The sequence below is a fragment of the Actinomadura sp. WMMA1423 genome (assembly GCF_006547145.1).
GTDB lineage: Bacteria > Actinomycetota > Actinomycetes > Streptosporangiales > Streptosporangiaceae > Spirillospora.
In genome coordinates this window covers 6,763,859-7,673,626 of sequence record NZ_CP041244.1, presented here as the reverse complement: position 1 = coordinate 7,673,626, position 909,768 = coordinate 6,763,859, and the positions used below count along the sequence as shown (strand labels likewise).

831 protein-coding genes, 9 tRNA genes, 3 rRNA genes, 6 pseudogenes and 4 riboswitches (2 of these 853 only partly in view) are annotated in these 909,768 nt (G+C 72.0%); of the genes and pseudogenes, 376 read left to right on the top strand and 473 right to left on the bottom strand.

Features of this window, described 5'->3' with window-relative positions; genetic code table 11:
- The 3 genes from FKD65_RS35580 to FKD65_RS35570 form a co-directional block, all read right to left on the bottom strand.
- On the bottom strand, positions 1-643 hold the 5' portion of the coding sequence (locus tag FKD65_RS35580) for a histidine phosphatase family protein (protein ID WP_141583121.1). Its footprint begins 53 nt before the window's first position; only the first 643 of its 696 coding nucleotides appear in the window; its start codon is at positions 641-643; its stop codon lies off the left edge, out of view.
- A gap of 74 nt (positions 644-717) precedes the next feature.
- Positions 718-1,803, bottom strand: coding sequence for a winged helix DNA-binding domain-containing protein (locus tag FKD65_RS35575; protein WP_141583119.1), 1,086 nt, complete (start codon positions 1,801-1,803; stop codon positions 718-720).
- A 54-nt stretch (positions 1,804-1,857) separates the two neighbouring features.
- Positions 1,858-4,413: an AAA family ATPase gene (locus tag FKD65_RS35570; protein WP_141583117.1), complete on the bottom strand. Its 2,556-nt coding sequence runs from the start codon at positions 4,411-4,413 to the stop codon at positions 1,858-1,860.
- A 270-nt stretch (positions 4,414-4,683) separates the two neighbouring features.
- Here FKD65_RS35570 and FKD65_RS35565 point away from each other — a divergent pair, with 270 nt between their 5' ends.
- Together FKD65_RS35565 and FKD65_RS35560 are read left to right on the top strand one after the other, a co-directional pair.
- Entirely contained in the window at positions 4,684-5,433 is a 750-nt protein-coding gene (locus tag FKD65_RS35565) for a ribonuclease HII (RefSeq protein WP_168221455.1), read from the top strand.
- 61 nt (positions 5,434-5,494) lie between these two features.
- Positions 5,495-6,127 carry an endonuclease gene (locus FKD65_RS35560; protein WP_141583114.1) on the top strand — a complete coding sequence of 211 codons (633 nt, stop codon included), beginning with the start codon at positions 5,495-5,497 and terminating at the stop codon, positions 6,125-6,127.
- Positions 6,128-6,253: 126 nt separating this feature from the next.
- Here FKD65_RS35560 and FKD65_RS35555 read toward each other — a convergent pair whose 3' ends face one another.
- A complete protein-coding gene (locus tag FKD65_RS35555; RefSeq protein WP_141583112.1) occupies positions 6,254-7,777 on the bottom strand; it encodes a TerD family protein in 1,524 nt (507 codons plus the stop codon).
- A gap of 118 nt (positions 7,778-7,895) precedes the next feature.
- On the bottom strand, positions 7,896-8,531 hold the full coding sequence (locus FKD65_RS35550) for a TetR/AcrR family transcriptional regulator (protein WP_141583110.1): 636 nt from the start codon (positions 8,529-8,531) through the stop codon (positions 7,896-7,898).
- Positions 8,532-8,650: 119 nt separating this feature from the next.
- Between FKD65_RS35550 and FKD65_RS35545 the strand changes: the two genes are divergently transcribed.
- Positions 8,651-10,075, top strand: coding sequence for an MFS transporter (locus tag FKD65_RS35545; protein ID WP_141583107.1), 1,425 nt, complete (start codon positions 8,651-8,653; stop codon positions 10,073-10,075).
- 151 nt (positions 10,076-10,226) lie between these two features.
- Here the strand turns inward: FKD65_RS35545 and FKD65_RS35540 are convergent, their stop codons facing one another.
- Positions 10,227-11,276 carry a biotin/lipoate A/B protein ligase family protein gene (locus tag FKD65_RS35540; protein ID WP_141583105.1) on the bottom strand — a complete coding sequence of 350 codons (1,050 nt, stop codon included), beginning with the start codon at positions 11,274-11,276 and terminating at the stop codon, positions 10,227-10,229.
- Positions 11,277-12,029: 753 nt separating this feature from the next.
- Between FKD65_RS35540 and FKD65_RS35535 the strand changes: the two genes are divergently transcribed.
- From FKD65_RS35535 to FKD65_RS35525, 3 genes are all read left to right on the top strand, one after another.
- Positions 12,030-12,365 carry a helix-turn-helix domain-containing protein gene (locus FKD65_RS35535; RefSeq protein WP_240809758.1) on the top strand — a complete coding sequence of 112 codons (336 nt, stop codon included), beginning with the start codon at positions 12,030-12,032 and terminating at the stop codon, positions 12,363-12,365.
- A 57-nt stretch (positions 12,366-12,422) separates the two neighbouring features.
- The gene (locus FKD65_RS35530; protein ID WP_240809757.1) at positions 12,423-12,986 is read left to right on the top strand and encodes a carboxymuconolactone decarboxylase family protein; all 564 of its coding nucleotides are present in this window, start codon (positions 12,423-12,425) and stop codon (positions 12,984-12,986) included.
- An 863-nt stretch (positions 12,987-13,849) separates the two neighbouring features.
- On the top strand, positions 13,850-14,815 hold the full coding sequence (locus tag FKD65_RS35525) for a pirin family protein (protein ID WP_141583103.1): 966 nt from the start codon (positions 13,850-13,852) through the stop codon (positions 14,813-14,815).
- Positions 14,816-14,821: 6 nt separating this feature from the next.
- Here FKD65_RS35525 and FKD65_RS35520 read toward each other — a convergent pair whose 3' ends face one another.
- The 3 genes from FKD65_RS35520 to FKD65_RS35510 form a co-directional block, all read right to left on the bottom strand.
- A complete protein-coding gene (locus FKD65_RS35520) occupies positions 14,822-15,781 on the bottom strand; it encodes a hypothetical protein (protein ID WP_141583101.1) in 960 nt (319 codons plus the stop codon).
- 80 nt (positions 15,782-15,861) lie between these two features.
- Complete coding sequence (locus FKD65_RS35515) at positions 15,862-17,025, bottom strand: alpha/beta fold hydrolase (RefSeq protein ID WP_141583099.1); 1,164 nt, start codon at positions 17,023-17,025, stop codon at positions 15,862-15,864.
- A gap of 268 nt (positions 17,026-17,293) precedes the next feature.
- Positions 17,294-18,196, bottom strand: coding sequence for a LysR family transcriptional regulator (locus tag FKD65_RS35510; RefSeq protein ID WP_141583097.1), 903 nt, complete (start codon positions 18,194-18,196; stop codon positions 17,294-17,296).
- A gap of 115 nt (positions 18,197-18,311) precedes the next feature.
- Here FKD65_RS35510 and FKD65_RS35505 point away from each other — a divergent pair, with 115 nt between their 5' ends.
- On the top strand, positions 18,312-19,226 hold the full coding sequence (locus FKD65_RS35505) for a serine hydrolase (RefSeq protein WP_141583095.1): 915 nt from the start codon (positions 18,312-18,314) through the stop codon (positions 19,224-19,226).
- 98 nt (positions 19,227-19,324) lie between these two features.
- Positions 19,325-20,035 carry a DoxX family protein gene (locus tag FKD65_RS35500; RefSeq protein ID WP_141583093.1) on the top strand — a complete coding sequence of 237 codons (711 nt, stop codon included), beginning with the start codon at positions 19,325-19,327 and terminating at the stop codon, positions 20,033-20,035.
- A gap of 60 nt (positions 20,036-20,095) precedes the next feature.
- On the opposite strand, the gene FKD65_RS35495 is transcribed toward FKD65_RS35500, so the two are convergent.
- Both FKD65_RS35495 and FKD65_RS35490 read right to left on the bottom strand, forming a co-directional pair.
- Positions 20,096-20,605: a hypothetical protein gene (locus FKD65_RS35495; protein ID WP_141583091.1), complete on the bottom strand. Its 510-nt coding sequence runs from the start codon at positions 20,603-20,605 to the stop codon at positions 20,096-20,098.
- Positions 20,606-20,829: 224 nt separating this feature from the next.
- The gene (locus FKD65_RS35490; RefSeq protein ID WP_368367157.1) at positions 20,830-21,771 is read right to left on the bottom strand and encodes an NADP-dependent oxidoreductase; all 942 of its coding nucleotides are present in this window, start codon (positions 21,769-21,771) and stop codon (positions 20,830-20,832) included.
- 101 nt (positions 21,772-21,872) lie between these two features.
- Between FKD65_RS35490 and FKD65_RS35485 the strand changes: the two genes are divergently transcribed.
- Entirely contained in the window at positions 21,873-22,289 is a 417-nt protein-coding gene (locus FKD65_RS35485) for a helix-turn-helix domain-containing protein (RefSeq protein WP_302931567.1), read from the top strand.
- Positions 22,290-22,332: 43 nt separating this feature from the next.
- Here the strand turns inward: FKD65_RS35485 and FKD65_RS35480 are convergent, their stop codons facing one another.
- Positions 22,333-23,145 carry a TIGR03564 family F420-dependent LLM class oxidoreductase gene (locus FKD65_RS35480; protein WP_205718358.1) on the bottom strand — a complete coding sequence of 271 codons (813 nt, stop codon included), beginning with the start codon at positions 23,143-23,145 and terminating at the stop codon, positions 22,333-22,335.
- 104 nt (positions 23,146-23,249) lie between these two features.
- Positions 23,250-23,384 (bottom strand): hypothetical protein, encoded by a 135-nt coding sequence (locus tag FKD65_RS46400; protein WP_302931566.1) that lies wholly within the window; start codon positions 23,382-23,384, stop codon positions 23,250-23,252.
- A gap of 103 nt (positions 23,385-23,487) precedes the next feature.
- On the opposite strand from FKD65_RS46400, the gene FKD65_RS35470 reads away from it, so the two are divergent.
- Positions 23,488-23,868: a helix-turn-helix domain-containing protein gene (locus FKD65_RS35470; protein ID WP_205718357.1), complete on the top strand. Its 381-nt coding sequence runs from the start codon at positions 23,488-23,490 to the stop codon at positions 23,866-23,868.
- A gap of 148 nt (positions 23,869-24,016) precedes the next feature.
- Here FKD65_RS35470 and FKD65_RS35465 read toward each other — a convergent pair whose 3' ends face one another.
- From FKD65_RS35465 to FKD65_RS35455, 3 genes are all read right to left on the bottom strand, one after another.
- Complete coding sequence (locus tag FKD65_RS35465) at positions 24,017-26,839, bottom strand: vitamin B12-dependent ribonucleotide reductase (protein ID WP_141583088.1); 2,823 nt, start codon at positions 26,837-26,839, stop codon at positions 24,017-24,019.
- A 118-nt stretch (positions 26,840-26,957) separates the two neighbouring features.
- Positions 26,958-27,431 carry a transcriptional regulator NrdR gene (gene nrdR / locus FKD65_RS35460; protein ID WP_141583086.1) on the bottom strand — a complete coding sequence of 158 codons (474 nt, stop codon included), beginning with the start codon at positions 27,429-27,431 and terminating at the stop codon, positions 26,958-26,960.
- A 471-nt stretch (positions 27,432-27,902) separates the two neighbouring features.
- Positions 27,903-28,238, bottom strand: coding sequence for a LysM domain-containing protein (locus tag FKD65_RS35455; protein ID WP_205718356.1), 336 nt, complete (start codon positions 28,236-28,238; stop codon positions 27,903-27,905).
- A 175-nt stretch (positions 28,239-28,413) separates the two neighbouring features.
- On the opposite strand from FKD65_RS35455, the gene lexA reads away from it, so the two are divergent.
- Entirely contained in the window at positions 28,414-29,100 is a 687-nt protein-coding gene (gene lexA / locus FKD65_RS35450; RefSeq protein ID WP_141583081.1) for a transcriptional repressor LexA, read from the top strand.
- Between the two features lie 223 nt (positions 29,101-29,323).
- On the opposite strand, the gene leuS is transcribed toward lexA, so the two are convergent.
- Both leuS and FKD65_RS35440 read right to left on the bottom strand, forming a co-directional pair.
- Positions 29,324-31,786 (bottom strand): leucine--tRNA ligase, encoded by a 2,463-nt coding sequence (gene leuS, locus FKD65_RS35445; protein ID WP_240810392.1) that lies wholly within the window; start codon positions 31,784-31,786, stop codon positions 29,324-29,326.
- 228 nt (positions 31,787-32,014) lie between these two features.
- Entirely contained in the window at positions 32,015-32,629 is a 615-nt protein-coding gene (locus FKD65_RS35440) for a hypothetical protein (protein ID WP_141583070.1), read from the bottom strand.
- Between the two features lie 254 nt (positions 32,630-32,883).
- On the opposite strand from FKD65_RS35440, the gene FKD65_RS35435 reads away from it, so the two are divergent.
- Positions 32,884-34,428: a long-chain fatty acid--CoA ligase gene (locus FKD65_RS35435; RefSeq protein WP_141583068.1), complete on the top strand. Its 1,545-nt coding sequence runs from the start codon at positions 32,884-32,886 to the stop codon at positions 34,426-34,428.
- Positions 34,429-34,453: 25 nt separating this feature from the next.
- On the opposite strand, the gene FKD65_RS35430 is transcribed toward FKD65_RS35435, so the two are convergent.
- Positions 34,454-35,296, bottom strand: coding sequence for a helix-turn-helix transcriptional regulator (locus tag FKD65_RS35430; protein ID WP_141583066.1), 843 nt, complete (start codon positions 35,294-35,296; stop codon positions 34,454-34,456).
- A 114-nt stretch (positions 35,297-35,410) separates the two neighbouring features.
- On the opposite strand from FKD65_RS35430, the gene FKD65_RS35425 reads away from it, so the two are divergent.
- Positions 35,411-36,154 (top strand): SDR family oxidoreductase, encoded by a 744-nt coding sequence (locus FKD65_RS35425; protein ID WP_141583064.1) that lies wholly within the window; start codon positions 35,411-35,413, stop codon positions 36,152-36,154.
- Between the two features lie 58 nt (positions 36,155-36,212).
- Here FKD65_RS35425 and FKD65_RS35420 read toward each other — a convergent pair whose 3' ends face one another.
- Both FKD65_RS35420 and FKD65_RS35415 read right to left on the bottom strand, forming a co-directional pair.
- On the bottom strand, positions 36,213-37,460 hold the full coding sequence (locus FKD65_RS35420; RefSeq protein WP_141583062.1) for a cytochrome P450: 1,248 nt from the start codon (positions 37,458-37,460) through the stop codon (positions 36,213-36,215).
- 145 nt (positions 37,461-37,605) lie between these two features.
- Complete coding sequence (locus FKD65_RS35415; RefSeq protein ID WP_205718355.1) at positions 37,606-38,997, bottom strand: aspartate aminotransferase family protein; 1,392 nt, start codon at positions 38,995-38,997, stop codon at positions 37,606-37,608.
- Between the two features lie 162 nt (positions 38,998-39,159).
- Here FKD65_RS35415 and FKD65_RS35410 point away from each other — a divergent pair, with 162 nt between their 5' ends.
- The gene (locus tag FKD65_RS35410; protein WP_141583060.1) at positions 39,160-40,047 is read left to right on the top strand and encodes an alpha/beta fold hydrolase; all 888 of its coding nucleotides are present in this window, start codon (positions 39,160-39,162) and stop codon (positions 40,045-40,047) included.
- Here the strand turns inward: FKD65_RS35410 and FKD65_RS35405 are convergent.
- Positions 40,022-41,584 carry a GMC family oxidoreductase gene (locus FKD65_RS35405; protein ID WP_141583058.1) on the bottom strand — a complete coding sequence of 521 codons (1,563 nt, stop codon included), beginning with the start codon at positions 41,582-41,584 and terminating at the stop codon, positions 40,022-40,024. The genes FKD65_RS35410 and FKD65_RS35405 overlap by 26 nt on opposite strands.
- Before the next feature lie 174 nt (positions 41,585-41,758).
- On the opposite strand from FKD65_RS35405, the gene FKD65_RS35400 reads away from it, so the two are divergent.
- Entirely contained in the window at positions 41,759-43,249 is a 1,491-nt protein-coding gene (locus FKD65_RS35400; protein WP_141583056.1) for a tetratricopeptide repeat protein, read from the top strand.
- Between the two features lie 134 nt (positions 43,250-43,383).
- Here FKD65_RS35400 and FKD65_RS35395 read toward each other — a convergent pair whose 3' ends face one another.
- On the bottom strand, positions 43,384-43,956 hold the full coding sequence (locus tag FKD65_RS35395; protein WP_141583054.1) for a TetR/AcrR family transcriptional regulator: 573 nt from the start codon (positions 43,954-43,956) through the stop codon (positions 43,384-43,386).
- Between the two features lie 89 nt (positions 43,957-44,045).
- On the opposite strand from FKD65_RS35395, the gene FKD65_RS35390 reads away from it, so the two are divergent.
- The gene (locus FKD65_RS35390) at positions 44,046-44,417 is read left to right on the top strand and encodes a DUF4267 domain-containing protein (RefSeq protein WP_141583052.1); all 372 of its coding nucleotides are present in this window, start codon (positions 44,046-44,048) and stop codon (positions 44,415-44,417) included.
- A 30-nt stretch (positions 44,418-44,447) separates the two neighbouring features.
- Complete coding sequence (locus tag FKD65_RS35385) at positions 44,448-44,942, top strand: cupin domain-containing protein (protein WP_141583049.1); 495 nt, start codon at positions 44,448-44,450, stop codon at positions 44,940-44,942.
- 70 nt (positions 44,943-45,012) lie between these two features.
- Here FKD65_RS35385 and FKD65_RS35380 read toward each other — a convergent pair whose 3' ends face one another.
- From FKD65_RS35380 to FKD65_RS35365, 4 genes are all read right to left on the bottom strand, one after another.
- Positions 45,013-46,278 carry a cyclopropane-fatty-acyl-phospholipid synthase family protein gene (locus FKD65_RS35380; RefSeq protein WP_141583047.1) on the bottom strand — a complete coding sequence of 422 codons (1,266 nt, stop codon included), beginning with the start codon at positions 46,276-46,278 and terminating at the stop codon, positions 45,013-45,015.
- An 86-nt stretch (positions 46,279-46,364) separates the two neighbouring features.
- Entirely contained in the window at positions 46,365-47,732 is a 1,368-nt protein-coding gene (locus FKD65_RS35375) for an FAD-binding oxidoreductase (protein WP_141583044.1), read from the bottom strand.
- A 219-nt stretch (positions 47,733-47,951) separates the two neighbouring features.
- Positions 47,952-48,473, bottom strand: a complete 522-nt coding sequence (locus tag FKD65_RS35370) for a DUF1707 and DUF4870 domain-containing protein (protein ID WP_240809755.1) — start codon at positions 48,471-48,473, stop codon at positions 47,952-47,954.
- A gap of 36 nt (positions 48,474-48,509) precedes the next feature.
- Positions 48,510-49,319, bottom strand: coding sequence for a polysaccharide deacetylase family protein (locus FKD65_RS35365; RefSeq protein WP_205718354.1), 810 nt, complete (start codon positions 49,317-49,319; stop codon positions 48,510-48,512).
- 163 nt (positions 49,320-49,482) lie between these two features.
- Here FKD65_RS35365 and FKD65_RS35360 point away from each other — a divergent pair, with 163 nt between their 5' ends.
- Complete coding sequence (locus FKD65_RS35360) at positions 49,483-49,854, top strand: hypothetical protein (protein ID WP_141583040.1); 372 nt, start codon at positions 49,483-49,485, stop codon at positions 49,852-49,854.
- A 327-nt stretch (positions 49,855-50,181) separates the two neighbouring features.
- On the opposite strand, the gene FKD65_RS35355 is transcribed toward FKD65_RS35360, so the two are convergent.
- Entirely contained in the window at positions 50,182-50,583 is a 402-nt protein-coding gene (locus FKD65_RS35355; RefSeq protein ID WP_141583037.1) for an arsenate reductase ArsC, read from the bottom strand.
- 205 nt (positions 50,584-50,788) lie between these two features.
- On the bottom strand, positions 50,789-52,426 hold the full coding sequence (locus tag FKD65_RS35350; protein ID WP_141583035.1) for an FAD-dependent oxidoreductase: 1,638 nt from the start codon (positions 52,424-52,426) through the stop codon (positions 50,789-50,791).
- A gap of 81 nt (positions 52,427-52,507) precedes the next feature.
- Between FKD65_RS35350 and FKD65_RS35345 the strand changes: the two genes are divergently transcribed.
- Both FKD65_RS35345 and FKD65_RS35340 read left to right on the top strand, forming a co-directional pair.
- On the top strand, positions 52,508-52,897 hold the full coding sequence (locus FKD65_RS35345; RefSeq protein ID WP_141583033.1) for a helix-turn-helix transcriptional regulator: 390 nt from the start codon (positions 52,508-52,510) through the stop codon (positions 52,895-52,897).
- Positions 52,898-52,915: 18 nt separating this feature from the next.
- Positions 52,916-53,368 carry a TipAS antibiotic-recognition domain-containing protein gene (locus tag FKD65_RS35340; protein WP_205718353.1) on the top strand — a complete coding sequence of 151 codons (453 nt, stop codon included), beginning with the start codon at positions 52,916-52,918 and terminating at the stop codon, positions 53,366-53,368.
- Positions 53,369-53,893: 525 nt separating this feature from the next.
- On the opposite strand, the gene FKD65_RS35335 is transcribed toward FKD65_RS35340, so the two are convergent.
- Positions 53,894-55,447, bottom strand: a complete 1,554-nt coding sequence (locus FKD65_RS35335) for a DUF4192 domain-containing protein (RefSeq protein ID WP_141583031.1) — start codon at positions 55,445-55,447, stop codon at positions 53,894-53,896.
- A 177-nt stretch (positions 55,448-55,624) separates the two neighbouring features.
- Here FKD65_RS35335 and FKD65_RS35330 point away from each other — a divergent pair, with 177 nt between their 5' ends.
- Entirely contained in the window at positions 55,625-57,694 is a 2,070-nt protein-coding gene (locus FKD65_RS35330) for an ATP-dependent DNA helicase (RefSeq protein ID WP_205718956.1), read from the top strand.
- A gap of 14 nt (positions 57,695-57,708) precedes the next feature.
- On the opposite strand, the gene FKD65_RS35325 is transcribed toward FKD65_RS35330, so the two are convergent.
- From FKD65_RS35325 to FKD65_RS35305, 5 genes and pseudogenes are all read right to left on the bottom strand, one after another.
- Positions 57,709-58,920: a pyridoxal phosphate-dependent aminotransferase gene (locus tag FKD65_RS35325; RefSeq protein ID WP_141583029.1), complete on the bottom strand. Its 1,212-nt coding sequence runs from the start codon at positions 58,918-58,920 to the stop codon at positions 57,709-57,711.
- A 102-nt stretch (positions 58,921-59,022) separates the two neighbouring features.
- Positions 59,023-60,834, bottom strand: coding sequence for an ABC transporter permease (locus FKD65_RS35320; RefSeq protein WP_141583026.1), 1,812 nt, complete (start codon positions 60,832-60,834; stop codon positions 59,023-59,025).
- A gap of 169 nt (positions 60,835-61,003) precedes the next feature.
- Positions 61,004-61,489: pseudogene (locus FKD65_RS46725) on the bottom strand (ABC transporter permease); the annotation flags it as partial.
- Positions 61,490-61,530: 41 nt separating this feature from the next.
- Positions 61,531-62,277 (bottom strand): ABC transporter ATP-binding protein, encoded by a 747-nt coding sequence (locus tag FKD65_RS35310; RefSeq protein WP_141587280.1) that lies wholly within the window; start codon positions 62,275-62,277, stop codon positions 61,531-61,533.
- Between the two features lie 185 nt (positions 62,278-62,462).
- On the bottom strand, positions 62,463-62,966 hold the full coding sequence (locus tag FKD65_RS35305) for a GNAT family N-acetyltransferase (protein ID WP_141583024.1): 504 nt from the start codon (positions 62,964-62,966) through the stop codon (positions 62,463-62,465).
- A 168-nt stretch (positions 62,967-63,134) separates the two neighbouring features.
- On the opposite strand from FKD65_RS35305, the gene FKD65_RS35300 reads away from it, so the two are divergent.
- The 4 genes from FKD65_RS35300 (at position 63,135) to FKD65_RS35285 (ending at position 66,412) form a co-directional block, all read left to right on the top strand.
- Positions 63,135-63,809 carry a TetR/AcrR family transcriptional regulator gene (locus FKD65_RS35300; protein ID WP_141583022.1) on the top strand — a complete coding sequence of 225 codons (675 nt, stop codon included), beginning with the start codon at positions 63,135-63,137 and terminating at the stop codon, positions 63,807-63,809.
- Positions 63,810-63,867: 58 nt separating this feature from the next.
- Positions 63,868-64,869, top strand: a complete 1,002-nt coding sequence (locus FKD65_RS35295) for a diiron oxygenase (RefSeq protein WP_141583019.1) — start codon at positions 63,868-63,870, stop codon at positions 64,867-64,869.
- 194 nt (positions 64,870-65,063) lie between these two features.
- Positions 65,064-65,882, top strand: coding sequence for an SDR family oxidoreductase (locus FKD65_RS35290; protein WP_141583017.1), 819 nt, complete (start codon positions 65,064-65,066; stop codon positions 65,880-65,882).
- 38 nt (positions 65,883-65,920) lie between these two features.
- A complete protein-coding gene (locus tag FKD65_RS35285) occupies positions 65,921-66,412 on the top strand; it encodes a DUF523 domain-containing protein (protein ID WP_141583015.1) in 492 nt (163 codons plus the stop codon).
- A gap of 21 nt (positions 66,413-66,433) precedes the next feature.
- Here FKD65_RS35285 and FKD65_RS35280 read toward each other — a convergent pair whose 3' ends face one another.
- Complete coding sequence (locus tag FKD65_RS35280; protein ID WP_141583012.1) at positions 66,434-67,063, bottom strand: TetR/AcrR family transcriptional regulator; 630 nt, start codon at positions 67,061-67,063, stop codon at positions 66,434-66,436.
- Between the two features lie 78 nt (positions 67,064-67,141).
- On the opposite strand from FKD65_RS35280, the gene FKD65_RS35275 reads away from it, so the two are divergent.
- On the top strand, positions 67,142-67,849 hold the full coding sequence (locus FKD65_RS35275) for an SDR family oxidoreductase (protein ID WP_141583010.1): 708 nt from the start codon (positions 67,142-67,144) through the stop codon (positions 67,847-67,849).
- Here FKD65_RS35275 and FKD65_RS35270 read toward each other — a convergent pair.
- Positions 67,833-68,714 carry a helix-turn-helix transcriptional regulator gene (locus tag FKD65_RS35270; RefSeq protein WP_141583008.1) on the bottom strand — a complete coding sequence of 294 codons (882 nt, stop codon included), beginning with the start codon at positions 68,712-68,714 and terminating at the stop codon, positions 67,833-67,835. The two genes, FKD65_RS35275 and FKD65_RS35270, sit on opposite strands and share 17 nt — an antisense overlap.
- A 166-nt stretch (positions 68,715-68,880) precedes the next feature.
- Here FKD65_RS35270 and FKD65_RS35265 point away from each other — a divergent pair, with 166 nt between their 5' ends.
- Both FKD65_RS35265 and FKD65_RS35260 read left to right on the top strand, forming a co-directional pair.
- Positions 68,881-70,377: an MFS transporter gene (locus tag FKD65_RS35265; protein ID WP_141583006.1), complete on the top strand. Its 1,497-nt coding sequence runs from the start codon at positions 68,881-68,883 to the stop codon at positions 70,375-70,377.
- Between the two features lie 80 nt (positions 70,378-70,457).
- Positions 70,458-70,781 carry a helix-turn-helix transcriptional regulator gene (locus FKD65_RS35260; RefSeq protein WP_141583004.1) on the top strand — a complete coding sequence of 108 codons (324 nt, stop codon included), beginning with the start codon at positions 70,458-70,460 and terminating at the stop codon, positions 70,779-70,781.
- A 78-nt stretch (positions 70,782-70,859) separates the two neighbouring features.
- Here the strand turns inward: FKD65_RS35260 and FKD65_RS35255 are convergent, their stop codons facing one another.
- The 5 genes from FKD65_RS35255 to FKD65_RS35235 all read right to left on the bottom strand — a co-directional run bounded on the left by FKD65_RS35255 (position 70,860) and on the right by FKD65_RS35235 (position 77,960).
- Positions 70,860-71,444 carry a GNAT family N-acetyltransferase gene (locus tag FKD65_RS35255; protein ID WP_141583002.1) on the bottom strand — a complete coding sequence of 195 codons (585 nt, stop codon included), beginning with the start codon at positions 71,442-71,444 and terminating at the stop codon, positions 70,860-70,862.
- A gap of 106 nt (positions 71,445-71,550) precedes the next feature.
- A complete protein-coding gene (locus FKD65_RS35250) occupies positions 71,551-71,763 on the bottom strand; it encodes a DUF397 domain-containing protein (RefSeq protein WP_141582999.1) in 213 nt (70 codons plus the stop codon).
- An 839-nt stretch (positions 71,764-72,602) separates the two neighbouring features.
- A 5S ribosomal RNA gene (gene rrf / locus FKD65_RS35245) occupies positions 72,603-72,719 on the bottom strand.
- A 160-nt stretch (positions 72,720-72,879) separates the two neighbouring features.
- Positions 72,880-75,995 (bottom strand): 23S ribosomal RNA (locus FKD65_RS35240).
- Positions 75,996-76,439: 444 nt separating this feature from the next.
- A 16S ribosomal RNA gene (locus FKD65_RS35235) occupies positions 76,440-77,960 on the bottom strand.
- The 16S, 23S and 5S rRNA genes sit together here, the layout of an rRNA operon.
- 762 nt (positions 77,961-78,722) lie before the next feature.
- On the opposite strand from FKD65_RS35235, the gene FKD65_RS35230 reads away from it, so the two are divergent.
- A complete protein-coding gene (locus FKD65_RS35230; RefSeq protein ID WP_141582997.1) occupies positions 78,723-79,700 on the top strand; it encodes an ATP-binding cassette domain-containing protein in 978 nt (325 codons plus the stop codon).
- On the top strand, positions 79,697-80,518 hold the full coding sequence (locus tag FKD65_RS35225; RefSeq protein ID WP_141582995.1) for an ABC transporter permease: 822 nt from the start codon (positions 79,697-79,699) through the stop codon (positions 80,516-80,518). The genes FKD65_RS35230 and FKD65_RS35225 overlap by 4 nt, the downstream gene beginning before the upstream one ends.
- A gap of 100 nt (positions 80,519-80,618) precedes the next feature.
- Here the strand turns inward: FKD65_RS35225 and FKD65_RS35220 are convergent, their stop codons facing one another.
- On the bottom strand, positions 80,619-83,852 hold the full coding sequence (locus tag FKD65_RS35220; RefSeq protein ID WP_168221289.1) for a BTAD domain-containing putative transcriptional regulator: 3,234 nt from the start codon (positions 83,850-83,852) through the stop codon (positions 80,619-80,621).
- 67 nt (positions 83,853-83,919) lie between these two features.
- Here FKD65_RS35220 and FKD65_RS35215 point away from each other — a divergent pair, with 67 nt between their 5' ends.
- From FKD65_RS35215 to FKD65_RS35205, 3 genes are all read left to right on the top strand, one after another.
- Entirely contained in the window at positions 83,920-84,177 is a 258-nt protein-coding gene (locus tag FKD65_RS35215) for a Rho termination factor N-terminal domain-containing protein (RefSeq protein WP_141582991.1), read from the top strand.
- A gap of 92 nt (positions 84,178-84,269) precedes the next feature.
- Positions 84,270-84,779: a DUF1360 domain-containing protein gene (locus tag FKD65_RS35210; protein ID WP_141582988.1), complete on the top strand. Its 510-nt coding sequence runs from the start codon at positions 84,270-84,272 to the stop codon at positions 84,777-84,779.
- 55 nt (positions 84,780-84,834) lie between these two features.
- The gene (locus FKD65_RS35205) at positions 84,835-85,935 is read left to right on the top strand and encodes a Vms1/Ankzf1 family peptidyl-tRNA hydrolase (protein ID WP_141582986.1); all 1,101 of its coding nucleotides are present in this window, start codon (positions 84,835-84,837) and stop codon (positions 85,933-85,935) included.
- A gap of 60 nt (positions 85,936-85,995) precedes the next feature.
- Here the strand turns inward: FKD65_RS35205 and FKD65_RS35200 are convergent.
- The 8 genes from FKD65_RS35200 to FKD65_RS35165 form a co-directional block, all read right to left on the bottom strand.
- Positions 85,996-86,068, bottom strand: a tRNA-Ala gene (locus tag FKD65_RS35200).
- A gap of 81 nt (positions 86,069-86,149) precedes the next feature.
- A complete protein-coding gene (locus tag FKD65_RS35195; RefSeq protein ID WP_141582984.1) occupies positions 86,150-86,539 on the bottom strand; it encodes a hypothetical protein in 390 nt (129 codons plus the stop codon).
- Positions 86,540-86,653: 114 nt separating this feature from the next.
- On the bottom strand, positions 86,654-86,884 hold the full coding sequence (locus FKD65_RS35190) for a hypothetical protein (RefSeq protein ID WP_141582982.1): 231 nt from the start codon (positions 86,882-86,884) through the stop codon (positions 86,654-86,656).
- Positions 86,885-87,349: 465 nt separating this feature from the next.
- Positions 87,350-87,422 (bottom strand) — tRNA-Ala (locus FKD65_RS35185).
- A 78-nt stretch (positions 87,423-87,500) separates the two neighbouring features.
- Positions 87,501-88,163: a histidine phosphatase family protein gene (locus FKD65_RS35180; RefSeq protein ID WP_141582979.1), complete on the bottom strand. Its 663-nt coding sequence runs from the start codon at positions 88,161-88,163 to the stop codon at positions 87,501-87,503.
- Positions 88,156-88,569: a ribosome silencing factor gene (rsfS, locus tag FKD65_RS35175; RefSeq protein WP_141582977.1), complete on the bottom strand. Its 414-nt coding sequence runs from the start codon at positions 88,567-88,569 to the stop codon at positions 88,156-88,158. Before rsfS ends, FKD65_RS35180 begins: the two co-directional genes overlap by 8 nt.
- Before the next feature lie 144 nt (positions 88,570-88,713).
- Positions 88,714-89,313 carry a nicotinate-nucleotide adenylyltransferase gene (nadD, locus tag FKD65_RS35170; protein WP_141582974.1) on the bottom strand — a complete coding sequence of 200 codons (600 nt, stop codon included), beginning with the start codon at positions 89,311-89,313 and terminating at the stop codon, positions 88,714-88,716.
- A gap of 52 nt (positions 89,314-89,365) precedes the next feature.
- Positions 89,366-90,652: a phenylacetate--CoA ligase family protein gene (locus FKD65_RS35165; RefSeq protein WP_205718351.1), complete on the bottom strand. Its 1,287-nt coding sequence runs from the start codon at positions 90,650-90,652 to the stop codon at positions 89,366-89,368.
- 90 nt (positions 90,653-90,742) lie between these two features.
- Here FKD65_RS35165 and FKD65_RS35160 point away from each other — a divergent pair, with 90 nt between their 5' ends.
- Complete coding sequence (locus tag FKD65_RS35160; RefSeq protein WP_141582972.1) at positions 90,743-91,777, top strand: M48 family metallopeptidase; 1,035 nt, start codon at positions 90,743-90,745, stop codon at positions 91,775-91,777.
- A gap of 57 nt (positions 91,778-91,834) precedes the next feature.
- Here FKD65_RS35160 and FKD65_RS35155 read toward each other — a convergent pair whose 3' ends face one another.
- The 18 genes from FKD65_RS35155 to FKD65_RS35070 all read right to left on the bottom strand — a co-directional run bounded on the left by FKD65_RS35155 (position 91,835) and on the right by FKD65_RS35070 (position 115,524).
- Entirely contained in the window at positions 91,835-93,592 is a 1,758-nt protein-coding gene (locus FKD65_RS35155; RefSeq protein ID WP_141582969.1) for a TIGR03767 family metallophosphoesterase, read from the bottom strand.
- A 64-nt stretch (positions 93,593-93,656) separates the two neighbouring features.
- A complete protein-coding gene (locus FKD65_RS35150) occupies positions 93,657-94,916 on the bottom strand; it encodes a glutamate-5-semialdehyde dehydrogenase (protein ID WP_141582967.1) in 1,260 nt (419 codons plus the stop codon).
- Positions 94,917-94,935: 19 nt separating this feature from the next.
- Positions 94,936-96,039 carry a glutamate 5-kinase gene (gene proB, locus FKD65_RS35145; protein ID WP_141582965.1) on the bottom strand — a complete coding sequence of 368 codons (1,104 nt, stop codon included), beginning with the start codon at positions 96,037-96,039 and terminating at the stop codon, positions 94,936-94,938.
- Positions 96,040-96,167: 128 nt separating this feature from the next.
- A complete protein-coding gene (gene obgE / locus FKD65_RS35140; protein WP_141582963.1) occupies positions 96,168-97,565 on the bottom strand; it encodes a GTPase ObgE in 1,398 nt (465 codons plus the stop codon).
- A gap of 90 nt (positions 97,566-97,655) precedes the next feature.
- Positions 97,656-97,913: a 50S ribosomal protein L27 gene (rpmA, locus tag FKD65_RS35135; RefSeq protein WP_067640985.1), complete on the bottom strand. Its 258-nt coding sequence runs from the start codon at positions 97,911-97,913 to the stop codon at positions 97,656-97,658.
- Between the two features lie 14 nt (positions 97,914-97,927).
- Complete coding sequence (rplU, locus tag FKD65_RS35130; protein WP_141582961.1) at positions 97,928-98,245, bottom strand: 50S ribosomal protein L21; 318 nt, start codon at positions 98,243-98,245, stop codon at positions 97,928-97,930.
- A 288-nt stretch (positions 98,246-98,533) separates the two neighbouring features.
- Positions 98,534-101,728 carry an Rne/Rng family ribonuclease gene (locus FKD65_RS35125; RefSeq protein ID WP_141582959.1) on the bottom strand — a complete coding sequence of 1,065 codons (3,195 nt, stop codon included), beginning with the start codon at positions 101,726-101,728 and terminating at the stop codon, positions 98,534-98,536.
- A 202-nt stretch (positions 101,729-101,930) separates the two neighbouring features.
- Positions 101,931-102,788 carry a TIGR03936 family radical SAM-associated protein gene (locus FKD65_RS35120; RefSeq protein WP_141582956.1) on the bottom strand — a complete coding sequence of 286 codons (858 nt, stop codon included), beginning with the start codon at positions 102,786-102,788 and terminating at the stop codon, positions 101,931-101,933.
- Between the two features lie 149 nt (positions 102,789-102,937).
- Positions 102,938-104,860: a TIGR03960 family B12-binding radical SAM protein gene (locus FKD65_RS35115; protein ID WP_141582954.1), complete on the bottom strand. Its 1,923-nt coding sequence runs from the start codon at positions 104,858-104,860 to the stop codon at positions 102,938-102,940.
- 60 nt (positions 104,861-104,920) lie between these two features.
- Positions 104,921-106,105, bottom strand: coding sequence for a rod shape-determining protein RodA (rodA, locus tag FKD65_RS35110; RefSeq protein ID WP_240809754.1), 1,185 nt, complete (start codon positions 106,103-106,105; stop codon positions 104,921-104,923).
- The gene (mrdA, locus tag FKD65_RS35105; RefSeq protein WP_141582951.1) at positions 106,102-108,174 is read right to left on the bottom strand and encodes a penicillin-binding protein 2; all 2,073 of its coding nucleotides are present in this window, start codon (positions 108,172-108,174) and stop codon (positions 106,102-106,104) included. The genes rodA and mrdA overlap by 4 nt, the downstream gene beginning before the upstream one ends.
- A complete protein-coding gene (mreD, locus tag FKD65_RS35100; protein WP_141582949.1) occupies positions 108,171-108,770 on the bottom strand; it encodes a rod shape-determining protein MreD in 600 nt (199 codons plus the stop codon). The genes mrdA and mreD overlap by 4 nt, the downstream gene beginning before the upstream one ends.
- Before the next feature lies 1 nt (position 108,771).
- Complete coding sequence (gene mreC / locus FKD65_RS35095; RefSeq protein ID WP_141582947.1) at positions 108,772-109,761, bottom strand: rod shape-determining protein MreC; 990 nt, start codon at positions 109,759-109,761, stop codon at positions 108,772-108,774.
- A gap of 142 nt (positions 109,762-109,903) precedes the next feature.
- Entirely contained in the window at positions 109,904-110,938 is a 1,035-nt protein-coding gene (locus tag FKD65_RS35090) for a rod shape-determining protein (RefSeq protein WP_067794123.1), read from the bottom strand.
- A gap of 779 nt (positions 110,939-111,717) precedes the next feature.
- Positions 111,718-112,125, bottom strand: a complete 408-nt coding sequence (ndk, locus tag FKD65_RS35085; protein WP_141582945.1) for a nucleoside-diphosphate kinase — start codon at positions 112,123-112,125, stop codon at positions 111,718-111,720.
- Between the two features lie 45 nt (positions 112,126-112,170).
- Entirely contained in the window at positions 112,171-113,679 is a 1,509-nt protein-coding gene (locus tag FKD65_RS35080) for a hypothetical protein (RefSeq protein ID WP_141582943.1), read from the bottom strand.
- 124 nt (positions 113,680-113,803) lie between these two features.
- Positions 113,804-114,148: a DUF4233 domain-containing protein gene (locus tag FKD65_RS35075; protein ID WP_141582941.1), complete on the bottom strand. Its 345-nt coding sequence runs from the start codon at positions 114,146-114,148 to the stop codon at positions 113,804-113,806.
- Positions 114,149-114,153: 5 nt separating this feature from the next.
- Positions 114,154-115,524 carry a folylpolyglutamate synthase/dihydrofolate synthase family protein gene (locus tag FKD65_RS35070; RefSeq protein WP_141587277.1) on the bottom strand — a complete coding sequence of 457 codons (1,371 nt, stop codon included), beginning with the start codon at positions 115,522-115,524 and terminating at the stop codon, positions 114,154-114,156.
- A gap of 122 nt (positions 115,525-115,646) precedes the next feature.
- Here FKD65_RS35070 and FKD65_RS35065 point away from each other — a divergent pair, with 122 nt between their 5' ends.
- Positions 115,647-116,870 carry a hypothetical protein gene (locus tag FKD65_RS35065; protein WP_141582939.1) on the top strand — a complete coding sequence of 408 codons (1,224 nt, stop codon included), beginning with the start codon at positions 115,647-115,649 and terminating at the stop codon, positions 116,868-116,870.
- On the opposite strand, the gene FKD65_RS35060 is transcribed toward FKD65_RS35065, so the two are convergent.
- Together FKD65_RS35060 and FKD65_RS35055 are read right to left on the bottom strand one after the other, a co-directional pair.
- Positions 116,818-117,795 (bottom strand): hypothetical protein, encoded by a 978-nt coding sequence (locus FKD65_RS35060; protein ID WP_141582937.1) that lies wholly within the window; start codon positions 117,793-117,795, stop codon positions 116,818-116,820. The genes FKD65_RS35065 and FKD65_RS35060 overlap by 53 nt on opposite strands.
- 130 nt (positions 117,796-117,925) lie before the next feature.
- Positions 117,926-120,547: a valine--tRNA ligase gene (locus FKD65_RS35055; protein WP_141582935.1), complete on the bottom strand. Its 2,622-nt coding sequence runs from the start codon at positions 120,545-120,547 to the stop codon at positions 117,926-117,928.
- 184 nt (positions 120,548-120,731) lie between these two features.
- On the opposite strand from FKD65_RS35055, the gene FKD65_RS35050 reads away from it, so the two are divergent.
- The gene (locus FKD65_RS35050; RefSeq protein WP_141582933.1) at positions 120,732-121,532 is read left to right on the top strand and encodes a sensor histidine kinase; all 801 of its coding nucleotides are present in this window, start codon (positions 120,732-120,734) and stop codon (positions 121,530-121,532) included.
- The gene (locus FKD65_RS35045; protein WP_141582931.1) at positions 121,529-122,182 is read left to right on the top strand and encodes a response regulator transcription factor; all 654 of its coding nucleotides are present in this window, start codon (positions 121,529-121,531) and stop codon (positions 122,180-122,182) included. The genes FKD65_RS35050 and FKD65_RS35045 overlap by 4 nt, the downstream gene beginning before the upstream one ends.
- A 53-nt stretch (positions 122,183-122,235) precedes the next feature.
- Here the strand turns inward: FKD65_RS35045 and FKD65_RS35040 are convergent, their stop codons facing one another.
- Positions 122,236-123,264: a LuxR C-terminal-related transcriptional regulator gene (locus FKD65_RS35040; RefSeq protein ID WP_141582929.1), complete on the bottom strand. Its 1,029-nt coding sequence runs from the start codon at positions 123,262-123,264 to the stop codon at positions 122,236-122,238.
- A gap of 292 nt (positions 123,265-123,556) precedes the next feature.
- Between FKD65_RS35040 and FKD65_RS35035 the strand changes: the two genes are divergently transcribed.
- Positions 123,557-124,681, top strand: coding sequence for a class II histone deacetylase (locus FKD65_RS35035; RefSeq protein ID WP_141582926.1), 1,125 nt, complete (start codon positions 123,557-123,559; stop codon positions 124,679-124,681).
- A gap of 31 nt (positions 124,682-124,712) precedes the next feature.
- Here FKD65_RS35035 and FKD65_RS35030 read toward each other — a convergent pair whose 3' ends face one another.
- The gene (locus tag FKD65_RS35030) at positions 124,713-125,876 is read right to left on the bottom strand and encodes a GDSL-type esterase/lipase family protein (RefSeq protein WP_141582923.1); all 1,164 of its coding nucleotides are present in this window, start codon (positions 125,874-125,876) and stop codon (positions 124,713-124,715) included.
- 111 nt (positions 125,877-125,987) lie between these two features.
- On the opposite strand from FKD65_RS35030, the gene FKD65_RS35025 reads away from it, so the two are divergent.
- On the top strand, positions 125,988-126,584 hold the full coding sequence (locus FKD65_RS35025) for a TetR/AcrR family transcriptional regulator (protein WP_141582921.1): 597 nt from the start codon (positions 125,988-125,990) through the stop codon (positions 126,582-126,584).
- 261 nt (positions 126,585-126,845) lie between these two features.
- On the opposite strand, the gene clpX is transcribed toward FKD65_RS35025, so the two are convergent.
- The 4 genes from clpX to tig all read right to left on the bottom strand — a co-directional run bounded on the left by clpX (position 126,846) and on the right by tig (position 131,399).
- Positions 126,846-128,120, bottom strand: coding sequence for an ATP-dependent Clp protease ATP-binding subunit ClpX (gene clpX, locus FKD65_RS35020; protein WP_141582919.1), 1,275 nt, complete (start codon positions 128,118-128,120; stop codon positions 126,846-126,848).
- 173 nt (positions 128,121-128,293) lie between these two features.
- Positions 128,294-128,899: an ATP-dependent Clp protease proteolytic subunit gene (locus FKD65_RS35015; protein ID WP_173395106.1), complete on the bottom strand. Its 606-nt coding sequence runs from the start codon at positions 128,897-128,899 to the stop codon at positions 128,294-128,296.
- Positions 128,900-129,017: 118 nt separating this feature from the next.
- Positions 129,018-129,650 (bottom strand): ClpP family protease, encoded by a 633-nt coding sequence (locus FKD65_RS35010; RefSeq protein WP_141587275.1) that lies wholly within the window; start codon positions 129,648-129,650, stop codon positions 129,018-129,020.
- A gap of 246 nt (positions 129,651-129,896) precedes the next feature.
- Positions 129,897-131,399, bottom strand: a complete 1,503-nt coding sequence (gene tig / locus FKD65_RS35005) for a trigger factor (RefSeq protein WP_141582917.1) — start codon at positions 131,397-131,399, stop codon at positions 129,897-129,899.
- A gap of 305 nt (positions 131,400-131,704) precedes the next feature.
- Between tig and FKD65_RS35000 the strand changes: the two genes are divergently transcribed.
- A complete protein-coding gene (locus FKD65_RS35000; RefSeq protein WP_141582915.1) occupies positions 131,705-132,862 on the top strand; it encodes a hypothetical protein in 1,158 nt (385 codons plus the stop codon).
- Between the two features lie 51 nt (positions 132,863-132,913).
- Here the strand turns inward: FKD65_RS35000 and FKD65_RS34995 are convergent, their stop codons facing one another.
- Positions 132,914-135,583 carry a Tex family protein gene (locus FKD65_RS34995; protein WP_302931565.1) on the bottom strand — a complete coding sequence of 890 codons (2,670 nt, stop codon included), beginning with the start codon at positions 135,581-135,583 and terminating at the stop codon, positions 132,914-132,916.
- Positions 135,584-135,778: 195 nt separating this feature from the next.
- Here FKD65_RS34995 and FKD65_RS34990 point away from each other — a divergent pair, with 195 nt between their 5' ends.
- Positions 135,779-137,065, top strand: coding sequence for a sensor histidine kinase (locus FKD65_RS34990; RefSeq protein ID WP_240809753.1), 1,287 nt, complete (start codon positions 135,779-135,781; stop codon positions 137,063-137,065).
- The gene (locus tag FKD65_RS34985; RefSeq protein ID WP_141582910.1) at positions 137,017-137,661 is read left to right on the top strand and encodes a response regulator transcription factor; all 645 of its coding nucleotides are present in this window, start codon (positions 137,017-137,019) and stop codon (positions 137,659-137,661) included. Before FKD65_RS34990 ends, FKD65_RS34985 begins: the two co-directional genes overlap by 49 nt.
- Positions 137,662-137,674: 13 nt before the next feature.
- Here the strand turns inward: FKD65_RS34985 and FKD65_RS34980 are convergent, their stop codons facing one another.
- On the bottom strand, positions 137,675-138,091 hold the full coding sequence (locus tag FKD65_RS34980; protein WP_141582908.1) for a cupin domain-containing protein: 417 nt from the start codon (positions 138,089-138,091) through the stop codon (positions 137,675-137,677).
- A gap of 61 nt (positions 138,092-138,152) precedes the next feature.
- Here FKD65_RS34980 and FKD65_RS34975 point away from each other — a divergent pair, with 61 nt between their 5' ends.
- The 4 genes from FKD65_RS34975 (at position 138,153) to FKD65_RS34960 (ending at position 142,391) form a co-directional block, all read left to right on the top strand.
- A complete protein-coding gene (locus FKD65_RS34975; protein WP_141582906.1) occupies positions 138,153-138,638 on the top strand; it encodes a MarR family winged helix-turn-helix transcriptional regulator in 486 nt (161 codons plus the stop codon).
- A 191-nt stretch (positions 138,639-138,829) separates the two neighbouring features.
- Entirely contained in the window at positions 138,830-140,659 is a 1,830-nt protein-coding gene (locus FKD65_RS34970; protein WP_141582904.1) for a glycosyl hydrolase family 18 protein, read from the top strand.
- 242 nt (positions 140,660-140,901) lie between these two features.
- Positions 140,902-141,711 carry an alpha/beta fold hydrolase gene (locus tag FKD65_RS34965; protein WP_240810390.1) on the top strand — a complete coding sequence of 270 codons (810 nt, stop codon included), beginning with the start codon at positions 140,902-140,904 and terminating at the stop codon, positions 141,709-141,711.
- Positions 141,708-142,391 (top strand): HAD family hydrolase, encoded by a 684-nt coding sequence (locus FKD65_RS34960; protein WP_141582900.1) that lies wholly within the window; start codon positions 141,708-141,710, stop codon positions 142,389-142,391. Before FKD65_RS34965 ends, FKD65_RS34960 begins: the two co-directional genes overlap by 4 nt.
- A gap of 64 nt (positions 142,392-142,455) precedes the next feature.
- Here FKD65_RS34960 and FKD65_RS34955 read toward each other — a convergent pair whose 3' ends face one another.
- Positions 142,456-143,034, bottom strand: coding sequence for a YceI family protein (locus tag FKD65_RS34955; protein ID WP_141582897.1), 579 nt, complete (start codon positions 143,032-143,034; stop codon positions 142,456-142,458).
- 123 nt (positions 143,035-143,157) lie between these two features.
- Between FKD65_RS34955 and FKD65_RS34950 the strand changes: the two genes are divergently transcribed.
- The 3 genes from FKD65_RS34950 (at position 143,158) to FKD65_RS34940 (ending at position 147,623) form a co-directional block, all read left to right on the top strand.
- A complete protein-coding gene (locus tag FKD65_RS34950; RefSeq protein ID WP_141582895.1) occupies positions 143,158-143,538 on the top strand; it encodes a helix-turn-helix domain-containing protein in 381 nt (126 codons plus the stop codon).
- Between the two features lie 129 nt (positions 143,539-143,667).
- Positions 143,668-146,298 (top strand): alanine--tRNA ligase, encoded by a 2,631-nt coding sequence (gene alaS / locus FKD65_RS34945; protein ID WP_141582893.1) that lies wholly within the window; start codon positions 143,668-143,670, stop codon positions 146,296-146,298.
- Positions 146,299-146,444: 146 nt separating this feature from the next.
- The gene (locus FKD65_RS34940) at positions 146,445-147,623 is read left to right on the top strand and encodes an IS481 family transposase (protein ID WP_141582891.1); all 1,179 of its coding nucleotides are present in this window, start codon (positions 146,445-146,447) and stop codon (positions 147,621-147,623) included.
- A 35-nt stretch (positions 147,624-147,658) separates the two neighbouring features.
- Here FKD65_RS34940 and FKD65_RS34935 read toward each other — a convergent pair.
- A tRNA-Pro gene (locus FKD65_RS34935) sits at positions 147,659-147,735 on the bottom strand.
- A gap of 134 nt (positions 147,736-147,869) precedes the next feature.
- Between FKD65_RS34935 and FKD65_RS34930 the strand changes: the two genes are divergently transcribed.
- Positions 147,870-147,940, top strand: a tRNA-Gly gene (locus tag FKD65_RS34930).
- Between the two features lie 393 nt (positions 147,941-148,333).
- On the opposite strand, the gene FKD65_RS34920 is transcribed toward FKD65_RS34930, so the two are convergent.
- The 4 genes from FKD65_RS34920 to FKD65_RS34905 all read right to left on the bottom strand — a co-directional run bounded on the left by FKD65_RS34920 (position 148,334) and on the right by FKD65_RS34905 (position 151,596).
- Entirely contained in the window at positions 148,334-148,819 is a 486-nt protein-coding gene (locus FKD65_RS34920; RefSeq protein WP_141582889.1) for a MerR family transcriptional regulator, read from the bottom strand.
- Positions 148,820-148,828: 9 nt separating this feature from the next.
- Positions 148,829-149,704, bottom strand: coding sequence for an SDR family NAD(P)-dependent oxidoreductase (locus FKD65_RS34915; protein ID WP_141582887.1), 876 nt, complete (start codon positions 149,702-149,704; stop codon positions 148,829-148,831).
- A 134-nt stretch (positions 149,705-149,838) separates the two neighbouring features.
- Positions 149,839-150,738 (bottom strand): hypothetical protein, encoded by a 900-nt coding sequence (locus FKD65_RS34910; protein ID WP_141582885.1) that lies wholly within the window; start codon positions 150,736-150,738, stop codon positions 149,839-149,841.
- Positions 150,739-150,816: 78 nt separating this feature from the next.
- On the bottom strand, positions 150,817-151,596 hold the full coding sequence (locus FKD65_RS34905; protein WP_141582883.1) for a GNAT family N-acetyltransferase: 780 nt from the start codon (positions 151,594-151,596) through the stop codon (positions 150,817-150,819).
- Positions 151,597-151,662: 66 nt separating this feature from the next.
- Between FKD65_RS34905 and FKD65_RS34900 the strand changes: the two genes are divergently transcribed.
- Genes FKD65_RS34900 through FKD65_RS34880 form a run of 5 tightly spaced genes read left to right on the top strand, consistent with a single transcriptional unit; the run spans position 151,663 to position 157,158 of the window.
- On the top strand, positions 151,663-152,481 hold the full coding sequence (locus FKD65_RS34900) for an SCO2525 family SAM-dependent methyltransferase (RefSeq protein WP_302931564.1): 819 nt from the start codon (positions 151,663-151,665) through the stop codon (positions 152,479-152,481).
- A 5-nt stretch (positions 152,482-152,486) separates the two neighbouring features.
- The gene (locus FKD65_RS34895) at positions 152,487-154,334 is read left to right on the top strand and encodes an SCO2524 family protein (protein ID WP_141582879.1); all 1,848 of its coding nucleotides are present in this window, start codon (positions 152,487-152,489) and stop codon (positions 154,332-154,334) included.
- Between the two features lies 1 nt (position 154,335).
- On the top strand, positions 154,336-155,256 hold the full coding sequence (locus FKD65_RS34890; protein ID WP_141582877.1) for an SCO2523 family variant P-loop protein: 921 nt from the start codon (positions 154,336-154,338) through the stop codon (positions 155,254-155,256).
- Entirely contained in the window at positions 155,253-156,203 is a 951-nt protein-coding gene (locus tag FKD65_RS34885; RefSeq protein ID WP_141582875.1) for an SCO2522 family protein, read from the top strand. The genes FKD65_RS34890 and FKD65_RS34885 overlap by 4 nt, the downstream gene beginning before the upstream one ends.
- Positions 156,181-157,158: an SCO2521 family protein gene (locus FKD65_RS34880; protein ID WP_141582872.1), complete on the top strand. Its 978-nt coding sequence runs from the start codon at positions 156,181-156,183 to the stop codon at positions 157,156-157,158. The genes FKD65_RS34885 and FKD65_RS34880 overlap by 23 nt, the downstream gene beginning before the upstream one ends.
- A 1-nt stretch (position 157,159) precedes the next feature.
- On the opposite strand, the gene FKD65_RS34875 is transcribed toward FKD65_RS34880, so the two are convergent.
- Complete coding sequence (locus FKD65_RS34875) at positions 157,160-158,350, bottom strand: FAD-binding oxidoreductase (protein ID WP_168221288.1); 1,191 nt, start codon at positions 158,348-158,350, stop codon at positions 157,160-157,162.
- A 1,258-nt stretch (positions 158,351-159,608) separates the two neighbouring features.
- On the opposite strand from FKD65_RS34875, the gene menC reads away from it, so the two are divergent.
- Positions 159,609-160,721: an o-succinylbenzoate synthase gene (menC, locus tag FKD65_RS34870; RefSeq protein WP_141582868.1), complete on the top strand. Its 1,113-nt coding sequence runs from the start codon at positions 159,609-159,611 to the stop codon at positions 160,719-160,721.
- A 321-nt stretch (positions 160,722-161,042) separates the two neighbouring features.
- Here the strand turns inward: menC and FKD65_RS34865 are convergent, their stop codons facing one another.
- The gene (locus FKD65_RS34865; protein ID WP_205718350.1) at positions 161,043-161,315 is read right to left on the bottom strand and encodes an SHOCT domain-containing protein; all 273 of its coding nucleotides are present in this window, start codon (positions 161,313-161,315) and stop codon (positions 161,043-161,045) included.
- 219 nt (positions 161,316-161,534) lie between these two features.
- Here FKD65_RS34865 and FKD65_RS34860 point away from each other — a divergent pair, with 219 nt between their 5' ends.
- Positions 161,535-162,518 carry a hypothetical protein gene (locus FKD65_RS34860; protein ID WP_141582866.1) on the top strand — a complete coding sequence of 328 codons (984 nt, stop codon included), beginning with the start codon at positions 161,535-161,537 and terminating at the stop codon, positions 162,516-162,518.
- A 29-nt stretch (positions 162,519-162,547) separates the two neighbouring features.
- Here FKD65_RS34860 and FKD65_RS34855 read toward each other — a convergent pair whose 3' ends face one another.
- Together FKD65_RS34855 and FKD65_RS34850 are read right to left on the bottom strand one after the other, a co-directional pair.
- Complete coding sequence (locus tag FKD65_RS34855; protein ID WP_141582863.1) at positions 162,548-163,810, bottom strand: hypothetical protein; 1,263 nt, start codon at positions 163,808-163,810, stop codon at positions 162,548-162,550.
- Between the two features lie 120 nt (positions 163,811-163,930).
- Positions 163,931-164,776, bottom strand: coding sequence for an LLM class F420-dependent oxidoreductase (locus FKD65_RS34850; RefSeq protein ID WP_141582861.1), 846 nt, complete (start codon positions 164,774-164,776; stop codon positions 163,931-163,933).
- 361 nt (positions 164,777-165,137) lie between these two features.
- Between FKD65_RS34850 and FKD65_RS34845 the strand changes: the two genes are divergently transcribed.
- The 7 genes from FKD65_RS34845 (at position 165,138) to FKD65_RS34815 (ending at position 171,572) form a co-directional block, all read left to right on the top strand.
- Positions 165,138-166,523, top strand: coding sequence for a cytochrome P450 (locus FKD65_RS34845; RefSeq protein ID WP_302931563.1), 1,386 nt, complete (start codon positions 165,138-165,140; stop codon positions 166,521-166,523).
- A gap of 5 nt (positions 166,524-166,528) precedes the next feature.
- Positions 166,529-166,726: a ferredoxin gene (locus FKD65_RS34840; RefSeq protein ID WP_141582859.1), complete on the top strand. Its 198-nt coding sequence runs from the start codon at positions 166,529-166,531 to the stop codon at positions 166,724-166,726.
- A 9-nt stretch (positions 166,727-166,735) separates the two neighbouring features.
- Positions 166,736-167,383 carry a nuclear transport factor 2 family protein gene (locus tag FKD65_RS34835; protein WP_205718349.1) on the top strand — a complete coding sequence of 216 codons (648 nt, stop codon included), beginning with the start codon at positions 166,736-166,738 and terminating at the stop codon, positions 167,381-167,383.
- Positions 167,380-168,477 (top strand): diacylglycerol kinase, encoded by a 1,098-nt coding sequence (locus FKD65_RS34830; RefSeq protein WP_141582857.1) that lies wholly within the window; start codon positions 167,380-167,382, stop codon positions 168,475-168,477. Before FKD65_RS34835 ends, FKD65_RS34830 begins: the two co-directional genes overlap by 4 nt.
- Before the next feature lie 26 nt (positions 168,478-168,503).
- Positions 168,504-169,241, top strand: coding sequence for a glucose 1-dehydrogenase (locus FKD65_RS34825; protein WP_141582855.1), 738 nt, complete (start codon positions 168,504-168,506; stop codon positions 169,239-169,241).
- Positions 169,242-169,320: 79 nt separating this feature from the next.
- Complete coding sequence (locus FKD65_RS34820) at positions 169,321-170,808, top strand: FAD-binding protein (protein WP_141582853.1); 1,488 nt, start codon at positions 169,321-169,323, stop codon at positions 170,806-170,808.
- 71 nt (positions 170,809-170,879) lie between these two features.
- Positions 170,880-171,572, top strand: coding sequence for an alpha/beta hydrolase (locus FKD65_RS34815; protein ID WP_141582851.1), 693 nt, complete (start codon positions 170,880-170,882; stop codon positions 171,570-171,572).
- A 68-nt stretch (positions 171,573-171,640) separates the two neighbouring features.
- Here the strand turns inward: FKD65_RS34815 and FKD65_RS34810 are convergent, their stop codons facing one another.
- Positions 171,641-172,372 carry a peptidoglycan-binding protein gene (locus FKD65_RS34810; protein WP_141582849.1) on the bottom strand — a complete coding sequence of 244 codons (732 nt, stop codon included), beginning with the start codon at positions 172,370-172,372 and terminating at the stop codon, positions 171,641-171,643.
- A complete protein-coding gene (locus tag FKD65_RS34805; RefSeq protein ID WP_240809752.1) occupies positions 172,369-172,533 on the bottom strand; it encodes a hypothetical protein in 165 nt (54 codons plus the stop codon). Before FKD65_RS34805 ends, FKD65_RS34810 begins: the two co-directional genes overlap by 4 nt.
- A gap of 309 nt (positions 172,534-172,842) precedes the next feature.
- Between FKD65_RS34805 and FKD65_RS34800 the strand changes: the two genes are divergently transcribed.
- Positions 172,843-173,697 carry an SAM-dependent methyltransferase gene (locus FKD65_RS34800; RefSeq protein ID WP_141582845.1) on the top strand — a complete coding sequence of 285 codons (855 nt, stop codon included), beginning with the start codon at positions 172,843-172,845 and terminating at the stop codon, positions 173,695-173,697.
- Between the two features lie 118 nt (positions 173,698-173,815).
- Here the strand turns inward: FKD65_RS34800 and FKD65_RS34795 are convergent, their stop codons facing one another.
- From FKD65_RS34795 to FKD65_RS34780, 4 genes are all read right to left on the bottom strand, one after another.
- The gene (locus tag FKD65_RS34795) at positions 173,816-174,616 is read right to left on the bottom strand and encodes a DeoR/GlpR family DNA-binding transcription regulator (RefSeq protein ID WP_141582843.1); all 801 of its coding nucleotides are present in this window, start codon (positions 174,614-174,616) and stop codon (positions 173,816-173,818) included.
- A gap of 167 nt (positions 174,617-174,783) precedes the next feature.
- Entirely contained in the window at positions 174,784-175,512 is a 729-nt protein-coding gene (locus FKD65_RS34790; protein WP_240810389.1) for a cytochrome c oxidase assembly protein, read from the bottom strand.
- Between the two features lie 116 nt (positions 175,513-175,628).
- On the bottom strand, positions 175,629-176,198 hold the full coding sequence (locus tag FKD65_RS34785) for a DUF2243 domain-containing protein (protein WP_141582841.1): 570 nt from the start codon (positions 176,196-176,198) through the stop codon (positions 175,629-175,631).
- A 27-nt stretch (positions 176,199-176,225) separates the two neighbouring features.
- On the bottom strand, positions 176,226-177,350 hold the full coding sequence (locus tag FKD65_RS34780) for an enolase C-terminal domain-like protein (RefSeq protein WP_141582839.1): 1,125 nt from the start codon (positions 177,348-177,350) through the stop codon (positions 176,226-176,228).
- Positions 177,351-177,457: 107 nt separating this feature from the next.
- On the opposite strand from FKD65_RS34780, the gene FKD65_RS34775 reads away from it, so the two are divergent.
- A complete protein-coding gene (locus tag FKD65_RS34775) occupies positions 177,458-178,621 on the top strand; it encodes an acyl-CoA dehydrogenase family protein (protein ID WP_141582837.1) in 1,164 nt (387 codons plus the stop codon).
- 29 nt (positions 178,622-178,650) lie between these two features.
- Complete coding sequence (locus tag FKD65_RS46395; protein WP_205718347.1) at positions 178,651-179,211, top strand: TetR/AcrR family transcriptional regulator; 561 nt, start codon at positions 178,651-178,653, stop codon at positions 179,209-179,211.
- 19 nt (positions 179,212-179,230) lie between these two features.
- On the opposite strand, the gene FKD65_RS34765 is transcribed toward FKD65_RS46395, so the two are convergent.
- Positions 179,231-179,659, bottom strand: a complete 429-nt coding sequence (locus tag FKD65_RS34765) for a hypothetical protein (RefSeq protein ID WP_141582834.1) — start codon at positions 179,657-179,659, stop codon at positions 179,231-179,233.
- A gap of 358 nt (positions 179,660-180,017) precedes the next feature.
- Between FKD65_RS34765 and FKD65_RS34760 the strand changes: the two genes are divergently transcribed.
- Together FKD65_RS34760 and FKD65_RS34755 are read left to right on the top strand one after the other, a co-directional pair.
- A complete protein-coding gene (locus FKD65_RS34760; protein WP_168221287.1) occupies positions 180,018-180,539 on the top strand; it encodes a MarR family winged helix-turn-helix transcriptional regulator in 522 nt (173 codons plus the stop codon).
- A 269-nt stretch (positions 180,540-180,808) separates the two neighbouring features.
- Complete coding sequence (locus FKD65_RS34755; protein ID WP_141582830.1) at positions 180,809-182,200, top strand: PP2C family protein-serine/threonine phosphatase; 1,392 nt, start codon at positions 180,809-180,811, stop codon at positions 182,198-182,200.
- Between the two features lie 44 nt (positions 182,201-182,244).
- Here FKD65_RS34755 and FKD65_RS34750 read toward each other — a convergent pair whose 3' ends face one another.
- The gene (locus tag FKD65_RS34750; protein ID WP_141582828.1) at positions 182,245-182,820 is read right to left on the bottom strand and encodes a TetR/AcrR family transcriptional regulator; all 576 of its coding nucleotides are present in this window, start codon (positions 182,818-182,820) and stop codon (positions 182,245-182,247) included.
- Between the two features lie 108 nt (positions 182,821-182,928).
- Between FKD65_RS34750 and FKD65_RS34745 the strand changes: the two genes are divergently transcribed.
- The 4 genes from FKD65_RS34745 to fdh all read left to right on the top strand — a co-directional run bounded on the left by FKD65_RS34745 (position 182,929) and on the right by fdh (position 190,655).
- The gene (locus FKD65_RS34745; protein WP_141582825.1) at positions 182,929-184,509 is read left to right on the top strand and encodes an MDR family MFS transporter; all 1,581 of its coding nucleotides are present in this window, start codon (positions 182,929-182,931) and stop codon (positions 184,507-184,509) included.
- 140 nt (positions 184,510-184,649) lie between these two features.
- The gene (locus FKD65_RS34740; RefSeq protein WP_141582823.1) at positions 184,650-185,387 is read left to right on the top strand and encodes an evbL; all 738 of its coding nucleotides are present in this window, start codon (positions 184,650-184,652) and stop codon (positions 185,385-185,387) included.
- Between the two features lie 142 nt (positions 185,388-185,529).
- On the top strand, positions 185,530-187,314 hold the full coding sequence (locus tag FKD65_RS34735; RefSeq protein ID WP_240809751.1) for a hypothetical protein: 1,785 nt from the start codon (positions 185,530-185,532) through the stop codon (positions 187,312-187,314).
- A gap of 89 nt (positions 187,315-187,403) precedes the next feature.
- On the top strand, positions 187,404-190,655 hold the full coding sequence (fdh, locus tag FKD65_RS34730) for a formate dehydrogenase (protein WP_141582821.1): 3,252 nt from the start codon (positions 187,404-187,406) through the stop codon (positions 190,653-190,655).
- On the opposite strand, the gene selD is transcribed toward fdh, so the two are convergent.
- Genes selD through selA form a run of 3 tightly spaced genes read right to left on the bottom strand, consistent with a single transcriptional unit; the run spans position 190,652 to position 194,732 of the window.
- A complete protein-coding gene (gene selD / locus FKD65_RS34725; protein WP_141582819.1) occupies positions 190,652-191,653 on the bottom strand; it encodes a selenide, water dikinase SelD in 1,002 nt (333 codons plus the stop codon). The genes fdh and selD overlap by 4 nt on opposite strands.
- Positions 191,626-193,416, bottom strand: a complete 1,791-nt coding sequence (locus FKD65_RS34720; protein WP_141582817.1) for a selenocysteine-specific translation elongation factor — start codon at positions 193,414-193,416, stop codon at positions 191,626-191,628. The genes selD and FKD65_RS34720 overlap by 28 nt, the downstream gene beginning before the upstream one ends.
- Complete coding sequence (gene selA, locus FKD65_RS34715; protein WP_141582815.1) at positions 193,413-194,732, bottom strand: L-seryl-tRNA(Sec) selenium transferase; 1,320 nt, start codon at positions 194,730-194,732, stop codon at positions 193,413-193,415. The genes FKD65_RS34720 and selA overlap by 4 nt, the downstream gene beginning before the upstream one ends.
- A gap of 100 nt (positions 194,733-194,832) precedes the next feature.
- Here selA and FKD65_RS34710 point away from each other — a divergent pair, with 100 nt between their 5' ends.
- The 3 genes from FKD65_RS34710 (at position 194,833) to FKD65_RS34700 (ending at position 197,581) form a co-directional block, all read left to right on the top strand.
- A complete protein-coding gene (locus FKD65_RS34710) occupies positions 194,833-195,351 on the top strand; it encodes a MarR family winged helix-turn-helix transcriptional regulator (protein WP_141582813.1) in 519 nt (172 codons plus the stop codon).
- The gene (locus tag FKD65_RS34705) at positions 195,348-196,190 is read left to right on the top strand and encodes an EamA family transporter (protein WP_205718346.1); all 843 of its coding nucleotides are present in this window, start codon (positions 195,348-195,350) and stop codon (positions 196,188-196,190) included. Before FKD65_RS34710 ends, FKD65_RS34705 begins: the two co-directional genes overlap by 4 nt.
- Before the next feature lie 137 nt (positions 196,191-196,327).
- Positions 196,328-197,581, top strand: a complete 1,254-nt coding sequence (locus FKD65_RS34700; protein WP_240809750.1) for a CdaR family transcriptional regulator — start codon at positions 196,328-196,330, stop codon at positions 197,579-197,581.
- A gap of 16 nt (positions 197,582-197,597) precedes the next feature.
- On the opposite strand, the gene FKD65_RS34695 is transcribed toward FKD65_RS34700, so the two are convergent.
- The 4 genes from FKD65_RS34695 to FKD65_RS34680 all read right to left on the bottom strand — a co-directional run bounded on the left by FKD65_RS34695 (position 197,598) and on the right by FKD65_RS34680 (position 203,148).
- Positions 197,598-199,355, bottom strand: a complete 1,758-nt coding sequence (locus tag FKD65_RS34695) for a fatty acyl-AMP ligase (RefSeq protein ID WP_141582809.1) — start codon at positions 199,353-199,355, stop codon at positions 197,598-197,600.
- Positions 199,352-200,320 (bottom strand): acyl-CoA desaturase, encoded by a 969-nt coding sequence (locus FKD65_RS34690; protein WP_141582807.1) that lies wholly within the window; start codon positions 200,318-200,320, stop codon positions 199,352-199,354. Before FKD65_RS34690 ends, FKD65_RS34695 begins: the two co-directional genes overlap by 4 nt.
- Before the next feature lie 29 nt (positions 200,321-200,349).
- Positions 200,350-201,627 (bottom strand): lipase family protein, encoded by a 1,278-nt coding sequence (locus FKD65_RS34685; protein ID WP_141582804.1) that lies wholly within the window; start codon positions 201,625-201,627, stop codon positions 200,350-200,352.
- Between the two features lie 111 nt (positions 201,628-201,738).
- A complete protein-coding gene (locus FKD65_RS34680; RefSeq protein WP_141582802.1) occupies positions 201,739-203,148 on the bottom strand; it encodes a PLP-dependent aminotransferase family protein in 1,410 nt (469 codons plus the stop codon).
- A gap of 47 nt (positions 203,149-203,195) precedes the next feature.
- Between FKD65_RS34680 and FKD65_RS34675 the strand changes: the two genes are divergently transcribed.
- Positions 203,196-204,386, top strand: a complete 1,191-nt coding sequence (locus tag FKD65_RS34675) for an MFS transporter (RefSeq protein WP_141582800.1) — start codon at positions 203,196-203,198, stop codon at positions 204,384-204,386.
- Here FKD65_RS34675 and FKD65_RS34670 read toward each other — a convergent pair.
- The gene (locus tag FKD65_RS34670) at positions 204,383-207,358 is read right to left on the bottom strand and encodes a BTAD domain-containing putative transcriptional regulator (protein WP_141582798.1); all 2,976 of its coding nucleotides are present in this window, start codon (positions 207,356-207,358) and stop codon (positions 204,383-204,385) included. The genes FKD65_RS34675 and FKD65_RS34670 overlap by 4 nt on opposite strands.
- 81 nt (positions 207,359-207,439) lie before the next feature.
- Here FKD65_RS34670 and FKD65_RS34665 point away from each other — a divergent pair, with 81 nt between their 5' ends.
- Both FKD65_RS34665 and FKD65_RS34660 read left to right on the top strand, forming a co-directional pair.
- Entirely contained in the window at positions 207,440-208,300 is an 861-nt protein-coding gene (locus FKD65_RS34665; protein WP_141582796.1) for an NAD(P)-dependent oxidoreductase, read from the top strand.
- Positions 208,301-208,534: 234 nt separating this feature from the next.
- Positions 208,535-210,040, top strand: coding sequence for an ExeM/NucH family extracellular endonuclease (locus FKD65_RS34660; protein WP_240809749.1), 1,506 nt, complete (start codon positions 208,535-208,537; stop codon positions 210,038-210,040).
- A gap of 101 nt (positions 210,041-210,141) precedes the next feature.
- On the opposite strand, the gene FKD65_RS34655 is transcribed toward FKD65_RS34660, so the two are convergent.
- The gene (locus FKD65_RS34655) at positions 210,142-211,362 is read right to left on the bottom strand and encodes an RNA-guided endonuclease TnpB family protein (protein WP_141582792.1); all 1,221 of its coding nucleotides are present in this window, start codon (positions 211,360-211,362) and stop codon (positions 210,142-210,144) included.
- Between the two features lie 131 nt (positions 211,363-211,493).
- Between FKD65_RS34655 and FKD65_RS34650 the strand changes: the two genes are divergently transcribed.
- Both FKD65_RS34650 and FKD65_RS34645 read left to right on the top strand, forming a co-directional pair.
- Positions 211,494-211,802: a hypothetical protein gene (locus FKD65_RS34650; protein ID WP_141582790.1), complete on the top strand. Its 309-nt coding sequence runs from the start codon at positions 211,494-211,496 to the stop codon at positions 211,800-211,802.
- A gap of 37 nt (positions 211,803-211,839) precedes the next feature.
- Positions 211,840-212,829: an LLM class flavin-dependent oxidoreductase gene (locus FKD65_RS34645; protein ID WP_141582788.1), complete on the top strand. Its 990-nt coding sequence runs from the start codon at positions 211,840-211,842 to the stop codon at positions 212,827-212,829.
- Positions 212,830-212,886: 57 nt separating this feature from the next.
- On the opposite strand, the gene gabT is transcribed toward FKD65_RS34645, so the two are convergent.
- The gene (gene gabT / locus FKD65_RS34640) at positions 212,887-214,221 is read right to left on the bottom strand and encodes a 4-aminobutyrate--2-oxoglutarate transaminase (RefSeq protein ID WP_141587267.1); all 1,335 of its coding nucleotides are present in this window, start codon (positions 214,219-214,221) and stop codon (positions 212,887-212,889) included.
- Between the two features lie 118 nt (positions 214,222-214,339).
- On the opposite strand from gabT, the gene FKD65_RS34635 reads away from it, so the two are divergent.
- Together FKD65_RS34635 and FKD65_RS34630 are read left to right on the top strand one after the other, a co-directional pair.
- Complete coding sequence (locus tag FKD65_RS34635) at positions 214,340-215,818, top strand: PucR family transcriptional regulator (protein ID WP_141582786.1); 1,479 nt, start codon at positions 214,340-214,342, stop codon at positions 215,816-215,818.
- Positions 215,819-215,823: 5 nt separating this feature from the next.
- The gene (locus FKD65_RS34630; protein ID WP_141582784.1) at positions 215,824-217,251 is read left to right on the top strand and encodes an aldehyde dehydrogenase family protein; all 1,428 of its coding nucleotides are present in this window, start codon (positions 215,824-215,826) and stop codon (positions 217,249-217,251) included.
- Here FKD65_RS34630 and FKD65_RS34625 read toward each other — a convergent pair.
- Positions 217,248-218,309 carry an alpha/beta hydrolase gene (locus FKD65_RS34625; RefSeq protein WP_141582773.1) on the bottom strand — a complete coding sequence of 354 codons (1,062 nt, stop codon included), beginning with the start codon at positions 218,307-218,309 and terminating at the stop codon, positions 217,248-217,250. The two genes, FKD65_RS34630 and FKD65_RS34625, sit on opposite strands and share 4 nt — an antisense overlap.
- A gap of 182 nt (positions 218,310-218,491) precedes the next feature.
- Between FKD65_RS34625 and FKD65_RS34620 the strand changes: the two genes are divergently transcribed.
- On the top strand, positions 218,492-219,415 hold the full coding sequence (locus tag FKD65_RS34620) for a hypothetical protein (RefSeq protein WP_141582771.1): 924 nt from the start codon (positions 218,492-218,494) through the stop codon (positions 219,413-219,415).
- Positions 219,416-219,444: 29 nt separating this feature from the next.
- On the opposite strand, the gene FKD65_RS34615 is transcribed toward FKD65_RS34620, so the two are convergent.
- Positions 219,445-220,065, bottom strand: a complete 621-nt coding sequence (locus tag FKD65_RS34615) for a hypothetical protein (RefSeq protein ID WP_141582768.1) — start codon at positions 220,063-220,065, stop codon at positions 219,445-219,447.
- A gap of 220 nt (positions 220,066-220,285) precedes the next feature.
- Between FKD65_RS34615 and FKD65_RS34610 the strand changes: the two genes are divergently transcribed.
- Positions 220,286-220,858 carry a MarR family winged helix-turn-helix transcriptional regulator gene (locus FKD65_RS34610; RefSeq protein WP_141582765.1) on the top strand — a complete coding sequence of 191 codons (573 nt, stop codon included), beginning with the start codon at positions 220,286-220,288 and terminating at the stop codon, positions 220,856-220,858.
- A 51-nt stretch (positions 220,859-220,909) separates the two neighbouring features.
- Here the strand turns inward: FKD65_RS34610 and FKD65_RS34605 are convergent, their stop codons facing one another.
- Positions 220,910-221,524 carry a class I SAM-dependent methyltransferase gene (locus FKD65_RS34605; protein ID WP_141582763.1) on the bottom strand — a complete coding sequence of 205 codons (615 nt, stop codon included), beginning with the start codon at positions 221,522-221,524 and terminating at the stop codon, positions 220,910-220,912.
- Positions 221,521-222,993 (bottom strand): carboxyl transferase domain-containing protein, encoded by a 1,473-nt coding sequence (locus FKD65_RS34600; RefSeq protein ID WP_141582760.1) that lies wholly within the window; start codon positions 222,991-222,993, stop codon positions 221,521-221,523. The genes FKD65_RS34605 and FKD65_RS34600 overlap by 4 nt, the downstream gene beginning before the upstream one ends.
- A 100-nt stretch (positions 222,994-223,093) precedes the next feature.
- Between FKD65_RS34600 and FKD65_RS34595 the strand changes: the two genes are divergently transcribed.
- Positions 223,094-224,515, top strand: a complete 1,422-nt coding sequence (locus tag FKD65_RS34595; protein WP_240809748.1) for an amidase — start codon at positions 223,094-223,096, stop codon at positions 224,513-224,515.
- A gap of 19 nt (positions 224,516-224,534) precedes the next feature.
- Here FKD65_RS34595 and FKD65_RS34590 read toward each other — a convergent pair whose 3' ends face one another.
- Positions 224,535-225,896, bottom strand: a complete 1,362-nt coding sequence (locus FKD65_RS34590) for a cell wall metabolism sensor histidine kinase WalK (RefSeq protein WP_168221284.1) — start codon at positions 225,894-225,896, stop codon at positions 224,535-224,537.
- 359 nt (positions 225,897-226,255) lie between these two features.
- Here FKD65_RS34590 and FKD65_RS34585 point away from each other — a divergent pair, with 359 nt between their 5' ends.
- Positions 226,256-227,605 (top strand): serine/threonine-protein kinase, encoded by a 1,350-nt coding sequence (locus FKD65_RS34585; protein ID WP_141582754.1) that lies wholly within the window; start codon positions 226,256-226,258, stop codon positions 227,603-227,605.
- A gap of 57 nt (positions 227,606-227,662) precedes the next feature.
- Here FKD65_RS34585 and FKD65_RS34580 read toward each other — a convergent pair whose 3' ends face one another.
- A complete protein-coding gene (locus tag FKD65_RS34580) occupies positions 227,663-228,781 on the bottom strand; it encodes a PP2C family protein-serine/threonine phosphatase (protein ID WP_141582751.1) in 1,119 nt (372 codons plus the stop codon).
- A gap of 132 nt (positions 228,782-228,913) precedes the next feature.
- On the opposite strand from FKD65_RS34580, the gene FKD65_RS34575 reads away from it, so the two are divergent.
- Positions 228,914-229,144 (top strand): hypothetical protein, encoded by a 231-nt coding sequence (locus FKD65_RS34575; protein WP_141582749.1) that lies wholly within the window; start codon positions 228,914-228,916, stop codon positions 229,142-229,144.
- A gap of 10 nt (positions 229,145-229,154) precedes the next feature.
- On the opposite strand, the gene FKD65_RS34570 is transcribed toward FKD65_RS34575, so the two are convergent.
- The 8 genes from FKD65_RS34570 to FKD65_RS34540 all read right to left on the bottom strand — a co-directional run bounded on the left by FKD65_RS34570 (position 229,155) and on the right by FKD65_RS34540 (position 235,295).
- Complete coding sequence (locus FKD65_RS34570; protein WP_141582746.1) at positions 229,155-229,631, bottom strand: ribose-5-phosphate isomerase; 477 nt, start codon at positions 229,629-229,631, stop codon at positions 229,155-229,157.
- A gap of 43 nt (positions 229,632-229,674) precedes the next feature.
- The gene (locus FKD65_RS34565) at positions 229,675-230,694 is read right to left on the bottom strand and encodes a hypothetical protein (protein ID WP_141582744.1); all 1,020 of its coding nucleotides are present in this window, start codon (positions 230,692-230,694) and stop codon (positions 229,675-229,677) included.
- A gap of 45 nt (positions 230,695-230,739) precedes the next feature.
- The gene (locus tag FKD65_RS34560; RefSeq protein ID WP_205718345.1) at positions 230,740-231,699 is read right to left on the bottom strand and encodes an ATP-binding protein; all 960 of its coding nucleotides are present in this window, start codon (positions 231,697-231,699) and stop codon (positions 230,740-230,742) included.
- Between the two features lie 140 nt (positions 231,700-231,839).
- The gene (locus tag FKD65_RS34555) at positions 231,840-232,592 is read right to left on the bottom strand and encodes an energy-coupling factor ABC transporter ATP-binding protein (RefSeq protein ID WP_141582740.1); all 753 of its coding nucleotides are present in this window, start codon (positions 232,590-232,592) and stop codon (positions 231,840-231,842) included.
- Complete coding sequence (cbiQ, locus tag FKD65_RS34550; protein WP_141582738.1) at positions 232,589-233,353, bottom strand: cobalt ECF transporter T component CbiQ; 765 nt, start codon at positions 233,351-233,353, stop codon at positions 232,589-232,591. The genes FKD65_RS34555 and cbiQ overlap by 4 nt, the downstream gene beginning before the upstream one ends.
- Positions 233,353-233,739, bottom strand: coding sequence for a PDGLE domain-containing protein (locus FKD65_RS45115; RefSeq protein WP_205718344.1), 387 nt, complete (start codon positions 233,737-233,739; stop codon positions 233,353-233,355). The genes cbiQ and FKD65_RS45115 overlap by 1 nt, the downstream gene beginning before the upstream one ends.
- Positions 233,740-233,750: 11 nt before the next feature.
- A complete protein-coding gene (locus tag FKD65_RS45110) occupies positions 233,751-234,461 on the bottom strand; it encodes an energy-coupling factor ABC transporter permease (protein ID WP_205718343.1) in 711 nt (236 codons plus the stop codon).
- A gap of 219 nt (positions 234,462-234,680) precedes the next feature.
- A complete protein-coding gene (locus FKD65_RS34540) occupies positions 234,681-235,295 on the bottom strand; it encodes a DsbA family protein (RefSeq protein WP_141582736.1) in 615 nt (204 codons plus the stop codon).
- 165 nt (positions 235,296-235,460) lie between these two features.
- Between FKD65_RS34540 and pepN the strand changes: the two genes are divergently transcribed.
- Both pepN and FKD65_RS34530 read left to right on the top strand, forming a co-directional pair.
- Positions 235,461-237,995 carry an aminopeptidase N gene (gene pepN / locus FKD65_RS34535; protein ID WP_141582733.1) on the top strand — a complete coding sequence of 845 codons (2,535 nt, stop codon included), beginning with the start codon at positions 235,461-235,463 and terminating at the stop codon, positions 237,993-237,995.
- Between the two features lie 58 nt (positions 237,996-238,053).
- Positions 238,054-239,049, top strand: a complete 996-nt coding sequence (locus FKD65_RS34530; protein WP_141582731.1) for a hypothetical protein — start codon at positions 238,054-238,056, stop codon at positions 239,047-239,049.
- Here FKD65_RS34530 and malQ read toward each other — a convergent pair.
- Both malQ and FKD65_RS34520 read right to left on the bottom strand, forming a co-directional pair.
- Positions 239,030-241,132 carry a 4-alpha-glucanotransferase gene (gene malQ / locus FKD65_RS34525; RefSeq protein WP_141582729.1) on the bottom strand — a complete coding sequence of 701 codons (2,103 nt, stop codon included), beginning with the start codon at positions 241,130-241,132 and terminating at the stop codon, positions 239,030-239,032. The two genes, FKD65_RS34530 and malQ, sit on opposite strands and share 20 nt — an antisense overlap.
- Before the next feature lie 28 nt (positions 241,133-241,160).
- Positions 241,161-242,585 carry an amidase gene (locus FKD65_RS34520; RefSeq protein WP_205718342.1) on the bottom strand — a complete coding sequence of 475 codons (1,425 nt, stop codon included), beginning with the start codon at positions 242,583-242,585 and terminating at the stop codon, positions 241,161-241,163.
- A gap of 221 nt (positions 242,586-242,806) precedes the next feature.
- On the opposite strand from FKD65_RS34520, the gene FKD65_RS34515 reads away from it, so the two are divergent.
- The 3 genes from FKD65_RS34515 (at position 242,807) to FKD65_RS34505 (ending at position 246,174) form a co-directional block, all read left to right on the top strand.
- Positions 242,807-243,619, top strand: coding sequence for a nuclease-related domain-containing protein (locus FKD65_RS34515; RefSeq protein WP_141582727.1), 813 nt, complete (start codon positions 242,807-242,809; stop codon positions 243,617-243,619).
- 246 nt (positions 243,620-243,865) lie between these two features.
- On the top strand, positions 243,866-245,728 hold the full coding sequence (gene ilvD / locus FKD65_RS34510; protein WP_141582725.1) for a dihydroxy-acid dehydratase: 1,863 nt from the start codon (positions 243,866-243,868) through the stop codon (positions 245,726-245,728).
- A gap of 98 nt (positions 245,729-245,826) precedes the next feature.
- Positions 245,827-246,174 (top strand): DUF1330 domain-containing protein, encoded by a 348-nt coding sequence (locus tag FKD65_RS34505; protein WP_141582722.1) that lies wholly within the window; start codon positions 245,827-245,829, stop codon positions 246,172-246,174.
- A gap of 22 nt (positions 246,175-246,196) precedes the next feature.
- On the opposite strand, the gene FKD65_RS34500 is transcribed toward FKD65_RS34505, so the two are convergent.
- Together FKD65_RS34500 and FKD65_RS34495 are read right to left on the bottom strand one after the other, a co-directional pair.
- Complete coding sequence (locus tag FKD65_RS34500) at positions 246,197-246,415, bottom strand: zinc ribbon domain-containing protein (RefSeq protein ID WP_089309617.1); 219 nt, start codon at positions 246,413-246,415, stop codon at positions 246,197-246,199.
- Positions 246,416-246,446: 31 nt separating this feature from the next.
- Positions 246,447-246,956, bottom strand: coding sequence for an HNH endonuclease (locus FKD65_RS34495; RefSeq protein WP_141582719.1), 510 nt, complete (start codon positions 246,954-246,956; stop codon positions 246,447-246,449).
- A 265-nt stretch (positions 246,957-247,221) separates the two neighbouring features.
- Between FKD65_RS34495 and FKD65_RS34490 the strand changes: the two genes are divergently transcribed.
- Complete coding sequence (locus tag FKD65_RS34490; protein WP_141582716.1) at positions 247,222-249,363, top strand: prolyl oligopeptidase family protein; 2,142 nt, start codon at positions 247,222-247,224, stop codon at positions 249,361-249,363.
- A 163-nt stretch (positions 249,364-249,526) separates the two neighbouring features.
- Entirely contained in the window at positions 249,527-250,198 is a 672-nt protein-coding gene (locus FKD65_RS34485) for a class I SAM-dependent methyltransferase (RefSeq protein ID WP_141582714.1), read from the top strand.
- A gap of 775 nt (positions 250,199-250,973) precedes the next feature.
- Here the strand turns inward: FKD65_RS34485 and FKD65_RS34480 are convergent.
- Together FKD65_RS34480 and FKD65_RS34475 are read right to left on the bottom strand one after the other, a co-directional pair.
- Positions 250,974-251,579: a GNAT family N-acetyltransferase gene (locus FKD65_RS34480; RefSeq protein WP_141582712.1), complete on the bottom strand. Its 606-nt coding sequence runs from the start codon at positions 251,577-251,579 to the stop codon at positions 250,974-250,976.
- 5 nt (positions 251,580-251,584) lie between these two features.
- On the bottom strand, positions 251,585-253,204 hold the full coding sequence (locus FKD65_RS34475) for an XRE family transcriptional regulator (RefSeq protein WP_240809747.1): 1,620 nt from the start codon (positions 253,202-253,204) through the stop codon (positions 251,585-251,587).
- A gap of 424 nt (positions 253,205-253,628) precedes the next feature.
- On the opposite strand from FKD65_RS34475, the gene FKD65_RS34470 reads away from it, so the two are divergent.
- The 4 genes from FKD65_RS34470 (at position 253,629) to FKD65_RS34455 (ending at position 257,285) form a co-directional block, all read left to right on the top strand.
- Complete coding sequence (locus FKD65_RS34470; RefSeq protein WP_141582710.1) at positions 253,629-253,913, top strand: hypothetical protein; 285 nt, start codon at positions 253,629-253,631, stop codon at positions 253,911-253,913.
- Between the two features lie 298 nt (positions 253,914-254,211).
- Positions 254,212-255,255 (top strand): mechanosensitive ion channel family protein, encoded by a 1,044-nt coding sequence (locus FKD65_RS34465; RefSeq protein ID WP_141582707.1) that lies wholly within the window; start codon positions 254,212-254,214, stop codon positions 255,253-255,255.
- 60 nt (positions 255,256-255,315) lie between these two features.
- Positions 255,316-255,699, top strand: a complete 384-nt coding sequence (locus tag FKD65_RS34460) for a globin (RefSeq protein WP_141582704.1) — start codon at positions 255,316-255,318, stop codon at positions 255,697-255,699.
- 17 nt (positions 255,700-255,716) lie between these two features.
- Positions 255,717-257,285, top strand: coding sequence for a glycoside hydrolase family 13 protein (locus tag FKD65_RS34455; RefSeq protein ID WP_141582702.1), 1,569 nt, complete (start codon positions 255,717-255,719; stop codon positions 257,283-257,285).
- 110 nt (positions 257,286-257,395) lie between these two features.
- On the opposite strand, the gene FKD65_RS34450 is transcribed toward FKD65_RS34455, so the two are convergent.
- The 16 genes from FKD65_RS34450 to FKD65_RS34375 form a co-directional block, all read right to left on the bottom strand.
- Positions 257,396-258,808, bottom strand: a complete 1,413-nt coding sequence (locus FKD65_RS34450; protein ID WP_240809746.1) for a S28 family serine protease — start codon at positions 258,806-258,808, stop codon at positions 257,396-257,398.
- Between the two features lie 354 nt (positions 258,809-259,162).
- Positions 259,163-259,756 (bottom strand): GNAT family N-acetyltransferase, encoded by a 594-nt coding sequence (locus FKD65_RS34445; RefSeq protein WP_141582698.1) that lies wholly within the window; start codon positions 259,754-259,756, stop codon positions 259,163-259,165.
- On the bottom strand, positions 259,753-260,184 hold the full coding sequence (locus FKD65_RS34440) for a thioesterase family protein (protein WP_141582696.1): 432 nt from the start codon (positions 260,182-260,184) through the stop codon (positions 259,753-259,755). The genes FKD65_RS34445 and FKD65_RS34440 overlap by 4 nt, the downstream gene beginning before the upstream one ends.
- A gap of 40 nt (positions 260,185-260,224) precedes the next feature.
- Positions 260,225-261,568: an enolase C-terminal domain-like protein gene (locus tag FKD65_RS34435; protein WP_240809745.1), complete on the bottom strand. Its 1,344-nt coding sequence runs from the start codon at positions 261,566-261,568 to the stop codon at positions 260,225-260,227.
- On the bottom strand, positions 261,565-263,097 hold the full coding sequence (locus tag FKD65_RS34430; protein ID WP_240809744.1) for an aldehyde dehydrogenase (NADP(+)): 1,533 nt from the start codon (positions 263,095-263,097) through the stop codon (positions 261,565-261,567). Before FKD65_RS34430 ends, FKD65_RS34435 begins: the two co-directional genes overlap by 4 nt.
- Before the next feature lie 162 nt (positions 263,098-263,259).
- The gene (gene ettA / locus FKD65_RS34425; RefSeq protein ID WP_141582694.1) at positions 263,260-264,924 is read right to left on the bottom strand and encodes an energy-dependent translational throttle protein EttA; all 1,665 of its coding nucleotides are present in this window, start codon (positions 264,922-264,924) and stop codon (positions 263,260-263,262) included.
- Between the two features lie 882 nt (positions 264,925-265,806).
- Positions 265,807-267,096 (bottom strand): GGDEF domain-containing protein, encoded by a 1,290-nt coding sequence (locus tag FKD65_RS34420; protein ID WP_141582692.1) that lies wholly within the window; start codon positions 267,094-267,096, stop codon positions 265,807-265,809.
- A gap of 969 nt (positions 267,097-268,065) precedes the next feature.
- Positions 268,066-268,533: a single-stranded DNA-binding protein gene (locus FKD65_RS34415; protein WP_141582690.1), complete on the bottom strand. Its 468-nt coding sequence runs from the start codon at positions 268,531-268,533 to the stop codon at positions 268,066-268,068.
- 84 nt (positions 268,534-268,617) lie between these two features.
- Positions 268,618-270,327 (bottom strand): GTPase family protein, encoded by a 1,710-nt coding sequence (locus FKD65_RS34410; RefSeq protein WP_141582687.1) that lies wholly within the window; start codon positions 270,325-270,327, stop codon positions 268,618-268,620.
- Positions 270,324-272,474 (bottom strand): dynamin family protein, encoded by a 2,151-nt coding sequence (locus FKD65_RS34405; RefSeq protein ID WP_240809743.1) that lies wholly within the window; start codon positions 272,472-272,474, stop codon positions 270,324-270,326. Before FKD65_RS34405 ends, FKD65_RS34410 begins: the two co-directional genes overlap by 4 nt.
- Positions 272,471-273,709: a uroporphyrinogen-III C-methyltransferase gene (cobA, locus tag FKD65_RS34400; RefSeq protein WP_240809742.1), complete on the bottom strand. Its 1,239-nt coding sequence runs from the start codon at positions 273,707-273,709 to the stop codon at positions 272,471-272,473. The genes FKD65_RS34405 and cobA overlap by 4 nt, the downstream gene beginning before the upstream one ends.
- Positions 273,710-273,835: 126 nt before the next feature.
- Positions 273,836-274,948 carry a nicotinate-nucleotide--dimethylbenzimidazole phosphoribosyltransferase gene (gene cobT / locus FKD65_RS34395; RefSeq protein ID WP_240809741.1) on the bottom strand — a complete coding sequence of 371 codons (1,113 nt, stop codon included), beginning with the start codon at positions 274,946-274,948 and terminating at the stop codon, positions 273,836-273,838.
- A complete protein-coding gene (gene cobC / locus FKD65_RS34390) occupies positions 274,932-275,957 on the bottom strand; it encodes an Rv2231c family pyridoxal phosphate-dependent protein CobC (RefSeq protein ID WP_141582683.1) in 1,026 nt (341 codons plus the stop codon). Before cobC ends, cobT begins: the two co-directional genes overlap by 17 nt.
- Positions 275,954-276,550 carry a precorrin-8X methylmutase gene (locus FKD65_RS34385; RefSeq protein ID WP_141582681.1) on the bottom strand — a complete coding sequence of 199 codons (597 nt, stop codon included), beginning with the start codon at positions 276,548-276,550 and terminating at the stop codon, positions 275,954-275,956. Before FKD65_RS34385 ends, cobC begins: the two co-directional genes overlap by 4 nt.
- Positions 276,547-277,794 (bottom strand): bifunctional cobalt-precorrin-7 (C(5))-methyltransferase CbiE/decarboxylating cobalt-precorrin-6B (C(15))-methyltransferase CbiT, encoded by a 1,248-nt coding sequence (locus FKD65_RS34380; protein WP_141582679.1) that lies wholly within the window; start codon positions 277,792-277,794, stop codon positions 276,547-276,549. The genes FKD65_RS34385 and FKD65_RS34380 overlap by 4 nt, the downstream gene beginning before the upstream one ends.
- A 2-nt stretch (positions 277,795-277,796) precedes the next feature.
- Positions 277,797-278,276, bottom strand: a complete 480-nt coding sequence (locus FKD65_RS34375) for a hypothetical protein (RefSeq protein WP_141582677.1) — start codon at positions 278,274-278,276, stop codon at positions 277,797-277,799.
- A gap of 169 nt (positions 278,277-278,445) precedes the next feature.
- Between FKD65_RS34375 and FKD65_RS34370 the strand changes: the two genes are divergently transcribed.
- Entirely contained in the window at positions 278,446-279,060 is a 615-nt protein-coding gene (locus FKD65_RS34370) for a TetR/AcrR family transcriptional regulator (RefSeq protein ID WP_141582675.1), read from the top strand.
- On the opposite strand, the gene FKD65_RS34365 is transcribed toward FKD65_RS34370, so the two are convergent.
- Positions 279,057-279,581 (bottom strand): ATP-binding protein, encoded by a 525-nt coding sequence (locus tag FKD65_RS34365; RefSeq protein WP_141582673.1) that lies wholly within the window; start codon positions 279,579-279,581, stop codon positions 279,057-279,059. The two genes, FKD65_RS34370 and FKD65_RS34365, sit on opposite strands and share 4 nt — an antisense overlap.
- Before the next feature lie 203 nt (positions 279,582-279,784).
- Between FKD65_RS34365 and FKD65_RS34360 the strand changes: the two genes are divergently transcribed.
- The 4 genes from FKD65_RS34360 (at position 279,785) to FKD65_RS34345 (ending at position 283,813) form a co-directional block, all read left to right on the top strand.
- Entirely contained in the window at positions 279,785-280,630 is an 846-nt protein-coding gene (locus FKD65_RS34360; RefSeq protein WP_141582671.1) for a helix-turn-helix transcriptional regulator, read from the top strand.
- Positions 280,627-280,827, top strand: coding sequence for a DUF397 domain-containing protein (locus FKD65_RS34355; RefSeq protein ID WP_141582669.1), 201 nt, complete (start codon positions 280,627-280,629; stop codon positions 280,825-280,827). Before FKD65_RS34360 ends, FKD65_RS34355 begins: the two co-directional genes overlap by 4 nt.
- Before the next feature lie 141 nt (positions 280,828-280,968).
- On the top strand, positions 280,969-281,988 hold the full coding sequence (locus tag FKD65_RS34350) for an LLM class F420-dependent oxidoreductase (RefSeq protein ID WP_141582666.1): 1,020 nt from the start codon (positions 280,969-280,971) through the stop codon (positions 281,986-281,988).
- A gap of 115 nt (positions 281,989-282,103) precedes the next feature.
- Complete coding sequence (locus FKD65_RS34345) at positions 282,104-283,813, top strand: acetolactate synthase large subunit (protein WP_141582664.1); 1,710 nt, start codon at positions 282,104-282,106, stop codon at positions 283,811-283,813.
- Between the two features lie 39 nt (positions 283,814-283,852).
- On the opposite strand, the gene FKD65_RS34340 is transcribed toward FKD65_RS34345, so the two are convergent.
- From FKD65_RS34340 to FKD65_RS45870, 5 genes are all read right to left on the bottom strand, one after another.
- The gene (locus FKD65_RS34340) at positions 283,853-284,653 is read right to left on the bottom strand and encodes a methyltransferase domain-containing protein (protein WP_141582662.1); all 801 of its coding nucleotides are present in this window, start codon (positions 284,651-284,653) and stop codon (positions 283,853-283,855) included.
- 156 nt (positions 284,654-284,809) lie between these two features.
- Positions 284,810-285,019 (bottom strand): hypothetical protein, encoded by a 210-nt coding sequence (locus FKD65_RS34335; RefSeq protein WP_141582660.1) that lies wholly within the window; start codon positions 285,017-285,019, stop codon positions 284,810-284,812.
- Positions 285,020-285,156: 137 nt separating this feature from the next.
- Entirely contained in the window at positions 285,157-287,193 is a 2,037-nt protein-coding gene (locus FKD65_RS34330; protein ID WP_141582657.1) for an FtsX-like permease family protein, read from the bottom strand.
- Positions 287,193-287,876 (bottom strand): ABC transporter ATP-binding protein, encoded by a 684-nt coding sequence (locus FKD65_RS34325; protein ID WP_141582655.1) that lies wholly within the window; start codon positions 287,874-287,876, stop codon positions 287,193-287,195. The genes FKD65_RS34330 and FKD65_RS34325 overlap by 1 nt, the downstream gene beginning before the upstream one ends.
- Positions 287,873-288,061 (bottom strand): hypothetical protein, encoded by a 189-nt coding sequence (locus FKD65_RS45870; protein WP_240809740.1) that lies wholly within the window; start codon positions 288,059-288,061, stop codon positions 287,873-287,875. Before FKD65_RS45870 ends, FKD65_RS34325 begins: the two co-directional genes overlap by 4 nt.
- Before the next feature lie 119 nt (positions 288,062-288,180).
- On the opposite strand from FKD65_RS45870, the gene FKD65_RS34320 reads away from it, so the two are divergent.
- From FKD65_RS34320 to FKD65_RS34305, 4 genes are all read left to right on the top strand, one after another.
- On the top strand, positions 288,181-289,374 hold the full coding sequence (locus tag FKD65_RS34320; protein WP_240809739.1) for a sensor histidine kinase: 1,194 nt from the start codon (positions 288,181-288,183) through the stop codon (positions 289,372-289,374).
- Positions 289,375-289,449: 75 nt separating this feature from the next.
- Positions 289,450-290,097, top strand: coding sequence for a response regulator transcription factor (locus FKD65_RS34315; RefSeq protein ID WP_205718341.1), 648 nt, complete (start codon positions 289,450-289,452; stop codon positions 290,095-290,097).
- A gap of 71 nt (positions 290,098-290,168) precedes the next feature.
- Positions 290,169-290,516: a hypothetical protein gene (locus FKD65_RS34310; protein WP_240809738.1), complete on the top strand. Its 348-nt coding sequence runs from the start codon at positions 290,169-290,171 to the stop codon at positions 290,514-290,516.
- Positions 290,517-290,612: 96 nt separating this feature from the next.
- A complete protein-coding gene (locus FKD65_RS34305; protein ID WP_141582649.1) occupies positions 290,613-291,287 on the top strand; it encodes a DUF4328 domain-containing protein in 675 nt (224 codons plus the stop codon).
- Between the two features lie 24 nt (positions 291,288-291,311).
- Here FKD65_RS34305 and FKD65_RS34300 read toward each other — a convergent pair whose 3' ends face one another.
- The 3 genes from FKD65_RS34300 to FKD65_RS34290 all read right to left on the bottom strand — a co-directional run bounded on the left by FKD65_RS34300 (position 291,312) and on the right by FKD65_RS34290 (position 295,329).
- Positions 291,312-294,674 carry a DNA polymerase III subunit alpha gene (locus tag FKD65_RS34300; protein WP_240809737.1) on the bottom strand — a complete coding sequence of 1,121 codons (3,363 nt, stop codon included), beginning with the start codon at positions 294,672-294,674 and terminating at the stop codon, positions 291,312-291,314.
- A gap of 1 nt (position 294,675) precedes the next feature.
- Positions 294,676-294,951 carry a DUF6504 family protein gene (locus tag FKD65_RS34295; RefSeq protein ID WP_141582644.1) on the bottom strand — a complete coding sequence of 92 codons (276 nt, stop codon included), beginning with the start codon at positions 294,949-294,951 and terminating at the stop codon, positions 294,676-294,678.
- A 105-nt stretch (positions 294,952-295,056) separates the two neighbouring features.
- Positions 295,057-295,329 (bottom strand): hypothetical protein, encoded by a 273-nt coding sequence (locus FKD65_RS34290; protein WP_240809736.1) that lies wholly within the window; start codon positions 295,327-295,329, stop codon positions 295,057-295,059.
- A 314-nt stretch (positions 295,330-295,643) separates the two neighbouring features.
- Between FKD65_RS34290 and FKD65_RS34285 the strand changes: the two genes are divergently transcribed.
- From FKD65_RS34285 to FKD65_RS34270, 4 genes are all read left to right on the top strand, one after another.
- Positions 295,644-296,336, top strand: a complete 693-nt coding sequence (locus FKD65_RS34285) for a TetR family transcriptional regulator (RefSeq protein WP_141582642.1) — start codon at positions 295,644-295,646, stop codon at positions 296,334-296,336.
- Between the two features lie 189 nt (positions 296,337-296,525).
- Complete coding sequence (locus tag FKD65_RS34280) at positions 296,526-297,488, top strand: quinone oxidoreductase (protein ID WP_141582639.1); 963 nt, start codon at positions 296,526-296,528, stop codon at positions 297,486-297,488.
- Between the two features lie 71 nt (positions 297,489-297,559).
- On the top strand, positions 297,560-298,876 hold the full coding sequence (locus FKD65_RS34275) for a DUF4389 domain-containing protein (RefSeq protein WP_141582637.1): 1,317 nt from the start codon (positions 297,560-297,562) through the stop codon (positions 298,874-298,876).
- Between the two features lie 75 nt (positions 298,877-298,951).
- Positions 298,952-300,661: a serine/threonine-protein kinase gene (locus tag FKD65_RS34270; RefSeq protein WP_141582635.1), complete on the top strand. Its 1,710-nt coding sequence runs from the start codon at positions 298,952-298,954 to the stop codon at positions 300,659-300,661.
- On the opposite strand, the gene FKD65_RS34265 is transcribed toward FKD65_RS34270, so the two are convergent.
- Complete coding sequence (locus FKD65_RS34265; protein WP_240809735.1) at positions 300,654-301,640, bottom strand: alpha/beta hydrolase; 987 nt, start codon at positions 301,638-301,640, stop codon at positions 300,654-300,656. The two genes, FKD65_RS34270 and FKD65_RS34265, sit on opposite strands and share 8 nt — an antisense overlap.
- 106 nt (positions 301,641-301,746) lie before the next feature.
- On the opposite strand from FKD65_RS34265, the gene FKD65_RS45865 reads away from it, so the two are divergent.
- Positions 301,747-303,666 carry a serine/threonine-protein kinase gene (locus FKD65_RS45865; RefSeq protein WP_240809734.1) on the top strand — a complete coding sequence of 640 codons (1,920 nt, stop codon included), beginning with the start codon at positions 301,747-301,749 and terminating at the stop codon, positions 303,664-303,666.
- A 13-nt stretch (positions 303,667-303,679) separates the two neighbouring features.
- Here FKD65_RS45865 and FKD65_RS34255 read toward each other — a convergent pair whose 3' ends face one another.
- The 5 genes from FKD65_RS34255 to FKD65_RS34235 form a co-directional block, all read right to left on the bottom strand.
- A complete protein-coding gene (locus tag FKD65_RS34255) occupies positions 303,680-304,318 on the bottom strand; it encodes a LysE family translocator (RefSeq protein WP_141582633.1) in 639 nt (212 codons plus the stop codon).
- Positions 304,319-304,383: 65 nt separating this feature from the next.
- Positions 304,384-305,016, bottom strand: a complete 633-nt coding sequence (locus FKD65_RS34250) for a DUF1444 domain-containing protein (RefSeq protein ID WP_240809733.1) — start codon at positions 305,014-305,016, stop codon at positions 304,384-304,386.
- A 37-nt stretch (positions 305,017-305,053) separates the two neighbouring features.
- On the bottom strand, positions 305,054-306,565 hold the full coding sequence (locus tag FKD65_RS34245) for a cobyric acid synthase (RefSeq protein ID WP_141582631.1): 1,512 nt from the start codon (positions 306,563-306,565) through the stop codon (positions 305,054-305,056).
- A complete protein-coding gene (locus tag FKD65_RS34240; protein ID WP_240809732.1) occupies positions 306,562-307,467 on the bottom strand; it encodes a cobalamin biosynthesis protein in 906 nt (301 codons plus the stop codon). The genes FKD65_RS34245 and FKD65_RS34240 overlap by 4 nt, the downstream gene beginning before the upstream one ends.
- On the bottom strand, positions 307,442-308,233 hold the full coding sequence (locus FKD65_RS34235) for a phosphotransferase enzyme family protein (RefSeq protein WP_141582629.1): 792 nt from the start codon (positions 308,231-308,233) through the stop codon (positions 307,442-307,444). The genes FKD65_RS34240 and FKD65_RS34235 overlap by 26 nt, the downstream gene beginning before the upstream one ends.
- Before the next feature lie 105 nt (positions 308,234-308,338).
- Here FKD65_RS34235 and FKD65_RS34230 point away from each other — a divergent pair.
- Positions 308,339-308,415 (top strand) — tRNA-Arg (locus FKD65_RS34230).
- Positions 308,416-308,678: 263 nt separating this feature from the next.
- Here the strand turns inward: FKD65_RS34230 and FKD65_RS34225 are convergent.
- From FKD65_RS34225 to FKD65_RS34205, 5 genes are all read right to left on the bottom strand, one after another.
- Entirely contained in the window at positions 308,679-309,230 is a 552-nt protein-coding gene (locus FKD65_RS34225; protein ID WP_302931624.1) for a tyrosine-type recombinase/integrase, read from the bottom strand.
- Between the two features lie 403 nt (positions 309,231-309,633).
- On the bottom strand, positions 309,634-309,891 hold the full coding sequence (locus tag FKD65_RS34220; protein ID WP_141582627.1) for a hypothetical protein: 258 nt from the start codon (positions 309,889-309,891) through the stop codon (positions 309,634-309,636).
- The gene (locus FKD65_RS34215; RefSeq protein WP_141582625.1) at positions 309,888-310,187 is read right to left on the bottom strand and encodes a DUF6247 family protein; all 300 of its coding nucleotides are present in this window, start codon (positions 310,185-310,187) and stop codon (positions 309,888-309,890) included. The genes FKD65_RS34220 and FKD65_RS34215 overlap by 4 nt, the downstream gene beginning before the upstream one ends.
- 614 nt (positions 310,188-310,801) lie before the next feature.
- The gene (locus tag FKD65_RS34210; protein WP_141582623.1) at positions 310,802-311,458 is read right to left on the bottom strand and encodes a hypothetical protein; all 657 of its coding nucleotides are present in this window, start codon (positions 311,456-311,458) and stop codon (positions 310,802-310,804) included.
- Between the two features lie 842 nt (positions 311,459-312,300).
- Positions 312,301-313,425 carry a TRM11 family methyltransferase gene (locus FKD65_RS34205; protein WP_141582621.1) on the bottom strand — a complete coding sequence of 375 codons (1,125 nt, stop codon included), beginning with the start codon at positions 313,423-313,425 and terminating at the stop codon, positions 312,301-312,303.
- 344 nt (positions 313,426-313,769) lie between these two features.
- On the opposite strand from FKD65_RS34205, the pseudogene FKD65_RS45860 reads away from it, so the two are divergent.
- A pseudogene (locus tag FKD65_RS45860) lies at positions 313,770-314,120 on the top strand (transposase family protein); the annotation flags it as partial.
- 190 nt (positions 314,121-314,310) lie between these two features.
- Here the strand turns inward: FKD65_RS45860 and FKD65_RS34200 are convergent.
- Both FKD65_RS34200 and FKD65_RS34195 read right to left on the bottom strand, forming a co-directional pair.
- On the bottom strand, positions 314,311-314,757 hold the full coding sequence (locus FKD65_RS34200; protein ID WP_141582619.1) for a nucleoside deaminase: 447 nt from the start codon (positions 314,755-314,757) through the stop codon (positions 314,311-314,313).
- A complete protein-coding gene (locus tag FKD65_RS34195) occupies positions 314,754-315,569 on the bottom strand; it encodes an LLM class flavin-dependent oxidoreductase (protein WP_141582616.1) in 816 nt (271 codons plus the stop codon). The genes FKD65_RS34200 and FKD65_RS34195 overlap by 4 nt, the downstream gene beginning before the upstream one ends.
- 93 nt (positions 315,570-315,662) lie before the next feature.
- Between FKD65_RS34195 and FKD65_RS34190 the strand changes: the two genes are divergently transcribed.
- Entirely contained in the window at positions 315,663-316,109 is a 447-nt protein-coding gene (locus FKD65_RS34190; protein ID WP_141582614.1) for an Lrp/AsnC family transcriptional regulator, read from the top strand.
- A 146-nt stretch (positions 316,110-316,255) separates the two neighbouring features.
- On the opposite strand, the gene FKD65_RS34185 is transcribed toward FKD65_RS34190, so the two are convergent.
- Both FKD65_RS34185 and FKD65_RS34180 read right to left on the bottom strand, forming a co-directional pair.
- Positions 316,256-316,771 (bottom strand): NUDIX hydrolase, encoded by a 516-nt coding sequence (locus tag FKD65_RS34185; RefSeq protein ID WP_141582611.1) that lies wholly within the window; start codon positions 316,769-316,771, stop codon positions 316,256-316,258.
- Positions 316,768-317,208, bottom strand: a complete 441-nt coding sequence (locus tag FKD65_RS34180) for an SRPBCC family protein (RefSeq protein ID WP_141582609.1) — start codon at positions 317,206-317,208, stop codon at positions 316,768-316,770. Before FKD65_RS34180 ends, FKD65_RS34185 begins: the two co-directional genes overlap by 4 nt.
- 221 nt (positions 317,209-317,429) lie before the next feature.
- On the opposite strand from FKD65_RS34180, the gene FKD65_RS34175 reads away from it, so the two are divergent.
- The 3 genes from FKD65_RS34175 (at position 317,430) to FKD65_RS34165 (ending at position 319,439) form a co-directional block, all read left to right on the top strand.
- Positions 317,430-318,182, top strand: a complete 753-nt coding sequence (locus FKD65_RS34175; RefSeq protein ID WP_205718339.1) for a DUF4386 domain-containing protein — start codon at positions 317,430-317,432, stop codon at positions 318,180-318,182.
- 119 nt (positions 318,183-318,301) lie between these two features.
- Positions 318,302-318,571, top strand: coding sequence for a metal-sensitive transcriptional regulator (locus tag FKD65_RS34170; protein WP_141582607.1), 270 nt, complete (start codon positions 318,302-318,304; stop codon positions 318,569-318,571).
- A 223-nt stretch (positions 318,572-318,794) separates the two neighbouring features.
- A complete protein-coding gene (locus FKD65_RS34165) occupies positions 318,795-319,439 on the top strand; it encodes a hypothetical protein (RefSeq protein ID WP_141582605.1) in 645 nt (214 codons plus the stop codon).
- Positions 319,440-319,460: 21 nt separating this feature from the next.
- Here FKD65_RS34165 and FKD65_RS34160 read toward each other — a convergent pair whose 3' ends face one another.
- From FKD65_RS34160 to FKD65_RS34150, 3 genes are all read right to left on the bottom strand, one after another.
- Positions 319,461-320,675, bottom strand: a complete 1,215-nt coding sequence (locus tag FKD65_RS34160) for a CapA family protein (protein WP_141582603.1) — start codon at positions 320,673-320,675, stop codon at positions 319,461-319,463.
- Positions 320,676-320,792: 117 nt separating this feature from the next.
- Positions 320,793-321,338 carry a hypothetical protein gene (locus FKD65_RS44550; protein WP_168221282.1) on the bottom strand — a complete coding sequence of 182 codons (546 nt, stop codon included), beginning with the start codon at positions 321,336-321,338 and terminating at the stop codon, positions 320,793-320,795.
- A 58-nt stretch (positions 321,339-321,396) separates the two neighbouring features.
- The gene (locus tag FKD65_RS34150; RefSeq protein WP_141582601.1) at positions 321,397-322,542 is read right to left on the bottom strand and encodes an FAD-dependent monooxygenase; all 1,146 of its coding nucleotides are present in this window, start codon (positions 322,540-322,542) and stop codon (positions 321,397-321,399) included.
- A gap of 99 nt (positions 322,543-322,641) precedes the next feature.
- Here FKD65_RS34150 and FKD65_RS34145 point away from each other — a divergent pair, with 99 nt between their 5' ends.
- On the top strand, positions 322,642-323,208 hold the full coding sequence (locus FKD65_RS34145; RefSeq protein ID WP_205718338.1) for a TetR/AcrR family transcriptional regulator: 567 nt from the start codon (positions 322,642-322,644) through the stop codon (positions 323,206-323,208).
- On the opposite strand, the gene FKD65_RS34140 is transcribed toward FKD65_RS34145, so the two are convergent.
- Positions 323,197-324,111 (bottom strand): NAD(P)-dependent oxidoreductase, encoded by a 915-nt coding sequence (locus FKD65_RS34140; RefSeq protein WP_141582598.1) that lies wholly within the window; start codon positions 324,109-324,111, stop codon positions 323,197-323,199. The two genes, FKD65_RS34145 and FKD65_RS34140, sit on opposite strands and share 12 nt — an antisense overlap.
- Positions 324,112-324,240: 129 nt before the next feature.
- Here FKD65_RS34140 and FKD65_RS34135 point away from each other — a divergent pair, with 129 nt between their 5' ends.
- The 4 genes from FKD65_RS34135 (at position 324,241) to FKD65_RS34120 (ending at position 328,070) form a co-directional block, all read left to right on the top strand.
- A complete protein-coding gene (locus tag FKD65_RS34135) occupies positions 324,241-325,680 on the top strand; it encodes a PLP-dependent aminotransferase family protein (protein WP_141582596.1) in 1,440 nt (479 codons plus the stop codon).
- A gap of 100 nt (positions 325,681-325,780) precedes the next feature.
- On the top strand, positions 325,781-326,191 hold the full coding sequence (locus FKD65_RS34130; RefSeq protein ID WP_141582594.1) for a cupin domain-containing protein: 411 nt from the start codon (positions 325,781-325,783) through the stop codon (positions 326,189-326,191).
- Positions 326,192-326,377: 186 nt separating this feature from the next.
- Positions 326,378-327,187 carry an alpha/beta fold hydrolase gene (locus FKD65_RS34125; RefSeq protein WP_240809730.1) on the top strand — a complete coding sequence of 270 codons (810 nt, stop codon included), beginning with the start codon at positions 326,378-326,380 and terminating at the stop codon, positions 327,185-327,187.
- 37 nt (positions 327,188-327,224) lie between these two features.
- Positions 327,225-328,070 carry an AraC family transcriptional regulator gene (locus tag FKD65_RS34120; RefSeq protein ID WP_240809729.1) on the top strand — a complete coding sequence of 282 codons (846 nt, stop codon included), beginning with the start codon at positions 327,225-327,227 and terminating at the stop codon, positions 328,068-328,070.
- A gap of 24 nt (positions 328,071-328,094) precedes the next feature.
- Here FKD65_RS34120 and FKD65_RS34115 read toward each other — a convergent pair whose 3' ends face one another.
- Positions 328,095-328,871 carry an aldo/keto reductase gene (locus tag FKD65_RS34115; RefSeq protein WP_205718337.1) on the bottom strand — a complete coding sequence of 259 codons (777 nt, stop codon included), beginning with the start codon at positions 328,869-328,871 and terminating at the stop codon, positions 328,095-328,097.
- Between the two features lie 250 nt (positions 328,872-329,121).
- Here FKD65_RS34115 and FKD65_RS34110 point away from each other — a divergent pair, with 250 nt between their 5' ends.
- The 3 genes from FKD65_RS34110 to FKD65_RS34100 are packed head-to-tail and all read left to right on the top strand — an operon-like array spanning position 329,122 to position 331,886.
- Complete coding sequence (locus FKD65_RS34110; RefSeq protein ID WP_141582590.1) at positions 329,122-329,967, top strand: peptidoglycan-binding protein; 846 nt, start codon at positions 329,122-329,124, stop codon at positions 329,965-329,967.
- A 41-nt stretch (positions 329,968-330,008) separates the two neighbouring features.
- On the top strand, positions 330,009-330,899 hold the full coding sequence (locus tag FKD65_RS34105) for a peptidase inhibitor family I36 protein (RefSeq protein ID WP_141582588.1): 891 nt from the start codon (positions 330,009-330,011) through the stop codon (positions 330,897-330,899).
- Between the two features lie 36 nt (positions 330,900-330,935).
- Positions 330,936-331,886 (top strand): SpoIID/LytB domain-containing protein, encoded by a 951-nt coding sequence (locus FKD65_RS34100; RefSeq protein WP_141582586.1) that lies wholly within the window; start codon positions 330,936-330,938, stop codon positions 331,884-331,886.
- Between the two features lie 53 nt (positions 331,887-331,939).
- Here FKD65_RS34100 and FKD65_RS34095 read toward each other — a convergent pair whose 3' ends face one another.
- The 3 genes from FKD65_RS34095 to FKD65_RS34085 form a co-directional block, all read right to left on the bottom strand.
- Complete coding sequence (locus FKD65_RS34095; RefSeq protein WP_240810388.1) at positions 331,940-332,881, bottom strand: NBR1-Ig-like domain-containing protein; 942 nt, start codon at positions 332,879-332,881, stop codon at positions 331,940-331,942.
- A gap of 167 nt (positions 332,882-333,048) precedes the next feature.
- Positions 333,049-333,876: an SAM-dependent methyltransferase gene (locus tag FKD65_RS34090; protein ID WP_205718336.1), complete on the bottom strand. Its 828-nt coding sequence runs from the start codon at positions 333,874-333,876 to the stop codon at positions 333,049-333,051.
- A gap of 101 nt (positions 333,877-333,977) precedes the next feature.
- A complete protein-coding gene (locus tag FKD65_RS34085) occupies positions 333,978-335,144 on the bottom strand; it encodes a DUF5753 domain-containing protein (RefSeq protein ID WP_141582582.1) in 1,167 nt (388 codons plus the stop codon).
- Between the two features lie 544 nt (positions 335,145-335,688).
- Here FKD65_RS34085 and FKD65_RS34080 point away from each other — a divergent pair.
- From FKD65_RS34080 to FKD65_RS34070, 3 genes are all read left to right on the top strand, one after another.
- On the top strand, positions 335,689-336,255 hold the full coding sequence (locus FKD65_RS34080) for a hypothetical protein (protein WP_141582580.1): 567 nt from the start codon (positions 335,689-335,691) through the stop codon (positions 336,253-336,255).
- A gap of 129 nt (positions 336,256-336,384) precedes the next feature.
- The gene (locus FKD65_RS34075; RefSeq protein ID WP_141582578.1) at positions 336,385-337,167 is read left to right on the top strand and encodes a peptidoglycan recognition family protein; all 783 of its coding nucleotides are present in this window, start codon (positions 336,385-336,387) and stop codon (positions 337,165-337,167) included.
- 276 nt (positions 337,168-337,443) lie between these two features.
- Positions 337,444-338,658, top strand: a complete 1,215-nt coding sequence (locus FKD65_RS34070) for an ammonium transporter (protein WP_141582576.1) — start codon at positions 337,444-337,446, stop codon at positions 338,656-338,658.
- Between the two features lie 36 nt (positions 338,659-338,694).
- Here FKD65_RS34070 and FKD65_RS34065 read toward each other — a convergent pair whose 3' ends face one another.
- The 11 genes and pseudogenes from FKD65_RS34065 to FKD65_RS34015 form a co-directional block, all read right to left on the bottom strand.
- Positions 338,695-340,614 carry an FUSC family protein gene (locus FKD65_RS34065; protein WP_141582574.1) on the bottom strand — a complete coding sequence of 640 codons (1,920 nt, stop codon included), beginning with the start codon at positions 340,612-340,614 and terminating at the stop codon, positions 338,695-338,697.
- Between the two features lie 15 nt (positions 340,615-340,629).
- Positions 340,630-340,986, bottom strand: coding sequence for a fluoride efflux transporter CrcB (gene crcB, locus FKD65_RS34060; protein ID WP_141582572.1), 357 nt, complete (start codon positions 340,984-340,986; stop codon positions 340,630-340,632).
- The gene (locus FKD65_RS34055) at positions 340,983-341,498 is read right to left on the bottom strand and encodes a CrcB family protein (protein WP_141582570.1); all 516 of its coding nucleotides are present in this window, start codon (positions 341,496-341,498) and stop codon (positions 340,983-340,985) included. The genes crcB and FKD65_RS34055 overlap by 4 nt, the downstream gene beginning before the upstream one ends.
- An 8-nt stretch (positions 341,499-341,506) precedes the next feature.
- Positions 341,507-342,451, bottom strand: coding sequence for an urease accessory protein UreD (locus FKD65_RS34050; protein WP_240809728.1), 945 nt, complete (start codon positions 342,449-342,451; stop codon positions 341,507-341,509).
- A gap of 5 nt (positions 342,452-342,456) precedes the next feature.
- Positions 342,457-343,092: an urease accessory protein UreG gene (gene ureG, locus FKD65_RS34045; protein ID WP_141582568.1), complete on the bottom strand. Its 636-nt coding sequence runs from the start codon at positions 343,090-343,092 to the stop codon at positions 342,457-342,459.
- 23 nt (positions 343,093-343,115) lie between these two features.
- Positions 343,116-343,826, bottom strand: coding sequence for an urease accessory protein UreF (locus FKD65_RS34040; protein WP_141582566.1), 711 nt, complete (start codon positions 343,824-343,826; stop codon positions 343,116-343,118).
- Positions 343,823-345,544 (bottom strand): urease subunit alpha, encoded by a 1,722-nt coding sequence (gene ureC / locus FKD65_RS34035; protein WP_141582564.1) that lies wholly within the window; start codon positions 345,542-345,544, stop codon positions 343,823-343,825. Before ureC ends, FKD65_RS34040 begins: the two co-directional genes overlap by 4 nt.
- A 153-nt stretch (positions 345,545-345,697) precedes the next feature.
- Positions 345,698-346,000, bottom strand: a pseudogene (ureB, locus tag FKD65_RS34030) (urease subunit beta); the annotation flags it as partial.
- Positions 345,990-346,874 (bottom strand): sirohydrochlorin chelatase, encoded by an 885-nt coding sequence (locus FKD65_RS34025; protein ID WP_141582560.1) that lies wholly within the window; start codon positions 346,872-346,874, stop codon positions 345,990-345,992. The gene FKD65_RS34025 and the pseudogene ureB, both read right to left, overlap by 11 nt.
- Positions 346,874-347,182: an urease subunit gamma gene (locus tag FKD65_RS34020; RefSeq protein WP_141582558.1), complete on the bottom strand. Its 309-nt coding sequence runs from the start codon at positions 347,180-347,182 to the stop codon at positions 346,874-346,876. Before FKD65_RS34020 ends, FKD65_RS34025 begins: the two co-directional genes overlap by 1 nt.
- A gap of 35 nt (positions 347,183-347,217) precedes the next feature.
- On the bottom strand, positions 347,218-348,219 hold the full coding sequence (locus tag FKD65_RS34015) for an urea transporter (RefSeq protein ID WP_240809727.1): 1,002 nt from the start codon (positions 348,217-348,219) through the stop codon (positions 347,218-347,220).
- A 209-nt stretch (positions 348,220-348,428) separates the two neighbouring features.
- On the opposite strand from FKD65_RS34015, the gene FKD65_RS34010 reads away from it, so the two are divergent.
- Positions 348,429-349,766 carry an amidohydrolase family protein gene (locus tag FKD65_RS34010; RefSeq protein ID WP_240809726.1) on the top strand — a complete coding sequence of 446 codons (1,338 nt, stop codon included), beginning with the start codon at positions 348,429-348,431 and terminating at the stop codon, positions 349,764-349,766.
- On the opposite strand, the gene FKD65_RS34005 is transcribed toward FKD65_RS34010, so the two are convergent.
- The 6 genes from FKD65_RS34005 to FKD65_RS33980 are packed head-to-tail and all read right to left on the bottom strand — an operon-like array spanning position 349,767 to position 355,742.
- Positions 349,767-351,347 (bottom strand): fused response regulator/phosphatase, encoded by a 1,581-nt coding sequence (locus tag FKD65_RS34005; protein ID WP_141582556.1) that lies wholly within the window; start codon positions 351,345-351,347, stop codon positions 349,767-349,769.
- Positions 351,344-353,068: an ATP-binding protein gene (locus FKD65_RS34000; RefSeq protein ID WP_141582554.1), complete on the bottom strand. Its 1,725-nt coding sequence runs from the start codon at positions 353,066-353,068 to the stop codon at positions 351,344-351,346. Before FKD65_RS34000 ends, FKD65_RS34005 begins: the two co-directional genes overlap by 4 nt.
- Before the next feature lie 4 nt (positions 353,069-353,072).
- Positions 353,073-354,128, bottom strand: a complete 1,056-nt coding sequence (locus FKD65_RS33995) for an ATP-binding SpoIIE family protein phosphatase (protein WP_240809725.1) — start codon at positions 354,126-354,128, stop codon at positions 353,073-353,075.
- The gene (locus FKD65_RS33990; protein ID WP_141582552.1) at positions 354,116-354,526 is read right to left on the bottom strand and encodes an anti-sigma regulatory factor; all 411 of its coding nucleotides are present in this window, start codon (positions 354,524-354,526) and stop codon (positions 354,116-354,118) included. Before FKD65_RS33990 ends, FKD65_RS33995 begins: the two co-directional genes overlap by 13 nt.
- Positions 354,523-354,909 carry an STAS domain-containing protein gene (locus tag FKD65_RS33985; protein ID WP_205718335.1) on the bottom strand — a complete coding sequence of 129 codons (387 nt, stop codon included), beginning with the start codon at positions 354,907-354,909 and terminating at the stop codon, positions 354,523-354,525. Before FKD65_RS33985 ends, FKD65_RS33990 begins: the two co-directional genes overlap by 4 nt.
- The gene (locus FKD65_RS33980; RefSeq protein ID WP_240809724.1) at positions 354,909-355,742 is read right to left on the bottom strand and encodes an STAS domain-containing protein; all 834 of its coding nucleotides are present in this window, start codon (positions 355,740-355,742) and stop codon (positions 354,909-354,911) included. The genes FKD65_RS33985 and FKD65_RS33980 overlap by 1 nt, the downstream gene beginning before the upstream one ends.
- Before the next feature lie 392 nt (positions 355,743-356,134).
- On the opposite strand from FKD65_RS33980, the gene FKD65_RS33975 reads away from it, so the two are divergent.
- From FKD65_RS33975 to FKD65_RS33965, 3 genes are all read left to right on the top strand, one after another.
- Complete coding sequence (locus FKD65_RS33975; RefSeq protein ID WP_240809723.1) at positions 356,135-356,743, top strand: DUF1989 domain-containing protein; 609 nt, start codon at positions 356,135-356,137, stop codon at positions 356,741-356,743.
- A 65-nt stretch (positions 356,744-356,808) separates the two neighbouring features.
- Positions 356,809-357,939, top strand: a complete 1,131-nt coding sequence (locus FKD65_RS33970) for a tRNA-dihydrouridine synthase (RefSeq protein WP_141582550.1) — start codon at positions 356,809-356,811, stop codon at positions 357,937-357,939.
- Between the two features lie 30 nt (positions 357,940-357,969).
- Positions 357,970-358,836 (top strand): polysaccharide deacetylase, encoded by an 867-nt coding sequence (locus tag FKD65_RS33965; protein WP_141582548.1) that lies wholly within the window; start codon positions 357,970-357,972, stop codon positions 358,834-358,836.
- A gap of 48 nt (positions 358,837-358,884) precedes the next feature.
- Here the strand turns inward: FKD65_RS33965 and FKD65_RS33960 are convergent, their stop codons facing one another.
- Positions 358,885-360,441 carry a PucR family transcriptional regulator gene (locus FKD65_RS33960; protein ID WP_141582546.1) on the bottom strand — a complete coding sequence of 519 codons (1,557 nt, stop codon included), beginning with the start codon at positions 360,439-360,441 and terminating at the stop codon, positions 358,885-358,887.
- Between the two features lie 156 nt (positions 360,442-360,597).
- Here FKD65_RS33960 and FKD65_RS33955 point away from each other — a divergent pair, with 156 nt between their 5' ends.
- A complete protein-coding gene (locus FKD65_RS33955) occupies positions 360,598-361,992 on the top strand; it encodes a cytosine permease (RefSeq protein WP_205718334.1) in 1,395 nt (464 codons plus the stop codon).
- Positions 361,993-362,314: 322 nt separating this feature from the next.
- Positions 362,315-362,872 carry a hypothetical protein gene (locus tag FKD65_RS33950; protein ID WP_141582542.1) on the top strand — a complete coding sequence of 186 codons (558 nt, stop codon included), beginning with the start codon at positions 362,315-362,317 and terminating at the stop codon, positions 362,870-362,872.
- A 29-nt stretch (positions 362,873-362,901) separates the two neighbouring features.
- Here the strand turns inward: FKD65_RS33950 and FKD65_RS33945 are convergent, their stop codons facing one another.
- Positions 362,902-364,446, bottom strand: coding sequence for an AMP-binding protein (locus FKD65_RS33945; protein WP_141582539.1), 1,545 nt, complete (start codon positions 364,444-364,446; stop codon positions 362,902-362,904).
- Between the two features lie 25 nt (positions 364,447-364,471).
- Positions 364,472-365,401: an oxygenase MpaB family protein gene (locus FKD65_RS33940; protein ID WP_141582537.1), complete on the bottom strand. Its 930-nt coding sequence runs from the start codon at positions 365,399-365,401 to the stop codon at positions 364,472-364,474.
- A 166-nt stretch (positions 365,402-365,567) separates the two neighbouring features.
- Here FKD65_RS33940 and FKD65_RS33935 point away from each other — a divergent pair, with 166 nt between their 5' ends.
- Both FKD65_RS33935 and FKD65_RS33930 read left to right on the top strand, forming a co-directional pair.
- Complete coding sequence (locus tag FKD65_RS33935; RefSeq protein ID WP_168221281.1) at positions 365,568-366,185, top strand: TetR/AcrR family transcriptional regulator; 618 nt, start codon at positions 365,568-365,570, stop codon at positions 366,183-366,185.
- Positions 366,186-366,251: 66 nt separating this feature from the next.
- Positions 366,252-366,788 carry a cysteine hydrolase family protein gene (locus FKD65_RS33930; RefSeq protein WP_141582533.1) on the top strand — a complete coding sequence of 179 codons (537 nt, stop codon included), beginning with the start codon at positions 366,252-366,254 and terminating at the stop codon, positions 366,786-366,788.
- A gap of 81 nt (positions 366,789-366,869) precedes the next feature.
- Here FKD65_RS33930 and FKD65_RS33925 read toward each other — a convergent pair whose 3' ends face one another.
- A complete protein-coding gene (locus FKD65_RS33925; protein WP_141582531.1) occupies positions 366,870-367,595 on the bottom strand; it encodes a hypothetical protein in 726 nt (241 codons plus the stop codon).
- A 146-nt stretch (positions 367,596-367,741) separates the two neighbouring features.
- On the opposite strand from FKD65_RS33925, the gene FKD65_RS33920 reads away from it, so the two are divergent.
- Entirely contained in the window at positions 367,742-368,176 is a 435-nt protein-coding gene (locus tag FKD65_RS33920; protein WP_141582528.1) for a Fur family transcriptional regulator, read from the top strand.
- A 103-nt stretch (positions 368,177-368,279) separates the two neighbouring features.
- Here the strand turns inward: FKD65_RS33920 and katG are convergent, their stop codons facing one another.
- The 12 genes from katG to FKD65_RS33860 all read right to left on the bottom strand — a co-directional run bounded on the left by katG (position 368,280) and on the right by FKD65_RS33860 (position 380,994).
- Positions 368,280-370,490 (bottom strand): catalase/peroxidase HPI, encoded by a 2,211-nt coding sequence (katG, locus tag FKD65_RS33915; RefSeq protein WP_141582526.1) that lies wholly within the window; start codon positions 370,488-370,490, stop codon positions 368,280-368,282.
- Between the two features lie 30 nt (positions 370,491-370,520).
- Positions 370,521-370,952: a Fur family transcriptional regulator gene (locus FKD65_RS33910; protein ID WP_302931562.1), complete on the bottom strand. Its 432-nt coding sequence runs from the start codon at positions 370,950-370,952 to the stop codon at positions 370,521-370,523.
- Between the two features lie 189 nt (positions 370,953-371,141).
- On the bottom strand, positions 371,142-371,849 hold the full coding sequence (locus tag FKD65_RS33905; RefSeq protein ID WP_141582524.1) for a hypothetical protein: 708 nt from the start codon (positions 371,847-371,849) through the stop codon (positions 371,142-371,144).
- 16 nt (positions 371,850-371,865) lie between these two features.
- Positions 371,866-373,143 (bottom strand): MCE family protein, encoded by a 1,278-nt coding sequence (locus FKD65_RS33900; RefSeq protein WP_168221280.1) that lies wholly within the window; start codon positions 373,141-373,143, stop codon positions 371,866-371,868.
- Positions 373,144-373,169: 26 nt separating this feature from the next.
- Complete coding sequence (locus tag FKD65_RS33895) at positions 373,170-374,186, bottom strand: MlaD family protein (RefSeq protein ID WP_141582519.1); 1,017 nt, start codon at positions 374,184-374,186, stop codon at positions 373,170-373,172.
- On the bottom strand, positions 374,183-375,247 hold the full coding sequence (locus tag FKD65_RS33890; RefSeq protein WP_168221279.1) for an MCE family protein: 1,065 nt from the start codon (positions 375,245-375,247) through the stop codon (positions 374,183-374,185). Before FKD65_RS33890 ends, FKD65_RS33895 begins: the two co-directional genes overlap by 4 nt.
- Positions 375,244-376,275: an MlaD family protein gene (locus FKD65_RS33885; RefSeq protein WP_141582515.1), complete on the bottom strand. Its 1,032-nt coding sequence runs from the start codon at positions 376,273-376,275 to the stop codon at positions 375,244-375,246. Before FKD65_RS33885 ends, FKD65_RS33890 begins: the two co-directional genes overlap by 4 nt.
- On the bottom strand, positions 376,266-377,330 hold the full coding sequence (locus tag FKD65_RS33880) for an MCE family protein (RefSeq protein WP_141582513.1): 1,065 nt from the start codon (positions 377,328-377,330) through the stop codon (positions 376,266-376,268). The genes FKD65_RS33885 and FKD65_RS33880 overlap by 10 nt, the downstream gene beginning before the upstream one ends.
- A 1-nt stretch (position 377,331) precedes the next feature.
- On the bottom strand, positions 377,332-378,357 hold the full coding sequence (locus FKD65_RS33875; protein ID WP_141582511.1) for an MCE family protein: 1,026 nt from the start codon (positions 378,355-378,357) through the stop codon (positions 377,332-377,334).
- On the bottom strand, positions 378,354-379,220 hold the full coding sequence (locus FKD65_RS33870; RefSeq protein ID WP_141582508.1) for an ABC transporter permease: 867 nt from the start codon (positions 379,218-379,220) through the stop codon (positions 378,354-378,356). The genes FKD65_RS33875 and FKD65_RS33870 overlap by 4 nt, the downstream gene beginning before the upstream one ends.
- A complete protein-coding gene (locus tag FKD65_RS33865) occupies positions 379,220-380,005 on the bottom strand; it encodes an ABC transporter permease (RefSeq protein WP_141582506.1) in 786 nt (261 codons plus the stop codon). The genes FKD65_RS33870 and FKD65_RS33865 overlap by 1 nt, the downstream gene beginning before the upstream one ends.
- A gap of 320 nt (positions 380,006-380,325) precedes the next feature.
- Positions 380,326-380,994: a nitroreductase family protein gene (locus FKD65_RS33860; RefSeq protein WP_141582504.1), complete on the bottom strand. Its 669-nt coding sequence runs from the start codon at positions 380,992-380,994 to the stop codon at positions 380,326-380,328.
- Between the two features lie 407 nt (positions 380,995-381,401).
- Between FKD65_RS33860 and FKD65_RS33855 the strand changes: the two genes are divergently transcribed.
- The 3 genes from FKD65_RS33855 to FKD65_RS33845 all read left to right on the top strand — a co-directional run bounded on the left by FKD65_RS33855 (position 381,402) and on the right by FKD65_RS33845 (position 386,008).
- Positions 381,402-382,673: an acyltransferase gene (locus tag FKD65_RS33855; protein ID WP_141582502.1), complete on the top strand. Its 1,272-nt coding sequence runs from the start codon at positions 381,402-381,404 to the stop codon at positions 382,671-382,673.
- Positions 382,674-382,739: 66 nt separating this feature from the next.
- The gene (locus FKD65_RS33850; RefSeq protein WP_141582500.1) at positions 382,740-384,896 is read left to right on the top strand and encodes a TerD family protein; all 2,157 of its coding nucleotides are present in this window, start codon (positions 382,740-382,742) and stop codon (positions 384,894-384,896) included.
- A gap of 239 nt (positions 384,897-385,135) precedes the next feature.
- Positions 385,136-386,008 (top strand): alpha/beta hydrolase, encoded by an 873-nt coding sequence (locus FKD65_RS33845; protein WP_141582498.1) that lies wholly within the window; start codon positions 385,136-385,138, stop codon positions 386,006-386,008.
- A 19-nt stretch (positions 386,009-386,027) separates the two neighbouring features.
- Here the strand turns inward: FKD65_RS33845 and FKD65_RS33840 are convergent, their stop codons facing one another.
- Positions 386,028-387,455 carry an MFS transporter gene (locus FKD65_RS33840; protein WP_141582496.1) on the bottom strand — a complete coding sequence of 476 codons (1,428 nt, stop codon included), beginning with the start codon at positions 387,453-387,455 and terminating at the stop codon, positions 386,028-386,030.
- Positions 387,456-387,891: 436 nt separating this feature from the next.
- Between FKD65_RS33840 and FKD65_RS33835 the strand changes: the two genes are divergently transcribed.
- Positions 387,892-389,853 (top strand): SpoIIE family protein phosphatase, encoded by a 1,962-nt coding sequence (locus FKD65_RS33835; RefSeq protein ID WP_141582494.1) that lies wholly within the window; start codon positions 387,892-387,894, stop codon positions 389,851-389,853.
- Positions 389,854-389,856: 3 nt separating this feature from the next.
- Here FKD65_RS33835 and FKD65_RS33830 read toward each other — a convergent pair whose 3' ends face one another.
- Together FKD65_RS33830 and FKD65_RS33825 are read right to left on the bottom strand one after the other, a co-directional pair.
- Positions 389,857-390,129: a hypothetical protein gene (locus FKD65_RS33830; protein WP_141582492.1), complete on the bottom strand. Its 273-nt coding sequence runs from the start codon at positions 390,127-390,129 to the stop codon at positions 389,857-389,859.
- A gap of 570 nt (positions 390,130-390,699) precedes the next feature.
- On the bottom strand, positions 390,700-391,353 hold the full coding sequence (locus FKD65_RS33825) for a TetR/AcrR family transcriptional regulator (protein ID WP_141582490.1): 654 nt from the start codon (positions 391,351-391,353) through the stop codon (positions 390,700-390,702).
- A 106-nt stretch (positions 391,354-391,459) separates the two neighbouring features.
- Between FKD65_RS33825 and FKD65_RS33820 the strand changes: the two genes are divergently transcribed.
- The 4 genes from FKD65_RS33820 (at position 391,460) to FKD65_RS33805 (ending at position 397,455) form a co-directional block, all read left to right on the top strand.
- Entirely contained in the window at positions 391,460-391,843 is a 384-nt protein-coding gene (locus tag FKD65_RS33820; protein ID WP_141582488.1) for a nuclear transport factor 2 family protein, read from the top strand.
- 247 nt (positions 391,844-392,090) lie between these two features.
- Positions 392,091-392,603 carry a GNAT family N-acetyltransferase gene (locus tag FKD65_RS33815; protein WP_141582486.1) on the top strand — a complete coding sequence of 171 codons (513 nt, stop codon included), beginning with the start codon at positions 392,091-392,093 and terminating at the stop codon, positions 392,601-392,603.
- A gap of 40 nt (positions 392,604-392,643) precedes the next feature.
- A complete protein-coding gene (locus FKD65_RS33810; RefSeq protein WP_141582482.1) occupies positions 392,644-396,201 on the top strand; it encodes an NACHT domain-containing NTPase in 3,558 nt (1,185 codons plus the stop codon).
- 114 nt (positions 396,202-396,315) lie between these two features.
- Positions 396,316-397,455 (top strand): serine hydrolase, encoded by a 1,140-nt coding sequence (locus tag FKD65_RS33805; protein ID WP_141582480.1) that lies wholly within the window; start codon positions 396,316-396,318, stop codon positions 397,453-397,455.
- A 33-nt stretch (positions 397,456-397,488) separates the two neighbouring features.
- Here the strand turns inward: FKD65_RS33805 and FKD65_RS33800 are convergent, their stop codons facing one another.
- Positions 397,489-397,782, bottom strand: coding sequence for a DUF1330 domain-containing protein (locus FKD65_RS33800; protein WP_141582478.1), 294 nt, complete (start codon positions 397,780-397,782; stop codon positions 397,489-397,491).
- Positions 397,783-397,978: 196 nt separating this feature from the next.
- Here FKD65_RS33800 and FKD65_RS33795 point away from each other — a divergent pair, with 196 nt between their 5' ends.
- Together FKD65_RS33795 and FKD65_RS45105 are read left to right on the top strand one after the other, a co-directional pair.
- Complete coding sequence (locus FKD65_RS33795; protein ID WP_141582476.1) at positions 397,979-398,314, top strand: hypothetical protein; 336 nt, start codon at positions 397,979-397,981, stop codon at positions 398,312-398,314.
- Positions 398,315-398,332: 18 nt separating this feature from the next.
- A complete protein-coding gene (locus FKD65_RS45105) occupies positions 398,333-398,659 on the top strand; it encodes a hypothetical protein (protein ID WP_205718333.1) in 327 nt (108 codons plus the stop codon).
- A 129-nt stretch (positions 398,660-398,788) separates the two neighbouring features.
- Here the strand turns inward: FKD65_RS45105 and FKD65_RS33785 are convergent, their stop codons facing one another.
- Entirely contained in the window at positions 398,789-399,991 is a 1,203-nt protein-coding gene (locus FKD65_RS33785) for an amidase (protein WP_141582474.1), read from the bottom strand.
- Between the two features lie 423 nt (positions 399,992-400,414).
- On the bottom strand, positions 400,415-401,197 hold the full coding sequence (gene map, locus FKD65_RS33780; protein ID WP_141582472.1) for a type I methionyl aminopeptidase: 783 nt from the start codon (positions 401,195-401,197) through the stop codon (positions 400,415-400,417).
- A 66-nt stretch (positions 401,198-401,263) separates the two neighbouring features.
- Here map and FKD65_RS33775 point away from each other — a divergent pair, with 66 nt between their 5' ends.
- Positions 401,264-401,551, top strand: a complete 288-nt coding sequence (locus tag FKD65_RS33775; RefSeq protein ID WP_141582470.1) for a helix-turn-helix domain-containing protein — start codon at positions 401,264-401,266, stop codon at positions 401,549-401,551.
- 181 nt (positions 401,552-401,732) lie between these two features.
- On the opposite strand, the gene FKD65_RS33770 is transcribed toward FKD65_RS33775, so the two are convergent.
- From FKD65_RS33770 to FKD65_RS33760, 3 genes are all read right to left on the bottom strand, one after another.
- Positions 401,733-402,314: a hypothetical protein gene (locus FKD65_RS33770; RefSeq protein WP_141582468.1), complete on the bottom strand. Its 582-nt coding sequence runs from the start codon at positions 402,312-402,314 to the stop codon at positions 401,733-401,735.
- Positions 402,315-402,835: 521 nt separating this feature from the next.
- Complete coding sequence (locus FKD65_RS33765) at positions 402,836-403,027, bottom strand: DUF397 domain-containing protein (RefSeq protein WP_141587240.1); 192 nt, start codon at positions 403,025-403,027, stop codon at positions 402,836-402,838.
- Complete coding sequence (locus FKD65_RS33760; RefSeq protein WP_302931623.1) at positions 403,027-403,803, bottom strand: helix-turn-helix transcriptional regulator; 777 nt, start codon at positions 403,801-403,803, stop codon at positions 403,027-403,029. The genes FKD65_RS33765 and FKD65_RS33760 overlap by 1 nt, the downstream gene beginning before the upstream one ends.
- 137 nt (positions 403,804-403,940) lie before the next feature.
- Between FKD65_RS33760 and FKD65_RS33755 the strand changes: the two genes are divergently transcribed.
- Entirely contained in the window at positions 403,941-404,369 is a 429-nt protein-coding gene (locus tag FKD65_RS33755) for an ATP-binding protein (RefSeq protein WP_141582464.1), read from the top strand.
- A gap of 100 nt (positions 404,370-404,469) precedes the next feature.
- On the opposite strand, the gene FKD65_RS33750 is transcribed toward FKD65_RS33755, so the two are convergent.
- From FKD65_RS33750 to FKD65_RS33740, 3 genes are all read right to left on the bottom strand, one after another.
- Entirely contained in the window at positions 404,470-404,970 is a 501-nt protein-coding gene (locus FKD65_RS33750; RefSeq protein WP_141582462.1) for an SRPBCC family protein, read from the bottom strand.
- Positions 404,967-405,329, bottom strand: coding sequence for a metalloregulator ArsR/SmtB family transcription factor (locus FKD65_RS33745; protein WP_141582460.1), 363 nt, complete (start codon positions 405,327-405,329; stop codon positions 404,967-404,969). The genes FKD65_RS33750 and FKD65_RS33745 overlap by 4 nt, the downstream gene beginning before the upstream one ends.
- An 85-nt stretch (positions 405,330-405,414) precedes the next feature.
- Positions 405,415-406,638 carry an epoxide hydrolase family protein gene (locus FKD65_RS33740; protein WP_141582458.1) on the bottom strand — a complete coding sequence of 408 codons (1,224 nt, stop codon included), beginning with the start codon at positions 406,636-406,638 and terminating at the stop codon, positions 405,415-405,417.
- Between the two features lie 103 nt (positions 406,639-406,741).
- Between FKD65_RS33740 and FKD65_RS33735 the strand changes: the two genes are divergently transcribed.
- Positions 406,742-407,317, top strand: a complete 576-nt coding sequence (locus FKD65_RS33735) for an ABATE domain-containing protein (protein WP_141582456.1) — start codon at positions 406,742-406,744, stop codon at positions 407,315-407,317.
- Between the two features lie 230 nt (positions 407,318-407,547).
- On the opposite strand, the gene FKD65_RS33730 is transcribed toward FKD65_RS33735, so the two are convergent.
- The gene (locus FKD65_RS33730) at positions 407,548-408,348 is read right to left on the bottom strand and encodes an NUDIX domain-containing protein (RefSeq protein ID WP_141582454.1); all 801 of its coding nucleotides are present in this window, start codon (positions 408,346-408,348) and stop codon (positions 407,548-407,550) included.
- 550 nt (positions 408,349-408,898) lie between these two features.
- Here FKD65_RS33730 and FKD65_RS33720 point away from each other — a divergent pair.
- Positions 408,899-409,543 carry a hypothetical protein gene (locus tag FKD65_RS33720; RefSeq protein ID WP_168220890.1) on the top strand — a complete coding sequence of 215 codons (645 nt, stop codon included), beginning with the start codon at positions 408,899-408,901 and terminating at the stop codon, positions 409,541-409,543.
- Between the two features lie 122 nt (positions 409,544-409,665).
- Here the strand turns inward: FKD65_RS33720 and FKD65_RS33715 are convergent, their stop codons facing one another.
- The 8 genes from FKD65_RS33715 to FKD65_RS33680 all read right to left on the bottom strand — a co-directional run bounded on the left by FKD65_RS33715 (position 409,666) and on the right by FKD65_RS33680 (position 418,824).
- The gene (locus FKD65_RS33715; protein WP_141582447.1) at positions 409,666-410,076 is read right to left on the bottom strand and encodes an HIT family protein; all 411 of its coding nucleotides are present in this window, start codon (positions 410,074-410,076) and stop codon (positions 409,666-409,668) included.
- A gap of 123 nt (positions 410,077-410,199) precedes the next feature.
- Positions 410,200-410,454, bottom strand: coding sequence for a hypothetical protein (locus FKD65_RS33710; RefSeq protein ID WP_141582445.1), 255 nt, complete (start codon positions 410,452-410,454; stop codon positions 410,200-410,202).
- Positions 410,451-411,842, bottom strand: coding sequence for a hypothetical protein (locus FKD65_RS44545; RefSeq protein WP_168221276.1), 1,392 nt, complete (start codon positions 411,840-411,842; stop codon positions 410,451-410,453). Before FKD65_RS44545 ends, FKD65_RS33710 begins: the two co-directional genes overlap by 4 nt.
- A 75-nt stretch (positions 411,843-411,917) precedes the next feature.
- Positions 411,918-412,973, bottom strand: a complete 1,056-nt coding sequence (locus FKD65_RS33700; protein WP_141582443.1) for an SRPBCC family protein — start codon at positions 412,971-412,973, stop codon at positions 411,918-411,920.
- A gap of 159 nt (positions 412,974-413,132) precedes the next feature.
- Positions 413,133-413,783 carry an SUMF1/EgtB/PvdO family nonheme iron enzyme gene (locus tag FKD65_RS33695; protein ID WP_205718948.1) on the bottom strand — a complete coding sequence of 217 codons (651 nt, stop codon included), beginning with the start codon at positions 413,781-413,783 and terminating at the stop codon, positions 413,133-413,135.
- 65 nt (positions 413,784-413,848) lie between these two features.
- On the bottom strand, positions 413,849-415,162 hold the full coding sequence (locus FKD65_RS33690; protein WP_141582438.1) for a HEAT repeat domain-containing protein: 1,314 nt from the start codon (positions 415,160-415,162) through the stop codon (positions 413,849-413,851).
- A 15-nt stretch (positions 415,163-415,177) separates the two neighbouring features.
- On the bottom strand, positions 415,178-417,679 hold the full coding sequence (locus FKD65_RS33685) for a multicopper oxidase domain-containing protein (RefSeq protein WP_141582436.1): 2,502 nt from the start codon (positions 417,677-417,679) through the stop codon (positions 415,178-415,180).
- Positions 417,676-418,824 (bottom strand): hypothetical protein, encoded by a 1,149-nt coding sequence (locus FKD65_RS33680; protein WP_205718332.1) that lies wholly within the window; start codon positions 418,822-418,824, stop codon positions 417,676-417,678. Before FKD65_RS33680 ends, FKD65_RS33685 begins: the two co-directional genes overlap by 4 nt.
- 55 nt (positions 418,825-418,879) lie before the next feature.
- Between FKD65_RS33680 and FKD65_RS33675 the strand changes: the two genes are divergently transcribed.
- On the top strand, positions 418,880-419,662 hold the full coding sequence (locus tag FKD65_RS33675; RefSeq protein WP_141582434.1) for a DUF2249 domain-containing protein: 783 nt from the start codon (positions 418,880-418,882) through the stop codon (positions 419,660-419,662).
- A 72-nt stretch (positions 419,663-419,734) separates the two neighbouring features.
- Here FKD65_RS33675 and FKD65_RS33670 read toward each other — a convergent pair whose 3' ends face one another.
- Together FKD65_RS33670 and metH are read right to left on the bottom strand one after the other, a co-directional pair.
- The gene (locus FKD65_RS33670; RefSeq protein WP_141582432.1) at positions 419,735-420,430 is read right to left on the bottom strand and encodes a metalloregulator ArsR/SmtB family transcription factor; all 696 of its coding nucleotides are present in this window, start codon (positions 420,428-420,430) and stop codon (positions 419,735-419,737) included.
- Between the two features lie 35 nt (positions 420,431-420,465).
- Positions 420,466-424,071, bottom strand: a complete 3,606-nt coding sequence (gene metH / locus FKD65_RS33665) for a methionine synthase (protein WP_141582430.1) — start codon at positions 424,069-424,071, stop codon at positions 420,466-420,468.
- 22 nt (positions 424,072-424,093) lie between these two features.
- Positions 424,094-424,174, bottom strand: a riboswitch (S-adenosyl-L-homocysteine riboswitch).
- Between the two features lie 67 nt (positions 424,175-424,241).
- On the opposite strand from metH, the gene FKD65_RS33660 reads away from it, so the two are divergent.
- Positions 424,242-424,874 (top strand): uridine kinase, encoded by a 633-nt coding sequence (locus FKD65_RS33660; protein WP_141582428.1) that lies wholly within the window; start codon positions 424,242-424,244, stop codon positions 424,872-424,874.
- A 10-nt stretch (positions 424,875-424,884) separates the two neighbouring features.
- On the opposite strand, the gene FKD65_RS33655 is transcribed toward FKD65_RS33660, so the two are convergent.
- The 3 genes from FKD65_RS33655 to FKD65_RS33645 form a co-directional block, all read right to left on the bottom strand.
- Entirely contained in the window at positions 424,885-425,274 is a 390-nt protein-coding gene (locus tag FKD65_RS33655; protein ID WP_141582426.1) for a DUF6221 family protein, read from the bottom strand.
- 72 nt (positions 425,275-425,346) lie between these two features.
- Positions 425,347-426,600 carry a lipase family protein gene (locus tag FKD65_RS33650; RefSeq protein ID WP_141582424.1) on the bottom strand — a complete coding sequence of 418 codons (1,254 nt, stop codon included), beginning with the start codon at positions 426,598-426,600 and terminating at the stop codon, positions 425,347-425,349.
- Between the two features lie 83 nt (positions 426,601-426,683).
- Positions 426,684-427,898, bottom strand: a complete 1,215-nt coding sequence (locus FKD65_RS33645; protein WP_141587238.1) for a glycosyltransferase — start codon at positions 427,896-427,898, stop codon at positions 426,684-426,686.
- Positions 427,899-427,985: 87 nt separating this feature from the next.
- Between FKD65_RS33645 and FKD65_RS33640 the strand changes: the two genes are divergently transcribed.
- From FKD65_RS33640 to FKD65_RS33615, 7 genes are all read left to right on the top strand, one after another.
- Entirely contained in the window at positions 427,986-429,389 is a 1,404-nt protein-coding gene (locus FKD65_RS33640) for a class I SAM-dependent DNA methyltransferase (protein ID WP_141582422.1), read from the top strand.
- On the top strand, positions 429,382-430,437 hold the full coding sequence (locus FKD65_RS33635) for a restriction endonuclease subunit S (protein ID WP_141582420.1): 1,056 nt from the start codon (positions 429,382-429,384) through the stop codon (positions 430,435-430,437). Before FKD65_RS33640 ends, FKD65_RS33635 begins: the two co-directional genes overlap by 8 nt.
- Positions 430,438-430,818: 381 nt before the next feature.
- The gene (locus tag FKD65_RS33630; protein ID WP_168221275.1) at positions 430,819-431,313 is read left to right on the top strand and encodes an ATP-binding protein; all 495 of its coding nucleotides are present in this window, start codon (positions 430,819-430,821) and stop codon (positions 431,311-431,313) included.
- Positions 431,298-432,134: an SAM-dependent methyltransferase gene (locus FKD65_RS33625; protein WP_141582415.1), complete on the top strand. Its 837-nt coding sequence runs from the start codon at positions 431,298-431,300 to the stop codon at positions 432,132-432,134. Before FKD65_RS33630 ends, FKD65_RS33625 begins: the two co-directional genes overlap by 16 nt.
- A 164-nt stretch (positions 432,135-432,298) precedes the next feature.
- Entirely contained in the window at positions 432,299-433,348 is a 1,050-nt protein-coding gene (locus FKD65_RS44540; RefSeq protein ID WP_168221274.1) for a hypothetical protein, read from the top strand.
- 26 nt (positions 433,349-433,374) lie between these two features.
- Entirely contained in the window at positions 433,375-434,136 is a 762-nt protein-coding gene (locus FKD65_RS44535) for a class I SAM-dependent methyltransferase (RefSeq protein ID WP_168221273.1), read from the top strand.
- 10 nt (positions 434,137-434,146) lie between these two features.
- Positions 434,147-434,755 (top strand): class I SAM-dependent methyltransferase, encoded by a 609-nt coding sequence (locus FKD65_RS33615; RefSeq protein WP_141582413.1) that lies wholly within the window; start codon positions 434,147-434,149, stop codon positions 434,753-434,755.
- Here FKD65_RS33615 and FKD65_RS33610 read toward each other — a convergent pair.
- Positions 434,725-434,910 carry a hypothetical protein gene (locus tag FKD65_RS33610; RefSeq protein ID WP_205718331.1) on the bottom strand — a complete coding sequence of 62 codons (186 nt, stop codon included), beginning with the start codon at positions 434,908-434,910 and terminating at the stop codon, positions 434,725-434,727. The two genes, FKD65_RS33615 and FKD65_RS33610, sit on opposite strands and share 31 nt — an antisense overlap.
- 22 nt (positions 434,911-434,932) lie before the next feature.
- Here FKD65_RS33610 and FKD65_RS33605 point away from each other — a divergent pair, with 22 nt between their 5' ends.
- From FKD65_RS33605 to FKD65_RS33600, 3 genes are all read left to right on the top strand, one after another.
- The gene (locus tag FKD65_RS33605) at positions 434,933-436,435 is read left to right on the top strand and encodes a recombinase family protein (protein WP_240810386.1); all 1,503 of its coding nucleotides are present in this window, start codon (positions 434,933-434,935) and stop codon (positions 436,433-436,435) included.
- Between the two features lie 561 nt (positions 436,436-436,996).
- The gene (locus FKD65_RS44530; protein WP_168221272.1) at positions 436,997-437,173 is read left to right on the top strand and encodes a hypothetical protein; all 177 of its coding nucleotides are present in this window, start codon (positions 436,997-436,999) and stop codon (positions 437,171-437,173) included.
- Positions 437,170-438,606 carry a replication initiator gene (locus tag FKD65_RS33600; protein ID WP_205718330.1) on the top strand — a complete coding sequence of 479 codons (1,437 nt, stop codon included), beginning with the start codon at positions 437,170-437,172 and terminating at the stop codon, positions 438,604-438,606. The genes FKD65_RS44530 and FKD65_RS33600 overlap by 4 nt, the downstream gene beginning before the upstream one ends.
- 124 nt (positions 438,607-438,730) lie before the next feature.
- Here FKD65_RS33600 and FKD65_RS33595 read toward each other — a convergent pair whose 3' ends face one another.
- Together FKD65_RS33595 and FKD65_RS33590 are read right to left on the bottom strand one after the other, a co-directional pair.
- Positions 438,731-439,606 (bottom strand): hypothetical protein, encoded by an 876-nt coding sequence (locus tag FKD65_RS33595; protein WP_141582409.1) that lies wholly within the window; start codon positions 439,604-439,606, stop codon positions 438,731-438,733.
- A gap of 1,048 nt (positions 439,607-440,654) precedes the next feature.
- Entirely contained in the window at positions 440,655-440,951 is a 297-nt protein-coding gene (locus tag FKD65_RS33590) for a hypothetical protein (protein ID WP_141582407.1), read from the bottom strand.
- A 184-nt stretch (positions 440,952-441,135) separates the two neighbouring features.
- Here FKD65_RS33590 and FKD65_RS33585 point away from each other — a divergent pair, with 184 nt between their 5' ends.
- Entirely contained in the window at positions 441,136-442,371 is a 1,236-nt protein-coding gene (locus FKD65_RS33585) for a helix-turn-helix transcriptional regulator (protein ID WP_141582405.1), read from the top strand.
- Positions 442,372-442,440: 69 nt separating this feature from the next.
- Here FKD65_RS33585 and FKD65_RS33580 read toward each other — a convergent pair whose 3' ends face one another.
- A complete protein-coding gene (locus FKD65_RS33580; RefSeq protein WP_141582403.1) occupies positions 442,441-443,121 on the bottom strand; it encodes an exodeoxyribonuclease III in 681 nt (226 codons plus the stop codon).
- 223 nt (positions 443,122-443,344) lie between these two features.
- Between FKD65_RS33580 and FKD65_RS33575 the strand changes: the two genes are divergently transcribed.
- Together FKD65_RS33575 and FKD65_RS33565 are read left to right on the top strand one after the other, a co-directional pair.
- Entirely contained in the window at positions 443,345-444,493 is a 1,149-nt protein-coding gene (locus FKD65_RS33575) for an FKBP-type peptidyl-prolyl cis-trans isomerase (protein WP_141582401.1), read from the top strand.
- A gap of 218 nt (positions 444,494-444,711) precedes the next feature.
- Positions 444,712-447,390, top strand: a complete 2,679-nt coding sequence (locus FKD65_RS33565; protein WP_205718329.1) for a transglycosylase domain-containing protein — start codon at positions 444,712-444,714, stop codon at positions 447,388-447,390.
- Between the two features lie 51 nt (positions 447,391-447,441).
- On the opposite strand, the gene FKD65_RS33560 is transcribed toward FKD65_RS33565, so the two are convergent.
- Positions 447,442-447,813, bottom strand: coding sequence for a hypothetical protein (locus FKD65_RS33560; protein WP_141582396.1), 372 nt, complete (start codon positions 447,811-447,813; stop codon positions 447,442-447,444).
- 49 nt (positions 447,814-447,862) lie between these two features.
- Positions 447,863-447,979, top strand: a riboswitch (SAM riboswitch).
- 60 nt (positions 447,980-448,039) lie between these two features.
- Here FKD65_RS33560 and FKD65_RS33555 point away from each other — a divergent pair.
- The 5 genes from FKD65_RS33555 to FKD65_RS33535 all read left to right on the top strand — a co-directional run bounded on the left by FKD65_RS33555 (position 448,040) and on the right by FKD65_RS33535 (position 456,034).
- A complete protein-coding gene (locus tag FKD65_RS33555; RefSeq protein ID WP_141582394.1) occupies positions 448,040-449,296 on the top strand; it encodes an aminotransferase class V-fold PLP-dependent enzyme in 1,257 nt (418 codons plus the stop codon).
- Between the two features lie 101 nt (positions 449,297-449,397).
- The gene (locus FKD65_RS33550) at positions 449,398-453,567 is read left to right on the top strand and encodes an SseB family protein (protein WP_141582390.1); all 4,170 of its coding nucleotides are present in this window, start codon (positions 449,398-449,400) and stop codon (positions 453,565-453,567) included.
- Entirely contained in the window at positions 453,564-453,932 is a 369-nt protein-coding gene (locus FKD65_RS33545) for a hypothetical protein (RefSeq protein ID WP_141587235.1), read from the top strand. Before FKD65_RS33550 ends, FKD65_RS33545 begins: the two co-directional genes overlap by 4 nt.
- A gap of 186 nt (positions 453,933-454,118) precedes the next feature.
- The gene (locus tag FKD65_RS33540) at positions 454,119-455,054 is read left to right on the top strand and encodes a hypothetical protein (protein ID WP_141582388.1); all 936 of its coding nucleotides are present in this window, start codon (positions 454,119-454,121) and stop codon (positions 455,052-455,054) included.
- A gap of 560 nt (positions 455,055-455,614) precedes the next feature.
- The gene (locus FKD65_RS33535) at positions 455,615-456,034 is read left to right on the top strand and encodes a hypothetical protein (protein WP_141582386.1); all 420 of its coding nucleotides are present in this window, start codon (positions 455,615-455,617) and stop codon (positions 456,032-456,034) included.
- A 53-nt stretch (positions 456,035-456,087) separates the two neighbouring features.
- Here FKD65_RS33535 and FKD65_RS33530 read toward each other — a convergent pair whose 3' ends face one another.
- Entirely contained in the window at positions 456,088-456,627 is a 540-nt protein-coding gene (locus FKD65_RS33530; protein WP_205718328.1) for a CGNR zinc finger domain-containing protein, read from the bottom strand.
- Between the two features lie 746 nt (positions 456,628-457,373).
- Here FKD65_RS33530 and FKD65_RS33525 point away from each other — a divergent pair.
- From FKD65_RS33525 to FKD65_RS33505, 5 genes are all read left to right on the top strand, one after another.
- The gene (locus FKD65_RS33525; RefSeq protein ID WP_141582384.1) at positions 457,374-458,618 is read left to right on the top strand and encodes a patatin-like phospholipase family protein; all 1,245 of its coding nucleotides are present in this window, start codon (positions 457,374-457,376) and stop codon (positions 458,616-458,618) included.
- A 65-nt stretch (positions 458,619-458,683) separates the two neighbouring features.
- Positions 458,684-459,700 (top strand): beta-ketoacyl-ACP synthase 3, encoded by a 1,017-nt coding sequence (locus FKD65_RS33520; protein WP_141587233.1) that lies wholly within the window; start codon positions 458,684-458,686, stop codon positions 459,698-459,700.
- A gap of 137 nt (positions 459,701-459,837) precedes the next feature.
- On the top strand, positions 459,838-460,959 hold the full coding sequence (gene pdhA, locus FKD65_RS33515) for a pyruvate dehydrogenase (acetyl-transferring) E1 component subunit alpha (RefSeq protein WP_141582382.1): 1,122 nt from the start codon (positions 459,838-459,840) through the stop codon (positions 460,957-460,959).
- Positions 460,956-461,933 carry an alpha-ketoacid dehydrogenase subunit beta gene (locus FKD65_RS33510; protein ID WP_141579261.1) on the top strand — a complete coding sequence of 326 codons (978 nt, stop codon included), beginning with the start codon at positions 460,956-460,958 and terminating at the stop codon, positions 461,931-461,933. Before pdhA ends, FKD65_RS33510 begins: the two co-directional genes overlap by 4 nt.
- A gap of 5 nt (positions 461,934-461,938) precedes the next feature.
- A complete protein-coding gene (locus FKD65_RS33505) occupies positions 461,939-463,357 on the top strand; it encodes a dihydrolipoamide acetyltransferase family protein (RefSeq protein WP_240809720.1) in 1,419 nt (472 codons plus the stop codon).
- Positions 463,358-463,554: 197 nt separating this feature from the next.
- On the opposite strand, the gene FKD65_RS33500 is transcribed toward FKD65_RS33505, so the two are convergent.
- Positions 463,555-464,457, bottom strand: a complete 903-nt coding sequence (locus FKD65_RS33500) for an RNA methyltransferase (protein WP_141582378.1) — start codon at positions 464,455-464,457, stop codon at positions 463,555-463,557.
- A gap of 306 nt (positions 464,458-464,763) precedes the next feature.
- Here FKD65_RS33500 and FKD65_RS33495 point away from each other — a divergent pair, with 306 nt between their 5' ends.
- From FKD65_RS33495 to FKD65_RS33485, 3 genes are all read left to right on the top strand, one after another.
- Positions 464,764-467,007, top strand: coding sequence for a substrate-binding domain-containing protein (locus FKD65_RS33495; protein ID WP_141582376.1), 2,244 nt, complete (start codon positions 464,764-464,766; stop codon positions 467,005-467,007).
- A 291-nt stretch (positions 467,008-467,298) separates the two neighbouring features.
- Entirely contained in the window at positions 467,299-468,816 is a 1,518-nt protein-coding gene (locus FKD65_RS33490; protein ID WP_141582373.1) for an RNA polymerase sigma factor, read from the top strand.
- 210 nt (positions 468,817-469,026) lie between these two features.
- Positions 469,027-470,520, top strand: a complete 1,494-nt coding sequence (locus FKD65_RS33485; protein WP_141582371.1) for an RNA polymerase sigma factor — start codon at positions 469,027-469,029, stop codon at positions 470,518-470,520.
- Between the two features lie 34 nt (positions 470,521-470,554).
- On the opposite strand, the gene FKD65_RS33480 is transcribed toward FKD65_RS33485, so the two are convergent.
- Positions 470,555-471,640 (bottom strand): phosphotransferase family protein, encoded by a 1,086-nt coding sequence (locus FKD65_RS33480; protein WP_141582369.1) that lies wholly within the window; start codon positions 471,638-471,640, stop codon positions 470,555-470,557.
- 438 nt (positions 471,641-472,078) lie between these two features.
- On the opposite strand from FKD65_RS33480, the gene FKD65_RS33475 reads away from it, so the two are divergent.
- Positions 472,079-472,810: a hypothetical protein gene (locus FKD65_RS33475; protein WP_205718327.1), complete on the top strand. Its 732-nt coding sequence runs from the start codon at positions 472,079-472,081 to the stop codon at positions 472,808-472,810.
- 3 nt (positions 472,811-472,813) lie between these two features.
- Here the strand turns inward: FKD65_RS33475 and FKD65_RS33470 are convergent, their stop codons facing one another.
- The gene (locus FKD65_RS33470) at positions 472,814-474,130 is read right to left on the bottom strand and encodes a PLP-dependent aminotransferase family protein (RefSeq protein WP_141582367.1); all 1,317 of its coding nucleotides are present in this window, start codon (positions 474,128-474,130) and stop codon (positions 472,814-472,816) included.
- 117 nt (positions 474,131-474,247) lie between these two features.
- Between FKD65_RS33470 and FKD65_RS33465 the strand changes: the two genes are divergently transcribed.
- The 4 genes from FKD65_RS33465 to FKD65_RS33450 all read left to right on the top strand — a co-directional run bounded on the left by FKD65_RS33465 (position 474,248) and on the right by FKD65_RS33450 (position 477,036).
- Entirely contained in the window at positions 474,248-474,898 is a 651-nt protein-coding gene (locus tag FKD65_RS33465) for a pyridoxamine 5'-phosphate oxidase family protein (protein ID WP_141582365.1), read from the top strand.
- A gap of 52 nt (positions 474,899-474,950) precedes the next feature.
- Entirely contained in the window at positions 474,951-475,547 is a 597-nt protein-coding gene (gene orn, locus FKD65_RS33460) for an oligoribonuclease (RefSeq protein WP_141582363.1), read from the top strand.
- Between the two features lie 54 nt (positions 475,548-475,601).
- A tRNA-His gene (locus FKD65_RS33455) sits at positions 475,602-475,677 on the top strand.
- Positions 475,678-476,028: 351 nt separating this feature from the next.
- The gene (locus FKD65_RS33450; RefSeq protein WP_168221271.1) at positions 476,029-477,036 is read left to right on the top strand and encodes a hypothetical protein; all 1,008 of its coding nucleotides are present in this window, start codon (positions 476,029-476,031) and stop codon (positions 477,034-477,036) included.
- Between the two features lie 3 nt (positions 477,037-477,039).
- On the opposite strand, the gene FKD65_RS33445 is transcribed toward FKD65_RS33450, so the two are convergent.
- The 3 genes from FKD65_RS33445 to FKD65_RS33435 all read right to left on the bottom strand — a co-directional run bounded on the left by FKD65_RS33445 (position 477,040) and on the right by FKD65_RS33435 (position 480,163).
- A complete protein-coding gene (locus FKD65_RS33445) occupies positions 477,040-478,080 on the bottom strand; it encodes an IS3 family transposase (protein ID WP_141578760.1) in 1,041 nt (346 codons plus the stop codon).
- Positions 478,077-478,496 (bottom strand): transposase, encoded by a 420-nt coding sequence (locus FKD65_RS45100; protein WP_205718326.1) that lies wholly within the window; start codon positions 478,494-478,496, stop codon positions 478,077-478,079. The genes FKD65_RS33445 and FKD65_RS45100 overlap by 4 nt, the downstream gene beginning before the upstream one ends.
- A gap of 491 nt (positions 478,497-478,987) precedes the next feature.
- A complete protein-coding gene (locus FKD65_RS33435; RefSeq protein WP_168220889.1) occupies positions 478,988-480,163 on the bottom strand; it encodes a hypothetical protein in 1,176 nt (391 codons plus the stop codon).
- On the opposite strand from FKD65_RS33435, the gene FKD65_RS46720 reads away from it, so the two are divergent.
- Together FKD65_RS46720 and FKD65_RS33425 are read left to right on the top strand one after the other, a co-directional pair.
- Entirely contained in the window at positions 480,087-480,317 is a 231-nt protein-coding gene (locus tag FKD65_RS46720) for a hypothetical protein (RefSeq protein ID WP_141582357.1), read from the top strand. The two genes, FKD65_RS33435 and FKD65_RS46720, sit on opposite strands and share 77 nt — an antisense overlap.
- A 6-nt stretch (positions 480,318-480,323) precedes the next feature.
- Positions 480,324-480,788 (top strand): PP2C family serine/threonine-protein phosphatase, encoded by a 465-nt coding sequence (locus FKD65_RS33425; protein WP_205718325.1) that lies wholly within the window; start codon positions 480,324-480,326, stop codon positions 480,786-480,788.
- Between the two features lie 114 nt (positions 480,789-480,902).
- On the opposite strand, the gene FKD65_RS33420 is transcribed toward FKD65_RS33425, so the two are convergent.
- Positions 480,903-481,689, bottom strand: a protein-coding gene (locus FKD65_RS33420; protein ID WP_168221452.1) for an IS5 family transposase whose coding sequence is annotated in 2 segments (ribosomal slippage) — positions 480,903-481,356 and positions 481,355-481,689 — 789 coding nt in all. Because the reading frame shifts where the segments join, the coding sequence is not laid out codon by codon here.
- A gap of 253 nt (positions 481,690-481,942) precedes the next feature.
- On the opposite strand from FKD65_RS33420, the gene FKD65_RS33415 reads away from it, so the two are divergent.
- Complete coding sequence (locus FKD65_RS33415; RefSeq protein ID WP_141582353.1) at positions 481,943-483,310, top strand: IS1380 family transposase; 1,368 nt, start codon at positions 481,943-481,945, stop codon at positions 483,308-483,310.
- 980 nt (positions 483,311-484,290) lie between these two features.
- The gene (locus tag FKD65_RS33410; protein WP_141582351.1) at positions 484,291-488,412 is read left to right on the top strand and encodes an NACHT domain-containing NTPase; all 4,122 of its coding nucleotides are present in this window, start codon (positions 484,291-484,293) and stop codon (positions 488,410-488,412) included.
- A 129-nt stretch (positions 488,413-488,541) separates the two neighbouring features.
- Here the strand turns inward: FKD65_RS33410 and FKD65_RS33405 are convergent.
- The 4 genes from FKD65_RS33405 to FKD65_RS33385 all read right to left on the bottom strand — a co-directional run bounded on the left by FKD65_RS33405 (position 488,542) and on the right by FKD65_RS33385 (position 492,172).
- Positions 488,542-489,785 (bottom strand): IS3 family transposase gene (locus FKD65_RS33405; RefSeq protein WP_141582349.1). Its coding sequence is split into 2 segments (ribosomal slippage): positions 488,542-489,497 and positions 489,497-489,785, totalling 1,245 coding nucleotides; the frame shifts between segments, so codons are not numbered across the junction.
- 47 nt (positions 489,786-489,832) lie between these two features.
- Positions 489,833-490,138 (bottom strand): hypothetical protein, encoded by a 306-nt coding sequence (locus FKD65_RS33400; RefSeq protein ID WP_141582347.1) that lies wholly within the window; start codon positions 490,136-490,138, stop codon positions 489,833-489,835.
- A 137-nt stretch (positions 490,139-490,275) separates the two neighbouring features.
- Positions 490,276-491,235 carry a restriction endonuclease gene (locus FKD65_RS33395; RefSeq protein WP_205718324.1) on the bottom strand — a complete coding sequence of 320 codons (960 nt, stop codon included), beginning with the start codon at positions 491,233-491,235 and terminating at the stop codon, positions 490,276-490,278.
- Between the two features lie 457 nt (positions 491,236-491,692).
- Entirely contained in the window at positions 491,693-492,172 is a 480-nt protein-coding gene (locus FKD65_RS33385; protein ID WP_141582345.1) for a helix-turn-helix domain-containing protein, read from the bottom strand.
- A 96-nt stretch (positions 492,173-492,268) separates the two neighbouring features.
- Here FKD65_RS33385 and FKD65_RS33380 point away from each other — a divergent pair, with 96 nt between their 5' ends.
- The gene (locus tag FKD65_RS33380) at positions 492,269-492,799 is read left to right on the top strand and encodes a pyridoxamine 5'-phosphate oxidase family protein (RefSeq protein ID WP_141582342.1); all 531 of its coding nucleotides are present in this window, start codon (positions 492,269-492,271) and stop codon (positions 492,797-492,799) included.
- A 144-nt stretch (positions 492,800-492,943) separates the two neighbouring features.
- Here FKD65_RS33380 and FKD65_RS33375 read toward each other — a convergent pair whose 3' ends face one another.
- Complete coding sequence (locus tag FKD65_RS33375) at positions 492,944-493,846, bottom strand: IS5 family transposase (RefSeq protein WP_141582340.1); 903 nt, start codon at positions 493,844-493,846, stop codon at positions 492,944-492,946.
- Between the two features lie 342 nt (positions 493,847-494,188).
- Here FKD65_RS33375 and FKD65_RS33370 point away from each other — a divergent pair, with 342 nt between their 5' ends.
- Both FKD65_RS33370 and FKD65_RS33365 read left to right on the top strand, forming a co-directional pair.
- On the top strand, positions 494,189-494,758 hold the full coding sequence (locus tag FKD65_RS33370) for a response regulator transcription factor (RefSeq protein ID WP_141582338.1): 570 nt from the start codon (positions 494,189-494,191) through the stop codon (positions 494,756-494,758).
- Positions 494,759-494,842: 84 nt separating this feature from the next.
- Positions 494,843-494,915 (top strand) — tRNA-Lys (locus FKD65_RS33365).
- A 719-nt stretch (positions 494,916-495,634) separates the two neighbouring features.
- Here the strand turns inward: FKD65_RS33365 and FKD65_RS33360 are convergent.
- Positions 495,635-495,985 (bottom strand): ATP-binding protein, encoded by a 351-nt coding sequence (locus tag FKD65_RS33360; RefSeq protein ID WP_168221270.1) that lies wholly within the window; start codon positions 495,983-495,985, stop codon positions 495,635-495,637.
- A gap of 299 nt (positions 495,986-496,284) precedes the next feature.
- On the opposite strand from FKD65_RS33360, the gene FKD65_RS33355 reads away from it, so the two are divergent.
- A complete protein-coding gene (locus FKD65_RS33355; RefSeq protein WP_141582334.1) occupies positions 496,285-496,977 on the top strand; it encodes a DUF5753 domain-containing protein in 693 nt (230 codons plus the stop codon).
- Positions 496,974-497,168: a DUF397 domain-containing protein gene (locus FKD65_RS33350; RefSeq protein WP_168221269.1), complete on the top strand. Its 195-nt coding sequence runs from the start codon at positions 496,974-496,976 to the stop codon at positions 497,166-497,168. The genes FKD65_RS33355 and FKD65_RS33350 overlap by 4 nt, the downstream gene beginning before the upstream one ends.
- Positions 497,169-497,282: 114 nt before the next feature.
- Here FKD65_RS33350 and FKD65_RS33345 read toward each other — a convergent pair whose 3' ends face one another.
- The gene (locus FKD65_RS33345; protein WP_205718323.1) at positions 497,283-499,085 is read right to left on the bottom strand and encodes an ATP-dependent DNA helicase RecQ; all 1,803 of its coding nucleotides are present in this window, start codon (positions 499,083-499,085) and stop codon (positions 497,283-497,285) included.
- A 443-nt stretch (positions 499,086-499,528) separates the two neighbouring features.
- Positions 499,529-500,014, bottom strand: a complete 486-nt coding sequence (locus tag FKD65_RS33340) for a hypothetical protein (protein ID WP_141582332.1) — start codon at positions 500,012-500,014, stop codon at positions 499,529-499,531.
- Between the two features lie 206 nt (positions 500,015-500,220).
- Between FKD65_RS33340 and FKD65_RS33335 the strand changes: the two genes are divergently transcribed.
- Positions 500,221-500,835 carry a bifunctional 2-polyprenyl-6-hydroxyphenol methylase/3-demethylubiquinol 3-O-methyltransferase UbiG gene (locus tag FKD65_RS33335; protein ID WP_141582330.1) on the top strand — a complete coding sequence of 205 codons (615 nt, stop codon included), beginning with the start codon at positions 500,221-500,223 and terminating at the stop codon, positions 500,833-500,835.
- 54 nt (positions 500,836-500,889) lie between these two features.
- Here FKD65_RS33335 and FKD65_RS33330 read toward each other — a convergent pair whose 3' ends face one another.
- Positions 500,890-501,834 carry a TIGR01777 family oxidoreductase gene (locus FKD65_RS33330; RefSeq protein ID WP_141582328.1) on the bottom strand — a complete coding sequence of 315 codons (945 nt, stop codon included), beginning with the start codon at positions 501,832-501,834 and terminating at the stop codon, positions 500,890-500,892.
- Positions 501,835-502,429: 595 nt separating this feature from the next.
- On the opposite strand from FKD65_RS33330, the gene FKD65_RS33325 reads away from it, so the two are divergent.
- Complete coding sequence (locus FKD65_RS33325; protein WP_368367156.1) at positions 502,430-502,663, top strand: DUF397 domain-containing protein; 234 nt, start codon at positions 502,430-502,432, stop codon at positions 502,661-502,663.
- Positions 502,664-502,698: 35 nt separating this feature from the next.
- On the opposite strand, the gene FKD65_RS33320 is transcribed toward FKD65_RS33325, so the two are convergent.
- Together FKD65_RS33320 and FKD65_RS33315 are read right to left on the bottom strand one after the other, a co-directional pair.
- Positions 502,699-502,926, bottom strand: a complete 228-nt coding sequence (locus FKD65_RS33320; RefSeq protein WP_141582326.1) for a DUF397 domain-containing protein — start codon at positions 502,924-502,926, stop codon at positions 502,699-502,701.
- 17 nt (positions 502,927-502,943) lie between these two features.
- Positions 502,944-503,888 (bottom strand): helix-turn-helix transcriptional regulator, encoded by a 945-nt coding sequence (locus FKD65_RS33315; protein ID WP_141582324.1) that lies wholly within the window; start codon positions 503,886-503,888, stop codon positions 502,944-502,946.
- 158 nt (positions 503,889-504,046) lie between these two features.
- Here FKD65_RS33315 and FKD65_RS33310 point away from each other — a divergent pair, with 158 nt between their 5' ends.
- Positions 504,047-504,643 carry a hypothetical protein gene (locus FKD65_RS33310; RefSeq protein ID WP_141582322.1) on the top strand — a complete coding sequence of 199 codons (597 nt, stop codon included), beginning with the start codon at positions 504,047-504,049 and terminating at the stop codon, positions 504,641-504,643.
- A gap of 223 nt (positions 504,644-504,866) precedes the next feature.
- On the opposite strand, the gene FKD65_RS33305 is transcribed toward FKD65_RS33310, so the two are convergent.
- Positions 504,867-506,162, bottom strand: coding sequence for a hypothetical protein (locus FKD65_RS33305; RefSeq protein WP_141582320.1), 1,296 nt, complete (start codon positions 506,160-506,162; stop codon positions 504,867-504,869).
- Positions 506,163-506,496: 334 nt separating this feature from the next.
- On the opposite strand from FKD65_RS33305, the gene FKD65_RS33300 reads away from it, so the two are divergent.
- Both FKD65_RS33300 and FKD65_RS33295 read left to right on the top strand, forming a co-directional pair.
- A complete protein-coding gene (locus FKD65_RS33300) occupies positions 506,497-507,081 on the top strand; it encodes a dihydrofolate reductase family protein (protein WP_141582318.1) in 585 nt (194 codons plus the stop codon).
- 64 nt (positions 507,082-507,145) lie between these two features.
- Positions 507,146-508,564, top strand: coding sequence for an MFS transporter (locus tag FKD65_RS33295; RefSeq protein WP_141582316.1), 1,419 nt, complete (start codon positions 507,146-507,148; stop codon positions 508,562-508,564).
- Positions 508,565-508,681: 117 nt separating this feature from the next.
- Here FKD65_RS33295 and FKD65_RS33290 read toward each other — a convergent pair whose 3' ends face one another.
- The 3 genes from FKD65_RS33290 to FKD65_RS33280 all read right to left on the bottom strand — a co-directional run bounded on the left by FKD65_RS33290 (position 508,682) and on the right by FKD65_RS33280 (position 512,711).
- Positions 508,682-509,626, bottom strand: a complete 945-nt coding sequence (locus tag FKD65_RS33290) for an NADP-dependent oxidoreductase (protein ID WP_141582314.1) — start codon at positions 509,624-509,626, stop codon at positions 508,682-508,684.
- 263 nt (positions 509,627-509,889) lie between these two features.
- The gene (locus FKD65_RS33285) at positions 509,890-510,393 is read right to left on the bottom strand and encodes a MarR family winged helix-turn-helix transcriptional regulator (protein WP_141582312.1); all 504 of its coding nucleotides are present in this window, start codon (positions 510,391-510,393) and stop codon (positions 509,890-509,892) included.
- Between the two features lie 44 nt (positions 510,394-510,437).
- Positions 510,438-512,711, bottom strand: a complete 2,274-nt coding sequence (locus FKD65_RS33280; protein ID WP_240809718.1) for a lantibiotic dehydratase — start codon at positions 512,709-512,711, stop codon at positions 510,438-510,440.
- Positions 512,712-512,808: 97 nt separating this feature from the next.
- On the opposite strand from FKD65_RS33280, the gene FKD65_RS33275 reads away from it, so the two are divergent.
- Positions 512,809-513,846, top strand: a complete 1,038-nt coding sequence (locus FKD65_RS33275) for a ketoacyl-ACP synthase III family protein (protein ID WP_141582308.1) — start codon at positions 512,809-512,811, stop codon at positions 513,844-513,846.
- Positions 513,847-513,882: 36 nt separating this feature from the next.
- Here FKD65_RS33275 and FKD65_RS33270 read toward each other — a convergent pair whose 3' ends face one another.
- On the bottom strand, positions 513,883-515,502 hold the full coding sequence (locus FKD65_RS33270) for an AMP-binding protein (RefSeq protein ID WP_141582306.1): 1,620 nt from the start codon (positions 515,500-515,502) through the stop codon (positions 513,883-513,885).
- Between the two features lie 145 nt (positions 515,503-515,647).
- Here FKD65_RS33270 and FKD65_RS33265 point away from each other — a divergent pair, with 145 nt between their 5' ends.
- From FKD65_RS33265 to FKD65_RS33220, 10 genes are read left to right on the top strand one after another with little or no spacing between them, the layout of a single operon-like run.
- Positions 515,648-516,547, top strand: coding sequence for a sulfotransferase (locus FKD65_RS33265; RefSeq protein WP_205718321.1), 900 nt, complete (start codon positions 515,648-515,650; stop codon positions 516,545-516,547).
- Position 516,548: 1 nt separating this feature from the next.
- Entirely contained in the window at positions 516,549-517,322 is a 774-nt protein-coding gene (locus FKD65_RS33260; protein WP_141582304.1) for an SDR family NAD(P)-dependent oxidoreductase, read from the top strand.
- A 2-nt stretch (positions 517,323-517,324) separates the two neighbouring features.
- A complete protein-coding gene (locus FKD65_RS33255) occupies positions 517,325-518,194 on the top strand; it encodes a family 3 encapsulin nanocompartment shell protein (protein WP_141582302.1) in 870 nt (289 codons plus the stop codon).
- On the top strand, positions 518,194-519,036 hold the full coding sequence (locus FKD65_RS33250) for a transketolase (protein WP_141582299.1): 843 nt from the start codon (positions 518,194-518,196) through the stop codon (positions 519,034-519,036). Before FKD65_RS33255 ends, FKD65_RS33250 begins: the two co-directional genes overlap by 1 nt.
- Complete coding sequence (locus FKD65_RS33245; protein WP_141582297.1) at positions 519,033-520,034, top strand: transketolase family protein; 1,002 nt, start codon at positions 519,033-519,035, stop codon at positions 520,032-520,034. Before FKD65_RS33250 ends, FKD65_RS33245 begins: the two co-directional genes overlap by 4 nt.
- Positions 520,009-520,176 (top strand): lysine biosynthesis protein LysW, encoded by a 168-nt coding sequence (gene lysW / locus FKD65_RS33240; RefSeq protein ID WP_141582295.1) that lies wholly within the window; start codon positions 520,009-520,011, stop codon positions 520,174-520,176. The genes FKD65_RS33245 and lysW overlap by 26 nt, the downstream gene beginning before the upstream one ends.
- Positions 520,173-521,027, top strand: a complete 855-nt coding sequence (gene lysX / locus FKD65_RS33235) for a lysine biosynthesis protein LysX (RefSeq protein WP_240809717.1) — start codon at positions 520,173-520,175, stop codon at positions 521,025-521,027. The genes lysW and lysX overlap by 4 nt, the downstream gene beginning before the upstream one ends.
- Positions 521,024-522,037, top strand: coding sequence for an N-acetyl-gamma-glutamyl-phosphate reductase (gene argC, locus FKD65_RS33230; RefSeq protein ID WP_141582293.1), 1,014 nt, complete (start codon positions 521,024-521,026; stop codon positions 522,035-522,037). Before lysX ends, argC begins: the two co-directional genes overlap by 4 nt.
- 14 nt (positions 522,038-522,051) lie before the next feature.
- The gene (locus tag FKD65_RS33225) at positions 522,052-522,867 is read left to right on the top strand and encodes a [LysW]-aminoadipate kinase (protein WP_141582292.1); all 816 of its coding nucleotides are present in this window, start codon (positions 522,052-522,054) and stop codon (positions 522,865-522,867) included.
- The gene (locus FKD65_RS33220; protein ID WP_205718319.1) at positions 522,864-523,895 is read left to right on the top strand and encodes a M20/M25/M40 family metallo-hydrolase; all 1,032 of its coding nucleotides are present in this window, start codon (positions 522,864-522,866) and stop codon (positions 523,893-523,895) included. Before FKD65_RS33225 ends, FKD65_RS33220 begins: the two co-directional genes overlap by 4 nt.
- Positions 523,896-523,970: 75 nt before the next feature.
- Here the strand turns inward: FKD65_RS33220 and FKD65_RS33215 are convergent, their stop codons facing one another.
- The 3 genes from FKD65_RS33215 to FKD65_RS33205 form a co-directional block, all read right to left on the bottom strand.
- Positions 523,971-524,804, bottom strand: a complete 834-nt coding sequence (locus FKD65_RS33215) for a M23 family metallopeptidase (RefSeq protein WP_141582290.1) — start codon at positions 524,802-524,804, stop codon at positions 523,971-523,973.
- Between the two features lie 28 nt (positions 524,805-524,832).
- Entirely contained in the window at positions 524,833-525,333 is a 501-nt protein-coding gene (locus FKD65_RS33210; RefSeq protein WP_141582288.1) for a helix-turn-helix transcriptional regulator, read from the bottom strand.
- A gap of 83 nt (positions 525,334-525,416) precedes the next feature.
- Positions 525,417-526,418, bottom strand: coding sequence for a patatin-like phospholipase family protein (locus tag FKD65_RS33205; RefSeq protein WP_141582286.1), 1,002 nt, complete (start codon positions 526,416-526,418; stop codon positions 525,417-525,419).
- A 465-nt stretch (positions 526,419-526,883) separates the two neighbouring features.
- Here FKD65_RS33205 and FKD65_RS33200 point away from each other — a divergent pair, with 465 nt between their 5' ends.
- The 5 genes from FKD65_RS33200 (at position 526,884) to FKD65_RS33180 (ending at position 533,369) form a co-directional block, all read left to right on the top strand.
- A complete protein-coding gene (locus tag FKD65_RS33200) occupies positions 526,884-528,257 on the top strand; it encodes an endo-1,4-beta-xylanase (RefSeq protein ID WP_141582283.1) in 1,374 nt (457 codons plus the stop codon).
- Between the two features lie 205 nt (positions 528,258-528,462).
- The gene (locus FKD65_RS33195; protein WP_141582281.1) at positions 528,463-529,515 is read left to right on the top strand and encodes a glucose 1-dehydrogenase; all 1,053 of its coding nucleotides are present in this window, start codon (positions 528,463-528,465) and stop codon (positions 529,513-529,515) included.
- A gap of 103 nt (positions 529,516-529,618) precedes the next feature.
- Positions 529,619-530,575 carry a DUF5954 family protein gene (locus FKD65_RS33190; RefSeq protein ID WP_141582279.1) on the top strand — a complete coding sequence of 319 codons (957 nt, stop codon included), beginning with the start codon at positions 529,619-529,621 and terminating at the stop codon, positions 530,573-530,575.
- A 119-nt stretch (positions 530,576-530,694) separates the two neighbouring features.
- Positions 530,695-531,987 (top strand): phosphodiester glycosidase family protein, encoded by a 1,293-nt coding sequence (locus FKD65_RS33185; RefSeq protein ID WP_205718318.1) that lies wholly within the window; start codon positions 530,695-530,697, stop codon positions 531,985-531,987.
- Positions 531,988-532,094: 107 nt separating this feature from the next.
- On the top strand, positions 532,095-533,369 hold the full coding sequence (locus FKD65_RS33180; protein ID WP_141582277.1) for a PQQ-binding-like beta-propeller repeat protein: 1,275 nt from the start codon (positions 532,095-532,097) through the stop codon (positions 533,367-533,369).
- Between the two features lie 4 nt (positions 533,370-533,373).
- On the opposite strand, the gene FKD65_RS33175 is transcribed toward FKD65_RS33180, so the two are convergent.
- Positions 533,374-534,147 (bottom strand): NYN domain-containing protein, encoded by a 774-nt coding sequence (locus tag FKD65_RS33175; RefSeq protein ID WP_141582274.1) that lies wholly within the window; start codon positions 534,145-534,147, stop codon positions 533,374-533,376.
- 215 nt (positions 534,148-534,362) lie between these two features.
- On the opposite strand from FKD65_RS33175, the gene FKD65_RS33170 reads away from it, so the two are divergent.
- Positions 534,363-535,283 carry an SEC-C domain-containing protein gene (locus tag FKD65_RS33170; protein ID WP_141582272.1) on the top strand — a complete coding sequence of 307 codons (921 nt, stop codon included), beginning with the start codon at positions 534,363-534,365 and terminating at the stop codon, positions 535,281-535,283.
- A 75-nt stretch (positions 535,284-535,358) separates the two neighbouring features.
- Here FKD65_RS33170 and FKD65_RS33165 read toward each other — a convergent pair whose 3' ends face one another.
- Together FKD65_RS33165 and FKD65_RS33160 are read right to left on the bottom strand one after the other, a co-directional pair.
- Positions 535,359-535,550, bottom strand: a complete 192-nt coding sequence (locus tag FKD65_RS33165; RefSeq protein ID WP_141582270.1) for a DUF397 domain-containing protein — start codon at positions 535,548-535,550, stop codon at positions 535,359-535,361.
- Between the two features lie 31 nt (positions 535,551-535,581).
- Positions 535,582-536,415 carry a helix-turn-helix transcriptional regulator gene (locus FKD65_RS33160; protein WP_302931622.1) on the bottom strand — a complete coding sequence of 278 codons (834 nt, stop codon included), beginning with the start codon at positions 536,413-536,415 and terminating at the stop codon, positions 535,582-535,584.
- A 211-nt stretch (positions 536,416-536,626) separates the two neighbouring features.
- Between FKD65_RS33160 and FKD65_RS33155 the strand changes: the two genes are divergently transcribed.
- Together FKD65_RS33155 and FKD65_RS33150 are read left to right on the top strand one after the other, a co-directional pair.
- Positions 536,627-537,385, top strand: a complete 759-nt coding sequence (locus tag FKD65_RS33155) for an anti-sigma regulatory factor (RefSeq protein ID WP_141582266.1) — start codon at positions 536,627-536,629, stop codon at positions 537,383-537,385.
- A 62-nt stretch (positions 537,386-537,447) separates the two neighbouring features.
- On the top strand, positions 537,448-537,729 hold the full coding sequence (locus FKD65_RS33150) for a hypothetical protein (protein ID WP_141582264.1): 282 nt from the start codon (positions 537,448-537,450) through the stop codon (positions 537,727-537,729).
- A 375-nt stretch (positions 537,730-538,104) separates the two neighbouring features.
- Here FKD65_RS33150 and FKD65_RS33140 read toward each other — a convergent pair whose 3' ends face one another.
- Entirely contained in the window at positions 538,105-538,578 is a 474-nt protein-coding gene (locus FKD65_RS33140) for a hypothetical protein (RefSeq protein ID WP_141582260.1), read from the bottom strand.
- Between the two features lie 163 nt (positions 538,579-538,741).
- Here FKD65_RS33140 and FKD65_RS33135 point away from each other — a divergent pair, with 163 nt between their 5' ends.
- A complete protein-coding gene (locus FKD65_RS33135; RefSeq protein ID WP_368367155.1) occupies positions 538,742-539,587 on the top strand; it encodes an SAM-dependent methyltransferase in 846 nt (281 codons plus the stop codon).
- Positions 539,588-539,606: 19 nt separating this feature from the next.
- Here FKD65_RS33135 and FKD65_RS33130 read toward each other — a convergent pair whose 3' ends face one another.
- The gene (locus tag FKD65_RS33130) at positions 539,607-540,647 is read right to left on the bottom strand and encodes a phosphotransferase (protein ID WP_168221267.1); all 1,041 of its coding nucleotides are present in this window, start codon (positions 540,645-540,647) and stop codon (positions 539,607-539,609) included.
- Positions 540,644-541,618 carry a hypothetical protein gene (locus FKD65_RS33125; RefSeq protein ID WP_141582253.1) on the bottom strand — a complete coding sequence of 325 codons (975 nt, stop codon included), beginning with the start codon at positions 541,616-541,618 and terminating at the stop codon, positions 540,644-540,646. Before FKD65_RS33125 ends, FKD65_RS33130 begins: the two co-directional genes overlap by 4 nt.
- Before the next feature lie 162 nt (positions 541,619-541,780).
- Here FKD65_RS33125 and FKD65_RS33120 point away from each other — a divergent pair, with 162 nt between their 5' ends.
- Both FKD65_RS33120 and FKD65_RS33115 read left to right on the top strand, forming a co-directional pair.
- Positions 541,781-542,911, top strand: a complete 1,131-nt coding sequence (locus FKD65_RS33120) for an acyl-CoA dehydrogenase family protein (RefSeq protein WP_141582251.1) — start codon at positions 541,781-541,783, stop codon at positions 542,909-542,911.
- Complete coding sequence (locus FKD65_RS33115) at positions 542,908-543,804, top strand: acyl-CoA dehydrogenase family protein (RefSeq protein ID WP_141582249.1); 897 nt, start codon at positions 542,908-542,910, stop codon at positions 543,802-543,804. Before FKD65_RS33120 ends, FKD65_RS33115 begins: the two co-directional genes overlap by 4 nt.
- Here the strand turns inward: FKD65_RS33115 and FKD65_RS33110 are convergent.
- The gene (locus FKD65_RS33110) at positions 543,801-545,360 is read right to left on the bottom strand and encodes a FadD3 family acyl-CoA ligase (protein ID WP_141582246.1); all 1,560 of its coding nucleotides are present in this window, start codon (positions 545,358-545,360) and stop codon (positions 543,801-543,803) included. The two genes, FKD65_RS33115 and FKD65_RS33110, sit on opposite strands and share 4 nt — an antisense overlap.
- Before the next feature lie 179 nt (positions 545,361-545,539).
- On the opposite strand from FKD65_RS33110, the gene FKD65_RS33105 reads away from it, so the two are divergent.
- The 3 genes from FKD65_RS33105 (at position 545,540) to FKD65_RS33095 (ending at position 550,021) form a co-directional block, all read left to right on the top strand.
- On the top strand, positions 545,540-547,339 hold the full coding sequence (locus FKD65_RS33105; RefSeq protein WP_141582244.1) for a serine/threonine-protein kinase: 1,800 nt from the start codon (positions 545,540-545,542) through the stop codon (positions 547,337-547,339).
- A gap of 156 nt (positions 547,340-547,495) precedes the next feature.
- Positions 547,496-549,088, top strand: coding sequence for a Coagulation factor 5/8 type domain-containing protein (locus FKD65_RS33100; protein ID WP_141582242.1), 1,593 nt, complete (start codon positions 547,496-547,498; stop codon positions 549,086-549,088).
- 282 nt (positions 549,089-549,370) lie between these two features.
- On the top strand, positions 549,371-550,021 hold the full coding sequence (locus tag FKD65_RS33095; protein ID WP_141582239.1) for a helix-turn-helix domain-containing protein: 651 nt from the start codon (positions 549,371-549,373) through the stop codon (positions 550,019-550,021).
- On the opposite strand, the gene FKD65_RS33090 is transcribed toward FKD65_RS33095, so the two are convergent.
- A complete protein-coding gene (locus FKD65_RS33090) occupies positions 550,002-550,850 on the bottom strand; it encodes a DUF1028 domain-containing protein (RefSeq protein WP_168221266.1) in 849 nt (282 codons plus the stop codon). The genes FKD65_RS33095 and FKD65_RS33090 overlap by 20 nt on opposite strands.
- Positions 550,851-551,037: 187 nt before the next feature.
- On the opposite strand from FKD65_RS33090, the gene FKD65_RS33085 reads away from it, so the two are divergent.
- The 6 genes from FKD65_RS33085 (at position 551,038) to FKD65_RS33060 (ending at position 557,495) form a co-directional block, all read left to right on the top strand.
- Positions 551,038-552,552 carry an ABC transporter substrate-binding protein gene (locus FKD65_RS33085; protein WP_141582237.1) on the top strand — a complete coding sequence of 505 codons (1,515 nt, stop codon included), beginning with the start codon at positions 551,038-551,040 and terminating at the stop codon, positions 552,550-552,552.
- Positions 552,552-553,496, top strand: a complete 945-nt coding sequence (locus FKD65_RS33080) for an ABC transporter permease (RefSeq protein ID WP_141582236.1) — start codon at positions 552,552-552,554, stop codon at positions 553,494-553,496. The genes FKD65_RS33085 and FKD65_RS33080 overlap by 1 nt, the downstream gene beginning before the upstream one ends.
- Positions 553,493-554,353, top strand: a complete 861-nt coding sequence (locus FKD65_RS33075) for an ABC transporter permease (RefSeq protein WP_141582234.1) — start codon at positions 553,493-553,495, stop codon at positions 554,351-554,353. The genes FKD65_RS33080 and FKD65_RS33075 overlap by 4 nt, the downstream gene beginning before the upstream one ends.
- Entirely contained in the window at positions 554,350-555,321 is a 972-nt protein-coding gene (locus tag FKD65_RS33070) for an ABC transporter ATP-binding protein (RefSeq protein ID WP_141582232.1), read from the top strand. The genes FKD65_RS33075 and FKD65_RS33070 overlap by 4 nt, the downstream gene beginning before the upstream one ends.
- A complete protein-coding gene (locus FKD65_RS33065) occupies positions 555,318-556,343 on the top strand; it encodes an ABC transporter ATP-binding protein (RefSeq protein WP_141582230.1) in 1,026 nt (341 codons plus the stop codon). The genes FKD65_RS33070 and FKD65_RS33065 overlap by 4 nt, the downstream gene beginning before the upstream one ends.
- A gap of 315 nt (positions 556,344-556,658) precedes the next feature.
- Positions 556,659-557,495: a hypothetical protein gene (locus tag FKD65_RS33060; RefSeq protein ID WP_141582228.1), complete on the top strand. Its 837-nt coding sequence runs from the start codon at positions 556,659-556,661 to the stop codon at positions 557,493-557,495.
- Positions 557,496-557,566: 71 nt separating this feature from the next.
- On the opposite strand, the gene FKD65_RS33055 is transcribed toward FKD65_RS33060, so the two are convergent.
- The 12 genes from FKD65_RS33055 to FKD65_RS33000 all read right to left on the bottom strand — a co-directional run bounded on the left by FKD65_RS33055 (position 557,567) and on the right by FKD65_RS33000 (position 569,540).
- A complete protein-coding gene (locus tag FKD65_RS33055) occupies positions 557,567-558,136 on the bottom strand; it encodes a putative glycolipid-binding domain-containing protein (RefSeq protein ID WP_141582226.1) in 570 nt (189 codons plus the stop codon).
- 103 nt (positions 558,137-558,239) lie between these two features.
- On the bottom strand, positions 558,240-558,869 hold the full coding sequence (locus tag FKD65_RS33050) for an HNH endonuclease family protein (RefSeq protein ID WP_141582224.1): 630 nt from the start codon (positions 558,867-558,869) through the stop codon (positions 558,240-558,242).
- Positions 558,870-559,152: 283 nt separating this feature from the next.
- The gene (locus FKD65_RS33045) at positions 559,153-559,944 is read right to left on the bottom strand and encodes an SDR family NAD(P)-dependent oxidoreductase (protein WP_141582223.1); all 792 of its coding nucleotides are present in this window, start codon (positions 559,942-559,944) and stop codon (positions 559,153-559,155) included.
- Positions 559,945-559,955: 11 nt separating this feature from the next.
- A complete protein-coding gene (locus tag FKD65_RS33040; protein WP_141582222.1) occupies positions 559,956-560,774 on the bottom strand; it encodes a MaoC/PaaZ C-terminal domain-containing protein in 819 nt (272 codons plus the stop codon).
- Complete coding sequence (locus FKD65_RS33035; RefSeq protein WP_141582221.1) at positions 560,771-561,946, bottom strand: lipid-transfer protein; 1,176 nt, start codon at positions 561,944-561,946, stop codon at positions 560,771-560,773. The genes FKD65_RS33040 and FKD65_RS33035 overlap by 4 nt, the downstream gene beginning before the upstream one ends.
- The gene (locus tag FKD65_RS33030) at positions 561,943-562,389 is read right to left on the bottom strand and encodes a MaoC family dehydratase (RefSeq protein WP_141582220.1); all 447 of its coding nucleotides are present in this window, start codon (positions 562,387-562,389) and stop codon (positions 561,943-561,945) included. The genes FKD65_RS33035 and FKD65_RS33030 overlap by 4 nt, the downstream gene beginning before the upstream one ends.
- 26 nt (positions 562,390-562,415) lie before the next feature.
- On the bottom strand, positions 562,416-563,480 hold the full coding sequence (locus FKD65_RS33025) for an acyl-CoA dehydrogenase family protein (RefSeq protein WP_141582219.1): 1,065 nt from the start codon (positions 563,478-563,480) through the stop codon (positions 562,416-562,418).
- Positions 563,480-564,472: a bifunctional MaoC family dehydratase N-terminal/OB-fold nucleic acid binding domain-containing protein gene (locus FKD65_RS33020; protein WP_141582218.1), complete on the bottom strand. Its 993-nt coding sequence runs from the start codon at positions 564,470-564,472 to the stop codon at positions 563,480-563,482. The genes FKD65_RS33025 and FKD65_RS33020 overlap by 1 nt, the downstream gene beginning before the upstream one ends.
- A complete protein-coding gene (locus tag FKD65_RS33015) occupies positions 564,469-565,632 on the bottom strand; it encodes an acyl-CoA dehydrogenase family protein (protein ID WP_141582217.1) in 1,164 nt (387 codons plus the stop codon). Before FKD65_RS33015 ends, FKD65_RS33020 begins: the two co-directional genes overlap by 4 nt.
- A gap of 46 nt (positions 565,633-565,678) precedes the next feature.
- Positions 565,679-567,379 (bottom strand): AMP-binding protein, encoded by a 1,701-nt coding sequence (locus FKD65_RS33010; RefSeq protein WP_141582216.1) that lies wholly within the window; start codon positions 567,377-567,379, stop codon positions 565,679-565,681.
- Positions 567,372-568,604 carry an NADH:flavin oxidoreductase gene (locus tag FKD65_RS33005; RefSeq protein ID WP_141582215.1) on the bottom strand — a complete coding sequence of 411 codons (1,233 nt, stop codon included), beginning with the start codon at positions 568,602-568,604 and terminating at the stop codon, positions 567,372-567,374. Before FKD65_RS33005 ends, FKD65_RS33010 begins: the two co-directional genes overlap by 8 nt.
- Positions 568,605-568,778: 174 nt before the next feature.
- Entirely contained in the window at positions 568,779-569,540 is a 762-nt protein-coding gene (locus FKD65_RS33000; protein WP_141582214.1) for an SDR family NAD(P)-dependent oxidoreductase, read from the bottom strand.
- A 354-nt stretch (positions 569,541-569,894) separates the two neighbouring features.
- Between FKD65_RS33000 and FKD65_RS32995 the strand changes: the two genes are divergently transcribed.
- From FKD65_RS32995 to FKD65_RS45095, 4 genes are all read left to right on the top strand, one after another.
- On the top strand, positions 569,895-570,407 hold the full coding sequence (locus tag FKD65_RS32995; protein ID WP_141582213.1) for a hypothetical protein: 513 nt from the start codon (positions 569,895-569,897) through the stop codon (positions 570,405-570,407).
- Positions 570,408-570,584: 177 nt separating this feature from the next.
- Positions 570,585-572,192 carry a class I adenylate-forming enzyme family protein gene (locus FKD65_RS32990; RefSeq protein WP_141582210.1) on the top strand — a complete coding sequence of 536 codons (1,608 nt, stop codon included), beginning with the start codon at positions 570,585-570,587 and terminating at the stop codon, positions 572,190-572,192.
- Positions 572,193-572,223: 31 nt separating this feature from the next.
- Positions 572,224-572,736: a DUF6624 domain-containing protein gene (locus tag FKD65_RS32985; RefSeq protein ID WP_141582208.1), complete on the top strand. Its 513-nt coding sequence runs from the start codon at positions 572,224-572,226 to the stop codon at positions 572,734-572,736.
- A gap of 84 nt (positions 572,737-572,820) precedes the next feature.
- Positions 572,821-574,356, top strand: a complete 1,536-nt coding sequence (locus FKD65_RS45095; RefSeq protein ID WP_205718317.1) for a DUF3592 domain-containing protein — start codon at positions 572,821-572,823, stop codon at positions 574,354-574,356.
- A 152-nt stretch (positions 574,357-574,508) separates the two neighbouring features.
- Here FKD65_RS45095 and FKD65_RS32975 read toward each other — a convergent pair whose 3' ends face one another.
- Both FKD65_RS32975 and FKD65_RS32970 read right to left on the bottom strand, forming a co-directional pair.
- Positions 574,509-575,300, bottom strand: a complete 792-nt coding sequence (locus FKD65_RS32975) for an SDR family oxidoreductase (protein WP_141582206.1) — start codon at positions 575,298-575,300, stop codon at positions 574,509-574,511.
- 82 nt (positions 575,301-575,382) lie between these two features.
- Positions 575,383-576,804 carry an ATP-binding protein gene (locus FKD65_RS32970; RefSeq protein WP_141582204.1) on the bottom strand — a complete coding sequence of 474 codons (1,422 nt, stop codon included), beginning with the start codon at positions 576,802-576,804 and terminating at the stop codon, positions 575,383-575,385.
- Positions 576,805-576,916: 112 nt separating this feature from the next.
- On the opposite strand from FKD65_RS32970, the gene FKD65_RS32965 reads away from it, so the two are divergent.
- Complete coding sequence (locus FKD65_RS32965; protein WP_141582202.1) at positions 576,917-577,423, top strand: DUF4240 domain-containing protein; 507 nt, start codon at positions 576,917-576,919, stop codon at positions 577,421-577,423.
- 20 nt (positions 577,424-577,443) lie between these two features.
- Here the strand turns inward: FKD65_RS32965 and FKD65_RS32960 are convergent, their stop codons facing one another.
- The 3 genes from FKD65_RS32960 to FKD65_RS32950 form a co-directional block, all read right to left on the bottom strand.
- Positions 577,444-578,061, bottom strand: coding sequence for a Type 1 glutamine amidotransferase-like domain-containing protein (locus FKD65_RS32960; RefSeq protein ID WP_141582200.1), 618 nt, complete (start codon positions 578,059-578,061; stop codon positions 577,444-577,446).
- 69 nt (positions 578,062-578,130) lie between these two features.
- Positions 578,131-578,319 (bottom strand): DUF397 domain-containing protein, encoded by a 189-nt coding sequence (locus tag FKD65_RS32955; protein WP_141582198.1) that lies wholly within the window; start codon positions 578,317-578,319, stop codon positions 578,131-578,133.
- A complete protein-coding gene (locus FKD65_RS32950; RefSeq protein ID WP_168221265.1) occupies positions 578,316-579,155 on the bottom strand; it encodes a helix-turn-helix transcriptional regulator in 840 nt (279 codons plus the stop codon). The genes FKD65_RS32955 and FKD65_RS32950 overlap by 4 nt, the downstream gene beginning before the upstream one ends.
- Here FKD65_RS32950 and FKD65_RS46715 point away from each other — a divergent pair.
- The 3 genes from FKD65_RS46715 to FKD65_RS32935 all read left to right on the top strand — a co-directional run bounded on the left by FKD65_RS46715 (position 579,115) and on the right by FKD65_RS32935 (position 581,058).
- Positions 579,115-579,675, top strand: a complete 561-nt coding sequence (locus FKD65_RS46715; RefSeq protein ID WP_368367154.1) for an ATP-binding protein — start codon at positions 579,115-579,117, stop codon at positions 579,673-579,675. The two genes, FKD65_RS32950 and FKD65_RS46715, sit on opposite strands and share 41 nt — an antisense overlap.
- A gap of 140 nt (positions 579,676-579,815) precedes the next feature.
- Positions 579,816-580,019, top strand: coding sequence for a hypothetical protein (locus tag FKD65_RS32940; protein ID WP_141582192.1), 204 nt, complete (start codon positions 579,816-579,818; stop codon positions 580,017-580,019).
- Between the two features lie 118 nt (positions 580,020-580,137).
- Positions 580,138-581,058 (top strand): 3-oxoacyl-ACP reductase, encoded by a 921-nt coding sequence (locus FKD65_RS32935; protein ID WP_141582190.1) that lies wholly within the window; start codon positions 580,138-580,140, stop codon positions 581,056-581,058.
- An 83-nt stretch (positions 581,059-581,141) separates the two neighbouring features.
- Here FKD65_RS32935 and FKD65_RS32930 read toward each other — a convergent pair whose 3' ends face one another.
- Together FKD65_RS32930 and FKD65_RS32925 are read right to left on the bottom strand one after the other, a co-directional pair.
- Positions 581,142-581,918 (bottom strand): SDR family oxidoreductase, encoded by a 777-nt coding sequence (locus FKD65_RS32930; protein WP_141582187.1) that lies wholly within the window; start codon positions 581,916-581,918, stop codon positions 581,142-581,144.
- Positions 581,919-581,934: 16 nt separating this feature from the next.
- Entirely contained in the window at positions 581,935-582,567 is a 633-nt protein-coding gene (locus tag FKD65_RS32925) for a TetR family transcriptional regulator (RefSeq protein ID WP_240809714.1), read from the bottom strand.
- 190 nt (positions 582,568-582,757) lie between these two features.
- Here FKD65_RS32925 and FKD65_RS32920 point away from each other — a divergent pair, with 190 nt between their 5' ends.
- The 3 genes from FKD65_RS32920 to FKD65_RS32910 all read left to right on the top strand — a co-directional run bounded on the left by FKD65_RS32920 (position 582,758) and on the right by FKD65_RS32910 (position 586,732).
- Complete coding sequence (locus FKD65_RS32920; protein WP_141582183.1) at positions 582,758-584,278, top strand: FAD-binding protein; 1,521 nt, start codon at positions 582,758-582,760, stop codon at positions 584,276-584,278.
- 122 nt (positions 584,279-584,400) lie between these two features.
- The gene (locus FKD65_RS32915; protein WP_205718316.1) at positions 584,401-585,363 is read left to right on the top strand and encodes a ferritin family protein; all 963 of its coding nucleotides are present in this window, start codon (positions 584,401-584,403) and stop codon (positions 585,361-585,363) included.
- 187 nt (positions 585,364-585,550) lie between these two features.
- Complete coding sequence (locus FKD65_RS32910) at positions 585,551-586,732, top strand: alpha/beta hydrolase (protein WP_141582181.1); 1,182 nt, start codon at positions 585,551-585,553, stop codon at positions 586,730-586,732.
- A 12-nt stretch (positions 586,733-586,744) separates the two neighbouring features.
- Here the strand turns inward: FKD65_RS32910 and hsaA are convergent, their stop codons facing one another.
- On the bottom strand, positions 586,745-587,911 hold the full coding sequence (gene hsaA / locus FKD65_RS32905; protein ID WP_141582179.1) for a 3-hydroxy-9,10-secoandrosta-1,3,5(10)-triene-9,17-dione monooxygenase oxygenase subunit: 1,167 nt from the start codon (positions 587,909-587,911) through the stop codon (positions 586,745-586,747).
- Between the two features lie 143 nt (positions 587,912-588,054).
- Between hsaA and FKD65_RS32900 the strand changes: the two genes are divergently transcribed.
- Genes FKD65_RS32900 through FKD65_RS32885 form a run of 4 tightly spaced genes read left to right on the top strand, consistent with a single transcriptional unit; the run spans position 588,055 to position 591,185 of the window.
- The gene (locus FKD65_RS32900) at positions 588,055-589,215 is read left to right on the top strand and encodes a Rieske 2Fe-2S domain-containing protein (protein ID WP_141582177.1); all 1,161 of its coding nucleotides are present in this window, start codon (positions 588,055-588,057) and stop codon (positions 589,213-589,215) included.
- Positions 589,212-589,454 carry a ferredoxin gene (locus FKD65_RS32895; protein WP_141582174.1) on the top strand — a complete coding sequence of 81 codons (243 nt, stop codon included), beginning with the start codon at positions 589,212-589,214 and terminating at the stop codon, positions 589,452-589,454. Before FKD65_RS32900 ends, FKD65_RS32895 begins: the two co-directional genes overlap by 4 nt.
- 40 nt (positions 589,455-589,494) lie before the next feature.
- Positions 589,495-590,283 (top strand): SDR family oxidoreductase, encoded by a 789-nt coding sequence (locus FKD65_RS32890; RefSeq protein WP_141582172.1) that lies wholly within the window; start codon positions 589,495-589,497, stop codon positions 590,281-590,283.
- A gap of 35 nt (positions 590,284-590,318) precedes the next feature.
- Positions 590,319-591,185, top strand: coding sequence for an alpha/beta fold hydrolase (locus FKD65_RS32885; protein WP_141582170.1), 867 nt, complete (start codon positions 590,319-590,321; stop codon positions 591,183-591,185).
- On the opposite strand, the gene FKD65_RS32880 is transcribed toward FKD65_RS32885, so the two are convergent.
- The 7 genes from FKD65_RS32880 to FKD65_RS32850 all read right to left on the bottom strand — a co-directional run bounded on the left by FKD65_RS32880 (position 591,177) and on the right by FKD65_RS32850 (position 600,072).
- Positions 591,177-592,775, bottom strand: a complete 1,599-nt coding sequence (locus FKD65_RS32880; protein ID WP_141582167.1) for an AMP-binding protein — start codon at positions 592,773-592,775, stop codon at positions 591,177-591,179. The two genes, FKD65_RS32885 and FKD65_RS32880, sit on opposite strands and share 9 nt — an antisense overlap.
- A 13-nt stretch (positions 592,776-592,788) precedes the next feature.
- On the bottom strand, positions 592,789-594,255 hold the full coding sequence (locus FKD65_RS32875) for an FAD-dependent oxidoreductase (RefSeq protein ID WP_141582165.1): 1,467 nt from the start codon (positions 594,253-594,255) through the stop codon (positions 592,789-592,791).
- Positions 594,256-594,260: 5 nt separating this feature from the next.
- Complete coding sequence (locus FKD65_RS32870; protein WP_141582163.1) at positions 594,261-595,172, bottom strand: VOC family protein; 912 nt, start codon at positions 595,170-595,172, stop codon at positions 594,261-594,263.
- A gap of 111 nt (positions 595,173-595,283) precedes the next feature.
- The gene (locus FKD65_RS32865) at positions 595,284-596,468 is read right to left on the bottom strand and encodes an acyl-CoA dehydrogenase family protein (RefSeq protein ID WP_141582161.1); all 1,185 of its coding nucleotides are present in this window, start codon (positions 596,466-596,468) and stop codon (positions 595,284-595,286) included.
- 21 nt (positions 596,469-596,489) lie between these two features.
- Entirely contained in the window at positions 596,490-597,518 is a 1,029-nt protein-coding gene (locus tag FKD65_RS32860) for a ferredoxin--NADP reductase (protein WP_141582159.1), read from the bottom strand.
- On the bottom strand, positions 597,515-599,206 hold the full coding sequence (locus tag FKD65_RS32855; RefSeq protein WP_141582157.1) for an FAD-binding protein: 1,692 nt from the start codon (positions 599,204-599,206) through the stop codon (positions 597,515-597,517). Before FKD65_RS32855 ends, FKD65_RS32860 begins: the two co-directional genes overlap by 4 nt.
- On the bottom strand, positions 599,203-600,072 hold the full coding sequence (locus tag FKD65_RS32850; RefSeq protein ID WP_141582155.1) for an alpha/beta fold hydrolase: 870 nt from the start codon (positions 600,070-600,072) through the stop codon (positions 599,203-599,205). Before FKD65_RS32850 ends, FKD65_RS32855 begins: the two co-directional genes overlap by 4 nt.
- A 284-nt stretch (positions 600,073-600,356) precedes the next feature.
- Between FKD65_RS32850 and FKD65_RS32845 the strand changes: the two genes are divergently transcribed.
- Positions 600,357-600,956 carry a flavin reductase family protein gene (locus FKD65_RS32845; RefSeq protein ID WP_141582153.1) on the top strand — a complete coding sequence of 200 codons (600 nt, stop codon included), beginning with the start codon at positions 600,357-600,359 and terminating at the stop codon, positions 600,954-600,956.
- A gap of 74 nt (positions 600,957-601,030) precedes the next feature.
- On the opposite strand, the gene FKD65_RS32840 is transcribed toward FKD65_RS32845, so the two are convergent.
- Positions 601,031-602,071 (bottom strand): IclR family transcriptional regulator, encoded by a 1,041-nt coding sequence (locus FKD65_RS32840; protein WP_240809713.1) that lies wholly within the window; start codon positions 602,069-602,071, stop codon positions 601,031-601,033.
- Between the two features lie 178 nt (positions 602,072-602,249).
- On the opposite strand from FKD65_RS32840, the gene FKD65_RS32835 reads away from it, so the two are divergent.
- The 4 genes from FKD65_RS32835 to FKD65_RS32820 all read left to right on the top strand — a co-directional run bounded on the left by FKD65_RS32835 (position 602,250) and on the right by FKD65_RS32820 (position 604,805).
- A complete protein-coding gene (locus tag FKD65_RS32835; protein ID WP_141582151.1) occupies positions 602,250-603,122 on the top strand; it encodes a TIGR03619 family F420-dependent LLM class oxidoreductase in 873 nt (290 codons plus the stop codon).
- A complete protein-coding gene (locus FKD65_RS32830) occupies positions 603,119-603,610 on the top strand; it encodes a nuclear transport factor 2 family protein (protein WP_141582149.1) in 492 nt (163 codons plus the stop codon). Before FKD65_RS32835 ends, FKD65_RS32830 begins: the two co-directional genes overlap by 4 nt.
- Positions 603,611-603,786: 176 nt before the next feature.
- The gene (locus FKD65_RS32825; protein WP_141582147.1) at positions 603,787-604,431 is read left to right on the top strand and encodes a type II toxin-antitoxin system antitoxin SocA domain-containing protein; all 645 of its coding nucleotides are present in this window, start codon (positions 603,787-603,789) and stop codon (positions 604,429-604,431) included.
- On the top strand, positions 604,431-604,805 hold the full coding sequence (locus FKD65_RS32820) for a type II toxin-antitoxin system PemK/MazF family toxin (RefSeq protein WP_141582145.1): 375 nt from the start codon (positions 604,431-604,433) through the stop codon (positions 604,803-604,805). The genes FKD65_RS32825 and FKD65_RS32820 overlap by 1 nt, the downstream gene beginning before the upstream one ends.
- 12 nt (positions 604,806-604,817) lie before the next feature.
- On the opposite strand, the gene FKD65_RS32815 is transcribed toward FKD65_RS32820, so the two are convergent.
- Positions 604,818-605,618 (bottom strand): maleylpyruvate isomerase family mycothiol-dependent enzyme, encoded by an 801-nt coding sequence (locus FKD65_RS32815; protein WP_141582143.1) that lies wholly within the window; start codon positions 605,616-605,618, stop codon positions 604,818-604,820.
- 83 nt (positions 605,619-605,701) lie between these two features.
- Positions 605,702-606,613, bottom strand: a complete 912-nt coding sequence (locus tag FKD65_RS32810; RefSeq protein WP_141582140.1) for an SGNH/GDSL hydrolase family protein — start codon at positions 606,611-606,613, stop codon at positions 605,702-605,704.
- Between the two features lie 98 nt (positions 606,614-606,711).
- Here FKD65_RS32810 and FKD65_RS32805 point away from each other — a divergent pair, with 98 nt between their 5' ends.
- From FKD65_RS32805 to FKD65_RS32795, 3 genes are all read left to right on the top strand, one after another.
- Entirely contained in the window at positions 606,712-607,926 is a 1,215-nt protein-coding gene (locus tag FKD65_RS32805) for a CdaR family transcriptional regulator (RefSeq protein ID WP_205718315.1), read from the top strand.
- Positions 607,927-608,021: 95 nt separating this feature from the next.
- Entirely contained in the window at positions 608,022-609,269 is a 1,248-nt protein-coding gene (locus tag FKD65_RS32800) for an FxsB family cyclophane-forming radical SAM/SPASM peptide maturase (RefSeq protein ID WP_240809712.1), read from the top strand.
- Entirely contained in the window at positions 609,266-610,576 is a 1,311-nt protein-coding gene (locus FKD65_RS32795; protein WP_141582138.1) for an HEXXH motif domain-containing protein, read from the top strand. Before FKD65_RS32800 ends, FKD65_RS32795 begins: the two co-directional genes overlap by 4 nt.
- Before the next feature lie 31 nt (positions 610,577-610,607).
- Here FKD65_RS32795 and fxsT (FKD65_RS32790) read toward each other — a convergent pair whose 3' ends face one another.
- The gene (gene fxsT, locus FKD65_RS32790) at positions 610,608-613,106 is read right to left on the bottom strand and encodes an FxSxx-COOH system tetratricopeptide repeat protein (protein WP_141582136.1); all 2,499 of its coding nucleotides are present in this window, start codon (positions 613,104-613,106) and stop codon (positions 610,608-610,610) included.
- A 342-nt stretch (positions 613,107-613,448) separates the two neighbouring features.
- Here fxsT (FKD65_RS32790) and fxsA point away from each other — a divergent pair, with 342 nt between their 5' ends.
- The 6 genes from fxsA (at position 613,449) to FKD65_RS32760 (ending at position 623,385) form a co-directional block, all read left to right on the top strand.
- A complete protein-coding gene (fxsA, locus tag FKD65_RS32785) occupies positions 613,449-613,643 on the top strand; it encodes an FxSxx-COOH cyclophane-containing RiPP peptide (protein WP_141582134.1) in 195 nt (64 codons plus the stop codon).
- 391 nt (positions 613,644-614,034) lie between these two features.
- Positions 614,035-615,519, top strand: a complete 1,485-nt coding sequence (locus tag FKD65_RS32780; RefSeq protein WP_141582132.1) for an MFS transporter — start codon at positions 614,035-614,037, stop codon at positions 615,517-615,519.
- Between the two features lie 59 nt (positions 615,520-615,578).
- The gene (locus FKD65_RS32775) at positions 615,579-617,081 is read left to right on the top strand and encodes a hypothetical protein (protein WP_141582130.1); all 1,503 of its coding nucleotides are present in this window, start codon (positions 615,579-615,581) and stop codon (positions 617,079-617,081) included.
- Positions 617,082-617,100: 19 nt separating this feature from the next.
- Entirely contained in the window at positions 617,101-618,126 is a 1,026-nt protein-coding gene (locus tag FKD65_RS32770) for a MoxR family ATPase (protein ID WP_141582127.1), read from the top strand.
- The gene (gene fxsT, locus FKD65_RS32765) at positions 618,123-622,343 is read left to right on the top strand and encodes an FxSxx-COOH system tetratricopeptide repeat protein (protein ID WP_141582125.1); all 4,221 of its coding nucleotides are present in this window, start codon (positions 618,123-618,125) and stop codon (positions 622,341-622,343) included. The genes FKD65_RS32770 and fxsT (FKD65_RS32765) overlap by 4 nt, the downstream gene beginning before the upstream one ends.
- Positions 622,344-622,398: 55 nt before the next feature.
- A complete protein-coding gene (locus tag FKD65_RS32760; RefSeq protein ID WP_141582123.1) occupies positions 622,399-623,385 on the top strand; it encodes a hypothetical protein in 987 nt (328 codons plus the stop codon).
- 35 nt (positions 623,386-623,420) lie between these two features.
- On the opposite strand, the gene FKD65_RS32755 is transcribed toward FKD65_RS32760, so the two are convergent.
- The 3 genes from FKD65_RS32755 to FKD65_RS32745 form a co-directional block, all read right to left on the bottom strand.
- Entirely contained in the window at positions 623,421-623,606 is a 186-nt protein-coding gene (locus FKD65_RS32755; RefSeq protein WP_141582121.1) for a hypothetical protein, read from the bottom strand.
- A 79-nt stretch (positions 623,607-623,685) separates the two neighbouring features.
- Entirely contained in the window at positions 623,686-624,510 is an 825-nt protein-coding gene (locus FKD65_RS32750; RefSeq protein WP_168221264.1) for an acetate uptake transporter family protein, read from the bottom strand.
- A gap of 227 nt (positions 624,511-624,737) precedes the next feature.
- Positions 624,738-625,265 (bottom strand): STAS domain-containing protein, encoded by a 528-nt coding sequence (locus tag FKD65_RS32745; protein ID WP_141582117.1) that lies wholly within the window; start codon positions 625,263-625,265, stop codon positions 624,738-624,740.
- 122 nt (positions 625,266-625,387) lie between these two features.
- On the opposite strand from FKD65_RS32745, the gene FKD65_RS32740 reads away from it, so the two are divergent.
- On the top strand, positions 625,388-625,633 hold the full coding sequence (locus FKD65_RS32740; protein WP_141582114.1) for a DUF2630 family protein: 246 nt from the start codon (positions 625,388-625,390) through the stop codon (positions 625,631-625,633).
- 36 nt (positions 625,634-625,669) lie between these two features.
- Here the strand turns inward: FKD65_RS32740 and FKD65_RS32735 are convergent, their stop codons facing one another.
- The 6 genes from FKD65_RS32735 to FKD65_RS32710 all read right to left on the bottom strand — a co-directional run bounded on the left by FKD65_RS32735 (position 625,670) and on the right by FKD65_RS32710 (position 632,422).
- Positions 625,670-627,343, bottom strand: coding sequence for an L-lactate permease (locus FKD65_RS32735; RefSeq protein ID WP_141582111.1), 1,674 nt, complete (start codon positions 627,341-627,343; stop codon positions 625,670-625,672).
- Between the two features lie 151 nt (positions 627,344-627,494).
- Positions 627,495-629,552 (bottom strand): xanthine dehydrogenase family protein molybdopterin-binding subunit, encoded by a 2,058-nt coding sequence (locus FKD65_RS32730; protein WP_141582109.1) that lies wholly within the window; start codon positions 629,550-629,552, stop codon positions 627,495-627,497.
- Entirely contained in the window at positions 629,549-630,523 is a 975-nt protein-coding gene (locus FKD65_RS32725; protein ID WP_141582107.1) for a xanthine dehydrogenase family protein subunit M, read from the bottom strand. Before FKD65_RS32725 ends, FKD65_RS32730 begins: the two co-directional genes overlap by 4 nt.
- The gene (locus FKD65_RS32720; RefSeq protein ID WP_240809711.1) at positions 630,520-631,065 is read right to left on the bottom strand and encodes a (2Fe-2S)-binding protein; all 546 of its coding nucleotides are present in this window, start codon (positions 631,063-631,065) and stop codon (positions 630,520-630,522) included. The genes FKD65_RS32725 and FKD65_RS32720 overlap by 4 nt, the downstream gene beginning before the upstream one ends.
- A gap of 66 nt (positions 631,066-631,131) precedes the next feature.
- Positions 631,132-632,022 carry an aldolase gene (locus FKD65_RS32715; protein WP_141582105.1) on the bottom strand — a complete coding sequence of 297 codons (891 nt, stop codon included), beginning with the start codon at positions 632,020-632,022 and terminating at the stop codon, positions 631,132-631,134.
- Between the two features lie 28 nt (positions 632,023-632,050).
- Positions 632,051-632,422, bottom strand: coding sequence for a phage holin family protein (locus FKD65_RS32710; RefSeq protein ID WP_141582103.1), 372 nt, complete (start codon positions 632,420-632,422; stop codon positions 632,051-632,053).
- Positions 632,423-632,553: 131 nt separating this feature from the next.
- Between FKD65_RS32710 and FKD65_RS32705 the strand changes: the two genes are divergently transcribed.
- The 3 genes from FKD65_RS32705 to FKD65_RS45855 all read left to right on the top strand — a co-directional run bounded on the left by FKD65_RS32705 (position 632,554) and on the right by FKD65_RS45855 (position 636,347).
- Positions 632,554-634,701, top strand: a complete 2,148-nt coding sequence (locus FKD65_RS32705) for a germacradienol/geosmin synthase (RefSeq protein ID WP_141582100.1) — start codon at positions 632,554-632,556, stop codon at positions 634,699-634,701.
- 96 nt (positions 634,702-634,797) lie between these two features.
- Positions 634,798-635,400: an RNA polymerase sigma factor gene (locus FKD65_RS32700; RefSeq protein ID WP_240809710.1), complete on the top strand. Its 603-nt coding sequence runs from the start codon at positions 634,798-634,800 to the stop codon at positions 635,398-635,400.
- Positions 635,397-636,347: a hypothetical protein gene (locus FKD65_RS45855; protein ID WP_240809709.1), complete on the top strand. Its 951-nt coding sequence runs from the start codon at positions 635,397-635,399 to the stop codon at positions 636,345-636,347. Before FKD65_RS32700 ends, FKD65_RS45855 begins: the two co-directional genes overlap by 4 nt.
- Before the next feature lie 173 nt (positions 636,348-636,520).
- Here the strand turns inward: FKD65_RS45855 and FKD65_RS46390 are convergent.
- Positions 636,521-637,024, bottom strand: a pseudogene (locus FKD65_RS46390) (MFS transporter); the annotation flags it as partial.
- 79 nt (positions 637,025-637,103) lie between these two features.
- Positions 637,104-638,159, bottom strand: a complete 1,056-nt coding sequence (locus FKD65_RS32690; protein ID WP_141582094.1) for an NAD(P)/FAD-dependent oxidoreductase — start codon at positions 638,157-638,159, stop codon at positions 637,104-637,106.
- A gap of 92 nt (positions 638,160-638,251) precedes the next feature.
- Between FKD65_RS32690 and FKD65_RS32685 the strand changes: the two genes are divergently transcribed.
- Positions 638,252-638,851: a helix-turn-helix domain-containing protein gene (locus tag FKD65_RS32685; protein ID WP_141582092.1), complete on the top strand. Its 600-nt coding sequence runs from the start codon at positions 638,252-638,254 to the stop codon at positions 638,849-638,851.
- Positions 638,852-638,980: 129 nt separating this feature from the next.
- Complete coding sequence (locus tag FKD65_RS32680) at positions 638,981-639,256, top strand: hypothetical protein (RefSeq protein WP_141582090.1); 276 nt, start codon at positions 638,981-638,983, stop codon at positions 639,254-639,256.
- Between the two features lie 659 nt (positions 639,257-639,915).
- Here the strand turns inward: FKD65_RS32680 and FKD65_RS32670 are convergent.
- Entirely contained in the window at positions 639,916-641,208 is a 1,293-nt protein-coding gene (locus FKD65_RS32670; protein WP_205718314.1) for an HNH endonuclease signature motif containing protein, read from the bottom strand.
- A 1,085-nt stretch (positions 641,209-642,293) separates the two neighbouring features.
- Between FKD65_RS32670 and FKD65_RS32665 the strand changes: the two genes are divergently transcribed.
- Positions 642,294-643,385 carry a DUF6461 domain-containing protein gene (locus tag FKD65_RS32665; RefSeq protein WP_205718313.1) on the top strand — a complete coding sequence of 364 codons (1,092 nt, stop codon included), beginning with the start codon at positions 642,294-642,296 and terminating at the stop codon, positions 643,383-643,385.
- Positions 643,386-643,448: 63 nt separating this feature from the next.
- On the opposite strand, the gene FKD65_RS32660 is transcribed toward FKD65_RS32665, so the two are convergent.
- Positions 643,449-643,976: an NADAR family protein gene (locus FKD65_RS32660; protein WP_141582085.1), complete on the bottom strand. Its 528-nt coding sequence runs from the start codon at positions 643,974-643,976 to the stop codon at positions 643,449-643,451.
- Between the two features lie 195 nt (positions 643,977-644,171).
- On the opposite strand from FKD65_RS32660, the gene FKD65_RS46385 reads away from it, so the two are divergent.
- Entirely contained in the window at positions 644,172-644,300 is a 129-nt protein-coding gene (locus FKD65_RS46385) for a hypothetical protein (protein ID WP_302931560.1), read from the top strand.
- A 257-nt stretch (positions 644,301-644,557) separates the two neighbouring features.
- Here the strand turns inward: FKD65_RS46385 and FKD65_RS32655 are convergent, their stop codons facing one another.
- Positions 644,558-645,187 (bottom strand): TetR/AcrR family transcriptional regulator, encoded by a 630-nt coding sequence (locus tag FKD65_RS32655; RefSeq protein WP_141582083.1) that lies wholly within the window; start codon positions 645,185-645,187, stop codon positions 644,558-644,560.
- 103 nt (positions 645,188-645,290) lie between these two features.
- Here FKD65_RS32655 and FKD65_RS32650 point away from each other — a divergent pair, with 103 nt between their 5' ends.
- Positions 645,291-645,773, top strand: a complete 483-nt coding sequence (locus FKD65_RS32650; protein WP_205718312.1) for an ester cyclase — start codon at positions 645,291-645,293, stop codon at positions 645,771-645,773.
- Between the two features lie 11 nt (positions 645,774-645,784).
- The gene (locus FKD65_RS32645) at positions 645,785-646,261 is read left to right on the top strand and encodes a DUF3237 domain-containing protein (protein ID WP_205718311.1); all 477 of its coding nucleotides are present in this window, start codon (positions 645,785-645,787) and stop codon (positions 646,259-646,261) included.
- A 48-nt stretch (positions 646,262-646,309) separates the two neighbouring features.
- On the opposite strand, the gene FKD65_RS32640 is transcribed toward FKD65_RS32645, so the two are convergent.
- Together FKD65_RS32640 and FKD65_RS32635 are read right to left on the bottom strand one after the other, a co-directional pair.
- The gene (locus tag FKD65_RS32640) at positions 646,310-647,434 is read right to left on the bottom strand and encodes a mandelate racemase/muconate lactonizing enzyme family protein (protein WP_141582079.1); all 1,125 of its coding nucleotides are present in this window, start codon (positions 647,432-647,434) and stop codon (positions 646,310-646,312) included.
- 122 nt (positions 647,435-647,556) lie between these two features.
- Positions 647,557-648,615 (bottom strand): LacI family DNA-binding transcriptional regulator, encoded by a 1,059-nt coding sequence (locus FKD65_RS32635; protein ID WP_141582077.1) that lies wholly within the window; start codon positions 648,613-648,615, stop codon positions 647,557-647,559.
- Positions 648,616-648,756: 141 nt separating this feature from the next.
- Here FKD65_RS32635 and FKD65_RS32630 point away from each other — a divergent pair, with 141 nt between their 5' ends.
- The 9 genes from FKD65_RS32630 (at position 648,757) to FKD65_RS32590 (ending at position 659,509) form a co-directional block, all read left to right on the top strand.
- Entirely contained in the window at positions 648,757-649,626 is an 870-nt protein-coding gene (locus FKD65_RS32630) for an ABC transporter permease (protein ID WP_141582075.1), read from the top strand.
- Between the two features lie 155 nt (positions 649,627-649,781).
- Positions 649,782-650,804: an ABC transporter substrate-binding protein gene (locus FKD65_RS32625; RefSeq protein WP_141582074.1), complete on the top strand. Its 1,023-nt coding sequence runs from the start codon at positions 649,782-649,784 to the stop codon at positions 650,802-650,804.
- A gap of 20 nt (positions 650,805-650,824) precedes the next feature.
- Positions 650,825-651,646 (top strand): ABC transporter ATP-binding protein, encoded by an 822-nt coding sequence (locus tag FKD65_RS32620; protein ID WP_205718310.1) that lies wholly within the window; start codon positions 650,825-650,827, stop codon positions 651,644-651,646.
- A gap of 106 nt (positions 651,647-651,752) precedes the next feature.
- On the top strand, positions 651,753-652,904 hold the full coding sequence (locus FKD65_RS32615) for a Gfo/Idh/MocA family protein (protein WP_141582069.1): 1,152 nt from the start codon (positions 651,753-651,755) through the stop codon (positions 652,902-652,904).
- Positions 652,901-654,097, top strand: a complete 1,197-nt coding sequence (locus FKD65_RS32610; RefSeq protein WP_141582067.1) for a dihydrodipicolinate synthase family protein — start codon at positions 652,901-652,903, stop codon at positions 654,095-654,097. Before FKD65_RS32615 ends, FKD65_RS32610 begins: the two co-directional genes overlap by 4 nt.
- Positions 654,098-654,125: 28 nt before the next feature.
- The gene (locus FKD65_RS32605; protein ID WP_141582065.1) at positions 654,126-654,959 is read left to right on the top strand and encodes a sugar phosphate isomerase/epimerase; all 834 of its coding nucleotides are present in this window, start codon (positions 654,126-654,128) and stop codon (positions 654,957-654,959) included.
- A complete protein-coding gene (locus tag FKD65_RS32600; RefSeq protein ID WP_141582063.1) occupies positions 654,956-656,305 on the top strand; it encodes a hypothetical protein in 1,350 nt (449 codons plus the stop codon). The genes FKD65_RS32605 and FKD65_RS32600 overlap by 4 nt, the downstream gene beginning before the upstream one ends.
- An 86-nt stretch (positions 656,306-656,391) precedes the next feature.
- Positions 656,392-658,485 (top strand): sorbosone dehydrogenase family protein, encoded by a 2,094-nt coding sequence (locus tag FKD65_RS32595; RefSeq protein ID WP_141582061.1) that lies wholly within the window; start codon positions 656,392-656,394, stop codon positions 658,483-658,485.
- 88 nt (positions 658,486-658,573) lie between these two features.
- Positions 658,574-659,509: a LamG domain-containing protein gene (locus FKD65_RS32590; RefSeq protein WP_141582059.1), complete on the top strand. Its 936-nt coding sequence runs from the start codon at positions 658,574-658,576 to the stop codon at positions 659,507-659,509.
- A 97-nt stretch (positions 659,510-659,606) separates the two neighbouring features.
- Here the strand turns inward: FKD65_RS32590 and FKD65_RS32585 are convergent, their stop codons facing one another.
- From FKD65_RS32585 to FKD65_RS32565, 5 genes are all read right to left on the bottom strand, one after another.
- Complete coding sequence (locus FKD65_RS32585) at positions 659,607-660,515, bottom strand: hypothetical protein (protein ID WP_141582057.1); 909 nt, start codon at positions 660,513-660,515, stop codon at positions 659,607-659,609.
- A 104-nt stretch (positions 660,516-660,619) separates the two neighbouring features.
- On the bottom strand, positions 660,620-661,669 hold the full coding sequence (gene galT / locus FKD65_RS32580; protein WP_141582055.1) for a galactose-1-phosphate uridylyltransferase: 1,050 nt from the start codon (positions 661,667-661,669) through the stop codon (positions 660,620-660,622).
- Positions 661,670-661,682: 13 nt separating this feature from the next.
- On the bottom strand, positions 661,683-662,339 hold the full coding sequence (locus tag FKD65_RS32575) for an ATP/GTP-binding protein (RefSeq protein WP_141582053.1): 657 nt from the start codon (positions 662,337-662,339) through the stop codon (positions 661,683-661,685).
- Complete coding sequence (locus FKD65_RS32570; RefSeq protein ID WP_141582051.1) at positions 662,320-662,697, bottom strand: DUF742 domain-containing protein; 378 nt, start codon at positions 662,695-662,697, stop codon at positions 662,320-662,322. The genes FKD65_RS32575 and FKD65_RS32570 overlap by 20 nt, the downstream gene beginning before the upstream one ends.
- 6 nt (positions 662,698-662,703) lie before the next feature.
- The gene (locus tag FKD65_RS32565; RefSeq protein ID WP_168221261.1) at positions 662,704-665,319 is read right to left on the bottom strand and encodes a nitrate- and nitrite sensing domain-containing protein; all 2,616 of its coding nucleotides are present in this window, start codon (positions 665,317-665,319) and stop codon (positions 662,704-662,706) included.
- Between the two features lie 333 nt (positions 665,320-665,652).
- Between FKD65_RS32565 and FKD65_RS32560 the strand changes: the two genes are divergently transcribed.
- A complete protein-coding gene (locus FKD65_RS32560) occupies positions 665,653-666,870 on the top strand; it encodes an ABC transporter substrate-binding protein (protein WP_141582047.1) in 1,218 nt (405 codons plus the stop codon).
- A gap of 42 nt (positions 666,871-666,912) precedes the next feature.
- Here the strand turns inward: FKD65_RS32560 and FKD65_RS32555 are convergent, their stop codons facing one another.
- The 4 genes from FKD65_RS32555 to FKD65_RS32540 form a co-directional block, all read right to left on the bottom strand.
- Positions 666,913-667,146 carry a hypothetical protein gene (locus tag FKD65_RS32555; RefSeq protein ID WP_141582045.1) on the bottom strand — a complete coding sequence of 78 codons (234 nt, stop codon included), beginning with the start codon at positions 667,144-667,146 and terminating at the stop codon, positions 666,913-666,915.
- Between the two features lie 70 nt (positions 667,147-667,216).
- Positions 667,217-668,296, bottom strand: a complete 1,080-nt coding sequence (locus tag FKD65_RS32550) for a family 2 encapsulin nanocompartment cargo protein polyprenyl transferase (protein WP_141582043.1) — start codon at positions 668,294-668,296, stop codon at positions 667,217-667,219.
- 20 nt (positions 668,297-668,316) lie between these two features.
- Positions 668,317-669,687: a family 2B encapsulin nanocompartment shell protein gene (locus tag FKD65_RS32545; RefSeq protein WP_141582041.1), complete on the bottom strand. Its 1,371-nt coding sequence runs from the start codon at positions 669,685-669,687 to the stop codon at positions 668,317-668,319.
- Positions 669,684-671,117, bottom strand: a complete 1,434-nt coding sequence (locus FKD65_RS32540) for a family 2B encapsulin nanocompartment shell protein (RefSeq protein WP_240809707.1) — start codon at positions 671,115-671,117, stop codon at positions 669,684-669,686. Before FKD65_RS32540 ends, FKD65_RS32545 begins: the two co-directional genes overlap by 4 nt.
- A gap of 202 nt (positions 671,118-671,319) precedes the next feature.
- Between FKD65_RS32540 and FKD65_RS32535 the strand changes: the two genes are divergently transcribed.
- Complete coding sequence (locus tag FKD65_RS32535) at positions 671,320-671,625, top strand: helix-turn-helix transcriptional regulator (RefSeq protein ID WP_141582036.1); 306 nt, start codon at positions 671,320-671,322, stop codon at positions 671,623-671,625.
- 1 nt (position 671,626) lies between these two features.
- Complete coding sequence (locus FKD65_RS32530; protein ID WP_141582034.1) at positions 671,627-672,016, top strand: hypothetical protein; 390 nt, start codon at positions 671,627-671,629, stop codon at positions 672,014-672,016.
- Between the two features lie 28 nt (positions 672,017-672,044).
- Here the strand turns inward: FKD65_RS32530 and FKD65_RS32525 are convergent, their stop codons facing one another.
- Complete coding sequence (locus FKD65_RS32525) at positions 672,045-673,454, bottom strand: MFS transporter (RefSeq protein WP_240809706.1); 1,410 nt, start codon at positions 673,452-673,454, stop codon at positions 672,045-672,047.
- A gap of 77 nt (positions 673,455-673,531) precedes the next feature.
- Positions 673,532-674,272 carry a hypothetical protein gene (locus tag FKD65_RS32520; RefSeq protein ID WP_141582032.1) on the bottom strand — a complete coding sequence of 247 codons (741 nt, stop codon included), beginning with the start codon at positions 674,270-674,272 and terminating at the stop codon, positions 673,532-673,534.
- Between the two features lie 369 nt (positions 674,273-674,641).
- On the opposite strand from FKD65_RS32520, the gene lpdA reads away from it, so the two are divergent.
- A complete protein-coding gene (lpdA, locus tag FKD65_RS32515; protein ID WP_141582030.1) occupies positions 674,642-676,045 on the top strand; it encodes a dihydrolipoyl dehydrogenase in 1,404 nt (467 codons plus the stop codon).
- A gap of 90 nt (positions 676,046-676,135) precedes the next feature.
- Here the strand turns inward: lpdA and FKD65_RS32510 are convergent, their stop codons facing one another.
- Together FKD65_RS32510 and FKD65_RS32505 are read right to left on the bottom strand one after the other, a co-directional pair.
- Positions 676,136-676,744 carry a hemerythrin domain-containing protein gene (locus tag FKD65_RS32510; protein ID WP_141582028.1) on the bottom strand — a complete coding sequence of 203 codons (609 nt, stop codon included), beginning with the start codon at positions 676,742-676,744 and terminating at the stop codon, positions 676,136-676,138.
- A 103-nt stretch (positions 676,745-676,847) separates the two neighbouring features.
- Positions 676,848-678,131: an NAD(P)/FAD-dependent oxidoreductase gene (locus tag FKD65_RS32505; RefSeq protein WP_368367151.1), complete on the bottom strand. Its 1,284-nt coding sequence runs from the start codon at positions 678,129-678,131 to the stop codon at positions 676,848-676,850.
- Positions 678,132-678,235: 104 nt separating this feature from the next.
- On the opposite strand from FKD65_RS32505, the gene FKD65_RS32500 reads away from it, so the two are divergent.
- Both FKD65_RS32500 and ddaH read left to right on the top strand, forming a co-directional pair.
- Positions 678,236-679,759 (top strand): CdaR family transcriptional regulator, encoded by a 1,524-nt coding sequence (locus tag FKD65_RS32500; protein WP_141582024.1) that lies wholly within the window; start codon positions 678,236-678,238, stop codon positions 679,757-679,759.
- A gap of 261 nt (positions 679,760-680,020) precedes the next feature.
- Positions 680,021-680,860, top strand: a complete 840-nt coding sequence (ddaH, locus tag FKD65_RS32495; protein WP_141582022.1) for a dimethylargininase — start codon at positions 680,021-680,023, stop codon at positions 680,858-680,860.
- Positions 680,861-680,878: 18 nt separating this feature from the next.
- Here ddaH and FKD65_RS32490 read toward each other — a convergent pair whose 3' ends face one another.
- Positions 680,879-681,787, bottom strand: a complete 909-nt coding sequence (locus tag FKD65_RS32490) for a LysR family transcriptional regulator (protein WP_141582019.1) — start codon at positions 681,785-681,787, stop codon at positions 680,879-680,881.
- Positions 681,788-681,865: 78 nt separating this feature from the next.
- Here FKD65_RS32490 and FKD65_RS32485 point away from each other — a divergent pair, with 78 nt between their 5' ends.
- Both FKD65_RS32485 and FKD65_RS32480 read left to right on the top strand, forming a co-directional pair.
- The gene (locus FKD65_RS32485; RefSeq protein ID WP_240809705.1) at positions 681,866-682,558 is read left to right on the top strand and encodes an aspartate/glutamate racemase family protein; all 693 of its coding nucleotides are present in this window, start codon (positions 681,866-681,868) and stop codon (positions 682,556-682,558) included.
- A 48-nt stretch (positions 682,559-682,606) separates the two neighbouring features.
- Positions 682,607-683,449 carry a PhzF family phenazine biosynthesis protein gene (locus tag FKD65_RS32480; protein ID WP_141582017.1) on the top strand — a complete coding sequence of 281 codons (843 nt, stop codon included), beginning with the start codon at positions 682,607-682,609 and terminating at the stop codon, positions 683,447-683,449.
- A gap of 54 nt (positions 683,450-683,503) precedes the next feature.
- Here FKD65_RS32480 and FKD65_RS32475 read toward each other — a convergent pair whose 3' ends face one another.
- A complete protein-coding gene (locus FKD65_RS32475) occupies positions 683,504-684,112 on the bottom strand; it encodes a TetR/AcrR family transcriptional regulator (RefSeq protein ID WP_141582015.1) in 609 nt (202 codons plus the stop codon).
- Here FKD65_RS32475 and FKD65_RS32470 point away from each other — a divergent pair.
- On the top strand, positions 684,102-684,857 hold the full coding sequence (locus FKD65_RS32470) for a zinc-binding dehydrogenase (RefSeq protein ID WP_205718309.1): 756 nt from the start codon (positions 684,102-684,104) through the stop codon (positions 684,855-684,857). The two genes, FKD65_RS32475 and FKD65_RS32470, sit on opposite strands and share 11 nt — an antisense overlap.
- Before the next feature lie 35 nt (positions 684,858-684,892).
- Here FKD65_RS32470 and FKD65_RS32465 read toward each other — a convergent pair whose 3' ends face one another.
- Positions 684,893-686,176, bottom strand: coding sequence for a nitrate/nitrite transporter (locus tag FKD65_RS32465; protein WP_240809704.1), 1,284 nt, complete (start codon positions 686,174-686,176; stop codon positions 684,893-684,895).
- Between the two features lie 31 nt (positions 686,177-686,207).
- Positions 686,208-686,780, bottom strand: a complete 573-nt coding sequence (locus tag FKD65_RS32460) for a helix-turn-helix domain-containing protein (protein WP_141582011.1) — start codon at positions 686,778-686,780, stop codon at positions 686,208-686,210.
- 64 nt (positions 686,781-686,844) lie between these two features.
- On the opposite strand from FKD65_RS32460, the gene FKD65_RS32455 reads away from it, so the two are divergent.
- The gene (locus tag FKD65_RS32455) at positions 686,845-687,759 is read left to right on the top strand and encodes an NAD(P)/FAD-dependent oxidoreductase (RefSeq protein WP_141582009.1); all 915 of its coding nucleotides are present in this window, start codon (positions 686,845-686,847) and stop codon (positions 687,757-687,759) included.
- Between the two features lie 90 nt (positions 687,760-687,849).
- A complete protein-coding gene (locus FKD65_RS32450; RefSeq protein WP_141582007.1) occupies positions 687,850-688,845 on the top strand; it encodes a transcriptional regulator in 996 nt (331 codons plus the stop codon).
- Positions 688,846-688,858: 13 nt separating this feature from the next.
- Here FKD65_RS32450 and FKD65_RS32445 read toward each other — a convergent pair whose 3' ends face one another.
- Positions 688,859-690,307 (bottom strand): wax ester/triacylglycerol synthase family O-acyltransferase, encoded by a 1,449-nt coding sequence (locus tag FKD65_RS32445; protein WP_141582004.1) that lies wholly within the window; start codon positions 690,305-690,307, stop codon positions 688,859-688,861.
- Positions 690,308-690,564: 257 nt separating this feature from the next.
- Between FKD65_RS32445 and FKD65_RS32440 the strand changes: the two genes are divergently transcribed.
- The gene (locus FKD65_RS32440; RefSeq protein ID WP_141582002.1) at positions 690,565-691,242 is read left to right on the top strand and encodes a uracil-DNA glycosylase; all 678 of its coding nucleotides are present in this window, start codon (positions 690,565-690,567) and stop codon (positions 691,240-691,242) included.
- A 1-nt stretch (position 691,243) separates the two neighbouring features.
- On the opposite strand, the gene FKD65_RS32435 is transcribed toward FKD65_RS32440, so the two are convergent.
- Complete coding sequence (locus FKD65_RS32435) at positions 691,244-692,101, bottom strand: hypothetical protein (protein WP_141582000.1); 858 nt, start codon at positions 692,099-692,101, stop codon at positions 691,244-691,246.
- Between the two features lie 133 nt (positions 692,102-692,234).
- Here FKD65_RS32435 and FKD65_RS32430 point away from each other — a divergent pair, with 133 nt between their 5' ends.
- Together FKD65_RS32430 and FKD65_RS32425 are read left to right on the top strand one after the other, a co-directional pair.
- On the top strand, positions 692,235-693,017 hold the full coding sequence (locus FKD65_RS32430) for a 1-acyl-sn-glycerol-3-phosphate acyltransferase (RefSeq protein WP_141581998.1): 783 nt from the start codon (positions 692,235-692,237) through the stop codon (positions 693,015-693,017).
- Positions 693,018-693,127: 110 nt separating this feature from the next.
- Positions 693,128-694,285, top strand: coding sequence for a DUF5925 domain-containing protein (locus FKD65_RS32425; RefSeq protein WP_368367150.1), 1,158 nt, complete (start codon positions 693,128-693,130; stop codon positions 694,283-694,285).
- A 25-nt stretch (positions 694,286-694,310) separates the two neighbouring features.
- Here FKD65_RS32425 and FKD65_RS32420 read toward each other — a convergent pair whose 3' ends face one another.
- Positions 694,311-695,492: a PLP-dependent aspartate aminotransferase family protein gene (locus tag FKD65_RS32420; RefSeq protein ID WP_141581996.1), complete on the bottom strand. Its 1,182-nt coding sequence runs from the start codon at positions 695,490-695,492 to the stop codon at positions 694,311-694,313.
- 293 nt (positions 695,493-695,785) lie between these two features.
- Positions 695,786-696,586 (bottom strand): DUF2470 domain-containing protein, encoded by an 801-nt coding sequence (locus FKD65_RS32415; RefSeq protein ID WP_141581993.1) that lies wholly within the window; start codon positions 696,584-696,586, stop codon positions 695,786-695,788.
- Positions 696,587-696,652: 66 nt separating this feature from the next.
- Between FKD65_RS32415 and rpsD the strand changes: the two genes are divergently transcribed.
- Positions 696,653-697,258, top strand: coding sequence for a 30S ribosomal protein S4 (rpsD, locus tag FKD65_RS32410; RefSeq protein ID WP_141581991.1), 606 nt, complete (start codon positions 696,653-696,655; stop codon positions 697,256-697,258).
- A gap of 286 nt (positions 697,259-697,544) precedes the next feature.
- Here the strand turns inward: rpsD and FKD65_RS32405 are convergent, their stop codons facing one another.
- From FKD65_RS32405 to FKD65_RS32365, 9 genes are all read right to left on the bottom strand, one after another.
- Positions 697,545-698,585, bottom strand: coding sequence for a hypothetical protein (locus tag FKD65_RS32405; protein ID WP_141581989.1), 1,041 nt, complete (start codon positions 698,583-698,585; stop codon positions 697,545-697,547).
- A 24-nt stretch (positions 698,586-698,609) separates the two neighbouring features.
- On the bottom strand, positions 698,610-699,905 hold the full coding sequence (locus tag FKD65_RS32400; protein WP_141581987.1) for an MCE family protein: 1,296 nt from the start codon (positions 699,903-699,905) through the stop codon (positions 698,610-698,612).
- Positions 699,902-701,056 carry an MlaD family protein gene (locus tag FKD65_RS32395; RefSeq protein WP_141581985.1) on the bottom strand — a complete coding sequence of 385 codons (1,155 nt, stop codon included), beginning with the start codon at positions 701,054-701,056 and terminating at the stop codon, positions 699,902-699,904. The genes FKD65_RS32400 and FKD65_RS32395 overlap by 4 nt, the downstream gene beginning before the upstream one ends.
- Positions 701,056-702,075 carry an MCE family protein gene (locus FKD65_RS32390; protein WP_240809703.1) on the bottom strand — a complete coding sequence of 340 codons (1,020 nt, stop codon included), beginning with the start codon at positions 702,073-702,075 and terminating at the stop codon, positions 701,056-701,058. Before FKD65_RS32390 ends, FKD65_RS32395 begins: the two co-directional genes overlap by 1 nt.
- A gap of 74 nt (positions 702,076-702,149) precedes the next feature.
- The gene (locus FKD65_RS32385; RefSeq protein WP_141581981.1) at positions 702,150-703,172 is read right to left on the bottom strand and encodes an MCE family protein; all 1,023 of its coding nucleotides are present in this window, start codon (positions 703,170-703,172) and stop codon (positions 702,150-702,152) included.
- The gene (locus FKD65_RS32380) at positions 703,172-704,251 is read right to left on the bottom strand and encodes an MlaD family protein (protein WP_240809702.1); all 1,080 of its coding nucleotides are present in this window, start codon (positions 704,249-704,251) and stop codon (positions 703,172-703,174) included. The genes FKD65_RS32385 and FKD65_RS32380 overlap by 1 nt, the downstream gene beginning before the upstream one ends.
- Complete coding sequence (locus FKD65_RS32375) at positions 704,248-705,312, bottom strand: MlaD family protein (protein ID WP_141581979.1); 1,065 nt, start codon at positions 705,310-705,312, stop codon at positions 704,248-704,250. Before FKD65_RS32375 ends, FKD65_RS32380 begins: the two co-directional genes overlap by 4 nt.
- Positions 705,309-706,163 (bottom strand): ABC transporter permease, encoded by an 855-nt coding sequence (locus tag FKD65_RS32370; RefSeq protein ID WP_141581977.1) that lies wholly within the window; start codon positions 706,161-706,163, stop codon positions 705,309-705,311. The genes FKD65_RS32375 and FKD65_RS32370 overlap by 4 nt, the downstream gene beginning before the upstream one ends.
- Complete coding sequence (locus FKD65_RS32365) at positions 706,163-706,966, bottom strand: ABC transporter permease (RefSeq protein ID WP_141581975.1); 804 nt, start codon at positions 706,964-706,966, stop codon at positions 706,163-706,165. Before FKD65_RS32365 ends, FKD65_RS32370 begins: the two co-directional genes overlap by 1 nt.
- Before the next feature lie 327 nt (positions 706,967-707,293).
- Between FKD65_RS32365 and FKD65_RS32360 the strand changes: the two genes are divergently transcribed.
- The 5 genes from FKD65_RS32360 (at position 707,294) to FKD65_RS32340 (ending at position 711,333) form a co-directional block, all read left to right on the top strand.
- Positions 707,294-707,836: a MarR family winged helix-turn-helix transcriptional regulator gene (locus FKD65_RS32360; RefSeq protein WP_141581973.1), complete on the top strand. Its 543-nt coding sequence runs from the start codon at positions 707,294-707,296 to the stop codon at positions 707,834-707,836.
- A 114-nt stretch (positions 707,837-707,950) separates the two neighbouring features.
- The gene (locus FKD65_RS32355; RefSeq protein WP_141581971.1) at positions 707,951-708,847 is read left to right on the top strand and encodes a lytic transglycosylase domain-containing protein; all 897 of its coding nucleotides are present in this window, start codon (positions 707,951-707,953) and stop codon (positions 708,845-708,847) included.
- A gap of 254 nt (positions 708,848-709,101) precedes the next feature.
- Positions 709,102-709,773: a TetR/AcrR family transcriptional regulator gene (locus FKD65_RS32350; RefSeq protein WP_141581969.1), complete on the top strand. Its 672-nt coding sequence runs from the start codon at positions 709,102-709,104 to the stop codon at positions 709,771-709,773.
- A 46-nt stretch (positions 709,774-709,819) separates the two neighbouring features.
- Positions 709,820-710,608, top strand: a complete 789-nt coding sequence (locus tag FKD65_RS32345) for an NAD(P)-dependent oxidoreductase (RefSeq protein WP_205718308.1) — start codon at positions 709,820-709,822, stop codon at positions 710,606-710,608.
- Between the two features lie 80 nt (positions 710,609-710,688).
- Positions 710,689-711,333 (top strand): TetR/AcrR family transcriptional regulator, encoded by a 645-nt coding sequence (locus FKD65_RS32340; RefSeq protein ID WP_141581966.1) that lies wholly within the window; start codon positions 710,689-710,691, stop codon positions 711,331-711,333.
- 217 nt (positions 711,334-711,550) lie between these two features.
- Here the strand turns inward: FKD65_RS32340 and FKD65_RS32335 are convergent, their stop codons facing one another.
- Together FKD65_RS32335 and FKD65_RS32330 are read right to left on the bottom strand one after the other, a co-directional pair.
- The gene (locus tag FKD65_RS32335) at positions 711,551-711,931 is read right to left on the bottom strand and encodes a nitroreductase family deazaflavin-dependent oxidoreductase (protein ID WP_141581964.1); all 381 of its coding nucleotides are present in this window, start codon (positions 711,929-711,931) and stop codon (positions 711,551-711,553) included.
- Positions 711,932-711,980: 49 nt separating this feature from the next.
- Entirely contained in the window at positions 711,981-713,444 is a 1,464-nt protein-coding gene (locus tag FKD65_RS32330; protein WP_141581962.1) for an NAD(P)/FAD-dependent oxidoreductase, read from the bottom strand.
- Between the two features lie 119 nt (positions 713,445-713,563).
- On the opposite strand from FKD65_RS32330, the gene FKD65_RS32325 reads away from it, so the two are divergent.
- The gene (locus FKD65_RS32325) at positions 713,564-714,211 is read left to right on the top strand and encodes a TetR/AcrR family transcriptional regulator (RefSeq protein ID WP_141581960.1); all 648 of its coding nucleotides are present in this window, start codon (positions 713,564-713,566) and stop codon (positions 714,209-714,211) included.
- Here the strand turns inward: FKD65_RS32325 and FKD65_RS32320 are convergent.
- A complete protein-coding gene (locus FKD65_RS32320; RefSeq protein WP_141581958.1) occupies positions 714,120-714,836 on the bottom strand; it encodes a TetR/AcrR family transcriptional regulator in 717 nt (238 codons plus the stop codon). The genes FKD65_RS32325 and FKD65_RS32320 overlap by 92 nt on opposite strands.
- 143 nt (positions 714,837-714,979) lie before the next feature.
- Here FKD65_RS32320 and FKD65_RS32315 point away from each other — a divergent pair, with 143 nt between their 5' ends.
- From FKD65_RS32315 to FKD65_RS32305, 3 genes are read left to right on the top strand one after another with little or no spacing between them, the layout of a single operon-like run.
- The gene (locus FKD65_RS32315) at positions 714,980-716,086 is read left to right on the top strand and encodes a ferritin-like domain-containing protein (protein ID WP_141581956.1); all 1,107 of its coding nucleotides are present in this window, start codon (positions 714,980-714,982) and stop codon (positions 716,084-716,086) included.
- A 44-nt stretch (positions 716,087-716,130) separates the two neighbouring features.
- The gene (locus FKD65_RS32310) at positions 716,131-716,988 is read left to right on the top strand and encodes an SDR family NAD(P)-dependent oxidoreductase (protein WP_141581954.1); all 858 of its coding nucleotides are present in this window, start codon (positions 716,131-716,133) and stop codon (positions 716,986-716,988) included.
- Positions 716,989-717,044: 56 nt separating this feature from the next.
- Complete coding sequence (locus FKD65_RS32305; protein WP_141581952.1) at positions 717,045-718,016, top strand: diiron oxygenase; 972 nt, start codon at positions 717,045-717,047, stop codon at positions 718,014-718,016.
- A gap of 338 nt (positions 718,017-718,354) precedes the next feature.
- Here FKD65_RS32305 and FKD65_RS32300 read toward each other — a convergent pair whose 3' ends face one another.
- Positions 718,355-719,122, bottom strand: coding sequence for a hypothetical protein (locus FKD65_RS32300; RefSeq protein WP_141581950.1), 768 nt, complete (start codon positions 719,120-719,122; stop codon positions 718,355-718,357).
- A 120-nt stretch (positions 719,123-719,242) separates the two neighbouring features.
- Between FKD65_RS32300 and FKD65_RS32295 the strand changes: the two genes are divergently transcribed.
- Entirely contained in the window at positions 719,243-720,790 is a 1,548-nt protein-coding gene (locus FKD65_RS32295; RefSeq protein ID WP_141581948.1) for an ATP-dependent DNA ligase, read from the top strand.
- A 48-nt stretch (positions 720,791-720,838) separates the two neighbouring features.
- Here the strand turns inward: FKD65_RS32295 and FKD65_RS46710 are convergent, their stop codons facing one another.
- The gene (locus FKD65_RS46710) at positions 720,839-722,065 is read right to left on the bottom strand and encodes a hypothetical protein (protein WP_368367149.1); all 1,227 of its coding nucleotides are present in this window, start codon (positions 722,063-722,065) and stop codon (positions 720,839-720,841) included.
- An 81-nt stretch (positions 722,066-722,146) separates the two neighbouring features.
- On the opposite strand from FKD65_RS46710, the gene FKD65_RS32285 reads away from it, so the two are divergent.
- Entirely contained in the window at positions 722,147-723,235 is a 1,089-nt protein-coding gene (locus FKD65_RS32285; RefSeq protein WP_240809701.1) for a PLP-dependent cysteine synthase family protein, read from the top strand.
- 117 nt (positions 723,236-723,352) lie between these two features.
- On the opposite strand, the gene FKD65_RS32280 is transcribed toward FKD65_RS32285, so the two are convergent.
- Positions 723,353-724,651 carry an RIP metalloprotease gene (locus FKD65_RS32280; RefSeq protein WP_141581946.1) on the bottom strand — a complete coding sequence of 433 codons (1,299 nt, stop codon included), beginning with the start codon at positions 724,649-724,651 and terminating at the stop codon, positions 723,353-723,355.
- Between the two features lie 863 nt (positions 724,652-725,514).
- Positions 725,515-725,610: riboswitch (glycine riboswitch) on the top strand.
- Between the two features lie 164 nt (positions 725,611-725,774).
- Between FKD65_RS32280 and gcvT the strand changes: the two genes are divergently transcribed.
- From gcvT to FKD65_RS32260, 4 genes are all read left to right on the top strand, one after another.
- Positions 725,775-726,869 (top strand): glycine cleavage system aminomethyltransferase GcvT, encoded by a 1,095-nt coding sequence (gcvT, locus tag FKD65_RS32275; RefSeq protein WP_141581944.1) that lies wholly within the window; start codon positions 725,775-725,777, stop codon positions 726,867-726,869.
- Positions 726,870-726,941: 72 nt separating this feature from the next.
- Entirely contained in the window at positions 726,942-727,331 is a 390-nt protein-coding gene (gene gcvH, locus FKD65_RS32270) for a glycine cleavage system protein GcvH (RefSeq protein ID WP_141581942.1), read from the top strand.
- Between the two features lie 28 nt (positions 727,332-727,359).
- Positions 727,360-728,616: a serine hydroxymethyltransferase gene (gene glyA / locus FKD65_RS32265; protein ID WP_141581937.1), complete on the top strand. Its 1,257-nt coding sequence runs from the start codon at positions 727,360-727,362 to the stop codon at positions 728,614-728,616.
- Between the two features lie 68 nt (positions 728,617-728,684).
- Complete coding sequence (locus tag FKD65_RS32260; RefSeq protein WP_141581935.1) at positions 728,685-730,058, top strand: L-serine ammonia-lyase; 1,374 nt, start codon at positions 728,685-728,687, stop codon at positions 730,056-730,058.
- A 36-nt stretch (positions 730,059-730,094) separates the two neighbouring features.
- On the opposite strand, the gene FKD65_RS32255 is transcribed toward FKD65_RS32260, so the two are convergent.
- Positions 730,095-730,556 (bottom strand): nuclear transport factor 2 family protein, encoded by a 462-nt coding sequence (locus tag FKD65_RS32255; RefSeq protein ID WP_141587212.1) that lies wholly within the window; start codon positions 730,554-730,556, stop codon positions 730,095-730,097.
- A 106-nt stretch (positions 730,557-730,662) separates the two neighbouring features.
- On the opposite strand from FKD65_RS32255, the gene FKD65_RS32250 reads away from it, so the two are divergent.
- The 4 genes from FKD65_RS32250 to FKD65_RS32235 all read left to right on the top strand — a co-directional run bounded on the left by FKD65_RS32250 (position 730,663) and on the right by FKD65_RS32235 (position 733,214).
- Entirely contained in the window at positions 730,663-731,232 is a 570-nt protein-coding gene (locus tag FKD65_RS32250; protein WP_141581933.1) for a TetR/AcrR family transcriptional regulator, read from the top strand.
- A gap of 68 nt (positions 731,233-731,300) precedes the next feature.
- The gene (locus tag FKD65_RS32245) at positions 731,301-732,050 is read left to right on the top strand and encodes an SDR family NAD(P)-dependent oxidoreductase (RefSeq protein ID WP_141581931.1); all 750 of its coding nucleotides are present in this window, start codon (positions 731,301-731,303) and stop codon (positions 732,048-732,050) included.
- 98 nt (positions 732,051-732,148) lie between these two features.
- On the top strand, positions 732,149-732,520 hold the full coding sequence (locus FKD65_RS32240; RefSeq protein ID WP_141581929.1) for a MerR family transcriptional regulator: 372 nt from the start codon (positions 732,149-732,151) through the stop codon (positions 732,518-732,520).
- Between the two features lie 73 nt (positions 732,521-732,593).
- Complete coding sequence (locus tag FKD65_RS32235; protein ID WP_141581927.1) at positions 732,594-733,214, top strand: LysE family translocator; 621 nt, start codon at positions 732,594-732,596, stop codon at positions 733,212-733,214.
- A 27-nt stretch (positions 733,215-733,241) separates the two neighbouring features.
- Here FKD65_RS32235 and FKD65_RS32230 read toward each other — a convergent pair whose 3' ends face one another.
- The 5 genes from FKD65_RS32230 to FKD65_RS32215 form a co-directional block, all read right to left on the bottom strand.
- Positions 733,242-733,685 (bottom strand): helix-turn-helix domain-containing protein, encoded by a 444-nt coding sequence (locus FKD65_RS32230; protein ID WP_141581925.1) that lies wholly within the window; start codon positions 733,683-733,685, stop codon positions 733,242-733,244.
- Positions 733,686-733,725: 40 nt separating this feature from the next.
- Entirely contained in the window at positions 733,726-734,889 is a 1,164-nt protein-coding gene (locus FKD65_RS32225) for a thiolase family protein (protein WP_141581923.1), read from the bottom strand.
- A 555-nt stretch (positions 734,890-735,444) separates the two neighbouring features.
- Complete coding sequence (locus FKD65_RS44525; protein WP_168221260.1) at positions 735,445-735,609, bottom strand: hypothetical protein; 165 nt, start codon at positions 735,607-735,609, stop codon at positions 735,445-735,447.
- A gap of 48 nt (positions 735,610-735,657) precedes the next feature.
- Complete coding sequence (locus FKD65_RS32220; RefSeq protein WP_240810383.1) at positions 735,658-736,320, bottom strand: response regulator; 663 nt, start codon at positions 736,318-736,320, stop codon at positions 735,658-735,660.
- A 5-nt stretch (positions 736,321-736,325) separates the two neighbouring features.
- Complete coding sequence (locus tag FKD65_RS32215) at positions 736,326-737,984, bottom strand: sensor histidine kinase (RefSeq protein ID WP_240809700.1); 1,659 nt, start codon at positions 737,982-737,984, stop codon at positions 736,326-736,328.
- 418 nt (positions 737,985-738,402) lie between these two features.
- On the opposite strand from FKD65_RS32215, the gene FKD65_RS32210 reads away from it, so the two are divergent.
- Positions 738,403-739,797 (top strand): cation:dicarboxylase symporter family transporter, encoded by a 1,395-nt coding sequence (locus FKD65_RS32210; protein ID WP_141581919.1) that lies wholly within the window; start codon positions 738,403-738,405, stop codon positions 739,795-739,797.
- A 10-nt stretch (positions 739,798-739,807) separates the two neighbouring features.
- Here the strand turns inward: FKD65_RS32210 and FKD65_RS32205 are convergent, their stop codons facing one another.
- From FKD65_RS32205 to purU, 3 genes are all read right to left on the bottom strand, one after another.
- Complete coding sequence (locus tag FKD65_RS32205) at positions 739,808-740,383, bottom strand: hypothetical protein (RefSeq protein ID WP_141581916.1); 576 nt, start codon at positions 740,381-740,383, stop codon at positions 739,808-739,810.
- 2 nt (positions 740,384-740,385) lie between these two features.
- Positions 740,386-741,000, bottom strand: a complete 615-nt coding sequence (locus tag FKD65_RS32200) for a DUF6286 domain-containing protein (RefSeq protein WP_141581914.1) — start codon at positions 740,998-741,000, stop codon at positions 740,386-740,388.
- 118 nt (positions 741,001-741,118) lie between these two features.
- A complete protein-coding gene (gene purU, locus FKD65_RS32195; protein ID WP_141587210.1) occupies positions 741,119-741,970 on the bottom strand; it encodes a formyltetrahydrofolate deformylase in 852 nt (283 codons plus the stop codon).
- 254 nt (positions 741,971-742,224) lie between these two features.
- Between purU and FKD65_RS32190 the strand changes: the two genes are divergently transcribed.
- From FKD65_RS32190 to FKD65_RS32175, 4 genes are all read left to right on the top strand, one after another.
- The gene (locus FKD65_RS32190; protein ID WP_141581912.1) at positions 742,225-743,166 is read left to right on the top strand and encodes a PHB depolymerase family esterase; all 942 of its coding nucleotides are present in this window, start codon (positions 742,225-742,227) and stop codon (positions 743,164-743,166) included.
- 113 nt (positions 743,167-743,279) lie between these two features.
- Positions 743,280-744,464: an amino acid deaminase/aldolase gene (locus tag FKD65_RS32185; protein WP_141587209.1), complete on the top strand. Its 1,185-nt coding sequence runs from the start codon at positions 743,280-743,282 to the stop codon at positions 744,462-744,464.
- A 29-nt stretch (positions 744,465-744,493) separates the two neighbouring features.
- Entirely contained in the window at positions 744,494-745,165 is a 672-nt protein-coding gene (locus FKD65_RS32180) for an SIMPL domain-containing protein (protein ID WP_141581910.1), read from the top strand.
- A gap of 87 nt (positions 745,166-745,252) precedes the next feature.
- Positions 745,253-745,591, top strand: coding sequence for an anti-sigma factor (locus FKD65_RS32175; RefSeq protein ID WP_141581908.1), 339 nt, complete (start codon positions 745,253-745,255; stop codon positions 745,589-745,591).
- On the opposite strand, the gene FKD65_RS32170 is transcribed toward FKD65_RS32175, so the two are convergent.
- Positions 745,542-745,850, bottom strand: coding sequence for a DUF3618 domain-containing protein (locus tag FKD65_RS32170; protein WP_141581906.1), 309 nt, complete (start codon positions 745,848-745,850; stop codon positions 745,542-745,544). The genes FKD65_RS32175 and FKD65_RS32170 overlap by 50 nt on opposite strands.
- Before the next feature lie 317 nt (positions 745,851-746,167).
- On the opposite strand from FKD65_RS32170, the gene bcp reads away from it, so the two are divergent.
- Positions 746,168-746,635: a thioredoxin-dependent thiol peroxidase gene (bcp, locus tag FKD65_RS32165; RefSeq protein ID WP_141581903.1), complete on the top strand. Its 468-nt coding sequence runs from the start codon at positions 746,168-746,170 to the stop codon at positions 746,633-746,635.
- 178 nt (positions 746,636-746,813) lie between these two features.
- Here the strand turns inward: bcp and FKD65_RS32160 are convergent.
- Both FKD65_RS32160 and FKD65_RS32155 read right to left on the bottom strand, forming a co-directional pair.
- Positions 746,814-746,898: transfer RNA gene (locus tag FKD65_RS32160), tRNA-Leu, on the bottom strand.
- Positions 746,861-748,486: an MFS transporter gene (locus tag FKD65_RS32155; protein ID WP_141581901.1), complete on the bottom strand. Its 1,626-nt coding sequence runs from the start codon at positions 748,484-748,486 to the stop codon at positions 746,861-746,863. Before FKD65_RS32155 ends, FKD65_RS32160 begins: the two co-directional genes overlap by 38 nt.
- A 41-nt stretch (positions 748,487-748,527) precedes the next feature.
- Between FKD65_RS32155 and FKD65_RS32150 the strand changes: the two genes are divergently transcribed.
- The 4 genes from FKD65_RS32150 to FKD65_RS32135 all read left to right on the top strand — a co-directional run bounded on the left by FKD65_RS32150 (position 748,528) and on the right by FKD65_RS32135 (position 752,229).
- Complete coding sequence (locus tag FKD65_RS32150; RefSeq protein WP_141581899.1) at positions 748,528-749,136, top strand: TetR family transcriptional regulator; 609 nt, start codon at positions 748,528-748,530, stop codon at positions 749,134-749,136.
- Between the two features lie 171 nt (positions 749,137-749,307).
- A complete protein-coding gene (locus FKD65_RS32145; RefSeq protein ID WP_141581897.1) occupies positions 749,308-750,324 on the top strand; it encodes a sensor histidine kinase in 1,017 nt (338 codons plus the stop codon).
- A gap of 79 nt (positions 750,325-750,403) precedes the next feature.
- On the top strand, positions 750,404-751,309 hold the full coding sequence (locus tag FKD65_RS32140) for an MEDS domain-containing protein (RefSeq protein ID WP_141581895.1): 906 nt from the start codon (positions 750,404-750,406) through the stop codon (positions 751,307-751,309).
- Positions 751,309-752,229, top strand: a complete 921-nt coding sequence (locus tag FKD65_RS32135) for a sensor histidine kinase (protein WP_141581893.1) — start codon at positions 751,309-751,311, stop codon at positions 752,227-752,229. The genes FKD65_RS32140 and FKD65_RS32135 overlap by 1 nt, the downstream gene beginning before the upstream one ends.
- A 54-nt stretch (positions 752,230-752,283) precedes the next feature.
- Here FKD65_RS32135 and rdgB read toward each other — a convergent pair whose 3' ends face one another.
- Both rdgB and rph read right to left on the bottom strand, forming a co-directional pair.
- Positions 752,284-752,901, bottom strand: a complete 618-nt coding sequence (gene rdgB, locus FKD65_RS32130; RefSeq protein ID WP_141581890.1) for an RdgB/HAM1 family non-canonical purine NTP pyrophosphatase — start codon at positions 752,899-752,901, stop codon at positions 752,284-752,286.
- Positions 752,898-753,617 (bottom strand): ribonuclease PH, encoded by a 720-nt coding sequence (gene rph / locus FKD65_RS32125; protein WP_141581888.1) that lies wholly within the window; start codon positions 753,615-753,617, stop codon positions 752,898-752,900. The genes rdgB and rph overlap by 4 nt, the downstream gene beginning before the upstream one ends.
- Positions 753,618-753,762: 145 nt before the next feature.
- Between rph and FKD65_RS32120 the strand changes: the two genes are divergently transcribed.
- Together FKD65_RS32120 and FKD65_RS32115 are read left to right on the top strand one after the other, a co-directional pair.
- Positions 753,763-754,284 carry a hypothetical protein gene (locus FKD65_RS32120; RefSeq protein ID WP_141581886.1) on the top strand — a complete coding sequence of 174 codons (522 nt, stop codon included), beginning with the start codon at positions 753,763-753,765 and terminating at the stop codon, positions 754,282-754,284.
- Positions 754,281-754,997 carry a hypothetical protein gene (locus FKD65_RS32115; RefSeq protein WP_141581883.1) on the top strand — a complete coding sequence of 239 codons (717 nt, stop codon included), beginning with the start codon at positions 754,281-754,283 and terminating at the stop codon, positions 754,995-754,997. Before FKD65_RS32120 ends, FKD65_RS32115 begins: the two co-directional genes overlap by 4 nt.
- A gap of 65 nt (positions 754,998-755,062) precedes the next feature.
- Here FKD65_RS32115 and FKD65_RS32110 read toward each other — a convergent pair whose 3' ends face one another.
- From FKD65_RS32110 to clpS, 10 genes are all read right to left on the bottom strand, one after another.
- Positions 755,063-756,109 (bottom strand): inositol monophosphatase family protein, encoded by a 1,047-nt coding sequence (locus tag FKD65_RS32110; RefSeq protein WP_168221259.1) that lies wholly within the window; start codon positions 756,107-756,109, stop codon positions 755,063-755,065.
- A gap of 182 nt (positions 756,110-756,291) precedes the next feature.
- Positions 756,292-757,041 (bottom strand): MBL fold metallo-hydrolase, encoded by a 750-nt coding sequence (locus tag FKD65_RS32105; protein WP_141581879.1) that lies wholly within the window; start codon positions 757,039-757,041, stop codon positions 756,292-756,294.
- Positions 757,042-757,071: 30 nt separating this feature from the next.
- Positions 757,072-757,911, bottom strand: a complete 840-nt coding sequence (gene murI, locus FKD65_RS32100) for a glutamate racemase (RefSeq protein ID WP_141581877.1) — start codon at positions 757,909-757,911, stop codon at positions 757,072-757,074.
- Positions 757,912-758,057: 146 nt separating this feature from the next.
- Positions 758,058-758,855, bottom strand: coding sequence for a thioesterase family protein (locus FKD65_RS32095; RefSeq protein ID WP_141581875.1), 798 nt, complete (start codon positions 758,853-758,855; stop codon positions 758,058-758,060).
- 108 nt (positions 758,856-758,963) lie between these two features.
- Positions 758,964-759,911 carry a PLP-dependent cysteine synthase family protein gene (locus FKD65_RS32090; RefSeq protein WP_141581873.1) on the bottom strand — a complete coding sequence of 316 codons (948 nt, stop codon included), beginning with the start codon at positions 759,909-759,911 and terminating at the stop codon, positions 758,964-758,966.
- A 21-nt stretch (positions 759,912-759,932) separates the two neighbouring features.
- On the bottom strand, positions 759,933-760,205 hold the full coding sequence (locus tag FKD65_RS32085) for a MoaD/ThiS family protein (protein ID WP_141581871.1): 273 nt from the start codon (positions 760,203-760,205) through the stop codon (positions 759,933-759,935).
- 92 nt (positions 760,206-760,297) lie between these two features.
- Positions 760,298-760,420 carry a hypothetical protein gene (locus FKD65_RS46380; protein ID WP_302931559.1) on the bottom strand — a complete coding sequence of 41 codons (123 nt, stop codon included), beginning with the start codon at positions 760,418-760,420 and terminating at the stop codon, positions 760,298-760,300.
- A 70-nt stretch (positions 760,421-760,490) separates the two neighbouring features.
- Positions 760,491-760,904 carry a Mov34/MPN/PAD-1 family protein gene (locus tag FKD65_RS32080; protein ID WP_141581869.1) on the bottom strand — a complete coding sequence of 138 codons (414 nt, stop codon included), beginning with the start codon at positions 760,902-760,904 and terminating at the stop codon, positions 760,491-760,493.
- 21 nt (positions 760,905-760,925) lie between these two features.
- Entirely contained in the window at positions 760,926-761,453 is a 528-nt protein-coding gene (locus FKD65_RS32075) for a DUF2017 domain-containing protein (RefSeq protein WP_141581867.1), read from the bottom strand.
- A gap of 4 nt (positions 761,454-761,457) precedes the next feature.
- Positions 761,458-761,754: an ATP-dependent Clp protease adapter ClpS gene (gene clpS, locus FKD65_RS32070; RefSeq protein WP_067797156.1), complete on the bottom strand. Its 297-nt coding sequence runs from the start codon at positions 761,752-761,754 to the stop codon at positions 761,458-761,460.
- Between the two features lie 137 nt (positions 761,755-761,891).
- Between clpS and FKD65_RS32065 the strand changes: the two genes are divergently transcribed.
- From FKD65_RS32065 to FKD65_RS32055, 3 genes are all read left to right on the top strand, one after another.
- Positions 761,892-763,259 carry a nicotinate phosphoribosyltransferase gene (locus tag FKD65_RS32065; protein WP_141581864.1) on the top strand — a complete coding sequence of 456 codons (1,368 nt, stop codon included), beginning with the start codon at positions 761,892-761,894 and terminating at the stop codon, positions 763,257-763,259.
- A 76-nt stretch (positions 763,260-763,335) separates the two neighbouring features.
- A complete protein-coding gene (locus FKD65_RS32060; protein ID WP_141581862.1) occupies positions 763,336-763,917 on the top strand; it encodes an isochorismatase family protein in 582 nt (193 codons plus the stop codon).
- A gap of 2 nt (positions 763,918-763,919) precedes the next feature.
- Positions 763,920-764,531, top strand: coding sequence for a gluconokinase (locus FKD65_RS32055; protein WP_141581860.1), 612 nt, complete (start codon positions 763,920-763,922; stop codon positions 764,529-764,531).
- Positions 764,532-764,599: 68 nt separating this feature from the next.
- Here the strand turns inward: FKD65_RS32055 and FKD65_RS45845 are convergent, their stop codons facing one another.
- On the bottom strand, positions 764,600-765,442 hold the full coding sequence (locus FKD65_RS45845; protein WP_240809699.1) for a hypothetical protein: 843 nt from the start codon (positions 765,440-765,442) through the stop codon (positions 764,600-764,602).
- 161 nt (positions 765,443-765,603) lie between these two features.
- On the opposite strand from FKD65_RS45845, the gene FKD65_RS32045 reads away from it, so the two are divergent.
- On the top strand, positions 765,604-766,359 hold the full coding sequence (locus tag FKD65_RS32045; protein ID WP_205718306.1) for an ABC transporter ATP-binding protein: 756 nt from the start codon (positions 765,604-765,606) through the stop codon (positions 766,357-766,359).
- Positions 766,360-766,361: 2 nt separating this feature from the next.
- Positions 766,362-768,959, top strand: a complete 2,598-nt coding sequence (locus FKD65_RS32040) for an FtsX-like permease family protein (protein ID WP_141581858.1) — start codon at positions 766,362-766,364, stop codon at positions 768,957-768,959.
- A gap of 192 nt (positions 768,960-769,151) precedes the next feature.
- Here the strand turns inward: FKD65_RS32040 and FKD65_RS32035 are convergent, their stop codons facing one another.
- Positions 769,152-769,838 (bottom strand): TetR/AcrR family transcriptional regulator, encoded by a 687-nt coding sequence (locus tag FKD65_RS32035; RefSeq protein ID WP_141581856.1) that lies wholly within the window; start codon positions 769,836-769,838, stop codon positions 769,152-769,154.
- A 53-nt stretch (positions 769,839-769,891) separates the two neighbouring features.
- Between FKD65_RS32035 and FKD65_RS32030 the strand changes: the two genes are divergently transcribed.
- Positions 769,892-771,010, top strand: coding sequence for an NAD(P)/FAD-dependent oxidoreductase (locus FKD65_RS32030; RefSeq protein ID WP_141581854.1), 1,119 nt, complete (start codon positions 769,892-769,894; stop codon positions 771,008-771,010).
- 105 nt (positions 771,011-771,115) lie between these two features.
- Here the strand turns inward: FKD65_RS32030 and FKD65_RS32025 are convergent, their stop codons facing one another.
- The 4 genes from FKD65_RS32025 to FKD65_RS32010 form a co-directional block, all read right to left on the bottom strand.
- Positions 771,116-772,858, bottom strand: a complete 1,743-nt coding sequence (locus tag FKD65_RS32025; protein ID WP_141587207.1) for a DEAD/DEAH box helicase — start codon at positions 772,856-772,858, stop codon at positions 771,116-771,118.
- 36 nt (positions 772,859-772,894) lie between these two features.
- Positions 772,895-773,866 carry a zinc metalloprotease gene (locus FKD65_RS32020; protein ID WP_240809698.1) on the bottom strand — a complete coding sequence of 324 codons (972 nt, stop codon included), beginning with the start codon at positions 773,864-773,866 and terminating at the stop codon, positions 772,895-772,897.
- A 432-nt stretch (positions 773,867-774,298) separates the two neighbouring features.
- A complete protein-coding gene (locus tag FKD65_RS32015; RefSeq protein ID WP_205718305.1) occupies positions 774,299-774,559 on the bottom strand; it encodes a DUF3039 domain-containing protein in 261 nt (86 codons plus the stop codon).
- Positions 774,560-774,569: 10 nt separating this feature from the next.
- Positions 774,570-775,145, bottom strand: coding sequence for a YqgE/AlgH family protein (locus FKD65_RS32010; protein WP_141581850.1), 576 nt, complete (start codon positions 775,143-775,145; stop codon positions 774,570-774,572).
- Positions 775,146-775,305: 160 nt separating this feature from the next.
- On the opposite strand from FKD65_RS32010, the gene FKD65_RS32005 reads away from it, so the two are divergent.
- Positions 775,306-776,007, top strand: coding sequence for a hypothetical protein (locus FKD65_RS32005; protein WP_141581847.1), 702 nt, complete (start codon positions 775,306-775,308; stop codon positions 776,005-776,007).
- A gap of 72 nt (positions 776,008-776,079) precedes the next feature.
- Here FKD65_RS32005 and FKD65_RS32000 read toward each other — a convergent pair whose 3' ends face one another.
- Together FKD65_RS32000 and FKD65_RS31995 are read right to left on the bottom strand one after the other, a co-directional pair.
- Complete coding sequence (locus FKD65_RS32000) at positions 776,080-777,483, bottom strand: NAD-dependent malic enzyme (protein WP_141581845.1); 1,404 nt, start codon at positions 777,481-777,483, stop codon at positions 776,080-776,082.
- A gap of 477 nt (positions 777,484-777,960) precedes the next feature.
- Positions 777,961-778,929 (bottom strand): tetratricopeptide repeat protein, encoded by a 969-nt coding sequence (locus FKD65_RS31995; protein WP_168221258.1) that lies wholly within the window; start codon positions 778,927-778,929, stop codon positions 777,961-777,963.
- Positions 778,930-779,315: 386 nt separating this feature from the next.
- On the opposite strand from FKD65_RS31995, the gene FKD65_RS45090 reads away from it, so the two are divergent.
- On the top strand, positions 779,316-780,404 hold the full coding sequence (locus tag FKD65_RS45090; protein WP_368367148.1) for an ATP-binding cassette domain-containing protein: 1,089 nt from the start codon (positions 779,316-779,318) through the stop codon (positions 780,402-780,404).
- On the top strand, positions 780,397-781,698 hold the full coding sequence (locus FKD65_RS31985; protein WP_141581843.1) for a hypothetical protein: 1,302 nt from the start codon (positions 780,397-780,399) through the stop codon (positions 781,696-781,698). Before FKD65_RS45090 ends, FKD65_RS31985 begins: the two co-directional genes overlap by 8 nt.
- Before the next feature lie 40 nt (positions 781,699-781,738).
- Here the strand turns inward: FKD65_RS31985 and FKD65_RS31980 are convergent, their stop codons facing one another.
- Positions 781,739-782,047, bottom strand: a complete 309-nt coding sequence (locus FKD65_RS31980; protein WP_141581840.1) for a DUF3817 domain-containing protein — start codon at positions 782,045-782,047, stop codon at positions 781,739-781,741.
- Between the two features lie 178 nt (positions 782,048-782,225).
- On the opposite strand from FKD65_RS31980, the gene FKD65_RS31975 reads away from it, so the two are divergent.
- Together FKD65_RS31975 and FKD65_RS31970 are read left to right on the top strand one after the other, a co-directional pair.
- The gene (locus FKD65_RS31975; RefSeq protein WP_141581838.1) at positions 782,226-783,023 is read left to right on the top strand and encodes a DUF2127 domain-containing protein; all 798 of its coding nucleotides are present in this window, start codon (positions 782,226-782,228) and stop codon (positions 783,021-783,023) included.
- A 34-nt stretch (positions 783,024-783,057) separates the two neighbouring features.
- On the top strand, positions 783,058-783,771 hold the full coding sequence (locus FKD65_RS31970; RefSeq protein ID WP_141581836.1) for a DUF4230 domain-containing protein: 714 nt from the start codon (positions 783,058-783,060) through the stop codon (positions 783,769-783,771).
- 395 nt (positions 783,772-784,166) lie between these two features.
- Here FKD65_RS31970 and FKD65_RS31965 read toward each other — a convergent pair whose 3' ends face one another.
- The gene (locus FKD65_RS31965) at positions 784,167-785,366 is read right to left on the bottom strand and encodes an acetyl-CoA C-acetyltransferase (RefSeq protein ID WP_141581834.1); all 1,200 of its coding nucleotides are present in this window, start codon (positions 785,364-785,366) and stop codon (positions 784,167-784,169) included.
- Between the two features lie 107 nt (positions 785,367-785,473).
- On the opposite strand from FKD65_RS31965, the gene mce reads away from it, so the two are divergent.
- From mce to FKD65_RS31945, 3 genes are all read left to right on the top strand, one after another.
- Positions 785,474-785,908 carry a methylmalonyl-CoA epimerase gene (gene mce / locus FKD65_RS31960; RefSeq protein WP_141581831.1) on the top strand — a complete coding sequence of 145 codons (435 nt, stop codon included), beginning with the start codon at positions 785,474-785,476 and terminating at the stop codon, positions 785,906-785,908.
- Between the two features lie 346 nt (positions 785,909-786,254).
- The gene (locus FKD65_RS31955) at positions 786,255-787,580 is read left to right on the top strand and encodes a DivIVA domain-containing protein (RefSeq protein ID WP_141581829.1); all 1,326 of its coding nucleotides are present in this window, start codon (positions 786,255-786,257) and stop codon (positions 787,578-787,580) included.
- 101 nt (positions 787,581-787,681) lie between these two features.
- Positions 787,682-789,274 (top strand): AI-2E family transporter, encoded by a 1,593-nt coding sequence (locus FKD65_RS31945; protein ID WP_240809697.1) that lies wholly within the window; start codon positions 787,682-787,684, stop codon positions 789,272-789,274.
- A gap of 33 nt (positions 789,275-789,307) precedes the next feature.
- On the opposite strand, the gene FKD65_RS31940 is transcribed toward FKD65_RS31945, so the two are convergent.
- The 4 genes from FKD65_RS31940 to FKD65_RS31925 all read right to left on the bottom strand — a co-directional run bounded on the left by FKD65_RS31940 (position 789,308) and on the right by FKD65_RS31925 (position 793,188).
- A complete protein-coding gene (locus tag FKD65_RS31940) occupies positions 789,308-790,099 on the bottom strand; it encodes an alpha/beta fold hydrolase (RefSeq protein WP_141581823.1) in 792 nt (263 codons plus the stop codon).
- Between the two features lie 173 nt (positions 790,100-790,272).
- Entirely contained in the window at positions 790,273-790,983 is a 711-nt protein-coding gene (locus FKD65_RS31935) for an alpha/beta hydrolase (protein WP_141581821.1), read from the bottom strand.
- Between the two features lie 157 nt (positions 790,984-791,140).
- Positions 791,141-791,452: an ATP/GTP-binding protein gene (locus FKD65_RS31930; protein ID WP_141581820.1), complete on the bottom strand. Its 312-nt coding sequence runs from the start codon at positions 791,450-791,452 to the stop codon at positions 791,141-791,143.
- Between the two features lie 119 nt (positions 791,453-791,571).
- Complete coding sequence (locus tag FKD65_RS31925) at positions 791,572-793,188, bottom strand: 3-hydroxyacyl-CoA dehydrogenase family protein (RefSeq protein ID WP_141581818.1); 1,617 nt, start codon at positions 793,186-793,188, stop codon at positions 791,572-791,574.
- Positions 793,189-793,243: 55 nt separating this feature from the next.
- Here FKD65_RS31925 and FKD65_RS31920 point away from each other — a divergent pair, with 55 nt between their 5' ends.
- Positions 793,244-794,230: an LLM class flavin-dependent oxidoreductase gene (locus tag FKD65_RS31920; protein WP_141581816.1), complete on the top strand. Its 987-nt coding sequence runs from the start codon at positions 793,244-793,246 to the stop codon at positions 794,228-794,230.
- Positions 794,231-794,290: 60 nt separating this feature from the next.
- Here the strand turns inward: FKD65_RS31920 and FKD65_RS31915 are convergent, their stop codons facing one another.
- Together FKD65_RS31915 and FKD65_RS44520 are read right to left on the bottom strand one after the other, a co-directional pair.
- Entirely contained in the window at positions 794,291-794,677 is a 387-nt protein-coding gene (locus tag FKD65_RS31915; protein ID WP_141581813.1) for an SCO5389 family protein, read from the bottom strand.
- 280 nt (positions 794,678-794,957) lie between these two features.
- Entirely contained in the window at positions 794,958-795,146 is a 189-nt protein-coding gene (locus FKD65_RS44520) for a hypothetical protein (RefSeq protein ID WP_168221257.1), read from the bottom strand.
- A 173-nt stretch (positions 795,147-795,319) separates the two neighbouring features.
- Here FKD65_RS44520 and FKD65_RS31910 point away from each other — a divergent pair, with 173 nt between their 5' ends.
- The 3 genes from FKD65_RS31910 to FKD65_RS31900 all read left to right on the top strand — a co-directional run bounded on the left by FKD65_RS31910 (position 795,320) and on the right by FKD65_RS31900 (position 797,830).
- The gene (locus FKD65_RS31910) at positions 795,320-796,522 is read left to right on the top strand and encodes a HEAT repeat domain-containing protein (RefSeq protein ID WP_141581810.1); all 1,203 of its coding nucleotides are present in this window, start codon (positions 795,320-795,322) and stop codon (positions 796,520-796,522) included.
- Positions 796,523-796,555: 33 nt separating this feature from the next.
- Positions 796,556-797,236, top strand: coding sequence for an endonuclease NucS (nucS, locus tag FKD65_RS31905; protein WP_141581808.1), 681 nt, complete (start codon positions 796,556-796,558; stop codon positions 797,234-797,236).
- 153 nt (positions 797,237-797,389) lie between these two features.
- The gene (locus FKD65_RS31900; protein ID WP_141581806.1) at positions 797,390-797,830 is read left to right on the top strand and encodes a nuclear transport factor 2 family protein; all 441 of its coding nucleotides are present in this window, start codon (positions 797,390-797,392) and stop codon (positions 797,828-797,830) included.
- A gap of 51 nt (positions 797,831-797,881) precedes the next feature.
- Here FKD65_RS31900 and FKD65_RS31895 read toward each other — a convergent pair whose 3' ends face one another.
- Genes FKD65_RS31895 through FKD65_RS31875 form a run of 5 tightly spaced genes read right to left on the bottom strand, consistent with a single transcriptional unit; the run spans position 797,882 to position 803,322 of the window.
- Positions 797,882-799,357 carry an NADH-quinone oxidoreductase subunit NuoF family protein gene (locus tag FKD65_RS31895; RefSeq protein ID WP_141581803.1) on the bottom strand — a complete coding sequence of 492 codons (1,476 nt, stop codon included), beginning with the start codon at positions 799,355-799,357 and terminating at the stop codon, positions 797,882-797,884.
- Positions 799,354-800,157, bottom strand: coding sequence for a hypothetical protein (locus FKD65_RS31890; RefSeq protein WP_141581801.1), 804 nt, complete (start codon positions 800,155-800,157; stop codon positions 799,354-799,356). The genes FKD65_RS31895 and FKD65_RS31890 overlap by 4 nt, the downstream gene beginning before the upstream one ends.
- Before the next feature lie 13 nt (positions 800,158-800,170).
- On the bottom strand, positions 800,171-801,298 hold the full coding sequence (locus FKD65_RS31885) for a peptidoglycan DD-metalloendopeptidase family protein (RefSeq protein WP_141581798.1): 1,128 nt from the start codon (positions 801,296-801,298) through the stop codon (positions 800,171-800,173).
- 60 nt (positions 801,299-801,358) lie between these two features.
- Complete coding sequence (locus FKD65_RS31880; RefSeq protein ID WP_141581796.1) at positions 801,359-802,642, bottom strand: HAMP domain-containing sensor histidine kinase; 1,284 nt, start codon at positions 802,640-802,642, stop codon at positions 801,359-801,361.
- Positions 802,639-803,322: a response regulator transcription factor gene (locus FKD65_RS31875; protein WP_141581794.1), complete on the bottom strand. Its 684-nt coding sequence runs from the start codon at positions 803,320-803,322 to the stop codon at positions 802,639-802,641. The genes FKD65_RS31880 and FKD65_RS31875 overlap by 4 nt, the downstream gene beginning before the upstream one ends.
- A 109-nt stretch (positions 803,323-803,431) precedes the next feature.
- On the opposite strand from FKD65_RS31875, the gene FKD65_RS31870 reads away from it, so the two are divergent.
- Positions 803,432-803,977 carry a hypothetical protein gene (locus tag FKD65_RS31870; RefSeq protein ID WP_141581792.1) on the top strand — a complete coding sequence of 182 codons (546 nt, stop codon included), beginning with the start codon at positions 803,432-803,434 and terminating at the stop codon, positions 803,975-803,977.
- Between the two features lie 16 nt (positions 803,978-803,993).
- On the opposite strand, the gene FKD65_RS31865 is transcribed toward FKD65_RS31870, so the two are convergent.
- The 3 genes from FKD65_RS31865 to FKD65_RS31855 form a co-directional block, all read right to left on the bottom strand.
- Positions 803,994-804,452 carry a MarR family transcriptional regulator gene (locus FKD65_RS31865; protein WP_141581790.1) on the bottom strand — a complete coding sequence of 153 codons (459 nt, stop codon included), beginning with the start codon at positions 804,450-804,452 and terminating at the stop codon, positions 803,994-803,996.
- 70 nt (positions 804,453-804,522) lie between these two features.
- A complete protein-coding gene (locus FKD65_RS31860; protein WP_368367147.1) occupies positions 804,523-804,696 on the bottom strand; it encodes a DUF397 domain-containing protein in 174 nt (57 codons plus the stop codon).
- Positions 804,687-805,466, bottom strand: a complete 780-nt coding sequence (locus FKD65_RS31855) for a helix-turn-helix transcriptional regulator (RefSeq protein WP_141581788.1) — start codon at positions 805,464-805,466, stop codon at positions 804,687-804,689. The genes FKD65_RS31860 and FKD65_RS31855 overlap by 10 nt, the downstream gene beginning before the upstream one ends.
- A gap of 123 nt (positions 805,467-805,589) precedes the next feature.
- Here FKD65_RS31855 and FKD65_RS31850 point away from each other — a divergent pair, with 123 nt between their 5' ends.
- Complete coding sequence (locus tag FKD65_RS31850; protein WP_141581785.1) at positions 805,590-805,979, top strand: ATP-binding protein; 390 nt, start codon at positions 805,590-805,592, stop codon at positions 805,977-805,979.
- A 14-nt stretch (positions 805,980-805,993) separates the two neighbouring features.
- Positions 805,994-806,125, top strand: a complete 132-nt coding sequence (locus FKD65_RS46375; RefSeq protein ID WP_302931558.1) for a hypothetical protein — start codon at positions 805,994-805,996, stop codon at positions 806,123-806,125.
- Positions 806,126-806,138: 13 nt separating this feature from the next.
- Here the strand turns inward: FKD65_RS46375 and FKD65_RS31845 are convergent, their stop codons facing one another.
- Positions 806,139-807,644 (bottom strand): ISL3 family transposase, encoded by a 1,506-nt coding sequence (locus tag FKD65_RS31845; RefSeq protein WP_168221451.1) that lies wholly within the window; start codon positions 807,642-807,644, stop codon positions 806,139-806,141.
- Between the two features lie 240 nt (positions 807,645-807,884).
- On the opposite strand from FKD65_RS31845, the gene FKD65_RS31840 reads away from it, so the two are divergent.
- The 3 genes from FKD65_RS31840 to FKD65_RS31830 are packed head-to-tail and all read left to right on the top strand — an operon-like array spanning position 807,885 to position 809,806.
- The gene (locus FKD65_RS31840) at positions 807,885-808,292 is read left to right on the top strand and encodes a DUF3224 domain-containing protein (RefSeq protein WP_168221256.1); all 408 of its coding nucleotides are present in this window, start codon (positions 807,885-807,887) and stop codon (positions 808,290-808,292) included.
- A gap of 31 nt (positions 808,293-808,323) precedes the next feature.
- A complete protein-coding gene (locus FKD65_RS31835) occupies positions 808,324-808,932 on the top strand; it encodes a TetR/AcrR family transcriptional regulator (protein ID WP_141581778.1) in 609 nt (202 codons plus the stop codon).
- A 52-nt stretch (positions 808,933-808,984) separates the two neighbouring features.
- The gene (locus tag FKD65_RS31830; RefSeq protein WP_240809696.1) at positions 808,985-809,806 is read left to right on the top strand and encodes a site-2 protease family protein; all 822 of its coding nucleotides are present in this window, start codon (positions 808,985-808,987) and stop codon (positions 809,804-809,806) included.
- A gap of 289 nt (positions 809,807-810,095) precedes the next feature.
- On the opposite strand, the gene FKD65_RS31825 is transcribed toward FKD65_RS31830, so the two are convergent.
- A complete protein-coding gene (locus FKD65_RS31825) occupies positions 810,096-810,374 on the bottom strand; it encodes a hypothetical protein (RefSeq protein ID WP_141581775.1) in 279 nt (92 codons plus the stop codon).
- Positions 810,375-810,402: 28 nt separating this feature from the next.
- Positions 810,403-811,056 carry a TetR/AcrR family transcriptional regulator gene (locus tag FKD65_RS31820; RefSeq protein WP_240809695.1) on the bottom strand — a complete coding sequence of 218 codons (654 nt, stop codon included), beginning with the start codon at positions 811,054-811,056 and terminating at the stop codon, positions 810,403-810,405.
- Positions 811,057-811,138: 82 nt separating this feature from the next.
- Between FKD65_RS31820 and FKD65_RS31815 the strand changes: the two genes are divergently transcribed.
- Positions 811,139-811,960 (top strand): SDR family oxidoreductase, encoded by an 822-nt coding sequence (locus FKD65_RS31815; RefSeq protein ID WP_141581771.1) that lies wholly within the window; start codon positions 811,139-811,141, stop codon positions 811,958-811,960.
- A 148-nt stretch (positions 811,961-812,108) separates the two neighbouring features.
- Here the strand turns inward: FKD65_RS31815 and FKD65_RS31810 are convergent, their stop codons facing one another.
- Positions 812,109-812,696: a PadR family transcriptional regulator gene (locus tag FKD65_RS31810; protein WP_141581768.1), complete on the bottom strand. Its 588-nt coding sequence runs from the start codon at positions 812,694-812,696 to the stop codon at positions 812,109-812,111.
- 145 nt (positions 812,697-812,841) lie between these two features.
- Here FKD65_RS31810 and FKD65_RS31805 point away from each other — a divergent pair, with 145 nt between their 5' ends.
- From FKD65_RS31805 to FKD65_RS31790, 4 genes are all read left to right on the top strand, one after another.
- The gene (locus FKD65_RS31805) at positions 812,842-813,459 is read left to right on the top strand and encodes a hypothetical protein (protein WP_141581766.1); all 618 of its coding nucleotides are present in this window, start codon (positions 812,842-812,844) and stop codon (positions 813,457-813,459) included.
- A gap of 36 nt (positions 813,460-813,495) precedes the next feature.
- The gene (locus tag FKD65_RS31800) at positions 813,496-814,908 is read left to right on the top strand and encodes a carotenoid oxygenase family protein (protein WP_141581764.1); all 1,413 of its coding nucleotides are present in this window, start codon (positions 813,496-813,498) and stop codon (positions 814,906-814,908) included.
- A 67-nt stretch (positions 814,909-814,975) separates the two neighbouring features.
- Complete coding sequence (locus FKD65_RS31795) at positions 814,976-816,475, top strand: aldehyde dehydrogenase family protein (RefSeq protein WP_141581762.1); 1,500 nt, start codon at positions 814,976-814,978, stop codon at positions 816,473-816,475.
- A 52-nt stretch (positions 816,476-816,527) separates the two neighbouring features.
- Positions 816,528-817,007, top strand: coding sequence for a GNAT family N-acetyltransferase (locus FKD65_RS31790; protein WP_141581759.1), 480 nt, complete (start codon positions 816,528-816,530; stop codon positions 817,005-817,007).
- Positions 817,008-817,035: 28 nt separating this feature from the next.
- On the opposite strand, the gene FKD65_RS31785 is transcribed toward FKD65_RS31790, so the two are convergent.
- The 3 genes from FKD65_RS31785 to FKD65_RS31775 form a co-directional block, all read right to left on the bottom strand.
- Positions 817,036-817,512: a hypothetical protein gene (locus tag FKD65_RS31785; protein WP_240809694.1), complete on the bottom strand. Its 477-nt coding sequence runs from the start codon at positions 817,510-817,512 to the stop codon at positions 817,036-817,038.
- Positions 817,513-817,523: 11 nt separating this feature from the next.
- Entirely contained in the window at positions 817,524-818,603 is a 1,080-nt protein-coding gene (locus tag FKD65_RS31780) for a DUF6745 domain-containing protein (RefSeq protein ID WP_141581758.1), read from the bottom strand.
- Positions 818,604-819,032: 429 nt separating this feature from the next.
- Positions 819,033-820,625, bottom strand: a complete 1,593-nt coding sequence (locus FKD65_RS31775; RefSeq protein ID WP_141581755.1) for a GMC family oxidoreductase — start codon at positions 820,623-820,625, stop codon at positions 819,033-819,035.
- A gap of 71 nt (positions 820,626-820,696) precedes the next feature.
- On the opposite strand from FKD65_RS31775, the gene FKD65_RS31770 reads away from it, so the two are divergent.
- A complete protein-coding gene (locus FKD65_RS31770; protein WP_141581753.1) occupies positions 820,697-821,311 on the top strand; it encodes a cob(I)yrinic acid a,c-diamide adenosyltransferase in 615 nt (204 codons plus the stop codon).
- Positions 821,312-821,472: 161 nt separating this feature from the next.
- Positions 821,473-822,405 carry a DUF4097 family beta strand repeat-containing protein gene (locus FKD65_RS31765; RefSeq protein ID WP_168221255.1) on the top strand — a complete coding sequence of 311 codons (933 nt, stop codon included), beginning with the start codon at positions 821,473-821,475 and terminating at the stop codon, positions 822,403-822,405.
- A gap of 25 nt (positions 822,406-822,430) precedes the next feature.
- On the opposite strand, the gene FKD65_RS31760 is transcribed toward FKD65_RS31765, so the two are convergent.
- From FKD65_RS31760 to FKD65_RS31695, 14 genes are all read right to left on the bottom strand, one after another.
- Complete coding sequence (locus tag FKD65_RS31760; RefSeq protein WP_240809693.1) at positions 822,431-824,080, bottom strand: M28 family peptidase; 1,650 nt, start codon at positions 824,078-824,080, stop codon at positions 822,431-822,433.
- Positions 824,081-824,209: 129 nt separating this feature from the next.
- Positions 824,210-824,674, bottom strand: coding sequence for a DUF2550 domain-containing protein (locus tag FKD65_RS31755; RefSeq protein ID WP_141581749.1), 465 nt, complete (start codon positions 824,672-824,674; stop codon positions 824,210-824,212).
- Positions 824,675-824,696: 22 nt separating this feature from the next.
- On the bottom strand, positions 824,697-825,083 hold the full coding sequence (locus FKD65_RS31750; RefSeq protein WP_141581745.1) for a F0F1 ATP synthase subunit epsilon: 387 nt from the start codon (positions 825,081-825,083) through the stop codon (positions 824,697-824,699).
- 78 nt (positions 825,084-825,161) lie between these two features.
- Positions 825,162-826,592, bottom strand: coding sequence for a F0F1 ATP synthase subunit beta (atpD, locus tag FKD65_RS31745; protein ID WP_141581743.1), 1,431 nt, complete (start codon positions 826,590-826,592; stop codon positions 825,162-825,164).
- Between the two features lie 7 nt (positions 826,593-826,599).
- On the bottom strand, positions 826,600-827,496 hold the full coding sequence (locus FKD65_RS31740) for a F0F1 ATP synthase subunit gamma (protein WP_141581741.1): 897 nt from the start codon (positions 827,494-827,496) through the stop codon (positions 826,600-826,602).
- Between the two features lie 5 nt (positions 827,497-827,501).
- Positions 827,502-829,136, bottom strand: a complete 1,635-nt coding sequence (gene atpA / locus FKD65_RS31735; RefSeq protein WP_141581739.1) for a F0F1 ATP synthase subunit alpha — start codon at positions 829,134-829,136, stop codon at positions 827,502-827,504.
- A gap of 41 nt (positions 829,137-829,177) precedes the next feature.
- On the bottom strand, positions 829,178-829,999 hold the full coding sequence (locus FKD65_RS31730) for a F0F1 ATP synthase subunit delta (RefSeq protein WP_141581737.1): 822 nt from the start codon (positions 829,997-829,999) through the stop codon (positions 829,178-829,180).
- Positions 829,996-830,550, bottom strand: coding sequence for a F0F1 ATP synthase subunit B (locus FKD65_RS31725; protein ID WP_141581735.1), 555 nt, complete (start codon positions 830,548-830,550; stop codon positions 829,996-829,998). Before FKD65_RS31725 ends, FKD65_RS31730 begins: the two co-directional genes overlap by 4 nt.
- 35 nt (positions 830,551-830,585) lie before the next feature.
- A complete protein-coding gene (gene atpE, locus FKD65_RS31720) occupies positions 830,586-830,819 on the bottom strand; it encodes an ATP synthase F0 subunit C (protein ID WP_089310093.1) in 234 nt (77 codons plus the stop codon).
- A gap of 103 nt (positions 830,820-830,922) precedes the next feature.
- Complete coding sequence (gene atpB, locus FKD65_RS31715; protein WP_141581733.1) at positions 830,923-831,714, bottom strand: F0F1 ATP synthase subunit A; 792 nt, start codon at positions 831,712-831,714, stop codon at positions 830,923-830,925.
- A gap of 61 nt (positions 831,715-831,775) precedes the next feature.
- The gene (locus tag FKD65_RS31710; RefSeq protein WP_141581731.1) at positions 831,776-832,000 is read right to left on the bottom strand and encodes an AtpZ/AtpI family protein; all 225 of its coding nucleotides are present in this window, start codon (positions 831,998-832,000) and stop codon (positions 831,776-831,778) included.
- 87 nt (positions 832,001-832,087) lie between these two features.
- Entirely contained in the window at positions 832,088-832,558 is a 471-nt protein-coding gene (locus tag FKD65_RS31705) for a hypothetical protein (protein ID WP_141581729.1), read from the bottom strand.
- Between the two features lie 389 nt (positions 832,559-832,947).
- Positions 832,948-834,108, bottom strand: coding sequence for an MraY family glycosyltransferase (locus FKD65_RS31700; protein ID WP_141581727.1), 1,161 nt, complete (start codon positions 834,106-834,108; stop codon positions 832,948-832,950).
- Positions 834,109-834,141: 33 nt separating this feature from the next.
- Positions 834,142-835,284: a DUF2207 domain-containing protein gene (locus tag FKD65_RS31695; protein ID WP_141581725.1), complete on the bottom strand. Its 1,143-nt coding sequence runs from the start codon at positions 835,282-835,284 to the stop codon at positions 834,142-834,144.
- A gap of 269 nt (positions 835,285-835,553) precedes the next feature.
- Between FKD65_RS31695 and FKD65_RS31690 the strand changes: the two genes are divergently transcribed.
- The gene (locus tag FKD65_RS31690; protein ID WP_141581723.1) at positions 835,554-835,982 is read left to right on the top strand and encodes a hypothetical protein; all 429 of its coding nucleotides are present in this window, start codon (positions 835,554-835,556) and stop codon (positions 835,980-835,982) included.
- A gap of 84 nt (positions 835,983-836,066) precedes the next feature.
- Here FKD65_RS31690 and FKD65_RS31685 read toward each other — a convergent pair whose 3' ends face one another.
- The 3 genes from FKD65_RS31685 to FKD65_RS31675 form a co-directional block, all read right to left on the bottom strand.
- On the bottom strand, positions 836,067-837,275 hold the full coding sequence (locus FKD65_RS31685) for a hypothetical protein (protein WP_141581721.1): 1,209 nt from the start codon (positions 837,273-837,275) through the stop codon (positions 836,067-836,069).
- A complete protein-coding gene (locus tag FKD65_RS31680; protein WP_240809692.1) occupies positions 837,272-837,772 on the bottom strand; it encodes a sigma-70 family RNA polymerase sigma factor in 501 nt (166 codons plus the stop codon). Before FKD65_RS31680 ends, FKD65_RS31685 begins: the two co-directional genes overlap by 4 nt.
- A 135-nt stretch (positions 837,773-837,907) precedes the next feature.
- Complete coding sequence (locus FKD65_RS31675) at positions 837,908-838,645, bottom strand: BTAD domain-containing putative transcriptional regulator (protein WP_141581719.1); 738 nt, start codon at positions 838,643-838,645, stop codon at positions 837,908-837,910.
- Between the two features lie 283 nt (positions 838,646-838,928).
- Here FKD65_RS31675 and FKD65_RS44515 point away from each other — a divergent pair, with 283 nt between their 5' ends.
- On the top strand, positions 838,929-839,090 hold the full coding sequence (locus FKD65_RS44515; protein WP_168221254.1) for a hypothetical protein: 162 nt from the start codon (positions 838,929-838,931) through the stop codon (positions 839,088-839,090).
- Between the two features lie 31 nt (positions 839,091-839,121).
- On the opposite strand, the gene FKD65_RS31670 is transcribed toward FKD65_RS44515, so the two are convergent.
- From FKD65_RS31670 to FKD65_RS31610, 13 genes are all read right to left on the bottom strand, one after another.
- The gene (locus FKD65_RS31670; RefSeq protein WP_141581717.1) at positions 839,122-839,937 is read right to left on the bottom strand and encodes an L-threonylcarbamoyladenylate synthase; all 816 of its coding nucleotides are present in this window, start codon (positions 839,935-839,937) and stop codon (positions 839,122-839,124) included.
- A gap of 97 nt (positions 839,938-840,034) precedes the next feature.
- A complete protein-coding gene (prmC, locus tag FKD65_RS31665) occupies positions 840,035-840,895 on the bottom strand; it encodes a peptide chain release factor N(5)-glutamine methyltransferase (RefSeq protein ID WP_141581715.1) in 861 nt (286 codons plus the stop codon).
- A 169-nt stretch (positions 840,896-841,064) separates the two neighbouring features.
- Positions 841,065-842,129, bottom strand: coding sequence for a peptide chain release factor 1 (gene prfA, locus FKD65_RS31660; protein WP_141581712.1), 1,065 nt, complete (start codon positions 842,127-842,129; stop codon positions 841,065-841,067).
- Between the two features lie 114 nt (positions 842,130-842,243).
- Positions 842,244-842,462 (bottom strand): 50S ribosomal protein L31, encoded by a 219-nt coding sequence (gene rpmE, locus FKD65_RS31655; RefSeq protein ID WP_141581710.1) that lies wholly within the window; start codon positions 842,460-842,462, stop codon positions 842,244-842,246.
- Positions 842,463-842,866: 404 nt separating this feature from the next.
- Positions 842,867-843,514, bottom strand: coding sequence for a response regulator transcription factor (locus tag FKD65_RS31650; RefSeq protein ID WP_141581708.1), 648 nt, complete (start codon positions 843,512-843,514; stop codon positions 842,867-842,869).
- Between the two features lie 60 nt (positions 843,515-843,574).
- On the bottom strand, positions 843,575-844,957 hold the full coding sequence (locus tag FKD65_RS31645) for a sensor domain-containing protein (protein WP_240809691.1): 1,383 nt from the start codon (positions 844,955-844,957) through the stop codon (positions 843,575-843,577).
- A gap of 222 nt (positions 844,958-845,179) precedes the next feature.
- Complete coding sequence (rho, locus tag FKD65_RS31640) at positions 845,180-847,276, bottom strand: transcription termination factor Rho (protein ID WP_141581706.1); 2,097 nt, start codon at positions 847,274-847,276, stop codon at positions 845,180-845,182.
- A 454-nt stretch (positions 847,277-847,730) separates the two neighbouring features.
- Positions 847,731-848,672: a homoserine kinase gene (gene thrB, locus FKD65_RS31635; protein WP_141581704.1), complete on the bottom strand. Its 942-nt coding sequence runs from the start codon at positions 848,670-848,672 to the stop codon at positions 847,731-847,733.
- 1 nt (position 848,673) lies between these two features.
- Positions 848,674-849,741 (bottom strand): threonine synthase, encoded by a 1,068-nt coding sequence (gene thrC, locus FKD65_RS31630; protein WP_141581702.1) that lies wholly within the window; start codon positions 849,739-849,741, stop codon positions 848,674-848,676.
- 69 nt (positions 849,742-849,810) lie between these two features.
- The gene (locus FKD65_RS31625) at positions 849,811-851,115 is read right to left on the bottom strand and encodes a homoserine dehydrogenase (RefSeq protein ID WP_141581699.1); all 1,305 of its coding nucleotides are present in this window, start codon (positions 851,113-851,115) and stop codon (positions 849,811-849,813) included.
- A complete protein-coding gene (gene lysA, locus FKD65_RS31620; RefSeq protein WP_141581697.1) occupies positions 851,112-852,503 on the bottom strand; it encodes a diaminopimelate decarboxylase in 1,392 nt (463 codons plus the stop codon). The genes FKD65_RS31625 and lysA overlap by 4 nt, the downstream gene beginning before the upstream one ends.
- On the bottom strand, positions 852,500-853,174 hold the full coding sequence (locus FKD65_RS31615) for a DALR anticodon-binding domain-containing protein (protein WP_141581695.1): 675 nt from the start codon (positions 853,172-853,174) through the stop codon (positions 852,500-852,502). Before FKD65_RS31615 ends, lysA begins: the two co-directional genes overlap by 4 nt.
- A 21-nt stretch (positions 853,175-853,195) precedes the next feature.
- Entirely contained in the window at positions 853,196-853,558 is a 363-nt protein-coding gene (locus FKD65_RS31610) for a response regulator transcription factor (RefSeq protein WP_141587199.1), read from the bottom strand.
- A gap of 115 nt (positions 853,559-853,673) precedes the next feature.
- On the opposite strand from FKD65_RS31610, the gene FKD65_RS31605 reads away from it, so the two are divergent.
- Positions 853,674-853,745: transfer RNA gene (locus FKD65_RS31605), tRNA-Arg, on the top strand.
- Positions 853,746-854,102: 357 nt separating this feature from the next.
- Here the strand turns inward: FKD65_RS31605 and FKD65_RS31600 are convergent.
- From FKD65_RS31600 to FKD65_RS31550, 10 genes and pseudogenes are all read right to left on the bottom strand, one after another.
- Positions 854,103-855,309, bottom strand: a pseudogene (locus FKD65_RS31600) (IS110 family transposase).
- Positions 855,310-856,164: 855 nt separating this feature from the next.
- The gene (locus tag FKD65_RS31590; RefSeq protein WP_141581690.1) at positions 856,165-858,459 is read right to left on the bottom strand and encodes a hypothetical protein; all 2,295 of its coding nucleotides are present in this window, start codon (positions 858,457-858,459) and stop codon (positions 856,165-856,167) included.
- Between the two features lie 248 nt (positions 858,460-858,707).
- Positions 858,708-859,121 carry a VOC family protein gene (locus FKD65_RS31585; RefSeq protein ID WP_141581688.1) on the bottom strand — a complete coding sequence of 138 codons (414 nt, stop codon included), beginning with the start codon at positions 859,119-859,121 and terminating at the stop codon, positions 858,708-858,710.
- 188 nt (positions 859,122-859,309) lie between these two features.
- The gene (locus FKD65_RS31580; protein WP_141581686.1) at positions 859,310-861,604 is read right to left on the bottom strand and encodes a pyruvate dehydrogenase; all 2,295 of its coding nucleotides are present in this window, start codon (positions 861,602-861,604) and stop codon (positions 859,310-859,312) included.
- 211 nt (positions 861,605-861,815) lie between these two features.
- Positions 861,816-862,658: a nuclear transport factor 2 family protein gene (locus FKD65_RS31575; protein ID WP_141581684.1), complete on the bottom strand. Its 843-nt coding sequence runs from the start codon at positions 862,656-862,658 to the stop codon at positions 861,816-861,818.
- Positions 862,659-862,693: 35 nt separating this feature from the next.
- Entirely contained in the window at positions 862,694-863,692 is a 999-nt protein-coding gene (locus FKD65_RS31570) for a sigma-70 family RNA polymerase sigma factor (RefSeq protein WP_141581682.1), read from the bottom strand.
- Positions 863,693-863,814: 122 nt separating this feature from the next.
- A complete protein-coding gene (locus FKD65_RS31565) occupies positions 863,815-864,987 on the bottom strand; it encodes a hypothetical protein (protein ID WP_141581680.1) in 1,173 nt (390 codons plus the stop codon).
- On the bottom strand, positions 864,984-865,502 hold the full coding sequence (locus FKD65_RS31560; protein ID WP_141581678.1) for a SigE family RNA polymerase sigma factor: 519 nt from the start codon (positions 865,500-865,502) through the stop codon (positions 864,984-864,986). The genes FKD65_RS31565 and FKD65_RS31560 overlap by 4 nt, the downstream gene beginning before the upstream one ends.
- Positions 865,503-865,676: 174 nt before the next feature.
- Positions 865,677-867,266, bottom strand: a complete 1,590-nt coding sequence (locus FKD65_RS31555) for a bis-aminopropyl spermidine synthase family protein (protein ID WP_240809690.1) — start codon at positions 867,264-867,266, stop codon at positions 865,677-865,679.
- Positions 867,267-867,275: 9 nt separating this feature from the next.
- Positions 867,276-868,832, bottom strand: coding sequence for an MFS transporter (locus FKD65_RS31550; RefSeq protein ID WP_141581676.1), 1,557 nt, complete (start codon positions 868,830-868,832; stop codon positions 867,276-867,278).
- A 343-nt stretch (positions 868,833-869,175) separates the two neighbouring features.
- A riboswitch (cyclic di-AMP (ydaO/yuaA leader) is annotated at positions 869,176-869,314 on the top strand.
- A 9-nt stretch (positions 869,315-869,323) separates the two neighbouring features.
- Between FKD65_RS31550 and FKD65_RS31545 the strand changes: the two genes are divergently transcribed.
- On the top strand, positions 869,324-870,115 hold the full coding sequence (locus FKD65_RS31545; RefSeq protein WP_141581674.1) for a C40 family peptidase: 792 nt from the start codon (positions 869,324-869,326) through the stop codon (positions 870,113-870,115).
- A gap of 82 nt (positions 870,116-870,197) precedes the next feature.
- On the opposite strand, the gene hpnH is transcribed toward FKD65_RS31545, so the two are convergent.
- From hpnH to FKD65_RS31505, 9 genes are all read right to left on the bottom strand, one after another.
- Positions 870,198-871,202 carry an adenosyl-hopene transferase HpnH gene (gene hpnH, locus FKD65_RS31540; RefSeq protein ID WP_141581672.1) on the bottom strand — a complete coding sequence of 335 codons (1,005 nt, stop codon included), beginning with the start codon at positions 871,200-871,202 and terminating at the stop codon, positions 870,198-870,200.
- 94 nt (positions 871,203-871,296) lie between these two features.
- A complete protein-coding gene (gene shc / locus FKD65_RS31535) occupies positions 871,297-873,162 on the bottom strand; it encodes a squalene--hopene cyclase (RefSeq protein ID WP_141581670.1) in 1,866 nt (621 codons plus the stop codon).
- A gap of 44 nt (positions 873,163-873,206) precedes the next feature.
- Positions 873,207-874,217: a polyprenyl synthetase family protein gene (locus FKD65_RS31530; protein WP_141581668.1), complete on the bottom strand. Its 1,011-nt coding sequence runs from the start codon at positions 874,215-874,217 to the stop codon at positions 873,207-873,209.
- Entirely contained in the window at positions 874,214-875,716 is a 1,503-nt protein-coding gene (hpnE, locus tag FKD65_RS31525; RefSeq protein ID WP_240809689.1) for a hydroxysqualene dehydroxylase HpnE, read from the bottom strand. The genes FKD65_RS31530 and hpnE overlap by 4 nt, the downstream gene beginning before the upstream one ends.
- The gene (gene hpnD, locus FKD65_RS45840) at positions 875,713-876,573 is read right to left on the bottom strand and encodes a presqualene diphosphate synthase HpnD (protein ID WP_240809688.1); all 861 of its coding nucleotides are present in this window, start codon (positions 876,571-876,573) and stop codon (positions 875,713-875,715) included. Before hpnD ends, hpnE begins: the two co-directional genes overlap by 4 nt.
- Positions 876,574-877,440: a squalene synthase HpnC gene (gene hpnC / locus FKD65_RS31520; RefSeq protein WP_141581664.1), complete on the bottom strand. Its 867-nt coding sequence runs from the start codon at positions 877,438-877,440 to the stop codon at positions 876,574-876,576.
- Between the two features lie 290 nt (positions 877,441-877,730).
- The gene (locus FKD65_RS31515) at positions 877,731-878,663 is read right to left on the bottom strand and encodes a helix-turn-helix transcriptional regulator (protein ID WP_240809687.1); all 933 of its coding nucleotides are present in this window, start codon (positions 878,661-878,663) and stop codon (positions 877,731-877,733) included.
- A gap of 137 nt (positions 878,664-878,800) precedes the next feature.
- Positions 878,801-879,604, bottom strand: a complete 804-nt coding sequence (locus tag FKD65_RS31510; RefSeq protein WP_141581662.1) for an SAM-dependent methyltransferase — start codon at positions 879,602-879,604, stop codon at positions 878,801-878,803.
- A gap of 501 nt (positions 879,605-880,105) precedes the next feature.
- Positions 880,106-881,149 (bottom strand): PucR family transcriptional regulator, encoded by a 1,044-nt coding sequence (locus FKD65_RS31505; protein ID WP_141581660.1) that lies wholly within the window; start codon positions 881,147-881,149, stop codon positions 880,106-880,108.
- A 226-nt stretch (positions 881,150-881,375) separates the two neighbouring features.
- Here FKD65_RS31505 and FKD65_RS31500 point away from each other — a divergent pair, with 226 nt between their 5' ends.
- The 4 genes and pseudogenes from FKD65_RS31500 (at position 881,376) to FKD65_RS31485 (ending at position 884,463) form a co-directional block, all read left to right on the top strand.
- Positions 881,376-882,071 carry an SDR family NAD(P)-dependent oxidoreductase gene (locus tag FKD65_RS31500; protein ID WP_141581658.1) on the top strand — a complete coding sequence of 232 codons (696 nt, stop codon included), beginning with the start codon at positions 881,376-881,378 and terminating at the stop codon, positions 882,069-882,071.
- On the top strand, positions 882,071-882,820 hold the full coding sequence (locus tag FKD65_RS31495) for an SDR family NAD(P)-dependent oxidoreductase (protein ID WP_141581656.1): 750 nt from the start codon (positions 882,071-882,073) through the stop codon (positions 882,818-882,820). Before FKD65_RS31500 ends, FKD65_RS31495 begins: the two co-directional genes overlap by 1 nt.
- Positions 882,821-882,889: 69 nt before the next feature.
- A pseudogene (locus FKD65_RS31490) lies at positions 882,890-883,306 on the top strand (class I SAM-dependent methyltransferase); the annotation flags it as partial.
- A 329-nt stretch (positions 883,307-883,635) separates the two neighbouring features.
- Positions 883,636-884,463, top strand: coding sequence for a dienelactone hydrolase family protein (locus FKD65_RS31485; protein ID WP_240810381.1), 828 nt, complete (start codon positions 883,636-883,638; stop codon positions 884,461-884,463).
- Between the two features lie 47 nt (positions 884,464-884,510).
- Here FKD65_RS31485 and FKD65_RS31480 read toward each other — a convergent pair whose 3' ends face one another.
- Positions 884,511-885,770 carry a CdaR family transcriptional regulator gene (locus tag FKD65_RS31480; protein ID WP_141581654.1) on the bottom strand — a complete coding sequence of 420 codons (1,260 nt, stop codon included), beginning with the start codon at positions 885,768-885,770 and terminating at the stop codon, positions 884,511-884,513.
- Between the two features lie 274 nt (positions 885,771-886,044).
- Here FKD65_RS31480 and FKD65_RS31475 point away from each other — a divergent pair, with 274 nt between their 5' ends.
- Positions 886,045-888,795 carry an AAA family ATPase gene (locus FKD65_RS31475; RefSeq protein WP_141581651.1) on the top strand — a complete coding sequence of 917 codons (2,751 nt, stop codon included), beginning with the start codon at positions 886,045-886,047 and terminating at the stop codon, positions 888,793-888,795.
- A 49-nt stretch (positions 888,796-888,844) separates the two neighbouring features.
- Here the strand turns inward: FKD65_RS31475 and FKD65_RS31470 are convergent, their stop codons facing one another.
- From FKD65_RS31470 to FKD65_RS31455, 4 genes are all read right to left on the bottom strand, one after another.
- The gene (locus FKD65_RS31470) at positions 888,845-890,026 is read right to left on the bottom strand and encodes an SRPBCC family protein (RefSeq protein ID WP_141581649.1); all 1,182 of its coding nucleotides are present in this window, start codon (positions 890,024-890,026) and stop codon (positions 888,845-888,847) included.
- A gap of 11 nt (positions 890,027-890,037) precedes the next feature.
- A complete protein-coding gene (locus tag FKD65_RS31465) occupies positions 890,038-890,841 on the bottom strand; it encodes an SRPBCC family protein (RefSeq protein ID WP_141581647.1) in 804 nt (267 codons plus the stop codon).
- 522 nt (positions 890,842-891,363) lie between these two features.
- A complete protein-coding gene (locus tag FKD65_RS31460; RefSeq protein ID WP_141581645.1) occupies positions 891,364-891,822 on the bottom strand; it encodes an SRPBCC family protein in 459 nt (152 codons plus the stop codon).
- 58 nt (positions 891,823-891,880) lie between these two features.
- Complete coding sequence (locus FKD65_RS31455; protein WP_141581642.1) at positions 891,881-892,852, bottom strand: GlxA family transcriptional regulator; 972 nt, start codon at positions 892,850-892,852, stop codon at positions 891,881-891,883.
- 116 nt (positions 892,853-892,968) lie between these two features.
- Between FKD65_RS31455 and FKD65_RS31450 the strand changes: the two genes are divergently transcribed.
- From FKD65_RS31450 to FKD65_RS31440, 3 genes are all read left to right on the top strand, one after another.
- Complete coding sequence (locus FKD65_RS31450; RefSeq protein ID WP_141581640.1) at positions 892,969-893,733, top strand: NIPSNAP family protein; 765 nt, start codon at positions 892,969-892,971, stop codon at positions 893,731-893,733.
- Positions 893,734-893,803: 70 nt separating this feature from the next.
- On the top strand, positions 893,804-896,485 hold the full coding sequence (locus FKD65_RS31445; RefSeq protein ID WP_141587195.1) for an AAA family ATPase: 2,682 nt from the start codon (positions 893,804-893,806) through the stop codon (positions 896,483-896,485).
- 163 nt (positions 896,486-896,648) lie between these two features.
- Complete coding sequence (locus FKD65_RS31440) at positions 896,649-897,398, top strand: SDR family NAD(P)-dependent oxidoreductase (protein WP_141581638.1); 750 nt, start codon at positions 896,649-896,651, stop codon at positions 897,396-897,398.
- 145 nt (positions 897,399-897,543) lie between these two features.
- On the opposite strand, the gene FKD65_RS31435 is transcribed toward FKD65_RS31440, so the two are convergent.
- From FKD65_RS31435 to FKD65_RS31420, 4 genes are all read right to left on the bottom strand, one after another.
- A complete protein-coding gene (locus tag FKD65_RS31435; RefSeq protein ID WP_141581636.1) occupies positions 897,544-898,590 on the bottom strand; it encodes a CU044_5270 family protein in 1,047 nt (348 codons plus the stop codon).
- Positions 898,587-899,195 (bottom strand): RNA polymerase sigma factor, encoded by a 609-nt coding sequence (locus FKD65_RS31430; protein ID WP_141581634.1) that lies wholly within the window; start codon positions 899,193-899,195, stop codon positions 898,587-898,589. The genes FKD65_RS31435 and FKD65_RS31430 overlap by 4 nt, the downstream gene beginning before the upstream one ends.
- Before the next feature lie 149 nt (positions 899,196-899,344).
- Positions 899,345-899,818, bottom strand: coding sequence for an SRPBCC family protein (locus tag FKD65_RS31425; RefSeq protein WP_141581632.1), 474 nt, complete (start codon positions 899,816-899,818; stop codon positions 899,345-899,347).
- Positions 899,815-900,060 (bottom strand): hypothetical protein, encoded by a 246-nt coding sequence (locus FKD65_RS31420; RefSeq protein WP_141581630.1) that lies wholly within the window; start codon positions 900,058-900,060, stop codon positions 899,815-899,817. Before FKD65_RS31420 ends, FKD65_RS31425 begins: the two co-directional genes overlap by 4 nt.
- Before the next feature lie 167 nt (positions 900,061-900,227).
- Here FKD65_RS31420 and FKD65_RS31415 point away from each other — a divergent pair, with 167 nt between their 5' ends.
- A complete protein-coding gene (locus FKD65_RS31415) occupies positions 900,228-901,043 on the top strand; it encodes a hypothetical protein (protein WP_141581628.1) in 816 nt (271 codons plus the stop codon).
- Between the two features lie 76 nt (positions 901,044-901,119).
- Positions 901,120-901,953, top strand: a complete 834-nt coding sequence (locus tag FKD65_RS31410; protein ID WP_141581626.1) for a hypothetical protein — start codon at positions 901,120-901,122, stop codon at positions 901,951-901,953.
- A 33-nt stretch (positions 901,954-901,986) separates the two neighbouring features.
- Here the strand turns inward: FKD65_RS31410 and FKD65_RS31405 are convergent, their stop codons facing one another.
- Positions 901,987-902,907 carry an NADP-dependent oxidoreductase gene (locus FKD65_RS31405; RefSeq protein ID WP_141581623.1) on the bottom strand — a complete coding sequence of 307 codons (921 nt, stop codon included), beginning with the start codon at positions 902,905-902,907 and terminating at the stop codon, positions 901,987-901,989.
- A 103-nt stretch (positions 902,908-903,010) separates the two neighbouring features.
- Between FKD65_RS31405 and FKD65_RS31400 the strand changes: the two genes are divergently transcribed.
- The 5 genes from FKD65_RS31400 to FKD65_RS31380 all read left to right on the top strand — a co-directional run bounded on the left by FKD65_RS31400 (position 903,011) and on the right by FKD65_RS31380 (position 906,134).
- A complete protein-coding gene (locus FKD65_RS31400) occupies positions 903,011-903,370 on the top strand; it encodes a VOC family protein (protein WP_141581621.1) in 360 nt (119 codons plus the stop codon).
- Positions 903,367-903,678, top strand: coding sequence for a helix-turn-helix transcriptional regulator (locus tag FKD65_RS31395; protein ID WP_141581619.1), 312 nt, complete (start codon positions 903,367-903,369; stop codon positions 903,676-903,678). The genes FKD65_RS31400 and FKD65_RS31395 overlap by 4 nt, the downstream gene beginning before the upstream one ends.
- Positions 903,675-904,619, top strand: coding sequence for an ATP-binding cassette domain-containing protein (locus FKD65_RS31390; RefSeq protein ID WP_141581617.1), 945 nt, complete (start codon positions 903,675-903,677; stop codon positions 904,617-904,619). The genes FKD65_RS31395 and FKD65_RS31390 overlap by 4 nt, the downstream gene beginning before the upstream one ends.
- Positions 904,620-904,838: 219 nt before the next feature.
- Positions 904,839-905,630: an ABC transporter permease gene (locus FKD65_RS31385; protein ID WP_141581615.1), complete on the top strand. Its 792-nt coding sequence runs from the start codon at positions 904,839-904,841 to the stop codon at positions 905,628-905,630.
- A gap of 69 nt (positions 905,631-905,699) precedes the next feature.
- Complete coding sequence (locus FKD65_RS31380) at positions 905,700-906,134, top strand: SRPBCC domain-containing protein (protein WP_141581613.1); 435 nt, start codon at positions 905,700-905,702, stop codon at positions 906,132-906,134.
- 29 nt (positions 906,135-906,163) lie between these two features.
- Here FKD65_RS31380 and FKD65_RS31375 read toward each other — a convergent pair whose 3' ends face one another.
- Complete coding sequence (locus FKD65_RS31375) at positions 906,164-908,044, bottom strand: ABC transporter ATP-binding protein (protein ID WP_141581611.1); 1,881 nt, start codon at positions 908,042-908,044, stop codon at positions 906,164-906,166.
- Positions 908,045-908,168: 124 nt separating this feature from the next.
- Here FKD65_RS31375 and FKD65_RS31370 point away from each other — a divergent pair, with 124 nt between their 5' ends.
- Complete coding sequence (locus FKD65_RS31370) at positions 908,169-909,326, top strand: aminotransferase class V-fold PLP-dependent enzyme (protein WP_368367146.1); 1,158 nt, start codon at positions 908,169-908,171, stop codon at positions 909,324-909,326.
- 58 nt (positions 909,327-909,384) lie between these two features.
- On the opposite strand, the gene FKD65_RS31365 is transcribed toward FKD65_RS31370, so the two are convergent.
- Positions 909,385-909,768, bottom strand: the 3' portion of a protein-coding gene (locus FKD65_RS31365) for a CBS domain-containing protein (RefSeq protein ID WP_141581606.1). 36 nt of this gene lie beyond the right edge of the window; 384 of the gene's 420 nt are visible here — the last part of the coding sequence; its start codon lies beyond the right edge, outside the window; its stop codon occupies positions 909,385-909,387.

The window sequence follows — 909,768 nt, the reverse complement described above, 5'->3', positions numbered from 1 at the left end:
CGCGGACCGACGCCATGCCTCCGAGCCTGACCAGGCGTGAGATCGAGCCGTTGTCCGCGCCGAGGAACGCGAACGGCCGCGCGCCGGTGGCGGCCGCGAGAGCCTGCGCGATCACCCCGCCGTGGGTGAACACGGCGATCCGGCCTCCCGCGTGCGCCGCCGCGAGCCGGGCGAGGCCCTCCTCGACGCGCGCCGCGAACACCTCGTTCCCCTCCGCCCCCGGGATGACGTCCCATCGCTCTTCGGCGAACATCCGCTGTGCCACCGGATCGTTCTCGGCGACCATCCTGCGGAACAGCCCGCCCTCCCACTCGCCGAGGTGGACCTCGCGCAGGTCGCGCTCGACCCGCGGCTCCAGCCCGAGCCGACGGGCGAGCGGCGCCGCCGTCTGCGAAGTGCGGCGCAGAGGCGTCACGTAGATGGCGTCCAGGCGCTCCCCGGCGAGCCGCTCGCCCACCCGTTCGGCCTGCTGCCGTCCCTCTGGCGCGAGCTCGGGGTCGCCGTGGCCGTCCAGGAGGGGGAACGGCCGGTCCGGGCGCGCGGGCGCGGAGGCGCCGTGCCTGACCAGCAGCAGTTCGGTGGCGCCGTCCGGCGCCCTGTACGGCGTCTGCCGATACTCCGCCGGCTCATCCCGCTCGTCCACGCTGGGCACCCTAGACGACCGATTCATACAGCTATTAGTGGGGTGCGGTCATCGCGCCCCAGGCGAGGCGTGGGTCAGCCCAGCAGCGGGGCCACGCGGTTCACCTCCTCCTTGAGGGGCGTGGCGGGGATGTCCTCGAACGGGGTCACGGCCACCTCGCCACCCGCCGGGTCCCAGACTCCGGCGACGCGTCCCCCATACAGGACGACCGGGGAGATCCACCCTGCCGCCCGGCTCACCCTGCCCCTGTGTTCGGCCGGTACCAGGTAGGTCGCGCCCGTGCCCGCGCCCAGGATGTACTGGTCGAACCCGCCGAGCAGCCGGACGGACGTGCTGGGCTCGGTGTCGAGGAGTTCGTCCACGTGCTCGCCCAAGACGTGCATGGGGGCGCCCTCGACCTCGACGGTGGCCAACCCCTCCTCGGCGGCGGCGAACCACGCCCTGACGTCCTTCTTCCGGCTCTGCTTGCGCATCAGCCAGTTGTCGAACATGTCAGGGGTCGCGGGCCCGTGGGCGCCCAGGTAGGCGTGGATCACGCTACGGGCGGCGTCGTCCATGGAAGGCAGGCCCGCCCAGCCTGGCAGCCATCGCGCCGGAGACGTGAACGTCACCTTGGTGCCCTGGGGCGGTCCGTAGCAGAGCACCCCCCACCACGCCAGCGGCTTGAGCAGCGTGCCCCAGCCGGAGCCGAGCACCTCCGCGAGGTGCCGCGAACCCGTCTCGTCGACGACGGCGCGCGTGAGTTCCTCGCGGGTGAGCGCCGCCCCACCCGACAGGGCGTCGGCGGCGGCCGCGGCGATCGCCTCCAGGTCGGCCGGCGTGGTGCCGAAGGTCCGCTGCCAGGCCCCCTTCTCCCAGTTGCGGATGGACGAGCACAGCTTCAGATGGGCGCCGGCCTCGTCCGCCGGCAGGAGGTGGAGGGTGCCGCGCGCCGCCCACGTCTTGACGAGCGTCCGCTCCTCCAGAAGGGCCCGCGGCACCTCGCCGGCGACGGGCATCCGCTGACGGACGGCGATGGCCAACTCGGCGGCGGACGCCACCTGTGCCTGCACGCCCGCCAGCCGCCGGGCGACCTCCACCGCGGACGCGTCCTCCGCCCGTTCGACGAACTGCCGCCGCATGCGCCAGGCGAGGACCTGCTCCCACGTCACCGAGGCCATGCCCCGATTAAAGCGCGGCCCACCGACACCGCGCCGGGCAGAGGGTGCGGCCGGTCAGGCGAGACGGTGGGTCAGCTCGCTGAAAGCGTCCCGGACGTCGTCGGTGGTGAGGAGCGTCAGGTCGGCGGCGGTCGCCGCGGAGCCGAGGCGCGCCGCCCGGAGCGCCCTGCACGCGCACGCCTTCTCGTACATGGAGCGGGCGAAGCGTCCGTTGCCGAGCTCGTCGATCCGGCCCGTGCCACATGCGCGCTGGAACACGAGGGCCAGGTCGTCCAGGGCGCGCTCCTCCCACTCGTCACCGCCTTGCTCGGCCATGAGCTGGGCTATGCGGAGCAGTTCGTCCGGTCCGTAGGAGGGGAAGTCCACGCGCAGGTCGAAGCGGGAGGCGAGCCCGGGGTTGGAGGCCAGGAACCGGGTCATGTCGGCGTCGTATCCGGCCAGGATGACGACAAGCCGGTCGCGGTCGTCCTCGGCCCGCTTGAGCAGGGTCTGCACGGCCTCGGCGCCGAACGCGTCGCCGCCCGAGTACCCCGGGTTGCTCAGCGAGTACGCCTCGTCGACGAACAGGACGCCCCCGAGGGCCGAGTCGATGACCTTGTTCGTCTTCAGCGCGGTCGCGCCGAGGTGCTCGCCGACCAGGTCGGCGCGCTGGGCCTCGACCACCTCCGGGCGGGCGAGCAGCCCGAACGCGGCGAAGATGCGGCCGAGGACCCGCGCGACCGTGGTCTTGCCGGTGCCCGGCGGGCCCGTGAAGACGAAGTGGCGGGTCGGGGGGCGGGTGACCAGGCCCTGCTCCTGCCGCATCCGGGCCACCTGCAACTGGGCGGCGATCTCGCGGACCTGCCGCTTCACCGGTTCCAGCCCGATCATCGCGTCGAGGGAGCCGAGCGCCTCGTCCAGCGTCGGGGTCTCGGCGTAGCCGCGGAACCGCTCGGTGACCTCCGCGAAGGCGGCCTCCACGTCCTCGGCGCGCACGGTGACCAGGTCGTCGGCGGTGGGGCGGGCCGGTTCACCCGACGACGAGACGGCCTCGACCACGCGCACGTCCCGCGCGCGCGCCGCCGCCTCGGCCAGCGACCGGACGAACCTGCCGTTGCCCAGGGCGTCGATGATGCCGCGCCGCTCGACCTCCTCGAACCGGGCGGCGAGCCGTCCGCGGGCCTCCGCGTCGAGCCGGTCTTCGCGCAGGACTGTGTGGTAGTCGGCGATCTGCAGCAGTTCGGAGGGTCGGTAGGACGGGAAGTGGACCCGCGTGCCGAACCTGGAGGCCAGCCCAGGATTGGAGTCGAGGAACTCCTCCATCTGGGTCTCGTACCCCGCCAGGATGATGACGAGGTTGTCGCGGTCGTCCTCGGCGCGCTTGAGCAAGGTCTGGACCGCCTCGTCGCCGAACCGGTCGGGCTGCCCTTCGGCTGAGTTGACCAGGCTGTACGCCTCGTCGATGAACAGCACCCCGCCCAGGGCCGAGTCGACGAGCCGGTTGGTCTTGAGGGCCGTCGCGCCGAGGAACTCACCGACGAGGTCCGCGCGGTGGGCCTCGACCAGGGCGGGTTCGGGCAGGAGCCCGAACGCGTAGAAGATCTTGGCCAGCACCCGGGCGACGGTGGTCTTGCCCGTGCCGGACGGTCCGACGAAGACGAAGTGCCGCATCGGCTTCTCGGTGGGGACCCCCGCCGCGGCGCGCATGTGCGCGGCCTCGATGGACGCGGCGATGGACCGGACCTGCCGCTTGACCGGCTCCAGCCCGATCATGTTCTCCAGTTCGGCGAGCGCGTCCGCCACGGAGATGTCGGGGCGGTCCGTGCGGCGCTCGGGAGGCGCCTGGCGATCGGGGACGGCACCGGACTCGGCGGCCTGCGCCGCGGCGCGCTGGTGCTGGAGCCCCTGCGCGGCGGTGGCGGCGGCGTCCTCGCCGGAGCCGCGCCGGTCGGGCCTGCTCTGCTTGTCAGGGCGTTCACGCTTCTCCGGGCCGGAGGGGTTCTTGCGCGGCGCCATGGCGTCCCCCTTCAGGCTCGCCTGCTCCTGGACCCAGCCCGTCTCGTAGGCCTCCGCGGGAACGGTGCGTCTCGCCCGGTCCCAGCGATATGCGAGGACGGCCAGGGCCGCCAGCCAGCCCGGCGTGACGCTCGCCTCCGGCAGCGGGTGGGCGCACGCCGCCGTCGCCACGCCCGCGGCGGCGAGCCCGAGGAGCGTCGTGCGCCACGGCGCGTACCCGCGCAGGCGGAAGGCGACGAACGCGACGGGGACGGCGAGCAGGCCGAGCAGCAGCATCGGGCTCAGGTACGGCGGATTTCCTTCGTCCGGGTAGAGCCCGCCCAGAGGCACCGATAGGGCGAGCCAGGCCAGGATGACCGCGCCGACGGCCATGCCCGTGGGCGAGCGGAGCGTCAGGTGGACGACGAGCAGCAGGATCACCGTAAACGCCGCCGCGCCGAGGATCGGCCCGTCCAGGAAGACCGTGGCCACCAGCACGAGCGCGACGAGCAGCACGGCCCCCAGGAACCTCAGCCCCGGAGTGATCTGGAAGTAGCGCCACCTCAGGCGCTCGAAAAGATCCCGCGCCGCGGCGTTCTTCGCCGGGCGGGAGCGCGACCTGCCGAACAAAGCCATCAAAGCGAGTAAAGCGCAGGACCGCCCGGAACGGGACTCCCCGTGCCTTGTTCGTTGTCTCGCATCGAGCCTGCCTGCTGCGTCGCGGTGCCCGGGCCGCAAATGGGAGTCGGACAATTGTCCTGTCCAGAAGTGGAAGTCTCACTCTGCCGCGGCTCCGCTCCCCCGGTCTCCGGGCACGGGGAGTGGCGCGGCTCTACGATCGGTGACGCAGGTCGTCCGCCGTCTAAGGAGACCCCTTTGACCGACTCCACCGGTGCCCTCCCGGGCCTGGTCCCCTCCCCTGCCGCCGCCACGGGCGCCGCTCGTGCCGCCTGCTACGAGATCGAGGAGGAGCTGCTGGCGGCGCCGTCCGGAAGCGGCCGTCCGGTCGTGATCGCGGGGGTGGACGAGGTGGGGCGCGGCGCATGGGCGGGCCCCGTGGTGGTGTGCGCGGCGGTCACCGACCTGAGCCCGCCTCCGGTCCTGCCCGGGCGCGGGAAGAGGACGATCGCGCTGACCGACTCCAAGCTCCTCACGGAGGCCCATCGCGAGTCGTTCGCCGCGATCCTTCCGGGGTGGCTCTCGGGGCACGCCATAGGCGCGTCCAGTCCTGAGGAGATCGACGAACTCGGCATGACCGCCGCGCTGAGGCGCGCCGCCATCCGCGCGTTGGACGCGCTTCCCGTCCGGCCCGATGTGGTCATCCTCGACGGCAAGCACGATTTCCTCAGCCGCCCCTGGCGCGTCCGGTGCGAGGTCAAGGCGGACCAGAGGTCGGTCACCGTCGCGGCCGCGTCCGTGTTGGCGAAGGTCCACCGCGACCGGCTCATGGCGGAGTTGGACGGCGAGTTCCCCGGTTACGGGTTCGCCGACAGCGCCGGGTACCCCTCACCCGTCCATCAGGAGGCCCTGGAGGAGCACGGGCCCACGCCGCACCACCGGTTGTCGTGGTCTTACCTGGACGACCTCCCACGCTGGCGCCACATGAAGAAGCACCGCGACCCGGCCGCCGGGGAAGGACAGCTCAGCCTCCTGTGAGCCGGTGCAGGAGTCATCTCCGGCGGCTCGGGTACAGCGGCGGACACGGGAGGTGGATGCCATGGATGCCGTCGTCAAGAAGCTGCTGCGGGAGTCCGGCGGGACGTTCGCCGAGGAGGCCGGCATAACCCTGAAGGACCAGCCCGCGGCACTGTTCAAGCTGCTCGTACTGGCCAACCTGCTGAGCGCCCGGATCTCCTCCGACATCGCCGTCGCCGCCGCCCGCGAGCTGTTCGGGGCCGGGGGCGGCACGTCGCGCGGCATGGGCAGGCTGACCTGGCAGGAACGCGTCGACGCGCTCGGCCGGGGCCACTACGTCCGCTACGACGAGAGCACCGCGTCACGCCTGGGCGACACGGCGGAAATGGTCGAGGACAAGTACAAGGGCGACCTGCGGCGCCTCGCCATCGAGGCCGGGCGCGACCCCCGCAAGGCGGCGGAGTTGCTGCGGGAGTTCCCCGGCATCGGCCCGACCGGGGTGGACATCTTCTGCCGGGAGGCGCAGGCCATCTGGCCGTGGCTCCGCCCTTACGTCGACGGCCAGGTGAGGAAGGGCGCCGAGCGGCTCGGCCTGCCCACCGACCCCGAGAAGCTCGCCTCCGAGGTGCCGGAGAAGGACATGGCGCGGCTCAGCGCGGCCCTGGTCAGGGTGGCCCGGGACAAGAAGCTCGCCGAGCACCTGAAGGCCGCGTAAGCGTCACCGGGCGGCGCGGCTGGGTGATCACACGGTCGTTCGTACGACCTGTGGCGGGCCCGGGACGGGCGGCAGGAATCAGCCGAGTCTCCGGGCCCGCTCAGGACACCTCACGTTCCGGGTCGCTCAGTCCTTGCCGCGCGCGGCGACCCACTCCAGGTTCCAGCCGTACGCCTGGTCGACCGACATCTTGCCCCAGCGCGGACGGCCGGGCGGCGGCAGGATGAACCGGCCCTCGCGGCGGACGACCAGTTCCCCGTTGACGTTCTCGATGAGCGCCAGGACCGCGTCGCGGGAGGCGTCCATGCAGTCGTCCATCCGCATGTCGATCGGCGGCGCGCCCACCGGGAACAGCGTGGCGACCGCGTCCAGGCCGCGGAAGTCGTCCGCGCCCTCGTAGATCTCGGCGAACACCAGGATCCGCTTGAAATCGGCCGTGTGGTCGAGGTTGATGTGGAGGTTCTCCCCCGACTCGATCGCGCCGGTGCGGTCGTCCTTGTCGAGTTGGATGTAGGGCGGGCGGTCGAGGGCGCCCATGTCGCCGAGCGCGTGGATGATGCCCTTGCGGCCGTCCTTCAGCTCCCACAGGCAGCACAGGTCGAGGTCGAGGTCGACGCCGCGGCGGCGCTTGCCCAGACGTCCCTTCGCGGCACCCTCGCGCGCCGTCCAGTTGAGGTTGACGCGCATGTGGCCGCCCCGTGCGCCGTGCTTGGTGAGCGACACCGACGGCGCGTTCTTCGTCAGGGAGATCTTGCCGCCCTGCTGCTGCGGCGGCGCGGCCCCCTGGGGAGGCGGCGGCGCGTACTGCCCGGGCTGCGGCGCGTACTGGCCGGGCTGGGGCGCGTACTGGCCTGGAGGCGGGGCGTACTGGCCGGGCGGCGGCGGGGGCGTGTACTGCCCGGGCGGGGGCGGAGGCGTGTACTGCCCGGGCGGAGGCGGATACTGGCCGGGCTGCGGGGTGTACTGCCCGCCCACAGGGGGCGGCGGCGCGTACTGGCCGGGGGGCGGCGGGGGCGTGTACTGCCCGGGCGGAGGCGGAGGCGTGTACTGCTCCTGCGGGGCGGGCGGCGCCGGCGGGGGCGGGGCCTGCGGCTGCGGCGGCGCGGGCGGCGGCGTGGCCTGGCCGGGCTCGTCGACGCTGATACCGAAGTCGGTGGCCAGCCCGGCGAGCCCGGTGTCGTAGCCCTGGCCGATCGCGCGGAACTTCCACGCGCCCTGCCTGCGGTAGAGCTCACCGAGCACGAACGCCGTCTCGGTGGTGGCGCCCTGGCTCTCGAAGCGGGCGACCTCCGTCCCGGCCGCGGCGTCCACGACCCGCACGTACAGCCCCTGGAACTGGGAGAACGTCCCGCCGTCCGAGGACGCCGCGATGACGATCTTGTCGATGGCGGGCTCGACCCGGTTCAGGTCGACCGCCAGGACGTCGAGGACGGTGGGCCCCTGCCGCTTGCCCTCGTGCCTGACCGCGCCCGACCCGTGCACCGGCTGGTTGTAGAAGACGAAGTCGTCGTCCGACCGCACCCGGCCCGTCTCCGCCACCAGGAGCGCCGAGGCGTCCGCGTCGGGCACGCCGGGCCCGCTCTGCCACCCGAGCTCGACCCGCACCGAGGGAACCGGAACCGCCGTGTTGGCGCCCTTCTGCATCGACATAACGCTCCTCGTCATCGACCGTTGCCACCAACCTAGAGGCAGTCGCCCGGCCCCGCGACTGCCACGAGAGGAGGACGCACGGCGGCACCGCGGAGTTCCGCTCCCGGGCGGCGCGGCCTCACCCGGACGAGTCGGTGGGCGGCGCGCCTGGAAGCGGCACGGGTTCGGGGGTGCGAAGGCCGTCCAGGACGATCCGGAGGTTGCGGTCCCACTGCTGCTCACCCGCCTGCAGGCCCACCGTGTGCTCGCCTGTGGAGACCGAGACGAGCAGGAACGCGACGTCCTGCCATGTGACGTCCGCGCGCATGGCACCGGCGCCCTGGGCCCGCTCCACGAGGAGGCGGATGCGTTCGCGCAACTCCGCGCGCGCGTGGTCGACTCCCCCGCCCAGCGTGTGGTTGATGTCGCAGAGTTCGTTGCGCAGCCGCGTGTAGGAGGCCGCGAAGTCGCAGAAGCCCTCCCAGGGATCGGGGGCGGCGAGCCCCTCGTCGCCCTTGGCGGCGATCTCGCCGAGCACCTCCGCCAGGACCGCTTCGAGCAGCGTCTCCAGCGTGCTGACGCGGCGGTAGAACGTCCCGACGCCCACCCCCGCCCGGCGCGCGATGTCGTGGGCGGTGACCTCCCCGCCGACCTCGACGGCCGCCTCGCGCGCCGCCGCGACGAGACGCTCCACGTTGCGCCGGGCGTCGGCCCGCGGGCGGCGGCCCGTGCCGTCGTCCAGCAGCCGGTCGACGGCGCTCCTGGTACCGCTCATGAACCGGATTCTAGCCACAACCGGACGACTCTCGTCCGATTTAAATGGACAACCGGCGTCCGCTTGCGCTAGCTTCACCGAAGCGGACGCGACCGGTCCGCTTGACGAAGGGACCGATCATGGCATCCGGACACGGAGGCTCCCCCGCCATGAAGATCACCGCGCTCGCCGCGGGCTTCGTGCTGGCGAGTGTGGACGCCACGGTCATGCAGATCGCCGGGGCGACCGTCCAGGACCGCCTGCACGCCCCGCTGAGCCGCCTCACCTGGGCCGTCGACGGCTACGTGCTGACTTTCGCGGCCCTGCTGATGCTCGCGGGCGGGCTCGCGGGGCGGCTCGGGGCCCGGCGCGTCTACCTGTGGGGCATGGCGGTGTTCCTCGCCGCCTCGCTGGCCGCTGCGCTCGCCCCGACGATCGAGGTCCTCATCGCGGCCCGGCTCGTCCAGGGCGCCGGCGCCGCGCTGTTCATGCCGAGTTCGCTGGCACTGCTGGTCGAGGCGTTCCCCGACCCGCGGCGCCGGGCCCGCGTGCTGGGCCTCTGGTCGGCGACCGTGTCGTCGTCCATCGCACTCGGGCCGACCGCCGGCGGCGTCGTGGTCGGCGCGCTCGGCTGGCGCGCCATCTTCCTGATCAACGTGCCGCTCGCGGTCGCGGGCATGGCGCTGGCCCGCCGCTACATCGCCCCCGTCCCCGGCCGCCCCGCCCCGCTCGCCGTCCCGGGCCACGCCGCGCTGGTCGCCGGGCTCGGCGCGCTCAGCTTCGCCCTGATCGAGGGGCCGCACCGCGGCTGGACCTCCCACCCGGTCCTCGCCGCGATCGCCATGGTGCTGGTCACCGCCGTCCTGCTGCCCCTCCGGGAGCGCCGCGCCCGGACCACCGTGATGCCGTGGCGGCTGTTCCGGGGCCCGCGCTTCACCGGCGCCAACACCGTGGGCTTCCTGTTCAACGCCGCCTTCTTCGGGACGCTGTTCCTGGTCGGCCTGTACTTCCAGCACGGCGAGGGCGCCGGTCCGCTCAGGGCGGGCCTGATGGTCCTCCCGCTGACCGTCTTCCTCCCGCTCAGCAACCTGGCCTTCGCGCACCTCTCCGCACGCGTCCCGACCGGCCGCCTGCTGATCGCCTCCCTGACGCTGGCCGCGGCGTCCTCCTTCGCCCTGACCACGATCGGCCCGGCCAGCCCCTACTGGACGACCGCGGCCGCCCTCGCGGCGACCGGCATCGCGGGCGGCATCACGTCCCCCGCCATGACGGCCGTCATGGTCGACGCGGCGGGCCCCGGCAACGGCGGCGTGGCCGGCTCCGTCCTCAACACCGGCCGCCAGACGGGCACCCTCATCGGCATCGCGGCCGTCGGCGCCGTCCTCGGCGCGTCCACCGACTGGACGACCGGCGCCGCAGTGTCGTTCTCCCTGGTCGGCGCCGCCTATCTCGCCGCCGCACTGGCCGCCTGGCGCCTCATCGCCCGTCCCGAGCGAACCGGAGGGCGAGAACGCCGCGCCGTCCCGGAACCGGCCCCCCCCTGCTCCCACCCCCAGACCGCCTGAGGATCCGACCACCGCGAAGGCAGGCGCAGAACGCGACCGGCACAACCATCCCGGCGGAGACGTCCACGCGAAAGCAGAACAAACCGCCACACACCTAGCCCAGGGAGAACGCGGCATGTCGAAGAAGGAACCCGAGCGGACCGCGACGGAATCAGGGGACTCGAGCCGTCCAGGCGGTGGTGGAGAACTTGTCGGCCACGTACTTGAGAGCGAGGCGCCGCTCGTCATCGGTGACCCGGTCGTCGGACAGGCCGTAGCGGTTGCGGAAGTGGGCGATCATGCGGTCGATGACCTGTTCGCGGGGCAGGCCCGTCTGGCGGCGGAGCGGGTCCACGCGCTTGACGGCACTGGCGATGCCCTTGTCGGAGATCTTCTCCCGGCCTATGCGCAGCACCTTCAGCATCTTGTCCGCGTCGATGTCGTACGCCATGGTCACGTGGTGCAGCACGGCGCCCGCGGCGAGCCTCTTCTGGGCGGCGCCGGCGATCTTGCCGTGGTCGGAGGTGATGTCGTTCAGCGGCTGGTACCAGGCCCTGACCCCGAGTTCGCCCAGCGCGCCCAGCACCCAGTCGTCGAGGAACGCGTAGCTCTCCGCGAAGGACATCCCCGCCACCAGGCTCTCCGGCGCGTAGAGCGAGTAGGTGATGGTGTTGCCGGGCTCGATGAACATCGCGCCGCCGCCGCTGATCCGGCGGACCACCTCCACGCCGTGCCGCTCGGCCTCACCGGCGTCGACCTCGTTGCGCAGCGACTGGAAGCTGCCGATGACCACCGCCGGCGACGCCCACTCCCACACCCGCAGCGTGGGCGGGCGCCGTCCCGCGCCCACCTCCTCGGCGAGGACCTGGTCGAGGGCCATGTGCAGGGCCGGCTCCTGCGGCGGCTCGTGGATCAGCCGCCAGTCGTGCTCGCGCCAGTCGGACGCGCGCGCGACGGCCCGCCGCACCGCGATCCCCACGGCCTCGGCGGTGATGCCGAGCATCACCGTGTCCCGCGGCAGCCCCGCCTGCACACGCGCGCCGATCGCCTTGGCATCCAGCCCGGCCGGCAGCCCGTCCAGCGCGGCGTTGATCGCCTCGAGGGCACCGTCCGGTTCCAGGAAGAAGTCACCACTGACCCGCGGCCCCCGCAGCAGCCCGTCCACGACCTCGACATCGGCGACGACCAACTTGCCACCGGGCACCTTGTACTCACCGTGCATCACGTAGAACTGAACCCCACCCCCCCGCCCCCGATTCCACCACCCCCGGACACACAGCCCCCCGGCCAGCACGGCAACCACCAGACCCGCGACAAACAGCACAACAACGACCGACGCAAAGGCGCGCGCCCGTGCAGCAACAACCGCTACGGCCGCAGGCGCCCCTGGTGGGGCAGTCAGCACGTCCGCGGCAGGCACGGGTGACGGAACCGGTACATCACCAGGCGGCGCAGGGAGGGCGGTGCTGCGGCACGCGACGAACGGTTCACCGGCAGGCACCCTGCCGGTGAACAACAGACGGGGCTACCACGGCCGCCAGCGGCCCGGCGGCCCCCGAAGCTGCGGGCCCGAAGCTGCGGGCGGCACGGCGGCGAGCGGCCGGCACCAGGGATGTAACGAACGGTGCAGCGGCCGGCAACACGACGGCGAACGGCAGACCGGGCACCCGCAGGCGCCGGTGAGGCGGCGGGCACCGGGACTGCGGACACCAGGACTGCGGGCGATGCGGAAACGGGCCCGCCGCCAACCCGCAAGCGGACGCCGGTAGCGCGGCGGCGGGCGATGCGGCGGCGGGCTGGGCGACCGCGGGTGGGGGCCACCGGTGGGGGGCGGCTGCGGGTGGGGTGGCGGGCGCCTGGTGGGCGGTGAGGCAGGGGGATCGGGCGTGCTCGGCCGCAGCGGTTGTGCGGCGGGTGGGGCGGCGGGGGGTTGTCGCTGGCGTTAGTGTTCCGGGGACCGACCAGTGGAGGGGGCATGCCGAGACCGGGAAGGCCTGTGCGCGGCTCGACCGGCGGCCGCCCGCTGATGGCCGCCCTCGACCTCTTCGGTCGCCGCTGGACGCTGCGCATCGTCTGGGAGTTGCAGGACGCGCCCCTCGGCTTCCGCACCCTCCAGCAGCGCTGCGACGACATGTCGTCCAGCGTCCTGCGGCAGCGGCTCCTAGAACTGATCGACGCGGGCCTCGTCCACCAGACGCCCGAGAACCTGTACGCCCTGACCGGGCTGGGCCGTGACGCCCGCGAGGCGCTCCGCCCGCTGTCGCAGTGGTCCGATCGCTGGGCGGCGGCGCTCGACGAGACCAGCGGCTGACACATCCCTCCTTGCGCTTCGGTTTTAGAAGCATCACACTGCTTCTAAAATCGAAGCATGCTGGAGGCCGCCATGCCACGCATCGCCCCGCTCGATCCCCCGTACGCCCCCGACATCGCGACCGCCCTCGCCAAGTGGATGCCGCCGGGCGCCGCACACGACCCGCTGGTCCTGTTCCGCATCCTGCACCGAAACCCCGAACTGGCGTCCCGCATGCGTGTGCTCGGTGCCGGACTGCTCGCCCACGGCCGCCTCCCCGTCCGGGACCGCGAGATCGTCATCGACCGGACCTGCGCCCGCGCCGGCTGCGAGTACGAGTGGGGCGTCCACGCCGCGGCGTTCGGCGAGACCGCGGGGCTCGACCCGGAGCAGATCCGCGCGACCGTGTCCGGCGACGGCGCCCCCTGGCCGCCGAAGGAGCGCCTGCTACTGAGCGCCGTCGACGAACTCCACGACTCGGCCCGCGTATCCCCCCGGACATGGGACGCTCTCGCCGAGCACTACGACGAGCCGCAACTGCTCGAACTTCTGGTGCTCGCCGGCTGGTACCGCGCCATCAGCCAGCTGATCAACTCACTGGAGATCGCCAACGAGCCCTGGGCCCCCGCCTTCCCCACCTGACGGCGGCGACGAGCCAGCGGACACGCCCGGTCCCAACCACGTAAGCCCGTCCCCCACCTACGCCGTCCCGACCACACACGCCCGGTCCCGACCAGGCACGCCCAGGCCAAGACTGGACACGACGGGTCGGGCAGGGACGGCGAACCACCGGCACCGCAGGCCGGGTGGACACAGCAGACCAAGCGGACATGGCGTGCCCGGGCGGACCCGACAGGCTGAACGGACACCGCGAGCTGAGCGGGTACCGAGAGGCACGGCGGGCACGACGGACTGGACGGACTCCGCGAGCCGGGCGCACAGCGGGCCGGGTGGCCGTGGACGCAGCAGGGCCAGCAAGCACCGCGAGCCAGGCGCACAACGAGCCCGACGAGCCGGACGGACACCAGGGGCCGGGCGGACACGCCAGGCCAAGCGGACACGGCCCGCCCGGGAGGCAGCGCGAGCCGGACGGGCGCGACGGGTCGGGCAGGGACAGCGGGCCAAGCGGCACTGCGGGCCGGGTGGAAACAGCAGGCCAGACGGATAAGGCGGACGCGGCCGAGGCGGGCCCGGCTGGTCGGTCGGACACGACGAACTGCACGGGCGCCGTGGGCCGGGTGGCACGACGCGCGAGGCGGGCTGGGCGGGCGCTGCGGGGCGGGGGGCACGGCTGGGCAAGTGGGCACGTGGAGTTGAACGGCACTCGGGGCCGGGCGGACAGAGTAGGGGCAAGAGGGCACGCACGGCGCGGCGGGGTGGTGCGCCGGGGCGTGTGGCAACGGCGCGTACGTGAGGCGGGGCGGGCGCTGTCAGGCGGGGCGGGCCGGTCAGGGGCGGGGGTGGAAGTGGCATCGTGTAGGGGTGCGTTGCAGGAGGGGGCTGGGGTGAGCAATCTGGATGTCAAGCCGAAGCCGGTCGAGTGTGGGGGGCGGGAGCAGGTTCCGGGCGGGCCGGTCCATGAGTTGCTGCCGCCCCGGCGGGTGCCGCTCGGGGAGAGCACGGTCGTCCGGCGGCTGCTGCCCAGCCTGGGGCGGCGGATGGTCGGTGCCTGGTGCTTCGTCGACCACTACGGGCCGGACGACATCACCGACGAGCCCGGCATGCAGGTGCCGCCGCACCCGCACATCGGGCTGCAGACGGTGAGCTGGCTGCACGGCGGCGAGGTGCTGCACCGCGACAGCCTGGGCAGCCTGCAGACCGTCCGGCCGAAGGAACTCGGGTTGATGACGTCCGGACGGGCCATCGCGCATTCGGAGGAGTCGCCGCGCGGGCACGGTCCCGTCTTGCACGGGGCCCAGCTCTGGGTGGCGCTGCCCGATTCGGACAGGTACACCGACCCGGCGTTCGAGCATCACGCCGAGCTGCCCGTCGTGGACGGCCCCGGGTTCAGCGCCACCGTCATCCTCGGGGAACTGGACGGGGCCGCGTCGCCCGGCACGGTCTTCACGCCCATCGTCGGAGCGGACGTCGCCCTGGCCGACGGGGCCGACGTGCGCCTGCCGGTCGAACCGGACTTCGAGTACGCCGCGCTCACGATGTCCGGCGTGACGGAGATCGACGGGATGCCCGTGGAGCCCGGGTCGATGCTGTACCTCGGGTCCGGCCGCCGCGAACTGCCGCTCAGGGCCGACGGCGCGAGCGGTCTGGTGCTGCTGGGCGGCGAGCCGTTCGAGGAGAAGCTCGTCATGTGGTGGAACTTCGTCGCCCGGACCGGGGAGGAGATCGCCCAGGCCCGGGAGGACTGGATGGGCGGCGACCGTTTCGGCACCGTGCGCGGCTACGACGGCGCCCCCGTCCCGGCGCCCGCCATGCCCGCGACGCCCCTGAAGCCGCGGGGCCGGACGCGCTGAGCGGCCTCACCGGTGTTGACGGTGCGGCGCGCCCGGAGGGCGGAGGGAGCTCAGGAGGGTGCTCAGCATCAGCGCGCCGCCCGTGACGGCGAGCGCGTTGAGGGCGATCGCGACGGCCGGGTATTCGGCGGTCGCATAGCCGCCGGGACGCAGGACCGCCACCGCCAGCTTCCAGCCGCCCCAGGCGAAGAGCGAGCCCGACGCGGTGAAGCCCAGAGCCGTCGGAAGCCAGGCGGGCAGGTTCCGGCGCGCGGAGCCGACGGCCAGGGCGCTCCAGACGCCGAGGAGCGCCCAGACCGCGGAATCGCCCAGGAGGAGGCGGGAGTTCAGGTCGAGGAGGTCGCGATGCGCGGGGTCGAGGCCCAGTTCCCCGCCCGCGGCCCATATGGTCCAGAAGGCGATCGGGGCGGCGGTGGCGGCGGCCGCCGCGCGTGCACGCCGGACGGCGCCCCCGCCACGGTCGGTGAGGCGTCCCAGGAAGGCGGCCGGCCACCTTTCCCGCATGTAGACGGGAAGGGCGACGGCGAGGCCGATGGCCATGCCGGCGAACCCGATGCCGATGAGGGTCAGTTCCCACGACGGTGCCGCGTCGCCGCCGGTGTCCTCGTCACCGCCGCCTAGGACGGCACTGACCAGCATGTAGGGCATGAGCGGGATCAGGAAGCCGCTGCCCACCCAGGTGCAGAAGACCAGGGGCGCGGCCGGAATCCGCCACTTCGCGCCCCGGGCCAGGACGAGCCCCAGCATGATCCCGGTCGCGGACATGCCGACGGTCACCGCGTTGAGCGCGATCCAGTCCGCGCCGCCGAAGTCCGCCGGGACACGGCCCAGCGCCGCGGCCGCTATCCACACGATCTTGACCGCCAGGTACAGCGAGAGTGACGTGGCGGCCCCGTACCCGCCGAGACGGCGCGCCGCGTCCCACCTCGCGCCGATCGATCCGGCGGCGTCAGGCGTTCCGATCATGGTCGGAGCCTGCCGTGCGCCACCTGGGGGCCGACTCCCCCATGCGGGCGGTCCGCCTCCCCCTCCCGGCGGAGAAGGTGCTAGCGGTCGGCCGGGAGGAACTCGTCGAGGGCCGCGGCGACCAGATCGGGACGTTCGAGAGTCTGCATATGCGGAGTGCCGGGGAGCTCCCGGTAGGTGGAGCCCGGGATGCGCTCGGCGATCCCGGACATGATCTCAGGGGTCGTCGAGGCGTCCAGCTCGCCCGCGAGCACCAGGGTGGGGAAATCCTGCCCGGCGAGGCGGCCCTGAACGTCCACACCCCTGAAGGCGCGCCAGGCCGCGGCCCAGTCGGCCGAGTCGAAGCGCCGGATGCGCTCCCGCGCGTACCGGACGCCCCAGGGGTCGGCGGCGAGCGCGGCGGGCGTGAACCAGCGCGTCAGGGTGGGGACGATCTGCGCCTCCATGCCGTCGGCCTCACCGGAGCGGGCGCGGTCCTCGAAGGCGTCGAAGGCGTGGTCGGTGGTGGCGAGCAGGGCCAGCGAGGCGACGCGTCCGGGCACGCGGACGGCGGCGGTCTGGGCGATCCCCCCGCCCATCGACAGGCCGACGACGTGCGCCCGGTCGACGCCGACCGCGTCGAGGACGCCGAGCAGGTCCCCGGCGAGGTCGTCCATGCCGAACGGGCGGGGCGCCCCGGCGGCTCCGCCGTGTCCGCGGAAGTCGTAGGCGAAGACCCGCCTGCCCTGAGCCAGCCGCTCCATGACGGGCTCCCACATGCGCCAGTCCACGCCCAGCGAATGCGAGAGGATCACGGCCGGTCCGCGGTCGCCCTTCTGCGCGACGATGGTCTCGTGGCCGGCCAGCGCGACCCGGTGCATCCGCGGCGGCTTCGGAACGCCCTGCTCCTCCAGCACCTCGCTGACGACGGCGAGCGCGTCCAGGGCGCGCGGGAAGCCCGCGTAGACCGAGACGTGCTCGCAAAGGGCCAGCAGTTCGGACGGCTCGACGCCCTGCCGCAGGGCTCCCCGCACATGGCTCGCCAGCCGGCGCTCGGCCCCTCCCGCGGCAGCGATGATGGCCACGGAGGCCAGCTCGCGCGCTCGGCGGCTCAGTTCGGGACGCGCCAGGGCACCGCCGAACGCGCCGTCCACCACCGCTTCGAACATCTGCGGTGACTTCCGGAGCACATCACCGAGCGCCTCCTCGGGCCGGCTCCCCATCAATGCCTCGTACTCGCGGCGCCCGCGCTCACCACGGTCCATGTCGTGCTCCTCTGAGAGATAGTCCGCGTTCTGTGGAACACCCCCATCGTCGTTGCCTCATTCGTAAGACGTCCAAGACCTGATAAAGCTAGTGGTCATATCTATCCCCTATCACCACTACAGGGAATCAGAATGGCCCGACTGAACCGGATACCTAGCGAGGCGGGCCACTTCCTCCTGCCGGTCGGCGAGGCGTCCGTGCTGGCGTTGTGGAGGCCGCAAATTCCGGAAGTCGGCCCGAGGAGCCGCCGAGGAGGCGCGGCCGGGGTCACGGGCCGACCGAGATGAGGTCCGGGCGGCGGGCGACGAAGTCGATGAACGCGGCCAGCGCGGGGCCCGGGCGGCGGCCGGCGGGCCAGGCGAGGGACGGCGCCCACGTCGGCTCGGGTTCGAGGCGGACGATGCCCACCGGCCGCCCCGGCTCCTCCGCCACCGACCGGGGGACGACGGCCGCGGCCAGGCCCACACTGGCCATCGCCCGGGCGGTGCTGTACTCCCGCGTCTCGTACCGGATGCGCGCGGACGCCCCGGCGGCGGCCAGGGCGGACAGGACGATCTCGCGGATCACCGACCCCGGGGAGTAGCAGACCAGGTCGACGCCGTCGAGGGCGGCGACGGGAACCCGGTACCTGCGCGCGAGCGGCGCGGAGGCCGAGGTGATGAGGACGAGCGGCTCCTCGCCGAGCGGGAGGGAGTCGAGCCGCCGCCCCTCCCGCTGCGGCGGCAGCCGGACGAGGGTCGCGGCGTCGAGGCGGCCTCCGGCGAGGCCCGCGACCATCTCCTCGGTGTTCATCTCGCGCAGCTCCACCTCGACCGCCGGGAACTCCTTCGCGAACTCCGCCAGCAGGCGCGCGAGCCGGGTCGTCAGGCCGCGCGCTCCGCCGAGGCGGATGCGGCCCCGCGTCCCCTCCGCCCAGCCGCGCATCTCGTCCTCGACCGCCGCGATGTCGGACAGGATCCGCTCGGCGTGCTCGAGCAGCGCCGTCCCGGCCGGCGTCAACTCCACCCGGTGGTTGTTGCGCTCGAACAGCGTGACGCCGAGCTGCCGCTCCAGCTTGCGGATCTGCTGGGAGAGCGCCGGCTGCGCGATCTGCAGCGCCTCCGCCGCACGCGTGAAGTGCAGCTCGCGCGCCACCGCCCTGAAGTACTCCAGCTGCCGAGAACCGATCATGCCGCGATCCTCTCACCAGAAAGTTGGCGATGTGGCGAAACTCTTACGGCCGGTCGCTCCACGCCGCGCGAGGGGTTAACAGCGGGGTAACGGCCGGCGCACAACACTCCCGATCATGGGATTCCGACGCAGGACGGCGTCGATGGGACGGGCGGCGCTCCTCGCCGGCGCGACGCTCGCCGCGACCGCGATACTGGTGGCCGGTTCCACGGCGTTCGTCTACGAGCCCCCCGCCGTCCCCACGATGACCGCGACGCCCCCGGCTCCGAGGCGGCAACCGACGACGCCCACCTTCACCCGATCCCAGCGCGACGACCTCACCCGCGCGCTCCGCCGGTACCTGGGCGGCAGGGCCGGCGACCTGGCGATCTCGGTGCGCGACCTGTCCACCGGCCTCTCCTATTCCTACGGCGGCGGCCTGCGGACGGCGACGGCCAGCATCGTCAAGGTCGACATCGTGATGGCACTGCTCCTCCAGGCGCAGCACGAGGGACGCGCCCTCACGTCCACCGAGAAGGCGCTCGCCGAACGCGCCATCGAGGTCAGCGACAACGACGCCGCCAGCGCCCTGTGGCATGCCATCGGCGGCGCGGACGGCCTGGCGTCCGCCAACGGGAAGCTGGGACTGCGCGACACCGAGCCGGGCACCGGCGGCTCCTGGGGCTCGACGACGACGAGCGCCGCCGACCAGATCCGCCTGCTGACCGCCCTGACGTCCGCCGACAGTCCGCTCGCCTCCGCGAACCGCCGCTACCTCCGCCGGCTGATGGGGGACGTGACGCAGGAACAGGCATGGGGCGTCAGCGCCGCCGGAACCGGCGCCGAGCTGAAGAACGGCTGGCTCCCCCGCGAGCGGCACGGCGGCGCCTGGACGGTCAACAGCATCGGCATCGTCCGCGCCGGGAGCCGCACCTATCTCCTCGCGGTCCTCTCCGAACGCGGCGCCACCCTGCGGGACGGAGTCGAGGCCGTCGAGCACGCCTGCAAAACCGTCGCCACGGCCCTCGCCCGCGCCTCCATCGAAACCTGAACGTCCCGCTCACCTGCGATGTTCGCGAGATCCGCGCCGGGGCCGTCATACTCTCCGTCGAACCAGGGCTCGTCCCCCGTGATGAAGGAGCCGCCGGCATGCGCACTCGGCCGCTGTACGACGTCGCCGCCGTGCTGGCGCGGCTCGGCGTGGGCGTCGTCTTCATGGCGCACGGCTGGCAGAAGATCGAGGCGGGCGTCACCGCGACCGGCCGCTCGTTCGACGCCCTGGGCGTGCCGCTGCCGACCGCCGCCGCCGTCTACTCCGCGTTCGTCGAGCTCCTGGGCGGAGCCGCGCTGATCGTCGGGCTCGGCCTCCCGATCACCGGGGTCCTGCTCTTCGTCGACATGGCGGGGGCGTTCATCTTCGTCCACGCCGAGCACGGCCTGTTCCTGGTCGACGGCAAGAGCATCCAGAACGGCTACGAACTCGTCGTCGCGCTCGGCATGGCCAGCCTGCTGTTCGCCGCGGGCGGCGGCGGGCGCCTGACCCTCGACCAGTGGATCCTCGCGAAGCGCTTCCACCGCCCCGGCGACGGCGAGGAGGACGAGGACGACGCGGCGAGCTTCGTGGAGTCGCTCCGCCAGGCCGAACTGAAGCCGGCGAAGAAGCCCCGCCGCTCCCCGAAGCCGCCCGCGACGCCCGCGATCCCCGCCCCGGACCCGTCCGACGCGCCGGCCAAGCCCGCCGAGACGACCGACGACGTGCTGGTGGCCGGACGCCGCAAGCAGCCCCAGCGCCGCCGCGGCTCGACCACCCAGCCGACCAAGCGTCCCACCGCCGACGACGACGCCGACACTCAGACCTGACGGCAGGGCGGCCGACCGGAGCACCGGTTCAGGAAACGCGGCGTTCCAAACGTGACACGCTCATGCCGGTTCGTCTTCCTCGGAGAGTGCCGCTGCCAGCGCGGACCGGTCGTTTTCGATGACCGCACCATGACGGTCGAGGACCGTGGTCTCGAACTGCGACGGCTGCGCCTCCGAGGGCCAGGGCAGCAGGTCCAGAAAGTAGCCGTTGGGCTGCACGGCGACCTCGTGGCTCCGCCCGTCCTCGAAGGCGAAACGGACCGCCGCCGCCTCCGGTCGGTAGACGTGCCCTGCCACGAACCAGCGACCACGCCGCAACGTCTCCTCGACCATGAGGACCATGGGGAGCACACCGGACGGGCGCCCCTCGGCGCTGTCTCCCTGGGTGCTTCCGGTCTCGTCGCCGCCATCGGCAGTGATCTGCCGCAGGTAGACGAAGGTCCCACCGGCCTCGTTCGGTGCTTCCCACCACTCAGCGACCTCCCCGTCGGGCGTCTCGAGCCGCGCCATCATGGCGGCCTGGTCGATGCTGACCCGGAACATCGGTGAGACGAGGTCCACCTCGTCCATGACGAGCCCATCGCGGAACTTGCGCACCACACCGTCGGGAATCCGGCCTGCCGGCTCTGAAGTGCTCATGACCTCAAGCCTGAGCCCGGCCGTCGTCCGGGGCCATCGGGGAGATCCCTGAAACCACCCTGAAAACGGCGCCCCACCGTCAAGGACCCGGATCACCTCCCTGTCCCCCGACCACCGCCGCGATCGCTCCGCGGTTCCGGCACCGGCGGCGCGGGCTATGCCGCGGTCAGGACGATCTTGCCCTTCACGCGTCCCGTCTCGCTCAACCGGTGGGCCTCGGCCGCCTCTTCCAACGGCAGGACATGCTCCACCGCGCCTCGCACCTGACCCCGTTCGACCAGGGCCGCGAGCTCGCCCAGATCGGCGCCGGAGGGGGTGAATCCGAACTCCACGTAGCGAAGGCCGCGTTCGCGGGACCGCTCGCGGACGGCGGTCCGGTCGGGTCCGGTGCCGCGCACGTCCAGCAGCACCCCGTCCGGGGCCAGCGTCTCCAGCGATCGCGGTGCGTAGTCGCCGCTGATCGGGTCCAGGACGATGTCGACGTCGCGCACCACGGCGGCGAAGTCGGTGGCGGTGTAGTCGATGAGCTCATCGGCGCCCAGCCCTTTCAGGAAGCCGTGCTTCTCCTCGCGGGCCGTGCCGATGACATGCGCGCCGCGGGCCTTGGCGATCTGCACGGCGAGGTGGCCGACGCCGCCGGCCGCCGCGTGGACGAGCACCCGGTGCCCCGCCCGGACCCCGGCCACCCGCACGAGCGCCTGCCAGGCGGTGAGCCCCGCAGTGGGCAGCGCCGCCGCGAGCACGGGGTCCAGGCCCTGCGGGGCGGGTGCCAGGGCTTCCTCCGGCACGGCCACGAACTGAGCGTACGAACCACGCGGGGGCAGCATGGCCCCGTAGACCGCGTCGTCCTCCCGGAACCGCCCGGCCCCGTCACCGGCCGCCGCCACGGTCCCGGCCAGGTCCAGGCCGAGAGTGAACGGCGGTTCGCCCAGCCGGCGCAGGAGCCCGGAGCGCCGCTTCCAGTCGGCCGGGTTGACCCCGGCGGCCTGGACCCGCACCAGTACCTCGCCGGGTCCGGGCACCGGCAGGTCGATCTCGACGACTTCGAGTACCTCCGGGCCGCCGAACTCCCGCTGGCTGATCGCGCGCATGCGCATGCCTGTCCGCTCCTTCGACGAGGGCCGATTCACTTCCGACCATCTTCGAGGGACATGGTTTCTCTTGTGAAGTAGGCACCTGATTGATATCTAGGTACCTCATGGAGACCGAGAAGTGCGCGGGCGGCCCGGACGAGATGGCGCGCTACAGCCGCGACTGCCCGTCCCGCACGGTGATCGAAGTGCTCGCCAACAAGTGGGCGCTGTTCGTCCTGGCCGTCCTGCGCCGCAATGAGCGGCCGATGCGGTTCAACGAGTTGCGGCGGGTCCTGGACGGCATCACCCAGAAGATGCTGACCCAGACACTGCGCGCCCTGGAACGCGACGGTCTCGTCCGGCGCACCGTCTACCCGACGGTCCCGCCCCGCGTGGAGTACGACCTGACCCCGCTCGGCGTCAAGGCGGGCCACCTGACCGGCGCGATCGCGGACTGGTCGATCGACCACGCGCGCCAGATCCTCGCGGCCCGCCGCGACTTCGACGAGCGCGGCGCCATGGAGCCCGCTCCCATCCGCTGACACCCCGCAGGCGACCGCCGCGCCGGGCACGGCAGCGCCCGGGTCAGCCGGGCTCGTTGAGACCTCCGAGGACGGTGAGGGTCCTCGCGATCTGCTCCGGTGGCCCGAACGGCACGGCGATGAACTCCGTGGCGCCGGCATCCGCGAATCGGCGGAGCTCGCCGCTGACATGGCGTTCGTCGCCGGCGATCACGACGTCCCCGGCTCCGCTGACGCCTTCCCGTTCGAACAACGCCCGGTAGCTCGGCACCTGGCGGGACCCCCCGAAGTGCTCCGCGATCCAGGCACGCGCACCGCCCGGATCATCGGTGACCGCGATCGGCAGGTTGACGACGACCCGCGGCGCGGGTCGCCCGGCGGCATCGGCCGCCGCGGTGACCAGCGGAGCGATGTGCGTCGCGACGGTGCGGACACCGGTCCAGACGGTGACGGTCCCGTCGGCGAGTTCGCCCGCGGTGCGGAGCATCACGGGCCCCAGCGCGGCCAGGAGCACCGACGGCGGCCGCGCCCCCGGCGTACGGATATGTCCGGCGACGTGGTGGATCTCGCCGTCGAACCGCACCGGCTCGCCGCGGAGCAGGGGCATCAGCGCGCTCAGATACTCGCGGGTGTGCCGGGCCGGGCGCTCGTAGCTCATCCCGAGCGCGGTCTCGACCTGGTGCTTGTGCCCCGGGCCGATGCCGAGGGTGAGCCGGTTGCCGGTGGCCGCCTGAACCGTGAGGGCCTGGCCGGCCAGCGCCAAGGGGTGGCGCGGGTAGGTCGTGACGACGGCCGTTCCGAGCCGGAGCCCGGTACCGCGAGTCCCGCGACGGTGGCGGCGGTGAGCGCGTCGGCGGTATGCCGCTCCGCCAACCACGCCCCGGCCAGCCCGAGTCCGGCGGCGCGCCGCGCCTCCTCGACGATCTCGGCGATCGTCCGTGGACGGTCGATCCCGATACCGACGTTCGTGCCGATGCGCATTCAGGCCCCGTCCGGGCGCCGGGGTGCGGCCGGGTCTCGCATGACGGCCGTGATCCGGTGGTCGCGGGTCACCACCCCGGCGACGGGGCGCCTGCGCGCACCCCCGCCCGCACCGAAAGAAACGATCTTGCTCATGCGGCAGTCCGTTCGCCAGGGCCGTCCGGTCGACGGCCACCGCCTCGGACGCTACGGGCCGCCCCCTTGGTTACCGCAACGGTAGCTACGTAGGCTCCGCCCCATGAAACAGCCACTGGATCCCGACATGTTCTCGGAATGCCGCGCCGCGGAAAGCCCGTTGATCCGGATAGGCGACAAGTGGACCGGGCGGATAGTCCGGTGCCTGGAATCCGGGCCCCGGCGCTTCTCCGAACTGCGGGAACCGCTGCGCGGCATAACACCGAAGGTGCTGACCGAGACGCTTCGGGCGATGGAGCGCGACGGGTTGGTCGAACGTACCGTCCACAGGGAGATGCCGCCGCGCGTCGAGTACGAGCTGACCTCGCTCGGTCGTACGCTCCGTGAGCCGATGGCCGCGTGTTGTGCCTGGTCTGACGCGCACCAGACGCAGGTGTGGGAAGCACGCGACGCCCACGAACGCTCCACTCTCGACCTGGAATAGTCCGGGCGGCGCGCACCCCGGAATGACCGGCACCCGGGAAAAGCCCGGAGGCAGGGCCGGAATCGATTCCGGCCCTGCCTCCGTCTCCACCAGTCCGAGCGGTCTCCCCTCGGCCTGGCCATCGCTTCTCTGAAAGTGCGCCCGCCGTTCAGCTGCAGCCGCTGGTGGAGCCGCAGCCCTCGCAGACGTAGCAGCTGCCCGCCGGGCGCATCTTCGTCCCGCAGGTGAGGCAGAGCGGCGCGTCGGCCGTGCGGCCCTGGCGGCTCTCGATCACCTCGATGGACGAGCCCGCCTCGTCGCCGCGTGCCTGGGCGGGCGCCGCGGGCCGGGCGATCTCGGCGGACTGCGCCAGCGACTCGCGGTCGACCTCCTCCTCGACGTGCAGGGCGGCGGGGTCCTCGCCGTTGGCCTGCATCGCGCGCTCCTCGGCGGTGAAGATGCCGAGGCCGGCGCGCTCCTCGAACGGGAGGTGGTCGAGCGCCAGGCGGCGGAAGATGTAGTCCATCACCGAGGTCGCCATGCGGATGTCGGGGTCGTCGGTCATGCCCGCCGGCTCGAACCGCATGTTGGTGAACTTCTCCACCCACGTCTCCAGCGGGACGCCGTACTGGAGGCTGATGGAGATCGCCATGGAGAAGGCGTCCATCACGCCGGCGAGCGTGGAGCCCTGCTTGCCGAGCTTGAGGAAGACCTCGCCGACGCCGTCGTCCGGGTAGGAGGAGGCGGTCATGTAGCCCTCGGCGCCCGCCACGGAGAAGCGGGTCACGGTCGCGGGCCGCTGCTTCGGCAGCCGCCTGCGGACCGGGCGCGGCGCCGTCTCCGCGGGCGCGGGCGCGGCCGCCTTCGGCTCCTCCTTCTTGCCCGCCGCCGACAGCGGCTGGCCGACCTTGCAGTTGTCGCGGTAGATCGCCAGGGCCTTCAGCCCGAGCCGCCAGCCCTCGAAGTACACCTTCTCGATGTCCTCGATGGTGGCCTGCTCCGGCATGTTGACGGTCTTGGAGATCGCGCCGGACAGGAACGGCTGGACGGCCGCCATCATCCGGACGTGCCCCATCGGGCTGATCGCCCGCTCGCCCATCGCGCAGTCGAACACCTCGTAGTGCTCGGGGCGCAGGCCCGGCGCGTCCACGACGTGGCCGTGCTCGGAGATGTACTCGACGATCGCCTCGATCTGCTCCTGCTGGTAGCCGAGCTGCTTCAGGGCGCGCGGCACCGTGTGGTTGACGATCTGCATGGACCCGCCGCCGACGAGCTTCTTGAACTTCATCAGCGCGAGGTCCGGCTCGATGCCGGTGGTGTCGCAGTCCATCATCAGGCCGATCGTCCCGGTCGGGGCGAGCAGGCTGGCCTGCGCGTTGCGGTACCCGTTCTTCTCGCCGGCCTTGAGGCAGTCGGACCACTGCTTGGCCGCGGCGGCGTGGATCGCCTTGCCCATCGCGTCGAGCGTGCGGACGTCGTCGTTGGCGGCGGCGTGCTTGCGCATGACGCGCTTGTGGCCCTCGGCGTTGCGCGCGTATCCGGCGTACGGGCCGACGACGCCCGCGATCTCGGCGGAGCGGCGGTAGGCGACGCCCGTCATCAGCGACGTGATCGCCGCGGCGAGCGACCGGCCGCCCTCGGAGTCGTAGGCGTGCCCGGTCGCCATCAGCAGCGCGCCGAGGTTGGCGTAGCCGATGCCGAGCTGCCGGTAGTCGCGGGTGGTCTCGGCGATCTTCTCGGTGGGGAAGTCGGCGAAGGTGATGGAGATGTCCATCGCCGTGATGATCAGCTCGGTGAGCTTGACGAACCGCGCGACGTCGAAGGCGTCCTCGGGGGTGAGGAACTTCAGCAGGTTGATGCTCGCGAGGTTGCAGGACGAGTTGTCCAGGCTCATGTACTCCGAGCACGGGTTGGACGCGGTGATCCGGCCGGTCTCGGGGTTGGTGTGCCAGTCGTTGATCGTGTCGTCGTACTGGATGCCGGGGTCGGCGCACTCCCACGCCGCCTTGGCCATCGCGCGGAACAGGTCCTTGGCCTTGATCGTCTCGATGACCTCGCCGGTCATCCGCGCGCGCAGCCCGAACCGGCCGTCCGACTCCACGGCGTGCATGAACTCGTCGGAGACGCGGACCGAGTTGTTGGCGTTCTGGTACTGGACGCTGCCGATGTCCTTGCCGCCGAGGTCCATGTCGAACCCGGCGTCCCGCAGCGCGCGGATCTTGTCCTCCTCGCGCGCCTTGGTCTCGATGAACTCCCCGATGTCGGGGTGGTCGACGTCCAGCACGACCATCTTGGCGGCGCGGCGGGTCGCGCCGCCCGACTTGATCGTCCCGGCGGACGCGTCGGCGCCGCGCATGAACGACACCGGGCCGCTGGCCGTCCCGCCCGAGGACAGCAGCTCCCGGCTGGAGCGGATGCGGGAGAGGTTCAGGCCGGCGCCCGAGCCGCCCTTGAAGATGACGCCCTCTTCCTTGTACCAGTCGAGGATCGACTCCATCGTGTCGTCCACGGACAGGATGAAGCACGCCGAGACCTGCTGCGGGGACCTGGTGCCGACGTTGAACCAGACGGGGGAGTTGAAGCTGAACAGCTGGTGCACCAGCGCGTACTTCAGCTCGTGGTCGAAGATCTCGGCGTCCTGCTCGGAGGCGAAGTAGCCCTCCCTGAGCCCGGTGTCCACGTACATCCGGACGACGCGGTCGACGAGCTGCTTCAGGCTCCATTCCCGCTGCGGCGTGCCGACCGCCCCGCGGAAGTACTTGGACGTGACGATGTTGACGGCGTTCAGCGACCAGAAGTCGGGGAACTCGACGCCGCGCTGCTCGAAGTTCACCGAGCCGTCGCGCCAGTTGGTCATGACGACGTCACGACGTTCCCAGCGCATCTCGTCGTACGGGTGCACGCCGGGCGTGGTGAAGATGCGCTCCATCTTCAGCCCTTTGCGGCCCCCCTTGCCGCGCCGCGCCGCCGAGCCGCTCACCGTCTCCGTCATGACCTTCCCCCTCTCGGACCCTCCCGCCGGGCCCTGCTCAGGAACAACCCCGCCGCCGCCCGGGCCATGCCCGCGCGGAGACGCCTTTACTTGTGCTGATGTGTTTCCGGAACCGTCCCTACCGGGACGGGCCGGGCTCCCCCGAGGAACCGGCCTTCCGCAGTGCTTCGATCTCCTTGGCGAAGTCGTCCAGCGACTCGAAGCTCCGGTAGACCGAGGCGAATCGCAGATAGGCGACCTCGTCGAGTTCGCCGAGCGGCCCCAGGATCGCGAGGCCGATCTCGTGCGAGGGGATTTCCGCGGACCCGGACGACCTGATCGCCTCTTCGACCCGCTGCCCCAGCTTCGCGAGCGCATCCTCGTCGACCGGGCGGCCCTGGCAGGCCCTGCGCACCCCGGCGATGATCTTTTCCCGGGAGAACGGCTCGGTGACCCCGCTGCGCTTGGCCACCATCACGAGCACATTCTCCTGCGTCGTGAATCGCTTGCCGCATTCCGAGCACGAGCGGCGGCGCCGAATGGCGCCCCCGTCATCGGTCGAACGGCTGTCGATCACTTTGGTGTCAGGGTTGCGGCAGAACGGGCAGTGCACGTTTGCTCTCCTCCCCTGACGTAAACGAGTTACACCGATGACAGCGCCATATATAGGGAACTACATCGATGTGACTACTAGATGTTGTGGTCAACCGTACGGCTCGCCGGACCCGTTCGCAACCTGCCCGAGGGCCCCGTCCGTCACATCCGCCACGTCCACGCAGGTCATCTCCGACGCTCGGATTTTCCCTCCGGGCGTGTCGTCACCCACCGCCCCCGGCGGACCCCTCCCGGTGACCGTCCACGGCGCAAAGCCCCAGGCAGGCGCCCTCGACGCACATCTGCCGCCGCCTGCGCGGCCCGGCCGGTCGCGCTCGGTGACCGCCTCGCCGGGCCCCCTCTCCACGGCCCGTCGCGGCCGGCGGCCATACGCCGCCGCGCCTCTCGGGGAGCGTCAGGGGCCACCGACAGCCGGTCGCTGCCGTCATCTAGCGTGAGCCGCGACGGCGACGCGGCGCCGCGGCCGGGGTCAACTCGCGGGGACGCGGAGTTCTTGACCGGGATGGACGGTGGGGTCGCCACCGAGACCGTTGAGGTCGATGATGCGCTGCACGACCACGCGGGGGTCGCCACCCGGGTCGGCCGAGGAGGCGATCTCCCAGAGCGTCTCACCGGGCTCCACCACGACCGTCCCGGCGTGCCGGGTCGGGCCGGCGGGGCCTTCCCGGGAACCGGCGAAGGCGCCCGGGCCCACGGTGAGCCAGAGCAGTATGAGCGTCACGGTGGCGGCGAAGGCGACCAGGACGGCGCGGCCGCGGCGGGTCAGGCGGATCGGGGGGCGGTCACTACGGGGTGAACCCGGCATCTCTCCCCTCCTCGACTTCGAATGCATTTTCGATCGAACGCCTGTACGATGTTCTACCAGGGGAGGTCCGCAAAAAGCGAGCACATCTTCGAACAATTGTTTGATCATCGGGCCTGGACGCGATAGCGTTCATGACAAGGAGTGACGGATCGAGGCGCCCGGGAGGCGACGAGCGATGAGCAAGGTCCGGGAGCTGCCCGACGGGCCGATGGACGAGACGGGCCTGACCCAGCGACAGCGCATGGTGCTGGAGGTGATCCGTGACTCGGTCCAGCGCCGGGGGTACCCGCCCTCGATGCGCGAGATCGGCGAGGCCGTGGGGCTGACCAGCACCTCCAGCGTGTCGCACCAGCTCCGGGCCCTGCAGCGCAAGGGCTTCCTGCGGCGCGACCCCAACCGCCCGCGCGCGGTCGAGGTGCGGGTGCCGGGGGCGACGCCGGTGCGCACGCACGAGGAGGCCTTCGAGTCGGGCTCGGCGCAGCCCGCGCCCGCGTACGTGCCGCTCGTCGGGCGCATCGCGGCCGGTGGCCCGATCCTGGCCGAGGAGGCCGTCGAGGACGTGTTCACGCTGCCGAAGCAGCTCGTCGGCGAGGGCACCCACTTCCTGCTGAAGGTCACCGGCGACTCGATGATCGACGCCGCGATCGCGGACGGCGACTGGGTGGTCGTGCGGCAGCAGCCGGTGGCCGAGCAGGGCGACATCGTGGCCGCCATGATCGACGGCGAGGCCACGGTCAAGACGTTCAAGCGCCGCGACGACGGCCACATCTGGCTGATGCCCCAGAACCCCGCCTACGAGCCGATCCCCGGCGACGAGGCCTCGGTGCTCGGCCGGGTCGTGGCGGTCCTCCGCAAGATGTGACGCCACCCCTCAGCGGCCGCCGGACCCGTCCGGCGGCCGCTGACGCATGCCCGGCCCTCACCCGCGCGTCGCTCACCGGCTCCCCGCTGCGCCGCTCGGCTCGGGCAGCGCGGCGGGGACAGGGAGCTACGGCCCCTGGCGGGGCCGGTCGGCGGCTCTTGGTTTCGTCCTGCCGGTGAGCGCCGCCGCGCCGGTCGGGGGTGAGCGGCGCGGCGGGGCGGGGTCAGCGCTTGGGGACGATGTTGACGATCTTGGGGGCGCGGACGATGATCTTGGCGATGTCGGCGCCGCCCAGGGCGTCCTGGATCCTGGCCGAGGCCAGCGCGCGGCGCTCCAGCTCCTCCCCGGCGATCCCGGGCGGGACCTCCAGGCGGTCGCGCACCTTGCCGGCGACCTGGACGACGCAGGTGACCGACTCCTCCACCAGCAGCTCGGGGTCGGCGGACGGCCAGCCGGCGCGGATCACCGGCGCGGTGCGGCCCAGCCGCTCCCACACCTCGTCGGCGGTGTAGGGCGCGAACAACGACAGCAGCACCGCGATCGCCTCGGCGGCCTCGCGGACGGCCGGGTCGGCGGCGCCGGGGCCGGAGTCGATGGCCTTGCGGGTCGCGGTGACCAGCTCCATGATCCGCGCGATGGCGACGTTGAACCGCTGCGTCTCGACCAGGGTGGTGGCCTCGTCGACCGTGCGGGCCGTGACGCGCCGCAGGGCGGTGTCGCCGGAGGCGGCGTCCGCGCCGGGGTCGGAGGAGACCTCGGAGGCGATGCGGTGCACGCGGGACAGGAACTTCGACATGCCGTGCGGGGAGACGTCGGCCCAGTCGATGTCGTCCTCGGGCGGGCCGGAGAACAGGATCGCCAGCCGGACGACGTCGACGCCGAACTCGCCGATCTGCTCGCCCAGGTCGACGCCGTTGCCCAGCGACTTCGACATCGCCTTGCCCTGGTTGATCACCTGGCCCTGGTTCAGCAGCCGGGTGAACGGCTCGGTGAAGTCGACCATGCCCATGTCGTGCAGGACCTTGGTGAAGAACCGGCTGTACAGCAGGTGCAGGATGGCGTGCTCGACACCGCCGGTGTACTGGTCGACCGGCATCCACCTGCGGACCTGCTCGACGTCGAACGGGCCGCCCTCGTAGCCCGGCGAGCAGTAGCGGAAGTAGTACCAGGACGAGTCGACGAAGGTGTCCATGGTGTCGGTGTCGCGGGTGGCCGCGCCGCCGCACTTGGGGCACTCGGTGTTCACCCAGTCGGACGCGGCGGCCAGGGGCGAGGTGCCCTTGGGGGCCAGGTCGGCGCCGCGCAGGCCCTCGGGCAGGGTCACGGGCAGCTGGTCGTCGGGGACGGGGACCTCGCCGCACGCCTCGCAGTGCACGATCGGGATCGGGCAGCCCCAGAACCGCTGCCGGGAGACCAGCCAGTCGCGCAACCGGAAGTTCACCGACGCGCGGCCGGTGCCGCGCTCCTCCAGGATCTCGGTGATGCGGGCGATGCCGTCGGCCTTGGTCAGCCCGTCGATGGGGCCCGAGTTGACGATGGCGCCGTCGCCGGGGGTGGCCACGCCCGTCTCGGCGGGGTCGGCCAGGCCGGTCTCCACGACGACGCGGACGGGCAGGCCGAACTTCAGCGCGAAGTCCAGGTCGCGCTGGTCGTGCGCCGGCACCGCCATGATCGCGCCGTGCCCGTACTCGGCCAGGACGTAGTCGGACGCCCAGACGGGCAGCCGCTCGCCGTTGACCGGGTTGATCGCGTAGCGGCCCAGGAACACGCCGGTCTTCTCGCGCTCGGTGGACAGCCGCTCGATCTCGCTCTCGCGGGAGACCTCGTCGCGGTAGGCCTCGAACGCGGCGCGGTGGTCGGGGTGGCAGACCTCCTCGGCCAGCGCGGCGTCGGCGGCGACGACCATGAAGGTGGCGCCGTACAGGGTGTCGGGGCGCGTGGTGTAGACGGTGACGGGCTCGTCGCGCCCCTCGATCACGAAGTCGACGTCGGCGCCGGTGGAGCGGCCGATCCAGTTGCGCTGCATCAGCAGGACGCGCTCGGGCCACTTGCCCTCCAGCTGCGCCATGTCGTCCAGCAGCCGGTCCGCGTACTCAGTGATCTTGAAGTACCACTGGGTCAGCACGCGCTTTTCGACCAGCGCGCCGCAGCGCTCGCAGTGCCCGCCGACGACCTGCTCGTTGGCCAGGACGGTCTGGTCCTTCGGGCACCAGTTGACGTGGCCGCCCTTGCGGTAGGCCAGGCCCCGCTCGTAGAAGCGCAGGAACAGCCACTGCGTCCACTTGTAGTACTCGGGGTCGGAGGTGTGCAGGCGCCGCGTCCAGTCGAAGGACGGGGCGTAGCGGTGGAAGGAGGCCGCCTGCGTCTCGATGTTGGCGTACGTCCACTCGGCGGGGTGCGAGTCGCGCTTGATGGCGGCGTTCTCGGCGGGCAGGCCGAAGGAGTCCCAGCCGATCGGGTGCAGGACGTTGAAGCCGCGCTGGAACCAGTAGCGCGCGACGACGTCGCCGATGGCGAACGCCTCCGCGTGGCCCATGTGCAGGTCGCCGCTGGGGTAGGGGAACATGTCCAGGGCGTAGCGGCGCTCCTCGGCGGTGCCCTTCTCGTCCGCCTCGAACGGGTCGAGCTCCTCCCAGCGGGCCTGCCACTTGTCCTGAACCGCCCGTGGGTCGTATCCCTCGTTCAGGGGGGACGCCCCCCCTGTACCCCCCGGCGTCGCACGGTAGGGAACGTCGCTGCTCACGCTTCTGACTCCGGTTCCTGCTGCTGGGTCGTGGCCGTCCGCCGACATGAAACGGCCCCTCGCACAGGAGGGGCCACCACGCTGACGTCAGTGCGTCAACGTGGTCCTTCGAGGAGCAGCCTGGCTGACATACCTCAAGAGTAGCGCAGTCGCAACCCCGGCCGCCGCGACTTAATGCCCCGACTCCTGGCGGGCCATGGACACGACGCCGGTCACCTGGACGCGGGTCAGCTCGAGGTCGGCGCCGACGGCCGAGAGGGTCTCCTCCTCGGAGACGGTCAGCGGGCCGTCGACCAGCGCGATCTCGGCGGCGGCGCGCAGGATGCTCTCCCGCGCCTCGGGGGCGAGGGCCGAGGCGGCGCGCCCCATCTCGACGCGGACCTCGTCGAAGGGACGGCCGAGGTCGGCGTTCAGGGCCGCGTCGTCGTACCCGGGCTCGCCGGCCTGCCGGACGACGGAGACCGCGCGGGAGCGGGCGGCCTCGTTGGTGTAGTCGCCTGAGCGCAGGACCTGGGCGATGGCCATGCGCAGCAGCATCGCGGGCATCTGCGCGAGCTGCGCGGTGGTCGGCACGTTCAGCACGCCGGGGTTCCAGCGGCCGTGGCAGGTGTCGCACTCGACGAACTCGCCGCCGGCCTTGTTCAGCGGGATGACCGGGATGAAGAACAGCGTGAAGAAGTTGCGCCCCTGGCGGCGGCGGTACTCGCGGTCGCCGCCGCAGTCGGGGCAGTGGAAGGTCCCCCTGGTCAGGGTGAAGAACACCACGCGCCAGCCGAAGATGATCAAGATCGCGCACCCTCTCTCGGTGAGGCGGCACATGTTAACGCCGCAAGACCGCCCAATTGGTAACGAGCGCGGACGGAGCCGCGCTCCCGCCCCCTCCCCTCCCCCGCGCGGACCACCGTCGCAACGACGAAAACCGCACGTCAAAGGCTGCGAATTATGGCGCCGGACAAGCCCCGTGCAGCAGGATGTGCGAAACGGTTCATACACTCGTCGGTAACTAACCGACCGGTCACCTTTCCGCGCGAGGAGTGCCCATGCTCAACCTGTCCGTGCTGCTGGAGGACGCCGCCAGGGAGACGCCCGACCGCGACGCGGTCGTGTTCGGCGATCTCCGGCTGTCCTACTCCTTCCTCGACCAGGTCGCGAACCAGGTCGCGAACCTGCTGCGCGAGCGCGGCATCGGGCCGGGCGACAAGGTGGCGCTCTCCAGCCCGAACCTCCCCTACTTCCCGATGGTGTACTTCGGGGCGCTCAAGGCGGGCGCGGTGGTCGTCCCGCTGAACGTGCTGCTCAAGCCTCGGGAGATCGCCTACCACCTCGCCGACTCGGGGGCCAGGGCGTTCTTCTGCTTCGAGGGGACGCCGGAGCTGCCGCTCGGCGAGATGGGCCGCGCGGGGTTCGAGCAGGCGGAGGCCTGCGAGCACTTCTTCCTGCTGCCCGCCGACCCGTCGGCCGCCGAGTCCCCGATCGAGGGGGCCGAGCTGTTCTGGGCCGCGCTCGCGGGCAGGCCCGGCACGTTCGAGTCGGCGCTGACCGGGCCGGACGACACCGCCGTGATCATCTACACCAGCGGGACGACCGGGCAGCCGAAGGGCGCCGAGCTCACGCACGGCAACCTCCTGATGAACGCCATGGTGGACGACACGCTCTTCTACCGGACGCTGCACGACACGTCCCTGGTGACGCTGCCGCTGTTCCACATCTTCGGGCAGACGTGCGTGATGAACGTCGGCCTGTACCGGCGCGCGACGCTCGTCATGCAGGCGCGGTTCGACGCCCGGCAGGCCGTCGAGCTGATGGTCAGGGAGAAGGTGAACATCTTCGCGGGCGTCCCGACGATGTACTGGGGGCTGCTGACCGACGAGACCTCCGACGAGGAGATCGAGACGCTCCGGGAGAACCTGCGGGTCGCGGTCTCGGGCGGGTCGGCGCTGCCCATGGAGGTCCTCAAGGGCTTCAAGGCGAAGTTCGGCGTGGACGTCCTGGAGGGCTACGGCCTGTCGGAGACCTCGCCGGTCGCCTCGTTCAACCGCCCGGACCGTCCGACCAAGCCCGGCTCGATCGGCCTGCCCGTGTGGGGCGTCGAGATGAAGCTGATCGACGACGACTGGAAGGAGATCGAGGGCGAGGGGCCCGGCGAGATCGCCGTCCGGGGCCACAACATCATGAAGGGCTACCACGGGCGGCCCGAGGCGACCGAGGCCGCGATCCGGGACGGCTGGTTCCGCACCGGCGACGTGGCCCGCCGCGACGAGGACGGCTACTACTACATCATCGACCGCTCCAAGGACATGATCATCCGGGGCGGGTTCAACGTGTACCCGCGGGAGCTGGAAGAGGTCCTGATGGCCCACCCGGAGGTCTCGCTGGCCGCGGTCGTGGGCGTCCCGCACCCCTCGCACGGCGAGGAGGTCAAGGCGTACGTCATCCGCACGCCCGGCGCGTCCGTCACCGAGGACGAGCTGGTCGCGTGGGGCAAGGAGCAGTTCGCCAACTACAAGTACCCGCGGATCGTCGAGTTCCGCGACGAGCTGCCGATGACCGCCACCGGCAAGATCCTCAAGCGCGAGCTGCGCTAGCCGCGAGCCCTCCGGGCACGGGGGCTCAGCTCACGCCGAGCCCCCGGGCCCCGACGACCCGCAGCAGCTTCATCGCCTCGGCCGACGGCGTGCCGGGCGTGACCGTGTACAGCACGACCCGCTGGTCGCGTTCCGGCACGTAGAGGACGTCGCAGTGCATGTCCAGCTCGCCGACCACGGGATGCGTCATCAGCTTGCGGCTGCCGCGCCTGATCCCTACCTCGCCCTCGTCCCAGAGCCGCGCGAACAGGGGGCTGCGGGCGGAGACCTCCGCGACCAGTGCGGCGATGCCGGGGTCGCCGGGGTAGCGGCCGGCCGCGGCCCTCAGGTCCGCCACCGACTCGCGGGCGAGCTGCTCCACGTACCCGTCGCTGCCGAACCGCGCGATGGCCGGGCCGGTGAACAGCCACCGGACGACGTTGCGATCGCGCGGCTCCATGGCGGCGAAGTCGGTCATGAGCGCGGCGGCCAGGGCGTTCCAGGCGAGGATGTCGTGGCGGGCGTTCAGGACGTAGGCGGGCGTGTCGTCCAGCCGTTCGAGCAGGTGCAGGATGCCCGGCGGGACGTCCTGCGACGGCGCGGCGGGCGGCTCCGGGGCCTCGCCGGCCAGGTGGAAGAGGTGGCCGCGCTCGTCGCCGCTCAGCCTCAGGGCGCGCGCCAGCGCGGCCAGGATCTGCCTGGACGGACGGGGCCCGCGGCCCTGCTCCAGGCGGATGTAGTAGTCCACCGACATCCCGGCCAGCTGCGCGATCTCCTCGCGCCGCAGGCCGGGCGTGCGGCGCCGCGCCCCGGCCGGGAGGCCGACGTCCGCGGGCCGGATGCGCGCCCGGCGCGAGCGCAGGAACGCGGCCAACTCCTGCCTGTCCATGCCTTCCAGGATGTCCGACTAGGCGCGGCCACCGCCACGCGCAGGGTGGTACCGCCGATCCCAGCCTCGGGCGGTCTCTCCTCATCCCCGCCCGCGCGGAGCAGCCTGCGGGGCATGACGACACGGATCGCTCTCATCACGGGAGCCAACAAGGGCATCGGCTTCGAGACGGCGCGGATCCTCGGCCGGGGCGGGGCGACCGTCCTGGTCGGGGCCCGATCGGCCGATCTCGGGGAGAAGGCCGCCGCCGTCCTGTGCGGCGAGGGCGTCGACGCCCGGTTCGTCCCGCTCGACGTGACGGACGCGCGCGGCGTGCAGGACGCGGCCGCGTGGATCGGCGCCGAGTTCGGGCGCCTCGACATCCTGGTCAACAACGCCGCGATCACCACCACGGACGCGGCGGACCCGGCGTCCTCTCCCCCGCCGAGCCGGGTCGCGCCGGAGCTGGTGCGGGCCGCCCTCGAGACCAACGTGGTCGGGGTGGTCGCGGTCACCAACGCGATGCTGCCGCTGCTGCGCCGCTCCCCCGCCGGCCGGATCGTCAACGTCTCCAGCAACCTCGGGTCGCTGACGGCGCTGAGCGCTCCGTCCCTCCCGGCGTCGCTGCCGAACCTGCTGCCCTACAACGCGTCCAAGACGGCGCTGAACGCGCTGACCGTCGCCTACGCCAGGGAACTGGCCGGCACACCGGTCAAGGTGAACTCGGTGGCGCCCGGGTTCTGCGCCACCGACCTCAACGGGCACACCGGCCACCGCACGCCCGCGCAGGGCGCCGCGGTGATCGCGAGCGTGGCGCTCCTGGACGACGACGGCCCCACGGGCGCCTACCTCACCGAGGACGGCCGGAACCCCTGGTAGGCACGCGCTGACCAGGCCCGTCCCGGCAGGAGCCTGCCGGGACGGGCCTGCGCGGCGGTCAGATCGCGTAGGGCAGGCGCTTGATCCCGTTGATGAAGTTGGACTCCAGCCGGTCGGGCTCGCCCGAGGCGCGGATGTCCGGCGCCCGGCGCAGCAGCTCGCGGAACATCACGGTGATCTCGCGCCTGGCCAGGTGCGCGCCGAGGCAGAAGTGCGGCCCCGGCCCGCCGAACCCGACGTGCTGCTTGCTGTCGCGCAGTATGTCGAACCGCTCCGGGTCGGTGAAGACCGTCTCGTCCCGGTTGGCCGACCAGTAGTAGAGGACGAGCTTGTCGCCCTCCTTGATCTCGTGCTCGTTCAGCGTGGTGTCGCGGGTGGCGGTCCTGCGCATCCAGATGACCGGCGAGACGTACCGGACGATCTCCTCGACGGCGCCGGGCATGCGGGCCTCGAAGTCCTCGACCAGCAGGGCCCGCTGGTCGGGGTTGCGGGTGAACAGGTCGAGGCCGTGCGCGATCGCGTTGCGGGTGGTCTCGTTGCCGGCGACGACGAGCAGGATGAAGAACGAGCCGAGCTCCTGGTCGGTCAGCGACTCGCCGTCGAGGTTGGCGTTCACCAGCGCGGAGGTGAGGTCGTCGGTGGGGTCGGCGCGGCGCTGCCGCCCGAGGTCCTCGACCAGGCCGCGCAGGGTCTCGCCGGCGCCGAGCAGCGCCATCGCCATCTGCTCGGGGTCGTCGGAGGGGATGAACTCGGCGTCGTTGCCCGCGAGGATGACGTTGGTGGCGTCGAGGACCGTCTTGTACTGGTCCTCCGCGATGCCCATCATGTCGCAGATGATCTTCAGGGGGAGCCGCGCGGCGACGTCCGCCACGAAGTCGCCGGTCCCGCCGCCCGAGGCCACGTTCTCGACGATCTGGCCGGCGACCGCCTCGACCCGGTCCTCGAACCGCTGGATCATGCGGGGCGAGAACGCCCGGGACACGATCCTCCTGATCTTGGCGTGCCGGGGGTCGTCCATGCTGATCAGCGAGCCGAAGTACTCGTGCATGTCGCCCGGCATGTCCGGGATGCTGATCGCGCCCCTGCCGGAGCAGAAGTCCTGCGGGCGGCGGGACGCCTCGACGACGTCGGCGTGCCGGGTCAGCGGGTAGTACCCGGGGCCCTGCGGGGCGATCAGGATGTCGGGTTCCTCGAAGCGGAGGAGCCCGGGGTGCCACCGCAGGGCCTTGAACGCCTCGTGGCGGTACTCGTGCGGCTGCCGCCAGAACTCCCAGTCCGTCAGGTTGATGTCCTCGACTTTGAGCACGCGCCCACCACCTCGTCACGTCCGAACCCGATTCGGTTTACACGTACCCTCTCAAAGTAAAGAGGAAAGCGCACACTGATCGGGCGGGTGACGCGCCTCACATTAGCCTGCCGGGCCCGGCCCCCCGCACGGGCCCGGCATGCGGTCACAGCCGCGCCCACGCCTCCTGGAGGACCGAGCGCAGGATCTGCTCGATCTCGTCGAAGTGCGCCTGGTCGCAGATCAGCGGCGGGGCGAGCTGGACGACGGGGTCGCCGCGGTCGTCGGCGCGGCAGTACAGGCCCGCCTCGTACAGGGCCTTGTCGAGGAAGCCGCGCAGCAGCCGCTCGGACTCCTCGTCGTCGAACGTCTCGCGGGTGTCGCGGTCCTTCACGAGCTCGATGCCGTAGAAGTAGCCGTCGCCGCGGACGTCCCCGACGATCGGCAGGTCGCGGAGCCGCTCCAGCGCGCCCCGGAACGCGTCGCGGTTGCGCATGACGTGCCCGGTCAGGTCCTCGCGCTCGAACAGGTCGAGGTTGGCCAGCGCGACCGCCGCCGACACCGGGTGCCCGCCGAAGGTGTACCCGTGCGCGAACATCTCCGTCCCGCCCTTGAACGGCTCGAACAGGCGGTCGGTGACGAGCATCCCGCCGAGCGGCGCGTAGCCGGAGGTCACGCCCTTGGCGAAGGTGATGATGTCGGGCGTGTAGCCGAAGCGCTGCGCGCCGAACATCGTGCCGAGCCGGCCGAACGCGCAGATCACCTCGTCCGACACCAGCAGGACGTCGTGCCGGTCGCAGATCTCGCGGACGCGCTCGAAGTAGCCGGGCGGCGGCGGGAAGCAGCCGCCGGCGTTCTGCACCGGCTCCAGGAACACGGCGGCGACGGTGTCGGCGCCCTCGAACTCGATGGCCTCATCGATCCGGTCGGCGGCCCACCGGCCGAACGCCTCCGGGTCGTCGCGGTGCTCGGCGGCCCGGTAGATGTTGGTGTTCGGCACCCGGAAGCCGCTCGGCACGAGCGGCTCGTAGGGCGCCTTCAGGCCCGGCAGGCCCGTGATCGACAGCGCGCCGTGCGGGGTGCCGTGGTAGGCGACCGCGCGGCTGATCACCTTGTGCTTGGCCGGCTTCCCGGTGAGCTTGAAGTAGTGCTTGGCGAGCTTCCAGGCGCTCTCGACGGCGTCGCCGCCCCCGGTGGTGAAGAACACGCGGTCCAGGCCGGCGGGCGCGAGGGAGGCGAGCCGCTCGGCCAGCTCGACGGCCTTCGGGTGCGCGTAGGACCAGATCGGGAAGTAGGCCAGCTCGGCGGCCTGCTTGGCGGCGGCCTGGGCCAGCTCCTCGCGCCCGTGCCCGGCCTGGACGGTGAACAGCCCGGAGAGCCCGTCCAGGTAGCGGCGGCCCGCCGAGTCGTAGACGTGGGCGCCGTCGCCCCGGACGATCACCGGGATCTCGCCGCCGCCCTGGGACGCCGAGTGCCGCGAGAAGTGCATCCACAGATGGTCGCGGGCCGCCCTCTGCATCGCGTCGTGCTGCTGGCTGGTCACGTCCGGCTCCGTCATCACGTCATCCCCAGTGCGATCGATCCAGTTGCACAGATGCTAGATGACTACGGAATCCGCTGTAAATACATGGTGATACCTCGATATCCGTAGAGAGAGGGCCCCACTGACCGTCGCTCGCGAAGGCGCGGGTACCGTTCGCCGCGAACCGAGGAGGCGGACATGGGCGACATCACGACCGGATCTGTCAGCGCGAACGGGCTCGACTTCGGATACCTCACCGCCGGGCCGCAGGACGGGCCCCTGGCGCTGCTGCTGCACGGCTTCCCCGACTCCCCGCACACCTGGCGGCACCTCATGCCGGAACTGGCCGACGCCGGATACCGCGCCGTGGCCCCCTTCATGCGCGGCTACGCCCCCACGTCCGTCCCCGAGGACGGCGCGTACCAGAGCGGCGCCCTCGCCGCCGACGCCGCCGCCCTGCACGAGGCGCTCGGCGGCGGCTCCGACGCCGTGCTCGTCGGCCACGACTGGGGCGCCTTCGCGACCTACGGCGCGGCGAACGCCGCGCCCGAGCGGTGGCGCAGGACGGTCGCCATGTCCGTCCCGCCCGTCTCGGTGATGACGGCCTCGTTCTTCGACTACGAGCAGCTCAAGCGATCGTTCTACATCTTCGTCTTCCAGACGCCGCTGGCCGAGCTCGCGTTCGGCCGCGCGTTCGTCGAGGGGCTGTGGCGCGACTGGTCGCCGGACGACGGCCGCGACCGGTCAGGGGACGTCGACCGGGTCATGGAGTGCCTCGGCGCGCCCGCCAACGCCGCGGCGGCGATCGGCTACTACCGGGCGATGCTCGACCCGTCCCGGCACGTCGAGCGGTACGCCGCCGAGCAGGAGGCGACGACCGCCACCGGCGAGCGCCCCGTGCTCTACCTGCACGGCGCCGAGGACGGCTGCCTCGGCGCGGAAGCGGTCGACCTCGACGCCGTCCTCGCGGCCCTCCCGCCGGGGTCGCGGGCGGAGCGGATCCCCGGCGCCGGCCACTTCCTCCAGCTCGACCGTCCCGCCGAGGTGAACGAGCGCGTCCTCAGCTGGCTGGAGTCCGCTCCCTGACCAGGTCGGCGGCCTTCTCCCCGATCATGATCGCGGGGGCGTTGGTGTGGCCCCGGGTGATCTGCGGCAGCACCGACACGTCCGCGACGCGCAGGCCCTCGACGCCGCGGACGCGCAGGTCCGGGTCGACGACGGAGTCCTGTCCGGTGCCCATCCGGCACGTGCCGGTCGGATGGTAGAGCGTCTCGGAGTGGCCCCGGACGTAGGCGGCCAGCGCCTCGTCGTCGTCCGCCCCCGCGTAGGGCTCCATGATCTCGCCGACGAACGGCTTCAGCGCGTCGGCCGCCATCAGCTCCTCCGCGTAGCGGATGCCGTGCATCAGGCGGCGCAGGTCGCTCTCCTTCGTGAGGTAGGCGGGGTCGATCACTGGCGGCGCGGCCGGATCGGCGGAGGCGAGGGTGACGCGGCCGGACGACTCGGGCTGGAGCAGCACGACGCCGACCGTCACGCCGTGCTCGGTCGGCGGGGTGAGCCCGTGCGCGATGTACGGGGCGGGCGCGAAGATCAGTTCGAGGTCGGGGGCGTGCAGGGACGGGGCGCTCTTGGTGAAGACGACCGCCTCGCCCACGTTGGAGGTGAACGGCCCGCGCCGCGCGAGCAGGTAGCGGGCGATGTTCGGCACCGACTCCGCGCCCGCGAGCGTGACCTTCCTGGGGCAGTGCCGCACGACGCCGACCGACAGGTGGTCCTGGAGGTGGCGGCCCACTTCCGGAGACTCCACGACCGGCTCCACGCCGGCGCCGCGCAGGTGGTCGGGATCGCCGACGCCGGACAGCATCAGCAGGTGCGGCGACCCGACCGCGCCCGCGGCCAGGATGACCTCGCGGCGCGCCGTGACGCGCCCGCCGCCGTACTCGACGCCGGTGGCGCGGCCGTCCTCGATGAGGACCCTCGACACCTGCGCGCCGGTCATGACGGTCAGGTTCGGGCGCTTGCGGGCGGGCCGCAGGTAGGCGTCGGCCGCGCTGCACCGCCTGCCGCGCCGCTGGCTGACCGGCGTGAGCGCGTACCCCTCGTTGGACGGGCCGTTCAGCTCGGGCAGCCTGGTCAGGCCGGCGGCGGCGCACGCCTCCAGGAACGCCCGCGTCGCCACGTTCGGGCTGCGCTGCTCGGAGATCGTGACGGGGCCGGACGTCCCGTACACGTCCCCCTTGTTGCTGCCGACGCGGCCCTCGACCCGCTTGAAGTACGGGACGACGTCCTCGTACGACCAGCCGGGGACGTCCCAGTCGTCGTAGTCGTCGTAGTGGCCGCGCACCCACATCATCGCGTTCAGCGAGGACGACCCGCCGAGCATCCTGCCCCGCGGCCAGTACAGCTCTCGCCCGTCCAGCTCGGGCTGCTTGGCGGTGCTGTAGTCCCAGTCGTACTCGGTCTTGAAGAGCTTCGGGAACGCGGCCGGGATGTGGATCTCGCCCTTGTCGTCCGGACCGCCCGCCTCCAGCAGCGCGACCGTGACGGAGGGGTCCTCCGACAGCCGCGCGGCCAGCGCGCAGCCCGCGGACCCGGCGCCGACGATGACGTAGTCGTGTTCCATGAGGGCTCCCGCTCTCCACGGGCCGCGGCACGGCCCGCTCTTCCCCTGGACTTACCACCACAAAGCCCTCCAGTCCATGCGTGCGACCCGATTCCGGACCGGCCGCGCCGATGGAACCCGGCCCGGAGCTCCGGCGTCGATCCCGTGTAGCCGTGGGGAGAGTGGGGGCGCGAAATGTCCGAGTACCCGGCCGGATCGGTCGAACCGTACGAGCGAGGCCTGGCGGCCCGGCGCGGCGGCGACCTCGCGGGGGCCGAGGAGCTGCTGCGGCGGGCGTTCGAATCGGGGCATCCCGGGGGCGCCCACGAGCTCGGCTCCATCGCGGCGGATCGCGGCGACGACCGCGAGGCGGTGGCGTGGTGGCGGCGGGCAGCCGAGGCGGGCCTCCCCGAGAGCGCCTTCGAGGTCGGCTACGCGGCGGAGCGGAGCGGCGACATGGAGGCCGCCGAGCGCTGGTACCGGCAGGCGGCCGAGGGCGGCCACACGAGCGGCACCCTGAACCTGGGCATCATCCTGGAGAACCGGGGCGAGGCCGCGGAGGCCATGGCCTTCTACCGCCGGGCCTGGGAGCTCGGGTCGGACAAGGCCGCGTTCAACCTCGGCAGGCTCCACGACGACGACGGGAAGGGCGACCTCGAGGCGGCGGAGACCTGGTACACCCGTGCCGCCGAGCGGGGCAACGGCGGCGCCGCGTTCAACCTGGGGTTCGTGCGGCAGGACCGGGGTGATCCCGCCGGGCGGGACGAGGCGTGGCGGCGCGCCGCCGACCTCGGCCATCCCAAGGCCGCCTTCGGCCTCGGCGCGCAGTCCGAGAAGGCGGGGGACGAGGACGCCGCCATCGGCTGGTTCCGCAGGTCGGTGCTGGAGGCCGGGGTCGAGCAGGCCGCCCGCAGGCTAGGCGACATCTACCGGCGCAGGGGCGACGGGCGCAGCGCGCGGTTCTGGACGGAGTTCCTGAGCGGGCTCAGCGGCTACAGCCCGGAGTTCGAGGCGTTCGCCGCCGCGGGCTCGGCCGCGGCGATCCAGCGGCAGGACCTCCTCAACGCCGCCGTGGGGGACGGCCACATCGCCTTCGACGTCGACGAGCGGACCCTCACCTCGGGCGGGCGCACCTTCCACGGGATGACGTTCCTCGGCAGCTTCTCTCACGTGAGCGACACGTGGCTGTGGGCTTGGGCCAACCCGCACTACGGGGACGACGTGCCCGCCATCGTCCCGTTGGCCGCCGTCCGCGAGTACGGCGAGCGGCACGCCGTCCCGGAGCTGGCGGCGGGCCGCCTCGACCTGTCCGGCTTCCCCGACCCGCACCAGGCCGCGACCACCATGGCCATCGCCGCCGCCGCGCTGCTCGGCGGCGACGGCGTCCAGAGCTGCCGCGTGAACGACGGGAAGGGCTCGTTCTACTTCCACCTCGACGACCCCGCGCTCCCGGCCGCCGGGTTCGACCCGCTCTCAGCGACGCGCCTGATGACGGCCGCGGCCGAGATCTTCCCCACCGAGCAGCGCCGCGTCGTCCGCGGCTTCCTCGCCCACCACGGGTGCCGGATCAGGGAGTCCGCGGAGGTCATCGAGGGCACCGCGCCGCAGGGCGGCCAGGTGACGGTCGCCTTCACCCCGGACGGTCTCATCAAGGCCGCCAGTTCGGCCCGCGCCTCCGCCGAGTGATCCCGCCGATGGCGGCCTGAGGCCGGGCGGAGAATCCGCCTCTGACCGGAAGACAGGGCCTCAGCCGGGCCCGGCGGAGTCAGGCGCGTTCAGCCGGAGCCCGGCGGCCTCGGGCAAGGTCCGGGAAGCCGGGGTCAGCCGGTGAAGCGGCGGAGCAGGACGGCCAGGCGCAGGTCGTGGCCCTCGCGGCGCATGCGCCCGCTGCGCATCAGGGTGAGGAGGCCGTGCAGGCAGCTCCAGAACGTCTCGGTGAGCACGTCGACGTCGTCCTCGTCCGCGAACGGCCGGACGGTCTCGCGCAGCTCGCCGAAGGCCTCCTGGAGCGCGGGCGGCGCCTCGGGGGTCGCCCACGGCAGGTCGACGGTGTGGACGAACATCGCGTCGTAGAGGGCGGGCCTGCGCTCCGCGAAGTCGGTGTAGGCGGCGGCGACGTCCGCGAGCGCCCCGGCGGGCCCGGGGGCACCGGTCCGCGCCCGCCGCAGCTCGTCCGCCAGTTCCGCGCACCCCTCGACCGCGACCGCCGCCATGATGGCGCCCTTGCCCTTGAAGTGGCTGTAGAGGACGGGCTGGCTGTACTCGATCACCGCGGCGAGCCGCCGCGTCGTCACCGCGTCCCACCCCTCGCTCTCGGCGAGCTCCCGCGCCGCCGTGATGATCAGCTTCTCGCGTTCCGCGCGCTCGCGCTCCTTGCGGCCCTGGATCGACATGACCGCGACTCTAGCACTGCTAGATATTCTGTCCATGCTCTGCTAGCGTCGATCTCGTTCCTAGCAACGCTAGAAATGAGGAGACCCCAATGCTCACCCCCATCGCCTACGGCCTCGCCGTCGTGCTCACCCTGTTCTGCGTCTTCATCGGCCTGCGCTTCCTCACGGCCCCCGTGGCGTCGGCGGCCGGCTACGGCGTCCCCGCCAAGCCGGACGGTGACGCCGCCTACCTGGAGATCAAGGGATTGCGCGACCTGACGTTCGGCGTCCTCGGCCTCGCCTTGATCGCTTTCGCGGGCGCGCACGCCGCCGGCTGGTACATGCTGGTCGTGGCCATCGCGCCGCTCGGCGACACCCTCATCGTGCTGCGCCACGGCGGCCCGAAGGCCACCGCGTTCGGCGTCCACTTCGCCACCGCCGTGGCCGTGCTCGTGAGCGCCGCCCTCCTCTTCGCCGTCTGACCCCGCCGTCCAGGAAAAGGAGCCCACCGCATGTCGCTGATCTCACCGGACTTCGACGAATCCGTGATCGTCCGCGCCGACGAGGCGGAGGTCATCGACCTCTCCCCCAGCGTCACCCGCCTGCTGGCCGACAGCAGCTCGACCGGCGGCGCCCTGTCCAGCCACCGGGTCACGCTGAGCGGCGGAGCCAACGGCGCGAGGCCGCACCGGCACGACGGATCCGCCGAGATGTTCTACATGCTGGACGGGGCGGCCCAGCTGCTCTCGGGCGAGCAGGTCGTGACCGCCGAACGGGGCGATTTCGTCGTCGTCCCGCCCGGCCTGCCGCACGCCTTCGCCGCCGCCCCCGGGCACGACGCCGACATCCTCATCGTCATCACCCCGGGCGTCGAGCGGTTCGAGTACTTCCGCCACCTGGGGCGCATCGTCCACGGGAAGGTCCCGCCCGAGAGCCTCCTGGAGGTGCAGGAGCTCTACGACACCTACTTCCTCACCAGCGAGGCCTGGGAGAAGGCGCGCGCCTGACCGGCCTCGGAACGCCGACGAGCCGACCGGAACGTCCGGTCGGCTCGTCGGCGGTGAGGGTGCCCTGCCGTCACGACCCCCAGTCGGGGCGCAGCGGCATGTGGCTCGTGCCGTCGTCCTCAGGCTTCACACCGAGCGTCTGGTGCAGCTGGATCCAGTTCTGGTTGAAGCCGAGCACGCAGCCGGCCATGTAGACGCGCCACACGCGGGCGGTGCCCTCGCCGACCTCGGCGACGGCCTCGTCCCAGTGCGCGTCGAGGTTCTCGCACCAGCCGGTGAGGGTCCGCGCGTAGTGCTCGCGCAGGTTCTCCTGGTGCCGGATCTCGAACCCCGCGTCGTTCATCTGGCACTGGACGTGGCCGGGGCCCTCCAGCTCGCCGTCCGGGAAGACGTACCGGTTGATGAACCCGTTCTCCTTGCGGGACGGCTGCGTGTTGTCGGGACGCGTGATGGTGTGGTTCAGCATCCGGCCGCCCTTCTTCAGCTTCCCGTGGAGGAAGGAGAAGTAGGCCGGCAGGTTCTTCTTCCCGATGTGCTCGGTGAGGCCGATGGAGCTGATCGCGTCGAAGCCGGTCTCGGCCACGTCGCGGTAGTCCATGTGGCGGACCTCCGCGAGGTCGGACAGGCCGCGGTCGGCGATGGCCTTCTGCGCCCACTCGGCCTGCTGCTTGGACAGCGTGACGCCGAGCGCCTTGACGCCGTACTCCTTGGCGGCGTGCATCACCATGCCGCCCCAGCCGCAGCCGACGTCCAGCAGCCGCATCCCCGGCTTCAGGCCGATCTTCTTGGCCACCAGGTCGTGCTTGTTGAACTGCGCCTCCTCCAGCGTCGCGCCCTCATGCGGGTAGCACGCGCAGGTGTAGGCCATGGAGGGGCCGAGCACCCACTCGTAGAAGGTGTTGGACACGTCGTAGTGGTGGGAGATGGCCCGCGCGTCCCGCCGCTTGGAGTGCCGCAGCCACGACGGGATCCGGCTGAACGGCGCCTCCTGCGGCGGCGGGTCAAGCCGCCGCGACGCCGCGGCCCGCAGCAGCGGGTCGCGCATCACCGCGCCGGTGATCTTCGCCTTGTCGCGGGGCGACACCTCGCTGAGCACCTGCTGCATCGTGGTCAGCGCCGTGATCATGTCGCCGTTCACGTCGATCATGCCGGTGACGTAGGCGCGGGCGAGGCCCAGCGCGCCCGGCGAGTGCAGCAGGTACGAGACCGCGTACGGCGAGCGCACGTCGAAACGGATGTCGGCCCCGGGCACCCCTGCACGAGATCCGTCGTACGCCGTGAACTCCACTGGCGCCTCAGCCCCGGCGAGCTGCTCGAAGACCCTGGCCAGCGTCATCTTGGTTCCTCCTGTCTCTCCGCCCCGGCACGGGCGGCGGCGGTCGGCCGCCCCCCGCGCGGGGCTCCCCCGAAGCGGGCGCCTGGTCAGCGTCCGCGCACGCACTTGTCGTAGAGGTCGAGCAACCTCCCGTCGGGGTCGTAGGACCCCTTGAGCCGCCGGTAGGTCTCCCCGTCGTAGTACCGCCAGAACTCGTCCCGGCCATAGAAGGCCGTCGAGTAGAGGGACTTGTGGCCGTCGAGGGCGGCGACCTTACGTTCGATGAGCCTGTTGTGGTACTCGGGGATCTGGCCGGGCGGGATACGCACCGTCCCCCAGAAACCGGCGTTCACATAGGGGCGGCCCACGTCCAGCGGGTACAGCGGCCACCGCTCCTTGGCCCGCAGCGGGCAGAGCCAGATCGGGCTCATGCCCACCTTGTCGTGGAAGAAATCCAGGAACTCCGGCAGCCGCTCGACCGGCACCTCGATGTCCTGGATGACGTCCTCGCGCGGCCGCAGCCCGCGCCACCGCTCCGCTCGCGCGACGACGTGATACCGGCGGTCGTAGGCGACCAGCTTGCGGTACACGTCCGAGCGCTTGTACTTGTCGGGCCACAGCCGCCGGACCGCCGGGTTCTGCACGCCGAACGCGCCCGAGCACCAGAACCAGTCGGTGTCCCAGCGCCAGATGTAGTCGCGGACCGTCAGGAAGTCGACCGACCGCTGCTGGATCGACCTGTAGTAGATCTGCTGGCCGGTGTAGTCGGAGGTGTAGGGCGCCGAGTCGGCGAAGAAGCCGAGCGTGATGTACTGCTCGTCCGCGCTGAAGACGGTGCCGTCCATGAAGTCGACGGACTCGTCCTCGAACGTCCCGGACTCGGTGATCTCCCCCATGACGCGGGCGAGCTCCGCCGCGTCGGTGAACCGCAGGTGCCGCAGCCGGACGTAGGGCCGGACGGGCCGCAGCTCGATCTTCAACCGGAGGCTGTAGCCGAGCGTCCCGTAGGAGTTCGGGAAGCCGTAGAACAGGTCCTTGTGCTCGTTGTCGCGCGTGGCCGTGACGATCTGCCCGTCGCCGGTGAGGACCTCCAGTTCGAGGACGCCCTCGTGCGGCAGCCCGTCGCGGAACGAGGACGACTCGATGCCGAGCCCGGTCACCGCGCCGCCGAGCGTGATCGTCTTCAGCTGCGGGACGACCGTCGGCATCAGGCCGTGCGGCAGCGTCGCGTCGACCAGGTCCTCGTAGGTCGTCATGCCCTGGACCTGCGCGGTCCGCTCGTCCGGGTCGACGCCGAGCACCTTGTCGAACCCGGACACGTCCAGGCCGGGCGCCGCCGAGGGGTCGCGCCACCGGAACAGGTTCGAGGTCTTCTTGGCCAGCCGCACCGGCGTGCCCGCCGGGATGGCCTCGTAGGACCTCCTGAGCGCCTCCACCGCCCGCTGGTGATCGCCCTTGATCGCAAGCTCCGTCATCTACCCCTCCCTCGCATAGTTAATCGATCATCCCATGCATGGTCCACATAACCCGGACGTTGCGGGAGTCACAGGTAGGGAGGGGAATAAAACCACGGGCGTAGACATAGGCGTCGTTTCATCTCCTGGAGGCGGCCGGCCGCATGGAAAGCGGCCACGTCAACCCTCCCCGGAGGCGTCCTCCGACAAACCCGAGGCGCGTTCAGCGGCGGATTCGCCTCAACTCACCAGGCGCAGGATCCACGGGTAGCGGAACGTCTGGCCGCTCACCGCGAAGACGGCCGCGACCATCGACAGCACCCATGCCACCGCGTACAGGACCCCGCCGACGCCGAGCGTGGCGATCGTGACGAGCAGCAGCGTGAGCTGGAAGTTCACGGCCTCCGCCGCCTGCCGCCGGACGTAGGGCGAGCGCTTGCCGCTCAGCAGCATCAGCACGAGCGGGCCGACGAACAGCGTCGGGACGGCGACGGCGTGCGCCGCGGCGGCCAGCATCCGGTCCTCACCCGACACCGCCTCGGCCTCCACCGCGAGAGGCCGCGCGGGCGCGGCCGGCACCAGATCGTGCAGGACCGCGGCGAGGTCCTTGCGCGTCCTGCCCGTCATCGCCAGGTGCACGCGCAGGTCGAACTCGTCCTCGTCGAGCCGCCCCTCGGCGTAGGCGTCCTGAAGCCGCTGGATGACCGGTTCCCGCTCGGCGTCCGAGACCCGCAGATCCCCCACCGCGTAGCTGCTGTCCATACCGTCCATGCTCCGCGCGGCACCGCCCGGCGGCCATCAGGGAAGACCCTGAGGATCCCCTGAATTCCGCTGGACGTACTCCTCCCCAGGGGCCGGTCGCCCGCCGAACAGCTCCGACACCGTGACGAACACGTAGCCCTCGGCGGCCAGCCGGTCGATGATCTTCGGGACGGCCTTCACGCTCGTCGGGTGGATGTCGTGCATCAGGACGATGTACCCCGGCCTCACCGCCTTCAGCACCCGCCGCTCGACGTAGGCGGTGTCGCGGTGCTCCCAGTCGAGGGGGTCGACCGTCCACAGCACCTGCGCCAGCCCCATCCGCCGCGTGATCTTCTTCAGCCGCTCGGACGTCGACCCGTACGGCGGCCTGAGCAGCACGGGCACGACCCCTGACGCCCGCCGGATCGCCTCCTGCGTCCGCGTCAGCTCGTCCGTGATCTTCTTCTCGGACGCCCTCCCCAGGTCGGCGTGCGTGTAGCTGTGGTCGGCGATCTCGTGCCCGCCCTCATGCTCGCGCCGCACCAGATCCGGATGCTTCGCGGCGTTCTCCCCCACGATGAAGAACGTCGCCCTGACCTTGCGGGCGGCGAGCGTGTCCAGCAGTTCCGCGGTGCTCGCGGCGGGCCCGTCGTCGAACGTCAGCGCCACGCATCTGAGCCGGGCGCAGTCGGGCGGCGGTGGCTTGGGAGGCGGCACCGGCTTCGGCTTCGGCTTCGGCGCGGCGGGCTCGGCCCGCGCCACGGGCTTCACCTGCCCCCGGGCCGGGGTGAGCGTGCTCAGGGCCCCGAACACCGCGACCGCGAGCACGGCCGCCGCCACCCGCCGGACAAGGTTCGGCCCGTCCATCGCACCCCCGCTGATGATCCCCCCGAAGGGCGCCAGTCTAGGACGCGGGGACCCTGGTCACCGGGGTCCGCCGCCGCTGTGTCGGGAACCCGCGCACCGCCGGCCTCGTTATCGTCGTACACCGCAACCCCGCACTATGGCGGGACCAGACGACAGGGTGAGCATGAGGTTCCGGGATCGGTTCGGGATCCGCAGGCACCGCGGGTCCACGGTGACGAAGCTGGACAGGGAGGCGACGGACTCCGACATCGAGGCGCTGATCGCCTTCGCCCGCGAGCGCCGCGGCGTCGAGTTCTTCGTCGAGCCCGAGACGTACGCCACCGACACGACGGCCGTCGCGGTCGCCCACGACGGCGAGTGGACGCGCCGCCGCGTCGGCTCCCCCAAGGTGATCGGCAAGGTCGCCCGAGACCTCGGCCTGCCCATCTACGACGTGCAGATCGTCGGCTACCCGCCCCGCATGCGCGCCTGGAACGACCGCAACCGCGACCGCCGCATAGACCCCGGCACCCCCGGCCAGGCCGTCTCCTCCTGACCCCCGACCGGCCGCGGGACGAGACGCCCGACCTCACCGACCCGCGCAAGCACTCCCACGCAGACACCAGGTCACGCGTTCGCGCGCATGGCCGAGGCCACGTCGAGACAGGCGGCGAGCGCCCGACGCCAACGCACTCCCTGCCCAAACCAGACGAAGGCTCTCAAGACCCCACACCATGAACTCGGCGGCAAGCGCCCCGGCACGACCGCGCTCCCGTCCCAGAGCAGACGGAGGCGCCGCCCCGAGAGGTCCCGAACTGTGAGTTGGGCGCCTAGCGCTCCGACTCGAACGCGCTCCGCCCGGGACCGGGAACCCCTGAAGCTCTCAGACCGTGAGTTCGGCGGCGAGGCGCTCGACGCGGATGCGGATCTCGTCGCGGATGGGGCGGACGGCTTCGACGCCCTGCCCGGCGGGGTCGTCGAGCCGCCAGTCGAGGTAGCGCTTGCCGGGGAAGACGGGGCAGGTGTCGCCGCACCCCATGGTGATGACGACGTCGGAGGCATGGACGGCGTCGACGGTGAGGACCTTGGGCATCTCGGCGGAGATGTCGATGCCTTCTTCTGCCATGGCCTGGACGACGGCGGGGTTGACCCGGTCGGCGGGCTCGGACCCGGCAGAGCGGACCTCGACGCGGTCACCCGCGAGGTGGGTCAGGTAGGCGGCGGCCATCTGGGAGCGGCCGGCGTTATGGACGCAGACGAACAACACGCTGGGCTTGCCGGTCATCGTTTACCTCGCAGATCGGAAGTCGTGCACAGCTCGGACGCGACGGCCCCAGCGTCCCTGGCCACCGAAAGACTCCTACGACGTCGCGAACGCCCGTCCGGCTCGCGGCGACGCCCGGCAGGCAGGCGACGGTCCGAAAGGCAGCGCAGCTCCAGCCGGTCGGCGCCGCGAACCACCAACGGCATCACCACAGACCTCATCACGTTCAGCCGCCGGCTCGTTCGTCGTCACCGGAGCGACCGTGCGCCCGCCCGGTCGCGAACCCCAGCCCCCCGGGAGCACCGATGCCGATGGTGACCGGCTGAGGCTCCGGGCTGCCACAACAGGAGCCGCCTCTCTCCCCATCGGAACCCTCCGGAACACCAACCCGGACGGGCCCGGCGCCACAGGAGGCACCACCATCCCCCTCAGCGGCGCCGGGGAGCTGGTCCTCGGTGACCAGCGTGGTGGAGCAGACGCCGGTCTCGGGCAGGTCGAGTTCGACGGCGTCGGCGGCGGCGCGGTCTCCCGCCAGCGCGGCCACGACGGAGCGGACCTGCTCGTATCCGGTGGCCATCAGAAAGGTCGGGGCCCGGCCATAGCTCTTCATACCGACCAGATAGAAGCCGGGCTCGGGGTGGGCGAGGTCGCGTTCGCCGTGCGGCGGCACGGTGCCGCAGGAGTGGAAGTTGGGGTCGATCATCGGGGCGAGCCGGACGGGCGCCTCGGTGGCGGGATCGAGCTCGAGGCGCACCTCGCGGAGCATGTCGAGGTCGGGCCGGAACCCGGTGGCCGCGACCACGGTCTCGGCCTCAATGACGCGGTCGCCGTCCGGCGTGTCGCCGAGCACTCGGACGGGGCCGGCGGCGGGGCCCCCGTCGGGGACGTCGAAGCCCGTGATGGTGAAGGTCCGCACCAGTTCGATCTCCCCGCCCTCGACGGCGGCCTTGAGGCGGGTGCCGAGCGCACCGCGCGCCGGGAGGCCGTCCGCGTCGCCACCCCCGTAGAGGCGGGCGACCGAGGAACCGCGCACCGCCCAGGTGATGCGGGTGCCGGGCGCCGTCCTGGCGAGTTCCGCCAGGGAGAGCAGGGTGTTGGCGGCCGAGTGGCCCATGCCGACGACCAGGGTGGCGCGTCCGGCGAAGCGGTCGCGATCGCGGCCAAGCACATCGGGCAGCGGCCCGGCCAGGTAGGGGGCAGCCCGATCCTCGCCGGGGGCGGGCAGCCCGGAGTGGCCGAGCGGGTTGCCGTGCCCCCACGTGCCCGACGCGTCGATGACGGCGCGAGCGTGCAGGTCGGTGACGGCGCCGTCCGGGCCGACGGTCCGGATGAGCAGCGGATGCTCGTTACGGCCGACGGTGCGGGTGACGTCCACGCCGCTCCGGGCGACCGCGACCACGCGGGTGCCGGTGCGGATCCGCCCCGCGAACTGGGGCACTCCTGCCAGCGGGAGGAGGTAGTCCCGGACGAGTTCGGCGCCGGTCGGCAGGGCGTCCGGGGCGGGCAGGGCCCAACCGGTGGGCTCCAGCAGGCGGCGGGCGGCGGCGTCGGTGTCGTACCGCCAAGGCGAGAACAGCCGGACGTGCCCCCACTCGGACATCGCCGCGCCGATGGTGTCACCGGCCTCGAGGACGACGAAGTCCAGGCCACGCTCGGCCAGGTGCGCCGCGGCGGCCAAGCCGACCGGTCCCGCTCCGATGACCGCCACCGGAAGGTCGCCGACGTCAGGGCGGTCGTCAAGGCAGCCGCAGCCGGCCTGGGCCTGGGCCTGGCTGACCTCCGGCCCCTCGGACCGCTCGACGCCGCAACACCTGCTGACGCCGCAGCAACCCGCCCCGGCGGACTGCTCCGCACTCTCGCTCATACGCTCTACCCTCGTTGTTTAGATGCCCTTCTAAGCAGTGCCAGTTTGCGTCTCTGCGTAGATGGATGTCAAATTAGATGCATGTCTAATCTCTGGGGCCTGGGCGACCCCTCGAACCCGGGATGCTGCGCGCCGCTGAGCGAACCCGCCCTCAGCGAGGCAGAGTCGGTCGAGCTGGCCGGCGTCTTCAAGGCGCTCTCGGACCCGGTCCGGCTGCGGCTGCTGAACATGATCGCTTCCGCCGAGGGCGGCGAGGCGTGCGTGTGCGACCTGACCGGCTCCTTCGAGCTGACCGCGCCGACCATCTCCCATCATCTGAAGGTGCTGCGCCAGGCGGGCCTGATCGACGGTGAGCGGCGCGGCACGTGGGTCTACTACCGCGCGATCCGCGAACCCCTGACCCGCCTGGCGGGCCTTTTCACCCTCCCGACCCCGACCATGGCCATGTCATCTCGGCCAGCAGCCAGGTGAGGGGACGCGGTCACGGCCTTGCTGCTGCTGAGCGTCGAGCAACAAGCCGCGATCTTCGGCCCCCGCTGGAACCCGGACTGGCCCGCCCAGGCCCGCCGGCGCTACGGAGGCACGAGGCAATGGCTGCAGTACGCCGAACGCTCGGCCGCTCGCGGCCCGGCGGAATGGCAGGCCATCGCCCACGCCGTGACCGGCCTCGAATGCGCCCTCGGGGATGCGATGGATGCCGGCGTCACACCCGGTAGCCCGGAAGCGGACCAACTCGTCGAGCGGCACCGCGAAGTCTTCGCTTCGTACTTCCCCCTCACCAGGCAGATGCAGGTCTGTCTCGGCCGCATGTTCGAGGCGGATCCGGAATTCGCCGCCCATTACGACGGCATCCGCGCCGGGCTTGCCACATGGTTCCGTCGAATCATCGACGCCGACGCCCGCGCCCACGGCATCGACCCCGACACCACGACCTGGGAGTAGGACACGGCCCCCGACACCGAGACGTAAAGCGCGACCGCGACCTCGAAGTAGGACACCAGCCCAACGCCAACACGCATACACCAACCGCGACCTGAAAGTGGGTCCACCGTCCCCCGAACCCAGCACGCATCGCGCGACCGCGAATCGGAGGGAAAGCACGGGCCCGACGCCAACACCCATAGGACGACCGCGCCCCGAAAGTCGGGCACTGGCCCTGCGCCAAGACGCATACGCCAACCGCGACCTGAAAGTAGGCCACCGACCCCGAACCCCGCACGCATCGCGCGACCGCGACGCGGACGTGAAGCGCGAGCCCGACCCCAACATCCAAGGACGACCGCGACCCGAAAGTAGGGCAACGGCCCTGGAAGCGGCTCGCGTAGGGCGTCCGGCGCAGTCACGAACCGACGATGTTTGCACCGCCGCCCCTGCCCCCCGGGGCCACTCCGGCACGGGTGTCGCCGGGCGTCCCCGGAGGCCGTTCGACGGTCGGCCGACCGCGACCGAGTCCATGACCAGGTACGGCTAGCAGGCTTTTCGGCGGTGGACAGGGGGTGCGGGGGGCATGCGCATGCGCAGTCTGGAAGGCGGGATGCCCGCGTTGATCACCTCGCGGAGGATGACGGCCATGGAGTAGGCGGGGTCGGTGTCCAGGGCGCGTTCCAGGGCGACGTTGGCCAGACCGCCGTCGCCGGCCGAGTAGGCGGCGAAGGCCAGCAGGGACGCGGGCGCCGGGACGAGGGCGGGGTCGACGCGGCGGACGATGTCGCGCCAGAAGGCGATGTCTGCGGCCAGGGCGTCCTCGTCGAGGCGGAGCCAGGTCTCGTCGCGGAGGCGCAGGTCGGCGAGGAGGAGGCCGAGCCAGGCGACCTCGTCATCGGTGGGGCGGGTGCCGGAGCGAGCACGGGCAAGCAGGGCGAGGACGAAGGCAAGGTCGTCTTCAGGGGGCGAGGACGGGCGGGTGAGGTAACGGGTCTCGGCGCGTTCGGTGGCGCGGGTCATGGCGGCGCGGGCAGGGCCGTCGATGGGCTGGACGGAGGCGACCAACTCGGCACGGTCGGCCAGGGCCACGTGGCCGGCGTAGGTGGCCTCGGCGGCGACGGTGCTGGCGGAGATGTCGTACGGGGTGCCTTCGGGCGGGCAGCAGGGTTCGGCGCAGGTGAGCGACCACCAGCGCCCGTCCGCGACACGGACGGCCTCGGCGACGGGGACGCCCGCGGAAGACAGGGCCGCGCGCATGGATTCGGCTGCCTGCTTCACCTCGTCAGCGGGGCCGTAGCCGAGGAGGAGCGAGCGGGTGAACCCATTGCCGGCCAGGACGACCGCCACGCGCTCGGCCGCCAAGCGATCGGCCGCCACCTGGGCGGCTACCAGACGATCGGCCGCACCCGGTTCGGCCGCCGGACGGTCGGTGGTGAGGTAGTCGACCACCAGGCAATCGTCAGCGTCCGAGGCGTCCGCCGCGCGTCCGGTCGCCGGGCGGTCGTCCGCCGTACGGTCGGCGGCCCACGAGTCGGCGGCCAGGCGGTCGGACGGTGCACGGTCCGTTGCCGAAGGGCCGGTGGCCACACGGTGGGACGGTGCACGGTCGGCGGCGTTAGGGGCAGCCGCCACGCGGTCGGCCGCCAATTGGTCGGCCGCCAATTGGTCGGCGGCCACGTGGTCGGACGGCGGACGGGCGGCGGTATCAGGGGCAGCCGCTACGTGGCCGGTCGCTGAATGAGCGGCGGGCTCGCGGGCGACTGGCGGGCGGTCGGTCGCCGGACGGATGGTTCTCGGGCGAGCGGTGGCCTTGTGGTCGACCGCCGGAGTGTTGCGGCCATCAGTGGCGGACGGGGCGTCGTCGGGGGTCGGACGAGTGGCGGGGGCGCGGTCGGGCGCCAGGGTGTCGGTGGCGGCAGAGGCGGGGGCCGCGGGGGCGGCGGGGCTGGGGGACGGTAAGTCGAGGCGGATCGCGCATGTGCCTCGGGATCGGCCCTCGAAGCCGATCACTACGAGGCTGCGGGCCGGGTGGAAGCCGAGGAGGTAGGGGACGGCCGCGATGGCGTCCAGGGGGCTGCGGATCACCAGGGATGTCATGCACCGAGGCTCGCAGGGGCGGTGGAGGCGCCGCGACGGCTTCGAGAACTGTGGATAACTCCGGTCCGTTCGAGGCGGTCGTGCGGGACGGGACGCGGGTGTCGGCCGCGGGCGGTAGCGTTGGGCGACGTGCCCGCCCCTGATCTGCTGACCGGCAGCGAGACCCAGATTCCGGACATGGCGACCCTCCTCGCCGCGGCCGTCACGTCCGTCGGGGGCGCCGAGCGCCCCGGGCAGGTGGCGATGGCCCAAGCGGTGGAGAAGGCGATCGAGTCCGGGGAGCACGTCGCCGCGCAGGCGGGCACGGGCACGGGCAAGTCGCTCGCCTATCTCGTCCCCGCGATCCGCCACGCCGTCGAGAAGAAGACCACCGTGGTCGTGTCCACGGCGACGATCGCGTTGCAGCGGCAGCTCGTCGACCGCGACCTGCCTCGGCTCGCGGAGGCGCTCGGGCCGCTCCTCGGAACCGAGCTGAAGTTCGCGATCCTCAAGGGGCGCCGCAACTACCTGTGCCTGCACCGGGTGCAGACGGGCGCGCCCGAGGAGGAGGACGGCGGGCCGAGCCTGTTCGACCCGCAGCAGCTGTCCTCGCTCGGGCGGCAGGTGAAGCGGCTGAACGAGTGGGCCGAGGAGACCAAGGCCGGCGACCGCGACGAGCTGGTGCCGGGGGTGAGCGAGCAGGCGTGGCGGCAGGTCGCCGTGACGGCGAAGGAGTGTCTGGGCGCGCAGCGGTGCCCGCACGGCAGCGAGTGCTTCGCCGAGCTGGCGCGGGCGGAGGCCGGAGAGGCCCACATCGTCGTCACCAACCACGCGCTGCTGGCCATCGACGCTCTGGAGGAGTTCCAGGTCCTGCCCGAGCACGACGTGGTGATCGTGGACGAGGCACACGAGCTCGTCGACCGCGTCACTTCGGTCGCGACCGGCGACTTGAGCGCGGCCAGTGTGGAGATGGCCGCGCGGCGTTGCGGCCGCCTCACCGAGGAGCACCTCGCCGACCGGCTCAAGGAAGCCGCCGAAGGTCTCGGCCTCCTGCTGGAGGAAATGCCCGCGGGCCGTATGGACGTCCTGTCGCCCGCCCTGGGCAACACCCTCGCGTCGGTACGGGACGCCGCTCACGCCTGCATCACCGCGCTCGGGCCAGAGAAGAAGGACTCCGACCCCGGCGACATGGCCGCGCGCAAGGCGGCGCGGTCCTCGCTTGAGGATCTGCACGACACGGCCGTGCGGCTTCTGGAGGCGTTCCAGCCCGAGATAGCCCAGCGCTTCGACGTGGTGTGGCTGGAGAAGCCGTTCGTCCAGGAGGGGCGCCCGAAACGGCCGCCGGCGCTGCACGTGGCGCCGATCGGGGTCGGAGGGCTGCTGCGCACGACGCTGTTCGAGCAGCGCACCGCGGTCCTGACGTCGGCGACGCTCACGCTGGGCGGGTCGTTCGAGCCGCTCGCCCGCCAGTGGGGCCTGCCGCCGCTCGACGAGGGCGGCTCGCGGGACGCCAAGACCGCCGCCGAGGGCCTCGCGCGGACCGCGACGGAGAAGGGCGAGGAGACCGAGGTCGTCTGGTCGGGGCTCGACGTCGGCTCGCCGTTCGACCACCCGAAGGCGGGCATCCTCTACGTCGCGCGGCACCTGCCGCAGCCGGGGCGGGACGGTCTCGCCGACGCCTACCTGACCGAGATCACCGAGCTGATCGAGGCGGCGGGCGGGCGGACGCTCGGCCTGTTCTCCTCGATGCGCGCCGCGCGCCAGGCCGCCGACGAGCTGAAGGACCACCTGTCCCACCCGCTGCTGTGCCAGGGCGAGGACTCCACCTCCCTGCTGGTGAAGCAGTTCGCCGAGGACGAGCGGACCTGCCTGTTCGGCACCCTGTCCCTGTGGCAGGGCGTGGACGTCCCCGGGCCTTCGCTGCAGCTCGTCATCATGGACCGCATCCCGTTCCCACGTCCGGACGACCCGGTCTCGTCGGCGCGGTCCCGGGCCGTCGCGGCGCGCGGCGGCAACGGGTTCATGGCGGTGGCGGCGACGCACGCGGCGCTGCTGCTCGCGCAGGGCGCGGGCCGGCTGCTGCGGTCGATGGACGACCGCGGCGTGGTCGCCGTCCTCGACCCGAGGCTCGCCACCGCCCGCTACGGCGGCTTCCTCAAGAACTCGCTGCCGCCGTTCTGGGCGACCACCGATCCGGCCGTCGTCCGCGGCGCCCTCCGCCGTCTCGACGCCGCCGCGACCAGCCCCGAAGACACGACGCAGTCCTGACCGCGCGGGTTGGGTCAGGGGTGGTAGGAGGAGAGGAATTCGCCGATTCGGCTCACGGCGTCCTCCAGGTCGTCGGCGTACTGGAGGGTGACGATGCGGAGGTGGTCGGTGGTCGGCCAGTTGAAGCCCGTCCCCTGGACGACCAGGAGCTTCTGCTGCTCCAGCAGGTCGAGGGCGAAGCGCATGTCGTCCTCGATCGGGTACGTCTCCGGGTCCAGGCGCGGGAAGACGTACAGGGCGCCCTGCGGCTTGACGCAGCTGACCCCCGGCAGGTCGTTCAGCAGTTTCCAGGCGCGGTCGCGCTGCTCGCCGAGGCGGCCGGTCGGCAGGACGAGGTCGTCGATGCTCTGGTAGCCGCCGAGCGCGGCCTGGATGGCGTGCTGCCCCGGGACGTTCGGGCAGAGCCGCATGTTGGCGAGGATGTCGAGGCCCTCGATGTAGGACTCGGCGTGCTCCTTCGGTCCGGACAGCACCACCCATCCCGAGCGGAACCCGGCGACGCGGTAGTTCTTGGACAGGCCACCGAAGGTGAGGCACAGCAGGTCGGGGGCCAGGGACGCGATCGGGACGTGCTCGGCGTCGTCGTAGAGGATCCGGTCGTAGATCTCGTCCGCGAAGATGATCAGGTTCCGGCGGCGGGCGACCTCCACGATGCGCGACAGCACCTCGCGCGAGTAGACGGCCCCGGTCGGGTTGTTCGGATTGATGATCACCAGCGCCCGGGTGCGGTCGCCGATCTTGGACTCGATGTCGTCCAGGCTCGGCTGCCACCCGTCGTCCTCGTCGCACAGGTAGTGGACGGGCGTGCCGCCGCACAGCGACACCGACGCCGTCCACAGCGGGTAGTCGGGCGCCGGGATGAGCACCTCGTCGCCGTCGTTGAGCAGCGCCTGCAGCGTCATGACGATGAGCTCGGAGACGCCGTTGCCGAGGTAGACGTCCTCGACGTCGACGCCGGCGACCCCGTTGTCCTCGAAGGCCTGCACGATGGCGCGGCGTGCGGGCAGGATGCCCTTGGAGTCGCTGTAGCCGTGCGCCTCCGGCAGGTTGCGGATCATGTCCTGGAGGAGTTCGGGCGGGGCCTCGAACCCGAACGGGGCCGGGTTGCCGATGTGCAGCTTGAGGATCTTGTTCCCCTCGTTCTCCAGCTGCTTGGCGCGCTTGAGGACCGGCCCCCGGATGTCGTAACAGACGTTGGTCAGCTTGCCCGACTGGTTGACCTGCATGGAGTCACCATAACCGCGCCCCGCCGGCGACGCGCGGCCCACCCCGCGACCGGCCCGAAAGCCCCGCCCCCGGCCGCGGGGCCGGGGACGGGAACGGGCCGGTCACGCCGCTGACACCGCCGCCAGGACGGGCAGCCGCGCCGCGCGCCGGGCGGGGCGGATCGAGGCGAGGGCCCCGGCGACCGCGCCGACCACGGCGATGACCGCGATCTGCACGGGCGGCGGCGCGAACGGGTTGCCGAGGGCGGTGCCGAGGCCCCAGCCGAGGAACACCCCGAGCCCGACGCCGCCGCCGGTGCCGAACAGCGCGACGATGACCGACTCCCAGCGCACCATCGACCGGATCTGCGGGCGTGTCGCGCCGACCGCGCGCAGCAGGCCGAGCTCGCGGGTCCGCTCGTGGACGGCGAGCGACAGCGTGTTGGCGATGCCGAGCAGCGCGATGACGATGGCCAGGATGAGCATCCCGTAGACGACGCCGATGAAGCTGGCCATGTCCTCGGTCTGCGCGGCGACGAACTCGTCCCGCGACTCCACCTCGGGCGCCCCGTAGGGCTTGGCCAGGGCCGCGAGGGCCTGCCGGGCGGACGCGACCGACGCGCCGGGCCTGAGCTCGACGAACGCCCTGGTGTCGAGCGGCTGCCTGGTGTGCGCGTTCCACACCGACCGCGGCACGAGGTAGTCCCCCGTCAGGTCGGTGTTCCCATAGACGGCCCCCACGGTGAGCTTCTGCGACGCACCGTCCGCGAACGTCACGCCCACCGCGTTACCAACGCGCCAGCCGTTGTCGTCCGCGGCCTTCTTCGAGACGGCGAACGTACCGGCGTCGTTGAGGCCGCCTTGCGCGACGTCCAGGTCGAGGACGCGCCGCAGACTGGACGGGTCGGCCACGCTGACGGTGGACGGCTTGCCGTTCACCCGCATGCTGCCCGTGCCCATTCCCGCGACGTCGCTCACCTGCGGCAGCTTCGCGGCCTCCTGCACGAGCGAGGTGGCGAACCCTCCGGTCTCGTTGGTTCCGGCGTCCACGACGATCGGGCCCTTGAACGACCCGGCTACACCGTCCTCCAGGGACGCGCGCAGCGACCCGAGGAAGACCGTCATGAGCGTGACGACCCCGACGCCGATCATCAGCGCGGTCGCCGCCCCGGCCGTGCGGGCCGGGCTGCGGGAGGCGTTGTCGCGGGCGAGCGTCCCGGGCACGCCGCGCAGCCGGGCCGCGGGCCCGCCGACCAGCGCCGCGACCGGACGGGCCGCGACGGGGCCGAGCACGACCATCGACACCACGGTCACCACCGCGCCCGCGCCGGCCATCGCCATCTGCTCGGTGACCGCGCCGAAAACGACGGTGCCGGCCGCCACCGCCGCGAACACGGCGCCGACGATCAGGCGGGTCTCCGTCGGGCGCGAGGACTCGGCGGCGACCTCGCGCAGCGCGGCCAGCGGCGGCACCCGCGACGCCTTCAGCGCCGGGCCGAGCGCGGCGACCAGGGTGACCAGAAGCCCGACCGGTACCGCGATCATGACCGAGGTGGCGGCGACGGTGAGTCCCTCCATCTCGATCCCGATGCGGAACCGCGCGAACAGCTCCCGGAGCAGGGCGGCGAACCCGATCCCGCCGGCGAGCCCGGCCAGGGTCGCGGCGCCGCCGACCACCAGCGCCTCGAAGCCGACGATCGTGACGACCTGGCGGCGCCCGGCGCCGAGCGCGCGCAGCAGGGCCGACTCGCGGGTCCGCTGCGCCATCGTGATCGCGAACGTGTTGTGGATGCTGAACGCGGCGACCAGCAGCGCCACCCCGCCGAACGCGGCCAGGACGGTCCGGAACACGCGCAGGAAGCCGTTCTCGACGAGGCTCATGCCCTCCTCGACCTGCGCCTTCTTCGACAGGGCCTGCACCCCGGCGGGAAGCACCGCCCGCACCCGGGACGCCAGCTCGCCCTGGTCGACGCCGCCGCGCGCGCGGATCGAGACGCCGCTGATGCGGTCGGCGCCCTTCGCGACGTGCAGGCGGGCGCCCTCGAGGGAGAACGCCGTGAACGGACGTCTCGCCGAAGGCCTCCTCGTCGCCGAACATGCTGATGCCGACGACGGTCACGGGGACCTTCTCCGGCGTGAGGACCGCCGTCCGGTCGCCGACCCTCAGGCGGCCCTGGTCGGCGAACATCTTGTCGATGACGACCTCGTCGGGCGCGCGGGGCGCCCGCCCTTCGGCGAGCCGGTAGGGGTTGAGCTTCGGGTCGGTCTTCCAGTTGCCCGCCATCCGAGGGCCGCGCGACTGGATCACCGTGCCGTCCTTGGCGAGCAGCTGTCCCGACCCCTCGATGGTCGGCTCGGCGTTGGCGACCCCCTTGACCTGACTCACTTTCTCCAGGACGGAGGCGTCGATCTGCCCGCGCGCGCCCCACGGCGCGTCGCTCACCCTGGTCGCGTTCCGGACCACCACGTCCGTGTCGCCGTAGGCGCTGGAGACGTACCCGTCGATGCTCGCCGCGAGCGTGTCGCCGAGGACGAGCGTCCCGGTCAGGAACGTGACGCCGAGGAAGACCGCCACCAGGGAGCCCGCCATGCGGCGCTTGCGTCCCCACAGCTCCTTGAACACGAGCCCGATCATCGGGGGTCCCCCAGCCCTCGCATGCGGTCCAGCACCCGGTCGGGCGTGGGCGCGTCCATGACGTCGACGACCCGGCCGTCGGCGAGGAACACCACCGCGTCGGCGTGCCCGGCGGCGACCGGGTCGTGGGTGACCATCGCCACGGTCTGGCCGAGGTGGTCCACGGCGTCGCGGAGGAGCCCCAGCACCTCGGCGCCGGTGCGCGAGTCGAGGTTGCCGGTCGGCTCGTCCGCGAACACGATCTGGGGGCGCGTGACCAGGGCGCGCGCCAGCGCCACCCGCTGCTGCTGCCCGCCCGACATCTCGGACGGACGGTGTGAAAGCCGGTCCCCGAGCTTCAGCACGCGCACGACCGTGTCCAGCCACTCCCGGTCCGGGCCCGCCCCCGCGAGGGTCAGCGGCAGGAGGATGTTGTCGCGCGCCGTGAGTGTGGGGAGCAGGTTGAACGCCTGGAACACGAACCCGATCCGCTCCCGCCTGAGCCGGGTCAGGCGGCGGTCCGACAGCGCGCCGAGTTCCTGGTCGCCGACGTAGACCTTGCCGGACGTCGCGTCCTCCAGTCCCGCGACGCAGTGCATGAGGGTGGACTTCCCGGCCCCGGACGGCCCCATGATCGCGGTGAAGCGCCGCTCGGGGAACTCCACGCTGACGTCGTCGAGTGCCCGCACCGCCATGGCACCGGACCCGTACACCTTGGTGAGGCCGACCGTGCGGGCGCCGCCCGCGGCGGTGCCCTCGTCCATCGATCGTCTTGCTTCCGCTGCGTTTCCCATGTCCGGGATCGTGGCCCCGCGCCATGGGGCACGTCGTCGGGCCAGAAGAGGCACTGCGCATGCTCCCAGAGGAGGCCGCGGGAACGCCCGGCTACGTCAGGCGCGGTACGCGGCGGGAGTTCTCGTGCCGCCGCACCAAGAGATCCGGCCTGCGGTCAGGTCGCGAGCGTGTCGATGACCCAGTGGTTCGTCCGCAGGGCCCGCCCCGCGAAGACGATCTCCCGCTCCTCGGCGAACCTGAAGCCGAGCGAGCGGCAGATCCCGTTCGAGGGGGCGTTCGTCACGCCGGGGAACGCGTGCACCAGCCCCCAGCGGCCGTCCTCGCGGGCCATGTCCAGCAGCGTCCCGACCGCACGTCTGCCGAGGCCGCGCCCCTGGAACCCGGTCAGCACCATCCAGCCGATCTCCGACAGCTGCTCACCGTCCACCTCGTGCCTCCACAGCGACACGGTTCCGGCCACCTCACCGGGCATGTCCTCGCCGGGGACGATCATCTTGATCCAGGCGGCTCCCGACGCGGCGTCCCGGACGTCGCCGCGGACCTTCTCCTCGATCCCCTCGCGAGGCTGCGGGCCGCCGAGTTCGGCCATCATGACCGGATCGCACCGCATCCCCACATAGGCATCGACGTCGCCGAGTTCGACATCCCGTAGGTACACCCCTGACTCCTGCCCGCACGGTCCGATGGCGGGCCGGGGACAACCTCCCGGTCCGCCGGAGAACCCACACGGTACGCGGTGATCAATAAGACTCGACGTCCAATTGTGATGCGGGCAACATACATGCAGGCTTGATTGCATGTATGTCGCGCTCGTACCTTCTGAGGCGTGTCAGTAAGCAGCCGCAGACGTCACCGGCACGGGTCCTCCGGTCGCCGGACGCAGGAGGAGCGCCGGTCGCGCACGCAGGCCAGGCTCCTGGAGGCCACCACGGAGTGCCTGGTCGACCTCGGCTGGTCCGGGACGTCCACCACGGAGGTGGCGCGCCGCGCCGGCGTCTCGCGCGGGGCTCAGCAGCACCACTACCCGACCAAGATGGTCCTCGTCGCAGCGGCGCTGGAGCACCTGCTGGAGGCGCAGCGCCTGGCCTACGAGACGGCCTTCGCGGTGCTGCCGGCCGAGCGGCGGAACGTCTCGGGCGCGCTCGACCTGCTCTGGGAGGTGTTCCGCGGCCGTCCGGCCAAGGCCCTCATGGAGCTGGCGGTGGCGGCTCGCACCGACGACGAGCTCCGGCCGCTGTGCCGCGACCTGAACGAGCGGATCCTCCAGGTGATCACGGAGACGTTCGAGCGGCTCTTCCCCGACAACACCCTTTCCCCCGACTTCGTCTCGACGACGCTGCGCACGCTGTTCGCCATGTTCGTCGGGCTGTCGATCCAGAACGCGCTGGACGACGACGCCGAGGGCCACCAGGCCGCGGTGCTGCGCCAGGTCAAGGACGTCGCGCAGCTGATCGTCCCCGAGCGGGGCACGGCGGAGGCCCGGTCCCGCACCGGCCCCTAGCCCCGACCCGTCCCACACCGGCCCCGGCCGGCCGCACCGCCCCGAGGGAGCGTCCCCAATGCCGAAAGCCCCCACCGAACTCGCCGACGAGGTCCGCGAGCAGGTCCAGGACAAGAAGTCGTACCTCGGCGTCATCGACCGCCTGAACAAGGCCTCGGTCGACAAGCACTGGGAGGCCTACGCCGACATCCCCTGGGACGACCCCGAGTTCCTCGTCGACGAGAACGACCCGCGCTGGGTGCTGCCGCCGTTCGACCGGCTCGGGGAGACGGCCTGGTACCAGTCGCAGCCGCCGGAGATCAAGTCGCAGATCGGCCTGTGGCGGGTCGCGACCGCGATGAAGATCGGGCTCCAGTTCGAGAACCTGCTCAAGCGCGGGCTGCTCAACTACGCCTACCGGCTGCCGAACGGCCGGCCGGAGTTCCGGTACGTCTACCACGAGACGACCGAGGAATGTCACCACGGGATGATGTTCCAGGAGTTCGTCAACCGGACGAAGATGCCGATCCGCGGCATGCCGCGCTCGCTCAGCCTCATCGCGCAGGCGGCCCCGTGGATCCCGCTGGTCAGCACCGAGATGTTCTTCGTCTTCGTGCTCGGCGGCGAGGACCCGATCGACTACGTCCAGCGCAAATCCCTCAAGGGCGGGCACATCAAGCACCCCCTGGAGGAGACCATCATGAAGATCCACATCGCGGAGGAGGCCCGGCACATCTCGTTCGCCCGGCACTACCTGAAGCACCGGGTCCCGAACATGCCCAAGGCGCGCCGCCGGATCCTCGGCCTGGCGACGCCCGTCGTCCTCGGCGTGATGGCGCGGATCATGCTGTCCCCGCCCGGTCCGATGGTGCGGCACTTCGGCATCCCGAAGGACGTCGTCCGCGCGGCCTACAAGAACGAGGCCGCGCAGGCGGAGATGTCCAACTCGGTCGGCAAGATCCGCGACCTGATGGCCGAGCTCGGCGTGATCACCCCGGTGAACAAGCGGGTCTGGAAGGCCTTCGGCATCTGGGACGAGCCCAAGCAGCGCCGCGCCGTCGCGCCGGCCAGGGCCGCCTGAGCGCCGCCGGCGGTCCGGGCGGCCTCCGGATCGGGCTCCGGGACGAGTCCGCGGCCTCGAGTTTGTCGCCCGGCTGAGTACCGGTGCCCCGCGCCACCGCCTAGAATCCTCGCAATTAAACACGAAATCCAATTAACCGGAGGGATCCGGGCTCTCCCGGGCCCGGGTCCGCCGTTCATCGAGCGGAGCGCGCAATGAGCATCGCGATCGTGACCGGAGGAGCGTCCGGCATCGGCCGTGCGATCGCCACGTCCCTGGTGGCGCGCGGCGACACCGTCGTGGTCACCGACATCAACGCCGAGGGCGCCGCACAGGTCGCCGACAAGCTGAACACCCTCGGCAAGGGCAAGGCGCTCTCCGCGGCCCTCGACGTCACCGACGCCGACGCCGTCGCCGACCTCTACCAGGGCGTCAAGGCCGACCACGGACGGCTCGACCTGGTGTTCAACAACGCGGGCATCGCGGTCGGCGGGCTGGCCGAGGAGCTCACCCTCGACCACTGGAACCGCGCCATCGACATCAACCTCAAGGGCGTCGTGCACGGGGTCCACGCCGCCTACCCGATCATGCTGGAGCAGGGCGGCGGCCACATCGTCAACACCGCCTCGCTCGCCGGGCTCGTCCCGATGCCGATCGGCATCCCCTACACCGCGACCAAGCACGCCGTCGTCGGCCTCTCCCTCGGCCTGCGCGCCGAGGCCGCCGGGCGCGGGGTCAAGGTCAGCGTGGTCTGCCCGAGCTTCGTGGACACCCCGCTGCTGCACAACGTCAACCCGGACCTGCCGGAGACCCCGCTGAGCGGCGACGCCACCGGCGACATCGCCAAGGCGTCCCCGCGCCTCTACACGGCCGAGAAGCTCGCCCGCGACATCATGCGCGGCGTCGCCAAGAACCAGGCCCTCATCGTCGCCCCCACGCACGGCCGCCTCGCCTGGCGCGGCGTCCGCCTCAGCCCGGGAGGCGCCGTCCGCGTCGCCCAGATCGCCGTCAACCGCATCCGCGCCTCCAAGTAGGACGGGTCCCCCGGCGCGGCGCGCATAGGCTGGGCGGCGTGGAGCGCATCCTGGTCAGTTCGTGCCTCGCCGGGCGGCCCGTCCGCTACGACGGCGCGGCCAAACCTGTGGCGGGCGGCCTCTTCGAACGCTGGCGCGCCGAGGGCCGCCTTGTCCCCTTCTGCCCGGAGGTGTCGGGCGGTCTGCCCGTGCCGCGCCCGCCCGCCGAGATCGTCGGCGGCGACGGCGGCGACGTCCTCGACGGCACCGCCCGCATCCTCACCGGCGGCGGCGCCGACGTCACCGGGGAGTTCCTCCGCGGCGCCCGCCTGGCCCTGGAGGCCGCGCGGCGCTCCAGTGCCCGGCTCGCGCTGCTCAAGGAGGGCAGCCCGTCGTGCGGCGGCCACCGCGTCTACGACGGCACGTTCAGCGGCACGCCGGTCCCCGGCTCGGGCGTGACGACCGCGCTCCTGCGCCGCTCCGGCATCCAGGTCTTCAGCGAGGACGAACTGGACGCGCTGCGGGCCCGCCTGACCGAACTGGAGCCCTGAGCGCCGGCGACGCCCTCTGCCTCAGGCCATGAAACGGGCGACCTGCTCCTGGGTCAGGGCCGGGACGGGCAGCGGCCGCGCGGCGTCGGCGCGCAGCCCGTCGAGGAAGAACCCGAGGCAGCGCCGCCAGGCGTCGGGTGCGACGTCCGCGGACTCCCGGATGACCTGCGACATCGCCCACATCAGCGGCACGACGTCCTGCGGATCGAAGTCGGCGCGCAGGTCGCCGGACTCCTTGGCGCGGTCCGTGATCGTGCCCAGCTGCGCGAACCCCCGCCGGCAGGCGGCATTCAGCTCGGGGGCGTGCGGGAAGCGCCGGGCGAGCGCGTCATTGAGCCCGCGGTCCTCGGCCTGCAAGGCGAACAGCCCCTCGATGAAGCCGACGAACCCCTTCCAGGGATCGGGGTCGGCGAGGGAGCGCTCGACGATCTCGTCAAGGGCCGCCAGGCGGGCGGGGAAGATGGCGTCGACGAGGTTCTCGCGCGCCGGGAAGTGGTTGTAGAGCGTGCCGATGCTCACTCCCGCGCGCCGCGCCACCTCCTCCAGCGGCGCGTCGAGCCCGCGCGCGCCGAACACGGCCGCGCCGGCGGCCACCAGTCTGTCGCGGTTGCGCGCGGCGTCCGCCCGAGGCGGCCTGTTCTTCCCGGCCATGCCACCATCGTACGAAGTTGAGGATGGCCTCAAGTTTCATGCTAACTTGAGGGCACTCTCAACTTATTGGAGGTCCGCATGTCCCCCACCACCGTCGTCGTCGGGGCCGGGCCGGGGCTCGGCATGTCCGTCGCGCACCGCTTCGGCCGCGAAGGCCACAAGATCGTGCTCATCTCCAGGAACCGGACGCGCCACCCCGGCTACGTCGCGGCGCTGGAGGCCGCGGGGGTCGAGGCGACCGCGCACGCGGTGGACGTCCGCGACCGCGACGCGCTGCTCGCCGCGCTGGACGCGATCGGCGGCATCGACGTCGTCTACTACGGCCCTGGAGCCGCGGACCTCGACTCCCGGCCCGCGCCCATCACCGCCACCGACGTGCCAGCCGCGCAGGACGCCATGGGCTGGGTGTACTCCGCGATCGAGGTGGTGGGCGCCGTCCTTCCCGGCATGCTGGAGCGCGGCGGCGGCGGGCTGCTGTTCGCGGGCGGTCTCAGCTCGGTCGTCCCGATGCCCGTCCTCGGCAGTCTCGCGATCTCGTCGGCCGCCCTGCGCAACTACGCGCTGACGCTCAACGCGGCCCTGGCCGACAAGGGGATCTACGCCGGCACGCTGACGATCGGCGGCCTCGTCGAGCGGGGCGACATCCACCGGATGCTGACGTCCCAGCAGGACGGCACGGGTGGCCTCACCGTAGGCACCCTCGACCCCGACACCATCGCCGACACCGCCTGGGCCCTCTACACCGGGCGCGACCGTCCCGAAGCGGTCTTCAACGCCTTGGCGTGAGCTCAGGCTCATCCTCTCCGGCGAGTCCCGCGAGCAGGCGCAGTGCCGCGGCCGAAGGGGTGCCCGGGGACGCGGTGAACACGGCCATGCGCTGGCCCTCGTCGTTGGAGAGCTCCATGATCTCGTTGTTCAGCGTCATGGCCCCGACCAGCGGATGCCGGAACTCGCGCGTGAACCGGACGGCGCAGTCCTGGACCGGATGCGCCGCCCACAGGGCCGCGAACTCGGGACTGTGCACGGTGAGCTCACCGATGAGGCCGGTCAGGACCGCGTCGTGGGGACGTCTGACGGCGGCCATTCGCACGTCCGCGACCGTGTCCCGGGCCTTGGTCCGCCAGTCGGCGTACAGCTCGCGCGTGTGCGGGTCCAGGAAGACGAGGCGGGCGATGTTGGGGCGCCCACCGGGCTGCTCGGGCGCCTCGAACGGCAGGTGCCCGGCCAGCAGCGCATGGGCGGCGCGGTTCCAGGCGAGCACGTCGTAGCGGCAGCCCATGACCACTGCGGGGGTGTCGCCGAACGCGTCGAGCATGACCCGGACGGCGGGCCGCAGCCGCTCCGGTCGCGGCCGCCGGGGCGTTCCCGTCCTGAGCCGGGCGAGGCTCCGCAGGTGGGCGTGCTCCGTCTCGTCCAGCCGCAGCACGCGGGCGATCGCGTCGAGGACGGCCTCCGAGGCATTGGAGCTCTGCCCCTGCTCCAGCCGCGTGTAATACCCGGCGCTCACCCCCGCGAGCTGCGCCAGTTCCTCGCGGCGCAACCCTGGCACGCGCCGCCGCCCGCCGTAGTCGGGCAGGCCGAGGTCTTCGGGCCGCAGCCGCGCGCGGCGCGTGCGCAGGAACTCGCCGAGTTCGGACCGCTGCCGCTCCATGGCACCCAGCATGCCCGTCACAACCCTTCGTTGCCTGCACCTGACAGGTATAGGCACCGCAGGGGTGTCCTCAGCGGGGGGCTGGGTGAGCCTCGCGGTCCACCGCAGGGTGGTCCGTGCCGGGACACCGTCATCTCCCCGGCACGGACACAACGCGGAGGCGAACATGACGGACGACCCGATCCGGCACGCGGACCCCAGCGCACTCGGCCGCCGCGGCCGGCTGATCCTGATCACCCTTTGCGGCGCCACCTTCATGACGGGACTGGACTATTCCGTCGTGACCGTGGCCCTGCCGGAGATAGGACGCGACCTGGGCTTCGCGAGCCCCAGTTCGCTGCAGTGGGTCGCGACCGCCTGCCTGCTGCCGACGGCGAGCCTGCTCCCCCTGTTCGGACGCGTCTCCGACATGGTCGGCCGCCGGCGGCTGTTCCGCGTGGGGGTCGCCCTGTTCGGGGCCTGGTCCCTGACGGCGGCGCTGGCCACCGGCCCCGCGCTGCTGATCGCCGCCCGCGCGGGCCAGGGCGCGTCCGCCGCGATGATCACCCCGACCGCCATCGCGCTGCTGACGGCCGCGTTCCCCGAAGGGCCACGCCGGACGAAGGCGCTGGGCGTCAACGGCGCGGTGCTCTCGCTGGGATTCGTGGTCGGCACCCTGGGCGGCGGCGTCATCACCAGCGGCCTGAACTGGCGCTGGACCATGCTGCTCCTGGCCGCCATCAGCGCCCTGGTGCTGCTCGGCACGACCACTGTGCCGCGCGGAACCGGGCCCCGGACGCCGGCCCGGCTGGACGTCCCCGGCGCGGTACTGGCGGGCATCGGCCTCTTCGCTCTGGTCTACGGCATCTCGACGGGTGCCGGCGCGGGGTGGGAGAGTCCGCCGACGCTGGGCTCCCTCCTGGTGGCCGCGCTCTCCCTCGCCGCGTTCCTCCGGACGGAGCGGCGGCATCCGACTCCCCTGATCCCGCTGGACCTGCTGAACAGGCCGACAGTGAAATGCAGCGGCCTCGTCGGATTCGTCACCCTCGGCATGTGCGGCGGCACAACGGTTCTCCTCGGCCTCTACATGCAGGACGTCCTCGGCTACTCGGCGCTGGCCACCGGCGCCGGCTTCCTGGCAGAGGGCATCGCGGCCCTCGTCGCGGGAGTGCTGGCCGCCCGGCTCATCACAGCGCTCGGCAGGGTGCGCACCATGAGCCTCGGCCTGGCCGTGCAGGGCCTCGCCACCGGCGCGATGGTCCTCCTGCCCGCGCACGACGGCCGCATGCTCCTGCTCGTCACGTCCGGCGCCATGGGCTTCGGTCACGTCTTGGCAGTCGTCTCGTTCCTCACCACCATGACTTCCGGAGTCCGCGAGCAGGAACAGGGCACCGTGGCCGTCCTGTCGCAACTGCCACAGTTCCTCGGGGGCATCGGCACGGCCGGCCTGGCCGCCATCGTGACGGTCCGTACCGATGTGCAGGCCTCCTCGACGGATCCAGGCCACGCGCTACTCGACGGTCTGCATGCGGCCACCCTCACGGCCGGCCTCATCTGCCTCGTCACCGCCGCGCTCCCCGTACTCCTTCTGCGAACGGCCCCGCCGGACGGCTCGAGCCAGCGGGCCAGGGGCAGAGCACGCGGCCCGGTAAGGCCGAGGATCGAAGAGGATGCGGGGCCGTGAAGCGGCACCGCGGAATGCCTGTAATACCTGCTCCTGACCCGATTTGACCAGCAAGCGGCGGCTTGCCTAACGTCGGGTATGTGGGAGACGTATTCAAGGCCCTGGCCGACCCCACGCGGCGCACGATCCTCGACGAGCTGACCGACCGGAACGGCCAGACGCTCTTCGAGATCTGCTCCCGCCTGACGAGCAAGTACGACCTCGGCTCGTCACGGCAGGCGATCTCGCATCACCTCGACGTCCTCGAGGCCGCCGGACTCGTCGTGACCACCCGCGAGGGCCGGTACAAGTTCCACTACATCAACACCCGCCCGCTGGAACCGATCGTCGAGCGGTGGCTCAGGAGACCCCAGACGGGCCCCCGGGCATCCCTGACCGCGGGCCTGCGACGGGCGCCGACTTAAGACGTGGAGGCGGGCTGACCGGCATCCAGGTGATGCGGGCGGCGGTCCGCGGCCCCATGCCATCCCGTCGTCCCGAGGTCAGTCTCGGCGCATCTCCTGCCACATGGCGCGGGTCATCTCGTACTCGACCTCGCCGAGGTGCGTGTCCGGAAGCGGATCGTCGAACTGCGGGTAGTACGTGCGCACGTACCGCATGCCGATGGCCCGCATCACCGCTATGGATCCGGCGTTGGCGGCCATGGTCTGCGCGATCACACGGCTCTGCCCGACCGTGTCGAAGGCGTGCCGCAGGAGGGCGCGGGACGCTTCACTGGCCAGGCCCTGCCGCCAATACCGGCGGACGAGCCGGTACCCCAGATCGCAGATGGTGGGATCGTCCGGCTGATCGGGACCGTGCGCGGGCGGCAGCATCATGAGCCCGACGAACTCACCTTCCTCTCCTCCTCCGGAGAGGTGGGCCATCCAGAAGCCCAGCCCGTCCACCCTGCCCGCCGCGTCCATCCGCCGCCGATGGGTTGCGACCACCTCGTCCCTGCTCGGCGTCCTCGCGTCGAGATAGCGCAGCACCTCGAGGTCGGAGTCGAGGTGGACCTCCAGGTCGAGATGCCGATCGGCCAGCGGTACCAGCAGCAGACGCTCGGTGCGCAAGATCGGTTGAGGCATGCGGCAACCGTCGCACGCCGGCCTCGGTGAAGCGATCGATTTCCCGGCCGTGTCCGGTGGATCACGTTGCGATCCAGAGCAGTACGCCGGCCAGGGGGCCGCCTCGTCAGCCCTCGGCTCGGGTGTGCTCGGCCGCCTTCAGTGCCTCGACGAGCGCCGTCCACTGATCGGGGCGGACGACCAGTACGGGGCCGGCCGGCGCCTTGCTGTCCCTGATCCCGACGGCGGACCGTAGGCCCGCGACCTCGACGCAGTTGCCCGACCCGTTGCTCCGGGAGCTCTTGCGCCACGCAACGCGATCACGAACCGCACGCCTCATCGGACCTCCCTCACGCGTACGAAGCTCTCTACCCGCCTCGCCCGGCTCTTTGAGGGACGTTCCGGATGTGGTCACCCCGCGCCCCGCGCGGTGACGTCCAGGGCGGGAGGCCGGAGGTACTCCGGCCCGCGTTCGCAACGGAGGCGCAGGATGACATGGTCGAGCACGCCGACACCCGCGGACCACACCCCTTGCCGGACGCGCTCCCTGCCGGACCGCACTACTTGCCAGGCTGAGCTCCAGAACTAAGCTGCGCCGCAAACCCGCCGAACCGCAGACCGCGCGCCTGGCCCCTTACCGGGCGGGCCACATGCCGGACCGCACCTTCGCAGGCTGAGCTCCAGCACCAAACTGCGCCACACACCCGCCCGACCGCAGACCGCGCCAGGCCCCTTGCCGGACCGCGCTACCCGCCGGACCGCACCTTTGTACCCGGCAGAGCCCAGTACCAGGGTGCGCCGCGGACCCGCCGGACCACATCTCGGGCCGCTTCCCTTACCGGGTCGGACCACATGCCGGACCGCACTCTCTTTGCCGGGCTGGTCCCGGTGCCGGGCAGGGGCCGGCCGTGCCGGGCGGGGCCACATGCCGGGCGAGCCGTAGGCCGGGGCTGAAGGCCAGCGGGCTGAAGGCCGGGTCATAGCCCTGCGGACGCCAGAAGAGCCACGCTTCCGCGATCGCCCGGATCGCCGAAAAGGGCAGCTGAATCGCTCAGGCGATGGCTGAATCAAGATCGAAAAACGGCCATAGCGGCTGCTGAACCTGGCTCCGCGTGAGTTGCCCTGCTTCCAGAAACGAAAAAGGCCCCGCCGGTTACGGCGGGGCCTTTCCCAATATGTGTCCGGCGGCGTCCTACTCTCCCACACGGTCCCCCATGCAGTACCATCGGCGCTGAAGGGCTTAACTTCCGGGTTCGGGATGGGACCGGGTGTTTCCCCTTCGCCAAAACCACCGAACGTCTCAACGCACCACCCCGACATGGGGCGGGCAAATCAACGTCCGAGCCTTCGACTCGGTATATGCAGTTATCAAGTGACTGCGGTGCCCAGGTTGTTTTCTGGGAACCACACAGGGACGCGAACCATCTCTCGCAGCGACATGCTTTGAACGTTCAGTGTGTTCAAGCCACTCGGCCTATTAGTACCGGTCGACTCCACACGTTACCGCGCTTCCATCTCCGGCCTATCAACCCGGTCGTCTACCGGGAGCCTTACACCCACAAAGGGGTGGGAGAACTCATCTCGAGGAAGGCTTCCCGCTTAGATGCTTTCAGCGGTTATCCCGACCGAACGTAGCCAACCAGCCGTGCCCCTGGCGGGACAACTGGCACACCAGAGGTTCGTCCGTCCCGGTCCTCTCGTACTAGGGACAGACCCTCACAATTCTCCTACGCGCACAGCGGATAGGGACCGAACTGTCTCGCGACGTTCTAAACCCAGCTCGCGTGCCGCTTTAATGGGCGAACAGCCCAACCCTTGGGACCTACTCCAGCCCCAGGATGCGACGAGCCGACATCGAGGTGCCAAACCATCCCGTCGATATGGACTCTTGGGGAAGATCAGCCTGTTATCCCCGGGGTACCTTTTAGCCGTTGAGCGACACCACTTCCACACGTAGGTGCCGGATCACTAGGCCCTGCTTTCGCACCTGCTCGACACGTCCGTCTCACAGTCAAGCTCCCTTGTGCCCTTGCACTCGCCACCTGATTGCCAACCAGGCTGAGGGAACCTTTGGGCGCCTCCGTTACATTTTGGGAGGCAACCGCCCCAGTTAAACTACCCACCAGGCACTGTCCCCCACCCGGATACACGGGTGCGGGTTAGACGCTCAAAACGACCAGAGTGGTATTTCACCAATGACTCCACCCAAACTGGCGTCTGAGCTTCACAGTCTCCCACCTATCCTACACAAGACGCTCCAAGCGCCAATGCCAAGCTGTAGTGAAGGTCCCGGGGTCTTTCCGTCCTGCTGCGCGAAACGAGCATCTTTACTCGTACTGCAATTTCGCCGGGCCTGTGGTTGAGACAGCGGGGAAGTCGTTACGCCATTCGTGCAGGTCGGAACTTACCCGACAAGGAATTTCGCTACCTTAGGATGGTTATAGTTACCACCGCCGTTTACCGGCGCTTAGATTCTCAGCTTCGAAGGAACAAGTCCCTCTAACCGGTCCTCTTAACGTTCCGGCACCGGGCAGGCGTCAGTCCGTATACAGCGTCTTACGACTTCGCACGGACCTGTGTTTTTAGTAAACAGTCGCTTCCCCCTGGCCTCTGCGACCCCACCCAGCTCAGACAGAAAATGCCATCACCAGGCAAGGTCCCCCTTCTCCCAAAGTTACGGGGGCAATTTGCCGAGTTCCTTAACCACAGTTCACCCGATCGCCTTGGTATTCTCTACCTGACCACCTGAGTCGGTTTGGGGTACGGGCCGCCGGTACACTCGCTAGAGGCTTTTCTCGGCAGCATGGGATCACTCACTTCACCTAAAACGGCTCGGCATCAGCTCTCAGGATACGTGAGAGACGGATTTACCTATCTCTCTCCCTACAGCCTTACCCCGGGACAACCACCGCCCGGGCTGAGCTACCCTCCTGCGTCACCCCATCACTCACCTACTACCCCCTCGGGCCCCACGCTCCCCGTGAAACAGGCCCGAAGGCCCGAACCACGGTTCGGGTGGTTAGCATCAGAGGGTTCAGCGTTGGCGCATACCAGCGGGTACGGGAATATCAACCCGTTGTCCATCGACTACGCCTGTCGGCCTCGCCTTAGGTCCCGACTTACCCTGGGCGGATTAGCCTGCCCCAGGAACCCTTGGTCATCCGGCGCACACGTTTCTCACGTGTGATTCGCTACTCATGCCTGCATTCTCACTCCCGCAACCTCCACCCCACGATCACTCGAAGGCTTCACCGGTTACAGGACGCTCCCCTACCCATCAACACCTTGCAGTGTCAATGCCACGGCTTCGGCGGTGTGCTTGAGCCCCGCTACATTGTCGGCGCGGAATCACTTGACCAGTGAGCTATTACGCACTCTTTCAAGGGTGGCTGCTTCTAAGCCAACCTCCTGGTTGTCACAGCAACTCCACATCCTTTCCCACTTAGCACACGCTTAGGGGCCTTAGCCGATGATCTGGGCTGTTTCCCTCTCGACTACGAAGCTTATCCCCCGCAGTCTCACTGCCACGCTCTCACTTACCGGCATTCGGAGTTTGGCTGACGTCAGTAACCTGGTAGGGCCCATCAGCCATCCAGTAGCTCTACCTCCGGCAAGAAACACGCGACGCTGCACCTAAATGCATTTCGGGGAGAACCAGCTATCACGGAGTTTGATTGGCCTTTCACCCCTAACCACAGGTCATCCCCCAGGTTTTCAACCCTGGTGGGTTCGGGCCTCCACACCGTCTTACCGGCGCTTCACCCTGCCCATGGCTAGATCACTCCGCTTCGGGTCTACAGCATGCGACTAAAAACGCCCTATTCAGACTCGCTTTCGCTACGGCTACCCGCCACCGGTTAACCTCGCCACACACCATAACTCGCAGGCTCATTCTTCAAAAGGCACGCCATCACCAACAACAAAGAACAAGTCCCTTGCTGAGGAGGCTCTGACGGCTTGTAGGCACACGGTTTCAGGTACTATTTCACGACCCCTCACCGGGGCACTTTTCACCTTTCCCTCACGGTACTGGTCCGCTATCGGTCATCAGGAAGTATTCAGCCTTACCACGTGGTCGTGGCAGATTCACACGGGATTTCACGGGCCCCGTGCTACTCGGGAACACACCCAGAAGCCACTGAAATTTCGTCTACCGGACTCTCACCGTCTACGGTCGGCCATCCCAAACCATTCGACTATCCCAGCGGTTTATAACTCCTCGCCGTCTCGGCAGAGACGACCGGGTGATCCCACAACCCCGCACACGCAACGCCTGCCGGCTATCACACGCGCACGGTTTAGGCTCCTCCGCTTTCGCTCACCACTACTCACGGAATCACTATTGTTTTCTCTTCCTGCGGGTACTGAGATGTTTCACTTCCCCGCGTTCCCACCAACCTGCCTATACATTCAGCAGGCGGCGACACCCCATGACGAGTGCCAGGTTTCCCCATTCGGAAATCCCCGGATCAAAGTCTGGTTGCCGACTCCCCGAGGCATATCGCAGGCTCCCACGTCCTTCATCGGCTCCTGATGCCAAGGCATCCACCGTATGCCCTTAAAAACTTGAACACACAAAACGATCAAAACAAATCGCAGATAAACAACAAACCCACAAAAAACCCCAGGAACCGAAGAACCCAAGGCCAACATGCGAGTCCGTCATCTACCAGAGATGCTCGCGTCCACTGTGCAGTTCTCAAAAAACAACCGGGCCCACCAAAACCACACCACCATTGCGGTGATGCGGTCCTGGTCCCGCAGTCCGAGGTCACCTGGGCTTGCGCCCGTTCCCTCAGGACTCAACAGCGTGTCCACCAGTCCGACCACCCGAGCTCGTCGTTCCCACTCCCCGAGGTCACCCCTGGGGCGGTACTTGCCGAGCCGCATGAACGGCCTGGTGAGTAGCCAGTGCTCCACATCTATGAGCAGCCACCTGACGAACATGCGCCGTCACTGGTGGCCACCGACCAGATCCCTCACGGAGAGGCGACCTGGCCAGTTGGTGCTCCTTAGAAAGGAGGTGATCCAGCCGCACCTTCCGGTACGGCTACCTTGTTACGACTTCGTCCCAATCGCCGGCCCCACCTTCGACCGCTCCCCCCACACAAGGTGGTTGGGCCACGGGCTTCGGGTGTTGCCGACTTTCGTGACGTGACGGGCGGTGTGTACAAGGCCCGGGAACGTATTCACCGCAGCGTTGCTGATCTGCGATTACTAGCGACTCCGACTTCACGAAGTCGAGTTGCAGACTTCGATCCGAACTGAGACCGGCTTTAAGGGATTCGCTCCACCTCACGGTATCGCAGCCCTCTGTACCGGCCATTGTAGCATGTTTGCAGCCCAAGACATAAGGGGCATGATGACTTGACGTCATCCCCACCTTCCTCCGAGTTGACCCCGGCGGTCTCCCATGAGTCCCCACCCGAAGTGCTGGCAACATGGAACGAGGGTTGCGCTCGTTGCGGGACTTAACCCAACATCTCACGACACGAGCTGACGACAGCCATGCACCACCTGTCACCGGCCCAAAAAGGACCCACCATCTCTGATGGTTTTCCGGCGATGTCAAGCCTTGGTAAGGTTCTTCGCGTTGCGTCGAATTAAGCAACATGCTCCGCCGCTTGTGCGGGCCCCCGTCAATTCCTTTGAGTTTTAGCCTTGCGGCCGTACTCCCCAGGCGGGGCGCTTAATGCGTTAGCTGCGGCGCGGAATCCGTGGAAGGACCCCACACCTAGCGCCCAACGTTTACGGCGTGGACTACCAGGGTATCTAATCCTGTTCGCTCCCCACGCTTTCGCTCCTCAGCGTCAGTACAGGCCCAGAGAACCGCCTTCGCCACCGGTGTTCCTCCCGATATCTGCGCATTTCACCGCTACACCGGGAATTCCATTCTCCCCTACCTGCCTCTAGTCTGCCCGTATCCACCGCAGACCCACGGTTAAGCCGTGGGCTTTCACGACAGACGCGACAAACCGCCTACGAGCTCTTTACGCCCAATAATTCCGGACAACGCTTGCGCCCTACGTATTACCGCGGCTGCTGGCACGTAGTTAGCCGGCGCTTCTTCTGCAGGTACCGTCACGTTAGCTTCGTCCCTGCTGAAAGAGGTTTACAACCCGAAGGCCGTCATCCCTCACGCGGCGTCGCTGCGTCAGGCTTCCGCCCATTGCGCAATATTCCCCACTGCTGCCTCCCGTAGGAGTCTGGGCCGTGTCTCAGTCCCAGTGTGACCGGTCGCCCTCTCAGGCCGGTTACCCGTCGTCGCCTTGGTAGGCCATCACCCCACCAACAAGCTGATAGGCCGCGAGCCCATCCCCAACCGAAAAACTTTCCACCACCACGCCATGCGACCAGTGGTCATATCCGGTATTAGACCCAGTTTCCCGGGCTTATCCCAGAGTCAGGGGCAGGTTGCTCACGTGTTACTCACCCGTTCGCCGCTCGAGTACCCCCGAAGGGGCCTTTCCGCTCGACTTGCATGTGTTAAGCACGCCGCCAGCGTTCGTCCTGAGCCAGGATCAAACTCTCCATTAAGGTCCAAACGACAGACCAGGGGGCGAACCCCGACCCGCCAAACCTTGGAAACAATCCCGGCATCGCCATCCCCGAAAGGATGACATTGCCTCAAAGAAATCCCCACCACCCCACGAATGGAGCGGCACGGGGCGACCCGACCAGAAAACTGGCCGAGCCGATAAAGGCACTGGCTTTTAACACGCTGTTGAGTTCTCAAGAAACGGACACCCACCGCGCCGAACCCCGCTTCCGCAGGCCCCGGCTCCGGGGCAACCCTCTTAACTTACCAGGCGCATCTCTGTTGTCAAGCGGATCTCGGAAGATCTTTTCGACGAGTCGGAGGTGTGCCCGTCCCCCACGCGACGACACAGCCCCAGGCCGAAGACCTGGAAAAGATCGCTTCGTAGGAGGCGCCCTGCGGGCCGGCCACCTTGCGGCGTCCTGCATCCCATCCGGGCTTGTCCTTCAAGAGTACCCCGGCCCGCAGCTCGCTGCGAACCATTTCCTCTGTCGGTGTCCCCCGGGGCCGTCCGCCTGTCGGCGTCCCGCATCCCCTTGGGGCACCACAGAGATTAGGCAGCCCCGGAAGGCCCGTCAAATCGGTTTCGGCCCTCCTGCTCGTCAATCCCGTGAAACCCGCAGGTCATGTGCCGTTCAAATCGGTGGCGTTAGTCCCCCGTCAGTGCCGCGTCAGCGCCGGCCCACCGGTGTCCGCGTCCCGTCAGCGCCCTCCCCCACGGTGGTGACCGTCACAGCGAATGGCTCAGGGAAGGCATCCAGATGGACGAAGTGATCCGCGCGGAAGGGCTGCGCAAACGGTTCGGGGAGACCAAGGCCCTGGACGGTGTGGACATCACGGCTCGCCGGGGCACGGTGCTCGGGGTCCTCGGACCGAACGGAGCCGGCAAGACCACCGCCGTGCGCGTGCTGGCGACGCTGCTCAAGCCGGACGCCGGACGTGCCGAGGTGGGCGGGTACGACGTCGTCAAGGACGCGGTGCGCGTCCGGGCGAAGATCGGGCTGACCGGACAGTACGCGTCGGTCGACGAGGAGCTGACCGGCTTCGAGAACCTCGTGATGATCGCTCGGTTGCTGGACTTCGGCCGCGCGGAGGCGAAGGCGCGGGCGCGGCAACTGCTCGACCGGTTCCGGCTGGCCGAGGCGGGGGGCCGAGCGGTGAAGACGTACTCGGGCGGGATGCGCCGCCGGCTGGACCTGGCGGCGAGCCTGATCAACCACCCGGAGATCATCTACCTGGACGAGCCGACGACCGGGCTGGACCCGCGGGCCCGCAACGAGGTCTGGGACACGGTCCGGGACGTCGTCGCCGAGGGCGCGACGGTCCTGCTGACCACGCAGTACCTGGAGGAGGCCGACGCGCTCGCCGACCGCATCGCGGTGTTCGACCACGGACGGGTCATAGCCGAGGGCACCTCCGACGACCTGAAGTCACAGATCGGGCGGCAGACGCTGCTGGTCCGGGCGGCCGAGCCGTTCCGCGCCGCGCAGCTCACCGCGATCGTCGCGGAGCTGACCGGAGAGCGTCCGGAGGTTCAGGGAGCCACGGGCCTTGTGACGGCACCGGTGCACGACCCGCGGCTTCTTTCGGCCCTGGTGCGCCGGCTGGACGAGGCCTCCATCGTTGCGGCGGAACTGGCGTTGCGGTTGCCGAGCCTCGACGAGGTCTTCCTCACCCTCACAGGCCACCCCGCCGAAGAACCCAAGTCCGAACTCGTTTCCGAGGGGAGCGCGGTATGACCGCCATCACCGTCGAGGGCCGTCCGTCCGCCGGGGAGCCGCCCGCGCGCATCAGCCTGCGGCGGACGCTGCGGCACGGTCTCACGCTGGCGTGGCGCAACGTCTCCCAGTTGAAGCATTCACCGGAGAAGCTGCTGGACACGACGCTGATGCCGATCGTGTTCCTGCTGCTGTTCCTGTACGTGTTCGGCGGCGCGGTGTCCGGTGACACGCATTCCTACCTGCAGCAACTGCTCCCGGGGCTCGTCGCGCAGATGGCGATGTTCGCCACGATGGGCCTGGGCACGGCGCTGAACGAGGACATCCACAAGGGGGTGTTCGACCGGTTCCGGAGCCTTCCGATCGCGAGGTCGGCACCGCTGCTCGGGACGGTCCTCGGGGACACCGTCCGATTCATCACGGTCATGACGGTCCTCGTGGGTTTCGGCTCCGCCCTCGGATTCCGCTTCCACACCGATCCGCTGTCGGTGCTGGCCGCGTTCGGCCTCGCGTACGTGTTCTACCTGGCCGTCTGCTGGATCTCCGTGCTCGTGGGGCTGATCGCGCCGACGCCGGAAACGGTGCAGGGGCTCGCGTTCATCTGGGTGATGCCGCTGACGTTCGGCAGCAGCATCCTCGTGCCGGACACGTCCACCATGCCGGGCTGGCTGGAGGCGTGGACGAAGGTCAACCCGGTCACGCACCTGGCGGAGTCGGTGCGGTCGCTGACCGTCGGCGGCCCGATCGGGAACCACGCCTGGTACACGCTCGCCTGGGCGGCGGGCATCGTCCTCGTCACGTTCCCGCTGGCCATGCGCATGTACTCGCGGAGGGCCTGACAGCCGGTCCGCCACGAAGGCGCGCCGCCCCGACGAGCCGTTCGGGAGCGGTGCGCCTTCGCGTGCCCCACGCCCGGGCGGCCAGGGCACGGATGCCCGCTCAGATGGAGGCGATCAGCTCCTCCGCCCGGCTGAACACTTCTTCCCGGGTGGCCTGGCGGCCGCGCTCGTACGCGGCGGTGAACTCCTCCTCGCCGAGGACGCCGCTGACGAGCGGCAGCGTCCGGCGGACCTCGTAGCTCGCCTTGTCGCGGTAGCCGAGCAGGCCGTGGGCCGTGCCCAGCAGCTCGGCGGCGCGCACGTGCCTGCCCCGCGCGGCGGCGTAGGCGGCGAGGCCCCCGACGAGGGCCGCCACGGTCGGGTTGCCCATCAGCGCGTCGTTCCGCAGATCTCCCAGCGCCTGGCGGTGCCGGCTCTCGGCGGTCTCCAGGTCGCCGTCCTCCTCCGCGAGGCAGCCGAGGCGGCTGAACGTCCTGCGGGCGACCTGAGCGAAGTCGGGGCGGCGCCTTCGGGACTCGACCCACCCGCACGCGCGGTCGGCGTGGATGCGGGCGGCCTCGCGGTCGCCTTCCAGCAGCGCGATCTCGCACAGCAGGAGGGACGACCCCGCGGCGTCGGCGAAGTCACCGATGCGCTCGGCCTGCGCCATGGAACGGTGGAGGTCGGCGCGAGCGAGCGCGGTGTCGCCCTGCTGGGCCCGGATCCACGCGAGATGCGCGAGCAGCTGGGAGCCCTGCTCGGGACTGACGCCGCCCGTCGCGTAACCGTAGGCCTCCTCGCCGAGCCGGACGGCCTCGGACAGGTCGCCGCGCGCCACGGCGATCTGCATCATCCCGCTCAGCGCGACGATCATCCCGAACCGGTCGCCCAGCTCGCGGAAGCGCGCGTAGCCGTCGGCCGCCTGCTCGCCGGCGTCGTCGATCTCGCCGTAGTTGATCCCCATGTGCCCGAGGATGACGCGCACGACGGCGCGCACCCACGGATCGTCGTGGTCGCGGATGCGGCCGAGGCCCTGCCGGACCTGGTCCATGTCACCGCCGAGCATGTTGGACGCCGTTTCGGCGAGCGCGAGCACGGGGTGCGAGGGCGAGGAGGGAACCACGGCTGCCGCGTCGCTCATGGCCCGGCGCAGCGACTCCTGCGTCGGCCCTTCCTCCTTGGTCATCTCGGTCACGAGCGTGGCGGAGACGACGCAGATCGCGTACTCCTCTTCCAGCCCCGGCGGCGGAACGCCGCCCGCCAGGTCGCGGACCGTGACGGCCCAGGTGCCCGCTTCGCGTTCCATGTCGCGCAGGATCCAGAACCAGACCAGCCCGGCGACGAGCCGCAGCGCCGTCCGGACGTCTCCGATCTCGGTGACGTGGCGGAAGGCGACGGTGAAGTTCTCGCGTTCGGCGGCCAGCCGGGACGACCAGAGCAGCTGGTCGCGGCGGCGCAGTTCGGGCTCGGCGCGCTCGGCTGACTCGACGAGGAAGGCGGCGTGCGCGTCGCGGACGCGGCGGACCTCGCCGGCCTCCTCCAGCCGCTCTCCCGCGTAGGCGCGGACGGTCTCCAGCAGCCGGTAGCGGACGTCGGTGTCGCCGTCGGCCATCACCAGCGACTTGTCGATGAGCGCGGCGATCACGTCGATGACGTCGTGGGGGTGGGGCGCGTCCGGCGCGTCGAGGCCGCACACGCGGACGGCGGCGTCGGGCGTGGCGCCGCCGGCGAACACCGCGAGGCGGCGCAGGACGGCGCGCTCCCCCGCGTCCAGCAGGTCCCAGCTCCAGTCGACGACGGCGCGCAGGGTCCGGTGGCGGGGCAGGGCGGTGCGGCTGCCGCCGGTCAGCAGCCGGAAGCGGTCGCCGAGGCGGGCCGCGACCTGGCCGGGGGTGAGGGAGCGCAGCCGCGCGGCGGCCAGTTCGATGGCGAGCGGGATGCCGTCGAGCGCGCGGCAGATCGCGACGACGTCGGCGACGCTGCCCTCGTCGACGGCGAAGCCGGGGCGGACGGCGGCGGCACGGTCGGCGAACAGCCGCACCGAGGCGTACCCGAGGGCGTCGGCGGGGTCGGCGGTGTCCTCCTCCGGCAGCGGAAGGGACGGGACCGGGCACAGCGACTCGCCGGTGATGCCGAGGGGTTCGCGGCTCGTCGCGAGGACGCGGACGCCGTCGGCGTGGGCGACGACGTGGTCGACGAGCCGCGCGAGGGCGTCGATGAGGTGCTCGCAGTTGTCGAGGACGAGGACCAGCCGCTTGGCGGCCAGGAAGTCGGTGAGCCGGTCGAGGGGCCGCACCACCGCGCGGGTCTCGGCGGGGCGGACGCTCTCGGGGACGCCGAGCGCCGACAGCACCGCCTGCACGACGTCGCCCGGGTCGCTGACGGGCGCCAGCGGGACGAACCACACGCCGTCCGGCATCTCCTCGAGGAGCGCGGCGGCGCTCTCCCCGGCGAGCCGCGTCTTGCCCGCGCCGCCGGGGCCGGTGAGGGTGACGAGCCGGGTCTCGCGGAGCAGCTTGCCGACGCGCTTCGACTCCTCCTCCCGTCCGACGAAGCTGGTGAGCTGCGCGGTCAGGTTGGTGCGCGCGGGCCGCGGGACGGCCGGGGGCGGCGGCTTCTGCTCCGGTGCCCGGACGGCCGTCTCGCGCCGCAGGATCGACATGTGGACGGCGGCCAGTTCCGGGGACGGGTCGACGCCGAGCCGGTCGGCCAGGGCGCGCCGCGTGTCCTCGTACACCTCCAGCGCCTCGGCCTGCCGTCCCGCCGCGTACAGGGCGCGCATCAGCTGGCCGCGCAGGCGCTCGCGCAGCGGGTTCGCCGCCGCGAGCGGCTCCAGTTCCGCGACCGGTGGCACGGGGAGCCCGGCCGCGATCTCGGCGTCGACCCGGTCCTCGACGGCGGCGAGCCGCAGCTCCTCCAGGTGCGCGACGGCCGGGTACGCGAAGTCGGCGCCGGCGACGTCGGCCAGGGCGGGCCCGCGCCACAGCGCGAGCGCCGCGCGCAGGCCGTCCGCCCGCGCGCGCGGGTCGCGCTCGGCACGGGCGGCGGCGACGCCGCGCTCGAACGCGACCGCGTCGATCTCGCCCGGGTCGATGCCGAGGCGGTAACCCGCCGGGCCGTGCTCGACCATGTCCCGTCCGGCGACACCGCGCAGCCGGGACACGAGCGCCTGCAGGGCGTTCCCGCCGGGAGGCGCGCCCTCCCACAGGTCGTCAAGCAGCCGCTCGGCCGAGACCGGGCGCCCCGCCTCGGCCGCCAGCCGCACGAGGAGGGCGCGCAGCCTGCGGCCCGCGACTTCGACGGGCCGGGCGGCCTCGTCCCGCACGTCGAGCGGCCCCAGGATGCCGATGCGCAAGCTTGCCCCCTTCCCGGATGTCATTGTCCCCGATGTGTGGATCGCGCGAGCCGGGTACGGGTTCCCTATGCCCAGAGCACAGATCAAGGACGAGAAGAAGTACCAGAAGCTCCGCGAGAAGGGTGAGAGCAAGGAGAAGGCGGCGCGGATCGCCAACGCCTCCGCGGCCCAGGGAGAGAAGAAGGTCGGCCGCAAGGGCGGCAAGAGCCCCGCCTACGACGAGTGGACGAAGGACGAGCTGCTCAAGCGCGCACGCGAGATCGGCATCGAGGGCCGCTCCTCGATGAACAAGTCGGAACTGGTCAAGGCGCTGCGCGACCACTAGCCCGAACCGTCTTCCGCCCCGGCCCGACAAGCCCCTCGCCCGGCGGGCCCGGTCGGCTTCTGCCCGACCGTCCCGCGACATAAGGAGAACCCATGAACGGGGTCGTCGACACCGCGCGCAGGCAGAAGGAGGAGTACGCCGCCGGGGAGGACCGCCCGCTCGGCTCCTACCTCGGCACCCTCGCCGTCTACGCGCTCACCACGGGGGCGCTGGCCCTGCTCGGCCGCCGCCTCCGCGACCGGACCCCGGCGATCGGCCTCGCCGACCTGGCGCTGATGACGATCACCACCCACAAGGCGTCCCGCCTCATCACCAAGGACCCGGTGACGAGCCCGCTGCGCGCCCCGTTCACCCGCTACTCGGGGACGGCCGGCCCGGCAGAGCTGTCGGAGGAGGTGCGCGGCAAGGGCGTCCGGCACGCCGTCGGCGAGCTGATCACCTGCCCGTTCTGCACCTCCCAGTGGGTCGCGACGGCCTACGCGGCGGGCCTGGTGTTCGCCCCGGACGCCACCCGCCTCGCCGGTGCCACGATGACGGCCGTCGCCGGCTCGGACTGGCTGCAGCTCGCCTACGCGCGGCTCCAGCAGTCGGCCGAAGGCTGACGCCGCACACGATCCTCCGCACGTTTGCCATAGAGACGAGGGGTACGGCCAACCCATGGATCTGGCATTCCTCAAAACGCTGTACCAACGCCCGGGACCGTACGCGTCGGTGTACGCCGACCTCACCCGGACCACCGAGGACGCGTCCAAGGCCGCCGAACTGCGGTGGCGGGCGCTGCGCTCGGAACTGGAAGCCCAGAACACGCCCGAGGCCACGCTCCGCGCGATCGAGCAGACCATCGAGGACGACATGGCGCTGCGCCGCTCCGAAGGCATCGTGATCTTCGCGGCCGACGGCGAGGTGGTCTACGGCGACCGCCTCCCGGGCCCGCCGCGCGGCACGCGCGCCACCCTCGCCCCGCTCCCCGACGTCCTGCCCTACCTCGCCGAGCGCGGCGAGAGGTTCCCGCACCTGCTCGCGGTCGTCGACCGGCGCGGCGGCGCGATCGACTGCGTCACCGCCGACGGGAGGCACGAGCGCATCGACGTGGACGGGGACGAGGACTACCCCATCCGCAAGGTCAAGGCGGGCGACTGGAACCAGTCCCGGTTCCAGCGCTCCTCGGAGAACGTCTGGAAGGTCAACGCCAAGAAGGTCGCCCACGAGATCGACAGGGCGGCGGAGCGCTGCGGCGCCGAGGCCGTCGTGATCGCCGGCGACACCCGCGCCCGGACGGCCGTGCTGGAGGAGGTCTCGGAGCACGTCCTGGAGCACACCGTCGAGGCCGACAAGAACACCACCGTCGACGATCCCGACCTCGACGCCGAACTGCGCCGCCTCCTCCAATTGAAGTCCACCGAGCGCGTCATGACGGTGGCGGAGCGCTTCGACCGGGAGCTCGCGAACGGCCAGCGCGCCGTCTCCGGGCTGGACGCGACGACGGAGGCCGTGCGCCAGGCTCGCGTGGAGACGCTCCTGCTGGTCGACGCCCCGGACTCGCGGGCCCGGCTGTGGGTGGGGCCAGACCCGTCCGAGGTCGCCACGTCCGCCGAGGAGCTGCGCGAGGAGTTCGGCGTGCCCGAACCCCGCGAGGTCCGCGCCGACGCCGCCCTGGTGAGGGCGGCCGCCGCGACCGACGGCGAACTGGTCGTCCTGCCGTCCGAGGGCCCGGTCCCGGACGAGCACGTGGGCGCCGTCCTGCGCTACACGGCCTGAACGCACGAAAAAGGGGCGGTGGCCCGCGTTCTACGCGGACCACCGCCCCTTACCCGTCTGTGGAGCTATGGGGATTCGAACCCCAGACCTCCTCCATGCCATGGAGGCGCGCTACCAACTGCGCCATAGCCCCTCGGTCGAGAAAAGCTTAGTGCACGTTGGGAGCGGTTGGGACGCGCGGCCGCGGAGGGTGCGCCTCCGCGGCCGCGGAGCGTCAGGACTGCTTGGCGGTGTAGAGGTACACGATGTCGTCGACCGTCGGGACCCGGACGATGAGGCCCCTCAGCCACTCGGCCGCGCTGAGGACCTTGTCGCTCTCCACCGTCTTGCCGCTCTCGTCGGTGTGCTCGGTGTGGATCACGCTGGTGTACGACTCCTGGACCGTCTCCGTGTGGACGACGCACACCATCCGGCCGGGTTCGGCCCCGCGCGGGAGCAGCTTGAGGTCGGACAGCACATCGAGCGCGGTGGCGCAGTCGTCGACCTTCTGCGCCTCCGGGGCGGGCGGCGGAGCGGCCTGCGCGGTGACGGTCATCGCCGTGACGGACGCCCCGGCGACCGCCGCGGCCAGCAGCAGCCTCTTCCCGGTGAACCGGCTTCTCATGGGGTCAACCCTCATCTCGATCAAGCATCGCCACGGGTGGGCCTTCCCTCATGATCAACCTGGCGAAGCGCGGGCGGAGGAAAGGTAGCCGCCGCCATGGTGAAGGCTTTGCGCTCAGACCCACCCGAGCCGCTCGCCGACCTCGTCGGGCGCGTAACCGCAGGCACCGCCGTCACCGATCCACACGATGCCGTCGGCCTCGGCGACGGCCCCCACGGCGTGCTCCTGCGGCATCCGCGGCTGGATCGCCAGCCGCACCTCGGCACCAGGATCGAACCGGCGCAGCTCGTCGATCAGGTCGGCCACGGTGACCTCGCGCTTCGCCCCCCTGCGGTGTCTTCCCATACCCCGCATGAAACCATCCCGCCACCCGCACCTCAGCCGCCGAGCACCCCCCAAACGCCCAACGGCCCAACCCCCTCGCCAAGGGGCCAAGAGACACCAGGACCCGAGCCGGAAGGGAGCAAGGGGCGAAGCCCCAAACACTCACCGCAGCCCCGCGACGACGGGCAGAACAGCGAGAACCTGAGCCAGGAGGGGGCAAGGGGTGAAACCCCAAAAACGCCCACAGCAGCCCCGCGACAACCCGCAGAACAGCGAGGACCTGAGCCGGGAGGGGGCAAGGGGTGAAACCCCAAAAACGCCCACAGCAGCCCCGCAACGACCCGCAGAACAGCGAGAACCTGAGCCAGGAGGGGGCGTGGGGGCGGAGCCCCCACATCGGGGGTCTGGGGGTCGCCCCCCAGGCAGACATGAAGAAGGGAGCCCCACCCACGCTTTCCGTGGGTACAGGACTCCCAGCTCCATTCGTGGAGCTATGGGGATTCGAACCCCAGACCTCCTCCATGCCATGGAGGCGCGCTACCAACTGCGCCATAGCCCCGCCGCCGCATGGACGTTCATCCTGCGGCGCCCCGCCAGTGTATAGGACGGGCGGGTCCGGTCTCGAATCGTTTGGGCGTCAGACGCCGATGTCGGGGCGGTCGTCGCCGAGGACGGGTTCGGGGAGGGTTCCGGCGTTGTGCTCGGCCAGGCGCCAGCCGCCGTCGCGCATCTCGGTGATGACGGACCAGCAGCAGTTGGACAGGCCGCCGAGGCGTTCCCAGGTCTCCTCGGGGAGGCCGAGGAGCTGGGACATGCCGAGGCGGAGCGCGGCGCCGTGGGAGGCGACGACGAGCTGCCCGGTGGGCTCCAGGTCGTCGAGGGCGCGTTCGAGCGCGGCCCCGACCCGCTTGGCGACCTGGGCGCTGGTCTCGCCGCCGGGCGGCTGCCAGGCGGCGTGCTCGGCGGGGTAGCGTTCGCGGATCTCGCGGGAGGTGAGGCCCTCCCAGTCGCCGCCGTCGCGCTCGATGAGGTCCTGGTCGTAGCGGACGGGCAGCCCGGTGAGGTCGGCGAGGGCCTGGGCGGTGTCGGCGGCGCGCCGCAGCGGCGAGGACAGCAGCGCGGTGGGGCGGAGCCCGGCGAGGAGGCTCGCGGCGCGCTGCGCCTGGGCGATACCGGTCTCATCGAGAGGGATGTCGGTCTTGCCCTGGAAGCGGCGCTCCACGTTCCATGACGTCTGGCCGTGCCGCCAGAGGACGAGCCGGCGTCTGCCCGGTTCGCGGGCCGGGCGGGCTTCACTCACTCGGGCTCCCGACGGCGCGGGCGCGCTGGGCCTGGTGCGCGGTGACGCTGTCCGGCAGGTCGATGAGGGGGCAGTCTTTCCAGAGCCGTTCGAGGGCGTAGAACATGCGGTCCTCCTCGTGCTGGATGTGCACGATGACGTCCGCGTAGTCCAGCAGGACCCAGCGGCCCTCGCGTTCGCCCTCACGGCGGACGGGCTTGGCCTCGGCCTCCTCGCGCAGGCGCTTTTCGACCTCGTCCACGATGGCGCGGACCTGCCGGTCGCTCGGGGCCGAGCAGAGCAGGAACGCGTCGGTGATGACGAGCTGCTCGCTCACGTCGTAGGCAAGAATGTCGTCGGCCAGCTTGTCGCCCGCCGCCTCGGCGGCGATCCGGACGAGCTGCGCCGCCCTCTCGGATGCGGTCACGATGCGCTCGCGATCCTCCCTGTAGGGGTCGTCTCCGCTCCACCTTCTCACGTGTGGCGGACGATCGACCTCTTTGTCGTTGTTCGACCGCAATGGCGGATGCGGCCCCGTACCCCATCCAGAATATGTGGCCGCGGCGTCCCGTCAGGCGGCGGTGCGGTAGAGGCCCCGCTTGTTGATGTACTGGACGATCCCGTCCGGGACGAGATACCAGATCGGCTCGCCCGAGTTGACCCGCTCGCGGCACTCGGTGGAGGAGATCGACAGGGCCGGCACCTCCATGAGGGAGACGCGCCCGTCGGGCAGCCCGGGGTCGGCGAGCCGGTGGCCGGGACGCGTGACGCCGATGAAGTGGGCGAGTTCGAAAAGCTCGTCGGTGTCGTGCCAGGTGAGCATCTTCTCCAGCGCGTCCGCCCCCGTGATGAAGAACAGGTCGGCGTCGGGGCCCTGGATGTCGCGCATGTCGCGGAGCGTGTCGACGGTGTAGGTGGCTCCGGGCCGGTCGATGTCGATGCGGCTGACGGAGAAGCGCGGGTTGGACGCGGTGGCGATGACGGCCATGAGGTAGCGGTCCTCGGCCGCGGCGACCTTGCCCATCTCCTTGTGGGCCGAGACGCCGGTGGGCACGAACACGACCTCGTCCAGGGAGAAGAAGTGCGCGACCTCGCTGGCGGCCACGAGGTGCCCGTGGTGGATCGGGTCGAACGTGCCGCCCATGATCCCGAGGCGCCGCTTTTGCGTCATAGCGACGACAATAGCCAGCCGGGCACCGGCCGGAACCTCCGACCCCGGCCCCTCAGCCGAGGCCCGGCAGCGGCGGCTCGCCGTCCCCCCAGGTCACGACCCGGACGGCCTTGCCCACCTCGACCCTCGGCACGGTGCCCTCGGGCAGCACCGCGACCTCGGCGGTGAGGCCCAGCGTCTCGTAGAGGGCGTGGACGAGCTCGGCCTTCGGGTCGCCGGAGACGGCCTCGCAGGCGACCACGAGCCGCGCCGCGGGGCTGCGCCGGTCCACGACGAGCTGGTAGTGCGGCCGGACGAGCCCGGAGCCGAGCAGGACCCGCTCGACCTCGCTCGGGTACACGTTCACGCCCCGCACGACGATCATGTCGTCCGCGCGGCCGAGGACCTTGCTCATCCGGACCAGGGTCCGCCCGCAGGCGCACTCGCCGCGGGTGAGGGACGCGATGTCGCCCGTCCGGTAGCGCAGCAGCGGCAGCGCCTGCTTGGTCGGGGTGGTGAAGACGAGCTCGCCGGGCGTCCCGTCCTCGACGGGCTCCCCGGTGGCGGGGTCGACGGCCTCGACGATGAAGTGGTCCTCGTTGACGTGCAGGCCGTCCTGCTCCAGGCACTCGGTGGCCACCCCGGGCCCGATGATCTCCGAGAGCCCGTAGATGTCCATCGCCTTGATCGGCAGGACGTCCTCGATGGCCGTGCGCAGCTCCTCCGACCAGGGCTCGGCGCCGAACAGCCCGGCCTTGAGGAAGCCCGGGTCCACCCCGGCCTCGGCGACCGCCTCCCCCAGCCGCAGCGCGTACGCGGGGGTGCAGGTGAGGATGTCCGGGCGGAGGTCGGCGAGCATGCGCACCTGCCGGTCGGTCATCCCGCCCGACATCGGCACCACGGTCGCGCCGAGCGCCACGGCCCCCTGGTGGATGCCGATCCCGCCCGTGAACAGCCCGTACCCGTAGGCGTTGTGCACGATGCTGCCCGGCGACGCCCCGGCGCACGACAGCGAGCGCGCGCACATCGCCGCCCACAGGTCGAGGTCGGCCTTGGTGTAGGCGACGAGCGTCGGGCGGCCCCGCGTCCCGCTGGACCCGTGCACGGCGGCGACCTGGTCGCGCGGCACGGCGAGCATCTCGAACGGGTAGTGGTCCCACAGGTCCTGCTTGGTGGTGAACGGGAGGTCGCGGAGCCCCGCGAGCTTCACGTCGGCGCCGCGCCCGACCCCGGCCTCCTTGAGCCGCCGCCCCTGGACGCCGCCGGCCGCGAGCAGCCGGTCGACCAGCCCCCACACCCGGTGCCGCTGGAGCGCGGCGCGCTCGTCGAGGGACATCGCCTCGGCCTTGGGGTCGAACATGCCTGCCTCCCGGGCGCGGCCAGAGCCGGACGGGCCCCCGCGTCGGGGAACCCTGCGGCACGGTTGATCGTCGGAACTACCATGCCAGATATGACGGAGAACACACCGGATCGAGCACGTACTCGGTTCCCGGGGATCAGTTCCCGGGCCTACGAACACCCGGCGGACCGTTCGGCGCTGGTGGCGCTGCGCTCGCTCTCCGGGTTCGACGTCGTGCTGCGCAAGCTGTCGGGGCTGGTCAACGAGCGGGCCCTGCGGCTGATGTTCCTCGGCGGGACGGTGCGCGTAGGCGAGGACCAGTTCCGCCACATCTACGACATGGTCCGCGACGCCTCCTACATCCTGGACATGCCGGAGGTACCGGAGCTTTACGTCCGGCAGGACCCGACGCCGAACGCGATGGCGCTCGGCTCCGACCACCCGTTCATCGTGCTGAACACCGGCCTGATCGACCTGCTGGACGAGGAGGAGCTGCGGTTCGTCGTCGGGCACGAGGTCGGGCACATCCTGTCCGGGCACGCGGTGTACCAGACGATGATGCAGGTCCTGCTGCAGCTCGGGGCGCGGCTGGCGTGGCTGCCGCTCGGCAACGTCGGCATCGCGGCGATCATCATCGGGCTGCGCGAGTGGTTCCGCAAGGCGGAGCTGTCCTCGGACCGGGCCGGGCTGCTCACCGGGCAGGACCTCGACGCCGCCAAGCGGGTCAACATGAAGCTCGCCGGCGGGACGCGGCTCGGCGAGATGAGCAGCGAGGCGTTCCTGCAGCAGGCGCGCGAGTACGACGCGGCCGGCGACGTGCGGGACGGGCTGCTGAAGTTCATGAACCTGCTCGGGCAGTCGCACCCGTACGCGGTGATCCGGTTCGCCGAGATCGACCGCTGGGCGCGCAGCGGCGAGTACGAGCGCATCCTCGCCGGGGACTACGCGCGCCGCGAGGACGACGGCAACGCGTCGGTCCGCGACGGCATCAAGGAGGCCGCGCAGTCGTACCGCGAGTCGTGGGAGCGGACGGCCGACCCGTTCGTGGGCAAGGTCCGCGACATGGCCGACGCGGCCGCCGGGGCGGCGGGCGGGCTGTTCGACCGGTTCACCCGGCGCGACAACGGGCCCACCACCGGCAACTGACCGGGCACCGGACCAGGGCCGCCGCGACACGGACGCGGCGGCCCTTCGCCTTCTCCGTCAGAACGGGGCGGGGAGGAGGAGCTCCACGTTGCGGTCGGCGGCCTCGCCGCGGCGGTTCTCCTCGCGGTCCTGCCAGTCGTTGCCCGCCAGCTCGCGCGACAGCGACGCCAGCCTGACCGGGTCGGTGAGCCGGCCGCCGTAGGAGGCCGGGCCCGCGGAGTCGATGATCGTCGCGAAGACCGACAGGGTGCCGTCGCCGTTGTCGGCGAGCTCGACGATGCGGCTCTGCTGCGGGAAGTCGATGTGCGCGGCCGTGTTGACCTCCCAGAACCCCCCGCCGCCCTTGCGCGCGTGCGGGATGACCTGGTTGCGGTGCGTGTGGCCGTTCACCCACAGGACGACGTTCGGGTAGCGCAACAGGAGCGCCTCGACCTCGTCCCCGAGGACGCGGTCGCCGCCCAGCGGGTTCTCCAGCGAGCCGATGGGGTGGTGGCTGAACAGGACGAACAGCCTGTCCTTCGCCGCGTGCTTCACGACCGAGCCGTCCGGGGCGATGTAGCGGCTGCTGCCGGCCTTGAGCTGCGCCTCCAGCCACGCGAACTGCTTCCGGTCGAGCGAGCCCTCGGAGTAGCCGTTGGGGTTGACGGTGTCGAGGACGAGCCCGCGCACGACGCCCTTGTCGAAGGCGTAGTAGGCGGTCCTGTCGCGCAGGTTGGCGGGGGTGAAGCCGTGGCCGCGCAGGGACGCGGAGGTCTTGAAGTGCTCGGCGACGACCTCGGCGCGCGACAGCATCCGGCGGTTCGCGTCGGGGGTCACCGGCCTGAACAGGCCGCCGGCGCCGCCCTGCTCGCGGCTGAGCCGGACGAGCTCGGCCGCGTCGCCCCCGCTCATCATGCGGGCGAGGCGCTCGGCCTGGCCCGCGTCCGCCGGGGCGCCGATCTTGATGCCGCCGGTGGCGAGGCCGGTGACCAGCGGGTTCGTCGGCAGGTTGCCCTGGACGAGCCCGTCGTGGTTGCCGAACGCGGCCAGCCACGGCGCGTCGAGACCGGTCGCCTGGAACGGCCGGCGCGCGGCGTCGATCAGGCCGTGCACGCGCGGGAAGCCGTACCGGGTGCTCGGCAGGTCGGCCTCGGCGCCGGGCGGCGCGCCCTCGGGGTGCCAGAACGACCGGTCGTAGGACGCCCAGTCCATGACGCCCTCGTACCGGTTCGGGTCGCCGGAGTCGGGGCGGATGCGCCCGCCGTCCAGCAGGTCGATGATCCAGCGGATCTCGTTGTACTGGACGTTGTCGGCGGCGTCGCCGGTGTTGATGGTGAAGGCGAGGCCGAGCCCGGTCGCAGGCCCGCGCCCGACGCTGTTCATCGCCTGGACCATGGCCTCGGCGACCTGCGTGGAAAGGATCTCCTGCGGCCGGTACGCGCCCTCGACCGGCAGGACGGACAGGCCGTCCTTCAGCCGGTCGACGAACTCGACGCGGGCCGGGGACTGCGCGTCGATGACGTGCACGTCGGTGAGGTGGCCGAACGCCAGGACGCCGCGGCGGGTGACCGCGCGGCGCGCGGACGCCGCGCCGCCGAGGTCGCGGCGCAGCAGGTGCGGCTCCCCCGGCCCGGTGGTCACCTTGCGGTACCCGCCGGCGCCGGCGGCGCCGAGCAGGTACGTCCGGTCGATGGTGGTGCCCGCAGTTGGACCGCGCAGCGCGGGCGCCGCCGCGGCGGCGGGGCGCGCGGGGAAGGCGGCCAGTCCGGTGGTGGCGATCCCCGCGCCGAGGGCGGCGCCCTGCAGGACGCGGCGGCGGCTGTACTGACGAGTCACAATCGTGAATCAGACCACACCCGTACACGTGACATCAATGGCAAAAATGTCACAAATCCGGACCTCAGCCGCGCACGTGTCCCTCCCCGGTCACCACGTACTTGGTGGACGTCAGCTCCGGCAGCCCCATCGGGCCGCGCGCGTGCAGCTTCTGCGTCGAGATGCCGATCTCCGCGCCGAAGCCGAACTCCTCGCCGTCGGTGAAGCGCGTCGAGGCGTTCACCATCACGGCCGCCGAGTCGACCAGCGCGACGAACCGCTTCGCGGCCGGCTGGGACGTCGTGACGATCGCCTCGGTGTGGCCCGATCCGTACCGGCGGATGTGCGCCACGGCCTCTTCGAGCGAGTCCACCACGCGGGCGGCGATGTCGAGCGACAGGTACTCGGCGTACCAGTCGTCCTCCGTCGCCTCCACGACGTCACCACTGTAGGAGCGGACGCGGTCGTCGCCGTGCACCGTCACACCGGCGCCCTTCAGCGCCTCAAGCGCGCGCGGGACGAACGTGTCGGCGATGTCGGCGTGCACCAGGAACGTCTCGGCGGCGTTGCACACCGAGGGACGCTGCGTCTTGGCGTTCAGGAGGATGTCCAGGGCCATGTCGACGTCCGCGGCGGCGTCGACGTACACCGCGCAGTTGCCGACGCCCGTCTCGATCACCGGGACGGTCGACTCCTCCACCACCGAGTTGATCAGCGAGGCGCCGCCGCGCGGGATCAGCACGTCCACCAGGCCGCGCGCCCGCATCAGGTGCTTCACCGACTCCCGGGACGTGCCCGGGACCAGCTGCACCGCGTCCGGCGGGACCTCGGTCCCGGTGAGCGCGCCCTGCATCACCTCGACCAGCACCGAGTTGGAGTCGTACGCCGAGGACGAGCCGCGCAGCATCGCCACGTTCCCGCTCTTCAGGCACAGCGCGGCGGCGTCGACGGTGACGTTCGGGCGGCCCTCGTAGATGATCCCGACGACGCCGAGCGGCACCCGCACCTGCCGCAGCTCCAGGCCGTTCGGCAGGACGTTCCCGCGCACCGTCTCCCCCACCGGGTCCGGCAGCGCGGCGACCTCGCGGACCGCGTCGGCGATCGCGGCGATCCGCGCCTCCGACAGGCTCAGCCGGTCGATCATGTACTCGGAGGTGCCGTTCGCGCGGGCCCGCGCGACATCGCCCTCGTTCGCCTTGACGATCTCCGGGGCGGCGGCGACCAGCGCCTCGGCGATCCGGTGCAGCGCCGCGTCCTTCGCCGACCGCGGCAGCGGAGCCAGCCCGGCGGCGGCATCCCCGGCGCGCCGCGCCACCCGCAGGAACTCCTCGCGCTCGTCGCTCATCAGCAGGCACTCCCTGTCATCACAGAATCACCAGATGGTCGCGGTGGATTATCTCGCGTTCGTACTCGGCGCCCAGCTCCCGGGCCAGCCAGCGCGTCGAGCGCCCCATCAGCTCGGGGATCTCGGACGCGTCGTAGTTCACCAGGCCGCGGGCGACGACCGCGCCGCCCGCGTCGCACAGGTCGACCGGGTCGCCCGCGGCGAAGTCGCCGTCCACGCCGGTCACCCCCGCCGGGAGCAGGGACTTGCGGCGCCGCACGACCGCCTCCACGGCGCCCGCGTCCAGCATGACACGGCCCTGGCCCGTCGTCGCGTGCGCCAGCCACAGGTCGCGGGTCGACATGCGGCGCCCCGCGGCCGGATGGAACAGCGTCCCGACCTGGTCGCCCGCGAGCGCGTGCGCCGCGGACGCGGCGTTCGTCAGGACCACGGGGATGCCCGCGATCCGGGCCGCCTCGACCTTGGTGACCATTCCGCCGGTGCCGACCCGCCCGGACCCGCCGAGCTCGACGCCGCCGAGGTCGTCCGGGCCGCGCACCTCGTCGACGCGGCGGGTCCCCGGGCGGCGCGGGTCCCCGGTGTAGAGGGCGTCGACGTCCGACAGCAGGACCAGCGCGTCCGCGCGGATCAGGTGCGCGACGAGCGCGGCCAGCCGGTCGTTGTCGCCGAACCGGATCTCGTCGGTGGCGACCGTGTCGTTCTCGTTCACGATCGGCAGCACGCCCATGGCGAGCAGCTGCGCGAGGGTGCGCTGCGCGTTGCGGTGGTGCGAGCGGCGCATCATGTCGTCGGCGGTGAGCAGCACCTGCCCCACCGTCAGCGCGTACCGGGCGAACGAGGAGGTGTAGCGGGCGAACAGCAGGCCCTGCCCCACGCTCGCCGCCGCCTGCTGGGTCGCGAGGTCGGGCGGGCGGCGGGTCAGCCCCAGCGGGCCGAGCCCCGCCGCGATCGCGCCGGACGACACGAACACGATCTCGGTGCCCTCGGCGCGGCGCGCGGCGAGCACGTCCACCAGCGCGTCGATGCGGTTCGCGTCGATCGTGCCCTGCGGCGTGGTCAGCGAGGACGACCCCGCCTTCACCACGATCCGCCGCGCCTTCGCGACCCCCTCACGCCCACTCATGCCCCTGCTCCTCGCATGTCCTGCTCCTTGTGGGGGGACGACCCCCCACACCCCCCGGATCGCTCCGCTCTACCCTGCCCCTGTGGGGGGACGACCCCCCACACCCCCCCCGGATCGCTCCGCTCTTTTTAGGACCAGCCGTCCAGACGGCGGTCGGTGCCGCGCGGGCCCCTCGTGCCCTCGCCCGCCGCCACCTCCGGCTCCCAGTCGAAGACGATCGAGTCGTCGGGCGTCCCGATCAGGACGGTGGCGCCGCCGGTGGCGCCCGCCTGGACGAGGGCGTCCTCCACGCCGAGCCGGGCGAGGCGGTCGGCGAGGTAGCCGACGGCCTCCTCGTTGGCGAAGTCGGTCTGGCGCAGCCAGCGGACCGGCTTCGTCCCGGTGATCAGGTAGGTGTTGTCGCCGAGGGTCTTGACCTCGAAGTCGGTGTCGCCGCCGGCCGGCTCGGGCCGGATGACGATGCGGGTGGGCTCCGCCGCGGGCAGCGACGCGCGGTACTGCGTCACCATCGCCGCCATCGCGAACGACAGCTCCCGCAGCCCCTCGTGCGACGCCGCCGACACCTCGAACACGCGCAGGCCGCGGGCCTCGAACTCGGGCCGCACCATCTCGGCGAGGTCGCGGCCGTCCGGCACGTCCACCTTGTTCAGGACGACGATGCGGGGGCGGTCCGACAGCGGGCGGTCGCCCAGCACGCGGTCGTAGGCCTTGAGTTCGCGCTCGATGACCTCGAAGTCGCTGACCGGGTCGCGGCCCGGCTCCATCGTCGCGCAGTCGAGGACGTGCGCGAGGGTGGAGGAGCGCTCGATGTGGCGCAGGAAGTCCAGGCCGAGGCCGCGGCCCTCGCTGGCGCCCTCGATCAGGCCCGGCACGTCCGCGACCGTGAACGTCGTGTCACCCGCGCTCACCACCCCGAGGTTCGGGATCAGCGTCGTGAACGGGTAGTCGGCGATCTTCGGCTTGGCGGCCGACAGCGCGGCGATCAGCGACGACTTGCCCGCGCTGGGGAAACCGACGAGCGCGACGTCGGCGACGCTCTTCAGTTCGAGGACGACGTCGCGCTCCTCCCCCGGCTCGCCGAGCAGCGCGAACCCGGGCGCCTTGCGCTTGGCCGTCGCCAGCGCCGCGTTCCCGAGACCGCCGCTGCCGCCCTTGGCGATCACGAACCGGGTGCCCTCGCCGACCAGGTCCGCGAGGACGGTGTCGCCCGACTTCACGACGGTGCCGTCGGGGACGGCCAGGATCACGTCGTCGCCGTCGGCGCCCGTCCTGAGGCTGCCCTGGCCCGGCCTGCCGTTGCCCGCCTTGCGGTGCGGGCGCCGGTGGTACTCGAGGAGGCTCGCGGCGTTGGAGTCGACGACGAGGACGACGTCGCCGCCGCGGCCGCCGTTGGCGCCGTCCGGGCCGCCGAGCGGCTTGAACTTCTCCCGGTGGATCGAGGCGCAGCCGTTGCCCCCGTTGCCCGCCGCGACGTGCAGCACCACCCGGTCGACGAACTGCGCGCCCGATCCCGCTCCAGCGGCCACGGTGACTCTCCTCAGGAACCTCGGTAAGAACGGCGAAGGGGCGGACCGGAAACGGTCCGCCCCTTCGAAAAAGTCGCTGTCCCCGGCGGACTATTCCGCCGGCGGGACGACGCTCACCGCGTTGCGCCCGCGGTAGCGGCGGAACTGCACCGCACCGGCGACGAGCGCGAACAGGGTGTCGTCACCACCGCGGCCGACGCCCGGGCCGGGGTGGAAGTGGGTGCCGCGCTGGCGGACGATGATCTCGCCGGCGTTGACGACCTGGCCGCCGAAGCGCTTCACACCGAGGCGCTGGGCATTGGAGTCGCGACCGTTACGGCTGGACGATGCGCCCTTCTTGTGTGCCATGAGACCGCTCTCCCTTACTTCTTGCCGGTCTTGATACCGGTGATCTTGACCTCGGTGTAGGGCTGGCGGTGACCCATCCGCCGCTTGTAACCGGTCTTGTTCCGGTAGTGCATGATGTTGATCTTGGGGCCCTTGACCGCGCCGAGGATCTCGGCGGTCACCTCGTAGCGGGCGAGGTCGGCCGTGGCGCTCACGACGTCGTCGCCGTCAACGACCAGCAGGGGCTGGAGCTTGATGGTCGACCCGACGTCACCGGCCAGCTTGTCGACGGTCAGCACGTCGTCGACGGCGACCTTTTCCTGCCTGCCGCCTGCGCGGACAATCGCGTACACCGCGGAAACCCTTCGTCTGCGCGCGCTTCCGGAGTGAACCGGCCCCACGCGTGGCTAACCAGCCCCCGGACGGGGGCCTACCCCCGGCACCGGGCCGAGGGCGGCACACCAGGGAGACCCTGGCGCTCTCTGCTTGCCCTCACCGGATCGGCGAGGTGAGCACCGATCGATCCCCGGACGGGGCTCGCGGTGCGGGTTCGGGCGACGCGCCCACGGCGCGCCGAAGTCCAAGGGTACCGGATGCCCTGACCGGAACGCGAACGCGTCCGGCCAGGGCTCGCGGCCTCGTCAGTCCGAGGACTCGCCGCCGTCGGCGGCCTGCGCCGCCGCCGCGCGGGGGCGGCGGGTGCGGCGCCGGGGGGCGGGCTCGGCGGCGTCCTGGTCGCCGGCGGGAGCGGAGCCGTTGGACTCGGCGGCGGGCGCGCCGGCGGTCACCCCGGCCCCGTTCAGCTCGGCGTCCGCGGCCTGCCCGGCGACCGGCTCGCCTGGCGCGGGCTCGCCGGCGTCCGGTTCGGCGCCGTTCGGCCCGACCGGCACCGGCTCGGCGGAGTCGAGCGCGCCCGGGGCGGTGTCCGCGGTCTCCTCGGCGGCCTCGGCCGCCTCCACGGCCGCCTGCGCCGGGGCCTCGTCGATCTCGGGCGGCGGGCCGGCCGGGCGCTTGGCGGGCCCGGACTTCTTCGGCCGCGAACGGACCGGCTCGGCCTTGGCCTCCGCGGCGGGCGCGGGCTCGGCGGCGGGCGCCTTCGCCGACTCCCTCGCGGACACCTTCGCGGGCTCCGGCGAGGGCTCCGGCGAGGGCTCCTCCGCGGGCTCCTTCGGCTTGGCCTCGTGCCGGGAGAGCTTCTCCTCGACGGCCTTCTCGACCTCGCCCTTGCGCTTGCGGCGGCGTCCGGACTCCTTGCCCGCGGCCTTCTCGGCCTTCGGCTCGACCGGCGTCAGGTGGACGTGGATGCCGCGGCCGTTGCAGGACTCGCAGGTCTCCGAGAACGCCTCCAGCAGGCCCTGGCCGACCCGCTTGCGGGTCATCTGCACCAGGCCGAGCGAGGTGACCTCGGCGACCTGGTGCTTGGTACGGTCCCGCGAGAGGCACTCGACGAGGCGGCGCAGGACCAGGTCCCGGTTGCTCTCCAGCACCATGTCGATGAAGTCGACCACGATGATGCCGCCGATGTCGCGGAGCCGCAGCTGGCGGACGATCTCCTCGGCCGCCTCCAGGTTGTTGCGGGTGACGGTCTCCTCGAGGTTGCCGCCCTGCCCGGTGAACTTGCCGGTGTTGACGTCGATGACCGTCATCGCCTCGGTGCGGTCGATCACCAGCGAGCCGCCGGACGGCAGCCAGACCTTGCGGTCCATCGCCTTGGCGATCTGCTCGTCGATGCGGAACGCCGACAGGGCGTCCTGGTCACCGGTCCAGCGCTCGACGCGGTCGGCCAGATGCGGGGCGACGTACTGGACGTACTCGGAGACCGTGTCCCAGGCCTCGTCGCCGGACACGACGAGCTTGGAGAAGTCCTCGTTGAAGATGTCGCGGATGACCCGGATCGTCAGGTCGGGCTCACCGTAGAGCAGGGACGGCGCCGAGGCCGTCTTGACCTTCTTCTGGATGCTGTCCCACTGGGCGGCGAGGCGCGAGACGTCGCGGGCGAGCTCCGCCTCGGTCGCCCCCTCGGCCGCGGTCCGGACGATCACGCCGGCGTTCTCCGGCATGACCTTCTTCAGGATCGACTTGAGGCGGCTGCGCTCCTTGTCGGGCAGCTTGCGGCTGATGCCGGTCATCGAGCCGTCCGGCACGTACACCAGGTAGCGGCCGGGCAGCGAGACCTGGCTGGTCAGCCGGGCGCCCTTGTGTCCGAGGGGGTCCTTGGTGACCTGGACGAGCACCGACTGGCCCGACTTCAGCGCCGACTCGATGCGGCGGGGCTGGCCCTCCAGCCCGGAGGCGTCCCAGTTCACCTCGCCCGCGTACAGCACGGCGTTGCGGCCCTTGCCGATGTCGACGAACGCGGCCTCCATCGACGGCAGGACGTTCTGGACCTTGCCGAGGTAGACGTTGCCGACGTACGACTGGTGCGTCGCCCGGTTGACGTAGTGCTCGACGAGCACGTCGTCCTCCAGGACGGCGATCTGGGTGCGCTCGCCCTCCTGCCGGACCACCATGACGCGCTCGACGGCCTCGCGGCGCGCCAGGAACTCCGCCTCGGTGATCACCGGCGGGCGGCGGCGGCCCTGCTCGCGGCCCTCGCGGCGGCGCTGCTTCTTGGCCTCCAGGCGGGTCGAGCCCCGCACGGACTGGACCTCGGCCTCGGCGTCGGCGCGCTCCTCGCGGGCCGTGCGCACGTGGACGACGGTGTTCGGCGGGTCGTCGGAGCCGGTGCCGGTCTCGGCGTCGGCCCCGGTCCTGCGCCTGCGGCGGCGACGGCGGCGGCTCGTGCCGCCCTCGGAGTCGTCCTCGCCCTCGCCCTCGGCGGCGCCCTGCTCGGGCTCCTCGGCCTTGGGCTCCCTGTCCTGCTCCTTGGCCTTGGACGACTTGCCGCCCTTGGCCGCCTTGCCCTTGGCGGACTTGGCGGGCTTGGCGGGCTGCTCTTCCTTGGGCTCCTCGGCCTCGGCCTCGGCGTCCTCGGCCTGCCCGTCGTCCTCGGCGCCCTCCTTGCCTCCCCGGCCCCGGCCGCGGCCGCCGCGGCGGCGGCGACGGCGGGACGGGCGGTCATCGGAGTCGTCCTCGTCCGCGGGCCCGTGGTCGAGGTCCTCCTCGCCGGCGGCGGCCTCGGCGGGCTCGGGCTCGGCGGCCTTCGGCCGGGCGGGCGCCTCGGTCTTGGGCTGCGGCGGCTGGAAGACGACCATCGGGGGCTGGAACGTCACGCCGGGGACGCCGACGCCGCTCGCGGGCTCGATCTCCGACACCTGCTCGGGGGTCGGCTGCTCGCCGGCGACCGGGACGGCCGGAACCTGCGGCACGGCGGGGACCTCGGCGGCGGCCTTGGCGGTGCGGCGCCGGGTGCGGGTGCGGGGGGCCTGCGCCGCCTCTTCGGCGGGCTGCTCGGCGGGGGCCTCGGAGGCCTGCTCGGCGGAGGCCTCGGGGGCCTCCGGCGAGGTCTCGGCGCCCGTCATCGGGACGGGCTCGGCCGTCTCGGCGGCGGCCTTCGTGGTCCTGCGGGCGCGGGTGCGGGTCCGCTTGGGCGCCTCGGCGGGCTCCGCAGCGGAGGCGGCCTCCCCCGCGGAGGCGGGCTCCTCGGCGGAGGCGGGCTCGTCGGCGGAGGCGGGCTCCGGCGGCGCGGCGGGGGCCGCGGCGGCGGTGTCGTCCACGTCGGGCGGCGGGCCGGCGGGCCGGCTCGCACGGCGCGGACGCGAGGTCACGCCCGCGCCGCCGCTCTCGGCGTTCTCGACCTGCGCGCCCTCGGTCCGCGCGGTCTCCGCGTTCTCGTTCTCAACGGTCCCGTCGTCGGCGTCTTCGGCCGGGGCCGCGTCGGCTTCGTTCTCAAGCATCCGGGCAATCTCCCGTCAGGCTCCCGGGCGCGTCCGCCCGCCCCGCCAGGGCGGGACGTCGCGGTGCGCCGCGCGGGAGCACCTCGTCAGTCGGTGCCGTCACCGCCGGACGGTGGTCCGGCCATGACGACGAAGTCGTCGGGGGCGCGCCTTCCGTACCCTGCGGGACCGGTTCCGTGCCTCCACGGCTTCGGTCCCACGGTCAGGCGCTGACGACATCCGCGCTCGCGGGGTCCCCGGGCCGCGGCCGGTCATGGCCGCGAGCCGTCTCGGCGTCGTCGCCGGACGGCAGGGCGGTCTCCCGGTCGGGATCCAGGGGATCCGCGATGCCACCGGTGCCCGCGTCGAGGGGCCCCTGCGCCAGCCTGGTCACCAGCGGCGGTGACGGCGGCGCGAGGTCGGCGACCTGGCGCAGTCCGGTGAGGATGTCGTCGGGTCGAACGGCGGGTGTGGAATGCCGAACAACCATTCGAAGTATCGCACAAGGGGCATCCGCCGCCTCGGCGGCGCGCCGGTCCAGCTCGCAGGCGGACACGGCGGCGCGCACGTCGAAACGGCGCCGTCCCTTCTTCGTGAGACGTTCCACCTCGATGCTCTCGGCGCCCATGAAGACGGCCACGGCGTCGGCGGCGTCGCCCTCGGCGACACCGTCCAGCCGGATCCGCCATTCGGACGCCTCGAGCCGATCGGTGAACGCGCCCGGCTTCACCGGGGCGTCGCCGCGTCCCGCCCGTACCGGCACGACGTCGAGGACGTCGAGTCCGGGAGGCAGGGCCGCGTCGAGATCGGCTCGCACCCGCGCAGGGTCGCGGGTCTCGGTCAACCCGAGTTCGAGGTATTCGGCCTCACTGGCCACCCCTGTCGCCGCCGCACCCGCGTACGAGATCTTCGGGTGGGGGGTGAATCCGGCACTGAACGCGACAGGGATCCCGGCGCGCCTTACGGCGCGTTCCACGGCCCGGGAAATGTCGCGATGGCTCGTGAACCGCAGCCTGCCCCGCTTGGCGTAGCGGACGCGCAGTCGCTGGGTCACGGGGGCCGGCGCCGGACCCTCCGGCATGGGTGGCAGGGTTCTGGTCCTTCCTACTCGTGTCGAGTCGAAATAAAGGTCTCCCTATAGAGTACGGGGCGCCGGACCCGGTTCCGCCAGGCACCGGCCCCGTACGCCTGGAACCCTTACGGTTCAGGGGTTTCCACGGACGAATCCGGTTACACCACGTTGAGCGGGAGAAGCTTCCTGCCGGTGGGGCCGATCTGGATCTCGGTGCCCATCGTGGGGCAGACGCCGCAGTCGTAGCAGGGCGTCCAGCGGCAGTCCTCGACCTCGGTCTCGTCGACGGCGTCCTGCCAGTCCTGCCAGAGCCACTCGCGGTCGAGCCCGGCGTCGAGGTGGTCCCAGGGCAGCACCTCGACCTCGTCGCGCTCGCGGACGGTGTACCAGGCGAGGTCGACGGGCTCGCCGGCCAGGGCCTTCTCGGCGCAGGCCGTCCAGCGCTCGTAGGAGAAGTGCTCGCTCCAGCCGTCGAAGCGGCCGCCGTCCTCCCAGACGGCGCGGATGACCTTGCCGACGCGCCGGTCGCCGCGCGACAGCAGGCCCTCGACGATCGACGGCTGGCCGTCGTGGTAGCGCAGGCCGATGGCGCGCCCGTACTCCTTGTCGCCGCGCAGGGCGTCCTTGAGGGCGCGCAGGCGGCGGTCGACGGTCTCGTGGTCGCACTGCGCGGCCCACTGGAACGGGGTGTGCGGCTTGGGCACGAACCCGCCGATGGACACGGTGCAGCGGATGTCCTTGCGGCCCGTGGCGTCCCGGCCCGCCTTGATGACCCGCTTGGCCATGTCGGCGATGGCGAGGACGTCCTCGTCCTCCTCGGTGGGCAGGCCGCACATGAAGTAGAGCTTGACCTGCCGCCAGCCGTTCTCGTAGGCGGTGGTGACGGTGCGGATCAGGTCGTCCTCGGAGACCATCTTGTTGATGACCTTGCGCATCCGCTCGGAGCCGCCCTCCGGCGCGAACGTCAGGCCGGAGCGCCGGCCGCCGCGGGAGAACTCGTTGGCGAGCGTGATGTTGAAGGCGTCGACCCGCGTGGACGGCAGCGAGAGCGAGGTGTTGGTGCCCTCGTAGCGGTCGGCGAGGCCCTTGGCGACGTCGCCGATCTCGCTGTGGTCGGCGCTGGAGAGGCTGAGCAGCCCGACCTCCTGGAAGCCGGACTCCTTGAGCCCCTGCTCCACCATGTCGCCGATCGTGGTGATCGAGCGCTCCCGCACCGGACGGGTGATCATCCCGGCCTGGCAGAACCGGCAGCCGCGGGTGCAGCCGCGGAAGATCTCCACGCTGAACCGCTCGTGCACGGTCTCGGCGAGCGGGACCAGGGGCTTCTTCGGGTAGGGCCACTGGTCGAGGTCCATGACGGTGTGCTTCTCGATCCGCCACGGGACGCCCGGACGGTTCGGCGCGACCCGCTGGATGCGGCCGTCGGGCAGGTAGGTCACGTCGTAGAAGCGCGGGACGTACACCCCCCCGGACGCGGCGAGGCGCATGAGCAGGCCGTCCCGCCCGCCGGGCTCGCCCTCGGCCTTCCACTCGCGGACGACCTCGGTGATGGCGAGGGCGATCTCCTCGCCGTCGCCGAGCACCGCGGCGTCGACGAAGTCGGCGATCGGCTCGGGGTTGAACGCGGCGTGCCCGCCCGCGACCACGATCGGGTGGTCGGCGGTGCGGTCGGCGGCCTCCAGCGGGATGCCGGCGAGGTCGAGCGCGGTCAGCAGGTTGGTGTAGCCGAGCTCGGTGGAGAACGACACGCCGAACACGTCGAACGCGGCGACCGGCCGGTGCGCGTCGACGGTGAACTGCGGGATGCCGTGCTCCCGCATGACGGCCTCCATGTCGGGCCACACCGAGTACGTCCGCTCCGCGAGCACGCCCTCGCGCTCGTTGAGGATCTCGTAGAGGATCTGGACGCCCTGGTTCGGCAGCCCCACCTCGTAGGCGTCCGGGTACATCAGCGCCCACCGGACCGCGGTCTCGTCCCAGTCCTTGAGCTGGGAGTTCAGCTCGCCGCCAACGTACTGAATCGGCTTCTGCACGCTCGGGAGCAGCGGCTCCAGGCGCGGGAAGAGCGACTCGACCGGCATGACGGAACCCTCCGTGCAGGGGACGTGGGATGAACGTCCAGCCTACGCGGTCACCGGTCGCTAATCGAACGGGCGGCGGCGCACGTGGACGGCCTGCAGCAGGCCGAAGGCGATCATGTTCGCGAACGTCGCGGACCCGCCGTAGGACACGAACGGCAGCGGCAGCCCGGTGATCGGCATGATGCCGATGGTCATGCCGACGTTCTCGAACGTCTGGAACCCGAGCCAGCACACGACCCCGGTGGCGACGAGCGTGCCGAACAGGTCGGCGGCCTGGGTGGCGATGCGCAGCCCGCGCCACAGCACCACGCCGAGCAGCGCGATGATCACCGCGGCGCCGACGAAGCCGAGCTCCTCCCCCGCCACCGTGAAGATGAAGTCGGTCTGCTGCTCGGGGACGAAGTGGCCGCCGGTCTGCTCCCCGTTGAACAGGCCCTTGCCGAACGCCCCGCCCGAACCGATCGCGATCCGGGCCTGCTGGGCGTTGTAGCCGGCGCCGCGCGGGTCGGCCTCGGGGTTCAGGAACGCGGTGAACCGGGCGATCTGGTAGGCCTTCAGCAAGCCGAGGAAGTACACGGCGGCGCCCGCGGCGACCCCGCCGCCGAGCAGTCCGACCAGCCACCGCTTCTGCGCCCCGGAGATCGCCAGCATGCCGAGCACCACCGCGATGAACACCAGTGTGGTGCCGAGGTCGGGCTGCAGCATGATCAGCAGGCCGGGCACCCCGGCGAGCACGAGCGCGAGCAGCACGTCCCGCCGGCCGGGGCCGATCTCCCCGTCGCGCGGCTCGCCGAGGATCATCGCCAGCAGCACCACGAGCCCGACCTTCGCGAACTCCGACGGCTGCACCTGGAACCCGCCGCCGAGCACGATCCACGAGTGCGACCCGTTGATCGTCGAGCCGAGCGGGGTCAGCACGGCCAGCAGCCCCACGCACGCCAGCCCGTACAGGATGGGGACGTAGGCGCGCAGGAGCCGGTAGTCGAGCACGGTGACCAGGCCGCCGAGCAGGAACCCGATGATGAGGTTCAGGACGTGCCGCTTGAGGAAGCCCTCGGGGTCCTTGCCCTGCTCGGTCAGCAGGTGGAAGGTGGCCGAGCGCACCAGCAGCGCGCCCACCGCCGACAGCGCCAGCACGGCCAGCAGCATCGGCAGGTCGAGGCGGCGCAGCTCGGCGACCCGGCTGGTCCACGTGCGGCGCGAGGCGTAGGCGTCGACGCTGCCGACCCCGGAGCCTGTGATCACGGGGCGGCCCCCTCGACGGGCATCCGCGGCAGCTCCGAGGGGAGCTTGCCGTCCTGGAGGATGGCCTTGCGGTCCTTCGTGCCGTACATGGCCTCCCAGATCTCCCGCACGGCCGGCGCGGACGTCTGCGCGCCCTGCCCGCCCTGGGAGACCATCGCGACCACCGCGAAGCGCGGCTCGTCGACCGGGCCGAACGAGGCGAACCAGGACGTGTCCTGCTTGCCGTAGACCTCCGCGGTGCCGGTCTTGCCGCCGACGTCGACGCGCTTGAAGTCGAAGCCGGAGAACGCGCCGGACGCGGTGCCGCTCTTCGTCACGTCCGCGAGCGACGTGCGGATGTACTTCAGGACCTTCCCCTCCACCGGCAGCTTGCGCGCCGGGGGCGCGTCGATCCGGCGGACGACCGTCCCGTCGGGACGCACGAGCGCGACGCCGAGCCGAGGGACCACCAGCTTGCCGCCGTTCGCGACCGCCGCGTAGGCGCGGACGAGTTGCAGCGGCGTCACCAGCACGTCGCCCTGCCCGACCGAGAAGTTCGCCGCGTCGCCGGGCCGCCAGACGTAGCCCTCGGTGCAGTTCTCCGTCGCCACCGCCTTCAGGTAGGCGGCGCGCGCCGGGTCGGTCTTGGCGAGCTCGGGGTAGCCCTCCTTGGCGCCCTTGCAGTTGGCGGCCTTGGTGATGTTCCAGAAGTTCTTCTTCCACCCGCGGTCGGGGATGCGGCCCTCGCTCTCGCTGGGCAGGTCGATGCCGGTGCGCGCCCCGAACCCGAAGCTGCGGGCCATCTTCACCATGGGGTCGGAGGGGTTCTTCTTCGGCTTCATCCCGCCGTCGCGCTGCCACTCCTGGTAGGCGAACCGGTAGAAGATCGTGTCGCAGGACTTGACGAGCGCCGTGTGCAGCGACATCGCCCCGAGTTCCTCGCCCTCGAAGTTGCGGAACGCGCGGTTGCCGACGTTCAGGGAGCCGGGGCAGTCGTAGGTGCCGGTCAGGCTGTTGCCGTCCTCCACCGCGGCGGACACCGAGGAGATCTTGAAGGTGGAGCCGGGGGCGAACTGCCCCTGCGTGACCCGGGAGATCAGCGGCTCGCCCTGCTTCTTGCCGAGCAGCGCGTCGTACTCGCCCTGGGAGATGCCGCCGGTCCAGATGCCCGGGTCGTAGGTCGGGTAGCTCGCCATCGCGATCATCCGGCCGGTGCGCACGTCCATCACGACCGCGGCACCGGCGTCGGCGGGGCGGCCCTGCTTGCGGGCGCCGTCGATCGCGTGCTGGAGGGCCTTCTCCGCCGCGCCCTGCACGCCGGCGTCGATGCTGGTGACGAGGTTGTTTCCGGCCGTCGGCGCCTTCTCCTCGGCGGTGCCGGTGACGCGGCCCTGGCTGTCGACCAGGACCTTGCGGAACCCGGGCTCGCCGCTCAGGTGCGTGTCGTACTGCGCCTCCAGGCCGTCGCGCCCGACCAGGTCGACGCCGCTGTAGCCGGTGACCTTCAGGCCCTTGCGCTTGTCGAGTTCCTCCTGCGTGATCGGCTGGAGGTAGCCGAGCATCTGCGCGGGCTTGGCGCCCTCCGGCTCGGGGTAGTCGCGGACGGCCTGGACCTGCGCGGTGATCCCGGGAAAGTCCTCCTGCCGCTCCATGATCTGCAGAGCGCGCTTGGGATCGACGTGGTCCTCGACCGGGATCGGCTGGTACGGGGAGCCGGGCCAGCAGGGGCGCTTGATGCCGGGCCCGCACAGCCGGATCCGCTTGGTGATCTCGTCGGGGGTCACGTCGAGCACGCCCGCGAGCCGCCGCAGGACGGTCTTGCCGCCGTCCTTCTGCCGCGACAGGGTCGTGCGGTCGACCGACACGACGAGCGCGCTGCGGTTGCGCACGAGGGGCCTGCCGCGGTCGTCCAGGATCATGCCGCGGGTGGCGGGGACGACGATGTCGCGGGTGCGGTTCTCGGCGGCGATCGCCCTGTAGTGCGCGCCCTCCAGGACCTGGAGCGCCCACATGCGCCCGATCAGGACGAGCAGCAGGGCGGCTACGAGCACGTACAGGACGACCAGGCGGAAGTGGGTCCTCGGATTCACAGGTTCCCGCTCCGCCCCGTCATCGCGCGGTAGCGGGCGGCGGGCACCGCCAGGCGGTCGCCCCGGGCGCGCTCGCCGCGTTCGTACCGGCGGGTGGCGCGCAGGACCGCCCACACGACGAACGGGCTCGCGATGACGTCGTAGAGCACCTGCAGCGGCACCATGCTCGACACGGTCGCCCACCCGGCGCGCGGGTCGCCGAGCATCATGCCGGTGCCCGCGTAGAGCACGGTCCCGGCGAGCGCCCCGGCGGCGACGGCCAGGAACGGTACGGCGGACTGGCGGTCCATCTCGGCGGAAGCGGCGCCGCACAGGTACCCGATGAGGCAGTAGACGAGCGCGTACCGGCCGATGGTGTGGTCGGCGGGCGGGATGATGTCGGCGGCGAGGCCCGCGAGGAAGCCCGCGACCATCCCGGTCGTCGAGCCCGCGACGAGCGCGAGCGCGACCACGGCCAGCAGCACCAGGTCGGGCTGGACGCCGCCGGGCAGCGGGAGCCGGTTCGCCACCGACACCTGAAGGATCAGGGCCGCGACGATCACCACGGCGGTCACCGCGGCGCGGCCGGCCGGCGAGGCCTCGGGCGGGTTCAGCACGTCAGTCCCCCCGGGTCGGATTCGTGGACGGGCTCTTCGAGCGGCGCGGCTTGGCCTTGGGGCTCTTGCTCGCCGACGGCGTCGCGGTCGGCGTCGGGCTCGGGGGCGGCGGGGGCTTGGGCGGCAGGACGGCGTCGCGAGGGTCGGTCTTCGGCGGGGCGACCACGACGGCGACGACGTCCAGGCTGGTGAACCGGACGAACGGGCGGACGTAGGCGGTGCGGGTCAGCCCGCTGGTGGACTTCTCGATCCGCTCCACCTCGCCGATCGGGACGCCGGGGACGTAGGGCCGCTGGCCCTGCGATCCGAGCGTGACGATCCGCTGGCCCACCCGGATCGGCGCGGCGGCGTCCAGCAGTTGGAACCGCAGCGGCGTGGCGCCGCCCCGGCCGAGGCCGCGGCGCCCCCGGCCCTGGGTGATGCCGATCTCCTTGGACTCCTCGAGGCGGGAGCCGATGGAGGAGGTCTGGTCGGTGGCGAGCAGCACCGTGGACGTCGCGGGCCCGACGCGGGTGATGCGGCCGACGAGACCCTCGGCGCTCATCACGGTCATGTCGGGCTTGATGCCGCTGCTGCTGCCGACGTCGATGGTGACGGTGTCCTCGAAGCCCTGCCCGGCGGAGATCACCTGCGCGGCGTGGATGCGGTAGCCGCCCATCCCGGCGGTGCCGAGCAGCCTGCGCAGCTGCGCGGACCGGTCCTGGTCGAGGCGGCTGGAGCGCAGCTGCTCGCGCAGCCGCTGGTTCTGCCGCTCGAGGCCGTCGGCGCGGCGCCGCTCGCCCGGCGCGTCGGTGATCGCGTCGAAGGTGTTGCCCACCGGCCGCACGACGGACGCCGACGCCCGCTCCACCGGGCCGAACACCGTCGCGCCGAGGCCGCGCAGGCCGCTGAGCGGCGAGTCCTGCCCACCGCGGTAGTCGATGGTGATCATCGCGAGCGCCGCGACCAGCAGCGCGCCGAGTACCACGCGGGTGCGACGGGTGTCCTTCACGCACCGACCTCCCGTTCCCTGGTCCGCCGGGAGCCCAGTGCCTCACGAGGTGGAACGCCCCCACGTCCCCCTCGGCGGACCGTGTCCGAATCGGCTCGCCGGAGGGACGGCCCCTCACGCCCTCCTGCGAGCCATGTCCGAATCAGTGCCGCGGTTCCGGCACGAGGACCTGCCGGAGCGACTCGAAGTCCTCGACGCACTTGCCCGTGCCGAGCACCACCGAGTCGAGCGGGTTGTCCACCAGGTGGATGGGCATCCCGGTCTCCTCGCGGAGCCGTTCGTCGAGGTTCTTCAGCAGCGCACCGCCGCCGGTGAGCGCGATCCCGCGGTCCATGATGTCGCCGGACAGTTCGGGCGGGCACTTGTCGAGGGTGGTCTTCACCGCGTCCACCACGGCGTTGACCGGTTCCTCGATCGCCCGCCTGACCTCCTCGGCGGAGATCACGACGGTCTTCGGCAGCCCGCTGACGAGGTCGCGGCCCCGGATCTCGGCGTGCGGCTCCTCGTCGCCGCCGGGATAGGCCGAACCGATCGCCATCTTGATCTCCTCCGCGGTGCGTTCCCCGAGCATCAGGGAGTACTCCTTCTTGGAGAAAGAGATCACGGCCTGGTCGAGTTCGTCGCCGCCGACGCGGACCGACTGGCTGGTGACGATCCCGCCGAGGGAGATGATCGCGACCTCGGTGGTGCCGCCGCCGATGTCGACGACCATGTTGCCGGTGGGTTCGTAGACGGGCAGCCCGGCGCCGATCGCGGCGGCCATGGGCTCCTCGATGATGTAGACGCGGCGGGCGCCGGCCTGGTAGCCGGCCTCCTTCACCGCGCGCTGCTCCACCCCGGTGATCCCGCTCGGCACGGCCACGACGATCCGCGGCTTGGCGAAGTGCCGGCGCTTGTGCACCTTCTGGATGAAGTAGCGCAGCATCCGTTCGGTGACGTCGAAGTCGGCGATGACGCCGTCCTTCAGCGGACGGACCGCGACGATGTTGCCCGGTGTGCGGCCGATCATCCGCTTCGCCTCGATGCCCACCGCGACGATCTTCCCGGTATTGGTATTGATCGCCACCACGGAGGGTTCGTTGAGGACGATGCCACGCCCGCGCACGTACACCAGGGTGTTGGCGGTACCAAGATCGACCGCCATGTCACGGCCAAGAAACGACAGCTTGTTACCCATGAAGAAAGGGAGCCCTTCATGATTGACGGGCGTGTATAGCGGCGCGTCCATCGTAACGTGCGCGCACCTGCCCGGGCAGTCACCCCCGCGCCGCGCGTCGCGAAAAAAACGCGTCCTGACCAGCCCGGTTTTCCATAAAGAGAACCCGGCGGCCTGATCTCCAACCGCCCCGCGGCACGACGTCCCGGAGTGCGCACGGCACCCAGGGACACCCGACGCCACCGGGTAAACGAGGATCTTAGGGGGTCGCCCCCGCCCGCACACACCCCCCGGCCCCGACACGAACGAATCGGCGCCGCGAACCCGCCCCGCCCGCCGCAGAAAAGCCCAACCCTCGAACGAGGATCTACCACCTCATGATGAGGCGCACGGCCCTCCAGAGCCCGGCGTTACCGCCCCGCGCCCCACTCCTGGAATGTAAAACGCCGGACATCCACCGGCCCCAAGACTCACGTCGCCCGTTCACACGGAACCGACTCTCAGCCGAGAAACCGCCAGCCCTCGTGGACCGCACCCCGCATGCCTCGTCCACGGGCCGACTTTTGGCTGAGAACCCCCCGGCCCCTCTTGGACCGGACCTCAGCCCCCGCACGGGCAGGCGCGTGGAGCGAGCGCAGCGAGCGCAACGCGCATGCCCGTCGAGCCGGGCGACCGCAGCGACACGACACCAACCTGCACGGGCACAACACACCCGCACCGTGGCGTGAGGATCGCCCGGCTCGTGACGGGGGTTCCAGGGGGTCGCCCCCCTGGGTAAACACAGCCCCCTGGGCTGACACTTACACCTCAGGGAAGAACAGCTTGATCTCCCGCTCCGCGGAGTAGGTGGAGTCGGAGCCGTGCACGATGTTCTCGCCGATCTCCAGGGCGAAGTCGCCGCGGATGGTGCCGGGGGTGGCGCTGACCGGGTCGGTGGCGCCGGCGAGGGCGCGGAACGCCTCGATGGCGCGCGGGCCCTCCACGACCATGGCGACGAGCGGGCCGCCGGTGATGAACTCGACCAGCTCGCCGAAGAACGGCTTGCTGGCGTGCTCCTCGTAGTGCGCCTCGGCGGTCTCGCGGGCGAGGGTCCGCAGTTCCAGGGCGACGAGCGTCAGGCCCTTGCGCTCGATCCGGGAGATGACCTCGCCGACGACGCCGCGGCGAACGCCGTCGGGCTTGACCAGGACAAGAGTGCGCTCGGACACGGGTGTTTCTCCTCGAGGATTTCGGATTCGGTGAGCGCGCGAATACTACCCGGCTCTCGGGTCCGCGGCGGCATCGCCGGGGAGCCGCGCGGCGCGGGATCCCGGGTCGCCGGCGCGTCCGGCGCACAGGCGGGCGGTGGCCCCGGCGAGCAGGACGGCGGCCGCCAGGGCGATGACCAGCCAGAGCCGGTAACCGTCCAGCAGGGCGTGCAGGTGCTGGGCGCCCGTCACCGGACGCGACCGCTGCAACCGCGCGGCCTGCGCCGACAGGACGAGCAGCTGCCCGGCCAGCACCGCGGGGAAGCACAGCGACAGCCCGAACAGCGCGGCGCCCACCTTCGCGTTCCGCAGCGAGGCGGCGAGGGCCAGCCCCGCGCCGGCGCCGAGGGGGACGAGGGGCGCGAGCAGCGTCCAGCGGCCGAGGGCGCCGCCCGCGAGGCCGAACGGCACGGCGACGATCATGAGGAGGTAGCCGGTGCGGACGGCCCCGCGCGCCCCGGCGCGGGTGGCCGCGAGCGCTCCGGCGAGCGCGGCGGCGGCCGCGACGGCGAACGGGAGCAGCGGCGGGCCCGCGGTGCCCTCGCCCGTCCCGGCGGCGGCAAGCCCGGCCAGGGGGCCCGCGACCGGGTGGCAGAGCAGGCCGGTGGCGATCATGACGACCGCGCAGCCGAACGGGCTGCCCGCCGTCGCGTCACGGCCGCCGGTGAGGGCGAGGCCGGCCAGGGCGGGCAGCGCGAGCCCGGCGAGGAGGAGGCGGGCGCCGGGCGACCAGGCGTGCGCGGCGACGACGGCGAGGAACGCGAAGCCGCCCGCGGGGACGAGCACGAGGAGCAGCTGCGCGCGCTCGGTGCGCCGGAACGCGGGCGGCCGCCGGTGGGGGCGTCCGCGCAGGAGCGGGTGGGCGAGCGCGGCCGCGGCGGCGGCCACGGCGAGCAGCGGGTAGGGCGCGAGCGCGACGCGCCAGTCCGGGACGGCGGTGCCGTCGGCGGGCAGGGGGACGGCCTTCAGCGCCAGCGGCATCGCCAGTATGAGCGTGCCTGCGAGGGCTCCCGCCCAGGCGGCGGCCAGGGCGCGGTTCCGCCGCTCCCACACCAGGACGAGGGAAGCCGGCAGGACGATCCCCGCGCCCGCGCCCTGGACGGCCCGCACCGCCCCCACGAGGGGCACCGAGTCGGCGAGGCGGGCGGCGCCGATGCCCGCGAGCAGCATCGCGAGCCCGGCCATGAGCACGAACCACGCGGGGATCCTGCGGGCGGCGACGGCGCCGAGCGGGACCGTGACCAGCAGGACGGGCAGGGACAGCCCGGTGGCGCGCAGCAGCCCGGGGATCTCGGCGTCGCCGAGCGCGAGGGCGCTCGCGGCGGCCGGGACGACGTCGCCGGACGCGTCGGGCACCACCAGGACGGCGGCGGGCACCGCGGTGAAGGTCAGCAGCAGCACGCCGAGCGTCGCGAGGCGCCGCCGGGCGGCGCCTTCGCGCAGGCGCGCCGGGGGCCCGGCGGGCCGCACCCCGGCGAGGCCGCCGGGCGGGTGTTCGCGTGCGTGGGAGGACACGGACCGCTCCTTAGGACGTCGTCGTCCGCCGCCCGCGCATTCCCATAAAGGAGAAATGTCCAAATAGGACTAATAATCGGGAATGGCGAGAATCGGCGGACGCAATGGTGCCGTCCCCGCGAACCTAGCGCGGCTGAGCGTTCCCCACCTTGCGTCCGAGCCAAATGGCCGTGCCCCAAAGCGCCCCGAAAACGACCCCGAGGAAGAACATGGCCGGAACCATGAACCCGGTCGCGATGATCAGCACCTGGAGGACCGTGCCCGCGGGGACCGCCCAGGGGAACCGCAGCAGGCCCGCCAGCACCACGCAGACGACGGCCAGCCCGCCGCACACGCCGCCGGCGGTCGCTCCGTCCACGTCCAGTACCGTCACCGCCACCGGGATCGCCAGCGCGATCACGATGGCCTCGCACGCCAGCACCGTGGCGAACAGCCTCCGTGCCGGGTTCGCGGACGTCCGCGTGCTCATTGCCGTCACCGGCCTTCCTCGACGCGCAGCAGGGTGCGGGCGTCGCCCGCGGTGATCACCGAACCGGTGATCAGCACGCCGGCGCCCCGGTACTCGCCGGTCTCCTCGGCGAGCCCGATCGCCCGGTCGATGGCGTCGTCCAGCCGCTCGGCGACATGGACGCGCTCGGGGCCGAAGATCCCCTCGGCGATCTCGGCCAGCTCCTCGGGCGGCATCGAGCGCGGCGAGGAGTTGCGGGTCACCACGAGCTCGGCCAGCACGGGTTCGAGCTGGTCGAGGACCCCGGGGACGTCCTTGTCGGCGGCGATGGCGAGGACCCCGGCGAGCCGGGTGAAGCCGAACGACTCGGTGACCGTGGCGACGGTCGCGGCCATCCCCGCCGGGTTGTGCGCCGCGTCGAGCAGGACGGTCGGGCCCGTCCGGGCGACCTCCAGCCGGCCCGGCGAGGCCGACTTGGCGAAGCCGCTGCGGACCAGCGCCGGGTCGAGCTGCCCCTCCTCGCCGCCGAGGAAGGACTCGCCGGGCGCGACCCGGGTGGCGGCCTCCAGGTTGGGCTCGCCACGGGTCGGGGCGCCGCTGGCGAACGCCTCCACGGCCGCCAGGGCCGTCGCGGCGTTGCTCGCCTGGTGCTCGCCGAACAGCGGCAGGAAGATCTCGTCGTAGACGCCGTGCAGGCCCCGCAGCGAGATCTGCTGGCCGCCGACGGCGACGTCCCGGCTGAGCACGCCGTACTCGATGCCCTCGCGCGCCGCCGCCGCGCCGGTCTCGGCGACCCGCCGCAGCAGCACCTCGGCGGCCTCGACCGGCTGCTGCGCCAGCACCGCGACCGCGCCCGGCTTGATGATCCCCGCCTTCTCCCCGGCGATCTGCTCCAGCGTGTCGCCGAGGTAGCGGGTGTGGTCGAGGCCGATCGGCGTGATCACCGCGACGGTGCCGTCGGCGACGTTGGTGGCGTCCCAGGCGCCGCCCATGCCGGCCTCGACCACCGCCACGTCGACCGGCGCGTCCGCGAACGCCGCGAAGGCCATCGCGGTGAGCACCTCGAAGAACGAGAGCCGGGCCTCGTGCTTGTCGTCGACGAGCTGGAGGAAGGGCAGCACGTCGTCGAACGCCTCGACGAACCGCTCCTCGCTGATCGGCTCCCCGTCGATCGCGATGCGCTCGCGCAGCGTCGTCAGCTCGGGGCTGGTGTAGAGCCCGGTGCGCAGGCCTCGCTCGCGCAGCAGCGCCTCGACGAGCCGGGCCGTGCTGGACTTGCCGTTCGTCCCGGCGATGTGGATCACCGGGTACGCGCGGTGCGGCGCGCCCAGGACGTCGACCAGGTCGGCGATCCGGTCGAGGGTGGGGTCGATCTCCCACTCGACCCCGCGCCCCATGATCGCGCCGACGGTGGCCCTGTAATCGGACGGCTCGGATACCTGACTCACGGTCACAGAGCCTACTCGGCGGTCGGCACGCCTCCGTCCGGGCCCGCGCTGGAGGCGGCCACACTGGGAGCATGGAGGTCTTCTACCGCGAGTGGGAGCGGCACGCTCCGGGCGAGGCCCGCGACGTCGGGCGGGCCCGCGCCCTGGCGGACGCGCTGGGCCTCCTCGCGCCCGGCGTTCCCGTCCTGACCGTCGTCGGCTCCAAGGGGAAGGGGACGGCGGCGACGTACGCGTCGGCGTTCCTGAGCGCCGCCGGGCTCCGCGTCTGCACGGTCACGAGTCCCGGGCTGCGCAGCGATCGGGACCGGATCAGGGTGGACGGGCGGGCCGTCTCCGCCGACGAGCTCGCGTCCCTGGCGGACGTCCTGGACGAGGCGGCCGCCGCGCTCCCGCCGCCGTCGGGCGGCTACCTGTCGCCGTCGGGGCTCTTCACGATCGCGGGCGTCCTGCACGCGCGCCGCGCCGGCGCGGACGTGCTCGTCCTGGAGGCCGGGATGGGCGGGCGGTCGGACGAGGTCGCCCTGTTCCCGCCGGACGTCGTCGCGATCACGCCGGTCTTCCGCGAGCACGCCGGGGTCCTCGGCGACACCGCGGCGGAGATCGCCGAGGAGAAGCTCGGCGTCGCCGGGCCGCGCACGCGCGTGCTGTCGGCGCCGCAGTCGGCCGAGGTCGCGCGGGTGCTCGGCGGCGTGGAGTTCGTGCGGCCCGGCGGCGGGCTCCCCCCGGACCTGCTCCCCGCCGGTCTCGGACGCGCCGCCGCCGAACTCGGCACGGCCGCCGCCCGCCGCCTCCCCGGGGTGAGCGAACCCCCGGCGGGCGCGCTGCGGGACGTGCTGTCCTCGATCGTCCTGCCCGGCCGCCTGTCCTGGCACGGCGTGCCCGGGTCGGCCACGCGGCTGCTCGTCGACTCCGCGGTCGACCGGACCGGGATCGCCGCGGCCCTCGCCGCCGCGCGGGAGGCGTGGGGGACGGTCGACCACGCCGTCGTCTGCCTCCCCGACCACAAGGACCTGGACGGCGCCATCGCCGAACTGGGGGCGCTGCCCGTGACGTTCGTCCGGCTGCCGCTGCCGCACCTGCGCTTCACCCGCGCCCTGCCGCCCCGCTGGGACGTCGTCGAGGCCGGCGCCGTCACACCCGAGTCGCTGGCGACGCTCGGCCACCGCGTGGTCGTCCTCGGCACGGTCTACTTCACCGGGCTCGTCCTGGACGCGGTGGACGCCGACACCGAGTGCCTCTACGTCACTTCGGCTTCTCGACGTCCCTCCGGAGGCGGTGCATCAGGTCGGCCATGAGCGGGAACTGCGGGTTCACCGAGGGCCTGTTGGACGCGACGACGCCGAACGAGTCGCGGGTCGCCCACGCGCAGTAGGTGTGGGTCTCGGCGAGGACGGCGAACGTGCCGCAGACCGCCTTGCCGCCCTTGCGGCCCGGGTCGGCGTCCTGCCCGGCGATGAACGTCGTGGGCTGCGTCTTCTGCAGGAAGTCGGCCGGATCTCCGACCCGTCCCGTCCCGCCCACGAACAGCAGGTTGACCTTGCGCACCGGCTCCTCGGTGTAGACGGCCAGGCCGGTCTTCGCCACCGGCACGCCGCCCGCCTCGACCGCTCCCGCGACGAACGGGTAGGCGGCGCTCGCCTGCGGCGCCGTGAGCGGGTCCTTGCGCAGCCCCCCGGCCGCCGCGCCCGCGTCGATCACCTTCTTGGACGACGCCGGGCCGACCGCGTTCTCCGCGGCCTCGCGGACGCCCCCGCCGCGCAGCGCCAGCACGCCCGCGACGAGCATGATCCCGGCGACTCCGGCCGCGACCGCGACGAGCAGCGGCTTCGGCGGCAGCCGGCGGGGCCCGGCGGGAGCCCCGGTCACCGGCGGGAGCGGTCCGGTGCCGTTGCGGACCACCGGATGCGCGCCGGAACCGTCGCGCAGGGCGGTGTGCGGGCCCGTACCGCCCACGATCGGATGCGCCCCCGACCCGTTCACCGCGCCCGGCATCGGGTGGGGGCCGGTGCCGTTCCTCGGCAGGGCCTGCGGGCCGGTGCCGTTCACCATGGCGTGCGGGCCGGTCCCGTCGCCCATGTCGACGGACCACCAGGGGCGCGTGCCGCCGAAGGGCGCGGGAGCGGACTCCTGCCCGGAGGCGTCCTCGGCGGCCCGCGCCGGGTCCAGGTCGTCGCCGGACGGGGAGTCCGGCGTGCCGGACCGGGGTGGTGAATCGGCCATTGCACTCCCGATGCTTCAAATGCCGCAAGGGCCCCACAGGCCTTACCGGATCGTAACGGCGGGGGCGCCGCCGCGCCGAAGGATCGCCGTGTCAGCCCCCGGTGTCAGGATCCGCCCGCCGGTGTCAGGATCAGCCCGCCGGAAGCGCGGCCAGCTGCGCTTCCAGCCTGCCGATGTCGGTCTCCGCCTGGGCGAGCCGGTCGCGGTTCTTCGCGACGACCGCCTCGGGCGCCTTGGCCATGAACGCCTCGTTGCCCAGCTTGCGCCGCGCCTGGTCGACCTCCTTGCGGGCGGCGGCCAGGTCCTTCTCCAGCCGCTTGCGCTCGGCGGCGACGTCGATCACGCCGGCGGTGTCGAGGTGAACCTTCACGTCCTCGACCGGCAGGGACGCCGTCGAGGAGAAGCCGTCCTCGGGGTCGGTGAGGCGCAGCAGCGAGCGGATGCCGTCCTCGTGGCGGTGCAGGGCCGAGCCGTTCCACTCGATCCGCGCGGCGACGCGCTGGCCGGGCTTGAGGCCCTGGTCGGCGCGGAACCGGCGGACCTCGGTCACCATCCGCTGGAGCGAGGCGACCAGTTCCTCGGCGCCGACGTCGCGCCGCGCCGGGTCGGCGGACGGCCACGGCGCGGTGACGACCGTCTCCTCACCGGTGAGGGACGTCCACAGCTCCTCGGTGACGAACGGGACGACCGGGTGCAGCAGCCGCAGCAGGTTGTCGAAGACCTCGCCGAGCACGCGGCGGGTCGCCTCGGCGCGCCCGTCGGCGAGCTGCACCTTGGCCAGCTCCACGTACCAGTCGCAGACCTCGTCCCACGCGAAGTGGTAGAGCGCCTCGCACGCCTTGGCGAAGTCGAAGCCCTCCAGGTGCGCGTCGACCTCCGCGATCACCGCGTGCAGCCGGGACAGGATCCAGGCATCGACCGTGGAGGGCTCGGCCGGCATGTCGCCGCGGGTGTGCGCGCCGTTGATGAGCGCGAACCGGGTCGCGTTCCACAGCTTGTTGCAGAAGTTGCGCGAGCCCTGCGCCCACTCCTCGGCCACCGGCACGTCGCCGCCCGGGTTCGCGCCGCGCAGCAGCGTGAAGCGGGTCGCGTCGGCGCCGTAGGCGTCGATCCAGTCGAGCGGGTCGATGACGTTCCCGAACGACTTGGACATCTTCTTGCCGAACTGGTCGCGGACCATCCCGTGCAGGGCGATGGTGTCGAACGGCTGGACGCCGTCCATCGCGTACAGCCCGAACATCATCATGCGGGCGACCCAGAAGAACAGGATGTCGTACCCCGTGACCAGGACGGACGTGGGGTAGAACCGCTTCAGGTCGGGGGTCTCGTCCGGCCAGCCGAGCGTGGAGAACGGCCAGAGTGCCGAGGAGAACCACGTGTCGAGGACGTCGGAGTCCTGCGTCCAGCCGGCGGGGGGCTCCTCGTCTGGGCCCGGGCAGACGATCTCGCCGTCCGGCCCGTACCAGACGGGGATGCGGTGGCCCCACCACAGCTGCCGGCTGATGCACCAGTCGTGCATGTTGTCGACCCACTCGAAGTAGCGGGCCGCCATCTCCGGCGGGTGGATCTTCACGCGGCCGTCGCGGACGGCGTCGCCCGCGGCCCCCGCGAGCGACTCGACCTTCACGAACCACTGGAGCGACACGCGCGGCTCGACGACCGTGGAGCAGCGCTGGCAGTGCCCGACCGAGTGCTTGTAGGGGCGGACCTCCTTGACGATCCGGCCCTGCTCGCGCAGTGCGGCCACGACCGCCGGGCGCGCCTCGAACCGGTCGAGCCCCTCGAAGGGGCCGGGCGCGGTGACGACGCCCCGCTCGTCCATGACCGACAGGGACGCCAGCGAGTGCCGCCGGCCGATCTCGAAGTCGTTCGGGTCGTGCGCCGGGGTCACCTTGACGGCGCCGGTGCCGAACGCGGGGTCGACGTGCTCGTCGGCGACGACCGGGATGCGCCGGCCGGTCAGCGGGAGCTCGATCTCCCGGCCGACCATGTGCGCGTACCGGGCGTCCTCGGGGTGGACGGCGACGGCGGTGTCGCCGAGCATCGTCTCGGCCCGGGTGGTCGCGACGACGATCTCGTCCTCGCCCGACCCGTACCGCAGCGAGACCAGCTCGCCGTCGACCTCCTCGTGCTCGACCTCGATGTCCGACAGCGCGGTCAGGCAGCGCGGGCACCAGTTGATGATGCGCTCGGCGCGGTAGATGAGCCCGTCGTCGAACAGCCGCTTGAAGATCGTCCGGACGGCCCGGGCGCGGTCGTCGTCCATCGTGAACGCCTCGCGCGTCCAGTCGACGCTGTCGCCGAGGCGGCGCATCTGGCCGAGGATGCGCCCGCCGGACTCGGCCTTCCACTGCCAGACCCGCTCGACGAAGTCGGGGCGCCCGAGGTCGTGCCTGGACAGGCCCTCCTTGGCGAGCTCGCGCTCCACCACGTTCTGCGTGGCGATGCCGGCGTGGTCCATGCCGGGCACCCACACGGTCTCGTGCCCCTGCATGCGGCGGCGACGGACGAGGGTGTCCTGGATGGAGTGGTCGAGGGCGTGGCCCATGTGCAGCGAGCCCGTCACGTTGGGCGGCGGGATCACGACGGAGAAGGCGGGCCGCCCGGGCGCGCGCTCGGGGTCGGCGGTGAACAGCCCCGCCGATACCCACCGCTCGTAGAGCCGGCCCTCTACCTCGGCCGGCCGGTACTGGGTGGGAAGGTCGACGTCCGCGGCGGCGCCCTGGCCGCGCTCAGTGCTGGGCTGTGTCACGGCTGACGATTCTACGGGGACGCCGGGGGTGGGACGGCCGCGCAACGTCCGCAACGGCGCGGCGAACCGGGCCAGAGAGCGTTTTCCCGCCGCGTTCGGGACACTGGTCACCTGACACCGGGTCGCCTCCCCGGAAAGGCTGGCCGCGAAGTCCCGCGAGAGCGGGCGGAGGGAGAGGGACGGGATGCGAGCGGTACTGGCACGCGCCGCCGTGCTGGCCGGCGCGTTCACAGCGGGGGCCGTGGCGGCGCGTGCCGCGACCATCCCTCACCTCCGCCGCCTCACCACCGACCTGCAGCGCTCCCGGGAGCGCATCCTCGCCAGCCGCGAGGAGGAGCGCAGGCAGCTGCGAAACGACCTGCACGACGGCCTCGGGCCGACGCTCGCGAGCCTCGCGATGTCCCTGGACGCGGCGCGCATCACCCTCGCCGGCGAGCCGGAGCGGATGGACCCGCTGCTCGCCGAGGTCCGGGACCGGCTGGCGACGGCCGTCGGGGAGATCCGGGACCTGGCGCACGGGCTGCGGCCCCCCGCGCTGGACGACCTCGGCCTCGTCGCGGCCATCGAGTCGTTCGCCGACGGCTGCTGCGAGCGGGTGGACGTCCGGTTCGACGGCGAGCCCGCGGGCCTGCCGGCGGCGGTGGAGGTCGCCGCGTACCGGATCGCGCAGGAGGCGCTGACGAACGTCCGGCTGCACGCCCCGGAGAGCACCGCGACGGTCAGGCTGACCAGGGACGCCGACCTGCACCTGATGGTCGCCGACACCGGGCCGGGCCTGAGCGACCCCGCCCGCAACGGGGGGCAGCCGAGGCCGCGCCGCGGGCTGGCCGCGATGAAGGAGTGGGCCGCCGAGGTCGGCGGCAGCTGCGCGATCATGTCCCGGAACGGCGGCGGGACCGTCGTGACCGTCCGGCTCCCGCTCGCCGCCGCGGAGACCGCCGCCGGGTACCATCGTCCCTCGACCGGAAGGGACGGGCGGAGATGACCGAGACCATCCGGGTCCTCATCACCGACGACCACCCGGTGTTCCGGCAGGGGCTGAAGGGCCTGCTGCAGGCGCTCGGGGTGGAGGTCGTCGGCGAGGCCGAGAACGGGCCCGACGCGGTGCGGCTGGCGGCGGAACTCCAGCCGGACGTCGTCGTCATGGACCTGCACATGCCCGGCGGCAACGGCATCGAGGCGACCCGGACCATCACCCGCACCAGCCCGCGCATCGGCGTGCTGGTGCTGACGATGTTCCGCGACGACGACTCGGTCTTCGCGGCGATGCGCGCCGGCGCCCGCGGCTACCTGCTGAAGGAGTCGGGCGCCGAGGAGATCGCCCGCGCCGTGAAGGCGGTCGCGGCGGGCGAGGCCATCTACGGCCCGGAGATCGCGCGCCGCGTGCTCACCTACTTCACCGACATGCCCGACCCGAGGCAGGCCGCGTTCCCGCAGCTCACCGAGCGGGAGCGGGAGGTCCTCGAACTGATCGCGCAGGGCCGCAGCAACACCGAGATCGCCGGGACGCTCTTCCTCAGCCAGAAGACCGTCCGCAACCACGTCTCGAACATCTTCATGAAGCTGCACGTCGCCGACCGCGCCCAGGCGATCGTCCTGGCCCGCGAGGCCGGCCTCGGCGAGTCCCGCGGCTGACACCCGGCCCCCTCGGGGGCACGGATCGGCGAGGCCCTCCCGCGGACGGCGCGTCACCCGCCCGTCCGGGTCAGGAAGGCCCGCACCCCGGCGCGTCGAGGCAGCCCGGGCACGGGCCACAGGATGCCCTCGCGCACGGCGAGCGCCGCGGCCTCGGCCCGGCTCGAAGTCCGGGTCTTCTGCAGCACATGCTCCACGTGCTTGTGGATCGTGCGCGGCGACAGGAAGAACTGCTGGGCGATGACGTCGTTGGTCATCCCCATCGCCAGGCGCGTCAGGACCTCGACTTCGCGACCGGTCAGCCCGTAGGGCACCTCGGCGGGCCGCGAGTGGACGAGCACCGCCCCCGGCGGGCAGCCGGGTAGCCCGGGTGAGAGCAGCCCGACGCGGTGCCACGTCCGGTCGAGGGGCCACAGGACGCGGAGCCGCCGTCCGCCCGACTCCCGGAACTCCGCGACGACCTTCCGGAAGGCGCCGTCCTCCAGCACCTGCGGCCGGTTCCGCTCCGGCACCGGCACGATCCGGTCGCCGGACACGAGGGCGGCCCGGTCCGAGGGCGGCACGCCGCCGGCGTGGACGGCCCATCCGGTCACGTCCGCCACCGCGGCCAGCGCCGGCATGACGGAGGCGAGAAGCCGCCGCGCCCGGGTGTCGAACGCCCCGTGCCGTCCGCTGGACAGGTGCACGAGGCCCACGTACCGCCCGCCCCGCCGCAGGGCGCCGGTCATCCCGTCCCGGAATCCCGCGGGCTCCACGTGCTCCTCGTAGAACCAGCCGCGGCGGAAGCTCTGGCTCGGCTCCTCGGAGATGGACGGAGGGAGATCGGAGTCGAGGACGTAGTCGAACCAGTGGGTACGGGCGAAGTCGACGGCCAGCGAGCGCGCCGTTCCGGCGGCGTAGCCCGACCCGGCGACCTGGCGGTGCTCCCCGGCGAACGGGTCGACGGCGATCAGGGACCCGGCGTCACCGTCCAGGATCTCGGTCAGCAGGCGCAGCATCTCCCGGCGGGCCTGGACCACGTCGGGTTCGCGGACCAGCATCCCGATCTCGGCCGCGAGCGCCACATGCCGATGTGTGGGCATGACGCCTCCTGGCCACGCGCGTTTCGAGCGGCAAGCTCGATGATGGCTCCGAATCTAAGGCGCAGGCGGGTACCTGGACAAGATCTACCCTCGTCCCATTTCGGAACCGCGATACGCCCGGCGCAGTCCGGGTGGGGGACGTCGTCGAGCAGGGCGGGCGACTCCGCAGTTCTACGGATGCCCCGGACGCCCGGCCCGCGGTCCCATGACGCGACCGGCCCGCAGGCGGACCTGCGGCGGCCGGTGTCCGCACTGGGCAAAACGCCCCTCGTCACCGGAAGAGGAACCAGCGATGGCCACGGGCTACCTGTACCACGAGATCTTCGGCTGGCATGACACCGGATCGAACACCGGCCTGTTCGGGGCGGATCCGGCGGCCGGGCTGCAACCCTTCATGCACATGGAGAACGCCGAGACCAAGCGGCGCCTCCACGAACTGATCGTCGTGTCCGGGCTCATCGACCGGCTGGAACGTGTCCGGCCCCGGCCCGCGTCGGAAGAGGAGATCCTGAAGGTCCACACCCGGGATCACCTGGAGCGGATCAAGACCGAGAGCCGGTGGCCGAAGGGAGGCGACGCCGGAGACGGCTTCAGCCCGTTCGGAAAGGGCGGCTACGAGATCGCCGCCCTGGCGGCCGGCGGCGTCATCACGATGGTCGAGGCGGTCGTCAACGGCGACGTCGCCAACGGGTACGCCCTGGTCCGTCCGCCCGGTCACCATGCCGTGGCGGGCAGCGGAATGGGGTTCTGCGTCTTCGGCAACCTCGCCATCGCGGCCCGGCACGCCCGCGACGTCCTCGGCGTGGGGCGCATCGCGGTCGTCGACTGGGACGTCCACCACGGCAACGGCACGCAGTCCTTCTTCTACGACGACCCGGACGTGCTCACGATCTCGTTGCACCAGGACAACTGCTTCCCACCGGAGAGCGGCGCGTTCACCGAACGCGGTGACGGGGCCGGCTTCGGGTACGCGCTGAACGTCCCGCTGCCGCCCGGAACGGGCGACGGAGGCTACCTCTACGCCATGGACCAGGTCGTGGCACCGGCCCTGCAGCGGTTCCGGCCGGATCTCATCCTCGTGGCCTCGGGCTTCGACGGCAGCGCCATGGACCCGCTGGCCCGCCAACTGCTCACCTCCACGGGCTACCGGACCATGACGCGCCGGCTCATGGAGATCGCCGACGACCTGTGCGCCGGCAGGATCGCGATGTCGCACGAGGGCGGCTACAACCCGGTGTACGTCCCGTTCTGCGGTCTGGCCGTCGTCGAGGCCCTGGCCGGCGCCGAGCCTTTCGATGATCCGTTCCTGCCGGTGGTCTCCGGGATGGCGGGCCAGGACCTGCAAGCGCACCAGAAGGCCCTCGTGGACGAGGTCGCGGCGCTGGTCGGCGACATCTCTGCCGTCCCGGCGTCCTAGCGGTACCCGAGGCGGGCATGCGGGCCCCGGCTCAACGGCGCGCGAAGGCTCCGTGCCCGTCCTCGAAGGCCAGGGCGGCGAAGCGCTCGCCGATGAGCCGGTGGCTCTCGGGGGCCGGGTGCACCTCGTCCGGCAGGGGCAGCTCGGCGTAGTCGGCCTCGCCGTAGAGGGCGCGGCCGTCCAGGTAGTGCAGGTGGGGGTCGTCCTCGGCGCGCCGCGCGGCGATGCCGGCCAGCGCGTCCCTGATGACGGTGAGCGTCAGGCGGCCGCTCGCGACCTCCGCAGGGTCGCCCGTGGCCCTGAACCGCAGGCGCGAGGACCCGGGGTCGGGGGCGAGGGGGCCGGGGGTGTCCTCCTGGATGGGGCACAGGATCGGTGAGACCAGCAGCAGCGGCGTCTCCGGGTGACCCTCGCGGACGGTGTCGAGGAAGCCGTGCACGGCGGGGACGAACGCGCGCAGGCGCATGGCGTCGGCGTTCGCGACGTTGATGCCGATCTTGATGCTGATCAGGTCGGCGGGGGTGTCGCGGAGGGCCCGCGCGGTGAACGGGTCGAGCAGCGCGTTGCCGCCGAAGCCGAGGTTGACCAGGTTCACCCCGCCCCTGGCCGCGGCCACCGCGGGCCAGGTGGAGGTGGGGCTCGCGGCGGTGGAGCCGTGGCTGATCGAGCTGCCGTGGTGCAGCCACACCGGACGGCCCCCGTCCGGGACGGGCTCGACGGGCGCGTCGGTGCGCAGCGCGATCAGCTCGGTGGTCTCGACCTGGGGCAGCCAGATCTCCACGTCCTTGGTCTCGGCGGCCAGGCCCGCGAACCGGAGCGTGCCGGGCTCGCCCGGCCGAGTGACCGCGTTCTGGGTCGCCATGTCGATGACGGCCAGGTTTCCGCCGGGCACCGTGCCCTGCCCTGCGGGACGCCCGTCGACCACGAGGTCGTAGACGCCGTCCGGCTGCGGCGGCATGCCCTGGTAGGCCCGCTTGGTGGGCAGGGCGTCCAGCTCCACGGCGGTGGCCCGGGTGCGGAAGGCCAGGCGCACGCCGGAGGGCTGCTCCTCCGTCCTCGCCAGGTACTCGTCGGGGAACTGGACGCGGGCCGCGAGGGGCAGCCGGTGCGGCAGCACTCCGCGGCCGGTGCGCTCCAGTTCGAGCGCGCCGCGCAGGATGCGCGCGTCGATGGGCGTGGTGGTCCACTCGGACATTCCGGCCTCCCTGCCGCGGACGCCCCGCCGGCCGGCGGGGATTGCGGTGGCGAGGCTAATCTACCTAATATATTTAGGCAAACACGATATTAATCTAGGTGCGGAGGTTCCATGGCGCGCGCGGGCATCACCGCCGAACGCCTCGCCCGGACGGCGGCGGAGCTGGCCGACGAGATCGGCTTCGACCGGCTGACCGTCTCGGCGGTGGCGCGCAGGCTCGGCGTCAAGGACCCGAGCCTGTACGCGCACATCGAGAACGCGCGGGAGCTGAAGGTGCGGGTCGCGCTGCTGGCACTGGAGGAGCTGGCCGACAGGGTCGCGGGCGCGGTGGCGGGGCGCGCGGGCAGGGACGCCCTCGTCGCGTGCGCGGGCGCCTACCGCGCCTACGCCGCGGAGCATCCCGGGCGGTACGCCGCCGCCCGCTTCGAGCTGGATCCGCGGACCGCCGCGGCGAGCGCGGGGCCCCGGCACGCGGAGATGACGAGGGCGATCCTGCGCGGATACGACCTCCCCGAGCCCGACCAGACCGACGCCGTGCGGTTCCTCGGGAGCGTGTTCCACGGCTACGTGAGCCTGGAACTGGCGGGCGCCTTCGGCCACACCCCCCGCGAGGCCGACGCGTCCTGGTCGTGGGCGCTGGACACGGTCGACTTCGCCCTCAGGAACCACCCGTCCCGCAGCCCCTCGGGGGGCGGGCCGCACCCCTAGCGCGCCGACCGCGAACGCCGTCCAGGCATAGCCCCCTGGCCCTGCGGCGTGTTGCCCTTATGAAGGCGCTGATGAGCGCGACACGCCGCGCATCATCAAGGCCGGCGGGTCCTGGTAGGGGTTCTCGGGCCGGGGAAAGCGAAGAGCAGCGGGGCCTCGGGGGCCTCCGCTGCTCTTCTGCGAGATCGGACCGGTTCGTGCGTGTCGGGCCGTTGGTGCGGTGTCGGGCTGTTCGTGCGGTGTCAGGCCGTTCGTGCGGTGTCAGGCCGACTTCTCGCGCGGCTCGCGCTTCGGGCGGTCGCGCGGAACGAGGGTCGGGTTGACGTGCTCCAGCACGGCCTCGCGGGTGATGACGACGCGGGCGACGTCCTGGCGGCTCGGCACCTCGTACATCACCGACAGGAGCACCTCCTCCATGATCGCGCGGAGGCCGCGGGCACCGGTGCCGCGCAGGATCGCCTGGTCGGCGATGGCCTCCAGGGCGTCGTCGGTGAACTCCAGGTCGACCCCGTCGAGCTCGAAGAGGCGGTGGTACTGGCGGACCAGCGCGTTCTTCGGCTCGGTGAGGATGTTGATCAGGGCCTCGCGGTCCAGGTTGTGGACGGAGGTGATCACCGGGAGCCGGCCGATGAACTCGGGGATCATGCCGAACTTCAGCAGGTCCTCGGGCATGACGTCGCCGAGCACGGCCGACGACACCTCGAAGTCGGACTTGGAGCGGATCTGCGCGCCGAAGCCCATGCCCTGCTTGCCGACCCTGGACTCGACGATCTTCTCCAGGCCGGCGAACGCGCCGCCGCAGATGAACAGCACGTTGGTGGTGTCGATCTGGATGAACTCCTGGTGCGGGTGCTTGCGGCCGCCCTGCGGCGGGACGCTCGCGGTGGTGCCCTCCAGGATCTTCAGCAGGGCCTGCTGGACGCCCTCCCCCGACACGTCCCGGGTGATCGACGGGTTCTCGCTCTTGCGGGCGATCTTGTCGACCTCGTCGATGTAAATGATCCCGGTCTCGGCCTTCTTGACGTCGTAGTCGGCCGCCTGGATCAGTTTGAGGAGGATGTTCTCCACGTCTTCCCCGACGTAGCCCGCCTCCGTCAGCGCCGTGGCGTCCGCGATGGCGAACGGGACGTTGAGCAGCTTGGCGAGCGTCTGCGCGAGCAGCGTCTTGCCGGATCCTGTGGGGCCGAGGAGCAGGATGTTGGACTTGCCCAGCTCGACCAGGTCGTCGCGGCCGGTGTCACCCGACTGGATCCGCTTGTAGTGGTTGTAGACGGCTACGGAGAGCGCCTTCTTCGCCGTCTCCTGCCCGATGACGTAGGAGTCGAGGAACTCGTAGATCTCCCGCGGCTTGGGCAGGTTGTCCCACTTGAGGTCGGAGGTCTCGGAGAGCTCCTCCTCGATGATCTCGTTGCAGAGATCGATGCACTCGTCGCAGATGTACACGCCCGGACCCGCGATGAGCTTCTTGACCTGCTTCTGGCTCTTCCCGCAGAACGAGCACTTGAGCAGGTCACCGCCGTCGCCGATGCGTGCCACCCAACCGTCTCCTTTTCGTGGGGCCGCCAGCCTTGGAGGATGCGGCGCAGCTGGTCTGCGTCCCGGAGGCTCACGACGTCGCAATCGACGTTACCGCCTCCAGCGGACTTGGAAAGCCCCTCGCCCGGAAGTGTGACGACCGGGCTGGGGGACTCCCTCGTCCTCGTGCCGTCTCAGGACGACACTACCTCGGCCTTCCGCTTCCTGCTGGCGAAGACGTCGTCGATGAGGCCGTAGTCCTTGGCCTCGGCCGCCGTGAGGATCTTGTCGCGCTCGATGTCGCGGCGGACCTCGTCGATGCCCTTGCCGCTGTGCTCGGCGAGGATCGTCTCGAGCAGGTCGCGGATCCGCATGATCTCGCGCGCCTGGATCTCGATGTCGCTGGACTGCCCGTAGGTGCCCTCGGTCGCGGGCTGGTGGATCAGGATCCGCGAGTTGGGCAGCGCCGCCCGCTTGCCCGGCGTCCCGGCCGCGAGCAGGACCGCCGCGGCGGACGCGGCCTGGCCGATGCACACGGTCTGGATGTCGGGCTTGACGAACTGCATCGTGTCGTAGATCGCCGTCATGGCCGTGAAGGAGCCGCCGGGCGAGTTGATGTAGATGCTGATGTCGCGGTCGGGGTCGATCGACTCCAGCGTGATCAGCTGCGCCATCACGTCGTTGGCGGACGCGTCGTCGATCTGCACGCCGAGGAAGATGATCCGCTCCTCGAAGAGCTTGTTGTACGGGTTCATCTCCTTGACCCCGTACGTGGTGCGCTCGACGAACGACGGAATGATGTAGCGGTCGTCGACCGGCTTCGGAGCGCCGCCCGCGTACGCGGCGGGGCGGACCGTATCGCTGAAACCGGGTCGGATGAGGTCGCTCACTGTGTGCCTCCGAATCGTTGTGAGGTCGTCAGGAGACGGGGCCCTCGGAGGGCACCTGGTTGGCGCTGAGCACCACGTGGTCGACGAACCCGTAGTCCTTGGCCTCGTCGGCGGTGAACCAGCGGTCCCGGTCGGAGTCGCGCTCGATCTGGTCGAGTTCCTGGCCGGTGTGCTCGGCGATCTTCTCGGCGAGCGTCTTCTTCACGTAGAGCATCTGCTCGGCCTGGATCTTGATGTCGGAGGCGGTGCCGCCGATGCCGCCGGACGGCTGGTGCATCATGATCCGCGCGTGCGGCAGGGCGTACCGCTTGCCCCTGGCGCCCGCGCACAGCAGGAACTGCCCCATCGAGGCGGCCAGGCCCATGCCGACCGTGACGACGTCGTTCGGGACGTACTGCATGATGTCGTAGATCGCCATGCCGGCGGTGACGGAGCCGCCTGGCGAGTTGATGTAGAGCGTGATGTCGCGGCGGCCGTCCTCGGCCGACAGCAGCAGGAGCTCGGCGCAGATGCGGTTGGCGATGTCGTCGTCGACCTGCTGGCCGAGGAAGACGATGCGCTCGCGCAGCAGCCGCTGGAACAGCTGGTCGCCCAGAGGCAACAGGGGCGCCTCGGCGACCCGCGCCTGGATCCGCGACGACTCGTCGAAAGTCGGAGGCATGCTCACCGGGTGTTCCTCCGGTCCTTTTAATCGGTTCGGATGCTTGGACATTAACGCGCTCACGGGCCCACTCACGCCCGGGGGCCCGGCTTTTCGCCAGGGGCGTACCCGGGGCGGCCCCGGCGACTCACGCGTTGGGGACGATCTTCACCGCCGCAGGCCCGGCGGGACGCCCCTACGCGCGCGCCCCGCACCCGTCGTACGGATGCGGGGCGCGCCCGGTGCTTCGAGGACGTCCAGAAGGCTCTAGGCGTCCTTGCTCTTGCCGTCCTGCTCGTCGGCCGCCTCGGCGGCCGGGGACTCCTCAGCGGCGGCCTCAGCCGTCGCCTCGGGGGTCTCGTCCTTCGCGGCCTCGGCGGCGCCCTCACCGGCGTCGGCGGAGGCGTCCTCGCCGCCCTCGCCGTCCTCGGCCGGGGCGGTCTCGCCGTTCAGCTCGCGCTGGACGGCGTCGACGTCGATCTCGTTGCCGGACTCGTCCTTGACCGTGACGTGCTCGACGACCAGGTTCAGCGCCTTGCTGCGCAGCACCTCGGAGACGATCGCGGGCAGCTGGTTGTTCTGCGTCAGGTACTCGGCGAGCTGCTGGGGCTGCACGCCCATCTGCATCGCCTGCGTGACGACGTACTCGCTGAGCTCCTCGTTCTCGACGCCGAGCTCCTCCTGGACGGCGAGCTGGTCGAGCACGAAGCCGCCCTTGACCGCGAGGCGGGCCGCGTCGGCGACCTCGGTGTCGAACTCCTCGGCGGTCTTCTCCTCTTCCTCGAGGTAGTCGTCCTTGGACATGCCCGCCATCTGGAGCTGCTGCTCCAGCTGCTGGTTGCGGCGGCCGATCTCCTCTTCCACGACCTTCTCGGGGAGCGGGATGTCGACCTTCTCCAGGAGCGCCTCGAGGGCCTTGTCGCGGGCCTCGGACAGCTGCTGCAGCCTCACCTGCCGGCCGAGCCGGTCGCGCACGTCCGCGCGCAGCTCTTCGATGGTGTCGAACTCGCTGGCGAGCTGGGCGAACTCGTCGTCCAGGTCGGGCAGGTTCTTCACCTTGACGCTCTGCACCGTGACGGTGATCTCGGCCTCCTCGCCGGCGTGCTCGCCGCCGACCAGGGTGCCGGTGAAGGTCTTGTCCTCGCCCGCGGCGAGGCCGGTGATGGCCTCGTCCAGGCCCTCGATGGCGGAGTTGCTGCCGACCTCGTAGGAGTAGCCGCTGGTCGAGGCGTCCTCGATCTCCTCGCCGTCGATGCGCGCGACGAGGTCGATGGTGGCGAAGTCGCCCTCCTCGGCCGCGCGCTCGGCGCCGGTGAGGGAGGCGAAGCGCTCGCGGAGGTTGCCGATGGTCTCCTCGACCTGCTCGTCGGTGACCTCGGCGTCCTCGACGACGACCTCCAGGCCGTCGTAGTCGGGCACCTCGAACTTCGGCCGGATGTCGACCTCGGCGGTGAAGGCGAACTGGGTGCCGTCCTCCAGCTCGGTCACCTCGACGTCGGGCTGCCCGAGCACGAAGATCTCGGACTCCTCGACGGCGCGGCCGTACAGCTCGGGAAGCGCGTCGTTGACCGCCTCCTGGAGGACCGCACCCCGGCCGACGTACTTGTCGATCAGCGGGGCGGGAACCTTGCCGGGCCGGAAGCCCTTGATCCGCACCTGCTGCGAGATCTCCTTGTACGCCTTGTCGAGGTTCGGCTTGAGCTCGTCGAACGGAACCTCGACGGTGAGCTTGACCCGCGTGGGGGTCAGCTCCTCGACATCGGTCTTCACTGGGGTCGGTCTCCTTGATCGGGCGCTGTCTCGGCCGCGGCGTTCGACGCGTGCTGTTCCTCTTTGCCTGCGAGCCCTCGGCCTCCACGCAGCGGTGCACCGTGGTGCTCGACCGTGGTGCTCGGCCGGTCAGTCTCTCAGCGGCGCGGGCACGCCGAGTACGGCTCCGCGCCTTTCGCGCGGCCAAGTCTATGGGGTCGCAGCGCCGTCTGCGGACATCGGAGGCCCGCGACCCCGGCGAAACCGCGTCAACGATGCCGCACGGGCAGTGACATGGGACACCGGAACCCCCATACTCGTCCGGGATGAACGGGATAGCCGCGGCCTTCAGTGCGACCGGTCTCTACTACCTCGGGTTCGCCGTGTTCAAGCTGGCGGCGGACCGGATGCCCCCTGTCCGGGGCAACCGCATCCCGCACCTGGTGTGGACGGTCGTGAGCAACTGGGTCTTCCTCATCGCGCTCGGGATCGTGCTCGGCGGGCTCAGCCTGCAGATCCTCGCGCTGCGCAACCTGCCCCTGTCCACCGCGGTACCGATCTTCATGTCCGGCATCGTGCCGCTGCTGCTGATCGCGCTGGTGTTCTTCGGCGAGCGGCTGACCGCGCGCGAGTGGCTCAGCCTGGTGCTGATCGGCGCGGCGATCCTGCTGCTGACCGGGTCGCTGCGCGGGGACGAGCCCATCGGCTCCGCCGACGCGCCGCTGTGGAAGGTCGCCGCGGTGGTCGCCCCCGCGGTGATCGTGCCGCTGCTGATCCTCATCCTCGGCGACCACCGGCCGGACGGCCGGCACGCGCGCCCGGTGACCGGCATCGCCTACGGGCTGAGCTCGGGCTTCCCGGTCGGCACCGCCGAGCTGGCGATCAAGGGGTGGAGCGACGACGCGCACGCCACCAGCCTGCGGATCACCGCGACGCCGTGGCCCTACCTGACGGTGCTGGCGGCCGCGGTCGGGTTCGGGATCATGGTCATGGCGTTCCAGCGCTGCCGGGTGTCGATCGTGGCCACCGTGATGACGGTGAGCGCGAAGACCTACCTGCTGACCATGGGCACCTTCCTCTACGCGGAGCCGTGGCCGCAGGACGTGGGGCGCTCGGCGATGCGGCTGGGAGCGCTGGCGCTGGGCGCGATCGCCGTCCTCCAGTTCCCCCGGCACCGGCCGATTCCGGACGCGCCCGACGACCCCGCCCGCGCGGAGGCCGCCGACGCGGACCCGTTCGGCAGTACGGCCGTCGGGGGGCCCGTGCTGGGCGCCCCGCTCCTCGGGCCAGGGCATCAGCAGGCGCCCCCGGTGCCGCCGCAGCGCTCCCCGTACGCGACCGACCCGCTCGGCAGGGGCCCCTACGACCGGCCCGAGGGCCCGCCTCCGGAGGCCGCGCCTCCGCAGCCGCGCCGTCCCGTCCGTCCGCAGCGCCCGACCGAGACCGGCTCGGACGGGCGCTGGCGCGGTTTCGGCGACGGCTGAACGGCGTCCCGGCCTGAGCTCGGGACGCCGCCCGTTCGGCGTCGCCCGGTCTCAGCGGCCCTTGCCGGAGCGGCCCTTGTCCTTGCCGGGCAGGCCCTTGTCCAGGCCGGCGCGCCTGAGGGCGTCGGCCATGGCGCCGCCGCCGGAGAAGTCGCCGCCGCCCTGCCCGCCGCCGCCCTGCCCGCCGCGGCGCTGCCCGCCCCGCTGGTTCCGGCCGCGCTGGTCCTGACCCCGCTGGTCCTGCCCGCGCCGCTCCTGGCCGCGCTGGGCCTGCCCGCCCTGGTTCTGTCCGCCCTGGTTCTGTCCGCCCTGGTTCTGTCCGCCCTGGTTCTGTCCGCCCTGGTTCTGTCCGCCCTGGTTCTGCCCGCCCTGGTTCTGCCCGCGCTGGGTTCGGCCGCCCTGGCCCTGGCCGCGCCGTTCCTGGCCGCCGCGGGCCGGACGTGCGCCCCGGTCGCGCTGCTCGCCGCGCCGGCCGCCGCCCTGCTGGTCGCGGCCCGGCTCGTCGTCCAGGCGCAGGGTCAGCGAGATGCGCTTGCGCTGCAGGTCGACGTCCAGCACCTTCACCCGGACGATGTCGCCGGGCTTGGCGACCTCGCGCGGATCGGAGACGAACTTGTCCGACATGGCGGAAATGTGCACAAGCCCGTCCTGGTGGACGCCGACGTCCACGAACGCCCCGAAGGCGGCGACGTTGGTGACGACGCCCTCCAGGAGCATGCCGGGTTCGAGGTCGGCGAGCTTGTCGACGCCCTCCTTGAACGTGGCGGTCCGGAACGCCGGGCGCGGGTCGCGGCCGGGCTTCTCCAGCTCGGCGAGGATGTCGGTGACGGTCGGCAGCCCGAAGGTCTCGTCGACGAACTCCGCCGGCGTGAGCGAGCGCAGGACGGCGGTGTTCCCGACGAGCGCCTTGATGTCGGTGCCGGCGGCGTCCAGGATCCGGTGGACGACCGGGTAGGACTCGGGGTGCACGCTGGAGGCGTCGAGAGGGTCGTCGCCGCCGGGGATGCGCAGGAAGCCGGCGCACTGCTCGAACGCCTTCGGGCCGAGCCGCGGGACGCCCTTCAGCCCGGTGCGGCTGCGGAACGGGCCGTTGGCGTCGCGGTGCGCGACGATGTTCTCCGCGAGGCCCTCGCCGATGCCCGACACGCGGGTGAGCAGCGGCGCCGAGGCGGTGTTGACGTCGACGCCGACGGCGTTCACGCAGTCCTCGACGACGGCGTCGAGGGAGCGCGACAGCTTCACCTCGGAGACGTCGTGCTGGTACTGGCCGACGCCGATCGACTTGGGGTCGATCTTGACCAGCTCGGCGAGCGGGTCCTGCAGGCGGCGGGCGATGGACACGGCGCCGCGCAGCGAGACGTCCATGCCGGGCAGCTCGCGGCCCGCGTACTCCGACGCCGAGTACACCGACGCGCCCGCCTCCGACACCATGACCTTGGTCAGCTTGAGGTCGGGGTGCCGGGCGATCAGGTCGGCGGCGAGCTTGTCGGTCTCGCGCGAGGCGGTGCCGTTGCCGATGGAGACGAGGTCGACCCGGTGCTCGCGGGCCAGCCGGGCGAGCGTCTCGATCGACTCGTCCCACCTGCGGCGGGGCTCGTGCGGGTAGATGGTGTCGGTCGCGACGACCTTGCCGGTCGCGTCGACGACCGCGACCTTGACGCCGGTGCGCAGGCCCGGGTCCAGGCCCATGGTCGTGCGGGTGCCCGCGGGCGCGGCGAGCAGGAGGTCGCGCAGGTTGGCGGCGAACACGCGGACCGCCTCGTCCTCGGCCTCCTGCCGCAGCCGGGTGCGCAGGTCGATGCCGAGGTGGACGAGGATCCGGGTGCGCCAGGCCCACCGGACCGCGTCCGACAGCCACCTGTCGGCCGGACGGCCCTGGTCGGTGATCTGGAACCGGCGGGCGATCTCCACCTCGTAGGAGCTGCGCGCGGCGGGCTCGTCCCCCGCCTCCTCGGGCTCCAGGTCGAGGTCGAGGACCTCCTCCTTCTCCCCGCGGAACAGCGCGAGGACGCGGTGCGAGGGCAGCTTCGCGAACGGCTCGGCGAACTCGAAGTAGTCGGAGAACTTGGCGCCCGACTCCTGCTTGCCGTCCCGGACGCGCGAGACCATGCGGCCCCGGTTCCACATGCGCTCGCGCAGGGCGCCGATGAGGTCGGCGTCCTCGGCGAAGCGCTCGACCAGGATGGCGCGGGCGCCCTCCAGCGCGGCGGCCGCGTCGGCGACGCCCTTCTCCTCGTCCACGAAGGCGGCGGCCTCGGCCTGCGGGTCGCGGGACGGGTCGCCGAGCAGCATCTCGGCGAGCGGTTCGAGTCCGGCCTCGCGGGCGATCTGTGCCTTGGTGCGCCGCTTCGGCTTGTACGGGAGGTAGATGTCCTCCAGCCGCGCCTTGGACTCGGCCGCCATGATCTGGGCCCGCAGCTCGCCGGTCAGCTTGCCCTGCGACTCGACCGACTCCAGGATCGCGGCGCGGCGCTCGTCCAGCTCGCGCAGGTAGCGCAGCCGCTCCTCCAGCGCGCGGAGCTGGGCGTCGTCGAGCGCGCCGGTCGCCTCCTTGCGGTAGCGGGCGATGAACGGGACGGTCGCCCCGCCGTCGAGCAGGTCCACCGCGACCCGCACCTGCCCCTCGCGGACGCCGATCTCCTCGGCGATGCGCTCGGTGATGGGCCGGAGGGCGGGCCTTTGGCCCTGGCCGTCGGACGTCTGGCTGATGGTCGCTGTCACAGCTTGGATTCGCTTTCTCCCCTGGGTGTCGCCGTGCATTGTCCAGGGAACGGGGCCTGTTGTCTTGTCACGCTCGAATGACGGTAGGCCTAACCCCACCGCCATGGTGACGAAGAGGGGGTCTAGCACCACCGAGCCCCAGGCCGCGAACGATGACAATGGTGGAGGTCCTACGGCGAACCCCTTGGAGGAACGGTGAGCGAGCTACTGCGCGGGTACGGGCGGCGCGCCCTCACCGCCTTCGTCCGGGCCGTCGTCCAGATCGTGCTGGCGTTCGCGGTGAACCTGCCGGTGTTCATCCTGACCGTGCTGTCGGTCGCGTTCATCCCGCTGGGGGTCGGGGTCGTGCTGGCGCCGGTGATGTTCCAGGCGATCCGGACGGTCGCCAACCAGCAGCGCGCCTGGGCGGCGGAGTGGTCGGGGGTGCGGATCCCCGTCCCGTACCGGCCGGAGCCCGCCGGGGCCGGCCCCTTCGGCCGGCTGAAGTGGATCCTCACCGATCCGGCCTCGTGGCGCGACCTGCTGTGGGCGATCCTGAACGTCCCGGTCGCGCTCGTCCTCGGCATCCTCGCGGGGGGCCTGACGCTCTACGGGCTGGAGGGCGTGCTCGTGGCGCCGTGGGTCGCGCTGCTGACCGACTACGGGTGGGGCCCCTTTTGGACGCTGGACGAGTGGGGCGCGGTCGGCTTCGTCGGGACCGTCGTGCTGGGCGCGGCGCTGACCGCGGCGGGGGTCCGGCTCGGGCCGTCGTTCCTGAAGGCGCACGCGACGTTCTGCCAGTCGCTGCTGGCGCCGACCCGGGGCGCGCTGGCCGAGCGCGTCCAGCGGCTCACCGAGACGCGGTCGGACGCGGTGGACGCCTCGGCGGCCGAGCTGCGCCGCATCGAGCGGGACCTGCACGACGGCGCCCAGGCCAGGCTGGTCGCGCTGAGCATGAACATCGGCCTGGCCGAGGAGCTGATGAAGCACGACCCCGAGACGGCGAGCAAGCTCCTGGCCGAGGCCCGCGAGGCGAGCGGCACGGCGCTGACCGAGCTGCGCGACCTGGTCAGGGGCATCCATCCGCCGGTGCTGGCCGAGCGGGGGCTCGACGGGGCGGTGCGCGCCCTCGCGCTCACCCTGCCGCTGCCCGTGGACGTCCGGATCGACCTGCCCGGACGCGGCGACGCGCCGGTGGAGTCGGCGGCGTACTTCGCGGTGGCGGAGATGCTCGCCAACGTCGTCAAGCACTCGGCCGCGCGGCGCGCCTGGGTGCAGATCGAGCACACCGGCGACCGGCTGATCATGATCATCGGAGACGACGGGACGGGCGGCGCGGACCCGGCGGCGGGGAGCGGGATGCGCGGTATCGAACGCAGGCTCGCCGCGTTCGATGGGACGATGGCGGTGACGAGCCCGGTGGGCGGGCCGACCATCGTGACCATGGAGCTGCCGTGCGCGTTGTCATCGCCGAAGACCTCGCCCTCCTCCGGGACGGGCTGATCCGCCTGCTGGGCGCGTTCGGCTTCGAGGTCGTCGAGGCGGTCGACAACGGGCCCTCCCTGCTCCGGGCGCTGACCACGCACCGCCCCGACGTGGCGGTGGTGGACGTCCGGCTCCCCCCGACCTTCACCGACGAGGGGCTGAAGGCCGCACTGGAGGCGCGCAAGGAGATCCCGGGCCTGCCGGTCCTCGTGCTGTCGCAGCACGTGGAGCAGCTCTACGCGCGGGAACTGCTGTCGGACAGCACGGGCGGCATCGGCTACCTGCTGAAGGACCGCGTGTCGGACGTCAAGGTCTTCGTGGAGGCTGTGCGCCGGGTCGCCGCCGGCGGCACCGCCCTCGACCCCGACGTGGTCGCCCAGCTGCTCACCCGGCACACCCGCGAGGAGCCGCTGCAGCAGCTCACCCCTCGCGAGCGGGAGGTGCTCGGGCTGATGGCCGAGGGCCGCACGAACGCCGCGATCGCCGCGAAGCTGTTCGTCACCGAGAAGGCGATCAGCAAGCACACCAACAGCATCTTCGGCAAGCTCGGGCTGCCGCCGTCCGAGGACGACAACCGCCGCGTCCTGGCCGTCCTCGCCTACCTGGGCGGCTGACCGGCGGGGCGCCTCACACGGCCCAGGGCGGGACGATCCGCTCGTCCCCCTGGGGCGCGATCGCGCAGCGGGTCTCGTCCACCAGGGCCTCCGGGTCGTAGACGAGGCAGCCCGCGCGGGCCGCGACGACGGCGGTGAAACCGGTGTCCCCCGTCGCCATCTGGCGGGGCGCGCCGGCGGGCAGGACGACGGTGTCGCCGGCGCCCGCCTCCAGCTTGCGGCCGTCGAGGTCCACGACGGCGGCGCCGTCGAGGAACGTCCACACCTGCTCGGTGTCGAACGCGTGCAGCGGGCCGGTCCTGCCCGGCCTCCACTCCACGCGCCAGACGGCGATCCCCTCGGTGCCGCCCTGGGTCGGCGTCGCGGCCGTGGTCATCACGGCGTTCGGAGTCTCGGTCCGGCGGCTCTCGGCGCTGCGGATGAGCGTCATGGCTTCCCGTCCCCTAAGTTAGACAATGCGGTTGTCCATATAGTCAACGAGGTTGTCTTTCATGTCAAGTGACGGCGGGCCGCCCGACGCGCCCGGTTTCGAGCTGCCCCTGCGGCTCTTCCTCGCGTTCCGCGCGATCATCGACGAGCTGCACTCCGAACTGGCCGAGCGGGGGCACGCGGACCTGCGCCCGATGCACGGCTTCGTCTTCCAGGCCATCGGCCCGGACGGCACGACGGCGGTGGAGCTCGGCCGCCGCCTCGGGGTGTCCAAGCAGGCCGCCGGCAAGATGGTCGAGTCGCTGGAGCGGGCGGGCTACCTGGAGCGCGGCGCCGACCCCCGGGACGCGCGCCGCAAGATCGTCCGGCTGACCGCGCGGGCGGTGGACTCGCTCGTCCTGTCCGAGCGCATCTTCGAGCGCATCCGGCACGACTGGATCCGGGCGCTCGGCGCGGAGCGCATGCGCGCCCTGGAGAGCGACCTCCGGCGGATGACGCCCGCGGACCTGTGGCGCCTCGACATGCCGGGGTGGTTCGGCGCGCCCTGAGTTTTTCCGCCGCCCGTGACCGTACGGGTCCAGGCAGCCGCTTAGACCACTCGGACCGGCGCGCACGGGTCCCCGGCGGGCCCTTGTCGGCGCCGTTCGGCGCGGTTACGATCGGCGCAATTCTTAGGAAACTTTCCTAAGAGATGGCGGGGATTCCTGTTTGCTTCGGGGGCCGAACCGAACGGAGAACCATGTCACGACCGGGCGGACGGCGGGCCATCGCGCTCGCCGGCGCAGCGACACTGGCGGCGGCCGCCGCCCTGCTCACGGCGCCCCCGGCGTCGTCGGCCGGGGCCGTCACCGCCGCCTGCACGAAGACCTCCGACTGGGGCACCGGTTTCGAGGGCAAGTGCACCATCACCAATGGCGGCGGCGCGGCGATCAGCAGCTGGAAGCTGGAGGCGGACCTGCCGTCCGGGACGTCGGTCGGCAGCGTCTGGGAGGCGACCAAGACCGTCTCCGGCAACCACTACACCTTCACCAACGCCGGCTGGAACGGCGCGATCGCGGCCGGCGCCTCCGCGAGCTTCGGGTTCGGCGGCACCGGCTCCGGCTGGTTCACCGGATGCACGATCAACGGCGGGACCTGCGACGGCTCCACTCCCCCCGGCGACGACACCGAGGCCCCCTCGGCCCCGTCCGGCCTGCGCTCCACCGGCAAGACCTCCACCAGCGTGTCGCTGGCCTGGAGCGCCTCGACCGACAACGTCGGCGTCACCGGCTACGACGTCTACAACGGCTCCGCCAAGGCCGCGTCGGTGACCGGGACCAGCACCACCGTCGGCGGGCTGTCGGCCAAGACCGCCTACACCTTCACCGTCAAGGCCAGGGACGCCGCCGGGAACGCCTCCCCCGCGTCGGCCCCGGTGTCGGTCACCACCGACGAGGGCGGCGGCAATCCCGGCGGCGGCGGCAAGGTCGTCGGGTACTTCACCAACTGGGGCGTCTACCAGCGCAACTACCACGTCAAGAACATCGAGACGAGCGGCTCGGCCGCCAAGCTCACCCACATCAACTACGCGTTCGGCAACGTGACGGGCGGCCAGTGCGCGATCGGCGACTCCTACGCCGACTACGACAAGGCCTACACCGCCGACCAGAGCGTCGACGGCGTCGCCGACACCTGGGACCAGCCCCTGCGCGGCAACTTCAACCAGCTGCGCAAGCTGAAGAAGCTGCATCCCGATCTGAAGGTGCTGTGGTCGTTCGGCGGCTGGACCTGGTCCGGCGGCTTCGGCCAGGCCGCCCAGAACCCGGCCGCGTTCGCCGAGTCCTGCTACAAGCTGGTCGAGGACCCGCGCTGGGCCGACGTCTTCGACGGCATCGACCTGGACTGGGAGTACCCGAACGCCTGCGGCCTGACGTGCGACACCAGCGGGCCGGACGCGTTCGGGAAGCTGATGGCGGCGGTGCGGGCCAGGTTCGGGTCCGGCAACCTCGTGACGGCCGCGATCACCGCGGACGCGAGCGGCGGCGGCAAGATCGACGCCACCGACTACGCGGGCGCCGCCCAGTACGTCGACTGGTACAACCCCATGACCTACGACTACTTCGGCGCCTGGGACGCCAAGGGGCCGACGGCGCCGCACTCGCCGCTCACGTCCTACCCGGGCATCCCGCAGCAGGGCTTCAACACCACCGACACCATCTCCAAGCTCCGCGCCAAGGGCGTGCCGGCGGCCAAGCTGCTGCTCGGGATCGGCTTCTACGGCCGCGGCTGGACGGGCGTCACCCAGTCCGAGCCGGGCGGCCCCGCCACGGGCGCCGCACCCGGCACCTACGAGGCCGGCATCGAGGACTACAAGGTCCTCAAGGGCAAGTGCCCCGCGACGGGGACGGTCGCCGGGACCGCCTATGCCAAGTGCGGCAGCGAGTGGTGGAGCTACGACACCCCGTCCACCATCGGCGGGAAGACGGGCTTCGCCAAGAACCAGGGTCTCGGCGGCGCCTTCTTCTGGGAGCTCAGCGGCGACACGGCGGGCGGTGAGCTGATCACCGCGATCAAGAGCGGTCTCGGCTGAGCCGTTCGCAGGAGGGGACTCCCAGCCCCTCGGCAGGCCGAGACTTTCGGGCCCCTGACCAACCGGACGCCGGTCAGGGGCCCGCCCCTTTCACCGAATCAGGCGAACTCCTCTCGGAGGCCGGACCCACCGAGCCGGCCGACCGGCAGAGGCGTGCGGTCGTAGATCATGGGAACGGCCAGAGTGCCGCCGGCCCTTCCGCGGGGCACACGACGTGAGGAGCTCTTTTGCACGGCTGGACGCTGGGCAGGACGTACCGGAGCGATGCGGGAGAGGTCCGGTGGGAGGTGCTTGGGGAAGAAGGCGCGGCCCCCGTCGTCCTCCTGCACGGCACACCGTTCTCCTCGTATGTGTGGCGAGGTGTCGCGCGCGCTTTGGCGATGACCCATCGGGTGTACGTCTGGGACATGCCCGGCTACGGGACGTCAGAGATGAGCGACGGGCAGGACGTCTCGCTGGCGGCGCAAGGAGGCGTCTTCGCCGAACTGCTGACGCATTGGGGCCTGGACGAGCCGTCCGTCGTGGCGCACGACTTCGGCGGCGCCGTGGCCCTGCGCGCGCACCTCCTGCACGGTGCGCGCTATCGCGACCTCGTCCTGGTCGATCCGGTCGCGCTCGCTCCGTGGGGTTCGCCGTTCTTCCGGCTTGTCGGGGCCCACGCGGAGGTGTTCGAGCAGCTGCCGCCCGCACTGCACGGCGCCCTCGTCCGGGAGTACGTGGCATCGGCGAGTCACCGCGGCCTGCACCCGGCCGTCCTCGACGCGCTCGTGGATCCGTGGCTGGGAGAAGCCGGGCAGCCCGCGTTCTACCGGCAGATCGCGCAGGCCGACCAGCATTTCACCGACGAAATCCAAGCGCGCTACGACGAGCTGGATCTGCCCGTCCTGATCTGCTGGGGCGCCGAGGACACATGGATACCGATCGAGAAGGGGCGCGAGCTGGCCGGCCTCATCCCGGGTTCGCGCCTCCGTCCGATCGAAGGCGCGGGGCACCTGGTGCAGGAGGACGCACCCGCCGAGCTGACCGCCGCGCTCACCGCCTTCCTCTCATGATCACGGCGGTGCTGTTCGACCTGGACGGGACGCTCCTCGACCACGAGACGGCCTCGGGCGAGGCGATCGCCGCGACGTTCCCCGACACCGACCCGGCGTGGCTCGTCCCGCGCTGGGCGCAACTGACCGACGAGGCGGTCGAGCGGTACCTGGCGGGCGAGCTGGGCTTCGTCGAGCAGCGCCGCTTCCGGATGGTCGCGCTCGCCCGGGAACTCGGCCTCGGCGACTGGGACGACGCCCGCGCCGACGCGCGGCTCGCCGGGTACGTCGCGCGCTACAAGGCCGGCTGGCGTCCGTTCCCGGACGCGGAACCGGCGCTCGACGCCCTCGCGGCGCGCGGCCTGCGCCTCGGGGTGGTCACCAACGGCGACGCCGCCCAGCAGCACTCGAAGATCGAAGGGATCGGGTTCGCCGACCGGCTCCCCGTCGTCGTGGCCTCCAGCGAGGCCGGCTCCGCCAAGCCCGCCGCCGGGATCTTCCTGGCGGCCTGCGAGGCCCTCGGCACGGAGCCGCACGCGGCCGCCTACGTCGGGGACCGGCTCGTCACCGACGCTCGGGGCGCCGCCGCCGCCGGCCTCACCGGCGTGTGGCTCGACCGCTCCGGCGGCCCGGAACCCTCCGCGCTGGACGTCCCGCGCATCACCACGTTGGCCGCCCTCCCGCCGCTGCTGGCGGACTGACTCTCCCGCGGGCGGTGGGCACCGCCTCCGCGGCGGCGGCGCGCACCTGTGGCGCTCGGCCGGTTCAGCCGGTCTGGAGGACCGCCTCGATCTCCAGGACGATCTGGATCCTGTCGCTCAGCGCCAGCCCGCCGCCCGCGAGGGTCGTCGCCGCGCCCACACCGAACTCCAGCCGGCTGATCTCACCCGTCGCCGTGAACCCGGCGCGGGCGCCCTTGGACGGGTCGTCCTGCCGGAACGGGTCGGGGCCGAAGCCTCCGACCTCCAGCCGCAGCGGGACCTCCCTGGTCAGCCCGCGCAGCGTCAACTCGCCGTCCAGCACGAAGTCCTCGCCGTCGGGGCGCACGCCGGTGGAGCGGTAGGTCATGGCGGGGTGCTTCGCGACGTCCAGGTACTCGGCGGACCTGAGGTGCTCGTCGCGCTGCGCGTTCCCGGTGTCGACCGACGCCAGGTCGATCGTCGCGGTCACCGACGATTCGAGCGGATCGGCGCCGGTCACGATCATCCCGTCGAACGTCCCGAAGCGACCGCGGACCCGGCTGACCATCAGATGCCGGACGGTGAAGCCGATCCCGGTGTGCAGGGGGTCGATGGTCCAGGTTCCGGCGACGTAGCCGGGGATCTCGACAAGCTGGGTCGTCATCGTGTCTCCTACGGTTATGGAAGGTAAGGCGGTTCCGATCGGGAACCGCCTCCATGGTGCGGACCCCCCACCAACCGGCACAAGAAGGCACTTTTTTCTGCCCTGGTCACCTGGAGAGAACCAATGGAGCACACCGTCGCGGGCTGCCGCGCCCGCGAGATCCTCGACCGGATCGGCGACAAGTGGTCGCTGCAGGTCATCGCCGTACTCGGCGAGCGCACCAAGCGGTTCACCGAACTGAAGCGCGAGATCGACGGCATCAGCCAGCGGATGCTCACCGTCACGCTGCGCGGCCTGGAACGCGACGGCATCGCCACCCGGACCGTCTACCCCGTGGTGCCTCCCCGGGTGGAGTACTCCCTCACCCCCATGGGCGCGACTCTCATGGACGCTGCCTCCACCCTCGTCGTCTGGGCCGAGCGACACCTCGAAGAGATCGACGCTGCCCGCACCGACTACGACGCCCGCCAAAACGACGTGCGGGACGAGGACGGCCGCCGCTAACGTGGACGGCGATGGTCATTCACGAGGTGGGACGGCGAGCTAGCCGCGCCGAGCCGGGGAACGCGCAGACGTGCCCGGCCCGGCTCGGCGGTGTGCTCTGCCATCCCATCGACCTCGTGAGGCCGTCCCATGCGCTCGACTGACATCCGTTCCACCTTCCTGGGCTTTTTCCAGGAGCGCGACCACCGCGTCGTGCCGTCCAGCCCGCTGATCCCCTCCGATCCCACGCTCCTGCTGGCGAACGCGGGCATGAACCAGTTCAAGCCGTACTTCCTTGGCGAGACCACGCCCGAACACCCCCGCGCGGTGTCCGTGCAGAAGTGCGCGCGCACGTCCGACATCGAGAACGTGGGCCGCACCGCGCGGCACACCACGTTCTTCGAGATGCTCGGCAACTTCTCCTTCGGCGACTACTTCAAGGCGGAGGTGATCCCCTGGGCGTGGGAGCTCCTCACCCGCCACTACAACCTCGACACCCGCCGCCTCTGGGTCACCGTGTACCTGGACGACGACGAGGCCGTCCGGCTCTGGCGGCGCGTCGGTGTCCCCTCCGAGCGGATCCAGCGGCTCGGCATGGAGGACAACTACTGGTCGATGGGCATCCCCGGCCCCTGCGGACCGTCCTCCGAACTGCACTACGACAGGGGGCCGTCCTTCGGGCGAGAGGGCGGGCCCGCGGTGGACGGCGAGCGCTACCTGGAGCTGTGGAACCTCGTCTTCATGCAGAACCTCCGCGGAGAGGGCTCCGGGAAGGACGGATATCCCATCCTCGGCGAGCTGCCCTCACGGAACATCGACACGGGGCTCGGTCTCGACCGTCTCGCAGCGGTCCTGCAGGACGTCGACACCGCGTGTGAGACGGACACGCTCGCGCCGACGTTCAGGCTCGTCCAGGAGATGGCGGGCCGCGGCTACCCGGGTCGCGACGGCAGCGACGACTCGACGTCCTTCCGCGTCGTCACCGAGCACTCCCGCTCGATCGCGTTCCTGGTCGCGGACGGCGTCATGCCCGCCCGCGACGGCCGCGGCTACGTCCTGCGCCGCCTGATGCGCCGCGCGATCCGGCACGCGCGAAGGCTCGGCATCAAAGGCCCGGCCCTGCCCGCACTGACCTCCAGCGTCGTCGGCACCCTCGGTGACACCTGGCCGGAGCTGGCGCGGCGGTCCGAGCTGATCGAGCAGGTCGTCACGGCCGAAGAGGAGGCGTTCGAGCGGACGCTGCGCCAGGGCTCCCAGATCCTCGACGCGGCGATCGGCGGCGCCACGACCACCATCTCCGGACGGACGGCGTTCGAACTGCACGACACCTACGGCTTCCCGATCGACCTGACCGTCGACGCGGCGCGGTCGGCCGGCCTCACCGTCGACGAGGACGCCTTCGCCGAGCTCCTCGAGGCGCAGCGCCGCCAGGCGCACCGCGCCGGCCAGAGCCGCAAGGACGGCGCGGTCGCGCGGCAGGACCTCTACCGGCACGCCGCGGCGACCCACGGCCTCACCGACTTCGTCGGGCACTCCATCGAAACAGCCGAAACACGGATAGCCGCCCTGCTCGGCCCGGGAGGCGAGGCGCCCACCGCGGTCGGCGGGGAGGAGATCGAGGTGATCCTGACCCGCAGCCCGTTCTACGCCGAATCAGGTGGCCAGGTCGGCGACACCGGCACGATCCAGACATCCGGCGCGACCCTGAAGGTGGTGGACACCCGACTCGGACTGGACGGGCTGCACGTCCACACCGTCCGCATCGTGGACGGCGAGGTCCGCCCCGGCGACGAGGCCGAGGCGGTCGTGGACGCCGACCGCCGCGCGGCCACAGCGCGCTCCCACAGCGCCACCCACGTCCTGCACGCGATGCTGCGCCGCACCCTGGGCGACCACGCGGCGCAGCAGGGCTCCCGCGTGGAGCCCGGACGCCTGCGCTTCGACTTCGCGCACTTCTCCCCCGTCGACACCGGCCTCGTCCAGACCCTCGTCAACGACTACCTCCTCGACGACCCCGAGGTGCGGGTCTGGGAGGCGACCCGGTCGGAGGCGGAACGCGCGGGCGCGATCGCGCTGTTCGGCGAGAAGTACGGCGAGGCCGTCCGCATCGTGGACATCGGGGACGCCTCCCGCGAACTCTGCGGCGGCACCCACGTCGGCCACGGCTCGCAGTCGGGCCCCGTCCACATCGTCGGCGAGTCGTCCATCGGCACCGGCCTGCGCCGGATCGAGGCCCTCACCGGCGCCGACGCCCTCCGCCACCACGACCACACCGCATCGCTCCTGAAGGAGCTGGCGGCGCTGCTGAACGTCCGTCCCGACCAGGCCCCGGACCGCCTCCGCCAACGCCTGGAAACACTCGCGGAGACCCAGCGCCGCCTGGAGACCATGCACAAGGCCGAACTCGACCGCCACGCCGACCACCTGGCGTCCCTCGCCGAACCCGTGCCGGGCGGCTGGCTGGTGGCCCGCTCCGTCCCCGGCCTGACCGGCGCGGACCTCCGCACGATCGCGACCGGCGTCCTCACCCGCCGCGACCAGCGCGGCGTCATCGTCCTCGGCACCGAATCGGACGGCAAGGCGGTACTCGTCGCAGCCGCGGGCACGTCCACCGGCCTCCAAGCCCGCGACTTGCTGACCTCCGCGGCCCGCGAGGTAGGCGGCGGCGCCGGAGGCAAGGGCTCCCTCGCAAACGCAGGCGGCCGCCACCCAGAGAACCTCCCAAGGGCGCTCACGACCGCGGCAACCGAAGCCCGCGCCCTCCTGGCGACGAAGTCGTAGTCGACGTCCGCACGGGGTCACCCGCGCCCCGTGCGGACGCCCATTGGTCGGGCTGGCGGTGTGTTCGCTCAGGACATAGGAAACGCATGTCTCAAGACATAGGAAACTCTGGAAGCCGGATCTGAGGGGTGCCGGAGGGTCTGGCGGTGTCCAGAGCCAGACTTGTGATCACAGCGGTGGTGGTCGAGGGCCGCTCCCAAGGCGAGGTCGCCCGCACCTACGGGGTGTCCAAAGGGTGGGTGTCCAAGCTTGTGGCCCGTTACCGGGCCGAGGGCGAGACCGCGTTCGAGGCCCGGTCTCGCCGCCCGAAGACCTCACCCCGCGCGACGGCCCCCGAGACGGTCGAGCTGATCGTCCGGCTGCGCAAGGAACTGTCCGAGCAGGGCCTGGACGCCGGGCCCGACACCATCGCCTGGCACCTGGAACACCACCACCAGGTCACCGTGTCGCGGGCCACCATCGCCCGGTACCTGACCGCCCGCGGCCTGGTCACCCCGCAGCCGAACAAGCGGCCCCGCTCGTCCTACATCCGGTTCCAGGCCGAACTGCCCAACCAGACCTGGCAGGCCGACTTCACCCACTACCGCCTCGTCGACGAAACCGACACCGAGATCCTGACCTGGCTCGACGACTGCTCCCGCTACGCCCTGCACGTCACCGCATGGCCCCGCGTCACCGGCCCGATCGTCCGTGACACCTTCCGGCAGACCGCCGCCGCCCACGGCGTCCCCGCCTCCACACTCACCGACAACGGCATGGTGTTCACCACCCGCCTGGCCGGCGGCCGCGGCGGCCGCAACGCCCTGGAAGCCGAACTGCGCCGCCTGCACATCAGGCAGAAGAACTCCACCCCCGGCCACCCCACCACCTGCGGCAAGGTCGAACGCTTCCAGCAGACCATGAAGAACTGGCTGCACACCCAGCCCGACCAGCCCGCCGACATCCTCGCACTGCAGGAACTGATCGACCGCTTCACCCAGATCTACAACCACCAGCGCCCGCACCGGTCCCTGCCCCACCGGGCCACACCGGCCGCCATCTACACCGCACTGCCCAAAGACCTGCCCGCCACCAGCCGCGACCACGACGCCCACACCCGCATCCGCCACGACCGCATCGACGACACCGGCGTGGTCACCCTCCGCGTCCACGGACGGCTCCACCACATCGGCATCGGGCGACCCCACGCCCGAACCCACATCATCATGCTCATCAACGACCTGCACGTCCGCGTCGTCGACGCCACCACAGAACTCCTCCGCGAGCTCACCATCGACACCACCCGCGACTACCAGCCCCAACGCAAGAAACCCTCCGAACCATAGGTTCGGAGGGTTTCCGATGTCCTGAGACATCACATTGGTCGGGCTGGCGGGATTTGAACCCACGACCCCTGGCACCCAAAGCCAGTGCGCTACCAAACTGCGCTACAGCCCGCACACCACCGCGGAACGCGATGACGCGAGAAGTGTAGTCCCGATCGCCCCTCGCCCGCTCCGCCCCGGCACACCCGCCCCGAGAACCCTGTACGCTACGGGTTGGCGAAGGGCCCCACCCGGCCCCAAGCACTCGCGGGCGTAGCTCAATGGTAGAGCCCCAGTCTTCCAAACTGGCTACGCGGGTTCGATTCCCGTCGCCCGCTCTCATATTTCCCCAGGTCAGAGCCCTATGGGGCGATCTTGGCCGCCCTTCTGAAGATCATTTGTCACCCATTTGTCACTGGGATCTGGCACGTCTGAGCGGCATCCTGGTTCAACTGTGGGCGTTCGTGATCATGGTCTGGCCGTCCCTGGCGGAGATCAGCACGGCGGCTGATCTCGCGTCCTCAAGGCGGCCCCTCCGTTCCCGGACGTGCGCCCAGCCGCCTGATAGCTGAACCCTCGGTACGTCCGGATCGATGATCTGCCGGGTCCGCGAGTGGATGCCGTCGGCGCCGATCGTGACGTCCGCGTCGAGCCGTTGTCTTCGCCCGGGCGAGGGGGACCGTGCCGACTGGGCGCGGTGGACCTGTTCAGCGCGGTTCGGTGCCGACGGGTCAGGCGTTCTCCGCTGATGACGGTCCGGTGTGGCCGCCGTAGGTGGCGATCTTGTATTCAGTCGCCGCCAGGGACAGGGTCAGTTCCTTGAGCTGCCGGCGGATCGTGTCGCGGTGTTCGAGCAGCAGGTCAAGGCGCTCGGGGACGGTGGCCTCGCCCTCGTCGGCCAGCCGCATGTAGTGCTGAAGGTCGCGCATGGCCATCCCGGACAGGCGCATGCGGGTCAGGAACACCAGTCGCCGTACCGCCGCCGCGTCGTAGCTGCGGTGGCCGCTGGCGTCGCGGGCCACCTCGACCAGGCCGATCCGCTCGTAGTAGCGCAGCGTGTGCGGCGACATGTCGAGCAGGTCGGCGACTTCGGTGATGGTCATGGGGTTGGTGGCGGCGCTGACGTCGACGAGGCGGTGAATCACCTCGACCGACATCGGGCCGTCGACCTCGTCGAGGGCGACGAGCGCCCTCGACATCAGATCGTCGGTGGCCATGACGTCACTCTAGATCGGCCGGGCGGATGCGGGGGCGCCGGGGAAGTCGGCGGAACGCGCGGTCGGGGCCCAGCGTTCGAGCTCCTCCAGGTTGTGCCGGTAGGACCTTCCGATGCGCTCGACCGCCTCACGCCCGAGCGGAAGGCGCAGCGGCAGCTCGTCACCGGCGACCAAGTCCGCGATTATCTCCGCGGCCCGTGCTGGATCGCCCTCCTGAACCCCGTCGGCGCTCGCCATGTCGTTGCGGACCGCCCCCAGCAACCCGGTGTACGCGGCGCTGGCGTCTGCGACCCCGAGCACGTCGGGCGCGTTGAACGAGGTCCGGAACCGGCTCGGCTCGACGATCATCACCCGGACCCCGAACGGCGCGACCTCCCCGGCCAGCGCCTCTGACCAGCCTTCGAGCGCGAACTTGCCGGCCGAGTACGCGCCCACACCGGGGAAGGAGATCCGCCCGCCCTGGCTGCTCATCTGCACGATCGTGCCCGACCCCTGCTCGCGAAAGTACGGCAGGACGGCCCGCACGAGCGCCGCCGGACCCAGCACGTGCAGTTCCAAAGACGCACGAAGCTCCTCCTCGCCGACCTCCTCCGCCGCGCCGACGACCCCGCGGCCGGCGTTGTTCACCAGCACGTCCACCCGACCGAACCGATCGAGCGCCGCCCGTACGACGTCCCCGGCGCGTCCGGTGTCACGCACGTCCAGCTCGGCGACCAGCACCTGGTCGCGGTGGGCGTCCGCGAGGTCGGCCACCGACCGGGGCCGCCGCACGGCCAGCACCACGTTGTCGCCCCGCCCGACCGCGCACTCGGCGATGGCACGGCCAAAGCCCGCCGACGCGCCAGTGATGATCCATGTCCGCTGAATGTCTGGTTGAGATGTCATGCCGGCGACGCTAGGAGTTCGAGCGCGCTCAAACGCAAGCACGGCACCCGCCACTGCTCGTCCACGGTCTGCCTGCCGACGCGTTCACCGCCCCGGTCAGCCTGCCGAGCCGCCTCTCGGGGCGACGGGGCGTGTCAGGGGCCCGGGCGGCCTGGGGCGCTCTCCTCGGCCAGTTGCCAGAGGAGTTCGAAGCGTTCCTTGCACTCGCGGGTGTAGTCGGTGCGGGTTCGGAGGCGGGTCATGAAGAAGCCGAGCTGGCGGTTGGAGGCCGGGACGACTTCGTACGCGACCTCCTCGTCGAAGAGGATGAAGTCGGTCGGACTGTCGAGGATGGCCGGAATCTGGTTGTAGCGAAGCGCCCTGACCTCGATCCCGGCACCGCGCTGCTCCTGGGTGATCGACCGGAAGTCCTCGTCGTTGAAGTCGGGGTCGCCCTCCATGATGAACAGGCGGCGGATGACCACTCCCCGGTTCTTCGCCTCGACCTGGGCCTTGAGGTAGCGCCGGCCGTGCTCGCTGGTCCAGAAGCCCCCGCTGAAGTTGTCCCCCCTGCCGTCGACCGTGGTGGTGCTCGTCGCGTCGAGGGTCTTCATGGTGGCGGTGGTGAGCTGGAGGATCCAGTTGTGGTCCTCGCCGTCGCAGGTCACCTCGCCCTCACCGCGGCTGAGCCTGTCGATCAGATCGGTGTCGCCCTTCACCAGGATCTCGGTGAAGCGCCTGATCAGCGGCGGGCAGTCCTGGCCGAAGTTCACCACGGCCTCGCGGAACCGGGTGAAGGCCTCGCGGTCCAGGGCCGAGTCGCCCAGGGCCTGCTGCCACTTGGCGGACTCGATGGCCAGGTCGGTCGCGCGCATCCACCGTTCGATCCCCTCGACCCGGCCGTCGAAGTCGATCAGCAGCTGCACCAACATGATCACGCCGCCGATCAGGACCGACAGGGTGAGCGACTGGGCGACGTCCTGGTCGGCGACGAAGTTCGTGATGATGAAGGCGAAGGCCCCGGCGGCCGTGGCGACCGCGACCCTTCTGATCACGCCTCCGGTGCTGATCGACGGTAAGGGTTCTCTCGACACGCTCAACCACTTTCTGCCCTGAGGCTTCGCACGGCCTGATCACTTCTGCTGGAGCACGTAGCTGGCCTTGTCATGGAATCCGACGACGGTTCCGCCGTCCGCGACGAGCCGGCCCAGCGTGTCCCGCACCGCTCTGCGCCAGCGGGCGGCCAGGTCGGAGCCGGCCATGCGGATGCCCTCGATGTCCGGGGGCACCTCGAGCAGGACCGTCTCGGAATCCGTCACGCGGACCTCCGGTCCCCCGTCCGGCCCGACGACGAGCAGCCGCTGCGCGTCGGCCGGAACCTTGATCGGCATCGGCCGGCCCCGGTCGATCGCCCCTCTCACCTCGGGCTCCGTGATGTGCCAGACGACCCTGATGCGGTCGGACTGGTCATGCCCGTTGATGGCGTCGGGCATCTGTCCGTAGTGGTTCTCGAGGTAGGCCTCGGCTCGCGCGCCGAGTTTGGCGAGGTTGAAGTGCGCGTTGCGGCGCACCAGCGGATCGAAGGTCCAGATGATCCGCTCGATGCCGTGGTCCATCGCCCAGCGGCGCTGGTGCAGCTTGAGTTCCAGGCCGGCGTGCGGCTTGACCGCGCCGGTCACGTACGACAGGAGCGCCCGTCCGTGCGGTGGGCCGAAGTGACCGACCGATGCCCCGACCAGCGCGCCGTCGAGGAACGCTCCGGCGACGTAGTTCCCCTCATACGCGTATCCGCGCATGATCTCCCGGAGGATCGAGAGTGCGCCGTCCTCGAACCCCCAGATCCGGTCGAACAACTCGCAGGCCGCGGCCAGCTCATCGAGCTCCCGCAGTTCCCGGATTACAAAAGCGGACATGCCCACCTGCCTGGGGTCGATGCTCTTGATCCAAGATGCGCGATCACGTATACATTTCTACAATGTATGCGAAGCGTTTCGGGAGGACTATTGCCCAGGCATCACGAAACTGATCTTGGCCAGGAACGGTCAGCGAATTCAAGTTTCAACCGTGACGTTTCGTGGAACCAGATGGACTTGCCGGCCTACTGGAGATCCAACTACCAGGAGCCGCACGGAGACGATCTGAGCTTCGTCGCAATGGTCGGTTCCTTCATGGTCGACCACCTTCAGGGTAGAACCGACCTCCGAGGCGTCGATGTCGGCACCGGAGCCAATCTCTATCCCGCCTTCTCCATGCTCCCCTTTTGCTCCGCGCTGACGCTGATCGATATGTCCCCCTCCAGCATCAACTGGCTCACGCGCGAGCTGGGCGGTTCGCTGGCCGCCTGGACCCCCTTCTGGGACGAGTTCGCCAAGATCCCCGCGTACGCGGCCGCCGGCCCGTTGCACGAGGCCATCAGGGCCCGCACCCGGATCGAGATCAAGCAGGCGTCGGTCTTCGACCTGCCCGGCGAGCAGTGGGACGTCGGCACGATGTTCTTCGTCGCCGAGTCCATATCCGGGGACAGGGAGGAGTTCGAAGCGGCGCTCGCGCGGTTCGTCATGGCACTCCGGCCGGGCGCCCCGTTCGCCGTCGCGTTCATGGAGAACTCCGAAGGCTGGCGGGTCGGCGATCAGGACTTTCCGGCCGTGGCGATATCCATCGAGGATGTCGTGGCATCCATGCCTTTTTGCACACAACTGCACCACGTGAAGCGGCTGAGCGCGGAGGAAAAGCCGATCCGCCCGGGTTATACTGGGATGATCTTGGCATGCGGCATCAAAAGATCAACTGAAAGCTGAGCACGATGAGGATTCAACCACGCGAAGAACTCCTCAACCTCTGGCGCTCCGTCGTGAAGGTCTCGCTCGATGGAGACAAGTGGCAATGGGGCGGCCGGTACGAACGCAACTCGATCAGCGATGCCGAGCAGCTCCTGTGCATCATCTATCCGGCGACGGTCCTCCCGTACTTCCGCCTCGACCAGCCCGACGAGACCGCCGACGACATCCTCGAGGTCTTACGGCCGCTCGGCGACGAGCTGGACATCCCCCAGCGCCTGATCGAGTTGCTCATCGAGCACATCGAGTACTACACCGACAGCGACGGCCCCTCCTTCGCCGGAGGCAGCTACTTCAAGGGCGCCACGGACGGCGCCGACCCCACCCCGGAGCAGATGCAGGTCGACGTCGTCGACTCGTTCTCGATGGCGGTCTCGCTGATGCTGAGCACGCTGTCGCTCGTCCGCGGTGTCGGCAACACGGTCATGAACCCCGAGGTCGAACGCCGTCTGCGCCACCTCGAGCGGATCGCGAACGTCCGGCTGACCGCCGCGATGGTGGGCCTGCTGCGCAGCTTCGTCATCAACGTCTTCACACCTGACTCCAACGAGGGCCAGGCCCTGCTCGGCACGGTGAACCGGACCAACCGCTCGAACCGCCAGGTCGCCGAGGAACTGCGCTCGTCGCTGCAGGAGATCCGCGCCTCCCTCGGGGACGTGACCTTCGGTTTCCGCCAGCAGCGGGCCACCGAACTGATCGAGAACCGCAACCGGCTGTTCGAGATCGGTTGGACCTGGGGCATCGCCGAGGACGCCCCGGAGGTGGAGATCGCCCCCTCGGTGACGAACCAGCGCAGCGGCGTCGCGGAGAGCGCGCCCTTCCTGTACTTCACGGTGAACGCCCTGGACGGCATCGCCGACCTGTTCTCCGGGCGCACGACCGTCCTCGGACTCCTCAACGAGGAGCAGCAACGCCTCGCCGGCGCGCTCAAGCTGCGGTGGGAACTCACCCAGCGGTACTGGGGCACGATCGCGACCTTCGGCGACTCACGCAGGTGGCCGCTGGAGGACCTGCCGTGGCGCACCACCGACGACCGGGAGTCCGACCACTTCAGCCTCCTGATCATCTCCCTCGTCCTCCAGGACCAGGAGGTCCGCGGCACGAGCACCATGGAACTCCCGCGGCTGGCGGAGATCCTCATGAAGCTGGGAGAGCGCGGCCGCGTGACCAGCCGGGCCACCCGGGACGACGCCGCCGTCCGCTACCACACGCCGGGCACGGAGATCCAGCTCGGCGGCAGCGGGGGCGACGGGCCCGACCTGATCTGGCGGCTCAACGACTTCTCCCCGCTGCTGCTGAAGGACGTCCTACGGCTGGCCAAGCTGTCCAGGGACGCCGATCTGCGGGAAGACCTCGTGCAGGCCGCGGACGAGATCTGGGACCACATCTTCCGGCGCCGGATCCAGCACTCGATCAACGCGGGGCTCTGGGACGACGCGGCGAACGTCTTCGAGGCCCTCAAGAAGCACAACGACCGCCCGTCCTGGTACTACACCGAGCGGATAGTCGAGTGCATCGTCATGGCGATCAACCTGATCCGGGATCCGCTCCCCCGCAGCAGCAGCATCCACGCCTACGCCCGCGGCATCCTCAGCGAGACCGACAACCTCTTCGATCTGGAGCTACTCGAGGCCAACGTGGTCGACCGGGGAGCGCTGCGCGCCCAGCTGGAGGAGGCCCGGCTCAACCTCAACCACGCGCACGAGATCGCGTCCCTGCGGCCGGCCACCGCCGTCGGGATCGCGATGGAGATCCTGCGCATGCTGGAGAAGGTCGGTGTGGCCCGGCAGAACGCCGCGGAAGGGACCGGTTGACGTGCTCGTCATCGCCACCTCCGACAAAGGCGGCACCGGACGCTCGGTCACCACGTGCAACGTCGCCTACCGGCGCGCGGTCCAGGGCGATGACGTCTGCTACCTGGACTTCGACTTCGGCTCGCCGACCGCGGGGGCGATCTTCGGCATCGAGCGGATGGCCCATGGGACCAAGGGCGAGGACGGGCTCCACCGGTATTTACAGGGCAAGACGGTGACGCCCAGCCATGTCGACATCTGGTCGGAGAGCCGCCGGCCTCCGGGCACCGGTCCCCGGCCGACGGGTGCAGGGAACCTCGTCCTGTACCCCGGTGACCTCGGCGGCGGCGAGTTCACCGCCAAGCCCGAGGTCATCGAGCGCTGCGCCGACCTGCTGCTGCAGTTGCAGAGCCAGTTCTCGGTGGTCTTCATCGACCTGAGCGCCGGGCGGTCCCACGCGGCGGAGATGATCCTCACCGTCACCGCGCGGGAGGAGCGGATCTCCGACACCCGCTGGCTGGTCTTCCACCGCTGGACCAGGCAGCACATCTCGGCCGCGGCGGACCTGGTCTTCGAGGACCGGGGGCTGCTGGAGTTCGGCAACCTGTTCGGCCACGACCGCGACGAGCTGCGGCGGCGCATCCGCTTCGTGCGGACGGCGGTGATCGACCCGAAGAGCGACCAGGGCGTGCTGGGGCTGCGCGCCGAGCAGGAGGCGTGGTTGCGCCAGGTCGACAAGGGCCTCAACGAGCAGGCCAACATCGCGGGGCTGGGCCGTACCTCCGTCATCGCGACGGTGCCCGTCGACCCGGTGCTCCAGTGGCGGGAGCAGCTCATCACCGACGAGGACGTCTACGCCGAGATCGCCAATGACGGCACCGTCGAAGCGTTCACCAAGCTCGCCGCGAACCTGGACGATCCGGCGGCATGGAGCCGGATATGACGGAACCCGAGTTGGAGGTCGACGTCCTCACGAGCCAGCCCCGCGTGGAGCTGGTGCCGCGCTCGCACCTGTCGCTCGAGCTCGGCCACCTGTACATGGAGGATCTGCTGGACGGTCCGGAGACCCTGCGCCGCCACTTCGGACGGATCGGCCCATGGGCGGACTTCGTCCGCGCCCGATACCCCGCTCCCCTGCGGATCAGCACCTGCTTCCTGGTCGACGACTACTTCAGCCAGCTGACCTCGCCCAAGAAGCTCGTGCCCGAACTGCTCGACGCGGCGCACGACGCCGGGTTCGGCATCGACTACCTGGTGCGGGAGTCCGCGTGCGCATCCGCCGGCGAGGTGTCTCCGGCGGAGCTGGTCCTCGGCCGTATCGTCTCCGACCCCCCGCAGGGCAGCAACGGCCTCCGTCCGCCGGTCCACCTCACCGGTTGGGTCTCCAACAGCAGGGACAGGCTCCGGCCCGACGGCCTGGACGAGGCGCTCGCCACCCGGCCCTGGCACCCTCCCGAGCAGAACGGCGCCCGGACTCACGGCATCTGCATGGAGGTCCAGATCTGGGACGAACGGGACGGCCGGCGGCGGTGGTCCTGTGCGATGCTCTCGGCCGTCTGGCAGCTGCTCCGGTTGGGGCTTCTCCGCCATCAGGGCAAGCCCGTGGTCTCGCCCACGCGGTGGACGGCCGAGTACCCGGAGCGCTGGGAGGACCTTCCGCCGCTGGTCCAGCTCGCCGACGGCGCCCAGCCGTTCGCCGCGTTCCGGACGATGTCGTTGCTCCAGGCCCGGTTCGCCGACGTGGAGGCCGCCGTGCGGACCATCCTCGACCAGGTGTTCGTCGATCCGGCCGTCACCGAGCAGACCGCCGCCCAGGCGGCGGCCCAGAAGGTCGATCTGCCCGGTGACGTCGTCGGCAGGATCTCCCATGTCTTCGGCGCAGGCTTCTGAGAGCGCCCTCTCCATCGGAGAGATCCGGACCGGCCTCCTCGCGCACTCCTCGCAACTGTCCGTGGCGGAGACGGTCAGGCTGCTCGGCCTGGTGCCCGGGGAGCAGGTGCGGCATGCCGCGCGTCCTCGCGCCTACGCCGTCTCGCCCCAGCGGCTGACCGGCATCGACTGCTTCATGCCTTCGCATTCGGGACGTCGTGTCCGGGGCGTCGGCACGTTCGCGACACGGGCCACCCTGACAGGCGGCCTGATCGTGCAGTCCTGCTCGTACACGACGCTCGTGCCGTCGTCCCGGCAGTACCGGCAGGCGTGGTCGCACTACCTGGCCAGTCCCGGCGTGGCCGAATACCTCGGCCGGTTGCGCCTGGAAGACGCGGCCGCGGGGTTCGCCCAGTCCGAGCACGGGCACCTGAACATCGAGATGGGGCGCACCGCCGAATCCACGATCTTCAACCTCCAGCGGTCGCGGCTGCTCGACGGCAGGCAGCCGCTGCACGCTCCGCTGGGACGGTGGCGGTGGGCGCTGCAGCCCGTGCGGGAGAGCGGCGGCCCCGGCCTCTACCGCTTCACCGTCCTCCCCGAGGGCACCCGCCTGATCCGGCTCTCGGTCGTCTGGCCCAACGTGTCCGACCTGCTCGACCTGGTCGAGGACCTGGCGTTGCACGACTGGCTGCTCGACGTCGTCAACCGCCAGATCGAGCGGGCGCGGCCCGGCTCCGGGGATCTGGACCGGACGCTCCAGCACATCGGACCCGTCATCGACCACCTGCTTCACCACTGGATGCCCAAGGCCCGGGTCCAGCCCGGCCTCTACGGGTTGTGGGACGCCTTCGACCGGTTCCAAGGCCTGACCCGGCAGTGGGACCTGGCCACCCACCGGATCCGCGACCATGTGGCGCTCAACAGCCTGCGCCTGGTGCTGCGGACGGAGAGCGAGTGGTCGGGCATGGGCTGAGCTAGCGCGAGCGGCTCGACGCGAGGCGCTCCGGCCTGCCCACGTGCAGGTCGGCGCGGTCCTCCTCGGTCAGCGGCATGTCGAGCAGCAGCTTGGCGGCGAGCTGCGCCGTGCGCGGCGCCAGCGTGATCCCCAGTCCGTTGTGCCCGGTGGCCGCCAGAACGCGGTGGGACGGATCGACGTAGCCGAGGACCGGCAGCCCGTCCGACGTCCCCGGCCGGATCCCGGCGCGGGCGCCGATGACCTCCCAGTCGGCGACGGCCGGCAGGATGCGCCGCAGGTTCCGCAGGATGTCCTCTGTGGCCCGCGAAGACGTCCCCGGTGTCGCGTCGCCCCGGTCATGGGTCACGCCCACGGCCACCCGGCCCTCGGCGTAGGGGGACGCACGGACGATGTGCGTCTCCTCGTCGTCGGGCAGCAGCGCGTCGCACTGGGTGCGCAGCCCGCCGCCCGGCGGAGCCGCGACCTCGAGTATCTGCCCCTTGATGGGGCTGAAGCTGTCGTCCCGCCAGTCGATGAAGTCCTTGACCAGCTCATGGCTCAGGTGCCCCGCCGCGACCACCACCCGATCGGACCGCAGGACGCGCCCGGATCTCAGCGTGACCCGTACGCCGTCCCCGTCCACGCGAATGGACTCGGCGCTGTCCTGGACGCAGGTGATGCCGTCGTCGGCCTTGAGGACCGCCTCCAGCGCGGCCATCACACGCACGGGCTCGACCGCCAGGTCATCTGGCAGCCATAGCCCTCCCCTGACGGCGGGCCCCAGCAGCGGCTCGTGCCTGCGCACCTCGTCGGCGCCGAGTTCCTCGGCGGCCACGCCGCGCTCGCGGAGCAGCGGAAGCACGTCGTCGACCAGCCGACCGTGCTCCTTTTCCTCGAGCGCCACGCAGAGAAGCCCGGAGGGGCGGAGTTCGATCGGGCGGCCCCAGGCGGCGGAGAGCCGCTCGATCCAGCCTGGGTAAAGGTCACGGCTGCGTTGGGCCATGGGGCCGAGGGCGCCGTGTGCTTCGTCGTAGAGATGCGGGTTGATCCCACCGGCCGCCGCCTGCGAGGCGCTGGTCTTGACGCAGGCGCCGAACTCCCCGTCCACCACGCTGACCCGCAGGCGCGACCCGCATCGCAGGTGTTCGGCGATCCCACCTCCGATGATGCCTCCGCCGACGATGATCACATCGTGGTGGGTAGGGGCCATCACAACTCCTTCGACACCGAGGTCTTCTTGGGACGGCGGGTACCTCGGCTCGGTGCCCATCGTCGAGCTGATTCCGAAGCGTCGCCCACCTGCCCGCACCCAAGGCAGAGAGCGGCGCCGAGCGAATCAACCAAAAGTGGGCCATCGCTAGAGCATCCCGAAAGGAAGTTATATCACCGGCCGCTCTCCGGAGCGAAGTAAGAGTAGGTTGCCGGTTTCACCACGATACCCACCAAGCCGCTTTGACCGGCATCCTGCGCCTAAATGGTGAGTCTAAGTTGGTTCACTGTTTTTGGGTGCTGACAGGATGATGTCGTGAGGTGGCCGACAAGCGCCGCCGGGAGCACGTCGAACGATCTCACCCCAGCGGGGAGAGCACTCACCGCCCTAGATGGCGTTTTGTCGGTTATGTCGCCTTTTGATGCCGGTGTGGAGGGACGGAGGCGGGCGGCATCGCATTGGGCACGGTCTGCGCATTCGAATGCCCGATGCCCTGCCGAAGAAGGCGGAACGCTCGCGTGGGAATTGGTTCGCAAATACTTTGGACCCGGTGGCGCTGCGACAGCGTGCAGCCGACCGCCTCGGCTGTGAACAATGGCTGGGCGGAGAGCTTGAAAAATTCACCGGTATGCGTATCTGAAATCACACTTCCACAGAACCTGGTCGACGGCGGATTTCAGCGATCCGGGGCGGGAGGCCATTGCCGCTTGTGGCCGGGATCCGGGGATCGCGGCGGGGAGGCACCGGCGGCCGTGTCATGGTGGCGCATGGCCGACGGTGGCCGACCCGGACGCGGCTCGTCGTCCAGCCCGTGGAGTCTCTTGACGATGAAGCGCGCCCGCCGCCGACCCACGGCCGGGGCAGCACCAGCGTGATCTCCGGCCGCCGACCGCGCTCACCGTCCGCCCGGCCGGCGAAACCCCGCGCGGCGAACCGGCCCCGCCTTTCACCCATCGTCGTCGCGGTCAGCCCCGACTCGGCCGCCACCGCGGTATTCGAGATCCCCTCAGCACACGCCGGGACGATCCGGGACCGCTCGGCCTGCCGCCTATGCGCCGACCCGGCAGAGCGCACCGACCCGGCACGATCTCGGCCCGACAAAGCGATCTCTACGGCCCGTGGTCCACGCTGACCCATGGAGCTAAGTTATCAATCCGGACTTCCCATTTCAGGTGCAGGCCGAAAGAGGCGGACCGGTCCCCCCTCGGCCTGCGCATCGGAGAAGAGGCGCCGATGGACGGCCCAGCGATGGCCGGCGATGAGGATTGAGCACGTCGACCTGATCGAGGTCGCGCTGCCGCTCGTGAGCCCCTTCCGATACTCGACCGGGACCATGACGGCCAGGGAGACGTTCCTGCTGCACGTGGTGACCGACACCGCCGAGGGCTGGGCCGAATTCGCCGGGGACCCCGACCCGGGCTACTACCCGGAGTTCGCCGGCGCCGCCGAGATCGTCATCCGCGACTTCCTGCTGCCCGGCGTCCTCGCGCTGCCAGAGCCGCGGGTCGCCGAGCTCGCCCCGGTCTTCGCGGCGGTCAAGGGCAACCGCCTGGCCAAGGCGGCACTCGAGACGGCGCTGCTGGATGCCGAGCTGCGCTCCTACGGAATGTCGCTCGGCACCTTCCTCGGGGCGTCGCGGGAGGCCGTTCCAGTCGGCGTGTCCGTCGGCATGCAAGACTCGGTCGGCGAGCTGCTCGATGTGGTGGAACGGTATCTGGCCGAAGGCTACGCCCGCATCAAACTGAAGATCGCCCCTGGCTGGGACCTCGAACCCGTGCGCGCGGTCCGGGAACTGTTCGGGAACGGCCTGCGGCTACAGGTGGACGCCAATACCGCCTACACCCTTGGCGATGCCGGGCACCTGCGCCGCCTGGACGAGTACGACCTGCTGCTCATCGAGGAGCCGCTGCAGGAAGACGACCTGTACGCCCACGCGCAGTTGCAGCGGCGACTGACGACCCCGATATGCCTGGACGAGTCCATCCACACGGCGCGCGACGCCGCCACCGCCATCGCGCTCGACGCGTGCCGGGCCATCAACGTCAAGCCGGCCCGTGTCGGCGGATACCTGGAGGCCCGGCGGATCCACGACCTCGCCAGCGCGCACGGGGTTCCCGTCTGGTGCGGCGGCAACCTCGAAACCGGCATAGGCCGCGCCGCCAACCTGGCGCTGGCCGCTCTGCCCGGCTTCACCCTCCCCGGCGATCTGTCGGCCTCGGACCGCTATTTCGCCGAGGACCTCACCGAGCCGTTCGTCCTGCACCACGATCTCATGCGCGTGCCCGACGGGCCGGGCATCGGCATCGATCCCCGGCCGGACGCGCTGACCCGGCACACCGTCGCCGTCAGGCGCCTCCACCCGCGGGAGTGACGTCAGGAGGCCTGCGCCTTGTTGCGGCGGAGTCCGGACGGCGCGCCTCACCGAGGTCAACGCGGACCGCCGGTCGACCGGCCTCGTCGACGGCATCGTCCGGGCGCGGTACCGGCACGGCGGCGGCCCCGTCCCGCTCCACCGGCCGCTGGGTACAGGCGGGCGGTCCTGGAGGACGTGCTCCACGACCGCCCCGGGCTGGCCGAAGGCCTCTACGGCGTCATCAACCCGCTGCCGGCCTGAGGGTCCCGGGCACGGCCCCGGGCCGGGCGAGATGCTGTTGGGCAAGGCGGCATTTCACCGCTGGCAGGGGGGTGCTCGTCAGGGGGTCGGGGTGGTCTCGTTCCGGAGGACGGCCAGGCGGTGGCGGTACTCCTTCTCGTCGATCTCGCCGCGGGCGAAGCGCTCGGCCAGGATCTGCTCGGCGCCCTCGGCCGGCGGCTTCGGGGGCGGCGGCGGGGGCGGTCGGTGGTCCCTGCCGGGGAGGTAGCGGACCACGAGGATGATCGTGAAGATCAGCAGGGCCCAGAACAGCAGCATGCCGACGGTCATGAAGCCGTAGCCCCAGCCGTTCATGTGATCGCCGTACATCATCGCGGCCCACTCCTTCCCAGGGCCGGCCGTGTCGCTGCTCGCGCGGTTCGGCTCGTGCCTTCCGGTGGGACGCCTCCACGGTGCTCCCGGCGAAGGGTGATCGGCAGCGGCGAAGGTCGGCGTTCGGGAGGGTCGAAGGTCCTTCTGCGGTGGCGGTCACTCCGGACCGGAGCCCGCGGCCTCTTCCGCGTCCGGGTGCTGATCGGAGAGTCTGGGGACATGGACAGCGAGGGACTGACCGAGCTCGTCCGCCGGCTTGCCGATGAACAGCGCTGGGACGACCTTCGGGCCCTGTACGACCGGCTCGATGGTGAGAGTCCCCGGTCGACGCCCTCCCCTCCGGAGAGGAGGGTCCGAGGGGAGCACGAACTGGGTCTGGCGTGGATCGCCCGCATCATGGCCGGGCGCGCGCCCGCTCGGCACGCCGCGCACATCGTGACCCGGGAGTACGAGGTCGACCCCTGGGAGGCGGCGGAACTCCACGAGGCACTGGCCATGAGGCCCTGGGCGGAGCTCGCCGAGCACCTGGCCCATCGCGAGCTGCGGCATCTGGTCGCGCATTCGCGGGTCCTGCGCGGTGAGGACCTGACCGGCGTGTCGACCCTCGACACCGCGGTGTTCGCCGGGGTCCCGTTCGTGCTCCAGCCGTGGGAACGCGTGTGCTGGGATTTCGAGTGGTCCATCCGCCACTTCTCCGGGCAGGGTGCCATCGGCTTCCCGAAGCCGTCCTTCCCTCCGGACGGCCTGGAGCTGACCGTGCCGATCGCCGGCACGGATCACACGGGCCTTCAGACCGAGCCCGTCCCCGACGCCTACTGGCTGGAATCTCCGATCACGGTGCGTGGTACGGCCTGGGAGGGGGCGGCGTTCGCGATGTCCACCTGGCCGGAGCCGCCCGCTGAGCCGTACGGCGCGCCGGCCGAGTTCGCCGCCGCCTATCCGGATCTGGTCGGCATGGCCGGGGGCGGCGCGGCCTACGGACAGTGGTCGGAGGCGCGCGGGCGCATCGGGATCTGGCGGCTTCTGGCCCGGATCGGCGGCCTCGCCGAGCCCGTCGACGCGGCGGCCATGGCGGACGTCGTCGCCCGCCTGCGCTGCGTGACCTGGCGTCGGCCCGACGACGACATCTGGTTCATGCACCTGGCCATCGAGGACCCGCTCAGCGGACTGACCTGGGTGCTGGACGGTCAGGACTTCGACTGACCCGCGAGCCCGGCGGAGAGGACGAGCCGTCAGACGGGCGTGATCGGGAGGGAACGGCGAGGCTGGAAGGTGAAGGCGGTACCGGTGCTGAAGCGGACGACGGCCACCTCGTCCGGCTCCGGCGTCGGGTGGTCGCGGCGGACGACCGTCGACCGCCACTCGTCGGCGCCGAGAGCGGTGGCCTCTACGTCGAGGTGGGGGTCCGCGGCGCGGACGATCGCCTTCAGCGCGGTCGTCCACTCCGGGCCGCAGAGGGAGATCCATGCGCCGTCCTCGTGTGCCGGGGACGGGCGGACGGTGATGGACGGGGCGTCGACCTCGGCGGCGACGTAGGCGGCGGGGTTGAGGAGGGGGTGCAGCGCGAGGAGGCGGGTCGCGCCCTCGGTGTCGCGCGGCAGGTCCAGGGCTTGGACGAGGCGCTCCGCGGCGACGCCGGCGATGCCGACGAGTTGCTTGCGGCGGATGCGGAGCAGTTCGGCGGCGTCGGTGGCGCGCTTGGCCACGGAGAGGGTGAAGGCCCGGTTGAGGAGGTGCATCTGCAGGCAGACCTCGTCGGCGATCCGGGCCAGGGCGGAGCGGGAGAAGGCGGCGAAGTCGAGGTCGGAGAGCAGGGGGCCGGAGTAGTCGGCGAGGCCGTCGTCGGCCGGGTCGATCGGGGCGAGTTCGAGGGTCGCGGCGCGGGAGCGCTCGTTGTCGGCGAGGAGCGGGATGCCCTGCGCGGGCGGGTACGACTCGTCGATGATCACCGTCCACGCGCAGTGGGGGTGCCGGTCGGCGGGGCTGCGGGGCGGGCGGTGGAGCGGTCGCACCTGGGCCTTCGGGTTGGTCGCGACCGCGGTGGCGTCGAAGGTGGGGTCCTCGATGTCGTGGCACATGGAGCGCACGTAGTCCTCGCCCATCGGCTCCACGTCCATCAGGGCGCCGCAGTGGTCGAGGTGGAACTCGCCGTGCCGGCGGTCGTGCACCGTGTAGCGGAAGTCCATGAACTGGGGCGGGGCACCGATGTCGAGCTGGAGGCCCTTGAAGATGGTCGGGACGTCGCCCTCGCCGGGCACGTCGGGGGCGTAGCCGAGGGCCCGCTGCATCCGCCGGGTGTAGATCGGGCTCGACGCCGCCCACTCCTCGATCGCGATCCGCGCCATCTTCTCCCTTCCGAACGCGGAGATGCACCACGCCATCCCGGAGCGGTCGATGAGCTGCCCGATCAGGAGCAGCTCGGGGACGGCGAGCGCGAGCTCCTCGCGGGTCAGGCCGGCGTACCGGCCCGGAGGTGTGGCCGGCGGGTGGGCCATCTGCGTGTCTCCTTGGTCTGCGGTGGGGGTTGCCGGAAGGCGGCGCCGGACGGCGGCGCCGGACGGCGGCGCCGGACGGCGTCCGGTGGGACGGGACCGTGTCCCACGCGCTACCGGTCGCTAGGCCAGGCCCAGCCGTTCGGCCGTCCTGTCCAGGTACTTGAGCACCGCGGCCTCGTCGGCGTCCGGTACGCCCCAGATCAGCTCGGACGCCCCGGCGGCCTCCCATTCGGCGAGGTCCTCGGGCGCGGGCCTCCTGGCGACCAGGATCCGCACGTCGGGCTCGCCCGCCCGGTCGGCCTCGGCCCACTCCTTGCGCAGGAGGTCGGCCTTCGCGGCGACGCCGGTCTCGATCGGGGTGGTCATCCAGCCGTCGGCGTTGCGGGCGATCCACTTCATGGTCTTCGGGCCGCCGCCGGCACCGATGATCACCGGGATGCGGCCCTGCGGCGGCTTCGGGTAGGCCCAGCTCGGGCCGAACGACACGAACTCGCCGTCGCAGGACGCCTCCTCCTCCGTCCACAGGGCGCGCATCGCCTCCAGGTACTCCTTGAGGACGGTGCGCCGCCTCTCCGCGGGGACGTGGTGGTCGGCCAGCTCGTCGGTGTTCCACCCGAAGCCGGCGCCGATCGTCAGCCGTCCGCCGGACAGGTGGTCGAGGGTCGCGAGCGTCTTGGCGAGGGTGATCGGGTCGGACTCCACCGGCAGCGAGACCGCGGTGGCCAGTCCGATCCGCTCGGTCACCGCGGCGGCGGTCGCCAGGCAGACCCACGGGTCGAGGGTGCGCAGGTAGCGGTCGTCGGGCAGGTCCTCGCCGCCGGTGGGGTGCAGCGCGTCGCGGCGCACCGGGATGTGGGTGTGCTCGGGGACGTAGAAGGTGTCGAAGCCGCGCTCCTCCGCGGCCTTCGCGAGGGCTGCCGGCCTGATGCCGCGGTCCGAGGTGAAGAGCACGACTCCGTTGCGCATGGCGTCATAGTAGAACGCGTTCCAGCGGAACTGGAAGAGTGACTGGACAGGTGTCCGATCGATCGCCCGGGGGGCGCCGGCCCTTGCCGCGCCGCGCGGTCCGGGACTAATGTGGACACATGTCCAGTCAGGTGACCAGTCCGGTGCGGCCCCAAAGAGCCGATGCTCGGCGGGGCCAGGCGGCGGAGAACCTGTCGGCCGCCGGAGCGCGGGAGTCGTGCCCGGCCGGGCACGGGGCGATGACGAGCAGGACGGCCGCCCGGCGTGCGGACGCACCGGCTTTCGGTAACGCGTTCTATTCCCTGTGCGCGAGGGCCGCGCGGCCCTCGCGCGCAAGCGAGAACTCCCGTGGAGAGAAGACATGACTGCTGCCGAGACCGGGCGGCTCGCCGCGATCCCCGAGGTGAGCATGGCCCTGGACGACCGGAGTCCCGAGGTCCCGGAGATCATCCGGGGCACCGGGCACCTGCCGGAGATGCGGGTCGACCCGATCGGGCTGTTCCACCGCGTCCGCGAGGAGTGCGGCGACATCGGGCGCTTCCGGCTCGCGGACAGGGACGTCGTGCTGGTCAGCGGCGCCGAGGCGAACGAGGTGTTCTTCCGGGCGCCCGACGGCCAGCTCGACCAGGCCGCCGCGTACCCGTTCATGACGCCGATCTTCGGCAAGGGCGTCGTGTTCGACGCGTCCCCCGAGGAGCGCCAGCAGATGCTGAAGAACCAGGCGCTGCGCGGGGACATGATGCGCGGCCACGCCCGGACCATCGAGGCGGAGATCCGCCGCATGGTCGCGGACTGGGGCGACGAGGGAGAGATCGACCTCCTCGACTTCTTCGCCGAGCTGACGATCTACACCACGTCGGCGTGCCTGATCGGCAAGCCGTTCCGCGACGAGCTCGACGGCTCGTTCGCCCACCACTACCACGAGCTCGAACGCGGCACCGACGCCATCGCCTACGTCGACGCGTACGCCGAGATCGACAGCTTCCGGCGGCGGGACGAGGCCCGCAGGGAGCTGGTCGCCCTGGTCGGGGGGATCATCGAGCGCCGCAGGCGGCGGGGCAAGGTGCCGCGGGACCAGCGCGACCTGCTCGACGTCCTCATCTCCCTGGACATGAGCGCCGACTACATCACCGGCATCTTCATCTCGATGATGTTCGCCGGTCACCACACCACCAGCGGCACCGCATCGTGGGCCGTGATCGAGCTCCTGCGCCATCCGGAGATCCTCGCCGAGGTGGTCGCGGAGCTCGACGCGCTCTACGCCGACGGGACCGAGGTGTCCTTCCAGGCGCTGAGGTCGATCCCCGTGCTGGAGTCGGCGCTGAAGGAGACCCTGCGCCTGCACCCGCCCCTGATCATCCTGATGCGGCTGGTCCGCGAGGAGTTCGACGTGCTCGGCAGCACCGTCCCCGCCGGGACGCTGATCGCGGCGTCCCCTCGGGTCTCCAACCGGATCGAGGCCGACTTCCCCAAGGCCGGGGACTTCGACCCGGGCCGCTACATCGATCCCCGGCAGGAGGATCTGCAGAACCGCTGGAGCTGGATCCCGTTCGGCGCCGGAAGGCACCGCTGCGTCGGCAACGCGTTCGCGATGATGCAGATGAAGGCGATCTTCTCCGTCATCCTGCGCGACTTCGCGTTCGAGCCCGTCGAACCCCTGGACTCCTACCGGGACGACACCTCCAAGATGGTGATCCAGCTACAGCAGCCGTGCCGGGTCAGGTACCGCAGGCGCGCGGGAAGGTGAGGCCGATGCGAGTCGTCGCGGACACGAGCGTCTGCCAGGGGCACCAGCTCTGCCAGCTGGAGGCCCCCGACGTGTTCGGTTTCGACGCCGGCGAGGACGTGGTCGAGGTCCTCGTCGAACGTCCGGACGAGTCGCGCCGCAAGGACGTGGCCGCGGCCGTGAAGTACTGCCCCGCCTTCGCGCTCTCTCTCGAAGAGGATTGAGGAAACGACGTGAGCGACTCCAGCGACCTGACCCGCGCCGAGATCGACGAGTTCTGGGACTCCTGGCTGGCGGCCAACCGCGAGGCCGAGCGGACCGGCGACTGGCGCGTGCTGGCCGAGTCCTACGCCGAGGACGCGACCTACGGCTGGATGTACAGCCCCGACGAGCACTTCATGGCCGTCGGCCGCGACCAGATCCGGGACTGGGCGATCGGCATCGAGATGGACGGCCTCGACGGCTGGCACTACGACTACCAGGCGACCGTGGTCGACGAGCGGAAGGCGATGATCGTCGGCTTCTGGAAGCAGCGCTCGGGGATCGTGAACGAGGAGACGGGCCGGGAGTACGAGGTCCTCGGGATCGGCGGCTCCTGGTTCGGCGTGGCGCGGCAGGCGAAGGGCCCGGACGCCGGCCAGATCAAGATCGCCTGGCAGCGCGACTGGTTCGACATGCCCTCGACCGCCCACACGTTCATGGAGATCCTCCAGTCCGGCAAGGCGCCCGAGACCCTGCTGCGGCGGATGAAGGTGGCCGGGCACGACGTCCCCGGCCACTACCACTACGACGAGCTCACCTCGACGCTGTGGCCGCCGCCGGTCGAGCGGGGCGACTACGTCACCCAGGAGCCGGGAGGCTCCCCCGAGGCGGCGAAGTGACCGGCCCCACGGCCATCCGCGTCCTGCACGTGGCCACCGGCAACGTCGGCCGCATCGCCCTGGGGCAGTTGATCGAGGACCCCCGCTTCGAGCTGGCCGGGCTGGTCGTGTCGAATCCCGCGAAGGTCGGACGGGACGCGGGCGAGCTCGCCGGGCTCGACGTGGTCACGGGCGTCGCGGCCACCGCCGACCTGGACGCGGCGCTCGCCGCCCGGCCGGACTGCGCCGTCTACTGCGCGATCGGCGAGACCCGGCTGCGGGACGCCCTCGCGGACATAGCGAAGATCCTCGCCGCGGGCAGCGACGTCGTGGCCTCCTCGCCGGTGCCGCTGATCTACCCCTGGGGGCTGCTGCCGGACCGCATGATCGGTCCCATCGAGGACGCCTGCCGGGCGGGCGGGACGAGCGTCTTCGTCACCGGGGTGGACCCCGGATGGGTCAACGACCTGCTGCCCTTCGCGATCGCCAGTACCTGCCAGCGGGTGGAGAAGGTCGTCTGCTCGGAGATCGCCGACTACGCGACCTACGACGGCGGCCCGGTCCTGTTCGACTTCATGGGCTTCGGGCGGCCCCTGGAGGACCTGCCGAGGATTCTCCAGCCGGGGATGCTGGCCGCGTCGTGGGGCGTCAGCCTCCGGATGCTGGCCCGCGGGTTCGGCTTCGAGCTCGACGAGATTACCGAGTGGTTCGAGCGGGAGCCGGCGCCGAAGGCGTTCGACGTGGCCGCGGGCCACATCCCCGCGGGCGGGATGGCGGCCGTGCGGTTCCAGATCCGGGGCGTCGCCCGCGGCAGGGAGGTCCTCGTCGTCGACCACACGACCAGGCTCCGCGGCGACCTGCGCCCCGACTGGCCGCAGCCCGCGCAGGACGGCGGCTCCTACCGGCTGGAGATCGTCGGTGAGCCGTCCTACCGCGTCGACGTCTGCCCGACCAGCGCCAAGGGCGACCACAACTACGCCGCCATCGCCGCGGGCGCCGGGCGCATCGTCAACTCGATCCCCGAGGTGATGGCGGCGCCGCCGGGGCTGCGGACGCCGCTCGACCTGCCCTTCGGCACCGCCCGCGGCGTCTTCGCGACCGCGCTGGCCGACTAGGACCCCCGACGGAAAGGGCACGAGCAATGGGACGTGTGGACGGCAAGACCGCCCTGATCAGCGGCGGCGCCCGCGGTATCGGCGCGGCCAGTGCCCGCGCCCTGGCCGCCGAGGGCGCCCGGATCGTGATCGGCGACATCCTCGACGAGGAGGGCGAGGCCGTCGCGGGCGAGCTGGGCGACGCCTGCCGCTACGTCCACCTCGACGTGACCAGCGCCGAGGACTGGGCGGCCGCCGTCGAGACCGCCGTCCGCGAGTTCGGCGCGCTCCACGTGCTGTTCAACAACGCGGGGATCGCCAACGGCGCGGCGATCCAGCGGTTCAGCCCGGAGAAGTGGCAGCAGATCATCGACGTCAACCTGACCGGCCCGTTCCTCGGCATCCGCGCGGCCGCCGACGCGCTGATCGCCGCCGGGGGCGGGTCGATCATCAACAACTCCTCCATCGAGGGCCTTCGCGGCACCTCCTGGGCGCACGGCTACGTGGCCTCGAAGTGGGGGCTGCGCGGCCTCACCAAGTCGGTCGCCGTGGAGCTCGCCCCGCACGGCGTCCGGGTCAACTCGCTGCACCCCGGCCTGATCCGGACGCCGCTCACCGAGGGCATCCCCGACGACATGGTCCCGATCCCGCTCGGACGCCCCGGCCTGCCCGAGGACGTCGCGTCCTTCGTCGTCTTCCTCGCCAGCGACGAGTCGTCCTTCGCGACCGGATCGGAGTTCGTCGTCGACGGGGGGACCGTCCAGCAGATCCCGCACAGGAGCTGACGCGCGGCCGGCCGCTCCCCCGCCGTCCGACCGAACCGAGAACGGGCGCCACCGGCGACCGATGAGCAGAGACGGACCGATGAACCCACAGACCTCCCCCGGAACGGCCATCCCCCAGGTGATCCCCGCCGCGGACCTCCCCGGCGACGCCGAGCGGTTCGACGTCGTGGTGGTGGGCTTCGGGATCGCCGGCGGCTGCGCCGCGCTGGAGGCCGCGCGCTCGGGCGCCCGGGTGCTGCTGCTGGAGCGGGCCGCCGTCCACGGCGGCACGTCGAGCATGTCCGGCGGCCACTTCTACCTCGGCGGGGGCACCGCGGTCCAGCGCGCCACCGGGCAGGAGGACTCGGTCGAGGCGATGGCGCGCTACCTGACGGCGACCTCCAAGGACCCCGACGAGCGGAAGATCCGGGCCTACTGCGAGGGCTCGGTCGCCCACTTCGAGTGGCTGGAGGCGCTCGGGTTCGAGTTCGAGCGGTCCTACTTCCCCGGCAAGGCCGTGATCCAGCCCGGCACCGAGGGCCTGATGTTCACCGGCAACGAGAAGGTGTGGCCGTTCCGCGAGGAGGTCCGGCCGGCGCCCCGGGGGCACAAGGTGCCGGTGCCCGGGGACACCGACGGCACGAAGCTGGTCATGGACCTGCTGCGCGACCGGGTCGAGGAGGCGGGGGTCGAGGTCCGCTACGAGACGGGCGCGACCAACCTGGTGGTCGACGCCGGCGGCGCGGTCACCGGCGTCGCCTGGAGGAACTACGACCGGACCGGCGTCCTCGCGTGCGCCGCGGTGGTGATCGCGGCCGGCGGCTTCGTGATGAACCCGGACATGGTCGCGGCCCACACGCCGGCGCTCGGCGGGAAGCTGTTCACGCTCGGCGGCACCTACGACGACGGGCTCGGGATCCGGCTCGGGCGGTCGGCCGGGGCCGCGCTGGAGCACATGGACGAGCCCTTCGTCACCGCGCCGTTCTACCCGCCGTCCTCGCTGGTGAAGGGGCTGATCGTCAACAGGCGCGGCGAGCGGTTCGTGGCCGAGGACAGCTACCACGCGCGCACGTCGTACTTCGTCCTCAGGCAGCCCGGCGCCGCCGCCTACCTGATCGCCGACAGCGACCACATGGAGGAGCAGCGGATGCCCCTCGTGGTGCTGAAGGACGGCTACGAGACGATCGAGGAGATGGAGGGCGGCCTGGGGCTTCCCCCGGGCTCGCTCGCCGCGACGATGGCGCGCTACAACGAGTACGCCGCGCGGGGCGAGGACCCCGACTTCCACAAGCACCCCGACTGGCTGGCGCCGCAGACGAACGGCCCGTGGGGCGTCTACGACCTCACCCTGGGCACCGCCCTCTACGCCGGATTCACGCTCGGCGGCATGGCCACGACGGTCGACGGCGAGGTGCGGCGGGAGGACGGGTCGGTCATCGGCGGGCTCTACGCGGCCGGGGCCTGCGCGTCCAACATCGCGCAGGACGGTGCGGGCTACTGCTCGGGGACCCAGCTCGGCGAGGGCTCGTTCTTCGGCCGCAGGGCCGGCCTCGCCGCGGCCGCGCGGGGACGCGGCGCATCCCGGTGAGGGGACGGGCCGCGGGCCGGAATGTCGGTGCGGTCGCCTAGCCTCTCGGGAACCGAGCAGCGGGAGGCAGCGTGGCCGCATTCGTCCTCATCCACGGCGCCGGTGACGTCGGCTGGTACTGGCATCTCGTGGAGGCCGAGCTCCGTGCGCGCGGCCACGAGGCCGTCTCGCCGGACCTCCCCTGCGACGACGACTCGGCCGGCCTGCCCGAGTACGCCGACACCGCGGCCGCCGCCGCCGACGACCGGACCGGCCTGATCGTCGTCGCGCAGTCGTTCGGCGGCTTCACCGCACCGCTCGTCTGCGAGCGGGCGGCCGTGGACATGCTCGTCCTGGTCGCGCCCATGATCCCGGCGCCGGGAGAGTCGCCCGCCGCCTACTGGGGCAATACGCGGTACGAGGAAGAGGAGCGGGAGAGCCACGACGGCACCGTCGCCCTGTTCTACCAGGACGTCCCGGCCGATCTGGCGGACGAGGCGCTGCGGCGGTCGCGGGGCCAGTCCGAGGCCCGGATGGGCGAGCCGACGCCGATGCGGGCCTGGCCCGACGTCCCCACGAGGGTCCTGGTGTGCCGCGACGACCGCCTGTTCCCCGCCCGCTACCTCCGCCGGGTCGCCCGCGAGCGCCTCGGCATCGTCCCCGACGAGATCGACGGCGGGCACACGCCCGCGCTGAGCCGGCCCCGCGAGCTGGCGGACCGCCTCGAGGCCTACGCCGCCGGGCTCGGCCCGCGCGACGGCCTCCGGGAGGGCACCTCCGGGTGAGCACATCGCGGCGGCCGGGCCGCCCCGCGACCCGCTCGGGTCGCGAGGCGGCCGGCGTCCGTACCGGTTCACACGGCTGAGGGCTCCAAGGGGGGGTCTTGCACGCGCAGCAGGACCGGCCAGGTCATGGGGCCGACGATCCCGTCGTCGTCGACGTGGCCCCACCGCTGCACCGCCTTCACGGCCGCCTCGGTCTTGGCGTCGAACGTGCCGTTGATGGAGACCTCGGGGTGGCTGCGTGCCAGTAGCAGCCCTTGCACGGTCTCCACGTCCTCGCCGGTATCGCCCCTGCCGAGCATTGGAAGGTTCTTCACCATCTTCTCCGTCCAGTCGTCGTCGTACGCGGGTCGTCCGTAACCGGCGATGTCGGCGGCGGCGCGGATGCGGCGGCGCACCGCGTCGCTGGTGTTTCCCTCGATCGCTTGCAGCCGCCCGCCGCCGAGCGAGAACTCGACCACGCCGACGTGGTCGATCGCACCGATGTTGTCCGTGCCGCCCCAGTCGTAGAACACGATGTCGCCCGGCTTGGCGGCGTTCACGTTCGCGGCGGTTCCGCTGTGCCAGCGGCCGATCCTCTGGAAGTCCTGGGCGTGCGTCACGGTGTAGGCGCGGTCCCCGGCCGGGAGGACGGCCCCGGCGTTGCCGCTGTGCCGCGCCCAGTAGGTGACGGCCATGTCGCACCAGCCCGCGAGGAGGTACTCGTCGCCGTGCCTGGACGCGTACTCCCGGGTGATGACGTTCGGCCGCCCGGAGATGCCGATCGTGCTGCGGGCCTCGGCGACCATCTGCGCCGCGGTCATCGCTCCTTCGCCTCCTCGCCGAGGGGTGGGCCGCGGAAGAAACCGTCGCGGTCCGGGGCGCCGAAGAGGCTTTCGAGAACCTCCTGCTCGTCGGGCTCCGTGGGGTTGTGGACGGCGGGGTGGACGTCCACCTCGTCCATGTGCTCTAGCTCCTGGTTCATGCTGCCTCCTGGACATTCGGGCATTTCCCGCTTCGCGGGGGTCACTGTCACTGCTGACGGTGATGGTTGTGACACCTTCCGTTACTCCTAGTTTGCGGCCAGGTCGGACGTTCATCCTGAGTCGATCAGAAAGAGTGTTATGGCCTCACCAGCAGTTCTTCCGCGCCGCGCCAGCCGGGTGCCGGATCGCGCGGCCGGGCACCCGGGTGCCGGGCGGTGGCCCGCGGTCGAAGATCCCAAGCGTTGCTTCGGCGGCTCCGGCGTACGGCTACGGTGAGCGGACTACGTCTGCGAGAGCGGGAGCACAGGGTGGCAGGCAACGAGCACGACTCCGTCGTCCGGATCCGCGACGACGTCCCGGCGTCCGCCCGGGTGTACGGGTGGGCACTGGGCGGCAAGGACAACTACCAGGTCGACCGCGACTTCGCGTTGAAGACGGCGCCGGCGTTCCCCGAGTCCATCGACATCACCCGGCAGAACCGGCTGTTCCTCTACAGGGCCGTGCGATATCTCGCGGCCGAGGCCGGGATCCGCCAGTTCCTGGACATGGGGTGCGGGCTGCCGACCGACAACAACGTCCACCAGGTCGCCCAGCGGTTCGCGCCGGACGCCCGCGTCGTCTACGTCGACCACGACCCCATCGTGCTCGCGCACGCCCGCGCGCTGCTGGCAGGCGACGGGTCCACCGTCGTGATCACCGCCGACTTCCGCGACACCGAGACCATCCTCGCCGCGCCCGAGGTCGAGCGCCTGATCGACTTCGACGAGCCGCTGGCGGTGCTGTTCCTGTCGGTCGGCCACCACCTCACCGACGCCGACGACCCGGGCCGGATCGTCCGCACGATCCTGGACCGGGCCGCGCCCGGCAGCCACCTCGCGTTCTCCCAGATCGTCTGCTCCGACCCCGACCGCGCCGCGGACCTGGACGCCCGGATGCGCGCGGCGGGCATCCCGTGGCAGAACCGCACCCGCGACGAGGTCGACGCGCTCCTGCGCGACGGCCTGGAGCCGGTCGAGCCCGGCCTGGTCAACCTGATGCAGTGGCGGCCCGACCCCGACCAGCCGCCCCTGCCTCCCGTCCCGGACGAGCTCACCCCCTTCGTCGGGGCCTCCAAGATGGGCCGGGACTTCTGCGAGTACGGGGGCGTCCTCCGCAAGGCCTGAATCTCCCGGTCTCCGCGCTCCGACACCGAGGCGCCGCGAAGCGCGCGGCAGAGGGCGCGAGCAACACCGGCGGCGCACCCGGTCCGCCTCCACGGGGACCCGTCGCGGGCGGTCCCCGTCAGGTCGCCGCCAGCTCGTACGCCACCTTCTGCTCGTCGAGCCCTCGCAGCACGTCGGCCTCGGCTCCGTCGTCGACGATGATCCGGTCGAAGGCCGACAGCGGCGCGACCCGGTGGAGCGCCACCCGGCTGAGCTTGGAGTGGTCGATCAGCAGCACGCCGCGGGCCGCCGCGCCGAGCATGGCGCGCTTCACCGAGACGATGCGCTGCTCCTGGTGGTAGGCGAACCCGCCGGAGACCGCGGACGTCGACACGAAGCACAGGTCGACGTTGAGCGCCTCGATCGCGTCCACGCACGAGACCCCGAGGAACGAGTCGTGCAGCGGGTCGTAGTCGCCGCCGAGCGCCATCAGCCGGATGTCGCGCTCGCCCGACAGCAGGTTGATGGCCTGCAGGAAGTTGGTCACCACCGTCAGCGGGGCCATCCCCGCCAGCCGCCGGGCCAGCGCGAGCGCCGTGGTGGAGTCGTCGAGCATGACCGCCATTCCCGGCTCGACCATCTCGGCGGCCTTCGCGGCGATGGCGTCCTTGGCGGGCCGCATCGACTTCATCCGGTAGGCGACGTTGCTCTCGAACACCCCGGACGGCTGCGCGGTCACCCCGCCGCGGTGCTTGCGGACGACGCCCTGCCGCTCCAGCTCGTCGAGGTCGCGGTGGATCGTCATGAGGCTGACGCCGAAGCGCTCGGCGAGCCCGGCGGCGGAGACCGACCCCGCGGAGAGCACGATGTCGGCGATGTCCTGCCTGCGTCGCTCGGGCCCGGCCGCTCCAGCACGCGCGTCCCCGCTCTCCCTGCCCATGCCGGAACCTCCCACCGGCCGGCGCGCGCGACCGGGTGTCGGCGAGGGGCCGGGCGGCACACAAGGTAACACGTTCGGATGGTTTGTTAACACGAGGGTCAGTCCAGTTGACCTTCCTCGGTCGACCCTGCTTGCACCCCCGCCAGGGCGGTGAAGGCGTTCGGGGCCTAGGCGGTGGTGGTCCGGCGCGGACGGGCCGCGGGCCTGGCCGGGTGGCGGGCCGGGCGCCAGGTGGCCACCAGCGCGAAGGCCAGCAGGAGTTCGGCGATGTCGCCGCCGTAGTACATGAGTTCGGCGCCGCCGCGTACCTGGGCGATGGGTGCGTGGATGTCGATGAGGAACCCGCCGTAGATGAGCTGGGAGACGGTCGCGTGGACGGCGACGGCCACGCCGAGGGCCACCAGCCGGGCCAGGACGCCGGGACGGGAGGGCGCGGGATCCGGCCCCGCGATGACCCAGGCGAACAGGCAGCCGGACAGCAGGAAATGGATGTGCAGCGCCATGTGCAGAGCCGAATGCTCCATGGTCGCGTTGTACAGCGGGGTGAAGTAGACCAGGGGAAGAGTGCCCGCGCTGAGCACCAGGGCGGGAACCGGATGGGCCAGGATCCGCAGGGGGACGCTGCGCAGGACGCGGGTCAGCGTCCTGGCGCGGGCGGCGGGAACAGCGCGCAGCAGCACCGTTATCGGGGCGCCCAGAACCAGTGCCGGCGGCGCGTACATGCCGATGAGCAGGTGCTGGAGCATGTGCCCCCGGAAGTCGCGGTCGGCGAACGCGTCCAAGGGCGCCGACAGCGCGAGCGCGAGAAGCGCGCAACCGGTCAGGAACGTCACCGCGCGCATCCATCCCGGGCCCCGTGCCGGGTTCCGGCGTCGGCCACGCCACCACAGCGCCATGTAGGTCGACGCGACCAGCCCCACGAGAGCGAGAGGCACAACCGTGTCCAGCGGAGTGCCCCCGCCGTGTTCGTGCATCGGGTGGGCCGCCGCTTGGAGGAGCTGCGTTGCGGGCGTCATGCGTCCCGTCCCGGGGTGGGCGCGGGTCCGTCAGGTGCGCCGGACGGCGACAGCGGCTTGGCGGTGCGCTGGACGACGTAGCCGACGGCGACCAGGACCACGCCGAGCAGAAGGAACCCGATGTCCCACCAGATCTGGTGAGGGCCGCCGTGGACGTGGTGGATGCCCAGTATCTGGTGGTCGACGATTCCTTCGACGACGTTGAACAGCCCCCAGCCGACCAGGATCCAGCCCCACAGCGCCGCCGAGGTCCACACCCGGCGGCGCTGGTGCGTGACCCGCGAGTACAGGACGGCGAGGCCGGTCAGGACCGACAGCCAGCACACCACGTGGAAGACGCCGTCCCACACCGTGTTCATCTCCAGCCCAGACACGGTGTGCGGCGAGTAGTACTTCACCCCGATGTTGTCGGTGTTCGTGCTGGTCAGCATGTGGTGCCACTGGAGCAGCTGGTGCAGCAGAATGCCGTCGACGAACCCGCCCAGACCGACCCCGAGGACGATCCCCGGCAGTCGCAGGTCCACCGGCGTCAGGTCCGCGCGGCCTTCTCGAACGGTCGCGGTCATCTCTCTCCAATGCGTGGATGGGCGGATTCAGCGGCTGCCGTGCGTTCGGTAGGGCTCGGCGTCGCTCCACTTGACGTCCAGGCCATGGCCGGGGCGGTCGGGCGCCGGGACGAGGGCGCCGTCCTCCGGGGTGAGCGTCCCGTCGAAGAGCAGCCGTTCGACGCGGACGTGGTCGTGGAAGTACTCGAGGTGGCGCAGGCGGCCGACCGCGCAGAACGCGTGCGCGGAGACCGCGGGGGCGCAGTGGGCCGACAGGTCGGTCTGCCGCGCCGCGGACAGCCCCGCGACCTGGAGGAGGCCCGTGATGCCGCCGCAGCGGGTGACGTCGGCTTGGAGGCAGTCCACGGCCGGCCCGTCCAGGAGGCCGGCGAAGTCCTTCAGGACGAACCCGTACTCCCCCGCCGCGACCTCCAGCCGTCCCGGCCCCTGGTCGCGCACGAGGCGCAGGCCCTCGACGTCGTCGGAGCTCACGGGCTCCTCGAACCAGCGGACGTCCCACACCTCGGCGAAGCGGCGCGCCCAGTACAGGGCGTCCTTGCGCGTGAGGGCCCCGTTGGCGTCGGCGAACAGCTCGGGGCCGTCCCCGATCGCGTCCCGGACGGCCGCGAGCCGCCGCGGGTCCTCCTCCGGGCGCCGCGACACCTTCAGCTTGACCCGCGGGACGCCCTGCTCGACCCAGCCGGCGAGCTGGCCGGCCAGCCGGTCCAGGGGGTAGTTCGTGAAACCGCCGCTGCCGTAGACGGGGACCCGGTCGTGGAAGGCCGGCAGCACCCTGAACAGCGGGAGTCCGAGCAGCCTCGCCTTGAGGTCCCAGAGCGCGACGTCGACGGCGGACACCGCCATCGCCCCCACTCCGGACCGTCCGGCGTTGCGGATCGCGGCGGACATCCGCTCCCACGCGGCGGGCGGTGCGAGCGCGTCGGCGCCCCGGACCGCGGACGCCAGCGCGGACTCCACGAACGCGGCGACCGAGACGTCCCCGTAGGTGTAACCGATCCCGGTCTGCCCGGCGGCGTGCGCCTCGACGATGACGATGGTCGTCGAATCCCAGCGCAGCGTGCCGTCCTCCTCGCCGCCGCCGGGGCCGTCGGTGGGCACCTCGAAGGCGTGCACACCGAGGCCGTCGACCTCGACAGCGCCCCGCGAACGCATCGGCTCCCCCTTCTTCGGCGTCAACCTTCCGTTGGCCACTGGGACCGGACCTAAACAAAGGCGGGGGGCTGGGCGGCGTACCATACCTAGGAGTATGGTTCCGCACCATGGAGTATGGAGACGGGATCGCGCGCCGCGTCCGGGACCTCGCGCCGACGCTCGCCGAGCGCGCGCCGGACGCCGAGCGGGCGCGGCGGCTGCCCGACGAGACCATCGCCGACCTGGCCGGGACCGGCCTGTTCGACATGCTGGTGCCGAAGCGTTTCGGCGGCGCCGAGCTCGGGTTCGAGGAGATGGCCGCGGCGTGCCGCGAGGCGGGCGCCGGCTGCGCCTCGACGGGCTGGCTGTCGGTCATCTACTCGCTCCACAACTGGATGGTCGCGCTGTTCCCCGAGCAGGCGCAGGCCGAGGTCTGGGCCGACCGGCCGTACGCGCTGATCCCCTGCGTCCTGTCACCGGGCGGGACGGCGGCGCCGGCGGAGGGCGGGCACCGGGTCACCGGGCGCTGGTCGTGGGGCAGCGGGGTGATGCACGCCGGACACGTGATGGTGATGGCGCTGGTCGCCGAGGGCGACGCGATCGAGCCGCGGCTGTTCCTGCTGCCGCGCGAGGAGGTCGCGGTCCACGACGTCTGGCACACCAGCGGGATGCGGGGCACCGGAAGCAACGACATCGAGGTGCCGGACGTGTTCGTCCCCGCGCACCGGTCGGTGCCGCTGGCGGACCTGGCGGAGGGGCGCTCGCCCGGCTCCCTCGTCCACTCCGGCGCGCTCTACCGGACGCCGCTCGTGCCCGTGTTCGCGCTGACCGGCGCCGCGCCCGTGCTCGGCGCGGCCGAGGGCGTGCTGGCACGGTTCGCCGAGCGGACGCGGGGCCGGGTGATGGCCTACTCCGGCGAGCGGCAGCGCGAGACGGCGGGCGCGCAGGTCCGGCTCGCGGCGGCGACCGCGGACCTGGCCGCGGCCCGGCTGCTGCTGGAGGACGCGCTGCGCGGCGTCGTCCGCGCCGTGGCGGACGGAGGCTGCGACCTGCGGCGCCGCGCCAGGGCCCGGCTGGTGGCGGCGCACGTCGCCGGGACCGCCCGGCGGGTCGTCAACGACCTGTGCTCGGCGGCCGGGGCGAGCGCGCAGTTCACCGACTCGCCCTTCCAGCGGGCGCAGCGGGACGTGAATACGATCACCGGGCACGTGGTGTTCGAACCGGACGCGGCGTACGCCCTCTACGGCAGGATCGAACTGGGCCTGGACCCCGGCCCGGTGGCCCTGGTGTGACGGCGGCACGGCGGCGAGGGCGGGGGGCGATGACGGCCGGCACGAGAACGGGCGGCGGGAAGACGGGCCGGCCCAGGGTGGCGCGGCGCGACTGGATCGAGGCGGCCTACGGGGAGCTGGCCCGCGCCGGCGAGCGCGGGGTGGCGATCACCGCGCTGGCGGCCCGGCTCGGCGTCACCAAGGGCAGCTTCTACTGGCACTTCCGCGACCGCCCCGAGCTGATGCGGGCCCTGCTGGACCGGTGGGCGCACGAGCGGACCGACGAGATGCTGGGCCTCGCGCTCGGCAGCACCGCCGACCCGCGCGAGCGGCTGCGCCGCATCCAGGCGCTCGGCCGCGAGGTCGCGCCGATCGACCGGGCGATGCGGCTGTGGGCCCAGCACGAGCCGGCGGCGGAGGATGCGGTGCGGCACGCCGACCGGGCGCTGCTCGGGCACATCGTCGCCTGCCTGGAGGACCTCGGGTTCGACGCGCGGGAGGCGCGCCTGCGGGCGCGGCTGATGCTGCGCGTCTGGGCGGGCGGCTATCTCGTCCCCGAGTCCGAGTCCGACCCGCAGGAGCGCACGCTGGAGATCCTCCTCGCTCCGTAGGCCCGTCCCCGGCGCGCGGTCACTCCCGGCGGACGAAGCCGTGGCGCGCCAGCATCTCGGCGAGCTGCCGTCCGGCCGGGGTGAGCTCCCTGCCGAGCCCGCGGCACGCGGCGCAGCGCTCCTTCTCCGGCTCGGACGGGCGGGCGTTCATGTGGTCGTCGATGGCGCGTTCCACGGCGGTGACGATGGCGGGCTCGGGGGCGGCGGGCCGTTCGGGCGCGGCGACGGGCGGGGCCGCCGGCGTGGCGGCCTGGGCGGGGCGCCACTCGTGGGCGCGGCGGGCGGCCTGGGCGACCGCGATGAGCTCGCCGGCCCGCCGGTGCCAGGCGAGCCACTGCTCGTTCGGCGTGGTGCCCGAGCCCCCGCACTGCGCGCAGTCGTCCTCCAGCGCGTCCAGGAGCCGCGCCACCAGTCCGGCGCTCGCCGCCCGGTCACCCACTACGGTCACCTCGCGCAGGCTTCACGATCCCTGTCCATTCACGCCGTCGCCGTCCGGGTCCCGCGGGCCCCCTCACCTCGTACGCGCGCCAGGCCCGCGGGGTTCGGACGGGCGCCGGTCATCGCGGCGCGCCGATCATTTCGACGGCGCGCCCCGCGGCCGCCCGCCTCCGGCGGCGGGGCGGGGCCGGTGAGCGGGGCGCCGTGTACGCTCGGGCCCGGCCGTCGCGTCGCGACGGTCCGAACCCCTATCGTGGTATCGCCCGCGACCGCACCGCCCGGTCCCCGACCGGGGGCGGCGCGGCGGGGGGCCGCCGAGGGCCGGGGTGAGGGGCCGCCAGAGGGGACTCCGTGCGAAAGGCTGGGGTGTGAGTCAGCGACGACCGCGGCCGTCAGGCGAAGAGCAGGCGGGCGAGTCGGCCGGCGCCGTTCCGGACGACGTCGCGGCCGCCGTGGAACGCGTGCTGAGCGCTACCACGCTGCTCTGGAACCGCGCGGACCAGGGCCTCGAACCCGCCATCTCGCCGATCCAGCTGCGCGCCGTGGAGGTGATCGCGAGGTTCGGCCGGCTGAACCTCGGCGGGCTCGCCGAGGAGCTCGGCGCGATCCCCTCCTCCACGAGCCGGCTGTGCGACCGGCTGGAGGCGGCCGGGCTCATCGTGCGGGAGACCGCCCGCACCGACCGGCGCGAGATCGTGCTGCGGCTGAGCGACCAGGGCGAGCGGCTGCACGCCGAGCTGGTCCGGCGGCGGCGCGCGGCGGTGCGCGACGTGCTGGCGCAGATGTCCCCCGCGTCCCGGGGCCGGCTGCTCGACGCGCTCACGGAGTTCGGTCAGGCGGGCGAGAGGCGGGAGCGCGGCAAGGGGGTCCTCGGGTCCCGGACGGCCTGATCGGCGCCCGCTTCCGGCCCGTTCGCAGGCGCGTCCTTCGCGGCTCGATATCAAGTATTTGCCATATGGCAAACTCTTTGGCAGTCTTCCCGTGCGGTCCTGCGTCAGAGACGGGGCGGACCCGAGTAAACAGCCGCGTTCCCGCGGTCGGACGGGCGGTCGAGGGGGGCCGGCCGCTCCTGCGGTCCGGCCGCCGTACCGCAGGAGCGGCCGCACCGGGACGCGGCAGCGCCCGCCGTGCCGGCAGGCAGTGATGAGATGGGGTCTCGATGAGCACGCAGGGCCGCCCGGCCGGGGATCAGGACGGCCGCACGGCCGGAGGCGGGCAGGGCCGACCGGCCGGGGCCGGGCGGGGACGACCGGCCAGGATCGAACGGGCGCTGCGCGCCGCGCCCGCGTACGCGCTGCCCGAGGTGCTGGCCGCGACGCTCGCGCACGAGTACCCCGGCGTCTCCACCACCCGGCTCCTGGTCTGCGACTACCACTCGCGCGCCCTGATGCCGGTCGCGCCCCTCCTGGCCACGCCCCGGCTCGACGGTCCGCCGGTCCCGGACGGCAGGGCCTCGGCCGCTATCGAGGCCGCCGAGGAGGTCGCCGAGGAGGAGGCCGCCGAGCCGATCGGGATCCGGCAGAGCCGGGCCGGGCGCTCGTTCGCCGCGGGTCGCGTCATGGTCTCCCCCGCGGAGGACGGCGACGGATCCGGCGAGACCGGGACCTACATACCGGTCAGCGCGCGGGGCGAGCGGCTCGGCATCCTCCAGGTCGGCTCGTCCGGCCCCTGGAGCGCGGGCGAGATGGCCGAGCTGGCCGAGATCGGCGAGCTGCTCGGCAGCGCGCTGAAGGTCGCGTGGAGCCGGACCGACCGGTACGAGCGGGCCAGGCGGCGCCACCGCCTCACGCTCGCCGCCGAGCTCCAGTGGCAGCTGCTTCCCGGCCACGCGCACGCGGACACCTCGTTCAGCCTCGCGGGGCACCTGGAGCCGGCCTACTCGATCGGCGGCGACAACTTCGACTGGTCCGTCGAGCACGACCACCTGGCGCTGACCGTCACCAACGGCGCGGGCACCGGCATCAAGGCGGCGCTGCTGACGTCGCTGACCGTCGGCGCGCTGCGCAACGCGCGCCGTTCGGGCGCCGACCTCGGCGAGCAGGCGAGCCTGGCGAACGACATGGTGCACGTGCGCTACGGCGGCCGGGAGTTCACCGAGACCCTCGTCATGCGGATCGACCTGATCGAGGGGACCGTGCACGTCATCGACGCGGGTTCCCCGCGGCTCCTGCTGATGCGCGGCTCCGAGGTGACGCGGGTGCCGCTGGAGCAGCAGCTCCCGCTCGGCATGTTCCCCGACACCGAGTACCGCCCCCAGCGGTTCGCGCTGGAGCCCGGCGACCGGCTGGTCATCGTCAGCGACGGGGTCTTCGGCGCGAAGGCCAGGAGCGGCGAGTACGGGACGCACCTGCTGGAGCAGGCCACCCGGCGCAGCCGCCTGCAGCCCGCGGCCGAGGTCCCGCTGACCGTCATCGACGAGCTCATCGAGTTCCACGAGGGGACCGACCTCGCCGACGACGCCGTCGTGGTGTGCTTCGACTGGCACAGCTCGTCCGGCGGCGCCACCCCGGTCCCGCCCGCCCGGACCCTGCACGGCGAGTCCGCGATCTGACGGGGGCCGCCCGCGGGCGGTTCCCGGCCGGCGGCGGCCTCCGCTCACTCGGCCGGCGGGCTCGGCGGATCGTCGGGGACGAGGTCGAGGGCCACCTCGAGGGCGGCGGCGTGCACCTCGTCTTCACTGAAGGTGGTCTCGCGCATGGCGAAGTGGGTCATGTGCAGCGTGAGGATGGACAGGCGGGCGCGTATCTGGTCGGGCAGGCCCGCCTTCTCGTCGACCATGAAGTCGGAGAAGGACTTCATGCGCTGGCGCAGCTCCGAGGCGGTCTTCAGGTCTCGGACGGCCGGTTCGTTCTGCTGCATGAAGCGGAGCAGCTCCCTGCCGGGACCCTGGATGATCTCCGCGTAGCGGCGCACGAACTCCCGTCGCGACGCCGGGGCGGGCTCCTGCCCGCGCGCCCACTCCAGGAGCTCCTCGGCCTCGGCGTAGAAGTCCTCGAAGAGGCTGCCGACGATGTCCTCTTTGGTCTTGAAGTGGTAGTACAGCGCCGCCTTCGTCACGTCGAGGCGCTCCGCGATCTCGCGCAGCGAGGTCTTCTCGTAGCCCTGCTCGGCGAACAGCTCCAGCGCGACACTGCGGATCCGCTCGCGGGTGTCGCTCCGACGGCGGGTCATCGCGCCCTCCCCCTCAAACTTACTTGACGCCCGGCTAGTTACGAGTCTACCGTACGGCGGGTAAGAACTAGCCGGGCGGCAGGTAAGTCGGACGGAGCGGGGACAGGGATGAGTACGGCAAGAGCGGCGAGCGGCACGGTGGAGCCGCCCCAGAGCAAGCGACAGGTGTACGTCGTGATGAGCGGGCTGATGATCGGCATGCTGCTCGCCATGCTGGACAACCTGGTGGTCGGCACCGCGATGCCCACGATCGTCGGCGAGCTGGGCGGGGTGGCGCACCTGTCCTGGGTGGTCACCGCCTACACGCTGGCCACCGCCGCGGCGACGCCGATCTGGGGCAAGCTCGGCGACATGTACGGCCGCAAGGGCATGTTCATGGCCGCCGTCGTGCTGTTCCTGGCCGGCTCGGCGCTGGCCGGCATGGCGCACAGCATGGGGCAGCTGATCGCATTCCGCGGCGTCCAGGGCCTCGGCGCGGGCGGCCTCATGGTCGGCGCCATGGCCATCATCGGCGACCTGGTGCCGCCCCGCGAGCGCGGCCGCTACCAGGGGCTGATGGCCGCGGTCATGCCGCTGGCCTTCATCGGCGGCCCGCTGCTGGGCGGCCTGGTCACCGACCACCTCAACTGGCGGTGGGCCTTCTACGTCAACCTTCCGCTGGGCGCCCTCGCCCTGGTGGTCACCGCGCTGACCATGCACCTGCCCAAGCGTCCCCGCAGCACGTCCCGCATCGACTACATCGGCGCGGTCCTGCTGAGCGCCGGCATCGTCTGCCTCTCGCTGGTGACCAGCTGGGGCGGCACGGAGTACGCCTGGGGCTCCGCCACGATCATCGGCCTGGGCGCCGGCGCCGCCGTCCTGCTGGTCCTGTTCGTCCTGTGGGAACTGCGAGCGGAGTCCCCGATCCTGCCGATGAGCCTGTTCCGCAGCCGCAACTTCACGCTGGCCTCGGTGCTGGGCTTCCTGGTCGGTTTCGCGATGTTCGGCGCGGTGACCTTCCTGCCGCAGTTCCAGCAACTGGTGCAGGGCGCCTCGGCCACCAACAGCGGCCTGCTCCTGCTTCCGCTGATGATGGGCATGCTCGTCACCACCATGACCGTCGGGCAGCTGGTGACCCGCACCGGGCGCTACCGCGTCTACCCGATCGTGGGCGGGGTCGTCATGACCGCGGGCATGCTGCTGCTGTCCCGGCTCACCGTGGACTCCACCCAGCTCACCACCGCGCTGTTCATGCTCGTGCTCGGCGCCGGCATGGGCTTCCTGATGCAGAACACGATGCTCATCGCGCAGAACAGCGTGGAGATGAAGGACATCGGCGCGGCCAGCGGCGCGGCCACCCTGTTCCGGACGATCGGCGGCTCGCTCGGCGTGTCGGTGCTGGGCGCGATCTACACCGACCGCCTGACCGGCGGGCTGAACGACCGGCTGGGAGAGAAGGCCGGCGAGTCGATCTCCGGGAGCGGAGGCCGGCTCACCCCGGCGCTGCTCAAGCAGATGCCGTCCGGGGTGCGGGACGCCGTGGAGCACGCGGTCGCCTCCGGCGTCCACGGCGTCTTCCTGTGGGCGTCCGTGTTCACGCTGCTGGGCATCGTCGCCGCCTGGTTCATCCGCGAGACGCCGCTGCGCGGCGGCCCCACGGAGAAGTCCGCCCGGCAGGACAGCGATCTCACCGAACCCGTCGCGATCTGATCCGGCGCGGCAGCACCCGGCAGGGCCGTCCTCCCGAGGGCGGCCCTGCCGCGTTCGGGGCGCGGGGCCCCTTGCGGGGCCGCCGCGACCGGGCAGTAACCTTTCGCTTACTTGGTCAGCGAGGAAGCGGGAGAGCGCCGATGGGCGAGCTGAGCGCCGCCGAGACCGTCCGTGCCGCAGACAAGATCATCCACGATGTCGGATCCCGGTGGATGCTGTCGCGCGGGACGGCGGAGCACGGCAAGCGGCAGGGGTACGATAATCCGTTCGCGTACTACTTCGCCGGGCGCGGCGGGGTGATGGGCGACGTCGACGCCGACGTGGTCTCGGCGGCGCTCGGCTGGTTCGAGCCGTCCTTCGTCCGCGCCCAGTGGGACGAGGGGGTCGCGGTCGCCGGGGCGCGCGAGGCGACGCGGCGCTACACCCTCGGGTGCGCGGTCTGGGGCGAGGCCCACCTGCCGGAGGACCCGCGCCTGTGCGAGCTGGCCGAGCGCGTCGTGCGCGCGGCCGAGGGGTCGGGCCTGCCGCTGTTCTGCGGCTGGCGCGCCGAGCCGCTGCCGGACGGCGCCCGGGCCCGGCTGATGCAGCTGGTGCAGGTGCTGCGCGAGCTGCGCGGCGGGCTGCACCTCGTCGCGACGACCGCCGTCGGGCTCTCCCCGCTGGAGGCGATCCTGACCCAGGACGGCCCGGACATCGCGCGCTTCTTCGGCTGGCAGGGCGGCCTCCCCGACTGCGCCGCGCTCAGGCCGCGGCGCGTGGAGGCGGAAGAGATCACCGACCGGCTCTCGGCCGCCGTCTACGAACGTGCGCTGTCCCCGACCGAGCGCGCCGAGTTCGCCGAGCGGATGGGCGCGGTGGGCGCGGCCGTCCTCCGCTGAGCGGTTCGGCGGAGCGGACGGGCCCGGACTTGTCGCCGACGGACAAGAGGCGGCCGGAGATTGCGCAAGCCGGGGACTGTCGCCGCGGGGGCGAGAGGTCCATTGTCGGATCTGAACCGATCACGCTCGGAAGGAGCCGGTGATGGGACGGTCCTCTCTCCCCCTGCGCACGTTCGCGGTCCTGGCCAGCGTGTTTCGTGTGGGGGGCGACCCCCCACGCCCCCCGGTCCGCTTCGCTCATGTCGTGGCGGCGTCCCTGCTGGCCGTCACCACCGCGGCCGTGCCGGTGAGCGCGCGCGAGGCCGGCCGGACCGAGACGCCGGTCGCCTCCAGCTCTCCGGTCACCGACGTCGCCGAGTCGGTGGTGCGGGTCAGGGTGCCGCTCCCCGCGTCGGCCGGTCCGCGCCCGGAGACCTGCGACTGGCTGTCCTACCTGCGGTTCCGGCACAAGGACGGTCCCGCCGCGTCGGCGGACGCCGACCGGATCCTGGTCGCGCAGCCCGGCATCCTGGAGGGCGCGGGCGCGTTCGACAGCGTCGCCCGCAACACCGTCGCGGCCGCGGCGAAGAGCGGGAGGCACATCGAGTTCTGGGCGCTGGACCGGCGTTCCAACTGCCTGGAGGACCGCACCGGCATCCAGGCGGGGCTCGAGGCGAAGGACGCCCACCTCGCCATCGACTACTACTACAGGCAGAAAGAGGTCGACGGCCGGAAGTTCGCCGGGTACCAGACCAACGACCAGGTGAGGTGGCTCCAGAACGTCGGGCTGGAGCAGACCGTCCGCGACCAGTACGACCTGATGGTCGCTGAGCTGCCCGACCAGGCGACGCGCAAGCGCAAGATGATGTGCGGGGGCCACTCGCTGGGCGGAGTCCTGACGGCCTTCTTCGCCGAGTGGGACTTCGACGGCGACCACGCGACCACCGGCGACGCCGGGTACGAGCAGTGCTCGGGCTACTTCGCGCTCGACACCCGGATCTCGACGGCGCTACCCGGGTTCGGCGGGGACTTCCCCGAGGACTGGATCCCGCTCCTGAAGTTCGGCGCGGGCGCCGTCCAGGCGGGGCTGGACGGCGGCGTGATCCCGCGGGCCCTGTCCGCCCCCGCGGTGGTCAACACCGAGACGATGAACCTGCTCGGCATCGCGGGCCTGGCGGCGCGCCTCGACCCGGGCGGCGTCTCCGACCTCGCGACCTACGTCCCGCCGTCGTTCAACACCGACTCCACCTACCGGATCCTGTTCTCCAAGGACTACCCGACGTTCCTCGCGGGCTCCCCCACGGTGAAGGACTTCCGGTTCACCAACGCCGCCGCGCTCGGGGGGCTGCTGGACGACAACTCGCAGCCGCTCGCGTTCATGCAGGCCAGCCTCGGCTTCTGGGACGGCGGGAGGATCGTCGACAAGGAGTTCCCCGCGCCGAACGACCTCGGCGCGGTCGGGCTCGGCGGCCTGTCCCGGCTGCTCGGGACGGAGCGGAAGGCGATCCCCGACGAGCCGCGCGGCCCGCTGTTCACATGGCGGAACTTCGACCGCGTCGGCGCCCCGGACGATCCCGTGTACAAGTCCAAGGACGGGACGCCGTTCACGTCCGCGGGCAAGGAGGTCACCGACATCGCCGAACTGGCCCGCAGCCTCTCGGAGCACCCGCTCGACTTCACCGAGCACTACTTCCCGACGCGGATGGTCACCGACATCGCGCTGGCCGCGGCCCCGGGGATCGCCGACGACGCCGTCCACGGGGACGGCATCACGGCCAACCCGACGCTCAACCTGGAGGCGGAGGGCGGCCTCGGCGGCGACCCGCAGCCCGGAGACGTCGTCGCTCCCGGCTACCAGCACATCGACGTGCTGACCGCGTCCGCCGTCCAGAACGACGGGCGCCCCGAACCGGTCTCCACGAACCTCGCCGCGTTCGCCGCCCGCTGACGCGAGCCCGCCCGCCGCCGCGCGCGGCCCGTGTTTCGCGGAGCGGTCGCCGGGTAGGCGGCGGATCGAGTCGAGAGGGGCGGTGCGACGTGGGCGTTCGGACGTGGATCGAGTCGTGGCCCGTCTACCGCCAGTTCACCGGCGGCGACCCCCTCGGCCGGGGCGCCGCGGCCAGGAGCGCCGGCACCGAGCGGATCACGCCGCGGGTGAGCACCGCCGACCGGGTCGTGAAGTCGATCTGCCCTTACTGCGCCGTCGGGTGCGGCCAGGACGTGTACGTCAAGGACGGCAGGGTCACCCAGATCGAGGGCGATCCCGACTCGCCGGTCAGCCGCGGGCGGCTCTGCCCGAAGGGCTCGGCGTCCCTCCAGCTGACGACCGGGCCGGCCCGCGAGCGGAAGGTGCTGTACCGGCGCCCGCACGGCACCGAGTGGGAGCCGCTCGACCTCGGCACGGCAATGGACATGATCGCCGACCGGGTGGTCGAGGCGCGCCGGCACGGCTGGCAGTGGGAGCAGGACGACGTGCGGGTACGGCGGACGCTGGGCTTCGCGAGCCTCGGCGGCGCCACGCTCGACAACGAGGAGAACTACCTGATCAAGAAGCTGTTCACCGCGCTCGGCGCGGTGCAGATCGAGAATCAGGCCCGCGTTTGACACTCCTCCACCGTTCCCGGTCTGGGAACCTCGTTCGGACGCGGCGGCGCGACCACCTTCCAGCAGGACCTCCAGCACGCCGACTGCATCATCGTCCAGGGCTCGAACATGGCCGAGTGCCATCCGGTCGGGTTCCAGTGGGTGATGGAGGCGAAGGCCCGCGGGGCGAAGCTGATCCACGTGGACCCTCGGTTCACGCGGACGAGCGCGCTCGCCGACGCCCACGTCCCGCTGCGCGCGGGAAGTGACGTCGCGTTCCTCGGCGGGATCATCAACTACGTCCTGCGGAACGAGAAGTACTTCCGCGACTACGTCGTGGCCTACACCAACGCGCCGATGATCCTCACCGAGGACTTCCGCGACACCGAGGAACTGGACGGCGTGTTCTCCGGCCTGGACCCGGACAAGCGCAGCTACGACCACAGGACGTGGCAGTACGAGGGCATGGAGGTCCAGGCGGCGTCCGGCCAGCGGGACATGTCCTACGAGGAGCGGGTCGGGGCCGTCGAGGAGTCGGGGCGCGGCGAGGCGCACGGCTCGGGCGGCGCGGGCATCGGAGTGGGCGAGCCGGAGCGCGACCCGACGCTGGAGCATCCGCGGTGCGTGTTCCAGGTCCTCAAGCGGCACTACGCGCGGTACACGCCGGAGATGGTCGAGCGGATCTGCGGCGTCCCCCGGGAGCAGTTCCTCAAGGTCTGCGAGATGGTCACGGAGAACTCCGGCCGCGACCGGACGACGGCGTTCGCGTACGCGGTGGGCTGGACCCAGCACACGGTCGGCGTCCAGTACATCCGGGCGGCGTCGGTCCTGCAGTCGCTGCTCGGCAACATCGGCCGCCCCGGCGGCGGCATCCTGGCGCTGCGCGGCCACGCGTCCATCCAGGGCTCGACCGACATCCCGACGCTGTTCAACCTGCTGCCCGGCTACATCCCGATGCCGCACGCCCACGGCAACCAGGACCTGGACACCTTCATCCAGGCGGAGGCGGCGCGCAAGGGCTTCTGGGGCGACATGCGCTCCTACATGGTCAGCTTGCTGAAGGCGTACTGGGGCGACGCGGCGACGGCCGACAACGACTACCGCTTCGACTACCTGCCGCGGCTGACCGGCTCGCACAGCACCTACGAGACGTCCATGGCGCAGATCGACGGGGTGTGCAAGGGCTACTTCCTCATGGGCGAGAACCCGGCCGTCGGGTCGGCCAACGCCAAGATCCAGCGGCTCGGGATGGCGAACCTCGACTGGCTCGTGGTCCGCGACTTCTCGCTGATCGAGTCGGCGACGTGGTGGAAGGACGGCCCCGAGATCGAGTCGGGCGAGATGCGCACCGAGGACATCGGCACCGAGGTGTTCTTCCTGCCCGCCGCCGCGCACACCGAGAAGGACGGCAGCTTCACCAACACCCAGCGGATGCTGCAGTGGCACCACAAGGCCGTCGAACCCGCCGGGGACGCGCGCAGCGACCTGTGGTTCATGTACCACCTCGGCCGGATCATCCGGGACAAGCTCGCCGGCTCCACCGACGAGATGGACCGGCCCGTCCTGGACCTGACGTGGGACTACCCGACGCACGGCGAGATCGCCGAGCCCGACGCCGAGGCCGTGCTCGCCGAGATCAACGGCCGGGACGCCGACGGGAACCCGCTGTCGTCCTACACGCAGCTGAAGGACGACGGGTCCACCTCGTGCGGCTGCTGGATCTACTGCGGCTGCTACGCGGACGGCGTCAACCAGACCGCGCGCCGCAAGCCCGGCAAGGACCAGAGCTGGGTGGCGCCCGAGTGGGGCTGGGCGTGGCCGATGAACCGCCGCGTCCTGTACAACCGGGCGTCCGCCGACCCGGACGGCAAGCCGTGGAGCGACCGCAAGGCGCTGGTCTGGTGGGACGCCGAGAAAGGCAGGTGGACGGGCCACGACGTGCCCGACTTCGTGGCCGACCGCCCGCCGGGCTACAAGCCCCCGAGCGACGCCACCGGGCCCGACGCGCTCGCGGGCGACGACCCGTTCATCATGCAGGCGGACGGCAAGGCGTGGCTGTACGTGCCGGCCGGCCTGACCGACGGGCCGCTGCCGACGCACTACGAACCGCAGGAGTCGCCGTTCCAGAACCCGCTCTACGAGCAGCAGCGCAACCCCGTCCGGCACCTGCTGCCGCCCCATCCGGACAACCGGTACGCGCCGAGCGGCGCCGACCCGGGAACCGGCGTCTACCCGTACGTGGCGACGACGTACCGGCTCACCGAGCACCACACGGCGGGCGGCATGTCGCGCTGGCAGCCGTACCTGGCCGAGCTCCAGCCGGAGTTCTTCTGCGAGGTCTCGCCGGAGCTGGCGGCCGAGCGGCGCCTGGAGCACGGCGGCTGGGCGACGATCGTCAGCCCGCGCGGCGTCGTGGAGGCGCGGGTGCTGGTGACCGAGCGCATGGCGCCGCTGACCGTGGACGGCCGGAAGCTGCACCAGGTCGGCCTGCCCTACCACTGGGGCCCGAACGGCTACAGCCGCGGCGACGCCGCGAACGAGCTGCTGCACCTGGCCCTGGACCCGAACACGCACATCCAGGAGGCGAAGGCGGTGTCGGTCGACATCCGCCCGGGCCGCCGCCCGCGCGGCCCTGCGGCAGGCGCCCTGGTCCGCGAGTACCAGCGCAGAGCAGGCGTCACGGACCGGACCGGAACCGAGATCTAGCGGACGACCAGCGGGTGTTCGCCGGCGGGGACGAGTTCGCCGATGACGGGGGCGCCGGGGATCTCGCCCGCGAGCAGGAGGCCGCCGGAGGTCTGGGCGTCGGCGAGCAGGAGCCGGTCGTCCTCGCCGGTGGCCCCGAAGTCGGTGTGCGGGGCGACCCAGTCGAGGTTGCGGCGCGTCCCGCCGGAGACGTACCCGTCCCGGAGGGACGCGCGGGCGCCGTCGAGGTAGGGGACGGCGGCCGCGTCGACCACGGCGGTCACCCCGGACGCGCGGGCCATCTTGTAGAGGTGGCCGAGGAGCCCGAAGCCGGTCACGTCGGTGGCGCAGCCGATCCCGGCCGCCAGCGCGGCGGCGGAGGCGTCGCGGTTCAGCTCGGCCATGGTCGCGACGGCGTGCGCGAAGACCTCGCCCGTCGCCTTGTGCCGGTTGTTCAGGACGCCGAGGCCGAGCGGCTTGGTGAGGCTGAGCGCCGTGCCCGGCTTCCCCGTGTCGTTGCGCAGGAGGCGCGCGGGGTCGGCGACCCCGGTGACGGCCATGCCGTACTTCGGCTCGGGGTCGTCCACGCTGTGGCCGCCGCCGACATGGCAGCCCGCCTCGGCGGCGACGTCGAGGCCGCCGCGCAGGACCTCGCGCGCCAGCTCGAACGGCAGGACCTCGCGCGGCCAGGCGAGCAGGTTCACCGCGACGACGGGACGGCCGCCGATCGCGTAGACGTCGGAGAGGGCGTTCGCGGCGGCGATGCGCCCCCAGTCGTAGGGGTCGTCGACGACGGGGGTGAAGAAGTCGGCGGTGGCGACGGCGGCGAGGCCGTCCTGGAGCCGGACCACGGCCGCGTCGTCGCCGGTCTCCAGGCCGACGAGCAGGTCGGCGTTGGGCGAGGCGGGCGCGGCGCCGAGGCCGGCGACGACCTCCTCCAGCTCGCCCGGCGGGATCTTGCAGGCGCAGCCGCCGCCGTGCGCGTACTGGGTCAGCCGTTTCCTCTGCGGTTCGCGCATGCGTTCCTCTCTGTGCAGCGGCGGCGGAGGTCGTCCACCCGGACGGTGTAGCCCTGGTCGTCCAGGTACTCCATGAGGGGGACGGCGACGCGGCGGGTGGTGCCGAGCGCGCGGCGCGCCTCGCTCAACGTGAAGGGACCGCCGAGCCCGGCGAGCAGGCCGGCGGCGCGGGCGTCGTCGCCGGGGAGCAGGACGACGCCGTCGGCCACCTTGAGGAGCTCGCCGGCCGCGGCGGCCACGGCGAGCATCTTCGGGGTGAGGCCGAGCTCGGCGAGCCGGTTCGCGTCCGGCGCCTGGAACGGGTTCGCGGCCAGGTCGCGGCGGACGGCGTCGACGGCCTCGCGCACGGGCGGCGGCAGTTCGGGCGCGGTCGCCCGGCCGTAGAGCCTGCCGTCGCGCCGCCGCAGGCCCTCGGCGAGAACGTCGACGAGGGCGCGGTCGGGGAGGCCGAGGGCGCGGCGGGCGGCGTCGGCCGGGAGGCCGGGGTCGGTCGGGTGGGCCTCGGCGTGCTCCTCGACGGCCGCCGCGAGCCGCTCGCGCAGGTCCCTCCAGAGGGCGGGATCGGCGAGCCACTCCCCCGCGACCGGCTCGAACGGGACGGGGACCCCCATCGCCACCAGGTCCGACCGCCTGATCAGGCCGCGGCGGCGGACCTCCTCGGCGCCGTCCGGGCGTCCGGTCATCCCGGCGAGCACGCGGGCCCGCGCCGCCGCCGCACCGCGCCGCGCGAACGGCTCGGGCCGGACGTCCAGCACCGTCACCCCGGCCGGGACGCGGTGCCGCCCGGGGTCGCGCAGCAGGGCGACGTCCCCGACGCGGAGCGGCAGGGGGCGGCGCAGCGACAGCCGCGCGGTGTCGTCGCCGAGGGGTCGGACGTGGACCGGCACCGCCGCCGAGCCCGCGTGGAGCGTCAGCTCGCGCGGCAGGTCGGACGCGGGGTCGCCGCGCAGCCGGACGTCGACGACCTCGGTGGTGAGCCAGCGCCCGGGGGTGAGCAGGGCGTCGCCCCGGCCGATCTCCCCCGCGTCCCCGTGCAGGTTGACGGCGACGCGCGCGACGGCGCCGATCCGCCGGTGGTCCTCCTTGAGGCTCTGCAGCCCCCGCACGCGCAGGCGGGCGTCGCCGGCGGCCAGGCGGTCGCCGACCTTGATCGCCCCCGCGCCGAGGGTGCCGGTCACGATCGTGCCCCTGCCGCGGACTGTGAAGACGCGATCGATCCAGAGCCGGACGTCGGCGTCCAGGTCGGGGTCCGGGAGGGAACCGGTGAGGCGCTCCAGCGCCGCGCGCAGCCCGCCGATGCCGGCGCCGGTGGCGCCGCTGACCGTCACCGATTCCACGCGGCCGAGCGAGGTGGCCGCGATGCGGGCGAGCGCCTCCTCGCGCACCCGGGCCGCCGCCTCCCCGTCGGCGAGGTCGCCGCGCGTGACGACGAGGAGGCCGTGCCGGACGCCGAGCGCGTCCAGGACCGCGAGGTGCTCCTCGGACTGGCGCTGCCAGCCCTGGTCGGCCGCCACGACGAACATGACGGCCGGGACGGGTCCGACACCGGCGAGCATCGTGGTGACGAGCCGCTCGTGGCCGGGGACGTCCACGAAGGCGATCCGGTCGCCGCCCGGCAGGGTCGTCCAGGCGAAGCCGAGCTCGATGGTGAGGCCGCGGCGCCGCTCCTCCTCAAGCCGGTCGGGCTCCATCCCGGTGAGGGCGCGGACCAGCGTGGACTTCCCGTGGTCGACGTGCCCGGCGGTCGCGACGACGTGCGTCATCGGACCGCCGCCCGGACGGCCTCCGCCAGGACGCCGTCCTGGTCCGGCGGGACCGAGCGCAGGTCGAGCAGGCACCGCCCGTCCTCGACCCGGCCCATCACGGCGGGCGTCCCCCGGCGCAGGCGCGCCGCGTACGGCTCGGGCACCGCCACGGCCGCGCTCGGCAGGACGACGCCCGGCGCGCCGCCGCCGCCGACCGCCGCCTCGCTGCCGACGGCCGCCGCCTCCACGCCCGCGTCCCGCAGCAGGGCGGCGAGCCGCTCGGCGCGTTCGCGCACCGCCTCCGCGGGGGCGTGCAGCGCCTCGGCGGTCGGGGTGCGCGGCCCCCGAAGGGTGGCCTCCAGGGCGGCGAGGGTCAGCTTGTCGACCCGCAACGCCCGCGCGAGCGGATGGCGGGCGAGCCGGCGCACCGGCTCGCCCCGTCCGAGGACGAGCCCGCACTGCGGCCCGCCGAGCAGCTTGTCGCCGCTGGCGGTGACGAGGTCGGCGCCCGCCTTGAGCATGGACGCGGCGTCGGGCTCGTCCGGCAGGAGCGGGTCGGGGGCGAGCAGGCCGGACCCGATGTCGGCGACGACCGGCACCCCGAGCCCGGTCAGCTCCGCGACGTCCGCGCCCCGCGTGAAGCCGGTCATGCGGAAGTTCGAGGGGTGCACCTTGAGGATGAACCCGGTCTCCTCGCCGACGGCCGCCGCGTAGTCGTCCGGCGCGGTCCGGTTCGTGGTGCCGACCTCGCGCAGCCGGGCGCCGGTCGAGGCGAGCAGTTCGGGGATGCGGAACCCGTCGCCGATCTCCACCATCTCGCCGCGGCTGATGACGATCTCCCGGCCGGGCGCGAGGACGGCCGCGGCCAGCACGAGCGCCGCCGCGCCGTTGTTGACCACGTGCGCGGCCTCCGCCTCCGGCACCCGCTCCAGCAGCGCCGCGAGCACCGACCGCCCGCGCCTGGCGCGGCGCCCGGTCTCCAGGTCGAGTTCCACGTCGGTGGCGCCGGACGCCACGGCCACGGCCTCGCGGGCGGCCTCCGACAGCGGCGCCCGCCCGAGGTTGGTATGCAGCAGGACGCCGGTCGCGTTGATCACCGGCCGCAGCCCGGAGGCGCTCGGCGGCAGCGACGCGGCAGCGGTGTCGGCCACCGCCTCCGGCGCGATCTCGCCGGCGCGGGCCCGGCGCTGGGCCGCGACGACCGCCGCCTTCACCACCCCTCGCCCGAGCCGCTGCGCCGCACGCGCGAGGCGGGGGTCGGCGAGCAGCACGTCCGTGCGGGCGATCCGCCGCCGGCCGTCCTCCCCCGCGCCGGGCACGGCTCCGCGATCCATCAGGCGACCTCCGACATGCAGCGCTACCCGGCCAGCATGGCACGCAAACGGCGCCGTCCCCGCCGGGGGCGCGCCCGCGCCCTGCTAACATGCATGCCTCATGCATGACAGAGTGGCGAATCTGCTGGGCGCCGCCTCGCTGGCGGTGACCGACCTCGTGCTGGCCGGGGCGACGGGCGCGGGACGGGTGAGCGCGAGCGGCGCGGGGGCGCTGGTGGTGCTGTCGCACGCGCCGGGCCTCGGCGTCACCGAACTGGGGCGGCGGGTCGGGCTGACCCAGTCCGCCGCCGCCCGCATGGTGGACGGCCTTGAGGCCGCGGGCCTGGCCCGGCGCCGTCCCGGCCGGGGGCGCGCCGTCCAGGTGCTGCTGACACCGGAGGGCGAGGAGGCGGTGCGCCGGATGCTCTCCGCCCGGGAAGCGCCGCTCGCCGGTGTGCTGGCCGTCCTGGACGACGGGGAGCGCGAAGCGCTGACCGGGCTGCTGGCCAAGCTCCTGGCCCGCCTCTACGAGGAGATCGGCGACTCGGACGTCATCTGCCGGCTCTGCGACCGGGGATGCTGCACGAGCGGCGAGGTCTGCCCGGTCGGCCAGGCCGAGCGGGACGCGGGGCGCGCGTGACGGGCGTCCTCCTGGCCCTCGCCTCGGCGGTGCTCTACGGCGTCGCCGACGTCTGGGGCGGGCTGCTGGCGCGGCGCGCCGACTTCACCGCCGTCGCGCTGCTCGGCCAGATCGGCGGGCTCGTGTGCGCGGCCGCCGCCGCGCCGGCCGTGCCCGCCCCTGCGATGACCGCTGGCGACCTGGCCTGGGGGGCGCTCTCCGGTGCCGGGACGGGCCTGGCGATGGTCTTCCTCTACCGGGGCGTCAGCAAGGGGAAGCTGAGCATCGTCGTCCCGGTCAGCGCGGTCGGCGGGGTGGCGCTGCCGGTCGTCGCCGGCGTCGCGTTCCTCGGCGACCGGCCCACGCCGGCGGCCTGGCTGGGGATCGCCGTGGTGGTGCCCGCGTTGTGGCTGGTGTCCCGGTCGCGCTCGGACGAGGGGGGCCGGGTCCGCGCGGCGCTGGTGAACGGCCTCGCCGCGGGCGCCGGGATCGGCGTCCAGTACCTGGCCCTGGCGCAGGCCGGCGAGGACTCCGGGCTCTGGCCCGTCGCGGCGGGACGGGTGACGGCCGTCCTCGCGATCGCGCCGATGATGTGCGCGCCCGGCCGGCGCATGCCGAGCGGGGCGCTGGGGCCCTGGTCGGCGCTGAACGGAGGCCTCGCGGCGGCGGCGCTCGTCTGCTACCTCCTCGCGACCCGGCAGCAGATCGTCGTCATCGCGGTCGTGCTGTCCTCGCTGTACCCGGTGGTGCCGGTGCTGCTCGGCGTCACGGCGCTGCGCGAGCGCCTGTCGAGGACGCAGGCCGCGGGGCTGGCGGGGGCGGGGGCGGCCGTCGTCCTGCTGACCCTGGCCGCGGCCTGAGGGACCACTCCTTGTCCGTCGCGGCCAGGCGCATCCGCCGCGCGTGACAAGGAATCGGGCGGCCTTGTCACCGATGTGAGTGTCCTGTGTGACGCACGTTACCTAGCCTGGCGGCCCCAGCGTGTCCGCTGACGGAGGTGACCGCTTTGACGGAGCTGCACGAGAGGCCCGCCCCGATCGACGATCTGTCGGGGGAGCCCTGGCGCGACGTACCGCGAGAAGAGGCGCAGTGGATGCGCCCGCACCTTCCGGCGCTGGTCGACTCCATGGTGGAGGGGGTGCTGCGGCACGTCCCCGAGTACGCGCGGCCGGACGACCCCGTCTACATCGACGTGATGCGGCTCGCGACGGCGCGGGGCATGGGCCACTTCGTGCAGATGATCGCCGACCCCGACACCTCCTGGCAGGAGGTGCACCAGGTCTACTTCGACATCGGGTACGGGGAGGCGATGGAGGGGCGCGGGCTGGAGCACCTGCAGAACGCGATGCGGGTCGCCTCCAGGACCGCGTGGCGGTACCTGTCGCGGGAGGCCGACCGGCTGATGAAGCCCCGCGACCTGGCGATCGCGCTCACCGAGGCGAACCTCGCCTACCTGGACCTGCTGGCGTCCGCCGCCGCCCAGGGCTACGCCCGGGCCCGGGAGAAGGCCGCGGGCGAGCGGGAGCAGCGCCGCGGCCGGCTGATGAGCCTGCTGCTGTCCGACCCCCCGGCGCCGCGGGACGTCGTCGCCGAGCAGGCCGTCCTGGCCGGCTGGCCGCTGCCCGAGCGGCTGGCCGTGATCGTGCTGGAGCCGCGGCCCGGCACCGGCGGGGAGGGGCCCGCCGGGCTGCCCCCGTCCCTGCTGAGCGGCCTCGACCGCGGGCGGCCGTGCCTGGTGATGCCCGACCCGGACCGTCCCGGCGGCCCCGACCGGCTGACCTCCACCCTCGGCGGCTGGGCGGGCGCGGTCGGGCCCTCGGTGCCGCTGGACCGGGCCGGGGTCTCGCTGCACTGGGCCCACCGGACCCTCGACTCGATGGCGGCCGGGCACCTGCACCGGCAGGGGCCCGGCACGCTCGTCCACGCCGACCGGTACGTGCCCGACCTGCTGCTCCAGGAGGGCTGGACGCTCGCCGAGGCGGCCGCGCGCCGCCGGCTGGCCCCGCTCACCGCGCTCGGCCGGCACCGCGGCGACCGGCTGGCGGCGACGCTGCTGGAGTGCCTCAAGCACGGCTTCAACGCGACGGACGCCGCGGAGGCGCTGTGCGTGCACCCGCAGACCGTCCGGTACCGGCTGGCGCAGCTGCACGAGATCTTCGACTACGACATCGAGGACCCGGCGGTCCGGCTGGAGCTGATGCTGCTGCTCCCCGTCTGGCTGCGCGGCGGAGCCGACGGGGAGCGCGCGTGAGGGGCGCCCTTCCGGCTCACCCGGTCCTGGGGGCCGCCTCCACGACCGGCAGCGTCCCCTCGAGGTAGGCCGACCGGCACGCGGACCGGGCGATCTTCCCGCTGCTGGTGCGCGGCAGGCCGCCCGGCTCGATGAGCACGAAGTCGTGCACGCGCAGGTCGTGCTGCTGCTTCACCGCCGCCCGCACCGCCCGCGCCGCGTCTTCGGCGTCCAGCAGCGCGATCGGCACCCGGCGGTTCCGCTCGGCGACCACGACGAGGCCCTCGGTGTCGCCGGTGTCGACGGCCACCGCGCACGTGTACTCGCGGCGGATCGCCTTGTGCGCGCCGGAGACGGTGAACTCGATGTCCTGCGGGTAGTGGTTGCGCCCGTCCACGATGACCAGGTCCTTGATCCGGCCGGTGACGAACAGCTCCCCGCCGTGCAGGACGCCGAGGTCCCCGGTGCGCAGCCACGGGGAGCGCGGCAGGTCCCCGTGTCCGGCGAGCTCCGCCTCGAACGTCTCCCTGGTGGCCTCGGGACGTCCCCAGTAGCCGGCCGCGACGTTGGGGCCATGCACCCAGATCTCCCCGACGGCGCCGTCCGCGAGCCGGACGCCGGAGTCGGGATCGGCGATGGCGACGTGCTGGCCGTAGGACGTGCCGCAGGCGATGAGCTGGATCGCGCCGGGCGCGCCGGGGTCGCACGGTTCGGCGGTCCCCCGGCGCAGCGCCTCGTGGTCGAACGCGACGCGGGTCGGCTCGCGGAACCGGGACGACGCCGACACGTACACGGTCGCCTCGGCCAGCCCGTAGGCGCACACCTGCGCCTCGGGCCGCAGCCCGCAGTCCTTGAACGCCTCGTAGAACCCGGTGAGCGTGCTCTCGCGGATCGGCTCCGCGCCGTTCATGAACACCTGCACGCCGCTCAGGTCGAGCTTCGCCTTCTCCTCCTCGGTGACCTGCGCGGTGAGGTACTCGTAGGCGAAGTTGGGCCCGCCGGTGAACGCGTGGGACTGATCGCTGAGCAGCTCCAGCCAGCGGACCGGGCGCATGACGAACGCCACCGGATCCATGATCACGCCCGGGTTGCCGTAGACCAGCGGCAGCGCGACGGTCGTGACCAGGCCCATGTCGTGGAAGACGGGCAGCCAGTTCACGCCGGACGACACGCGCGGGACGCCCTCGAACGTCCGCCAGAGCTGCTCGGCGTTCGTGGCGAAGTTCCCGTGCGTGATGATCACACCCGCGGGGGTGCGGGTCGAGCCGGAGGTGTACTGCAGGTAGGCGACGTCGTCCGGGTCGATCGGCTCGGGGGTCCAGTCGAGCGCGGCGTCGACCTCGTCCGCGACGATCACCTCGGCGGGCCGCCGCACGTCCCCGCCCCCGAGGAACGAGCGGACGTGCGGCAGCGACGCGCTCGTGGTGATCAAGACGTCGGGATCGGCGTCCCGGTAGACGGCGAGGAGCCGGTCTCCGTGGCCGGGCAGGTCCGGGGAGAACAGCGGGACGCCGACGACCCGCGCGTACATGGCGCCGAGGAACCCCGTGACGTAGTGCAGGTCCTGCGGTGCGAGCAGCGCGACCCGACGCCCGGGCCCGGTGGCCCGGCGGATGGCGGCGGCGATGCCGCGGGCGCGCCGGTCCAGTTCCCCCCAGGTGACATGGGTGGCGACGCCGTCCGGGTCCGTCATGTAGTCCATGAACGTGTAGGCGCGGTCGCCCGGGAAGTCCTTGGCGAACCGGGCGAGCCGCTCGATCAGCGGCGTGCGGTCGAGCGCGGGAAGGTCGGTCATGGTCGCTCTCCGGTGCTGGGGGCGGTGACGCGGCGGGCGGCGAGGCGCTCGTGGTCGGGCCAGCGGACGTCCCAGACCCAGCCGAGCCTCTCGAAGATCCAGATGACGCGGGCGCTGATGTCGATCTGCCCCTTGAGGACGCCGTGCCGCGCGCAGGTCGGGTCGGCGTGGTGCAGGTTGTGCCAGGACTCGCCGAACGACGGGATCGCCAGCCACCACACGTTGCGGGCCCGGTCGCGCGTCCTGAAGTCCTCCTTGCCGAAGACGTGGCAGATCGAGTTGATGGAGAACGTGATGTGGTCGCCGACGAACACGCGCATCACCCCGCCCCAGAACAGGGCGGTGACGGCGCCGTGCCACGACCAGGTGAGCAGCGCGCCGAGGCCCATCGGGACGAGGAACGTCGACAGGACGATCACGGCGTAGACGGGGTCGAGCGACAGGAACCGGATGTCCCTGTCCTTCAGCAGGTCGGGCGCGTACTTGCTGCGGGACGTGCGCTCCCTGCCGAAGAGCCAGCCCATGTGCGCGTGGTAGAGGCCCTTGGTCAGGCCCCACACGCCGGGCCCGTACGCCCACGGCGAGTGCGGGTCGCCCTCCTGGTCGGCGTACTTGTGGTGGCGGCGGTGGTCGGCGACCCAGCGGACCACCGAGCCGTGCATGGCCTGCCCGCCGAGGATCGCGAGGGCGATCCGCAGCCACCGCTTGGCCTTGAAGCCGCCGTGCGTGAAGTGCCGGTGGTAGCCGACGGTGATGCCGATCGCGTTCAGCGGATACAGGAACGCGAAGATGGCGACGTCGGTCCAGCCGATCCCCCAGCCCCACAGGAAGGGGACGGCGCCCAGCAGCCCGATGACGGGCCCGACCACGAACACCACGACCGCGACGCGCTCGGGGAACGGGACGGTACCGGAGATGTCCGGCTGCGGGGTGTGGCTGCCGACGTCGGCGACGCCCGCTGTCATGTTCACTCCCTCTGTCGTTGGTCCGGCGGTCAGCAGTTGCCCCGCGCGGGCTTGCCCTCGAAGCGGTCGGCGAGGAAGTCCGTCACGTCCCCGGCGGCGCCCCAGTCGGTGGACAGGTGCTCGGCCGGGTAGGTGTTCTTCCACGTCGTGGTGATGCCGGCCTCGCAGTAGGCCTGGCGGGTGGCGTCCTCGGTCTCGTGCGGGATGATCTCCTCGAGCCATCCGCGGTACTGGAAGACCGGGAAGCCGATCTCGTACCGGGCGCCGGACGAGGGAGTGCCGATGCCGGCGCCGAGCTTCTGCCGGTCGACGATGTCGCCCCAGGTCGCGCCGCCGGGCCCCTTGAGCGCGTAGATCTGCTCCAGCGAGAGGCCGTCCTTGGAGAAGTTCTCGACCCTCGCCCCGAGGAAGACGGCGAGCGTCCCGTACAGGCAGTTCGACCTCACGTCCTTGATCGCCTGTGCGCCACGGTCGCTCATCAGCTCGTCGAACGGCATCTCCGGGTAGGCGGCGTTCAGGCCCACGAGCGCGTCGGCGAGGAAGCCCGCGAACAGGCTGCCGTTCAGCTGCTTCGCCGTGAGCTTCAGGTCGCCGGGCACGCCGCCCGCCGCCGCGCCGGCGACGTCCAGCTCCGGCGCGTAGGACGAGGCGAGCTGCGCGCCCCACAGCGCGGCGGCGCCGCCCTCGGAGTAACCGGAGATGCCGACCTTGCCGTCCTCGGTGAGGCTTCCGCCGGGGATGCGGCGCGACGCCCGGACGGCGTCCAGCAGCGCGTGGCCGGCGTTCGCGCCGACCATGTAGGTGTGGACCTGCCCGTCGAGGTACCCCGCGCCGTCGGTGGCGGCGACCGCGAAGCCCGCCTTCAGGAACAGCGTCAGGTTGGCGCCCTCGTACATGTCGACGTACTCGCCCGCGAGCTGCTTGGAGAACGCGCACTGCGGGCCGGAGCCGAGCGTGCCGGGGTTGAACGCGACCGTGGGGCGGGAGCCGCCCTTCGTCCACGCCGCGTCCGGGACGGCGACCGTCCCGGTCACCACGTTCCTGGCGCCCTTGGCGTCGGTCGAGACGTACCGGACCTTCCACGCCTTCATCGGGACGTCGCCGGGGATGTTCGTCAGCTTCGCCGGGCGGCAGGCGAGCAGGTCGCCCGGGCCGCCCGTGACCTCGGCCGGCGGCGCCGCGTAGATCTGCGCGTCGGTGGCGTCGCAGCCGGAGGGCGCGGGGGACGCGGCGGCGGGGGGCACGGCGGCGGGCACGGCGAGGGCCGCGCCGAGCGCCGCGGTGGTGAGCAGGCTGCGATAGCGCATTCTCGCTCCAGGGGTGGACTGGAAACCGAATGCTGACGACTGTCCCCCGGCCGGTGCGGTGCGCGGAATGAAGTCATCTCACATGGTGGAGCGTCGTTGTTAGCACTCAACTCAAGATTCGAGGAGGTCGCCCACGTCCCGGATCCCGTCGCGGACGGCGGTCTCGGTGAGATCGCCGAAGCCGAGGACGAGGCACGGCGGCTCGGCCGCGCCGGACGCCCGGTAGGTGCTCATCCCGTACAGGCCGACCGACCGCCGGCGCGCCCCGGCGACGACGCGCCGCTCGGCGGTCCCGGCGGGCAGGTGGGCGACGGCGTGGAAGCCCGCGGCCAGCCCGGTCAGCCGCACGGAGGGCGCGTGCTCGGCGAGGGCCGCCACGAGGGCCGCGCGGCGCGCCGCGTAGACGGGCCGCATCCGGCGCAGGTGCCGCCCGTAGCGTCCGGACTCGATGAGCGCGGCGAGCGCGAGCTGGTCCAGGACGGGCGAGCCGCGGTCGGCGAGCCGCTTCTCCTCCGCGACCGCCCGGGTCAGCGCGGGCGGGCACAGGATCCAGCCGAGCCGGACGGCCGGGGCCAGCGACTTGCTGACCGTCCCGAGGGCGATGACGCGGCCGGGCGCGAGCCCCTGCACCGACCCGACGGGCTCCCGGTCGTAGCGGAACTCGGCGTCGTAGTCGTCCTCGACGACGACGCCGTCCCGCTCGCACGCCCAGTCGGCGAGGGCGCGGCGCCGCTCGGGGGCGAGCACGACGCCGGTCGGCCACTGGTGCGCCGGGGTGACGACGACGGCGCGGGCGCCGCTCGCGTCGAGCGCGTCCACGTCCAGCCCGAGGCCGTCGACCGGGACGGGCACCGCCTCGATCCCGGCGCGCGCGGCGGCGGCCATGGTCGCGCCGTCGCCGTAGCCGGGGTCCTCGAAGGCCACGCGCCGGACGCCGCGGCGGGCGAGGACGTGCAGAACGATGGCCAGCCCCTGCGCGAAGCCGCCGCAGACGACGACGTCCTCGGGTTCGGCGAGGGCCGCGCGCACCCGCCGGAGGTGCCCGGCGAGCACGTCCCGCAGGTCCTCGCAGCCGCGCGGGTCGCCGTAGCCGAGGGCCTCGTTCGGCACCGTGCGGGCGACCTCCCGCTGGGCCCACGACCAGTCGCCGCGCGGGAAGGACGCCAGGTCGGGCACTCCCGCGGCGAAGTCGACGCGCAGCCGGGACGCGGCCGGCCGCGGCGCGGGTGCCGGTTCGTCCCGGGCGACGCGGACGGGCGCCACCCGTGTGGCCGACCCCGTACGCGCGCAAAGGAACCCCTCGGCGTTGAGCCGGCCGTAGCACTCCTGGACGAGGCCGCGGGAGACGCCGAGCTGCCGGGCCAGCTCGCGCGACGACGGCAGCCGCTCGCCCGCCTTCAGCCGTCCGGTGCAGATCGCGTCGCGCAGCGCGTCCTCCAGCTGCGCGCGCAGCGTCCCGGTCGCGGCCCGGTCCAGGGCCAGCAGCAGCTCCGGAGTCGAACCGGCCCACTCGATTGCCATGAGATTGGACCATATAGCAGGCCGGATGGTCGCCTACGTTCGTGCCCATGAGCGAGACACAGGAGACGCTGCCGCATCCGGGCACCGCCGGCGCCGCCCGGCCGCGGCTGGTCGGGCGGCATCTGGCGCTGGTGTTCGCGGCCGCCTTCGGAACGCTGACGGGGTTCTTCCTGCTGTTCTCGGTCGTGCCGATGTACGCGGTGGAGGGCGGCGCGGGGGGCGTCGGCGCCGGGGCCACGACGGGCGCGCTGATGCTGACCACGGTGCTCGCCGAGCTCTCACTGCCCCGGCTGCTCGACCGGTTCGGGCACCGGCGGGTGCTCGCGGCGGGGATCGCGCTGCTCGGGGCGCCCTCGCTCGCGCTGCCGTTCTCCTCGTCCATGGCGACGATCACCGCGGTGAGCCTGGTGCGCGGTCTCGGCTTCGCGGTGGCGGTGGTGGTCACGGGCGCGCTGCTCGCGGCGCTCGTCCCGGCGGAGCGGCGCGGCGAGGGGATCGGGCTGTTCGGGGTCGTGGCCGGGGTGCCGTCGCTGCTCGCGCTGCCGCTCGGGGTCTGGCTCGCGGGCCGGGTCGGCTACACGCCGGTGTTCGTGGCGGGCTCGGTGGCCTCGCTGGCCGCGCTCGCCGCGCTGCCCGGCCTGCCGCGCACGGTCACCGGCCCGGCCTCCTCCTCGCCCGCGCCCGACCGGCCGTTCGGCATCGCGGCGGGACTGCGCTCGCCGGCGCTGCTGCGCCCGGCCCTCGCCTTCGCCTCGACCGCGATGGCGGCGGGCATCCTGGTCACCTTCCTGCCCGACGCCGTCCCCGCGGGGATCGCGGCGGCGGCGCTGTTCGTCCAGCCCGCGGCGGCGACGCTCTCGCGCTGGTGGGCGGGACGTGTCGGGGACCGGTACGGCGCCGGACGGCTGCTCATGCCCGCCGTGGCCGTCGCCGCGGCCGGGATCGCGCTGCTGGCCCTGGTGCCGAACACGGTCGCCGTCCTCGCCGCCATGGTGGTGTTCGGCGCCGGCTTCGGCGTCACGCAGAACGCGAGCATGGCGATGATGTTCGAGCGCGCGCCCGCGTCCGGCTACGGGACGGTCAGCGCGCTGTGGAACGTCGGCTACGACGGGGGGATGGGCGTCGGCGGCGCCGCGTTCGGCCTCGCCGCCGCCGCGACCGGCTACCCGGTGGCGTTCGGCCTGACGGCCGCCGTGATCCTGCTGGCCCTCCCCCTGGCGTTCTCCCGCCGCGCCTAGCGGAGGCGGGCGGCGATGCGGTCGACGTCGGCGCGCTCCGCCTCGGGCAGCGGCGCGCCGGCGTCCTCCCGGGCCCGCGACGCGGCGGCCAGCGCCCGCGCCGCCTCCGCGCGGCGGCCCGCGAGGGAGAGCGCGCCGGCCAGGCCCTCCTTCGCGAGGGCGACGGCGCGGGGGTGCCCGGTGGCGCGGGCCGCCGCCAGGCCCTCGGTGTGCAGGTCGAGCGCCCGGCCCGCGTCCCCGCGCAGTTCGGCGACGAACCCCAGTTCGGCCAGGAGGAAGGCGAGGCCGGGGGCGCCGTCGATGTCGCGGCACCAGCCGAGCCAGCGGCGCAGGATCGCCTCGGCCTCGTCCAGGCGCCCGCGCCTGCGCGCCGCGAGCGCGAGGCCGATCTCGGCGAAGTGCTCCATCCGGCGGTGCGACTCGCGGACGGCCAGCCGCCTGCCGCGCTCGTGCAGCGCGTCGGCTCCGTCGAGGTCGCCTTCGAGCAGCGCGATGCGGCCGAGGCGGGTCAGCCGGCCGGACGCCTCCGCCCCGAGGCCGAGCTCCTCGGCGTCGCGCAGGCCGCTCTCGTGGAGGTCCCGCGCGCGAGCGTAGTCGCCCGTCACCTCCGCGAGCAGGCCGAGCGTCTCGGTGGCCTGGAGCCGTCCCCACCGGTCGCCCGCGGCGTGGAACAGCCGCAGGGCCCGCTCGCCGTCCCGCCGGGCCAGGGCGAGGTCGCCGGCCGACAGGGCCTGCCCGGCCCGCAGGGCGAGCGCGGCCGCCTCGCCCCAGGTGTCGCCGCGGGCGCGGAACCCGTCGAGCGCGCCGGCCGCGAGCCCGCCGATCGGCTCCAGGTCCCCGAACCCGGACCGGACGAACCCGAGGAACCACTGCGCCCACGGGTCGCCGTCGGCGGTGAGGGCGGCGCGCACGCGCTCGTCGCGGTCCCGGCCGTCGCCGTCGAGCATGGCGAACCCGGTGTGCCAGGTCCGCGCCCGGGCCGCGGAGGCCTGGTCCGCCGCGCCCGGCACGGCGAGCGCCCGCTCGAACGCCCGGCGCGCCTCCGCCGCGCGGCCCCACAGGAACCAGGCCCAGCCCATAGCGTTGACCAGCCGCAGCGCGAGCCCGGCGTCCCCGGCCCGGACGGCGCCGTCGAGGGCGGCCCGCAGGTTGCCGGCCTCCGCGCGCAGGCCCCGCAGGGCGTCGCGCCGGCCCGGACCGCGCAGGTCGGCGCGCTCGGCCAGGCGGATGTAGTACTCGGCGTGGCGGCGGCGCACCCGCTCCTCCTCGCCCGCCTCCCGGAGCCGCTCGGCGCCGTACGCGGCGACCGTCTCCAGCAGCCGGTACCGCGGCCCCTCCCCCGCGACGACGAGCGACCGGTCGACGAGGCCCGCGAGCGTCTCGACGTCGGCGCCGCAGACCGCCTCGGCCGCGTCGAGGGTGCAGCCGCCCGCGTGGACCGCCAGCCGCCGCAGCACCGCCCGCTCGCGCTCGCCGAGGGGCTCCCAGCTCCAGTCGACCAGTGCGCGGAGCGTCCGCTGGCGGGGCGGGGCGTCCCGGGTACCGGCCGACAGCAGCCGGAAGCGGTCGTCCAGCCGTTCGGCCAGGCCCGCGAGACCGAGCGCCCGTACCCGCGTCGCGGCCAGCTCCAGGGCCAGCGGGACGCCGTCGAGCCGCCCGCAGATCGCCGCGACCGCGCCGGCGTCCCGGGGGCCCGGCGCGAGGCCGGCCCGGTCGGCGAGCAGCGCGGCGGCGGCCCCGGCGTCCAGCGGCGGGACGGTCCAGAGCCGCTCCCCCGAGATCGCCAGCGGCTCCCGGCTCGTGGCGAGGATCCGCAGGTCCGCGACGTCCCGCAGCAGCGCCACCGCCAGCCGCGCCACCGGTTCGGCCACGTGCTCGCAGTTGTCGAGGACCAGCAGCGCCCGCCTGCCGTCCAGCGCCCCGGCGAGCCGCGCGGCGGGCCCGCCGCCGGTGCCCGCGTCGTCGCGCAGCCCGAGCACACCGGCGACGAACGAGGCCGCGTCGTCGGCCGACGCGCCCGCCTCCAGCCCCTCGTCCAGCCGCACCAGCCACGCCTCGTCCCGGTCGCGCAGGGCGCGCGCGACCGCCACCGCGAGCCGGGTCTTGCCCACGCCGCCCATCCCGTGCAGCGTGACGAGCCGCGCCGTCTCCAGCAGCGCGGTCAGCTCCCGGACGGCCGCGTCCCGGCCGATGAGGGAGGACGCGTCGGCCGGCAGGTTGCCCCGCGCCCCGCCCGCCTCCGGGTCACGGCGGAGCATCGACGCGTGCAGGGCCGCCAGCTCGGGCGAGGGGTCGAGGCCCAGGTCGTCGCGCAGGCGGACGCGCAGGTCGTCGTAGGCGGCGAGGGCCTCCGCGGGACGTCCCGCGCGGTACAGGGCGCGCATGTGGACCGCGCGCAACCGCTCCCGGTACGGGTGGCCGTCCACCAGGGCGCGCAGTTCGGCCGCCAGTGCCGCGTCCTCGCCGAGGCCGAGGCGGGCCTCGGCGTGGCCCTCCAGGACCGCGAGGCGCAGTTCGTCCAGGCGGGCGATCTCGGGGGCGGCGAAGGGCGCGTCGGCGAAGTCTGCGAACGCGGGGCCGCGCCAGAGTGCCAGCGCCTCGGCGAACCGCGCGGCGCGGGCGGCCGGGCCGGGCTCGTCCATCGCGAGCCCGGCGAGGTCCGCGAAGTCGAGCGCGTCGGTGCGGGCGGCCAGCCGGTAGCCGGGCGGCCGGGTCTCGACCAGCGCGCGGGCGCCTGGTTCGGCGTCCTCCAGCGTCCGGCGCAGCTGGGAGACGCGGGCCCGCAGCGTCGCGACGGGATCGGCGGGCAGCGCGTCGCCCCACAGGTCGTCGATGAGGCGGTCGGCCGGGACGGCGCGCCCGGCGTGCGCGAGGAGATCGGCCAGCAGCGCCCGCACCTTGCGGTCCGGGACCGGGACGAGGCGGCCGCCCTCGGTCCGCACCTCCAGCGGACCGAGGACCCCGAAGCGCATGCGTTCCACCGTAGTGCGGCCCGAACGTTTCCCGAACCCTCCCGACGCAGGCTGAAGCCCTGTGAACGAAAGGAAACCGATATGACGACTTCCGTGACCGTGCTCGGACTGGGGCTGATGGGCAGCGCGCTCGCCGAGGCGCTGCTGAAGGACGGGCGGACGGTGACCGTCTGGAACCGCTCGCGCGGCAAGGCCGAGCCGCTCGTGGCCAAGGGCGCGGTGGAGGCCGAGAGCGCCGAGGCCGCGGTCTCGGCGAGCCCGCTGGTGATCGTGTGCCTGTCCGTGTACGCCAACGCCGAGGAGGTCCTCGGCGGCGCGGCCGCGGGGCGCACGATCGTCCAGCTCACCAACGGGACGCCCCGGCAGGCCCGCGCCATGGCCGGGCACGTCGCCGGGCTCGGCGCCCGGTACGTGGACGGCGGGATCATGGCCGTCCCGCCGATGATCGGGCGGCCGGAGGCACTGATCCTCTACAGCGGCGACGAGGAGGCGTTCGAGGAGCACCGCGAGACGCTCGCGGCGCTCGGCGGCGCGCGCTTCCTCGGCTCCGACCCCGGGCTCGCGCCGCTGGTCGAGCTGGCCCTGCTCGACGCCATGTACGGGATGATCGCCGGCTTCCAGCACGCCCTCGCGCTCGTCCGGTCGGAGAAGGTCGCGGCCACGGAGTTCGCCCCGATGGCCACCGCGTGGCTGACCGCGATGATGGGCACGCTCCCCCAGCAGGCCCGCGCCGTAGAGGCGGGCGACTTCGCCACCAGCGTCTCGAGCATCGCGACCAGCCAGGTCGCCTTCCCCGGCCTCATCGAGACGAGCCGCGACCAGGGCGTGGACCCCGGATACCTGCTCCCGCTGCGGGCCCTGCTCGACCGCGCGGTGGCGGAGGGCCACGGCGAGGACGGCCTCGCCCGCCTGATCACCCTGCTGGAGCGCCCCGCCGGGTAGCGGGGGTCCGTTGCGAATTGGTGGAGTCTTCATTAACGGTTCGCTGATCAGCGGCGATGGCCCTCTACGCTCCCGCCATGCGCCGAACAGCAGCAGCACTCGCGACCGTCCTGACCGCCGGCCTCGCCGCCGGCGTCCACCTGCGGCACCCCCGCCGACCACCGGATAGCCGAGGTCCAGGGCAGCGGAAGCGCGTCCCCTCTCGCCGGGCGGACCGTCCGGGTCGAGGGCGTCGTGACCGCGGACTTCCAGCGTTCCGACCAGCTCAAGGGCTTCTTCGTCCAGGACCCGACGCCCGACTCCGACCCGGCGACCTCCGACGGGGTGTTCGTCTACTCGACCACGGAGGTCGCGGTCGGCGACAGGGTCCTGGTCACCGGCAAGGCCGTCGAGTACAACGGGCTCACCGAGCTGTCGCCGGTCTCGGCGGTGGACGTGTGCGGCACGGGCAGGGTCGCGCCCGCGGCGGTCCGGCTGCCGCTCAAGGGCGGCGCCGGCATGGAGCGGTACGAGGGCGTGCTGCTGCGGTTCGGCCAGCGGCTCACCACCACCGAGACCTACCAGCTCGGACGGTACGGGCAGATCACCGTGTCCGCCGGCGGCCGGCTCTTCCAGCCGACCGACGGGCACGGCTCCACCCAGGCGGGCAACGACGCGCGGCGGCTCCTCGTCGACGACGGTTCGAACGTGCAGAACCCGGCGACGATCCCCTACACCGACCCCCGCGTCGTGCGGATCGGGGACGCCACCACCGGGCTGACCGGCGTGCTCACCTACCAGTTCGGCGACTACGCCCTCCAGCCGACCAGGCCGGCGCGCTTCGACAACGAGAACCCGAGGCCCAAGCGGCCGCGGAACGTCGGGGGTGACGTGCGCGTCGCCAGCTTCAACACGCTGAACTGGTTCACGACGCTCGACAAGCGCGGTGCCGACACGGCCGAGGAGCAGGAGCGGCAGCTCACGAAGCTGACCGCGGCGCTGCGGGGCCTCGACGCCGACGTCGTCGGGCTGATGGAGGTCGAGAACAACGGCGACACCGCCGTCGGGACCATCGTCGACCGGCTGAACCAGGCGGCGGGCGCCGGGACGTACGCGTGGGTCCGGCACCCCTACCCGGGGACTGACGAGATCCACGTCGCGCTCATCTACCGGCCGTCCGAGGTCACGCCGGTCGGCGAGGCGCGCTCGTCGCAGGACCCGGTGTTCGACCGCCCGCCGCTGGTGCAGACGTTCCGCCCCCGCAGGGGCGGCACGGCCTTCACCATGATCGTCAACCACTTCAAGTCGAAGGGCTGCGGCGACGCCACCGGCCCCGACCAGGACCAGGGCGACGGCCAGGGCTGCTACAACGCCCGCCGCGTCTCCCAGGCCAGGGCGGTCGCCGCGCTCGCCGCCGGCGTGCCGAACCCCCTCGTGGTCGGCGACCTCAACGCCTACACCGCCGAGGACCCGGTGAAGACGCTCACCGCCGCCGGGCTCGTCGGGCAGACGCAGCGGTTCGTCCCGCCGTCCCAGCGCTACAGCTACGTGTTCGACGGGCAGTCGGGCGAGCTGGACCACGCGCTCGCGGGCAGGGCGCTGTCGCGCCGCGTGACGGGCGCGACGATCTGGCACATCAACAGTGACGAGCCGGTGTTCCTCGACTACAACACCGAGTACAACCCGCCCGCGTTCTACCGGCCGGACGCGTTCCGCTCGTCCGACCACGACCCCGTCCTGCTCGGCCTCGACCTCCGCTGAGCCCCGGGGCCGGCCGCCGCACAAGCGGCGGCCGGCCCCTCGCGCGCCACGGCCCCCGAGCGTATGATCCAGGTCACATTAGAGATCGGTGCGCTCTTGACTCACTCCTCCGCCTGAAGGCAGAGGATTCCAGCGGTCGCCCGCTGGGGTTCCTGCTTCGCCGACGACCGCCCCGTCCGGGAGGTGTCCCGTTGAGGTCTTACACCGTCTCCACAGGCGGTCACCGCCAGCCCGGCGGCCAGGATGTTGCGCGCCGCGTTCACGTCGCGGTCATGCACCGCACCGCAGCCGCACGTCCACTCGCGGACGTCCAGCGGCAGCCTTTCGCGGACCGCGCCGCAGGTTCCGCACAGCTTGGAGGAGGGGAACCAGCGGTCGACCACGACCAGGTCGCGCCCATACCAGGCGCACTTGTACTCCAGCATCGAGCGCAGTTCCCGCCACGCCGCATCGGAGATGGCGCGCGCGAGCTTGCGGTTCTTGAGCATGTGGCCGACGGTGAGGTCCTCGATCACGACCGTTTGGTTCTCACGGACGAGGCGAGTCGACAGCTTGTGCAGGAAGTCTCGGCGCCGGTCGGCGATCCGCGCATGCACCCGGGCCGCCCTGCGGCGGGTCTTATCGCGGTTCGCCGAACCCGGCGCCTTGCGCGACAGCTCCCGCTGCGCTCTGGCCAGGCGCGCGCGGTCACGGCGCTCATGCCGGGGATTGGCGACCTTCTCCCCGGTGGACAGGACCACCAGCGACGTGATCCCGGCGTCCAGCCCGACCACCGCGTTCGTGGCCGGAGCCGCCGCGATCGTGTCCTGGCACAGCAGGGACACGAACCAGCGGCCCGCACTGTCTCGCGACACCGTCACTGTGCTCGGCTCCGCGCCCTCAGGCAACCGGCGCGACCAGCGGACGTCGAGGGGCTCGGCCATCTTGGCCAGCGTGAGACGCCCATCGCGCCAGGTGAAAGCGCTGCGGGTGTACTCGGCCGAGCAACGCGACCGCTTGCGCGACTTGAACCGCGGATAGGCAGCGCGCTTGGCGAGGAAGTTGGAGAACGCTGCCTGCAGATGCCGCAGCGCCTGCTGGAGCGGGACGCACGAGACCTCGGCCAGGAAGGCCAGTTCAGGGGTCTGCTTCCACCGCGTCAGCGCTGCCGACGACTGCGTGTAGGAGATGCGGCGCCGCTCCCTCCGCCAGGCCCGGGTGCGCTCCTCCAGCGCCCTGTTGTACACCAGCCGCACGCAGCCGAACGTGCGCGACAACTCAGCCGCCTGCTTCTCGGTGGGGTAAAAGCGGTACTTGAACGCCCGCCTGACCTGCCGCGCCATACCCCACGTTCTAACAGCCTCGACGCGAGCCGACCCAGCGGACGCCGAAACACCCCGGCTCCCCCGATCCACGCCACAAAAGCCCGTTTCCTCCCCGGCCCAAAGGCCGGGGCATACACGGAGGAACACACATGACCGAAGCCGTGTCCGGTGCCGTGCCCGCCTCGGCGTCCGCTCCCCGCCTCGCGCTCGGCATCGGGCCGGACGGGACCTACACCCGGTTCGGGCAGGTCCTCGCCTTCGTCCTCGGCCTGCTCACGACGTTCGCCTTCCTGCCGCTGGTCGTGGTGGCCGCCCTGCTGTACACCCGGGCCGAGACCCGGTTCGGGGAGGATCCCGCGCGTGCCCGCGCGCTGGTGAACTGGTCGTGGCTCAGCATCACGGTCCCCGTCCTCGTCGCGGTCGCCGCGGGCGTGGCCGTCGCGGCGCTGAAGGGGTAGCGGGAAGAGGACCGGCCCGGGGCGGGTTGCCCACGGTATGACCGTGCGCTTCTCCGTCCTCGATCTCGCCCCCGTCGTCACCGGCTCCACCTCGGGCCAGGCCCTGCGCAACACGCTCGACCTGGCCCGGCACACCGAGCGGCTCGGCTTCCACCGCTACTGGCTCGCCGAGCACCACGCCATGCCGGGCATCGCCAGTTCGGCGACCGCCGTGCTGATCGGGCAGGTCGCGGCCGCGACCTCCCGGATGCGGGTCGGGTCGGGCGGGGTCATGCTGCCGAACCACGCGCCGATGGTCGTCGCCGAGCAGTTCGGGACGCTGGAGGCGCTCCACCCGGGACGCATCGACCTCGGCCTCGGCCGCGCGCCCGGCACCGACCAGGCGACCGCGCGGGCGCTGCGCCGGTCCCCGGACGCGCTGTCGGTCGACGACTTCCCCGAGCAGGTCGTGGAGCTGCGGGGCTATTTCGCCGCCGACAGCAAGGTGACCCCGGCCGCGGGGAACGAGCCGCCGGTGTGGCTGCTCGGGTCCAGCGGGTACAGCGCGCGGCTCGCCGGGCTCCTCGGCCTGCCGTTCGCGTTCGCGCACCACTTCAGCGCCGAGAACACCGTTCCCGCGCTGGAGTTGTACCGGCAGTCGTTCCGCCCGGGGGCGCTGGACGAGCCGTACTCGATGATCGGGGTCTCGGTGACGGCCGCCGGGGACGACGAGCGGGCGCGCGAGCTGGCCGCGCCCCAGGCGCTGTCGTTCCTGCGGCTGCGGCAGGGGCGGCCCGGGCTGCTGCCGACGCCGGAGGAGGCGGCGGCCTACCCGTACACGCCGCTGGAGCGACAGATGATCGACGCGCGGCTGGCCGACCAGGTGGTGGGCGGCCCCGACGCCGTCCGCAAGCAGCTCGACGAGCTGGTCGGCCGGACGGGCGTGGACGAGGTCATGGTGACGACGCAGGTCTTCGACCACGCCGACCGGCTGCGCTCCTACGACATCCTCGCCGGCCTCTACCCGGAGAGCCTCACCGCCGCGTGACGCGGGCCCCCGACCGTCCCCGGTCCGGCGGTGCCTCCGGGCGGAGGCCGGCGCGGGTCATTCCGCGAAGGCCGCCTCCAGGACGTCCAGTCCCTCGGTCAGCAGGTCCTCGGAGATGACGAGCGGGGGCAGGAAGCGCATCACGTTCCCGTAGGTCCCGGTCGTCAGGACGAGCAGCCCGTTCTCGTGGCAGCGGCGGGCGAGCCTCGCGGTCAGCTCGGGGTCGGGCTCCTTCGTCCCCTCCCGCACCAGCTCGATGGCGATCATCGCGCCGCGCCCGCGGACGTCCCCGATCGCCGGGTGCCGCTCGGCGAGGTCGCGCAGCCGGGGCAGCATGACCTCCCCGATCCGGCGGGCGCGCTGGGTGAGCTTGCCGTCCTCGATCTCCTCCAGGACGGCGAGGGCCGCCTCGCAGGCGAGCGGGTTGCCGCCGTAGGTGCCGCCGAGCCCGCCGCCGTGGACCTTGTCCATGATGTCGGCGCGCCCGGTGACGGCGGCCAGCGGCAGCCCGCCGGCGATGCCCTTGGCCGTCGCGACGAGGTCGGGGACGATCCCCTCGTGCTCGCAGGCGAACAGGTCGCCGGTCCGCGCGAAGCCCGTCTGCACCTCGTCGGCGACGAACAGGATCCCGTTCGCGCGGCAGAACTCGGCGAGCGCGGGCAGGAACCCGGGCGCGGGCTCGATGAACCCGCCCTCGCCCTGGATCGGCTCGATCAGCAGCGCCGCGACGTTCGTCGCGCCGATCTGCTTGGTGATCTGGTCGATCGCCTGCGCGGCGGCCTCGGGTCCGCAGTTGTCCGGACCGGTGGGCCAGCGGTAGGGGTAGGCCAGAGGCATCCGGTAGACCTCGGGCGCGTACGGGCCGAACCCCTGCTTGTAGGGCATGTTCTTCGCGGTCAGCGTCATCGTCAGCAGCGTCCGGCCGTGGTAGCCGTGGTCGAAGGCCACGACCGCCTGCCGCCCGGTCGCGTACCGGGCGATCTTGACGGCGTTCTCCACCGCCTCGGCACCGCTGTTGACCAGCAGGGAGCGCTTCTCGTGGTCGCCGGGCGTGATCCGGTTGAGGTTCTCGCACACCGCGACGTACGACTCGTACGGCGCGACCATGAAGCAGGTGTGGGTGAACCGGTCGGCCTGCGCCTTCACCGCCGCCGCGACGCGGGGGTTGGCGTTGCCGACGTTCGTGACGGCGATGCCGGAGCCGAAGTCGATCAGGGAGTTGCCGTCGGCGTCGACGACCACGCCGCCGTCCGCGTCCGTCACGTACACCGGCAGGACGCTGCCGACACCGGGCGGCACCGCCGCGAGGCGCCGGGCGTGCAGCGCGCGGGAGCGCGGGCCGGGGATCTCGGTCACGACGCGGCGTTCCTGCGGCAGGCGGGAACCGCTCACGCCGGGGGTGCTGTCCTGGCTGGTCATGAACTGAACGTAAGCCGGGCGGCGCCTACGATGAACAGTACGGGACGGCGAAATCCGTCCGGCGAGGTAGACACTTTGCACAGGGATTGACATGCCGCCCACGCTGGCCGCCGTAGCGGCCCTCCCGCAGCTCGGCCTGCGGTCGCTCACCGGGCCGCTCCCGGCGACGCCCGTCGTCTGGGTCGCCGTCAGCGAACTGGAGGACCCGACCCCGTTCCTGGAGGGCGGCGAGCTGGTCCTGACCACGGGCATGCGGCTCACCCCCGCGAACGCCGAGGGCTATGTGTCCCGGCTGGTCGCGCGGGGCGTCGCCGGGCTCGGCTTCGCTGTCGGCGTCATCCACGAGTCCGTCCCGCCCGAACTGCTGGCCGCGGCGCGCGGCCAGGGGCTCGTGCTGCTGGAGGTGCCGCGCCCGACGCCGTTCATCGCGATCGGCAAGGCGGTCTCGCGAGTGCTCGCCGCCGAGTGGTACGAGGACGTGACCCGCGCGTTCCAGGCCCAGCGCGAGCTGACCCGCGCCGCGCTCACCGGCCCCGGCGCGCTGGTCGCCCGGCTGGCCCGGCTGCTCGGCGGGTGGGCGCTGCTGCTGGACGCCTCCGGCGAGGCCCGGCACGCCGAACCGGGCGGCGCCCGCGACCGCGCCGAGGTCCTCGCGCCCGAGCTGGCCCGGCTGCGGCACCGTCCGAAACGGGGGAGCCCGGCCGCGAGCGTGGCGCTGGCCGTTCCCGACGGCCACATCGTCGTGCAGCGCATCGGGCTCGGCGGGCGGCCGCGCGGCTTCCTCGCGGTGGGCGCCGACGCGCCCCTGCCGCCCACCGCGCACACGATCGTGGGCGCCGCCGTGGCCCTGCTGACGCTCCAGTCCGAGACGCCGCGCACCGAGCGCGAGCTCCGGGCCTCGCTGGCGGCGCTGCTGCTCGGGCGTCCGGGCGAGGGGCCGGCGATCCCGCGCGGGCCCGTCCGGGTGCTGGCCTGCGCGGGGGGCCGCGCAGTCCTGGACGCGCTGGAGTCCGACGCCGCCGGGGCGCGGTGCCCGGCGCTGCCGCTCGGCGGGCACGTCGCCGTGATCGTGCCGGACGGGGCGCTCGGGACGGTCGAGCGGCTCCTCGCGGGAAGCGGGCCGATCGGCGTCAGCGACCCCGCCTCCGGCGACCTGCGCCCCGCGCTGCGGCAGGCCGAGGAGGCGCTCGCGGCGGCCGCGCGGGCGGGCCGGGACGTCCTGCACTACTCCCGGCTCCCCGGGCAGGGCGTGCTCGGCCTGATGGACCCCGGCGCCGCCCGCGCCTTCGCCGACGCGCTCCTCGCCCCCCTGCGGGACGAGGGCCTGGTCGAGACCGTCCGGGCCTACGTCGCGGCCAACGGGCAGGGGGAGGCGGCGGCGCGGGCGCTCGGCGTCCACCGGCACACGCTCCGGTCGCGGATGCGTAAGGCGGCCGAACTCCTCGGGCGCGACCCGGACGATCCGGCCGCCCGCGCCGAGCTGTGGATCGCGCTCGCCATCACGTCCAACGCGCCGGACGGGATTGGACAGGATGGCGACTCCCAATCGGCCCCGCCGTGGCTACCGTGAAAAGCATGAACGTGACCCCATTCTGGCTGGCCGGCCGGCCCGAGACCGGTGACGGTGAGCTGACCGTTACGCATCCCTACGACGGCCGCGTGGTCGGAACGGCGGCCGTGCCGACGCCCGCGCAGGTGGAGGAGGCGGTAGCCGCGGCCGACGCGGTCCGCCGGGAGGCCGCGGCGCTGCCGCTGCACGTGCGGGCCGAGGCGCTCGCGCACGTGTCCGCGCGGCTCGCCGAGCGCGCCGAGGAGGTCGCCCGGCTGATCACCGGGGAGAACGGCAAGCCGCTGCTGTGGGCGCGCGGCGAGGTGGCCCGCGCGATCTCCACGTTCCGGTTCGCCGGCGAGGAGGCCCGCCGCATCGCCGCGACGACGCAGCGGCTCGACACCGACCCGGCCGCCGAGGGCCGGCTCGCCTACGTCACGCGGGTGCCGAAGGGCCCGGTGCTGGGCATCTCTCCCTTCAACTTCCCGCTGAACCTCGCCGCCCACAAGATCGCGCCGGCGATCGCCGCCGGCGCGCCGATCGTCCTCAAGCCCGCCCCCGCCACGCCGCTGTCGGCGCTGCTGCTCGGCGAGCTGCTCGCCGAGACCGACCTGCCCGCCGGGATGTTCTCGATCCTCCCGGTGCCCAACGACCGGGCCTCCGCCCTGGTCGACGACCCGCGGCTGCCGATCGTGTCGTTCACCGGGTCCGTGCCCGTCGGCTGGGCGATCAACGACCGGGCGCCGCGCAAGCACGTCACCCTCGAACTCGGCGGCAACGGCGCCGCGGTGGTGCTGCCGGACGCCGACCTCGACTGGGCCGCCAAGCGGATCGGGCTGTTCTCCAACTACCAGGCGGGGCAGAGCTGCATCGCCGTCCAGCGCGTGTACGTCGACCGGTCCGTCCTCGACGAGTTCCTGCCGAAGCTGGTCGACACGGTCTCCTCCCTCGTCACCGGCGACCCGTGGGACGACAAGACGCAGGTCGGCCCGCTCGTCAACGAGGAGGCCGCCGAGCGCGTGGAGGCCTGGGTGGACGAGGCCGTCGCCGGGGGCGCGAAGGTCCTCACCGGCGGCACCCGCGAGGGCGCCGCCTACGCGCCGACCGTCCTCGCCGACGTCCCGGCGGACTCCAGGATCGCCCGCGAGGAGGTCTTCGGGCCGGTCATGTTCGTCCAGCCCGTGGACGGCGTCGACGAGGCGTTCGCGCTCGTCAACGACTCCAAGTTCGGCCTCCAGGCGGGCGTCTTCACCCGGAACCTGGACATCGCGTTCCGCGCCCACCGCGAGCTGGACGTGGGCGGCGTCGTCATCGGCGACGTCCCGTCCTACCGCGCCGACCAGATGCCCTACGGCGGCGTGAAGGACTCCGGCGTGGGCCGCGAGGGGCTGCGGTCGGCGATCGCCGACTACACCGAGGAGAAGGTCATGATCCTCACGGGGCTGCCGCTCTAGCCGCGGCCGTCCTCCCGGAGCCGGGGCCCCGCGTACAGGCCGGTGCGCAGGGCCCCGGCCGCCTCGGACGCCGCCTCCTGGAACCGGCCGCCCAGGGACCACATGTTCGCGAACCCGTGGATGAGGTCCTCCTGCCGCCTCAGCGCGACCGGCACGCCGGCCTCCCGCAGCCGCGCCGCGAACGCCTCCCCCTCGTCCCGCAGCGGGTCGAACCCGGCGGTGACGAGGTAGGTGGGCGGGAAGCCGGCGAGGTCGCCGGCCAGCAGCGGCGAGGCCGCCGTCTCGGCGCGCCGCTCCGGCGGGCAGTAGTGGTCGCTGAACCACGTCATGTCGTCGTCGGTCAGGTAGAACCCGTCCGCGAACAGCTCCCGCGACCGCCGCCGCTCGGACATGTCGGTCGCGGGGTAGTACAGCAGCGCGAAGTCCGGCCTGCGCGGCGCCAGCACCGCCACGACCGCCGCGAGGTTGCCGCCGGCGCTGTCGCCGCCGACGGCGAGCGCCCCCGGATCGGCGCCGAGGTCCCCGGCGCGGGCCACCGCGTACTCGTAGGCCGCGAGCGCGTCCTCGGTCGCCGCCGGGTACGGGTGCTCGGGCGCGAGCCGGTAGTCCACCGAGAGCACCCGCACCTCCGCGTGCACGGCGAGGTAGCGGCACACCGTGTCGTGCGTGTCGAGGTCCCCGATGACCCAGCCGCCGCCGTGGTAGAAGACGAGCAGCGGCGAGCCCTCCGCGAGGCCCTTCGGCGTGTAGAGCCGCGCCGGCACGCCGCCCGCGTCCACCTTCCGGGTGCCGACCGGCCGCACCGGGACCCCGGGCAGGTACGCCTGCCCCCGGGCGATCCCCCGCCGCGCCTCCTCGACCGTGGCTCCGGCCAGCCTCCGCTCGCCCTCCAGCCGCATCATCGTCAGCAGCAGCTGCGCGTCCAGCGCCAGCAGCTGCCCGTCCCTGCGCACGGGCGCCCCGGCGATGACCCGCTTCACCGGCTCCGGCAGCGCGAACACCGCGCGGAGCACGGCCCCCGTCACTCCCGGCGGCACCTTCTCGGTCAAAGACGACATACGGCCCTCCTCGGTCCCGCACACCGTACTCCCCAGTAGCCCCCGGGGCCCAGCCCCCGTCCCGGTGGGGCGCGCGCCCTGGCGGAGCCGCCGGAAGCCAGGCGCGCAAAGGGCTCTGGCGATCGGGGCGCGAATGGCTAGGATCGTCGCGGCCCTGTGGCGGTGCGTGACTGGAGCGGTGGATGCAGCGGATCTGGAAGATGCTGACGGCCTATGTCGACGTCGCCGTCGCGTTCGTCCTGGCGTTCATCATCCTCGGCCTGGACATCGCCGGAATCGCCTCGACCAAGGTCGTGCAGAGCGCGACCATGGCGACGCTGGCCGTGGTCTCCATCGTGCTCCTGCGCGACCGCGCCCGCAGCGACAACCGGGGCATCGAGGTGCAGAAGTCGGTGGAGGCGCTGCAGAAGCAGCTCGACGTGCGCGTCATCAGCGGGACCGAGTGCAACCGGGTGCTGACCGAGGCGCGCCGCACCACCGACCGTTGGGTCTTCCGGGGCGGGACGGGCGCCTACATCCGCGCGGTCACGCTGCCCGAGTGCGTGTCGGCGGCCAGGCCGCTGCGGCGCAGGCTGGACTTCCGGCTGGAGATCCTCGACCCCATGGACGCGGATCTGTGCCGCGAGTACGTCCGGCTGCACCAGCGGCTCGCGACCGACTCCGACAGCCCCGAGCAGGCGTGGACGGTGGAGGAGACCCGCCTGGAGCTGTTCGCGACGATCCTCGCGGCGGCCTGGCACCAGCAGCGCTACGAGCTGCTCGACATCGACGTCCGGCTCTCGTCGGCCTACTCGCTGCTGCGCTACGAGCTGTCGACGAGCTGCCTCATCTTCACCCAGCGGGGCCCCGACTTCCCCGCCCTGGTGATCAACAGCGGCACGCCGACGTACCTGTCCTGGGAGACGGAGCTGCACGTCAGCTTCCAACAGGCCAGGCGGCTGCCACTGCACGCGCTGCGCAGCACGCAGCTCAGCCGCGAGCCGAGCCCCGAGGAGATCCGCGGCGTCTTCCGGACGCTCGGCATCGAACTGCCCGCCGACTACACCGACGTCACCCTCGACGGCCTCCGCGTCCTCGCCCTGGCGTCCCCCGACCCCTACGCCTGATCGGCGAGCGAGGGGCAGGGCCGGGCGGGTCAGGAGGTGTGGGTTCGGCGGCGGTAGTAGGCGATGGTCACCGCGGCGAGCAGCGGGCCCCACGCCACTAGCGGCGCGTAGGCGACGGCACCGAGCACGCCCTGCCAGTCGTGGAAGTGGATGGGGAAGCCCTCCGGCAGCGGGCGCCCCTGGATGGTCTCCTGGAAGACCAGGCAGTTCACGACGACGACCGTCCACATCGGGGTCAGGATCGCGGCGCCCACCAGGCCCGGGATGACGGCGGCCGGGATCGGCACGCGCCGGCCCCGCAGGCCCGGGATCCATCGCGGGAACACCTCGCCCCAGGCGGCGATCAGGCCGATCGCGGTGAACGCCGCCACCTCGGACAGGGCCGACAGCAGCACCACGTACACCTCGCCCGGCAACCAGCTGGGAAGGCCGTCTGACCCCTCCCCCGCGTCGAGGGCGCCGCCGCTGAGGATGGGCAGATGGAAGGTGAAGGCGGCGATCCGCCACAATCCGGACGGCAGGACGGTCAACGGGACGGCCAGCGCCGCGATCCGCGCCCAGCGCGGGACGCCCGCGACCGGCTCGTGCGCGGCGTTCCAGCCCGCGCGGAGCCGTGCGAACGGAGCCGATGGCGCGCTCACAAGGGTCATGCTCCTCACCGTCGCAGGTGCCGCTCCGGCGCTGATCACCCGCGGGCGCCAGACGCCTCCCCCGCACGGGGGATCGCCATGCGACCCCGAGACGAGCGCCACCCAATCGGTCGTTTGATCCCGAATGAACACGGAACGCCACGAAACGACCGCGGAGAAGAGTAGATTCACCTTCGGTCCGCAAGAGAGTCCGCGCCGCGCCCTACAGGAGGAAACGCACGTGACGGGGCACCACACCCTGCAAGAGACCGAGCAGGCCGTCCAGCGCCGCCTCGGCGACGTGCCACTGCGGCACGACGCGATGATGGCGGTGTCCACCATCTACCGCGCCGCCGCGGCGGTCCGGCAGCACTTCGAGAGTTCGGTCCTGCGCGGCGCCGAGCTGACCTGGACGTCGTTCGTCGTCCTGTGGGTGGTGTGGATCTGGGACGAGATGGAGACGCGCCACGTGGCCGAGGAGGCCGGCATCTCCAAGGGCACGCTCACCGGTGTCGTGAAGACGCTGGAGGGGCGCGGCCTGGTCGAGCGCGGCTCGCACGCGACGGACGGGCGCCTGGTCCTGCTGCGGCTGACCGGCGAGGGACGGGAGCTGATGCGCAAGCTGTTCCCGGCGTTCAACGCCGAGGAGGCGTTCGTGGTGGAGCGGCTGAGCGGCGAGGAGAACCGCGCGCTCGCCGAGACGCTGCGGTCGGTGGTCGAGCACCTGGACGAGAAGGGCGACGAGCGGCGGGCCGCGCTGCGGGAGCAGTCGCCGCCGCCGCCCCGGCGCTCGGGCCGCCGCTCGCGCGGCTGACCCCCTGCCCGTCGCCTCCCGCCTGCCCCCGGCGGCGACCCCGGCGCGCCCTCAGGGCTTGCGTGCCAGGAAGTAGCCGGCGGGGATGGGGCGCTCCTTGTCCGCAGGCCGGCGCAGGAGCCGCGCCACCTCGACCAGCCCGGTCCGGACGGCCAGCTCCGCGATGTCGTCGACGGGCCTGCGGTAGGCGAGGGCGACCTTGTGGTCGAACGCCTCCGCCTCGCCCTCGTCGGTCGACTGGAACCCGAGGAGGACCAGGCCGCCGGGGGCCAGCACCCGGTGGAACTCGGCGAACGCCCGCCGGAGCTCCGCCGGTCCGAGGTGGATGGTCGAGTAGTTCGACAGGACGCCCGCAAGGCCGCCGTCCGGGAGGTCCAGCGCCGTGATGTCGCCCTCGTCGAAGCGCAGGTGCGGGTGGTCGGCGCGCGCTCGGGCGATCATGCCGGACGACAGGTCGAGGCCGAAGGCGTCCAGGCCGAGGCCGTGCAGCAGCGCCGTCGCGCGGCCGGGGCCGCAGCCGAGGTCGGCGACCGGACCGGGCGGGACCATCGCCGCGAACGCGGTGATCATCGCCCGGTCCAGCGGGAGCTCGTCGAGCGCGTCGCGGAAGAGGTCGGCGTAGAGGTCGGCGACGGCGTCATAGGCCTGCGGCACGGTACCGGTCATGATCGGAGACGGTACCGGGCCTGGCGCGCGGCCGGGCCCGTGGGCGCGAGTCCCGACAGCCCCCGCTCCACCGCCGCCGCGGCGCGGCGGCAGAACGCCTCCGGCTCGTCGGCGGCGTCCGGGTGCTCGTCGACGAGCGCGTCCACGAGCCCGCCGCGCAGCAGGTCGGCCGACCCGACGCCCTGCGCCTCGGCCATCTCGCCCGCGCGCTCCGGGGTCCGGTGGACGATCAGCGAGGCGCCCTCGGGCGGCAGCGGGGAGAGCCAGGCGTGCCGGGCGGCGAGGACGCGGTCGGCGGGCAGGAGCGCCAGCGCCGCGCCGCCCGTGCCCTCGCCGAGCAGCAGGCAGAGCGTCGGCGCCGAAAGGGTGATCAGGTCGGCCAGGCAGCGGGCGATCTCGCCCGCGAGCCCGCCCTCCTCCGCCTCGGCCGACAGGACGGCGCCGGGCGTGTCGACCACGGTGACCAGCGGCAGGCCCAGCTCGGCCGCCAACCGCATGCCGCGCCGGGCGACCCGCAGCCCGGCCGGCCCGAGCGGATGGCCGCCGCGCTGGCCGCGCCGGTCCTGCCCGACCAGGACGCACGGCGCCGCGCCGAAGCGGGCCAGGGCGAGCAGCAGGCCGGGCTCCGCCTCCCCCTGGCCGGTCCCTGAGAGGGGCGTCACGTCGGCGGCGCCGTGGCGCAGCAGCTCGCGGACGCCCGGGCGGTCCGGGCGGCGCGACCTCTCGATCGAGTCCCACGCCGTCCCCTCCGGAGGAGCGCCTGCGGGCAGGGGCGAGGGGGTCGAGGGCGGCCTCCCGCACAGGACGTCCAGGGCGGTGGAGGCGACCCCGGCGAGATCGTCGATGCCCACCACGGCGTCCAGCAGGCCCTTGGCGGCCAGATTCTCGGCGACCTGCACCCCCGGCGGGAACGGCTCCCCGTGCAGTCCCTCGTAGACCCGCGGCCCGAGGAACCCGATCAGCGCGCCGGGCTCGGCGGCCGTCACGTGCCCGAGGGAGCCCCACGAGGCGAACACCCCGCCGGTCGTGGGGTGCCTCAGGTGGACGAGGTAGGGCAGGCCCGCGGCGCGGTGCGCCATGACGGCGGCGGTGATGCGCGCCATCTGCACGAACGCGGCCGTCCCCTCCTGCATGCGGGTGCCGCCGGAGGACGGCGCGGCGAGCAGCGGCAGGCCCTCGGCGGTGGCGCGCTCGACGGCCGCGACGATCCGGTCGGCGGTGGCGAGGCCGATCGAGCCCGCGAGGAACCGGAACTCCGACACGACGAACGCGACCCGGCGCCCGCGCAGGAGGCCCTCGCCGGTCAGGACGGCCTCGTCGCAGCCGCTGCGCTCGCGGGCGGCGGCGAGGTCCTCGGCGTACGCGGAGCCGGGCGGCGGCCCCCCGGCGGGCGGGACGTCCCAGGACGTCCAGGTGCCGCCGTCCAGCACGCGGCGCAGCAGCCCGCGCGCCCCGACACGTTCCGTCACGACACCCCTTCCGCCGATCTCTCCTGCATGATGGCCTCACCCTGTGATCACCCGGTATGCGGGGTGGACACTGGTGGGGACCCCCGCGGAAGGAGGGCACGTGTCCGAGGAGATCTGTTTCGCGTCCGCCCGCGAGCTGGCGCGCCGGATCGCCGCCCGCGAGCTGTCGGCGCGTGAGGTCCTGCAAGCGCATCTCGACCAGATCGAGCGGACGAACCCGCAGGTCAACGCCATCGTCACGCTGGTCGCGGAGCGGGCGGCCCGGCAGGCGCGCGAGGCCGACGAGCGGCTGGCCGCCGGGGAGCGGCCGGGCCCGCTGCACGGCCTGCCCGTGGCGCACAAGGACACCCACGCCACCGCCGGGATCCGCACCACCTCCGGCTCGCCGATCTTCGCCGACCACGTCCCGGACCGCGACGAGCTGGTCGTCGAGCGGATCCGCGCCGCGGGCGCCGTCACCCTCGGCAAGACGAACACGCCGGAGTTCGCCGCCGGCTCCCACACGTTCAACCCGGTGTTCGGCCTCACCCGCAACCCCTACGACCCGTCCCGGTCGGCGGGCGGCAGCAGCGGCGGCGCCGCGGCGGCCCTCGCGTGCGGGATGCAGGCGCTCGCGGACGGCAGCGACATGGGCGGCTCGCTGCGCAACCCCGCGTCGTTCTGCAACGTCGTCGGGTTCCGCCCGTCGCCCGGCCGGGTGCCGTCCTGGCCGGTGCTCGCGGGCTGGTCGACGATGGGCGTGCAGGGCCCGATGGCCCGGGACGTCGCCGACGTCGCGCTGCTGCTGTCGGTGCTCGCCGGCCCCGACCCGCGCAGCCCGATCGCGCTGGAGACGCCCGGCTCGGCGTTCGCCGCGCCGCTCGAGCGCGACCTCGCCGGGCTGCGCCTCGCCTGGTCCCCCGACCTCGGCGGGACGATCCCCGTCGACCCGGCCGTCACCGCCGTCCTCGAACCCGCCGCCAAGGCGTTCGAGGAGCTGGGCTGCGCGGTCGAGGAGGCCTCGCCCGACCTGGCCGGCGCCGACGAGGTGTTCCGGACCCTGCGGGCCTGGCACTGGGACATCACCCTGCGCCCCCTGCTGGACGAGCGGCGCGCCGACTTCAAGCCCTCCCTCGCCGCGAACATCGACGCCGGCCGCTCCCTCACCGGCGCCGACCTCGGCCGCGCCGAGACGCTCCACACGGCGCTGTTCCACCGCGTCCGGGAGTTCTTCGAGCGCTACGACGCGCTGCTCATGCCGGTCAGCCAGGTCCCGCCCTTCGACGCCGGATCCGAGTACCCGGAGCAGGTCGCCGGCCGGCCGATGCGCGACTACCTGGAATGGATGCGGTCGTGCTACCTCGTCTCGGCGACCGGGTGCCCCGCGCTGTCGGTGCCCGCCGGTTTCACCTCGGACGGGCTGCCGGTCGGGCTGCAGATCGTCGGCCCCCACCACGCCGACCTCGCCGTCCTGCGGATCGGCCGGGCGTTCGAGCGGGCGACCGGGCACGGCCTCCGGCGCCCGCCCCTGGCCCGCCCCTAGGGCGCCGGCGCCAGGGCCGTCAGGGCTCCTCGCGGGGGATGCGCAGGACGAACCGGGCGCCCCGCTCGCTGTCGGCGGCGACGAGCGAGCCGCCGTGCGCGCGGGCGATGTCGCGGGAGATCGTCAGCCCGAGGCCGGTGCCGCCGCGGTCGCGTTCGCGGCCCTCGGCCAGCCGGTGGAACCGCCAGAAGATCCGCTCGCGGTCCTCCGGGGCGATCCCGGCGCCGTCGTCGCGCACCTCCAGCACCGCGTCCGGGCCGTCCGCGGCCACGCTCACCCAGATCCGCGACTCGGTGTGCCGCTCGGCGTTGGCCAGCAGGTTCGTCAGGAGCCTGACCAGGTGGGCCTCGGTGGCGTGGACCACGACGCCCTCCTCCGCCGCCACCTCGACCGGGACCCTGCGGGCCCGCCGGCTCACCTCCGCCCGGGCCAGCTCGCCGAGGTCGACCCGCGACCGGGGTACCTGCACGCCCGCGCCCAGCCTCGCCAGGATGAGCAGGTCGCTGACGATGGCCTGCAGCCGGTCGGCGTCGGCCAGGGCCGCCCGCGCGACCTCCGGCCAGTCCTCGCCCTCCGGGTGCGCCAGCGCCGTCTCCAGCTCGGCGCACAGGCCGGTCAGCGGGCTGCGCAGCTCGTGCGAGACGTCCGCGACGAACGCGCGCTGCCGCGTGAGGACGTCCTCCAGCCGGTCCAGCGTGACGTTCACCGACTCGGCCAGGTCGGACACCTCGTCGTTCGGCCCCGGCACGGTCACCCGGCGGTCGGCGCCGCCGGTGATCTCAGCCAGCTCGGTCCTCATCACCCGCACCGGTCGCAGCGCCCGGCGCACCGACAGCGAGACGATCCAGCCCACCGCGGAGGTCGCGACCAGCACCGTCACGGCGAGCAGGCCGATGAAGACGCCCCGGTAGCGGGTGAACGTCGTGATCGGCGCGCCGGCGTAGACGACCCGCTCGCCGAACCGCGTGTCCACCCGCTCGGAGACGAAGTAGACCTCGGTCGGCCCCCGCCAGCCCCGGGTGTGGAACTCGGGACGCCCCGCCGCCCGGGGAACCGGCACCTCCACCGGGCGGTGGCCGTGCAGGGGCTCGCTGGCCGCGAGCACGTGCCCGCGGCCGTCCTGGACCTGGAGGAGCGGGAAGCCGGGATCGTCGACGCGGATCGTCCCCCGCACGTCGGTCTGGCGGACGAGGGTGGCGAGGCCGGTCGCGACCAGCGTGCCGCGGTCGTGCAGCCCGCGGTAGATGGTGCCGCGGAGGACCTGGTAGAAGAGCGTGACGCCGGCGACGAGAAGAGCGGCCACGATCAGGGTCGCGGCCAGGGTCACGCGCGTTCGCACCGACCAGCACGCCGGCGTCAGCAGGTCCCCGAGTATCCGCACCCGGCGCCCCTCCCCCTCTCCGGCTCGCACGCGGCGGCCGGCGCCGCGCCGCGTCGAAGCGCCGGGGGGACGCAGAACGGGTTCTTTCCGGCCCCTCGCCCCGCGAAACATCGCCGCGGCCGCGCGGGAGGCGGCGGCGCCCCGGTGAAGGGCCGGTGCCCGCGCGGGCGGCGCCTCCCACCCCTGGGGAGCCGCCCGCGCGGGCACCGCTTCATTCACTGTGCACGCCCCCCGTGCACGGGGTGCTACATCGACGTGACGATCACGTTTCGACCTTTCCTCCGCAAAACCCGCCATAATCCGCCGACGAAAGGGGATGGGTGGGCGGGAGAGACGGAAGGGGGGTGCTGGAGCACCGTATGGACACTGACTTCAGGCCACTCGAACCCGCCGACCCCCGAGAGGTCGGCGGCCACCGGCTGCTGGGCAGGCTCGGATCCGGCGGCATGGGAACGGTCTACCTCGGAGCAGACCCGGCGTCCGGTGGACGCGTCGCGGTCAAGACGATCCATCCGCACCTCGCCGACGACCCGTCCTACCGGCGGCGCTTCCGCGACGAGGCGAACCTCGCGGGGAGGGTCGCCTCGTTCTGCACCGCGCGGGTCCTCGCGCAGGGCGAGGACGACGGGCTCCCGTACCTCGTCACCGACTACGTAGGGGGCCTGTCCCTGCACGACAGGCTCGCCACCGGCGGCCCGCTCCCGCCCGCCGACCTGCACGGGATCGCCGTCGGCGTCGCCTCGGCGCTCGCCGCGATCCACGCGGCGGGGCTCGTGCACCGCGACATCAAGCCCGCCAACGTGATGCTCACCCTGTCCGGCTGCCGCGTCATCGACTTCGGCATCGCGGGCCGCCAGGACGCGGTCGAGGAGACCGCCACGACCGGCCAGGTGTTCGGCACCCCGGGATGGATCGCTCCCGAGGTCCTCGTCGGGGGGCCCGCCTCCCAGGCGGCCGACATCTTCGCCTGGGGCTGCCTCATCGCCCATGCCGGGACGGGGCAGATGCCGATCGGCGGCGACCCCGCGACCCTGCGCACCGCCGCCGGGGACGCCGACCTGTCCGGCCTGCCGGACTCGCTGGTCCCGGCCGTCCGGTGGGCGCTCGCGGAGGACCCGGCGGACCGCCCCACCGCGACCGACCTCCTGCTCGCCCTCGTGGAGCAGCCGCAGCCGCAGGCCGCGGGCCGCCTCGCGGCGGGCGGCGCCGCACCGCACGCCGCTTCAGCGCCCGCCGCGCCGCGCCGCTCCCCCGCGCCGCTCCCCGGCCGGCGGCGGTCCGTTCCGGGTCCGCCGACCCCGTTCCGGTCCCAGGGCTCCGGCAACGAGGACACCGACACTCAGGCGTTCACGCCGCTCGGCGTGGCCGGGGCCACGACGTCCACCCGCACGCGGCTGCTCGCGGGCGCCGGCGCAGCGGCGGGCACGCTCCTGCTGGGCGCGATCGTGCTGGGCGTCACCCAGGCCAAGGCCGCTCCCCCGTCCTCGCCCGGCGCCCCGGCCCCGTCCGCGCCGGCGGCCTCCGCCGCGCCCGCGAAGAAGCCGAACGCCATGCGGGTCGGATCCTCCAAGCGGGTCCCGGTGAAGACCGACGGCCAGAAGCGGAAGCAGAAACCCCAGCTGAGGCCGCAGCAGAAGCCCCAGGAGAAGAAGCACAAGCCGAAGCACGCCGCGAAGCCCGGCAAAGCGAAGGGCAAGCACAAGCGCTGATCCGGCCGGGCACCTAACCGGTACGAGCGATGAACCCGTGCCGCCGGCGCGGGTCCGTCAGGTGCGCCAGACCAGGACGAGCGCGCAGTCGTCGTCGCGTGCCGCGGCCATGGTCTCCACCAGCTCCCGCGCGCCGCGGCCGAACCCCTGCGGGACGAGCCGCTCCGCCTCGCCGAGCAGCCGGTCGATCCCGGCGTCGAGGTCGCTGCCCGGCGACTCGACCAGCCCGTCGGTGTAGAGCAGCAGGGCGTCGCCCGGCCGCAGCTGACCCCGCTCGGGAACGCAGTTCAGGTCGGGGACCACCCCCAGCACGACGCCCTTGGCCGAGCTGACCCGCCAGGCGCCGCTGCCCGCGTCGAACTGGACGGCCGGCGGGTGTCCCGCCGACTCGACCGTGTACTCCCCCGTGCGCAGGTCGACCACGACGTGCACGGCCGTCACGAAGCCCTCGTCCCACCGCTGGCGCTGCAGATAGGTGTTGCAGGCGGGCAGGAAACTCCCCGGCTGGACCGATCCAAGCAGGCCCCCGAAGGCGCCCGACAGCATCAGCGCCCTCGTTCCGGCGTCGGTGCCCTTCCCCGACACGTCGACGAGCGCGACCTCCAGCGTGTCGCCGTCGGAGGCCGACACCACGAAGTCCCCGCCGAACGACGAGCCCCCGGCCTGGAGCATCACGACCTGGGAGTTCCAGCCGTCCGGCAGTTCGGGCATCTCGCCGTGCCGCCGCAGCCGGTCGCGCAGCTCCAGCAGCATCGAGTCGCCGCGCAGGCCCTGCACGCCGAGCTGCTGGCGCGTCCGGGCCAGGGTGAGCGCGAGCACCGCGGTGATGGCCAGGGTCGCGATCATGCCGGGCCCGATCGCGGCGACGTCCTTCCAGGCGTTGTAGGCGGCCATCGCGACCACGACGCCGAGGAGGGCGACCAGGCTCCGCACCTTCAGCAGCAGCCCGCCGACCACCACGATCAGCACCAGGGCGCCGGACGGGGCCAGGCCGCGCGAGTCGCCGGACGTGGCGAGGCCGATCGCGACCGCGAGGAGCGCCAGCGCCGCGAAGACGTACCGGTCCCTGGTCAGCGAGCCCCGCCTCAGCCACCGGTAGAGCACGACCAGGAACGGGATCTTGCGCAGCACGGCACGCACGCGCGGCGGGAGCAGCTGCACCAGACGTTGAAGCATGACTCCGGCACTGTACCGAGCAATGAGCCCGGTCGGTCAGTATCCGGAGGCACCGGTGACCCACTGTAACGATCACGCTACGCGGAATCGGGGTAGATGTGGCCTTGCGACTACCTCCGAGGGGAGCGGCACATGGTCCAGCCGGGCATGCGGATCACGGTGGACGCGGCAATGCGGGCCCGCGACGTCTCGCGCCCGCGCCCCGCGGGCGAGGAGCCGCCCGCCGCCGACCCGGGGACCGCGGCCGCCTCCGGCACCCAGGCCAAGCCCGGCGACGGCGCCAGGCGGACCAGGGCCGCGAAGAACGAGCGGCGCCGCATGGACAAGCGCGGCCCCCGCAGGCCCCCCGAGAACGGGCTCTAGCGGGCCCGGTTCAGCCCTCGCGCGGCAGCGGCGGCAGCTCGCCGGTGTGCTCGTAGGCGGCGAGCATCCTGATCCGCCGGGTGTGGCGGGGCTCCTTGGAGTAGTGCGTCCCGAGGAACAGCTCCACGAACCGGGTCGCGGTGTCCAGGTCGTGCTGCCGGGCACCGAGCGCGATGATGTTCGCGTCGTTGTGCTCGCGGGCGAGCACCGCGGTGTCGTCGTTCCAGACCAGGGCCGCGCGGGCCCCCTTGACCTTGTTCGCCGCGATGGCCTCGCCGTTGCCGGAACCGCCGATCACGACGCCGAGGGTCCCCGGCTCCGCCACCGTTCGCTCGGCCGCCCGGAGGACGAACGGCGGGTAGTCGTCGACGGCGTCGTACACGAACGCGCCGCAGTCGACGGCCTCATGCCCGTTCTGCTTCAGCCGGGAGACCAGGTGCTCCTTCAGCTCGAAGCCGGCATGGTCGGATCCAAGAAACACGCGCATGCGCCCGATTGTCGCAGGCCCGCGACGTGCCCGCGCGCGGGGGTCAGGTCTCGTCGTCCCGTCTGCGGTCGATCACCGTCCGGTCTGCGAGGTCGAGGTCGTCCTCCTCGGGGGCGTCCTCCCGGGCGTCCGCCGCGCCGTCCTCCGGCTCCTTCGGCTCCTCCGGCTCCTTGGGCGGCTCCACCTGCTCTTCGGGCGCCTCCTCCGGCTTCTCCTCCTGCCCTTCCGGATCCTCACCCGCGGCCGGGGCCTCCTGCTCCTGCGGAGGCGCGGAGGGCTGCGGCGGCACGGGCGGCACGCCGAACGCGCCCGGCTGCTGGGGCTGCCCCGGTGGCGGCGCCTGCCCCGGCGGCGGGGGCTGCTGGGGGCCGGGCGCGGCGCCCCAGACGGGCTGCTGCGGCTGCCCCTGGGGCGGGACGTAAGGGACGGCCGAAGGATGCGGCTGCATCTGCTGCGGGTAGGGCTGCTGCCCCATCGGCATGCCCTGCTGGGCCGGGTAGGGCCCGCCCGGAGCGTACGGCGCCCCAGGAATGGCCCCGGCCAGGCGGGGGCGGGTGAGGAGGAACCCGCCGAGGGCGCCGACACCGGCCAGCCACCCGAACGCGAAGCCGAAGGAGGCGCCCTGGCCGACCGTGCTGCTGAACGTGCTGCCGAACGGCGTCTGCTGGAACTCGAAGGCCCAGCGGGTGAGCGGCGCGGCCACGACGCCGGACACGCCGCCCGCGACGACCGCCGCCCACCAGCCGATGATCAGCGCGCCGAACGGGCCGCGCTCCGGATCGGCCAGCCGGGCGCCCGCCACCACCAGAGCCACCAGCACGCCGAAGAAGACCAGCAGGCTGAGGTCGTCCAGCACCACCTGCTTCACGCCCAGCCCGCCGGACGGCGTGATCCGCCAGGCGAGCGTGAGCAGCCACGTCACCACCGGCCCGATCCCCGCGTCGAACCTGATGTGGCTCTTGTCGATCTCCTCGACGACCCACTGGTTGCCGAAGATCAGTGCGAGGAGGGCCATCGGGACCACCGCGCCGCCCGTCATCGCGAGCATCCGCCGCATTGTCATGGCGGGCAGGGTAATGCCGTTTCATCTCCGCCGGTAGGGCCCGGACTACCCGCAGTAGGCGGCGGGGGGCGTGGACGGGAAGCGGAAACCGGGGTCGACCTGCGCTTCGAGGTCCTCCCCCACGGCCCGGCTCGCCCAGCTCCGCGCGTTCTTGACGTGGAACTCCACGGCCTGCCGCTGGAACTCGTCCCAGTCCTTGACACGGCCGTCCACTTCGGCGCGCATGCGGTCGAGGGCGGCGATGTTGCCCTCCTCCAGCGCGACGCCGTGCCTGCCCTGCTCCATCGCCCGGACGGCGGCGGACTGGCCGAGCCACGTCAGCAGGTCGTCGCCGACGTGCTCGCGCAGGTAGGCGAGGTCGTCCTCGGACTGCACCTTGTTGCCGACGACGCGGATGGCGACCTCGTAGTCGCGGGCGTACTCGGTGTACTGCCGGTACACGCCGACGCCCTTGCGGGTGGGCTCGGCGACCAGGAACATCAGGTCGAACCGCGTGAACAGCCCGGAGGCGAACGTGTCGGCGCCGGCGGTCATGTCGACGACGACGTACTCGCCGGGCCCGTCCACGAGGTGGTTGAGGTACAGCTCCACCGCACCGGTCTTGGAGTGGTAGCAGGCCACCCCGAGGTCGTCGTCGTTGAACGGGCCGGTGGCGAGCAGGGTGACGCCGTCCACCTCCTGGCCCGCCTCGTGGAAGGGGTCGCCGCCGCGGAACCGCAGCAGCCGCGACCCGGTGCCGGGCGGGGTGGTCTTGACCATCGCGGACGCCGAGGAGATGCGCGGGTTGTCGCCGCGCAGGTACTCCTTGAGCCCGGTGAGCCGGTCGCCCAGCGCGGGAATCTTGGCGGCGCGGCCCTCGTCCAGCCCGAGCGCGACGCCGAGATGCTGGTTGATGTCGGCGTCGATCGCGACCACGGGGAGCCGCCGCCCGGCCAGATGCCGGACGAACAGCGCCGACAGGGTCGTCTTGCCGCTGCCGCCCTTGCCGACGAACGCAACCTTCACGAATGCTCCCATACTGGATATGAAAACCGTTTCCACAGTGGGACATCGAGTCTGGCGCAGCGTGACCGGGCAGGCAAGCGGAACGGCCGAATCGACCGTGGTGGTCCGCCGCAGCACGAAAAAGTGGCCCAGGGCGCCGATCAGCGCAGGGCGGCCGCCGGGTCGAACCCGAAGGGCAGCTCCAGGCGGTGCGCCTTGAGCAGCTCACCGTCGGTGAGCAGGTCGCGGGTGGGGCGGTCGGCCGCGATGACGCCGCCGTCGAGGATCACCGAGCGCGGGCACAGCTCCGCCGCGTACGGGAGGTCGTGCGTGACCATCAGGACCGTCACGTCCAGGCCCAGCAGGATCTCGGCGAGCTCGCGGCGGCTCGCCGGGTCCAGGTTGGAGGACGGCTCGTCCAGCACGAGGATCTCCGGCTCCATCGCCAGGACGGTGGCGACCGCGACGCGGCGCCGCTGCCCGAAGCTGAGGTGCTGCGGCGGGCGGTCGGCGGCGTCGAGCATGCCGACGCGGGCCAGCGCGTCCCGCACCCGGCGCTCGAGGTCGGCGCCGCGCACGCCGAGGTTGGCGGGGCCGAAGGCGACGTCCTCCCGGACGGTCGGCATGAACAGCTGGTCGTCGGGGTCCTGGAAGACGATGCCGACGCGGCGGCGGATCTCCCGCAGGGCCTTCCTGTCCTTCGGGTCGACGGCGAGGCCGCCCACCCGGACCTCGCCCAGCCCGCCGTGCAGGATGCCGTTCAGGTGGAGGACGAGCGTGGTCTTCCCGGCGCCGTTCGGCCCGAGCAGCGCGACGCGCTCGCCGCGCCCGACCGTCAGGTCGACGCCGAACAGCGCCTGCGTGCCGTCGGGATACGCGTAGGCGAGGCCCTTCACCTCAAGCGACGGGGTCATGGGGCCATCCAAGCAGCCAGCGTGACGAGGGCGGCGGCCAAGGGCAGCGCGGCGGCGGCCGTCCATTGCCGGGCGGACGCGCCCACGTCGTCGATGACGGGCATGCGGCCGTCGTAGCCGCGGCTCACCATGGCCAGGTGGACGCGTTCGCCGCGCTCGTAGGAGCGCAGGAACAGGGCGCCCACGGACCTGGCGAGCACGCCGGTCGCGCGGATGTCGCGCGCCTCGAAGCCGCGGGAGGCGCGCGCGACCCTCATCCGTGCGAGCTCGGCCGCGACGACGTCGCCGTACCGCAGCATGAACGTGGCGATCTGCGTGATGAGCTGCGGCATCCGCAGCCGCTCGATGCCGAGCAGCAGCAGCCGCGGCTCGGTCGTCGCGGCCAGCAGGATCGAGGCGACGACGCCGAGGGTGCCCTTGGCGAGGATGTTCCAGGCGCCCCAGAGCCCGCTCTCGCTCAGCCGCAGCCCGAGGACGGCGACCTTCTCCCCCTCCGCCACGAAAGGCATGAGGAAGGCGAACGCGACGAACGGCACCTCGATGACGATCCGCCGCGCGACCGTCGCGAACGGGATCCGGGCCGCCGCGGTGACGGCGGCGAGCAGCAGCGCGTACACCCCGAACGCCCAGATCCGCTCGCGCGGGGTGGCGACGACCAGCAGCACGAACGCCAGCACGGCGACGAGCTTGCACTGCGGCGGGAGCCGGTGCACCGGTGAGGCGCCCGGCACGTAGAGCCGGTGCGCGTGGCCCGCGCCCATCAGCCCTTCCGGGGCGGCCCGGACGGCGCCGCCTCGTCCCGCCGCGTCCCGTCCCGCCGCGTCCCGTCCCGCTCCGTTGCCGTCCCGGCGCCGGCGGAACCGCGCCGCCGGACGCCCCAGAACAGCCCGCCGCCCACCAGCAGCACGGCGCCGACGCCGATCACGCCGGACAGCCCGCCGGACAGCCGAGCGTCGTCCACGCCCTTGACGCCGTAGTCGCCGAGCGGGGAGTCCTTGAACGAGTGGTCCTTCTCCTTGGCGCTGATGCCCTTGTCCTCGGCGACCTTCTCCAGGCCGTCAGGGCTGGCGCTGGCGTAGTAGCTGACGATCCCGGCCAGGACGAGCGAGACGAGCAGGAACCCGGCGAAGAAGCGCTTCGTGGTCATCGTGTCCTCCCTCAGGCCCGCGACGGCTTCGGTTCGGCGGCGCCCCGGCCGCCCGTGCGCAGCTCGAGCGGCTTCATCAGCCCGCGCGCCCCGTAGACGAGGTCGGGCCGGACGGCGAGCACGCTCGACACGGTCACGGCGGTGATCAGGGCCTCGCCGATGCCGATCAGCACGTGGACGCCGATCATCGCGGCGGCGACCTTGCCGATCGAGACGTCGGCCGTCCCGCCGGCCGCGTAGATCAGCGTGAAGGCGACGGCCGCGGCGGGCACCGAGACGACGGCCGCGGCGAACGACGCCCCGGACACCGACGCGCGCGTCTTGGGCAGCACGCGCAGCAGGAGCCGGAACAGCCCGTAGCCCGTGAGCACGGTGACCAGGGCCATCGTGGTGATGTTGACGCCCAGCGCGGTCAGGCCGCCGTCCGCGAACAGCAGCGCCTGCATGAGCAGGACGACGGACACGCACAGGACGCCCGTATAGGGCCCGACGAGGATCGCGGCGAGCGCGCCGCCGAGCAGGTGCCCGCTCGTCCCCGAGGCGACCGGGAAGTTGAGCATCTGCGCCGCGAACACGAACGCGGCCGTCAGCCCGGCGAGCGGCGCGGTGCGGTCGTCCAGTTCGCGCCGCGCCCCGCGCAGCGCGACGCCGACCCCGGCGACCGCGACGGCGCCCGCCGCGATCGAGACCGGCGCGTCGATGAATCCGTCCGGTACGTGCACGACTCGACCACCCCTACTTGTTCGTCGTCAGCAGGACCAGTTTGTCGGCAGTCGCCTAGTAGTTGCAACATCGTCGCAATAGCAAGCCATGTGTGGCTCGCTGGGAAGCATGCCGAACGGAGGGGCGCGGCCCCGCACGACCGCCCCTCCGCCCGCACGCGCGGACGGAAGGGCGGAGACGGCCGCGCGGGGCGGCCGCGGCCGGTGCCCGGTCCGCGTTCAGTCGAAGCTGGGGTCCTCGGTCCTCGTGCGCTTCAGCTCGAAGAAACCGGGGGTGCCCGCGACCGCCAGGACGCCGTCGAAGAGCTTGACGGCGGCCTCGCCGCGCGGGATGGGCGTGACCACCGGGCCGAAGAAGGCGTGGCCCTCGACCTCGATCACCGGCGTGCCGACCTCCTGGCCGACGCGGTCGATCCCGTCCTTGTGGGACGCGCGCACGGCCTCGTCGTACTCCGTGGACTCGGCGGCGTCCGCGAGGTCCGGGTCGAGCCCGGCCGCGGTCAGCGAGGCCTCGAAGAACGCGCGGTCGAACTTCTGGCGCTCGTGGTGCCTGCGGGTCCCCAACTCGGTGTAGAGGCGGCCGAGCACCTCGGGGCCGTACTTCTGCTCGGCGGCGACGCACACGCGCACGGGCTTCCACGCGTCGGCGAGCCCCCGCCGGTACTCCTCGGGGATGTCCTTGTCCTCGTTCAGGACGGCCAGGCTCATCACGTGCCATCGGACGTCGATCGGCCGCTGCTCCTGCACCTCCAGGATCCAGCGGGAGGTGATCCACGCCCAGGGGCAAAGGGGGTCGAACCAGAAATCCACCGGGGTCGGAGCGTCCTCGGACAACGTCGCCTCCTAGAAATCGTGCATGTCTCCCATGGCACAACCCAGTGGTATTCGTCCCGATTCCCGAGGGCGCGAGGTCGCCGAAGGCCGTGGCGGACGGGCCGATCGGTCCGCCGGTTGGTAGACATGGGGGCACCAAGCCTTTAAGCCGACCAAGGAGTTCATGTGGCAGGCAACCTCACGCGCGACGAGGCGCGGGAACGGGCCCGGCTGCTCAGCGTCGCGTCGTACACGGTCGACCTGGACCTCACGACGGGTGAGGAGCGGTTCGGTTCCACCACCGTGGTCAGGTTCGGGAGCGCCGAGCCCGGCGCGTCGACCTTCATCGACCTGCACGGCGCCGTCGTACGGGAGGTGACGCTGAACGGCGACGCCCTGGACCCCGGCTCGTACGACGCCGAGAAGGGCCGCATCCCGCTGCCCGGCCTGGCGGCCGACAACGAGCTCCGGGTCGTGGCCGACTGCGCGTACTCCCGGTCGGGCGAGGGCCTGCACCGGTTCGTGGACCCGGTCGACGACAGCGTGTACCTGTACTCGCAGTTCGAGACGGCCGACGCGCACCGCATGTTCACCTGCTTCGACCAGCCCGACCTGAAGGCCACCTTCGAGCTGACCGTGAAGGCGCCGCAGGACTGGGAGGTCGTCACCAACGAGGCCGCCGAGACGGCCGAGGGCGGGACGTGGCACTTCCTCCCGACCCCGCAGATCTCCACCTACATCACCGCGCTCGTCGCCGGGCCGTACCACGTCGTCCGGGACGAGTACCGCCGCGAGGACGGCACCGTCATCCCGCTCGGCGTGTACTGCCGCGCCTCGCTGGCCGAGCACCTCGACGCCGGCGCGATCGTGGACGTGACCCGCCAGGGCTTCGGCTACTTCGAGAAGGTCTTCGGCCGCCCGTACCCGTTCTCGAAGTACGACCAGCTCTTCGTGCCCGAGTTCAACGCGGGCGCCATGGAGAACGCGGGCTGCGTCACGTTCCTGGAGGACTACGTCTTCCGGTCCCGGGTGACCGACGCGGCCTACGAGCGGCGCGCCGAGACGATCCTGCACGAGATGGCGCACATGTGGTTCGGCGACCTCGTCACCATGCGGTGGTGGGACGACCTGTGGCTGAACGAGTCGTTCGCCACCTACATGAGCGTCCTGTGCCAGGCGGAGGCCACCAAGTGGAAGGGCTCGTGGACGACGTTCGCGAACCTGGAGAAGGCGTGGGCCTACCGGCAGGACCAGCTGCCGTCCACGCACCCGATCTCCGCCGACATCCCCGACATCCGCGCGGTGGAGGTGAACTTCGACGGGATCACCTACGCCAAGGGCGCGTCCGTGCTGAAGCAGCTCGTGGCCTATGTCGGCCTCGACAACTTCCTGGAGGGCGTGCGGCGCTACTTCGACCGGCACGCGTGGGGCAACACCGTCCTCACCGACCTGCTGGGGGCGCTGGAGGAGACGTCCGGCCGCGACCTGGCGTCCTGGTCCAAGGAATGGCTGGAGACCGCCGGCGTCAACACGATGCGGCCGGAGTACGAGGTCGACGCCGACGGGAACTTCTCCTCGTTCGCCGTCCTGCAGGAGGCCAAGTCCGACTACCCGACGCTGCGCGCGCACCGCCTCGCCATCGGCCTGTACGACAGGACCTCCGACGGCCTCGTCCGGCGCGACCGGGTCGAGCTGGACGTGGTCGGCGCCCGCACCGAGGTCCCGCAGCTCGTCGGCAAGAAGCGGCCCGACCTCGTCCTGGTCAACGACGACGACCTCACCTACGCGAAGGTGCGGCTCGACGAGCACTCCCTGAAGACGCTGATCGAGGACATCGGCGAGATCAAGGAGAGCCTGGCGCGCGCCCTGTGCTGGTCGGCGGCGTGGGACATGACGCGCGACGCCGAGATGGCGACGCGCGACTACGTCCGCCTCGTCGTGAAGGGGATCCGCGGCGTCACCGACATCTCGGTCACCCAGACGCTGCTGCGGCAGGCGCGCACCGCCGTCCAGCAGTACGCGGACCCGGGGTGGCGCGAGGAGGGCCTCGCCCTCATGGCGGACACGCTGTCGGGGCTGGCCCGCGAGGCCGAGCCCGGCTCGGACCTCCAGCTCGCCTACACGCAGGCGTTCGCGGCGTCCGCCGTCACCGGTGAGCACCTGGCGTTCGTCCAGGGCCTGCTGGACGGCTCGCAGGTCCTCGACGGCCTCACCGTCGACACCGACCTGCGCTGGGCGCTGCTGCGCCGCCTCGTCGTCACCGGCAAGGCGGGCGAGGCCGAGATCGACGCCGAGCACGAGCGGGACCGCACCGCCGCGGGCGAGCGGCACGCCGCCGCCTGCAGGGCCGCGATCCCGACCGGCGAGGCGAAGGCGGCCGCGTGGGAGCGGATCATCGCGGGCGACCTGCCGAACGCCGTCTACCGGGCGACGCTCGGCGGCTTCGTCGAGCCCGACCAGGCCGCGCTGCTCGTCCCCTACGTGGACAGGTACTTCGCCGAGGTCGGGCGCGTGTGGAAGGAGTGGACGAGCGACATGTCCCAGACGTTCGCCGAGGTCGCCTACCCGTTCCTGGTGATCGAGCAGTCCACGGTCGACCGCACCGACGCCTACATCGCCGAGAGCGACCCGCCGGCGGCGCTGCGCCGGCTGCTGTCGGAGGGGCGCGACGGCGTCGCGCGCGCCCTGCGCGCCCGCGCGAAGGACGCCGCCTCCTCCTGAGCTGTTCCGCGGGCCCCGTGGCCATGCGATCGTTGCATGGTCACGGGGAGGGGACGCGGTGGAGACGGCTCGGGACGTTCTGGCGGCGCTGGCGCGGCGCTATGCCTTCGGCGACCTGGAGGCGCTGATCGGCGAGGGCACCCTGGCCGCCGACGGACGCTCGGCGCAGGTCGCGGCGCTGTGCGCGTTCGGGCAGCGCGTCCTCGACCTCGACGCCGAGGACTTCGGCATGCCGGAGGAGGCCGGCGAGGTCCCCCGCGACCTCCTCGACCGCGCCCGCGCCAGCCGCATGCCGCAGGCGCCCCGGGAGCGGCCCCGCGGGGCGCTCGCCAGCCTCCGCCCCGCGTACCGCCTCCTGCTCGAGGTCATCGCGATCCGCTGGCACCGCCGCGACATGGCCGCGCTCGTCGCCGCCGTCCACATCGCCGGCGAGTACCTCCCGATGCTGGCCTGGGAGCCCGTCCTCGGCCACGCGGGCGATCCCGCGCTGATCGGGGCCGCCGTGGGCGGCGAGGGCAGCCGCTTCGGCGTCCCGATCGAGCCGGGCTCGGCCCGCATGTGCGACCACACCCGGCCGGAGCGCTCCGCCTGCGAGCGCGTCCTGCGGGTCGCCAAGGAGCCGCCGCCCGGCTGGCGCGCCTACCTCGACCGCCACCACAGCCAGGTCGCGTCCGCGCTCGGCGACTGCGCCGCCCGCTGCCGCACGCCCTGCACGGTCATGACCCGCATGGACGGCCTCGTCCGCAACGACCTCGGCGACCGGTGCAGGCTCGCCGTCGACTTCGCCGACGGCGCGCTGGTGAAGCTCAGGCACGCGGCTCCGGTCGGGCACGGATTCGGGGTCCCCTCGCCGGAGGAGGTCCAGGCGGCCTGGGCCCGCGCCCGCAAGTCCCTCTCCCGCCACCCGCTGGGCAAGGCCGCGATGGCCGACGACGGCGGCTCCTACCCGCTGCCGGGGCTGCCTGCCCTCTTCTCGGCGGTCGCCGCGACCGACCTGCGCCCCGACACGCTCCTCCACGACGTCACCAAGCGCATCACATCGACTCTCGCCTGAAGAGCCGGAGCGAGTCGCGGGACTTGAGGTCGTCCAGGAAGACGGGACGGCCCTCCGCGTCCCCCAGCGGGACCCGCCAGTTCGGGTACTCGTCGACGGTGCCCGGCTGGTTCTGGGTGCGGCGCTCGCCCACGGCGTCGGCCAGGGAGATGCCGATCAGGCGGGCCGGGGTGCGGGTCAGGAACTCCTGGAGGGCGGTGACGATCTCCTCGTCGTAGGCGTCGGAGCCCTCCGCCAGGGCCCGCGCCACCTCCGCCGGCGGGGCGGACAGCAGCTTCTCGGCGTGCAGCACGGCGAGCCAGTCGCCCAGCTGACGCCGGTGGTCCGCCTCCTCCTCGGCGCGGGGACGGGTGAGCAGCCCGAGGCGGTCGCGCAGCTCGATGTGGTCGCCGTGGACGAACCCGGTGATCGGCGGCATGTCGTGGGTGCCGACGGTCGCGAGGGAGAGCTCCCGCCACCGGTCCGGCGGCTTGGGGCGGCCCTCGCCGTCCCGTTCGAACCACAGCAGGGACGTGCCGAGGACGCCGCTGTCGGCCAGCGCCTCGCGGACCTCCGGCTCGACGGTGCCGAGATCCTCGCCGACGACCACGGCGCCGAACCGCTCGGCCTCCCAGGCCAGGGAGGCGAGCAGGGCGTCCCGGTCGTAGCGGACATAGGTGCCGTCGGCGGCGGACGCCCCCTCCGGCACCCACCACAGGCGCGACACCTGCATGGCGTGGTCCAGGCGGATCCCGCCGGCGTGCCGCAGCGCGGCGGCGGCCATCTCGCGGAACGGCCGGTAGCCGAAGTCGGCGAGCGCGCCGGGCCGCCACGGCTGCTGTCCCCAGTCCTGGCCGCGCTGGTTGAACTCGTCCGGGGGCGCCCCGACGCTCATCCCGGGCGCGCAGGAGTCGCGGTAGATCCAGGCGTCGGCGCTGCCGTGCGGCACCCCGACCGCCAGGTCGTGGACGACCCCGACGGGCATCCCGGCGTCGCGGGCCGCGCGCTGCGCCGCCGCGAGCTGCCCGTCCAGCCGCCATTGGAGCCACGCGTGGAAGTCGGCGCGCTCGCGGTAGCGGGGAGCGTCCAGCACGCCGTGGGCGCGGGCGTCCCCCAGCGTGGACGGCCAGCGCCGCCAGTCCGTCGCGCCCTGCTCCTCGCTGATGGCGCACCACGTGGCGAAGCTCTCCAGCGCGGCGCCCTCCCGCCGCCGGAACTCCTCGAACTCCGGGTCGGGCCACCGGCGGTGGCGGTGCATGGCCTCAAGCGCCTCCAGCTTGGCCGCCCAGACGGCGTCCCTGTCCAGCAGCCCCTGCTTCCCGCGGAGCCCGGCGGCGAGGGCCTGGAACCGCTCCCGGTCCCCGGCGGGCAGCTCCGCGTACTCGGGCATGTCCTCGATCCGCAGGTAGATCGGCGAGGGGAAGCGGCGGCTCATCGGCGAGTACGGCGACGCCCCGACCGGCGGGACCGGCTCGGTCGCGTGCAGCGGGTTGACCAGGACGAAGCCCGCGCCGAGTTCCCGGCCGCTCCACCGCGCGAGGTCGGCCAGGTCGCCGAGGTCGCCGAGGCCCCACGACGCGGCGGACCGCACCGAGTACAGCTGCGCCGTGAACCCCCACATCCGGGTCGGCGGCGCCAGCGCGTCAGGGGCCACCAGCAGCCGGGTGTACTGCGTGCGCGCCCCCTCCCGGACGCGGAGGCCGCGCCAGCCGGGCGGGACGTCCGCCAGCCCGTCCAGCGGCTCGAAGGAGCGCTCGGCGGGGGACGTCTCGGCGCGCGGCGGAGCCAGCACCTCGTCGGCGGCGGTCTCGATCTCCACCTCGGCGCCGCCGCCGAGGTACCCGGCGAGGGCGGCGCGGATCCGGCCGGCCGTGCCGCCGCCCGCCCGGCGGACGACGAGGGTCGGCGGCAGCCCGAGCGCCCGCTCCCGGTGGCGGTCGAGCTCAGCCCGGACGGCGGAGGGGGTGGAGGCGTCCACCCCTAGGGCCGCGAGGACGGCGACGAGCGTGTCGCGCGAGACCGCCGTCTCCCTCCCCCGCCAGTCCTCGTAGCGCGTCGCGACACCGTGGTGCCCGGCCAGTCTGATCAGTTCGTCGTCGCCCACGCCTGCACCATGCCCTTTGCGGGGCGCGTCACGCCGTCCAGACGGGCGGCTTGCGGCCGATCCAGGGGCGGGCCTCCTCCAGCTGGGCCGACAGCGAGATCAGCGTGCCCTCCCCGCCGAGCCGCCCGGCGAGCATGATCCCGATGGGCAGGCCGTCGCCGTTCCAGTGCAGCGGGACGTTGACCGCGGGCTGCCCCGAGATGTTGTACATCGCGCAGAAGGGGGTGAAGTGCGTCTGCCGCCGGAAGTTCTCCGCCGGCTCCTGGTCGTGGAAGTACCCGACCGGCACGGGCGGCATGGCCAGCGTGGGGTGCAGGATCGCGTCGAACTCGTCCATCACCGGGAACGCCGCGCGCAGCGCCCCCTGGAGCGCCGCGTGGGCCTGGAACAGCTGGGGCGCCGTCGTCTGCTCGCCGTACCCGCGCAGCCAGCGGGTCAGCGGCTGGAGCAGGTCCTCGCCCCCCTCCGGGACCGGCGTCATCGTCGCCATCACGCCCCACAGCGTCGCGAAGTGGGGGACGAGGTCGGAGCCGAGCACCTGCGGCAGCTCCACGACCTCGTGGCCCAGTTCCTCAAGGAGCGCCGACGCGTCCTCGTAGGCGGCGACGCAGTCGGGGTGGACCTCCACGTCCGGCACCGGCGGCTGGAGGCTGCGCGCGATCCGCAGCCGTCCGGGCTCGCGGTCCGCGCGGGCGAGGAACGGCCCGTCCGCCTCAGGCGCCCGGTAGAGGTCGCCCGGCATCGGGCCCGACATGACGTCGAGCAGGAGGGCGGCGTCGCGGACGGTCCGGGCGATCGGCCCGTTCGTGGAGAGCCCGAACAGGTCGGGGATGACCGGCCCCTGGGAGATCCGGCCGCGGGTCGGCTTGATCCCGAAGAGCCCGCACACGCTGCTCGGGATCCGGATCGATCCGCCGCCGTCGCTGCCCTGCGCGACCGGCGCCAGCCCGGACGCGACCGCCGCCGCGGCGCCGCCGCTCGAACCGCCCGCCGACCGCGACGGGTCCCACGGCGTCCTGGCCGGGGGCGTCACCGCGCCCTCGGTGTAGCAGGGCAGCCCGAACTCGGGGGTCGAGGTCTTGCCGAGGAGCACCGTCCCGGCGGCGGCCAGCTTGGCCGCCACGTGGTCGTCGGCGAACCCCGTCAGCTCGGTGTAGACCGCCGAGCCGAACGTCATCCGCACGCCGTCGACCATGTTCAGGTCCTTGACCGGCACCGGGACGCCGAGCAGCGGCGGCAGCTCCGCCGGGTCCCCCGCCTCCAGCACCGCCTTCTCGGCGCGGCGCGCCTCCTCGCGGGCACGCTCCGCGGTGACCGTCACGTAGGCGCCCACCTGCTCGTCCAGCCGTTCGATGCGGGCCAGGTAATGGTCGGCGAGCTCGACCGGGGATATCGCCCGCGTGCGGACGGCCGCGGCCATCTCGGTGGCGCTGAGGTCATGGGTTTGTGTCACACCGGCACGCTAGACGCCGTGTGCGCGGGCATCAAAGGGGGCACACAGGACGCATCGACGGAAGGAGATTAGTACTGGCCTACCCGTCCGTGACGTAAGAGAATCACAGACGTGGGGCGACAAAACTATTAACCCGGCATGACTGGTCGCCCACCCTCCCGATGATTACTCTGCGCACGGAGGATCATGCCCCCGATGGGAAAGGAATACGGAGCGTCACCATGGCGACCATGGAGCGGGGCAACACGCAGAATGCCAGGGCGCGACCCGAGTCCGAGGAGGCGCGTGAACACGATGACCGGACACCGGTGAAGGAGCGGCTGGAGGCGAGCGCGGCCGCGGCGATGCTCGACGACCCCAAGATCCGCCGCTGGGCGTACCGGATCGGCGCGGCCGTCGTCGCCTGCGCCGTGGTCACGGTCCTGACCAGCTGGCGGCTCGGGCTGACCGTCGCGGTGCTCGTCGTCATCGGCGACTACGTGCGGCTCTCCCGCAGGAGTTCCACGGTGGCCGCCTGGCAGAAGTCCTCGGCGGCGGAACGCCGCACCGAGAAGCAGCTGAAGTCCCTGCGGCGCAACGGATACCTCGTGCTGCACGCACGGGCCGTCCCCCGCGACGACGAGGGCGTCAGCGACGGGCGGATCGACCACCTGGTCATCGGGCCGAGCGGCGTCTACGCCATCGACTCGGAGAAGTGGGACAAGCGCCTCCCCGTGCGCACCATGTCCCACCTCAAGCTCTTCCACGGCCCCTTCAACAAGAAGGACCGGCTGGACGAGGCGCGCTGGGAGGCCCAGATGGCGAGCATCATCCTCGCCGAGAAGGTCGGCTTCGACGTGCCGGTGCAGCCGTCCGTGGCGATCTACGGCCCGTCCATCCCGTGGAAGGTCATGCGGGTCCGGGACGTGGACGTCTACGCCGGCAACCGGGCGCGCTCGTACCTGCGCCGCCGCCCGAAGATCCTCACCGAGAGCGACGTCCAGCGCATCTTCCAGGCGGCGGAGGACGCGCTGCCGCCGAAGTACCCCGACTGAGACCGAGGGCGGCCCCTTCCCCGGGCCGCCCGCCGCAAAGCCGGGACACCGCCGTCCCGGCTTTTTTCACGCCCTCCGGCGGTTGGTAGCATCGGATACCACGGGCCGGCCCGGGCGCGACCTCCGCTGAGCCGGCGGCAGCGCCGCGATCCGCCGCTGCGCGTACCACCACCAGGCGACCCGCCCGCCCACGCCGAACCATGCGCGGCCCGTCGTCCCGCACGCCACAGGTTTGGAGAGGTCACGATGCCACCGCTCAGGTCACGCACGGTCACCCATGGCAGGAACATGGCGGGCGCCCGCGCGCTCATGCGGGCCAGCGGCGTGGAACGCGAGGACTTCGGCAAGCCGATCGTCGCGGTGGCCAACAGCTTCACGCAGTTCGTGCCGGGCCACGTCCACCTCGACGAGGTCGGCAAGGTCGTCGCCGGCGCCGTCCGGGAGGCAGGCGGCGTGCCCCGCGAGTTCAACACCATCGCCGTCGACGACGGCATCGCGATGGGGCACGACGGCATGCTGTACTCGCTGCCGTCCCGCGAGGTGATCGCCGACGCGATCGAGTACATGGTCAACGCGCACTGCGCCGACGCGCTGGTCTGCGTCTCCAACTGCGACAAGATCACCCCGGGGATGCTGCTGGCCGCGCTGCGCCTCAACATCCCGACCGTGTTCGTCTCCGGCGGCCCGATGGAGGCCGGCAAGCCCGTCGAGGGCGTCATGGGCGGCAACAAGCTCGACCTGATCGACCCGATCATCGCCTCCGCCGACTCCTCCCTGCCGGAGGAGAAACTGCTCGAGATGGAGGAGAGCGCCTGCCCGACCTGCGGGTCCTGCTCGGGGATGTTCACCGCCAACTCGATGAACTGCCTCACCGAGGCGATCGGGCTCGCGCTGCCCGGCAACGGCACCGTCCTCGCCACCCACACCGCCCGCCGCCGCCTCTACGAGGACGCCGGGCGCACCGTGGTCGAGGTCGCCAAGCGGTACTACGAGGGCGACGACTCCTCCGTCCTGCCGCTGAGCATCGCCACCAGCGAGGCGTTCGAGAACGCCATGGTCCTCGACGTCGCGATGGGCGGGTCGACCAACACGATCCTGCACCTGCTCGCCGCCGCCACCGAGGCCGGCGTCGACTTCGGGCTCTCCGACATCGACGCGGTGTCGCGCCGCGTCCCGTGCGTCTGCAAGCTGGCCCCCGCCACCGGCAAGTACCACGTCGAGGACTGCCACCGCGCGGGCGGCATCCCGGCCCTGCTGGGCGAGCTGCACCGCGCCGGGCTGCTGAACGCGTCGGCGCACTCGATCCACTCCGCGTCCATCGGGGAGTTCGTCGCCAAGTGGGACGTCCTCTCCCCGAGCGTCCTGCCGGAGGCCGTCGACCTCTTCCACGCGGCGCCCGGCGGCGTCCGCAGCACCTCGGCGTTCTCGCAGAGCGCCCGGTGGGAGTCGCTCGACCTCGACCGCGAGAACGGCTGCATCCGCTCCGCCGAGCACGCCTACACCGCCGACGGCGGCCTGGCCGTCCTGCGCGGCAACATCGCCCCCGACGGCGCGATCGTCAAGACCGCCGGGGTGGACGAGGAGTTGTGGACCTTCACCGGCCCCGCCGTCGTCTTCGAGTCGCAGGACCAGGCCGTCGAGGGCATCCTCGGCGGGAAGGTCAAGGCCGGCGACGTCGTCGTGATCCGCTACGAGGGCCCGAAGGGCGGCCCCGGCATGCAGGAGATGCTCTACCCGACGAGCTTCCTCAAGGGCCGCGGGCTCGGCAAGGCGTGCGCGCTGATCACCGACGGGCGGTTCTCCGGCGGCACGTCCGGGCTGTCCATCGGGCACGCCTCCCCCGAGGCGGCGGGCGGCGGCATCATCGCCCTGGTCGAGGACGGCGACCGCGTCGTGATCGACATCCCGAACCGCACGCTGGAGCTGGACGTCCCGGCCGACGAGCTGGAGATCCGCCGCGAGAAGCTGCTCGCCGACCTCGGCGGCTACCGGCCCCGCGACCGCCACCGCCCGGTCAGCGCCGCCCTGCGCGCCTACGCGGCGATGGCCACGTCCGCCTCCACCGGCGCCGCGCGCGACGTCTCCCAGCTCGAGCGACTCAACGGCTGAGCATTACCCGGCGGGTAATCGCCCCCATTCCCCGAGCGGGGCAAAGTGGTGGGTGTCGGGCAGACCGGCCCGGCCCCACCGCTGACAGGGAGCTCGCGATGACCGCCTACGCCCTCGCCTACATGAACCCCCAGCCGCCGCTGCACGACGACGTCTTCGTCTACATGGAGCGCATCCAGGAGACGATGGACCCGTTCGGCGGCCGGTTCCTCGTGCACGGCTCCCAGCCCGAGGTGGCCGAGGGTCCGTTCGAGGGCATGTACGTGCTGATCGAGTTCCCCGACATGGACAAGGCGCGCGGCTGGTACGCCTCGGACGCCTACCAGGCGATCCTGCCGATGCGCACCGACCACATTCCGGGCACGGCCGTGCTGCTCGAGGGCGTCCCGCCGAACTACGACGTCGCGGCGACCGGCCGGGCGCTGCGGGCCGCCCAGAACGGCTGAGCGGTCACGGCCGGGCGACCGCTCAGGAGCAGCAGCCCCCGCCGCAGCAGCCCCCGCCCGCGCTCGGCGGGGGCTGGGGCGCCCCGCCGCGGGAGGTGCCGGTGACGGCGACCGTGGACAGGAGCTTGACCGTGTCGTCGTGGCCGGCCGGGCACGGGGCCGGGTCGGACGCGTTGATCATCGGGCGGGAGACCTCGAAGGTCGATCCGCACGCGCGGCAGCGGTAGTCATAACGAGGCACGACCCCAGGATACGGCTCCGGGGTGTGCGCGTCAGGCGGCGGGCTCGGTGACGTACGCGGCCCACTGGGGATCGCCGTCGTGGACGAGGCCGATGAGCCGCCAGTGCGCGCCCCTGGGGACCGCCGGCGTGACGCTGAGGGTCCAGCCCAGTTCGGAGAGCAGGCGGTCGGCCTTGCTGTGGTTGCACGTCATGCAGGAGGCCACGCAGTTCTCCCAGACGTGCTTGCCGCCGCGGCTGCGCGGATGGACGTGGTCGATCGTCTCGGCGCGGCGGCCGCAGTAGACGCAGCGGAAGTTGTCGCGGCGCATGAGGGCCGCGCGGGTGAGCGGTACACGGGTCCGGAACGGGATGCGGACGTAGCGGCGGAGCCGGATGACCGACGGGACCTCGATCGTCATCGCGGCCGAGTGGAGCACCGCGCCCGAGACGTCATGGTGGACGATCTCCGCCTTCTCGCGAAGCACGAGGCAGACCGCCCGCCGGAGAGGCAGCGTGGTGAGGGGTTCGTACGTCGCGTTCAGGAGGAGGACCTGTCGCATCAGACGCCCTCCGCCGGGCCGCCGCACTGCTTGATCGCCCCGGTGGGCGCGGCGCAGCGCGCCTCCCACCGAGGCCCGGTTATCGTTTCCGGCACCTGCGCACTCGCCATGAGGACCTCCCCAGGGGCGAACCGACCAGAATCAGTGTGGCGTCTGAGGGAGGTCGTCCGCTACCCCAATAATCCCCCGCCGCGCACCGGCTCGAACCCCCGACCCGCAGGGAGTACCGGGACGGACAGCGCTCAACGGCCAATAAAGTTCCCCCATGACGCCGTATCCGCCCGCGCAGCGCCAGGACATCGTCGAGGACATCCACGGCCACCGGGTCGCCGATCCCTACCGCTGGCTGGAGGACGCGGACAGCGCCGAGACCGCCGAGTGGCGCGCCGCCCAGGACCGCCTCTTCCACGAGACCATGGACGGGCTGCCGGGCCGGGAGGCGCTGCGGGCGCGGCTCCTCGAGCTGCTCGGCGCGGGGAGCGTCGGGTCGCCGGTGTGGCGGGGCGAGCGGCGCTTCTTCACCCGCCGCGACGCCGGCCAGGAGCACCCGGTGCTCTACACCGCGGACCCGGACGGGACCGAGCGCGTCCTCGTCGACCCCATGGCCCTCGACCCGGACGGGACGACGACGCTGGACGGCTGGCAGCCCGACAAGGAGGGCCGCCTCCTGGCGTACAAGGTGTCCACCGGCGGCGACGAGGAGTCGCTGCTCTACGTCATCGACGCCGCGACGGGCGAGCGGGTCGAGGGGCCGATCGACCGGGCCCGCTACTCCTCGGTGGCCTGGCTGCCGGGCGGCGAGGCTTACTACTACGCGCGGCGGCTGCCCGCGCGGGACGTCCCGGAGGGTGAGGAGCAGTACCACCGGCGCGTCTACCTGCACCGGGTCGGCACCGAACCCGACTCCGACGACGTGCTGATCTTCGGCGAGGGCCTGGACAAGACCAACTACTACGGGGTCGGCGTCAGCCGCGACGGCCGCTGGCTCACGGTCTCCGCCTCGCAGGGCACGGCACCGCGCAACGACCTGTGGATCGCCGACCTGACCGCGTCCTCCCCCGAGGCGCCCGCGCTGCGGGCCGTGCAGAAGGGCGTCGACGCCTCCACCGGCGTCCACGTGGGCCGCGACGGCCACGCCTACGTCTTCACCGACCGCGAGGCGCCCCGGTCCCGGCTGTGCGTCGCCGACCCGTCCGACCTCTCCTACGAGAGCTGGCGGGACCTGATCCCCCAGGACCCCGAGGCCGTGCTCACCGACTTCGCGATCCTCGACGACCTCGACCGCCCGGTCCTGCTCGCCGGGTGGACGCGCCACGCGATCAGCGAGATCACCGTGCACGACCTCGCGTCCGGGGAGCCGATCGGCACCGTCCCGACCCCCGGCCTCGGCTCCATCGGCGGCATCATCGAGCGCCCCGAGGGCGGGCACGAGGCCTGGTTCGGCTACACCGACAACGTCACCCCGTCCTCGGTCATGCGCTACGACGCCCGCACCGGTGAGACGACACTGTGGGCGTCCGCGCCGGGCACGGTCGACGTCCCCGAGATCGAGACGCGCCAGGTCGCCTACACCTCGCGGGACGGGGCCGAGGTGCGGATGCTCGTGGCGTCCCGCCCGGGCCTGACCGGGCCGCGCCCCGCGATCCTCTACGGGTACGGCGGTTTCAACATCTCGCTCACGCCGTCGTACTCGGCGAGCATCCTCGCGTGGGTCGAGGCGGGCGGCGTCTACGCGGTCGCGAACCTGCGGGGCGGCTCCGAGGAGGGCGAGGAGTGGCACCGCGCCGGGATGCGGGACCGCAAGCAGAACGTCTTCGACGACTTCCACGCCGCCGCCGAGAAGCTGGTCGCCGACGGGCTCACCACGCCGTCCCAGCTCGCGATCTCCGGCGGCTCCAACGGCGGCCTCCTCGTCGGCGCGGCCCTGACCCAGCGCCCCGACCTGTACCGGGCGGTGGTGTGCTCGGCGCCGCTCCTGGACATGGTCCGCTACGAGCGGTTCGGCCTCGGCCAGACCTGGAACGACGAGTACGGGACGGCCGACGACCCCGAGGAGTTCGGCTGGCTCATCGGCTACTCGCCGTACCACCACGTCCACCCCGGCACCGCCTACCCGGCCGTCCTGTTCACCACGTTCGGCAGCGACACCCGCGTGGACCCGCTGCACGCCCGCAAGATGTGCGCCGCCCTCCAGCACGCGACCGCCTCGGACGCCCCGGTCCTCCTGCGCGACGAGGCCGAGGTGGGCCACTCCGCCCGCTCGGTGACCCGCTCCGCCGACCTCATGGCCGACACCCTCACCTTCCTGGCGGCGTGCCTATGGCAGTGCCCCCCTCCCTCGGGCCCTGGGGGCCCTCCATCGTCGGACACTGCGGGCGATCGCTGGCATCGCTCCGACTCGCCTTGACGGCTCGCTGCGCGATCAGATTCTTACTCCGCTCGAATCTGCCTTCGGACGCGATCGCACCATTGAGGTTGTTGCGTGGTCCTGTGGCGGCTGAGGTTGTGGCGAGAATTCTCGATCTGCTCAGGCCGCCTCGCGGCGTTCGCTCTCCCTCGCCCAGACGGTGATGGAGTCGACGTTCCTTCCGCGGATCTACGAGAAGGTGTGGCGGCCCGTCGGCTTCAACCTCGCGAAAGGCTGGCCGTTCGGGCCGGACACGGCCGAAGAGCACGCCATGGCGCGCGACTGGCTCGGTCTATCGCACCCCGGCTACGCCGCCCGTCCGCCCGCGACCGTGCTGGACGTGGCCTGCGGCCCCGGCAACGTCACCCGCGCCCTGGCCGCCGGCGTCGGACCGGGCGGCCTGGTCGTCGGCCTCGACGCGTCCGAGACCATGCTGGCCCGCGCCGTCGCCGACACCTCCCCCGACGACCCCGTGGCCTACGTCCGCGGCGACGCCGTCGACCTGCCGTTCCGCGACGGCGCGTTCGACGCCGTGTGCTGCTTCGGCGCCCTCTACCTCTTCGACGACCCCTGGGCGGCGCTGGACGAGATGACCCGCATCCTCGCCCCCGGCGGAAAGCTGATCATCCTCACCTCCCGCCGCCCGCTCACTACCCCGCGGCTCGGCGCCGAACTCCTGCGCCGCGCCACCGGCTTCACCGCCTTCGGCGACGGCGAGATCACCCGCGCCCTCACCGAGCGCGGCTACACCGCCGTCCGCCGGCACCGCTACCCGCTCATGCAGCTCGTCGGGGGAACTGTGTTTACACAGTCCCGGCCCACTCCGCTCGCCTAGCGGCTCGCTACGTGACCGTGCCTGGGCGAACGCGGCATCGCTTCGCGATCTGCCCGGCGCCGCTCGCCTCCGGCTTCGCCGCACCGGCCAGGTCACGCGTTCGCGCGCGTGGCCGAGCGTCTTCGGCCAGGCGCTAGGACTCGTCCGAAGATCGCGCTACGCTCCCGAAGGAACACGCACGGCCAACCGTGCCCACGATCGCCCCCTCCTGGGGTTGGGAAGCCTCCAGGAGGGGGGTGGGCTGTGCTTATGGCAGTGCTCTCCTCCTTCGGGCCTGGCGGCCCTCCATCGTCGGGCACTGCGGGCGATCGCTGGCATCGCTCCGGCTCGCCTTGCGGCTCGCTGCGCGATCAGATTCTTGCTTCGCTCGAATCTGCCTTCGGACGCGATCGCAACCATTCAGGTTGTTGCCTGGTTACAGAGACGGCCGTACTTATGGCACTGCCCTCCTCCTTTGGGCCTGGCGGCCCTCCATCGTCGGGCACCGCGGGCGATCGCTGGCATCGCTCCGGCTCGCCTTGCGGCTCGCTGCGCGATCAGATTCTCGCTCCGCTCGAACCTGCCTTCGGACGTGTGATCGCAACCGTTGAGGGTGTTGCGTGGTGCTTTGGTGGTCTGAGGTTGTTGTGGTGACTGGGCCGTAGTGGCTGTGGCTCGTGGCCGGTGTTGTGGTGCGAGGTCGTGGCTCAGGCTCGTGGGCGTGGTCGTTACGGCATGCTGTTGCGCTCTTCGTTGGGGGGTGGAGGGGTGGCGGTGAGCGCGGCGCGGCCTAGGGTCAGCGGAGCTTTTTCTCGATGTAGATGTTGACTATGCCGCCTATGGTCTCGCGGCGGGTCTCCGTCCAGCCGAACCTGCGGTAGAGGGCCAGGGCCGGGGTCTGGAGTTCTGTGGTGTCGGCGCGCAGGATTCGGTAGCCGTACTCGACCGCGCGTTCTTCCAGGGCCTGTACTATCGCGGTGCCGTAGCCCCGGCGCTGGACGGCGGGTCGGACGCGCAGGCGCACCATCTCCACCGCGTCCAGGGCAGGGTTGCCGAGGGTGTAGCCGCCGTAGGCGCGGGCGTGGCCGCCTGGGATCAGGTCGGCGCGGCGCAGGCCGCCCATCGCGACTATCCGGTGGCCGAGTTCGCCGACGAGGAACTCGCCGTCGTTGCGGAGATAGAGGGCCTCCATCTGGAAGAAGTCGTGGTCGTAGTAGACGCCGTCGCCGGGGCGCAGGCCCACCTGGGCCAGGCCCTCGCGGTGCAGGGCCAGGACCACGCCGTGGTCTTGGGCGCGGTAGCGGCGGATCCGCAGGTCGCCGTACTGCCATTCGGGGGGCTCGTCCTTCAGCCGGACGAGGGTGGGGTGGCCTTGCCAGGAGGCGCTGTCGGGCGTGCTCATTCCGGTCAGACCTGCTCCCCCGGGCGGACCGCGGCGGGGGGCTCCTGGGTGGGGCTCTTCACCGACGGCCCGGAGAGGGCCTCGTAGAAGTCCTTCAGTTCCGGTATCTGGCCGCACTTGGCGGCGACCGCGGCGCCGATCTGCCTGGCCCGGTGGACGAGGATGTCGGACCGGTGGTCGGCCGGCAGGTCGAAGATGGCCTCCTGGCCGGCCGCCAGCGCGGCGTCGGGCTCGCCCCCGTGCAGCTTGCACATCGCCCGGTCGAGCCTCACCAGCGTCAGGTCGACGCGGTCGGTGGGCGAGTAGAGGGTCAGCGCGTGGCTGAGCGCCTCGTCGCCCTGCCTGTGGTCGCCGAGGTTGGTGAACGTGTCGCCCTCGTAGAAGGCCATCTGCCGGTCGGTGAACCCGAACACCAGGTCCGAGGTGTCGGTCTTGGACAACTGCTCGAACACCGAGCGCCCGCGCACCAGCGCGCGGCGGGCGCTGGGGGCGGCGTCGCCGCGGCCGCGCATCGCCAGCATGCCGAGGGCGCGCGCCTCCACGGCGGGGGCCATGGCGGCGGCGACGCCGGGCGTCCGGCCGGCGAGGTCCTGCGCCTTGCGGGCCAGGTGCAGCGCCTCGCGCGGGTCGCCGTAGTACATCGGCACCAGCGACTCGCGGACGGTCACCCAGGCGCGGAGCTGGCGGTCGCCGGTCTCGTCGGCGGCGGTACGGGCGGTCCGGAAGAACGAGCGGGCCAGCCGGTGGTCCCCCAGGTTGATCATGATGAGCCCCGACAGCCCGGACAACTGGGCGGCGATCCGGCACAGCCGCTCCTGCAGCTCGACGGGCTGGCGCTTGTCGCACATGCGCCGCACCTCGCTGAAGTCGAGCAGCACGTCGCACAGCATCCGAAGCGAAGGGGTCGCCTGGTACTGCCGGCCGTAGCCGTAGGTGGTCTCCTCCCACTGGTCGAGCATGGTCGGCGAGACCGTCGCGCCGACGAGCGTGTCGTCCATCTTGCGGCGCAGGTTGTCGACGGCCCCAAGGAACTGACCGTCGAGCGCCACGCCCGCTCCGGCCAGCAACTGCAGAAGGGTCCTACGAAGCACGATGTCCTCCTCTCCAACATCAATGGTCAGGGGGCCCTCGGCGCGGTCGTGGCCCCGCAGTTCGTTGACGGTCGCCCAGGGGCGCTCCTCGCTCCTGGGCACGATGGCCCCGACGATCGCGTCGGGGTCGGGTACCGGGCGCCGGTCCGGCGTGCGCGGCTGGGGGACGGTCGCGGCGCCCGCGCGAGCCGCGTGGCCACGCCCGCAGATGCAGGGGCTCTGGTAGTCGAGGGCGTCGGGCTCCACCCGGTAGACGGCGCAGAGGTAGTGCAGGTACTCGGGGCCTGGACGCTTGTATCCGCTCTCATAGGCGGACAGAAGCGTCTCCCCTAAGCGCGGCGTCGGCTTGCCCTCGACCTCGTAGAGCGCCTTGACCTGCGCCACGATGTCGGACAGCGCGACGCCGTGCGCCAGCCGGTGCGCCTTGATCCGGCTGGTACCGAACAGCGGCCCGCACTGCTCGTGGATTTCCTGTGCGATCTCGACGGGCCCCCGCCCCCGGGCCAGGGCGTGCGCGCGGATCCGGCGAGCCACGTCCGTTTCCTTCCGAGGGGGGTCCGACATCCGGCCTCCTCAACGCCGGGCCCGGAACGCCGTCCACTCGGGGGGTGGGCGGTCGTCCTTGCCCCGACGACCGGTCGAAATGGCCACAACAGATAATCTCTTGCGCACGCAGCGTAATCCCCGCCACAGTCCCCGCCAAGCGATTCCAGGGAAGTGGTGAGGGCCGGGAGGTGCCTCGCACCCCGTGGGTAGAGGATTTTCCTCCGCAGGAGGAGAGACTTCCCCTGAGGTGGGGAAATCCGGTTCTCCGCCCCCCGACCACCCCCTTGACCGGTCAGTGTGAGAGTTGCGATTCTCGCTTGGTGTGATCGAACGAATCCGGAGAGTCGATCGACCCGATCGACCGGGCGCCGTGCCCGCGGGCGAGAGGCCCGCCTATGGAGGGGGTGCGAAGGTGGTCAGCGACAGACGCGTCGGCTACCTCGAAGAGCTGGAGCACGAACTCGACACGCGGGGCCTCGTCGCCCGCGTGGTCAGGACCCGCTCGGGTCCGGCCTTCCTGAGGGTCGTCAACCCGGCGGCCGCGAGCCTCGCGGAGGACGTCACCTGCGCGCCGGCCCCCGAGACCAAGGACCACTACTTCTGGTGGTCGTGGGGTGAGCGCATGCACCGCGTCGACGACGTGGGCGGCGCCGCCCTCAAGCTGGCGCACGTCCTCCAGCCGCTCGCCGCGAGGTGAACGGCCGCTCCTGAGCACCCGGGCCCCGGCCCGATCTCCACCACAGACTCGGGCGCCCCGACCGGGCGCCCGGCAAGACCGGGCGTGTCCCGCGAGGCCGCGGCGAGAAGGGCGCGGCAGCCGCGGACCTCGCGGGACACGTTCGCCCGGCGGGCCCCCTCCCCGGCCGGCCTCGACACCCCGTTCGGCGTTCGTACGAACCGGTCGGAACAGTCCCCTACGATCGGGCTCGTACCCGCCGCGGGTCCACGGCGAGGTGTCGAGGCACCACAAAAGGCCGGGGAGGGTCTGCCACACCATGTCTCTAGTCGCGTCGATCAGCGTGCCGCTCGCCGCGCAGCTCGCCGTGTCGCCGGCCGCCAAGCCGTTCCTGCCCTGGGCCGAGAACGGCACCCCGGAGGCGGCCTGCAAGAACACCGACCCCAGCATCTCGTGCCGGCTGGTCTGGAACATCTCGAAGAACACCGACTTCACGCGCTTCTGGGCCACCTGGCTGGACACGCCGCTCACCACCCTGCTGTGGATCATCGTGACCTTCGTGGTCGCGCTGATCGTGAAGAACATCGCGCACCGGATGATCACCAAGGTCACGCTGCGGATGGCCGAGGGCACGATGTCGGAGAAGGTCCGGGAGCGGTCCCGGACGGTCTTCGAGGGCAGCCCGGCCCTGCTCAACAGGCGGCGCGCCCAGCGGGCCCAGACGCTCGGCTCGGTGCTGCGCTCCATCGCGTCCGTCATCATCATGGGGACGGCCGCGTTCAGCATCCTCGGCTCGCTCGGCCTCAACCTCGCCCCCATACTGGCCAGCGCCAGCGTCATCGGCGTCGCGGTCGGCTTCGGCGCGCAGAACATCGTCAAGGACCTCCTCGCCGGGCTGTTCATGCTGCTGGAGGACCAGTACGGCGTCGGCGACGTCATCGACGTGGGCAGCGCCAAGGGGACGGTCGAGGCCGTCACGCTGCGGGTCACCCGCATGCGGGACGTGAACGGCGTCGTCTGGTACGTCCCGAACGGCGAGATCAAGAAGGTCGGGAACGAGTCGCAGAACTGGGGCCGCGCCGTCCTCGACATCCCGGTCGACATCAACGAGGACACCGAGAAGGTCAAGGAGATCCTGCAGGCCACCGCCGACGAGATGGCCGCGGACGCCCCGTGGAGCGACATCGTGCTTGAGCAGCCCTCGGTGTGGGGCGTGCAGGCCCTCGCCGGAGACGCCATCGTGATCCGCGTCGTACTGAAGACGGCACCGGGCAAGCAGGGGGACGTCGCCCGCGAGCTGCGCGAACGCGTCAAGCGGGCGTTCGACGAGGCGGGCGTCACGGTCGCCACCCCGGCGCCCTAGCCGGCCTCCGGATGGATCAAGGTGAGGAAAGGGACGCCCCTCACATAGGGTGGGACCGCTATGGCTGAACAGGTGACCTTCTACGAGGCTGTCGGCGGCGAGGAGACCTTCCACCGGCTCGTCCACCGCTTCTACCAGGGCGTCGCGGAAGACCCCGAACTCCGCGCCCTCTACCCCGAGGAGGACCTCGGCCCGGCCGAGGAGAGGCTCCGGCTGTTCCTCATCCAGTACTGGGGCGGCCCCAACACCTACAGCATGCAGCGTGGGCATCCGAGGCTCCGCATGCGCCACGTGCCGTTCGTCATCGGCTCGGCCGAGCGGGACGCGTGGCTGCGGCACATGCGGGTGGCCGTCGACGAGCTCGGGCTTCCGGAGGATCTGGAGAAGCAGCTCTGGGCCTACTTCACGATGGCCGCCCAGAGCATGGTGAACGCCCCTACCTGAGGGGTAGATCGCCCCGTATGACGCGAATCCCGTGGTGGCGCAACGCCGTCGTGTACGAGGTCTACGTCCGCAGCTTCGCCGACGCCGACGGGAACGGCGAAGGCGACCTCCAGGGGATCCGGTCCCGGCTCGGCCACCTGCGCGACCTCGGCATCGACGCGCTGTGGCTCACCCCCTTCTACACCTCGCCCCTGGCGGACGGCGGCTACGACGTGGCCGACTACCGCGACGTCGACCCCCGGTTCGGCACGCTGGACGACTTCGACGCCCTCGTGTCGGACGCGCACGACCACGGGCTGCGGCTGATCGTCGACATCGTCCCGAACCACTCCTCGGACCGGCACCGCTGGTTCCGGGAGGCGCTCGCCGCGCCGCCCGGGTCACCCGCACGCTCCCGCTACATCTTCCGGTCCGGCAAGCCAGGGGAACGTCCCGGCGAGGAGGACCCGCCGAACGACTGGCCGTCCGCGTTCGGGGGTTCCGCCTGGACGCGGCTTGACGACGGCGAGTGGTACCTGCACCTGTACGCGCCCGAGCAGCCCGACTTCAACTGGCGCAACCCGGAGGTGCGGCACGAGTTCGAGGACATCCTGCGCTTCTGGCTCGACCGGGGTGTGGACGGCTTCCGCATCGACGTCGCCGCGGGCCTGTTCAAGGACGAGTCGTTCCGCGACCTCCACGGCCAGGACAGGCGCATGCTGAACGGCCCGATGTACAGCCGTCCCGAGGTCCACGACGTGTACCGGAGATGGCGGCAGATCCTCGACGGGTACGACGACCGCATGGCCATAGGCGAGGTGTGGACGGACGGCCCGCAAGACCTCGCGCTCTATCTGCGCCCAGACGAACTGCACCAGGTCTTCCAGTTCGACCTGCAGCTGGCCCCGTGGTCGGCCATGGCGTTCCGCGAGGTGATCGACGCCGCGCTGAAGGCCGTCGCCCCCATGGGCGCCGCCCCGACGTGGGTGCTGTCGAGCCACGACTCGGTCCGCCACGTCACCCGCTACGAGGAGCCGCGCGGCTTCCCCGGCATCGGGCATGTGAGAGCCAAGGCGGCGCTGCTGCTGCTCTTGGCGCTTCCGGGGTCTGCCTACCTGTACCAGGGCGAGGAGCTGGGCCTGCCGGAGGTGACCGATCTGCCTGACGAGGCCCGGCAGGACCCCATCTTCAAGCGCACGAACGGGCAGACCGCCGGACGCGACGGCTGCCGGGTACCGCTGCCGTGGTCGGGCCGCGCCGAGCCCTACGGCTTCTCCTCGGGCGGCGCCCGGCCGTGGCTGCCGATGCCGCAGGAGTGGGCGTCGCTGACCGCCGAGGCACAGGCGTCCGACCCGTTCTCCATGCTGAGCTGGTACCGCGAGGCGCTCGCCCTGCGCCACCGCCTCCAGGACGGCCTCCCGGACGAGCTGGAGTGGATCGACTCCCCCGAGACGGCCCTGTTCTTCCGCCGGGGTCCGCTCGTCTGCGCGCTCAACTGCGGCGACAACCCGGTGCGGCTCCCCGCCGGGGAGCCGCTGCTGACGAGCACGCCCCTCTACGGCGACCTGCTCCCCGGCAACACCGCCGCCTGGCTGTCCGCCCCCTGAACGCGCGACGCGGTGCGCCGGTCCGTGCGAGGGGTCAACGCACGAACCGGCACACCGCGGGACTCCGCTGGAAGACGCCTTGGGCTACAGCACCCGATCAGCGCCTCCGGCTACAGCGGCGGGCGCTGGAGCTGGAGCGGGTCGTCGGCGACCAGACCCGACTTGAGGGTCTGCATGCCGGTCCCGACACCGGCCCAGCGCTTGACGTCGGCGACCGCCTTGGACTGCTGGTCGGCGGGCAGCTTGGCGATGAGCCGGCCGCTGTGGTTCATGCCCGGGGCGACGTAGACGGCCGAGTCGCGGCTGCCGCGACCGAGGCGGAACGGCTCGGAACCCCACGGGTCGTTGGCGCCGTACAGGAACAGCATGTGGTTGGCGTTGCCGCGCACCCACTTGTCGATGTCGCGCATGGCACGTCCGTTGTCGAACCGCATGGGGATGTCACGCGGGACGTAGGTGCGCGGCTGGTAGCTGTCCTCGTACCGCAGCAGCGGCCGCAGGTGCTTGAACTTCGGCGTCGGCCAGCCGAGCTGCGTGCCCGCCTGGTAGTAGTACGGGATGTACGGGGAGAGGCCTTGGTCGCTGTAGAACGACAGGCCGGAGATGTTGTCGAGCGTCTCGTAGAGCTGGTCGTCCGTGGCCGTGCCCGCCTTGGGCAGCGACGCGCAGGCGGACTGCAGGCTGTACTGCCAGAAGCCCCACTCGTAGTCCATCACCGAGTTCTCGAACGCGCGGTCCTGCGTGCGCAGGATCTCGAACGTCCAGCCGTTCTCGTCGGCGGCGGCCTTGAAGCGCTTGAGCATCTCGGGGCGGCGCTCGAGGAACTTGCGCGCGAGCGCCTTGACGTTCGCCCGGCACTCGGGGTCGGAGCCGACCGTCTGGAAGAACTTGTCGTAGGCGCGGTCGTCGTTGTTGTTGACGTCGTTCGGCGCCACGTACACGACGCTGCCGTCGACGTCACGGGGGTAGAAGCGCTTGTGGTAGACGGCCGTCATGCCGCCCTTGCTGGCCCCCGTCGAGATCCACTTGCCCTTGTAGATGGTCTTGAGCGCGCCGATCAGCCGGTGCTCGTCGGTGGCGGCCTGCCAGATCGTGTCCTTCTTCCAGTCCGTCGGCTCGGGACGGGACGGGGTGAAGTACCGGTACTCGACCGAGATCTGGTTGCCGTCGACCAGCGCCGTCGGCTCGGAGGTGAACATCGTCTCCGGCGTGTTGTACCCGCTGGTGTAGAGCACCATGGGACGGTCCGCCGCCTTGTGCTGCAACATGATGCGCTGCTCGAACCACTGCCCCCGCGGGTTGCGGTGGTCGACCGGCTGCCGGTACTCGAGCCAGAACCAGCGGTAGCCCGGCAGGGTGGACGGCTTCTCCGTCACCTGCATTCCGGGGATCGCCTTCAGCTGGGCGAGGATGTCGCCCGCCTGGGCGGCGCCGGCCTTCGCCGTGCCCGCCTGAGCCGTGGCCGCGGCCTGCGCCGCGGTGGCGCCCGCCCCGGTCATGCCCGCGGCGAGCAGCAGTGCCATGGCTCCTCGTGAGACGCGCCGCATTGTGCCCCTTTCACGTGGGTTCTCCACATTCGCGACGCGACCCTAGAGGGAGAAGCACGGCGAAAACGGATTGCTGTTGGGCTTGTTACCTATCCGTGACGGCTCGGTTGTCACACGATCAGACCGGAAGACAACCTCAGAAGGGGCGAAACAGTGATCAGGCAGGCAATGGCGTCCACGCTGGAGGAACGCCGGCCGCCCGGCCGAACCTCGATCACGTCCGGAACGGCGGCATCGCGCGGCGGAGATCAGCCCGGTCGCCTCGGCGTCCGCGAACCCGCGTCCGGTGAACCTGGGCGGGGCCGGAGAAGCGAGAGGGTGGAGCGGGGGTCAGGACGGGGGGACGAGGGCGAAGCCGTCGTCCCAGGGGGCCAGGCGCTCGAAGAACCGCTCGTCGTGCCAGCGCCCGTCCAGGTGGATGTGGCGGCGGGCCGTCCCCACGGGGGTGAAGCCGTTGCGTTCGAGCACGCGCTGGGACGCGACGTTGTCCACCCGCGTGAACGCCTCGACGCGGTGCAGGCGCAGGTCGCCGAACGCCACGTCCAGTGCCTGCCGGACCGCCTCGGTGGCGACGCCCCTGCCGGTGTGCGCGCGCGCCACCCAGTAGCCGACGAAGCAGCTCTGGAGCGGTCCGCGCAGGATGTTGTTGAGCGTGACGCGCCCGGCGATCTCGCCGCCGACGAGGACGACGGCCGGCCACATCTCCCCCGCCGCGTGCGCCTCGACCAGCTCGCGCAGGTTGTCGCGCTGGCCGCCGACGCTGAAGTACGCCTCGCCCCGCTCCGGTTCCCAGGGGCGCAGGTAGTCGCGGTTCTCCCGGTACAGTGCCGCGAGCGGCTCCGCGTCGCCCATCCGGACGGCGCGCAGGCGCACCCCGAGCCGGCGGGCGGTCGGCGCGGGCGGGGGGCCGGCCAGCGCCGTCATGATTCGGGCGCCACGTACCGCCCGATGAACTCACGCTCCTGCGGGGTGAAGCGCCGCAGCCGGTTCGCCTCCACGTCGAACGCGACGAGGGTCGAGGTCGCCTCGGCGTACAGGTGGTCGTCGTCGCGCACCTCGTAGGCCAGCTTGAACGACGCGGCGCGGGCCTCGGTCACCCACGTCTCCACCCGGATCGGGTAGACGGTCGGCAGCAGCGGGTGCCGGTAGTCGATCTCGTGCCGCGAGATCACCATGCCGCGGACGGGCTGCTCCCCCTTGCGCACCGGGTCGCCGTGGAACATCTCCAGCCGCGCGTCCTCGAGGTAGCCGAGGAACTTGACGTTGTTCACGTGTCCCTGGGAGTCGATGTCGCCGAACCGGATCTTGAATTCGTAGACGTGCCGGTACTCGGTCGTGGGCAGCTGCTGCATGTCCTCGCCTGGGTGAAGGGGAACCGGGGTCGGCCCGATGCTACCCGGACCAGGTGAACTCCCTGACGAGGCAGGGGCGCTTCGGGTCGAACCGCCAGCCGGGGACGAGGTACTCCATCGCGGCGGCGTCGTCGCGGTCGCCCAGCCCGTACCGGACGTAGAGGTCGTGCGCCTCCTCGATCCGCTCCTCGTCGACCTCGACGCCGAGCCCCGGGCCGTCGGGCAGCGCGATCTCACCGCCGGAGATCCGGGGCGGCTCCTTCGTCAGGCGCTGGCCGTCCTGCCAGATCCAGTGGGTGTCGATCGCGGTGATCTCCCCGGGCGCGGCCGCGGCGGCGTGGGTGAACATCGCCAGCGACACGTCGAAGTGGTTGTTGGAGTGAGAGCCCCAGGTCAGGCCCCATGCCTGGCAGAGCTGCGCCACCCGCACCGAGCCGCGCAGCGTCCAGAAGTGCGGGTCGGCGAGGGGGATGTCCACGGCGTCCAGCCGGATCGCGTGGCCGAGCTGCCGCCAGTCGACCGCGATCATGTTGGTGGCGGTGCGCAGGCCGGTGGCGCGGCGGAACTCCGCCATCGTCTCGCGGCCCGAGTAGCCGCGCTCCGCGCCGCACGGGTCCTCGGCGTAGGCGAGGACGTCCCTCAGCTCGGTGCCGAGCCGGACGGCCTCCTCCAAGGACCAGGCGCCGTTCGGGTCCAGGTTGATGCGCGCCTCGGGGAACCTCTCGGCGAGCGCCCGCACCGCCTGCGCCTCCTCCTCGCCCCGCAGGACGCCGCCCTTGAGCTTGAAGTCGGCGAAGCCGTACCGCTCCTGCGCCGCCTCCGCCTGCCGGACGATCGCCTCCGGCGTCAGCGCCTCCTCGCGCCGCACCCGCAGCCAGCCGTCCGCCCCGTCCGGTGGTGCTTCGTACGGAAGGTCTGCCTTGTTCCGGTCGCCGACGTAGAACAGGTAGCCGAGCACCGGGACCGTCCGGCGCTGGACGCCGTCGCCGAGCAGCGCCGCCACCGGCACGTCGAGGAACCGGCCCATCAGGTCGAGCAGCGCCGACTCGATCGCGCTCAGCGCGTGGACGGCGATCCTGGTGTCGTGGGTGAGGGAGCCGCGCCCGCCCGCGTCCAGATGGCCGAACGCCGCGCGGATCCCGCCCAGGATCTCGTCGGACCGTCCGATGGGCCTGCCCACCACCAGCTCGCGGGCGTCCTCCAGCGTCCACCGGATGCCCTCGCCGCCCGGCACCTCCCCGACGCCCGTGGCTCCGGAGGAGTCGGTGAGCAGCACCAGGTTCCGCGTGAAGAACGGGCCGTGGGCGCCGCCCAGGTTGAGCAGCATGCTGTCGCGCCCGGCGACCGGCACGACCCGCATCCCGGTCACGACCGGTGTGCTCACCTCGGTACCCCCTGGTAGGCGATCGGCCGCTGGAACCGCTCCACGGCGAGGCTCCCGACGGACGTCGTCCGCGCGTCGGACGTCGCCGGGTACGGTCCGCCGTGGACCATCGCGTGCCCTACCCGGACGCCGGTGGGCCATCCGCCCCACAGGATCCGTCCGGCGAGCCGCTCCAGGACGGGCAGCAGCCGCTCCGCCGCCTCGCCCCCGCCGTGGATCGTCGCGGTCAGCTGGCCCTCCAGCCCGCGGGCCAGGCCGATGGCCTCGTCGAGGTCGCCGCAGCGGACGACGAGCGAGCAGGCGCCGAAGACCTCCTCCTGGAGGTCGGGCCCGAAGTCCCCGGCGTCCACGGCCGCGAGGGCGGCCCGGCACCCGGCCGCCGCCTCGGGGGCCCGGCCGCGCGCCAGGATCTCCACGCCGGGACGCCGTTCGAGCCGCTCGACGCCTTCGGCGTAGGCGCGGGCGATGCCCGGCGTGAGCATGGGGGCTCCCGGGTCGGCCTCGATCGCCGACGCCGCCGCGTCGAGGAAGGCGTCGAGGCCGGGCCCGCCGACCGCGAAGACGAGCCCCGGATTGGTGCAGAACTGCCCGGCCCCGAGCGTCACCGAGCCGACGTACTCCTCCGCCAGTCCGGCGGGACGCTCGGCCAGCGCGTCCGGCAGCAGGAAGACGGGGTTGACGCTGCTCATCTCCGTGTAGACGGGGATCGGCCGCGGCCGCGCCGCCGCCGCGCCCGCGATCGCCAGCCCCGCCTTCCGGGACCCGGTGAACCCGACGGCCTGGACCCGCGGGTCGGTGACGAGCGCGATGCCGAGCGTGGGCCCGTCCCCGTAGAGCATCGAGAACACTCCCCCGGGCAGCCCGGCCTCCCGGACGGCCTCCGCCACGGCCCGTCCGGCGAGCTCGCACGTGCCGGGGTGGGCGTCGTGCGCCTTCACGATCACGGGGCAGCCCGCCGCGAGCGCCGCGGCGGTGTCGCCGCCCGCCACCGAGAACGCCAGCGGGAAGTTGCTCGCCCCGAACACCGCGACGGGTCCGAGCGGCACCCGCCCCTGCCGGATCTCCGGCACGCCCTCGCCCGCCGGGTCGACGCTCACGGCCGTACCGCCCGCGAGGCCGGCGCCCTCCGGCGGATTCGCGCCGTAGCGGGCGGTGGCGCCGGACGGCGCAGCGCGCAGGTCGGACGCGAACAGGCGCAACTGCCCCGAGGTGCGCGCGACCTCCCCGGTCAGCCGCGCGGCGGGAAGCCCCGTCTCGGACGCGGCGCGCTGGACCAGCTCGCCCGCCTGGTCGTCGAGCCGCCCGGCGACCGATTCGAGGAGCGCAGCCCGCTCCCGCGGCCCCGTGGCGCGGTAGGCGTCGAACGCCTCTTCCGCGAGGGCGCAGGCCCGGTCCACCTCGGCGTCGCCGCCGTAGCGGTACTCCGGTGCGAGCCGCTCACCGGTGCGGGGATCGACGGCGGTGATCGCCTCCCCCGTGCCCGTGACGTGCTCGGATCCGATCAGCATCTGCCCGGTGAGCCGCGCCAAGATCCCGTCCTCCCAGGTCCGGCGGAGTGCCTGAACCCGGACGATAGGAGACGCGATCGATACCTGTCCAACACGAAAAGCGCATCGTTCGATGCGTCACGAGTATCGATAACGCGGACGGCCGCGCGATCGTGATCGCGCGGCCGTCCGGTGGCGACGGGGTCAGTCGCGGGTCAGCTTGCGGTGCGTGACCCGGTGCGGGCGGGCGGCGTCGGCGCCCAGCCGCTCGATCTTGTTCTTCTCGTAGTCGGCGAAGTTGCCCTCGAACCAGAACCAGTTCGAGCCCTCTTCCCACGCGAGGATGTGCGTGGCGATGCGGTCGAGGAACCACCGGTCGTGCGAGGTGATCACGGCGCACCCGGGGAACTCCAGGAGGGCGTTCTCCAGGCTGGACAGGGTCTCGGTGTCCAGGTCGTTGGTCGGCTCGTCCAGCAGCAGGACGTTGCCGCCCTGCTTGAGGGTCAGCGCCAGGTTGAGGCGGTTGCGCTCGCCGCCGGACAGGACGCCGGCGGGCTTCTGCTGGTCGGGGCCCTTGAACCCGAACGCAGCGACGTACGCGCGGGACGGCATCTCGACCTGGCCGACGTTGATGTGGTCCAGGCCGTCCGAGACGACCTCCCACACCGTCTTCTTCGGGTCGATGCCGCCGCGGCCCTGGTCGACGTAGGCGATCTTGACGGTCTCGCCGACCCGCAGGTCGCCCGCGTCCGGCTGCTCCTCCCCGACGATCATCCGGAACAGCGTGGTCTTGCCGACGCCGTTCGGGCCGATGACGCCGACGATGCCGTTCGGCGGCAGGTTGAACGTCAGGTCGTCCATCAGCAGCCGGTCGTCGAAGCCCTTGGTCAGCTTGTCGGCGACGATCACCGTCTGCCCGAGCCGGGGGCCCGGCGGGATCTGGATCTCCTCGAAGTCCAGCTTGCGGTGCTTGGCGGCCTCGGCGGCCATCTCCTCGTACCGCTCGAGGCGCGCCTTGCTCTTGGTCTGCCGGGCCTTGGGGTTCGACCGGACCCACTCCAGCTCGTCCTGGAGGCGCTTCTTGCGCTTGGCGTCCTTGTTGCCCTCGACCTTGAGCCGGTCGGCCTTCTTCTCCAGGTAGACGGAGTAGTTGCCCTCGTAGGGGTAGCAGCGGCCCCGGTCCAGCTCCAGGATCCAGGTGGCCACGTTGTCGAGGAAGTACCGGTCGTGGGTGACGGCCAGGACGGTGCCCTCGTACTTGGCGAGGAACTGCTCCAGCCACTGGACGCTCTCGGCGTCCAGGTGGTTGGTGGGCTCGTCCAGCAGCAGCAGGTCGGGCGCCTCCAGCAGCAGCTTGCACAGCGCGACGCGCCGGCGCTCACCACCCGACAGCTTCGACACCTCGGCGTCGCCGGGCGGGCAGCGCAGCGCGTCCATCGCCTGGTCGAGCTGGCTGTCGAGGTCCCAAGCGTTGCGATGGTCGAGCTGCTCCTGCAGCTTGCCCATCTCCTCCATCAGCTCGTCGGAGTAGTCCGTCGCCATCTTCTCGGCGATCTCGTTGAACCGGTCGAGCATCGCCTTGGTCTCGGCGACGCCCTCCTGGACGTTCCCGAGGACGTCCTTCTCCTCGTTCAGCGGAGGCTCCTGCTGCAACATGCCGACGGAGAACCCGGGCATGAGGCGCGCGTCGCCGTTCGAGGGCTGTTCCAGACCGGCCATCATCCGCAGCAGCGTCGACTTACCGGTGCCGTTGGGCCCCAGGACGCCGATCTTCGCGCCCGGAAGGAAATGCAGGGTGACGTCGTCGAGGACGACCTTGTCGCCATGTGCCTTGCGCACACGCTGCATCGTGTAGATGTACTCGGCCATGCCGTCAAGACTAGGGGGTCCTGGAACCTCTTTATCGCGCCGCGCCCCCACTCACCCCCCAACACACCTCACCCCGCACCCCACACGCCTCCGAGCCCCCCACAACACCCCCACCACCAACCACCTCCGCGCCCCGCCCCCCGCCGCCGGACCACCAACCCCGCCCTACCCACCCAGCCATCAACCGGTTGGACGCCCAAGCCCCCGAGACCCAACCCCGTAGGCCGCCCACCCCCACGTCCCCGCACCACAGCCCACCCCCGAGCCCGACTCAAATCACCCCACCCGTAACACCCCACCAACAAAATCCGGCCAGCAAGATCCGGCCTCGGCATCACGCCCCCTCAAGGCCCTCCCGACCGGCTCAAGCCGCCCCCGCGCACCTCCAGCCACCAGAGAACCCTTGGCCAGCGAGCCGCTCGGGGCGTCCCGTCCACAGCACCCCACCAGCGAGGTTCGGCCCCGGCTTCGACCCGGCAACACCCCCCGACCCGCTCAGGACGCCCAGAGCGCCGCACAGCCACCAGGGAGCCCTGACACAGCCTTGGCCAGCGGACCGCTCGGATCACCTCACCAGCGAGGCCCGCCCGCCCCCGGCTTCGACCCGGCAACACCCCTCGACCCGCTCAGGACGCCCAGAGCGCCGCACAACCACCAGGGTTGCCCCGACACAGCCCAGACCGGCGCGCCGCTCGGATCACCTCCGCCCACACCACCCCGCCAGCGAGGGCCAGCCCGGCTTCGCGACCCGTCAAAACTCCATGACCCGCTCGGGACGCCCCGTGCGCCGCACGGCCACCTGGGAGCGTTGGCGCGGCCTTGGCCGGCGGACCGCTCGGTCGTCCTGTGCGCAGCACCCCCGGGGAGGGGCTGCCGGCGCGGTCAATTGTCGGAGGGCTTGGGGCCCTCCAGAGCGGGGAGGCATACGCGGTCGCGGCCCGAGGACTTGGCTCGGTAGAGGGCCAGGTCGGCCGCCGCCAGCAGTTCCAGGAGGTCCTGGCCGTGGGTGCGGAACAGCGAAACGCCCACGGAGACCGTGACCGTGACGGTCCCCTCCTCGGCGGGGACGGCCAGGCGGCGCACCCGTCCGCGGAGGCGTTCGGCCACGCGGCAGGCCTCCACGGTGTCGGCGCCCGGCAGCAGGACGACGAACTCCTCGCCGCCGAACCGGCCCACCACGTCGTAGTCGCGGAGCTGGTGGCACAGGGTGCTGGCGACGCCTACCAGTACCTGGTCTCCGACCAGGTGGCCGTGAGTGTCGTTGACCCGCTTGAAGTGGTCGATGTCGATCAGCAGGAGCGCGACGGCGTCGTGGGTGCGCAGGGCCCTGGACAGTTCGGTGTCGGCCTCGCGCTGCCACGCGGCGGCGTTCAGCAGGCCCGTCTTGGCGTCGGTGCGCGCGGCGGCCTGGAGCTGCTGGTGCATCAGGCTGCGCTGCAGGAGCATCACCGGCGGCAGGGCGAGCAGCAGCAGGCCCAGCGAAAGCGCGCTCGTGATCGCCACGAGGATGCCGACGCAGAGCTCCACCACGTCGAGCAGGAGGCTCTCACGCGTCCACAGGACGTCCCGCCAGCGGCTCTCGGGGTCGGCGGCGTGCGCGGCGACCGCGACGATCGCCGTGTTCACCACCGTGAACAGCGCCGCGCAGCCGACGGCCGCCGGGATGCCCGGGTAGGCGTCTACGACCCATTGCGGCGCTCCCTGCAGCGGATCGGCCACCACGAGGTGGAACACCACCGACGCGCACGCCCCGGCGATCCCGTGTGCCGCGGCCACGAGCGCACGCCTGTAGATCAGCGTCCGGCGGACGCGGAACTGCAGGAGCGCCTGCAGCGGCACCGGTATCAGCAGCGCGTACACCGGCGGCAGTAGTAGCGCGACCGGCAGCCACCAGGCCGACAGCAGGTCGCGCGCGACGCCCGCCGGCATGCCCAGCCTGCGCGTCGCCTCGATGCACACGGCGCCGCACGCCAGCAGGGCCGCGAAGGTCATCAGATCGTCGCCCCGGAACGGGGTCTCAAACAGCCCCGCGACGGTCAGCCCCAGATGGACGGCGACGACCACCGGTACGTAGACAACGAGCAGGGACGGACGCCCAGGTCGCGCCCTGCGCCTCGGCCTGCGGGCCAGCTCCCCACCACGGTCCTCGGCGGACGACTGCACTGCCGTCATCCTTCCCCCTTACGCCCATCACGTTGTGTAATACGATAGTTGCAACGTGTGCGGAACGGGCGTGAAACAGGTACGTTCGGGAACGCCCATGCGGGTGACCGTTCTGATCACCGGCGCCCGGGCCCGATTTCTCACGAGGCCCGGCACTTCCTGAGGGGGACCACCATGCGCGGCGTTTCCTGGATCTGACCTGCCATAAGGCACCGACGACACGGGGGCGCCCAGACTCACCACTCCACGCCCCCACCACTCCCCCCAGGCATCTCAAGGCCGCCCCCTGCCCGGCCACGGACCTCTTCCGTGGCCGGGCAGGCCCGGCGACCTCATGGCAGCCGAACCCGCCGACCGACCTCGTCGACCGAACCAACGGCCGAACCTGGCCGCTGTGCTCACCACCCAGACTGACGGCCGAACCCGGCCCGTGGCCCTGGCACCCGACCTGACGGCCGAACCTGGCCCCTCGATGCCACACCCGGCCTGACCGCCGCCCCCGGCCCACGATGCGACACCCGACCTGCCGACCGAACCTGGCCTTCGGCCTGGCACCGAACCTGGCAGTTACACCCGGTGGCCCGACTCGCCGACCGAACCTGGCGACCGAACCTGGTGATCGGGCCCTATGGCCCGAGCTGGCGACTGAACCTGGCGGTCAGGTCCGCAGGGCGCGCGCCTGGCAGGTCGGCCCGGCTACCCCGTCCGGTGGCCCGGCTCGGCCACGGGGCCTAGCGACCGGACCTGAGAATTCGAGCTTGTGGCCGAGCTGGTGGCTGGACCTGGCGGTCGGTCGGGCCTGCAGGGCGCGCGCCTGGCAGGTCGCCCCGGGACCTGGTGGCCGGGCGCTGGGGGCCGGGCCGGTGGCTGGATCTGGTGGTCGGGCTCGCAGGGCGCGTCTGGCAGGTCGGTCTGGGGCCGGGTGGGTGGGCCGTTGGCGGCCGGGATTGAGGGGCAGGGGCGGTGGGGGGATGCGGATTAGGCGGCTTTGGGTTCTTCCTCTTCTTCCGTAGGGGTGGTCAGGGCCCATTGGTCCGCGGTTTCTCGGGCCAGTTGGCGGTCTTCGTCCGTCAGGGGGCCGCTGCGCTGGGCGGGGCGGTAGTCGACCGTGCCTCGGGTCAGGTCGGGGCCCAGGGTGGTGGCCTCGACCTCGGCGGAGAAGCGCCACTGGTCGTCGCGCTCGTACTGGCGTATGCGCAGGCGGCCGGTGACCAGGACCGGGGTGCCGCGCTGGAGGTCGGACGCGTTGACGTTGTCGGCGAGGCCGCGCCAGCAGTTCACCGTGACGTACAGGGATTCGTCGTCCTGCCATTGGCCGGTCTGCCGGTCGTAGCGGCGGGGCGTGCAGCCCACCCGCAGCGACAGGAAGGGGTGGCCGTTGGCCGTCACGGCGTAGCGGGGCTCGGCCGCTACCCAGCCGGTGATGGTGACGTGCGCCTCGTTCATCGCGTCCTCCGTTGTCTCGCGTACGAGGACAACGGTGGCGCAGCGGCGGTGGAGCGGGCCGGGGGTCGCCGAATTGTGGATAACTCAGCCGCGGCCGAGGGCGACGTCGACGTCCCGGCGGAAGCGGGCGTAGACCTCCAGGTCGTCCTCGATCGGGACGATCACCTTCTCGCGGGCGACGCGCTCGATCCCCTGGCGCATGTGGTGCTCCATCTTCTCGCCGTGTTTGGCGGACGACAGCGCGACCATGTTCCGGCACGCGGACGCGGTGAGCCAGCCCATCCCGAGCGTGCACACCGCCAGGATGGCGACGTAGGGGATCAGTCCCGCCTGGCCGATGAGGCTGTCGGGGTCCTCGCCGCCGAGGTCGAGCAGGCCGTAGGCGACGAGCAGGCCGATCCACACGACGCTGAGGGCGGCGACCAGGATCAGGAAGTACTGCCAGGTCTTCACCAGCCACCACCAGCGCGGCACCACGTTGAACGTCGGCAGGGCCTCCTTGAGCGACTCGCCGAGCGCCTCCGGGATCTCGGGGGCGTGGGAGCGGGCCGCCGCGCGGACCGAGCGGCCCCAGTGCGGCGGGAGCTCGGCGGCCACGCCCTCGGTGACGGCCTGGAGCGCGTTGTCCACGTCGCCCTGCTGGGCGCCGATCGGGCCGGTGAAGGCGTTGCGCAGCTCCTCGCGCAGCTCGGTGAGCCGCATCCGGCGCAGCGGGTCCGAGCGGAGCCTGGTGATCATGGCGGCGACGGGCCAGCCGATGAAGTCGGCGGCGCGCAGCTCGTAGGCGCTCTCCATGGCCTCGGCGACGGCGGGCGCGCCGGCGGCGTCGGTGAAGGCCTGGATGAGGTCGGCCTTGCGCCCGTCGTCGACCGTGACGGGCGGCTCGGTGTCGAAGCGGTAGCCGGTGAAGCTCTCGGCGGCCCGGTCGACGTCGGCCGACAGCCGCTCGGTGCGGGCGCGGCGGGCGGCGACGGCGTCGACGAGGGTGTCGCGGAAGCCGTGCACGCCGTCCTCGGCGACCGCGGAGGTGGTGACGATCCGCGGGTCGGCGAGACCCTCGGCCTCCAGGAGGCGGCGCAGGTCGGCGACGCAGTCGTCGATCTCGTGCGGGGCGAGCCGGTCGACCTGGTTGAGGACGATCAGGGTGACGCCGGTGTGCCGGGCGAACGGGACGATGTAGTTGCGGTGCAGGGCGGCGTCGGCGTACTTCTGCGGGTCGACCACCCAGACCAGCAGGTCGGCGATGGTGACGAACCGGTCGACCTCGGCGCGGTGCATCGCCTGGATGGAGTCGTGGTCGGGCAGGTCGATCAGGACGAGGCCCTGCAGGGAGGCGTCGGCCCGCTCGTCGAGGGCGCTGGCGCGGGCGTAGCGGTGGCGCTTGTCGACGTCGAGCCAGTCGAGCAGGGGGCCCGCGCCGTCCAGCCCCCAGACGCACGCGTGGGCCTGCGACGTCATCGGGCGGCGCATGCCGGTCGGCGAGAGCTCGAGCCCGCAGATGGCGTTGAACAGCGACGACTTGCCGCTGCCGGTACCGCCGGCGAGGGTGACGACGGTGTGGTCCCCCGACAGCCGCAGCCGCTGCCCGGCACGCCGCAGCAGCGCGTCGGCGCCGTCCAGGACGGGCTGGTCGAGCCGTCCGAGGCCCGCCTGGACGAGCCGGTCGAGGCCGTTGAGCCGGTCGACCAGCGCGGGCGGGCCGGCGGGCTCGGGGGCGCCGGGGCCGGGCACGCCGGGGATCAGGGTCTCGCCGGTTCCCGCCGGGGAGTTGGCGGGGATGGCCGAGGTGGTCATCGGGCAACCTCGAGGTTGTAGGTGGCCTGGTACAGCTGGACGGGGACGGTCTCGTCGGGGATGCCGGCGGAGTCGAGCACCTGCCCGAACCGGATGGCCTCCTCGTCGAACAGCATCCCGATGCGGCTGCGCAGGTCGGCGCGGGCCTTGGCGCCCATGCCGCGCAGGGACTCGGCGCCGAACAGGGCCTTCAGGAGCCGCTGCGGGACGGCGCTGTTGCCGCCCTCCACGGCCACGTCGGACGTCCCGTACCCGAGCAGGCCGACCATCAGGACGAGCGAGACCGCCTCGGTGTCGAACGAGACCAGCTTCGCGACCGAGCGCTTGGTGACGCCCTGCGTGCGGATCAGCTCCTGGACGTGGTCCTGCCAGGCGCTGACGGCCCGGGTGACGCGCCGCGACAGCTCCGGGGAGACGTGGGCGAGGGCGGGATCGGCCCGGGCGAGCACCTGGGGGCCCGCCGGGTGCTCGCGCCAGCGGGCCATGACCTGCTCGGCGCCGTGCTCGGCGGAGGCCATGATCAGCGATTCGAGGCCGCTGCGCAGCGCCGCCTTGAGGGCGCGCACGCGGGCCGGGCTGCGGTTGCGCCGGTTCGCGCCGCGGCCGCGCCGGGGCCGCTGGACGTGCAGGGCGCGCAGCAGGTCGCCGGTGCCGGCGAAGTCCTGCCAGCGGGCCAGCACCTCGCCGCGCAGCAGCGAGCCGTTGCGGGTGGCCTCGTCCAGTTCGGCGAGGGCGGTGCCGTACCCGGCCTCGATCTCCCTGGCCAGCTCGGTGCGCCGCTCGACCTGGGCCTCGACCTGCCGGGCGACCTCGGGGACGCGGGTGCGGAAGCTGTCCAGGACGGCGGCGAGGGTGTCGCTGACGACGATCTCGCGGTCGTCGGCGTCCTCGGCGACGCCGGTCAGCCAGGAGCGGATGTCCTCGACGGCCTCCTCGGGGAGGCGGCTGTCCTCGATCCGGGTCTCCGGAATGGTGAAGCGCCGCGCGTCGCCGACCTCGTGCTCGTCCAGCATCTCGGCGAAGTGGTCGACGATCTCGCCGCCGCCCGCGCCGGCGCCCTGCGGGACGCGCGACAGCACGACGCCGATCGTGGCGCCGTTCTCCTTGGCGCGCTGGAGCATCTGCCAGACCTGGGCGTCGGCGTACCGGGCGGCGGTGGTGACGCACAGCCACAGGTCGGCGGCGGCCATCAGCTTGGTCGCGAACTCGTAGTGGTCTTCGAAGACGGAGTCGAAGTCGGGGCTGTCGAGCAGGGCGAGCCCGGGCGGCAGGACGTCGCTGGCGATGATGACCAGCTGGTCGCCCGCGATGGCGTCGGGCGCCGGGCCGCGGACCCGTCCCATGCCCGGCAGGAGCGGCCCCTCCATGAACCACTGGACGTGGTCGGGGTGGCAGACGAGGATCGGGCTGCTGGTGGTGGGGCGCAGCACGCCGGTCGCGCTGACGCGGGCGCCGACGAGCGTGTTGACCAGGGTGGACTTGCCCGCGCCCGTGGAGCCGCCGAGCACCACGAGCATGGGGGCGCCCGCGGCCTGGACGCGCGGCAGGACGTAGTCGACGAGCTGGGCGCGCAGCTCGTCGCGGGCCTCGCGGGCCTCCTCGACGCCGGGGACGTCGAGGAGGAAGTCGAACGCGCCGAGCTGCTCGCGCAGGGCGGTCAGGGCGCGCACCAGCTCGCCCCGGTTGACCGTGGCCCCGGCCCTGGGGGCGCGGCGACGGCCGCGCCTGGGCCTGGAGTCGGCCTTCTGCTCGGCGTCGTCGGAAGCCTCGTTGGTCGCGGAAGGCTCGGCCGCGCTCCCGGAGGTCTCGGCGGCGGGGGGCTGGACGTCCTCGGCCTCGTTCTCGGGCACGGCCTCGCCGGCCGCCGAATCCCGCTTCGAGGTCTCCTTCTTGCGTGCCGTGGCGCGGCCTCCCCTGCCCCTGACCCGCCGGCCCTTCGCGGGCGCGGCCTCACCGGACGCCGCGGCCTCACCGGACGCCGCGGACTCATCGGACGTGGCGGTCTCACCGGACGCCCCGGACTCCCTGGACGCCGTGGTCTCCTCGGACGCCGCGGCCTCGCCGGGGGCGGGCTCCTCGACCCCGCGGCCCGGGCCGGCGCCGGCCTCCTCGTCGTGGACCGTGCTCTGCTCTGCGGGGGGTGTCACGGATCCCGTCCCATGTCCGCTCGAATCATGTCGATCTCTCGTGCCACGTTGACCACGTCGCCCACGACCACGATCGCCGGGGGCCGGACCTCTCCGGCGGCCATCTCGTCGGCCACCGTGCCCAGCGTCGCCGTCAGCGCCCGCTGGCCGGGAAGGGTGCCGTCCTGCACCACGGCCACCGGCGTGCCGGACGACCGACCATAGCGCATGAGGGCGGCGGCGATGAGCCCCATCCGCTCCACCGCCATGAGCAGGACGAGGGTGCCGTTCGCGCGGGCCAGCGCCTCCCAGTCGACGGTCGAGTCGGGGTGCCCGGGCGGGACGTGCGCGGAGACGACGTGGAACTCCTGCGCGACGCCCCGGTGGGTGACCGGGATGCCCGCGGCGGACGGCACGGCGACCGCGCTGGTGATGCCGGGGACGACCGTGACGGGCACGCCGTGGCGCGCGCAGTACAGCGCCTCCTCGCCGCCGCGCCCGAACACGAACGGGTCCCCGCCCTTGAGCCGGACGACGAAGCGGCCCTGCCGCGCGTGCTCGACCAGGTACTCGTTGATGCGGTCCTGGGTGACCGTCCGGCCGTAGGGGATCTTGGCTGCGTCGATCACCTCGACGTCGGCGGCCAGCTCGTCCAGCAGCCCGCCGGGGGCGAGCCGGTCGGTGACGACGACGTCGGCCATGGCGAGCAGCTGGCGCCCGCGCACGGTGATCAGGCCCGGGTCGCCGGGCCCGCCGCCGACGAGCGCGACGCCCGCGGGCTTGCGCCGGGAGTGCCGGGATTCGAGGGCGCCGTCGCGCAGGCCCTTCACCACCGCGTCGCGGATGCCGGCGGCGCGGCGCGGGTCGCCGCCGAGCAGCACCCCCACGGTCGCGTCGCCCGCGTGGCCGCTCGCGGGCGTCCAGGCCGGGGACGACTCGGCGTCGTCGGCCCGGACGGACCAGATCCGCGCGTCGTCGGCCTCCGCCACCACGTCGCCGTTCACCTTGGCGTCGTCGGTGACGGCCTGCACCAGCCAGGCGCCCGCGCAGTCGCCGGGCTCGTAGCGCCGCCGGTGCCAGGTGATCCGGCCGCGTTCCGCGAGGCCCTCGAGGGTGGCGGTGACCGAGGGGGACACGAGGACCACCTCGGCGCCCGCGTCCAGCAGGGCGGGCACGCGGCGCTGGGCGACCCGGCCCCCGCCGACGACGAGGACGCGTCGCCCGCCGAGTCGCAGGCCAAGCAGGTACGGGGGCACGGTGGTTCTCTCGGACGGGGTGGCGGACAGTGGCTTTGTGGAACAAAGGTACTCGGCTCGGGGAGTCGGTGGAGAGGGGCTCCGCCCGTTCGATAGCCGAGCGTGACTCATTCCGTGATCACGTTGTTACGGCCGCCCGGCGTCCTTCTCGCTCACCCCGGCGGAGTCGAACGTGGCGACCTCGCGCAGGACCCGGGCCGCGCCCTGGACCAGCGGCAACGCGAGCAGGGCGCCGGTCCCCTCGCCCAGGCGGAGCTCCAGGTCGACCAGGGGCCGCAGGCCGAGGTGCTCGACGGCGGCGGAATGGCCGGGCTCGGCCGAGCGGTGCCCCGCGACGCAGGCGCCGAGGGCGTCCGGGCACAGCGCGGCGGCCGCCAGGGCCGCGGCGCCGGCGATGACGCCGTCCAGGACGACCGGGACGCGCATGGCCGCCGCACCGAGGACGAACCCGGCGATGGCGGCGTGCTCCAGCCCGCCGACCGCCGCGAGGACCTCCATCGGGGCCCTGCCGTGCTCTCCGAGGAGTCCGTGCCGCGCCAGTGCGGCGCGGACGACCTCGACCTTGTGCGCGTGGGTGGCGTCGTCGATGCCGGTCCCCCGGCCGGTGACCCGCTCGGGCGGCAGTCCGGTGAAGGCCGCGATCAGCGCGGCGGACGCGGTGGTGTTGGCGATCCCCATGTCCCCGGTGATCAGGCACCGCGCGCCCTGCGCACGGAGGTCGCGGGCGACCTCGATGCCCGCCTGCACGGCGCGGCGGGCCTGCTCGGCGGTCATCGCGGGCCCCGCCGTCATGTCGGCCGTCCCGGGAGCGATCTTGCGGAGGAGCAGGCCGGGGGCCTCGTCGAGTTCGGCGGCGACGCCGATGTCGACCACCGTGACGTCCGCGCCGACCTGGGCCGCGAACGCGTTGACGACGGCGCCGCCGGCCAGGAAGTTGGCCACCATCTGCGCCGTGACCTCCTGCGGCCACGGCGTTACGCCCTGGGCGTGGACGCCGTGGTCGGCGGCGAACACGGCGACGGCGGCGGGCTCCGGCAGCGGCGGCGGGCACTGCCCGGCGAGCCCGGCGAGCCGGACCGACACCTCCTCCAGGACGCCGAGGGACCCGGGGGGCTTGGTGAGCCGGGCCTGGAGGTCGCGGGCGTCCCGCATGGCCGCCTCGTCCAGGGGGACGACGGAGGCGACGGTCTCCTCGATCAGGTCCATGGCGTCCTTTCCGATGTCAGATGCCCAGTTCACCGAGCACCTCCAGTAGCCGGTCGTTGGACGGACGGTCGCGCACGGCGATCCGCAGCCAGTCTGAGCCGAGCCCCGGGAAGGTGTCCCCTCGCCGGACGGCGTAGCCGCGCTGCCTTAGCAGTGCCCTGACACCCAGGGCATCGGGCAGGCGCAGGCACAGGAACGACGCACGCGCTCCGGGCACGACGTGCAGGCCCCTTGCGGTCAGTTCCGCGGCCAGCCGTTCGCGTTCGGCGGCGAGTTCGACGGCCCACGCCTCGCCTTCGGCGACGGCCCCGGGTCCGGAGCAGGCCTCGATGGCGGTGAGCGCCGGGGTGGACACGGCCCAGAGCGGCTGCGCCTCCGCCAGCCGCCCGACCAGGGAGGGGTCGGCCAGGACGTACCCGGCGCGCAGCCCGGCGAGGCCCCACGTCTTGGTCAGGGAGCGGATGACCACGACGCCCGGGGGGAGCCGGTCGGCGAGGCTCTCCGGCTCGCCGGGGACGCAGTCCATGAACGCCTCGTCGACCACGACGGTCCGGCCGGGCGCGGCCAGCGAGACGAGCGCCTCGGCCGGGTGCAGCACGGACGTCGGGTTGGTCGGGTTGCCGATCACGACGAGGTCCGCCGCTTCCGGGACGGCCCCGGGGTCGAGGGTGAAGTCCCCGCCGAGGACCAGCCGCTCCACCTCGTGCCCGGCGGCGCGCAGCGCGGCCTCCGGCTCGGTGAACTGCGGGTGCACCACCACCGCCCGGCGCGGGGCCAGCACGCGCGCGAGCAGCACGAACGCCTCCGCGGCACCGGCGGTGAGCAGCACCTCCTCCGCGGACCTGCCGTGCCGCCCGGCGACCGCCTTGCGGGCCGGGCGGGGGTCGGGGTAGGCGGCGAGGTCCGCGACGGACGCGCGGATCCGCTCGGCCAGCCATTCGGGGGGCGTCCCGGTGCGGACGTTGACGGCGAAGTCGGCGAGGCCGTCGCCGACCTCGGCGTCCCCGTGGTGGCGCAGGTCCACCGCGGCGGGCCCGGTCACGGCCGGTCCGCCCCGTGGTAGAGCAGCGCGTTGACGGCGGCGGCCGCGACCGCGGACCCGCCCTTCTCCGAGACGTTGCTGAGCTGCGGCAGCCCGCTCGCGCGCAGGGCCTCCTTGGCCTCGCAGGCGCCTACGAAGCCCACCGGCAGCCCGATAACCAGGGCGGGGTCCACCCGGCGCGCGATGATCTCGAAGATCGCCTCGGGGGCGGAGCCGACCACCCAGACCGCGCCCGGGCCCACCTCCGAGTACGACAGCCGGACGGCCGCGGCCGAGCGGGTGATGCCGGCCGCGCGCGCCATCCGGGCGGCGGCCGGGTCGGCGGCGTGGCAGACCGCCTCACGGGCGGTGATCCCGGCGGCGGCCATGCCCTCGTCGGTGACGATCGGCGCACCGGCGCGCAGCGCGGCCCAGCCCCGGGCGAGGGACTCCTCCGCGGTCACCAGGTCCACCGCGTACTCCAGGTCGGCGGTGGCGTGGATCACCCGCTCGGCCACCGCCCGCCAGAGCGGAGGCATCGGGGAGAGGTCGACACGGGACCGGAGGACCTCATAGGAGCGGACCTCGATCGGGTGGGGACGGCGGACGGTCAACTGCGCTCCTCCACAACTCCGGGCAACGCGGAGATGGTCTCGATGGGGCGGCTCGTCTGGGAGGGCCGCCGGTCCGGGGTCCGGGCGTCCCGCTCCCCCCACACGACGATCACGGGCTCCCCCGCCGCGTCCGGCGGGTCCAGCGGGGCGGCCTGGAGCCGGACGGCGTCGGCGGCGAAGCCCTGCCCGCCCAGTTCGTCCAGTATGGCCTGAGCCTCGCCGGCCGTGGCCAGGACGACGATCCGGGACGGGCGCAGGGCCGCGCAGACCTGGACGGCCTCGGGCCCGCCGCGGCCGAGGAAGACGGCGTCGGGCACGGGGAGGTGCTCGGCGCTGGACCGGACGTCGCCGGACGCCATCGCGACCTTGACGCCGTGCAGGCGGACGTTCTCCCGCACCCGCGCGGACGCGGAGTGGTCGCGGTCGACGGCGATCACGGCCGCGCCGAAGCGGGCGCACTCGATGCCCACCGAGCCGTCGCCGGACTCCACGTCCCACACCATGTCGCCGACCTTGGGGCCGAGCTTGGCGAGGACGAAGGCGCGCACGTCCGGGCGCGGGCCCGGGCCGCCGCCGAACGCGGCCTCCGGCAGCGCCCACCCGGCGGGGCCGAGCGCCGCCCCGCCGATCCAGCGCGCTTCTCCCAGCGCGTGGCGGTTGTCCAGGACGAGGACGACCTCGGGGTCGTTCCACGGACGAGTGGTCGCCTCTGCGGGACGGACGTAGACGACCCGTTCCTTGGGCCCGCCCAAGTCCTCGCAGACGATGAAGGAGCGCGGCGTGACAGGGAACAGCGCGCGCGCCAGTTCGGCGGGCCCCGCGCCCGGCTCGGTGAGGACGGCCACCTTCGGATGGGCCCGGCATGCGTTGACGGCCTGCCTCAGATGCCCGCCCTTGGCGGAGACGACGAGAGCGTCGTCCCAGGGCAGCCCCGCTTGGGCGAAGGCCCGCGCCACCAGGGGCGTCCCAGGAAAGGTCTCTGGGCCGTGGCCGTTTTCTAGCAGCTCGCGGACGACGCCGAAGTACCCGGGGTCGCCGTCGACGACGAGGACGACGTCCTCTGCGGTGACATCGACGCCTTCGAGCGCCGCCATGAAGTCCGTGGTGGCGACCGTGCGGGCACCCGGCGCCAAGGACAGCCCGTCCAGGTGCGCGGCGGCGCCCACCACCAGCGTGGCGCTGTCCAATGCCGCCCTGACCCCGTCCGGGAGCGGCGACCCGTCGCGGCCGATGACCGTCAGCATCGCTACCTGGCCATTCGCCCGTACATGCCGACCATGCGGTCTCCTGCCGCGTCCAGGAGCACCACCTGGGCGGCGACCGGGCTGGCCGTCGTGCCCGCCTCCTCGGCGGCGAGGCGTTCGAGGCCCTCCGCCGTCCTGCGGCACAGCTCGCGCCCGCACGGACCGAGCCTGCCCGCGGCGTCCCACAGCCCGTAGACGTCCTGGACGGTCTCGGCCTGCGCCACCCGGCCGGCCAGTGCGGGCCCGCCGTCCATGTCCAGCGTGATCGATTCCAGCAGACCGGCGGCGCCGCCGAGGAAGGCGGCCTGCTCCGCGATGCCGGCGACCATGACGACCTGCCCGGTCCCGTCCTTGACCGCCTCCCGCAGCCGCTCCGCCGAGACCGGGACGAAGCACGCGTCCGGCAGGTTCGGCAGCATCCGGCGCGCGGCCTCCCGCGCGCCCTCTCCGTACATCACGAGCGTCCTGTCCGCAGCGGTCACCTGTGCCGTCCCTCCTGGTCGTCGGCCACGAGCTTCCCGGAGGCGCCGCCGGAGCCGCGCGCTGGCACGCCGACGAGGGGCGGATCGGCCGCGGCGCGCTCTCCTCGCCTCGCCCGCCGCGCACCGCCGACCGTACTGCGCCGGCCGCCCCACAGAATAGGCTGTCGCGGTGAGCTACCAGCGCCTGTCCCCGGACGAGCGGCGCGCCCAGATCCTGGCCGTCGCGCGGCGGATGTTCACCGAGCTGCCGTACGCCGAGGTGTCCACGGCGGCGATCGCGCGGGAGACCGGCGTGCAGCGCGGTCTGATCCACTACTACTTCGGAACCAAGCGCGAGCTGTTCCTCAAGGTCGTGCAGGGGCTGACGGCGTCGGCCGCGATGCAGGCCCCGCCGCCGGACGAGCGGCTGACGCTGCCGGCGGCGGTCGAGCTGTGCGTCGACCTGTTCCTCGACACGGCCGAGCGCAACGCGACGACGTGGTTCGCGGCGCTGGACGCCGAGGGCTTCGGGCAGGACCCCGAGCTCCTGCGCATCGTCAACCGCTTCCGGGACGAGACGGTCGAGCACATGCTCGCCGTGCTGGGCGTGCCCGAGCCGACCGAGACGCTGCGGGCCGTGCTCCGCGTCTACTCCGGGCTGGCCGACGCGGCCACGCGCCAATGGCTCCAGGAGAAGACGCTCGACCGTGACCAGGTGCGCACGCTGCTCACCCGGTCGCTGCTCGCGCTGGTCAGCGACATCGGCCCCGCGCTGGAGAAGCCCGGGGAGGCTGACGCGGGCTAGCGGCGGGGTAAGCGGAGCGCCGTGCCGACGGTCCCGGGGACGGCGAACCAGACGGCCTTCCCGCGGACGGGCGGGCCGAGCCGGGAGAGGGTGCGCCGCAGGCCCCAGCGCCCGGCCGACAGCTCCCGGACGATGCTGAGCCCGCGCCCGCAGTCGCCGGATGTCCACGAGTAGCCGGGCAGGCCGGCGTCGGCGTAGGTGTCGAAGACGGCGCAGCGCACCGCGCCCGCCGTCCCGTCCCCGGTGTAGACCCACAGCTCGTGCGGACCGTGCTCGCCGGCGTGCTGGTGGGCGTTCGTGGCCAGCTCGCTCACCATGAGACGGGCGTCGGAGATCCCGTCCGGCGGCACGCCGAGGGAGGCGAGGGCGTCGCGAAGGACGCCGCGGGCGTAGCCCGCTCCTCCCGGGCCGCCCGGCAGGGCCCACACCCACCCGGGCACGCCGTCGCCGCGGACGGGGTCGCGGCCCGCCATGGCGTCGGCCATCGTCTCGGCCGTCAGGTCGGCTGGGATGCTCTTCACGGTTCCTCCCGAGGAATCGTGGGCGTGGGGAAGGGGGTGCGGCCGCGAACCGTCGTCACTGTCGGTCCGCGTCCGATCACGCATTCAAGCGTCTCCTGAGATTCTCACAACCGCAACACCCTTCATGGAATTGCTCTGACCTTCCTGCCGGGTTCGTCAATCGCGTTGTGACGGGCGCCGGGAGTGATAAAGACTCCACTCCCATGACCTACCGCCCCACCGTCCGTGGCCGCCGTCTCGCCCGGGAGCTCCGCAAGCTGCGCGAGGAGCAGGGCCTCACGCTCCAGGAGGTGGCGGACCGGCTCGACTGGTCGAGAGCCACCGTCTCCCGCCTGGAAACCAGCCAGACCCGCCCCAAACCCGGCGACATCGCCGACATCCTCGACCTCTACGGCGTGCCGAGCCCGGACCGCGACGCGCTCATCACCCTGGCCCGGCAGGCCGGTCAGCGCGGCTGGTGGACCGCCTACCAGGACGTCTTCGCGGGCAGCTACGTCGCGCTCGAGGACGAGGCCTCCCACATCCGCACCTGGGATCCGCAGCTCGTGCACGGCCTGCTCCAGACCGAGCCGTACTCCAACGCCGTGATCAGGGCGGGCCGGCTGCTGCCCTCGGAGGAGGAGATCGAGCGCCGCATCGCCGCCCGCAAGATCCGCCAGGCGCTGCTGGACCGGGCCGACGCGCCGCGGCTGGAAGTCATCTTCGACGAGTCGGTGCTGCACCGCCCGATCGGCGGCCACGAGGTGATGCGGGCTCAGCTGGAGGCCCTCGCCACCGCCACGAAAACCCGCCCATCCGTGACGATCCAGGTACTTCCGTTTACAGCAGCGGAGCATGCGGGCCTGGACGGACGTTTCACCATATTGTCGTATCCGGACCCCGCAGACCCTGATATCGCCTACGTCGAGGGGACCATGGGCGACGTTTACCTTGAGAGCGCTGAGGCAATAGCAAAACATAGGGACCGCTTCCAACGGATCGTGGACGCGGCCCTGTCCCCCGAGGAGTCCGCGCACCTCATCGTCGAGGCAGCAAGGAGCAGCCCGTGACCCACCTCCAGCGCGAACTCACCCAGGCCGTCTGGCGCAAGTCGTCCCGCAGCGGAAGCGGAGACCAGTGCGTCGAGATGGCCGCCCTGTCCAGCGACCTTCGCGCCGTGCGCGACTCCAAGGACCCCGCCGGCCCGGCCCTGGTGCTGACGCCGGCCGCCTGGCGGAGCCTGCTGGACACGATCAAGGAGAGCTAGCGACCGGTGGCGGGGCCGCGGCGGACGACGCCGCGGCCCCGTGCCGTGCCCGTCCCCCGCCGCTCGCCCGGGGAGGCCCCCTTCCGGGAAACTAGAACGTGTTCTAGTATCGCCCGTGCGTCGACTACCGGAGGGTGCAACGTGACCGCGGAACTCAAGCTCGGCATCAACGTCGGCTACTGGCAGCGCGACCCCGACGACCAGACCGAGACGGTCCTGGCCGCCGAGCGCTGCGGCTACGACTCGGTGTTCACCGCCGAGGCGTACGGCTCGGACGCGTTCACCACGCTCGCCTGGTACGGCGCCCGCACGTCCCGCATCAAGCTGGGCACGGCCGTCGTCCAGATGTCGGCGCGGACCCCCGCGGCCACCGCGATGCACGCGCTCACGCTGGACGCCCTGTCGGGCGGGCGCGTCATCCTCGGGCTCGGCGCGTCAGGCCCGCAGGTCGTGGAGGGCTGGTACGGGCAGCCGTTCCCGAAGCCGCTCGCCCGCACCCGCGAGTACCTCGACATCGTGCGGCAGGTGTGGCGCCGCGAGGCCCCGGTCACCAGCGAGGGCCCGCACTACCCGCTGCCCTACCCCGGCGGGTCGGGCCTCGGCAAGCCGCTGAAGTCGATCGCCCACCCCGTCCGCCCGGAGATCCCCGTCTACCTGGGCGCGGAGGGGCCGAAGAACGTCGCGCTGTCCGCCGAGATCACCCAGGGCTGGCTGCCGCTGTTCGTCGACCCCGAGCAGATCGAGCCGGTGTTCGGCGCCTCGCTGGCCGGCCGCCCGGACGACTTCGAGATCGCCGCGACCGTCACCACGATCGTCACCGACGACCTGGACTCCGCCCTGGAGTTCGCCAAGATCCCGCTCGCCTTCTACATCGGCGGGATGGGCGCAAAGGACCGCAACTTCCACCTGGACCTGATCGGCCGGCTCGGCTACGCGGAGGAGGCGGGGCGCGTCCAGGAGCTGTTCCTGAGCGGCCGCCGCGCCGAGGCGATCAAGGCCGTCCCGGACGGGCTGGCCGACGCGATCTCCCTCCTCGGCCCGCTCGGGCGGATCAAGGAGAGGCTCCAGCTGTGGCGCGACAGCCCGGTGAGCACCCTCCTGATCGCCGGGGTGAAGGACGAGCCGACCCTTCGCGCCATCAAGGAGATGGCCGACTCCTGAGGGGATCGGGGCTCCCGGGAGATCGAGAACACATCATCGCGCGGAATGGAGGTAGGGACCTGGGTGCTGCACCTAAGGCACCCAGGAGAAACGCAGACTGGAGATGGGACACGCGATGTCCACGCAGGAGGGCGCCGCCCGGCTGCTCGTCAGGATCCTCGAGGCGGAAGGCGTGGAGTTCGTCTTCGGGATCCCCGGCGAGGAGAACATCCATTTCGTCGACGCGCTGAACGACTCGTCCATCCGGTACGTCCTCGTCCGGCACGAGCAGGGCGCCGCGTTCATGGCGGAGATCTACGGCCGCCTCACCGGCAGGGCCGGGGTGGCCTCCGCGACGCTCGGCCCCGGCGCGATCAACCTCCAGCTCGGCGTCGCGGACGCCACCACCAACAGCACGCCCGTCGTGGCGATCTCCGCCCAGGTCGGCCTGGACCGCATCTACAAGGAGTCGCACCAGATCGTCGACCTGGTGTCGCTGTTCCGCCCGATCACCAAGTGGTCGGAGCTCGCGCCCCGGGCGGAGGCGCTGCCCGAGATGGTCCGCAAGGCGTTCAAGACGGCGCAGACCGAACGGCCCGGCGCCGTCTACCTGGCGATCCCGGAGGACGTGGAGTCCGCCGACGTCCCCGCCGATCTCGGGCCGCTGCCGGTCAACATCGTGCGGCCGCAGGAGCCCTCCGCGTCCCAGATCGCCCGCGCCGCCGACGTGCTCGCCCTCGCGCGGCGGCCGATCGTCCTGGCCGGCCACGGCGCCACCCGCGCCCGCGCGAGTGACGCCCTCGTGTACTTCTCCGAACACCTCGGTCTCCCGGTCGCCACCACGTTCAACGGCAAGGGCGTCTTCCCCGACGACCACCGCAACGCCCTCGGCGCGTTCGGCTTCATGCGCCACGACTACGTCAACCACGGCTTCGACGAGGCGGACGTGCTGATCGCCGTCGGCTACGAGCTCCAGGAGTTCGACCCGGTCAAGATCAACCCGAACGCGGACAAGAAGATCATCCATATCCACCAGTCGCCCGCCGAGGTCGACGACCACTACCCGGTCGAGGTCGGCATCCAGGGCGACATCTCCCGCTCGCTGCGCGCCCTCGCCGACTCGGTCCACCGCCGCTTCGACGTGAACGGGACAGACCATCCTCCAGCCCCCGCCCACCACCATCCAACGGACGAGCTCCGCTCGACAGGCCAGAAGATCAGGGAGATGCTCCAGGAGGAGATGGCCGAGGGGGCGACCGAGGACGGCTACCCGCTCTCCCCGCGCCGCATCGTCGCCGACATCCGCGCGGCCATGGGCCGCGGCGACATCGTCCTCGCCGACACCGGCGCGGTGAAGATGTGGATGGCCCGCATGTACCCGACCTACGAGCCGAACACGCTGCTGGTCTCCAACGGGCTGTCGTCGATGGGCTTCTCGGTCCCCGGCGCGATCGCCGCCAAGCTCGCCCGCCCCGAACGCAGGGTCCTCGCCGCGACGGGGGACGGCGCGTTCCTGATGAACTCGCAGGAGCTGGAGACGGCCGTCCGCGAGAACATCCCGATCACCGTGCTGATCTGGGACGACTCCGCCTACGGCCTGATCGAGTGGAAGATGGACCTCGACCTCGGGCGCAGCTCGAACACCAGGTTCGGCAACCCCGACTTCGTCCGGTACGCCGAGAGCTTCGGCGCCCGCGGCTACCGCGTCGAGTCGGCCGCCGAGCTGCTCCCCACCCTCCGCAAGGCCCTCGACGACGACGCGGTCTCGGTCATCGCCGTCCCGGTCGACTACTCCCACAACCTGCAGCTGACCGACAAGCTCGGCGACCTCACCGGCCCCTTCTGAGAACCGGCCCCTTCCGAGAAGGGGCCGCGGCGAAGCCCGTCACACGCGGCAGAGGATCTCGCCGTGGGTGACGGAGTACCAGCCGTCCTCGGCGGCGGCCCACGCCTTCCAGCCCTCGTAGACGCGCTGGAGTTCCTCCCTGGTGGCGTGGCCGCCCGCGACGGCGTGGTCGGCCACCGACGACCTGACCAGGCGGCCGCCCCAGGACTCGCTCCACCACTCCCGCTCCTCAGGGGTGGCGTAGCACCAGGCGGAGGCCGACGCGGTCACGTCGGTGAACCCGGCGGCGCGGGCCCAGGAGACCAGGCGGCGGCCGGCGTCGGGCTCGCCGCCGTTGGTTCGCGCGACCTCGTAGTAGATCGGCATCCAGGAGTCCATGCCGGGCGGGTTCGGGTACCAGGCCATGGCGCCGAAGTCGGCCTCGCGTACGGCGACGATCCCTCCGGGCCTGGCCACGCGGCGCATCTCGCGCAGCGCCCCGACGGGGTCGCCCACGTGTTGCAAAACCTGGTGGGCGTGGACGACGTCGAACGTGCCGTCGGGATGGTCCAGGGCATGGACGTCGGCGACCTCGAACTCGACGTTCTCCAGCGAGGCGGTGTTCCTGCGGGCCTCGTCCAGGACGTTCTCGGCGGCGTCGGCGGCGACGACACGGCCCGGCGCGACGCGCTCGGCGAGCCCGGCGGTGATGGTGCCCGGCCCGCATCCGACGTCCAGCACCGAAAGGCCCGGACGCAGGTGCCCGAGCAGGTACGCGGCGGAGTTCTCGGCCGTGCGCCACTGGTGCGAGCTCAGCACGCTCTGGTGGTGGCCGTGGGTGTAGGTCGCCTTCGCGGGCATCGGGATCACCTCTCTGTGTCCAGGTGTCCCCACCGTACGATGGTTTCTCATAATTTGAGAAGTCCGTATCAGAATGCGAGACGCTCGGGCACAAGGAAAGGGATCGAGGCACCAGGCCTCGATCCCTTCGCGGGGTCCCTTCGCGGGGTGGGCTCGTCAGGCCGCCACGGCGACGCGGCGGCGGGCGGGCAGGCGCTGCGGACGCACCGGCAGGGCCTCGACCGCGGCGAGCGGGGGCGCGGTCTCGGCGTAGGCGTTCAGCGTCGCATGGGGGAGTTCGGTGAGCCACGGCTCGACGACGGTCCGCTCGGCGGGCCCGTCAAGCCGCGGGTGGGTGAGATGGAACGTGCCGGTCGCTGCGCTCACTGCCAACGCCCCTTCCTTGGACCGGTGGAGCCGCGCCTGTGCGAACGCCACCGTCTGTCACATACCCCTAGGTACGTAGTTGAAAGCAACTTGGTTCGACACCTGTTCCCGGTGTCTCCCAAATCACAAGGTCAACGCTACGCAGAGGGTCTGACATTCTCGCCCCCTCCTCCGCTCCAGTCCGGGCGCGGCGCCGGTTCAGCCGTTACGGAGCGCAACAGCGGGCGGCTCAGCGCGCTCGCGCCGAGGATGCCGCCGAAGCCGAGGACGACGAACCCCGCGAGCCCGGCTAGGCCGGAGAGCCCGAACCCCTGAGCGAACGGCAGACTGAAGAACAGTCCCGCCAGCAGGGAGCCGCCGCCCATGACGGCCAGCGGGATCAGGGTCTCCTGGCGGCGCGCCCGGTCGAGCACGGACAGGGGCGTCCCGGCCAGGCGCAGCATCGCGTACGCCTGCCTGCGGTCGAGGACGGCGGACGCCCCGGTGATGCCCGCGCTCGCGACGGCGAGCAGGAACGAGACGGCGAGGACGGTCAGCGCTCCGGTGCGCAGGTCGGCCAGCAGCCGGTCACCGGTCACCTCGTCGTCGGCCGGGGTGGTGGCGACCTTTCCCGGGACGAGGCCGGCGAGCACCGTCCGGGCGCGGTCGACGGCGGCGGCTCCGCCGGAGATCTCGACCGTCACGACGCCGGTCGGGGCCGCGGGCCCGGCGGCGGGCGGCGGGCCTTGCGCGGCCTCGGTCCTGCGCACCGAGACCCCCGCATCGAGACCGGCCAGTCTGCCCCTCGCCTGCTCGGCGACGGCGGCGGACCGCTCGTAGGGGACGGCCAGCCGCAGCTCGTCCCGCGGCTCGCCGGCGGACGCGGGGGCGTTCAGCAGGGCGAAGAACCCGGCGACGAAGCCGGTGAGCGCGACGCCGGCGACCGTCCGCCAGGCCGAGCGCGGGTCGTCCACGAGGCGGCGCCCGGCGAGCAGCCGGGCGGGGCCGCGCGCCGTGGCGACCGTCAGGTGGCCGATGACCGCCACCACCCAGGGGCCCGCGAAGTTGATCGCGAGGAAGGCGAGCACGAGGAAGACCATCAGGACGACCATGCCCGCGCGGCCCATGTCGATCAGGCCGCCGCCCACCATGCCGAACGCCGCCACGACGGCGAGCAGCGCGAGGATCCGGACCGCCCGCATGCCGGGCGGGGTCTCGCGGCGCGCGACGCCGAGCGGGCTGACGACCACGCGGCGCAGGCCGACGACGGCGCTGGCGCCGACGAGCACGGGGACCGCGGCGAGCACGCCCGCGAGGAGCGCGGGCCCGGGCCACAGGTCGCCGGCGAACCAGCCGCCGCCCGCGATCTCGATCCGGGTGAGCAGCGGTACCGCCGCCGCGTACAGCACGAGCCCGGCCACCGCGCCCGCGGCCGCCGTCAGCACCGCCTCGGTCGCGGTGATCGCCACGACCTGCCCGGGGGTGGCGCCGACCAGCCGCAGCGCCGCGAGCCTGCCGTCGCGGCGGGCCACGGTGAGCCGGGCCGCGGCGCCGCCGAAGACCAGCAACGGGACGACCATCAGCGCCGAGGCCAGGCCCGCGAGCAGCAGGTAGACGCCCGCGGCCCAGGACGCGCCGGTCGCGAACCGGTCGATGCGCGCCGGGCCGCCGGTCGTGCCGAGATGCTCGACGGCGTCCCGGTCGGCGGTCATGGCGGGGTCGCCGGCGGCGCGTCCGACCACGGCCACGAGCTCTCCGGGATGGACGAGCGCGCCGCGTCCGAGCGTTCCCGCCGCACGGGGGAACCGCTTCGCGAGCCGGTCGGCGGGCAGCTCCCTCATCAGGCGGGCCAAGGCGGGGGACGTCCAGACCTCGCCGGGCTTCGGGAAGCGGGTCATGCCGGGCGGCACCGGGGCGTCGCCCTTCAGCGCGGCCAGCTCCACGACCGTGATCGGCTTGCCCTGGACGTAGTCGGTCGACAGCGCCTCCATCGCGGAGGGGTCCGCGACCGGCTTCCCTGGATGCCGCCAGGCGTCGGCGTGGGCGCGCTGGAGGAACGCGTGGTCGGCACCCACCGCGAACAGCAGAAGACCGGTCGAGACGGCGACGGCGGCGAGGGTCAGGAGCGAGCCCAGCATGGTGTTCCTGCCCCCGCCGCGCAGCAGGCGCCAGGAGAGTTCCACCGCCGTGCGCATCAGGCCGTCCTCTGCATGGGGACTTGGATGCGCCCGTCGCGGACCTCCAGGACGCGGTCGCACCAGCCCGCCACCGAAGGGTCGTGAGTCACGACGACCAGGGACGCGCCGTTGTGCTCGGCGGCGTCCACGAGCAGCCGCATGGTGTCGTGGCCGGTCGCCTGGTCGAGCGCGCCCGTGGGCTCGTCCGCGAACACGACGGCCGGGAGGGGCGCGAGGGCGCGGGCGATCGCGACGCGCTGCGCCTGCCCGCCCGACAGCTCGCCCGGACGCCGGTGCTCCAGGCCGTCCAGCCCGAGAGGCCCGAACCAGGACCGCGCCGCCTGCGCCGCCTCCCGCCTGGAGGTGCCGTTCAGCATCAGCGGCAGCGCGACGTTCTCCACGGCGGGCAGCTCGGGGAGCAGCTGCCCGAACTGGAACACGAACCCGAACCGGCCCCGGCGCAGCGCGCTCCGGCGGCGCTCGCCGAGCGTGTCGATCCGCCGGCCGAGCAGGTGCACCTCCCCCGCGTCCGGCTTCATGATCCCGGCGAGGCAGTGCAGCAGCGTCGACTTGCCCGACCCGGACGGACCCATGATCGCGACGGCCTCGGCGCGGCCCACGGCCAGGTCGACGCCGTCCAGGGCGACGGCCGGGCCGAACCGCTTCACCAGCCCGCGGCCGGACAGGACGGTCTCGCTCACGCCGCCTCCCCCGCACTCGACGGGCCCGGCTCGCTCGCGGGGCGCAGGTCCACGACGTTGTCGGGCGGACGGGTCCGGCGGCGGTTCCGGATCGACTCGGCGATCTCCATGGCGGGCATCACGACGCCGCCGTAGACCACGAAGGCGGCGAACAGGGCGGCGAGGGGGAGGTAGATCAGGTACATGGCCCAAGCGTGCGCGTCGCCGCAGCCCGCCCGCATCGGACGCGAAGCCGGTACCTGGGGCCCGGGATCGTCCGAACGGTCGATCCGGCGGTCCGCACTGGGTCGTACGCTGCTTGAACGTGAGCGACGTAGGGGCACGGCTGGACCGCATCCACTCGGTGGGCGGCTGCCTGGTGCGCGCGGCGTACGCCGGTTTCGCGGCGCTGTTCCTACTGGGGTGCACGGCGGCAGGGCTCCGGGACGCCCACACCCTGTGGATGGTGTTCGTCGCGGCGGTGGCCAACGCCGCGGCGGTCTCCGGGCGCGGCTTCCTGGCGTGGGCGGCCGGGGCCGGCGGGCTGTCGGCGCTCGCCACCGTGTACTTCGGGACGGTGGCCCGGCCGGAGATCGGCGCCCCGAGCCTGTTCGCCGAGATCGGCGGCCTGCTGATCGTCCTCGCGCGGGTGGTGTGGAAGGCCCGCCGCGACCGGCTCGTCCCGATCGCGGTGCTGCTGGCCGCGGCGGTCCTGGCGACGCCGCTGCGCTGGTCGCTGATCGCGGCGGTGCTGTTCACGGCCCCGCTCGGCATCACGGTGGCGGTCGCGCTCGGCGTGGGCGTCTACCTGCGGGCCCTGGACGCGCGGCGGGCCAGGTCGCTGGCGTCGGCGCGGCGGGACGAGCGGCTCGAGCTGGCCCGCGACCTGCACGACTTCGTCGCCCACCACGTGACCGGCATCGTCGTCCAGGCGCAGGCGGCGAGGTTCACGGCCCAGTCGGGCACGGCGCAGACGCAGGAGCAGCTCGACCGGATGCTCGGCGAGATCGAGAAGGCCGGCACCGAGGCGCTCACCTCGATGCGGCGCATGGTCGGGCTGCTGCGCGACGCCCAGCACGTGAACGCGCCGGACGGGGAGGCCCTGCCCGCGGGCGGCGCCGGGACCCGCCCGGTCGGAGACCTCGCGCAGCTCAGGGACCTCGTCGACGGGTTCGCCCACCCGCCCGCCGCGCTCACGCTGGCGCCCGGCCTCGGCCCGCTGCCGCCCGAGGTCGCGGCGTCGGCGCACCGCGTCGTCCAGGAGGCGCTGACCAACGTCCGCAAGCACGCCGCCGACGCCGGGAGCGTGCGGGTCTCGCTCGCGCGGGTCGGGGGCGACGTCGAGGTCGCGGTGCGCGACGACGGGCGCGGGCGGGGCGGTCGGCGGCTGCCGTCCGGCGGGTTCGGGCTCACCGGGCTGGCCGAGCGGGTCGGCGCGCTCGGCGGGCGGCTGCACGCCGGCCCGCGTCCGGAGGGCGGGTGGGAGGTCGTCGCCCGGCTGCCCGTGGCGGAGGGGTGACCGTACCGGCAGATGGCGGTGGCGGCGGACGACCGTATCGGACGGATACCCGGGGATGCTGACACAATCGGCAAGGTGACCATCCGCGTACTGATCGCCGACGACCAGGAGATGGTCCGGACCGGGTTCCGGATGATCGTCGATTCGCAGCCCGACATGGAGGTGGTCGGGGAGGCCGCCGACGGCGCCGAGGCCGTCGCGCTCGCCCGGCGGCTGCGTCCCGACGTGTGCCTGTTCGACATCCGGATGCCGCGGATGGACGGCCTGGAGGCGACCCGCGCGCTCGCGGGCCCGGGCGTCCCCGACCCGCCGCGCATCGTGATCGTCACGACGTTCGACATGGACGAGTACGTCTACGGGGCGCTGCGCGGCGGCGCCGTCGGGTTCCTGCTGAAGGACAGCGGGCCCGCGCTGCTGGTGGAGGCCGTCCGCGCGGCCGCGAACGGCGGTTCGCTGGTGTCGCCGTCGATCACCGTCAGGCTGCTGGAGCGGCTGGCGAAGCCGGCCGCGCGGCCCGTCCCGCCGCGCGAGCCGCTCACCGAGCGGGAACTGGACGTGGTCAGGCTCGTCGCGCGCGGCCTGACGAACGAGGAGATCGCCGCGGAGCTGTACGTGTCGCTCTCGACGGTCAAGACGCACCTCGGCAGCGTCAACCGCAAGCTGAGCACGCGGAACCGGGTCGCGACGGCGGCCTGGGCCTGGGAGTCGGGCCTCATGACCTGACGGCCCGGGCAGGGGAAGCACACGGGAGAACACGGGGAGACGGGGGAGGCGCGGCACTGACACCGGAGTCGATGAACGGACTGCCCGTGACCGTGCTGGTCGTATGGGTGCTGTGCGCCGCGGGCTGGGGGGCCGTCCTCGCGGGCCTGCGGCGCGGCCTGCGAGGGCCTTCCCGGGGGCCGGCCCTGTTCGCCCACACCCTCACCCCGGCGGGCGTCGTCCTGCTCTTCTCCCTGATCGGGTTCGGGGCACTGCCCGCCACGATCGCGCTGACCGCCGAGTGGTGGGCGCTGCTGGCGGTGACCGGGCTCCGGCCCGAACGGCTGCTGTCCACAGGTGGCCTCGGACGCCTCGCCGCCTGGGCGGCCGTCACCGCCGCCGCGACGTGGGCTGCGACACGTCTCGTCCTGCACATGTGACGATCCGGTAAGGGCCCGAACCCGCGTTGGGCCGCGCCGGTCAAACGTACGTAGTATCCAGAACAGCCGATGGCAAAGGCCCTGGGGAGGTGGATCATGCCGTGTGCGCTGTGCGGCGACATCATCCCGACGGAGGTCGACCGGTGCCCGGCCTGCGGCGCGTGGGCGCGGCGCCGCGACTTCCGGGCCGTCGGCGTGGCGGTGTTCATGCTGCTCGGCTTCAACGCGTTCGTGGCCCTCGGCTCGGGGATCAGCCTGCTCAGGCTGGCGCGGCCGCTGCACGGCGCGACGCACGACAGCTATGACGCCGCCGCCACCGGCAGGGCCCTCGCCCCCTACGCGGACGTGTTCACGATCGGCACGATCATGGCGGCGGTCACCGGGCTGCTGTACCTCACCTGGCTGTGGCGGGCGTTCCACCAGTCCCCCGGCCCGCACCGGCACCACCGCGCCTGGGTCCTGGTCGGGTGGTTCCTCCCGGTCGTCAACCTGTGGATGCCGCCCCGGGTGGTCTACGAGGTGTGGGTGAACAGCGGCCGGTACCGGACGGCCGAGCGGCAGGCCGCCGGGCTCGTCGTCGCGGGCTGGTGGGCCTGCGCCCTGCTCGGCCTCCTCCTCGGCCACGTCTTCGCCCACGGCAGCGTCGAGACCCTCGCCGACGCCCGCCTCGACGTGCACGTCGGCGTCGCCGCGGCCGCCTTCCAGGCCCTCGCCGCCGCCCTCTGCATGGCCACCGTCTTCCAGATCACCCGGATCCAGATAACCCGCTGAACCGGCCCGGGCGGGCGGCGCGGGTCAGCCCGGGGCGGGGCCGGAGCTGCCCTGGCTGGTGTGCCAGAGGGAGGCGCGCGGGGGGCGCTTGACGGCCGGGCCCGCATGGCCGATGTCGGAGTACGGCGACATCGCGAAGCCCGTGGGCTGGACGATCCGGCGCCCCACCGGCCGCCCCCGGGCCGGCGGGCCCGCCATGGCCGCGCGGACCGCGTCCGGGCCGCCGCGGCGCCACTCCTCGTGCAACGCGTTCAGGTCCCAGCAGGCGTTCGCGGTGATCGACACGGCGCGGTCCCCCGCGCGGCGGAGCCGCCCCCGGGCGACGAGCAGCCAGGAGCCGAACACGGTGGCGGCGCACCGGTCCTGCACCGACTCGAAGAACGTGAGGTCGACCGGGCCGGTCGCGTCGTCCAGGGTGGCGAAGATGACGCGCTGCCCCGACCTGACCGCCGGGGTCTGCGTCGCGACCTTGACCCCGGCGACCAGGACCTCGCTCTTGTCCGGACGTCCCGGCAGGTCGGCGGCGCGGACGACGCCGAGCCCGGCGGTCAGCCCGGCGTAGAAGCTCATGATGTGCCGGCTCACGTCCATGCCCAGGATGTCCAGCTCCGCCTCGACCACCTCCGCGGGCGTCATCAGCGGCAGCCCGCCCGCCGGGATCTCCTCCGCCGGGTCGGCCTCCGCGCCGGTGAGGACGCCGTCTCCGTCCTCGCCGCCGAGGGGAAGCTGCCCCTCGGGGATCCGCGCCGGGCGGACGGTGACGCGGTCGAGGGCGCCGACGCGGCACAGCAGGTCGCGGCGCGGGACGCCGTCGTGGAGGGCGTCGAACGCGCCCGCCAGGACGAGCCGCTCGGCGATCGGCCGCGACACCCGGGCGCGCCGCCAGAAATCGGTCAGCGACCGGTACGGCCGCGCCGCGGTGATCCTGCCGATCTCGGCGTCGGAGATGCCCTTGACCTCGCTCAGCGCGACCCGGATCCCGGCCGGGCCGCCCCCCTGGACGGGTTCGGCGCGCCACTGCGCGTCCGAGCGGTCGACGTCCAGCGGCAGGATCGGCACGCCGAAGTGCCGGGCGTCGTCGAGGATGACCCGCTTGGGGTACATGCCCGGGTCGTGGGTGAGGACGCCCGCGTAGAAGGCGGCCGTGTGGTGCCGTTTCAGCCAGGCCGACTGGTAGGTGGGCAGCGCGAACGACGCGGCGTGGGCCTTGCAGAAGCCGAACGCGCCGAACGCGGTCAGCATCCGCCAGACGCGTTCGACGGTCGCCTCGTCATAGCCGCGCGCCAGGGCCCGTTCCCGGAACCATGCGCCGACCACGGCCTGTCCCCGCTCGTGGTTCAGGCTCCGCCGCGCCGCCTCGGCCTTGGACAGGCCGCATCCGGTCATCACGTCGATGACCCGGAGCACCTGCTCGTGGAACACGACCACGCCGAGGCTCTCCCGGAGCGCGGGTTCGAGGTCGGGATGCGGGTAGGCGGGCTCCCGCCTCCCCGCGCGGGCCTCCAGGAACGGCGTCACCATGTCGGAGTTGACCGGGCCGGGGCGGAACAGCGAGATGTCGATGACGAGGTCGTCCAGGTCGCGGGGCTGGAGCCGGCCGATCAGCTCCCGCTGGCCGGGCGACTCGATCTGGAAGCAGCCGAGCGTGCGCGACGTGCGCACCAGCTCGTACGTCGCGGGGTCGTCGCGCGGGACGTCCTCCAGCGAGACCGTCTCCCCCGTGATCCGGGCGGCCTCCCCGACCGCGTGCGCCATCGCCGACTGCATCCGGACGCCGAGCACGTCGAGTTTGAGCAGCCCCATCGCCTCGACGTCGTCCTTGTCGAACTGGCTCATCGGGAACCCGACGGCGGCGCGCTCGACCGGCGTCCTGTCCCGCAGCGTCGGGTTGGACAGCAGGACGCCGCACGGGTGCATGGCGATGTGGCGGGGCAGCCCGTCCAGGCGCTCGGCGATCCGGAACAGCACCTCCAGGCGCCCGGCCGCGAGGTTGCTCTGCCGCAGCTCGGGGAGGTCCTCCAGGGCCGTGCGGATCTGGCTCGCCCGGATCCGCGGGAACGCCTTGGCGATCGCGTCGATCTCGTGCGGCGGGAGCCCGACGGCGTTGCCGACGTCGCGCAGCGCGCTGCGCGCCCGGTAGGTCTCCATCATCGACACGCACGCCGTGGCGTCCGCTCCGAACCGGTCGAACAGCGCCTGGTAGGCCTCCAGCCGGCGGGCGGACTCCACGTCCAGGTCGATGTCGGGCAGGCCCTCGCGGCTGTCGGCGAGGAACCGCTCCATCACGAGGTCGTGCCGCAGCGGGTCCAGGTCGCTGATGCCGATCAGGTGGTTGACCAGGCTGCCCGCGCCCGAGCCGCGGATCGCGCAGCGGATGCCGCGGGCCCTGATCAGCGCGGCGGCGTCCGCGACGGTGAGGAAGTACGGCGCCAGGCCCTTGCGGCCGATCACGCCGAGCTCCTGGTCGAGCCGGGCCGCGGCCTCGCGCGACCCGCCGAGCCCGCGCCGCGCCATCCCCTCCTCGCACATGGCGGCGAGCCTGGCGTGCGGATCGCCCTCGACGGCCGGCAGGTGGACCTCGTCCATGCCGAGGTCGCGGCCGGGATCGAGGACGCAGCGCTCCGACAGCCGCCGGGTGGCCGCGAGCAGCGCGTCCGCCTCGTCCGGGCCGCAGCTCGCCTCCGCGACCCGGCGCATCTCGGGGACCGACTTCAGGTAGGCCTGGCCGGTGCGGTCGTCCAGGTGCCGCCGGTCCAGCGGGACGAGGCGGCGCGTCACGTCCAGGACCTGCGCGACCGGGTGGTCGGAGGGGTCCAGGTAGCGGACGGCGTTGCCCAGCACGGCGGGGACCCCGGCCTCGCGGGCGAGCGCGAGCATCCGCGCCGCCCGCGGCCCGTCGCCCTTGTCCCGGTGGTCGACGATCTCGATCACGGTCTCGGCGGCGGCCCGCCACGCGGCGAGCCGGTCCGCCGCCACGTCCGGGCGCCGCCCGGTGAGGGCCCGTCCGACGTCGGAGGCCGGGCCGAGCAGGACGACGAGACCCTCGGCGTGCGCGGCGACCATCTCCCTGGTCACCAGCGGGCGGCCGCGCTCGCCCGCCGCGTGCGCCGCCGTCACCAGCCGGCACAGCGACCGCCACCCCGCGCGCCCCTCGGCGAGGACCACGACGCGCTCCTCCCCGGTGGAGGCGACCCTGAGGTCGGCGCCGACGACGGCGCCGATCCCCGCGTCCGCGCATGCCCGCACGTGCCGGACGGCCCCGTAGAGGCCGTCGCGGTCGGTCAGCGCCAGAGTCTGCATGCCGAGGACCGCCGCGCGCTCCGCCAGCGCCGCGGGCGGCGCCACGCCGAACCGGAGCGAATAGGACGAAGCGACATGAATATGCACGTCAGTCCCATACCCGGGATAGCAGCCAGCTGTCGGCGGCCACGTCATAACGCAGCTCGTAGACGCCGATCTCCCGGTCCGGGGTCGCCTCGACCCGCCAGAACTCCCGCTCGCCGGTGGCCTCGCCGTCGGGCTGCCGCTCCCGCCACCAGTCGCGGGTCGTGACCCAGTGCTCCAGCACCCGCCGGACGCTGTAGAGCCGGCCACGCCAGACGAACCGGACCGGACGCCCATCATTCACCCAGACGTCGACCGGATCGCCGAAAACGCGCGTCATCTGCCTCCCCCTCGCGCTCACCGCACGGGGGAAGGACATGCGGAACTTCGAACAGACGTTCGCACCCGAGTCTAGGGAACCCCGGGCCCGGGGAGCAAGGCGGGGTCAGCGGAGAAGGGTGCGGATGCGGTCGGCGACCTCGGTGAGCCGGGCCACGTCGGCCATGCCGCCCGCGGGCCACAGGTAGTACCAGCCGTCGCCGGAGGGGGTGGCGAGGACGATCAGGTGCCGCCCCGTCCCCGGCATGGAGACGGCGAGCAGGGACTCCCCCGGCCCGGCGAACCGCCAGGCCAGGCCCCGGGCCTCGACCTCGCACGCGAGCGCCACGAGGTGGCGCCGGCGCACCTCGTCGATCTCCCGCCCACCGACTACAGACACATCAGCCGCCTCAGCAGGTCCGAGCCGCCGCGATGACCTTGTGCGATCACCCGGCGACGGTTGGTGACCGGTAATCAGCATGACCCGATTCCGAGGGCCGTGGAGGGAGAATCCCGAGAGTGGGGACGGGTGTACCCCGGCCGTAAGGGGATGGTCCGGGGAGGCGGCGGAACGGACCGGCGCGATATGCGCCAATCGCCGCGCGGCGGCCTTCCGGTCGCCGGAACCCGGCCCGTATGGGGAGGCCCCGTCCGTGATAGAAGCCTCTGTGAGGCGGGCATCGCCCGCGTCAGCCCAATAGAAGGAGCGAGCCGATGAGCGCCGTCCCCGCCGGCGACCCGTCAGGCCACACCGACCACGGCGTCCACGGGCACGGCCCGGAGCAGGGCCGCGCCCTCGCCGGGCTCCGCGAGCGCAAGAAGCAGCGGACCCGCCTCGCCCTCATCGACGCGGCCCTGGAGCTGTTCCTCGCCAAGGGGTACGAGGCGACGACGATCGACGAGATCGTCGCGGCGGTGGAGGTGTCGCAGCGCACCTTCTTCCGCTACTTCGGCACCAAGGAGGACGTGGTCACGAGCTTCCTCAGCGAGCACGACCAGGTGCTGGAGGAGGCGCTCGCGGCCCGCCCGCCCGGGGAGCGGCCGTTCACCGCGCTGTTCGAGTCGCTGCGCGTCGTGCTGCGGACGATCGCCGAGAGCGACCCGGCCCACGGCGCCCGGTTCCGCCGCGTCCGGCAGGTGATCGAGGCGACGCCGGCGCTGATGGCGGCGCAGATGGCCAGGTACTCGGCGTCGGCGGAGGCGCTCGCCGCCGAGATCGCGCGCCGCGAGGGCGTCGACATGGAGCAGGACCTGCGGCCGCGGGTCGTCGTGTCGTTCTACCTGGCCACGACCAAGGTCGCCTTCGAGGACTGCGCCCGCCGGGACATCTGGGACGCCGGAACGGTCGCGGCCCGCGTGGAGGAGGCCGTGGCCCAGGTCAGCCGGACCATGCGCGACTGGGTGTGAGCACCCGGGCGGCAGGTGTGTGAGCACCCCCGGGCGGCAGGTGTGCGAGCACCCGGGCGGCGGGTGTGCGAGCGCCCCGGCGTACGAACATCCCCGGCGCCGGGTTCGGGCGCCACGGCAGGCGGAATAGCCCCTGGGCGCACCGGGTTTCCGGGAGCGTCAACGCGAACCGACCGTCAGGAGGACCACATGCGCGCGATCGTCATCACCCGCAACGGCGGCCCGGAGGTGCTGGAGGCGTCCGAGCGCCCCGCCCCGGAGCCCGGGCCGGGCGAGGTGCTGATCGACGTCGCCGCCGCCGGGGTCAACTTCATCGACGTGTACTTCCGGACGGGCGCGTACCCGCAGGAGACCCCGTACACGCCGGGCGTCGAGGCGGCCGGGACGGTCGCGGCGGTCGGCGAGGGCGTCGGCGAGTTCTCGGTGGGCGACCGCGTCGCCTGGGCGAACGTGCAGGGCGGCTATGCCGAGAAGGCCGTCGTCCCGGCGGACAAGGTCGTCCCCGTGCCGGAGGGCGTCGGCCTGGAGGACGCGGCCGCGTCGCTGCTCCAGGGCATGACCGCGCACTACCTGACCAGGGCGACCTATCCGGTCCGGGAGGGCGACACCGTCCTCGTGCACGCGGCGGCGGGCGGGATGGGGCTGCTGCTCACGCAGGCGGCCAAGGCCCTCGGCGCCAGGGTGCTCGCGACGGCGTCCACCCCGGAGAAGGAGAAGCTGGCGAAGGACGCGGGCGCGGACGTCACGATGGGCTATGACGGTTTCGCCGCGCGGGTGCGGGAGCTGACCGGCGGCGAGGGCGTCGCCGTGGTGTACGACGGCGTCGGGGCGCCCACGTTCGACGGGAGCCTGGAGAGCCTCCGGCGGCGCGGCACCCTGGCCCTGTACGGGGCGGCGGGCGGCCCCGTCCCGCCGTTCGACCCGCAGCGCCTCAACCGGGCCGGCTCGGTGTTCCTGACCCGGCCGTCCCTCGGCCACTACGTCGAGGAGCGCGGGGAGCTGCTGGAGCGCGCCGCCGACGTCTACGCGTGGGTGGAGTCGGGCGCCGTGAAGGTCCACGTCGGCCGCCGCTACGACCTCGCCGAGGCCGCCGGCGCGCACGCCGACCTGGAGGCGAGGCGCAGCACCGGCAAGCTCCTGCTGATCCCCTGACCGCCCGCCCGGCGCCGCCGCCTCCCCTAGGCTGGCCCGGACAGACGATCTTTCGAGGAGCGCCGCCCCCCATGACGACGTACGCCGGACCGCTGGACAAGGACGAGCCCCGCGTCCTCGGCCCGTACCGCCTGCTCGGGCGGCTCGGCCGCGGCGGCATGGGCACCGTCTATCTGGGCGCCGAGCCGGACGGGCGGCGGGTCGCGGTGAAGGTCGTCAACCGCGAGCTGGCCGGGGAGCCGGCGTTCCTCGCCCGGTTCCGCCGGGAGGTGACGGCCGCGCGGCGCGTCCACCGGTTCTGCACCGCGCCCGTGATCGACGCCGAGCTCGACCAGGACCCGCCGTACATCGTCACCGAGTACATCGACGGGCCGAGCCTGGAGAAGGCCGTCCGGGACAAGGGGCCCCTGCCCGGCTCCGACCTGGAGGGCCTCGCGGTCGGCGTCGCCACCGCCCTCGCCGCGATCCACGGCGCCGGGATCGTGCACCGCGACCTCAAGCCCGCCAACGTCCTGCTGTCCTCCACCGGACCCCGCGTCATCGACTTCGGCATCGCCCGCGCCCTCGACGCCGCCGACGGCCCCACCCGCACCGGCCAGTTCGTCGGCACGCCGTCCTACATCGCGCCCGAGGTGCTGCGCGGTGAACCGGTCGAGCAGGCGTCGGACGTGTTCTCGTGGGGGTGCGTCGTCGCCTACGCCGGGACGGGGCGCCCCCCGTTCCAGGGCGGCACCGTCGCCGAGACGTTCCGCCGCATCGAGCACGAGGAGCCCGACCTCGCCGGCCTGGACCCGCGGCTGCGCGACGTGGTCGCCGCCGCGCTCGGCAAGGACCCGCGCGAGCGGCCGTCGGCGCGGCGGCTGCTCACCCTGCTCGTCGGGCAGGAGAAGGCCGACCTCACCCAGGCCGTGGAGACGATCTCGGAGACGTGGCGGGGGCCGGATCCGGCCGCGGAGCCGCCCGCCGTCCCCGCTCCGGAGGGCGGGCGGCCGGCGGGCGCCGAGGTCCCGGCGCCGAGGCCCGCCGCCGAGGCCCGGGTCGCGACCGGTCCGGCCGAGCGCGAGCCCGGCGGAGGCGAGGAGACGGTGCTCGTCGACCTGCCGTTCCCGGCCGCGTGGCGCGGCCCCCGGCGCTGGTTCACCCTGCTCAGGGGCCTGCTGGTGATCCCGCACCTGGCCGTGATGCTGCTCATGTACGCGGCCCTGGTGCTCGTGATGCTGCTGAGCTGGCTGGTCATCCCGTTCACCGGCCGGTACCCGCGCGCCCTGTACGCGCTGGTCGTCGGATGCCAGCGGTGGTCCAGCCGGGTCGTGGCGTACGCGTTCGGGCTCACCGGCGAGAAACTGCCGCCGTTCCGCACTCTTCCCCCGGGCCGCCGAACGCGCTGACGCGTTGGCGCGTCCGAGTAACCATGGACCGCTAGGGTTCTACGCAAAGACTCCCGATTCGCCCTCAGGAACGTGATGACCACGCACGCAGGAGAGAACGGGGAGGCCCTGCGCCCCGACGACCCCGCAGGGCTCGGACCTTACACGCTGGTCGGGCGCCTCGGCCGGGGCGGCATGGGGACGGTCTACCTCGGCGAGGACCGCGCCGGACGCCGCGTCGCCGTGAAGATGATCAACCGGGAGCTCGCCGGAGAGGGCACGTTCCGCGAGCGGTTCCGCCGGGAGGTCACCGCCGCGCGGCAGGTCCGCCGGTTCTGCACCGCGCCGGTGATGGACGCCGAGCTGGACACCGACCCCCTGTACGTCGTCACCGAGTACATCGAGGGGCCGAGCCTGGAGCGCGCCGTCGCCGAGCGCGGCCCGCTGCCCGGCTCCGACCTGGAGGGCCTCGCGGTCGGCGTCGCCACCGCCCTCGCCGCGATCCACGGCGCCGGGATCGTGCACCGCGACCTCAAGCCCGCCAACGTCCTGCTGTCCTCCACCGGACCCCGCGTCATCGACTTCGGCATCGCCCGCGCCCTCGACGCCGCCGACGGCCCCACCCGCACCGGCCAGTTCGTCGGCACGCCGAACTACCTGCCGCCCGAACTGCTGCGCGGCGAGCAGGTCACGCCCGCCTCCGATGTGTTCTCCTGGGGCTGCGTCGTCGCCTACGCCGGGACGGGGCGCCCCCCGTTCCTGGGCACCACCGTCCCGGAGATCTTCTACCGCGTCGTGCACGAGGAGCCGAGGCTCGACGGGCTCGACCCCGGCCTGCGCGACGTCGTCGCCGCCGCGCTCGACAAGGACCCGCGGCGGCGGCCGACCGTCCAGGACCTGCTCGGCCGACTCGTCGGCAACGGCAAGGCCGATCCGGCGAAGCTCGCCGAGACCGTCCAGGCGAGCTGGCACGCGGCCCCGGGCGAGCCGACCGTCCAGGCTCCGGCCGCCCAGGCCCCGACCGCTCAATCCGCCTTCCAGCAGCCGACCGCTCCGCCCGCGGCACCCGGCGCCACTCGCCAGGACGCGCGCCCCGCGCTGGGGCCGGGCGGCGGCGGGCTCCCCCGGCGCCCGCTGATCATCGGGGGTTCCGTCGTGGCGGCCCTCGCCGTGCTCGCCGTCGTGGCGTTCCTCGCGCTGCGCCCGGGCGGCCCGCCCGAAAACCTGGCCACGTGGTTCAGCGACGAGTTCTCCAGCGACGGCTCCAACTGGGGCAACTACCCGAACCAGTACAGCTACACCAACGGCGGCTACCGGCTGCAGACGGAGGGCAGCACCGCCACGGTGGGGCGGGACGTGCCCAAGGACGAGTTCGCCCCTGACCCGATGCTCGCCACGGTCACCGCCAAGGTCGCCGAAGGGCCCCCCGACGGCGTGTTCGGCCTCTACTGCCGCTCGGCCGACAACAGCTGGTACATGTTCCTGGTCCGCAACGACGGCAAGGGCGCGGTGCTGCGCAAGGCCGCCAAGGACGTCGGCACCAAGGAGCTGGCCAACCCCGACTCCGTCCCGGGCTTCTCCGAGGGCGGGGCCAACAAGCTCCAGATCGCGTGCGAGAGCGGCGACGACGGCAAGCAGGTCCGGCTGCGGCTCTGGGTGAACGGCGACCAGGCCATCGACGTGACGGACTCCGACCAGCCGCTCGGCAACGGCAAGGCCGGACTCCAGGTCCAGCGGGGCGGCAACGCCGCGCAGCAGATCATCGTCGACTTCGACGACTTCGACCTGTCGAAGATCCTCAGCTAGCCGGGTCGGGGCCGCGCCCCGGCCCCGGCCGGGGCGGCAGGTAGCCGTTCGTCCAGCGGGTCAGCTCCTCGAAGACCCGCGTGCGGGCCGGTTCCGCGGACAGCACCAGGTCGTGCAGGCCCCCGTCGATCCGCACGAGCGTGACGTGCCGCCCGATCCGCGGCGCCCACCTCGCCATGTGCTCGACGTCCAGGACGGCGTCGGCGCCCGTCACGTCCAGCACCTTGCGGGTCGGGCGGACGCTGCGCGTCGACGCCATCACCAGCACCGGGACGTCGACGTCCAGGCCGCGGTGCAGGCGCAGCTGCCCCCGGCGGACCGCCGCCAGCCACGCCGCCCGCACGGGGAACCCGGTGATCGGCTTCCAGGCGAGGTCGAAGTCCCACTCGCCCTCGTGGTCGCGGTGGATGCTGCGCGGGTACCGGTCGGACACGCCGGCGGGCAGCTTCGCCTTCGGGAAACGGGGCCGCAGCGCCCGCGCCAGGCCCGCGCCGACCTTGCGCATCACCAGCGGCTCGGCGATGTCCAGGAACGGGCTGTTGAGGAACATGCCGTCGACCAGGCCCTTGCCCTTCGCCCGGTCGGCCCACAGGGCGGCGACGAGGCCGCCGGTCGAATGGCCGTTCAGCAGGAGGGTGTCGTGCCCGTCCACGTCCCGGACGATCCGCACCGCCTCGTCGATCTCGGGGAAGTAGTCCGACAGGCTCTCGACGTAGTTCGGGGTCTGGTGCGGGCGCAGCGAGCGGCCGTACTTGCGCAGGTCGAGCGCGTAGAAGTCGAAGCCGAGCTCGACGTAGAAGTCGGCGAGGTGCCGCTGGAAGAAGTAGTCGACGAACCCGTGCAGGTACAGCACCGCCCGCCGGGACGGGTCGCCGCCGCCGCGCCGCCGCACGAGCGTCGCCACGACCTCGCCCTCGGCGTCGCGGCCCATCGGCAGCTCGATCGCCTCGTACCCGGCACCGAGCACGTCCGCCGTCACGTCCAATTTTCCTCCCGCGGTCCGCGAACCATTGCCCCGCGGCCGGACGTCAAAGATTCTGACCGCAGGACATACTGAATATCAGCACACCCCCGGGAGCCGAGCCATGCGGACGTCCCTTCGTGATCGAGACCCGCGTCTCCTCGGCCCCTACGTGCTCACCGCTCGGCTCGGCCGGGGCGGCATGGGCACCGTCTTCCTCGGCGAGGACGACGCGGGGCGGCAGGTCGCGGTCAAGGTCATCAACGCCGAACTGACCGACGACGAGGCCTTCCACGACCGGTTCCGCCGGGAGGTGACGGCCGCGCGGCAGGTCAGCCGGTTCTGCACGGCCGCCGTCCTGGACGCCCGCCTCGACGGCGACCCGCTCTACGTGGTGACCGAGTACGTGAACGGGCCGTCCGTCGAGGAGGCCGTCAAGGCGAACGGGCCGCTGCGCGGCGGCGACCTGGAGGCCCTCGCGGTCAACATCGCGACGGCGCTTCTCGCCATCCACGGCGCGGGGATCGTGCACCGCGACCTCAAGCCGTCCAACGTGCTGCTGTCCGCGACCGGGCCGCGCGTGATCGACTTCGGCATCGCCCGGGCGCTGGACGCCACCGAGGGCCCGACCAGGACCGGCCAGTTCGTCGGCACGCCCGCCTACATCGCGCCCGAACTCATGCAGGGCGAGGAGATCACGCCGGCCGCCGACGTGTTCTCCTGGGGCTGCGTCGTCGCCTACGCGGGAACCGGGCGCGCCCCGTTCGGCGGCGGGCGGCTCCATGAGGTCATCAACCGGGTGATGACCGCCGACCCCGACCTGGAGGGCCTCGACCCGGCCGTCCACGACGTGGTCGCCCGGTCGCTGGCGAAGGACCCCGCGAAGCGTCCCACGGTGAAGCAGCTGATCCAGGCCCTGACCGGTGAGGACGAGCCGCCCGCGACACCGCCCACGGTCGAACTGCCGCCGCCGGCCCCGGCGCCGGCCCCAGGGCCGCCCCTGATGCCGCCCCCGGGGCCCGCACCCGCACCGACGCCTGCCGCCGGACAACAGCCCGCGCCGTCACCGGAGACCGAGGCCGAGCAGCGGCCCGCACCTTCGCCAGAGCCCGCGGCCCAGCCGAAGTCCGCGCCTCCACCGGAGAGCGCGGCCCAGCTGGAGTCCGCGACTCCTCCGCCGCCCGCCGCCGAGCAGGAGCCCGTTCCGCCGATACCTGCCACCGAGCAGGGATCCGTCCCCGCGCCGGAGCCCGCGGTCGCGGCCGCGATGGGCGCGGACGCCGTGCCTCCGACGAGCCCGGCCGGCATCTCCGTTCCGGCGCCTCGGGCCAAGAGGCCGGCCCGGCACCGCAAGCACGGCCTGCTGGCCGTCGCGGCCGGCGTGGTCGCCGCCGCCGCGATGATCGGAGCCCTCGGCGTCCCGGACGGCGACGGCTCCTCGAACGCCTCCGGGTCCGGCGCGACCGGCCTCGGCGACGAACCGCCGGAGGTCAAGGACAAGATCTTCGACGACGGGTTCAGCCACGAGGACTCCGGCTGGAAGACGGCCGCCACGCCGGACTGGGACGCGTCCTACCAGGACAAGGAGTACGAGGTCCGCGTCCTCCCGAACACCGCGAGCACGACGGTCGGCGCACCGGTGAGCAGGATCCCCGAGTCCCAGCTCATGGGGGCGAAGGTCTTCCCGGCGGACCCCAACGGCGAGGCGGGCGTCTTCTGCCGCGGAAGCTCCGGATACGCGTTCCTCCTGCGCGCGGACGGGCGCGCCCGCATCGCCAGGCTGGCGTCCGGGCAGGCGCAGACCCTGGCGTCCGGAAGGGTCCGGAAGGTGCGCGACGAGTACCGGCTCCAGGCCGCCTGCGTCAAGCGGGGCGACGGCGGCATCGACCTCGCGATGTGGGTGAACGGCGACCCGGTCGCGTCGTCCACCGCCACCCCGCCGCCCGGCGCGCCCGGCTGGAGCGGCCTGCTGGCCGTCCGCTCCGAAGGCTCCACCGGGCTGGCCCGGGCGCTCTTCGACGACTTCGCGCTCTGCGAGGTCTGACCCGGCGGGGCCCTCAGTCCTTGCGGCCGGTCGCCGCGACGGTGACGCCGAGGCCGATCATCATCAGGCCGCCGGTGCCGCCGATCGCCGCCAGGCGCCGCGGCGACCGGGCGAACCAGTCGCGGGCCGTCCCCGCCGCGACGCCCCACACGCTGTCGCAGCACAGCGCGATCAGCGCGAAGATCGCGCCGAAGACCATCATCTGGAGCGCGACGTGCCCGTTCTCGCGCACCACGAACTGCGGCAGGACGGCCGCGAAGAACACGGTGGTCTTCGGGTTGGTCATGCCCACGATGAAGCCCTGCAGCAGCGCCCGGCCGCCGCCGCGCTCCGCCTCGTTCCCGGCGATCGCCTCCTGGAGCGAGCGCCGGTGCCGGATCGCCTGCACCCCGAGGTAGACGATGTAGACCGCGCCGACGATCTTCAGCACGGTGAACACGACGACGGAGCGTTCCACGATCGACCCGATGCCGACCGCGACCGCCGAGGTCAGGACCAGGGCGGCGAGCACCCCGCCGAGCACCCCGGCGAGGGCGGTGCGGCGGCCGTGCGCCAGCGCCCGGCCGACGACGAAGAGGACCGACGGCCCCGGGATCAGGACGATGACCAGCGCCATCGCGGAGAACGCCAGAAGCTGATGAATGGACACCATGCACGGCACGGTACGCATTCCGGTCAGGTCGTCCCACCCAATTTTCCGGGGGCGGACGCGGGGGCTCAGACCGCGAGGACGTCCCAGGCGCCGGCGCGGCGGACCAGCAGGTTGTGCGTGAGAAGGCTCCCGGCGGGGACGTCCCACACCGGATCGGGGGCGTCGTCTCCGCGGTCCTCGGCCCAGACCTGCGAGACCGCCCAGCGGAGCTTGTCGACACCGTCCGGATGCCCGGTCCCGGACGCGACGAACACGTCCCGGGCGGGTGCCGCGACGACGAGGTCGCCGTCCACGTCCTGCGCCAGCTTCTCGAGGAAGCCCTCGTCGAGCAGCAGGCCCGACTCCAGCGTCCCGCCGCGCGCGGTGCCGCCGAGCGACACCGTCACCGCGCGCGCGTCCGGGTACCAGCTGAGGCTCAGCTCGGGGCGCAGGTCGCGCAGGTTGATCACCGCGTGGCGGCGAAGCTCGTCCGGCGCGACGCCGAGGTCGGCGCAGTGCCGGCGCGCCACGTGCTCGTAGCGGCGGCCGCCCGGGGCGCCCTCGTCGGCGATCTCCAGCGCGTAGGTGACGTAGAGGTCGGCGGCGAACGGGTCGCGGATCGGCTCCTCGTCCGCCGGGAGCGGGAACTCCAGCTGGACCTCGGCCGGGACCCGCGCCTTCATCAGCGGGACGATCAGCTTGGACCGCGGGTCGGTCACGGGGCGTTCCTCCTGGTGCTGTGCGCCGGTGAGTGGATCACACTACCGCCGCGGCGGGCGGTTCCGGGGCTCCCCCGGGCGGGACGACGGGCAGGCCGACGGGCGCGCCGTGCTCGATGACCCGCCACAACGCGTCCGTGTCCATGTGCTCCTCGACGAGGTCGCCGAGCGCGTCGAGGGTCGCCTCCCGCAGCGCGTCGAACGACACGTCCGGGGCCGGGACGAACTCACGCTCCGCCGTCCGGGCGACATCGGCGAGGAACGCCCTCCTGAAACCGTCGTTCTCCATCGCGCCGTGCCAAGTCGTTCCCCAGACGGCGCCTTTCCGGCAGCCGTCGAGGAAAGGCTCCCCTTGCGCGGTCACGATGCCGTGGTGGATTTCGTAAGCGTGCACGGGCTCCCCGTACGCGCTTCCCGTCGGCCTCCCTAGGGTCTTCTCCTTCTGGAATTCGACGCTCGCGGGAAGGAGGCCGAGCCCCCTCGTCCTCCCCCGCTTGGACTCGACGTCGTCCACGATCTCTTCGGCGAGCATCTGGTAGCCACCGCAGATACCGAGCACCGGCCGTCCCTCTTCGGCCCTTCTCCGGACCTCGTCCGCCATTCCCCGCTCGCGGAGCCACGCCAGATCGGAGACCGTGGCCCGGGTGCCCGGCAGCACCACCAGATCGGCCTCCGCGAGGTCGCCGGCGCTCGCCGCGTACCGGACGACGACACCGGGCTCGCAGGCCAGCGCGTCCATGTCGGTGAAATTGGAGATGCGCGGAAACCGGACGACGGCGATGCGCAGCGTCTGCTTCCCGTACGGCCCTTTCGCGTCGGGCCTCGGAGCGTCCAGGGCCAGGGTGTCCTCGGAATCGAGGTACAAGCCGAGTTTCCAGGGCAGCACACCAAGCGTCGGCCGCCCGGTGAGCATCGCGAGCTGCTCCAGCCCCGGCGCCAGAAGCTCCTCCGCCCCCCGGAACTTGTTGATGACGAACCCCGCGATCAGCGCCTGGTCCGCCGGCTCCAGCAGGGCGACCGTGCCGTAGAGCGACGCGAAGACGCCGCCGCGGTCGATGTCGCCGACCACCACCACCGGCAGGTTCGCGGCCCGCGCCAGCCCCATGTTCACGATGTCGCCGCCCCGCAGATTGATCTCCGCGGGACTCCCGGCCCCCTCGCACACGACCACGTCGTACTTGGCCCGCAGCTCGTCGAGGCTCTCCAGCACGACCCCCTTGAGCCGTTCCTTGTGCGCCCCGTACTGGAGGGCGTCGACCTCCGCCACCGGCCTTCCCAGCACCACGACCTGGCTTCTGCGGTCGCTTCCCGGCTTGAGCAGCACCGGATTCATCAGCGCCGCGGGCTCCACTCCCGCGGCCTGCGCCTGCATGTACTGAGCCCGCCCGATCTCCGCCCCGTCGCTCGTCACCATCGAGTTCAGCGACATGTTCTGGGCCTTGAACGGCGCGACCTTCACGCCCTGGCGGGCCAGCCACCGGCACAGCCCCGCCGTGACGACGCTCTTCCCCGCGTCCGACGTGGTCCCGGCGACCAGCAGCCCGCTCATCGCACGCTCCAGACCACGGCCGCCGCCGCGAACGTCACCGCCGCCGAAAGCCGTACGGCCCTGCGGATGTCCCTGACCTCGGGCGCCCGGCCGTCCCCCATCTCCGGCCTCCGCTCGACCCTTCCGCCATAGGCGTTGACCCCGCCGAGCCGCACTCCGAGCGCCCCGGCGAAAGCGGCCTCGCACCGTCCGGCATTGGGACTCGGATGCTTCGCCCCGTCCCTCCTCAGAACGCGCCAGGCCTCCCGTCCCGAACAGAGAGCGACCAATCCCCCGGTGACCCTCGCCGGAACCCAGTTGGCGACATCATCGAGCTTCGCCGCCGCCCACCCGAACCGCTCGTATCTCGGACTCCGATATCCCACCATGGCGTCCAGCGTGTTCACGGCGCGGTACATGAGCAACCCCGGAATGCCCGCCACCGCGCCCCACACCAAAGGCGCGATGGACGCGTCCGACGTGTTCTCGGCCACCGACTCCACCACCGCGCGGCTCAGATCACGCGCGTCCAAGCCCCGGGGATCCCGCGCGCACAGGTGGGAAAGCCGCTCCCTCGCCGCCTCCACATCCCCCCGCTCCAGCACCCGCGCCATGTAGAGCCCTTCACGGCCCAAAGACGTCCCGCCGAGCACGGCCCAGGTGACGCCCGCAGTGACAAGGCAATGCACGAGAGGCCGCCGGCTCACCCGCTCGATCGCGACCCCCGCGAGCCCGGCACCCCCCACCAGGACCCCGGCGTAGAGAACACCCCTCCACCGCGAATCCCCATAGACCCGGCCCTCCACCCCGGACGCCACCCGGCCGAACCCGGCCACGGGATGCCACCGCTTCGGGTCCCCGAGAACAGCGTCAAGCGCGACCCCGAGAACCAGCCCCTCACCAGAGACGCGCATCGAGCTCATCCCAGTGCCACTCCAGCCAGTCCTGGGCACGCCGTATCCGGGGCCCGGCGCCCGCCTGCCAGATCCGCGCCCATCCCCCACCGCGCTCAGCCCGCTCCCGCATCGCCCGGTAGGACCGCTCGAACCGCACCCGCGCCGCCGGCAGCACCTCCCGCCGCCGCTCCTGGTCCAGCCCGTAGGCGTCACAGAAGATCCGCAGCCTGCGCCCCACGTCCGCCCCGTAGAGCACGGCGTCGCGATCGGCGGGATCCTCGATGGGCCCCCAGTGCCGCAGCGCCGTGACCACGTCGAACAACCGCGTGGTAGGCCGCGCCAGGTCGAAATCGATCAACGCGACCGGCTTCCCACCACGGAAGACCACGTTCTCCGGAGTCACATCGCAATGCCCGATGACCTCGGGCTCCCCGTCCAGGTTGGACGTCTCCGCGTCCCACGGCGCCCCGACCGGCGCCTCGTACGACGCGACGGCCTCGTGGTAGCGCCTGAGCAGCCGCCCGACGCCCCGCAGCACGTCCTCCGACACCACCCACGGAGGCAGCGGCCGCTGCGGCACCTCCCCCGGCACCCAGCTGAGCACCTCGCGCCCCAGCTCATCGATCCCCAGCACCCGCGGCGCCCCCTCGAACCCCACGGCCTCCAGATGCCGCAGCAACCCGTGGACCGCCGGCGCATGCGCCCGAAGCGGCCGCCGCACCGTCTCCCCGACCCGAACCACACCCTCCGACACGGCCCCACCGGAGAGCGGCACCTCGATGTTCACCGCCACAGCACCCCAAGATAGAACCCCCGCCACAGCGGTAACGCCGTTATGGAGGTGGAGCCGGACGACGTGCACCCTTACACTGTGTCCCGGCGTCCCGCCGGGCGCCGAGCGCCCGTAGCTCAGCTGGACAGAGCATCGGACTTCTAATCCGACGGTCGCGGGTTCGAATCCTGCCGGGCGCGCCATCACAACCAGGCCATCTACGCGCTGACCTGCGAGAACGTTTCTCGCCGCCGTCACGCCGGATGCAGCCAGATGCCACCGAACGCAGCCGCACGGCACTGCTCCCGGAACATACGCGGAATGACTCGGACCACGTTTCCGCAGCTCAGCCCAAACGCGTGGAGAGGCCCCCGGAACGCTCCGGAGACTCTCCACGATGGTTGCCGATCATGCCAACGCGTCCTCGATGCGCTGGTTTGCGACGTCCTGTTGCCCATCTATGCACTTAGCGTAAACACAACATCACGTCGCCCCCGTGCCCAGCACGTTCGGCCCCTTCGGGCGCATGGGCACCCGCATTCAGCCACAGCGACACCGCCGCATGCCGCAGGTCATACGGCCGGGCCGCCAACGGCGATTCGACCTGATCGGGAGTCAGCGCCAGGGCGCGAGCCCGCTTCCACACCTGCGAGTAGGCCGAGCCGGAGAACGCCTGTCCGCCGCTTGTGACGAAGAGCCGCCCATCCTCGGCCATCCCGAAGGCGTCGAGGTGTTCCCGGAGGATCACCACCAGCTCAGGAGGAATCGGGACCGGCCGGACGATGTCGTCCTCCCGATGCTTGAGGCCCCGATCATCGAAGGTCTCCCCCGAGTCGGTGTAGCGCTTGTTGGTCTGGGGCCGGGTCTTCTTGAGCGTGATCAGCCCCCAGCCGGTTGCCGGAAGTTCGCAGTCCTGCCGCCGAAGTCCCGCCGCCTCAGCCGGACGAAGGCCGGCGAAGTACATGCACGCGAACATCGCCCGCAGCCGAGGCCCACGCGACCGGCCGACATAGGACACCGCCGTCAGAAGCTCCCGAGCTTGAGCCAAGTTCACGACGACGCGCCGGTCAACGGCCCCGTTCTGCTTCGGCGGACGCCACTTCACCCGATCAAAAGGGCGGCGGCGCTCAGGCCGTCGCGCGGCCCCCCGCGCCTGGCCGCCCGGAGCGTGCGGCGTGGGTGCCGGTCACCGGACGGCCGGGCCGCGACCGTGCCACCGCCGCCCCGTCCGTCAGCCGCCGGCGGTCGCGGGGGCGCGCTGCCGCCCAAGGCTGGAGGCCATCCGTCCGGGCTGGAAGACTTCGCCGGCATTAAGGACGCTGTTACTTGGCCTGGAATGGCACAGGGCTCCCCCGACCCGGGGTAGTCAGGATAGCGGCGGGTCGGGGAAGGAAGGTGGGGGAAGAACAGCGGCTGCGCCGCTACCCCAGCCAGAGAATGTCGAGGATGCGCAGCGTCTCTGTCTTCTCGTCCACCAGGAGCGTGAGCATGCCTTCGCCGCCGGCACCGAAGAAGGCGTGCCGGACCGCTGTCTGATCTGCCCGTTCCGGTACCGCGTCCCATGGAGCTTCGAGGAGCTGGAGGAGGCGTTCGAGGAGCGGCCCGTTGCGGACCTCCTCGGGGAGTCCGTTCAACTCGTACAGCGCACGGCCGTGGAAGCCGTCGAAGCGGTACGTCACACCTGGCCTTCCCAGCCAGGCGGGGTGTAGCGGACGAAGGTGTCTTCCCGGCCTTGCAGGGCGTCTTGCACAGCCTCTTCGTAGCCGGGACGGGCGTAGGCGATTGCCCGCAGGCGCCAGCGGCGTAGCAGCGTCTGAACCTGCTTGAAGCGCGCCAGGTCGTGCGCGGCGTCGAGCGCCTCGTCATACTCGGCCCGGAACTGATCGCGATGCGACGGCGGGAGCGCATCGAAGATCGCAGCCGGATCCTCTCCAGGATCCCGCGATGCGGCCGGTTCCTCGGGCTGACCGGTCATGATGTCAATCTACCCGTGTGCCGCAGACGGGGACGGGACTCCCCCGCAGGGCCACGAGCAAGATCCGGAGTATGTGCGGAATGATCTTGTGGGCGGTGACGGGCTGCTGAGGAGTGTGCCCAGGTGGGCCGGGGTACGGGGTCGTCGGAGAACCTCGGACTTCTGATCCGACGGTCGCGGGTTCGAGTCCTGCCGGGCGCGCAACATCCTGACCTGCGGTCTTGCCGCTGCCGAGATCCAGATTTCCGTCCCGATACGTCTCCGCATTCGCTCGGCTGTCGCGGACCTGTCGCCTCCACCCCTGCGAATCGTTGCGATCGCCCGTCCAGCCGCCGCTCGGGCCCCATCAACCAGGCGGTACCTGGAACGCCGCCGCGCAAGCGGTTGTCGGCCTTCCAACCGCCGGCCAGGTCACGAACGTGGCAGCGGCCCCGTCCGGCAACGCCGCACAAGGGTGGGAGCCGGCCTCGGCGGCTACTTGGTCAACCCAGCACCCGTTGGCCCTGGCAAGACGGTCCCGCAGGGGCCCGTTCTGCAGTCCCGTGCCGACGGGCGTTCAGATCGGCTGGCAGGTGTGCACACGGCCAACCGCAGAAGACGTTCAGTCGAGGACATCATTTTGGCGGCTGGAGTTCGCTCAGGAGATCCTGGACCTCCTCCCCGGTCCGCGCCTGACGGTAAGATCCGTCTAGAATCCCGACAGTGCGTGCCTCCGTCGCGTCAATGAACCGGAGCCTGCCCGCAGAATTTTCTGCCGCGCCGAACTCTCCAAGTTCAACTCCTGGCCATTGCAGATCCGGCGAATGATAGATCTCCGGATCTTCCGGAAAGTGGGCCAGCAACTGCTCGTCGTGATCTATCTTCCTCCATGTGCCGTCTGCCAGCAAGCGCTCGTCAGTGTATATCGGCACACAGGGGGTTGGCGCATACTGACCTTTCCTCGGCCTAGGCGACAGGAGCGCTCCCCTCAGAAGCCCGAGAGCCGTGCCGAAACGATTCCGTGTCAGCACGACGGCCAGACCAAATTTCTCTCCGCTGACGGGAAGAGCCAGAACGTCGCCAGGCTCAGGCCTTGCACCCTTCGAGGGTCTGGGGATTATTCGCAGAATTTTCGCAGGGTCGATGTCCGCCACGGGGACCTGGCACTGCTTGAGGAGCACCAGAAGAGTGGACGCCAGATCCGATGGGCGGAGTTCTTCGCCTGCTGTCGCCGCGATCTGAGCTACGAGGTCGCCGGCGTTCGCAAAGACTGAATCACCGAACTCCGCCACACACGAGTCCGATTGCCGATCGTAACGCCCGCCCCCCGCCAACTTGACCTCGAACACGAGCGGTGCAGGAAAAGTCCCATACGAGGCCCACTCAAAAAGCTCAATAATCTCCCCGAGAGTCGCATCCCGCCCTGCCTGCCGAAGGATGCACTCAGCAAGAGAATGCATCTGCGGGCAGTAGGAACCGCGACTCTCATCAGACAATGGCGCGTTAAACATCAACACCTCCCCTGCTTCTTGGCCTCATACCGCAGACATCCCTTGCACTTCCTCGGATCAAGCGCGGATTCTGACGATAGAAGATCTTGTCGTGTTTATCAAGAAGGAGATAATTGCTGAATCCACCACGATCCAGTTTATCGTTCCGCCTGCGCGCCAGATGCCTTGGAACGCAGCCACGCGACACTGTTCCCGTAGTAGACGCGGCCTGAAGGGCCCACGTTTCCGCAGGTCAGCCAAGACGCGAAGAGGGGCTCCGGAATACCTCCACGTCGATTGCGATCACACCAACGCGTCCTCGACGCACTGGCGGCGACGTCAAGTGGCCTGTCTATCCACTCAGCGTAAACAGGCAACATGTGCGCCGAGCCGTACATCGCGACGCCTCCGACCCGTCAACCGGTCGCGCCGACGGTCACCGGCCCCTACCCGTCCCATCAGGGATCGGAGCCATCGCGATCCCTGGCGCGGCGCACTGCGTCAAGCGCTGCTCCCACCACGGTTCCTACGACAGCGCCGACAAGACCTGTGCCGATCGCGCTGTCACCGGGTTCGTAGCTGTTCCCCTGCTGGAATGACCCGGCGTGTCCTGCCCCACCTTCAACTCCGCTCCGCTCGTTACCTCATTTTGACTTTCGTTCCGTCCGGCTCGGCGTGCGTCTTTGGGCTTTGGTGGACGCCGCCGCGCGTAGGCCGACGATGAAGGATTGAGCGCCGGAGATACGGACGCCCTGGACGTGGACCGGGACGAGGCCGTGCCGGATGGCGTCGGTCAGGGTCTCGGAGGTAGGCAGGAGGAGCACGGCCTTGCCGTCCGGAACCAGTACTCGGCGAAGCTCCGTCCACCAGCGGGACGGGGAGTCGGCGAGCAGCCCGCGGGGGTGGACCTGGACGCCCCAGGGCGGGTTGCACAGGACGCGGTCGACACTGGCGTCGGGGAGTGGGAGGCGGCCGGCGTCGCCGCGGTCCACGCGGACGGGCACGGCGGCGGCGTTCGCCCGTGCCGCCGCGACGGCATCGGGCGAAAGGTCGAAGCCGTACAGGCGGGCGCCGGGCCGGGCGAGCGCGGCCTCGATCAGCAGGGTTCCCGCGCCGCAGCACGGGTCCAGGACGGTGTGGTCCGGGCGGATGCCGGCCAGCACCGCCATGGCCGCGGCCAGCGGCGGGTGCAGGGTGCCCTTGATCATCCGCTGCTTGTAGTCGCGGCGGTGCAGCGGTCGGTCGCCGACCCTCATCATGAGCGCGGCGTGCGCCCCGTCCATGGTCAACCGCCACCCCCAGGACCCCGGCGGGGGCGCGGCGCCCGTGCGCCGCGAGTGGTAGGGGACGTCGAGCCGCCCGGCCAAAGCCGTGCCCACGGCATCCTCGGCGTCGTACCGGCTGAAGGTGCGCCGCCCGAGGAAGGAGGCGGAGACATCGATACCCGGCACCTCGGCCGGCGCCCGCGTCAGCGCGCGGCGCAGGCGCACCAGCAGCTCGGGGTCGGCCAGGGCGGCGAGCTCGGCGAGGGCGGGCAGGTCATGCTTCGTCGTCCCGATGTCGGGCCGGCGCGCGGCCGCCAGGAACAGGTCGTCGGCTGTGCGCAGCGCCGGGATCGGCTTCGGTCTCGACGAGCGGAGACGGAAGTGGACCTCGCGATGACCGAGGCGAGTGACGGAGCCGAGCCCCGACTCCAGGACCTCGGCGGCGACTTCGGACTCCAGGCCGCGCACGCAGCGGGCGACCAGGCAGGTGCGCGGAATGCGCATGATGATCGTTCTTCTCCCACGTCAGCACCCGGGGCAGCGCTCCGCCGCCCCGCCTCGCCGACGACGGGTGATCCTCGCTTCGCCGACGGCGTGCTAACGCAGGTGGAAGAAGAATGTCATGAGCGACAGTCTAGGCCCTCCTCCACGTCCGCCTCCCGGCTGGAGGCCGAACGCATTCCGAAGCTCCTGGAGAAGGTCGCGGTAACCGATGCCGAAAGGCGGCCGCCGCGGCCAGAGGGCGTCGAGCAAGGCCTGCAGCGAGCCCACTTCGACGGCCTGAACAGTGAGCCCTTTCAGCGGCAGGTTCGGGGCCGCCGATCACAGCATGATCGCGGACGGGTGGACGGTACCTGCCCCCGGGCATGCAGGCCCTGATGCCCCTGGTCTCCCTGCGCAAGGGCGAGGCCTACGCCGAACTGGCCACCGGATTCGCCGCCTCCCACCACCGCGCGGCGCTACGTCACCGAGACCGTCGACCTACTGGCAGCCCGATCACCCAAGCTCGGCGCGGCGCTTGCCAAAGCGGCCGGGGACGGGCTGCCTTTAGCTGGTGCTGGACGGCACCCTGATCTCGATCGAACGGGTCACCGCCGACCGGCCCCGAGTAAAAGCATCGCCGTCACGACATGAACCTGCAGGTCATCGCCGTCCCGGACGGGACGCTGCTGTGGGTGTCGGGACCACTGCGCGGCTCACAAGCGACGATCAACCGTTCTCAGAACAAACCGGCCACGTCCGGCCGGACGGTCGCTATTGCAATTCGGAGTGCTCTGAGCGGGCTCGCCGGGCCTGACGGCGGGGGTGGGTATGGATCCACTCCCGGATACGTCCCGGAGTAGAGGGAATCCCGTGGCCCCACCCTCCTTTCTGTAGATCCGCCGCCTGTCAGGCGCCGGCGGAGCCGGGCTTGTAGAAGTCGTCGATGGGGACGCGTGCCTGGTCGAACAGGGCCGGCCCGTCCTGCGGGACCGTCGGCCAGGTTCCTGACGGGTTGAGTTCGACGAGCTGCTCGGTGGCGAGGGCGTAGACGACACGGCCCAGTCCCGAGCGGGCGATGCCGCCGGTGCACATGCCGCAGGGCTGGCAGCTGGTGTACATGGTGGTGCCCGCGGCGGTGCGCGGGTCGAGTTCGCGGGCCGCCCAGCGGGCCAGCTTCAGTTCCGGGTGGGCGCTGATGTCGTTGTCGCGTTGGACCGTGTTGTGGGCCTCTATGAGGATCGTCCCGTCCGGGCCCACCAGGAGGGAGCCGTACGGCGCGTCGCCCAGGGTGACGGCGTGGGCCGCGATGGCGATCGCACGCCGCAGGAACTCCTCGTCGGAAGCGGTGATCATGATTGTGTTCTCCAGTGTGTGGCCACGGCGGTGAGCGCCTTCCATGCCTCTTCGGGCCTGCGCGTCTCTTCCGGATCACCGCTGAAGGGGTCGAGCACGACGGTCTCGGCGCCCAGCGAGCGGAGCTGGTCGAGATCGTCCAGGATCTGGTCGATGGTGCCGACGCCGGCGGGCCGCTCATCGTCTTCGACGGGCTCGGTGGTCAGTCGCAGGACGATGCGGGGCACGAACGCGGGCGGCGAGTGTTCGGCCAAGGCGGAGCGGAGCCAGGGCATGGTCTTCCGCAGGGGATGCCAGGGGAGGCCGAAGCGGATGGCACGCCGGATCGCCACGTCGCTGTTCCCGCCGATCCAGATGGGCACTGAGTCGGCGTCCCCGCCGTCGGCGGACCAGGTGTCGTTCAGGACCGCCAGGTACTCGTCCATCAGCTTGCCGCGCTCGGCGAACGGGACGTCGAGCGCCTCGAACTCCTGGCGCGCCCAGCCGACGCCCACGCCGAGCACGAGCCGGCCGCCGCTCAACTGGTGGAGGTTGCCGGCCATGCGCGCCACCAGACGCGGATGCCGGTAGGGCAGGATGAGCACGGTCGTGCCCAGCCGCACCCTGGTGGTGATGCCGGCCATCCAGGACAGGGTGGTGAACGGCTCGTAGAACGGCTCCGGGTACTGCTCGGCCACGTCCGGCGTGATGGCCACGTGGTCCGACATCATGAGGAGGTCGAATCCGAGCCCCTCCACGACCCCGGCCCACTCGCGCAGCATGCCGGGATCGGTTCCAGGTCCGAAGTTCGGTACGTTGACGCCGAGTTGCATGACGTGAGGCTATATCGCCCTGTAAGCGGCAGGGAACCAACTGTTACCGGCTGTAGCTGCGATTTTTCGTGGATCTGCCGGTAAAGTCGCGAGATGACCGCGAATCTCGATGCCGTCGATTGGGCGATCATCGACCAGCTGCAGCAGGAGGCGCGGATCTCCCTGAGCGAGCTGGGACGGCGCGTGAACCTCAGCGCGTCGGCCACCACCGAACGGGTGCGGCAACTCGAGGCGCAGGGCGTCATCACCGGTTACCAGGCGACCGTCGACCTGGACAAGATCGGCTACCCCGTCCTGGCCCTGGTCCGGTTGAAGTACCGCGGCAACCATCACCAGCCGTTGCGCCGGCTGCTCGTCGAGCGCCGGGAGATCCTCGAGTGCCTGCGCACCACCGGAGACGACTGCTACACGCTGAAGGTGGGCGCGACCTCCATGGCGCACCTGGAGCAGCTCGTGGACGAGTTGTGCGGCTTCGGCACCACGAGCACCAGCGTCGTCTACAGCCAGACGCTGCCCTACCGCGGCCCCGCCCGGCCCTGAGCGACGGCCGAGCGTCCGGGGCCCGAGGCCGGCGGGGAGATCATCCGGATGGACGGGCGGGCGGCGCGCCGGGATCGGACGATCTCCCGGGTGCCGAGCAGCGGCAGGCCGCCGCCGCACGGCGTTGGGCGGCCCCCTCCCCCGCGTCAGTGGTGCCAGGGGAGGCGGATCGGGTCGGAGGGGGCGTGACCGGCGAGGAGGCTGGTGAGGAGTTCGGCGAGCATGAGCGGGTAGACCGGTTCTCGCGCGTTCGTCAGTTCCTCGAGCGACCACCAGCGGTGGGCGCCCACGTGCTCGCGTTCGATCGCGGTGAAGCCCGCTGTGTCGATGTCGTAGGCGGGCGTGCGGAGCATGAAGAAGTCGTCCCGGAACAGGCCGTTGGCCCAGCCGAGGTCCGCGTGGCCGGAGGACAGGGCGACCTGGGGGCCGAGGTCGTCGGGGGAGACGATCAGGCCGGTCTCCTCACGCAGTTCGCGGGCCGCGGCGACGCGCAGGGTCTCCCCCTGCTCGACGCCTCCGCCCGGAGTGATCCAGCAGTGGCCCGCCTCCGGCCTGCGGGCGTCCCTCGGCCAGCGGAACAGCAGGACGCGGTCTGCGTCGTCCACCAGCAGCACGCGGGCGGTGCGCCGCCGGTAGACCTCGTCGGCCGGCGCGCTGGTCACGTGCCCAGCGCGGAGTCCAGCTTGGCCAGCTGGGCGTCGTAGATGCGCTGCAGCCCCTTGGGGGCGAAGGTCCGTTCGAAGAAGCCCCCGATTCCGCCCGCTCCGTCCCAGGTGGTGGTGACGTGGACGCGCGAGCCCTCGGCGGCCGGGGTCACCGTCCACGTGGTGACCATGGAGGAGTTGGCGTCCCGTTCCACCAGGCGGTCACCGGCCGGGGCGCTCACGGTGAACAGGCAGTCGCGCACCCGCTTGCTGGTCGCCGCCAGCTTCCAGTGCACCACCGTGCCCTCCCCCTGGCCGCCTTCCCGCACCTCGTACTCGCTGAAGTGCTCGGTGAGCATCCGGGATCGCACCCCCGTGTAGTCGCCGAGCGCCCCGAGCACCTGGGCCGGGCTCGCTTTCAGCGTTCTCTCTGCGTTCACCACGACTTGTCCCATGCCGATCATCCTTTCACCGCGCCGGGCCGGCGTCGCGACAACCCGCCATGCCACGCGCCGCGTTCCGGCCGAGCTCGCCCGCCGAGTCAGAGTGCCGGCCGGTGAAGGTCCTCCCCGCGGCTTGAACCGGCCACCGGAGCGTAGGGACAGCGTCCCTTCGACGTGGTTCTCTACGACTGTCCCGACAATCGGGTGAAGGCCGACAAGCCTTGGAGAATCGTGTGAGCACCATTGGGTCCCAGATGCCGAGAACCTCGGTGGAAGCCGTTCAGCGGACCGCCAGGACCGCCGGTGTCTGGTTCATCCTCACCTTCGTCTTCTCGATCCCTGCCGTGCTGCTGTACGACCCGGTCCTCAATGACGCGAACTACATCCTCGGATCGGGCGCGGACACGCAGGTGCGGATCGGAGCCCTCCTGGAGATCCTGACCGCCGTCGCGAACATCGCCACCGGGGTCGTGCTGTTCCCGGTCCTGAAACGGCAGAGCGAGAGCGTCGCCCTCGGTTACGTCGGCCTGCGGGTCCTCGAATCGACCATCATCGTGGTGGGGGTCGTCAGCGTGCTCGCCGTCGTGGCGCTGCGGCAGGACGGGGCGGGCGAGGGCGGCGCCGACGCCGTCCTGCTCGGCCGGGCACTGGTGGCGTTCAAGGATCAGACGTTCCTGCTCGGCCCGGCCTTCTGCGCGGGCTTCGGCAACGGGCTGCTCCTGGGATATCTGATGTACCGGTCGGGCCTGGTGCCACGCCCCATGGCGCTCATCGGGCTCATCGGAGGCCCGATCGCCTGCGCCACCGCCACCGCCGTCCTCTTCGGCGCCTACGAGCAGGAGTCCCCGGTGAACTTCCTGTTCACGGCGCCAGAGATCGTCTGGGAGGCGTCTTTGGGAATCTGGCTCGTCACCAAGGGCTTCCGCCCCGCGCGTCTCATCGCGGAAACCGCCCCCGGGACCGCGCAGGAGCCTGAGACGGCGTGACGGGTCGCGTCGTCCGCCGGACGATCCCGGACGGCTTCCTGCCGCCCCTCGATCTTCGCCCTCCGGTCCGCCTGGCCGCGGCGCGCACCCTATACCCTGGCCGGTATGAGGAGGGGGACGTGAAATTCGAGGCGGACTCGCTGGCCGATGTCCTCGTGCGCCTGCGGCGTGCGCAGGGGCAGCTCGGCGGCGTCATCCAGATGATCGAGAACGAGCGGGACTGCAAGGACGTGATCACGCAGCTCGCGGCGGTCTCGCGGGCCCTGGACCGCGCCGGATTCAAGATCATCGCGACGGGCCTGGAGAAGTGCGTCCAGGAGGGCACGGATCCCGAGCAGGCCCAGCTGGACCGCGCCCAGCTGGAGAAGCTCTTCATGAGCCTCGCCTGATCGGCGTCGGGCGGTCCGCGAGCACCTGGACGGCTGTCAGGGATTCACACTACGACGCGGCGGCCGCGCTCACCCGGTGACAGAGTTGCCGCGCGCGGCCGTCCGGCGGCCCGTCCTCTCTTGTCCGCGGACGAGCCGTCTGCCTACCGTGTCGGCGCCGACTCGGAAGTGAGCCGGAAGCCGGCCCGCTCGGGAACCCCGTGCCCCCGAAAGGCATTCCGCCATGCGCAAGATCGCCGCAGCGGCCGCGACCGCCGGGAGCACCGCGGCCGTCGGCCTTCTCCTCAGCGCGACCGCCCACGCCTCGACCGTCGTCGTCACCGGCGGCGGGCCCGTCACCCTCGCCGCCTCCACCGGCATCGTCGTCACCGACCCGGTCAACGGCAGGACGATCACCTGCCCGACCTCCACCGGCTCCGGCGACGTCCCGAACGGCACCGCGCTGGCCGAGGTGGGCTCGATCGGCGCCATCCGCTTCTCGCTCTGCGCCGGGAGCGGGTTCAACTTCGCCCTGACCCCGAAGATCTCCAACCTCGCCCGTTGGAAGATCAAGGTCACCGGGCTCACCTCGGGCGGGCGGACGCCGGGCGTCCTCACCGGCGTCTCCATGCACGCCTCGGCCGCCGGCGGCCTGTGCCAAGCGGACCTCGACGGACCCGGCGGCGCGGGCTCCAGCACCGGTCAGAGCGAAGTCGGCTATGACAACGCGACCGGCGAGCTGGCGTTGACCGGGAGCACCAACCTGAGGTTCCACAACGTGACCGCCGGCTGCCTCGGCTTCGTCTCCACCGGACACCCGGCCTCGCTCGGCGGCACCTACGTCGTCACCAACGGCCAGGGCGCGCACCCGCAGATCACCTCCGCCTGACCCGGCGGCCGCCGGAAGGGCTCAGTGGCCCCCGGGCCGTTGGACCTTCACCGCGGTGACCTGGTCCGAGGCGTCGGGGACCTTGAATCCGAGGCTGCGGACGACCCGTGTCGTGGCGTCGATGGACGCCTGGTCGCCCGAGTCGCCGCGGACCAGGGTCCGGAGCCTGATGGGCGGTCCGGCCGCGACGAGGGTGGGGACGAAGGAGGGCCGCGCCCCCCAGCGCCGAACGCGGGGATCCCATGTGAAGGTGAACATGGCCACGAGGCCTTCGTGGGTCGCCTGGATGTTCGCGCTCGGATTGGCGACCTGGTTGCCCATCCCGTACACGACCCACTTGCCGTTGATCCGCTCGAAAGGCTGAACGACGTGCGCGTGGTCGCCGAGGATGAGGTCGACATCGCGAGAACGCAGCAGCGCCGCCGCCAGCCGCCGCTGCTCAGGGGTGGCCTCGTGCTGGTATTCCTCGCCCCAGTGGAGGCTGACCAGGACGACGTCGGCGCCCGACCTCTTGGCGCGCGCCGCGTCCGCGAGGATTCTGCCGGAGTCCAGCCCGGCGTTCACGATCCAGGGTTCGCCTTCGGGCTTGGGTATGCCGTTGGTGCCGTACGTGTAGGAGAGATGCGCGACCTTGACGCCCTTGACGTCCAGGATGTTCGTCTTGGCCGCCTCTGCCGCGTTGCGGGCCGTTCCGGCATGCCTGACGCCCGCCCTGTCCAGGGCGGCGAGCGTGCGGCGCACACCCGCCTCTCCCTGGTCGATGGCGTGGTTGGAGGCGGTGGAGCAGGTGTCGTAGCCGAGCCGCCGGATCGCGTCCACGATCTGCGGAGGCGAGCTGAACGCCGGGTAGCCGAGGAAGGGCCCCGAGCGCGGCGCCAGAGGCGTCTCGACGTGGCAGACGCCCAGGTCCGCCTGGCCGATCACAGGGTCGAGCCGGGCGAGCATCGGCATGAAGTCGAATCCGCCCCGCCTCCCGCCGCGCGCGTCGGCGGCCGCCTGGTCCATCAAGATCCGGTGCAGCAGGAAGTCACCCGTCGCCGCAACGGTGAATTGTTCTGTTCTAGGACGTTCTGACGGGGTCGCTCGTTGCAGGCTCGCGGAACGGTGCTCATCACTGTCGCACCCCGGCAGTACGGCGAGCGCGAGCGCTCCGGCCAGCAGGGCACTCGTCGCGCGCGCGGCTCCGGTGGGCCGTTTTCCGGCCGGCGGCTTTCGAGCGGTTCTCAACCTGTCCATAGCTGCTGTATCAGCAGCAAATTTCACTCGAAACGACCATTTACCGGAAGGTGGAGAATTGCGAGTGATCCTTTGTCAAGATCATGTACGGCGCATACCGGAGGTGCTTGCGGCGGTTCAGGAGACGTGGGAAAGCGCCGCGATGAAGGGTTCCCGCACCTCGGGGTCGCAGTGGGCAGCTTCCAGGATGGCCTTCTCGGCGTCCGGATCGAGCCCGGCGGGATGGTCCCGGCCGGGCCCGCACGCCAGCGGCATGTCGGTCCGTCCGTCCCAGGGGGCGTCGCCGGGGAAGGTGACGTCGATGGCCACGTCCCGGCCGTCGCAGCGAAGGAGCAGGTAGCGGTGGACGTCGGTCAGCCCCTCGTCGGGCACCGCGGCGGCCGGCCCGGCGCCGTACCGGTCGCGTGCCGTCTCGCGATCGACGCGGTAGACCCGATGGACGAGGCGGGGGTCCCGCTCCGGCCAGCGCTCACGGATCAGCCTCGCCAGCAGGGCGTGCTTGGTGGAGCAGGTCCCGGTCCAGTCGGTCAGGACACCCTCCGGCGAGCGGTCGCGAGGACGGCCGTAAGGGATGCCCTGGACGGCCCCGACCACGTCTTCGAGGCGGGCGTCGGGGGCCAGGCCGGCGCGCTCCAGGAATCTGTCGAGCAATGGCGACGTCATGGGACCCGATCCTGCACCCGGGCGTCCCGCCGCCGCGCAGCGGGTGGCCCCGGCGGGGTCAACGGGACGCGGCCTCCGGCGGTGACCAGCGGTAGAGCTGCTCCGCCTGGCGCATCACCGCGGTGGGACCGAGCCGGCCGCCCAGCCACACCATCGCGTTGCGCGCCGCGACCGGCACGGCGCCCGAGAGCGCGGTGAGACGGGCGATCTGGAGGGAGCGGCGCATGACGGCGGTGGTGCGGGGAAGCCTCGCCGCGGTGTAGGCGGGCAGCCCTCCCCCGCCCGACGACACTTCGTGGGCCAGCACGACCGCGTCCTCGACGGCCTGGCAGGCGCCCTGCCCGAGGTTCGGGGTCATCGGGTGGGCGGCGTCGCCCAGCAGGGCGACCTTGCCGCGGTGGAAGGACGGCAGCGGGCGCTCCATCGCGTAGAGATCGTTGCGGATCAGGCGGTCCGGCGACAGCGACCTCAGCAGCACCGGGATCGGGTCGTGCCAGTCCCCGAACAGCCTGAGCAGCTCGGCGCGCTCGTCCCGGGCGCGGGCGCCCTCCGGAGCCTCGGCCGTGGCGTAGAGGTAGGCGAGCCCGCCCGCCAACCGGGTCATGCCGAACACGCGGCCGCGTCCCCAAGCCTCACTTCCAGCGACGTCCCCCACGGACTCGGGGGTGACGGCACGCCACGCGGTCAGCCCCGTGTACCGGACGGGGGACGGCCCGGGAAACAGCGCCGACCGGACGGCCGAGTGGACGCCGTCCGCCGCGACGACCAGGTCCGCCCGCTCCTCGCCCTCCCCCGTGACCACGATGCCGTCCTCCGGCGACACCGACGTCACCGTGGACCCGAGCTTGAGGGCGCCTTCGGGCAGCCGCTCCGCCAGCAGATCGACGAGCGCGCTGCGCATGAGCACCACCGTCGGGTCGCCGTAGCGCGCCGCCACGGCCTCCGCGCTGGTGCGACTCAGCCAAGTGCCACCCGACGTGCGCAGGCCGCCGTCGCCCTGCATCACCGCGAGCTCCCGCACCGCGTCACCCGCGCCGATGGTGTCGAGCGCGCGCAGGGCGTTGGGGCCGAGCGCGAGACCGGACCCGATCGGCTCCAGCGAGGAGGCCCGCTCGTGCAGGGTCACCGTCCACCCGTCGCGGCTCAGGGCCGCCGCAACCGTCAGGCCGCCGATCCCGCCGCCGATCACGATCGCGTTCGCCATCGCCATCCCTCCCCGCCGCTGCCATCGCGCCCTTACCCGCGTCACTACATCCATAGTGGCACTACATCAATAGTTTCACTACATGAGTAGTCTGACCTGGTGCCCTCGACCCGGGCGACGCTCGTCGCCGAAGCCGCCATCACCCTGCTCGCCGAGCGCGGCATGCGCGGGCTCACCCACCGCGCCGTCGACGAGGCGGCCGGGCTCCCTCCCGGCTCCACGTCCAACGTCGCCCGGAGCCGCGCCGCGCTCCTCGAACTCGCCCTCGCCCGCCTCACCGAGCTGGAGAGGCGCACCATCGCCGGCCTCGGCCGGGACGGCGGCGACCTCGCCGAGGCGCTGGCGCGGTTCCTGCACGGCGCCCTGCACGAGGACCGGCAGCGCACGCTGGCCAGGTACGAGCTGGCGCTCGAGGCCACCCGCCGCCCGGAGCTGCGCGCGATCTACGACGCGATCGGACGCGACATCCGCCGTGCGACCGTCTCGGTCATGGCCGCGGCCGGCTCGACCGACCCCGACCGGCACGGGCACGCCCTCGTCGCCTTCATGGAAGGCGTGATGTTCGACGCCGTCGCGGGCGCGGGACGCGTACCCGGCCTGGACGACCTCCGCCTCACCGTCCGCGAGTACCTGGCCGCCATGCTCCCCGCGACCTCACCTGGATGAGGCCGGTCCGGCGGCGCCGGCCGGGCTCATCGCGGTGAAGCCGGTCCGCCAGCTGGAACGGCGCGGCAGCCAGCCGAGCGATCTCGCGCGGGCGTTGCTCGCGCCGCGCTCCCAGCCGGCCCGGCCGGTGGCCGGGGGCGGCGGCGGGGCGCCGAGCGCGCGGGCCAGGACGGGCAGCCAGTCACGGGCGGCCGCCGGCTCGTCGTCGACGACGTTGACCTGGCCGCTCGGCCAGTCGAGGGCGGCGACGGCGGCCCTGGCGGCGTCCTCGACGTGGACGAACGAGGAGACGGCGTCGTCGGCCCGCAGCGGCCCGACGAACGCGGCGGCACGCTGGGCCGCCCCTTCCCCGCGGAGCAGGTCGGCGACGAGACCCTCCGGCGAGTACCAGGTCCCCGGTCCGTAGAAGGTGCCGTAGCGCAGGATGACATGCTCGTCCAGCTCGGCGGCCGTCTCCTCCAGGACCCTGATGCCGCCGACCATGTTCGCCCGGGGTGGCGGGGCCGTGACGTCGAGGGGCGTGTCCTCCGCGGCCGGGGTGTCACCGGGCTCGTAGGCCCAGGCGACCGACTGCGCGATGACGCGGGTGACGCCGGCGCGCACCGCGGCGTCGACGAGGTTGCGCGTGCCCTCCCTGCGGATCCGCCCGTTGTCGGCTGGCGTGCCCTTCGCCAGCGCGGTGAGCTGGTGGATCACGGTGTCGGGGGAGGCGGCCGCGACCGCCCCGGCCAGGCCCTCGGCGTCGAACACGTCGGCCTGGACGGGGGTCGCTCCCTGAGCGCGCAGCCGGTCCAGCCCTGTCCGGCTCCGGGCGGTGCCGGTGACCTGGTGTCCGGCGTCGAGGAGAAGCGGCACCAGGATCCGGCCCACGGCGCCGGTGGCGCCGGCGACGAAGACGCGCACGACGGGCTCCTTTCTCTGCGGTCGTCCGGTGGAAGCCCGGGAGCCGGGCCCCACGGGGCACCGAACGGCTCCGGCCTCCCGGGCACCGCCAAGGTATGACCGGAACAGCCCATTACACTGGGCCATTGCATGGACGAAAGATTGGACAGCTTCGCGCCTCCCCTGGGACCGGGCTTCGGCCCTGAACTGCTGCTCCAGGTCCCGCCCAGGGGCGGGCGGCGGCAGGCGGTCGAGGAGGCGCTGCGGGTCGCGATCCGCGGCGGACGCCTCAGGGCCGGAACGCGGCTGCCCTCCAGCCGGGAGCTGGCCTCCCAGCTGGGGCTGGCACGCGGGACCGTGGCTGCCGCCTACGAGCAGCTGGTCGCCGAGGGCTGGCTCACGTCCCGTTCCGGATCCGGCACGCGCGTCGCGGCGGGGGCCTCCAGCCCGCCCGCGGCCGCGCCGGTGCGCGCGGCCCCGTCCGCCGCGCCGAGCCATGACCTGCGCCCCGGCCGAACCGACGGCGGCGCCTTCCCCCGGGACGCCTGGGCCCGCGCCATGCGGCACGTCCTGCGGGAGGCACCGGCCGACGCCTTCGGCCGCGGCGACGCCCGGGGGCGCCTGGAGCTGCGCACGACGCTCGCCGCCTATCTGGGCCGCGTGCGCGGAGTCCGCGTCGACCCGTCCCACGTACTCGTCTGCTCCGGGTTCACGCAGGCGCTCGGCCTGCTCACCGAGGTCTTCGCGGAGCTCGGGGTGGGCCGGGCCGCGATGGAGAACCCGGCGGTCGGCAACCACGTCCGCGTCGTCGCCTCCCGGCTGGACGTGGCCGACATCGCCGTGGACGCCGAGGGCATGTCCTGCGCCGAGCTGGCCGCGTCCGGGGCCGGGGTCGCGGTGTGCACGCCGGCGCACCAGTTCCCGCTCGGGATGAGCATGGCGCCCGCGCGCCGCGCCGGCCTGCTGGCGTGGGCGGAGGAGAACCTCGGCTGGATCGTCGAGGACGACTACGACGGGGAGTTCCGCTACGACCGCAAGCCGGTCGGGGCATTGCAGGCCCGCCGGCCGTCCCGCGTGGTGTACGCCGGTTCGGCCAGCAAGAGCCTCGGCCCGGCGGTGCGGCTCGGCTGGATCGCCTGCCCGCCGGCGCTGCTCGAACCGCTGGTCGAGGCCAAGCGCCGGGCGCAGCCGACGAGCCCGCTCGAACAGCTCGCGCTCGCCCGCCTGATCGACTCCGGCGGCTACGACCGCCACCTGCGCGGGGTCCGCCGCGCCTACCGCCGGCGCCGGGACCTGCTCGCGGAGGCGGTGCGCTCCCGGCTGCCGCGCACCCGGGTCCTCGGCATCGAGGCGGGCCTGCACGCCATCCTGCGGCTGCCGTCCGGCGTCCCGGACGAGGCGGCGGTGCTGGCGGCCCTCCGATCCGCGTCGGTCGACGTGCACGCGCTCGGCGCCTACCTGCGCGCTCCCCTCGACCACGAGCGGCGGCCCCCGTCGCTGGTCGTCGGCTACGGCACCCCGCCGGCGCGCGGCTACCGGCCCGCGATCGACGCCCTCGTCGGCCGGCTGCGCGAACTCGGAGCCGCCTGACCGGCGTGGGCGGCCGGCCGCGCCGGCGAGCGAGCGGCCCAATGATCCGAACGGTGAACGGCCCATCGGATGGGGCCGGTCCCGGCCTAGCGTGCCGTGCATGGAACGAACACAAGGGTCGGGCACCGTCCTGACGGTGCTCGCCGAGCAGCATCCGTCGATCCCCGACGGGGCCTGCGCGACGACGGTCCTCATCGAACTACCGCCGGGCGATCCGGGCACCCCGCCGCACCGCCACGCGGGCCCGGTGTTCGGCTACATGCTCCAGGGAGAGATGGTCTTCGAGCTCGAAGGCGAGCCCGAGCGGGTGGTCCACGTAGGGGAGACGTTCTGGGAACCCGGCGGCGACGTCATCCACTACCAGGCGGGCAACAACCTCGCGGACGGCTGGAGCCGCTTCGTCGCCGTGATGATGTGCGTCCCAGGTCAGCCGATGCTCACGCTGGTGGGCGACGAGGAACTCCGGCAGCGGCGGGACCGCCGCGCCCCCCGTCCCCGGCCCCGCGGATGAGGAGAGAGCGACGAGGCGGCCCGGGGGCTGCCGGACGGCCCGCTGCGCGGCGTCCCGATCGGGATAGGTTCAGCCGAGCGGCGGCCGAGCACGGAGGTGTTCGGCCGCCGCCGGGGCAGGGGTGAACGGGGACGGCGGGAACATTCGTTCAAGACCGGTGGGCGCCGGGCCCGGCATGGTCGCCGCATGACGGAAGCCGATGTCGAGCGCTCGCACGGGATGCACGTGGTCCACGACGGACCGCGGCAGGCGCCGCCGCTGGTGCTCATCCACGGGTCGGGGGCCTCGGGCGGCACCTGGAACCCCATGATCCCGACGCTCGCCGCCCGCCACCACGTCATCCGGGTCGACCTCCCCGGCTGCGGGCAGTCCCCGCCCGCGCCGTCGTACGGCGTGCCCGACCAGGCGGACCGCGTGGCCGGACTGCTGGACGACCTCGGGCTGCGGCACGCCGCCGTGGCCGGGCACTCCAGCGGCGGCTACGTCGCCACCGCGCTCGCCGAGCGGCGCCCCGACCTCGTGGGCCCGCTGGTGCTGATCAGCAGCGGCCCGAGTCTCGACGCGCTCCTGCGGCAGCCGCTCCTGCTCCGCGTCCTGCTGTCCCCGCCGCTCGGCCCGCTCCTGTGGGCGATGCGTTCGGACGCGATGATCCGCCGCGGGATCGCCGCCACGGCCGCGAGCCCGGTGGACGTCCCGGACGACCTGGTCGCCGGCGTCCAGGCCATCACCTACCGCTCGATGAGGACGGTCCTGCGCCGGAACACCGACTACGTCGCCGAGCGCAGCGTCCCCGAGCGCCTCGCCGCCCTGGAGGCGCCCGTCCTGGTGATCTTCGGTGCCGCCGACCCCCGCTGGGATCCGTCATCGGCGCGCCGGTACGAGGCGGTGCCGCACGCGCGGGTCGAGATGCTGCCGGACGTCGGGCACCTCCCCGTCCTCGAAGCGCCCGAGGCGACCTGCGAGCTGCTGCTGGCCTTCACGGCCGCGGGCCGCTGACCCGCCGCCGCGCGGACCCCCGACTTAGACTGGTCACGTGCTGCCGACCGGGACGCCCCCCGACTGGGCGGCGGTGGACATCGCCGTCCCGCGCCCGGCGCTCCGGCTGCCGGGGGTCGCCATGGCGGGGTTCCGCCAGCGCCTCCCCGCGCACGTGGACATCGCCATGGTCGCGCACCCGTCCGTCACCCTCCTGCTCGACCTGAGCGACGGCGAGGGCATCGCCTACGGCACCCGCGGCCGGAGCAGGCGCGGCAGCTTCGTCGCCGGGCTCCTTCCCGGCGACCTCCGGACGGGCGGCCGGGTGGGAGAGTGCCTCCAGATCCGCCTGGGCCCGGTCGCGGCGGCCGCCGTGCTCGGCGCGCCGGCCGAGCTCACCGGCTCGGTGGCCCCCTTCGAGGACGTGTGGGGCCGCGACGCCGCCGGTGTCGAGGACCGGCTGCGCGCCGCCGCGACGTGGGACGAGCGGTTCGCGATCGCTGCGGAAGTCCTCGGCCGCCGGCTGGGGTCCGGGCCGCCGGTCGATCCGGAAGTGGCCCACATCTGGCGGCGGACGCTCACCGGCCGGGGGCGGGTGCGGGTGGAGGGCCTGGCGGACGAGGTCGGCTGGAGCCGCAAGCGCCTGTGGGCGCGCTTCCGGGCCCAGGTCGGCCTCACGCCCAAGCGCGCCGCCCGCCTCGTGCGCTTCGACCACGCCGCCCACCTCCTCGCGGCGGGGCGGGCCCCGGCCGGCGTCGCCGCCGAGAGCGGCTACGCCGACCAGTCGCACCTCCACCGCGAGGTCAGGACGTTCACCGGGCTCACTCCCGCGGGTGTGGCCGCCGCGCCCTGGCTCGCGATCGACGACATCGCCTGGCCGCCCCCGCCTCGCACTCCCGTGTAGGACGCGGGCGCCCGGCTCCCCCGGTCAGGTGGATCGGGCGAGGGCGTCGACGGCGGCGACGTCCTCGGGCGTGAGCGTGATGCCTTCGAGGTCGAAGTTGGCGGCGATGTGCTCTCGGCGCGAGGACCTCGGGAGGATCACGATGTCGTGTTCCAGGTGCCAGCGGAGGACGACCTGGGCCGGCGTGGCGCCGTGCCGCCGGGCGATCTCGGTGAGGACCGGGTCGCCCAGGTCGGTGTTCTTGAGGCCGCTGTAGCCCTCCACGACGATCCCCCGGCGGCGGTGCTCGTCCAGCAGCTCCGGGTCGTGCTGCCCCGGGCTCCACGGGATCTGGTTGACCGCCGGCTGCCGGCCGGTGGCCTCGGTCAGCAGGTCGATCTGCGCGGGGCTGAAGTTGCTCACCCCCACGTCGCGGGCGAGCCCCGCGTCCTGGGCGGACAGCAGGTCCCGCCATGTCGGGACGAGGTCGTCCCGGCCGGTCGGCCAGTGGATCAGCCAGAGGTCCACGTGCCCGGTGCCGAGCAGGCGGAGGCTCGACTCCAGCGTGCGGCGGGCGTGCCGCGCGTCCTGCGGGCGCAGCTTGGTGGTGACGAAGACCTGCTCCCGGTCCACGCCGCTGTCCTTCACCGCCCGGCCGACGTCCGCCTCGTTGCCGTAGAGGGTCGCGGTGTCGATGTGCCGGTACCCGATCTCGAGTGCCGCGCGCACCGCCTCGTACGCCTTCTTGGGCCGCAGTTGCCAGGTCCCGAAACCGATCAGCGGCAGCGCGGCGCCGCCGGGCAGGCTCACAGTCCGAGTCATGTACCGCATTCTGCCCGGCCCGCTCCGCCCCTCACCGGACCGGCCGTGTCAGGCACGCCGAACACCGCCCGATGTGGGCGTCTGGGCGTGTTGTCCGCCGTTGTCTCGACTGTCAGATCCTGTGTCCCGCTGTACGGAAATGCCTGGCGAACAGGCTGACAACACCGATCCGCTTGTGAACACGTGAGCAGCCGGGTGACGGTGGTCCCGCCGCGGGCTTCGCCCCCAAGCACCCCCACCAGGAGACCCGATGAAGCTGCCTTCGTACGCCGCCACGCTGGTGGCGGCGACCCTGCTCACCCCGCTCACCGGAACGGCCGTGACGTCGGCGGCCCAGACGGGCGGGACCACGGCCCTGCCGAGCGTGAACATGGAGGCCACCGTCAAGGCGGCCCAGATCGACCCGCGGCGGGCCGACGACACGCTGACCCCCGGCGCGAAGGCGAGCGTGCTCCTCGTCGAGCGGGCGCTGCGCGACCGGGACCTGCTCGACGCGAAGTGGGTGGACGGCTACTTCGGCACAACGACGGTCGCCGCCTACGCCAAGTACCAGAAGTCCCTCGGCTACAGCGGTCTCGGGGCCAACGGGCTGCCGGGCAGGACCTCGCTCGCCAGGCTCGGAGCCGGCCGATTCACGGTCGCCGACGTCATCGAGCCGGGCGCCCGGGTCTCCAGCGGCGGCGTCGTGATCAACACGCGGACGCAGAGCATGCTGGCCGAGGCGAAGCGGCTGCTCGGCCGGCCCCTCGTCCTGGACCAGGGCTCCTACAACCCCGGCGGCGACCCCACGTCAGCGGGCACCCATGACGGCGGCGGCGTCGTCGACATCTCGGTGAAGGGGATGACCTCCGCCACCCGCACCTGCGTCGCCCGCTCGCTGCGGCAGGTCGGCTTCGCCGCCTGGGTCCGCAGTCCCGACCAGGGCGACTGGCCGTGGCACATCCACGCCGTCGCCATCAACGACACCGACCTGTCCAGCCAGGCCCAGCACCAGACCGGTGACTACTACCTGGGGCAGAACGGGCTCTCCGGACGCGGCCCGGACGACGGCCCGAAAGTGACCATCCGCACCTGGGAGGAGTACCAGCGCCGCTGATCGGCCGGAAAACGATGTTACGCATACACAGGGAGAACAGCATGAACACGCTCAACAAGGTCTTCACCGCGACGGCGAGCGCCGCCGTCGCGCTCGGCGGGACGGCGGCCCTCGCCATGTCCCCCGCCTCGGCGGCGAGCCGCGACGGCGTCTGCGACAGCGGCGAGTTCTGCTACTACTACAACAGCGACAACCAGGGGTCGATCTCGGACTTCACCGGATCGGTCGCCGACTACGGCACCACCCAGCCCTCCTGCTACGACTTCAAGGGAGCGGGCAACGGCAAGGGCAAGTGCATCAAGAACGAGGCCGCCTCGGTCTGGAACCGCAGCACAAAGACCGTCCGCGTCTACTACAACAGCAACTACGGCGGCACGTACCAGGACTTCAAGGCCGGGGCCAAGGGCAACCTGAACTCCAGCCTGAAGAACCAGAACGCCTCGCACCAGTTCTCGCCCTCGTCGCGCACGAACATGTCCTACGCGCTGTACAAGGCGAGCGGCGGCCGGATCACCTGCGGCTTCGACGGCTACACCAGCACCCCCGGCCGGCACGAGGGCATCGACATCGCCCGCGGCGTCGGATCCGACGTCCACGCCCTGGTCGCCGGTAAGATCACCTACGTCGCGCGGGGGGCCACCGGCGGTTCGGGGCTGTCCACGATCGCCGTCTACAACTCCGCGGCGAACAAGACGGTCATCTACCTGCACACCGCTCCGCGCTCCTCGCTGGCCGTGGGCCAGTCGATCAGCCGCGGCCAGATCATCGCCGACGAGTCGTGGCACGGCGTGTCGTCCAGCTCGGGCGCGCACACCCACGTCGAGATGCGTCCCGGGCAGCAGACCCACGCGTCCAAGAGCGTCAACGACCCGGTCCTCGACAACCCGAACCCGACCTCGTTCTGGAACTCCCAGGGCTACAACGTCAAGTAGAGCGCCGTGAGCATCCTCCAGGAGAGGAAGACGACTGTGTCGACACGAACCGTGCGGCTCGTCTCGCGTCTCACCGCGACGACCGCCGCGATGGCGCTCGGCGGAGCGGCCCTCGTCTCGGCGTCCGCGCCCGCCTCGGCGGCGGGCCGCGACGGCGTCTGCGACGGCGGCGAGTTCTGCTACTACTTCAACAGCGGCAACGAAGGGTCGGTCTCGGACTTCACCGGATCGGTCGCCGACTACGGCACCGCCCAGCCCTCCTGCTACGACTTCAAGGGAGCGGGCAACGGGCAGGGGAAGTGCGTCAAGAACCAGGCCGCCTCGGTCTGGAACCGCAGCACAAAGACCGTCCGCGTCTACTACAACAGCAACTACGGCGGCACGTACCAGGACTTCAAGGCCGGGGCCAAGGGCAACCTGAACTCCAGCCTGAAGAACCAGAACGCCTCGCACAAGTTCCTGAGCTCAACCGAGCCGCCGACCGGATGCAAGACGGACGGGACCGACAGCAAGCTCCCCTCGTCGATCCTGGTGTACCGGGTGTCCCTCAATCGGGTGGACCGGGTGACGTTCAAGACCTACGTCAAGAACGTCCTGCCCAACGAGTGGGTGTCGAGCTGGCCCACCGAGTCCCTGAAGGCCGGGGCGATGGCCGTCAAGAGCCACGGCTGGTACTGGGCGCTGCACTCGACGCGCAAGACGCCGGGCGGCCAGTGCTTCGACGTCTACGACACCACGTCGAGCCAGGTGTACAAGCCCGGCTCCGCCAAGGCGTCGACGAGCTCCGCGGTGGACGCGACGTGGGGCACCCGCATGACCCGGGGCGGAAAGATCCTCGAGGCCCACTACTGCTCCACGACGACGGCGTGCGGCGGCTGGGTCACCGGGGACTGGATGTCGCAGTACGGCTCCCGTGACAAGGCCAACGCGGGGCAGAGCTACTCCACCATCCTCAAGGCCTACTACAGCGGGATCACCCTCTCCTGATCCCGCCGCTCCCCGGACCCTGGTTCCCCGCCGCGCCCCTCCGCGGCGGGGGATCAGGGTCCTTCGACGATGACCTGGAAGTTGACGGGCCGGCTCCCGGGGAAGGCGACCCGCCCCGCGCCGTCCACCATCTTGAACCGCACGTAGCACAGGGCCGGCTTCTTGGGCGTGGTGATGTCGGTCCGGATGTCGACCACCCGGCCCGGCGCCGTGTCGGCGATCGGCACCTCGGAGATGGTCTGGCAGTCGCCGGCCCTCTGCGGGAGGTCGAGGCGGCGCAGCGAGTAGCCCTCCCACGGGACCGTCCCGGTGTTCTTGAGCCGCCATACCTTGGTCACGGTCTTCCCGGCGCCGACCCGCGTGCAGTCGGGGAGCGTGATGTCCGCGACGAACCTGGCGGCATCGCCCTTGTGGGTGGGCGGAGCCGGCGCCGGGTTGGTCGCGTGCACCGGGCAGTCCGCCGGGGAGAGCGCGGCCTTGGCCCGCTCGGACGGGCCGGAGCCGTCCTTGCCCGACCCGGAGCCCCGGTCGACCGCGAACACGACCGCGGCCCCCGTCGCGGCCCCGATGACCGCGGTCACGAGCGCGATCTTCGCCAGGCGGGCCGGCCGCGAGCGCCCTCGCCGGTCCGGGACGGGCGAGGGCGGCCGGGTCTCCCCCGCCGTCTCGGGGACCGGCCGCGGAGCGGGCACGGACGCGGCCGTCTCCTCGACCGTCCCGGGCGTCTGCGGCTCGGCGCCCGCCGACCTGACCGCCAGGTTCGCCCTCTCCCAGCGTTCGCGGTACGCCGCCGGGTCTTCGCCGCACGCCTTGACGAACTCGGCGGTGGTCGCCCAGCTCGGAAGCCGGTTGCCCTTCGTGGCCTCATGCAGCGTGGTGTGCGAGATCGCTCCCGACCGTCCGGACATCTCCCGGAAAGGCGGATTGCCCACCGATTCGCGCAGTTCCCGCAGAGCCGCCGCGAACCCCGCGACCGCGTCCGCCTGTGCACGCATGTCGTCCACCGGGTGAAGCTAACAGCGTCCGCGTCCTCCCTCAAGCTCGAATCGATATCCGCTTCGCCGGGGATTACGTTTGATCAGCGAGAACCCTTTCATTTCCGGCGTCCGCATCATTCTTCAGAATCCGGGCGGGTTGAGGCCGCCGACCGGAGGCCGCCGGACTACGGCTTTCTGGCGACGCCGCCGACCGCGTTCATCGACCGGGGCGTCCGCGGGTCACCGAGATCAGGACGCCACAGCGGCAGGGGAACGACGCCCGGGTCGACCACCTCCAGGCCCTCGAAGAAGCGCCGGATGCCCTCGGGGCTGCGCAGCCGGTACGGAACGGCACCGGTGTCGTCGTAGCTCTGCTGCGCCCGGTTGAATTCGGCGTCGGTGTCGGTGCCGTCGTTGACGGCGAGGTAACTGCCGGAGGGGAGCGCCTCCAGCAGCGCCGAGATGATGCCCCGGGCCTCGTCGTCGTCGGTGATGTGCCCCAGGACGCCCATGAAGAGCAGGCCGATGGGCCGGTCGAAGTCCAGCAGGGACATGGTCTGGTCGAGAATCCGGTAGGGATCCCGCATGTCGGCGTCGATGTAGGCGGTGGCGCCCTCCGGGCTGCTCACCAGCAGGGCCTGGGCGTGGGCCAGGACGAGAGGGTCGCTGTCGACGTAGATGACGCGGCATTCGGGTGCCAGGGACTGGGCGACCTGGTGGGTGTTGTCCTCGGTGGGCAGGCCGGTGCCGACGTCCAGGAACTGCTGGACGCCCGCCTCGCCGACCAGGTAGCGGATCACGCGGCCGAGAAAGGCCCGCTCGGCTTTCGCCAGGTCGAAGATTCCGGGGAAGAGGCGGGCGTACTGGTCGCCGGCCTCCTGGTCGACGGCGAAGTTGTCCTTGCCGCCGAGCCAGTAGTTCCAGATACGCGACGAGTGGGGGACGCTGGTGTCGATCCCGCGCATGAGGTCCTTGTCGGCTCTGCCCTGGATCCCTTCGGGACCGCTCGACATCGTGATCCTCCAGAAGCCTTCGGGGACTGATCGCTTCCTCCACCATGAGACCAGAGATCGGGGATGAAAGCACCAGGTCCGATTCCGATGGCTGGAGGCGGTCACAGGAGGCCGTGCAGGAAGCGAATGCTCTCGTCCGGGGACAGGGCACCGATCATGAAAGTCGCGAAATGCTCGCAGAAGAAAAGGGTGTCCCGCCGGTGGCGCAGATATAGCCCGTATCCGGGGAACTCAAGGAAGATCATGTCGTTGATGTGGGCTTCGGGGAACCGCATCACCGTCAGCGGGCCGTCTACGAAGGGCCGGCCCGTCTCCCGGGCGGGAATGACCTGGAGCGTGATGTCCGCATAACCCGCGAGCCCGATCAGATGCCGGATCTGCGCCCGCAGCACCGCCGGGCTCCCCAGATCATCGCGCAGGGCGCGCTCATGCATGATCACCCATACCCTCGGGCCGCCGGGGCGGTACAGGACGTCCTGCCGGCTCAGCCGGAGATCCACTCTGCGCCGCAGTTCCGGTTCGGGGATGCCGCGAAGGTCATGCGCGATGACCAGGCGGGCGTACTCGCCGGTCTGCAGCAGGCCCGGCACCCGGAGCGGCGCGTACGCCCTGATCTCGGCCAGTTCCGGTTCCGCCAGCACGTAGAGCTCGAACCAGTCCGGGATCACGTCCCGGTAGGCCTGCACCAGGGTCCGGCCTCCGCGCTTCTGGAGTTCGGCGACGAACTCCTCGTCCACCTCCCGGAGGCGGGTCTCGGCAGGCCCGTCGCTCCCGGCGACACCCCCGCCCGGCGACGGCGAACCGGCGAGGCAGGAGTGCCAGTCCATCGGACCGCGGAGCTCCACGTCGCCCGGCCCGGCATCGGGGCCGTCCTCGGGGGCGGGGACGGGCGCCGCGCGGCGGTGCGCCCTCTCGACGGGATCGTCGGGAGCGTTCTGCGCCTCCTTGTAGCTGCGCTCCAGATCGGCCCAGGAGAACATCAGGTCCGTCTCGCGCCCCCTGATCTCGGCATAGCGATACAACGTCGCCCAAAGGGACTCCAGCAGCTCCCATCGCGGGATCCGCCGGCTGGACTTCCTGAAGAGGTCATGCGCAGTCGAGTGCGGAACACGGCACACGAAAATGCCATGAACCGGGCGCCCGATTTTCGCCAAATCGGCCGAGATATCCTCGATCTCCTGATAACTGGGCGCGCCCGCGGCGCGCCGGTTGTGCTCCAGAAGGGCGACCACCGGCGCGAAGCTGCTGCCGGAAACCCCGTCCGCCATGATCGACTCCGTCCACGATAGAGCCTCTGTGGGTCTACAGCAGGGACATGCTGCCAGTTCCGACAGGGACGGTCCGGTCACATGACACATTTCGTAGCGGTGGTTACAGGAAACACCAAGTGCCTCGTTGAAGGAACATCAGCCAGCAACCGGGATACCTCCGGACCATCCCGGATGAATTCCGGATGTACTGGATGGTAACCCCGCCTCGTCCGAGTCATCCGGGGTTCGGCGTTCTCGTCTCACTTGCGGCGCCGAAGCGCCAAGGTTGACCCCGTCCGTACGAAACTTCGGGGAAGGACAGGGATGCACCACCAGAGTTGCGCCTGCGACGTCCCTCGCACCGCCGGCGAACCGGCCGGCGAGGACGCGTACATGGCACTGGTACTTATGACGGTATGGGCGATACACACCGGTCGTCCTTTGCCGGCCGTCCCCGTGAACGAGCTCAGTGCAGAGGAACTCGAAGAATTCTGGGCAGATCACCTGATCTCAGACGAATCCGCGTTTCCTTCGGCCCCAGGCAAGTGAGCCCGCTCCGAATATGAACACCACCCTGATCGCACTGGACATTCCCAACTTCGGCGACCCGCGCCGTACCCACGACGTCCAGCGCCTCCTCCGCGCCACGATGTACGCGCAACTGGAGGAGTCCTTCGCCATGACGCGGCTGCCCTGGCGGGACTGCCACCGCGAGGACCGCGGCGACGGTGCGCTGATCGTCGCGCCGCCGACCGTGGCCCCCTACGCCGCACTGGATCCCCTGGCCCACCACCTGACGGCGCTGCTGCGCCGCAGCAACCGGCTCGCCAACGACATCACCCGCCTCCGGCTGCGGATGGCCGTGCACTGCGGCGAGGTCCACCATGACGCGCACGGCGTGCTCGGCCAGGACGTCACGCACCTCTTCCGGCTGCTGGACGCCCCCGCGTTCAAGCTGGCCATGGCCGACGCACGGGACGCCGACCTCGGCATGGTCGTGTCCGACCACCTCTACCGCGCCGCGGCCGCGGAAGGGGCCCTCGACCCGGACGCCTACGCTCCCGTGAGCGTCGACTGCAAGCAGGCCCCCAAGGCCAAGGCGCGTCTGTGGCTGCCGCCGCGGCGCTAGTCTCCGATTCGCCGATCGCGCTCCCGGGCAAGATCGTGGTCATCGGCCCGGCCGGCGGGCGGCCCGCCATCGCGGTCGTCCTCCCGGGACACCGCGCCGTCGGCTGATCGACGACCGGAGGGAACGCTCATGCCCGCACATCTGCATCTCCCCCGCCGCGGCCTGCTCAGCGGCACCGCCGCCCTCGTGGGCGGCGCGCTGCTGGGCCCCGTCGCCGGGTCGCCCGCCGCGGCCTCGGCGCAGGCGACGCCCCGCCTGCGCACCCGCGCCGATTGGAAGGCGCGGCCTCCCAAGGTGCCGGCGACCGTGCTGGACCGGGCCCCCGACCACATCGTGGTCCACCACACGGCCTCGGCGAACTCCACCGACTACTCGCCGGACCACGCCCTCGCCCTGTCCCGGGCGATCCAGGACTTCCACATGGACGCCAACGGCTGGGACGACATCGGCGAGCAGCTCACCATCAGCCGCGGCGGCCACCTCATGGAGGGCCGTAACCGCACCCTCGAGGCCGTCTGCACCAGGAGGCACGTCGTCGGTGCGCACACCCTCGGCCAGAACGACCACACGATCGGGATCGAGAACGAGGGCACCTACATGACCGCGGAGCCCACCGCAGCGCTGTGGCGAAGGCTCGTCGCGACCTGCGCGTGGCTTTGCGACGTCTACGATCTCGATCCGCACGCGGCGATCGTCGGGCACCGCGACTACAACGGCACCTCCTGCCCCGGCGACGCCCTGTACGCGCTGCTGCCGCGGCTCCGCGACCAGGTCGCCTACCGCCTGTTCGCCTACCGCCTGGGCGGGCGGGGCGCCGCGGAGGCGTCGCGAGCCAGGCCGAGCGGGCTGCCCGGGCCGCGCTTCACCTTCGACCACGGCCCGGCCCTCGGCCCCGGAGACCCCACCCGCTGACCGGGGCCCGGCAGCGGGCGACGCCCCCGCGCGTCCCGACGAATACCGTCCGGCGCGGCCCGGACGTCTTTTGTCCCTTCGCCGAGGACGCTCTCCGGCAAGTGAATTCTGAACCCGGCACGCCCGAACATTCGAAAGGAAACGGATCGTCCGGCCGGGCCGACCGACGGCAAAGTCCGATGACCGGAATTTTGTCCGGTGCACGCCGCCCGCGCGTTTCACGTGCTCACCCCATGCCCATACCTCAATGGTGTTGCCTGAAGCCAGGAGTTGGGCATGTCATTTGGGTTGAATACCGGCGATTCGGCATGGGTGCTCGTCAGCTTCGCCATGGTGCTGCTCATGACGCCGGGCCTGGCCCTCTTCTACGGCGGCATGGTCCGGTCGAAGAACCTCGTCAGCGTCCTGTACATGAGCTTCGTGTCGATCGCCGTCGTGACCGTCATCTGGTTCCTCTACGGGTACGGCCTGGCGTTCGGCAACGACGCGGGAGGGTCCGGGCTCATCGGCTGGGGCAAGTGGCAGTTCCTGAAGACCACCCCCTCGGTCCTGCGGGGCGTCATCCCGGAGTACGTGTTCTCGCTGTTCCAGCTCGTCTTCGCGATCATCACCCTCGCGCTGATCAGCGGTTCGGTCGCCAACCGCGTCAGGCTCGGGCCCTGGATGGTCTTCGGCGTGGTGTGGGTGACCCTCGTCTACCTCCCGGTCGCCCACTGGGTGTTCTCCAAGGGAGGCTGGATCAACCGGTGGGGCGTGCTGGACTTCGCCGGCGGCCTGGTCGTCGAGCTCAACTCCGGGATCGCGGGCCTGGCGCTGGCGCTGGTGCTCGGGCCGGGCCTGCGCTTCCGCAGGGAGGGTCCTCCCGAGCCGAAGAACATCCCCCTGGTGATGGCCGGCATGGGGCTGCTGTGGTTCGGCTGGTTCGGGTTCAACGGCGGATCGGCGCTCACGGACGGCGCCCTGGCGGCGAACGCCGTGGCCAACACGATGATGTGCGGATGCGTCGCGATGCTGGTCTGGATGCTGCTCGAACGGGCCCGCTTCGGCCGGTTCTCCAGGCTGGGGGGCACGACGGGCGCGCTCGCCGGCCTGGTGGCCATCACCCCGGCCTGCGGGTACGTCAACCTGCTCGGCGCGACGGTCATCGGAATCGTCGTCGCGGTCGTCTGCACCTACGCCGTCGAGGTCAAGACGTCCGTCGGGTACGACGACACCCTGGACGTGGTGGGCATCCACGGCGCCGGCGGCATCGTGGGCGTGGTGCTCCTCGGGTTCTTCGCCACCGGCAAGTACGGCAGCCCCATCGCGGGCCTCGCGTACGGCGGCTCGATCACCCTGCTGGGCAAGCAGATCGTCGCCGTCCTCGCCGTCGGCTGCTACAGCTTCCTGTTCACCTACGCCATCGGCAAGGCGGTGGACGTGCTCATGGCCTTCCGTCCGAGCGCCGAGGAGGAGGCCGCGGGCCTCGACACCGAACTGCGCATCGGATGAGCGCGCCCGGCTGAACTCCCGGCGAGGACCCGGCGATCACAGCGGAAGTGCCCTGCGCAGGCGCCGGATCTGGACGACGGCGTCGCCGAGGACGTCGCCGGAGGGCGGATCGGGCAGGTCCCAAGTCCGCGGCGACCGTTCCTCCCGTACCGCCGCCGCCATCTCGCGAAGATACGACGAGATGGCGCCGGCCTCCTGCTCCGGCGGGGGCTCGGCGCCGCCGCCGACCTCGACGGACGCGGCGGTGACGGTGTCCACGAGCGCGTCGAGCGCGCCCAGGACCGGCAACCAGGCGGCGGCCGTGCGGCCGGCCGGCGGGGGCTCGGCCTGCGCCCGGCGCAGATCGACCCGGGCGGCGTTGAGGCTGCGGTGCAGCGCCCGCCGGTCCCTCTCCCGCACGTCCCGCGAACCGGTGAAGGCCTCGTCGAGGTAGTCGGCGAGCGCCCGGAACCCGGTGGAGAACCGCTCGCCGATCCAGACCCGGCGGCCTCCCGGCCATACGGCGTAGCCGAACACCAGCACGATCAGGCAGCCGAGGAGGGTGTCGGCCAGGCGGGCGAGCACGAGTTCGTCGGCGGGGGTCGGCGAGATCATGTCGAACAGGAAGAGCATCAGCGGGGTGATCGCCACCGTCCGCAGGGCGTAGGACTTGTCCTTCAGCACCGGGATCAGACCGCCGAAGAACGCCGCGAGGGGGACCGCGGCCCAGCCGCGCGGGACGGCCACCAGCACCAGCAGGGTCGGGACGGTCGCGACGATGGTCCCGAGCGCCCGCAGCAGCGAGCGGACGAAGACCGAGCCGAAGTCGGGCTTCAGCACCACGGCGACCGTCAGGGGGAGCCAGAGCGAATGCACCGTGGAGAGTCCCAGGCCGTGGAGCACGTCCGGGAACTCGACGATCGCCGAGGCGATCGCCATGCACAGGGCCAGCCGGAGCCCGTACCGCCAGGCCTCCGGGGACGTGACGGCCATCAGGGCGGCCCGGTGGGCCCGGGTCGCCAGTGGTTTCGGCAGGCCGAGCCAGTCGGGATCCCCGGGGCGTGCCTCCGGGATCCGCCGCCGGATGAACTCGTAGGGCCGCGCGAACTGCGGGTCCCCCTGGAAGGGCGGGATCTCCGCGTGCCTGTTCCCTCCCCGGACGGCGCCGGCGATCCGCCGCACGGCCTCGGGCAGCCCCGGCGGCGCGGGCCGCGCGGACCGGACGAGCGGCGTGAGCGCCTCCAGCAGGGGCAGTGCCGCGTTGAGCAGGCCGACCAGCCACCGCGTCTCCCCGTCCCAGTGCTCGGGCCTCCGGAGGTGATGACGCATCAGGGCGTCCTGAGCGGCGTCCATGGCCATGCTGAGCGCGAGCCGGGCGTCGGCCGGGCGGGGGGCGGCGTCGATCAGATCGGCCGCCCTGTCGTAGACCTCGGCGACCGCCCGGTGCTCGGGCCCCGGGCCCAGCCTCCACGGCCGCCAGACCAGCAGCGCCAGGATGACGAAGAAGGCACCGCCCGCGAGCTGGCAGAGCGGCGGGAACCACCACGACCCGACGTCGGGCAGCCCGGTGCCGATCACGTTCAGGAACAGCAGTGCCAGCGCGGCCCCCGACATGACCTTGCCGATCGAGCTGAGCAGCCCGGACAGCAGGGCCACCGCCGTGGTCATCAGCACCGTCCGCCAGCCGCCGTTGTCGGCGAGCTGGCCGATGACCAGGCCCGCAGCACCCGCCAGTTGCGGGACGAGCAGGCCGAGCGCCCTCGACCGGTACGGGCCGGTGGTGGGCCGCATCGACGCGAGCACCATCCCGGAGGCGGCGAACAACCCGCCGCGGGCCTCGCCCAGGGCGAGCGCCACCGCGACCACCGCGCCGAACGCGACCGCCGTCCGGGCCGCGTCGAGCCAGTGCACGGGCTCCTTGGACAGCGCGAGCGCGCGGCTCAGCCAGTTCCCGGCGTCGACCCGTGTGGCGCCCATCCGCGCACCCGCGCGTCAGACCGCTTGGAACGCGGCGTACAGGAGCGTGAAGACGCCGATGCCGAGGCCCAGGGAGAGGAGCACGTTCGCCGCGCCCCTGGCGTACTTCCCGTCCTGGAAGAGGTGAACGGTGTCCAGCTCGAACGTGCTGAACGTGGTCAGCGCCCCGCAGAAGCCCGTACCGACCAGGCCCTCCGGGCCCGCGCTGACGCTCGCGCCGTGCAGCGCTCCTAGGATCCCCGTGCCGAGGAGGTTGACCGTCAGCGTCCCCCAGGGGAACGCCTTGCCGAACCGCCGCTTGACCAGCGTGTCGAGGACGAAGCGCAGCATGGCGCCGAACGCGCCTCCGACGAGCACCAGCACGTAGATCATGGCGGCGCGCCGTCCTCGGACCCCGCCGCGCGGTAGGGCAGGAGCCCGCCGCCCCAGAGGCCGACGGCGACCGCGATCCAGCCGCCCACCACGCTGACCACCGCGTAGACGGCGCTCTGGTCCCAGACCCCGGCGCGGCCGAGGGCGTGCACCCCGTCGATGAGGTGGGAGAACGTGGTGAACCCGCCGAGGTAGCCGGTCACCAGCAGCGGCCGGGCGACGGGGTGCGGCCTCCCCTTGAGCAGGTACGTCGTCAGGATCCCGATGAAGAGGCAGCCGAGCATGTTGACCAGGAGGGTCCCCCAGGGGAAGCCGTGCCGCGCTCCGGGCATCGCCTTGATGATCAGATCACGAGCCAGGGCCCCGACCGCGCCCCCGATGGCGACGTCGAGGAGCGCTCGCGGCGCTATCCCCGGGTGCCGGAGCGGCCCTTTCCTCCCCCGGTCCAGGACGGAGGTCTCGGCCGCCTCGCGGTGGAGCAGGCGTCCTTCCGCCCTTCCAGGGTCCCCCATGGCCGGGGTCACCACCTGCGCCGGTCAGGTGCGGGCACTCCGAGCAGCAGGCGGCGGACGGCGTCCCAGGCCCCCATGAAGGCGGTCTCGACCTCGGGCGACCACTCCCCCAGGACGCGCGCCCAGGCGCCCCGGTCCCCGGGCAGGACGCTGGCCCCGGCCCGCAGCCCGGTGCCGGCGAGCGCCTCGTGCATCGCGTCGGCCACGTCCTGCGCGGGACTGGCCGTGGTGACGACGTACAGGGACGCCAGAACACCGAAGTCGTCCATCACCGCGGGGCCGGTCACCGCCCGTTCTTCCGGCACAAGGTGGAGCGGGTCGGCGAACAGCAGCCGCCCCGTGGTGTCGTGCACCTCCACGTCGCTGCAAAGCGCCGTGTACGCGTGCCGTTCCCCGCGGGCGAGCCGGCCCGCCAGCATCGTCTCGCCCACCACGACGGTCGAGTCCGGGTGGGCGGTGATGGCGACGTGCTGGTAGAAGCGGGTCCCGCCGAAGGGGATGGTCGTGTCCGGCAGGTATTCCAGGTAGCCGCCGGGGCCCACCGTGAGCCCGACGATCTGCGTGGCGTAGTCCTGCTCCATCCGGTAGAGCCGGGTGGCGCCCTGGGTGGTGACGTGCACGGACGCACCCTCGCCGCAGGAGACGTCCACGCGGTAGCGGTCGCCCTGGAGGACCCCGCCTCCGGACGACATGAGCATGACGTACGGCAGGTCCGGTACCGCCGGGTCGGGGTAGAGCGGCCGGATGATGTGCAGCGGCGCCTTCTGGTAGCGGCCGGTCAGCTCCGTCCTGCCGCCGACGCGCTCGAACTCCAGGTCGAGGAGCCCGACCTTGCCGGGGCTGCCGACCGGGAGCATGTCCACGGCCGAGGCGTGCCGCCGCACCGCGTCCGGCACCCAGCGGGGAAGGTACCGCTCGGGCGAGAGGCGGTCGGTCCCCCCGGAGCCGCTCACCGTCCCTACACCGGCGAGGTACACGCCGCCCCCGCCCGCGCCTCGATGAAGTCCACGACCTCGGCGACGCCGGTACCGACGAGGCAGTCGGTGAGCGCGACCGGGCCCTCGCCGCGCACCGCCCGCGCGTCCCGCTCCATGACCGCGAGGTCGGTGCGGACGTACGGGGCGATGTCGATCTTGTTGATGACCAGGAGGTCGGAGTCCGTGGTGCCGGGGCCGCGCTTGCGCGGCATCTTCTCGCCCTCGGCGGTGTCCAGGACGAAGATGTACACGTCGGCCAGCGCCGGGCTGAAGGTGAGCGTGAGGTTGTCTCCGCCGCTCTCGAACAGCAGCAGGTCGAGCTCGGGGAAGCGGTCGAGCATCTCGGCCGCCGCCGCCAGGTTCATCGTCGGGTCGTCGCGGACGGCGGTGTGCGGGCACGCGCCCGTCTCGACCCCCACGATCCGCTCGGGGTCGAGCGTCCCGGCCAGGGTGCGGCGGACGTGCTCGGCGTCCTCCTGGGTGTAGATGTCATTGGTGATCACGCCGACCTGGTGGCCGAGGCCCTGCAGCCGCGGGACCAGGGCCTCGATCAGCGCCGTCTTGCCGGATCCGACCGGGCCGCCGACGCCCACCTTGAAGACCTTCTCCAGCTCCATCACGTCTCCTTCGTGTCAACGGGTCAGGTGACGAACAGGCGGGCCGCGGCCCGCTCGTGCGCGGCCGAGACGACGTCGGCGACGGGCACCGAGCCGTGCATCTCCCGCGGGTCGCGGGCGGCGAGCGCGGCCCGCGCGACCCGGGCGAGGTCCGGGCGGATCTCCCGCAGCAGCCCCTGGGCTCGCCGGAAATCGGTGCGGGCGAGCCGCACCGCCGCCGCAGTCCAGCTCGCGGCGAACGCGTACAGGTCGGCCGCGACCGCGTGCGCCGCCGGCACGCCGAGGCCCGCGTAGAGCGCGCCCACCACGACCGCGTGGTTGCCCGGCGTGGCCTTCTCCGCCACCAGGTCCGCCAGCCGGGCGGCCTCGGGCACGGGGAAGGCGAAGGCCGCCGTGGCGAGCACCTGCCGCCCGGTCCGGGTCGAGGCGCCCCGCTGCTCGCGGTTGAGCTTGATCGCGTGCAGTCGCCGGTCGACGCGGACCAGCCCGTCCCAGTCCGCCTCGCGGGCCGCTCGGTGCGCCAGCGCCAGCGCCGTCGCGTCCGCGGGGCCCACCGCGTTGTACAGCAGGTCGGCCAGCAGCTCCCGCAGGTTCTCGGGCCCGGTGATCCGCAGCTGGACGTAGCCCTCCAGCCCGTGCGACAGCGTGTACATCCCGCTCGGGAAGCCGGAGTCGGTGAGCTGGAGCTGGGCCAGCAGCGGGTCCAGGTCCGCGGTGCCCGGACGCGCGCTCATGCCAAGAAGAACAGCCGGTTAAGGGGCAGCTTCGTGGCCGGCTCGATGTGCGCGGGCTCCCCGTCGACGGTCACCCGGTACGTCTCCGGATCGACCTTGATCTCGGCGAGCGTCGAGTTGCGGAGCATGTGGCGCTTGTCGACGGTCCGGCACTGGCGCACCGGCCGGACCAGCCGCTTCAGTTCGAGCCGCTCGGGCACGCCCGCCTCGATCGCGGCGCCGGACATGAAGGTCACGCAGGTGCTCGACAGCGCCCGGCCGAAGGCCCCGTACATGGGCCGGTAGTAGACGGGCTGCGGCGTCGGCAGGGACGCGTTCGGGTCGCCCATCTGCACCCAGCTCACCAGGCCGCCCTTGATGACCATGTAGGGCTTGGCGCCGAAGGAGTGGACCGGCCACAGCACGATGTCGGCGAGCTTGCCGTCCTCCAGCGAGCCGATCGTGTCCGCCATCCCGGAGACGCGGGCGGGGTTGATCGTCAGCTTGGCCAGGTAGCGCAGCACCCGGAAGTTGTCGTTGCGGGACGAGTCCTCGGGCAGCGCGCCCCTCTTGTCCTTGTTGTGGTGGGCCACCTGGAAGGCGCGGGTGAACGACTCGCCCACCCGGCCCATCGCCTGGGAGTCCGAGCCGATGATGCTGATGACGCCGAGGTCGTGCAGCACCGTCTCGGCCGAGATGGTCTCGGCGCGCACGCGGCTGTCGGCGAACGCCACGTCCTCGGGGACGTCGTAGCTGAGGTGGTGGCAGACCATCGTCATGTCCAGCAACTCGTCCACCGAGTTGGCGGTGTAGGGCAGCGTCGGGTTCGTGGAGGCCGGGAGCACGTTCGGCTCGCCGGTCACCCGCAGGATGTCGGGGGCGTGCCCGCCGCCCGCGCCCTCGGAGTGGTAGGTGTGGATCGCGCGGCCGTTGATCGCGTTGATGGTGTCCTCGACGAAGCCGGCCTCGTTCAGGGTGTCGGTGTGGATGTTGATCTGGATGTCCATCTCGTCGGCGACCGACAGCGCGCAGTCGATGACGGCCGGGGTGGAGCCCCAGTCCTCGTGCACCTTCAGCCCGGCGGCGCCGGCGGCGATCTGCTCCTCCAGCGGGCCCGGCAGGCTGCTGTTGCCCTTGCCGTAGACCGCGATGTTGATCGGGATGTCCTCGTAGGCCTGGAGGATGCGGGCGATGTTCCACGGGCCGGGTGTGGTGGTGCAGCCGCGGCTGCCGTCCGCCGGGCCGGTGCCGCCGCCGACCAGGGTGGTGATCCCGTTGCTCAGCGCGTGCTGGGCCTGCTGGGGCGAGATGAAGTGGACGTGGGTGTCGATCGCCCCCGGCGTGGCGATGAAGTTCTCGCCGGAGACCACCTCGGTCGTGGCGCTGATGATGAGGCGCCGGTCGACGCCGTTCTGGGTGTGCGGGTTGCCCGACTTGCCGATCCCGGCGATCCTCCCGTCCTTGATGCCGATGTCGCCCTTGACGACGCCCAGCACCGGGTCGAGGATCAGCGCGTTCGTGATCACGACGTCCAGGGCGGTCGACCGCCCCGACGCCGGGTCGGCCGACATGCCGTCGCGGGCCGTCTTGCCGCCCCCGTACTGGGCCTCGTCCCCGTAGTGCCCCTCGGTGTGGTCCTTCTCCACCTCGACGACGAGGTTGGTGTCCCCGAGGCGGAGCCGGTCGCCGACCGTCGGGCCGTACATGGACGCGTACTGCTGACGGCTCATCGTGGTCATGGCGGCTCAGCCCTTCTTTCCGGAGCGTGCGGTCTTTCCCGAACGTGCGGACTTCGTCCTCCTGGACGCCTTCTTCGGCGCTTCCACCGGCTCGTCGAGATAGCCGCGCTTGTGCAGCCTCCGCAGCGCCGTGCGGTGCGCCTCGCTCGACCGGACGCTGCCGTTGAGCAGGCCGCCGAACCCCACCAGCCGCAGCCCTCCGCCGTACTCGACCAGGGTCACCTCCTTGGTGTCCCCGGGTTCGAACCGGACCGCCGTTCCCGAGGGGATGTCCAGGCGCTTTCCGAACGCCCTGTCGCGATCGAACTTCAGCGCCCGGTTGGTCTCGAAGAAATGGAAGTGCGACCCGACCTGGACGGCGCGGTCCCCCGTGTTCTGCACAAAGATGGTCTCCCTGGGCTGACCGGCGTTCAGCTCGATATCGCCCTCGCCGTACATGTAAACGTCATCCGACATGGGACCCCTCCCCTTTGAAGTCCGCCATCACCCGGCGTGGAATTTCCGGGACTCGCCCGTGGCCCTGCTCATGGCCCGGCCCGCGCTCGTCCCCATGACCGCGGCCCTGCTCGTCCCCGTGACTCTGCTCCTCTGCGTGACTCTGCTCGTCCTCATGGCCGTGCCCGTGCCCGTGGCCGTGGCCGTGCCCGTGGGCGGCCTGCGCCAGCCCGTCGTCGCCGTGCCGGCTCCACCGTTGCTCCGCCTCGGCCACCCGTTCGCGGATCAGCGCGGCGAGAGAGGCCCTCCCCAGGAGCGGGCCCGCGGTCCGGGCGCCGGGCCGCTGCGGCACCGGAACGAAGGAGGCGGGAACCAGGACGACGTCGCCCGCCCCCAGCCGGCGGCAGCGTTCGAGCCCCTCGTCCACGTCCGGTTCGCCCCCCTCCAGCGCGACCTCGACCCAGCGGACGGGCGTGTACTGCCACACCAGCCGCGCCACCCTGAACAGGTCGGCGTCCGGCTCGGGCCCGGCGGCGGGCGCCGCCAGCAGCACCGCGCGCTCTCCCGGTCCGTCGCCCAGCGCCCGGTTCACCGCGCCCCTGATCCAGCTGACCAGGTGCTCGGCGGTGCCCAGCGGACCGGCCAGCAGCAGATCCCCCGGCGCGCGGCCACGGGCCGCCCACCTCAGCGTCTGCGCGGTGACGACCGGCAGGTCCGGGTCGCGCCCGAGCGTCATCGGCACCGCCACGATCCGGTCGCCGCCCCGCAGCGCCGCGTGAAGGTCCCGTCCCGGCGCGCGGACGTCCGGGCCGGCGAGCCCGACCAGGGCCGGAAGGCACCGGCCCTGCCGGCTCTCATGCCCGCCGACCAGGATGACCTTCCGGCCGCCGGGCACTACTTGCCGCCGACCGGGTCGTGGCAGGAGACCAGCTTGGTGCCGTCGTCGAAGGCGGCCTCGATCTGGATCAGCTTCAGCATCGCGCGCACGCCGGGCAGCACGTCGCCCGGCCCGACGACCCGCTTGCCGAGCTCCATGCACTCCGCGACGGTCCGGCCGTCCCGGGCGGCCTCCACGATCGCCGAGCTGATCAGCGCCACCGTCTCGGCGTAGTTGAGCTTCAGGCCCCTGTCCCGGCGCTGCTGCGCCATCTGCGCGGCGGTGAAGATGACCAGCTTGTCCATCTCCCGCGGGGTGAGGTTCATTCAGTGCTCCTTTCCGCGCCCGGCTCCACCGACGGTCAACCGGTGCGCTCGATCTTCTTGAGCATCGGGACGGCGGCGAGGAACACCCAGCTGACCAGCACGAACGGCCAGGTGAGGGTGTGGCCTCCGACCACCTCGAACAGGGTGCCGATGCCGGCCGTCAGGCCGGCCGCCGCCACCGTGCCGACCACGGCGTACACGGCGCTCACCGGGCTGATCGCGACGAAGGTGCCGAACAGCGCGAGGCCGGTCAGCACGGAGTTGTAGCCGTACAGGCCCGCTCCCAGGTCCGCGGCCTGCGCGCCCAGGACCCAGCCGGTCAGCAGGCCGATGAGGCTGGAGGCCAGAGCCACCAGCCCGGTCACCCAGCCGGCGAGGACCAGCCCGGCCAGGAAAATCAGTCCGACGTACCACTGGTTCTGGAAGAACACCTGGCCGACGCCGCTGAAGGTGCCCTTCCAGAAGTAGTTCCAGGTCATCGCCGTCCCGGGAGCGGACGCGGACGGCGGGGCCGAGCCCGCGTGCTCCGCCCAGATCCGGCCGAAGGACGGCCCGCCGATCACCATCACGGACGTGACCACGCAGAAGGGAGCGGTGAAGGTGGGCAGGTCGTACGGGGCCAGGAAGACCCTCAGCGCCGCGGTGAGCACGCTGCCGGCGATCGCGCCGCCGACCACGAGCAGGGCCGTCATCCACCGGATGTCCAGGTAGAGGACGAGGCTGACGCCGATCAGCGTGCCGCAGAAGCCCTCCAGCCCCAGCGAGATCCGGTCCCGCCAGGAGACTCCCAGCAGATGGGCGGTGAGCGTGGCGGCCACCGTTCCCAGCAGCCCGAAGACGCCGAACTGCCACCCGCCCACGAACAGCGCGACGATGAAGACCAGGCCGGTCCAGTAGTTCGGCTGGAAATCGACCTGGGCGACGCCCCGCGGAATCGTGAGCAGACGGTCAAGGCCTCGGCGTCGCTCCGGATTCGCCGCCGTTTCCGCCGGCTCGGGCGGTTCGGACGGGTCCGGCGGAGTGGGTGCCGAGGACAATGGCCGACTCCTTGAACGGGCATGCGTGATCGACGGACGGGACTTCCTGCGTCCGGTCTGGTTCCCGAAGGCCCGATCAACTAGCCCAAGGAAGTGCACGTTTTGGGTCAACCGGCGGCGCGGGCCGGCGGTGCCACGGGTTCGGCAAGGCTTCGCAATCCCTTGGCGATCGGCCTGTCTCCGGCCGCCGGGCGGGCAGGACCCCCGTCGTGAGCGAGCAGCGCCCCGCCGGGACGATCCTGATCCGCGATGTGCGGATCTTCGACGGGTTGAGCGACCGGGTGCGGACCGGGTACGTGGTGACCGAGGGAGCCAAGATCAGGGCCGTGGGCGAAGGGGATCCGCCCCCGCCCGGCGCGGCGGAGGGGGACGCGCCGGGAACGGTCATCGACGGGCGCGGGGCGACGCTCGTCCCCGGGCTCAGCGACGCCCACGTCCATCTGCTCCTGGCCGGAGCCACGCAGGCCGAGCTGATGCTCGGCGGCGCGGGCGTCGGGCACCTCAGGGGCGCGGCGGAGGCCCGCGCGATGCTGATGCGCGGGTTCACGACCGTGCGCGACATGGCCGGCGACACCGGCGACCTCAAGCGCCTGATCGACGCGGGCGCGCTGCCCGGCCCGCGGATCTACCCCAGCCAGGCGGGCCTGTCCCAGACCGGCGGGCACGGGGACTTCGGCATGGTGTACGACGTGCCGACCGCCCTCGGCGGGGCCGCCTCGCACGCCGAGCGGCTCGGGCTCATGCGGGTCGCCGACGGCACGGCCCAGGTGCTCGCGGGCGTGCGCGAGCAGCTGAAGAAGGGGGCCTCGCAGATCAAGATGATGGCCGGGGGCGGGGTCGCGTCCGCCTACGACCACCTGGACGTCCTGCAGTACACCGCCGAGGAGCTGCGCGCCGGAGTGCAGGCGGCGGCCGACTGGGGCACCTATGTCGCGGTGCACGTCTACACCGGCGCCGGGATCCGCCGTGCGGTCCGGGCCGGGGTGCGGGTGATCGAGCACGGGCACCTGGCCGGAGAGGACGACATCGCCTTCATGGCCGAACACGGCGTCTGGCTGTGCGGGCAGCCGTTCGCGGAGAGCGACCACTCCTTCGCGGACCCGTCGTCGGCCGAGAAGAACCGCCGGGTGTGCGAGGGGGTCGAGCGCGTCTTCGGGTGGGCTCTGGAGCACGGCGTGCGGGTGGCGTTCGGCACCGACCTGATGCTGGACCCGGCCCGCAGTGCCAGGCAGAGCGAGATGCTCGCCCGGATGGCCGGTCTCGCGGGCGGCCCCATGGCGGCGTTGAAGATCGCCACGTCCGACAACGCCGAGCTGTTCCGCAAGTCCGGGGCGCGCGACCCTTACCAGAACCCGGCGCCCGCCGACGTCGCCGCGTACGGGAACGGGCCGCACGTCGCCCACCTGGGCGTCATCGCAGAGGGGGCCTGGGCCGATCTGCTGCTCGTCGACGGCGACCCCACCCGGGACCTGAGCCTGCTCGCCGATCCCGCCAACCTGAAGGTCATCGTCAAGGACGGCCGGATCTACAAGGACGCGCTGCCCTGATCAGGGGTCGCGGCGCAGGATGATGAGGGCGACGTCGTCCTCGCGGTGCCCGAACTCGGCGATGATGCGGTCGCTGTAGGCCTCCAGGTCGTCGTCCACGTCCGTGGCGATGGCCTTGAGTCGTTCGAGGTTGGCGGCCAGGGCGACGTTGCGGTCCTCGATGAGCCCGTCGGTGATGAGGACGACGGTCCCGCCCGGGGGGACGCTCGTCTCCTCCAGGCCGAGCCGCTCGGCGGGGAAGCCGAGCAGCAGTCCGCCCCGGGATCCGTACTCGGCCTGCCCGCCGGCGATGTGGAGGGGCGGGAGGTGTCCCGCGTTGGCGACCTGGAGCCGTCCCGTCCGCGGGTCCAGCGACATCAGGCACATGGTGGCCGTCTGGTCGTCGTGGTAGCGCTGCATCACGTTGTTGAGCAGCCGCAGGATGTCGGTGATGCCATGGCCCTCCGCGGCGAAGGCGCGCATCGCGTGCCGCAGTTCGGCCATGACGGTCGCGGCGTGCAGGGAGTGCCCCTGGACGTCGCCGATCGCGACCAGGACGTCCTCGTCCCGGTGGATGACCTCGTAGAAGTCACCGCCGACCTCGGCCTGGTCGCTGGCCGGCTCGTAGCGGACGCTGAACGCCCAGCCCGGCATGGCCGGGTGGACGGCGGGCAGCAGGCTGCGCTGGAGCGTCAGCGAGATCAGGTGCTCCTCGGTGTAGGAGCGCAGCGCCTCCATCGCGAGGACCACCGCCTGCCCCAGCTGCCGCAGGAGCTGGACGGAGTCCTCGTCGGCCGCGCCGCGGGCCTCGATCGCCACCCCGATCGGAGGGCGGTCGCGCTTGACCCGCGAGGTGACGAGGAGGACGTCGCCCGTGGAGGCGCTGTCGGGCAGCATCTCCCGCCACTGCTCCTCCGGCACGCTGACGATGCGGGTGCCGGTGTCGTCGCCGAGGCCGGCCAGCGCGGCGAGCCGTGCCGGCACCTCGGGAGGGCAGGGCCGGTTCCACGAGTCGCCGCCCAGGTGGACGCTCCTCCTCACCTGGCCGTCCGGAGGGTGGACGAACACGGCCGCGGGCACCCCGAAGATGTCGAAGGCGCCGCGCACCGCCACCGACGCGAGCCCGTCGAAGCTCTGGGCGGCGTTGATGGCCAGCGAGGTGCGGGTGAAGGCCGCCATCCGCTCGGCGATCCGCTCGGCGCGGCGCCGGGCCTGGTAGTAGCGCAGGACGGCCTCGGCCGTGGCGATGAACTCGCCCGGGTCGATGGGGTCGGTCATGTAGGCGTCGGCGCCGCGCCGCAGCCCGCTGGTGCGGTCGTTGGTGTCGACGGCCGTGGCGGAGATGTGCACGACGGGCAGCGAGGCCGTGGCGGGGGCGGCCTTGATCTGCTCGCAGACCTCCATGCCGTTGGCGTCGGGCAGCCGGACGTCCAGGACGACCAGGTCGACCTCGTGCTCGGCCAGCCGTTCCCAGCACTGGGCGGCGGACGCGGCCTCCACGACGGTGTGGCCGGCCCGGCGCAGCCAGCTGCCGATGATGTAGCGCTTGGTCTCGTTGTCGTCGACGACCAGGGTGGTCGCGGTCGGTATCGCGTCGGTCATGGCGTTCGGGCCGTTCGTCGGGTTCGGGCCCGCGCCACCGCGTCGGCGAGCATGACCGGGGCGAGCTGGGCCTGGTCGAGGACGGCGTCGACGCGCGCGGGCCGCGCCGCGTCCGAGAAGGCCGCGTCCGAGGAGGCGACCAGCACGACGGCCGTCGCGGGGGGCGGCTCGGCCTGCCCGCCGACCGCGTCGGCGCTGGAGATGTCGGGGCCGAGCACGATCAGGTCGGGCGGCTCGGGGGAGGCGGCCAGGTCGCGGACGGCCCCCGGGTCGGCGGCCTCGCTGACGCGGTCGGCGGTGCCGCCCAGCATGTCGCGCAGCACCTGGCGCGTGGCGTCGTCCCCGTCGGCGATCAGGACGTGGGAGAGGCCGAGTTCGGCCAGGCTCTGGTACGGGGGGAGGCGCAGGGTCACCGTCGTGCCCGCGCCCACCTCGCTCTCCAGCGTCAGGTCGCCGCCGAGCGCCTGGGCGAGCCGGCGGGAGTAGGTCAGCCCGAGGCCCGTCCCGCCGGGCTTGCCGCCGGGCACCTGATAGAACTCCTCGAAGACGCGCTCCTGCTCGCCGGGCGGGATCCCCACGCCGGTGTCGGCGACGACGAACTCCAGGTGCTCGGGGGCGCGCCGCGTCGTCAGGCGCACCTCGCCCTCGTCGGTGAACTTGAGCCCGTTGGCCACCAGGTTGCGCAGGATGCGGGTCAGCATGACCTCGTCGGTGACCATGGTGAGGGCCCCGGCCTCGGCGGCGTCCACCTCGAGCCGCACCCCGGCCTGGGCGGCCATGGGCGTCATCAGGTCGGCCAGCTGCCGCAGCACCGAGGACACCTCGACGAAGCTGCGGCGCGGCGCGAGCCTGCCCTGCTCGGCCTTGGCCATGTCCAGCAGCTCGCTCACCAGCGAAAGCAGGGTCTCGCTCGCACCGGCGATCAGCGAGACCTGGTGCCGCTGCTCCTCGGTGAGGGGCTCGGCGGCGGGGTCGAGGAGCAGCCGGGTGAGGCCGATGACCCCGTTGACGGGGGTGCGCAGCTCGTGGCTGATGTTGGCCCAGAAGCGGTTCTTGGCCTCGCCCGCGTCGCGGAGCTGCTCGGACTTCTCCTCCAGCTCGGCGTACAGGGCCACCACACCCCGGTTGGTCTCCTCAAGCTCGGTGGACAGCTCGTTGTAGAGGGCCATCACGCCCTGGTTCGTCTCCTCCAGCTCGCTGTTGAGCGAACGGAGTTCCTCGCTCTGCCGCCGCACGTCCTCAAGTGCCCGCAGCAGTTCGGCGTTCTGGGTCCGGAGCTCTTCCAGGGCGGTGGCGGGTTGCAGGCGGCCCAGCCGCGCCCGGAGGTCGGCCAGCGTCGGGCCGGACACCGCGGAGGCGTCCGCGGGCAGGCCCTTGGCGAGCCGGACGACCCGCCGCGTCCCCGTCCCCGACTCCTCCACCAGGTCCAGGAGGCGCGCGGCCGCGGCGTCGCCCTCCTTGGGACGGACGGCCCCGGGAGCGGGCGCGTACTCGATCTCGATCAGCAGCCGCGGCACCGGCCGCCGGTCCAGGCAGAAGACGACCGAGACCGTGCCCGAGTGGGTCACGAGCTCCCGGCCGATCTCGCTGAGCGCGGTGGCGACCCGGACCTGGTCCTGGAAGTCCAGCCGGACCGCCGCGGCGACCTGCCGGCCTGCCTGCCGGAGGGCGAAGACGCCCTCGTCGTCGGCCACCCGCAAACGCAGCAGTTCCTCCGCCATAGGCTCACCTCCGCCCGGGGGCCGTCACGGCGAGGACGCAGCGGTCGTCGTGCCGCACCCCGGCGGACCGCAGCAGGTCCGCGGCGATCAGCAGCGGGCCGCGGGAGGGCGCGGGCAGGGCTGCGGCGTCCCACTTGTCGGTCAGCCCGTCGGAGTGCATCACCACCGCCGCGTCCGGCGGCAGGGTGTAGGAGTGCTCGCGCAGCGTCCTGGTCTTCGCGCCGGCGATGCCCGGCACCGAGATCATGCCGTGCCGGCGTTCCGGGCCGACGATCCATCCGGCGACGTTGCCGAGGCCCGCGTACCGCACCGTGTCCGCCGCCCGGTCCACCGACGCCACCGCGACCGCGCCGCCGCGGGTCGCGCCGAGGCGCTGGTGCACCTGCCGCAGCAGGTCGATGGGGCGCGCCGGCAGCACGGCCTCGCGGATCGCACGGACGGCCTCCTGGGCGGCGCGCGCCGCCATCGGCCCGTGCCCAAGGCCGTCGCAGACCATCGCGTAGACGGTCCCGCCGTCCACCCGCGCGGCGTAGGCGTCGCCGCACTCCTCCTCGCCGTCGATCGGCCGGTTAAGGCCGGCGAACGGCGGTCCCGGCACCGGGACGGCGCCCCGGTCGCCTGACCGCGAGAACCCGGCGTACAGCACGGTCCCGGCGCCCGGTCGCGAGTGCATGCCGGTACGGTCGGCGAGCCGCTCGATCGAGCCGAGCCCCAGGCCGAGCGTGCCGGACGTGGAGTGGCCGTCCAGCCGGGACGCGCGGACGTCGGTCATGCCGGGCCCGTGGTCCACGCACACGACCTCCAGCACGGCCTCCTCGCCCGTCCGGACGATTCGCACCAGGATCTCTCCCCGCACCGCGTGCTTGGAGAGGTTGGTGGCCGCCTCGGTCACCGCGAGCTGGATCTGGCCGAGGCGCTCCCCGGCGAAGCCGAGCCGTTCGGCCATGCGGACGGCCTGGCGCCGCGCGCCGGCCGCCGCACTGGGCTCCTCGGCGCGCAGCCACACCGCGTCATCGGATGGCGGGCTGGTCATCCATCCGGTGCCGGTCAGCGGATCCACTTGGTCACCGTCACCGTGGTGCCCTTCCCTACCTCGGTCTCCAGCTCGAACTCGTCGGCCAGGCGCCGCGCGCCCGGCAGCCCCAGGCCGAGGCCGCCCCCACTCGTCCATCCCTCTGTCAGCGCCTGCGCGATGTCGGGAATTCCTCCGCCCTCGTCGCTGAACACCAGCCGGACGCCCGCGCGGCCCCGCGCGTTGACGACGGACTCCACACGCGCCATGCCGCCTCCGCCGTGCACGAAGGTGTTGCGGGCCAGCTCGCTCGCCGCCGTGACGATCTTGGTCTGGTCGACCAGCGACATCCCGGCCGACGCGGCGGCGGCCCGCACCAGCTGCCGCACCCGGACCACGTCGTCGTTGGAGGCGATGGGAAGCGAATCGCCCGCCGGACTGGTCACGGGCTGCCCACGGTGCCCGAGCCGACGGACGGCAGCGGCGCACCGAGCAGCCGCATGCCCTTCTCCAGGTCCAGGGCGGTGCGCACGCCGCCGAGCGACTGCCCCAGCTCGACCAGGGTGATCGCCACGGCGGGCCGCATGCCCACCACGACCGTCTCCGCGTCCATCAGCCGCGACATCGAGGCGATGGTGGCGAACATCCTGCCGATGAAGGAGTCGACGATGTCCACCGCGGTGATGTCGATGATCACTCCGCGGGCGCCCGTCTTGACGATGCGGTCCGCCAGGTCCTCCTGGAGCGTCAGGACGCTCTGGTCCTGCAGGTCGATCTGGATCGACACCAGCAGGACGTCACCGATCTTGAGAATCGGCACCCGCTCCATCAGGCACCCGCCCCGTCGACGACCCGGGCCCCGCTGCGCTCCAGCGCCCACGCCAGGGCGTCGGCCAGCGACGCCTTCGTCGGGATGTCGCCGAACTCGATCCCGAGCGCCACGATGGTCTGGGCGATCTGCGGTCTGATGCCGGAGATCACGCATTCGGTGCCCATCAGCCGGGCGGCCATGACCGTCTTCAGCAGGTGCTGGGCCACCTCGGTGTCCACCGCCGGAACCCCGGTGATGTCGATCACCGCGAACTGCGAGCCGGTCTCCACCAGGCGCTCGAGCAGGGTCTCCATGACCACCTGGGTGCGCGCCGAGTCGAGCGTGCCCACCAGGGGCACGCCGAGGATGCCCTCCCACAGCTTCACGACCGGGGTGGACAGCTCCAGCAGCTGCTCCATCTGGTCGGCGATGACCTGCTCGCGCGCGGCGGCGTAGGTCTCGAAGGTCACCAGGCCCAGATCGTCGATCTCCGACGAGAACGCCGCGAACTCGCTGTAGGCGGCCACGTCGCCGACTGCGCCGACCTGCTCCAGGACCGCCTGCTTGAGCGCGAACACGCTCACCGCGGTCTCGGTGGGGCTGAACCCCTGCCGGGCCCGGCTGCGCGAGATCTCCGTGAGCACGGCCCGGAGCTCGCCGGCCGCCTCGCCCTCGCCGCCGGCCGACCTCTCGATCAGCCCGTACAGCTCGGAGAGCTCGGTCCTGAGCTCACTCTCCGTGATCCGGCCGCGCACGCCCGCGACGGCCAGCCCGACCCACCGGTCAAGGACGACATCCCGCCGGGAGCGCAGCAGCTCCGGAAGATGCGCATCGCCTGTTCCCTTGCTCAAAAGCCGTGCTCCCTCTCTGACCGCCGGGCCTCTTCAGCACGCAAGTGCGCTGCGGGAAGAGTACCGCCCATAGCAGAGAGAAACGGACTTACCACCATGATCATCGGCGGTCGGCCCGAAATGGCTCCGGCCGGTGGCGGCGCCCGGCGGGCGGATCGCGTACCAGGAGCCGACTCACCAGTAACCCCGGTTCGCCGGACTTTCGGCGGTGACGGAGCGTGCACACGGCGTCGTGGCCCATCCGGCCCGTGCGGTCGCCGGGCCCTCGGCCGCGAGGGCTGCACTCGGGCCTGCTCCGCGCGACAGATGATGGATGAAAAGCCACTCTCTCTCCTCAAGCCTAGATGAAGCTCCATGGCTCGGACGCTCCGGCCGATGGTGTGCTTGCCGGCATGGTGACGATGGGACGGACGATGGTGCCCGCGGGAGAAGGCCGGGCGGTACGGGTGGGCGCCGGGCGGCGCGTGCGGGTGGTGGACGTGGAGGGCGGGCAGGTCGGCGACCTGTTCGCGTTCTCCGCGCTCGATCCGCACGAGCATCTGAGCGCCGCGCACACCCGGAGCGTGACGAGCCGGCTCTTCCCCCTGGTGGGCGAGGCGTTCGTCACCGACCGCCGGAGGCCGATCCTGGCCCTGGTGGACGACACCTCGCCGGGGTCGCACGACATGCTGATCGCCGCCTGCGACCCGGCGCGGTACGAGGCGCTCGGGGTCCCCGGGCACGCCTCGTGCGCGCGGAACCTGGAATCGGCGCTCGCGGGGCTGGGGCCGGCCGCGGCGAGGCCGGCCGTCGCCGCCACCCCGCAGCCGGTCAACGTGTTCATGCGGATCCCGGTCGAGGAGGACGGACGGCTGCGGTGGATGGCCGCCGAGAGCCGGGCGGGGGACGCGGTCACCTTCGAGGCGCTCATGGACTGCGTGGTCGTCGTTTCGGCGTGCCCGCAGGACCTGAACGGCATCAACGGCGACGGCCCGACCCCGCTGGCCATCGACGTCCTGTGAACCGGACCGGCCCGGACCCGGGCCGCGACCGGACCGTGCACGACCTGAACGAGAGGAAAACGGAGATGACCGTCACAACCGTGCATCCGGCGCTCGAGCCGGGCCGCGTGGGCGAGCTGCGGACGTCCAACCGGATGGCGGTGGCCCCGATGACGCGGGTGTCGGCCGCGCCGGACGGCACGCCGACGCGCGAGATGGCCGAGTACTACGCGGAGTTCGCCCGCGGCGGCTTCGGTCTGATCATCACCGAGGGGGTCTACACCGACGCCGCCTACAGCCAGGGCTACCTCAACCAGCCGGGCCTGGTGTCGGAACGGCACGTGACCGCTTGGCGCGAGGCCACCACCGAGGTGCACGAGGCGGGGGGAACCATCGTCGCCCAGCTGATGCACGCGGGCGCGCTGTCGCAGGGGAACCCCTACCGCGACGGCACCGCCGGGCCGTCCGCGGTGGTGCCGCAGGGTGTCAGGATGCCCGAGTACGGCGGGCACGGCCCCTGGCCGGCGCCGAAGGAGATGAGCACGGCCGATATCAGGGAGGCCGTGGACGGTTTCGTCGCCTCCGCCGTGAACGCCAGGCGCGCCGGGTTCGACGGCGTGGAGGTCCACGGGGCCAACGGCTACCTGCTGGACCAGTTCCTCACCGACTACACCAACCTGCGCGAGGACTCCTACGGCGGGACGGTGGCCGACCGGGTGCGCCTGACGGCGGAGGTCGTCGCGGCGATCCGCGCGGAGGTGGGGCCGGACTGGTGCGTCGGGGTCCGGCTCTCACAGACCAAGGTGAACGACTTCCGGTACCGCTGGCCCGGTGGCGCCCACGACGCCGAGGTGATCTTCACGGCGCTGACCGAGGCGGGCGCGACCTACCTGCACGTCGCGAGCGAGGGGCGGAACTGGCTCGACTCCGCACGGCTGGAGCGGGGCCTCACCGTCACCGGCCTGGCCCGCCGGGTGAGCGGCCTGCCGGTGATCGCCAACGGCGGTATGCACGAGCCGGAGCTGTCGGCGCAGGTCCTGGCGGACGGCCACGCCGACCTGGTCTCGATCGCCAGGGGCGCCCTGGTGCACCCCGACCTGCCGAACCGCCTGGCCGAGGGGCGGGCGCCGGAGCGCTTCGAGCATGCGATGCTGTCGCCGATGGTCACCCTGGACAACGTCCGGCGCTGGCGGCTGGCGGCCGGTGCGGACGCCTGATCCGGCAGGGGCGGCGAGAGGGGCGGCGTCATGAGCGGAGGCTGGCACGGCGGGGCCGCCGCGGTGGTGGCACTGGGATTCGACGTGGACGCCGAGACGCCGGTCCTCGCCCAGGGCGGCCGGTACGCGGCGCACGCGAGCACCATGTCGCACCAGGCCTACGGCCCGGACGTGGGGCTGCCGCGCATCCTGGACCTGCTGGACGAGATGGAGGTCCCGGCGACGTTCTTCGTACCGGGCTGGGTCGCCGAGCGGCGCCCGGGGCTCGCCGCCTCCGTCGTCGAGCGCGGCCACGAGGTGGCGCACCACTCCTACTCCCATCGCCCGCCCACGTCGATGTCCCCGCAGGAGGAGCGCGCGGACTTCGTCCGCGCCCTGGAGGTCTTCGCCCGGCAGGGCATCGAGGTCACAGGGCACCGGGCGGCGCTGTGGGAGGCGTCCTGGACGACGGCCGAACTGGTCGCCGAGCACGGGCTGCGCTACGACTCGTCCCTGATGGGCGACGACCGTCCCTACCGCGTGCCGACCGGGGCGGGCGAGATCGTCGAGCTGCCGGTGCACTGGTCGCTGGACGACTGGGAGCAGTACGCCTACCTGCCGGAGCCGCACGTCGGGTCGGTGATCGAGTCGCCGCGCAAGGTACTGGAGCTGTGGCGCGCGGAGCTGGACGGCATGCGGCGGTACCGGTGCCTGTTCAACCTCTGCGTGCACCCGTTCCTGTCCGGGCGCCCGGGCCGGGCTCTCGCCCTGCGCCAGTTCATCGAGTACGCGCGGGAGTGCGGCGACGTGGCGTTCGCGCGGTGCCGGGACGTCGCCGAGGCGGCGTTCGCCGACCCGGACGTCCGGCCGCGCCCGCACCGCCCGCCGCGGGTGGACCCGGACGTCCACCCGCACTGACCCGCCCGCCCGGGGGCGCCGCCGGCATGGCCCGACCGCTCCGGCCGGTCAGGCCATGTCGGCGGCTTGCAGTGCCAGGAAGAGGTCGACGCGGTCGGCGGTGCGGGAGGTGTCGCGCCCGGTCAGCTCGGCGATCTTGGCGAGCCGGTTCCGCAGCGTGTTGACGTGCACCCGCAGGGCGGCGGCGGTGGCCTGCCAGTGCCCGTCGTGGTCGAGGAAGGCGCGCAGCGTGGCCTCCAGCTCGCCGCCCCGCCTGGCGTCGTGCTCGCGGACCGGTCCGAGCACGCCGTCGGCGAGGGTCCGCAGCGCGGCGGCGTTCTGCGTCCCGAGCAGGAGCCGGTGGGGGCCGAGCTCGGCGAAGGTCCGGACGGCGGGGCCCGCGCCGCCGCGCCGCAGGGTCCGGCAGACCTCGCGCGCCCTGATGAGCGGTTCGCGCAGCGCCGCGGGCCCCCGGACGGTCCCGCCGAGCCCGACGACGGCGCGGCGGCCGGGGAACCGCTCCCCCACCGCGGCGGCGAGGCGCTCGGCGAGGGGCGCCGCGTCCCGCTCGTCGTGCCGCCACGACAGGACCGCCACCACGTCCTGCGATCCGGCCGCCACCACCACCGGCACGCCGGTGGAGACGAAGAACTCGCCGATCACCTCCGCCAGCCCGGGCAGGGTGGCCTCCGGACCCGCGAACGCCGTCGTCCACACCGCGAGCGGGCCCTCGGGGTCCACCCCGAACGCGCGCAGCCGGCCGGGTACTTCGGCGTCGCGGCTGCCGCCCGACAGCACCATCTCCAGCAGCTCGCTGGCGAACCGCAGCTCGATCGCCTGCACCGCCTGCTGCTTGGCGACCTCCAGGCTGAGGAAGCGCGCCGCCTGGTCCAGCGCGTCCTGCTCGACGCGGGTCAGCTCGCTCACCGGGCGCAGGCAGATCAGCGCCGCGTCGACGTCGCCGACCGCCCCGACCAGGTACAGCGCGGCCCGTCCGGCGGCGCCCAGGTCCAGCTCCAGCGGCGGCGGCCGCCGGGTCAGGCCCGCGGCGACCGTGCGGAGCTGGGCGGCGTCCAGTTCGGCGCCGGCCGAGCCGAGCAGGCGTCCCATCCGGTCGATGACCGCGAGCGGGAGCTCGTGGTCGCGGCGCAGCACCTGCAGGACGCCCGACGCGCCCGCGCCCCGGGAGATCGCCGTGGCCAGCGCCTCCCCCCGGCGCACCATGCCGACGAGCGCGCCCTGGCGCTCCTCGCTGTAGCGGGCGGCGACCGCCTCGGAGATCGCGGTGAACGGAACCTCCGCCGCGATCTCCAGCAGGGGCACGCCGGCCGCGCGGCAGGCGGTGACCAGCTCCCCCGGCGTGCTGGGACGCTCCGGCCGCAGGCCGAACACGATGCCCGCCGCCCGCGCCCGCTGGACGTTGGCGACGAACCCGGAGGCGGCGATCCGGTCGTCCCACAGGCCGTTGGTCAGCACCAGCTCGCGCCGCCGCACGTAGCCCGACGGGTCGGGCAGCTCGGTGTTGTGGATCCACGCGACCGGTTCCTCCAGGGCCCCCGGCGGGCCCTGGACGAGGACCCTGAGGCCCAGCGACTCGTCCTCCAGCAGGGACGCCAAGGTGAACACCCTGTGAACCTATCCAGCCAACAAGGTCAATGCTAGAGGTTTCTCTACTTCTGGACCGGACGGCGCGGTGCTTTGGTGTGCTGTACGTCACGGACGGAGGAACCCATGTCCAGCAACGAATCCGCACACCCGGCCCTATCCCCTGAACCGGTTCGCTTGGAGGAAGCGGTTCGCTTCGACGAACACGGCATCGACCCCATCCCGGCCTCCGCCCGCGACTCCACGCCCTGGCAGCAGTTCTGGATCTGGTGCGGGGCCAACATCGCGCCGATCAACTGGGTGCTCGGCGCGCTGGGCGTCACGCTCGGGCTGAGCCTGGTGGAGACCCTGCTCGTCGTCACGCTCGGCAACCTGGTCGGCTGCGCGGTCTTCGGGCTGTTCAACGTCATCGGCCACCGCACCGGCGTCAACCAGATGGTCCTCGGGCGCGGGCCCTTCGGCCGGCGCGGCGCCGACGTCCCCGGCCTGGTGCAGGGGCTGCTCACCATGGGGTGGGTCGGCGTCAACACCTGGGTGGTGCTCGACCTGGTGATCGAGATCCTCGCCCAGGCGGGGGTGCACGGCGGCACCGGGCTGCGGTACGCGGTGGCGGGCCTGATCATGGCCGCCCAGCTCCTCCTGGCCCTCTACGGCTTCTACGCGATCCGCACGTTCGAGAAGTACACCGTCCCGGCCACGGTGCTGGTCATGGTGGTCATGACGGGGCTGGCCCTCGGGCAGGCCGACATCCACTGGACGACCGCCACCGCCACGACGGCGGGCGACAAGTTCACCGCCGTGACCCAGTTGCTCACCGCCATCGGCATCGGCTGGGGCATCAGCTGGCTGCCCTACTCGGCCGACTACAGCCGCTTCGTGCGCCCGAAGGCCTCGGACCGGTCGGTGTTCTGGTCGACCGCGCTCGGGATGTACGTCCCCACCGTGTGGCTGGCCGCCCTCGGCGCCTGCCTGGCCAGCGCGGGCGACGGCGGCGACCCCTCCAGCCTGGTGACCGGGGCGTTCGGGGTGATGGCCGTGCCCGTGCTGCTGCTGATCATGCACGGCCCCGTGGCGACGAACATCCTCAACCTGTACTCGTGCTCGCTCGCCGCGCTGTCGGTCGGCATCCGCGCCGCCCGGTGGAAGGTGACGCTGGTGGCCGGCGCGGTGGCCTCCCTGGTGCTGGTGGTGTTCCTGCAGGCCGACAGCTTCGCCCAGGCCTTCGACCACTGGATGGCGTCCATCCTGGTGTGGATCAGCCCGTGGGCGGCCGTCGTCCTGGTCGACTTCTTCGTCCTGCGGCGCGGCCGGATCGACGTGGCCGCCCTCTACCGGGACGGCGGAGCGAACGTCCGCGCCCTGGCCAGCCTGGCCCTGGGGCTGCTCGCGGCTTGGGCTTGGCAGTACGGCACGGTGCCCGCGCTGCAGGGGCCGATCGCACGGACCCTGGGGAACACCGACTTCTCGTGGCTTTCGGGCGGCCTGGTCGCCGGCGGGCTGTACTACGCGCTGGCCCGGCGGGCCCACCGGCGGGCCCCCGCGCATGCGGCTCCGGCCGAGAGGTTCTCCTGACAGGAGCCTGAGGGACCCCCCGTGGCCCCCTCCCCATGCCCGGTCGACGATGAGCCGCCGAGACCATTACGGTCGGCGGCTCATCGCGCGCATGCCGTCCAAATCGACACATCCCCGACGAGCCATCCATGTCTCCCGCACGACAGGTTCTCGCATGGCGACCCCCCGGAGACGGGAATGATCCAGGTGCCCTCGCCCGTGGAAATATCGCTCGCCCGACCCTAGTATCGAACATATGATCGACTGAGCGAGAACTTCTTCGAGCAGGGACCGGCACGGGCACCGGGCCGGCAGGACCTTCGACGTAAAGGCGGACATGCCGATGGCGTTCTCCCCCGAGGTGCTCCCAGCCGCCGTCAGAGCGATCGCCGGCGCGCCCGCCCGGCAGCACCCGGTCATCATGATCACTTGTTCGCCCGACGGGCGGCCCCGGGTCTGCGTGCCCGACTGGGGGGAGCTGCGCGTCGTCGGCGAACGGCACCTGCGCGTGGCCGTCTGGCCCTCCGACCCCACGGCGTCCGACCTGGACCGCGACCCGTCCGTCCTGCTGATCGTGACCGCGGTGTCCGAGGTCTACCTCGTCCACGCCGCGGCCCGGCGGCTGGACCACGCCGCCATGGTGTGGGCGCACTACGAGCTCACGATCACCTCGGCGCGGATCGCCGACCGCGGTACCACTCCGCGCTCGCCGTCCCGGGACGCCGACGTCCCGGAGGAGCTCCTGACCCAGCGGCCGCCGAGGGCGGGCGCCGCGCTCGGTCGCAAGGCCGCCGCGGTCAAGGCCCGCCATCGGAACGCGCCGCAGCGCTCTCCATGGGCCCGCCCTCAGGAGCCCGAAGGCAGAGCCGACCACCGCCTCACCGAACGCGCCCACCCGTGAGGGCCGGGCCGAACGCCCGCTCCCCGCCGTCAGGTGAGGTTGGAGGAGCGGGACTCCCAGTAGGGGGCGCGGAGTTGGCGCTTCAGGGTCTTGCCCGAAGGGTTGCGCGGGATCTCGTCGAGCCGGTCGAAGCCCCTGGGGGTCTTGTAGGCGGCCAGGTGCTCCCGGCAGAAGTCGCGGAGCTGGTCGTCGGTGACGGCGGCGTCCCCCGGCACCACGATCGCTGCGTGCACGGATTCGCCCCACTCGTCGGACGGGACGCCGAACACGGCCGCGTCGGCGACCGCCGGATGGGCGGTGAGGACGGCCTCGATCTCGGCCGGGTAGATGTTCATGCCGCCCGAGATGATCATGTCGGTGCGGCGGTCGCAGACGTAGTAGAAGCCCTCCTCGTCGCGGTAGGCGATGTCGCCCACGGTCAGCCACTCGCCGCGGCCGGCGTCCCGGAACTTGCCCTCGGCCTTGTAGTAGGCGTTGAAGGTGCCGGTGCCGCGCACGTAGAGGTCGCCGGGCACGCGCGGCTCCTCGATGAGGCCGCCGTCCTCGCCGAAGAGCGCGATCTCGACGCCGGGCGCGGCGCGGCCGCAGCTGCCGGGCTTGCGCATCTGGTCCTCGGGGCGCAGCACGGTGTCCACGCCGAGCTCGGTGGAGCCGTAGACCTCGAACAAGGAGTCCTCGCCGATCCTGTCGACGTAGCGGCGCTTGAGCTCGAAGGGCCAGGGGGCGGCGTTGGCGATCATGCGCCGCAGCGAGGAGAGGTCCCTGCGGCGGATCGTCTCCTCCGGCAGGTCCACCACCCGGCGGATCGGGGTCGGCGCGGAGAAGGTCGTGGTCACCCGGTGCCGCTCGACGAGGTCCAGCCAGCGTTCGGGGTCGAAGTCGCGCATCACGACCACGCTCCCGCCCATGAGCTGGACGATGAGCATGAAGCTCAGCGGGCCGGAATGGTAGAGCGGGCCGGTCGTGAGGTAGACGTCGCCCGGCTCGAAGCCGATCTCGCCGACCAGCCCGAGCACCAGGGCCGGGTCGGGCTCGCCGCGCACGACGCCCTTCGGCTTGCCGGTCGTCCCGGACGTGTAGAACATCGAGGTGCCGGCCGCCGGGTCGGCGCCGCGGGCGACGGGCTCGGTGTCCGGGCTCCGCCCGGCCAGTACGTCGAGTGAGGCGGCCCAGCCGGGCGGCTCCGAGCCCCACGCGAGCCATGCGCGGACACCGGCCGCGCCGTCGTGCGCCGCCTCAAGCTGGGGTGCCTGCTCGGCGTCGAACACCACCAGCGCGGCGTCGGCGTTCTCGACGACGTAGGCGGTCTCCTCGGGCGTGAGGCGGTAGTTGAGCGGGACGCCGACGGCCCCGCACTTGCGCAGGGCCGAGATCAGCGCGACGACCTCGGTGCTGTTGCGGCCGCACCACACGACCTTCGTGCCGGCCCGGACGCCGTGCTCGACCAGCAGGTTGGCGTACCGGTTCACCAGGGCGTTGAACTCGGCGTAGGTCAGGCGCCGATCGTCCTCGACGACCGCGGTCCTCGCGGGGTCGGCGGCGGCCATCAGGGTCAGCGGGTCCTCTGCGGGCATGGTCGTCGACCTCCTGGTGGGGGCTTCACATGGGCCGGTGCGCCAGGGCGCGCTCCAGCCTCTCCTGGGCACGGGCCGCCTGCCGGGCGCGGTAGGCGATCGGCATGTAGCGGACGCGTTCGGGCAGCAGCGGCGTGGTCCGCCCGATGGCCTGCGCGGCCAGGCGCAGCCTGCGCTCGTCCGCCGCGCTCCACCGCAGGCCGAGCTTCTCGCGCGCCCGCGCCGGGAGGGTCCCGACGGTGATCAGCCGTCCGAGCCGTCCGACGGCCGCGCTCAGCGGGGCGACCGCCGGACGCAGCGGTCCCGGGACGCCCGGCGGCACCTGGTCCATCTGCGCCAGCACCTCGTGCGCGACCTTGTGAGGAACGAGAGTGTCGGCCACCATGTCGTCGAAATAGGCCCAGTAGTCGGGGATGCTCTTCGGCAGCATCCGCTCCGGCACGCGCAGGATCCTGCCGAGTTGGAGGAACTCCTCAAAGATCTGCTGTTCCTCCTCCGGGGTCAAGGGGGCGGGCGCGAAGTACTCGGCCGCGGTGACGGCGGCGTAGAAGCCGGTGAGGTGGACCCACGCCCACGGCTCGGCGGACAGCGCGTGGTGGCGCCGCCCCTCCTCGTCGACGGCGCTGAGCGGCTTGTGCATCTCGCGCAGCCGCCTGCCCTCCTCGATGGCGGCGGGCCCGCCGTAGACCCAGGTCTGCACGGAGGCGAAGCTGCGCGCGGCGCGGCCGAGCGGGTCGGTGCGGAAGCTCGACAGCCGGTCGACCACGGTCCCGATCGCCGGGTGCATCACCTGGAGGATGAACACGCTGTTGCCCGCGATCGCCGACGTGTAGAGCCCCATCTGCTCCCACAGCAGCGAACCGGGCCCGAACGGCGTCGGCTCGCCCGCGCGGGAGCCCGCAGGGCCCTCCCGCCCTGCCGGCGGGCTCGCGGGCGTCCCATCGGTCACCGTCATCTGCGCGGCCTCCTGACGAAGCGGCTCCCGCCATCGGTGGACGGCACATGCCGCGGGCGGACGGCTCTTGCCGCCGACACACGATACGGCCGCAGGCGGAGCGACTCCTGTAAGCTAAACGCGAATAAGTAGTCGCTTACAAGTCGCGTTCCGAAAGGAGCGGCCGGTGGCGCGCTCACCTGGGCTCTCGCCCCGCAGGACCCCCGCCCAGGACCGCTCGCGCCGCACCGTCGAGCGGATCCTGGAGGCCGCCACTCGCGTTCTGTCCGAGCGCGGCTACGACGGCGCCTCCACCAACCGGATCGCCCGTGCGGCCGGCGTCAGCAACGGATCGCTGTACCAGTACTTCCCCAACAAGGACGCGATCGTCATCGCGGTGCTGGACCGCTTCGCCGACCGCATCGCCGACCGGCTCGGCGAGGAGATCGAGGCCACGATGCGGCTGCCGTGGCAGGAGGCCGGGCGCGCGCTGCTCGACGCCCAGATCCGGCTGTTCGAGGAGAACGCCGACCTGCTGCGCATCATCGTCGAGCAGGTCCCGCGGCTCGGGCCGTTCGACAAGCTCGCGGCGCTCCAGCGGCGGCTCACCGACCTGGTCCGCGTCTACCTCCTGATCAACCGCGCGGAGTTCCGGGAGGACCTCGACATCGACGCCACGTTGTGGATCATCACCGAGACCGTGGGCCTGCTGTCCATCAAGTACGTCCTGGACCGGCCGCCCATCCCGCACGAGCGGATGGTGGACGAGCTCGCCGACCTCGTCGTCGGCTACATCCGCGGCTGACCGCGGACGCGCCCGGCCGCGGCGCGGGCCATGGTTGCGGTCGCGCTCACCGGGCAGGGCAGGTCCGTGAGCACGAGCGCACTGATCGTCATCGACATGCTGAACCCGTTCGAGCACGCGGACGCGGACGCGCTGATCGAGAGCGTGGAAGAGGTGGTGGACCCGCTGCGGAGCCTGCTGGACGAGGCCAGACGGCGCGACGACGTGCGCGTCCTGTACGTCAACGACAACTACGGCGACTTCTCGGCCGACCGGAAGGACCTGGTCGACCGGGCGCGGAAGGGGCGGCGTCCCGACCTCGTCGAGCCCATCCTCCCGCTGCCCACCTGCGGGTTCATGTCCAAGGTCAGGCACAGCGCCTTCTACGGCACCGCGCTGGAGTACCTGCTGTCCCGGGAGAAGGTGGAGCGGGTCGTCCTCACCGGCCAGGTCACCGAGCAGTGCATCCTGTACAGCGCGCTGGACGCCTACGTCCGGCACTTCCAGCTCAAGGTGGTCCGGGACGCGGTCGCGCACATCGACGCCGACCTCGGCGCCGCCGCGCTGCGCATGATGGAGTCGAACATGCGCGCCGAGATCGTCACCGCCGACGAGTGCTTCTGAGGCGGCAGGCCCGGCGCGCCGCTTGGGTGGTACGGAGAACGCCCCGCCGTTCGGGCGGGGCGTTCTCATGATCCGACCGGGTCAGCGCACGTCGACGAAGTCGTCGAGGGACTTCTGGCGGTCGAAGTTGCTCGTGCCGGGGAAGTAGGCGCGCCAGTAGCCGTCCCGCTTGGCCGTGAACGCCTTGCGGAAGCGGCCGTCGCCGGCGGTCTTCGTCGCTCCCATGTACGCCCAGGACGCCGAGCCCTTGGGACGGAAGTAGACGCGGATCGTCTTGCCCGGGTACACGGTGTATCCGGTGGCGATGTCATTGAGCCGCTTCAGGCGGCCGGACACGGTGATCGGGCGGCCCTGCCGCACGGGCTCGGGCGCGGCGTTGTAGCTCTGGATCGCCGTGTCGAACTTCTCGTACCAGTAGTCCTCACGGCTCCCCAGGGCCTTGCCGCTCGCGTTGTAGGCGACGACCCGGACGCGCCATTTCCCGAGGTCCTCCAGGTGGCCGGGGCAGCCGACGGACCAGCCGACCTGCTCCCTCGGCAGGACGCGCTTGTAGACCCGGCCCGCGGGGACGCGCCCGTCGGGGTCGATCAGGTAGGCCCTGGAATAGGCGACCGAGGCGCCCTCGGTGCCCCACACCCACACGTCCATGCCGCAGGAGCTGTTGTAGTCCCCCTTGCCGACGGAGAGGTGCTTCGGCACCTCGACGCGGAACTGCAGTGACACGGCCTCGGCGGTCGTGGCGCCGCCGGCGAGCACGCCGGCGGCGACGGCCAGCGCGGCCGCGCCGGAGATCATTCTGGAAGGCATCGACGTATCGTCCTGTCTTGTGTCGAGATGCGACGATCATGCCAGTGCCCACCGCCGTCCGTCAGGCCGCACCGGGACTTGGGCAGCTAGACTTGCCTCATTTGTTGACTTAAGTGATTCGCGTTTGTGAGGGAAGGTTCGGCGCCATGACCGCGTCCCAGACCCCGTCCACCGCCGAGGCGCTGCGCGGTGCCGGCCTGCGGGTGACGGCCGCCCGCGTGGCCCTGCTGGAGACCGTACGGGCGGGCGACCACCTCGGCGTCGAGGCCCTCGCCTCGGGCGTGCGCGAACGCGTGGGCCACATCTCCCTGCAGGCGGTGTACGAGGCGCTCCACGCGCTCACCGCGGCGGGGCTCGTCCGCCGGATCGAACCGGCCGGGAGCCCGGCCCGGTTCGAGGGACGCGTCGGCGACAACCACCACCACCTGGTGTGCCGCGCCTGCGGCACGATCAAGGACGTCGACTGCGCCGTGGGGCACCCGCCCTGCCTCGACCCGGTCGACGACGCCGGCTACCTGGTCGACGAGGCCGACGTCACCTTCTGGGGCCTGTGCCCGGCGTGCCGGCCGGACGCCGGCTGACCCGGTCCCGCCCACTCCCCCGCACGAGCGAACCCGCCGGTCCCGGAAAGGCGACCGGGCCGGCCGCCGCGGCGACCGGCCCGGACGTCCCGGACGTTCTCGATCAGGTGAGGTCGTACCGGTCGAGGTTCATGACCTTGTCCCAGGCGGCGACGAAGTCCTGGACGAACTTCTCGCCCGCGTCGTCGCTCGCGTAGACCTCCGCGACGGCGCGCAGCTCGGAGTTCGCGCCGAAGACGAGGTCGGCGCGGCTCCCGGTCCACCGGAGCTCGCCCGAGGCGTCGCGCCCCTCGAACGTCTCGGAGGTCTTGGAGTCCTCGCCCGTCGCCTTCCAGACCGTGCCCATGTCGAGCAGGTTCACGAAGAAGTCCGTGGTCAGCGACCCGGGGGTGTCGGTGAGGACGCCGAGCGACGACCCGTCGTAGTTCGCGCCGATGACGCGCAGTCCGCCGACGAGGACCGTCATCTCGGGCGCGGTCAGCGTGAGCAGGTTCGCCCTGTCGATCAGCAGGAACTCGCCCGGCAGGACGTTGCCCTTCTGGAGGAAGTTGCGGAAGCCGTCGTGCGTCGGCTCCATCACCTCGAAGGACTCGACGTCGGTCTCCTCCTGGGAGGCGTCGGTGCGCCCCGGCGTGAACGGCACCTCGACGTCGTACCCGGCGGCCTTGGCGGCCTGCTCGACCCCGGCGCACCCGCCGAGGACGATCAGGTCGGCGAGGGAGACGCGCTTGCCGCCGGTCTGCTCGCCGTTGAACGCCTCCTGGACCTGCTCCAGGGTGCGCAGCACGTTCCGCAGCTGGTCGGGGTTGTTGACCTCCCAGCTGCGCTGCGGCTCCAGCCGGATGCGGGCGCCGTTGGCGCCGCCGCGCTTGTCGGTGCCGCGGAACGAGGCGGCCGCGGCCCACGCGGTGCTGACGAGCTGGGAGACCGACAGCCCGGAGTCCAGCAGGCGGCGCTTGAGGGCCGCCACGTCCTCGGCGTCGACGAGCTCGTGGTCCACCGCCGGGACCGGGTCCTGCCAGATCAGCGTCTCGGACGGGATCTCCGGGCCGAGGTAGCGCGTGACCGGGCCCATGTCGCGGTGGGTCAGCTTGAACCACGCGCGGGCGAAGGCGTCGGCGAACTCGTCGGGGTTGTCCTTGAAGCGCCGCGAGATCGGCTCGTAGATCGGGTCGAAGCGCAGCGAGAGGTCGGTCGTCAGCATCATCGGCTGGCGGTTCAGCGTGCCGTCCTCGGGGTCGGGGACGGTGTTCTCCCCGGCGCCGTCCTTCGGCCGCCACTGGTTCGCCCCGGCGGGGCTCTCGGTCAGCTCCCACTCGTAGCCGAACAGCACCTCGAAGAAGGTGTTGTCCCACTTGGTCGGGGTGGGCGTCCAGGTGACCTCGAGGCCGCTGGTGTAGGAGTCGCGGCCCTTGCCGGAGCCGTGCGTGCCCTTCCAGCCGAGGCCCATGTCCTCCAGCGGGGCGGCCTCGGGCTCGACGCCGATGCTGTCGGAGGGCGCCGCGCCGTGCGTCTTGCCGAAGGTGTGGCCGCCCGCGATCAGCGCGACGGTCTCCTCGTCGTTCATCGCCATGCGGCCGAACGTCTCGCGGATGTCGCGCGCCGCGGCGACCGGGTCCGGGTTGCCGTTCGGGCCCTCCGGGTTGACGTAGATGAGGCCCATCTGCACCGCGGCCAGCGGCTTCTCCAGCTCGCGCTCGCCGCTGTAGCGCTCGTCGTCGAGCCAGGCGCTCTCGGGGCCCCAGAAGACGTCCTCCTCGGCCTCCCATGCGTCCCGGCGCCCGCCCGCGAAGCCGAAGGTCTTCAGGCCCATCGTCTCCAGGGCGACGTTGCCGGCCAGGATCATCAGGTCGGCCCACGAGATCTTGCGGCCGTACTTCTTCTTGACCGGCCACAGCACGCGGCGGGCCTTGTCCAGGCTCGCGTTGTCGGGCCAGCTGTTGAGGGGCGCGAAGCGCTGCTGGCCCGCGCCGGCGCCGCCGCGGCCGTCGCTGACGCGGTAGGTGCCCGCGCTGTGCCACGCCATGCGGATGATCAGCGGCCCGTAGTTGCCGAAGTCGGCGGGCCACCAGTCCTGCGAGTCCGTGAGCACGTGCGCGATGTCCTGCTTCACGGCGGGGAGGTCGAGGCTCTCGAACGCCTCGGCGTAGTTGAAGTCCTCGCCCAGCGGGTTGGTGATGACCGGGTTCTTGGCCAGCAGCTTCAGGTTGAGCCGTTCCGGCCACCAGCGGTTGTTGCCGCCGCCCTGGGCCGGGTAGGGAGCGCGCTCGTGCGCGACCGGGCAACCGCCGGCGGAGTCGTTCTTCTCAGACATGTGATTCCTTCCAGGACGACCGTGGGTGAATCAGGAACTGTGGGCGGTGGAGCAGTCGGGGCACAGGCCCCAGTAGACGACCTCGGCCTCGTCGATCAGGTAGCCGCGGTCGTCGGATGCCGTCAGGCAGGGCGCCTCGCCCACCGCGCAGTCGACGTCGGCGATGGACCCGCACGAGCGGCACACGACGTGGTGGTGGTTGTCGCCGATCCGCGACTCGTAGCGGGCCACGGAACCGGACGGCTGGATGCGCCGCAGCAGGCCCGCCGCCGTCAGCGCGCGCAGCGAGTCGTAGACGGCCTGGTGGGACACCTTCGGAAGTTCCTCGCGCACGGCGCCGATCACCGAGTCGGTGTCGGTGTGCGGGTGCGCGTGGACGGCGCTCAGCACCGCCAGCCGCGGGCGGGTCACGCGCAAGGCGGCCGCACGCAGCATCTCGTGGAAGTCCAAGGAGCTGGCCACGCCCCCACACTGGCTCATTTTCTGGAATCAGTCAAGATATTGAATGAACCATGTTCAGGGGAAGGTCAGCTCTTTACCCTGGCCGGCCCGGAGGAGGGACTCCCGAGCGTAGAGCGGTGGCGGCGGCCGGTCACCTGGCGATGTTCGCCGTCGATCGCCGCCCGGTCCGTCGAGAGTTGCCGATGCGGATCAGGGGGTCTTCGCGGGCGCCGGGATCTCGGGGGTGGTCTGGGTCCTGCCCTCCGGGTCGGTCATGCTCTCGTCCGCCGAGCCGACCGAGGTGACGTCGGTGACCTTCCACTCGCCGCCCCGGCGGGCGAGCCGCATGTCGAGGTAGGAGCCGAGGACGCGGCGGGTGCCCGCGGTGCTGTGCACCTCGGAGTCCATGACCACGACCGCCTTGGCCGTCCCCGACTCGATCTCCCCCAGGTACACGGTCCGGACGGTCGCCGTCGCGTCCGCCTTCAGCTTGGCGATGACGCCCTCCAGCCCGCCGACGAACGCCTCGTCGTAGGTCTTGGCGAAGTCGTCGGAGGCCAGCGCGAGGACGCGGTTCCGCGCGTCCCGCAGCTTGGTGTGGTCGTAGCTGAGCAGCGCCCGGCCGAACTCCGCGGCACTGGCCCTGACCTGCCGCCGCTCCTCGTCCCGCTGCGCCGCCTGGTGGGCTTGGTGCCACTGCAACCCGGCCGTGGCGACGGACCCGGCGAGCGCCACGGCGACCGTCGCCCTGACCAGCCCCGCCTTGTCGGGAACCCGGCGCCGAGCCCGGAGCCCGCCCTCGGTCTTCTCCCGGTCCGGCTCCGGCTGGACGTCTTCGGCCTTCTTCTTCTCCTCCGCGCCGGCCGGCTCGCGCTCGTCCTCGGCGCCGTCCTTCACGGGGCTTTCGGTCTTGCTCACGGATCCTCCAGTGGGGTCAGCGGGAACGGCGGCGCAGGACGGCGCGCAGGGCGTTGAGGAGGGCGGCGGCGATGACGAGGGCGCCGAGGACGGGCGGCAGCAGGAACGGCCAGTCGGGGGACGGGTCCTTCCCTCCGGCGTCCACCGGGCGCATGGCGCCGTTCGGCTCGGTGCCGGCGGGTCGTTCGGCGCCGGTGCGCGATCCGGTGCCGGACGCCTGCCCGGTCCCGGTCTTCGCCACCCGCCCGTCCTTCGAGCCGCCGGAGCCGCACAGGGTGAGGCGGGGCACCGTGGGCGGCGCGACCGGACGGGTGTACTCGGGCGGCGCCTTCGCCGGGCCCGTGATCGTGATGACGGGGGTGACGCGCATGTACTTCCCCGTCGCGTCGGTCGCGGTGACGTCCGCGACGAGCGCCCGCAGGGTCGGGACGAGCCGCAGCACGTGGCGGATCTTCTGCTCGTTCGCGGGGGTGAGCAGCGGCGCGGTCGGCGTGGCGGCGGCGGTGAGCAGGCAGTCCAGGCCGGGGCGGGCGTCCTGGAGCAGCCCGTGCAGGTTCGCGAGGGTGCCCGGGCCTGAGGCGAGGACGCCGTCGAGGTCCCGGGCCGACTGCCGCAGGGACGCGGTGAGCAGCGCGAGGTCGTCGACTCCGGAGGCGATGTCGCCGCGGTGGGCGGTGAGCGTCGCGGTGAGGCGCGTGAGTTCGCGGGACAGCGCGTCCAGCGTGCCGGCGTCGGCGGCGAGGGTGCCGGTCAGCCGGTGCGTGTCGGAGATCATGTCGTGCAGGTCGGTGCCGCGCCCGTCGAGGCCGGTGGCGAGTTCGTGGACGAGCGTCCGGGTGTCGCGCGGATCGACGGCGTCGAGCGTGCGGCCGAGTCCCTCGAACAGCCGCCTGTAGTCGGTCGTCCCGGCGGTGCGGGCGAGCGGGATGTGGTCGCCGGCCCGCAGCGTCCTGCCCCCGCCCGCCGGGGACGGTGACGGCGTCAGCTCGATGTACGGCTCGCCGATCGCGGACTTGCGCTGGACGCGGGCGCCGACGTCGGCGGGGATCCGCGCGCCCCGGTCGAGGTCGAGGGTGACGGCGACGTGGTCGCCGCGCAGCCGGACGGCCCCGACCTCGCCGACCCGGACGCCGAGGTGGGTGACCTCCAGGTCGCCGTGCAGGCCGGGCGAGGAGGCGAAGTCGGCGGTGACGGCGAAGGGCCGTTCGAGCGCGTCGATGTGGATCACGCTGCGGACCGCCCACACCGCGAGGACGGCGCCGAGCGCGGCGAAGAAGACGAGGTTGACGGCCACGCGGGGATATATCACGGGCAGGTGCCTCATGGACGTGTTCCTCGGGTGCGGGGGCTCAGCAGCCCGTCGAGGTCCGGCTTTCGCGGGGCGGACGCGGCCGCGTTCGGATGCGGCAGGAACCCCTTGATCCACAGGAAGAGGAGGGCCTGCCCGCTGGAGGACACCGAGGGCCCGTTGAGGAAGCCCAGCACCGTCCCGGCGAGGGTCTTCAGCTCGTCGCGCCCGCGCAGCGCGGCCGCCAGCAGGTCGTCGGCGTGCTTGAGCAGGACGGCGAGCCGGGCGGCGTGCCGCTGCTGCACCTTGGCGTTGACCGAGGTCGCGAGCTTGAGCAGGGCCTGGACGGCGCGTTTCAGCTCGTCCCGGTCGTCCTGGAGGCGCCGGGTGGCGAGCGCGACGTCGCCGGGCAGCCGGTCGAGCCTGCCGGAGCCCTCCCCGAGCGACCGTCCGAGGCGTGCGAGGGAGTCCAGGGCCCGGCCGAGGTCGGCGCTGGCGGCGGCGTACTCGTCGCCGACGTCGGCGGCGCGGGCGATGAGGGTGTTCAGCCTGCGCCCCTTGCCGCCGAGTGCGGTCGCGGACTCGGCGCTGATCGTGGCGACGTCCTGGCCGGCGAGGGCGGCGAGCAGCGGCCCGACCTTCTCGCTGATCTGCTCCAGGTCGGGCTGGACGGACGTCCCGCCGAGCGCGGCCCCGGACGCCAGGAAAGGCCCGGCGTCCAGGCGGCGCCCCGGAGGCAGGTCGAGCCGGACGTAGTTCTCCCCCAGCAGGGACGACTTGGCGATCGTCGCCGTGGTGCCGGCCGGGACGCGCCGCCGCAGCGACATCGTGACGCGGGCGCGGAAGCCCGCCAGCCGGATGCCGGTGACCGTCCCCACGCGGATGTCGGCGACCTGGACGCTGTGCCCGACGACGAGGCTCTGCACGTCGTCGAACGTGGCGTGCAGGGTCGTGTCGCCGCGCGGGGCGCCCGCCGTCCGCAGCGAGCAGCCGGCCGCGAGGACGGCCACGAGCGCGCCCGCCACGACCCGTCCCAACTGGGCTTTCATCGCGGTCCTCCCGGCGCGGGGCGGCAGTCGGCGAGCGCCGGGGCGTCCTCGGCGCACGGGACGGTCCCCCAGCCCATCGCGGTGAACAGCGGCTGGAGCCAGGCCCGGACGGTGGCGTGGACGACGACGCGGATCGTGGCGACGTGGTTGCGCCGGTCCCACGCCTGGACGGCGACGTCGGCGAACCGGCCGAGGCCGTCGATGGCCTGGGTGAGCGCGGCGGCGTTCCCCTTGAGGCTCAGCACGATGTCGGACAGGTCCGCGACCGTGTCCGGCAGCGTCTCCCGGTAGGCCGTGATCAGCACGTCGCTCTTGCGGATCGCGGCGGCGAGACCCGCCACGAAGTCGCGGAGCCTGGTGCGCTCCTCCGACAGCGTCCGGCTCGTAGTGGAGAACGAGTCGAGCAGGTCCGACAACTGCCGGTCACGCCCGTTGAGCGAGGCGGCAAGGTCGTGCAGCCCCCGCGCCAGCGACGTGATCTTCTTGTCCTGCGCCGCCAGGTCGCGGGTGAGGCCGGACGTGTCGTGCAGCGCGTCGTTGATGCCCCCGCCCCGGCCGCGCACGGCCCCCGCGGCGCGGTGCACGGCTGGCCCGAGCGCGGAGCCGTCGATCGACTCGTTCAGCCTCGCGAACGCGGCGAGCGCGTCGTCGATCTCCACCGGCAGCTCGGTGCGCTCCTGCGGGACGACGGCGCCGGGCGGGGCCTTCGGCATGCCGGGCCTCCACACCGGGTGGAGCGTCACGAACCGCTCCCCGAGGACGTCGGAGGAGTCGATCGCGGCGTGCACCCCGGCTGGGACGGGGACCGAGCGCCTGACCTCGATCTCCACGCGGACCCGGTTCCGCTCCGCCCTGATCGACGTGATCGTCCCGGCGTCGGCGCCCATCACCTTCACCCGCGACTGCTCGTACAGCGAGGGCGCCTTCGCGAAGTACACCGTCATCCGGTAGGTGGGCTCGGAGCCGACGCCGCAGCCGCCGAGCGCCGCGGTCAGCGCGAGCGCGGCCGCCGCCGCGACCGGACGGCGCGGCCCCGTGAGCTCCCCCCTCCCCGCCCTCACCGGCGTGCCTCCTTCGGTGCGACGCGGGCGAGTTCGGCGAGGTCCTTCGGCGACAACGGGCCGAGGCCGGTGGCGACGACCTCCAGCCACGGCCCCCGCCCGCCGGTGCCGGCGAGGCCGGAGAGGGTGGGCCCGGCCCAGGCGAGCAGGGAGTTGAAGTCGCCGGTCGCGGGGCGGAGCGTGCCGAGGGTGCCGCGCAGGTCGGCGACGAGGGACATCAGCTTCTCCTGCCGGTCGTCGATGAGCCGGGTGAGGCTCTCGACCGTCCGGTCGCTCCCGCCGAGGAACGCCGCGAGCTCGGTGCGGCGCGTGCGGAGCTCGTCCAGCATGGCCTGGACGTTGGTCAGCAGCCGCGACAGCTCGGCGTCCTTGGCGTGCGCGAGCCTGAGCAGTCGGTCGCCGCCGTCGAGCAGCTTCTTGATCTGCGGGTCGGCCTCGTGCACGGTCTCGGCCAGGTCCGCGAGGTTCGTCAGGGCGCGCCCGAGCCGGCCCCGGTCGTTCTCGCCGATGCCGTTCAGCTCGCCCACGAGCTTGTTGATCGCCCCGGTGTCGAGCCTGGAGATCGTGCGCGTGGAGGCGTCGAGCACGTCGGAGGCCGTCGTCGGGACCTGCGTGCGGTCGAGGGGGATGCGGCGCCGCTCCGCGGGCAGGTCGGCCAGGTGCGGGGAGGCGACCGGGCCGGAAAGGCGCAGGTAGCGCCCGCCGAGCACGTTGGCGACCTTGATCTCCGCGCGGGTCGCCGGGCCGAGGTCGACCTCGCCGTCCACCTTCCAGGCGACCACCACGTACCCGTGCCGGTGGTCGGGCCGGACGGAGCCGACCTCGCCCACCCGGACCCCGGCCACCCGGACCTCGTCCCCGGCGCGCAGCCCGCCGGTCGCGGCGAAGACCCCGGTGACGGCGTAGCGGTCCTGGAGCAGCCCGCGCGTGCCGACCAGGTAGACCGAGGCGACCAGCGCGGCGAGCGTGCCCGCCGAGACCAGCCCGACCACGACCCGGTTCCGGTCGCGGAACGACCTCAGTGCCATCGCGTCCCCCCGACCATGAGGTTCTCCAGCTCCTTCGGTGTGTCGACGCGGCCCTCGCGGGGGCCTGGCAGGCGCGTCGGGTACGGGCACGGCGGCGCGGCGAGCGTCAGGCAGGGGATGGCGGCCTCCACGTAGCCTCCGTTGTCGACGGCGGCGAAGATGTGCCGGAGCTTCGGCGTCACCGAGCGCAGCACCTGGAGGACGGATCCGCGGTTGCGGCCCACTCCGGAGGCGAACGCCGACAGCCTGTCCACGACCTGCGAGAGCTCGCGCTCGTTGCCCGCGAGGAGCGAGTCCGACGTCCGCGCCAGCGCCGCGAGCTGGACGAGGGTGTCGTCGATCAGCCTCCGGTTGCGGGCGAACGCGTCGCCCAGGCTTACCAGGTCGTCCACCGCGGCGCCGATCTGCTTGTCGCGCCGGGCGATGACGCCGGTGACGGTCGCGTAGTCGGCGAGCATCTGGCGCAGCACGGCCCGCCGCCGCGCGATCGTCGCCGCCAGCGTGTCGATGTCGGCGATCAGCCGGTCGACGCTCCCGGCGTTTCCGTCGAGCGCCTCCGACAGCGACACCAGGACGGTGTTGACCTGCTTCGGGTCCAGGCTCCGGACGAGGGGGCCGAGCTGGTCGAGCAGGGCGCTGCCGTCCACCGCCGAACGGGTCCGGGTGATGTGGGCGCCGTGCCGCATCCGCGCGGCGCTCCTGCCGGGGACGAGGTAGACGACGCGGCGGCCCATGGCGTCGCGCCAGCGGATCGCGGCCTCGCTGTCGGCGGGGATCTGCACCGTGTCGCGGACGGTGAGGCTCACGCGGGCCCTGCCGTCCACCACCCTCACCTCGTCCACGCGGCCGACGGGCGCTCCGGCGATCTTCACGTCGTCGCCCTTCGCCAGGCCGCTGGCGTCGTCGAACGTGGCGGTGAGATGCCAGCCGCCGGAGGTGTCCACGCGCGCGATCTGCATGCCGATGACCCCGGTGAGAACGCCGGTGACCGTCACGAACAGCGCCAGCCGGACGACGAGCCCCACGCGGGCGCTCTTGGACAGCGTGGACGACATGTCACCGCCCTCCGGTCGCGCCGCCGTAGGGCCCGCACAGCCCGAGGATCAGCTCGCACGGATCGGTGGGCAGGAGGCCCTGGGAGCGCAGGTAGTTCTTTCCGCCGGGCCCCTTCAGCGAGGTCAGCTCGCCGTAGAGGGGCAGCAGCCGATTCCCGGTCCGGACGGCGTCGCCGACGAGCCCGAGCTGCGCGTAGATGATGCGTGCCGTGCGCTCGGAGGAGCGGAACGCCTCGCCGAGCTGCCCGCCGCGCCTGTCGAACCCGTGGGCGACCAGCAGCGACACCTCCGACAGGCCGTCCGCGAACCCGGCGAGCCTGCCGCGGCCCCGCGCCGCCGTCCCGATCAGCGTGCTCGCGTCCCCGGAGATCGCCACCAGCTCGTCCCCACGGCCGGACAGCGCGCCGGACAGGTCGGCGGCGTCGCCGACGAACCGCCGGGCGTTCTTCCGGTTGCGGTAGGCGACGTCGAGCAGGACGCCGGTCTGGTCGATGGTCTCCCGCAGCCGCGTGCCCTGCCCGTCCAGTCCGGTGGCGACGGTGTGCACGATCGTGCCGACCTCCCGCGCGTCGACGGCGCCGAGTCCGGCGTCGGCGCGGGCGAGCAGGTCCGACAGGTCGCGCGGGTCGGACGTGCGGGCGATCCGCGCGCCGGAGGCCAGGTAGGGGCCGGTGACGGCGTGGGCGCCCGGCGCGAGGTCGACGAACTTGGGGCCGAAGGCCGAGGCGGGCTCGATGGACGCGGTGACGGTGTCGGGGACGCGGGTCCCGGCGTCCAGGCGCAGGCTGAGCCGGGCCCGGCCGGCGCCGGTCAGCTCCACCGCCGACACCGACCCGACGGTCACGCCGTGGACCTTGACGGGGGCGCCGGAGCCGAGGCCCTGCCCGGCGCGGCCGAACTCCGCGGTCAGGACGGTCCCCGGCTCGCGGCCGGGCCGGGCCACCAGCACGTAGAGGACGGCGGCGGCCACGGCGAGCGTCAGCGCGCTGATGAGCAGCCGGCGCCGCAGCGGCATCTCGTCGGTCATCCGGTGAGCCTCACGGTCGCGCCGCCGCCCCAGAACACGTAGGACAGCAGCAGGTTCAGGGTGACGATCACGATGATGGACAGCCGGATCGCGCGGCCCGCCGCGCGTCCCACCCCGGCGGGGCCGCCGGAGGCGTGGTAGCCGTAGTAGCAGTGGATGGTGATCACCGCGAAGGCGAACACCGCGACCTTGACCGCGCTGTAGACGAGGTCGATCGTCGGCAGGTAGAGCCGGAAGTAGTAGTCGTAGACGCCGGGCGCCAGGTCGAAGAAGCCGGTGCTGATCAGCCGGGTCGCGAAGAAGCTGGCGAACAGCGCGATCAGGTACAGCGGCACGAGCGCGATCAGCGCCGCCACGACCCGGGTGCACACCAGGTAGGCGAACGAGCCGATGCCCATGACCTCCAGGGCGTCGATCTCCTCGGAGATGCGCATCGCGCCCAGCTCGGCGGTGAACGCCGAACCGCACTGCGCCGCGAGCGCCGTCGCGGCGATCACCGGGGTGATCTCCCGGACGTTGGCGAACGACCCGACGAGCCCCATGAACGACTGGGCGCCGATCGACTGGAGCCCGGTGTAGCCCTGCAGGCCGACCTCGGTCCCGACGAAGAACGCCATCGTGAAGATCACGAAGATCATGCCGCCGCCGACGACGCTGGCGCCGACCCCCACCACCACGTCGCTGACGTGCCGGGCCACGGTCCTGGTGTACTTGCGGCGCAGGAGCAGGTCGCGCACCGAGTACAGCAGGATCCGGTAGACGAACACCGGCCAGCGGGCGAGGTCGCCGGACCGCTCGAGCGCGGCCGTCCCGGCCCGGGCGGCGCGCGGCGCGATCCCGTCCAGCGCGGGCAGGCCGGCCATCAGATCCGGGGCGGGAACGCGACGAAGTACACCGTCGTGATCACGTAGTTGAGGGCGAACACCAGCATGAACGCGACCACGATCGCGCGGTTGACGGCGCGCCCGACCCCGACCGGGCTCGCCGCGCAGCTCATCCCCATGTGGCAGGCGACGACGGCGGCGACGACGCCGAACAGCCATGCCTTCAGCAGCGTCACCACCAGGTCCGACGTCTGGAGCAGGGAGACCGCCCCGTCGAAGTAGGCGCCCGGCGTGACGTCCTGGAGCAGCACGTTGAACACGAACCCGCCGGCCGCGCCCGCGACGATGACCAGCGAGGCCAGCAGCGTCGAGACCAGGCTCGCCGCCCACAGCCGCGGCGTGACGAGCCGGTGCACCGGGTTGACGGCCATCGCCTCCATGGCCGCCAGCTCGTCCCGGATCCGGCGGGCGCCCATGTCGGCGGTCATCGCCGAGCCGCCGGCCCCCGCGATGATCAGTGCGGCGGCGATCGGCGCGACCTCGCGCACCAGCCCGACCACGACGGCGCCGCCGGTCGCGGACTGCGCGCCGAGCTGGGCCGCGAGCTGCCCGACCTGGAGCGCGACGGTGGCGCCGAGCGGCAGCGACACGAGGATCACCGGAAGGCTCGTGACCCGGGCGAGGAACCACGCCTGCTCGGCGAACTCCCATGCCCAGGTCCGCACGTCCCAGGTCCGGCGGGCGGCCTCCAGGGCGATGACGAACAGCTCGCCGACCTCGCCCAGCAGGCCGTGCACCCGGCGCGGGAGGGAGACGACGAACATGGGGCCGGCACCTCCTGCTCAGGGTTCGGACGGGGACCGGCGGTCCCGCGTGCGTCTGGCGCGAAGACGGGGGTCACGCGGGGCCGCCGGGGTCTCCCGGCGGGGGACGGACGCCGTGGGGAACCGGAGCCGGAGCGGCCGGCCCGCCTCCGTGTCCCCGGGGGCACACCGAACCCTAGAGCCTTATTGGCGCTGCGGCAATAGCTTATTGGCGATGCGCCAATAAGTCCGCGCGAGAAGGCCGCGCCCCGCATGGGACGCGGCCTTCTCGGGCACCTGCCGGGCCGGGCTCCTCCCGGGCCCGGCTCCTCAGCCCGCGCTCACCAGCGGTCGAGGTGGAGGATCTCCTCCAGCGGGACCCGTGGAGCGGGGCGGAAGGTGTCGCCGGTGTAGTAGGCGGTGGGGATGAGCGCGCCCTGGCGGACGTCCTCGGGCAGGCCGAGCAGGTCGGCGACCTCCCGCTCGTACATCAGGTGCAGGGACGTCCACGCGGTGCCGAGCCCGCGGGCGCGGGCCGCGAGCGCGTAGTTCCAGACGGCGGGCAGCAGCGAGCCCCACAGGCCCGCCTGGTTGCCCTCCGGCAGCCGCCCGCCCGGCACGCGCAGGCACGGGATCACCAGGACCGGCACATCGCCCATGCGCTCGCCCAGGTAGGCGGCGCTCTCCCCCACGCGGCGCTGGACCTCGGCGCGCTCCGGGTCGTCCTGGTACTGCCCGCCGCCGGCGCCGCCCGCCTGCGCGTAGGCGGCGAACGCGCGCCGGTAGTGCTCGCCGATCGCCGCACGCGTTCCGGGCTCGGTGACGACGATCCACTGCCAGCCCTGCCGGTTGCTGCCGCTCGGCGCCTGGACGGCGATCTCCAGGCACTCGCGAATCAGCTCCACGGGGACGGGACGGTCGAGGTCGAGGCGCTTGCGCACGGTGCGCGTCGTGGTCAGCAGCTCGTCCGGGCTCAGCGGCAGCGTCGTGCCGGTCTCGTCGGTCGTCATGCCCCCATCGTCCCCAGGCGCCCCACGCTTACCCGCCGCGGGGCCGCCACGGTCGCCCTGGGGCCGGCGTGGTCTGGCGGCGCGGTCAGACGGTCTCGAAGACCGGGTTCAGGAAGACCCCCCTCGCCTCCTGCGGAGTGAGGGCGGTGCGGCCGGTGAGGTCGCCCCGACCCCGTGCTGGCCGCCGCCGCATCGGTGATTTTGAGCGTGCCGTGCGAAAGGAAACGCGACTTGATCACGGATTCTCTGGTCGAGCGATGCGTGATCGTCGGCATTCGGCCCTCCAAACCGCCGCTTTGGCGGCGGCGCACAGGAAACCTTTCCCGTCCATTTCGCGGCAGATATGCGATAGAGGGAAGGCCTGAGTTCGATGGTAGGCATGAGGTGAGAGCTACTACTCTGTCGGAATGCTTCCCGCCTCGGGTGTTTCTTCCGGATCGTCCAGACTTGGGTGGCTCGATGCGCTGCGGGGGGCCGCGGCCCTGGCGGTGGCGCTGCACCACGCGAGCTACGTCTACCTGCCCGGCCTGCGGCCGTGGATCAAGGAGTGGTTCGATCCCGGACTGTTCGGCGTGCTGGTGTTCTTCCTGGTCAGCGGGTACATCGTGCCCGCCTCGCTGGAGCGGCGCGGCTGCGTGCGCGGGTTCTGGGTCGGCCGGTTCTTCCGCATCTACCCTCTGCTGGCGGTGACGTGCCTCCTCGCCGTCCTGCCGTTCATGCTGGGCGTCCTCGGGCTCAGGGCTGGCCTGGAGCAGTACTCCCCCGCGACGGCCGTCCTGGCGCACATGACGATGATGCAGGACCTCCTGAACGTCCCGAACGCGATGAACGTGCTGTGGACGCTCTCCTACGAGATGGCGTTCTACCTGCTGGTCGTCGCGCTGTTCGTGGTCGGCGGGCACCGCCGCTCCGCTCCGGCCGCCGTCGTCCTCACGACCGTCGCGCTGGTGGCGGTCGCGCTGACGGCGACCGGGCTGCTGGCGGGCGCCTACGCCCCCGCCGCGCTGCTGTCGCGCACCGCGGGAACGGGCCCGGTGGTCGCGGTGACGGTGGCCGCCCTGGCGGTGGCGATCCCGGCGGCGTCGTCCCGGCGCCCCGCGCCGCGGATCGCCGGCGGGCTGCTCGGCGGGCTGCTGGCCCTCGTGCTGGTCGCGGTCAACGGCCGTGTCGGCGCGTGGGAGGGCCTGCTCATGCTGGCCGCCATGTTCACGGGCACGGCGGTGCACCGCGCCGAGCACGGCCAGATGACGCGGCGCGCGGCCGGGGCGACCGGCGCCGCGGTCCTGACGGGGGCCCTCGCCGCCGGGACGTGGAACGCGGCCCCCTACGGCCGGAACGCCCAGATCGTCTGGTGCGGCGCGGTGCTGGCGGCGGCCCTGACGTTCGCGGCGGGGTGGCGGCTGCGGCACCGGCGCTTTCCCGCCTGGGCGACCGGCCTCGGCACCATCAGCTTCTCGGTGTACCTGCTGCATCCGCTGTGGCTGATGGTGGCGGCGCAGTTCCTCGGCGCGTCCGGGCGCCAGGACCTCGCCGGCCTCGGCGCCTTCCTGATCGTGCTGATCGTGTCGAGCTGGGCCACGCAGCGCTGGATCGAGGCGCCCGCGCAGCGGCTCGGGAGACGCCTCGCCCGCCCGCCCGCACCGGACGCGCGGCTGGAGCCGCACGCCCTCGCCTCCTGATCGGGAAAGGCCGATTGCCCGGTTAATGGAGTGCAGCGATTTATGGCGCTCTGTCACCATAACCGGGTGAACATCTCGCTTGAGGCATTGGTCGTCCGGGACACGCATCGCATTCCCGCGCCCTCCGGCCCGCCCGGAGAAGGGGCGGCGGTGGCGCGGCAGCTCGACATCGCGCTGATGTCGGCCGGTTTCAAGCTGTCGGGGGACGTGCTGCGCGCGCTTTCGGGGCTGTCGGAGCAGACCGTCCGGAGCTTCGCGGTGCGCACGCTCGCGACGGTGCGCGAGATGGCGGGCGACCACGTCCGGCACAACACCTACTTCCGGGACTTCCCCCGCAACGTGCCCGACACCCTGGACTTCTGGCTCGGGCTGCTCCACGAGACGCTCCAGGACCCCCGGCTCGCGCCCGCGGCGCGCGAGACGCTGCGCGCCGGCGCCCTCGACCTGCTCGCCCTCAAGGGCTACGGCCGCTACCAGCACACCTTCGAGGAGATGCTGGAGGCGCAGGACGCGCTGGTCACCGCCGCGAGCGACCGGGTGACCGTCCTCCACCTCGGACGCGGCCTCGCCAAGGAGGCCGCGGAGCTCTACCTGAGGCTCGCGCAGAGCACCACCCCGCTGGGCGAGGAGGACCTCGGCACGCTCGCGGAGCTGGCCGCGCACCACGCCTCCGGCCCGCATCCGGAGCGGATCCCCGTCCGGGAGAACCGGGCCGTCATCAACCGCGTCCGGCTGTCGCTCGGCGCCGATCTTCTCGTCGACACGGTCACCGACGTGCTGCGCCTGGCGTGCGCGCTGTCCGACGGCGACGTGACGCTCCAGGAGCCCACGCGGTTCGCGTCGATGCCGCGTCCCACACGCCGGGCGCTGCTCGCCGCGCTCCACGGCGTGGTGCGCGACGACCCGGGCAAGCTCGGCGACGTCGCGGCCTGGAGCGAGCGGTGGAAGCGGCTCGGCGAGCGGCTCCACCCGCACGAGTACCCGAAGTGGGCTGGGGCGGCGGACGTGTTCGCGGTCGCGCGCGGCGAGAAGAAGGCTCCGTCGTTCGCGGCGCGCGTCGAGGCCCGCCTGGCGACCGGCGACGTCGCGGGCGCGGCGCGCGTGGCGGCGGGCGCGCCCGGACTGCTCTTCCGGTCCCTGGACCGGCTGCTGCGCCTCGCGCCGGACGCCCAGGACGCCGTGCTCGAGACGGCCGGGTGGGCGGTCGGCGGGGTCTCGGGACGGGTGCTGCTCTCGCTGCGGGAGCACCTGCTCAACCGCGGCGCCGAGACCGGCCGGACGCGGCTGTTCGCCAACCGGCTCGGCCGCGGCGTGACCGTGCCCGACTCCCGCCCGCCCCTGGACCCCCAGGTGGTGGAGGGGCTCGCGGCGATGCTGGACGAGGAGATCCGGGGTCGCCTCCCGTCCGTCGGGCACCTGGTCGTCGACCCGGACGTGCTCGACGTCGTGCTGCCGCTGAGCGGCAAGGCCGCCGGAAAGGGGCTCGGCGTCCTGCCGCGCGGCTCGGTGTCGCCCGTCGACGGCAGGCTGCTGCGGTTCTTCGTCTACTGGCGGCAGCGCGAGAAGCGGACGGACTTCGACCTTTCCGCGCTCATGCTCGACGAGGACTACGCCAACCCGGAATGGCTGTCCTACACCAACCTCAGGACCGTGGCGGGCCAGCATTCCGGCGACATCACCGACGCCCCGGAAGGCGCCTCGGAATTCATCAACCTGACCCTGGCCAAGGTCGAGGCCCGGTTCATCGTCCCGCAGGTGAACATCTTCTCCGGGGAGGGGTTCGAGGAGGTCGAGGAGTCGTTCTTCGGATTCATGCTGCGCGACGGGGAGCAGAAGGGCCGCCCGTTCGAGGCGCGGACCGTCCGGATGAAGTCGGAACTGCGCGGCCCCGGCCGGGTCGCGCTCCCGGTGGTGTTCCTGCGCGGGGACGACGGCCGGTGGCGCGCCAAGTGGCTGCACCTGCACCTGAAGGGCGGGGCGAACTTCAACCGGGTGGAGGACAACCGCGTCACGACCTCGATGCTGCTGCGCGGGATCGTCGAGCGCCGCTTCCTGACCGTCCGCTACCTGATGGACCTCCTCGACGCCGAGAAGACCACTGTCTGGGACGGCACGGCGCCCGGCGGACCGGTCACGTTCATCGGCATGGAACGCCCCGACGGCCTGCACGGTGATTCCACCGTCTACACGCCGGAAAACCTGGGTGACCTGGTCCCGGCGTGACTGCTAAAGTCAACGCGCGAGGCCATGAAGAGGGCTTCCTTCTCACACTTCGGATGTAACCAGCCCTTTCGCTTTCCTCGCTTGGACAGAAACGGGCGCGCCCTTCCGGCGCGCCCGTTCTGTCATTCCACGACCGGCTCGCCGCCGCGCGGGGCCGGGGCCCGGGCCGATCTCATCCTGGCCTTGACAGGACATCTGAACCTATTGTCGCAGCAGGTCAGCGAGCTAGCTTGGGCCCCATGGCCACATATGACGAACAGCAGATCCGCGCCGCCAACGCCTCCGGGCTGACCCCGGTGGTCTTCGTCCACGGGCTCTGGCTGCTGCCGAGCAGCTGGGACCGGTGGGCCGAGCATTTCAAGGCGGCCGGCCTGGCGCCGGTCGCGCTCACCTGGCCCGACGACCCCGCGACCGTCGAGGAGGCGAACGCCCGCCCCGAGGTCTTCGCGGGCAAGGCGGTCGGCCAGGTCGCCGACCACCTCGCGGGGCTCCTGGGCGAGCTGACCCGCAGGCCCGCGATCGTCGGCCACTCCTTCGGCGGCCTGCTCACCCAGATCCTCGCCGGACGCGGTCTGGCCCGCGCCTCGGTCGCCATCGACCCCGCGCCCTTCCGGGGCGTCCTGCCCCTGCCGATCTCCGCGCTGCGCTCCTCGCAGCCGGTGCTGGGCAATCCCGCCAACCGGAACCGCGCCATCCCGCTGACCTACGAGCAGTTCCGCTACGCCTTCGCCAACGCCGTGACCGAGGAGGAGGCCAAGGACCTGTTCGAGACCTACGCCGTCCCCGCCCCCGGCGCGCCGATCTTCCAGGCCGCCGCCGCCAACCTCAACCCCTGGACCGAGGTCAAGGTCGACACCGCGAACCCCGACCGGGGCCCGCTTTTGATCATCTCCGGGGAGAAGGACCACACCGTCCCGCGCGCCATGGCGCACGCCGCCTACAAGCGGCAGGCCCGCAACCCCGGCGTCACCGAGTTCGCCGAGATCCCCGGCCGCGGTCACGCCCTCACCATCGACAACGGCTGGCGGGACGTCGCCGACACCGCCCTTGCCTTCCTGCGCCGGTTCGCCGGAACGGAGGCCGGGAACGGGCCCTCTCCCGCGTCGAGCTGACCGGCGGCAGGACCTCGCGTCACGCGGTCGCCTCCGCCTCGCCCCGGGGAGCCCGGCGGGGGCGGGGCAGGAGCGGGACGATGGCCGTGCCGGCGGTGGTGATGGCCGCCGCGACCACGAACGCGGCCGAGTAGCCGTCCACGAGGTCCGGTCCGGTGTGCGCGGCGGTGGTACCGAGCACGGTGAGGCCGATCGCGCCGCCGATCGTGCGGGAGGTGTTGACGATGCCCGCGACCGCGCCCGCCTCGGCGGACTCCACCCCGCTGGTCGAGGCCTCCACCAGCGGTGTCATCAGGAGGCCGAAGCCGAGGGCCATGGTCGCGCCCGGACCGAGGATCGCGGTGAGGAACGTTCCGTCCGCGTCCAGCACGAGGCTCTGCCAGGCGAACCCGGCGGCGGCCGTCAGCCCGCCGATGCCGGCGAGGCGCCGGACGCCGATCCGCGCCATCAGCGGCGGCGCGAGCCGCGAGCCGATGATGATCCCCGCCGTGTGCGGGAGGAACGAGAGGCCGGTGCGGACCGCGCTGTACTGCAGGACGTTCTGCATGTAGAGCGACAGGAAGTACCAGAGCGCGAAGCCCGCCATCGTCGCGACGAGCGTCGCGAGGTTGCCGACCGCGACGCTGCGGAGCCGGAACAGCCGCAACTGGACCAGCGGCGCGGGGGAACGCGCCTCGACGGCGGCGAACAGGGCGAGGAGGGCGAGCCCGGCGGCGAGCGGACCCGTCCGCCTCCACCCGTGGTCCCCGATCTCGCCGATGCCGAACGTGAGCAGACCCACCCCCGCGGTGACGAGCACGGCGCCGGGCAGGTCGAGGCGGCGGCGCCCGGCCGAGTCGCCCTCGGGGCGCAGCCAGCAGACGGCGATCACGGCGAGGACCGCGCCGACCGGGACGTTGATCAGCAGCACCCAGCGCCAGCTCAGCAGGTCGGTCAGCAGCCCGCCGACGAGGCCGCCGGTCGCGCCGCCCGCGGTGCCGACGGCCGTCCACATCGCGATCGCCTTCGTCCGGGCGGGGCCCTCGGGGAAGGTCGCGGTGATGAGCGACAGCGTGACGGGCGCGAGGATCGCCGCGCCGAGGCCCTGGAACGCGCGGGCGCTGATCAGCATGGCGCCGTCCTGCGCGAACCCGCCGGCGAGGCTGGCGAGGGTGAACAGGCCGAGGCCGGTGAGGAAGACGCGCTTGCGGCCGTAGAGGTCGGCGGCGCGCCCGCCGAGGAGGAGGAACCCGGCGAAGGCCAGCATGTAGGCGTTGACCACCCACTGCAGGCCGGTGGCGCCGAGTCCGAGGCCCTCGCGGATGTGCGGCAGGGCGACGTTGACGACGGAGATGTCGAGGACGACGAGGAACTGGCCGATCGACGCGGCGAGCAGCGCGGCCCACCCCGGGGTCGTCGCCCTGGCCGGCCGCTCCGTCGCCTTGGCGGTGAGGTCTGCTGCTGTCATGCGTCCATGCTGGTGCGCCGGGCGGTCGCACCGCGTCGGTCGGCGGTCCCGGTCACCGACGTCCGTTCGACCTAGGTCGCGTGTCAAAGACCCGGCCCACTTCGCTCGCCTTGAGGCTCGCTACGTGACCGCGCCTGGGCGAACGCGGCATCGCTTCGCGATCCGCCCGGCGCCGCCCGCAAGCGATCTTGGTCGGCCCGGGCGCGGCGCGACCGGACGGCGTGAAAGGATCGCCCAACAAGATCATCACTAGTCGAGCGCGGGCCGGGGGGTGCCCGCAGGTCCGTCCGGGACTGGCGCGAAACCGCCCCGCTGTGAGATGAATCTCCTCGGCGCAAGCGGGTACCGCTGCTTGCGCAGCGAGTGCGTCACAAGGTGTTAACCCGGATGTGTCGGAAACAAAGGGACGCACGGAGGGTGACCATCCGGAGGGTTGATGCTGGACTCCCCAGGCGATGAGGACATGGACAGGATCACCGGCGATGCCCGCATCGTCCGCGAGGTGTTCGAGGCGATCCCCGCCGCGGTCGCGGCGGTGGAGAGAGGCGGCGACTACCGCCTGGTGGCGGTGAACGCCGCCTACCGCGCGCTGGTGGCGCGGGACGAGGTCGTCGGCCGCTCCGCCTCCGAGCTGTTCCCCGAGCTCGTCGCCAAGCAGCTGTTCGGACTGCTCGACCGCCCGTTCCGCACGGGCGAGACGGTCACGGCGCGGGAGTGGCGGATCCAGCTGCCCCGCGCGAGCGGTCCGGACGAGGACGTCTACTTCGACTTCACCATCGTCCCGCAGAAGTCCGCGACCGGGGAGGTCGTCCGGCTCGTGGCGTTCGCGCAGGACGTCACCGAACGGGTGCGGGACCGGCAGGCGGCGCAGCGGCGGGCGGCCGAGGCCGAGCAGGGCGCGGCCGAGCCCGCCGATCTCGTCGGCGTGCTGCAGCGGCAACTGCTCCCAGCGGGCCTGCCGATCCTGCCAGGACTCCAGCTGGGCGGCAGCTACCTGCCCGCGGGCGGCGGGACCGCCGCGGGCGGCGACTGGTTCGACGCCGTCCCCCTGCCGGACGGCCGGACGGCGCTCGTCGTCGGGGACGTGGCCGGGCGCGGCGTCGAGGCGTCCGCGGCGATGGGACGGATCCGCTCCGTCCTGGAGGACCGGCTCGACCACGGCGGCGACATCGCCGAGGCGCTCGCCGCCGCCGACCGGCTGGCGTCGCGGCTTCCGGCCGCGCGGGCGGCGACCCTGTGCGTCGCCGCCGTGGACCCCTCGGACGGGCGGCTGGCGTACTGCACGGCCGGGCATCCGCCGCCGCTGCTGATCCCGACCGCCGGCCCCGCGCGCTTCCTTCGCCCGTCCGGCGGCGGCCCGCTCGGCACCGGGACCGGCTTCCCGCTCGCCGAGGACCGCCTGGCCGTGGGCGACCAGCTCCTCCTCTACAGCGACGGCATCGTGCGCCGGTCGGGCGAGGAGGTCGTGGCCGGCACCGCCGAGCTGGCGCGGGTCGCCGCCGACGTCGCCGCCGGCCGCGGGCTGCGCGAGGACTGGCTCGCGGCGGTCGACCGCCTCACGACCCAGACGCTGGAGCTGCTGGTCAGGACGTCCGGGCATGACGACGACATCGCGCTGCTGGCCGCGCAGCGCACCGCCCCGACCGCGCCGCTGCTGCTGGACCTGCCGGCGAAGTCGGAGGCGATCCCCGCCGCCCGCAAGGCGCTCGACGAGTGGCTTTACGACCTCGGGGCCCGCTCCGAGGACGTGATCCTGCTGCGGCATGCGATCGGCGAGCTGGTCACCAACGGCGTCGAGCACGCCTACGACGGCACGCCCGGCGCCGTCCGGGTGCGGGCGGAGTGCACCGGGCGCGGCGTGGTGGAGATCGAGGTCGCCGACGACGGCCACTGGCGCGAGCCCTGGCAGCCCACCGAGGACCGCGGCCGCGGCCTCGCCATGGCGAGCGACTTCGCCGACGAGCTGCGCGTCGAGACGGGCCCGCGCGGGACCACCGCGACCGTCCGGCACCGCCTGACCCGCCCCGCCCGTCTGCTCACCGCCGGCGAGCTCGCACCGTCGTCCGCCCCGGACGACTACCCGGAACTGCTCCTGATCCTGGACCAGCCCTCGGAGGGTCCGCAGCGGATCCGGCTGGACGGCCCGGTCGACGCCGCCACCGCCGAGCAGCTGCGCGAGGAGCTCGTCGTGCGCACCCGCGGCGGCACCACCCCCCTCACCGTCGACCTGACCGGCGTCACCCACCTGTCCAGCGCCGGCGTCGCCGTCCTCTACGAGGCCGAGACCCGCACCGACGCCCCCGGCCGCCCGTTCCTCCTCTACGCCCCGCAGGGCAGCCCCGCCCAGCACGTGATGTCGCTGGTAGCCCTCCCCCACACGACGACCGAACCCGGCTGACCCCTACGTGCGGCGCGTTCGCCCGCAGAGCGCGGATGCGGGGGCCAGGTCAAAGCCGCACGGGCGGTACAGGGCACCGCCGCCGACCGGACCGGCCCTCTGCCTCTGCGCGTGGAGGTTGAGCGCCTCGGCGTGGCTGGCGCCCGCCTTGCGGAGCTCGTCGTAGCGGGCGAGGCCCTTGGCCTCGATCGCCTCCTGGTGGGTGGCGCGCGCCTCCGTGTAGCTCCTGAAGACGAGTTCGACGTCCCAGCCGCGCGCGGCGATCAGGTCGCGCACCCCGTACGAGCGGAAACGCGGAACAGCGGAATTGACACGCGAGCCGCCATGCCATGCAAGCAGGTGAAGCCCCGGAGACGCGCAGAGCGCGCCCCCGGGGCCTCAAGGACTTACTTCTTCCCGCTGGGGTCGGGGACCTCCGGGATGGTGACCGTCCCCGTCCCGCCGCAGGCAGTGCAGGACTGCTCGGGAACGATCACATTGCCGTCCCCGTCCGTCACGGCCGGGATCTTCCCGCCCGTGCAACTTCCACAAGATTCCTGCATGATTCCCACTCCTATTCATTCTGCACCGGGAGTGCATCGAACGGGACACGGGAATCAACCCCCGCCCGCGACTCGAATAGGATCCCGGGCAGGGATGATTTCATTTCCGTTTCAGTGGACGAAACGACCACTGTACTTGCGGAGAGGACAATAACCCATGTTGATCACTATCGTCAATCAATGGCATCAATAGGGGTCCTGAAGGAGATCCCCCGACCGCACCACGATCATTTGCCTCCCGTCGCCGCCGCCGTTCTGTTGAGAGCGAGCGTGACGACGGGCACCGGCAGGGGCCGGTATCGGATCACGCGTGGGGGCGCCTGCTCCGCCGTCGGCCAGGGCCCGTGGTCATCGGGGGGCGCAGGCCGTCCAGGATGAGCCGGGCGATGCGGGCCGACCGTTCGGGGCTGGCCTCCGCGCCCGCGTGGCGGATCGCGGCGAAAGCTCCGGCGACGAGGGCCATCACCTCGTCGGCGGTGAGGTCCTCGCGCACCGCGCCCGCCGTCCTTGCGCGGTCGAGCAGGTCCGCGACATGTCGGGTGAGGTCTTCCGCGACGTCCGGGGCGGCGGTGCGCAGGTCGAACTCGGCGGCCTCGAGCGCACTCTTCACGGCCACGTTCTCGGCCCCGGAGGCCATCATCCTGGCCAGCAGCGTGAACACGGCCTCCGGATCGCCGGTGGCGGCGAGGGCCTCCGCCTCCCCCACCAACCCGTCGAGCATGTCGATCGCGACGGCGAGATACAGCTCTTCCTTGGTCGGGAAGTGCCGGTGGACGGTACCGGGACCGACGCCGGCGCGGCGGGCGATCTCGTCGAGCGAGACGCCGAGGCCCTCCGTCGCGAACAGCCGCTGAGCGGTCCGCAGGACCCGCTCGCGATTGCGGCGCGCGTCGGCCCGAAGCTCCCGGTCGCGCCGGGGAGCCACAGGCGGCTCGGGATCAGGTGACCGGCTGGACATGTCGGTACCAGCATAACCGGGGCGGCGCACCGTATAGCCTGGCGCATAAGCGGGGCGGCGCACCGTTTATGTCGGCGCCGCTCACCACGGACAGGAGACTGCGCTGATGACCACACGCGAGGACGCGACCGCCCTGGTGCGACGGATGCATGAGTGCTTCAACAGCCGGCGCTTCGACGAGGCCGCCGCCCTGCACACGCCCGACTTCTTCAGCCACCCGCTCGGCGCCGCCGGGTTCGAGGCGGGCAAGGCTGCCTGGACCGCGCTCGTCGCCCGGTTCCCCGGCATCCGGGTCGTCGCCCGGGACATCCTGGTCGACGGCGACAGGGCCGCCGTCCGCTCGTCCGTCGAGGGCGTCGCGGTGCCGGACGGCGACGCGCAGCCCGAACTGGTCGAGATCTTCCGCTTCGAGGACGGCCGCTTCGCGGAGATGTGGGGCGCCAGTTCCGGCTTCCCGACCATGACCAGCCCCGAGGAACTGCTCGCTTAGCGCGGTGTCCGGGTGCGTCGGCTTGCGGCTCGTTGCCCTTATGTAAGCCGGATAGGCGCAGCAAGCCGCAAGTCAACGCAAGGGATCGGCACCGTCGGCCCCGGATGGTGTTCACGGACACCACTCCGGAGCCGTGCCCGGCGCCGTTCACCGGGGATCGGTCGCACGATCGGTCCTTTTCGCCCTTGTACGATCGCGGAGTGCTGGTTCTCGGTGTGCACAGATGCCCGGTGTGCGGGTTCTCGTCGTGAACGCTGACCGCCGAGTTCGGGTCCGGTTCGCGGAGGAGGCGGATGCGGCCGAGATCGCGGACGTCCACCTGACCTCCAGGTCGGCGGCCATGCCGTACCTGCCTCCGCCGGAGCACAGCCGTGAGCAGGTGGTCCGGTGGATCCGGGAGATCGTGCTCAGGCGATGCCGCGTCTGGGTCGCGGTGGGCGGTACGCGGATCAACGGCTACGCGGCCCTCGACGGCGACATGCTCGAACACCTCTACCTGCGCCCGGACATGCGCCGGCAGGGCCTCGGAACGCTCCTGCTCGACGAGGTCAAGCGGCACAGCCCTGGCGGGGTGTCCTTGCGCGTCTTCCAGCGGAACGCCGAGGCTCGGGCGTTCTACGTGCATCACGGTTTCGTCGTCGTCGACACCAACGACGGCGAACGCAACATGGAGAACCTGCCCGACATGACCCTCCGCTGGTCACCCGTGGCCGGTATCGGATCGGCGACTCTCGCGTGCGAGGCACAACGACACGGTTAAGTGGATTTGCTGGTCATGTCGTCAAGCTACCGAGGCTGTCGTGCGGGTGCTGAAGTTCGTGGGGCGCGCCCTTGCCGGGGCATCGCTGGTGGTCGCCGCGGGGGTGGCGATCAACCAGATCTACGCCAACGGGAAGCTGAGCTGGAGCTGGGGGTACCTGGCGCTGGTGGCCACCGTTCTGGGCGCGCTGGTGCAGGCCGCTCCGCAGGCCGCCGCGCCCGTCGCCGAAACGGCACCGCCCCCTCCCCCGGCGAGAGGGCTGCGCAAGGGATCGCGGCGCGGCTATCTGAGGCGGGTGCGCACGGCCGTCGACCAGATGGAGACGATCGGGCTGGTCACCCAGGCCGAGTACGTCCTGCGGACCCGGCAGGTCTACGTCGATGTGAAGCTGCGGCCGCGGCCGGTGACCGAGGTCGTCACCGACACCGGCATCGGCACGGTGTCCTCCGCGGAGGCCGGGCGGCGCGCGTCGCTGGCGTCCTTCCTGGCACCGGGGCGGGTACTGGCGGTCCTGGGCGCCGCGGGCTCCGGGAAGACGACGCTGGCACGGCACACGGCCCTGGAGATCGCGGAGCGGCGGCGGGGGTGGGGGCGCCGGAGGCAGCTCCCGGTGCTGCTGTACCTGCGGGACCATGCGGAGGAGATCGCCGCCGGGGAGCCCGAGGGGCTGGCCCGGATCGCGGTGACCGCGCCTTGGCTCAGCGGTGCGGTCTCGGCCGAGTGGCTGGAGGAGCGTCTGAGGCGGGGCCAGTGCGTGGTCCTGCTGGACGGCCTGGACGAGGTGGCCGACTCGGGGGACCGCAGCCGCGTGGTCCGTTGGGTGGAGGACCAGATCAGCCGCTACCCGGCCAACGCGTTCGTGGTGACGTCCCGCCCGGTCGGATACGACGCCAACCGGCTGTCCCGCGCCGACGTCCTCCAGGTGCAGCGGTTCACCGGCCGGCAGATCCGCGACTTCCTGCACGCCTGGTACCGGGCCATCGAGCAGCGCTCCCGGGAGGGCGACCCCAGGGAGATCGGCCGGATCGCCGCGCGGGCCGCCGACGACCTGTTCCGGCGGATCAGCGGCGGCTCCACGCTCTCCGACCTGGCCGCGAACCCGCTGCTGCTCACCATGATCGCGAACGTGCACCGCTACCGGGGCAGCCTGCCGGGCAGCCGGGTCGCGCTCTACGAGGAGGTGTGCCAGGTCCTCCTCCACCGCCGCCAGGAGGCCAAGAACCTCCGCGACACCGACGTGGACCGCCTGAGCGGGGAGAAGAAGGAGCGCGTCGTCCAGGAACTGGCCTGGTACATGATGCGGCGCGAACTGCGCGACATCCCGGCCGAGGAAGCGGAGCGCGCCATCCGCGCCGTGCTGGAGCGGACCGCGCCGGACATCACCCCCGCGGCCTTCCTCCTCCACGTCAAGCGCAGCGGTCTGCTGCTGGAGCACCAGCACGGCCGGTACGGCTTCGCACACCTCACCTTGCAGGAGTACCTGGCCTCCATGCTGGTGCCCGCGCACGCGTCCCGGCGCCAACTCCTTGTGGACAACGTCGACAACCCCTGGTGGCGCGAGGTCACGCTTCTCTGGGCCGCCCGCGCCGACGCCAGTCCCGTCGTCGAGGCCTGCCTGGCCGATCGGACGGTCACGTCGCTCAAGCTCGCCTACGCCTGCGCGGACGAGGCCCGAGAGCTGGATCCCGATCTGCGCGCTCGACTCGACCGGCTCCTGATGACCGCACCCGGCGACGCCGACGAGATGCGGCTGCTGAGCGAGGTCGTCGCCGCTCGCACCCTCCAGGACACCTTCACCTTGGACGACGGAACCCGCGTCTGCACCGACCCCGTCTCGAACGATCTCTGGACGCGTTTCCTCGGTCGTCACAACAGCCTCCGCCTGCCGACCACCGTCTCCGGCGATCTGTGGACCACGGACATCAAGTTCTTCCTCGCCTGGCTCAACACCCTGCTCGGCGACGGCGCCGACTACCGCCTGCCCACGCCGGCCGAGGCACGCCAGATCCTCGACCGGGAGCTGTTCACCAGAAGAACCGGAAACGGCGCCGAGGTGATCCTTTACGCCGCGGGCCAGGACTGGACCGACGGCCACGGCCAGGTGCGCCTCGTTCCGTCCTCGCCGGCCGCCTCGCCGCACCGGCCCTCTGCGCGACAGCTCGACCACTACGCGTCCCGCATCCTCCGGTACACCCATGTCCTCTTCCGGCTTCGCGCGTTCGAGCCGCCGACCACCTTCACCGATCTGCTGGTCTTCGGAAGACCCCGCGACCTCGATCGGGCCGAGGACCGCCTGCTGCACGCTCTGGACCTCGTCTTCCAGCTCGAGACCGTCCGTGAAGCGCCGCTCGCTCCCCTGCGCGAACGCGCCCTGGAGTATGCCGCCGATCTCGGCTTCGCGGGTCTCCCCGACCTGGAGGACGACCAGGGCCTCGACCGCCTCCGCGACCAGGCCCTGCGCCACGCCGAAGCGGTCGGCCGGGAACTGGGCCGAGATCTCGGCCCCGGGGATCCGGCCGAGGTTCTGTTCGACGTGGTCCACCAGTCCGGCGGCATCGATCGCGAAGCCCCGATGGCGAAAGCCCTCGACCGTCCTCAGCCGCGCATCAACGGCGCCGAACGCGATGAGCTTCTGGGAGGCCTCGACCGGGCGCTCAGCGACGGGCTCGAACGTGATCTGAGCGACGCGCGCCACCTCGCAGTCGCTCTGGCGAACCGGGGCGGCGACCGCCCCTCCTCCGTGATCGCACAAACGATCATCAGGCGCCTCGACACGGCTCTCGGCCTCGGCTCCGGTACCGGCTCCCGACGCGTCGGCCCCTCCGTGTACGCCGGCCTCCTCCGCAACCTGGGCATTGATGGCGCCCTCGAAGTCGACCGAACGCTCGGCCTCCTCGTCCGACACGCCGACCTGCTCGACACTGCCGCCTCGGGCGCCGATGAGGAGGCGGCCCGCCTAAGCCGTGACCTCCGCATCTTGTTGCACGTCGCCCGGCCCCACGCGTTCGCCCTTGCCCTGGCCAAAGCCGATCCGCCCAGTACCACAAGGATGAGCACCGCATGGGCCTTGGACCTGGCGCGCCTCGTCTTCACCGGCGAACTGGGAAGGCTGGACATGGACGCCGTGGTCGGCGCGGCCTGGGCATGCATTCGCTTGGAGCGCGCGTTCCTCGGAGGCACGGGGCTGTACACCCGGCGTCCTCCAGGCTTCCGGTTGAAGGCGTCGACGGTGGAGGCGTGCCTTGATGAAGCTCTGCACACCGCCCTGAGCCCGTCACCGGCCCACGACCCGAGGGCGGTGCTGGGAGCCGCCCTTGACCGCGCCGGCGCGATCGACAGGGAAGACGTCAAGGATCTGATCGAGCACGCGAGGCGGCTGGCCGCACCACTGTGGGACCCGAGCCGCCCCGTCAGGGAGGGCGACATGGTCCTGGCCGTCACCTCGCTCCTGGCGGCGATCGTCGTCACCAGGGAAGGTGGATCGGACAGGGAACTGGCGGACCACCTGTCCGACGCACTGACAGCGCTCATCGCGTTGACGCCGGACCCGGGCCCTCCGGCGTCCTCGGACAAGCACCTGGTCCTGGTAAGGGTCTGACACGCGGTTGCGGTGGCCGATCCCCGCGGAACGGTCTCGGGCTCAGGCGGTTCGGCTCGTCGCGGCGGCGTCGGCGGTCCAGCCGGCCGGTCGTTCGCGCGAGATGATGGGCCGGTGACCGACCTGACCGACCTGCTGAACTCCCTCGTCTCGGACGGCGCGGTTCCGGGGGCCGTGGGCCTGGTGGCTCGCGGGGACCGGACGGAGGCGGCGGCTGCGGGAGCGTCCAGCCTCGGCGGCCCGCCGATGGCCGGGGACTCCCTCTTCCGCTTCGCCTCGCTCACCAAGCCCATCACGGCCGCGGCCGTCATGATGCTGATCGAGGACGGCCGGGTCGCGCTGGAGGATCCGATCAGCCGGTGGATGCCGGAACTCGCGGCGCCGAAGGTCGTCCGCACCCCCGCGAGCCCCGTGGACGACGTCGTGCCCGCCGCCCGCCCGATCACGGTGTTCGATCTCCTCGGCTTCCAGGCCGGGTACGGATTCGCCTCCGACTTCACGCTGCCGGCGATCCAGGCGCTCTTCCCCGTGCAGAAGGATCCCCGCGAGCCGCGGGGCTTTCCCGGGCCGGATGCCTGGATCGCCGAACTGGCCGAGATCCCTATGCTCTGCCAGCCGGGCCGAGCGTGGCTCTACGACACCTGCTCCACTCTCCAGGGCATGCTGGTCACGCGCGTCACCGGCCTGCCGCTGCCCGACTTCCTGGCTGAGAGACTCTTCGTCCCCTTGGGGATGACCGACACCGCATTCCACGTCCCGGAGAACAGGCGGGAGCGGTTCACGAGTTTCTATATGCCCTCCCGCGAAGACGGCCTGGAACTGGCCGACGCACCGGACGGCCAGTGGAGCAGCCCGCCCCTCTTCCCCCTGGGCAACGCAGGCCTGGTGGGAACCGCTGACGACTGGCTCGCCTTCGGCCGCATGCTCCTGAACGACGGTCGCGCCCCCGATGGCCGCCGCCTGCTGTCGGACGACTCGATACGCCTGATGACCACCGACCACACGACGCCGGCCCAGCGCGAATTCGGCGCGCTGTTCCTGGAGGGCCAGGGCTGGGGGTTCGGCGGGGCGGTGGACATCACCCGTGCCGACCCATGGAACGTCCCTGGCCGCTACGGCTGGGTCGGCGGTACCGGCACCGCGGCCCACATCGTCCCGTCGACGGGCACCGTGACCGTCCTGCTCACTCAGGTCGGCCTCAGCGGCCCCGGCTCGCTCCCCTGGATGCGCGACTTCTGGCGCTACGCCGCTTAGAGGAGCGCGTCGGCTTCGCGATCAGGGCGCCGGTCAGTCGACGCCTTCGACGATGCGGAAGTCGCGCTCGACGGCGTCGGAAAGGACGGCCAGCGCCTCCTGGTACGCCTCGCTCTCGCGTGCCGCGACCGCCTGTTCATAGGAGTCGAACTCGACCAGGATGGTGCGCTCGGCGATGCCGGCGTCGTAGGCGACGACCCGACCGCCGCGGACGAGCACCCGCCCGCCCCCGGCCTGGACCGCCCGAGCGGCCAGCTTGTTGTAGGCGGCCAGCTTCTCGGGGTCGGAAATGGTGCGGTAGACACTGACCCAGTAGCCCTTGGCCATACAAACCTCCTGTGTTCGGACAAGCGCGCCAGGCCTGGGCCTTGACTCCGAACTCTGGACAAAGATCCATCCGGCCGGGGACAGCGTAGTCGACTCCCAGGCTTGTACGCGTTTACCCGCTTGCCCGGCCCACCCCGCAGCGATTACTTTATGCACTTGAGGAATGACCAAGAGTAAGAATCCTGGGAGGGTCGGAATGGGCCGCTTCGCCCCCTGCAAGATCGCCGCGACGGCCGTCGCCGCGGTCGCGCTCGCACCCCTGTCCTCCGTCGCCGCGAGCGCGCGGGAGCCCGCACGCTCCTTCGTCTACAAAGGGCAGACCTGCGAGGACCACAGTTACGACCGCACCGCGAGCTACCACTGCTGGGCGGGACCACCCGACGCACACGTCTACCAGACCCAGGCCAGATGCAGCGACGGCTCCTACAAGCACGGCAACTATGAGCGCTACACCTCCGTGTACTTCTCGCTCGTGGCCTGTCCGCCGGGTACCTCGGTGACCTGGTCGCGGCCCGAGCCCCAATACGACTGACTCGACGAAGGACATGCCGTGATCGCGAACGCACGATTCGCCGTGGCCGCGGTCGCGGCCGCGGTCTCCACCGCGGGCCTGACCGCCCTTCCCGCCCACGCGGCCCCGACCGTCCGATCCACCGGGCAGGCCGGCAAGAGGATCGTCTGCTCGACGTACCGGTCCTCGGACGGCAAGCGCATCGGCGTCGGCTGCGACGCGGGACGCTACTACGTCGTCGGCACGGCCTGCGGCCCGGGACACTGCACCACCATCGGCGGACCCGTCGTCAACGCTCCCGAGGTCTCATGGGCCCACGCGGGCAGCGGCTACTTCGGCGGCGACATCCGCGCGGTCTTCCTCTGAGAGCTGATCGGCGGTGAGGTTACGGCCCGCCGGTCCCGGCCGGGGTGCGCTCCGGCTTCGGGCCGGATGTCTGAACCGCTTTCCTCGCCACCGCGAAGACCGGCCACCTCGACCTCCCGGAGCCAGTGGTCAGGGGCGGAGTCTCGCACTGGGCTGACCGTCCGGCCCGGTCGGCTGTGCCCGTTTCGGCCAGGGATTCAGGCGTTCAAGGTCGGCGGCCAACCGCAGGAGAACACCCTCTTCGCCGTGTCGTACGACGGCCTGCAGCCCCACCGGAGTGCCGTCGGCGGCCTGGCCGGCAGGGATGCTGATGGCGGGGTGTCCACTGATGTTGAACGCCCAGGTCAGACTGACCGACATTGTGCTGCCAGGACCTTGGTGCCCATGCGGAGGCCCCGGTGTCGTAGGCGTGAACAGCACATCGACATCGTTGAAGAGCTGTTGCAGCCTCGCGTTGTTGACTCGCCGGACGGTTTCGGCAGCGACGAGGCCATCGCCGCCGCCGCGAATCGCGATCCAGGCGGGTTCGGGGTCGAGCAGATCGGCTCTGGCCCGATGCCATCTCACATGGCCCGCGCCGACCAGGCGACCAACAGCCGCCCAAGCGATCTCCGCCTGCTCGGAGTCGACATCGGCATACCCCAGATTCGCGGACCAGGTGGCTGCGAGACCCTTGTCCTTGGCGGCTCCGATCGCTGCCTCATCCAGGAGGACGGACATGTGCAGCGCGGCGTCCCTGGCCGAGCGGACGATCGCACCGGGAACGTTGAGTCCCGCAGAATCGCGGGCCGGGAGTCGCCCGTTGGTGGGCTTGAGCCCGATGGCACCGCACCATGCGGCAGGAATACGAGTGGATCCGGCACCGTCACTGGCAGTGGCAAGCGGGACGACCCCCGCCATCACCGCCGCAGCGGAACCCGCCGATGAACCGCCCGGCGTCCGGTCCGAACACCACGGGTTGACCGTCGGGCCGCGCTCTGTATACCCCCAGGTCTGCCACCCGGTGGTCGATTTCGGCACGGAAGTGAGGCCGATGACGACACACCCTTCCCGCCTCAGCCGAACCGTCTGGAAATCATCCAGCCCGCCCCATGCCTTGACTCCGATGGGCACTCCGGCCAACCGCAGCCGTGCCCCCTCGGCCACCGCACGGTCAATCTCTTTCGCTTCCGCAAGCGCCTGCGCGGTGAAATCTTTGCGGAACGCCCGCAGCGTCGGTTCAGTGGCCCGCTTCTGTGCGAGCGCCGCTCGCACAACCTCGACCACCGAGACATCCCTTCTTGCCACCAGTGCAGCAATGGCGGCGGCATCCAACTCCGAATACGCCTCCACCACGATCTGCCTAGCTAGGACTTCCAGCCGAGCTCAGCAAGCACGGCGGGGACGGGCTTCATTTCAACGCCACCGAGCAGTCGGGCCACCTCAGTGTCACCGAGCGGATGCTGCTCTTCATAGAAGCCATGAAATCTTTCACCGTCCCATTTTAGGTCCACTCGCACGGCGCGACCACTTGGAAGTATGTTGTGTCCCAATTGCCGCTATCACAACCAGGGTGATCGAGCGGGTGCGGCCCGGGAGCAGGACGCGAACGGCGCGCCGGAGCAGGATTTCCGCGGCGCGTGATGGCGACACAGAGGCAGGCGACCCGCACGGACAGCGGGAGGGGCGCGAAGCGGAGCGCGCGGAACGGCGCGCCCCGGACACGCAGGCATCGACCGAGCAAGAGGAAGGCTGGAGCGCTGGGGCGGCTTGACCTTACGGGCGCGCGTGCGACGGGAGGGTGAGGATTTCGGCGCCGTCGTCGGTGATGGCGATCGTGTGCTCGCTGTGGGCCGTGCGGCAGCCCGTCGCGCTGCGGAGCGTCCAGCCGTCGGCGTCGGTGACGAGTTCGGCGGTGTCAGCCATGACCCACGGCTCCAGGGCGAGCATCAGCCCGGGGCGCAGCTTGTACCCGCGGCCGGGGCGTCCGGTGTTGGAGACGTGCGGGTCCTGGTGCATCGTCGATCCGATGCCGTGACCGCCGAACTCGGTGTTGATCGAGTACCCCGCCTCGCGCAGGACCGAGCCGATGGCGTGGGATATGTCGCCGGTGCGGGCCCCTGGCCCGGCGGCGGCGATCCCCGCCCGCAGCGCGCGCTCGGTCGCGTTGATCAGCGCGACGCTCTCCGGGGGCTTCGATTCGCCCACGATGAAGCTGATGGCCGAGTCCGCGGCGACTCCCTCCAGGGAGACGGCGAGGTCGAGCGACAGCAGGTCCCCGTCGGCGAGCGTGTAGTCGTGGGGCAGCCCGTGGAGGACGGCGTCGTTGACGGCGGTGCAGATGTAGTGCCCGAACGGACCGCGCCCGAAGGACGGCGCGTAGTCGACGTAGCAGGACTCCGCTCCCGCCTCGACGATCATCTCCTTGGTCCACCGGTCGATGTCCAGGAGGTTCGTGCCGACCGAGGTGCGGCTCCTCAGCGTCTGCAGGATGTCGGCGACCAGGGCGCCCGTGTCCTTGGCTCGGGCCAGTTCGCTGGGGTTCAGGATCTCGATCATGCTGCGCCCATCTCAACGTCACCAATAACTATACCGGTCATACTATACCGGTACTAGAATCGGGTCATGGTCAGGTTGCCGCTCACCCCCGCGGAGCTCGAACGCGGGCAGCGCCTCGGCGCCCTCCTGCGCCGGGCCAGGGGCGAGCGCTCGATCCTCGACACCGCGCTCGACGCGTGCGTCTCCCCGGAGACCCTCCGGAAGATCGAGACGGGCCGCGTGGCCACCCCCGCCTTCTCGACCATCGCGGCGATCGCCGAGGTCCTCGGCCTCTCCCTCGACGAGGTGTGGGCCGAGATCTGCCGTCCCGAGCGTGATGCCGAGTCGACCAGCACCGGTCGCAGTACAGCGTAGGCGGGTGGGCCGGCAAGGGCGTCCGCCGAGGCTGACGGGACGAGCCGACGCGATGCGGGGTCTGTGGTGCGAACCCTCCGGCGGGACGTGGCGGCAATGCGAGACGGCCTTTACGCGGAGCCTCGCGCTCCCCGTAAAGGCCGCCACTTCCGCACCTGCTGTCGGCTTGCCGAACGCCGATCTAATCGAACGCGGTGTACCGGCCGTAAGGCGCGGTCAGCTGGAAGCTCTTGAACTTCCCGGTCTTGCAGTTGCTCCACGTGTAGTACGTGTTCCCGTAGACCCGGCGCATCTGGAAGCCGCGGGTGACCACGAGCGTCGTCTTCGGCGGGACCGAGGTCTCGTGGCTCTCCGTGGCGGTGATGCTGTACGACTTCTCCAAGCCGCCGCCGATCTTCACGTTCACCTCGGCGAAGATCCAGGCCTTGAAGGACCCGGAGGCCTCGGCGCTGACGTTCCACTTCGTCGTCGCGTGCTTGGTGAGGGTGTAGGTCCGCTTCACCGACCGCTTCGACTTGTTGATCAGAACGTCTCGTTCGCCCGTGGGCTTGCGGTACTTGGTCTTGCGCTGGACCTTGACGGCCCAGCCGGCGTCGCAGTGCGGGCCCGCGGCCTGGACGGTCTTGCCGTGCGCCGCCACCTGCCCGGCGGCGGAGGAGCCCGATCCCGGGCTCGCGAGTGCGATGGTCGGGACGGCGACCACAGCGGCCGCTCCGGCGCCGATCACGGCGAGGCGGGCCGACTTCGTCTTCACGCTCTTCATGAATTCTCCCTGCGTGGCTACGCATTTCCGATCCGGTGGGAAGAGCGTATGAATCCAGGGAGAAAGCACCCTAGGGCCTTAGGGCCCTACGGGGCCTTGACGGGGACCTCAAGATCACCCCCGGACGCGTCCGTCCAACACGAAAGCCCAGATAACGGCCATCGAGATGGTTCGCGGCAGATCACTATCGGCTTTGAGATGCCGTTGGCCGCTTCCTGTTAGGAGAATCGGCGCCGCTCGCCATGACATTTCTCCTCGTGAGCTCGGCACATCCCCGTAAGGGCGCCGCTCAGGCCCGATACCGGCCGGAACACCGCCCGCATGGACGAAGGGGCCCTGTTCCGAAGCCCAGACCAGCGCTCCTGCCGGGCGGCGGCCATTGGTTCAAGCCCGGACTTCAGCGTGGTGTGCCCGGCGCCGGGACGGACAGGGTGGCCCTGCCCTCTCCGGGAAGCCATGAGGCCCGCCGCGAGAAGGGGGGACCGGCCGGAGTCCGGCGGACGAGCCAGACGGGAGGACGGTCAGCGGTCCGCGGTCTGCTTGATCTGCTCGATCACGTCGACGAACTGCGCGACGGAGAGCGTGAGATGTCCCGCGCCCAGGTCCTTGCTGTCCCTCAGCCCAATCCCGACGCCGGGAGCAAGACGGGCCAGCTCAACGCAATGCTCATCATTCACGCCGCCACTGTACGAACTCTTCCGCCACTGCTGCATCATGTGAGTCGCTCCGCATACTGCTTGATGATCTCGCGAGAGGCTTCCTCGGGGGCAGCCTTTACGCCGATGCGATCGAACATAACGGACAACTCCCGAACCTCGCCAGGCGTTTCGATCAGGCGTCCGCCATGTTGGGCACCGGAGTACGCGACGTCACGATCTTCCAGGCCAAGTATCTGCACCGACCCCTCGAAACCCATGTGTGCACCCGACGAGAAGGGGATGATGCGCAGGCTCACGTGCGGAAGTTCGGTGAGGGCGAGCAGGTGCTCGAACTGCTTTTTCATGACGTCTGGGCCACCGACCATGCGAGCCAACACACCCTCGTCAATCACCGCCCAGGTCAGGAGCGAGCCTCCCTTCTCCCAGTACGCCCGCTTCCGCGCGACCCGACGCGCCATGGTCGCATCCAGATCCTTGAATCTGCTCGCCTCAACGCAGGCCCAGGTGTAGTCGTCCGTCTGGAGCGCCAGGGGCACGGCCTGACCGTGATAGGTCTTGATCGAAATTGCCTCCTCCTCATACTTGTCGAGCTGCCTCCCCCAGTCCGGATCGTGCATCATTCGGGCAAACCAGAGCAATAGCTGCAATAGCCTGCCGGTGCCATATTTCTCGTCCAGCTTCACCAGGTGATCTTCTTGGGGTCGCTGCCTTCCCGCCTCGATGTTGCAAACAGAAGACCTGGTAACTCCGATGATCTTTCCGACCTGAGTGAGCGAGAGCCCTGCCTTCTCTCGAAGGAATCGCAGGTAGAAGGCCAGGAAGTGGTACATGGAGATCTGTGGATCCAGGGGATCGCGAACGAGGGGCACGAGTACTCCTGTTTTGCAATGTTGTTTGTACAGGTCAACCCTAAGACTCCTGGTGATCCTTGTCACAGGAAATCGGAACCTCGGACAAGGGCGGGGCGATGGGGATGACGGCGCGTGGGGATCTACTTATGCCCCTTATTGGAACACCGTCCGCAGTGGGACTGGCGCGAACCCTGGTGGAGGCACGAATCCGCAACTGGAACTATTTCGACATCATCGACAATGCGCTTCTCGTCGCGTCCGAGCTCGTCACGAACGCGGTCCGGCAGACACCGCACCAGGAGATCCGCCTCCAGCTCAGCCGGGACGGGCACGGCATCGTCATCGCCGTCTGGGACGCCGACTACGCCCTCCCCCAGACCAAGCCGACGAAGGAACTCACCCTCGAAGACCTCGACCTCTCCGCCGAGGCTTTCGACGACAACGGCGGCTATGGCCTGCACATCGTCCAGGCCTTGTCGAGCAAGTGCGGCGTCACCGGCGACCCGGCCGGCGGCAAGTGGGTCTGGTCACGCATCCGAACGTGACCGCCCGACCGAATACCGGGCACGCGGCGTGCTGCCGTCGTGGGGAGGGGCGATGACGACAGCACGCCGCACCTCATGGGGCCACGCCCTGGTTTTCCTGTCAGTCTCCGGCGGCCAGCTCGACGAAGTACGCCTTCATGGCGGGATAGTAGGCGTCGAAGTCCGGCTGGGGTGAGCCGTCGCGGGCCGCCACGAGCATGTCCAGGTAGTACTCCCAGCCCGGACCTATCTCGCCGATCTGCTCCTCGGTGTCGAGGTGCTGCACGAATCGCAGCTCGGTCGAGCCATCGGTTTCCGACAGCAGCAGCTCCAAGCGCCAGGTACCGGATTCGTCCGTCGCCGACAGGGCCAGCCGCCGTGGGGGGTCGCATGCGTCGATGTGCATGGCGGTCCATGGCGCCTCTTCCTCGAACGCCATCTGCACCTGGATGGTCCGGCCCGGTGCGGCGTCGCCCTTCCACGGGCCGTACCAGCGGGCCGTACGCTCGGGCTCGGTGACGCTGGCCCACACGTCCTCGGCGGACGCCCGGAACGTCCGGGTCAGGACGAGATCACTTCCGGCGGCGGTGCGGACCAGCCTGCCGGTGGGTCGACGGTTCATGCGGTGTTCTCCTTCGCTTCGTCGGTGGTGCCGTGGGCACGGCGTTGGCGGCGAGTCCGATGGACCTCTGTCTCCAGCGCGTCGAAGCGGTGCTCCCAGCCGAGCGGCTGGACGAACTGGGCGAGCCAGGCGGCAAGGTGGGTGAACTGCCCCGGGTCGATCTCATAGAGCCGTTCCCTGCCGACGAGTTCGTCTCGTACCAGCCCGCTCTCCCGGAGCACCCGCAGGTGGCGGCTCACGGCCGGCCGGCTGATCTCGAAGCGGCCGGCGATCTGCCCTGCCGTGAGCCGCCCGCCGCGCAGCATGACCAGGATCTCCCGGCGCACCGGGTCCGCGATCGCCTTCACCACGTCGTCCACGACCGAAAGCGTAACCTGTAGGTTACGTTTCTGTCCACAGCGACCCCCAAGGGAGATCTCGCATCACAGCCCGTGGGGCTGCGGTTCACCGTTGGGCGGCCAGAACGGCCGCGAGGCCTTCCTGCAGATCCCTGACGAAGAACTCGGGGACCTCCAGCGACGGGAAGTGGCCCCCGGCTTCGGGCGACCTCCACCGGACGATCTGCCGGTACCGCTCCTGCGCCCAGGGGCGCGGGCACTTCTCGATGTCGCGGGGATAGATGCTGATCGCCGAAGGGACATCGACCCGAAGGTCCGGGTCGAGCGAAGCATGGCTTTCGTAGTAGATGCGGGCCGATGACGCGCCCGTCCGCGTCAGCCAGTACAGGGTGACGTCGTCGAGGATGCGGTCCCTGGAAATCCTCTCGAACGGGCTGTCCTCGGTGTCCGTCCACTCGGCGAACTTGTCGAGGATCCAGGCGAGAAGCCCGACCGGCGAGTCGACGAGCGAGTAGCCGATGGTCTGCGGCCGGGTCGCCTGCTGCTTCGCGTACGCCGCGCGGTGGAGCCAGAAATCGCGCGTCTCCTCGGTCCATGCGCGCTCGGTCGCCGTCAGCCCGTCCGTCGTCAACCCGGGCGGTGCCTGCGCGAGCGTCGTGTGGACGCCGAGCACGTGCGCCGGGAACCGGCCGCCGAGAACCGCGGTGATCACGCCTCCCCAGTCGCCGCCGTGGGCCAGGAACCGGCCGTACCCGAGCCTTCCCATCAGTTCCACCCAGGCGGCCGCGATCCTTTCGATCCCCCACCCGGTGGCGGCCGGCCGGTCGCTGTAGCCGAAACCCGGCAACGACGGGGCCACGACGTGGAACGCCGGCGCGTCCGGGTCCTTCGGGTCTGCCAGCCCGTCCACCACGTCGGCGAACTCGGCGATGCTGCCCGGCCAGCCGTGCGTCAGGATCAGAGGAGTGGCGTCCGCGCGCGCGGATCGGCGGTGCAGGAAGTGGATGCCCAGTCCGTCGATGGTCGTGCGGAACTGGCCGATCCGGTCGAGGCGCTCTTCGAACGACCGCCAGTCGTACCCGGTGCGCCAGTAGTCCACGAGGTCGACGAGGTCGGCGAGAGGAACGCCCTGGTCCCAGCGGCGAGGGCCGGGCGCCGCGGGAGAGACCGTCTCGGCCTCCGGCAGCCGCGCGGCGGCCAGTCGCGCGCGCAGATCGTCGAGGTCGGCGTCGGTCGCGCGGGCTTCGAACGCCCGCACGTCGCCGGTCGGAGCGACAGCGCCGCGATCGACGGCGGGGGCGGCGTCGGTGGCGGACCTGTGCGGGGTCATGAGACCTCCCGGTCGTCGTGGAGTCTCGCCTGGAACTGCCGAGAACCATCTAAGACGGTTCTAACACGCCCGGACGCGAGCGGCAACCGGCTAAGGTGGTTCCATGCCCGCTGGACTCCCTGAATTCCGTCTCGGCAAGGTGCTCGCGACCAGCTTCACGGGGACCCTGACGGAGCGTCGCGGCGACCCCGTGGAGCGCATTCCCACGCCGCGGCGACTTCTCGACTGGCTGGCGGTCTACGGCCTCGCCGTGGAGTCCTGCACCAGCGCCCAACTCGAACGCGCCCGGGAACTGAGGGAGTCGATCCACGCCGCCGCGACGGCCGCCGCGCGCCAGGAGGCTCTTCCCGCGGCCACGGTGCAAGTCATCAATGACTGCAGTGTTCAGGGTCGGGCCGCGGCCGTCCTGACGCCCGAGAACACCCGGCGATGGCTGCTCGGCCCGGCCTCCCGCGTGGAGGACGCCCTGAGCGTGATCGCCGCCGACGCGATCAGCATCCTCGCCGGCGAACGGGACGGAAGGCTGGCCTTGTGCGCATCGCCGACCTGCCGGGCCGCCTTCTTCGACACGAGCCAGAGCCGCACCCGCAGATGGTGCGAGATGAACACCTGCGGGAATCGCCAGAAGAAGGCACGCTTCACTGCCAACCAGCAAAAGAAGCTCAAATCGGCAAAGTAGGTCCCCGTCGGCCTGGCCTGCGAGCCCGCGAACGGACCAGTCCCCCGCTGCTGGTGGCACAGATCGGGTCAGGCCGGGCATCCGATCACGGTCCTCACACCGAAGACCGAATGTCGCGGCGTGTCGCCCGTCATGGGGGGGTCCTGACGACGGCACGCCGCGACGCCTCCACCCGTGCCCGATCCCTCAGCGCGGTCGCCGTCACCGGCGAGTCGAGTTCCGTGCGCCGGTCAGGAGCCCGGCGTCCAGCCGCGGACGCTGAACGCCTCCTCGCGACCGATCGCGGCGAGGGCCTGCGCGCAGTAGGGGATCAGATCGGCCGGGGGAGCCGCCGGATCGATCCACAGCGCCTCCGAAGCCCTGTCGGGTTCGGCCGCGTGCGGTTCGCCCGCCCAGCGGCGGAAGGTGAACCAGTAGTCGCTGATCGCGTGGCAGGGGCCGGGCAACGTCGCGGCCGTGCGGTGCATGACATGGCTGAACACGGCATCGTGGCGGTTCAGCGTCACGCCGGTCTCCTCCCTGGCCTCGCGGATCGCCGCCGCCAGGACGTCCTCGCCGGGCTCGATCCGTCCCGCGGGAGGGGCCAGCCAGCCGTCGCGGTAGCCGGTGTTGTGGCGGCGCAGCATCAGCACCGCGCCGTCCGGCCGGCGCAGCAGCACGTGGGGCGCGATGAAGGATCCGTGCCAGCCGTTCGCGCCCCCCGCAGCGCCCTCGCGGGCGGAGACGGTGCCGAGCCGTCCGGCCAGGTGCTGTGCGGCCTGGTCAGGGCCGCCTGCCAGGTCGACCATGGGGACGGCGGCCGTCAGAATCACGTCGGCCAACTCGTCCAGGACGTCCGCGGCCGTCCTGTGGACGCCCTTGCGGGGATTCCCGCCGGTCATCCCGAGGTAGGCCTCGACGACCTCGCCGACCTCTTCGGCGATCTTCATCACCAGCAGGTGCGTCGGCACTTCCGCCAGGTAGCCGGTCCGGATCCGGGCGGAATCGGCCCAGAACCCCCGGCAGGGCTCGGCAGCTTCGGAGTTCGCCACGACGCGACCCTAGAGCCCGGAGCGGTGACAGGTCCCCGGTTCTCGAACATCTGGTCGAAGCATGACCCCCGCGAGTCCGAAACCTCCGTTGGGCCGGAACGGATGGCGCCGCAAGAACGCCGCGGCCGCCTGGGAATGGGACGTTTCCGTCCCACGGAACCGAACAGATCATGCACAATCTGTCGCGAGCCGGTTCCGGGCCAGGTGTTCGGGACGTCCGCGGTAGCGCTTGGAGGAGCCCTCGGTGACAGGTCCTGCTGGTCCACCATGGGGACAGGGCGGGCACAGGCCGCCGCCCGTTCCGCCGCAGTACCCGCCGCCCCCACCCGGATACGGAGCACCACCGCCCTGGTGGCAGGGCCCGCCTCCGCACCCACCGCGGTATCCGCCCCAGCCTCCCTATCCGCCCCCGCACCCGCCGTACCGGCCGCCCGGACCTCCGCCGCCCCCACGTCCGCCGTCGCGGGCGAGGCGGATCCTCCGGAGGCTGAACCCGTTCCTCGCCGCGCGGGCGGTGTTCCGGCCTTCACGGCCGGATCTGATCGTCGACGTGCGGGTCCGGAAGCTGCAGGTCGCCCGCGCCTGGGCGGGCATCGTGGTGACTCTCGCCGTGGCCGCGGTCTACCGGGTCACCGCCCCCAAGGAGCTGGCGAGCGAGCGGTTCGGCGACGCCTGGATCAACGTCCTGATCCTCACCTGCGTCCTGCCACTGGTCGTGGGCGCCTTCGTCGTGGTCGCCCGCCCGCCGAACCGTGGCGCGTTCGCCCGCCGGCTCCGCTACCCGTTGATAGCGGTCGCGGCGATGTTCGGCTCCATGTTCACGTTCGTGCTCGCGGCCGTACCCGATCTGGAGGGTGCGCGCGACGCGGCAGGGCCGGTGGTGATGATCCCCATGGGTGTGGTCCTTTTCCTCTGGATGCTTCCCTTCGCCCTCTACGGCATCGTCCTCTCACTGACCAACGTGTTCCGGACGGCCGACATCCACGAAGTGGTGCCGCCCCTGGTGAGCGTGGCGGCGTCCTGGGTGGTGGCCGTGGTCAACCTCTTCGACGACTCCTACAAGGGAGTTCCACACGTCCTGGCCCTGGCGCTGCTGCTCGGGGCGCCGGTGACTGTCTCCGCGCTCGCCTACTACGAGTTGCGCAGGCTACGCCTCCTGCACGGCATCACCTTGGCCAACACTCTGTTGCGCTGACTCCACCACGCACCCAGCGACCCCAGCCCATAACAGCCGTCAACGCTCCCGAAGGGTCCACTCGAACAGGGACAACGCATCGGCGCCCGGACCGGGCCGGACGACCGCACCGCGCGGCCGCATCAGCGGGCCGCAGCGATCCGCGCCAAGGTCCGTTCGAGTTCGTGCCCCGAGGCCGGTTGGGAGCTCCACATCGGGCGCAGGTCATCACCATGGCGACGCGGCACCACGTGCGTATGGAAGTGGAAGACCTCCTGCCCGGCTGCTTCGCCAGTGGAGTGGACGACGTTGACCCCGTCAGGAGCCAGCGCCGCCTTCACCAGGGCGGCGACTCGATGCACCATCCGGGCGACATGCGCGTGGACAGTCTCGGAAATGGACCAGATATCGGCGGCATGTTCACGCGGGACGACCAGCGTGTGCCCCGGCGCAGCCGGAGCGATGTCAAGAAACGCAACGGCGTACTCGTCCTCAAGCACCCGATAAGACGCCAGCCGCCCCGCAACAATCCCGCAGAAAACACACTCGCTCACCCACCAATGGTCACACGCGCGGCCCGTCCGCGCACCCCACCGCGACAGGGGGCGAAACTGGCACCGGAGTTTCGCCCTAGAGGATTGGGCAGTTCAACGAGCTGGACGAAGCCGGGGCTTGGGTTAGTCGAGGTCGGGGAGTTTGGCGGCTATGGCGTAGTCGATCTGGATGTCTCGGTAGGTGGTTTCCTTTTTGACCTTGTCCGGAAGGTTGGTTCGGACGCTTCCCGAGGTCGACTCCTCGGAGGAGCCCTCGGTGAACTCGACTGAGACGTCGGGGACGGTCTCGAAGCGGAGTTCGTCGGCTTTCACCTTGGCGGTGAAGAGGATGTCCGCCTTGCGCCGGAGTTCGGCCTCGGGGTGGTCACCGGGGTTCACGAGCGCTTGCCTCCTCCTGGAGAGACCATCCGCATGAGGGCCTTGCCCAGCTCGCGGACGGATTCCTCGGTCTCGCGGAGGGCGCCCTGGAGTTCCGTAATCTCGTGTTCTCCGTCGGAGTGCTCCGCGCCGTTCGCGTTCTTCTGCTTGCCCTCCGGTTCGTCGTCCTCGTCGCCGGAAGACTCCTCTGGCTTCGCTCGCTTCTCGTCCTGGTCGGTAGCGTTCTCGGCTTCCGGCTCCTGGCCGTCCTGCTCTGAGGAACCCTCGCGTTCTGCTCCCTCTTCGCCCTGGTCGGACGGCTTCTCGGGCTCTGCCTTCTCTCCGTCCGGGGCTGTGGAGTTCTCAGTCGCCGTGTCGGTGGCCCCTTTGGCGTTTTCGGCTGTCTCGCTCGCGGTGTCCGCGACATCCCCGCCTGTGGACTCGGCGGCCTGTCCGGCGCTTTCCCCTGCGTTCTCAGCCGCGCTGCCCGCGCCCTTCCCGACGTTTTCGGCCGCGCCGCCTGCACCCTTGCCCGCGGCCTCCGCCGCGCCGCCCGCGCCCTCGCCCGCGGCTTCGGCTGCGCCGCCTGCTCCCTTGCCTACGTCTCGGACGCCTTCGCCTGCGCCTTCCGCGGCGCGGCCCGCGCCCTTGCCTGCCTCGCTGACGCCTTCGCCGGCGCCCTCGCCCACCTGTTCGGCCGCGCGGCCGGTGCCCTTGCCCACCTCGCTGACACCCTCGCCCGCGCCTTCGCCTACCTCTTCGGCCGCGCGCCCGGCGCCTCGGCCCACCTCGCTGACGCCCTCGCCCGCGCCCTTGCCGACGTCCTTGACGGCGCCGCCCGCGCCTTCGCCCACGTCCTTGACCGCGCCGCCCGCGCCCTCGCCGACGCTCTCGACCGCGCCGCCGGCTCCGCGGCCCACGTCCTCGACGGCGCCCCTGGCGCCCTTGCCGACCTCACCCACGGCGGAACCGGTTCCGGAACCGATGTCGCTGACCGCCGACTCCAGGCCGCGTCCGATGTGCTGGAGGATCTCCGGGTTGCGGTCGAGGGTCGTCAGGACGCGGTCGACGATGATGGCGACGTTGTCCAGCCGGACCTGGAGTTCGGCCTCCGCCGCGACCCCCTTGATCTCCAGCTTGACCTTGCCGAGGTACACGTCCGCGCCGACGTTCAGCTTGAGCAGGTCGAGCACCTCGGCGACGAGCGAGACGTGCGCCTCCAGGTTCTCGACCTCCAAGGAGATCTCCTCCACCTTGAGTTCCGGGACGTCGAGATGGACGTCGGGGCCCTCGGCGGGCTGCGCCCGCCTGTCCGGCTGGATGGTCCTGCCGGTCAGGCCCTCCGACTCCTCGCGGGACTCGTTCCGCTCCCGTTCGGGCTCGGCCTTGTCGGACGCGCCGTCGCTCATCGTTCCCCCCGATGCTCGATCATGGTCCCCCGGGTTTACATGCCCCCTCAGCACCGGTCCCCACCAGCGCGGATGTCAGTCACGGGCGCTCCCCGCCTTCTCCTTCTCCTTCTCCTTCTCCTTCTCCCCTTCCTTCTCCTCCTCCTGTGCTTCGGGCTTCCGCTGCCCGTCGCCCTTCTCCTCCTCCTCCTCCTGGGCCTCGCCCTTCTCCTCCTGGGCCTCGGCCTCGGGCTTCTCCTCGCCGTTGCCCTCCTCGGACTGCTGCTCCTCTTCCTCCTTGAGCGCGTCCTCGTGGGTCTTGACCACCTCGCCGTCCCGGATCTCGCCGCGCCAGCCTTCGGTCTCCTCCTGGTCCAGGAGGGTCTTGGTCATCATGTGGCGCTTGATGTGCTTGAAGTCCAGGCGGAGGCGGCGCCCCTGGGCGCGCCAGAGGTTCGCGGTCTTCTCGAAGAAGCCGTCCGGGTGGTACTCGGCCACCAGGAGGACGCGCGTCATGGACGGCGCGAGCTCGTGGAACGTCACGGCGCCGTCGACGTAGCCCTTGGGCCCCTTGGACTTCCAGACGATCCGCTCGTCGGGGACCTGCTCGATGATCGTCGATTCCCAGGTGCGGTGGGACAGGAAGACCTGGGCCCGCCAGTTGATCTTCTCGTCGGACTCCTGCTCGACGCTCTCGACCTTCTTGGTGAAGCTCGGGTAGTCGGCGAACTGCGTCCACTGGTCGTAGGCCACGCGCCGGGGCAGTCCGACGTCGAACTCCTCCATGATGTTGGTGACCTTCATCTTGCCCTGGCCGCCGCCCTTGCCGTCCTTGCCCCCGCCGCCGCCGAAGGCGCCCTTCACCTTGTCCTTCACCACTTCCTTCGCGCCGGTCGCGCCCGCGCTGAGGCCCGCCTTGAGCGGCGACTCGCCCTCGGCGAGCTTCTTCGCGCCGGTGGCCGCCGCCTTCTCGGCGACTCCCCCGCCGTCCGCGGCGGAGTTGACGCGCTCGGTCAGGCCCTCGATCTGTCCGGTCGCCTTCGCCAGCGCCCGCGCCAGGAGCGCCTGGGCGAACTCGCGGCCGACCTCCTTGAGCTGCTCGATGGGGAGATCCTGCGCGTTCCCGCGGTCCCCCGCGCCCGCTTCCGTCATGATCAGCCTTCGCTTCCTTGCCGATTTCCCCGACCCTGTCGGCATAGCCCGGGGAATCGGGACCAAAACGGCAAAAGCACCACTGGCCAGCAAAAACGAAGGATTTGCCATCTGTTTGCGGACGGAAGGCAGGCCCTTTCAGCCGGCCCGGGTCCGTGGTCAGCGGGTGGAGGAGCGCGCCACGCGCAAGCCCACGTCGTCGATCCGGAACGTCGGGTGGCTGCGGCGCCGCACGGAGGCCCGGCAGCTCCAGTGCTCGTCGGACCATCCGCCGCCTCGGAGCACCCGGTAGGCGCCGTAGACCTCGGGGTCATAGAGGTCCCAGCACCATTCCCAGACGTCGCCCAGCATGTCGTGCAGGCCCCACGCGTTGGGCCGCTTGCCGCCCACGTCGTGCACGCGGTCCTGGGCGTTGCCGCGGTACCAGGCGATCTCGTCGAGCGGCCCGTACCGCGGGCCCGCCGTGCCCGCGCGGCAGGCGTGCTCCCATTCGGCCTCGGTCGGCAGCCGGTACCCGTCGGCGTGGACGTCCCAGTCGGCGCCCTCGCCGGTGCCGCCGAGGCGGTACACCGGGGACAAGCCCTCATACCGGGACAGGGCGTTACAGAACCGGACCGCGTCCACCCAGGAGACGCACTCGACGGGCAGCCGTTCTCCTCGCGCGGTGCTCGGCCGCTCGCCGGTGACCTGCTCGTACTGCGACTGGGTGACGGGCACCGCCGCCAGCCGATAGGGCGAGAGGTCGACCGTCCATCTGCACCGCGTCCGCCGGTCGGAGAGCGTCACCGTCCCCGCCGGGACGGCGATCATCTCGATTCCGGCGCTCTTGTCCATGGGCTGGCGATCCTACCGACGCCCACCTCCCTCGCGGCGGGTCAGATCTCCAGCGCGCCGGGGGGATGGCCGTGACGGCGCCCGCAGGAGGTCAGCGCCAGGACGGCATGGCCTTGGACGGACGTCTGCGGGCCCAGAGCGGACGGGTCGACCGACGCGCGGGCCGCGAAGCTGGTGGCGTGGCACTCGTCGGGGATGCCGAGGTCCCCCTTGACCTGGAGGTAGCGGGCCTGGAAGGCGGCGCTGTCGTGGAGGTCGATGCCGTCGAAGGCGTCGTCGGGGAAGGGGTCGGTGTGCGGGAGGACGTAGCCGTCCTCGGCGGGGTGGGAGCCGATCTGGTCGTCCGGGTCGAAGACGTCGTAGTAGCGGACGATGTCGCCGTCTTCGGCGACGCACCAGGACGTCCACTCGTCGCCGCAGCTCGCGCCGTACCAGTGGGCCGCGCCGAAGCGGCGGCTCAGCTCGCGGCAGTGCTCCTGGACGTCGGCGGGGTCAAGGTCCTCGTGGGTGGGGAAGGGGGCGCCGAACAGGAGCGTCCAGCCGTCCAGGCTCGGGGTGACGTAGACGCGGCGGCAGGAGCGGTGCTCGCCGCGCCAGACGTGGTGGTCGTGGTTCCAGGCCGACGCGCCGAGCCGCATCGTGACGGGTTCGGGTTCGGAGAGGCCGAAGGCGTCGAGGACGGCGGCCCGGTCGCCGGTGGGGACGGCGTACCAGGTGCCGCACAGGTGCATGGGCTCGGGCGTCTCCGTCGCCGCCTTGACGCGGATCAGCCGACGGACGAGGGCCTGGTCGCGGTCGTCCAGCGCGGACGGGCCGCCGACCGCGGCGAGGGCCTCAAGCGCCCGGCGCCGGGCGGGGGTGCGGGAGCGCCGGATCCGGCGGAGGAGCGGGACGACGCCGGGCCCGATCTCCTCGAGCGCCCAGATGACGCGTTGCCGGACGTCGGGGTCTGGGTCGTCCAAGAGGGCGAGCAAGGCGGGGGCGTGCGGGAGGGCCGCCTCGCCCCTGTTCTGCAGGACGTAGGCGGTGTTCGCGCGGACCTTCGGGCTCGGGTGGCTCAGGCCCGGGACGAAGGCCGCCAGGTCGGCGATCTCCAGGCCGCTGTGGGCCCAGCCGCAGCGGCGGGCGACCTCGCCGGTGGGCGCGGTCGCCATGGCCTCGATCAGAGGGTCCAGGGCGGGACGGCCGATGCGCCGCAGGACGGTGGCGCCGGCGGCCCAGTCGACCGGGGACTCCTCGTCGCAGAGGACGGCCAGGACGGGCCGGACGGCGGGTGCGCCGATGGCCACGAGGGCATCGCCCGCCGCCTTCCGGTCGGGCCCGGCCAACTGGTCGATCAGTGCCTCTGTCTCCACGCGGGGATGATGGCACTACCCGGTGACATTCACGATCCCGTGGGCGCCGGCTTCACCGTGCCGCATGTCGTGGTCGACGAAGGGGTAGTGGCCGGCCTCGGGGACGACGGTCTCCACGAAGCCGCCTTGGCCGGGCGCCAGGTCGAGCACCTGGGCACCACCTGAGTCCCCCTTGCGCAGCAGATAGGCGCCTTCCTTGTAGACGGTGTCGAACTGGGCTCCGACGATGTGGAAGGCGGTGCCGGACGAGGGGCCCGCGTCCACCACCCAGACCCGGACGCGGTCACCGGTGCGGGCCGTCAGCGGGGCGTGGTCGTAGCCGGCGGCGGTGCCGTTGAACATCCAGGCGTCAGGACGGCCCTGCTGCATCTTGGCGACCTGCTCGGTGGAACCGGGGAGACCGAGGTACAACTCGCCTTGGACGAGGGCGTACTCGCGGTCTGCGCGGGGCAGGCCCGGTGGGTCGATGATGACGGCGCCGTACATGCCGTTCCCCATGTGCTGGAGCATCGGCATGGTCGAGCAGTGGTAGAGCCAGGCCCCGGCGTGTTCGCCGCGGAAACGGTAGGTGAGGCGTTCGCCCGGCTGGATGGTGCGCATGGGGACGTCCGGCGCGAGCGATCCGGCATGGAAGTCGATGCCATGGCCCATAGCGGCGTCGTTGACGAGCGTGACGGTGAAGACGTCGCCCACCTTGCCTCGCAGGACCGGGCCAGGGACGGTGTTGCCGAACGTCCACATGCGCTGGCGCACGCCTGGCGCGACCTCTAGTTCCTGTTCGGTGGCGTGCAGTTCGACACGGTGTTCCTTGCCTCCCGGGGCCGGGGCGAGGGCGGCGTCGTAGGGGCGCCAGTGCGGCGACATAGGGGCCGAAAGGTCGAGCGGTCCGGATGTCATCGTGTGAGGGCCGCTCGTGCCGTGCCGACCGCTCGTCCCGTGAGCGCCGTCCGTCACGTTGATCCGCATGGTCATGCCGGCGGCGCGGTGGCCCGCGACGGTGCACCAGCCGTCGACGGCGCTCTTCAGCGGGGGCAGGGTCAGGGTCGCGGTCCGGCCCGCCGCGAGCATGGGGGTGGCCTGCCCGGAGGCCAGACGCAGGTCGTGCGGCTGGGCGTCCTTGTTCGTGACGCGCAGGACGAGCCGGGTGCCGGGCGCGGCGTCGATCGACCCGGGCCGGATGCGCATGTCGGCGAGCGTCACGTCCACGACTCGGGCACCGGACGCGGCGACCGTCTCCGAGGCGGGGCCGTGCGCGGTGGAGCCGCCGTGCGCTGTGACACCGACTGCCAGGGCCGTGAGCAGGACACCCGCAGCGATCCCCGCGACGGCCGGGGACGGGCGGTGCGAGCGCAGGACGGTCGCGGCGGCCAGCGCGACGAAGGCGAGAAGCGCGGCGATGACGGCCCCCCAGGCGGTGCGGGCCGCCCACGCGGGGACCGGGAGGACGAGCAGCGGAACCGCCGCGTTCACCGCCGCCACGCGGACCGTCCAGGCGCGTTCGATCAGAGCGGCGTTGGCCTTGAGTGCGGCGGGACCTCCTCCCAGCACCACCGGGAGCAGGAAGGTGAGGGCGCCCAGGAGCGTCTGGCCGACGAAGCCCACCAGGACGAGGGGCAGCAGTCCGTCCAGGCTCTGCCGGGACGCGTCCGCGATCAGGAACACGACGAACCACGCCGTCCCGGCCGCGAGCGTCCAGGACGCGGCGTTGTGAGGGCGCCGCCGCCGCAGGGTCCGCACAAAGGGAACGAGGGAGAGCCCGGCGGCGAGAGCGTAGAGGACGAGACCGGCCGCGGTGAGCCGGCGCGACTGGAGAAGGAGACCGGTCACAGCGGCGGCCAGACCCGGGACGGCGGCGCGCAGAGACCAGCGGGCGATCCGTTCCGTGCCGTCCTGGATCCGCGTGCGCAGGACGGTAGGCCACAGCGTGAACAGCGTCCCGAGAACCGTCAGGCCGACCCAGCCGAGCAGGTTCACGTGGGCATGGGCATCCCGCGCGGAGGCGGCGTGCCCGGACGCCATCAGCCCGCCCAGCGTGCCCCCGGCGACCAGCGCGGCGCCCGCCCACACGTACCAGGCGACGACGTGCGCGAACCGCCCGGTCAGTGCGCGCCGCCCGCGCAGCGCCAGCATCGTGACGTGCGCCGCCACGACGCCCACGACGGCCGCCGCCCCGCCGGCGGCGACCGCCGGGACTCCGCCGGTGACCCCGCAGAGGACGGCGACGATCCCCGCGTTCAGGGCCGCCAGGCGGGTGAACGGCCACCAGCGCGCGGGCGGCGGGGTCCGCAGGAGAGCGGCGGCGAAATGCTCCGTCCACGTGACGATCGCGTTGGTGACGGCGCCGAGCAGGAACACGTGGATCAGCAGCCAGTGCGGTGCGGGCAGCTCGCGGTGGAGCAGGGCCGCCGCCGCGGTCAGGGCGAGCCACGCGAGGACGGCGCCGTTCGCGACGGCGTGTCCGGTGGCGCGGGCGGGACGGGGCGGCGCCGGCCTCGGCCGCGCATCGGTGGACGTCATGGCGTTTCCCTTCGCAGCAGGCGGGCCGCGGCCACGGCGCAGCCGCCGAAGAGCAGGAGCGACGCCTCGCCGAGGACGCCCCCGGCCGTCCGCAGGGCCGAGACGCCCGCGAGGTCGCCCGCGAGCCGGACGAGCAGGGACGCGTGGAGCAGCACCAGGGGCGCGTACAGGACGGGGTGGAACGGCAGGCGAACCCGGAGCACGGCGGGCAGGATCACCGGGGCGTGCCCGAAGACCATCGACATCACGAAGCCGAGGAAGACGGCGTGCAGGGCCGCGTCGTAGGGTCCGCCGCCGGCGGGCCGTCCGGCGGCGAGCCAGATCGTTCCGGCCACGGCCAGCCAGGCGTATCCCGCGAGGAGGCAGACGGCGGCGTAGCGGGGCAGGCCGGACATGCGGACGGTCCGGCGGGCGACGTCGCGGGCGGCGAGCAGGACGGCGAGCGCGGCCATGCCGAGGCCGGTGAGGCGCCATCCCGCGCCCGGCCACGGGACGGAGGCGGCGGCACCCGCGAGGATTCCGGCCGCCGCGAGGACCGGCCCGGCGGTGGCGCGGCGGCCGGAGAACTCGAGGCGGGCGAGTTCGAGCCGCTCTCCCGCGATCGTGAGGACCAGGAACGAAGCGAGCCACGGGACGATCTCGGCGACCGTCCGGCCGGCGATCCACAGCAGGCCGCCGGCGTACCAGGCGGCGGCGCCCGCCGTCTGGACGAGCAGGTCGGGTCCGGTGCGGCGGCCGGTCAGGACCGTGACGTAGACGGCGACGAGCCAGCCGCCCGCGGCGGTGAGCAGGAGCCGCCCGGGCCGGTCGAGCCCGGCGGCGGTGGCGAGGGCGCCGAGGCCGGCGAGTGCCGGGGCGGCATACGCCCAGGGGCGCGCGAGGGCGACGGCGCGTTCCAGGGAGATCAGCGTGCCGAGGAAGCCGAGCGCCATCAGGGGCCCGTGGCCGGCGGCGAACCCGGCTCGCGGGAGCGGGACGTCGAGGCCCAGCAGCCCCAGGGCGCCCCATAGCGCGGCGGCGAGGGAGACCAGTGCACCGGCCAGCAGCGGGAGGCGGCGCACCGCGATCCCGCGAGTCCCGGCCCGGCGCGGCGGCGCGGGTCCGCGCCGCCGCGTCCCGGCCACCCCGCCCGCTCGTTTCTCCATGGCAGAAGTATAAATACATATAGTGTTGTGAAAACTAGTCGCAGGAGGAGTGCTCATGACCACATCGGCCACCGCCGCGCAGCAGGACACCGTGCGGGCGATCCGCGACCACCACGAGCGGCTCGGCCGGACCATGGCCGACCACGCCCTCACCATCGCCCGCGCCGCCGACCAGCTGGCCTCTCCCCATGACCGGCGCGACGCGCTCGCCGCGTTCTGCGAGGAGGAGGTCCTCCCCCACGCCGACGCCGAGGAGGGGACCCTGTACCGGGCCGCGGAGGATCTCCCCGAGGCGCGGCTGCTCCTGCGCGCGATGCTGGCGGAGCACGCCGTCCTGCGGGAGCGGGTCGCCGAGCTGAAGGCGGCGCGGACGCCCGGCGAGGCGGTCGGCGCGGCGGCCGTGCTCGACGCGTTGTTCCAGGCTCACCTGGCCAAGGAGAACGACCTGCTGCTGCCCGCGCTCGTGGACGCGGGCGTCGACCTCGCCAGGCTCCTCGCCGGAATGCGGGAGGTCCTCGGCGGCCCCGGAGACGGCGGTCCCGGGGACGGCGGCGCGGCCTGCACCTGCGGCGGGCACGACGACCCCGGCACGCCCGGCGCGACCGCCGAGATGGCCGGCGGGGAACTGGACGTGCGGACCCTCGTCCCCGCGCGGCGGCACGCGCAGATCTTCGACGCGTTCGGCGCGCTGGCGGCGGGGACGGCGTTCGTCCTCGTCAACGACCACGACCCGAAGCCGCTGTACTACCAGTTCGCCGCCGAGCACCCCGGCGAGTTCACCTGGGAGTACGAGGAGGCCGGGCCCGAGGTGTGGCGGGTCCGCATCGGCCGCCCCTGACCCGGCGAAGCCCGCCTGGCGGCCGCGGCGCGGCGGCCGCCGGGCGCTCCCGGCCGTCAGGCGCTCCCGGCGTCAGGGGCTCGGAGCCTCGGTCTCGGTGCGGCTGAGGTGGGCCAGGCACAGGTGCGGCTCGACGAACGGTTCGAGGCGGTCGGCGGCGAGCGGCGCCCGCATCTCGGCGAGCGCTCCCTGGATCAGGCCGAGGTGCAGCGGGCAGACGACCTTCCGGTCGCTCTCGGCGATCTCGCGGAAGGGGCAGTGGACGAGCCGGACCACGAGGTCGTCCCCGGCCCGCGAGTCGAAGCCGATGCCGTTCAGGAAGGCGGTCAGCCGGTCGAGCGCCTCGCCGGGCCCGACCCGCTGGAACGGCTCGGGCGGCTCGGCGAGGTAGCGCCCCCAGGCGCGCCCGGCCTCGGTCGCGGCCCCGGACGGGTCGTCCATGGTCCCGGCGACCAGGCTGGTGAGGATCTGGGCGAGCAGGCGGTAGCTGCGCACGCCCTCGCCCTCGTCGCCGCGCACCGCCCGGTAGAGGGCGCGCGGACGGCCCGGCCGCCCGCCCTCGGCGGGCCGCTCGGCGGCGCGCTCGGCGAGGCCGGCCTCGGCCAGGCCGTCGAGGTGCAGGCGGACGGTGTTCGGGTGCAGCCCGGTGCGTTCGGCGGCCTCCCGGACACCGAGAGGGCCGAACGCGCGCAGCACCTCCAGGACGGCGGACCGGCTGGCGCCGAGCCGCGCGCCCGGCTCGCCGTCCACCAGCTCGCGTTCACCCATTCCGCCATTTTATACAAGCGGAGCGGTGAAAACCATCAGGAGGGGTCGTAGGCCAGGTTGGGGGCCAGCCACCGCTCGACCTCCGCGACCGGCAGCTCGCAGCGGCGGGCGTAGTCCTCGATCTGGTCCTTGCCGACGCGCCCGACCGTGAAGTAGCGCGAGGCCGGGTGAGCGAAGATCAGCCCGCTGACGCTGGCGGCCGGGGCCATCGCGTAGGACTCGGTGAGCTTCATGCCGAGCCGGCCCGCGTCCAGCAGGTCGAACAGGGCCTGCTTGAGGCTGTGGTCGGGGCTCGCCGGGTAGCCGAGGGCGGGGCGGATGCCGCGGAACCGCTCGGCGTGCAGGTCCTCCAGGGCGGGGTCGGCGTCCGGCTCGAACCAGGCGCGGCGGGCCTCGAGGTGGACGTACTCGGCGAACGCCTCGGCGAGCCGGTCCGCGAGCGCCTTCACCATGATCGACTTGTAGTCGTCGTTCTCCTGCTCGTACTTCGCGGCGAGGTCCTCGGCGCCGAGGATCGTCACGGCGAAGCCGCCGAGGTGGTCGCCGGACGGGGCGATGTAGTCCGCCAGGCACCGGTTGGGGCGGCCCTCCGGCTTGGACGTCTGCTGGCGCAGCATCGGGAACCGCGCGGCGCCCGGCAGGATGATGTCGTCGCCCTCGGAGTGCGCGGGCCAGAAGCCGTAGGCGCCGTGCGCCTCGAACGCGCCGTCGGCGATGATCTGGTCGAGCAGCTCGTTGCCCTCGTCGAACAGCTCGCGCGCGACGGGCTGGTCGAGGATCGCCGGGTACTTGCCCTTCAGCTCCCAGGCCAGGAAGAAGAACTGCCAGTCGATCATCTCGCGGATCGCGGCGATCTCGGGCCGGACGATCCGCACCCCGGTGAAGTCGGGCGTCGGCAGGTCGCCGAAGTCGACCCGCTCGCGGTTCTCGCGGGCCCGCTCGATGGTGAGCAGCGGGCGGCGCTGCTTGTTCTCGTGCTGCTCGCGGAGCCGGGCCTGCTCCTCGCGGTTGGCGGCGTCCAGCGTCGCGGCGCGCCCGTCGTCGAGCAGGTCGGAGACGACGCCGACGACGCGGGAGGCGTCCAGGACGTGGACGGTCGTCGCGTCGTAGGCGGGGGCGATCTTCACGGCGGTGTGCTGCCGGGACGTGGTGGCGCCGCCGATCAGCAGCGGCAGCCGCATGCCGCGGCGCTCCATCTCCGCGGCGACGGAGACCATCTCGTCCAGGGACGGGGTGATGAGCCCGGAAAGTCCGATGGCGTCGGCGTTCTCCCGCACGGCGATCTCGAGGATCTTGGCCGCGGGGACCATGACGCCGAGGTCGACGACGTCGTAGTTGTTGCAGCCGAGGACGACGCCGACGATGTTCTTGCCGATGTCGTGCACGTCCCCCTTGACCGTCGCGAGGACGATCTTGCCCTGGCCGCGGTCGCTCGTGACGCGCCCGGCGGCCAGCGCCTCCTGCTTCTCCTTCTCCATGAAGGGCTCCAGGTAGGCGACCGACCGCTTCATCACGCGGGCGCTCTTGACGACCTGGGGCAGGAACATCTTGCCGGACCCGAACAGGTCGCCGACGACCTTCATGCCGTCCATCAGCGGGCCCTCGATGACGTCGAGGGGACGGGCGGCCTGCCGCCGGGCCTCCTCGGTGTCGTCCTCGATGTAGTCGATGATGCCGTGCACGAGGGCGTGGGAGAGGCGGTCGGCGACCGGCGCGTTCCGCCAGGACAGGTCGACCTCGCGCCTGGTGCGCTCGCCCTTGACGTTCTCGGCGAACGACACGAGCCGGTCGGTGGCGTCGGGACGGCGGTCGAACAGCACGTCCTCGACCATCTCGAGCAGGTCGGCGGGGATGTCCTCGTAGACGGCGAGCTGCCCGGCGTTGACGATGCCCATGTCGAGGCCGGCCCGGACGGCGTGGAACAGGAACGCCGAGTGCATCGCCTCGCGGACGACGTCGTTGCCCCGGAACGAGAACGACAGGTTGGAGATGCCGCCGCTGGTGCGGGCGCCCGGGCAGCGCTCCTTGATGAGGGGCAGCGCGTCGATGAACGCCTTGGCGTAGCCGTTGTGCTCCTCGATGCCGGTGGCGACGGCGAGGACGTTCGGGTCGAAGATGATGTCCTCGGCCGGGAACCCGACCTCCCGCGTGAGCAGGTCGTAGGCGCGGGCGCAGATCTCCACCTTGCGCTCGGTGGTGTCGGCCTGGCCCTGCTCGTCGAAGGCCATGACGACGACGCCGGCGCCGAAGTCGCGGATGCGGCGGGCCTGCTCCAGGAACGGGCCCTCGCCCTCCTTGAGGCTGATGGAGTTGACGACGCCCTTGCCCTGGACGGTCTTCAGCCCCGCCTCCAGCACGCTCCACCGCGAGCTGTCGACCATGATCGGGATGCGGGCGACCTCGGGCTCGGTGGCGATGAGGTTGAGGAACGTCGTCATCTCCCGCTCGCTGTCGAGCAGGTCGGCGTCCATGTTGACGTCGAGCAGGTTCGCGCCGCCGCGCACCTGGTCGAGCGCCACGTCCACGGCGGCCTGGTGGTCGCCCGCCTCGATGAGGTTGCGGAACTTCTTGGAGCCGGTGACGTTGGTGCGCTCACCGATCATGACGAAGCCGGTGTCGGCGCCGATCTCGAACGGCTCCAGGCCGCTGAACCGGCTCGCCGCGCCGCCCCGGGGGACCTCGCGGGGAGCCACGCCCCGGACCGCCTCGGCGATCTTGGCGATGTGGCCCGGGCCCGTCCCGCAGCAGCCGCCGACGACGTTGACCATGCCGGACGCGGCGAACTCGCCGACCTTTCCGGCCGTCTCCTCCGGGGTCTCGTCGTAGCCGCCGAAGGCGTTCGGCAGGCCCGCGTTCGGGTGGCTGGCGGTGTAGGTGCCGGCGAGGCGGGCGAGCTCCTCCACGTGCGGGCGCATCTCGTCGGCGCCGAGGGAGCAGTTCACGCCCACGACCAGCGGCTCGGCGTGCTCGATCGACCGCCAGAACGCCTCCACCGTCTGCCCGGACAGCGTCCGGCCGGACAGGTCGACGATGGTCACCGAGATCCACAGCGGCAGGTGCGGGGCGACCTCGCGGGCGGCGGCGATCGCGGCCTTCGCGTTCAGCGTGTCGAAGATCGTCTCGATCAGCAGCAGGTCGACGCCGCCCTCGGCGAGCGCGCCGATCTGCTCGGCGTAGGCGTCCTTGACCTGGTCGAACGTGACGGCGCGGTAGGCCGGGTCGTCGACCCGCGGGGACAGCGAGAGCGTGACGTTCAGCGGGCCGATGGAGCCGGCGACGTAGCGCCCGCCGAACTCGTCGGCGGCCTGCCGTGCCAGCCGCGCGCCCTGCACGTTCATCTCCCGGACCAGGCCTTCGAGGCCGTAGTCGGCCTGCCCGACGCTGGTCGCGGTGAACGTGTTGGTGGTCGTGATGTCGGCGCCCGCCCGCAGGTACTGGCGGTGGACGTCGAGGATCACGTCGGGCCGGGTCAGGTTCAGCAGGTCGGGGTCGCCGGTGACGTCCTTGGAGTGGTCGTCGCCGATGAGGTCGCCGCGGTAGTCGGCGGGGGTCAGGCCCGCGCCCTGGAGCATCGTGCCCCACGCGCCGTCCAGCACCGCGATCCGCTGCTCAAGAAGTTCGCGCAATGGAGTCTGAGTCATGTTTTCGAGCACCTCCCATGGGATCTGGGAGGCGCCCTTGCGGAATCAGGTGTCTCGGGTCGAGCGTGGCGGGCTCTCGCCCGTTGCAGCGCCTCTCGGCCCGGTACCGAGGTTACATTCCGAGGGGCCGATGTGTCAGGCGCGCCCGGGGTTGCGGGCAGGATGAGGTGATGCGCGCACGACCGATCTCGCCGTCCCTGGCGGTCGAGGAGCTGGCCGACCGGATCGCCGCTTCGGGGTCCGGTTCCTGGTCGCGGGTGGTGGTCGACGGAGCGCCGCCCGCGGCGCCTTCGGACCTGGCCGACGCGCTCGTCTCCCCGCTGCGCGCCCTGGGGCGGGACGTCGTCCGGGTGTCGGCGCGCGACTTCCTCCGCCCGGCGTCGCTGCGCTACGAGCACGGGCGCGACGACCCGGACGTCTTCTACGACGAGTGGCTCGACGTGGGCGGGCTCGTCCGGGAGGTGCTGGGGCCGCTGGAGCCGTCCGGCACGGGGCGGGTCCTGCCGAGCCTGTGGGACGCGGCGCTCGACCGGGCGACGAGGGCCGGCTACGTGTCCCTCCAGCCCGGCGGGGTCCTGCTGCTGGACGGTTCGCTGCTGCTCGGCCGGGGGCTGCCGTTCGAGCTGACCGTCCACCTGACGCTGTCGCGCGGTGCGCTGGCCCGCCGCACGGCCGCGGACGAGGCGTGGACGCTCCCCGCCTACGCGCGCTACGACGCCGAGGTCGAGCCGGTGCGGACCGCCGACGTCGTCCTGAAGATGGACGACCCCGCCCGCCCGGCGCTGATCACGGACGCAGGCTGACCGGAACCGCCTAGGGCCGCCATTCCTCCTGGTAGGCGGGGTGGTGGGCATAGGTCAGCACCAGGAGGCGCAGGACGGTCTCGCGGACGGACTGGGCCGCGTCGAGCTCGGGGGTGCGGTGGCCCTGGCCGAGGATCCAGGCCTGCTTCTCGTAGTCGTCGACGATCCGGCGCTTGGCGGCCACCTCGGCGAGCGCGCGGGGCGGGTCGTGGCGGGCGATGTGCTCGGCGTACGCGTCGTTCTCCGCCGTCGCGACGTAGGCGGGACCGTCCGTACCCGTACCGACCGTGTCGGTGCTGACCGTCCCGGAGGGGGACGCCTTCCAGGGGGACTCGGAGCAGGCGCGGGCGATCTGCTCGTCCCTGTCCAGCCGGGCGCGGAGGAACTCCACCAAATCCATAGGGCCATCCTGCCCCCTGCGGAGCGGATGGCCCTATGGGACGGCCCTTACAGGACGGCTACGGATGCGGGATCAGGCGGCGCAGTTGCCGGTGACCGGCTTGCCGGCGAAGCGGTCGGACAGGAACGCCATCGCGTCCGGCTCGCTCCAGAGCATGCCGGTGGCGTGCTCGGCGTAGGTGTAGGTCTTCCAGGTGACGTTGGCGCCCTTGGCGCACCACGCCTTGTGGAGGGTGTCGGCCTGCCCGGCCGGGATGATCTCGTCGTAGACGGCCTGCGTCTGGAGCACCGGCGCGCTCGGGGCGGTGGAGCCGAGCCTGTTGGCGTCCAGGCGCCGCTGCCACTCGGGGGTGGCCAGCGGGTCGCTGGTCGTGAAGTCGCTGATGTGCTTGAACGCCGTCTGGACGACCGTGAGGGGCCCGTCGAAGCTGACCAGGCACATGTCCTTGGCCTTGGCGAACAGCGCGCGGCCCTCGTCGTTGAGGTACTTCTCCAGGTCGAGCTCGGGGTAGGCGGCGTCGTAGCCGACGGCGGCCATGAACATCAGCGCGATGAACGGGGAGCCGTCCAGGCCCTTGGCGACGGCCTGGAGGTCCGCGGGGACGCCGCCCGCGAACACGCCCTTGACCGCCAGCTCGGGGGCGTAGGTCTTCGCCAGCTCCGCCGCCCAGCCCGCTGTGGTGCCGCCCTGCGAGTAGCCCCAGAGGCCGACCGGCGAGCCGCCGAGGCCCGCGTCCGGGAGGCGCTGCGCGGCGCGGGTGACGTCCAGCAGGGCCCGGCCCTGGGAGTTCCCCACCTCGTAGGTGTGCTGGCCGGGCGTGCCGAGGCCCTCCATGTCGGTGACGGCGACGGCCCAGCCGCGGCTGAGCGCGTCGGCGATGAACAGCTCCTCGTAGTCCAGGCCCTGGGTGAGGGTGTAGGACGGGGCGCAGGCGTCGCCTAGCCCTCGCGTCCCGACTCCGTAGGAGACGAGCGGCCGCTTGCCCTCGCCCGTCCACTCCTTGGTGGGAACGAGGACCATGCCCGACACGGCGTTCGGCTGCCCGTCCGCGGTCTGCGACCGGTAGAGCACCTGCCAGGACTTGACGCCCCCGTACGGCGAGCGGCTGACCGGGTCCACGGTGAACACCGCGGACCGCGACCGGATGACGTCGCCGGGCGCGCCCGCCGGGAGCGGGGAGGGCGGCTGGTAGAAGGGGTCCTCGGCCGGGGACATGGGAGCCTGCGGCGCCGCGGCGGCGGTGCCCTGCAGGGCGGCCGCCGTCATGGCGAGGCCGACGCACGACGCCACGGCGGCGCGCACGACCCGGCGAGCGGTGATGGACATGGCGGGTAACCCTCCAACGTGGCGGCGGAGCTTCGCCCCTGCCGTCGGCGCGACGGCTACCTGACAGTAACGTAATTAGACACTTACTCCAATGTCGCCGGCGGAGCATCCGCGGCGCCGGATTTGTTCGGGGCTGACAAAGTCTCGTCCGGGGCTGACAAAGTGCGGCCCTTCCACGCGCCGCCCCGTCCGGCGCGGTGCCGGCGCGCGGAGTCGAGCGTCATCGCCGCGTACAGCAGGGCCACGAGCGGCAGCGCCGGGGCGCGCGCGGGCGACAGGCCGTAGAAGCGCAGCATCGGCACGTAGGTGGCAGCCATGACCGCCCAGGCGAGGGCACCCGCCCCGAGGGCGGGCGCGCCCGGGCCCGACGGTCCGGCGGCCAGGCCCGCGACCGTCGCGGCGGGCGGCACCGCGTACAGGAGCAGCAGGCCGGCGACGGTCCCGGCGAGCAGGACGGGCGAGTAGCGCAGCTGGTGGTAGGCGCTGCGGGCGATCATCGTCCAGAGGTCGGCGAGCCGGGGGTAGGGGCGGCGGCTGGCGACGTCGCGGCCGAGGTCGAGGCGGCAGCGCCCGCCCGCGCGCTTGAGGAGCCGTCCGAGCGCCACGTCGTCGATCAGCGCTCCGCGGATCCGGGCGAGGCCGCCCGCCCGCTCCAGGACGGCGCGGCGGACGAGCATGCAGCCGCCCGCGGCGGCGGCCGTGCGCGCCCCGTCGCGGCCGACGCGGCGGAACGGGTAGAGCTGGGCGAAGAAGTACACGAAGGCGGGGACGATCACCCGTTCCCAGCCCGTCCGGGTGCTGAGCGTCGCCATCTGCGACAGCAGGTCGCGGCGGCCGGCCACGGCGGCCCGGACGAGCCGCTCCACGGTGCCGGGGGCGTAGGCGATGTCGGCGTCGGTGAACAGGATGAAGTCGGGATGGCCCGCCGCCCGGACGCCCTCGGACATCGCCCAGACCTTGCCCGCCCAGCCCGGCGGCCGCTCCGTCGCGGGCACGATCGCCAGGGCGGGATCGCCGCCCGCCAAGGACGCGGCGGTCTCCGCGGTGCCGTCGGTGCTCCCGTCGTCGACCAGCACCACGCGGAACGCGCCCGGATACCGCTGGCCGAGCAGCGTCGGCAGGGTCTCCGGAAGGACGGCGGCCTCGTCGCGCGCCGGCACCACGGCCACGACCTCGGGCCACTCGTCCGGCTCGCGCGCGTCGGGCAGGCCCGGGCCCGTCCGCCAGAAGCCGCCGTGCGCGAGCGCCAGGTACAGCCATCCGCCCAGCGCCGCCAACGCCAGGGCGTCCACGACCATCACGTTCCGCAGCCTCGCACCGCGCCGCCCGGCCGTCCACCAGCCGCGTCCCGGCGGCGTGCCGGACCGGGCGCTAGAGTCACGCGGATGGACGACGTCCTGTGGAAGGCCGCCGGCAAGCTGCGCGGATCCGTCGACGCGGCGCAGTACAAGGACTTCGTCCTCGGGCTCGTCTTCCTCAAGTACGTGTCCGACTCGTCCGGCGACGGGGCCTTCCGGGTACCGGCCGGGGCGGGCTGGGCGGACCTCTCCCCCGCCTCCGGGCGGATCGGCGAGCGGATCGACGCCGCGATGAGCGCCCTCATGCGGGCCAACCCGTCATTGGACGGCGTGCTCCCGCAGATCTTCGCGCGGGTCGACCAGCGGCGCCTCGGCGAACTGGTCGGCCTGATCGGCCAGGTGCGGTTCGAGGGGCGGCCCGCGCGGGACGTGCTCGGCGAGGTCTACGAGTACTTCCTGGAGAGGTTCGCGCGGGCCGAGGGCAAGCGCGGCGGCGAGTTCTACACCCCGGCCGGCGTGGTCAGGCTGCTGGTGGAGGTCCTGGAACCGTTCCGGGGACGGGTCTACGACCCGTGCTGCGGCTCCGGCGGCATGTTCGTCCAGGCGGAGAGGTTCGTCCTGAGCCACCGGGGACGGCTGGACGACATCGCCGTCCACGGGCAGGAGGCGAACGAGCGGACGTGGCGGCTGGCCCGGATGAACCTGGCGATCCACGAGATCTCGGGCGACGTCCGGTGCGCCGACACGTTCTACGAGGACGCCCATCCCGGGCTGGCCGCCGACCACGTGCTCGCCAATCCGCCGTTCAACATGTCGGACTGGTACCGCGACACCGGCGACGCGCGCTGGCGCTACGGCGTCCCCCCGGCCGGCAACGCCAACTTCGCGTGGATCCAGCACATCGTGGCCAAGCTCGGGCCCGCCGGCCGCGCGGGCGTCGTGATGGCGAACGGGTCGATGTCGTCCCGGCAGTCGGGCGAGGGCGAGATCCGCGCGGCGCTGGTGGAGGCCGACCTGGTCTCGTGCGTCGTCGCGCTGCCGGACCGGCTCTTCCGCAGCACCCAGATCCCGGCCTGCCTCTGGTTCCTCGACAGGCGCAAGAGCACGCCCGGCGAGGTGCTGTTCGTCGACGCCCGGGACATGGGGACGCTCGTCGACCGCACCGAGCGGGTCCTCACCGCCGCCGACATCACCCGGATCGCGGGCGCGTACCGGGCATGGCGCGGCCACGACCACGCGGACGTCCCCGGCTTCTGCCACGCGGCGGGGCTGGACGAGATCAGGGCCCACGGCCACGTCCTCACGCCGGGACGCTACGTCGGGGCCGCCGAGGCGGACCGCGGCGACGAGCCCGCGGCCGACCGCGTCGAGCGGCTCACCAAGGAGCTCCTCACGCACCTCGAGGAGTCGGCGCGCCTCGACCGCGCCGTCCGGGACGAGCTGCGCCGCCTCGACGACCGCCGCCTCGACGACCGCCGCGCCGATGGCTGACGTGGCACCGGGGGAAGAGGTGGCACTGGGGGAACTCGTCTCGTTCGCCAACGGCCGGTCGCGCCCCGCCCCGGGCACCCGGTACCGGACGTTCGGCGCCAACGGGGTCATCGGGACCTCCGGGCAGTTCAACGCCGGGCCGGGCTCCGCCGTCGTCGGGCGCGTGGGCACCTACTGCGGGGCCGTCCATTACAGCCCCGACCGGTGCTGGGTCACCGACAACGCGATCATCGCCACGGCGAGGGACGGGGTGAACCCCCGCTACGTCTACTACCTGCTCCGGCGGCTCGGCCTGAACCGGTACCGGATCGGCTCGGGGCAGCCGCTGCTCACCCACGCGATCCTGAACGGCCTCACCGTCCGGCGGCCGAGCCGGGCGGAGCAGGACGCGGCGGCGTCCGTCCTCGGCGCCCTCGACGACAAGATCGAGGTGAACGGGCGCATCGCGGCCTGCGGGGACGCGCTGGTCCGCGCCCGATACGACGAGTCGGCGGCCGCGGCCCCGTCCGTCCTGCCGATCGGCGAGCTCGGGGAGCTGGTGCGCCGCCACGCGCCGCCGCACCGGATCGGGCGGGACGAGAACTACATCGCGCTGGAGCACATGCCGAAACGGCACATGTGGCTCTCGACCTGGTCCGACGCTTCCGGCGTGACCAGCGCGAAACGGCGCTTCGAGGCCGGGGACGTCCTGTTCGGCAAGCTCCGCCCCGTCTTCCACAAGGTGGGGCTCGCCTTCGTGGACGGCGTCGCCTCGACCGACATCCTCGTGGTCCGCCCCAAGGACGACGCCTGCCGGGGCTGGCTCCTCGCCGCCCTGGCCAGCGACGAGGTCGTGGCACACGCCTGCGCCGTCGGCGACGGCACGAGGATGCCGCGCGCCCGGTGGCAGGACATCGCCGCCTTCACGGTCCCCTGGCCCGGCGACGGCCCCGCCCGCGCGTTCGGCCGCCTCACCGGCGCGCTGGCCGCACGGGCGGAGGCCGCCGCGTCGGAGAGCGCGGCCCTCGCGAGCCTCCGCGACACCCTCCTGCCGGAACTGATCACCTGAGGACGGGGAGTCCCCGAAAGTGCGCGACGACCCGCCCGAGGGGCCGTTCGACCTCACCACGGGTCCGCTGATCTCCGCCTGGGGGCGCAGGCCGGGCGGTTGATCCGGGTTTTCCGGGCGCCGCCGCCTCCCTGACACGGCCCGTAAGGCGCCGCCATGTGGCGGATCATGGACGGCGCGTGACACGTCCCAGGGTGCGGCAGGGCCCTTGCACGCGCGCAAGCGTTGGTGACCGGCCCCCGGGGGCTGCGTAAGAGTGTGTGTTGTCTCACTTCCACGTCCGCGACTGACTTGGCCGAGAAGCACATGTTCGCTTACAGCCCGACACGGAGACGTGAAGCCACCGCCGCCATGAACGCATCAGACACATGGTCAGGGCCCGTGCTCGTGCCCGCTCCCGCTCCATCGCTGGAAGTCGGGATCCCGACCGCCTGGAACAGCAACGGCAAGTCCTCCGGGCGCCTGATCGGCGAGATCGACCTCGCCGCCACGCCGCCCGCCGTGCGACTCGGCCGCTCCTACGTCCGCGAGCTGGTCGGCCAGCACTTCGGCGCCGACCGGTCCGAGCTCGGCGACCTGGAACTGCTGACCAGCGAGGCCATGACCAACTCGGTGCTGCACGCGCGGCCGCGCCGGGACGGGACGATCACGCTGACGGTGCTGCACGTCGACCGGTACGTCCGGGTCGAGGTCACCGACGGCGGTGCCGCCTCCCCGGCGCAGCCCCGGCAGCCGGACGACGCGCTGCCCACGAGCGGCCGCGGGATGTCCCTGATCAAGGCGCTCGCGACCGACTACGGCACCTCCCGGGGCAGGAACGGGGCCTCCACCTTCTGGTTCGGGATCGGCATCCGGGACGGATGGCGGCTGCCGTGACCCCCGGGGCGGCGCTGCGACCGACCCTCTGGGCCGAGCCGTCCCCTCCGGGGGGCGGGCTCCCGCTCAGCACGTCGTCCGCCAGCGTCGCCCGCATGTGCAACTACCTCCTCGGCGGCAAGGACAACTACGCCGCTGACCGCGAGTCCGCCGAGCGTGCGCTGCGCAGCTGCCCGGTGGTGCTGCGGCTCGTCCAGGCGAACAGGGGCTTCCTGGACCAGGCCGCGGCACTGCTCGCCAGGGAGGCCGGGCTCCGGCAGTTCATCGACATCGGCTGCGGGCTGCCCGCCGCCGAGAACCTCGGCGACCTCGTCCGCAGGACCGACCCCGCCTGCCGGGTCGCCTACGTCGACAACGACGCGATGGTGCTCACGCACGCGCGGGCCCTGCTCGCCGTGGACGACGGCACCGGCGCCTTCGCCGGGGACGTCCGCGCCCCGCGCGCGCTGCTCGCCGACCCCGCGCTGGGCCGCCTGATCGACTTCTCCGAGCCCGTCGGGGTGTTCCTGCTCGGCGTCCTGGACTTCGTCGCCGACGAGGACGACCCGGCGGGCATCGTCGCCGCGCTGGTCTCCGGCCTCGCCCCCGGCAGCCACGTGGTGATCAGCCATGCCGAGCGCTCGCCGGAGCTGGACGCCGTCTCCGGCCCGTGCGAGGGGGTCGACGCGGCGTTCCGGCCGCGGAGCATGGACGAGATCGCCCGCATCGGCGCGAGCCTGCGGATGCTCGACCCCTACCCGGCCCGGCTTCCGGCGCCGGCCCCCCGGCGCGACCCGCGCCCCCTGCCGCTCATCGGCTGCGTCGGGCGCGTCCCGGGGTGACCTGCCGAATGCGCTCCGCGGTCCGCACGAGAAAAGCGGTGCCCACCAGAGGTGGGGCACCCGCCGGCACCTGCGGCAGGACGGACATATCTGTCGATCACCCGTCCCGGCCGCGCGGCGCTTCGCTACGATCGAAGCGCCAGCAACTGCCACATCTAAGGCGAATGATGACAGCGGGCGGCGAGCCGAAGTCCCTCTCCGACATCACCAAGGACATGGGCCTCAACATGTCCGACGTGGCGGCCTTCTCCGGGCTCGACGAGAGCACGATCTTCCGGTTGTGGGACAACGTCGAATGGCTCGACCGGATCAGCGGGCGGTCGCTGCAGAGCCTCATGTCGTCCGTGCCGGGAATCGCCGAGTACTCCATGGCGCACGCCCTCCGCAAAAGGCGCGACGAACTCGTGGCCGACCTGCACGGCGAAGGCCTCACCGTGAACCTGCGGGCCCTGGAGAAGTCGTCCGTCGCGCAGCCGCACCTGCTGAACGCGCTGGAGGCCGGCCTGCACATCATGCGCGGCCAGGCGACGCAGAAGACGTCCTCGTTCATCGCCCGCTTCTGGGGGCGCGAGCAGGACACCGCGCTGGAGGCGCTCTACTCCACCACGCCCGACGAGGGCCTTCTGGACGACCCCCAGAAGCTCTACGACTCGTCCGTCGACCTGGCGCCCAGACTGAACCGCAAGACCTACTCGTTCCACTCGATCCTCGCGCTCAACATCCTCACGCACCAGGTCAGCAAGGTGACAGGGGAACTGGAGGCCGACCTCGGCTTCGAGGTGCCCGGCCGCCAGGCCGCCTTCATGATGCGCGGCGTGGTGATGGGCTCCCTGATCAGCTCCAACGACTTCGACCTCGCCGAGCGCTACCGCAAGGAACTCGACGCGACGCCCGTCTACGCGGCCCTCGAGGAATGGTCGTTCCCCACCTACACCAGGGACGGCCGGATCAGCAGCGATTTCGCCCTCCCGAGCTCCCTGTCGCTGCGGAACACGGCCGTCGAGGTGCTCCGCGAGATCGCGGTCTACAACGACGCCTACCTCTACTACCTGGTGTCGACGTACATTCCGCTGGCGCTGCGGCGCGACCCTGCGTTCGGCGGCAAGATCCCCGAGTTGGTCCAGGCGCTGGAACTGCGCGTGGTCGACTGCGCGGACAGAAGGATCAGACAGACCTGCAACATGCTGGTACGGCGGCTCAAGGGCCTCGCCTGAACCAGGCCTTGAAGAATGGGGAGCCGGTGGAGGACACGGCGCAAGCCATCGCGAAACTGACGCGTGCGCGCTGGGAGGCGAACGCGGACTACTGGGTCAGGATCATCAGGGAGCGCCGCGACCGCTACCGGACCGAGCTGACCGACGCCGCCGTCCTGGAGGCCGTCGGCGACTGCGCGGGCCGCCGCGTCCTGGACGCGGGCTGCGGCGAGGGCTACCTGTCCCGCAAGCTCGCCTCCATGGGGGCCGAGGTCACGGGGGTCGACGCGGCGCAGGGCCTGATCGACGCGGCCTCCTCGCACCCGGCGTCCGACGGGGGCACCACGTTCACCCGCGCCAGCGTCGAGGACCTGCCGCTGGAGGACGACCTCTTCGACCTCGTCCTGTGCAACCACCTGTTCAGCCACCTCCAGGACCCGACCCGCGCCATCGGCGAGTTCTCGCGCGTCCTGAAGAGCGGCGGGCGGCTGGTCCTGCTGACCCTGCACCCCTGCTTCTACGTGGAGAACGCCGAGCAGGGCGCGGCGAACAGCGTCCCGGCGTCGCGGTACTTCGCCGCGCGCGGGATCGACCAGCGGTTCATGGTGGACGGCCTGGAATCCCCTTCGATGATCACAAGCTGGCTCCGGCCGCTGGAGTACTACGCTGGAACGCTCCGAGACGCCGGTTTCGTCATCGCCGACCTGCGCGAGCCGCATCCGACGGAGGAGCAGCTCCGCGACGACCCCTGGTGGCGCAAGGGCTTCCCGACCGCCATGTTCATGCTCTTGATCGCGGAGCGCCGTTAGAGTCGTCCCCATGGAGGACGTGCCTGCGGGGTTAGCGGAGCATCCGGACAGGATCCGGTGGAACGAGAAGTACGCGGACGCGTCCGGGCCCTCGCGGGCCCACCCGCTGGCGGAGCGCGCGCTGTCGCTCGGGATGCCCGACGGCGGGGTGCTCGACCTCGCGTCCGGGCCGTCCGGCAGCGCCCTGCTGGCCGCCTGGACGGGCCGCGCCGTCACGGCCGTGGACATCTCCGAGATCGCCCTCGGCCGGCTCGGCGCGGAGGCGCGGCGCCGCGGGCTCGGACCGCTGGTCACGCTCGTCCAGGCCGACCTCGGCGCATGGCGGCCCGGAGCGGCCCGCTACGCGCTCGTCCTGTGCACCGGCTTCTGGGACCGCACCGTCTTCGAGCGCGCGGCCGGGGCCGTCCTGCCCGGCGGCCTGCTGGCCTGGGAGGCGTTCACCGAGGCCGCCCGGCGCGACCGCCCGCGCCTGCCCTCCGAATGGTGCCTGCGGCCCGGTGAGCCCGCCTCCCTGCTGCCGGACGGCTTCACCGTCCTCGACCAGTCCGACGACGCCGGCAAGCGCCGCTTCCTCGCCCGCCGCGACGATCAGTCGATGTCGACGACGACCGGCGCGTGATCGGACGGGCCCTTGCCCTTGCGGGCCTCGCGGTCGACGTAGGCGGAGCCGACCCGCCCGGCGACGTCCTGGCTCGCGTAGAACAGGTCGATGCGCATGCCCATGTCCTTGTGGAACGCCCCCGCCCGGTAATCCCAGTAGGTATCCTCATGCACCTTTAGAGAGGCTCCTGTGGCGATGACCGAGAGTGACCTGATTCCCGTAGTGGACTACGCCCGTGCCAGCGCCGACAAGACGAAGGACGAGCACACCGTCAACGACCAGAAGAAGGCCAACGAGCAGACGGCCGCCCGGCTCGGCTGCAAGATCGTTGGCAGGTTCTCGGACAACGACAAGTCCGCGATGAAGGACGGGGTCGTGCGCGAGGAGTTCGAGGCCATGCTTCGCGTCATCCGCGAGGGCAGGCTCCCGGACGGGACGCCGGTCATGGGCTGCATCGTCACCGCCGACGACCGTCTCATCCGCAGGCCCGGAGACTACGAGCGCTTCGTTGACGCCCTCACCTACGAGGAGGGCAGGGTCTACGCCGACAAGCGAGGCTTCAAGGACCTCTACAGCGAAGACGTCGAGAGCATGGGACTCATGGGCGCGGTGATCTCCCGGATGGAGGTCAAGAAGACCCGCCGCCGAGTACGCGACTGGCATCGGGCCCGCGCCAACGAGGGAGCTCTCACGTCGGGAGGCCGCCCGTTCGGTTGGCAGGACGACCGGAAGACCCTCCACCCGATCGAAGCGCCCCTGATGCGTCAGGCCGTCGAGCGAGTCTTGGCAGGAGGATCGGTCAGCGGGATCTGCACCGAGTGGAACCGCAAGGGCATCAAGACCCCGCGCGGGAACGTCTGGGTTCATCGATCGCTGTCTCGCGCACTGGTCAACCCGCGCCTATGCGGCTTCCGCATGATCAGGGGCGAGTTGATCACCGACGAGCGCGGCGAACCGGTAGCGGGTCAGTGGGAGCCGATCATCACGCCCGACCAGTGGCGAGCGATTCACGCCCTCTTCGCCAACAGGCGGGGCAAGGAGGTGCGCCAGGACGGCACGGTCCTAGGCGCCCTCCCCCAGGACCACCGCGAACACTCGTATCTCCTCAGCGGCATCCTGCGATGCGGGGTGATCTTGGCGGACGGCACGATGTGCGGCAAGGGCCTCCGCGCAGGCTTCGTCAAGTCAGCAGGTTGGCACAGGTACGCCTGCATCTCGCCATCCCTTGGGGGATGCGGACGCCTCACGCGGCGAGGCGACCTCGCTGACGAGTTCATCTCGGAGGCCGTTCTCGCCAAGTTGGAGGAGCGGAACGTCCGTTCGCCGGGCATGGGCCCGTGGCTAGGAGAACACGAGTTGGAGCAGAAGCTTGAGCAGATGAAGGAGCTTCGCCAGCGGTTCGCCGCGCACAAGATCTCCAACAGCCTCTTCTTCGGCGAGGTCGAACGGCTTGAGCCCGAGATCCACCGGCTACGGGCCGAACGCGAACAGCACTCCCTTGCCGCCCAACGCGCCGTCCAGGACGTGACCGACATCCGCCGCCGCTGGTACTCCGACACGGACGACGACCGGTTGGACGTGTCCCAGAAGCGGACCTACATCCGCGAGGCCCTTCATGCCGTGATCGTCCACCCAGCAGGAAAGGGGCGACGCCCGTTCAACCCCGACTTGCTTGAGCCGGTATGGCGCGAGGACTGACCGTCCCCAGCACAAGGCCCCGGAGGCGAAGACCAGCCGGGGCCTCTGCTATGTGATCTGCGCCACTTACTGGCACGTGCGACCAGACGCCAACGGACGCCAGCGGACGCCAACGGTCACCAGCGAACGACCACACACACCCGAAACCCCTACGGGCAGGAGGGTTTCGCAGGTTTGATCTTCGGTTGCGCGTGGCACAGTTGAGACCGGAGCCGCATCCAGCGACTCCGAGACGGGCGAGTGGCGGACGGGGTCGGCTCCCGTCGCGGGGGTCCCGTGAGGTGACCTCGAACAACGCAGAAAGCCGCAAAACACACTAAATACACAGATCGCCAAGGTGGGCTCTTGGCACGCAAGACCGGGTGCGCGCCCGGGCGGGACTCGTCCCGCGAATAGCTACCTAAAACGAACAGCCCTGGCTAACACGGCACATGAAGAAGGCCACTCGCGCGAAGCACGGACCGGAACGAGCAGGCGTCAGCCTGCCCGCAGGTCGTTGTGTCTTCAGTCCCGGAGATCGTCGCGTGCTCCCTAGCCGTAGCCAGGGAGAGGAGTCACGGGTTGAAGCCCAGCCCGGAAGCTGTCGCATGGGGAAAGCGCCAGGCCAGCAAATCGCCGCACTGGTCAGACGCCAAGTGGAGCAAGATCGAAACCATCTTCGGCGTGAAGCTGCTCGCCCACGACGAGACCGAGCAGAAGCCCCGAGAGGACGCCGAGCCGTTGCGGGACGCGGCATGAGCGGCCCGCAGATGCCCGACCTACCGCCCGAGCTGGCGGCCGCCGTCCAGCGCGCGGCGATGCCTGACTTCGACCGCTGGCACCAGATGATCCGGTCCGCCGGCGGATGCGAACAGCCCGTACGCCTACGCGGCGAGCGGATCACCCTGGACGGCGAGACCGGCGAGTTGATCGAGTCCTACTCGACCGCCGACGAGCCGACCGGGTTCCTGATCACCGCGTGCGGGAACCGGCGCGCGTCCCGCTGCGCCGCGTGCGCCGAGGTGTACCGGGACGACACCTACCACCTGATCATCTCCGGACTGACCGGAGGCAAGGGCGTCCCCGAGGAGGTCAGCGACCACCCGCGCGTGTTCCTCACCCTCACCGCCCCCTCGTTCGGCGCCGTCCACGCCCACCGGGAGAGGGCCGGGAAGTCCCAGCTGTGCCGACCCCGCCGAGACGACCCCGTGTGTTCGCACGGCCGCCCCGAAGGGTGCCGTGCGCGGCACCAGGCCGACGATCCGCAGGTAGGGCAACCGATCTGCGTCGACTGCTACGACTACCCCGCCGCCGTGCTGTGGAACGCCCACGCCCCCGAGCTGTGGCGACGCCTCACCCTCACCGTCCCCCGGCTCATCACGGCCGAGCTGGGCATCACCCACAAGGCCCTCCGCGAACAGGCCCGCCTTTCCTACGCCCGCGTCATCGAGTACCAGCGGCGCGGCCTGATCCACTTCCACGCCGTCGTCCGATTGGACGGACCCGACGGCCCCGACCAGCCCCCGCCCCCATGGGCCACCACCGAACTCCTTGAGCGCACGCTCCGCGCCGCAGCCGCACAGGTCGAGGTACCGGCCCCGCACCGGGAGGGGACAAGCCCGCCGCTCGTCCTGCGGTGGGGCCGCCAACTCGACACCCAGGCCATCCAGGTAGCCGCCGCACTGGACGGCATCGCCGACAAGCACGTAGCCCGCTACATCGCCAAGTACGCCACCAAAGGCGCCGAGGACTCCGGCACCGTAGACCGCCCCATCCGCTACGCCACCCAGATCAGTTCGTTGCAGGTGTCCGAGCACGCGCGCCGCATGATCTGGACGTGCTTCGCCCTGGCTGACCTGCCCGAGCACCAGAAACTACGGCTACGCAACTGGGCTCACATGCTGGGGTACGGCGGGCACTTCTCCTCCAAGTCCCGCCGCTACTCGGTCACCCTCACCGAGCTACGCCAGGCCCGAGCCGACCACGCCACCCAGACAGCCCGCCAAGCCGAAGGCCGACCCGAACCCGACCCCAACCGCGCCACCGTGACCACTGGGCAATGGAAGTACCTCGGAAGCGGCCTCATGCACGGCGAGCACTTCTGGGCCGAACAAGCCCGCAACCGCATCCAGCAGGCAAGAGCCATCCGCCGTGGGCTAACCGAGCGTGACGGCGAGCCCAAGGCGAGCTAGCTCAGACCGCCCGACGTCGAGGAGTTTCACTACAGGGTCAAGGCGTCCGCTACGCGGACGCTGACGATCCTCCCGGCTATGAGTCACCATGGCGGAGAGGGGCTGCTGTAGTTATTTAAGGCACCTAATCTGCAGGCAAGTTGTTGGCGTTAGGTGGAACGTAGTTGTGGATCCATTTCTTCCTCTGAGGATCCCATCCATATTTGGGAAGTTCTCGCCCTATGCTCGACACCCAGCGAAGAGGACGTGCTTTGTCGCCGACCGACTGCGTTCTCTTCTCACCATTAACGCTTTCTTCGATGGCGAGAGTGCCCGTGTAGGCGTGATCGGAGTCCGATCTGAATTTAAAGGCACCATAACTGAAACCTTTTTCAGACAAACTCAAAGAGCGGTCGGGAATCCATATTGTCTTCTGTTCACCCTCTCCAGCACGGACCTCGGTTCGATTCGTGCGAGTATCTATGTAACCTGTGAATCCATCACCTGCAGGGGCGCCGCCATAGCGACAGGTTATTATCGTGGATCCAGGAGGGATCGATGCTTCGCCGTAGATTGTCGGTAGGATATTTTTAATTGCCACTACATCTTCACTCCCTGCAACCAATTCCACATTGCTATAGGGAGCGAGTGCGAACATCTTTGGATTGGCTCCTAGCCACTGCTCCCATAGGCTGCAACTGTCTCTCGCGTGGGTAGCATCGACTTCTGGCGGGGAGCCGAGGCTCTCTATGGAATCGAGGTAAACGTAGTACGCCAGCGGCCGTGGGCGCGGAAATTCAATCGCCCCGATCTTAGGCGCATAAGATTGAATGTTTAGAGTGTTGTTGTCGCCATTCTGATTATTGTTTCCGTTGTTCTGAATGGTTGGCTTAGGGGTGCGGTTCTCTTTTTGGTCGTCGCAGCTGGCGACGATGATGGTGAGCCCTAAGCCCACTATGGCGAGCAGAGCACTGACTCCTTGCCACCATGGACGCCCTAGAAAGGTGCTTGGAAAGTTCACAGCCCCGCCTTCGATGCTCGATCGCCATCCAATATATCGAGGAATGACCAAAGACGCCACCAAGCTGAAGGCGAATGTCTTGATTCTCGCGATCCCGACTTTGGGTCGCACTAAGTTCGCTCGAAAGGTCATCCGTAATGTTCCCGGAGAGCGATGCAGTGATCTTGAAATTCGGGCGAATAGTTGATTTGAAGTAGCAAACAGACAGTTGAACCGGATGATCTTTTCGAGACGTGCACCTTCCTGTGAAGGCCCGCTGTACTGGCTCCTTGTGGGAACGCTCGACCAATTCTGATCATGGTTAGAGAAGGTCGAATCTGGTGCCGCTGGCCGGTTCCGTACTTGCGCGGGGACCCCGCGCGGGGCCTCGCGACGGGCCATTGCGGGCAGGCAGGTGCTGCCCGTCCGCCGGTCGAGGCTACGAGGCCCCGCCCCCGCGCAAGTCCGGAACCGTCCAGCTTCAACGCGCGGCACAGCCGACGCTCAGGGACTGATCTCGTCAGGGGTGGCGCGGGGCCGGGTGCGGGGTTGGGCCCGTCCACCGCAGGGCGGGACCGTGGACGGCCGCCGCGCCTTGCGCGTGCGGCCTTGGGGGCCGTTCGCGGCGCGGCCCCGACCACCGCCCCGCCCCACCGTGGACGGCCCGCCCGTACCGCACCGCGCAAGCCGAGCCAGGCCCCGCGCGAAGGCTCACCGCACGAGGTGCCGGGCAGCGGCTTCCAGGCCGGACGACCCTTGAGGAGGAATTGCCGCAACGGCGCCGGCTGACTCCCTCCGGTCGCCCCTACGGGGTGGCCTACGGCCATCGACCGGCCCCGACCCTGCCAGCACGCAAGGGAAGCCGCGGCCCTCACGCCGTCACCGGCCGGACGGACGAGCCGAGAACTTGCGTTGGGGCCATGGCCAGGTCGACGGATTCTCGATCGCCTCCCGAAGTTCACGAGGGTTGGCCGCTTCCACCAGCCGTGGACCGTCCGACGAGGGGACCATGGCCCACCATGCCCCCGTGGCCCGCCCGTACCAGGCGACCACTCCGGCCGACGAGCGCCTACCCATCGGCCTGCGCGGCGAGCTTGCCCTTGACCGCCACCACCACATCGGCCAGGTGCGCGTCATCGGCCGGAGCGATCGCACCCCCGCCACCGAAGACGAACCACAACTCACCACCGCATACCGCCCGCTGATCACAGCGCACCGCCACCGGTTCCCCGAAGGCAGCCGGGACCGCCAGCAGAGGGAGAGACTCGGCCACCTCCACCGCGTACCCGTGCGACTTCAGCGCCTGCGCCAGCGCCCAGACACGCAGCCGCCGCGCCTCCGTCACCTCAGTTGCCTCCGTTGCCATGGACCGTCCTTTCAACAAGCGCCGGGGGATGGACCGGAGCGGCGGCAGCGAATGCCGATCTCGGTTGACCGGCGCCGCACGCCGCGTTTCCATGGCTCTGAGCTTGTCTTTCGCGCTGGATCTCCTAGAGGCACCAGACAGGGGGCCAGGGAGGGGCCAGACTTGAGGGAGAGAGGGGGCCAGCGTGGGCGATGCGAAACGCAAGCGGTTCGGGGCGTACCTCGCACGGTTGCGCCGAGACGCGGGCAAGAGCCAGCGGCAGTTAGCGGAGGCGCTTTGCCGTATCTCTGGCACCGCCTCAGTGACGCGCCACGAGATCAGTCGATGGGAGCGAGGCGAGCGCGTCCCCGATGTGTGGCTCCCCGCCCTGGCGACGGCCCTCAGCGTGCCGCACGACACCCTTGGACGAGCAGCAGCCCACGCGCGAGGTGAGGACATCGGCACCGAGATGCGTAGTCCGGCCGAGGCACTCGCTTACTTCCTGCCCGACAGTGTCGACCTTGGGCCCTTGGAGAGCAGCGCAGGCCGCCGGGTCGGTGCCACCACAGCCGCCGCTCTCGCCGACCGTGCGCACGGCCTACGCCTCGCCGACGACGTCATAGCCGGTGGTGACCTACTCGCCCCCGCGCTCAGAGAGTTGGACGGAGCCGTCCGGCTCTACCGCGAGACCACGCATTCCGAGGACACCGGCCGCTCGCTTCTCAGCAGCATCGGAGAGATAGCCCAGATCACGGGATGGATCGCCAGCGACGCAGGCGAGCACGACCAGGCCGCACGCGCCTACAGGCTCGGAGTCTCGGCCGCCCGAGAGGCCGGAGACCTTGCCCTTGTGGGCAACCTCGCCGGGAGTCTGGCCTATCAACTCTCCAACACCGACCACGAAGACGACGGCGTCAGTCTCGCCCATGCCGCGCTGGAGGAGGCAGGGCCGGACGCACCCGCCAAGGCCCGCGCGCTCTACCTTGACCGCGTCGCATGGGCACATGCCAAGGCAGGTGACGCCCAACCAGCGATGCGCGCTCTCGTGGAGGCCCACGAGGCGATGGCTAGCGAGGACTCGCAGGAGTCGCCCGAGTGGGCGTATTGGGTCTCACCCGAGGAACTCGACGTGATGGACGCCCGCGTCTACACGGAGCTTCGCAAGCCGCTGCGCGCCGTGCCCCTCCTGCAAGAGGTGCTCGGCCGGTACGACTCGACGCACACTCGCGAGTTGGCTCTCTACCTCTCATGGCTAGCCGTCGCCCTCGTCGATGCCAACGAGCCGGAGGAGGCCGCCACGGCGGCGCGACGGATGCTTGATCTTTCGTCCGACTTCGCGAGCGACCGGACGGCCCGGCGAGGCCGCATCGTCCTGACGAAGCTAGAGCAGCATCGAGACATCTCCGAGGTACACGAGGTACTCGACACGTACGCGGCTTGAGTCCAGGACGAACAGGACGTCAAAGCCCCTGAGCCATCGGGGGCTTTCGTCTTGTGGCTTAAAGGTGCATCAAGGTACCTTGTGGTCCCAGTACGTGTAGGGGCGGGGGCCCTTCATGGGCTTCGGGACGACGTCGTGGAGGCCGAGGGCCCGCAGGTCGGCGAGCGCCTGCCGCTCGGGAGGCGTGACGTGCGTGGAGCCCGCGAAGACGGCCGGGTCCCAGACGTCGTCGTCGGTGGGGGCGACGTTGTAGTCGCCGCAGGCGACCAGCGAGGCCCCCTCTGCCAGTTCGGCCGCCAGCGCGTCGCGCAGGGCCGCGAACCAAGCCAGTTTGTAGGCGTAGTGAGCCGATTCGGGGGTGCGGCCGTTCGGCGCGTACAGCGACCAGACCCGGACGCCGGCGCACGTGGCGCCGATCGCGCGGGCCTCGGGGGCCAGGAGGACGGGCTCGCCCAACTCCATCTGGCCCTCCTCGTTCCCTTCCTCGCCCCCGTAGGAGGGCTCGTCCGGAAAACCGAGCGAGACGTCCTCGATGCCGCCCCTGGAAAGGACGGCCACGCCGTTCCACCGCCCGTCGCCGTGCGCTGCCGTCGCGTACCCGAGTTCCTTTACCTCCGCTGCCGGGAAGAGATCGGCGCGGCACTTGGTCTCCTGGAGGCAGACCACGTCCGGCTTCGTCTCGTCCAGCCAGGCGAGAAGGCGCGGGAGGCGTGCCTTCACGGAGTTGACATTCCACGTCGCGAGGCGCATCCCCCAAGCCTGCCATCCCCGGACGCGTGATTGCGTGTGTCACGCCGCCGGCGGGGATATCCTGGCCGCTTCCCCTGTCCCCTGCCAGATGACACCGCTCCTTGCGTGCGGCCGGTAGATTGCGGGTCGGCCTCCTTCACCCGGATTTCACACTGTGCTTAGCCCGGCCCTGGAAGGGTGGTCACGTTCGTGGTGTCGTCGAACCCGGAGCAAGTGAGGAAACATGTCCGAGGATGACAAGCCCCGGGGCAAGCCGGCGGTCAAGGCGAAGGCGAAGATCCCGAACGCCCAGAGCATCCGCAGCCCCGAGTTCACCCCGCACGGGATCAGCGCGGGCCGCGGCAGCGGGCTGAACCGGCCGTCCGGGCTGACCGCCAAGGAGGCCAAGAAGCGCCGGCTGATGATGATCGCCGGCATCGTGGTCGCCGCGCTCGCGATCTCCGGCGGGGTGTACTGGTGGGCCAGCCGCCCCGGGCCGAAGGTCGAGGTGACCGGCAAGTTCGCCACCGAGCCCAAGGTCGAGATCCCGAACAAGCTGGAGCCGACCAAGACGCTCAGGGTGAGCACGCCGATCAAGGGCGGCGGCCCCGTCGCCGCCGAGGGCGACACCGTCTTCGTCCAGTTCGCCACCTACAAGTGGTCGAACGCCAAGGACGAGGACAACTCGCGGGTGAAGAGCTCCAGCGAGAAGGTCCGCTCGTCCTACGAGGAGAACCAGCAGCAGGGCGGCGGCGGCCCCATGAAGCTCGTCGTCGGCAAGAGCGGGCTCAAGGACATCGACAAGAGCCTCGTCGGCAAGTCCGCCGGCAGCCGGGTCGTGATGCAGCTCCCGCCGTCCAAGGAGCTCACCCAGCTGAGCCCGCAGCAGATCTCCGCCAAGGACGCGATCCTGTTCGTCATGGACGTCCAGGCGGTCGTCCCGAAGAGCCAGCAGCCGCAGGGCACCGCGCAGAAGCTGGACGACAAGTCGCTGCCCAAGGTCGAGGACAAGGGCGCCGGCAAGGAGCCCAAGGTGACGGTCCCCGACAAGGACGCGCCCAAGAAGCTCGAGGCGAAGACCCTGGTCGCGGGCAACGGCCCCGCGCTGGCCAAGGGCGACGAGGCGGTCGTCAACTACACCGGCAAGATCTGGAAGTCCGGCGACAAGTTCGACTCCAGCTGGGACAACAAGCAGCCCGCGACGTTCCCGATCGGCCTCGGGCAGACCATCCCCGGCTTCGACAAGGGGCTCACCGGCGCGAAGGTCGGCAGCCGCGTGCTGCTCGTCCTGCCGCCGGACGAGGGCTACGGCAAGAAGGGCAGCCCGCCCAAGATCAAGGGTGACGACACCCTGGTGTTCGTGGTGGACGTCCTCGCGAAGGTCTACAAGTGAGCTGACCGAGGCGCGGCCGTGCGCCGGAGCGGCGGGGCACCCCACCCGGGTCCCCGCCGCTCGGCATTTCTCCGAAAGTCCGCCGATTGCGACATCCGCCACGACAACCGGGGAGACGGATTGCCCGTCCTCCTATGGGATGCCGTGGATGCGCATTGGGCGGCTGGCGCACGGATCCCCTCGGGTATCGTCTGTAACGCATTAATCACGGGGGGCTTGTGAGCGACAGCGAGAAGATCTCGGAGGGCGAGGTGCGCTCCGGGACGGGCCAGGCGGACCGGCACGACACCGAGGCCGGGGCGCCGGCCGGCACGGAGGGTCCCGCGACCGCCACGCTGACCGCGGATTCCGAACCCGTCCCCGGAGAATCCGCCCCAGACGCCGAATTCGCCGACGACGGCGACATATCTCGAAACGACGACAAGAGCGACGGAGAGGCCCTGGGCACCGGTGACGACGGCGAATCGCCCGCCGCCGATAACACCGCGACGCCCGAAGATCCGGCCTCCTCCGGACAGGCCACCGCTCCCGAAGGCGCCACGGAGACCTCCGAGGCGGAGGGTGCGGCGGGGTCCGAAGGTGTCGCCGGGGCGGATGGTGTTTACGGGGCGGCGACCGGAGATACCAAGACCATGCCCGCCGCCTCCAAGCCCGCCGCCTCAGGGAGCGACCCGTCCCTGCGCGACCCCGATGCCGGAGGGCCGCCGCCCGGTTCCGGACCAGGGCGCGGCGGCGGGGGCGGGGGCGGCAAGGGGCCCGGCAAGCCGCCGCGCAGCCGCAGGTCGCGGTTCTTCCGCCGGGTGCTGTTCCTGATCCTCGGCTTCATCGGGTTCTGCATCGCCGCGTTCGGCATGGCCTACCTGTTCACGCCGGTGCCGTCGGCGCAGGAGCAGGCGATCGCGCAGGGGCCGACGTTCTACTACTCCGACGGCAAGACCCAGATCGCCAAGACCGGGATGAACCGGGAGGCCGTCAAGCTCGACAAGATCCCCGAGAGCACCCGGGCCGCGGTGATCGCCGCGGAGAACCGCAGCTTCTACAGCGACCCCGGGGTGTCGGTCCAGGGCACCACGCGGGCGCTGTGGTCCACCGCGACCGGCAAGCAGCTCCAGGGCGGCTCGACGATCACGCAGCAGATGGTCCGCAACTACTACGGCGGCATCGGCAAGGACCGCTCGGTCACCCGGAAGCTCAAGGAGATCATGGTCTCCCTGAAGGTGGGCCGGGAGAAGGACAAGGACTGGATCCTCGAGCAGTACCTCAACACCATCTACTTCGGCCGCGACGCCTACGGGGTGCAGGCCGCCGCGCACGCCTACTACGACAAGGACGTCTCGAAGCTGACGCCCGCGGAGGGCGCCTACCTCGCCGCCGCGATCCAGCAGCCGAGCAACTTCGCCGACCCGACCGGCCCCCGCCGCGCCTACGCCGAGCAGCGCTGGCGCGCGATCGTCGGCAACATGGTCCGGGACGGGGCGCTCACCTCGTCCGAGGCGGCCTCGCTGACCTTCCCGGCCCCCGGCAAGGAGAAGATCATCGACGTCCTCAAGGGCCAGCGCGGCTACATGGTGAACGTGGCCAAGAAGGAGCTCACCGAGCGCCGCGGCTACAGCGAGGACGAGATCAACCGCAGCGGACTGAAGATCACCACGACGTTCGACAAGCGGCTGATGGACTCGATGAAGCAGGCCGTCGAGAACAACGCCCCGAACGGGATGAGCAAGAAGATCCGCACCGGCGCGGTGTCGGTCGACCCGTCCACCGGGCAGGTGCTCGCCTTCTACGGCGGGCGCGGCTACCTGGAGGAGGCGCTGAGCAGCGCCTTCGGCGACTGGGCGCAGGCCGGGTCGGGGTTCAAGCCGATCGCGCTGGCGGCCGCGCTGGACGACGGCAAGACGCTGTCCACCAGCTATGACGGCAGCTCCCCGCAGTACTTCCGCGGCGCGTCCATCCGCAACGACAGCAACGAGAGCTTCGGGACGGTCAACCTCGTCACCGCCACCGAGCACTCGATCAACACGGCCTACGTCAACCTCGGCCAGGACGTCGGCAACAAGAAGATCGCCGCGATGGCCGAGAAGATGGGCATCCCCGCGGCGCGGATGAACGCCGAGCAGCGCGACGCCGCCACGTTCCCCCTCGGCATCGTGTCGCTGCACCCGGTCGAGCAGGCCAGCGTGTACTCGACGTTCGCCTCCGAGGGCGTGCACCGGACGCCGTTCGTGGTGAAGTCCGTCACCGACAACGAGAACCACAAGCGCAAGTTCACCGAGAAGGGCGAGCGGGCGTTCAGCCAGCAGGTCGCCCGCGACGCCACCTACGCCATGCAGAAGGTCGTGCAGGGCGGCACCGGCACCGGCGCGCAGCTGCCCGACGGCCGCGACGTCGCCGGCAAGACCGGCACCACCGACAAGGGCCGCGCGATCTGGTTCAACGGGTTCATCCCGCAGATGGCGACGACGGTCGCGATGTTCCGCAGCGACGGCAAGCCGCTGAACATCCCCGGCTACGGCGCGTACGGCGGGCAGCTGCCCGCGCAGATGTGGCGCTCGTACATGTCGGACGCGGTGAACATCAAGGGCTACGAGCCCGAGTCGTTCGGATCGCCCTCGGAGACGCCGGGCAGCGGCTTCGGCGGCCCGACCCAGGACACTCCCCCAGGCGGGACGCAGCCGCCCGACACGGGCGGGCCGGTCGAGCCGCCGCCCCCCACGGACCGGCCCGACGTCCCGTCGCCCCCGACCGACCTGCCGACCATCATCCCGCCGCAGCCGCCCGGTGACGGCGGCGGAGACGGTGGAAACGGTGGAGGAACGGGCGACGGAGGCGGTACGGGCGACGGCGGGGGAACCGGCGGAGGCGGCAACGGCGGAGGCGGCGCAACCGGCGGCGGGTAGTCCGCCCGGGCACGACCCGCCCGGGCACGACCCGCCCGGCGCGGGGCCTGCTCAGTCGCAGGCCTTGCCGATCGTCGCCGGCGTCTCCCTGATCACGGTGTCGAGCTGGGAGACGTCGCCGGCGCCGACCCCGGGGGCGGCGGCGCGGAGCCTGTCCGCCTCCGCCTTCAGCGCCTTGCTCAGGTCGGCGTCGTCGGCCTGCTTCGCCAGCCCGTCGACGCGCCCGGCGAGCTGCTCGGTCGCCTCCCGCCACCGCGCGGGCTCGGCCGCCGGAACGCTCCGCACCTGGGCGACGTACTGCTGGAACGCCTTCTTCGTGTCGGTGCACACCTGGCCGGAGTTGCCGCCCAGCCCCCCGCACCCGCCGAGGGCGCCGAGCACCAGCGCTCCGCCGGCCAGCGTCGTGACCATCCGGTACCGCATCGCACCCTCCCCTTGATCTCCGATCGGCTCCGCTTATACTTCCGCATGAGGTCATGAGCGCCAGCGCGAAGCCCCGGCTTGCTGGTCGGCAACCCTTCGTCCGCGATGGGGTGCCCCGGGTGAAGACCTGGCCGGACGCGAGACCGCGTCCCGGCAAGCGCGGACCCCGATCGTGCACCTGGCCACCAGCGCCGCCCCGGGGTCCCTGACCCTGGAAGGTCCAGGCATGCCCACGCTGCTCGCCCGCTCCCCCATCACGACTGCTGTGACGCGTCCCGAGGGGGTCCGGGTTCGCCCGCTTCCCCGGGTCGTCGGCGCCGACGCCCCCGTCCCGGTGCGCGGCGGCCGCGTCCCCTACGCCAACTTCGACTACGCCGCCAGCGCGCCCTGCTTGGAGGCGGTCCAGGAGGCCGTCACCCGCGCGCTGCCGTACTACAGCAGCGTCCACCGCGGCGCGGGGTACGCGTCCCAGGTCACGACGTCCGCCTATGAGGACGCGCGGGAGACCGTCCGTTCGTTCCTCGGCGCTTGGCGGCGCTCAGCCGTGGTGTTCACGCGCAACACCACCGACGCGATGAACCTGCTCGCGCACGCCGTCCCCGCCGGGACGAGCGTCGTCGTCTTCGAGAGCGAGCACCACGCGTCGCTGCTGCCGTGGAGGCGCGCCGTGCGGCTGCCCGCGCCCGCCACCCCGGCCGAGGCCCTCTCCGCCGCCGACCGCGCGCTGCGCTCGTGCCCGGTCGGGCCGCGGCTGCTCGTCGTCACCGCCGCCTCCAACGTGACCGGCGAGCTGTGGCCGATCGGGGAGCTGGCGGAGGTCGCGCACCGCAACGGCGCCCGCATCGCGGTCGACGCGGCGCAGCTCGTCCCGCACCGCCCCCTCGACATGACCGCCCTCGGCCTCGACTACGTCGCGTTCTCGGGGCACAAGCTGTACGCGCCGTTCGGCACGGGCGTGCTCGCCGGACGCGCCGACTGGCTGCGCGCCGCCGAGCCCTACCTCAAGGGCGGCGGCGCCAGCGCCTCGGTCGGGGCGACGACCCGGTGGGCGCCCTCCGCCGAGCAGCGGCACGAGGCGGGCTCCCCGAACGTCCTCGGCGCCGTCGCGCTGGCCGCCGCGTGCGAGACGCTGCCTCCGTTCTGGGACGCGCTCGCCGCCCGCGAGGAGGCGCTGGTGGCGCGGCTGCGGTCGGGGCTGGCCGCCCTCCCGCACGTCAGGGAGCTGACGCTGTGGGGCGACCGTGCTCCGCGCGTCGGGATCGTGTCGTTCACCGTGGACGGCTGGAACGCGCGGGACGTGGCGCTTACGCTGTCCAACGAGCACGGCATCGGCGTGCGCGACGGGAAGTTCTGCGCCCACCCCTTCGTCCGGCACCTGCTGGGCGAGGACGGGAGCGCCGTCCGCGCGAGCATCGGCATCGGGACGGTCGAGGAGCACATCGACCGGCTCCTCACCGCCCTCGCGGAGCTGACAGCGCACTGACCTGCGAACTCCCGCGCGCGGTCAGACGATTGTGCTCTTTAATCCTGTTCGCCCATGTAGCGTAGGCAGTCGCGCGGGGACGAGCACGCTAGAAACAGGGGGTGGCGACCGTGGCCGACGCGTGGCGACCCACGTCGGAACTAGAGCACCGACTGCAGGAGACCGTACGGGCCGGCGACCAGGAGAGCTACTTCCGCCTCCTCGCGGACAGCGAGCTCGTCATCCCGGTTCCGCCCGACCTGGTGGACGGCGTCCTCGCGGGGGAGGCGCAGCCGTCGTGGCCCACCCAGGAGGAGGACGGCCGGGTCCACGTCCTGGTTTACACCTCGGCGGCGGCGATGCGGGCCTGCCTCGGCCCGTCCTACGAGCACTTCCTGACCGTCCGGTTCGGCGACATCGCCGAGGGCTGGCCGGACGAGCGCTGGTGGCTCGCCGTCGACGCGCCCGCGCGCGGCGTCCCCGCCGCCCTTCCCATCGAGGCGCGGCTGCCGTCGTGGTTCGTCCGGCAGGTCGCGGACGGCGACGGGCGCCCGCCGCAGGTCGGCCGGGCGTCCCCGCCGTGGGAGGAGCTGCGCGACCAGCACCGCGACCTGCCGCGCGAGACGCCGCGCGCGGAGTTCCAGCCGGCCAACGACGTGGAGCGCGAGCTGCTGCGGGCCGCGGCGAACAACGACCACGACCTGTTCCTGCAGACGCTGGCCGCCACCGAGGTGCTGCTGCCCGTCCCTGGCGACCTCGACTACTCGCTGCGTCCGGGGCGCCCCGGCTTCCCCTGGCAGACCCGCGAGGTCGACGGCTCCACCGTCGTCCCGGTCTTCACCTCGCCGGAGCGCCTGGCCGAGGCGTCCGGGCCCGGCACCGAGCACATCACGCTGCCGTTCACCGTCGTGCTGCGGTACTGGCCGGACCACGACTGGCTCCTCGCCATCAACTCCGGCTCCCCCGCGGGCGGCACCGTCCTCGCGCAGCAGCTCCCCGGCCTCGCCACCTGGGCCGACCAGCGCGCCGCCCAGCGCATGACGGAGCGCTTCGAGCCCCAGAACGACATCGAGCAGCGCCTCTTCGACACCGCCCGCCGCGGCGACACCGACGCCTTCTTCAAGATCCTCCTCGGCGCTCAGGTGCTCGTCCCGGTGGACGCCGACACGCCGTGGGGCATCGTGCCCGGCGACGCCGAGTTCCCGTGGCGCCCCGTCCCCGTGCACGGCCGGACGTCGATCCAGCTCTTCACGTCGCTGAAGTGGATGAACGAGGCGATCGGGTCGTCGCGCTTCATCATGCCGAGCCTCCTGGAGATGGTCACCGCGTGGCCGGACGCGTCCTGGACGCTCGTCCTCAATCCGGGCACCCCCATCGACGCGTCCATGCCGGGCGACAAGGTGCGGACCCTCAGCGGGCCGCCCGCTCCGCCGTCCGCCGCGGCGCCGCCGCCTCCCGCCGCGCCCGCGGTTCCGGTGGCCCCCGCCGTCCCGGCCGACCCGCCGCACGCCGGCGAGACGGGCCGCCACCACGCCGGCGCCCCCGCCGCGTCGCCCGCCCCGATCACGGGTGCCGCCGCGCCGGGCCGCCACGCGAGCGCTGCGCCGACCGACGAACCCGGCGTGCCCGCGCCCGGTGCCCCCGCCCCTGGAGCGGCTGCTCCCGGAGCACCCGCGCCCGGTGCCCCCGCTCCTGGAGCGCCTGGTCCTGGAGTGGCCGCGCCCGGCGTGTCCGACCCTGGCGTTCCCGCGCCTGGAGCACCCGCGGAGGCGGGCCGCCACCACGCGGGAGCGCCCGGCCCTGCCGGTGGCCCTGACCCGATGGCCGGACGCGAGCCGGTTCCGCCCGGTGCGCCCGACCCGGCGAGCGGCGGCGCCGAACCGGGCCGTCCCGGGATCGCGCCCCAGGCCCCGGCCCACTTCGGTGAGATGGGCGCCGCCCCCGGCCCGGCCGGAGAAGCGGGCCGCCACCACACGGCGGGACCCGCCGTGCCTCACGCCGCCCCGGCCGTCGGAGCCGACCCCGCCGGAACCGGCATGCCCGAGCCCGGCGCACCCGGCATACCCCCGCAGACCCCACCGGCCGATGCGGCTGCCACTCGGGACGCCGCCGGCGGTCCGGCGAACGAGCCGTCGAGCCCCGCGCCGGGCATGCCGGGAGATACGACACGCCACTCGGACCCGTCCAGCACGGCCGTCGACCCGGCCCACATCGCGGCGCTGGCCGCAGGGGCGGTTCCCGGCACGACCGACCGGCCGGGCGGCGTCGCGGAGCCCGGTCTTCCCGGGGCCGCACCTCGGGACGTCGAGGCGCCCGGCCGCCGTCCCGCGGAAGCGCCCGACCCGGCCGTTCCCGGCCTCACCGACCAGTCGGGCGGGGGCGTCGAGCCCGGCCTCCCCGGAACCGCACCGCAGGGCAACGAGCCTCCCGGCATCGCACCGGGCGCACCCGGCGAGGCTGGCCGCCACCTCAGCGGGACACCCGGCATTCCGGCCGACGCGGCCGCTCCCGAGGTGCCCGCTCCTTCGAGCGGCCCTCTGGAGCCCGGCTCCGCGCCCGGGCCTGGCGCGCCCGGAGACGTTGACCACCCTCTGTCTGACACCCCGTACAGCGCCGCCGCTTCCGGAGGCGCACCTCAGGACTTCGAGCCCCGGGGGGCCGCGCCGAGCGTGCCGGAAGACGCGGGCCGTCCCTACGCGGCGCCGCCCGGCGCGCCGGTCGACGCGTCCGCCGACCCGGGCCACATGGCCGGACGGGACCCCGCCTCCCCCGGCGGTGCGGGTCTGGGTGAGACCGGCGCCGCCGCCGCGCCACCGGCCGGCGGGATCGCACCCGGCGTGCCGGACCCCGCCGACCGTCGCGTGGCGGGCCCCAGCGTGCCCCGCGAGGCGGCTCCTCCCGGACAGGACGCGACCCACCACGGTGCGCCGTCCGCGACCGGCGGCGCTCTGCCGGAAACCGGCGCCGGTCCGCAGGGCGGCGAACTATCGAGCGGCACGCCTGGGACGCCACCCGCGGTGGACAGTGGTCAGAGCGACTGGTTCGACAGTGCCGCCCCCGCGGCTCCCGGCGAGGCGGTGCCAGGCACGGAGAGCACCTCCCCTGCCGTGGGCGGCGGTGAGCCGGGCGGCCTCGCAGCCGTCCCGCCTGCCGGCGCCGCGCCGCGGGATGCCGTGCCGTCTGACATCCAGGACCCCGCCGGCACCGGCCCGGTCGAGGACGGCGGGAGCGGCGCACCGGGCGGGGAGCCCGATCCGGCTCGGGCGCTGCGCGCCGTCGAGGAGCCCGAGCCCGAGTTCGAGCCGGGCAACCGGATCGACCAGGAGCTCTACGAGGCGGCCTCGGCCGGCGACTCCGACGCGTTCCTGCGCGTGCTGCTGAACGCGAACGTGCTCGTGCCGATCCCCGACGACGCGCCGCTGGAGATGACGCCGGTGCAGCGGGAGTTCCGGTGGGACGCGGCGCTGCGGGACGCGGTGTCCGTGCAGGTGTTCACGTCGCTGGTCCGGCTGCGCGAGGTGCTGCCGAAGTCCCGGTTCGTGTACGCCGACTTCCGCGAGCTGATCGGCGCGTGGCCCCGGGAGGACTGGGCCATGGTGCTCAACCCGGGGACGCACATCGGGGCGTCGCTGCACGGGGACCAGGTGCGCTCGCTCAGCGAGTGGGCGGTGCGGGTCGGGCTCGTCCCGGCGCGGCCGGAGGTCCCGCTGCCGCCGCCGCGGCGCGAGGCGGTCCCGCAGCCGGCGGCCGACCCGGAGGACCGCGTCACCTCACCGACGATCATGCAGAAGGTCGTCCCGCACGGCCACGTCTCCTGGTACCTGGAGCAGGGCTACGACCGGGTCGGCGGCTTCGTCCACTCGACGAACGACGTGGCCGAGCTGCAGACGCCCGTCCAGCTCTACGAGGCGCTGGGGCTGCTGTACGCCGACTCGCCGTTCTCCCTCGACGACGAGGGCGTGTACGTCATCCGGTGGCCCGCGTACTGCCCCGACCTGTACCGCGTCCCGTTCGGCGGACGGGACGCAGAGGAGATGGCGTCCTGGGGCGAGGCCGGCTGGGTCGTCGAGCGGCCCCCGTTCCTCGGGAGCGGCTTCGCGCCGGGGAGCGCCGGGTCCATCCGCGAGTACAAGGCGGCCAGCGTCCGGCTGCCGTACGGGGCGGAGATGTACTACCTCGCCAGGGACCGCTCCGAGCGGTTCATCGCGATGTACGATCCCGACCGGCTCGCCTGGCTGCGGCCGGACGCGGGAGCCGACGCGTGGGACGGACGGACGGAGGCCGCGCAGTGATCCGGGACGGGTACGTCGCGCGGTGGCTCGGCCGCGACTTCGAGGCCGCGCCCGGCGCCGACGGGGAGATCAGGCTCTACGCGCCGGGTCCGACGGACGGCTTCGAGGAGTTGCGGCCGGGGCGCTTCCGCCGCATCGTCCCGGCGTCGGAGATCGAGGACCTCCGCTACGTCCGGACGACGTGCCGGTGGCGCGGGGAGCGGTTCGTCATCGTCGGCGAGCACGAGACGTGGGTGCGTGTCGAGTACGCGGGCGGGGTGGCCCCGGTCGCCGAAAGCCTGGGGCTCGAACGCGTCGACCAGGGCATCTGGCAGGCGTGGGCGCCCGGGTCGGAGATAGAGGACGTCCAGGAAGAGTTCATCTGACCCCGGATGGGCTTGATTTGGCCCTGGGATCCGTGTTCGCATGTCTCCCGAGGCGATCCCTCAGAGCGAGGCGTTCAACGGCGACGCGACGGAGGTGCGGCGGCAGTGATCTGCCGATCGGCGGTCAAACCGATCTTTGTTGGGCTCGGCACGGCGGCCGTCCTCGCCGCCGGAGGCGCATCAGCGGTGGCTGACGTCACGCCCTCCCCCACGGGATCGGATCCCGCGTCCCCCGCCCCGGGCAAGCTCGACGTAGGTGTCGCCTCGTCGGTGGCCAAGCTGGACCCCGGCGACTCGCTCGACATCACGACGACCGTGAAGGCCATCGGCGGCGCCGTGGCCAACGTCAAGGTCACCAACGTCACGGTGTCCCTCGAGGGCGCGACGGTGACCGGCGACTGCGGAGCGCCGTTCGAGTCGGAGGAGTGCGCCGTCGGCGACCTCGCCGAGGGGAAGATCGGTGCCCCCGTCAGGTCGCACGTGACGGTCCCCGAGAAGGGCCCGAAGAAGACGGCGACGTACACGATCACCGTGACCGTCGACGCGGCCGGCCTCTCCCCCGTCTCCGGCGCGACGACGTTCAAGTACGTCGTCCCGTCCAAGCCGCCGCCCACGAAGACGCCCACACCGAAGCCCACGCCGTCCAAGACGCCCACGTCGCGCAAGCCCACGACGCCGTCGCCCACGGCTTCGCAGTCCTCCTCTTCGGGGACGTCGAACGGCGGGTCCGGCGGAGGAAGCGGGTCGTCCGGGACGGGTTCCGGGGGCGGCGTGAACACGAACGGGTCGGTGCAGACGTCGCCCAACTCCTCGTTCGACGCGCCGAACCCCCAGGTGGCGCTGCCGTCCATCCAGGCGCCCAACCCGTCCGTCGCGCCGAGCCCCGTCGCCGGGTCGGGCACGCCGCAGAGCCGGCTCCAGGGCAACAAGGCGCCCGTCGCGCAGGACCTGACGTTCGAGCGGATGGCCAGCACGCAGATCGCGTGGCTCGCGGCGCTGCTGGTGGCGTTCTCGCTCCTGCTGACCCAGCTGCGCCTGGGCCGCCGCCGGGTCCCCGCCGGGGCGCCGAGGCGGCCGAGGGGGACGCACCGGCGGCCTCGGGGCGGCATGTTCGGCCGCTGATTCCGCGAACGGCCGCGTCCTTCACCTGGTCGATCAGCGCAGGCCACGCGCCGGTCACGCCCGCGACGATCAGCGCGCGTTCCTTAGAGGTATGCCTGTCGCGGTCACCCCTCAGCCCGGTGCCGCCTCAGGTATGTCTCCGGAAACGGCCGAACCCCGCGAGAGAATCTCAAAAGAGGCCTCTGGGGGAATCGGGGAGCGGGACCGGAAATATTTCGACCCGACGGCGGCGTTCAACCAATGTGCCCCTCTTGGGACGCCCCGGACCGCTGGTGATGCACGCCGATCCTCCTGCCCTCCCTCGAACGGTGCGGTATCGGCGGGCCCGTTCCAAAGCGAGCGAATGCCCGGGGCCGCGCGGGGCGTCTTGACGATTATCGGCGGGCGTCCGGTATGCCCGGCGAAACGGCGGGGACCGGGCGGGCGCCACCCCGGATTCCGCCGAACACCCCGGCCGACTCGCTGGAAGGAAGCGGTTTGAGGCTCTCTGAATTGGTTACTTTTCCGGAGCGGCTGTTCCTTGCCAGCGCCCTTGCTGCCCCCGGAAGAGGTGACCGGTAATGGAAATTCGGACAGACGGCGGTATGCCGGACCAGGACGAGATCGCGAAGCTGCGCGCCCAGGCCGAGGCCGGCGACCGCAACGCCGCGGGACGCCTGGGCGAACTACTGGCCAAGCACGGCGACCCGGAGGCCGCGCTGCACGTGTGGGCCCGCGCCTACGGCGACGCCTCCCCGACGACCAGGCGGCTGGCCGAACTGCTGGCCGACCGCGGCGACCTGAGGGCCGCCGTAGAGGTGTGGCAGTTCTCCGACCCGGTCCGCCAGAACCCGGACGGCCTCCACGAGGACTTCCTGGCCGCCCTCGACACCGACGACCGCATCGACTGGGAGGACGACCCGGAAGACTGGGCCTTCATGGAGCGCGAGCACCTGACCACCCTCCTCCCCGAACGAGGCGACGAAACCGCCCTCGCCTAGCCGGCCCCCCAACGCCCGTGCCCCTCAGAGCGCCAGACCTTGACGTGCGGAGCTCAGGCCGTGCGGGCGCGACGGCTCCGGAATGCGGCGGCTCTGACCCGGCTCTGGCAGGTAACCGAGCAGTACCGGCGGTCACGTGTGGGTGAGGCGTCGATGAAGACGTCAGCGCAGTTGGGGGCGGTGCAGACGCCGAGGCGTCCGAAGCCGTTCTTCCCGAGGTGGTCCCGGAACGCCAGGGCCGCGGCGGCGACCACGGCCTGATCAGGTGCGTCGGTCGACCAGGTGGCCGTCAGTTGGTCGTCGACGAGGGTCATCAACGGGGAGACCCTGGAGGCGGCGAGGAGCTTGGTGACCTGCCGCGCGCACTCGTACGGGGCAGTGGCGGAGAAGACCGGGTACACCTCGTCGGCGACGCGTTGGAGCGACCCGTCCTGAAGGTCACGGGTGAGTTCATCGGGGATTCCGAGCCGCAACCCGTCGGCCGGCGGGAAGGCATGGTCCTGCTCTCCGGCGACCTCACGAGGCACGGTGCCGAACTCGTTGACCAGGTCGACCAACGACGCTAGCGGCATCACCTCGACTGTCACTGCCATGCCCGCATGGTAACGCACTGACATTGACATGTCCGTTGCGATCGAGCGTGGAATGTCATAACGTACTGGGCCGAAATAGCACGTCATGAGGTCGCCGACGTCGCCGGTCACGGTCACTCGGCCAGCCCGTCGCAGTTTTGCTCCCACCGATGGGCATGGACTGCCCGACCTGCCCGCGCACCCGCCTCATCATGCTCGGCCCGTGGTTGATGGGCGCCCTCCCCGCACCACCACGGCACCGGCGCGGACCAAATCGATCAACGATGCGGATGACATCGCCTCGCCCGCACCGGACCTCCGAAGCGTAACGCACTGATACGGAGAAGCCTGTTGCGGCCAGGATGTTGGTGTCGTAACGTACTAACCCGTTCAAGTACGTTACGGAGTCATCGAGGTGGACCAACGATGCCGCCGGCGTCACATCGTCTCGACGCGGGCTCACTTCCCGCCATCACACACGACTGCATGCGTCACACGCTGCGAGCGCCATGACGACATTTCTGGTGAGCGGTGAATGATCGAAGAGACTTCACACGCTCAGTACGGCGGGAGCGAGTCTCGAGCTTCCACAAAGCTTGACCAGCAGGCAGCAGGAGCAACCCCAGGAGCCCGAAAAGCTCTATTCGAACCCGCGTGGCCGCGATTGCCGCATGCCCGCACGGAGTGACCACCGTCGCCTGATCGAGCTCACCTGAAATCTTCGGCCGTCTGATTTGGCGTATGCCAGACAACAACAAGCGAGATCGATGATCCACGAAGACCTCTTGCAAAAAGAACTGGAATATCCGGGCACCGACTCGCTTGGAAGCCTCTGGGAGCCCCCATCTTCGGATAGAGCACATGTGCGAGAGAAGCATCCTGCGGGCCGGGCCCCGTTCATCGCGGTTCTGGGGTCGAGCGGGTTTCGCGCCAGCTGGCAGGCCGGACTGGCCCATGTGCTGGAGGAGATCGGCGAGCCGGTCCGCTGGGATCTGGCTTCGGGCGGCACCATCCCCGGACTCGCGGCTGCAGTGGGGCTGAACAGGTACTGGCGTCGCATCGCGAACGCCGGGGCACCGACTCACAAGATCCTCAAGCCGGCGCAGGGACTTCGATGGTTCGAGCGCAAGAACCTCGACCTCGCCGGTGTCTTTGATATCGCTGCCGTAGAAGAATGGCTGGCCGCCTGGTTGGCCTGGGCGGGAGTGCAAACCTTTCGCGACCTGCGGTACGACGACGGCCAAGCCCCCGCAGGCGTTTCCCATCGTGCCGGAATCTGCGTATCGATGTGGCGGACGGACAGACCTTTTCCAACGCGATGCACGAGTTCCCAGCTGCGCGATCCGGAGTTCATCCACCACGCCTTCCGATGGGCCTTCTTCAGTCGGCAGTTTCCCTGGCGTAGATTCCGGCAGGTGTGGGTGCCCGACACTATAGGGGAGCATCTACCGTGGCTGAAGAATGAGATCGACGACCACAGCCCGGCCTTCTGGGCCCGAGTGTCCATGAGCCAGTGGCCCGCCTGCCTGCCCACCGTTTTCCAGGACCCCGCGACTCTGCAGCTGATCTTTCTCGCCGATGGCGGCCACATAGACAATCAGCCGAGTCTGTTCAATGACGGACGCCTGCCTCCGCTTCCACTGCTCAATCCGAGGCTGGCGCAGAATCGGCGACATAGCGAACCGGGCCGGCGGCACCGTGATTCGCGACGCATGCCGTTCGGCGGGGTCGTCCGGTTCGAGGTGACCCCGGAAACCAACTTTCGGTCGCTTCAGGCCCGCGGCTTGACCTTGCCCGCCCGCGACGCCATGTGGCGAAGAGGTGTCATCCAAGGTCGACAGAAGCTCGCTTCTGAGTTCACCGAGCTGCTCAGGAGGCACTCCCAGGCGCGCGAACGACGAGCACAGCTGGACAGCAGGCTCATCATCGAAATACCAGGACTTCATGGATTTCAGGCAATTGCCGCCGCAAAAAGGGCGGGAACAAGACGAGCTTTTGATCATCGCAGCTAGTGACGGTCACGCACCAACCGGCGGTTGGCCCCGCAGAAGGGCCATTCAAGAGGGGAATCATCAACGTGAACGGATCGAGCGTTCTCGCTCTGGGCCACTATCAACCCGATGGAGTCTTGACAAATGACGAGCTCGCCGCTCGAATCGACACCAGCGATGAATGGATTACCCGCCGGGTGGGAATCCGACGTAGACGCATTGCCTCGACCAGTGAGACCGTGGACCAGATGGCTGTCCGCGCAGGCGCGGACGCTCTGGACAGGAGTCGGCTGCCACTGGACTCGGTAGAAATGGTCGTGGTCGCAACCTGCACGGCCATCGATCGAACTCCGAACATGGCCTCCCGGGTGGCCGCGGACCTGCATCTGCGCAACTGCGCGGTCATCGACGTGAACACGGCCTGTTCAGGCTTCACTCACGCACTCGCGATCGCTGATCACAGCATTCGCTCCGGGGCCGCCGAACACGCACTGGTCATCGGGGCCGACAAGCTCAGCGACGTCACCGACTGGGACGACCGATCGGTCAGCGTCCTGGTCGGCGACGGTGCCGGAGCCGCGGTCGTGGGCCGGACGGCGACCCAGGGCATCGGCCCGGTGGTGTGGGGCTCGGCTCCGGAGAAGGCACGGGCGATCCTCATCGAGGGAACCCCTCCACGCTTCACCCAGGACGGAACGACGGTCTTCCGCTGGGCCGTGACCGAAGTGGCCCGGCACGCGCGGGCCGCCTGCGACCTGGCCGGCATCCCTCCGGCCGATCTGGCCGCCGTGGTCTTTCATCAGGCGAACCTGAGGATCATCGAAAAGCTCGCAGCCCAACTCGGCGCGGTGAACGCGATCCTTGCCACTGACATCCAGGAATCGGGCAACACCTCTGCGGCCAGCATCCCCCTGGCACTGTCAAAGCTCGTCGAACAGGACCGAATCCCGCCGAGAGCACCCGTGCTCCTATTCGGCTTCGGTGGCGGACTGGCTTACGCCGGCCAGGTGATACTCTCTCCCGCCCCCTTTGAAGCAGAAAAGGGTGGAGCGTTCAATGATTCCCACGCAGATTATCGTTCCGTGACCGACGAGGTTCATTGATGCCGCAAAATTGATAACTTATTGGAGTTCACACGACCGCTCCAGACAATCCCAGCGTCCCGGAGTCGAATCTTTCTCGCGCATTAGCGACTTTGATGATCTGCTGCCCGCCCGCCCCCTTCTGAGGTTTAGTTGAGATGGTCGATTCCGTGCGCGATGGTTGGGAGACTGCTGGTGGGCCTGATTCTGTTCAGTTGCTCACGCCGGAGGGCGTGCGTGTGGAGCACCCGGACTACCCCCTGGACCTCAGTGCCGAGGACGTGCGCGGCCTGTACCGCGATCTGGTGATCGTGCGGCGTATTGATGTGGAGGCCGTGGCGTTGGCGCGGCAGGGCGAGCTCGGCCTCTGGACGCCGTTGCTGGGGCAGGAGGCGGCGCAGATCGGCTCCGGGCGGGCGGCGTCGGCCAACGACATGGTGTTCCCGACGTACCGGGAGCACGGCGTGGCGTGGTGCCGGGAGGTTGAGCCGCTGAAGCTGCTCGGCATGTTCCGCGGCATCAACCACGGCGGCTGGGACCCGAAGGAGCACGGCTTCCACCTGTACACCGTCGTGATCGGCAGCCAGACGCTGCACGCGACCGGGTACGCGATGGGCATCCAGCGCGACGGAGTGCTCGGCACCCCGTCCGCGGGCGCCACGATCGCCTACTTCGGGGACGGGGCCACGTCCCAGGGCGACGTGAACGAGTCCTTCGTGTTCGCCTCGGTGTTCAACGCGCCGATCGTGTTCTTCTGCCAGAACAACCAGTGGGCCATCTCCGAGCCCCTGGAGCGGCAGTCGAGGATCCCGCTCTACAAGCGGGCCCAGGGTTTCGGCTTCCCGGGTGTACGCGTGGACGGCAACGACGTGTTCGCCTGCCTCGCCGTCACCAGGAAGGCCCTGGAGAACGCTCGGACTGGCCAGGGCCCCACCCTGGTCGAGGCGTACACGTACCGGATGGGCGCCCACACCACGACCGACGACCCCACGCGCTACCGGCTGAAGGCCGAGGAGGAGGCGTGGAAGCTCAAGGACCCGATCGAGCGCGTCAAGGCGTACCTGGTGCGGGGCGACATGGCCGACGCGGGGTTCTTCGAGCGGGTGGAGGCCGAGGCCAAGCAGATCACCAAGGAACTGCGTGAGGCGTGCCTGGCGCTGCCGGACCCGGGGCCGCTGTCGATGTTCGACAACGTGTACGCCGGCGAGCACCCGCTGATGACCGAGGAGCAGGAGCAGTTCGCCGCCTACCTCGCGTCGTTGGAGGAGGAGTCGAAGTGAGCACCCTGACACTCGGCAAGGCCCTCAACGTGGGCCTGCGCAAGGCCATGGAGAACGACCCGAAGGTCCTGGTCATGGGCGAGGACGTCGGCAAGCTCGGCGGCGTCTTCCGCATCACCGACGGCCTCCAGAAGGACTTCGGGGAGGAGCGGGTCATCGACACCCCGCTGGCGGAGTCCGGCATCGTCGGCACCGCGATCGGGCTGGCGCTGCGCGGCTACCGGCCGGTGGTGGAGATCCAGTTCGACGGGTTCGTGTTCCCCGCCGCCGACCAGATCATCACCCAGCTGGCGAAGATGCGGATGCGCTCGCTGGGCGCGCTGGAACTGCCGGTCGTCATCCGGATCCCGTGCGGCGGCGGCATCGGCGCGGTGGAGCACCATTCGGAGTCGCCCGAGGCGTACTTCACCCACACCGGCGGGCTGCGCGTGGTCGCGTGCTCGAACCCGGTGGACGCCTACTCGATGATCCAGCAGTCCATCGCCTCCCCCGACCCGGTGATCTTCTTCGAGCCCAAGCGCCGGTACTGGGACAAGGCGGAGGTCGACACCGACACCACCGACTGGACGCCGCTGCACCGCGCGAGGGTCGTCCGGCCGGGCGAGCACGTGACGCTGCTGGCCTACGGGCCCTCGGTGAAGACGTGCCTGGAGGCCGCCGCGGCCGCCGCGGAGGAGGGGCGGTCCCTGGAGGTCATCGACCTGCGCTCGCTGAACCCGCTCGACATCGGCGCGGTGACCGAGTCGGTGAACCGGACGGGGCGCTGCGTCGTCGTCCACGAGGCGCCGGTGTTCAACGGGTACGGCGCCGAGCTCGCCGCCCGGATCACCGAGAAGTGCTTCTACCGGCTGGAGTCGCCGGTGCTGCGCGTCGGCGGGTTCTCCACCCCGTACCCGCCGTCGCGCATCGAGGACCATTACCTGCCCGACCTCGACCGCATCCTGGACGCGGTCGACCGGACCTTCGCGTGGTGACGCCGGTGAGCCAGCCCAGACTGTTCAAACTGCCGGACGTGGGCGAGGGCCTGACCGAGGCCGAGATCGTCAAGTGGCACGTCCAGCCCGGCGACACCGTCGAGGTGAACCAGACCATCGTCGAGATCGAGACGGCGAAGGCGATCGTGGAGCTGCCCTGCCCCTACGAGGGCGTGGTGACCGAGCTGATGGTCACCGAGGGGCAGACCGTGGACGTCGGGGTCCCGATCATCGCCGTGGACGCCGGCGGCGAGGGCGGCGTCGCGACGCCGGTGTCCGAGCCCCCGGCCCAGGCGGCCGCGCTCGGCGAGGAGGGCGTCCCCACGGTCAACGAGCCGGGCATGGTGTCGCCTGAGGCGCCGCCCAAGCGCACGCCCGTCCTGGTGGGCTACGGCGTGAAGGAAGCGACGACCAAGCGCCGTCCCCGCAAGTCCGCCAACGGCACGGCGCCCCCGGCGTCCGCAGCCCCGGCGGCCCCGGCCCCGGCCCCGGCACCAGCGCCCGCCCCGCAAGCGCCGCCTGTGCCGCACCCGAGTCCTTCGGGGAACGGACTGCCGCTGGCCAAGCCGCCCGTCCGGAAGCTGGCCAAGGACCTGGGGGTGGACCTCACGTCCATCACGGGGTCCGGCCCGCAGGGCTCCATCACCCGCGAGGACGTCCTCGCCGCGCAGGCCGGGGCTGAGGCTCCCGCCGCGGCTCCCGTCCAGGCGGGCCCGCGCGAGGAGCGGATCCCGGTCAAGGGCGTCCGCAAAGCGACCGCGGCGGCGACGTCCGGTTCGGCGTTCACCGCCCCGCACGTCACCGAGTTCCTCCAGGTGGACGTGACGCGGACCATGCAGACCGTCAAGCGGCTCCGCGAGCTTCCCGAGTTCGCGGACGTGAAGGTGTCGCCGCTCCTGCTGGTGGCGCGCGCGCTGCTCACCGCCGTGGCGCGCAACCCGATGGTGAACTCCACGTGGGTGGACGGCCCGAACGGCGCCGAGATCGTCGTCAAGCGCTACGTGAACCTGGGGATCGCGGCGGCCACCGAGCGCGGCCTGATCGTTCCCAAGGTGAAGGACGCGCAGGACCTCGACCTGCCGGGCCTCGCGCGCGCCCTCAACGAGCTGGCGGCCAAAGCGCGCGCGGGCAAGGCGTCCCCCGCCGACCTGTCCGACGGGACGATCACGATCACCAACGTCGGGGTGTTCGGGGTGGACACCGGGACCCCGATCCTCACCCCGGGCGAGTCCGCGATCCTGGCGTTCGGCCAGGTCAGGGACATGCCATGGGTGCACGAAGGCGAACTCGCGATCCGCAAGGTGACCACCCTGGCGCTCTCGTTCGACCACCGCATCGTGGACGGCGAACTCGGCTCCCGCGTCCTGCGCGACGTCGGAGACATGCTCGAGGACCCGATCCGCATGCTCGCCTGGAGCCGATAGCCGACGACCATTCCCAGAAGTCGGTCGGATGCGCTCAATCGCTTGGGAACAGAATGTGCGGTCAAAGTTACGGCGCACTCTGGAGCTCTCTGTTCACGCCCCCACGTTCGTCGGGCGCGGCCTTCCGCTCAGTCTCCCATGGTCCCGCTCGACTGGTCGCGGTACGTGCTCATGGCAGGGCGGCGAAGCGGGCTGATCTACAGACGCTTCTGCTGACGCATGAGGCTGTGGCAGGCGATGGCCGCGGCTGCGGTGACGTTGAGAGAGTCGACGCCGGCGGACATGGCGCCTCCGCTCATGGGGATGCACACCGACTCGTCTGCCTCGTCCAACCAGTGAGAGGACAGACCGTCGCCCTCCGAGCCGAGCATCAGGGCCACGCGATCCCCTATCGATGCCTTGTCTATTGGTGTGGCCGTCTGGTCGGGGGTCAGGGCCAGCAGTGTGAATCCCGCCGCGCGCAACTTGCCCAGGTCGTCGTGCCAGTTGGTCATGCGGGCGTAGGGAATGGCGAAGACAGCGCCCATGGAGACCTTGACAGACCGGCGGTAAAGGGGGTCCGCGCAGCGAGGAGAGAGGATGATGGCGTCGATTCCCAAGGCCGCGGCGCATCTGTATATGGCGCCCACGTTCCCGTGATCGACAAGGTCCTCCAAGACCAGGATCCGGCGAGGGAAAGGCGTGGACTGCGCAGACATCCCGACGTTGGGGTGGTCGGCAACCTCCTCGTAGTGGCCGGCGCTGCGGACCCCGGTGAGGACCTTTTCGACGGGCGGTAGGGGCAGGCGTTCCACAGACGCCAGGGCGCCTCGGTGGACCTGGAAGCCGGTGATGGTTTCCATCGTGGCGTCGTCTACCAGGTAGGCGGGGGCGTCGAGGGCGTCCAGTAGGTCGGCCAGTTGCTCGGTCCAGCGGCGCGTCGTCAGCAGGGAGCGGACGGGGTGGCCGGACGCGACGGCGCGGCGGATCACCTTCTCGCCCTCGGCGATGAACAGGCCGTGCTCGGCCTCCAGACTCTTGCGGAGGTTGACGTCGCGGAGCCGGACGTAGTCCGCCAGGCGCGGGTCGGCGGGGTCGGAGACGGGGATCAGGCTGGCCATCCCCCAAGTCTGCCGCCGGGCGCGCGGTGGCCCGGCCGCGTGCGCCCGGCCGGGTCACCCAGTGGCCCGGTCGCGTCGCGGCCGGATCCGGCCGTGGGCGGGTCCATATGTCCCATCCTGCGGCATACTCCACATCCCCTCGTACCGCATCGATCGCTGGCGTGACGGTCGTGTACGTTGCCAGGGTCGTCGGGCTCAACACTCATGACCTGCGTCATTATCGGTTTTGAGTCCTTTGTAACCTCTGGGGCGTACTACTACAGTGCCGGGGAACATCGGCGGGTTTCAGGTGAATCGAGGGCAGCCGTGAGCGGACGTCATCGCAATGACTTCCCAGAGGGGGCTGAGGGCGGGTACGACCCGTCCCGGCCCGTTTTCGGCCCGGCCAACGACGGGTCGTCCGACTGGTTCGGGTCGCGGGACAGCCAGGGCCAGCCGCTCGCCCAGCCCCAGGCCGGCCCGCAGGGGGCCCCGCCCGGCATGGCGCCGGGCGCGTCCGGCGAGACTCCCCATTGGTTCACGCCCCGGCAGTCGTCCGAGGAGCCGGTCTACGGCTCCGGCGCGTACGGGGCCGCGTCCGGTACGGGCGGCTACGGGCAGGGACGGTACGGCGAGGAGCCGAGGTCCGGGTCCCCGCAGGGGCCTCCCCCGGGGTCCTCGCCGCTGGCCGGGACGGGCTACAGCGAGTACGACGCCATCAGCAGGTCGGACGGCGGCCAGTCCGGGGGGTACTTCGGCGGGCCGGGCGACTCCGGCGGGTCCGGGGGCTCGGGCGGTTCCGGTGGTCATGGCAGTGGGTCCGGCGGCTACGAGTACGGGCGCCGCAAGCGCAAGCGCAGCGCGACCGCGCTGATCGGGCCGATGGCCGGGGCCGTGGGCCTGGCGCTGCTGCTCGGCGTCGGCGTCTACGCGTTCGCCGAGAGTGGCGGCGGCTGCTCCGGCGACGGCGCGATGAACCTGTCCGTCGCGGCGGCGCCCGACATCGCGCCCGTCGTGGAGAAGGCCGCCGGACGGTTCAACGACGGCAAGCACAAGGTCGACGGCAAGTGCGTCAAGGCGACCGTGAAGAGGGTCGAGCCGGCGGCGGTGACGACGCTGCTGTCCGGGCAGGCCGTGGCGAACGACCGGCCGGACGTGTGGATCCCCGACTCGTCCCTGTGGATCTCGCTGGCGCAGACCGAGGGTGAGAACGGCGACAAGAGCGGCGTCGTGTCCACCAAGACCTCGCTGGCGAGCAGCCCGATCGTGGTGGGGCTGCCGCGGACGCTCGCGGTGGAGCTGAAGAAGCAGGGCATCACGGCCAGCCCGTCGTGGGACAACCTGCTGAAGGCCGCCGGCGGCGTCGCGGGCGGCGCGGTGACCAAGAACCAGATGATCCCGGCGGGGACGGTGCGCCTGGTCGTGCCCGACCCGATGCGCAACGCCGCGGGCATGGGCTCGCTGATGGTCACGAGCACGCTGCTGGCGAACGACCCGAACCGGGACTCGATCTTCACCGGCATCGTGCGGACCGTCCGGGAGAGCACCGTCACCGACACCAAGGCGGAGTTCGAGCACTTCCGCAAGGACCGCACCGGCAAGCAGCCGATCTCGCTGTCGTCGGAGCAGGCGCTCTACGCCTACAACCGGACCAAGCCGGCCGAGCCCGCGGTGGCGCTGTACCCGATCGAGGGCACGCTGTCGATGGACTACCCGTTCACCGTCACCGCCAAGGACGGCGCGCAGGCCAAGGGCGCCCGCCTGCTGGAGCAGGCGATGCGGACCGAGGCGACCCGCAAGGACGTCCTCGACGCGGGGTTCCGGGCGGCCGACGGCAAGGCGCCGTCCGGGTTCGGGCAGGCGACCGGGGTCAGCCCGGCCCGGCCGCGGCAGCTTCCCGCGCCGAAGAGCGAGGACGTCGCGAAGGTCATGCAGGCGTGGTCGAAGCTGTCGCTCGGCCTGCGCATGCTGACGCTGATCGACGTGTCCGGGTCGATGGCCGAGAAGGTCGGGCCGAACGTCAACCGGCTCCAGGCGATCGCGCAGGTGTCGCAGGGCGGGCTCAGCATGATGTCCAACGACACCGAGCTCGGCCAGTGGCTGTTCTCGACGAACATGAACGGCAAGCAGCCGTACAAGGAGACGGTGTCGGTCGGACCGCTCGGCGAGCGGATCGGGTCCAACACGAGGCGCGGCCTCGTCCTGTCGACGCTCAACCAGATGCAGCCGAAGCCGAACGGCGACACCGGCCTGTACCGGACGATGCTGGCCGCGTACAAGTCGATGAACGACTCCTACAAGCCGGAGTTCGGCAACTCGATCCTGCTGCTCACCGACGGCAAGAACGACGACCCGGACGGCCCGTCGCTGAAGGACACGCTGAAGCAGCTCAAGGACATGCAGGACCCGAACAAGCCGATCCAGGTGAACATGATCGGGTTCGGCAAGGGCGTGGACAAGAACGAGCTCGAGCAGATCGCCGCGGCGACGAACGGGAACGTGCAGATCGCCATGACGCCCGGCGAGATCTCCAGGATCTTCCTGAGGATGCTGTCCCGCCGGATCCAGTGATCACCATTCGGTGATCTTCCGGATGCGCCAGGTAGTTCTTGATTTTTCCCCGCGTTCGGTGTCAACCGGACGCGGGGATCGATCGTCAATCTATGTGGAGGCCCGACGGGGAGCGGGGCCGTCGGGCCTCCGACCTACTTCCCTCCCTGGCCCGTGACGGGGAGGCGGCCGCCGGTCGGACGACCGACCGGGGCGGGGGAGGCGAACCGCTCCCTCTGAGATCTTCCAGCCCGTCCCCGGCGTCCCGGACGCCCGGACGAGGATTCCGAGCACAGCCCGCGGGAGGACTTCGTGTCCGGTTGGCCCAGTCTCGACCGCACCGACGACGAGCGCCTGGCGCGGACGCTGGCGGCGGGTGATCCGAGCGCCCTCATCCAGGTCATGGACCGCTACGCGGCCCGCCTCTACGACTACTGCCACGCGCTGCTGCGCGACCAGGACCAGGCGGCCGGCGCGCTCCACGACGCGCTCATCGCCGCCTACGCGCACGTGTCCGGGCTGGGCGAGCCCGACCGCTTCCGCGGCTGGCTGTACGCGCTCGTCCGCAACGAGTGCATGCGGCGGCTGCGCGACCCGGGCCGTCCCGCGCAGCGGCACGAGGCGCCCGAGGTCGAGGACGGCTTCCTCGACGAGGCGGAGCAGGCGCGGCGGCAGGAGGCCCGGCGGCTCGTCCACGCCGCGCTGTCCGGCCTGCGCGGGCGCGAGCGCGAGTCGCTCGACCTCATGCTGCGGCACGGCCTGGACGCCGACGAGGTCGGCGGGGTCCTCGGCATGGACGCGGACCAGGCGGCGGGGCTGACCGCCGAGGCCCGCGCCCGCCTGGACGAGTCGCTCGCCGCCGCCTACATCGCCCGCACGGGACGCGACGCCTGCCCCGAGGTCGCCGCGATCGCCGACGACGCCGGGTGGCCGCTGCCGCCGCCGGTCGTCCGCAGGCTCGTCCAGCACATCGGGGCGTGCGGGATCTGCGGGCCGCGGCGCGACCGCACCGTCTCCGCGGCGCGCCTGCTCCAGGTGCTCCCGGTCGCGATGATGCCGAACGACCTGCGCGGGCACGTGATGGCGACCGCGACCGACCCGGCGCTCGCCTCCGACCTCGCCGCCATCGCGCGCGCGGCCGAGCCGTTCGACGCCTGGGGCTGGCCCGGCATGGTCGAGCAGGAGCCCGTGCGCGCCGCCGCCTCCGAGGGCGGCAGCGGTCCGCGCGGGGTGTGGGCGGCGCTGGCCGCGGCCGCCGCCGTGATCGTGGTCGTCGCCGCGGCGTACTACCTGATGTCCGGCTCGTCCGGCGAGCGGACGGCCGCGGAGGGTCCCTCGGGCGGGGCGTCGGCGTCCGTCGTCGAGCCGTCCTCCCCGACCGAGTCCGAGGAGCCGTCCGACACCCCGACGCCCACGCGGTCGGCGACCCCGACGCCGACGACGACCTCGCCGACGCCGACCCCGACGAGGACGCGGGAGCGGCCGCGCTCGCCCAGCCCGACCGCGACCCGGACCCAGCCGAAGGCCGGCCGGCTGTCCATCGGCTCCTGCACGATCGAGGGCGCGGGCCCGGGCAGCTGCAACATCGCGGTGCGGGCCGTCGGCGGGACGGCGACCTGGTCGGTCGCGGGCGCGTCCGGCGGTCTGAGCGCCAGCGGCGGCGGCACGCTGCGCAACGGCGAGGTCGGCTACGCCCGGGTCAGCGGGGTCTGCAACCCGCCCGGGGGTTCCGGAACGGTCGCGTTCTCCAACGGGGAGGCGCGCACCGTGACGCTGTCATGCCCGCCGGACGACGGAAGCGGTGGCGGGAACGGCCAGGGGCGCCGCTGACGCAAGAGTGATCCAGATCACGTCGGAGTGCGCAAGGGCCGTCTCACAAGGCGATACGGACACGGCGCGTACGTGATCCGTCACTGATATCCACCCATAAGGGAGAAATTCCAGCAACTTGGTGGCAAGATCAGGCAACCGAGTCGGCCGGCACGCGCCGGGACTCGTCCGGGGGCAGATCACAACACCGAACTCGTCTGGAGGGTTCCCGTGGCCGGTGAGCCAGGGGCCGCGCAGAATGACGACCTCAGGCTGGCGGACTCGCTGCGAGCCGGGGACGTCATCGCGCTGACCGAGGTCTACGACACCTACGCGCCGTTCCTCTTCGACTACTGCCACGGCCTGCTGCGCGACCGCGTCGAGGCGGCCGGGGCCCTGCGCAACACCGTCATCTCCGCCCGCGAGCACGTGGACCGGCTCACCGAGCCGGAGCGGCTGCGCGGCTGGCTCTACGCGATCGCCCGCAAGGAGTGCATGCGGCGCCGCGACAGCCCGAACCGGCACACCGGGCAGGAGGCGCCGGAGGCCGAGGACGAGCTGACCTCCGAGCAGCTCGCCCGCCGCGAGGAGCGCCGCCTGCTCGCGCACAGCGCGCTCGCCGCGCTGAACGGGCGGCAGCGCGAGGCGATCGACCTGTCGGTCCGCCACGAGCTGGACGAGGTGGACCTGTCCGGCATCTTCGGCATGCCGCTGGAGGAGACCCTCGCCCTGGCGGAGAAGGCCCGCGAGGACCTCGCCGCCGCGCTGCGCGCGTCCGTCATCGCGCAGAACCACTGGAAGGACTGCCCGAGCGTCGCGGCGCTGACCGAGTCGTGGCCGCTGTCCCCGCAGACGTCGGCGGCGCTCGTCCGGCACGTCGACAACTGCCCGGTCTGCGGGGCGCGCGAGACACCGCCGGTGCCGCCGGACCGGCTGCTGTCGGTGCTGCCGATCGCGGCGATCCCCGCCGACCTGCGGCTGGACGTGCTGACCGCCGCGACCGCCGAGGACCGGGCCGGCAACCGCCGCGCCATCGCCGCCTGGACCGAGCCGTTCGACGAGTACGGCTGGCCGCTCCCCTACCAGCAGACCGCGCCGCGCGCCCGGGACCGCGCGCCCGCGCGGCGGCGCGGGCCGCTGCTCGCGGTCGCCGCGGTGGGCGTCGGTGTCCTGGTGCTGTTCGGCGGCGCGATGGCGTGGCTCGGCGGCGGGGACGACAGCAGGAACGCGTCCGCGACCGGTCCCGTGTCGCCCGGCGGCAGCACCCCGCCCGGGGGGTCGACCGTGCCGGAGCCGGTCCCGACCGACCCGACGTCCCCCACGTCGCCGAGCCCGTCCCCGACCGAGTCGAAGTCACCGTCGAAGTCGCCGTCCCCCACGGCGTCCAAGACGGCCTCGAAGCCGCCGGCGACGACGAGCAGGCCGCCGGCGCCTCCCACGACCAGCGCGCCGAAGCCGCCGCAGCCGGGCACGCTGTCGGTGAGCGGCTGCGACATGGGCAGGAGCGGCTCCTGCACCGTCAGGGTCAGCGCCTCGGGAGGCTTCGTGGACTGGCGGGTCACCGGCACGTCCGGGCCGGTCAGGGCGGGCGGCTCCGGTCACCTCGACGCGGGCGAGAGCGGCGGGGTGCGGGTGTCGCGGGCCTCCGGCTTCTGCTTCGGCCAGCAGACCGGAACCGTGTACTTCTCGTCCGGCGCCTCGGCGACGGTCACCTACCGCTGCTGAGCCGGGGCGCGCCGGGCGCCGCTACCAGACTCCGCTACCAGACGGAGCCCGCGTCGAGGGTGCGGTGGGCGCGCTCCAGCAGGACCGGGACGCCGCCGCCGATCTGGTCGAAGCCCTCGCCGACCGTGGCCTTCTGCAGGTAGCGGGCGTGGATGCCCTCCAGGATGACCGCGAGCTTGAAACACGCGAACGCGACGTAGAAGTCGAGGTCGGCGAGGTCGAAGCCGGTCAGCTCGGCGTACCGTCCGGCGAATTCGCGGCGGGTGAGGAAGCCGGGCGCGGAGGTGATGGTGGCGCCGACCGGGAGCTGCTCGGCGTCGGCCGCCTCGGCCCAGTAGACGAGCGTCAGCCCGAGGTCGGACAGCGGGTCGCCGAGCGTCGACATCTCCCAGTCGACGACGGCCGCGATCTCCGGGCGCGGCTCCAGCCGGGCGAGCGCGTTGTCGAGCCGGAAGTCGCCGTGGACGAGCCGCGCCGGCGCGTCCGCCGGCAGCCGCTCGGCCAGCCGCGCGACCAGCCGGTCGTATTCGGGCAGGTCGCGGGTGTGGCCCGTCGCGCGGACGGCCTCCTGCGAGCTGTCCCACTGCTTGCCCCACCGCTTGAGCTGGCGCTCCATGTAACCGCTCGGACGTCCGAAGTCGCCCAGCCCGACGGCCTCCACGTCGACGGTGTGGATCGCGGCGAGCGCCTCGGCGAGCGCGTCGCTGAGGCCCCGCGCCTGCTCGGGGGTGATGTCGGCGGCGTCCTCCCGTGTGCGCAGGACGCGCCCCTCGACGAAGTCCATGAGGTAGAAGCGGGCGCCGATGACCTCGTCGTCGTCGCAGAACGCCAGCGTCGTCGGCACCGGGACCGCCGTTCCGCGGCCGAGGGCCGACAGCACGCGGTACTCGCGGCCCATGTCGTGCGCCGTCGGCAGCACGTGCCCGAGCGGCGGCCTGCGCAGCACGACGCGGCGGCCGCCGGCCAGGGTGATGCCGTACGTGAGGTTCGAACGCCCGCCCGCGATCAGGTCGATCGCGCTGATCCGTCCAGATCCGGGCAGCTCACGGGCCAGCCAGGCCGCCAGCCGGGGGACGTCGATACCGGGCACCCCGGCGGGCAGTTCTGCGTCAACGGTCATGACGCACTATTAGAACGCGGCTCGGTCGCGAGTGTGAACCCCACCCGGGTACCGCCCGTGCGGTGCGTGACGCCCGGCCACTTCCGGCCGACTTCCAGCCGCCTGTCATCCGTTCTTCAGACTCGGCGATGACCTGCGCGAACGCGGGGACCCTCAGGCCGTCTTCCGCCCAGGGTGAGCAATTCGACCGAACACCCGGGAGGAAAAAGGTGACACAAGGTGGAATGCTCGGACACGCGGGGTGCCCGGCTGCACTACCCGATCGAACCGGCTCTAATCCGGCGAGAAGGTCGGCAGCCGTCATCCCGCCCAGGAGGCGGCGGGCTGGACTTACAGGTCCTCGCTGGACTAAGAGAAGTAACTGAGACCACTCGGGGCCCGACCGCCCGATTGGGGGGACGCACCGTGGCAGACGCATGGCTGCCAAGAGCCGGCCGCATGCCGGCGCATAACGACGGCGGAACGTTGCGAGGGGGTGCCCCGCGCGCGGTCTGGTGCGCCGGGGAGCACGACCCGCACACCGTCTCCGCGCGCTCGGTGGCCGCCGACCTGCTGAAGGAGGACCGCCCCGCCCACCTCGTCTGGCACCCGGGCACCGGTGAGATCATCCAGCTCCTGCCCATCACCCGCGCGGCCCGGCTGCTCGGCGGCGCCGTCGGGCGGGAGGGCCGCGTCTGCGCGCAGATCATGGTGGTGGCCCAGTCGCGGTCGCCGTTCACCGGATCGCCGCTCACCGGGGTCGACGCGATCGTCCAGTGGCTGGAGGCGTGGGGGGTGACGCGGCGCTGGCCCGCCGGTCCCCCGCTGCCGTCGCCGCAGTCGTACCACGCGCAGCGCGGCCGCAGGGACTGGGCGCGCGGCGGGCACTACGGCGCGTCCCAGGTACCGCTCCTGGACCGTCCCGACCCGGGCGGGATCGACGTCCGGCGCATCACCGGACCCGACACCCCGGTCGCCCCCTTCCCGAAGCCCCGCCTGCCCGGCGTCCCCGCCGGACCCAGGCTGGTACCGCCGCGGCCGCGCACGCAGGAACCCGTCCGTACGTCGGAGTCCGTGCGCGCTTCCGAGCCCGTCCGTACGGCGTCGGCCGACGCCCCGGCCTCGCGCCCGGGGCCGCTGCACCCCGCGGCGGAGCCCGTCCCGGTCGGACCGAGCGCCCTGTCGAACTGACCGCTACAGGGCGAGCGTCCGGACGATCTCGCAACCCTCGCGCAGCTCGGCGAGGGTGGCGGCGGAGCCGTAGCCGATCACCAGGCCGGAGGCGCTCACCGGCCCCATGTGGTGGCGGTCCAGCGTCTCCACCAGGACGCCGCGCCGCGCCGCCTCCCGCGCGGCGCGCGCGGCCACCGGCTCCGCGACGTCGACCACCAGGTGCAGGCCGGCCGTGTCGCCGCGCAGGGGAAGGCCGTCCAGCGCCTGGACGACCACCTCGCGGCGCCGGGCGTACTCCGCGCGCATCCGGCGGACGTACCGGTCCAGGTCGCCCCGTTCCAGGAGGAGTCTCAACGCGTCCTGCGGGACGACGGCGGTGCGGTCGTTCAACGCCTCCCTCCGGAGCGCCACCTCCGCCACCAGGTCGGGACGGCCGACCAGCCAGCCGACCCCCATGTCCGCGGTGAGGATCTTGGCGGTCGTGCCCAGGTAGACGACGACCTCCGGGTCGAGGCCGTAGAGCGCGGGCAGGGGCGCAACGTCGTAGCGGAACTCCCCGTCGTAGTCGTCCTCGGCGATGAGCGCCCCGTTGCGCCGCGCCCACGCCAGCAGGGCCTGCCTGCGCGGGACGGGCAGCACACCGCCCATGGGGAACTGGTGCGAGGGCGTCGTATAGACGAGGCGCAGGTCATCGGGCAGCCCGTCCACAACGAGGCCGTGCTCGTCCACCGGGCAGGGAACGAGCTCCGCGCCACGTCCGCTTAGGACCGCGCGTGCTCTGCTGTAGCCGGGTTCCTCCACACCGACCCGGTCTCCAGGGCGAACTACGGTCGCGGCAAGCAGATCGAGCCCGTTCGTCGCTCCACGCGTGACCAGCAGCCCGTCCACAGGACACGTCACGCCCCGGCTACGCCTGATGTACTCGGCGAGCGCCTGCCTTAGGCCAGGCAGACCGTGCGGGTCCTGACGCTGCTGCGGCGGCATCCCCGAAGCGAGCCGCCATGCCCTGCGCCACGCGGGTGTGTCCAGCGCCCCGATCCAGGCGAGACCGGGCCTCAGGTCGATCTCGTGTAGGGCCGCCGCCCTCCTCACCGGTCTCATCTCCACTACCTGGGGCGCCGGCATAGGAGCGGTGACTCCCTCGGTCACATACGTACCGGACCCGTGCCGCCCTTCGAGCCACCCTTCCGCGTAGAGCTGCTCATAGGCCTCGGTCACGACCGTCCGGCTGACACCCAGCAGAACTGCCAGCGCCCTACTGGACGGAAGCCGCTCACCCGCGGCAAGACGTCCCTCCCCCATGGCGGCACGCAACTGCGCGACGAGCTGCGCGCTCATCGGCTCCTGTGCGTCCCGCTCCACGGAGAGAGGTAGATCGATCGACAAAGTGGTCACCCGCTATACGCGCCAAGTGGCCATACCTGCCAGGCCACTTGCCTCCTAGCGTAAACGGACATGAACCCGCTCTCCGCGACCGCCCGCACCCGCCTGGGCCGCCTACCGGAACGCGCCGGCACCGACCGCGCCGTCCTCCACGAGATCCTCGACGAGGGCATGATCTGCCATCTCGGCCTCATCGTGGACGGCTCGCCCCGCGTCATCCCCACCGGCTACGGCCGCCTGGACGACACCCTCTACCTACACGGCTCCACCGGAGCGAGCAGCCTCAGAGCCGGCCCCTCCCAGGACATCTGCGTGACGGTCACCCATCTGGACGGGCTCGTCCTGGCCCGGTCCCTGTTCCACCACTCGATCAACTACCGCAGCGCCGTCGTCTACGGGACGCCCCGCCTCGTCGACGACCCCGAGGAGAAGCTGACCGGCCTCCGCGTCATCACCGAGCAACTGACCCCCGGCCAATGGGACGTGGCCCGCCACCCCAACCGCAAGGAACTGGCCGCCGTCGCCGTCTTGGCGCTCTCCCTTGACGAGGCCTCCGTGAAGGTGCGGCAGGGCCCGCCAGGAGACGAGGACGAGGACTACGCCCTCGACGTCTGGGCCGGCGTCGTGCCCGTCCGCCAGGCGTTCGGCGCGCCCGCCCCCGATCCCCTGCTCCGTCCGGGCATCCCCGTCCCCGGACATATCACCCGGCGCGTGACCTCCTAAATCGAACGCCCGCGATGCCCCGCGCAGTCGTTCATGGCCGTAGGGTTAGTGCATGAACGAGCGGCTGGTCTGGATCGACTGCGAGATGACGGGACTTGACCTGCGCAACGACGCGCTCATCGAGATAGCCGCACTGGTCACCGACAGCGAGCTCAACATCCTGGACGAGGGCGTCGACGTAGTGATCAAACCCCCGCCCGAGTCGGTCACCCAGATGACCAAGGTCGTCCGCGACATGCACACCACGTCCGGCCTGCTGAAAGCGCTCCCCGGCGGCGTCACCCTCGCCGAGGCCGAGGACACCGTCCTCAAGTACATCAAGGGCCACGTCAAGGACGCCAAGAAGGCCCCCCTGTGCGGCAACTCCATCGCGACCGACCGCTCCTTCCTCGCCCGCGACATGCCGTCCCTGGACTCCCACCTCCACTACCGCATGGTCGACGTCTCCTCGATCAAGGAACTGGCCCGGCGCTGGTACCCGCGCGTCTACTTCGCCAGCCCGGAGAAGAAGGGCGGCCACCGCGCCCTGGCCGACATCACCGAGAGCATCCAGGAACTGCGCTACTACCGCGCCGCCGTCTTCGTCCAGCAGCCCGGCCCCGACTCCGACACGGCCCGCTCCATCGCCGCCCAGGTCGCCTCCGGCTGACCCACCCCGAAGAAGCCGCTACACTACTGGAAGCCGGGCCAGTTCCCGGCCATGGTGGGTGTAGCTCAGCTGGCAGAGCACTTGGTTGTGGTCCAAGATGTCGGGGGTTCAAGTCCCCTCACTCACCCCAGCGAAAAGCCCTGGTCATCACGAAGATGACCAGGGCTTCTCTGCGTCCGGCGCCCGACTCCCGTCCTCGGATGTCCGATTCTGGGAGCAATCCGGGAGTGATCTTGTCCGTTGCCCCCCGCCAGAGCTTGCGCGCCACAGCGGAGAGCGTTCAGCAACTCTGATGAGAGTCGATGAAGCGGCGCTGCTACAACACATGCGAGTCCGATAGGCAAGGGCGGACGAGTGGCCAGGTACGGCCCGCCGCAGGCTGATTACGCACCGCAGTCGACCGGGCAGGTAGCAGATTGACGCTTTTGTCTAGATCGTCGTCATTAAGCAACTGGCTCACGCGGTAGATGAGGTGAGGACCTTGCCGGCCTATGTCCCGATCCTGAAGGCCAAGGCTGGCGAACTGGAAGCGCTGCAGCACCTGGAGGCTCCGCCCACGCCACTCAGGCCGCTGCTCGAACTGATGCCGCCCAGGAGTCGCCAGCAGTCGGGCGACTTGGAAGAGGCCGAGGAACTGGACGACGCCAGCGCCAGCGACACCGGGCAGGGGCCGGCTGAACCAGCTAACGGAGGCGGCGAAACCCGCAGGCTGACTCGACAGCTGCGGAAGCTCGCACTAGCGATCCGTGATGACCTGCCCGCTGGCACCATCTGCTCCATCGACACTGCCTATATCGACGGTCTTCCGATCGCCCGCCACGCATGGGAGAGCCTCGCCGCCACACTGACCGAGCGACTGGAGCCGACCCCAATCCGACCAGTATTCCGTCTGACTGACCCACCGGAGCGTCTTGCCTGGGTACGTGGCGTTATTGCCGAGTTCAGTGCAGGCGCGTGTCTGCGGCTCGGTTCCCCTGACCGCGATGCCGATGCGCGTCAGGCAGCGGAGCTACTGGGGCAGGTGCTGAATCAACTCGAACTGGCCCCAGAACAGATCAGCGTCGTCATCGATCTTTGGGCCATCGAGGACGACCGAGACCTCCAGCGCGCCCTCGCCACAGCCGAGGAGCTGCTGAAGTGGACCGACCAGCGCCCCTGGCAGTCAGTGACGGTAGCCAGTGGCGCATTCCCCGCTTCGATTAGCCACCTGCCCGGCGACGCTGTTTCGCCGTTGCCGCGTCGGGACGCGGCTCTCTGGCGCCAACTCCAAGAGCGGCAATCAGCGCGGCTGCCCGACTTCGGCGACTACGCCATCGCCCACCCAGCACCCGGCGGCGCTAGCCGCGCACCGATGCCCAACCTGCGGTATGCCACAGAGACCGAGTGGCAGATTTGGCGCCAGCGCACACCACAGGAAATCGGAAACGAGCGGTTCTGCATCATCTGTCGCAACGGTAGGTGTCAAGTCAAACGAGACAGGGGCCAGTGATCGTTAGGCGGCCTGTTTCTCCTGGTCAGAGCTGCTCGGATCGGTGGGGTCTTCGTCGGGTCGGTTGATCTGCGCGACTGTGGGGATCTTGGGCAGCGTGGGCGGCTGGGTGAACCGTCGCGGGTTGGCCGCGCGGAACGCTGCGATCGTGGCGGCTCGGTTGTGCTGGATCGCCTGTGCGGTGCCGATATGCATGGTGAACGGCGTGTGGAGCCCGATCCCGGCGTGGTAATGCCGGTAATTGTAGTAGTCGAAGAAATGGTGGCAGAACGTCTCGGCCTCGTCGAGCGAGGCGAACCTGACAGGGAACACCGGGCAGTACTTCAAGGTTTTGAACTGCGCCTCGCTGTAGGGGTTGTCGTTGCTCACCTTCGGGCGGGAGTGGGACTTGATGATGTCCAGGTCTGCCAGCAGTGCCGTCACCGGCTTGGAGGTCATCGAGGTCCCGTTGTCGGAATGGATGGTGCCGGGCACGATCCCGCCGTTGGCGGCGAACGAGTTCCGCATGAACTGCTCGGCCAGCTCACCTGACTCGCGCAGGTGGATCTCCCAGTGCACGACGAAGCGGGAGAAGATGTCGAGCATCACATACAGGTCATAGAACTGGCGTGGCCCCGGACCCGGCAGTTTCGTGATATCCCAACTCCATATCTGGTTGGGGGCGTACGCGGCCAGATACGGTTTGGTGCGCGCCTGGTGCCGGGCCTGGGCGCGCCGCTCCCGGACCTGGTCACGCCTGCGTAGTTCCCGGTACATCGTCGACACCGACGCCAGGTACACCCCCTCGTCCAGCAGCGCAGCCCACACCTGCCGGGGTGCCTTGTCGGCGAACCGGTCGCTGTTGAGCATCTCGACCAGTTCGGCCCGTTCGCTCTCGCTCAGCGCGTTCGGCGGCGCCGGCCGCTCCGCTGGCTCACTGTTTCCCGGCGCAGGGTTCCGCCGTCGGTAGAAACTGCTGCGCGGCACACCCGACAATGCGCACGAGAAGCGAATCGGCAGATGCTCGACCAGCAGGGAAAGGGTTTCGTGGCGGCAGCGGGTCACGAATTCTCGGTGTCCGCGCTCTCGGACATCGTTTCCAAGAGCGCGATACCTTTTCCCATGATGTCCAGGGCGGCCTCGGTCTGCTTGAGTTTCCTGGCCATGGCGGCGTTCTGCCGCTCCAGCCGCGCCTTCTCCTTGCGCAACTGCTCCAACTCGGCCTGCTCCGGCGTCTTCTCCTTCTTGGCGGCCGGGGGCCTCGTCCCCGCAGCGGTCAGTTCACCGGCGTCGCGCTGCCGGCGCCACAGTTGAACGCTGGACTCATAAAGTCCCTCACGGCGCAGCAGCGCGCCCTTGTCGCCATGCTCGGCCGCGTCGTACTCCTCGACCATCCGCAACTTGTAGGCGGCACTGAAGGTCCGCCGCTTGGGCCGGCCGGTCCGCGGCCCGTCACCGGAAGGAAGATCGTGGCTGGTCATCGTCACTCTGCTCAGTACCCGTTCTCGCCCTGTCCACATCAGTTAGGGAACTTCATCCCTCTTGTCCCACCTGAGCCTGACACAGAGGGTCTCTCCGTTGATCAGCGCCAGATCGACCCGACGAGCCCCAGCGCACAGCCCGAGTTCCTGACGGATTAGCGCGTTCGGGTCGGTACCGTGACGGTCATGCAGAGCCGACAGCAGGCTTGCTCGGATCTGGCTCTCACGCACCTGGGTTGTAGGCATGTCGCACCCCCTCTGCCTCGCCGCGGCTACGGCCGCCTCACCGAACAGGTCGATCCTTGCGCAACGACATTGCGAACCGGCAACAAGACTCACCGTGAGTCCTCACTTGGCCCTGGCACAGGAGGGCCCGCGCGTCCTGCTGGAAGCCCGGCCCCTCCTGCCATGCTCGTCTGTGGCCACCGTCCTAGATGATCAGACAGTGACCGCATCCGGGAATCGATCTCGTTTTGCTGGGTCCTTCCCTTCTATGAGAAGGCTGTCAAGGGCTGGCACCGCCGATCGGGCTGCCAGCCTCGCACGCTGCTCAAGGGCGTCTCCCAAAGACGCTGGAGGGATTTGAGGAGCGCGGTGCGCATCTCCGGAGTGGGGTGGGCATAGGTACCGCGCATGCCGGGAACTTCGTGGCCCATCCGCTCGGATTGCAGGACGTACGGGATGCCCGCGTTATCCATCCAAGGTTGATGACCGTGCCGAAGCCCGTGAGGTGTCAAGCCCGGCCGGAGCGGCAGCCAGCACGCGAGCGGGACGTCTTCGGCCGGCGGCTTGCCCGACCCGGGACATTCAGAGGTGCCGGTTTTGTGGCTGATCAGAGTGCCGTCAATTCGGAGGAGCTGCGTCCGCCGGCACTCCGAGCACCGGCCGCGCCCCTGTCCGCTGACCAGGCGCGTGAATCCGCGACCGGTCGGCGGGGCGAACGGTTCTCCGGGCACGGCTGGCGGCCAGGGCGGTACGGGTTTGCCTGGCCAGTGCTCCCCCGCGTCCACGAGTACCGGCATCGCTGTCTTGGGCGAGCGTTTCGGATACCAAGCGTCGGCGGCAGGGCGGAACACCCGATCGCTGTAGTTGGAACGGCGGAAGTGGGTGCGGTCCGGGCCGAGGAAGACGTACCGGCCGCCACGGCACCAAGGATCTTCCGTGCCCTGGCATGTGCAGCTGCGAGGCGTCGCGAGCTGGCGGGCCAACAAGTCGTCCAGGAACGGCGGGATATCCAGGGTTCGCATGGATCCGTCCTTCGGGCGGCCCCGGTAGAACCTGCCATTCAGCTCGTACAGCTTCCAGTTGATATCGACTTCGCCGGGGCGGTCACGTTCGGGCGGTAGACCCAGCAGTTCACCCCAGCGGGCGCCGGTGAACGCTGCGGTGACGACCATCACGAAATCGGTATCCGATCCGGTGAGCAGCGCGCACCGTTCAGCGAGCAACAGAGCTTGCAGCGGGGTCGCCCATGCTTTCTGGTTGCGCTCTGCTTCGGCGATGCGCCGTTGTCCCTTGCGGCCTTTGCCCCGGCGGCGGGCCGCCGGGTTGGCTTGGATGTAGCGCGGAACAGCACTCCACCGTGCCCGCATGCCCACCAAAGACGAAGCACGACTGCTGGAGATCCCGCTCAGCTTGCCGGTGCTGGAGATCGTGCGGGTGGGCACGTCGGGAGGAGACCACAAGCCCATAGAGGTGACGGAGTACATCGTGGCCAGCGATCGAGTCGGGACCGTCCACGTCCTGCATCGCGATGAGTCGGCGCAGGACCCGTGGCCGGAGGAATCTACGGATTCCGACGACACACAGACGGACAGGTGAGCGGGCATGAGCCTTACGGTCGAAGCGGCCGCCCGCACGCACGTCGGTCTCGTGCGCCGTCGCAATGAAGACTCGGTCTATGCCGGCCAATCACTGTTCACAGTCGCCGACGGCCTCGGCGGCCACGTGGCCGGCGATACGGCCAGCGCCACAGCGATCGAGGCTCTGCGCCGCTATGACCGCCCTGTCGCCGAGGCAGACCTTGTAAGTGTTGCCGGACAGGCAGTCAGCGCAGCTAATACAGCTCTGCGCAACAAGATCAAGGCTGAGCCACAACTGGCGGGAATGGGCACCACCCTGGTAGCGATGCTGTGGTCCGGGTCGAAATTCGTACTGGCAAACGTGGGCGACTCTCGCGGCTACCTCCTGCACCCTACCAGCGCCCCACAGATGACCCCGATCACGAGGATCACATCTACGGCAACCTCATGTCCGACGCTGCCAACGTGCCGCACTTGCCCGAGCGCCTAGCCCGCTTCCTCGACGGCCGTCCTGATGGCCGATCACCTGATCTGAACACAAGAAACCTTCATGCTGGTGATCGGTTCCTACTGTGCTCAGACGGACTAAGAGGTCGTAACAGAATCAGCGGACGAGGCGGCGCCAGCAGATGATGGCGGCGGCCAGGGTCATGAACGCTTCATGGATGTCGTCGCGGGTCTCCCAGCGGATGCGTAAGCGGCGGAACCAGTGCAGCAGGGCGATGGTGCGCTCGACGACGTAGCGGTGGACGCCCAGCCCTGATCCGTGGGGGTCGCCACGGCGGGCGATGACCGGTTTGATGCCCTTGGCCCACACCAGGCGCCGGTACTTGTCGTGGTCGTAACCGCGGTCGGCCAGCAGCTGCTCGGGCCGGCGGCGTGGGTGTCCGACCCGGCCTCGCACGGGCGGCACTCTGTCCAGCAGCGGCATCAGCTGGGTGACGTCGTTGCGGTTTCCGCCGGTCAGCGACAGGGCGAGCGGGGTGCCGTGCCCGTCGGTCAGCACGTGGTGCTTGGAGCCCGGCCGGCCGCGGTCGACCGGGCTCGGCCCGGGTTGGGCCGCCCTTGAGCGCGCGGACGTGCGAGCTGTCGATCACCGCTCTGGACCAGTCCAGCTGCCCGGCGGCGTGCAGCTCCTCCAGCAGCAGCCGGTGCAGCCGCTCCCACACCCCGGCCTGGTGCCACTCGGCCAGGCGGCGCCAGCACGTCATACCCGAACCGAACCCCAGCTCCTGGGGCAGGAACTCCCACCGGATCCCGGTGTGCAGCACGAACAAAATCCCGCACAGCACCTTGCGGTCGTCCAACCGCCTACGACCAGGGTGGCGCTTGCGGCGCTCGACCTTCGGCAGCAGCGGCTCGATCCGCTCCCACAGGCTGTCGGCCACGATCCATGGAGGTTGCTCGCCCTTACGCACCCGCCCACACCACACCCGGACATCACGCCATGTCGCATCACATGCACATTTTGTTATGACCTCTAAGCCCGGTCGTGCCCAACGAGCTCATACAGGCCCACCTAGCCTCGCGCTTTCATGGCGGGTTGATTCCGGTTGGTCGTTGACATGAGAAAAGTGCTCCTGAACTGGGAGGATAGGGCTTGCTGAAGGTCCTGTCCGCGCCGAGTTCTGGAGCACTTTCCAAGTGAAGACTACCGGCCGCAAGGCCAAGATCGTGGTGTCCGGGGACGGTGCGGGGATCGCCTCCCAGGCGGGCGGCCTGCTGCTGATCGAGGCGCTGCGGGTGACGGGCCTTGACCAGGGCCTGTCGCGGGCGCTGGCGCGATGGCGGGCGTCGCGGGCGGTGCATGATCCGGGGAAGATCGTGACGGATCTGGGGGTGACGCTGGCGCTGGGCGGGGACTGCCTGGCCGACGTGGCGGTGCTGCGGTCCTCACCGGAGTTGTTCGGGCCGGTGGCCTCCGACCCGACAGTGTCGCGGCTGGTCAAGACCCTGGCCGGGGCCGGGCCGGCGGCGTTGCGGGCGATCCGCAAAGCGCGAGCCCACGCACGCCGGCGGGCCTGGGCCCTGGCCGGTGATCGTGCTCCGGGCGCCGACGGCGACCTGATCCCGGTGGATTTGGACGCGACCATCGTGATCGCGCATTCCGACAAGGACCAGGCCGCCCCGACCTGGAAGCGCACCTTCGGCCACCACCCGATGACCGCGTTCATCGACCACGGTCCCGGCGGGACCGGTGAGGCCGCCGCCCTGGTGCTGCGCCCCGGCAACGCCGGCTCCAACACCGCCGCCGACCACATCACCGCAGGCCGCCTGGCCCTCAACCAGATCCCCACCCGGCTGCACAAACAAGTCATCATCCGAACCGATTCAGGTGGCGGCACCCACGAGTTCCTGGACTGGGTCACCGCCCGCCGCGTCAAGTACTCGATCGGCTTCAACCTCACCGACGACATCTGCGCCGCCATCCTCGCCCTGCCCGAACACGTGTGGCAGTGCGCCTACGACGCCGACCGCCGGCCCCGCCCCGGGGCGTGGGTCGCCGAGCTGACCGGCATGCTGGACCTGACGGGCTGGCCCAAGGGCATGCGGGTCATCGTCCGCCGCGAACGCCCCCACCCCGGCGCGCAACTGCGGTTCACCGACATCGACGGGCACCGCTTCACGTGCTTCGTCACCGGCACCCGGCACGGGCAGCTCGCCGATCTTGAACTGCGCCACCGCCGCCGCGCCCGCTGCGAGGACCGCATCCGCTGCGCCAAGGACACCGGCCTGCGCAACCTGCCTCTGCACGACGCCGCCGCCAACCAGATCTGGCTCGAACTCGTCGCGCTGGCCGCCGACCTGACCGCCTGGACCCAGATGCTCGCCCTGACCGGCCACCCCGCCCGCACCTGGGAACCCAAACGACTGCGGCTGCGGATCTTCTCCGCCGCCGGACGCCTGGTCCGCGGCGGCAGGCGGCTCAGACTCCGGCTGAGCAACCGCTGGCCCTGGACCGACCTCATCACCACCGCGATCACCCGGCTGCAGATGCTGCCCGCACCCTGACCAGCAACAAGCCGTCCCATCAACACCAGGAAGGAGAACCCCGGGCCCGTGGAACCCCGCCCACCCGACGCGACAGTCGGGCCCGACGAACGACCCGCCACCGAAAACGAAGAGTCGGTTGGGTCGCTCCGCGACCCAACCGACCTCACGAAAGATCGAGGCTAGCGTTGCCCACGGACCCAGGCGACACACCCGACAGCCTCATCAACCCGGCCATCGACCACGGCGGACCGGACAACGTCACAGTAATAGTCGTCGATGTTCAAAACTGGACGACTGTGCGACCTGACTGTTAAGTCCAGGCTCGGCTCGCCCGACAGGACCGATCATGGGCTAGAGTTGGTGCTGGAAATTGGTGTGGAGAGTCCACGCCAGAGCCAGCATAACCTCGCACGACTCGCAACAATCGCCGCGGCAGCCCGTCCAAGCCGTCGAGGTCCCGCTGCGCCTCAGCATCGCCGACGACCGCAGCAGCGTGGCCCTGACGAACAGCAGACCGTTTGTTCTGGTCCCCGCCTATTAGGGCACCGACCAGGTAAATAGTTCGACGCCTAGTCCCCAAGCCTGCCTGAGACCACTCTCCGACAAGGCACTCGGGGCCCCGCACGAGCAAGTCGGATGCAAGCGCTCGGGCCCGAAAAGATGCTGGCGTTCTGGCAGCCTCCCCGCTTCGCGGACTTCGGCTTCAATGCACGAACAGCCTCACCTCGGCATCGCCGGGGTGCGCCGATCGGCCCAACCGCGACAATCAGGCAAACGCCCCATGGGACCCGTACCCACTCAACTCGGTCTAGAAGCGTCCCCTAGGAGACCCACTCCTGCACTACGGCAGCAGCCTGGATCAGGGTGGCCCAATCCGGCCACTTCAGGCATACTTCAGGCATCCCGCACTTTTATCCTGTAATACAGAGGTAAGAGGCGATTGCAGCACTCGAACCGGATGCTGCCGCATCACCACATACAAGCAAATACCACGCTGAGTGGGCACGGATCTGTCCGACGTTTCAAACCCCGGAGGGGCCTCAGTGCGTTCTACCTCGATAACTGCGATGAGCTTTAGCCAAGTACGAGAGCTTGTACAAGATGAGCCAAACACCGACGAGACTTTGGACTCTATTGATGCCATTCTTGGGGCAATTATTGCGATCTCCCCAGTAGTGCTTGGACCAACGGGGATTGCACTTCTGCCACTTATTGGCGTCAAAAACGAAATGATGAAGTTTGGAAAACGTATACTGAAGACCTTGGTGACTTCGGAGAACGACTACCTGGGCAGATCAGAGCGCATGGCAGCAGCGCATTGCCTCATCACGTTCACTTCATTCTTCGATGCGCTCAGCCAAGAGCTTCCGGAATTGAACCAGGCAGTGTCGCTGAGCTCCAGTGAACAACTAACACTTGCCATACAGGCAGGAAGACGTTTCAGCCAACTCATGGAGGGTCAGGAAGGGCGCCTCGGGAAGAAGCCAAGTCTGATTATTGACCTTCCAATATCGCTCCCACATCCCACCAGCAACTTGTCCGAAGAAGAACACGGAAGAATTGGCCTATACAAGGAATTGGCCGATGGATTTCTACATTTCATGTCGGGGCTAGAAATTTGGGAATCTGCCAGCCAAGAATACAGACGCAACGTAACCTCGATCCTAGAAGAGCTGCCACAGATTGCAGCAAGAACCTATCTAGATCAATATCTTTCTCTGGCTATCGATTACCCCAACTTCTCGGTTTGGGCAAATTTGCACGAACACATCAAAAGCAGAGAAGCGACCTATAGGCTCGCCGATGACGTTGAGAAGCAAGCAGCTTTGGTGGCTAAGATGGCTGACGCCATCGATCAGAGTTTGAGCATGCTCGACGCCGCAATGAAGTCAGGTCTTGTTGCCGACAGAATGCCTCACTCTTATAGTGAGGTACTCGAAGGACTACGACTCACCTACCTGCACGACATCGGCAAGCCCGTTATTGAGGACAGATTTACTGAGGCGACGGATCAGCAGGCCCAGCTTGACTACCCAAGTAAAAGCGACGCCTTTATCCCCCAGGCTTTTAAGGTCCTACGCTATCAGAAAGCCAGCCAACATCTCGAAGATGAGCGACTATGGGGAGAAGCTCACTCACGAAACGATCTCGGTGCCTTTATTGTTCAACACCTGGAGTCGGCCTACGGAGCCGACGAATCACTGCTAGTCCTTGGGCACCCTGGGTCTGGGAAGTCCCTGTTTACTGAGATGCTCGCGGCACGGCTAGCTCCAGGCTTTGCCACGATCCGAGTGGAACTGCGAGACATCGACGCAGAGACGGATCTTCAGTCACAGATTGAGCAGCAGATTAGGCGTTATACCGGCCACGAAATCAGCTGGCCGCAGTTCGCGGCAGCCTTCAAATCGACACCTCCCCTGATCGTACTGGACGGCCTAGACGAACTGTTGCAGGCGAGCGGTAAGGCTTTTAGTCACTACCTTCTAGACGTCGCCAAATTTCAGCGACGGGAAAGAGTTCTCGGCCGACCAGTTCGGATAATTGTCACTAGCCGCATCACGCTGATTGACAAGGCAGCAATCCCGACCGGCACAACAGTGCTAAGGCTGCTTGAGTTCGACGAGCCACGTCGATCTCTATGGGTGAAACAATGGAATAGTTTTAATCATAGATATTTCACAACTTCAGGTGTGGCCCCTCTCGCTATCCCGGACAACCCGAAAGTTTTGCAATTGGCCGAGCAGCCGCTTCTGCTACTCATGCTTGCGGTGTACGACTCCGCCGCCAATCAGCTAAGTCGCCATCCGAATCTCGACCAGACGTTGCTCTATCACAGCTTGTTGGTGCGCTTCATCGAACGGGAACGACTAAAAGGCGATACAGGTCACGAGTTCGCCAGTCTGCCGGAGGCTGATCAGCAGCGAGCTATCGAGAGCGATCTCGAACGGCTAGGCGTAGCAGCAATAGGGATGTTTAACCGACAGGCCCTGCACATTCAGCGCGATGAACTAGATGCAGACATCAGGTACTTCGAACTTGCTCGTGATTTTCCCAACCGAGCAGGTGGCCGGCAGCTAAGCCAAGCAGAACTGCTACTCGGGAGCTTCTTCTTTATCCATGAGTCCAAAAGCAGCTCCTCAGAACCTGATCTCAATGCGCTGAGCCAGCCGACCGCGTTCGAGTTCTTGCACAACACCTTTGGGGAATTTCTAACTGCCGACTTCATACTCCGCCAAGTCATTAAGCAAACCACCGTTATTGGAAAACTTCGAACTGACACCACTTTCCTTTCAGCTCTTGAACAACGACTTGAAGTATTGGAGGACCACTGGTTCACATGCCTGATCTACACTCCGCTCCATACCAGGCCTGTGATCCTTGCGATGCTCAGAGAATGGTTTACGCACAGGATCAGCGATAACGGCAAAAACAGCTCCGACGTTATGCGGAATCTGGACACCATCGTTCTTCGCCAACTTGGAAACATTCTTTTCGACAATCCTCCTGAACCAATTTCAAAGCGTCGAGCGGACACCCCTTATCGGCCCCTGCCCCTCCTAGGGCACCTAGCCACTTACAGTCTGAACCTTATTGTGCTCCGCACGATGCTTTCTACTCCATCTTTTGAGTTCGATGAGTCGGTTCTTGGCGCCATGAACAATGGTTGCAGACCTTGGGATCGGCTCGTGCAACTCTGGCGGTCCTGGTTGCCCCTGGAAAGCTTGCTCGGCGTTGCTGCGGTCATCACTGCATCCCGGGACGACAAAAAGGTAGTCGTCCTTCCTAAGACTTCTTTTGCCACCAGAAACAGCAATTCTCGTCTGCATGAACTATTCATCGTCGCCGACGCACTCGGAGACGATGTGCTTGCTGGTCTAGCTGGACTAAGCACGCACTCTGGGTCTCGTCAAGAAGCTGAGATTATTTCAGAGGCGATTCACCGGCTCGCGTCCGACGACATTGATCTCACTGCTCATTGGTATGCCCTCCGGTCGAGATGGGATTCGGTGCACTCGGATAGGTTTATACGTGATGCCCACTCATATCTCCGAGGGCCTCTTTCTGAGCCTTTTGGTCCGACTCTCCTAGAAGTGCTGGGACGGACCGGTCCATCTGTTGCTCTAACCGCGAGCCTACCGGTGGAACCGGGCAGAGTTGAACAGCTAGTTCGGATGTCGCGTTACGAGGCCGAACTCTCTATCGAAGTAAAAGATCGCATGGAGCCGCGATGGCTTCCCCATCTATTCTTTTCCGCAGAGGCACCTGAGAGATTCATCTCCTCTCCCGCCGGTGCACCGCTATTTCGCGCTGCCGCAAAACGCATTATGAACAGCAGTGTTGCTCAAGCTGTTGGACGTATAGAGGCTTCCGAGTCACTAGACCGCTTCCTCTATGAGGTCCATGACCTAGAAACAGCTGCAGCCTTGGCGCACCTTGCCGCCACTTATGGCGCTGCAGGCCTATGTCAAACAACGCTGCACGTAGCTCTCCATGGGTTGCAGACTAATAGGTGGCGTGTATCTCATCTACCTCTCGCTTATCTGAGACTCCTCCCGAAGGCGTTGAACGTTGGAGTTCTGCCCCCAAAAGATAGAGCCGAGATAAAGCGCGGATTCTCCAGAGCTGTCGACTCTGACCTAGAAGAAGCTCTCGATCGCTCTAACAAAGATAGGATACCGGAAACCTTTCTCAATCCTGGCCAACTGGATCTCTTGACGGAGATCGTACAGATCGTCGACAACCAAAGGATCGTTGGCATTTTGCATCAGATAGTAGAGCGTGAGCAGGGGCCTGATTTTGAATTGCTAGGGCCAATTGACCTCTTCCTTAAGATGGCGATAGTAGCTCATCGGATTAAGAAGCCAGAACTTTTGGCTTCGTTCAATGCCTCACAAAGAAGGCGTCAGATAATACGGCCCGGCGGCGATGACGGCAAGAACGAAATGCCGCCCGGCATAGTGATGCATCTTGACTCCGGCGAATTTCGAGTGAGTGGCAATTTTGATCTTACGGCCGAGGGATTCAATGCTCTTAAATGGGCAAGGAAGCACCTGAGTGATCCGTGGCTTGGGTCGATCGTCGACATCATTCTAAAAAGCCGTCGGCCGAGGAGATATTGACCACGTGCTGTTGGTTGTTCTCAGGCTTGCTATTCAAGGTAACGGCGATGACGTATGCGCGACCCCTCCCTCAATATGGCGAGGCTTCCCAGCGGCTCGTATTGAACCGCGCCGGGTTCGGTGGAGGCTCTATGGAATGACTCCAGCCGCTGGTTGGGGCTGGTGTTGAGGGTAGTAGTCGGCTTCGTGTTCGGCGGGTGGGATGTCGCCGATCGCGCTGTGGAGGCGCTGGTGGTTGAACCAGTCGACCCATTCGGCGGTGGCGAGTTCGACGTCCGCGAGGCCCTTGCAAGGCCGTCTTGGTTTGATCAACTCTGTCTTGAACAGGCCGATCTGGGACTCCATGAGGGCGTTGTCCAGGGCGTCGCCGACGGTTCCGATCGATGCGTCCAGGCCGGCCTCGATGAGCCGGGCGGTGAACGCGAACGAGGTGTATTGCGACCCGGCGTCCGAATGATGCACCAGGCCCGGCCCGGCCGGCGTCCCGGCCCGGTCCCGCCGCCACAGCCCCATGTCCAGGGCGTCCAGGACGAGCTTGGCGCGCCTGTTCGTGGCCGCTGACCAGCCGACGATGGCGCGGGAGTAGACGTCCACCACGAACGCGACGTAGACGACCCCGGCCCAGGTCATCACGTAGGTGAAATCCGCGACCCACCGCTGGTCGGGGCGGGCTGCGGTGAAGTCCCGCTCCAGCAGATCAGCGGCACGCTGGTGACCGTCGTCCCGGATCGTGGTGCGGATCTGCGTGCCGCGGCGAACGCCTTGAAGGCCGAGGTCGCGCATCAGCCGGGCGACGGGGCAGCGGGCCTCCGTGAACCCTTCGCGATGCAGTTGGCGCCACACCTTCCGGACTCCGTAGACGCCGTAGTTGTCGGCATGAACCCGGCTGATCTCGGCTTTGATCGCCTCGTCCCGCAGGGCCCGGGCACTGGGCCGCCGCCTCTTGGCGGCGTAGTAGGTGCTGGTTGCGATCTTCACCCCGTGCTGGGAGAGCACACGGCAGATCGGCTCGACCCCGAACACCTGCTTGAACTGCTCGATGAACGCTACGAGCGTCGCGACGGCCGGTCGAGCTCGGCCGCGAAAAAAGCCGACGCCGCCTTCAAGATCTCATTCGCTCGGCGCAGCTCGGCGTTCTCGGCCTTCAGCCGCTTGATCTCCTCGGCCTCCGCCGTGGTGACGCCCGGCCGCTGACCGGCTTCGATCTCCGCCTTCCGCACCCACGTGCGGACCGTCTCCGGCGTCTTGATCCCCAACTTCGCCGCTACGGCCTTCATCGCCGACCACTCATTCGGGTAGTTCGGACGCACCTCGGTGACCATGCGCACCGCACGCTCACGAAGCTCAGGGGGGTAGGGGGACGGACGTGCCATGACTCGATCCTCTCAAGGAATCGAGCCTCCATCAGACCCGGCGCGGTTCAGGACGTCGTGACGGCGGTTAGGAGACCGACGGAGACGCGGAAGTGGAACTCCCCCTTCACGCCCGCGACGACGACCAGCCAGTTGTCGGGACCGGTCTGGAAGACCTGCCGCCCCTTGATCCGCTTCGCCTGCTGCGGCTGATGCGCCAACGCGACCTCGGCGGCCAGACGACGAGCCTGCTCAGCGTCGCCCCCGGCCGGCTGCCTCGCGGTCAGGGCCCATTGGACGGACTGCCCCTTGGTGACCTTCTCCTCAATCAACACGAACCACTGATTAGACGAAACCGCCTCCCACTGCTCCATCCCCCGATGATCTCGCACGCACCAGCCCCAACTCAGCGGCAAGGACGACCGTCGGTCGTCACCGTATGGTTCGCCCCTCCCCGAGTCATCATGGTCTGGCAGGTGGGGAGCGCAACCTCTAGTGACGAGGCCGCTGGCTACTGGAAGGAGAGCGGGCCAGCCCACGGCTGCTGGCCCTTCTTTGGGTCGTCAGCCTCCCGCTCGGAGAGACGCACCCAGACTTCCTGGTCTGGCCAGATGATGTCGATAGCCAGGGTTTGGCATAGGGCGACGAGGTCACGGCGGGGCTCGATCGGGAGCAGGACCGCGACGCGTTTTGGCTTGAGGTAGCGGCTGTAGTCCAAGATCTGGCCGATAGCCATGCGGACGCCTTCTCGCGTCACTGTGCCCTTGGCTTCAATGAGTTCGTCCGTGGTCTGGTCGTACAGGTCGGTGTAGAGCGGCTTCGCTTCACCAGCAGGGCTGATCTGATGGCGTGTGACCTTGTGGCCTAGCGAGACGATGTAGTCGATATAGGTCCGCAGAAGAAAGCTCTCCCGACGCTCGGCTTCGTACGGCTCACGAGCGGGATCCACAAGGGTGCGCTCCGTGCGCTGCTCCTCAGGCTCTATCGCAGTGATGCTGGGCTCCGCACCGGGAGTCTTGGGGATGTGGGCTCCCTCGTGCCTCACCTCACCACGTGGCCGCAGCCGGAACATGATGACGCTGCGCACGGGCCCGTTGCCGGTCTCAGGAGCGTCGGTCAGGTAGTACTGCTGCGTCTCATCTAGCTCAAACTCCCCCACGTACTGCACCCGGTTCCCCGGCACAGCACGGAACAGCCTCAAAGCCCGACCATTTACACGATGGTTCAAGATCGCCAGGTTGCCCTGGACCATCCTCTGATCACCGACCTGGCCCTCACCGCAGTAGTGAAAGCAACCGTCATCGCCCCAGCCGTCGTAGTAGCCGTGCCGATGCCCCTTCTCAGGATTAGTGAAGAGCAGCACGTTCGGGGTCGTCCGCGAGGGGCCGATACCGCCGTACTGCCGTCCCCCGTACTGCCCGTGCAGATCGCGACGAACGACCACGTCCCCAGGCTTGAGTGACCAGCCCATGCTTTACCCCCAAAAATTTAGGCCGATTTTAGGGGGAAAAATAGGACATAGCAAGCATGCTGGACAGCAGGCAGCTAGGTCACGCCGCTAGGCGCCGTGGGATAAACCAAGAGGCTACGCGCGGCTCATCGAGCTTCGAAGATCATGCAGTTACGCTCCGACCCTAGAAATGTCAACGACATGCCAAGGGCGAGGATGAGTGTCGATGAGACGGCTCCGCTGCGGGCACTCGTAGTGGACGGGGACGCCCTGGGCAGGGCTGACGTGATCTCCGTACTGAACGGCAGCGACGAGTTCCAGGCGTTGCCGACACACCCGACCCGGCCGCGGCGGGCCCGCTGGCTGAGCGCCTGCGTCGTCAGGCCCTTTCGGAGCGGCAGCCAGCACGCAAGTGGGACGTCTTCGGCCGGCGGCTGCCAGTGCCGGGGGCATTCCGAGGTGCCGGTCTTGTGGCTGATCAGAGGGCCGTCGGTCCGAAGGAGTTCCGTCCGGCGGCACTCCGAGGGCGGTGGCGCATCCGCGCACCGAGGTGGGCCTCCCTGAGGTCGTCCATGAAAGCCTCCCATAGAGGTCGCCCGCCCTGGTCGAGCGTCTCGGCGTAGCGACTGAGCCGATCGTCGGCGCCCAGCTCGCGATGCCCCCAGACACCTAGCTGGACGAGCACGGGAACCAGGGCGATGGAGCGCTCGGTGAGGCTGTAGATCGCCTTCTGCTTGTGGGTGGGGTCCTCGCTTCTAGTGAGCAACCCCGTGTCGGTGAGCCTGTGAAGGCGTTCGGCGAGGACCTTCGTCGAGATGCCTTCGTCCGAGGCGAGCAGCTCTCGGTAGTGCCGCTTGCCGGCGAACATGATGTCGCGGAGCACCAGCAGTGACCAGCGGTCCCCGAGCACCTCGACGGCCAGGTTGACCGGACACTCGGAGCGGTTCGTGGCTGCCATCCCTGCTTCCTTATCACACTGGTTGCTTTTCTAAAGCACTCTACCCTAGGCTCAACTGATGTCGAAAGGTAAGCAGTCGTTGGACGGGGAGGCAGCATGGCACAGCGAGTACCGGCGGCAGAGGCGCTCACACCTACCGGCAAGGGCACCGACGTGACACCGGGGGCCCATGTCCTGGATTGGTCCGAGGTGGAGCGCCGCTTCGCCCGGGACGGTTGGCGATGGCTGGCGACGGTGCACCCGGACGGGGCACCGCACGTCATGCCGGTTTTCGGTGTGTGGTCGGAGTCGGTCTTGTTCATCGCTTCCAAGGGCACCGCGCGTAAGAGCCGCAACCTTGACGCGGAGGGACGCTGCGTCCTGTCCACCGACGTCGAAGGGGCGCATCTGATCGTCGAGGGCGAGGCGAGTCGGGTCCTGGATGAGGAGACGCTCACACGCGCCTCCGGCGCGTTCGAGCGGGTCTACGGTTGGCCGACCACCATCGCCGACGCCGAACTCGACGCCGACTACGGCGCGCCGACCTCTGGCGGACCGCCATACCGCGTCTATCAGATCAGGCCGAGCAAGGTGTTCGCCCTGCCGTCAACAGCGAACTTCATGCCCACCCGCTGGCGCTTCACGTGACGGGCATCGAAGCCCCTTCTCCGGGCGCCCCCGCGCCCGTTCGGCCCCCAGACTCACTATTGGGTTGGGAGACCCCGCGAGACGAGCAACCAAGGCTGAAAGTTCGGGGGCGCTTGTTTCCGGCGACCTGTACTAGGGCGTGTCTCAAAGGCAGATCAGCCAGTCGTTGATGACGGCGATGTGGAGGGTGGCTTCGTAGCGGACGGCGAGCTTGTCATAGCGGGTGGCCACGGCTCGATGACGTTTGAGGCGGTTGATGGCGCATTCGATGGCGTGCCGCTGCCGGTAGTCCAGCGCGCAGAACACCGGCGGGCGCCCACCCCGGCTGCCCCGCTTTGCGCGGTTGCGGGCCTGGTCGGCCTTGACCGGGATCGTGCAGCCGATCCCGCGTCTGCGCAGGTAAGCGCGGTTGGCGTAGGAACTGTAGGCCTTGTCGGCCCGGACGCGCTCCGGTCGTTTCCGCGGACGGCCCGGCCCCACCCGCGGCACCGCGATCCGCTCCAGGACGGCCCGGAACTGCGGCGAGTCTCCCCGCTGACCGGCGGTGACCAGCAGCGACAACACCTTCTGTCCCTGCTCGCACGACAGGTGGATCTTGGTGGTCAGCCCGCCACGCGATCGTCCCAGCGCGTGATCGGCAGGCTCGCCGCCAGCCTCATCCGGGGGCTCGGCCTGCTCATCAGGCCGGGTGCGGGCACCAGCGGCGTGCTGATGGGCCCGAGCGATCGTGGAATCCACACCCACCTCCCAGGTGATCAGTCCGACCGCGTCCGCCCGGCCTTGCAGCCCGGCCACGACCCGCGCCCACACCCCCGCCCGCTGCCAGCGGCGAAACAGCGAGTACACCGCCTGCCAGGAGCCGTAACACCACGGGACATCCCGCCAGGGCGCACCGACCCACACCCGCCACCGGATCCCGTCGATGAGCTGCCGTTTCGTCCACTTTGACGGCCGACCCGGCCCCTTGGGCGCCGGCAGCAGCGGCTCCAGCGCCGCCCACTGCCCATCGGTCAGGTCGAACCGCCGCGTCACCGCTAGGGTGGCCACGAGGTCTCCGGTGTTTCTGGTTCTTCTTGGTCGATGAACCCTCTACCGGAGACCTCGCTGTTTAAGGATCACGACACACCGTCACACACCAGACTTCGAGACAGCCCCTAGGGGGCAGGCATCGGGCATATTGCCTTGACGTGCCCTGATATGGGCCGGACGTTGGAGGTCGAAACCCCTCCGCTCACTCCAGCTCTCAGCGCCTGGCCGTCCACCGACAATCGGGCCCCGACGTCGTTCCGGTCTCGATAAGGCGTCCGTAGGCGCCGGTTCATCGACCTTCGAAGATCATGCGGTTATGCTCCGACCCTAGAAATGTCAACGACACGCCAAGGGCGACGGATGAGTGTCGATGAGACGGCTCCGCTGCGGGTACTCGTGGTGGACGGGGACGCTCGGGGCAGGGCTGATGTGATCTCCGTGCTTGATGGCAGCGACGAGTTCCAGGTCGTTGCCGACACACCCGACCCGGCCGCGGCGGGCCCGCTGGCCGAGCGCCTGCGGCCCGACATCGTCCTGCTGGACGCGGCCGCCGCGGATCACGCGCTGCCCCTCAGTACGTCCTCCCGTGTCTTCGTCCTCGCCTCTGACGACCAGCCCGCCGTCGAGGCCGCTCTCCGCGCCGGCGCCTGCGGCACCCTCGTTCCCGGCTCCTTCACCGCCCACGATCTCGTCCGCGGTGTCCGCCACGCGTCCCGCACCACCCTGGGCCTGTCCGCCCGCGAAGCCGAGGTCATGGATCTGATCGCCACCGGGCGCTCCAACGGCGAGATCGCCCGCCAGCTCTTCCTCAGCGAGAAGACGGTAAAGAACCACGTCAACCGCATCTACGCCAAGCTCGGCGTGGGCTCCCGGGCCACCGCGATCGCCCTGTGGCGCGGCATGATGAGCGTCCTTCCGGCCCGGGGCTAAACCGGTTCGCACTGGTCCGCAGGGCCTGATACTGTTCTTCCTGTCGCGAGGGACCCCGGCCCGCCGCCGAGGCCCGTACGACAGGCGCCGTTAGCTCAATTGGCAGAGCAGCGGACTCTTAATCCGCGGGTTCGGGGTTCAAGTCCCTGACGGCGCACCCGCACCCCAGGGCGTACATCAATGATCGGTGTGCGCCCTGTTCGTGTTCGCAGCCACCACCGCGGCAGTTGCCCCTGTGGAGAGACCTCAGACGCTCCCCCGATTCGGTCTTACGGTGTTGGACGTCGAACCGCCTCGAATCTTGGGCCGCGCACCCCTTGCTGATCAGCATGACCCCTACCAGTGGATGTCATGCATGGGGGCCCGCCCGCCGCGCTGTCCATCCGAAGGGGACGACGGGCCGGGCTCAATGAGCCCGGCCCGCCTACTTGCTGCTACGAACCCGATGGGGCCGTGTTACCGGACCGCAGGGGAACTAGCTGGTGCGCGTGTCAGGCGGGGACGTGCCCTCGCCCGTCCCGGCCCTTCCTTCGGGCTCCGCTGCGGGGTCCTCTGAGCCCCCTCCAGCCCGCTTCCGCAGTTCCGTGACCCAGTTCATCCGGGCCAGCTGAAGGGGGTTCTCTCTGACCCTCGCCAGGTCTTCCTCGTCGGTTGCCATGTTCTCTCCTTTGTTCTCCCGACCGTGACTTCGCCACAGTTGGGATAGACCGTCCACGCCGGTTTGGGATGGCAAGTGCCGGCGCCAGATATCCGCCCATTCGTTGACGACAGTTTGAATGCCGTTAATCGGTGGGCCGTTAATTGGACATGCCATGCGCATTTATTCAGGTGGCGGTGGCGACGGATGCCGCGAACAGTTGGCACTCGGCGCGACGGTCACGGTTGGATGCGTGACCAGATCCCCTTGCCGCCGGCGGGGTCGCCGGTCACACCGCACTTGGTCGAGAGCGCTTGGACGATGTGAAGACCCGAGCCGCCGTTGTCGTCGAACGCCTCCTCGGAGAGGTCGAGGTCTTCGAAGGTGAGTTCCTTCATCGGCTTGGTCTGAGGGAGGGCGTAGTCGGCGTCCCAGACGGCGATGACGATGCCGTGCCCGTCCCGGCTGAGCTGGAGGCGGATCTCCTGGTGCGGCGTCTGGCGGCTCGCGTTCGTGACGAGCTCGGAGACGACGAGAAGCGCGTTGTCGAGAATGCCGAAATAGTTCCAGTTGCGGATTCGTGCGTCCACAAGGGTACGAGCCAGTCCCACTGCGGACGCTGTGCCCATAAGGGAAATAAGGAGATCCCCGCGCGCCGTCATCACCATCGTCCAGCCCTTGGCCGAGATTCCGAATTCATGGGAAAAGAATCAGCGGCACACTCCAGCTTTGCCTGTATCGAGAGAAACCAAAAACAGGGAGTAGCCATGGCGATCGTCCGGGACTCACTCGACCCCACGATCTCTATGTGGCACTTTCTTGCCTACTGCCTCCGGTTCACAAGGGAGAAGGAAGGAATGTCGCTCACCCAGTAGGCAAGATCATTGGAATGGCGCGATCAAGTGCTTCGAACATCGAGGCCGGGCGAGCGAAGCTCCAGGTCGACTACGCCAGGCGGCTGGACGTGAAGCTCGAAACCGGTGGACTGTTCGAGCTGCTGCTCTGGTACGCCCGGATGGCTCACGACCCAAACTGGTTCAAGCAGTACAGTCAGCACGAGCGGCAGGCAGCGGAGATCAAGGTGTTCCACGGCCAACTGATCCCCCTGCTTTTCCAGACCGACGACTACACGCGCAGGTACGGCCGGCTGAGCACATCGAAAGATCGCGAAGCAGTGCTCGGCGCCCGAATCGCTCGGAAGCGAGCCACCCTGGAGCGAGACGATCCGCCCTACATCCGGGCCCTCCTGGACGAGGCCGTTCTCGCACGCCAGGTGGGGGGAGCCGAGGTCATGAAGCCACAGCTCGAACATCTCCTCGAAATGAGCGAGCGATGGAACGTGATCCTCCGCATCGTTCCGTTCTCGGCAGGAGAGCACGAAGGGGCAGATGGGTTCTGCCAACTCATCGGCCTCCACGATCGGGACATCGCCTATGCGGGAGCCCATGGGGGCGGGCGCTTGATCGAGATGCCTGACGAGATCAAGAACGTCATTGATAGTTTTGAGCGTATCGGCGCAAAGGCGGACTCTCAGGACGCCTCGCGCAAGCTGTTCAAGAGGTACTTGGAGAACTACGCATGATGATTCAGTGGCGCAAAAGTTCATACAGTGGCTCAGCGAACGATGATGTTTGCGTTGAGCTGGGACGACTTGCGCCAGGTACCGAGATCGGAGTCCGCGACAGCAAGGACCCTGACGGAGGCCGCCTTGCTCTCTCCCCCGCCCAGTTCGCCGGCCTGATCAAGCAGATCAAGCAGGATTGCGCCCGCTGACCGTCCTCCCAGGCCGGCTCGCTGCTGCTCCGCCCAGGACGACCTCATTGGTGACATCCCTCTGCCCCGAAGAGGCGAGAGAAGGCCACGAGAACGGGCGCTGGGCGCCTGGGGTCAGGAGACGCCGGTGGGGGAGTTTTTGCTAGCTGCGGTGGCCTTGTCTCGGCTTGTGCGGGATTTCCGGGTGCGTGTCCTTCCGCGGCGGCCCGAGGGGCGGGAGTCGGTGGAGGGGGCGTCGGAGCGGAGGGTCAGGAGGTCTTCGTCGCGTTGGATCGCCTCTAGGGACAGGGTGCGGTAGCCGGCTTCCTCGAAGAGGACGGTGATGCGGTCGGGTTCCAGGCGCATGACCGTTCCGGTTCCCCAGGCGGCGTGTTGCACCTCGGAGTGCAGGGGGAACGGCGCGTCGTCGTCCGGCTGGGCGGGGGCTTCGTCGGCGCGGGCCGGGGTGGTGGTTGTTCCGGTCTCGCATGCGTCGCAGTTTCCGCATGGGCCCTGGTAGGGCTCGCCCAGGTACTCCAGCAGGAAGCGGCGGCGGCAATCCGTGGTCTCCGCGTAGGCGCGCATCATGTCGATGCGCGAGTCGTCGACGCGGCGGCGGTTCTCGTCAAGTTTCGTGGCGCGTGCCACGGCCTCCTCGGGGGGCGGCCCTTCCTCGGCGTATCGCAATTCTCCCCTGCCGGTCGTCTCCACGGCTCCGGCCTGTTCCAGCAGGTTCACCAGGCTGGTGAGCTTGGACGCGCCGACGCTCAAAGTACTCCGCATCTCGCTCGCCGGAACCGAGCCGCCATGGGAGTGGAGGAGCGTCGCGGTCTGGAGCAGCTTCTCCTCGTCGGGCTTGCCCGCGGCGAAGAAGCGGCGCAGTCCCAGGTCCTGAGAGCGGTAGAACAGGACGGCGGCCGCGGGCTTCCCGTCACGTCCGGCACGGCCGATCTCCTGGTAGTACGACTCCGGGGACTCCGGCGGAGCGGCGTGCAGGACGTAGCGGACGTCGGGCTTGTCGATCCCCATGCCGAACGCCGAGGTGGCCACCACGACATCCAGTTCGTCGTTCTGGAACGCCTCGTGGACCCGGTGGCGGTCCGCCGCCTTCATCCCGGCGTGGTACGCGGCGGCACGCAGGCCCGTCGCGGCCAGGTCCCAGCCATAGGTCTCGGCGTCGCGCCGGGTGGCGACGTAGACGAGGCCCAGTCCCTCGCGTCCGGCGGCGTCCTCGACCAACGCCTTCCTCTTGTCCGCGTCCTCGTGGAAGCGACGTACCTCCAGGGACAGGTTGGGGCGGTCGAAACCGCGGACGAGTTGCCGGGCGTCGTGAAGGCCGAGCGACGTGAGGATGTCCTCGCGCACCGGCGGCGAGGCGGTCGCGGTCAGCGCGATGACCGGCGGATGGCCGAGTTGCTCGATCACCCGGCCGAGCCGCTGGTAGTCCGGCCGGAAGTCGTGGCCCCACGAGGAGACGCAGTGCGCCTCGTCCACGGCGATCAGCGAGGGGCGCGCGGCGGCGAGCCGCTCCACGACCGACGGCTTGGCCAGTTGCTCGGGCGAGAGGAAGAGGTACTCCGCTCCGCCCGCCCGGATCTGGTCCATGGCGTCCTCGCTCGCTCCGCCGGACTGGGCGGAGTTGACCATCACGGCACCGCCGGCGTCGCGATCGGCGAGCGCGGCCATCTGGTCGCGCTGCAGAGCGATCAGGGGCGAGATCACCACGGTCGGCCCGGGAAGCAACTGTGCGGGGACCTGGTAGACGGCTGACTTGCCGCCGCCGGTCGGCATGACCAGCAGCACGTCACGACCCTGCAGCAGGTGTTCCATCGCCTCGCCCTGGCCCGGACGCAGGTCCGGCCAGCCGAACACGTCCCTGGCCACCCGGCGCAGCCGGCGACGCCTGCCCATCCGGCCCCAGCTGAACCGCTTGTCCATCAAGTCCTCCTCGTCCGGTGCCCTTCCGACGAGTCCGAGGACGTCGGCGGGATACCGACCGTCCTCCCTCACCCGAAGCGACGAAACACGCGGAGATCTTTCTCAGGAGCGCGAGCGGAAACGTCCAGCGGCATTGCGCTGCGGTAACGCCCGCCGGCCACCTGCCGATTGGGCCATCGGCGGCGTTCCGGTGTCCTGCGTGGCCTGCCACCGGCCGGGCTTCCACGGCCTGTCCCGGCCTGCCGACTTCGAACCGCGGTGGGCTTGGTTCGGACGGCCGCCCCCTCACCGGAGCGACCACGGGGCCGGGCGGTGAGCCGGGAGTGCGGTTGGAGAAGGGCCCGGCCGCAGCCGGGGCCCTTGACCAGGAGGGGTCAGCCGAACCGGGGGTTGTCGACGACCCAGTACCGGCTGTTGTTCGCGTTGGACAGCCGGAACTTGATCTACGCGTTCTGCGCGCCGGACGGGACGGCCGCGGTCAGGTCCACGACGCGGGACTTGGCGTCGGCGCTGTACTGCAGGAGCTGCTGGTCGGCGCCACCGTCGTAGGAGACCAGAACGGTCGCGCGCTGGTGGCCCTCCAGCAGGTAGTGCGAGATGGGCAGGGTGGTGCGGCCCCCGACGGGGACGTTCGGGGAGATGAGTGTGGTGTTGTACGTACCGAAGTAGGTCTTGTCGGCCCATTCGTCGCTCTCGGCGACGGCGAAGACGCCGCGCGCCCGGACGTTGTTCTCCCGGTTCTGGCCGGTCTGGGTGGCCGTCCAGAACTCGTCGTCGGTGAGCGTCCAGCCGAGTGTGGACGCGGGGATGCCGGTCTCGTCCTGGCGGGACGCCAGCGACGACCACGTGGCGTCGAACGGGTCGGTGCTCGCCGTGAAGATCGACTTGCCGTCGAGGTGCGAGGGCTTGGGCACGCCGAGGTAGTCCAAGACGGCGACGACGCCGGGACGCCGGATCCGGACGCGATGTTGCCGCCGTGGCCGCCCGCGTCGGTGTGGCCGTGATCGGTGGTCACGATCTACAGCCATTCCTCGCTGGCGTAGTTCGGGCGGGGCTCTTGATCGAGTCGGTGACCGCGCCGATGCGGATGTGCTCGGCTACCCTGGCGTACCCGGCCGCTGCGAAGGGGGCGTCGATGAGCCGCTGGTCCGATCTGACCGGTGGGAGTTCCGGGGCGGACTACGCCGCTCGGTTCGCCGACCTCGCCGCCTCCGGGGCGGACGTGCACGGGGAGGCGCGGCTGTGCGCGGCGCTGGTTCCCCCGGGTTCACGAGTACTGGACGCCGGCACCGGTACCGGACGTGTCGCGATCCGGCTCGCCGAACTCGGCTACGCCTGCGTCGGAGTGGACCTGGACGCCTCCATGCTGGCCGAGGCCCGCCGGACGGCCCCCGAGATGACCTGGATCAGGGCCGACCTGGCCGCTCTCGAGCTGCCGGACGCCGATCCCTTCGATCTCGTCGTGGCCGCGGGCAATGTCATCCCGCTGCTGGCTCAAGGCACCGAGCCGGCGGCGATCCGGGCGATGGCCGAGCTCCTGCGTCCGGGCGGACTTCTCGTGGCGGGGTTCGGCCTCGACGCCGCTCACCTTCCGGTGCCGCCGAGCGTGGATCTGGCGAGCTACGACGCCTGGTGCGCCGCCGCCGGGCTGAGCTTCCACCAGCGCTTCGCCACCTGGGACGGCGACGACTACCGCGGCGGCGGCTACGCCGTCAGTGTCCACCGCCGGGGCTCCCGCGCGGACAGCTGACCGACAGGCGGCAGGGCGGTGCCCACCTCCGCCGCCCATGCGCTGCGTCCACCGCTATCGCGAGCTGCGCACGCGGTGGACCAGGTCTTCGGCGGCCTCTTGCCACCGGGGGTGGTGGAAGGTGAAGCCTGCCTCGAGTAGACGTCCGGGGACGACTCGACGGCTTTTCAAGAGGAGTTCAGTGTCCGAGCGCAGTGCCAGCGCTCCGAGCTCGGCCATCCATTTCGTCGCGGGCAGGCCCACCGGGACGCCCCAAGCCTTACGCAGTGTCCGCATCAAGGAGCGGTTCGATACCGGGTCGGGAGCCGCGAGGTTCACCGGACCGGCGATGTCGTCCCGGTCGATCAGGAACTCCACCGCGCGGACGAAATCCTGGTCGTGGATCCAGGACACGTACTGCGCGCCGCCCGCGACCGGGCCGCCGAGGCCCAGCCGGGCCAGCCAGAGCAGGTAGTCGAAGACCCCGGCTCGGTCGGGGCTCATCACCATGGCGGAGCGCAGGGCGACCTTGCGGGTGGAGGGGGTGTCAGCCTGTTCCTGCGCCCGCTCCCAGTTCTTGGCGATCTTCACGCTGTAGGCCCAGTAGGCGGGCACTCCGGGCTCGGTGCCGCCGATCACGCCGGACGCCTCGTCGTTGGGCGCGTCGAAGCGGTGGGAGTAGATGGTGGCGGTGCTCATCTGGAGCCAGACCCGAGGAGGCTTCGCGGCGTCCGCGATCGCCGTACCGACGACCTGGGTCGAGCGCACCCGCGAATCCATCATGGCCTGCAGGTTAGCCGGGGTGTACCGGCAGCTCACGCTGCGTCCGGCCAGGTTGATCACGGCATCGCTGCCGTCGATCGCCTCCGCCCAGGGGCCCAGCGTCTCGCCGTCCCAACCGATCTCGTGCCCGCGTTCCGGGCGCCTGGTCAGGACCACGACGTCATGTCCGGCGGCGGTCAGCGCGCGGTACAGGATCGCACCGATCTGACCGGTCCCCCCAGGTATCACAATCCTCATCAGGCCCACTCCCCTTCACGGTGGAACGAGCCTAACGCAAAGAAGTGAACACGTTCAAGACTCGGCCGCGGGGAGATCAGACGCTCGCCTACGAATGGCCGGCGTCGCGATCGCTGTCCCAGGAGAGCACGTGAGCGGGCAGGCTGCGCGAACGGCGTCGATCGGTTGGGGAGCGAGCCCAGGCCGAGTGAACTCGGCGCCCTGGATCATTTCTGTGTTCGCTGAGCCAGGGGATGAGCCGGCGACACCGAGGTGAGGATCTGTGGCTGCGGGGGTCATGCACCGGATCTCCGCGTTCGATGGCCAGGACGCTCATAAGGCAGAGGCTGATGACTGACTCGAAGGTGCTCGGAGGCCTCCGGGGTGGCGGACCGCCCCGCCGGACCGGCGCCGCCGGCCGACCTACGGCGGCGGACTCGGGAGGGGGATACCAGCAGGTCGCACAGGGTGGCCGGGGTCCGATACCTACGGCATTGACGACCCACGTAAAGAAGCTCTTTACTCACCGAGCAAAGCGATAGAAGATATCCGATGTCGACCTGGTGGACCGGCTGGGCCCCTCGAGCGTCCGTCCACCAGGCTCGGCCGGTGAGGAGTGACAGACGTGATCAGATCTCACACGGGCGTCGCTGAGAGCCACGCCCTCATCTGGCGCAAAAGTAGCCGTAGCAATTCGTTCGACAACGCCCAATGCGTCGAAGTCGCAGGCGCCGAAACAAGCATACTGGTCCGCGATTCCAAGGACGTCCAAGGCGCCGCTCTCTCCATGGGCGGCTCAGAATGGGCCGAGTTGGTCACGCGAATAAAGCAGGGACAACTGGATCTCTGATCCAGATCTCGCCACCGCTCTTTGTCGCCCGGTCCCTACAGGTCGAACGCGCCTTCTTTTACCTGCGCCACGAAGAGATTCCACGCGTCGCCCTCAATACAGATGTTGCCTCCGATTGCATGCTTGGAATCGCGCACGAAAATCACTGCCGTATCGCGATCCGGAAAAGAACTCCGGGCGGCGACCTCCACGCAGTCTCCTTCGGTGCTGTGCCTGCTCTTGCGCCAGCTCAACGCGGGTTCGGGAGTGTGATCGGCAGCCATCGAACCATCTCCATGCCTCATTTTCCTTGCTTGTATTCTGCCGCTACCAGTGAGATCATGTCGTTCGCGTCCGCGGCCTCGAGCGCCCTGGATCGAAGTTCGTCGAAGGCTCGATCATAAGTGAAGACCTGGACTGGGTCCTCGATGATGAGCGTTCCTACGAGTGTCTCCAGGGTAGTGATATTGGGATCATCAGGGTGACTGAATCCCAAGGTGGTGAACGTACCCGCGACTCCGGAGTGCGCGCCCGCATCATAGGGCAGGACTTGGAGCGTGATGTTCGGCTTCTCGGCGAGCCGGAGCAGGTGCATTAGTTGCTCGTGCATGACTTCCGCGCCTCCGATGGCTCGCCGGAGCACGGCCTCGTCGAGCACGGCCCACACCTCGAGCGGCTCCGTCTCGTGAAGGCGCCTCTGGCGGTTGAGGCGAATCTGGACCCGGCGCTCGACCACACCATGCGGATGCGGACCGTTGGCCTCGATGATGGCGCGGTGGTAGTTCTCCGTCTGCAGGAGTCCCGGCACCAAGGTCAGATGGTAGCTATGCATGACCCTGGCCTCGTCTTCAAGGCCGATAAGCGTTGCGAAATTCTGGGTCATGGTGTCGGCGTAGACCTGCCACCAGCCGCGTTCATTCGCTGTGCGAGCGAGGTTGAGCAGCCGTTCGGCCGTGGCCTCGGGCACCGAGTACAGGTTGAGCAGCTTGCGCAGGTCCGAGAGAGTGAGGGTCGTGCGCGCGTTCTCGATACGCGAGACCTTGGCGCTGGACCAGCCCAGCTCGTCCGCGATCTGCTCTCCCGTCATGCCGTGGGCCGCACGGAGTTCCCGGAGCTCTCTCGCGAGCTGACGCCCGCGCACGGAGGGGACACGCCGCTCACGGACCATGGCTGCCTCCTCGGTTTCGACGCCATCTGGCGTCATGCCTGCTGTCTTGCCGGAACAGAGCATCATGAAAGCTGTCAAGATGCTTCATGCACCAGGTTACATGAAAGCTTGCATGATTGGAGTGGATCAAGCATCCTGGAACAGGGATGCAAGTACAGCCGCCAAAGGGAGCGGTGGCAGTGAGAGCTGGCACGGGGGAACGCACCTGCGGCACCGGACAGATGGTGCGATGACCCATGACCGAACTGGCATTGGCCGATGACGACGCGCAGCGACTGGACTACCGGTTCCTGGTCGCCGTCGATCTTGAGGGCTTCAGCGCGCTGAGCACAAAGGACCAACGAGCCGTCCAAGCCGCTCTCCACGGAGCACTCGACGACGCCGCGACGCTGGCGGGACTCGACCGAAGCGCCTGGTTACGCCAGGTGGGCGGAGACGGAGAGCTCTCCGTCCTGCCTGCCGAGACCGATCCCGTCCGCCTGGTCGCTGTATTTCCGGAGCGACTCGCCGACGTCCTCGCCCATGTCAACGCCGCTCGCCATCCCGAACCGCGGATCAGGGTGCGGGTGGCGATCCATCACGGAACGCTCGCCTCCGGCTGCCTCGGTCCGGTCGGTCGGGCGCCCATCATCGTCTCCCGCCTTCTCGACTCGGGATCGCTGCGCAGGGAACTCGCCAGGCGCACTGATACCAACCTCGCTCTGATCGTCTCGGATTCGCTCTACAACGACGTCATCGAAACCCAACTGGGCGGTCTTCAGCCCGGGGCGTTCCGCCGTGTGGTCGTACGGGCCAAGAAGATCAGTTATCCCGCATACATCCAGCAGGAATGACCGGTGACCGACGTCACCGTCTCCGGCCCCCCTCGGGGACGCATCGGGGGCAGGCAGGTCGGCAAGACGCACCCTTCGAAGATCCAGGGGCAGGGCGGTGGGGGCAGGTGTTCGGGGCTAGCGGGTGCGGATCATCACCACCCCTCCAGCACCTGACGTCGACAGCGAGTGCACCCACCTTCGCCCTATTCCCTTCTGCCCTTGGTGTGATCGACCCAGGGGATCAGCCGCACTTGTTCACGGGGACGCCGTAGAGGGCGCGTGCTTTTGCGTGTTCGGCGACCGTCCAGATGCGGCCCTGGCCGCGGTAGCAGCTCAGGTCCTCGGGGCCCTTGGCGAGGCTCTGCGTGCCCTTCTTCTCCCAGCGGCCCTTGCTCCGGTTCCACACCGAGTGCAGGAGGACTCCCGGACGGGCGCCCGCTCCCTTGGCGTTGTGACCGAACCAGGCGTGCTCTTCGCCGCCGTTGAGATACGCGGTCACGCCGCCCTGGACGCGCTTGACCGGCAGTGGGGAGACCGCGAGCGCGCGGGCGTACCCGTCGCCGCCGGTGCGCGGCTTGCCGTTCCTCAGCGGCCAGGTGGCCATCCGGCCGTTCGGCGCCTTCTGGCCCGGGTCCTTCGGCTCGGGGCAGTACTCGCCGGTGACCAGGGAGTCCACCCCGCTGCGGTCGACCGACACCCACGACCACTTCGGCGGGCCGCTCGCCTTGCAGTTCTTCAGCGGCCCCTTGCCCTTGGCGTTCAGCCAGCTGCCCACCTGCGGCATCACGTACCGGTAGCCGTGGCCGTAGTAGGTCTTGCCGTGCAGGCCGACCCGGCCCTTCTTCTTGGTGGTGCCGTTCTTGCTCTTGCCGAGGTCGAAGATCCGGCGCATGTCGAACACGCGCAGGCCGAGCTGGGTCTCGGCGACGTAGAGGTGGTTGCCGTACCAGGTGACGCCGCCCGCGTGGCTCTTGATGTCCCTGTAGCTGGCCTTCTTGCCCTTCGTCATGCCGGGCATGACCAGCAGCACGTGCCGGTATGTGCGCTTCCTGAGGTTGACGAACGTGACGCGGATGTTCTTGGCCTTCGGCGCGTACCAGGTGACCACCATGGTGTACCCGGCCTTGCCCCACTTCTCGTTGTCCTTGGCGTCGGAGACGCTCGAGACGCCCTGCGGGATCCATCTCTGCTTCGAGGAGTCCTCGCCGGCCGCCCAGCAGTACGCGAGCGCCTTGCCCGGAACACTGGCGCCCTTCGGGGGGCATCCCTTCGAGCCCTCCGCGCGGAGCTTGCGGTTGCCCTTGGCGTTGAGCAGCGCCTGGACGCCGCTCTTCTTCAGCTTCTTGTCGAGGGCGTCGACGGTCTTCGTCCTGCTCGCGCCCTTCTTGATCACGAAGTCGGCCTTGCCGGGGGCCGCGGCGGGGAGCGGGGAGATGGAGCCGTCCGATGTCGCGGGGAGGGCGTAGACGCCACCGGCCACCATGGCGGGCAGGGCGACGCTCACGGCGCCGACCCGCAGTTTGCGCCGGTCCTTCACATGATCACCTCCGGAGGTAGCGGCGAACGTAGCATTCGGCATCTCGCACACAAACAACACTCTCCGCGAATGAACAATCGCCATGAGTCACTTGCGGGAGTTCGTCGCCTCCTTGTTGCGATCGCTCGTCACAGTCGGTAGTCGGATAATTTAACCCCCATTTACCTGCGGCCCGTAAGCCGAACGCCGCGTCGCGCGCCCGCTCCCCGGGTCGGCCTGCGGTCGCCCAACTCGTCGGAGGTGCCGGCCGTGTCGATCTGAGGGGTGGACGTTCGTGTAGGGGGTGACGGGGTCGCGGCGAGCGCGGCCCCCTTGGCACGGAAGGGGTCGGCTCATGCGGTCGGTCATGGTCACGATGTTCGTCACGCTCGACGGAGTCGTGCAGGGGCTCGGACGTCCGGACGAGGACACCCGGGACGGGTTCGCTCACAGCGGTTGGGGGCCTCAGTACAACGACGAGGTCATGGGGCGCGAGATGGCCAAGGGCATGGCCAACTCCGGGGACATGCTCTTCGGACGCCGCACGTGGGAGGACTTCTTCACCGCGTGGGGGCGGGCCACCGACGGCAATCCGTTCACCACGCACATGAACGCGGCCAGGAAGTACGTCGCGTCCAGGACCCTGGAAGACGCGGACGCCTGGGAGAACTCGGTGCTGCTGCGCGGCGAGGCCGTCGAGACGGTCGCGGAGCTGAAGGCTCGGCCGGGGCCCGATCTGGCGATCAACGGCAGCGCGTCGCTGGTCCGGAGCCTGCACGCGGCCGGGCTGATCGACCGGTACACGCTGCTGATCCACCCGCTGACGCTCGGCGGCGGCAGGCGCCTCTTCGACGGGACCGCGCCCATGACCGAGTTCGAGCTCACCGGGAGCGTCACCACCACCAAGGGCGTGATCATCGCTCATTACGCCCGCCGATGACCTTGTGGGGTTCGGGGGTGTTGGTTAGCTTTCGGGCTACCTCGCCGCCGGTGTTAGGACCCCCATGCTCCCTGAGAAGGCGTCCCGCCGGACCCGCGTGCCCCGGGCCGGCGGGGGCCTGGCGCTGGCACTGCTGTGCGGCGCCCAGCTCACGCTGGTGGTCGACGCCTCGATCGTGAACATCGCGCTGCCCAGCATCCAGCGCGGCCTCGGGTTCGGCGACGCCGGGCTTTCGTGGGTGGTCAACGCCTACACGCTCGCGTTCGGCGGGTTGCTGCTGCTCGGCGGACGGGCCGGCGACCTGTTAGGGCACCGGCGGGTGTTCGCGGCGGGGGTCGGGGTGTTCACCGTCGCGTCGCTGGTCGGGGGGCTCGCCGTCACGCCGGGGTGGCTGCTGGCGGCCAGGGCGATGCAAGGGGTCGGCGCCGCGCTGGCCGGGCCGGGCGCGCTGGCGCTCCTCGCGACCACGTTCCAGGACGCGGAGCGCAGGAGCCGGGCGCTGGCCGTGTTCTCCGTCGTCGCGAGCGCGGGGATGGTGGTCGGGCTGGTGCTCGGCGGCGTCCTGACGGCGTGGGCCTCGTGGCGGGCGGTCCTGTTCGTCAACGTGCCGGTGGGGGCGGCGATCGTCCTGCTCGTGCCGCGGGTCGTCCAGGAGTCGGCCAGGCGGGAGGGACGGTTCGACGCGGGCGGGGCGCTCATGTGCACGGTCGGTTCGACGCTGCTGGTGTACGGGTTCATCCGGGCGGCCGAGCGGGGGTGGTCCGGGGGGCTCACGATCGCCGCCTTCTGCGGGGCGGGCGTGCTGCTGGCGCTGTTCCCGGTGGTCGAGGCGCGGGCGCGGCAGCCGATCGTGCCGCTGGGGCTGTTCGCCGACCGGGACCGGGTGGGCGCCTTCCTCATGCGGTTCCTGCTGACGGCGGCCATGAGCGGGATGCTGTTCTTCCTGACGCTCTACGTCCAGGGCGTCCTCGGGTACGGGCCGCTGGAGACCGGGTTCGGGTTCCTCCCGACGACGGTCGCGCTGATCGCGGCGAGCCGGGCGGTGCCGTGGCTGCTGCCCCGGTACGGGCCGCGGCCGATCATGGCGGCGGGGGCCGTGCTGTGCGTGGCCGGGATGGTGTGGCTGACGCAGGTGACCCGGGACAGTTCGTACGCCGGGGTGATCCTCGGGCCGGTACTGCTGTTCGGCGCCGGGACGGGGCTGGTGGCGGTGGCGGCGACGTTCGTGGCGATGGCGTCGGTGCCGGCCGGGGAGTCCGGGGCCGCCTCGGCGCTGCTCCAGAGCATGCAGCAGATCGGCGGTTCGCTGGGGGTGGCCGTACTGGTCACCGTCGACCACGCCGGTTCCTCCGAGGTGGACGGCATGCGGGACGCGTTCACGGCGGGGGTCGGGTTCACCGTCTGCATGCTCCTGGCGCTGGCGGCCTTCCGCGGTCAGGGGCGTTCCGGGGCGGAGGGACGAAGGCGCGGTTCGCGGCCATGACGCCGTTCCGCCGGACGGCACACGCGTCCGCCCGCCTCCCGGGAGGCGGGCGGGCGCGCTCGGCGGCTTCACCGGGCAGGGGCGGCCAGGCGGTCAAGGTGCCGGTGGGCGGCGCCGTCAGGCGCCGGGTGCGAGGACGACGACCTTGCCGGACACCTCGCCCGCGGCGGCCCTGGCGTGGAGCGCCGGCAGCTCGGCCAGCGGCACCCGCTCGGCGACGTCGATGCGCAGCTCGCCGCTGTCGACCAGGGCCACGAGCTGCGCCAGCTGGCCGGCGTCGCTGCGGACGAAGAGGTCGACGCCGCGCACCCCGCGCTCCTCGTCGGAGGGCGCGGGCATCCACACCGTCGTGTTCACGATGACGCCGCCCGGACGGACCAGGTCGGTCATCGCGGCCAGCTCGTCCGGGGCGACCGGCGCGAGGTTGAACACGACGTCGACCGGTTCGGTCACCGCCGAGGACAGCACCGTGGTGGTGTGGTCGACGACCTCGTCGGCGCCCGCCGCCCGGGCGCGGGCGCCGCTGCGGGGGCCGGCCGTGGCGATCACGTTGGCACCGGCCCTCTTGGCGAGCTGCACGGCGTAGCCGCCGACCGCTCCGCCCGCGCCGTTGACCAGCACGCGCTGCCCGTCCGCCAGCTTGGCGTGGTCGAAGAGCGCCTGCCACGCGGTGAGGCCCACCGCCGGCAACGCGGCGGCGTCGGCCAGCGGGACGTTCTTGGGCGCGGGCGTGAGAACCTCGGCCGGCGCGAGGACGTACTCCGCGGCCGCGCCCGCCCCCGCCATGGGCAGGAAGCCGACGACCTGGTCACCCACCTCGACGCCGGCGACACCCTCGCCCAGCGCGTCGACGGTGCCGGCGACGTCGAAGCCGGGGGTGTGCGGCAGCTTCACCGGGATGGGACCGCGCATGCCGCCCCCGCGAATGCCGGCGTCGATGGGGTTGAACGAGGTCGCGGCGACGCGGATCCGGACCTCGCCGGCGCCGGGGGCGGGCTGCTCCACGTCCTCGTAGCGCAGGACGTCGGGCTCGCCGTACTCGTGGAAACGCACTGCCTTCATCGGGGTCTCGCCTTCACTGGTCCTAGTTGCTTCAAATTCGAAGCGCCTGCACTCAAAGTACTGCTGATTCAAATTCGAAGCAAGTGGCGTCCGACACCCCGGCCCTACCCGGGCCGGGGTCGGGAAACGTCCCGGCCCCGCGGGTCCGGCGAGGATGCGGGGAGGGCAGGGCGGACACGCGACCGGCGAGGTCACGGATGTGGCGCGGGCGGACTACCCGGGTGGGCCGCCGCGTCGAGCTACGGGACGGCGGCCCGGAGCCGTCACGTTCCGCGCTTGCGGCGGCGGGGTGCCGCCGAGCGGGGCGGCGCGGCGCGCATGTGGTCCCGTACCGGCACGAGCAGGTCGGCGAGGGCCCTGACGTCGTCGCGCGACAGCGGCTCGAAGAGCAGGCCGCTCACGACCTCGATGTGGCCGGGCAGCACCTTGGCGAGCAGCGCGCGGCCGGCGTCGGTGATGGTGACGGCGATGCCCCGCTCGTCGTCCGAGGCGGGGGCGCGCACGACGAGGCCCGCCTTCTCCAGCAGGCCCGCCTGGTAGGTCAGGCCGCTGCGGCTGTAGACGACGCCGTCCGCCAGGTCGGTCATGCGGTGGCTGCCCGTCGGCGAGTCTCCGAGGCGGGCCAGCAGCTGGAACTGCACGTAGCTGAGGTCGCCGGCCTCGCGGAGCTGCTGCTCGACCGCGTGCCGGAGCAGGCTGGTCACCTCGATGAGCGCGAAGTACGCGCCGAGCTGCGCGGGGTCGAGCGACGGCGACGGGTCGGGCATGGCCGAAGTCTACTGCTGCGAATTCGAAGGGTCCGGTGCGATGTTCAGGGACGTTCCGGATCGCAGAGCTGGAGCCGCAGCTCGCAGCCGTAGCGGCGCCCCTCCGCGTCGGGGAGCCACGATTCGTCCAGGTCCGGGAGAAGTTCGGTGAAAACGACGGGTACGTCGTCGCCGGACGCCTCGCGCGCCGTGCGGAGCAGCGTCGCGAACGACGAGACGTACCGGGGGCCGGTGAAGTCGACGTACACGGGCTTGACCTCCGTGCCCACCTTCGCGAACACGCGCTCGGGCATCCCGAGGGCGCGGCGCAGGCGGCGGGCGGCGAGGTACTCGTGGTGGCCGTGCGCGGGAGCGATGCCCGTCCCGCCGACCGTGGTGCGCCAGGTCTCGCGGGCGACGACGAGCCGGTCCAGCGTGAGCCGCGGCTGGTGCGGGCCCGCGCCCGCGAGCTTGAACGCCTCGGTGCCCAGCCAGCCGAACAGCAGGGCGAACACCTCGCGGAGCGGACGCCGGAACCCTTCGGGCCCGGTGACCTCCAGGGTTCCGTCCCGCTCGGACACGGTGAGCGCGGCCAGCGGGAGGACGCGGGCGGGGTCCGCGCCGGGTGCGGCCGTGAACGCCAGCTGGTGGTCGGTGACGCCGAGGACCGGCGCGATGCGCGCGGTGTACCGGGGCCACCAGGTCGGGTACAGCGGACGGAACTGGGGGCCGATGTCCTCGGCCGCCGCGGCGCGCAGCCGTTCGGGGTCGGGGTGGCGCTCGGTGAACAGGGCGCAGTCGAGGGTCGGCCACGCGGTGTGCATCTCGCCGAGGACCAGGGTGAACTCCCCCGCCGCCATCGCCTCCACGCTGGTGGCGCGGACACACAGGTCGGGGCTGTGGATTCGGGCGCCTGCCCAGCCCGGGCGTTCGGCGGCGAACAGCCGGGCGGCCTCAGCGCGGAGGCCTTCGGAGGTGAAGCTCCGGCGGTGTTCGTGTGGCGCGGAACCCAGGTCGAACAGCGCGGTCCAGCGGCGGCCGAACTCGGCGGCGACCGCGTCCGCCGGCCGGTCCTTCCCGGTCAGGAGGGGTTGGGCGGCGTCCCAGAACTCCGGCATCGCGACGGTCGCGCCGGGTTCGAGGAGGTCGCGGAAGGCGGCGTCGTACGCGTCCGCCAGGACCGCCGACAGCCAGCGCGAGGCGGGCAGGAGGACCGACCCGAACGGGCCCGACAGCGCCTCAAGGAGCGGGCGGCCTAACGTGAGGTCCAGGTCGCGGACGGTCTCCTCGTAGCAGAGCCGCCGTCCCGCGTACATCTGCCCGCTCCGCCGCTCCGGCTCCGCTCCGGTGACGGCGGTGAACTCGGCGTCCAGCACGCTCAGCGCGGCGGCCAGGGCGTCGGCGTCGCCCGCCGCGGCGGCGACGGCGGCGCGCGCCCGGTCGAGCCGGGCGAGCCCGGCCAGCGCCCGCTCCCGTGCCCGCGGCTCGGGGATCGCTTCGAGCGCCTCGCGCAGGACGTGTTCCGCTTGCGGGTGGTACGGCATGTTCACACCGCGCCAGACGATCCCGTCCTCGACCAGGCGGTCCAGCGCCGCGGCCAGGTGCGGTTCGGGGGCGATCTCCGCCGCGGCTCGGGTGCCGTCGCATCGGGCGAGCACTTCGGCCTCGGCGCCGGTCAGGGAGCGCGGGCCCTCCGGGCGCAGGACGCGGTCCCCGTCGACGGACAGGTGCGGGTGGAGGCCGGCGGGCAGCCATGGGGCCACCTCCGGGTCGTCCAGGAGCGCGGCGACGTAGGCCTCCAACGCCCAGAACTCGAAGTCGACCTGCCGGGAACGCACCAACCCCCCGCCGGGCCGCACCTTCACCGCCTCCGCCGCTTCGGGGTCGAGCAGGCCCCAGGCGACGGGGCCGAAGAAGCCCGCGGTGTCGTTCTTGCCGCAGTAGCGCTGCCAGTAGCGGACGAGGGTGTTCTCGCGCGCCCGCCGCTTCTGGCGTTCACGCCTCGGGTTCCTGCCCGGCCGGGCGGCCGGATCGTCGGCGAGACGTGCCAGATGCCGCGCGGCGCCGGGATTCTGCCATGTCACCGCTTCGCGGAAGAGCGGGTCCGCGGCGATCTTCGCGACGGCGCGGCCCGCGGCGGCCAATGCGGCGTCCACGGCCTGCGCGAATTCGGTCTCGCTCGCGTCCCCGTCGAGAAACGCGTCGGCGATTCGGGCGCATTCCGGTCCCGCGAAAAGGGCGAGGCCGTCCGCGGGAAATCCGGTCGAGCGGATCAGCACATCCCGCCAAACCGACCACGGCGTTCCTGGTAGTGGCACCGAGTGCCCCGTGTCGACCACCGCGAACTCCCTCCGCCAGCGAAACGGCTCTCGCCCCGGGACGATGATCACCATAATGTGTTGATTTGTTCGCCGTCACCATCCCGGAGGTCCGCAAATGCGCTGCGACGGTCTGTTCCTCGCCGGGCTCGCCCACCGGCTCCCCGAGACCGTGGACGTCGACGGCGCGGTGGAGGACGGCCGTTACGAATCGGGCGACCGGAAGGCCGACGACTACGCCTCCGTCACGGTCTCCGCCGGGGAGGCGCCGCCCGAGATGGCCGTCGTCGCGGCGCGCCGCGCGCTGGCCCGGGCGGGGCTTCCGCGGTCCGGCGTCGCGATCGTCCTGCACGCGTCGGCCTGGTTCCAGGGCGTCGACTACTGGGGGGCCGCCTCGTACGTGCACCGCGAGGTCCTCGGTGAGGACGGCCGGCACGCGCCCGCGATGGACGTCCAGCAGATGTGCGCGGGCGCGCTGGGCGCCCTGGAACTGGCCGCGTCCTACCTGGCCGCCGACGCCTCCCGCGGGTCCGCCCTGGTCACGACCGCGGACCGGTTCGCCGATCCCGGCTTCGACCGTTGGCGCGGGGACGTGCGCGGCATCGTCTACGGGGACGGCGCGGCCGCCGCGGTCCTCGCGCGCGACGGCTTCGCCCGGCTGCTGGCCGTCTCGACGGTCGCCGACACCGGGCTGGAGGGCATGTACCGGGGGGACGAGCCGTTCGCCGCCGTGCCCGGCCGCCGGGTGGACGTGCGCGCCCGCCGCGCCGCGTTCTCCGCGCACGCCCGGCACCTGGCGGGGAGCCTGCCCGACCGGATCGCCTCCGGCCTGGCCGAGGCCGTCGGCCGGACGCTGGACGAGGCCGGGCTGGAAATCGGCGACATCTCCCGGTTCGCCTTCCCGAACGTCGGCCTGCACGTGCTCCGCACCCGGTACGCCGAGCCGTTCGGCCTGGAGGTGGAACGCACCACGTGGGACTGGGGCCGCCGCACCGGGCACGTCGGCGCCGCCGACCAGCTCACCGGCCTGACCTGGCTGGTCGAGACCGGGCAGGTCGGGCCGGGCGACCGGGTGATGCTGGTCGGGATCGGCGCCGGGTTCGCCTGGACGTGCGCCGTCGTCGAGATCACCGCCCGCCCCGCCTGGGACGCCTGACCCGCACGGGACGCCCGACCCGCACGGCTCGCGCGTTCAGGTCAGGCGTTCGCGGAGTGCCGTCTTCTGCACCTTCCCGGTGACGGTCGTGGGCAGCTCGTCCACCAGCTCCAGCCGTTCGGGCCAGTAGATCGGGGTCATCTCCGCCTCCTTCAGCGTCGCCCGGATCTCCTCCAGGGTGACCGGCGGCGCCCCGGCGGCGGGCACGACGACCGCGCAGATGACCTGGTCGGCGCCCTCCCTGACCGGGATTCCGATCACGCTGGCCTCGGCGACGCCCGGATGCCGGCCGATGGCCGCCTCCAGCTCGGTGTCGGGCACGAGCAGGCCGTTGCGCAGCACGGTGTCCTTGGCCCGCCCGGTGATGCGGATGCCGCCGCGGCCGTCGTCGCGGGCGAGGTCGTCGGTGTTGAACCAGCCGTCCTCGTCCAGCAGCGCCTGGTAGGTCTCCGGGCGCCGGACGTAGCCGAGGCACTGGGTGGGGCCGCGCACCCACAGGACGCCCGACCCGTCGCGCTGGCCCTCGATCGGGTCGATGCGCAGCTCCATGTCGGCCATCGGGCTGCCGTCGCTGTGGGCGGCCCAGTCCTCGGGGTCGTCGGGGCGGCTGACGGTGACCGCGCCGTTCTCCGACATTCCCCACAGGGAGTGCAGCCGCAGCCCGAGCACCTCCTTGACCTCCTCGACGAGCTTCGGCGGGATCGGCGCGGAGCCGCTGACGACCGCGCGCAGCATGCCGAGGTCGCGCGGCGCCTCCCGCTGCGCGTCCACCAGCGAGCGCAGGTAGTGCGGCGGGGCGTAGACGTAGGTGACGCCGTTGGAGGCGAGCAGTTCGAGGGTGGCCGGGCCGTCCTGGGAGTCCTGGAAGACGGAGGTGCCGCCGAACGACAGCGGCATGAGCATGCCGCGGACGAAGCCCGTGTAGTGGGTGTTCCAGGCGACCATGGTGATGACGTCCGAGCCGTCGAGCCCGAACACCTCGGCCTCGCCGCGCATCGCCGCGTAGAGGGTGTTCTGGCTGTGCAGGACGCCTTTGGGCTCGCCGGTCGTGCCGGAGGTGAACAGCACCAGGAACGGCTCGTCCGCGTCGCGCTCCCGGCCGCCGAGGTCGTCCGCGCGGGTCCGCTCCCAGGGCGTGTCGAAGAAGTGGGCGTGCAGGTCGAGGGCGCCCGCGGGCTTCGGTCCGCCCGACACCGCGACGTGCTCCAGCGACGGCAACTCGCCCGCCAGCCGCACGCCGAGCTCGCCGAGCTCCTCGTCGCCGTGCACGGCCTCGGTGATCAGGACCCGCGCCTCGGTGAGGCCGAGCATGACCTCCAGTTCCCGCCGCCGGTAGATGGGCAGCAGCGGGCAGATGCGGGCGCCCGCCCGCAGGCAGCCGAGCGCGAGGGCGGTGATCTCCCAGCCGTTGGTGAGCTGGACGGCGACGGTGTCGCCCGGCCGCACGCCGAGCCCGGCCAGCGCACCGGCGCACCGGTCGGCGAGCCGGGCCAGGTCGGCGTAGGTCAGCTCGCGGGTCTCGCCGCCGACCCGGCGGGCGACGACCGCGGTCTTGCCGGGGTGCGCCCGGGTGTGCCCGCGCAGGTCGTCGAGGAAGGTCTCGTCCCGCCACCAGCCCGCCCGGCGATAGTGCGGTGCGTTGGTCGGCCCCGCCATCACGGCCTCCGTCTGTTATGTCACGACGTCACAAAAGACGAATCAATCTTGTTCTTATCGTGATGGTTCCGCTTTGCGCAAGATCATGTTTTTATGTTTTACGACCTAGGTTGCACCGGTCCACCCGGAGGAGCCGAGTTTGCCAGTGAAGGTGCTTTACATCACCGGTTGGTGCCGCAGCGGCAGCACCATGCTCGGCAACGTGCTCGCCGAGGTCCCGGGCGTGGTGCACGTCGGTGAACTGCGATTCCTCTGGTTGAACGGGATCCTCGGAACGGGCAGCAACGGCCGTTGCGGCTGCGGTTCCGGGCACCTCGAATGCCCATTCTGGTCGGAAATATTAGGGGACGTCCGGCCGTCCGGGACGTCCCTCGAACGGCACGCCGCCGAGGTCGTCGCCTGGCAGGACGCCTACCGGACGCGGCACACATGGCGGGTCCTGCGCGACCCCGCGCGCGGGCCGGCGGGCAACGGCTGGCCGGACGTGCTCGCCGCGACCTACCGCGCCGTCGCCCGGGTCTCCGGCGCGCGGGTCATCGTCGACAGCTCCAAGTTCGCCTCGGACGCCGCGCTGCTGGCGTCCCTCCCGGGCGTCGAGGGCCGCTACGTCCACCTGATCCGCGATCCCCGCGCGGTCGCGTGGTCGTGGCTGCGGCCGAAGGACTACACGGGCCGCCGCTCCGCGCTGAACAGCACCTGGCACTGGACCGGCTTCAACCTGGCGGCCGAGGCGGTCGGCCGCGCGCACCGTGACCGCTCGCTCCACCTGCGCTACGAGGCGCTGGCGCGCAGCCCGCGCGCCGCCGTCGACGCCGTCCTGGACCTGCTCGGGATCGAGGGCCGCAACCCCGTCGCCGCCGACGGGACGGTGGAGCTCGGCGGCAACCACACCGTCACCGGCAACCCGAACCGGTTCGGCCGCGGCCGGACCCGCATCGAGGAGGACCGCAGGTGGCACGCCGCGCTCCCGCGCTCCCAGCGCTCCGCGACCACGCTCATGGCGCTCCCCCTGCTGCACCGCTACGGCTACGAGAAGAGGGTGTGACGTGGACCTCGGACTGAACGGGAAGGTGGCCCTCGTCGCGGGCGGATCGGCGGGCATCGGGCTCGCGATCGCCCGCGACCTGGTGCGCGAGGGCGCGACGGTGTCGATCGCGGGCCGCGACGCCGCGCGCCTCGCCAAGGCCCGCGACGAGATCCGAGCGGACCTCGGCGCGGAGGTCGGGACGCGCCCGCTGGACGTGCGCGACACCGAGGCGGCGCGCTCCTGGGCGGACGGGGCCGCGGCCGAGCACGGCGCCGTCCACATCATGGTCACCAACGCGGGAGGGCCGCCCGCCGGGCCGACCGGGTCGTTCGGCCCGGACGACTACCGCGCCGCCCTCGACCTCGGGATGGTCTCCCACATCGGGCTCGTGCAGGCCGCGCTCCCCCACATGCGGGAGGCCGGCTGGGGCCGCGTCCTGATGGTCACCAGCGAGACGGTCCGCGACCTCATCCCCGCGTTCGCGCTGTCGGGGATCGTGCGGACCGGCCTCGTCGGCTACGCCAAGACCCTGGTCCACGAGCTGGGGCCGAGGGACATCACCGTCAACGTCCTCGCGCCCGGCTACACCGCGACGGACGCGCTGCTGTCCGGGATCACCGGCGAGCCCGAGGCGGAGACCGCCCGCGTCGCGCGGGAGGCGGGCATCCCGCTCGGCCGGGTCGCCCGCCCCGAGGAGGTCGCCGCCGCCGGGGTGTTCCTGCTGAGCGCCCGCGCGAGCTTCGTCACCGGCACCGTCCAGGTCGTCGACGGCGGCCGCTCCCTGGGGGTCTGAGTATGTCCGACCTGTCTGCATCCGGCCTGCCCGCGACCGACGTCCGCATGATGCTGGACGACCCGGAGCTGACCCGGCGCAGCCCCGGCGAGGAGTTCGCGCTCGCCCACGCCCGGCACGGCCCGGACGCGGCGGTCGAGCTGCGCGCCTCCATCAGCGACCTGTTCCCGCCGGCCAAGCGCCGCCCCCGGCTCACCGTCCGGCACCTGCTCCGCAAGGCCGTCGTGGACGCCGACGAGGTCACCGTCTTCACCGAGCGGGCCGAGAACACCTCGCCGGACGACGCCGCCCCCGAGTGGGAGTTCGACGTGGGCGCCGAGACCGTCCGGACCCAGGTCGTCCGGGCCTCGGTCCCCGTGGCCAAGGAGGTCCTCGCCGACCCCGCCGCGCTCGCCGCGTTCGTCGACTACCGCCTGCTCGTGCGGCTCGGCACGGCGGAGAACGACGTCCTGCTCAACGGCACGGGGCCCATCCAGGGCCTGCTGCGCCACCCGGGACTGCGCCGGCGCCCCGCCGACCCGGCGGACGAGGGGTCGGCGGCCCGGACGCTGCTGGCGACGGCCGCGCTGTGCGAGTGGTACGGCGGCTCGGCGGACGGCATCGTCATGCACCCCGACGACTGGTGGCCGCTCGTCGCGGAGGGCGCGTTCCTGGAACGGCTCGCCGTCCAGGGCGTCAAGGTCAGCAGGACCCGCATGGTGCCCGCGGGCACGGCCCTGGTCGGCGACTTCACCGCCGCCGCGACGCTGCTGGACCGGCGCTCGTCCACGATCCGGCTGGACGGCGGCGCGCTCGTGGCCGAGATCCGCGAGGGCCTCGCCGTGCACCTGCCCGGCCATTTCGTGCTCACCCCGCTCCCCGGCGGACGCTGATGGGCGGGCCCGCACCGACCCGCTCCCCCGCGGCGGACCTGGCGTCCGTCGCGCACCGGGTGCGCGAGCACATCGTGGAGATGTGCGCCGGACCGGAGGGCGGCCACCTCGGCGGGTCGATGTCGCTGGTGGAGATCCTCACCCTCCTGTACTTCGAGGTGATGCGCGTCGATCCGCGGCGTCCCGCGGCGATGGACCGTGACATCTTCATCCTCAGCAAGGGCCACGGCGCGATCTGCCTCTACGCGGTGCTGGCCGAGCGGGGCTTCTTCCCCGTCGAGGAGCTGGCGGAGTACTCCCGGCCGGGCAGCAGGCTCATGGGGCATCCGGTGCGCGCCGTGCCGGGGGTGGAGATGCCCACCGGATCGCTCGGGCACGGCCTCGCGCTCGCCAACGGCTTCGCCGTCGCCGACCCGGGGCGCCGCTGCTTCGCCGTCCTCGGGGACGGCGAGCTGCAGGAGGGCTCGGTCTGGGAGGCGGCCATGGCCTCCGCCGCGCTCGGCCTCGGCAACCTGACGGCCGTCGTCGACCGCAACAGCCTCCAGATCACCGGCCCCACCGAGGAGGCGATCGGGCTGGAGCCGCTCGCCGACCGCTGGCGCAGCTTCGGCTGGACGGTGCGCGAGGCGGACGGCCACGACTTCGGCGCGCTGCGCGAGGCGCTCGTTCCGGAGCGGACCGGGAGCGGGCCTCCCGTCGCGGTCATCGCGCGCACCGTCAAGGGCCGCGGCCTGCCGTCGCTGGAGGCGAAGACGCGCAGCCACTACGCGAAACTGAGCGGCCGCCAGGCCGACCGCTCACTCGCGGTGCTGCGCGCCCGGCGCAAGCGGGCGACCTCATGACCGCCGAAGGCGCGGAGCGGGCGCGGTCCGCGCGGGAGGTGTACCGGGACCTGCTGCCCGAGCTGATGCGCGCCGACGAGCGGCTGTACTGCCTGGACAGCGACACCGGGCTGTTCGACGCGGACTCCTTCGCGGACCTCCCCGGCCGCTACCTCAACCTCGGCATCGCCGAGCACAACCTGATGGGCACGGCCGCGGGCCTGGCCGCCAGCGGGAAGGTCCCGTTCGTGACCACGATGGCGACCTTCGCCGCGACCCGCGCGCTGGAGGCCATCAAGATCGACATCGCCTACAACGCGCTGCCGGTGCGGATCGTGGCCACCCACGCCGGCCTGGCCGCGGGGCATCTCGGCCCGACCCACCACTCGCTCGAGGACCTGGCCGTCATGCGGGCGCTGCCCGGCTTCACCGTGGTGGTGCCGGGCGACGCGGCGCAGGCGGGCGAGGCCGTCCGGCAGTGCGCGGCACTGGCCGGCCCCGCCTACGTCCGGCTCGGCCGCTCGGCCACCCCCGCCCTGGACGCGGCGGCCCCCGGGGGCGGGCCGTTCGAGATCGGGCGGGCGCAGTGGCTGCGGCGCGGCGGGGACGTGGCGCTCGTCGCGTGCGGGCCGCATCCCGTACTGGCGGCGGTGCGCGCCGCCGACCGGCTCGCGGAGCGGGGCATCCGGGCGACCGTCCTCAACCTGCACACGCTGCGCCCGCTCGACACCGCGGCGGTCGTCGCGGCGGCCGAGGGCACCGCGGGCGTCGTCACCGTCGAGGAGCACTGGCGCTCCGGCGGCCTCGGCGGCGCCGTCGCCGAGACCCTCGCCGAGCACGCGCCGGCCCGGGTGGCGCGCGTCGGCATGCCCGACACGTTCGCCGAGCGGGCGGGCGGCCAGGAGGACCTGCTCGACCGGTACGGCATCACGGCGGACGCGGTCGTCGCCGCGGCGCTGGACCTGACCAGCGGAACCCATGGAGGTGGAACGCATGACCCAGACCTGTCCCGAGTGTGAGGGCCCGGTGCAGCTCGCCGAGCCGGTCCGGCTGAGCGAGATCGCGCAGTGCGCCGACTGCTCCAGCGAGCTGGAGGTGGTCGGCCTGGAGCCGGTGACGCTCGCGCTCGCCCCCGAGATCGAGGAGGACTGGGGCGAGTGAGGCCGGTGGCCGTGCTGGCCTCCCGGGTGCGGTACGAGGAGAAGCGCGTCTTCGCCGCTCTGGAGCGGCGCGGGGTGCCGTACGCGCACGTGGACACCCGCCGGTTCAGCGCCGAGCTGGGCGGTCAAGCGGCGAACACGGGGCCGCGGTACGCGGCGGCGCTGAACCGGGAGATCTCCCACAGCCGCGCTCTCTACGCCTCGATGCTCCTGGAGGCGCGCGGCGTGCCCGCGGTCAACCGGTCGGAGGTGATCGCCGTCTGCGGCGACAAGCTGCGCACCTCGCTGGAGTTGGAGCGCGCGGGCGTCCCCGTCCCGCGCACGGCGGTCGCGCTCACCCCGGAGGAGGGCGTCGAGGCCGCCGAGCGGCTCGGCTTCCCCGTGGTGGTCAAGCCGCTGACGGGGTCGTGGGGACGGCTCGCGGCGGCGGTGCGCGACCGCGAGGCGGCGCAGACCGTCCTGGAGCACCGGGCCGCACTCCCCTCGCCGCTCCAGCACATCGTCTACCTGCAGGAACTCGTCGACAAGCCGGGCCGCGACATCTGTGTGATCGTGGCCGGGGACAAGGTGGTGGGCGCGACGTACCGCTACTCGGGCGGCTGGCGCACCAACGCCGCGCGGGGCGCGCGCTCCGAGCCGTGCCCGCTCACGCCCGAGCTGGTCGAGCCGGCGATGCTCGCCGCGCGGGCCGTGGGCGGCGGGGTGCTGGGCGTCGACCTTATCGAGGGACCCGAGGGGCCGCTCGTGCTGGAGGTCAACCACAACGTTGAGTTCCGCGGCTTCCAGGACGCGCACGGCGAGGGCGTGGACGTCGCGGACGCGATCGTCTCCCACGTGCTGGAGGCGGCGTGATCCGGGTCGGCGTCATGGGCGCCGCCGGGTACCTCGGCGGCGAACTGCTGCGCCTGCTCATCGGCCACCCGGGAACCGAGCTCGCCCACGCGGTCTCGACCCGGTTCCCCGGCCGCCGCGTGGACTCCGTCCACCCCAACCTGCGGGCCCAGACCGACCTGCTGTTCGGCTCGCCGGACGACCTGGACGCCTGCGACGTGCTGCTGATGGCGACCCCGCACAGGACCACCATGAACCTGCTGCCCGACATGCGGACCCGGGCCAAGACGGTCATCGACCTGTCAGGGGACTTCCGCGACCCCGACCCCGCCGTCTACGAGCGGTACTACGGCGTCCCGCACGCCGCGCCCGAGCTGCTCGGCGCGTTCGTGCCGGGCGTCCCCGAGCTGTTCCGCGCGGAGCTGGCGGAGGCCGACCTCATCAGCGTGCCCGGCTGCATGGCCACGGCGGCGATCCTCGCGCTGCACCCGCTGGCCGGCCTGGTCGGCCCGGACGTGCAGATCGACGCGCGCACCGGGTCGAGCGGGTCCGGCGCCCTCGCCGGGGACGCCAACCTGCACGCCGAGCGGAGCGGCGCGCTGCGGGTTTTCGCGCCGGTGGGGCACCGCCACGAGGCGGAGGTGACCCGGCTGACCGGGCTGGACGCCAGGATGACCGCCACCGGGGTCGAGGCCGTGCGCGGAGTGCAGGTCGTCTGCCACGCCACCGCCACCGGTCCGGTCGACGAGAAGGCCCTCCGCCGCGCCTACCGCGAGCGCTACGCCGGCGAGCCGTTCGTCCGGATCATCGCGCACCGGACGGGCACGCACCGGCTCCCCGACCCGAAGCTGCTCTCCGGGTCCAACTACTGCGACGTCGGCTTCGCCGTGGACGGCGACCGGATCACCGCGATCGCCGCGCTCGACAACCTGGTGAAGGGCGGGGCGGGCGCGGCGGTCCAGTGCCTGAACATCCGCACCGGCCAGCCCGAGACCCTGGGCCTGGGGTTCCCCGGCCTGCACCCGATCTGATGGGCACCGGACCGATGGGCCCTCGTTCGACGGGAATCGTGGTGGTGAAGTGCGGCGGCGCGGTGCCCGCCGGGACGGTGTGCGCCGACCTCGCCGGGCTCGCGGGACGGGCGGTCCTCGTGCACGGCGGCGCCGCCGACGTCGACCGGCTCGCCGGTGACCTCGGCGTCCCCGCCCGCACCCTCGTCTCACCGAGCGGCGTGACCAGCAGGCACACCGACCCGGCCATGCTGGAGGTGCTCACGCTGGCGCTCGCCGGACGGGTCAAGCCGCGGCTGCTGCGCGCCCTGGCGGCGAGCGGCGTCCCGGCCGTGGGGCTGACGGGGCTGGACGGCGGCCTGCTGCGGGCGCGGCGCAAGCCCGCGCAGCGCACCGTGCGCGACGGCCGGACCGTCATCGTCCGCGACGACCACAGCGGGCGGCTCACCGGCGTCCGGCCCCGGGTGCTGAACGTGCTGGTCGGAGCCGGGTTCGTCCCGGTGGTGTCGCCGCCCGCGCTGGGCGAGGACGGCGCGCCGGTGAACGTGGACGCCGACCGGGTCGCGGCGGCGGTCGCGGGCGCGCTGCGCGCCGAGCGGCTGATCCTGCTGACCACGGCGCCGGGCGTGCTGCGCGACGCCGCCGACGAGGGCACCCTGCTCGACCGCTGCCCGCTCCCCCGCGAGGGACCCGTCCCGCACGCGGCGAGCGGCGGCATGCACCGCAAGCTCATCGCCTCCCGTGAGGCCCTGCTCGCCGGCGTCCCCCGGGTCTCGGTGGCGGACGGGCGGGTCCCCCGTCCGGTCACCGCGGCCCTGGGCGGCGCCGGCACGACACTGGAGATCATGTGAGCGCCCCCGTCGAACTGCTGCACGCCATGCTGTCGATCCCGTCGCCGTCCGGCCGGGAGGACGATCTGGCGCGCTACCTGGAGAAGGCCATGAACGACCTCGGCATGGCCGCGCGCCGCGACGAGGCCGGCAACGTGATCGGCGACATCGGCACCGGGCGGGGACCGGTGGTGATGCTGCTGAGCCACCTCGACACCGTCGACCGGCCGCTGCCGGCGCGGCGCGAGGGCGGCCGCCTGGTGGGCCGGGGCGCCGCGGACGCCAAGGGCCCGCTCGCCGCGATGATCAGCGCGGCGGCGGCCCGGCCCTCGTTCCCCGGCACGCTGCGGGTCGTGGGCGCGGTCGAGGAGGAGCGGCTGTCGCGGGGCGGCGAGCACCTGGCGCGCACCGTCCCCGCGCCGGACGCGCTGCTCGTCGGGGAGCCGAGCGGCTGGTCGCGGGTGGTGCTCGGCTACAAGGGCAAGATCGACGTCGAGTACCGGGTCGCCCGTCCCGCGACGCACTCCACCAACCCCGAGGCCAAGGCCACCGAGGTCGCGGTGGCGTTCTGGCACGACCTGCTGGAGGCGCTCGGCCCCGAGCGCGACCACGCCGCGTTCGGCCTGCCCGCCGCCACGCTGCGCGGCGTCCGCGGCGACCTCACCGAGGCGCGGCTCGACGTCGACTGCCGCGTCCCGGTCGGGTACGACGCGGAGGCCTTCGAGGCTCGGCTGCGCGCATGCGCGAACGGCGGCGAGGTCACCGTCGTCCGGCACGTCCCGGCGGTGCGGAGCGGACGGTCCGACCCGGTGGTGCGGGCGGTGACGGCCGCCATCCGGCGCCACGGGGGGACCCCGCGGCCCACCCTCAAGACGGGCACCTCCGACATGAACACCGTCGCGCCGCACTGGGACGTGCCCATGGCGACGTACGGGCCGGGCGACAGCTCGCTGGACCACTCCGACGAGGAGCACATCGAGATCGCCGAGTTCCTGAAGGGCGTCGACGTACTGACCACCGCACTCGACGAGCTGGCCGCCGTCCTCTGACGGGCCGCCCCGCCCGCGCGCCGACCGTCACAGGGGACGGCCGCGAGCGCGGACACCGGTCGCCGGCCGGCGGGGTCAGCGGGCCCGGGCGGGAACGGCGAGGGTGCAGGGGCGCAGGCCGCCGGGGACGCCGGTGCGGGCCTCGCCGCCGCTCTCGTAGGGCAGGGCGAACGGCAGTCCGGCGGCGGCCAGCGGGCGCGGGCGGTCCATCAGGTGGAAGTGCAGGTGCGGCTCGGAGGAGTTGCCGGAGTTGCCGACCTCGCCGAGGACGTCCCCCGCCCGGACCCGGTCGCCCTTGGAGACGCGCAGAGACCCGCGGCGCAGGTGGGCGAAGACCGCGTACACGCCGTCGCCGAGGTCCAGGACGACGGAGTTGCCGACGATGAACCTGCCCGCCGACAGCGTCAGCAGCGACAGCAGCTGGCGGAACACCACCCCCTCGACCAGCAGGTAGGCGACCCCCGGCAAGGAGTTGCGGCTCCAGTGGTCGCGCTGCCAGCCGCTCGCCTGGACGACGACGCCGTCGGCCGGTGCGAGGATGTCGCGTCCGAAGGACGGGAAGGTGTCGGGCCGGGCGGCGAGCGGCCAGCGCCGCGTGGCGCGCCACTCGCCCTCCGGGACGTGGACCAGGTCGATCGCGTAGGACTGGCCGAGCTCGTGGGTTCCGTGGCTGGGCACCTTGTCGGCGGGGCTGTTGACGGGGACCCAGCGTCCCTCGACCGGGCTGCGCAGGACGACCGGCCCCCGGCCCGGCGCGCCGCCGGGCACGAAGAACAGCACGAGCCCCGCCACGATGAGGGCCATCCCGAGGCCTCCCACCATGTCCACGCCGTGCAGGGACGTGCTGAAGGAAAGGGCCAGGCCCAGCAGGATGAACAGCGTCCGGAATCGTGCGAGTGTCCTGAACATCGCCCCTCCATGGGCTGTCGGTGTCGGGTCAGCGGCGGGTAGCCGCGAGCACGGTGAGGATCGGCACCACCCGTTCGCCGGGGACGGAGTAGCGCCCGCGACCCGTGGTGCGCAGCCAGCCGGCCGCGACGAGCTGGCGCAGGTGGTGGTAGAGCTGGCCGGTCGTGCCGAGGCTCTCCAGGCCGGCGAGCTCGGCGGCGGTGCGGGCGCCGTGCATGATCTCCCGGAGCAGCAGCAGCCGCACGGGGTGCGCGAGGGCCGAGAGCGCCTCCGCGGACTGCGACCAGTCGTCGGCCAGCAGGTCGCCGGCCGGGTGCCCCTGCTGCCATTCGTAGTGCTCGCCGGACGGGAGCGTGACCGAGCCCGTGAACAGCACCGCGCCGGGGCCGGCCGCCCGCTCCTTCAGGGCGTCCAGCGCCCAGAACGTGTCGGCCGGCTCCGGGGGCCCGGCTTCGGGGGCGGCCTCTTCGAGCGCGGCCACGCGCTCCTCCAGCCGCGCGACGCGCTCCGCCAGCGTCTCCTCGGTCACCTCTCCACTATTACGTAATTACGTAGACTTGACAAATCGGGCCGCTCGGCGGGAGGCGCGGCTCGGGCGGCGCGGGGCGCTGGTCAGTCGGAGGCGCGGGTCACCAGGCCGCGGTGCCGCGCCAGGTAGGCGCGGTGGTCCCAGCCGTCCAGGAAGCGCGCGGCCGCCTCCCGGCCCGCCTGGTAGAGGCGCTCGCGGGTCGCCGCGTCGAGGTGGAAGTCGGTCGCGAGCACGCCGCCGGTGCGGGCGAACATGGTGCGGGCCACGATGGCGGGCTCGTCCATCTGCACCCGGTCGTGCGCCTCCGCCATCGTCGAGACGAGCGCGCGCCCGTAGCCGAGGGGGCCGCGGACGGTGCGCCACTCCGGGTACACGCCCCCGGAGAGGGGACGGGGCGACAGCTTCACGCCGAAGGTCGGCCAGCGGGGTTCGCGGTCGTCCCGGTCGAAGATGGTGATCGGGTAGTTGGAGAGCATCCCGCCGTCGACCTGGACGCACCTGCGGCCGTCGCCCCGGCAGAGGCGGCGCGGCCGGAAGAACACCGGAATCGACGCCGAGGCGCGCACGGCGTCCGCGACGGACTGCTCGTCGGGGTCCAGGCCGTAGCGGTCGTAGTCCCACGGCAGGCGGACCATCCGCCCGCTGCTGATGTCGGAGACCACGACGACGAGCTTGTAGGCGTGCCGCGGCGGCAGCGCCGAGCCGGGGTCGTGCAGTTTCAACTGCCCGAACGTCTCGACCCCGCATTCCCTCAGGTGTGCCGCGATCCACTTGTGGAGGGCGTCGCCCCTGTAGAGGCCGAGCGTGGTGAGCAGGGAAAGGCCGCGGACGGCGGCGAAGCGCGAACCGTCCTGGAACGACCGGTAGTCGACCCCGCGCATGAGCTCGACCATCTCCGGGACCGGCATCCCGGCCGCCAGCAGCGACCCGATGAGCGCGCCGGCGGAGGTTCCGGCGACGCGGGCCGGCGCGCCGAGCCGGTATCCGCGCGCCTGCGTCTCGGCGATCGCGCCGACCAGCGCGATGCCCTTCACGCCGCCGCCCTCCAGCACGAGGTCGGCGCGCGGCTGAGCCGAAGAGTCCATCGATTCCCTTCCCCCGCGGCGCCGGACGGCGGCGCGGGCCGTTTTCCGGCCGGAATGGAAAACGGCTGACCGGCGAATGCGATCCGTTCGCCTCTCTCCTGGAAGATGCCCTCTCGATCTTTATTTCAATGTTCTGGGCGCGCAATTTTTCCGCATGTTCTCGGCGATCGATAAAAGCGGCGGCGGCGAGGTCCATCGCGATCGCCGGCGGGCCGGCCGGACCCGGGTCGGCGGACAGGAGACCCCTACGGCTCGAAAACTTTCGCAGGGTGAGCCCGGCTTCCGCTCGCCGATCACCTGCGCTGACCTTTGAAAGCTGGAACAGACGGTTGACGCGCGGATCCTCCGGAGTTAGTTTCCTGGCGGTCCCCGAAAAGGTATCGAAACTTTTCGGCACCTGCTCCCCGCCGGAAAGGCGGCCGAATGGACAGATCCACACGGACCTGGACAAGGAGGAATGACACCATGAGGAGAGCACTGACCGCGGTGCTCGGCGCCGGCGCGCTGCTCCTGGCGATGCTGGTGACCGTCGCGCTTCCCGCGTCGGCCGCGCCGGGCACGCTCAAGGAGGCCGCCGCGGCCACGGGCCGGGTCTTCGGCGCCGCCGCCGCCCAGGCCCACATGGGCGAGTCGGCGTACGTCTCCACGCTCGACCGCGAGTTCAACCAGCTCACGCCCGAGAACGAGATGAAGTGGGACACCACGGAGCCGTCAAGGAACTCGTTCAACTTCGGCCCCGCCGACCAGCTCGTGAGCCACGCGCAGGCGCAGGGCATGAAGATCCGCGGGCACACGCTCGTCTGGCACCAGCAGCTGCCGGGCTGGGCCGGCGGCATCTCGTCCCGCGACGACCTGCTGAGCGCCATGCGGAACCACATCGCGAAGGAGGCGGGCCACTTCGCGGGCAAGGTCGCCTACTGGGACGTGGTGAACGAGGCGTTCCAGGACGGCGGTTCGGGCGCCCGGCGAGACTCGGTGTTCCAGCGGGTCATCGGCGACGGCTACATCGAGGAGGCGTTCCGTGCGGCGCGCGCCGCCGACCCCACCGCCAAGCTCTGCTACAACGACTACAACATCGACGGCCAGAACGCGAAGAGCAATGCCGTCTACACCATGGTCAAGGACTTCAAGGCGCGCGGCGTCCCGATCGACTGCGTCGGCCTCCAGGCGCACCTGACGCTGGGGAACGTCCCGGCCGACATGCAGGCCAACATGCAGCGCTTCGCCGCGTTGGGCGTGGACGTCCACATCACCGAACTGGACATCCGCATGTCCACCCCGGCGGACGCCTCCAAGCTCGCCACCCAGGCGAACGACTACAAGAAAGTCGTCTCCGCCTGCCTCGCCGTGTCGCGCTGCACGGTCATCACCGTCTGGGGCATCACCGACAAGTACTCCTGGATCCCGGATGTGTTCCCCGGTGAAGGCGCCGCGCTCCTGTTCGACAACAACTACGCCAAGAAGCCCGCGTACGACGCGTCCCTCCAAGCCCTCGGCGGCCAGGACCCAGGCGACCCGGGCGATCCGGGCGACCCCGGCACCGTCACTTGCACCTACACCCGGACCGCGCAGTGGAACACGGGCTTCAACGGCCAGGTGACCATCACGGCCGGCGCCACCGCGATCGGCTCGTGGACGGTCGTCATGACGATGGGGTCGGGCCAGCAGATCACCACTCTCTGGAACGGCAACGCGACCACGACCGGCAACGTCGTCACGGTGAGGCCGGTCGCGTGGAACGGCAATCTCGCGCCCGGCGCGTCCGCGTCGTTCGGGTTCAGCGTCAACGCCTCCAACGGGAACCTGGCGGACCCGGCCATCTCCTGCGGCAGCCCCTGACCCGCTCGCGCCGACCCGCCCCCTTCCTCCGGCCTGGCGGCTCCATGCCGCCGTGCCGGACACGGCCTGACGACTCGCCACGAATACCCGCGCCCCGTACATACATCCCCCAGCGCGGGTAGAGGAGGAAGCCGGAGGAGCGAGGACGAAGGTGGGCTCCGCGGACCCCAGCGGATGCCGTGGATGTCATGGAAGGAGAAGCGCCATGCGCGCCTTGACCGTCCTGCCGGAGAAGCACGGCTCGCTGGCGGTGACGGACGTCCCCGACCCGGAGCCCGGGGAGGGCGACCTCCTGGTCGACGGGCTCGCCGTGGGGGTGTGCGGCACCGACAAGGAGATCGCGGCCGGGGACTACGGCTGGGCCCCGCCGGGACGCGACCGCCTCGTCATCGGGCACGAGTCGCTCGGCCGGGTGCGGCGCGCCCCGTCCGGCAGCGGCTTCTCCCCCGGCGACCTCGTCGTCGGCGTCGTGCGGCGGCCCGACCCGGAGCCCTGCGGGGCCTGCGCGCACGGCGAGTTCGACATGTGCCGCAACGGCCGGTACACCGAACGCGGCATCAAGGAGATCGACGGGTACGCGAGCCAGGCGTGGCGGGTCGAGGCCGACTACGCGGTCCGGCTGGACCCGCGGCTCGCCGAGGTGGGCGTGCTGATGGAGCCGACCACGGTCGTCGCGAAGGCGTGGGAGCAGGTCGAGAAGGTCGGCGCCCGGGCGTGGTTCGAGCCGCGCCGGGTCCTGGTGACCGGCGCGGGCCCGATCGGGCTGCTCGCGGCGATGCTCGGCGTGCAGCGGGGGCTGGAGGTCCACGTCCTCGACCGCGTGGCGGACGGGCCGAAGCCGCGGCTCGTCGCCGACCTCGGCGCGACCTACCACCGGGGCGGCATCGAGGAGGCCGTCGCCGGCGCGGAGCCGGACGTGGTGATCGAGGCGACCGGCGCGTCCCGCATGGTGTTCGGCGCGATGGCGCACAACGCCTCGTACGGCATCGTGTGCCTGACCGGCGTGTCCTCGGCCGGGCGGCCCCTGGAGGTGGACGCGGGGGACCTGAACCGGCAGATCGTGCTGGAGAACGACGCGGTGATCGGGTCGGTCAACGCCAACCTGCGGCACTACGCCGCCGCCGCGGACGCCCTCGCCCGTGCCGACCTGGACTGGCTCGGCCGGCTGATCTCGCGCCGCGTCCCGCTGGAGCGCTTCGCCGAGGCCTTCACCCCCCATCCGGACGATGTGAAAGTCGTCGTCACCCTCACCGAATAACCCGTCGAATAAATACCTCAAATACCAACAATCCTCAATCTTTCCGGCGTTCGAATACGGGAAAAGCCGTGCGGGCGATGCCGCATCCGGCCAGTATGCGGGCATGACGTTCCCGCTGATGCACGGGTACGACCACATCAACGTGGCGGCGCGGCTCGACCCGGTCGCGGACGTCCGCGACCGGGAACTCGGTGAGCGGATGCTGCGGTACCCGAAGATCTTCCCCGCCGGATCCCCCGAATTCGGCTATGCGGTGCAATTCACGAAAGAATGGCGAATCGCGTCGCTGGGCGCGGACGGCCCGGCCACCGCCCGCTACAGCCTCGCGATGGACCTGCGCACCGCCGCCGCGAAGGAGGCCGACGCCGCAACCGTCCAGGCGATGCTCTCGGCGGCCGGCCGGCTCGACCCCGAGGAGGGCGAGCAGCTCGCCAAGGACGAGTGGGAGATCGGCGACCGCCGCTACCGCGTCGTCCGGGTGGAGAAGTTCATCCTGCTCGGCGACCGGGTGATGGAGCCGCCCCGGTCCACCGACGCCGACCTCGCCGCGAACGGCCTGCTCCGCGACCACCTGATCGACCCGTCGGCGCCGTGCGGCCAGTGGGAGGCGCAGCTCCGGCTGAACCTCGTCGGGCGGCTGCCGGTGCCCGGCACCGTCCCCGACATGGTCCGCACGGAGGCGCGGCACGCGATCCAGACGCATCCCGGGGTCGTGCTGCTCCCGCCCGCCTTCATCGCCGTGGAGGTCGACGGCGAGGCCTGGGCCCCGCTCACCGGCGGCGACGACCCGGAGGAGGCCCGCGACCGGCTCGCCCGCCACTTCACCGACCTCATGCCGAGGCTCCGCGAGTTCCAGGGCGACCCCCCGTCGCCCGCCGAACTCGCCGAGTGGGCCGCGATAGCCGACGGCATCAGGGCGACGCCGGGCCACCACTTCACCGTCCGGGGCCGCGACTTCCGCACCGTCCGCGTCTGCCGGATGCTCCGCCTCGGCCGCGACGGCCCCGAGGCCCCCCGTCCCTCCGACCAGGACCGCTACGGCCTCCCCACCTTCGGCTGACCGTCCGGTTCCGGTGCGCGTCGCGCGATCTTCCACGGGTGTCCACCTCCGGCTCCTTGCCTTTCGCCGCGCGCGAGTCATGATCGAAAAGCAGGGGAGCCGGGTGGAAGGGCGGGTGGATGGTGCGCGGGTGGGTGGCCGGTTGGGCGGTGGTGGTCGTGGTGGTCGGGTTCGGCGGGGTTTCCGCGCGGGCCGGGGTGGGGCCGCCGCCCGGGGTCGACGGGGCCGGGTCGGGCGAGCGGCCCGACGGGCGGGTGCGGAGCGCGTCTTCGGCCGGGATCGGGGAGGTGCGGTTCGGCTCCCCTGAGCAGCTCGCGTCCGGGGTGACGTTCCGGACGTTCGAGACTTCCGGGGCCGGTGGGCCGGTCGCCGGGGATCTGCTGGACGTCGACCTTCGCAAGGCGGAGGTCGGGCTCCTGCGGCCTCCCGTGGTCGCCGCGCGGCGCACCGTCTCGGCGATGGCGGACGCGCGGCACGCCGTGGCCGGGGTGAACGGCGACTTCTTCAACATCAGCGAGACCCATCCCGGGGTGGCGCCCACCGGGTCGTCGTCCGGGCCGGAGGTCGACGGCGGGCGTCCGCTCAAGGGGGCCGTGCCGGACGGGCAGCGGTTCGGTCCCGCGCTGCCGCCCGGCACGTCCACCGAGGACGTCATCGGGGTGGGCGACGACAGGCGCGGGCATGTGGCGCGCCTGCGCCTGACCGGGACCGTCCGCTCCGGGGGGACGTCCATCGCGCTGCGCGGTCTCAACCAGTACGCGCTCCCGGTCGGCGGCGTCGGGGCGTTCGGCCCCGAATGGGGCGAGGTGTCGCGGCAGCGCGCGGTGTGCGGGACCGACCTGGTGCGGAGCGACCCGTGCAGCACGAACACCGCCGAGGCGACCGTGCGGAAGGGGGTGGTGACGGGGGTCTCGGGCGCGGTGGGCGGCGGCGCGATCCCGTCCGGCACGACCGTGCTCGTGGGTCGGGAGGAGGGCGCCGACGCGCTGCGCCGGCTCAAGGTCGGCGACCGGGTCCAGGTCTCCTACCGCTTCGCCGGTCCGGTCGGCTTCCGGTTCGCGGTGGGCGGGTTCCCGATCCTGCGGGACGGCAGGCCGCTGGACGGCCTGGGCACCGCCGGCCCGGCACCGCGCACCGCTGCGGGGGTGAGCCACGACGGTCGGCACGTCTACCTCGTGGTGGTGGACGGCAGGTCGGAGCGCAGCGGCGGGGTGACCATCCCCGAACTGGCGTCCCTCCTGGACGAGGCGGGCGCCGACGACGCCGTGAACCTCGACGGCGGCGGCTCGTCGACGTTCGTCGCGCGGTCCCCGGGCGAGACCTCGGTGACCGTCCGCAACACTCCTTCGGACGGAACGGAACGCGCGGTCGCCAACGGGATCGGCGCCTTCGCGACCGCCTCCCGCCCCTGAGAGCTCCCTGACGGCCATCCCGGCCGCCTGGGGAGCGGGTCATCAGAGCCCGCCCCTCGGCGCGGGGCCGATTGCGGACATGGAGGACGGGTCTGGACAATGTCCGGATGGTCTACCCCCGCACCAGCGCGATCGTCGTCACCGTCGTGCTCCTGATGGGCGCGGCGTGGGCCTGCACCTCCGTCGCGTCGCCGAAGCTCCCGGCCCGCGCGGGCCCGCCCCCGGCCTGGACGCTCTCCGCGCCGACCGGCGAGAACACCACGTCCGTCGTCGGGCGGGTCGCGGTCATCGCCAACGACCGGGCGGTCCTCGGCGTCGACGCCGGGTCCGGCCGGGAGCTGTGGCGGGTGCCGTCCGGCGAGGACGACGAGGTCGACGTGGCGGGCACCCTGATCGTGCACCGGCGGAAGACCTCCGCAGGCGAGGTGGACATGGTCCGGTTCGCCGTCGTCGATCCGGCGAACGGGCGGACGCTCTGGCAGGGCGGCCCGGTCCGGGAGGCACGGGTCACCCGGGACGCCGTCCTCACCACCGTCTGCGACTCGGGGGCCGACTGCGAGATCACGCGGAGGGATCTGCGCACCGGGAGGGTCCGGTGGAAGCTCCAGGGCGACGAGGTGTGGCTGGCGGACACGGCCGTCGGAGTGCGCCGGCCCCTCGTCCCGGACACCGACCGGGTCTTCCCCTCCCGCCGGGGCGACGACCGTCCCCCGCCGCCTCCCCGGAGGGAGGGGAGCGGCTGGTACACGGTGGTGGTCGGGCGGAGCCTGATCACCACCGACCACGACCCCCCGTCCGGTGACGAGAACTGCACCGTCACCGTCACCGCGGCCAAGGCTGGGGCCGCCCACCGCGAGTGGACCCGGAAGGTCTACGCGGGGCGGCGGGCCGACGGCGGGTGCGAGAAGCGGCTCGCCCCGTCCAGCACCGGCCTCGACCTGATCGGCGACGGGCGCCGGATCGCGGCGTCCACCGAGGCCGGCAGGCCGCAGGTCTTCGATCTCGCCTCGGGACGGACGGTCTGGCGCGGCGGCGCCCCGGGCGTCCCGATCGACGGTGACGAGCACACGCTCCTGGTCCGCGAGCACGCCGACACCGGCGCGCTCTCCCTGCTGGACTTCGCCACCGGACGCGTCCTGTGGAAGGCACCCGACACCGGCCTGTCGACGGATTCCGCCAGCTGGCAGACCGCCGTCACGCGGCGGCGCATCGCCGTCAGCGGAGCAGAGGACGACCACCCGTTCGTCCTCGTCTACGACGCCGCCACAGGCCGGCGCCTCGGCCGGTTCCCAGGATGGCTGCAAGGGCTCGGGGACGACTGGGTCGCGATAGGCCACGACGCCAAGACGAACACGCTCACCTACGACTTCATCCGCGTCTGAGGGGCTAGGAGCCCGCCTTCTTGTCCTGGTTGCGCTTGTCGCGGACATAGATGGTGTTCGCCTCGCCGGGACCACGCCGGTCCAGGACGAACAGCGTCGTCGCGGCGATCAGCTCGCTGAGCTTGGTGTAGCCGTAGTTGCGCGAGTCGAACTCGGGACGCTGCTTGGTGATGATCTGGCCGACGGGCCCCAGGGCGGCCCAGCCGTCCTCGTCGGACGCCGCCTCCACGGCGTTGCGGAGCAGGTTGACGAGCGCGGTGTCCTGCTTCAGTTTGGCGGCCGAGGTGGGAGGCGCCGGCTTGAGCGTCGCGGCGGTCGGGGTGATGGGGCTCTGGTCGTACAGCAGGTTCTCGATGTAGATGAACTTGTCGCACGCCGCCACGAAGGGCTTGGGCGTCTTGCGTTCGCCGAACCCGTACACGGTCAGGCCGGACTCGCGGATGCGCGCGGCCAGGCGGGTGAAGTCGCTGTCGCTGGAGACGATGCAGAAACCGTCGAAGCGGTCGGAGTACAGCAGGTCCATCGCGTCGATCACCATCGCCGCGTCGGTGGCGTTCTTGCCCCTGGTGTAGGCGAACTGCTGGACCGGCTGGATCGACTGGTCGAGCAGGTGCTCCTTCCAGCCCCGCAGGCTGGACCCGGTCCAGTCGCCGTAGGCGCGCTTGACGTGCGCGGTGCCGTACTTCGCGACCTCGGCGAGCAACGCCTCGACGTTCGCGGGCTGGGCGTTGTCGGCGTCGATGAGCACCGCCAGCCTGTCAGTGTTCTCGCTGACCACACGCCCCTCCCACGAATCCCGAGCCACTCCCCTGAGCCAGGTCACTTTGCCACACGTCGCGTGCAGCGCGCTTGACCCACACCGAGAGGGCCCAGCCCCATTATCCAACCGCGACCCCATCGGGTCGGAGACGCGCGCCCACGGCAACACCCGGGAACACGCCCTCTCACCGACTTCCCCACCGATCTGGCCGCCTGGCGCTATACGGTGCCCCGGTGACCGACTCCAGGCAGCCAGCGCGGCATCTCGCCGAGAGGCTCGAACACGACGCCGCGAAGTACCCCGAGGAGAGGGCGGAGATCCTGATCGAGGCGGCCGGGCAGTGGTCCCGAGCCGGCGAGCCCGACCGGGCACTGCGGATCTACGACGGCGTCATCGCCTCGGAGGAGGGCGAGGACGCCGAGTTCGCCGCCGCGGAGAAGATCTCTCTGCTCACCGACCTCGGCCGTACCGATGAGGCGGAAGCGGAGATCATCCGGCTCGGCCGCGCCCATGTACACCCGGGGCCGGCCCAGCTGATCGCGGAGTTCCTCGAAGAGCAGGGACGCCTCGAAGAGGCTCTCACCTGGTTCAACATCGCGTGCAGGGACCTCATGACGGACGACGGGGAACTCGGCGAGGCCAAACTGTTCTACAGGCCGGAGCTACGGGGACGTCAGCGTGTGCGGCAAGCGATGGGCCTCCCGCCCGATGCCCTCGACCTCCACACCGAGGACGAGCAGGCCGAGATGACCGAGCTCCTGGAAAGAGCCGCGGCCCCCTCCCGACCGAGCGCGGGCTCGTTCTTCGTCCGATCGGACGTCGAACGCGCCTTCGCCGAGGGCCTCGTCCAGGGCATGGCCCTCACCGACACGTCCGCCTACTTCCGCGACGTCGAGCGCGGCTGGCGCACCTCCAGCGACCAGATCGGCGGGTCCAGACTTCGCATCCTCCCCACGACCGTGGACGACCTTCTCAAGTACGCCAGTGACCACGACCGCGACCCGAAGGACCAGGAGACCCGCGCCGACCACCTCATGGACCGCATCACCGAAGGCGCCCCCACCCTCGACTGGCCTCCGGAACGCAACGCCCCCTGCTGGTGCGACTCAGGCCGCAAGTACAAGAAATGCTGCGGCTCCCCCACCGCCCGCTGAACCGCGGACGCCAAAGGAATCCGCGCCGGTTCACTCCGCACCTCGGCCTGGGGTACCGCGTGCTACCAAGTCGGATCAGAGGTCGTATGCGCCTCGCTTGATCTGCCCCACCAGCGCCGCCCACACGTCGCACTCCAAGGCCAGGACGCCACCGTCCGGGTTCTTGGAGTCCCGTACGGCCTTCGCCGCCCCCACCCGCGCGACTTCAACGCAATCCGACTGGGTGGGCTGGCTGTAGGAACTCTTACGCCACGCAACGCGTCCCATGTCTGCGCTCTTCACCTGAGCCCTCTCTAGATCACAACCGGGATGCGACGACATCGATCATGGGGACGACCTCCTCCGGGTCGGTCGCCTTGGCTCGGAGGTAGTCGAAAACCAACCCGTAGCGGGACAGGTCCGCCGCTTCGTCAAGATACAACTCACCCGTGAGGTGTTCCAGGTAGATCGCGCTTACCGGGGCTGGGCCATCGAAGTCCAGTATCACGAAGGGGACGCCCATCGCCGAGTGTGATCCGGCGCTGAACGGCAGAACTTGGAGCGTCACGTTGGGGAGGCCAGCCACCTCGCGGAGCCGGTCGAGCTGACCAGCCATGATGTCGGGGCCGCCGACGAGCCGATGGAACACCGCCTCGTCCAGGATGGCCCACAGGTGGGGTGCGTCCTGCTCACCGAGTCTCTCTTGCCTGGTCGCGCGGGCCTCGACCCGTCGGTCGATCTCGTTCTGCGGGAGGGCCGGACGAACCGCGGACAGGAGCGCCCGAACGTAGCCCTCAGTCTGGAGCAGTCCGGGCACCAACTGGCTTTGGTAGGTCCTCACTTCTGAGGCCTCGGCCTCGAAGCTGACGTACGGGCTTGCGATGACGTCCGAGTAGTTGTGCCACCACCCTTGCTTGCGCGCCTTCCGGGCCAGGTCCATCAGCGCTTGGCGCTCCTGCCCGTCCGGCAAGCCGTACTCCTCCACCAGGAGACGCACGTCGCTCGGCGTGACTCGGGACCGCCCGGTCTCGATGCGGGAGATCTTGGCCTTGGACCAGTCGAGTCGCTGCGCGACGTCCTCCATAGACAAGCCGGCCACCTCTCGCAGACGTAGCAGTTCCCGGCGAAGTTGCCTGCCGCGGAATGTCTCCATTCTTTCCGTCATGAGCGGAACCTCCCGTGGCCGTTCGAGACCATCCCGAAAGAATCTTGAAACGTCTTGAAGTGAAACGTTGCACATCAATCTGTTGCCAGCAACACTATCAGCGAGCATGAGGTCACCGAAAGCGATCAAGCGCAAGAGGTTCCCGCCTGCCCTGAATCGCTACGGCTGGTGACGAAACGGACTGACGGGGGGAAGTGCGATGGAGGTCAAGGGGGCGTGGGGGCTGGTGACCGGGGGGCTGTGCGCGTGGCGGCTGCCCGAGGACGAGAGCGGGCCGGCGGCGGCGCGGCGCCTCGTCGACCAGACGATGTCCGAGCTGAAGCTCGACCGGGACGTGATCGAGGACGGGAGGCTCGCGGTGTCCGAGACCGCGACCAACGCGCTGCGGCACGCCGGGACCGCGCGAAGCGACCGGCCGCCGACCCCGCCGGAACTGTGGATCTGGGCGCGGACCGTCCCGGCCCCTCAGCTCATCGTCTCCGTCTTCGACGGCGCGCGGACATCCACACCGCATACCTCCAGGGCCGGTTTACTGGACGAGCACGGCAAGGGTCTGCAACTCGTCCGCGAGGTCACCGCCGACTGGGGCAGCGCACCGACACGATCCCGCGTCAACCCCGCTTCCGCCCGCGGCAAGGCGGTCTGGTTCGCGCTACCCCTGCCCCGCGATTGGCCCGGCCTCCACTACAGGGTCCACCCGGGGACGGCCGCACAACACCTGCTCCTCAACCTCACCCGCCGCGGCTTCACCGGGACGCGCAACACCTCCGAAGACGGCATGTCCGTCCTCATGCTCACCGACCTCAACGTGTGGGTCCACCGCCGAACCTTCTGCTGGTGGTCCACCCCGCACCGCTACGTCCGACGCCCCCTCATCGACCTCCAGGAGACCACCGAACTCCTCGTCCGCCACCTCGACACCGCATCCGCCCCGGCCTACTCCCCCACCCCGCGATGAGCCGGACTACTACCCAGGACGCGAAGCCGACACCCGGCCTAACGGGCACTGCCCAGATGCCAATGAGCAAGGCCCCGAGCCATCACGACAAGGCGCGGACACTCGGGTTCTCCGTCCAGGCCGAAGACCGGCCCGTCCTCAATGAACTCACCCGCTACTTCGGCGATGGAAACCGGTCCGCCTACTTGCGCGCGACCTACCGCGTCATGAGGTCGGTCATGCTTGCCGAGCAGTTGCGCGACCTTCATGCCTACGGACGGCAGCGCACGGCCGAACTGGGGATCGAGCCCGCCGACATCCCCGAGCGAGTCCGAGAGTTTCTCAAGGGCACAGACCGCACCTGACCATGTCAACAGGTCACTGGTTCAACTCTCGGTGTCCTTCGGATGACGAGGCGACGCATAGACGAGCCACACTGTGCGCTTCTCGTCGTCGATCACATAGCGCACGCGACCGCCGCTGGTGACCTCGTACTCCCACTGTTCCAGGTCACGGCCATTGTGCCTGTGAGTCGCAAGCTCTCCGCGAAGCCGGTGCTGGCGTCCGTGGTTGGCGCGGGAGCGCGGCTCGGAACGGAGCATCTCGAAGCATCGCTGGGTGTTGGCCAAGGCAAGCCGACACAACTCGTCCCAGCCACGTACTGCCTCGCTCGTGCCGAACCGCACATCCCACTGGCCGTCCGGAGGCGGAACCGTGACCCGGTCCCCCCGGTTTGGGACTCATGGGTGGACTTCCACCCGACCGAAGTCGCCGCTCGTAGCCCGCACCGCTTCTTCACGCTGCTGAGGATCGGCCTTGATACGGGCGGTCGCCCGCCAACCGGCGATCACCTCGCTGATGGGCGCATCAAGATCGAGTTCCGCGGCGTCCGAGAGCGCCTCGACCAACTCCAGAGTGAACGCGCGAACCTCTTCGGTGCTGAGGTGGCGCACCCAGGGGAACACGTCGGGCATGGCGAGCAGCAACTCGCGTGCGCCCGGGTCGTGCTTCATGAGGGCGATGAAGATCTTAGAAGCGGTGGCCAGCGTCTCATCACGTCGCTCTTCGCGATCGGCGGCCGTCAGGTAGAAGTCATGCGCATCACGATGCGTGACGCGCACTCGTCCCAGCCTGGAGGCCCGCTCCGCGACGGCCCGTGGATTGCGGGACAGGTCAGAGAACGTGACCGAGTCTGGATGGGGCGTGCCGCTCATACCGTCAGGTTATCAGATCGTGTTCTGATTAAGCTTCCGCGTAGGCCGACCCGCAAGCGAGAGCCTGCGCCACGGCCCTGCCAGAGAGCCACGTCGCGACGACATGACTGGAGTACTTGGGAGGTATGGCAGATATAGGGTGGTTCGAGCAATTTCAATGGCGGTGAACGAGGAGACGTTCGTGGCGTCGGATCAGGCCGGAGAGTCATCCGGTGAAGAGAGGCTCTCCCGGTTCAATGCGAGCGTTCCGCATCCCGCCAGGGTGTACGACGTCTGGCTGGGCGGCAAGGACAACTTCGCCGCCGACCGGGCGGCCGCCGAGGCCGGCCTGAAGGCGTTCCCGAGCACGGTCAAGTCCGTGCGGGCCAACCGCGCGTTCCTGGCGCGGACGGTGGAGTACCTGGTCGCCGAGGCCGGGATCCGCCAGTTCCTGGACATCGGTACCGGGCTGCCGTCGGCCAACAACACCCATGAGGTGGCTCAGGCGATCGCGCCCGAGAGCCGGATCGCCTACGTCGACAACGATCCGATCGTGCTGGCCCACGCCGAGGCGCTCCTGCGGAGCACCGACTCGGGCGCGACCGACTACATCGACGCCGACCTGCGCGAGCCCGGCAGGATTCTGCGGGAGGCCTCCCGCACGCTGGATCTCAGCCGGCCGGTGGCGGTCATGCTCATCGCCGTACTCCACTTCGTTCCGGACGATGCGGACCCGTACGGGATCACGGACACGCTGATGGCCGCCGTGCCGCCGGGCAGTCACCTGGTGGTGTCCCACACCGCGAGCGACATCTTCCCCGAGGAGATGGCCGCGTTCGCGCGGGCCATGAACAAGGACTCGGCGGAGAAGGTGACGCTGCGCGACCGCGAGCAGGTCACCGGGTTCTTCCGCGGGCTGGACCTCGTCGAGCCCGGCGTCGTCCAGGTCCCGCGGTGGCGCCCTCGTTCCGACCTCGAAGGATCCGCCCCCGCCGCCCTGTGGGGCGGGATGGCCCACAAGTCGGCTTAGCCCCCCACGACCCGCGCTCTCAGCGGGTGAGGGTCAGGGCGGCCAGGTCTTGGGCGTGGTGGGCGTGGCGGGTCGTCATGGTGCGGAACATCTCGTCGCCGCGCGGGGTGCGTTCGACGAGCATGGAGGCGCCTATGGCCATGACGATGCCGTGGAATGCGTGGAGGCGGTAGGCGGTCCAGCAGTCGTCCCAGGTGAGGCTGATGCCGTGGGCGGTCAGGGCCTGGTGGTAGCGGTGGACGAGGTCCTTCTCGTGGGCGCGGCGGGTCTCGATGGGGAGGCTGGAGCCGAGGAAGTACGACAGGTCGGCCGGGCCGGGGCCGTAGGCGCAGGTCTGCCAGTCCAGGACGGCGGTGCGCGGGCCGCCGAAGAGGAGGTTGTCGGCGCGGAAGTCTCCGTGGGTGAGGGTCAGCGGGCCTTCGCGGGCGGCCAGGTAGGCGCCGATGGACGGCATGAAGTCCTCGATGAGGGCGATGACCTCGGGCTCCAGATCGTCGGCGTAGCGGTCCTTGAAGCCGGGGTAGAGGCCGGCGACCATCGCGGCGGTGAAGGCGGCCGAGTCGGCGTCGTACCGGTTGAGCCAGGGCAGGGCGGCCAGGGCCGGGTCGCCCCAGCCGGCGGCGTGGAAGGCGGCCATCTCGCTGATCGCCGCGGCGGCCTCCTCGGGGGTGATCCCGGCGAGCTGGTCGCCGGGACGGGCGGGCGCGAGGTCGGCCAGGAGGACGGCGTACTCGTCGAGTTCGGGATCGTAGGCGGAGAGGTAGCAGGCGGGGATGCCGGCGTCGAGGCGGTCCGCGATCTCGGCGTAGAAGCTCGCCTCGACCTCGTAGGTGCGGATGGCGCGGGCGGCGGCGCGGCTGGACGGGTCGGCCGCCGGGACCTTGGCGACCATGGTGGGCGGGAGGGCCGTGTCGCCGGCGTAGGCGAGGTGCAGGCGGAGGCTGTCGGAGACCTGGCCGGTGCCGACCGGTTCGGTCCGGACGGCGGCCACCTCGGTTCCGAGCGCGCCGGTCAGCCACGTCGCGGTCAGCGCGGCGGCGCCGGAGAGCGGGCCGGTCACGCGGGCTCCCCGGCGAGGTGGGTCCAGCCGTGGTCCTCCCAGCCGGGCGGCTGGTGCCATTCGGTCCAGCCGTGGCCGGTTCGTCCGTCCTCGGTCTCGAAGCGGCACAGGGCGCGGGGGAAGCGGGCCTCGCGGCCGTCCGGAGAGGTGACGGCGACGGGGGCGAAGGCCAGCGGGGTCACGGTCATGGGGGCGCCCGGGAACCGGAGGTCCGAGCGGGCGGGGAGGCCGCCGTCGAAGGCCGTCCGGGCGGAGAAGCCGTCGCGGTGCTCGATCTCACCGCCCGGCGGGACGGCGAAGCACGGCCACGGGAGCGGGACGCCGATGTTGGCCTGCATCCCGTGGACGAAGGTGCCGTCGCCGAGGCGGCCGGACGTCCAGAGCCAGGAGACCTTCCACCAGTCGCGCTCGCCCCAGCTGTGGTCGCGCTCCCCGTGCGCGTCGACGGCGATCTTCTCGCCGCCCACGCTGACCAGGCCTGAGACGGTGCACGGGATCTCGTAGCGCGGGATGTCCTTGTACGGGTAGACGCCGCCGGCGGTGTCCCAGCGCAGGTCGAAGGAGAGGTCCGTGGTCTCGGCGGTGGTGAGGTCGCCGTAGGCCATGGCCGGATCCGGCAGGACGGACGCGGTCCCGTCCAGGGTGACCCGGACCGGGCCGAAGGGGTCGCTGATCAGCTGGGTCGCGGTGTAGTCCGCGGTCCGGACGTCGGCCGTTCCCGGCTCGGGCAGCGGCGCGTCGTTGTCGCGGAGGAGGACGAGCGGACGGCCGGGACGCACCAGGGCGGCCCAGTACCAGGCGCGGTCCCAGTTGGGGTACAGGCCGAGGCGGACGTAGCCCGCGAGAGAGCCGTCGAGGGCGGCGAAGTCGAAGTAGTAGGACTCGTTCCACAGCGGCTCGGGGCCGGGCTCGTGCAGCCCCTCGTCCGAGGGCCCCAGCTTCCAGGTGCCGTGGTCGACGATCCTCGCCATGGGCCCTCCGCGGATTCCGAACGCGATTCTAGGGCGCGATCCTAAGTCGGCGCGGGCCGTTCCGGAAGGGTCGGTCCGGCGCGGATCTCACTGGGCGGGAGGGGGGCGCGGGAGCGCACGAGGAGGGCTACTCTACCAAACAGTTGTTAGAAAGAGGGACGCATGGATCTTGAGTTCGGGGCGGCGGACGAGGAGTTCCGCGCCGAGGTGCGGGACTGGCTGCGCACGCACGTCCCGGCCGAGCCGCTGCCGTCGCTGGAGACCGCGGAGGGGTTCGCGGCGCACCGGGAGTGGGAGCGGACGCTCGGCGCGGCGCGGCTGGGCGTGGTGTCCTGGCCGGAGGAGTACGGCGGGCGCGGCGTCTCGGTCCTGCGATGGCTGGTCTTCGAGGAGGAGTACTACGCGGCGGCCGCGCCGGGGCGGGTCAGCCAGAACGGCATCAACCTGCTGGCGCCGACGCTGCTCAAGCACGGCACGCCCGAGCAGCTCGCGCGGATCCTGCCCCCGATGGCGGCCGGCGAGGTGATCTGGGCGCAGGCGTGGTCGGAGCCGGGCGCGGGCAGCGACCTGGCCGCCCTCCGCTCGACGGCGACCCGCACCGACGGCGGCTGGCTGCTGGACGGGCAGAAGACGTGGAGCTCGCGGGCCGCGTTCGCCGACCGGGGTTTCGGGCTGTTCCGTTCTGATCCCGAGTCGTCCCGCCACAAGGGGCTCACCTACCTGATGTTCCCGCTGGACGCCGAGGGCGTGACGGTCCGCCCGATCGGGCGGCTGGACGGCAAGCCCGCGTTCGCCGAGCTGTTCCTCGACCGGGTCTTCGTCCCCGACGAGGACGTCATCGGCGCGCCCGGGGACGGCTGGCGGGTCGCGATGGCCACGGCGGGCAACGAGCGCGGCCTCACGCTGCGCAGCCCCGGACGGTTCACCGCGGCGGCCGAGCGGCTCGTCGAGCTGTGGAAGGAGCGCGCGGACGCCTCGGGCGACGCGCTGCGCGACCGGGTCGCGGACGCCTGGATCAGGGCGCGGGCCTACCGGCTCAAGGGGTTCGAGACGGTCTCGCGGGACGACGACATCGGCGCGGAGTCGAGCCTGAACAAGGTGTTCTGGTCGGAGCTGGACGTGGCGCTGCACGAGACCGCGCTGGACCTTCTCGGCCCGGACGGCGAGCTGGAGTCGGAGTGGCTGGAGAACTACGTGTTCTCGCTGGCCGGCCCCATCTACGCGGGCACGAACGAGATCCAGCGCAACGTGATCGCCGAGCGGCTGCTCGGCCTGCCGAGGGGGTCGCGGTGAAGTTCGTTCTCTCCGCCGAGCAGCGGATGTTCGGCGAGACGCTGCGCAAGGTGCTGGGCGGCGCCGGCGCCGCGGCACGCGCGTGGGCGGCCGGGGACTCCGGGCCGGGGCGCGCGCTGTGGTCGGCGGTCGCCGAGGCCGGGGCGTTCGCGGTGGCCGTCCCGGAGGAGGCCGGCGGCGCCGGGCTGCTGCCGGTCGAGCTCGCCGTCGCCGCGGAGGAGCTCGGGCGGGCCGCCGCGCCCGGCCCCTACGTGGAGACGCTCGCCGCCGCCGAGCTGCTGGCCGGGTCGCCGTGGCTGCCGCGCGTCGCCGAGGGCGAGGCGGTCGTGACGCTCGCCGTCCCCTACGCGCTGGACGCCGACGTCGCCGACCTGGTGCTCACCGCAGACGGTGTCGAGCGGAAGGCGACCGGCGAGGCCGCCCGGTCGCTCGACCCGGCGCGGCGGCTGTTCCGCGTTCCCGAGGGCGCGGGGTTCACCGACCTCGGCGCGCTGCTGTGCGCGGCGCAGCAGGTGGGGCTCGGGCAGGCGCTGCTGGAGGTGTCGGTCGAGTACGCCAGGACGCGGCAGCAGTTCGGGCGACCGATCGGCGAGTACCAGGCGGTCAAGCACCATCTGGCGAGCGCGATGGTCGAGCTGGAGTTCGCCCGGCCGCTGGTGTTCGGGGCGGCGCTGTCGTACGGGACGCCGGACTTCGCGCGGGACGTGTCCGCCGCGAAGGTCGCCGCGTCCGAGGCGTCCTACGGGATGGCCAAGACCGCGCTCCAGGTGCACGGCGCGATCGGCTACACCGACGAGTACGACCCGTCGCTGTGGATCCGCAAGGCGCGGGCCCTGTACTCGGCGTGGGGCACGGTGGCCGAGCACAGGGCGCGGGTCATCGCCGCGCTCTAGGGCCGCTCCTTGAGCTTCACGCGCCAGATCTTGCCGGACGCGGTCTTCGGGAGGTCGTCCACGAAGACGACCTCCCGGGGGACCTTGAAGTTCGCGAGCCGCTCCCGGCAGTGCGCGACCAGCTCGTCCTCGGTCGCCGCGGCGCCGGGGCGGAGCCTGACGTAGGCGCGCCCCACCTCGCCCATCCGCTCGTCCGGGACGCCGACGACGCCCGACTCGGCGACGGCGTCGTGGCGGGCGAGGACGTTCTCGACCTCGGCCGGGTACACGTTGAAGCCGCCGACGACGAACATCTCCTTGGTGCGCCCGGTGATGGTGAGGTTGCCGCGCTCGTCCAGGCGCCCGCGGTCGCCGGTGTCGAGCCAGCCGTCGCGGACCGCCTCGGCGGTCGCCTCCGGGTCGTCCAGGTAGCCCCTCATGACGTTGTAGCCGCGGACGAGGATCCTGCCGTCGGTCCCGGCCGGAACCCGCTCGCCCTTCTCGTCGACGATCGCGACCTCGACGTCGGGGATGGCCCGGCCGGAGGTGGTGGCGATGGTCTCGTCATCGTCGTCCACCGAGCAGGCCGTGACCGTCCCGGACGACTCGGTCAGCCCGTACGCGGTCACGACCTGCGGGAACAGCTCGGCCTTGATGCGCCGCACCAGCGCGACGGGCACGTCCCCCGCGCCGGTCACGGCCAGCCGGAGGCTCGACAGGTCGTGCTCCTCCCGGCCGGGGGCGTGCAGGAGCGCGGTGTAGATGGTCGGCGGCCCCGGCAGGACGGTGATCCTCTCCTGCTCGATCAGCCGCAGCGTCTCCGGGACGTCGAAGGTGCGCTGGAGCACCATCGTGGCGCCCCGCATCACGCATGCCAGCACGCCCGCCTTGTAGCCGAACGAGTGGAACATCGGGTTGACGATGAGGTAGCGGTCGCCGGCCCGCACGCCGGTGCGGTCCGTCCACGCCCGGTAGGTGAGGACGTTCTGCTCGTGGGAGACCACGGCGCCCTTCGGCCTCCCGGTCGTCCCGGACGTGAACAGGATGTCGGCGACGGTCTCCGGGCGGACGGCGCCCGCCCTCGCGTCCGCCTCCTCCGCGGAGGCGGCCTTGGCGGCGAAGTCGTCCCAGGTGGTCACACCCGGGCGGGCGGGACCGTTGAAGGTGACGACCGTCCGCAGCGCGGGCAGCCCGGGGACGCCGGCTTCGCCCACGCCGAGCATGGCGGGATAGTCGATGTCGAGGAACCCGTCCTCCACGAACAGGATCTTCGCCTCGGACCTGGAGAGCGGCCAGCGGGCCTCGTCGCCCTTGAAGCGGGTGTTCAGCGGGACGAGCGTCGCGCCCGCGCCGAGCGCGCCGAGCACGGTGACGATCCAGCGCAGGCCGTTCGGCGCCCAGACGGCGATGCGGTCCCCCGGCTCCACACCGGCCCCGACGAACGCCCCCGTCGCCTGGCGGACCTGCTCGCGGAGCTCGGCGTAGGTGACCCGGACGTCCCCGTCCACGACCGCCTCGGTCTCCGGGTACTCGTTCGCCGCCCGCGCCACCAACTGCGGAATCGTCAGCTCGTTCATGAACCCTCATCATCCCGGCCCCGTCCCGGCCCGGTCTACGGCGTCCCGGTGACCGGTACATCCGTCTCGTCCCAACAAACGAGGGTGTAGGCGCGTCTAGATCAACTGGTGGTCGCCCACTACCTTTCCGTGGATTGCGAATCCGTCGCCAGGGTGCGGCGCGGGGGACGGAGGCTCCAGTGAACGAATGGCAGGTCGACGGGTTCGACGAGATCAGAGAGCTGGGGGCCGGTGCGCAGGGACGGGTCGTGCTCGCCGCGCCGCGGGGCGGCGGCGCGCAGGTGGCGATCAAGTACCTGGCGCCCGCGCTGCTGACGGACGAGACGGGCCTGGCGGTCTTCCGGCAGGAGGCGGAGACGCTCTCCAGGGTGGCCGACCCGCATGTGGCGCGCCTGTACCGGTACGTGGAGGGGCCGGAGGGCGCCGCCATCGTGATGGAGGCCGTCGCGGGGACGTCCCTGCGCGCCGTGCTGGACCAGCACGAGGATGGCGGTCTCGCCCCGGAGGCCGCGCTCGCCGTGCTGAAGGGGTCGCTGCTCGGGCTGGCGGCGGCCCACGCCGTCGGGGTGGTGCACCGCGACTACAAACCGGCGAACGTGGTCGTCCAGCCGGAGGGCACGAGCAAGCTCATCGACTTCGGGATCGCCGTCCTGACGGGGCAGAGTTCCCGCGCGGGCACGCCCGCCTACATGGCGCCCGAGCAGTGGCAGGGCCACCCCGCCTCCTCGGCGACCGACCTCTACGCGGCGAGCTGCGTCTTCTTCGAGTGCCTCACCGGCGCGAAGCCCTACCGGGGCGCGAGCACGGCCCAGCTGATGGCGCAGCACCTCAACGCGCCGGTCCCGCTGGAGAGCGTGCCGGAGCCGGTGCGTCCCATGCTGGCGCGCGGCCTGGCCAAGAACCCCGGGGAGCGCCTGTGGGACGCCGGCGAGTTCGTGGCCGAACTGGAGCGGACCGCCGTGGCGGCCTACGGCCCGGACTGGGAGCGGCGCGGCGTCCGCGCGCTGGCCGTGGCGGTCGCGGCGCTCGCGTCCGCCGCCCCTCTGGCGATGCTGGGCTCCTTCGCGGGGTCGGAAGCGGGAGCGGCGCCGGGCACGGCCTCCCTGCAGCAGACCGTGGCGACCCGGGGCGCGGACGCGGCGCGGCACAGCAAGGGTCTCCTCCGGCACGCGAGCAGGAGCAAGCTCGCCGTCGCCGGAGCCGCCGCCGCGACCGCCGCCGTGGTCGTCGCCGGAGGGCTCGTCCTGCACGGGCAGAGGACGGGCGACGAGACGAGGACCGGTGCGAGACCGAGCGCGGACGCCGGGAGCGCGACCCCGACCCCAACGACCGTGGGCGGCAAGGCCACCGGCCGGCTCCGGCTCGGGATCCGGGACGGCCGTCCCTACGGGACCTCGGAGGGGCCGAGCTTCGCCTACGACTTCGCGCTCTCGCCCGCCAGGGCGACCCCGGGAACGCGGATCACCCTCATCGAGAAGATCGACAGCCGCAACATCGAGATAGATCAGAGCGGGCGGGTCGGCGCCGGCCGGAAGGGCGGGGCGTTCTTCTTCTACCCCGTGGCGCCGGGCGCCGAGGGGACCCTGCCGACCGGCCGTGCGCCGTTGACGGCCCGCGGCCGGACCAAATGGGGCCGGGGGCAGGAGCACCCGGGCCCCAAGGGCTGGTCGATCCAGACGGTCACCGGCACCCACACCTTCACCATTCCGCCGAGCACCGAGCTGCGGCCGGGTCGCTATCTGGTGACCCCGTACTCGCCACCGGCGATCACCTCGTTGAAGATCAAGGGCCGCGACTACTCCCCGCAGTCCCTGGGGTCCTACGCGGAGGGGACGCTGCCGGTGATCACCATCCTGCCCTCGGCGGCGCCCGCGCCGACGGCCACCGGCGCCGCGCCCTCCCCCGGGCAGCCGAGCGGCGGCCGCCGATGCAAGATCTACGAGAAGGACGGCAAGATCCAGAAGAGGGTGTGCTACTAGGCGCCGCGCGGCTCGCCAGGTGGCGGTCCGGCGCGCCGTGCCCGGCCGCGCACCCGGGCTGACCGGGGACGATGTGAAGACTATTCACATTTGTCCGGATCGGTGTTTCACTCGGCTGAGAGCCACTGGACGTCTCACCCCCGGCCGAGGTGCCCCATGCCCGTCCGACGTGCCACCTGCGTTCCGATCCTCCTAGCCCTGCTGCTCGCCCTCCTCCCCGTCCCCCGCTCGCAAGCCGGGGACCAGCCGCCCCCGGTGCGCGGCTACGTCGACGCCCACAGCCACCTGATGGCGTACGAGGCGTTCGGCGGCAAGCTCATGTGCGGCAAGCCGTTCGACCCGCGCGGCATCCAGGAGGCGCTGCGCGACTGCCCCGACCATGCCGGCAACGGCGTGCTCGCCTGGTGGGAGAACTTCACCCGGTACGGCACCCCGTTCGGCACCCACGACCCGACCGGCTGGCCGACGTTCAAGGACTGGCCCGCCTACGACTCCCGCACCCACCAGCAGGTGTACTACACCTGGCTCGAACGGTCCTGGCGTGCCGGGCAGCGCATCCTGGTCAACCACCTGGTCGCGAACCGCCAGCTCTGCGACATCTACCCGCTCAAGGGCAACCCGTGCGACGAGACGGCGACGATCCGGCTCCAGGCGCAGCGGATGCACGAGATGGAGAGCTTCATCGACGGGCGGAGCGGCGGCCCCGGCAAGGGCTGGTTCCGGATCGTGCGCGACTCGGCGGAGGCCCGGCGGGTCATCCAGGACGGCAAGCTCGCCGTCGTGCTCGGCATCGAGACCTCCGAGCCGTTCGGCTGCCGGCTCGTCAACGGCAGCCCCGCCTGCACCCGCGCCGACATCGACCGGGGCCTGGACGAGGCCCGCAGCCTCGGCGTGGCGTCGATGTTCGTGTGCCACAAGTACGACAACGCGCTCTGCGGCGTGCGGTTCGACGGCGGCGTGGCGGGGGCGTTCGTCAACATCGCCAACTTCCTCGGCACCGGCCGCTTCTGGCAGGCCGAGACGTGCACCGGCCCCGCGCACGACAACACCATCGCGCCGGCGGGCGAGGTCGGCGACGCCCTGGCACCGATCCTGAAGCTGCTCGGACTGGCGGGGATCACACTGCCGATCTATCCGAGCGCGCCGCACTGCAACGTCCGGGGTCTCAGCGATCTCGGCGAGTACACGCTGCGCGGGATGATGAAGCGGCACATGATCGTCGAGATCGACCACATGAGCGCCAAGGCCGCCGGGCAGACCCTCGGCATCCTGGAGGAGGCGCGGTACCCGGGCGTCATCTCGTCCCACAGCTGGATGGACGCCACCTACCTGCCCCGCCTCTACCGGCTCGGCGGCATGGTGACCGGCTACGGCAACGCGGCCGACCGCTTCACCTCCGAGTGGCGGCGCAACAAGGCCCAGCGCGACCCGTCCCGCCCGTTCGGCTACGGCTACGGGCTCGACGCCAACGGCATGGGCGCGCTGCCCGAGCCCCGCACGGGCGGCGGCGCGGGCCCGCTGCAGTACCCCTTCACGTCGCCGATCGACCCCTCGGTGAAGCTCGACCGGCTCAGCGAGGGACAGCGGACCTGGGACCTCAACACCGACGGCGTCGCGAACTACGGCCTCGTCCCCGACTGGATCGCCGACATGCGGGCCATCGGAGGCCAGGAGCTCATCGACGACATGGCGAACGGCGCGGAGACCTACCTGCGCATGTGGCGGGCCGCCGAGACCGCCCCGTCCTGACGTCGGGGCGGAACCTGGGTGGGCCGCCTCACGAGGCGCCGGCGCCTGCGGGAGGTTCCCGCAGGCGCCGGCGCGCCTCCCCGGTCCGACAGGACGAGGGCCCCGGGGGCGTGGAGCAACCGAGGGAGCCGGCCCTTCCAGCGTGACCGTCCGCATCGCCCCCAGCCAGTACGGTGGTGTCCGTGCAGCGTTCTCGGCCCTGCCCTGCGGCGGGCCGCGCCGCTCTTCCCAGCGGGCCGCGCCCGCGCCGTTCAGATCGGGCACCGGCCGAAGGGACGACGGATGACACGACCACCCGCCGGGCGGACGCGGGACTCCGGCGACCGGCCCGCCGAGCGCTCCCCCGTCCCCGGTGACGCACTCGACCCGGATCTCCCGCTCGCCCTCGGCGAGACGGTGCGGTCGACGCGGCGGCTGCTCGGGCTGACCGTCGAAGCGCTGGCCGCACGCGCGGGCGTGAGCACCGGCGCGGTGAGCCAGCTGGAGCGCGGCCAGGGGAACCCGTCCCTGCAGACGCTGCAGCGCCTCGCGGGAGCGCTCGGACTACCGCTCGCGCGGCTCCTCCAGCAGACCACACCCCCCGGTCACCTCGTCGTCCGCGCCGGCCAGCGGCTGCGGCTGCCCTCGTCGAGCGAGGATCCCCACGAGGCGGAGGTGCTCCGCGAACTCCTCACCCCCTCCGGGGGGCGGCTGCAGGTGATCCGCAGCGAGGTCCCGCCCGGTTTCAGCAACGAGGGGCGCTTCTACCGCCACCTGGGACAGGAGTGCGTCGTCGTGCTGTCCGGGCTCCTGCGGGTGAACGTCGGCCAGACGGTCACCGAGCTCTCCCCCGGCGACGCGATCACCTACGACTGCACCGTCGCCCACTGGTGGTCCAATCCCGGGCAGGAGACCACGGTGGTGCTCGGAGCGGTCACCCCTCTGACCTTCTGACCGAGCGGCCGCGGCTTCTCAGCCGCTCCAGCAGGGTGAGGTCGATGCGGCCGTGGAGCAGCCGGTGCTCGAGGTTCTCGTCGCGGGCCCAGTCCGAGAGGCGCTTCTCGAGTCGCTCTCCCCCGCCCCGTCCCGTGGCCGCCAGCCAGGTGTCGACCTCGCGCGCGATGTCGCCGGTCAGCCGGAGCGCCGTCGCGCGATCCGGTCCTTCCACGTCGGCATGACGCAGTTCCAGCAGCCGGCACAGCTCGCCGACGGGGTCGGCGTGGTCGTCCACCCTCAGGTCGACCCGGCCGGCGTTGCGGAGGCCGCCGTCGTCGCCCGGGCCGCGGACGACCAGTGCGGAGCTCTGCCTGCCGCGGCCGTCGCCGCCGGCCTCCTGACCGGCGGTGAGCGCGAGGGCGAGGCGGTGGGCCAGGGTGCCGGTCGAGGCCATGAAGGTGTCGCGCAGCGCGCCGAGGACCGGCGCCCCGCCGAGGCAGTTGCCGGCGGCGACGCAACCGGGCCCGAGGAGGTGGCCCGCCGGTGGCGTGCAGTCCGGCCCGGTCCACGCCGCGGCCTCGCCGTCCAGTCCGAGGACCGCCACCTGGCGCCGGGAGCCCTCCGGGTCGGAGCGCAGGAGGAGATCGAGGATCTCGGCCGCGCCGAGCCCGCGGCGCAGCAGATCGACCCCGCGTGCGGCGAACGTGGTGTTGGTGTAGGCCTGGGTCACCAGCGCGCCGGCGCCGGGGGCCACGGCCGGCACTGTGGCTCCCACCGCGAGGGACCTGGACGCGGTGACCACGCCGAAGGTCCCGTCCTCGTCGCGTGCCACAAGTGAGTAGGTCACTGCTTCCTCCGCGTTCGCCCTGCACGCCGGTGGTGTGAACGATGTGTAACAGAATCCGGGATCTCCCTTGACCCGGGCGCCGAGGCTCTCTAGCCTCCGTTCAAGCTTCGAGATAATGACGAGCCTTCATCATAATGATGGCAAGTGGTTAGCGGGGCAACTCTCCGGAGCCGAGGAAGGACCCACCATGAGACGAGCCAACCGACTGATCGGGACGGTGATCGCGGTAGGCCTGCTCGCCGCGTGTTCCGCGGGCAAGGGAGTCGACACCGGCGGCAAGGGGGGCTCGGGCGTCGTGGCCGCGATCGGCGGCGAGCCCGACCAGCTCGACCCGCACAAGACGTCGTCGTACTTCTCCTTCCAGGTGCTGGAGAACGTCTTCGACACGCTCGTCGAGCCGGACCAGGACCTGAAGATGAAGCCGGCGCTGGCGGAGAGCTGGAAGACCAGCGCGGACCAGAAAACCTGGACGTTCACCCTGCGCAAGGGCGTCACCTGGCAGGACGGGTCGAAGTTCGCCGCGAGCGACGTCGTCTACTCCTACAAGCGCATCATCGACAAGGAGCTCAGCTCGGCCTACCGCTTCGCGGGCGTCGAGGACATCACCGCCCCGGACGACTCCACGGTCGTGATCAAGCTCGACAAGCCGATGCCCAACCTGCTCACCAACATCGGCGGGTACAAGGGGCTGGCGATCGTCAACAAGCGGAACGTCGAGAGCGGTGAGATCGCCAAGCGCCCCCTCGGCACCGGCCCCTTCTCCGTGGCCTCCTACAAGTCCGGCGACTCCATCCGGCTCACCGCCAACAACGGCTGGTGGGGAGGCAAGCCGCAGATCCCCGCGGTGACGTTCCGTTTCGTGCCCGAGCCCACCACCGCCATGGAGGACCTCAAGGCCGGCGAGGTCGACTGGACCAGCAACGTGCCGCCGCAGCAGGTCGAGCAGCTGTCCCGGAACAAGGACGTCGCGCTCAAGTCGCTGGTGAGCAACGACTACTGGTACCTGTCGCCCAATGAGGCGCGCAAGCCGTTCGACGACGCCCGGGTCCGCCAGGCGCTCGCGTACGCGATCGACCGCGAGGCGATCGCGCAGACCACGATGTACGGCAACGCGACGGTGAACCAGCTCGCGATCCCGAAGACCAACCCCTGGTACACCGAGTACACCGGCTACTCCCACGACACGGCCCGCGCGACCAGGCTGCTCGCCGAGGCGGGCGTGCGCGACCTGAAGATCGACATGCTGGTCACCAAGCAGTACCCGGAGACCATCACCGCGGGCCAGCTGATCGCCGCGCAGCTCGCGAAGATCGGCGTCACGGTCAAGCCCAGGCAGGTCGACTGGGCCACCTGGCTGGACGAGCAGGGCAAGGGCAAGTACGACCTGCTCATGCTCGGCTGGCTCGGAAACCTCGACCCGGACGACTTCTACTACGCCCAGCACCGCACCGGGGGCAAGTTCAACTTCCAGAAGTACTCGAACAAGAAGGTCGACTCGCTGCTCGACGCCGGGCGGGTGGAGACCGACGAGGCCAAGCGCAAGCAGAACTACGCGGACGCGGCACGCATGATCGCCGACGACGCGAGCTACATCTACCTGTACAACCCCAACGTCATCCAGGCGTGGAGCCCGCGGCTCAAGGGCTACACGGCCCGCAGCGACGGCGCGATCCGGTTCCGCGGCGCGAAGCTGGGCGGCTGATGCTCCGCTTCACCCTGATGCGGGCGGGCCACGCGGCGGTCGTCCTGATGGGCGTGACCGTGGCGGTGTTCACCCTCGTGCACCTGGTGCCCGGCGACCCGGTAAGGGTCGCCCTGGGCACCAGGTACACGCCGGAGTCATACCAGGCGCTCCGCGAGGCCTCGGGGCTCGACCGGTCCCTGCCCAGCCAGTACCTGCACTACGTGGGCAACGCGGTCACCGGCAACCTGGGAGTGAGCTTCAGGTCCGGTGACCCGGTGACCACGGTGCTGCTGGAACGGCTCCCCGCGACCCTGTCGCTGGCGGCCGCCGCGCTGGTCATCGCACTGCTGATCGCGTTCCCGCTCGGCGTCTTCGCGGCGACACGGCAGGGCGGCGCGGTCGACACCGTGGTCCGCGTGGTGAGCCAGTTCGGGGTGTCGGTCCCGGACTTCTGGCTCGGCATCCTGCTCATCCTCCTGTTCTCCAGCACCCTCGGATGGCTGCCGCCGTCGGGCTACGTGGCGGTCACCGAGGACCCGGTCGGCTGGCTGAGCCGGGTGGCCATGCCGGCGACCGCGGTCGGGCTGGTCTCCGGTGCGATCATCACCCGGTTCGTCCGCAGCGCGGTGCTGGAGTCGCTCGGCTCCGACCACGTGCGCACCGCGCGGGCCAAGGGCCTGCGGCGCCGGATCGTGCTCGTCCGGCACGTGGTGCGCAACGCGATGGTGCCCGTCATCACCGTGATCGGAATCCAGGCCGCGGTCCTGCTGGGAGGGATCATCGTCGTCGAGGTCGTGTTCGCCTGGCCCGGCCTCGGCCGCCTCACCTTCGACGCCGTCGAGGCCCGCGACTATCCGGTGGTCCAGGGGGCGGTGCTGCTGGTGGCGTCCATGTTCCTGCTGGTGAGCTTCGTGGTGGACGTCCTGTACGGCCTGATCGACCCGAGGATCTCCGTCCGATGAGCACACGAGAGCGCTCCGCCTGGGCCCACCTGCTGCGCCGCCCGGTGTCCGCGGCGGGGCTGGCCATCATCGCGCTGATGTTCGTCCTGGCGGTGCTGGGCCCGCTCTTGGCACCGTCCGGCCCCAACGAGGTCGGGCCGAGCCGGCTGCAACCGCCGAGCGCCGCGCACTGGTTCGGCACCGACGAACTGGGACGGGACGTGCTGAGCCGGGTGATCCTGGCCGCCCGGGTGTCGGCGGAGGTCAGCGTGATCAGCGTCGGTATCGCGCTGGTCGCCGGAGTGGCGCTCGGCCTGGCCGCCGGCTACTTCCGCGGATGGGTCGACGCCATCGTCATGCGGTTCGTCGACGTGCTGTTCGCCTTCCCCATCATCCTGCTGGCCATCGCGATCGTCGCCGTGCTCGGCCCGGGACTGACCACCGCGATGATCGCCATCGGCGTGGTGTACGTACCGGTCTTCGCGCGGGTCACCCGCGCGAGCAGCCTCGTCGTCCGGGAGGAGCCCTACGTGCGGGCGGCGGTCACCATCGGGGCCCGGCCGCTGCGCATCATCCGCACGCACGTGCTGCCCAACGTCATGGCACCGATCATCGTGCAGACCTCGCTCAGCCTCGCCTTCGCGATGCTGTCGGAGGCCGCGCTGTCGTTCCTCGGGCTCGGGGTCCAGCCGCCGCAGCCGTCGTGGGGCCGGATGCTCTTCGACGGCAAGTCCTTCACGGACGCGTGGTGGATGAGCGTCTTCCCCGGGCTCGCGATCTTCGCCACGGTGCTGGCGTTCAATCTGGTGGGCGACGGGCTGCGCGACGCCCTGGACCCCCGGCAACGTTCCGTCATCGAGTCCAGGAGGGGCCGATGAGCGCATCCGGTTTCGAGGTGCGGGACCTCGAGGTCACGTTCGGCCGCGGGCCGCGCGCCGCACGCGTGGTGCGGGGCGTCTCCTGGGCCGTCCCGGCCGGCGGGACCCTCGGCATCGTCGGGGAGTCCGGTTCGGGCAAGTCCATGTCCGTGCTCGCCTCGACCGGCCTCGTCCCGTCGTCGGCGACCGTCACCGGCCGGGCCCTGCTCGGCGGGACCGACCTGCTGGCGCTGTCCCGGCGCGAACTCGAGCGCACCCGGGGCCGGCGGCTGGGTTTCGTCTTCCAGGACCCGATGACCTCCCTCAACCCGCTGCTCACGGTGGAACGGCAGATCACCGAGGGCATCGAGGAGCATCTCGGCCGCACCAGGCGCGCCGCCCGCGACCGGGCCCGCGAGCTGCTCGAGATGGTCGGCATCCCCGATCCCGCCCGGCGCCTGAACGCCTACCCGCACCAGATGTCGGGCGGGATGCGCCAGCGCGTCATGATCGCGATCGCGCTGGCCTGCGAGCCGGAGGTCCTCGTGGCCGACGAGCCGACGACGGCGCTCGACGTCACCACACAGGCCCAGATCCTCGAGGTCGTCCGCGAACTGCAGAACCGGATCGGCATGGCCGTGGTCTGGATCAGCCACGACCTCGGCGTGGTCGGCGGCCTCGCCGACGAGGTCGCGGTGATGTACGGGGGGCAGGTGGTCGAGCACGCCTCGACCGAGGCGCTGCACCGCTCGCCCACGCACCCCTACACCGTCGGGCTCCTCGGCGCGCGTCCCGTCCTCGGCGAGGTCCGCGACCGGCTCGTCGCGATCCCCGGATCGCCGCCCGACCCGCGGGCCGTGCCGCCCGGCTGCGTCTTCCACGACCGCTGCCCGAAGAGGGCCGACCCGCGCTGCGCGACCGAGGTCCCGCCGCTCGCCGAGGTCCGTCCCGGACACCGCGCCCGCACCTTCTGCCTGGAGACCCCATGAAGACCGACGCGGACGTGACGGCGCGGCCGGAGCCGCTGCTGGAGGTGCGGGGGCTTCGCGTGCGGTTCCCCGGGCCGCGCGAGGGCCGCCACCGGATGCAGGTCCACGCCGTCGAGGACGTCTCCTTCGACATCGAACGCGGCCGCACGCTCGGGCTGGTCGGCGAGTCGGGGTCGGGCAAGTCCACGATCGGCAACGCGCTGACCGGCCTGGTCCGGCCCACGTCCGGCACGGTGCGCCTCGCCGGCGAGGACGTGCTCGCCGCGCGCGGCGCCGCGGCGCGCGAGCTGCGGCGGCGCGTCGCCATGGTCTTCCAGGACCCGTACGCCTCGCTCGACCCGAGGCGGACCATCGGTGCGACGGTCCGCGAGCCGATGGACGTGCACCGGATGCACTCCGGCCGCGCGGCCCGCGGCAAAAGGGTCGCCGAACTCCTCGACCTCGTCGGGCTCGCCGGCGGCATCGCGGCGCGGCGTCCGCACGAGCTGTCCGGCGGCCAGCGGCAGCGGGTGAGCATCGCCCGCGCGCTGGCGGCAGAGCCCGACCTGATCGTCCTCGACGAGTCCACGGCCTCGCTGGACGTGTCGGTCCAGGCCCAGATCATGAACCTGCTGCGGCGGCTGCAGGACGAGCTCGGCCTCACCTACCTGTTCATCTCCCACGACCTCGCCGCGGTCGAGCACATGAGCCACCGCGTCGTGGTGATGTACCTCGGGCGGCTCATGGAGGTCGGCGGCAGGGAGGAGCTCTACGCGCGGCCCGCCCACCCGTACACGCGGGCGCTCATGTCCGCGATCCCCGACGCCGACCCGACCGTCGAGCGCGACCGCGAGCGGATCCTGCTGAGCGGGGATCCGCCGAGCCCGCTCGCTCCCCCCTCCGGCTGCGTCTTCCGCACCCGCTGCCCCATCGCGGTGGACGCGTGTGCCACCCCGTTCGAACCGGTGACGTTCTCCGCGGACCACACCGCCTGGTGCATCAGAACCGACGACCCCGTACCGACCCACGCCGAACCCGCCTGAACCCCCGGGGCTCGTCGGACAGGCGAGTCCCGGGTTCCACCGGCCGATGGCCGGGATGCCGTCGGCGCGGGCGGCATCCCGGCCATCGGCGTTCCGAGCATTCATCCCCTGAGACCGGGCCGCCGGCAGGCACGTTCAGCGCCGCGCAACCGACCCGACACAAATGTGACGCAACACATATGAAATCGGCCTGGCCGATTTCCCCTTTGTGATGACGGTCACTGATGGAGCCTTCCCAGCTCCCGCCGTCCGATCCGGACGCGCGACAACGAAAAGCCGTCCTCGGACTCAGTCCGAGGCCGGGAAGGAGGGCAAATGAAATCAGGCGTGAAGTTAGGCGCGGGCTATGGGCTGATGCTTGTCAGCCCGACGGCCCTGGCCGTCTACTTCTGGATCCTGGGACAGCATCCAGAAGTAGCACCGATCGCGGCGGCCGCCGCGGCGATCGCCATCGCGGTCTTCGTGGCCTGCGTGCTGATGCACCCGGCAGGGCGCCGACACGCGGTGGCGCTGGGCGGCGGCGTGTGGCTCGCCACAGGCGGGCTGGCACTGGCGCTGACCCTGTTCACTCTGGCCCTGTCCCAGGCGGGCACGGGCCAGACCGTGATCGGGAACGCGACGGCGGCCACGCTGGTCCTCGCGGTCCTCGCGCTGTTCACCGGCCGAGCAGTCACGATTCCAGTGAACATCCTGACTGCGATCGTGGCCGGCGCGGTGGTGTTCACCACCACCGGGCCGGAGGCACTGGTGTGGGTGGTCGCGGCGAACGCCGTGTACCAGCCGGCCCTGTGGGCGTTCATCGCCTACTGCGAACGCCGGGACGCCAACCCGGCGCTCCCCTTGGCGGTGGCCTTCGCTCTCGGGGGCGCCGTACTCGCCCTCTTGGGGAACAGTGCCGGGGCCTCTCCGGTCGTCGTCGTCGAGGCGGCGGCCACGGGATTTGTTGTGCCGCTGGCGTGCAGCATTCTCGCCACGCGCCTCCTGTCGGCACAGCAGTTCGGGGTGGCGCTCTGCGCGCCGCCGACGGTCATGGCGTTATCGGCAGACCGTTTGGGCCAGCCGATATCGCTGCCCACAGCCATTGGTGTGGCGGTCATCACCGCCCTCCTCTGCTGGGCGGTCTACCTCGAGCGTGAACAACCCTCGAGGTGAACGTGACGGCCGGCCCGCTCGGGCCGGCCGTCACCTTGTCGCCGATGTCGCCGGCGACTTTGACACACAGGTCAGGCGTGGCGGGTCGCGAGGCCCGGGTACTCCAGGACGAAGCCGGAGTCGTCGTAGAGGAGCCGTGCGGTGAAGTCGAACGCGGGGGCCGCGTAGTCGTAGGCGGTGTCGCCCGCACGCGTGTAGGTCTGTTCCAGCCGGTCGACGGTCAGGTCGGCGGCCCGGACGTAGACCGCCGGGACGTCCGCGGTCCGGCCGACGGGCAGGCCGAGCCGGTGCACGGGAAGCGCGTTGGTCATCGCCGACGACTCCAGGTCGACGTCGAGGCACCCGTCCAGTTCGGGAACGTACCGGTCGTCGACCGTCCAGCGGCCCTCGCCGGTCCGCTGTACGGTCACCTCGCCCGGCCCTCCGCCGAGCAGGTGCGCGACCCGCGCGCCGCGGGTGTGCCAGCGCTCGTCGACCTCGATCACGTAGTCGACGGTCCAGGGGACGCCGTCCTCCACGGCGGCCGTCGTGCCGTGCAGGCGCCACCCGGCGCCCGACCGCGCGATCTCGAGGACTTCGAAGCCGGCGCGGGCCCCGCGATGCTGCCAGGCCGCCGTTACCGGGGGTTCCGAGAGAGCCATGCCCGCCATCCTGGCACCCCGGCATCCGGGACGGGCGGCTCGAAGACGCCGCTCCGGCGCCCGCGCGAGTCCCGCGGGCACCGGAGCGGGCGGTGCGGTGGTGTCAGCAGGTGCCGAGCATCGTGTTGAGGGCGCTCTTCTCCGCGCTGTCCACGCTCAGGCCCCAGTACCACTTCACCTGGATCCAGGCGCGGGCGTAGGTGCAGCGGAAGGAGGTGACCGAGGGCTGCCACTCGGCCGGGTCCTTGTCGCTCTTCGCCTGGTTGACGTTGTCGGTGACCGCCCACAGCTGGGGGCCGCCGAGGTCGTTGGCGAACGACTGGCGGCGGGAGGTCGTCCAGGACCAGGCACCGGACGCCCACGCCTCGGCGAGCGGGACCATGTGGTCGATGTCCAGGTCGGACGCCAGCGTCCAGGTGGCGCCGTCGTAGGGCGAGTACCACTTGCCGGACGTCGCGGCGCAGGCGGAGTCGGTGGTGACGTTCGTGCCGTCCCGCTTCAGGACGGTCTCGCGGGTGTTGCACGTCCCCGAGATCGTGATCCAGTGCGGGAACAGGTCGCGGTCGTAGGTGCTCCCGTGCGATTCGGCGCCGACGGTCAGGGCGGCCAGGCGGCTCGCGGCGGTCGAGGCGGACGGGATGTTGGGCGGGGTCGCGGACGCGGGCGCGCCCATGGCGCCGACCAGCGCCGCGCTCAGTGCGGCGGGGAGTGCGAGCAGGAGGAGTCGTCGCATGGCGGGGCCTTTCCGCGGCCGTTCCCGGCCAGGGCGGGGGCCCCGAGGGGGAGCGGGAACGACGGCACTGCGACGGTGACATTTTCGGCAAATACGAATAAATGTCACGCTTTGCCCAGGCGCGGCTCCGTCCTTGGTCGGAAGGTGACGTATATCGCCGTGCGGAGGCCGCTGAGCTGCGGCGACACCGCCGATGCCGTTCCCGTGACGGCGGATGAAGAATTCCTGAACCCCCGGCAGGCGCGAGGCGGAGCCCGGCCCGACACAAGATGAAGTCCTGCCGCTACACGGTCGCGAGGACGCTTTCGGCGTCCTCCCAGAGGCGGCGGGCGAGAGCGCCGTCGCGGGCCCTGGGCTTCAGCGGCCTTTCCTTGGCGAGGTGGAAGTACCGGCCGGTGCCGCCGGAGTCCACCAGGTCCACGACGGGCGGGGCGGCCCGGGCGACGGGCTTCAGCGCGGGCTTGACCGCCCTCATGATCAGGCCGAACGCCCCGCCCCGAGTGGTGAGGTCCGTCCGCAGGACGCCCGGGTGCACCGCGTCGATCGTCACCCCGGCGTCCTTCCACCGCTCGGCGAACAGCGGGACCGTGAGCAGGTTCGCCAGCTTCGTGTCGGCGTAGGTGCGCACGGGATGGAAGTCGCGGCCCTCGGGGGTCCGGTCGGGGTCGACCCGGCCCGTGGCGTAGAGGGCCGCGCTGACCTGCACGACCCGGCGCAGCCGCTCCTCCAGCAGGCGGTTCAGCAGGAACGGCGCCAGGTGGTTGGTGAAGAACGCCTGCTCGAAGCCGTCCTCGTTGACCTCGCGGCTGCTCGGCCAGAGCGCCGCGTTGTGGACGAGGACGGTCGGCGCGGGGACGGCCGCGGCGATGGCCCCGGCCAGTTCCCGGACCGTCCGGACGGACGACAGGTCGCCCACCACCAGCTCCGCACCGGTGTCCCGGGCCGCGGCGGCGCCCGCGTCCGGCCGCCGCGCCACGATCGTCACCCGGTGCCCGCGCCGGACGGCCTCGGCGGCGACCGCGCGTCCCACGCCCCGGTTGCCGCCGGTCACGACGACGCTCGACGGCTCGGCCACGGCGCCTCCGCCTAGCCCGCCGCGCCGAAGCGTGCGCGGCCGCCGGAGATGACCGTCGTCCCGTCCACGGCCGCTTCGAAGAGCACCCCGCCGTCCGCACCGGCGCCGTCCCTCCAGGTGCTCACCTGGAGGGCGTCGCCGGGGAAGACGGGCGCGGCGAAGCGGCCTTCGAGTTCGGCCAGGTCGGCCGGGTGCGCGCCGAGGGACTCGGCGAGGGGGAGCGTGACCGCCGCGAGCGTGCACAGCCCGTGCATGATCGGGCGCGGCATCCCGGCCGCCTTCGCCGCCTCCGGGTCGATGTGCAGGTGGTGGCGGTCGCCGAGCAGCCGGTAGAGGGCCGCCTGGTCGGGGGCCGTGGGAACGGTCACCGCGCCGTCGGGGTCGGCCTCCGGACGGCGTCGGGACGACGGGCCGCGCCCGCCGCCGAAACCGCCGCCTCCGGGTGCGAACAGCGACCACGTCGCCTCGAAGTACTCGCTCTCCACCGCGACGTCGAAGACGGCCGCGGACCCCTTGTCCCACACGTCGGTGACGCGTGCGCTCATCTCCACCGCGCCGGAACGCGGCAGCGGCTTCAGGACGCGGAGCCGCTGCGTCCCGTGGACGGCCGTCCGCACGTCGAAGGCGCCCGCCGAGCCGAGGACGTCCGGCGCCCACTGGGCGAGGGTCAGCCCGAAGGTGGGCAGGACCCGGAGCCTCTCCTCGAAGACCAGGTCCAGGTCCGAGGCGCCCGCGCCGACCGCGAGCGCGTAGAGGATGGGCCGCGTCTCGTCGTAGGTCACCGTCCGGGCTCCCAGCGAACGCCCGTCCCACTCGTGCGTGCCCTTCATTCGTCCGCTCCAAGGATGAGGCCGCTCGTCGGGACGCCGGTGCCGGCGGTGACGAGGACGTTGTGGACGTCGCCCGGCTGGTTCACCGAGGTGCCGCGGACGAGGCGGACGCCCTCCGCGATGCCGTTCATCCCGTGGATGTAGGCCTCGCCGAGCTGGCCGCCGTGGGTGTTGACCGGGAGCCGCCCGCCGAGCTCCAGATTGCCGTCGGCCACGAAGTCCTTGCCCTCGCCCTTCGCGCAGAAGCCCAGCTCCTCCAGCTGCGGGAGGACGAGCGGCGTGAAGTGGTCGTAGAGGATCGCGGCCTGGACGTCGGCCGGGGTGAGGCGCGACTGGGCGTAGAGCTGCCGCCCGACGAGGCCCATCTCGGGGATGCCGGTGATCTCGGAGCGGTAGTAGCTGGTCATCATGTGCTGGTCGTTGCCGGAGCCCTGCGCGGCGCCCCAGATCACGGCGGGCCGGTGCGGGAGGTCGCGGGCGCGCTCGGCGGAGACGACGACGAGGGCCTGGCCGCCGTCGCTCTCCTGGCAGCAGTCGAGGAGCCGGAGCGGCTCGGCGATCCATCGGGACGCCTGGTGGTCCTCCAAGGTGATCGGCCGCCCGTGGAACCAGGCGGCCGGGTTCGCGGCGGCGTGGCGGCGGTCGACGACCGCGACGCGGCCGAAGTCCTCGCTGGTCGCGCCGTACTCGTGCATGTAGCGGCGGGCGAACATCGCGACCCACTGGGCGGGGGTCGAGAGCCCGAACGGGTTCATCCACGCGTAGGCGGCGCTGTCGGCGCTGACGTCCATCGGGCGGTCGGCCTGCCCGAGGCCGTAGCGGGTCCCGGACCGCTCGTTGAACGCGCGGTAGCACACGACGACGTCGGCGACGCCGGTCGCGACGGCCATCGCGGCCTGCTGGACGGTGCCGCAGGCCGCACCGCCGCCGTGCCCGACGCGCGAGAAGAACTTCAGCTCGCCGATGCCGAGGTTGCGCGCGATGTGGATCTCGGAGCTGGTGTCGGCGGTGAAGGTCACCATGCCGTCCACGTCGGACGGCTGGAGCCCCGCGTCCACGATCGCGGCGAGCACCGCCTCGCAGGCCAGCCGCAGCTCGCTGCGGCCGGACTCCTTGGAGAACTCGGTGGCGCCGATCCCGGCGACCGCGGCCGCCCCTGGCAGGACGCTCATGCGCCGCTCCCCTGTGCTTCGGCGGGCAGCTCGACCACGACGGTGCCGGTGACGTGCGGGCCGATCGCGTTGACGCCGCGCACGGCGATCTCCACGCGGCGGCCGGAGTCGTCCTTGGCCTGGACGGTGCCGGTGAGGACCATCGTGTCGCCCGGGTAGTTGGGCGCGCCCAGCCTGATCTTGATGGCCTTCACGATGGCGGCCGGCCCGGCCCAGCCCGTCACGTACCGGTCGACGAGCCCGTTGGTCGTCAGGATGTTCATGAAGACGTCCTTGGAGCCACGCTCGACCGCGAGCGACGGGTCGTGGTGGACGTCCTGGTAGTCGCGGCTCGCCAGCGCGGTCGCGACGATCATCGTGCGGGTCAGCGGGATGCTCAGCTCGGGGAGCTCCTCCCCCACCGCGACGTCCTCGTAGTTCCGGCTCACGAGGTCCCCGGTCACGCCGACTCCGCTCACAGCGCCTCCGCTCACAGGGCCGCCCCCAGCAGCTCCAGGTCGAAGGACGCGCCGCCGAGCGTCCCGGAGATCTGCTTGCCCCACAGGAAGTGGCGGTGCACCGGGTAGTCGACGTCCACGCCGATGCCGCCGTGCAGGTGCTGGACGCGGTGGACGACGTTCAGCCCGCCCTCGTCCGACCACCACTTGGCGACGAGCACGGCCGTCTCGGCGTCCTCCCCGGCGTCGACCAGCGAGACCGCGTGCCAGAGGCAGACGCGGAGGGCGTCGATCTCGATGAAGCAGTCGGCGAGCTGGTGCTGCGCGGCCTGGAAGGTGGCGAGCGGGCGGCCGAACTGCTCGCGGCCCGACAGGTAGTCGGCGGCCATGCGCAGCGCGCCGTCCGCGACGCCGACCTGGACGGCGGCCAGCGACACCCGGGCGAGCCGCAGCGCCGTGGCCAGCGCGCCGTCCGGCAGGGCCCGCGCCGGGGCGCCGTCGAGGGTGAGGTGCCCGGCGGCGTCCCGGCTGGTGGTCTCGGCGCGCTCCCAGGACACCCCGGCGGCCGAGGTCTCCAGCAGGAACAGGCCGGGTCCCTCCGGCGACGCGGCCGAGACGAGGACGTGGCTCGCCCCGAACGGCGTCGGAACGGCGGCCTTCGTGCCGGTCAGCAGCCAATGCCCTCCGTCGCGGGCGGCGGTGCACCTCGGCGAGGCGGGGTCGGCGGGCCCGAACTCCTCCAGGGCGACGGTCGGGCGCGACGCCCCGTCCACGAAACCGGCGGGGACGTCCTCGCCGTGCGAGGCGAGCGTCAGCGCGGCGACCACGGCGGGCCAGACCGGGACGGGGGCGACGGTGCGGCCCTGCTCCTCCAGCAGGACGGCCAGGCCGCCGGCGCCGAGTCCCGCGCCGCCCGCCGGCTCGGGCAGCGCGACGCCGAGCAGGCCCGTCTCGCCCAGCTCGGCCCACAGGCCCTCGTCGTAGCCGTGCTCGGACCCTTCGGCGTCCTTGATCCGCGCCTGCGTCGCGCGGTCGGTGAAGAGCTGCCGGGCCAGGTCCCTGACCGCCTCCAGCTCCTCGCCAAGCGTGAAGTCCATCAGCGCTCCCTGAGATCGTGCGGCGGTCCGGCCGGGCGGAACGCCGGCAGGGACAGGTCGGGGTCCGGGTCGATCCAGTCGAGGACGACGGGCATGCCGATCTCGACGTCCTCCGGCGCGACCCCGGTCATGTTCGCGATCAGCCGCGTCCCCTCGGCCAGCTCGACCACCGCCACGACCAGCGGGTACTCGAACGCGGGGTGGCGCGGGTGGTGGTTGACGACGTAGCTGTAGACGTGGCCGTCGCCCGACGCCTGGACGGTGTCCCACTCGAACGAGCCGCACTGCGGGCAGCACGGGCCGGGCGGGTGCCGCAGCGACTTGCAGTCGGCGCAGCGCTGGATGACGAGCCGGTGCTCCCTGGCCGCCTCGAACCAGAACGCGTTGTCCAGGTTGATCGCCGGACGCGGGCGCAGCGCCTTCGGCTCGGCCTTCCCGGCCGCCTTCCCGGCGGGCTTCTCCGCCGTCTTCCCGGGCGGGCGGAACCGCAGGAGGCGCCACCGCTGCGTGGCGACGACCTCGCCCGCCTCGTCCCGGTACGTCTTGACCGTGCTGACGAAGCGCCCCGCACCGAGCGCGGTCTTCTTCTCCGGGGAGATCGACTCGACGGTCTCCTCGACGGCGACGCGGTCGCCCGGCACGAGCTCCCGGTGGAACTCGAACTCCGAGTCGGTCGCGACGACGGAGGTGTAGCCGCCCTCGGCCAGCAGCTCGGTCAGCTCGTCCGGCCCCGCGGGGTCGTCGCGGACGGACGCCGCGTACCCGCGCATCGTCCACGCCTGCATCATCGACGCGGGCGCCACGACGCCTTCGCGGCCGGTCGCCTTCGCGGCGTCCTCGTCCAGGTAGACGGGGTTGCCGTCCTCCATCGCCTCGACCCAGTGCCGGATCATGGGGACGTTCACCGCGTCCTGCCCGACCCGGCGCTCGCCGTAGGGCCGCCCGGCCCACGCCTGGAGGCGCGCCTCGTACTCCTCGCCGTCGCCGCTCATGACCGCCTCGACCTCGGCAGGCCCAGCCCCTGGACGGCGACCATGTCGCGCAGCACCTCGTTGACGCCGCCGCCGAAGGTGTTGACGATGCCCTGCCGCGACAGCTGCTCGATCTGCCCGTGGAGCACGGCGCCCGGCGACTCGGGGCGGATCCGCCCGGCCGCGCCGAGGACCCCCGTCAGCGTCCGCTGGACGTCGATGTGCGTCTCGGTCCCGTAGGACTTGGCGGCGCCGGCCTGCGCGCCGGTCAGCGTCCCGGCCTCCACCGCCATCGTCATCTTCCAGTTCATCAGCCGCATCGCCTCCAGCTTGGCGTGGGTGCGGGCGAGGTCGGCCCGCACCCAGGGCAGGTCGATCACGCCGTTGTCGCGCGCCCAGTCGCGGACGTCCTCCCAGAGCCGGATCATCCGGCCGCCGAGCGCGGCGAGCCCGACGCGCTCGTGGTTGAGCTGCGTGGTGATCAGGTTCCAGCCGCCGTCGACGTCGCCGACGACCGCCGAGGCGGGCACCGCGACGCCGTTGTAGTAGGTCGCCGTCACGACCATCCCGCCGACCGTCGGGATCGGGCTCCAGGAGAACCCGTCGGCGTCGGTCGGGACGATCAGGATCGAGATGCCCTTGTGCTTGGGCGCGTCCGGGTTCGTCCTGGCCGCGAGCCAGATGTGGTCGGCGGTGTTGGCGCCGCTGGTGAAGACCTTGCTGCCGTCGATGACGAACCGGTCGCCGTCCCGCACGGCCCGGGTGCGCAGCGACGCGAGGTCGGTTCCGGCGTCGGGCTCGGTGTAGCCGATCGCGAACACGATGTCGCCCGACAGGATCCCGGGCAGGTACCTGCGCTTCTGCTCCTCGGTGCCGAACCGCATCAGGGTCGGCCCGACCGTGTTCACCGTGACGAACGGGAACGGCAGCCCGGCGCGCTGCACCTCGTCGAAGAACACGTACTGCTCGGCGATCGACCTGCCCTGCCCGCCGTACTCCTCCGGCCAGCCGTAGCCGAGCCACCCGTCGTTGCCGAGCATCTTGACGATCTCGCGGAACCGCTCGCCGCCCACGCCCTGCTCGCCGGCGCGGCGACGCACGTCCTCGGGCAGCAGGCCCGCGAAGTACGCCCTCAGTTCCGCGCGCAACTCGCGATGCGCGTCGGACTCACGCAGATCCATACAGGCCCTTTCTCGGTCAGGGGACGGTCGGTCAGGGGACGGTCGGTCAGGGGAGGAAGCGCCCGCGGCCCGCTGCGGCGAACTCCTCGCGCAGCGCGGCCTTGTCCGCCTCGGTCATCCGGACGTACTGCGGCGAGCCCCGGCCCGCCCACCGGAACACGGGGTCGGCGGTGCGCCAGCCGTCGAGCTGGAGCTCCTTCTTCTTGAGCTTTCCCGAGCCGGTCGTCGGCAGCGCGTGCGAGACGCGCACGAAGCGCGGCGCGCCCTTGGTGCCGAGGTCGTCCTGGCGGGCCAGGAAGCCGGGCAGGTCAAGGTCGTCGAACTCGACGCCCTCGGGGATCTCTATCGCCGCCATCACCTGGTCGCCGGAGCGCGGGTCGGGGACGCCGAACGCGACCGCGTCCACGATCCTCGGGTGGCGGCGGACGACGTTCTGGGTGTGCAGGGCGGAGATGTTCTCCGAGTCCACCCGGATCCAGTCGCCGGACCGCCCGCCGAAGTACAGGAAGCCGTCGCCGTCGACGTAGCCGAGGTCGCCCGTCCAGTACCAGCCGTGCCTGACCCGCTCGGCGTCGGCCTCCGGATCGTTGTAGTAGCCCTCGAACCTGGCCGCGCCGTCCACGTCGACGATCTCGCCGACGGCGGCCTCGGCGTTGGTGACGCGGCCGTGCTCGTCCAGGACGGCGGGCGCGCAGGTCTCGCGCGTCTCGGGGTTGACGACGCGCACGCCGTCGCGGGCGGGCCGCCCGAGCGCGGTCGGCGGCGCCTGCGGATCCTGCTTGATCATTCCGGCGCTCTCGCTGGACCCGTAGCCCTCGACCAGCCGCGCGCCGAAGCGGCGCAGGAACTCGGCCTTGTCCTCCGGGGACGCCTCCGTCCCGAACCCGTGGGTGAGCGTGTTGTCGGCGTCGTCCGGCTGCTCGGGCGTGGCGAGGACGTAGCCGATGGCCTTGCCGACGTAGGTGAAGAACGTCGCGCCGTAGTGGCGGACGTCCGGCAGGAACCCGGACGCGGAGAACCTCCTCCCCAGGACCACGGTCGCGCCGACCGCCAGCGAGGGCGCCCACAGCGCCATCAGCGCGTTGCCGTGGAACAGCGGCATCGAGCAGTAGCTGACGTCCTCGCGCCTGACGTCGTACTTGGCGCTGTTGTCGCGGCCGAGCTCGGCGAGCCTCCCCTGCGAGCAGCGCGCCGCCTTCGAGGCGCCGGTCGTCCCGGAGGTGAACAGCAGGAGCATCTGCGTCTCCGGGGTGACCGACTCGTCCGCTTCCGGCTCGCAGGCGTGGGAGGCGACCAGCTCCGGGTAGCCGTCGTCGTCGACCAGGAGGAAGCGGTCGCGCGGGACGCCGATGTCGAGGCCGTCCAGCAGCTTCAGCCCCGCCCGGTCGGTGACGACGAGCCGGAGGTCGGTGTGCCGGACCTCCTGCTCCAGGTAGGCGCCGGTCCGGGTGGAGTTGATGCCGACGATCGTCGCGCCGCCCAGCGCCGCCGCGCCGAGCCACAGGACGTACTCGGGGACGTTCTCCAGGAGCACACCGATATGGAACGGGCTGTTCCGGGGGGCGTGGGGGGTCGGCCCCCCACCAGAGACAGTCCCGTCACGGCGTAGTTCGCGGGCCAGGGACGCGCGGGCGGCGCTCTCGCGGACCACCTCGTCCCACGACCAGGTCCGCTCGCGGCTGCGCAGGCCGGGGCGGTCGTCCCCCAGCCTGGCGAGCAGCATCGCCGCGATCGTCTCGTCACGCACTCGCGGCGCCCCAGGCGGGCTCGGTGGACAGGACGCAGTGGGTGCCGCCGTAGATCGCGGTCATGCACTTGTTGCAGTGGATGCACAGCGACCCGGTCGCGGGCTCCTCCTCGATCCGGTTGATCAGGTCGGGCTCGCGCAGCAGGGCGCGGGCCATCGCGACGAACTGGAAGCCCTCGGCCATCGCGGTGTCCATGCCCGCCCTGTCGGTGACGCCGCCCAGCAGGATCATCGGCAGCCTCACCGCGGCGCGGATCTGCCGGGCGTCCCTGAGCAGGTAGAGGTCCTCGTAGGGGTAGGACTTCAGGAAGCGCCTGCCGATCAGCTTGATCCCGAGCCTGGTCGGCTGTTTCATGACGGCGGCGAACTCGTGCAGCGGCGCGTCGCCCTTGAACAGGTACATGGGGTTGAGCAGGGAGCTTCCGGCGGTCATCTGGAGGGCGTCGACCGTGCCGTCCGCCTCCAGCCACCGCGCCACCTGGATGGCCTCGTCGATCCAGAAGCCGCCGGGGACGCCGTCGTCCATGTTGAGCTTCGCGGTGATCGCGATGCGGTCGCCCACGGCGTCGCGGACGGCGCGGCCGATGTCGCGCGCGAGCCGGGCGCGGTTCTCCAGCGACCCGCCGTACTCGTCCCCGCGGTGGTTGAGCTTGGGGCTGAGGAACGAGCTCGTCAGGTAGTTGTGCCCCATGTGGATCTCGACGGAGTCGAACCCCGCCTCGACCGCCATCCCGCCCGCGCGGCCGTGCGCCTCGACGATGCGCTCCAGGTCCGCGTGCGTGGCGGCCTTCGCCACGGTCTGCGTGGTCAGGTGGAAATGGCGGCTGGGCGCCAGCGCGGGGAGCCCGTTGCTCCTGGCGTTGGCGACCGGGCCGGCGTGCCCGATCTGCGCCTGGACGGCCGCTCCCTCCGCGTGCACGGCGTCGGTCAGCCTGCGCAGGCCGGGCATCGCCTCGTCCCGCCAGTGGATCTGCCGGCGGTCGGTGCGGCCCTCCGGCGCGACCGCGCAGTACGCGACGGTGGTCATCGCGACGCCGCCGCGCGCGTGCCGGACATGGAAGTCGATCAGCGCGTCGGTGACCTGGCCGTCCCTGGTCAGCCCCTCGTACGTCGCCGCCTTGATCGTGCGGTTCCGCAGCGTGACCGGCCCCAGCGTGGCGGGCGCGAACACGTCGGGCCCAGGGCGGTCCGGGGAGCCGGCCTGCGGGCGGGTCGGGTCGTTCATTCGGAGTCCTCCATCCGGACTAGACGTTAATCAGCGGGATGTCCGGGCACTCCGGACATCCCGCTGACCGGGAGCATCGAGCCGCCGAACGCGCCAGGCGGGGGGACGTGTCGCCGCCGGTCCGGCCGGAGGCGACCGGGCGGCCGGAAGCCGGGGCGGGCCGCGGGTGCCGGATCAGCCGAAGTAGGCCTGGCCGCCGTCGAGCGGGATCGTCGCGCCGGTGAGGTAGCGCATGGCGGGCTGGACGAGCGTCACCACCGCCCTGCCGATGTCGTCCTCGCAGTCGCCGATGTAGCCGAGCGGGATCGTCCTGCGGAACTCCTCGGCCGCCTCGGGGTTCGTCTCCGCCCACCACTTCAGCCCCGGCGACAGGGCGTGCGGGGCGATGTTGTTGGCGCGGATCCCGTCCGGGCCCCACTCGGCGGCGGCCGTGCGGGTCAGCGAGCGGAGCGCCTGCTTGGCGGCGGCGTAGGCGCCGAAGGTCGCCGGGTCCCAGCGGACCATGGCGGAGGTGACGAGGTTGACGATGCTGCCGCCGCCACGCGCCTTCATGTGCGGATGGCATGCCTTCATGAACGCGAACGCGGCGAACGGGCCGGTCGTGAACCCCTTCCGGAACGCGCGGTCGCTCAGCTCCAGCAGCGGGCCGTAGGCGCCGGAGTAGGCGTTGTTGACGAGGATGTCGATGCCGCCGAACGCCTCCGCGACCCTTTCGACCACCGCGGGGATCTCATCGGTCTCGGCGACGTCGCAGACGAACGCGCCGGCCTCGGCTCCCCGCTCCCGGACCATCTCGCACGTCGCGTCGAGCTTGGCCCGCGTCCGGCCGAGCGCGGCTATCGCGGCGCCCTCCGACGCCAGGGCGAGCGCGATGCCCTGCCCGACGCCCTGTCCGGCCCCGGTGACGATGGCGACCTTGCCGCTGAGGCTTCCCATGCGCTCCACTCCGCTCAGTCCTGCTCCGCGCCCACCCCGGCCGCCGCGCCCCAGGCTGGATCAGCCGGCGCCTCCGTTGGGAGGCGCCTCCGGCTCAGTCCTGGTGGGAGCTCATGGTCGTGTGACGGGGACGGTACGAAGGGCCCGATCCCGCTCACCGGGAGCCACTGGGGTGAAAGGCCCCGAGGCCGTCCCGGTCGGCGGTACTCCCCGGTGGCCCCCTCCTTTTCGGAAAGTGCGCCGGCACCCCTGTGACGGAGACGCCCCGGAGGCACCCGGGAGACGGCGCGCGGACCCGGCGGAGACGCACCGCTGTTTGGCTTCCTTTCATCGCTCGTTGAAAGGAGCAGTTCGTTGCCGTCTACCGTCCGAAAACTGGCCATGGCGTCGCTCGCCGCGGCCGCTTCAGTCGCGATCGCACCCGCCGCGTCGGCCGACGCACCGGCCGGCGTGCCGGCGAGATCCGCCCTGGCCCACGCCTCGTCCCAGGGCGACGGCGTGACCATCAAGGCCAGCAACCAGGCGTGGAGCGCGTGGTTCCGGCTCAACAACACCATGATGCCGAAGACGAAGTGCCGGACCTACGCCAGCGTCAACTCGGGGTCGAAGATCAGGCTCCGCGCCTACGTCGAGTGCACTCGGCGGACCACGATGACCGTCTATGTCAGCGGCACGAAGAACGGCGGGTCGCTCGGCGGCAAGCAGCGCATGTGCGCCAGGGCCAGCTGGTGCGACGTCGTGCTCTACAAGCCCAACCGGAAGGGCAGGCAGAAGTGGTGCGCCGCGACCCCGATGCCGGTGATCGCCACGGTGTTCCACCCGACCACCGACAGGTACCGCCCGCCCAGGGCGTGCATCACCTACTAGGGCCCTGCCCCTCCCCGATCACCGGACCGCGCCCGGACGGTGGCCGGGGAGGGGCGGCCTTCCCGGAAACCCCCTCGAAAGGAGGTGCCGCGGCCGTCCCGCTGAGCGGAATCCCCTGGTGAAGCCCGTGGTGGGGCGGCCGACAATGAGCGCGTCCGGCGAGGAGGAGGGGGTCCGATGGAGATCGTCCAGAAGCTGACCGGTCCCGGCGGCGAGTTCGAACTCCGGGAGGAGGAGGTGTTCGGCGTCCGGATCCCGGTGTTCGCGAACCGCGCCCGCAGCCTCGGCGAGGTGCTCGCCGGCTCCGCGTCCCACGGCGACCGCGACTACATCGTCACCGCCGACCGGCGGCTGAGCTTCGCCGACCACGCCGCCGCCGTCGCCTCCATGGCGAAGGCGCTGCGGGACGACCTCGGCGTGCGGCCGGGGGACCGCATCGCGATCGACGCGGCGAACAGCCCCGAGTGGATCATCTCGTTCTGGGCGGCGATCGCCGCCGGCGCCGTCGCGGTCGGCTACAACGCCTGGTGGGCGCCCCGCGAGATCGAGTACGCCCTGGGCCACACCGACCCGAAGGTCGTCATCGCCGACGAGAAGCGGGCCGCGCTGATCTCCGAGGACGTGCTGACCGTCGAGCGGGACGTCCCCTCGCTCACGCGCCGCTATCCCGGCGCCGTCCTGGAGCCGCCGGAGGTCGCCGAGGACGACCCGGCGATCATCCTCTACACGAGCGGCACGTCGGGACGTCCGAAGGGGGCCGTCCACTCGCACCGGAACCTGACCTCGGTGATCGAGTACCACCGGTTCAACGACGCCCTGATGCGCGCCTTCGGCGACCCGGTGGACCCCGCGTCCCGCCGCTACCTGCTGGCGCTGCCGCTGTTCCACATCGCCTGCCTGCACAACCTCGCCGTGCCCCGGCTCGCCACCGGCTCCGCCGTGATCATGCACGAGGGCGGCTTCGACGTGGACAGGGTGCTCGGCCTCATCGAGCGGGAGCGCGTGACGAACTGGGGCGCCGTCCCCACCATGGCGAACCGGATGATCGAGCATGGCGACCTGTCGAAGTACGACGTCTCCTCGCTCACGGCGTTCTCGCTGGCCACCGCGCCGTCCTCGCCGGCGTTCAAGGAGCGGCTGCGCGCGGTGTTCCCGCCCGCGAAGGGCGGCCTGGTCGACAGCTACGGGCTCACCGAGTCGTGCACCGGCGTGTCCACCGCCACCCCCGCCGACCTGGCGGAGGCGCCGGGGACGCTCGGCCGCCCGTCGATCGGGGTGCAGCTGGAGATCCGCGGGCCGGACAACGAGCCGCTGCCCGAGGGGGTCGAGGGCGAGGTCTGCGTCCGCAGCGCCTACAACATGGTCGGCTACTGGCGCGACCCCGAGGCCACCGCCCGCGCGTTCGACGCCGACCGGTGGCTGCACACCGGCGACATCGGCATGGTCGAGCGGGGCCGGCTGCGGCTCACCACCCGCCGCTCCGACCTGATCATCCGCGGCGGGGAGAACGTCTACCCGGCGGAGGTCGAGAACGTCCTCGCCGAGTTCCCGGGGCTGCGCGAGAGCATCGTCATCGGCGTCCCGCACCCCGACCTCGGCCAGGAGGTCGCCGCGGTCGCCGTCTTCGCCGACGCCCCGCCCGCCGCCGAGGATCTGGCGGCCTTCGCGCGGGAGCGGCTCGCCTACTTCAAGGTCCCGTCCCGCTGGCAGATCACCACCGACCCGCTCCCCCGCAACGCGACCGGGAAGGTGCTGCGCAGGCAGGTCGAGGCCGAGGTCCTCTGACCCGGGCTCTCCTTCTGGCGATAGTGGAGGCATGCTGCGGGACGAACTGTTACGGCGCGCCGAGCGGGACCAGCGGGTCCGGGAGGCGGCCACGCCCAATGGACGGCTGACGATCGTGCAGGGGCTGCGCTTCCTCTGGACCGACCTGCGCAACACCGCGTGGCTGGCCCGTGCCGTCCGCCGGCACGGATGGCCCGGCGTCGCGGCGGTCGGCCCGGAGGCGGCGCACGCGGCCTGGCTGCTCGCCCAGCACGCCGACCGGCGGCCGGGCCTCCAGCGCGGGTTCCTCGAGGCGATGCGCGAGGCGGTCGAGGCCGGGGACGCCGACCGCAAGGACCTCGCCTACCTGGAGGACCGCGTCCGGGTGAACGCCGGGCTCCCCCAGCTGTACGGGACGCAGTACGACATGACCGAGGCCGGCTACGGGCCGCGGCCGATCGAGGACCCGGACCGCCTCGACGAGCGCCGCGCCGAGGTCGGGCTGACGCCGATGGCCGAGTACGACGCCCGCCTCCGGCGCCTGGCCGAAGGCGGGCAGCCGTAGGACGTCCAGCCGGTCGCGGTCGCCGCGGACGAAGTTCGCCGAAGGGTCTGTCGGTCGTCGCCCCGGGGCCGACACAATCGCCGTATGGCGATCACCACGACGACGGCGCCGCCCGCGCGCCGGCCTGCCGTCGACCTCGCCCGGGGGTTCCTGACGGGCGGAGTGTGGGGGACGGGGGTGGCCGCCTTCGTCGTCGGCCTCGGCATCGGGAGGGCGCCGCTGATCGTCGCGGGTGTGGGGCTGCCCGTGGTCCACGGCCTGCTCGTCTTCCTCGCCGGTGTGCCGCGACGTCGCCGGGAGGCCGCCGTCGCGCCCCGCACGGCCCTGGCCGCGGTCGAGAGCCTGGAGGTCCTCGAAAGTGAGGACGGTGGCGTCCCGGTGCGCTTCGACCTCACCGTGGCGCCGGACGGGGCGCCCGCGTACCGCGTCGAGACCAGGCAGGAGATCGACCGCGTCGACCTCGGCGCCTACCGGCCGAACGTCGTCCTGGTGGTCGAGTACCCACCGGACCGGCCGTGGCAGGTGAGGATCGTCAAGCGGCCCACCCCCGAGTGGGAGGAGCGGGCGGCCGAGGCCCGCATCGACTCCGCACCCGGGCCTGCTCTCGCGAGCGACCCCCCAGGGGGCGGTGCCGCCGGTTTCGCCGCGTTCCTCGGCTTGCTGCTCGGGGCCGCCGCCGTGGTCCTGCTCTTCCGAGCCGAGATGTTCGACCAGGGCGGCGCCGGGCGTCCCCTGCACGAAGGGGCAGGGGCAGGGCATCTGGGCTGGCACGGCTACCTCGCGCTGGGGTGCGCGGTGCTGGGGACGGTCGCGCTGCTCGGCTACGGGCTGTCACTGGCCGGGATGACCCGGGCGCAGCGGACGGTCCGGCTCACGGGGCGGATCGAGCGGGTGCGCGAGCCCCGGCACGGCGGCTCCGGGAAGGGCGGAGTGCCGGTGGTCGTCTCCTACCGCGGTCCGTCCGGCGGGCAGGAGGTCATCGTGACCAACGACGGTGACCGAGGCGAGATGATCACCGCCGCGTGGACGGGCCGCGAGATCGGAGTCCACTACCCGCGTGGACGGCCGCACGCCTTCCGGTTCACCGACCGTCCCCGGGAGAACGGCCGCGGGCTGGGGGTGCCGAACTCCGCGCTCTTCCTGATCTACGTCGGGATCGTGGTCGCCGCCGCGATCGACCGGGGCTGGCCCTGGGCGCTGATCGGCCTCTGCGGACCCTGGGCCGTCTACGGCGCCTTCCACCTGCCCGGGAACATCCGCGACAAGCGCCGCCGGAGCGAGACGCTGGCCTCAATGGTCGCCGTCCGGGGCCGGGTCGTCGCGGTGCTCAAGGACGTCGGCACCGACGGGGAAGGCAGCACCTCCACCACCCTCACTCCGGTCATCGCGTTCACCACCCGGGAGGGCACCGCCGTCACCGCCCTGGTCACCCGTCGAATGCCGGACTCGGCCGGCGCGCGCGGCCGGGAGCTCACGGTCCACTACGCACCGGCGGACCCTGCCGTCCTCACCCTGGACCACGCGGCCGACCAGCGCTCCTTGAGGACGGACATCGTGGTCAACGTCGCGGCCCTCCTCACCATCGCGTCGGCGGCCGTCGCGGGAGCCGTCATGCTGTGACCCGGGGGCGGTCGCGGCGGAAGAGCAGCGGCGACGCCCCCGCCCGGGGGGCGCACCCGAAACCGGGGCGACGGCCCACCGCGCGCCCGTCCTGATCGCCCGCCCGGCCGTGCCGGAACCGCTGCCGACCTGCGCGAGCGGTCGTAGGGCGCTCAGCCGGCCGCGGCCCCGAGGTGAGCGGGGCGTCCGAGCCGCTCGTCAAGGAAGTCCTCCCAGGTGCGCGCGCCCCGCTCGGCGCCCTCGATGGAGAGGTTGTCGCCCGCTCGGTAGGCGCGCCCGGCCTTCCCGGGGATGCGGACGGGCATCGTCGCGCGGCGCTTGCCGGTCGCCTTCAGGTAACCGCGGATGAGCGCGCCGATCGGGTGGACCGCGGGACCGGCCAGGTCAGGGACTCGGCCGGCGGGCTCGCCGAGAGCGAGTTCCACGAGGCGCTGCGCGACGTCCCGCGCGTCCACCGGCTGGAAGCGCAGCCCGCCCGGGACCGGGACCACCGGGGACTTCGCCATCCCCTGCACCACCTTGAACACCAGGTCGTGGAACTGCGCGGCCCGCAGGATCGTGTACGGAACGCCCGACTCGGCCACGGCACACTCCGTCTCCAGCTGGGTCTTGAGCCAGGCCAGCGGCACGCTGTCGGCCCCGATGACCGAGATGAGCACGATGTGCCGCACCCCGGCCCGCGTCGCGGCGCGCACCAGGTTCCGCGCGACCACGTCATCGCCCTTGCTGGCGCCCGCGAGGTGCATGACGGTCTCGACGCCGTCCATCGCGGCGTCGACCCCCTCGTCCTTGAGCAGGTCGCCCGTCACGTACTCGACGCCGCCGGCGGGCTCGCGCGCGCTCCTGCTGAGCACCCGCACGCCCCGCCCGGCGTCCCGCAACCGCGGCACGACCTGCCGCCCGAGCGTGCCCGTCCCGCCGGTGACCAGGATGACCGATGCCATGACTCCTCCAAGCGACTCCGCCGTGTAGTTGCCCCTCACGACTGCCCAGGCTCGGAAAAAGTGACATCGGCGCGCCTCGCGCCTACCGGCTCCAGGCTCCCAGCACCTCGTCCGGGCCCCAGCTCAGAGAGACGTCGCCGGTGATATCCGTGCCGGAGAGGGACACCACGACGAGACCCCCGGTCGCCGGGTCCAGGCCGGGCACCTCGGCGGCGCCCCGGCGGAGGCTCGCCAGGTCTCGGTCGTCGAACGGACCGTTGAGCCACTTGATCGAGCCGGCGAAGTGGATCCGGCCCGCCACGGGCGCGCGGTCGGCGCCGACGAGGTCGACCTCCGGATCGAACCGGCGGTTCCACCAGCCGCCGACCGCGCCGACGTCCGGCCAGGGCAGGTCCGACAGCTCGAGCGCCTGCCGGACGAGCGGTTCGACGGCCCGGCCCCGCCAGGACGTCCAGCGGCGTTCGATCAGGCGGAAACCCGCTTCCGGCCGTCCCCTGCGGGCCTGCTCGTGGGCCGCCCGGAGCACCGCCAGGTAGAGGCGCAGGTTGCTGTCGGCGATCCGGTACAGGGCGGGCTTGCCCGGTCGCGTGGAGAGGGGGTGCTCCTCGGCGAGGACGTGCTTCTCCGCCGTCAACCGGCGCAGGAGGGGCGACAGGGTCCCGGAGGGGAGCGCCCCGCCTCGCCCCCCGGCCGCCGCGGCGATGTTGGCGTGCGTCCGGTCGCCGGAGCCGATGGCCTCCAGCACGCGCCGCGCCGTGTCGGGGTTGGGGAACTCCGCCAGGAGGGACGCCTCCGGGACGCTGAACAGGGCGGCCGCCGGGTCCGCGCACTCGTCCCGCATGAACTCCAGCGCGGGCACGGCATGGGGCCAGGTCCGGACGATGCCCGGCAACCCTCCGGAGACCAGGTGCGCGTCGATGGCGTCGGCGGCGCCGAGTCCGAGCGCCCGGCCCACGTCGGCCGGGTTCAGCGGACCGAGCACCAGGTTGTCGGCCCGCCCGTAGAACGGGCGGTCGTACGCGGTGAGGCGCTCCATCATGTGAAGGTCGCTGCCCAGGAGCAGGAGCAGGACGGGTTTGGACGACAGCAGCCGATCCCACGCCGTCTGGAGCGCACCGTCGAACACGGGGTCCTGCTCGGCGAGCCACGGCAGTTCGTCCAGCACGACGATGGACGGTGTCTCCGGCAGCGCCGACGCCAGGACCCTGAACGCGTCGGGCCAGTTGCCGCCGTCCAGCCGAGGGACGAGGTCGGGCTCGCTCGGCAGCGACGATTCCCTGAGGTCACGCGTGAACGCGGCCACCGCCTCGACAGGCGACGCCCCCTTGGTGGCGGCGGAGAACAGATAAGGCACCCCGGCGCGGTCGCAGAACTCCTGCACGAGCCGCGACTTGCCGACCTGACGCCGCCCGCGCAAGGCCACCGCCACCCCGGCCCCCGCAGCCGCGACCCGCTCCAAACGCTTGCCCAGCAGCGCCAGCTCGGCCCTCCTACCGATGAACACCGCACCCCCAAGCCATGTAGCACGAATCTATGTAGATTCTATCTACATAGATCGAGGCTACCAAGATAGCCGCCCCCGGTGGACTGTCGGCGGCTCCTGGTTGGGTACCGCCATGACCGAAGAGCGATTCTGGGATCTGATCGAAACCGCGTGGGCGCCGCTGGGCGCCGAGGTCGGTGCGGCACGGCGGGCCCTCACCACCCGGGACCCGTCAGCGGACGCCTGGGAGATGCCCGAGAACTCCGTGGTCGAGAAGGCCCTGGACGCGTTCCTCGGCAACCTCGAAGCCGCCGCCCGCGACCTGCCCGCCGACGAGCTGATCGACCTCGACCGGGTGTGCGAGCGTCTCCTCCACGACATCGACCGCGCCGACGTCCACGAGGTGACGGACGGCTCCGACGACGGCTTCCTCTACGCGCGCGGCTTCATCGTCGCCATGGGCCGCGACTTCTACACGGCCGTCGCCGCGGACCCCCGCGTCGCCATCCTGGACGCCGACTGCGAATCGATGTGCTACTTCTTCGCCCACGTCCACCACGAACGCTTCGGAACGTTCCCCGACACCGGCTCGGGCATCTCCCGCGAAAGCTGCATGAACCCCGACGGCTGGCCCGAGTAAGGTCCCCACCCCCGGACGGTTCAGCCCGAATCAAGGATCATGACGGCGTCGCCGGTCACGGTGACGGCCTGGTCATCGCTGATCGAGATCACGGGCCATGTCTGGGCGGGGTCGCCGGCCAGACGGTCGTGCCGCGCGGCTCTCCCCCGGTTCCGATGGGGCAGCACGACGAACGGAACCAGGCCGAGCCCGGTGGTGGAGTCGACGGTTCCGGGGTCGTCGGCGCCTTGCAGCGGCCGCATGTTCGGCCCGGCAAGAGCCGCTCCGGCGGAGATCCCCACGTAGGCCAACGACCCGCTGGCGACAGCGGGCGCGGCTACACGATCGAACCCGCTGCGACGGACATGCTCCAGCAGGAACACGGGGTATCCACCAGTGATGAAGACGACCTGAACCCCGTCCAGCACGCGCCGGACGTCGTCACCAGCGGCGCGTTCGAGATCGAGGAGGTCCACCGCCAGCCCCTCGGCCTTGAGCAGGTCGGCGGCGGCACGGACGAAAGGGGCGGACGGCAGCGGATTCGCCGCCGTGGGTACGAGCACCGCCCGCCGCACCGCCACCGGCAGCGCCCCCAACCAGCCACGCAAGGCCCCCAACCCAGCCGACCCCAAGAACAACCGCGCCCCCACGAAAGTCACCCCCGAAACGGTCCCCCGCCCTGCCCGGCTGCGCCCCGGCCACGGCCGAGGCTCACCGTCGAATGGCGGTCAAGAAACCTGATCGCCTCGCTTCAAGCGGTCCACCAGCAGCCCGAACGCCTCCGGTGTGAGGACGAGGTGACCGGCCTCTGGCGCTTTGCTATCCCGCATTCCGACGCCACCACCGAGATCGGCGACCTCCACGCATTCATTTCCTTGGGTGTTGCTCCGGCTCGCCTTTCGCCACAACTGACTCATACTGCGCCCTCCAATTTTCGCTCGATCAGCATTCTGCTGTCAGTTCGGGACAACGCGTCCGCCCCGATGCGGTCGAACCGTAACGCGAAGTCGGCCACCTCTGCGGACTCCTGTGCCAACCTCCCACCGCCGAACGCTTCGAGATAGGCGACCCTCTCGCTCTTGGTCGAGATGAGTGTGAAAGATCCGTCCAAGCCCATGTGCGCACCAACCCGTCGCGGGACTGCCCGCAAAACGACATTAGGCCAGCAACTAACGGCCAAGAGATGAGCCAACTGGCCTCGCATCACCGATGGACCTCCGACCGGCTGCTCCAGAGCGCTCTCGTTGACAAGGACCCACATCTCCGTGGGGCGCTCTCCCCTCAGCACTTCTTGCCGTGACATGCGGGCGGCGAGCGCGGTCTCCACATCGCCTATGTGGCCGGCAACGAGCAGCGCTCGCGCGTAGTCCGGGGTTTGCAGCAACCCATGAATGATCGATGAGGTGTAGGCCTTGATCACGCGCGCCCTGGCCTCGTAGAGGACGAAGGTCCTGAACCAGTTTCGATCATGCCCCTCCTCAGCGAACTTGCGCAGCCGAGCGAAGTGCCCGCCCGTGCCCCACGCCGCGTCCAGAGTTTGGGCCTGCATCTTGTTGGGCTTTCGGATGCCACTTTCGAGGTTGTGTACCTGCTGCTTTGTGACACCAAGGATCTTGCCTACCTCGGCTTGTGTCAATCCCCTGCCTTCCCGATAGAAGCGCAGGTCGAAGGCCAACCAAGACCAGAGCGACTCCTCAGGATCAATTCCCGGCATGGGTGCCATGACCAGCCTCCCGAAGTACACGGCGTCCACGAATACCCCACACTTTAAACAGGACCGCGTAACTCTGCCCCTGGAACAGACAGAAAAAAAGGGGGCAGATATGGGCATGAGTACCGCTAATTCGGGCGAGCTAGACATTCGTTGTCTTGCGGCGCGGTCTACGGCGGGGCTGGTGCGGACGATGGCGGGGGCTCGGCTTCGCGAATGGGGGCATACCGGGATCGCCGGGGACGTTTACCAGGTGGCTGGGGAATTGGTCGCCAATGCAGTGGAGGCCACCCTTTATCAGGAGATTCGGGTCAGGTTCACACGAGAGGTGCGAACCGTCCTGCTCGCGGTATGGGACTCGTCCGATGCCATGCCCGTACTGCGTCCGATCACCGAACTGTCCCTGGAGGACATCGTCCCGGACGCGCGAGCACTCCAACCAGGACACGAGGACGGGACGCGGGGCCGGGGGCTGCCGATCGTGCAGGCGCTGGCCGCAGAGTGCGGGGTCACCAAGACCGATCCCTACGGGAAGTGGGTGTGGGCGAGGGTGGCCTTCTAATGCGGCGGCTTCTGCTGAGGTGGCGTACCCGCCGAGGGCAGAGGACGGCGGTCCGGCTCCTGGAAATGCTCGCCCGGGCGGCCAGGGCGCGAGGGTGGCGGTGCGTCCGACTCTACGAGCCCGAGGAGTTTCCACTGCCGGTGCCGCTGCTCTGGATCTATGCGAGCGGGGTCGCCGAGGACGTCGGGGTCGTGGTGAGTGTGCGGGCCGTTCCGGGCGGCTGGGCATACCACCGGGCCCAGCGCGGACGGTTCGGCTACCTGATGCCCTGCGCAGACGCCGAGGCGGCGGCCGAGCGGATCGACCTGCTCCTCAAGCACCGCATGTTCCCGTCCACCTGGTGAGCCGCCCTGCGTTCACACGACCTGCGGGCATCCGCTCAGCGGGATGGGGCGGGCGGGTGGGCTGGAACGCGTACTAGCCTCCCGGCGGACGTTCTCGAAGACCGACCCGGAGGCCCCTATGAACGCTGACCTCTCCCTGGCGGGCAGTACCGCCGTCGTCACCGGCGCGGGCGCGGGGCTGGGCCGCTGCGAGGCCCTTGCCCTGGCCGCGCGGGGCGCCAACGTCGTCGTCAACGACATGGGGCCCGCCGCCGAGGAGGTCGTCGCCGAGATCAAGCAGGCCGGGGGTCAGGCAGTCGCGGTGACCGGGGACGTCGGCGACTGGTCGATGGGCGACACGCTCGTGTCGGCGGCCGTCGACACCTTCGGTTCGCTGGACGTCCTGGTGAACAACGCGGGCGTGCTGCGCGACAAGATGCTGTTCAACCTGTCGGAGTCGGACTGGGACGACGTCATCCACGTCCACCTGAAGGGCCACGCGTCGGTGTCGCGGGCGGCCGCCGTGCACTGGCGGGCCGCCAGCAAGGCCGCGGGCGGGCCGGTCTACGGCCGGGTCGTCAACACGGCGTCGGAGGCGTTCCTGTTCGGGTCGGCGGGCCAGCCGAACTACTCGGCGGCGAAGGCCGGCATCGTCGCGCTCACGCTGTCGACGGCGGCGGGCCTCGGCCGGTACGGGGTGCGCGCCAACGCGATCTGCCCCCGCGCCCGGACGGCGATGACCGAGGCGACGTTCGCCGAGGGCACCTCCCCCGGCGGGCTCGACTCCATGGCGCCCGAGCGGGTCGGGACGTTCGTCGGCTACCTCGCGTCCCCGGCGGCCGAGAAGATCAGCGGCCAGGTGTTCGTCGTGTACGGCGACATGGTCGCGCTGATGGCCGCGCCGACCGTGGAGCACAAGTTCACCGCCGCGGAGGGCGTCTTCTCCGTCGAGGAACTCGGCGAGCAGATCACCCCGTACTTCGAGGGACGGGACGCGCACAGGACCTACGCCGCCTACAGCGTCGCCGCACTCGACGACACCGGCACGAGCAAGCACTGACGCACGCAGGACGGCCGCTCCCCGCCGCGCGGGGAGCGGCCGTTTCTCGCGCAGAACCTCGGCTCGCTCGGACCGGCGTCCGCTCAGAAGACGTCCGGGCCGCGGAGGGTGGCTTCGGCGCCGCCGTCCACGTAGACGACCTGGCCGGTCATGTGGGTGTTGGCGGGCGAGAGCAGCCAGCGCAGGGCCTCCGCGATCACCTCGGGGTCGGCGTAGCCGTTCAGCGGCATCGGGACGGCCTCGTTCATCACCTGGAGCATCGCCTCGTCCTCGAACAGCGGGACGGTCATCGGCGTCTTGACGACGCCCGGCGCGATCGCGTTGAGCGGGATGCCCGCGCCCGCCCACTCCGGGGTGACGCACTCGCGGCGCAGCCACCGGGCCAGCGCCGCCTTCGACGACGGGTACGTCTGGTAGCCCCCGCCGGCCGCCACGACCTTCGCCGCCGCCTCCAGCGCGGCGGGCTCGTCGCCGGCCAGGCACGCCCGCACGACGGCGTCGTCCACGGGGTGGGTGCCGGCGATCGATCCCACGACGGCGGCTCGCGGGGCCTCCGCGCGGGCCAGCGCGGGGCGCAGGCCCTCCATGAGGGCGACGGCGCCGAAGTAGTTGACCTTGACGGGCAGGTCGGTGAAGTCGGAGACGCCGGCGCAGGCGACGGCGCCGTCCAGGGTGCCGCCGCAGGCCTCCAGCACTTCGGCGACCGCCCGCGCCCGGCCCTCGGCGCCGCCGAGGTCGGCGCACACGTCGGCGTCGCGCAGGTCGACGCCGACGACCGTGTCGCCCTGGTCGCGCAGCAGCCCGGCGAGCGTCCTGCCGATGCCGGACGCCGTCCCGCTGACGGCGATGGTGCGTGCCATGGTGGGGTGTCCCCTCTCAGGTGTGGGCGCCGCCGTCGCCCGGGGCGTTCGAGCGGGGTGCGAGCAGCAGCCGGCAGGCGAGGCGGATGTCGCTCTCGACGTCGGCCATGGACGCGCGGCCGTTCAGGCTCGACTGGAGGACGCCGTACCAGCACTGCATCAGCAGCCGGACGAGCGTGACGTCCTGCGCGGTCGGCACCTCGATCCCCACGGCCCGCAGGAGGATCTCCCGGAACGTGGCGTCGATGTGGACGGTGTCGGCGACGGTCGCGGCGTGCGCGGTGTTGGACGCGTGCAGCATCGACGTCGACAGGACGGGCTGCGCCATGAGGTGGCGGCTGGCCTGCACCAGCATGTCGGCGACCGCGTCCTCGGGGCTCGTGCCGGGCGCGGGCTCGGTGACCTGGTCGCGGAGCCGGTCGACCTGCTTGGCCATGACCGCGGTGAACAGGTGGACCTTGGACGGGAAGTACCGGTACAGGGTGCCGATCGCGACCCCGGCGGCCTTGGCGACCTCGTGCATCTGGACGCGTTCGAGGGACTTCTCGGCACCGATGCGCGACGCGGCGCGCAGGATCCGCTCGCGCCGGTCGTGCTGCTCCGGCGAGCTCGGCTCGGCGGACAGCCTGCCCGCTGCGATCCTCGCCACGGTCCTCCCCAGGTCCCTTCGTCTCCCGACCCGTTCCCGCGCTGCCGGTTCCCGTCCTGCCAGGGAACAATATCCGTGCTCAGGGGCGTACCCGCGAACGTCCGTACCGGTCAGTGGGACCGTCCGGCCCTCCCCGCGCGGGCCTCGCTCTACGGTGTGCGCGCGCCGAGATCCCGAGGTCGGAGGGCACATGGGACGAGCCGGGTGGGACGAGGAGTACGACGTGGTGGTGGCCGGCTCCGGGGCCGGGGCGATGGCGGGCGCGCTCGCCGCGGCGTCGGGCGGGCTGCGCACCGCCGTCCTGGAGAAGACCCGCCTGCTCGGCGGGACGTCCGCGTACTCGGGCGCGGCGATCTGGCTGCCGGGGACGCGGGTGCAGGAGCGCGCCGGGCTCGGCGACTCGACCGAGGGCGCGCGCGAGTACCTGCGGGCGCTGCTGGGCGACGCCGAGGAGGAGCGCCGCGAGGCGTTCCTCGAAACGGCCCCCGAACTGGTGGACTTCCTGGAGAAGGACCCGGCGGTCGAGTTCCGTTTCCAGGCGTTCCCCGACTACTTCGACGCGCCCGGACGCCTGGACATGGGGCGCTCGTTCGTCCCGGTGGAGCTGCCCGCCGAGCGGCTCGGCGACCTGGCCGCGCTGGTCCGGCCGCCGGTCGACCGGGACAGGGCGGGACGGGGGCACTCGGCGTCCAGGCCGCTGGCGCAGGGCCGGGCGCTGATCGGGCGGCTGCTGCTGGCGATCACCGCGACCGGCGCCGGCGAGGTCCGCACCGGGACCGCGCTGACCGACCTGGTCGTGGAGGACGGCAGGGTGGCCGGGGTCGCGGCGGTGACCGCCGAGGGCCCGGTGCGGCTGCGGGCCGGGCGCGGCGTCCTGCTGGCGGCGGGCGGGTTCGAGGCGTCCGACGCGCTGCGGGCCGAGCACGGCGTGCCGGGCGGCGCGGGCTGGACGATGGCGCCCGACTGCGCGAACACCGGCGACGCGATCGAGGCCGCGGTCCGGATCGGCGCGTCCACCGGCCTGCTGGACCAGGCGTGGTTCTGCCCCGGTCTCGTCACGCCGGGCGGGCGGCCCGCGTTCACGCTCGGGTTCCGCGGCGGGCTGATCGTGGACGCCTCCGGCCGCCGGTTCGCCAACGAGTCCCTCCCCTACGACCGGATGGGACGCCTGATGGCCGCGGCCGAGGGACCGTTCCACCTGGTCTGGGACTCGCGGTCGGACGGCCTGCCCGCGGTCTCCGTACCGCCGCTGCGGGCGCAGGAGCAGCTCGCCTCCGGCGCCTGGGTCCGGGCGGGCGCCCTGGACGAGCTGGCCGGGATGATCGGAGTCCCGGCGGACGCGCTCGCCGGCACCGTCGAGCGGTTCAACGGCTTCGCCGCCGGGGGCGTCGACGAGGACTTCCACCGCGGCGAGGACGCCTACGACCTGTACTTCTCCGGCGGCGGGCCGTGCGTCGTGCCCCTCGACCGGCCGCCGTACCTCGCGGCGCGGGTCGTCCTGAGCGACCTCGGGACGAAGGGCGGGCTGCGCACCGACGCCGACGCCCGCGTCCTGGACGGCTCGGGCCGCCCCATCGCCGGCCTCTACGCCGCAGGCAACACCAGCGCCTCGTTCACGGGCCCCGTCTACCCGGGTCCCGGCGTGCCGATCGGGTCGGCGATGGCCTTCGCCTACCGCGCCGTCCAGGACATCAGAAGGAACGGCGGCTGAGCCGCGCGCTGTGCCACCTTGACCCTCTATGGGCCCTGTGCGGGTGGTGCCCATGACCGTCGATCACTACATGTAGTACTTGTTCGACTACATATGGTGAACGATCGTCCGAGAGGAAGAAGATGACCACGTCAGGGCTCACCCGGACCCGCGCCGGCCTCGTGGGGGCGGCGATGCTGATCGGAACCTTGGTCCCCGCACAGGCCGCCTCGGCCACCGAATGGCCCAGGACCATCGAGAACACCCTCACCGCGATGCACGGTGAGGCCATGGCGCATGCGAGCTACCACTTCTACGGCGAGCAGGCCGGGTACGAGCATCTGCCCCAGGTGCGCGTCCTGTTCGCGAAGACCGGGGAGACCGAGCTCCACGACCACTTCACGCAGGAGGCGCGCCTCATCCACTTCGTCCGCGACGACCCCGCCAACCTGCGCGAGAGCATCAAGGGCGAGGTGGAGGAGGCGACTCGCACCTACCCCCGCTTCGCCGAGGAGGCGCGCGAGGACAAGGACTACAACGCCGCCCGCCTGTTCACCGAGCTGGCCGGCGACGAGAGGACGCACGCCCGCAACTTCACCGAGGCGCTCATGGCCATCACGCGCCACCGCGGGGAGATCCCCGAGGGCCCGACCGTCGAGCCCGTCAGGGTCGTCGCGGGCAAGCCGAAGGTGCGCTCGCCGAGGACGCTCCGCAACCTGGAGACCGCCCTGCGCGGCGAGTCGTTCGCGAACGCCAGGTACACGGTCTACGGCGAGCACGCCAGGGTCCGGTACCCGAAGCTCGCCCGGCTGTTCGAGCGCACCGCCGCGGTCGAGCTGACCGAGCACTTCGCCGAGCTGGCGAACCTCGCCGGGTACGTCCACCGGACCAGGGAGAACCTGCGCAAGAGCATCGCGGGCGAGACCTACGAGGCCACGACGATGTACCCGGGCTTCGCCCGCACCGCCCGGGAGGAGCACGCCTTCCGCGCCGCGGCCCTCTTCACGGAGATCGCCGGTGACGAGGCCGCCCACGCCCGCGCGTTCAAGCGCGCGCTCCACGGCCTCGACCACGACCACGACCACGCGACCCGCAACGACACCTGACACCACCCCGGCGCACGCCCCACGGCGCGCGCCGGGGTCACACCTTCCGGCGGTCGGTACCTACCAAAGTCGGAGACGGCGCGGCCTCGCGGCGGATGCGCGGACCGCCGGCCCGGCGCGACAGTCGTCGGGCGGACCGCGCCGGAGAACCGGCACGCGGCACGGAGAATCGGAAGCCGAGGTGCCGGTGCCCATCGGATACCAGATCACGTTGGTCCTCGTCGGAGTGCCGGTCCTGCTGGCCCTGTGGCCGGTCCGTCGCCCGGCCAGGCTCGCCGAGCCGGCCTTCCTTCTGAGCCTGGGGATCAGCGAGGTCCCCCAGCTCGCCTTGCTGCCGCTGGCGGCGGCCACGGCGCTGACGGCCCTGGAGGGGGATCTGGACGCGTTCGGCTGGACGGCGGCGGCGCTGGTCGCGACCGGCTGCGTCGTCATCGCCGTGCGCGGCCACCGCTCCGCGCGGACCCTTCGGCGGGCCTTGGACGACGGCCTCGGAGACGGCTGGCGAGCCGCCCTCGCCCCCGGCCCGGCCGCGGCACTCCGCAAGCACCGGCCGTACATGCGGATGCTGGCCATGCCGTTCCGGTCGCGCCCCCGCGCGGTGGCGAGGGTGCGCGACATCGGCTACGGCGAGGCCGGACGGCGCAACCTGCTCGACGTCTACCATCACCGCTCCCGCCCCTGCGGCGCTCCGGTCCTGATCCACCTGCACGGGGGCGGTTACCGGCGGGGAAGGAAGAGCACGCAGTCCATGCCGCTCGTCCACCGGCTCGCGCGCCAGGGCTGGGTCGTCGTCAGCGCCGACTACCGGCTGCGCCCGGCCGCGTCCCACCCCGACCACCTGATCGACCTGAAGAAGGTGATCGCGTGGGTGCGCCGGCACGGGCGGGAGTACGGCGCCGACCCGGCGGCACTGTTCGTATCGGGCAGCTCGGCGGGCGGGCACATGGCCCTGCTCGCCGGCCTCACTCCCGGCGACGCGGCCTTCCAGCCGGGATTCGAGGACGCGGACACCTCGGTCACCGCGGTCATCGTCTTCAACGGCTACTACGGCGCCTACTACGGTCAGGGCGACGGCTCGGCGCCGGCGGCCCACCTGCGGCCGGACGCGCCGCCGCTCCTGCTGGTGCACGGCGACCGGGACACGATCGTCCCGGTGGACGGCGCGCGGAAGTTCGCCGCGCGGTGGCGGGAGGTCAGCGCCGGGCCGGTCGTCTACGCGGAGCTGCCGTGGGCGCAGCACTCGTTCGACCTGTTCCATTCGCTGCGCTTCGAGGCGGTCGTGGACACGGTCGAGGCGTTCGCCGCCTGGGTGCGTTCGCCGGACCGGCGACCGCGCCCCGACCCGTCGCCGGTGACGGACTCTCCCTGATGGTCCCGCCGGTCAGACCAGGTTGTCCTCTACTTTCAGGCCGAACTCGCCGCGGCCGTACATGGAGAGGGCGTGCTCCACGTCGTTGGCGACGTGGACGCTGCCCGCGTGGGCGTCGCGCCAGGCGCGCTCGATGACGTTGCCGCGGTGCAGGGAGTTGCCGCCGGCGGTCTTGAAGAGGATGTCGATGGCCTCGATGGCGCGCTCGGTGCCGCGGACCTGGTCGCGGCGGGCGCGCAGGCGCAGCTCCATCGGGATCTTCTCGTTGCGGACGGCGTACTCGTGGATCTCGCGGACGTTGCGGTCGGTCTGCAGGATCGCGGCGTCGATCTCCGAGGCGGCGCGGGCGACGGCGACCTGGGCGAACTGGTCCTCGACGAAGCGGCCGCCGCCGAGGCTGAGCCGGATCCGGTCGCGCATGCGGGTCACGTACAGGTCGTGGCAGCCCGCCGCCATGCCGATGACGCTGGCGGCGACGGTGCTGGTGAAGATCGTCCCGAACGGCATGCGGTAGAGCGGGCCCGTGTTGACCTTGCGGCCGGGGTTGCGCAGCTGGGCCTGCTCGAAGTTGCGCATCGCGCGGTGGGACGGGACGAACGCCTTCTCCACGACGATGTCGTCGCTGGCGGTGCCGCGCAGGCCCATCGAGTCCCAGACCTCGGCGATCTCGTAGTCGCGGCGCGGGACGAGGACGGTCATGAAGTCGACCGGGCGGCCCTCGGCGCCGACGACGAGCGCGCCGAGCAGGGCCCAGGAGGCGAACTCGCAGCCGGAGGAGAACGACCAGCGCCCGGTCATCTCGTAGCCGCCGTCGACGGGGGTGAGGCGGCCGATCGGCGCGTAGGAGGAGGCGATGAGGGTGTCCGGGCCGGCGCCCCACACCTCGCGCTGCGCCTCGTCGGCGAACAGGCCGAGGTGCCAGGAGTGCACGCCGAGCACCGCGGCGACCCAGCCGGTCGAGCCGCAGGCGCCGGAGATCGCGCGGATCACCTCGTAGAAGGCGACGGGGTCGTCCTCGGCGCCGCCGTACCGGGTGGGCTGGAGCATCCGGAACACCCCGGCGGCCGTCAGCTCCCGGATCGTCTCGGTGGGGATGCGTCCCTTCTCGTCCACGGACCGGGCCCGCTCGGCGATGCCGGGCAGCAGTCCGCGCACGGCCTCCAGGACCTCGTTGCTCATCCCCGCTCCTTCCCTCGTACGGCATTTGCAGGAGACCATGGTCGCGCGCCGGCGCGGGGACGCGCGTCCCGGCCACCGGGACTCGGCGGCCCCGACGGTGACCTGCGACCTAACGTTCGAATCACCCGTCCATCGCCGAAGGGATGATCCACGTGACCGCAACCGAGTCGGACGCCGTCCGCGCCATCGAGGCCGGGGCGATCCAACGCCGCTTCGCCCGGGGGTGGCACTGCCTCGGGCTGGCCGAGAAGTTCCGGGATGGCAAGCCCCACACGGTCAACGCGTTCGGGCAGAAGCTCGTGGTCTTCACCGGAGAGGACGGCAAGACCAACGTCCTGGACGGCTACTGCCGGCACATGGGCGGGGACCTGTCCCAGGGCACCGTCAAGGGGAACGAGATCGCGTGCCCGTTCCACGACTGGCGCTGGGGCGGCGACGGCCGCTGCAAGCAGATCCCCTACGCGCGCCGCGTCCCGCTGCGGGCCCGCACGGCCGCGTGGCCGACGATGGAGCAGGACAAGCTCCTGTTCGTCTGGAACGACCCTGAGGGCAAGAAGCCGCCGGAGGACGTCACGATCCCCGTGGTCGAGGGCGCCACGCGCGACGACTGGACCGACTGGCGCTGGACGGAGACGGTCGTCCACACCAACGCCCGCGAGGTCATCGACAACGTCGTCGACATGGCGCACTTCTTCTACATCCACAAGTCGTTCCCGACGTACTTCAAGAACATCTTCGAGGGCCATGTGGCCACGCAGATCATGAAGGGCCGGACGCGCGAGGACGCGCGCCGGGAGGGCGGGGGCGGCGGCGGGCCGCGGATGCTCGGCAACACCTCCGTCGCGTCCTACCACGGCCCCTCCTTCATGATCGACGAGCTGACGTACCACTACGAGGGGTACGACCTGCACTCCGTCCTGATCAACTGCCACTACCCGATCGACGAGAACTCGTTCTCGCTGCACTCGGGGATCATCGTCCAGCACAGCGACGCGCTGCCGCCCGAGGCGGCCGAGGCGACCGCGCAGAAGCTGTCGGAGTTCATCCTGCTCGGCTTCGAGCAGGACATCGAGATCTGGCGGAACAAGGCCCGCATCGACAACCCGCTGCTGTGCGAGGAGGACGGCCCCGTCTACCAGCTGCGCCGCTGGTACGAGCAGTTCTACGTGGACGTCGCCGACGTGACGCCGGAGATGACGGACCGGTTCGAGTACGAGATCGACACGACCCGTCCGGTGGAGTCCTGGCAGAAGGAGGTCGACGCGAACATGGCCCGCCGGGAGTCGGAGGGGGCGTCGGCGTGACGACCCGCCAGGACGAGCGCCTCCTGGACGGTCCGCTGCTGCCGGTCCGCTGCCGCCGCTGCGCCGCCGAGGTGCTGGTGCGCAAGTCGAGCTGGGAGCAGACGAGCATCCAGTGGAACGCCGAGGCCAGGGAGGCGTGCACGGGGCTCGACGACCCGCACGCGACCTGCCCGGCGCTCCGCTCGGCGATCCAGGAGGCCGCGCTGAACGGCGCGATCACGGTGGTCGAGGCCGAGTGAGGGGAAGCGGCGCCCGGACGCCGGACCTGGACGGGGGACGATGATCGACCGATACGGCCCGTGGGCCGTGATCGCCGGCGGCTCGGAGGGCGTCGGGGCGGCGTTCGCGCACCGCCTCGCCGACGCGGGGCTGAACCTCGTGCTCATCGCGCGCAAGCCGGGGCCGCTGGCGGAGACGGCCGAGGCCGTCCGCGCGAAGGGCGTCGAGGTGCGCACCCTCGAACTGGACCTCGTCGCTCCGGACCCGGTCAAGGCGGTCCGCGAGACGACCGACGGCCTGGAGGTCGGGCTGCTGGTGTTCAACGCGGGCGCGAACAGCTACGGGCACGAGTTCGTCACCGGCGACCTGGAGCGCTTCCAGGGCGTCATCGACCTCAATGTCACCGCCCAGCTCGCGCTGACGCACCACTTCGGCGCGCTGATGAAGGAGCGGGGGCGCGGCGGCATCCTGCTGGTCGGGTCCCTCGCCGGGTACATGGGCCAGGCGCAGATCAGCGTCTACGCTGCGGTGAAGGCGTTCGGGCGCGTGTTCGCCGAGGGGCTCTGGCTGGAGATGCGCGAGCACGGGGTGGACGTCCTGGAACTGGTGCTCGGCGTGACCCGCACCCCCGCGATGGAGCGCGCGGGCCTCGACATGGACATTCCGGGCCTGAACGTCGCCGAGCCCGACGACGTCGCCCGCGAGGGCCTCGAACACCTGGGGGACGGCCCCGTCTGGGTCGCGGGCGGCAACTACGACATGGCCCGCAAACGCGCCGGTTTCCCCCGGGAGACGCTCGTCGCCGGGGCGCACGCGGCGATGAGGCGCCTGCTTCCGGAGCCGTCCTGACACTCTCCGGAGCCGGCGTCCGGTAGGGATGGAGCATGTCCGTTCACCATGCCTCCGTTCACCATGCCCGCGTCCCGGTCGCCGCCGGGCACTCGCTGCACGTCGCGGAGTCGGGAGACCCCTCCGGCCGCCCGTACCTGTTCCTGCACGGCTGGCCCGAGTCGTGGCGGACGTGGCGGGACGTGATGGCCGCCGCGCCGCCCGAGGCCCGCGTCATCGCCGTCGACCTGCCCGGAATCGGCGAGTCGGCGGGGGCGACATGCGGGTCCAAGCGCGACCTGGCATCGGTCATACACGACCTCGTCCGGCACCTGGGCCTGGACGACCTCACCCTGGTCGGGCACGACGCCGGCGGGATGGTCGCCTACGCCTACCTGCGCCGGTACGAGGCGGCGCGCGTGGTCATCATGAACACGGCGATCCCGGGCGTCGCCCCCTGGGACGCGGTCGTCGCCAGTTCCGCCATCTGGCATTTCGGGCTGCACGCCGTCCCCCGCCTGCCGGAGACCCTCGTCCGCGGACGCCAGGCCGAGTACTTCGACCACTTCTACGACGTGCTCTCGGTGGACCCGTCCAGGATCACGCCCGACGCCCGGGCCGCCCACGTGGCCGCCTACGGCACCGAGGAGGCCCTGACCGCCGGCTTCGACCTCTACCGAGCCTTCTCGCAGGACGCCGACGACAACGCCGCCCCGACGGGCACGGTCGGCACACCCGTCCTCTACCTGCGAGGCGACGGCGAAGGCGGCGACATCACCACCTACGCCGAGGGCCTCCGCAAGGCGGGCGTCGAGAACCTGACCACCGCGACCATCCGCGACGCGGGCCATTTCTCCCAGGAGGAGCAGCCCGACCAGGTCTGGGCCCGCATCCGGTCCTTCGCCGAGGCGACCTCAGGCTGAACCCCGGAGGACGTAGGTCCCGTCGCGGTGCTCGTAGACGGGGCCCGGAGCGTCGCGGCCCTCAGCGCGGAGGACGCGTTTGACGACCTTGTTGGTCGGGGTGCGGGGCAGCGCCTCGACCACGCGGACGTAGCGGGGCGCCCACTTCGTGCCGAGGTCCGGCTGGGCGGCCAGGAAGGCCGTGAAGGCGCACGGGTCGAAGGCCTGGCCCGGGGCCAGGGTGACGGCCGCCATCACCTGGTCGCCCACGCGGTCGTCCGGGACGGCGTAGACGGCGACGTCGGTGAAGGGCTCGAAGCGGGCCAGGAGGCGCTCGACGGGGGCCGCGGCGAAGTTCTCGCCGTCCACGCGCAGCCACTCGTCGTCGCGTCCGGCGAAGTACCAGTAGCCGTCGGCGTCGCGGTAGGCGAGGTCCCCCGACCAGGTCCAGCCGTTGCGGACGCGCTTCGCCGTCGCGTCGGGGTTGTTGTAGTAGCCCTCGAACTTGGCGGCGCCCATCGTGTCGACGATCTCGCCGATGGCCTCGTCGGCGTTGAGGAGCACGCCGTTCGCGTCGAACTCGGCGGGCGGGCACTCCCGCAGCGTCTCCGGGTCCATCACGACGGTGCCCGCCTCGGCGACGCCCAGCGAGCCGGGCGGCGTGCCCGGGACGCGGTTCAGGCGGATCTCCCCCTCGCTCGACCCGTAGGAGTCGATGACGGTGCAGCCGAAGCGGCGGGCGAACGCGTCGATGTCGCGCTGCGCCGCCTCGTTGCCGAACGCGATGCGGAGCGTGTTGTCGGCGTCGTCCGGCTTCTCGGGGACGGCCAGGATGTAGCTGAGCGGCTTGCCGACGTAGTTGAAGAACGTGACGCCGTAGCGCCGCACGTCCGGGAGGAATCCCGAGGCCGAGAACCTGCGGCGCAGGACGATGCGGCCGCCGGCGGCCACGGCGGGCGCCATCCCCGCCATGAGGGCGTTCGAGTGGAACATCGGCATGACCACGTAGAACACGTCGTCGCGGGTGAGGCCGCGCCGGTCGCGCTGCTGGACGGCGATCCGGCCCAGCCTGCGCTGCGTGCATATCACCGCCTTGGGCGCGGACGTCGTCCCGGACGTGAACACCAGCGAGAAGATCGTGTCGGGGTCCACCGGGGCGGGGGCCGTCAGGCGGGCGGAGGCCAGGCGCTCGGCGTGCGCGGCCGTGTCGACCGCCAGGGACGGGACGTCCACCAGCCCGTCGAGCAGCGGCGCCCGGGACGTCTCGGTGACCAGCAGCGCGCAGTCGGTGTGGGTGATGTCGCGGGCCAGCTCGGCGCCCCGCCGCGTCGGGTTGAGCTCCACTACGGGGACGCCCGCGAGCGCCGCGCCCAGCAGCCAGAACAGGTGCTCGGGGCCGTTCTCCAGGAACAGCCCGACGTGGCCGGGCAGGTCGCGGACGAGCGAGGCCCGCCGCAGGGACTCCGCGACGACCTCGCGCCACGTCCAGGAGCGGTCCTCGAAGCACAGGCCGGTCCGGTCGTCGCCGCCGCGCGCCGCCACCAGCTCCGCGAACGCGGCCTCGCGCGCCGGGCGGTCGTCGCCGAGAACGGCGGTCCTCTCCTCCTGCATGCCTCTCCCCGCCTCAGTCCCGGGCGGCGGCGCGTCCGGCGCGGCGGCCGAAGAACGTGCCGTCGCCGAGGGACGTCCCGCTGACGTAGCCCTCGCCGTGGATGCCGGAGGCCGTGCGCCCGGCGGCGTACAGGCCGGGGATCGGCTCGCCGGAGTTGTTGCGGACCTCGCCGTCGACGGTGGTGTCCAGGCCGCCGAGGGTGAAGCCGCCGGCGCCCGTCCCGGCGCCCTGCCTGCCCGCGCCGAAGAACCCGTCGGCGGGGTCGATCGCCGCGAACGGGCCCTTCAGGGGACGCAGCCACCTGGGGTCCTTGTGGAAGTAGGGGTCCTCGCCCCTCTCCGCGAACCGGTTGTAGGTCTCGACGGTCGCCTCCAGCGAACCGGGCGGCAGGCCGAGGGACTCCTCCAGCTCCGCGACCGTCTCCGCCGCGTGCTTGGGCCGGACGCCCCACATGTCGGACTCGGCGATCTCGTCGTGCCCGGCCTCGTCGATGATCGCCCAGTAGGGGCCGGGCTGGTGCTGGACGGCCCGGTGGCTGAACAGGCCGGGGTAGACGTCCTCGTTGATGAACCGGCGGCCGAGGCCGTCCACGAGCATGCCCCGGCAGATGACGGCGGGATTGGCGGTGAGGGCGATCTCCACCGCCGCCATGCGGCGCGTCGCGGCGCCGAGCGCGGTCGCCATCCGGATGCCGGACCCGTCGCTGGTGCCGTCGCTGACCTTGTCGTGCCCGAGCAGCACCGGGGCGTGGTCGGCGAGCATCTCCTCGTTGTCGACGAACCCGCCGGAGGCCAGGACGACGCCCCTGCGCGCCCGGTAGGCCACCCGGTCCGCGAACCTGCGCGCGGCGACGCCGGTGACGCGGCCGCCGTCGTCCACGACGAGGTTCGTGGCGTAGGTGTCCTGGTGGCAGGCGGCGCCCGCCTCGGCGGCGGCCGCGATCAGCTTCTCCATGAGGATGCCGCCGGCGAACATCGGCGCCTCCGGCCGGTGGCCGCGCGGGACGGGCCGGGCGATCGTGTTGTACGGCCAGGCGTTCTCGCCGAGCCACATCAGGCCGTCCTCGGTGTACGGCATCCAGCCCGGCGCGTCGAACAGGCTCTCCTTGAACGGGACGCCCCGCGCGCGGAACCACTCGAAGTGCTCCACGCTCCCGTCGCAGTACAGCCGCAGCTTCTCCTCGTTCGCGTGCGGGCCGAGCGCCGCCTTGAGGAACGCGAACATCTCGTCGGGCGTGTCGTCGAAGCCGCAGGCCTTCTGCACCCGCGTGCCGCCGCCGAGGTACAGCTCCCCGCCCGACTGGGCGGACGTCCCGCCGGGGCCGCTCGACCGCTCCAGGACCAGCACGTCCGCGCCCGCCGCCGCGGCCTCATGCGCCGCGGCGGCACCGGCCGCTCCGAAGCCGACCACCAGCACGTCGCACTCGTGGTCGAACTCCACCTCCGCGGCGCGCAGCGGCTCGACCGAGGGTTTCGCCACCGGCGTCAGCCCTTCTTCGGCGGGGTGAAGGCGGCCAGCGGCTCGGACCCCGACCAGTCGTGGCCCCAGTAGCTGTCCTTGGTGATCTCCTCGGCGGTGTAGTGCGCCTCGTCCACGAGCAGGCCCTCGCAGCCGTACTCGACGTCCCAGCCGCCGGGGGCGCGGACGTAGAACGACACCATCTTGTCGTTGGTGTGGCGGCCCAGCGTGGAGGAGATCGAGAAGCCCCGCCTGGTCACGGTGTCGAGCGCGATGCCGACGGCGTCCAGCGTGTCGACCTCCACCATCAGGTGGACCAGGCCCGGGTCGCCGTCGAACGGCGCCGGGCAGATCGCGAGGCTGTGGTGGCGCTGGTTGACGCCCATGAACCTGACCTTCACGCCCCCGCCGCCGACCTTCATCGAGCCGCGGGGCAGGAACCCGAGGACCTCGGCGTAGAACGCGGTGGTCTCGGCGAACTTCGGCGTGGGCAGCACGACGTGGCCCATGCCCATCCCGCCGGTGACGAACTTCTGCGCGAAGCCCGTGCGCACCGGGCTGTGGTCGAGCACCGGCCCCCAGAACACCTCGACGGGCGTGCCGCCCGGGTCGGTGAACGCGATGGCCCCCTCGGCGTCGCGCTCCGCCGCCTCCTTCGGCGACAGCTCCGTCACGGCCGTCCCGGACTTCTCGACGGCCTCGCGGACGGCGGCCAGCGCGTACTGGTCGCGGACCTCCCAGCCGACGGCCAGCACCCGGTCGCTGTCGCCGGGCAGCAACCGCAGGCGCGACCGGCGCTCGTCCATGCGCAGGTAGAGCCCGTCCGGGTCGGGCCCGCTCCCCTCGGCGAACCCGAGCCCGTCCAGGGCGAACTCACGCCAGCGGTCGATGTGGCGGGTCTGGACCTTCAGGTATCCCAGCCCTCGGATCTGCGTCACTGTCCTCGGTCCCTTCTGGATGGCGGCCCGCGCGGCGGGCGTGCGGTCTGGGGCGCGGCGTGCCGGGCGGTGGAGGCGCCCACTCTCCCGGCACGCCGCGAGTCGGCGGGGTCAGATCATCGAGCGCATCGGGCCCTGGGGCGGCTCGACGTCCAGGTCCGTGAGCGCGGAGACGTGGTAGACCGAGCCCGGGACGTGGATGGCGTGGGCGAGGCCGACGTGCGCGTCCCGCCAGAACCGCTGGATCGGGTTGTCGCTGCGCATCGCGTTGCCGCCGGACCGGACGACGATCTCGTTCATCGCCTGCACCGCCCGCCACGCCGCGCGGACCTGCGTGCGGCGGCCGGCGGCGCGCTCGGCGAACGTCGGCTCGTGCCCGGCGGCGACCATGTCGTACATCCGCGAGCAGTTGTCGAGCAGCGCCGTCCGGGACGCCTTGATGTCCTCGGCGGCCTCGCTGATCGCGTACAGCACGTACGGGTCGTCCTTGATCTTCGTGCCGGTGATCTGGACGCGGTTGCGCTGGTAGGCCAGGTGGTGGTGCAGCGCCCCCTCGGCGATGCCGATGACCGCGGCGGAGATGCCGAGCGGGAACACGCAGGAGAACGGCATCAGGTAGGACGGGTTGGTCAGCCCCGCCTCGCGCGGCGCCGAGCCGTCCACGACCTTGGAGTACTCCAGCGTCCGGTAGGACGGCACGAACGCGTCCTTGACGATGATGTCCTTGCTGCCGGTGCCCTTCAGCCCGGCGACGTCCCAGGAGTCCTCGACGATCTGGTAGTCCGAGCGGGGCAGGATCATGTGCAGCGACCGCGGCGGCAGCGCCATCTTGCCCTCGTCGTCGCCCAGCATCGCGCCGAGGAAGATCCAGTCGCAGTGGTCGGTGCCTGAGGAGAACTGCCAGCGTCCGTTGAAGACGTAGCCGCCGTCCACCGGCCGGGCGATGCCCATGGGCGCGTACGGGGACGCGATCCAGGTGTCGGGGTCCTCGCCCCAGATCTCCTCGCGCACCTTCGGGTCGGCGTAGGCCATCTCCCACGGGTGGACGCCGACGATGCCCGCGATCCAGCCGGTGGAGCCGTCCAGGGAGGCGATGCCCATGACCGTCTCGGCGAACTCGCGGGGGTGGACCTCCAGGCCGCCGTGCGCCTCCGGCTGGAGCAGCCGGATGACGCCCGCGTCGCGCAGGATCCGCGCCGCCTTGTCGTCGAGCCTGCCGAGCGCCTCGTTGGCGGGGCCGAGCTCGCGGATCTGCTCCGCCCTCTCCATGATCGTGTCAAGCACGCGGTTGGCCATCGCCGTCTCCCGTATGTGTCGTCAGCCGTCGTAGGTGATCTTCAGCCGGTCGGTGACCGGCCTCGCCTGGCAGGCGAGGATGAGGCCGTCGGCGAGATCCTGCTCGTCGAGGACCGTGTTGGCGTCGAGGGTGACCTCGCCCTCCAGCGCCACGCAGGCGCAGGCCGAGCAGGAGCCCTCCCGGCAGGAGAACGGGGCGTCCACCCCGGCGCGCAGCAGCGCGTCGAGGAGCCGCTCGGACTTGGGCCACGGCACCGTGCGGGTCTCGCCGTCCATCTCGACCTCGATCTCGCCGGCGTCGCCGTCCTCGCCGCCCTCCGCCTGCTCCTGCGGCGCCTCGGGGCCCTCGAAAGGGTCGCCCTCCAGTGAGAAGAACCGTTCGACGTGCACGCGCGCGCCGAGGCCGGTGAGCGTCCCGGTGACCAGGTCCATGAAGATCTCGGGCCCGCACACGTACACGGGGCGCCCGGCGTAGGGCCCCGCCAGGGACCGGACGGCGGCGGCCGTCGGGAGCCCCTGCACCGACTCCAGCAGGTGGACGACGGTGAGCCGCTCCGGGTGGCGCTCGGTCAGCTCCCTCAACTCGTCGGCGAAGATGACCGACCGCTCGTCGCGGTTGGCGTAGAGCAGCGCCACCTTCCCGGTGCCGCCCGCCAGGCACGACTTCAGGATCGACATGACGGGGGTGATGCCGCTGCCGCCCGCGACGAGCAGCAGGTCCTCGTCCAGGGAGGGCGGCGTGAAGGTGCCCGCCGGGCGCAGCACCTCCAGGACGTCGCCCGCCGTGACGTTGTCGCAGATCCAGTTGGACCCGAGGCCGCCCGCGACCCGCTTCACCGTCACCTTCAGCCGGTCGTCGGTGAGCGGTGAGCTGCACAGCGAGTAGCAGCGCGCGGCCCAGCCCCCCTCGGCCGGCACCCGGACGGTGAGGAACTGCCCGGGACGGTAGGTGAACCGGCCCCGGTCGCCCTCGACGGGTTCGAGGACGAGCGAGTGGGCGTCGGCCGTCTCGTGGACGACCTCCACCACCCGCGCCTTCAGTGCCGTCATGAGCTTTCCGCGGCCTTCCCGGCGGGCGTGCCCGCGGCGTGCAGGGCGGCGATGTAGCCGAACACGATGGCAGGGCCGATCGTGGCGCCCGGGCCCGCGTACTCGTTGCCCATCACCGACGCCGACGAGTTGCCCGTCACGTACAGGCCCTCGATGGCCGTCCCGTCCTCGCGCAGGACGCGGGCGTGCTCGTCGGAGACGAGGCCGCCCTTGGTGCCGAGGTCGCCGACCTCCATCCGGAACGCGTGGTACGGCCCGCCCTCGATCACGTCGAGGTTGGGGTTCTCCAGGTTCGGGTCGCCGTAGTAGCGGTCGTAGGCGGAGTCGCCGCGGCCGAACTCGGGGTCCTTGCCCTGGCGCGCGTACTCGTTGAACGTCTCCACGGTCTCGGCCAGCGCGTCCGCCGGCACGCCGATCTGGCCGGCCAGCTCGGCGAGGGTGTCGGCCTTGAACGCGATGCCGGCCTCGTAGAACGCCTTCGGGATCGGCGCGCCCGGCAGGATCTGCGCGAACGGGTAGCGCGCCCTGGCCTTGGCGTCCATCACGAACCAGCAGGGGACGTGCCCGCCCTCCAGCTGGTCGTGGACGAAGTTGACGTACGGGGCCGACTCGTTGGTGAACCGCTTGCCGTCCTGCCCGACGATGACCGACCTCGGGATGCACCGCTCGGACAGCAGCGGGATCACCGCCCCCGCCGGGTGCCGGACGGCGGGCATCCACCAGGCGTCGTCCATCAGGTCCAGCGCCGCGCCGACGCTCTCACCGGCGCGGATGCCGTCGCCGGTGTTCTCGCGGGCGCCCATCGCGAAGTCCTCCTGGCCGCCCTTCGGCAGATACTTGTCGCGCATCGCCTGGTCGTGGTCGAAGCCGCCCGTCGCGAGCAGGACGCCCTTGCGCCCGCGGATGCGCAGCGTCTCGCCGTCCCGCTTGACGACGACGCCCGTGACGCGCCCGTCCTCGACGACCAGCTCGGTCATGGCGGTCTTCAGCCAGAGCGGGACGCCGGCGTCCTTCAGCGCCATCCGCAGCCGCGCGGCGAGCGCCCTGCCGCCGGTCGCCATGTGGCGGCGGCGGACCATGTTGGACGACACGCGCCAAGCCGCGACCAGCGACGCGCGCCGGCCCGTCCAGGTGCGCTTGGCCATCGCGAGGTCGTGGTAGTCCTTCGCGGTGATCCACAGGCCGAGCGGGCCCTTCATGCTGTTCGGCCGCTGGAAGCGCTCGTCGTCGCCGAGCTTGCGGGTGTCGAACGGCTTGGCCTCGATGGACCGGCCGAGCGGCCGCCCGCCCTCGTACTCGGGGTGGTAGTCGGCGTAGCCCTTCGTCCAGAAGAACTTCATCCACCTGCTCTTGCAGAGCAGCTCCATCGCGGCGGGCCCGTGGTCGACGAACGCGTCCAGCCGCGCCGCCGGGACGCGCCCCTCGGTGAGCCGGTCCAGGTAGGCGCGGATCGACTCGCGGCTGTCGTCGTGGCCCCGCGCCTTCAGCGTCGGGTTGTTCGGGATCCAGATGCCGCCGCCGGAGATCGCGGTGGAGCCGCCGAACTTCTTGCCCTTCTCCACGATCAGCGCCGAGAGCCCGGCGCCCGCCGCGGTCAGCGCCGCGGTCATACCGCCGCCGCCACTGCCCACGATGACGAGGTCGTACTCGTGGTCCCAGCCGCTCCCGCGGTCCTCGCCGCCGCTCATTCCTCGTCCTTCCGGGTCAGGAACGCCAGCACGGCGCTCTCCCAGGCGGACTTCTGCTCGATCATCACCCAGTGCCCGCAGTTGGGGAAGATGTTCACCTGGACGTCGGGGATCGTGCGCATCGGCACGAGCACCATGTCGACGGGGCTGACCCGGTCGTCGCGGCCCCAGGTGATCAGGGTCTTGGCCTTGAGCTTGTGGAGCATCGCCCAGTACGGCGGCTCGTTCGAGGCCGCCATCGCCTTGGCGCGGGCGGCCATCGCCTTCGACCCGTACATGCGTCGGGCGCTCGCGAGCGTGTCCGGATCGGTGGCCTGCCGCCAGCGCTCCTCGATCATCTCCTCGGTGACGATCCGCGGGTCGTACACCATCGAGTTCAGCCAGCGGACGAGGCCCTCGCGGGTCGGGTCGTCGGTGAACTCCGCCAGGAGCCTGATCCCCTCGCCGGGCGCGGGGCTGAAGACGTTGCTCCCGATCCCGCCGATGGTGACCAGCCGCCGGACGCGGTCGGGGTGCCGCAGGGCCACCTGCGCCGCGACGATGCCGCCCATGGAGTTGCCGATCACGTCGACCTGGCCGAGGCCGAGGCCGTCCAGGAACCGGACCACGGCGCCGCCGGCGGCCATCATCGGGTGCTCGTCGGTCGGGTCGCTGACCCCGAACCCGGGGAACTCCAGCACCAGGCACCGGAAGTGCTCGGCGAACCGGGCGAGGTTGCCGCGGTAGTTGCGCCAGCCCGTGACGCCGGGACCGGAGCCGTGCAGCATCAGCAGCGGCGGGCCCTCCCCGGCCTCGTGGTAGCGCAGGACGCCCTGGTCGGTGGCGAGCTCGCGCAACGTCGACTCGTAGGTCAGCTCCGCAGGCATGATCTCCCAGTCCTTCGACGGTGGCTTGTCCGGAACGTAATCGGCGGGGCGGCGAGGTCACGGCCCGGATCCCGATCAGCGGGACCCTGGTCCCGGGGCGGCTCCGCCGGGCCGCCGGGGCGCCCGCTTCCACTCATCGGGATCGGGGCGCGTGGCCGCGGCGGGGCGTGCCTACGTTCGGGTGCACCGGTCGCCGCTTGACCGGTGCCGGGTAGGTACCGCTTAGTGGGAATGCCGCATAGTGGACCCGACCGACCGCAAGCTCGCAGCCCCGAGGTGAGAAGATGCCAGCCGAGCCAGCGTTCACGCCCCTGCACGACGCCACGGCGGACGCCGCGGCCGCGCCGGTGCCGGCGGACTTCCGCCAGGCCATGGCGGAGTTCGCGACGGGCGTCACCGTGATCACCGCCATCGACGGCGGCGAACCGGTCGGCTTCGCCTGCCAGTCGTTCGCGTCGGTCTCGCTCGACCCGCCGCTGATCCTCTTCTGCGCCGACAAGCGCGGCCGCTCGTGGCCGCGGATCCGCTCGGCCGGGCGGTTCTGCGTGAACGTGCTCGCCGAGGAGCAGCGCGAGCTGTGCGAGCGCTTCGGGTCGAGCCGGGGCACCAAGTTCGAGGAGCTGGACTGGGAGGAGTCGCGGTGGGGCGCCCCCGTGCTGCCGGACGTCCTGCTCGCGGTCCACTGCGTCGTGCACGACATCCACGAGGCCGGCGACCACGAGGTGGTGATCGGGCGGGTCCTCGCGGTGGACCGGCACGAGGTGGTCGACGGCGTGTGGCGGCGCCCGATGGTGTTCTTCCGCAGCCGGTTCGGCGTCGGGGAGCCCGACGCCCCGATCGCCCCCGACCCGTGGGGCATCGGCGACCGGTGGGGCTGGGGCTGAGATCGCGTCCGGCCCGCCCGCCGCATGTGAAGCGCCCGCCGCACCCGCTCCGCCCGCCACGACCGCTCCGCCCGTCACATCCAGTCGCCGCGCCCGTCGACCGCGAGCAGCCGGTTCATGGTCTCCGGTGACCAGCTGGTCTCCTCGCCGGTCCGGACCGCGCGCCGGGTGCGGCCGCCGGGGCGTCCCGCGCGGGCGCCCGGCGCCCAGCCGGGGAACAGCACCTGCGACGCCTCGCGGGCGGCGGTGACGACCAGCGGCGCGACGTTCTCCAGCGGCGCCCGGATGTCGCCGACCAGCGAGATGCCCGCGACCGGCCCCTCGGCGCCGCGGATCGCCGCGGCGACGCAGGCGATGCCCGGGTAGGACTCGCCGCGCTCGAACGCCAGGCCCCGGCGCTGCCGGATGCGGTGCAGCTCCTGATGGAGGATGCCCAGCTCGCCGATCGTGCGGCTGGTGAACCGGCTGATGCCCGAGCCGAGCAGCGCGTCCACCTGCTCGGGCTCCAGCCACGCCAGCATCGCCTTGCCGAGCGCGGTGCAGTGCGCGGGGGCGCGGCCGCCGACCCGGGACGGGACGGAGGTGGCCAGGCGCCCGCCGAGCTTGTCCAGGTAGAAGACCTCGGCGCCGTCCAGGACGGCCAGGTGCGCGACGAGCCCGGTGGTGACCTGCAACTCGTGCAGCAGCGGCGCGGCGGCCTCGCGGATCTTGCCGTGCCCGCCGTCCTGCCCGCCGAGGCCGAGGGCGCGCTGGCCGAGCCCGTAGCCGAACGAGTGGTGCGCGAGCCAGCGCTGCTTGACGAGCTGGTCCAGGATCCGGTGCGCGGTCGAGCGCGGCAACCGCGTGCGGCGGGCGACGTCCTCCAGGGTCAGCCGGGCCGTCGGCCCGTTGAACGCGTCGAGGATCAGCGTCATCCGCTCGATCATCGACGGCGGCGACTCCCGGCGCGCGTCCGCCCTCTGCGTCATGGCGTCCGCGTGGGTCATGGGCTCTGTCCGCATCGTCGCTCCCCGCCGGCTCACGGCCTCCGGCGTCATGGCCTCCGGCAGCGTCATGGCCTCCGGCAGCGTCACGGCCCCCGGCGTCGCTGCCTCCGGCGTCATGGCCTCGGTCATCGCACCTCCAGAACATGACTGAAATGAATTCTTGTTACCTGGAATGTAGCAACCGCTTGCTCATAGCGGAAGAGGGGCAGTAAGGGCAGGTCAGCCCGAGCATGCGGGAGCGGGACCGCGGCCCAGGTCGGACCGGGCGCCGTGATAGAACGTGTTTCTGCCGACGAGGGGAGCAGCGATGCGTGTCGGGATCGTCACGCCGGTGGCGGCCCAGCCGCCCGGCCGCGGCGCGTGGGAGCCGGACGCGGGCATCGAGGAGATGGCCCTGGTCGCCGAGACCGCCGACCGGCTCGGGTACCACCACGTGACGTGCAGCGAGCACGTCGCCGTGCCCGCCGAGGCGGCGGGAACGCGCGGCGGCGTCTACTGGGACCCGCTCGCGACGTTCGGTTACCTCGCCGCCCGCACTTCCCGGATCCGGCTCGCCACGCAGGTGCTCGTGCTCGGCTACCACCATCCGCTCGCCATCGCGAAGCGCTACGGGACGCTCGACCGGATCAGCGGAGGGCGACTCACGCTCGGCCTCGGCGTCGGCAGCCTGGAGGAGGAGTTCGACCTGCTGGGCGCGCCGTTCGCCGGCCGCGGGGCGCGCGCCGACGACGCCCTGGCCGCGCTCCGGGCGTCCCTGTCGCGGCGCACGCCGGAGTACCGCGGCGAGCACTACGCCTACTCGGGGCTGGTGGTGGAGCCGCACGCCGTCCAGGAGCGCGTCCCGCTGTGGATCGGCGGCCGCTCCGGCCGCTCGCTGCGCCGCGCGCTGACCGCCGACGGCTGGGTCCCGTTCGGCCTGCCGATGAGCGCCGTCGCCGCGATGCTCGCCGGCGCCGACCTGCCGCCCGGCTTCGACGTGGTGCTCGCGCCGCCGCGCCCGCTGGACCCGATCGGCGCGCCGGAGGAGTCCGCCGCGGCCCTCGCCCGGCTGCGCGAGGCGGGCGCGACGATCGCCGGCGTCCGCATGGAGGCCGGATCGGCGCGGCACTACTGCGAGCAACTCGCCGCCCTGCGGGAGCTGCCCGGCGGCCACGGCCTGGAGTTCGAGGAGGAGACGTGAGCGTCGAAGCCCGCCTGGCCGCCCTGGAGGAGCGGCTGCGCGCCCTGGAGGACGAGCGGGAGATCACCCGGCTGGTCCTGTCCTACGGTCCGCTGGTCGACGGCGGCTGCGCGTCCGAGGTCGCCGCGCTCTGGGAGCCCGGCGGCGTCTACGACGTCGACGAGATCCTCATGACCGGGCGGGACGAGATCGAGGCGATGGTCCGCTCCGGCGGCCACCAGCGCTGGATCTCCGGCGGCTGCGCGCACTTCGCCGGGCCGCCGCACGTCACCGTCGACGGCGACGAGGCCACCGCCGTCGGCTACACCCTGATGATCGTCAACCGGGACGGCTTCGTCCTGCGCCGCGCCACCGCCAACCGCTGGCGCCTGCGCCGCACCGGGGACGGCTGGCGCGCGGTCGAGCGCACCAACCGCGTCCTCGACGGCCGCGAGGAGTCCCCCGACCTCCTGGCGTCCCACTTCCCGGGCGCCGTCCGCCACCGCTGACCGCCCCCGAGGGAAGCCGCTTTACCCGTCCCGCGATGACATCATGCAGTAGTATGTCGATCACTTAGGGCAACGATTCCGAAGCGACACCCGGGCTGTACCCGAACCGGATCGAACATACTTTCGACAGAGCCGAAAGGGTGGTGGGCTTGAGCTGCGGACATACACTGGGCAGCGTGACGGCTCCTGCGCCCCTTCGCGGTCCGGCGGCGGCCATCGCCTACCTTCTGGCGTCCGCCCGAGCCAACGGCATGCGCGTGAACCGCACCAAGCTCACCAAGCTCCTCTACCTGGCCGACCTGCGAGCCGTCGAGCACGGCCTCCCGCCGGGCTCCGGCGTGGAGTGGAGATGGCGGTACTACGGGCCGCACAGCCTCCGCCTCAAGGAGGTCGAGCGCGACCTGCGGGACGCCGGGCACGTGGAGGTCGAGGGCACCGTCGATCCCTTCACCGGCAACTGCGAGTACACGATCCACCTGACGGACGCGCCGCAGACCGTCGTCGACGCCGCGTTCACCAGAATCGTGGACAGCGTCCTCGACGATTTCGGCGACTGGTCCGCGAGCCAGCTCCGCGACCTCACCTACCAGACGCCCCCCATGCAGGAGGCCGTCAGGCACGGCAGGCGCGAGGTGCGGCTCGACCTCTCCGGCGGGGCGCCCTACCCGGACCTCGGCCCCGGGCTCGCCCACCTGCGCGACTGGGCCGCGCGCAACCCCCTTCCCGCGGACGAGCCGGGCGGCGTCGACGACCTCGCCGAGGAACTGGACTACCTCGCCGAGGACCGCGCCGACGCCACGCGGCGGCTCATGGAGGAGTGATGCCCGGCCCTTACCTGGCCGGCGGCATCTACCTCGTCCCCGACAAGACGCTGCGCCTCATCCCCGAGGAGAGCAGGGAGATCCATGACGAGCGCCGCCCCGTGGTGGTGATCACCGGCGGCGAGACCAACGGGGACGCCGACTGGCCCTTCGTGCTCATCTGCCCCATCTCCGGCTCGACCAGGCGCCGCACCCGTTTCGACGTGCAGCTCTCCAAGGGCCAGGGCGGCGCCACCAAGAAGTGCTGGATCCGCGTCCCCGCCGTCCAGCCGCTCATGAAGGACGTCCTGGAAGATCGTGCGGGTGTTCTGGACGAGGAGTTGCTGACCCAGGTCCAGGGGCGGCTCGCGCAGTATCTCGGGCTCCTCGGCTGATCCGGGCGGGCGTCAGGGGGTGATGCCCATGGTGGCGACGATCCTGGCCGCCAGCTCGTGGTCGCCGTCGGCGCGGACGGTGACGTCGGCGGCGGTGGACCGGCCCGCCGTCAGCCGGGCGTAGGTCTCCCACTCCATGGAGATCCGCGCCGACGGGGACGCCGGGACGTCCGACCACGCGCCGCGGCCGTCCTCGCCGACCGTGACGGCCACCTCGAAGTCGGGCGGCCCGGAGATCGTGAAGGCGGCGCTCCGGCCGGGGACGCCCTCCGCCGCGCGGGAGACGATGCGGGGCAGGGCGCGGCTCAGCAGGTCCCAGAAGCACATCGCCGCGGGGGCGTCGAGGTTGCCGGGACGGCCGACGGCGCGGCGGATGTCCTGCTCGTGGGTCCAGCAGTCCATGGCGCGGAACTTGATGAACCGCGTGTAGGGGCCCTCCTTGCCGTCCGGGCACATCAGGACGCGGTCGGGGTCCTCACCGGCGATCTGCGCGAGGCGGCGTTCGAGCGCGTCGGCCAGCTCCGCGGCCACCCGCGGGCCGGGGACGGGGCGCCGCGCGTGCACGGCGGCCTCCAGGTAGCGGGCGAAGTCGTTGCGTACGTGGTCGAACTCGGGCAGCTCGACGGGCGTGGCGGGATCGCCGAGCAGATCGCGCTCCACCCCGACGATATGGGCGAGCTGGTCCTTGACCGTCCAGCCGGGGCAGTCGGTCGGCCGGCCCCAGTCGGCGTCCCGCAGCGTCCCGGCCAGCGCGAGCGTCGAGCGGATCGTCTGCTCGTAGGCGGCGGTGTTGGCGCGCATCTGCTCGTTCATTGTCAGCCCCTCCGTCGGCGGCGCCACGAAGCTTACGACCCGTCCCGGCGGAGAGGCCTCGCCGGGACGGGTCTTCGGGCGGTTCAGGCGCCGAGGGCGGCGCCGATGACGCCGGCGTAGGCGGCCTCTCCCTGCGCGTTCGGGTGGAGGGGCGCGGCGGCGTGGACGGGGACGTAGCCCTCGACCCAGCGCTTGGACGACGACTGGCAGGCGTCATGGCCGGCGCTGGGCGTGACCAGGTCGATGTAGGTGCCGCCGTGCGCGGTCGTCTGCTGGCGGATCACGTCGTTCAGGGCGTTCACGGAGCCCTGCAGGAAGTTGGCGTCCGTGGGCAGCACCGGCTGCACGGGCCAGCAGCCGTTCTGCTTGATGTAGAGGCCGTAGCCGGTCACGACGATGCGGGCCTGCGGGGAGCGGGCACGGATGCCGTCCAGGACGGCGGAGAGCTTGGGGCCGAAGTCGCGGGTGCGCTGGGCGACCTGCTCCTCGAACTCGCCCTTGCACGGGGTGGCGGTGGGGTCGAGGGTGGCGCAGTCCTGCGCGATGCCGACGAGGCCGACGTCGTTGCCGCCGATGGTGAGGGTCACCAGCGTGGTGGACGCCCTGAGGGCGTCGAGCTGCGGCGGGACCGTCCCGGTGTCGACGCCGCCGACGCTGGTGCTCTGCGACTGGGTCATGTGCGTGCTCTTGGCGCCGCTGCAGGTGACGTCGCGGAGGCTCGCACCGAGCTTGGACGCCAGCTCGTGCGGGTAGTTGTGGGTGGAGCGCCCGCAGCCGACCGGACCGGTGATGTCGGGGATGAGCGGGCCGGAGGCCATGGAGTCGCCGAGGGCGACGTACTCCACCGCGGCCGCCGAGGCGGGCACGGCCGTCCCGCCGAGGGTCGCCCCCGCCAGGACGAGCGCGCCGACGGCGCCCCTCACCACCCTGCTCTTGACGACCCGGCTCCTGACGATCCGGCGGGTGAACGGACGGCCGCTGAACAGAGGCTTCATGAGCTGACTCCCGGCGCCATGGACGATGTCGCCGTGATCGTCCAGAATCTGGACACACCGTTCAATTGGCGTGAAAACAGACTCTTTCGGGAGCCGTTGTGACGCGGGACAAGACGCCGGCACTGCGGGTGGCGGGCCGCCCCGCGGCGGCCCATCTGCGGGCCCGCGCGCCGCTGCTGACCCGCCGCGTCGTGGCGCGCCTGCTCGCCGAGCTGCCGGTCTACGCCGAGCTGCCGCAGGAGGAGGTCGCCGGGGACGTGGCCGGAATCGTCCAGCACAGCCTGCGGCAGTTCGCGGACGTCCTGGAGCGGCGCCGCCCCGCCCGCGCCGCCGACTTCGCCCGGCAGCGCGACTCCGCGGCGCTGCGGGCCGAGGAGGGCGTGCCGCTGGACGCGATCCTGGCCGCGTACCAGATCGGCGCGGCGATGGCGTGGGAGGACCTGACCGCGGGGGCCGAGCCCGCCGACCTGCCCGCCTTCCAGGAGGCGCTCGCCCTGTTCATGGACTTCCAGCGGCTGCTGACCTCGGCCGTCAGCGGCGCCTACCTGGAGGTGCGGCAGATCCTCGACAGCCAGGAGCACGGCGGCCGGCACGCCCTGATGACCGCGCTGCTCGCCGGGGACACCGCGGGCCACCGCCCGGCGCCCCGGTACGCCGTGCTGACGCTGCTGTTCTCCCCGCATCCGGACGAGTCCGGCTCCGGCCAGCGCGCCCGCATCGCCGCCCGCCGCAAGATCCGCCGCGTCCGGACGGCCCTGGACGACGTCGCCGACGAGCCCGCCCTCACCGCCCTGGACGCCTCCGGCGGGACGGCCCTGCTCCCGTTCTCCGCGGGCTGGGAGGCCCTGGACGACATGGTCGCGGGCGCGGCGAAGGCGGCCGACATCGACATCACGGCCGCCGCGGAGGTCACCGGCCCGGCCGGGGTCCCGGCCGCCGTCGCCCAGACCGCCGAGATCATGGACCTGGTCCGCCGCGCGGGCCGGCCGCCCGGTCTCTACCGGCTCGCGGACGTGCTGCTGGACTACCAGCTGAGCCGCCCGAGCGGCGCCCTCGCCGCCCTAGCCGCGCTGCTGGCGCCGCTGGAGCGCAGGCCCGACCTGCTGAGCACCCTGGAGTCCTACCTGGCGTTCGACCTGGACCGCCGGGCGACCGGCGCGGCCCTGCACGTCCACCCGAACACGGTCGCCTACCGCGTCCGCCGCATCAGCGCCCTCACCGGCCTGGACCCGGCCCGTCCCGGCGACCTCCAGCTGCTGAACGCCGCCCTCGTCGCCCGCCGGTCGCTGGGCTGGTCCACCCCCGGAAAATGAGCCCGGACCATGATTCCGTGATCACGAAAATGCGTATATAAATGGGGAAGATGACGTGATCTACCGTGTTCGAACCCCGCTGGGAGTTGGTCGGTGTGACCGTGGGTGAGGCCCGGACGTCCACCGAAGACGAATGGCCCGCCACGCTGAGCGTCCAGGCGCTGCTGGAGCAGGGATGGCGGCCGACTCCGTTCCGCGAGTTCGTGCTGAAAATCCACAGCAGATGCAATCTGGCCTGCGACTACTGCTACATGTACGAGATGGCGGACCAGAGCTGGCGCCGCCAGCCGCGCCGCATGTCGCGCGCCACTATAGACCGGACGGCCGCCCGCATCGCCGAGCACGCCCGCTCCAATGACCTGTCGCGGATCGCCGTCGTCCTGCACGGCGGAGAACCCCTGTTGGCCGGTCCCGAACGCATCCGCCACGCGGTGGAGGCAGTGAATTCCGCGGTCGATTCCCGGACGTCGGTGAGTTTCCACTTGCAGACCAATGGCGTTCTCCTGGATTCGGTCTTCCTGAAACTCTTCGACGAACTCGACATATTCGTCAGCGTCAGCCTGGACGGCGACGCGCAGGGGCACGACCTCCACCGCCGCCGGGCCAACGGCACGGGAAGCCACGGGGCCGTCATGACCGGGCTCCACCGGTTGACGACGCCCGCCTACCGGCGGCTCTTCAGCGGGCTGCTGAGCACGATCGACCTGCGCAACGACCCCGTCGCCACCTACGAGGCGCTCCTCGCCCACCGTCCCCCGGCGGTCGACTTCCTGTTACCGCACGGCAACTGGGACACCCCGCCACCGGGCCGCGACGGCGGGGACGCGACGCCCTACGCCGACTGGCTCATCGCGATATTCGACCGCTGGTACGGGGCCCCGGTGCGCGAGACCCGCGTCCGGCTGTTCACCGAGATCATCCGGCTGCTGCTCGGCCGGCCCTCGCACAGCGAGTCGATCGGGCTGTCGCCGGTCGCGGTCGCCGTGGTGGAGACCGACGGCGGCATCGAGCAGGTCGACACGCTGAAGTCCGCCTACGAGGGCGCGGCGCACACCGAGCTGCACGTCGGCCGGGACCCGTTCGACGCGGCGCTGATGCTCCCCGCGATGGCCGCCCGCCAGATCGGCCGCCGGGCGCTCGCCGGCGAGTGCGCGGCCTGCCCCGTCCACCGCGTGTGCGGCGGCGGCCTCTACACGCACCGGTACCGCTCCGGCACCGGCTTCGCGAACCCGTCGGTCTACTGCCGCGACCTCTACCGCCTGATCACCCATGTCCGCGAGGCGGTCGAGCGGGACGTGGAGGCGTACCGGCGGAGGGCGTCGGCCGAGGAGCGGGCCGGATGAGCCGGGGCGTCCACCAGGTTCCCGAGAAGGTCTTCCTGGAGCTCGCGGCGGGCCACGGCGGCCCGGCCGCGCTCGCACTCCTCCACCGGGCCCAGTACAGCAAGCGCCTGCTCCTGCTCCGGGGCGTGCGCGACGCGGGCGGCGCCCGGGCCGCCGAGGCCTACGGCGTCCTCGGACGCATCCAGCAGGAGGCCCCGCGGGCGGTCGAGGCCGTGCTGAGGTATCCGACCGTCGGCGAATGGGCCAGGCGCACCCTCGTCGCCCTGGCCGGCGGGGACGGCGGCGCCGACCCGGGCGGCCTCACCGCCCTCGTCGCCGGCGCGGCGGTCAGGGCCGGCCTTCCTTGCGAGATCGAGGTACCGGCACGCTCGGGGGCGATCGTCCTTCCCGGGCTGGGCCGTGCGCTCGTCCCCGGCCGGGCGAGCGCTCTCGTCCGGTCCGGACCCGGCGGAGCGGAGGTCGTGGCCGGGGGCCTGCGGACAGGCCTGCCCGCCGACGTCCACCGGGACGCGCCCGGCTGGGAGGCCCTGCGGAGGCTGACCACCGAGCATCGCGGCGCGCGCGCCGACTTCCTCCTCGACGACCACGACCCCGACCGCATGCCCGGCACCGAACGGCTCCGGCGTCGCCTGGCGGACACCGAACTGGAGCACTGGCGGTCGACGCTGGACGGCGCCTGGCGGATCCTGACCGAGCACCATCCGGGCGTCGCGGAGGACGTCGCCTCCCTGATCTCGGTCCTGACCCCGCTCGTCCCACCGGAGAAGGGGCAGGCCAGCGCCACGCCCGCGCACGCCTTCGGCAGCATCGGCCTCTCCAGCCCGCCCGACCCCCGCTTCCTCGCGCTCACGCTGGCCCACGAGGTCCAGCACACCAAGCTCACCGGGCTCCTCGACGTCGTCCACCTCACCGAGCCCGACGACGGCGCCACCTACTACGCGCCCTGGCGGGACGACCCGAGACCCGTCGCGGGGCTGCTTCAGGGCGCCTACGCCCACCTCGGCATCGCCAGGTTCTGGCGGGCCCAGCGCCGGCACGAGACGGGCGCGGCCGCGCTGGAGGCCGAGAGCGACTTCGCGCGCTGGCGCACCGCCACCGACCTCGTGATCCGCACCCTCGCCTCCAGCGGGCGCCTCACTCCCGCGGGCGAGGTCTTCGTCGGCGAGATGGCCCGGACCGTCCGCGCATGGCTGGACGAGCCCGTCCCCCCGGAGGCCCTGCGCCGCAGCCGTGACGCCGCCGGCCGGCACCTGACCGCCTGGCGCCACCGCAACGCGGGCCACCCCGCCCCCTCCGGCGCCGCCTGACACCGACCCCACGCAGACCCCGCCCTCCGGCTCAGATCGCCGGCGGGTCGAAGTCGCAGTCGAGGTTGCGCCACTGCCCCGCGACGACGGCGTCCGGGTGGTCCAGGCCGAGCGTCCTGGCGTAGACGTCCATCGTCTCCTTGTGCAGCCTGTCCGCCTCTTCCGCCTCGCCGGACTCCCGCAGCGAGACCGCGAGGTTGGAGGCGCAGGCGAGGGTCATCGGGTGCTCCTCCCCGATCACCGCGCGCAGCCGCCTCAGCGTCCCCCGGCCGAGCCGGTGCGACGACTCGATCTCGCCGAGCGTCAGCAGGTCGCTCGCCAGGTTGGTGGCCACGGTGAGCGGGTAGTGGTGGTCGCGTCCCAGCTTGGCCTCCAGCCCCGCGAGCGCCCTCTCGTTGAGCTCCCGCGCGGACGCGGCGTCGCCGAACACCCGGTGCAGCAGCGCCAGGTTCCCCCCGCACCCGTGGTTGTAGGGGTGCTCGGGGCCGTAGGCCTTCGGGTACCGGACGACGGTGTCGGACGCCAGCTCGAAGGCGAGATCGAGCTCTCCGGTGCTCCGGAGGCTGTTGGCCAGCGACATCGCGGCGGCCAGGGTGTCGGGGTGATCCAGTCCGAAGAGCCGCACGGAACGCGCGTTGACCTCCTGCGCGAGCTCCAGTGACCTGTCCAGTTCGCCTGCCCGGCGCAGGGCGATGGCGAGGTCCTTGCCCACGCGCAGGGTCAGCGGGTGCTCGGCGCCCAGCTCGTCCACGGACTTGGCGTACGCCTCCTCGCCGAGGTCGCACGCCTCCCCGTAGTCGCCGCACAGGCGTACCGCGCGCGCCAGCCCGCCGAGCGCGTTGATGATGTGCGTGGCGGCCTCGTACGTCTCCCCGAAGCGCAGGTAGACGACCTCGTGAAGGTCCCTCGACTTCGTGTACTCGCTGTTCAGGCCGTAGTCCAGCGCCAGGTTGTGCATGACCCGGAGCGTGTCGACCGAGGTCTCGCCGAACGCCTCCCGGTGCCGCTCCAACGACCGCTGGTCGTGGTCGCGCGCCTCCGTGAAGTCCCCGCGGGCCCTCAGGTCGGCGCCGAGGGAGTTCAGGAGTTGCAGCGTCATCCGGTGCTTGGGGCCGACCAGCGCCTCCGTCCGCTTCATGGCCTCGAGGTTCGACTCGTACGCCGCGCCGTACTCCCCGCGGTCGCGCAGGATGTTGCCGAACTGCCGCTTGCCCTCGAGCAGATCGAGGTCGTTCTCCCCGGAGTCGGCCGTCCACTGGTCCAGGAGGCGTTCGATCAGGTGCTGCGCGAACGCGTAGTCGCCGGACAGCCGCAGGTACCGGACGATGTTGATCGCGAACTTGCGGACCTCGGGATCGGTGCTCTCGGCGACGGCGGCCGGCTCCACATGGCCGATCAGCTCGCCGTAGCGGCGCCAGCTCGCCGGGGACTCCGCGTCGTCGGTCGGCGTCGCGGCCACCAGGAGCATGTGCACCTCGCTGCGGAACCGCGCCTGCTCGGCCGGGCTCAGCTCGTCGCGCAGCAGCGCCTGGATCAGCCGGTGCACCTGGACGGTCCGGCTCGGCGCGTCGATCTTCGCCAGCGCGTACCGGCCCACCTCGCCGAAGGCCCGCGCCAGCCGGATCGGATTGCGCAGCAGCCCCGCCAGCGGCTGCCCCATGCCGGGCGGGGTGCGGGAGAACACCTCGCGCGGGATCGGCTCGGGCCCGAAGAAGGCGCAGCAGCGCAGCAGCTCGACGGCCTCGGGCAGCTTCTCGGCCAGGCTGTTCACCGACAGCCGCCACGCCGCCGTCATCGAGACCGGGTACTCGGTCGGCTTCCCCTCGGCCAGCAGCTGGCTGGTGCACTCGGCCAGCAGGCGCAGGTACTCGGCGACGGACATGCCGGTCTCGGCCTGGAGCGCTCCCGCCTGTTCGAGGGCGAGCGGCAGGTCTCCCAGCTCGTGCGCGAGGCGGTCGGCGTCCTCCTCACTGATCGCGCGCGGAACCCGCTTGTTGAGGAAGGCGACGCTCTCCTCGCGGCTGAACACGTCGACCTGGACGGTGTGGCCCACCCCGTCCCAGCGGGGATTGCGCGAGGTGACGAGGACGTGCCCGCCCTGGGGCAGCAGATCCTGGAGGTCTTCGGGCTGGTCGGCGTTGTCGAAGACGAGCAGCCAGCGGGCGTACGGGTCCCCCCGGCGCAGCGCGTCGAGCACGGCGTTGGCGGCCTCCTCGACGCCGAGCGTCGTGGCGGACGGCAGCCCGAGCGAGGGCGCGAGGGCCGCCAGCGTCGGCCGCACGAGGGACGGCTGGTCGGCCGGAACCCACCACACGAGGTCGTAGTCGTAGCGGAACCGGTGCGCGTACTCCACCGCCATCTGGGTCTTGCCCACGCCGGCGAGGCCGTGCAGCGCGTGCGGGAGCACCGCGGTGACCTGCCCCGAGATGCCGGCCTTCAGCTTGTTGAGCAGATCTTCCCGCCCGGTGAAGTTCTTGTTCCGCGGCGGGATCCTCCCCCAGACCGCCGGGGCCGCCATCGGGAGCGTCATGCGTCCCACCTCCGCATTCCGCAGCTCATCCATGACCGGACGGTTCACCCGTCATGGGCGCTCAGATACCGTAATATCCCATTGACGGTAGCGGCGGAATAGGTCAGGCGTCACAGATTCGCGATCACGCCGTTATTCCGGTCGTCCGATTTTCGGTCCTACGCCCCCACTCGTTTATACCCTTCCAAAATTCGCCACGCTGGGACGTCGGCAACGGAAGGGAGAGTGACCACCAAACTAGGATTTTTCAGACTTCATTGATATCGTGCTTGCAATGTTGGGCCTGCCGTGACCGCGCACGGGACGGGGGCCCGCGGGCACCGCCGCGCTTGGGGAGACGTCATGCAGCAGGAAATCACTCTTCGCGACGACCTCATCGACGTGTCCGACCTCTCGCTTCGCGAGCTGGACGAGCTGCTCGGGGAGTCGGCCATCGCGCGGGCGCTCCGCGAGGTGCTCGACCCGACCCGCGGTGACATCGTCTCCGCCGGCTTCAGCAGCGATCTGGCCGAAGACCCGGCGTCCGCCGGGCTCTGAGCCGCCGGAGCGCCGCCTTCCTCGCGCCCTCACGCCCCCGGGCCCGACCGGCCGCGGCCCGCAGGCGCCTCCCTCACCGGGGCGGTCTCCGGCATGACCGGAGAGAGCCCGCTCCCGCATCCCACCTCGCGGACGGCACGCGCCGGTCAAGAGTCGTACGAGACTCGCTGGGTGCAGGTCCTTTCTCGACAATCACCCCGTTTCTTGCGCGATCTCCACTAGAGTCTGCCTGCGGCCCGATGGCTACGGTGCCGCGGGTTTCCGCTCGGCACAAAGCGCGCCTTTCGCAGCATTGTGGGTGATCTGTCCAAGCCGTCAGAGTCGCTGAGCCGGGGACCTCCCAAGGGTGGCGCCCATTCTGCCGCCCCCTGGCCGGCGACCGGGTTTCCTCATGGCGAAACCGGCCACCATTAGTCGCGAGGAGGATGCAGCGGGTGGCCGCTCCGGACGGTGCAAGCGGGTCCGCGTGAGAACGCGGCCTTCACTGCCGCGGGATTTCACCTACCTGTGGAGCGGATCGGCGGCCTCGCAACTCGGCAGCATGAACGCGGCCATCGCGCTTCCGCTGCTGGCGCTGTCGCTCACCCGCTCCACCGTCTTCGCGGGATGCGTCGCCGCGGCGGGCACGGGGCCCCGCCTGCTGCTCTACCTGCCGGCCGGAATGCTCGTCGACCGGTTCGACCGGCGCCGCATCATGCTGACCTGCCAGTACACCCGGTTCACCGTGTCGGTGCTGCTGGCCTTCGGCCTCCTGCTGCACTTCCATCCCGGCTACCTCCTGGTCACCGCGGCCGCGGCGGACGGAGCCCTGGCCGCCCTGTACAACCTGGCCGAGGTCGCCGTCGTGCGCCGGGTCGTCCCCCACGAAGCCCTCCCCGAGGCCATGGCCCGGAACGAGGCGCGCAGCCACATAGCCCTGCTGCTCGGCCGGCCTCTCGGCGGCTTTCTCTACGGCATCAACAGAGCACTCCCCTTCACGGCCGACGCGCTCTCCTCGCTTTTCTCCGCACTGACCCTGCACTTCATGAGGAACAAGGAATTCAGCGCCCGGGAACGGGACGACACGACGATCGCGGATTTCCGCAAGTGCCTGGCCTTTCTGCGCCACGACACCTTCCTGCGCATGGTGCTCATCATCTGCGCGGTAACGAATTTCGCCTTTCAGACCGTGTTTCTCATGCTGGTCGTGCAGGCCGACCGGGAATTCGAGTCCACCTCGATGATCGGCATCCTGTTCGCGGCGTCCGGGCTGGGCGGAACGCTGGGGGCCGTCGTCGCCCCGCGCCTGTTCCGGCGGTACCGGCTCGCCCACGGCACCAGGCCGATTCGCGTCCTCTTCTTCTGCGTGTGGGGCTGGTTCGCCATGACCTCCATCGTGACGATCGGCAACGGTCCGGTCTCCGGCCTGGCGGCATGGGGCGGGATCAGCTTCGTCGGGGCGCACATCAACGTGGCGCTGACCGTCTACCAGGCGACCTGGGTACCCAACGAGATGCTGGCCAGGGTCGCCAGCATCAACAACTTCGTCACCCAGAGCGCCGTCCCGCTCGGATCGCTGTTCTCCGGCTACCTGCTCTCGCTGGTGCCGAGCACCCGGATCGCGACCGGGGCCGTCACGGCGGTGACCCTGGGCGTCGCCGTTCTCAGCAGTTGCCACCTGTGGTCACTGAGGAAACGGCGCATCGGTTCCCAGCAGACGCTCAGGAGCGCGATGGCCGAGGCGGTGGGGCCGGGGCTTCGGCGGCACTCCGCGGCCGCACGGGCGCTCTGGGCGCGGGTCCGGTCCGCGCTTCGCCCGGCGGGCCCCGAATCCGACGCAGACCTTTATGAGAATTCCGCACAACCGGAAATAGCGCCCGCGATAGGTCCTCGCTGAACGCGTACGATATGCCCCACCGATGGGGGTCCCGGTGCGGTTTCGTTCGGAGGGGTTGAGTGTCGGACGTGCGATGGTCGCTGCCTTTCGATGACCAGTCCCGCCTCGTGCGGGCCCTGTGGGAGCTGGAAACGATACGCAAGCGCACCTCCCGTGACCTCTGCGTCTCCCTTCTGGAACGGCAGCTCGGCCATCCCCTCCCCGCCACCCGCGACGACAAGGACATCACCGACGTCTGGCATCTCGTGGACGCCTGCCTGTCCTATCCCGGGGCGTTCCACGCGCTGATCGCGATCGTCGAGGAGTTCCACCGCGGAAGCATTCCGATGGAGGCGGTCCGCGAGCTCGTCGACGAGCTGCTCCCCGAACCGCTGCTGCGCCCGAAGGAGCGCCGCGAGCTCGACGCCCTCCTGCGGGGCCTCGGCGACCGGGCCCCCGGGGTGGTCGGGCCGGACGCGATCCGCGCGCTCTACTGGGAGGTCACCGCCCCCTCCGGTCCCGCCCTCGACACCGACCCGGGCGACCTGCGGGGCGTCCTGGCCCGACTGGAGGACCTCACCGTCGGCGTCGACGGCGTCCCGCCGCTGCTGGCCTTCGTCGAGGAGCTCGCCGCGCACGCGGCCGGCCCCGCGGCCGCCGGTCTGCGGGCCTGGGTCGACGCCCTCGCCCGCCGGCTCGGGCTGGAGCGCCGGCTCCCTGCGGCGCGGCCCCGCGAGGTGGCGGCGCCGCGGAGCGAGCCCGCGCCGGGGTCGGCGGGAGCGCGCAGCTACCTGGTCATCGAGCTCCGCCGGGACGGGGCCGTCCCGGACCGCTACCTGGCCTCCGCGTGGCTCCAGGCGGAGGGCGAGCACGGGCTGATGCTCCGCTGCGACGACGAGCCCGTCCCGTTCGAGCGGCTGCCCGGCCTCGTCAAGGAGCTGCTGAGCGAGGACCAGCGGGTCGTCAACCGGCCGGCGCCGGAGCTGACGCTGGAGTTCGTGCTGCCGGTGGACATGCTCGGCACGCCGGTCGACCAGCTGCGGATCACCGTGGACGGGCTGGAGCGGCGGCTCGGCATCGAGCACCCGGTGATCGTCCGCAGCCTCGACCGGATGCGCAGGCCGGCCTACCACCACCAGTGGCGCCGCAAGTGGCGCTGGCTGCGCGAGAACCCCCACGGCGCGAAGGTGTGCTGGGTGACACAGTCCGGCCAGTACGGCGGTGAAAACCTCTACAGCATGCTGCTGTCCGAGCCGTCGTCGGTGTGCATGGCCATGGCCTTCCCACCGCGCACGGACGGACCGGACTCCGCCGAGCTGCGCGCCGCCCTCCAGGCGGGGGCGCCGATCGTCACCTGGTGCCGGAGCGGACGCGACCCCGAGCGCTTCGCCCAGGAGTTCCAGGCTCTGCTCGACGAGGGCGCCATGGACCTGCCCGACACCGTACTGAGGCTGCGCCGGGAGGCGCTGCGCGCACTCGACGGGGACGGCGGCGGCGACCATCTCGGCCTCGACCTGACCCTCGTCTTCGACGACGCGGACCGGCTGCCCGAACCCTACGTGCGGCTGAGCGCCCCCGCCTGAGCTCTCCTGGGAGGTACCTGTGGCGACGACGGACACGCCTCCGGACGCGGGCTCCGGGGATTGGGAGATCTACCGGGGCGACGGCACGCCGCACGACGGCCTCGCGCGGCTGCCCGATCCGCCGCCCTGGCGGCGCTTCGACACCGAGGACGGCGCGGCGCCGCCGCCCGGCGGCGGTCTGGAGCGCGCCCTGTCGTACCGTCCGGGGCCGAACGTCGTCACCATGGTGAACGTCGCGCTCCGCCTGCGGCGGCCCCTGCTGGTCACCGGCAAGCCGGGCACGGGCAAGTCGACGCTCGCCTACAACGTGGCGCACGAGCTGGGCCTCGGCCCCGTGCTGGACTGGCCGATCACCAGCCGGGCGACGCTGCAGGAAGGGCTGTACCGCTACGACGCCATCGGCCGCCTGCACGAGACGAGCCTGCGCCAGGCCGTCGCCCCCGGGGCGGGCACCGAGGCCCCCGACATCGGCCGCTACATCCGGCTCGGGCCGCTCGGGACGGCGCTGCTGCCGGGGCCGCGGCCCCGGGTGCTGCTCATCGACGAGCTGGACAAGAGCGACATCGACCTGCCCAACGACCTGCTCAACGTGTTCGAGGAGGGCGGCTACACGATCCCGGAGCTCGAACGCCTCCCCGAGGACCAGCCGGTCGTGCACGTCATGCCGGTCAAGGGGCCCGACCGGGTACCGGTGACCCGCGGCCGGGTCCAGTGCGCCGCGTTCCCGCTCGTCGTCATCACCAGCAACGGCGAACGGGAGTTCCCCCCGGCGTTCCTGCGCCGCTGCGTCCGGCTGGTGGTCGAACCGCCGACCCCCGACGAGCTCGCCGAGATCGTCGAGGCGCATCTCGGCGGGGCGGCGCGGGCCGCGAGCGCGGACCTCATCCGGGAGTTCCTGGAGCGCCGCGAGCAGGGCGACCTGGCCACCGACCAGCTCCTCAACGCGGTCTACCTGAGCACGACCGGCTCGCGTCCGGCCGAGGCCACGCTCCAGGACATGGTCAGGGCGATCCTGCGCCCGCTGGGCGCCGCCGGCCCGGGATGATCCGCCGGCTGATCGAGGCGCTGGAGGCCCTCGATCCCCCGCTCACCGCGCAGGAGGTCGCCGACGCCCTGTGGCTGGCGCGGTCCCTGCCGGATACCGCCGCGCCCGGCGGGACGCCCGCGCCGCCGCCCGGCCCCGGGCCCGAGCCCGGCCCGGCCCCGGCGCCCGTCGCGCCCGAGCCGGCGCCCGCCGAACCGGCCCCGCAGCGCCGTCCGGCCCGTCCCGCGGCTCCCGCCGCGCAGGCCGGGCTGTATCTCGGGGAGCCGGCCCCCGCGGCGGGCGATGCCGTCCGGGCCCCGGCGACGCCCGCGATCCCGCACGCGCTGAGCCTCGCCCGCGCGCTGCGGCCGCTGCGCGGCAGGTTCTCGTCCCGCACGGTCGAGAACCTCGTCGAGGAGGCGACGGCCCAGCGGATCGCGGAGACCGGCATCTGGGAACCGGTCATGGAGCCCGCGCCGGAACGGTGGCTCGACCTCGCGCTCGTCGTGGACGGCGGCGCCTCCATGGTCGTCTGGACGCGGCTCGCCGCCGAGCTGCGGACGCTGATGGAGCGGCTGGGCGCCTTCCGCGACGTGCGCGTGTGGCGGCTGGACACCGACGACGCCCTCGTCCTGCACAGCGGGACGGCGACGGCCGGGCCGGGGCGCAGCCCGGACGAGCTGATCGACCCGACGCGCCGCCGCGTGGTCCTCGTCCTCACCGACTGCATCGGGCCCGCCTGGGGCGACGGCCGCGCCGCCGCCGTCCTCGAACGCTGGGCGCGGTCCGGCCCCGTCGCGATCCTCCAGCCGCTCCCCCAGCGGCTGTGGCGGCGGTGCGCGATGGCGGCCGAGCCTGTGTGGCTCGGGGCGCGGGAGGCCGGGGTGCCGAACGACAGGCTCACGGTGCGCCCGCGCGAGGAGCCGACCGTGCCGCACGGCGTCGCCGTTCCCGTGCTGGAGCTGGAGCCCCGGTGGCTGCGCCCGTGGGCCGAACTGGTCGGCGGCGGGGCGGAGCGGATCGCGGCGATGGCCGTGTTCACCGGCGTGCCGACCCGGGAACCGCCCGTGGACGACGGTGCGGGCGAGGGCGGCGGCGCGCGCCCGGATGGAGACGACCCGTCGCCCGCCGAGCGGGTGAAGCGCTTCCGGGCGGCCTCCTCGCCGACGGCGTTCCGGCTGGCGGCCTACCTCGCGGCGGCCCCGCTGCGGCTGGAGGTCATGGCGCTGGTCCAGAAGGCCATGCTGCCGGACGCGACGTCCGCGCACCTGGCGGAGGTGTTCCTCGGCGGCCTGATGCGCCGAGCGCGCCGGACCTCCGACCCCGAGGGCGTCGAGTACGAGTTCCACGACGGGGTGCGGGACGTCCTGCTCGGCGGAATCGGCCGAGCGGAGGCGATGAGCGTCCTGCGCAACGTCTGGAACGTCGTGCGGGGCCGGTGGGGATCCACCCAGGACTTCCCCGCCCTGCTGCGGGCCGTCCAGCAGGGCACCGAGGACCTGCGGCAGGACCCGCCGTTCGCGCAGGTCGCGGCGCGCGTGCTCGCCCGGCTCGGCGGCCGCTACGCGCAGATCGCCGAACGGCTCGCGCGCGCCGCCGCGGACGGTCCCGGACCCGCCGCCCACGACGACACCCCGCCGGACGACGCCCCGCCAGATGACCCCCCACCAGATCCGACGGGCGCCCCGGTCGGCGAAGGACTCACGCGGAAGGGACCCGAGGAGCGCGACGCGCCGCTGCGGGGCGGCGGGCTCCCCGCGCGCAACCCCGACTTCACCGGACGCGACGCGCTGCTCCGCGACATCAGGGCCGATCTGTCCGGCGCGGTGACCTGCCTACTGCCCGCCGCCCCGAGGCGCCTCGGCGGGCAGGGCAAGTCGCAGCTCGCCGTCGAGTACGCCCACCGGTACGCCGGCGACTACGACGTGATCTGGTGGGTGCCCGCCGAGCGGACCACGCTCGCCAGGTCGTCGCTCGTCGAGCTGGCCCGGCGCCTCGACACCCCGCTGAGCGACGAGGTCAACCGGACCGTCGAGCGCCTGCTGGACGCGCTGCGGACGAGCCCGGCCCACCGGCGCTGGCTGCTCATCTACGACAACGCCGCCGACCCCGACGAGCTCGTCCCGCTGCTGCCCGTCCGGGCCGGGGAGCCGGGGGGGCCGCTGACGACGGCCGTACCGGGCGGCCACGTGCTGATCACGTCCCGGGACCGCCGCTGGGCCGGGCGCACCGCCGCCGAGGACGTCGGCGTCTTCGAGCGCGCGGAGAGCGTCGCGCTGCTGTGCCGCCGGGTGCCCGGCCTCACGGCCGCCGACGCCGACCGGATCGCCGAGCGGATCGGCGACCTGCCCCTCGCGGTGGAGCAGGCGGCGGCATGGCTCGCCGTCACCGGCCGCGCGGCCGGGGAGTACCTGCGGCTCCTCGACCGCCGGCTCCGGGCCGAGCCCGGCGCGAGCCTGCCGCTCGACTACCCGGCGGAGCTGGCCGGGACCCTGACCCTGGCGTTCGAGCGGCTGCGGGAGGACGACCCCGCGGCGGGGCGGCTGCTGGAGCTGTGGGCCTTCTTCGGGCCCGAGCCGGTCACCCGCGACCTGCTGGCCGCGGGCGCCGGGGACGGCCTTCCGCCCGACCTGACGGAGACGCTGGCGGACGCCGGGCTGCTCCGGGAGGCGATGGCCGACATCGACCGCTACGCCCTCGGCCGGTTCGACCCGGACCGGTGCAGCCTCCAGGTCCACCGGCTGATCCGGACGATGCTGCAGACCAGGCTCTCCGACGACGACCACCGTGCCGTCCGGGGCCGGGTGCACCGCATCCTCGCCGCCGCCACGCCGAAGGCCCCGCCGGACGACGAGACCACCTGGCCGATCCGGGCGGAGATCGCCCCGCACGTGGTGCCCTCGGGCGTGATCGGCGGTGCGACCACCGAGATCCGCGGGGTGGCGCTCGACCAGATGCGCTACCTGTACCTGCTCGGCGACTTCGAGGGCAGCCGGGTCCTCGCCGAGCTCGCGCTGGAGCACTGGCAGCGCGAGCTCGGGCCCTACGACGAGTCGGTCCTCATCGCGGGCCGCGAACTCGGCACCGTGATGCGCGCTCTCGGGGACGTGGCCGGGGCGAACAGGCACAACGCCGAGATCTACCGGCGGACGATCGAGCGCTTCGGGCCCGGCCACTCGATCACCATGCGCGCCGCGGGCACCGTGGCCGCCGACCGGCGGCTGCGGGGCGACTTCCAAGCCGCCCTCGACCTCGACCAGGACACGCTGCGCCGCACGGCCCGGCTGTTCGGCAACGGCCACCTCGAGACCCTCCGCGTCGCCAACAACGTGGGCATCAACCTGCGCCTGCTGGGCGAGTTCGAACGGGCCCGCTCGCTCGACGCGGACTCCCTCGCCCAGTTCCGCGCGAGCGTCGGACCGCACAACCGCGTCACCCTGTTCGCCATGAGCCAGCTCGCCCGCGACCTGCACGGGCTGGGCGCGTACCGCGAAGCCGCCGCGCTGCAGCGGGAGGTTTTGACGATCACGCGGGGGACGCCCGTGTCCGACCACGCGTTCGTCCTGCACACGGAGATGAGCCACGCCGCGACCCTGCGCAAGCTCGGCGCGCTCGCCGAGGCGCAGAGGCTCGCGGAGGACACGCTGCGGCTCCACACGCAGCGCTACGGCGAGCGGCATCCCGACACCCTGGCGGCGCAGCGCGTGCTGGCGCTGGCCTGCCTCGCGACCGGGGACGCCGAGAGGGCGCGCAGGCTGGGCGAGGCCGCCCTGACCGGGCACCGCCAGGTCATGGGAATGGGCCATCCGTTCTCCCACGCCTGCGCCGCCGACCTGGCGATGGCGCTGCGGAGCCTGGGCGATCACGAGTCGGCGCGCGTCCTCGACGACACCTCCGTGCGCGAGCTGCGCGCCGCGCTGGGCGCCGACCACTACTTCTCGCTGTGCTGCTCGGTCGGCCTCGTCCACGACCTGTTCCACATGGGCAGGCTGGAGGCGGCCCGCATCCGGTCCAACGAGACCTGGGAGCGGTTCGGCGACCGGTACGGGGCCGGCCACGTCTACACGCTGGCGTGCGCCCACAACCACCAGGTGATCTGCGACGCCCTCGGTCTGGACGGCCCCGGCGGCGGCCCCGCCGAGGCCCTGGCGAGCGCGCTCGGGGACGGGCATCCGGACGTGCTCCGGGCGGCGGAGGGACGCCTACTCGACTGCGACATAGCGCCGACCCCGCTCTGAGGCCAGGGTGGGAGCGGGAGTGCGGCGCGCCGACATGAGGAGGGCCAGCGGACCCATGCTTCCCGAATTCGACACCACCGGTCCTCTCTGGCGCCCGTCAGGGCACTGCGTCATCGTCGGGTGCGACATCGCCGGGTTCGGCGACGCGGAGCGGACCGACGACGTGCGGCGCCACATGCGCGACGCGCTCTACCGGCACCTGGGCGCGAGTTTCACCGCCGCGGGCGTCTCTCTGGCCGACTGCTACTGGGAGGACCGAGGCGACGGCGCGCTGATCGCCCTGCGGCCCCACGTGGAGGTGGAGCCCGTTCTGGTCGACGTCGCCGACATGCTGAGGGCGGAGCTGGGCCGGTACAACCGGGTCGCCTCTCAGATCGCCCGGATCCGGCTGCGCGTGTCGGTGCACACCGGCGAGGCCTTGTTCGACGGCCACGGGCTGGTGGGGACGGCCGTGAACCACGCCTTCCGCATCCTCGACGCCCCCGCGTTCAAGGAGGCGCTCGGCGCGTCCGGCGCGTGGTTCGGGGTGGTCGTCTCCGAGCGGGTCCACGACGACGTCGTCCGGCACGCGCGGGGGCGGATCATCCCGGAGGACTACCGGCGGATCGAGGTGGCGGTGAAGGAGACCGCCGGGCCCGCGTGGATCAGGGTGCCGGGCGCGACCGGCCGCCCGGAGGCCTCCCGGGACCTCGCGGCGGGCCCGCCCCAGGCCGGTGTTCCCCAGGCCGGTGTTCCCCAGGCCGCCGGGCCACCGACCAGCGGGCCTGACCGGCCGGTGATCTTCGAGCTGGTCGACCGGATGCTGGAGGTGCCTGTGCTGGCGTCCCCGCAGGGCCGCGACCAGGTCGTCTCGGCCCTGCGCCGGGACGTCGCGGCGGCGGTCACCCGGCAGGCGGGCGCGCGGATGGACTGCTTCGCGATCCTCACGACCTGCCTGGACTACCCGGGCGGGCTGAAGGAGCTCGTCGACGTCGTCAAGGGGCTGGCCGGGGACTCCCTCTCCGTCCACCGCCTGGAGCAGGCCATCGCCCGGTTCCTGTGAGGCCCGCCCGGAACCCGGGGATCCGGGCGGGGGCGTCAGGCGTGCTCGGTGCGGAGGTGGTGCTTGAGCGTCGCCAGCTCGAGGTGCGGCTCGTGGCAGCGGTCGCAGGCCCAGACGCCGCTGGGCACGGTGAAGCCTCGCGTCACCGCGTCCTCGCGCGCGCACAGCTGGTTGTAGGACTGGACGAGGCGCCGCCACGTCCGCCGGACCGCCGTTGACATTCCCGCTCCCCCTCCGAGCCGGTCGGTACTCTTCGGCTCAGCATAGGGTAACGGGAATGTCAAGGCGAAACGCCGGGCATCACTGCCCGATCTTCACGCCCGGTTCGCCCTGCCGGTACTCCAGGGGCCGGACGCCCCGGCCACCGGGCATGTTGGCGCCCTTGCGGATCTTGCCGGTGGGCAGGATCGTGCGCCCGAAGCTGTTCTCGAACATCAGCGCGGCGGCCCCGAACAGGGCGACCACCGCGGCCGCGACGAACAGCCAGCCGCCGACGTCCAGCGGCCACGTCGAGCCCGCCCAGAAGCCCGCGGCGGTGAACCCCGCGGCGACCGACATGCAGGCCCACACCAGGGCGATCACCAGGTTCTCGCCGAGCGCGGCCAGCGCGCCCAGGCCGCTGATCACCGCGAGCGGGACGAACCAGAACGCGAAGCCCGCATAGGCGGTGCCGAGGACGGGCGCCAGCGCCAGTGGCGCCGCTCCGATGCTCACCAGCAGGAACAGCAGGCTCCAGCCGATGAAGAACGCGCCCCACATGCCGTGCATCGCCGTGGCGATGCCGTCGCGCGCCCGGTAGCCCCACAGGCCGGCCAGCAGCTGCGCGATGCCGCCGAAGGTCAGCACCAGCGGCCACAGGATGAGCGGCGTTCCGACGCCGCCGTACCAGCCGGCCTGCCAGGCGCCCACCATCATGGCCGCGGCGGCGAGCCCGAACAGGCCGAGGATCGACGGGGCCGCGATGGGCTGCAGGAAGACGCGCGTGCGGTCCTCCCAGAGCGCGTGCTCACCGGGCTGGTCGGCACCCCTGCGGGGTGCCATCGCCGCGCCGCGCGCCGGCTCGGCCCCGCCGTATCCCGGTTCGGCCGTGCCGTACCCCGGTGCGGCCGCGCCCTCCGCGGGCATCGCCGATCCGGTGTGTTCGCTGGGCGTCGGCGCGGATTCATGCCCTCTACGCCTTGCCATGAGATCCCCCTCTGAATCGGAGAGCTGTAAATCCCTCCTAACCGTGTTCTAGCAGGTCAAACGGCATATGACCGTTTCCTGAATAGGTTCGCGTTTGTGTCGAATGTCCTTTGCCGTGCGGTGACGCGGGCATGGTCGTCCGGTGGCTCGGCGCGGGGTTCGACGGGTCAGCGGCGGGGCGGGCAGTGGATCTCCAGGCCCGGGGAGGAGTGCCAGCCGATCAGCGTGAAGAGCCGCTCGATGTGCGGCGGGACCCCGTGCAGCACGAGCAGGCCGCCTCGGCCGTGCAGGGCGTCGGCGGCCTCGGTGAAGGCGCGCAGGCCCGCCACGTCCATGAACTCCACGGCCGACAGGTCGGCGTGGACATCGCCGACGGGGCGGCCATGGGCATCGCCGACGGGGCGGCCTTGGACATCGCCGACGGGTCGGCCATGGGCATCGCCGACGGGTCGGCCATGGGCATCGCCCGCCTGCCGGCCATCGCCGGGCACGCGCTCTTGGGCGGCGCGCAGGGCGCGCGCGACGGCGGCGGTGTTGGAGACGTCGACCTCGCCCGCGATCAGCACGCGGGGCAGGGCCGACGCGGCCGTGATGCGCAGCAGCGCGGAGTCGTGCTCCACGACGTCGTAGCGGGGACCCTCCCGCGCGCCGGGATCGGGGCCGCCCTCGCCGCCGGTGATCCGCCAGACCGTCATCCGCTCCTCACCCTCACCGGGGCGCCGCCGCTACCGTGCACGGCCCCGTATATGCAAGGCTCTCACCTGTCGGGACCATCTGGACCCCACCAGAGCGGAAAACCACGATCGGAAGCCATTTCATGGACGAGAAGGCGATCCTGGAACGTATCAACGACTTCATCGAGGAGGAGCACGCCCTCCGGCAGGCCCACGAGCGGGCCGAGACCTCCAACGCCGACGCCCAGGGGCGGCTGCGGGACCTGGAGGTGGCCCTCGACCAGTGCTGGGACCTGCTGCGGCAGCGGCGCGCCCGCCTCGCGGCGGGGCAGAACCCGGACGACGCCGCGCTCCGTCCCGCCGGCGAGGTGGAGGGCTACCAGCAGTAGCCCCCGCAGCACTCCACGCCTCCCTCCGCGGCCGCGTCAGGGGACCATCCAGTCGAGCATCGCGGTCGACTGGAGGCCGGACAGCAGGCACATCCCGGCGAGGAACAGCAGGCTCCACAGCACGACGCGGCGGAAGATGTCGCCCTCGCGCCCGTCCAGGCCGACCGCCGCGGCGGCGATGGCGAGGTTCTGCGGCGACACCATCTTGCCGAGGACACCGCCGGAGCTGTTGGTCGCCGCCATGAGGACCGTCGAGAGGTCGGCCTTGTTCGCGGCGGTGACCTGCAGCGCGCCGAAAAGCGAGTTGGACGAGGTGTCCGATCCGGTGACCGCGGTACCGAGCCAGCCGAGGATCGGCGACAGCAGGGCGAAGGCGCCGCCCGCACCGGCCATCCACGTCCCGAGCGTCACCGTCTGCCCGGAGGCGTTCATCACGAACGCCAGGGCGAGGACCGCCATGACGGTGATGATCGCCCACCGGAGCTGGACGAGGGTCGTCCAGTAGGCGCGCAGGGCCGTGCCGAGGCCGACCCCGAGGACGGCCATGGTGATCAGGCCCGCGACGAGCATCTGCGTGCCGGGCGTGGTCAGGTAGTTGAAGTTGAAGGTCGGCAGGGTCAGCGGCTTGCCGGACGGGCCGGTGAGGTGCAGGCCCGGCCAGGAGAACGTCCGCGTCGCCTTGTCCAGCAGGTCCTTGACCGGCCCGATCTGGCAGACGACGAAGACCGCGATGATGATCGCGTACGGGGCGTAGGCGCGGGCGACCTCGGCGCGCGAGTCGCCACCGTCGCCCGCCCGGCCCCTGGCGCTTCCCCCTCGGCCTTCGACGCGGGCGGCGAACTCGGGCGTCGGCTCGTCCGCGGCGCCGCCGGCGACCGGGGCGGGCTCGGCCGGCGCGGCGGACGGGCGCAGCCGGACGGCCAGGACCACGGCGGCGGCCGAGACCAGCGAGGCCACGACGTCGGCGAGCGGCACCGAGACGAAGTTGGCGGTGACGTACTGTGCGGCACCGAACGCGGCGCCGCACAGCAGGGCGACGGGCCAGGTCTCGCGCAGGCCGCGCCGCCCGTCCACGATGGCGACGAGGACGAGCGGGACGAACAGGGCGAGGATCGGGGTCTGCCGCCCGACCATGGCGCCGAGCGTGTCGCTGGACTCGCCGGTGACCTTGCCGAGCGTGAGGATCGGCGTCGCCATCGCGCCGAACGCGACGGGCGCGGTGTTGGCGGTGAGGGCGAGGACGGCGGCCTTGAGCGGCTCGAAGCCGAGCGCGATCAGCATGACGGAGGTGACCGCGACCGGCGTGCCGAAGCCCGCCAGGGCCTCCAGCAGCGCGCCGAACGAGAACGCGATCAGCACCGCCTGGAGCCTGCTGTCGTCGCTGACCTGCGCGAACGACCGGCGCAGGACGTCGAAGTGGCCGGTGGTGACGGTGATGTTGTAGACCCACAGAGCGTTGATGACGATCCACAGGATCGGGTAGAAGCCGAACGCGGCGCCTTCGGAGCCGGCGAGGAGCGCCTGGTCGGCGGGCATGCCGTACGTCCAGACGGCGATCGCGAGCGCGACGGCCAGCGCTATGAGGGACGCGAGCCAGGCGCGCATGCGGACGCCGCCGAGCAGGACGAACAGCACGGCCAGCGGCAGTGCGGCGACCAGGGAGCTCCAGCCGAGCGAGTCGGCGACGGGATCGAGGACCTGCTGGTACACGGCGATCACCTCGCGGGTTGGCGGTCGCCCCCGAGTACGTCTTCCCTACCCGTCCCGATGACGGAGATCACCTTGATAGTGAACTTTTCACCCGGTCAGACCCGTTCTCAACCCGTCAGGCGCCCTCAACCTGCCAGGCGTCCTCGACCCGTCAGAGCTCCGGAAGGATCCGGCCCGGGGTGAGGGGCAGGTCGCGGACGCGGACGCCGGTCGCGTGGTGGACGGCGTTGCCCACGGCCGCAGCCGCGCCGACGATGCCGATCTCGCCGATGCCCTTGGAGCCCATCGGGTTCAGGTGCGGATCGGACTCCTCCACCCACTCCGCTTGGATGTCGCGGACGTCGGCGCAGGCCGGAACGTGGTACTGGGCCAGGTCGCGGTTGAGGTAGTCGCCGAACTCCTGGTCCATGACGCTCTGCTCCATCAGCGCCATGCCGATGCCCATGGTCATCCCGCCGATGAACTGGGACCGGGCCGTCTTGGGGTTGATGATCCGGCCGGCCGCGAACACGCCGAGCATCCGGCGGACCCGTACCTCGCCGGTGTCGACGTCCACCTCCACCTCGGCGAACTGCGCGCCGAAGGCGTGCCGGGCGTACTCCTCCCGGTTCTTGAGCTCCTCGCGCGTGTCGGCCGACGCCTCCACGCCCTCGGGCGGGACGGCGCCGTCCAACTCGCCGAGCAGGGCCTCGCAGGCGCGGACGACGGCCGTGCCCCAGCCCGCCGTCCCGCCCGAGCCGCCTGCCACCGACGCCCTGGGGAACGAGCTGTCGCCGATCTCGACCCGGACGTTGCGGAGGTCCTCCTTGAGCGTCTCGGCGGCGATCAGGGCCAGGGCCGTGCGGGCGCCGGTGCCGATGTCGGCGGCGGCGATCCTGACGGTGAACGTCCCGTCGGGCTCGGCGCGCGCCACGGCCCGGTTGGGGCTCTGGTAGGCGGGATAGGTGGACGAGGCGACGCCCATGCCGACGAGCTTGCGGCCCTCCCGCCGGGCACGCGGCCGGGGGTCGCGCTCGGCCCATCCGAAGCGCTCGGCTCCCTCCCGGAGGCAGGCGACGAGGTTGCGCGAGCTGAACGGCAGCCCGCTCTCCGGTTCGCGGTCGGTGTCGTTGCGCACGCGGAGCTCGATCGGGTCGATGCCCGCGGCGGCGGCCAGCTCGTCCATCGCCGTCTCGAGCGCGAACATGCCGGGTGTCTCGCCCGGGGCGCGCATCCAGGACGGCGTGGGGACGTCCAGGGCCACCACGCGGTGCGCCGTCCGGCGGTGCGGGGCCCGGTACATCATGCGGGTGGGCGTGGCGGTCTGCTCGGCGAACTCCTTGACGGTCGAGGTCTGCTCGGCCACGTCGTGGATGATCGCGTTCAGCCGCCCGTCCTCGCCCGCGCCGAGCCGCAGGCGCTGGACGGTCGGGGTCCGGTAGCCGGTGGTGGCGAACATCTGCTGGCGCGGGACGGCGAACTTGACGGGACGCCCGGCGGCGCGGGCGGCCATCGCGGCGAGGACGACGTTCGGCCTGGGCGTCCCCTTCGAGCCGAACCCGCCGCCGACGTGCGGCGACACCACGTGCACCCGGGACGGTTCGAGGCCGAAGATCTTCGCGAGCGTGGACTGGACGGTCGACGCCCCCTGGTTCGAGTCGTAGAGGGTGAGGGTCCCGTCCTCGCCCCACTCGGCGATCGTCGCGTGCGGCTCCATCGGGTTGTTGTGCTCCGCGGGCGTCGTGTAGACGGCGTCGACCCGCACGGCCGAGTTCCCGAACGCCTCCTCGGGCTCGCCCTGCTCGGTGTCCGCCGGGAACGCCGGGTTCACCTTGTCCGGCTTGTAGAGGCCCCGGTGGTCGGCGAGGAGCCGCAGGTCCGGCGCCTCCTCGGTGTACTCGACGCGCAGGAGGCGCGCCGCCTCCCGGGCGGTCTCCAGGGTCTCCGCGACGACGGCGGCCACGAACTGGCCCCGGTAGGAGACCGTCCGCGACTGGAACAGGGCCAGCTCGCCGTCCGAGGTGTCGCTGAGCTCGGGCGCGTTCACGCAGGAGAGGACGGCGAGCACCCCGGGCAGCTTCAGCGCGTCCTCCGCGCCGACCGACTCGATCCGGCCCTTGGCCACGCTCGCCTGCACGGCCGCGGCGTAGGCGGCGTTCTCCACGGGGTACTCGAACGCGTACCGCGCCGTCCCGGTGACCTTCTCGCGGCTCTCCAGCCGGTCGGTCATGAGTCCTCCCCCAGCTCGGTCAGCGTCCGGACGATCAGGTTGCGGGCCAGCGGCACCTTGTAGGCGTTGTCGCGCAGCGGCTCGGCGGCCTCCAGTTCGGCCTCGGCGGCGCGCCGGAAGGACTCCTGCGTCGGCTCCGCGCCCCGGAGCGCCTCCTCGGCGCGGCGCGCCCGCCAAGGCTTGTGGGCGACGCCGCCGAGGGCCAGCCGGACGTCCCGCACCCGTCCGTCGGCGATCTCCAGCGCCGCCGCGATGGAGACCAGCGCGAAGGCGAACGACGCGCGCTCGCGGACCTTGCGGTAGCGGGACGGCACGCCAAGCGCGGGGACCTCCACGGCCGTGATGAGGTCGCCCGGTTCGAGCGTGGTGTCGCGCTGCGGCTCGTCGCCGGGCAGCCTGTGCAGGTCTTCGAAGGGGATGGTCCGCTCCCCGCCGCGCCCCTGGATGCGCACGGAGGCGTCCAGGGCGGCCAAGGCCACGGCCATGTCGGACGGGTGGGTCGCGACGCAGGCATCCGAGTGGCCCAGGATCGCCAGGTTGTGGTGCTCGCCCTCCCGGGCGGGGCAACCGGTGCCGGGGGCTCGCTTGCTGCAGGGCTTGGAGGCGTCCTGGAAGTAGGAGCAGCGGGTCCGCTGGAGCAGGTTGCCGCCGACCGTCGCGAGGTTGCGGATCTGGCCGGACGCCCCCGCGAGCACGGCCTGCGCCAGGACGGGATGCCCCTCGCGCACGGTCCGGTCGGCGGCGATGGCGCTGTTCGTCACCGCCGCGCCCACGACGAGGCTCCCGTCCGGCCGCAGTTCGATCCGGTCATAGGGGAGGTGCGCGACGTCGACGAGCCTGGTCGGCTCCTCCACCCCGAGCCGCATCAGGTCCACGAGGTTGGTTCCGCCGCCCAGGTAGACGGCCCCGTCCTCGTGCTTCTGAAGGGCGTCCTCCGCGCTGGTGGCGCGCTCGTAAGTGAAGGGCCTCATGCTTCAGCCGCCTCCGTGCGCTGGGAAGCCTGCTTGAGGGCGGCGACTATGCCGGTGTAGGCGCCGCACCGGCACAGGTTGCCGCTCATGCGCTCGCGTATCTCGTCGTCGTCCAGGACGGGATCGGACGCGAGATCCCCGGTCACCGAGCTGGGCCAGCCGCGTTCGGCCTCGTCCAGCATCCCCGTGGCCGAGCAGAGCTGGCCGGATGTGCAGTACCCGCACTGGAAGGCGTCGTTCTCGATGAACGCCTTCTGGACGGGGCTGAGCTCTCCGTCCCGCGCCAGCCCCTCCACCGTGACGACCTCCGCCCCGTCGTGGGCGACGGCCAGGGCCAGGCACCCGTTCGCCCGGCGCCCGTCGAGCAGGATCGTGCAGGCTCCGCACTGGCCGTGGTCGCACCCCTTCTTCGACCCCGTCAGGCCGAGATCCTCGCGCAGGACGTCCAGGAGGGACGCTCGTGTGTCGACGTTGAGCCGGTGCTCCGTCCCGTTCACGACCAGGGTGATGCCGGCGTGCACCGGGGTGGCTTCGCTGTCCATGCGGGGTTGCCTACCCCGGATCTCCCGTCGGTCACAGCAGGTCGGCCGTTATAAGAGACCGGTGGGTCACAGGAGCGCGGCGGCAGCGTCCACGGCGGCCTGGACGTCGCCGTCGGGCGGATACAGCAGCGACCGCCCGGCGACCACTCCCCGCACGCCGGGGATCCTCAGCGCGCGCCGCCAGCCGTCCAGCACCGCTCCGCCCTCACCTGAGGCCTCGCCGGCCGCCTGGCCGGTCACCTCGCCGCCGAGGAGCAGCGCGGGCAGCGTCGTCGCCGCCATCACCCGCTCCATCTCCGGCACGACCGGCAGCTTCAGCCACGTGTACGCCGACGTCGTCCCCAGCCCGGACGCGACCGACACCGCGCGGATCATCGCCTCCGGTGCCAGCAGGTTCCGGACGCGCCCCTCGACGCGGTGCGCGACGAACGGCTCCACGACGGCCATCAGCCGGTGCCGCGCGAGCCCGGACACCGCCCGTGCGCAGCCCTCCAGCGTGCGGGCGGTGGCGGGGTCGGCGTCGTCGACGCGCAGCAGCATCTTGCCGCCGTCCAGGCCCGCGGCGGCCATCGCGCCGGCGTCGTAGGCGGTGAACCGGTCGTCGATCTCGAAGGACGTCCCGGCGAGGCCGCCGCGGTTCATCGAGCCGATCGCGAGGCGGCCGTCCAGGACGCCGAGGAGCATCAGGTCCTCGATGACGTCGGGGGTGCCGAGCACGCCGTCGACGCCGGGGCGGTCGAGCGCGACGCACAGCCGGTCGAGCAGGTCGCCCCGGTCGGCCATGGCGAGGGGGTCGCCGCCGACGCCGAGCGCGCCGCGCGCCGGATGGTCCGCCGCGATGATCAGCAGGCGCCCGCCCGCCCCCGCCGGCCCCTCGCGGCGCCCGCGCCGGGCCGCCGCCTCCGCGACCGCCTCCGGCCGCTCGGCCCGCAGACCGGCCAGCTCACTGATCCGCACCCGCGCCCCCCAGGTCTCCCGGCGCTCGTCAGTCGGTGTCGGTGAGGATCTCCACGACCTGCCGCGCCGTGTCGGTCGGCAGCGGCGCCGGCAGCCCCTTCCACTTGCGGGACGCCGCCATCGCGGCCGCGCCCGCACCGCCCCCGTACACGGCGGCGGTGATGAAGGACGCCAGTTCGGGGGGCAGCTTCTTCTCCAGCAGCAGCACGTTCATCCGGTAGGTGGCGGCGGTGGCCATGACGCCGAACGCCCCGGCCACGGCCCCGAGGCGCAGCGCCGGGATGCGCTGCCTGGCCTTCTCGATCATTTCCTGCTGTGCCGCCTCGACCACGCGCCTGGCGAGCACGAGGTTCTGCTCTACCGGGTCGTTGGCCGCGGCGGGTTTGCGCGACTCCGACATGACCTCGGCTTACCCGCATAAAGGGAGGAGATTCCGGCAAGCAATATGTCACTTTCGGTGACATGACCGGTGCTGTAAGTTGCCGAACCAGCGCGACGGCCCCCCGCCGGACCCGACAGAGAGGCCGGTTCATGCAACCCTTCGAGCTGCCCGACTTCTACGTCCCGTATCCCGCCCGCCTCAACCCGCATCTGGAGGGCGCGCGCCGGCACACCATGGCGTGGGCGCGCGAGATGAGGATGCTGGACGACCACCGGGACCCCGGCACCCCGGACATCTGGGACGAGCGCGCACTCGAATCGATGGACTACGCCCTCCTGTGCGCCTACACGCATCCCGACTGCACGGCCCCCGAACTCGACCTCATCACCGACTGGTACGTCTGGGTCTTCTACTTCGACGACCACTTCCTCGAGGTCTTCAAGAGGCCGCAGGACCAGGAGGGCGCCCGCGGCTACCTCGACCGGCTGCCGCTGTTCATGTCGCTCGACCCGCCCGCACCGGTGAACGCCGTCGAGCGCGGCCTCGCCGACCTGTGGGCGCGCACCGTCCCGTCGAGGTCGGACGCCTGGCGCCGCCGCTTCTCCCTGAGCACCCTGAACCTGCTGCGCGAGTCGCTGTGGGAGCTGGCCAACATCAGCACCGGGCGGATCCCGAACCCGGTCGAGTACATCGAGATGCGGCGCAAGGTCGGCGGGGCGCCCTGGTCGGCCGACCTCGCCGAGCACGCCGCGGGTGTCGAACTCCCCGAGCGCGTGGTGGCGACGCGGCCGCTGCGCGTCCTGAAGGACACGTTCGCCGACGCCGTCCACCTGCGCAACGACATCTTCTCCTACCAGCGCGAGACCGAGTCCGAGGGCGAGGTCAACAACTGCGTGCTGGTGATGGAGCGCTTCTTGTCGGTGGCGCCGCAGGTCGCCGCCGACACCGTCAACGACCTGCTCACCTCCCGGCTGCGCCAGTTCGAGAACACCGCGGTCACCGAGCTGCCGCAGATCTTCGAGGACCACGCCCTCGACCCCGCGGAACGGGCGAGCGTCGCGGGCTACGTCAAGGCCCTCCAGGACTGGCAGTCCGGCGGTCACGAATGGCACATGCGATCCAGCCGGTACATGAACGACAGATCGCTCGGCATGTCCGCCGCCCGCATCCCCGCGCTGCTGAAGTCGGCCCGGATCAGCCTTCCGCACGTCCCGTTCCAGCGCGTGGGGCCCACGCCGCTGCCCGAGTTCGACATCCCCTACCGGGCCCGCGTGAACCCGCACCGCGAGCGCGCCGGCCGCAACCTCCTCGCCTGGGCGCGGGAGATGGGCATGTTCTCCCCGCATCCCCGGACGCCCGTCCCGGTGTGGAGCCCCGACCGGCTCTCCGGGATGGCTCTGGAGGTCTGCGCCGCGTCCCTCGCACCGGACGCCGAGCCCGAGGCGCTCGACCTCGCCGCCCAGTGGGTGGGCTGGGGCACCTTCGGCGACGACTTCTTCCCCGCCGTCTTCAACCGGGACCGCGACATGGCGGGCGCGAAGGCCTTCAACGCCCGCGTCCCCCTGTTCATGCCGCTGGACTGCGGCGCCGCCCCGTCCCCAGAGAACCCGTTCGAGGCGGCGCTGGCCGACCTGTGGCCCCGGACCGCCGGTCCCATGGACGACGCCGGCCGCCGCGCGTTCCGCGCGATCGTCGAGCGCACGGTCGAGAGCTGGTTGTGGGAGCTGAACAACCACCTCCAGTCGCGCATCCCCGACCCGGTCGACTACATCGAGATGCGGCGCCTCACGTTCGGCTCCGAGCTGACGATGGGCCTGCCGCGGCTCTGGCGCGCGAAGGAGATCCCCGCGCACGTCTTCGAGACCCGCACACTGCGCGAGCTCGCCGCCTCCGCCATGGACGCCGCCTGCCTGCTGAACGACTGCTTCTCCTACCAGAAGGAGATCGAGTACGAGGGTGAGCTGAACAACGGCGTCCTCGCCGTCGAGAACTTCTTCGGCATCGGACGCGACGAGGCACTGCCGGTCGTCAACGACCTGATCACCTCGCGCCGCCGCCAGTTCGAGCTTCTCGCCGCGGACGAGCTCCCCGCGCTGTGCGACCGGCTCGACCTGGAGGACGCCGTCCGCGCCGCGCTTTCCTCGTACGTCGAGGAATTGCGCGACTGGATGGCGGGCCTCCTCAGGTGGCACCGCGAGACCGACCGCTACGACGAGCGCGAGCCCGTCTTCCGCCTCCCCAAGCCCTCCGGGCTGGGGATGTCAGCCTTCCACCTGTTCACGCGCGCCCCCCGCTGAATCGGGGCGGCGGACCGAGGGTGGAAGCGAAATGCTGTGCGATGTGTGGACATGTGCCCTGCGTCCGGCCAGAACGCCGCGACGAGAGGAGAGGGCTTGCCATCCCCATTGCAGTCGTCGCACCCGCCCGATGACCGGCGGCGACGGTTCGAAGACATCTACGCGGCCAACCGCGCCCGGATCCTCGGGTACGCGCTGCGCCGCACCAACGACCCGCAGGACGCCGCCGACGTCCTGGCGGAGACGTTCCTGACGGCCTGGCGCCGGCTCGACGACGTCCCGCAGGGCGACGAGGCCCGGCTGTGGCTGTACGGGGTGGCACGGCGCGTCCTCGCCAACCACCACCGCGGTGAGCGCCGCCGCTCCGCGCTGACCGCCGACCTCGGCTCCCGGCTGCGCGACGGACTGCCCGTCCAGGACGCGTCCGGCGGCGACCTCACCGGCGTGGCCGCCGCGTTCCGGAGCCTGTCCGAGCCCGACCGCGAACTGCTGTCCCTGGTCGGCTGGGAGGGCCTCGACCACGGCGAGATCGCGACCGTCCTCGGCTGCTCCCGCAACGCGCTGCGGATCCGCCTGCACCGCGCCCGCCGCCGCTTCGCCCGCGCCCTGGCCCGCTCGGACGCGGACGTCGCCGCAGCCTCCCCGCCCGCCACGTCCCTCCCTGCCAAGGTGCGGATCCCGAACGGAGACCCCACATGAACCGCGACATCGGAACGCTGGTCGGCGGGCTCGCCCCGGTCACCGACCGGCAGGCCGCAGGCCTCCTGCCGGAGGACGCCGCCACCGCCCTCGCCGACCGGATCACCGCGACCCCCGTCCCCACGGCCGCGCCGCGCCGGCGGCGCTCGCCCCTCGTGTTCGTCGGCGCCCCGCTCGCCGCGGCGGGCCTCGCCTGCGCCGCGGTCACGGCCGTCGTGGTGGCGCACGACGGCGGCTCCGGCGGAACCCCGGGCGTCACCTCGTCGAGCCCGCGCGTCAAGCTGGCCGCGGCGCTGGCGTTCACCCGGAAGGGCGAGTACATCGACGTGCGGGTCCGCGACCCGCTGGCCGACCCGAAGCGCTACAAGGAGGAGTTCGCCGCGCACGGCCTCAACGTGACGCTGTCGATGGTCCCGGCCTCCCCGTCCATCGTCGGAACCGTCGTCATGGAGGAGACCAGCGAGAACACCGACGAGCGCGACTTCAAGACGATCACCTCCAAGGGCGACTGCCAGACCGGCGGCGGGGGCGACATCTGCCCCGTCGGCGTCCGGATCCGGATCGGCTACAAGGGCACCGCCGGCATCGTCTTCGGGCGGGAAGCCCGTCCGGGCGAGCAGTACGCCAGCGCCGCCCCGGCCACCGCCCCGGGCGAGGCCATGCATGGGATGGCCTTCCGCAAGCACCGCGTGGGCGAAGTTCTGGCCGCCCTGCGCAAGCGGCACGTCACCGTCCCTGAGTACAGGGTCATGGTGGGGAACATCAGCGAGGGCCGGAAGCCGGGCCAGGTCCCGCCGACGTGGTACGTCCACGACGCGACCCCTTGGGCCAAGAACCAGGTCCTCCTCTTCGTGGGCCCCAAGCCCACCGAGGAGGAGGGGAACCAACCGCCCGCGTCCGCACCGCCCGGAACGCCGGCCTCCCCGACCCCGACGGCGACCGCGTAAGCGCCAGCGGACCGCTCCCGACCGGAGCGGTCCGCTGCCACATACGTACTGCTCTCTGGAGCCTTACCAGGAACGCCGCGAGGTGGTTGAACGAGATCGGCGGCGTAGACGCCCCACAGCCGCGGTCGCGACAGGGTACGAAGCTCGCGCCGCACGCTCGGCTCCGCGTCCCCGCTCGTCGACGGCACCGCGAGCAGGCAGAGGACAGCACCGGCGCCGGTCAGGACGACCACACCCCAGAACCCTCCCCGCCATCCGGTGAAATGGCCGAGCAGCGCGCCCGCCGGACCGCCCGCGATCATCGCCATGCCGAGCCCGCTGACGACCACCCCGGACGCGCGCGCGGCCCGGTCCGGGGTGACGAGGCCGATCGCGGTGACCGCCGCGACCGCCCAGTAGCCCGCGTAGGCCAGCCCGCACAGGAAGCGGGTGGCCAGCAGCACCGCGTAACTGCCGGTCGCGAGCCCGACCGCCACCGAGACGGCGAAGACGACCTGGGTGGCGACCAGCGTGGTGCGGCGCGGCCACCGCAGCGTCAGGACGGCGAAGGGAGGCCCGCCGATGACGACCCCGACGGCGAACGCCGAGATCAACGCTCCGGCGGAGGACAGGCCGATCCGGAGATCGTCGGCGATCTCCGGCAGGACCCCGGCCAGCAGGAACTCCGCACTGCCCATCGCGAACAGGCTGAACGCGAGTAGATGGACACCGAAGGGCAGCCTCCCCGTGGAGCCCGCCACCCGACGGCCTCCCCGCTCATCGCCCGCCCCCTCTGGTCTCACCCCGAGCCTCCTCGTCGACCCGAGGGTGGCCGACGGCACCCGGCCCCCCAACAACGTTGGGCTGCTCGGGGGTGCGGGGTTGCTTGGCGGCACCGGACTGGTCGGTGGCGCGGTAGTGGGCGACGGCGTGGGTGACGTCCTCGTCCAGGAGATCGGTGTTGACGGCGATGGCGGCGGCGGAACCCGCGCCGGCGGCGGTGACGACCTGGGCGCGCGGGTCGGCCACGTTGCCGATCGCCCACACGCCCGGCACGGTGGTACGTCCCGTCCGGTCGGTCATGACTCGGCCGTCCTGGGTGGCACAGCCCAGCTCGGTCAGCAGAGCGTCGTTCGGAACCATGCGCGGGGACAAAAAGACCGCGCGGCGCGGCACCGTCCGGCCCCCGGCCAGCTCGACCCCGCTGAGCCGTTCGTTCTCGACCACCATGCGCTTGATCTCACCGTCGACGAGGCGCACGCCGCGGGCGATGAGACGTTCGTGGTCCTCGCCGCTCAGCTCCAGGGTGTGGGCGAACAGCACCACGTCGTCAGTCCACTGCCGCAGCAGCAGCGCCTGATGCACCGCGGCGGGCGAGGTGCCCAGCACGCCCAGGGGCTCGTCGCGGACCTCGTGCCCGTGGCAGTAAGGGCAGTGCAGCACGTCCTTGCCCCAACGTCCCGCCACTCCGGGGATGTCGGGCAGTTCGTCGCGCAGACCGGTGGCCACCACCAGCCGCCGTGCGCCCAGCGCCGCGCCGCCGACGAGGTGCACGGTGAATCCGGGTTCGACGTGGTCCACCCGAGCATTGATCAACGCCGCCCCGTATCCCGCGGCCTCGGTCCGCCCCACCTCCAGCAGAGCGTGGGGCGGCATCCCGTCCCGCGACAGGAATCCCTGCGTGTGCGCGGCCGGAGCGTTGCGGGGCTCGCCCGCGTCCACCACCGCGACCCGCCGGCGCGCCCGAGCCAGCACCAGCGCGGCGTTGAGCCCCGCAGCGCCCCCGCCGACCACCACGACGTCGTGGTCCGCTCCCTGAGTCACATCGCTCATCGCGATCACCTCCGCCGCGGACGATGCCCCCACCTCGTCCCCAGCGGCAAACTTTGTTGCCATTTCCGGGACGGCCGGAGTGGAATGGGAGCATGCACCACGCTCCCGCGATCGCCGACGCGCTCGCCGAAGTCGGTCCGCGCCTCAAGCGGCTGCGCGCCGAACGCAACGTGACGCTGGCCGAGCTCTCGGAGGCCACCGGGATCTCCAAGAGCACGCTGTCGCGGCTGGAGTCGGGCCAGCGCCGTCCCAGCCTGGAGCTGCTGCTGCCCATCTCGCACGCCCACCAGGTTCCGCTGGACGAGCTGGTGGGCGCGCCCGAAGTCGGCGACCCCCGCGTCCGGCTGACCGCCCGGCGTGTGAGGGGCAACATCGTCCTCCCCCTCACCCGCCAGCCCGGCCCGATCCAGTCGTACAAGATGGTCCTCCCCGCGACCCGGCACGTGCCCGACCTCTGCACTCACGAGGGGTACGAGTGGCTCTACGTGCTGTCGGGACGCCTGCGCCTGGTCCTGGCCGACCACGACCTGTCGCTGGGCCCCGGCGAGGTCGCCGAGTTCGACACCCGGCTGCCGCACTGGTTCGGCACCACCGGCGAGGGCCCGGTCGAGATCCTCAGCCTTTTCGGCCGCCAGGGGGAACGCATGCACGTCCGCGCCAAACCCCGTCCCCGGCACGAGTCGGCGTCCTGAACGGGGCGGCCAGCGCCTACTCGCCGCCAGCCGCTGGCACGCCGGTATGCCCGTGCACCGGTAGGAGCCATGGGACGGTGGGGCGGGTGTTGGTCCCAGGCCGCGGCGGCACGCGAGGGAGGTCACACAGTGATCCGTCCGCACCTCTTGGCAGAGCACACCCTGAGCGGCGCCGCCCTCATCAATCGCGGAGCTGCCGTGATCGATCGCGCGGGCCCCGTGCCCCGGCTGCTCGTCCGCACCGGGGAGGCCCTGGCCGTCCATGACCTGACGCCGGGAGAGCGAGCCGCCGCGCCGACAGTCGTCTTCCCCGGCCGTGCCCCGGTCGGGCAAGTCGTCTACGAGCCAGCCGGTGGTGATGCCGATCAGGATCGCGCCGTGGACCCGGCCGCCGCGCAGGGGTGAAGTCGCCCACGCCCGTGACCAGCCGTTCGGCAAGTCGCGGACCCGGTTAGCCAGCCAACGCCAGCTCGATCGCTCGCAGTGTGGCGCACCGGCCGCTACCGACCACGTATTCGTTGACGATGCAGGGCTGGTCACCCGCAACGTCGGCGTCCAGGACCTGCGCGGTGCAGAAGCACGCAACGCGCTTGACGACCTCCAACTCCCTGCGGTCATAGCGCACAGTCAGCCGGGGCCGTGCTCGGCGAGGGGCTTCTTGCCCCAACCCTCGTTCCGGCACAAGAACCGATGTGCCGCAGGTGGACCAGCATCTCCTGGCTGTCGACCTAAGCCTGGGCGGGTTGAGCCTGGGCGGGTTGAGCCTGGGCGGGTTGAGCCTGGGCGGGTTGAGCCTGGGCGGGTTGAGCCTGGGCGGGTTGAGCCTGGGCGGGTTGAGCCTGGAGGTCTTTGGCGTGGTCAGGCTGTTGGCGGTCAGGCCCGGCTCGGGCAAGGGTGCGGGTGAGCCTGCGGGGGCGGCGGCTTGGCAAGGCTGTTGGCGGTCAGGCCCGGCTCGGAAAGGGGTGGCTTGGCATAGGTGATGGCTCCAGTGGCCTGGGGGCAGGAGGGCAGGGCGCACTGGCCCAGTGGCTGGGAGGTGGGGGGAAGGGGCGGCGCTTGCGGGGTTAGGGGGCGCGTGGGTGTCGTGGGGGTGGTTGCTGGATGGTGGGGGCGGTCTTGGGGGGTGGGGAGATCGTTTTGGGTTCCACGATCCAGGGGTTGAGGGGCTTGTCAGCGAGGGCTCGCGGTGGGCGGGTGCCTGGGGGGTGGCGGGTGTCGGGTGGGTGGAGGCGGTAGGTGTAGCGGCCGTCGGGGCCGCGGGTGATGTGGGTTTTGTGGGGGTTGGTGGCTTTCCAGCGGTTGTGCCATCCGCAGGTGAGGGTGAGTTGGTCGATGTCGGTGGGGGCGCCGAGGGCCCAGCCGGTGACGTGGTCGACCTCGCACAGGGTGCCGGGGACTTCGCAGCCTTGGACGGCGCAGGTGGGGTTGAGGGTTTCCAGGACGCGGCGTTGGGCGGGGGTGGCGAAGCGTTGGGTGCGGCCCAGGTAGAGCGGGATGTTGCCGGTGCCCAGCAGGAGGGGTGAGACTCCGGCGGTCAGGGCGATGCGGCGGGCTTGTTCGGCGGGGATGGGGGTTCCGTCGGTCAGGCGGGCGGGGGTGGGGTCGCCGGTGAGGGTGTTCAGGTCGCAGATGACGGTGACCTTGGTGGCCTTGTGCCCGCCGGACAGGACGGAGGTGAGCGCGGCGGCGGTGCGTTCGGACAGGTCGCGGTGGTCGTCGGTGCCGGCGGGCTTGGCCAGTGGGGCCAGGGTGCCGTCCCAGATGGCGGCGTCCTCGGCGTGGAGCCAGCCCTTGATGTAGCGGCCGCCGTCCAGGGATCTGGTCGCATCGATCCAGGAGCGTTGGTAGCCGCGGCGGGTGTCGGCGTCGGGTGAGGGTTCGGTGCCGTCGCGTTCGGCGATGACCTCGCGGATGCGGCGGCCGAACGCCGCGACCTTCCCGGCCGAGAAGGACTGGTCGACCATGTCCAGAAGGATCTGTTCGGCGGTCTGGCAGTCGTGGTCGTCGAGCCGGGCGACCGCGCCCGCGATGGTGGCGGCGTACCCGAAGGACATCGTCCCGGCCTGCCAGCGGGAGGTCAGTTCGGTGAGGCGGTGCCGCTGGCGCGCGCAGGTGAGGCGTTCGGTGGCGCGGGCATCGCGCATGCCCAGGCTGCTGCGCAGCCATGACTGGGTGCTGGGGAAGCCCCGCTGCTGCACTTGGCGGCCGGTGTCGACCACACCGATGAATCCGGCCAGGGCGGCCTCGTGCATATCGGTGGCGGCGGCGAGGGTTTCGGCCAGTTCCATGCACGCGGCGGCCGATTCCGGCGCGGCCCGCGTGGCGAGTTCGGCCGCGATCACCGACGCGGCGTTCACCAATTCCATGGTGGACGCCGAACCGAGATCAACCGTAACCGAACCCATACTCAGAGTATATCGAACCCGTGGACGAATAGACCAAGAAAAGCTCCGAGTCTTACCATTGTCACCGCAGGGGCAGCCCGGGGCCGCCAAGGGGCCGAATGAAATTCGAGATCGCAACGACTTCCATTCAAAATCTCGCATGATATCCATCGGCCCACATATCGCCCATGGCTCGCAAGCAAAAACTCACCCAAGGCCGAGCTCCCTTCCCCCTCCTCCGAACAGTTCACATTTATGCCTGCCCCTCGGTAGGCGCCCTTCTCTTTCGAGAGGAACCCGTCCCCCTCTATTCACGGGATCCCTCTTGGAGGAGTGGGGTGGCGCGTCGGGCGGGGGCAGGCGGAGCCTGCCCGACGAAACCTGGCCCAGGGGCCGCAGAGGCTCCAAAGTCAAGGGTGGGACGAAGTCCCATCGCGAAGCGACGCCGAAGGCGCCCTTGACTTTGGAGGGGCGGCCCCGTACGCAGCGCCACCCCACCCGGCCCCCCAATGGACACCACGACCCCACATCGGTCATGCACATTCAAGGCTGACGGTGTACAGGAAGAGAACGCCGCCAGATGCCCCGCCCCGGACCAGGACTTGCGGCTTGCGCTACCGGAAGGAATCCGTTGCCCCTCTCCGCACGCCCCCCTCCACCGCCCAGCGCTCTTGAGCGAAGCCCATTGCACGAACACACAAACTCCGTGGCCTGGAGTCCATGGTCAGGCGTCATAGCATCACCCCCGCGAGGCAAGCGCCACGTCGGAAAATTCCCAAGGATCCGATCAGCATCCTGCGGCTCCCGTAATCCGGGATTGCACCGGCCCAGTCCACTCCACGCGCGAAAGAAACGAAAAAAAACGACCCACACGGAGGCACCGACCCCCATCGGCGTCCGCGCGGTCAGAACCTCCCGGCGCTCAAGGCGGCGTCATACGGACCACGGTGCCGCATCCGGCCACCCATGGGCGCGCGCCGGTGTGCGTCAACGGAGCCCGTTTGTCGGGCGGCGCTGTCATGATCTAGAACCCATGCCGCCAGCCTCCCGGAGGACCCATGCTCAAGGTGACGGACGAGGACATCGAGTGGGCCGAGACGCTCGGTGAGATCTTCTGTCTCACCTTCCTCAAAGGCGTCGATGAGACCGAGGCGCTCTCGCGTCTGGGCGCCCTCCCCGACACGTTGCGCCACCGCACGCTGGAGGAGGCCCAAGAGGTCTACGACTGCTACGAGGCGGGCTACACCGACTTCGCGTCCGCGATCGATCTCGGGGCCTGGACGGTGCTCGTCGAGCCCATGGGCTTCCAGGGGGCGATGAACGAGCAGCTGACGGCGCTGTCGCGCGGCACCGAGGTCGTTTCGGTACTGCGGCACGACTACGCCGACCACGGGTTCTGCTACGCGGTCGACGGCATGCTGGTCACCGGGTTCGAGCCCACCTGGCCCGAGCACCGGTGGGGCAGCGAGCCCGACCGCCTGCTCGGCAAGATGCGCGCGGCCGGCCTCGATCCCGACGCCGAGGACGACGGCGAGGACGACGGCGACTTCGTCCCCGGCGCCTACATGCCTGCCCTCCTGCTGGCAGGGCTCATCACCGGCGCCCTCCCCCACCCCGACACACTCGACGGACGGCTCCTGACCGCCGCGATCGAGCCTTGGTTCAGCGCCGCCCCGCCCCCGCCCACCGTCGGCCCCGCCGCTGACACCATGCTCCAGGCCATCGGCGCCGCACCGCCGCACCTGCTCCGCTCCGTCGCCGCCCGCGAGACGATGCGGCTGGCCGCCGTCCTGGACCTCGACGGCACTCCGGACCTCGCCGAGGCGGTCGCCGCCGCCGAGCGCGGCGAGCCGGTCACGGTGTCCCCCGGGTCCGAACTCGGCACGCACGTCCGCTCATGGCTGGCACGCTCACGCCAGGCAGGGCAATCGCTCAACGATCCCGCCGCCCGCCATCACATGAGCGACGACGAGCGGAGCGCCGCCCACATGCTGGGCTGGTTCACGGAGGCGCTGAGGGCCGCGCTGTGGCACGAGCCGCGCGCCGCCGCCCGCGGCGCGCTCCGCCCGCTCACGGCGGGACCGCCCCTCCTGCGCGACCCGGCCCAGGAAACCGCCATCCTGGAAACTCTCCGGGCCGACCCGGCCTGACCTGGAACCACACCTCCGAACGATCGAGACCACAGGAGGCACGGGGGCAGACAGGGGCGAGTGTCAGGAGGCGAGCGCGTCGCGGACGGTCATCAGGGCGAAGCCGAGGAGGTTCTCGCCGAGCCAGGCGGCCGGGTCTTCGGCGCGTGGGTCGTCGGCGGCCAGTCCGATGCCCCACACGCGGTCCAGCGGGCTCGCCTCCACGAGGATGCGGTCGCGGGTGCCGAGAAGGTAGTCGCGGAGCTCTCCGTTCTGCCCGAACTTGGCCTCGTTGGCCTTTGTGACAATGGTCACACGATTGTCGCGCCAAGCCCGCTCGTCGAAGTCGTGGACGCGGCGGCCGAGCTCTTTCGCGCGCCCGGGATGGGACGCGGCGACGATCGCCGCGGCCGTTTCCTCGTCGCCGAAGAGGCGGGCCTTTTCCGCCATCATGTAGTGCTCGGCGGTCGCGTAGGTGACACCGCCGAGGGTGAAGGGGGAAGGCCACCACTGGCTCAGATAGCCGCGGCCCGGGGTCTGGTGGCCCCAGAAGAACAGGAACTTCAGGCGCGCGCCCTGCTCCTGGAGGCGGGCCAGCTCCGCTACGTCCATGGGTGAGAGGGTGCCAGGGACGTCCGCCGCGGTCCATCCGGTTTCCCGCCGGGAATGGATGATCCATTGGCGTTGTTGGGATGTTCGCCGCGGTCCGGGGTGGGGATCGCGGTCTAGACCATTTTGCGGTCCCGGCATCTCGCCGGGACCATCTATTGATCCGGCCCGGCCTTGAACAGGAGGACTGCGGTAACAATGGACAACGCCCTGGCGAACCCCCGGCGCACCAAGATCGACGCGTGGCCCGAATGGCGGCCCGCGGAACCGGACTCCGAGCGTCCCGCGGAGGCCGATGCGATCGAGGACGAGCTCGCCGTGCACTGACGGCCATCCGGCCGATAGATGAGGACCCGTCCGGTTCCACCGGGCGGGTCTTTCGCGTCCGGGGTCTTTCGCGTCCGGGGCCGCGACCGCAAGCCCCGCGGGCCGGTGGCAAGCCCCACGGGTCGGCAGCCTGCGGGTCGGCGGCCACGGGCCGGTGGCCTGCCGGTCGGTGGCCTGCCGGTCGGTGGACGACGGGTCGGTGGACGGCGGGCCGGCGGCCTGCCGGTCGGTGGACGGCGGGGCCGCACCGCCGGATCTCAGGCGGGGCGGGTGAGCATGCCGTCGATCACCCGGCGGGCTCTGACGGTCGCGCCCCGCTCGCCCAGGCGCAGGGCGGTGTTGGTGGCGTTCAGGACCGCGTCGGTCTGGAACGCGGCCAGGCCGGGGTCCAGGGGAGCGATCTCGCCCGCGTCCGACGCGAGCCGCACCTCCTCCGCGAGCAGGGAGAGCCACTGGCGGCGCTGCCGAGCCAGCGCGTCCCGGACGGGGCCGGGGCGGCTGTCGAACTCGGGGAGGGTCGCCGCCCAGAAGCAGCCCCCGGCGAACAGGGGCTTCTCCGCGTAGTCGATCCAGTGCTCGATCAGGGAACGCAACCGGGCGCCGCCGGCGGGCGCGGCCTTCGCGGGTCGCACGACCGCGTCGACGAACAGTTCGCGGGCGGTTTCGACGGTGGCCAGGTGCAGGTCCCGCTTGGTCCTGAACAGGGTCTGGATGCCGCTCTTGCTCACCCGCAGGTCGGTGGCCAACCGGCCGAAGCTCAGCCCTTCGAGCCCCTCCAGCGACGCGACGTCGACGGCGTGCCGGGTGACGGTCCGCCGCGTCCGGGCGCCGCGCAGGAGCCGCCCGTCGGTGACCGCGGGCTCTGGGGACGGGACGTGATCGCTCATCTCGTCGATCCTTCCACAGCGTTGTAAATACGTACGGTCGACCGTATTGTTTGTTCGGCCGTCCGGTACCGGTCCGGACGCCACCGCGACGAGGGAGCCGATCATGGACAGCGACCGCATGGTCGAACTGGCGCAGGCCCTGGCCGCCGCCAAGAGCCGCCAGGACGTTCCCGCGGCGATGAGGCTGCTGCACCCGGAGATGGTCCTGGAAAGCCCGGCCTTCGGGACGAACGCCCGAGGCACGGCCGAGAACGAGAAGGCGCTGCGCCGGTTCTTCTCCTCGTTCCCCGACTATGACGTCGCCCTGCAAGGCCACGCCGCGAACCACCACGCGCTGGTGTGCTGGGGGACGGTCCGCATGACCATGACCGGCGACCGGTTCGGCGTGGCGCCCAACGGCAGGCGCGCCGAACTCCCGGTGCACATCCGGTTCGGCTTCAAGGACGACCGGATCGCCGCCGAGGGGTTCTTCCTCGACCTGTCGGAACTGTGCGCCCAGTCCGGCGTCTCCACCGACGCCGTCCGCCGCACGCTGTTCGGCCCCGCCGCTCGGGCCCTGGCGACGGGGGGCGACGACCAGTGCTGACAGATCCGCGAGTGAAGGACGTCGGGGAACTCCGGACCGAGTTCCTCTTCGACATCGTGGTCGATCTGGACCCGCGCCTGGACTTCGGCCAAGGGCCGGTCGGCCGGCGCGTCCTGTTCGGAGCCGCGGGCGGGACTTTCGAGGGGCCGATGCTGCGTGGGGAGGTCCTGCCCGGCGGCGGGGACTGGGCGCTGTTCCGGCCCGACGGAACCATGCTCCTGGACGTCCGGCTCACCCTCCGCACCGACGACGGCGCCCTGCTGCACATGACCTACGGCGGCCGCTACACCTTCCCGCCGGAACTGCGCGCCGAGATGGCCGACCCCGCCGCGAGACACCGGGTCGACCCGTCGCGGTACTACTTCCGCACCAACCCGCTCTTCGAGACGGGAGCCGAGCGGTACGCGTGGCTGAACGACATCGTCTGCGCGGGGTCGGGCTACCTCGTCCAGGACGGCATCGCCTACAAGGTCTTCCAGGTGGTGTGAGCGAACCCGTCGTGGCGCGGCTCGCTCGCCGCTCCGGCCGGGCCCGGTCTAGAGGACGTTCACCGCGAGTTCGCGGACGGTGCGCTCGTCCACCTCGACGCCGAGGCCGGGCCCGTCCGGGACGCGGGCCGTGCCGTCGCTGACCTCGACCGTCGCCCCCGCGTAGGGGGACTCGATGAACTGGCGGCCGTTCAGATCGACCGGTGTGTCGACGCCGTAGGCCGCGAAGAGGTGCAGGGACGCGGCGAGGCCGAGGTCGGAGTCGGTCAGGCCGGAGCCCATCAGCGCGACGCCGCAGTCCTCGGCGAGGGAGCACAGGCGGCGCGACAGGGTCAGGCCACCGGTCCGCTGGACCTTCGCGATGGCGACGTCGACCGCGTCGAGCCGGACGAACGTCGCCAGGTCGGACGGGTGGCGCAGGCTCTCGTCGAGGGCGACCGGGATCGGGCACGTGTCGCGGAGCCGGCGCAGGCCCGCGATGTCGTTGGCCGGGAGGGGCTGCTCGAACGCGTCGACGCCGAGGTCCTCCAGGCGTCGCGCCATCGCGAGGGCCGAGCGGACGGTGTAGCCCTGGTTCGCGTCCACCCACAGGGCCGCGTCGTCGCCCGCGTGGAGGCGGACGGCCTCCACCACCTCCGCGTCCTCGGGGCCCAGGCCGACCTTGACCTTGAAGGCGCGATATCCCAGGTCGCGGCCCTCGGCGACGCTGTCGGCCACCTCCTGCGGGGACCGGCCCGACACGATCCAGCCGAGGTCGATCGTCTCGCGGCGGCGCTGACCCCACATGACGCCCAGCGGGACGCCGGCGGCCCGGCCGAGGAGGTCGTGCAGCGCCACGTCCACGGCCGACTTGGCCAGCGGCGCGCCGATGCTGAAGCCCCGGTTGACGGCGCGGTCGAACGCGGCCGTCACACCGTCGAGATCCCAGGCGGGACGGCCGGTGATCGCGGGCGCGAGGTACCGGTCGATGGTGGTGACGATGGACTCGGCGGTCTCGTACGTCCAGGCCGGGATGGGCGTCGCCTCGCCCCAGCCGTGCGCGCCCTCGGCGCTGACCTTGACCAGGACGCGCAGGCTGGGCCGTCCGGCGACGGCGACCGCGCCGCCCGACACCCCGAACGAGCGCCGGGTGGGCAGTGCCACGCAGAACGTCTCGATCCGTTCGATCTTCATTTCACGCCTCCGGAGGCGGGGGCGGCGCGCCCTGCGGCGCCCTGGACGGTGGGGCGGCGGGCGCGCCGCTGGTCTGGCGGGCGCATCGGGCCCGGGCCGGCGGGGGCGCCGGCCCGGGCCTGTCAGCCGGGCGGGGCCGTGCTGGCGCGCAGCACCACCTCGCCCGCGACGCGCTCGATGCGGCTGCGGCGGGCGGCGGGCTCGCGCAGGGCGAGGCCCATGACGCGCTCCCCCATCGCGTTCAGCGGCAGCGCGACGGTGGTGAGCGCCGGGGTCAGGTCGCGGACGATCGAGATGTCGTCGAAGCCGGCGAGCGACATCTCCCCCGGCACTAACACGCCGTGGTCGCGCAGGGCGGCGAGCGCGCCGACCGCCATCACGTCGGTGACGGCGAACACGCAGGTCGGACGGTTCTCGCGGCGCAGCAGCTCGGTCGCCGCCTGGTAGCCGCCGTCGCGGGTGAAGGGGGCCTCGACGATGTGCTCCGGCGCGAGCCGGACGCCCGCGTCGGCGAGCGCGTCGGTGAACCCGCCGAGCCGGTCGTGGACGGTCGTCAGGGCGCGCGGGCCGGTCAGCACGCCGAAGCGGCGGTGGCCGAGGTCGAGCAGGGCGCGGGCCAGGGCGGCGGCGCCCTCCCGGTTCTGCGGCAGGACGGCGTCGACCTTGAGGCTGCGGTGCCGGCTGAGGACGGCGACGCGGCCGCCGGTGCGCTGGTAGGGATCGAGTTCGGCGGCCATCGCGCGCTCCCAGTCGCGGTCCTCGAAGCCGGAGCCGATGAGCAGGATCGCGCGGGCCCGCTGGGCGCGCAGCATCGCCACGTACTCGATCTCGCGGGCCGGGTCGCGGAACGTGCTGGCGAGCATCACCAGCATCCCGTGCTCGGCGGCGGTGCGCATGACGCCCCGGGCCACGGCGGCGAAGTAGGGGTCGCTCACGTCGTGGCAGACCACCCCGACGGACTTGCTGGACGAACTGGCGAGGGCCTGCGCGTGCGCGTTCGGGGTGTAGCTCAGCTCGGCGGCCGCGGCGAGGACGCGTTCCCGCAGGTCGGCACGGACCTGCGCGGTCCCGTTCAGGACGCGGGACGCAGTGGCGAGCGAGACGCCCGCATCCCGCGCGACGTCCTGCAGGGTCACGTACGCCCGGTCGCCGGCGCGCTCCTCCTCGGCCGCTTCCGTCATCACCGCTCCCTAGGCCGGCACGGGCCCTCGCGGCGGGTTCCTGGCGAAGACCCTCTTGACCGCGGCGCGCGCCGCTTCTTACGGTACATCAGAAAGCGCTTTCTGAACGCGCTTTCCGAACCACCCCGTCCGGAGGAACCCATGGTGAGTCAGGGTACGACGGCCGCACCGCCCTCGGCGGACGCGGCGGGCGTCGTGGAACGAGCCAGGCCCGGTGCCGGCGAACGGCTCCGCGACGGCCTGGAACGGTCGTGGCGGCCGGTCGCCCTGCTGGTGGCCTGCTTCGCCGCGTGGTGGGCGGTGAGCGCCTTCAAGCTGGTGGAGGCCTACCTCGTCCCCTCGCCCGGCGCGACGCTGCGGCTGATGGGCGACAAGTGGGGCTACATCTGGCACCACACGTGGGTCACCACGTACGAGACCCTGATCGGCTTCGCGCTCGCGGTGCTGATCGGCGTCGCGGCCGCGGTGCTCATGGTGTACTCGGCGACGGTCGAGCGCACGCTCTACCCGATCCTGCTGTTCGCACAGGTCATCCCGAAGATCGCGATCGCCCCGCTGTTCGTGGTGTGGCTCGGCTTCGGCATCGGCCCCAAGATCGTCGTGGCGGTGCTGATCGCCTTCTTCCCGGTGGTGATCTCGATGGTCGCCGGGCTGAAGGCGGTGGACCCGGAGATGCTGCAGCTGTCGGCCACGATGGGCGCGGGCCCGCTGGCCACGTTCACCAAGATCCGGCTGCCGGCCTCGCTCCCGCACCTGTTCTCCGGCCTGAAGGTCGCGGTCACCCTCGCCGTCACCGGCGCCGTCGTCGGCGAGTTCGTCGGCGCGAACGAGGGGCTCGGCTACGTGATCCTCCAGGCCAACGGCAACCTCGACACCCCGATGCTGTTCGCCGGGCTGCTGGTCATGTCGGCCATCGGCGTCGTGCTGTTCGTCGTCGTGGAGGTCGCGGAGAAGCTGCTCCTGCCGTGGCACGCCAGCCGCCGCGGCGAGGCCGTCACCACCACCTACTGACGCCGGCCCGCCTCCACCGCCCACCGAGATCCCGCCGTCCTCCGACGGCGGACCCACGGGCCCCCCGCCACCCGAAACCGCCCGCCCGGAACCACCGGACGGGACGTCCCGACACCAACGGCCGAGACAACCCACCCCCTACGGAGGGCCGTCCTATGAAACTCCGCAACCTCGCCATCGCCGTCCTGGCTCCGGCCGTGGCGCTCGCCGCCACCGCCTGCGGCGGCGACTCGGGCGAGACCACCAGCGCCTCGGGCAAGAAGCTGACCAAGGTCACGCTGACCCTGAACTGGTACCCCTACGGCGAGCACGCGCCGTTCTACTACGGCAAGAAGAAGGGGATCTTCGAGAAGCACGGCATCGACCTGGAGATCAAGGCGGGCCAGGGCTCGCAGAAGACCGTCCAGGCCACCGGCGCCGGGCAGACCGACTTCGGCTGGGCCGACACGCCCGCGCTGCTCGCCGCCGTCGACAAGGGGATGCCGGTCAAGAGCATCGGCGTCTTCCTGCAGACGACGCCCGCCTCCGTGCAGTCCTTCACCTCCGCCGGGATCAAGAAGCCCGCCGACCTGAAGGGCAAGAAGATCGCCGGGACGGCCGGGGACGCGCTGGCGCGCACCTTCCCGGTGTTCCTGCAGAAGAACGGGATGAGCGCGAGCGACGTCCCCGTCCAGAACACCGACCCGGCCGGGAAGATGGCCGCGGTGCTGTCGGGGAAGACCGCGGGGCTCATGGGCTTCGCGAACGACCAGGGCCCGACGATGGCCGCCAAGTCCGGCAAGGAGGTGTCCATCCTCCGGTACTCCGACTTCGGGCTGAACTTCTACTCCAACGGCCTGCTGGCGGGCGAGCGGAAGCTGAAGAGCGACGCCAAGCTCGTCAAGGAGATGGTGGCGGCCACGAGCGAGTCGTGGACGGCCGCGGAGGGCGACCAGGCGGGCGCCGTCGCGAGCATGGCCGGCGCGTCCGAGCAGCTCCCGCCCGAGAAGGTGCTCACCGAGCAGTTCAAGACCACGCTGACGCTGCTGCACACCCCCGCGACGCAGGGCAAGGCGCCCGGCGTGAACTCCGAGGACGACTGGAAGCAGACGATCTCCACCTTCCAGCAGGCCGGGGTCATCGGGAAGGCGCAGGCGCCGTCGGAGTACTGGCAGTCGTCGGCCGCGCCGCAGACCTGACGGGACGAGCGATGAGGATCATGAGCAAGCAATCGACCGGCGCGGCGGAGCCGGGCCCGGGCACGGATCGGGAGACGGCCGTCAGCCTCGACGAGGTCGCCGTCCGGTTCCGCAGCCGCAAGCGCGACGTCACCGCCCTGCGCGAGGTCTCGCTGGACGTCCCCATGGGGGAGTTCGTCGCGATCGTCGGCCCGTCCGGCTGCGGCAAGTCCACGATGCTGAAGCTGGTCGCGGGGCTGCTGAAGCCCTCGACCGGGGACGTGCGGCTGCGCGGCGACAAGGTCGCGGGCCCGCGCCACGACATCGGCTACGTGTTCCAGCGGGCCGCGCTGCTGGAGTGGCGCAGCGCCCGCAAGAACATCCTGCTCCAGGCGGAGATGCGCAAGATGCCGTCCGAGCAGGCGCGCAGGCGGACCGACCAGCTGATCGAGATGACCGGCCTGAAGGGCTTCGAGGACGCGCTGCCGCACGAGCTGTCCGGCGGCATGCAGCAGCGGGTCGCGCTGTGCCGGGCCCTGCTGCACGAGCCGCCCGTCCTGCTGATGGACGAGCCGTTCGGCGCCCTCGACGCCCTCACCCGCGAGCAGCTCAACATCGAGATGAACCGGATCTGGCGGGAGACGGGCACGACCGTCCTGCTGGTCACGCACTCCATCGCGGAGGCCGCCTACCTGGCGAACCGCGTCGTGGTGATGACCGACCGGCCGGGTTCGATCGCCGAGATCATCGACGTGGACCTGCCTCCGGAGCGCGACTACGCCGCCACCATGGCCCGCCCGGAGTTCGCCCGCGTCACGGGCCGCGTCCGGGGGCTCCTCGGCGCGGGCGGCGCGGCCGACTGATCCGGGCGCGCCGGCGCCGCCTCCCGCGACCGGGCGGCGGCCGGCCCGGCGCGCGCCGGAACAGGGCGTACAGCACACGACACACGACAGGCTAGGAAGGAACGGGATGGCACGCAGGTCCATCGGGATCGTCATGAACGGCGTCACCGGCCGGATGGGGTACCGCCAGCATCTCCTCCGCTCGATCCTCGCGATCAGGGAGCAGGGCGGGGTGCGCACGGCCGAGGGCACCGTGCTGTGGCCCGAGCCCGTGCTGGTCGGACGCAGCGAGGCCAAGCTGCGCGAGCTGGCGGAACGGCACGGGTTGACGGCGTGGACGACCGACCTGGCCGAGGCGCTGGCGCGTCCGGACATCGACGTCTACTTCGACGCCCAGGTCACCGGCGCGCGGGTCGAGGCGATCCGCGCGGCGGTGGCGGCGGGCAAGCACATCTACACAGAGAAGCCCCTCGCCGAGGATTTGGAGACCGCGCTCGCGCTGGCCCGGATCGCGGACGAGGCGGGGGTCAAGCACGGCGTCGTCCAGGACAAGCTGTTCCTGCCGGGGCTGCTCAAGCTCAAGCGGCTGGTGGACGGCGGGTTCTTCGGGCGGATCCTGTCGGTGCGCGGCGAGTTCGGCTACTGGGTCTTCGAGGGCGACTGGCAGGAGGCGCAGCGGCCGAGCTGGAACTACCGGGCTGAGGACGGCGGCGGCATCATTCTGGACATGTTCTGCCACTGGCGTTACGTGCTGGACGGGGTGATCGCGCCGGTGCGGTCGGTGCAGGCCCTCGGGGCGACCCACGTCCCCGAGCGGGTGGACGAGCACGGCAAGCCCTACGAGGCCACCGCCGACGACGCCGCCTACGGGATCTTCGAGCTGGACGGCGGGATCGTCGCGCAGATCAACTCCTCCTGGACGACGCGGGTGTTCCGCGACGAGCTGGTGGAGTTCCAGGTCGACGGCACCGAGGGCTCGGCGGTCGCGGGGCTGCGGCGCTGCCGCGTCCAGCACCGCTCGATGACGCCGAAGCCGGTGTGGAACCCCGACCTGCCCGCCACCGAGGACTTCCGCTCCCAGTGGCAGGAGATCCCCGACAACACCGAGTTCGACAACGGCTTCAAGGCCCAGTGGGAGATGTTCCTGCGGCACGTCGCGGGCGACGGCCACTTCCCCTGGGACTTCTACGCCGGGGCGCGCGGCGTCCAGCTCGCCGAACTCGGCCTCCGGGCATGGCGGGAAGGCCGCAGGCTGGACGTTCCGGAGCTGACGCCATGAAGATCGATCTGCCCGGGGCGCCCGGCCACGCGATGGGCGAGCCGCGCACCTACAAGCCGCCGGCCGGACCCGCCGCGTCCCGCGTCGCGTACGCGGCCGCGCACGTCGTCGCGCGCAGCGGGACAATGGGCGGGGTCGCGGGCGGCGGGACGACGGGCGGGGTCGCGGGCGGCGGGACGACGGGCGGGGTCGCGGGCGGCGAGTCGCTGGACTGGGACACCACGCTCGCGTTCCGGCGGCACCTGTGGTCCCACGGGCTGGGCGTCGCCGAGGCGATGGACACCGCCCAGCGCGGCATGGGCCTGGACTGGACGACGACCCGCGAGCTCATCGTGCGGAGCGGTGAGGAAGCGCTTTCAGCGGGAGGCCGGATCGTCTGCGGCGCGGGCACCGACCAGCTCCCGCCCGGGCCCGCCTCGCTGGAGGAGATCACCGCCGCCTACGAGGAGCAGCTCGCCGTCATCGAGTCCGTCGGCGCGGTGCCCGTGCTGATGGCGAGCCGCCACCTGGCCGCCGCGGCGAGCGGCCCGGAGGACTACGCCTCGGTGTACGGGCGGCTGCTGGCGCAGGTCAGACGGCCGGTCGTGCTGCACTGGCTGGGCCCGATGTTCGACCCGGCGCTGGAGGGCTACTGGGGCTCGGCCGACCTCGACGTCGCGGCCGGCGCGCTGCTCGCCCTGATCGGCGAGCACGCGTCCCGCGTCGACGGCGTGAAGATCTCGCTGCTGGACGCGGGGCGCGAGATCGACCTGCGCCGCCGGCTGCCTTCCGGGGTCCGCCTCTACACCGGGGACGACTTCAACTATCCGGAGCTGATCCGGGGCGACTCCGAGGGCCACAGCGACGCGCTGCTCGGCATATTCGACCCCATCGCGCCCGCGGCGGCGGCGGCGCTGCACGCGCTGGACGACGGCGACACCACGTCCTACGAGGAGATCTTCGCCCCCACGGTGCCGCTCGCCCGGCACCTCTTCGAGACCCCTACCTACTACTACAAGACGGGTGTGGTGTTCCTGGCCTGGCTCACCGGCCACCAGCGGCACTTCCGGATGGTCGGCGGGCTGGAGACCGCGCGTTCCGTGCCGCACATGGTCCGCCTGTTCCAGCTCGCCGACGCCGCGGGACTCTTCCCCGACCCCGGCCTCGCGGCACACCGGATGCGCGCCTGGCTGACCGTCCAAGGGGCCGCGTGATGAGGGGCCGCGTGAGGAGGGGGGCATCGTGACGCGATTCAGCCTCAACCAGTGGACGACCCGGTACTGGGCCCTGCCGGAGCTCGCCGCCGGCTGCGCGGCCGCCGGGGTGACGGGCGTCGGGCTGTGGCGGGAGCCGGTCGCCGAGTACGGTCCTGCCCGCACGGGCAAGCTCATGCGCGACCACGGGCTGGCGGTCACGTCCCTGTGCCGGGGCGGGTTCTTCCAGGAGCCGGACGCGCTGGAGAACAACCGCCGCGCCGTCGAGGAGGCCGCCGAGCTGGGCGCGCCCGCCCTGTGCCTGGTCAGCGGCGGCCTGCCGGAGGGCTCCCGCGATCTGGACGGCGCCCGCTCGCGCGTCGCCGACGTCCTGGCCGAGCTCGCGCCGTACGCGGGCGAGCACGGCGTCCAGCTCGCGATCGAGCCGCTGCACCCGATGTTCTGCTCGGACCGGTGCGTCGTCTCGACCCTCGGCCAGGCGCTCGACCTGGCGGCGCCCTTCCCGTCCGCCCAGGTGGGCGTCATGGTCGACACCTACCACCTGTGGTGGGACCCGGCCGCGTGGGACGGCATCGCCCGCGCGGGCGCCGAGGGCCGGATCTCGCTGTTCCAGGTCGCCGACTGGGTCACGCCGCTGCCCGAGGGCGCCCTGACCGGGCGGGGTATGATCGGCGACGGAATCATCGAGCTGCGCCGGTTCCGCGAGGCGGTGGACGCCACCGGCTACACCGGCCCGATCGAGGTGGAGATCTTCAACGACGCGCTGTGGGCGATGCCGGGCCCCGAGGCCCTCGCCCTCACGATGGCCCGCTTCCGGGAGCACGTCCTCGATGAGCGCGTAGTCGAGGAACGCCGCGCGTGACGTCCGCTCCGGCCCGTCCGCGCACATCCGGATCCGGCGGCGGCCGGACGTGGCGGGCGGCGTCCGGGGCGTGGCTCGGCATCGGGACGGCGCCGGGCACGCTCGTCCTCGGGGCTCAGGTCGGCGCACGGCACGGCGGCGCGCTGCCGGTCCTGGTCCTGGTGGCGGGCGGCGCCCTCATGGCGGCGCTGCTCGCCGCGCAGGGGCGGCTCGGCCTGCGGGAGCCGGCCGGTGAGAACGCCGGCATGGCCGTCCTCGCTCCCCGCTACCTGCCTCCGGTCGCCGAGCGCGCCTTCACCGTGCTGCTCGCGATCTCGATGGTCGGCTGGTTCGGCTTCAACGTCGGCCTCGGCGGGACGGCCGCCGCGACGTTCGGCGGCGTCCCGGGCACGGTGGGCGTCGCCGCGCTGACCGTCCTCACGGTCGCGGTGCTGGTCACCGGGAGCGGGCGGTGGAACGCGGTCGCGGTCGTCACCACCCTGACCGCGATCGCGCTGATCGGCATCGTGGCGGTGAAGCTCGCGCCGTCCACGCCGCCGGTGTCGCTCGCCCGGGACGGCCCGCCCGGCGTCCTGGCCGCCGACCTCGCCGGATACATCGGATACGTGTCGGTGTTCGCCGTGCGGGCCCCCGACTTCACCGTGGGCCTGCGCGGCCGCCGCGACCTCGCGGCCTGCGTCGCGCTCCTCGTCGTCCCCGCGCTCGCGGCCTCCGTCGTCGGCGCCGGTGTCGCGGCGGCCAGCGGGTCCACCGACGTGGTCGCCGTCCTTGCCGGCCCGGACGGGCTGCCGGCCGCGAACCTGTTCGTCGCGGCGTCGGTCATCGCCCCGACCCTCGCCGCCGTCCACTCCGGCGCCCTCGCCACCGCCCGCTTCCTTCCCCGCCCACCCGACCAGCCCCCGGCGGGCACCGGCTCAGGACGACGCTCCGGCTTCGGGCGGGGCTCTGGCGTCGGCCGGGCTTCCGGCCGGTTCCGGTCACGGGTGGACGGGTGGCGGGTCGTGTCCGTGCTGGCGATCGCCGTCCCCGGGGCGGTGCTCGCGGCGCTGCGGGTCGACCGGATGCTGCTCGAATGGCTGACGGTCCTGGCGGCGGCGCTGCCGGCGCTGGTCCCGCCGATGGCGGCGGAGTTCGCGCGGAGGCGGCGCGGGCGCGCGGGACGTCCCGTGGCGACGTGGATCTGGGCGCCCGGGGCCGTTGTGGCCGTGGCGCTGACCCTGGCGGGCCATGCGGCGGCCGCCCCGCTCGGTCTCGCCGTATCCGCGGCCGCGACGCTGCTGCACGCGTGGTTCCGGAGGACGCGGCGGGACGCGTTGTCCGCATCCGGGCCCGAAATTCGTCCTTGACGTGCGGGCGAGACCGGTCGTACGTTCTGGAAAGCGCTTCCAGAAAGCGCTTTCCTGCCCCCGATCCCCACCCTAGGACGGCCGGAATGAGAAGAAAGCTCAGCTGGTGTCTCCTCGCGATCGCGGCGCTGCTGCTGCCGCTGCTCGCCGTCCCGCCGGCGGCGCAGGCGCGCGACGACGCGCCGATCCTCGACCCGATCCCCGAAGACCCCGCCCCGTCCGGCCTCGGCCTCGTCCTCCAGGAGGTCGCGCAACTGCCGAAGTCGACGCCGACGGGCACCCCCACCGACCCGCGGCTGCTGCGGTGGAACCGCATCAACTACGTGGGCGAGGTCCCCGACCACTCGGGCCGCCTGTACGTGCCCGACCTGAACGGCAACCTGTACCTGCTCGACAAGAAGACCCGCACCCCGCACGTCTACCTGGACGTCGCCGCCACGTTCGCGCCGGACTTCTTCTCCCAGGCCGGGCTCGGGCAGGGCTTCGGGTTCGTCGCGTTCCACCCCGACTTCCGCAGGAACGGGAAGTTCTACACCGCGCACGTCGAGGCGGGCGAGGCGCTGAAGACCAAGACGCCCGACCTCACCCCGCAGCCGAAGACCGCCTTCCACGGCGTCATCGACGAGTGGACGGCGACGGACCCGAAGGCGGACACGTTCTCGGGGACGCGCCGCGAACTGCTGCGCATCGGGTTCGCCGGGCGCATCCACAACCTCCAGCAGATCGACTTCAACCCGAACGCCCGTCCGGGCGACGCCGACTACGGCAAGCTCTACCTGTCGGTCGGCGACGGCGGCAACGGCAACGTCGGCGACAACGGCGGCGACCCGCAGAACCTCGGCGTCCCGCAGGGCAAGGTCCTGCGGATCGACCCGGCGGGGAACAACAGCGCGAACGGCAAGTACGGCATCCCGGCCGACAACCCGTACGCCGGGCAGCCCGGCAAGGTCGGCGAGATCTACGCCTACGGCATGCGCGACCCGCACCGCTTCAGCTGGGACACCGGCGGCACGCACCGGATGTTCCTCGCGCACATCGGCGAGCACGAGATCGAGTCGATCCACGAGCTCTACCCCGGCGCGAACATCGGGTGGAGCGAGCGCGAGGGCGCGTTCACGTTCCGCAAGGACGACCGCTGCCACCTGTACCCGCTGCCCGCCGACGACGACAAGTACGACTACGAGTACCCGCTCGCGGCCTACGACCACGACCCGCCCGCCGACTGGAACTGCAGCAGCGACGTCGGCCACGCCATCTCCGGCGGCTACGTCTACCGGGGCGCGAAGCTGCCCGCGCTGCGCGGCAAGTACCTGTTCACCGACATCGTGGACGGCCGGCTCATGTACACCGAAGAGTCGGAGATGAAGCACGACGCGACGGGCAGGAACCGGGCGCAGATCTACGAGATGGCGGCCTACGACACCTCCGGCAAGCCCGTCACGATGCGGGAGCTGGCCGGCGACCAGCGCGTCGACCTGCGGTACGGGTCGGACGGCAAGGGCGAGCCCTACCTCCTCGCCAAGGCCAACGGCAAGATCTGGAAGGTCGTCGGGACGAAGAGGGTCGCGTCCGGCGCGACCGGCCCGGTCCAGGTCAAGCACGCGATGGCCGCCAAGAACTGGGCGCCCGTCACGCCGTCCAAGTGGGAGTTCCCCGGTGACCAGGTCGTCCTCGCCGAGGAGGGCCAGGAGCGCCCCGGACCGCGCCGCCCGTTCGAGTACGCGGTGCTGAACAAGGGGCCGGTGCTCGCCTCGGCGCGGATCGAGGCGAAGGTGCGGCTCGACACGCCGGTGTCGATCAGCAACCGGGACGTGATCGTCATCTTCGGCTACCGGGACGACACGCACTTCTACTACGCGCACCTGTCCAGCGACAACACCATCTACCCCCACAACGGGATCTTCCTGGTGAACGGCGCCGACCGGCTGCGGATCGACCAGCAGTGGAACGCCAACCGGTCGCACGGCGCCCCGCCGGCCATCACCGACGAGGCGTGGCACAAGGTCCGGGTGGACCGCCAGGCGGACACCGGTGAGGTCGCCGTCTACGTGGACGGGTCGTCCAAGCCGGTCTTCACGGCCGTCGACAGGACCCTCGGCTCCGGCCGGGTGGGCTTCGGCTCGTTCGACAACATCGGCCGGCTCCGCGACCTGACGGTCCGCGGGACCCCGGCGAAGTAGAAGCAAGGCGAACTACAACGAAGTAACGGCCTCCTCCGGGCGGGCGCCGGCTCGTGGCGCCCGCCCGGAGGACTCCAAGGAGCTCGACATGATGATTCGCCGCGGCACCGCCGCACTCACCACCGCGCTGCTGGGCGCCTCGCTCTGCGTCGCCGCGACTCCGGCCGGCGCCTCGACCGGCGGCGTCTTCCCTCCCCTGAGGAAGAACCTCGTCTCCTACTACGACTTCGAGCACCCGGTCCCGGGCGACCCGTCCCGCGAGGCGGACAGCGGACGGTCCGGCACCACGATCAACCTCATCAACGGCGGCGCGGCCATGCGCGTCCGCGACGGCGCGCGGCGGCACGCCATCCAGCTCGGCCAGGTGAACCCGTCCGCGAAGGGCAACGACGACTGGAAGGCCGGTGTCTACTCGGCGACCGGCGTCCCGTCCCTGCGCGCGTTCAACGCCGCCAAGGGCGCGACCCTCGCGGGCTGGTTCAAGATGACCGGCACGAACCCGAGCCCCAACACCGAGACGTCCAACCCGGGCGACGTCTACAACGCGGTCGGCCTGTCCGGCCTTCTGACCGGCGACTCCGACGGCCACGCCGTGCGCGCGCTGCTGGAGATCATCGAGGTCTCCGGCACCCTGCACGTCGTCGCGCTGGGGCGTCGCGTGGACGGCTCGAAGTCGCAGACGTTCGCGGCGAGCGAGGACTGGCGCAGCATCCTCCCCCAGAACACCTGGGTGCACCTCGCCGCGACGTTCGACTACGACACCGGCGAGATGGCGCTCTACAAGGACGGCCGGCCGCTGGACGGCTTCTACACCACGGCCGGTGACCCCTGGGACCTCGAAGGCGCCCCCGAACCCGACGTCACGTCCGCCACGGACCCCCGCGGCATCAAGATCGGCGGCAGCTTCCCGCAGAACACCGCGGAGAAGAACCCCTGCAACTGCCGCATGGACGGCCTGATGTTCCTCGACCGCCCCCTCACCCCGAAGGAGGCGGCGATCCAGTACAGGTTCGCCAAGAAGTGATCCCCGGCCCGCCGGCGCCCGACGGGCGCCGGCGGGCTCGCCTCACTTGCCGCGGAGCCGGGTCGCGACCCGGCCCTGCTCGCGTGTCCAGGGGGTTTCACGTTCGTAGGCGGGCGGTGTGCAGGGCGGTGTCGGTGGCGGCGAGGAGGGTGCCGTCCGGGGAGAGGGCCAAAGCGTTGGCGGGGGCTGGGAGCTTGATGCGGTGGGACGGCGCCGCGCCGGCCGCGTTCCAGGCGAAGACGGTGTCCGGGGCGTCCTGGAGGGCGGCGGCCACCAGCAGGTGACCGTCGACCAGGGCTCCGGTCGCCTGGTCGCAGGGGGCGGGCGTGGAGAGGGTCGCGAGGCGGGTGCCGTCCAGGCCGTGCACGCCGAGGTCCTCGGGGGTCGGGCAGAGGAGGACCAGGCCGTCCGGGGACGGGACGAGCGCCGCGGAGGGGGTGGGCGCGGTGCCGATCTCCTCGGCGCGCTCCAGGTCGAGGAACGTGACCGCCGACTCCCCGGCCAGCCCGACGAGAGGGCCCGTCGAGGGGGTCGAGTGGAGGATCCGGTGGTCGATGGCGCTGCCGTGGCCGAGCCAGAGGTGGAAGTCGGCGAGGCGGTCGCCGGTGAGGACGTCCCAGACGACGACCTCGGCGTCGCTGGCCGGGCCGAAGACCGCGACGGCGGCGGCGTGGCCGTCGTGGACGGTGAGGCCGAGCAGGTCGGGGTGGGCGTCCAGGGTGAGCTCGCGGCCGGTGCGGAGGTCGTGGACGTGGAGGCGGTCGCGGTGCGTCCAGGCGACGGTGGGCGACCCGGCGGGGAGGCCGAACGCCCAGTCGGCCCGGTCGGCGGGGAAGTCGGGGATCGGCGGGCCGAGCGCCGCCCCGGCCGCCAGGTCCCACGCCTGGCCGGTGTTCACGCCCTGTCCGACGCGGGAGGTGAAGGCCAGCGGCGGGCGCTCCGCGGTGGCGGCGACGCCGTCGAAGGACCCTCGCGCCAACGGGCCCGCCAGCACGCTTTCCGGCATGCGTGGGAGCGTAGGCCACGCGGCGCAGATCGTTCCGGACAGTCGTGAAATCGGTCGGGTCAGGCTCTTGTCAACCACCGGTCACCGCCGGCTCTCGGCTCCTGTCATCCGCCGGCCGCGCGCAGCCGCGCGGCGATGTCCTCCGGGGGGACGTCGTTGATCCAGGCGGCCATGCCCGACTCCGAGCCCGCCAGATACTTGATCTTGTCGGGGGCGCGGCGGATCGAGAACAGCTCCAGGTGCAGGCGGAGCAGGTCGCGGCCCTCGCCGACCGGCGCCTGGTGCCAGCCCGCGACGTACGGGAGCGGGGCGCCGTAGAGGGCGTCGCAGCGGCGCAGGAGGTCGCGGTAGAGGACGGCCAGCTCGTCGCGCTCCCCCGGGTCGAGGGCGGCGAGGTCGGGAACGTGGCGGTGCGGTGTCAGGTGCACCTCGACGGGCCAGCGGGCGGCGGCGGGGACGTAGGCCGTCCAGTGCTCGCCGGCCAGCACGGTGCGGCCGCCCGCGCGCTCGGCCTTCAGGACGCCGGCGAACAGGTCCGGGTTCGCGGCGGCGGACGCCAGCATCCGCTCGGTGCGGGGGGTGGTGAAGGGGTAGGCGTAGATCTGGCCGTGCGGGTGGTGCAGGGTCACGCCGATCTCGACGCCGCGGTTCTCGAAGACGTAGACCTGCGCGACGCCGGGGATCGCCGACAGCTCGGCGGTGCGGTCGGCCCAGGCGTCGATGACCGTCCGGACGCGGGAGAGGGGCAGCAGCGCCATCGAGGCGGAGTGGTCGTCGGTGAAGCACACGACCTCGCAGCGCCCGGCGCCGCGGGCCCGTTCCACGCCGTCGATCGAGGGCGGCACCGGCGGGGTGCGGACGTCGAAGGACGGGAAGCGGTTCTCGAACACGGCGACGTCGTAGGACGGGTCCGGGATCTCCGAGGCCGGGCCGCCGGGGCACAGCGGGCACTGGTCGGCGGGCGGCAGGAACGTCCGCGTGTTGCGGTGCGCGGTGATGGTGACGCGGTCGCCGGTCAGCGGGTCGCGGCGGGTCTCGCACACCGGCTCGACGGGCGCGAGGCCGCGCTGGTCGGCGGCGGGGACGCGGCCGGGGGCCTCGTCGTAGTAGACGATCTCGCGGCCGTCCGAGAGCCGTGCCTTTGTCCGGTTCATCTCGACCGGCAGCCTACAGCGCGGGGACGTTCGCCCGGGTCTCCTCCTCGTGCACCGACAGCAGGTACCTGACCAGCGTCGTCAGCACCTCCTTGCCGGACGTGCGCTCCCGGACGTCGCACAGCACGACGGGGGTCCCGTCGCCGAGGTCGAGCGCCTCCCGGATCTCCGCGGGCGTGTAGTCGTAGCCGTCGTCGAAGCGGTTCACCGCGACGACGAACGGCAGGCCCCGGTTCTCGAAGTAGTCGACGGCGGGGAAGCAGTCCGCGAGGCGGCGGGTGTCGGCGAGCACGACGGCGCCGAGCGCCCCGAACGACAGCTCGTCCCACATGAACCAGAACCGGTCCTGCCCGGGCGTGCCGAACAGGTACAGCACGAGGCCGTCGCGGATCGTGATGCGGCCGAAGTCCATCGCGACCGTGGTGGTCGTCTTCTGCTCGACGCCCTCGGTGTCGTCGACGCCGACGCCGCGGTCGGTGAGCAGCTCCTCGGTCTGCAGCGGGCGGATCTCGCTGACCGAGCCGACGAGCGTGGTCTTGCCGACGCCGAAGCCCCCGGCGACGAGGATCTTCACCGCGACCGGGGTCGCCGGTGCGGGCCCTTCGTGGGGGGACGGTCCCGCGCTCCCCCCGGCGGACGCGCCGGCGTTCTCAGAGGGCTTGGAGACCATGGAGCACTTCCCTCAGCAGACGTTCCTTGGAGAGCGAGCTCTCCTGTTGGGGACGGGTGGCGGTGATGAGCCGGTGGTGGAGCAGGTCGCCGAGCAGCACCCGGACGACGACCAGCGGCAGCCGCATCCGCGCCGCGATCTCCGCCACCGGCTGAGGTTGCAGGCACATCTCCAGGATGTCCAGGTGCTCGGGTCCGATGCCGGGCGATCCCGACCGGGGCCGCGCCGCGGTCGAGACTATCGTGATCATGTCGAAGGCCTCACCGGTCGCGGGCCTGGCCCGGCCGCGCGTGAGCGCGTACGACCGCACGATCGGGCCGGCCTCGTCATCGAGCCATTCGCTGCCAGGACCGGTCATGGTCCGTCACGATTCCTCGGTGTCGAAGGACTCGGCGCGGCCGCGCCGGGTGCCCTGCTGGATGGACGACATCATCGACCGCAGTTGCTCGGGCGTCCGGTCGGCGCGCGCGGCGGGCGCCGGGCCTGGGGGCGCGGAGCGCTCCTCGCGCAGCTGGGAGGCCATGTTCTCCTGCCGGACCCGCTTCGGCAGCGACGGCTTGTCGCCGCCGGACGACGCGCCCGGCGGGCGGCGCCGCACCTCGCGGGGCGAGCGCGGCACGCTCGGCGGCGGCGGGGGCGCCGGCGCGGCCTCGGGCGGCGGGTCGCCCCACGGCGACGGGGCCGGCCGGGGCGTCGGCGCCGGGCCCTGCATCGGCTCCTCGAACACCGGGAGGGGCCCGGTCAGCGCGTCCGGTTCCTCGGGCGGCGTCGAGGACCGCATCGACGCCTGCACGGGCGACTGCGCCGGTGACTGCGCCGGTGACTGCCTCGGGGACGGCACCGCGGACGGCATCGGGGAGTGCGGCGAGGGCGGGGGCTCGGAGGCGGCCGGCGGGATGAACGGGCGGGCCGGCTGGGCGAGCGGCTCCTGCGGCGGGGGCGGCGGGGCCTGCGCCGCGTGCCGTCCGGCCGGCAGGTGCAGCACGGAGCCGCCCTCGCCGTGGCCGTGGTCCAGCGCGGGCTGCGGGCCGCCGCGGCCGCCCGTGCCGCCCACGACCGTCCCGACGGGGACGAGCGCGTCCTCGGCGCGGCGGGTGGTGAGGGCGGGCGCGCCGCTCGCCGTGTCGCCCTCGTCGGGGACGACGAGCTCCTCGGGCAGCAGCACGATCGCGGTCATGCCGCCGTAGGGGGACGTCCGCAGCGTGACCTTGATGCCGTGCCGGCGGGCCAGCCGGCCGACGACGAACAGGCCGAGCTGCGCGCTGTCGGACAGGTCGAACTCGGCGGCGGTGGCGAGCCGCTCGTTGGCGGCGGCGAGGCTGGGCTCGTCCATGCTGAGGCCGCGGTCCTCGACCTCCAGCGTGAAGCCGTGCGAGACGGCCTGCCCCTGCACCTGGACGGTGGTGTGCGGCGGCGAGAACGTCGCGGCGTTCTCGATCAGCTCGGCGAGCAGGTGGATGACGTCCGCGACGGCGGGGCCGACGATGGCAGCACGGGTCATCGGGGCGACGTTGACCCGGGTGTAGTCCTCGACCTCGGAGGCGGCGGCGCGGGCGACGTCCACGATCGCGACGGGGCTGCGCCAGCCGCGGCCGGGCGCCTGCCCGGACAGGATGATCAGGCCCTCGGCGTGCCGCCGCATGCGGGTGGCGAGGTGGTCGACCCGGAACAGGTCCTCGAGGTCGTCGGGGGTCTCGATGCGCCGCTCCATCGAGTCCAGCAGTTTGAGCTGGCGGTGCAGCAGCGTCTGGCTGCGGCGGGCGAGGTTGACGAACACGTCGCTGACGTTGCGGCGGAGCGCCGCCTCCTCGACCGCGCTCTGGATCGCGGTGCGGCGGGCGGCGTTGAACGCCTCGCCCACCTGGTCGATCTCGCGGGTGCCGAACGCCAGCGGCGGCGCCTCGGAGGCCACGTCGACCTCGTCGCCGCGGCGCAGCCGCCGGATCACGCCGGGCAGCCGGACGTCGGCCAGGTCGATCGCCTCCCGGCGCAGCCGGGCCAGCTCGCGGATGACCGACCGGGCGACCCAGATCGCGAGGACGAGGGTGGCGACGACCGCGACCAGCCCGAGCGCACCCGCGAGGACGACGCGGGTGATGATGCCCTCGGAGATCGGCTGGGCGCGCTTCTCGGCGCCCGCCGACACCGCCAGCTCGAGGCCGCGCAGCCGGGTGAGGTTGGAGTCCGCGGTGGTCTTCCACAGCGCGCCCGCGGTGCCGGTGGCGTTGACCAGCCGGGGCGAGGCGACGAAGCGGTCCTCCAGGGTGCGGAGCCGGCCGTACTCGGGCATCCCGACGATGCGCTGGTAGTAGGACTGGTCGGGGGAGCGCAGCTCGGCCGACGTGTAGGTGTAGAGGGTGCGCTGCGTGCCGACGAGCTTGACGTACTGGGCGTGCTCGTCGGGGGTGATCCGGCCGGCGGCGAGCGCGCCCGCCAGCAGCGCGTCCTCCTGCGCGAGGACCTCGCGGGCCCGGGTCAGCGACGCCTCGTTGCGGGCGTCCTTGGCGACCTCGGAGTTGTCCAGCGTGGCGAGCGAGCCCTGGAGCGCGCCGACGTCGCCGAGCAGGGCCGTGTAGTCGGCGAACGCGCGCGCCCGGTCCAGGCGGCCGGCGTCGATGGCGCGGCGCCGGTCGTCCAGGCCGTCCAGCTCGGTGAGGATCTTGCCGGCGATGCGCCGGGCGTCCTTCGGGGCGGCGCCCTGGACGGACTCGGCCTCGGCCAGCCTGCGGAACAGGTCGGCCTGCCGGTCGGTGACCAGGCGGCCGGACTCCATGGCGGCCCGGTCGCCCTCCGCGCGCCCGCCGAGGTAGACCATCGACAGCCGCCGCTCGGCCTGCAGGGCGCTGCCGAGCGCGCCCGACGGGTAGCCGTAGTGGTCCTGGACGGTCTTGACGTGGCGGAGGTTGAGCCCCTCGCCGAGCGCGATGCTCGCGGCGAACGCCCACAGCACGCCGAGGGCGACCACCGACACGGTGACCATCAGGACGACCTTGAAGCGGATGGACCGGAAACGCGCGGCCTTGGGAGCCCGCCGGTGACCGGCGGACGAGTCCGTGGTGCGGCCTCGATTTGGCACTGCGGCTGAACCTTCACTCGGGCTGACGGGGCGATCAGGGGGCGGGGGTGTCGGGCGGGTGCGGGGAGTCATCGGACGGGCGGCGGACAGGGCGTCGGGCGGGCGTCGACCGCGCTGAGCGGCTCACACGAACGCAGGAGAGCCTAGGACGGTCTGGCGTCATGTGTCGACAGTTTCCAGATCATCACGTTTTGTGGCGACAGATGGCCCAAAATACCCCTACGATGCCTCAGCGTGATGGCTCGTACCCCAGAAGCGACGACGACCGTGCGCTCTCCGGCCCGTTCCCGCCGGGCCCTGCTCGCCGCGGCGGCGCTGCTCGCGGTGGCGTTCACCGGCGCCTGCAGCGACGACTCCGGCGGGACCGCCGCGCCGCCCGACGTCCCGATGCTGCAGGAGCTCGGCACCCCGGAGGGCCGGCTCGACCTCGTCGCGTGGGCGGGGTACGCCGAGAACGGCACGAACGACCCGAAGGTCGACTGGGTCACGCCGTTCACGAAGGCGACCGGCTGCAAGGTGTACACCAAGGTGGCCGACACCTCCGACTCGATGGTCGCGCTCATGAAGACCGGGCGGTACGACGGCGTGTCGGCGTCCGGCGACGCGAGCCTGCGGCTCATCTACGGCGGGACGGTCGCGCCGGTCAACACCGGCCTGGTCTCGACCTGGGAGGACGTCGCCAAGTACCTGAAGAACCAGCCGTACAACTCCGTCCGTGGGCAGATGTACGGCATCCCGCACGGCTACGGCGCCAACATGCTGATGTACCGGACGGACAAGATCACGCAACGTCCGACGTCGTGGAGCGTGGTGTGGGACAAGGAGTCCCCCGCGGCCGGGCACGTCGTCGCCTACGACTCCCCCATCTACATCGCGGACGCGGCGCTCTACCTCAAGACGCACCGCCCCGACCTGAAGATCACCGACGTGTACGAGCTGGACGAGAAGCAGTTCGACGCGGCGGTCGACCTGCTGAAGCAGCAGCGCCCGAACGTCAACCAGTACTGGGCGAACTACCTGGACGAGCTCCAGTCGTTCAAGAGCGGTTACAACTACGCCGGGACGGCGTGGCAGGTGACCGCGAACTTGGCCATGACGGACAAGGCGCCGGTCGCCACGACGATCCCCAGCGAGGGCGCGACCGGCTGGTCCGACACCTGGATGATCTCCTCGAAGGCCCAGCATCCGACGTGCATGTACAAGTGGATGAACTGGATCACGACGCCGAGGGTGCAGGCGGAGGTCGCCCAGTGGTTCGGCGAGGCGCCCGCCAACCCCGGCGCCTGCAAGTACACCGCCAAGGGCTTCTGCTCGACCTACCACGTCGGCGACCCGGAGTTCTACAGGCGCCTGGCGTTCTGGAAGACGCCGGTGAAGAACTGCGGCGACGACCGCGGCGCCAAGTGCGTGGACTACTCCCGCTGGGCCCAGGCCTGGACGCAGATCAAGGGCTGACCCGGGTCCCTCAGGGGCGGGCCGCGCCCCGGGGGGCGGACGTCAGGGCCAGCGGTACTCCGCGCCCTCGGACGGGACGTGGTGGGGCAGGTAGCACTTCGTCGTGACGTGCTCGTCCTTGCAGTCGAGGCACAGGTAGGTGCGGTGGCCGCGCAGCCCGCGGCCCCGCCTGTCGCAGGGCGGGCAGACGCACGGCGACCAGCCGACGATGACCCGCCCCGGAGCGAGCCTGTGCCCGGCGGGGCACAGGAACGGGACGTGTTCGGGAGCCTGCACGGCTCGACACCCTACTCGAACAAATGATCGACCAAAAGCGGACCCTCTCCCCCAAAGACCCCGGCGCCGGTCAGTGGTCGCGGGTGGTGGCGAGGTGGGCGAGGGCGCGCGGTTCGGCGGCGGCGCAGGGGGCGGGGTCGGCGGCGTCGAGGTCGGCGAGGGCCTCGGTGAGCAGTTCCTCGGCGTGGGCGGCGGCCCAGGCGCGTCCGCCCGCCGCCTCGACGAGACCGGCGGCGCGCACCACCTCGTCGTCGGTGAGCGGAGTGTCGCGCAGGTAGAGCGCGGCGAGCTCGTCGCCCGCGGCGCTGCCCGAGGTGAGGGCGGCGACGAGGGGCAGCGACTTCTTTCGGCGGTGCAGGTCGGCATGGACGGGCTTGCCGGTGACCGTCGGTTCGCCCCAGATGCCGAGCATGTCGTCGGCGAGCTGGAAGGCGAGCCCGACGCGCTCGCCGAAGGCGCGCAGCCGGGAGACCTGCCCGGCGGTGCCGCCGCCGTACACCGCGCCGAGCGCGCACGAGGCGCCGAGCAGCGCGCCGGTCTTGCCCGCGGCCATGGCCAGGCACTCGTCGAGCGTGACGTCGGCGCGCTCCTCGAACGCCAGGTCGGCGCGCTGGCCCTCGACAAGGTCGAGGACCGCCCGGGAGAGGACTCGGACGCCGCGCGCGACCACCGCCGAGGGCTCCTCGGCGAGGATCTCGTAGGCGGCGGCGAGGAGGGCGTCCCCGGTGAGGATCGCGGCGTTGGCGCCGAACACGGCCCAGGCGGTCGGGCGGTGGCGACGGGTGAGGTCGCCGTCCATCACGTCGTCGTGCATGAGGGAGAAGTTGTGCGCGAGCTCGACCGCCACGGCGGCCGGCAGGGCGGCCTGGACCGTCCCGCCGGCCGCCTCCGCGGCCAGCAGCGTGAGCACGGGCCGGATCGCCTTGCCGCCCGCCCCGGCGGCCGGGCGGCCGCGCTCGTCGCGCCAGCCGAAGTGGAAGCCCGCGGTGGAGCGCGACGCCTCCGGCATGGCCTCGACCACGTGCCGCAGCGCGGGGTCGAGCAGGCGGCGGCCCCAGGCGAGCACCTCCGCCGCGGACCGGGGTCGCTGCCGCGTCCCGGGCCGGTGTTCGCAGCCGATCACGGCCGGGTCGTCTCTCCAGGCGGGCATGGTCGGTGTCCCCTCTCTCCTCAGCGGGCGATCTCGACGTTCTCCAGGACGCCGAGGGCGTCGGGGACCAGCACGGCGGCCGAGTGGTAGGCGCTGACCAGGTAGGTCAGCAGCGCCCTGTCGTCGACGCCGGTGAACCGGACCGTGAGGCCCGGCCGGACCTCGCCCTCCAGCCCGGTGCGTCGCAGGCCGATGACGCCCTCGTCGTCCTCGCCGGTGCGCAGCGCGAGGATCGAACTGGTCCCGGTCGGGGAGATGGGGATCTTGTCGGACGGGAGGATCGGGACGCCGCGCCAGGCGTGCACGCGGCGTCCCTCCACCTCGGCCGGCGCGGGGTACACGCCCCTGCGGGTGCACTCCCGGCCGATCGCGGCGATCGTCTTCGGATGGGCGAGGAAGAACCGGGTCTTGCGGCGCCGCGCGAGCAGCTCGTCCATGTCGGCGGGGGTCGGGGGGCCGCCGAGGGTCTGGATGCGCTGGCGCAGGTCGGCGTTGTGCAGCAGGCCGAAGTCGGGGTTGTTGATCAGTTCGTGCTCCTGGCGCTCCCTGATCTCCTCGATGGTCAGCCTGAGCTGCTGGTCGACCTGGTCCATCGGCTCGCTGTAGAGGTCGGCGACCCGGGAGTGCACGCGCAGGACCGTCTGGGTGACGGCCAGCTCGTACTCGCGGGGCGCGGCCTCGTAGTCGACGAACGTGCCGGGCAGGACGGGCTCGCCGTCGTGCCCGGACGCCACCTCGATCGCCGCCTCGCCGTGCCTGGTCTGCGGCGGGACGGGCGCGGCCCGGTACTCCTCCAGGTGCGCGCGCAGCGGCGCGGACCGGCCGGTCAGCTCGGCGACCGCCGCGCGCGGCAGCGACAGGACGATCACCGGGGTGAGCGCGCGGAACGTGTGCGCCCACTCCCCCGGCTCGCCGAGCAGCGCGTCGGCGCCGAAGAACCGGCCGCCGGCGAGGACGCCGACGCGGCCGCCGGCGTCGTAGGCGCCGGGGGCGCTCTCCTCGACCTTGCCGTGCGCGACGAGGTGCACCGCGTCGAGGGGCCCGCCCGCCTCCGCGATCACCTCGCCGGGCCGGTACTCGCGCTGCTCGAACCGGGCGGCGAGACCGTCCAGGACCGCGGGGTCGGGCAGGCCGCGCAGCGGCGGCAGCTCGGCCAGTTCGGGCGCGACGACGCGGACCGCCGCGCCGTCGTTGACGAACGTGACGAGCCCGTCGCCGAGCCGGTAGGTGAGCCGGCGGTTCACCCGGTAGGCGCCGCCGGCGGCCTCCACCCACGGCAGCTGCGACAGCAGCCACCGCGGGGTCGTGCCCTGCGTCTGCGGGACGGACTTGGTGGTCGTGGCGAGGTTGCGTGCGGCCCCGGTGGACAGGGCCGGCCGTTCCCGCGTCACGCGCCGGCACCGCCGTGCGCGATCTCGACCGACTCCAGCATGCCGAGCGCGTCGGGCACCAGGACGGCCGCCGAGTAGTACGCGCTGACCAGGTAGTTGAGGAGCGCCTTGTCGTCGATGCCCATGTACCGGACCGACAGGCCCGGCTGGTACTCGTCCGGCAGGCCGACCTGGTGCAGGCCGATGACGCCCTGCGCCGCCTCGCCGGTACGCATCAGCAGGATCGAGCTGGTCAGCGTCCGGCTGATCGGGATCTTGTTGCAGGGGAAGATGGGCACGCCGCGCCAGCCCGGGACCTTGTGGCCGCCCACGTCGACGCTGTCGGGGTAGACGCCGCGGGCGCTGCACTCGCGGCCGAACGCGGCGATCGCCTTCGGGTGGGCGAGGAAGAACGCCGGGTCCTTCCAGACGAGGGTGAGCAGCTCGTCCATGTCGTCGGGGGTGGGCGGGCCCGAACGGGTGTGGACGCGCTGCGAGAGGTCGGTGTTGTGCAGCAGCCCGAAGTCGCGGTTGTTGACGATCTCCTGCTCCTGCCGCTCGCGCAGCGCCTCGATGGTCAGCCTGAGCTGCTGCTCGATCTGGTCCATCGGCTGGTTGTAGAGGTCGGCGACGCGGGTGTGGACGCGCAGCACGGTCTGCGCGACGCTCAGCTCGTACTCGCGGGGCGCGGCCTCGTAGTCGACGAACGTGCTGGGCAGGACGGGCTCGCCGTCGTGCCCGGACGCCACCTCGATCTCCGCCTCGCCGTGCGCGTTGTGGGCGCGCGGGGGGCTCGACCGGTACTCGTCCAGGTGCGCCTGGAGGGAGGCGGACTGGCCGAGCGTCTCCTGGAAGTCGGCCCGGCTCATGCTGAGGACGGTGCAGGTGGTGACGGCCTTGACCGTGTGCTCCCAGGTGGGGGGCTCCTCGCCCGCCGGTGTCCCGAGGAGGGCCTGCTCGCCGAAGAAGTCGCCGTCGGCGAGCGTCCCGAGGACCGCGTCGGCACCGTACTCGCCGGCACCGATCTTGCTGAGCTTGCCGTGCGCGACGAGGACGACGCGGTCGACGGGGCGCCCCTGCTCGACGACGACGTCCCCTGGCGCGTACTCCTGCTGGGTGAAGCGCCCCGCGACGGCGTTCAGGGTCACCTCGTCGTCGTAGCCGCGCAGCGGGGCCAGCTCGCCGAGCTCGCGCGGGATGACGCGGATGTCGGCGCCGGTGGTGACGAACGTGACCCGGCCGTCGCCGAGGGTGTAGGTGAGCCGCCGGTTGACGCGGTAGGTGCCGCCGGAGGCCTGCACCCAGGGCAGCAGCTTCAGCAGCCACCGCGACGTGATGCCCTGCATCTGCGGGACGGACTTGGTCGTGGTCGCCAGGTTCCGCGCGGCCTCGGTGCCGAGACTGAGCCGATCGTCCTGTTGCTGCTGTTCCTGGAGCTGCTGTTCCGTCACGTCACACACCACCGATTCGTCGTGGGTCTGCGGGGATGGCGGCCTTTGGCCACCGGTGACGCTACAGACGGTAATGAGACGGTTGCAAGGAGGCATTGACTCCACGTCTGTTTTGCTCTCAGGCCACACAAGTCGCACCCGTGCGCAACCTCCCCGGTAATATGCTTTCTCAGGCATATGCGCAGCTGGTTATGATGTGGGGATGACATCCGCGTTCGCCGTACTCGCCGAGCCGGCCCGCCGCCAGATCCTGGATCTGCTTCTGGAACGTCCGCGCCCGGTGGGCGAGCTCGTCGAGCGACTGGGGCTCACGCAGCCGGGAACGTCCAAGCACCTGCGCGTACTGCGGGACGCGGGCCTCGTCCAGGCGCGCCAGGACGCGCAGCGCCGCGTCTACGAGGTCCGCTTGGAACCCCTCACCGAGGTGGACGCATGGCTGGCCCCCTACAGGCGCGCCTGGGCATCGCGCCTGGACGCCCTCGAAGAGCACCTCGACGCGGCGGAGTGACATGGGACGCCGTCGTTACCGCAGGCTCTTGGTGGGCGCCGACACCTACCGCTGGTCGGTGGGGCACCGCCATGAGAGGGACGAGCAGGGCCTCTCCGGTTGCCGCGAGGTCGTCCTTCTCCGCAAGGAGGGCCGACCGGGCGGCATCCACGTCGTCTTCCGTGGAGGGCCCGGCCGGATCGTCCTGGACGGCGGCCCCTACACCCACACCGGAAGCGTGTGGCGCGCGGAGGACGAGTCCGCGCTCAACCTCAACCGGCCGCGGGTCGTCCGCGCCCTGATCGACGTCATGGTGCTGGAGCGCGGCGAGGACTTCGGGTCCCGCGTCGAGGTCGACGGCTGGACCGTCATGGACGCGGTGCACGCGCGCCTGCGCCCCGCGGAGCGATGAGCAGGCGCTTTCCCCCTCTGCGGAGGTCTCAGGTCCCGCGCGCGCCGGCGCCCACCGGTTCCGGGGCGTTCTCCTCTCCGGCCCGGTCGATCGGCACACCGGCCGTCTCCGGGATCCTGATGATCGGCAGCAGCGCGACCAGCGCGACGATCATCAGGTAGTAGGCCGGGACGGAGTTGGAGCCCGTGGCGTCGATCAGCGAGCCCACGAGCACGGCGGCCGTCCCGCCGAACAGCGACGTCGAGATGTTGTAGCCGATCGCGAAGGCCCCGTAGCGCACCTTGGTCGGGAACATCGCCGGGAACGTCGCGCCGATCACCGCCAGCATCAGCACCAGCAGCCCGCCGATGACCGCGTATCCGACCACGACGCCGGCCGCGTTGTGCGTCTGCATCAGCGCGAACGCCGGCCAGGAGAGCACGAGGAAGCCGACCGCCGCGGCGATCAGCAGCGGCTTGCGGCCGACCCGGTCCGACAGCGCGCCGAGCGGCAGGATCACCGCCATCATCGCCGCCTCCACGCCGATGGTGGTGAGCTGCGACGTGGTGTCGTTCATGTCCAGGAAGTCGACGAGGTAGGACGGCATGAACGTCAGCAGCGTGTAGACGGCGACGTTCAGCAGGACGACGATCCCGATGAGCCTCAGGATGGCGGGCCAGTGGTGCTCCACCGTCTCCTTGAGCGGCGACTGGGCCTTCTTGCCCTCGGCCTCCATGTGCTGGAAGGCCGGGGTGTCCTCGATCCGCGTCCGGACGTAGAGCCCGACGGCGCCGAGCGGCAGCGCGATCAGGAACGGGATGCGCCATCCCCAGCCGTTCATCGCGCTCTCGCTGAGCGCGAGGTCGATCCCCAGCACGAGCCCGGCGCCGAGGATGTAGCCGCCGAGGGTGCCGAACTCCAGGAACGCGCCGTAGAACCCGCGCCGGTGCGTGGGCGCGTACTCGGCGATCATCGTGGCGGCGCCGCCGTACTCGCCGCCCGTCGAGAAGCCCTGGACGAGCCGGACCGCGAGCAGCAGCAGCGGCGCGGCGACCCCGATCGTGGAGTAGCCGGGCAGGACGCCGATCACGAACGTCGAGCCCGACATCAGGATGATGGTGGCGGCCAGCACCCGCTTGCGCCCGAGCCTGTCGCCCAGGGGCCCGAAGAACATGCCGCCGAACGGGCGGGCGAGGAACGCGGCCGCGACGAGCGCGAACGAGCGCAGCGTGGCGCTGCCGCTCGCGTCCTCGGGGAAGAACACCGTGCCGATGATCGCGGTCATCACCCCGGCGCTGAACACACCGAAGTCGAACCACTCGATGCAGTTGCCCATCGCCGAGGCGATCACCGCCTTGCGGACGGTGCCCTCGTCGGGCTCGGCGCCCTTCGGCGGGCCGTTGCCCTCGCCTCCGCGTCCCGGATCCGCTCCCTGCCGCGCGTTAGTCGAGTCGTCCACGGCTGGCCTTCTGCCCGAAGATCAGCGGAAGTAACGCCGGAGTGAGACTCCGCTGACGGTGCGACAGAAGGCCCTGGTCAAGCCTTCCGCGACTTGCGCGGGGTGCGGGCGGTGTCCTCGTCGTCGTCCCCGTCGCCGTCCTCGGCGGTCCCGTTCCCGGCGCCGTCTCCGGCGCCGTCTCCAGCGCCGCCGAGGAGGTCGGCCGGCACCGGGGGCAGGACGGTCGTGCGCTGCGGATCGCCGCCCAGCGGATCGCCGGTACCCGGGGCACCGTCCCGCGCGTCGCCGGCGCGTGCGCCGCCGTCCCGCGCGCCGCCGTCCCGCGCGTCGCCGGACCGCCGGGAGGCCTCACCGCTGGCGGGCGGCTCGACGGTGCGCTGCGGATCGTCCGGCGGCAGCTCGTCGGTGCGCTGCGGGTCGCCGTCGAGCAGTTCGTCGAGGGTGGCGGTGACCTGCGGGTCGGCCGGCTCGTCGATCAGGTCGTCCTCGGGGATGGCGACGAACGCCTGGGTCTCCTGCGCCTCCCGCGTGATCACTCCGCTGGCGAGGACGGTGTTGCGGTGCCGCAGCGCGCCGTTCTCGCGGAGCAGGTTGTCGTTGTCGGAGCGGGCGCGGGCGAGGCGGCGGCTCATCCGGACGTGCACGACCAGGCCGCCGGCGGCGGCGCCGAGGACGAACCCGGCGACCGGCAGGCCGACGGCCGGCGGCGCGAGCGTGGCGACCAGCGCGACGACGACCAGCGCGACGACCACCGCGAGCGCGAGCAGGTGCTGCTCCACCCAGTCCAGGACGGCGTTGACGCGCTTGGGGATCCTCACTCGCCTTCTCCTCCACTCGGCTAGGAACGGGGCAACGACCGGGCCCGGGCGCGGTGTTCCAGCGCCGCGGCTCCGCCGTTCCAGGGGACGCCGCCGGGCTCCGCGGCCGGGACGGCTCCGGGCTCGCGCCCTTTGCGCGCCGCCCTGTCGATCGACGGGCTCCCACGGATCGTGACCGGAGGGAGACCTTGCCGAAACCCTAACAGGATGTGACGGCCGCATCCGACCCGCCGCCCCCGCGCGTCGCCCGTGGACCGGTCCCGCGTGCCGCGGCGCGAACGGTACGGCGTACCACGCCGCGCGGCGCCCCGCCTCCGGTGCGCCCGCCGGGATGCGAGCACATGGTCCCGGCGAATATCGTCCTTTGATATGAGCGAACACTTTGACGTCGTGGTCCTGGGCGCGGGCCCGGGTGGATATGTCGCCGCGATCCGGTCGGCACAGCTCGGGCTGAAGACGGCGATCATCGAGGAGAGGTACTGGGGCGGGGTGTGCCTCAACGTCGGCTGCATCCCCTCGAAGGCGCTGCTGCGCAATGCCGAGCTGGCGCACATCTTCACCCAGGAGCGCAAGACGTTCGGGATCAACGTCGAGGGGAGCGTGTCCTTCGACTACGGCGTCGCCTACCAGCGCAGCCGCCAGGTGTCGGACAAGCTCGTCAAGGGCGTCCAGTTCCTGATGAAGAAGAACAAGATCACGTCCTATGACGGGCGCGGCACGTTCACCGACCCGAACACCCTGCAGGTGGCCCGGCAGGACGGGTCGAGCGAGACGGTGACGTTCGACAGCTGCATCATCGCGGCCGGCGCGCACACCAAGCTGCTGCCCGGCACGTCGCTGTCGGAGCGGGTCGTGACCTACGAGGAGCAGATCCTGAGCTCCGAGCTGCCCGGCAGCATCATCATCGCGGGCGCGGGCGCGATCGGCGTGGAGTTCGCCTACGTGCTGCACAACTACGGGGTGAAGGTCACGATCGTCGAGTTCCTCGACCGGATGGTCCCGAACGAGGACGCCGAGGTGTCGAAGGAGCTGGCGAAGCGGTACCGCAAGCTCGGTGTCGACGTCCTCACCTCGACCCGGGTGGACGCGATCGACGACTCGGGCGAGAAGGTCAAGGTCACCGTCACCGGCAAGGACGGCGCGCAGCAGGTCCTGGAGGCCGACAAGGTGCTCCAGGCGATCGGGTTCCAGCCGAACGTCGAGGGCTACGGGCTGGAGAAGACCGGCGTCGCGCTGACCGAGCGCGGCGCGATCGACGTGGACGGCCGCTGCCGCACGTCCGTCCCGCACATCTACGCCATCGGCGACGTCACCGCGAAGCTGATGCTCGCGCACGCGGCCGAGGCGATGGGCATCGTCGCCGCGGAGACCATCGCCGACGCCGAGACGATGGAGCTCGACTACGTGATGATCCCGCGCGCCACCTACTGCCAGCCGCAGGTCGCCTCGTTCGGCTGGACGGAGGCGCAGGCGAAGGAGCAGGGCTTCGACGTCAGGACCGCGAAGTTCCCGTTCAGCGCCAACGGCAAGGCGCTCGGCCTCGGCGAGGGCGAGGGCTTCGTGAAGGTGATCAGCGACGCGAAGTACGGGGAGATCCTCGGCGCGCACATGATCGGCCCCGAGGTGACCGAGCTGCTGCCGGAGCTGACCCTGGCCCAGCAGTGGGACCTCACCGTCAACGAGGTCGCCCGCAACGTCCACGCCCACCCGTCCCTGGGCGAGGCCATGAAGGAGGCCGTGCACGGCCTGGCCGGGCACATGATCAACCTCTGACGCGCGCCGCGCGGCGGCCGCTGCGCGGGAGTGGGCACGAGGCCGCCGCCACGGTTCGTCCGTGGCGGCGGCCTCGCCGCTTTCCCGGGGTCAGGCGACCGGCCAGCGCGTCAGAGCCCTGTAGGCGGGCTGCCACTGCGTCTCGAACGCGGCGCGCGCGGGTTCGGGCAGGGCGGCCAGCGTGGCCGCGACGGTCGCGTCGTCCGCTCCGTCGAGGAGCCAGGGAAGGACGCGCGGCCCGTCGGGGCCCACCTGGCGGCCGTGGACCTGACCGAAGTTCTGGTACTGCTCCAGTGTCAGGGTGGCGTCGAGCAGCGGCAGCGCCTCCTTCTCCTCGTGCGCGAGATGCGCGTTCAAGGCGGTCGCGAGGGCGTCGACGAGTTCGCCGACGGGTTCGGCGCCGGTGTCGATGGCCTCGATGAGGGGGTCGACCGCGGCGTGCTCGGCCTCCATCGCGTCCAGGAGGGCCAGGTCGTCGGCGCGGCCGGCGAGGGCCTCGCGGACGACGGGCCAGAGTGCCTCGTCCTCGGCGGTGTGGTGGGCGTGCAGGGACGTCTTGAACAGATCCCAGCCCGCCGCCGCGGCCAGGAGCCGGCGGGGGTCGTCGTCCTCGCGCGCGGTGACCTTGGCGAGGTGCTCCAGTTCCCTCCTCAGCGCGTCGTGCATGGCGTACATCAGGGTCCAGTCGTGTTCGCTCATCGTTCCTCCTTCACCGCGATGACGGAGCGGCCGGAGGAAAGGTGACCGCCCAGGACGTGGGCGTGGGCAGGACGTGTGGGCGGGCAGGTCGCCCGCGGGCGGGTCAGCGGAGCGGGTCGAACGGGTCCAGCTCGGCGGGACGGCGGCCGGTCGCGATCATCTCCGCGAGCAGGCTCCCGGTCGCCGGGCCGAGCGTGATGCCCCACATGCCGTGGCCGCCCGCGGCGAAGACCCGCGGCGAGCGGGTGGCGCCGATCAGCGGGAGGCCGTCGCGGGTGCAGGGGCGCGACCCGACCCACTCGTCCCGCCTGGCGTCGAGATCGGCGCCGTGCAGCAGCGGGCGGGCGGCCTCGACGATCGCCCTGATCCGGCGCGGGTCGAGCGGCGCCTCGGGACGGCGGAACTCCATCATCCCCGCGACGCGGAGCCGGTCGCCGAGCGGCGTGCAGGCGACCCGCTGCGCGGGGAAGTACACCGGGCCGTCCGGGACGCGCTCCACCGGCACGCTGAAGCTGTAGCCGCGGCCCGCCTGGACGAGCGCGCCGACGCCGAACCGCCGCGCGAGGTCGCCGAGCCACACGCCGCTCGCCAGGACCACCGCGTCGAACGCCTCGAAGTCGCTGCCGCCCGTCCGCACGGCCACGCCGCCCGGCTCGTCGCGGATGTCGGTGACCTCCGCACCCGCGCGGATCTTGCCGCCGCGGTCGCGGACGGAGTCGGCGAGGGCGTGCACGAACACGCCGGGGTTGATGAAGCGCTGGCCGCGCAGCAGGATCGCGGCGCCGATCTCGCCGGACAGCGCGGGCTCCACCCGGCGCGCCTCGTCGCCGGTCAGGACCTCGTACTCCAGCTCCTGCCCGGCCGCGCGGATGTGCTCGATCTCCTCCAGCAGGACGCGGCGCTCGCCCTCCGTCCGGTAGGCCGCGAGGAAGGACCCGGCCTCGTCCGTCCGCGCGCGGACGCCGCCGTCCAGCAGGGCGTCGAAGCTCGGCAGCGCCCTGCCGTTGATCGGCACCAGCGCCTCCATCGCGCGCCGCCACCGGGCCGCCGTGCTGTTGCGGGCGAACCCTGCGAGGAACCGCAGCAGGCGCGGGTTCGCGCTCGGCGGGACGTAGACCGGCGACGACGGGCTGAGCACCGCCCGGACGCCGTAGGAGAGGACGGCCGGTTCGGGGAGCGGCGTCGCCAGGCCGGGGGTCAGCCACCCGGCATTGCCCCAGGACGCCCCAGCCGCGACGTCCCGCTTGTCGAACACGGTGACGTCGGCACCGCGCTCCTGCAGGAACCATGCGGCGGACAGCCCGACCATGCCGGCGCCCACGACGGCGACTCGGCGCGGCGCTGCGTCGAGAGCCATGGCCTCTCCTCTCCTCGTGAAACACGTCACTTCGATGGTGATACGTCCGCGAGGCGAGACCCCTGTCGCATTCGGCCAATCCGAACGAGCACCGTGATGCGAAGCGCACAATGAACGGAAGGGAAGGAGAGCGGATGATCAGCGTGACCGGCCTGGTCGACGCGCTGGGCCCGGGTCTGCTGCGCGTCGTCGCGCCCGGCCGGGACGCGCAGGTGCACGACGTCGTCCTGGCCGAACCGGGCGAGGCGGCCGGACGGCCGGGCGAGATCGTCCTCGGCGCGGGCGTGACCGATCCCGCCGGCGCCGTCGCGCTCCTGGAACGCGCCGACGCGGCCGGGGCGAGCGGCGTCGTGCTGAAATCGCCTGTCGGCGGGGCCGCCGCCGTGACCGCCGCCGCGCGCCGCCTGGCCCCGGCGCTCGTCGAACTCCAGCGGGACGCGTCCTGGACGCACGTCGTCTGGCTGGCGCGCGGCGCCATCGACCGCGCGGCCGCGCCGTTCCCCGGCCCGTCCGGACCGCGGGACGACCTGTTCGCCCTGGCCGACACGGCGGCGGAGATCGCCGACGCCCCGGTGACGCTGGAGGACGCGCGCTCCCGCGTCCTCGCCTACTCGGGCCGCCAGGACAGCACCGACCCGGCCCGCGTCTCCACGATCGTCGGCCGGCGCGTCCCGCCGCAGGTCATCGCGCACCTGCGGGCCTCCGGCGTGTTCCGCAAGCTGGCCAGGTCGAGCGACCCGGTCCTCGTCCCCGGGGGACCGGACGGCATGCTGCCCCGCCTCGTCATCCCGGTCCGCGCCGGCGGCGAATGGCTCGGCTCGATCTGGGTGGTGGCGCGCACACCGATCCCGCCGGACCGCGTCCTGCGCCTGGCCGACCTGGCGTCCGTCCTGGCCCTGCACCTGCTCCGCCTCCGGGCCGAGGCCGGAGTCGCGCGCCGCGTCTCGGCCGACCAGCTGCGCGCCGCGCTCCAGGACGGCTCCCAGCCCGTCCCGGCGCCCCCGCCCTGGCGCGTCGTCGCCCTCGGAAACCGGGCCGAACCCGAGGACGTCCGCCAGCGCCTCGACCTCTGGGACGCCATGACCCGCCGCTACGGCTGGCACCGCCCGCTGCTCACCGACCTGGCCGGCACGGTCTTCGCGGTGGTGACGGACCCGGGCCGCGACACCACCGAATCCGGCACGATGCCGTGGCTGCGCGACGTCCTCACCCGCGCCCGCGCACACGACCGCACCCTCTACGCGGCGGCGGGCGGCCCAGCCGACTCCCCCACCGGCCTCCCCCGCTCCCGCTCCGAGGCCGCCGAACTCGCCGCACTGGTCGCATCCGGCCACCTCGCCCCTGGAACGACCCTCTTGGAGGACGTCTGGGACGCCGTAGTGGTCGAACGAGCCAGAAAGGCCGTGGGCGCCGACCTCCTGGGCGGCCCCCTACCGGCCCTCCGCGCCCACGACGAGAAGCACGGGACCTCCTACCTCCAGACCCTCGCCGCCTGGCTGGACCACTACGGCGACCCCAAGGGAACGGCCCAGTCCCTGGACGTCCACCCCAACACCCTCCGCCACCGCCTACGCCGCATGGCGGAGACAACCCCCGTAGACCTCTCAACCCCCCAGAGGCGCCTAGCCCTCCGCCTCCAACTGACCACCCTCGAATAACCCGTGGGTCAGCGGGAGCCGTGGCACAGGACCTGTCTGGCCCTGCCCCGTGCCCGCACCGCCCCGCGCACCGACGACCCCGCGCTCACCACCCCGGCGTGAACGCCCGGCACCGGTCGCCAACGCGCAACGAATCGCGTGTTCGAGGGCTCAAGACGCAACGAAACGCCAGGTCGGAGCAAGGCTCGCGCATTGGATTGCGCGCGTTTCGTTCTTAGGCTTTCGCTAGTCGATCCCTTCGGATGTCCCTGGAGAACACCCATGACCGTGATGCCGGCGATGGAGCCGACCGCCGTCCGCACCGCGCTGCGGCGGCACTACCTGATGTGCCGTCCGGAGCACTTCGCCGTCACGTACGCGATCAACCCGTGGATGGACCCGGCGGCCGGCGCCGAGGCGGCGAAGGCCGTGGCGCAGTGGGAGGAGCTGCGGGCGGCGTACCTCGCGCTCGGGCACGAGGTGAGCCTCATCGACCCCATCGAGGGGCTGCCCGACATGGTGTTCGCGGCCAACGGCGCGCTGGTGGTCGGCGGACGGGTCTACGGGGCGAAGTTCACGCACCCGGAGCGGTACGCCGAGGGGCCCGCGTACGCGAAGTGGATGCTGGAGAACGGCTTCTCCGACCTGCTCGAGCCGGAGCACACCAACGAGGGCGAGGGCGACTTCCTCACGCTGGACCACGTCATCCTGGCCGGGACGGGGTTCCGGACGGACATCGCCGCGCACCAGGAGGCGCAGGAGTTCCTCGGCCGCCCGGTGGTGACGCTCCGCCTCGTCGACCCGCGCTTCTACCACCTGGACACCGCGCTGTTCCCCCTCGGCGGCGACAACGTGGCCTACTACCCCGGCGCGTTCTCCCCCGGCAGCCGGGCCGTCCTGGAGCGGCTGTTCCCGGACGCCGTCCTCGCGAGCGAGGCGGACGCGGCGGTGCTCGGGCTCAACGCCGTGTGCGACGGGCACAACGTCGTCATCAACGCCGAGGCGGTCGAGCTGATCGGCACGCTGCGGGGCCACGGGTACGAGCCGCTCCCGGTCGACCTGTCCGAGCTGCGCAAGGCGGGCGGCGGACCGAAGTGCTGCACGCTGGAGCTCCGCTCCTGAGCCCTGGTACGGGGCCGGTCACCGCGCTTCAGCGGAAGCCCAGCTGTCCTGGATGGCGCCGATGGCGCTGCGTATCGCGGGGATCTGCTCGGCTTCGCGGTGGTGGACGAGATACAGGGTGCGGGGTCGCAGCCGTGTCGCCGTGCAGACGGCGACACCGGAGTCCTGGTAGGCGTCGAGCGCGAGCCGCGGCAGCAGGCCGATGCCCAGGCCGCGCGCGATCAAAGCCTGGGTGACCACGTAGTCGTCGGTCCCGTGCCATATCCCTGGAACGAAACCGGCGTCCTGGCATGTCCGCCGCAGGTTCGCGGTGCAGCGCGCACAGCCCGCGATCCACCGGTCGTCGGCGAGCAGGCGCAGGTCCACGGGCTCGTCCGGCGAAAGGGCGAGCGGATGGCCGCGCGGCAGGACCAGATGGACCGCGTCCTCACCGACCGGCACGTGGACGAGCCCAGGGTGGTCGGACGGCGGCTCCCCGCCGTGGGTGAACGTCACGGCCAGATCGATCTCGCCGGCACCGATCAGGTCGATGGCCTCGGGGGGCTCGGCCCCGCGAAGCCGTATGTCGATGCCCGGGTGCCGCCGGCTCAGCAGGCTCATCGCGGCCGGGACGAGGGTGGCGCTGGCGGAGGGGAAGGCGGCCAGCCGGACCGACCCCTGGTGCAGGTGCGAAAGGGCATGGAGGTCCTCGGTGGCGGCCTGGAGCCGCGCGGCGATGGCGTCGGCATGGCGCAGCAGCACCTCACCCGCCTCGGTCAGCTGGATCCCGCGCGGGCGGCGGACGACGAGCGCCATGCCGGCCTGACGCTCCAGCCGGCGTAGGTGCTGGCTGACCGCCGGCTGGGTCCACCCGAGCTCCCGGGCGGCACCCGCGATCGACCCCGCACGCGCGATCTGACGCAGGATGAGGAGGCGCTGGACGTCCACACCTCAAAGTACTGCTTGGGGGTTCTCCAAGTAAGCCAGGTCTACCTATGACCGGTCGCGCCGCGCCACGATGGCCGGGTGACACGAACCATCGGGCTGATCGGCGGCATGAGCTGGGAGTCCTCCGCCGAGTACTACCGGCTCCTCAACGAGGAGGTCCGCCGGCGCCTCGGCGGCCACCACTGCGCGCCGAGCCTGCTGCTGACCGTGGATTTCGCCGAGATCGAGGCCATGCAGCGTGCCGGTGACTGGGCGGGCGCCGGACGGCGGCTGGCCCGGGCGGCCAGGACCCTCGAGACCGGGGGCGCGCAGATGGTGCTGCTCTGCACCAACACCATGCACAAGGTCGCGGATGTCATCGAAGCCGATATCGGCGTCCCGTTCGTCCATATCGTCGACGCGACCGCGGCGCGGATCGTCGAGGCCGGCCACAGGACCGTGGGACTGCTCGCCACGCGCTTCACCATGGAGATGGACTTCTACCGCTCCCGGATGCGGCAGCACGGCGTTCGGCTCGTCGTCCCGGAGGAACCCGATCGCGCGCTGGTGCACGACGTCATCTATCAGGAACTGACCCAGAGTCGTATCGAGGACTCTTCGCGCAGGCAGTACCAGAGGATCATCGCCGACCTCGCCGAGCGGGGCGCCGAGGCCGTCATCCTCGGCTGCACCGAGATCACCCTGCTGATCGGCGCCGATGACAGCCCCATTCCGGTCTTCGACTCCACCAGGATCCATGTCGAGCACGCCGTGGATCTGGCCTTGGGCTGAGGGCACCGGAGAATCCAGTCCACCACGACGAAGGGCCCTGACACCACCATGTCGCGCGCACGCTCGTTCATCCAGGCCGACGTGTTCTCCGCAAGCCCCTACCTCGGCAACCCGGTCGCCGTCGTCCTCGACGGCACGGATCTGACCGACGAGGAGATGCGGCGCCTGGCGCGCTGGACGAACCTGTCCGAGACCACGTTCGTCCTGCCGCCCGCCGACCCGGAGGCGGACTACCGGCTGCGGATCTTCACCCCTGGAGGCGAACTCCCGTTCGCCGGCCACCCCACCCTCGGCTCCGCCCGCGCGTGGCTGGACACCGGCGGCAGGCCGCGGCACGCCGACCACCTCGTGCAGGAATGCGCCGCCGGCCTGGTCACCGTACGCATCGGCGACGGCGTCCTGTCCTTCGCCGCCCCGCCGGTCGTCCGCGGCGGCGCGCTCGACGACGAGTACCTCGACCGGATCATCGCCGCGTTCGGCATCGGGCGCGACCGAGTCCTCGCGCACCAGTGGGTGGACAACGGCCCCGGGTGGGCCGTGGTCCAACTGCCCACGGCGGAGGAGGTCCTCGCCCTCGACCCCGAGCTGTCTCTCATCCCGGACGCGATGGTCGGCGCGATCGGGGCGTGCCCCGAAGGATCCGAGCACGCCTTCGAGATGCGCACCTTCGCCCCCGGAGCCGGTGTCGCCGAGGACCCCGTGTGCGGGAGCATGAACGCCTCGGTCGGGCAGTGGCTCATCGCCACCGGCATCGCGCCCTCCGCCTACCGGGTCCACCAGGGCACGCGCCTGGACCGGGACGGAACCCTCCACATCACCGCCGATGCGAACGGCACTGTGTGGGTGGGCGGCGCCGCCACCAGCCACATCCGCGGCACCATAACTCTCTGACGGCCCGCAACAAGCTGAACGGGCCCCGGAGCCCGCCCTGGTAGGCGACCCGGCTCACCGCCCGTGGCCGGTCGCGGATTCCAGGAGGGCGGTCGCCGCCGTGCGCGCGTCCTGCCCCGCGGCACCGGAGTCGTCGACCAGGCCGCGGGCCTTGACGCCGTCGTACAGCACGAGGAGCTGCCGGGCCAGAGCGTCCGGGTGCCGCGCGCCCGCCTCGGCGGCCAAGCGCTCGAACAGCGTGAGCATGCGCTCGTCGTGCGTGGCCAGTGCACGGTGGGAGGGGTGCCCGGCGGAGAGGAACGCAGCTGCGCTGTTCACCAGGATGCAGCCGTGGTAGGCCGGGTCGGGCAGGCCCGCCGTCAGCAGGTCGAACGGTGCCAGCAGCCGGGACAGCGGGTCGCCGGCGCGCAAGTCGAGTTCGGTCTCCAGCTCCGCGAACCACTCGTCGCACGCCGCGACCAGCACGGCGTCGACGAGGTCGTCCTTGGACCTGAAGTGCGCGTACACGGTCGGCTTGGCGACGCCGGCGCGTTCGGTGACGGCGTCGATCGAGACGCTGTGGCCCTCGGCGTAGAACAACTCGCGTGCGGAGGCGGCCGCCCTGAACTTCGGCGAGATCGCCTTCGCCGCGCGGCAGCTGCGTCCGGGCGCCGTGTTCGGCAAGGACGCCGCGGGGGTCGTGGTGCAGGCCGCGGCCGACGGCTCGGGACCGCCTGCGGGGACGCGCGTCACCTCCTGCGCCGGGACGGGAGGATGGGCCGCCCTGCGCGCCGTCGACACCACCGACCTGGCGGTCGTCCCGGACGGCGTCGACCTCGGCGCGGCCAGTGCCCTGCCCGCGGCGGGAGTCACCGCCCTGCAGGCCGTGCGCCGGCTGGGGCCGGTACTCGGCCGCAGGGTGCTGGTGACCGGCGCGTCGGGAGGGGTGGGGCGCTTCGCCGTGCAACTGCTGGCACGGGCCGGCGCGCATGTGGTCGCCGCGGTCGGGCGCCCCGAGCGGGCCGAGGGGCTGAGCGCGCTCGGAGCCGCCGAGATCCTGGTCGGGTCGCAGAGGCCGGGCGCCCCCGTGTTCGGTGTGCTCGACAACGTCGGCGGGGCGCTGCTCGCCGAATGCTTCGAGCGGCTGGAGGACGGCGGTCTCGTCCTGTCGATCGGATGGGCGTCCCGCGAACCGACCGTCATCGACTTCGAGGAGATGCGCATGAAGGGCGGCGTCAGAAGCCTTGAGCCCTTCGCCGTGGCCGCCCCCTTCGGTCCCGGTATCGGCTACCTGCTCCAACTCCTCGACCGGGGCGGACTCGACCCGCAGATCGGCTGGCGCGGCCCCTGGGAGCGCGTGGGCGAGGCGGTCGATGCTCTTCTGGGACGTCGCGTTCCAGGCAAGGCCGTACTCGACCTCACTGCCTGACCAGCCGCTGCTCGCCGGGGGCGCCCCGCCCTTGCTCAGCCGGCGGGCGGAGCGAGGGCGAGGTGGCGGCGGGCCAGGGCGCGGGTGCGCAGGACGCCCGCCACACCGATCGCCCAGATGCCGATCTGGACGGTCCAGGCCGCCCGGAACGCTCCAGGCGTGAACTCGCCCCCGGGCGACAGGGCGTCCAGGACGAGGCCGATCAGCAGGATCGTGACGAGCGAGGCGACGAAGCCGCCGACGTTGACGATGCCGGTCGCGGTGCCCTGCCGTCCGGGCGGGTTGAACGTCCGGGCGTAGTCGAAGCCGATCATCGAGCCGGGACCGCCGGGCGCGACGCACAGCACGAGGACGACCAGCAGCCAGGACGGGGCGGGCGGCGGCACGGCGAGCACGGCCGCCCACGCCGACGCGTTGAGCGCCACGATGCCGAGGACGAGCCACGAGCGGCGCAGCGGGTAGCGCGCGACGAGCCGTCCGATGAACGGCCCGGACACGACGTTGACCAGCACGAACAGCGTCAGCAGCGTCGAGGCGGTCGCGGGCCGCACGCCCTGCCCGGACACCAGGTACGGGTAGCCCCACATCAGCGCGAAGGTGTTGGACGAGAACTGCGTGACGAAGTGCGACCAGAGCCCGAGGCGCGTGCCGGGGTGCCGGAACGCCTCGGCCAGGTTGGTGCCCGTCTCGCGCAGGGACGGGACGTTCGCGCGGCCCGGTCCGTCCCGCAGCACGGCGACGGCGAGCACCGCCATGAGGACGCCGAGCGCGGCGGCGGACCCGAACGCGGTGCCCCAGCCGGGACCGTGCAGCAGGGCGACCAGGGGGATCGCGCTGAGCACCTGGCCGAGCTGTCCGAGCTGGCCGGTGAGCTGCGTCACGACCGGGACGTAGCGTCCGGGGAACCAGGCGGCGACGATGCCGAGGACGCTGATGAACGTCATGGCGTCGCCCGCGCCGACCATCACGCGGGCGGCGACGGCCGTCCCGACGCCGGTGGAGACCGCCATGAGCCCCTGGCCGCCGGCCATGAGCAGCGCGCCGCCCGCGACCATCCAGCGCGGGCCGACGCGGTCGAGCAGCAGCCCGACGGGGATCTGCAGCCCCGCGTAGACGAGCAGTTGCAGGACGGCGAAGGACGCGAGGATCCCGGCGGACGCGTCGAACCGGTGCACGGCGTCCAGCCCGGCGACGCCGAACGATGTGCGGTGCAGGACCGCCACGGCGTAGGCGAGGACGCCGACGCTCCACAGGACCCACGCGACGGGGGCGGGCTTCTGGCGGGCAGGGGCTTTCTGGGGGGTTTGGGCGGTCTGCACGGATAACAAATTTATGTCACGACTTGTGGGGTCATGACTTGCGGGGTCTCGCACGCAGGTGCATGCGTTCACCCTGGGGGCCGAACAGGCTGAGCAACTCGACCGGGCCGCCCTCGCCGCCGAACGAGTGCGGCAGCCGGGTGTCGAACTCGGCCGCCTCCCCCGGCTCCAGCACCATCTCGCGGCCGGCGAGGTGCAGGCGCAGGCGTCCGTTCAGCACGTACAGCCAGTCGTAGCCCTCGTGGGTCCGCGGCTCGGGCAGCGGGACCCGCTCGGGCACGAACATCTTGAACGCCTGGACACCGCCGGGACGCCTGGTCAGCGGCAGGACGGTCATGTCGTGCGTCCGGATCGGCCGCGGTCTGATCCGCGGGTCGCCCACGGCCGGGGCGTCGACCAGTTCGTCCAGCGGGACCTGGTGGGCCTGGGCGAGCGGGAGCAGCAGTTCCAGGCTCGGCCGCCGCTTGCCCGACTCCAGCCGCGACAGCGTGCTCACCGAGATGCCGGTGGCCTCCGCGAGCGCGGTCAGCGTGATGTTCCTCTCCTGCCGCAGCCTCCTGAGCCTCGGCCCGACACCGGCCAGGACCTCCTCGGTCGTCTCCATGCCCTCATTGCAGGATCGGCAAAGAAGTTTGTCAAATCCGGAAGACGCCGCGCACGCTCGTGCCATGACCGAACGAGACGTACTGATCATCGGCGGCGGCCCGGCCGGGCTGAGCGGCGCCCTCGTGCTCGCCCGCGCCCGCCGCTCCGTCACCGTCGTCGACGCGGGCGAGCCGCGCAACGCCGGGGTCGACCACATGCACGGCTTCCTCACCCGGGACGGGATGCCGCCCGCGCGCCTGCGGGAGACCGGCCGCACGGAGGTGCGCGGCTACGGCGGCGAGATCGTCGAGGGGACGGTCACCCGCACCGAGGCGGGCCGTCCCGGGGAGGGCTTCGTGCTCACGCTCGCGGACGGCACCAGGTTGCGTGGACGCCGCCTGCTCGTCACCACGGGCGTGACCGACGTCCTGCCGGACGTGCCCGGCCTCCAGGAGAGGTGGGGCCGCGAGGCGCAGATGTGCCCCTACTGCCACGGCTGGGAGGTCCGCGACAGCAGGATCGCCGTGCTGGGGACGTCCCCGAACTCGGTCCACCAGGCGCTGCTGCTGCGCCAGTGGTCGCCGGACGTGACGTTCGTCGCGGACGCTCCCCCGGCCGGCGAGGACGCGGCGCGCCTGGCCGCGCGAGGCGTCTCCGTCGCGCCGAGCGGGGTGCGGCGCGTCGTCGCCGAGGACGACCGGCTGACCGGCCTGGAGCTGGCGGACGGCTCGGTGCTCGGCTGCGACGCCGTGTTCCTCGCGCCGACCTGGGTGCCCAAGGCCGGCCCCCTGACCGACCTCGGCTGCGAGACCGGCGACGACGGCCTCGTCAAGGTCGACCCGACCGGGCGGACCAGCGTGCCCGGCGTGTGGGCGGCGGGCAACGTCGTCGTGCCGTTCGGCCAGGTCGTCATGGCGGCGGCGGCCGGGGCGATGGCGGCCGCGATGATCAACGCCGACCTGGTCGAGGAGGAGGTCGCCCGCGGCCTCGCCGCCTAGTACGACGTCCCGTCGACCCGCGGCGCGTTGCCCTGGCGGCACTGATGAGGGCAACGCGCCGCAGCTGAACGCGCCTAAGCTCGGCGTGTGGTGGACGAGGAGAGGTGGCGGCGGGAGCGGGCGGCACTGAACTCCGCGCGCGGACGGCTCGGCGAGATCGCGGACGGACTGTATCCGGACCTACCGCGCGTCGCGGGGACGCCGCTGCTCTGCCGGGACACCTGGATCCCCGGCGCCCCGATCCCGCTGGAGGAGATCCGGTTGGAGTGGGAGCCCCGTCCCGCGACGCCCGCGATCCAGGCCCCGGCCCACGGGCTGCCGGACGGGTACCGGACGTACGCCGAGGCCGTCGCCGCCCTCGCCCCGCCGAACGTCTTCGAGGATCGCCCGAGCTACCGCCTGATCGCGGCCGATCCACCGGTGCTGCGGCTCGGCCCCGCCCGCTACTTCGACGGCGTCGACGTGGGCGAGTCCGTGGCGCACGAGCTGGCGGCCCGGGAGCCGGGGGAAACCGGGTCGCCGCTGCGCGACCGGATCGGCGACCCGTGCGACTTGGCGCGCCGGCCCGCGCTGCCCGCCGTCACCACGGTCACCGTGACGACGTCCGGGCGGTACGTCCTGCATCGGCGCGACCCCGCGAAGGTCGCGCACGCCGGCGGGCTCCACCAGGTGATGCCGGTCGGGGTGTTCCAGCCGCTCGGCGACGAGCCCCCCGACCTCTGGAAGTGCATGGTCCGCGAGTACGCCGAGGAGTTCCTCGGAGCGGACGAGGACTACGGCGAGGACTTCGTCCAAGATGAGTGGCCCTTCCACCAGGCGATGACCGGCGCACGGAAGGAGGGGCGCATCCGGGCGCACTTCCTGGGGCTCGGCGTCGACCCCCTGACGCTCGCGCTCGACCTGCTGACCGTCGTCGTCATCGACGACGGGCTGTTCGGCGAGCTGTTCGGCGGCCTCGTCGCGGTCAACGACGAGGGCGAGGTGTCGATGGCGCCGTTCGACGGGGCGGTCCCGCGGCCGATGCAGCCGGCCGGTGCCGCCGCGCTGGGCCTGGCGCGGCGGCACCGCACGGCGCTCGGCCTGTGACCGGCGCTCGGGTTCACTCGCGGCTGAGCGAGCGCAGCTCGTCCAGCGCGTCCACGAGGTGGTCGATGATCTCCGACGGGTCGGGGATGAGGTCGCGGCAGGCGACGATGCCGACGTCCACCTTCCCGTCGTAGGAGAACACCGTGATGTTCAGGCCGCCGCTGACGTCGGTGATGACCGAGATCGGGTAGTAGCCGAGGACCTTCGCCCCGCACAGGTACAGCGGGAACTGCGGGCCGGGGACGTTCGAGATGACCAGGTTGACGGGGCGCAGCGACACCGCCGGCGCGGCCTGCATCGCCAGCCGCGTGACCGCCGCGGCGAAGGGCGCCGGGAGCAGCCCGCTCATCTCCTGCACCCAGTTGCTCGTCGTCCCGGTGAACCGCCGCTTCGCGACGTCCATGTCGCGCCGGACGGAGGTGTAGCGGTCGGCGGGGTCGGGGACGTGCGTGGCGAGCGGCGCCGTCATGATCGAGACCTGGTTGCCGGGCTGCGCGGCCGCGACCGCGCCGCGCCGCAGCGACACCGGGACCGCCGCGACCAGCGGGCGCTCGGGCAGCTCGCCGCGCTTGTCGAGCCACTGCCGCAGCGCCGTCGCGCACAGCGCCATGACCACGTCGTTGACGCTGCCGCCGAGGGCGCGCCGGATCTCCTTGATGTCGGCGAGCGGCAGCTCCCCGCAGGCGACGGCGCGGCGCCGCCCGATCGGGTGGTTGAACGGCGTCGGCGGCGCGCTCACCCGCGGCGCCTTCGGCCGCTCCGGACGGCGCAGCGCGCCCTGTACCGCCGACGCCATGAGCCCGACACCAGGGATGGAGGACAGGCCCGGGACGTCGTCCAGGTGGGGGACGGTCCGCGCCGCCGACATCGCCGAGCGCACCGGGTGCAGCGCGGTCCTCAGCAGCCCGGTGCCGAGCATGCTCGCCATCCCGGGCGCGCGGGTCGGCGCGGCGTCGTCGGCGGGCAGGTCGCGCGGCTCGGGCGTCAGGTCGAGCAGCGCGGCGAGCGTCTCGGCGGCCATCACGCCGTCGATGGCCGCGTGGTGCACCTTCACGTAGACGGCCGTCCGGCCGCCCGCGAGACCCTGGATGAGGACCATCTCCCAGAGCGGGCGGGACCGGTCGAGCGGCTGCTCGTGCAGCATCGCGACCAGGTTGGCGAGCTGCCGCTCGGAGCCGGGCTCCGGCAGTCCGAACTCGGAGATGTGCCGCTCGGGCTCGAAGTCGGGATCGTCCTCCCAGTACGGGTGGTCCAGGCCGAACGGCACCTGGACGAGCCGCTGCCGCAGCGGCCGGGCCGCGAGGTGCGCGCGGCTGCGGACCATCTCGGCGACGAGCGGGACGGTGAGGCGGCCGCCGGGGCACGTCCCGGGGTCGACGATGCCGAGCCCCGCGATGTGGGCGTGCGTGGTGGCGTTCTCGGCATGGAGGAAGGTGGCGTCCACGGTGGTCAGCTGGGTCATGCTCTCGTCCGTCCGCTCGTCCTGCGCCCGTCCTTACCTCTCTAGGAGTTATGCGCTCGAAGTCCGTAGGTCAATGAGAGCCGTCAGGAAGTAACAGTGACTTAACGGGGCGTTTCACCCAGTTCATCGGCCACTTTTGGATGCACTGGAAAACATTTGCCCGGGACGCGACCTGATGCGGTCAGAAAACTTCACGATGCCGATCAAGCAGGCAATCTTCCGACGGACCCAAGATCATCGCACTAGGGTGGTGGGCCATGACGGCACGACCACTCTCGGAGATCGTCGAAGCGGGATGGGCGAGCGCGCTGGCCCCCGTCGCCGGGACGATCGCCGCCGCCGGCGACTGGCTGCGCGCCGAGGTCGCCGCCGGGCGGCGCTACCTGCCCGCGGGGAGCCACATCCTGCGCGCCTTCACCCAGCCGTTCGACGACGTGCGCGTCCTCATCATGGGCCAGGACCCCTACCCGACGCCCGGCCACCCGGTGGGTCTCAGCTTCTCGGTGGCCCCGGACGTCCGGCCGCTGCCCGGCAGCCTGATCAACATCTTCCGCGAGTACTGCGACGACCTCGGCCACCCCGAGCCGTCCAACGGTGACCTCTCCCCCTGGACGGAGCAGGGCGTCTGCCTGCTCAACAGGTCGCTGACCGTCATGCCGGGCAAGCCCGGCTCGCACCGCAACAAGGGATGGGAGGAGGTCACCGAGCAGGCCATCCGCGCCCTCGCCGCCCGGAACCGCCCCCTCGTCGCCATCCTGTGGGGCCGCGACGCCCGCAACCTCAAGCCGCTCCTCGGCAACGTCCCCTGCATCGAGTCCCCGCACCCGAGCCCCATGTCGGCCGACCGCGGCTTCTTCGGCTCCCGCCCCTTCTCCCGCGCCAACCAGCTCCTGGAGCAGCAAGGCGCGACTCCGGTCGACTGGAAGTTGCCCTAACTCATTCTTCGGGGAGTTTGCGGAGGAAGAGGGCGAATTCGCCGGCGCCTTCGCCTGCCGCGTCCGGGGAGAGGGGGGTCAGGCGGCGCTCGCCGTGGCTCCAGTAGACGCCGGGGGCGCAGGGGTCGTCGGCGGCGGCGTGCATCTCCCGGACCACGTCGGCGAAGACGGGCAGCACCTCGCGGACGGCCCTGGAGGTGATCGGGTAGAGCAGCAGCGTGCTGTGGCACGGGACGCCGACCAGGGCGCCGTGCTCGTTCGGCCACGGCAGGAACTGGTGGACCTCGCTCAGCAGCGCCGACACGTAGCGGCTGCCGGGCTTGCAGACGACGCGGACGTTGCGGCCGGGCAGGAGCGGCTGGTCGTGCACGGAGACGTCGGCCAGCTCGCGGTCGTGGGTGTTCGTCATCACGTAGCCGAGCTTGTGCAGGCCGAGCAGGCCCGCGCGGGCCTTGGTGAGGGGGCCGCCGTAGCGGGGGTGCTCGATCATCACCATGGCGTCGAAGTGGTCGCCGGCGGGGACGACGACGAGGCCCTCGCGGTCGCGGGGGTCGAGCTTCGGCACGATGCGCAGGCGCAGCAGCTCGCGCACGTCGCCGAACAGCTCCATCTCACCGACGGCGAGGAACGCGCGGTCGCCGACCTCGCGGACCCACTCGTCCACGACCTTCGGCCATGCCGAGCGCGGCTCGCGGGCGCAGCGCTCCAGCACCGTCCAGCTGGAGGCCCGCGCCTCCGACCGGCCCACGGGCAGCACCACTTCGGAGGTGCCGGGATCGAACCAGGCGCTGGGCGCCAGGGCGGGCAGCACGTCGCGGATGAGCGCGTGCACGTCCGCCGCCGCGTCCAACGGTTCCATGGGGCTCATCCTCCCTCAGCCTTCGGCGGATCACGTCGTACACCACCTTCTCAGAGTTGGGCCCGGTTGTGCGATGCATCGCGATCCCCGCCTCGCACTCGCTGATCAGGAGTTGCTCAAGTACGGTGCCTACATGCGCGAACTCGTTTACCCACCGGTGATCAAGACGGCTCTCGGCGTGTTCAAGGCCCTGAACATCAGAATCCGTCTGGAGGGGACCGACCAGATCCCCAGCACCGGTGGGGCGGTGCTCGTCAGCAACCACGTCAGCTACCTCGACTTCATCTTCGCCGGCCTCGCCGCCCACCCCGCGGGCCGGCTGGTGCGGTTCATGGCGAAGAAGGAGATCTTCGACAACCGGGTCGGCGGGCCGCTGATGCGGGGCATGCACCACATCCCGGTGGACCGCAACGCGGGCGCCTCCTCCTACGCGGCGGCGCTGAAGGCGCTGCGGAGCGGGGAGATCGTCGGGGTCTTCGCCGAGGCGACGATCAGCCGCTCCTTCACGGTGAAGGAGATCAAGAGCGGCGCGGTGCGCATGGCGGTGGCGTCCAAGACGCCGCTCATCCCGGTCGCGCTCTGGGGTCCGCAGCGGATGTGGACGAAGGGCCGCAAGCGCCGGCTCCTCCAGCGCAACGTGCCGGTGACGATCCTCGTCGGCGAGCCGATGTACCCCAAGCGCGGCGACGACTACGAGCAGGTCACCCGGGACCTGCAAGCCCGGATGGCGGAGCTGCTGGAGCGCGCTCAGCGCGAGTACCCCGAGGTCCCGAGCTCGGACGAGACGTGGTGGCAGCCCGCCTACCTCGGCGGCACGGCCCCCACGCCGGAGGAGGCCGAGAAGCTCGACCTCGAGGAGGCCGAGGCGCGCAAGGCCGCCCGCGCCGAACGCGAAGCAGGGGAGGGCGGCGCCTGACCCGCCGTGTCCGGCCCACCGCCGTGTCCGACCGATCTCCAGACCCGACGCGCGGCGCGCCCGACTAATTGGGTGGACGCGGCACGCCGGCGGGCGTGATCATCGATGTCATGACCATGTCGCAGGAGAGGCCGCAGGAGGTCCTGCATCTGATCGAGCCGCTGGAGGGCGCCGAAGCGCCGGAGCCCGCGCTGCCCGTGGTCTTCAACCTGTCGGACAACAACTCCCCCGCCGACGTGATGGACGTGCTGTCGCTGCGCCCGTTCGCGTCCGGGGAGCAGCCGTGGTCGCGTTCGACGCGGCTGGAGAACGTCCGGGCGGAGGCGCCGCTGCGCCCGGACGAGGCGAGGCTCGTGCGGGTCGCGCACGAGAAGGGCAAGGAGTCGGTGCTCGCCGAGGGTGAGGGCTGGACGCTGCTGTCCAACCGCTGGAAGAGCGGCGTCGCCTACGTCGCGGTGTCCGCCGTGACCGACGAGCTGGCCGAGGCGGTCCTCGCGGAGTCGGTGAAGGACGCGACCGAGCCGCCCAAGGTGGACGAGACCAGCGTCGAGATGGGCTTCTGGCACATGGGGACGCACGGCCCCGTGCGCAGCGAGCGGGCCATCACCGCCGACTCCTGGGACGACATCCGCGGCAACTACACCGCACCGGTCGCCGGGGCGCTCGACGAGGTGATGAAGCTCACCGGCGAGGAGGTCTCCGGACGGCTGCTGCTCCTGCACGGCCCGCCCGGCACCGGCAAGACCACCGCGCTGCGCGCACTCGCCCGCGCCTGGAACGGCTGGTGCCAGTCCGACTGCGTCCTCGACCCGGAGGCGCTGTTCGGCACGCCCAGCTACCTGATGGAGGTCGCGGTCGGCGACGACGAGGACGAGAACCGCCGCTGGCGGCTGCTCATCCTGGAGGACTGCGACGAGCTGATCCGCGGCGAGGCCAAGCAGTCGACGGGCCAGGGCCTGTCGAGGCTGCTGAACCTCACCGACGGCATGCTCGGCCAGGGCCGGGACGTGCTGGTGGCCATCACCACCAACGAGGACCTCGCCATGCTGCACCCGGCGGTGGTCCGTCCCGGCCGCTGCCTCGCCCAGATCGAGGTGGGGCGGCTCACCCGCGCGGAGTCGCTCTCCTGGCTGGAGGGCTCGGACGTCGCCGCCGCGGAGATCGGCGCCGAGGGCGCGACCCTCGCCGAACTCGCGGCGCTCCGCAAGGGCGAGAAGCGCCCCGAGGGCCAGGACGCTCCCACCACCGACACGGGCTTCTACCTCTGAACCGCCGTCCGCGCCGGCTCCCGCGCTAGGCCGCCTTGCGGAGGGCCTGGTCGATGTCGGCCCAGAGGTCGTCCGGGTGTTCGAGCCCGACCGACAGGCGCACGAGTCCCTCACCGATGCCCGCTGCGGCGAGGGACTCGGCGTCCAACTGCCGGTGCGACGTGCTGGCCGGGTGCATGGTCAGGGTCGCGATGTCGCCGAGCGACGGGCCGAGCGAGACGAGCTCGACGGCCTCGGAGAAGATCCGGCCCGCGTCCCGGCCGCCGTGCAGCTCGAACGACAGGACGCCGCCGGCGCCGTCCGGCAGGAGCCGCCGGGCGATCTCGTGCTGCGGGTGGTCCTCCAGCCCCGGGTAGTGCACGCGCGCGACGGCCGGGTGGCCGGTCAGGCGGCGGGCCAGGTCGAGCGCGGACTCGCTCTGCCTGGCGACGCGCAGCGGCATCGTGGCGAGCCCCCGGACGGTCAGCCAGGAGCCGAACGGGTCCGGAGTGGAGCCCAGTTCGATGGCGTGCTCCCAGACACGCTGGTGGACGGACCTGTCGGCGAAGACCGCGGCGCCGCCGATGGTGTCGCCGTGGCCGCCGAGGTACTTCGTCGTCGAGTGGACGACGATGTCCACGCCGTGCTCGATGGGCCTGCACAGGAGCGGGACGAAGGTGTTGTCGACGACGGTCAGCACGCCCGTCCCGCGGACGGCCTCGGTGAACGCGGGCAGGTCCGTCACGTGGGTGGTCGGGTTGGCGACCGTCTCCAGGTAGAGGAGCCGCGTGGTGTCGCGCAGCGCGTCCCGCACCTCGGCCGGGTCGTCGCCGGAGACGAACGTGACCTCGACGCCCCACCGCGCGGCGAGGTCCTGGAGCAGCGCGTGGGTGCCGCCGTAGAGGGCGGCCTGCGCGATGACGTGGTCGCCGCTCCGCAGCAGCCCTGTCAGCACGGCGTTGACCGCGCCCATGCCCGAGGCGGTGGCGAGCGTCCCCGATCCGCCTTCCAGTTCGGTGAGCGCCCGTTCCAGGGCGCGGACGGTCGGGTTGGCCATCCGGGCGTAGAAGAACGCCTCGTCGGGGCCCTGGAACGCGGCGGCCAGCTCGTCGGAGGCGTCGAAGGAGAACAGGTGGCCCTGGTAGATCGGCACGCCGAGCGGACGGCTGCCCTCGGGGACGATCACGGGCGGGTGGACGGCTCGGGTCTGCGGGTGATGTCCGGTCATGTCCTCCAGCCTGCGCCGGGATCGGCGCGGCGGAAACGGCCAATCGCGACCAGTGGCCCGGACGGCACCGGAACGAACGGCCGGCCGAAGGGTGCGTCCCTTGCCGGCCGGTACGGTCTCGCCACCGGCCCGCCCACCCCGCGAGGGCGGACCGGTGGTCGAGGTCGTCCCGGTCGGGGGAGGTTCGGCGTCCCTCGGCCGGTGACTCGATCATCGCTCGGCGGGGGCCTCCCCCGCCATCCGTGGGACCACCGGCATTTCGGCGGGCGAACCCCGTACCCGCGGGCCGCGTACTACGGGGTGGCCCGGGCGAACAGCCGCCTGTACATCCGCCGCAGACCGTGGAGATCACTGACAGGCTCGGCGAACTCGACCCGCACGTCGACCGGCGGGTGCGCTCCCGGATGCGCGGAGCGGCGCAGCCACATGCCGTACCGGTCGAGCCCGAGCGGCCGGACCGGCCCGGACGGGACCGACTCCGGAAGCAGCCGCGGCAGCTCGTCCCGGTGGGCGGAGTCCAGGTGCGTCAGTATGCCCGCCTCCACGGCGACGAACGGGTCCGGCGCGGCGGCCGCGTACTCCTCGGGCTCCAGGATGGCGCTCCCCCAGGCGTCGTCGACCTCGGCCTGGGCGACCTCCAGGGTGAGGATCGTCCACTCGCGCCGGCCGCCCCCGTCGGCGGCGAGGTCGAGCAGTTCGGGGCGCGGGTGGGCGTGCGAGAGGCGCAGCGCGGCGGCGCGCAGTCCGCCGTCCGGCACCTCGGACAGCCAGCCGTGCAGCCAGGCCCGCCCCCGGACGCGGTCCGGCAGCGGAACCGGTGCGACGTCGGAGATCCGCAGGGTGGCGGGCACGTCGTCCTCGTCCGCCAGGGCCATGACGATCGGCGCGTCCGCCCTGACGAGCAGCAGCGGCCTGCCGTCCCGGTCGGTCGTGTGCGCCGGGACGGACGCGTGGGGGACGCCGGGCACGACGAGCACGCCGTCCGCGATGCCGTAGGCGAGGGTCCGCGCGCGCTCCGCCGCCGTGGGTTCCCGCCGCCGTCGCCTGGCCTTCCGCGCTGTCTGCGTGCTCTGGGTGGACTCCGCTCGCGGCACCGTGACTCCTTGACGTAGAAGGTTAGGCTTGCCTAACTTAGGCTTACCTAACCACCAAGGAGCGTGATGAACAACCCCCGTCCCAAGGTGCGGCTCTCGCGGGCTCTCGGCATCCCGCTGACGCCGAAGAGCGTGAAGTACTTCGAGGCCCGCCCCTACCCGCCCGGCGTGCACGGCCGCGCCCGCAAGCAGGAGAGCGACTACAAGGTCCGGCTCCGCGAGAAGCAGCGGCTGCGCGCGCAGTACGACGTCCGCGAGGCGCAGCTCCGCAACGCCTTCGACAAGGCGGCCCGGACGGGCGGCAAGACCGGCGAGGCCCTGCTCGTCGACCTCGAACGCCGGCTGGACGCGCTCGTCCTGCGCGCCGGTTTCGCTCGGACGATCTACCAGGCCCGCCAGTTCGTCGTGCACCGCCACGTGCTGGTGAACGGCGGCCGCGTGGACCGCCCCTCCTACCGGCTGCGGCCCGGCGACGTCATCACGGTCGCCGACCGGAGCCGCGAGATGGTCCCCTTCCAGGTCGCGGCGGCCGGCGGGCACGCCGCCGAGGTTCCGCCCTACCTGGAGGTCCGGCACGACGCGCTCGCCGCCCGGCTCGTCCGCCTGCCCGAGCGCGCCGAGATCCCCGTCATCTGCGACGAGCAACTCGTCGTCGAGTACTACTCCCGCTAGTGCGGCCCCCGCCGAGGTCCCCCGGCGCGACGACCCGCGGCTGTGTTTCTGGCAGTCCCGGCCCACTTCGCTCGCCTTGCGGCTCGCTACGTGACCGTGCCTGGGCGAACGCGGCATCGCTTCGCGATCCGCCCGGTGCCGCTCGCCTCCGGCTTCGCCGCACCGGCCAGGTCACGCGTTCGCGCGCGTGGCCGAGGTCACTTCGGGACAGGTCCTAGGCGGGTGCGAACGCGCAGGCGCCCCGCACGGCTTTCGTGCGGGGCGCCCTGGGCGTTGCTGTGCGGGTTCAGTTCTTCGGCTTGTCGCTCTTCTCCGCCTTCGGCGACTTCGACGCGCCACCGCCCGGGACGGTCGGCAGTTGCTGGTTCTGCTGCTGGTTCTTGTTCTCGTCGTTGACGCCCGACGGGTACTGCCGGGTGATCTTCCACTGCCCGTCGATCTTGGCGAGGGCCAGCCGGAGCAGCGTCGCGGGCTGGTTGACGGCGCCGTCCTTGGTCTTCAGGGAGACGTCCATCATGATCACCGCGCTGGCGAACCGCTCGTCGACGCTCCCCACGAAGACCTGGTTGGTCTTGGAGGTCAGCATCACGGTGGGGTCGGCCTGGAACGCCCCCGCCACGGTCGGCACCGTGTTCTTCTTGTACTCCTCCAGCAGGTCGCCGGCGAGGAGCTTCTGCGCCTTGGCGGTCACCGCCTGGTAGTTCGAGGCGTTGTAGTTGTAGGCGACGTCGCCGTAGTCGGAGGCGACCTTGCTCACGGCCTCCCGCTCGTCCTGCTCGGACGACAGGGAACTCGCGCTCGTCCACTGCCAGATCGCCAGGCTCGCCAGCAGCGCGACCAGGACGACCACCACGACCGCCTGCACCATGCTGAGACCGAAGATCCCCGGCCGGTCGCCGGCCGGGGCCGCGGCGCGAGGGCGGGCCGCGGCCTTCTTCGGCGCCTCCTCCTCCGCCTCGTCCTCCGGGGGTTCGAGGCGGCTCGGACGCGGCTTGGGCTCGGCGGGGGCAGCGGGGGCGGGCTCGGCCGCCGCCTTGGCCGGACGGGCGGGACGGGCCGGGGCCTCCTCCGCCTCCTGCCGCGCCTCCTCGTCTTCGGCGTCGAGCGCCTCCAGCACCTCGTCGAGGTCCTCGTCGTCGATGACCTCGATGACCCGCACCCGGCGCTTGCGCCTGGCGGCGGGCTTGGCCGCCGGCTCCGCGGCCCCGGTCCCGCCCGACGCGGTCTCGCCCGTCTCGGTCATACCGGTCTCGGTCTCTTCGCGCGTCTCCTCGGCCGGGACCGCCTCGACCTCGTCGGCCTCGCCTTTTGTGGTCTTGGCTGTCACTTCGGATACTCCTCGGGGTCGGAATCAGTCCTTGCGCCGACGTAGTCGGGAAAGGCGGGACACCACGGGCACAGAGCCCATCATGACCTTCATCAGCACCAGGAGGGCGATGATCGGGGGAACGTACACCAGCCAGATCGGCGGTCCGCCGGAGGAGTCGCTGTTGTTCGCGGCCTTCTTCGCCAGCACGTTCTTCTCGTCGAGCTTGGGATCGTGGGTGGGGATCGTCTGGCCCGGGTCCTTGGCCTTGTAGGGCTTCTGCTTGGTCACCGCGGGGGTGCGGCCGCCGGGGCAGGTCGGCACCTGGTTCACCCGCGGCTGCGCGAGCGGGTACTTGTACTCCAGGGTGGCGGGCCTGTTCACCGTCACCTGGAAGACGACGTTCAGGACGGGCTTGCCCTGGTCGATCCCGATCACGTTGTCCAGGACGACCTTGAGCGGTCCCGCCACCGCGAGCGTCTTACGCAGATCGTTCAGGTAATTGGGATCGTAGGTGCCGATGCCCAGGTTGCCGATCATGTCGACGGCGCAGCCGAAGTCGGGCTCGGTGGTGTCGAGCAGGTCGTTGACGGTGGTGAGCAGCCCGGGCCCCCGGTCGCGCAGCTCGGCGATCTGACCGCGGACCTGGCTGAGCGCCGCGGTGAGCGCGGCGAGGTTGTCGATGCCGGCGCCGAGCGAACCGCGGTTCTCGTTCAGTACGTGGGTGATGCGGCCGAGGTCGTTGGTGAGACCGTCCAGCAGCTCGGTGTTCTGCGCGAACGTCTGGGTGAGGTCGTCGCTGCCGTTGATGATCTGGCGGAGCGAGTCCTCGCGTCCGGCCCAGCCGGCGGCGAGCTCCTGGGTGAGCACCTTGGCGTCGTCGGGGTTGATCGCCTTCAGGGTGTCGATGACCGCGCCGAACAGGTCGCCGTACTTCGGCGGGACCTTCGTCTGCGACACCGGGATCACGGTGCCGGGCCTCATCGGCGGTGCGTCGGCCCTGCCGGGCCCCGGGGTCAGCTCGACCACCGGCTCGCCCACCGCGGACTTGCGGGCCGCGGCGGCGGTGACCCCCTGCGGGATCTTGACGCCGCGCTCCATGTCCAGCCGGACGACGACCTTGTCCTTCGCCAGCCGCACCGAGTCGATCTTGCCGACCCGCAGGCCGAGGTAGTCGACCTCGAAGTTCGGGTGCAGTCCCGGCGAGGACTCGAACTCCACGGTGATGTGGTACGGCCGGTCGATGAAGTCGAACCGGACGACGTTGTTGAACGCCCACAGGACCATCAGCGCGGCGAGCACCCCGAACGCCGCCAGGTTGATCGTCAGCCGTCTGTTCATCCGCGCGGCTCCAGTATCTTGTCGAGGTCCGGCAGGGCGCCCTGGAGCTGCTTCGGGATCTCGGGCGTGCGGGCGGATTTCTGCTTCTTCGGGCTCTCGCTCAGCCCTGGGAAGATCGGCCTGCCGTCGGGCCAGACGATCCGCAAGAGCGGGTACAGCAGCAACTGGCCGTCGTATGTCGCCTTCGGGAGCTTGTAGCTGAACTCGACCAGGCCGTTCACCAGCGCCGTGAGCCGCTTGCGGTTGCTGCCGAGCTGCTCGAGGACGGGGTCGAGGTCGCGCAGCAGCGCGCGGAACCGCTGGATGCGGCCCTCCAGCACCTTGTCGTTCAGCTCGCGGGCCATCGTGGTGAGCTTGTCGACCATGTCGATGATCTTGTTCTTGTCCCGGTTCAGCAGTCGGGTGGTGCGTTCGAGCTGCTCGGGGGTCTCGCCGAGGGCGTCGCTGCCCTTGGCGAGGGACCGGCCGAGCCGGGCGAACCGGTCCACCGACTCGCCGAGCTCGCGGCGCTGCTCGGCGAACAACCGCAGCAGCTCGCTCGCCTGCGCGATCGTCTTGTTCAGCTTCTGCCCGTTGCCGTCCAGGGCGGTGGCGCCCGCGTTCACGACCGTCGCGACGTCGTCGCCGGCGAGGGCCTGGATGAGCGGCCCGGCCTGCCCGACGACCTGCTCGAACGCCGGCTGGACGCTGGTGTCGGTGATCACCGCGCCGGTGGCCAGGTACGGGCCGCGGTCCATGCTCGCGCCGGGCGGCATCTGGAGGTCGACGTAGTTCTCGCCGAGCAGCGAGGTCACCTTGATCTCCGCGCGGGTGCCCTGCGGGATCTTGACGTCGTCCTCGATGGCCAGCGTCGCCTTCGCCCGGTAGCCGGCGAGCTCGACCTTCGTGACGGTGCCGATCGTGATGTCGGACATCTTCACGCTGTGCCCCGCGACGAGGCCCTGCGCGTCGTCGAACGTGGCGGTCAGCTTCAGGCCGCCCTTCGGCGCCCCGGCCGTCTTGTAGGAGCAGCCGGAGACGGCGAGGGCCGCGGCCACGACGAGCACCAGCAGCAGCCTGCCGCCGGCGGACGCGCGCCGCGCAGTGTCGGTCGACGCGCGCCGCGCGGTGCCGATCGACGCGCGCCGCGCGGTGGTGACGGGCCTGCCCATCAGTTGCCTCCGTTCTGCCAGGGACAGTTGGAGTTGGGTGCGGGCAGCGGGCATCCGACCTCGTCGGAGTTCATCAGCCCCTTGAGCCAGGTCCGCAGGAACGCGTCCGTGGCGAACCGGATCTGGAGCGACTTGTTCTTCGGGTTGTAGCCGCCGATGATCGCGTCGCTGATGCCGGGCAGCACGCGGATGAGCTGGGCCAGCTGCTTGGCGTTGCCCTTGAGGATCAGGGCCGTCCGGGTGAGGACCGCCAGGTCGTACGGCAGGTTGCCCTTGTACTTCTGCAGGAGCTTGTCGCCGTTCTTCGCCAGCTCCAGGATCCCGCCGATCAGCTGCTGCAGCTCGCCGCGCTCGGAGCTCAGGACCTGGCTCGCGGTGCCGAAGTCGCGGATCATCGTGCCGAGGATCTGCTCGCGGCCGCGCACCACCCCGGCCAGCCGGTCGAGGTTCTGCGCGACCTCGATGAGCTCCTTGTCCTGCCCGGCGACGTTCTCGACGAGGCGGGCGCTCTGCTCCAGGGTGGCGTTGAACTCGCCGCCGTTGCCCTTCACCGTGTCGGCCGCCGTGCCGAGCGCGTTCTGCATCTTGGTCGGGTCGAGCGCGTTCGCCAGGTTGGTGAAGGAGCTGAGCGCGTCGTCCACCTCGACCGGCACGTGGGTGCGTTCGATCGGGATGACGTCGGAGGTCTCCTTCGGCTGCCCCGGCCGCCAGGCCGGATGCAGGACGAGGTTGCGCTCGCCGATCAGGTTCAGCGGGACGATCGAAGCCTGAACGCCCTGCGGCAGCGGGACGTTCCGCCGGAGATGGAACGTGACCTTGACGCGGTCGCCCTGGTTCTCGACCTTGTCGACGAGCCCCACGTCGGCGCCCATCACCTTGACCTTCGACTCCTTGTAGAAGGAGCGGGCCTTCGGGACGTAGACCACCATGGTGCGCTCGCCGCTCGCGGACGGGGCGAGCGAGCAGCCGCCGAGCGAGGCGGTCATGGCGAGGCCGAGCGCGACGGCCACGCCTCTCACCCGGCCTCTCCCGGGGCCGCCCCGGCCGCCGTCCGAGCCCACGGGGTGTCGTCCTCCCGTTGCGACGCCGCTCATCAGTTGCCTCCCGGCGGTCGCCGCGACGAGATCGGACCGGGCGGCTGCAGCGGGCCCAGTCCGGTGAGCACGCCCTCGATGTACTGGCCGTTGCCCTTGAGGTTGGCGACCTGCTGGAACGTCGGGCCGAGCAGCGAGAAGTCGGTGTTCAGCGCGTCCATGTTGGGCGCGAGCCGGGTGGTCAGCAGGTGCAGGTTGGCGAGCAGGCCGTCGAGCTGCTTCTGGTTCCTGGAGATCACGTTGGACAGCGTCCGCACGGTCTGGTTGCCCTGCCCGATCGCGGCCGCCAGCTCGTTGCGCCGGCGGACGAGCGACTGGAGCAGCACCTGGCTCGCATCGATGATCTGCCGCAGCTCCTGGTCCTTGCTCGCCAGCGTGCCCGTGATGGTCTTGCTGTTCTCGATCAGCCGCTGGATCTCCGGATAGGAGTCGTTCAGCATCCGGGACACCTCCTGGATGTTGACCAGGATGCGGCGCAGCTTCACCGCCCCCGGCGACTTGATCTTGTTGACCTCGGTGAGCAGCTTGTCGACGCTGCGCTGGTCGAGCTTGCCGACGATGTTCTGCGCGCCCTCCAGCGCCTCCGGCACGGTGAACGGGACGCTGGTGTGCGACAGCGGGATCCGCCGCCGCGACTCCGGCACGTCCGCCATGTAGGGCTTGGAGACGGGGCCGGACAGCCGCAGGTACCGGCCGCCGAGCAGCGTCGTCGTCTGGATCTCGGCCCGCGTCTTCGGGCCGAGGTCGATGCCCGCGTTCACGTGCCAGGAGACGATGACCCTGCCGTGGCGGAAGTCGGGCTCCACGGAGGTGATCCGGCCGGACTTCACCCCGGCGACCCGCACGTCCTGGCCCTTCTTCAGCCCGGCGGTGTCGCTGAACTCCCCGCTCATCGTGTAGCCGCGGTCGAGCAGGTGCAGCTGGCCGATGGCGAACGCGAACACGCAGCCCGCGCCGAGCGCGGCCAGGGTGACGATCGCGACGATCTTGTGGTTGACGTCGCGGAGCGACTTCAGCGCCATCAGCCGCCACCCCCCATCAGCATCGTCTTGAGCTTGGTGAGGTCGTCCTTGCTCGGCTGTCCCGCGCCGGGGGACCTCGGCAGCTCCATCGGGAACGGGCAGGGGCCCTGCACGACGTTCAGGCAGAGCGCGTTGGTGCGCAGGAAGTGGCCGCCGTTCGCGGACGCGAACAGCTGCCGGAGGGTCAGCGGGAGCTGCTGCACCATCTTCTCCAGCTGGTTCACGTTCAGCCGGAACGTCTCGCTGAACCTGCCGAGGTTGGCGATGATGCGGGCGAGCTGCGCGTCGTTGCCGCCCAGCACCGCGTTGAGGTTGGTGGTGACGCCGGATATCTCCACGACCGCGTTCTCCAGCAGCCGCCGGTTGTTGGCGAAGACCCTGGTCAGCGACTCCAGGTTGTCGACGCTTGCGGCGATCTGCCGGTCCCGGGTGGCGATCGCGTCGCTCACCGTCTCGTAGTCGTCGATCATCCCCTTGATCGTTTGCTTCCGGGCCGCGAACGTCTGGAGCAGCAGGTCCAGGTTCTGGGTCAGCAGCGAGATGCTCTGCTCGTTGCCGTCCAGCGCCTGGGAGAACGCGAACAGGATCTTGTTGAGCTGGTTCGGGTCCAGGTTGCGGGTGAGCGGGCCGAGGCTGTTGACGATGTCGCCGAGGTCCACCACCGACCTGGTGTGCGGGACGCGGTCGCCGCTCCCGAGCTTGGTCTGGCTCGACCCGGGCTCCAGGTAGACGACCCGCTGGCCCATCACGTTGCGCCAGCGGATGGCCGCCGTGGAGTCGGAGGGGATCCTGACCTCCTTGTCGACCGCCATCTTCACCACGGCCTTGCCGCGCACCACCTTGATGCCCTCGACCTGGCCGACCGGCGTGCCCGCGATCTTCACGTCGTCGCCCTCGAGGAGGCCGGTGACGTCGTCGAACGTGGCGGACAAGGTGTAGCGGGACTTGAAGCTCGTGCCGAGGATCTGCTGGCCGATGTAGAAGGTGAGCAGCAAGGTCAGCGCCACGAACACCCCGAACTTCAGGATCGTGGAGTACTCGGGCCCGCGCGCGGCCTTGCCGCGCGTCCGCGGGCTCACCGCCGCGTCCCCGCGGGAAGCGGCACGTCGAAGGCCGTCGCCTTCGGCGTGGCCGGGCAGACGTCGATGAGGATCTGGCAGATGTCCAGCGGGAGGTCGTCGCGCGCCTGGGCGATCAGCGTGCCCTCCGGGCCGGGGATGCGGATGATCTGCGCCAGCAGGCCGAAGAACCCGGTCAGGCTGTCGATCAGCACCGGGACGTTGCGGCGCTGCCCGTTGAACACGTGCACGACGTCGCCGCCCGAGTCGATGATCTTGCCCAGGTTGCGGCCGTGCTGCTCCAGGTTCGTGCCGACCGTCTGGCCGAGCCTGGCCGACTGCTCCAGCAGCTGCGTGACCTTGTCGGGGCGCTCGTTGATGACCTGGGCCAGCCGGTTGAAGTCCCCGGCGAACCCGGCGATCGTGCCGCCGCGCGACTCGAACGTCCCGGACAGGCCGTTGATGTCGTTCAGCAGCGACTGGATCGCGGCCCGGTCCTTGTAGGTCGCGTCGACGACGATCGCGCCGTTGTCGATCGTCCGGCGGAGCGCGGGCCCCTGGCCGGAGAGCCCGGCGCCGAACGTGTGCAGGATCGTCGCCACGTCGTCGGGGTTGATCGCCCGGGTCAGGCGGTAGGTGGGCCAGGCCGTGTCCGACAGCTCCTGCGGGTCGTTGGTCTTCGCGATCCGCCCGCCGTCCTTCAGGTAGGGGCCGGTCAGCTCGTGCGCGCCGAGGTCGAGGGCGAGGTCCTTCGGGCCGAACACCGAGACCGGCTCGACGGTCGCGACCGCCGTGTCGGCGACCTTCACGCCCTTGTCGACCCGGAGCCGGACGGTGACCCTTCCGTTGCCGTCGAGCCTGATGCGCTCGACGGTGCCGACCGCGATCCCGCGGACCTTCACGTCGGACTTGCCCGGGTCGAGCCCCTGCCCCGCGCGGCTGAACGTCGCGTCGTAGTACGTGGAGCCCGCGTGGGACGGGGTGGAGCCGATCGCGACGAACGCCGCGGCCGCCGCGATGACGCCGGCGCCGACCAGCCCGAAGACGGTCCGGGAGCGGCTGGACAGTGATTCGTCGCTCATCCGGTCAGCCTCACCGTGCTGCCGTGGCCCCAGAAGATGTACGACAGGACCAGGTTCATCAGGATCATCAGGATGGTCGACTCCCGGATGGCGCGGCCGGCGGCGACGCCGACGCCTACCGGGCCGCCCGCCGCGTAGTAGCCGCGGTAGCAGTGGATGAACATGATGATGAAGGCGAACACCGCGACCTTGATGACGCTGTAGAACACGTCGATCGGCGGCAGGTAGAGGTGGAAGTAGTAGTCGTAGATGCCGGGCGACAGGCCGAAGTACTGGATCGTGATGAACCGCGTGGCGAAGAAGGCCATGAACAGCGAGACCAGGTACAGCGGCACCAGCGCGATCACTCCGGCGGCGACCCTGGTGCACACCAGGTAGGCCAGCGAGTTGATGCCCATGACCTCCAGCGCGTCGATCTCCTCGGAGATCCGCATCGCGCCGATCTCGGCGGTGAACCCGGTGCCGACCTGCGCGACCAGCGCGACGCCCGCGATGATCGGGGTGACCTCGCGGACGTTGGAGTAGCTCGCGACCAGCCCGGTGAAGGCCTCGGCGCCGATGCGCTCCAGCCCCGGGTAGCCCTGCAGGCCGACCATCGCGCCGGTGGCGAGCGACATCGTCGCGATCACGAAGATCATGCCGCCGCCGATGACGAGCGCGCCCACGCCGACGGTGATGTCGCTGACCTGCTTGGCGAGGGTCTTGCCGTACTTGCGGCGGATGATGATGTCGAAGAACAGGTGGTACAGGACCCGGCCGAGGAAGACCGGCAGGTCCGCCGACGCGGCCAGGCCCGCGGTGCGGCCCCTGACGGCGCGGCCCAGCTTGCGGACGGGGGATATGGCGACCATCAGAACCTCGGGGGGAACAGGACCTGGTAGATCATGGTGAGGATGTAGTTCGTCGCGAACACCACGATCGAGGTGACGACCACCGCCCGGTTGACCGCGCGACCCACACCGACGGGCCCGAAGTCGCAGTTCATGCCCATGTAGCAGGCGACGGCGGCGGCGATGAACCCGAACACCCACGCCTTGAACAGGGTGATCATCAGGTCCGAGAACTGCAGCAGGGTCGTGGCGCCGTCGAAGAACGCGCCGGGGCTGACGCCCTGCTGGATGACGTTGAAGTAGTAGCCGCCGACGATGCCCGCCAGGATCACCACCGAGCACAGCAGCCCGGACACCATGCTCGCCGCCCACAGCCTGGGGGTGACCAGGCGGTGGATGGGGTTGATGCCCATGACCTCCATCGCCGCGAGTTCGTCGCGGATGTTGCGGGCCCCCATGTCGGCGGTGATGGCGGACCCGCCCACCCCGGAGACCAGCAGTGCGGCCGCCAGCGGCGCCACCTGCTGGATCATCGCCGCGGTGAGCAGCGCCCCGGTGCCCGACTGCGCGCCGAGCTGCCGGGCGATATCGCCCACCTGCAAGGAGATCGTCGCGCCGAGCGGGACCGCGATGAGCATCACCGGAACGCTGGTGACGCGTGCGAGGAACCAGCACTGCTCGACGAACTCGCCCCACCACTGGCGCAGGTCCCAGGTGCGGCGCAGCCCTTCGAGAAGGGTCACGCACAGCAGTCCGGTCTCGTCGAGAGCTCTCCCGACGCGTCTGCGTGCCAGGTCCGGGGCCTTGTTAAGGCTCAGGGCCATCAGCCGGTGCCCTCCCCCGGGGCGGGGATGTGAAGAAGGGTCACTCCAGCCTCCTTTGTGCTCGGACGTCGGCGCCCATCCGAAACACCGGATCCTGCCGTTGCCACGGCGGCGCCCTCGTCGTACTGCTCGTGCGCGCCACAGCGGTCTCGGCCGAGACCGGTTACCACACGCGGATCCGCGCACCGTTGAGAGCACACGGGCACCGCCTGTGATTTGAGGCACTCTATTGGAAGAAGGTCTAAGAAGCGAGTACTTACATCTGGTTTTGTCCGAAGCTACGATCAGCCGGTGCAGACCGAGGCGCGACGAGGCGTAGAACAAGAGATGGACGACGGCGTGGACCCCCTGGTCATGGGCGTACGCGACCGCTGGCAGGGCCAAGGGCTGCTCGGTGATCCGTGGCCGTTCCTTGCGATCTGTTCCGTGGGGCGGCTCAACCAGCTGCTCAAGAAGGCGCTGGACGTCGAGTTGAAGCGGCTGGATCTCACCCAGACCGGCTACTACCTGCTGACCACGCTCGCCCTCACCGTCCACGGGCGGGCACGGCTGAGCACGCTCGGCCGGATCCTGATGATGCACCCGACGACGGTGAAGCTCACCGTGGACCAGCTGGAGGCGGTCGGGCTCGTCCGCCGCACCCCGCATCCCCGCGACCGGCGCGCCACGCTCGTCGAGGTCACCGAGGCGGGACGGGACCGTGCCAACGAGGTGAACCTGGCGCTGGAGGCCCCCGGAGGCGCCCTCGCGGCGTTCGACGGGATGCACCGCGAGCTGTTCGAGGCGCTGCAGCCCGCGCGCCTCGCCGCCGGCGACGTGGAACTGCTGAACCCCGGCGGGGAACGCGGCCGGGGGCGCCGGGCCGGGTGAACCGGGTATCGTCCGGCCTGCGTACTTGCTCGTCGACGGCATGTACCTGCTCGTAACGGACATGTACGTGCTCTCCGACGACACGACACCCGGGCGATAAGGCGGTCTTCTCCAATGCCACAGAGTCACGGCACCCGCAGACGTCCCGCCGAGGAAGCCGGAACTCCGGGGAGCGGGAGGGGCCGCCGCTCCTCCAGGAAGCCCGGCACCCGGCGCGCCGGCCGCGTCCCGGAGCCGCGCACGGCCCCCGACCGCGACGCCGCGGCCGACCACCGGGAGCTCGCTCCGTTCGGTCCGGACGAGCCCCGCGACCCGTACGGCGAGCCTGAGGCGCCCGGTGACGCGCCCGAAGGCGGAGGGCGCGTGCGGCGGGTGCTCACCAGCAACGTCACCATCACCGTCGTGGCGATCGGCGCGCTCGGCGCCGCGCTGACGATGGTCGACCTCGGCAGCTTCGTCGACGACGCGACCAAGCCGCCGAAGGCCGCCTCCGCGGACCTGTCGACCAACGACATGCTCGCGAAGCTCACCTCGGCGTCCGACATGGACAAGGTCGCCGCCGACGCGGTCGCCGTCGCCAAGAAGCGCGCTTACGAGGAGCACCAGCGGGAGCTGAAGCGGCTCAAGGAGAAGGCCAAGCGGGACGCGGCGGCGCGGGCGAAGCTGAAGGCCGAGCAGGAGCGCGAGCGGCTCGCCAAGTCGAACCCGAGCGCCGGGCAGAACAAGGCGTACGGCAAGAAGATGAACGAGATCAAGGGGTGGGGCCGCTGCTGGCCGTCCCTGCTGACGCTGTGGAACCACGAGAGCGGCTGGAACGAGCGGGCCGAGAACCCGTCCAGCGGCGCCTACGGCATCCCGCAGGCGCTGCCCGGTTCCAAGCTGGCGAGCGCGGGCGCCGACTGGCGCACCAGCTCCCCCACCCAGATCGCCTGGGGGCTCGGCTACATCAAGGCGCGCTACAAGGACCCGTGCGGCGCGTGGGCCTGGTGGCAGGCGCACAACTGGTACTGACCCCCCGGGACGGCGTCCGGCGAGCCTGAGACGGCGCCCACCGCCCGACGCGATGGCCACGGCCACCCGAGGGCTGCGCCTGCTCCCCCGAGGCCGTGTCCCCTGCCTCGACACAGCCTCCCCTGCCCCGACGCGACACCCGCTGAGCCCTGGGCCGCGCCCGCTGAGCCCGACGTGATGCCCGCTGGGCCCGAGGTGGTGGCCGCTGGGCCCAATGCGGTGGGCGGGCGGGCCCGAACTGGCACCATGGAGGGATGCGGACGAGCAGGGCGCGCCGGGCCGGCGACGAGCGGGCGAACGGCACGGGTGAGAGCGCCGGAGGCGAGGGCGGCGGGGGCCGCCAGTGGGCCCGGGCCGACGCGACCCGCCAGGCGCTGCTGACCGCGGCGCTGCGGGTCTTCGCCGACCGCGGCTACGCCGACGCGGGCATCGCCGAGATCGTCGAGCGGTCCGGGATCAGCGTCGGCAGCCTCTACCACCACTACGGCGGCAAGGCCGGGCTGTACGTGGCCCTGTGGGAGGAGCTCACCGCCGAGCAGGAGGCCAGCGCCGCGCAGGCGGTGTCCGCCGCCCGCAGGGACGGCGAGTCCGACCCCATCGCGCTGTTCATCGCGGGCGCCCGCGCCTACCTGCGGGTGTGCTGGGAGCGCCGCGAGGCGGCCCGGCTGTTCCTCGCGGGCGAGGGTCCGTCCGGGTCGTCGCTGATGCGCCGCAGCCGCGCCCAGCACTGGATCGCGCAGAACACCAAGCTGCTGCGCGGCCCGTCCGGCGACGCCCCCGCCGGACGCCCCGAGCAGGTCCTCAGCCTCGTGCTCACGACGGTGATCGGCGAGGCCGGACGGGAGATCGCCACCGCCGAGAGCGAGGCGGAGGCCGCCGAGATCATCGACGAGGTGTGCCGCATCCTGATCCGCCTCGCCCGCTGACCCCCGCCCTCCCGGCCGCCGGGCCGCGAAGCGGGAGAATGTGCGCATGACTCTTGGGACGATCGTGCTGACGGGCGCCGCCGGACGGGTCGGCACCGCGCTGCGGGCGCCGCTGCGCGACGAGGCGGAGCGGCTGGTGCTGGCCGATCTCGCGCCGATGCACGTGGAGGCGCCGAACGAGGTCGTGCACCGGACCGACCTGTCGGACGCGGCGCGGATCGTCGAGGGCGCGGACGCGGTCGTCCACCTGGCCGGCGTCCCGGACGAGGCGCCGTTCCCCGACCTGGTCGAGGGCAACATCCTCGGTACCCACCGCGTCCTGGAGGCCGCGCGCGTCGCCGGGGTGCCGCGCGTCGTCCTCGCCAGCAGCAACCGGCTGACCGGCTGCTACCCGTCCACCGAGACCGTCTCGCCCGCCGTGCCCCCGCGCCCCGACGGCCTGTACGGGGTCAGCAAGGTCGCGGTCGAGGCGCTCGGACGCCTCTACGCCGACAAGTTCGGCATGGACGTGGTGTGCCTGCGCATCGGCAGCCTCGAACTGCACCCGACGGAGCCGCGCCACCTCGCCACCTGGCTGAGCCACCGCGACTGCGCGGGGTTCGTCCTCGCGGCGCTGACCGTCCCGTCGCCGGGGTTCCTCGCCGCCTACGCGGTGTCGGCCAACGCGCGCCGCTTCTGGGAGCTCGACGACCGGCTCGGCTACACCCCGCACGACGACGCCGCCTCCTACGGAGTCCCGGACACGTTCGTCGGCGACGGTGTTCCGCAGGGCGGCGACTTCGCATCCGCCCAGTTCACGCTGCGGCATCTGGAGGGATCGACGGGACATGGGTGACGTTCGGGTCACAGGGGGTGCGGCGGACCGTTATCCTGACCTCCTGGTTACCGGTTCCTGACGGAAAGTCGAAGGGGTCCATGCCGACGTCGACCTGGTTCCGCCTCAACGTCGCCAAGCGCGAACGCGTCCTCGAAGTGGCGATGCGCGAGTTCGGGGAACACGGGTACTCGACCGGCAGCCTCAACACGATCGCGCGCGAGGCGGGCATCGCCAAGGGCTCGCTGTTCCAGTACTTCAGCGACAAGCTCGAGTTCTTCGCCTTCGTGTGCGACGAGACGTCGCGCCGCATCCGCGAGGAGATGGAGCGCCGCATCGAGCGGATCGACTTCGACCAGCCCTTCGACGAGTGGCTGGTCGACGTCCTGTGCGACTGGACCGAGTACATGTCCGACCACCCGCTGGAGCGCGGCGTCACCGCGGCCACCAACTTCGAGCTCGACAACAGCGTCCGCTCGGTCGTCCGCGACACGGCCAACCAGCACTACCTGCTGGTCATCCACCCGACGCTGGAGCTGTGGAAGGCGCAGGGGGCCATCCGCGAGGACGCCGACCTGGAGGTCCTCGCCACCTGGCTGATGATGATCCTGCCGTTCCTCGCGCTGGCCCCCTACTACGACGGCCTCGACCCGATCCACGGCCTGCGCGGCCGCGCCCCGGACGAGCAGCGCCAGGTCATCCGCCAGCTCGTCGCGGGCTTCCGCCCGATCTTCGCCCCGAAGTGACCTGAGCCCCGCCCCAGACCCCGCGTGGGGGACTGACGCACATCCTCGCTTCGCTGCGGTGCCCGTCAGCACCACCCCTGGGGGCGACCCCCAGACCCCCGTACGGGACTGACGGACATCCTCGCTTCGCTGCGGTGCCCGTCAGCACCACCCCTGGGGGCGACCCCCAGACCCCCGTACGGGACTGACGGACATCCTCGCTTCGCTGCGGTGCCCGTCAGTCCTGCAGCTCCGCCACCAGCAGGTCCATGTGGCGGGCGGCCATGCGGGCGGGGGGCGGGAGCTCGGCGGCCTCGGCGGCCGTCAGCACGCGCGGGTCGGCGAGCCGGCGGATGCGGCCGAGCCGCTCCACGCCGCCGCGACCCTCGGCGAGCAGGTTGCGGACCCAGTCGGCGTCCCGCCCGTACGGCAGCCCGACGATGAGCCGGTCGCCGGTGCGGAACGCCGTCACCGGGGTCCGGTACTCGCGGCCCGACCTGCGCCCGCGGTGCACGATCATCGCGAAGGGCGGGAGGTAGGGGGCGTAGACGCCCTGCACGCGGTTCGTGACGACCTTGTTGAACCGGGCGACCGATCTCGGCATCAGCGGTTTCACCATGCCCCCCTGAATAGCACGGCCCTTTGAATAGCATGCCCCGGCGTCGTGTTCACCGGGTGAGGATGAACTCCTCCGGCTTCGCCTTGCGCGAGCCGGCCCAGAACTCGAACGTGTGGCCGGGCCAGAGGGTGCGGTTCACGCCCTGGTCGTCCAGGTACCAGCTGTTGCAGCCGCCCTCGTTCCAGACGGCGCGGCGCAACCGCCGCTGCAGCCGGTCGTTGAAGCGGCGCGCGGCCGCCGGCTTCGGCTCGATGGCGTCGGCGCCCGCCTCCTGCATCAGACGCAGGCAGTCCAGCACGTGCTGGATCTGCACCTCGATCATGAAGACGACGGAGTTGTGGCCGAGTCCGGTGTTGGGGCCGAGCAGCATGAAGAAGTTCGGCAGGCCGGGGATCGTGGTGCCGCGGTGCGCCTCGATGCCGTCCGCCCAGATCTCCTGGAGCTTGACGCCGTCCCGGCCGGTGACGCGCAGGTCGGTGAGGGCGTCGGTCACCTTGAAGCCGGTGCCGTAGATGATGCAGTCGACCCCGTACTCGCGGCCGTCGGCGGTGACGACCGAGTTCTCGCGCACCTCGGTGATCCCGGAGGTCTCCACCTCCACGTTGGGACGCGAGAGCGCCGGATAGTAGTCGTTGGACAGCAGGATCCGCTTGCAGCCGATCGTGTAGTCCGGCGTCACCTTCGCCCGCAGCTCCGGGTCGGGGACCTGCTTGGCGATGTGCCTGCGGGCGATCTTCTCCTGCGGGGTCGACAGCCGCGGGTCGATCGTGAAGCCGACCGCGCGGGCCTCCAGCGCCCAGTAGATGCCGCCGCGGAACGCGCGGGCGGCGCCCGGCACCTTCCCGAACAGCGCGCGGACGGGCGCGGGGATCGGCACGTCCGGCTTCGGCTGGATCCACGGCGGCGTCCGCTGGAAGACGACGAGCTCGTCCGCCCGCTTCGCGACCTTGGGCACGAACTGGATCGCGGACGCGCCCGTGCCGATGACGGCGACGCGCTTGCCGGTGAGGTCGTAGGAGTGGTCCCACTCGGCGGAGTGGAACGCCGTCCCCTGGAAGCGCTCGACGCCCGGCAGGTCGGGGTAGGACGGGACGTGCAGCGCGCCGATGCCGGACACGACGGCCTTCGGGGTCAGGACCGTCCCGTCGGCGAGCGCCACCTTCCAGCGGCGGGCGTCGTCGTCGTACTCCATGGAGTCGACCGCCGCGCCGAAGCGGATGTGCTCGCGCACCCGGTACTTGTCGGCTGTGCGCTCCATGTACGCGCGGATCTCCGGCTGCGGCGCGAACATCCGGCTCCAGCGCGGGTTGAGCTCGAAGGAGAAGGAGTACATGTGCGACGGGACGTCGCAGGCGCAGCCCGGGTAGGTGTTGTCGTGCCACGTCCCGCCCAGCGCCTCGCTCTTCTCCAGCACGACGAAGTCGTGGAAGCCGGACTGCTTGAGCCGGATCGCCATGCCGAGGCCGGCGAACCCTGAGCCGATGATGACGATCGCCGGGGCGCGCTCGCTCATGACCTCTCCTCTCGGATAACCTACTCCCGGTAAGTTACCGGCAGTAGGTTACTGACGGTAGGTCCAACAGAGGGGATTCTCCTGTGAGTGGCGCCACACCCCCGCCCCGCCGTCGCCGCATGTCGCGCGCCGAGCGCGAGCGGCAGATGCTGGACGTGGCGGAGCGGGTGTTAGGCGAGCGCGGCTACCAGGCCGCCTCCATGGCCGAGATCGCCGAGCGCTGCGGAGTCTCCAAGCCGATGCTCTACGAGTACTTCGGCTCCAAGGACGGCCTGCTCGTGGCGTGCGTGAGCCGGTCCAAGGCCGAGCTGTTCGACGCCACCCAGAAGGCGATGGCGGGCGCCACCACCCCCGAGGACATCCTCTGGCGAGGGATGGTCGCCTACTTCCGGTTCATCGACGAGCACAGCAGGTCGTTCGCGATGCTGCTGCGCGAGCCGATGGCAGCCACCCCGGAGGCCGTGCAGGCCATCGACGAGACGCGCCTGCAGCAGAGCTCGCTGATCGCCGGGGTGCTGGGCACGTTCGCCCCCTCGGCCCCGGACGGGGCGATCGAGGCGTACACGCAGATCATCATGGGGGCGAGCGAGCGGATGGCGCTGTGGCAGACGAGCCGCCCCGACGTGTCGGCGGAGGACGCGGCCCGCTACATGACCGACTTCTGCTGGAAGGGCCTCAGCCCTTACCTCGCCCCTGTCCCCGATCCCGCCCCCTCTCCTGCTCGCGATCCCGCCCCCGCCGGGGAAGCGCGTCCAGCGCCCCGATGAGCAGGTCGAGGCCGAACTCGAAGTCGGTCTCGGGGTCGACGTCGGCGAGTGCGGGGCCGTAGGCGAGCACGTGCGGGAACTCCTCCGGGTCGAGACGGGTCCACGACTCGGCGCCGTTCTCGGCGAGGTGCCCCAGCATCTTCGCCATGCCGATCTCGCGCATCTGGGCACCGAGCGCGTAGGCGATGAGCGCCCGCATGATGCGCACGGCCGTCTCGCCGTCGAACCCGGCCGCGTCGGCGAGCGCGAGGGCGCGCTCGGCCGGCCGCAGCCCGACCGGGGTGTCGACCTTGTGGGTGAGGACGATCGACATGCAGCGCGGTTTGTCGTGGGCGACCTTCCGGAACGCGCGGATGAGCGCACGCGCGCGCTGCTGCCACGGCTCGGACGGGTCGTCGGGCAGTTCCAGGCCCGCGACCACGTGTTCGGCCACGCCCTCCAGCAGCGCGCCCTTGTTCGGGACGTGGTTGTAGAGCGACATCACGGCGACGTCCAGTTCGGCGGCGACCCGTCGCATCGACAGCGCGTCGGCGCCCTCCCGCTCGATCAGCTCGACCGCCGCCTCCACGATGCGCGCGCGGGTCAGACCCGGCCGCGGGGTGTCGGACGCCACACGCGTCGCCATCGCTCGCGCCTCCTCGCCGTTGACACCGATAAGTGTCCCATGACACGGTACGTACACTGTACGTACGACGTACAGCGTACGTATGCCGTACGTGCCCGCACGTGTCACCGCGCGGTTCGTGCCCGCGCTCGGGGAGGACGCCCATGTCGACCCACGACCTCTACACCGCTCCCGTCCCGTCCGAGACCTGGTCCGTGCCGATGGCCGGCGACGCCAGGTTCACCTGGGAGTACGACGACGGGCGCGACCGCCTCCTGGCCCTCTACCAGAAGGGCAAGGACAAGCAGTGGGACTCGGTCAAGCGCATCGACTGGGACCTGGAGGTCGACCCGCACAACGTGCTCGGCGTCCCCGACCAGTCCCTCGCCATCTACGGGACGAAGTACTGGGACAGGCTGTCGGAGAAGGAGCGCGGCGAGCTGCGGCGGCACTCCACGTCATGGCAGTTCTCCCAGTTCATGCACGGCGAGCAGGGCGCGATGGTCACCGCCGCCCGGATCGTGGAGTCCGTCCCCGACCTGGACTCCAAGTTCTACTCCGCCACCCAGACGATGGACGAGGCCCGCCACGTCGAGCTGTTCGCGCGGTTCCTGCACGAGAAGGTCGGGATGGTCTACCCGATCAACACCAAGCTGCAGGACCTGCTGAACGAGACCCTCACCGACTCCCGCTGGGACATGCCCTACCTCGGCATGCAGGTGCTCATCGAGGGCCTCGCGCTCGCGGCGTTCGGCGTCATCCGCGACATCACCACCAAGCCGCTGCCCAAGCAGATCCTCGCCTACGTCATGCAGGACGAGGCGCGCCACGTCGCGTTCGGGCGGCTGGCGCTGCGCGACTACTACAAGCAGCTCTCGACCGCCGAGCTCCGCGAGCGCGAGGAGTTCGTCATCGAGGGCTGCTACCTGATGCGCGACCGCATCCGCGGCCGGGAGATCTGGACGAACTTCGGCATAGACGCGCGGGAGGTCGACGAGATGGTCGAGAACTCGCCGTACATGCGGATGTTCCAGAGCCTGCTGTTCAGCCGCATCGTGCCGTGCGTGAAGGACATCGGGCTGTGGAGCGACCGCATCCGGCGCGCCTATGACGACATGGGCGTCCTGGACATGTCCAAGGCCGACCTCGACGCCCTCATGCACCAGGACGAGGAGATCGCCGAGGCGGTCGACGCCGAGCGGTTCGCCGCCGAGGAGGCCGCCCGCAGGGCCGAGGTGGACGGGGTCATCGCCGACGCGGCGGCGGGCTGAGTAAGTTCAGATCATTCGATCCGCCGCACACCTCGGAGGTCTGGATGCCCCTCGCGCACTTCGACGGAGCGCTCGCCGTCGTCACCGGAGCCGGCAGCGGCATCGGCCGGGCCGTCGCCCTCGCACTGGCCGAGAACGGCGCCACCGTCGTCGCGGCGGACATCGACCTGCCCTCCGCCGAGCGCACGGTCTCCCTCGCCAAGACGCTCGGCGCGGGAGGCAGCGCCTACCGGGTGGACGTGGCGGACGCCGACGCGATGGAGGAGTTCGCCGCGCGGGTGAAGGAGACCCACCGCGTCCCCGACATCGTCGTCAACAACGCCGGCATCGCGGTCACCGGCTCCTTCCTCGACACAGGCGTCGAGGACTGGGAGCGCATCCTCGGCGTGAACCTCTGGGGCGTCGTCCACGGCTGCCGCCTGTTCGGCCGCCAGATGCGCGACCGCGTGAACGCGCTGCCCAACAAGCCCGACAAGCCGAACTTCGGCGGGCACATCGTCAACATCGCGTCCGCGGCCGCGTTCTCGCCGTGGCGCGCGATGCCCGCCTACTGCACGACCAAGGCCGCCGTCCTCATGCTCAGCGAGTGCCTGCGCGCCGAGCTCGCCGGCTCGCGCATCGGCGTGACGGCCGTCTGCCCCGGCTTCGTCAGCACCAGCATCGTCGACAACGCGATCCACCTGGAGGGCGACGACGAGGCCCGCGCGCGCCTGCGCAGCCGCGGCCAGCGGGCCATCAGGCTGCGCAACTACCCGCCGGAGAAGGTCGCCGAGCGGGTCGTCCACGCCATCGTCAAGAACAAGGCCGTCGTACCCGTCAACGCCGAGGGGCACCTCCTGCACGCCCTGTCCAGGATCTCCCCCGCCTCCCTGCGCCTGCTGGCCAGGATCCCCGCCCGTTAGCGCCCGCCCGCCGGGCGCGGCCCCCGACTCTCCCCGCGGTGAGAGGAGAAGGATCGATGCCCCCCGATGCCCTCGTGAGCGACGGCCGTCCGCGGAACTGGACGGCCCGGATCCGCTGCGGAGACGGCGACCACACGCTGGAGCTGACCCATCGGGAGGTGATCGCCGAGCGGCTGCTGCGCGCGTCCCGCAGGCACTCCTTCGACCCGGACACCGACGTCGACTGGGACGCCCCGCAGGACCCCGACATGTTCTACCTCCCGCCGCAGCTCGCCTCGCTCTACGAGACGCCGCTCTGGGACGGGCTGACGCACCGGCAGCGGGTGGAGCTGACCAAGCGGGAGATGTGCAGCATCGCCTCGTTCGGCATCTGGTCGGAGATGCTGCTGATGCAGTCGCTGGTGATGCACGCCTACCGGCACCGCTACGACAGCGACCACGTGGCGTACGCGCTGACAGAGATCGCCGACGAGTGCCGCCACTCGAAGATGTTCGGCCGGATGGTGCGCACGTGCGGGCTGCGCACGCACCGGCCGCGGGCGCTGGAGTTCCACCTCGCCAAGCTGTACGGGGCCGTGTACGACCCGATGCCGATGTTCGCCGGGACGCTGATCGTGGAGGAGTTCACCGACGCGTTCCAGCGGCTGACGTTCCCCGACGAGGAGATCCAGCCGGTGATCCGGCAGGTCACCCGGATCCACGTGGTCGAGGAGGCCCGGCACATCAGGTACGCGCGGGAGGAGCTGAAGCGCCTGGTCGCGCAGGTCCCGGCGGTCCGGCGGCGGATGGCGGCCTACGGGATGGCGCAGGCGACGCGGCTGATGACCACGCAGGTCGTCCACCCGTCCTGCTACACGGCGGTCGGGCTCGACCCGAGGCTGGCGCGGCGGGTGGCGGCGCGCAGCCCGCACCGGCGCGCGACGATGGCGTGGGCGTTCCGTAAATGCACCGCGTTCTTGGACGAGGTCGGTTTCCTGGACGGCCGGGCGCGCGAAGTCTGGCTGCGGGCAGGCCTGCTGGAGGCATGAACGCACCACCGGGCGGCCATTCGTCCCAGCAACCGAACCGGTTATTAGAAAATGGTTCGCGAATAGCGTTCCAGTGGTCCTGTATCGGGCACAAGAAAGGGCCGCGGAGCGGGGACCACTCCGCGGCCCGTCTGCGGATACGGGCTGTTGGCCCTGGGTTTCACCGCACCCAGGACACTCCCAGCGATGGCATGGTCACGTCGTCTGCCTCCCTCCCCCCAGTAATACGGTGCACCGATCTACGACTGGCGCGGGAGCTCGATCGGCGCACCCCTCCCCTTTAACGCTTCACCCTAGAAGGTATTGACAGAGGTGATGCCATGATCGGCCGATTCAGGTCAGAAATGATTTAGTGCGGCCAGCACTTCGCGGGCGACGGCGGCGGCGGTGTCGAGGCAGGGCCGCTCCCGCGCGTCCGGCCGCCCGCCGCGCGGCGCCTGCTCGCTGTAGCTCACCGTGAAGACCGCGTTGCGGACGCGGGCCGTGACCTGCCCGACCACGGTCGGCTGCCCCTCGTCGGTCTTGAACCAGCGGTAGGCCTCGTCGCCGATGCCCCGCTGGCGCTCCAGCGTGACGGTCCGCACGAGCGGGGCGTCGTGCGCCTGGGCCCACTGGGCGTCGTAGTAGCCCTCGGCGTCCTGCACGGGCGTCGCGGTGTCGCCCGGCGCGTACAGGTGCGCCTCCACGCGCAGCCAGCGGAACGCCGATCCGGTCGAGGAGTACGTGCACGTGGTGAGCGTCGAGTTCGCGCTCTGCCGCCGCGTCGCCTTCGGGACGGCCCGCTCGACCGTGCCCGCCGCGACCGTCCCGCAGGGCGCCGGGAGCACGGTGATCACCTGCTGTGCGGGGGCGGGCGAGGCGGAGGGGCCGCTCGCGGGCGGCTGCGACCGGCCCTGCGGCGGCGTCGTACCCTGCGGCGTCCGGCGGGGGGCCGCCTGGTCCTCACGCTGCCCGGACAGGACCAGGACGACCGCGACCGCCGCGGCCGCGAGCGCCACGACCGCCGCCAGCAGCGCGATCAGCCTCCGCGGCCGGCGCGCCGGGGCCGGCGGCTCCGGCCCGGAGTACGGCCGGTGGAACGGTTCGACCGGACGCTGAAGGCCCACGCCGCGCTCCTCACTCCGTCTCGTCGATCGACCCGCCCCGCCAACGTAATCCGGGGGCGCGGCACCTGACCAGGCCCCCGGGCGGTGCCGACTGTCAGGCCCGGTGGTCACAATGAGGGGATGCTGATAGGGGACATCGCGCGGACCTCGGAGGCGGTCGCGGGCACCTCGGGCCGCAAGGCCAAGGTATCCGCGCTCGCGGAGTGCCTGCGCGCGGCCGATCCGGGCGAGGCCGCGACCGTGGTCGCCTACCTGTCCGGTGAGCTGCCGCAACGCCAGATCGGGGTGGGCTACGCCGCACTGCGCGACCTGCCGCCGCCCGCCGCCGGGCCGGTCCTGACCGTCCCCGAGGTGGACGCGGCGTTCGGCGAGATCGGCGCCGTGTCCGGGCCCGGCTCGGTCGCGCGGCGGCGCGAGCTGCTCGCGGCCCTGTTCGGCCGCGCCACCGCCGCCGAGCAGGACTTCCTCGTCCGGCTGCTGGCGGGCGAGCTGCGGCAGGGCGCGCTGGACGGCGTGATGGCCGAGGCGATCGCGTCGGCGGCCGGGGTGCCCTCCGCCGAGGTCCGGCGCGCGTTCATGCTGCGCGGATCGCTCGGCCCGGTCGCGACGACCGCCCTCGCCGAGGGCGTCGACGGGCTGCGCGGGTTCACGCTGGAGGTCGGGCGCCCGGTCAAGCCGATGCTGGCCGCCGCCGCGCCGTCGGTCGACGAGGCGTTCGCCAAGCTCAAGGCCGAGGCGGCCGTCGAGTGGAAGCTCGACGGCATCCGCGCGCAGGTGCACGTGTCCGGCGGCGAGGTCCGGGTGTTCACCCGGACGCTGGACGAGATCACCTCCCGGCTGCCCGAGGTGGTGGAGGCGGTACGGGGGCTGCCCGTCCGCGCGGCGGTGTTCGACGGGGAGCTGATCGCCCTGCGTCCGGACGGCCGCCCCCACCCGTTCCAGGTCACCTCCGCCCGCACCGCGACCCGCACGGCGAAGGACACCGAGCCCGTGCCGCTGGCCGTCTTCCTGTTCGACGTGCTGCACCTCGTGGAGGACGAGGCGGGCACGCCCGGCGAGGACCTGCTCGACGCGCCCGGCGCCGAGCGGTACGAGGCTCTCGCGCGGGTCGTCCCCGAGGAGCTGCGGATGCCCCGGGTGGTCACCGGCGACCCGGGGCGGGCCAAGGAGGTCTTCGACGAGGCGGTCGCGCGGGGCCACGAGGGCGTCGTGGTCAAGGCCCTCGACACCCCGTACACGGCCGGGCGGCGCGGCGCCGGGTGGATCAAGGTCAAGCCCCGGCACACCCTCGACCTCGTCGTCCTCGCCGTCGAGTGGGGGCACGGCCGCAGGCAGGGCCTGCTGTCCAACCTGCACCTGGGCGCCCGCGACCCCGAGACCGGCGGTTTCGTCATGCTCGGCAAGACGTTCAAGGGGCTCACCGACGAACTGCTCGCCTGGCAGACCGAGAAGCTCCGCGAACTGGCCGTGCGCGAGGACTCGTGGACCGTGCACGTCCGGCCCGAGCTGGTCGTGGAGATCGCGTTCGACGGCGTCCAGCACAGCCCCCGCTACCCCGGCGGCATCGCCCTGCGGTTCGCCCGCGTCCTGCGCTACCGCCCCGACAAGTCGGCCGGCGAGGCCGACACGATCGAAACCGTCCGCGCCGTCGCCCCCGTCATGGACTGAGCAGTCCGGTCGGAGACGGAGCGTCCCATCAGGAAATGAACGGGGGCGTCAGGGGCGGAGCTCGGTCGTCTCCGCGGGCGGCGCCTCGCCGGGCGACGCACTCCGCGACGGCGCCTCCCTCGACGGGGTTCCCCCGGGCGGCTGCTCCTCCCCGCGTGCGCGGCCGCCGGCCCGCCGGGCGGACGCGGCGCGGTCACGGATCCGCGACCCGGCCCGTCCCCGCACGCGCGGCAGCGCTCGGCGGCGCGCCCTGGCCGCGGCCTCCCGCCGGGCGCGGACCACGGCGCCCCGCTCCGCGCGGGCGGCGGCCTCCCGCTCGCCGCGCCCGGCTCGGGCCGCGGCCTCCCGCTCGGCCCGCTCGGCCCGGACGGCCGCGCGGCGCGCCGCCCGGCGCTCGGCCCGGCGCGCCCTGCCGCGTTCGGCCCGGCGCTCCGCCCGGCGCTCGGCGCGGGCGGCGGCGCGGGCCAGCCTGCGGCGGCGGGCCCGCTCGGCGGCGTCGGCGCGGCGCTGCAGCAGTTCGGGCGGGATGAGGTCGTGCCGGCCGGCGATGAACTCCTGCACCCAGATCTTGGCCTGGATCAGCGGCCGCCTGAGCCTCTTCTCGCGCCGGACGGCCCGCTGGTACCGGCGCGAGTCCGGGTCGTAGCGCCAGCGCGACCAGGGCGAGCCGGGCCGCGCCACCCGGATCGCCCCGAAGATCAGCAGTGCGGGCAGGAACAGCCCGAGCAGGCCCGTCCAGATCTTGCCCTTGAGCAGCGTGATCACGGCGAGGACGAGGTTGACGGCGAGGGAGGCGACGTAGACGCGGGTGATCAGCCCGGTGCCCGGGTCGGGCGCGATGCCCTCGTAGCCGAGGGGGCGGATGCCGAGCAGGAGCAGCCCGGTCACCGCCATGGCGACGAACACGGCGTCGACGGACGCCCGGCCCTTCTCCGTCCAGTAGACGTCGCTGAGGTGCAGGATCAGCGCGAACTCGTCCAGGACGAGAGCGGAGCCCATCCCGAAGACCACCGCCGCCGCGAGGTCGAGGCCGACGTAGGCGTCCGGTATGGCGAGGCTCGCCACCCCGCCCAGCAGCATCAGCACGACGCCGAACACGACGTGGTGGATGTGCACGTCGCCGACCGCCACGTTCCGGAACCACCAGCGCACGTTGGCGCGGATCAGCCGGACGTTCACCCGCGTCAGCACGAAAGTGACCATGAACGCGACGAAGAAACCGAACAGCGGTAGCCGCCCGGTCGCCACGATGCGTTCGTCGAACATCTCGATCATCTGCCCCCCGCCATCTCAATGATGCACCCTGACATGCGCGGATATCGTGGGACCCTGCCGACGATCAAGGAGAGCACCGCCGTGAGCCGTATCGTGGACCGCTGCGATCCCGGGTACCGGGCGTGGATCGCCGAGGCGATCCGGCTGGTGGAGGCCGACGCCAACCGCAGCGCCGACACGCACCTGCACGTCTTCCCGCTGCCGCCGGAGTGGGGCATCGACCTCTACCTGAAGGACGAGTCCGTCCACCCGACGGGTTCACTGAAGCACCGGCTCGCGCGGTCGCTGTTCCTGTACGCGCTGGCGAACGGCTGGATCCGCCGGGACACGACGATCATCGAGGCGTCCAGCGGGTCGACGGCGGTGTCGGAGGCGTACTTCGCGCGGCTGCTCGGCCTGCCGTTCGTCGCGGTCATGCCGGCGACCACCAGCCCGGAGAAGATCCAGCTCATCGAGTTCCACGGCGGCCGCTGCCACCTGGTGGACGACCCGTCGGCGATCTACGAGGAGTCGCGGCGGCTCGCGGCCGAGTGCGGCGGCCACTTCATGGACCAGTTCACCTTCGCCGAGCGGGCCACGGACTGGCGCGGCAACAACAACATCGCCGAGTCGATCTTCGAGCAGATGCGGCTGGAGCGGTTCCCCGAGCCGTCCTGGATCGTGGTGGGCGCGGGGACCGGCGGGACGTCCGCGACGATCGGCCGGTACGCCCGGTACCGGATGTTCCAGACGCGGCTCGCGGTCGTGGACCCGGAGGGGTCGGCGTTCTACGGCTCGTTCTGCGACGGGGACCCCGACCGGACGGCGGCGGGCTCGCGGATCGAGGGCATCGGCCGCCCGCGCGTCGAGCCGTCGTTCCTGCCCACCGTGATCGACCGGATGATCCGGGTACCGGACGCGGCGTCCATCGCGGCGATGCGCTGGACGAGCGAGGTCAGCGGCCGCAGCGTCGGCGGCTCGACCGGCACGAACATGTGGGGCGCGGCGGAACTGATCGCGCAGATGCGGGCGCGCGGGGAGCGCGGCAGCGTCGTCACGCTCATCTGCGACGGCGGCGAGCGCTACGCGGGCACCTACGGGTCGGACGCGTGGCTGGAGGAGCGGGGCCTGGACATCGCCCCCTACCGCGCCGCCCTGGACGCCTTCCTGAAGACCGGCACGATGACCTGAAGACCGCCACCGCGCTCCTGAAGACCGGCACCGCGCTCCCGAAACCCGGCCCTGTGCTCCCGAAACCCGGGCTCACGCCGACCAGCGCCGTCCCGGACGTCGCCTGGCCGGCGCGCGTCAGCCCGTGACTCGTATGGGGTTGAACAGGTCGGCGTAGATGAGCAGGCCGCCCATGATGATCAGGACGGCCGCCATCACGTACGTCACCGGGAGCGCCTTGGCGACGTCCACGTAGCCCGGGTCGGGCCTGCGGAAGATCCGGGCGAACGCCTTCTTGATCGCCTCCAGCAGGGCGCCGGCGATGTGCCCGCCGTCCAGCGGCAGCAGCGGGATGAGGTTGAAGAGCCCGACCGCGAGGTTCAGCGAGCCGAGCAGCATCACGAAGAAGGAGACCTTCTGCGTACCGGTGAAGTCGTCGGACGCGGCGACCTCGCCGCCGATCCGGCTGACGCCGACGACGCCGATCGGGCCGTTCGGGTCGCGCTTGTCGCCGCTGAAGGCCGCGTTCCACACGCCGACCATCTTCTGCGGCATCCGCACCAGCGCGCCGACGGTGCGCGCGGTCAGGTCGGTCATCGTGCTCGCGACCGCGCCGGGCCCCTGCCGCTCGATCGCGCTGGTCGGCGTGATGCCGAGGAACCCGACGTTGACGACCTTGTTCTCGTCCTCGAGGTCGTACATCTGGTTGCGGGTGATCGGGACGTTCAGCCGCACCTCCCCGCCGTCGCGCCTGACGGTGATCGGGACGGTCTTGCCGCCGTCCCCGCGGATCATCCGCTGGAGCTCGGCGTAGTCGTCGACCTTCCTGCCGTCGAACGCCACGATCCGGTCGCCGGGCCGGAGCCCGACCTGCCGCGCGGGCGTCGGCGCCGCGTTCGCCGGGCACTCGGTGACGCCGGCGCTGGCCGGCACCATGCACTCGGCGACCTCCTTGATCACCGGCTGCGGCTGGTTGGTGCCGATGCCCATCAGCAGGATCGCGAAGAACAGCACCGAGAGGAGCAGGTTCATCGCGGGCCCGCCGAACATGATGAGCAGCTTCTGCCACCACTTCTTGGCGTAGAACACGCGGTCCTCGTCGCCGGGCCCGACCTCCTCGAGCGCGGCGCCGCGCGCGGACTCGATCAGTCCCTGCCACGGCCCGGTGCTGATCCTGCGGACCTGCCCGGGGGCGTCGCCCTTGCGCGGCGGGAGCATGCCGATCATGCGGATGTAGCCGCCGAGCGGGATCCACTTGACGCCGTACTCGGTCTCGCCCTTGTGCCTGGACCACATCGTGGGCCCGAACCCCACCATGAACTGGGTGGTCCGCACCCGGAACAGCTTGGCGAACGAGAAGTGCCCGAGCTCGTGCAGCGCGATGGAGACCAGCAGCCCGAAGAAAAGGATCAAGGCTCCAGCCAGGTAGTAGACCATGCGGCGTGCCCCTCCGGGTCCGGTCCACCCCGCGCCCGGGGTTGATCTCCGACAACCAATTCAGAGTACGTTACGGCCCCCGATCCGGTTTAAGCGAACGAAGAACCGGCGCCCCCGCAGCCCCTTTGCGTCACGGTGCTAACCCGTCCGCACGGTATTGGCATGGGGATGCGTATCCGCGAGCACCGCCGACCCCGCATCATGAGCGAGCCCACCCCGGCCCATGGAGGTTCCCACCTTGAAGCGCGGTCATGTAGCGGTACTTGCGCTGGCCCTGACCCTGCCCCTGGCAGGCTGCGGCGGTTCCGACGACGGCGGCGGCAGCGCGGCGGACACCTCGCAGTCCCCCGCCCCGACCGCCGCGTCCCCGGCACCCTCCACCCCCAAGCCGGGAACGGGCACCGAGGCCACGCCCCTCCCGCCGGCGCAGTCGAAGGCGGTCAAAGCCTTCAACGACTGCATGCGCGAACACGGCGTCCAGATGCCGACCCCCAACCCCACGCGGACCCCCGCCCCCGACGAACTGCAAAAAATCAGGGCCGCCCTCCAAACCTGCGTGAAATCAATGTCACCCCAGCCCAGCACGGCCCCCAACTGACGAACCCCGCGCAAGAGGGCAGTGAAGACCTGGACGGGCGCAACGACCGCAACCGTCTATCGCACCGACCTGAGCCGCCACCTCAGCCCCGCGGCGACCCGGGGAGTCGCGATCGCGTCCGAAGGCAGATTCGAGCGGAGCAAGAATCTGATCGCGCAGCGAGCCGCAAGGCGAGCCGGAGCGATGCCAGCGATCGCCGCGTTTCCCGACGATGGAGGGCCGCCAGGCCCGAAGGAGGAGGGAAATGCTAAAGTCACACAGCCGACTATCCCGTGCGGGAGAGTCCCTCGCAGCCGGTGGGGGACGCCGAAGGAGCAAATCCTCCCCGGAACCTCTCAGGCCCACGGACCGCACGGGCCAGGCGACCTCTGGAAAGCGGGGACCCCGGTCCCCCGCCGAAGGTGAAAGCCCGCCGCGCGGCGGGTGAAGCTCTCAGGCGCCGATGACAGAGGGGGAGGCACCGATACGCCCGGTGCGCGAGTGGGACGATGGACCACGCGCGCCCGTGACGAAGGAGCCGAACCCATGTCCGCCGAACCGACCGCGAAGAAGACGCCGCTGCACGACGTCCACGAGGACCTCGGCGCGAATCTCGTCGACTTCGCCGGCTATCTGATGCCGCTCCGCTACGCGAGCGAGACCGCCGAGCACCAGGCCGTCCGGACCGGTGCCGGGCTGTTCGACCTGTCGCACATGGGGGAGATCTTCCTCTCCGGGCCGGGCGCGGGCGCCGCGCTCGACTTCGCGCTGGTCGGCAACCTGTCGCCGATGCCGGTGGGCAAGGCCCGCTACACGATGATCTGCGGGCAGGACGGCGGCGTCCTGGACGACCTGATCGTCTACCGGCTCGCGGACGAGACGTGGATGGTGGTCGCGAACGCCGCGAACGCCGCCGTCGTGCGGGACGCGCTGACCGAGCGCGCCGCGGGCTTCGAGGCCGCGGTGGACGACCGCTCCGACTCCTACGCGCTGATCGCCCTCCAGGGGCCGCGTTCCCAGGGAATTCTCGAGGGATTCACCGACGCGCCGCTGGAGGGCCTGAAGTACTACGCGATCCTCGCCGGGCGGGTCGCGGGCGTCGACGCGCTGGTCGCCCGCACCGGATACACGGGCGAGGACGGGTTCGAGCTGTTCGTCGACGCGGCGGACGCCGTCGCGCTCTGGAAGGCGCTCGCGGCGGTGGAGGGCGTCGTCCCCGCGGGGCTGTCGGCCCGCGACACGCTGCGCCTCGAGGCGGGGATGCCGCTGTACGGCAACGAGCTGACCGCCGAGACGACGCCGTTCGAGGCGGGCCTCGGCCGGGTGGTGATGCTGGACAAGCCCGGCGATTTCGTGGGGAAGGGCGCCCTGGCGGCGCAGGCGCAGACCCCGCCGGGCCGTAGGCTCGTGGGACTGGTCGCGCGGGGGCGTCGCGCGCCCCGGAAGGGGTACCAGGTCGTCACGTCCGGCGGCGCGCCGTGCGGGGTCGTGACGAGCGGAGCCCCGTCGCCCACACTGGGCACGCCGATCGCCATGGCGTACCTCGACAGCGGCGTCGAGGAGACGGGCCTCGCCGTGGACGTCCGCGGCCGGCAGGAGCCGGTGGACGTGGTGGCCCTGCCGTTCTACAAGCGTTCCTGATCTGCAAGCGTTCCCGAAGAAGTTGTCCGGCGGTGCGGGGCTCGCCCCCACAGTGGAAAGAGAGAAGTGATCGTGAGCGTTCCGGAGGAGCTCCGCTACAGCGAGGAGCACGAGTGGGTGTCGGGCCTCGGTGGCGAGGACGGCATCGTCACGGTCGGCATCACCGCGCACGCCGCCGACGCCCTCGGTGAGATCGTCTACATCGAGCTGCGGCCGTCGGAGGGCGACACCGTCGAGGCGGGCGAGCCGTGCGGCGAGGTGGAGTCGACCAAGTCGGTCAGCGACGTCTACTCCCCGGTCAGCGGCGAGATCACCGCGATCAACAGCGCGGTGGTGGACGAGCCGAAGGTCATCAACGACGACCCGTACGGCGAGGGCTGGATCTTCAAGGTGCGGATCTCGGAGGAGCCGGGCGATCTGCTCGACTCCGCCGCCTACGACAAGCTGATCGAGGAAGCATGAGCGCCCGGAAGCACGCGGGGAGCACGGAATGAGCTTGTACGACTCCCTGGGGACGGCCGATCCTGAGGTCGCCGAGGCCGTCACGGCGGAGCTGCGGCGCCAGCAGGACACCCTCGAGATGATCGCGTCGGAGAACTTCGCGCCCGTCTCGGTGCTGGAGGCGCAGGGTTCGGTCCTGACCAACAAGTACGCCGAGGGGTACCCGGGCCGCCGCTACTACGGCGGCTGCGAGTTCGTCGACATCACCGAGCAGCTCGCGATCGACCGGGCCAAGGCGCTGTTCGGCGCCGAGCACGCGAACGTCCAGCCGCACAGCGGGGCGCAGGCCAACACGGCGGTCTACTTCGCGCTGCTCCAGCCGGGCGACACGATCCTCGGCCTGGACCTCGCGCACGGCGGGCACCTCACGCACGGGATGCGCCTGAACTACTCCGGCAAGGTGCTGAACGTGGTGCCCTACCACGTCCGCGCCGAGGACGGCCTGGTCGACATGGAGGAGGTGGCCGCCCTCGCGGCCGAGCACCGCCCCAAGATGATCGTGGCGGGCTGGTCGGCGTATCCGCGGCAGCTCGACTTCGCCGCGTTCCGCGAGGTCGCCGACTCGGTCGGGGCGCTGCTCATGGTCGACATGGCGCACTTCGCGGGGCTGGTCGCGGCGGGGCTGCACCCCTCGCCCGTCCCGCACGCCGACATCGTGACGACCACGACGCACAAGACGCTCGGCGGTCCGCGCGGCGGGCTGATCCTCGCCCGCGAGGAGTACGGCAAGAAGATCAACTCCGCGGTGTTCCCCGGCATGCAGGGCGGCCCGCTGGAGCACGTGATCGCCGCCAAGGCCGTCGCCCTCAAGATCGCGGGGTCGGAGGAGTTCCGGGCCCGGCAGGCGGTCACCGTGGAGGGCGCGAAGCTGCTGGCCGAGCGCCTGCTCGCCGAGGATTCCGCCAAGGCCGGCGTCAAGGTCCTGACCGGCGGGACGGACGTCCACCTCGTGCTGGTCGACCTGGTGGACTCCGAGCTCACCGGGCGGGACGCCGAGGACCGCCTGCACGACATCGGCATCACGGTCAACCGCAACGCGGTGCCGAACGACCCGCGCCCGCCGATGGTCACCTCCGGCCTGCGGATCGGCACGCCCGCGCTCGCGACCCGCGGCTTCACCGCCGAGGACTTCGCGGAGGTCGCGGACGTGATCGCGCTGGCCCTGCAGCCGTCCTTCGACCGGGACCGGCTCGCGGAGCGGGTGAAGGCGCTGGCCGCCGGGCACCCCCTGTATCCGAACCTGTGACGTTCCGGCGCCCCCTCCCCCGGCGGGGAGGGGGCGCGGCTACAACGAGGTAGCTAGGCGGTTGTGGAATGGCCATCAGCGTTTTCGACCTGTTCAAGATCGGTATCGGCCCGTCGTCGTCCCACACGGGCGGCCCGATGGCGGCCGCGCACCGGTTCGCCCGCGGCCTGCACCGCGACGGGCTGCTGGAGAAGACCGCGTCCGTCGCCGTCACCCTCTACGGGTCGCTCGGGCTCACCGGCAAGGGCCACGGCTCCGACAAGGCCGTCATCCTCGGCCTCGAGGGCGACAAGCCCGAACTGGTCGACGTCGACCGGGTGGACGAGCGGCTCGCGGCGATCCGCGAACGCGGGGCCCTGCGCCTGTTCGGCGACCACGACATCCCGTTCGCGGTGAACGAGCACCTGGTCCTCGAGCGCAAGGAGTCGCTGCCCGGCCACCCCAACGGGATGCGCTTCACGGCCCTGGACGACGCGGGCGGGGAACTGCGCGCCAAGGTGTACTACTCGGTGGGCGGCGGCTTCATCCTGGACGAGAGCGCCACCGGAGCCGACCGCATCAAGCCCGACGACACCGTCCTGCCCTACCCCTTCGACACCGCCGCCGAGCTGCTGGAACTCTGCCGGGAGACGGGCCTGTCGATCTCGGGGCTGATGCTGGAGAACGAGAAGGCGTTCGGCCGCACCGCCGCCGAGATCCACGACGGCCTGCTGGAGCTCTGGCAGGTGATGCGCGCGTGCGTCGCCCGGGGCTGCACCCGCGAGGGCCTGCTGCCGGGCGGCCTGAAGGTGCGCCGCCGCGCCCCCCAGCTGCACCGCCAGCTCTCCGTCGAGGAGGCGTCCGACCCGCTCCACGCGATGGACTGGGTCACCCTCTTCGCCCTCGCCGTCAACGAGGAGAACGCGGCGGGCGGCCGCATCGTCACCGCCCCCACCAACGGCGCCGCGGGCATCATCCCGGCCGTCCTGCACTACTGCGACCGGTTCGTCCCGGGGTGCGACGACGAGGGCGTCGTGCGGTTCCTGCTGACCGCGGGGGCGATGGGCGTGCTGTTCAAGCAGAACGCCTCCATCTCCGGCGCCGAGGTCGGCTGCCAGGGCGAGGTCGGCTCGGCCTGCTCGATGGCCGCCGCCGGGCTCACCGAGGTCCTCGGCGGCACGCCCGAGCAGGTGGAGAACGCCGCCGAGATCGGCATCGAGCACAACCTCGGCCTGACCTGCGACCCCGTCGGCGGCCTGGTCCAGGTGCCCTGCATCGAGCGCAACGCGGTCGGCGCCATCAAGGCCATCAGCGCCGCCCGCATCTCCCTGCGCGGCGACGGCCGCCACTTCGTCTCCCTCGACAAGGCCATCAAGACGATGCGCGACACCGGCCGCGACATGCTCGACAAGTACAAGGAGACCTCGCGCGGCGGCCTCGCCGTCAACGTCATCGAATGCTGACCCCCCGAGCCCCGCGCACCCGAGCCCCGCGCGTTGCTAGCGCACTGGGATGTCGAGGCCGTGCTCGCTTGTGGGGCGGGGGCCGCGGATGCGCCGGTCGGCCTCGGCGATCGGGACGTCGTTGATGCTCGCCTCGCGGCGCCGCATGAGGCCGCGCTCGTCGAACTCCCACAGCTCGTTGCCGTAGCTGCGCCACGACTGCCCGCCCGCGTCGTGCCACTCGTACTGGAACCGGACGGCCATCCGGTTCTCGCGGAATCCCCACAGGCTCTTGCGCAGCGCGTAGTCGAGCTCGCGCTCCCACTTCGCCGTCAGGAAGGCGATGATCTCCTCCCGTCCCGCGACGAACCGATCCCGGTTGCGCCATACCGAATCGGGCGTGTAGGCCAGGGCCACCCGCCGCGGGTCCCGGGTGTTCCATGCGTCCTCGGCCGCCTGGACCTTCAGCTTCGCGGTCTCCAGGGTGAACGGCGGGAGGGGCGGACGGTCCTGCGGCACCGCCGATTCCTGTTGCACTGGGCCTCCTCAGGTTGAGAACGGTCGTTCTCCATCGTTGCGGCTAAAGTAGGGAACGTACGTTCTCCACGTCAAGTCAGGAGTGCCGATGCCGGCCGCGATCACCGAGGAGCAGCAGTACCGCGATCGGCAGGCACTGCTGGACGTCGCCGAGCGCCTCTTCTACCGGCAGGGCGTCCAGGCGGTGGGCATGGACGAGCTGCGGACGGCCGCCGGTCTGCCCCTCAAGCGCATCTACGGGCTCTTCCCGACGAAGGAGGCCCTCGTCGTCGCGATGCTGGACCGCCGCGACCGCCGCTGGCGGGCCAGCCTGGCCGCCCACCTGGACGCGGTGCCGGACCCCCGGGAGCGCGTCCTCGCCCTGTTCGACTGGCTCGCGCAGTGGTTCACCGAGCCCGGCTACCGCGGTTGCGCCTGGGTCAACGTCCACGGGGAGCTCGGCTCGACGTCCGCCGCGATCACCGAGGCGGCCAGGGCCCACAAGCAGGCGTTCCACGAGCAGGTCGTCGAGCTGGTCTCCCCCGTCGACGCGTCCGCCGCCGAAGCCGTCTACCTGCTGGCCGAGGGCGCCATGGTGGTCGCGGGCGTCCACGGCGACCCCACCGCCGCCGCCCGCGCCCAGGCGGGCGCCCGCCTTCTCCTGGACAGAACCTCCTGACCGGCCCGGCTCCGGAGCCCCGCCGAGCTTGACCTTGCCGTTGGCGGCAGGGTTCCAGGCTCAGGGCCATGAAGACGAACTCGGAAGACAGGATCGTCCTGGTGACCGGCGCGGGAACCGGGATCGGACGCGCCACGGCGCGCATGTTCGCCGCCGAGGGCGCCCGCGTGGTGGCCGTCGGCCGCCGGCCCGGACCGCTCGCCGAGACCGCGAGCGGGCACCCCGGCATCGAGCCGCTCGCCGCCGACATCACCGCCGACGGTGCCGCCACCGAGATCGTGCACAGGGTCACGGACTCCCATGGACGGCTGGACGTGCTGGTCAACAACGCGGCGATCGTCCAGAGCGGGACGCTGGAGGCCCTCACCCCGGAGACGCTCGCGCCGCAGCTCGCGACGAACCTGGTGGCGCCCGTCCTGCTGACCCGGGCGGCGCTGCCCGCGCTGGACGGCGGCGGGGTCGTCGTCAACGTCAGCACGTCCGTGGGGCAGCGGGGCTGGCCGGGCAACGCGTTCTACGCCGCCACGAAGACGGCGCTGGAGACGCTCACCCGCAGCTGGGCCCTGGAGCTCGCACCCCGCGGCGTCCGCGTGGTGGCCGTGGCTCCCGGAGCGGTCGCCACCCCGATGGGCGAGCACCAGGGCCTGTCCCCCGAACGCCTGGCGGCGCTCCGGCAGTGGCAGATCGAGCACACCCCGCTCGGCCGCGTCGGCCGCCCCGAGGAGGTCGCATGGGCGATCACACGTCTGGCCTCCCCGGCCGCCTCGTTCGTCACCGGCGCCGTACTCCCGGTGGACGGCGGCGCGGTGATCGCCTGACCATGCCGCACGGTGGGCGGGCACGGCGAGCGGACACGGGGAGCGGGCACGGTGGGCTGCGCGGCGCCTGGTAGGACTGGGGGCGGAGGTGGTGGCGGGTGCGGATCGGCGAGCTGGCGCGGATCACCGGGACGACGCCGCGCGCGCTGCGGCACTACGAGGAGGCGGGGCTGATCGCTTCCCGCCGGGCGGGCAACGGGTACCGGATCTACGAGGAGGGCGCGGCCGTGCGGGTCCGCAACATCCGCGAGCTGCTCGCCGTCGGCCTCACCCTCGACGACGTGCGCGCGTTCTCGGTCTGCCTGGACGGCGACGTCGCGGCCTCGCCCCCGTCCGAGAGGGGGCTCCGGATCGCCCTGGACCGCCTCGCCGTCCTCGACGCGCGCATCGCCGCCCAGACCGAGGCCCGCGACCGCCTCGCCGGGGCCCTGGCCCGGGCGGCCGAGCGGCGCCCGGGCCCCGCCCGCTGACCCGCGCGCCTCGCGAACGCCGCACCAGGCTTATTCGATGGCACCGCGCCGGGAACCGTGTGATGATCGCGGCATGCCGGTCGACTCTCATCTGCTCGCGGTGTTCCTCGTGACCTCGATCATCGCGATGGTGATCCCCGGGCCCGACATGCTGTTCATCCTCGGATGCGGCATGCGGGGCGGGCCCCGCGCGGGGCTCCTCGCCACGGCCGGGGTCGCGACGAGCGAGGCCGTGCACGTCGCCGTGGCAGCGGCGGGGCTCGCCGCGCTCTTCGCGGCGGTGCCGGTCGCGTTCACGGTGGTCCGGATCGTCGGGGCCGCCTACCTGATCTATCTGGGCGTCCAGACCCTGCGGCACCGCAGGGACGTGGACGTGGAACCGGCCGGGGTCTCGGGACGGCGGGCCTACCTCAACGGGCTGCTGACCAATCTGCTGAACCCGAAGATGGTCACCTTCACCATCGCGTTCCTGCCCCAGTTCATCGATCCCGCCCTCGGGCACGTGTGGGTGCAGTTCGCGATCCTGGGCGCCGTCCTGATCGCCCTGGAGTTCCTCGTGGACGGCACGGTCGGCGTCCTCGCGGGCCGCATCGGAGACTGGCTGCGCCGCAGGCACACCGCCCGCCGCAGGCTCAACGCCACGGTGGGAACCCTGTTCATCGGCCTCGGCGTCCGCCTGGCCGCGGAACGCTGACGTCCCCGTCCGGACAGGCGGGACGGGTCAGGTGCGGGCGCCTCGGCCGGTGGGCGAGTGGGCGCCTCGGCGGGCCTCGTTTCCGCAGTGGCCGCAGACGACCATGGGGCTGACCGCCTCACCGCACGAGTGGCGCCAGCGCACGGGCGGGTCGTCCGGGTGCAGGTGCCGGTCGCCCCAGGCCATCAGCACGAGCAGGACGTCGCACAGCTCCACGCCGGCGGGCGTGAGGTGGTACTCGTGCCGCACCGGGTGGTCGCTGTAGCGCTCGCGGCGGATGATGCCGTTCGCCTCCAGCTTGCGGAGGCGGGAGGTGAGGATGTCGCGGGACGCGCCGGTGTTGTGGACGATCTGGTCGAACCGCCGCACCCCGTAGCTCAGCTCCCGGATCGCCAGCAGGCTCCAGCGCTCGCCGACCAGGTCCAGGGTGTCGGCGATGGAGCACTCGCGCGGGTCGGCGTCCTTCGGCATACCGGGAAGCCTAGCCGCCGGGCCCGGCCGGCCCGCCCGGTCAGAGCCGCTCGACGACGGTGGCGTTGGCAAGGCCGCCCGCCTCGCACATGGTCTGGAGTCCGAACCGGCCACCGCGGTCCTCCAGGGCGTGCAGCAGCGTCGTCATGAGGCGGGCGCCGCTCGCGCCGAGCGGGTGGCCGATCGCGATCGCGCCGCCGCGCACGTTGACGCGCGCGAGGTCGGCGCCGGTCTCGCGCGCCCACGCGAGCACGACCGGGGCGAAGGCCTCGTTCACCTCGAACAGGTCGATGTCGTCCAGGGTGAGGCCGCCGCGCTCCAGCACCTTCGCGGTCGCCGGAATGATCGCGGTGAGCATCAGCAGGGGGTCGTCGCCGGTCACGGCGAACGAGTGGAAGCGGGCCCGCGGGCGCAGGCCGAGCCGCTCGGCGACCTCCGCGCCCATGACCAGGACGGCGGCGGCGCCGTCGTTGACCGGCGAGGCGTTGCCCGCGGTGATCTTCCAGGCTATCTCGGGGAACCGCTCGGCCATGCGCTCGTCGTGGTAGGCGGGCTTCAGGCCGGCGAGGACCTCCGGCGACGTCCCCGGCCTGACCGTCTCGTCCCGCTGGCCCGGCCAGGCGACCTCCCGGTCGAACTCGCCGTTCTTCCACGCCTCGGCGGCACGGCGGTGGGACTCGTAGGCGTAGGCGTCGAGCTCCTCCCGCGACAGGTCCCAGCGGGCGGCGATCAGCTCGGCGCTGATGCCCTGGCCGACGAGGCCGCCGGGGTAGCGGTCGCGGAGCCCCGTCCCGAACGGGTCGCTTCCGGGCAGGACGCTCGACCCCATCGGCACCCGCGACATCGACTCGACCCCGCACGCGACGGCGATGTCGTAGGCGCCGCTCTGCACGCCCTGCGCCGCGATGTGCAGGGCCTGCTGGGACGAGCCGCACTGCCGGTCGACCGTCATGGCGGGGACGCTCTCGGGGAACCCCGCGGCGAGGACGGCCGTGCGGGTGATGTTGAGCGCCTGGTCGCCGGCCTGGGTGACGACGCCGCCGATCACATCGTCCACGGCCGCCGGATCGATGCCCGCCCGCTCGACGAGGGAGGCCAGCGTCCGCGCCAGCAGGTCGGCCGGGTGGTCGGCGTGCAGGGCCCCGTTCGCCTTGCCCTTGCCCAGCGGAGTGCGCACGGCCTCCACGATCACCGCGTCCCGCATGGATCCCACCTCCGTTGTGTTTTCCAACTAACTCGGCCAGTATCGGCGGAGCGAGTTGGAGAACACAATCCACTGCGCAAGTGAGCTGGATTACACTGAGTTGGATTACACAACTAAGCAGAGAAGAACCCGGAGGTCGCGGCGTGCCGCGACCTCCGGGCCATCGGGCCGCTCAGCGGGAGGGGCCCATGCCGTGGTCCGTCTGTTCCCTCCATGCGTCGAAGAGCCCCTCACCGGAGCCGCCCGAGTACCGTCGTTCGGACAAACGCGCCTCCTCGGTCTCCTCGACGTCACGTTCACTTCGGACGTTAGCCCAGCAAGCCGACATAGCCCCCAAATGGGACCTCAAGGTGTCGTCAAGCATCGGGCCCGCCGCCCCGGACGCGACCACCCGGCCCGCGTACGCCTCACCGGCCCTGCACCTCTCACCGGCCGTGCGTTCCGCCAGGCCCCTGAACGCCTTCGCAGCCCTGCACCAACTCGCCAGCCGTGCACTCTCGCCGGCCGTGCCCTCGCGCCGGCCGTGCATCAACTTGCCAGCCTTGTACCGACTCGCTACCCCTTGTACATCTCCCGCATCTTGCGCGCGGCGTCGCCCGGTTTGCGCTTCGGCCCCTTGCCCGTGGTGGCCTCCTCGGCGCGGCGCGGCCTCTTCTCGCGCTCCGGTTCGGTCTCCGCCTTGCCTGTGGGCTTACCGGGCTTGCCAGGCTTGTCGTTCACGACAACTCCCCCGATGTCGTTCCAACTGTCCTCTCATTGATACCCCGTCTACAGGGGATAGAAGCGCACCTCAGGACGGCCGACCTGACCGTAGTGGGGACGGCGGTCGGCCAGCCCGCTCTCCGCCAGGTACTCCAGGTAGCGGCGGGCGGTGACCCGGGACACGCCGGTGAGATCGGCGGCAGCGGCGGCGGACAGGCCGTCCGCGGCGGAGGCCAGCACGTCCGTCACGGCCCGGAGCGTCTCCCCGCTCATCCCCTTGGGCAGCGCATGGTGATCGGGCGTGCGCAGGGTGGCGAGCATCCCGTCCACGTCGGCCTGCCCGCTGACCTCCCCCGAGCCGACCGCCTGCTCCCGGAACCGCGCGTACCGGACGAGCTTGTCGCGCAGCGACGCGAACGTGAACGGCTTCAGCAGGTACTGGACGATGCCCACCGCCACGGCGGTGCGGATCACGGCGAGGTCCCGCGCGGAGGTCACGGCGATGACGTCCACGTCCCGTCCCCCGGCGCGCAGCGCGCGGCACACGGTGAGGCCGTGCGTGTCGGGCAGGTAGAAGTCCAGGAGGACGACGTCGACCTGGGTGCGCTCGCAGAACCGCAGCGCGTCCGCCCCCGAGTGCACGACGCCCGCGACGGTGAACCCGGCGACGCGCTCGACATAGGTCCGGTGCGCCTCCGCGGCCACCGGGTCGTCCTCGACCACCAGCACTCTGATCAACGTTCACCGCCCCCGCGCCGGGCCTCGGCCGTCTGCCTCGGCGGGACGCCACTGGAGAGGGGCAGCCGGACGGTGAAGACGGCGCCGCGGCCCCCCTCGGCGGCGCTCACCCGCACGTCGCCGCCGTTGCGCCGGACGGCCTGGCCGACCAGGGCGAGACCGAGGCCGTGCCCGACCGGGCCGCCGGACGTCTTCGTCGTCCAGCCGCGCCGGAACATCGCGGGCACCGCGGACGGGTCCACGCCCGGCCCGCTGTCGGACACCTCCAGCACGAGCACCCCGTCCTCCTCGCGGGCGACGACGCCGACGCGCGGCGCCCGGTCGGCGGCCCCCTCGATGGCGGCGTCGACCGCGTTGTCGATGAGGTTGCCGAGGATCGTGACCAGGTCGCGGGGCTCGACCGTCCCCTCGATCGCGGTGTCCTCGCCGATCACGAGCTCGACGCCGCGCTCGCCCGCCTCGGCGGACTTTCCGAGCAGCAGCGCCGCCAGCACCGGCTCACCGACCGAGCCGACGACCCGGTCCGTGAGCCGCTGCGCGCTCTCCAACTCGGCGGTCGCGAACTCCACCGCCTGCTCGGGACGGCCCAGCTCCACCAGGGACACCACCGTGTGCAGGCGGTTCGCGGCCTCGTGCGCCTGCGAGCGCAGCGACTCGGTGAACCCGCGCACCGTGTCGAGTTCGCCCGTCAGCGCCTGCAACTCGGTGTGGTCCCGCAGGGTGACGACGTTGCCCATCGCCCGGTCCCGCGACCGGACGGGCGAGGTGTTCACCACCAGGATCCTCGTGTCGCCCACGTGGATCTCGTCCGAGCGCGGCTCCCCGGAGACCAGCGTGGCCACCAGTTCCTCCGGCAACCCCGACTCCGCGACGTCCCGCCCGCGCAGCTCCCCGCCCACCAGGTCCAGGAGGTCTCTCGCGGCGTCGTTGCAGAGGACGATGCGGCCCGTGCGGTCGAGGATGAGCAGGCCCTCGCGGACGGCGTGGAGGATGGCCTCGTAGTACTCGAACATGCCGCGCAGCTCGTCGGGGGCGACGCCGCGCGTCTGGCGGCGCAGGCGGGCGGAGACGAGGTAGCTGCCCGCCATCCCGACCGCGAGGACGGCCGCGGCGACGGCGCCGAGGGCGACCAGCCGCTGGCGGAGTTCGGCCGAGATCGCCTTCACCGTGATGCCGACGGCGACCAGCGCGACCACGCGGCGGTCCTCGTCGAAGACGGGCGCGACGGCCCGGACGGACGGCCCGAGCGTCCCGGTGTAGGTCTCGGTGAACGTCCTTCCGGCGAGGGCGGGGGCGGTGTTGCCGACGAACCTCCCGCCGATCCGGGACGGGATCGGGTGCGTGTAGCGGATCCCGGCCGGGCTCATGATCGTGATGAAGTCGACCCCGGCGTCGTGCCGGACCCGCTCGGCGTACGGCTGCAGGAGCCGGCTCGGGACGGGGTCGGCGAGCGCGGTCCGGACGGTCGGCGCGTCGGCGATGCTCACCGCGACCGCCGAGACCGTCTGCGCCGCGCGGTCGTCGACGGCGCGGCCGGAGTCCAGGAAGGCCAGCGCCGCACCGGCCGCCACGAGCAGCCCGACGATCGCCGCCTGGAGCACGAGCAACTGCCGTGCCAGGCTCCAGCGACCCGGCACCGCCCACCGAGGACGCACCCCGCCCCCTCCTCACCGAAGCTCTCGGCCTGGTCAAAGGCCTCGTCCCATAGCGGACCTCAGCCCGATCAAAGCCTCAGCCCCGACGAAGCCTCGGCCGCACAGCACTCCATGGCCGGCCCAGACCCCGCATGAGGTCTGCGCCTCGTCCTTTGTCGTGAACGAAATGTACACAAGGGTGACCGCCGTCACAGAACCGCGCATAGTCACGTGTGGACAGACCCCCACCCCCTGCCTGACCTGCGAGCTCACCTCCAGGGCGGCGCCCACGGTGTGCATGCTCCGGCCCCGCCGGAGGATGGGCGCCGCCGCGGGGCGGCTGCCCGCCCGCGCATCCGGCGGGCGGGCGCCGCCCCTCGTACCGAGGCGGTGCCGCCCCTCGTACCGAGGCCGGGTCCTGAGCCGAGGAGACCCACCCGTGACCCCACCCGCCACCGCGCCGCGACCGGCCCCCGATCCCGACCGCCGGAAGCAGAGCCGCGTCCACTACCTGTACCTCGCCGTCGTCGCCGCCGTCGTGGCGGGCGCCGTCGTGGGGCTCCTCGCGCCGGACTTCGCCCAGGAGCTGAAGCCGATCGGCACCGCGTTCGTCAACCTGATCAAGATGATGATCGCGCCGATCATCTTCTGCACGATCGTGCTCGGCATCGGCTCGGTCGCCCGCGCCGCCGAGGTCGGCAGGATCGGGCTGGTCACGATCAGCTACTTCCTGGTGATGTCGACCCTGGCCCTGGCCATCGGGCTGCTCGTCGGCAATCTTCTGCACCCGGGCTCCGGGCTGCATCTCGATCCGTCGTCGGTCGCCGAGGCGAAAACGCAGGCCAAGGGCGGCGAGAGCACCACCGACTTCCTGCTCGGGATCATCCCGGACACGCTGGTGTCGGCGCTGACGGAGGGGCAGGTGCTCCAGGCGCTGCTGGTCGCGATGCTCACCGGGTTCGCGCTCCAGGGGCTCGGTCCGGCGGGCGCGCCGATCCTGCGGGGGATCGAGCACCTGCAGCGGCTGGTGTTCCGCATCCTCTGGATGATCATGTGGGCGGCCCCGGTCGGGGCGTTCGGCGCGATCGCGGCCGTGGTGGGATCGAGCGGCTGGGACGCGCTCAAGAGTCTCGCGGTGATCATGCTGGGCTTCTACGCGACGTGCGCGGTGTTCGTGTTCGTGGTGCTCGGCGCGGTGCTGTGGGCCGTCAGCCGGATCAGCGTGTTCTCCCTGCTGCGCTACCTGGCCCGCGAGTTCCTGCTGATCCTGTCGACGTCGTCGTCGGAGTCGGCGCTGCCGCGCCTGATCGCGAAGATGGAGCACCTTGGGGTGAGCCGCCCGGTCGTCGGCATCACCGTGCCGACCGGGTACTCCTTCAACCTGGACGGCACCGCGATCTACCTGACGATGGCGACGCTGTTCATCGCGTCCGCGCAGGACCAGCCCCTGTCGGTCGGCGCGCAGATCCCGCTGCTGCTCTTCATGATCGTCGCGTCGAAGGGCGCGGCGGGCGTCACCGGCGCGGGCCTCGCCACCCTCGCGGGCGGCCTCCAGTCGCACAAGCCCGCGCTCGTGGACGGGGTGGGCTTCATCGTCGGCATCGACCGGTTCATGTCCGAGGCCCGCGCGCTGACGAACTTCGCGGGCAACGCCGTCGCCACCGTGGTCATCGGCACGTGGACGAAGGAGTTCGACGCGGAGCGGGCCCGCCGCGTCCTCGCCGGGGAGGACCCGTTCAACGAGGACACCCTGCTGGACGACCACGGCCCCACCGCCGAGCCGTCCGCCACGCGCAAGGAGCCGGCCCCCGCGACCGGCGCCGCACCCGCCTAGACCCGGCCGTTCACGCGGACTCGGGTTCCGGCCGGCGCCCGCGCCGTTGCCCGCGCGGGCGCTCGATCGACGGCCGGAAGCGGACCACCACCGGAAGGTCGGGCATCCCGACCGCACGGCGGTAGCGCTCGACAGGGCCGGCCCCCAGCTCCCCGTAGACCTCGCTCACGAGGGTGTCGCCCTCGCAGGCCACCTTCAGCCGGAGGCGGGGCCTGTCGGCCGTCCCGGTGAGCCGGGCGCGGACGCCGTGCACGCCGGGCAGGCCGCGCGCGTCCCGGTTCAGGGAGTCCGCCGCGGCGCGGGCCCGGGCGCGGACCTCGGGGTCGAGGTCGGGCCACCACTGATGGACGACGGCGCGCCCCTGGACGACCAGCCACACCTGACCGGCGAGTGCCACCGCCTCCGCGGCCGCCGCCGCGGCCGGCAGGAACCATTCGGTCTCCCCCGTGAACCGCGCCAGCGCGGGGTCGAGCAGCGGCCGGTCCGACAGGGCGCCGAACGCGTCCAGCGCGCCGAGCCCGAGGGCGAGTCCGGACGCGCCCGCCAGCAGCAGCACCGCCCCGGTCACCGCGATCGCGATCCTCATCGTCAGTCCTTCCGCCAGCCGAGCCGGACGTCGACCGGAGGCCGGTGCATCGGCTCGATCCGGTCCAGGCGCTCGTCGACCGCCTCGTGGACGAGGTCGGCGAGGTTCGCCGGGTTGCGGTAGTCGGTGGCGGCCCGCACCAGGATCCCCCGGCGGAAGATCCCGAGCCCCCGGACGCGGACGCGCTCGATGCCGGGTACCTCCAGCGCCGCGGCGGCGATCGTCCGGCGCAGCGCGGCCCGGCCGACGACGCCCGCGAGCCGCGGATCGGCGCCCGCGAGCGGCACCCCGCGCAGCCGTCCGGGCAGCGCGGCCAGCAGGAACGCCGCGCCGAGCGCGGCCACCGCCCCCGACGTCGCGAGGACGTCCGGGTCGTCCCACGAATGCCGCCGCAGGAGTTCCACGACCGGGGCGACACCCGGCACCGGGTGCACGCCCGACCCGAGCGCGCCGGCCATCAGCTCGATGGCGGCGACCCCGCCGAACGCGGTCACCAGCAGCGCCGCGGCGAACCCGGCGAGTGCGCGGCGGGCCCGCAGCTCGCGGACGGCGAGCCGGCGCGCCAGCCGCCTGCCCTGCGCCTCCTCGATCAGCTCCTCGACCATCGTCTCGGCCATAGCCACCCCCGTAGCCGTCGGCACGTCCGACTTCGTCACCCATGGTGCGCGAAAGTTACGCGGAGTGAAACACGCCATGCCGACATCTCACGCGTTCGCCGGCCGGAAGAGCCGCAGGTCAGCGGAAGACGACCGTGCGATCGCCGTTGAGCAGCACCCGGTGCTCGGCGTGCCAGCGGACGGCGCGGGCGAGCGCGAGGCACTCCACGTCGCGGCCCACGGCCACCAGTTCCTCGGGGCTGTGGGTGTGGTCGACGCGCGCGACCTCCTGCTCGATGATCGGCCCCTCGTCCAGGTCGGCGGTGACGTAGTGCGCGGTCGCGCCGATCAGCTTGACGCCGCGCGCGTGCGCCTGGTGGTAGGGGCGGGCGCCCTTGAAGCTCGGCAGGAACGAGTGGTGGATGTTGATGATCGCGCCGGGCAGCTTGGCGCAGAAGTCGTCGGACAGGATCTGCATGTACCGGGCGAGGACGACGAGGTCGGCGCGGTAGTGTTCGACCAGGGTCAGGATCTCGGCCTCCTGCGCGGGCCTGCCGCCCGGCCCCACCGGCAGGTGGTGGTAGTCGATCCCGTACGACTGGGTGAGCGGACGGAGGTCGGGGTGGTTGGACGCGACCGCGACGATGTCGATGTCGAGCAGCCCGGAGCGCGTCCGGTACAGCAGGTCGTTGAGGCAGTGCCCGCCCTTCGACACCATGATCAGGACGCGCGGGCGCTCGGCCAGCGGGTGCAGCCGCCACTCCAGCCCGAGCTCGGGGACCAGGGAGGCGAACGCGCCGCGCAGCTCGTCGGGGTCGGTGTCGCCGAGCACCCTGAACTGCACCCGCATGAAGAAGGTGCCGGAGCCTCCGTCGCCGAACTGCTGGCTCTCGACGATGTTGCACCCGCGCTCGGCCAGCAGCCCCGATACGGCGGCCACGATGCCGGGGCGGTCGGGGCAGGACAGGGTCAGCACGTACTCGTCCAGCACGTTCTCGTTCACGGCTTCGCTCACGGGTAGGTTCACGGATCTCACTCTTGCCTAGGCGCGGGAAGCGCCAGCTCAGGACGGTTCGAAGGTCGCTGCCGAGCTTACGCGGCCCCGCCCCCGCCCCGCCGCCGTACCGGCCGGTCAGGCGGCGGGCCCGTCCGCCGCCGCCCGAGGGGCCGCCGACGGCCTGCCGGGCGCCGGCTCGTCTACCGGCGAGTAGTTTGAAGGCTCCCCTTGGGGTTACCTTTGCCCCCATGCGGCGAATCGCGCTCGTGGCGCTGGCGGTCACCCTGGCCCTCGCGGGTTGCACCGACAAGTCCGGTGAGCAGGGTGGCAAGGAGGGGAAGGGCGGCCGGCCGGCGACGGTCGACGGCGTCCCGACCTCCGCGGGGACGCACAAGCAGAAGCTCGACGTGGGGACGGTCGGGCACCGCGACTACCTGCTGCACGTCCCGGCCAAGGTCGCGGAGGGCGACTGGAAGGACGGCAGGCCGGCCGGCCGTCCCGCGCTGGTCATCGCCCTGCACGGCGGCCTCGCCAACATGTCGAAGATGCAGGACCTGACCGGGTTCGACGAGCTCTCCGACGAGCACGGCTTCCTCGTCGCCTACCCCGACGGGTTCATGACCACGTGGAACGCGGGCGACTGCTGCGGCGCGGCGAAGGTCGGGAACATCAACGACGTCGGCTTCCTGAGCAAGCTCATCGACAAGCTCACCGGCGCCGGGCTGGCCGACCCGAAGCGCGTCTACGTCACCGGGTTCTCCAACGGCGCCGGGATGGCGTACCGGATGGCCTGCGAGAAGCCGGACAAGGTGGCGGCGATCGGGGTGGTCGAGGGCGCCCTCGTGACCAAGTGCGACCCGGGCCGGCCGGTCTCCGCGATGATCTTCCATGGGACGGCGGACGGGAACGTCCCCTTCAACGGCGGCGGGGACCGCGACTTCAACGACAAGCGCCCGTTCCCACCCGTGTCGGACGCGGTCGACTTCTGGCGCAAGGTCGGGGGGCTGCCCCAGCCGCGCGAGCGGGTGAAGGCGCAGAACGGCGACACCCGGTGCGAGAGCACCGGCAAGGGGAGGCAGGGCGTCGCGGTGACCTTCTGCAAGATCGACGGCGGGCGGCACGAGTGGCCCAAGGAGGCGAGCCCGATGCTGTGGGACTTCTTCGCCTCCCATCCGCGCGCCGGCACGTGAGGCGGGTCCGCGAGGCGGCCCGGCGGAGGCCTCCGGACTGGACGCGAGGCTGGACCCGGGACTGGACGTGAGACCTTTTCACATTTGCCCGGTACAGTGGCATCGTGACGAGCATGAACATCCGGGACCGCTATGACGCCGCGACCGCCGGGATAGAGGCGCCGTTCGCCGCCGTCGACCTCGCGGCCTTCCGCGCCAACGCCGCCGACCTCGTGCGCCGCGCGGCGGGCAAACCGATCCGGGTCGCGAGCAAGTCGGTGCGCTGCCGGGCGCTCCTGGAGGACGTCCTCGCGATGGACGGGTTCGCCGGGATCATGGCGTTCACCCTCCCCGAGGCGCTCTGGCTGGCCTCGGAGGGGCTGAGCGACGACATCCTCGTCGCCTACCCCTCCGCCGACCGGACCGCGATCGCCGCCCTCGCCGAGGACCCCCGCGCCGCGAGCACCGTCACGCTGATGGTCGACTCCCCCGAGCACCTCGACCTGATCGAGGCGGCCGCCGGCGACCGCCGCGTCCGGGTCTGCATCGACATCGACGCCTCCTACCGCCCCCTCGGCGGCCGGGTCCGGATCGGGGCGCTGCGCTCGCCGCTGCGCACCGCCGCCGACGTCCGGACGTTCGCCGAACTCGTCCTCAAGCGCCCCTCGCTCGACCTCGTCGGGCTGATGGCCTACGAGTCGCAGATCGCGGGCGTCGGGGACGTCCCGCCGGGCCGTCCGGCGCGGGGCCGCGCCATCCGCGCCATGCAGCGGCAGTCCAGGGCGGAGCTGGCCCGGCGCCGGGCCGCGATCGTCCGGGCCGTCCGGGACCTCACCGACCTCGAGTTCGTCAACGGCGGCGGCACCGGCAGCGTCGAGACGACCGCGGCCGAGCGGGCCGTCACCGAGGTCGCGGCCGGCTCCGGCCTCTACCAGCCGCACCTGTTCGACCAGTACTCCAACTTCACCGGACGGCCCGCCGCGCTCTTCGCGCTGCCCGTCGTCCGGCGCCCGGCGCCCGGCGTCGTGACGTGCCTCGGCGGCGGCTACCTCGCGTCCGGCCCGGCCGACGCCGTCCGCCTCCCCCAGCCCTACCTGCCGACGGGCCTGTCCTTCGACGGCAACGAGGGCGCGGGCGAGGTGCAGACACCGCTGCTCGGCCGCGCGGCCGACCTGCTGTCGATCGGCGACCGCGTCTGGTTCCGCCACACCAAGGCCGGGGAGCTGTGCGAACGCTTCGACGCCCTGCACCTCATCGAGGACGGGCGGCACGTCCGCACCGTCCCCACCTACCGGGGCGAGGGCCGCACGTTCCTGTGACGGCCCGGCCCACCGTCTAGGTTGGGAGGATGAGCGACGCTCCCATCATCAGTGTCCGCGGCGAGGCGGTGCTGGAGGCCGAGCCGGAGATCGCGCGGCTGTCGGTGCACGTCCAGTCCCAGGAGTCCGACCGGCGCACCGCCCTCGACCGGCTCACCGAGCGCAACCAGCGGTGCCTCGACCTGGTCAAGTCCTATGGCGACGCCGTGGAGAAACTCGAGACCGGCGGCCTGTCGATCACCCCGCTGCTGAAGTACAGGAGGCGCGAGGGCGACATCCGGGCCTACCGCGGCACGGTCTGGATCAAGATCACGGTCAGCGACTTCGCGGTGCTGGGCGAGCTCGTCACGCGGCTCGGCGACCTGGAGCGCGCCTACGTCACCGGACCGGAGTGGGAGCTGCGGCAGGGCAGCGAGGTGTACCGGCGGGCCGCGCGGGAGGCGGCGCACGAGGCCGTCGAGCGCGCCCGCGGCTACGCCGAGGCGCTCGGCGCCCGGCTCACCGGCCTGGTGGAGCTGTCGGACGAGGGGCTCGGCCGCGACGGCGGCGCGGGCGGACCCGTCGCGCTCGCCGCCGCCTACGGTGCCCCGGCGGGCGGCGCCGCCGAGGAGCCCGAACCGATCGACCTGGAACCCGAGACGCAGATCGTCCGCGCCACCGTGGAGGCCCGCTTCACGACGACCGCCCCCGACCTCGCCTGAACACCCCGCCCGGCCTCGGCGAGTGGTTCGGCCTCGAACGACCGCCCGGGCACTGAACGGCGTGAGCGCCCGGCACGTACTCAGGGTGTGGGAGGAACGGACTGCGGGGTGTACCGGATCGGCCTCGGCGTCTACGCCATCGGACGGCTGGCCGGAGCCGAGGCCGACGCCCTGGCGACGCATCTGAACGGCTGCCCGCCGTGCCGCGCCGAACTGGCGCGGCTCCGCGACGTCGCCGAACTGCTCGCGCACTCCGCCCGGCAGTGGGGCGGCGCGATCCCGCCGCATCCGGACACGGGTCCCGCGCACCCCGGCGCCGTCGTGAAACGCGGAAGCGCCGGCCGCGGACCGCGGACCGGCGCCTCCAGGACGGGGCTCAGCGGCGCCTGCGCCTACGGCGCCGCAGGACCAGGGCGGTCACGATGACCGCCGCGCCGACGCCCGCGAGCACCAGCCGCTTGTCGATCTGACCGCCCTCGCCGTCGTCGTCGTCGGAGGGACGCACCATCGCGCCGATGGTCCTGGCGACGTGGTCGGCCTCCTCTTTCAGCCGATCCGCGCCCCGCTGGGCGACGTTCTTCGGGTTCACCCGGTCGGCCAGCTCGTCGATGGTGCGAGCCAGTTGCTGGCGGCTGCGCTCTATCTCCCGTTCCAGCGCCTCCGGGTCGCGGCTCTTGTCAGCCATGCCGTGTCCTTATCCTGTCGGGCGTACTCGCGCGGGTGGGAACCGTGACGAGCCGAGCGTGATCCCGCACAGTATTCCAAGCCTGATCCATTCCAAGCCTGCCGATCCGTCCCGAGCGCGAGCGGTTTCAAGCACGAGCGGTTTCAAGCACGAGCGGTTTCAAGCACGAGCGGTTTCAAGCACGAGCGGTTTCAAGCACGGTCCGTGCGGACCAGGCCGAGCGTGATCCGGACAGTCTCGCAGGTCTTCCCGCCGGATGCCCGCCGCACCCCAGCCGGTACCGTTGGACCCACCATCCGAGCGAAAGGCGGGACAGGGTGTCCGAGCGGCTGCAGCCGGGCGACGTCGCCCCCGATTTCGAGCTTTCCGACGCCGACGAGACCGCGGTGTCGCTGGCCTCGTTGCGCGGGAAGCGCGTGATCCTCTACTTCTACCCGGCGGCCATGACCCCTGGCTGCACCAAGGAGTCCGTCGACTTCGAGAGCAGCCTGTCCGAGCTGGAGGCCGCCGGCGTGACCGTCGTCGGCGTCTCCCCCGACAAGCCGGCCAAGCTCGCCAAGTTCCGGGACAAGGAGGGGCTCACGTTCCCGCTCCTTTCCGACCCGGACGCGCAGGTCCTGCAGGCCTACGGCGCCTACGGGGAGAAGAAGCTGTACGGCAAGGTCGTCGTCGGCGTCATCCGGTCGACCTTCGTCATCGGCCCCGACGGGAAGATCGAGAAGGCGTACTACAACGTGAAGGCGACGGGCCACGTGGAGCGCCTCCGCCGCGAACTCGGCGTCTAGACCCTGTCGAGAAGTGGCCGTGACCACGCGCGCGAACGCGTGACCTGGCCGGTGCCGCGAAGCCGGAGGCGAGCGGCACCGGCCAGATCGCGAAGCGATGCCGCGTTCGCCCGGGCACGGTCACGCAGCGAGCCGCAAGGCGAGCGAAGTGGGCCGGGACTGAGTAAAAACAGCCGGGTGCGGGCGGGGGGATTCGAACCCCCACGGTGTCGCCACCAACAGGACCTAAACCTGCCGCGTATACCTGATTTCGCCACGCCCGCCCGTGCCCCCGTCGGCGGTCCCGCCGGCGGGCTCGCCGGTGCTCCCGTCCGAGGACGCGTTCAGCTTAGCGTCCGGATCGGTCGGCGCGACAACGGTTTCTGAGGCCTCGCGGCGCGGCGCCCGGTACATGACCGCGACGACGACCGCGGTCACGGCGAGCGCGATCGACGCGGTGAGGAACGCCGTCTGGAGGCCGTCCGCAAAGGCCGTCCGCGCCTGGTCCGCCGCCCGCGGGCCGAGCCGCGTCGCCATCGCGAGGGACGTCTTCGCCTGCTCGGCTGCCGGGCCCGGCACGCTCCCGAGGTCGAGGTTCGCGCGGTAGGCCGACTGGAGCAGGCTGCCGAGGACGGCGATGCCGAGCGCGCCGCCGAGCTCGCGGGCCAGGTCGTTCATCGCCGAGCCCACGCCCTGCTTCTCGGCGGGCAGCGCGTCGGTGATCGAGGCGGTGGCCGGTGTCATCGCGAGGCCCATCCCCGCACCGAACGGGATGAGTCCGGCGAGCAGCAGCCAGTAGGTGCTGTCCTCGTCCAGCAGCGAGAAGACCAGCATCGCGACGCCGACGAGCAGCAGTCCCGCCGTGATGACGCGGCGCGGTCCGAGCCTGGCGGCCAGCCTCGGCGCGATGCCCCGGGCGAACGGCATCATCGTGAGCGCCATGGGCAGCAGGCTGAGCGCGCCGACGAGCGCGCTGTCGTCCTTCACGAGCTGCAGGTACTGCAGGATGATGAAGACGAAGCCGAAGAAGGCGAAGAACTGCAGGGTGATCGTGAGAGATCCCGCGGAGAACGCCCGGATGCGGAACAGCCGCGGGTCGAGCAGCGGGTCCGGCCGCCTGAGCTCCCACAGGACGAACCCGGCCAGGACGACCAGGGCGGCGGCGATGCCGAGCAGCGTCCGCGCGGAGGCCCAGCCGTGCGTCGGCGCCTCGATGATCGAGTAGACGCCGGCGCCGAGCCCGACGACGGTGATCAGCGCCCCGGTCAGGTCGAGCCTCGGGGCGTCCGGGTCGGCGGACTCGGGGACGACCGCGAGCGTCGCGACCAGCGCGACCGCGGCGAGGACGACGTTCATCCAGAACACCGACCGCCACGACCAGAACTCCAGCAGCGTCCCCGACACCAGCAGCCCGAAGATGCCGCTGGCCCCGGCGACGCCCGCCCAGGCGCCGACCGCGCGGGTGCGCTGCGCGGCCGGGAACGTCGAGGTGATCGTGGACAGCGTGGCCGGCATCACCAGGGCCGCGCCGACGCCGAGGACGCCGCGCATCGCGATCAGCTGGCCCGGGTCGCCCGTCAGCGCCGCCGCGGCCGAGCCCGCGCCGAACACGACGAGCCCGGCGGCGAGCGCGCGGCGCCGGCCGTAGCGGTCGCCGACCGCGCCGCCGAGCAGCAGCAGCGCCGCGAAGGCCAGCGCGTACGCGTCGATGATCCACGACAGCTCGGTGAGGCCCGCGCGCGTGTCGCGGGCGATGGACGGCACCGCCGTGTTGAGGGACGCCACGGCCGACACCACCGTGGCCAGGGACAGCATCACGGCCGGCAGCACCGCGCGGTGGACGGCGTCCGGCCCCTGCTTCGTGGGGTTCATGCCTCGAACCTGCCGCCGCGCCGGACTATATTTCAACCGTGATGAATAAAACCGGGAACGGGCGCGGACGGCGGCCCGGCAGTCCGGGCACCCGGGAGGCGATCCTCGCGGTGGCCCGCCGCCGGTTCCTGGCCGACGGGTACGGGCCCGTCACGATGCGCTCCATCGCCGCAGAGGCGGGGGTGGACGCCGCACTGATCAGCTACTTCTTCGGCTCGAAGAAGGGGCTGTTCGGCGCGGTCCTCGGGCTCGTCGCCAACCCGCCCGAGGTGCTGGCGGACGCGCTGCCCGGCGACCCCGCCACGCTGCCCGAACGCGTCCTGCACGCGATGGTCTCCGCCTGGGACGACCCCGAGCGCGGCGGGCCGCTGCTGCTCATGGTGCGGGCGGCCGTCCAGGACCCCGACCTGACCAGGCTGGTGCGCGAGATCCTGGAGCGCGAGATGATCAGCCGGATCGCCGACCACCTGGGCGGCCCCGACGCCACCGCGCGGGCCGGGGCGTTCGGCACCCAGCTCGCCGGGCTGATCTTCGCCCGCTACGTCCTCGCCGTGGAACCGGTCGCCTCGATGACGCCCGATGAATTAATCCGCTACCACGCACCCGGACTCCGCGCGGCCGTCCAACGTCCGCCCCGCCGGATGCGGTGACCGGCCCGGGCGGGCCGCCGCGCCCGCCCGGGCCGCGGGCGGGCCACCGGAAGCCGACCGGACTATTCGGACGAAAGCACTCGGCAGGCCGCGGCGGGCGTTCTAGGCTGGTCGGGTCCGTTCGCCACGCGCAGTCGGTGACACCATGATCACACAACTGGCGGGACCGCCGTGAGCTCCGGCTTCACGCATCGGCTGCTGCCCTTCTCCGGCGCGGAGGAGTACCTCGGCGGCGCCGTGCCGTTCCTGCGCGCGGGCCTCGACGCCGGCGACCGCGTCCTCGCGGTGTGCGGGACGGGGCGCGAGATGCTGCTGCGCGACGCCCTCGGGCCCGCGGCGGCCGGCGTCGAGTTCACCGAGGCCGCCGCCTGGTATGCGCATCCGTCCCGCACCCTCGCGGACTGCCTGGGCGACGCCCGCGAGACCGCGCGGCGGGGACGGCGGCTGCGCGTCCTCGGCGAGCCGGTCTGGGCGACGCGGCCCCCGCTGGAGGTCGTCGAGTGGCAGCGGACCGAGGCCGTGCTGAACGTCGCGTTCCGCGGCACCGGCGCCGCGATCATGTGCCCCTACGCGGCGACGCTCCCCGCCTCCGTCGTCGCGGCCGGGCGCCGGACCCATCCCGAGACCGTGCGCGGCGCGCGGACCGTCCCCAACCCCGGCTTCGTCAGCCCCACGGCGTACTGCGCCCGGTGCGACGGCGACCCGCTCCCCCCGCCGCCGGACGGCGCCGAGACCCTGGAGATCGAGCGGCCCGACCTGTACTGGCTCCGCGCGTGGGTCGCCGACTGCGCGCGGCGCACGCCGCTGCCCGGCGCCGACCGGCAGCGGCTCCTGGTCGCGGTGACGGAGGTCGTCACGAACGCGTTCCGGCACGGCGAGCCTCCCGTCGCGGTGCGGGTGTGGACCGATGCCTCGCCCGGGGCGGCCGCACTGGTCTGCGAGGTCACCGACGAGGGCCGGTGGGAGCCGGACGGCGGGTTCGGGCTCGTCCCGCCGCGGCCGGACGGCGGTACGCCGGGCGGCCGGTTCGGGCTGTGGGCGGTGCGCCTGCTGTGCTCCCTCGTCCAGATCCGGACAGGGGACGGCGGCACCGCCGTGCGGCTGCGCCTGGCCCTGCCCGCCGATGCGACCACGGCGAACCGCCTGAGCGGCCCGTCCCCGGGACGCGGCGGAGCGAACGGAGCGTGAGGAACTCCATGCGTTGGGCTTCCAACCGCGCCGGACCGGCGTACGCTGAACGAATCCGCCTCGCAGTGATGGGGAGGCCATGGAGACATCCTGGTTCGCCGAGCGCTCCGTAAGCGCCGTACGTCCCGGAGACCACGGCTGGTTCGCCTACAGCAGCCCGGAGCACCGTGACCGGGTCATCGGGACCTTCCTCCGGGAGGGCTTGGAAAGCCCCGAGAAGGTCGTGTACGTCACCGACGTCCCGGCCGAACTGCTGCCCGGTCTCGGTCCCGAGGGGCCGATCGACGTGGAGGCCCGCGTGAGGTCGGGCCAGCTGCGGGTCATCCCGCGGCAGGAGGCCTGCCTCGACCGCCGCGGCGCCTTCGAGCCGGCCCGGATGGCCGACACGATCGCCCGCGAGGTCGGCGCCGCGTTCGACCAGGGCTTTCGCGCGGCGCGCGTCACCACCGACTACAGCTGGCTGCTGAACGGCCCCGGCCGGTCCGACCTCGGCCGGATGCTGCGCTGCGAGCACCGGGTGGGCGACGCCGTCTCGCCGAGCACCATGGCGATGGCGATCTGCCAGGTCGACCGGCACGCGTGCCCGCCCGCCGAGCTCAACGACCTCCGCGACACACACGAGGTCCTCGTGGAAGTGAACCCCGAATTCGACGACGGGATCCTGAAGATCGTGCGCACGTTCGAGCCCGAGGGCCTGCGCGTCGAGGGCGAACTCGACGCCGCGCGGCACTCGGTGTTCGCCGAGCAGCTCGCCCAGGTGCGGCCCGGCGGCAGCGTCCACCTCGACCTGGCCCGACTCGGGTTCATCGACCTCGGCGCGCTGCACCTGCTGGCCAGGCACGCCACGCGGCTGCCCGCCGACGCCGCGCTCGTCCTCGACCACCTGTCGCCGGACGTCGAGAGCGTCATCGACCTGGTCGGCTGGCACCGGCTGCCCGGCCTCGCCCGGGGGCGGCGCCTGGCGGAGACGGAGGGCATCTCCTGATGGCACTGGAACACAAGGCGTTCATGTACCAGGGCATCGAGGAGTTCCTGTCGGTCGCGGCGCCCTTTCTCCAATCGGGTGTGGAGAGGGACGACGTCGTGCTCGCCATCGCCCGCGAGCCCCACCTGTCCGCCCTGCGGGACTCGCTCCCCGCCCATCGCGACGCAGTCGTCTTCCACGACTCCGCCACCTTCTACCGGCATCCGGTGCACACGCTGCGCGACTACCAGAACATCGTGAAGGAGAGCGCCCCGCGCACCATCTGCGCGCTCGCCGAACCGGTCTGGTCCGGGCTGGACGAGCGCCGGACGCTCGAATGGATCCGCTACGAGTCGCTCATCAACGTGGTCTTCGGCGAGTCGGGGGCACGCGCCCTGTGCCCCTACGACTCGGCGGAGCTGCCGCCCCGCATCCTCGACGAGGCCCGCCGCACCCACCCGCTGCTGCTCGCTCCGGGCCACGACGGCGAGAACGACGAGTACGTCGACCCGGTGGAGTTCGGCTCCGGCTTCGACAGCCGGTTCAGCCTCGACCGCCCGGCCGGCGCGGAGTACCTCCCCATCGACGGCGACGACCTGCACGCGCTGCGCGTGTTCGTCGGCGAGCGCGCCCACCGGCACGGGCTGGCCAAGCAGCAGGCGCAGAACCTCGTCACCGCCGCCAACGAGGTCGCCGCGAACGCCCTCCAGCACGGCACGCCGCCGATCGGGCTGTGGGTGTGGCAGGACGGCACCGACCTGGTCTGCGAGATCGGCGACCACGGCTTCTGGCGCCCCGGGCCCGACGCCCTGACCGGCTTCATCCCGCCCGACTCCGCCCTCCAGCGCGGGTTCGGGCTGTGGACCGTCCGCCTCCTGGTCGACCTGATGGAACTGCGCGCCGGATGGGACGGCACCTTCGTCCGCCTCCGCTGCGGCTGACCGGCCAGACGGCAACACGGGCGACACCGGGAGGGAGCCTCCGCGGAAGGTGGGTCAGGCCAGGCCCGCGGCGTGCAGGGCGCTCGGGACGATCTCGGCGAGCGCGCGGAACGCCCGGCCGCGATGGCTGATGGCGTCCTTCTCCGCGGCCGTCAGCTCCGCGTTCGTGCGGGTCCCGCCCTCCGGCAGGAAGATCGGGTCGTAGCCGAACCCGCCGGCGCCGCGCGGCTCCCGGATGACGGTGCCGTGCATCCGGCCCTCGACGCAGTGCTCGGCGCCGCCCGGGACGACCAGCGCCGCCGCGCACACGAACGAGCCGCCGCGCCTGTCGTCGGCCACGTCGGCGAGCTGGTCGAGGACGAGCCGCAGGTTGGCGGCGTCGCGGTCGCCCCCCGCGCCGAAGCGCCCCGACCAGCGGGCCGACAGCACGCCGGGCATGCCGTTCAGCGCGTCCACGCACAGACCGGAGTCGTCGGCGACGGCGGGCAGCCCGGTGAACGCGGCGATCGCGCGGGCCTTGAGCAGCGCGTTGCCCTCGAAGGTGAGCTCGGTCTCGGGCACGTCGGGGGCGCCGGGGAAGCCGTCGAGGCCGACGACGTCGAGGTCGCCGAGGATACGGTGGAGTTCCGCCACCTTGCCCTTGTTGTGGGTGGCGAGGACGACCCGGCTCATCGGCCGAGGGCCTCGTTCTGGATGCGGGTCAGCTCGGCGCAGCCGGCGGCGCCGAGGTCGAGCAGCGCGTCCAGCTCCGCCCGGTCGAACGGGGCGCCCTCGGCGGTGCCCTGCACCTCGACGAACCGGCCGTCGCCGGTGCAGACGACGTTCATGTCCGTCCCGGCGGCGGAGTCCTCCTCGTAGCAGAGGTCGAGGCGGGGCTCGCCGTCCACGACGCCGACGCTGACCGCCGACACCGAGGTGATGAGCGGGTCGCCCTTGAGGAGGCGGCGCTCGCGCATCCAGCTCACCGCGTCGGCCAGCGCGACGTACGCGCCTGTGATCGCGGCGGTGCGGGTGCCGCCGTCGGCCTGCAGGACGTCGCAGTCGAGCTGGACGGTGTTCTCGCCCAGCGCCTTGAGGTCGAGGCACGCCCGGATCGACCGGCCGATCAGCCGGGAGATCTCGTGGGTGCGGCCGCCGATCCGCCCCTTGACGGACTCGCGGTCGTTGCGGGTGTTGGTCGCGCGCGGCAGCATCGCGTACTCCGCGGTGACCCAGCCGAGGCCGCTGTCGCGCCGCCAGCGGGGCACCGAGTCCTGGACGGACGCGGCGCACAGCACCCGGGTCGCGCCGAACTCGACGAGCACCGAGCCCTCCGCGTGATCGAGCCATCCGCGCTGGATGCGGACGGGACGGAGGCGGTCGGAGGCGCGGTCATCGGGGCGAGGCATGCGCCCACCCTAGCGGTCGGGCGGCGTCAGACCCCGCTTACCACCGGTTGACACCCGGCCCCCGATGGGTTGCTCTGGCAGTGTCCTCTCGAAGCCCTACCGAGTCCTACCCGCCCCTTTCGCACCGAGTCGACGGCCTGAGGCGATGCCCCTAGAGATCGAACGCAAATTCCTCCTCGGCGCGGAACCCGACTGGACGCATCCAGCGCTCCGCGACGCCGACGTGATCGAGTACGAGCAGGTCTACCTGAAGGTCGACGGCACCGATCAGCTCCGCATCCGCCGCGGCGTGCGGCACGGCCGCGCCGCCTACCGTCTGGCGCGGCTGCACCGGCTGTCCGACGGCGTGCGGGAGGTCGAGGAGCGGGAGCTCGACCGCGGCGAGTACGACGAGCTCCGCGCCGGCCGGGACCCGCGCCGCGAGATCATCGCCAAGGTGCGCCGGTGCTTTCGCTGGCGGGGTCAGCTGTTCGAGCTCGACGACATCCGCCGCCCGGTCAGCCGCGCATGCCACCTGCTGGAACTCCAGGTCGAGAGCCTGGAGCAGAGCTTCACCCTGCCGGACTTCCTCGTCATCGACCGCGAGGTCACCACCGAGCCCGCGTTCTCCAACGCCGTGATCGCGCTCGGTTGGCGCGGCGGCCGGTCCCTCCTGGAGGCTTCATGACCCGCCACGAACTGGCCGCACGGCTCGCGCGGAGACTTCGGCCCCCGGGAACGCGGGCGAGCGACGCGCTACACGCCGCGCTCGCGCCGTTCGCCACCCCGGAGGCCGTCCGCGACCTGCTGTGCGGGACGCTGCGCGACGAGCAGTGGCTCGACGCGGTGCGGGACGCCTCCTACCGACATGACAACGGCTTCGACAAGATCGTGCTGATGGCGGGCGCCGGATACCAGTTCCGGCTGCACGTGTGGCGGGAAGTCCCTCGGGAGGCCGAGGTGGAGAACGTCCACAACCACCGCTGGGACTTCTCCTCGGTGATCCTGCTCGGCGGATACCGGTTCCAGGAGTTCACCCCGGACCCGGGCGGCTGCCCCTTCCACGCCTACGGCTACGTGTCCGAGCGCGGCTCCGCCTCGTACTCCCTGGAGGCGCTCGGACAGCGGGGCCTCACCCGCTCCTTCGACGCGCACCTGCGGGCGGGCACGTCCTACACGCTCACGTCCGACGTCCTGCACCGGGTGTCGAACCCGCCGGGCCGGCTCACCATGAGCCTCGTCCTGCAAGGACCGCACCAGCCGGACTCCGCGGTCCTGGTCTACGCGGAGAAGCGACTGCCCTCGGGCAGGACGCTCCCGCGCGCCGGTTTCTCGCACGAGGACCTGCGCCACCTGCTGGGAGACCTCGTCGACGAACTCGCCGACCCGCTCGCGGTCTGACCCACACCGCTCCCCCGGTCACACCGCACCGGGTCACACGGCACACACGGCTTCGCCGCGCCGGGTCAGGCCGACCTCGCGACGTCCAGGAGTTCGCGTGCCAGTTCCGGGCTGCCGGCCGCGACGAACGACACCGGTCTGCCGTACATGGAGCGGTGCGCCGCGAGCGGGGCGCCCGACAGGTCGAGCACGTGACCTCCCGCCGCGGCGACCAGCAGCATCCCGCCCCCGACGTCGAGCAGGCCGCCCTCGTGGCAGATCATGCCGTCCAACTGCCCCGTCGAGATCAGGGCGAGGTCCAGCGCGGGCGCCCACATCGAGAGGATCCGTTTGCACCGGCCGCCGAGCACCCCGTGCATCCGCTCGCCCCAGACGCGTCCGGCCGCCGAGTAGTTCGTGACGAGCGAGACGGTCGAGCGGCGCAGCGGGACGGGCGGGCACGCCGCCGCGGCGCCGCGGGACGAGGCCCCGCCGTTCGCCGCGTCCGTCGCGACGAACTCGCGCTCCAGAAGCGGATCGACGACGAGCGCCATGACGGGACGGCCTCCGCGGAACAACGTGATCATGTAGAGGTTCCAGCCCCACCGGCCGTCCTCGATGGAGCGGTGGTTCTCCAGGTAGAGCAGCGACCTGTCGACGGCCTCGCGCACCCTGTGCGGCAGTTCCCTCGCCACCACGGACGCGTGGTACCAGCTGAGCGCGGTCGCGAACAGCGCGGCCCGGTCGACCTCGTCGCCGCGCGCCTCCAGATCGGCCATCGACAGGAGCCGGGTCCTGCCGCCCGCGGCCGGGAACTCCTGCGGGCCGCGCGCCACCGCGCAGACGGTCAGCCGCCGGCGCTCGCCGGACTCGGCCGCCAGCAGCCCGAGGTAGTCGACGTCGAGGCCGAAGCGGTCCTTCGCCGTCCGCACGACGAGGGGCCCGAGGCCCTCCCCCGCGGTCTCGCCGTGGCCGGCGCGCTCCACCGGCGAGCGGAGCGGCAGGATGGCCGCCCCTTCCGTCCGGACGAGGAAGCCGGCCCTGCTCTCCGCGTAGAGGACCAGCTCCAGCACCGGCCCCCGGCCGCCCGGACGCACAGATGGGTCCCCGGCCTCGCGTGCACCGTCGTCCACGACCACTCCCGCGCTCGCACCCCGGCGCGCGGGGCGGGTGCCGGGGCGCGCAGGGCGTGTGCCCATTGCGATTTCCGGGTCATGCTTTCATGCGACGACATGTCGGACTGTGCGGTCGTACACAGTCCTGGCGCCGCGGTCATGGTCGCCGCACCGGCGGACGCGCCGGTGGCCGGGGCTCCTCACAGGTCGTAGACCGCGCCGACCTCTGCCAGTTCGATCGGGCCGCGGTAGCCGCTGTCCTTCGCTTCGGAGAGCGTCTGGGACGGGTCGTTCCACGGGAGCAGGTGCGTCAGGACCAGCCGGCCCACCTCGGCTCGCTCCGCGTGCTCGCCCGCCTCCCTGCCCGTCAGGTGCATGTCCGGCGGCAGCCCCGGCCGGTCCGCGAACGCCGCCTCGCACAGGAACAGGTCGGAGCCGCGCGCCAGCCGCACCAGCTCGTCGCTGTGCCCGGTGTCGCCGGAGTAGGTGAGCGCGCTGCCGCCGTGCTCGATCCGCAGGCCGTACGCCTCGACCGGGTGGTTCATCAGCGCGGTGGTCACCGTGAACGGGCCGATGCGCATCGGCCCCGGCTCCAGCGGGCGGAAGTCGAAGGTGTCGGTCATCTCCGGGTTCGGTTCCAGCTCGTACGCCTTGATCATGTGTTCCGCGGTGCCGCGGGGGCCGTAGACGGGGATGCGCGGGGCCGGGCCGTCCGGGCAGTACGTCCGCGCGATCCAGTAGACCGTGAGGTCGAGGCAGTGGTCGGGGTGCAGGTGCGAGATGCAGATGGCGTCGATGTCCAGGACGCCGTGGAAGCGCTGGAGGCTGCCGATCGCACCGTTGCCGATGTCGAGGAGCAGGGAGAAGCCGTCCGCCTCGATCAGATAGCTGGACGCGGGGCTGTCCGGCCCTGGGAAGCTGCCGGAGCAGCCGATCACGGTGACCCGCACGCTCACTCCTCCTCTTGGGTTCCCGAGGAATCAGGTCGTCAAAGCCTTGCTCAACGTGCTCTCCACCGGACCGATCTCCGGTCCGAGGAAGCGGCGTCCGAGCTCGGCGAACACGGCGGGGTCACCGGTGGCGCGGAACCGGTGACCCGGCCGGGGCTTCGCCTCGGCGCGGGCCAGTCCCCGATCGTGCAGCACTCGGTACACGTCCTTGGCGGTCTCGTCGGCGCTTGAGACCAGTGTGACCCCGTCTCCCACCACATACGAGATGACGCCCGCCAATAGGGGGTAGTGCGTGCAGCCGAGGATGAGGGTGTCGCAGCCCGCGTCCACGATCGGGCGCAGGTAGCCGCGGGCCGCGTCGAGCAGTTCGTCGCCCATCGTCACGCCCGCCTCCACGAACTCGACGAAGCGCGGGCAGGCGGCGCTGACCAGTTCGATGTGCGGCGCGGCGGCGAACGCGTCCTCGTAGGCGCGGCTGTTCACCGTGGCCTCGGTGGCGATCAGCCCGACCCGCCCGTTGGAAGTGGCACGAGCGGCGCGGCGGGTCGCCGGGTTGATGACCTCCACGACAGGGACGTCGTAGCGCTCGCGGGCGTCGCGCAGCATCGCCGAGCTGGCGCTGTTGCAGGCGATCACCAGCATCTTCACGCCCTGCTCGACCAGCTCGTCCAGCATCTCCAGGGCGAACGCGCGGACCTGCGCGATCGGGCGCGGCCCGTACGGCTGGCGGGCGGAGTCGCCGAGGTAGACGATCGGCTCGTTCGGCAGCTGGTCGAGGATGGCCCGGGCGACGGTGAGGCCCCCGAAGCCGCTGTCGAAGATCCCGATGGGCGCGTCTGGGAGGCCGTCCCCCCGGGATGGATCTGACATGGTGCACAAGGCTAAGCGACAGGACCCCGCCCAGGTGCGTCATGCGTTGGACATCACACCGTCACGCACCGGAAAACCGTCCAGCTCACGCCGCGGGCGCATGATCCGTTCGTTCGCCGATCCGGAACACCGGTGTGTCGCGGCGGTCAGGACCGGGCGAGGGGGACGCGGGCGATCTGGCGGCTCTGCGCGACGAGGCGGCCGGTGGTGTCCCACACCTCGACCTCCTCGTCGAACCAGCCGCCGGCGAGGAGCCGCCCGGTGCCGTGCACGGCGAGCCAGCCGGGCGCCGGGACGGCCCGCATGTGCCAGGTCAGCTCGACGGTCGGGGCCCAGCCCTGCGCGCCGAGGTTGAGTGCCACGGGCGGCAGCGCGTCCACGGCGAGGGCGAGGGAGTAGCCGTCGAACTCGTGGCCGCAGCGGTGCCGGAACCAGCCGCGGATCTCCGGGCGCCCGCTGGGGCGCCCGTCCAGCCAGCCCATCGTCGTCCGGTCGAAGCGCATGTCGACCTGGTCGGCGAAGCCGCCGTCGACGGCGGCGGGCGGCCGGAACCCCGTGCACTCCTCCAGCGGCGGGAGCGGGGCGGGCGCCTCGGCCGCGAAGTCGGGCTCGGCGGCCGGGTCGAGGGTGCCGGTGGTGATCAGCGCGTCCACGACGGGACGGCCGTCCTGGACCAGGGTGACGAAGGAGGAGGCGGCGGTGCGGCCCACCTTGCGGGAGTCGACGACCAGCTCGGCGGGGCCGGGCTTGGCGACGCGGTGGAAGTTCGCCGCGGTCGAGACGGGATGCTCGTGCGGCGAGGAGTCGACGGCGGCGCGGGCGAGCACGGCCATCAGGTAGCCGCCGTTCAGCGCCTGGGCGATGCCGTAGCCCTCGTCCAGGACGGCCTCGTACCGGCCCTCGCCGACCGGCTTCACCGCCGTCGACTCCCCGAACCCGCTCATCCGCACTCTCCCGGCTCGACCGCCTCGGCGAGCGCCCACCGAGACGGTTCTAGAATCACGTTCGAGTACGCACTCTACCTGCCCCGCCCCCCATTGCGGGGCGCGGGGTCAGGCCCAGAGCTGGCCTTCGAGGCGGGCCTCGGCCTCCTCCAGCGTGCCGCCGTAGGCGCCGGTGGACAGGTACTTCCAGCCGCCGTCGGCGACGATGAACACGATGTCGGCCCGCTCGCCCGCCTTCACCGCCTTCTTCGCCATCCCGATCGCGGCGTGCAGCGCCCCGCCGGTGGAGATGCCCGCGAAGATGCCCTCCTGCTCCAGCAGCTCGCGGGTGCGGCGCAGCGCGTCCAGCGACCCGACGGAGAACCGCGTCGTCAGGACCGAGTCGTCGTAGAGCTCGGGGATGAAGCCCTCGTCGATGTTGCGCAGCCCGTACACCAGCTCCCCGTAGCGCGGCTCCGCCGCCACGATCCTGATGTCCGGCACGCGCTCGCGCAGGAAACGGCCGACGCCCATCAGCGTGCCCGTCGTGCCGAGCCCGGCGACGAAGTGCGTCACCGACGGCAGGTCGGCGAGGATCTCCGGGCCGGTCGTCTCGTAGTGCGCGAGAGCGTTGGCCTCGTTGCCGTACTGGTAGAGCATCACCCAGTCGGGGTTCTCCTCCGCCAGCCCCTTCGCCACCCGCACGGCCTCGTTCGACCCGCCGGCGGCCGGCGAGGAGATGATCCGCGCGCCCCACATCTCCAGCAGCTGGCGGCGTTCGGCGGAGGTGTTCTCCGGCATCACGCACACCATCGAGTAGCCGCGCAGCTTGGCGACCATGGCCAGCGAGATGCCGGTGTTGCCGGACGTCGGCTCCAGGATCGTGCAGCCGGGCGTCAGCAGCCCCTCCTTCTCCGCCTTCTCGATCATGTGGAAGGCGGGGCGGTCCTTCACCGAGCCGGTGGGGTTGCGGTCCTCCAGCTTGGCCCAGAGCCGGACGTCCTCGCTCGGCGACAGCCGCGGCAATCCCACCAGCGGGGTGCCGCCCAGCGAGTCCAGAAGTGAGTCGAATCGCATGTGGCGCTCGTCCCGACCGGCTCAGCCGCCGGCGACGGCCGGCAGGATCGTGACGCTGTCGCCGTCGGCGACCTCCGTCTCCAGGCCGCCGAGGAAGCGCACGTCCTCGTCGTTCAGGTAGACGTTGACGAACTTGCGCAGGCCCTTGTCGTCCACGAGCCGGTCGCGCAGGCCCGCGTGCCGGGTGTCCAGGTCGGCGAACAGCTCGTCGAGCGTGCCGCCCTTGCCCTCGACGGCCTTGGCGCCGCCGGTGAGGTTACGCAGGATCGTCGGGATCCGGACCTCGATCGCCATCGCGATGATCTCCTTAAACGTCGTACGGGACTGCCCGCCCTCTGGCGTAGAACCGGGCGGGCGGCGGGATGATTCCAGGCGTGATCAGCGCGTCAGCGACAGTCGTAGACGACTTCGGCGCGCGAGTGCCCGAACAGGAAGCTCTGCACGGGTGGCACCGCCGGGGCCCCGGCGCGGCGCTTCTCGCCGCCCGTCCCATGCCCGCTCGTCCACATGTCGACCAGTTTACCGGCCGGGGGCCCGCCGATCCCGGCCGCCTCCGGCCCGGCCGGCACCGCTCGCCTGTCAGTAGCGCTCGACGATGGTGACCTCTTCCTCGGTCACCTCGCCGTCCACTATCCGGAACGAGCGGAATTCGGCGTCGTCCTCCTCGCGGGTCGAGACGAGGACGTAGTGGGCGGTCGGCTCGGACGCGTAGGAGATGTCGGTGCGGGAGGGGTAGGCCTCGGTCGCGGTGTGCGAGTGGTAGATCACCACCGGCTCCTCGTCCCGGTCGTCCATCTCCCGCCACACCTTCAACTGCTCCTGGGAGTCGAACCGGTAGAACGTCGGGGAGCGCTCCGCGTTGACCATGGCGACGAACCGGACGGGGCGGTCCGAGCCGACCGGGCCGGCGATGATGCCGCAGGCCTCGTCGGGGTGGTCCGCGCGCGCGTGCGCGATGATCTGGTCGACCAGGGCCCGTTCAATCGTCAGCATGCCCGCAAGCTTAGAAGGCGGTCACTGCAGCGCGTGGACGAGACCGTCCTGCAGCATCGTCAGCCAGTCGTAGGCCGCGAACATGGGGGCGCGCGGGTCGCGCGGGTCGAGGCCGCCGGCCTCCTCGTACCAGTCCTCGGTGATGTCGAGCCGGGTGCCGAGCGCCAGCCGGACGTCGTTCAGCGCCCGCAGCCACTCCTGCAGCTGCTTCTCGTCGAGGACGGTGTCGGTGCCCGTCTCGCCCAGCGCGCCGAGGACGGCCCGCGCGGCCTCGCGCTTGCCGTCGCGCAGCCCCATCTCGGTGTAGCGGCGGAACTCCCCGGCGGCCTCGCCGTCGTCGCGGTAGGCGTCGGGGAACAGCCGCGCGAGGACCGGGTCGTCCGACTTCGTGGCGTTCTCGGCGATGCCCATGGAGGCCAGCTCGTCGTCGGCGCCGGGCGCGTCCCCCAGCAGGGCGAGCAACTGCTCCATGAGGGCGCGCAGCAGCGCGGTCTCCTCCGGCTCCAGCCGCACCCGGAAGCCCTGGCGCGTCTTCCTCACATGGCTCATCGGCTCAGTCGTCCCGTTTCACGGTCGCCCACAGGCCGTAGGAGTGCAGGATCTCCACGTCCCGCTCCATCTCCTCGCGGGTGCCGTTGGCCACCACGGCGCGGCCCTTGTGGTGCACGTCGAGCATCAGCTTCTCGGCCTTGGTCTTGGGGTAGCCGAAGACGGCCTGGAACACGTACGTGACGTACGACATCAGGTTGATCGGGTCGTTCCAGACGATGGCCAGCCAGGGCCGGTCGGCGCTCACGTCCTCCGCTGCGTCCGGCCGCTCCAGTTCGACCGGTGCGGGCGCCGTGCTCATGGCGCTCATTGGCCGGGTCGCCCCCTCTCTGCGCGCGGTCCGTCCGCCCACCGCATCCGATGCTAATGCGCCTCCCCCTCTCCTTGTGGGCGACGATCCCCCACACCCGCGCGCCGGGCACGGCGGCCCGAATCACCATGGTGCCCGCAGTCGGTCCTAAAGTTCCACTTGTGAACCTTGGTGACGGCACGGCCCTGCTGACCGACCAGTACGAGCTGACCATGCTGCAGGCCGCCCTCCGCAGCGGGACGGCGGGCCGCCGCGCGGTCTTCGAGGTGTTCGCCCGGAGCCTGCCCGCCGGACGCCGCTACGGGGTCGTCGCGGGCACCGGGCGGCTCCTCGACGCCATCCGGGCGTTCCGGTTCGAGGACGCCGAACTGGAGTTCCTCACCGCGAACCGCATCGTGGACGAGCCCACGGCACGCTGGCTGGAGAAGTACCGCTTCACCGGGAACGTCTGGGGTTATCCCGAGGGCGAGTGCTACTTCCCGGAATCGCCGATCCTGATGGTCGAGGGGACGTTCGGGGAGGCGGTGCTGCTGGAGACCATCGCCCTGTCGGTCCTCAACCACGACTGCGCGATCGCGTCCGCCGCGTCCCGGATGGCGCAGGCCGCCCAGGGCCGCCCGATCATCGAGATGGGGTCGCGGCGCACCCACGAGCGCGCCGCCGTGGCCGCCGCCCGCGCCGCGTACATCGCCGGGTTCACCACCACGTCCAACCTGGAGGCGGGGCGGCTGTACGGCGTCCCCACCGCCGGGACGAGCGCGCACTCCTTCACCCTCCTGCACGACAGCGAGCGGCACGCGTTCGAGGCGCAGCTCGCGGCCCTCGGCGGGGGCACCACGCTGCTGGTCGACACCTACGACGTCGAGCGGGCCGTCCGCGCGGCGGTGGAGCTGGCCGGGCCAGCGCTCGGCGCCGTCCGGATCGACAGCGGCGACCTCGGCGTCATGGCGCGGCGCGTCCGCGAGCAGCTCGACTCCCTCGGCGCGCACGGCACGCGCATCGTGGTGACCGGCGACCTGGACGAGTACGGCATCGCGGCGCTCGCCGCGGCGCCCGTGGACGGGTACGGCGTGGGAACGTCCCTGGTGACCGGCTCCGGTGCCCCCACGGCGTCGCTCGTCTACAAGCTCGTCGCGCGGGCGGACGGCCCGGAGGAGGACGCGCCCATGCGCCCGGTGGCGAAGCGCTCGGCGGGCAAGCCGAGCCGGGGCGGACGCAAGACGGCCGTCCGGCGCGTCGACGGGCACGGCGTCGCCTACGCCGAGACCGTCTTCACCACGGAGCCGACGACGGGCCCCCGCGACCGCGTCCTCCAGGTGCCGCTGATCCGCGACGGCGAGGTCGTCGGACGCGAGGCCACCGGAAGGGAGGCGCTCCGCGAGGCCAGGGAACGCCACGCCCGGTCGATCGCCGAACTGCCCCCGACGGCGCTCCAGCTGTCCAAGGGGGAGCCCGCCGTCCCGACCGAGTTCGTCGACGGCGGACCACGCCGTTGAGCCGTCCCGCTTGGGGGAGCGAGCCTGGGGTACGGTCGGAGCGGATCCGGTGGGGCAACCGGCAGAGGGAGCGGTCATGGGCAAGAAGGCTCTGATCATCGTGGACGTGCAGAACGACTTCTGCGAAGGCGGTTCGTTGGCGGTCGCGGGCGGGGCGGCGGTGGCCACCGCGATCTCCGAGTACGTGGCCGCCCACCGGTCCGAGTACGCGCACATCGTGGCGACCCGCGACTTCCACCTCGACCCGGGCGGCCACTTCTCCCCCGAACCGGACTTCGCCGACACCTGGCCGCCGCACTGCGTGATCGGCACCCCGGGCGCCGACTTCCACCCCAACCTGGCCCTCGCCCCCATCGAGGCCGTGTTCAGCAAGGGCCGCGAGACCGCCGCCTACAGCGGCTTCGAGGGCTTCTCCGACGACGAGACCCCGCTGGCCGACTGGCTCGCCGCCCGCGGCGTGGACGCCGTCGACGTCGTCGGCATCGCCACCGACCACTGCGTCCGGGCCACCGCGGTGGACGCCGTCCGCGCGGGCCTGCGCACCACCGTCCTGCTCGACCTCACGGCCGGCGTCAGCAAGGCCACGGTCGACCGGGCGCTCGAGGAACTGGCGCAGGAGGGCATCGTCACGTCCGGCGCCCCGACGGTGACCGCCTGACCATGACCCCGAACACGCCCCCGGACAAGACCTCGCCCGTGCCCGCGAGCCCGCCGTCGCGCACAGCGCAGCCCATCACAGCGCAGCCCACCGCAGCGCAACCCACCGTCATCCTGATCGCCGGCGTGTCCGGGAGCGGCAAGACCACCATCGGCACGCTCCTCGCCGAACGCCTCGGCTGGGAGTACGCCGAGGCCGACTCGTTCCACTCCGAGGCCAACGTCGCCAAGATGCGCGCGGGCCACCCGCTCACCGACGAGGACCGGCTCCCCTGGCTGCGCGCCATCGCGGCGTGGATAGCCGACCGGCTCGACACCGGCCGCCCCGGCGTCGTCACCTGCTCCGCCCTCAAGCGCAGCTACCGCGACATGCTGCTCGACGGCCACGCGGGCGTCCGCCTGGTCCTCCTGGACGGCGACCGCAACACGATCGCCGCCCGCATGCGCTCCCGCAAGGGCCACTACTTCAAGGTCGAGATGCTCGACTCCCAGTTCGCCGACCTGGAACCCCCGGCACCCGACGAGAACGTCGTCACCGCCCCCATCACGGGCACACCCGAGGAAACGGTCACCCACATCCTCAAGGCCCTCGACCTGGCCCCCACCGCCTCCTGACCACCTCCGCCTGACCAACGCCGCCTGACCAACGCCGTCCGACCACCTTCCCCAGGCCGAACGAGTGATCACTCCGGACGGTCTGCCGACTTCGATCCGGGCCACCGGGCGGCGAAGGCGGGATGTGGTCGCTCGACGAGAACGCTGGCTGCGTCCGGCGAGGCATGGGTCCGCGTCAGCCGCGGCAGGCTGCCCCATACGAACGGGACGACGGAGCCGAGGACCGCCGCCATCCCGGTGAGCATGGGGAGGACGAGCCCGGTGTCCGGCGCCCCCGCCGAGATCCGGACGACCACGACGCCTGCGAGCAGCAGCAGACCGCCCCAGAACATCACGTTGGCCAGAACCAGCCCGGCCGCCCGGACGGCGGCGCAGCGGACGCACAGCGGCCACCCGTCGGCCCGTACCACCCGCGTCTTACGTGCCCACTCGCCCAGGCGGGCGGTCATCACGGCGCCGTTGCCACCGCGCGGAGTGCTCACCTCCGGCCGGGACTTGACCGCGAACGTGACCCGGCGGGTCGCGGGCGCACCATGGCGAACGCACACCGGCAACGGGACCGCCGGATGCGTCAGTTCCTCAGCCGGAATGCCCACGAAACCGCTCATGACAACTCTTCTCAACCGCGAATAGCCCGGATCCTGCCAGCACGGTACGTCCCGAGCAATGGTGCCCGCCGCATCGGATGTTTCGGCGTCCAGATCCGTACCGTCGTGCACGGCCTTGGCGAGCGCCGGGGAACGGCCCGTGGCCACCGACGGAGACCTCCTCCCCTGGCTGCGCGCCATCGCCGCGTGAATCCCTGATCGGCTCGACACCGGCCGCCCCGGCGTCGTCACCTGCTCCGCCCTCAAGCGCGGAACCGCGGTGCGGCACCAGATCACCGAGTTGTTGCCGACGATCCACAGCATATGATCTCATCTGAGATTATCTCAGATAGAAATTACGTCGATCGACGGGAGACGTCCATGCTCGAGCCGATCCGCCGGCGCGCACCCGAGGCGTACGGCACGCCGCTCACCGTCCGGGGCGACGCGCCGCGTCCGCTCCCGCGCCTCGCGGGAGGGCGTCGATGATCGCGGCCTCCCCTGACGAGCAGGTCCGCGACGAGGTCATGACCGCGGCCGACGTGGTCAAGTCCTATGGAGCCGGTGACGGCGCGGTGACCGCGCTGCGCGGGGTGTCGGCGGCGTTCACGCGGGGCCAGTTCACCGCGATCATGGGGCCGTCCGGGTCGGGGAAGTCGACCTTCCTGCACTGCCTGGCCGGACTGGACACCGTGACGTCCGGCACCATCGTCGTCGGCGGGGCCGAACTCACCCGCCTGTCGCGCACCCGGCGCACCGAACTGCGCCGCGACCGGATGGGGTTCGTGTTCCAGTCGTTCAACCTGCTGCCGATGCTCACCGCCGAGGAGAACATCCTGCTCACCGGACGGCTCGCGGGCCGCCGCGCGGACCCGCGCTGGTTCGACACGATCGTGGACGCGCTCGGGCTGCGGGAGCGGCTGTCGCACCGGCCGAGCGAGCTGTCGGGCGGGCAGCAGCAGCGGGTCGCCGTGGCGCGGGCGCTGCTGACGCGGCCGGAGGTGCTGTTCGCCGACGAGCCGACCGGCAACCTCGACTCCCGCTCGGGCGCCGAGGTGCTGGGGTTCCTGCGTACCGCCGTCGACGCCTACCGGCAGACGGTGGTCATGGTGACGCACGATCCCGTCGCCGCCGCACACGCCGACCGGGTGCTGTTCCTCGCCGACGGGACGATCGTCGACGAGCTGACCGCGCCCACCATCGACGCCGTGCACGCCCGCATGCGCAAGATGGAGGCCTGACGGTGGGGAACGCCATGTGGCTCATCGCGCGACGCTCGTTCGCCGGCAGCTGGATGCGGCTGATCGCGACGCTGCTGGCGGCCCTGGGCTCGATCGCGCTCATAGCCGGCTCGCTGCAGTTCGCGCTGCGTGCGCAGGAGGCGGTGTCGGGCAGCGACGCGAGCGAGTACTTCCGCGCCGACGTGCTCGTGCAGGGCGGGACGGTCGATCCGGACGACCCCGCCGCGCCGCCCGACGGCACGATTCGCATGGACCGGATCACCTCCCTGCCCGGCGTGGCGGCGGCCGCCGGAGACGCCGCGGTCGCCGTGACGGCCGCCCGTCCCGACGGCCGGGCGATCACCGCGGCGGCCGAGGGCCGCACGCTGCTGCGGCCCTGGGTGTCCGACCCGCGGCTGAACCCCTACCGGCTGGAAGCGGGGCGCGCCCCCGCCGCCGACGGCGAGGTGGCGATCGTCCGGTACATGTCGCGCGCGGGGAAGGTGCGCGTCGGTGACACGCTGACGCTGACGCTGCCCCGCCAGACGCGCCGGGAGCGGATCGTCGGGATCGTCAGCGTCCAGGACCGCGACGCGGTGGCCGCCGGCAACCTGGTCCTGGCGCCGCCCGAGACCGTGCGACGCGCCGCCGCGCTGCCCCCGGGCACGTGGCCGAGCATCTGGCTGAAGGCGGCCCCGGGCATGCCCGCCGCCCGGCTGCGCGACGGGGCGGCCGGGGAACTCGGCGGCGCGGCCACGGTGCGCACCGCGGAGTCCGTGCGGCGCGCGCAGACCGCCGCCGCTGAGGGCGAGGGCGCCTCGATCGCCGGTGTCATCGGCGGGCTCTCCCTGGTGGCGATCTTCGTCGGCCTGTTCGTGGTCGCCAACACGTTCGGCACGCTGGTGCGGCAGCGCACCCGGCAGCTGGCGCTCCTCAACGCGATCGGCGCCACCCCGCGGCAGATCAGACGGCTGATCCGCCTGGAGGCGCTGGTGATGGGCGCCATCGCCGCGGTGGGCGGCGTCGCCGCGGCCTTCCCGCTGTCCGCGCTGATCATCCGGCTGTTCGCGCGGGACGGTTTCGACGTCTCGGCCGCGGGGCCCCGGTTCGGGTGGGTCGCGCTGGGCGTCCCGGCCGCGGCCGGGATCCTGGTCACCCAGGCCGCAGCCTGGCGGGCGGGGCACCGCGCCGCGGGCACCTCACCCGTGCAGGCGCTGCGCAGCACCGTCACCGAGACCCGGGAACGCCGGTGGCCGCGTCTGCTGGCCGCCTGCGCGATCTTCACCGGCGCGGGCTTCTGGTGGGCGGTGGCGGCCGCGGTGCGCGCCGACGACCCGCCCGGACCGGACCGCACGTTCGGGATCTCGCTGATGATCCTCTTCGGAACGCTGCTCGCCATGAGCGGCCTGGCCGTCCTCACCCCGTTCTTCGTCGGACCGCTCGGCGGGCTGGTGGGCCGAGCCGGGAGGCTGGTCAGCGGGGAGACCGGACGGCTGGCGCATATCACCATCGTCCGCAGCCCGCGGCGGGTCTCCTCGGCCGCCTCGTCACTGATGCTGGGCATCGCGCTGACCGCCTCCGTGGTGCTGATCACGATGTCGGTGCACGACCGTTTCCGGGAGGCGGGACGAGAGGTGATGGCGGCCGACCACGCGATCACCGCGACCGCCCGGACCTCCGAAGGCGCACCCGCGCCACTGGCCGGGGACGTGGCGGACCTCGTCACCGACGCGCCGGGGGTGTCGCGGGCGACCGCCCTCACGCAGACCGAGGTCAAGCTGGTCTCGGATCCGGAGCCGCTCGACCCCGGCGAGGAGCCCGATCCGTTCCGTTTCCTCGTCAGCGGCGCCGGGCAGGCAGGGCTGCGCGACGTCCTGCGGCTCGGCGGCCGGCCTCCGGCGCTGCGACCGGGGGAGATCGCACTGTCGGGAAACGTCATGAAGGAGCGGGCGCTGCGGCGCGGCCAGGAGATCATCGTCCGGGGTCCCCGGGGCCGGGTCGCGCTCAAGGTGGTGGGCACGTACCACGACCCGTCCCACCTGTTCGCCGACGAGGCACTGGTGGCGCCCGCGACGATGGACCGGCTCGACACCAACGCGGCGACCCGGGCGGTCCTCGTGCGGGGCGGCTCTCTGGAGACGCTGGAACGCGCGGTGGCCGGGGTCCCGGGCGTGCGGGTCCTCGATCGCGACGCGTACGTGAGCGCGGCGTCGGATTCGCTCACCCGGCCGCTCAGGGCGACCTACGCCTTCGTGGCCATGGCACTGCTGCTGGCCCTGTTCGGCATGGCGACCACGGTTTCGATGAGCGTCGCCGACCGGACCCGGGAGTTCGGGCTGCTGGGCGCCGTGGGGGCCACCATGGGTCAGATCCGCTCGATCGTCCGATGGGAGGCGGCCACCGTGGTCGTCCTCGGCACCATCCTCGGCAGCGTGATCGCGATGGGAGTGCTGACCCTGCTCCATGTCGCCACCGGGAGCTCGTTCCTGCGCCCGGAACCGCCGTGGTGGCTCTTTCCGCTGCTGGCGGCGGGCGCGGTCGTGACCACGCTGGCGATCTCGGCCCTGCCCGCCCGCCGGGCCGCCGCCATCCCCGTCCTGGAGGCCACCAAGGCCCGGTGAACCGCGGCCGTCACCACACGTCGGAACGAGAGGAACGGTCACCCGCGTCCTCAAGACCCTGGCCCTGGACACCGCCTCCACCTGACGCTGATCAGGCCGCCGCTCCTCCAAGAACGGCAAGGACAGAGAGGCCCGGCTGGTGCCGGGCCTCTCTGTGCGGGGCTTCGGCCGGCGCCGAAGCCTTGGTGGACGTCACGGCCGGGTGAGTTTGGCGGCCACGGCGTCGAGGACCCAGTCCAGGCCGGTCGCGAAGGTCGTCTCGGCGTCCAGGTCCGTACCGTCGTGCACGGCCTTGGCGAGCGCCGGGAAACGGCCCGTGGCCAGCATCCTCGTCATACGCGGGCCGGAGGCGCGCTGCCAGTCGAGCTTGGACAGGCCCGTCGCGCGCTCGGCCCGCAGGTTCGCGACCTCACGCCTCATCGCCCCGGTGACGTAGGCGCTGACGGTCTCCACGGCACGCATGGCGGTATCGATGTCGGCGAGGCCGTCGAGGGCGGCCATCGTGGCCTCGGCCACGGCGAAGCCGTTCGGCCCCAGGGCCGGACGGCCGCCGAGCAGGTCGGCCAGCCATTCGTGGCGGAGCACGGTCTTCCTGGTGCGGTGGGCGAGGACGCGCAGCGCCTCCCGCCAGTCGGCAGGCTGGTCCGCGGGAAGGATCTCGGCCTGGACCTCGTCCACCATGAGGTCGAACAGATCCTCCTTGGTGGAGATGAATCCGTACAGCCGCATCGGGCCGGCGTCCAGCCGGGCGGCGACCTTGCGCAACGACACCGCCTCCAGCCCGCCCTCGTCGGCCAGTGCGACGGCGGCGGCGACGATCCGCTCCCGGTCGAGGGGCACAGGGCGAGTCGGCGGCTCAGGCCGGTCCCACACAGTCATGGTCCAACCGTACTGTTGCGGTACATCGTCTTGAATCAATACAGTGTATTGGCATGAGACGACGTATCGCCGTGGTCGGTGGAGGTCCCGCCGGGCTCACCTTCGCCCGCGTCCTGCACCGCCACGGTCACCCTGTCACCGTCCTCGAACGCGATCCCGCCCCCGACGCCCGCCCTCCGGGAGGCACGCTCGACCTGCACGAAGGGCTGGGCCAGCTCGCGCTGGAAAAGGCAGGGCTGCCGGCGGAGTTCCGGACGCTGTCCCGCCCCGAGGGGCAGGCCATGCGCATCCTCGACGTGGACGGGACCGTCCTGCGCGACTGGCGACCCCGCCCTGGTGAGCGGGCCAATCCGGAGATCGACCGCGGTCAGCTCCGCGACCTGCTGCTCGGCCCTCTCGACGTCCAGTGGGACCGAGGCGTGACGCAGGTGGTCCCGGGGTCCCGGGATGGCGTACTCGTCCGTTTCGCGGACGGGCGGCAGGAGACGTTCGACTTCGTGGTCGGCGCGGACGGCGCCTGGTCCCGGGTCCGCCCGGCCGTCTCGCCGGCTACGCCGCAGTACACCGGCGTGACCTTGGTCGAGACCTCCTTGGACGACATCGACACCCGCCACCCCGACCTCGCCCGGCTGGTCGGCGACGGTTCCGTGGCGGTGTACGGCGTGAACCGAGGTCTCACCGCCCAGCGCAACAGCGGCGGCCACGTCAAGGTGTACGCCCGATTCCGCGCGCCGCTCGACTGGCACACGGACCTGGACCTGGCCGACGCCGAGGCCGTGCGATCGAACCTGCTGGCTTTGTTCGACGGCTGGGCCGCTCCCGTCCTCGACCTCCTCCGCCACGGCGGCGCCTTCGCCCACCGTCCCCTCTACGCCCTGCCCGTGTCCCACACGTGGACCCATGTTCCGGGGGTGACGCTGTTGGGCGACGCCGCCCATCTGATGCCCCCACTGGGGGCGGGCGCGAACCTCGCGATGCTGGAGGGCGCCGAACTCGCCGAGGCCGTCGCCGCCGGGCCTGGAGATCCGGACCAGGCCGTTCGCGCCTTCGAGGAAAGGATGTGGGCACGGGCCGCCGAGTGGGCGAAGATCACGACGTCCGGTCTGGCACGCCTCGTGAGCCCGGACCCCGCCGAAGCCGTCGCCCTCTTCGACCAGGTCCAGCCGGCCTGACCGCCCGGGCGCGAGAGCAGCGGAACCAGCGGCTCGCCACGGCACGGCCGCAGCACTCTCCGGTGAGACGCTGTCCCCGCGCGACCGCAGCGCGGCGGTGACGGGTCAGTGGCGGCGTTTGGCGGCCCATTCGCGGATCTTGGCTATGCGCTCGCGGATCTCTTCGGCGCTCGCCTGCGGGACGGGCGGGCCTCCGCAGGAGCGGCGCAGCTCGTTGTGGATGACTCCCTGCGGCTGGCCCGTCCGGTGGTTCCAGGCGTTGACGAGGCCGTTCAACTCGCGGCGCAGGGTCGCGATGTCCTCGGCGGCGGTGCGGTCGGCGCGGGGGTCGCCGGTCTTGCGGCGGCGCTCGTTGGCGATCTGGTCGGCCTGCCGCTTGCGGAGCAGCGCCGACACCTGGTCGGGCTCCAGCAGGCCGGGGATGCCGAGGAACTCCTCCTCCTCGGCCGACCCCGGCTCGGCGTTCATGCCGAACTCGCCGCCGTCGTAGAGGACGCGGTCGAACGTCGCGGACGCCTCGACCGTCTCGAACGGCAGCTCCTCGCCGACGTCGGGGGTGTCCTCCTTGCGGTTGGCCTCGGCGAGCAGCTCGTCGTCGAGACCGTCCTCGCGGACGGGGCGGTCGAGGACGTGGTCGCGCTCCTCCTCCATCTCGGAGGCGTGGCCCATCAGCGTCGGCACCGACGGCAGGAACACCGACGCCGTCTCGCCGCGCTTGCGGGCGCGGACGAAGCGCCCGATGGCCTGCGCGAAGAACAGCGGCGTGCTGGTGGAGGTGGCGTAGACGCCGACGCACAGGCGCGGGATGTCGACGCCCTCGGACACCATCCGGACCGCGACCATCCAGCGGTCGTCGGTCTCGCCGAACGCCTTGATCTTCTTGGACGCGGTCGGGTCGTCCGACAGCACGATCGTGGCGCCCTGCCCGCTGACCTCGCGCAGCATCTTGGCGTAGGCGCGGGCGGCCTCGTGGTCGGTGGCGATGACGAGGCCGCCCGCGTCCGGGATGACGCGGCGCAGTTCGGTGAGGCGGCGGTCGGCCGCGGCCAGCACCTGCGTGATCCACTGGCCCTTCGGATCGAGCGCGGCCCGCCACGCCTGGGACGTCTGGTCCTGGGTGAGCGGCTCACCGAGGGTCGCGGTGATCTCGTCGCCGGCGCGGGTGCGCCAGCGCATCTCGCCCGCGTACGCCAGGAAGATCACCGGGCGGACGACGCCGTCGGCGAGGGCGGGCCCGTAGCCGTAGGTGTAGTCCGCCCGGCTGCGCCGGACGCCGTCGGGCCCCTCCTCGTACTGGACGAACGGGATCGGGTTGATGTCGGTCCGGAACGGCGTGCCGGACAGGGCGAGCCGCCGCGTCGCCGGATCGAACGCCTCCCGGACGGCGTCGCCCCACGACAGGCCGTCGCCCGCGTGGTGCACCTCGTCGAAGACGACGAGCGACTTGCGCGACTCGGTGCGGTTGCGGTGCAGCGCGGGGCGCGCGGCGACGGTCGCGTAGGTGACGGCGACGCCGTGGAAGTCCTTGCCGACGGGCCCCTGCCCGTTCTGGTACTCGGGGTCGATCCTGATGCCGACGCGGGCCGCCGACTCGGCCCACTGGCGCTTGAGGTGCTCGGTCGGGCACACGATCGTGAGCGAGGAGACGACGCGGCGCTCCATGAGCTCGCGGGCGAGCCGGAGCGCGAACGTCGTCTTACCGGCGCCCGGCGTCGCGACGGTGAGGAAGTCGCGGGGGCCGGGCGCCGTTCCGTCCGCGCCGAAGTACGCCTCCAGCGCCTGCTGCTGCCAGGCGCGCAGGGAGGACGCGGTCCCCCAGGCGGCCCGCTCGGGGAAGGCGGGGGGCATGCTCGATGCGGCGAAGGTGCTCACGGTCATTGAAGGCTACCGAGCCGCACCGACAGATCGCGCCGCGCCCGGCGTACCTGTGCCGAGATCCACACGCTGGCGGCCACCTCCCGAGGACCGGTACGCCGCCCACACGGCACGGACACGGCGACCCTGACCTGCGGTGAAGCCCCGCATGCAGGCGTCGTGGGCGTAGTCCATGAAGTTGTGGATCGGATCGGTGCCCCGCTGCGGACACGTGTCGCGGCCCTGCGGGCAGCCCTGCGCCGGCTCCGCCTCGTACGGCGTGTCGGCCACCCCGTCGCCCGGCGCCGCGCACCCGCCTTCGAACGTGTGCATCAGGCCGAGCCAGTGCCCGATCTCGTGGACGGCCGTGTACCCGTGGTTGAACGGCGCGTAGGAGCCGTACGGCAGGCTCCGGTAGTCGACGATGACGCCGTCCATGCGCGGGTCGCGCCGGTACCACTGGGGGAACGTGGAGAAGCCCAGTACGTCCGCGCCGACGGCCGCCGTGTAGAGGTTGAGCGTCCCGCGGCCGCCCTTGCGGAGCCGCCGCTTCAGCGCGCCCTCGTTGCGCTGCGGATGGCGGAACCAGGCCGTGTTGTCGGTGCGGTCGAGGGAGACGAGCCGGAACCGGACGCGAGTGTCGGCGCCGCCGAGACGTCCGCCGTAGGCCGCGTTCAGCGTGGCGATCTGCCGCCGGACCGCCGCCGTGGACAACCGCCCCGTCGCGCCGCTGTGGACGACGTGGAACCGCACCGGGACGACGAGGCTCCCCGCCCTGCGCTGCGGCGAGTCCGGACGGGCCGAGCCGAGCCGGCCCGGGTCTGGACGGTCAGAGCCGGGCCGGGCCGGGCCGAGGAGGGGCGGGAGGAGGTGGTCCGAGTCGAGACGGGCCTCGTCGGACGTCCCGAACCGGTCGAGGAGCGTACGGCGGAGGTCGGCGAGCATGGCGACGGCCTGATCGTGCCCGAGGTCGACCCGGTCGCGCGGACGAGCCGATCGCACCGCCCCATCAGCGGCCCCCGCCGCCCCGACCCTCGCGCCCGCCGCGCCGCCTCCGGCACCCGCCGAGCCGCCCCCGGCGGCCGCGCCGCCTGCCGCGCTCGTCGTACCCGCCGCGGTGAGTGTTCCTGGCGCGGTGGGTGGCGCGGGATGCCGGACGCACCCGTCGGCGCCGTGCGCGACCGGAGCGGCCCGGAGCCGTTCCCGCTCCCGCTCCTGCTCACTGAACGAACCCGGAACAGCACACACCGTAACCATCAGTGCGCACAGTGAAACCCCGGCAAAGCGCCGCATCGAATCCCCCGATTGTTCAGGGACGCCCGGTTCGGGACGTCCCGTGATGTGAAAGACCGAGGTCCCGCGGCACATGGCCGCAGGACCTCACGCGCGCACGCCTATTCGGCGGCGCGCCCTCGGCCGCCGTTCAGCGGCCGGTCACTCCTCGCCGTCGCCGCCGGACTGCATGGACTCGTAGATCTCCTTGCACTCCGGGCAGACGGGGTACTTCTTCGGATCCCGGTTCGGCACCCAGACCTTGCCGCACAGCGCGATCACCGGCGTGCCGGTCACCGCGCTCTCAGTGATCTTGGCCTTCTTCACGTAGTGGGCGAAGCGCTCGTGGTCGCCGTCACCGTGGGAGAGGTCCGGCCGGACATCGCTCTGGGTGTCGCCGTCAGGAAGGATCTTCGTACTCACGTCGTTCACCTTAGTTCAGCGTCGGGTCCTCGGGGAACGTGGCGACGAATGCCAGGTCGCCGCCCTGCCGGCGCAGCACGTCCTGCCACAGCCGCTCCGGGTCGCCGGCGAACACATCCCCGGCCTCGGCGGGCACCAGGTACCACGAGCCGTCCTCGATCTCGGAGCGCAGCTGCCCGGCGGACCACCCGGCGTACCCGGCGAACACGCGCAGCTGGAGCAGCTCCGCCGCGAGCAGGCCGGGCGGGGCCTCCAGGTCGACCAGACCCACCCGGGCGACCTCGGCGCCCCCGTCGAGGGCGCGCCATCCGAGCGGTTCGTCCTCGCCGGGGAGCCGGGCCAGGGCGAGCGCGCTCTCCAGCGCGACCGGCCCGCCCTGGAACACCACGGCGGGGCCCGTCACGAGCTCCGCCCACGGCGGCAGCACGCGGTCGACCGGGAGCTCGGTCGGCCGGTTGAGGACGACCCCCAGCGTGCCCCCGTCGCCATCGTGCTCGACCAGCAGGACGACGCTGCGCCGAAAGTTCGGATCCTCCAGCTGCGGGGTGGCCACCAGCAGGAGCCCGACCCTGATCCCGTCTTCCATGGGTCCCATGATGCGTTGCCCGGACCCCCGGCGGCACGTCCCCTCACTCGTTAGCCTGTTACGCATTCCTATCGATGGGGATATCGGCACGACAAGGTCCTGGGTTAAGAATGATCTAGGATCATCGGCCACCCGCTTGGCGCGCGCCGGGAGGACAGCGATGCAGTTGCCCAGGGTCATCATCGCCGCGGTGTTCATCGTGATCGGGGCGCTGATCGCCATCCCGCCCCTGGTCAAGTCGAGCAGCTCGGCGTCACCGGCCTCGAGCACGGAGTCCACCTCGGCGAGCCCGAGCCCGTCCGGCGGATCGCCGTCCACCTCGGGCAAGCCGACCCGCACCCCGTCCCACACCCCGACCCGCACCCCCTCGCACACTCCGACCCGGACCCCGACGCACCCGCCGACCACGGCGACCCCCGCGCGGCCGGTGACGGCCACCATCGGGCCGGTGTCCTGCCCCGACCGGACCGTGAACGTCAGGATCCGCAACACCGGGACGCAGACCGAGGACTTCTCCATCGAGAAGAACGACGACACCGCCACCGTCCCCGGCAAGATCGGCCCGGGCGCCACCCGGACGGTCGCGGTGAAGCTGCGCGAGGACCGCCGCACCCGCATCACCGTCCGGTGGGCGAACCGGCAGATCGAGAGCACCACCGTCAAGGCCGACTGCAGGAAGGCGGGCGGCGCCCCGCACGAGACGCCGCCCGGCAAGCTGCCGCACACCGGCCCCGACACCGTCCTGTGGGCGCGCGCCGTGACCGGCGTCGCCGTCATCCTGACCGGAGCGATCATCTTCTGGTGGGGCGGCACCTGGCCCCGGCGCCGCGAGCAGATCTTCGCGGGCCGCAAGTCCGACTGAGCCGGAGCGGGGGCGCCCGCCGCACCCACGCGACGGCGCCCTCCCGCTCCGTACCGGGACGGACGTCCGGCGCTATGCCTCGGTGCGAGGGCGGCCGCCCGCCGCCTCGCGGACGGCGCCGGCGACGCGGGTGCTGACGTCCGGGTGGAAGACGCTCGGCACGATGTAGTTCGGGCCGAGCTCGTCCGGGGTGACGACCTCGGCGAGTGCCTTCGCCGCGGCCGCGAGCATGTCGAGGGTGACGCCGCTGGCCTGGGCGTCCAGCAGGCCGCGGAACACGCCGGGGAACGCCAGCACGTTGTTGATCTGGTTCGGGTAGTCGCTGCGGCCGGTGGCGACGACGGCGGCGTGCTCGCGGGCCTCGTCCGGCGACACCTCCGGCTCGGGGTTGGCGAGCGCGAAAACGATCGCGTCGTCGCTCATCGTGGCGATGTCGTCGCCGTTCAGGATGCCGGGGGCGGACACGCCGATGAACACGTCGGCGTCCTTCACCGCGCCGCGCAGGTCGCCGGAGTAGCCGCCCTCGTTGGTGTGCTCGGCGATCCAGCGGAGCGAGTCGTCCAGGTCGTCGCGGCCCTTGTGCACGGCGCCGCGGTAGTCGCAGACGACGAGGTTGCGGGCGCCCGCGTGCATCAGCAGCTTCAGGATGGCGGTGCCGGCCGCGCCCGCGCCCGCCATCGTGATGCGGACGGCGCCGATGTCCTTGCCGACGACGCGCAGCGCGTTGGTCAGCGCGGCGAGCACGCAGATCGCGGTGCCGTGCTGGTCGTCGTGGAAGACGGGGATGTCGAGCAGCTCGCGAAGCCGGGCCTCGACCTCGAAGCAGCGGGGCGCGGAGATGTCCTCCAGGTTGATGCCGCCGAACGCGGGCGCGAGGATCTGCACGGTCCGGACGATCTCGTCGGTGTCCTGGGTGTCCAGGCAGATCGGCCACGCGTCGATCCCGGCGAACCGCTTGAACAGCGCCGCCTTGCCCTCCATGACCGGCAGCGCGGCCTCCGGGCCGATGTTGCCGAGCCCGAGCACCGCCGAGCCGTCGGTCACCACGGCGACGCTGTTGCGCTTGATCGTCAGGCGGCGGACGTCCTCGGGGTTGCGGGCGATGGCGAGGGAGACGGGGGCGACGCCGGGCGTGTAGGCCATCGACAGCTCGTCGCGGTTGCGCAGCGGCACCTTCGACTGCATCTCGATCTTGCCGCCGAGGTGCATCAGGAACGTCCGGTCGCTGACCTTGTGGATCTTGACGGAGTCGATCCGCTCCAGCGCGCCGGCGATCGCCTCGGCGTGCTGGGTGTCGCGGGTGGCGATCGTGACGTCGATGCGCAGCGTCTCGTGGCCGGCGGTGTTGACGTCGAGGGCCGTGACGATGCCGCCGGCGTTCTCGACCACGTGGGTGATCTGGCTGACGGCCCGGCCGCCGGCCGGGACCTCGAGCCGGACGGTGATGGAGTACGACACGCTTGGCACGCTCGCCACGACAGCTGCTCCCTATTTATACGGGTTTGTCCACATCCGAGCGCGCCCGAGCCCGAGGGGACGGTGCGTCCGGGGCCGCGGTCCGGTCCTGGTACCCGCGGCTCGCAGCGCCCCGCCGCGACGCCGGGCGACTCGACGGTCGCCGGCACGGGCGGCCCCGTGGTGTCGTCACCGGTCAGTATCGATCACTGGGGCGTCGATCACTGGTCGGTGTCGATCACGAGCAGGCAGAGCCGCGGATCGGCGGGTTCGACCCCGTAGAAGTGCTTCACCCGTGGAAGTGCTTCATCTGGGCCGCACGGGCGCGGTCATCGCCACGAGCATACGCTCAACATCGCGGTCGGGTGGCCCGCTCGCCCTGGAACGGTCCCGCCGGCGAGCGTCCCGCGTTCGGCGCGGCCCGCCCGGATATACCGGCCGACCCGCGCCGAACACACCAAAGAAACGCAGGTTCGAGGGCGAGGCTCTGGGGCGGGCTCAGAAGAGGGCGGACTGGAGACCGCGGCGGGCCTTGGCGACGCGCGGGTCGTCCGGCGGCAGCAGCTCGAACAGCGACAGCAGGTGCTTGCGCGCCGCGTCGCGGTCGTCGCCCGCGCTGCGCCGCACCGCGCCCACCAGCCGGTCGAAAGCGTCGTCGATGCGTCCGGACACCATCTCCACGTCGGACGCGCTGATCTGCGCCTGGACGTCGCCGGGCTTGTCGACCGCCTCCTGGAGCGCGCGCTCGGGGTCCAGCGACCGCACGCGCAGGCTCAGGTCGACGAGTGCGAGGCCCTGCTTCGCCTGGTCGTCCCTCGGGTCGGCGGCGAGGATCCGCTCGAACGCGGCCTTGGCGCCGTCCAGGTCACCGCGCTGCAAGGCCTCCTCGGCCTCGGAGTACACCGGGTCGGCGGCGGGGGCCTCGGCACCGGCGGCGGGCTGCTCGCCCTCGGGGGCGTCCGGCAGGATGCCCTCGCTGCGCAGCGCCTCGAAGAGCTGGTCGATGGCCTGGCGGACCTGCGGCTCGGGCGCGGCGCCGTTGAGGAACGGCAGCAGCTGCCCGGCGACGACCGCCGCGACGAACGGGATGCCGCGCACGCCCATCTGCTGCATGTAGGCGCCGAGCTGCGGGTTCGCGTCGATGTCGACCTTGGCCAGGATCCACTTGCCGCCCGCCTCGGTGGCGAGCTTCTCCAGGATCGGGCCGAGCTGCTTGCACGGGCCGCACCACTCGGCCCAGAAGTCCACCAGGACGGGGACGGACTGCGACCGCTCCACGACCTCGGCGTTGAAGGTCTGGTCGGTGACGTCCACGACGAAGGGGCCGCCGCCGGCCGCGCCCGCCGCGCTGGCGGCGGCGGGCGGCGCGCCGCCGCCCTGGGCCCGGCGTTCCTGCTGCTTCCTGGCCGCGGCCTGGCGCGCTCCCAGGTCGATGGCCCCGTGCAACGAAAAGTCCCGAGAAGGCATGGGTCCATCCTGCCCCATGAGCGCGCCCGGCCGTACGTCCGTACGCTCCCAGCGGAGCGGGGGGCCCGCCGAGCGGCCTCCGGCACCCGTACGGGACGCCCGATGTATCCAGATAAAAGTATATCGAGAGAATTGTTCGACTTATCGGTTTTCCTTCCCCGGGCTCCCCGGGCAAAGACTTCAGGCGTCCTGCCGTAAAGGCAATAAGATTGCTGACAGCCATCACCAAGCCCGGTTATAGTCACGATGTCGATGCATTGCGGCCCGGCAAAAGCGACCGGGTCGGCGCCGCCGGGGGGCGGCCCGGCCCGCGGGCGTGCCGAGTGGCGGGTTGGGGGACCCGAGGCCACCGGCGCGCGGGGGCGACGTCCGGGTGCCGCGAACGCATGACGAACAACGGGGGGAAACTTGTGATCGCGGAGCATTCCGTGATCGTGGCCCGAGGAATGGGTGTCCGCCGCGGGGGGCGGTGGCTCCTGCGCCCGGTGACCTTCGGCGTGCCCGAAGGCGTGGTCGGCCTTGCCGGTCCACCTGGTGCCGGTAAATCCACTCTGCTGGCCACGTTCGCGACCTTGCGCAGACCGAACACCGGCGCGCTGCACATTCTCGGGCACGACATCACCAACACCGCCGGGCAGCGGGCCGCCCGCGCCGGGATCGGCTACCTGCCGGCCCGGTTCTCGCGCGCGGAGGGCATGACGGCCGGGGAGTTCGTCGCCTACGCCGCCTACTACAAGCGGACGAGCGCGTCCGCCGCGAAGAGCATGATCCGTCGCTTCGACCTGGCCGACGCCGCCGGGACGGAGCTGGCGCTGCTGCCGCCGGACGTCCGGCTCCGCGCCGGGCTGGCCGCCGCCTGCGTCCACGAGCCCGGCCTCGTCCTGCTCGACGACCCCTTCGGCGAGCTGTGCGCCGCCGCCGAACCCTGGCCCACCGGCGCCGCCGGCCCCGGCAGGCAGACGCTCACCACGGCCATGGCCGAGCTGATCCCCGAGCTGCGCACGCTGGCGCCCACCGTGGTCGTCACCGCCGACGCCACCGAGACGCTGACCGGCTGGTGCGACCGCCTCTTCACCCTCGCCCGCGGCCGGCTCAGCGAGCAGCCGACGCAGTCGGCCGCCGCCCGCCGCGGCCGCTCCGCCTCCGACCGGCGGGGCGTCTCCGACCAGCGCGGTGCCTCCGACAAGCGCGGTGCCTCCGACAAGCGGAGTGCCTCCGGCGCGCGGGACGCCCTCACTCCGCAGACGGTCGACGCGATGGACCGGCGACGCCCCTCCCTGCGCACGATGCGGCAGGTGGCCCTGCCGCAACTCGGCCTGCCGCAGTTGAGCCTGCCGAACCTGCCCCTGCCGGGCCTGCCCCTGCCGAACCTGCCCCTGCCCCTGCCGGGCCTGCCTCTGCCGCACCGGGCCCTGCCGCCCCTGACGAAGGCACGGGCCGGGCGGTCGCCCGCCGAGAGCGCCACCGGTGTCTGACCTCGGGCGGGTGCTCCGGCTGGACGCCCGCCGCACGGCGCTGCTCGTCGCCGTGCCGGTCCTCACCGGGCTCGGGACGGCGGCGGCGTGCCTGTCGCTCTCCCCGCCGGTCGCCTACTGGGACAACACCGTCGTCGCGCTCGTCGACGCCGTCCGCTTCCTGGGCCCGGCGGCCGCGGGCCTGGCCGCGTGGACGGCCGTCCGGGAACGCCCGCTCGACTATCTGCGCGACCTCACCGCCCGCTCTCCCGCGACCGGCGTCCTGTTCGACCTGCTGCTGCTGTCGTCGGCCGCGCTGGTCTCCTACGTCGTGGTCACGGCCGTGGCCGTCACCGTCACCCTCGTGCACGCGCACGCCGGGCAGCCCCAGCCGCTCGGCGTGCTCTCCGGTGCGGGCGCGCTCGTCCTGCACGTCGTCGTGGGTTACCTGACCGGACGCGTCGCACCGCACCGTGCCACGGCGGCCCTCGTGCTGGCCGTCACCGCACTGTGGGCCGCCCTGCGCATCCCGGGGGTGTCCTGGTGGAGCCTGCTGCCTCCCGCCGCACTCCCCCGCATCCGGCTTTTCACCACGCTGCGCCCCGAGGTGTTCGCCGAGCAGATCCTGTGGACCACCGGGCTGACCACGGCGCTGATCCTCGGCTACGTGATGTGGGCGACGCGGCGGTTCCTGCTCGTCGTCCCGCTGGCGATGGCGCTGGCCGCGACCGTCTCGGCCACGCTCGGCCTGCACGACTCCGGCGGCGCGACGGTCGCGCCCGCCCGAGCGGAGCCGGTATGCCGGCGGTGGCCCCTGACCGTCTGCGTCCACCCCGCGCTGCGGGACGCACTGCCCCCGCTGATGGAGGCGGCGACCCCGCTCGCCGCCCGGTTGAACGGCACGCCCGGTGCCTTCACGACGGTCGAGCAGCGTCCCGCCTGGGAGCCTGTCACGGTCGTGGACGGAGTCGCCGCCGTGCACCTCGACGAGGACCTCTCCCCCGGCTACGCGGCCCGCGCCGTCCGGCAGATCAGCGTGGGGCTCAAGGACGCCCGCTCCTGCACTTCCGCCGCCGGCGACACGGACGGCTACCGCGCGCTGGTCGACGCCTGGCTCCTGGGCGACGAACCGCCGGACATCGCCGACACGCGCACGGCCCGCCGGTTCGCGTCCTGGACCGAGCAGCGGCGCCGCGGCTGGCTGCGGTTGCACTTCGTCCAGTACCGCGCCTGCGCGCTGGGCCCGCGCGACTTCCGCTTGCCCCGCACCACGGAAGGCCGTCGGCACGAGGTCCCGCGCACCCGTCCTGCGTGACCGCGGCAAGACCCCCACCCCGCCGCGGTCACGCAGGAGGTCAGACGCCCCGTCCGGCCGGTTCCGGCTCGGCGGCGGGCCGCGTCCAGTGCCGCTCCACGAAGAACGGGGCGACGGGCAGGACGGCCGCGGCGAGGGCGAGGATCGTGCGCCTGAGGTCCCAGCCGAGCTGCTCGCGGACGAGGAAGACCAGGCCGACGTAGGCCATGAACAGGACCCCGTGCACCGGACCCATCAGCTGCACACCGACCGGCGCGTCCGCCCCGTACTTCAGCGGCATGGCGACCAGCAGCAGAAGGAGGAACGAGCCCGCCTCGGCGACGGAGACGAACCGGAAAGCACGAATCATGTCCACGCCCGCTCAACGGCGCGACCTCCACCCGCGGTTTCCAGACCGAATATGGCATAGCTCACACGCCCATGCGCAAACCGTGACCCCGCCCCCGCCCGTCATCCAACCTTCGCAGTCGGCGAACGTGTGCAAACCGTGACGTGTGCGGGGCCCGGCGGGCCTCTACTGTGTCGGCGTGGACTGGAGCCTGCTGACGTGCGCGCGCAAGGGACACATCACCTACGCGCCCGACGAGGAGGCGCTGCGCGAGCGGCTCGTCGTCTCGTCCCCCATCGGCGATGCGTGGCGCTGCCTGCGCTGCGGGACCTACGTGCACGGCGAACCGCACCGCACGGGCCCTGCCGACCGGGCGCCGCTGGTGAAGCGCGGCCGGGAGCTGCGCGACGCCTTCATCATGCGGTTCTTCGCGGTCGAGCGCGGCATCCGCGGCCTGATCATGCTGGTCGCCGCGTACGGGGTGTGGCGGTTCGCGGGCAGCCGCGGATCGATCGAGCGGATCTTCGAGAAGGAGATCCCGCTGCTGCGCCCGCTCGCCGACCAGATCGGCTGGGACCTCGACCACTCCAAGGTCATCACGTCCATCCGGCACGTGTTCGACCTGGACGCGCGGACGCTGCGCTGGCTGGCCGTCGGCCTCATCGTCTACGGCGCGATCGAGCTGATCGAGGCGGTCGGGCTGTGGCTGCTGCAGCGCTGGGGCGAGTACTTCGCGGTCGTCGCGACGTGCTTCGGGCTGCCGATCGAGATCTACGAGCTGGCGGAGAAGGTCACCGTGCTGCGCATCGGCGCGCTGGTGCTCAATATCGGTCTGATCGTCTACATCGTCGTCACCAAACGGCTATTCGGCGTGCGGGGCGGGCGGGCCGCGCACGAGGCGCATCTTCGCAGCGAGTCGCTGATCGAGGTGGAGCTGGCGACGCACGAGTCGGACCTGCGGCACCCGTCCCGCCCCGAGCCGGAGCCCACCGGATGAGGTAGGGGACGCCGCTGCCGGGAATGCCGGATACATGGCTCGCTCGGAAACGAAGAACGACGCGAAGAACGACGCGCCCGCCAAGGCGTCCCCCGGCCGGTCCCGCCCCCCACGGCGCGGCCTGCTCACCCCCCTCGCGATCATCGTCGCCACCGTCGCGATCGTCCTGGTGGCCCAGCAGGCGCTGCACGGCCTCCCCCACTGGCTCAACCCGTTCGGGGAGGAGACGAAGGACCGCAGCGGTCCCGTCCTGCTCAAGTCGATCCGCGACCTGCACCGCTACGAGGCGGCGAGCGGCAACTTCCAGGTCGTCGTGGACCTGGAGAAGGACGCCAAGTTCCTGCCGTCCTCGCTGCGCGGCAAGCGGACCCTGTTCGTCGGCAACGGCTCGGTCGACGCCTACGTGGACTTCTCCAAGCTCGGCACCGGCGCCATCAAGGTGAACCAGGACCGGACGGCGGCGACGGTCACGCTCCCGCCCGCCCAGCTGGAGAAGACCAACCTGGACACGAAGAACAGCTACGTCTACGCGACCCAGCGCGGCGTCTTCGACCGCTTCGGCGACTTCTTCAGCAGCAACCCGAACAACCAGCAGCAGCTCTACATCCTGGCGTCCCAGAAGATCCAGACGGCCGCCGACCAGAGCGGCCTGAAGCAACGCGCCGACGCCAACACGAAGTCGATGATGGAGAACATGCTCAAGGCCCTGGGCTTCACCACGGTGACCATCAACCCCGCCCCCCAGTAGGGCGCCCCTGAATCACCACGACCAACCGTCACCGCTCCGATCGGGAGCGCCCCACCGCCCCGATCGGAGCACACGACACCAACCACCCCGCGCCAACCCCACACTCGCGATCGCGCCCGAAGGCAACTTCAAGCTCGCGAGAGCCTGCCCGCGCAGCAAGCCACAAGTCTCCCCGAAGCAACACAGCAATCACCCACGCTCCGATCAGGAGCGAACCGCCGCCCCCCGCTCGGGCGCACCGACACCAGCCACCACCGCAACCCCGCGACAACCCCCACACTCGCGATCGCGTCCGAAGGCGGATTCGAGCTTGCGAGAATCCGATCGCGCAGCGAGCCGCAAGGCGAGCCGGAGCGATGCCAGCGATCGCCAGTGGTCCGATCGGGAGCGAGCCGCTAGGCGAGCGGACGGGTCGGAACACGAATAAGCAACGCGTCTCCCTGGCCGCCGCCGCCGCAGAGGCCGGCGGCGCCGGTGCCGCCGCCGCGGCGCTTCAGCTCGTAGGCCAGGTGCAGGACGATGCGGGCGCCGGACATGCCGACCGGGTGGCCGACCGCGATGGCGCCGCCGTTGACGTTGACCTTCTCGGGGCCGATGCCGAGGTCGCGCATCGACTGGACGCCGACGGAGGCGAACGCCTCGTTGATCTCGATGAGGTCGAGGTCGTCGACGGTGAGGCCGTCCTTGCCGAGGGCGTGCTTGATCGCGTTGGACGGCTGGGACTGCAGCGAGTTGTCAGGACCCGCGACGTTGCCGTGCGCGCCGATCTCGGCGAGCCAGCTGAGGCCGAGCTCCTCGGCCTTGGCCTTGGACATCACCACGACCGCCGCGGCGCCGTCGGAGATCTGCGAGGACGACCCGGCGGTGATCGTCCCCTCCTTGCTGAAGGCGGGGCGCAGCTTGGCCAGGCCCTCGGCGGTGGTGTCGCCGCGCACGCCCTCGTCGGCGGAGAACACGACCGGCTCGCCGCGCCGCTGCGGGATCTCGACCGGGGCGATCTCCTCGTCGAGGACGCCGTTCTTGATGGCCTCGGCGGCGCGCTGGTGGGAGCGTGCGGAGAACTCGTCCTGCTCCTCGCGGGAGATGCCGAGCCTGGCGTTGTGGCGCTCGGTCGACTCGCCCATGGAGACGCCGTCGAAGGCGTCGGTGAGGGCGTCGTAGGCCATGTGGTCGAGGACCTCGACGGAGCCGTACTTGTAGCCGCCGCGCGACTTCGGCAGCAGGTGCGGGGCCTGGCTCATCGACTCCATGCCGCCCGCCACCACGATGTCGAACTCGCCGGCGCGGATGAGCTGGTCGGCCAGGGCGATCGCGTCCAGCCCGGACAGGCAGACCTTGTTGATCGTGATGGACGGGACGCTCATCGGGATGCCCGCCTTGACCGCCGCCTGGCGGGACGGGATCTGGCCCGCGCCGGCCTGCAGCACCTGGCCGAGGATCACGTACTGGACCTGGTCGCCGGAGACCCCGGCCCGCTCCAGCGCCGCCTTGATCGCGTGGGCGCCGAGATCGGCCGCGGAGAAGTCCTTCAGCGAGCCCATCAGGCGCCCGATGGGGGTGCGCGCTCCGGCGACGATCACGGACGTGGTGCTCATGTGGGGGCCTCCAGGGTGGTGCAGCGGCGACGTTTGCCACGATACCCACGGGAGCGGCGTTCGGTTCCGTTCGCCCCCGCCTGGCCGTCCGAGGAGGGACAAAGCCCATGCTGACCCGTATCGACCACATCGGCATCGCCTGCCGCGATCTGGACGCGACCGTCGAGTTCTACAAGGCGACCTACGGCTTCACCGACGCGCACTTCGAGGTCAACGAGGAGCAGGGCGTGCGCGAGTGCATGCTCAAGATCAACGAGACCGGGGACGGCGCGGCGAGCTACCTGCAGCTCATCGAGCCGATCCGGGAGGACTCGGCGGTCGCCAAGTGGATGGAGAGGAACGGCGAGGGCGTCCACCACATCGCGTTCGGGACGGACGGGACGGTCGAGGAGGAGGCCGCGGGCATCGCGGGCAAGGGCGTGCGGGTGCTGTACGACGCGCCGCGCAACGGGTCCATGGGATCCTTGATCAACTTTTTGCACCCGAAGGACTGCCACGGCGTCCTGACCGAACTGGTGCAGAAGCGCCCCGCCGCCGAATGATCTTGTCTTCGCGGGGTACGGCGAGGGGGGGGCCAGGATCGTGACGTGTTCGATATCACGGTGGCGGTCCGGGTGGCGCCGACCGCCGCTCTGTGACCGTTCGGACACATCTGGTGCATTTGCACCCCCCACACCTGGGTCCCCACGGGCATGCCGCATGCTCGAACAAAAGGGACATTCCACGCAGCGCGTCAAGATGAGCCCCCAACACGGCAGTGTCCGGAGTACGCTTCAGTCGCCGGAAGAGGTCTGGGGCAGTGCGTCCGTCATGCCAGGCGATCAACCGGTCCCCGGAACCACCCGTAGCCCCGTCACCAGTAGCCCCGTCACATCAGGATTGAGCCACATGCAGTCCGACATCGACGCCCAGCTCAGCAACTTCTTTGAAGACACGCCCCCGCGCGAGTTCGACGTGGTGCTTCGCGGCTACGACCGGCACCAGGTCGACGAGCACATCAAGCAGCTCGACAACGAGGTGCGGCAGACCCGCGAGCAGACCCAGGCCCTGCAGCGCGAGCTGTCGGACGCCCACCGTCAGCTGCAGGAGCAGGAACGCCCGACCTACTCCGGTCTCGGCGCCCGCATCGAGCAGCTGCTGCGGCTCGCCGAGGAGCAGGCGACCGAGCTGGTCCAGGCGGCCCGCTCGGAGGCGAACGAGATCAAGGCCGCGGCCAAGGTCGACGCCGCCGAGCAGCGCGCCACCGCGGAGAACGACGCCGCCGAGCTGCGGGCCACGGCCCAGCGCGAGGGCGACGACATGCGGCAGGCGGCCGAGCGGGAGGCCGAGGAGGTGCGCACCTCCGCCCACCGCGAGGCCGACGAGCTGACCTCCACCACCGAGCGCGAGGTCGCCAAGCTCCGGGCCACCGCCGACCACGAGGTCGCCGAGAAGCGCGCCGCCGCCGAGCGTGAGATCGCCAAGCTGCGCACCACCACCGAGCGCGAGGTGGCGCAGCTGCGCGCGTCCACCAAGCGTGAGCGCGACGAGATCCTCACCACGGCCAAGCGGCAGGCCGACGAGATGCGGGCCCAGGCCCAGCGCATCCTGGAGGAGAGCGAGGCCCAGCGCGCCCAGGCCGAGGCCGAGTTCGAGATCCAGCTCGCCGCCCGCCGCGAGGAGGCCGACCGGCAGGACGCCGAGCGCCACTCCGCGGCCCAGGCCGCGACGCAGAAGCTGGTCGCCGAGGCCGAGCAGCGTGCCGCGTCCGCCGAGCAGCGCGCCGCGAAGGCGACGCAGCAGGCCGAGCAGACCCGGCGCGAGGCCGACTCGCACGCCAAGCAGCTGATGGCCAACGCGCGCAAGAACTCCGACAACGTGATCGCCGAGGCCAAGGCCCAGGCCGAGCAGCTGCTCGCCGAGACCAAGTCCGAGGCCGACCGCGTCCGGACGGCGGCGCAGCGCCAGGTCGACGAGCTCACCCGGCAGCGCGACAGCATCACCAGCCACCTCAACCAGCTGCGCCAGCTCATCGGCGGCGTCGCGCCGTCGATGGGCGCCGAGCCCGAGCTGGCCGCGCCCCCGGAGAAGGCCGCCATCCCGGCGGCCGAGCCGAAGCCGGCCCCCGCGCAGCAGGCCCAGCCCAAGCAGCAGCCGGCCGCCAAGGCCGCGCCCGCGAAGCCGGCCCAGGCCAAGAAGTCCGAAGAGGACGACGAGGACTGGTGGCAGGAGTGACCACCTGACGGTCGGGCATGACGGGAAAGCCTGGAGGCGGTGAAACGCCTCCGGGCTTTCCGTCGTCTCAAACCCGTAGACGCAGGACAGAGGAGAGCCGCGTGCCCGACGAGACCCCCCAAGACGACGGCCACGAGCCCTCCACCGGCGAGGGGCGGCCCACGACCGGCCGCCGGGTCCCCGCCCCGGCGCCGCCCGCCGACGACGCCGACGAGACCCGCCACACCGCCAAGACCCGCGACGGCGAGGCCCCGAATGACGAGGTCCGCGACAGCGACGTCCGCGACGACGTGGCCGGCGACAGCTCAGCCGACGACGACAAGACGCGCAGCGGCAAAGCGCGCGACACCAAGACCCGCGACGAAGGGGCCCGCGACGAAGGGGCCCGGAGCGCAGAGGCGCGCGACAAGGTGGGCGGCTCCGATGACACGGATGACGATGAGAGCGTCGCGCCGAGCGGTGCGCTGATACCCGAGGAGATCGAGCAGCCCGTGGGCGAACGCGACCCGGCGACCGGCGCCCCGGTCACCCTCCCGGCGGCGCAGTCGGCCACCGAGCCGGTGGTGCCGGAGCCCGGCGCGCCCGACCCCGCACATGACGTCGAGCAGCGCAAGCGCGAGGCGGGCGTCGACCACCTGTTCCCCTTCGGCAGGCCCGGTCAGCCGCTCGGCCGCGCGCACCCGTTCGTGTTCGGGTTCACCGCGGCCCTCGGCGTCATCACGGCCTGGATGCTGGTGAAGGCCGCGACGAACGCCAAGTCGGTGCTCGTCATGATCGTGGTCGCGATGTTCCTCGCGGTCGGGCTCAACCCGGCGGTGGAGCGGCTCCGCAGGTTCGGCCTCCCGCGCGGCGCCGCCGTCGCCACGGTGTTCCTGATCGTGATCCTGTTCTTCGCCGGGTTCGTCGCATCCCTCGTCCAGCCGGTGTCCGAGCAGGTCACCGAGCTGCGGCACAACATCCCCGAGTACGTCCAGCAACTGCAGAGCAACAAGCGGCTCGCCGACTGGGACAAGCGCTACGGCCTGCTCGAACGCGCCGAGAAGACGGTGAACGGCGACGGCTTCCAGAAGGGCCTCACCGACACCGCCACCGGCATCGGCAAGGTCGCGATCAACGGCATCTTCCAGACGATCACGATCCTGATCCTGACGCTGTACTTCCTCAGCTCGCTGCCGCAGATCAAGACGTTCTTCTACCAGCTGGCGCCGCGCACCCGCAGAGCCCGCGTCGCCCTGCTCGGCGACGAGATCCTCGACCGGATCGGCGGCTACGTCGCGGGCCAGTTCACGATCGCGCTCATCGCGGGCGTGTGCTCGTACGTCTTCCTGTCGATCCTCGGGATCAAGTACGCGCTGGCCCTGGCGCTGATCGTCGCGGTGACCGACCTGATCCCGCTCATCGGCGCCACGATCGGCGCGGTGATCGTGTCCCTCGTGGCGTTCCTGACAGGGAACACGACCGACCTCATCGTCTGTGCGATCTTCTACGTCATCTACCAGCAGGTGGAGAACTACCTCGTCTACCCGCGGGTGATGAAGCGGACCGTGGACGTCCAGCCGGCGGTGACGATCGTGGCGGCCCTGGTCGGCGCGGCGCTGCTCGGTGTCGTCGGCGCCCTGCTGGCGATCCCGACGGCGGCCGCCATCTCACTGCTGATCCGCGAAGTCGTCATGCCACGCCAGGAGACGCTGTAGGGGCACCGCGAGAGGCCGAGGCTCGCGACCGGCTCAGCGGGCCGTGCGGGCGAGGGCGGCGGCGAACTCCGCCACCGCCTGGTTGAACAGGTCGGGCTGCTCGACCGCGCACAGGTGTCCGGCGCGCGGGATGACCAGCAGCTCGGCGTTCGGCATCGCGTCGGCCATGGCGCGGGCCTCGTCCTCGGTGGCCAGCCCGTCCTCGTCCCCGATCATGACGAGGGCGGGCGCGCGGAGGCCGCGGAGCGTCTCGGAGGAGTCCGGGCGTCCCGCCATGGCGCGCTGCGCCCACGCGGCGGCCTGCGGCGGCGCCGCCTGGACGAGGCCGCGTACGCGCCCGTAGACCAGCGCCCGCTGCCGATAGGTGGTGGGGCCGACGAGGCCGGGCAGCACCTCGTCCACGAGGATCCGGGTGCTGCGCTCGCCTTCCAGTGTCTCGGCCTGCCGCAGCCGGTTCTCCCGGACGGGATCGGTGTCGGCGGTTCCGCGGGTGGCGGCCAGCACGAGGCCGAGGACGAGGTCGGGGTGCCGCCGGCACAGTGCCATCGCCACGTAGCCGCCCATGGACAGCCCGCCCACGACGGCGCGCCGGACGCCGAGGGAGCGGCACATGCGGGCGACGTCGTCGGCCATCGTGTCGACGGACGGCTCGTCGTCGCCCAGCCGGGAACCGCCGAAGCCGCGCAGGTCCGGGGTGATGATCCGGAACCGGCCGGCGAGGCCCTCACGCTGGGCGAGCCACATCGCCGAGGACAGCGGGAAGGCGTGCAGCAGCACGAGCGGCGTGCCGGTCCCTACGTCCCTTGCGTACAGCTGCACCGTCATTGGGCAATGGTCACTCGCCATCGCGTCCAGTGGGACGGAGTGGCCGCGATCGGCCGCATGTGTTTATATGTCCGTTTCATCCCTTTCAGTCGAGCCCTTTCAGTCGAGCCCTTTCAGTCGAGCCCATCGGTCAGGGCCCAGCGATCAGAGCCCGATGATCAGAGCCCGTCTGGTCACTCCCATTCGGTGGGGAGGGGGTAGGCGGCCGGCGCCACCCGCTTGACGATCTCGTTCAGCACGATCCGGACGTAGGGCTCGCCCACCCAGAGGTGCTTGGCGTTGTCCACCCCGACCACCTCGGCCTGCGGGACGCGCTTGAACCGCTCGCGGGCCTCGGCCGGACGCAGGTAGTCGTCGAACTCCGGTACCAGCGCCACGACGGGACGTCCGTCGGCGCCCCACGCGTCCAGGTCGGCGTCGCCGGCCCTCTTCAGCGGCGGCGACAGCAGGATCAGGCCCTCGACCAGCGGATCGCGTCCCCACCTGAGCGCCAGCTCCGTGCCGAACGACCAGCCGAGCAGCCACGGCCGCGGCAGGTCGTGGTACTCGGTGTACTCCAGGGCCGCCGCCACGTCGAACCGCTCGGTCTCGCCCTCGCCGAACTCGCCCTGGCTCGTGCCGCGCGCCGATGTCGTCCCCCGCGTGTTGAACCGCAGGACCGCGATGCCGGCCAGCGCGGGCAGGCGGAAGGACGCCTTGCGCTGGACGTGGCTGTCCATCATGCCCTCGGCCGTCGGCAGCGGATGCAGGCAGACCAGCGTCGCCACCGGCGGCCGCTCGAGCGGCAGCGCCAGCTCCCCGACCAGCTCCAGGCCGTCGGACGTGTGCAGCGTGATCTCCTCACGCCGCGCCGGCAGCACCGTCGCCGCCCTGATCTCCGCCATCGCTCTCTCCGTCTCCTTCTTCGGGGGGCGCGTGCGCGCCCGGCCGGGTGGTGTCTACCGCATAACGGACGCCGGTCTCCAGTGACACCGGCCGCCGAGCGCCGGTCGCCGGTGGCGCGGGATGCCGTTCATCAGTGACCCGGGACGCGGTCGCGCGTCAGTAGCGCGGGGCATTGCGCGACCGGAGGGCGCGGGGCGAGCGGCGGGTCCGGGCCTGCCAGCAGGGACGGTGCCAGTGCCGCCGGTCGTCGCCGCTGTCGCCCGCCCGCCAGGCGACGACGTGACCGACGCCCGGAGGGATCTCCTGGTCGCATCCCGGGCAGCGGTACGGCTTCACAGCGCCGGCCCCGGAGATGGACCGGACGATCCACTCGCCGTCCGGCCCCTCCTCGGTCTCCTGAGCCCACGAGGCGCCCCCGCCCCTGGCGGAACGTCCAGATGCGGCGCGGCGGTTCTTGCGGGGGCTCATGCCCTAAAGCATATGAACCCCGGCCACCCCCTCACGGACAGCCCGCCTCCCGCGGAGGTCTACTCGGGCCTTCCCTTTGGTTCAGCAGTGGCTTCTTGGTTCAGCCGTGGCTTCGAAGCTCAGCGCAGTGGCTTTCCGGCGGTGGCGTGCTCCACGAGGAGGGGCGCCGGGGCCAGGGCCGGGTCGCGGGTCTCGGCGTGCAGGGCGCGCAGGACGGTGACGGCGCGGTCCGGGCCGATGCGGTCGAGGTCGGCGATGGGGCCGGTCGGGTAGCCGCAGCCCAGGGTCATCGCCGCGTCGATCGAGTCGGCGTCGGCGTATCCGGCGCCGAGCATGGCGGCGGCGTCGTTCAGGTAGGGCAGGCGCAGCGCGTCCACGATGAACCCGGCGCGGTCGCGGCAGCGCGCGACGGTGAGGCCGAGGCGCGCGAGGAGGTCGGCGGCGCGATCGGCGACGTCCGGGGCCGTCGCGACGGTGGCGGACAGCTCCGCCAGGGTCCCGGCCGGGTCGGGGAGGTGCAGCCCGACGACGTCGGACGGACGTCCGGTGGCCATGGCCTGCCGGATCACGGAGCCGTCCGCCGAGGTGACCGCGATGACCGTGCCGGGCTTGGCGGCCTGGACGGCGGCGGACAGCAGCGCCCGCGCGGCCTCCGGGTCCTCCGCGGCCTCGACGATCAGGTCGCAGCCCCCGAGGTCGGCGGCGGAGTCGCCGACCTGGACGCCGGCCCGGTCGCACAGCGCGGCGACGGCGTCCGCGAGCGGGCCGACACCGACGACGCCCACCGTCGGCAGAGCGGCGTCGCTCGTCCCTCCCTCGGCTGCGCCCTGCGTCGCATGCCCTCCGTCGGCCGGACGGGACTTGTCGTAGGAGTAGAAGCCGCGGCCGGTCTTGCGGCCGAGGAGTCCGGCCGTGACGAGTTCGCGGAGCAGCGGCGAGGCGGCATGGCGGCGGTCGCGGGACTCGGCGTAGATCGCCTCCAGCACCTCCAGGCAGGTGTCGAGGCCGATCAGGTCCATCAGGGTGAACGGGCCCATCGGCAGGCCGGCGCCCGCCTTCATCGCGGCGTCGATGTCGTCGCGGGTGGCGTGGCCGGACTCCAGCATCGTCGCGGCCTGGTTCAGGTAGCCGAACAGCAGGCGGTTGGCGACGAACCCGGCCCGGTCCCCGATCGTCACCGGCGTCTTGCCGAGGCCCTCGACCAGGTCGGCGACCCGGGTGACGGCCTCCGGCTCGGTGAGGACGGTCCCGATGACCTCCACGAGCTTCATGACCGGCGCGGGGTTGAAGAAGTGCACCCCGACGATCTTGGTGGGACGGCCGGTGGTGACCGCGATGTCGGTGACCGACAGCGAGGAGGTGTTGGTGGCGAGGACCGCGTCCTCCCGGCACACGCGGTCGAGCTCGGCGAACACCGTCCGCTTCAGGTCGAGCCGCTCGGGGACGGCCTCGATGACGAGATCGCAGTCACCGAGGTCGGCGAAGTCGGTCGACAGCGTGATCCGGTCGAGGATCTCGCGCTGGGCGTCCTCGGTGAGCCTGCCGCGCTTGACGGCCCGTCCGGTCGAGGACTCCAGGTTGCCGCGCCCGCGGTCCAGCGCCTCCCGGTTCACCTCGATGCCGACGACCGCGAGGCCGCCGCGCGCCAGCACCTCGGCGATTCCCGCACCCATCGTGCCCAGTCCGACGACCCCGACCCTGCTGAACGAACCACCGCTGAACGAACCACCAGTCATGAGGGGCAGTCTTGCAGAGCGGTCGCCCGTGGCCGATGCCGGGTACGACAGGGGCGTGCGCCTCGGAATCTTCCTTCTCGCCACCCGTTTCCCGGGCGAGGACGACGCCGCCGCCCTGTCCCGGACCGTCGAGGCCGCCGTCGCCGCCGAGCGCGCCGGGTTCGATGATGTATGGCTGGCCGAGCACCATTTCATGTCCTACGGGGTGGTGCCGTCCGCGACGCTTCTCGCGGGGCATCTGCTGGCCGCCACCACCCGGATCGGGGTCGGGACGGCGGTGAGCGTGCTGTCCACCCAGCATCCGGTCGCGCTGGCGGAGCAGGCCGCGATGCTGGCGCTGCTGTCCGGCGGACGGTTCCGGCTGGGCGTCGGTCGCGGGGGACCGTGGCGCGACCTGGAGGTGTTCGGCACGGGCCTCCCGCGCTACGAGCACGGATTCGCCGAATCCCTCGATCTGCTGCTGGCCTGGCTGCGCTCCGGCCGTCTCGCCTGGGAGGGCGAGCATTTCGCCTTCCGGGAGGTGCCGGTCGTTCCGCGGGCACCCGTCCCGCCGCCGGTGACGATCGCCTGCACGTCCCCCGCGACCGAGGCGCTGGCGGCGGAGCGCGGCCTGCCGATGCTCCTCGGGATGCATGTCGGGCCGGAGGAGAAGGCCGCCGCCATCGCCCGGCACGGCGACCCGTCTCTCCCCCACATCTCCACGCACGTGGCCCAGGTCGCCGACACTCGGGAGGAGGCCGTCGCCACCCTCATGGACGGCATGCCGCGCTGGCTCGGCCCCGGCCTGGAGGGATACGTCGCCGTGGACGACCGTCCGCGCCCGTCCCGCGATCCCGTCGCCTACACGCGCCTGATGTGCGACCTGCACGCGGTCGGTTCACCGGACGACTGCGTCGACTCCCTCGCCACGACCGCCGAGCGAACCGGCATCAGCCACCTGATCCTGCTTGTGGAGGGCGCCGGATCCCGAACCGCCACCCTGGAGAACATCACTCGCCTGGGCCGCGAAGTCCTCCCAAAACTCCACGCGGCCGCGATATGAACGCGCGGCGCGCCGACGGGGTCGGCACGCCGCGCGTTCATCTGGCGGCGGTCGGTCGGGTCAGCAGTCGCGGAGTTCCGGGGACTGGTTGAGGATCTGTTCGCGGGCCGTGACGAACGTCCGGTACGCGCTCGGGTCCCCGTCGGGGAAGACCGCGACGCGGTGGCAGTTCTGGAACGCGAGTCTCACCCCGAAGTAACGCTCCAGGGCGCCGCGCATGGCGTCGCTCGCGAGGACGCGCAGGAGCTGGCCGCGCGCCTTCTCGTCCGGCGGCGGCGTGAGGTTGTCGGCGAAATCTCCGCCGTCCACCTGCAGCCGGGCCACGAGGCCGCTGATCATTTCCCACGCGTACGGGAGGGAGGTCTTGATGCACTCGACGAAGTCCGCGTCGCCGACCTCGCCCTTCTGCGCCGTCTCCAGCAGTTCCGGGGTCACGTCGAGGGACATGCGGGGTCCTTTCGCAGACGGAGGATGAACACCCACACGCCGACGGTAAACACGGCCCGGAGGTAATTCCAGGCTTGACAAAGATTTTCATTCCGCTACGGCAGGGCCCCTGACCGGTTCCCGACCGGTCAGGGGCCCCGTCTCTCCGTGCAGACCTGCCTCTCCGTGCAGTCCCGTCTTTGGTGCGGGTATGTCTTCCGTGCGTGGCTCCGTCGTTCGTGTGGACCCGTCACCCAAGTGCCATCGCGCAGAGTCGTCGCACAGGGGCCGACGCGCTGGGTCATCGGACAGCGGCGGCGTTGTGGTGACGCCGCCGTCCGGCCTGCCGGGGGGTGAGCCGCTCGGCGCGCTCGGCCCAGTACTCGCGGGCCCGCCGTGCCAGCCGGGCGTCCCGCGCGGCGCCTGCCTCCGCGCGCAGTTCGCGAGCCCGCTCAGTCATGAGCGACTGCATGATCTCGTGGTGGAACACGACGCCTCCTGAATCCGCGGGCCGATCGGCACGACCCGACATCCAAGAGACTCGCGCTAAGGTCCCCGGCTCCACATTGGCAGGTCGCCCTATATCGCCCGGTCAGCGGCCTTAGGAGTACTTAGGAGCCCACGTCCGGCCCTAAGGACCGGCGCGGCTGGCAGGATCGCGGCATGGGCGATCCGCTGGCGGGGTTGGACGACATCGACTGGGCGGGGCTCGACCACGCCTACGGTTCGGCGGAGGACGTGCCCGGCCTTCTCCGCGCCCTTTCCTCGCTCGAAGAGGAAGAGCGGGACGCCGCGCTGGGCGAGCTGTTCACCAACATCTTCCATCAGGGAAGGCGGTACGGCGCGGCCGCCGCAGCGGTCCCGTTCCTGCTCGCTCTGGCGTCCCACCCCGGTACTCCCGAACGCACCGGGCCGCTCTACCTGGCGGCCGCGCTGGCCATCGGGTACGACGCGGCGCACCTGCCGTCCGGTGTCGGCATCACCGCCTGGCGTGAGGAGGTGGCGCGGTTGCGGGAGACCGACCCGGCAGCCGAGGCACGCCGGCTGGAGGCGTTGGTCACGGAGGCGGCGAACCAGCAGGAGCGCCGCGCCAGGGCCGTCGACCGGGACCACTTCGACTTCGCGTGGGCACTGCGCTCCGCCGAAGCGGAACTCGCCGCCTACGACGCCGTCCGTGCCGGACTGACCACCGTTCTGACCCTGCTCGGCGATGACGACGCCGGGGTGCGGGCCACCGCCGCGTACACGGTGGGGTGGTTCCCCGAGGAGGCGGCGGCCTCCCTCCCCGCGCTGGAGGCGCTGCTCGAAGCCGAGCAGGACCAGAACGTCATCGCGCACGCGCTCGTCGCCGCCGGACTCCTGGACGGCCGGGCGCTGCTCCCCCTGTTCCGCGAGCACCTGGCGAGTACCGAGCCGCTGTCGCGCTGGGCCGCCGCGATCGCACTCGCCCGCCTGAGCGAGGACGATGCGCCCATCATCGCCGAACTGGCGTCCTCCTGCGCGTCCCCGCCCGAGGGAGACATGGCCTTCCTGGAGGGCGACCTGCGCCTCTACTCGGCGCTGACCCTGGCCGCGCTGGAAGAGGCCCCGCCCGAGGCGGTCGACGCCGTCCTCGACGGTCTGTCCCGCACGTCCGACGAGGCGTCGTTCCCGATGGCCGAGGCAGCGCTCAGGCTGACGTTCGGCAGTCCGGCCTCCCCGCTCCCCCCGTTCGCCGAACTCACGACCGCGCAGCAGCGGACCGTCCAGACGATCGCTGAACTGCCGCCCTCAAGCTGGCAGTGGGCCAACCTGCTGGAGATACTCGACGTCTGGGGCCTGCCCACCGTCCAGTACGAGTGCCGCCGGTACGCCGGTCTCGCCTGAAGCAGCCCTGACGCCGCACTAAGGTGATGCACCGTGCGTCTCGTTATCGCCCGCTGCAGCGTCGACTACGCCGGCAAGCTCACCGCCCACCTGCCGATGGCCCTCCGCCTGATCCTGATCAAGGCGGACGGGAGTGTGAGCGTGCACGCCGACGACCGCGCCTACAAGCCCCTCAACTGGATGAACCCGCCCTGCTCGCTGCGCGAGGAGGTATACGAGGAGAACGGCGCCGTCGCGCGCTGGACGGTCACGCACGGCAAGTCGGGCGAGCGGCTGATCCTCACCATCGAGGAGTTCCTGCACGACACCATCCATGAGCTGGGGATCGACCCCGGCCTCCAGAAGGACGGCGTCGAGGCGCACCTTCAGGAACTGCTCGCCGAGCACATCACCACCCTCGGCGAGGGCTACACCCTGATCCGCCGCGAGTTCCCCACGGCCATCGGCCCGGTCGACATCCTCTGCCGCGACGCCGCCAGCGCCACCGTCGCCATCGAGATCAAACGCCGAGGCGAGATCGACGGCGTCGAGCAGCTCACCCGCTACCTGGAACTGCTGAACCGAGACCCGCACCTGGCCCCCGTCCGGGGCGTCTTCGCGGCCCAGGAGATCAAGCCCCAGGCCCGCGTCCTCGCCACCGACCGCGGCATCACCTGCGTCACCCTCGACTACGACGCCCTGCGCGGCATCGAACACGAAGGCACCCTTTTCTGACCCGGCCCTCCGCAACGTCGCGGGCGACGACGCGGTGGGGGCGGGTCGCGTTTCCGGGACGATTCCTGGCGTAGGCATCACATTTCACGGGGCAGCTCCGTCATATGGGTGAGAAGCCGTGATTCCTCACTGGACCCAAGGGATGGATGGGGCATGCCAACGCAGCGCGAGGCCGACGAAGCCGAGATCCGGCAGCAGATCGACAAGATCGTCCAAGGGATCCGGGCCAAGGACCTGAAGGCCCTGGAGGAGGTGTACGCGGGGGACGTCGTTTCCTTCGACGTCGAGCCGCCGCTCCAGCACGTGGGGAGGGCGGCGAAGCTGAAGAACTGGACGAACGTGTTCACGTTCTTCCAGGACGTGTCCTACGAGATCCGCGACCTCACGCTCACCGTGGGCGACGAGGTGGCCTTCGGCCACGGCTTCGGCCGGCTCAGCGGCACGCTGGGGAATGGCACGGCGACGAGCGGCATGTGGGTCCGGGCCACGCTCTGCTTCCGCAAGACCGGCGGCACCTGGCTGATCGCGCACGACCAGGCCTCCGTCCCGATGGACGTGTCGAGCGGCACGGCGGTGGTCGACCTCACCCCATGACGGCCGCTGAGCGGGATCTCCTGGTCCTGCCGCTTCCGGAACGCCTCGCGCTCAGGCGCGGGAACGGATGGACAGCGCGAGGGCCGGGCACATCTCGGCGGCCTTCACGGTGTCGCGCAGAAGGCGGGACGGAACGTCGGTCCGAGTGATGACGGGATACCCGAAGCGGTCGAGTTCGACAAGGTCGGGTATCAGATGACTGCAGAGCTTGTGTCCGGCGCATCGCGACCAGTCGACGGCCAGTTGGCGTCCTGACTCCTCTTCGGTCTCCTCGCCGGGGATGGGGAGGACCCGGCGGGTGGGCCGGCCGCATCCGCCGCTGTTCAGGTGCGTGTCGACGTCGTCCTTGAAGACCTTGAGCGCCGAGAGCAGGAAGCGGGTCGTGCCGTCGGGGTGGCTGCAGGCCCCCCGCCCCCGCACGATCGCACTGCCGCTGCGGATGGCGGCGAGCGCCTCGTCACCGGTGGTGCCCGCGACTAGGGCGCCGAAGGAGCGGGCGATGGCGGGCAGGCCCAGCCGGCAGGGTCCGCACTGGCCGGCGGACTCGGCGCCCATGTAGGCGGCCACGCGGGCGACCTCGCCGATCGGGCAGGTGTCGCGGGGCAACGGGATGACGATTCCCGCGCCGAGCGCGGCGCCCGCCGCCTCCATCGATTCCCGGGAGACTGTCGCGGCGGCCGCCTGTGCGGGGGTGAGCCAGGCGCCGTGGTAGCCGCCGATCATGACGCCCTGGCCCGCGTCGGTGCCGCACCGGTGCAGCACCTCGGCGAGGGACACCCCGGTCGGGGTCTCGACGACGATGTGTCCGCCGTCCGGCGCGGTGACGGTCAGCAGGACGGTGCCGGGCTCGGCGGTCGTGCCGACCGCCCGGTATCCCTCGGCGCCGAGCTCGGCGAGAACGGCCAGCTGGGCGAAGGTCTCGGCGTTGGACAGCAGTGTCGGAAGCCGGTCGACACCGCTCTCGGCGGTCCTGCCCTTGCGTCCGGGCGGTATGGGCGTCTCGCCGTTGACGCCACGTACCAGCGCTCCGCTCTCTCCCGTGATGAAGCGTTCCGGCAACTGGACCACGCGGGCGCGGGTGCCGAGTCCCGTCTCGGCGAGGGCCGACCGCAGCGAGCGCGCGGCCGATCCCTCGTCGGTGATCCCGATGACGAGCTCCTTGGCGCGCAGCGCCCCGACCGCGAGCATCGCGCCTGCCAGGACGAGGTGCGGGACGTGCGCGAGAAGGGCCTTGTCCTTGGAGCTCGCGGGCTCACCCTCGGTCGCGTTGACGAGCACCACGGGCGGCCGCTCGGACCTGGCCGCCGCCTTCTGCACGGCGGCGAACTTGCGGGCGAACGGGAAGGCGGCGCCGCCCCGGCCGCGCAGGTCGACCTGCTCGGCGAGAGCCGTTAGTTCGCCGGCCGTCAGCCGGGCCGGCACGCGGTGGACTCGCCGGTGCCCGGCGGCGTCGAGCCGCGGGATCCGGCCGAGCCCGGCCAGCAGGCGGGGCCGGCCCATCGCCGTCACGCGCGGGGTGGTGCTCATGAGCGGCTCCTCGACCAGCTGCGGGCTTCGTCTTTCAGGTCCGCCCAGAACTGCTCGTCGGGCACCTGGGCGGCGGTCTGCGCCGCCTGCCTGGCCGGCGGCGTGACGGCGGGCTGGACAGCCCTCGCCCCGGTCGCCCGCCGATGCCGCGAGGCGATGGTGAGGCGCACCAGCACCAGCAGCACGACCGCGGCCGCGCAGGCCAGATAGCTGAACGTCACCCAGTGCTTGGCGGCGCGACCGGCGTTGAGGCCGTGGACGAGGGAGACCGGCCAGCACAGGTAGGCGCTCAGATGAAGCAGGCGCCACGTCCAGGCGCGTCCGGCGCCGATGAACCGGCCGCGCACGAGGCCGATCACGAACGCCAAGATCATGAGGTCACCGGCGGCCGAGCCCAGCGAGACCATCAGGCCGTGCCCGCGCAGCCCGGCGGCGGGCAGCACGGAGTCCAGCGCCGTGGCGTGCCGCTCCAAGATCTTGAGCGTGACGTGGACGGTGAGGAAGCTCATCGACAGGGTCGCGGTCGCCCGGTGCACGGACTGGGCCAGGATCCGCATGCGGACCGGGGTGAATCGGCCGCTCGCCAGCAGCCCGAACACCACGGCCCCGGTCAGCCCCACCAGCGTGAAGACTCCGGAGAAGAACTCGAGGAACGACTGCGCGGCGGCCACCGCGCCCGCGGCATGGCCGGTCCATCCGACGGCGGCCGCGGCGGCCAGGCCCGCGGCCGACAGCAGGAGTGCCCGCGCCCGCCGGACGCCGCGCCGCGGGATCGCAGCGGACGACGAGGTCGTGTTCATGGTCCCTTTCACGTCAGAACACCGGCACCGAGGGCCTCGCCGTCGCCGACTGCGACGGTCGGGGGATGGCGGGGCCGAGAGCCGCGCCGGCGCCGATGTTGGGCAGCGGGTCTCCTGCCTCGATGCGCGTCCCCTTGCGCTCGGCCCGAATCGCCCCGGAGGCGGGAACCCCCAGGGTCCAGCCGCCGACGCACAGGGAGTTCAGGGGTACTGAACGGCCGCCGGACAGGAGCCCGAACACCACCGCGGCCGCTCCGCCCACGTGCCTGCCCGTGCAGGACTCCTCGTTGCCGGTCGTCCCGAGGTAGTCGCCCCGGCGGACGGCCGAACCGTCCTTGACCCTTGTCAGGGCGGACATCTGGGAGTAGGTCGAGGAGAACCCGTTGGGATGGATCAGCAGGAGCATGCCGCGGCCGGGCGCACGGCTGCACAGCCGGTACAGGTGCCCTGGACCGGCCGCCAGGACCCGTCCGTCCTCGCCCGTGAACGCGACCAGCTCCGTGCTCCTCGTGGGGCGCATCGTCCACGATCTGCCGGGTGCCCAAGGGAACGAGAGACCGGTGTCCCTCGACGCCGCCTTCCTGCCGTACCCGGTCAGGAAGGCGCGCTCGGCCTTCGGGACGACGGTGACGGGCGCGCTCCGCGCGAACGCCGTGAAGTCCTTGGATCCCGTCACGGCGACTCGCCAGCCCGTTCCCTGGTGGTGAGCAATGAACAGCGACGCGTCGGGAGGGGCCTCCACCCCTTCGGGAGGAGGGAGGATCGAGGAGCCGAAGGCCCAGCTGCGCGCCGGGTCCGACCTGAAGAGCAGGACCCTGGGCGCGGCCGGGGCATGTCCTCCGAAGGCGCGGCGGGCGATCGCCGAGCGCTCCCTCAGGATCACGTCGCGCACCATGTGCTCAAGCGGCGTGGCCTGCGCCGGCTGGACGGGCGGCCCCGACGTGCGGGGGGCGTGCGCCGGGCGCCTCGGAGCGGCCCCGGGCGAGGACGTCCGCGCCTGCGTGCTCTTCGCGGGTGCCGCCGTCTGCGCGACGACAGCGCACAGCACGAGCAGGACGGCGCCCGCCGCGGTGCCGCCGAGCCACACGATGCGATTGGCCAGCGGCAGGATCGACCTGCCGCCGGCTTGATGGCCGGACATCACCGGATCAGCGTCGCGTCAGGGCCGATAAGGCAGCACTGCGTCCAGGTTAAGAGTCGGCTAAGGCGACCGATCCCGCTCGTGGACGCCGAACCGGACCTTCACCCGCGCGCCGCCCACCGCGGACACCCCGAGTTGCAGGCTGCCGCCGCTCGCCTCGGCGGTACGCCGCACGATGTCCAGCCCCAGCCCGGTGGACGAGGCGGTGCTGACACCGCGGCGCAGCAGGTGCCGGTCACCGAATCCCGGTCCCGCGTCGTCCACCGTCAGGTAGACGGCGCCGCTGCGCGGCTGCAGCGTCACGCTGAGCGCGCTCCCCTCCGGCGTGTGCGAGAAGACGTTGCCCAGCAGCGCGTCCAAGCAGGCCGAGAGGTCCTCGGCCCGTACCTTGATCTCCAGCGGCCCGGGCGGGATCCTCAGGTCCATCCGGCGCCGCTGCTCGTCCGCCAGCACCGACCAGAACCGCACCCGCTCGGTCACGACCGCGGTGGCGTCCGCGCACGGCGCCCCAGTGCGGACCGGCCGCCGGGTGGCGTTGATGAGGTCGGTGACGGTGCGTTCCAGCACGTCCACCTGTTCGCTGACCCGTTCCGCCTCCTCCGGGTCCCTGAGCGCCTCCGCCTCCAGCCGCAGCACGGTCAGCGGCGTCCGCAGCCGGTGCGACAGGTCCGCGGCCGATTCCCGCTCCCTGGAGAGCAGGGTGTCGATCTGGCCCGCGAGGTCGTTCAGCCCGACCGTCACGTCGCGGATCTCCGGTGGCCCGCCCGGCTCGATCCGGGCCTCCAGATCTCCCCGCGAGATCCGTTTGGCCAGGTCCGCCAGCCGGGTGATCCGCCGTACCAGCGAGCGTGCCAGGCGGTCGGCCAGCACCAGGCTCACCGCCAGCAGCCCCGCGCTCAGGGCGGCCAGGATCGCCCAGGCCCGCGTCACGCCCGACCGCATCTGCCGGTCGGAGACGAACGAGCGGATCACCGCCGTTCCACCCGGCACGCCGACCACCGCCACCAGGATCTCCCGCCCGCCGAACGTGTCCACCGTGAGGCTCTGTCCACGCTCGGCCAGCCGCACGCCGAGATCGCGCGCGGCCGGGGTCCCGCTGATCTGACCGTCCGGCCACAACACCGTCATCGGATAGCCGCTGGAGGCCGTCTGCTGCAACGCCACCTCGACCGTTGCCCGGTCGCCCGCCGCGACGACCGGTGCCAGCGACTGTGCCCGCACCCCGGCCGCCGCGAGGGTACGGGTCTGTGCGACGTCCCGCACCAGCAGCGTCAACGGGACGAGGAACGCGATCAGCACCAGGACCACCGTCGCCGCCACCAGCAGGGTGATGTACCGCCTCACGACGGATCAACGATCTTGATGCCGGCACCACGGACCGAGCGCAGGTACCGGGGCACCGAGGCCGATTCGCCCAGTTTGCGGCGCAACCAGGCCACGTGCACGTCGATCGTCTTGTTCGCGCCGCCCAGCGGTGTCTGCCACACCTCGGTCAGCAGCTCGCGCTTGGAGACCACTTCCCCGGGACGCGAGGCCAGGTAGAAGAGCAGGTCGAACTCCTTGGGCGACAGTTCGAGGACCCGCCCGTCCAGCACCGCCTCGCGCGCCGCCGCGTCCATCAGCAGGCCGCCCACCCGGACCGTGCGGACCGTGCCGCCCGCCCCCTCCGAACGCCGCAGGACCGCCCTGATGCGGGCGTCGAGCTGCCCGGCGCTGAAGGGCTTGACCACGTAGTCGTCCGCGCCCGTGTCCAGTATCCGCTCGATCTCCCGCTCGTCGTCCCGGGCCGTCGCCACGATCACGGGGACGGCGCTGACCGCACGGAGCATCCGCAGCACCTGCGTGCCGTCCAGATCGGGCAGCCCCAGGTCGAGGATCACCAGGTCGGGCCGTGCGTCGACGGCCCTCCGGAGTCCCTCCATGCCGGTCGGCGCCGACGTCACCGCGTGCCCGCGCTCACCGAGTGCGCGGACGAGCCTCCCGCGCACCTCAGGGTCATCCTCCACGAGCAGTATCTGGACCACGCGGCCACGCTAGCCGCCCGTCCCGTCGCCCATGAGCAGAAAGACGCCCTTATGGGCCCTTAATGGCGATTTTGCCGCGCCTTAGCCCCAAGTCTGCGACAGTCGCCGGATGTCCAGGAACAGCGCGCTCGCCGCAATCGCGTGGGCGGCTGCCGCCGTCACCGCCTTCGGCTCGGGCATGGCGGCGATCTCCGCGGTGGGCACCGGCATCACCGAGCAGGGGATCAAGCCGATGACCTCCGACCAGGTCGCCGCGGCCCTGTCCGTTCCACCGCAGCCCTCCCGGAACGCGTCCCCCTCGGCTCCGCCGGTCCCGCCCCGCCCCTCGCCAACGGTAACGGTCACGGAGAGGGTCACCAGCGCCATCACCAACCTCGCCTCCGAGGCCGGCGACATCGTCGCTCGCTGCCACCACGGCTCGGCGTACCTGGTCTCCTGGACGCCCCGGCAGGGGTACAGCGTCGACCTGAGCCGCCGCAAGCCGCCCGGCCCTGTCTTCGTCCAGTTCCGGACGGCCACCCGCCGGGTCATCATGACCGTCGGCTGCCACGGCGACCTGCCCTTCACCAGCGTCCAGAGGCAGCGCGCCGAACGCACGGGCGGTCACGAGGAGTCCGACGACCCCTACCATCGCCGTTCCGACCACAGGGACTGACCTGCGGCGAACGCCGTCACCCGCCGGTGTTGTGGATCATCTGCTGGAGCACTCTCACCGTGGTCGCATAGTCGGCGTCGTCGATGCCCTCGTGGATGCGGGCGCGGATCGCCGGGGCGTGCTGCTTGAGGTGGACGCGCGCCTCCTCGCCCGAATCGGTGATCCACCACCGGCCTTCGCCGTCGCGGGTGAGGCAGCCGCGCTCCAACAGGAGCTTCGCCTCGGCCTCCAGGTCGTCCTCACGCCTCAGGTAGGACTTCATGGCCTGCTCAAGTTCGGGGATGGTCATGCCGTGGCCGTCGGAGGAGAGATCGTTCTTCGACAGGTGGCGCAGCAGCCAGAACTGGGGCTGGGTCAGGCCGAGCTCGGCCTGCCGGGCTCTGATGAACGCGATGATGGACTCGTAGGCCATGCCGGTCCAGTAGCCGACCGGCTGGGCGGCCAGGTCGTCGTCGGAAACCTGCTGGGTCGCCATGGGCGGTGCTCCTATCGGACGATCAGTGATATCGGCACCGTAGAACCCGAAGTTAACTTGAGGTCAAGGCCTACCTGCACTGCTCCAGCAGCCTGCGGAACGCCTCACGAGGGAGAGTGATGTGCCCCGCGTCCGGGTCCTTGCTGTCACGGACTCCGACGCCACCGGGCAGAGCCGCCAACTCCACGCACGCGTCCCCCTGGGCTTCGCTCCGCTGGGACTTGCGCCATTCGATCAGCCCCACTGGGCGGCCGCCTTCCGTATGAACTCAATGGACTCGCCCACATTCAACGCGTGAGCTTGGACGAACGAGAACATGGTGACCACGGGCAAGATGTCACCCGGGTCACTGGTGGTCACCCCGCCTCGGGCGTTGGTCATGTAGAGCAGTTCCTCTCCGGTGGCCTGAGTCGCCAGATTGAATGATCCACCCAAACCCCAGTGTCGCCCGGTGGGAGCGATTTGCAAGGCCACGTTGCCCATCTGGGCGACCTGCGCGAGGTACTCACACTGCTCCCTCATGATGGCGGGGCCGCCAACCTCCGTGTACAGGACCGGCGCACAGAGCACGATGCTGAGTTTGGGGGGATGTTGCCGCTTCAAAATCCCCTGACGCTTGAGACGGGCCTCGACCGCCTGCTCCGTCCCCAACAGCGCACTCATGTAAGCCTCGGTCTGGAACAGCCCATAGACCGTCATGATTTCGAAGGCGCGTAGAAGCGACGCCGTGGCCTCGGCCTTGGGGTAGTCAACGAAGAACCTGGGGTAGGCAGCGGAGCGCAGGAGGTCATCCCAGGCTTCCGTGAGAGTCGGTGAGCAGTCCATGGCCTTGTCCAGGCGGCTTGCGAATTCTTCCCGGCACCTGGTCGTGCCGAGTTCCACTTGAGCGATGTAGGAACGAGTGACGGCCGCCAGGCTGGCCAACTCGATCCGCGAAAGGTCACGCTCTTTCCGCAAGCGGGACACCTCCCCACCGAAGGCGATGGTCTGAGGGGTCGGCTTCCTTGTCGCCATGAGAGTCCTCCTGATGGCACCAGGTGACACCGCTGTTTTTGTGTCCGGCCACTTCACCTGCTGACGCTACTCCTCGGAGTGAATTCTGTGCGCAGAGTCACGAACATTCGAGGAGTGGTCGTTATGGAGGAGCCGGCGGCGATCGTGATCAAGGCTGAGCTGGAGGCGGTCCGGGAGGCGCGGGAGTTCGTCGCGCTCGCGTTCGGGGGGTGGGGGCTGGAGGACTTCGTCGCTCGGACCGTGGTGAGCGAGCTCGCCACCAATGCGATCAAGCATGGGTCGCGCGAGGGCGACCAGGTGATCGTTCGGGCTTTCCGGCGGGAGGACGGGGCGGCCGTCATCGAAGCCTGGGATCGATCGACCGCCCTGCCCGCCGTTGGCCCGGTCGACCTCGCCGCTGAGTCGGGACGCGGGCTCCGGCTCGTGGAGGCGCTGGCGCGGCGCTGGGGCACTCGTCCGCTCAACGAGGGCGGGAAAGTGGTGTGGGCCGAGATCGAAGCCGTCAGAGCATGAGAAGCCGTCAGGACATGAGTGACGCGCTTCTGCTGCTCTTCCTCCAGTGGCTGCTTCCCGGCTGGTCGATCAGGCTGGAGCGGTACGGCTTCTGGCGGGCGGAGGGGCCTGTCGTCATTTCGGCTCTGTCGCTCTTTCGGTGGTAGCGGAGGGTGAGGCTCATCCGAGGAGGATGCGGTGGCGCAGGAGGTGGAAGCCTGCCCGGCCGTACATCTGTCTCTTGATCAGCTTGGTCTTGGTATTGACGCCTTCGGTTCCGCCGTTGTGATAGTCGCTGGTCAGAGCGGCACGGACGGCGTCGAGGTCGAGTCGCAGGCCGCGGATGAACGAGTGGAGGTTCGGCAGGTTCACCTTTTCGGCGGTGCTGATCCACTCTTGCAGCCGGTCCGCGTTGTCGGTGGCGGGGACCAGGAGCCGGGCGAAGGCGCGGACCAGGGCGGCGAGCGCACTCATCTCCGGGCAGGCTCCGGTGGTCTTGGCGAGAAGTTCGTGCTGGTCGGGCTTGAGATTGTCGGGGCGGGCGAGTAGGAGCCGGGCGAGGCGGCGGGGGGACAGACCAGGACGATCGTCCTCGACACGGCCCTGGGTGATGTAGCGGTAAAGCAGGTTCTGGCTGCCGGTGTAGCCGCGTTCGCGGATCTCGCGCAGTAACTGCAGGACCGGGACCGCGGGTTCCTCAGCTCGGCGTTTGCGCAGGTACTCCTGGTACGGATCGACAAGCGTGGGACGGTATTGGGGCGCCCGCCGCATCTGCTCGGGCTTGTCGACCCGCGCATACCGTTTGACGGTGTTCAGGGCCAGGTTCAGCCGTCGAGCACATTCCAGCAGGCCAACGCCCGCATCGAGCAGATCGTGGACCTGCTGCCACCGGGCCAGAGTGGTGGTCTTTCCGCCCTCGAGTCTGCGCACTCGGGAGGCACTGGCCCAGCAGCCGCTATGCACGGCGACCTCCTTACCGGCCGCTTGGGCGAAGTTGTGCCAGATATGCCACCGGTCCCCGACCTGCAAGGCGTCGGGCAGAGCCTGGTGCACGGCGTCGGCGTAGCCGGCGGCGCCGTCCCGGCAGACGACCCGCACACCCGGATGCTCGCGCAGCCACGCTGCAAGGGTGTCGGATCTGCGGTCGGGCAGGACATCGACGCGCCGGCGGGTCTCGGCGTCGATCAGGATGGTCGCGTAAGTCCTGGAGCGTCGCAGGGAGAAGTCGTCCACACCCAGCACCCGCGGCGTCGCCACCACCGGTAACGGGATCCGCAGCAGGGCTCGCAGTGCGGTGTGACGGGAGACCGGCATTCCCAGGACTGAGAGCAGACGGGCACCGGCCCGGCCTGCTAAATCTCGTGCCACCGCCCCGACCTGGGCGGTCAGCCGGACAGTTCGTCGCTGATACCGCTCCAGCAGCCCGGAGAGCTGCTCCCGGAACGTCCGCCGGGGGCACCGCCAGTCCCGACACGCGAGCCGCCGCACTCGCACATCCAGCACGACCGGCCGTCCATCGACGGGAACATCGGCCACGGTCCGCTCGCACCACCCATGGACATGGGCGGTCTCGACCGCGCACTCCGGGCAAGGCACCGGCACCCTCCGGCTGCAGGCCCGCACCCGAATCAGCTCGCCCTCGTCCGTCACATCCTCGATGACCAGGCCAGACAGGCCCGAGAACACCACATCGACAAGCCTGTCACCCTCGATCACCCCTCAGCGTGACGGGCTAACACCCTCCGCTACCACCGAAACTGCGACAGAGCCGTCATTTCGGCGTCCTCTCGTGAAGGGCTGGTGGGCGCGCTTGCCGAGGCCGATCCGGAGGGCCTGGCGGGAGCGATCCGGGTGCTCGAACAACTCGATCATTGAGGCGGGCGGAGGGCTCCCCTGGTGTCGGACGGGACGGGCATCATGGCGTGCATGACGTTTCAAGCCAGCGGCAGCTTCGACATCGAGGCCTGGGACTCCGAGAAGCCCTATGACGAGCAGGCCGGCAACCGGTTGACCCGGGTCCACGTCGGCAAGACGTTCCACGGCGACCTCGTGGGCACGAGTTCCACCGAGCTGATCACTGTGGAGTCGCCGGCGGGGCCGGTCGCCTATGTGGGGATCGAGCACGTCCAGGGCATCCTGCACGGGCGCGAGGGGACGTTCGTTTTGCAGCACAGCGCGGGCAGCGAGGACGGGACGGCCGACACCCAGTGGCTCCGGTGGCTGATCGTCCCCACCTCGGGAACGGGCGAGCTCGCCGGCATCCGCGGCGTCGGCCAGATCTCCGTCGCCGAGGACGGCGGCCACACCTGGGCGCTGGAGTACACGCTGGACTGAGCGCCGATCCGCGGCCGGTAATGTTCGGGTCATGCCCCCGGTCACCGGCGACCCCACGCGCGAGCGCATCATCGACGCGGCCGAAGCGTGCTTCGGCCGTTTCGGCGTCGCCAAGACCACGGTCGAGGACATCGCCGCCGCCGCGCGGCTCTCGCGGGCGACCGTGTACCGCAGCGTCACCGGCGGGCGGGACGAGTTGATCCTCGCCGTGGTGGTGCGCGACCTGCACCGGTTCCTAGACCGGCTCGCCGAGCGGCTGCGCCGGGAGCGGTCGGTCTCGGAGGCGATCGTGGAGGGGACGCTGGACGCGGTGGACTACGTCCGCAACGAGCCGGCGATCGCGCACTTCCTCGTACCGGAGGCGGCGGGCCACATGCAGGCGGCCGTGGCGGGGGCGGCCGAGCACGTGCTCGCGCTGTGCTGCGAGTACGTGCGGCCCTATTTCGAGCAGGCGCAGCGGCAGCGGACGCTGCGCGCCGACATCGAGGTGGAGGGGACGGTCGAGTTCCTCTTCCGCATCATCACCTCGCTGATCGTGATGGAACGGGACCGGGACGCCGACGGGCTGCGCCGCTTCCTGCGCACCTACGTCGTCCCGGTCATCGCGGCGCCGGCGTCCGGGCGGATGGCCTCCGCATGAGGATCTTCGACGGGACGCCGCGGAGACGGCGCGGCGAGAGGGGCCGGGAACGATGAATGGCACTGCGCGCGACATGCGGGGCAACGCGGCCGTCCGGCCGAGCCCGGTGTTCCTCGCGGTCGTGGGGGCGACCGTCCTGTGCGGCCTGATCGCCTGGCGGTACGGGACGCTCCTGGACAGGCCGGGCCGGATCGCGCTGTTCGGGTTCGTGATCGCGGCGTGGATCCTGTCGCTGTCCCTGCACGAGTTCGGGCACGCGTACATGGCCTTCCGGTCGGGTGACCGCAGCGTCGTCGCCAAGGGCTACCTCACGTTGAACCCGCTGAAGTACTCCGACGTCACGCTGAGCTTCCTCATCCCCGTCGTGTTCATCGTGCTCGGCGGCATCGGCCTGCCCGGCGGCGCCGTGTGGATCGACCGGCACGTGATCCCGGGCCGGCTGCGGCACAGCCTGATCTCGGCCGCGGGTCCGCTGTCGAACGCGCTGTTCGCCGTCATGCTCGCGGTGATCTTCAAGAACTTCGCCGACGCCGACCACGCGCTGTTCTGGTCCGGGCTCGCGTTCCTGGCGTTCTTGCAGGTCACGGCCGCGATCCTGAACCTGCTGCCGATCCCCGGGCTGGACGGTTTCGGGATCATCGAGCCGTACCTGCCGCGCCGCTGGGCCGACCAGGCGAACGCCTACGGCGGCTACGTCTTCCTCATCCTGATCGCGCTGCTGTGGCTCGGCCCGATCAACGAGGGCTTCTTCAACACCATCTACTACATCACCGACGCGATCGGGCTCGGCGAGTTCCCCTTCAACGTCTTCGACGAGCGGATCAACCACCCGATCCAGCTCGGCCACTCGCTCTTCATGTGGTGGCAGAACTAGTCTGTGTTCACTCAGTCCCGGCCCACTTCGCTCGCCTGGCGGCTCGCTACGTGACCGTGCCTGGGCGAACGCGGCATCGCTTCGCGATCTGCCCGGTTCCGCTCGCCTCCGGCTTCGCTCCACCGGGCAGGTCACGCGTTCGCGCGCGTGGCCGGGGTCGCTTCCAGGCAGGTCCTAGCCGTCAGCGGGACTGGTCATCGGCGGGCCACCGGTGGCGGCACTCTGGGCGGCGCGTGTGCTCGTGCTGGCATCCCCACCACTTGTCGGGAGCAGGGTCGTTCGCCCGGGGTCACGGATGCGGTGATGTCGCCCGGCGATGACGAAGCTCGTGCAACCACCGGCGTATCTGCTGGTCATCGTGCAGGTAGCCGCCGCCGGGGCCAGCCGGAAGATCAATACCGGCCAGGAGGTTCAAAGCCCACCACTCGAGCTCTGCCCAGACAGCACGGTCGTCGGCAACCCAACGCGCCGCCCACCTGTCCGCCTCGTCCCGGCCCAGCCGCCCATCGAGCAACGAAACGAACCGTTCCTCGATCTCATCCAAACCCGGCTGTCCAGCGACGCCCACGCCCCGACCGTACGGAGCGCGGCGAGCGTCACCGGCTGCGGGACTCATCATCGGCGGGACTGGTCATCAGGTGGCGGACGATGCGGCGGAGTTGTTCGGCGTAGTGCTCCTGGAACTCGGGTGATCGCGGGTCGGCTCCGAAGACGTGGCGGACGGCGAGCGGCTTGGTGACCGGCGCCGACACCATCGCCATCACCGCGAGCATGACCGCGGCCGGGTCCAGGTCGGCGGGCAGTTCCCCGGCGGCCTGGCGGCGTTCGATGTCGGACAGGTCCTCCCGGGGGCCGGAGGGGACGTCGTCGAGATCCTCGGTCAGGCCGCGCCAGGCGTCCAGCCTCGAGCCGCGCGGGTCGTCGAGGACGTGCCGCAGGTACCGGACGACGATCTCGTCGAACGGGACGGCCGGGTCGTTGAACTCGGCCTCCCGCCTCGCCCAGCGGCGGTGCAGCTCGCAGTACAGCCCCTCCTTGCCGCCGAAGTAGTAGTTGATCAGCTGCTTGTTGACGCCGGCGCGGTCGGCGATGTCCTGGACGCGCGCGCCCGCGTAGCCCTTGGCGGAGAACTCCTCCAGCGCGGCGTCCAGCAGCTGGCACCGCGACCGCTCCGCGTCGAGCGTGCGCTCGTCCGGGGCGGGGGCGCGCCGCACCTGTCTCGTCGTGGCCCGCTTCGGCGTCTCCGTCACGTTTCTCATGGTAGCCGCTTACCTGATGGCTTCAACCAACCGTCTGGTTGACAAGTTCAACCGGATGGTTGAAGCTGACGCCATGATTCTCGTAACCGGAGCGACCGGGAACGTCGGTCGCCATCTCGTCGGCGAGCTGCTCACCGCGGGGGCCAAGGTCCGCGCGCTGTCCCGGGACCCGGCCACCGCGAACCTGCCCAGCGAGGCGCAGGTCGCCCGCACCGACGAGATGCCACTGGACGGCGTCGCGTCGCTCTTCCTCAACCCGGCCGTGTTCTGGAACGGGCTCGGCGACCTGCTCCCCCGCGCGGCCGAGGCGGGGGTGCGGCGCGTCGTCCTGCTGTCGTCGATCGCCGCACTGGACGATGACCCGTCCAACGATCTGGCCGCGCATCACCTCGCCATCGAGCGGGAGATCGAGGCCACCGGGATGGAGTGGACGTTCGTGCGTCCCGGCGAGTTCGCAACCAACACGCTGGCGTGGGGCGAGGTGATCCGCGCCGGCGAGCCCGTCCGCGAGCCGTACCCGGCGGCGCGCAGCACGCCGATCCACGAGCGCGACATCGCCGCCGTCGCGGCGAAGGCGCTGCTCACCGACGACCTGGTCGGCGCCAAGCCGATACTGACCGGCCCCGAGGTGCTCACCCGTCCGGAGATGGTCGGGCTCATCGGCGAGGCCACCGGACGTCCTGCGCGCTTCGAGGAGATCACTCCCGAGCAGGCACGGGAGGAGATGCTCAAACACCCCTATATGCGCGAGGGTCTCGTGGACGTCCTGCTCCGCCTGCGCGCCGAGGCCGTCGACGCCCCGATCGAGCCGTCCGGGGAGGTCGAGCGCATCACCGGCCGCCCCGGCCGGAAGTACAAGGAGTGGGCCGCCGACCACGCCGACGACTTCCGCTGACCACCCCCGCCGCGGGGCCGCGAGCCGATCCGCTCGCGGCCTCGCCCGCCCTCGCTCGAACCGCCCACCCGCCCGGTCGCTCGTCCGGCCCTACCGCGCTCGTCCCACCGTTCCCGCAGCCGGCCCCAGCGCGCCCGCCGGACTCCTGTCAGCCGCCGGGCCGCTCTTCTCCGGGCTGCTCTTGGCCGGGACGCTTCGGTCGGTGGGCGCGGTCGTCGAGGGAGTCGATCTCGTGGGCGGCCCATTCGAACCAGTCGCGGCGCATCGCCGCGTAGCGCTTGCCGTACTCGATGACCAGCCGCCCGTAGACGGACAGGTCGTCCTCGCCCCAGTCGATGCCCTTCTCCAGCGTGCCCAGCTCGTCGAGGTACCGACCGAGCCCCGCCACCTGCCCCCGCATGAAGCGCTGGACCTCCTCCGGCTCGACCAAGCCCAGGAAGAACACCCGCAGCAGCGTCTCGTCCTTCCGGTTCCCCTTCGGGGGGACGTCCACGAGCCAGTGACGCAGCTCCGCGCGGCCGGAATCGGTGATCCGGTACGCCTTGCGACCGCGTGGACCCTCGTCCGCGACCTCGATCAGCCCGGCGTCGGAGAGCTTGCCCAGCTCGCCGTAGAGCTGGCTCTGCCGGGCCGGCCAGACGTTCCCCAGCGAGATCTCGAACATCTTCAGCAGGTCGTAGCCGCTGGCGCCGTCCATCTCGGCGATGAGCCCGAGGACCGCATGTCGCAAACTCATGCCCGCACTCTAGCTTCCATGGTTGACATGTCAAAATTGGAACGTCTATCTTCGACATGTCATAGTTGGAACGTGAAGCCGGCCCGAACGTGAAGCCGGCCCGAACGTGAAGCCAGTTCGAATGCGAAGCCAGGAGACCCCGGTCATGCCGAAGTACTACGCCCGCACGTTCCTCCCGTGGATCCTCCTCGCCGTCGTCAGCGGTTTCGACGACAGGGCCGGGGCCGCATCCGGGCTCGTCGCGGCGCTGGTCCTGCTCGGCCTGGACCTGCGCCGGGGCCACCGCGCCGACTCGCTGATCCTGGAGGCCTCCACCTCGGTGTTCATGGCGGCCCTCACCGCGCTCGCGTTCACCGTCCCCGGTTCGCCGGTGCTGGACTACGGCGCCTCGCTCGCGATCGGCTGGCTGGCGCTCACCGCCTGGGGGACGCTCCTGATCGGACGTCCCTTCACAGCGGGCATCGCGCGCCGCCAGGTCACCGCGGAGATCGCCGCGACGGACCTGTTCCGGAGCATCAACCGCGTGCTCACCGCCGTGTGGGCGGCGAGCTTCACCGTGCTGGCGGCCGCTCTCGGCTGTGTCCAGCACTGGTCACCGGACGCCACCGCGCTGCTGGTCGCCGTCAAGGTCACCGGCTTCGTGGGCCCGGCCGTCTTCACCGCGCGGTACCCCGAGTCCGCGCGCAGGCGCCATCTGACCCGTCTCGGACTACCGTTGTCAGAGGCGCCCGACACGTCGCAGCCCGAGCCGTCCTTGCGCTGACCCCCCGCCGAAGCAGGCTCGGAAAGGAGCACCGATATGGGCGAGAACATCACCGAGCGCCCCGCCGCCTGGCTGGACGGCCCCCTGGCCCCCGTCCCCGACGAGACCGACGCCCGCGACCTGGAGGTCACCGGCACGCTCCCTCCCGAGCTGACCGGCAGATACTTCCGCAACGGGCCGAATCCCAGGCCCGGCGAGCCGAGCAGGCACTGGTTCAGCGGCCACGGGATGATCCACGGCGTGCGGCTGCGGGACGGCCGCGCCGAGTGGTACCGCAACCGGTGGGTCCGGACCGACGCCTACCTGCACGGGACGCCGCTGGTCCGCGACGACCTCACCTTCGACTACCGCTCCGTGCAGGCCAACACCCACGTGATCCCGCACGCGGGCAGGATCTGGGCGCTGGTGGAGGCCGGATTCCCCTACGAGGTGACGCCCGAGCTGGAGACCGTCGGCGCGTGCGACTTCGGCGGGCGCCTCACCACCGCGATGACCGCGCATCCGAAGGAGGACCCGGCCACCGGCGACCTGCTGTTCTTCGGGTACGGGGTGTTCGAGCCCTACCTCACCTTCCACCGGCTCGCGGCGGACGGGACGCTGGCCGAGAGCCGCGAGGTCGAGGTGCCGGGGCCGACGATGATGCACGACTTCGCGATCACCGAGAACCACGTCGTCTGGCTCGACCTGCCGGTGGTGTTCGACTTCGACCTGGCGCTGTCCGGGACGACCGGCATGCCCTACGTCTGGGACGACTCCTACGGCGCCCGGCTCGGCGTGATGCGCCGGGACGGGACGGCCGAGGTCACCTGGTACGACATCGCCCCCTGCTACGTCTTCCATGTGGGCAACGCCCACGAGGACGCGGCCGGACGGGTCGTGGTGGACGGCGCACGCTACCGTCCCGAGAACTTCGCCGCGCTCTGGGGCGACATCGGGGGGACCATCGACCCCGCCACGGGGGCGGCGCGCTCGCAGAGCGCGAGCATGTACCGCTGGGTACTCGACCCCGCGACCGGCCGCGCGACCGAGGAGCCCCTGGACGACCGCAGCGTCGAGTTCCCCACGCATGACGACGCCCGCACCGGCAGGGAGCACCGCTACCTCTACACGGTGGGCGGCGGCTCGATCGTGAAGTACGACCTGCGCGGGCAGGAGACCTCCGCGCACGACTTCGGGGAGGACGCGCACGTCGGCGAGGCCGTGTTCGTCCCGGCGGAGGACGGCCCCGTCCCGGCAGGCGGTCCTGTCTCGGCAGGAGGCCGCGTCCCGGCAGGAGGCCGTGCGGAGGACGAGGGCTGGCTGCTGTCGATCGTCACCCGCGGCGGCGCGTCCGACCTGGTGGTGCTGGACGCGGCCGACCTGACGCACACCGCGAGCGTCCGGCTGCCGCGCCGCGTGCCGGCCGGATTCCACGGAAGCTGGATCCCGGACGCCCGATCCGGCGCCTAGGGTGGTTTACTAGCCGGTACCGCCGTGCAAGCAGTCACTTACCCAGGCCCCTCCCGGGAGGTTCCCCATGTCCGTGGCCACGGAGAACACCGAGACGTTCGCGTCGCTGAACCCGGCCACCGGCGAGGTCGTCGCCGAACATCCCGTCCAGGACGCCGCCGCGGTGGCCGCCGCGGTCGAGCGCGCCCGCGAGGCGGCCGCCTGGTGGCGCGCCCTCGGCTGGAAGGAGCGCAGGCTCCGGCTGCTGAACGTCAAGGGCTCGCTCACCCGCAACCTGAACCGGATGGCCGAGCTCATCCACCAGGAGACCGGCAAGCCCGTCCAGGACGCCCAGCTCGAGACGATCATGGCGATCACGCACCTGGACTGGGCGGCGCGCAACGCGCAGAAGGTCCTCGGGCCGCGCAACGTCTACCCCGGGCTCATGGCCATCAACCAGCGCTGCGTCCTGGAGTACCAGGCCCTCGGGGTCGTCGGCGTCATCGGGCCGTGGAACTACCCGATCTTCACTCCGATGGGCTCGATCGCCTACGCGCTCGCCGCCGGCAACGCCGTGGTGTTCAAGCCGTCCGAGTTCACCCCGGGCGTCGGCGTGTTCCTCGCCGAACTGTTCGCCGCCGTGATCCCCGAGCACCCCGTCCTGCAGACCGTCACCGGGCTCGGCGAGACGGGGGCGGCGCTCGCCTCCTCCCCGCACGTCGACAAGATCGCCTTCACCGGCTCGACCCGCACCGCCAAGCGCGTCATGGCGGCCTGCGCCGAGAACCTCACCCCGATCGTCGCCGAGTGCGGCGGCAAGGACGCCTGCATCGTCGACGCCGACGCCAACCTCGACGCCGCCGCCGAGGCCGCGCTGTGGGGCGCCATGTCGAACGCGGGCCAGACCTGCATCGGCGTCGAGCGGATCTACGTCGTGGACGAGGCCTACGACAAGTTCCTCGGCAAGCTGACCGAGAAGGCCCGCGACCTGCGTCCCGGCTTCGACCGGGAGGCCGCCTACGGCCCCATCACGATGCCCTCGCAGCTCGACATCATCGAACGCCACATCAAGGACGCCCTGGAGAAGGGCGGCAAGGCGGTCGTCGGCGGCGCCGAGTCCGTCCGCAAGCCCTACGTGGAGCCGGTCGTGCTGACCAACGTGCCGGACGACTCGTCCGCCGTGTGCGAGGAGACGTTCGGGCCCACCATCACCGTCCACCGCGTGAAGGACATGGACGAGGCGGTCGAGAAGGCCAACAGGACCAGCTACGGCCTGGCCGGGACGATCTTCTCCGGCGACAAGTCGCGCGCCATGGACATCGCCCGCCGGATGCGGTCGGGCATGACGTCCATCAACGCCTTCGCCGCCTTCGCCCAGGTCGCGGCCCTGCCGTTCGGCGGTGTCGGCGAGTCCGGCTTCGGCCGCATCCACGGCGCGGACGGCCTGCGCGAGTTCGCCCGACCGAAGGCCATCACCCGCCAGCGGTTCGCGACCATGAACCTCACCACCTTCGCCCGCACCGAGAAGGAGATGGCGCGCGTCCTCGGCATGATCAACATGATCCACGGCCGTCGCTACAAGCGCTGACCAGGGGCGCCCCCACCGGTCCGCGGCGGGGGCGCCGCCTAGACTCGACACCATGAACGCCCCCGTGCGGAGCCGTCTTGAGGTGCGCCTGGGTGCGCCGCCTCCTCCCCCGCCCGGTCTCCGGCCGTTCACCGCCGGCGACGTCCCCGCCCTGGCCGCCCTCATGTGGGACGCCTACCGCGGGACCCCCGACGAGGCGGACGTGGGCGACGTCCAGGGCGCCGTCCGCGAGATCCACCTCACCATGGGCGGCGAGTACGGTGCGTTCCTGCCGCAGGGGTCGTTCGTGGCCGATTACGAGGACCGTCCTGTGGGAGCGGCCCTCGTGACCCTTTACCGCGACCTGCCCCTGCTCGCGTTCCTCTTCACCGCCCCGACCCACGGGGGCCGCGGCGTGGGCCAGGGGCTCGTCCAGGCCGTCATGCACGCCCTGGCTGTGCAGGGCCACGACACCCTCACTCTGGCCGTGACCCGCCGCAACCGCCGCGCCCGCCGCCTCTACGACCGCCTCGGCTTCATCGAGACCGCCTGACGTTCCGGTGCCACCGCCTGGCGTCCCGTCAGTCGGCGACCAGGCGGGGGTCCCGGCCGCCGGGGGCGTACTCGCGCTGGCGGCGGACGACGTAGCGCCCCGGGCCGCAGCCGGACGCGCCGTGCTCGGGGTGCAGCAGGTAGACGGGGGCGGACGCCTCGAAGACGCCGATGGCCAGGCCGCCCGTCTCCGAGACGTCCCTCGTCCAGCGGCAGGCGCCGGGGTCGGCTACGAGGGTGTGCGGGTTGCCGCCCGCCGCGCCCCGGAGCAGCTCGACGCCTTCGGGCGGCACGTCCGTCCAGGTGGCGTGCTCCCAGATCGACAGACCCGAGATCTCGGACATCGGGATGACGATCAGATCGCCCTGGGCCTGGATCCCGTCGACGACGGGGATGGTCACCGACCGTTCGAGATGGTCGAGCACGGCGAGCCCCGTCTGCCGGGAAAGGGAGTCCAGAGTCACGGTCTGGGCGGGGCTCGCAGGCTGGGCAGGGTTCATGGGCATGTTGATCACCTTCAGGTTCGGCGGACGAGTCGGGAGTACTGCTCGGCGGACAGCCCGTAGGTCCATCCGGCGGCGGCGACCGGGTCCGCGAGGGCTCCCGGGACCGTCAACCCGTAACGGCGGCGGTGCCCGTCGCGCTCGACGGATCCGTTCACGGCGAGCAGCACCCTGGTCTGCTCGCGCAGGTCGTAGAGCCGCAGCTCCGAGCCGGGGTTGCCGGGGTCCGGCGCCGCGGCCACGAGCCGCAGTCCGGCGCGGTCGATGTAGTCGCCCCAGCCGATGTGCTCGATCGCGCACCGCCGGACCTCGATGTTGGCCTCCTGCTCGATCCGCTCGACGCTCGGGTCGTCCACCACCCAGGCCGGCACCTTCGTGCCGTGCCAGGCGTGCACGCCCCACCCGTCGGCGTACCGGAGCGCGGGGCCGTCGGGACGGTGCAGGCGCACCTGCCCCACGTCGCCCCAGACCTCGGTGTGGATCTCGACGGGCCGCTCGGACACGACGCAGACCTCCTCGCGCGGCAACCACCAGCCGCAGGACCGGGCCAGCATCGCCCACAGGTCGAGCAGGCTGTTCTGATCGGGTGTGAAGACCACGTCGGACATCCGTCGAACCGCGTCGTAGTGGGCGCTCCAGGACGGGCACAGGGCCTCGTGCCAGGCGTAGCCCGGCTCGTACGCGTCATGCTGCGACCGGATCACCCGGCGCAGCGTGCTCCGGGCCGAGTCGATGATCGGCATCCGGACCAGCTGCCGGATCATCGGGTCCAGCGTGCGCGAGCGCCGCATGACCGAGCTGTCAAGCCGGTCGGCCAGTCCGTCGATCAGCCTGCGGAAACGCACCGGAAGCGGCCAGCCGGACAGGCGGTCCGCACGCTCGGACGGGTGGGGCCGGAAGCCCGGCGGGACGGTCTCCAGGGCCGCCAGCGGCGACGGCACCCAGTGGAAACGGGGTGGATCGAGCCCGATCAGGCGGTAGAGCTCGCAGATGGCGGCCTCGGCGGCCGGACGGTCGGCGGGCGCGGTGGAGAGCAGATGCCCGAGCCACTCCGCGCGTACGGCGGCAGCTTCCCGCTGCACGTCGACGCTCACCGGATGAGGGCGGCGCCGCCCCTTTCATTGATCATGGCCCGGATCGTGACACATCCCGCCCCCGCCTGTCCACACCCCGCCTCCCGCCTGACACAACTCAGGCCCCTCTACGGCTTACCGGCCCGGCCGGCTCGGCGGAGCGACCTAAGGCGGCCTAGGCATGCCTAGATAAGGCTTCGTCCCGATGTAGGAGGTGGGGCCTTAGGGCGAACCTTGTACATGTCGGGCCAAGAGGGACCGGCGGGAACAAGGAGAAGCGGAATGTTCAGCCAGGAGTTCATGAAGGTCGTCATCGAGGACCGGGTACGGACGCTGCGGCAGGAGGCGAAGAACAGCCGGCGCGCGCGCCTGGCGAAGGCGCTCAAGCGGTGAGCCCCGCAGCCTGCGTCCCAGCGGCCACGCCCCCGTCGGAAACGACGGGGGCGTTCCTCATTTCGGGGCGCCGGCGGGTTCGAGGGGGGCGCGGCCCCGGATCAGGTCGGCGGCGCGCTCGGCTATCGCGATCGTCGGGGCGTTGGTGTTGCCCCTCGGGACGGCCGGCATGACGGAGGCGTCCACCACGCGGAGGCCCTCGACGCCGCGGACGCGCAGGTCGGTGTCGCAGACGGAGTCGTCCCCGCCCATCGCGCACGTGCTGGTGGGGTGGAACAGCGTCGCGGCCTCGCGGCGGACGTACTCGACGATGGCCTCGTCCGAGTCGACCTGCTCGCCGGGCGCCCACTCGCCGCCGATCAGCGATGCCAGCGGCCCGGTGGAGGCGATCTCGCGGGCCTGCCGGACGCCGGCGACCAGGATGTCCAGGTCGGCCTTGTCGGCGAGGTAGGCGGGATCGATCAGCGGCTTGGCGTGCGGGCCGGCCGAGCGCAGGGTGAGCGCGCCGCGGCTCTCGATCGCCACCGCGGTGACCATGACCGACAGCAGGCGCTCGGACGACTCGGTGAGGCCCTGGTTGACGAAGGGCGTCGGCAGGACGTGGTACTGCAGGTCGGGGGCGGGCAGGCCTTCCACCGTGCGGACGAACCCCCCGGCCTCGGCGACGTTGGAGGCGTAGGGGCCCCGGGCCAGGGCCTGGTAGAGGGCGAAGGAACGCGCGTTCGCGAGCTCCCAGAGGGGCTTGGTGCGGGGCGTGGCGAACATGACGTTCACGAAGGGGTGGTCCTGGAGGCGCTGCCCCACCGGGGAGTCGACCAGGACGTCGATGCCGAGCGACCGCAGGTGGTCGGCGGGGCCGACGCCCGAGAGCATGAGCAGCTGCGGGCTGTTCACCGCGCCGCCGGACAGGATCACCTCGGCCTCGGCGCGGGCCGACATCGTCTCGCCCCGCGCCTCGTAGCGGACGCCGGTGGCGCGGCCGTCCTCGATCACGACGCGGGTGGCGAGGGCGTCTGTCACGACCGTCAGGTTCGGGCGGAACTCGATCGGGTGCAGGTAGCCGGCGGCCGTCGACCAGCGGCGCCCGCGCTTGTGGGTGACCTGGTAGAAGCCGACGCCGTCCTGGCCCGGGCCGTTGAAGTCGTTGTTCGCGGCGAGGCCGTAGGCCTTGGCCGACTGCACCCACGCCCGGGTCAGCGGGTGCTTGTAGCGCAGGTCCTCGACGCGCAGCGGGCCGCCGACGCCGTGGTAGGGCAGGTCGCCGCGCTGCTGGTCCTCGGCGCGGCGGAAGTAGGGCAGCAGGTCCTCATAGCCCCAGCCGTCGCAGCCGTAGGAGTCGCGCCAGGTGTCGTAGTCGTGGCGGGCCCCGCGAATGTAGATCATCGCGTTGGTGGACGAGCTGCCGCCGAGCGTGCGCCCGCGCGGCCAGTACACGCTGCGGCCCGCCGCGTGCTCCTGCGGGACGGTCTCGTAGTCCCAGTCGTACGGCCCCTTGATCAGCGCGGCCACGGCGGCCGGGATGTGGATCTCCGGGGCGTCGTCGGGCGGGCCCGCCTCCAGCAGCAGGACCTTCACGGAGGGGTCCTCGGTCAGTCGGGCGGCGAGGACGCAGCCCGCGCTGCCCGCTCCCACGATGATGTAGTCGTACACGGCGGCCTCCGGGGTCTTTCCAAGACCCTACCGAACGAGCTTCTACCAGCGGCAGGGCTAGGCTGCTGCTCATGGCGAAGAACAGGGACAATCCCGTCGTGCTCTCCCGGATCTACACCCGTACCGGGGACGAGGGCACGACGGCGCTCGGCGACGCGTCCCGCACGTCCAAGACCGACCCGCGCCTCGCCGCGTACGCCGACGTGGAGGAGGCCAACGCCGCGATCGGCACGGCGCTCGCGCTCGGATCGCTGCCCGAGCCCCTGGTCACGCTGCTGACCCTCGTCCAGAACGACCTGTTCGACGTGGGCGCCGACCTGTGCGCGCCCGTCGTCCCCGACCCGGAGTACCCGCCGCTGCGCATCGAGCCGTCCTACATCGAGCGGCTGGAAGCGGCCTGCGACGAGCACAACGCCGAGCTTCCGGCGCTGCGCAGCTTCATACTGCCCGGCGGGACGCCCGGCGCCGCACTCCTGCACGTCGCCCGGACGGTGACCCGCCGCGCCGAGCGCTCCGCCTGGGCGGCGATCGAGGCCCACGGCTCCGCCGGCTCCGCGACCGAGGGCGGCGTGAACCCGCTGGCGGCCAAGTACCTCAACCGGCTGTCGGACCTGCTGTTCATCCTCTGCCGCGTCGCCAACGCCGAGCACGGCGACGTCCTCTGGAAGCCCGGCGGGGAGCGCTGAGGCACGACGTTCCTGAGGTTCCCCGGGGCGGGTGCCCTGGGGCGCTGAGGGGGTGGGGCTAACCCCACCCCCCGTTGACCGGCTCCCCTCCTGGCGACGCCCGCGGCGTCTGGAGGAGGCTTGCACCGTACGGGCGCACGCCGACAGCGGGGAGAGAGCACGTGAGGACCCTGACAGCCACCGCCGCCGCGGTCGGTGCCGTCACCGCGGCGGCGCTGGCCGGCTGCGGCAACGTGAGCGTCGGCCGGCACCATGAGGACCGCACCTACACCGCGCCCGCGGGGACCACCGGCCTGAAGATCACCACGAACGGGGGGCGGATCGAGGTCACCGCCTCCGACTCCCCCGGCATCAGGGTGACCGAGCAGCTGCACTGGAGCAACGACAAGAACAAGCCGAAGGCCCGGCACGCCGCCGAGGGCTCCACACTGGCGCTCTCGTCCTCCTGCGGCACGAACGCGATCGGGTTCGGCTCCTGCGGGACCTCCTACCGCGTCCGGGTCCCGCGCGACGCCCCCGTCGAGATCGACAGCCGGGACGGGACGATCGAGGTCTCCGGGCTCGGCGCGGCGGTGCGGCTGCGCACCGGCAGCGGCTCGGTCAGCGCGACGGACCTGCGCGCGTCGACGCTGTCGATCACCTCCGACGACGGCTCGCTGCGCGTGACGGGCCGCGCGGCCACCGCCGACCTGCACAGCGGAAGCGGCTCCGTCACCGCCAGGGGCCTCACCGCCGACCGGCTGAAGGCCCGCACCTCCGACGGCCGCATCACGGTGAGCGGGCGCGCCGCCGTCACCGACCTCGGCACCGGCAGCGGCTCGATCACCCTGGACGGGCTCACCGCCGACCGGATCATCGCCAGGACGAACGACGGCCACCTCACGATGCGGCTGGACGCGCCGCCCTCGAACGTCCAGGCCGTCTCCGGCAGCGGCTCGGTCCGGCTGCGCCTCCCGGCCGGGGAGGCCTACGCCCTCGACCTGTCCGCCGACGGCGACAAGCGGATCGACCCGGGCATCCACCAGGACTCGCAGTCCGCACGGCGCATCAAGCTCACCACCCGCGACGGTGCCATCTCGGTGACGCCGGGCTGACAGGGCCCCCCGAACCGGGGCCGCTCTATCTGAGCAGGTACGGGCCCTGCCGCAGCGGGTCGTAGGACGGGTCCTGGGACCGGTCGAAACGGGAGCCCCCGTTGACCGCGGACGTCGTCCGCGCGAGGTGCTGCAGGACGTGCGCGACGCCGTCGGCGTTGCCGTCCAGCAGCTTGAGGTCGACGTTCTTCAGCCGGTCGCACTTGGCGTGGTAGCACGGGTCGTACGCCTTGCCGGCCTTGCCGCCGAACACCTTGGCCTCGGCGGCGGTCTTCAACTCCTCCGCGCCGGTGTCGATCCCGCCCGCCGGGATGCCCCGCTCGATGAACGGGCCGTAGTCGGAGCGCCCGTTGAACTGGCTCTCGGCCACCGGCAGGCGACGGCCCTCGAAGTACTGGCGGAACAGCGACTCGATCGCCCCCGAGCCGGCGGGCGCCGCCGTGCCCGTCCCGGTGGAGTGGTCGCCGTCGTAGACGCCCCGCCTGCCGTTCGGCGAACCGAGCATGTCGAAGTTCAGGTTCAGGGCGATCCGCTCGCGCTGGGCGGCGGGCAGGGAGCGGACGTAGTGCGCGGAGCCTCGCAGGCCCTCCTCCTCGGCGCCCCAGAACGCGAAACGCACCCGGTTGCGAAGCCCCGCCCCACCGAGCTTGTCGATCTTTCCGGCGACGGCGAGGAGGGTGGCGGCGCCGGTGCCGTTGTCGTTGATCCCCGGACCGTCGGGGACGCTGTCCAGATGGGCGCCGGCGAGCACGACGTTGTCGGCCCGCCCGCCCGGGGTGTCGGCGATGACGTTCTCCGACGAACGCCTCCCGTGCGCGGTGTCGGTCTTCACCCGCAGCCTGAGGCCGCCCTTCCGTGCCGCCTTCACCAGGCTCGCGCCCACCTTGTGGGACGGTCCGATGACCGGGAACGCGGTCGGCTTGGACAGCGTGCCCTCCACCGGCCCCTTCTCCCCCGGCTTGTTGAAGATCACCACGGCGGACGCGCCGGCCGCCCGCGCCTTCGCCGCCTTGGCCGCGAACGTGCAGGTCCCCCGCTGGATCAGCGCGATCGAGCCCCTAGTGAAGCCCTTGAAGTCGCCGGCCTCGCAGCCGCTCGTCCCCTCACCCTTGGCAGGGATGTCCACGGCCGTCACCGGCGCCGTCACGTCCCCGGACCCGGAGAACGCCAGCGTGACGAAGTCGACCTCCCGCTTGTAGGACTCCTTGGACGGCGCCATCCGCGCGAACGCGGCGTGCGTCCGTTCACGCCAGTACGGGAAGGTGAACTTCTGCACCAACGGGACCAGTCCGGCCTTCCTCAGCCGTCCGGTGACGTAGCGGACCGACATCTTGTAGCCGGTACCGCCCGCCGCGCGGTCGCCTCCGTTGCTGTCGGCGATCTTCTGGAACGCGGTCAGGTGCGCCTTGATGTCCTTCAACGTCACCAGCGCGGCGAGGTCCGGCCCCGCCTCCGCGGCCCCGGCCAGGTGCAGATCCCCCGGCCTGAACGCGGCGGCCGCCGACGCGGTGGACATCGACGCGGTGGACGCCGACTCGGTGGACGCCGACCCGGTGGGCACGGACACGGCGGGCAGGAACGCGGTGGTCAGGAACGCGGCGGGCAGTGCCACGGCCGTGCCCACGATGAGCCCGCGGCTCATGAGGAGCCTGCGGCCGGTCAGGAGCTTGCGCACGTGCACTCCAGCGGCGGAGAAGGGAGCGGACCAGCGTGATCTTCACCCCGCGCTCCGGCCGCCTCAAGCAGCGACCGCCCGGAAATGCCGTTTCAGTACCGGCGCCTTACCAGCCCGTTCCAGACCTGCTCATTCCGGGGAGGGCAGGTCCACCGGGAAGCCGGGTGGGGCCGCCTCCAGCCAGGCCAGGAAGCCCGTCAGGGCCGCCGCGCCCATCGCCAGTTCGACCGCCAGCTCGCCGTTCCTGACCTCGATCACGCTCACGTCCGGGAGCAGGCCCTCGGCCTCATCCCGTTCCGGGACGCGCCGGTTGGACACGACGAGGCCCCGGCGGTGGATCACCTGCCGGGGCCGTCTGCGGAAACCGAACACGCGGTGCCAGTGCAGGACATCGCCCTTGTAGCGGCCGATGCCGAGCCTCCAGACTCCGGGGGCTCCGCCCTCCCGGGGGAGTTCGCGCAGGCTGCACTCCACGGTGCCGCCGCCGCGCGTGAAGAGCCAGCGGCGCACCGCCATGGAGACGAACAGCAGCGCCGCCACCAGGACGAGCGCGGCGAGCACCCCGCCGACGTCCAGTGCCAGGTGCTCGCCCAAGTCCCCCGCCGTCCGCCGAACCTCAGGCCTCGACGCCCGCCGCGCGCAGCCGCGCCCTGGCCCGCCGCTCCGGCGTCGCGTCCTCGCCCTCGGCGGCCAGGGCCGCGTCGAGCGCCCGCTTGGCCTCGTCCACGTCGATCTCTTCGTCCCGCTCGACCTGCTCGGCCAGCACCGAGACCTCGTTGGCCGCGACGGAGAAGAACCCGCTGCCGACCGCCGCCAGGACCGGCGCACCGCCGTCCGCGGGCTCGATCTTCACCACGCTGCCGTCGAGGAGGACGCCCAGCACCGGGGCGTGCCCCGGCAGGATGCCGAGCGAGCCCTCGATGGTCTGCGCGACCACCATCTTGGCCTCGCCGGACCAGATCTCGCGCTCCGGCGAGACCAGCCCGACCTTCAGGGTTGCCACGTCTTTCCCTCCGACTACTGGAGCGGTTCCGGCCGGCCGCCCCGGGCGCGAGGCCCTGGGGCGGCCCGCCGGAGCGGACTACTTCTCCAGCTCCTTGGCCTTCTTCTCGACATCCTCGATGCCGCCGCACATGAAGAACGCCTGCTCGGGGAGATGGTCGTACTTGCCCTCCGAGAGCGCCTTGAACGAGGCGATCGTCTCGTCCTTCGGCACCGTCTCACCGGGCTGGCCGGTGAACTGCTCGGCCACGTACATCGGGTGCGACAGGAAGCGCTCGATGCGCCGCGCCCGCTGGACGGTGACCTTGTCCTCTTCGGAGAGCTCGTCGATACCGAGGATCGCGATGATGTCCTGCAGCTCCTTGTACTTCTGCAGGATCCGGATCACTTCCTGGGCCACCTCGTAGTGCTCGTTCCCCAGGATCTGCGGGTCCATGATCCGCGAGGTGGAGTCGAGCGGGTCCACCGCCGGGAAGATCCCCTTCTCGGAGATGCTCCGCGACAGCGTCGTGGTGGCGTCCAGGTGCGCGAACGTGGTGTGCGGCGCCGGGTCGGTGATGTCGTCGGCGGGAACGTAGATCGCCTGCATCGAGGTGATCGAGTTACCGCGCGTCGAGGTGATCCGCTCCTGGAGCACGCCCATCTCGTCGGCCAGCGTCGGCTGGTACCCCACCGCGGACGGCATGCGCCCGAGCAGCGTGGAGACCTCCGAGCCGGCCTGCGTGAACCGGAAGATGTTGTCGATGAACAGCAGCACGTCCTGGTTCTGGACGTCGCGGAAGTACTCCGCCATCGTCAGCGCGGACAGCGCCACCCGCAGCCGGGTGCCCGGCGGCTCGTCCATCTGGCCGAACACCATCGCGGTGTCCTTGAGGACGTCCGCCTCGGCCATCTCCACCCAGAGGTCGTTGCCCTCACGGGTGCGCTCGCCGACCCCGGCGAACACCGAGGTGCCGCCGAAGTTGCGGGCGACACGGCGGATCATCTCCTGGATGAGGACGGTCTTGCCCACACCCGCGCCGCCGAACAGGCCGATCTTGCCGCCCTTGACGTACGGGCACAGCAGGTCGATGACCTTGATGCCGGTCTCCAGCATCTCGGTCTTCGACTCGAGCTGGTCGAACGCCGGGGCGGAGCGGTGGATGCCCCACCGCTCGTTGACCTCCAGCGAGGCGGTCGGGACGTCCAGCGCGTCGCCGAGGGCGTTCCACACGTGGCCCTTGGTGATGTCGCCGACCGGCACCATGATCGACTCGCCGGAGTCGAAGACCGGAGCGCCGCGGACGAGGCCGTCCGTCGGCTGCATGGAGATGGCCCGGACCATGTTGTCGCCGAGGTGCTGCGCGACCTCGAACGTCAGGGTCTTCGACTCGCCGCCCAGGGTGACCTGGGCGTTGAGCGCGTTGTAGATGTCCGGGATGGCGTCGGCGGGGAACTCCACGTCGACGACCGGGCCGATGACACGGGCGACGCGCCCGGTCGCGGTCGCCGTCTCTACCTGAGCAGTCATACCCTTCTCACTCCCCGCCAGAATCGGCGAGCGCGTCAGCGCCACCGACGATCTCGCTGATTTCCTGGGTGATCGCGGCCTGCCGCGCCTGGTTCATCTGGCGCGTGTAGACCCCGAGCAGTTCGTTGGCATTGTCGGTCGCCGACTTCATGGCCCGCCGGACCGACGCCTGGAAGGACGCCGCCGACTGCAGCAGCATGTGGAAGATGCGGCTCTCGATGTAGTTCGGCAGGAGCAGGTCGAGCGCGGCCTGGGCGGACGGCTCGAACTCGTACGCCGGCGGGACCTTGGAGGCCTCGGCCTCCTCGATCTCCAGCGGCATCAGCCGGGCGACCCGGACGGTCTGGGTCAGCATCGAGACGAACTCGGTGTAGACCACGTGGATCTCCCCGACCCCGCCCTCGGCGTCGGTCTTGAGGAAGTCCTCGGCCAGCCGCCGCCCGATCTCCTCGGCGTTGCCGAAGTGGGGGCGGTCGCTGAACCCGCTCCAGGACCCGGCGACGTCCCGGTCCCGGAACCGGTACCAGGTGATGGCCTTGTTGCCGACGACGTAGGGAACCGGCTCGCGGCCCTCGTCCCGCAGCGCCTTGATCAGCGATTCCGCCTCGCGGATCACGTTGGCGTTGTAGGCGCCGCAGAAACCGCGGTCACTGGTGATGACCAGCACGGCGCTGCGGTTGTCGGTCGGCTGCTCCTCCAGCAGCGGGTGGTCGATCCCGACGTGGTGGCTCACCAGCGCGGTCAGGGCCTGCGTGATCTGGTCGGCGTACGGCTTGGAGGCCGCCACCGCCTGCTGGGCCTTGACGATCCGCGACGTGGCGATCATCTCCTGGGCACGAGTGATCTTGGCGGTCGACTTGACCGTCTTGATCTTCTGCCGGAGTTGACGTAGCTGTGCGGCCATGGCCGTCAGCCCTTCTTGACGCGGGTGATCGTCTCCTGCTTGACGTCCTCTTCGTCGATGGCCTCGACGTGCTCCTCAGCGAGCAGCTCGCCCTCGCCGGTCTGGAAGCCCCGCTTGAACTCGGTGATGACGCTCTTGAGGCGGGTGAGGCCGTCGTCGGAGAGCTTGCCGGTCTCGCGGATGGAGGTCAGCAAGCCGCTCTCCTCGCGCTCGACGTAGTCGAGGAACTCGCGCTCGAAGCGGCGGATGTCGGCCACCGGGACGTCGTCCAGCTCACCGGAGGTGCCCGCCCACACGGACACGACCTCCTGCTCGACCGGGAACGGGCTGCCCTGCGGCTGCTTCAGCAGCTCGACCAGCCGGGCGCCGCGCGCCAGCTGCGCGCGCGACGCGGCGTCCAGGTCGGACGCGAACGCGGCGAACGCCTCCAGGTCGCGGTACTGCGACAGCGCCAGGCGCAGCGTTCCGGCGACGGTCTTCATCGCCTTGATCTGCGCGTCGCCGCCGACCCGGGACACCGAGATACCGACGTTGATCGCCGGCCGGACGCCCTGGTTGAACAGGTCCGTCTCCAGGAAGCACTGCCCGTCGGTGATCGAGATGACGTTCGTCGGGATGTAGGCCGACACGTCGCTGCCCTTGGTCTCGATGATCGGCAGGCCCGTCATCGAGCCGCCGCCCATGTCGTCCGACAGCTTCGCGCAGCGCTCCAGCAGGCGCGAGTGCAGGTAGAAGACGTCACCGGGGTAGGCCTCGCGGCCCGGCGGGCGGCGCAGCAGCAGCGACACCGCGCGGTAGGCCTCGGCCTGCTTGGACAGGTCGTCGAAGATGATCAGGACGTGCTTGCCCTGGTACATCCAGTGCTGCCCGATCGCGGACCCGGTGTAGGGGGCGATGTACTTGTAGCCCGCGGGCTCGGAGGCGGGAGCCGCCACGATCGTGGTGTACTCCAGCGCGCCGGCCTCCTCCAGGGAGCGGCGGACGTTGGCGATCGTGGAGCCCTTCTGGCCGATCGCGACGTAGATGCAGCGGACCTGCCTCTTCTCGTCGCCGGACTCCCAGTTCTCCTTCTGGTTGATGATGGTGTCCACGCAGACCGTCGTCTTGCCGGTCTGCCGGTCACCGATGATCAGCTGTCGCTGGCCGCGGCCGATCGGCGTCATCGCGTCGATGGCCTTGATGCCGGTCTGCAGCGGCTCGCCCACCGACTGACGCTGCACGACCGTGGGGGCCTGCAGCTCGAGCGCGCGGCGCTCGGTCGTCTCGATCGGGCCCTTGCCGTCCAGGGGGTTGCCCAGCGCGTCCACGACGCGGCCAAGGAAGCCGTCGCCGACGGGGACCGAGAGGACCTCGCCGGTCCGGCGGACCTTCTGGCCCTCTTCGATCTTGCTGAAGTCACCCAGGACAACGGCGCCGATCTCACGCACGTCCAGGTTCAGAGCCAGGCCACGGGTACCGTCCTCGAACTCAAGGAGTTCGTTCGCCATCGCGGAGGGCAGGCCCTCGACGTGGGCGATACCGTCGCCGGAATCGACGACGGTGCCGACCTCTTCGCGCGCGGCGGCCTCGGGCTCGTACGACTGGACGAAGCGCTCCAGCGCGTTCCGGATCTCATCCGGACGGATCGTCAGCTCCGCCATGATTCCTCTCTTGCTCCCTATGGGGTCAGCTTGCCGGCGGGTCAGCCGGTGCCGAGCCGCCGGCGGACGTCGTCCAGCCGTCCGGCGATCGTGCCGTCGATGATCTCGTCCCCGATCTGGATCGACACTCCGCCGATCGCGCCCGGGTCGAGCTCGATGTTCAGGTGTACTTCGTGCCCGTAGGCGGCGGCCAGCACCGCGGCGAGCCGCGTCCGCTGCTCCGCCGACAGCGGGGCCGGCGTGCGGACCAGCGCCACCAGCCGCTGCCGGCGCTGGGCGACGAGCCTGCCGTACTCGGCGAGCCCACCTTCCAGGCTACGTCCTCGCGGTCGGAGCACCAGTTCGGTGACCAGGGTCAGCGTCGCATCGGTGACCTTGCCCTCCACCAGCGCGTTGACCAGGCCGAGCTTGTTCTCGTCCGGCAGGCCGGGGTTCGTGAGGCCGCCGCGCAGGTCCGGCTCCCCCTCGACGACCCTGGAGAACCGGAACAGCTCGTCCTCCAGGTCGTCGATCCGCCCCTCCGCCTCGGCGCGGGCGGACTCGGCGGTGACCGCGAGGATCTCCACCGCGTCCGACAGCTCCGACGGCTTCGACCAGCGCAGCCGGACGACGTCGGCGACCAGCCCGAGAGCGGCCGGCGACACCTTGCCCTCCAGCAGGATCTGGACGAGCTGCGCCTTCTCGGCACCGGCCCGCGCCGGGTCGGAGACCGCCCGCCGCAGTCCGTGCTCGCGGTCGATCAGGTGCAGCACCGCGAACAGGTCGCCGCCGAGCCGCGCCAGGTCGGCGGAGGGGATCACCGTCTCCAGCCGCTCCTTGGCCTCGGCCAGCGACGCCCTGCTCACCGCTCCCGTGATGGTCATGATGTGATCTGCTCCTGGGTGCGAGCGCGTTCCTCGAGTTCCTCGAGGAACCGGTCGACGACCCGGCTCTGCCGCGCGCTGTCCTCGAGGGACTCGCCCACGACGCGTCCGGCCAGCTCGACCGACATGGCCCCGATCTCGGCGCGCAGCGACTGCAGCGCCTGCTGCCGCTCGGCCTCGATCTGCGCCTTGGCGTTCTCGACGATGCGGCGCGCCTCGACCTGGGCCTGCTCCTTGGCCTGGGCGATGATCTGCGCGCCCTGCTCCTCGGCCTTGCGTCGCTCGTTGGACGCCTCGACCGCGGCCGCCTTCTGCTGGGCCTTGTACTGCTCGAGGACCTGCTGGGCCTCTTTCTGGGCCTGCTCGGCCCGCTCCAGGCCGCCCTCGATCGCCTGCGTCCGCTCCTCCAGCGTCTGCTGGATGCGCGGCGTGAGGATCTTGCCGAGGACGATCAGGACGACCAGGAACGAGAAGATGCCGACGACCAGCTCGAACGGGTGCGGTATGAGAGGGTTGTTGCTCTCCGCCGCCAGGACGGAAGCTGCTGTCATCACGTCTGCAGCCCTTCCTCAGGTTCGGATGGCTACTACTTGATGCCCTGGAAGATGAACGGCGCGACCAGGCCGATCAGGGCGAGCGCCTCGGTAAGGACGAAGCCCAGCAGCATGTTGGTCCGGATGACACCGGTCAGCTCGGGCTGGCGGGCGATCGCGTTCACGCCCTGGCCGAAGATGATGCCGACGCCGATGCCCGGGCCGATCGCCGCGAGGCCGTAACCGATCGAGGTGACGTTACCGCTGAGGGCAGCGAGGTCTCCCATGTTCTTTCCCTTTTCTGTCGGCCGGCGGAAGATCCGCCGGTCTGGCTTACGAGGTTGTCCGATGGGGTCCGCGGAGCCGGGGGGCGTCGCGTGCCCCGCGGTCTCAGTGGTCGGCTTCCAGGCCGCTCTGGATGTACATGGCGGCCAGCATGGTGAACAGGAACGCCTGCAGGAACTGGATCAGCAGCTCCAGCGCCGTCATCGCGATGGTGACGATCACGCCGATGATGCCGACGCCGAACCCGGCGACCGTGGGCTTCTCGAACAGGAACCAGAAGCCCACCAGGCTGAAGAACGCCAGGATCGTGTGGCCCGCGAACATGTTGGCGAAGAGCCGCACCGCGTGGGTGAACGGGGCCAGGACGAAGGTCGACAGGTACTCGATCGGCACCAGCAGGAAGTACACGGGCAGCGGCAGGCCGCGGGGGATCATGTTGGTGAAGTACCGGATCCCCTGGTGCCGCAGGCCGAGGTAGACCTTGAGGATGTAGACGAAGAGCGCCAGCACGATCGGGAACGCGATGTGCGAGGCGATCGGGAACTGGATGATCGGGACGACCGCGAAGATGTTCCAGATCCAGATCAGGAAGAACATCGACATCAGCAGCGGCATCCACTGGTCGGTCTTCTTGCCGAGGAACGGACGGGCGATCTCGTCCCGCACGAAGATGTAGCCGAGCTCGCCGAGGTTCTGCACGCCCCGCGGCACGAGCTTCGGCTTGGCGAAGGCGCTCCAGAAGAAGACGCAGACCAGCAGCGACCCGACGACCGCGAAGACGACGGGCTTGGTGAGCCACGCGGGGCCGCCGGCGAACAGGGGCGGGAAGTCGAACAGCTCCGGCCCGGGGGCCTGGAACTCATCTCCGCCGGAGGCGAGGACCGTCAGCGCGTTCACGCGGCGTTCCCTTCATCAATGTGGTGATGTTTCACGAAGGCTTCCTCGGCGGCGGGGCCGCTCAGGAGGAGTGGCGACCGAACTTCACGTAGACCAGGTAGACGGCGAGCACGACGCCGACGACCAGGCCGATCGGGACCAGCCAGGTCTGGTGCGTCCACTTGGACAGCAGCCACCCGAGACCGCCCCAGATGAGCATCCCGGAGAGGAGGTAGCTGGGCACGGACCAGGCGGCGTCGGCGAATTCCCGCTGACCGTCCTCCGGTCGGCGTTTCTGCTCGCTCATCGCGCTCCGGACGATAGCAGGCCATGCCTGCGGTGGTCATATTGGAGTAGTCCATCACGAGGGCAGGCACCGTCCGCGGGCGCTTCATCACGGACTCCGGTCCAGGGCGTTCTCGGAGGTGCCGGTGCTCTCGGGGGTGCCGGTGCTCTCGGGGGCACCAGTGCTCTCGGGGTCGTCAATGTAGGGCCTCCGCTGCAGGACGACTCGGAACTCGGCTCCGATCCAGAGCAGCGCGAGCCCGATGACCGTCCAGCCGAAGACCTGGGTATCGAAGATCGACACACCGTCGATGGCCGTGACCAGCACCATCACCGCGAGGATCTTCACCGCGTAGCTGGCGAGGGCGGCCAGCATCATGGTCTGCGCCGACATCCTGGAGGCCCAGGAGACCACCAGCGCGCTGAGCGAGAAGAAGGCGATCACCACGACGGAGGCGAGTGCGGCCGCGAGGGCGCCCTCGGCGCCGGCGGTCAGCAGGCCGATCACAACGGCGCCCACCCCGACGATCGACGTCGGGATCGCGGCGCCGCGGAGCATCCGGGCGTCGGAGGTATGCATGAGGGCTCCGGCTGGTCACGGTAAGTGTTCGTCGATTGTTCGTGAAAGGTATCACAAGCGTCCGGAATGTCCACAATTACCCTAGAGGTAATGCGATCCCGCGCGCGCGGCACTACTCCGCGCAACACCCGCACGAGGGACTGTAGCCGAGCCCGCCCTGTGCACAGACACGTTCACGCTCTCCGGGCAGGCGATCGCGCCCCCGCCCAGGCGCAGGTCAGACGGGGAGCAGGCCGACCGCCAGGTCAGGAGACGAGCATGTCAAAAGAGGGAGCACGCCAGAGGAAGAGCGTCCGAACGGGGGGCGGCCGGACGGGGAACGGGGCCGGGGGGAACGGGCCCGGGCGGGGGAACGGGCCGGGCGGGCCGCCGGTCGGATCGGTGGCGGATCAGACGGGGAGCGTCGGGCGGTCGGCGGGCTGTTCGCCGGTGCCCGGGGTGTTCGCGCGGGCGGACTTGCGGCGGCCGGGGATGCGGAGCATCAGCACCACGCCGGCGACCGCCACCAGCAGGGTGACGCCGAGGGTGATCCAGGCCGCGTCGAACAGCGCGAGGCCGACCAGCCCGGAGGCCAGCAGCCCGACCCAGAAGTACATGATCAGCACGGCGCGGCGGGTGGAGTGGCCGAGCTGGAGCAGCCGGTGGTGCAGGTGCTGCTTGTCCGGGGAGAACGGTGACCGGCCCTGGTTGGTGCGCCGCCACACCGCGAGCAGCATGTCCATGAACGGCACCGCCGCCACCGCCGGGATGAGCAGCACCGGGACGAAGAACGGGAACAGCCCGTTGGTGAGGATGGCCGGGTCGAACTGCCCGGTCAGCATGATGGTGGAGGCGCTGAGCAGCAGCCCGATCAGCATCGAGCCGGTGTCCCCCATGAAGATCTTCGCGGGGCTGAAGTTGTGCGGCAGGAAACCCGCGCACATTCCGAACAGCACCGCGGCGACGAGGGTCGCGGCGGTCAGCGTCGTCAGCCCGTTCGTCCTGGACAGCAGGTAGGCGTAGGAGAACAGCGCCAGCGCGGCGATCCCGACGACTCCGGCGGCGAGGCCGTCCAACCCGTCGATGAAGTTCACCGCGTTGATCGTCGCGACGACGACGAAGACGGTCAGCGGCACGCCGTAGGCGGGCGGCAGCGACAGCGAGTCGCCGGTCGGCAGCGGGATCACGTAGATCTGGATGCCCTGCATGATGAAGATCCCGGCGGCCGCGACCTGGCCGGCGAACTTGGTGAGCGGGTCCACCTCCCAGCGGTCGTCGACGATCCCGATCAGCACGATCAGCCCGCCCGACAGCAGCAGCGCCTTGCTGACGCTGATCCCGCCGTCGCCGAGGACCTTGCGCATCTCGGGCAGTCCGGTCGCGACCACCAGCGCCGCCACCATCCCGCCGAACATCGCGAGGCCGCCCAGCCGGGGCGTCGGGATCACGTGCACGTCGCGGTCGCGCGGGACGGCCTGCGCGCCGAACCAGACGGCGAACCTGCGCACCGACGGGGTCAGCAGGTAGGCGACGAGAGCGGCGACCAGGATCGTGAGCAGGTACTCCCGCACTCTCCTGCGCCTCCCTTCGCCGGTCAACGATGCCTACGTGCCCCGTCCGGGACGGAGTTCACCTGGGCGGACTCCACTGGAGTGGACGATCCGCCGGGACGATCTGTTCACGTCGAGACCGACCAACTGTAGTCCTCCCGGACGGCCGTGCGCGGCATATCGGGCGGTATGGGCGTCCTGGACGCACATGATCCCGGCGCCGACGACCGCGAGCGCGAGGCCCGCGAGGCACCGGTCGCCCAGCGAGAAGGCCCACGGGCCGAGCGCGGCGACGTCGTCCCCCGCGTCGCTGAGGACGAGCAGCGCCCCCGCGGCGACCAGGGCGGCACCGGCCCGGCGCCGCGGCGCCGGACGGCGCGCCAGCAGGGGCACGGCGGCGAGCCCGAGGGCCAGCACGCCGGTGCCCGTCCAGCCGCCCGTCCAGCGCGGCGGGACGTACCGCGGCGGCTGGACGGCGATCGCGTGCTTGGGCAGCCGGACCCGGATCCGCATCCCCTCGTGCGGGGCCAGCGCGTTCTGGACGAAGTCGATGGCGTAGGGGCCGTCGCGGTCGCGCAGGCACCGGGTCGACATGCCCGGGGCGCCCGCCCGGCAGGTCGCGTGGCGCAGCGGCACCGGCGCCTGCACCCGCACCGCCGCGTTGCCGATCGGGACGTCCCAGCTCGTCCCGACCGCGTCCCACATCAGCTCGTCGTGCCGGGCGCGGGGGGTGAACGCGCGGCGCACCTCGTACTCGATCACGTAGGCCTGGCGGCCGCGGACCTCGCGGTGCCGGTCGCCGACGCTGATCTGCACGTCGTGCAGGAACCGGGCCGTGCGGACGCGGGCCGGCGCGCCGGTGGAGGAGCTGCTGCTGACGTTCCCCACCTCGTAGAGGCGGTCGCCGCGGCGGAACGGGACGTGCCGGACGATCCCGTGCTCCCCCGCCTGGTCGAAGTCGTAGGTGATCGTCTCCCGCACGTACAGCACGCCGTCGGTGCCGATCGTGAGGACGACGTCGAAGACCGGGATGCTCTCGCCGCGGTACTCGGGAGGCGGGACGCCCGCCGAGCCCCCAGGCGCGGGCTCGGCGCCCGCCGGCCGTGCGGCGCATGCGGGCAGCCCGAGCACGAGGAACAGCAGCAGCAGACCCGCGGTGATCGCGGAGCGCCGGACCCGGCCACGCACGTCAGGCATGCTTCCACCGTTGCCGTGATCGTGTCCGCGTAACGACCCCGGTACGCCCCGCCGGGTGACCCTTCTCTCCCGCCCGAGAGGGTTTTCTCCCGGTTCTTCCCCCGGACGTGACGGTCAGCAGACCCTTGGACGCGTCCAGCACCGGATCGGTTCGCTCCACCGCCGGATTCGTCCTGCCCTGGTCAGTCGGACACGCCCGCCAAAAATCACTGGTAGGAGCCTGCTAAGTTATCGCTCGCTAACCCCCCAAACCGAACCTGGAGGGACCTATGCGGCGATTCGCTGCAGTAGCCCTGACCGCCGGCACCCTGATGGCCGGCATGGCCGCCGTCGGCGCCCCCGCCGAAGCCGCCGCCACCGGTAGCTGGAAGCCCTACAACTCCTACAGCCACGTAGCCGCTTGGGGGTCCTACAAGCGGAGCGGCGGCAGCACCGCCGTCACCGGCTACCTCGCCGACGACAAGACCAACGGCTGGACCGCCTGCGTGCGCTTCAAGTTCACCGAGGGCAGCAAGGTCTACTGGTCGCGCTTCAAGATCGTCGGATACAAGAACGGCGCCAGCTACAACTTCGACGGCAAGGCGACCGTCAAGATCAGCGTGAAGTCGTCCTACGGCAGCCACATGTGGGTGCAGGAGTGCGGCCGGAACAAGAAGACCGGCAAGTACTACTACGGCAAGGGCAAGAAGATCTTCTGATCCGCCGTCTCCTCCGCCTGATGACACAGGCCCCGCCCGGCCCGGCGGGGCCTTCGCGCTTCCAGGGCGATCCCGGGCCCCGGCTCACCAGTCCAGATCGTAGAAGTCCTCACCGATCCTGATGCGCGAGATCGCGTCGGGCTTACCGAGGTCGACCAGCCCGAACCCCGTCGCCAGGTACCTCCCGGTGGCGTCCCCCTTCATCACGGGATCCCCCGCGAAGGAGACGCTCCGGCGGCGGATCGACCGCAGGACCCGGCCGTCGTCGGCCGACAACTCCAGAATCGAGAACGACGAGGTGTCCGCCCCCGGTCCTGCCGTCTCACCGCTCTCCGCGGAGATCGAAAGCACCGACCCCTCGATCACGAACACCCGCCGGCCGTCGGCGGCCGCCGCGACGCCCTCGAAGGCCCGTGGCGAGATGAGGGTGCGGATGGGCGGCGCGGCGGCCGATGGGGCACCGTCGCCGCCCATCGGCAGGGAGCGGAGTTCCTGAACGGTCTTCTCAGGCCCCTTGTACCGCGAGCGCACGAAGAAGAGCCGATCTCCTCGCCCGGCCCAGGAGAGCTGGTCGGCGAGGGCGGCGGACGGTTCCCGCCATTCGCGGCGGTTCCCGCTCACGGCATCGAGGATCGCGATCCTCGCGTCCGAGGCGATCCGCGTCACCGGCGGGTCGGCGCACGAGACCACGCTGTAGGCCAGCCCGCGGCCATCGGGGGTCACGGCCAGAGAGCCCTGCCCCGGAGGCTCCCCGGAGACGGCCGAGCCGACCACCTCCGAACTCCGGACGATCGCCCCCGCCTCGCTGACCGACATCTTCTCGACCCTCGTCGCGCAGACCGCGCGCGTTCGCTTCAGGACATAAAGCGTCCGGCCGTCGCCGGCCGCCGCGAGGTTCAGGAAGTTCGTCCCCTTGGGGGCGGGTTTGGCGTCCAGGAGGCGGCCGGTGCGGGAGTCGCGGACCTCGACGCGGGACGGATCCCCGCCGCCGGCCAGGTAGCTGGCGAAGTAGAAGCGGGGCATCGTGGGGACCTTCTGGAGGCGCCGGTCGGGCTCCATCATCTTGCGGACGCCCACGATCCCGGCGGCCAGGACGAGCACGGCCAGCACCGCGCAGACCGGTACCACCCAACGCCGGGACGGAACGCCCCGGCGCGGCGCGGCGGCGCGTCCCGGCAGGGCGGGGCGGGGCGCCCGCGCCCGCGGCTCGGGGAAGGGCCGCGGCTTGTCGGCGTCGACCATGCCGGCCGAGGCGCGCAGCGCGTCGCGCAGGCGGTCCTCCAGCCCGCTCATGGCGCCTCCTCCCCCAGCTCCCGGGCCAGGGCGGCGAGCGCCCTGGCCATCGTGGACCGTACCGTCGCGGGCCGGATGCCCATGGCCGCGGAGACCTCGTCGTCGCTGAGGTCGAGGTAGTAGCGCAGGACGACGGCCTCGCGCTGGCGGCGCGGCAGCCGCCGGAGGGCCCGCATGACCTCCCGGCGGTCCTCGCCGAGCATCGCCGCGGACTCGGCCGACCAGACCGGCGGCTCGTGCGGCTCGGTGTGGCGCCACATCATCCGGCGGCGGCGCAGGACCATGCGGCAGCCGTTCAGGACAGCGGCGCGGACGTAGGCGAGCAGCTTCCCCTCGCCGTCCAGGTGGGGGGACCTGTCCTGCATGCGAAGGAAGACGTCCTGCACCACGTCTTCGGCGGTGGCCTCGTCCCCGACCAGCAGGACCGCCATCCGCACGAGACGGAGCTGGTGCTCCTCATACAGAGCGACCAGGTCGCCGGTCCGGGGGATGACCACGGGGGGTGATCTTAACCGCGGTCGCTCACGGAACCGGCGTGAACCGCCCGCCCGCCTGACGGCCGGTTAAGGCCAGAGTCACCACCGGAGCCAGAGCCGAAACCGAGTCAGAGCCCGGCCACCGGCCGCCGGCGCTCACGAGACCAGTGTCCGTCCGGGGCTCTCCAGGAGTCCGCGGAACTCGGCGCTGGGTTCGAGCCCCATCTCCTCGTCCAGCAGCCGCCGGTACCGCGTGAACACCCGCCACGCGCTCACCTGGTCACCGCGCGCCAGGTGCACGGCGGCCATGATGCGGTGGGACGCCTCGGACAGCGCGTCCACCCGCGCGGCGGCCTCGGCCAGGTCGATCGCCCCGGTCACGTCGCCGGCCGCCAGCGCGTGCCCGGCGAGCCGCTCCAGCGCCAGGAGCCGGAGCAGGTTCCACCGGTCCCGGACGCCCCACACGTCCTCGTCCGGCCAGCAGGGCAGGAGCTCACCGCCCAGCAGCTCCACCTCGTCCGGCTGCGCCGCCGCGACGGTCCCCCCGGCCACCAGGCGCGCGAGGCGCTCGCCCCGGCGCAGGTCGACGTCGACATCCTCGGCGAGCGCGACATGGGACGGCGTCACGGCCAGGAGCCGCTCGCCGGTGTCCCGGCGGACCCGCCACAGCGCCTGCCGCAGCCGCTTCGCCGCCTCGGCGGACTCGACGTCCGGCCACAGCCGCCCTTGCAGGGAACCCCGCCCCAGCCCGCCCGGCTCCAGCGCCACCGCGACGATCAGGCGGCGCGGCGCCGGAGGCAGCCCGACGTCCCGCCCGCCGACCCGGCACCGGAAGGAGGTGAGAAGCCCGAGCCCGGCGTCCTCCGCGGCGACAGCACTCTGATCAACATGCATACCCGGTTGATGCGCGACCCCCGCCGTCCGCTGCTCCACTCGACCGAGATTTCTACAGATTTCGCAAATTGATGTCAGAGCCGCTGGTCAGCGCGGCCCGGCCGCCGCCCGTCCGGCCGCCCGGCGTCGGGATCGCGCCGGAACGCGGCCGGGAGGGCGGAGACGTCCGAGCGCCCCGCGCCATAAGGTCGGCGGGTGCGCACGGACGGGAGCCTCGCGCGGTGGCCGCGCGCCGCCGACGTGGGCGTCCCGCCCGTGGTCGCTGCCGCGCGTTGGAGGCGCCGTGGCCGGGTGGATGCCGTTCACTGCGGTCGGCGGGATCGTCGACCCGGAGACGGAATCCCGCGTCCCTTACGGCGCGGCGGGGGAGATCGGTTATGCGGTCCTCGTCGGCCTGGCCCTGCTGGCTCTAGCCATGGCCGCCGTCAAGCGCAGGGACCTTTGATTCGCGCCGAGGCGCCTGGAACACCGTGGCGTCAGTCGGTGCCGGGGGTGTCCTTGTGCAGGGACGGCCTGGAGGTCGGCTCAGGCGTTTCCCGGGGAGTCTCAGAAGGCTCGTGGAGGGCCGTCGAGGGCTCCTCCTTGGTGAGGGAAGGCTTGGCTTCCTCGGCGGCGGACGGGACCTCTGCGGGCTCCTCGGGCTCGTCCTCCTCGGTGAGGAGGACGCCCACCACGGCGCGGATCTTGTCCTCGGGGACGGCGCCAGCGCGCAGGAGGCGCGGGACGGGACCGGTCAGGTCGATGATCGTGGACGGGTCGGCGTGGCCGGACCGGCCCCCGTCCAGGTAGACCGCCACCGAGTCGCCGAGCATCTTCTCGGCCTCGTCGACCGTGCGGGCGGCGGGGCGGCCGGAGAGGTTCGCGCTGCTCACCGCGAGGGGCCCGGTCTCCTTGAGCAGTTCCACGGCGAGCTCGTGCATCGGCATCCGGATGGCGACGGTGCCCTTGGTCTCGCCGAGGTCCCACATGAGGCTGGGGTTGGCGCGGCACACCAGGGTCAGCGCGCCCGGCCAGAACTCGTCGATGAGGTCCTGCCCGTAGGTGCCGAGGTCCTCGACCAGGGCGGTCGCGGCGCGGACGGAGCCGACCAGCACCGGCGGCGGCATCTCGCGTCCGCGGCCCTTGGCGTCCAGGAGCGCGGTCACGGCGGGCGGCGTGAACGCGTCGACGCCGACGCCGTACACGGTGTCGGTCGGCATGACGATCAGCTCGCCGCGCCGGACGGCCGAGAAGGCCTCGGCTATCCCCCGGCTGCGCTCCATCGGCTCAGAGCAGTCGTAACGTCGGCTCACGGTCGCCCGTCTTCCCATCTGTACACGCTCGTCCGGTACGCCACAGCTCGTGGGCATGGCACAGCTCGCGGGCAGGGCACCGCCCAGGATAGCGGGGCTAGTCGGCTGCCAGGCGCGCGGTCACGAAGCGGTCCCGGTTCGCGAGGTCGCGACGGTTGCGCACGTCGCGCCAGCCGTTCTCCTCCGCGAAGACCCAGTAGACGCCGTTGCCCTGGAGGTCGCTGTGCTCGACGGCCGCGTAACCGCCGGGGCGCAGGAGGCGGCGGGCGGTGCGCTCCACGATGCGGATCGCGTCCAGGCCGTCGTCACCGCCGCCCCACAGGGCGTCGGCGGGGTCGTGGTCGCGGACGTCGCGGGGGACGTACTCCCACTCGCTCATAGGGATGTACGGGGGGTTGCTGACGACGAGGTCGACGGTGCCGTCCAGCTCGGTGAGGGCGGAGGCGAAGTCGCCCAGGTGCAGCCGGACGCGGCCTCGCTCGTCCAGCTCCTCCACGTTGCGGGTCGCGTGGACGAAGGCCGTAGGGTCCTTCTCCACGGCGTGGACGCGGGCCCGGGGCGCCTCCAGCGCGATGGACAGCGCGATCGCGGCGGAGCCGGTGCCGAGGTCGACCACGAGAGGGTCGCGGACGTCCATGTCGCGCAGCGTCTCCAGCGCCCAGCCGACCATCACCTCGGTCTCCGGACGCGGCACGAACACGCCGGGCCCGACCTTCAGCTCCAGGTAGCGGAAGAACGCGCGGCCGGTGATGTGCTGCAGCGGCTCCCCCGCCTCGCGGCGCGCGACGAACTCCCAGAACCGGGCGTCGAACGCGCTGTCGGGGACTCCGTGCAGCTCCGAGCGCCGCACCCGGTGCACGGCCGCCGCGAGCTCCTCGGCGTCGGCGCGGGGCGAGGCGGCCCCCGCGTCGGCGAGCCGCGCGGTGGCCCTGGCGATCTCGTCGAGCAGCAGGTTCATGCTCCTGCCCTTCGAGCGGGGACGACCCCCCACACCCCCCGGCTCGCCACGCTCAAGACGGCTGCCCTTCGAGGCGGGACGACCCCCCACACCCCCCGGCTCGCCACGCTCAAGACGGCTGCCCTTCGAGGGGGGACGACCCCCCACACCCCCCGGTTCGCTGCGCTCATCATGACTTCTGGGCTTCGGCCAGCCGGCGTTCCATCTCGGCGTCGACGAGCGCCTGCGTGACGTTGTGGAGGTCGCCGTCCAGCACCTGGTCGAGGTTGTAGGCCTTGTAGCCGACCCGGTGATCGGAGATCCGGTTCTCCGGGTAGTTGTAGGTGCGCACCCGCTCGGAGCGGTCCACGGTGCGGACCTGGCTCTTGCGCTCGGCGGACGCGGCGGCGTCGGCCTCCTCCTGCGCCATCGCCAGCAGCCGGGACCGCAGGATGCGCAGCGCCTGCTCCTTGTTCTGGAGCTGGCTCTTCTCGTTCTGGCAGGAGACGACGACGCCGGTCGGCAGGTGCGTGATGCGCACGGCGGAGTCGGTCGTGTTGACGCTCTGCCCGCCGGGCCCGGACGAGCGGTACACGTCGATGCGCAGGTCGTTCGGGTCGACCTGGACCTCGACGTCCTCGGCCTCGGGCGTCACCAGGACGCCGACGGCGCTGGTGTGGATGCGGCCCTGCGACTCGGTCGCGGGCACCCGCTGCACCCGGTGGACGCCGCCCTCGAACTTCAGGCGCGTCCAGACCCCCTCCTCCTGGGACCCCTTGGCCTTCACCGCGACCGTGACGTCCTTGTAGCCGCCGAGGTCGGAGGGGTGGGAGTCGAGGACCTCGGTCTTCCAGCCGACGCGCTCGGCGTAGCGGAGGTACATCCGCAGCAGGTCGCCGGCGAACAGCGCCGACTCCTCGCCGCCCTCGCCGGCCTTGACCTCCAGGATCACGTCCTTGGCGTCGTTCGGGTCGCGCGGGACGAGCAGCCGCCGCAGCCGCTCCTCCAGGTTCTCGCGGCGCTCGCCGAGCTCCTCGGCCTCGGCGGCGAACGCGGCGTCCTCCCCGGCCAGCTCGCGGGCGGCGGCGAGGTCGTCCTCGGTCGCGGCCAGCTCGCGGTGCGTCTCGACGATCGGCCGCAGCTCCGCGTAGCGCTTGCCGAGCTTGCGCGCCAGCCCCTGGTCGGCATGGACCGACGGGTCGGCGAGGCGTTCCTCGATGCTCGCGTATTCGCTGATCAGATCGTCGAGATTCACGCTGGTGTCCTGGCCCGTCGCGGCGCGGGGGCGACCGCCCCCGCGCCGATTTCGGACGGCCCGGGGACGTGGAGAGTCCTCGGGCCGTCCCTGATGTCCGCGGTGCGGATCGTCCTACTTGCCGGCCTTCTTCTTGCCGAAGCGCTGCTCGAAGCGCGCGACCCGGCCGCCGGTGTCGAGGATCTTCTGCTTGCCCGTGTAGAACGGGTGGCAGTTCGAGCACACGTCCGCGTGGATCACGCCGTTCGCGGCGGTGCTGCGGGTCTCGAAGGTGTTACCGCAGGTGCACGTCACGGTGGTGACGACATACTCCGGGTGGATGTCGGGCTTCATGTGTTCTCCTCGCTTCGGGCGGTCGCCGGGCGCCCCCGGCCGCATGGCGATGCCATGGGGCAGATGTGGGAGGCGTGAACCGGTACCGCAGCGGTTGCACACCAAGTGTGCCAGATACCCGAACGTGGCGAGGTCCCCGGTCATTCCCGGGCTGTGCTTGCCCAGGGGTAGCGACCCCCCTGGAACCCCCCGTTGCGAGCCGGGCGATCCTCACGCCACGGTTTCGGTTCCTGTGCCCGTGCGGGTTGTTGTCGTGTCGCTGCGGTCGCCCGGCTCGGCGGGGAGGGCGACCTCCAGGCGCTCAGAGCGCCTTCCGGCCGCCCTCCCCGCGTGTCTCGGGCCGGGCTAACCCCGTCCCGGGTAGGTGAGAACCGCCCAGCCCGACCCGCGTGTTCCGGGCGGGGCTAACCCCGTCCCAGGTAGGCGAGTACGGCCATGACCCGGCGGTGGCCGCCCTGGGCGGGCTGGAGGTCCAGCTTCATGAAGATGTTGGAGATATGCTTCTCCACGGCGCCCTCGGTGACGACGAGGTCGGCGGCGATGGCGCCGTTCGAGCGGCCCTGCGCCATCAGTCCGAGCACCTCGCGCTCGCGGGGGGTCAGGGCCTCCAGGGGGTCGCCGGTACGGCGGCGGCCGAGCAGCTGGCCGATCACTTCCGGGTCGATGACCGTCCCGCCGGCGGCGATGCGGCGGACCGCGTCGATGAACTCCTCGACGTCCGACACCCGCTCCTTCAGCAGGTAGCCGACGCCCTGGGCGCCGCCGCCGATCAGGTCCGTGGCGTAGCGCTCCTCCACGTACTGGGACAGGACGAGGATCGGCGTGCCCGGACGGCGCTCCCGGACGGCGAGGGCCGCTCGCAGCCCCTCGTCGGTGAACGAGGGCGGCATCCGGACGTCCACGATGGCGAGGTCCGGAGCGTGCTCCTCGACGATGCCGAGCAGCCCCGGCCCGTCCCCGACGGTCGCCACCGTCTCGATCCCGGCGTCGCCGAGCAGCCGGACGAGCCCTTCCCTCAGCAGCACCGAGTCTTCGGCGATCACTACCCGCATCCGGCCATTATCGGGCCCGCCGCGCCGCCCCGCGCCGAGATCACCGCGTACGGGGCCGGATCACCACGTGCAGGGCAGTTCGGCGCGGACGACCGTGGGTCCGCCGGGCGGGCTGTCCACGACCAGCGTGCCGTCGATCGTCGCCGCCCGGTCGGCGAGCCCGGCCAGGCCGCCGTCCGGCCGCGCGACCGCGCCGCCCACCCCGTCGTCCGCCACCTCGACGACGACCACGCGGTCCTCGCGGGTCACGCGGACGGACGCGCGGGTCGCGCGGGCGTACTTGGCGATGTTGGCGAGCGACTCGGCGACGATGAAGTAGGCGATGCTCTCGACCGCGGCCGGCGGGCGCTCGGGCAGGTCGACCTCCACCTCGACGGGGACGGGGGCGCGCCCGGCGAGTCCGGACAGCGCCGGGTCCAGGCCGCGGTCGGTGAGGATCGCCGGGTAGATCCCGCGGGCGAGGTCGCGCAGCTCGGAGATCGCCTCCCTGGTGCCCGCGTGGGCCTGCTCGATCAGGGCCCGCGCGCCCTCGGGGTCCTCGTCGAGCTTGGCGCGGGCGCGGCCGATGTCCATCGCCACGGCCAGCAGGCGCTGCTGCGCCCCGTCGTGCAGGTCCCGCTCGATGCGGCGCCGCTCGAACTCGGCCGCGTCCACCCCGCGGGCGCGGCTGGCCCGCAGGTGCTCGGTCCGCTCGCGCAGCGCGGCGTTCTCGCTCTGCGACGGGCTCGGGCCCAGCATCAGCGCGGCGAACGAGGCGTGCCCCATCGCCATCGCGCGCGTCACGTACATCGCGACGACGAGGAACCCCAGGCCGAGGACCGACATCGGCAGCGCCTCCGCGGGATCGCCCGCCCAGTACGACACCCCGAAGTTGACCTCGGCGCCGCCGCTCACGGCCACGATCACCGGCAGGAACAGCAGGGACCCCGTCGCGGTCCACACCGCCGCCGACACGACGAACTCGACCATCGTGAGGGGGAACAGCACCGCGAGGTAGACGAGGTCCTTCCAGGTCGCCGGGTCCGCCGCCATCCCCCTGAGCTTGACCAGCGGGTTGCGCCCGGCCGGAATGGGCCGGTACGGGCTCGGGATCCGGACGCCGAACGCGGCCAGGACGAGCCGCCGCTCCAGCACCGCGCCGAACCGCCACGCCACCATGAGCAGCGCCAACAGCGGGATGCCGATCCAGAAGATCAGCAGCCCGATCGACAGGGTCAGCCCGACCGCGAGGATCACGAACCAGGCCAGCCCGAACGCCAGGCCGACACCCAGGTACAGCGCCGAGCGCCAGGTCAGCGAGGACGACGCCATCGCGAGCGGATGCCAGGGGCGGTTCATGACGGACGCCGGCTCCCCGCCGGCCCGCGTCGCCGTCGTCCACCGCGCCGCGACCCGCCGGACGGCGCCGCCCGCCGCGCCAGGGTCCTCGTTCGACTCGCCCACGTCGTCCCTCCGTGCCCGTTCCCAACCTACGGTCCCAGCCTGCCGGGCCGGGGACGGGACGACCATGGCGCGCCCCGGCGGATCGGAGGTGGGGCTAACCCCACCCCTGCCCTCAGGCCGGTCGAGGACGACTGAAGCGCGCCGGCCCCAGGAACGCGAGCGCCCCAGCCGGAAGGGATCCGGCGGGGGCGTCTGCGGCTACCCGGTCGTCGACCGTCGGACTCAGCGGTCGTCGGACACGGTCGTCTTCTGCACCTGGAGCAGGAACTCGGCGTTGGACTTGGTCTCCTTCATCTTCTCGATGAGGAGCTCCAGCGCCTGCTGGGTGTCGAGCGCGTGCAGCACCCGGCGCAGCTGCCAGACGACCCGCAGCTCCTCCGGAGCCATGAGGATCTCCTCCTTGCGGGTGGAGGACTGGTCGACGTCCACCGCCGGGAAGATCCGCTTGTCCGCGAGCGACCGGTTGAGCTTCAGCTCCATGTTGCCGGTGCCCTTGAACTCCTCGAAGATGACCTCGTCCATGCGGGACCCGGTCTCCACCAGCGCGGTGGCGAGGATCGTCAGCGAGCCGCCGTTCTCGATGTTGCGGGCCGCGCCGAAGAACCGCTTCGGCGGGTACAGCGCGGTCGAGTCGACACCGCCGGACAGGATCCGGCCGGACGCGGGCGCCGCCAGGTTGTAGGCCCGGCCCAGGCGGGTGATCGAGTCGAGCAGCACGACGACGTCGTGGCCGAGCTCGACGAGCCGCTTGGCGCGCTCGATGGCCAGCTCCGCGACCGTGGTGTGGTCCTCGGCGGGACGGTCGAAGGTCGAGTGGATGACCTCGCCCTTCACCGTCCGCTGCATGTCGGTGACCTCTTCCGGACGCTCGTCCACGAGGACGACCATCAGGTGGCACTCCGGGTTGTTCTTGGTGATCGCGTTGGCGATCGCCTGGAGCACCATCGTCTTGCCGGCCTTCGGCGGCGACACGATCAGGCCGCGCTGGCCCTTGCCGATCGGCGACACCAGGTCGATGATCCGGGTCGTCAGGATCCCCGGGTCGGACTCCAGGCGCAGCCGCTCCTGCGGGTACAGCGGGGTCAGCTTGCTGAAATCGACGCGGCCCTTGGCCTGGTCGGGCTCCATCCCGTTGACGGTGTCGAGGCGGACCAGCGCGTTGAACTTCTCGCGCCGCTCGCCCTCGCGCGCCTGCCGGACGGCGCCGGTGATGACGTCGCCCTTGCGCAGCCCGTTCTTGCGGACCTGCGCCAGCGAGACGTACACGTCGTTCGGGCCGGGCAGGTAGCCGGTCGTCCGGACGAAGGCGTAGTTGTCGAGGATGTCGAGGATGCCCGCGACCGGGATCAGGACGTCGTCCTCGGTGATCACCGGCTCCTCGTAGCGCTCGCGGCCGCGGCCGCGGTTGCGCTCGCGGAACCGGCGCCCGCGACGGCCCCGGCCGCCGCCGTCGTCATCGTCGTGCTGGCCGCCGCCGCCCTGGCCACCGCCGCCGCCCTGGCCGCGCTGGCGTCCGCCGCCCTGGTCTCCGCGGTCTCCGCGCTCGCCCCGGTCACCGCGCTCGCCGCGCTCGCCGCGCTCACCACGGTCTCCGCGCTCACCGCGCTCACCGCGCTCACCGCGCTCGCCCCGGTCGCGGCCCTCGCCGCGCTCCCGGCCGCCGCGCTGCCGCTGGCGCCCGCCGCCGTCGCGGCCCTCGCGCCCGTCGCGGTTGCCGTCGCGGCCGCCCTGGGACTCGCCGTCCTCGGCGTTCTGCTCCCGGCCCTGGTCACGGCTCTGGCGGTCGCCGCGTCCCTCGGAAGATCCCCGGTCCTGCCTGTCGCCCCGCTGCCGGCCGCCCTGCCGGTCGGCCTTGTCCTGCTTGTCGCCCTGGCCGGCCTTCTCCACCGTGCCCGCCTGGCCCGCCGCGCTCGGCTGGCCCGCCGCACCGGCCTGGCCCTCGGACGCGGTCGCGCTGTCCGAAGACGCCGCGGGCGCGACGTCGGCGATGGTGACCTGCTCTTCGGCCACCTCGCGCTTGGCGGAGGCGCGTCCGCGGCGCGGGCGCTCGGTCGCCACCGGCGCAGCGGCTCCCTGCTCGCCCCCCGCCTGCCCCTGGCCGCCCTGCTTCTCCTGGATGGCGGCGATGAGCTGGCTCTTGCGCATCCCGGTCGTGCCGGTGATGCCGAGGCTGGACGCGAGCGCCTTGAGCTCGGGGAGCACCATGGCCGACAGGCCGGTGCCGCGGCGGCGCCGGGGGGCGGCGGGCTCCGCGCCGGCCGGAGCGGCGGCGGCTTCCGTGCTGGTTGCGTCCGTAAGGAGTTCGCTGGATTCGCTCACTAAGGGTCCTTCCCAGGGCGCGGGCGTTGGCCGGCGTTCGGCCAGTCGACCCGGTGGTGCGGCCCGGCGGGGGCGCCGGATCGGGCTCCGCTGATCACGATGGAACCGGGATCTGCGTGTTCTGGGCACAGCCAGATGGTGGACGGGACGTTCCGCTCGTGCGGGTCCCCGGTACCGCCACGTCCGAAGTTTCGCTGGAATGCCTGACAACGGAAAGTCACGGTGTCGGGGAGCCTGGTACGCGGGACCGACACGACCGGAGGGTCGAACAGGCGACGCGCGGCTGACGAGCACGCTGCCCCGAACGGGGCATCTGGTGCGGCAATCAGCCTAACATCACCAGGGCACACTGCTATTCCCCAGAGGTCGATGTCTTCGCAATTTACCTAGTGGGATCCGTCCGGAAACGTGCACCGGCCGGAGCGACGCATGGCCCCCGCCCCCGGCGGCGCGGTCAGGCCCGGGTCTCGGATTCTCCGGGCACGACGTGTGCGCCGCGGGTCGCGACGTCCAACGGGTGTTCGTGCCAGCCTTTACCCACTCCGCCGCCTATCGAATCAACCTGCGCCGCGGTTGTGAAGGCCAGGACGGTCGGCCCGGCACCGGAGATCACCGCCGGGACGCCCGCGCCGCGCAGCCGCGCGACGAGCGCCGCGGACTCCGGCATGGCGGGAGCGCGGTAGTCCTGGTGGAGCCGGTCCTCGGTCGCGTCGAGCAGGACCCCGGCGTCCAGGCCGCAGGTGAGGGCCGCGACGAGCAGCGCGGCGCGCGCGGCGTTGGCGGCGGCGTCCCCGTGCGGGACGGTCTCGGGCAGCAGCCCGCGGGCCCGCTCGGTCGCCAGCCGCTGCTCGGGGACGAACGCCACGACCTGTCCGACCTGCGACTCCAGCCGCACCGACCGGGGGCCGCCGGGCGCCGTCCAGGCGACGGTCAGGCCGCCGGCGAGGCACGGCGCCACGTTGTCGGGATGGCCCTCGATCTCCGTCGCGAGGCGCAGCGCCCCGGCGTCGTCGAGGAGCTTCCCGGCGGGGTGCAGCGCGCGGGCCGCGACGATCCCGGCGACGATCGCGGCGGACGAGGAACCGAGCCCCCGGCTGTGCGGGATGCGGTTGCGGCACCGCAGCCGGAGCCCCTCCGGGCGGGCGGGACCGGTTCCGGCCAGGTCGTCCAGGACGTCGAAGGTCCGGCGCAGCACCCGCACGATCAGGTGCCGCTCGCCGCGGTCGGCGACCTCGGCGCCCTCGCCGTCCACCTCGATGGACAGCCCGCCGGCGGTCGCCTCCACCTCGACGTCGTCGTACAGCGCCAGCGCGAGGCCGAGCGAGTCGAATCCGGGGCCCAGGTTCGCGCTGGTGGCGGGGGTCCGCACCAGCACCGGGCCGTCAGCCCAGCCCACCTCAGGTGAGGCCGAGCTCGGACGCGGCGGAGTGCGCGTCGACCTTGATGGTCGTGGGCGCGGGCGCCCCGGAGATGGCCCAGTCGGGGTCCTTGAGGCCGTTGCCCGTCACGGTGCAGACGACCCGGGACCCGGACGCGACCCCGCCCTGCTCGCTCGCCTGGATCAGGCCCGCGACGCTCGCCGCGGAGGCGGGCTCCACGAAGACGCCCTCCTCCCGGGCGAGAAGCCTGTAGGCGGCGAGGATCTGCCGGTCGGTGACCGAGTCGATGGCGCCGCCGGACTCGTCCCGCGCGGCGACGGCGAGGTCCCAGGAGGCGGGGTTGCCGATGCGGATCGCGGTGGCGATCGTCTGCGGCTTCAGGACGGGCTCGCCCTTCACGAACGGCGCCGCGCCGCTCGCCTGGAAGCCCAGCATCCGCGGGGTGCGCGAGGAGACGCCGTCCTTGGCGTACTCCTTGTAGCCCATCCAGTAGGCGGAGATGTTGCCGGCGTTCCCGACGGGCAGGCAGTGGACGTCGGGCGCGTCGCCCAGCGCGTCCACGATCTCGAACGCGGCGGTCTTCTGGCCCTGCAGCCGGTACTTGTTGACCGAGTTGACCAGCGCGACCGGGTAGTCGACGGACAGCTTGCGCGCCAGTTCCAGGCAGTCGTCGAAGTTGCCGTCGACCTGCAGGAGCCGGGCGCCGTGCACCAGCGCCTGGGCCAGCTTGCCCATCGCGATCTTGCCGTTGGGGACCAGGACCGCGCAGGTCATCCCGGCCCGCACCGCGTACGCGGCGGCGGACGCGGAGGTGTTGCCGGTGGAGGCGCAGATGACGGCCTTCGCGCCCTCCTCGGCCGCCTTGCTGATGGCCATCGTCATGCCCCGGTCCTTGAACGAACCGGTCGGGTTGGCGCCCTCGACCTTGAGGAACACCTCGGAGCCGGTCAGCTGGGACAACCGGGGGGCGGGCACCAGGGGGGTACCGCCCTCCAGGAGGGTCACGACCGGCGTCGCGTCCGTCACCGGAAGCCGGTCGCGGTACTCCTCGATAATGCCGCGCCACGCGCGGGCGTTCGCGTTCACGTCGGTCTCCTCGCCTGACCTGCGATGTCACCCGAAGTCTATCGGGACGGTCCTCGCCGTACTTCTCGCCTATTCGTCGCCTTCGACGCGCATCACGCTCGTCACCTCCCGGACGATCTCCAGCCCGCGCAGGCCCTCCACCGTCGCCGACAGCGCCGCGTCCGGCGCCCGGTGCGTCACGACGACGAGCTGCGCCTCCTCCCCGGACCCGACCTGCCGGACGGCCTGGATGGAGACGCCGTGCTTGGCGAACGACTGGGCGACGGTGGCGAGGACGCCGGCCTCGTCCGTGACGTCCACCTGGATGTAGTAGCGCGTGATGGTCTCGCCCATCGGGAGCACGGGGAGCTTCGCGTACGTGACCTCCACCGGGCCGGGCGTGCCGCCGACCACGTTGCGCGCGACCGCGACGAGGTCGCCGAGGATCGCCGACGCCGTCGGGGCGCCGCCCGCGCCCGCGCCGTAGAACATCAGCGACCCGGCCGACTCCGCCTCGACGAACACCGCGTTGTAGGCCTCGCGGACGCTCGCCAGCGGGTGCGACCTCGGGATCATCGCCGGGTAGACGCGGACCGACACCCCGCGCCCGTTGCGGCCGTCCTGCGAGGGGACGCGCTCGCAGATGGCCAGGAGCTTGACGACGCAGTCCATGCTCTGGGCGCCCGCCACGTCGGCGGCGCTCACCTCGGTGATGCCCTCGCGGTGGACGTCCGCGGCCGTCACCGGCGTGTGGAAGGCGAGCTGCGCCAGGATCGCCGCCTTGGCCGCCGCGTCGAAGCCCTCCACGTCGGCGGTCGGGTCGGCCTCCGCGTAGCCGAGCGCCTGCGCCTCCTCCAGCGCGTCGTTGAAACCGGCGCCGTGCGTGTCCATCTGGTCGAGGATGTAGTTCGTGGTGCCGTTCACGATGCCGAGGACCCGGTGCACGTGGTCGCCGACCAGCGACTCCCGCAGCGGCCGCAGCAGCGGGATCGCGCCCGCCACCGACGCCTCGTAGTACAGGTCGGCGCCGTACTCCCGCGCCGCCGCGAACAGCGTCGCGCCGTCCTCGGCCAGCAGCGCCTTGTTCGCGGAGATGACCGACTTGCCGGTCTTCATCGCCTCCAGCATCAGCGTCCTGGCGGGCTCGATGCCACCGATCACCTCGATGACGATGTCGACGTCGTCCCTGGTCACCAGCGCCTGCGCGTCAGTGGTCAGCAGCGCCGGGTCGACGCCCGCGCGCACCCGGTCCGGCCGGCGCACGGCGATCCCCGCCAGCTCCAGCGGGACCCCGACCCGCGCGGCCAGATCGTCGGCCTGCTCGTTCAGGAGCCGGACGACCTCCGTGCCGACCACGCCGCAACCGAGCAGCGCCACGCGCAGTCCGGGTTTCACGCTTCGACCTCCGCATCGAGCCGCAGCAGGTCCTCCGCGCTCTCCCGGCGGACGATCACGCGCGACCTGCCGTCCCGCACCGCCACCACCGCCGGCTTCGGGACATGGTTGTAGTTGCTTGCCATCGACCGGCAGTACGCACCGGTCGCCGCGACCGCCACGAGGTCCCCCGCCGCAAGATCTTCGGGGAACCACAGGTCGCGCACGACGATGTCGCCGCTCTCGCAGTGCTTGCCGACAAGCCTACTGAGCATGGGCGCGGCGCCGGAGGACCTGCTCGCCAGCACGCCGGTGTACTCGGCGCCGTACAAGGCCGTGCGCAGGTTGTCGCTCATGCCGCCGTCGACGGAGACGTACGTGCGCAGGCCCTCGACGTCCTTCACGGTTCCGACCTCGTACAGCGTGACGCCGCCCGGGCCGATGATCGCCCGTCCCGGCTCCACGGTCAGCCGCGGCATCGACAGCTCGTAGGCCCGGCACTCGCGCGCCACGATGTCGCGCAGGCCGTCCGCGATCGACTTCGGGTCGTGCGGCTCCTCGCCGGGCAGGTACGCGATGCCGTAGCCGCCGCCGAGGTCCAGCTCAGGAAGCTCGACCCCGTGCTCGTCGCGGATGGCCACCAGCAACTCCGCCAGCCGGTGCGCGGCCACCTCGAACCCGTCCACGTCGAAGATCTGCGACCCGATGTGGCTGTGCAGCCCCGCCAGTTCGAGCTGCCCCAGCTCCAGAACCCGCCTGACCGCCTCCAGGGCCGCTCCGGAACTCCTGGAGAACCCGAACTTCTGGTCATCGTGCGCGGTGGCGATGAACTCGTGGGTGTGCGCCTCCACACCCGTGGTCACGCGCACCATCACCTTGGGCCGGACGCCCATCTCCTGGGCGAGATACCCCACGCGGGCGATCTCCTCGAAGGAATCGAGGACGATCCGCCCGACCCCCACCTCCAGGGCCTTCTCCAGCTCCCAGGGCGCCTTGTTGCTCCCGTGCAACGTGATGCGCTCGGTAGGAAAGCCCGCCGCCAGCGCCACGGCAAGCTCACCACCGCTGCACACGTCGAGGCCGAGCCCCTCCTCGTTCAGCCACCGCGCGACCGCCGTGCAGAGGAAGGCCTTGCCCGCGTAGTGGACGTCCCCGTCATGGAACGCGGCCGCGTACTCCCTGGCGCGGCTCCGGACGTCCTCCTCGTCGTATACGTAGAGGGGCGTCCCGTACTCCTTCGCCAGGTCCCTGACGTCAACTCCCGCGACGGTGAGGACGCCCTCCTCCCGCTTGGAGTTACGCGGCCACACCGAAGGCTCCAGCGCGTTCAGATCCTCCGCCGGCCCGGCCGGATGATCCTCCGGCAGGACGTCGGCGTGCCGCGGCCCAGCAGGGTGTACTCGACTCATATCCGCTCTCTAGGGGTCTCACCGATCATGTTCAGCCCGTTGCCGAGGGCGACCTCGACGGCCTCGGCCAGGCCGACCCGTCCCGCGTGCACCGCCCCGGGCTCCTCATCGCCCATGGGCACCGCGGGACAACGCTCATGCACCTCGTGGTACGCCTCGGCCACCTTCTCCAAGCACAACATCAGCGGCCTGGCATCCCGTTCCCGCTCCGCCTGCGCGGCTCGTCCGGGCATGTCGCCCAGCGCCCCCACGAGTTCCTCCGCACCACCCTCGAACGGCCCGGCCCCGACACCGAGTTCCCGGGCCCAACGCCCCACCCAGCAGGCCCGCGCGTAGGCGTACCGCACCGAGAACCCCGGATTCTCGAACGTCCGAGGCCACTCGCTCCACCCGCCTGGCGGCACCCGGGCGACCCCGTAACGAGGATCACTCCGAACGGCCTCCACCAGCTCCGGCCCCACCACGACCCTGACGAACCCGGGCCCGGACACGCTCCCCCCGACCCGGCGCGCGATCACCCGCGGATCCACCCCGAGCCGCAGCGCCACCGGACTCTCGAAGACCCCGCCGCCCCGTCCGAAGACCACGACCTTCTCGGGGACCACGACGTCGATCTCCCCCGCGGCCACGGCTTCCCGCACCGCGCGCACGAGAGCATCGCCTGGAGTCACCCTGGTGAGACTAGCCGACCACTATCTGGACACCGCAGCCAGTTTCCGCACCGTCTGGATCAGATGGTTGGGGTCGAACGGCTTCGTCACGTACGCGTCGACACCGATCTCGTGCCCCCGCCGCACGTCGTGCTCCTGCGCCCGCGCCGTGATCATCACGACCCTGATGTGCGCGGTCCCGGGGTCCTCGCGCAGCCGCACCGCCGTGACCCACCCGTCCAGCCTGGGCATCATCACGTCCAGCGTGATCACGTCCGGCCCGACCTCCGCCACCCTGTCCAGGCAGTCCTGCCCGTCCACCGCGGTCGAGACGTCGAACCCCTCCAGTTGCAGGTTCACGGCGATGAGCTGGCGGATCACCTCGTCATCATCGACGACCAGCACGCGTCCCAGTGGCTCGGTCACGGCCTCGAAGTTAGCCCACTACACCCCCGGCCCGCACGGCGAACATCCCCGTACGCGCCACCCCGCCAACCCTGGTAACCTCATACCGCGTCGCGCCCCCTTAGCTCAGGGGATAGAGCAACGGCCTCCGGAGCCGTGTGCGCAGGTTCGAATCCTGCAGGGGGCACCCCAGACGACCAGCGAAGACCCCGGTTGACCAGGCACTCCGCCCGGCACCCGGGGGTTGTTGTGCATGGATCCATGGGCCAGCCAAAGTCGCCGGTGTCGCCGGTGTCGCCGCCTACACCAAGTCGCGCCGCCGCGCCGCCCTGTCGTTGATCGAAGGAGCCATCGCGCCTCACACCTCTTTTACCTGGTACGAAACCGAATGGGATGGCACTGGCGCTGCTCTTCATCAGAGATGCCTTCGAGCGGCAGATTCGTGCGCGCTGATCACAGCATGATCGTGGGCGGTGCCGGACGCCAAGAAACCGCTGGTAGGACGGTTGGTCTCTCAGAACATCCCGTTCCCAGCAGAGGCATCTCAATGCTTTGTCAAGCGGCCGCTGCTGGCAGCATTGCTGTGTAGCGGCGGACGACCTCTCGACATGGCCCAGAGGGACGTCGACTCGGCGGCGTGCGAGGCTGAGAACGGTTTGGACGTGAGTTTCCTTCGTCTCGTTTCCTGCGGTAGTACTCCTGCGAGGGACCGGGTCTGGACATGGTTGTCTGGGCTGACAGGTAGAAGATCCTGCACAGACGTCGGTCGTAGTGAGTGGGGCGGTGCAGGTTGTTGAGCCGCCGCCCCGAATCGTTGGGTACGGGGGCGATCCCGGCGTGGACCGCGAGGTGCCCTGCGTTGCGGTAGCTCGACAGGTCCCCGGTCCGTGCGATGAGCTCGGCGGTCAGAAGTGGTCCCATGCCCGGCATCGATTGGATGATCTCGGCGGTCTCGTCTCCAGCGAGGACCTCAGTGATCTCCGCGTCGAGCTGCTGGAGGCGTTCGTCCAGGTCGAGGATCTGTTGGGCGAGGTCCGCGACGAGCCTGGCGGCCCGAGCCTGTCCGGGCAGGACTGTCTGCTGCGCGCGGCCGGCCATGACCGCGCGTTCGGCGATATCGGTCGCGGAGCGCACCTTGCGGCGCATCAGCCAGTCGGTCAGCCGCTTCACTCCGATGCGGCGAAGCGCGGGGGGCGTCTGGAAACCGGTCAACATCACCAGGCCGGCCCGGTGTTTGTACTCGAACTCGCGTTCCAAGGCCGGGCAGATGCCGACCAGTAGTTCACGGAGCCGGTTGATCATGCGGACCCGGTAGCTGACCGGGTCGCGGCGGCAGGACGTGAGAAGTGCGAGCTCGTGGATCATTTCTGGCGAGGTCGTGAGCAGCCGGAACCCGGACCGCATCCGGGCGACGTCGGCGATGACCTGAGCGTCTTTGGCGTCAGTCTTGCCCTCGCCCGCGAACGCCCCTGCCATGCGGTTCACCGTCCGGCCGGGCACGTACACCACCTGCTGGCCATGGCTCACCAGCAGGGCCAGCAGCAGGGCCGACAACCGGCTGGAGATATCCACCGCCCACTGGACCTCGCCGGCCAATTCGCAAGCTGCGGCGATCATAGCCAGGATCGCTTCTTCGTCGTTGGCGACCTTTCGGGACAGCAGTCGCCGGCCCTGGTGGTCGACGGTCACCGCCAGTGGTGGGCCTTGCTGACATCGACTCCGACCCAGACTTGCTGGACTGTGCTCAACAGGGGGTTCCTTCTCACGTCAGGCCATGCCTTTGTGGTCCAGGGAACCCCCCGGCCAACGAAGCCATGAACAGCGATGATCCGCAGCTCTCAATCAGCGGTCAGAGCGTCCAGGGAATCGGGCGGCCTTGCCTCTCAAGCCATCAACGGCAACTTCACATAAGCCACACCCGGCCCCCTTGAACCACCACCCCATTGTTATGCCGTCATATGCTCCTTGTACCGTTGTCGCGCCGGACCCTGGCTTACGCCACCAGTGTCGTCCGCCGCCCCAGCCAGGCCCTCGGTGTCAAAGGCCGGCGTCTGACCCCGGACATGCAGGCTCTGATGACCATGGTCTACCTGCGCAAGGGTGAGACCTACGCCGAGCTGGCCACCGGATTCGCCACCCCCACACCACCGCGTGGCGCTACGTGAACGAGACCGTCGACCTGCTCGCCGCCCGCGCGCCCAAACTCGGCGTGGCGCTGGCCACAGCGGTCAAAGCCGCGCTGCCCTACCTGGTGCTGGACTGCACCTTGGGTTTGGATCGACCAGGTCGCGGCGACCGGCTTTACCATTCAGGAAAGCATCGCCGCCACGGTAGAATCTCCAGGTCATCGCCGCACCGGATGGGACAATGCTGTGGGTGTCGGGACCGCTGCGCGGCTCGGTCCACGACCTGACCGCGGCCCGGATCTGGGGCATCATTCGGGCCGCTGGCCGGCACCGGGCTGCTCGTGCTGGCCGATAAGAAGTACCAGGGTGCCGACGCGCACATCCTCACGCCCGCAAGGGACGCGACAAGCCCCAACCGCAAAAGGACACCAACCACGCACACGCCAGGTTCCGCGGACCCGGCGAACGCCCGTCACAGCCTCAATACTTGCTTAGCAGCATTCTTCTGATCATCTCATACTGGTCCTTTGGGACGATGTCGCCCTCGACGTCGGCGTAGTATGCCGACAGCTCTGCTCCGTCAACAGACGGGCCCAACTGCCAAGGTGAGAGTGTCGCGGTGAAGCGCGCCGCCATGAATTCCGCCGCCCAGCGCAGCGCATCCGCAGGTCCTGAGCATGGGGAGTTGCCGAGCACTTTCACCAGCACCCATGCGTCCTCATGTTGACGCAAGCACCAGCGGCTCACCTGAAGGGGGTCGAATGTCCACCATGAGAAGGGATCTCTGCTGGCTCGGGTCCATTCCGTCACCGAAATATCGGCCGCAACGAATATCTCTGCGCACCAGGATTGAGCTTCGACAACTGTGCAATCACGATCCACCACGCCCACTGCCACACCGAGGGTCGTGTCCTCTTCTCCGTGGTGGACAACGAAGGTAACCTCGCCATCTTTCCATGTGCCGGGACGGCGATCGCCGTAACGAGCTCGGAATTCTGCCAAATATTCGTATCCGTCGGACTGGAAGGCGCTCTGGTTAGAACACCCAAGCAGAGCACGCATCAGAGCTGGATTACGTTCCAGCGCCTCGAGGTCGGAGACGACCACTAGGAGGCCAACCCCTACCTGTCCGCCCGATGCAAGAATCTCACTGACCAGCCGGGCACCTCGTTTGTCTTGGAGAGCCGCATCTGCGTCATCAATGGCGACTAGGACACCTGGAATGTCCCGAGACGGCTTGGTGTACTCGTTCACAGCCTTTCGCTCATCAATGATTCGCACGGCAGCCTCAAGATTTGCGATCGTCTGGGGAAGGTCAGTGGCCACAAAACGATCGTGGCACACGGACGCCCACTTCGCCTGGAATTCGTTACGTCCCGACGGGTCGGACGGAAGGAGAAAGAAGCGACCCGAACTGAGGGCGTCGAACATCAAAAGGCGCAGCAGGTTTGACTTGCCCTGTCCCCTGGCGCCGACGATGAGCCCGGAATCTACAGTTCCAGTGAGGGGATCATGCAGGCGCCATTCGACTCTCTGGCCGTCCTGGAACTCTCCGATGCAAATTGCGCCCGTTTCGGAATCGTAGCTCGGCCCCCCATACCTTGGCCCCTCTTTTTCTCGCCTTCTCTCCTCGCGACGGCCATAAAGAGACTCTCGAATTCTTTCATGCGCTTCATGTCTGGGGCTCTGCCATGTCTGGGAGGGACCAGATCCAACGTTCTGCACAAGCCGCACCCCAGGCGGCCGGCGGGCTTGCGGTGCTTCGTCACCGAATACCCTGAGAATCGCTCCCGAACGTTCGGCCGCGTCCGCAAAAATATCTTTGCCTTCGCGGACGAGCATCGCGTCGAAGCGCCAGTCACTCAAGTTCTCCGCGGTAATGCCACGCAAGACGGGGCGACGCGGCTCTGGAGGAACATCCTGTGAGATGAAGTGACTTCGGATGAGGTCCGGAGTATGCGCCGAGTAGAATCGAGCCAGCCCCTGCCAACCGCTGAGGTGAACGTGCAGGAGGCGAAACCCGGCTGATCGCATCTTCCGCATGGCGCCCGTTGGATTGGCAGCGCGCCACTCTCTGAGTTTTTCGTTGTAAGGTGGAACGAAATAGGAGATGAGACTGTGCTCGATTAGATCAACAGCGGGCTTCGTCACCCTGCCATCTGGATCCGCGAAGCTTCGGAGATAAGCACTGAGATCTGGTCCCGCCTCAGTATCCTCGATGTGATCATCGCTGGTCCACATCGAGCGCTCCAGAACAAGAGGAGCCACAAAAATCTCGCAGCCGCTGTCAACGTGATCCTCGTAGATCCGTTGCAGCTTCTTGTGGTTCTGCGTGCGCTCCCAAGCATTCCTGCCACCCCCCTGACCGAATGCCTGGCCTACGTAGAGGACTTCCTGGCCAGCGACCTTGGCATCAGCTCCGGAGAGAAGTGAAGCCAGAGCCCAAGCGTCGCCATGAAACAGCCTATCCGCTGCGGACACCGAGAAGTAGGCACCGCCTTCATGTAGCCGAAAGTCGTTCAGGTCCCCCAATTTAGAGAAGTCCGATCCAAATGTATAGATTTCTTCCGAACTCTCGAGGTCTGGGCGGGTCGCGAAATCTGCGGTCAGAATCCGATCTTCGATCCGCACCGAGCCCTGCACGATCTTCAGAGCCGGCCGTCGAGTAATGATGTACCAGTGACTCGAAGACAATGCTTCTGCAAGGCCATCGCAGTCAAATCTTCGCTGGTAAACATGTGCTACTTCTAAACGGTACGAGAGAGTCCCGGCCACAGCGTCCTCCACATGAAACCGACCCCTGAGCCTCCTACCTCGACCATACAACGCGGTACCGACAGTTCCGTTCGGCACTGCTCACAACACCGATCGTGGCGTCCAGCCCCTTATGGGCGGAGCGGCGCTCTGACTCGCCTCCAATCGCAGACCCGCAGATGCTGTCCAAATTCGCCGGGGAGGGACCGCCTCGGTGACGCAGAACCTGGGATGACCGCCTCGGAGCACCGAACCGGTCCTGGTGGCGGTTACTCGGCGTAGGGCTGGTCTTTGCCCTTGTCGCTGTAGCCGAGGCTCCAGATGTAGCCGTCCGGGTCGGCGAAGGTGCCGCCGTAGCCGCCCCAGGGGAGGGCGCCGGCGGGCTTGAGGATCTTGGCGCCGGCCTTCTCGGCCTCGGACATGATCTCGTCGACTCGCGATTCGCTGCGGACGACGTAGGTGAGGACCAGGCCGTTGAAGCCGCTGCCCTCAGGACTCACGCCCGCCATGTCGGCCAGGCCTTCGCGGCCGTAGAAGCCGACCGGCGAGGCTCCGTCCGATTCGAAGAACACCGAGACACCGAAATCGTTCTGGATCTTCCAGCCGAGGCCCTCGGTGTAGAACTTCTTAGACCGGTCCATGTCCTGGACGCCCAGCAGGATCGAGCTGACGTGAGCCTTCATGCCTTTTCTCCTTGCGTTCGCGGTGAGCGCCGCCCGGACCGGGAATTCCGGCCGGTCCGGGCGGCCACATCGGCTTAGGTGAGCCGGTCGGCTCCTTTTCGCCTTCGTGAGGATCACGTTACGTAAGGGGCAAGGCGGGTGCTTCTTGATTCCTGATCGATCTCCTGGGGTCACATGGCCGCCGTGTTTCAGGTGGAGTGGAGGTCCAGGGCGGTGCGGACTATCGCGTCCGTGTCTATGCCGTGGTGGCGGTAGACGTCCTCGATCGAGCCGGACTGGCCGAAGGCGGTGACGCCCAAGGTGGCGCAGGGGACGTTGTTGATGCCGGCCAGGAAGGCGAGGGTGTGGGGGTGGCCGTCCAGGACGGTGACGAGGGGGGTGGCGCGGGAGGCGGGGAACGCCTGGTCCAGGATCCAGTTCGGTCCGTCGTCGAGGCCCTGGCGGGAGCGGAGGGCCTGGAAGAGCAGGCCGGGGCTCGTCACGCACACCACGTCCGCGCCGACGCCGGTCTGCTCCAGGCGGTCGGCGGCGGCAAGGGCCTCGGGGACGAGGGCGCCCATCGCCGCGATGGTGACGGCGGGACGCTCGGCGCGGCGCAGCGGGTAGGCGCCGGCGACCACCTGGCGGCGGCGGCGCTCGCGGGCCGCCGGGTCGGCCGGGACCGCCGCGAGGGTCTGGTCCACCGGACGGGTCGACAGGCGCAGGTAGGCCGAGCCGCCGTCGGGACGGCCGAGGCGGGCCATGCTCGCGAGCAGCGTCCATTCGGTGTCGAGGACGAACGCGGGCTCGTAGGCGACGCAGCCCGGCTGCTCGACGCCGATCGACGGGGTGACGATCGACTGGTGCGCGCCGCCCTCCGGGGCCAGGGTGACCCCGGACGGGGTGCCGATCAGGATCGACTGGCCGCCCGCGTAGATGCCGAACGACCACGGTTCGAGTGCGCGGCCGACGAACGGGTCGTACAGGACGCCGATCGGTAGCAGGGGACGGTCCCAGCGGCTCCAGGTGGCTCCGAGTTCGCCGAGCAACCCGACCAGGTTGGTCTCGGCGATGCCCAGCTCGATGTGCTGGCCGGCCGGGCTCTCCCGCCAGTGCAGGATCGTCTCGCCGTCGTCGGCGAACCAGTCGCGGCGTTCGGAGGGCGACCAGACGCCGACCTTGTTCACCCAGCCGCCGAGGTTGGTGCTGGAGCTGACGTCCGGGCTCACGGTGACGACGCGCGCCGCGGCGTCGGGGGCCTCCCGCGTGAGGTCGAGCAGCAGCCGGCCCAGTGCGGCCTGGGTGGTCGCGGTGCCCTTGGGGGTCCGGCCGATGTCGTCGGGCAGCGGTGGCGGAGCCTGCGGGGCGGACGGGGTCCGGCGCAGCCGCGCGGCCGTCTCGGCGCACAGCCGGGCGGCCGCCGATCCCTCCTCGAAGCGGGCCCAGGGCGCGTCCGGGTCGGCGCCCAGGTCGGGCGCGAGCTCGGTGATCTGGTCGGCGGTGAGGAGCGAGGAGTGGTTCTGGGGATGGCCCTCGCTGGGCAGGCCGTGCCCCTTGACCGTGTACGCGAAGATCACGGTCGGCCTGGTGTCGTCGATGGCGTCGAACGCCTCGGCGAGGGTGCCGAGGTCATGGCCGCCCAGGTTGCGGAGGGCCGCGAGGAGCGTGGCGTCGTCGAGTTCCGCGATCAGGCGGGCGACGGGCTCGCTGCCGCCGGGGAGGCGGTCGCGGAGTTCGCCGGCGTCGCAGCGCAGGAGGCGCTGGTACTCCGGGTTGGGCATCGCGTCGATTCGGGTGCGCAGGTCCTCGCCGCCGGGGCGCTCGAACAGCTCGGTCAGCAGCCGGCCGTACTTCAGGGTCAGGACCTGCCAGCCGGCGGCGGAGAACATGCCCTTCAGCCGGTGCGCGGCCAGGTACGGCACGACCCGGTCGAGGGACTGCCGGTTGAGGTCGACGATCCACACGATCTCGCCCAGCTCGGCCACGCCCGGGTCGAGGATCGCCTCCCAGACGGCGCCCTCGTCCAGTTCGGCGTCTCCGACCAGCGAGTACTGCCGGCCCGCGGGCGCGCCCTCCACGTACCGGCGGGCGACCGCGCCCCAGATCGGCGCGGTGGCCCCGATGCCCACCGAGCCGGTGGAGTAGTCGACGGGGTCGGGGTCCTTGGTCCGGCTCGGGTAGCTCTGGAGGCCGCCGAACTCGCGCAGGGACGTCAGGTACCGCTCGTCCAGCCCGCCGAGCAGGTAGTTGATCGCGTGCAGCACCGGGGAGGCGTGCGGCTTGACCGAGACGCGGTCGTCCGGGCCGAGGTGGCGGAACCACAGCGCCGTCATGATCGAGGCGATCGACGCCGACGACGCCTGGTGGCCGCCCACCTTCAGCCCGGACGAGTTGGGCCGGACCCGGTTGGCGTGGTGCACGATGGCCGTCGCCAGCCACAGCACCCGCCGCTCGACCTCCTCCAGCACCCCGGAGTGCGTGGCCGTCGCCACCGGATCGTTCATCGTCGGCTCCTTTGCCTCAGCGCCCGGGCGGGTCGACGGAGATCGCCTGGATCCCCCTCGACGACCTCCGCGATGAGGCGGCCGCCCGGCCACCCGCCAGGGTACGGGCCGTTTCGCGGCCCGAGGACGCCGAGTCCGCCGTGCGCGACCCGGCGGTGGCGTCCACGCGTCCGGCGACGAGGGCGGAAGCAGAGTCGCTTCCGCCTCCGGTTCATGGCGAGTCCGGCCGATCGGGCCGAGCCGGCGGCAGGTCGGTGCGCGCCGCGCCGGTGCGGGAGTCGCTCGGGAAGGAGACGTGCTGGTGGACCATCGTCCAGACTCCGTCGATCCTCTGGAAGACGCGGGTGCCCCTCGACCAGACGTCCGGGGCCCCTTCGACGCGGACGCGGTTGAGGCCCCAGGCGACGGCGAGGTCCTCGCGGGACAGGATCCGCAGGTCGGGGACGTCCCACTGGACGATGCCGGTGGCGGCCTGCAGGCCCTCCGCACAGACCTCCCGCACGGCGTCGGCGCCGACGTACTCCAGGGGCTCGTTGTGCTCATAGGAGACGACGTCGTCGGCGATGTGCGCCATGATGCCGTCAAGGTCCTTGGCCTCGGTGGCGCCGAACCAGCCCTGGTGGACCTTCCGGATCTCCTCATCCGCGCCCCCCTCGCCGGCGAGGGCGAACGAGTGGTGCTCGTGGGCGACGACCCAGCGCCCGTTCTCCTTGCGCAGGCCGATGGTCAGGCGCAGCCGGTTGGCGGGGTCGCGTTCCAGGTCCCGCGGGGTGCCACAGCGGAGCAGCGCATGGGCGAAGGCCACGTCCTCCCCCGCCGTCACCTCCAGTTCGGTGATCTCGAAGACGGCGCCCCCGGCCTGCCAGGCGAAGAACGGCGGCCAGGTGTCACGGTAGGCGCCGATGCCGCGGACCCCCTCGTGGGGCGGCGGGACGTCGAACATCACGATGTCGTCCGCGCGGTCGGCGAGAACGCCGTCCATGTCTCCGGCATGGACGGCCTCGGCCCACCGCTGGATCAGCGTGTGGATCTGCGTCCTGTCGTCGGTCGTCATGGGGATGCCTCCTGGGTCGTTCGGCCCTGTCGCCCCTACAACCCCGACGAGGCGCCGAACTCATCGCCCGGCCGGATCTCCCCCGGCAGACCGAAAGCCGTCAGGTCCGCGGTGAGGAACGAGACGACCTCCGCGATCCGCGTCCCGCTCAACGCCACCAGGTCCAGCCCCCCAGGGACGTACACACCCCGCCCCTCGTCCCACATGTAGGTGCCGAACGCGAGGTGACCGCTCGCCCGGGTCGGCACGAGACGCCACCGCCTGGTGAGCGGCGACTCCAGCAGGAAGGCCCGGATGCCCTCGTGCCCTTGGCGCCAGGCGGGAAGCGGCGGCATCGAGTACTTCGCGTCCTCGGTCAGCATCGCCACGATGGCGTCGACGTCCCCCGCCTCCCACGCCTCCGCATACCGGCGTGCCAGCTCCCGCACCGTCCGGTCCCCCAGCTTCTGCAGCGCCTCCCGCTGGCTCGTCTCGGGCAGAAGCCCGGCCACGCTCCTGCGCGCACGCTGCAACGCACTGTTGACCGAGGCCGCCGAAGTCCCCAAGATCGTGGCGACCTCGGCGGCCGAGAACCCCAGAACCTCCCGTAGCAGCAGCACCGCCCGCTGCAATCCCGAAAGCCGCTGCAGGGCCGCCACGAACGCCAGTTCCACGCTCTCGCGGGCGACCACGGCGTCCTCCGGTCCCAGCCGCCACTCCGGATAAGGCTCCACCCATGCCGTCTCCATCGCCGGCACCGCCCCGGCCTCCAGGTCCGCCGGAAGCTCCCGCCGCCCCCGCCGCTCGATCATCGTCAGGCACCGGTTGGTGGCGATCCGGTACAGCCAGGGCCGGATCCCCGCTCGGTCCTCGAACCGCGGCAGTCCCCGCCACGCCCGCACCAACGTCTCCTGCACGGCGTCGTCCGCATCGTGCACCGACGCCAGCATCCGATAGCAGTGCGCATGCAACTCCTCCCGGAAGGGTTCGACCAACCGTCCGAACGCCCCCTCGTCCCCGGCTTGAGCAGCCGCCAGCAACCCCGCCGTCTCCATGGTCGGACCATAACAGCGCGCCACGGAGATGATTCAACGCTCATTCGGCCTGGTGGAGGCGGGTGGGGATGGCCTGGATCAGGGCAGTCGGACGGCTGGGCGAGCAGCAGGCCGCGCGTCCGTCAGCGGTGGGTGAAGACCGGGACCCAGGAGCCCTCCCGGTCGGAGCGGCGGTATCCGGTGAGCGGGGTGATCTTTCCCTTCAGGTCCACCAGCAGCAGCCGGTTGCGGAACTCGCCGATCCCCTTGCACTTGAGCGGGTCGCAGCCGATCGCGAACAGCCGGCGGTCGTCGGCCCAGGCCCTGGCCGACTCGATGGGGAGCTGCGCCGCCTTCTTCCCCGTGACCACGTTGGTGACGGTGACCGCAGGGCCGGGCTTGGGGCCGAACTTGGGCAGCAGGGTGCCGTTCGGGGACAGGCCGGCCTCCTCGTCCTCGTACTCGGCCTCGTGCGCCGGTGCGGGACGCTTCCCGCCCTCCAGGCTGTAGAAGGTCTTGGCCGGGACGGTCGCGGTGGGCGCCCAGATGAGGGCGCCGTCCCGGCTCCATCCCAGGTCCTGGCGGGTGCCCGGGTTATCGCGCTGGGCCGGCATGGGGTGGAACGCGCCCGGTCCGGCCGCGCTGTCGGCGACGTAGTAGCCGGTCCTGGACGACGTCCCCGGCTTGCCCTGCGCGTCCGGGTTGCTGCCGTAGGAGGTCAGGAGCAGCCGGCGCCCGTCGGGCGACCAGGCGGCACCGCCGACGGGATGGTCGACCCGGATCCAGCGGACGACCTTCCTCGTCTTCATGTCGTACACGCCGACCCTGCCGGCGGGGAGGGGTCCCTCCAGCACGGCCGCCCGTCCCATGCCGGGCGCGACGCTGAGGTAGGCCCAGGGCACCGGTTCGTACTCGCCGGTCGACGGGTTGTACAGGTGCCAGGTGCGTTCGAAGGTCTGCTTGCCGTTGGCGTTCACCGTCCGGCCGGTGAAGTAGGCGGACACGGCCATGTGCCCGGCGGCGACGAGCCGCCGCGGGAAGGCGCTGCCGAGGTCCGTGCGGAGCGTCGTGTCGGCCGACAGGGTCACCGGCTCGAACGCGGGCGCCGGGGGCCGGGGCCGCGCCGCGCCGCCGCCGGAGACCAGGGCCACGGCGGCCGTTCCGGCGAGGAGCGCCGAGGTCCCGCCGACCAGCGCGATCTTGATGTGCGGGCGGCGGGAACGTGCCCGCAGCGCCCGGTCGGCGAGGTCCGCCGGGACCCGCGCCTGGGCGCCCCAGTCCTCGAGCGCGTGCTTGACGATCGTCTCCTGTTTCATCGCGGGGCCTCCTCGGCCATCTCGGGTTCGTTCAGTTCGGGCGCCAGCCGGCGCAGCCGCGCCAGGGAGCGATGGGTCGTGCTGCGCACCGTGCCGACGCTGCAGCCGAGGATCCGCGCGACCTCCGCCTCGGGCAGGTCTTCCAGGAAGCGCAGCGCGAGCACCAGCCGCTGCCGGGGAGTGAGGCAGGCCAGGGCGCCGCGCACGGCGAGCTTCAGGTCGACCGCCGACGTGCCGTCGGGTGCGCTCTCCTCGGGCGGCACCGCGACCTGCGCCTCGCGCCGCCTCCACGCGGGCCGCCAGGAGCTCGCCTGCTGGCGGTACATGACCCGCCGCACGTAGGCCTCCGGGTTCTCGATGTCGTCCCAGCGGGCCGCCGTCTTGAACAGCGCGGTCTGCAGGACGTCCTCGGCGGCGTGCTGGTCGCCCCCGGTGAGGAGGTAGGCCAGGCGCATCAGCGCGGTCGACCTCGCCTCCACGAACTCACGAAAATGTCGCTCTGCGGCGGCATCCATCGTCACCTCCGAATTTCTGTCGCCACTGAGACGCTTTCGGAGAGACGGCACTATGCCTGCGCCCGCGAACTTCCCATCCGCCGGACCGCGGCGCCCGCCGAGGACACTCGGCCCCGACCGCCCTATCCGGAACGCGAGGTGCGGCTGCAGGCACGTGGATCCGTGGGAGGGGGGCTATCCGGTCGATGACGCGGTGACGTGGTCCAAGGAAGTGCGTACGGAGGTGGGGAGGTCGCGCAGGCGGTGGAGGGGAAGTTCTAGGAGGGTGACGTCTCGCGCCCAGGGGGCGGCTTCGGTCACGAGCGTGCGGGCCTGGCGCTTGGTCAGGTTCGGGTGGGCGTCTATCAGCGCGTCGCGCCAGACGTTGGCCACCTTGCCGTGGGCCCGCTCCATGATGGCTCGGACGATGCGGCGCACCTGGTCGGCTTCGTCGGGCCGTGTGCGCACTGCTTCGACGGTCGAGCCGTGCAGAGTCAGCTCGTACACCTCGGCCAGCGAGGCGGTCTCATCCGCAAGGTCGCCGGGAGGGTCGGGCAAGAGGACCCGCACTTGTTCGGCGCGTGTGGCCAGCAGCACCCGGACGAGTGCTCCCTCCAGGCCCGGGGGCAGCGCGACGGCCGCCCGCCGCACCCGGGCGGCGTACGGTTTGGCCAGCCAGGTCGTCAGCCGCACTCGCGGCGTCGTCGGAAGGACGTGTTTGGGCCAGTCCCCCACCAGCACGTCCGGGCGCAGGTCGGCGACGTCGTCGGGGAACGCGCCCGCCGCCGTCCGGGCCTCGACCGCCTGGGGCCCCTGGGTGTAGATGGCCGTCGCGAAGCGGTCGGCGCGGGCGTCGGCGGCCGGCAGGGACTTGCCCGTCGGCCGCAGGACGTACAGGTCGGCGCGCGAGCCGATCGCCTCCGCACCGAAGTAGCGGTTGAAGTCCGGGTAGACGGCCTCGTTCACGAGATTCAGGTCCTGCAGCGCCTGCTGGACCTTGAGCGCGAGCATCGGAGTGCGGTCGCTCGCGCCGTAGGCGAGCAGCACCCGGCCCTGGCCCTGGTCCCGCAGCCCTTGCACGGCCCGCGCCACGAACAGCCCGACGCCGTCCGGCGTGTACGGAGGGTCGGTGACGGCCAGGTCCGCGTACGCGACGGCCGACGCGGGCAGCCCCAGCCTCAGGTCCGCCCACCGGGTGCGCACGTCCACCCCGAGTTCGGCGGCGCACGCGTCTATGTAGGCCAGGATCCGCTCGTCGACGTCCACCACCGTGGTCTGCACGCTCGGGTGGACCAGGCCGACGGCCAGCGAGGTCAGGTCGTGGTCGCCGACGCACAGCAGGCGCGTGCCCGGAAGCCAGAAGCGGGCCCCGAGGAGCAGGGCCCGCCGCACCACCGTCTCGGGTGTGGCGGACACATGGTCCAGGACGTGCCGGGCCCTCGGCGCGCGCTCGATCAGCCCGGCCATCCGCTCCACCACGGCCGCGTGGTCGGGCAGCAGGTGCCCCACCGGGTCGGCCGGTTCGAGCGGGCGGTACCCGGTGCTCAGCAGGTGGGCGATCTCGCCGCTCTGCTCCGGGGTGGGCCGGAACCGGTCGCCCGCGTGCTCCAGGGAGAGCCCGGCGAGCAGCGACTCCACCGAGCGCCGCGGGGCGCCCGTCTCCCGGACCAGCTCACCGAGCGTCCGCCACCGCCGGTCGGCCAGGAGGCCCAGCGCGGTGTGGATCCGCCGGGGGTCCATGTCCGCCGCGATCGGCGGACCGTTCGGCGCTTCCCCATCAGCCACCCGCGAATGCTACCGGCGCCCAGACCCGCCCCGAAGAGCAGACCGCGGGTCCAGCCCGTCGTGCAGGCCCTCGTGCTCCCACCGGTGCCCAGCGCGGATCAGGAGGGTCACCAGGACGGCCATGGCGGTGAGGGCGAGGGCCGAGGCCGTCGCCGCGGTCGTGTAGCCGTGCACCAGGGCGTCCACCCTTGAGGCGGACGGGCCGTGCTCGCGCAGGAAGCCCGCCGTCGCGCCGATCGCGACGGTGTTGACGACGGCGGTTCCGATCGACCCGCCCATCTGGGACGCGGCGTTGACGACGGCGGCGGCGACCCCGGCCTCGCGCGGGGAGACGCCCGCGGTCGCCAGCGAGAACGCCGGCGGGAACACGGCGCCCATGCCGATCCCCAGCAGGATCTCGACCGGGACGACCGAGGCGGCGTAGCCGCTGTTCGCGTCCAGCCGGGTCAGGACGGCGAGGCCCGCGGCGGCGATGAGCAGGCCGCCGCCGATCAGCAGCCGGGCGGGCACGCGCCGGGTGAGCAGGGCGCCGACGAGGTACCCGCTCGCGGAGTTGGCGACGGCGAGCGGGAGGAACGCCAGGCCGGTGCGCATCGGGGAGAAGTGCGCGACGACCTGGAGGTAGTAGGTGAGCGTGAGGAAGATCCCGAAGGCGCCGACGACCGCGGTGGCCACCGCGAGGTAGGCGCCGGCCCGGCCGCGGTCGGCGAGGATCCTCAGCGGCAGCAGCGGCGCGTCGTGCCTGGCCTGGCGCGCGGCGAACAGGGCGAGCGCCAGTGCGCCGGTCGCGAGCGGCGCGGTGGTCTGCCACGCGTCCCAGCCGTGCGGGGCGGCCTGCCCGGCGCCGTAGACGACGGCCGCCAGGCCGCCGGTGACGAGGACGGCCGAGATCCAGTCGACGCGCGCCCCGGGGAAGCTCGGCGGCGCCGGGAGGACGATCCGTCCGGCCACCGACGCGGCCGCGGCGATCGCCACGTTGACGAAGAGGCACCAGCGCCAGTCGGCGTACTGGGTCAGCCCCCCGCCGAGCAGCAGCCCGACGGCCGCGCCGCTGCTCGCCACCGCGCCGTACACGCCGAACGCCTTCGCCCGCTCCTTCGGTTCGGTGAAGGTCACCGCCAGCAGGGACAGGGCGGTCGGCGCGAGCAGCGCGGCGAACGCCCCCTGGAGGGCGCGGCCGACCACGAGGACGCCGAAGCCCGGCGCGGCGCCGGCGATCATCGAGGCGACCGCGAACCCGGCGAGCCCGGCCAGGAAGCTGCGGCGCCGCCCGACCAGGTCGGCGATCCGGCCGCCGAGCAGCAGCAGCCCCGCGAAGGACAGCGTGTAGGCGGTGATCACCCACTGCCGGTCGGTGTCGCCGAAGCCCAGCGCGTGCTGGGCGGTGGGCAGCGCGATGTTCACGATCGTGGCGTCGAGCGCGATCATCAGCTGCGCCACGGCGATCACGACCAGCGCCGCCCAGCGCCGGGTCGGGACGCCCCCGGGCGGGCCTGACGACGACGGGCCGGGGCCGGGCCCGGACGGGTCGGACCCGGACGGGGTCCGCGACTTGATGGCGGCCATGGAGCCCACCTCCCACTAAACGAAGGATTCTTCTCCGGATAATAACTGGAGGTTTCTCCTCCGTCTAGTGTTCGATCCGGGCCCGCGGCAGACCCCGGGACAGGTGGGCCGCAGGCGTCACGAGGGGTTCAAGGGGGCACTGAGCTGCGGGTTCGTTCGCGAGAGAGGTTGCCATCTCTGGGAGGTTTGAGTAGGTTTGCCCCTCCGAGACGCCCTCCAGGCGTTCTTGTCCCACTCGGGTAGGCAGCGTCCCGTTCCCCAACTGGAACGTCCCGCCCCCGTGGCACAAGGCCCCGAGCCGGTCCATCGATCGGGCCTCACATCGTCAGCGCCGCTTCTCCCTCAGCGGCACCCGCCGAGTCCGCCGTCGCGCGGAGCCGGGGACCCACCACGCACTGGGGTGAGTCGGCCTGCCCAGGCCGTAGGGCGACTTCCACGCCCGAACCCGTCAGCTAACCCGGTAGGCGGCACTTGGAAGCAAGGAGCCCCCCTTGAAAGGCAAGCACAGCAGACCCCGGCGCCGCCCCCGGCTCGCCCCCTGGGCCGTCGGCGCGATGACTGGCCTCACCGCCTTCGGCGTGACGGCGGCCCTGCCGACGACATTGCAGGACGCCACCACCGAGTCGGTCGCCGCCGTCCAGGCCGTTCCGCAGCAGCGGACCGCGCCGCACCTGGCCGAGTCCCAGAGGCAGGTCAGGACACCGGAGCAGGCCCGGCCCCAGGCCCAGGCCCCGGTGCAGGCCCAGGTCCAGAAGGAGTTCAAGGCACCGGCGAAGACCAAGCCGTCGAGCGGGTCCACGTCGCAGAAGCAGACCGCGTCGAAGAAGCAGGACGTTCCGCGGCAGCGGACGGCCGACCCCGCGTCGGACGCGCGATCCGAGATCATCGCGCGCGCCAGGACCTGGCATCCGCACTCCGACCAGCGGGTCCCCTACAGCCAGACCGCCACGCACAAGGGCTACCGCACCGACTGCTCGGGCTACGTGTCCATGGCGCTGGGCCTGCCCAAGCCCGGGACGAACACCGTCGGCCTCACCTCGTCGCGGTACACCGAGCGGATCGCGATGTCCGAGCTGAAGAAGGGCGACCTCGTCATGGACGCCCTCGGCAGCAACACCACCCGGCACGTCGTCATCTTCGAGAAGTGGGCCGACAAGGCGCACACGTCGTACTGGGCGTACGAGCAGCGCGGCCGGTACGGCACCGACCACCGGACGCTCGACTACGGGCTCTCCTCGGACGACGAGTACAAGGCGTACCGGCCCACCTCCCTCATCAAGTAGGCCTGGAAGTGGGCCTGGAAGCGCCCGGCATCGGCGGATCGCCGGTGCCGGGCAGGAGACGACACTCCAAGACCGAGGACCGTCAGACCGAGCGGACGGCCCGGATCGACTCCTTCAGGGAGCCGAGGGTCGCGAAGACGGCCGTGGGCTCGTAGCCGCAGTGGGCCATGCAGTTGGCGCAGCGGGAGTCGCGGCCCCGCCCGTAGGACTCCCAGTCGGTCTCGTCCAGGAGTTCCTGGTAGGTCTGCGCGTAGCCGTCCGACATCAGGTAGCAGGGGCGCTGCCAGCCGAAGAGCGAGTAGGACGGGATCGCCCAGGCCGTGCAGGGGAAGTCGGCCTTGCCCTCCAGGAAGTCCAGGAACAGGGGCGAGTGGTTGAAGCGCCACCGCTTGCGGTTGCCGTCCCCGAAGGCCTTGCGGAACAGCTCCCGCGTCTCCTGGACGCCGAGGAAGTGGTCCTGGTCCGGAGCCTTGTCGTAGGCGTAGCCGGGCGAGATCATCATCTCGTCGACCCTGAGGTCGTCGTTGAGGTAGTCGAGGACGTCGATGACGGTCTGCGGCGTGTCGGTGTTGAAGATGGTCGTGTTGGTGGTGACGCGGAACCCGCGCCGCTGGCACTCCTTGATGGCGGCCACCGCGTCGTCGAACACGCCCTCCTTGCAGACGGACTCGTCGTGGCGCTCCCGCAGCCCGTCGATGTGCACCGCCCACGCGAAGTACGGCGACGGCGTGAACTTGTCGATCTTGCGAGGGATGAGCAGCGCGTTCGTGCACAGGAAGACGAACTTCTTGCGCCTCACGAGCTCGCCCACCAGCTCGTCGATCTGCGGGTGCATGAGCGGCTCGCCGCCCGCGATGGAGACCATCGGCGCGCCGCACTCCTCGATGGCGGCGAGGGCCTGCTCGACCGGCATGCGTTTCTTCAGCACGTCGTGGGGGTGCTGGATCTTCCCGCAGCCGGCGCAGGCGAGGTTGCAGGCGAACAGGGGCTCCAGCTCGACGATGAGCGGGAACTTCTCGCGCCCGCGCAGCTTGTTGCGGAGGATGTAGCCCCCGATGCGGAGGCTCTGGCGGAGCGGCATGCTCATGGTGTCCGGCCCTCCTTGGGCAGGGTGAACTCGGTGGTCTCCCCCCGAAAGCGGGCGGGCCCTCTCCCGGCCCGCCGCGTCGCCTCGCGCCGCGTCATGTGGCGGCTCCCAGGTAGCGGCCGAGGGCGCTCACGGGGAACACCAGCCGGTACAGGTGGTAGTTGATGTAGAAGTCGCCGGGGAAGCCGGTTCCGGTGAACAGGTCCTCGTCCCAGTTGCCGTCCGGGCGCTGGTGGTCGACGAGCCACTGGACGCCGGCCTCCACGGCCGGGGAGCGCTCGCCCGCGGCGAGCAGCGCCAGCAGCGCCCACGCCGTCTGGGACGGGGTGGACTCGCCCCGCCCGATCCACGCGGGGTCGTCGTAGGAGCGCAGGTCCTCGCCCCAGCCGCCGTCGGGGTTCTGGTGCTCCTCGAGCCAGGCCACGGCGCGCCGGATCGCGGGCTTGCCGGGGCCGACCCCGGCCGCGACGAGCGCGGGCACGGCGCCGCCCGTCCCGTAGACGTGGTTCGCCCCCCAGCGGCCGAACCACGAGCCGTCCTCCTCCTGCGCCCTGAGCAGCCACACGACGGCGCGCCTGACCACGGCCGACCCGGCGAGGCCCTCCCCTGCCAGCGCCTCGACGACGTGGGCGGTGACGTCGGCGGACGGCGGGTCGATGACGGCGCCGAAGTCGCAGAAGGGCAGCTTGGTGCACAGCTCGCGGGTGTTGTCGGCGTCGAAGGCGGCGAACCCGCCGTCCCGGGACGCCATCCCCTCCAGCCAGCGGACGGCCCGCCTGATCGGCTCCTCGGCCCCCGGGAAGGACACCTTGCGCAGCGCCAGGATCGCCTCGGCGGTGTCGTCGGTGTCGGGGTAGACGTCGTTGTCGAACTCGAACGCCCACCCGCCCGGCGGGACGTCCGGCCGCTTCACCGCCCAGTCGCCCGGCCCGCGGACCTCCTCGCCGACGACCCATTCGGCCGCGCGCAGCAGGGACGGGTGGTCGGCGGGGACGCCCGCGTCGGCGAGCGCGTTCATGGCGAGGACCGTGTCCCAGACGGGCGACTGGCACGCCTCCAGGCGGCGCCCCTTCTCGTCGCGGATCGTGAACCGTTCGAGCCCGTCCAGACCGCGCCGGACGACCGGGTGGTCGAGACCGTATCCGAGCTCGTGCAGCGCCATGAGCGAGTACACCCACGGCGGCTGGATCCCGCCCCAGCAGCCGTCGGCCTCCTGCCTGGCGACGATCCAGTCGGCGGCCCGGCGCAGCGCCGCCCGGCGCAGCGGCCGCACCGGCCGCCGCTCGTACACGTGCAGGACGCGGTCGAGGGCGTTGAACGCCGCTCCCCATCCCCTGGCCCCGCCGGCCGGCCGCACGCCGCACCGCAGCTCGGGCAGGTCGAACGGCAGCGCCCGGACGGGACGCAGCGACCCGAGGACCGTCAGCGGGACGATCGTCTGCCGCGCCCAGCACGCCCAGTCGTAGACGTTCAGCGGGACGCGGCTCGGCAGGAACATCAGCTCGGGCGGCATGACGGGCAGGTCGTCCCAGGACCACTGGCCGAACAGCGCCAGCCAGATCCGGGTGAACACGCGGCTGCCCTCGATGCCGCCCGCCTCCCGCACGTACGCGGCGGCCCCGCGCATGTGCGCCGCGTCGACCGGGTCCCCGGCGAACCGCAGCGCGACGTAGGCCTCGATCGTCGTGGACAGGTCGGCCGGGCCGCCGTGGAAGTTCGCCCACGTGCCGTCCTCGCGCTGCTGGGAGCGGATCCAGCGCGCCGACTCCTTGGTGTCGGCGTCGGAGCGGATGCCGAGGAACTGGCGGAGCAGCAGGTCCTCGGCGTCCATGGTGACGTTGGTCTCCAGCTCGGCCTTCCACCAGCCTTCGGGCGACTGTAAGCCGAGCAGGTGGTCGCGGGCCGCCTCGACGGCGGCGGCCGCCGCGCCGGTGAGTCCGGACACGTCGGTGGTGGTCATCCAGCCCTTCCCTTCTCGTCGGCCCTTCTCCTTGGCACGGCTGGTCAGTGGTCCCGGGAGGTGACGAACAGCGCGACGTCGCGGAACTCGGCGGCCACGTGCCCGTCCATCCCCGAGTCGTCGAGGTGGCGCCCGGCGGCGGCGACGCGGCGGTCGGCCTCGGCCGCGGCCCAGCCCCGGCCGCCCGCCGCCTCCACGAGGCGGGCCATCTCCCGCAGGACGTCCTCGGACGGCGGCCCGGGGTCGGCGTACAGCTCGGCGAGCCGCTCGGACTCGGGGCGCCCGGCGTTCAGCGCGTAGACCACCGGCAGCGACTTCTTGCGGGCCCGCAGGTCGGCCAGAACGGGCTTGCCGGTGGTGCCGGGACTGCCCCAGATGCCGAGCAGGTCGTCCACGAGCTGGAACGCGAGGCCCATCTCGGCGCCGAACCCGGTCAGGCCGGTGACGAGGCGGGTGGGGCCCTCGGCGAGCATCGCCCCGATCGAGCAGGCGCAGGCGAGCAGAGCGCCCGTCTTGTCCGCCGCCATGGCCAGGCACTCGTCGAGCGTCACGTCGTCGCGCTGCTCGAAGCCGATGTCGAGCGCCTGGCCCGCGATGAGCCGCTGCGTGGCGGCGGTCAGCGCGCGCGCCGCCCAGTGGGCGCCGCGGGTCTGCTGGTCCAGGAGCAGGTTCTCCGACAGCGCCATCAGCGCGTCGCCGCCGAGGATGGCGGCGGACGGGCCGAACACCGTCCAGGCGGCGGGACGGTGCCGGCGGGTCCGGTCGCCGTCCATGATGTCGTCGTGCAGCAGCGAGAACGCGTGCACGAACTCGACGGCGACGGCACCGGGCAGCGCCGTCTCGTGGGAGGCCCCCGCGGCCCGCGCGGACAGCAGGGCGAGCGCGGGGCGCAGCGCCTTGCCGCCCGCGGCGGCGGGACGGCCGTTCTCGTCGGTCCAGCCGAGGTGGTAGGCGACGACGCGGCGGGTCCACGGGTCGAGGCGCTCCGCGCCGGCGCGCATGGCCCGGTCGACCAGGGCGCGCCCGTCGGTGATCGATGCGGGGACGGTGGTCATCGGCCGCTCTCCTCGCCCCCGGTGGACGGAGGCGGAGTAGACGGAGGCGGAGTGGTCGGGGACGGGCTGGTCCGGTGCAGGTGGTCACGGACGAGACGGGCCGCGGTCAGACCGCTGCGCACGGCTCCCTCCATCGTGTCGGGCCAGCCCGTGTCGGTCCACGCGCCGGCGAGGAACAGCCACGGCAGCCGGGTGGCGGACGCGGGACGCAGCGCGTCGCTGCCGGGGCTCTGGCGGAACGTCGCGTGCCGCTCCCGCGTCACGAAGAAGTCGGTGACGCGGGCGCGCCGGGCGGCCGGGAACAGCCGCCCCAGTTCGGCGAGGTACACCGCGCGCAGTTCGGCGGTGGGGGTGTCGATCCAGCGGTCGGCCGCCGAGACCGAGACCGCGAGGTACTGGCCGCCGCCGGTGAGGCCGCTGACCCGCGTGCGGTCGAACACCCACTGGACGGGCGATCCGACCGCGGCGGCGAACGGAAGGCCGGTGCCGTCCACCCGGAGGACGGGACGGTCGTAGACGACGTGGACGTTGACGATCGGGCTGGAGCCGAGGCCGTCCCAGCGCGCGCGGTCCGGGGCCGCCTCCTGCGGGACGAGCGCGGCCGCCGCCCGGTGGGGCACGGCGACGACGACGGCGTCGGCGCCGACCGGCGAGCCGTCCACCACGAGCTTGCACCCGGCGTCGATCGCCGTCACCTTCGCGTTCAGGTGGATCCGGCCGCCGTTCCGCTCGATCGCGGCCGCCGGGAGCGTGCCGTGCAGCTCGCCGAGCGGGACGGCCGGTACGCCGATGTCGGCGGCGTCGGAGCGGCCGAGGAGCGCGGTCTGGCACACGAACGCCGCGGGTCCGAGCGCGGCCCCGTCCAGGCGGACGTTGAGCGCGGCCGTGACGAACAGCTCCCAGAGCGCCTCGCGCGCCCACGGTCCCTGCCCGTGCTCGGCGAGCCAGGTGCCCATGTCCATCCGGCCGAGCGACGGGTCGGCCGGGTCGACCCGGTCGAGTGCCAGCGCCGCGGTGACCGCCCGCAGCCGCTCGGACGGGGAGAGCAGCCGGTACCCGGCGAGGGCGGGCAGCAGGTGCAGCGGCCCGGGGGCCTTCGCACGGCGGAGCCGGCCGGTGGTTGCAGTGCGGCGGAGCCGGCCGGTGGTTGCGGTGCGGCGGAGCCGGCCGGTGGTTGCGGCGCGGCCTAGCCGGCCGGTGGTGCCGCCGGGGGTCATCACGCGGACGTCGAAGCGGTCCTGGACGCGGACGCGGTCGAGGGCGTCCAGCCGGGCGAGCAGCCCCCGGTACGCCGAGCAGCATTTCAGGAAGATGTGCTGGCCATTGTCGACCGTCAGGCCGTCCCGTGAGAACGAGTGGGTGGCGCCGCCGAGCCGCGGCCGGGCCTCGTAGACCGTCGCGCGCACCCCCGCCTCCTGGAGCGCCAGCGCGGTGGTGAGCCCGGCGAGCCCGCCGCCGACGATCGCGACCTCGGCCGGGCCCGCGTCGCGGGCGCTCACCGGTGGATCCCGGCCATCGCCATGGCGGACACGCTCGCCTTCTCCCAGGCCGGCAGGGACGTCCGCGTCTCCAGGGCGGTCAGCGGGTCGGCCGTGATGCGCCGCAGCAGGTGCCGGTAGATGCCCGCCATGGCGCCCGCGCACGCGGCGCTGCGGCGGTCGAGCATGGGCAGCAGCTTCAGGCCGTCGGCGTACCACCGCTCCGCCCGGTCGGCCTGGAAGCGGACGAGGCTCGCTAAACGGTCGGGATCGTCGGTCGTCCGGCCCGCCTCGTCGCGCTCCAGGGTGCATCCGAACCGGGCGAGGTCCTTGGCGGGAAGGTAGACGCGGCCGTTCAGCCCGTCCTCCCGGACGTCGCGCAGGATGTTCGTGAGCTGCAGCGCGACGCCGAGCGCGTCGGCGCGCGGCACGGCCGTGGCGGGGTCGGCCGTCCCGAACACGCCGAGCGACAGGCGGCCGACCGAGCCGGCGACGCACCGGCAGTACCAGAGCAGGTCGTCGAAGGTGTCGTAGGCCGCGCCGCGCACGTCGGCCTCGCAGCCGTCGATGAGCTCGCCGAACGCCGCGAGCGGGATCGGGTGGCGGCGGGCCGCGTCGGCCAGCGCGACCAGCACGGGGTCGGTGGGATGGGCGCCGGGGTCGGCGACCCGGGCGCGCTCGCCGGCGAGCGCGGCGAGCCGGTCCGCCACGGGGGCCCCGTGGTCGTCGCCGATGTCGTCGACCCGCCGGGCGAACGCGTACACGGCGCTGAGCGCCCGCCGTTTCGGTGGGGGAAGCAGCCGGATCCCGTAAGAGAAGTTGCGCGCCTGGGAGCGGACGACGCTCTCGCAGTGCCGGTAGGCGGTGGGTGCGTCCATCTATGCTGCCCTTCTCCTTCCCATGGTCCGCGACCACTCGGCGAGCAGCCGCGCCTTACCCGGCCGGGGCGGGCCCGCGAGGACGTCGTAGGCGGCGCGCTCCAGCGCGTCGAGGGTGGCGAGGCCGCCCGCGACGTACCCGGCGACGGCGACCCGCGCGAACCCCTGGAGCTCGCCGGTGAGGGCGGCGCCCTCCGCCAGCATCCGGCGCGCCCGCCCCGCCTGGAGCGCCACGACGCCGCGCAGCCGGGTCGGGGTCGCCTCGGCGGTGAGGTCTCCCTCGGTGCAGCCGAACCGCCGCAGGTCGTCCGCGGGCAGGTAGACGCGGCCGTTGCGGTGGTCCTCGGCGACGTCCTGGCAGTGCTCGATGATCTGCAGGGCGGTGCACACCCGGTCCGACAGGCGGATCCGGTCCGGCGTGGCCGCGCCGAAGACGTGCAGGACGATGTGCCCGACCGGGTCGGCGGAGAGCGTGCAGTAGTCGAGGAGGTCGTCGAACGTCGCGTACCGGGTGACGTTCTGGTCCTGGCGGTTCGCCCGGATCAGGCGGCGGAAGGGCTCGGCCGGGACACGGCGGTCGATGATCGTCGCGGCGAGGTCGCGCATCACGGCGAGCTCCGGCCGCTCGCCCGCGTACACCCGGTCGAGGTCGCGCTCGACGACGTCCAGCAGGCCCGACCGCTCGTCCGGCGGCGCCTCGTCGCCGATGTCATCGACAAGCCGGGCGTATCCGTACACGTTCAGAAGGTGCGCTCGGTGGCGGGCGGGGAGCAGCCGGGAGGCGACGGGAAAGTTCTCCCGCGACTGCAGTTCGGTCCTCGCCCGGCGTTCTTCGGTGGCGTTCCACAATCGCTCGTTGACGGACATGGTGTTCCCCCTGGGCGGTGGCGGCGCGGGGGCGCTTATCGATGCCCGTTAACCGGGTGGCCAGCCGGTAAACCTGGCATCGTCGGGGCCCATGGTGCGTACCTCCCCGATCGGCCGCGCGAAGCCTCCCGATTTTCCCTCGTTCATGAATATAGGCCGGAAGTGGTCAAGCGGGAATAGGAGCTCGGGCGCCTGGATGATCACCACCCGTCGTCGCGCATTCACCCGTGAATGACCGCGGCCCCCGCGGAACGGGGGCCGCGCACCGGGCGGAACGGGCGGCGCGGATTTCAGTAGGTGGCGAGTATTCCGGCGAGGACGTGGGGCGTCTGCTCGGGCGGCGCGGCCTCCGTGACCAGAGTGTTGAACATGTGCCAGTGGTGTTCGATCTCGGCGCGCCGCGTCGGGTAGACGGCATTGTCGGGACGCTCCAGGTAGACCATGTCCTGCAGACCCTGCTGCGGGAACCGGACGAGGGTGAGCGATCCGTCGCCGGCCACCTGGCCGGAGATGCCGAGGGGCGCGATCTGGATGGTGACGTTCGGCCGCCTGCACAGCTCGATGATGTGCCGGATCTGGGCGCGCATCGTCTCCGGCGATCCGGCGGGACGCCAGAGCGCCCCCTCGTCCAGCACGACCCAGAGGTTGAGCGGCCGCGGCCGGCGGCGCAGGACGCGCTGGCGCCGCATGCGGAACTCGACGCGCCGCTCGATCTCGGCCTCCGCACCGGGCCCGGGGCGGAGGGGGCGGAAGAGTTCGCGGGCGTAGTCCTCGGTCTGGAGCAGGCCGGGGACGAACCGGGCCTCGAACGTGCGGACCAGCTTGGCCGCCTGCTCTGCGCTGAGGTAGTCGCGGACCCAGCGCGGCACGATGTCGCCGTCGGCGTGCCACCAGGGCGGCGCGTCGGTCTGCTCGGCGAGGGCGAGCAGCGTGGCGCGCTCGCCGTGGTCGGCGCCGTAGCGGTCGAGCAGGCGGGCGACGTCGCCGGTCCTGGCGCGCGAGCGGCCCAGCTCCAGCCTGGTGATCTTCGACTCGGAGCCGTAGATCGCCAGGCCCGCCTTCCGGCGGGAGAGCCGGGCCGCCTCGCGAAGCTCGCGGAGCCGCTTGCCCAGCAGCATGCGCGGGACGAGCGGGTCGCCCAGCACGGGGGCCGCGCCCACCGGAGCGGTGCGGGTGCGCGCCGACCTCCCCTTCCTGCTGCCGGTGATCGTGACGGAGGCCAAGGGGGACTCCTCATCGGAAGAGGGCGTGGACGACCGCTCCGACTATAGTTCACGCTGCGCGTCGGAGACAGGACCGTATGTTACCTAGCGTGGCGGTCATGTGATCCGGTCCCGGAGGCGACTCCCGGCACGGCACGTCACGGCTTACGGGCCACCCCGCATCTGGTCGGCAGGTTCTCGCTCCCGATCGGCCCCACCTCGGGGCGCCACGCCCCGCTCGTCACCAGGCCCGGCTCCTCCAGTTCGAGCCCGTCGAAGTAGCCGCGGATGAACTCGGGGCTGCGCAGCCGGAACGGGATCGCGCCGGTCTCGTCGTAGGCGCGCTGCGCCGCGTTGAACGCCCCGTTCTCGTCGGTGGAGTCGTGCAGGATGAGGTAGCTGCCGGAGGGCAGCGGGTCCATCAGCCCGCGGACGACCTCGTACGCCTCGTCCGGGTCGACGATGTGCCCCAGCACGCCGATGATCAACAGCCCGACGGGGCGGGACAGGTCCAGCAGATCCGAGGCCCGGTCCATGATCGTCTTCGGGTCGTGCAGGTCGCAGTCGATGTAGGAGGTGCGGCCCTCGTTCATCAGCGCGCGGGCGTGCGCGAGGACGAGCGGGTCGTTGTCGACGTAGACGACCTTGGCGTCGGGCGCGGCGCGCCCGGCCATCTCGTGGGTGTTGTCGACGGTGGGCAGGCCGGTCCCGCAGTCCATGAACTGGCGGATCCCGCGCTCGCGGGCCAGGAACCGGATCGCCCGGTCCATGAAGTAGCGGCCCGCGCGGGCGATCTCCACGATGCCCGGGTACAGCCCCACGTAGTGGTCGCCGGCGAGCCTGTCGACCTCGTAGTTGTCGGTCCCGCCGAGCCAGTAGTTCCAGATCCGAGCCGACTGCGGAACGCCAGTGTTGATCTTGGCGTCCGATCCCTTCCTCGGGCCGGGCGTGGCATCCGTCATGGGTCTGACGCTCCTTCCAGCAGGTACGGGCACCTCTCGCGGCAAACTTAGACCCCGCGCCACGGGAACGGCCGGAAATGTGGAATTCGGCCCTGTCCACGCTCCAATTCGGGTCCATGATGAATACGCAGGGTGATGGCGGTACCGAAATGTGCGTGGACGCGTGTGCTGTGGGTGACGCCTGTAATTCCAGAAACCGTTCGCGACCACGCGCCGGGCACCGGACTGAAATGATCACTTACGGAGTGGATATGAATCGGTGTCCGGGACGCCATGGCGGTCACACCGGAGGCCGGACAATGACCATCGGCCTTTCCTGACATTTTGCCAGATCAAGCGAAATTCATTACCCGGGAGCGAGCCGCCTTCCGCGATCACCTACCCGCACGAATCCGGATGCGCCCCACTCCCACCGTCCCCGGCTCTGCCACACCTCCATTATTGCGGCATTTCGGGCATTCTTCCGTCCAGTACCGGTACGCACGAGCCGGGAGTCTGCGTTCAGCGCCCCGCCCACACGGCTATCGCGAGCGCCACCCGGTCCTCGAAGGTCATCGGGTCGCGGCCGGTGAGCGACTCGATGCGCGACAGCCGGTGGCGGAGGGTGTTCGGGTGCAGGAACAGGGCGCGCGACGTCGCGCCGACCGCGCCGCCCATGTCCAGGAAGGCGCGCAGCGTCTCGGTGAGGCGGGTTCCGTGCGCGGCGTCGTAGTCGCTCAGCGGCCGGGCGATCTGCTCGAGGAACGGGGCCAGCTGGTCCTGGTCGAGCCGGTCGAGGAGCGCCTGGAAGGTGGCGAGGTCGGAGGCGTACACGACCCCGCCGGTGCGGCGCGCGGAGTCGAGCGCGGTGAGGCTCTCGGCGATCGAGAGGGGCAGGTGCTCCAGCGGGCCGGCGCTGCCGACGCCGGCGGGCTCGGTCCAGACGTGGGCGTCGTTGGTGACGAGCAGGGCCGTGTTGTCGGCCTGGCCGAGGACGCCGGGCAGGTCCTCGTCGACCGTGCCGTCCATCGCGACCACGAGCAGCGCCGCGAAGTCGAGCCCGGCGTCGTCGATCCGGGGGCGCAGCGCCTCGGCGGACGCGAGGCCGTCGCGCACCATGCGCAGCAGCCGGCCGGTCTCCTCCCGCTCGTGCCGCTCGTCGCCCGCGGACGCGAGCCGCTCGGCGAACCACTCGGTGAACCCGAGGAACGGGACCTCCGGCGGCACCTCCAGCAGCGGGAGGCCGACGCGGTCGCAGGCCAGGCGCAGCTCGTCGGGCACCGTGTCGGTCATGTCGCCGACGCCGTAGCCGATCGCGCTCGCACGTCCGGCCTTGGCCGAGTCGACGAAAGCGGCGCACGCGCCCGCGTCCCGCAGCGCCGCGCCGACCGTGAGGACGATCTCGTTCCCGTCCAGGTAGGGGCCGGGGTCGAGCAGCTCGGTGGAGTGCGCCCAGCGGACGGGGCGGTCGAGCCCGCCCTCCCCGCCGACCAGGCGCAGCCTGAAGCGCGGCACCTCGAGGAGGTCCCGGACGGTGACGTGCGGCGGCGCGGGATCGCTGGTCACAGCCTCACCCTCTCACTCCGCCGAGGTGCCGTCCCGCGCCCGTGACCGTCTTTTGGGCAAGTGCACGAAAGGTCGGGCGCGCCATGGTGGCTTCGGCCAAGAAATCGCCATGACGCTTGCCACCAGCACTTATGCCGGGTTTGCCTGGACCTTTCAAGCCACCGCGATATGCCGGACGAGGCGCTCGAACGGGCGGGGTGCCGGTCGCATCGAGGGGGGTGACCTCATGGAGGGGCGGGTCGTGCTCGTCACCGGGGCGGCCGGGGGGATCGGGTCGGCCGTGGTGCGGGAGATGGCCGGGCGCGGGTGGCGGACGGCGGGGCTGGACCTGCGCCCGGCCCCCGACGCCGACCACTCGGTGGGCGTGGACGTGGCGGAGCTCGCGCAGGTGCGCGCGGCGATCCGGCGGATCGAGCGGGAGCTCGGCCCGGTCGAGGCGGCGGTGTGCGCGGCCGGGCACCACGCGATCGTTCCGGTGTCCGACATCGCCTGGCCCGACTGGCGTCGGATGCTGCGAGTGCACCTCGGCGGCATGGTCAACGTGTGCGCCGTCGTCGCGCCGGAGATGGCCGAGCTCGGCCGGGGCAGCGTGGTGCCGATCATCTCCCATCTCTCCGTCACCGGCGCGAACGCCGAGGCGCACTACGCGGCCGCCACCGGCGCGGTGATCGGGTTCGTCCGGTCGCTGGCCGCGGAACTGGCGCCGTCCGGGGTGCGGGTGAACGCGGTGGCGCCCGGCCCGACCGACACGCCGATGCTCCCGCCCGACTCTCCCTCGCGCAGGCCGTCCTACCTGCAGGGGCTGCCGACCGGGCGGCTGACGTCCCCGGAGGAGGTCGCGCTCGCCACCGCCTACCTCGTCGAGGACGCCACGTTCTGCACCGGTGAGATCCTCTCCCCCAACGCCGGGACGGTGCTGTGATGACGATCGCGCTGATCACCGGGGCGGCCGGCGGGGTGGGCACGGCCGTGGCGCGCCGGCTCGCCGCCGACGGGCGGCTGGTGGCCCTCAACGACCTCCCCGACCGGGACGTGGCCGGGCTCGCCGCGGAGCTGAACGGCGTCGCCGCGCCGGCCGACGTGTCCGACCCGGCGGCGGTGAACGCGATGGTGGCGGAGGTCGAGCACCGGACGGGCGGGCAGATCGCGCTCCTGGTCACCTGCGCCGGCCGGCCGGCGATGGCCCCGTTCACCGCGGAGGAGGACCTCGGCGACTGGTGGCGGACGGTCGACGTCGACCTCGGTGGGGTGTTCGCGTGCGCGCAGGCCGTCATGCCGGGCATGGTCGATCGGGGCGGCGGCCGGATGGTCTTCGTCGCGTCCGAGTGGGGGGTGATCGGCTGGCCGCACGCGAGCGCCGACTCGGCGTCGAAGGCGGGGACCATCGCGCTCGCCAAGTCGCTCGGCCGCGAGCTGGCCCCGCTCGGCATCGCGGTGAACGCGATCGCGCCGAGCGCGATCGACACCCCGCGGCTGGAGGTGGACGCCGCGGCGGCGGGGGTGACGGTCGCGGAGATCCGCGCCCGGTACGCCGCGCGGACGCCGCTCGGCCGGATCGCCTCGCCCGAGGAGATCGCCGCAGCGGTCGCGTTCCTGGTCGACGAGCGGCTGCCCACGCTCGTCGGCCAGATCCTGCACGTCAACGGCGGCACCACCCGTGCCCGCGCCTGACCCGCGAGAATGTGACGGCGCATTTAGCGCACCTCGTCGCCGACGGGGCGCCGAAGGTGTTCCAGGGACACGGTCGCGCCCCGGCTGGTGGGCGGCCTCGCCGCCGAGATGATCGGCTACCACCGCGCGCAGGGCGACCACATCATCCTGGCGGGCACCAGGGCGATCACGACCGTGCGCAGCCGCTACACCGAGGCTCGGATCGCCCGGCACGGCCAGTACGCCGTCCTCGGGGCGGGGCTCGACACCTACGGCTACCGCGCGGACCCCGGCGTCCGCGTCTTCGAGATCGACCACCCGGCGACGCAGGAATGGAAAAGGGGACTGCTGGCGGCGGCCGGAATCCCGGTTCCGGAGAACGTCGTCCTCGTGCCCGTCGACTTCGAGACCGACGACCCGGTGGAACGGCTGGCCGCCGGCGGATTCGACCTCGGCCGGTCCGCTCTCGCCGGCCGGCTCGGCGTCGGTTACCACCTCGCCCGATGAGATCGAGGGGCTGCTGGCGGCCGGCGGGTTCGCGGTCGAGGAGAACGTGAGCGTGCGGGACGCCGTCCCGGCGCACCTGTGGCGGCGGGACGACGCCCTGCGGCCGTTCGACTTCTTCCGGCTGGTCAGGGCGACCGTCACGGGGTGACCGGCGATTTCGCCGATGCCCGGGGGCGCGGCGCGTGCGGAGAATGTGCGCGTCCCGGAGCCGGCCCGCCGGCTCCGGGCTCCGTCTCCGGAGCCGATGGACGGCTCCGCCACCCCGAACAGGAGCGAACCCCGTGCCCTCCCTCACCGCACGCACGGCGAAGACGGCGCTCGCCGCGGCGCTGACCGCCGCCGCCCTCGCCTTCCCCCAGGCCGCGCAGGCCGCCGCCAACCCCTACGAGCGCGGTCCCGCCCCGACGCAGCAGAGCATCGAGGCCCTGCGCGGCCCGTTCGCCACGTCCCAGACGAGCGTCTCCTCGCTGAGCGTCACCGGGTTCGGCGGCGGGACGATCTACTACCCGACCAGCACCGCCGAGGGCACCTTCGGCGCCGTCGCGGTGGCGCCCGGCTACACCGCCGACCAGAGCAGCATGGCCTGGCTCGGCCCGCGCCTCGCCTCGCAGGGCTTCGTCATCTTCACGATCGACACCCTCACCCGCCTCGACCAGCCCGACAGCCGCGCCCGGCAGCTGGAGGCCGCGCTCGACTACCTCACGCAGCGCAGCAGCGTCCGGAGCCGGATCGACACGACCCGGCTCGGCGTGATGGGCCACTCGATGGGCGGCGGCGGGACGCTGGAGGCCGCGGAGGACCGCCCGCAGCTCCAGGCGGCGATCCCGCTGACGCCGTGGGACCTGCAGAAGAACTTCTCGGACGTCCGCGTCCCCACCATGATCATCGGTGCGCAGGCGGACACGATCGCGCCGGTCGCCACGCACTCCCAGCCGTTCTACGAGAGCATCCCGGCGGCGTCGGAGAAGGCGTACCTGGAGCTGGCGGGCGCCAGCCACTTCGCGCCCAACACCTCGAACACGACGATCGCGAAGTACAGCATCTCCTGGCTCAAGCGGTACATCGACAACGACACCCGCTACGACCAGTTCCTGTGCCCCGCGCCCGCCCGCGGCCTGACCATCTCCGAGTACCGGGACACCTGCCCGAACTCCTAGGGGTCCACCGGGCCCGACGACCGGGCCCCCTCACCGACCGAGCCCCCTCACCGACCGGGCCGCCCGCCGCCTCCCCGCGCGGGCGGCCCCTCGGCGTGCGGGCCGGGCGAGCCGTCCCCGGGGCCGTGCAGCCGCAGCGCGCTCAGTGCGAGGACGAGTTCCACGAGGTCGCCGGGCCGGGCGAGGGTACGCCCGGTGAGCTGCTCGATCCGGCGGAGCCGGTTGAGCACGGTGTTGCGGTGGCAGAACAGCCGGTCGGCCGCGCGGGCCGCGGAGCCGTCGCACTCCAGCCAGGTCTCCAGCGTCGTCAGCAGGGCGTCGCGGAACCCGGGGTCGACGTCCCCGAGCCCGCCGAGCGCGACGTCTCCGAGCCGTCCGGCGAGGCGGGGCTGTGACAGGACGAGGGCGTCGGGGAGCCGGCGGTCCAGGCGGGCGATCTGGTTGCCGGGGCCGCGGCAGGTCCGCAGCGCCAGCTCGGCGAACCAGCGGGCGCCGCCCAGCTCGGCGAGGGAGCCGACCACGGGGCTCACGCCGGCGTGCGAGCGCGCGTAGGGGCGGACCGCGTCGACGAGGTCGTCCAGCTCGGCGGTGCCGAGCGCGACCAGCGCCACCTGGGCGTCGGTGCGCAGCCGCCAGATGAAGCGCATCCCGCCGCTGTCGCCGGGGCGCCGGTTCACACCGTCCCCGAACCCGCCCTCGGCGCCGAGCATCACGACGGCGTAGCGGCCGGTGGCGGGCAGCCCGAGGACGGACGTCGCGGTCGCGAGCAGCCCGCCGTCGGCGCCCTGGCCGTCCAGGAGCGCGTCCACGATCGCCTGGACGCGCTCCTCGCTGCGCCGCGCGAGGTCCAGCTCGGTGCGGTGGTAGGCGGCGGCCGCCGCGCCGGACTGCTGGTCGATCGTGTCCCAGGTGCGGGTCGCCTGCCGGATCAGCGCCGAGACGTTCTCCGGGTCGTGGCGGCCGACGACCTCGACGACGGCCTCCCAGAACACCCGCCCCGCGAGCCGGTAGGAGCGCAGCAGCTGGTCGAGCGGCTGCCCCTGGTGGGCGCGACGCTGCCCGAGCCGCCGCGCCCACTCCAGGTCGGCGCGGCCGCGGCCGGGTTCCAGGATCGTCTTGAAGCCGTGCCCGAGCCCGGTGTGGCACATCTCCCACACGTCGTGGCGGAACGCGTCGTCGCTCCCGCCTCGGTCGCCGGAGAGGATCTCGGCCGCGAGCCGGTCGGCGAGGTCGGGCAGGCGGTCCGCGAGCCGCAGCACCGCCTTGCGCATGATCGTGCGATCGGCGTCGACCTGGCCGACGTTCATCGGGGGCCACCTCCAGCACCGGCGCGCTCCCGCACAACGCGGGGGCCTCATCGTGCCACCACGGGGGCGCACGGGCCATCGGGGGACGGCGACACTGTGCCCGCTCACAATCGGCGCCGGTCGCGATTGCGCCGCGTCCCCGAAACCGGAGGCCGCTCTGGACCGGTACCGGGTGCGCGTGTTGACCTAGGGTCCCCTTCCCTTTTGAGTCCCCGTCCAATAGGGCCGTCCCGCGGTCCCGGGCGGGGGTGGTTCCCGCCGAGGAGGGACCGGCATGACACACGAACGGCTGCACGGACGCGAGCGCGACCTCCAGGCGGTCGAGGCGATGCTCGACCGCGCCCGGGACGGGCACGGCGGCGCCCTGGTCGTCGCCGGGGACGCCGGGGTCGGCCGGACGGCCCTCCTGGAGGCCGCCGTGCGCGGCGCGGGAGCGGGCTTCCGCGCGCTCGGCACGACCGGCGTCCCCGCCGAGACCGGCGTCCCGTTCGCGGGGCTGCACCGGCTGCTGCGCCCGCTGTCCGACCAGGTCGCGCGGCTGCCGGCGGGGCACCGCGACGCCCTCGCGGCGATCCTGTCCGGCGCGCCGCGCGCCGAGCCGTTCGTGCTGTTCACGGCGGTGTGCGAGCTGCTGGGGCGGGCCGCCCGGAACGGGCCCGTGCTGTGCTGGGCCGACGACGTCCAGTGGCTGGACCGCGGCTCGCTGGAGGTGCTGGCGTTCGCGGCCCGGCGCGTCGAGGACGAGCGGGTCGCGGTGCTGTTCGCCGCCCGCGACGGGGAGCCGGAGGCGGGCGCGCTCGGCGGCATCCGGCGGCTGCGGCTCGCGCCGCTGGCCGAGGACGCGAGCCGCCGCGTGCTGCGCGACGCGCTCGGCAGCGCCCTGGACGGCTCGGCGGGCGGCGACCTGACCGAGGAGATCGTCGACCTGGCCTGCGGGCGGCCCCTGGCGATCCGCGAGCTGGCCGCGGCGCTGACGTCCGGGCAGCTGTCCGGGGCCGCGCCGCCGCCGCGGGCGCTTCCCCCGTCCAGTTCGCTCCGCGCGCTGCACCGGCGCCGCTACCTCGCGCTGCCCTCCGGGGCGCGGCGGCTGGTCCTGATGACCGTGGCGGAGGAGTGGCTCGGCACCGCGACGATGGCGCGGGCCGTCCGGGCGGACGGCATCGGCGGCGCCGACCTCGACGCCGCCCGCGAGTCGGGGCTGCTGCGGTTCGAGGGCGACGGGGTGGCGGTCCGCAACCGGCTCGTCCGGTCCTCGCTGTGGGCGGACGCCTCGCGCGAGGAGCGGCAGGACGCGCACACGCTGCTCGCCGGCGTCCTCGTCCGGGAATGGCAGCGGCCGCGGCGGCTCTGGCACCGCGCGGCCGTGGCGGGCGAGCCCGACGACCGGCTCGCCAGCGAGCTCGCGGAGGCGGCGGCCGCGGCCGGGCGCGCGGGCCGGTACGCCGACTCCTGGCGGATGTGGCAGCGCGCCGCGACACTGACGGTCGAGCACGGCGCGCGGACGGACCGGTACCTGGCGGCCGCCGCGGACGCCTGGGCGAGCGGGCGGTCGCGGCGGGCCCGCGCCATGCTCCGGCAGGTCCGCCCGCGCGGCTGCGACGGCGTCCGCACCGCCCGCGCCGCCGCGCTGCGCGGCGAGATCGAGGCGGCGGCGGGCTCCCCCGCGGCGGCGGTCCCCGTGCTGCGCGACGCGGCCGAGCGGCTCGCCGGAACCGACCCCGAGGCGGCTCTGGACGCGCTGATGTGGGCGGCCGACGCCGCCGACGCCTCGGGCGACCACCACGCCTGCCTGGAGGTCGCGGGCCGCGCCGCGGCACTGGACCTCCCCGCCCCCGGCCCGCGCGCCGAGCTGCTGCTCGCCCGCCTCGGCGGGTTCGCGGCCACGATGCGCGGCCGGTACCCGGAGGCGAGGGAACGGCTGGGGCACGCCGTGCGCCTAGGCGCGGACGTGGCCGACCCGGCCGCGCAGGTGTGGGCGGCCCTCTCGGCCCTCACGCTCGGGGACGGCCCCCGCGCCCGCGCGCTCGCGGGCGAGGCCGTCGCCTCGGCCAGGCGGACGGGCGACGCGCCCGCCGAGTCGTTCGCGCTGATGATCGCCGGACGGTGCGAGGCGCTGCTCGGGCATCCGCCCGCGCCGATCGCCGCGTGCCACGACGGCCTGCGCCTCGCGCGGGCCACCCGGCTGCACGGGCACGCGACCGAGCAGCTCGCGACGCTCGCGCTCGCCGCCTCGTTCAACGGCGACGAGGCCGGGGCGCGCGAGCTGCTGGAGCGGCTCACCGGGACCGCCGACGAGCGCGGCCTCGCCCGCGCGGCCGCGCTCGGGTCATGGGCGCCCGCGTGCCTGGACCTCGCCGCGGACCGGCCCGCCGACGCGGCGGCGCGCCTGCGGCTGCCGGGCGCGGCGGGGCTCGCGCACCCGCCCGCGCGGCTCCTCGCCGTCCCGCACCTGGTCGAGGCCCTGGTCCGCACCGGCGAGCACGACCCGGCCGCGCGGGCCTACGAGCACTTCCGCCGCTGGGTGGACGGGATCGGCTCGCCCCCCGGCCCGGAGGCGCTCGGCCGCCGCTGCCGGGCCCTGCTCGCCGGATGCGACGACGAGGCCGAGGAGCACTTCGACGAGGCCCTGCGCCTGCACGAGGCCGCCGGCGCCGTGTTCGAACTCGCCCGCACGGAGCTGCTGTTCGGGCACCGGCTGCGGCGCGGGCGGCGCCCACGCGCCGCCCGCGAGCACCTGCGCGCCGCGCTGCGGATCTTCGAACGCTACGGCGCCGCCCCGTGGACCGCGCAGGCCCGCGCGGAGCTGCGCGCCGCCGGGGAGACCGCGCCGCGGGCGGCGAGCGGTTTCGGCAAGCTCACCGCGCAGCAGGCGCACATCGCCCGGATGGCCGCCGAGGGGGCGACCAACCGGGAGATCGCTGCGCGCCTGCTGCTCAGCCCGCGGACGATCGACCACCATCTCCGCAACGTCTTCACCCGGCTCGGGATCCGTTCGCGCGTCGAGCTGGCCCGGCTGATCCGCTGAGGATCAGCCGCCGGTCATCCGCCGCTCGCCGATCCGGCCTGCCGCCGGGTCACCGGGCCTGCTGCGGCTCCTCCTCGCGCTCCTCGGTCTTGCTGCTGCTGGAGGAGGTCCGGGTGCTCCGGCCGTTGCGGGAGCCCCTCGAGGAGGACTCGGTCTCCTTGGAGTCCTTCGCCTCGTCCTTGGCGTCGTCCTTGGCCTCGGCCTTGGCGCCGTCGGAGCCGTCCTTGCCAGACTTCTCCTCTTCCTCCAGGGCGTCCTCGTGCGTCTTGACGACCTCGCTGTCGCGGATCTCGCCGCGCCAGCCCTCGATCTCGTCGGCGCGGGTGAGGGAGTTCGTCATCACGTACCGGCGGAAGTGCTTCAGCTCCAGCCGGGCGCGGCGGCCCTGGGCGCGCCAGATGTTCCCGGTCCGCTCGAAGAGGCCCTGCGGGTGGTACTCCAGGACGACCAGGACGCGGGTCATGTTGTCCGAAAGCTCGTGGAAGCTCACGGTGCCGTCCACGTGGCCCTTCGCGCCCTTGGAGCGCCACACGATGTGCTCGTCGGGCACCTGCTCGACGATCGTCGACTCCCAGGACCGCGCCGACCAGAAGATCTTGGCCTTCCAGTTCAGCTTGGTGTCGTCGGCCTGGTCGACGCTGACGACCTTCTTCATGAAGGACGGGTACTCCTGGAACTGCGTCCACTGGTCGTAGACGAGGCGGCGCGGCGCACCGATGTCGAGGTGCTCGACGATGTTGGTGACCTTCACCTTCTTCCCGCCGCCCTTGCCGCCCTTGCCGCCCTTCCCGTCCTTGTTGCCGAAGGGAAGGATGTTCTTGAGCTTGCCGAAGATGCCCTTGCCCTTGCCGTCGTCGGACTGCTCGTCCTTGCCGGACTCGTCGGCGTCCTTGGCCTCGTCCTTGGCGCCGTCCTTGGCGCCGTCCTTGGCCTCGTCCTTGGCCTCGTCCTTGGCCTCGTCCTTCGCGCCGTTCCCGGTGCCGGAGGCCTTGGACTGCTCCTGCTCGCCCTGGTCCTGGTCGCGCCCGGCGCGGTTGCCGGCGAGGGCCCGGCTCGCCGCGACGGCCGCGCCCGCGCCGAGCAGGACGCCGCCGGCGGTGCCGACGGCCCGGCCGCCCGGGAGGGCCTTGGTGATGGCGCCGAGACCGGACGAGCGCTTGCGCCCGCCGATCGGCAGCCTCTTGGCGATCTGTCCGACGGGCAGCTTGCCCACCGGGTTTGCGCGTGCCATGTTCCGCTTCCTCACTTGGGGTTGGTGACGGTCTCGCCGTCGCGGATCTCGCCGCGCCAGCCCTCCACCTCGTCCGGGCGGAGGAGCGCCTGCGTCATCACGTGGCGGCGGAAATGCTTCAACTCGAGTCGTGCACGGCGGCCCTGGGCGCGCCAGAGGTTGCCCGTCCGCTCGAAGAGACCGACCGGGTGGTACTCCAGGACCAGCAGGATCCGGGTCAGGTCCGGTGCCAGCTCGTGGAAGCTGACCGTCCCGTGGGCGTAGCCCTTGGGCCCCTTCGAGCGCCACACGATGTGCTCGTCGGGGACCTGCCTCTTGATCGTCGACTCCCACGTCCGCGCCGACCAGAAGATCTTGGCCTTCCAGTTCAGCTTGGTGTCGTCGGCCTGGTCGACGCTGACGACCTTCTTCATGAAGGTCGGATAGTCCTGGAAACGCGTCCACTGGTCGTAGACCAGGCGGCGCGGCGCACCCACGTCGATCTGCTCGACGATGTTGGTCAGCTTCCCCTTTCGTCCCCTTCCGAAGATGCCGGCGAGGGTCTCCTTCAGGGCCGTCCAACCGAAGCTCAGCAGCGCGCGAAAGGGGGACTTGCCCTCCTGCAGCGCCTTGACCCCGGCCAGAGCGGCCTTGGCGAGCGGGCCCGCCTGCTCGGCCTTCGCGGTGAGGTTCCGGACCGCTCGGTCGAGCCGGCGTTCGAGCCGGGTGACGAGCCCGCTCACGGCACGGCGTGCCAGGCGCGGGGCCGAGAGCGCGGCCAGCGCCCCGCCGGCGCCGGCGGCCGCGCCCACGATCGGGCCCGTCCGGAGTTTCATGTCCTGTCCACCTCATCGTCCAACTCGGGTACTGCGCCGGGTTACCCGGTCAAGCAAGGGCAAAACAGGACGCAGGAAGGAATTGGACTTCGCTTCCGACCGATGGTGACAGAAATGTGTCCGGACGTTCACTCCAAGTGCACGCGAGGGATCATCGCAGCCGGACGACCAGACCAGCCCAGCGTGGACACCGGACCAGACGGGTCCCCGAAACGCCATAAAACGGTTGGGATTCGGCGAAACACGAGCCTCTTGGACCGGTAGAGACCGCTGTTTATCTTCAACCCCACCGCGCGCGTCAGTGCTCAGGCAGTAACTCTTCGCCACCTCGCTGATCGCGATGCCCAGAAGGCGGGACGGGTCCGGTCGGAGGCCCCTCGACCGCCTGGACGACCAGGCGACCGTCGTGCGGGGTGTAGATCTCGAGCCGGTGGTCGGGGCTGTCCTTCGCACTCGTCGCGGACACCGCCGTCGGCGCGGTCCCGGTCACCGCCGGTCAAGTGCAGCCCGCGCCCGCTGGTCCTAGTCGGCTTCGACGAGCCTGGCCAGGTTGTCCAGGGCCATGCGCGTGCCGGTCTCGTTGTCGGCGGCGGGGATGGTATCGGGCAGCCCCTCGTGGACGATGAGGACCTCGGTGCCGCCGTCGACCTCGGTGAGCGTCGTGGTCATCCTCATCTCGCCCCGGAGGGCGGGGTCGTCGGCCTCGAACTCGAAGACCTCGACCACGCGCTCGTCCGGCACGAGCTCCACGAAACGCCCGTGGTAGGTGTCGGTGTGCGCCGACGTCTTCCCCGTGCCGGTCGGCACGTCGTAGGTGAGCGAGATCCGGAACGCGCCGCCCTCGCGGCCGTCGAACTCGTGCACCGTGCTGGTCATCCCGTCCGGTACTCGCCACAGCGTGATGGCGTCGGCGTCGAGGAGCGCCCGGTAGACGGTCGAAGGACGGGCCTTCACGTGCCGCGACACCCGCGTCGAGTACATGCGGCCACCCTACGGCGCCCCCCCCGACACGCCCCCGCCGCGCCGGAGCCCGGCCGGTTCAGGGGCGGCGAGAGCGGAAGGCGCGCCGGTAGTCGGTCGGCGGGACGCCGACGTGCCGGGTGAAATGGCGCCGCAGGTTCGCGGCCGAGCCCAGGCCGCTGCGGCGGCTCACCTGGTCGACGGGAAGGTCGGTGGTCTCGAGGAGCACGCGGGCGCGGCCGAGGCGCTGGTCGAGGAGCCATCGGGACGGCGTGGTCCCGGTGTGGGCGGTGAAGCGGCGGGCGAACGTCCGGGGGCTCATCCGCGCCCGCCGGGTGAGGTCGGTGACGGTCAGCGGCTCGTCGAGGCGCGCGGCGGCCCACTGGAGGACCTGCCCCAGACCGTCCCCGTCGGTGCGGGGCACGGCGAGTTCGACGTACTGGGCCTGGCCGCCGGGACGGTGCGCGGGCACCACCATGGTCCGGGCCACCCGGTTGGCGACGTCCGCGCCGAGGTCGCGGCGGACGATGTGCAGGCACAGGTCGAGCCCGGCGGTGCGTCCGGCGCTGCTCAGAACGTTCCCGTCGTCGACGTAGAGCACCGAGGCGTCCACCCGGACCTCCGGGTACCGGCGCTGGAGGGTGTCGGCGAACATCCAGTGGGTGGCGGCGGACCGTCCGTCCAGGATCCCGGCGGCGGCGAGGGCGAACGCGCCGGTGCACAGCGAGACGATCCGCGCGCCCGCGCGGTGCGCCGCCGCGAGCGCGTCGGTCAGCCCCGACGGCACCGGGCGGTCGGACTCCACGTGGGCGTACGGCAGCGCGGGGACGACCACCGTGTCGGCGCCGGCCAGGGCGTCGAACCCGTGCCCGGCGTTGAGGGTGAACCCGAACTCCAGGCGCACGTCTCCGGGCACGGTCGAGCACAGCCGCAGCCCGTACCACGGGACGGCGGAGTCGGCCCACACCGAGCGGAAGACCTGGCAGGCGATCCCGACCTCGAAGAACGGCATCTCGTCGAGCAGGACGAGGGCGACGGAGGCGTGCGTCATGACCGTCCAACCTATGGCGAAATGCGTGCGAATATAGGCGGATTTGCCACTCGTGGGTACCCGCGCCGGGCTGCGACCGTGGACTCCCACAACACTCCTCGCGCAAGGAACGAGCCATGTCCGAGACCCCCAGCCCCACGTCCGATCCCGTGGTCGACCACCTCTGCTCCGTCGTCGAACTGCGGCAGTACACGCTCCGGCCGGGGGGCCGGGCCGTCCTGACCGATCTCTTCGACCGCGAGTTCGTCGAGACCCAGGAGGCCGTCGGGATGCGCGTCATCGGGCAGTTCCACGACGAGGCCGACCCGGACCGGTACGTGTGGCTGCGCGGCTTCCGCGACATGGAGGCGCGGAAGGCGGGACTCACCGCCTTCTACCTGGAAGGCGCGGCCTGGAAGGAGCACGGCGTCGCCGCCGCCGAGACCATGATCGACTCCGATGACGTCCTGCTGCTGCGGCCGGTGGAGCCCGGCTCCGGCTTCGCGCCCGCGGGCGGGCGGCCGCCGGTCGGCGCCGCGCCTCCCGAGTCGCGGGTGACGGCGACGATCCTGCACCGCGGGGCCCCCGTCGACGCCGCGTTCGCGGCCTACTTCGGCGACGCGGTCGCGCCCTTCCTGACCGGCCTCGGAGCCGCTCCCGTCGCCCGGTTCCAGACCGAACCGGCCGAGAACACCTTTCCGCTCCTCCCCGTCCGGGAAGACGCGAACGTCTTCGTCTGGTTCACGGTCTTCGAGAACGCCGCCCGCGTGCGCGACCACCTCGACCGGCTGGCCCGGTCGCCGGAGTGGACCGAACGGCTCCTGCCCGCCCTCGCCGCCGGCTCCCCGGCGCCGCCGGAGCGGCTGACCCTGGCCCCGACCGGCCGCTCGGCGCTGCGCTGAACCATCCCGGCGCGGTGGTCGATTCGTCCGTCTTTGTGCAGGGTGCGGCTTGTAGTGTGGTCCCGTGCTCATGGGGCGAGACCGCGAGCTCGACCACCTCTCCGGCCTGCTCGAGGACGCCCGAGCCGGGCGGAGCAGGACGGTGGTGGTCCGGGGCGAGGCGGGGATCGGCAAGACGGCCCTGGTCGAACAGGTCGCGGCGGACGCCGGGGACATGCGGGTCGTCCGCGGCTCCGGAGTCGAGTCCGAGTCGGAGCTGGCGTTCGGCGGGCTGCACCTGATGCTGCATCCCTACGCCGACCGGTTCGACGCGCTGCCGGAGCAGCAGGCGGCGGCGCTGCGGTCGGCGTTCGGGCTCGGGTCGGGACCGGCGGGCGACCGCTTCCTCATCGGCGCGGCCACGCTCACGCTCCTGTCGGAGCTGGCCGCGGACCGCCCGCTGGTGTGCCTGGTCGACGACGCGCAGTGGCTGGACAACGCCTCGCTGGACGCGCTGCTGTTCGCCGCCCGCCGGCTCGGCGCCGACCCCATCTCCATGATCTTCACGGCCCGGGACGGCGCCCGCCCGTTCCCCGACCGCGGCCTCGAAGTGCTGCGGCTGACCGGGCTGGAGCGCGGCCCCGCCGAGGACCTGGTGGCGGCGCGCGCGCCCGGCCTGACCGTCCCGGTGCGGGAGCGGCTGCTGGACGAGGCGGCCGGCAACCCGCTCGCGCTCATCGAGCTCGGCAACGCCCTGCGGTCGCGTCCCGCCCGTCCCGCCGGGCCGCTGCCGGTCGGCGGCCGGGTGCAGGAGACGTTCCGCCGCCGGCTGGCCGAGCTGCCGGACGCCACCCGCCGGCTGCTCCTGGTGGTCGCCGCCGACGGCACCGCCGACCTCGGCATCGTCCTGCGCGCCGGGGACGCGCTCGGTCTGACCCCCGCCGACCTCGAACCCGCCGAGGAGGCCGGTCTCGTCGTCCTGGACGGCGAGGAGGTGCGGTTCCGGCACCCGCTCATCCGCGCCGTCACCTACCAGGACGCGGCGCACCACCGGCGGATCGACGTCCACGGCGCCCTCGCGCGGGTCCTCGGCGGCGACGAGCACGCCGACCGGCGCGCCTGGCACCTGGCGGCGGCCGCGACCGGCCCGGACGAGGACGTCGCCGCCGAGCTCGAACGGGTCGCGCACCGCGCCGAGCTGCGCGGCGGGACGGCCGCCGTCGCCACCGCCTACGAGCGCGCCGCGCGGCTCAGCACCGAGCCGGAGGGCAAGGCCCGGCGGCTCGTCCACGCGGCGCGGGCCTCCTACGACGCGGGCCGTCCCGACCAGGCCGCGCGCCTCGCCGAGGAGGCCGAGCACCTCACCGCCGAGGACGGCGTCGTCGCCGAGGCCACCTTCATCCGCGCGCAGGTCGCCTACGAGCGCACCTCGCCGGCCGCCGACGCGGAGCTGGCGCTGCGGGGCGCGGCGCTCATCGCCGAGAGCGATCCCGAGCAGGCGGTGGCCATGCTGACGGAGGCCGTCTGGTCGGCGCGGGACGCCGGGGCGCACGACCTGGTGCGGCAGAGCGTCGAGCTGCTCCGCAAGGTGCGGCTGCCCGCGGGCTCGGCGAAGGCGCCGGTGGCCGCCGCGCTGATCGCCTACGGGCGGCTGCCGGACGGCGCCCCGGGGGCCGTCCCCCCGATGCGGGCCCTCTTCGAGGCGGCGCGCGGTGGCGGGGTCGAGGACGTCGTCGAGCGCCTCATCGGCGGTTTCATGGGCCTGCTCGTGGCCGACGACCGCGGCGCGACCGCGCTGCTGGAGGAGATGGCGGCGCAGGCCAGGGCCCGCGGCGCGCTCGGCTGGCTCCCCTACATCCTGGAGCCGCTCGCGATCGGGCGGGTGCTGCTCGGCGACCTGCGCGGCGCGGACGCGGTCGCCGCCGAGGGCATGTCGCTGGCCTCCGACATCGGCATGGACATGCAGGTCACCGCACTGAAGTGCATCACGGTACGGCTGGAGTCCGACGCCGAGCGCAGCCGCGCCCTGGCGCCGGACGTCCTCGGGCACGCCGACCTGCACCCGACCAACGCCGCGCTCGCGTCCTGGGGCCTCGGCCTGCTCGACCTCGCCGAGGGGAACGCCGCCGGCGCCCTGGCGCGGCTGGACGCGGTGTGCTCCGGCCCGGCCCGGCACGACGTGCTGATCCGCGCCGTCCCCGACCATGCGGAGGCGGCGGTGCGCGCGGGGCGACCGGAGCTGGCCCGCACGCACCTTCCGGCGTTCGAGACCTGGGCGGCGGCCGCGTCCAGCACGGCCCTGGTCTCCCGGTGCCGCGCCCTGCTCGCCGCCGGCGACGAGGCGGACGAGCACTACCGCACCGCCCTCGGCCTGCACGGCGACCGCGCCTACGACGCCGCGCGGACCCGGCTCCTGTACGGCGAGTGGCTGCGCCGCCGGCGCCGCCGCACCGAGGCGCGGGAGGAGCTGACCGCTGCGCGGGAGGCGTTCGCCCGGCTCGGCGCCGAGTGCTGGGCCGAGCGCGCCCGCGCCGAACTGGAGGTCCTCGGCGACCGCCCGGCGGCCCGGTCCGGGGACGCCGATCCCCTGAAGCGGCTGACCCCGCAGGAGCTCCAGGTGGTGCGGCTCGCCGCCGCCGGGCTCAGCAACCGGGAGATCGGCGCGCAGCTCTACCTCAGCCCCCGGACGGTCGGGCACCACCTCTACAAGGCGTATCCGAAGATCGGTGTCACCCGCCGCGTGGAGCTGGCCCGGCTGGTATCGGACACCTGACCTACCCTGACCGGCGCCCCGGGTGCCGGTCGCCCCGCCCGCGCGGCCCCGAGATCCCGTATAGCCGTTCTGACCAGCGTTCTTGCACACCCGTTCGATGACCGATGCGGCCCCGCAGCCCCGGCGCCTAACGTCGAGCCACCTCGAACGAACGGAGAACACCATGCTTCTGGAGAACAAGACCGCGGTGATCTACGGCGGCGGCGGGACGATCGGCGGCGCCATGGCGCGCGGTTTCGCGGCGGAGGGCGCTCGCGTGTTCCTCGCCGGCCGCACCCCCGCCACGCTCGACGCCGTCGCCGAGGAGATCCGGGGCGCCGGCGGCCTCGCCGAGACGGCCCGCGTGGACGCCCTGGACGAGGACGCCGTCAACGGCTGGGTCGACTCGGTCGTGGAGACGGCCGGCAGCATCGACGTGTCCGTCAACGTCATCTCCCAGGACGCGCTTTTCAAGCCGATGATCGAGATGCCGGCGGCGGAGTTCGGGCAGGCCATGGAGAAGGTCGCCCGCTCGTTCCTGGTGACCACCAAGGCCGCCGCGCGGCACATGGTCAAGCAGGGCTCCGGCGTGATCCTGCACTTCGGCGGCTCCGACCCCACCAACCGCATGCCCGGCATCGGGACGGTGCAGGTCGGCTGCGACATGGTCGAGGCGATGCGCCGCCAGTGGGCGTGCGAGCTCGGGCCGCACTCGGTGCGCGTCCTGTCGATGCGGACCGGCGGCATCCCCGAGGGCTTCCCGGACATCCCCGACATGGAGCCGATCAAGCAGCAGATGATCGACGCCACCCTGCTCAAGCGCGCCGCGACGCTCACCGACGTCGGCCGCGTCGCCGCCTTCCTGGCCTCCGACCACGCCGCCAGCCTGACCTCGACGCAGGTCAACATCTCCGCCGGCGCCCTGGTCGACTGACGGCGGACCTTCTCGGCACCGTCCCGTCCGATCCCGTGCTCTCGCGGACCGGTGGACGGCGCGGCGGGGGCGATGACGCCTCGCCCGCTCCGACGGTCCGCACCCCCGGACCGGGCGAGGCGTCATCCCGGCATGCCGTCCCGGCTCAGCCGCGGCCGCCCGGCTTCGGGACGAAGGCCGAGGCCGTCAGGGCGCCCCAGCCCGTGATCTGCCCCCGCTTCACCGGCAGCAGGCCGGGCTCCCGGTGGTCCTTCACGACCATGGCGCGAAAGCCCAGGTAGGCGTAGGTCTTCGGGTCGATGAAGATCTCACTGCGCAGGTAGCCGTTCTCGACGCGGTAGAGGGTGACCCCGCGGCGACCCCCGAGATCGGCCGCCGTGGGCTCGTAGCGCACACCGGGGATCCTGGCCGCGGCGCCGTACAGCGCCGCCTCGATCTTCGAGGGGAGGACGGCGTCGCGCATGGAGCGGGTGACGAACTCGAACGCCGCGGAGTCGCGCTCCTCGGCGGTCGGGGGCCGCGGCTTCGCCTTCTTCATCAGCGCGTACTTCTCGCGTGTCCGCTTCGGCAGCCCCTCCGGGATCGGCTTGCTCCACTCCGCGAGACGCCGGGCGTACTCTGCGTCGACCGTCTTGTAGATCCGTGCGAGCACGGCGCCGGGGTCGGCCGGCAGGGAGAGCAGTTCGGGATAGGACGGGGTGTACTTCGAGCCTTCGGCGACGCGCAGCTTCCCGTTCTCGAGCACGGCGAACCGCTCGCCGTCCGTCCGGCGCCACAGTTCCTGGGTGCGGGTCTTCGCGGGGGTGCCGAAGAGGGGGCGTCCACCGCCTTCCTGGGTCTCGGCGTAGACCGTCTTCACGTAGGCCCACTGCGCCGGGCCGAGCTTCGGGACGGGCTTGGTCGCCGCGACCAGGGCGGCGTTGCGGGCAAGGTCCTGAGGGCTGCCGACCGGACGCAGAGCGACGGGCTCGGACTCCCGGTCGTCCTGTCCGATGGCGACGACGGCGGCGACCGCCATCGCCCCGGTGAGGGCTCCCGCCGTGAGGAGGCGCCGGCGGGCCCGCCACGGCCGGGCCGGGGAGGCGGGCGCGTCATCGCTGAGGCGGACGCGCAGGCGGGCCTTGGCCATGCGGTCGTACTCGGGCACGTCCGGGCGGCCCTCGCGGAACAGGGTGATCTCGTCGGTGGTCATGTCGCGTTCTCCTGGAGGGGGTGGGCGCCGCCGAACGCGCGGTGGAGCTTCTTGCGGATCCGGTGCAGGCGGGACTTGATCGTGCCGACGGGGACGCCGATGGCCTGGGCCGCCTCGTCGTAGCTCAGGTCGGCCCAGGCGATGAGCAGGAGCAGGTCGCGGTCGGCGGCCGAGAGGCGGGTGAGGGCCGCGGCGAGTTCGGGCCGCAGCCGGCCTGCCGCCACCCTGGCGGTGCTGCGGTCGTCGAAGTTCTCCTCCGGCCGGGCCGGCACCGCGCGGGCCAAGGCCCGGTTCCGGCGGGCCTCCGCCCGGCGGTGCTCGCGCAGGGCGTGCGTGGCGATCCCGTAGAGCCACGGGCGCGCGTCCGGCCGCCCGGGGTCGTACCGCCCGCGCTTGCGGAACGCGGCCAGGAACGTCTCCGCGACGACGTCTTCGGCCATGGCGGGGCCGAGGCGGCGGGCGACGTAGCGGTGGATCTCGTCGCCGTGCCGGTCGAAGATCTCCGCGAAGCGCTCGGGCCGCCGGAGCGACTCCCGCAGGACCGCGGCGTCGGTCACCGGGCCGGGAGGGACGTCCGGCTCCGTCCCGGAAGGCGTGGTCAACATGGGCCACGTCCGCTCATGGGGGTCCTTTCGTTGGCTGTCATCCGGTACTCGACCGGTCGCCGCGAACGGGTTCCCTCTGCATGCGGGGCGGCTCGGATGCGCGTGCGGACCTTCGGTGTCCCTCCTGGGAATCTCGCGGACAGGTGCGGTCAGGCGGCCGGGCCCGGGGCGTCGCCTTGCAGGGTTTCGGCTTGGAGGGCTTTGGCGATGGCGTCCTGCCAGCTCGTCAGGAAGGCGGGGTATTCGTCGGCGAACGCGTGCAGGTGGGCGGCTCCCTCGTCGGAGAGCGCGGTGAGCTCGTAGGTAATGGTCACCTCGCTGTGCCCGTCCGCCTCGTCGAGGACGACGGAGACCGTTCCCGCGCTGGTGCCCGGAGTGACGCGTGCGTAGCGGATGTGCCGTCCCGGCGCCCCTTCGACGACGATCCAGGTGGTCGTGCGGTCGTCGGCACGGGTCTGGAAGACCGTCTCGGGCCTTGCGTCGTCGGTGGCGAGCGCGGGGAAGGACGGCTCCCACCCCGGCACCCAGCGCCGCTCGCCACGTGCGGTGAAGAGGGGGAACGCCTCGGCCGGAGGCAGCGGAACGGTGATGCGGCCGGTGAGGCGGTGCCGGACGCCGCTCATCGCGACTCGTCCAGGGTGTGCGCGTCCGCGGCGGTCAGGGTGAGGCCGTAGACGTCCTTGAGCTGCTCGATCTTGGCGAGCGTGTCCGGCGAGAAGGGGGCCTTGCCCTCGAAGGCGTGCAGGGCGATGCCCTCGACCAGATCGCCGAGGGACAGGTCGAGGTACTCGGCCAGCGCCTTGAGGACCTTGAGCACGCTGCGCTCGATCCGCACGCCGGTCTGCACCCGCTCAACTTTTACCATGTTACCAAGTTACCAGGTTGCCGCCGGGGCTCGCCGGCCGGGGCTCGCCGGAGGGGAATCCCTGAGCAGGGCCGGACGGCAGCGCGAGTGGCCAGGTCGGCACGACCACCCGTACCTTGGACGACCACGTGATCCGCGACGTGGCGGACAGCAGGGGATGGAGCGGTATGTCGGAGCCCTCGGTCACATCTGGCGGTACCGGCGGAGAGCCGCGGACGGGCGGGCCACCGTGGACGGCCCGCAGCCGCAGGACCCGGCTGTGGGTGGCGGCCTTTCTCGTCCTGGGCTTCGCGGTCTCCTACGGGCTCGCACTGCCGGTCCTCAGCGGTCGCTTCTGGCTCGCGATCCCCGGAATGCTCGGACTCGCCGGCGTGGGCCTCGGCGCGCTGCTCGTCCTGCTCCACTGGCCGTTCGCCGGCACCGTGCCCTATGCCACGGACGGCACCGACCGCCGGGGCCCGACGAGGTACTACTACAGGATCCTCATCGGGCGGTTCCTGCTGCTGGTCGTGGCCTGCGGGGCGATGATGGTCCTGCCGCGCGTTGTCAGCGTCCACCATTTCGACCTGTTCTTCGCGATAGGCCCGGCGGCACTGGCGTACGGGACGGTGTTCTGGCTCCCCCAGATCGTCTGCCTGCGCAAGTGCGCCCGCGTGCTGAAGGTCTACGACTTCGAGTTCCGCGCCCCCGTGAAGCGGGTGGGCCTGCCCCGCAAAGGGGCGCTCATCCTGGACTTGGGCACTGAGGGCTCCGCGCACATGTCGGCTCGGGATCCGCTTTTCACCGGCCGGTTGCCCAAGGGGATCGAGCGCGGGGTCTGGTTCGCCGGGGACGAGCCCTTCGGCGGCGTGATCCTCGTCCCGGACACGGGCGAGCTGATGCTCGTGCGGCCCGAGAACTGGACCGCGCTCGACACCGCCCGGCGAAAGGCCGGACCCGAGCGCCGGGAAAGGGCCCGCCGGGCAGGCCTGGCACGCAAGTAGATCTGACCGTGCGCTTGCGACGATTGCCACTATCTTGAACGACTCGTACCTTTCGGAAGCCGAAGGAGGGAGCGGTATGCCGGAGCGATCGGCGGCACCTGGCGGCACCGGCGACTTCGGCGGGGAGCCGCGGACGGAGGGGCGACCGCCGGTGGAAGGCGGCCGCCAGGCGCGGCTGCGGCGGGCGACCTGTCTGACGGCGGGCTTCGCGGTCTCCTACGTGCTCCTTCTGGCGATCCGCAGCGACACCTTCTTCTGGATCGCGATCCCCGGGATGCTCGGGCTCGCCATCGTGGTGCTGCTGGCCCTCCAAACGCTGCTCTACGGACCGTTCGGCGGTGCCGTCCCCCATGCCACGGACGGCACCGACCGCCGGGGCCCGGTGAAGTACCACTACAAGGTCCTGGTCAGGCGCTACCTGCTGGTCATGGCGACGGGCGCCGTGATGCTGGTCGTGCCGGCCGTCGTGGGCATCGGCTACCTCGGCCCGTTCCTCGGCGCCGGGCTGATCGCGCTGCCGATGGGGACGAGGTTCTGGCTCCCCCAGATCCTCTCCATGCGGAAGTGCGCCCGGGTGCTGGAGGTCTACGACTTCGAGTTCCGCGCCCCCGTGCGGAAGGCGAACCTCCGCCCCAAGGGGGTGCGTTCGCTGACGCTTGGCGGGGCCGGCTCCCCGCCCATGTCGGCCCGGGAGCCGCTGCACTCCGACCGGTGGCCCGCGGGGATCGAGCGCGGGGTCTGGTTCGCCGGGGACGAGCCCTTCGGCGGCGTGATCCTCGTCCCGGACACGGGCGAGCTGATGTTCGTGCGCCCCGAGATCTGGGCCGCGCTCGACACCGCCCGGCGGGAGGCCGGACCCGAGCGCCAGGAGCGGGCCCAGCGAGCCGGTCTGGCACGCAAGTCGAGCTGACGCTGCCCCTGGCCGCTCGGGATGTTGCGACGGCTACGGCGTCACGACGAGCTTGCCGCGCGTGTGGCCGCCGCGGCTGGCGTCGAACGCCTCACCGACCTTCTCCAGCGGGAACGTCTCTGCGACCTCCACCGTGAGCGCGCCGCGGTCCGCCATGGCCGCGAGCTCGGCGAGCTTCGCCCCGCTCGGGCGGACCCAGATCCAGTGGCCGCCGTGCTCGTCCACCGTGTTGTCGGCGACCGACACGTGCCGTCCGCCTTCGGCCAGGACGGCGAGGGTCGTGTCGAGCTGGCCCCCCACGAAGTCGGCGACCGCGGACACCCCGGCGGGCGCCAGGTCCCGGACGCGCTCGACCAGACCGTCCCCGTAGGCGACGGGCTCGGCGCCGAGCCCGCGCAGGAAGTCGTGGTTGCGCTCCGAGGCCGTGCCGATGACGCGGGCGCCCCGGTCCCGGGCGATCTGGACGGCCAGGCTCCCCACCCCGCCGGACGCCGCGTGGACCAGCAGGACGTCGCCCGGTCCGACCTCCAGGCGGTCGAGCGAGCGCTGCGCGGTCATGCCGACGAGCGGCAGCCCGCCCGCCTGGTTCCAGTCGAGGGCCGCGGGCTTGCGCGCCACGTCGTCCGCCGCGACAGAGACGTACTGCGCGAACGTCCCGGCGCCGACGACGTCCTTGCGGGCGTAGGACATGACCTCGTCACCCTCGGCGAAGTCCGGTGTGTCGGGGCCCTTCCCCCGGACGACGCCGGCGACGTCCCAACCGGGGATGACGGGGAACATCGCGTCCATCATCCCGTCCAGGCCGCCGGCCATGACCTTCCAGTCCACGGGGTTGACCCCCGCCGCGCGGACCTCGATCAGGACCTGGCCGGGACCGACCTTCGGATCCGGGACGTCCCCGACCCGCAGGCGGGAGTTGTCGCTGGCAAAGGAGTCATAGGTGAGGGCGCGCATTCCCTCAACCTGCCACCCGACCGGCACGGCAAACATGACGCCCGACACGTAGGCGGTTCCCTACGTTTGACAGGTAGGAAATCCCCTACGTATCTTCGGGCGCATGAACATCACGCATGTGCGGCTGCTGACCGTGCCGGTCTCCGACCAGGACGCGGCCAAGGACTTCTACGCGACCAAGCTGGGCTTCGAGGTCGTCGCGGACCGTTCGGCGGGTCCGATGCGCTGGCTCCAGCTGGCGCCCAAGGGCGCGGAGACGAGCGTCGTCCTGGCGGACCACGTGCCCGGCGCCGTCCCCGGCAGCGTCCACGGGCTCATGCTGGAGACGTCCGACCTCGACGCGGACTGCGAGAACCTGCGCGCCGCCGGGGTCGAGGTCGAGGGCCCGCAGGACCTGCCCTGGGGGCGGCAGGCGACGCTGACCGACCCCGACGGCAACGGCATCGTGCTGGCCGCGCGGTGACGGTGGACGTCTTCGCGGCCCTGGCCAGTCCCGTCCGGCGGGAGCTCACAGCGCTCCTGCTGGACGGGCCGCGCCCGGTCAACGACCTCGCGGCGCACTTCTCCATGAGCCGGCCGAGCGTGTCGGAGCACCTCAAGGTGCTGCGCGACGCCGGGCTGGTCAGCGAGCGGCGCAGCGGCCGGCAGCGCCTCTACCGCCTGGAGGCCGCGCCCCTGCGGGAGCTCTCGCAGTGGCTGTCCCCCTACGAGCGGTTCTGGCGGGAGAAGCTCTCCAACCTGCGCGACCTCCTGGACGAGGAGGACCTGTGACCCCCGTCGTCGAGGCGGCCGGGCTGGTCAAGCGGTTCGGGAGCGTCCGGGCCCTCGACGGGCTCGACCTCGTCGCCGAACCGGGACAGGTCGTCGCGCTGCTCGGCCCGAACGGCGCCGGGAAGACGACGTTCGTCCGCTCGGTGGCGACACTCGTCCGGCCCGACGGCGGCACGCTGCGCGTGGACGGCGTCGACGCGGCCCGCGAACCGGGCCGGGTGCGGCGGCTCATCGGCCTCGCCGGCCAGTACGCGGCGGTCGAGGCGGCGATGACGGGACGCGAGAACCTGGAGATGGTCGCCCGCCTGTTCGGCCAGGGCCGCCGGGCCGCCCGCGCGAGCGCGGCCGAGGTGCTCGACCGGCTGTCCCTGGGCGAGGTGGCCGACCGGCTCGTCCGCACCTACTCGGGCGGGACGCGCCGCCGCCTGGACCTCGGCGCCGGCCTGGTCGGCTCGCCCCGGCTCCTGCTGCTGGACGAGCCCACAACCGGCCTCGACCCCCGCGGACGCATCGAGTTGTGGGACGCCATCGGCGATCTGGTGGCGGGCGGGACGAACGTCCTGCTCACCACCCAGTACCTCGACGAGGCCGACCGCCTCGCCGACCGCGTCGTGATCATCGACCGGGGCCGGGTGGCCGCCGAGGGCACGCCCCGGGAGTTGAAGGCGCGGATCGGCGGCGAGCTGGTCGAGGTCCACGTCCGCGACCGCGCCGCGATGGCGACCGCCGCCGGGGCCCTGGAGCCGATCGCCCCCGTCCACACCGACCCGTCGTCCCTCCTGGTGACGATGACCGCCGAGGACGGCCCCGACGACCTCCTGAAGGCCGTCCGAGCCCTGGCATCCCACCACGTGACCATCGAGGACATCACCCTGCGCCGCCCAACCCTCGACGAGGTCTTCCTAGCCCTGACCACCACCCCCGTACGGACCCCGTCATGACCACTCACGCGAGGACCGGTCGAGGCCGTCCCCTCCCGAAGACAGCGCACACCGGGGACCGAACCAGACGGGTCCCCGCCGGAGACCGCTCACCGCGCAGACGGGGCGGGCCGACGCAAGAAGGGAACCCGCAATGACCACCAAGGCCGAACGGCGCGCATACCGGTCGAAGGCCTCTGCCCGGCCGGGGCTTGGAAGCGGCCCGATCGGAGGGACGCCATGGCGGTGACGCGGGCTCCCGGCGGGGTGGGGTTCTGGGCGGCGGCGTGGGTGGTCTCCCAGCGCGGGATCCGGCGGACGCTCCGGACGCCGCAGATCATCGTGATGGGGCTCGTGCAGAGCGTCGCGTTCCTGCTCATCTTCCGGTACGTGTTCGGCGGCGCGATCGGGACGGGCGGCGTCGGATACGTCGACTACATGATCCCGGGGCTGCTGACGGTGAGCGGGCTGTTCGCCGGGATGAGCGCGGCGGTCGCGGTCGCCGAGGACCTCGCGTCCGGCTACGTGGACCGGCTGAGGTCGCTTCCGATGCCGCGCACCGCCGCGCTGGCGGGCCAGGTCGCGGCCGACACGGTGCGGGTCGCGCTGATCCTCACGGTGAGCGCCGCGCTGGCGTTCGCCGTCGGGTTCCGGGTCCACGCCGGCTGGGGGCCCGCGCTCGCCGGGCTCGGCCTGTGCGTCCTGTTCGGGTTCGCGTTCGTGTGGATGTTCGTGGCGCTGGGCCTGCTGACCGCGAACCCGCAGGCCGCGCAGGGCGTGGGGTTCCTCGCGCTCCCCCTGAGCTTCGTGTCCGGCGCCTACGTCCCCGTGGAGACGATGCCCGGATGGCTGCGGGGCTTCGCCGAGCACCAGCCGGTCACCGTCATGATGGACTCCGTGCGAGTGCTCACCCAGGGCGACGCCGCCCTCGCGCACGGGACCGGGTACTACGTGTGGCGGGCCCTGGCTTGGACCACCGCCATAGTCCTGGCATCGGCCACCGTAGCCGTCACCCGCTTCCGCAAGACATGACCTGGCACCAGAGCGGGACGCGGGAGAAGAGGGGGACTTGGTAGTGGGGGTGGCGTGGAGGGGGCGGAGATGAGCGGTGAGCGGGGCTCGATCGAGGTGGACGAGTTCCTGCCGCACGCGCCCGCGAAGGTGTGGCGGGCGCTCACCGAGCCGGATCTGCTGGCCCGCTGGCTGATGCCGAACGACTTCCAGGCCGTCGTCGGGCACCGGTTCACCTTCGCGGCCAAGCCGATCCCGGCGATCGGCTTCGACGGGGAGATCGCGTGTCGCGTCCTCGACGTCCAGGAACTGCGCCTGCTGCGCATCAGCTGGCGCGGCGGCGGCCTCGACACGACGGTGACGTGGCGGCTCGTCCCCGAGGGGCGCGGCACCCGCCTGTTCGTCGAGCACGCGGGCTTCGACCCGGACGACCCCGTCAACGCCTACGCATTCCGCGGCATGGGCAGCGGCTGGCGCACCGGCATCTTCCGCGCCCTGCGCGACATCCTCACCGACCTGCGCTGACCCCGCGCGGATCGGTGAGGAGCGGGAGGTCAGGCGACGGGTTCGAGGGGCGGGTTGTCGGCGAACTGGGTGCGGTAGAGGTCGGCGTAGCGGCCGGACGCGGCGAGGAGCTCCTCGTGGGTGCCGCGTTCGATGATGCGGCCGCTCTCCACCACGAGGATCAGGTCGGCGGCGCGGACGGTGGACAGGCGGTGCGCGATGACCACGGCGGTGCGGCCGTCGAGGGCCTCGGTCAGGGCCTCCTGGACCGCGGCCTCGGACGTGGAGTCGAGGTGGGCGGTGGCCTCGTCCAGGATCACCACGCGCTGCCGGGCGAGCAGGAGGCGGGCGATGGTGAGGCGCTGGCGCTCGCCGCCGGACAGGCGGTAGCCGCGCTCGCCGACGATGGTGTCGAGGCCGTCGGGCAGGCCCTCGATGAGGGCGTCGAGGCGGGCGCGGCGCAGGACGTCCCACAGCTCCTCGTCGGTCGCCTCGGGGCGGGCGAGCAGGAGGTTCTCGCGGATCGACTCGTGGAACAGGTGCCCGTCCTGCGTGACCATGCCGAGCGTGTCGCGGATGGCCTGGAACGACAGGTCGCGGACGTCGACGCCGCCGAGCCGGACGGCGCCGGAGTCGACGTCGTAGAGGCGCGGCAGCAGCTGCGCGATCGTCGACTTGCCCGCGCCGGACGAGCCGACCAGGGCGACCATCTGGCCCGGCTCGGCGCGGAACGAGACGTCGTGCAGGACGTCGACGCCGCCGCGGGTGTCGAGGGTGGCGACCTCTTCGAGGGAGGCCAGGGAGACCTTGTCGGCGGAGGGGTAGGCGAAGGTGACGCCCTCGAACTCGACCGCCACCGGGCCTTCGGGGACGTCGCGCGGCTCGGGCTTCTCAGTGACGAGCGGCTTGAGGTCGAGGACCTCGAAGACCCTCTCGAAGCTCACGAGCGCGCTCATCACCTCGACGCGGGCGCTGGCCAGGGCGGTCAGCGGGGCGTAGAGGCGGGTGAGCAGGAGGGCCAGGGCGACGACGGCGCCGGCGTCGAGGTGGCCGCGCAGGGACAGGAAGCCGCCGACGCCGTAGACGAGCGCGAGGGCGAGCGCGGAGACCATCGTGAGCGCCGTGATGAAGACGTGCTGCACCATCGCGGTGCGGACGCCGATGTCGCGGACGCGGCGGGCCCGGGCGGCGAACTCGTCCGACTCGCGGGCGGGGCGCCCGAACAGCTTCACCAGCGTCGCGCCGGGGGCGGAGAAGCGCTCGGTCATCTGGGTGCTCATCGCGGCGTCGTGCGCCGCGGCCTCGCGTTCGAGCTTCGCCAGGCGGCTGCCCATCCGGCGGGCCGGAAGGACGAAGACGGGCAGCAGGACCAGCGCGAGCAGGGTGATCTGCCAGGAGATGCGCACCATCACGGCGAAGGTGAGCAAGACGGTCACGAGGTTGCTGACCACTCCGGAAAGGGTGTCGCTGAACGCGCGCTGGGCGCCGATCACGTCGTTGTTGAGCCGGCTGACCAGGGCTCCGGTGCGCGTCCGGGTGAAGAAGGCGACCGGCTGGCGCTGGACGTGGTCGAACACGGCGGTGCGCAGGTCGAGGATGAGCCCCTCGCCGATGCGCGCGGACAGCCAGCGGTTGAAGAGCCCGAGGGAGCCCTCGGCGAGCGCCAGCGCGGCGATCAGCACGGCGAGCCACACGACGGTGGACGTCGCCTCATGGTCGACGATCGCGTTGACGACCCAGCCGGCGAGCACCGGCGTCGCCACCGCGATGACCGCCATCACCACGCTGAGCAGCAGGAAGGCCGTGAGCAGCCCCCGGTGCGGGCGGGCGAACCGGCCGATGCGCCGCAGCGTCGCCCGGGAGAACGGCCTGCTGTCCCGTGCGTTCATGGCGTGGTGCAGCGACATCCACGCCGTGACTTCCATGTCCATGGAGACCCCTGTGATCGTTAGCCTGGAACAACGAGCATGCGACCTCAAGAAAGGTTGAGGTCAAGCCGCCGCCGGATCCAAGGATCCCGCGGGGGTACGACATTCCGCGGAGGAAGGGCTGCCTGTGGACATCGACGAGATCCGGTCCGACACCCCCGGCTGCGCGAAGGTCGCTCATCTCAACAACGCCGGGGCCGCGCTGCCGCCGCGCCCCGTCATCGACGCGGTCGCAGGGCACTTCGAACTGGAGTCGCTGATCGGCGGGTACGAGGCGGCCGAACGCAACGAGGCCCTCATCGCGCGCTTCTACGACGCCGTCGCGAGGCTCCTGGGGGCCCGCCGCGAGGAGATCGCCTTCGTGGAGAACGCCACCCGGGCCTGGGACATGGCGTTCTACGCGATCCCCTTCGCGGAGGGCGACCGCATTCTGACGACGACGAGCGAGTACTCCAGCAACACGATCGCCTACCAACAGGTGGCAACAGCCAAGGGCGCGCGCGTGGAAGTCGTCCCGGACGACGCCGACGGCACCCTCTCGCTGGACGCGCTGGAGGCCGAACTGGCCAAGGGCGACGTCCGCCTGGTGTCGCTGAACCACATCCCCACGCAGAACGGGCTCGTCAACCCGGCCGCCGAAGTGGGACGGCTCTGCCGCGAGCACGGCGTCCTCTACCTCTTGGACGCGTGCCAGTCGGTGGGGCAGCTGTCCGTGGACGTCAACGAGATCGGTTGCGACCTCATGTCGGGCACCGGGCGCAAGTTCCTGCGCGGCCCGCGCGGCACGGGGTTCCTCTACGTCCGGCGGGAGATCCTGCGGACGCTCGTCCCGCCGTTCCTGGACCTTCAGGCCGCCGAATGGAAGGCGCCGGACGGGTTCGAGATGCGCGACGACGCGCTGCGGTTCGAGACGTGGGAACGGCACGTCGCCGGGCAGATCGGGCTGGGCGTCGCCGCCGACTACGCGGCCGGCCTGGGGACGGCGGCGATCGAGGAGCGCGTCCTCGGCCTCGCCGCCCGGCTCAGGGAGGAACTGGCCGCCCGCCCCGGCGTCACCGTCCTGGACAAGGGCGCCCGCCCGTCCGGCATCGTCACGTTCACCGTGGACGGCCAGGACCCGGCGGCCGTCAAGGCGGAGGCGAGAGAGAGCGGCGTCAACATCAACGTCACCCACCCGCTCTCACACGGATTCGACCCGCACGTCCGTCCAGCGGCCGTGCGGGCCTCCGTGCACTACTACAACACTGACGAGGAACTGGACCGGCTCCTGTCCGTGCTGCCTTGACTAAGGCCGCCCTCGGGGGCCGGGTTGGGGCCCCAAGGGGCGTCTTAGGGCGGGCAGGTCATGTGTTGGAGCGCGCCGCGCTGATGTCGGCGAGCGCCGACGCCGAGTCTTTCTCGATCGCCAGGTCGCCGATGGACACGATGCCCACCGGACGGCCGTCCTCCATGACGGGGAGCCGCCGCACGGACCGCTCCCTCATGATCTGCGCGGCCTTGTCGAGGGAGTCGTCGGGTCCGACGGTCGCGGTCACCTTGCTGGCGATCTCGCCGATCCTCGCCCGGGCGGGGTCGCCGCCCGCGGCGAGCCCGCGCACCACCAGGTCGCGGTCGGTGACGACGCCCTTCAGGTCGTCGCCCTCGGCCACCAGGACCGCCCCGATCTCCTCGTCGCGCATCGCACGCGCCACGGTCACGAGGTCGAGTTCCGGCGACACCGACGTCGG

Coding starts and splice junctions, on each gene's coding strand:
- FKD65_RS35575 (WP_141583119.1), bottom strand. CDS start 1,803: ATGGCCTCGGTGACGTGGGAGCAGGTCCTCGCCTGGCGCATGCGGCGG.
- FKD65_RS35570 (WP_141583117.1), bottom strand. CDS start 4,413: ATGGCTTTGTTCGGCAGGTCGCGCTCCCGCCCGGCGAAGAACGCCGCG.
- FKD65_RS35560 (WP_141583114.1), top strand. CDS start 5,495: ATGGATGCCGTCGTCAAGAAGCTGCTGCGGGAGTCCGGCGGGACGTTC.
- FKD65_RS35555 (WP_141583112.1), bottom strand. CDS start 7,777: ATGTCGATGCAGAAGGGCGCCAACACGGCGGTTCCGGTTCCCTCGGTG.
- FKD65_RS35550 (WP_141583110.1), bottom strand. CDS start 8,531: ATGAGCGGTACCAGGAGCGCCGTCGACCGGCTGCTGGACGACGGCACG.
- FKD65_RS35545 (WP_141583107.1), top strand. CDS start 8,651: ATGGCATCCGGACACGGAGGCTCCCCCGCCATGAAGATCACCGCGCTC.
- FKD65_RS35540 (WP_141583105.1), bottom strand. CDS start 11,276: ATGCACGGTGAGTACAAGGTGCCCGGTGGCAAGTTGGTCGTCGCCGAT.
- FKD65_RS35535 (WP_240809758.1), top strand. CDS start 12,030: ATGCCGAGACCGGGAAGGCCTGTGCGCGGCTCGACCGGCGGCCGCCCG.
- FKD65_RS35530 (WP_240809757.1), top strand. CDS start 12,423: ATGCTGGAGGCCGCCATGCCACGCATCGCCCCGCTCGATCCCCCGTAC.
- FKD65_RS35520 (WP_141583101.1), bottom strand. CDS start 15,781: ATGATCGGAACGCCTGACGCCGCCGGATCGATCGGCGCGAGGTGGGAC.
- FKD65_RS35515 (WP_141583099.1), bottom strand. CDS start 17,025: ATGGACCGTGGTGAGCGCGGGCGCCGCGAGTACGAGGCATTGATGGGG.
- FKD65_RS35510 (WP_141583097.1), bottom strand. CDS start 18,196: ATGATCGGTTCTCGGCAGCTGGAGTACTTCAGGGCGGTGGCGCGCGAG.
- FKD65_RS35505 (WP_141583095.1), top strand. CDS start 18,312: ATGGGATTCCGACGCAGGACGGCGTCGATGGGACGGGCGGCGCTCCTC.
- FKD65_RS35500 (WP_141583093.1), top strand. CDS start 19,325: ATGCGCACTCGGCCGCTGTACGACGTCGCCGCCGTGCTGGCGCGGCTC.
- FKD65_RS35495 (WP_141583091.1), bottom strand. CDS start 20,605: ATGGACGAGGTGGACCTCGTCTCACCGATGTTCCGGGTCAGCATCGAC.
- FKD65_RS35490 (WP_368367157.1), bottom strand. CDS start 21,771: ATGCGCATGCGCGCGATCAGCCAGCGGGAGTTCGGCGGCCCGGAGGTA.
- FKD65_RS35485 (WP_302931567.1), top strand. CDS start 21,873: ATGGAGACCGAGAAGTGCGCGGGCGGCCCGGACGAGATGGCGCGCTAC.
- FKD65_RS46400 (WP_302931566.1), bottom strand. CDS start 23,384: ATGAGCAAGATCGTTTCTTTCGGTGCGGGCGGGGGTGCGCGCAGGCGC.
- FKD65_RS35470 (WP_205718357.1), top strand. CDS start 23,488: ATGAAACAGCCACTGGATCCCGACATGTTCTCGGAATGCCGCGCCGCG.
- FKD65_RS35465 (WP_141583088.1), bottom strand. CDS start 26,839: ATGACGGAGACGGTGAGCGGCTCGGCGGCGCGGCGCGGCAAGGGGGGC.
- FKD65_RS35455 (WP_205718356.1), bottom strand. CDS start 28,238: ATGCCGGGTTCACCCCGTAGTGACCGCCCCCCGATCCGCCTGACCCGC.
- lexA (WP_141583081.1), top strand. CDS start 28,414: ATGAGCAAGGTCCGGGAGCTGCCCGACGGGCCGATGGACGAGACGGGC.
- FKD65_RS35435 (WP_141583068.1), top strand. CDS start 32,884: ATGCTCAACCTGTCCGTGCTGCTGGAGGACGCCGCCAGGGAGACGCCC.
- FKD65_RS35430 (WP_141583066.1), bottom strand. CDS start 35,296: ATGGACAGGCAGGAGTTGGCCGCGTTCCTGCGCTCGCGCCGGGCGCGC.
- FKD65_RS35425 (WP_141583064.1), top strand. CDS start 35,411: ATGACGACACGGATCGCTCTCATCACGGGAGCCAACAAGGGCATCGGC.
- FKD65_RS35415 (WP_205718355.1), bottom strand. CDS start 38,997: ATGACGGAGCCGGACGTGACCAGCCAGCAGCACGACGCGATGCAGAGG.
- FKD65_RS35410 (WP_141583060.1), top strand. CDS start 39,160: ATGGGCGACATCACGACCGGATCTGTCAGCGCGAACGGGCTCGACTTC.
- FKD65_RS35405 (WP_141583058.1), bottom strand. CDS start 41,584: ATGGAACACGACTACGTCATCGTCGGCGCCGGGTCCGCGGGCTGCGCG.
- FKD65_RS35400 (WP_141583056.1), top strand. CDS start 41,759: ATGTCCGAGTACCCGGCCGGATCGGTCGAACCGTACGAGCGAGGCCTG.
- FKD65_RS35395 (WP_141583054.1), bottom strand. CDS start 43,956: ATGTCGATCCAGGGCCGCAAGGAGCGCGAGCGCGCGGAACGCGAGAAG.
- FKD65_RS35390 (WP_141583052.1), top strand. CDS start 44,046: ATGCTCACCCCCATCGCCTACGGCCTCGCCGTCGTGCTCACCCTGTTC.
- FKD65_RS35385 (WP_141583049.1), top strand. CDS start 44,448: ATGTCGCTGATCTCACCGGACTTCGACGAATCCGTGATCGTCCGCGCC.
- FKD65_RS35380 (WP_141583047.1), bottom strand. CDS start 46,278: ATGACGCTGGCCAGGGTCTTCGAGCAGCTCGCCGGGGCTGAGGCGCCA.
- FKD65_RS35375 (WP_141583044.1), bottom strand. CDS start 47,732: ATGACGGAGCTTGCGATCAAGGGCGATCACCAGCGGGCGGTGGAGGCG.
- FKD65_RS35370 (WP_240809755.1), bottom strand. CDS start 48,473: ATGGACAGCAGCTACGCGGTGGGGGATCTGCGGGTCTCGGACGCCGAG.
- FKD65_RS35365 (WP_205718354.1), bottom strand. CDS start 49,319: ATGGACGGGCCGAACCTTGTCCGGCGGGTGGCGGCGGCCGTGCTCGCG.
- FKD65_RS35360 (WP_141583040.1), top strand. CDS start 49,483: ATGAGGTTCCGGGATCGGTTCGGGATCCGCAGGCACCGCGGGTCCACG.
- FKD65_RS35355 (WP_141583037.1), bottom strand. CDS start 50,583: ATGACCGGCAAGCCCAGCGTGTTGTTCGTCTGCGTCCATAACGCCGGC.
- FKD65_RS35350 (WP_141583035.1), bottom strand. CDS start 52,426: ATGAGCGAGAGTGCGGAGCAGTCCGCCGGGGCGGGTTGCTGCGGCGTC.
- FKD65_RS35345 (WP_141583033.1), top strand. CDS start 52,508: ATGTCTAATCTCTGGGGCCTGGGCGACCCCTCGAACCCGGGATGCTGC.
- FKD65_RS35335 (WP_141583031.1), bottom strand. CDS start 55,447: ATGACATCCCTGGTGATCCGCAGCCCCCTGGACGCCATCGCGGCCGTC.
- FKD65_RS35330 (WP_205718956.1), top strand. CDS start 55,625: ATGGCGACCCTCCTCGCCGCGGCCGTCACGTCCGTCGGGGGCGCCGAG.
- FKD65_RS35325 (WP_141583029.1), bottom strand. CDS start 58,920: ATGCAGGTCAACCAGTCGGGCAAGCTGACCAACGTCTGTTACGACATC.
- FKD65_RS35310 (WP_141587280.1), bottom strand. CDS start 62,277: ATGGACGAGGGCACCGCCGCGGGCGGCGCCCGCACGGTCGGCCTCACC.
- FKD65_RS35295 (WP_141583019.1), top strand. CDS start 63,868: ATGCCGAAAGCCCCCACCGAACTCGCCGACGAGGTCCGCGAGCAGGTC.
- FKD65_RS35290 (WP_141583017.1), top strand. CDS start 65,064: ATGAGCATCGCGATCGTGACCGGAGGAGCGTCCGGCATCGGCCGTGCG.
- FKD65_RS35280 (WP_141583012.1), bottom strand. CDS start 67,063: ATGGCCGGGAAGAACAGGCCGCCTCGGGCGGACGCCGCGCGCAACCGC.
- FKD65_RS35275 (WP_141583010.1), top strand. CDS start 67,142: ATGTCCCCCACCACCGTCGTCGTCGGGGCCGGGCCGGGGCTCGGCATG.
- FKD65_RS35270 (WP_141583008.1), bottom strand. CDS start 68,714: ATGGAGCGGCAGCGGTCCGAACTCGGCGAGTTCCTGCGCACGCGCCGC.
- FKD65_RS35265 (WP_141583006.1), top strand. CDS start 68,881: ATGACGGACGACCCGATCCGGCACGCGGACCCCAGCGCACTCGGCCGC.
- FKD65_RS35255 (WP_141583002.1), bottom strand. CDS start 71,444: ATGCCTCAACCGATCTTGCGCACCGAGCGTCTGCTGCTGGTACCGCTG.
- FKD65_RS35250 (WP_141582999.1), bottom strand. CDS start 71,763: ATGAGGCGTGCGGTTCGTGATCGCGTTGCGTGGCGCAAGAGCTCCCGG.
- FKD65_RS35230 (WP_141582997.1), top strand. CDS start 78,723: ATGGACGAAGTGATCCGCGCGGAAGGGCTGCGCAAACGGTTCGGGGAG.
- FKD65_RS35225 (WP_141582995.1), top strand. CDS start 79,697: ATGACCGCCATCACCGTCGAGGGCCGTCCGTCCGCCGGGGAGCCGCCC.
- FKD65_RS35215 (WP_141582991.1), top strand. CDS start 83,920: ATGCCCAGAGCACAGATCAAGGACGAGAAGAAGTACCAGAAGCTCCGC.
- FKD65_RS35210 (WP_141582988.1), top strand. CDS start 84,270: ATGAACGGGGTCGTCGACACCGCGCGCAGGCAGAAGGAGGAGTACGCC.
- FKD65_RS35205 (WP_141582986.1), top strand. CDS start 84,835: ATGGATCTGGCATTCCTCAAAACGCTGTACCAACGCCCGGGACCGTAC.
- FKD65_RS35195 (WP_141582984.1), bottom strand. CDS start 86,539: ATGAGAAGCCGGTTCACCGGGAAGAGGCTGCTGCTGGCCGCGGCGGTC.
- FKD65_RS35190 (WP_141582982.1), bottom strand. CDS start 86,884: ATGGGAAGACACCGCAGGGGGGCGAAGCGCGAGGTCACCGTGGCCGAC.
- nadD (WP_141582974.1), bottom strand. CDS start 89,313: ATGACGCAAAAGCGGCGCCTCGGGATCATGGGCGGCACGTTCGACCCG.
- FKD65_RS35165 (WP_205718351.1), bottom strand. CDS start 90,652: ATGTTCGACCCCAAGGCCGAGGCGATGTCCCTCGACGAGCGCGCCGCG.
- FKD65_RS35160 (WP_141582972.1), top strand. CDS start 90,743: ATGACGGAGAACACACCGGATCGAGCACGTACTCGGTTCCCGGGGATC.
- FKD65_RS35150 (WP_141582967.1), bottom strand. CDS start 94,916: ATGAGCGACGAGCGCGAGGAGTTCCTGCGGGTGGCGCGGCGCGCCGGG.
- proB (WP_141582965.1), bottom strand. CDS start 96,039: ATGAGTGGGCGTGAGGGGGTCGCGAAGGCGCGGCGGATCGTGGTGAAG.
- rpmA (WP_067640985.1), bottom strand. CDS start 97,913: ATGGCACACAAGAAGGGCGCATCGTCCAGCCGTAACGGTCGCGACTCC.
- FKD65_RS35125 (WP_141582959.1), bottom strand. CDS start 101,728: ATGCTTGAGAACGAAGCCGACGCGGCCCCGGCCGAAGACGCCGACGAC.
- FKD65_RS35120 (WP_141582956.1), bottom strand. CDS start 102,788: ATGCCGGAGGGTCCGGCGCCGGCCCCCGTGACCCAGCGACTGCGCGTC.
- FKD65_RS35115 (WP_141582954.1), bottom strand. CDS start 104,860: ATGCCGGTCGAGTCGCTCTTCCCGCGCCTGGAGCCGCTGCTCCCGAGC.
- FKD65_RS35090 (WP_067794123.1), bottom strand. CDS start 110,938: ATGGGTAACAAGCTGTCGTTTCTTGGCCGTGACATGGCGGTCGATCTT.
- FKD65_RS35075 (WP_141582941.1), bottom strand. CDS start 114,148: ATGAGCACGCGGACGTCCGCGAACCCGGCACGGAGGCTGTTCGCCACG.
- FKD65_RS35070 (WP_141587277.1), bottom strand. CDS start 115,524: ATGGGGCGCGGGGTCGAGTGGGAGATCGACCCCACCCTCGACCGGATC.
- FKD65_RS35065 (WP_141582939.1), top strand. CDS start 115,647: ATGGAGGTCTTCTACCGCGAGTGGGAGCGGCACGCTCCGGGCGAGGCC.
- FKD65_RS35060 (WP_141582937.1), bottom strand. CDS start 117,795: ATGGCCGATTCACCACCCCGGTCCGGCACGCCGGACTCCCCGTCCGGC.
- FKD65_RS35050 (WP_141582933.1), top strand. CDS start 120,732: ATGCGAGCGGTACTGGCACGCGCCGCCGTGCTGGCCGGCGCGTTCACA.
- FKD65_RS35045 (WP_141582931.1), top strand. CDS start 121,529: ATGACCGAGACCATCCGGGTCCTCATCACCGACGACCACCCGGTGTTC.
- FKD65_RS35040 (WP_141582929.1), bottom strand. CDS start 123,264: ATGCCCACACATCGGCATGTGGCGCTCGCGGCCGAGATCGGGATGCTG.
- FKD65_RS35035 (WP_141582926.1), top strand. CDS start 123,557: ATGGCCACGGGCTACCTGTACCACGAGATCTTCGGCTGGCATGACACC.
- FKD65_RS35030 (WP_141582923.1), bottom strand. CDS start 125,876: ATGTCCGAGTGGACCACCACGCCCATCGACGCGCGCATCCTGCGCGGC.
- FKD65_RS35025 (WP_141582921.1), top strand. CDS start 125,988: ATGGCGCGCGCGGGCATCACCGCCGAACGCCTCGCCCGGACGGCGGCG.
- FKD65_RS35010 (WP_141587275.1), bottom strand. CDS start 129,650: ATGCCTCCGACTTTCGACGAGTCGTCGCGGATCCAGGCGCGGGTCGCC.
- FKD65_RS35000 (WP_141582915.1), top strand. CDS start 131,705: ATGAACGGGATAGCCGCGGCCTTCAGTGCGACCGGTCTCTACTACCTC.
- FKD65_RS34980 (WP_141582908.1), bottom strand. CDS start 138,091: ATGACGCTCATCCGCAGCGCCGAGAGCCGCCGGACCGAGACTCCGAAC.
- FKD65_RS34975 (WP_141582906.1), top strand. CDS start 138,153: ATGTCAAGTGACGGCGGGCCGCCCGACGCGCCCGGTTTCGAGCTGCCC.
- FKD65_RS34970 (WP_141582904.1), top strand. CDS start 138,830: ATGTCACGACCGGGCGGACGGCGGGCCATCGCGCTCGCCGGCGCAGCG.
- FKD65_RS34960 (WP_141582900.1), top strand. CDS start 141,708: ATGATCACGGCGGTGCTGTTCGACCTGGACGGGACGCTCCTCGACCAC.
- FKD65_RS34955 (WP_141582897.1), bottom strand. CDS start 143,034: ATGACGACCCAGCTTGTCGAGATCCCCGGCTACGTCGCCGGAACCTGG.
- FKD65_RS34950 (WP_141582895.1), top strand. CDS start 143,158: ATGGAGCACACCGTCGCGGGCTGCCGCGCCCGCGAGATCCTCGACCGG.
- alaS (WP_141582893.1), top strand. CDS start 143,668: ATGCGCTCGACTGACATCCGTTCCACCTTCCTGGGCTTTTTCCAGGAG.
- FKD65_RS34920 (WP_141582889.1), bottom strand. CDS start 148,819: ATGGCCACCGACGATCTGATGTCGAGGGCGCTCGTCGCCCTCGACGAG.
- FKD65_RS34915 (WP_141582887.1), bottom strand. CDS start 149,704: ATGACATCTCAACCAGACATTCAGCGGACATGGATCATCACTGGCGCG.
- FKD65_RS34905 (WP_141582883.1), bottom strand. CDS start 151,596: ATGTCCGCTTTTGTAATCCGGGAACTGCGGGAGCTCGATGAGCTGGCC.
- FKD65_RS34900 (WP_302931564.1), top strand. CDS start 151,663: ATGCGAAGCGTTTCGGGAGGACTATTGCCCAGGCATCACGAAACTGAT.
- FKD65_RS34895 (WP_141582879.1), top strand. CDS start 152,487: ATGAGGATTCAACCACGCGAAGAACTCCTCAACCTCTGGCGCTCCGTC.
- FKD65_RS34885 (WP_141582875.1), top strand. CDS start 155,253: ATGACGGAACCCGAGTTGGAGGTCGACGTCCTCACGAGCCAGCCCCGC.
- FKD65_RS34880 (WP_141582872.1), top strand. CDS start 156,181: ATGTCTTCGGCGCAGGCTTCTGAGAGCGCCCTCTCCATCGGAGAGATC.
- FKD65_RS34875 (WP_168221288.1), bottom strand. CDS start 158,350: ATGGCCCCTACCCACCACGATGTGATCATCGTCGGCGGAGGCATCATC.
- menC (WP_141582868.1), top strand. CDS start 159,609: ATGAGGATTGAGCACGTCGACCTGATCGAGGTCGCGCTGCCGCTCGTG.
- FKD65_RS34865 (WP_205718350.1), bottom strand. CDS start 161,315: ATGATGTACGGCGATCACATGAACGGCTGGGGCTACGGCTTCATGACC.
- FKD65_RS34860 (WP_141582866.1), top strand. CDS start 161,535: ATGGACAGCGAGGGACTGACCGAGCTCGTCCGCCGGCTTGCCGATGAA.
- FKD65_RS34855 (WP_141582863.1), bottom strand. CDS start 163,810: ATGGCCCACCCGCCGGCCACACCTCCGGGCCGGTACGCCGGCCTGACC.
- FKD65_RS34850 (WP_141582861.1), bottom strand. CDS start 164,776: ATGCGCAACGGAGTCGTGCTCTTCACCTCGGACCGCGGCATCAGGCCG.
- FKD65_RS34845 (WP_302931563.1), top strand. CDS start 165,138: ATGACTGCTGCCGAGACCGGGCGGCTCGCCGCGATCCCCGAGGTGAGC.
- FKD65_RS34840 (WP_141582859.1), top strand. CDS start 166,529: ATGCGAGTCGTCGCGGACACGAGCGTCTGCCAGGGGCACCAGCTCTGC.
- FKD65_RS34825 (WP_141582855.1), top strand. CDS start 168,504: ATGGGACGTGTGGACGGCAAGACCGCCCTGATCAGCGGCGGCGCCCGC.
- FKD65_RS34820 (WP_141582853.1), top strand. CDS start 169,321: ATGAACCCACAGACCTCCCCCGGAACGGCCATCCCCCAGGTGATCCCC.
- FKD65_RS34810 (WP_141582849.1), bottom strand. CDS start 172,372: ATGACCGCGGCGCAGATGGTCGCCGAGGCCCGCAGCACGATCGGCATC.
- FKD65_RS34805 (WP_240809752.1), bottom strand. CDS start 172,533: ATGAACCAGGAGCTAGAGCACATGGACGAGGTGGACGTCCACCCCGCC.
- FKD65_RS34795 (WP_141582843.1), bottom strand. CDS start 174,616: ATGGGCAGGGAGAGCGGGGACGCGCGTGCTGGAGCGGCCGGGCCCGAG.
- FKD65_RS34790 (WP_240810389.1), bottom strand. CDS start 175,512: ATGGCGCTGTGGTGGCGTGGCCGACGCCGGAACCCGGCACGGGGCCCG.
- FKD65_RS34785 (WP_141582841.1), bottom strand. CDS start 176,198: ATGACCGCGACCGTTCGAGAAGGCCGCGCGGACCTGACGCCGGTGGAC.
- FKD65_RS34780 (WP_141582839.1), bottom strand. CDS start 177,350: ATGCGTTCGCGGGGCGCTGTCGAGGTCGACGGCCTCGGTGTGCACGCC.
- FKD65_RS34775 (WP_141582837.1), top strand. CDS start 177,458: ATGGAGTATGGAGACGGGATCGCGCGCCGCGTCCGGGACCTCGCGCCG.
- FKD65_RS46395 (WP_205718347.1), top strand. CDS start 178,651: ATGACGGCCGGCACGAGAACGGGCGGCGGGAAGACGGGCCGGCCCAGG.
- FKD65_RS34755 (WP_141582830.1), top strand. CDS start 180,809: ATGAGCACGCAGGGCCGCCCGGCCGGGGATCAGGACGGCCGCACGGCC.
- FKD65_RS34750 (WP_141582828.1), bottom strand. CDS start 182,820: ATGACCCGCCGTCGGAGCGACACCCGCGAGCGGATCCGCAGTGTCGCG.
- FKD65_RS34745 (WP_141582825.1), top strand. CDS start 182,929: ATGAGTACGGCAAGAGCGGCGAGCGGCACGGTGGAGCCGCCCCAGAGC.
- FKD65_RS34740 (WP_141582823.1), top strand. CDS start 184,650: ATGGGCGAGCTGAGCGCCGCCGAGACCGTCCGTGCCGCAGACAAGATC.
- FKD65_RS34735 (WP_240809751.1), top strand. CDS start 185,530: ATGGGACGGTCCTCTCTCCCCCTGCGCACGTTCGCGGTCCTGGCCAGC.
- selD (WP_141582819.1), bottom strand. CDS start 191,653: ATGCGCGAACCGCAGAGGAAACGGCTGACCCAGTACGCGCACGGCGGC.
- FKD65_RS34720 (WP_141582817.1), bottom strand. CDS start 193,416: ATGACGCACGTCGTCGCGACCGCCGGGCACGTCGACCACGGGAAGTCC.
- selA (WP_141582815.1), bottom strand. CDS start 194,732: ATGGATCGCGGAGCCGTGCCCGGCGCGGGGGAGGACGGCCGGCGGCGG.
- FKD65_RS34710 (WP_141582813.1), top strand. CDS start 194,833: ATGCATGACAGAGTGGCGAATCTGCTGGGCGCCGCCTCGCTGGCGGTG.
- FKD65_RS34695 (WP_141582809.1), bottom strand. CDS start 199,355: ATGACCGACCTTCCCGCGCTCGACCGCACGCCGCTGATCGAGCGGCTC.
- FKD65_RS34690 (WP_141582807.1), bottom strand. CDS start 200,320: ATGACAGCGGGCGTCGCCGACGTCGGCAGCCACACCCCGCAGCCGGAC.
- FKD65_RS34685 (WP_141582804.1), bottom strand. CDS start 201,627: ATGCGCTATCGCAGCCTGCTCACCACCGCGGCGCTCGGCGCGGCCCTC.
- FKD65_RS34680 (WP_141582802.1), bottom strand. CDS start 203,148: ATGGCAATCGAGTGGGCCGGTTCGACTCCGGAGCTGCTGCTGGCCCTG.
- FKD65_RS34675 (WP_141582800.1), top strand. CDS start 203,196: ATGAGCGAGACACAGGAGACGCTGCCGCATCCGGGCACCGCCGGCGCC.
- FKD65_RS34670 (WP_141582798.1), bottom strand. CDS start 207,358: ATGCGCTTCGGGGTCCTCGGTCCGCTGGAGGTGCGGACCGAGGGCGGC.
- FKD65_RS34665 (WP_141582796.1), top strand. CDS start 207,440: ATGACGACTTCCGTGACCGTGCTCGGACTGGGGCTGATGGGCAGCGCG.
- FKD65_RS34655 (WP_141582792.1), bottom strand. CDS start 211,362: ATGGCGCGGCAGGTCAGGCGGGCGTTCAAGTACCGCTTTTACCCCACC.
- FKD65_RS34650 (WP_141582790.1), top strand. CDS start 211,494: ATGACCGAAGCCGTGTCCGGTGCCGTGCCCGCCTCGGCGTCCGCTCCC.
- FKD65_RS34645 (WP_141582788.1), top strand. CDS start 211,840: ATGACCGTGCGCTTCTCCGTCCTCGATCTCGCCCCCGTCGTCACCGGC.
- FKD65_RS34635 (WP_141582786.1), top strand. CDS start 214,340: ATGCCGCCCACGCTGGCCGCCGTAGCGGCCCTCCCGCAGCTCGGCCTG.
- FKD65_RS34630 (WP_141582784.1), top strand. CDS start 215,824: ATGAACGTGACCCCATTCTGGCTGGCCGGCCGGCCCGAGACCGGTGAC.
- FKD65_RS34625 (WP_141582773.1), bottom strand. CDS start 218,309: ATGTCGTCTTTGACCGAGAAGGTGCCGCCGGGAGTGACGGGGGCCGTG.
- FKD65_RS34620 (WP_141582771.1), top strand. CDS start 218,492: ATGCAGCGGATCTGGAAGATGCTGACGGCCTATGTCGACGTCGCCGTC.
- FKD65_RS34615 (WP_141582768.1), bottom strand. CDS start 220,065: ATGACCCTTGTGAGCGCGCCATCGGCTCCGTTCGCACGGCTCCGCGCG.
- FKD65_RS34605 (WP_141582763.1), bottom strand. CDS start 221,524: ATGACCGGTACCGTGCCGCAGGCCTATGACGCCGTCGCCGACCTCTAC.
- FKD65_RS34585 (WP_141582754.1), top strand. CDS start 226,256: ATGGACACTGACTTCAGGCCACTCGAACCCGCCGACCCCCGAGAGGTC.
- FKD65_RS34580 (WP_141582751.1), bottom strand. CDS start 228,781: ATGCTTCAACGTCTGGTGCAGCTGCTCCCGCCGCGCGTGCGTGCCGTG.
- FKD65_RS34575 (WP_141582749.1), top strand. CDS start 228,914: ATGGTCCAGCCGGGCATGCGGATCACGGTGGACGCGGCAATGCGGGCC.
- FKD65_RS34570 (WP_141582746.1), bottom strand. CDS start 229,631: ATGCGCGTGTTTCTTGGATCCGACCATGCCGGCTTCGAGCTGAAGGAG.
- FKD65_RS34565 (WP_141582744.1), bottom strand. CDS start 230,694: ATGACAATGCGGCGGATGCTCGCGATGACGGGCGGCGCGGTGGTCCCG.
- FKD65_RS34555 (WP_141582740.1), bottom strand. CDS start 232,592: ATGACCCCGTCGCTTGAGGTGAAGGGCCTCGCCTACGCGTATCCCGAC.
- cbiQ (WP_141582738.1), bottom strand. CDS start 233,353: ATGGGCGCGGGCCACGCGCACCGGCTCTACGTGCCGGGCGCCTCACCG.
- FKD65_RS45115 (WP_205718344.1), bottom strand. CDS start 233,739: ATGACCACGAAGCGCTTCTTCGCCGGGTTCCTGCTCGTCTCGCTCGTC.
- FKD65_RS34515 (WP_141582727.1), top strand. CDS start 242,807: ATGGCGACCATGGAGCGGGGCAACACGCAGAATGCCAGGGCGCGACCC.
- ilvD (WP_141582725.1), top strand. CDS start 243,866: ATGCCACCGCTCAGGTCACGCACGGTCACCCATGGCAGGAACATGGCG.
- FKD65_RS34505 (WP_141582722.1), top strand. CDS start 245,827: ATGACCGCCTACGCCCTCGCCTACATGAACCCCCAGCCGCCGCTGCAC.
- FKD65_RS34495 (WP_141582719.1), bottom strand. CDS start 246,956: ATGCGACAGGTCCTCCTCCTGAACGCGACGTACGAACCCCTCACCACG.
- FKD65_RS34490 (WP_141582716.1), top strand. CDS start 247,222: ATGACGCCGTATCCGCCCGCGCAGCGCCAGGACATCGTCGAGGACATC.
- FKD65_RS34485 (WP_141582714.1), top strand. CDS start 249,527: ATGGAGTCGACGTTCCTTCCGCGGATCTACGAGAAGGTGTGGCGGCCC.
- FKD65_RS34480 (WP_141582712.1), bottom strand. CDS start 251,579: ATGAGCACGCCCGACAGCGCCTCCTGGCAAGGCCACCCCACCCTCGTC.
- FKD65_RS34465 (WP_141582707.1), top strand. CDS start 254,212: ATGTCTCTAGTCGCGTCGATCAGCGTGCCGCTCGCCGCGCAGCTCGCC.
- FKD65_RS34460 (WP_141582704.1), top strand. CDS start 255,316: ATGGCTGAACAGGTGACCTTCTACGAGGCTGTCGGCGGCGAGGAGACC.
- FKD65_RS34455 (WP_141582702.1), top strand. CDS start 255,717: ATGACGCGAATCCCGTGGTGGCGCAACGCCGTCGTGTACGAGGTCTAC.
- FKD65_RS34450 (WP_240809746.1), bottom strand. CDS start 258,808: ATGGCACTGCTGCTCGCCGCGGGCATGACCGGGGCGGGCGCCACCGCG.
- FKD65_RS34445 (WP_141582698.1), bottom strand. CDS start 259,756: ATGACGGCGCTGGCCGGCCCCCCGCCCGCGCCGACCGCCCGCCGGCTC.
- FKD65_RS34440 (WP_141582696.1), bottom strand. CDS start 260,184: ATGCAGCAGCTGCCCACGACCGAGTACCGGCACGTCTACGAATTCAAG.
- ettA (WP_141582694.1), bottom strand. CDS start 264,924: ATGGCCGAGTACATCTACACGATGCAGCGTGTGCGCAAGGCACATGGC.
- FKD65_RS34420 (WP_141582692.1), bottom strand. CDS start 267,096: ATGACGGCAGTGCAGTCGTCCGCCGAGGACCGTGGTGGGGAGCTGGCC.
- FKD65_RS34415 (WP_141582690.1), bottom strand. CDS start 268,533: ATGAACGAGGCGCACGTCACCATCACCGGCTGGGTAGCGGCCGAGCCC.
- FKD65_RS34410 (WP_141582687.1), bottom strand. CDS start 270,327: ATGACCACCTCGGCCATCCCCGCCAACTCCCCGGCGGGAACCGGCGAG.
- FKD65_RS34380 (WP_141582679.1), bottom strand. CDS start 277,794: ATGCTGACGGTCATCGGCCGCGACGGGTCGCCGCTCCCGGACGGGGTC.
- FKD65_RS34360 (WP_141582671.1), top strand. CDS start 279,785: ATGACCTACCGCCCCACCGTCCGTGGCCGCCGTCTCGCCCGGGAGCTC.
- FKD65_RS34345 (WP_141582664.1), top strand. CDS start 282,104: ATGTCCACGCAGGAGGGCGCCGCCCGGCTGCTCGTCAGGATCCTCGAG.
- FKD65_RS34340 (WP_141582662.1), bottom strand. CDS start 284,653: ATGCCCGCGAAGGCGACCTACACCCACGGCCACCACCAGAGCGTGCTG.
- FKD65_RS34330 (WP_141582657.1), bottom strand. CDS start 287,193: ATGCGCACGGCGGTGGAACTCTCCTGGCGCCTGCTGCGCGGCGGGGGC.
- FKD65_RS45870 (WP_240809740.1), bottom strand. CDS start 288,061: ATGTACCTGATCTACCTCCCCCTCGCCGCCCTGTTCGCCGCCTTCGTG.
- FKD65_RS34310 (WP_240809738.1), top strand. CDS start 290,169: ATGAACGGACTGCCCGTGACCGTGCTGGTCGTATGGGTGCTGTGCGCC.
- FKD65_RS34305 (WP_141582649.1), top strand. CDS start 290,613: ATGCCGTGTGCGCTGTGCGGCGACATCATCCCGACGGAGGTCGACCGG.
- FKD65_RS34295 (WP_141582644.1), bottom strand. CDS start 294,951: ATGACGCGCGTTTTCGGCGATCCGGTCGACGTCTGGGTGAATGATGGG.
- FKD65_RS34285 (WP_141582642.1), top strand. CDS start 295,644: ATGAGCGCCGTCCCCGCCGGCGACCCGTCAGGCCACACCGACCACGGC.
- FKD65_RS34280 (WP_141582639.1), top strand. CDS start 296,526: ATGCGCGCGATCGTCATCACCCGCAACGGCGGCCCGGAGGTGCTGGAG.
- FKD65_RS34275 (WP_141582637.1), top strand. CDS start 297,560: ATGACGACGTACGCCGGACCGCTGGACAAGGACGAGCCCCGCGTCCTC.
- FKD65_RS34270 (WP_141582635.1), top strand. CDS start 298,952: ATGACCACGCACGCAGGAGAGAACGGGGAGGCCCTGCGCCCCGACGAC.
- FKD65_RS45865 (WP_240809734.1), top strand. CDS start 301,747: ATGCGGACGTCCCTTCGTGATCGAGACCCGCGTCTCCTCGGCCCCTAC.
- FKD65_RS34255 (WP_141582633.1), bottom strand. CDS start 304,318: ATGGTGTCCATTCATCAGCTTCTGGCGTTCTCCGCGATGGCGCTGGTC.
- FKD65_RS34245 (WP_141582631.1), bottom strand. CDS start 306,565: ATGAGCGGGCTGCTGGTCGCCGGGACCACGTCGGACGCGGGGAAGAGC.
- FKD65_RS34240 (WP_240809732.1), bottom strand. CDS start 307,467: ATGAGCTCGATGCGCGTCTCTGGTGAGGGGCTGGTTCTCGGGGTCGCG.
- FKD65_RS34215 (WP_141582625.1), bottom strand. CDS start 310,187: ATGACCGGTCAGCCCGAGGAACCGGCCGCATCGCGGGATCCTGGAGAG.
- FKD65_RS34205 (WP_141582621.1), bottom strand. CDS start 313,425: ATGCGCATTCCGCGCACCTGCCTGGTCGCCCGCTGCGTGCGCGGCCTG.
- FKD65_RS34200 (WP_141582619.1), bottom strand. CDS start 314,757: ATGATCACCGCTTCCGACGAGGAGTTCCTGCGGCGTGCGATCGCCATC.
- FKD65_RS34195 (WP_141582616.1), bottom strand. CDS start 315,569: ATGCAACTCGGCGTCAACGTACCGAACTTCGGACCTGGAACCGATCCC.
- FKD65_RS34190 (WP_141582614.1), top strand. CDS start 315,663: ATGACCGCGAATCTCGATGCCGTCGATTGGGCGATCATCGACCAGCTG.
- FKD65_RS34180 (WP_141582609.1), bottom strand. CDS start 317,208: ATGGGACAAGTCGTGGTGAACGCAGAGAGAACGCTGAAAGCGAGCCCG.
- FKD65_RS34165 (WP_141582605.1), top strand. CDS start 318,795: ATGCGCAAGATCGCCGCAGCGGCCGCGACCGCCGGGAGCACCGCGGCC.
- FKD65_RS34160 (WP_141582603.1), bottom strand. CDS start 320,675: ATGGACAGGTTGAGAACCGCTCGAAAGCCGCCGGCCGGAAAACGGCCC.
- FKD65_RS44550 (WP_168221282.1), bottom strand. CDS start 321,338: ATGACGTCGCCATTGCTCGACAGATTCCTGGAGCGCGCCGGCCTGGCC.
- FKD65_RS34150 (WP_141582601.1), bottom strand. CDS start 322,542: ATGGCGAACGCGATCGTGATCGGCGGCGGGATCGGCGGCCTGACGGTT.
- FKD65_RS34135 (WP_141582596.1), top strand. CDS start 324,241: ATGGACGAAAGATTGGACAGCTTCGCGCCTCCCCTGGGACCGGGCTTC.
- FKD65_RS34130 (WP_141582594.1), top strand. CDS start 325,781: ATGGAACGAACACAAGGGTCGGGCACCGTCCTGACGGTGCTCGCCGAG.
- FKD65_RS34125 (WP_240809730.1), top strand. CDS start 326,378: ATGACGGAAGCCGATGTCGAGCGCTCGCACGGGATGCACGTGGTCCAC.
- FKD65_RS34115 (WP_205718337.1), bottom strand. CDS start 328,871: ATGACTCGGACTGTGAGCCTGCCCGGCGGCGCCGCGCTGCCGCTGATC.
- FKD65_RS34110 (WP_141582590.1), top strand. CDS start 329,122: ATGAAGCTGCCTTCGTACGCCGCCACGCTGGTGGCGGCGACCCTGCTC.
- FKD65_RS34105 (WP_141582588.1), top strand. CDS start 330,009: ATGAACACGCTCAACAAGGTCTTCACCGCGACGGCGAGCGCCGCCGTC.
- FKD65_RS34095 (WP_240810388.1), bottom strand. CDS start 332,881: ATGCGTGCACAGGCGGACGCGGTCGCGGGGTTCGCGGCGGCTCTGCGG.
- FKD65_RS34090 (WP_205718336.1), bottom strand. CDS start 333,876: ATGTCGAGCGGTCCCGAAGGGATCCAGGGCAGAGCCGACAAGGACCTC.
- FKD65_RS34085 (WP_141582582.1), bottom strand. CDS start 335,144: ATGGCGGACGGGGTTTCCGGCAGCAGCTTCGCGCCGGTGGTCGCCCTT.
- FKD65_RS34080 (WP_141582580.1), top strand. CDS start 335,689: ATGAACACCACCCTGATCGCACTGGACATTCCCAACTTCGGCGACCCG.
- FKD65_RS34075 (WP_141582578.1), top strand. CDS start 336,385: ATGCCCGCACATCTGCATCTCCCCCGCCGCGGCCTGCTCAGCGGCACC.
- FKD65_RS34070 (WP_141582576.1), top strand. CDS start 337,444: ATGTCATTTGGGTTGAATACCGGCGATTCGGCATGGGTGCTCGTCAGC.
- FKD65_RS34065 (WP_141582574.1), bottom strand. CDS start 340,614: ATGGGCGCCACACGGGTCGACGCCGGGAACTGGCTGAGCCGCGCGCTC.
- crcB (WP_141582572.1), bottom strand. CDS start 340,986: ATGATCTACGTGCTGGTGCTCGTCGGAGGCGCGTTCGGCGCCATGCTG.
- FKD65_RS34055 (WP_141582570.1), bottom strand. CDS start 341,498: ATGGGGGACCCTGGAAGGGCGGAAGGACGCCTGCTCCACCGCGAGGCG.
- ureG (WP_141582568.1), bottom strand. CDS start 343,092: ATGGAGCTGGAGAAGGTCTTCAAGGTGGGCGTCGGCGGCCCGGTCGGA.
- FKD65_RS34040 (WP_141582566.1), bottom strand. CDS start 343,826: ATGAGCGCGCGTCCGGGCACCGCGGACCTGGACCCGCTGCTGGCCCAG.
- ureC (WP_141582564.1), bottom strand. CDS start 345,544: ATGACCACGATGAGCCGTCAGCAGTACGCGTCCATGTACGGCCCGACG.
- FKD65_RS34020 (WP_141582558.1), bottom strand. CDS start 347,182: ATGAACCTCACCCCGCGGGAGATGGACAAGCTGGTCATCTTCACCGCC.
- FKD65_RS34005 (WP_141582556.1), bottom strand. CDS start 351,347: ATGACCGACGCGATACCGACCGCGACCACCCTGGTCGTCGACGACAAC.
- FKD65_RS34000 (WP_141582554.1), bottom strand. CDS start 353,068: ATGGCGGAGGAACTGCTGCGTTTGCGGGTGGCCGACGACGAGGGCGTC.
- FKD65_RS33985 (WP_205718335.1), bottom strand. CDS start 354,909: ATGGAGCGGGTGCCGATTCTCAAGATCGGTGACGTCCTGCTGGTGTCG.
- FKD65_RS33975 (WP_240809723.1), top strand. CDS start 356,135: ATGGTGACGATGGGACGGACGATGGTGCCCGCGGGAGAAGGCCGGGCG.
- FKD65_RS33970 (WP_141582550.1), top strand. CDS start 356,809: ATGACCGTCACAACCGTGCATCCGGCGCTCGAGCCGGGCCGCGTGGGC.
- FKD65_RS33965 (WP_141582548.1), top strand. CDS start 357,970: ATGAGCGGAGGCTGGCACGGCGGGGCCGCCGCGGTGGTGGCACTGGGA.
- FKD65_RS33950 (WP_141582542.1), top strand. CDS start 362,315: ATGGCGTTCTCCCCCGAGGTGCTCCCAGCCGCCGTCAGAGCGATCGCC.
- FKD65_RS33945 (WP_141582539.1), bottom strand. CDS start 364,446: ATGCCCGCAGAGGACCCGCTGACCCTGATGGCCGCCGCCGACCCCGCG.
- FKD65_RS33940 (WP_141582537.1), bottom strand. CDS start 365,401: ATGACGGTGACCGATGGGACGCCCGCGAGCCCGCCGGCAGGGCGGGAG.
- FKD65_RS33925 (WP_141582531.1), bottom strand. CDS start 367,595: ATGCCTTCCAGAATGATCTCCGGCGCGGCCGCGCTGGCCGTCGCCGCC.
- FKD65_RS33920 (WP_141582528.1), top strand. CDS start 367,742: ATGACCGCGTCCCAGACCCCGTCCACCGCCGAGGCGCTGCGCGGTGCC.
- katG (WP_141582526.1), bottom strand. CDS start 370,490: ATGTCTGAGAAGAACGACTCCGCCGGCGGTTGCCCGGTCGCGCACGAG.
- FKD65_RS33895 (WP_141582519.1), bottom strand. CDS start 374,186: ATGAAAGCCCAGTTGGGACGGGTCGTGGCGGGCGCGCTCGTGGCCGTC.
- FKD65_RS33885 (WP_141582515.1), bottom strand. CDS start 376,275: ATGGCACTGAGGTCGTTCCGCGACCGGAACCGGGTCGTGGTCGGGCTG.
- FKD65_RS33880 (WP_141582513.1), bottom strand. CDS start 377,330: ATGTCGTCCACGCTGTCCAAGAGCGCCCGCGTGGGGCTCGTCGTCCGG.
- FKD65_RS33875 (WP_141582511.1), bottom strand. CDS start 378,357: ATGACCGACGAGATGCCGCTGCGGCGCCGGCTGCTCATCAGCGCGCTG.
- FKD65_RS33870 (WP_141582508.1), bottom strand. CDS start 379,220: ATGGCCGGCCTGCCCGCGCTGGACGGGATCGCGCCGCGCGCCGCCCGG.
- FKD65_RS33865 (WP_141582506.1), bottom strand. CDS start 380,005: ATGTTCGTCGTCTCCCTCCCGCGCCGGGTGCACGGCCTGCTGGGCGAG.
- FKD65_RS33860 (WP_141582504.1), bottom strand. CDS start 380,994: ATGACGACCGACGAGACCGGCACGACGCTGCCGCTGAGCCCGGACGAG.
- FKD65_RS33855 (WP_141582502.1), top strand. CDS start 381,402: ATGCTTCCCGCCTCGGGTGTTTCTTCCGGATCGTCCAGACTTGGGTGG.
- FKD65_RS33845 (WP_141582498.1), top strand. CDS start 385,136: ATGGCCACATATGACGAACAGCAGATCCGCGCCGCCAACGCCTCCGGG.
- FKD65_RS33840 (WP_141582496.1), bottom strand. CDS start 387,455: ATGACAGCAGCAGACCTCACCGCCAAGGCGACGGAGCGGCCGGCCAGG.
- FKD65_RS33835 (WP_141582494.1), top strand. CDS start 387,892: ATGCTGGACTCCCCAGGCGATGAGGACATGGACAGGATCACCGGCGAT.
- FKD65_RS33825 (WP_141582490.1), bottom strand. CDS start 391,353: ATGTCCAGCCGGTCACCTGATCCCGAGCCGCCTGTGGCTCCCCGGCGC.
- FKD65_RS33820 (WP_141582488.1), top strand. CDS start 391,460: ATGACCACACGCGAGGACGCGACCGCCCTGGTGCGACGGATGCATGAG.
- FKD65_RS33800 (WP_141582478.1), bottom strand. CDS start 397,782: ATGGCCAAGGGCTACTGGGTCAGTGTCTACCGCACCATTTCCGACCCC.
- FKD65_RS33795 (WP_141582476.1), top strand. CDS start 397,979: ATGGGCCGCTTCGCCCCCTGCAAGATCGCCGCGACGGCCGTCGCCGCG.
- map (WP_141582472.1), bottom strand. CDS start 401,197: ATGATCGAGATCCTGAACCCCAGCGAACTGGCCCGAGCCAAGGACACG.
- FKD65_RS33775 (WP_141582470.1), top strand. CDS start 401,264: ATGGTCAGGTTGCCGCTCACCCCCGCGGAGCTCGAACGCGGGCAGCGC.
- FKD65_RS33770 (WP_141582468.1), bottom strand. CDS start 402,314: ATGAAGAGCGTGAAGACGAAGTCGGCCCGCCTCGCCGTGATCGGCGCC.
- FKD65_RS33765 (WP_141587240.1), bottom strand. CDS start 403,027: ATGCAGCAGTGGCGGAAGAGTTCGTACAGTGGCGGCGTGAATGATGAG.
- FKD65_RS33760 (WP_302931623.1), bottom strand. CDS start 403,803: ATGTACCACTTCCTGGCCTTCTACCTGCGATTCCTTCGAGAGAAGGCA.
- FKD65_RS33755 (WP_141582464.1), top strand. CDS start 403,941: ATGGGGATGACGGCGCGTGGGGATCTACTTATGCCCCTTATTGGAACA.
- FKD65_RS33750 (WP_141582462.1), bottom strand. CDS start 404,970: ATGAACCGTCGACCCACCGGCAGGCTGGTCCGCACCGCCGCCGGAAGT.
- FKD65_RS33740 (WP_141582458.1), bottom strand. CDS start 406,638: ATGACCCCGCACAGGTCCGCCACCGACGCCGCCCCCGCCGTCGATCGC.
- FKD65_RS33735 (WP_141582456.1), top strand. CDS start 406,742: ATGCCCGCTGGACTCCCTGAATTCCGTCTCGGCAAGGTGCTCGCGACC.
- FKD65_RS44545 (WP_168221276.1), bottom strand. CDS start 411,842: ATGAGCGACGGCGCGTCCGACAAGGCCGAGCCCGAACGGGAGCGGAAC.
- FKD65_RS33700 (WP_141582443.1), bottom strand. CDS start 412,973: ATGACGGAAGCGGGCGCGGGGGACCGCGGGAACGCGCAGGATCTCCCC.
- FKD65_RS33695 (WP_205718948.1), bottom strand. CDS start 413,783: ATGATCGCCGTCCCGGCGGGGACGGTGACGCTCTCCGACCGGCGGACG.
- FKD65_RS33685 (WP_141582436.1), bottom strand. CDS start 417,679: ATGACGTCCACCGATGCGCGGCCGAGGCCGGCGCCGCCCCGTCCCGCC.
- FKD65_RS33680 (WP_205718332.1), bottom strand. CDS start 418,824: ATGGAGAAACGAGCGGGCGGGGTGGCCGGGACGCGGCGGCGCGGACCC.
- FKD65_RS33675 (WP_141582434.1), top strand. CDS start 418,880: ATGACCACATCGGCCACCGCCGCGCAGCAGGACACCGTGCGGGCGATC.
- FKD65_RS33670 (WP_141582432.1), bottom strand. CDS start 420,430: ATGGGTGAACGCGAGCTGGTGGACGGCGAGCCGGGCGCGCGGCTCGGC.
- metH (WP_141582430.1), bottom strand. CDS start 424,071: ATGACTCAGACTCCATTGCGCGAACTTCTTGAGCAGCGGATCGCGGTG.
- FKD65_RS33660 (WP_141582428.1), top strand. CDS start 424,242: ATGCGCGCACGACCGATCTCGCCGTCCCTGGCGGTCGAGGAGCTGGCC.
- FKD65_RS33655 (WP_141582426.1), bottom strand. CDS start 425,274: ATGGATTTGGTGGAGTTCCTCCGCGCCCGGCTGGACAGGGACGAGCAG.
- FKD65_RS33650 (WP_141582424.1), bottom strand. CDS start 426,600: ATGTCCATCACCGCTCGCCGGGTCGTGCGCGCCGCCGTGGCGTCGTGC.
- FKD65_RS33645 (WP_141587238.1), bottom strand. CDS start 427,898: ATGGTCGTGGACGCCCTGGCGTTGGCGGCGCTGGGCGGATGGCTGTAC.
- FKD65_RS33640 (WP_141582422.1), top strand. CDS start 427,986: ATGGACGACGTCCTGTGGAAGGCCGCCGGCAAGCTGCGCGGATCCGTC.
- FKD65_RS33635 (WP_141582420.1), top strand. CDS start 429,382: ATGGCTGACGTGGCACCGGGGGAAGAGGTGGCACTGGGGGAACTCGTC.
- FKD65_RS33625 (WP_141582415.1), top strand. CDS start 431,298: ATGGCGGCTGCCGTGACCCCCGGGGCGGCGCTGCGACCGACCCTCTGG.
- FKD65_RS44540 (WP_168221274.1), top strand. CDS start 432,299: ATGATGACAGCGGGCGGCGAGCCGAAGTCCCTCTCCGACATCACCAAG.
- FKD65_RS33615 (WP_141582413.1), top strand. CDS start 434,147: ATGGAGGACGTGCCTGCGGGGTTAGCGGAGCATCCGGACAGGATCCGG.
- FKD65_RS33605 (WP_240810386.1), top strand. CDS start 434,933: ATGACCGAGAGTGACCTGATTCCCGTAGTGGACTACGCCCGTGCCAGC.
- FKD65_RS33600 (WP_205718330.1), top strand. CDS start 437,170: ATGAGCGGCCCGCAGATGCCCGACCTACCGCCCGAGCTGGCGGCCGCC.
- FKD65_RS33590 (WP_141582407.1), bottom strand. CDS start 440,951: ATGGCAACGGAGGCAACTGAGGTGACGGAGGCGCGGCGGCTGCGTGTC.
- FKD65_RS33580 (WP_141582403.1), bottom strand. CDS start 443,121: ATGCGCCTCGCGACGTGGAATGTCAACTCCGTGAAGGCACGCCTCCCG.
- FKD65_RS33575 (WP_141582401.1), top strand. CDS start 443,345: ATGTCCGAGGATGACAAGCCCCGGGGCAAGCCGGCGGTCAAGGCGAAG.
- FKD65_RS33560 (WP_141582396.1), bottom strand. CDS start 447,813: ATGCGGTACCGGATGGTCACGACGCTGGCCGGCGGAGCGCTGGTGCTC.
- FKD65_RS33555 (WP_141582394.1), top strand. CDS start 448,040: ATGCCCACGCTGCTCGCCCGCTCCCCCATCACGACTGCTGTGACGCGT.
- FKD65_RS33535 (WP_141582386.1), top strand. CDS start 455,615: ATGGAAATTCGGACAGACGGCGGTATGCCGGACCAGGACGAGATCGCG.
- FKD65_RS33530 (WP_205718328.1), bottom strand. CDS start 456,627: ATGGCAGTGACAGTCGAGGTGATGCCGCTAGCGTCGTTGGTCGACCTG.
- FKD65_RS33525 (WP_141582384.1), top strand. CDS start 457,374: ATGATCCACGAAGACCTCTTGCAAAAAGAACTGGAATATCCGGGCACC.
- pdhA (WP_141582382.1), top strand. CDS start 459,838: ATGGTCGATTCCGTGCGCGATGGTTGGGAGACTGCTGGTGGGCCTGAT.
- FKD65_RS33500 (WP_141582378.1), bottom strand. CDS start 464,457: ATGGCCAGCCTGATCCCCGTCTCCGACCCCGCCGACCCGCGCCTGGCG.
- FKD65_RS33480 (WP_141582369.1), bottom strand. CDS start 471,640: ATGACCGTTGACGCAGAACTGCCCGCCGGGGTGCCCGGTATCGACGTC.
- FKD65_RS33475 (WP_205718327.1), top strand. CDS start 472,079: ATGCCGGCGCATAACGACGGCGGAACGTTGCGAGGGGGTGCCCCGCGC.
- FKD65_RS33470 (WP_141582367.1), bottom strand. CDS start 474,130: ATGAGCGCGCAGCTCGTCGCGCAGTTGCGTGCCGCCATGGGGGAGGGA.
- FKD65_RS33465 (WP_141582365.1), top strand. CDS start 474,248: ATGAACCCGCTCTCCGCGACCGCCCGCACCCGCCTGGGCCGCCTACCG.
- orn (WP_141582363.1), top strand. CDS start 474,951: ATGAACGAGCGGCTGGTCTGGATCGACTGCGAGATGACGGGACTTGAC.
- FKD65_RS45100 (WP_205718326.1), bottom strand. CDS start 478,496: ATGACCAGCCACGATCTTCCTTCCGGTGACGGGCCGCGGACCGGCCGG.
- FKD65_RS46720 (WP_141582357.1), top strand. CDS start 480,087: ATGCCCACCAAAGACGAAGCACGACTGCTGGAGATCCCGCTCAGCTTG.
- FKD65_RS33425 (WP_205718325.1), top strand. CDS start 480,324: ATGAGCCTTACGGTCGAAGCGGCCGCCCGCACGCACGTCGGTCTCGTG.
- FKD65_RS33400 (WP_141582347.1), bottom strand. CDS start 490,138: ATGGAGCAGTGGGAGGCGGTTTCGTCTAATCAGTGGTTCGTGTTGATT.
- FKD65_RS33395 (WP_205718324.1), bottom strand. CDS start 491,235: ATGGGCTGGTCACTCAAGCCTGGGGACGTGGTCGTTCGTCGCGATCTG.
- FKD65_RS33385 (WP_141582345.1), bottom strand. CDS start 492,172: ATGGCAGCCACGAACCGCTCCGAGTGTCCGGTCAACCTGGCCGTCGAG.
- FKD65_RS33380 (WP_141582342.1), top strand. CDS start 492,269: ATGGCACAGCGAGTACCGGCGGCAGAGGCGCTCACACCTACCGGCAAG.
- FKD65_RS33370 (WP_141582338.1), top strand. CDS start 494,189: ATGAGTGTCGATGAGACGGCTCCGCTGCGGGTACTCGTGGTGGACGGG.
- FKD65_RS33355 (WP_141582334.1), top strand. CDS start 496,285: ATGGCGCGATCAAGTGCTTCGAACATCGAGGCCGGGCGAGCGAAGCTC.
- FKD65_RS33350 (WP_168221269.1), top strand. CDS start 496,974: ATGATGATTCAGTGGCGCAAAAGTTCATACAGTGGCTCAGCGAACGAT.
- FKD65_RS33345 (WP_205718323.1), bottom strand. CDS start 499,085: ATGGACAAGCGGTTCAGCTGGGGCCGGATGGGCAGGCGTCGCCGGCTG.
- FKD65_RS33335 (WP_141582330.1), top strand. CDS start 500,221: ATGAGCCGCTGGTCCGATCTGACCGGTGGGAGTTCCGGGGCGGACTAC.
- FKD65_RS33330 (WP_141582328.1), bottom strand. CDS start 501,834: ATGAGGATTGTGATACCTGGGGGGACCGGTCAGATCGGTGCGATCCTG.
- FKD65_RS33320 (WP_141582326.1), bottom strand. CDS start 502,926: ATGGCTGCCGATCACACTCCCGAACCCGCGTTGAGCTGGCGCAAGAGC.
- FKD65_RS33310 (WP_141582322.1), top strand. CDS start 504,047: ATGACCGAACTGGCATTGGCCGATGACGACGCGCAGCGACTGGACTAC.
- FKD65_RS33300 (WP_141582318.1), top strand. CDS start 506,497: ATGCGGTCGGTCATGGTCACGATGTTCGTCACGCTCGACGGAGTCGTG.
- FKD65_RS33295 (WP_141582316.1), top strand. CDS start 507,146: ATGCTCCCTGAGAAGGCGTCCCGCCGGACCCGCGTGCCCCGGGCCGGC.
- FKD65_RS33290 (WP_141582314.1), bottom strand. CDS start 509,626: ATGAAGGCAGTGCGTTTCCACGAGTACGGCGAGCCCGACGTCCTGCGC.
- FKD65_RS33285 (WP_141582312.1), bottom strand. CDS start 510,393: ATGCCCGACCCGTCGCCGTCGCTCGACCCCGCGCAGCTCGGCGCGTAC.
- FKD65_RS33275 (WP_141582308.1), top strand. CDS start 512,809: ATGCGCTGCGACGGTCTGTTCCTCGCCGGGCTCGCCCACCGGCTCCCC.
- FKD65_RS33270 (WP_141582306.1), bottom strand. CDS start 515,502: ATGGCGGGGCCGACCAACGCACCGCACTATCGCCGGGCGGGCTGGTGG.
- FKD65_RS33255 (WP_141582302.1), top strand. CDS start 517,325: ATGTCCGACCTGTCTGCATCCGGCCTGCCCGCGACCGACGTCCGCATG.
- FKD65_RS33250 (WP_141582299.1), top strand. CDS start 518,194: ATGGGCGGGCCCGCACCGACCCGCTCCCCCGCGGCGGACCTGGCGTCC.
- FKD65_RS33245 (WP_141582297.1), top strand. CDS start 519,033: ATGACCGCCGAAGGCGCGGAGCGGGCGCGGTCCGCGCGGGAGGTGTAC.
- lysW (WP_141582295.1), top strand. CDS start 520,009: ATGACCCAGACCTGTCCCGAGTGTGAGGGCCCGGTGCAGCTCGCCGAG.
- FKD65_RS33225 (WP_141582292.1), top strand. CDS start 522,052: ATGGGCCCTCGTTCGACGGGAATCGTGGTGGTGAAGTGCGGCGGCGCG.
- FKD65_RS33215 (WP_141582290.1), bottom strand. CDS start 524,804: ATGTTCAGGACACTCGCACGATTCCGGACGCTGTTCATCCTGCTGGGC.
- FKD65_RS33205 (WP_141582286.1), bottom strand. CDS start 526,418: ATGGACTCTTCGGCTCAGCCGCGCGCCGACCTCGTGCTGGAGGGCGGC.
- FKD65_RS33200 (WP_141582283.1), top strand. CDS start 526,884: ATGAGGAGAGCACTGACCGCGGTGCTCGGCGCCGGCGCGCTGCTCCTG.
- FKD65_RS33195 (WP_141582281.1), top strand. CDS start 528,463: ATGCGCGCCTTGACCGTCCTGCCGGAGAAGCACGGCTCGCTGGCGGTG.
- FKD65_RS33190 (WP_141582279.1), top strand. CDS start 529,619: ATGACGTTCCCGCTGATGCACGGGTACGACCACATCAACGTGGCGGCG.
- FKD65_RS33185 (WP_205718318.1), top strand. CDS start 530,695: ATGGTGCGCGGGTGGGTGGCCGGTTGGGCGGTGGTGGTCGTGGTGGTC.
- FKD65_RS33180 (WP_141582277.1), top strand. CDS start 532,095: ATGGTCTACCCCCGCACCAGCGCGATCGTCGTCACCGTCGTGCTCCTG.
- FKD65_RS33165 (WP_141582270.1), bottom strand. CDS start 535,550: ATGGGACGCGTTGCGTGGCGTAAGAGTTCCTACAGCCAGCCCACCCAG.
- FKD65_RS33160 (WP_302931622.1), bottom strand. CDS start 536,415: ATGGAGACATTCCGCGGCAGGCAACTTCGCCGGGAACTGCTACGTCTG.
- FKD65_RS33155 (WP_141582266.1), top strand. CDS start 536,627: ATGGAGGTCAAGGGGGCGTGGGGGCTGGTGACCGGGGGGCTGTGCGCG.
- FKD65_RS33150 (WP_141582264.1), top strand. CDS start 537,448: ATGAGCAAGGCCCCGAGCCATCACGACAAGGCGCGGACACTCGGGTTC.
- FKD65_RS33140 (WP_141582260.1), bottom strand. CDS start 538,578: ATGAGCGGCACGCCCCATCCAGACTCGGTCACGTTCTCTGACCTGTCC.
- FKD65_RS33125 (WP_141582253.1), bottom strand. CDS start 541,618: ATGGCGAGGATCGTCGACCACGGCACCTGGAAGCTGGGGCCCTCGGAC.
- FKD65_RS33120 (WP_141582251.1), top strand. CDS start 541,781: ATGGATCTTGAGTTCGGGGCGGCGGACGAGGAGTTCCGCGCCGAGGTG.
- FKD65_RS33110 (WP_141582246.1), bottom strand. CDS start 545,360: ATGAACGAGCTGACGATTCCGCAGTTGGTGGCGCGGGCGGCGAACGAG.
- FKD65_RS33100 (WP_141582242.1), top strand. CDS start 547,496: ATGCCCGTCCGACGTGCCACCTGCGTTCCGATCCTCCTAGCCCTGCTG.
- FKD65_RS33095 (WP_141582239.1), top strand. CDS start 549,371: ATGACACGACCACCCGCCGGGCGGACGCGGGACTCCGGCGACCGGCCC.
- FKD65_RS33085 (WP_141582237.1), top strand. CDS start 551,038: ATGAGACGAGCCAACCGACTGATCGGGACGGTGATCGCGGTAGGCCTG.
- FKD65_RS33080 (WP_141582236.1), top strand. CDS start 552,552: ATGCTCCGCTTCACCCTGATGCGGGCGGGCCACGCGGCGGTCGTCCTG.
- FKD65_RS33075 (WP_141582234.1), top strand. CDS start 553,493: ATGAGCACACGAGAGCGCTCCGCCTGGGCCCACCTGCTGCGCCGCCCG.
- FKD65_RS33070 (WP_141582232.1), top strand. CDS start 554,350: ATGAGCGCATCCGGTTTCGAGGTGCGGGACCTCGAGGTCACGTTCGGC.
- FKD65_RS33065 (WP_141582230.1), top strand. CDS start 555,318: ATGAAGACCGACGCGGACGTGACGGCGCGGCCGGAGCCGCTGCTGGAG.
- FKD65_RS33060 (WP_141582228.1), top strand. CDS start 556,659: ATGAAATCAGGCGTGAAGTTAGGCGCGGGCTATGGGCTGATGCTTGTC.
- FKD65_RS33055 (WP_141582226.1), bottom strand. CDS start 558,136: ATGGCTCTCTCGGAACCCCCGGTAACGGCGGCCTGGCAGCATCGCGGG.
- FKD65_RS33050 (WP_141582224.1), bottom strand. CDS start 558,869: ATGCGACGACTCCTCCTGCTCGCACTCCCCGCCGCACTGAGCGCGGCG.
- FKD65_RS33040 (WP_141582222.1), bottom strand. CDS start 560,774: ATGAAGGGCACGCACGAGTGGGACGGGCGTTCGCTGGGAGCCCGGACG.
- FKD65_RS33035 (WP_141582221.1), bottom strand. CDS start 561,946: ATGAGCGTCCTGCCAGGGGCGGCCGCGGTCGCCGGGATCGGCGCCACC.
- FKD65_RS33025 (WP_141582219.1), bottom strand. CDS start 563,480: ATGGACTTCACGCTTGGCGAGGAGCTGGAGGCGGTCAGGGACCTGGCC.
- FKD65_RS33020 (WP_141582218.1), bottom strand. CDS start 564,472: ATGAGCGGCGACGGCGAGGAGTACGAGGCGCGCCTCCAGGCGTGGGCC.
- FKD65_RS33015 (WP_141582217.1), bottom strand. CDS start 565,632: ATGGATCTGCGTGAGTCCGACGCGCATCGCGAGTTGCGCGCGGAACTG.
- FKD65_RS33005 (WP_141582215.1), bottom strand. CDS start 568,604: ATGAACGACCCGACCCGCCCGCAGGCCGGCTCCCCGGACCGCCCTGGG.
- FKD65_RS33000 (WP_141582214.1), bottom strand. CDS start 569,540: ATGGGAAGCCTCAGCGGCAAGGTCGCCATCGTCACCGGGGCCGGACAG.
- FKD65_RS32990 (WP_141582210.1), top strand. CDS start 570,585: ATGGAGATCGTCCAGAAGCTGACCGGTCCCGGCGGCGAGTTCGAACTC.
- FKD65_RS32985 (WP_141582208.1), top strand. CDS start 572,224: ATGCTGCGGGACGAACTGTTACGGCGCGCCGAGCGGGACCAGCGGGTC.
- FKD65_RS45095 (WP_205718317.1), top strand. CDS start 572,821: ATGGCGATCACCACGACGACGGCGCCGCCCGCGCGCCGGCCTGCCGTC.
- FKD65_RS32975 (WP_141582206.1), bottom strand. CDS start 575,300: ATGGCATCGGTCATCCTGGTCACCGGCGGGACGGGCACGCTCGGGCGG.
- FKD65_RS32965 (WP_141582202.1), top strand. CDS start 576,917: ATGACCGAAGAGCGATTCTGGGATCTGATCGAAACCGCGTGGGCGCCG.
- FKD65_RS32955 (WP_141582198.1), bottom strand. CDS start 578,319: ATGAGTCAGTTGTGGCGAAAGGCGAGCCGGAGCAACACCCAAGGAAAT.
- FKD65_RS46715 (WP_368367154.1), top strand. CDS start 579,115: ATGGGTGCCATGACCAGCCTCCCGAAGTACACGGCGTCCACGAATACC.
- FKD65_RS32935 (WP_141582190.1), top strand. CDS start 580,138: ATGAACGCTGACCTCTCCCTGGCGGGCAGTACCGCCGTCGTCACCGGC.
- FKD65_RS32930 (WP_141582187.1), bottom strand. CDS start 581,918: ATGGCACGCACCATCGCCGTCAGCGGGACGGCGTCCGGCATCGGCAGG.
- FKD65_RS32920 (WP_141582183.1), top strand. CDS start 582,758: ATGGGACGAGCCGGGTGGGACGAGGAGTACGACGTGGTGGTGGCCGGC.
- FKD65_RS32915 (WP_205718316.1), top strand. CDS start 584,401: ATGACCACGTCAGGGCTCACCCGGACCCGCGCCGGCCTCGTGGGGGCG.
- hsaA (WP_141582179.1), bottom strand. CDS start 587,911: ATGAGCAACGAGGTCCTGGAGGCCGTGCGCGGACTGCTGCCCGGCATC.
- FKD65_RS32900 (WP_141582177.1), top strand. CDS start 588,055: ATGATCCACGTGACCGCAACCGAGTCGGACGCCGTCCGCGCCATCGAG.
- FKD65_RS32890 (WP_141582172.1), top strand. CDS start 589,495: ATGATCGACCGATACGGCCCGTGGGCCGTGATCGCCGGCGGCTCGGAG.
- FKD65_RS32885 (WP_141582170.1), top strand. CDS start 590,319: ATGTCCGTTCACCATGCCTCCGTTCACCATGCCCGCGTCCCGGTCGCC.
- FKD65_RS32880 (WP_141582167.1), bottom strand. CDS start 592,775: ATGCAGGAGGAGAGGACCGCCGTTCTCGGCGACGACCGCCCGGCGCGC.
- FKD65_RS32865 (WP_141582161.1), bottom strand. CDS start 596,468: ATGGCCAACCGCGTGCTTGACACGATCATGGAGAGGGCGGAGCAGATC.
- FKD65_RS32860 (WP_141582159.1), bottom strand. CDS start 597,518: ATGACGGCACTGAAGGCGCGGGTGGTGGAGGTCGTCCACGAGACGGCC.
- FKD65_RS32855 (WP_141582157.1), bottom strand. CDS start 599,206: ATGAGCGGCGGCGAGGACCGCGGGAGCGGCTGGGACCACGAGTACGAC.
- FKD65_RS32850 (WP_141582155.1), bottom strand. CDS start 600,072: ATGCCTGCGGAGCTGACCTACGAGTCGACGTTGCGCGAGCTCGCCACC.
- FKD65_RS32845 (WP_141582153.1), top strand. CDS start 600,357: ATGCCAGCCGAGCCAGCGTTCACGCCCCTGCACGACGCCACGGCGGAC.
- FKD65_RS32840 (WP_240809713.1), bottom strand. CDS start 602,071: ATGACCGAGGCCATGACGCCGGAGGCAGCGACGCCGGGGGCCGTGACG.
- FKD65_RS32835 (WP_141582151.1), top strand. CDS start 602,250: ATGCGTGTCGGGATCGTCACGCCGGTGGCGGCCCAGCCGCCCGGCCGC.
- FKD65_RS32820 (WP_141582145.1), top strand. CDS start 604,431: ATGCCCGGCCCTTACCTGGCCGGCGGCATCTACCTCGTCCCCGACAAG.
- FKD65_RS32815 (WP_141582143.1), bottom strand. CDS start 605,618: ATGAACGAGCAGATGCGCGCCAACACCGCCGCCTACGAGCAGACGATC.
- FKD65_RS32810 (WP_141582140.1), bottom strand. CDS start 606,613: ATGAAGCCTCTGTTCAGCGGCCGTCCGTTCACCCGCCGGATCGTCAGG.
- FKD65_RS32795 (WP_141582138.1), top strand. CDS start 609,266: ATGAGCCGGGGCGTCCACCAGGTTCCCGAGAAGGTCTTCCTGGAGCTC.
- fxsT (WP_141582136.1), bottom strand. CDS start 613,106: ATGACGCTCCCGATGGCGGCCCCGGCGGTCTGGGGGAGGATCCCGCCG.
- fxsA (WP_141582134.1), top strand. CDS start 613,449: ATGCAGCAGGAAATCACTCTTCGCGACGACCTCATCGACGTGTCCGAC.
- FKD65_RS32780 (WP_141582132.1), top strand. CDS start 614,035: ATGGCGAAACCGGCCACCATTAGTCGCGAGGAGGATGCAGCGGGTGGC.
- fxsT (WP_141582125.1), top strand. CDS start 618,123: ATGATCCGCCGGCTGATCGAGGCGCTGGAGGCCCTCGATCCCCCGCTC.
- FKD65_RS32760 (WP_141582123.1), top strand. CDS start 622,399: ATGCTTCCCGAATTCGACACCACCGGTCCTCTCTGGCGCCCGTCAGGG.
- FKD65_RS32755 (WP_141582121.1), bottom strand. CDS start 623,606: ATGTCAACGGCGGTCCGGCGGACGTGGCGGCGCCTCGTCCAGTCCTAC.
- FKD65_RS32750 (WP_168221264.1), bottom strand. CDS start 624,510: ATGCCCGCGGAGGGCGCGGCCGCACCGGGGTACGGCACGGCCGAACCG.
- FKD65_RS32745 (WP_141582117.1), bottom strand. CDS start 625,265: ATGACGGTCTGGCGGATCACCGGCGGCGAGGGCGGCCCCGATCCCGGC.
- FKD65_RS32740 (WP_141582114.1), top strand. CDS start 625,388: ATGGACGAGAAGGCGATCCTGGAACGTATCAACGACTTCATCGAGGAG.
- FKD65_RS32730 (WP_141582109.1), bottom strand. CDS start 629,552: ATGACCGACCGGCTGGAGAGCCGCGAGAAGGTCACCGGGACGGCGCGG.
- FKD65_RS32725 (WP_141582107.1), bottom strand. CDS start 630,523: ATGAGGCCCTTCACTTACGAGCGCGCCACCAGCGCGGAGGACGCCCTT.
- FKD65_RS32720 (WP_240809711.1), bottom strand. CDS start 631,065: ATGGACAGCGAAGCCACCCCGGTGCACGCCGGCATCACCCTGGTCGTG.
- FKD65_RS32710 (WP_141582103.1), bottom strand. CDS start 632,422: ATGTCGGAGTCGCGCAAACCCGCCGCGGCCAACGACCCGGTAGAGCAG.
- FKD65_RS32705 (WP_141582100.1), top strand. CDS start 632,554: ATGCAACCCTTCGAGCTGCCCGACTTCTACGTCCCGTATCCCGCCCGC.
- FKD65_RS45855 (WP_240809709.1), top strand. CDS start 635,397: ATGAACCGCGACATCGGAACGCTGGTCGGCGGGCTCGCCCCGGTCACC.
- FKD65_RS32690 (WP_141582094.1), bottom strand. CDS start 638,159: ATGAGCGATGTGACTCAGGGAGCGGACCACGACGTCGTGGTGGTCGGC.
- FKD65_RS32685 (WP_141582092.1), top strand. CDS start 638,252: ATGCACCACGCTCCCGCGATCGCCGACGCGCTCGCCGAAGTCGGTCCG.
- FKD65_RS32665 (WP_205718313.1), top strand. CDS start 642,294: ATGCTCAAGGTGACGGACGAGGACATCGAGTGGGCCGAGACGCTCGGT.
- FKD65_RS32660 (WP_141582085.1), bottom strand. CDS start 643,976: ATGGACGTAGCGGAGCTGGCCCGCCTCCAGGAGCAGGGCGCGCGCCTG.
- FKD65_RS46385 (WP_302931560.1), top strand. CDS start 644,172: ATGGACAACGCCCTGGCGAACCCCCGGCGCACCAAGATCGACGCGTGG.
- FKD65_RS32655 (WP_141582083.1), bottom strand. CDS start 645,187: ATGAGCGATCACGTCCCGTCCCCAGAGCCCGCGGTCACCGACGGGCGG.
- FKD65_RS32650 (WP_205718312.1), top strand. CDS start 645,291: ATGGACAGCGACCGCATGGTCGAACTGGCGCAGGCCCTGGCCGCCGCC.
- FKD65_RS32640 (WP_141582079.1), bottom strand. CDS start 647,434: ATGAAGATCGAACGGATCGAGACGTTCTGCGTGGCACTGCCCACCCGG.
- FKD65_RS32635 (WP_141582077.1), bottom strand. CDS start 648,615: ATGACGGAAGCGGCCGAGGAGGAGCGCGCCGGCGACCGGGCGTACGTG.
- FKD65_RS32630 (WP_141582075.1), top strand. CDS start 648,757: ATGGTGAGTCAGGGTACGACGGCCGCACCGCCCTCGGCGGACGCGGCG.
- FKD65_RS32625 (WP_141582074.1), top strand. CDS start 649,782: ATGAAACTCCGCAACCTCGCCATCGCCGTCCTGGCTCCGGCCGTGGCG.
- FKD65_RS32620 (WP_205718310.1), top strand. CDS start 650,825: ATGAGCAAGCAATCGACCGGCGCGGCGGAGCCGGGCCCGGGCACGGAT.
- FKD65_RS32615 (WP_141582069.1), top strand. CDS start 651,753: ATGGCACGCAGGTCCATCGGGATCGTCATGAACGGCGTCACCGGCCGG.
- FKD65_RS32610 (WP_141582067.1), top strand. CDS start 652,901: ATGAAGATCGATCTGCCCGGGGCGCCCGGCCACGCGATGGGCGAGCCG.
- FKD65_RS32595 (WP_141582061.1), top strand. CDS start 656,392: ATGAGAAGAAAGCTCAGCTGGTGTCTCCTCGCGATCGCGGCGCTGCTG.
- FKD65_RS32590 (WP_141582059.1), top strand. CDS start 658,574: ATGATGATTCGCCGCGGCACCGCCGCACTCACCACCGCGCTGCTGGGC.
- FKD65_RS32585 (WP_141582057.1), bottom strand. CDS start 660,515: ATGCCGGAAAGCGTGCTGGCGGGCCCGTTGGCGCGAGGGTCCTTCGAC.
- galT (WP_141582055.1), bottom strand. CDS start 661,669: ATGAACCGGACAAAGGCACGGCTCTCGGACGGCCGCGAGATCGTCTAC.
- FKD65_RS32575 (WP_141582053.1), bottom strand. CDS start 662,339: ATGGTCTCCAAGCCCTCTGAGAACGCCGGCGCGTCCGCCGGGGGGAGC.
- FKD65_RS32570 (WP_141582051.1), bottom strand. CDS start 662,697: ATGACCGGTCCTGGCAGCGAATGGCTCGATGACGAGGCCGGCCCGATC.
- FKD65_RS32565 (WP_168221261.1), bottom strand. CDS start 665,319: ATGGTCACCGTGTCGGTGGTCGCCCTCGGCGTGCTGTGGGCGTTCGCC.
- FKD65_RS32560 (WP_141582047.1), top strand. CDS start 665,653: ATGGCTCGTACCCCAGAAGCGACGACGACCGTGCGCTCTCCGGCCCGT.
- FKD65_RS32550 (WP_141582043.1), bottom strand. CDS start 668,296: ATGCCCGCCTGGAGAGACGACCCGGCCGTGATCGGCTGCGAACACCGG.
- FKD65_RS32535 (WP_141582036.1), top strand. CDS start 671,320: ATGACATCCGCGTTCGCCGTACTCGCCGAGCCGGCCCGCCGCCAGATC.
- FKD65_RS32530 (WP_141582034.1), top strand. CDS start 671,627: ATGGGACGCCGTCGTTACCGCAGGCTCTTGGTGGGCGCCGACACCTAC.
- lpdA (WP_141582030.1), top strand. CDS start 674,642: ATGAGCGAACACTTTGACGTCGTGGTCCTGGGCGCGGGCCCGGGTGGA.
- FKD65_RS32510 (WP_141582028.1), bottom strand. CDS start 676,744: ATGAGCGAACACGACTGGACCCTGATGTACGCCATGCACGACGCGCTG.
- FKD65_RS32500 (WP_141582024.1), top strand. CDS start 678,236: ATGATCAGCGTGACCGGCCTGGTCGACGCGCTGGGCCCGGGTCTGCTG.
- ddaH (WP_141582022.1), top strand. CDS start 680,021: ATGACCGTGATGCCGGCGATGGAGCCGACCGCCGTCCGCACCGCGCTG.
- FKD65_RS32480 (WP_141582017.1), top strand. CDS start 682,607: ATGTCGCGCGCACGCTCGTTCATCCAGGCCGACGTGTTCTCCGCAAGC.
- FKD65_RS32460 (WP_141582011.1), bottom strand. CDS start 686,780: ATGGAGACGACCGAGGAGGTCCTGGCCGGTGTCGGGCCGAGGCTCAGG.
- FKD65_RS32455 (WP_141582009.1), top strand. CDS start 686,845: ATGACCGAACGAGACGTACTGATCATCGGCGGCGGCCCGGCCGGGCTG.
- FKD65_RS32445 (WP_141582004.1), bottom strand. CDS start 690,307: ATGACCCAGCTGACCACCGTGGACGCCACCTTCCTCCATGCCGAGAAC.
- FKD65_RS32440 (WP_141582002.1), top strand. CDS start 690,565: ATGACGGCACGACCACTCTCGGAGATCGTCGAAGCGGGATGGGCGAGC.
- FKD65_RS32435 (WP_141582000.1), bottom strand. CDS start 692,101: ATGGAACCGTTGGACGCGGCGGCGGACGTGCACGCGCTCATCCGCGAC.
- FKD65_RS32430 (WP_141581998.1), top strand. CDS start 692,235: ATGCGCGAACTCGTTTACCCACCGGTGATCAAGACGGCTCTCGGCGTG.
- FKD65_RS32425 (WP_368367150.1), top strand. CDS start 693,128: ATGACCATGTCGCAGGAGAGGCCGCAGGAGGTCCTGCATCTGATCGAG.
- FKD65_RS32420 (WP_141581996.1), bottom strand. CDS start 695,492: ATGACCGGACATCACCCGCAGACCCGAGCCGTCCACCCGCCCGTGATC.
- rpsD (WP_141581991.1), top strand. CDS start 696,653: ATGAACAACCCCCGTCCCAAGGTGCGGCTCTCGCGGGCTCTCGGCATC.
- FKD65_RS32400 (WP_141581987.1), bottom strand. CDS start 699,905: ATGAACAGACGGCTGACGATCAACCTGGCGGCGTTCGGGGTGCTCGCC.
- FKD65_RS32395 (WP_141581985.1), bottom strand. CDS start 701,056: ATGGGCAGGCCCGTCACCACCGCGCGGCGCGCGTCGATCGGCACCGCG.
- FKD65_RS32385 (WP_141581981.1), bottom strand. CDS start 703,172: ATGGCGCTGAAGTCGCTCCGCGACGTCAACCACAAGATCGTCGCGATC.
- FKD65_RS32375 (WP_141581979.1), bottom strand. CDS start 705,312: ATGAGCGACGAATCACTGTCCAGCCGCTCCCGGACCGTCTTCGGGCTG.
- FKD65_RS32370 (WP_141581977.1), bottom strand. CDS start 706,163: ATGGTCGCCATATCCCCCGTCCGCAAGCTGGGCCGCGCCGTCAGGGGC.
- FKD65_RS32365 (WP_141581975.1), bottom strand. CDS start 706,966: ATGGCCCTGAGCCTTAACAAGGCCCCGGACCTGGCACGCAGACGCGTC.
- FKD65_RS32360 (WP_141581973.1), top strand. CDS start 707,294: ATGGACGACGGCGTGGACCCCCTGGTCATGGGCGTACGCGACCGCTGG.
- FKD65_RS32355 (WP_141581971.1), top strand. CDS start 707,951: ATGCCACAGAGTCACGGCACCCGCAGACGTCCCGCCGAGGAAGCCGGA.
- FKD65_RS32350 (WP_141581969.1), top strand. CDS start 709,102: ATGCGGACGAGCAGGGCGCGCCGGGCCGGCGACGAGCGGGCGAACGGC.
- FKD65_RS32345 (WP_205718308.1), top strand. CDS start 709,820: ATGACTCTTGGGACGATCGTGCTGACGGGCGCCGCCGGACGGGTCGGC.
- FKD65_RS32340 (WP_141581966.1), top strand. CDS start 710,689: ATGCCGACGTCGACCTGGTTCCGCCTCAACGTCGCCAAGCGCGAACGC.
- FKD65_RS32335 (WP_141581964.1), bottom strand. CDS start 711,931: ATGGTGAAACCGCTGATGCCGAGATCGGTCGCCCGGTTCAACAAGGTC.
- FKD65_RS32330 (WP_141581962.1), bottom strand. CDS start 713,444: ATGAGCGAGCGCGCCCCGGCGATCGTCATCATCGGCTCAGGGTTCGCC.
- FKD65_RS32325 (WP_141581960.1), top strand. CDS start 713,564: ATGTCGCGCGCCGAGCGCGAGCGGCAGATGCTGGACGTGGCGGAGCGG.
- FKD65_RS32320 (WP_141581958.1), bottom strand. CDS start 714,836: ATGGCGACGCGTGTGGCGTCCGACACCCCGCGGCCGGGTCTGACCCGC.
- FKD65_RS32315 (WP_141581956.1), top strand. CDS start 714,980: ATGTCGACCCACGACCTCTACACCGCTCCCGTCCCGTCCGAGACCTGG.
- FKD65_RS32310 (WP_141581954.1), top strand. CDS start 716,131: ATGCCCCTCGCGCACTTCGACGGAGCGCTCGCCGTCGTCACCGGAGCC.
- FKD65_RS32305 (WP_141581952.1), top strand. CDS start 717,045: ATGCCCCCCGATGCCCTCGTGAGCGACGGCCGTCCGCGGAACTGGACG.
- FKD65_RS32295 (WP_141581948.1), top strand. CDS start 719,243: ATGCTGATAGGGGACATCGCGCGGACCTCGGAGGCGGTCGCGGGCACC.
- FKD65_RS46710 (WP_368367149.1), bottom strand. CDS start 722,065: ATGATCGAGATGTTCGACGAACGCATCGTGGCGACCGGGCGGCTACCG.
- FKD65_RS32280 (WP_141581946.1), bottom strand. CDS start 724,651: ATGGTCTACTACCTGGCTGGAGCCTTGATCCTTTTCTTCGGGCTGCTG.
- gcvT (WP_141581944.1), top strand. CDS start 725,775: ATGTCCGCCGAACCGACCGCGAAGAAGACGCCGCTGCACGACGTCCAC.
- glyA (WP_141581937.1), top strand. CDS start 727,360: ATGAGCTTGTACGACTCCCTGGGGACGGCCGATCCTGAGGTCGCCGAG.
- FKD65_RS32260 (WP_141581935.1), top strand. CDS start 728,685: ATGGCCATCAGCGTTTTCGACCTGTTCAAGATCGGTATCGGCCCGTCG.
- FKD65_RS32250 (WP_141581933.1), top strand. CDS start 730,663: ATGCCGGCCGCGATCACCGAGGAGCAGCAGTACCGCGATCGGCAGGCA.
- FKD65_RS32245 (WP_141581931.1), top strand. CDS start 731,301: ATGAAGACGAACTCGGAAGACAGGATCGTCCTGGTGACCGGCGCGGGA.
- FKD65_RS32235 (WP_141581927.1), top strand. CDS start 732,594: ATGCCGGTCGACTCTCATCTGCTCGCGGTGTTCCTCGTGACCTCGATC.
- FKD65_RS32230 (WP_141581925.1), bottom strand. CDS start 733,685: ATGCCGAAGGACGCCGACCCGCGCGAGTGCTCCATCGCCGACACCCTG.
- FKD65_RS32225 (WP_141581923.1), bottom strand. CDS start 734,889: ATGCGGGACGCGGTGATCGTGGAGGCCGTGCGCACTCCGCTGGGCAAG.
- FKD65_RS32205 (WP_141581916.1), bottom strand. CDS start 740,383: ATGAGGATCGCGATCGCGGTGACCGGGGCGGTGCTGCTGCTGGCGGGC.
- FKD65_RS32200 (WP_141581914.1), bottom strand. CDS start 741,000: ATGGCCGAGACGATGGTCGAGGAGCTGATCGAGGAGGCGCAGGGCAGG.
- FKD65_RS32190 (WP_141581912.1), top strand. CDS start 742,225: ATGCGGCGAATCGCGCTCGTGGCGCTGGCGGTCACCCTGGCCCTCGCG.
- FKD65_RS32185 (WP_141587209.1), top strand. CDS start 743,280: ATGAACATCCGGGACCGCTATGACGCCGCGACCGCCGGGATAGAGGCG.
- FKD65_RS32180 (WP_141581910.1), top strand. CDS start 744,494: ATGAGCGACGCTCCCATCATCAGTGTCCGCGGCGAGGCGGTGCTGGAG.
- FKD65_RS32170 (WP_141581906.1), bottom strand. CDS start 745,850: ATGGCTGACAAGAGCCGCGACCCGGAGGCGCTGGAACGGGAGATAGAG.
- FKD65_RS32155 (WP_141581901.1), bottom strand. CDS start 748,486: ATGAACCCCACGAAGCAGGGGCCGGACGCCGTCCACCGCGCGGTGCTG.
- FKD65_RS32150 (WP_141581899.1), top strand. CDS start 748,528: ATGAATAAAACCGGGAACGGGCGCGGACGGCGGCCCGGCAGTCCGGGC.
- FKD65_RS32140 (WP_141581895.1), top strand. CDS start 750,404: ATGGAGACATCCTGGTTCGCCGAGCGCTCCGTAAGCGCCGTACGTCCC.
- FKD65_RS32135 (WP_141581893.1), top strand. CDS start 751,309: ATGGCACTGGAACACAAGGCGTTCATGTACCAGGGCATCGAGGAGTTC.
- rdgB (WP_141581890.1), bottom strand. CDS start 752,901: ATGAGCCGGGTCGTCCTCGCCACCCACAACAAGGGCAAGGTGGCGGAA.
- rph (WP_141581888.1), bottom strand. CDS start 753,617: ATGCCTCGCCCCGATGACCGCGCCTCCGACCGCCTCCGTCCCGTCCGC.
- FKD65_RS32120 (WP_141581886.1), top strand. CDS start 753,763: ATGCCCCTAGAGATCGAACGCAAATTCCTCCTCGGCGCGGAACCCGAC.
- FKD65_RS32115 (WP_141581883.1), top strand. CDS start 754,281: ATGACCCGCCACGAACTGGCCGCACGGCTCGCGCGGAGACTTCGGCCC.
- murI (WP_141581877.1), bottom strand. CDS start 757,911: ATGTCAGATCCATCCCGGGGGGACGGCCTCCCAGACGCGCCCATCGGG.
- FKD65_RS32095 (WP_141581875.1), bottom strand. CDS start 758,855: ATGAGCGGGTTCGGGGAGTCGACGGCGGTGAAGCCGGTCGGCGAGGGC.
- FKD65_RS32090 (WP_141581873.1), bottom strand. CDS start 759,911: ATGCGATTCGACTCACTTCTGGACTCGCTGGGCGGCACCCCGCTGGTG.
- FKD65_RS32085 (WP_141581871.1), bottom strand. CDS start 760,205: ATGGCGATCGAGGTCCGGATCCCGACGATCCTGCGTAACCTCACCGGC.
- FKD65_RS46380 (WP_302931559.1), bottom strand. CDS start 760,420: ATGTGGACGAGCGGGCATGGGACGGGCGGCGAGAAGCGCCGCGCCGGG.
- FKD65_RS32080 (WP_141581869.1), bottom strand. CDS start 760,904: ATGCTGACGATTGAACGGGCCCTGGTCGACCAGATCATCGCGCACGCG.
- FKD65_RS32075 (WP_141581867.1), bottom strand. CDS start 761,453: ATGAGCCATGTGAGGAAGACGCGCCAGGGCTTCCGGGTGCGGCTGGAG.
- clpS (WP_067797156.1), bottom strand. CDS start 761,754: ATGAGCACGGCGCCCGCACCGGTCGAACTGGAGCGGCCGGACGCAGCG.
- FKD65_RS32065 (WP_141581864.1), top strand. CDS start 761,892: ATGGTGCCCGCAGTCGGTCCTAAAGTTCCACTTGTGAACCTTGGTGAC.
- FKD65_RS32060 (WP_141581862.1), top strand. CDS start 763,336: ATGGGCAAGAAGGCTCTGATCATCGTGGACGTGCAGAACGACTTCTGC.
- FKD65_RS32055 (WP_141581860.1), top strand. CDS start 763,920: ATGACCCCGAACACGCCCCCGGACAAGACCTCGCCCGTGCCCGCGAGC.
- FKD65_RS45845 (WP_240809699.1), bottom strand. CDS start 765,442: ATGCTGTGGATCGTCGGCAACAACTCGGTGATCTGGTGCCGCACCGCG.
- FKD65_RS32045 (WP_205718306.1), top strand. CDS start 765,604: ATGATCGCGGCCTCCCCTGACGAGCAGGTCCGCGACGAGGTCATGACC.
- FKD65_RS32035 (WP_141581856.1), bottom strand. CDS start 769,838: ATGACTGTGTGGGACCGGCCTGAGCCGCCGACTCGCCCTGTGCCCCTC.
- FKD65_RS32030 (WP_141581854.1), top strand. CDS start 769,892: ATGAGACGACGTATCGCCGTGGTCGGTGGAGGTCCCGCCGGGCTCACC.
- FKD65_RS32025 (WP_141587207.1), bottom strand. CDS start 772,858: ATGCCCCCCGCCTTCCCCGAGCGGGCCGCCTGGGGGACCGCGTCCTCC.
- FKD65_RS32010 (WP_141581850.1), bottom strand. CDS start 775,145: ATGGAAGACGGGATCAGGGTCGGGCTCCTGCTGGTGGCCACCCCGCAG.
- FKD65_RS32005 (WP_141581847.1), top strand. CDS start 775,306: ATGCAGTTGCCCAGGGTCATCATCGCCGCGGTGTTCATCGTGATCGGG.
- FKD65_RS31995 (WP_168221258.1), bottom strand. CDS start 778,929: ATGCCTTCTCGGGACTTTTCGTTGCACGGGGCCATCGACCTGGGAGCG.
- FKD65_RS45090 (WP_368367148.1), top strand. CDS start 779,316: ATGACGAACAACGGGGGGAAACTTGTGATCGCGGAGCATTCCGTGATC.
- FKD65_RS31980 (WP_141581840.1), bottom strand. CDS start 782,047: ATGATTCGTGCTTTCCGGTTCGTCTCCGTCGCCGAGGCGGGCTCGTTC.
- FKD65_RS31970 (WP_141581836.1), top strand. CDS start 783,058: ATGGCTCGCTCGGAAACGAAGAACGACGCGAAGAACGACGCGCCCGCC.
- FKD65_RS31965 (WP_141581834.1), bottom strand. CDS start 785,366: ATGAGCACCACGTCCGTGATCGTCGCCGGAGCGCGCACCCCCATCGGG.
- mce (WP_141581831.1), top strand. CDS start 785,474: ATGCTGACCCGTATCGACCACATCGGCATCGCCTGCCGCGATCTGGAC.
- FKD65_RS31955 (WP_141581829.1), top strand. CDS start 786,255: ATGCAGTCCGACATCGACGCCCAGCTCAGCAACTTCTTTGAAGACACG.
- FKD65_RS31940 (WP_141581823.1), bottom strand. CDS start 790,099: ATGACGGTGCAGCTGTACGCAAGGGACGTAGGGACCGGCACGCCGCTC.
- FKD65_RS31935 (WP_141581821.1), bottom strand. CDS start 790,983: ATGGCGGAGATCAGGGCGGCGACGGTGCTGCCGGCGCGGCGTGAGGAG.
- FKD65_RS31930 (WP_141581820.1), bottom strand. CDS start 791,452: ATGAGCCCCCGCAAGAACCGCCGCGCCGCATCTGGACGTTCCGCCAGG.
- FKD65_RS31925 (WP_141581818.1), bottom strand. CDS start 793,188: ATGACTGGTGGTTCGTTCAGCGGTGGTTCGTTCAGCAGGGTCGGGGTC.
- FKD65_RS31915 (WP_141581813.1), bottom strand. CDS start 794,677: ATGTCCCTCGACGTGACCCCGGAACTGCTGGAGACGGCGCAGAAGGGC.
- FKD65_RS31910 (WP_141581810.1), top strand. CDS start 795,320: ATGGGCGATCCGCTGGCGGGGTTGGACGACATCGACTGGGCGGGGCTC.
- FKD65_RS31900 (WP_141581806.1), top strand. CDS start 797,390: ATGCCAACGCAGCGCGAGGCCGACGAAGCCGAGATCCGGCAGCAGATC.
- FKD65_RS31895 (WP_141581803.1), bottom strand. CDS start 799,357: ATGAGCACCACCCCGCGCGTGACGGCGATGGGCCGGCCCCGCCTGCTG.
- FKD65_RS31890 (WP_141581801.1), bottom strand. CDS start 800,157: ATGAACACGACCTCGTCGTCCGCTGCGATCCCGCGGCGCGGCGTCCGG.
- FKD65_RS31885 (WP_141581798.1), bottom strand. CDS start 801,298: ATGTCCGGCCATCAAGCCGGCGGCAGGTCGATCCTGCCGCTGGCCAAT.
- FKD65_RS31870 (WP_141581792.1), top strand. CDS start 803,432: ATGTCCAGGAACAGCGCGCTCGCCGCAATCGCGTGGGCGGCTGCCGCC.
- FKD65_RS31865 (WP_141581790.1), bottom strand. CDS start 804,452: ATGGCGACCCAGCAGGTTTCCGACGACGACCTGGCCGCCCAGCCGGTC.
- FKD65_RS31855 (WP_141581788.1), bottom strand. CDS start 805,466: ATGGCGACAAGGAAGCCGACCCCTCAGACCATCGCCTTCGGTGGGGAG.
- FKD65_RS31850 (WP_141581785.1), top strand. CDS start 805,590: ATGGAGGAGCCGGCGGCGATCGTGATCAAGGCTGAGCTGGAGGCGGTC.
- FKD65_RS46375 (WP_302931558.1), top strand. CDS start 805,994: ATGAGTGACGCGCTTCTGCTGCTCTTCCTCCAGTGGCTGCTTCCCGGC.
- FKD65_RS31840 (WP_168221256.1), top strand. CDS start 807,885: ATGACGTTTCAAGCCAGCGGCAGCTTCGACATCGAGGCCTGGGACTCC.
- FKD65_RS31835 (WP_141581778.1), top strand. CDS start 808,324: ATGCCCCCGGTCACCGGCGACCCCACGCGCGAGCGCATCATCGACGCG.
- FKD65_RS31830 (WP_240809696.1), top strand. CDS start 808,985: ATGAATGGCACTGCGCGCGACATGCGGGGCAACGCGGCCGTCCGGCCG.
- FKD65_RS31815 (WP_141581771.1), top strand. CDS start 811,139: ATGATTCTCGTAACCGGAGCGACCGGGAACGTCGGTCGCCATCTCGTC.
- FKD65_RS31810 (WP_141581768.1), bottom strand. CDS start 812,696: ATGAGTTTGCGACATGCGGTCCTCGGGCTCATCGCCGAGATGGACGGC.
- FKD65_RS31805 (WP_141581766.1), top strand. CDS start 812,842: ATGCCGAAGTACTACGCCCGCACGTTCCTCCCGTGGATCCTCCTCGCC.
- FKD65_RS31800 (WP_141581764.1), top strand. CDS start 813,496: ATGGGCGAGAACATCACCGAGCGCCCCGCCGCCTGGCTGGACGGCCCC.
- FKD65_RS31795 (WP_141581762.1), top strand. CDS start 814,976: ATGTCCGTGGCCACGGAGAACACCGAGACGTTCGCGTCGCTGAACCCG.
- FKD65_RS31790 (WP_141581759.1), top strand. CDS start 816,528: ATGAACGCCCCCGTGCGGAGCCGTCTTGAGGTGCGCCTGGGTGCGCCG.
- FKD65_RS31785 (WP_240809694.1), bottom strand. CDS start 817,512: ATGCCCATGAACCCTGCCCAGCCTGCGAGCCCCGCCCAGACCGTGACT.
- FKD65_RS31770 (WP_141581753.1), top strand. CDS start 820,697: ATGGCGAAGAACAGGGACAATCCCGTCGTGCTCTCCCGGATCTACACC.
- atpD (WP_141581743.1), bottom strand. CDS start 826,592: ATGACTGCTCAGGTAGAGACGGCGACCGCGACCGGGCGCGTCGCCCGT.
- FKD65_RS31740 (WP_141581741.1), bottom strand. CDS start 827,496: ATGGCCGCACAGCTACGTCAACTCCGGCAGAAGATCAAGACGGTCAAG.
- atpA (WP_141581739.1), bottom strand. CDS start 829,136: ATGGCGGAGCTGACGATCCGTCCGGATGAGATCCGGAACGCGCTGGAG.
- FKD65_RS31730 (WP_141581737.1), bottom strand. CDS start 829,999: ATGACCATCACGGGAGCGGTGAGCAGGGCGTCGCTGGCCGAGGCCAAG.
- FKD65_RS31725 (WP_141581735.1), bottom strand. CDS start 830,550: ATGACAGCAGCTTCCGTCCTGGCGGCGGAGAGCAACAACCCTCTCATA.
- atpE (WP_089310093.1), bottom strand. CDS start 830,819: ATGGGAGACCTCGCTGCCCTCAGCGGTAACGTCACCTCGATCGGTTAC.
- FKD65_RS31710 (WP_141581731.1), bottom strand. CDS start 832,000: ATGAGCGAGCAGAAACGCCGACCGGAGGACGGTCAGCGGGAATTCGCC.
- FKD65_RS31705 (WP_141581729.1), bottom strand. CDS start 832,558: ATGCATACCTCCGACGCCCGGATGCTCCGCGGCGCCGCGATCCCGACG.
- FKD65_RS31695 (WP_141581725.1), bottom strand. CDS start 835,284: ATGCCTGACGTGCGTGGCCGGGTCCGGCGCTCCGCGATCACCGCGGGT.
- FKD65_RS31690 (WP_141581723.1), top strand. CDS start 835,554: ATGCGGCGATTCGCTGCAGTAGCCCTGACCGCCGGCACCCTGATGGCC.
- FKD65_RS31685 (WP_141581721.1), bottom strand. CDS start 837,275: ATGAGCGGGCTGGAGGACCGCCTGCGCGACGCGCTGCGCGCCTCGGCC.
- FKD65_RS31675 (WP_141581719.1), bottom strand. CDS start 838,645: ATGCATGTTGATCAGAGTGCTGTCGCCGCGGAGGACGCCGGGCTCGGG.
- prmC (WP_141581715.1), bottom strand. CDS start 840,895: ATGAACCTGCTGCTCGACGAGATCGCCAGGGCCACCGCGCGGCTCGCC.
- rpmE (WP_141581710.1), bottom strand. CDS start 842,462: ATGAAGCCCGACATCCACCCGGAGTATGTCGTCACCACCGTGACGTGC.
- FKD65_RS31650 (WP_141581708.1), bottom strand. CDS start 843,514: ATGCGGGTAGTGATCGCCGAAGACTCGGTGCTGCTGAGGGAAGGGCTC.
- lysA (WP_141581697.1), bottom strand. CDS start 852,503: ATGAGTCGAGTACACCCTGCTGGGCCGCGGCACGCCGACGTCCTGCCG.
- FKD65_RS31585 (WP_141581688.1), bottom strand. CDS start 859,121: ATGAAGGCTCACGTCAGCTCGATCCTGCTGGGCGTCCAGGACATGGAC.
- FKD65_RS31580 (WP_141581686.1), bottom strand. CDS start 861,604: ATGAACGATCCGGTGGCGACGGCCACGCACTCCGGGGTGCTGGAGGAG.
- FKD65_RS31575 (WP_141581684.1), bottom strand. CDS start 862,658: ATGACGACCGACGACAGGACGCAGATCCACACGCTGATCCAGCGGTGG.
- FKD65_RS31570 (WP_141581682.1), bottom strand. CDS start 863,692: ATGGAGACGGCGGGGTTGCTGGCGGCTGCTCAAGCCGGGGACGAGGGG.
- FKD65_RS31565 (WP_141581680.1), bottom strand. CDS start 864,987: ATGAAACAGGAGACGATCGTCAAGCACGCGCTCGAGGACTGGGGCGCC.
- FKD65_RS31560 (WP_141581678.1), bottom strand. CDS start 865,502: ATGGATGCCGCCGCAGAGCGACATTTTCGTGAGTTCGTGGAGGCGAGG.
- FKD65_RS31550 (WP_141581676.1), bottom strand. CDS start 868,832: ATGGCCGCCATCAAGTCGCGGACCCCGTCCGGGTCCGACCCGTCCGGG.
- hpnH (WP_141581672.1), bottom strand. CDS start 871,202: ATGAGCATGCCGCTCCGCCAGAGCCTCCGCATCGGGGGCTACATCCTC.
- shc (WP_141581670.1), bottom strand. CDS start 873,162: ATGACCACCACCGACGTGTCCGGACTCACCGGCGCGGCGGCCGCCGCC.
- FKD65_RS31530 (WP_141581668.1), bottom strand. CDS start 874,217: ATGACCACCGTCCCCGCATCGATCACCGACGGGCGCGCCCTGGTCGAC.
- hpnD (WP_240809688.1), bottom strand. CDS start 876,573: ATGGACGCACCCACCGCCTACCGGCACTGCGAGAGCGTCGTCCGCTCC.
- hpnC (WP_141581664.1), bottom strand. CDS start 877,440: ATGTCCGTCAACGAGCGATTGTGGAACGCCACCGAAGAACGCCGGGCG.
- FKD65_RS31510 (WP_141581662.1), bottom strand. CDS start 879,604: ATGACGGATGCCACGCCCGGCCCGAGGAAGGGATCGGACGCCAAGATC.
- FKD65_RS31500 (WP_141581658.1), top strand. CDS start 881,376: ATGGAGGGGCGGGTCGTGCTCGTCACCGGGGCGGCCGGGGGGATCGGG.
- FKD65_RS31495 (WP_141581656.1), top strand. CDS start 882,071: ATGACGATCGCGCTGATCACCGGGGCGGCCGGCGGGGTGGGCACGGCC.
- FKD65_RS31480 (WP_141581654.1), bottom strand. CDS start 885,770: ATGAACGTCGGCCAGGTCGACGCCGATCGCACGATCATGCGCAAGGCG.
- FKD65_RS31475 (WP_141581651.1), top strand. CDS start 886,045: ATGACACACGAACGGCTGCACGGACGCGAGCGCGACCTCCAGGCGGTC.
- FKD65_RS31470 (WP_141581649.1), bottom strand. CDS start 890,026: ATGGCACGCGCAAACCCGGTGGGCAAGCTGCCCGTCGGACAGATCGCC.
- FKD65_RS31465 (WP_141581647.1), bottom strand. CDS start 890,841: ATGAAACTCCGGACGGGCCCGATCGTGGGCGCGGCCGCCGGCGCCGGC.
- FKD65_RS31460 (WP_141581645.1), bottom strand. CDS start 891,822: ATGTACTCGACGCGGGTGTCGCGGCACGTGAAGGCCCGTCCTTCGACC.
- FKD65_RS31455 (WP_141581642.1), bottom strand. CDS start 892,852: ATGACGCACGCCTCCGTCGCCCTCGTCCTGCTCGACGAGATGCCGTTC.
- FKD65_RS31450 (WP_141581640.1), top strand. CDS start 892,969: ATGTCCGAGACCCCCAGCCCCACGTCCGATCCCGTGGTCGACCACCTC.
- FKD65_RS31445 (WP_141587195.1), top strand. CDS start 893,804: ATGGGGCGAGACCGCGAGCTCGACCACCTCTCCGGCCTGCTCGAGGAC.
- FKD65_RS31440 (WP_141581638.1), top strand. CDS start 896,649: ATGCTTCTGGAGAACAAGACCGCGGTGATCTACGGCGGCGGCGGGACG.
- FKD65_RS31435 (WP_141581636.1), bottom strand. CDS start 898,590: ATGACCACCGACGAGATCACCCTGTTCCGCGAGGGCCGCCCGGACGTG.
- FKD65_RS31430 (WP_141581634.1), bottom strand. CDS start 899,195: ATGTTGACCACGCCTTCCGGGACGGAGCCGGACGTCCCTCCCGGCCCG.
- FKD65_RS31425 (WP_141581632.1), bottom strand. CDS start 899,818: ATGAGCGGCGTCCGGCACCGCCTCACCGGCCGCATCACCGTTCCGCTG.
- FKD65_RS31420 (WP_141581630.1), bottom strand. CDS start 900,060: ATGGTAAAAGTTGAGCGGGTGCAGACCGGCGTGCGGATCGAGCGCAGC.
- FKD65_RS31415 (WP_141581628.1), top strand. CDS start 900,228: ATGTCGGAGCCCTCGGTCACATCTGGCGGTACCGGCGGAGAGCCGCGG.
- FKD65_RS31410 (WP_141581626.1), top strand. CDS start 901,120: ATGCCGGAGCGATCGGCGGCACCTGGCGGCACCGGCGACTTCGGCGGG.
- FKD65_RS31405 (WP_141581623.1), bottom strand. CDS start 902,907: ATGCGCGCCCTCACCTATGACTCCTTTGCCAGCGACAACTCCCGCCTG.
- FKD65_RS31400 (WP_141581621.1), top strand. CDS start 903,011: ATGAACATCACGCATGTGCGGCTGCTGACCGTGCCGGTCTCCGACCAG.
- FKD65_RS31385 (WP_141581615.1), top strand. CDS start 904,839: ATGGCGGTGACGCGGGCTCCCGGCGGGGTGGGGTTCTGGGCGGCGGCG.
- FKD65_RS31380 (WP_141581613.1), top strand. CDS start 905,700: ATGAGCGGTGAGCGGGGCTCGATCGAGGTGGACGAGTTCCTGCCGCAC.
- FKD65_RS31375 (WP_141581611.1), bottom strand. CDS start 908,044: ATGGACATGGAAGTCACGGCGTGGATGTCGCTGCACCACGCCATGAAC.